Genomic DNA, 917,031 nt, shown 5'->3' on the forward strand with positions numbered 1-917,031 from the left:
TTGGCAACCGGGGCCGGGACTTCGATCGCGGTCTCGCGGAAGGCGCGCTCGAGCTCGTCGAGCGAGACTTCGCCCGGACGCAGCGGACGCTCCAGGCTCTGGTCGGCCAGCACACCGGAGGTCATGTCTTTTGCAGGCGCGGCTTCAACGGCGACGGGTGCTTCCGGCACCAGCGGCGGCGCTTCGGCCACGGGAGCAGCCACGGCACCGGCCGGCATCGGCTGCGCCGAGCCTGACATAGCGGCCATGCCCTGCTCGACCATCGCTTCCAGCTTGTCGATGAGGTCGCGGTCGGTACCCTCGGGCTCGGCCTCGGTCGCCTCCAGCCCGGCCAGAATTTCCTTGATGCGGTCGATCGACGACAGGATCACCGTCACCGCCTGCCCGGTCACCGGCATGCCGTCACGGAATTTGCCCATCAGCGTCTCGCCGGCATGCGCCAGCGCTTCAAGGCGCGGCAATCCGAGGAAGCCGCACGTGCCCTTGATGGTGTGGACCAGGCGGAAGATGTTATCCAGGATCTTGGCGTTGTTCGGCTCCTGCTCGAACTTCACCAGCTGATTGTCCACGGTGTCCAGGCTCTCGCTGGTTTCCGTCAAAAACTCCCGCAACAGATCATCCATGAGCTACGCCTTACTGACCTGGATCTGGACTCGACGCCCGAGCCACGCTTGGCATGAACGGAAGTCCCCGCCTTGGATCGTTAGACATCCCCTTTCACGGTCCCGTTAATTTCATCCTCCGTGCTAATACGGATATTGAAGACAAGTTTGCCGTTCGATCGCATACGACAGCGTTTTTCGGCAAACCGGCACCACGCCGCTACGGCGAGACGCGTGAGGTGAACGTGCCGATAACAGCGGGACCAGGCGCGCGGGAAAGCCCAGCTCGTGAAGGACGATATGCGCGGTCTTCGCGGAATTGTATCGAGCCGCCTGCAATCCGGAGCGGTCCCGCCACGTTCGCTTGGTGCTTTGCCGGGATACGCAAGACTCGCATTTGCGGTAAACGAACCGTTACCCGCGTCCACTGCGGCCGGTGTTGGCGCTAACCCACGCGCGCGGCCGAGGCGAGGTCGCCATGAGGACGGTGCTCCGCCAGGCAATCGGTGATGGCGGCGAGCAGCGCGTGCGGCGTGAACGGCTTGCGCAGACACCGCGCCGCACCGAGCTCCAGCGCCATCCGGAGGAAATCGGGAGCTGGCGAATTCAGATTTGCGAACGCGTAGCCGGACATCGCAATCAGCGGAACGGCCGGCGCCCGCTCGTGAAAGATCCTGACCGATTCGAACCCGCGCATGTGCGGCATGAAGATATCGATGATCATCAGATCGAACTGCTCGTGTTCGAGCGCGCGAAGTCCGGCTTCCCCTCCTTCGGCGATCGTCACCCGAAAATCGTTGCGCTGGAGATAGACCTCGATGGCCATGCAGACCATCGGGTCGTCGTCGACGACGAGAATATGGCGCTGACCTTCTGTCCCCGCTTGAGCTTCCCGATTTGGCGATTCAATAATTGAACCGTGGCGCACGCCATGCTCCTTTGCTCGAGAAATGGACTGTTGAGAACCTGCTTGGCGGAGCGGGGAAGACGATGGACGCGAAATCTGCGGCCACGCGGCGCCAAGATTCGAAGCAATGTTTGAGGACGGTAGCCACTCGTCCGACTAATGAGGGTGCACGGATCGCCCGGCGTCCGATGGCAGTGCGGATGCAATGCTTCCGGCTCATGAAGGCCCCTTGCCGCTTTTACCTGCGCAACCCTTGCAGGCTGGCGCGCAGGCTTATGAGCGAATCAGCGTGCCATTCTCATTTCCGCCGCAAATGCACCGGCCGTCTGCCCCCCAACAGGTATACGCGGAGCAACACAACCATTATAATACACTTTGTTGCCGCGCAACTGAATGACGAATCGGACGCGGCGCAGATCACTTCGAAATGCGTGGGATCGACCATGACCGCGACCATCCTCCAAACCGATGCGCCAGCCGACAATCTGGATCTGCTGGGTTCCCGGATCGGTACCGGGGAATGGTCAGGGAATCTGCCTTGGGGGAGGGCGGCGTCGCGGCGGCGATCACGATCGGACAACTTGTCCCAATTGCCAACATATCCCGACGGGAACATGATGGAACTTGGCCGGGCGGCAAGCAGTTTCGTGTGCTGCGGCCCGCTGGTCCGGAAGACGGGAGGCTACTTTGGAAACGATGGTGCGTTCCTCCAACGGTTTCCTGTCCGCGCTGTCGGCAGACGATTACGAATTGATCCGTCCGCACCTGCGTACGGGCGACCTGCCACATGAGGCGGTGCTGGTCGAGACCGGCGAAACGCTCAAGCGCGCCTACTTTCCCCATCGCGGCGTCATCTCGCTGGTGGTGGAGCTCGCCAGGGGCGAGCACGTGCAAGTCGCCATGATCGGCCGCGACAGCCTGCTCGGAACGCTCTCGACCATGGGCGATGCCTGCGCGCTGAACACGGCCATCGTGCTGGTTCCCGGCTCCGCCTCGATGATGGATCTCGATCGGCTGCGCGTCGCGGCCGACCAGAGCGGCACTCTGCGGACGCTGCTCACGCGTCACGGGCTGGCGGTCTACGCGCAGGTGCAGCAGACCGCGGGGTGCAACGCCGCCCATCCGGTAGAGGCGCGGCTGTCGCGCTGCCTGTTGCACACCCATGACCTCTCCGGCGACTACCGGCTGCTGCTGACGCAGGAGGCGATGGCGCAGATGATCGGCGCTCGGCGGAACAGCGTGTCGCTGGTCGCCAATACCTTGCAGCAGGCGAATTTCATTCACTACAGCCGCGGACACATCCAGATCCTCAACCTGGACGGCCTGCGCCAGACGGCGTGCGAATGCTACGCCACCGTGAAGGCGCAGTATGACCGGCTGCTCGGCCCGCGCTGACTGGTGCTGCGGCGTGGTAAACCGTCCGCTAATTCCGGCCCGCAAACACGGATTGTCCTGCTACCGGAACTGAAATCCGGATGCCGTAGACACGCAACGTGCCGCGCGCGCCTGTCCCGGGCCGGCGGCAAACGAACCGTGATCAAGGCAGGCCAAACCATGTTCGAAGTCACCGCCGCGCCGGCGCAGACAGCGCTTGATGCCGAGCCCGCGCGCGAGCCGGGCGCATATCAGGCGCTGGTGCGCGAGATTGGCGAGGACGGTGCTTGCGAAGTGCGCGACGTGTTCTGGAGCGACACCTGCGCGCGCCTGCAATTGTTCCGCACGCTCGCGCTCGCGCAACATCACGGCAGGATCGCGCGCGAAGCGCATTCGCTGAAGAGCGCGGCCGGGACGTTCGGCTATGTCCGGCTCGCGGCGCTGGCGCTGCGGCTGGAGAAGACCGCGGAGAGCCTCGGCGACGCCGGATTTCGCGACCTCCTGGATCTGATGGACGCGGCCTATGCCGCCGGGCGCGCGCAGGAGCCGGAGAGCTGACGCGCTCGCTCGAAAACGCCGTAACCACTCACGCGTGCATGCCCGCCGTACTTCTACGGCTTGGGATTTTCACAGATGGCTAATCATAGGCAGCGATAGTCGCCGGAAACCAGGAGGGTTTCCATGTTCACCTACGAGACCGCGGACCAGAAAGAAGTTCGTCGCTTCCGCATCGCACAGTTCAACGGCCGGATGGCAACGGTGGCCGCTGGCGAGGAGACGGTGACCGGCTTCGTGCGCTCGGTGCTGGAGCAGGAATCGAGCATGCCGCCCCGCTGGACCATCACGATCATTCCCAACGCGCCGAAGGAAGAGCTCAAGCCGCTGCGGCCCTCGTCGCGCACGCGTCCCTTCGCCGAAGATTATTTCTGAGCACGATCGGAGCCGCGGGTTTTTCTCGAGAAATCTCTCACGCGTGGCCCTCGCCGCTGGCGGGCTGGCCGAGGCAAGAGCCTTCAGTCGATCGAATGCAGCAGCGCCGCACGGACGAGGTCCGCCGTGTTGCGCGCGCCGAGCTTGCGCATCGCCTCGGCGCGATGGCTCTCGAAGGTGCGCGGGCTGATCTGCATCCGAAGCGCACCCTGCTTGTTCGAATATCCCTCGCTGATCAGCCTCAGCACCTCGCGCTCGCGCTTGGTCAGCCGCTTCTGGCCTGACAGGCCGAGCATTTCGGCGCTCGGCAGGCGCTGCGGCTGTGGTGCGCGCGCGAGCTTCGATTCGGCGTCCTCGGCCATGGACGCGATCGGCAGGCCACCCGTGTGAGAACCGGCAAGCTGTTTGACGAGGCCACAAACCCGCTCGGTCTGCACCAGCGCATTCTCCACGACCCGCTGCAAATAGGCACGATCACCCGTCACCGGCGCGAGCTGATCACTGTGATGCTTGATCTCGCCCATGTAGAGCAGGAGCGCCGTGAGGGGACCGTTGAGCTCGCGAGCGATGGCGGCGGCCATTTCGTCGGCGGCCTTGGCGCGGGCGGCGTTCAGGCGGACGACATCGAGCTCTTCAGTTGGAGCGGCGCTGCTTTCGTACCATTCCGACGGCCGCGAATCAGTGGCCGTATCATTCTGTGACCCCATGTCACTCGTTTAGCGGAACCCCACGCGATCTGTAGTTAACTTTTTGCTCCGTAAGACTACGGTGAATTTGGCAGTTTTGTGCCGAAATCCCGGCGCAGGCACACTTTATGCTTGAGTGGCAACGCCCCTCAACAGTCTCAGGTTGCCGAAATTGCCTCAATGATGGGCTGATGACCCGAAGCCTTCTTAACGATCCGATCGGCGCCGAATACCTCCGGCGCCGGATTTTACCGATATATTAACGGCGGCTTGCTTCTCTATGTCGCAATTGAGAGCGCGCAAATGCCTCCATGCATGCAGCCGATAGGCCTGCTGGAATCGTTGCGGAAGATTGCGTGCCATGAACGAGATCGACCAGCTATCGAACTTCTTGCAGAAGCTGACGCCCCTGTCGCGCAGCTGCCTGCTCAGCGAACTCGAACGGCTCGAACTGTGCGGCATCGACATGCCGGGCTCGTCCGACCTCCAATCGCGGCTGCGCGCCGAATTTCGCAAGGACGGATCGAGCCAGGCGCGCGCCACCAGTCCCTCGCGCCATTTCTTTGCGCCGCTCGAGCTGCTTCTGATCGACGGCGCGCCCGAGCATGCCAATATGGGGCGAATCTCGCGCAACACCCTCACCCCGATCTGGGAGTGGATCTGCCGCGACCTGCTGCCGACCATGGCGCGCGACTACATCAAGGCGATCAGCGACCAGGTCGCCGCCAACAACCAGAAGGAAGTGCAAAAGATCGCATCGACCTTCCAGACCAAGGTCGTCAAGGTTCTCGAGAGCACCCTCGCATCGGCGGAGAGCACCGAGTTCGCGCGCGGCAAGCTCGCGCAATATACGGCATCGCGCACCGCCTTCGACGACGTGAAGAAGATGCAACATGTGCTGCGCGCTGGCGCCGCGCTGCCGAAGTTCAGCGAAAAGCTGCCCGAGAAGATCGCGAAATTCGACGACGGCACCGTTGATCAGATCACAGCACGATTGGACGCCTTCAAGAAGGCCCATCCCGAGGCGCTGCCGTTCGCGCTCACGCTGGTGGCCAAGCGGCTGAAGACGTTCTGGCAATTGGTGCGCCTTGCCACCAAGGCCGCCGCGAGCAAGAGCGCCGCCGATGTCGCAGCCACGCCCTATGCCTGCGTCGTTCACATGGTGCTCGACCAGCTCGACGACAGGCGCCTTGCCTTGCGCATCGCGCTCCGGCACAACCGGGTGCTGATTGCGCGCGACCTGCTCGCCGAGATCTACGACACCGAATATGCGCTCAAGGTGCGGATCGACGGCATCGAACATTGCGAATGGGGCATTCGGCTCCAGCAATTGATGGACGCGATCGCGGCGCTGGTGTCCGCCGAGGTGAGCCGCTTTCCCTCCAATGTCGGCCACATTCTCGGCTCGCGCCGGCTACGCAGCCACGACACGCTCGGCGGAAAGCTGTCCTATCTGGCCTGGAAGGGACGCGATGTGATCGAGGACGGCGCGGCCGCGTTGCGCAAGCTGATCGGCCAAACCTGATCCCGCGACTAAAGCGCGCCTGGCGCGCTTTAGCTTGTCAGTTGAGCATGATCTTGTCGGAAAACCGCTGCACACTTTTCCGGATCATGCTCAGTGCGCGCGCGGCAGGCACAGGAAGCGATCGAGAAATCGTCCTGACAGCACGAACCTGAACCACCAATACATTATTCGCCGCGACGTCATTGCTGCGATCCTCGACAGCCCACCACCGGCTGCCCAGAGCAATAGCGCACCTGCAGCAATCCGCTTGTGATGTGCTTCACATTGGCGCCAGCGCGCACCGACGCATTGTCGCAGAACCGTCACGAGCGAACCGGGAAAAATGCGCGCATGACGCGCAATTGAGGCGCTCCATTATTCAATTGGGCGAGGCGCGCGCGGCTTGGTCCAATTGCAGGACAGTGCGCGCGCATGCAGCCTTACTGCACGTCGCGAAATCTCTCGTGATTGTCGCAACCCTGCGCCCGATGCGCGGGCAGACGTAAAAACTTCTCGAACGAGACCCAGACAATTTTAGACATGATGGGTGCTTTAACGTTACCCAGATAATTCGACAATCGACTGAAGCCTTCCATATTTGAAACTGCTCACGTCGCTAACACACCGGCACGGAACGGGAGTGCTTGCGATGAACGACGAAATTGTAGAACTCGCCGAACGAAGGCCGAAGACCTTCGGACGGCGAAAGGTGAAGCCGCGCGCATGCGTCGCCGACGGCAAGCGCCATCTTCGCGCGTTTCTCGCGGAAGTGCTGGAGGATCTCGGCTTCGTCACCACCGAATGCGCCAGCGCCGAGGAGCTGCAGAGCGTGCTGACGAGCGAATTGCCCGACCTGATCCTGCTCGGCATCGCCGCCGACGGCATCGAGCCCGGCACATTTCTGGAGACGCTGGTGCGCGAGGCCTTCGACGGCAGGGTTCTGACTGTGGGTGCCCGCGAGTCGATCATCGTCAGGGCCGTGCAGCAGGTCGGCGAGGAATACGGCCTCAAGATGCTGCCGCCGCTGACCACGCCGTTTGCCGCGGAGACGCTGCGCGACCGCGTCGCGATGCTGTTGCCCGAGGAGCCGGCCCCGAGCCCGGCCGTGCATGTCGGCGAGGCCCTGCACGCCGGCTGGCTCGAGCTCTGGTACCAGCCCAAGATCGACGCGCGCACGCTGATCCGCAATAGCGCCGAGGCGCTGGTGCGGATGCGGCATCCGACCTGGGGCGTGGTGCCGCCCGCCTATTTCATCCCCGAAGAGCACGACCCGAATATGCGCGACCTCTCCGAATTCGTGATCGAGCGCGCCATGCAGGACTGGCACTATCTGCTGGAGCAGCAGAGCCCGGTCGATCTCGCGATCAACCTGCCGGCGTCATATCTGAAGGAGCCGCAGGCCGTGCGCGATCTCTGCCGCCGCATGCCGACCCATCCGGCGTTCGGCGGGCTGACGATCGAGATCGACAGCGAGGAGGCGATCCGCGACCTCGATCTCCTGGTCGAGGTCGCCCGCGAACTGCGTCTGCACAATGTCGGCCTGTCGATCGACAATCTCGGCGCCAACTGGCCATCGCTGATGGATAAGGACAAAATTCCCTTCATCAAGCTGAAGGCCGACCGGCACTTCGTCACCGGCAGCGGCACTGATCGCCTCAAGCGCACGGTGTGCCGCCACATCGTCGAGCTTTCGCATGGCTATGGCGTGCGCGCCGTCGCCGAGGGCGTCGAGAGCCGGGCCGACCTGGTCACCGCGAACGAGCTCGGCTTCGACCTCGTGCAGGGTTTTCTGTTCGGCAAGCCGATGCCGCTGAAGAAGTTTGCGCGGAGCACGCTGACGCGGACGGTGATGGGGGGCGCGTGAGGCCGCCTCAGGCAAACCGCCGCGCGAAGAACACGCAGGCGACCACCAGCGCGGTCGCCGCGATCATGCTCCAGGCGACCGGTTCGTGCAGAAGCCAGCCTGCAAGCGCGAGACCGAAGAACGGCTGGAGCTGCTGCAACTGGCCGACACGGGCAATGCCGCCGATCGCGAGCCCGCGATACCAGAAGATGAAACCGACGAACATGCTGAAGACCGAGACGTAGGCGAGCCCGATCCAGGCGGGCACACTGATGCCGCTCCATGTCGAGGGCCAGGTCCAAATCGCGACCGGCACCATGAGCGGCAGCGACAGCAGCAGCGCCCAGGAGATCACCTGCCAGCCGCCGAGCCGGCGCGACAGCGCGGCGCCTTCGGCATAGCCGAGCCCGCACAGCACGATCGCGGCGACCATCAGCAGATCGCCGGTGAGCGATGCGGTACCGTCGTTGGACAGCGCAAAGCCGGCGACCGTGGCGCTGCCGAGAATAGAGAACAGCCAGAACATCGGCTGCGGCCGCTCGCCGCCGCGCAGCACGCCGAAGATCGCGGTCGACAGAGGCAACAGCCCGATGAAGACGATCGAATGCGCCGAGGTGATGTGCTGGAGCGCGAGCGCCGTCAGCAAGGGAAAACCGACCACGACGCCGATGGCGACGATGGCGAGCGAGACGAGATCCCCACGCGCCGGCCGCGCCTGACGGAGCAGGCCGAGCACGGCCACACCGATCAGCGCCGCGATGACCGCGCGCACCGAGGTCAGGAACAGCGCGGAAAACCCGCCGACCGCCACGCGCGTCGCCGGCAGCGAGCCGCTGAAGATGATGACGCCAAGAAGCCCGTTGCCCCAGCCGCTGCCGGAAGATTGCATGCCCGTCTCGCCCTTGTCGGTGGATCCCAACTGGAGAGACCAGCCGGGGGCGGCGTGACGATTACCTGTAAGCTTTCCAACGCCCAACAACAAAAAGCGCGAAAACAACCCCATGCACAGTAGACCGGGGCTGCAAGATCAATGACTTACGCGGGGCGGAATCGTCTGACTGGGCGACACTTAATTCGCCTTGATGCCCGCTTCACTGATCAGCTTTCCCCATTTCGAGCTTTCGCTTTGGATAAAGCGGCTGAACTGCTCGGGCGAGGTCGGCGCAGGCTCTGCGCCAAGCGTCCGGATCTTCTCGACCACCGAAGGGTCCTTCAGGGCTTTTCCGAAGGCTTCGTTCAACCGGCCGACGATATCGGCTGGCGTGCCGGCCGGAGCAACCAGCCCGAACCAGCCAACGGATTCGAAACCCGCAATCCCGCTCTCGGCGAGTGTCGGCACATCGGGCAAGGACGAAAGACGCTGGGCAGACGACACACCGATGGCGTTAAGCTTGCCTTCGAGGATCAGTTGTCTCGATGCGGGGATATCCAGCACCGCGAAGGGGACATGGCCTGCGAGAACGTCGACCGTCGCCGGCGCGGTCCCGCGATAAGGGACCAGCTCCATGGCGATCCCGGTCTTCTGCGTGAACAGTGCCGCGGTCAAGTGCATGGCCGTCGAATTGCCGCCATGCCCGATCGACAATGCGCCCGGCCTGGCCTTGGCAAGCGCGATCGTTTCCGCGACCGTATGCGCCGGCACGTTCGCTGACGCAACCAGCACGAAGGGAATTTCCGCGAGCAGGGTGATCGGCGCAAGATCCTTCGGATCGAACGGCATCGACGAATTGAGATGCGGATTCACCGTCAGGCTACCTGCCGGCGCGACGCCGAGCGTATAGCCATCAGGCTTGGCCTGCGCGACCGCGGCCATGCCGATGTTGCCTCCAGCACCCGCGCGGTTCTCGATCACGAGACCCTGTTTGAGCTCGGCAGTGACCAGCGGTTCGAGCGCGCGGATGACGGTATCGGCGCTGCCGCCGGGCGGAAAGGTCACGATGATCTTGATCAATTGCTCGGGATAGGCCGCTCGGCCCGCCTCGAGCGGCAGCACGGCGAAACTCGCGGCCGTCAGCACGGCCAAAATGCGGCGGCTTGCAACGTGAAACACGTTTCCCTCCCCGGTGCGTTCTTGTTTGTGAACCACGACTTTGTAAACCACGTCCTGACGGACTTCGCCGCGAGACCGTCCGCTTCAAATCGCCTTACGCCGAAGCGCCGGTAATGCGCGTCAGCAAGCCTTGTGGGTCCGCGGGCGCGGCCTGCCCGCGCCAGGCGATGTGCTGATCGGGCCGCGCCAGCACCAGCTTCTCGGCATACGCGCCGTTCGCTTCGTCCGGCGCGATGTCGACCAGCGCGAGCGGAATGCCGCGCTGCTCTGCGGCAGACTTCAGTGGCGCCACATCGATCGCCGGATCGAACCGCAGCAAAGTGTAGCCGGCGCCGAAGGCATCGTAGAGCGATCGCCCGTCCCGCAGAAACAGGTGCGGCGCGCGAGCGCCCGGCACGGTGGAGGGCGTGAAGCTGCCCATCGCGTAGGCCGGCGGCGTCTCGCCGTCATAGGCAATGATCGGCGAGGCATCGTAATAGTAGCCGAAGTTCAATCCGGCGCAGCAATATTGCTGCACGTTGAGGTCGTAGGCCGCCCTGGCCAACGCTGCGCGCGCCGCGTGGCCGCGCGGCGTGTCGTCCTCGATCTCCGCGGAGACTCCGCCACGCTGCGCCATCATCTTCATCGCATGCTCCATGGCAAAGCGCGACACCTGTTCGGTGATGGGCTGACGCTCCGCCTCGTAGGCATCGAGGATCGAAGCCGGCGCCCACCCGTTCAGATGCGCCGCCACCTGCCAGCACAGGTCGACGGCGTCCGCAATGCCCGCATTCATGCCGTAGCCCGCATATGGCATCCACAGATGCGCGGCGTCGCCGCAGATGAAGACCCTGCGGTCGCGGAAGCGATCGGCGACAAGCCGGCGGCCGACCCAGTCCTCCTTGCTGAGGACGCGGTATTCGAAGCGCTCGTCGACGCCGAGAATGGCGCGGATGGCCCAGTGCCGATCGACCGAATCAAATTCGGGCTCGTCTGGCTTCAGGTGATTGTGGATCAGCCAGCGGTCACGACCGTCGATCGCCACCGTCGTGCCTGAGCGTCGCGGGTTGAGCGAGAGCACCATCCAGGCTGGCTTGTGCGCGCCCATCAGCTCCTTGAGCTGCGGCGCTTCGATAAAGGTCGATTGCACGCGCTGGATCACCGGCGTGCCGGACAGGTTGGCACCGATCGATTTGCGAACCAGGGAACGGCTGCCATCGCAACCGATCACAAAGGAAGCCTCGATGCGGAGCGAGCTTCCGCTGTCGAGGTCGCGCGCCAGTGCGACCACATGGTCGTCATTCTGCTCGATGTCCGTGATTTCCGTGCGCGGCAGAATAGTGATGCGCGACTGGGCGGCGGCATGGCTGAACAGGATCGGCTCGAGATAGACCTGGTTGATCCGGTGCGGCGGCTCGGGCGTCGGCCACCAGGTGTCGGGACCGCCGGTGGCGTTGTAGCGGCGTGCGCGCGAGGGAATGTCGATGCGGCACAGCTCGATGCCGGTCGCCGTGGTCCGGTAGGAGCAGTCGTTCGGGAAATCCGCGGGCAGGCCCGCGTCGCGCAGCTTTGCGGCGACGCCAAGCCGGCGGAAGATCTCCATCGAACGCGCCGAGACGTGATTGCATTTGACGCTGGGCGGATCGCCGGCATGGCGGATCTCCGCGACCACGACGTCGATCCCACGGGAGGCCAGATCCATCGCCGCGGTCAATCCGACGGGCCCGGCGCCCACCACCAGCACCTGTGTTCTCATGTTCGTTTCCGATCCGTTGGAGATCGCGGCTTCACCGTCCACGGCATGCATTTTATTGCATGCTCGCTTATGTGATAAGCCGGAAAGAACTCATCAATTCATGAGCTTTGCCTATGAACGTCACCTTGCGGCAATTGCAGGCCTTCACCGGCGTGTACCGGACGCGCAGCATCACGCGGGCCGCGCGCGAGCTGGGAATCACGCAATCGGCGGCGAGCCTATTGATCCAGCAGCTCGAAGCGCAGCTCGGCGTCAAACTGTTCGATCGCTCCACGCGTTCGGTGCAGCCGACGCTGGCTGCTGACGAGGCAGTTCACGCCGCCGAACGCATGCTGGGTGATGCGCTGGGCCTGTCGCGGCGCATGCGCGACCTGGCGCAGGCGCGCGCCGGCCGGGTCGCGTTTCTCGCCTCAGCCGGTACCGCATCGGCACTGCTGCCCTCGGTGCTCGCTAAATTCCGGGCAGGCTATCCCGACATCGAAATCGACATGCGCGACGTCGCCGCCGACGATCTCGTTCCGCGTCTGAGCGCGACGGATGCGGAGTTCGCGATCGGCAGCGTCGAGGGAGACTTCGCGGAGCTGACGATCGAGACGCTGACCCGCGGCCGCCTGAGCGCCATCGGCCGGCGCACCGCCGACTTCGCGGCACGCCGCGCGCTGACATGGGACGAGTTGGCTCAGATGCCCACGATCGCGATGCGGGGCGAGACGCGGATTCGCATGCAGATCGATCAGGCGCTGGGCACCCAGGGCAAGCACCTCAACCCAACCTATGAAGTGACGCTGATCAATACCGCACTCGCCATGACGGCGCAGGGTCTCGGCCTCGCGATCCTTCCTGCGACGATGCTGCCGGCGGATCAATTTCCGACTCTGATCGCAAAGCCGCTGATACGCCCTGCCATCACCCGCCCGGTGTCGCTGCTGCAGCGCCAGGGGCGGACGTTGTCGCCAGCCGCGCAGGCGTTTGTGGCGACGGCGCGGACGGTGCTGTCGGAGCGAGAGCCGGCAAGATCAGACTGATCTACCGAGCTTTCTGTAAGCCGTTTTGTTGTGGCGGATGATGTTGGCGGAGAGGGAGGGACTCTCCCCCGCCGGTGCGAAAACACCCGGTAAATACAAGTTTATCTGTGTTTTTGGGCGTTCCTTGAGCCGTCGGTTCTACACCGAGGGTCTACACCAATGGGAACGACCAGAATGCCGACCCCCTTCCGGCCTACCAAGGCCAGCGGCAACGAGCAGAACGTCTACTGGATCCGGAAAAAGGTGCCGAAACGGTACCGTGTCCTGGTCGGCAAGACCGAGGTCTGGAAGTCGCTGAAGACCACCGACCGCCGCACGGCCAACGCCCGGATCGTGGCCGTTTCGGAGGATCTGGAGCGCGAATGGGCACGTCTGGCGCTTGAGGCCAAGCGGGGCCCCGACGGCCGGGGCCCGGTGGCGCCCCTCACCCACCAGGACCTTTTCGCGATCCAGCGCGAGACCCACGTCCGGATCCGCGACGCTCACATCGCCGAGCCCGGCACGGGATTCGGCGCCCTGAGGTGGCTCGCCCTCACGGAGGATGTCGATGATCCGGCGGCCGAAGAGGAGGCGCTCGATCAATGGGCGCGCGACGTCCTGTCCCGCGAACTCGGTGAGCCGCCCGCGGAGGCGCAGGTCGAAAAGCTGAAGCCTCTGCTCGCCGAAGCGTGGAAGGGCGCCTACGGCGACGTCTTCCGCGCCTCGACCGGCGACTTCGAGGAGAACAAGAAACTCGGCAAACTGCCCAAGGAGAGGACGAAGCCCAAGGTCGACATCATGGAGGCCTTCGAGCTCTACTGCAGCCAGCCACGGATCAAGGGGGGCCTCGACGGGCCGACGGCCAAGCGCTGGCGGCCCGTCATCGAACACTTCATCGAATGGATCAAGCACCGGGACCTCGCGCGGGTGACGCCGCAGGACGCGGTCCGCTGGCGCGACTACATGATCTCCCAGGGCATCGCTCCCAAGGCCGTCCGCGACGTCTGGCTGGCGGCGCCGCGGTCGGTGGCCACCCACATGCTCAACGCGCTGCGGCTCGAGATCAATCCCTTCGCCGGGATCAAGGTCGAGGGCGTCAAGGCCTGGAAGGAGGACGACGAGCGGGGCTTCGATCCCGAGCAGGCACTGAAGATCCTGTCTGCGACCGTCGCGACGCCGTCGCACCTGATCTCCGCAGAGATGAGGGCGGCCAGGCGCTGGGTACCCTGGATCTGCGCCTACACCGGCGCCCGTGTCAACGAAGTCACTTCGCTGCTGCCGTCGGATGTTCAGCCTATCCTCGGCCATTTGTGCTTCGTGCTGAGACCCGAGGTCACGAAGGGCAAGCGGCTGCGCCGCGTGCCGGTCCACAAGCACCTGCTTGACCAGAAGTTCATGGACTATCTCGAACAGCGCCGAAAGCTCGGCAAGCCGTTGTTCTACGATCCGGTCCGCGCCCGCGGCGGAAAGGGAGCCAACCCCCAATGGCACAAGGTCGCCGACCGTCTGGGAGAGTGGGTGCGCATTGCGCTCAAGATCACCGACGTGCAGCCTAACCATGGCTGGCGCCACCTCTGGCGCGAGATCGTCCGCGGGACGAAGATGAAGCCGGAATTGTGCGACTACATGTGCGGACACGAAAGCAAGAGCGGGACCGGCGCACGGTACGGCAAACGCAAGGTGCCGGTGCTCGCGAAGGAGATGGCCCTCTTCCCGAGATTCAAGGTTCCTGCCTTGAGCCGGTCGCCGACGCCTCTCAAGCGCACGCGGCGCTCGCCGCAGCAGATTGCCTCGGACAAGGCAGAAAGGGCGGCTCGCCGCGCGGCCGCTTGACGGCCAGGGACGAAGCCTTGTTCGGCGAGGCGACCCGGCTCACCGAGAGCCGCCCGGCGGATGAGCGCGCAGGTCGGCAGGACGCCGAAAAGGCCGACAGGTGCCGCTCGTCGGCAAAAACGGCCGTTGCAGCAACGTAAGGCCTTGAGACCGTAGAGTGGATCTTTCGGTCTAACACCGCTGCAAGGCGCCCTTCTGCCGACGACACTGGCAAGCTCGCGCCCACGACATGGACCGCTGCAGCGCCGTAGTGCGTGCCCAGCCGGATCGGCTGTGGCGATGCAGCTCTTTGCTGAATAGACCATCTCCAACCGTCAAACCGCGCGTGACACTCAATGAGCAAACTGTTGAGCGACGTCGATCAGAAGGCCGTCGTCGCCTGGCTGGCCGACGAACATCAAGCCGCTCGGTAGTCCATCGCTGCGCATGACGTTGGGTACGGACAACGCTGGCAGGCCCAAATGAGGCGCGAAGTTCACAAATAAGCCGAGACTGGTCGAAGCGTACGCTGGATCACGCTCGACCATGCTGCGCTTGTGGATGGTCGGTGCCGTCGGTAAAGCCAGCACGTCTACCTTGGACCAAGCGTCCAGCTCGATCTGCCGCACCAGTTCGGTTCTTCTATGGAGAATCCTATAGGCGTCGACCGCCTTGCAGTCGGTCGAGTTCATAAGGGCGGCCTTGACGACGGGAGAGTAAGTTCCCGCCGGATGCGCTTCGATGAATGGCCCGAGCACAGCCGCCCTCTCGGCCATCAGTTCGGGTTTGTACGTCATGTCCGAGATTTCGGCGAACGGATCGTAGTCTATCTGTTCGATCGAATAGCCCAGACCCCTGAGCCTCTCGATGCCGGCGGCGTAAACGCGTTTCGCCTCGGCGTCACCCAGAAAGTATTCGTCCTTGAGCTCGATGACACCGACGGTCGGATCTTTGAGCGACCGCGGACGGCCGCGTACCTCTTTCGCGAAAGGATCGGCTGCGTCGTACACTCCGGCCGATGACATCACCAATCGCAGATCGTCCGGGTTACGACAGAATACCGAGCATGAGTCGAGCATTCGGCCGCTAGGAACGACGCCCGAATTGCTCAATAACCCGCCCGACGGCCTGAAGCCGTAGATCCCAAGGAAGCCAGCCGGGATGCGTCCTGATCCGGCAGTGTCGGTTCCCAGCGAGAAATGCGCCGTCCTGCACGCGATGGCGACGCCGGACCCCGAGCTGGATCCACCTACGATGTGATCAGGGCTGTAGGGGTTCTGCGGGAAGCCGTAGACGGAACGCATGCCGGTCAGCCCGGTCGCGAATTGGTCGAGATTGGCCTTCGCCACAAGCATCGCGCCGGCCTCCAGCAGCCGGTCCACGACGAATGCGTTCCTGGCTGGCCGATAGGCGTATTCCGGGCATCCGGCGGTCGTTGCGTAGCCGACGACGTCGATGTTGTCCTTGACCACGAACGGCACACCGTAAAGCGGCATCTTCGAACGGATCGCGGCAGGCAACGAAGCGAGCTCGTCGGCTCGTTTGCGAAGGTCCTGCTCCGGCACGACGGTGATGAACATGGGATTGGAGGCGTTTTCCGCGCGCGCGGCCAACACGTCGTCAACGACGTCGGTGAGTTCGATCTCACCTTGCCTCAGTCGCAACGCCAGCTCGCGCACCGAGAGATCGCTCAGTTCCTGTTTCATGATCTTTCCCATGCGCATCAGTAGATGACGCCCTCGATACGTCGCTGCAATTGAAGGTAGGCGTCCGAATAACGGTCCTTCAAGGCCGGGTCGCGCGTATCTGCGTCGATCACGACGCCGGTGGGGCGGCCGCCCATAACGATGACGCGATGCCCGACGTACAGCGCTTCTTCGATGCTGTGCGTGACCATGACCATCGTCATGCCGGTCTTCTCCCACAGATCATGGAGTAGCTGCTGCATCCGACGGCGGAGGCTCACGTCCAAGGCGCTGAACGGCTCGTCGAGCAGGAGCACCCGCGGACCGGTGATGAGCGCTCGCGCGATCGCTGTGCGCTGACGCATTCCTCCCGATAATTGGTGCGGATAACGCTGGGCGGCGTCCTGCAAGCCGACCGCTTCCAGCATCTCGTCCAGCGCACCGGGACGCACCTTTTCCTTCGACATGAACTTTAGGCCGAACGCCACGTTGTTGCGCACGTTCAACCAAGGAAACAGGTTGTTCTCCTGGAAGATCATGACGATCTCCGCCGTCGGTCCCTGCTGGAATTGTCCGTCGAAGATAACGCCGCCCGTGCTTTCGCCGATGACGAAGCCGCCAAGAGCTTTGAGCAGGGTTGTCTTCCCGCAGCCCGACGGGCCAAGCAGGCACGTCACCTCTCCCTCGCGGATCTTGATCGAAAAGTCTTCGAGCGGTGCGTAGGCCGTGCCCTGACCGTCGTCGTACTTGATCGTCAGACGGTCGACCTGGAAGGCGGTCTTCGGCTGTGTGATGACCACTGGTCCGTTCATACCCGCCACCACAGCACCCGGTCGCCGATGAACTGGAGAAGGCGATCCACCACGAAGCCTGAGACACCGATCACCACCATTCCGAAGATGATCAGCTCATTGTTGAACAGATTCCGTCCCATCATGATGATGGCTCCGAGACCATCCCGCAGCCCGACCATTTCGGCGACGAGCACCGCCATCCAGGCTGCGATGAAGTTCGTCCGCAGAAGCATGAAGACACCGGGCAAGATCGCCGGCAGCGTGACCCAGATCCATCGTTGGAAGGGGCCGGCGCCGAGATTGCCCGCCACCGTCGCGAACTCCGGGGGAATCCGATGGATCTCGTTCAATGTCGCAAGCGTCAGGACGAAATAGACGCCCATAAAGACGATGAATATCGCCGTCACGTTGCTGATTCCGAAGACGACGATGGCGGTCGGTATCCAGGCTATCGGCGCGATGGGAGCGAACAGTCGGAGAATGGGACTGAGGAGCCAAGTCGCGTGGCGGGACAAGCTCAAAAGCGCGCCTGTGAGAATAGCCGCCACGAAGGCGACCGCCATCCCGAAAAACACCCTAAAGAATGTCGCGAAGAGCGACTCTTGTAGGCTGGCCGCCTGCGAGCCCAGTCCGATCTTGAAGTTGCTTTCGGCGATCGTCCGGAGAAATTTGCTCGGCGGAGGAAGCACGCTGGCGAGGGAACTTCCGCTCGCCCCCACTACCTCCCAAAGGGCCAGCAGCCCGACGATCGACGCAATGCCGAAGGCGTATGGCTGGAGCTTGCTGGCAGATCGCGATACGGTCATCGGGCGGTCCCCTGCGGATCCCAGACTAGGTACTCGAGGGGCGTCGGGTTGTAGGCGTTGGCCGGATTGTTGAGTTGCGGACAATTGGAGATCAGAACGATGACGTCCATCTCAGCCCTGAGCTCGACGTACTTGCCGGGACCGGAGATGCCGTCTTCGTAGTGCAGCGTGGTGTCCCTGACAGGCACGTTCATGAAGAAGTTGATGTTCGACACGATGTCCCGCTTGTCGATGCCCCTTCCCCACTTTCCGACGGCGAGCATGAAGTTGTCGCGGCACGCATGCATGAAGCGCTTCTCGAGTCCGTAGCGCACGGAATTGCCTTCCTGCGAGCAGCATCCTCCACCGACGGTATCGTGCCGGCCGCAGGTGTCGGCGACGATCGTCAGCATCGGGCGTCCCTCGTTCGACATGATGCGCGTTCCCATGGCGAGGTAGGCGTTTCCCTGCGCGGCCATAGTCTCGGTCAGGTCGTACCGTTCCTCCGGCTTGCGCGCGTTCAGGAACAGAGCGTCGACGGCCTGATTGCCCTCGACGTCTATGATGCGGATGATCTGCCCGGCCTTGATTTCGTGCATCCAAGGCTCGCCGGGCGCGTGAACGAAGTTGAACACCGCATCCTCCCGTCGCAGCGGGCTCTCGACAACATTGATCTTCATGACTGCTCCTTCGCCCCGGTCGGATTGCTCAAAGGTAGTATCGGTCGGTGAGGATGAATCCGCGGCCATTTTCGGCCAGTCCTATGCGGCACGGATCGTCCTTGCCGGCGGTGCCCGAACGCCAGCATTCAAGCTCCACGGCGACGGGCGCGTAGTCCGGGTTCGGATCGAAGCGGTGCTGGCACGTCGACAGGACGACGATGGCATTCATCTCGAACCGAAGGTCGACGAAGTCGCCCTTTTTGCTGTGCTCCGGCACGAAGCGGAATTCTCCGTCCCAGTTGACGGCGATCTTGCTGAAGAAGTTGATGTTCGCGACGATGTCCCGTTTCCCCATGCCCCACTTGCCCAGTTGGGTCAGGAAGCCATCGTAAGCGTTGCGATACATGTCGTTCCGATATTCCTGATACCGGTGGACACCGTACTTCTCGGCGACGTGCTCCGCCCTGCTCATCCCTCCCATCGTGTCGTGCCAAGAGCAGGTCGACTTGGCGACCGAGCAGAGCACACGCCCCATGTCGGAGTAGCAGACGAGTCCTTCCCTGACGTGGGACGTTCCCTGCTGCTTGAGCGTATCGGGCATGTTGTACCGCTCGACGCGGTCGTCGAAATTGTAGAACAGCGCCGACACGTTGGCGGTGTCACCGAGCGCGGTCATTCGCAAGGTGTTGCCGCGACGGATCAGGCCGGACCAGTGCAGGCCGCCTGGTACTGTCTCCTTCCACAGCGACAGAGCCGGGTCGTAGACCGTCGAGTGCTCGGGCACCGAAGCCCTGGCTAGAGCGGGAAGATCTTCGAAAGTGAGCATATCGGACATCTCATCGTCTCCAAATTCGGCTCGGATTTCGCTTACTGTCCGATGCCTTCGAGGATATCCAACCGGAAGATGTCCGATGCCTTCGCGTTACCCTTGATGTAGCCGAGCCTGGTAAGGTCATCGACGACACCCTGAATGACCGCCACGTCTGGCTTGAAGGAGACCGGCGCTGGCGCCGACTTAAGCGAGGCGAGCAGGACGGCGGGCGGTACCCGGAAGTAGTTTCCCTTGCTCATCAGTTCGGCGGCCTTCTCCGGCGACTTGTTGATGATGTCGGCCGCGCATTGCAGCCCCTTGAGGTAGGCGACGACGACGTCCTTGCGCTGGGCAATCGTCGTTTCCAGCACGCTCGCGACGCTGTTCGGCGTCGTCGTGGACCAGGTCTGGGCGTTCGACGTCAGGACCGTCGCGCCTTTGGTCTCGACCATGTCGGTCGTGTAAGGCTTGATGTGGCTCAGGATATCGAGTTGACCGCTACGAAAGGCCTCGACCATGCTGAGCAGGTCGTTGAAGTAGACAATATCGACATCCTTGTCCGAGATGCCCTCCTTGTCGAACGCGCGCGTGAGGATCAGTTCCAGGGTATCTCCCTGAAGCGTTCCTACCTTGAGCTTCGGCTTCTTCGACTGAACGTACGCCTTAACATCGCCGATCGAGTGCAGGCCCAGTTTTCCTTGAGCGACGACTTCCATGACGCCCCAGCCGCCTGCCGATGCAACGACGCGGATTGGAACGCCGCTGTTGGCGGCGAAGAACGGCAGGGTGAACGGGTTGATGCTGACGTCGATGACTTTGCCCGCGAGCGCGGCATTGTTGTCGCCCGGACTCGCGAAGAATACCGTCTCCACGTCCAGACCCTGATCCTTGAAGCAGCTGGATTCCTTGGCGACGAAGAGCGGCGCCAAATCGATAGCGACCAGGTGACCGACCTTGATTTTGGTAAGTGCTTGCTCGGCCCCAGCCACCGCCTGGCCGCTTAGGCACAAAAAAAGCGCCAGAAGTACGGTTAGTCGTCGCACCATTTCAAACCCCCTTCGCGTGAGATTTCGATCCTTGGATCGGGCTGCCGGCAAAATGACCGATGCCTCGGGGTCGTAAAATCTCTAATCGTCGAAGGATACTTCGATGGCGCTGAAGTGACCCTCGGCCTCTCAGCCCGTCCGAAGCAGTTGCGGTCTGGCGCCGCGTAGGCAGCCCAGAAACTCATGAAGGGTCGATCGCGAAACTACGGAATTTTCTCGAACGGCGACAGATACTTGCGTGTCGAGGAACAGAGTGTGCGGCATCAACTCGACCAATTCTCCGCGGGAGACCAAAGGGGCGGCATAGTGCTTGGGAAGGTACCCAACACAATCACCGGAGAGAATGAGGAGCGTGGCCGCTTCGATATGTCCGATGGTGCTGACCAAAGTTCTTGCATCGTATAGCGGAAACTCCTGCACGCCCACGAACGCGCGCTTGACCTTGTTAGCCAAAGGAATTGCCTTGGCGAGTTCGTGTGGATCGGAAATGCTTGAGAGCGGATGTCCCGCCTTGCACACCATGACGTCGCGTTGCAGATAGAGCGGTTCGTAGTTTATCCCAGAGATCTGGCTGTAGAAGATCCCTATCGCGAGGTCGATCTTGTTCTCCAGAAGAGCTTGGTTCAGCTCCTGCTGCTGGAATACCTCAAGAGAGATCTGTGAACTGCCCCGTTGCCTGCTCCTGAACACTGAAACGGCGTCGGTTAGCGGGCAGCAGGGGTCCGCCACGATGTTGTCCAGGAATCCGAGCCGCAACTGCCCCGAGGGCTCCCCCTTCAACTCCCCAGCCTGGAGCTCAAAGGACTGCATGGATTGGAAGAAATCGACGACCAGGCGATAGAAAACCTCGCCTTTCTCGGTCAGCTTAAAGCCGGAGCGACCTCGATGACAAACCACATATCCAAGGCGCGCTTCCAATTGAGCCATCTGCATGCTGATCGTAGAAACGCCTACGTTCAAAAACGCTTGAGCGCCTGAGAACCCCCGGGCTTCGACGACTGCCTTGAAGACCCTCAACAGCCGGATCTCGATGTCCATCATGACGCGAGGTCTCCTGCCTTGAGCTTGGTCGGGCTCCGGATGCTCCGTTTGATCTCACAAAGCAAAAGGCGGGCCAATTAGGGGGGCTTGGCTTCCGAATGCCTCCGGCACAAGATATCTTTCCTGCGCGTTGCAAGTCGAAATCACCCTACCGCCCGAACCGCCTCCGACGAGCATCGTAGGCAGGAAAGTGGGCCCTTGAGAACAAGTCGAAAACCACGGGACCAATTTTCTGAGCGTCATCTAGGAGCGGAGACCCCAATCCACGCTGATCGGCTCGATACGCAAAAGTCCGCTTTCGTCCCGCGACGACATGCGCTGATGGAGTTTGCGCGATTCCGCGTCGTCGACCACCAGATGTTCAAAAAATGCCAAACGACCTTCTGGAAGTAGATCTTTGCTTGCGAGAAGATCCTCCAGCGCATGTAGCCACGTAGTATAATAGTCGTCGGTCCCGGCCAAACAGTCCGACTTTTCGAAGCTATGAACGCGATCAACAAGCGCGGCTTGAAATTCACGCAAGGAGAACAATCCGCGCTCCGACAGTATGATCGTCATGGCGAAAGCTCGCGCCTGCCACGGCTCCCGGAATACCCTGTGTGGCTCCGACCAGTCGCCATCGATCAGCGACCTGGTTTCTTCAGCAGCTACCATCGAAAACTCCCGGATGGATCAAAGCCGCGCGACTCCAATCATCGAGTCGCGCGTCACCAACTTTGCAAGCTCATCTTCCGACAAGTCGTCAGCACCTGCGGGCCTCTCAGGCAAGACAAGGTACCGGATTTCCGAAACGCTGTCCCAGACCTGTATCTTTACATCGTCGCCCAGAGGCAGCCCGAGCTCGGAAAGGACTCGCCGCGGTTCACGTACAAGACGGGAACGATAGGCGCTCGATTTGTACCAAGCCGGCGGCAAACCTAGAATCGTCCAAGGATAGCAGGAGCACAGCGTGCAGACGATCACGTTGTGTACCGCGCTCGAGTTTTCGACGACGTGAAGATATTCCGTTTCTGGGCCGCCCAATCCTAATTCCGCACAGGCGTCCAATCCGTTGGCAAGCAGTCGCGCTTTGAAGTCAGGGTCCTTCCAGGCTTTGGCGACGACCCGCGCGCCCGCTTTAGGACCAATTCCTTCTTCATAGTAAGAGACTATCTGGTCGACGCGTGCCGAATCTACAATCCCGAGTTCGGATAGCAGGCTTTCGACCGCCTCCGTCCGGACGGCCTGCCATGGTTTGTCATGGTCATGGTCATGGTCATGATCGTGGGAATGGTGATCGTCGTGGTCATCATGATCGGTCATGGGATCAGTCCGCCTTAAGAAGGTAGTCCTCGCTCAAATCGACTTTGACTTCGACGTTCGGCTCAGCCGCATCTCCCCAAAGTTCGACCGCAGCAAAGGTGACGTTGTAGACCGCCTGCAGATTCTCTCCCACATTGTGGGCGCGAGTATCTGGCAGTACCCAGGCTTGGGCATTAACGATTGTAACGATGCCGGTCTTGTCCCGAACGAAATGAGTTAGCCGCGTATGCCCTGCCGGTTGGTGATTTTTGACCTTGACGCGATCTCCAACCTTGAATTTGGGCGTAACAGCCACGTCTTTTCGCCAAGCTCCCCATCGGATCTTCTCCTCAGGCGGTAAAGGCCAGTTTCGCGGGCTTCCCGTGACTTGGCTTGGCAACCGACCACTTTCCAGTGCGCTAACGCGATCATCGACTTCGTTAGAGAGAAGAACACCTTTTCGCGAAAGAATGCTCTCCATGGCGAAAAGCCAACGGCCATAGTATCCGTCCCTCAAGTATGAGGCGGCGTCCATCAGTTCGATCTCATGACGGTGCTCGTCGAGATTATAGATACCGGTGGTATCAAGCACCTGCGTTATCGCGTAGACCCGCCCCTCCCACCGTCCGTGGAAGACGGGCTCGTTCATCTCGATCTCCACATTGCCAAACCCGTGAAGACCGCCCATGTCGTGGATACCGTTCATCGCGTTCGCACTCCTTGCAAACTTAGAGGACCCACCGAAGCATCCGAATCTCTGGCACACCGTGCAGTCGCCGGAAGGTCCTGATGTCCTCTGCCGGCCTTCACTTTTGTAGAAATTTCATCATGTCGAGACGGAAGATGTCGGAGGCCTTGGTCGTTCCCTTCACGTATCCCAGCTTCGTGAGATCATCCACGACGCTCTGTATTGAGTCGACGTCTGGAATAAAGGAGACCGGCGCAGGTGCCGTCTTGAAAGCCTGCGTTAGGACCGCCGGCTTCACTCGGAAGTAGTTGCCCTTGGTCAGCAGTGCGACTGCCTTGTCGGGATCGGAGTTGATAATCTCCGCTGCGCAAACGAGCCCCTGCAGATAGGCTTTTACCACTTCAGGCCGGTCTTTCAGCGTCTTTTCGAGAACGCTGACGACCGTGTTTGGCGAGAACTTGGTCCATGTCTCGGCGTCCGTTGTGAGAAGCGTGGCACCCTTCTCTACTTCCATGTCGGTCGTATAGGGCTTGATGTGGCTGAGTATGTCGACCTGACCAGAGCGGAACGCCTCGACCATTGCAAGCAGATCGTTGAAATAGACCAAGTCGACAGCGGAGGAGTCGATGCCTGCCTTCGCGAAGCTTCGTGTTAGAACCAACTCAAGAGTATCGCCCTGAAGCGTTGCAATCTTGAGCTTTGGCTTTCCCGACGCCGCATAGGCTTTGATGTCGGAAATGGACTTCAAACCGAGGCCCTTCTGCGCCACAACTTCAATTACTCCCCAACCTCCGGCAGCCGAGATGACCCTTATCGGAACTCCGCTGTTCGCCGCAAAAAAAGGCAACGTGAAGGGATTGGTGCTGAAATCGATAGCCCCACCGGCGAGGGCCGCATTGTTGTCGCCGGGGTTGGCGAAGAAGACGGTCTCGACTTCTAGCCCTGACTTTTCGAAGCAACCGCTTTCTTTGGCAACAAAAAGGGGAGCCATATCGATCGCGACCAAGTGGCCGGCTTTCACTTTGGTCAGCGCTTCCGCGTGTGTTGAAACGCCGAGTCCCACGATCAAAGCAGCGACCGCACCCGCCGTTTTCTGCAATACCGCGCTCCAACGTCCAACGCTGGCCGCCCTAAGATACGACATGCATAGTTCCCCTAATTGAGTTGCCCGGTCTCGATCCGGGAAGCCGTCAACAAGGTTCCGCGTTCTCACCTAGGGTAACAGCTTCAAACCTTGATCGTTACATCGCAAAACGCGAAGTGACCGTTCGCCAAACCCACGACCGACTTTATCGGCACAGGCATGGGGCAAGCTGCCCAACTTATAAGCGCGCACTGACGTTTTTTTCCACAGTATTGGCCTACGGCCTCGCTACGTTATAGCCAGCGTGTCCATCCCCCAACTATTCGACAAGCCGCTCCGGACAGCCTTAAGCGTCCGGGCTCAAAGAACCGAAAGGCGCTCAACTTGAAGACCACGGATGTCGAGGTCCGCCAAATAAGGGTGTTTCTTGCGGTCGCGCAAAGCGGCGGGTTCTCCGCCGCGCAAGACGTTCTAAACTTGGCCCAGTCAACGATCAGCACCGAGATATCGTCGCTAGAAGCGCGCCTCGGCTACACTCTCTGCAAGCGCGGCCGGGCCGGGTTCAAGCTCACTCCGCAAGGCGAGGCATTCGTCAAGGACGCAACTGCTCTGCTCCTAGCTCTTTCAATTTTCGAGCTGAGCGTGTCGAAGCATAAGAAGCAGGGACTGGGGACGATCCGGGTCGCGATTATAGACAACCTGATAACTGATCCTCAATGTCCTTTGGTAGGAGCGCTAGAGAGATTTCATCGGCGCACCGGCGGTCGCGCCCACATAAATCTGGACGTCCTCAGCCCTGCCGACATCGAGCATGGAGTTCTGTCGGGGAAAATCGACTGCGCCATCGGCATCTTCTTTGAGAAACTACCAAACCTGAAGTACACGCCCCTATACAAAGAGCACGACCTTTTGCTTTGCGGCCGCCGAAACCCTCTGTTCGACGACAAGAGTGATGTCCGGCTCTTTTCCAAAATCCGAACGGCACCAAAGGTGGTCCGATCTTTCCTTCGGCTAAAGGACTTCTTTTTCTTAAGCGATCAACACGACAGCATCACGGCACACGTCGACAGCGTGGAGGCGGCTGCCGCCCTGATTTTAGCAGGGAGCCACATTGGCTTTCTTCCTGACCACTACGCCAAGCAATGGCTCGATCGAGAGGAAATGCGGATCTTGCTGGAGAAAAGCTACACTCGACAATCGATGATTACGCTTATCCACCACGAAGAAGCCGCCCGACAAAACCCCACCGCCGGCATTCTGATCCAGGAACTTGGAGGCAACACATCGAATACTCCGATGAAAAAATCCAGAGTCTCGAATTGAATCGAACGACAGACCGATAGAGGGTCAACCCCAGCCGGCCGGACTAATAGAAATCGAGATCACGATGCATCGTAGCGGTAGAAATAATGGTCCACATTGATGCGAGACCCTATCGATGGCCCTATCAGGGCGGCCTGAATTCGACCTCTACAGCGCTCCTGATCATCGACATGCAAAGGGACTTTTGCGAAGTTGGAGGATATGCCTCCTCCATGGGATACGACGTCAGCAACGCGAGCGAGCTTGTACCCAGGATCGTGCAGCTTCGGGCTCAATTTCGCGCCTGGGGTGGACTAGTTATCTACACGCGAGAAGGTCATCGTCCAGACCTGAGCGATCTTCCTCAGCAAAAGCTCCTCAGGTCTCGAGGCGCGGGCGGGGAAATTGGCTCTGTTGGACCACTTGGTCGATTGCTGGTTCGCGGTGAACCAGGCTGGGACATAGTGCCACAACTCGTCCCATCTCCCGGCGAGCCGACGGTCGACAAGCCTGGATACGGGGCATTTTATGCGACCGACCTGGCAAGAATCGTCGCCGCTCGCAATATCCGCCACTTGGTCATTTGCGGGGTCACAACGGACGTCTGCGTGCATTCCACCTTGCGAGAAGCTGTCGACCGAGGTCTGGAGCCGCTGCTTGTGACGGATTGTTGCGCAGCTACCGCCAAGTCCAATCACGACGCAGCAATAGAGACGATTTGCTCTGAAGGAGGCATTTTCGGCGCTGTGGCGACTTCCACTGCCGTGATTACTGCGCTCGAGGGGACGCGCCACTCTTAGCCCCCGTAGGTCCCGAAGTCGATATAAGGGGTAACAAATGCGCCCGACCGTTGAACAAAGTCGTCAGATTGAGCAATACCGCTCGCAGTACGACCAACTCAAGCTTGACGGACAGAAGAGCGCTCCCAATGCGCTTCCGGATTTGACCCCCAGAAGCCTCGCAAGGCCCGGGGACTCGGCTACAATTGTGCGCGAGATCTTACCCGGCGGTTGGTACTGGACGACGAGTCTCGCCAAAGACGAAGCGCTTCGCCTCGTCAACGTGACTGGCCGCTCTTGTGTCAGTGTTCTTGCCTGGAACAGTCGCGACTCCAGTGAACGGCTCAATCATGCAGATACCATCAAGGTTCAATGGGCAGCAAAGCTTCAGAAAGGACGCGTCATTCTGTCTGACATGGGACGCGTCCTGCTAAGCATTACGGAAGACACAAGCGGCCGGCACGATGCCATCGTCGGTGCGTCGACCGCCGGAAGCAACCGAAGTCGGTACGGTGCCTCAGTTAGATTTCGAAACACTCGCGAGAACTTTCTGTCGGCTGCAGCCAAACTCGGTCTAGAGCGGCGCGACGTTCATCCCTGCATATCGTTCTTCGCCCCAGTGGGTGTCGGAAGTAACGGCTACTTAGAATGGGATCAGAATGTTCGTCAAGCCGGCGACTTTGTCGACATTCGCGCTGAAATGGATCTGAAAATCGCGATTTCCAACTGTCCACACCCACTTGATCCATCTTCCTCATACGATCCAGGCGACGTCGAGGTCATTCGATTTCGTTCCTCGGTCGGCGCGGATGACGTCTGCCGCACTATTAGTTCGGAGAACATTCGCGCATTCGAAAATAACTCTTCGAACATATGAATTGGTGATACATGACTATCACTTTCAGCCCCATACCAAAGACTGCAAAGATTATCGTGGACACGGTCGTAGAAGCCAACTCACCGTGGTCGGCAATTATTCGCAGAGGACAGCACCTGCGGTTGATCGACAGCCACGGACAGCAAGCCGTCGATACGCTTTTTTACAACGCTGCAGACTTTTCCGAGCGCTATAGCGGGCAAGACACCGTCCGCACCCAAGGGTCTCTCTACATAGGCAAAGGGACGTCTCTTATCTCCAATAATGGGAACGTTCTCCTCCATGTTATCGAGGACACTTGCGGATCACACGATACGTGCGCTGGCGCCTGCTCTTGCGAGAGTAACACCGTGCGATTCGGTCATCACACTCGCTACTTCCACTCTTGCCGAGAGAATTTTCTGGTTGAAGGCGCCAAATACGGGCTCTCAAAGAGGGATATTGTTCCAAATCTCAATTTTTTCATGAACGTGCCCATCGATTCCGACGGCAAATGCACGGTCGTAGACGGCGTTTCCAAACCAGGCGACTACGTGGAAATGCAGGCAGAAATGGACATTCTATGCCTCGTTTCCAACTGCCCACAGGTTCTTAACCCCTGCAACGGGTTCTTTCCGACACCCATCCGAATCGTCATCTTCGAATAGACGGCTCTTGGCGCTCGCCGAGGGTCGACACGCTATCTCGAGGAGCGGCCCCCTCTCAAGGGCATGCGCCCGCTCGCGCCGATCAGTCGATCGAGAGCCGAGGGGCACGCCCCGGGTCTGACGGCACCAATATTCGAACGTGGCGCCGACTATGGAAGGCTGCAGCAGATAGTCGTGCGCCTCGCGCGCCAGGGTGTCGTCGACGGGAGTCAGCGGTCCGAAGGCACGGGCCCTGATCTGCATCCGGGCGGCCCTCTCGAGGTAGACCGACAGATAGGTCGCTTCCTCGATCGTCTTGCCGGCGGTCAGATAGCTGTGATGCGCGAGGATTGATCGCACGTTTGCTGCCGAGCGCTTTCGAGATAAGCACGCCTTCGTCGGCGGCGATCGGAACACCTGGCCACTCGCCCAGAAACGCGCAATCGTTGTGAAGCGGGGTCATGTCCATCTGCGAGATGACGAGCGGTTCGCGCGCTGCGGCAAGGGCGGAAGCCCACGGAGAATGCGTATGGATGATCGAGTGTACGTCTGGACGAGCCTCATAGACCCACAGATGGAAACGCGTTGGTTGCCGGGTTCGCCATGCCTTGTCCGGTCACGGTCTTCAGGTCAGCGTCGACCTCAATGAAGTCTTCGGGCGTCGCCTCATCGAAGCCCAAACCGAAGCGCAATGTCCAATAGCACTTTGGCCGCTCCGACCGGGCGGTGAGCTGGCCGGCCAGGCCGGCCTCCTGTCCGGTCATCGCTAAAATTCGCGCAGCGTAGGCTAGGCTGCCCTGTACGGTCCGCTCGCTTGTATGGAGATGCTGCGCCATCTCGCGGGAGGCACGCTCGTCGAAATACTTCTTGTCTCGGAGCTCTTGTTGCATGGATCGTCTCCCCTCTTTATTGGGCTGCCAAGCGACCGGATCATAAAACGGTCGAAGCCTACTCAGCCGGTCGTGCGACCGCGGCAGCGGTACCCTCTGCGAGATCGAGAGCCGCGAAGGCCTTTGGCTTTCGCAAGCGCACGTAGATCTGCGCGGCCAGAAGGGTCACGCACAGGAACAGAAAGAACGCGCTGATCGGCCGCTCGACGAAAATCATGGCGTCTCCCCGCGAGACCAGCAGCGATCGGCGGAAGTTCTCCTCCAGGCGCGGCCCCAGGACGAAGCCGAGCAGGATCGAGGCCGGGTGGAAATCGAGCAGCAGCAGCAGATAGCCGACCAGCCCGACGACGACGGTCTCGCCGACCTGGAACATGTCGTTGTTGGTCGAGTAGACGCCGATCGCGACGAAAAACAGCGCGCTCGGATAGAGGTATTTGTAGGGAATCATAAGGAGCTTCACCCACAGCCCGATCAGCGGGACGTTGAGCAGAACCAGCAGGACGTTGCCGATCCAGAAGCTCGCGATCAGGCCCCAGAAGATGTCCGGATGCTCCTTGATCAACTGGGGACCGGGCACGATGCCCTGAATCATCAGCGCGCCCAGGATCAGGGCCATGACGGCGTCACCGGGAATGCCGAGGCTCATGGTCGGAATGAAATCGCCCTGCACCGACGAATGCGTGGACGCTTCAGGACAAGCTACGCCTTCGATCATCCCCGTACCGAACTTCTCTGGCGTTTTCGAAACCTTCTTCTCGGCCGCGTATGAGATGAAGGATGCGATCGTCGGCCCCGTTCCCGGAATGAGCGAGCAGAGGCTTCCGATGATGGTTCCACGCAACATCGCCGGGATCGAGCGGCGGAGTTCATCGCGCGATGGGCGCAGATCGCGCAGACCGACGTTCGAATACCGCGTGTTCACCTCGGAATATTGGTTTACACTCTTCATAAACTCGGCGATGCCAAACAGACCGAGAGCGAGTCCGACGAGCTCGATGCCGTCGAGGAGATTCGGGATGCCGAACGTGAAGCGCTCCGTACCGGTCTCGACATCCGTGCCCACGATTCCCAGGAAGAGGCCGAGCAGCGTCATGGCGATGCCCTTGAGGGGCGAGCCTTTGGCGAGCGTCGAACCGGCAAGCAGGCCGAGAAGCATCAGTGAACAGATTTCTGTCGGACCGAACTCGAGCGCGACCTTCACCAGCACCGGAGCCAGGAAGATCATCTCCATGATGCCCCAGGAGGCGCCGACGAACGACGACAGCACCGTGATGCCGAGTGCCGCACCGCCTCGACCCTGCTTCGTCAGCGGAAACCCATCGAGGCAAGTCACCGCATGCGGTGGATGGCACGGCAGGTTAAGCAGAATCGAACAGATCGCGCCGCCGTATTGCGCTCCATAGAAGACGCCTGACAGCATCAAGATCGCGCCAACCGGCGGAATGCCGAACGTCAGCGGGAGTAGCACGGATATCGTGGCGAGAGGTCCCATTCCCGGCAGGACCCCGACCATGTTGCCGACCAGAACGCCGACGAAGCACCACATGAAATTCTGCGGCTCAAAGGCAACCCCGAAACCGTACCAGAGATCGGAAAGCGCGCTCGCGAACATCTAGAACTCCCAACGGTACAGCGGGAAAGGAACCCTCAGCACATAGGAAAAGAGGAGGCATCCGGCGACGGTGACGACCGCGGCTAGAACGGCCGAACCTCTCACCGTGGCGGTCCTGTCGCCCAGCGCGGAGACGAAGACGCACATGAAGGTGGCCGCGGCCATGCCGAAATAGACGCCGAAGAGGACGAACATCAGCGGTCCCGCGAGGATGCAGGCCCAGCCTCGCCATTCCATCGTCGCCGGCAAAATTCGCTCTCCCACTTCAAGGGGCGTCGCCAATCCGGTGACGAAGATCAACGCTCCGACGATCACCATCATGACGCCGAGCATGAACGGAAACATGCCTGGTCCCATGTGCGCGAAAGTCCCGAGCGAATAGGTCGTCGAGTTGAGACCGATTCCGGCGCCCAACAGCACCATGAGCAGCCCGGCGTAGAAATCCTTCTTTCGCAACGTGATCGGCATTCTCGACACCTCTATGCGGTTTTGGTCGCTATCACGACGAGCGCCGATGCCGGTTCGGAAGACACCTGGATCAGCTTGTGCGGGATCGTGGAATCGAACTGGATGCAATCGCCCGGATTCAAGGTTTCCTTGCGTTTTCCGATGACGAGTTCGATCCGGCCCGTAAGGATGAACAAGATCTCCTCACCTTCGTGGTGGCTCATGATGCGTCCGCGTTTCGCGGTCTTGGTCGGCCTCACGATGAAAGCGCGCATCGTGCGTTCGGGAGAGAGTCCCGCGACGAGCGACAAATGCGTGTCGACGTCGCCCGCCTTCCCGTTCTTCGCGCGGACGATCGTGATTGGATCGTTGTCGTCCGGCTGACCGTAGAAATGGTCCAAGGTCGTTCCGAGGGCTTCGGCGATCTTGATCGCGGAGCCTATGGATGGAGAGGATAGCCCGCGTTCCAGCTTGGAAAGATAGCTGCGGGTCAGACCGGAATCGGCCGCAAGCTGCTCCAGCGTCATGCCGCTCTGCACGCGGAGGAATTTGAGGTTGAGTGTCATTGTGCCCGGATCTTTCCGAAATTATTGCCTGCATCGATCTCGCACCAAACCACCGACAATTCAAACCGTAGAGAGCGTTCTCCGCCCGATCACAGATCCAGCACCAGTCTCTGTCCCGCGCAGTCGCCCACGCAGACAATGAGTTCATTCTGCCGCTCGGCAGGCGACAGCACGCGATCGCGATGGATAGGCGGCCCCTCGCTCCAGCGCGTGCGGCAGGCACCGCAGATGCCGCCGCCGCAGGACACGGGTACGTCGATGCCGAGCGCGTCCAGCGTCCCGAGTAGCCCCACATCCGGTGTGACGGTCGCCAGCTTCTTGCTCGCCGACAGATAGAGTTCGTACGGCGGCACATCGCTTCTGGCGGAGACCTTCGGCGGCGTGAACATCTCGATGTGCGTTCGCTCTTCCGGCCAGGCCGAAACGGCATCTTCGAAGGCCTTGAGCATTGGGTCGGGGCCGCAGCATGCCGCCAGACCGGCGCCCGTGAACTCCCCGACGATCGCGGCGATCATGGGCTTGGCCTGCCTAGTCGTATCGTAAAGGCGGACGCGGCCCGCTTCGATCGCAGGCACGATCATGTCGGGCAGGACGGGCTGCCCGCGGCTGGTCCAATGCAGCACGTAGTTCGAGCGCCCTCGACGCTCGAGATGCCGGATCGCGGAGATGAACGGCGTCACGCCGATGCCTCCGGCGACGAACACGTTCGTTCCCTCCGGATCCAGCGCGATCCCGCCGCGCGGCAGCGAGACGGAAAGCGGCTGTCCGGCCTCCACGCGTTCGTGCAGGAAATTGGAGCCGCCGCGCCCCTCGCGTTCCCGCTTCACCGCGATCACGTAGCGGCGATCGTCATCCGGCTCGTTGCAAAGCGAGTAGGTCCGGACGAGACCCGGCCCAAGATGGACGTCGATATGCGCCCCGGGCCGAAAGGGGGGCAGTTCCCAATCGTCCTGGTCGACCAGCGTGAAGCGCTTGGTATCGTTGCCGAGATCCTCGACCTTCGAGACGACGGTGGAGACCGTCTTGATCGCCTTCGCCATCTAGATCGGCCTCACGGCATCGCCGATGCGCAGAGTGCCCCCGGCGATGATCTTGCAGTTCAGCCCCGACCGGTTGATGAGCGGGTCGAAGACCGACTTGCCGAGTATCTCTTCGATGTGCCGGCACGGCGTCGACAGACGGGTCGCCTCTACGACCGTCTCTCCCAGCCGGAAGCGGCGGCCGACGAGATGATTCAGCGGGACGCCCTCTACGGTCACGTTGCGGCGGTGTTCCTCGGACAGTAACTCGATCTTGTGGTCGCGCCGCAGGGCCTCGATCGTCTCCATCTCGAACAGGGTGACCTGCCGTCCTTCTTCCGGCTTATGCGAGTAGAAGCCGGTTTCGTGGCCGACGAAATAGCGATCGCCCTCGATCCCGCGTCCGGCGACGAACTCGAGCGAAGGAAACGAGCGCATCGGCAAGAAGGCGCGCGGGGTCTTGTGCAGGAAGCGCACGACGCCTTGCCAGGACATCGCGACCTCGGACTTCTCGATAGCGATCGCATCCATCTTGATTCTCCTAGGCTTTAGTTCGAAGTATCTCTGCGTGAGGCGGCGAGCGATTTTTCGAGTGTCTGACGCACGTCCGATCGCACCTCGATGACCACCGGTCCCTCGGCCGTCATGGCCTCTGCGATCGTCGACGGAGCGCTCTCCGTGTCCTCGACGATGAATCCCTTCGCGCCGAAGGCACGCGCCAAGGCGGCGAAGTCGGGATTAGAGAGGTCAGTGCCGTAGGGACGATCTGGAAAGGCACGCTCCTGGTGCGATCGGATCGTCCCGTAAGATCGGTTGTTGGATATGACGATCTTGAGGTTCGCCTGCCTAGCGACGGCCGTCGCCAGTTCGTTGCCCGTCATCAGGAAGCCGCCGTCTCCGCAGAAGGCCACCACCTGCCGCCCCGGAAAGCGAAGGCTCGCGGCAAGCCCGGACGGGACGCCGCTGCCCATCGCACCACAAGCCGAGCCGAGCAGTCGAGCGGTCGGCCCGAGGCTGAAGATGCGATGAACCCATCCGGCGAAGTTGCCGGAGTCCGTCGTGACGATGCCATCGGGCTTGAAATGCGTGGCGATTGCAGCCACGGCGTGACCGAAGACGTCCGCGGACGGTACGCCGAAACGTGGCCAGCCGTGCGTCGCCAGCCGCACCGCGGCTGCTGCTCGGAGCCACTCTGTACGGTCCGGCGAAGCCGCGGAGACGGTGAGCAAGGCAGACACGAACGCATGCGATCCTGAAACGACCGCGACGTCGGCCATCACGCGCTTTCCGATCGCATCTGGATCCGGATAGACGTGGACAAGCGGCTGCCGCGGCTCGGCGTGTCTCGGAAACGCAAAGCCGAGCGAGGAGAGGTCGCCCAGACGAGTTCCGACGGCAACGACTAGGTCGGCTCGCTCGAGCAGTTTTGCATGAGGTTGAGAGGGGAAGAACCCGAACTGACCGGCCCACAGCGGGTGAGCGTTCGGAAATTGGTCCTGCATCTTGTTCATGGTGACGACCGGCACGTTCCACTTCTCGGAGAACGCCACCAGATCTTCGCGGAACGATGCTGTCCGGCATTCTCCGCCGACCAGCAAGATCGGCCGTTCCGCCGCCGTCAACGCCGCGGCCGCCTTTTCGATGGCCGCGCTGCCCGGCTCAGGACACGCTAGTCCGTTGGCCCTGACGGCATGGCCCTCTGCGGCTTCCTCAAGGAGATCCTCAGGCAGTTCGACGGCGACCGGGCCGGGCGTCCCTGCACAGGCGACAGCGAACGCGCGCGCCATCATCTCGGGAACGAGATCCGTCGAGTTAAGACGCACGGACCACTTCAGAACGCCGTCGAACGAGCGGCCACAATCGATCTCTTGCACGGCGTCCCGTGCGAGGTTCGGACGGTCGACCTGGCCGACGAGCATCACCAGCGGGATCGCCTCCTGCGCGGCCACATGCAGTCCAAGCGCGGCGTTGAAGGCGCCGGGGCCACGGCTCGCCATCACGACGCCGGCGCGACCGGTAAGCTTCGCATCGGCGACGGCCGCGAGACTCGCGCTTCCTTCATGCCGGCAGGTCACCAGGTCGAAATCGCTGCGGTCCCGCAGCGCGTCCAGCAGCGCCAGAAAACTCTCACCCGGAACACTAAAGGCGCGGTCGATCCCATGGGCGACGAGACTGTCCGCGACCAGTTCGGCGACGCGATAGGTCATGCGACGCTCCCCTCCTGCCTGATGGTCCGGACCTCACCGGCGACGTGAAGCGGCGCCTCGGTCCGATCGCGCAACCCCTCGATCGTCAGGCCGTCGAGCAGCGCCCGAACCATCAGCCCTTCCCCGGTCACGTCGATGATCGCGAGGCTGGTGAAGATCCGGGTCACAACTCTGCGCGCAGTGAGCGGGTACCCGCATCGCTCAACGATGCGAGAACGACCATCCTTCGTGGCATGGTCCATCATCACCCAGATCGACTTCGCACCCACGGCCAGATCGATTGCTCCGCCGATGCCGGGCGGAAAGCCGTTGTCGCCAGTCGTCCAGTTGGCCAAGTCGCCTTCCTTGGAGACCTGAAACGCGCCGAGCACAGCGACGTCGAGATGCCCGCCCCGCATCATCGCGAAGGAGAGGCTCGAGTCGAAATAGGAGCCGCCGGTCCGGAGCGAGATCGGCATCTTCCCGGCGTTGATGAGATCCCAGTCCTCCTGGCCGGCTGCCGGCTTGGGACCCACGTTGAGAATGCCGTTCTCGCTGTGAAGGATCACGCCGGAGCCCGCCGGCAGATAGTCGGCCACGTGCGTCGGGGCGCCGATACCGAGATTGACGAAGCCCTCTTCCGGCAGATGAAGCGCAACCATGCGCGCCAGCGCGTCGCGTGACAGCGGGATCATCGGGAGCTCCTTGCGAAAACGCGGTCGACGAAGATGCAGGGCGTGACGATGGTTTCCGGGTCCAGATCGCCGGCCTCGACCACGCGGTCGACCTCCACGGCGACCGTCCGGCCTGCCGTCGCCATGACCGCGCAGTGATTGCGCGCCGTTTTGTTGTAGGTGACGTTGCCGAGCGTGTCGGCGAGGTGCCCCTTGACGAAAGCGAAATCCGCGCGAAGCGGGAGCTCGAGAATGAACTCGCGTCCCTCGACGACGATCTTCTCCTTGCCCTCCGCGAACACCGTTCCCAGGCCGACGGGAGACAGGAAGCCACCGAGACCGGCGCCGCCCGCCCGTATGCGTTCGACCAGCGTCCCCTGCGGAACGAGCTCGAGTTCGACGGTGCCGGCACGATATTGTTCGGCGAATTGCTTGGCGCTGCGGGGATAGGAGCAGACGATCTTCCGAACGATCCTGGCCTCAAACCACAGCGACAGATCGTCCTCCGTGGAACCGGCATTGTTCGATATCAGCGTCAAATCGCGAACACCCCTGTCGAGGACCGCCTTGACCACTCCGAGCGGAAGACCCGCTCCGCCAAATCCGCCCATCATGACGGTGTCGCCGTCCTTGATGCCTTCCACGGCCGCCGCCGCGTTCTCAACCACTACATTGCGCATCGGTTCGTCCGCCGTTTGCTACGGGATTGACTTGGGGTATGTCGTCGATAGGCCGCGACCGACCCGGTCGAGCAGCATCTCGTTAGTGCCGTCGGCGTAGGCCGCCATCCGGACCTCGGCGAAATGCATGTTCAGGCGGTGGGCTGCGCTGGCACCGGTCGCGCCCACGATCCGGACACACTGGTCGATTCCCCAGAGCGCGGTGTCGACGGCGAACTTTTTGGCTTGCGCGGCGAGCGCGACCGGATTTCCTCCGGTCTGTATCTGTTCGGCGGCTCGGAAGACGAGGGCGTTGGCGGCCTCGAGCCGCACCGACACCTCGGCGAGTTCCCAGCGCAGGCCCTGATGCCCGGTCAGCGACTTTCCGAAGGCCTGCCGGCTTTCGCAATAGTCGACCGCCTCGCACAGTGCCGCATGCAGGGTCGCGACACACATGGCGGCTACGTGGATGCGGGCCGCGTTGACGGATTTCATCGATGCCTTGAGCGCGGCCCCCGGCGCAGCGACAAGACACCACTCGGGAATGAAGTGAGCATCGAAGGCCACCTCGGCCAGGCGGAATGAACGCGCTCCGGGAACGACGATCTCGCTCCGCTTGACCGTATCGGCCTCGCCGAACGGCACGTAGAAGCTGGCGATGTCCCCCTCCCCCGCCCCATCGCTCACGCGAGCCAGGACGATCAAGCCGCCGACCAGCAAGCCGCTGGTCATCCAGGCCTTGGTGCCTGTCAGCGCCCAACCGCCGTCAACTGGAACTGCTGTGGTCGTGAGGGCGGAGACGTCGCTGCCGCCCACAGGCTCGGTCATGGCTGTCGTGAAAAGAAGCTCCCCGCGCAGCGCGGGCTGCAGCATTCGCCCGATCTGGGTCGGCGTACCCGTCTGGGAAAGGCGCGTCACTCCGCCTTGATGGTGGTTCATACAGAACGCCGCCGCGAACCCTCGACGCGCCATCTCCTGCGCGACACGGATCTTGCAGAGAAACGACGCTTCCAGGCCGCCGTGAGCGCGCTTGGCCTGAAGCCCCAGCATGCCGAGCGCCGCCCACTCGGCGATCCACTTTTCCGGAAACGGCTCTTCCGCCATGTGCGAGGCGAAGACGCTGTCGGAAAAGGCGCCGGCGCAGAACGCCCGCGCCTTCGCCACATGATCCCGCTCGTCGGCGGACAGATGAGCGTCGTACTGGTGAAAGAAGTCCATTGCTGTTCCTTCGGCGAACTACTTCTGCAAGGGCGCCCCGATATCCTTGGCCCACTTGCTCCAGTAAGCCTCTTCCTTTCCGACGTCGGCCGTAAAGCTCTCCACCGTCGAACCGGTGATCAAGGTGGCACCGATCGTGTCCAGTTGCTTCAGGAATTCAGGATCGCTCGAAGCCTTGTCGAGTGCCGCACCGACCTTGGCGACGACGTCGGCGGGAAGGCCCGGCGGCCCGGCAATCCCGAACCACGGGGAGATATCGATAGGCTTGCCGCCCGCCTGTTCGATCGTCGGCAGATCTGGAAAGGCCGGCGACCGTTCAGCCGATGTCACCGCGAGCGCCTTGAGCGTGCCGGCCTTGACCTGCTGACCGATCGTGGCCTCGGTGAAGAAGCCCACCTGCAAAATCCCCGACATGCAATCGACGATCGGTTGATTGCCGCCAGAATAGTTGATGAACGACATTTTCGTGTCGTACGCCATATCGAACAGCGTGCCGCCGATGTGGGACGTCGCCCCGAACGTACCGCCGAAGTTCACTTCCCCCGGATGCGCCTTCAGATAGGCGACGAGCTCCGGGACGCTGGACACGGGAAAACTCGGATTCACGACGAGTAAATTCCGCTGCTTCGCAACCTTCCGAATGTAGGTGAAGCCCTTCTGCTGATCATAGCGCACAGACGCATAGAGCGCCTTGGCGCGAGTATTCGAGGACTCCACCGCGACGAGAAGCGTGTACCCGTCGGGCTTCGCGCGGGAAACGTTTGACGCGGCGATCATTCCGCCGGCGCCGCCGTTGTTCTCGTTGATGACGGTCTGGTTCAACTCCTTCGAGAGAAGTCGACCGATCACGCGACCAATGATGTCCGTCGGGCCTCCGGGCGGGAAACCGACGACCAGCTTGATCGTAGTGGAGGGATAGGCATCGGCCGCATTGGCCGGATCGGCGATATGCCCGACGCAAACAACAGCCGCGCCGGCGACGATGGACGCGGCTTTTCGGAACAAGCGAAACATGCAGCACCTCTCTCGAAGAACGGCCAACCTTCAAGCCAAGGACACTTTGTGTCAAGTGTGAAACTAGCGTGACGCGACGCGGAACCGCAAAATGACTCGGCAGAGGCTGCAGAAAAAGCTCTCAGTTGCAGAATTTTATGGCATTTATGGCGCAATATCGACTTCCCCGGGCGCCACGGCATGTCAGTTCCGGCTTGCTCCAAATCGGCTTTTGTGTTCTAGACGATCGGTCTACTGAGGACACAAATGGCAAAATCTCCGGATAATCGCCGCCAACCGACCGAGGCGGTCCAACATGACATCGGATACGCGCCGACACGCGACGTTCTGATTCGTTGCGGGATGGAAGTGATGACCCAACAGGGATTTGCTGCCACGGGCCTGGACGCGTTGCTGCGCCGCGCCACCGTGCCAAAGGGCTCGTTCTACCATTACTTCGAGAGCAAGGCCGAGTACGGCCGCGAGATCATGAAGGAGTACGATTCCTTCTTCCGGCACAAGCTGGACCGCGCCCTGAACGATGAAAGGCTCGCGCCGTTGGCGCGCATGCGAGCCTTCGTCGAAGATGCCAAGACCGGTATGGCAAAATACGGCTACACGCGCGGCTGCCTCGTCGGGAATCTCAGCCAGGAAGTCGAGTCGCTACCCGACGACTACAGGTCCGCTTTGGACGGAATCATCGAGGGCTGGCAGCAGAAGGTGGCGCATTGTTTGGAACTCGCGCGCGACGCTGGCGAGATCGGAGATGCCGCGGACTGCGATGCCTTGGCCGAGTTTTTTTGGATCGGCTGGGAGGGAGCGGTGATGCGGGCGCGCCTCGTCAAGAACGGCGTCCCGCTCGATACCTTCATTCTCGGCTTCCTCGCCGGTCTTCCGCGGCCTGATGGCACGAAGTCACGGTCCAAAAGAAACGTGAGATAGGAGTTCAAGTTGTTCAAAGCCGTATTGATCGAAAAGGACGAGCGAGGATACCGCGCCGGCGTGGCCGAGTTGACCGAAGCACGCCTTCCAGAAGGAAACGTGACCGTCGACGTCGAATACAGCACGCTGAATTACAAGGATGGCCTTGCGATCACCGGAAAGGGTCCAATCGTGAGATCCTTCCCGCTGGTGCCGGGGATCGACTTCGCGGGCCTGGTCTCGTCGAGTTCCGACCCGAGCTTCTCGCCGGGAGACCGGGTGGTTCTCAACGGCTGGGGCGTTGGCGAACAACATTGGGGCGGCCTGGCCCAGCGGGCCAAGGTCAAGGCCGATTGGCTGATCAAGCTGCCGGCTTTGATGCCTTCCCGACGCGCGATGATCATCGGCACCGCGGGCTACACGGCAATGCTGTCGGTCATGGCACTCGAAAAGTATGGCATCCGTCCCGGCGGGGGCGATGTGCTGGTGACCGGTGCCGGCGGAGGCGTCGGCAGCATCGCGATCATGCTCCTTCATAGACTCGGTTTTCGCGTCGTCGCTTCGACCGGACGACCGGACGAAGAGCCGTATCTCAAGAGCCTAGGCGCGACCGAAATCATCGACCGATCCCAATTGTCCCAGCCGGGCAAGCCGCTGCAAAAGGAACGTTGGATCGCCGCGATCGATTCTGTTGGCAGCCATACCCTCGTCAACGTGTGCGCCGGAATCAAAGCGGACGGAGCCGTCGCAGCGTGTGGCATGGCTCAAGGGTTGGATTTTCCGGCGAGCGTCGCTCCCTTCATTCTGCGAGGAGTTGCACTGTTCGGCATCAACAGCGTAACGCGCCCGAAGGCCGAACGAGTCGAGGCTTGGGATCGTCTTGCCTCCTTGCTCACCGAAGCCGATCTCGAGAGGACCGCGGTCGAAATCGGCCTGAACGACGTCGTCACCACCGCTGACCGTCTCATGAGTGGCCAGGTGCGCGGGCGCACGGTCGTCAACGTCAATAAGTGAATTCGACCCAAAAGAAGAGCGATGCGGCTGCAGCGGGCCGGGGGTCGAAACCAGACGACTACAGCCCACCCAGAACGGGAGATCTCGAAACGATGGCCGCTTCGGAACGAACTGCAAGCGACGAACCTCGCCTCGGGTTCTCGACGCGAGCTATCCACCACGGGTATGACCCTGCCCATCACTCGCGCGCGGTATCGCATCCCATCTACACGACGTCGACCTTCGCCTTCGGCAGCGTCGCTGAATTGGATGCGGCGGCTGCGCTGGGAGGCAAGCTATATGCGCGGGAGTTCAATCCGACGACCGCGTTGTTGGAGTCTCGCTTGGCAAGCCTGGAAGGCGCCGAAGACGCGGTCGTATTCGCATCGGGAATGGCCGCCTTCGGTGCTTTGGTTCTCTCCCTGCTATCCCAGGACGATGAAGTCATCGTTCATCGGACGCTGTATTCCAACACGACCGCCATGACGGAACAGGGCTTGCCCCGCTTCGGAATCAAGACTGTCCCTGTCGATCTCAGCGATCCGTCAAATCTCGAAGCGGCCCTCACGTCGCGCAGCAAGGCAGTCTATTTCGAGACGCCCATCAATCCCACGGGCGACATTCTCGATATCGCGGCCATCGCGGGCCGTGCACACCGGGCCGGCCTTTGGGTCTTCGTCGACAGCACGTTTGCATCGCCAGCACTGCAGCAACCTCTTCGGTGCGGGGCCGACGTCGTACTGCATTCCCTTACGAAGTACGTCAGCGGTCATGGCGACGTGCTCGGCGGCGCGCTCTTGGGGCGGGCGGAATTCATCGAGAAGATTCGCGATCGCGGCCTGCGCTACATCACCGGCGCCGTCCTGTCGCCGATGGCGTCTTCGCTGGTCCTTCGCGGGATCAAGACTCTTCCCCTCCGGATGGAACGTCACGGGTCCAATGCACTTGCGATCGCCCACAAGCTCGACGGCCACGCGGCAGTGAAATGGGTGAACTACCCGTTCCTTCCCTCCCATCCCCGACATGCGATCGCCAAAAGACAGATGTCGGGCGGGTCGGGAATGCTGTCTTTCGGGCTTCGCGGGGGATTTGACGCCGCTCGGCTCTTTCTCGACAATCTCAAGCTGATCACGCTCGCGGTCAGTCTCGGAGACGCTGAAACGCTGATCATGCATCCCGCGAGCCTGGTGCGCGCCAGGCTGGCGGTTCGTCCCGAAGCCCGCCTTCAGAGAGGCGTCGAAGAAGACCTGATCCGTCTTTCGGTCGGCTTGGAAGACGAGGCGGATCTGCTCGATGACCTCGAACAGTCTCTAGATCGGCTCGCGGATCTCGGTCTGTAGCGCCGGGAAGTAAGGATTGAGAATATGATAGCCCCGCCGCCCGGACTCGAGCCGGCCATGGACTTTGGTAAAGCCGTTCTGTCTCCGCAAAAGGAAGTCGTCCGAAAATTCTACAAAGACATGTGGGACCACGCCGATATTGCGCTGATCCCCGAGATCTTCCAGCCGGGCTTCACGTTCAAAGGGTCCCTCGGCCCCGTCCTCGTCGGCTACGACCAATTTGCGGATTACGTCAGATGGGTAACCGACTCTCTTGAGTCCTACACATCGGACATCCTCGCTCTCGTCGAGGAAGGCAACCGGATTTCGGGCAAGCTTCGCTTTCACGGCATCCATCGAAGGCCGATATTCGGTCACGCGCCGACCGGGCGTCACGTCTGGTGGTTCGGAGCACCGATCTTTACGTTTCACGACGGCAGGGTCGCGGATCTGTGGGTTCTTGGCGACATCCATGGACTTATCGCGCAACTCGCACCGGACGCGGCGAGCAAACCCGAGTTCGCAACGAAGGCCTGATTGCAACCCTCACCGTAAACGGACCTCGAAAATGTTTAGTCTTCAGACATTCCTGCTCTTCCTCGCCGCCGCACTAGTTGTGGCGGTCACTCCAGGTCCCGGCATTTTCTACATCGTCGCGCGCACGCTGGCCGGCGGCCGAAACGAGGGATTAGCGTCGAGCGTCGGCTTGGGTCTCGGCGGTTTCGTCCATGTGCTCGCGGGCGCGATAGGCATCTCGGCCCTGGTGATGGCGAGCGCCGAGGCGTTCACCGCACTGAAGATCGCCGGCGCCTTCTATCTCATCTGGCTGGGCATCAAGACCTGGAGGGAAGCCCGCGTAACCGCGCCGACCGACGTCCGGACGACCGGGCCAGGCCGTGCGCTGCGCGAAGGTATCGTCGTCGAAGCGCTAAATCCGAAGACCGCCGCGTTCTTCCTCGCCTTCATTCCGCAGTTCGTTGACACCTCCGCTCACGTGGCTCTGCAGTTCGTCGTATTGAATACCGGCGTCGACCTGATCGTGACCCGTTGGGCGACGAAGGCGAGGGATGGACTAGCCGGGCGGCCAAGGTTCGTTGCGCGGGCGCGACAGACCTCGGGAGCCGTGATGTGCGGATTGGGAGTCGCATTGCTGGCCGCGCGACGCGCGGGGTAGGCGTTCAACTCTTTTCTTGCCTCCGTGCACGAAACAGTTCGTCGAAAATCTGGTCCGCCCCCCAAGCCTGCGCGGACGTAATCCCAAGCACATTCGCGGCTTCGATGACCTGCTCGCGGACGGCCTAAAAATCGTCGTTACTGAAGGCGCCGGCGTCGCCAACACATCCGGTACGGGGACATGGGAGGACGTTGCCGGTCGCGAAGGTCGTCTGGCGGACATCGCGCGCTTCCGCAAGAATATCGTCGGGTTCGGCAAGGGAAGCGGACCGAGCTACAAGATGTTCGTCGAGAAGGACGCCGACGCCAGGATCACGTGGCCGGATTGGCCGATCACCCATGCCGACATGGCGGAAACCGTAGAACTGTCGAAGAATCGCACGATCTGGCGCGATGTGAACGTAGTCCTCCCTCATGACGCCGATCCGCAAGCCAAGCAATTTCTTGAGTTTCTCAGCAGCGATCGTGGCGCTGCGATCATGAAGACCGAGGGTTGGGTACGATAGAGACCGCGCCGCCATGATCTGGAGAGGGGCACTCAATCGTGAGTCGCCCCTCGAAGCGCGTGATGACATTTGTCAGCATGGGCCCTTAAATCGATTGCATATCGCGACCGGAGTTGTGCGACTACATGTGCGGCCACGAAAGCAAGAGCGGGATCGGTGCGCGGTACGGCAAACGAAAGGTGCCTGTACTCGCGAAGGAATTGACCCTGTTCCCGGGGTTCAAGGTCCCAGCCTTGAATCGGCCGCCGGCACCTCTCAAGCGGACGCGGCGCTCGCCGCAGCAGATTACCGCGGACAATGCTGAAAGGGCGGCTCGGCGCGCGGCCGCCTGAAGGCCCAGCAACGAAGCATGCTTGGCGAGACCCGAGACGCAGCCGCTCAGCGTCCGCCTTCGCAGCGCGAGGCGGTTCGTGCTAGTCATCAGCGGACCGAGACAGCGACGGCCCGCCTTGACAGCCACGACCATTGCCGACCCGCAATCCTTCATCCGAGCCAACACCCGGCTGCGGTCGGTGCCCCTGGTGCCGGAGATCGCGGTCTTCCTCGCCGATGAATCATTGCCACTCTGGCAGCAGACCGAGAACGAGCTTAACGAGGCCGGCCTTCCCCCGCCCTTCTGGGCCTTTGCCTGGGCGGGCGGCCAAGCGCTGGCGCGCTACGTCCTCGATCATCCCGAAACCGTGCGAGACCGGCGCGTGCTCGACATCGCTTCAGGCTCCGGACTCGTCGGCATCGCGGCGATGAAGGCCGGCGCGGTCGCGGTGACCGTGTCCGACATCGACGCCTTCGCGATCGCGGCGGCCGAACTCAATGCGGAGGTCAACCAGGTCCACCTCACGTCGTGCGGCAAGGACATGCTGGATACTCAACCAAATGACCGATGGCAGACCATCCTCGCGGGCGACATTTTCTATGAGCGGGACACCGCGGCGCGTACCTTCGCATTTCTGGCCAACCATGCGCGGGACGGCGCGACCATCTTGATCGGCGACCCCGGGCGCTCTTTCCTTCCGAAGGCAAAACTTGTCCGACTCGCCGACTATCGCGTACCGGTGACCCGCGACCTAGAGGATGCCGAGATCAAGCATACGGCGGTTTGGACCATCTCGCCGGATTCTCTGTAAGTTGCGTTGCGCGGCGTCAGTCGTGGTCTCGACGAACTCAGGCGCGCAACAGCGCAAGCACCAGTCAGGTCGAACGCGGCATCGGGTCGCGGTGGCGGCAAAGGAGTCGCCTTTCCTCGCTTTACGTTACGTAATGGCGCCGGACACCATGTAGCCCGGCGATCTGAACAGGTTGCCAGAACATGGTGCCTGCCGGCCGTCGCTATCGGCTACCCGTCAAAGCACGGAGGCCAGCTCGGCGTAGCGACAGAACGCGTTTGCGAGTTGCATCTGGCGGGGCGTCCGACACTCGGCCTCAAATAGACGCGGCGAGGCGACCACGATGCAGACGCACTTCGCCCGCGAAACCGCAACGTTCAGTCTGTTAGCGCTGTACAGGAATTCCATTCCGCGTGGCGCGTCCGCATGACTGGAGGTCGCCATGGAATAGATGACGATTGGCGCCTCCTGGCCCTGAAATTTGTCCACGGTGCCGATGCGAGCGCTTGGAAGTCGCTCCTGAAGCTCGAAGACTTGCGCATTGTACGGAGCGATGACCAGGACATCCTCGAGCGAAATTTGGGACTCACTACCTTTTCGGTCGACCCAGGTCGCGCCGGATCCCAGGATGTCCGCGATGAGGTCGCGGATCGCATCGGCTTCTTCCGGCGACGAACTCTGATTTCCGTCGTGCTGGACTGGAAGGTACCGAAGGCCAGAGCCGTTGAGTCCGGACTTGATCCTGATTTCCTGCCGCTCAAGTCCGGGCCTCGACTTTAGGCGACCTTCGTAGAACAATTCCGAATTGAAGCCGCAGATGAGGGGATGGAGCCGCCACGTCTCGGCGAGGAACAGGCCCCGATCGGCCGGAATGGTGGCATGAGGACCAAGGACGTGGTCCAGGGCCGAAACTCCGACGCCATCAGGATGGCTTCCTTGAATCGGCTGCTCCAATTGCCGCGGATCTCCCAGCAGGACGACGCTCTGCGCAGCTTGAGCGACGGCCAGCACGTTTGCGAGAGCCATCTGCGCGGCTTCATCGATGAATAGCACGTCAACGCTAAGGCGTGCGTCCGGCCGAGCCCAGAAATACGATGTTCCGCCGCCGACGGAACAGTTTGTCTGCAGCGCACCGAGGGCATGCTCGTTCTTCTTAACGAACTTCAAGTTGTCGAAATCGTCTTCTTGATGCTTCTCATCGACCTTCTGAACACAGCGGATCGGAAGACCTTCTTCGGCTGCAGTCTCGACGACCTCGTCGAGAAGATTGCGGATGACCTTGTGGCTATTGGCTGTTATCCCAACTCGCTTTCCTGCTCGCACAAGAGCGCAGATCATGCGGGCCCCGGTGAATGTCTTCCCGGCGCCTGGCGGGCCTTGAACCGGATAGACGCTCTGGTCCAACTCAAGCGCGACCCGCATGGCGGTCTTCAAACTATCTTCGCCCACAATCTGCAGGCTCTCTCCCTTCAGCCGCGGCGCGGCCGATAGGAGAAGATCACGCGCAGCGCGGTGCTCGCCGGCTCCTTCGATTCCATTCTCCGCCACGTACTGCCCCAGCCGGAAGAGAGCCTCGGGACGCTCGTCGCGATCCAGCGATTTGTGGGCGAAGACGGCTTCCGGATGGAATTCCGCTGTGTCGCCTCGCTTCTTGATGTCGATGGTCCGATCTTCATGCGAAATGGCGACGACGCTGCCGAACTTCTGCCCGCCGACGCTCCTGAGCTCGCTGTCCGGCCGAAGATCGGTATCTTGAAGAACGAAGCTGTACCTATGAACTGGCACCTTTGCGGTGCCACCGGCTGCTTCCTTGAACGAAAGCCCGGAGAGACCAGCACGTTCGTGGAGCAGGTCCTCGGCAGAATGATCACGTAGCCGGAAATATTCCCACCAAACGGCCTTCTTCTCCCGGCCGTGAAAGTCCAGCATGAAAGCCAGCAGCCAGCGGGCTTGCTGCTCGACCGTCCGCTCGGCGACGTCGTCTGGAATGCCTTCCGTAAGCCGACCGACGAGTACTGCCACCCTCTTCTGCCAATCGCCGAGTTTTTCGCTGGCCTCCGCAGACTTCGGAACGGGTCGTTCGATAACTTCGCCGCTGGCAATGAGACTGGCGCGCAGCGCTTCGAGCCAATCACGCAACGCCGCCGTCGAGTCGCAGTCGTCCTTGTTGTAGCCTCGGATCGCGTCCTTATCCGCGTCGGGAATACCGGCGGCATCCGCCATTTCAAGGCGCGCCTGAATCCTAGCCATGACCGCCCCGACGTCCTCCAGCGGAACGTTGCGGGTAAACGAGTACAAGGGCTCCAGCTTCTTAATCGAATAGCTCTCCACGCTGGCACGAATCCCGTGGCGGACGACGGCGAACAGATCGACGAAGATCTCGGCCCGCAAAAGGTTGTCGACCTCGTTCTCGCGAGAGGCATAACGGCCCATAAGGCGCTTCATGGTGGCCGGTTCGTACGGCGCAAAATGGTAGATGTGCAGGGCGGGGTAGCATTTGAGGCGCTCTGTTACGAAGTCGACGAAGCGCTCGAATGCGGCCCGTTCTTCCCGCCGGTCCGAAGCCCAGTCGCAGACGTACGTCGGCTTCCCTTCGTGATTGAGGAAGGAGTAGCCGAACAGGAATTCCAGGCCGCCTTCCCCAACGAAAGGATCACCCTCAAAATCGAAGAAGATATCGCCTAGAGACGGCGCGGGAAGCCGTGACAGGCCGAAGCCGGCGATCGGCGGGAGCGCCTCGTATTTCATCGAGCCGCTCGTTCTGCCTTCGACCTGAATTCTTGCCTGCTCGCGTACCTTTTCGTAGCTTTTGGCAGCCCCGCGTTCCGGCCTCCATTCCAGGGGGATGGGCATGGTCGCGAGCGCAGCCGTGCTGCCGACTCCGCGTCTGGTCAATTCTCCGATTTGCGACTTGCTGATACCGGCGACCAGCGACAAGTGGTCGTCCCGCCGCCTTCGATCGTCGCAATCGCGGCGCCACCGGCAAATGTCGCAATGTTCGATCGGTTCGGGATAGGCGGCGCCAGCGGCGCTGGTAAGAGCCGTTTCGAGGCTGGATCTCACATGCCGGTAGTAGGCTGAGTAGTCGGCGATACGGAAGGTTTCCGGCTCAAAATTTGTACCCGGGGTTACGACGTGGGCCACAGTCGGCTCGACCCCCTGCATCGCGGAAAGCATATCCGAATACAGCGATATCTGCAGAACCGTATTCCCCTTCGTTTCGCGCGCGAGCTTCGTATCGGTAACTTCGTACGACCAAGCACCAAACGGGCTCGGCTTTTCCACGCGGCGGAGCACGTCGGCCCGGCCGTTCCAAATCCCCGCTTGCAATGCTCCCTGAACGATGACCGCGTCGCCACGGGTCATGGCCTCTAAAGTCGCCGAAATGGACTTGGGATCGAGCCCTACTCCATCGATCACCGTCACGGCCATGCCGAGCGTCTTCAGGTGGTCGATGAAGGCCTGTTCGTGCGCGGCACCGCGCTCGGCAAGGGTCTGAAGAACCGGATCCCAAACCTTGGGCTTCTGAAGCTCGCCCTTGGCCACTTTGAGATCGAGTTGCGTCAGATACGTACAGTTCAGGTGCCCGACCAGATCGGTCGAACTAAGGTACAAATTCCCACCAACGTTCTGCATTCCCCACCATAATGCCGTTCGCGGCGACCTACTCGGCCGTCTAGCGAACGCCCATTATGCCATTTTCCTAGGCGATCGGGCTCGAAAGAGGCGAATAATCTACTATAGTCGCGCAAAGAGTGTGGCGGGGGTTGAGCTGGTGGGGGCTGGTACGGTCGAGAAGGCGAGATGGCTGCGCGATTTGCTCCGGTTTCTGCCCTTGCGAAGCCAGTTCGTCCTGTCGGGCAATACCAGGGATCTCCAGATTCATGAGGCCGCGCCCGGCCAGATCACATCCGTATCCTTGACCAGAGCGCTGCCGGACGCACTGAGGGACGCCGGCTATGGCCGGATCGCGAGCTTCGATCTCTTGAACGGCTTTAGAGCCCTCGAACCGTCCGACGATAGCTTTTTGACGCATCTTGGGCTGTCGCCCGCAAACGGAACCGCTGCTGGGGGTATCGATCTTTTGGCCTCGACCCTTGAACGGCATGTTCCATCCGACGGCCCACCCTCGGCCCTCATTATCGACTTCGCGTCGCGCTTGATCACTCGCAGCGAGGCCCTCTCTCCCGCCGAACATCAGCTATTTTCGCGCGCATTGATCCTTTCCCATTCTGCGCGCGCGCGCCCGGCCGGCGATCGTCGTCAGCCATTTTTCAACACGGTGATCTGGATCGTGGACAAGGAGGGAGACCTTCCCGATTGGTTCCTGATCGGCAATCCACGCATTCGGCACATACCGATCGGTCGGCCCGACCACCTGGCCAGGCGGACCATGATCACTTCGTTGATGCGGGGACTTCCCGGCGCTCAAAATGCCGCTCCGGCCGACCTGGAGAAATCAACCAATGGATTCGTCGACGAGACCGAAGGACTTCTGCTCCTCGACCTCAGCGCGATCGCACAGCTCTCCCGAAGCGAAAACGTCTCGTTCGATCGCATCTCCGATGCGGTTCGGCGGTTCAAGGTCGGCGTCACCGAAGACCCGTGGCGCAAAATAAGCCACGACAAGATCAGCTCGGCGAACGAGTTCGTAAGGCGCCGCGTGAAGGGGCAGGCGCACGCCGTCACTCACATGCTCGACATCGTGAAACGCGCCGTCACCGGCATCGGGCAATCGCCAAGGGGTGGCCGACCGAGGGGTGTCGCTTTTCTCGCCGGCCCCACGGGGGTCGGGAAGACGGAACTTGCGAAGACCATTACTAGCCTGCTCTTCGGCGACGACAGCGCATACATCCGCTTCGACATGTCGGAGTTCAGCGCCGAGCATTCCGATCAGCGCTTGATCGGTGCCCCACCCGGCTACGTCGGCTACGACGTCGGCGGCGAGCTCACCAACGCGATCCGGGAAAAGCCATTCAGCGTCGTCCTTTTCGACGAGATCGAGAAGGCACACCCGCGAATCCTCGATAAATTCCTTCAGATCCTGGACGACGGCGTTCTCACCTCGGGACGAGGGGATCGCGTCTACTTCTCCGAAGCTTTCATCGTCTTCACGTCCAATCTCGGTATCTACACCCCCGGCCCCACGGGCGAGCGGATCGCGAACGTGACGCCCGAGGAGACGTTCGATGCGGTCAAGCGGAAGGTCCGCGCCGAGATCGAAAAGCATTTCAAGCAAGTGCTCAACCGTCCGGAAATCCTGAATCGCATCGGCGAGAACGTGATCGTCTTCGATTTCATTCGCGGAGATGTCGCCAACGAGATCTTCGATCATATGGTGGACAGTCTGCTGAACGACGTCAAATCGCTAGGCTACCACGTGATACTGTCGGAGCAGGCCCGCGCGACGCTGCGCGGTCTGTGTCTGGCGGATCTTTCGAATGGCGGACGCGGCATACGCAATCAGGTCGAAGCCCATCTCATCAACCCGCTTTCGCGCGGTCTGTTCGATAGCGGCGCAGCAGAAGGAAGCCGATTTCGAGTCTTGGAAGTTCAAACCGGGGCATCGTCGACGCTTCGTCTCGAAAGCGAGCCCTAGAGATGACGATTCGCATCTCCGTCTCGCGCATCCATTTTCCCGTGACGACTTTAGGACCCGGACGACGGCTCGGCATTTGGTTTCAGGGTTGCTCCATCCGTTGTCCGGGCTGCATTTCCATGGACACCTGGGTGGAAGGACGGGGAAGCACGACTGTCGAAGAAGTCGTCAATTCCATCATTCCGTGGATATCGAAGGCCGACGGCATCACCATCTCAGGAGGCGAGCCTTTCGACCAACCCGACGCTCTGTTGGAACTAACGGCACGAATTAGGTCTAAGACCGAGGCCGATATACTCGTCTTCACCGGATATCCGTGGGCGCACATCCGCGACATAGTTGGCACGTCCTCTAGTACGATGGATGCCCTCGTTACGGGGCCTTTCGACTTCGAGGAAAAGCAGACACTTGCTCTGCGAGGAAGCGACAATCAGGAACTTCACTTCATCACGGAAAACGGCCGCGCCCGGTTCGCCAGCTTCGAGCGCTTGGCCGACGAGCGGGATCGGTCCGTCGATGTCATGTTCGACGAAAACGGCGACGTCTGGTTTGCCGGTATACCCGCGCGCAATGATTTTCGCAGACTGCAGGAATTACTCGAAAGCAATGGATCGACACTCGACACGTCCGAGGACAAGCGAATTTCCTCCAAGCTGGCTCGCCCGGCATGATTAGACTTTGCCCGAATTGCGATACCGAGCGGCCCGTCACCGAGTTCTTTTGCGAAGGCACGGTCGACGGTCACAATTGCGGATGGGACTTGTCATCGATCGATCCCACGCCCCCTGGCCAGCCGCAACCTGTCTCTCCGGCACCGACGCCATCCAATCCGACTTGTCGCAACGGGCACGCCAATTCGCCGGGCGACCTCATCTGCAGCACCTGTGGAGAAATTCTCGACGGACCAGCGCTACCCGTACCGCTGCCCGAGCCGGGACCCCAACTGGGTCCGGAGCCATCGCCGACCGAGACCATCATCGACGGCTGGCGTCTTCTCGACAGGATCAAGTCGTCGAGTACCGTTCGCGAACGTTACACCGCCGTGCAGGACACTAGCGGACGTCGCGGAGTACTTACGTTATATGCGACCGCGTCCGAGCCGGACGGAGCGATCTACGATCTGCTGCGAAAACTTCCACGCGATCACGTCGCCGAGATAATCGCGACCGGTCGATGGTGCGAGCGCGCTTATGAGGTCGTCGAGGAATTCCCGGGCGGCACCATCGCGGATCTGACCCTGGACATCGGCGATCGGACGGCGCTGGAGAGGTTCATCAGCGAACTTGCCCGAGCCGTACATTCGCTGACCGAGGCAGGCCTGCGCCATAGGGACCTCCGTCCCTCCACCATTTTCGTCCGCTCCAGGGATCCGCTCGACCTCGCTATCGGCAGCTTCGGCTCCGCACGGCTTTCGGAATTCGATCTCGACATCGCCTCTCCGCTTGAAACGACCCGCTACATGGCGCCTGAAGCGATTGCAGGCGGCGTAGCGGCGGCTTCAGACTGGTGGAGCTTGGGGATGATCCTGCTGGAGCGGATCACCGCAGGAGCCTGCTTCGAAGGCATCAACGAGCAGGCCTTCCTGATCCACGTGCTGACCAACGGCGTGCCGCTGCCGGAGAATCTGGATCCTTCCATGGACCCGCTTCTTCGCGGCCTTCTCGCAAGCGATCGCCGTCAGCGGTGGCGATGGAAGGAAGTTCAGGCCTGGCTGGCGGGCGAAGCAGTGTCGGCGCCTGCAGGGCAGAAGGCCGGCGAAGCGGAGGGGCGGGCGTCCATCACGCTCGGCGGCAAGCAGTACAGGTCGGCCGGCTCATTCGCACTTGCCGCTGCCGAAGCATCCAACTGGGATGAGGCAAGAGGCCTTCTTCTGCGAGGAGCGGTGGCGACCTGGGCTACGGAGGCGGGCTTCGATGCCAAAGTGCCCGCGGCGCTGCGACAGTTCGCAAGGGTCGAGGAACTGAACGAAGACCTGAAGCTATCGATCTCGTTGAAGACGCTGAACCCGTCGATGCCTTTGATCGTCCGGGGAAACATCGTTACCCCCGGCTGGCTGCTCGACCATCCCGACGACGGCTTCAGCCTCATCACGGGCCCAGCTCCAGATCTTCTTCGAAAGGTCGATGCGGACGATCTGCTTTGGCGGCTGAAACTGCGCGCCGAGACCGTGCGGAAGCGCCTGGAGCAACTCGATATCGACGTCGAGGAGGACCTGCTTCGCGTGCACCTCCTTTCGACTTCGATGGCCCGTTTGTCGGCCCTGTGGGAGGAGAAGCGGACGCTGCTTCCCGACACCGACCATGCGGGCATCGTTTCGCTGGTGGAGAGGCGACAGTCGGCCGAAGAGGATCTGATAATTCTTCTCAGCGCATCGCCGAGCCAATTCCGCTCGGTGGAGGAGGTGATCGAGGAGGCGGCTAAGCAGGCTTCATCGGCAGGCTTGGGCGCCCTTTCGAAGGAGGAGGCTGCGGCGAGACTCGCGCGCCCTCGTCGTGAAATCTACCAGGCCGTAGACGAGCGTGTACAGAATTTCGCCAGGTGTGGGATTTTGACTGTCGACGAATGGGCCGACGAATTTCGACTTGACCGACGCATGCCGATCGGGCGAGCCCTCGCACTTCTCTCGGTTCCGAAAGACACTTGGAAGCCGCTTCCCAAGCAAGGCTACGTTTCGACCATTCTTGATTTCTTCGCGAAAAGAATATCAGGCGGCGTACTGCGCGGACCGCTGACGCGGATGCTCATCGGCAAGACCGCGCGGATAGATCTGACCGAGTTGAATACGGCGCGACTGCCGGGATCGGAGATCCTCAGCCTTCTTTTGGCAAGGGCCGGCCGATCAGTGAACATCGATCCTGCCGCGTTTTCCGAGAACGAAGGCCTGGAGCGCAGACTGCGATCTCTCCATTCCCATGCAGTACTCTACAAGCGAGATACCGGGATCGACGGTCTATATATGGGATTTCCGTTCCTCCTCATGCGGGACGGGAAGCCGAACACGAAGCCGAGGATCGCGCCCGTCCTGCTCTGGCCGGTCAGCGTGTCGCCCGAGGTCGGAAACCGCGGTCACGTCACGATCGGGTACGGACGAGAAAAGAACGTCGAGACGGAAGCGGAACACGTCGTCGTCAACCCGGCCCTCGAAGGCATGGTGGGAATTCCCGAAGCAAGACGATGGCAGGAAGCGGCGGACGAGCTGCTCACCCGCGGCAGTCTTACGACTCAGGATGTGATGGACGCGTTCAGCCAGCTCGCCACGCCTACGGGAAGCGAGTTGGCACCGCTACCCGGTAAGGACGTGAAGGTCGGCTCGCACGAACGACAAATCGTGCCGGCAGCCGTGCTGTTCCATCTCGCTTTCATGGGGCAGGCGGTCATGAAGGATCTCCAGCTCTTGAGAGGAATGCCGCCAACGGCGACCGCGCTCGAGGCAGCACTCCGTCTCACGGATCAGAGGTCGGCGCCGCCGACGCCGGCCCCGGTGCGGGAGATCGATCGCTACTTCACGGCCGACAGCGATCCCTCCCAGGAGGCGGCGGTGATCGAAGCTCGACAGGCACCAGGCCTCGTCATTGAGGGGCCACCGGGGACGGGCAAAAGCCAAACCATCGTCAACATGGTGGCGGACGCGATCGGCAGAGGCAAATCGCTGCTTGTGATTTGCCAGAAGCAACCGGCAATCGACGTCGTCAGGAAGCGCCTCGAAAGAGAGCGACTTGCTGACCGGTTCGTTATGATCACGGATGCGACGCGAGACCGCGAGGCCATCGTCGGCTCGATCCGTTCCCAGGTCGAAACCCTGCATAGTCGTCCCGCGGGCGGCTCGCCGGCCTGGAAACGCGATCGCGAACGATTGGCGGCTCGCATCGACGTGCTCGAAGCGGAACTCGATCGTCAACAGGCCGCCTTGCACGAAGTCGAAAATCGGACGGGATTGACCTATCGGTCATTGCTCGGCGAACTCCTGGCCATCGAGGAAAACGAGCCGAAACCGATCGATGCGCCGGCGCTTCGTTCGCTGCTATCGGATTTGCATCCGTCAGACATCGCGACGGTCGAGGAGAATTGCGGACCGCTTGCGAGATATTGGCTTCCGGCCAAGTTCGAGGGCAATCCCCTATCCTCTCTCAGGGTCTTCAACCCGGACCGCGGAGCAGCGGAGGAGTTCGCTACATCCCTTCGTGCGTTCTCGGACTTGGAGGCAGGACGCGGGAACGCGGAAGCGGAGACCGCGGACTCGTTGAGGATTTCAGATTTCGACGCCTTCAGACAATGGCTTCGGACGGCCGAGCAGCTTCGCTCGATCAGCGAGGGCCTTTGCGCCAATCTCGGACGCTGGCTTCCCATGTTCAGAAGTCCCGAGGGCGGCGGGTCCAAGGGCACGAACATGCTCGCCGGCCTCGTTTGGCTTGAGGAACGCCTCGCTTCGCTTGATCCATCGGCCCACCAGCTAGAGCAGGTTCGGAAACTGGTGGGTATCCAGGACGACGAGCTAAGATCCGCTTCGGAACTGGCGGTCGCGGTACTCCAGCCAGCGAAGGGATTGGCAATGATCAATCCCATGCGTTGGCTTCGAAAACGTCGTCTTCGCGCTCTGCTGACGACTATGAGCTTTGCCAACGACGACCGAGCTATCTCGTCGTTCCATCGCGGGGCCGAACTGGAGTTGGTGCTCAGGCCGCTAAGAATGCAGTTGGCGGGATATCTCACCTCGCTTTTCGGCAAGGCTCCCGATCACGACGTCGCTCCCGGCAAACTCGCCGAACTTTCCAGGAACCTGCATTCGATACTTGCGGTCGTCCACAACCTCGTGACCGTCATCGACGATTGCCCCAACCGGGCCGAACTCGACCGAGCAGCCATGACCGGCAAGATCGAAGGGATCGACGGGTTCTTCGGGCGAGCGGATCGAGCCCTGCGAAGGCAGGATGTCCGGCAGCAAAGCCATGCGGCGCTGGATGATCTCGCCCGATATTTTGACGCGGCTTGGATCGAATCGCGACGCGCGACGATCGACGGCGGCCGGTCAAACGAGGCCGCCATCGCCGAAATACTCCAAGCGTTACCCATGCTTGCGCCATACCAGGAATTTCGGCTCCGCTCCGTTCGTCTCGGCGACAAGGAACGCGCTATCTTCCGCACTCTTCGCTCGAAGGAAGCTGAACTCTCGCTCATCGGTACCGGTGATCTTGATTCTTGTATCCGGGCAACCATCGGGCGGGAGGCGCGGCTGGCCTGGAAGAGCGCGATGGAAGCCGCCAATCCGGAGGTACTCCTCGATAGCAGAGCGGTCGAAGCGAAGGTGACGTCGCTTGCCGAAGCCGACGCGCAAATCAGGGATTGCAACAGGGAGCTTCTGATCCACGGCATCGACGTCAGCCGCGTCCACCCGACGCGAGAGTGGGAACCGATCACTCGACTTCGCGGTCCGAGGGCGTTGCGCCTTCGAGAGTTCATCGAGAAAGCCGCTCCGCTAGGCCTTTTCGCGCTACGACCGGTTTGGCTGATGACTCCCGACATCGCGAGCCGGGTGCTGCAGGCGCGTCCCGGCACGTTCGATACCGTCATTTTCGACGAAGCCTCCCAGATGCCGGTGGAATACGCGTTGCCATCGCTGTTCCGGAGCAAGATAGTGATCGTGAGCGGGGACGAGAAGCAGATGCCGCCCACGACATTCTTCGCGAGCAAGGTCGAGAACGACGAAGCGGCGATCTTCGATGGCGAGGAGCCGGAAGAGGAAGCGACCGAAGAGGAGCGCGAAGCCTTCGCGGAAACGTGGAATAGGCGGGAGATCAAGGATTGTCCCGACCTGCTCCAGCTTGCCCGCTCCGCTCTCCAAAGCCGAACCCTGCAGGTCCACTATCGTTCGAAATACCGCGAGCTAATCTCGTTTTCGAATGCTTCGTTCTACGCGAACGGACTTAGCGTGCCGGTTCGGCACCCCGACGAAATAATCCGGAGGATCAAGCCTATCGAGGTTCTCCGTTCGGACGGCATCTACAAGAGCCAGACCAATCCCAAGGAAGCCTCCGATGTGGTGGAGTATCTCAGCGGCCTCTGGGAAGATGCTTCTCCGCCATCAGTCGGTGTCGTGACATTCAATCGCAAGCAGGCGGACGCAATCGAGGACGCACTGGAAGCGCGCGCCGAAAACGACGAGGGCTTTCGTGATGCCTTGATGCGGGAACGCGAGCGCGTCGAAGCCGGTGAGGACATGGGCTTCTTCGTCAAGAACGTGGAGAACGTTCAGGGCGACGAACGCGACGTCATCGTGTTCTCGACCACTTTCGGACGCAACGAGCATGGCGTCTTCCGCAAAAGCTTCGGTGCACTCGGTCATGCCGGCGGCGAGCGGCGCTTGAACGTGGCCGTGACTCGGGCGAGGGAAAAGGTAGTCATCGTCACGTCAATGCCGGTATCCGAGATTTCCGACCTCCTGACCCGGCGCAGCGGACCGCGTGTACCGCGTGACTATCTGCAGGGTTACCTCGAATACGCCCGTACCGTTTCGGATGGATCGGCGGAATCCGGCAGAGCCTTGCTCGAACGCCTTGTGACGGAAGCGCGTGCGGATCACGAATACGAAGGCTACGCAGACGATGGCTTCACGAAATCCGTCGAGAAATTCCTGGAGACCAACGGATGGAAGCCGACCAAGGCGCGCGACGGTGGCGCGTTCAGTCTCGATTTCGCGATCACCGATCCTCGCACGGGCCTGTATGCGCTAGGCGTGGAGTGCGACGCTCCGCGGCACCTGTTGCTCCAAAGAGCCCGAGCGCGCGAGGTCTGGCGCCCGAAGGTTCTGAATGGAGCGGTGCCGTTCATTCACCGGGTTTCGTCCTACGCGTGGACCCATTCCGGGGATGAAGAGCGTCAGCGCCTCAAGCGAGCCGTCGAAAACGCCCTGCATAACGGAGGAGGATACCGATGAGTGGTCCGAAAGCCTTCCGGATAGTCACCCGCGCGGAAATCATCTCGATTTGCCGGCGTAGCTTGGCGCGTCTGGACGCGGCCGTCGAATTTTGGACTTCGACCTGTAAGCGCAACGGGACGATCGATCAGTCGGATATCGACCGGGTTGTCGCTCGACGCGACGAGATTCGCCGGATGCTCGACGCGGATAGGTTCACTGACCTTCAAAAGCAGGTCATAGCCGAAATTTCATATTTGAGCGCCGATGCCGAGCGACGCGCGGAAAAGGCCGCAGAATCTGAAGCGAAGCGAAAGGGCGATCAGAGGCGTGCCAAGTCCGCGGCCCAGGCACTGCTCGCGAAGTTCGAAGCTTCCCACATCGAGATCCCGATCGATCTTCGACGAGAGCTTACGACGGCCGCGGCGTCCGTCGAGAGCCTCAACAAGGCTGTAAGCAAGGGGCTGATGCTGCTTCAGCCAACCGATCGCTCCGAAGGTGTCACCGAGCGTCAGCGGGCGCTCGCCGACCGGCTCGGTGCCGGCGACCGTCGTATCACGCTCGAGGAGTGGACTTCTCAGCAAACCGGCGCAAGCGACGACCAGGCGCTTTTGAAGGTGGACAAGCTCCTTGGCGAACTTGACGGCCTTGGGATCGATCCCAGTCCTTTTTCCGCTCGGATCGCGGCTCTCGAGGCCGAGCCGCGCGCCCGGCAGGCTCTTGTTGCCGACAGCCTGCTCCTCGATCTTAACTCCGCGATCAAGACCGGACGCGGGCGCGCGCGCCTCGAACGGGATCTTGCTGAGCGGCATGCCGAACTGTCGGAGATGAAATCGGCCGAAGCGACCGCGTTGCGCGTCGAAATCGAGCGGGCCATTGCGAAGGCCGGCAGCAATGACCAGGAACTGGTCAAACGCGCCGATTTCCTGATCGAGGCCGAAGTTCGCTCCATAGCTGCGGAGGAGCGGCGACGCGCCGTCTTGGAGGGGCTCTCGAGCCTCGGTTATGAGGTCTCTGAGGGGATGATGACGGCTTGGGTCTCGGGCGGCCGGATCGTTCTCCGAAAACCCGCCAATCCGGGGTATGGGGTCGAACTTTCGGGCGGATCGCAAGCGGACCTCATGCAGGTTAGGGCCGTCGGTATTGGAAATCCCGCCGAGGCGCGGGACGCGGGCCGTGATAGGGACATGGAGACGATCTGGTGCGGAGAGTTTGAACGCCTGCAGTCGCTGGTCGCGAAAGCGGGAGGAAACGTCTCCCTCGAGAGCGCCCGTCCGGTCGGGCAATATCCACTCAAGGTGGTTGAGGACCTAGCGGCCCGTCCGGCGGATGTCGACGTTGCTGCGACACGACATCATAGCCGGCAATAGATCTTGGATTGGTCGAGCGGAGCGTCCGGCTTGCTGTGATGTTGCAAAACCAACGCTTCACGCCGGCGGGCGCGGGATCGTCCTCCTCGGACATGCGACCGGTGGCCGATCCGCCGCAGCCGCCCGCGCCGCCGCCGGTCGTCGCCCAGCCTTCGGCGGTCGGCGAGAACGGCTTCGGGAGACGGCAGATCGAGCATTCGGTCGGAAAGCCAGGCTGTCCTGCATCTCGGCATGTCCTGGAGCCGTTGCCGCCTTAGGTCCTCCATCCCGATCAACATGCCTGAATCCTAGAACCGGCAAAACTCGGCTAACATGGGACTTTCCCTCGTTGGGGGCATTGCATGTTCGACATGGCAACCACCGCGCTTTTGCGCGCGGTTATCGAAGAAGGATGCGAGGGTCTCCCGCAGCGCGAGATCGGAGCGCGTACGCATGTGGCATCGAAGATCCTGGAGGCCGCCACCATCGGCGAACTCTCTCCCGAAGACCTCAGACAGGTCGGCCGCAAGGCCCTCTCGCACGCGCCCACCATGTGGCGCTAACTGAGAGCGGGGGCGCGGACGTGAACTTCCAGGTCACTGTTTTGAAGATCTTGGCGGCATACCCGGACGGGTTTGCCGTGATGGAAGACCTCAAGCGTGACATGGCTATCCTGGCGACGAGTGGCCGCGACTGGGCGGACCGGACCAGGCGGCTTGCGGCCAGGGTGCCCGGCCTGGACATCTGGTCACAAGGACTGGTCGAGCGCCTAAGCGGGGGATGGAAGATCACAGCCAAAGGCCGGGCAGTGCTCGACCTCATGGAGGCCCGCCCAGCGGCGTCGGAGGCCGTCCAGGTGCCCGCCGTCGAAGATTCCATTGCGGCGTCCACGTCGCCCGTTTCTCCGCTGCGGCAGCCCGCAGAACGTGCGAAGCGGCGGCGCGAGCGCCGGGAGCGTCGCCGTGAGGCCCGTGAACGAGCAAGGGCGAACGCCTCCTGAGAGAGGTTAAAGAAAAAAGCCGCCAGCGGAGCTGGGCGGCTTGATAGTCCCGGACCGTCGGTTGCCTCCCCAGCCCCAAGCGTACCGCCGTTACCTTGTTTGCGGCCATGCCGCTCCGAACTATCGAATGCGTTTCGATTCGGCTATTGGGCCGCCGATTTATGCACGGCGCATTTTGCAGAGCCGGCGAGGGGCGGGGATGAGGAAGCCGACTTGGAGGCTATGGCCAGCCGAGACCGTCACCTTCGCCCACACCACGCCCAGCACCCGATTCCAAGGCGAGGGCTCGTTTCCGCCGACGAGAGCGCGTGACGTTAAGGCCGGCTTGCAACCCATCGCGGAGAGCGCCGTCTAAGAACCGATCGCGGGACTAGGCGGGGGCCTTCAGAGAATCGAGACGCTTGCGCAGAAATGCCAAAACCATGATCTCGTCGGAAGTGAGCTTGGCGTACTGGCGCTTGAACTTCTGCGCGATCTTGGCTTCGATCATCTTCACGAGATCACCGGACATGTAGGCGTTCAGGACTTCCGGATGCACGTAGCACTTGCGGCAGATTGCGGGCGTGTTGCCGAGCTGCTTCGAGACGCTCTCGATCGCGGCAACGACGTTGCGCTTCGCCTCGGCCTGGCTGTCGTACTTCTTGAACTCGGTCAGCGCCAACGCCGCCAGAACCGTCCCCGCCCAAGTCCGGAAATCCTTTGCGCTGAAGTCCTCGCCTGTGATGTCCTTGATGTAGGCATTGACGTCGCCGGAATCGACGGTACGCGGCTGCCCGTCGTCGTCCAGGTACTTGAAGAGCTCATGTCCTGGGATCTCCGCGCAGCGCTTCACGATCGCGGCAATCCGCTTGTCCTCGACGCGAAGTTTCCAGTGTTTGCCCGACTTGCCCGTGAAGTCGAACCGAAGGACGCCGCGGCCCACCGCAACGTGCTTTCGTCGCATCGTGGTGAGCCCGTAGGACTTGTTTTTCTCGGCATACTCGGCGTTGCCGACCCGGATCAAAGTCTTCTCCAGAAGACTGACGATCGTGGCCAGAACCTTCACGCGAGGTAGCCCTTCCAGCTTCATGTCGGCCGCGACACGGTCGCGCAGCGCGGGCAGCGCGGCGGCGAGCTGGACGATGTGTTCGTACTTGTTCTGGTCGCGCAGCTCGCGCCATTTCGCGTGGTAGCGGTACTGCTTGCGGCCCCGCGCATCGAGCCCGGTCGCCTGGATGTGACCATTCGCCGAGGGGCAGATCCAGACGGATTCATAGGCCGGGGGGATACCGATGGACTTGATGCGCCGGATAACGGCGGCATCGGTGATGCGCTTCCCGTCCTTGTCGTAGTAGCTGAAGGTAGTCCCCGTCCGCTTGCGGGTGTAACCGGGCGCGGAGTCGCTGACATAGCGGAGGCCTTCTTCCGCAATGGTGGCTGCGACCTCGGCGGTGCGGTCCAGAACCTGTTCTTCGTTGCGAGTCTCTCGGAGCATGGGCCTGTCCTCGGAAGCACCCGGGGATCGAGGCTCCACTCCTTTCTAAAGGAATGAAGACAGCGGTTGGTTCCGTTGGGAGATCTGTGGGTCGTATATGCTGATCAGTGGCCGCGCAGAATACCGAAGCTAGAGCCGGTGGTTCCTCTCGACGGGGCGCTCCGCAGGCTGACGATAGCGGCAAGGCCCAACTTCAGACAATCGCCACAAAGTTTACGGACACGCTTTCCCAATTAGTCTGTGCGAAGGCCGCTATGTCCCAATATTCGCTCGATGTGTTGCGTCAGCGCTATGTCGTCGAGAAACGACCACTCGAGGCCAGCGTCGAGCAGATCCTGCGGGCTGACGGCCGCGCGGGAGCACGTGCCATCCTGGCTTCGATCGACAAACGGCGCTTCGAAAACAGGTCCGAAGGACAGCGCCTCCGCAAGATGCTCAGTTTCGAAACCTCTCTCTGGGAGAGCGGCCTTCATGCCGTGGCGGGCGTGGACGAGGCTGGAATGAGCCCTCTCGCCGGGCCGGTCTCCGCTGGCGCTGTGATCCTGAAACCCGGCACGCGGATAGTTGGGATCGACGACTCGAAGAAACTCGACGCCGCGGCTCGCGAAGAGCTCGCGAAGGAGATCAAGGCAAAGGCAGTGAGTTGGTGTGTTGCGTTCGTAGAGGTCGAGGAGATCGACACGATCAACATCTATTGGGCGGGCATCCAAGCGATGCAGCGTGCAGTCCGAGGGCTAGGGTTGAGGCCGCAGCACTTGCTGATCGACGCAAAGCGGTTGAAGGAGATCGACGTCCCCCAGCAGGCCATCATCAAGGGCGACGCCAAGTCCGCCAGCATCGCTGCTGCGTCGATCCTGGCGAAAGTCGAGCGCGACACGGTCATGCGGACTCTCGACATTCGTCACCCTGGCTACGGCTTCGCGGATCACAAGGGCTACCCGGTGCCGGCTCATTACGAAGCTCTCGCCAGGCTGGGCGCTTGCGCAGCTCACCGCCGGTTGTTCGGACCTGTGCGCAAGGCTCTCGGGTTGCCGCCCCTGCCGCCTTGGCCTTCCGCATCCGAGCGCGAAGCCGGCTGAACTCCAGGTCGTCCGCTTCGGCTTGGCGGCGTTATTTGCGCGACCAACTCTTTTCGCGCACGACGTCATTGGCCTTTTTGTCGGACCGCAGGCCGAGATAGACGGGCTGGCGCAGCTCTCCCTTGCTGGTCCACTCCGCGAACTTCACTTCCGCGACCAACGAAGGACGGACCCAGGTCGTGACCCGCTCATCCTTCACCTTGGCGGGGAACGGCGACTTGCTTGTCTTGATCCTGGCGAGCTTGCCGTGAAGCTCTTCGAGAACCTGGCGGCTGAAGCCCGTGCCGACGTGGCCGATGTACCGCCACGCATCGTCTTCGCGCACTGCCAGCACAAGAGCGCCGAAAAAGGGCCGGGTTCGCCTCGGCGCCGTGAAGCCGGCGATCACGACCTCCTGCCGCTGCGCGGTCTTCACCTTCAGCCAATCGGCGGTACGGCGTCCGGACGCGTACGGGCTGTCGGCACGCTTGGCCATGATGCCTTCCAGATGCCTCCGCTCGGCTTCTGCGAAGAACTTCGTCCCCTTGCCTTTGCGGTGGTTGCTGAACGCGAGCAGCTTGTGTCGCGGCAGGATCGCCTTTAGCCGCTTCTTGCGCTCGAGGAGCGGCAGCGCACGCAGGTCCTCTCCGTCCGCGAACATGAGATCGAACGCGCAGTACAAGAGCTTGGCTTCATGGCGCAGGGCGTTCTGGAGCAATTGGAAATGGGATGCGCCGTCCTTGCCGATCGCGACGAGCTCGCCATCGATCACCGCATCCCCATTCACGCGTTCAAGTGCTTTTGCGACCTCTACGTAGGAGTGGCTGATGATCTTCCCGTTACGGCTGTAGAGCGCGACCCGACCACCCCGGATTTCCGCGACCATGCGGAAACCATCGAACTTGTCCTCGAAAACCCAATTAACATCGTCGAACGGCGCGTCCGTCAGCGTGGCCAGCATGGGCTGAAGGCGATAAGGCAGGGTCGATTTTCGGGCCATGGCAGGCGCTCTCTACAGGGCCGGCAAAGGCCGAAACGAGGAGGACGGAAGCCGGACCCGCGCGCTATCGCCAGCCGCTACCGGTCCCCCGGCCCGGACCACGCCCAGCACTCCGGATTTGAACGCAGGGCCCGTTTCCGCCGACGAGAGCACGTGCCGTTTGAGCCCGGCCTGGTAGCGGTCGATGAGGACGCAGGGCGTCCGGAGACCGGTCAGCTCGACGATGGCCGTGGGCCCGAGCTCAACGAGCGTCCCGAGCGGCATCCGCTCGAGGTCCAGACCGGCCGTGGTGATATTCTCCCCGAGCTCTCCCGCTGCGATCTCGAAGCCGGCTTCCAGAAGGGAAGCGAAGAGCTCGACCGGGATCAGGTGGACCTGCCTGAGATTAGGCAGGCGGGGCTGGCGACGGGCGAGATAGCGGTGCCGGACGAACGCGCCGGCGTGGGCGTCGCCTTCGACGCCGTGGCCTTCCACCAGGATTATGTTGTCCTGAGTTGGTTTGCTGAAGTGGTGCCGGCGATCGGCGGCGACTGCCACCACCCTTCCCCGCAATGAGAAATCGTGTTTCTGCGGCATTAAGCGGCGCGGCCCAGCGAGCGCCGCTTCTGGCGTAGGTAGCGCGTGATTTCTGAGAGCGACAACGCGTTCAGGACCCGCTCGGCGGGGACACCGCCCTTGCGGGCCATCAGGACGCCCCAGTGCATGTGGTCGAGTTCGGGAATCGAGTGCGCGTCCGGATTGATGCTCAGCATGCAGCCAAATTCGAGGGCGGCTCGGTGCCAGCGCCAGTCCAGGTCGAGCCGCCATGGGTGAGCGTTGACCTCTACGGCGACGTCGTGCTTCGCGCAGGCCCGCAGCACCTTCTCGACGTCAATTTCGTAGCCCGGCCGGCGCTGGAGCTGTCGCCCCGTCATGTGGCCGATGATGGTGGTGTGAGGGTCGGAAATGGCCCGAAGCAGGCGCTGCGTCTGCGCCTTGCGATCCAGCTTGAAGCGCCCGTGGATGCTGGCGACCACGAAATCGAAGCGCTCCAGCACCTCATCCGGATAATCGAGCGAGCCGTCGGCCAGAATGTCTGATTCGATGCCTTTGAGAATCCGGAAATCCTTTCCGAAGCGCTTGTTCAGCCGGTCGGCTTCCCGATGCTGCTCTGCGATCTCCTTGACGGAGAGACCGCCCGCGTAGTGGGCTGACTTGGAATGATCGGCGACGCCGAAATACTCGAAGGCTCGCTGACGTGTGGCCTTGGCCATCCTGTCCAGGGTCTCGGTGCCGTCGGAGGCATCGGTGTGGCAGTGAAGGATTCCGCGCAGGTCCTCGTCGGTGACGAGCTTCGGCAACTTGCCCTTCAGAGCGAGCTCGAGCTCGCCGAGCCCCTCCCGGAGTTCGGGATCGATGAAGGGCAGACCGAGGGCACTATAAATCTCGGCCTCGTTGCCGGCGATTAGGGTGCTGCCCTTGTGCAAGCCGTCGGCCTCCAACCGCAGACCCTTCTCGGCCGCCAAGGCTTGAAGCTGCTCGATGTGGCCCGCGGAGCCGGTGGCGAAGAGAAGGGCTGCGCCGAAGTGCTTGCGGTCGGATACTCTAATTTGCAGGCCGTCGGCCGATGGCGCCGATGAGGCGTCCGGCTTGGCAGCCTCCGCAACGATCGCGAGATCGCCGACGAGTTCGCAGCCGCGGCGGAAATCGCCGGCGATCGTCACACGCTTGAGTTTGGGGCGGGACTTGCGGATCGAGTCCTTCGCGTGCGCGAGCAGCGCGGCGGCGCGGTGCAGGTGGAGGCGGCCCTCTCCGCTTTTGGCGATCGCGAGGTTCTGCAGGATCTTGGTCTGCAGCGCGGCGCCGAGTCCTTTCGCCCTCTTGATGCGGTCATCCTTGGCGGCCGCCTCCAACTCCGAGAGCGAGCCGATGCCGAGATCCTTGTACAGGCGCAGCACCTTCTCCGGACGAAGGCCGGGTACAGCGAGCATCTCGAGCACGCCCGCGGGAATCTCCTTCCGCAGCTTTTCGAGGCTGGGATGACTGCCCGTCTTGTGTACCTTGGTGATGATGTCGGCAATTGCATCGCCGACGCCCGGGATCTCAGTAAGTCGATCTTCGGCGACGAGCACGTCCAGAGGAACGGCTAGGGCAGTCAGGCTGTCGGCGGCCCGAGAGTAAGCTTTCGCTCGGTAGGGATTGCCGCCTCGCAAGCCGGTGCGTTGCGCGTACTCTCGCAGGAGACTTGCCACACCGCGCGCGTCGAGCGAAGGCATTCAGCCAGCCTCCCGGTCCGAGCTTTGCGGCGCCGCCGGAGTAAGGCGACCGCCGGAACGGTCACTTGGCCGGCGATCGAGAGAGGCCTCAAGCTTCTGGGCTGCGCGAAAGTCCTCAAGGTGCTGGATATTGGGGCCGTAGGCAGCCTCCTTTTTGAGGAGATTGTAGATCCGGCCGGCCACCAGTTGCAGATGCTTCATCTTGCCCCGCGGCATGGATCTCGCTTTGCAGAGAGCTCGGACGGCGTAGGCGCGGAAGTAATCGAATGCGTCTGACATGATGTCAGTAACGCCGGCTCTCGCCGAGAGTTCGATGAACTCTGAGAAGGACTGGATCGCCCATCAGCGCCCGTCGGGCCCTGGCGAAACCTTGCGTGCGGTCGCTGGAACTCCTCGCCGCCTTCGAAGTTGCGAGACTCGTTGATTGAGGTAGGTAGACTGCCCGCCGTCGGCCCCAACCCGGCGGCGGGATTTTCGTGAGTTGAGTAGCGTGGCAAAGCGTACAAAGGCGCCTCGGGCCGAAAAGACCGAGGTCCCTACAATGCCGGGGTTCATCGAACCCCAGTTGGCGACCCTGAAGCTGAAGGCGCCTTCAGGATCCCAATGGATTCACGAAGTCAAATACGACGGGTACCGCATTCAGCTCCGGATCGACGGCGACGATCGCCGGGCCTACACCCGCAACGGCTACAACTGGATCAGCAAATTTTCGAGGATTGCTGCCGCCTTCGACATCGAAGGACAGGCAATCGTCGACGGCGAGGTTGTCGTCATCCATGATGGGCGCACGAACTTCTCCGAGCTGCAGGCAGACCTCGGCAGAGGCGATCAGGATCGACTGGTCTACTTCGCTTTCGATCTGCTTTGGCTGGACGGCAGAGATCTGCGGAAAGAGCCGCAGATCGAGCGGAAGAGGCTGCTCAACGATCTGATCGAGGAGCACGACCTCAAGGAGCCCGTCCTCTATAGCGAGCACCACGAAGGGGATGGACAGGCACTGTTGGCCGCAGCCAGCAAGCTGAATTACGAAGGCATCGTCTCCAAGCGGGTGGATGCACCATATCGATCGGATCGGGTGGAGGCATGGCAGAAGATCAAGGTCGTTCAGAAGGGCAAGTTTCCCGTGGTCGGCTTCATCAAGGACCCATCCGGCGTCGCCGCGCTCTATCTGGGCAAGAAGGAAGGCAAGGATCTGGTCTACATGGGGAAGGTCGGGACCGGATGGAGCCGAACCACCTCGGCGCAGATCCGCAAGGCGCTCGACACCGTGGTAAGCCCGAAGCAGAAGCTGACCAAGACCATCAGGAAGCCGAAGGCCACGTGGGTCGAACCCAAGTTCTATGCCGACATCGAGTACCGCGACATCACCTCCGAAGGTCTGCTGCGGGCCAGCTCGTTCAAGGGGTTGAGCAAAGGAACGCGCCGGGCATAGCCGCGTTTTCCTGCGGAGTATGTGGAGTACCGGTCATGAATCCGGAACAGCGAGTTGCGAAGGCCTTGGAAGACGCACAAGGCATCTTGGCCCGGCATGTCGAGCCCGGCCCCAGAGATTGCGAGCAAACCATAAACAAGCTGCTGGATGTGCTCGACGACGAAGCCGTCGTGCAGGCGCTCAAGGATTCGAAGATGGAAAAGCCCACAACTGAACAACTCGACGAGCTCAAGCGGCTCAGTGCAATCGCGCGTGTGCCGGACGAATCGGAGATCGTGACTTCGAAGGAAGAAGCCGAAACTCGGATCCGCGATCTGAATGACAAAGCTCGGATGGAATGAGGCGATCCCAGGACGACATCCATAGCGAAGAGCTCGGCCGGCGAAGGGACGTCGATTTCGGACACCCGGCATGAACTCGATGGACACGTTCGATCCCGATATGCCGTGCCGCGTTCACAATGGCCTCAATGACCAGATCATCGAATGGCGCACCCAGTGGGCGGCGTCGATGTACCGCCAACACGCGTCGAAATGGCATGAGGGCGTCGTAGCCTTGGGACGGTCTGTATTCGACGGATGGCTCCATCTTGTGACCACTGAGCCGCGAGCGAGAGCTGACGCGGAACCCGCGAATCCTTGCGGCGTTGCATCGTCATCAAGTTTGCAAGAGGAGGAGCCGATGGCGGCAGCGAAGAAGGTAACCGCGCGTGGACGCAAGCAGGACCGGGCACGCGTCGCCAAGGGACAGGACTACGAAGTCCGCTACGAAGCGAAGAAAACCGGCCGCTCGGCCTCGGCGGTGAAGAAGGCCGTCAAGAAAGTCGGCAATTCCCGCAAGCGCGTTGAGAAGCGTCTCGGCCGGTAGGCTGCCTCAGATCCGGCCGGAGAACCGTGTGAATGCGGTCAGCCTCTGCACGCTGGGCTCGACGTCCTGCATGTAGATCTGGGTCCTCAGGAACGCGATCTCCTGGTCGAGGGCGGTCTCGTCGACGTCAATGAACCAAGACTTGGGTTCGCTGCCGTCATTCCAGCGGTAGCCTCGCCGCTTCAAGGAGTCCTTGAGCTCGAAAACCGTCTGCTCCGCCCAGACCCGCATCGTCGGCTTGCGTGCGGTCTCTAGCAGTAGCGCGAGCGCCGGCGCGCCCGTCGTGGGCAATTCGAAGGCAAGGACCTCCAGCAGGGCGTGGCAGTCGTGGACGGCCCGGTGCGCCTGGTGGAAGAAGCCGGCCCCGTTGAGCAGATAGCCGAGCTGCGCGCCCGCGAAGCCGTGAGCGCGCCAGTCGATCTCGGTCGCGCTGCAGGCCCAGGCCTTGTGCTCGAACACTGGCCAGTAACGCTCGACGAACCTTCGGTCGAAACCACTGTTATGGGCGATTGTGATGACTGACTGACCGACGAAGTCCGTCACGGCCGCAGCGTCGAGCCGATGCCCCGCCACGATCTCATCGGTGATTCCGGTGAGCGCAGTGACCTCCGCGGAAATCGGCACGCTCGGCTCATTGAAGGCCGAGAATGTGTCACGGACGCCGACGATGCGGCCATCGGCCGAGTAGTCGAATTTGACCATCCCGAGCTCGATGATCTCATCCTTGGCGTGGTCGAGGCCGGTCGTCTCGGTGTCGAGCAGGATGCCGATCTTGATTTCCTGTCCGGAGGCCGGCAACGACGTCGGCCGTGGCACCAAGGCGACGCAGCACCCGGTACTCGCTCGATCGGCCTAGTACCTCGGCCATCGCGGCCAGATCCGGCCTCGATGATCCTTGAGGCCGCCAGCAACGGCGAGACCTCGGTAGACGGGCTGAAGCAGATCGGCAGGAGAGCCCTCAGCGAGGCGCCGATCCTGCGGAATTGATTCCGCCCAGCAGCGGCCGAGCGAGCCGTCCCGGCGCAGCGCCTGTGCAGCCGTGGATAGGCCCGGCGTATTCGTCGCTGCCACTGAGGTCAGCGAGAGTTGCTGCCGTGTGCGTTCTAAGAGTGCTGATCCCCGAGCGTTATGTCCGTGGGCATGGCTCCGGCGTCAAGGTTGCTGAGCCGGCGGCTGCGGAGATGGCGTCGTGGCCGGCTGCTGAGGAGCGGCGACGGCGGGCTGATCTCCCCCGCCGTGAGGAACGCACGTGCCAATGTTGCTCAGCAAACGTTTTGCCTGAAGATCACGCACCTTGGAGTATTCGCGTCGTCGCTCGATGTTTGCCGCAGCCCATCTGTCCCATGCCTCGAATGCGTCCGCGTAGTGCTTGCGCATCTGCTCTTCTGCAGCGAGGCATTCAGAAAATTTGTCGAACACCAGATCGGTGTTTACCGGGGTTACGCCGCCCACCAGGACTACAAGCATCCATTTCATAGTTGTTCGCGCCGCACCTCTGCGCCCCGCTAACAGATGGCCGAGCCAAGGGCTGGGCTACCGAGGTCGATCGCACTTGCGGGTTTAGAGGGTTTAATCATGAGTCTAGGATTCGGTTCCCTCCGGACGGCGCGATCTGCTCACGACTTGGATGGAATTGCTGCCGCAGCGGAACGCCCGATCCTGGCCGGCGGTTTTGATCCCATGAGCAACAGCTTCCAGCTGTCATTCGGTACGGCGTGTCCGCCTGCATTATGCTGGTTGGCGCCGTGCTGCAGATGGGTTGCAGGCGCAGAAAAGCGGACTAATGCTCTTCCTGGTGTTGGCCTGTCCTAAGGCCATGAGGTTGGCTCAGAAATTCGGCGCTGCGCGCCAGCGTCAGATAGCTGTCGGCCAGAACGAGAAACTGATGGCGGGAAAATTGGTCTGCGGCTTGCGCCGCTGCCCGCTCGTATTCCGCCGACAGGCGCAGGTATTGAGATGCCGTCTTCATACAGGGGAATGTACAACAGGGGAAAGAGTTCCTAAAAACGAGCCGCGCTCGGTGTCCTTCGGGATCTTGAGCCACTCCGCTGCGGGGCCTGAGCCAGGCTTCTTTGTCGCGGCGGGGTCGCTACGGCCTAATGGCGATGTCTGCTCGGAGTCGGAGCGGGCACGGTCTCGGCGAGCTCGACGACATCATGAGTTCACACCCGAGAGGCGCGTCACGTCCAGATGGACCTGGTCCACGCATCGTTGAACACGCCCAGGGTAGGCTTGATCCTTCCACGGCTGATCTCGACTTCCCGCAGTGGCGACTCGCAGGCAGATCCATCCGCTCTGTCCTGATTTGTTTCGCTGCCGGGCACCATCGAGTGCCAGCGCGAATGCTCGCTCCTCCCCGCCGGCGTGGCGGAGGATACAGGGACAGGCCGTTTGCTGTGTTCCGCCGTAGCTCAATCGAACCGGTCTACGTGCAGTATCGCTTCCCTCAACGTCCGAAAGGCTTGGCTGTGACCTGCCCGAATGATGTGAAATCGGTTCTTGAGATCGCGCCCGTATCGATGTTCCGCGAACTTCGGGTTGAACGTTGCCGCGCGGGTGATCTTGCTCCGCTCCATGAAGGCGATGCTGGTGCGATCGACCAAGGAAAGCTCTTCGCTGGTTTCGATCTGCGAAGCAAACTCGAGGTCGTCTGCCGTGAGGGTTGCAACGCGAACGCCCGTGTCGCGCAGTCGCTTCCAGAATTTGTCGGCTACCTTCGCGGCGAAATGCGCTCTGAGCAATTGCCAGGTCTTCGCCAGCACGTGATCCGTAAGGACCCAGCCCTCGGTGCTTGAGAGAATCTCGTTGTTGCGGTCGCGTTTCGCCGCTGCCGCGAACCAGACCGTGCTGTCGACGAATGTGCTCACGTCTCACTCCTGAATCGGATATTCCGCGATCTTGCCGTTCGGGGAGTTCTGCTCAAGCCATTTCTCAGCGGCCCGCCTGGAGGCGAACAGCGTTATCCAGGCAGGGTCTCCGACCGCTCTGGAGTCCTCGTCCGCCGCCAGAATCCAGACGGACTGTTGCCGCGGACCGCCTTCGAGTTCGTGCTCCCAGGCAACCCCTTCGGGATCGTGCTTCTCGAACCATCTGTCCGCGGCATCCGCGGATGCGAACACTTTCAGCCACTCGGGATCGCCGACGTTCCGCCGCTCGCCCTCATTGAAGTCGTCAAGGTAGATCCAGACGGTCCGCCCAGTGCTGCGTAGCTCGGCCCAATGCGAAACCGCAGCGTTGACCTTTTGTCGGTCGGTGCGGTCCCCTTCCGGCAGGAGCATCACGCTCGCGTGCACGTCGGACGAAAGCCCGGCCCGGTCGCCCGGGCGTTTATGGATCCATCCGATCCACTGGTCGAATGCATCAGCCATGATCGCTTACCTTCTAAATTGCTCGGAACGGGCTCTCCATCGTGAACGCATCCGGCGCGATCCCGCTCTCGATGTGCTTCCAGGTCACGGGCGCTGCAATTGGAAATCCCTCTCGGGCTCGCGGGGAATAGGTACCGATCGCGGTGGTGCCGCGGCCATTGCGCAGATAATCGAGGAAGATGCGATCGCGGCGCTTTGCCTGGGCGGACAGGAGGTAGCGGTCCGGATGGCGCGCTGCGAGGGCGGACACCAGCTGATGCGCCACTCGATGCGCCTTGTCGTGCAGCATCGGCTGATCCAGTGGCGCCATGAGATGAATACCTTTGCCGCCGGTGAGCTTGGGCCAGGTCTCGAAACCCTCTCGTTTCATCAGCGTGCGCAGATCGAGCGCGGTCTCCACCACGGCATTCCAGTCGACGCCCTCGCCGGGATCGAGGTCGATCACGATGCGGTCGGCATGTTCGAAGTCCTCGACGGTCGCATTCCACGGGTGAAGCTCCACGACCCCGATCTGGACGAGCCCAAGGAAACCATCCAGGCTGTCGACCCACAGGCGCGTTCCCTCGCCGCCCTCGCGCTTCTGAATACGGAGCTGGTGCACGGCGGCCAGAATGTCCTTCGGTAGCGGCCCCTTGTGATAGAAGGTGGTGCCGTGCACGTGACGAACGAGCTTCAGCGGACGATGCCCCAGGTGCGGCAGCGCCTTCTGCCAGACCCGGGTCCAATAGTCGGCGAGTTCTTCTTTCGACGGAGCAACGGCATCGGGCAGAAGCTGCAGGATGTTCGCTCGGGGGACGCCCAGCTTCGGCCGGCCGGCGACGGACGGCACCAGCCGTGGCGCCTTGACCTTGCGCACCGTAAGATCATCGCGAAAGCCCTTGAACACGGCTTCGCGCAGCAGCCCATCATCGGTCAGCGCGCCGTATTGCACCTCGATTGCAAGGGTCGGCTCCACCCAAGTCGCCTTCGGCTTTTTGACCGCCGCATCGAGCGGAGAAGTCTTGCGGATCAGCGGATCAAGCCGCTCGCGCAATTCGCGTGCGGTCGTCTCCGTGTAACCGGTACGCACCTTCCCGGCGTAGAGCAGCTTGCCGTTCTGGCGTCGGCCGACGTAGAGCGAGGCGACCTTGCGCGGGCGCGCCCCAAGCTTCTCCACGAAGGCGACGATTGGGAAGGTCTCGCTCTTCTTGCACTTGAGCTTGATCCAGCTCTCCTGTCGACCTGAGCGGTACGGTTGGCCCAGCCGTTTGGCGACCAGACCTTCGAGGCCCAGTTTGCACCCCTTCTCGAAGATCACGTTGCCATCGGCCGCAAGCGCCTCGACATAGATGAAGGTCACTGGCGCGTCCTTCAGAAGGCGCTGCAGCAGGCGCTTGCGATCCTCATACGAGACGCCACGCAAATCGTAACCATCGAGGTACAGGAGATCGAACGCGTGGTAGCGCACACGGGCGCTACGCTTGGAGCCGAGCTCCCGCCTGAGCTGCTGGAAGTCCGGGAGGCCGCCACTGCCGTACACCACGGCCTCGCCGTCAATGATCGCAGTGTTTGCCTTGAGTAGGTCGGCGCTCGCGGCGATCGATGAGAATTGTTCGGTCCAGTCAAGGCCGGTGCGCGAATAGACCTTGGCGTCACCATCTCGCAGATGCAGCTGCGCGCGGTAGCCGTCCGCCTTGATTTCGTACACCCAGTCTTCGCCGCGCGGCGGCCTCTCGCGCAACGTGGGATCACACGGCTCGATGTAACCAGGAATAGGAGCTTTGACGGCGCCATGGACGCGCGATACTCCCGAACGAGACTGACGCAACGCCACCGCACACATGCCGATTCAACGCGGTCGCGCTGATTCGTTCCGTCCGAGCCGCCTACCGCGGGCGCGCAGTCCAATTCCAGCTAGGAGGGCACGCCGAAGCTTCATAAGGCAACTGACGTGACGATGGTTAGGGCCGCTGCGCCCTTTCAATCGCTGCCTTTGCTTCTGCCAACGCGCAGCCGTTCGCGGCGCGGTAAAGTGAAACTGCGCGGACCTTCTCGCCGGCTTTGAGCGCGTCCTCTATTTCCGTCGAACCACCCAGCGGTTCATAGCTCACACCGCCCTGCTTCAGTAATAAATCGAGCTTTGCTTCAACTCTTTCCAGCGTGACAAGTCGCCGCTGCAGGCCTGTCATTTTCAAGCGGAAATAGAACGCGAGCCCCGTGACCATTGCGAGCACAAGGGCGGTAGATCCAGCAATCGTTTCCATGAAGCGCTCTCTTTACTCGGGCGATCCTGCCTCCGCATACGATTCCAGATAGCCGCAGGCCGAGCAGCGATACGTGGCCACCGTAAGCGCCTTCCTGCCGAACATGAACGACTCGCGGTACGTGGCGGGCGGCACTCCCGCAAACCAGAGCAACTGCCCACGCCCCAGGCTGGGAATGAAACCCTGCTCCATGGTCCCCTCGCATTTCGGGCAAGCTTTGTGCTCTGTCATTCCGGGATCGTAGACGGACTGCCGAACGTTACAAGCTCCTGAGCAGCGCCCTCCCCTCGTCTGAGCGCCGCCACCGTTCAGTGAGCCAGGCAACATCGGTCCGTGCTCTTCGCGGCAGCTTTTCCTAGGTCTGGCAGCACGCAGGAACGTCTCGGATTTGGCGCGGTTGCCCAGCGGGGCGGCAGAGAACGGCAACGATGCTTGAAACCGATACCTTGCTGGTTAAGTGCCCGAACTGCGGCGCCTGGCCGATGGCCGCGAACCTGCCGAAAAACCTTTCACCCGGTGTCGAGCTCGAATTCAGATGCTCGCGGTGCGCTCAGCATGAGCTCGGGCGTTTGCGGCGTCCGAGCTTATCAGGCCCAGCCGACCGGGTGACGTGAGACCAGCAATGGATCTACACGAACAATGGCCGCGGAACGGCCATTCACTTCGCGACTTGACCATCGCGAGCGTCGATTTTTCGGAGGAGAGATCATGAAGACCATCTTTGCGGCTGTCTGCCTGCTGTCACTGGCGTTGGCCTCGCCGGTGCAAGCGAAGGGGTGCATCAAGGGCGCGATCGTCGGCGGTGTTGCCGGCCACATGGCGGGCCATGGCAAGCTCGGCGCGGTGGCGGGCTGCGCGGTGGGCCATCATGAGGCTAACAAGCAGAACGGCAACAACCCGAACAACTCGAACGCGCAAGCTCCGTCCGGGCAGAAGTAATCTATCGGGGCTCCTTCGGCCCCCGGCGAGCGCGAGCCTGCCGGCGGCACTATCCAGACGACCAGCTCGAGCGCATCGCCTGGTCGGGAGAAGGTGGGTGGCGCTCCTCAATCTCGCTCGTCCGCCCGGTCTTAGAACGACCTGACCGGATGGCGGGCGGAACGCTGCCAGCGCTCGCTTGCGCCTCAGCATCAGGAGTGCCGGGCAACAGCGGCTGGGCTCATGCGCTCTTTGCGCCGGGCCAAGGGATAACCTGACCTGCCGCCACCAGCCGATCGCGACCGCTTTCCTTGGCCGCATAGAGCGCCCGGTCTGCTGTCGCGACAAGGGCGTCTTCGGTGACACCCTGGATGGGGTTGTTGGTGGCGCCTCCCAGGCTGACCGTGACAAGCTTGGAAGGCGGATTCAGCGCGTGCAACATGCCTAGCTCGCGCAGCGCCTTCCGAACTCGCTCACTCACCTCGGCGCACCCGTCGGCGTCGGTGTTGGGCAGCAACAGCGCGAACTCCTCGCCGCCGTACCGAGCAGCCAGGTCGGCGGGCCTGCGAACCTGCTCAGCCAAAATCCTGCCCAGCGAGCGCAGGCAGGCATCGCCTGCCTGATGGCCGTATTGGTCGTTGAATTTCTTGAAGTGGTCCACGTCGATCAGCAGCAAGGAAAGCGGCGTTTCATCGCGCTTGGCCCGGGCCCATTCCTCGGCAAGACGTTCGTCGAAATGGCGACGGTTTGCAAGTCCGGTCAGACCATCGGAGGTGGCAAGAGTTGCCAGCTTGTCCTGCAGATCCTTTTGCTCAGTCATGTCCCGTGAGATGGCGACCACTCCGTCGATCTCGTTGCTGAGCGGGGACCGGGTGACCCGCAGCGCCGTCTCGACCCAGATCTCGGACTTCGCCCGAGTGCGAGTCCGGTAAATGATCCGCGCCTCTTCGGCTTCGCCCGACTTGAGGGAGTTGATGGCCTGCTCCAACCGGGACCGATCCTCAGGATTGATCCCAGCAAGCGCCGGCGTGCCGAGCAGCTTGGCAGGCTCCCACCCGAGAACGCGCGTACAGGATGGCGAGACGTAAAGGATTCGCTCGTCCAAACCGATGCGCATGACGATGTCGCTCGACTGCTCGGCCAAGAGGCGAAAGTCCGCCTCCTTCGCCACCAACGCCGCCGCCATGCGTTGGCGCTGCGAGAGGTAGCGCACCAGAAAACACCCGATGAGCGCGATCGCCAGTGTGAGGCCGGAGACGATGCTCATGCGCACGGCCGCCTGCCGGCGCCACGGCTCGAGAACGTCTTCCTCTGCTTTGGTGGCCACCGTCAGGATCGGATAACGCGTGCTCAACCGATAGAAACTCAGGCGTTGCCGGCCATCGATCGGAGACTTGAAGTAGTAGACGCTGGCACTGGGTCCGTTTCCCAAATTCGAAAACAGCGGCGACTTGGAGAGGTCCCGCCCCACATAAGCGCCCTGGTCGTCGCCGCTGCGCGCCAACATGATTCCGTCGGCGCTGAGTAGGGACACCGCGCCGTTTGGACCAATGTCGAACTGCTTGTAGAATTCGGCGAAGTACGCGACGTCGATGCTCGTCAGCACAACACCAGCGAAACTGCCGTCCGGATGATTGAAGCGCCGAGACGCGGTGATGATCCACTGGCCGCCCGAACGGCTTTTGACAGGTCGGCCGAGCAGTGTGCCGCGGTCAGCACTCGCGCGGTGCTGCTGGAAGTAGTCGCGGTCACTGTTGTTCAGGCCGGCCAGATCGACGTCCTCGGTGGTCGCCAGCCAGCGGCCGGTTTCGTCGTAGACGAAGATGCCGCGGATCCGCTTCCTGTTGTATTTGCGAGCCTGAAGGAAAGTCTGGATCTTGGTCACTGCGCCGGCGCTCGTTCCGCCGATCTCCATGCGATCGACCATGCCAGCCAGAATGGTGTCCGCAAGTTCGAACATGTCCTCGGCGTGCTGGGTGAGGGAACTGGCCAGATTGGCCATGTCCACTTCCGCGTTTCTCAGGTCGACCTGGCGAGCTTCTCATTCCCGCCATCCGCTCAGGGTGAGGATGGCAACGCAAGCCAACGCGACAAAGCCCGCGACCCATAGCGGGACCCGGGACTTGCCCACTTCTCGGCGGCTGGTTGACATCTAGGAGGCAGCTCCGTTCGCGGCACGTTCCCACCGAGGTCTTAATGTCGGCTTGCCTGCCCGGCAGCGGCAGGGGAGGTGGTAAACGCCTCCTCTCCAAGTCGCTCCTGGTCTTCGTGAGAAGCTGCGGACGAGTGAGTGATTGGAGACCTCACAGAAGCGCTGCCCCTGCCGCGCTGCGCCGGAGGGGTTCTGCCGCCGAGGAATTCGGGCGAAAAAGGAACGGTCCCCGCGCGCTGGGAACGCACAGGGACCGGTTGAGTCGACAGACGGAGGCGAAGCCGTGCGTCTTGCAGAAGTCTGCGGGTGTCGAGTTAACGATGCGTATCGCAGTTCCATTCGGCGACATTGCGCTCTGGAGGATCAAAGGCTCGTCCGCACTGATGTGGCCCGTGCGGGCCAGACGAGAGCGACGATGCCAGCTGAATGACGACCCGCCAGTCCTGCACCGGTCGGGACCGAGATTTAGGCCCGCACGGTTCGTGAGGTGCAGGGGTGCTGCGACTGCCCTGGTCTGGGCCGGCCAGGAGCGCGTTGGAGCCGAAATACGATACCGGGGCCGGCCAAAGCCTGGAATCCTCCTGGGCGGGCCCAAAAGGACCGGCTGAGCTATGTCGCTGCGGGTCCCGGGTGGCGAACATGTGAAGGGTGCCGACTTCCAAAGCGACCCCGCTCGTGGGATGCTCGGTCCATGAATCTGCGAGGGCTCCTCAGAGTTGCGTTCGCGGTCTTGGTGACCGCCGGTTTGACGTTGGCGCCCTTGGAGGCGCCGGCGGCAGCCGCGCAAGCTCGCTCGGACGGCATGAGCGACATGTCCATGTCGGCCGACATGCCGTGTTGCCCCGACGAGCAGAAGAGCAAGGACTGTCAGGACTGCCCGCTGGTAGCGATGTGCGTCCTGAAGACGGCCCAGGCGGGGCCCTCCGAGGCCGCCGCCCCCCCGCTGCGGCACGCGATCCGGACCACGCACTCCGTCGCCGACGACGTCGTAAGCGCCGGTTTGACCCGTCCACCTCCCGACCAACCCCCTCGAACCCTGGTCTGAACGGCGCTTGACGCCGATCGCGTCCGTGCGCGTCGCGCGCGCGGATGACGCGCGCCGCCTCGGCGGCGAATTCAGGACAATCGAGGACCAGAAAATGAAGACCTCTACCATCGTGCGCGCCGTCCAGGCGGCGTTGATCGCTGCCGTAGTCGCAGGCACAAGCACGGCCGCACTGGCCGACGTCAAGGACTACAAGTTCGAACTCGTCGACCAGTCGGTCCAGGCTGGGCCGGACAAGGTCATCACCGTCAGGCTCTTGAACATCAAGACCGGCAAGGCTGTGCCCGATGCGGTGATCTTCGCCAGCCGTCTGGACATGGCTCCGGACGGGATGCAGGAAATGGCGACCAAGGTCACGTCCATGCCGGGGACGGAGCCCGGCACGTACCGCTTCAAGGCGACGTTCGGCATGGCCGGGCGGTGGCAGCTTTCGGTCGGAGCCAAAGTCCAGGGCGAGAGCGGCACCGTCGAGAACAAGCTCGTCATCACGGCGCAGAAGTGACCCGCCCCGTCGCAGCAAGCCTCGCCGCCGCGCTGATCGCGGCGGCCGGGATCGCATTCGTCGTCGCCGGTCCACAGCGGCCGACGGCGCGAACCGCCGCCGTGATCGGCCCCGCTGCGGCCGAGGAGAGCGGCGCCCCGATCTACTACCAGGATCCGGACGGGAAGCCGTCGTACTCGCTTGTGCCGAGAAAGACGCCGGATGGCCGCGACTACCGCGCGGTGCCGGCCGCCGCCGATGTCAGCTTCGACGATGACCAGGCGACAGCCCCGACGACTACAACGGCTGGCGGCTCGGGAAAGCGCAAGATCAAATACTACCGCAATCCCATGGGCCTGCCGGACACCTCGCCGACGCCGAAAAAGGATTCCATGGGGATGGACTACATCCCGGTCTATGAGGGCGAGGACAGCGACGACGGGTCGATCAAAATCTCACCCGGCAAGATCCAGCGGACCGGCGTCAAGTCGGAGCCCGCAGCGATGCGGGTGGTCCGGACCGCCGTCAGGGCGCCGGGCACGATCGCGCTCGACGAGCGGCGGATTTCAGTGGTCGCAATGCGGGCGGAAAGCTTCATCCTGAAGGTGGCCGACGTGACAACCGGATCTCACGTCGTCAAGGGGCAGCCGCTGATGGAGGTCTACAGCCCGTCCGTCTCCTCGGCTGCAGCCGAGTACCTCACCACCATCACATCGAAGACGACCAGCGGCGACGTCCAGTATGGCCGTGGATCGCGCCAGCGCCTGATGAACCTGGACGTGCCCGACGCTGCGATCTCGGCGATCGAGAAGAGCCGGACCGTGCCGACCTCGATCGGATGGACCTCTCCGCGGGACGGCATCGTGCTGGAGCGAAACGCCATCGAGGGCATGCGCGTCGAGCCGGGCGGGGTCATGTTCCGGATCGCGGATCACTCGGTGGTCTGGGCCCTGATCGACGTCGCCGAACGAGACCTCGGCATGATCGCCAAGGGCCAGCCGGTCACGCTCAGGGCGCGGAGCTTCCCCGGACAAGAGTTCACGGGGAAGGTCCAGGTGATCTACCCGGAGATCAACAAGGAGACCCGGACCGCGCGCGTCCGGATCGAACTGCAGAATCCGGACCTGATCCTGCTGCACGACATGTACGTCGACGCCGACATCGACACCGGCAGCGGCGAGGCCGTCCTCGCGGTACCGGAGAGCGCGGTCATGGATACCGGCAGCCGGCAGGCCGTGTTCGTCGACAAGGGGCAGGGTCGGCTTGAGCCGCGCGAGGTCAAGCTCGGCCACCGCGGCGGCGGGTTCGTGGAGATCCGGCGGGGCCTCGCGGAGGGCGACGCCGTGGTGGTCTCGGCGAACTTCCTGATCGATGCCGAAAGCAACCTGAAGGCGGCGCTGACGGGCTTTGGCGAGGGGGCGCAGCAATGATCGCGCGTCTCATCGCCTGGTCCGCGCGCAATCTGCTGCTGGTCCTGTTCGGGACCGGCTTCGCCGCCGCAGCGGGACTCTACGCTCTTCTGCATCTGCCACTCGATGCCATCCCGGATCTCTCGGACACCCAGGTCATCGTATACACGGAGTATTCCGGCCAGGCACCGCAGGTGATCGAGGACCAGGTCACCTATCCGCTGACGACGGCAATGCTGACCGTGCCGAAATCGAAGGTCGTCCGCGGCTTCTCGTTCTTCGGCGTCTCGTTCGTCTACGTCATCTTCGAGGACGGCACCGACATCTACTGGGCGCGCTCTCGCGTGCTGGAATTCCTCAACGGCGCCAGCGCGCGCCTGCCCGCCGGCGTGACACCGACGATCGGTCCCGACGCGACCGGCGTCGGCTGGGTCTACCAGTACGCCGTGATCTCGAAGGAACTGAACCTTGCCGACACGCGGACCATCCAGGACTGGAATCTGAAGTTCGCGCTGGCCAAGGCGGAGGGTGTCGCCGAAGTCGCGAGCGTCGGCGGCTTCGTCAAGCAGTACAACGTGATCCTCGACCCGCAGCGGATGCGCGACCGCGGCATCACCATGCAGAAGATGCGCGACGCCATCCGCGCCAGCAACGCCGACGTCGGCGGGCGGACGGTCGAACTCTCCGAGTTCGAGTACGTCATCCGCGGCAAGGGCTACATCAAATCGATCAACGACCTCGGCGACATCGTGCTGAAGACCTCCGGCGGCACGCCGGTGCTGCTGCGGGACGTCGCGCGGGTCGAACTCGGCCCGGATGAGCGGCGCGGCATCACGGAGCTGAATGGCGAAGGCGAGGTCGCCAGCGGCATCGTGCTGCAGCGCTTCGGCCTCAATGCGCTGGAGGTGATTGAGAACGTCAAGAAGCGCTTCCAGGAGATCGCCTCCAGCCTGCCGAAGTCGGTCGAGATCGTGCCGGTCTACGACCGCTCCAATCTGATCTATGCCGCCATCGACACCCTCAAGCACACGCTGTTCGAGGAAAGCGTCGTCGTGGCGCTGGTCTGCATCGTGTTCCTGCTGCACGTCCGCAGCGCGCTTGTAGCCATCCTGATGCTGCCGGTCGGCGTTTTGATGGCCTTCGGCGCCATGAAGCTGTTAGGCCTCGGCTCCAACATCATGAGCCTCGGAGGCATCGCGATCGCGATCGGCGCCATGGTCGATGCGGCCATCGTCATGATCGAGAACGCCCACAAGCACCTCGAACGTGCGGAGCCCGGAAGGTCCAGGATCGACGTGCTGATCGCAGCCGCGGCCGAGGTCGGGCCGGCGCTGTTCTTCAGCCTGCTGATCATCACGGTCTCGTTCATGCCGATCTTCACGCTGGAATCGCAGGAGGGGCGGCTCTTCAGCCCGCTCGCATTCACCAAGACGTTCTCGATGGCCGCAGCCGCGCTGCTGTCGGTGACGTTGGTGCCGGCCCTCATGGTGATCTTCGTGCGCGGGCGGATCGTTCCGGAGCACCGGAATCAGATCAACCGCTTCCTGATCTGGATCTATCGCCCCGTGATCAAGGGCGTCATGCGCGCCAAGACGCTGGTGATCGTGCTCGCGCTCGCCGTTCTGGCCGTGAGCATCTGGCCGGCGCGGCAACTCGGCACCGAGTTCATGCCGAACCTGAACGAAGGCACGCTGCTCTACATGCCGACGACGCTGCCGGGCATCTCGGTCACAAAGGCCGCCGAACTGATGCAGAGCCAGGACCGGATCATCCGATCATTTCCGGAGGTCGCCTCGGTGTACGGCAAGGCGGGCCGTGCGGCGACCGCGACCGACCCGGCTCCGTCAGAGATGTTCGAGACGATCGTCAATCTCAAGCCGAAGGAAGAGTGGCGCCCCGGCATGACCATCGACGGTCTGATCGCCGCGATGGACAAGGCGCTGCAATTTCCCGGCGTCTCGAACGCCTGGACCATGCCGATCAAGGCGCGCATCGATATGTTGTCGACCGGCATCCGGACGCCGATCGGGGTCAAGGTGATCGGGACCGATCTGGTCGAGATCGACAAGCTCGCGAAACAGATCGAGCAGGTGCTCAAGGCCGTGCCGGGCACCTCCTCGGCGTACGCCGAACGCGGCATCGGCGGCTACTATCTGGAGGTCACGCCGGACCGGACTGCGCTGGCACGCTACGGCATCATGGTCCAGGACGTGCAGGACACGATCGCGACCGCCCTCGGCGGCCAGACCGTGACCACGACCGTGGAAGGGCGGCAGCGCTTCACCGTGAACATGCGCTATCCGCGCGATCTGCGCGACAATCCGCAGGCCATCGCCAACGATGTGTTGGTGCCGATGCCCGCCGGCGGCGCGGTACCGCTGGGCGAGGTCGCCAAGGTCGCGCCGGCGCGCGGGCCGACCTCGATCCGGACCGAGAACGGGCAGCTCGCGACGTACATCTACGTCGACATCCGCGATCGCGATCTCGGCGGCTACGTGGCGGACGCCAAAGCCTCTGTGCAGGCCAGCATCAAGTTTCCGCCCGGCTACTACGTGATGTGGAGTGGTCAATACGAATATCTGGAGCGCGCAACCGCGCGGCTGAAGATCGTCGTGCCCGTGACGCTGCTGATCATCTTCCTGCTGCTGTACCTGAACTTCCGTTCGATCGCGGAGACGATGATCGTGATGCTCTCGCTGCCGTTCGCGCTGGTCGGAGGGCTTTGGCTGATGTGGTGGTTGAGCTTCAACCTTTCGGTGGCGGTCGCCGTTGGCTTCATCGCGCTCGCCGGCGTCGCCGCAGAGACCGGCGTCGTCATGCTGATCTATCTCAACCAGGCGCTGGCGGAAACCGCGGCCAGGCGTGCCGCCAAGGGGCGGGCCCTGACCCGCGGCGACCTCTATGGCGCCATCATGGAGGGCGCGGTGGAGCGCGTACGGCCCAAGATGATGACAGTCGTCGCCATCATGGCGGGCCTGCTGCCGATCATGTGGAGTACCGGAACAGGCTCGGAGATCATGCAGCGCATTGCGGTGCCGATGATCGGCGGGATGATTTCATCCACGCTGCTGACGCTGATCGTGATACCGGCGATCTTCGGGCTGGTGAAGGGCTTCGGACTCCCGAAGCAGGACCCGTCCTCCGACCCGCGAGCGGCGCGGGATGCGACGGCGGCCGGCGGTCGGGGCGCCGAACGCAGTCCGCCGCCGGCAGCGCCCGCTGGCGCGGTCCGGGCCGCGGCGCCAGGGCGCGCCAGCGAATAGGGCGGCTCCTCCATGAAAAATTCGAATCCTTTGAAATCGAGTCCTTGGGAATTCGAATCCTTGAAATCGAATCCTTGGAAAATCGAATCCTTGAACAATCGAATCCTTGAAAAGTTTTCTTCCCGCAAAAAACGAATCCTTTAGGTCCGCATTATTGGAATGTTGTTGCTGCCGCCGATGCCCGTCGGCGCGCCGGGCGGCGGGCGCCTCCGACGGCGTAGCGCTCCCGCGAGCCCACCGGGGACACGATCTGATCGCTGAGGAATGGCCGGCCGTCGGGAGTCGCCGGACACTCCGGACAGGTGTCGCCCATCGATTCGAGGACGTTACGGACTTCTGCGACGGCATTATCGGGTGGGACCCCGGGAGGGGATCGTTCCTGGCGGTATCGAACGCGCGCTCGCGGGCGTGTGGATCGGCGCGGTCCTTCGCCCAGCCGTGCTCTTCGCATTCGTGGATGGCGCCGGCCTCCTGCAGCAAGTGGATAGCCCAGCCGCGCAGCGTCCGGATCGCCTGTGGTTTTTCCTTCGTCATCAGCATCGAAATAGGCTCCTGCCGAGACGAATCCTTGGGACCGTCGGCTCGTTCCCCGGCGGTTAGCATGGAGCAGGGATTCGCAATCGGCAGGGCTGAGGTTTGTCCCCGTGTTCCGCGGCGCTGTGCACAAGCCAACTCCGGCGCCGGGCATGAGGCGCACCCAGTGCTTCTGGACGCATTGCCATCCCGACTGCGAGAGGTGTATTCGCACTCGCGGGTACCTCTGAATTGTCAGGAGGGGTGCATGGGTAACTGGCTCGTTGTTCCTAAAGGGACAAGCTTGGCGAGGCGGACCCGATCGCGGCGTGCTGCGCAGTACGTTCGAATGTCGAGGGAGCTCCAGCGCTACTCGATCCAGAACCAGATGGCGGCCATTGCAGCCTATGCCGAGGCGAACACGCTCACGATTGTGCGCACCTATCGCGACGAGGGCCGCAGCGGCCTCCGGATCAAGGGGCGTCCTGGTCTCATCGAGCTGATCGAAGATGTCCAATCGGGCCGAGCCGACTTCGACCACATCCTCGTCTGCGACGTCAGTCGCTCGGGCCGGTTCCAGGATGTCGACGAGAGTGCCTACTACGAATTCCTGTGCAAGCGGAACGGCGTTCGGGTCGAATACTGCGCGGAGATCTTCAAGAACGACGGCACCTTTGTTTCGGGGATCGCGAAAAGCTTGAAGCGCGGCATGGCCGCCGAGTGGAGCCGGGAGCTCTCCGTTAAGGTGCACGCCGGACACTGCCGCGTCGCGAGCCTTGGATACCGCGTTGGCGCTCCCGTCGGCTACGGCCTCCGACGCTTGATGGTCGACGAAAGCGAGCATCCGAAGGCCCTTCTCCTAAAGGGACAATTCAAGGCTCTGCAATCGGATCGCGTTCGGCTGCAGCACGGCTCGGCCGAAGAGATCGCCGTGATCCGGGAAATCTTCGATCAATTCGTCAACTGCCGGAAATCCTACAGCGACATCAGTCGCCAACTGAACGACGCGGGCATCGCCAATCACAACGGTCGGCCCTGGACCGACGGCATGATACCCACCATTCTCGGGAACGAGAACTACACCGGCAAGACCGTCTACAATCGCAACTCAAGACGCCTGGGGCAGAAGCTGGTCAAGAATCCGGACAACGCTTGGGTCCGGGGCGCTGCGGCGATCGAGCCTATCGTCGACCAAGGCATCTTCGCTCGCGCCCAGAAGCTGCTGGCCGAGCGCCGCGTGGAGATTCCGGAAGAAGAGATGCTGTTGCGCCTTCGTCTCACGCTCCGCCGGCGCGGTAAACTCAACTCCCACATCATCAATACGACGCTGGGTCTCAATCACGTCTCCTCGTACGTGAAGCACTTCGGTTCGCTGCGGAAGGCCTATGCGCTGATCGGATATGTGTCCCCGCGCGACTGCGACTGGATTGATACCCGGGATATTTGGGCCGCCGAACAATCGAGGCATGCGACCGAACTCGCGGAGTCGCTGCGAACGGAACTTGGCCTCCAGGCTGATCTTGTTCCGGACGGCATAGGGGTTGACGTCGGAGGCTCACGCGTAGTTTCGTTTCTCGTCTCCAGACGACTGGCGCATCGTGGAAAAAACCACGCGGCGCAATGGAAAGCCTACCGAAGGCAGATCTCATCGGGCCTACTTGCCGTAATGCGGTTGGACGCGGCGAATCGGGCGATTGAGGATTATGTGCTTGCACCTGCCCCGTTGAGGCCTGGACGTTACCTCTGGCTCTCATCCGATTCCCTTCGTCGACATCAGGGCGTGCTTTACGCGGAAAAGGAGGCATTGTTCGGTGCCATCAAGAGAACGCTGGCAAATACCAACCGTGCCGCCCCAACCAGCTCAGCGCCGCTGAAGAAGCGATCGAAATCAGGCCGGCCCAAAGCCAAGGGCTTCGGCGGGCGGCGCTCACGGTGCGGAGATACAAAATCGCTCCGACGAGCGTGCCGTAGTTCCTTCGGAAGTCACCATTCAGTTTCGCAATCTTGGACAATTCCGAGGACGTCTCCACGTCATTTGCCATCGGGCTGGCTCCTTCGTCTTGGTAGGACCAGCGCCTTATGAACCACTGTTTTGCCCGACGGCGCAAGTGATAATTCGCGTTATCAGAAACGGTAGAGCTGCGCGGGAGTTAAGTCCGTCGGCTCGACATCCCGGGAGCCAGCGTCTTGATGGGGGCGTACGACGGCAGAGCTTCGGATCACCAACTCTCGATTGTTTGATCGCCAGCCGCTGCCAAGAGTGTAGGAACTCGTCCTGGCTTGGTAGGTTTGAGTGCGATGACAAAGCTTGGCATAGGCTCTTCGCATTCGTCCCTCACCCGCCGCGGCGCGCTTCGACTTTCGGCAGCAACGCTATTGGCCGTGAACGTATCGCGGGCCGGATTGGCTCACGCAGCCCCGGTAGATACGGGGACGACGAATGGAGACGAGATAAGCTTTCCGTCGATTGTAAGATCCAGTGAAGCGAGCGAAGAGAATGCGAGGGGGCCGCTCCCGGCAAGCGATCGCGTCGGCTTCGCCGTCGTCGCTTTGGGCCGTCTCTCCGTCGAGCAGATACTGCCCGCCTTCGGGCGAGCGAAGAAGAGCCGACTGGCCGCCCTGGTCTCGGGATCGCCCGACAAGCTGACCGTGCTCGGACGCCAGTACGGCATTCGCCAGGAAGCCCTGCTCGGCTACGAAGACTTCGAGCGATTGCGTGAGATGGAAGACGTCAAGGCCGTCTACATCGTTCTGCCCAACTCGATGCACAAGGAATACGTCCTCCGGTCGGCTGCGATCGGAAAGCACGTGATGTGCGAGAAGCCAATGGCGACGAGTTCGGAGGATGCACGATCGATGATCGAGGCGTGCTCCACGGCAGGCGTCAAGCTCATGATCGCCTATCGCTGCCGCTACCAGCCCCATCACTTGGAGGTCATTCGTCGTGCGCAAAGCGGAGACCTCGGACCGATCAAGCTGATCGAATCGATCAACGGCCAGAATCAAGGTGATCCGGAACAATGGCGGCTCCGCAAGGCGCTGGCCGGCGGCGGATCCCTGCCCGACGTAGGCATCTATTGTCTCAACGCCGCGCGCGCGGTCACCGGCGAAGAACCCGTCGAGGTCGAGGCTCGCATCCACTCGACCGAGGGCGATCCACGCTTTCGGGAAGTGGAAGAGAGCGTGGCCTGGACCATGCGCTTCCCTTCCGGAGCCCTGGCCAATCTCTCGACCAGCTACGGCATCCATAGGGCATCGCGACTGGCGGTCCATTTGGACGGCGGCAATCTCCTCCTGGATAACGCCTATCCCTACAAGGGGCAGCGCCTGACGTTGCGCCGCGCGATCGACAGCCGGGAGACCGAAACATTGATCGAAGTTTCCGCGAAAGACCAATTCGCCTTGGAATTGGACCACATGGCGGAGTGTGTGCTCGACGACAAGCAGCCCAAGACGCCCGGCGAGGAAGGTTTGCGCGACATGAGGCTGATGGAAGCGATCTACAGGTCGGCCGATCAACGCACGTCTGTCCGGATCGACTGACACCGTCGTAAGTAGGCGCCCTTTCTAAACATTTCGCGGCGAAGGCGCCTAGGCAGCTTGGGCGTTGTGTTGCTCCTCGCTTCGTTTTTGATTGATGAGGTTCAACAACTGCGCCGAGGCCCGCGCATCGCATAAGGCTCGATGATGATTGTCGAGCGAGATGCCATATATCTCGCAAAGCTTCCCAAGTCCGTAGGACTTGTGTCCCGGAAAGCGCCGCCGCATTCCGGCGCACGTGCAGAGCTTTGGGAATCTGAAGCGCCGCGCGATCCTTTCGAATTCATAGGCCATGAAACCGTAGTCGAAGCTGACATTATGGGCGACGAAAATGCCGTCCCCCATGAACTCCATGAAACGGTCCGCTACCTCCGCGAACAAAGGTGCATCCCGAACCATTTCGTTCGTGATGCCGGTCAGCTGAACGATCTTTGCGGGAATGGGACGCTGAGGATTGATGAGAGAATGCCACTCGTCGACGACACAGTGATTGCGAACCTTCACCGCGCCGATCTCGGTGATGCGATCGCCATTCGACCAGGAACCGGTCGTCTCGATATCGACCACCACGTAGTCCTGCTCGGGGTCGAAGCGATAATCCACCCGACCGATCTCGGCGATGATCCCGGCGGCGCCGAGCTGGCGGAGGCGGGTCAGCTGGTTGCGGCGGATCACGTCCCCCTCGGCCTTGACCTCCATAAAGGACGCTTTGCCGTCCTGCACCAGCATCAGGTCGGGGAAACCGTCCCGCATGCCGCGGAAATCGTCGCACATGCTGCGGACGACGCTGGCTATGGCCGTTGGATCGCATCCTTCGAGCAGCGCACGGAGCGCCTCCACTTGCACATGATCCCAGCTGAAGATCCCATTCGGGCGGCCCCATTTTGCTGCGACAGTGCGGAGAATCAACGGAAGAGAAGCTCCGGATGCGATGGCGGCCAGCTTCTCGTCGATCGTCACGGCGAAGAGCCGACGGAAGCTGCGGTCCTTTAGGCAATGGGGTAGCCAGTCGAACCCGCTGGGCATCCGGGTGCTCTCGAAGAGCTCGTCCCAGAAGAGAAGGCCGAACAGGGTGTGCCACAGCACGTTCTCGGTGAAGAAAACCTTGGTGCCCTCGCGCCGCAGAACGCCGGCGACGCCTGCTTCTGGATTGCCGCGATGGGTATCGTCGACGGTGATCGTGCGCCCGGACCGCAGCAGTTCGGTGTAGACGCCTGTGCGCCTCCCTCCGAACTTGCGAGCGTAAAAGTCAGTCGCGAAAACGTGCTCCCCGTCGCTGCCGGGATCATCGATCATCCGCTGCAGCAGCGTTTCGGCCTCGGCCTTGTCGCCCGTGTTGTAGAGCAGACGAACCAGGCGCTCGTTGCAGTCGGGGGAAGGCCCGGCACGGTAGAGCTGCCGGGCGAGATCGTTCTCGCCCGCCTTCTCGAAGAAAAGCCCCGTCCGATGCGCAGCTCGGCTGCGGAGATCGGCGGCGAACTGCGTCGTGCAGGCAGGCCCGGCGAGCACGTCGATGGCGGCCCGCCTGTGCGCGGTCTCCGTTCCGTCGTCCAGGCTGTCCAGAACCCGGCTGTAATGGAACGAGGCGAGCGCCTCTTCCGCATCGGTGAAGCGCGCGCTGAACGAAGTCTCGCGGTTGGTGCGGAGTATGCCCAAGTCGCGCAGCGCGAAGTTTTTCAGATTTACCTCGGTCTTGCCGAAATACAGATAGAGCAGGAACTCGACCGGCCGCGTCCCGTCGAGCGCGATGAAATTGCGGGCGCCACAGTGCTGCGCTGCGACCGAAAAGGGGATGGTGTGTAGATAATAGCCGACGAACTTCGGCTTCGACCAGGATTTGCGGACGTCTCCTCGCCCGGCCGCCTGCGCTCCGGTGACGAGGACGTCCTTCGGCAGGGACGAGACGAAGGCCGCATAGTCCGCCTCGCCGAGCGCGCGGGCATGACCGGCCGCGGTCAGATCGGCGGCCGCCCGCTCGACGTCATCGATCTCTGGGTAGTTGAACAGGGATCGGTTAAAGATGGCACCGCGCCTGTTGATCATGCGGACCAGGAGGCATCGCGCATCTCTCGAAAGGCCCTCGAACCGCGCCATGAAGGCGTGATGATCCGGACCAAGTACGGGGGCGTACGTCCGCTGCAGGAACCCCAGCATTTCGGCGAAGTGGTCGAGATAATAGTAGACGGGCAGTTGCGGCAATTTGGCCAAGCGGACCTTCGGGGCAGAATCGTTGTTCTGTTTTTGTTCGAGGGCTGCCCTTAGAGTCAAGCGCCTCGACAGACTACGGATGACCAGAGCCCGTCCCTCGGCGCCGTGTCTTCCTTCACGCCGCGAGCGACGATCCGGAGCGTCCCGTCCGGAAGAGGCCGCTGCAGCTTCAGGGCTTCCTCCGCCGGCGCTGTCATCCAAGTCTCGACCTCTTCGGGCGTCGTCAGGATCACCGGCATCGCCTTGGGATGTATGGCGCCGACTTCGGCGTTCGGCTCCGTCGTGAGGAACGCGTAGAGATCGTTGGTGGTCTCACCTTCCTTGACTTTCCGGACCGACGTCCAGTTCGTCCAGATGCCGGCGAAGCAGGCGAGCGGACGGTTCTCGTCGAGCGCGAACCAGATGTCTCCGCCCTCAGCCTTGTTGAATTCGCTGAAGCTGTTGAACGGTACCACGCAGCGGTTCTCGGGACCCAGCCATCGCGTCCAGTGTTTGCTCTTCACGTTGCGGATGTTGGTCGTGCCACCGTCCGGCTCCATCCGGAGCAATTCCTTGAAATCGACGGCCTTGCCCTTCGCTTGCAGCTTCTCAGCGCGCTTTTTCGTCGCATCCATCTGCGCCTTCGACGACGACGGCATGCCCCACCGCGCGGTCGCGAGCTCGCGGCCCTCGGTGCCCGCCCGGACGATCGGCGCCTTGTAGTCCGGAAAGACGCCGGGCATCGGCGCCAGGTTACCGACGTACCGGTTGACGACGCGGAACAGCGCGCTGATGGCGGCCTGGTTGGTGGTGATAGAATAGAGGTTGCACATCGTCAGGTCTCCGGAGCGGCCTGGCGAGGGCGCTGCGCCAACTGTAGCAGCGTCGCCGGCGGCCGGCGATTGGCCTTGGCGCACTTGCTGCAACGGAGCCGGCTCGCCAGGTCGTGGACGAAGGTGGTTGGCGGATGGCGCAGCGCGGCCAGGTCGACGTCCCGCTTGGTCCTGCAGCGGGGGCACTCGATCTCTAGCCACGCGTACCCGCCGTTGATGGCCTGATCGATCGTCGGCGAGGGGTCGATCGGGCCGCCTGACGCCCACATCAGCTCGTTCCAAGACTCGCTGAGCAGCCTGTCAGCCTGCTTGATGAGTGCCTCGCCCTTGATCCGAGCCTCTGCGGACTGCGCCGCGAGGATCGTCGTCATTGCGCGGGCGCGGACGAGTTCCTTGGCGAGGGCCTTGCGATCGCCGCCGCTGAGGGGCGTCGGGTGACGCTTCGGTGCCATGGTAGCATCCCGTTCCCGCCACGCCGGCGACTACTCGAACGCAGGCCAGCAGCCATCCTCCTCATGACGGCCGGTCCGCTGGGTGCACGTATTATCCAATAGCCGTTGGCCGACGTCCTTCCAAAGCGCGTCCTGGCCATAGAGTCGGGCAGCGTCGACCTTTTGGATCTCGACGACCCTCGCGCAGCGGCGGCAGCCTACTCTGAGCAGGTGCTTAGGAATTTGGTCCAGCCGCAGCGTTGCTTCGGAAGGGGCTGATCGCGCCTCCGCGCGAGTGTCCTCCAGGAGCGCCTGCCAGTATTCCAGCGGCAAATCAGCTTCAGGAGGCAATCCGGGCTTCGCAGGCACGTTTCTGCCGACGGCAGCAGCCATCTTGTCCATTTGGGTCCGGCTCGGCATGCGCCAACTGGCGGGGTGGTCGGTCATGGTCAATTAGAACATAACAAGAACACATGTCGAGTCCAAATGGATCACCAACGTCGATTCCGGCGCAGTGCGGAGCGCCGGAGCGATCACGCCCGTGCTCCCGTGCCGACTGAGGCTTGCGGCGAGTTCTAGCTCCACGCCTGCGAATGAGCCTTTGGCTCACACCTCTGCCGTTCACGATGTCCATGGATAAACCTTTGGTCGAAGTTGACGGAAGGGAATCTCCTACAACACAATCGGTCCATTCAAAGAGTTGCGTCGAGATCGTCTTCCAGGCTCTTCCACCGCCGTCCTCGCTGACCGAAGCGGTTGCTGCCCGTGAGTGCCGGTCTATCGGATCATTTATGCCAATACCTGATTTTAACATCGACGGTTTATTGCCCCCCTTCGTAGGCGATACGCCTGCAGGATCTTCGAGCGACATGTCGCCGTACAGAGGGTCGGCGCTCGATGTGGTTCAGTTTTTCGCCTTCAGCGAGGGCAGGAAGTCGATCCTTCGGGGATGGCTGCTGCACAGGAAGGCGCTCAGGGCCATCGGTTTCGGCACGGGTTTTCAGTGGATCGACGGAAGCTTCGTGGAGAAGGCCAAGGAGCCGAAGGACATCGACACGATGACGTTCCTCCGCCGGCCGCCGCATGCGAGGACGTTGCACGATCTCGGTCTCTTCTGGCTGGCCAACAGGCCGGTGCTGGGCAGGGCCCAGGTCAAGGCCTCGTTCCATGTCGACTTCCTTCCGCTCGATCTCGACGGCGACGACGAGATCCTGGTGGATCTCACGCGCTACTACCTCAGCCTGTTTTCGCACCGACGCGAAGATCTGGTCTGGAAGGGAATGGTGCAGGTGCCGCTGGACACCATCGCCGAAGACGATCAGGCTTTGAACTTGCTGGGGCCCGAGCCAACCTCGTCCGATCCCGACGCGGGAGACGGCACATGACCAGCCTGCGCAAGTTGGAACGCGACTACATCGAGGCGAACATTTCCGAGGTCACCGCGCTACTCGACCGGGTCGGCGATCGGGACGTCATGTCCCGCTTCGGGCTGGAAGACCAGTTGAACGAGTTGAAGGGGGCCTTGGCGAGATTGCAGGCGATGCCGCCGGAGACGAACGCGTCTGCGGCGCTCTTCTTCGGCGGCAAACCGGTCCTTGGTTCCCAAGGAATCGAAAGCGGCTTCGCCGGCTCGGCCGTCGGTCAGTTCCAGGACTTGGTGTCCATGGTGCATGCTCACGACACGGTCGGCCTGGCCGAGCGCGGGACGGTGCCGCGGCGGTCTTCCTCGACGCTTCACATCACGAACATCGTCAGAGGTTCGTTCGGCTTTCTCCTCGAGGAAGTGCAGCCGCAGCTTCAGATGGTGGACTCCTCGCTGAAGACGGCCGTCGACGAAGCGACCCGGCTCTTGATGGCGTTCGGAGAGGACGACGAGGAGGACTTCAGGAGTGCGGTTGAGGAGATCGACCAGCGCGTGCTGGCCGCTTCGGGCGAGTTCTTCGATCTCATGCGCAAGAGCGGGGCGACAGTGCGTTTGGTGTCCGGCGAAACCGACCGCAGCTTCGGCTCGGACGTGGTCGCGAGAGCGGTCGAGCGCGCCAGAACGACGACGGTCGTCGACGGCGACGACGTCGTTCGCGGACAGCTCGCCGGCGTGCTGCCGGAGTCACACCAGTTCGAGTTCAGGGCCGCCGACGAGCGGGGCACGATCCGCGGTAATGTGGATCGTGCCATCACGCCGCATCAATTAGGGCTTTTCAACAAGGAATACGTCAACGCGAATTCACGCGCGAGACTCAAGGTCAAACGCGTGCTGCGCAATCAGGCGATCGTGCGCGAGAGATACACGCTCGTCGGCATCGAGCCAGATGCCGACTGAAGCGCACGCTCAGCCGCACCACTCGACGCGGCCGCGCCGGAGCCAGAAGTGCGACTTGCAGCCGGTCTGAAGCCAGACGGACGGCTTCAGACTCGGAAACTCCGACGAGTCGACCGAGAGATCCCATCGAGGTTTCGCCTCCTCGACGAGGAGAAGCTCGATGCCCTGGCCGCAACCGCAGGGGCATCGCATTCCGACGCACCAGTCTTCTTCGCCTTCACGCGCGAGTACTAGATCGCGCCGAGGCAGGCGCGCCGGCAGGCTGTCGCCTTCGACGATCTCCAGACCGCGCCTTGGCCCGTACCGATCGAAGGCGCGTCGGAGCCACCTCAGTATCATCACGCGGCCTCCTTCCGTCGCCGCCCCAGGAGCGGCAGCCCGAGGAGCGGCTCCTGATCGCCGCGTGCCAATGCAGGATTCGGTGCGACCGCAAACGTCGCTTCCGCGAAGAAGTCCTCGTCGCACGCAGCCAGGCTGAACATGGTGCGGGCGTACTTCTCGTTCGGATCGAGACGGAAGGGGTAGGCCCGCGCCACGAACTCGTTCATGCAAGCGGCCGACGCCCGCATGTTCAAGGTGATCACCGAAGGCGCCTCCTCCGCGAGCCCCTTGATGTAGCCGGCCTCGACCTCCGCGTGGTGCGCGTCTGGATCCGCCTTGGCGAGATATTCGGCGCGCAGCGTCTCGGGTGAATAGACGCCGCGATCCTGCAGCGTCGAGCGCCCGGGCTGCACGTAGTCGATGCGTCCGCAGACATCCGCGATCGCGACGCCGCCATCGCGCGTCCTTCTCGTCGGGATCGTGACGCCAACGTCGAACAGCGGGATCAGGAAGGCGCTGCTGATGAGGTCGGCGAACTGGCGGGCTTCGAGCGTGTCGACGCAGCAGTACAGCACGTCGCTCTGACTGGCGGCGATGGCAGCATCGCGCGTGCCGATCTCGCGCGGAATCGGGAACGCCACGCCGGGGCCGCGATAGGTGGCGACGGCGGCCGCGAACATCTCCGCCTTCAGGCGCCCGGTCTTCGCGTCGTCGAGTGTGGCGTTGAGAATCCTGTTCAGGTTCTTGGCCTCGACCTTGTCGAACTCGATGTACTGGTTGCGGCCGAACCCCAGTCTCGCCCCCTGCTCAGCGGTGATCGATCCCGTTCCCGACACGCCGATGAAGGTGGCGCAGAGCTTGGCGAGCTCGGCGGTCATGCCGGAGGTGAAGGCCATCGGCCGCCTGGCGCGCCTCGGATCGCTGGCCTGAGCCTCCCAGAAATACAGAAGATCATGTCCGACGACATTGACGAGCTGCACCGGCGTGACCGCCAGAGAGCGGTCGTACAGCCTCGCGCGAATGGCGCCGTCCGGGGTCATGACGGCGCTGCCGTGGATGTTCCCGCATGCCTCGAAGAGACAAGGCATGACGACGGCGTCGCTTGCGTCGTCGGCCGCCGAGAAGGCGAACAGGCCGCCGGGGTGTGAATGGATCAGCACGACCGCCGATCCGAACGGCTCGGCGACGTCGATGGCCTTCTCGATATACACGCCGGGCCAGTCGATTTCGTCGGGTCGTCGCGTCCGGCATTCGCCGTGCGGGACCAGGATCAGGTCCTTGACCAGCAGGCGATGTCTCGGGCCCGGCGTGCGGGTGCAGACCAGGATCGCGGCGGCCTCTTTGCCGTCGCCCGGAAACAGATGCTTGCCGAGGCGGTCGTAGTGGACTCCGGAGAGCGTCAGCGCCGGCGAGATCATTGGCCGACCTCCTTGGCGATCGCCGACTCCACCAGCGCCAGATGTGTGATGACGTTGTCGGTCGCGGGATTCCAGGGGGCCGGGGGACCGCGGTGGCGCGACCAACCGTTGAAGGACGTTCCGAAGATCGTCGCAGCGACCTGGGTGCGGTCGATCGGTTGGCCCGAGGTCAGGTTCAGCTTCGGGCTGGTGTAGAACATGTCGATCTGCGCCGTCGGATAGGTCGGCGGGATTAAGAACGCCAGCATCACCATTCGCGGCGTGTAGCCGGGCGGGACCTGGTAGTTGTGGATCAGGAGCCAACGGCTGGTGCCGTCGATGACGGTCTCCCAGAAGACCCCAAGCGAAACGAGGTGCTTCTCGTCGACCTCGAGCAGGTCGAAGTGGCGCCGCGGCTTTGCCGCGGCCTCCCCGTTGTGGACCCCAGTTGGCGTGAGGCGGAGCTTTTCGATCCCCGGCGTTCGCAGGTTGACCGTGTAGTCGAGACCGACGGCGCGCTTCGGCTCGTCCTTCACGATCAGGAAGATCTGCCAGCCCTTCGTCGGGTCGAAGCCGGCGTCGAGCAGCGCTTGCTTCACGACGATGGTCGGCTGGTGCAGCGTGAGGATGACACCCTGGACGTTCAGCTTCCAGCTCGGCTTGCGGCTGACGAACGCTTCGATGCCGCCCTTGCCGAGGTCCAGGAGGTCGCGCGGTTCGATCACGCGGTCGGGCTCGTCTACGCGGGTCAGCAGCACCTCGTCTTCCGAGGGCACCTTGCCCAGCTTGCGGACGACGGCCCCCGAAATCATCCGGCTTGGCCATTCGAAGCGCTCGCCGTTGATCGTCAGGAAGAAGAGGCGATCGGTCTCCACGACGATGAACTGACGGCCGGCGTTCAGGTTGACGTTCTGGTTCGGCCGGATGTCTTCGAGATCGCCGTCCGGGAGAAAGTGAAGCACCACCGCCTGCTGCGCGAGCGCGAACCCAGCGGCATGACTGATCTGCGCACCCGTCGGCGTGGCATCATTGACAACTACTTGGCGGAAAACGAGATTTTTATCCGCGACTTCGATCGCATGCCCCGCAGCGCGGTGCTCCTGAACAATTTCCTGGTTGGTCATTTGCGTACCTTTCTCCGGACGTGCCGGTGTTGATGGTTACGCTAATATGACCGAGCTTGCTAAGTTTGTCAAGCAAACGGTTAGCATGCTTGAAATACTTAGCAGATAGCTTATTATCCCGTGTTAGGTGGGGATTGGCCCCGCCTCTCGGGAACGGAGGAACGATGGCAGATGAAGAACTCGATGACACAAACACGGCGGAGAGCCTTGGTCGCTATCTGAAGAGCGTCCGGCTCGGTCACAAGATGACGCTGCGGGACGTCGAAAGCGCCACCGGCAAAGAGGTGTCGAACGCCTACCTCTCGCAGCTGGAGTCGGGGACCATCAAGAAGCCGTCCGTCCACGTGCTGTACGCCCTCTCGACGTCGCTCGGCGTCCCGTACGAAACGCTCATGGAGCGCGCGGGGTACATCGTCCCTTCCGGTCAGAAGGCGGAAGGTCAGAAGCACGGAAAGGCCGCGACCTACTCGATCGATAATCTGTCCTCGGACGAGGAAAAGGAACTGTTGAACTATCTCAACTTCATCCGATCGAAGAGGAAGTGACCATGCGACGGCCGGACGACTGCACTCTCACGCCCGGCCAATTGGCCATCATCAGAAGGGAAGCCGAGCGCGCGCTGCGGGAAGCAGGCGCGCTCGGCGTGTTTCCGACGTCCGTCGAACGGATCATGTCGGTGGCCAAGGTCGAAGAGGTCAAGGAGGACCTGCTATCGCCTGGGCTGCTGGCGAAAATTCGCGCAGGCGCCGAGATGGCCGGCGGCCTGCTCAAGCGCGCCGTATCCAAGATCATGGGCCTCTTCCATGCGAGCGCCGGCCTGGTCTACCTCGACCAGAGCCTGATCGAGGTGAAGAAGCGCTTCGTTCGCCTCCACGAATCCGCCCATGGTTTTCTGCCGTGGCAGCGTCCGCTGTACGCCGTCGTGGAAGACTGCGACAAGTCGCTGGACCCCGAAGCGGCCGACTTGTTCGACCGTGAAGCGAACGTCTTCGCCTCCGAAGTGCTGTTTCAACTGGATGCGTTTCGAGACGTGGCCGAAAGCCGTACGTTCGAGGTATGGACGCCGGTGCGATTGGCGAAGCAGTTCAACGCCTCGATCTATGCCTCCATCCGGCAGTACGTCTCCAAGAACCACCGCGCGTGCGCCGTCGTGGTGCTCGACATGCCGGGGCTGATCGAGGGCGACGGGTTTCGAGCCAACCTCCGCAGGGTCGTGCAGTCGCCGACCTTCACGGAGACCTTCGGCGACGCCATGTGGACCGCACCGTACTACACGCCGGCCGATGAGATCGGACGGCTGGTTCCGCTCGGCAAACGCAAGTCCTCGGGCAAACGCAACATGGTCCTGGTCGACCGAAACGGCGTCAGGCACGAATGCATCGCGGAGTCCTTCACGCAGGGACACCAGGTGTTCGTCCTGGTGCATTCCGTGAAGACCTTGACCACGACGCTCTTCCTGATGTCGGCCTGAAGGGCGCTTCGGAGGGGAAAACTCGGCATCGACGGAGACGACCGTCGAAGTCTACCGGAAGTGAGTCGATCAGGCCTTCTTCGACTTCTGTGCTTTGATCGCCCGCTCCACGAAGTGCCAGGCGTCCTGGTCCTTCAACGCCTTGATCACCGCCTGTTCGACGAATTGCCAGGCCTTTTGATCGTTAGCGGCCGCGGCGCTTCCCACTGCGGAGATGTATTCGGGCTTCATGTAGTACAGCGCGGCGCGGCGGCCGTCTTTTCTCGGCGCCTTCGCCTTCTTAGCCTTCTTTACCGCCTTCGCCATCTCGATCGCCTGCCCTGTCCGATTCGTCGCAATGCTATCACGCGCCGCCCAGTCGGTCGCGGACGTTTACCTTAATCTTCCGCCTACCTGCGGATTTCGCCTCAACCTTGATTCTATCGGAAATATCTATTAGATATCTGTTCGATATCTTTTTCCGTTGACTTTTCCACCTCTTTATGATCTAACGACCGCAATCCCGCCTACGACCAGCTCGGCCACGACGCCGTCAACCCGCGCCACTCACGCGCGGACTCCCTTCGCCTTCCGCGAAAGGGGGCATTCGCGCGTCCAAACATGCAAGCGAGGACCAATGAAGAAAGCCGCCGCCGCACTCTTCGCCAGCTTTAAGACATCGCGGGCAATCCCCTGCAGCCGGCTGCACCGGCGGGACTTCATGATCCAGTCGACCTTGGACGCCGGCGTCAGGGCCATCGAATATCATCCGATGGTGGTGCTTGACGACCACGTGATCAGGACCGACGCCATCGTGCTCGACAGGGACGACGGTCGCTTCGCGATCGACTTCGTCGATGCGCGCCCGCCCGAGGATCCCCGCGCGGAAGGCCTGCTCCACATCGGCTTTGAGCAGCGCTGCTCCGGCATTATCGCCGTCACCGCGGCCGATGTCGGACGCGAACCGCGTCTATCGGCGGCCCGTGAGGTGTGGTTCCACGCGGGCATGACCGTGACCGCGGACGACCGGGCTCATGTCCTCGACGCCCTCGACCGCGAAGGCCCCGTTCCGATGCGTTCGCTGCAGGCTCTCGCCGGCACCCGACGCGATCCGGCCCAGGTGGTCTACGCGCTGGCCTGCGAGGGCAGCCTCTCCATCGACCTGCGCAGGGGTCTCGAGGGTCGCGCCATCGTTCGCGGCGGGGGCCTCGGGCTGGGCGGCCTGCGCTACGGAACGTAGCTCCGCCGAAACCTCGGAATCCCCTGGCGGCATAGCGGCGATTGGTCCAATCGGCGATCGGAGATCCATCTCCGCAACCCGAGGAATTCACGCGACGGACCACAACACGACGGATCGGCGCGACGCCAAGATGCTTCTCTCTTCGAACGTAGATCGCCGTTCGCCAGGGGCATCGGCACCCTGCCGCTCGGCTGGCGCGAACTGGTCGAGTCCTTGTGCTCGCGACTGGCAGCGCCCGCGCCGGGGGAAGCCGGTCGCGTGCGGCTCCTACGACTGGAGAACGACCGGACGGCGCTAAACTTCGGTCTGGGAGGCCGCATCGCCGCACGGCGGGGTCGTGGCCGTAGCCGCGGAGATCGTGCGCGCGCGACGGCCCGTTCGGCCTGCACCTGCTCGACGCGCGGACGCGCCGGCGCGCGCTACCGCACCGGCTTCGGGGCCCCTGGCGCGGCCTGTCCGCTAAACATGCCGCGCGGCCGCCTGCGAGGTCTACGACAGCGGCCTCGACCGCTTCGTCGCCACCTCGGCCGCCGCCCTCGGCATCGACGGGACGTCCTAGCCAGGGCCGGCCGCGGAAGCATGGAGCCGGGCGCAAGCGCGGATTCGGCCCGGCGCCGGTGCGCGCCGCGGTCGCCGCCGCCGTCGGCCCCGGGCCGAGCCTCCGGCTACCGCCGGCGGGTCCCGACGAAGGAATCCTAGAAAAATCGAATCCTTGAAACCTGCCCGGAAAACGAATCCTAGAAAAAGCAATCCTAGAAAAACGAATCCTTGGAAATCGAATCCTTGGAAATCGAATCCTTTGAATTTTGGATCCTTGGAATTTGAATCCTTGGAGTTCCGATTCGCCGAATTTTGGTCCTGGCGCTGGCCGGCGGCCGGCACGCGCTGATCGCCTCGCTGCGGCCGCGACCCTCGGCGTCGGGGTGCGCGGCGACCCCCGCACGCCCCACAGCGATCAACCGCCGGCGCGCCGATCGCGCGCTCGCATCGTCACCCGTCCACCGCCGGCTTTGGCCGCGGACCAACGTCAGGAGCGCCGATGAGCAAGGCAACGAAATCGAAGAAAGCGAAGGGGACCGGCCGCAAGAGTCTCTTCGCCGCCGAACCCGACCTCGACTTCGACCAGTCGGCTCCGGAGGAGGAAGAGGAGGTGGAGGAGGAGGTGGAGGAGGAAATCCAATCGCGCTTCGAGCGTCCGGCTCCCGGCCGATGCCTGGCCGAGGCGGCGGTGCGCGCGGCCGTCGACGACGACCTAATGGCCCGGCTGAACGGCGGGGAGACGCTCGTCGTCGCTGTCCAGGTCCCGGCGCCGGGCTGGGTGAAACAGATCGAGGGATGCTTCAAGCGCCTCGCCGGCCGGGCCCTCGTCATCGGACGCGACGGCAGCGACCGCACGCGACACAAAGCGGACTTCGGCAACGAGGGCGTCGCCGATGCGCTCGCGGAAGGCAGGCCCGTCGTCGGCATCGCGACGTCGCCGGCGCTGCTCCCCGGTTCGCTCGTCGCCGGCTCCGACGTCTCGATCGACATCACAATCAACGAGGGCGTCGTGAACGACGCGATCGCGCGCTTCGCCGGCGCGCCGGCGCGGCCGCCCGCGGTCGACGGACTGGGCGCGCTCGACTTCGACGACATCGTCGTGAACTTCCGCGCGGACTCGAGCGCGGCCGACATCGTTGACAGGCTGAAGCGCGCGGCGAACCGCCGGAATGCCCCGGGGCAGCGCAGGTTGCCGAAGCTCGTCGACGCGGTGGAGTTCGGAGAGGCTCGCCATTTCGGATTATCGTTAGGCGAGGATGTGCGCGCGTACCGGGCCAACAACCTCAAGTGGAGCGATATCGCGGGTCACACGAACTGCGTGTTTGCGGGCGACCCGGGCCTGGGCAAGACTTTTTATGCGCAGATCCTTGCCGAGCATCTAGGCGTCCCGCTCGTCGTAGGGTCGCTGTCTGAAATCTTTGCAACTACAGCGGGATATTTAGACTCTGTCGTTAAGGGGGTCCGCGACCTGTTCATGCGGGCCCAGGCGGCCAAGGCCGCGCTGTTCCTGGATGAGCTTGATGCTCTACCGTCGCGTGTTAATCTTGAAGCACGGCACCTTACGTGGTGGACCCCCGTTATCGCCGAGTTCCTCCTTTTGTTGGATTCGGCGACGAACGGCAACCGGGAAATGCGATTCGTTTGGGCGGCGACCAACCACGTCGACCGGCTCGACCCGGCGCTTCTCCGGCCCGGCAGGCTGGACCGAATCATCCATTTCAGGCCGCCCGGTCCCGAGGGCATCGCCTCGATCCTGCGGCACCATCTCGACGGCGACCTCGCCGGCACCGACCTCGCCGTCATGGGCACGCTCGGCCTCGGCCGCACGCCGGCGGAACTCGCGGCGGTCGTGAAGGCGGCCCGGCGCGCCGCGCGGGCGGATCGGCGCGCGCTGGCCCGCGACGACCTGATCGAAGCGCTCGCGCCGAAGGCCGACGTCGACGCGGCGACGCTGCGGCGCATCGCGGTCCACGAAGCCGGCCACGCCGTCGTCTGCCTAGCGCTCGGCATCGACGAGCTCGTCGTCGTCGAGGCGATCGGCAGCGCCGGCGCATGGGGCCGTACGCTGATGCGCCGCCGGGAAGGCATCGAGACCCGCGCCGTCATCGAGGGACGCGCCACCGTCAACCTCGGTGGCCGCGCGGCGGAGGTCGTCGTCTACGGCGGAGACTGTTCGGCAAACTCCGGCGGAGACGTCAAAAGCGATCTGGCCATCGCGACGCGGGCCGTCTGCGGGCTCCGGGCCAGCATGGGCCTCGGCGACGGCCTCGCTTATCTGGCCGATCCGGCCAACGCGACGGCGCTGCTGCGCATGGACCCGGCCCTGCGCGCTGCGGTGGAGGCGGACCTGGCCCGGCTGCACGCCAGCGCCGTCGACATCGTCGCCCGTCACCGCGCCGCGCTCGACGCCATCGCGGAGGTGCTGGCCGCGCGGCGTCACCTCTCGGGCGAGGAAGTTCGGACCATCTTCGACGCCAACTCCCCGGGCGCCCGCAGAGGCGACGGCTGACGCCGCTGCTGTCGAGGTCCCCTTCCACACGACATCCCATCGCAAACCTCACGGAGACACCATGACGAATCCTTCGACCCCCACGTCCTCGATCATCCACCGTCCGCTCGGTGGTCTGACCGGCTACCGCGTGGTCTACGACCGCGCCTGCCGCGCGGTGGTCCACGCCTTCCCGCTTTCGGACCTGGCCGCCGTCGCGGGGACCGGCCTCCTCGCCGGCGCGGGCGCGTACGTGCTCACCGACGGCGCGACGGCCTACATCGGCGAATCCAGCCGCCCGTCGCGGCGTCTGGCGGACCACGCCGCCGATCCGACCAAAGCATTCGCGCGCGAGGCGTTCGTCGTGACCGGCGTTGCCGGCGCGTTCGACAAGAGCGTCGCGGTCGACTTCCAGTACCGGCTGACCGCGCTCGCGGTGGCGACGGGCGCGGTCGCGCTGGCCAAGGGCGTCAATCCGGTCGAGCCGACGCTGTCGCCGGCGGACCGATCCACGCACGACAGGATCTTCGAGGACGCGCTGCGTCTCCTCCACGATTCCGGCTGCCCCGTGTTCCGCGTGCCGCCCCCCGCGGCCCCCGAGGCGGGTGAACCTTCGCCGCCGGTTGCGGCCCCGTCGGCCGAGGCGGCCGGCGACGAGCGCGACGGCGGTCCGCTGACCATCGACGTGTCGACCGTGCCGCTCGGCGCGGCGGAGTTCGGGCTCAGATACCTCGGGCTCTGGGCGCGCGGCTATGCCCTCGGCGACCGGTTCGTCGTGGCGGCGGGCAGCGAGGTGAGGAGCGAGCCGAACGAGAGCGTCGACAGGCTGACGAAGCGGCGCCACGACCAGTTGCTGGGCGCCGGCGTCCTGACCGCGATCCCCGGCGTCACCGACCGCCTCCGCCTGGTCGTCGCGGTGGCGTTTCCGACGCCGTCGATCGCCGCGAAAACGGTGTGCGGCGCCCACACGCCGGGACGCTGGTTGCCGCTCGAGCCCGCCAAGGCGGTCTGGCTCGACGCCTGACGTCGGCGCGTGCGCGGATAGCAGACTTTTTGTCAACAAAGACGCGCTCGCGATGCTGTCGGTCTGCACGCCCGTCGAGGACCCGTTTTCAAGGACTTGAATTCTTCGGCAGACGAAAGTCCTTGAAATCAAGTCCTTGAAATTTTGATTGCCGAAATTCTTGGCTCGAAGCTAGGCCGGCGAGGTCCGGCGGCCGGCGAAGCCAGCGCCAGCGTTCTCGCGATGGCCGGTCGGCTCGGGCAAAAGCGCCATCTGGCCGACGAAGAGGTCGAGGCCATCGTGCGGGGCCGGCTGGGCCCGGCGCCGGCGCCAGGCCGGGGAGGCGTAGCGGCCCATGGCAGGCGGTCCGGCGCGGCGCGCCGCCGCGGCTCCGCTCGCTTCGCCGCGCCGAACCGAAGGCAAACAGAGGAGTAGCATCGAACATGGCGAAACGAACCGACCGAGTCGCCGAGCGGCCCGACCCCAAACTCTGGGGAGAGGACGAGCTCATGAACCTGGACGAAGCAGCCCGCCTACACTGGCCGACGGGATTTATCACAACGCGGATGCTGCGCCGGGCGGTCGCCGACGGACGCCTTTCCATTTCCATTCTCTCAGGCCGCCATCTGGTGACCCGTCGCGCCATCGCGGCGCTGTCGACGTGCGAGAGGGTGCGCGCACGGGTCAAGAACGGCGACGCCGAGGCCTGCGGCGAGGGCCACGGCTATCTCGCCGACCTCGCCGCGATCGACCGCATGGGTCGCAAATGACCGGTCATCGTCAGAGACAACCGGCGACCTTCTCCAGGGCTTCGATTGTGACGAGGGAAGTCCGAACGAGACCGGATCCCGAGCTGCGCAGCAGCGCCGCGAACTGCTCCTCGGAGCGCATGGGCTTGTTCCAGCCGGCCGGGGCGAAGCTAAGCATTCCCCTCAGGCGGAAGCCCCACCTCGAGAAGATCAAGCGCGGAAGCGGCGTCTTGACGACTCCGCCCGCGGCCGAGACGAGCCTGAAGGCGATCGGGGGATCGGCGGGCCCGCTGGCGCCGCCGTCGGCGGCGATCGTCGTCAGGAGAGAGGTCAGGTGGTCGAGGAAAGTCACTCCGGAAGACGAGTCTCCGCTGCGGATCGGCCGCAGCGAGCCGAAGGAGTCGAGCGTCGCCAGCGAGTCCTTGACGAGATCGGAGCCGACCGCGGCCAGAAGCAGGCTCGCCGCGTCGTGTGGTCCCATCCGGGCCGCTCCGCGTCCGTAGCCCTTGAAGGAGATCCGTCCGTCCTTCTGCAGATTGCGCAGATGCTGGACGACGGTCGGTCCCGGCACGCCGAGCGCCTTCGCCACCACGTCCGCCAGCCCCAGGGAGGTCACCACGTCGAGCGCTCCACCTTATTTCGCATGTTTGTATCTATGATGTAAAACGTCACTGAAGTCAAAGCACACAATGGGTGGAGGAGAGCGTTAACCTTGCATTAGATACGCGTTGACTCGGCAATTCTGAAACTCGAGAACACGCGCATCACACGGGACTGTATCTTTTTACCGACGTTTTACGTCGGTTAATCGAACGACGCGAGCCGAGACGGAGCCGATGAGGAAGACGATATGACGAGACGCCATCGAAAGGAGCGGAGCAATCACCGCCCCCCCGCCCGCCAGTACAGGAACGACGCCCAATTCCAGCGGCGGCTGAACGCGTTCTTCCTGCGGACGGACGGCGAGCCGGCGCTCGGTCGGCTGGACGAGCTCGGAGAGAAATACGGAATTGGTGGCGCCAGGCCCTATATTTCGATCCGTGCCGCGGCCAAGGACCGCAGCGCGACGATCGTCATCCGCCACACCGAGGACAAGGACGGGGAGTCCACGGGTATCCCCGCAGGCGACATGACGCTGGAACAGGCGCAGAAACATCCGCCCGCGCTGTCGGTGCTGGCGCGCTTCGCGGAAGACAAGCTGTTCGAGCTGCGCATCACGAACGCGCCGGCGACCGTGATGTATTCCACGGTCATCGCGCGCTATCTGGACACCCGCGATCCGAGCACGGGCGACCCGCAGGCGGACCGACGCAGCCGCAAGCTGAACAAGCTGCGCAACATCCGCGATCCGCAGGGTCCGTTCGATACCATGAAGGCCCGCGCCCGCGTGCTGATCGCCGAGTTCTTCAAGGGGCGGATGCTCGAGCGGAAGCCCAAGCGCCTGCCGACCGAGATCAAGCAGTTCCTCGTCAGGAAATGCCTGAAGGCGGGCGCGACCAGGGACAAGCACGGTCAGGTCAAAGGCGCGCTGGACACCAATGTCGCCGCCTACGTCAGCCTGGTGCGGCAGGCCCTCGACTGGGTGCTGGACACGTTCGACCCGCAAATCTCGCTGACGATGGATTCCTTCAAGCCAAAGACCACGCGCTCGGACGCACTGAAATGGACCGACTGCCGCAACGCCATGCTCTGGTCGCAGGGGTACGTCTGGGAGAACGGCGGCTTCGCCCGGCACTGGGTCGAGCACGACGGCGAGCCCCGCCTCGAATACAGGAAGCTGCCCGAGCCTGAACTCTCCGCGCACCGCGCGGAATTCCTGCCGCTGCTGCGCTTCCTGCCTAGCCTGGCCACGACCGGCTCGCGGACGACGGTCGGATCGCTGCTGTGCTGGAACGAGGACTCCTATTTCGGCCACATCGAGCTCGCCGGCAAACGCAGCCGCATCCACCGCACCGGCGTCGACGGCCCGGACTACGCCAACAAGCCGCGCACGACCTCCGCCCTGACGCCGCTGGCACGCGGCTTCTTCGAAGTCTTCTACGCGAAGGATCTTCGCGAGGCGGCGCGGCGGGGATGGTCCGTCGACCGCGTCATCCACAACGGACGGGGCGGCGCTGTCGACGACCTGTCCAAACTCTTCAAGCGGGCGTGCAAGGCGCTGGGGATCAAGAACAGCGTGCGGAAGATGAAGCATCTCGCCGTCACCATGCATTGGTTCGCCGGCTTCGAACTGCGTCGCATCGCCAAGATCGTCGGCACCGACCCCAAGACCACAGAAGACTACTATCTGTATCTGGAATCGGAATACGCAGGCCTGGTGCGCCCGCGTCCGGAGCCGGAGAAGATGACCTTCGCCGACTTCGCCGATCCGTCGCGGGACATGGCGAAGATTCCGCGCGCGCCGGCGCCGCCGCGCCCGCGCACGGAAGTGCGCGCGGCCGAACGGACGCTCGTCGATGCCTAGGAAGGCCAAAACCAAGATGCGCTCCGTCCCGCAGCGCGCGGCGCAGACCCTCGTCACCCCGTTCGTCGGCTTCGGCGACGTGCTGGCCCTCGTCGACTTCGAGACCTGGAAGACCGGGAAAAGGAAGCGCTACCGGGCGCTGCTTTACGCGGTCTTCGCCGCGTTGGCCGCCTGCGCGCGCGTCAAGCCATTTACGGCGGCGACCTTCCTGCTCGCCGACTACGAAGCCAACCGGCTCGAGGCTTTGAACAACGTCCGCGATCGCCGCTACCCGGTCGTGCTGCTGGCGGCCGCGGTCGAGGTCATCGAGGCCTACCTGAAGGAACGCCGCGACCTCGGCATCGGTGGCGAACACCTTCTCGTCGACGAGAACGGCGCTCCGCTCGTCTACAGCAGGATCTACCTGGCGTTCGACCAACTGTCGGAGCGCTGCGGCCATTTCGGCGGCAAGATCGTCGAGCGGCTGATCGAATTCCACGACCTGCAACTGGAGAAGGAGAGGAAGAGGCGCAAGCCCGACCTGGCGGCCTGCGTCGCGCTCCGCCACGGGCGCCGCGGCCCCCTGGACAAGTGGCAGGCCCGGGCCGAGATCTACGCCGCCGCCGGCGACCGGGCACGGATGCTGGACGTGCTCGATCGCAACCACGATCTCGGCGGAGCCTCTGGCAAGTCGGTCGGCGGCCACGGCCGGGCCAAGGCGCTGGAGACCGGCAGGCTGTTCTCGCCGCCCAAGCTCGCCAGGCGGCTGACACCCGGCATCCGGAACGACAAGGTCTGCGCAAGGCTACTCGATTTCGACTGGCCGAAAGGCAAGGAAGCGCAGGTCGACGAACGCAGGAACATCGTGAAGGCGGACATGCCCCACCTGGTCTGGCTCCTGGACGAACACAAGATCAACCGCTCCGACCTGCGCCGCATTTTGAACTGCTCCATGGGCACCGTCCGACGCCATGAGCTCGTCCACCGTCGCTCGCTGGAAAGCGAGGACGAACGCCGCGAGCGGGAACGGGTCGAAGCCGACTGGCGGGACAAGGCGCCGGCGCTCTACTTGGCGCGCCCCCTCGGCGAGCCGTTCCCGGACTTCCACGCGCGGATCGCGGCCGAGGAGAAGTACCCGTTCGGCCGCGCGGTGCTGTCGGCGACGCTCAAATACGCCGGGGTTCTCCCCTACCAGGTCGCTCGCCGGCAGAAGAAAAAGCATGTCGGCATAAAACGAAAAGTCCAAATTCGGGGGGTCACGGTCAAGGAAATGGGGGTGCACGAAGACGGAAAGCAGCGGTCGGAAGGGTACGAAGGCGCACCAGAACGGTCACAGGATACCGAAAACACACAATTTCGCCACAATTCAATCGTCCTCGAAGATTGAGATTTTGACACAAAAGACAAGGCTGTTCAGCGATTTAACCAAATCACGGTCAAGGAAGAAATCTGACGCCATGGGGTATGCGGACGCATGGACAGGACCAGGAATGCACTTGGTGCCGGAAGTGGGTGCCCGGGTCTGGAGACAAGCGCTCGATGCAGAACGAGGCCCCGCCGTGCCGGGCGAGGCCTCGCGTCGCTTGAGCCGTCGGTGTCGGTCGAGACGGTTCAGAAAGGCCCCAGCTCGACCCCGTTCGCCGCGAGCTTGCTGCGCGTCGCAAACACCGCATCGGCGCCGAACCGCGCCGGGTTGACGGCGACCACATATTCACCGGTGTAGTCGCCGAGCCCTTCCTCGACGAGCATCTCGAAGCCGGAGCCTTGGCCGCGCCCGCGCGCCCAGTCGGTCAGCACCGTCATGATGCCAGCCGCTTTGGCCTTCGCCCGCGTGCGGTTTGCCTTCAGCGCCCGGCCGTATCGTTGGAGGAAGACCTCCTCGAGCGCCACCAGCATGCCGCCGAAACCGCCGACCACGGGGTCGGTGTCGGTAGGCGCCTGCAATTGGACGCAGCGGCGAAGGGCGGCGCGACGGACATCTTCGCGTCCCAGGCGCTTGGCGTTGCCCATGAGATTCCGGCACTGCTGCACGGTCGCCAGTTTTGAAACGTCGATCATCTGCGTTCTCCGTCCTAAGGAATGGTTAGTCGATCGAGACGCGCGAGCGGGCCTGGCCGCCGGCTTTCTGCCAGGCGCCGAACCGATGGGTCGCGGCGCCGTACGAAATACCCATGCCGTCGGCGACGGCGTAGCGGGTCAGGCCGGCGTCGTACATGCGATAGCAGACCTCCACGCCACGCTCCGAGAGCTTGCCGTCGGCCGTCTTGTTGCGAGGGTCCTTCGGATCGCCGACTTCGAGCTTTTGGGGCTGCAATAGGCCGCGCAGGCGGTTGAGATCGCGGGCGATCGAATCGATCAAGGTCAGGGCTTCGGCTGAAATCGGGGGCATCGGCAACTCCTCTATAGAATCGCGGCGCGACCATATTATATTGTCTATAATGATCGCCGCTCGCGACCATATAGTAGGGTCTATAATGGTCCGCAAGCCCTTTCGCAAAAGATCGCTTGCAGCTAGTCGCCCGCGTCGGGATGCCGCGGCCGCGTGCATCGTCCGCCCGTCGGCGCCGCCGCGCAAAATCCGCTTGGCGCCGCCGGGCGCCAGCGCGAGAGCGGCCGGACCGCGCCTGGCACGTTTTCGAAGATCGATGCGCCCGCAAATCAGAAACTCAAGGATTCGATTTCACGGATTCATTTTCCTGGAATTTGAATCCTTGAGACCGAATCCTTGAAGTCGAATCCTTGAAATCGAGTCGTTTGGGAATTTTGAATCCTTGGAAATTCGAATCCTTGAAACGTGGCCTTGATTCGATTTTGGCGAACTTCGCAACCCGGCGGCGCGGGGCGGATCGTGCTGGCCGGCGCCGCCGGCAGGGGCACGCTGGCGGCCGGCGGCCGCCCTCCGCCGCTTCGCTGCCGGAGCCGTCATCGTCTCAATCCGCCGCAAGGACGCCCACCGCGGCGACGTGCGCTCGTCCACGGCTGAATTGTCGGCATGGCGCCCGGGAGAGGTCTGGACGCCCGAAGTGCTGCAGCACCGCGCGCTGCTCAACGCGAAAGCATTGGATTTCAAGGACTCGATTTCAAGGATTCGAATTTCGGTAGACGAATCCTTGAAATCGATTCCTTGAAATTCGGATTACCCATTTTTTCGCTCGAAGCGCGGCCGGCGAGGTCCGGCGGCCCACCGCGCTGGCACCCGGCGCCGGTGGGTCGAGGCGGCGCCGGACCAGCATGTCGCCGCGCGCGGCCGCCGGACATTCGCCGGAGATTGTGGGCGGACGACGATCATGACGCCCCGGCTGGCGGCCAGCAGTCTGCGGACCGCCTACGCCAGCGAACTCGAGGTTGTGTTGATCGCGCGCAAAGCTTTTGGTGACGAATCGGGCGCTCGCCGAAATGGCAAAGGCCGCGAGTTGGGGGCGCCTCTCCCAAGCCTCGAAGTGGTGCAGCGCCGTTGTCTAACGATGCCGATGCATCAGGAGTTGACAGCCCATGGCGGGACGCGTCCTTCGTCTGCAAGCGGTCAGACCGGCTCAACCTCACACCAGTTTCGCTTCGACGAGCACCCGTCGATAGAGGTCGATGAACTGGCTCACCAAACCCCATTCCTTGCTCGCCGGGGCATTGCCGACGAGTACGCAGAGCGTCCACAACAGGTCCCGAAAGGTTCTCTCGAACATCGGCATCAGGTCGGACAGCGTTTCGCTCATGGCTTGATGCCCTCCGTCTCCGGCGTACAGCAGCAGATTGCGAAACTCGGCCCGAGCGGTGACGAACCCGCGAACCGTCATGCCGTTGCTCTCTCCGACCTCCCGTTCGAAGTCGCGATAGAGCTCGTCGGCGATTTCGTCATGATCGAGATCGTCGCGGGAGACCGATACGTTCAACGGATTGAGCGGGATCGATGCGCCAGCCGAACCGGGGAGGCTCGAGGCCAGCCGCAGGACGAGCCGACCCTCTTCGATCGAAGGATCGATCTTCATCAGCAGCACTTGTTCGAACCCGGGAAACGTAATGCCGTGCCTGATCATGTCACTCAGGACGGCCCTGAACTGCGACAGCACGGGGTAGAAGGCCAGCTTCACGCGATGGTTCTTGTGCTTGCCGATGAAATCGCTATGCGCCGGCAGTCGATCCGAGTTGAGCTTGAGCCATTCGAAGATCGAAACGACGAGTTCCTCCTCGGCCGCGATGCACCTTATGACTCCCATCTCGTCGTCGATGCCGCCCAGCTTCTGCGCTTTGACGTAGTGGTCCATCGATTTGACGATTCTGGACACCACTTTGCGGGGCGCCTGATCGAAGAGGAATTCGATGAATTCGCGGCCGATCAGCTCGGCGAACGGCCGAAGGACATCTTCGTCTTTCTCGGTGTCGGTCAACGGGAGACTCGCTGCGAATCGGTTGAACAATTGACCGGGCAGATAGCGGTTTGTCCATCCATTCCGTCGGCCACTCGCACATGCGACGCCAGTTCGGCAGCGCCGGCCAGAAGGTCCCGGCATGACGGTCGGACCGAATCGTGTCAGGCTTGCTATGGCCTTCGAAACAACGATTCGAGCGATGACCGGCTTTCCCAATTATCGGCACTTGGCGCGCGGCTCCTTGTCACGCGCCAAGACCGAACTCGCGACCCAGGATCTTCACCGACTTCGATACGCCGCGCTGGAACTGCGCGATGCCATGGAGGCGGTGACCTACGACCGGGCGCTTGCGTTCAAGGACGAGATACCGCCGGATGAATACAGGACGTGGCAGCCACGCAAGCTGATGGCCGTGCTGGTGGACATCGATCCGTCGATCGGAATGACCTCGACGCTCGCGGTCGGAATTGAGTCGAAACACGGAAAGCAGGCCGAGAACATGGAAACTCTCGGGACCGACCAGGTGCTCACCCTCAAGGACATCAAGACGCACTACGACGCTATCGGCTCGCATCTACACATGCCCTCGCTGGAGCAACTCGAAGCCGGCAAGATCGCCGATCCGGCGAAGCTGCGGACCAGATGCGAGGCGGTCGTGGCGGTACTGGAATCGGTGCTGGGCTCGCCGGTCTACAACATTACGCTGGGCAACTTCGCCCAGCTCGCCGAATGCATGAACGAGAACTGCCGACGGCCGGTCCGTAAACGCATTCCGCACGGCAAGACCGAAATCGAGGCCGAATGCTTCGAGTGCAAGGCGATCTACACGCTCATCTCCCACCCCGGAGGCGCGGTCGAGTTCAAACCGAAGATGACCCTGGTCGGATGTCCTTCCGAGGGCTGCTCCGAAAGATTTCCGCTTTGGCCACACGAACTCACACCGGGAACGCATTGGCGGTGCCGCTGCGGCTCTCACAACGGCATCGCACTGGCGGCCCAAAAGATTGAGGAGGGAGCTGGTGAAAGTGGACCCGGTTGAGGACGGCCGGTCGCCGGGATCGGGGGCTTCCTCGATGCGAGGAATGATGGCAAACTGGCCCGATCGCGGTTCTCCACCGCGGTTCTCCACCGACGAATCCGGTGGCTCTCGGCGCCCCTTGTTTTATAGGGTTTTTCGCACGTCGCGGTCAGATGGCGGAGAGGGAGGGATTCGAACCCCCGATAGGCTTGCACCTATGCCGCATTTCGAGTGCGGTGCATTCGACCACTCTGCCACCTCTCCTGAAGGCGCCAAGCAAGGAGCAGGGCCCCTGTGGTTCGGGCGTTAATAGGCGAGGATGGCGGGCCAGACAAGGCTGGGAAGGCGAAAATCGAGCCGGTTTTCCGGCTGGACCCACGATGTCACGGTGATGATCGGGGGCGATCACGGATTTCGGCGGCGGTTTGCGCGGGAATGGGCCTGAGCCGTTCGCCACTGACCCGGCGCGGCCCCGATGCGGCACCGTCGGTGCCCGAATCACTGGTACCCGCAAAGGCGGGGTGGGACCGCCAGACGCGGTAAACACTGGCGGTCCCGTGCCGCTCATTCAAATACTGGCTGGGAAGGGCGGCTTCGCCGGCCAGGTGAGGCGACGGTTCCGACCGTAGCGTGCGGCCCGTGCACCGCAACGCAATCCGGTCCTTAACCTAACCAGTCAAGGTTACTCCTTGTCGGACTTGCCCTTTTTCTTCCCGTTGCCCGTGGAATCCCCGTCTTTGCCGTTGTCCTTGCGGCGGTTGGTGAAGCGGGCATTGCCGAGGCCGGTGCCGATGGTGAGCACGCCCCAGCGATCGACGTCCTGCATGAACGGCACCTCGGAGAGGCCCTGAACCACGCCGTCATTGTGCATCAGGATCGCGGTGTCGTGCTCGCCGACCTGCGGGATGCCCTCGAGCAGGCTCGCCGGCAGGTTGAATTTGCTGCTCTCCCAATTGCCCGGCAGGTTCTGCGCGCCTTTCTCGATGGAGCCGTCCGCGTTGATCACGCCGGGACAGGCAATGCCGATGAACGGCGCCAGCTTGTAGCCTTCCTTTTCGGCCTCGGTGATCAGCCCCTTCAGCATCTTGGTGAGCCGCTTCACCGCGCCTTCGCGCGTCGGCTCGTCGTCGGCATGACGCCACAGCTCGGACTTCACGACCTTGGCTTTCGACAGGTCTTTTGCCTTTTTCCAGCTGGTCTCCACCAGGCCGCAGCGGATGTTGGTGCCGCCGATATCGACGGCGAGGATGCTGTCATGGGCTTCGAAGATCCATGACGGCGCCAGATGCAGCGCGCCGATCAGGCCGGCTTCATCGGGATGATGACGGATCGGCACCATGTCGATCTTGAAATCCTCGGACATGAGGATGATCTCGGTGCGCGCGATCGCGAGCTCGCCGAGCCGGGAATCGCGAAAACCGCCGCCGACCACGATGCGCTCGGTCTTGGCCCAGGCCTTGGACTTGAGGAAGCGGCGGGTGACGTAAGCGAGTTCCTGGGCGAAGTCCTCGATGGCGCTATGCACCACTGCCCAGGCCTCGGTGTCGTCACCGACCAGGATGGCATCCAGCGTCTTCTTGCTGATCTCGTCGGACGGCTCCTTGCCGAACGGGTCCTCGCCTGACTTGCGCAGCGGCTTGCGCCAGCGCTCGAGGATCTCGCGGAATGCGCCCTTGCTGGCGCGGTCGCCGATGAACCCGTCCTCGTCCTTCATCTCGATGTTGAAGCTGTCGATATCCACCGAGGGCAGCCGCTCGGCGCCGTGATGGGCGATGCCCGTCGTCGTCTTGACCAGCTCGTCTGTTGCCATGGTAAGCCCCTTGCCCGTGTCCTGATTTCGCCGGGACAACGGCGGGGGAACCTGTTGGTTGCGGCGCGGTCCGAAATTCGCCTGCGGGGCCGGATCGGGCCTAAATGCTTCAAATCGGGCCGTTTTCGCCGGCTTTTCCTTGACTCCAGGGGATCAGCGGCTATAAATCCCGCAACCGGCGCGGGGCGTTTCTCGCGCCGCTTGTTTTTGCGCGGGTTTTCAAAGGGATAACTCCCGCCCGCACAAAACTCGCATAAACCCATAACGACTGACAAAAAGCCGGCCCCGACAATATGTCGCGAGGCCGGGAATGAACACGAAGGAAAACAACGATGTTCGCAGTCATCAAAACCGGCGGCCGGCAGTACCGCGTCGTTCCGGATGATGTCCTGGAAGTAGGCAAGATCGAAGGCGAAGTCGGCTCGATCGTGCAGCTCAATGAAGTTCTCCTGGTCGGCGGCGACACGCCGATCCTGGGTCTGCCCACGGTCGCAGGCGCCTCCGTCGCGGTCGAGGTGCTCGACCACAAGCGCGGTCCCAAGGTCATCGCTTTCAAGAAGCGCCGCCGCAAGAACTCGCGCCGCAAGCGCGGCTATCGCGACGAGATCACGGTGCTGCGCATCTCGGAGATCCTGACGGACGGCGCCAAGCCCACCAAGGGGCCGCGTCCGAAGCGGGAAAAGGTCGTCAAGCCAGAGACCACCGAAGAGGCCGCCGCATAATTTGATCACGCGCCATCACGAATTGATGCGTGAGAAATTGTGAAATGATTCCGTCAAGGAATTGATCTAGAAATACTCAGGATTTCGGAGACGAGCCATGGCTCACAAAAAAGCAGGCGGTTCATCGCGCAACGGTCGCGATTCCAAGGGCAAGCGCCTCGGTATCAAGGCGTTCGGCGGGGAAGTTGTGATTCCCGGCAACATCATTGCGCGTCAGCGCGGCACCACCTGGCATCCCGGCCTTAATGTCGGCATGGGCACGGACCACACCTTGTTCGCCAAGATCGAGGGCCGCGTAACGTTCCAGGCCAAAGCCAACGGCCGCACCTTCATCTCGGTGCTCCCGCTCGCAGAGGCGGCTGAATAGACGGTGGATCAAATTTGGAGTCCGCCGGGTCCCAGACCGAACCGGCGGAGTCCTTGAGATCAGAATAGATCGAAGGCTCCAGGGGAGGCGGGAAACCGGCCTCCCCTTTCGTTTGCGTGCTCACTTTTCACTTTAGTGACTTCGACGGAGCCGGACATGTTGCAGGATTTTTCGAGCGTGACCTTGCGGGAGGCGAGACCGAGCGTCGTCGCCACCGAGCGGCTGACGTTGCGGCGGCCGACCCTCGCCGACGTCAGGACCATCGCCCTCCTCGCCAACGATCCTCGCGTCGCCGAAAACACAAGGCGCCTCCCGCATCCCTATTCGCAGGACGACGCCGTCGCCTTCATCCGCGCCACCGCCGTGCCCCGCGGCGAGACCGTGTTCCTGATCGAGCATGACAGCGGCCCCATCGGCATGGTCGGTATCGACTGCTCGACGCCCGGCAATGCCGAGCTCGGCTATTGGCTCGGCGTCGAGCATTGGGGCCGCGGCTTTGCCACCGAGGCCGCGCGCGGCGCGATCGACTTCTTTTTCGAGGAGTTCGAGGACGATCATCTCTATGCAGGCGCGCGCGTCACCAACCCGGCCTCGCGCAACGTGCTGGAGAAATGCGGCTTCCAGTGGAGCGGCGTCCAGCTGCACCGTTTCCTGGCGCTGGGCTCGTCCACGCCGGTCGACTGCTTCCGGCTCTCGCGCGGCGTGTGGGCGTCGCTGAAGAGCTGGAGCAGTGCGAGGCGCGTGAGGTAGGCCCAACTCTCACCACATGTCGTCCCGGCGAAGGCCGGGACGACAGCGTGGTTACGCCGGCGGATTCACCTCTCCGCCTCCACCCCCGAGATCGCGCTCACGCAAGTAAATATAGAACCCGGCGCCGATGATGATGGCGGCGCCGATGATGGTGGCGATCTCGGGCACGTCGCCGAACACGACGAAGCCGAAGATCACCGCCCAGACGATCATCGAATATTGATAGGGCACGACGACGCTGGCCGGCGCGAGCTTGAGCGAGCGGTTGACGCAGAACAGCGCCGTGACCGAGACGCATCCCGCCAGCGCGAAGATCACGAGGCTGCCCGGTGTCGGCGGCACCCAGTGGAACGCCGACAGCACCGCACCCAGCAAGAACGTGCCGACGAATTACGACGACGCCATCACGATATCGGGCGTCTTGCGCAGGCTGCGCGTGATCAGCATCAGCGTTGCGAAGGAAAGACTGCCGCCAAGCGCGATCAGCGCCGGCAGGCTCACCGTCTGTGCCGATGGCCGCAGCGCGATCAGGACGCCGCAGAAGCCGATCAGGATCGCCGTCCAGCGCCGCCAGCCGACCTTCTCGCCGAGAAAGATCGCCGACATCGCGGTGACGAAAATGGGACCCGCGAGATAATAGGTGATGACGTCGGCGAGCGGCAGGTAGACCGTAGCCAGGAAGAACGCCGCCACTTCCAGCGTCGACAATACGACGCGAAAGAGCTGGAGGCCCGGCCGCTCCAGCTGCAGGAACTGGTGACGCTGCCGCCAGACCAGCGGCGACAGCAGCAGCAGCGCCGCGCAGGCGCGCAGGAACAGCAGCTGCCCCACCGAATAAGTCCCGACCAGGAACTTGCCCATGGCATCGCCGAACGAGAACATGAAGATCGACAGCACCATGAGTGCAATCCCGGCCAGCCGCGCCGAGCGTTCGTCATAGGCCGAGAGATTTTTGAAAAGGGGCATTGCTGTCGTTCGTGGAAACGCGTCATTGCGAGGAGCTCTTGCGACGAAGCAATCCAGACTGTTGCCGCGGAGACAGTCTGGATTGCTTCGCTTCGCTCGCAATGACGAGCGGAGAGAGCGTCGGAACGGCGACCAGAGTCGCTTGCGGTCGTTTTAATGACGTGAGCGCCCGCGACAAGCCCACGCCAGACGAATTGAACGATTGCCGCAGTCTTCGCGTCGCGGTAGCGATGGGCGACACCGAACGAAAGAGCCAGGAAAGAGCTTAGCCATGACCGACTTCGACCCGGCCCGGCATCGCATGATCCCCGCGCAACGCTGGTTTGAGGATTTCGTGGTCGGCGAGCGTTTCGTGCTGCCGAGCCGCACGCAGACGACGGCCGTGTTCGCGGCCTTCCAGACCGCGAGCGGCGATACCCATCCGGTGCATTACGATGTGGAGTATTGCCGCAGCCGCGGCATGCCGCATCTGCTCGCCCACGGTTTCCAGACGCTGATCCACACCGCGCCCGGCGCGGGCCTGTTTCCGTTCATGGTCGAGGACTCCCTGGTCGGCTTCCTCGAGCAATCCAGCCGGTTCCTCAAACCGGTGTTCGCCGACGACACAATCTATCCCGCGCTCGAGGTCACCGAGCTGGTGCCGGGACGCTCGACCGGCGCCGTGACGCTCAAAAGCACCGTGTTCAACCAGCGCAAGGAGCTGGTGCTGGATGGCACGCAGAAATTCCTGATCCGGCGCCGGCCCCTCTGACGTCGTCCTGTGGTTAAGCAAGGCCACAAATCGCCGGGTTTCGGCTGATTTGCGGGTCTATCCGGGTTGCCGCGCGGGACCGGCTGGCCTACCTATGGCCCATGAAATTCCTAGACGAAGCAAAGGTCTATATCCGCTCCGGCGACGGCGGAAACGGCTGCGTGGCGTTCCGCCGCGAAAAATTCATTGAATTCGGCGGCCCCTCCGGCGGCAATGGCGGCCGCGGCGGCAATGTCATCATCGAGGTCGCCGACGGGCTGAACACGCTGATCGACTATCGCTACCAGCAGCACTTCAAGGCCCAGAAGGGCGAGAACGGCTCGGGCTCGGACCGCCACGGCGCCAATGGCAAGTCGATCGTGCTGAAGGTCCCCTTGGGCACGCAGATCTTCGACGAAGATCGCGAGACCATGATCCACGATTTCACCACGGTGGGCGAAAAATTCGTGCTGGCCGAAGGCGGCAATGGCGGCTTCGGCAACGCCCATTTCAAGACCTCGACCAACCGCGCGCCGCGCAATGCCAATCCCGGCCAGCCCGGCGAGGAGCGCTGGATCTGGCTGCGGTTGAAGCTGATCGCGGATGCCGGTCTCGTCGGTCTGCCCAATGCCGGCAAATCGACCTTCCTCGCCAAGGTCAGCGCGGCCAAGCCGAAGATCGCTGACTACCCCTTCACCACGCTGCATCCGCAGCTCGGCGTCGTGAATGCCGACGGCCGCGAATTCGTGCTGGCTGACATTCCCGGCCTGATCGAAGGCGCGCATGAAGGCGTCGGTCTCGGCGACCGCTTCCTCGCCCATGTCGAGCGTTGCCGCGTGCTGCTGCATCTCATCGATGCGACCTGCGAGCACGCCGGCAAGGCCTACAAGACGGTGCGAACGGAGCTGGACGCCTATGCCGGACAGCTCACCGACAAGATCGAGATCGTCGCGCTGAACAAGATCGACGCGGTCGAGCCGGACGAGTTGAAGAAGCAGAAGGAGCGGCTGAAGCGCGCCGCCAAGAAGACGCCGCTGCTGCTCTCCGCGGTCACCGGCGACGGCGTGCAGGAAGCGCTGCGCGCCCTGGCGGATGTGATCGGCGAGAGCCCGGTCTCTGCCAAGGCAAAGAGCGCGGCCGAAGCGGAGCCTTGGTCGGTTTGATTCGTCGTCCCGGCGAAGGCCGGGACCCATAGCCACCGAACGCGATTTGGCGAAGATTGGTCATTGCCGTCTTGCGCCACGACTTCTGCTGAGGAGTATGGGTCCCGGCCTTCCCCGGGACGACGTTGGGAGAGGTTGTCACCGGCGTTCCGATAGCGCAGCATCCAGCAATCAAGAACCGGCAGGGATGATTCATGGCGCGCGCGAAGAATGTTCTCTGGATCATGTGCGACCAGCTTCGCTACGACTATCTCGGCTGCACCGGCCATCCCACGCTGAAGACCCCGAACATCGACGCCATGGCGAAGCGCGGCGTGCTGTTCAGCAAGGCCTATGTGCAGTCGCCGATCTGCGGTCCCTCGCGGATGTCGTTCTACACCGGGCGCTACATGCGCTCGCACGGCTCGCACTGGAACGGCTGGCCGTTGCGGGTCGGCGAGCCCACGCTCGGCGATCACCTCAAGAAGCTCGGCGTGCGCAACGTGCTGGTCGGCAAGACCCACATGGCGCCCGATCTCGAAGGCATGAAGGCGCTCGGCATCCCGCCGGAATCGATGATCGGCGTGCACGTCGCCGAATGCGGGTTTGAGCCCTATGAGCGCGACGACGGCCTGCATCCCACCGGGAGGCCCCGTCCGAAATACGACGATTATCTGCGCCAGCAGGGTTTTGATGCGCCCAATCCCTGGGAGCATTGGGCCAATTCCGGCGCGGCCGAGGACGGCTCGCTGCAAAACGGCTGGCTGCTCGTGCATGCCGACAAGGCCGCGCGCGTGCCGGATGAGCATTCCGAGACGCCCTACATGACGCGACGCGCCATGGACTTCATCAGCGAAGCGGAGACCGATGGCAGGCCATGGTGCCTGCATCTGTCCTACATCAAGCCGCACTGGCCCTACATCGCGCCCGAACCGTACGCCAGCATGTATTCGACACCAGACATGATTCCGGTGATCCGCTCCGAGCGCGAGCGGCAGAATCCGCATCCGGTGTTCGGCGCCTATATGGACATGCGCTACTCCCGCAACATGGCGCGCGACGATGCCCGCGAGAAGGTGATCCCGACCTATATGGGCCTGATCACCCAGATCGACGACCAGATGGGCGTGCTGATGAAGTTCCTGGAGGAGCGCGATCTGCTGGATACCACCATGATCGTATTCACCTCCGATCACGGCGATTATCTCGGCGATCACTGGATGGGCGAGAAGGATCTGTTCCACGAGCAGTCGGCGAAGATTCCGTTGATTGTCATTGATCCCTCGAAGGAGGCGGATGCGACGCGCGGCACGCGCAACGATGCTCTGGTCGAAGCCATCGATCTCGCGCCGACCTTCGTCGACTATTTCGGCGGCAAGGTGCCGGGCCATATCCTCGAGGGACGCTCGCTGCTGCCGCTGCTGCGCGGCGAGAGTCCGCCAGATTGGCGCAAGGTGGCGTTCTCCGAATACGACTATGTCATGCAGGACGTGCGGCTGAAGCTGAACCAGCCGATCGAACGCTGCCGCCTGTTCATGGTGTTCGACGGCCGCTGGAAATACATCCACGCCTCGGGCTTCCGCCCGATGCTGTACGACCTCGAAACCGATCCGGAAGAGTTTGTGGATCGCGGCGACGACCCCGAGTGCGCCGGCATCATCGCGCGACTGCAGGCGGAATTGTTCAACTGGGCGCTGCATCCCAACGACCACATCACGACCTCGCGCGAGAAGATCGCGGCCTATGCCGACAACCAGCTCCAGGTGAAGGGCGGGATCCTGATCGGGATCTGGGACGAAGCCGAGCTGGCGTCGATCAAGGACGGAATTGAACAGCGCGCGAAGCTGTAGGTGAGCGGAACGACGCTCTCTCGGCTCGTCGTGCCCGGGCTCGACCCGGGCATCCACGTCTCGCGTCAAGTGGCGGTGCACGTGGATGGCCGGGACAAGCCCGGCCATGACGGCGTAGAGCGGAAACAGAAACTAATTCTCGATCTTGTATCCCGTCGCCTTCACGATCGGCTGCCAAAAGGCGGTGTTTGCGGCGAGCTCCTTCGTCAGACCTTCCGCGCTGCTGCCGACCGGGATCAGCCCGATTGCGGTGAGCTTTTCCTTCACCTCGGGCTTGGCGAGCGCGGCGCTTGCGGCAGCGCCGAGCTTGCTTGCGAATTCCGGCGAGCTGCCGGCAGGAAGCCACATGCCGTACCAGGCGTCGGCGACGAGATCGATGCCGCTCTCCTTCAAGGTGGGCACCTCCGAAGCAAAGGGTGAACGTTCGGCGCTCGCGACCGCGATGATCTTCACGCCCTTGGCACGATGCTGCGGTAGCGCATCCGCCAATGTGACGATGCCGAACGAGACATGACCGCCGATGATGTCGTTGAGGATGGGCGCGCTGCCGCGATAGGGCACGCGCGTCATGGCAATGCCGAGGTCCTTCTCGAGCTTGGAGCCCATGAAATGCGGGATGGTGCCGTTGCTCGGCACGCCGAACGACGCCTTGTCCGGATGCGCCTTCAGCCAAGCGACGAATCCCTTGAAATCCGCGGCATCGATCGCCGGGCTGATCACGACGGCGAACTCAAACCGCGCCAGCAGCGAGACCGGGACGAAATCCTTTGCGGTATCGAAGCTCGGGGTCGTCTCCACCATCGGCAGCAGGTACATCGTGGGCCCGGTCGTCACCAGCACCATGTTGCCGTCGGGGCTGCCGCCCTTCACCGCCTTGATGCCGATCAGGCCGTCACCGCCGGTGCGGTTCTCGACCACCATTGTCCGCTGCAGCGCCGGCGCCATCTCCTGCGCGATCAGCCGGCACAGCGTGTCGCCGCCCGCTCCCGCCGCGAACGGGAAGATCATTTTCGTCAGCCCGGCCTGAGCTTGCGACCCGCCCGCTTGCGCCAACAACGGCAACCCGAGGCATCCGGCGATGAATTTGCGGCGGTCCATTGGTTTCCTCTTTGAGCCCATTTTGGTTGGCGACAGTTAGAGCTAGACGGGCGCTCCGGACAAGCGCCGTTTACCGGGCCTGCCGCCTTGCGCCGGCCATCGTCCTGCTGCAAAAGCAGGCCTTACCGGCGCCGCTCTCCAGCACATACACACACCACATACACAGATGGCCAGCCCCGAACTCAGTCAATTCCGCCGCATCGTCGTCAAGGTCGGCTCCGCGCTGCTGGTCGATTCCGACAAGGGCGAGGTGCGGGCGTCCTGGCTTGCCGCGCTCGCCGACGACATGGCCAAGCTGCATCGCGAGGGACGTGACGTGCTCGTCGTGTCCTCCGGCTCGATCGCGCTCGGCCGCAGCCGTCTGAAACTGCCGCGCGGCCCGCTGAAGCTGGAGGAGAGCCAGGCGGCGGCTGCCGTCGGTCAGATCGCGCTGGCGCGGATCTGGTCGGAGGTCCTTGGCGCCCACGGCATCGGCGCCGGCCAGATCCTGGTGACGCTGCAGGACACCGAGGAGCGCCGCCGCTATCTCAACGCGCGCTCCACCATCGGCAAGCTGCTGGAGTGGCGCGCAATCCCCGTGATCAACGAGAACGACACGGTCGCCACCAACGAGATCCGCTACGGCGACAACGACCGCCTCGCCGCGCGCGTCGCCACGATGGCGAGCGCGGACCTGCTGGTGCTGCTGTCCGACATCGACGGGCTTTACGACGCCCCGCCGAAGAACAACCCGAACGCCAAGCTCATTCCGGTCGTCGACAGCATCTCCTCGGAGATCGAGGCTGTCGCAGGCGACGCCGAGTCCGAGCTGTCGCGCGGCGGCATGCGCACCAAGGTCGAAGCCGCAAAAATCGCGACCACCGGCGGCACGCATATGCTGATCGCCTCGGGCAAGATCGAGCATCCGCTTCAGGCGGTCGCCGATGGCGGCCGCTGCACCTGGTTCCTGACGCCGGCCAATCCCATCACGTCGCGAAAGCGCTGGATCGCGGGCTCGCTAGAGCCGAAGGGCACCCTGACGATCGACGCCGGCGCGGTCGCGGCGCTCCGCGCGGGCGCCAGCCTGCTGCCGGCCGGAGTCGTCAAGGTCGAGGGCCAGTTCGCCCGCGGCGACGCCGTGATCGTCCGCGGCCCCGACACCAGCGAGGTCGGCCGAGGCCTGATCGCCTATGACGCCGACGATGCGGAGCGGATCAAGGGCCGCTCCTCCCCGGATGTCATGGCCATCCTCGGCATTAGCGGGAGGTCCGAGATGATCCACCGCGATGATCTGGTGATGGGCGGGTAACGCTCGGCAGGCGCCCAAACCGTCATGCCGGGCTTGTCCCGGGCATCCACGTTCTTTCTTGCTGCCGGCAAGGCGTGGATGGCCGGGACAAGCCCGGCCATGACGTCGGAGCTGGGCCAGTGGCCGAGGTGGCACAACACCGGGAGACCTGCCATACCCGCCCCGCCCTTCGCAAAAGCGGGATTTCCGTGCTAGGACACTGCCTTAGCAGAAGGTTGAAACTCCCATGGCCGCCCCCCTCAAAGCCGTCGACGGCAATGCCGATCTTCAGGCGCTGATGACCGATCTCGGTACCCGTGCCCGCGCTGCCGCGCGCGTGCTGGCGCTGGCGCCGCCGGAGCAGAAGAACCGGGCGCTCGAGGCCATGGCGCGGGCGATCCGCAACAACGCGGCCGCGATCCTTGCCGCCAATGCCGAGGACGTCACCGAGGCCCGCGCCTCAGGCAACGCCACCTCGTCCTTCATCGACCGCCTGACGCTGACGCCGGCGCGGGTCGAGGGCATGGCCGAGGGCATCGGCATCGTGCGCGGCATTGCCGATCCGGTCGGCATCGTCACCGAGAGCTGGCAACGGCCGAACGGCATGACCATCGAGCGCGTGCGCGTGCCGCTCGGCGTCGTCGGCGTGATCTTCGAGAGCCGGCCGAACGTTGCGGCGGACGCCGGCGTTCTGTGCCTGAAGTCCGGCAATGCCGTGATCCTGCGCGGCGGCTCCGACAGTTTCCGCTCCTGCCGCGCGATCCACGACTGCCTGGTGCAGGGCCTGCGCGAAGCGGGCCTCCCCGAGGCCGCAATCACGCTGGTGCCGACGCGCGACCGCGCGGCGGTAGGCCAGATGCTGTCGGGATTGAACGGCGCCGTCGACGTGATCGTGCCGCGCGGAGGCAAGAGCCTCGTCGCACGCGTCGAACAGGAAGCGCGCGTGCCGGTGTTCGCGCATCTCGAAGGCGTCAACCACGTCTATATCGACGGCAGCGCCGACCTCGCCATGGCGAAATCGATCGTGCTCAACGCCAAGATGCGCCGCACCGGCGTCTGCGGCGCCGCCGAGACGCTGCTGGTCGATCGCGCCGCTGCCGGTAAAAACCTCAAGCCGCTGATCGAGATGCTGATCGAGGCCGGCTGCGAAGTGCGCGGCGACGACGCCGTGCAAAAGACGGATCCGCGAGTCAAACCCGCGAGCGCGGACGATTGGGACACCGAATATCTCGATGCGATCATCGCAGCGAAGGTGGTGGACGGCGTCGACGGCGCGATCGCGCATATCCAGAACCACGGCTCGCATCATACCGATGCGATCGTGAGCGCGGATGAGACCGTTGCGAAAAGATTCCTGAGCGAGGTCGATTCCGCGATCGTGCTGCACAACGCCTCGACGCAGTTCGCCGACGGCGGCGAGTTCGGCTTCGGTGCCGAGATCGGCATCGCGACCGGCAGATTCCATGCCCGCGGCCCGGTTGGCGCCGAGCAGCTGACGAGCTTCAAATATCGCGTTCACGGCACCGGGCAGACGCGGCCGTAGACGACGCAGGGCGCGGGGCATTGAGCAACAATTTCGTCGCGCCACGTTTCTTCGCGCAGGCCATACCGACCCATACCTCTGGCATGCGCATCGGCCTGCTCGGCGGCTCGTTCAATCCGCCGCACCAGGCCCATCGCGCGATCAGCCAGTTCGCGCTGAAACGCCTCCAGCTCGATCGCGTGTGGTGGCTGGTGACGCCAGGCAATCCGCTGAAGGAGAACGGCGCGCTGCATGAGCTCGGCGAGCGCATGCAGGCGGCACGCGAAATGGCCGACGATCCCAGGATCGAGGTGAGCTGTCTCGAATCCGTCATTCGCACGCGCTATACCATCGACACGATCAACACCTTGCGCCGCCGCCTCTCGGGCTTGCGCTTTGTCTGGATCATGGGCGCCGACAACCTCGCTCAATTCCATCGTTGGCAGCACTGGCGGCGCATCGCCGGTCAAGTACCGATCGCGGTCATCGACCGCCCGCCGCAGAGTTTTCGCGCCCTCGCCTCTCCCGCCGCCCAGGCGCTCAGGCGCTATCGGATGCCGGAGAACCAGGCGCCATTGCTTGCGGATCGGGCCGCCCCGGCTTGGGTGTTCCTGACCGGAATGAAGCTGAATCTCTCGTCGACGGGCTTACGGAACCCGGACGGAAGCTGGAAAGGTACGAAGTGAGTCAGATTGTGCGAACGCCATGTGGCCTTCGGGCTCTCTGGCATATTGAAACCCTTAACCCCACATGATGTAGTGTAACCAGTGAGCGCCGGATTCGGCGTTCGCGATACAGTGAAAGGAATGGTCCCTGACCACATCTGTATTGTCCAAGACAGCCTCACCCAAGACGGCTTCACCGAAGTCTGTTTTACCCAAGGTTGCCAAGCCGACGCGTAAAACATCGACCAAAGCTGCGGCCTTGAAGGCGCAACCCGACGCCGACAAGACGCTGAGCCTGATCCTCTCCCGCCTCGACGACATGAAGGCGGAAGAGACGGTCACCATCGACCTTCGCGGCAAATCGGCCTACTCCGACTACATGATCGTCACCACCGGCCGGGCCAACCGGCACGTCGGCGCGATCGCGGAGAACGTCGCCAAAGGCCTCAAGGAAAACGGTATCAAGAACATCCACGTCGAGGGCTTGCCCAATTGCGACTGGGTGCTGATCGATTCCGGCGATGTGATCGTGCACGTGTTCAGACCCGAGGTCCGCGAGTTCTACAGTCTCGAGAGATTGTACACGCAGGGCCCAGGGGCGGCGAAGGCGATCTGAGAGGCTGCTGGCCGATTTCGAATCGGCTGACGCGCATGCTAGCGTCGTGCGCGCGCAGATCGCGCGCGGTCCAGAAAACACGACCCTGAACATATCATGCGCATAGCCGTCATTGCGGTGGGTCGGCTGAAGCAGGGCCCCGAACGGGAGCTTGCCGAGCGCTATTTCGAGCGGTTCGACGAGGCCGGCCGCAAGCTCGGATTCCGCGAGCTCGCCATCCACGAATTGCCCGAAAGCCGCGCGCGCGATACGGCGACGCGGATGGCCGAAGAGGCGGCGGCGATCTCCGCGCATGTTCCCGAAAAATCGGTCCTGGTGGCGCTGGACGAGCGCGGCCAGAATCTGGATTCGACCGTATTCGCACGGCATCTCGGGCGCTGGCGCGACGAGGGTGCCGGTCATACTATCTTCATGATCGGAGGGGCGGACGGACTTTCGCCCGAATTGCGCCGTAAGGCCAAGCTCGCGATCGCGTTCGGCTCTGCGACCTGGCCGCATCAAATGGTCCGCGTCATGCTTCTGGAACAGCTTTATCGGGCCGCCACCATTCTGGCCGGCCACCCCTATCACCGCGCGTGATCCGCGCCACAACGAGCACCTTTGCTTAAAGCGATGCGAGCGCCAATTCTCAACCTGCTGCTGATCGCCGGCGTTTTGGGCTCAAGTATTTTGGGCGCAAGCCTCGCGCAAGCTCAGACGCCTGCACCGCAGACTGCGGCCGTCGCGCCCGATGCGATCAAGCAGCGCGAGCAGGAGCTCGAAGCCGCGCGCGCCAGCAAGAAGAGCGCGGAGGAAGCGCAGGCCAAGCTCAAGGCCGAGATCACCTCGCTCGGCCAGGACCGCACCCAGCTCAATCAACAATTGATCGACACCGCCGCCAATGTGCGCACTGTCGAGATCAAGATCGACGAGGCCGAAGTGCGGCTGCGATCGCTGAACGGCCGCGAGCAGGCGATGCGCAGCTCGCTCGATTTACGCCGCGCCGACATCGTCGAGGTGCTGGCGGCCTTGCAGCGCGCCGGAAGGCGGACGCCGCCGGCGCTATTGGTACGGCCCGAGGATGCCCTGCAATCGCTGCGCACGGCGATGCTGCTCGGTGCCGTCGTGCCGGAATTGCGCGGTCGTGCCGAGAAGATCGCAAGCGAGCTCGGCGAGCTCGTGGCCTTGCGCAAGACCATCGCGACCGAGCGCGACCAGCTCGCATCCGACCGCGACAAGGTGCGTAACGACCAGACCCGGCTCGCGGCTCTGGTCGACGAGCGGCAGCGCCAGCAGGCGTCGCGCGAAAAGGACCTCGACGCCGAGAATGCGCGCGCCGTCGCGCTCTCACGACAGGTCGGCGATCTCCAGGGGCTGATCGCCAAGATGGAGCAGGATCTGCAAAGTGCCGCCAAGGCAGCCGAGAAGGCGGCCGAGGCGGCCAGGCAGGCCGAGGCCAAGGCGGCTGCAAACGCGGCCGCCAGCGCCAAGGCCGGCCCCGGCGCTTTCAAGGACCGCTCCCGGACCACCCCGGCGATGGCCTTCGCCGCAGCCAAGGGTCTCCTGCCTCTTCCGGTTAACGGTAACAAGATCAGGGATTTCGGCGGTTCGGACGGGCTCGGCGGGGTCCAGAAGGGCATTTCGCTGGCGACCAGGCCCGGCTCCCAGGTCACGACGCCGTGTGACGGCTGGGTGGTCTATGCCGGCCCGTTCCGCAGCTATGGACAACTCTTGATCCTCAATGCCGGGGGCGGGTATCATGTGCTGATCGCCGGGATGGAGCGCATTTCGGTCAACATCGGTCAGTTTGTGCTCACGGGGGAGCCTGTCGCGACCATGGGGTCGACTTCTCAAGTCGCCTCCATTCTCGCCACGAACGCGAGTCAACCTGTGCTCTATGTCGAGTTCCGCAAAGACGGCACTCCAATCGATCCAGGCCCATGGTGGGCCGCAAATGAAGGCGAGAAGGTTCGCGGATGATGCGCAAGACTTCAGTTATCCTCCTCAGCGCGGCCACCGGTGCGGCGCTGACGCTGTTCGTGACGCAACCGCGCGCAGTCTTCATGGGCTCCAGCGCGCGAGCCGCCACCGCGGACACCTATCGCCAGCTCAATTTGTTCGGCGACGTCTTCGAGCGCGTGCGCTCGGACTATGTCGAGAAGCCCGACGACACCAAGCTGATCGAATCCGCGATCAGTGGCATGCTCACCGGTCTCGATCCGCATTCGAGCTACATGGACGCCAAGAGCTTCCGCGACATGCAGGTGCAAACCCGCGGTGAGTTCGGCGGCCTCGGCATCGAAGTCACGATGGAAGACGGCCTGATCAAGGTGGTCTCGCCGATCGACGACACCCCGGCCTCGCGCGCCGGCGTCATGGCCAACGACATCATCACCAATCTCGACGACGAGGCGGTGCAGGGCCTGACCCTGAACCAGGCGGTCGAGAAGATGCGCGGCCCCGTCAACACCAAGATCAAGCTCAAGATCATCCGCAAGGGCCAGGACAATCCGATCGACGTCACGCTGGTGCGCGACAACATCCGCGTCCGCTCGGTGCGCGCCCGCGTCGAGGCCGACGACATCGCCTATATCCGCATCACCACCTTCAACGAGCAGACCACCGAAGGCCTGAAGCGCGAGGTCGCCAACCTCTCGAATCAGATCGGCGACAAGCTGAAGGGCTATGTCATCGACCTCCGCAACAACCCGGGCGGCCTGCTCGAGGAAGCGGTCACCGTCTCCGACTCCTTCCTGGAGAAGGGCGAGATCGTTTCGACCCGCGGCCGCAATGCCGAGGAGACCCAGCGCCGTACCGCGCATACGGGCGACCTCACCAAGGGCAAGCCCGTCATCGTGCTGGTCAATGGCGGCTCGGCTTCGGCATCGGAAATCGTCGCCGGCGCGCTGCAGGACCACAAGCGCGCGACCATCGTCGGCACGCGCTCGTTCGGCAAGGGCTCGGTGCAGACCATCATTCCGCTCGGAAGCGGCAACGGCGCGCTGCGTCTGACCACGGCGCGCTACTACACGCCGTCGGGCAAGTCGATCCAGGCCAAGGGCATCGTGCCCGACATCGAAGTGCTGCAGGACGTGCCGGACGAGCTGAAGTCGCGCACCGACACCAAGGGCGAAGCTTCGCTGCGCGGCCATCTCAAGAACGACGGCGACGAGAAGACCGGCTCGCAGTCCTACGTTCCGCCGGACGCCAAGGACGACAAGGCGCTCAAGCTCGCCGACGATCTGCTCCACGGCATCAAGAACAGCGCCTCCGCGGCGCCCACCCCGGGCGGCGACAAGGCCACGACCGACAAGCCCAAAGCGGCGAACTAGGTCGGCGCATCGCGATCTGACGAAAAAGGGCGGCTCCGGAGCCGCCCTTTTTGCTTGGAACTCCTGCTATCCCCGGCCTATCCCGGCCTATCCCGGCCTGCCGCCGCTTGACCTCGGCGTGGTATCGTCGTCTCGAGTGATTCGGGATCGCGCATGACTGAAACGGCCGATGATCTGAGCGCCCCGCTCGGACGGGACAAGCCGCGCCGGAAACGCCGGCTGCGGCTGCCGTTCACGGCCATGCAGCTGCTCGCTGTCCTGCTCGGCCTGTTCCTGGTCAGCTTTGCCGGCTTCGCCATCTTCAACAAGGATCCGCTCGGCGGCGAGCCGATGACGCGGCTCGCGATCCGCGAGCCCAATGCCGCAGACAAGGCGGGTGATGACAAGCCGGCCGCTTCCGGCCACGGTCAGGACAGCAAGCAGGAGACGAAGCACGAGACCAAGGAGGCGCCGAAGCAGGCGGGCGAGCAGAAGACCGTCACCATGATCGACGGTTCCACCGGCACGCGCCACGACGTGGTGATCGGCGGCGATCCCGCCGGCAAGAGCGAGGCGGCCTCGGCCTCCGCACCGCCGCCCGTCATGGCCGGGATCGACCCAAAACTTCTCGAGAAATCGCGCTACGGCATGATCCCCGCGATTTCCGGCGACCTCAAGCCGTTCAACGTCTATGCGGCGGATGCCGACCGCGCCAAGGCCGCCAAGATGCCGGTGGTCGCGGTCCTGATCGGCGGCCTCGGCGTCGGCGCCGCCAAGACCACCGATGCCATCATGCGGCTGCCAGCAGCGGTGACGCTGGCCTTCACGCCTTATGGGTCCGATCCAGGAAAACTCGCCGAGCGCGCCCGCGCCCAGCGCCACGAGATCTTCCTCCAGATTCCGATGGAGCCCTATGACTTCCCCGACAACGATCCGGGGCCGCAGACGCTGCTGACGTCGCTCAGTGCCGACCAGAACATGGACCGGCTGTATTGGCATCTGAGCCGGATGCAGGGCTATGCCGGACTCACCAATTTCATGGGCGCCCGCTTCATCGCAACGGAGCCGGCGATGCAGCCGATCATCCGCGAGGCGGCCAAGCGCGGCCTCGGCTTCTTCGACGACGGCTCCTCGCCGCGCAGCATCGCGCCCCAGGCCGCCGGCAGCTTGGCGATGCCGTTCGGCAAGGGCGATATCGCGATCGACGCGGTGCCGACCCCGGCCGAGATCGATCGCGCCCTGACCAAGCTCGAAGCGGCGGCGCGCGAGCGCGGCGTGGCCGTGGGCACCGCCTCCGCCCTCCCGGTCTCGATCGAGCGCATTGGCGCCTGGACCAAGACATTGGGCGACCGAGGTATCCTTTTGGTGCCATTGACAACCGCGATGCTGAAATCAAAATCCAGCTAAATCAACGGATTGGTACGGCACAGACCCGCGGGGCCTGCTTCAGCCTTACCGACAGCATGCGAGAGGTCTGGCGGAATGGCGCGTTACGAGGATCTGCCCTACCGGACCTGCGTCGGCGTGATGTTGCTCAACAAGGACGGACTGGTGTTCATCGGCCGCCGCGCCGGTGGCATCGAGCATGTCGACGACACCCATGTCTGGCAGATGCCGCAGGGCGGCGTCGATCCCGGCGAGGACAATTGGGAAGCCGCCAAGCGCGAGCTCTATGAGGAGACCAGCGTGCGTTCGGTCGAGCGGCTCGGCGAGGTTCCGGACTGGCTCACTTACGACATTCCCCGCACGGTCGCCGGGCGCACCTGGAAGGGCCGCTACCGCGGCCAGCGCCAGAAATGGTTCGCGGTCCGCTTCACCGGCAAGGACAGCGAGATCAACGTCGAAAAGCCCGGCGGCGGCCACAAGGCCGAGTTCGTGAGCTGGCGCTGGGAGCCGATGAGGAACCTGACCGGGCTGATCGTCCCGTTCAAGCGCCCGGTCTACGAGCGCGTGGTGAAGGAATTTTCCCCGCTGGCGCAGGATTAAGTTCAAGTCGCCGTTCCAGCTTGATGCTAATGCATCGCCTGAAATGACGACGAGAGATCCACGCGTGAGTACTGAAAAACCCTACCGTCCCAATGTCGGAATCGCGCTGTTCAACGCCGATGGCCGCGTGCTGATCGGGCACCGCTTCAAGGGCGACGGCCCCGAGATCATCCTGCCGGGCTTGGACTGGCAGATGCCGCAGGGCGGCGTCGACGAGGGCGAGGATTTGCGCGACGCCGCGCTGCGCGAGCTCTGGGAAGAGACCAGCGTCAAGAGCGCAACCTATCTCGGCGAGACCGACTGGCTGACTTACGAATTCCCGCCCTATGACGGGCCGCAGACGCATCGGCTGGCGAAATTCCGCGGCCAGCGCCAGAAGTGGTTCGCGCTGCGCTTCACCGGCAAGGATGACGAGATCGATCCGCTGACGCCGCGCAACGGGCAGCCCGCCGAGTTCGACGCCTGGCGCTGGGAGCGGCTCGACCGCGTCCCCGATGTCGTGGTGCCATTCCGCCGCCACGTCTACAGCGCCGTGGCGCAGCAGTTTGCGCGGTTCGCAAACTGAAAACGCGAAAACAACCCCATGCACAGTAGAACGGGGTTGAAATCATTAGAGAACTTTGCCCGGAAATTGCGTGAGCCTAGTTGATCGGTCCCACCGTGAACGGGCCGATCGCGATGACGTGGCAATCGCCGTCGCGCTTGGCGCAGTCGGCGAGCGCGGAATTGACGGCGGACTGCTCGTCGGCGGCCCTCACACCGAGGCCCGGCCGGCCCGCGGTGCCGACCGCGACGGCGTTCCAGCCCATGCCATCGGCGAGCTTGCGCACCACCTCGTCGCGCGCATCGGCGACAATCGAGGCGTTGGACGCCGCGTGGAAGAAGCCGGTGATCCGGAGCAGGGTCGGGATCGGCACGACGAAATTCTCGTCGACCGCAACGACCAGGCAGGCGACGCCGGCGATCGCGCCGCACGATTCCAGCGAACGCCGCGCGGCATCGTCGGCGGATGACGCGCCCATCACCATGAAATATTGACCGCCCGGGCCGAGCGCGACCGCGCGGGATTTCGCGGCAGGCACGAACATGTTCTCGAGCCGGACCTTGGCGGGATCACGCACCATCGGAAAGTCTTTCGAGGCGAAGGCGCGTTTGGTCATGGCATCATGCCGGACGAACGGTTGCGGCGGCATCGGCGGCTTGCCGTGCGTGTAGACGACGTTGTTGCCGACCGCATAGAGCTCGCAGCGCCGCGGCGACTGCGCGGCATCAGCGCGCTTCTGACACTGATCGAGTGCGGCGTTGCGCGCAGCTTCCTCGTTCGGCTGATTCAACGACGCGCCGGTGAAGCCGCCGACATTGAGCGCGAACGCCTTGTAGTCGCCGGCAGCGGAATAGTCGCCAGCCAGGTAGTTGCGGATGCGCTCGTTGATGAAGGGGACGCTGTCGGCGGGAAACTTGCCGGCCATCGGCGAAGCCGATGGTGCCGGCATGGGCATCGGCGCTTTCGCCGCCATGGTGGCTGATGGGCTTGGCGCTGTTGATGCAACCACGCTGGGCGCAGGGCTCGATACAGGGCTTGGCACGATTGCTGCGATCGCCGGCGCCCTCGTGGTCTCGAGCTTGGTGAAATAGAGGAAGCCGCCGACGCCGATGGCGACGATGGAGACGACACCGACCACCAGCGGCCACATCCAGTTCGGCGCGGGCGCGGCCTTCGTCACCTTCTTGATCTGCGGCGTCGCGTAGCTGCCGTCCCCGCGCCGCATCGCCACCATGTAGGCGTGCACCGGCGTCGGGATGTTCTTGACCTCCTGCGCGCCGATATCGGCGAACTGCACCGACAGCTTGTTGGCGACCTGCTCGTGCACGGCGCGGGAGACGCAGATGCCGCCGACCTCGGCGAGGCCCTCGAGCCGGGCGGCGATATTGACACCGTCACCGAGCAGATCGCCGTCGCGCTCGACCACGTCGCCGATGGTGATGCCGATGCGAAACGACATCTGCCGGCTTGGCGGATAGGCCATGTTGCGGGTTCGCAAGGATTCCTGGATGTCGATCGCGCAGCGCACCGCGTCGACCGCGCTTGGAAATTCCGCGAGCACGGCGTCGCCCGCGGTATTGAAGATGCGTCCGCCCGCCCTGGCAATGAAATCGTCGACGACCTCGCGATAGGAGGCGAGACGCCGCAGCGTCTCCTCTTCGTCTTCCGCGACCAGTCGTGAATAGCCGGCAATATCGGCTGCGAAAATCGCTGCGATCTTGCGTTTCATCTGCGGCCGGCCCCCGGAACAAAGTTCGCGGGCGCAGAATGGCGCTATCGGCGGCGCGGTGCAACAAAGTTTCAGCGCCCGCCACTTCCGTGACGAGCGCTGAACTTATTCAGGAATTTGTAGCTTGAGCCCCGGCGCAGTGCACCGGGGCTTAGTGCATCGCCGTGCTGTTGAGCTGCTGCTGGATGCTCTTGAAGTGGTCGAGCCGCGCGATGGCTTGATCGAGCTCGTTGCCTTCGTGCTCCTTCAATCCCTCTTCCATCTCCGAGACGGTCGCGGCGAACTGGGCGCGGTCGAGCTCGGCCAGCGAGGTCGCGACGTCGGCGAGCACGGTCAGGCCCTTGTCGGAAACTTCGGCGATACCGCCGAGCACGATGATCTTCTCGTGCTTGCCGCCGGTGGTTACGGTGAGAATGCCGGGCCGGATCGCGGCCACGACCGGCGCATGTCCCGCCAGCACGCCGAAGTCACCTTCGACGCCGGGGATATCGACCTGGTCGACCTCGCCCGAGAAGGCGAGCTTTTCCGGCGAGACGAGATCGAAGTGGAAGGTGGCCATTGGAAACCTGCGAATGGTGAGTAGCGAATTGCGAATGGAGGGGGAGCAGCGCGACTATTCGCTACTCCCTGCTCGCCCTTCGCAGCTTAGGCCGCCTCGGCCGCAAGCTTCTTGCCCTTCTCGATCGCCTCTTCGATGGTGCCGACCATGTAGAAGGCGGCTTCCGGCAGGTGGTCATACTTGCCTTCGCAGAGGCCACGGAAGCCCTTGATGGTGTCCGCGAGGTCGACGAACTTGCCGGGCGAGCCGGTGAAGATTTCGGCGACGTGGAACGGCTGCGACAGGAAGCGCTCGATTTTGCGGGCGCGGGCCACCGTCAGCTTGTCCTCTTCCGAAAGCTCGTCCATGCCGAGAATGGCGATGATGTCCTGCAGCGACTTGTAGCGCTGCAGCACCTGCTGGACCTGACGCGCGGTGTCGTAGTGCTCCTGGCCGACGACGAGCGGCGAGAGCATGCGCGAGGTCGAGTCGAGCGGGTCCACCGCCGGATAGATGCCCTTTTCCGAGATCGCGCGGTTCAACACCGTGGTGGCGTCCAAATGCGCGAACGAGGTCGCGGGCGCCGGGTCGGTCAAGTCGTCGGCCGGAACGTAAATGGCCTGCACCGAAGTGATCGAACCCTTCTGCGTGGTGGTGATGCGCTCCTGCAGCGCGCCCATGTCGGTGGCGAGCGTCGGCTGGTAACCCACGGCGCTCGGGATACGACCGAGCAGCGCCGACACTTCAGAACCGGCCTGGGTGAAACGGAAGATGTTGTCGACGAAGAACAGCACGTCCTGGCCCTGGTCACGGAAGTGCTCGGCGACGGTCAGACCGGTGAGGCCGACGCGGGCGCGGGCGCCGGGCGGCTCGTTCATCTGGCCGAACACCAGCGCGCACTTCGACTTGACGCTCGGATCCGGATTGTTCGGATCGGCGTTGACCTTGGACTCGATGAACTCGTGATAGAGGTCGTTGCCCTCGCGGGTACGCTCGCCCACGCCGGCGAACACGGAGTAACCACCGTGCGCCTTCGCAACGTTGTTGATCAGCTCCTGAATCAGCACGGTCTTGCCGACGCCGGCGCCGCCGAACAGGCCGATCTTGCCGCCCTTGGCATAGGGCGCGAGCAAGTCGACGACCTTGATGCCGGTGACGAGAATTTCAGCTTCGGTCGACTGGTCGGTGTAGCTCGGCGCTTCCTGATGGATGGCGCGCGTGCCCTCGGACTGGATCGGGCCGGCTTCGTCGATCGGCTCGCCGATCACGTTCATGATGCGGCCGAGCGTGCCCGCACCGACGGGAACCGAGATCGGCTGACCGGTGTCGGTCACTTCCTGGCCGCGGACCAGACCTTCGGTCACGTCCATCGCGATCGTGCGCACGGTGGACTCACCAAGATGCTGCGCAACTTCCAGCACGAGGCGGATGTTGCCGTTCCTGGTTTCCAACGAATTCAGAATGGCCGGCAGATGGCCTTCGAACTGAACGTCGACGACGGCGCCCATGACCTGGGTGACACGACCGACCTGGGTAGCTGCTGTAGCCATGAAGCTCTCCTTCGAAATTCTTTACTTGAACGACCGTCGTTTGGTTCGTGCGTCAGACCGCCTCGGCGCCGGAGATGATCTCGATCAGCTCCTTGGTGATCTGGGCTTGACGGGTTCGGTTGTAGATCTGGGTTTGCTTGCGGATCATTTCGCCCGCGTTGCGGGTGGCGTTGTCCATCGAGCTCATCTGGGCGCCGTAGAACGAGGCGTTGTTTTCCAGCAGCGCACGGAAAATCTGCACCGCGATATTCCGCGGCAACAGGCCGGAGAGGAGTTCGTCTTCCTCCGGCTCGTAGTCGTAGGACGTCGACGGCGCGTTCGCCGCCTTTTCTTCCACGGTAAGCGGAATGATCTGCTGCGCGGTCGGGACCTGGGCAATTACCGACTTGAACTGCGCGTAGAACAGCGTGCAGACGTCGAATTCGCCGTTGTCGAAGCGGGCCAGAACCTTCTTGGCGATGTCCTCGGCGTTGACGAAGCCGAGCTGACGAACGCCGCGCAGGTCGAGATGCTCGACGATCTGCTTGTCGTACAGGCGGCGGAGCTGCTCGTAGCCCTTGCGGCCGACGCAGAAGAATTTGACTTCCTTGCCCTGCGCCATCAGCGCCTGGGCGCGCTCGCGCGCGAGGCGCACGATCGAGGAGTTGAAGGCGCCGGACAGGCCGCGCTCGCCGGTGCAGACCAGCAGCAGGTGAACCTGGTCCTTGCCGGTGCCGGCCAGCAGAACCGGCGCGCCGGGCGAACCGGCGGCAGCGCTGGCGATGTTGGAGATCACCGCGCTCATCTTGTCGGCATAGGGCCGCGCCGCCTCGGCCGCTTGCTGGGCGCGGCGCAATCGGGACGCCGCGACCATTTGCATGGCCTTGGTGATCTTCTGCGTCGCCTTGGTGGAGGCGATGCGGACGCGCATGTCTTTAAGTGACGCCATTCTTCGTTCACCCCGGCGGTTCGATCGCTTGGATCAAGCCGCTAGCCTATCCCAGTCGTCATGCCCGGGCGTGTCCCGGGCATCCACGTCTTCGTTTCCATGCAGTGAGGCACGGAAGGCCGGGACAAGAAGCCCGGCCTTGCGACCGTTCTCTTATGCGAAGCTCTTGGCGAAACCTTCGACCACCGACTTCAGCTTGGCGGCGGTGTCGTCGGAGAGATCGCGGCTGTCGCGGATCGCGTTGAGGATCTCGACATTCTTGCCGCGCAGCAGCGACAACAGACCGTCCTCGAACGCACGCACCTTGTTGACCGGAAGCGGATCGAGATAGCCGTTGGTGCCGGCCCAGATCACGCAGACCTGCTCTTCCATCTTCAGTGGCGCGAACTGCGGCTGCTTCAGCAGCTCGGTGAGACGCGAGCCGCGGTTGAGCAGGCGCTGGGTCGAGGCGTCGAGATCGGAGCCGAACTGCGCGAACGCCGCCATTTCGCGGTACTGCGCCAGCTCGCCCTTGATCTTGCCGGCGACCTTCTTGGTGGCCTTGGTCTGCGCCGAGGAGCCGACGCGCGACACCGACAGACCGACGTTCACCGCGGGGCGGATGCCTTGGAAGAACAGGTCGGTTTCGAGGAAGATCTGGCCGTCGGTGATCGAGATGACGTTGGTCGGAATGTAGGCCGACACGTCGTTGGCCTGGGTTTCGATGACCGGCAGCGCCGTCAGCGAGCCGGAGCCCTGGTCCTTGTTCAGCTTCGCCGCGCGCTCGAGCAGGCGGGAATGCAGATAGAACACGTCGCCCGGATAGGCTTCGCGGCCCGGCGGGCGGCGCAGCAGGAGCGACATCTGGCGGTAGGCGACGGCCTGCTTGGACAAATCGTCATAGATGATGACGGCGTGCATGCCGTTGTCGCGGAAGTACTCGCCCATGGTGCAGCCGGTGAACGGCGCGATGTACTGCATCGGTGCCGGATCGGACGCCGTGGCGGCGACGATGATCGAATATTCCAGCGCGCCCTGCTCTTCCAGCACCTTCACGAACTGGGCAACGGTCGAGCGCTTCTGGCCGATCGCGACGTAGACGCAATACAGCTTGATGTTCTCGTCCGGCTGCGCGTTGAGCGGCTTCTGGTTGAGGATGGTGTCGAGCGCGATCGCGGTCTTGCCGGTCTGACGGTCGCCGATGATCAGCTCGCGCTGGCCGCGGCCGATCGGGATCAGGGCGTCGATCGCCTTGAGGCCGGTCGCCATCGGCTCGTTCACGGACTTGCGCGGAATGATGCCGGGCGCCTTGACGTCGACGCGCATGCGCTTGTCGGCCTGGATCGGGCCCTTGCCGTCGATGGGGTTGCCGAGCGCGTCGACGACGCGGCCGAGCAGGCCCTTGCCGACCGGCGCGTCCACGATGGCGCGGGTGCGCTTGACGGTCTGACCTTCCTTGATCTCGCGGTCGGCGCCGAAAATAACGATACCGACGTTGTCGGTTTCGAGGTTCAGCGCCATGCCGCGGGTGCCGTTCTCGAACTCGACCATTTCACCGGCCTGGACGTTATCCAGACCGTAAACGCGGGCGATACCGTCACCGACGGACAGCACCTGTCCGACTTCGGAGACTTCAGCTTCCTGGCCGAAATTCTTGATCTGGTCCTTGAGGATCGCGGAAATTTCCGCGGCGCGGATGTCCATCAGCCTGCCTCTTTCATCGCGTGCTTGATCGAATTGAGTTTGGTGCGAAGCGAGCTATCGATCATCCGGCTGCCAAGCTTGACCACGAGGCCACCGATGATCGAGGGATCGACCTTCACGTTGAGCGCGACGTCCTTGCCGGTCACCGACTTCAGGGCAACCTTGAGGGCGTCGAGATTCTTGTCCGAGAGCGCCTCCGCCACGGTGACGTCGGCCGTGGCCTCGCCCTTGAACTTGGCGACCAAGGCGCGATAGGCGCGGATGACGTCAGCCACCGCGAACAGGCGGCGGTTGGCGGTCAGCACTTTCAGGAAATTGGCGGAGATGCCGGCGATGCCTGCCTTGTCCAGCACGGCCGAGAGGGCCCTGGACTGGGCGTCGGCCGCGAAAACCGGGCTGCGAACGAGGCGCTTCAGATCGGCGCTTTCGTTGAGCATGCCCTCGAATTTCTCGAGATCGGCTTTGACCTCGTCGACCACTTTCTGGTCGCGGGCCAGTTCAAACAAGGCCGTTGCATAACGGCCCGACACACCGGAAACGGACGTATCTTCTGCAGCCACAGACGTGCTCTTTTTGCTGTCAAACTCGCAAGGGAAAAACCGTCGCCACAAAGCGGCGCCTAGCGATCCAAGCCCTTGGAATTCAAGCGGGACTTCGATTTTCGACCCCGCACGGAAGTGCCGGGCTCGTTAAAATCGCGGCTTTGCTAACATAGCAGGCGCGCACGTGCAACATGACGCCAAATTAAAGGCATGACGTTCTGTCGCCAGTTCGTCGCAGTCCACGACGACGCGACGACGACCTGCCACGCCGCGGAATTGCCACAGCGCTTAAGCCAGCCCATGAGCCGACGCCGGCGATTTGTTCCTGCCCTCAGCGCATAGCGGCCATGAACACGGATCGCTGAGGCGTGATTCCGGGCGCATCCGCTTCACTCGCCGAATACTTACCCAATTCTAAATGCGGGAAGCGATGACTTCGTTTTACAGTATTTGTAAGTAATATAGAGGTTAATGAATCGTTAAAATCCAAGATTACGGAATATCGGCCGAATATCCCTGCCGGTAACAAGATATTACATGAAGACACAGAACGGATTTACTGCCCAATTCACGCCTCATTAGGAATCGAAACGCGGTCCCGCTCGCAAACTTACGGGGGCTCCACTTGCCACATATGTGGCAATACTAGCTTAGGGACCAATATATGCTTTGTTTGAAGACGCTGGGCTCTGTGACCCGGCCGCGTACGGCGATCGCCTTTGTTGCCGCAACTCTTCTCATCGGTGGAACTGCCACCGAAGCTTCCGCCAAATCCCGCCATCACCATCGGTATTCCCACCATCATCACCGCCACCACGCCCAGAACGATGCCAACACGACCTCCGATTGGCGTAACGCCAATGCGTCGATGACGCCGTCGCAGGGCACCGGACGTTCCTTCTCCGGCATGGCTTCCTTTTACGGCAACGAGTCCGGCAGCAGGACCGCCTCGGGCCAGCGCTTCAACCAGAACGCCATGACCGCGGCGCACCGTTCGCTGCCGTTCGGCACCAAGCTGCGGGTCACCCATGGCGGCTCGAGCGTCATCGTCACCATCAACGACCGTGGCCCGTTCATTCGCGGCCGTGTCCTCGACCTCTCCACGGGCGCTGCCCGTGCCATCGGCCTCACCGGCGCCGGCGTCGGCCGCGTCACCGCGGAAGTCGTCTCCTAAGACGCGCGACGCGTGAAACAAGCCCGCCGTCTTGGGGGACGGCGGGCTTTTTGTTTGTTCCTCCGCCGTCATTGCGAGGAGCGCAGCGACGGGGAGAGAGCGGTGGCCTACAAAAAGCTCTGCGGATCGACGTCGACTTCGAGCTTTTGATTGCCCTTCGGCTTCGGGCATGCGGCAAGCCAGTTGCGCAGATAATCCGACAGGTCGAAGCCGCGCGCGGATTTCACCAGAATGCGGAAGCGGTAGCGGCCCTTGATGACCGCGAGCGGGGCTTCCGCCGGGCCCAGCACCACCACGCGCTCGTCGTGCGGCGCGAGCGCGACGAGGTGGCGGCCAAAGCCTTCGGCGCTCGGCCGGTCGCCGGCGGAAATGATCAGGCTCGCCAGCCGCCCGAACGGCGGATAGAGCGTGCGTTCGCGCAAATCGATCTCGCTGTCGTAGAAGGCTTCGCGGTCGCAGGCGATCAGCGCCTTCATCACGGGATGATCGGGCTGGTGGGTCTGGAGATAGCCGATGCCACGGCCCTGCTCGCGCCCGGCGCGGCCGATCACCTGGTTGAGCAATTGCCAGGTGCGCTCGGAGGCGCGCGGATCGCCATTGGACAGGCCGAGATCGGCATCGACCACGCCGACCAGGTTGAGCCGCGGGAAATTGTGGCCCTTGGCGACGAGCTGGGTGCCGATGATGACGTCGACGCGGCCCTCCGCAATGTCATTGAGTTCCGAGCGCATCGTCTCGATCGAGGTGATGAGATCGCTCGACAGCACCATGGTGCGCGCCTCCGGGAACAGCGCCGCCGCCTCCTCCTGCAAGCGCTCGACACCGGGCCCGACCGCGACCAGCGATTCCTCCGCCGCGCAATGCGGGCAGGTTTGCGGGCGCGGCATCGAGAAACCGCAATGGTGACAGACGAGGCGCTGGCGGAAGCGATGATCGACCAGCCAGGCGTCGCAGATGGTGCAGGCGAAGCGATGGCCACAGGCGCGGCACAGCGTCAACGGCGCATAGCCGCGGCGATTGAGGAACAAGAGCGCCTGCTCGCGCCGCTCGATCGCGGTCCTGATCTCGGACGCCAGCCGCGGCGAGATGAAGCGGCCGCGCGCCGGCGGCTCGCGGCGCATGTCGATGGCCTCGATATGCGGCATGTGCTGGCCGCCGAAGCGCGACGGCAGCGCGATGCGCTGATAGCGGTTCTTGCGCGCATTGACCTCGGATTCGACCGACGGCGTCGCCGACGCCAGCACGATCGGGACCTTTGCGATATGCGCGCGCACCACCGCCATGTCGCGGGCGTGATAATGCACGCCCTCGTCCTGCTTGTAGGCCTGGTCGTGCTCTTCATCGACCACGATGAGGCCGAGATTGGCGTAGGGCAGAAACAGCGCCGAGCGCGCGCCGACCACGACCGGCGCGCTGCCCTCGGAGATCGCCGCCCAATTGCGCGCGCGGGTACGCGGCGTCAGCTCGGAATGCCATTCCAGAGGACGCACGCCAAAACGCTGCGCGAAGCGGTCGAGGAACTGGCCGGTGAGCGCGATCTCCGGCATCAGGATCAGCGATTGCTTTCCGCGGCGGATCGCCTCGGCCACGGCTTCGAAGTAAACCTCGGTCTTGCCCGAGCCGGTGACGCCGTCGAGCAGTGCGACGTGAAAGCTGCCGTTGGCGGCGAGCGCACGCATGGCATCGACCCCGGCGCGCTGGAGCGGCGAAAACTCCGGCCTGCTGAAATCCGGATCGGGTGCGGGCGGCGGCGGAGCCGGCGGCATCGGCTCGACCGTGAGCGTGCCTTCGTCGACGAGGCCGTCGATCACGCCGGCCGAAACGCCGGCCTCCTTGGCCGCTTCCGACTTGCCGTGCAGCAGCCGGTCCGACAGCACCTCGATCAGGCGCTGCCGCGCCGGCGTCAGACGTTTTGGCGGATCGCCGACCAGGCGGACGCCGGCACGCACCCGCTCGGGGCCGAGGTTCTCGCCCATTCGCAGGCACATGCGCAGCACCATGCCGCGCGGGCTCAGCGTGTAATTGGCGATCCAGTCGACGACCGCACGCAACTCGGGCTTCAGCGGCGGGATGTCGAGCTTTTCGCTGACCTCCTTGAGGCGGTTGTGCAGGCGCGGATCCGGATTGGCGTTTTCGGCCCAGACCACGGCGAGCACCTCGCGCGGGCCGAGCGGCACGCCGATAATGTCGCCCGCCTTCAGCTCCATCCCGCGCGGCACCTTGTAGGAATAGGTCTGGTCGAGCGCGACCGGCACCAGCACGTCGACCATGCGGGTCGCGTTGGCGGAAACGGCGTTGCTGCGCGACGTGTGATCCATGGAGGGGGAATCGGAACCAGGGGCCTCAAGGCTAGCGCCCTGAGGCGGCCTTAGCGAACGATAAACGAGTATGATGCGATATACTGAGTGGAATCACCACGTCCAGAGCGCATGAGCAAAGCGGCCGTCCCATACATCGAGCTCGCCAGCGCCGATCCTGATATCGCGCAGGAGATGATGCGCTGGCTGTCGCATCTCGGCTCGGAGCGACGGCTGTCGCCGAAGACGCTGGAAGCCTATGGCCGCGATTTGCGGCAGTGCCTGAATTTCCTCTGCGGCCATTGGGGCGAGCGGGTGACGCTGAAGCGGTTCGCTGCGCTGGAGGCCACCGATATCAGGGCCTTCATGGCGATGCGCCGCGCCGACGATATTGCCGGGCGCTCGCTGATGCGCGCACTCGCGGGCCTGCGCTCGTTCGGCCGCTTCCTCGAACGCGAAGGCAAAGGCAAGGTCGGGGCGCTCTCGGCGATCCGCGCGCCGAAAGTCGCCAAGAGCCTGCCAAAGCCGCTGCCTATGGCGTCGGCCAAACGTCTTGCGGACGCCGACGAGCGCGCCGGCGAGGATCGCGAGACCTGGATTCTGGCGCGTGATGCCGCGGTGATGGCTCTCCTCTACGGCTCGGGCCTGCGCATCTCCGAAGCGCTGGGGCTGACACGCCGCGAGGTGCCGCGTCCCGGCGAAGGCGACGTGCTGATCGTAACAGGTAAAGGCAACAAGACCCGCATGGTGCCGGTGCTCCAGAACGTGCTCGAGCTGGTGCAAGAATATGTCGCGATGTGCCCGTATCCGCTGCCGGCCGAGGGCCCGATCTTCGTCGGCGCGCGCGGCGGGCCCTTGAGCCCGCGTATCATCCAGCTCGCGATGGAGCGGCTGCGCGGCGCGCTCGGCCTGCCCGACAGCGCCACGCCGCACGCGCTCCGGCATTCCTTCGCGACGCATCTGCTGTCACGCGGCGGCGATCTGCGCGCGATCCAGGAATTGCTCGGCCATGCCTCGCTCTCGACCACGCAGATCTATACCGGCATCGATGCCGAGCGGCTGCTGGAAGTCTATGCTAGCGCGCATCCGCGCCGATAGCGGCTCAGTTGGCGAGATACTCGATATCGTAGACGTAGTTCGAGCCGCGCCCGACCTCGACGCGGACCATCGGCCTGAACGTCTCCAGCCGCTCATACAGCGGCGCCGTGACCTTCACCGGTTGGCCCGCGATGCGAACGAAATACTCCGCCTTGCGACGGCTACCTGACCTCCACGCACGATCGACACGGCCTTCGATCACAAGGCGGGACGTCAGGTGATCGAGAAACAGCATTCGTCCGGCATACCACGCAAGACCGCTGCCGAGCAGCACGATCAGGATCATCGAGGCGAACGCCTTCGCCTTGTCGCCCCATGAGCCGTACAGCGGAGGTTGTCGCAGCTGCGAGCCGACGATAATCAAACCCAGAACAACGAGGCCGATATGGACGTCGTTGACTGCGATGATCGAGCTCTTGTCATAAAGCCGCAACAGGCCGATGTAGATCAGGCCCAGCGCGAGGACAATCTTGCCGACGAACGGAAAGGCCGCGGTGTTGCGGGCCTTCAGCAGCGCAAACGCGGAGGCGAGGATGGAAGGCCAGACGCAGGCTGCGATGAATTCCGCTGTGGTCATAGGACAGGACTAGATCAGCCCGGACGCGAAACCCTTAATTGCAACGGGCATCGCGGCTTGCCACTTGCGCCCGTCGCGCGGTTCGGTCAATCGTTGGTAAACAGGCAGGAGGGATTTATGAGCGCACATGAAAGCATGGAGCATGCCGAGCACGCCGAACACGCGTCCGGCTCGAACAAGAAGATCGCGCTCCTGATCGCCGTCCTGGCGCTTTTCCTGGCGATCTCGGAGACGCTCGGCAAGGGCGCCCAGACCGAATCGATCAGCAAGAACGTCGAGGCTTCCAACCTCTGGGCCTTCTTCCAGGCCAAGAGCATCCGCCGCACGGTGGTGCAGACCGCGGCCGAGCAGGGCAAGCTGACGTTCGGCGCCGCGACCGACGAGGCCACCAAGGCCGCGGCTCAGAAGCAGATCGAGGACTGGCAGAAGACCGCGCAGCGCTACCGCTCCGAGCCGGAGACCGGCGAAGGCACCGAGCAGCTGGCCGAAAAGGCCAAGCACGCCGAGCATGAGCGCGACGAGGCGACTGCGAAATATCATCACTTCGAGCTGGCGTCCGCCGCCTTCCAGATCGGCATCGTGCTGGCCTCAGCCACAATCATCACCGGCATGCTGCCGCTCGCCTGGATCGCGGGCCTGCTGTCGCTTGCCGGACTTGGGATGACCGTGCTCGGCGCATGGTCGCCGCATCTGCTGCATCTGCATTGAGACTCTCAGCCCGCATGAGCGCCGCGACATGCAGGGAGCCACAATAACGAATCCCGGATATCGCTTTGCTCATCCGGGCTACGCGACGCTCATTGCGTCGACACTCACCGCGCTTCGTGCACGCTCTTGCGAAAGCGCTGGATCAGGCGGAGCGTGCGGGAGGACCAGCCTTCGCCGTTGCCGGCGATCAGCTCGCGGATGCGCCGCTTGACCGGATCGACCAGCTCGGCGGCCTTGGCACGCAGCTTCAGCACCAGATCATAGAGCCGCTCGAACCAGGCCATCTCCATCAGCTTGTCGCGCGTCACGTCGAACACGAAGGCGGTGACGCCGACCCCGAGCAGCTTTGCGAACACGATGGTGAAGACCGCGCTGGTCCAATATTCGTGCGTGAGCAGCCACAGACCGACCAGCTTGAGCGGAAACAGCGGGATGATGGGCACGGCGAACACGATCAGCGTCATCGCCGGCGACAGCGCATCGACGCGGTCCGACAGCCATTGCTTGAACCGCGCGAGCGGAACAATTGCGACAACGCGCGCAACGATCGGTTCGAGATGGTCCCACAGCCAGGCTTCGATCAGGAAGATGATCGCAAGCAGGACCCAGACCGGTTGAAGCAGGCGGCGTAGCATGTGTTTCCCGCCCGATTCGGCGCTGGGCGCGACCTACATATGGATGGCCCGCTTGCCGACTGCAAGCGCGGCTTCCTTGATGGCCTCCGAGCGGGTCGGGTGCGCGTGGCAGGTGCGCGCGAGATCCTCCGCGCTGCCGCCAAACTCCATGAGAACGGCCGCCTCATGGATCATTTCGCCGGCTTCGCGGCCGATAATGTGCACGCCGAGCACGCGATCGGTCTTCGCATCTGCGAGAATCTTCACAAAGCCGTCGGTGGTCTGGTTGACCTTGGAGCGGCCGTTGGCGGTAAAGGGAAACTTTCCGACGGTATAGGCCACGCCCGCCTGCTTCAGCTCCTCCTCGGTTTTGCCGACGGAGGATACTTCCGGCGTGGTATACACGACGCCTGGGATAACATCGTAGTTCACGTGGCCGGCCTGCCCGGCGATGATCTCGGCAACAGCGACGCCTTCATCTTCGGCCTTGTGCGCGAGCATCGGGCCCGCGACGACGTCGCCGATGGCATAGACGCCCTTCACGCTGGTGGCGAAGTGCGGATCGATCTGCACGCGGCCGCGATTGTCGAGCGCGACGCCGGCTTCCTTCAGGCCCAGCCCCTCCGTGTACGGCACACGGCCGATACAGACGAGAACGACGTCGGCTTCCAGCGTCTCGGCAGCGCCGCCCGCGGCGGGCTCGACCGTCGCCTTCAGCGTCTTGCCGGAGGTGTCCACGCCCGTGACCTTGGCACCCAGCTTGAAGGCAAAGCCCTGCTTCTCCAGGATGCGCTGGAATTGCTTGGCGATCTCGCCGTCCATGCCGGGCAGGATACGGTCGAGGAATTCGACGACGACCACTTCGGCGCCGACACGGTGCCAGACCGAGCCGAGCTCGAGGCCGATCACGCCGGCGCCGACGATCAGCAGCTTGCCGGGGACCTTGTCCAGCGACAGCGCGCCGGTTGACGACACGATGCGCGTCTCGTCGATCTCGATGCCCTTGAGGCGCGCGATGTCCGAGCCGGTCGCGATCACGATGCTCTTGGTTTCGATCACCTGCGACTTGCCGTCGGCGGAGACTTCGACCTTGCCGGTGCCGAGGATCTTGCCGGCGCCCTTGAGCACGTCGATCTTGTTCTTCTTCATCAGGAACTCGACGCCCTTGACGTTGCCGTCGATGCCCTGCTGCTTGAAGTTCATCATCGCAGGCAAATCGAGCTTCGGCGCGGAGACGCTGACGCCCATCTTGGCGAAGGAATGCCCAGCCTCCTCGAACATTTCGGAGGCGTGCAGCAGCGCCTTGGACGGCATGCAGCCGACATTGAGGCAGGTGCCGCCGAGCGTCACGTTCTTTTCGACCACGGCGACTTTCATGCCGAGCTGCGCTGCACGCACCGCGCAGACATAACCGCCCGGTCCGGTGCCGATGACGACGAGATCGTATGCCATGAGAGAAAGTCCCGTAAGTTTAGCGTTGAGGGATGTGTCGGCGTCCGCGCGGCTCGTCAGCGTCCGCCGGACACATCGAGAATGGCTGAGGTGACGTAGGAGGCCTCGTCCGACATCAGCCAGACGATGGCATTGGCGACTTCATCGGCAGTACCGACGCGCTTCATCGGCACCATATGGGCCAGACGATGGGCGCGGTCGGGCTCACCGCCTGCAGCGTGGATTTCGGTGTCGATCAGGCCGGGCCGGATGCCCGCGACGCGAATGCCCTCGCCGGCAACCTCATAGCCGAGGCCGACGGTGAAGGAATCGATCGCGCCCTTGGACGCGGCATAGTCGACATAGGTGTTCGGCGCGCCGAGCTTGGCGGCAACCGACGACAGATTGACGATGACGCCGCCCTGGCCGCCGTGCCTGGTCGACATCCGCCTCACCGCTTCGCGCGCGCAGAGGATGGAGCCGGTGACGTTGACCGCCATCACGCGCTGGATGCGCTCGGCCGACATCTCGTCGACGCGCACGCCGCTGGTTCCGACGATACCGCCATTGTTGACGAGCGCGCCGAGCGTGCCGAACGCGTCCGCAGCCTTGAACAACGCGAGGATGTCGCCTTCCTCGGCGACGTCGCACTTCACCGCGATGGCCTTGCCGTTGCTGGCCGCGATCTCCGCGACCACCTCGTCGGCGGCCGTCTTGTTGCTGGCATAGCCGACGACGATGCGGAAGCCGCGCGCGGCCGCCGCAATCGCGGTCGCGCGGCCAATGCCGCGGCTGCCGCCGGTGATGACAACGACTTTATCGGTCACGCGCGCCTCCATGGTTCGACACGCGCCGTCGCGAAAAGCGACGGCGCTCGCAGAGCATCAGGGATCAGAGATCGAGCACCAGGCGCGCCGGATCTTCCAGGCTCTCCTTGACGCGAACCAGGAAGGTCACGGCTTCCTTGCCGTCGATGACGCGGTGATCGTAGGACAGCGCCAGATACATCATCGGGCGAACCTCGATCTTGCCGCCGACGACCATCGGCCGCTCCTGGATCTTGTGCATGCCGAGGATGCCGGACTGCGGCGCGTTCAGGATCGGGGTCGACATCAGCGAGCCGTAGATGCCGCCATTGGTGATGGTGAAGGTGCCGCCCTGCATCTCGTCGATCTTGAGCTGGCCGTCGCGGGCGCGGCGGCCGAAATCGGCGATGCCCTTCTCGATGTCGGCGATCGACTTGTTGTCGCAGTCGCGCACCACAGGCACGACGAGGCCCTTGTCGGTGCCGACGGCGACGCCGATGTGATAGTAGTTCTTGTAGATCAGATCGGTGCCGTCGATCTCGGCGTTGACGGCCGGGATGTCCTTCAGCCCCTGCACGACGGCCTTGGTGAAGAAGCCCATGAAGCCGAGCTTCGAGCCGTGCTTCTTCTCGAACGCATCCTTGTAGTGGGCGCGCAGCGCCATGACGTTGGTCATGTCGACCTCGTTGAAGGTCGTGAGCATGGCGGCGGTGTTCTGCACGTCCTTGAGGCGGCGCGCGATGGTCTGGCGCAACCGGGTCATCTTGACGCGCTCTTCGCGGGCGGCGTCATCGGCCGGCGAGGGTGCGCGGACCTGAACCGCAGCAGCCGGCTGGTTGACCGGGGTCGGCGCCGAGGCCGCACGCTCGATCGCGGCGAGCATGTCGCCCTTGGTGACGCGGCCGTCCTTGCCGGAGCCGGGAACGGTCGAGGCGTCGACGCCGGTCTCGGCCGAGAGCTTGCGCACGGACGGGGCGAGCGGCGCATCGGCCGGCGGCGCCTTCGCCGCAGCGGGAGCAGCCGCAGCGGCGGCAGCAGGAGCGGCAGCCGCGGGCTTTGCGGGCGCAGCGGCAGCCGGCTTGGCAGCGCCGGCGGCACCTTCGGTAATCTGGCCAAGCAGCGCGCCGACCGCGACGGTGGCACCATCGGCGGCGATGATCTCGCTCAGCGTGCCGGCGGAGGGCGCCGGGACTTCGATGGTCACCTTGTCGGTCTCGAGCTCCACCAAGGGCTCGTCGACGGCGACGGGATCGCCGGCCTTCTTGAACCAGCGGCCGATGGTGGCCTCGGTGACGGATTCGCCGAGGGTCGGCACACGAATTTCAGTCATGGTCTTTTCCTTAAGGAGATCGCCAATGCGGTCGGGAATTTCACAGGTGTCATGCCCCGCGAAGGCGGGGCATCCAGTACTCCGCGGCGTTCGCGGTCATCACGGCCGTCACGGCGTACTGGATCGCCCGCCTTCGCGGGCGATGACAGCGTCCTAAAAAACTTCTCAGCTCAATGCTTCGTCCAGGAACGCCTTCAACTGAGCCTGATGCTTCGACATCAGCCCCGTCGCGGTCGCGGCGGAGGCGGCGCGGCCGACATAACGCGGACGCCGGCTCGCACCGTTCACCTGGTTCAGCACCCATTCCAGATAGGGCTCGATGAAGTGCCAGGCACCCATGTTGCGGGGCTCTTCCTGGCACCACACCACTTCGGCCTTCTTGAAGCGCGACAGCTCGGCCACCAGCGCCTTCAGCGGCACCGGATAGAGCTGCTCGACGCGCATCAGATAGATGTCGTCCATCCCGCGCTTCTCGCGCTCCTCGTAGAGGTCGTAATAGACCTTGCCCGAGCAGAGCACGATGCGGCGGATCTTCTCGTCGGGGACGAGCTTGATCGCTTCGCTCGGCAGCATCTGGGCGTCGTCATAGAGGATGCGGTGGAAGGTCGTTCCCTTCGCGAGCTCCTCGAGACGCGACACCGCCCGCTTGTGACGCAGCAGCGACTTCGGCGTCATCACGATCAGCGGCTTGCGTATCTCGCGGTGGAGCTGCCGGCGCAGCACGTGGAAGTAGTTCGCCGGCGTGGTCGGATAGACCACCTGCATGTTGTCTTCCGCGCACATCTGGAGATAGCGCTCCAGACGCGCCGAGGAGTGCTCCGGCCCCTGGCCTTCATAGCCGTGCGGCAGGAGGCAGACGAGGCCGGACATGCGCAGCCATTTGCGCTCACCCGAGGAGATGAACTGGTCGAACACGACCTGCGCGCCGTTGGCGAAATCGCCGAACTGCGCTTCCCACAGGGTCAACGTGTTCGGCTCGGCGAGCGAATAGCCGTATTCGAAGCCGAGCACGGCTTCTTCAGACAGCAGCGAGTTGATGACCTCGTAATGGCCCTGCTCGTGACCGAGATGGTTGAACGGCGTGTAGCGGCTCTCGTCTTCCTGGTCGATCAGGACCGAGTGGCGCTGCGAGAAGGTGCCGCGCTCCGAATCCTGTCCGGACAGGCGGACATGGTGGTTCTCGTTGAGCAGCGTGCAGAACGCCAGCGCCTCGCCGGTCGCCCAGTCGATGCCCGTGCCGCCGTCGATCGCCTTGGCGCGGTTTTCGAGGAAGCGCTGGATCGTGCGGTGGACGCGGAAACCATCCGGCACCTTGGTGATCTTGCGGCCGATGTCCTTCAGTGCGGTGATGTCGACGCCGGTGACGCCACGCCGCGCGTCTTCTTCCTGATCGGCGATCTTGAAGCCGGCCCATTTGCCGTCGAGCCAGTCGGCCTTGTTGGGCTTGTAGCCGGAGCCGGCTTCGAGCTCGGCATCGAGCCGCGCGCGCCAGTCGGCCTTGGCTTTCTCGACCTCGCCCTCGGTCAGCACGCCTTCACTGATGAGACGGCGGGCGTAGAGCTCGAGCGTCGAGGGATGGGCCGCGATCTTCTTGTACATCACCGGCTGGGTGAAAGCCGGCTCGTCGCCCTCGTTGTGGCCATGCCTGCGGTAGCAGAACATGTCGATGACGACGGGCTTGTGGAATTTCTGCCGGAACTCGGTCGCGACCTTGGCCGCGAACACGACGGCTTCCGGATCGTCGCCGTTGACGTGGAAGATCGGCGCGTCGATCATCTTCGCCACGTCGGACGGGTAAGGCGACGAACGGGAATAACGCGGATAGGTGGTGAAGCCGATCTGGTTGTTGACGATGAAGTGCACGGAGCCGCCGGTGCGGTAGCCCTTCAGGTCCGACAGGCCGAAGCATTCCGCGACCACGCCTTGGCCCGCAAACGCTGCGTCGCCATGCATTAACAGCGGCATCACCGAGATGCGCATATCCGGCGGATCGCCGTGCTGGTCCTGCTTGGCGCGGACTTTGCCGAGCACGACGGGATCGACGATCTCAAGATGCGAGGGGTTGGCGGTCAGCGACAGATGGATGCGGTTGCCGTCGAACTCGCGGTCCGAGGACGCACCGAGGTGATATTTGACGTCGCCCGAGCCTTCGACCGCATCAGGATTGGCCGAACCGCCCTTGAACTCGTGGAACAGCGCGCGATGCGGCTTGCCCATCACCTGGGTCAGCACGTTGAGGCGGCCGCGATGCGGCATGCCCAGCACGACCTCCTTCACGCCGAGATTGCCGCCGCGCTTGATGATCTGCTCGAGCGCGGGGATCAGCGATTCAGCACCGTCCAAGCCGAAGCGCTTGGTGCCGGTGAACTTGGTGTCGCAGAACTTCTCGAAGCCTTCGGCTTCGACCAGCTTCATCAGGATGGCGCGGCGGCCTTCGCGGGTGAAGGAGATTTCCTTGTCCGGCCCCTCGATGCGCTCCTGGATCCACGCCTTCTGCGCCGCGTTCGTAATGTGCATGAACTCGACGCCGAGCGTCTGGCAGTAGGTGCGCTCGCAGATCGCGGTGATTTCGCGCAAGCTGGCGTATTCGAGACCGAGCACATGGTCGAGGAAGATCTTGCGGTCGAAATCGGCTTCGCTGAAGCCGTAGGTCCGCGGGTCGAGCTCTTCGCGATTGCGCTGGGCTTCGATGCCGAGCGGATCGAGCTTGGCGTGGAAGTGACCGCGCATGCGGTAGGAGCGGATCAGCATCAGGGCCCGGACCGAGTCGCGGGTGGCTTGGAGCAGGTCGGCGGAGGAGAGGCCGCCGGCCTTGTCGCCACCCTTGGCCTGCGCCTTGGCCGCGATCTTGGCGCCGACCGTCTTCTCGACTTCCGCCCAATTGCCGTCGAGCGCGGAGGTCAGGTCGTCCTGCGGGGTCAGCGGCCAGTTGGCGCGCTCCCAGGACGGGCCTTGGGCGTTCTTGCTGATGTCACCCGGCTGGTCGTTGAGGCTCTTGAAGAAGTCCTGCCACTCGGCATCCACCGAGGACGGGTCCTTCTCGTAGCGGGCGTAGATTTCGTCGATGTAGGTGGCGTTGGTGCCCTGCAAAAAGGAGGAGAGGGCAAAGGCTGCGTTCGCGTCTTGGCGAGACATGCTTGAGTTCCTGGCGATTTCGGTTCGCGCATAACAAACGGCGCTGGCGCTGGGCTCCCCGGCAGAGGACCAGCGCGACAGGCACCATTTACCCTATTTGCTGCGAAACTTCGCCCGGAAAATTACGAAGATGTGAATCAGCCCTTCAATTTTTCGGCAAGCGTGTGGCCAAGACGAGCGGGAGACGGCGACACTGTAATTCCAGCCGATTTCATCGCGTCGGTCTTGGAACCAGCGTCACCCTTCCCGCCCGAAATGATCGCGCCGGCGTGGCCCATGCGGCGGCCGGGAGGGGCCGTGACACCGGCAATGAAACCGACCATCGGCTTCTTGCGGCCGCGCTTGGCCTCGTCCTTAAGGAACTGGGCGGCGTCCTCCTCGGCGGAACCGCCGATCTCGCCGATCATGATGATCGACTCGGTCTTGGGATCGCCGAGCAGCATTTCCAGCACGTCGATGAACTCGGTTCCCTTGACCGGGTCGCCGCCAATGCCGACCGCCGTGGTTTGGCCGAGGCCTTCCTGGGTGGTCTGGAACACGGCTTCGTAGGTCAGGGTGCCGGAGCGCGAGACGATGCCGACGCTGCCGGTCTTGAAAATGTTGGCCGGCATGATGCCGATCTTGCACTCGCCGGCGGTCATGACACCTGGGCAGTTCGGCCCGATCAGGCGCGACTTGGAGCCGGCCAGCGAACGCTTCACCCTGACCATGTCGATGACCGGGATACCTTCGGTGATGCAGACGATCAGCGGGATCTCGGCGTCGATGGCTTCGCAAATCGCATCGGCCGCGCCCGGCGGCGGCACGTAGATCACCGATGCATCGGCGCCGGTCTTCGCACGCGCCTCGCGCACGGTGTCGAACACCGGCAGGCCCAGATGCGTCGCGCCGCCTTTGCCGGGCGAGGTGCCGCCGACCATCTTGGTGCCATAGGCAATCGCGGCCTCCGAATGGAAGGTGCCGTTCTTGCCGGTAAAGCCCTGGCAGATGACCTTGGTGTTCTTGTCGATCAGGATGGACATGAGGTCTGCTTTCGCGAAACTAACGAGTGAGAGGTCAGTGGATGCGGCGGTAGACGCCGGTGAGCACGTCGGCCCAGCCTTCCGCGTCCGGCGAGAACTGGATCTTCAACGAATAGGAATCGTCGTCGATGATTTCATAGACGTGGCGCGCATTGCCGCGGAGCGAGCCGCGCACCAGCGTCAGGGTCTTGCCGACCCACCCGCCGGAGGCGGGCGAGGGCGGCGTGTAGCCGAGCGAATCGTACCAGAACAATTTGTAGGTCCGGTCTTCGCGGTCGAAAGTGAAGATGCCGTGGGTGGCGAAGCTCTGCTTGCCGTCGCGGGTCTGGACCGAGTCCTGGATCAGGTAGAAGCCATTGAGATCCATGTGGGCCACGACGCGAGAAGTCGCCGTCCCGCCCTCCGTCCACCGCGACGGAAAGACCACCTCTTCGCCATTCCATTCACCGGCGAACGCGGCAAGACGCGCGTGCTCCGGCAGCGGGGATGATGCAGCGAGATGGTCCTGGGTCATGGCCTCAGCCTCCCTTGACGGCCTTCACGATCTTCTGCGCGGCGTCGTCGAGATTGTCGGCCGGCACCACGTTCAGGCCGGATTCACGGATGATCTTCTTGCCCAGCTCGACATTGGTGCCTTCGAGGCGAACCACCAGCGGCACGCTGAGGCCGACTTCACGGACGGCGGCCGTGACGCCCTCGGCGATCACGTCGCACTTCATGATGCCGCCGAAGATGTTGACCAGGATGCCCTTCACGTTGGGATCCGCGGTGATGATCTTGAAGGCGGCCGCGACCTTTTCCTTGCTGGCGCTGCCACCGACGTCGAGGAAGTTCGCCGGCGCCATGCCGTAGAGCTTGATGATGTCCATCGTCGCCATCGCGAGGCCGGCGCCGTTGACCATGCAGCCGATATTGCCGTCGAGGGTGACGTAGTTGAGGTCGTATTTCGACGCTTCGATTTCCTTGGCGTCCTCCTCGGTCTCGTCGCGCAGCGCGAGCACCTCGGGGTGACGGAACAGGGCGTTGTCGTCGAACGACACCTTGGCGTCGAGCACGCGGAGCTGACCCTGCTTGGTCACGACCAGCGGGTTGATCTCCAGCATCGACATGTCCTTGGCGACGAAGGCCGCGTAGAGCTGCGCGGTGAGCTTCTCGGCCTGCTTGGCGAGATCGCCGGAGAGTTTCAGCGCGTTCGCGACGGTGCGGCCGTGATGGCCCATGATGCCGGTCGCGGGATCGATCGAGAAGGTCACGATATTCTCAGGCGTGTTGTGCGCGACGTCCTCGATGTTGACGCCGCCCTCGGTCGACACCACGAAGGAGACGCGGGAGGTCTCGCGGTCGACCAGGATCGAGAGGTAGAATTCCTTGTCGATGTCGGAGCCGTCCTCGATGTAGAGGCGGTTGACCTGCTTGCCGGCGGGTCCGGTCTGGATGGTGACGAGCGTTGCGCCGAGCATCTGCTTGGCGAATTCGGAAACTTCCGCGGCCGACTTGGCGATGCGGACGCCGCCCTTGTCGCCGGCCGAGGCTTCCTTGAACTTGCCCTTGCCGCGGCCGCCGGCGTGGATCTGGCTCTTCACGACCCAGACCGGGCCCGGAAGTGCCTTTGCCGCCGCGTCCGCGTCGGCCGCCTTCAGGACCGGAACGCCCTTGGAGATCGCGACGCCGAACTCGTTCAGCAGCGCTTTGGCCTGATATTCATGGATATTCATATGGTCGCTCCCTGAACCCGCGGGCGGTGACCTCGTAGGCCCACCTCAGTCTTGTGGCTGGCATACCATATACCACAGGAACTGCAACCCGGATTCTCTGACATCGATCTCTGGACTTGCGGACCAGGACCCGCCGCAACCTTAAACAAGGTTTGGCGGAACCCCGGAAATGAAACCGCCGAAGACCGGGCTTCGGTCTTCGGCGGAATATTTGACCTTAGCGGCCCAGAAGATCCGGTGCGATCTTCTTGCAGGCGTCAACCAGACCCTGCACTGCGCCGACCGACTTGTCGAAGGCTTCGCGGTCCTTGCCGACGAGCTCGATCTCGACGACGCGCTCGACACCCTTGGAGCCGATTACGACGGGCACGCCGACATACATGTCCTTCACGCCGTATTCGCCGTTCAGGTAGGCGGCCGAGGCCAGCACGCGCTTCTTGTCACGCAGATAGCTCTCGGCCATCGCGATCGCGGAAGCCGCCGGCGCGTAGAAGGCCGAGCCGGTCTTGAGCAGATTGACGATCTCGGCGCCGCCGTTGCGGGTGCGGTCGACGATCTCGTCGAGGCGCGCCTGCGAGGTCCAGCCCATCTTGACGAGATCGGGCAGCGGGATGCCGGCAACGGTGGAGTATTTTACCAGCGGCACCATGGTGTCGCCATGGCCGCCCAGCACGAAGGCGGTGACGTCTTCGACCGAAACGTTGAACTCGTCGGCCAGGAAGTAGCGGAAGCGCGACGAATCCAGCACGCCGGCCATGCCGACGACCTTCTTGTGCGGCAGGCCGCTAGCCTTCTGCAGCGCCCAGACCATCGCGTCGAGCGGGTTGGTGATGCAGATGACGAAGGCGTCGGGGGCGTACTTCTTGATGCCCGCACCGACCTGTTCCATGACCTTGAGGTTGATCGAGAGGAGGTCGTCGCGGCTCATGCCGGGCTTGCGCGGCACGCCGGCGGTGACGATGCAGACCTTTGCGTTGTCGAGCGCCTCGTAGGAGTTGGCGCCGGTGTAGTGCGCGTCAAAGCCGTCGACCGGCGAGGACTGCGCGATGTCGAGCGCCTTGCCCTGCGGCACGCCCTCGGCGATGTCGAACATCACCACGTCGCCCAGCTCTTTCAGGCCGATGAGATGAGCCAGCGTTCCGCCGATCTGACCGGAGCCAATCAAAGCAATCTTGTCGCGCGCCATGTGAGCCTGTCCTTTAGACACGTAAGGAGGGGAAAACTGAGACGGGTGGTTATCCCTTTCGCCTCCCCCGTTCAAGTCACGGCTTGCCCAATTGTCGGGCTTGCCGCGTATTCGAGCGCAACCTCGTCATTCCGGGGCTTGGGAAGCGTCGAGCCCGGAATGACAGCGCTGGCAAATAGGACTTAAGTCTCGCCCAAGCCCTTTACGTCTCAACCAAACCTTTGGTCGAGCCGCTGGCGGTGGAATCCTTGCGGCCGTGGGGCAGCGCCAGATAGGATTCCGAGCTCATTTCGATCAGGCGCGAGGCGGTGCGCTTGAACTCGTTGGCCTCGTTGCCCTCGTTGGCAAGATAGAGCGAGATCGGGTTGGCATCGGCCGAGGCCATCAGCTTCACGGCATTGTCATAGAGCGTGTCGATCAGCGTGATGAAGCGCTTGGCGGCGTTGCGCTGGGAGAAATCCATCACTGGAATATGGTCGACCAGGATGGTGTGATAATCATGCGCCAGCCTGAGATAGTCCGACGCCCCGAGCGGCTTCTCGCAGAGATCGGCGAACGCGAAGCGCGCCACGCCGTGGGCCGAGCACGGCACGTGCAGGGTGCGGCCCTTGATCGAAATATCCCGCGACTTGCATTTGGCGCCGCCTGACATCTTCGACCAGGCACGGTCGAGCGCGGCGTCCGCCTCAGTGTCTGCCGGCGTCAGCCACATCGGCACGCCCTGAAGCTTTTCCAACCGGAAGTCGGTGCGCGCGTCGAGCCGCAGCACGTCCATGTGATCGGTGATCTGCCTGATGAAGGGAAGGAACAGCGAACGGTTCAGACCACCCTTGTAGAGGTCGTCAGGCGCGACGTTGGAGGTCGCGACCACCACGGTGCCGAGCTCCAGCAGCTTTGCGAACAGGCGGCCGAGGATCATCGCGTCCGCAATGTCGGTGACGTGGAATTCGTCGAAACAAAGCAGCCAGCTCTCCTCGAAGATCGCATGCGCGGTCAGCGCGATGACGTCGCCGTCAGCGATCTCGCCGCGCGCGATGCCCTGGCGAAAATCGTAGATGCGCTCGTGCACCTCGGCCATGAATTCGTGGAAATGCGCGCGCCGCTTGTGCTCGACGGTCGAGTGCTGGAAGAACAGATCCATCAGCATGGTCTTGCCGCGACCGACCTCGCCATGGACGTAGAGTCCGTGGGGCGCCTCGTCCTTGTCGCTGCTGAACAGGCGGCTGAGCAGGCCCTGCTTGCGCGCCGGCTTGTAGTCGGCGAGCCGCTGGTCGAGCGCCGCATAGGCGTCGGCAATTTCGGCCTGCGCAGCATCGGGCTCGATCGCGCCGGACGCGATCTGGGCCTGATAGGCCTCGCGGAATGAGGAACTGGGGGTCGAGAGCATGCTCTTTACCGCCAGAGATGAGCGGAAATTGCAAGCCGTGAATTAGGGCGGGGCGCTATGCGTTCGGTGTCCCGGACGCGCTACAGCGTGCAACGCTGCTGCGCAGAGCCGGGACCCACCATTTGGTACATCGATCGTGGAGCGATGGGCCCCGGCTCTGCAGCGCACCGCTTCGCGCTGCGCAGCGTCCGGGGCACGAGAGCTTCGCTACTCACACAGCTCGTACGCGTCCTCGACCACATACGGGCCGCCGCCGGTTGAGGCGCGGGACGAGAACAAAACAAAACGCTCGGCCGTGAACGCCTTGCTGGGAAAATAGCCGCGCAGCGAGAGATAATCGGCGACGTCACGGTCAGTGGCGTCGTGCAGCCGGGCCAGCGTGACATGCGGGATGAACTTGCGGCCTTCCGGGTCGAGGCCGATCCGTTGCATCAGGCGCTCGAGCTCGGCCTGCAATTCCATCAGCGGCTTGCTCGGCACGATGGTGGCGACCACCGCGCGCGGCTTGCGTCCGCCGAAACTCTGCAAACCCTGCACCTTCACCTCGAACGGCTTGCGATCGACGCGAAACAGCATCGAGGCGATTTCGTTGGCGGACATGCCGTCGATATTGCCGATGAAGCGCAGGGTGACGTGGTAATTCTCGGGATCGATCCAGCGGGCGCCGGGAAGGCCGCCCCGCAAATTGGAAAGCGACTGGCCAATCTCGGCCGGAATTTCCAGACCAGTGAACAAACGCGGCATCGTTTCGCACTCCCGATGCTTGGGCATGATCCCAGGGCAAGATCATATCCAAATTTTAGAGCCGGCGACGAATCACCGGTACCTTAATTCCTATCGCAGTTGTGTGACTCTGCGAAGCATCGCGCGCCTCACCCCGGTAAAACCCTGGGAATTACGGTCGGCGCTGCCTGCTTTTCAACGCCGCTGCTCAGCTATCGTGCCAATGAATGCCTCAACCGTGGGCAAGATATTCTTGACGATGATGTCGACGCCGGCCGCGGTCGGATGAATGCCGTCGGCCTGGTTGAGCTTGGCATCGGCCGCGACACCGTCGAGAAAAAACGGATAGAGCGGCACGCCAAATTTTTTCGCCAGATCCGGATAAATCGAATTGAAGCGCGCGGCATAGTCCGCGCCGTAATTCGGCGGCGCCAGCATGCCGCACAGCATCACCTCGATCTTGCGCGCCTTGAGGCGCAGGACGATCTCGGTCAGCGCGGCGCGCGTCAAATCGGGATCGATGCCACGCAGCGCATCGTTGGCGCCGAGCTCGATGATCACACCGTCGGTTCCGTCGGGGACCGACCAGTCGAGCCGGTCACGGCCCCCCGAGGAGGTGTCGCCGGACACCCCGGCATTGGTCATGTCGACCACTATGCCTTTGTCTTGCAAAGCTTTTTGAAGCTTGGTGGGGAACGCTTGCTGGGCCGGGAGGCCGAGGCCGGCGCTCAGGGAATCGCCGAGAACCACCAGCTTGATCGGCTTCGCCGCCTCGGCCCATGCCGGAGCCCATGCCGGATTTGCGACCGTCATCAAAGCGAACATCAACACGGCTATGTGCATGAACAATCCGTAACGCCTCTCGACCGCGCGTACGGAGTTGCCATATGACCGGACCATGGATACTCGCATCTCTTCCTCTTCGCTCGCCGACAGTTCGGCCGACACCATCGCCATCTCCAACGTCAATCTGTCATTGGGTACGGGCGCGGCACGCGTTCACATTCTCAAGGATATCAGCTTGCGCGTGGGCCGGAGCGAGACGATCGGCCTGATCGGCCCGTCAGGCTCGGGCAAATCCACGCTGCTGATGGTGATGGCGGGGCTGGAGCGTCCTGATAGCGGAGAGGTGGTGGTCAGCGGCACGCCTTTCAATGCCCTCGACGAGGACGCGCTGGCCCGCTTCCGCGGCCGCCAGGTCGGCATCGTCTTCCAGTCCTTCCACCTGATCCCGACGATGACCGCGCTGGAGAACGTCGCCGTGCCGCTCGAGCTTGCGGGCAATCCCGACGCCGCAACGCGCGCGGCGCAGGAGCTGCAATCGGTCGGGCTCGGCGACCGTCTGCATCATTATCCGACGCAGCTCTCCGGCGGCGAGCAGCAGCGCGTCGCGCTGGCCCGCGCGCTGGCACCCGATCCCGCGATCCTCGTTGCCGACGAGCCGACCGGCAATCTCGACGAAGCCACGGGACAACAGATCGTCGACCTCCTGTTCAGCAAGCATGCCGAGCGCGGCATGACGCTGGTGCTGGTCACGCATGATTCGTCGCTCGCGCATCGCTGCGATCGCGTGATCCGCCTGCGCTCCGGGCGCATCGACACGCAGTCGGCGCCGGCATGAGCGCTGCTGCCGAACCGTTCGCGAAGCCCAACGGCGTCGCACTGTCGCTGCGCTACGCGCTGCGCGAATTGCGCGGCGGCCTGCGCGGCTTCTACGTCTTCATCGCCTGCATCGCGCTCGGCGTGATGGCCATCGCCGGTGTCGGCTCGGTCTCGGCGAGCCTGAGCGACGGCCTCGCCCGCGAGGGCCGTACGCTGCTCGGCGGCGACGTGTCGTTCGTCCTGTTTCAGCGCGAGGCGAAGCCGGAGGAAGTCGCCTTCCTGCGTTCGCGCGGCACCGTCTCGAGCGCCGCCACACTGCGCGGCATGGCGCGCTCGGCCGAGGGCAAGCTGGCGCTGGTCGAGATGAAGGCGGTCGACGACACCTATCCGATGCTCGGCCAGTTGACGCTGGCGCCGCCGCTGCCGATGTCCGACCTGCTCGCGGAGCGCGACGGCGCGTTCGGCGCGGCCGCCGATCCGACACTGCTGGCGCGGCTGTCGCTCAAGACCGGCGATCGCGTCACCGTCGGGGCTGCCACGTTCCAGATCCGCAGCGCCGTCGAAGCCGAGCCCGACAAGCTCGCCGGCGGCATCGGCTTCGGCCCGCGCTTCCTGATCAGCGAAGCGGGCCTCCGCGCCACCGGGCTGGTCCAGCCCGGCAGCCTGGTGCGCTGGGTCTATCGTGTGAAACTGCCGGAGATCGCCAATAGCGAGCGCGCCACCGACGCCTTCATCGCGGACGCGCGCAACGCCGCGCCGCAGGCCGGCTGGGAGGTCCGCAGCCGCTCCAATGCCTCGCCACAGCTCGAGCGCAACATCAACCGCTTCACGCAGTTCCTGACGCTAGTCGGCCTCGCCGCGCTGCTGGTCGGTGGCGTCGGCGTCGCCAATGCCGTCAAGGCCCATATCGACCACAAGCTCGAGGTGATCGCGGCCTTCAAGGCCGTCGGCGCCACCGGGCGCGACGTGTTCGGCATCTATCTCGCCCAGGTGCTCCTGCTCGCCGCGATCGGCTCGGCGATCGGCCTCGCGCTCGGCGCCGCCATGCCCTTCGCGATCGTCGGCCTGTTCGGCAAGCTACTGCCGCTGCCGGTGGTGCCGGCGGTGCATGCCGACGAGCTCGCGCTGTCGTTCGTCTACGGGCTGCTCACGGCGCTTGCCTTCGGCCTGTGGCCGCTCGGGCGGGTGCACGACGTGCCGGTGGCCGCCCTGTTCCGCGACACCATCAGCTCGGAATGGCATCGGCCACGCTGGAGTTATCTCGTCTTCATGGCTGTCGTGATCGCGCTGCTCATCGCGGTGGTGATCGGGCTGTCCTTCGACAAGCGCATCGCCGCCGTGTTCGTGGCCTCCTCCGTGGTCGTGTTCGCGTTGCTGCGCGGCATTGCCGCCCTGTTGATGACGATCGCGCGGCGGCTGCCGCGCACGCGCTGGCCGATGCTGCGACTTGCGATCGCCAACATCCACCGGCCGGGCGCGTTGACGCCCTCGGTCGTGCTGTCGCTGGGCCTCGGGCTCGCCGTGCTCGTCACCATCACCCAGATCGACGGCAATCTGCGCCGGCAGTTCCTGGCGGCACTGCCCGAGCACGCGCCATCGTTCTTCTTCATCGATATTCCGAGCACGCAGGCCGAGCAGTTCGACTCATATCTGCGCCAGATCGCCCCTGGCGCGACGGTCGATGACGTCCCGATGCTGCGCGGGCGCATCGTCGGAGCCCGTGGCGTCCGCGCCGAAGAGCTCAAGCCCAGCACCGATTCCGAGTGGGTGCTGCAGAGCGACCGTGGCCTGACCTATACCGCCGAGCTGCCGAAAGGCTCCAAGGTGGTCGAGGGCGAGTGGTGGAGCGCCGATTATTCCGGCCCGCCGCTGGTTTCGATGGAGAAGAAGATCGCGGACGGGCTTGGCCTCAAGCTCGGCGACGAGGTCGTGGTCAATATCCTCGGCCGCGACATCCCCGCGAAGATCAGCAATCTGCGCAGCATCGACTGGCAGGGCCTCGGCATCAATTTCGTCCTGGTGTTCTCGCCGAACGCCTTCAAGGGCGCGCCGCACACCCATATCGCGACTCTGACGGAAGCCGGCGGCGATGCGGCCGGCGACGGCAAGATCATCAAGGAGGTCGCTGACGCCTATCCGATGGTGACGAGCGTGCGCGTGCGCGAGGTGATGGAGACGGTCGGCTCGGTCGTGACCAACCTGGCGCTGGCGATCCGCGGCGCCAGCGCTGTGACCCTGATCTCGGCGATCCTGGTGTTGGGCGGCGCGCTCGCCGCCGGCCACCGCCACCGGGTCTACGATGCGGTGATCCTCAAAACGCTGGGTGCGACCCGGCTGCGGCTGCTCGGCGCCTATGCGCTCGAATACCTCTTGATCGGGCTTGCAACCGCAATGTTCGGCGTTTTCGCCGGCAGCGTCGCGGCCTGGATGATCGTGACCCGACTGATGACCCTCACCTTCGTCTGGCAGGGCGGCAGCGCCGCCGGCGTGGTCGCGGCTGCCTTGGTCGTCACGGTCGGCCTGGGTCTCGCCGGCACGCTGCTGGCGTTGAACAAAAAGCCCGCCACGGTGTTGCGGAATTTGTGACAAATGGTAGCGGGCGGCGGCACGGGAGCGAAATCGCACGATTCCGGGGATTAACCACGTCCGCTCGTCTGGATTGCAGGGAAGGGCGACATTCAGCCGCGCGTGGACGGTTGCAGCGGATGTGTTAGTTTCCCACATATCGAATGGGTTCGGAGCCCGGATTGTTAGCCAAAATTTAGTCGGCAGACATCGGTATCCGAGATAGAATTTGACGAACCGGCGGCGTGGCGACCCTCATGCCGGACCGGACCAACCAACGGGAATTCGACCATGTCGGACCTAGACCGCAATTACGCTTCTCCTTTCGGCAGGGCCGCCGGGCGTGTTGACGCCGCGACGGTCGATGCCGGCCTGCGCGCCTACATGCTGCGCATCTACAACTACATGAGCATCGGCCTGGCCATCACCGGCTTGGCCGCGCTCGGCGTCTACATGGCCGCCGTGACGGATGTTCCGACCCCGGAAGCCGTCCGCGTCGGCAAGCTGTTCCTGACGCCGTTCGGCTACGCGATGTTCGTCAGCCCCCTGAAGTGGCTGTTCATGCTCGCGCCGCTCGCCATGGTGTTCGTGATCTCGGCGGGCATCAACCGTCTCGCTCCCTCGACCGCCCAGATCCTGTTCTGGGTGTTCGCGGCGCTGATGGGCGTCTCGCTGTCCTCGATCTTCCTGGTGTTCACGCACACCTCGATCGTGCGGGTGTTCTTCATCACCGCGGCGACCTTCGGCGCGCTCAGCCTCTACGGCTACACCACCAAGCGTGACATGAGCGGAATGGGTTCGTTCCTGTTCATGGGCCTGATCGGCATCGTCATCGCGAGCCTGGTGAACCTGTTCCTGGCGAGCTCGGTGCTGCAGTTCGTCGTGTCGGTGGTCGGCGTGCTGGTGTTCGCGGGCCTCACCGCCTGGGATACCCAGCGGCTGAAGAACGACTACATCTATGGCTACGCCTCGGCCGGCGGTGACATCGCAGAGCGTGCGGCCATCACCGGCGCGCTGTCGCTGTACCTGAACTTCATCAACCTGTTCACGCTGCTCCTGCAGCTCCTCGGCCAGCGCGACTAAGCGTCAGACCAGAGCGAACGACACCAGCCCCGGCCGAAAGGCCGGGGTTTTTGTTTGGGCGTGATGTTCCCTCAACCACCGCCATTGCGAGGAGCTCTTGCGACGAAGCAATCCAGAGTCCCTCCACGGACGCATTTCTGGATTGATTCGTCCCGCTCGCAATGGCGGCGTGGGGAGGCCGTTGCCTCTTCCAGTCGTCCCGGGAAGGCTCTAATCTTGCGGCATGTCCGCACCCGAAATCAGGCCCACCCTTGAGGCCGACCTGCCCGCCATCACCGCCATCTACCAGCAGGCTGTCCGCGAGGGCACCGCGACGTTCGAGCTGGAGCCGCCCGACCTCACCGAGATGACGCGCCGCTACCGCACGCTGATCGACGGCGGCTATCCCTATTTCGTCGCCATCCTCGACGGGCGCGTCGCCGGCTACGCCTATGCCGGCGCCTACCGGCCGCGGCCGGCCTACCGCTTCACGGTCGAGAACTCGATCTATCTCGATCCAGCATTCCACCGCCGTGGCCTCGGAGCGCTCCTGCTGGAGCGGTTGATCGTCGAATGCGAGGCGCGCGGCTTCCGCCAGATGATCGCCGTGATCGGCGATTCCGCCAATGCCGGCTCGATCGGCGTGCATACCAAGGGCGGCTTCAAGATGATCGGCACGCACCCCAGCGTCGGGCTCAAATTCGGCCGCTGGCTGGACACGGTGATGATGCAGCGAGATCTTGGCGAGGGCGCGAAGAGCGTGCCGACAAAATAGGTCTCGTTGGGTGGGCAAAGCGAAGCGTGCCCACCATCACCAACGCGTTTGACGAAAGATGGTGGGCACGGCGCGATGCGCCTTTGCCCACCCTACAGCACCGAGCGCGCCGCTACACCACCGCCAGCTTGCGATCGATCACCAGGAGCACGCGCTCCAGCTCGTGGCCGCGGCGCAGGATCAGGCCCGTCGCCGAGATCACGCTGTACATGCCCTGCTTGCGCGCGAGGCGCGGATCCTTCTCGATGCGATAGATCGGCACTTCCGAAGCGCGGCGAAAGACCGAGAACACGGCGCGATCCTTGAGGAAGTCGATGGCGTAGTCGCGCCACTCGCCGTCGGCGACCATCCGGCCGTAGAGATTGAGAATACGGTGCAGCTCGAGCCGGTTGAACGTTACGCGGCTCGGTTGCGCATTCGAAGCGGCGGGGCGCGCCGCCGCGCGCTGTTCGCTCGGATCGGCATCCTCCGACAGACTCATAGGCTGCCTCCTGTCGTATCAGCATGACCGCGTCCGCGAAGACCGTCCCCGGAACCGCGGATCATGACAGTTGCATGATCGCGCCAACTGTTCCCCACTGCAAGGGGCCCTGTAAGGACGTTGGACCGGAGCAAACCGCCCACACGCAGCGGTGGAACTCTGTCGCGGCAAACCGTCACGGGATTGTTAGCAGGAATCATAGTGTCGCCGCTTTTCCGCCAAGCGACTGCCGCCCTGCATTGCGAAAAGACCTGTGTGCGTTGACCCGGTCCTTTCGGTTCCGGATTCCTCAGCCCCCAGCCCCCCGGGGCCGTCAGGATCGGGTCTGTTCGCACGACAAGGAGGGCCAACGCGAGTTGGTCCTTTTTTGTTTGGGCCGGTTTTGTTTGTGTCGGGATGTTTCCGCCTCGACGGATCTCTTCCTCATCAGCGAGAACACTCCCTCCCCTCATCCTGAGGAGCCGCGAAGCGGCGTCTCGAAGGATCGAGGCCGAGCTGCCTCAGCAGGGCCTGCGTGGTTCGAGACGCGCGCAAGAGCGCGCTCCTCACCATGAGGATTGAGACTGTGCTTGAATCGGAAAATTCGAAGTGCGCGCGTTAGTGCAGCGACGTGTACGCCGCGCCCAGCATCGGGCCCGGCTTTTCCCGGCTGCCGTCCTGGACGTAGACCACAGCACCGTCGACGCCGTCGCGCGTGAGGTTCTCGATCGGCACCGTCCAGCTTTCCGGACGGCCGGTCCAGTCGCCGACCTTGAGCAGGTTGCGCACCACGTTGTGATAGATGACCTGCTGTCCGCGATTTTCACCGCGGCTGATCGCGATCGGCACCGACTTCGCAATCGAGCAGATCCAGACCTCGCCGTGGGACGCCGTCGGCTCCTTGCTCGCGGCCACCGAGACGTTGATCTGCTTGCCCGCGAGCGACATCGTCACCGGTACGCTCATCACACCAGTGCCCGCGTCAGTTTTGCCGATCGCGCTTTCGATGCCGGTGCGATCGCTGCCCACGACATGCGTGGAGCCGTTGACTACGACCTGCGGCGTGTAGACTTCGCGGTCGCCGCGCATGCGCGAATAGGCACGCTGCCGTGCAGAGAAGCGCGAATCGGCCAATGTGTCCTTCCAGCCGAGATAGTCCCAATAGTCGATCGGCATGCTCAGCGCGATGATCGAGGGATCGCGGGCGAGGTCGCCGATGATCTTGTCGGCCGGCGGGCAGGACGAGCAGCCCTGCGAGGTAAACAATTCGACAACGGCGCGGGGATCAGCCTCGGCAGGACGAATGACGGCGACGATCGCACAGAGACCAAGTGCACCCGACCAGAGGGCGCCGGACCAACGTGAAACCAGATGAGAAGCCGTCATTGTTGTCATGTCGAACGCCGCACACCATTGCTCGCGAGAGGGAAACCTTACCGCCGGATGGTCACCGTAGTCTTACGGGCCTCACGCATTCGTCCGCCACAGCAGCCTTCCAGGGCGTGAGGTTCTCCGCCGGGCGGGCCATCCGAAGCCTGCCGCAAACGCGTGAAGGCGGCCTTGTGATAGGCCGCCTTCGTGTAACCTACTACTCACTTCGCAGTGAGCCACCGTTCACAAATCCGCGCTTACGCCGCGAGCTTGCGCAGCACGTAGTGCAGGATGCCGCCGTTGCGGTAATATTCGAGCTCGTCCAGCGTATCGATGCGGCAGAGCAGCGAAACGCGCTGCAGCGAACCGTCGCCGGAGACGATCTCCGCGGTCAGCTTCTGGCGCGGCTTGAGGTCGCCGATGAGGCCGCGCAGCGTGACCTTCTCGTCGCCCTTCAGACCGAGCGACGACCAGGAGGTGCCGTCCTCGAATGTCAGCGGCAGCACGCCCATGCCGACCAGGTTGGAGCGGTGGATGCGCTCGAAGCTCTGGCAGATCACGGCACGCACGCCGAGCAGACGCGTGCCCTTCGCGGCCCAGTCGCGCGAGGAGCCGTTGCCGTATTCGGCGCCGGCGAACACCACCAGCGGCACCTGCTCCTGCTGGTACTTCATCGCGGCGTCGTAGATCGACATCTGCTCGCCGTCTGGCCAGTGTTTTGTCAGACCGCCCTCGGGGATATTTCCATCCGCGCCCTTGAGCATGAAGTTCTTGATGCGGATATTGGCGAAGGTGCCGCGCATCATGACTTCGTGGTTGCCGCGGCGCGTGCCGTACTGGTTGAAGTCGGCCGGACGCACCTGGTGCTCGCTGAGATATTTGCCGGCGGGCGAGGTGAGCTTGATCGAACCGGCCGGCGAGATGTGGTCGGTGGTGATCTTGTCGCCGAACATGGCAAGGATGCGGGCCTCGACGATGTCGGTGACCGGCTCCGGCTCCTTCTTCATGCCTTCGAAATAGGGCGGGTTCTGCACATAGGTCGAGCTCATGTTCCAGCGATAGGTCTCGCTCTCGACCGTCTTGATCTTGCGCCAGTTGGTGTCGCCCTTGAACACGTCGGCATACTTCTTCTTGAAGATCGACGCGGTCACGAACTTCTTCATGAAGGCGTTGATCTCCTTCGTCGTCGGCCAGATGTCCTTGAGGTACACCGGCTTGCCGTCCTTGCCTTCACCGAGCGGCTCGATGGCGAGGTTCTTGGTGACGGTGCCCGCGAGCGCATGAGCGACCACGAGCGGCGGCGAGGCGAGGTAGTTCGCCTGCACGTCCGGCGAGACACGGCCTTCGAAGTTGCGATTGCCGGAGAGCACCGCAGCCGCGACGATGCCGTTGTCGTTGATCGACTTCGAGATCTCCTCGGGCAGCGGACCGGAATTGCCGATGCAGGTGGTGCAGCCGAAACCGACCAGGTTGAAGCCGACCTTGTCGAGATCGGCCTGGAGACCGGAATCGGCGAGATAGGCCGCCACCACCTGGCTGCCGGGTGCCAGCGAGGTCTTCACCCACGGCTTTGCCTTGAGGCCCTTCGCGGCGGCGTTGCGCGCCAGCAGACCGGCGCCGATCAGCACGCTCGGGTTCGAGGTGTTGGTGCAGGAGGTGATCGCGGCGATCACGACGTCGCCATGGCCGATGTCGAACTTCTTGCCGTCGACGGCGAAGCGCTTCCCCGGCTCCTCGGCCTTCTTGTATTCGCTGGCGAGCGCGAGCGAGAAACCCTCGGGCACGGACGGCAGCGCAATGCGGCCTTCGGGGCGCTTCGGGCCGGCCATCGATGGCACGACGTCACCGAGGTCGAGCGTCAGCGTCTCCGTGAACACCGGATCGGGCGACTTGGCGGTGCGGAACAGTCCTTGCGCCTTCGCATAGGCCTGCACCAGCGCGACGCGCGCCGAGGCGCGGCCGGAGGTCTTGAGATAATCGAGCGCGGCGGCGTCGACCGGGAAGAAGCCGCAGGTCGCGCCATATTCGGGCGCCATGTTGGCGATCGTCGCCTTGTCGGCGACCGAAAGATGATCGAGGCCGGGGCCGAAGAACTCGACGAACTTGCCGACGACGCCAAGTTTGCGCAGCATCTGCGTCACGGTCAGCACGAGATCGGTCGCGGTGACGCCTTCCTTCATCGCGCCCTTCAGCTTGAAGCCGACGACGTTGGGCAACAGCATCGACAGCGGCTGGCCGAGCATGCAGGCTTCGGCCTCGATGCCGCCGACGCCCCAGCCGAGCACGGCGAGACCGTTGACCATGGTGGTGTGGGAATCGGTGCCGACCAGCGAGTCGGGATAGGCGACCTCGAAGGTGCCGGTCTTCTTGCCGACCGTCATCTTCTCCTTCTTGGTCCAGACCGTCTGGGAGAGATATTCGAGATTGACCTGGTGGCAGATGCCGGTGCCGGGCGGCACGACGGAGAAGTTCGAGAACGCCTTCTGGCCCCATTTCAGGAACTCGTAGCGCTCCTGGTTCTGCTTGTATTCCTCGGTTACGTTCTTGCCGAAGGCCTTGTTGTCACCGAAGAAGTTCACGATCACGGAGTGGTCGATGACGAGATCGACCGGCACCAGCGGATTGATCTTCTCGGCATCGCCGCCGAGCTTCTGCATCGCATTGCGCATCGCGGCGAGATCGACCACGGCGGGGACTCCGGTGAAGTCCTGCATCAGCACGCGCGCCGGGCGGAAGGCGATCTCATGCTCCAGCGACTTCTTGCGCAGCCATTTCGACACCGCGACGATGTCTTCCTTCTTGACCGAGCGGCCGTCCTCGTTGCGGAGCAGGTTCTCGAGCAGGACCTTCATCGAATAGGGGAGTTTCGAAATTCCCTTCAGACCATTCTTCTCGGCCGTGGGCAGGCTGTAATAGACATAGGTCTTGGCGCCGACCTTGAGGGTCTTTTTGCATTTGAAGCTGTCGAGCGAGGTCATGTAGGAAATCCCAATTGTTAGTTATACCCGGCAGGGTATTTTAACACCGTCAGCGTAGTCAGGCTGAGTCGCTTGCAGGGGCAGGTTGAGTTGCTGCATCAAGTAGTTCCGGGCTTATAGAAGCTTTCTAACCGCGCCGCCACAGCCACAAACGTGCCGCGGCAATCCGCGAGCCAAAAATTCCCATACGCTACCCCAAGTTTTCCTGAGGCCTGACGTTGAGCGGGTTGGTACGAGGCGAGATGCAGCTTTCCGGACATGGGGTCATTTGCGTGCGGGGCGGCCGCGAGGTGTTTTCCGGGCTCGATTTCGGGGCCGTCTCCGGCGAAGCCGTGGCGGTCGTCGGCCGCAATGGATCGGGCAAGACCTCGCTGCTGCGGCTGATCGCGGGCCTGCTCATTCCGGCGGGCGGCACGATCGCGCTGGACGGAGGCGATTCCGAGCTGACATTGCCGGAGCAATGCCACTATCTCGGCCATCGCGACGCCCTGAAGCCGGCGCTGAGCGTGGCGGAGAATCTGACATTCTGGGCCGATTTTCTCGGCGGGGAGCGTTTCGATGCCGGCGAGAGCCTCGCCACCGTCGGGCTCGACCATGCCGCCGATCTGCCCGCCGCCTTCCTGTCCGCCGGCCAGCGCCGCCGGCTCTCGCTGGCCCGCCTGCTGACCGTCCGCCGGCCGGTCTGGCTATTGGACGAGCCGACCACGGCGCTGGATGTCGCGGGCCAGGACATGTTTTCCGGATTGATGCGCGAGCACCTCGGCCGCGGCGGCCTGATCATCGCCGCCACCCACGCCCCGCTCGGGATCGATTCGCGGGAGCTGCGGATCGGGGGGACGGCATGATTCCCGTGGACCCTCAGCTTTTCGAGCGGCCGGTCGCCGCTCTCGCACCCGGGACGCAGTCGTCGCCGCGGGCTCCCTCGCCTCTCCCGCTTGCGGGAGAGGTCGGCGCGCAGCGCCGGGTGAGGGTTCTCTCCGCTGGGGGAATCTTCGTTGTCGAGACACCCTCTCCCCAACCCTCCCCCGCAAGCGGGGGAGGGATCGCACCGTGCCTCAGGCACGATGGGAGCCCCCCATGACCGCCCTGTCTGCCCTCATTCGCCGGGACATCCGGATCGCGCTCCGCGTCGGCGGCGGGGCGTTGATTGGCGTGCTGTTCTTCCTGACCGTGGTGGTGCTGATGCCGTTTGCGGTGGGGCCGGATCTGGCACTGCTGTCGCGGCTCGGGCCGGCGATCCTGTGGCTGGGGGCGCTGCTGGCGAGCCTGCTGACGCTGGACCGGCTGTTCATGGCTGACCACGAGGACGGCTCGCTCGACCTGATCACGATGAGCCGGACGCCGCTGGAACTCGCCTGCGCGGCGAAGGCGCTGGCGCATTGGCTGGCCGCCGGCCTGCCGCTGATCGTCGCAACCCCCGTGCTCGGCCTGCTGCTCAACCTCGACATGGTCGCAACCGGCGCGGTAGCGCTGACGCTGCTCGCCGGCACCCCGGCGCTGACGTTTACCGGCATGATCGGCGCAGCGCTGGCGGTGACGCTGCATCGTGGCGGCTTGCTGATGGCGGTCCTGGTGCTGCCGCTGTCGATACCGGTGCTGATCTTCGGCGTCGCGGCCTCGCAGGCGGCAATCGTCGGCCCCATGACATTCGGCGCGCCGTTCTCGATCCTGTGCGCGCTGTCGCTGGTCAGCCTCGTAATCGGGCCCTTCGCGGCTGCGGCGAGCCTGAAGCATGGGCTGGATTGAGATGGACTGGACTGACCTTGACCCCGATCAACTTTCGCTGCGGACTTTCGTGCTGATTGCGTGAGCGCTTACCTGTGATTATCAGGATACCATGACGCTGATCGACCTCGCCAACCCCACACGGTTCCTCGCGCTGACGGCGCGGCTGCTGCCATGGCTTGCGGCTGCGACAATCATCCTGCTCGCGATCGGGCTCTATCAGTCCGCCACCGCGCCCGACGACTATCAGCAGGGCGCGACCGTGAAGATCATGTTCATCCACGTGCCCAATGCCTGGCTGTCGATGTTCGTGTGGGGCGTGATGAGCATCGCCTCGCTGGGCACGCTGGTGTGGCGGCATCCGCTCGCCGACGTCGCCGCCAAAGCGGCTGCTCCGATCGGTGCCAGCTTCACCTTCCTTGCGCTGCTGACGGGCTCGCTGTGGGGCCGGCCGATGTGGGGCACCTATTGGGAATGGGACGCGCGGCTGACCTCGGTGCTGATCCTGTTCCTGATGTATCTCGGCCTGATGGCGCTGTGGCGCGCCGTCGACGATCCCTCCCGCGCGGCGCGCGCCGCCGCCGTGCTGACGCTGGTCGGCGCGCTCAACCTGCCGATCATCAAGTTCTCGGTCGACTGGTGGAACACGCTGCACCAGCCGGCCTCGGTGATGCGGATGGGCGGCTCGTCGCTCGACAAATCCTTTTTGATTCCGCTGCTGGTGATGGCGATCGCGTTCACCCTGCTGTTCGTCACGCTGCATCTGGCGGCGATGCGCAACGAGATCTTGCGTCGACGCGTGCGGTCCCTGCAGATGATGCAGGCGAGCCGTGTGGTGTTTTCAGAAGTCGGCACCGGCTCGCGCGAGGGCAGCACGTCAAAAGAAGCTGGGGCTGCATGATCATGTCGCTCGGTCCCTACGCGTCTTTCATCGTGACGTCCTATGCCGCGGCCGGCCTCGTGGTCGTGATCCTGATCGGCTGGATCGTGCTCGATTATCGTAGCCAGACACAGCGCCTGCGCGAGCTCGAGCGCAGCGGCGTGACCCGCCGCTCCGGCCGTAGCGCGACGGATCGGCCATGAGAGATCGAGCATGAGAGATCAATCATGAGCGAGCAATCGACCTCCGCTCCGCCGCAGCGCCGCACCTTCCTGATGGTGCTGCCGCTGATTGCGTTCATCGGCCTGGCGTTGCTGTTCTGGTTCCGGCTCGGCAGCGGCGATCCCTCGCGGATCCCTTCCGCGCTGATCGGACGGCCCGTGCCGCAAACCATGCTGCCGCCGCTCGAGGGATTGCAGGCTGACAACACGCAGATCCCCGGCCTCGATCCCGCTGCGTTCAAGGGCAAGGTCAGCCTCGTCAATGTCTGGGCGTCCTGGTGCGTGCCGTGCCACGACGAGGCGCCGCTGCTGACCGAGTTGGCAAAAGACAAACGCTTCCAGCTTGTCGGCATCAACTACAAGGATGCCGCCGACAATGCGCGGCGCTTCCTGGGGCGCTACGGCAACCCGTTCGGCCACGTCGGCGTCGATGCCAATGGCCGCGCCTCGATCGAATGGGGCGTCTATGGCGTGCCCGAGACTTTCGTCGTCGGTCGCGAAGGCACCATCGTCTACAAGCTGGTCGGGCCGATCACGCCGGAGAACTTGCGGACGGTGCTGTTGCCGCAGATGGAGAAGGCGTTGAAGGCGGCCGGGAGCTAGCTCTGTCGTCAGTGTGAGAAACCCCAAAGACCGCTGTCATGCCCCGGCTTGACCGGGGCATCCAGTACGCCGCAGCTCCTCCGTACCTCACGACTGTCTCTGGAATACTGGATCGCCCGGTCAAGCCGGGCGATGACAGCCGAGTATGTAGCTGCGCTGGGCTCGCAATGACGATTTGAGAGACATTACCCCTTCCTCACATCGCCCGCCTCGGCCTCGCTGGCTTCCAGCGACGCCGGCTCGAGGTGGTAGCGCTTGGTCAGCGGCATCTGGGCGATGGCGAAGATCATGGTGATCGGCGTGACGCCGAACACCTTGAAGTTGACCCAGAAGTCCGTGCTCTGGGTGCGCCAGACGATCTCGTTCAAGACCGCCATGCCGGCGAAGAAAAGCGCCCAGCGCAGCGTGAGGATGCGCCAGCCCTGCGGCGTCAAATTGAACATCTGGTCGAACATCACGGCGATGAAGGAGCGGCCGAACAACAGGCCGCCGCCGAGGATCGCGGCGAACAAAGCGTAGATGATGGTCGGCTTGAGCTTGATGAAGGTCTCGTCATGCAGCACCAGGGTCAGCGTGCCGAACACCAGCACGATGACGCCTGTCACGATTGCCATGATCGGGATGTGGCGCGTCACCACATAGGAGGCGATCATCGCCGCGACGATCGCGACCATGAAGGCGCCGGTCGCGGCGAACAGATTGAACTTCGCATTCACGAAGAAGAACACGAGCAGCGGGCCAAGCTCGGTGGCAAGCTTGAACAACGGATGCGGCTGGGTCTTGTCCATTCTTCAGCTTTCGATTCCGGCTATCGCGCGGGCGAAATCACGCGCGGTGAACGGCGCGAGATCGTCGACGCCTTCGCCGACGCCGATGAAATGCACCGGCAGTTTGAATTTCTCCGCGAGCGCCACCAGAATGCCGCCGCGGGCGGTGCCGTCGAGCTTGGTCATCACGAGGCCGGTGACCCCGGCGGTGCGATGGAAGGCCTCGACCTGCGATAGCGCGTTCTGGCCGACAGTGGCGTCCAGCACAAGCAGCACCGCATGAGGCGCAGTCGCGTCCACCTTGCGGATGACGCGCACGACCTTTTCGAGCTCGTTCATCAGCTCGGCCTTGTTCTGAAGCCGCCCGGCGGTGTCGATCAGGAGCACGTCGATGGCCTGCTCCTTCGCCGCCGTCAGCGCATTGAAGGCGAGGCTCGCCGAATCCGAGCCTTGCGCACCTGATATGACGGGCGTCCTCGTGCGTTCGCCCCAGACCTTGAGCTGTTCGATCGCCGCTGCGCGAAACGTGTCGCCGGCGGCCAGCATCACCTTGCGGCCTTCGGACGCGAATTTTTGCGAGAGTTTTCCGATGGTGGTGGTCTTGCCGGAGCCATTGACGCCGACCACGAGGATGACGAACGGCTTCTTGCCGGCGTCGATCTCGAGCGGCTTGGCCACCGCCGCCAGTACCTTCTCGACCTCGGTCGCGACGACGTCCTTGACCTCGTCCGCCGAGATCGCCTTGTCGTAGCGTCCCGTGCCAACCGCATCCGCGATCCGCACCGCGACCGAGGTGCCGAGGTCGGCGCGCAGCAGCACGTCCTCGATGTCGTCGAGCATGGCGCGGTCGAGCTTGCGCTTGGTGACGAGGTCGGCGACCGCGGTCCCGAGCGAGGACGAGGTGCGCTTCAGCCCGTCGGAGAGGCGGCGCCACCAGCTCAGCTTGGGGGTCTCGGGGGTGGTATCGTTCATGGTGGCGGTGTGTTAGCCGTTCCGGCTCGCAAACGAAAGTCTTGACCGAAAGTCCTGCAATTGCTCGATGTTCCCGAATTGACGGCCGAGGAAATCCTGGCGCGCGTGCTCCATCGCGACGGATTGATGCTGGTCATCGACAAGCCGGCCGGCCTGCCGGTGCATCGCGGACCCAAGGGCGGCGCGAACCTCGAAACCTCCTTCGACGCGCTCCGTTTCGGCCTGCCGCGGCCGCCGGTGCTGGCCCACCGGTTGGACAAGGACACCTCGGGTTGCCTCGTGCTCGGCCGCCATCGCAAGGCGACGGCCTCGCTCGGCCTGCTGTTCAAGCATGGCAAGATCGGCAAGACCTACTGGACCATCGTCGAGGGCGGCCCCACCGAGGACGAAGGCACCATCGACATGCCCCTCGGGCGACTGAACGCCGAACGCGGCTGGTGGCAAAAGCCCGATCCCGAGGGCCAGAAGGCCATCACCAACTGGAAGGTGATGGGCCGGGGCGACGGCCTGACTTGGCTCGCCATGGAACCGGTGACCGGGCGGACCCATCAATTGCGGGTGCATTCGTCGGCGACCGGCTGGCCGATCTTCGGCGATAACATTTACGGCAACGGCCCGCGCTTCGGCGAGCCGAAGCTGCACCTGCATTCCCGCGAGATCGTGGTACCGATCTCCCGCAACAAGGAGCCGGTCCGCGTGGTGGCGCCGGCCCCGCCACACATGCACGAGCGGCTCCGCGCCTGCGGGTGGAACGGGGAGTAGCCCAACTGCTCGCCCCTCATGGTGAGGAGGCCGCGCAGCGCTGCCTATAGTTTACGAAACGTTCAGTGCTCGTCGCTAATGATAGCGGTTGCTTAGAACAAGCTTCCGTCAATCTGCTCAGGACGAGCTGCGCGTCATGTCCACGGCCGAGTTATCGATCATCGACGAGGTCGAGTCCGCGCTTCGGACTGGCTCGGCGGAAAAGGGCCTGGCAACAGCCCGCCGCGTCACCGACCTGTTCCTGTCCTCCGCCGGCAGTTTCGACGACGAGCAGATCGCACTGTTTGACGACGTGCTCGATCGGCTGATCGGCACCATCGAGCTCCGCGCCATCGCCGACATGGGCGCGCGCGTTGCTCTCGCCGAGATCAGCGCGCAGCTCGCGCCGATCGCGCAGGCGCCGCCATCGGTCATTCGCCGGCTCGCCAACAATGACGAAATCCGCATCGCTGGTCCCGTGCTGCAGGAATCCGCGCGCCTCGACGACGGCGCGCTGGTGCAGATCGCCTCGAGCAAGGGCGAGCCGCATCTGCTCGCGGTCGCCGGACGCTGGTGGCTGAAGGAGATCGTCACCGATGCATTGCTGGCGCGGCGCTATCCCAGCGTCAGCCGCCGGCTCGCCGCCAATCCCGGCGCGCGCGTGTCCGGCAACGGATTCGCCGTCATCGTCGGACAGGCCGAGGCCGACCCCGAGCTCGCGGTCAGCGTTGGCGTCCGCGTCGATCTGCCGTCAGACCTGCGCCGTCAATTGCTGCGCTCGGCAACGGACGCCGTGCGGACCCGGCTGTTGTCGCGCGCGCCGCCGCATCTGTTCGAGGAGATCCAGACCGCGATCGCAGCCGTCACCGTCGGTGTCGAGCGCGAGATGTCGGGGGTCCGCGATTTCGAAGGTGCCAAGCGCGCCGTCGCAGGCCTGAAGGCGACCGGCCAGCTCGGCGAAGCGACGCTGCTCGGCTTCGCAACGCAGCGGCGTTATGAAGAAGCGGTGGCCGCATTGGCCGCATTGTCGGGATCGACCGTCGAAGTGATTCGCCCGCTGATGCAAAGCCTGCGCGAGGACGGCCTGCTGGTGCCGTGCAAGGCGGCGCAGCTCAGCTGGGAAACCACCGCCGCCGTGCTCCAAAGCCGCTTTGCGAGCGGCGCGATGAAACCGGCCGACATCGCAAGGGCTCAAAGCCATTACGCGCGCATGACCCCGGAGAATGCGCGGCGGACGCTGCGGTTCTGGCAGGTGCGGGCGTTGTAGGCTGTTTGGGGCGCGCTGCTTCTCCACCCTCGGTGTCGTCCCGGCGAAGGCCGGGACCCATAACCACAGGGAGAAGTTTGGCGACGACGGTCCGTTACTCTGCTTGGTTGGGACAAGCACCGCGGATCACCGATAGATCACGCGGTATGGGTCCCGGCCTTCGCCGGGACGACGCTGGAGGTACAGCGCGTCGTCACTCGCCGCAACGAGGCTAAGCAGTCAGCCGCGCGCCATCACGACCGGCGATCCGCAGCGGCACGATGCGGCCCACACGCTCGCCCGCAATCGCGACTGGCAGATAATGCTCCGTCCGTCCCTGACCGTCGCTCTCGATCAGCACCTCACGCGTGGCCCCGATCTCGGCTTGCAGCCGCTGCAGAAGCGCAGCCTCACCGGCCGAGCGCAGCCGCTTCGACCGCTCCTTGATTGCGCCGCCCGCAACCTGCGGCATCCGCGCGGCCGGCGTGCCGGGACGCGGCGAATAGGGGAAGACGTGGAGGAACGTCAGGCCGCATTCCTCGACCAGGTCGAGCGAGCGCGAGAACATCTCCTCGGTCTCGGTCGGAAAGCCCGCAATGATGTCGGCGCCCAGCGCGATGTCCGGGCGCAGGCGACGGACCTGGTCGCAGAACGCGATGGCGTCGCCGCGCGTATGCCGCCGCTTCATGCGCTTCAAGATCATGTCGTCGCCGGACTGCAGCGACAGGTGCAGATGCGGCATCAGCCGCGAATCCTCAGCGATGGCATCCAACAGATCGCTGTCAGCCTCGATCGAATCGATCGAGGAGATGCGCAGGCGCCTCAGCTCCGGCACGTGCCGCAAAATCTGCTTCGTCAGCAGGCCGAGTTTCGGCGTACCCGGCAGGTCGGCGCCGTAGCTGGTGAGATCGACGCCGGTAAGCACGATCTCGGCATGGCCGCGCGCGACCAACGCCTGGACCTGATCGACCACCGCGCCCATCGGCACCGAGCGCGAATTGCCGCGCCCGAACGGAATGATGCAGAAAGTGCAGCGATGGTCGCAGCCGTTCTGCACCTGCACGAACACGCGCGGCAGGCCGCTCGCGAAGCCGTCGATGAGATGCGGCGCCATCTCCTTCACCGCCATGATGTCGCTGACGGCGATTTTTTCGCTCGCACCGAGATCGAACGCCGCACGCGCCTCGCGCCATGCGGACGACCGCATCTTGTCGTCATTGCCGACGACGCGATCTACCTCGGCCATCTCGGCGAACATGCCGCTTTGCGTCTGCGCCGCGCAACCGGTGACGACGATGCGCGCTGCCGGCCGCTCGCGTTTCAGCTTGCGGATCGACTGGCGCGCCTGCGCCACCGCTTCGTTGGTGACGGCGCAGCTGTTGATGACGATGGTATCTGAAAGGCCTGCGCCCTCGGCCTCGCGGCGGATCACCTCGGCCTCAAAGGCGTTGAGGCGGCAGCCGAAGGTGACGATGTCGACGCTCATCACCCGACCGGCGCGAACAGCGCCGGATCGAAACGGCCTTCATATTCGAAAGTCGCTGTGCCCGTCATCAGCACGTGATCGTCGCGCTCGCGCCATTCGATCCCGAGCTTGCCGCCGGGCAGCGCGATCTCGACATTGCGCTCGGCGCGCTTCAGCCGCGCCGCCGCAACCGCCGTGGCACATGCGGCCGAGCCGCAGGCCCTGGTCAGGCCGGCGCCGCGCTCCCAGGTGCGGATCGTGATCTGCTGGGGATCGACGATATGGGCGAGCGTGATGTTGGCGCGCTCCGGAAAGATCGGATGGTTCTCCAGCAGCGGACCGAAACGCTCGAGATCGTAGGCGTTGACGTCATCGACCCAGAAGATCGCATGCGGATTGCCCATGCTGACGACCGAGGGCGAATGCAGGATCGGATTGTCGATCGGGCCGATCTGCAATTCGATGTAGCGGGTGTCGCGGAATTCCTGGTCGAGCGGAATGTCCTGCCAGCCGAATTTCGGCGCGCCCATGTCCACCGTATAAAGATCCGGCGCGGGACCCTGCCAGGCATTGAGCAGGCCCGCGGCCGTCTCGAACGTCACATTGGTCTGGCCGGTCTTCTCGAAGACGCGCCGCACCACGCAGCGCATGCCGTTGCCGCAGGCGCCGGCCTCGGAGCCGTCACAGTTGTAGATGCTGATGAAAGCTTCGGTGCCGTCGAAGCGCGGCTTCTGCAGCACCATGAGCTGGTCGTAGGGCACACCGCCTCGCGCCGATGCCACCGCACGGGCGTCGTCCGGGGTGACCGTGGTGGCGGAATCGCGCATGTCGACAACGACGATCTCGTTGCCGATGCCGTTCATCTTGGCAAATGCGTGGTTGGCCAGCGCGCTCATGAAAATTCCCGAATTTCGCCTGCCTTATATGGCGATCCTTGGCCCTCTTGGCCAGTGATTTGCCGACAAGAGCCAGGACGCTGCCATGACGCATCTGTCATGGGACGAATTCGGCGCTCGCGTGTTAGAACGGCGAAATTCGCGCAACCGGGACATGCGGCCGGATTAAGGCCTCGGGGACGTAAGGCCTTGGCGGATAAGCTATTGGGGAGAATAAAAATGTTCAGGTTTCGTCGTCTCGCTTTGGCCGCGCTGATTCCGGCAGCGGCCTTGTCGTTTGGTCTGTCGGCCACGCTGGCCCAAACGCCGAGCCCGGCGCCGGCCGCATCGGCGAGCCCCTCGCCGGCCCCGTCGGCTTCGCCCTCCCCGGCCGCGAGCGCTGCACCCGTGGCCACGCCCTCGCCGGCGGCCAGCGCCTCGCCAAGCCCTTCAACGTCGCCTGCAGCGTCCCCTGCAACCTCGCCCTCGCCCGCAGCCAGTGCCTCACCGAGCCCCGCCCCGCCGCCCGCTGCAGCCGCGACGCCGGCTCCCGTGCAGACGGCTGATCCGTTCGGACAGGAGACCACGCTCGAGCCCAGGAAGGTCGTGATGGTCAAGGGCACTGCCAATTGGGACTCGGCCTTCGACACGCTGATCGACGCCTTCAAGGCGCTGAACACGCTGCTGGACAAGCAGGGCATCAAGCACGCCGGCAATTCAATGATCGTCTACACCTCGACCGACGACACCGGCTTCACCTTCCTGGCCGAGATCCCGGTCGAGCAGGACCCGAAGAACCTGCCCAAGGACATGAGCGTCGGCAAATCGCCGGAGGGCAAGGCGCTGAAATTCGTCCATCGCGGCTCCTACGACAACATGGACAACACCTATGAGGCGATCACCAATCACCTCGACGACAAGAAGCTGGAAGCCAAGGACACCTTCATCGAGGAATACCTCACCGATCCCCTGAAGACGGCCGAGGACAAGCTCGTGATCAATGTATTCGTGCCGCTGAAGTGAGACCGATGAAAAAGCCTGCCATCCTTTTGACCTCCCTTGTTACGTCCTTTGCCGCCGCGATGCTGGCAACGCCTGCGCTTGCCGACGATTTTCCGTCCGCGATTTCGGTGAGCGGCGAAGCCACGATCTCCGCCGCGCCTGATCTGGCGCAGATCGACGCCGGCGTCGCCAACGACGCCAAGTCTGCGAAGGAAGCGTCCGACGCCAACAACGCCGCGATGGGCAAGGTGCTGCTGGCGCTGAAGGGCGCAGGCATTGACGAGAAGGATTACCAGACCTCGCGGCTGTCGCTGCAGCCGCAATACGGCCAGAACAAATCCACCGGCGCCTCGCCCGTGGTCGGCTTCCGCGCGTCAAACCGCGTCATCGTGAAGATCCGCGACGTGACCAAAGTCGCCGCCATCATCGACACGCTGGTCGGCGCCGGCGCCAACGATATCGGCAACATCTCCTTCGAGGTGACGCAGGCCTCGAAACTACTCGACGATGCCCGCGAGAAGGCCGTCGCAGACGCCCGCCGCAAAGCGGAGATCTACGCCAAGGCCACCGGCGTCACGCTCGGCGCGCCGCTCAGCGTGTCCGAAGGCGGCGCCCCGATGCCGCTGTTCAAGGGACGCATGGCCGCAGCGCCGATGGCCGCAGGCGGCGCGGCCGTTGCGCCCGGCGAGGAAACGCTGGCGGTGACGGTGAATGTGAGTTGGGCGATCAAGGCGAAAGAGCAGTAGGCGCAGCTGCCGCGACAGACTCCATTGTCGTCCCGGCGAAGCTAAATCTCCACCACCTGCCCCGGCTTCATCGCCACGAACCGCTCCTGCGGCACCTTTGCGGCGTCGAGCGCCTCGCCCAGCGCCTTCGCCGGCGCATCGATTGCTTCATCGGTCAGCTGAAACGTGCCGTGATGATGCCCCAGTGCGGCTTGCGCGCCGCAATCCGCGAGCGCCTTCACCGCGTCTTCCGGGTTCATGTGCTGATCGCGCATGAACCAGCGCGGCTCGTAGGCGCCGATCGGGAGGATCGCCAGGCGCAACGGGCCGTGCTTCTCGGCGACACGGCGGAAATGCCCGCCATCGCCATAGCCGGAATCGCAGACGACGTAGATTTTCCCCGCAGGCGTTTCCAGCACGAAACTCGCCCACAGCGCCTTGTTGCGATCGAACATGCCGCGCGCCGACCAGTGCCGGGTCGGCACCAGCGTCACGGCGATGCCGCCGCCGAGCTCGACGCGATCGTGCCAGTCGAACGCTTCCACCTTGATCGTCGCATCGGTGCTGCGCATCGTGACGTCATTGCCGAGCGGGGTCACCACACGCGGGGCAAAATTCTTGGCGAGCCGCGACAGCGTCGCCATGTCGAGATGATCGTAATGGCCGTGCGAGACCAGCACGACATCGATCATCGGCAGCTTGTCGAACGCAATGCCGGGATCGTTGTGCCGCTTCGGCCCGGCGAAGCTGACGGGCGAGACCCGCGACGACCAGACGGGATCGACGAGAATATTGAGGCCGCCGGTCTGGATCAGCCAGCTGGCGTGGCCGACGAAAGAGAGCCGCACCTTGTCGCCGTCGACGCGGTCCGGCGGGGTGTCGGCATGGGGGCTCGGCGCCCAATCCGGCCAGCTCGCGCGCTGCCGCTTGCCGCCGAATTGCCAGCGCAGGACCTCCCGAAGCGATTTCGGCGGCACGCCGTCCGGATCGAAGAAGTTCAGGCCGTCGAAATGGTCGGAGACCGGGCCGTCATAGGTTTTCATGCGGGACATCCAAAGGGAGGGCACGCCGACCAATGCGCCGGCACCGGCGAGCAGTCCGAAAAGGCGGCGGCGGGTGATCGGCACGGTTCTGGCTTCAGGGACGGTCGGAGGGGCGGGACATCAAGCTGTCATATGGGCCGGCCCCGATGAAAAGGAACCCACGGCCGAAAGAACTTTGTTTTCAGTAGTTTGCTCTGGCAATAGCGCTCCGCGCCCCTAACTTTCCTTGACTTTCGGGCGGCAGCGGCGTTTAACCCGGCCACTTTCTCGGAAAGGCTTTCTTTTCGACCCGCCCACTGGCCCCAGAGGCCAGAGGCCAACGCCCGACAGCGCTGTGCGCCCTCGGGCGTAAAGGTGTTTGGATTTTCTGCTCCCTCCTCCGCGCATGCGGGCAGAGGTGAAAAAGGACAACGGCATTGTTCGACAATCTGTCGGAACGGCTTGGCGGCATTCTCGATCGTCTGACGGGGCGCGGTGCGCTGACCGAAAAGGACGTCGACGCCGCGATGCGCGAGGTGCGCCGCGCGCTGCTGGAAGCCGACGTGGCTCTCGAGGTGGTGCGCAGCTTCACCGAGCGGGTCCGCGAGCAGGCGATCGGCGCCACCGTCGTCAAGTCGGTGACCCCAGGCCAGATGGTGGTCAAGATCGTCCACGACGAGCTGATCAACACGCTCGGCGCCGAAAGCCAGACCATCGACATCAATTCCGTGCCGCCGGTGCCGATCATGATGGTCGGCCTGCAAGGCTCCGGCAAGACCACCACCACCGCAAAGCTCGCCCGTCGCATGGTCCAGCGCGACAAGCGCAAGGTGCTGATGGCATCGCTCGACATCTACCGTCCCGCGGCGATGGAGCAGCTGGCCGTCCTGGGCCGCGACCTCGACATTCCGACGCTGCCGATCATCGCCGGCCAGCAGCCGGCGCAGATCGCAAAGCGCGCGCTCGAGGCCGGCAAGCTCGGCGGCTACGACGTCGTGCTGCTCGACACGGCCGGCCGCACCACGCTCGACGAAGAGATGATGGCGGAAGCAGCCGCGATCAAAGCCGCCGCAAATCCGCATGAAGTGCTGCTGGTGGCGGACAGCCTCACCGGCCAGGACGCCGTCAACCTCGCGCGCGCCTTCGACGAGCGCGTCGGCCTCACCGGCATCGTGCTGACACGAGTCGACGGCGACGGCCGGGGCGGCGCCGCGCTGTCGATGCGCGCGGTGACCGGCAAGCCGATCAAGCTGCTCGGCACCGGTGAAAAGACGGACGCGCTGGAGGATTTCCATCCCGACCGTATCGCCGGCCGCATCCTCGGCATGGGCGACGTCGTGTCGCTGGTCGAACGCGCCGCCGCCAACATCGATGCCGAAAAGGCCGCGCGCACCGCCGAGCGGATGCGCAAGGGTCAGTTCGACCTCAACGACATGCGCGAGCAGCTGTCGCAGATGGCCAATATGGGCGGCATCAGCGGGCTGATGGGCATGATGCCCGGCATCGCCAAGATGAAGAACCAGATCGCGGCCGCCGGCATCGACGACAAGATCTTGAAGCGCCAGGTCGCGGTGATCGATTCCATGACGCGCGACGAGCGCCGTCATCCCGATCTGCTCAAGGCCAGCCGCAAGAAGCGCATCGCCGCAGGTTCCGGCCAGAGCGTCGAGCAGGTCAACAAGCTGCTCAAGATGCACCGGAACATGGCCGACATGATGAAGGCCATGGGCTCCGGCAAGCGCGGTCCGCTCGCCGGCATCGCGCAGGCGATGGGCTTTGGCGGCGGCATGAAGCCGCCTTCGCCGGAAGAGATGAAGGCGCTGCAGGAGAAGATGCAGGGTGGCGGCGGACAAGGTCTGCCCAGCCTGCCGAAGGATTTACCTGCCGGACTGCGCCAGGGTCTGCCGAACGTTCCGGGTCTGACCGGGCTAAGCGGCAAGCCGATGCTGCCGGGCCTCGGCGGTTTCTCCGGCAAGAAGAAATGAGGAATTCGTCGCGGGAGATCGCAACGGTCTCGCGCAACGCGGAATACCAATCAACCGAACAAAACGTACTTTGAAGGAGAACTTAGATGTCCGTCGTTATCCGTCTCGCCCGCGCCGGCACCAAGAAGCGCCCCGTCTATCACGTCGTCGTCGCCGATTCGCGCTTCCCCCGCGATGGCCGCTTCATCGAGCGTCTCGGCTATTTCAACCCGCTGCTGCCGAAGGACAACGAGACCCGGCTGAAGCTCGACATGGACAAGGTGAAGGCGTGGCTCGCCAAGGGCGCGCAGCCGTCGGACCGTGTGTCGCGCTTCCTCGACGCCGCCGGCGTCAAGAAGCGCGAAGTGCGCAACAATCCGGAGAAGGCCGTGCCGCGCAAGGAGCGCAAGGCGCAGGCCGAAGCCGCCGCGAAGGGTTAAGGCGAGATCATGCCGGCGCTGGTCTGCGTCGCGCGGATCGGCGCCGCGCATGGCGTGCGCGGCGCGGTCAAACTGTGGACCTTCACCGAAGATCCCTTTGCCGTGCGGAGCTACGGTCTGCTCTCGTCCAAGGACGGCAAGCGCCAGTTCGAGGTTGCAACGGCGCGCGCGGCCAAGGATCATCTGGTTGCGACGTTCAAGGGCGTCACGACCCGCGATGAGGCCGAGCGCCTCAACGGCATCGAGCTCTACGTCGCGCGCGAAAAACTGCCCGCGACGGACGAGGGCGAATATTACCACACCGATCTGATCGGGCTCGCCGCCGTCACCACGGCCGGCGATGCGCTCGGCCGCGTGCTCGCGATCCACAATTTCGGCGCCGGCGACATCATCGAGATCGCGCCGCCCACAGGCACCACGCTGCTGCTGCCGTTCACGGACGCGGTGGTGCCGGAGGTCGACATCGCAGGCGGCCGCGTCGTGATCGCGCTGCCGCAGGAAATCGAGGCAGAGGACACGGAGGAGGATTCCTCCCCGAGTCGTCCGGGCGAAGGCCGGGACCCATAACCACAGGCCAGAATTTTTGGCTAAGCTGATCGCTCCAGCCGTCGCAAAACGAAGTGCGGTGGTTATGGGTCCCGGATCTGCGCTCTGCTTGTCCGGGACGACAATAATTGAGATCCAATGACCACCTCCTCACCCTGGCGCGCGACGGTGCTGACGCTGTTTCCGGAAATGTTTCCGGGGCCGCTGGGCGTGAGCCTGGCCGGCCGGGCGCTGGCTGGCGGGCTCTGGGGGCTGGAGGCGCGGGACATCCGGGCCTCGGCCACCGACCGCCACCGCAGCGTCGATGACACCCCGGCCGGCGGCGGGCCGGGCATGGTGCTTCGGGCCGATGTTCTGGCGGCGGCCATCGATGCCGCCGGGATTGGCCCGGACCGGCCGAAACTGCTGATGAGCCCGAGGGGTCGGCCATTGACCCAGGCCCGCGTCCTGGAGCTCGCCAAGGGCCCGGGTCCCCTGATCGTCTGCGGGCGGTTCGAGGGGGTGGACCAGCGCGTGATCGACGGGCGGGGTTTGGAGGAGGTCTCGATCGGGGATTACGTGCTCTCCGGCGGTGAAATCGCGGCCCTGGCCCTGATCGACGCCTGTGTTCGGCTGCTGCCCGGCGTGATGGGCAAGGAGGCCTCGGGAACCGAGGAAAGCTTCTCGGACGGTCTCCTCGAATACCCCCAATACACCCGGCCGCAGCTGTTCGAGGGAACCCCGATCCCGGAGATCCTGACCTCCGGCGACCACGCCAAGGTCGCCAGCTGGCGGCGGGCGGAATCCGAGGCGCTGACGGCGGCCCGGCGACCGGATTTGTGGGCCCAGATCCCGAGCAAAGTCCCGAATCGGGCCGGACGCCAAAAAACGCCAAAAAACAAGACAGACGGGTGACAAACGCTCCGGCTTGCCTTATAGCAGCGGCCACATCCGCAATGGCTGGATAAACGAATTTCGCGCAGCCCCCGTTTTCCAAGGCTGGGCGCGCCGATGGAGATTTACCCATGAACCTGATCCAACAGCTCGAAAAAGAGCAATTCGACAAGCTCTCCGCCAACAAGGAGATTCCGGAATTCGGCCCCGGCGACACCGTGATCGTCAACGTGAAGGTCGTCGAAGGCGACCGCACCCGCGTGCAGGCCTATGAAGGCGTTTGCATCGGCCGTTCCGGCGGCGGTCTCAACGAGAGCTTCACGGTGCGCAAGATTTCGTACGGCGAAGGCGTGGAGCGCGTGTTCCCGGTGATGTCGCCGATGATCGACTCGATCAAGGTGGTGCGCCGCGGCAAGGTCCGTCGCGCCAAGCTCTATTATCTCCGCAACCTTCGCGGCAAGTCGGCCCGCATCGTCGAGAAGAAGCAGGACCGCCCGGCTGCTGCCGTCAACGAGTAAGCTCCGCTTACAGGCGAGTTACCGAGAGCGCGGGGCCCAACCCCGCGCTTTTTTGTTGCGTCAGCCGTGCGCGTCAAAGCCCTCGCGATTTCAATTCGGCCTGCTATATATTCTTGGAATGTTTCCAGATTTGACCAGCCTCTCGCCCGTCAAGCGCGTCGTCATCGACGATCGCTCGCGGCTGCCCGGCCGGTTCTTCGGACGCTTCGCGACCTCGGCAACGTCAGAGCTTACGCGCGCAGCCTAAAAGCTGCGCTGACGATTTCGTTGCCCGCGCGCCAGCCGCGCAACCCGCTCTACACAACATTCCTGGAGCTGACGCTCATGTCCAAGCCGACCACATTGTACGACAAGATCTGGAACGACCATCTGGTGCACGAAGCCGAGGACGGCACCTGCCTGCTCTATATCGATCGCCATCTGGTGCACGAGGTCACTTCACCGCAGGCGTTCGAAGGCCTGCGCGCCACCGGCCGCAAGGTCCACGCGCCCGAGAAGACGCTGGCCGTCGTCGATCACAACGTGCCGACCACCGACCGCACCAAGCCGAACCCCGACCCTGAAAGCATCGAGCAGATCAAGGCACTGGCCGACAACGCCAAGGAATTCGGCATCGAATATTACGACGAGTTCGACAAGCGTCAGGGCGTCGTCCACGTCATCGGTCCCGAGCAGGGCTTCACGCTGCCCGGCACCACCATCGTCTGCGGTGACAGCCACACCTCGACGCATGGTGCGTTCGGCGCGCTCGCGCACGGCATCGGCACGTCGGAAGTCGAGCATGTGCTGGCGACGCAGACGCTGATCCAGAAGAAGGCGAAGAACATGCGCGTCACCGTCGACGGCAAATTGCCGGATGGCGTGACGGGCAAGGACATCATCCTCGCGATCATCGGCGAGATCGGCACCGCGGGCGGCACCGGCTACGTGCTCGAATACGCCGGCGACGCGATCCGCGCGCTCAGCATGGAAGGCCGCATGACGGTCTGCAACATGTCGATCGAAGGCGGCGCGCGCGCCGGCCTGGTCGCGCCGGACCAGAAGGCGTTCGACTTCTTGCGCGGCCGCCCGAAGGCACCGAAGGGCGCGGATTGGGACGCCGCGATGCGTTACTGGGAGAAGTTGCGCTCGGACGAGGGCGCGCATTTCGACCACGAGCTGCGGCTCGATGCGGCGAAGCTGCCGCCGATCGTGACCTGGGGCACGAGCCCTGAGGACGTGATCTCGGTCACCGGCAGCGTGCCCGATCCCGACACGATCGCGGACGAGGCCAAGCGTCTCTCCAAGCACCGTGCCTTGAAGTACATGGGCCTGACCGCGGGGACGAAGATCACCGACATCAAGCTCGACCGCATCTTCATCGGCTCCTGCACCAACGGCCGGATCGAGGATCTGCGCGCCGCCGCCAAGATCGCGGAAGGCAAGCAGGTCGCAGGCGGCGTCAACGCCATGGTCGTGCCGGGCTCCGGCCTCGTGAAGGAGCAGGCCGAGGCTGAAGGTCTGGACAAGATCTTCATCAAGGCCGGCTTCGAATGGCGCGAGCCCGGTTGCTCGATGTGCCTCGCGATGAACCCCGACAAGCTGGCTCCGGAAGAGCGCTGCGCCTCGACCTCGAACCGCAATTTCGAGGGCCGCCAGGGCTTCAAGGGCCGCACCCATCTGGTGTCGCCGGCGATGGCCGCAGCCGCGGCGATCGCGGGTCACTTCGTCGACATCAGGGAGTGGCGGTAAGCCGCTCCCTGCAATTTGAGCGATCGCGGCAAACCGCCGTTAATCGGCAGCGCCGACACTGCGTCCTCGCGAGGGTTTTGCGAGGACAGGAGCTCATGGCCGGCAAGCCTGAATATGTCGATCTGATCAGCGCGGCGACGCCCCAGCACCGGCGGCGCGCGGCACCGCTGCGCATGGTCGCCAAGCCCGAGGTCGAGGAGGCCTCAAAGCTCAGCCGCTGGCCGCCGGCGATGTTCAAGCAATGGAAGCTGGAGAACCTCACGCGCTGGACGTCGGCGACCTGGAAACTGAAGGATTGGATTTAGGCCACATCCTCCGTCATGCCCGTGCTTGTCCCGGGCATCCACGAACTTTCTGCACAAGCCCAATAACGTGGATGGCCGGGACAAGCCCGGCCATGACGCGTGCGGAGCTAGCAGCAACTCACATCACCAATAGCGGTACGGATGGTGCCAGCGATGCCAGCGGCAGACGCGGCGCGGGCCGTAATAGGTCCAGATGACCCGGCAGCGGCGCGGATGGCTGTAATAGGGATAGTAGCCGCCATAGTAGCGCCGGTGGAAATGGCGATGGCCGTAATAGGCGGGGCGATAGATGCCGTAGCGATGGAATCCGCCTCCACCATAGTGGCGAACTCCGCCGTAGCGATAGCCGCCGCCATGAAAGGCGGGCGCGGCGCGGAAGCCACCCGCGTGGAAACCACCGCCGCGGAAGCCACCGATATGCCCTCCGCCACCGTGGAAGCCGCCTCCACCGTGGATGCCGCCGCCGTGGAAGCCGCCGCCATGACCGCCACCACCATGTCCACCGCCGCCGCCGCCGTGGCGAACCGGGATCACATCGCCACTTGCGGCCTTCGCCGCAGGCAACGCCGTCGGATTGATCGGGGTCATCGCCTCGGCAGGACGCGTGGTCCCGGCCGACAGCATCAGCGTCGCAGCAGCCGCAATCCCGAGCAAGCGCATCGGGCTTGCCCTGAGACCCAATATTCTCAGCATCGACTTCTCCCTGAATCTGGACAGCGGAGTTGCGACGCTTGCTCCCGGCGCGCGTCATCCCTGTTCATTGGCAGTCGCTCCCAAGATTAAATTAGGGACAGCGACGTGAATGCCTCATGAATGAACGACGGGCCCGGCGTCGCGCCGCGACGTCGTCACCATGGCCCGAAGCCGAGCACGAACGGTGCCGGCACGCCGTAAGGATAAGGACGGTAGTAGACAGGCCGCGCGTAGTAATGCGGATCAGGACGCGGGGCGTATCGCACGACGTCGGACCGCACATGTCGGCGCCCGTCGAACACCGCGCGCCCGGCCGACGCGTCGGGCAGCTTCGTCACCCTGTGCGCAGCGGACGCGTGAGGCAGGCCTGCGGCAAGCCCGACGGCAACCGCCAATGCGAACCATCTCGTCATGAAGACCTCCGCCTCAGGCGCGCGACGGCATCGCGCTCGTATCAGCCCCGGCGCCAGTAGCAGCTCATATGCGGCACGATCACCGTGCCGCTCGGCCGAAATTCCTGCACATAGGTGGCGTTGCACTCGCGGACCGCATCGGGACCGGGATTGTAACGGGGATAGACGCCATCCGGACTGTAATAGGGCGTGACGCGCAGGCGCGCCGGGGCCCGCTTGCGCGGCGGCGGGAGATCGTCTCGCGAGGCCGCCTGGGCGAGCCTGATCCCGGAAGCCGCGGTCTGGGCCTCCGCGCCAACGCAAAACTGCGAAAACAACCCCATGCACAGTAGCGTCAGCGCTGTTTTCGCTCGCATTTTTCCGCCCATTTGAACGTCCACTTCGAGGCCCTACGCTCCCCGTTTTGACGGCGCCCGTCAACCTCGTCGCGCTTATAAAGCCGGATGCATCGCCGCGAAACCCACGCTATGACAAGCCCATGTGGACGGAATTGAAAGCGCCCTCGCTGGCCGAGATGGAAGCGATGGCGCACGAAGTGTTCGAACGCCTGCCGGCGGAGTTTCGAAGGCTGTGCGAGGGCGTGATCATCCGCGTCGACGACTTCCCGACCGAGGAAGTCCTGGACGAGATGGCATGCGAGAGCGAGTTCGACCTGCTCGGCCTGTTCCAGGGCGTCGGCCTGCCGCAGCAGAGTTTTGGCGACGTGGCGCGGCTGCCCAACATGGTCTGGCTCTACCGCCGGCCGATCCTGGACTATTGGGCCGAGCACGATGAAAGCCTCGGCCATATCGTCCGCCACGTCCTGATCCACGAGATCGGCCATCATTTCGGCCTGTCGGACGACGATATGACTGCGATCGAGGCTCAAGAGCCCGGTTAGGCAGACGAGATCTGCCGAATTCGGCCTAGGATTTCCGCGCCGATCGCGATAAATACCGGTTCCCTAGACCATCCCGGGAAATCGCAACCATGGACAAGTTCACCACGCTGGAAGGCGTCGCGGCGCCGCTGAAGATCATCAATGTCGACACCGACATGATCATTCCGAAGCAGTACCTCAAGACCATCAAGCGCACCGGCCTTGGCAAGGGGCTCTTCTCCGAGCAGCGCTACAAGGACGACGGCAGCGAGAATCCGGATTTCGTCCTCAACCAGCCCGCCTATCGCAATGCGAAGGTGCTGGTTGCCGGCGACAATTTCGGCTGCGGCTCGAGCCGCGAGCACGCGCCCTGGGCGCTGCTCGACTTCGGCATCCGCTGCGTGATCTCGACCTCGTTCGGCGACATCTTCTACAACAACTGCTTCAAGAACGGCATTCTGCCGATCCGCGTGGCCCAGGAAGACCTCGACAAGCTGTTCGACGACGCCGAGCGCGGCGCCAACGCGACGCTGACGATCGACCTGCCGAACCAGGAGATCCGCGGTCCCGACGGCGGCAAGGTCAAGTTCGAGATCGACCCGTTCCGCAAGCACTGCCTGATCAACGGCCTCGACGACATCGGCCTGACGATGGAGAAGAAGGCCTCGATCGACACCTATGAGGACAAGCTCAAGCGCGAACGCGCCTGGGCCTGATCTCGAGTTTTTGTTTGAGCCCTGGTGCTGACAGCGCCGGGGCTTTTTCTTTGCCAGCGTTGTCCTCTATAGCTTGCGCCATGCTGCCCGACATCGTCACCTTCTGGCACGGCCCAATGGACGCCCTGCGCCAGACTTGTCTGCGCTCGCAGCTGGCTGCCGGCCACAAGGTCACGGTCTACAGTTTCGACACCATTCCCGGCCTGCCCGCCGGCGTCGGCAACGCGGATGCCGAGGCGATCCTGCCGCATGCGTTCTCCGAACGATTGCGGCCGCCGCAGCCGGACGGCAGCTGGCGCGATTGGACCACGCTCCAGTTCAGCGACTTCTTCCGCATGAAGCTGATGGCAAAAGGCCTCGGCCTCTGGCTCGACGCCGATGTGCTGCTGCTCAAATCCGTCGAGATCAATCCGGCAAAGCCCTACTTTGCGTGGGAGCGGCCACGCCAGCTCGGCAATTCCGTGATCTACCTCCCATCCGAACACGGCATCGTTGCCGCTTTCGAAGAGCTGATGGAGCAGGAGGAGCTGACGCCGAACTGGCTGTCGCTGCGCCATCGCGTCACGTTTGCGATGCGCCGCCTGCGCGGCGGCTCGAACCGCCTCTCCGACATCCGCGTCGCGATCTTCGGGCCGGCGGCACTCACCGCGCTCGCGCGCCGCACCGGCGAGCTGCACTGCGCCTTGCCGAAGCAATCGTTCTACGCCGTGCATGCCGAACCGAAACTGTTCTTCGATCCCTCGAGCTATCTCGGCCTCGTCACCGCCCCCGAGATCATCGGCCTGCACATCTCGCCCAAGGGCCGCGGCGGCGAGAAACCGATCCCGGGCAGCCTGTATGCGTGGGCGGCGGAGCGGTTCGGCTGACTGCCGCGCAAGGGGTGCGCTCCCTCTCCCGCTTGCGGGAGAGGTTTGGGGAGAGGGTGTCTACGCAACGGGACAATCTCCTAGAGGAGAGAGCCCTCACCCGGCGCGCGGAACGATGCTTCGCATCGCCCGGGCGCGCCGACCTCTCCCGCAAGCGGGAGAGGTGCAGCGGAGCTCGGGGCTCCCTCATCGCTATTTGATCCAGCGCAACGCGCACCTGCACCATTGTGCCTAATCTTTCGCTCCAATTCCGCCGTTCGAATGGAGCTTCGCATGAGCACCGCAACCAGGCCTTATCCCATTGTCCAGGACCTCATCGAGTCCTTTGCAAGCTGGCTGAAGCATCGCCGCGAGCTGAACGAGATCCGGCAGCTCGACCGCGCCGATTTCGATCGCATCGCGCAAGACTTGCGGATCGCGCCTGACGATCTCGAAGAGCTGGTTCGCCACGGCAAGCACGCCGCCGACGAATTGCCGAAGATGCTGGAGCAGCTCGGCATCAGCGCCGAAGGGCTCGGCCGCGCGCATCCGCTGCTGCTGCGCGACATGGAGCGGGTCTGCGCGCTTTGCAGCCACAAGGGTCAGTGCGATCGCGAGCTAGCCGACGGCACCGCCGTGCAGAACTACCACGGCTTCTGCGCCAATGCGTCGACGCTGGAGTCGCTCGATCGCGCCGATCACGCGTTGCGCTGAGGCACGCGGATCTCCTGCCTTAGCGCCGCTCTCCTCGGCCGCCAGCCGTTCCGACTGGCGTTCGACTATTGGCCTTGCAAATCCCGTAACAGACCGTCAACGCGGTCCGCGCAGATCAGGCACTGCTGGCCATCGCCGCGGCTTCCGCTGCGGCGCGCTGCATGCTGGTCGACATCTCGTTTGTCACGGTGCTTTGCTCTTCGATGGCCGCGGCCGTCGACGTCACATATTCGCTGACGTTGTTGATGGCCGTCTTGATCGAAGCAAGGGCGGTGACGACGTCGCCGGAGATGCCGTTGAGGCTGCCGATCTCGGCGCCGATCTTGTCAGTGGCCTGCTTGGCCTGGTTAGCGAGGCTCTTGACCTCCGAGGCCACCACCGCAAAGCCCCGACCGGCTTCGCCGGCGCGGGCGGATTCGATGGTGGCGTTAAGGGCCAGGAGGTTGATCTGGCCGGTGATGTTGTTGATGAGCTCGACGATCCCGCTCATCGCCAGCGCTGCTTCGGTGAGGCGCTGGGCCTGGGCGTCGGCGGCGGCGACCTGATCCACCGCGCTCATCGCGGTATCGCGGGATTTGGTCATGGCTTCCGAAATTTCGCGCACTGAGGCGTTCAGCTCCTCGGAGCCTGCGGCAACAGACTCCATCATGCCGCGAACGCGCTCGTTGCCCATGCGGACCAGCACCTGCTTCGTGACGTCGGTCGCATATTTCACGACCTTGAACGGCTTGCCGTTGAGATCCATGATCGGGTTGTAGGAAGCCTGGATGTAGACCTCCTTGCCGCCCTTGCCGATGCGCTTGTATTCAGCCGCCTGGTACTGACCGCGGTTGAGCGCCGCCCAGAACTCGCGATAGCCGTTGCCATCGCGCTCCGAGGGCTCGACGAACATGCTGTGGTGCTTGCCCTTGATCTCCGCCAGCGAATAGCCGAGCGCGCCGAGGAAGTTCTCGTTCGCGGTGACGATCGTGCCGTCCATGTCGAACTCGATCACGGCCTGGGCCTTCTCGATGGCCGCGATCTGGCCCGCAAGGTCGGCATTCTTCAGCTTCTCCGCCGTGACGTCGGTCGCGAACTTGGCGACACCGAACGGCTTGCCGTTCTCGTCGAGTAGCGGATTGTAGGAGGCGAGGATCCAGACCTCGCGGCCGCCCTTGCCGATCCGCTTGAATTCGCCCGCCTGGTATTCGCCGCGGTTGAGCTTGGCCCAGAGCTCGCGATAGGCCGTGCCGTTGCGCTCGGCCTCGGCAATGAACATGCTGTGATGCTTGCCCTCGATTTCGGGCAACGAATAGCCAAGCGCCTTGCAGAAATTCTCGTTGGCAGTGACGATGGTGCCGTCGAGCTTGAACTCTACTACGGCCTGGGCCCGGCCAACGGCGGCGATCTTCGAAGCGTCCGCCATGCTGCGGATCTTCTTCTCGGTGATGTCGGTCGCAATCTTGGCGACCATCACTGTCTTGCCGTTGCCGTCGAGCACGGGATTGTAGGATGCTTCGATCCAGACCTCGCGGCCGCCCTTCGCGATCCGCTTGAACTCGCGCGCCTGATACTCGCCACGGTTCAATGCGGCCCAGAACGCCTTGTACTCGGCGCCGTCGCGCTGGTCGGCCGGCACGAACATGGAATGATGCTTGCCCTGGAGCTCGTCGAGCCGATAGCCGAGCGCATCGAGAAAATTCTTGTTGGCCGTGATGATGGTCCCATCAAGGTTGAATTCGATCATGGCTTGCGAGCGGCCGATTGCCTCAATCTGAGCTTGTGCATCGACGCGGGATTTACGACCGAACATTTCATCGCTCCGAAATTGATGCTTCGCCTGCAGCGCATGCGCTTCCAAACGATTGCAGCATTCATGGTTTCGCTCGGAATCTCGAGAGGACCAACTGTGTGTCCGCTGTGCGACCCGGCACATGAAGGAGGTATACGAATCGAATTATCAGGGCATTTGTCCGACCGAAGACACAATGGCCGGATTCTGCCAAAGCGATAGCCGGACGGAGACATCCCGAGCCTCGCTCAGACGCCGAGGAGGCAATCGCGCCTGAATTGCGGACGTCGGCCCAAGATCGTTATCGGTATTCGGCAACGGGCCGGCATCGATCGCCCTCACCTCGGCTCGGGGTGATCCGTTGGCGCAAGAAAAACGTTTAGGCATTGCGTCGGCTCTTCAGACAATTTGTCGCAGCGGCTCGAACTTCGCGTGCAGGTTCACGCTCCGGCAAGCGTCAACGACGTCCGCGGGTCATGCCACGGAATCCCAATTGGTAGCGCCCGAATGGCGATACAGTAATTTGAGCCTTAGAGGATTCTGATTTGGGCGCCGTCTCCTATCTCGACCGGTATCCGTTGCTTAAGTCCCGCGACAGCGAGTTCTCGCGCGACCGCCTATTCGCCGAATATGGCGCAGACCGTTTCGACAAGCATGGCCGCGAGTTCGGTATCCAGGCCAATTTTGCTCGCTTGCAATCAATCGGCCTCGCCTTCTGCGGCTACGAAGGTGCGGCGTCGCTCTCCTTTCCTGAATCGCAAGTTCTCCGCCAGCTCTTCTCCATCCAAGGGGCTGCGAGCTTCAGCACCAAAGGGAGCAGCGGGCCAATTGGGGCCTTCAGTCCGATCATCTCCGGAGACGCCAGGCTGGAACTCAAGTTTGCGCCGGGCTATCGCCAATTGGTACTGAGGATCGATGCCGGCGCACTCGAGCGGTTGCTAAAGACAATCCTGGGCGATGATAGCGACATGGAGCTGCGTTTCGCCCCGGGCGAATCCGATCTGGCGGTGATGACTTATGTTCGTCAGGACGTCTTCAGATTTGCGGAGGAGTTGGACAGGTTCGGCCAGGACTACTCACCCATAGCCATCGGCGAACTTGAGCGGGCGTTGATGGTTCGAATCCTTCTGGCGCACCGGCACAATTTCACCGATCGGCTTCAGGGCCCGGCGCCGGGCGCCAACCGGTCCGTCATCGACATCGTCGAATCCTACATCGAGGCTCATTGGGACGAACCAATCGATCTGGAGAAGATTGCCGCAATCGCCAACGTCAGCGTGCGGACGATTTATCGGGAATTCTCCGAGGCGGGGCGGGGATCACCGGGCCAGTGCGCGCGACGCTTCCGGCTTCAGCGGGCGACGGAGCTCTTGCGACATCCGGATGAGCAGACCAGCGTCGTTGCCGTCGCGTTCAAATGTGGCTTTCAAAATCTTGGCCGCTTTGCATCGGAATATCGGCGAGCAGTCGGTGAGCTGCCATCCGAAACGCTGAAGAATGCGAGACGGAGACAGTGACGCGACGACGCAGTTCCTGGATTCACAGCAAGGCGCGGCCGCAAGCCGCGAGCATCATGTCGAAGTCAGCAGCGCGCAGGTGACGTCCCTCAGCCCTTGCCCATCGCCGCAATCGCATCCGCGATCTCGATCGTGCGCCGCGCCATGTCGGCGTGCAGGCGCTCCACCATGGCGCCATCGAGACGGATCGCGCCGCGCGAGACGTTCTCCGGCAGCTCGAACGCGGCGATGATCTTTCGCGCGCGCGCGACTTCCTCTTCGGGCGGGGTGAAGATCGCGTTGCAGGCTTCGATCTGCGAGGGGTGAATCAGCGTCTTGCCGTCAAAACCGAGATCGCGGCCCTGCGCGCATTCGGTGGCGAACCCGTCGGAATTGGCGATGTCGCTGTAGGGCCCGTCGAGGATTTCGAGGCCGTGGGCGCGCGTTGCCAGGATGCAATGGGTGATCATCGGCATCATCGCGGCGCGGCCCGGCAGCATCTTGATCCGCGTCTCGCGCGAAATGTCGTTCGGGCCGAACACGAAGCCTGACAGCCGCCGCGCTGGATCGCGCCCGGCCGCGGCCAGTTCCTCCGCATGCAGCACCGCGCGTGCGGTCTCGATCATGGCCCAGACTTTTACGGTCGGCGCCGCGCCGAGCTCGGCGAGACGGCGGCCGATCGTGTCGAGGTCTTCGACGCTTGAAACCTTTGGAACCAGAATGCCGTCCGGGGAGGCCTTCGCCGCCATCGCGACATCGTCGGCCCACCAGGGCGTGTCGAGGCCGTTGGTCCGGATCAGGATCTCGCGCTTGCCGAAACCTTTGGCTGCGATTGCGGCCGCGATGCCGTCGCGCGCCACCGCCTTGGCGTCGGGCGCGACGGAGTCTTCCAGATCGAGGATCAGGCCGTCGGCAGCGAGATTACGCGCCTTTTCCAGCGCGCGGGGGTTGGAGCCGGGCATGAACAGATGGCTGCGGCGCGGACGGGTCATGCAAGCGTTCCTTCCGTTTTCCTCGTCTCACTTCCGACCGAAGCCGATAGCACCTGGCCTGCCTATTCGAAAGGCTTGTTCGTCCCAGCGGTATATGATTAGGCATAGGCCATGAACACTTTCCCAGAGCATTTGCTGGAAGGCTACAAGGCCTTCGCCACCCAGCGGCTGCCGACCGAGCAGACCCGCTACCGCGAGCTGTCGGTGAAGGGGCAGTTCCCGGAAGTGATGGTGATCGGCTGCTGCGACAGCCGCGTCTCGCCCGAAGTGATCTTCGACGTCGGGCCGGGCGAGCTCTTCGTGGTCCGCAACATCGCCAATCTGGTGCCGGTGTATCAGCCCGACGGCAACGCGCATGGCGTCTCGGCGGCGCTGGAGTATGCCGTGACGGTGCTGAAGGTGAAGCACATCGTGGTGCTCGGGCACGCCCAGTGCGGCGGCATCCGTGCTTTCGTCGACAAGATCGAGCCGCTCACGCCCGGCGACTTCATCGGCAAATGGATGCAGATGTTCATCAAGCCTGGCGAAGTGGTGGAGCAGCGCGACCACGAGACCATGGCGCAATTCGTCGAGCGCATCGAGAAGGCCGCGGTGTTCCGCAGCCTGGAAAACCTGATGACCTTCCCGTTCGTGCAGAAGGCGGTCGAGAGCGGTCAGATGCAGACCCACGGCGCCTATTTCGGCGTCGCGGAGGGATCGCTGTTCGTGCTGGACAAGGCGGCGAAGGAATTCAGGAACGCGCGAAGCGTGGCGTAGGTCCGCAGCTCTTGTAGGGTGGGCAAAGCGTAACGTGCCCACCACTTCTATCGCGATCGTGGAGAGATGGTGGGCACGGCGCTTCGCGCCTTTGCCCACCCTACGGCAGCACGGCTTACGCCGCCTTCTTCTTCGCGCTGATCAGCTTGCGGTTGATCAGGACTTCCGCGATCTGGATCGCATTGAGCGCGGCGCCCTTGCGTAGATTATCCGATACGCACCACAGCACGAGACCATTCTCCACCGTCGCGTCCTCGCGGATGCGGCTGATATAGGTGGCGTCCTCGCCGGCGGCTTCATACGGCGTGGCGTAGCCGCCGGGCTCATGCTTGTCGATGACGAGGCAGCCCGGCGCCTTGCGCAGGATGTCACGCGCTTCGTCCACACTGATCGGGTTCTCGAACTCGATGTTGACGGCCTCGGAATGGCCGACGAAGACAGGCACGCGCACGCAGGTCGCGGAGAGCTTGATCTTGGGATCAAGAATCTTCTTGGTCTCCGCCATCATCTTCCACTCTTCCTTGGTGTAGCCGTCCTCCATGAAGACGTCGATCTGAGGAATGACGTTGAAGGCGATGCGCGCGGGAAACTTCTTATTGACCAGCTCCTGGTTGGTGTAGACGGCCTTGGTCTGCGAGAACAATTCGTCCATCGCGTCCTTGCCGGCGCCCGACACCGATTGATAGGTCGAGACCACGACGCGCTTGATCGTCGCCTTGTCGTGCAAGGGCTTGAGCGCGACTACGAGCTGCGCGGTCGAGCAGTTCGGGTTAGCGATGATGTTCTTCTTCTTGAAGCCCGCGGTGGCGTCCGCATTCACTTCCGGCACGATCAACGGCACGTCCGGATCCATCCGCCAGGCCGAGGAATTGTCGATCACGACCGTGCCGGCGGCGCCGATCTTCGGCGACCATTCCTTCGACACCTCGCCGCCGGCCGACATCAGGCAGATGTCGACGTCGGAGAAGTCGTAATGCTCGAGCGCTTTGACCTTCAGCGTGCGGTCGCCGTAGGAGACCTCGACGCCCATGCTGCGGCGTGAGGCCAGGGCCACCACCTCGTCCGCGGGGAATTTGCGCTCATCCAAAATGTTGAGCATTTCCCGTCCGACATTGCCGGTCGCGCCGACGACTGCGACTTTGTAACCCATCGTTCACTCTCCGACGAAAAAGCTCTTTCCTGAAGCTGAGGCTTAAACAGGAAGAGCAGCGCTTCTATGCGAGAACCGGCCTCAAGACAACGTTGGACCATGCCTTAGGGAAGTGGATGCAGTCGCCCGAGGCCAGCACGGCCACAACCCCCACCCAGATCCATCTGGCGCTTGCAGCCTTCGCCGACGAGGTCGTCGGCACGCTTGCGCGCCTGTTCGCCTATGTGGGGGCTTTGGTGCTGTTTGCCATCCTCGGCCTTGCGGCACTCGGCCAGCTGCCAACCTTGCGCGACGACGATGAGCCAGCGCTGAAGCCGGGTTGGGCCGTGGCCGACCGCTCGCCTCCGGCCTTCGCCCTCAGCCGGCTCGATTCGTCAGAAAAAACAGCCTCTTACACTATCTTGAGGCACCCCGAAGGCGGCCGCAGGGACGTGATGCGCTGGGCGGGCGAGGCGGACAAGGCCATGGCCGAGCTCGAAATCTATCGCGAGGGCGGCGAATTCGACGTCACCCGTCCGGCCGCCGCCGATCTGGCCGTCCGGATGGGACTGGGCACCGCGAGCCCGCTGGAGCAAGCCGGCCTGATCGACACGAAATTCGGCCCCGTCGCGCTATTCCAGCCGACCGGCACGGCGGAGGGCGCGCGGGCCTGCCTCGGCTACCTCAAGCGCAGCGAGGAGCCGGCGCTCCAGATCTCCGGATTCTCCTGCCAGGGCGACAGCCCGCCCGCCCGGCGCGCCGCGATCGCCTGCACGCTGAACCGGCTGACGCTGCTGACCTCGGGCAACGAGCCGAGGCTGGCCGAATTGTTCGCACATGCGGAGCTGAAGCGCCGCCCCTGCACGCTCCCGGGCACGTCGGACTGGCTGCTCGGCGCCGCCAATGCGCAATTGCGCGGCGCGCTCTGACCGGCATCAAGCTCAAGTGGCTGTATCCATGCAACTTTTGCCGGCGCGCACGATTATTCAGCGCTGGTGTGACCCAATAGACCTAGTTGCAGCCGCCCCGGCCGGGTTAGTATGAGGGCGAAATTGATTGGCGGCTTGCCGCCTGAAGGGGACGTGATGAGCTCGAATTTCTCTGCCGCGAACAAACTGGCGATGTGGCTTGCGGCCGGCGCCGTGATTGCCATGTCCTCAGCCTTCGCGACACCCGCCTCGGCCGACACCAAGAAGCAGCGCTATGACAGCGGCCGTCACTATTACGGCCCGAGCGGCCCCAACGCGAGCTACCAGCAGGGCCGCACCCGCATCTATGTGAGCAAGCGCTCCTGGCTCGACGGCGGCACCGAGGTCAATCCGGGCGACCGCAAGTTCTCCGACTACGCCTTCCCGCCGGCGGTGGGCTATCCGACCTTCGCGCGCGAAAATCTCAACCGCCCGATCGATCGCCAGCCGCTGAGCACGCCGCAGGATGTTGGCGGCTATCCGCAGAATTTCCCGCTGTACTGAGGCGGAATTATCGACCGAATCAAAATGGCCGGGCTCGCGCCCGGCCATTTTTGTTTTGAAGAGACCTTGTCGGGTGGGCAAAGCTTCGCTTTGCCCACCCTACAAACACTGCGCTCGCCGTCAGGCGTGCAGCTTCTGCAATTCCTTCAGGATCGCTTCGCCCATCTGCGTGGTCGAGGCGGCAATGGTGCCTTCCGACTTGATGTCGGCGGTGCGCAGGCCGCTGGCCAGCACCGCGGCGATCGCGGCGTCGACCTTGTCGGCCAGCGCGCCCATGTCGAAGGAGTAGCGCAGCGCCATGCCGAACGACGAGATCATCGCGATCGGATTGGCGAGGCCCTGGCCTGCGATATCAGGAGCCGAGCCGTGCACGGGCTCGTACAGCGCCTTGCGCTTCTTGCTCTTGACGTCGACCTCGCCGAGCGAGGCCGAGGGCAGCATGCCGAGCGATCCCGTCAACATCGCAGCGATGTCGGACAGCATGTCACCGAACAGATTGTCGGTGACGATGACGTCGAACTGCTTCGGCCATTTCACCAGCATCATGCCGCCGGAATCGGCGAGCTGGTGCTCGAGCGTGACGTCGGGATATTCGCGCTTGTGGACCTGGGTCATGACCTCGTTCCAGAGCACGCCCGACTTCATGACGTTGCGCTTCTCCATCGAGGTCACCTTGTTCTTGCGCTTCTTCGCAAGCTCGAAGGCGACGCGGCCGATGCGCTCGATCTCGTAGGTATCGTAGACCTGGGTATCGATGGCACGCTTCTGGCCGTTGCCGAGATCGGTGATGGTCTTGGGCTCGCCGAAATAGACGCCGCCGGTGAGCTCGCGCACGATCATGATGTCGAGGCCCTCGACCGCCTCGCGCTTGAGGCTGGAGGCCTCCGCGAGCGCCGGGTAGCAGACGGCGGGACGGAGGTTGGCGAACAGACCGAGATCCTTGCGCAGGCGCAGCAGGCCGGCTTCGGGGCGCACCTCGTAGGGCACCGCGTCCCATTTGGGACCGCCGACCGCACCGAAGATGATCGCGTCGGTGTCCCTGGCCTTCGCCATGTCGCCTTCCGAGATCGACACCTTGTGCGCGTCATAGGCCGAACCGCCGACGAGGCCGGTGTCGGTCTCGAACTTGGCGATCCCGGCCGAACTGAGCCAGTCGATCAGCCGCTTCACCTCGCCCATCACCTCGGGGCCGATACCGTCGCCGGGAAGCAGCAGCAGTTTGTGGGTCGCCATGGTCGTTTCCTCTGAGGTCGATTTCGGCCGGAGTGCTAGAGCGGCGATGCGTGCTTGGCAAGACACCATTGCCGCTTCGGTTCTGTGCAAGGCGGGCAGGGCCTGCCACACTGCGCATGCCGGAGCACCCCTTGCACGCACCTGACCGCCCTCCACCCGATGCCCACCCCGCACGGTTGATCCTGACCCTGTCGCTGGCTGCGACAGTTGGGCTGGGCATCGGCCGCTTCGCCTATTCGCTGGTGCTCCCCGACATGCGGGAGGACCTCGGCTGGTCCTACTCGGCGGCCGGTTTCATGAACACCATCAACGCCGTCGGCTACCTCGCGGGCGCCCTTGTGGCGTCCCGCCTGATCCAGCGGGTCGGCTGGTCGGCCGCGATCCGCGGCGGAACCCTGGCCTGCGTCGCCGCGCTCGCGACTTGCGCGCTGACCGGGAATTTCGTCGCGCTGAGCCTGGCGCGTCTCGTGCTCGGCGTTGGCGCCGCGGCCGGTTTCGTCGCCGGCGGCGCGTTGGCCGCATCCATCGCGCAGTCGCGCCCGGAGCGGGCCAATTTCCTGCTTAGCCTGTTCTATGCCGGACCCGGCATCGGCATTCTCGCATCGGGCCTGATCGCCCCGTTCACGCTGCAATATTTCGGGCCGGGCTCGTGGTGGATGGTGTGGTGGGCGATGACACTGCTGTCCCTCGTCATGACCGTGCCGCTGTTCCTGGTCCGCATCGAGAGCGGCGTGCGTTTCTCGCAAGGAAGCCACGGCGCCTTCGCGATTCTTCCGGTGCTGGTCTATCTCGCAGGCTACTTCCTGTTCGGCGCGGGCTACATCGCCTACATGACTTTCATGATCGCCTATGTGCGCGACGGCGGCGGCGGGGCCGCTGCGCAGGCCGCGTTCTGGAGCCTGATCGGCTTGAGCGCCTTCGTCACGCCGTGGGCCTGGCGCCGCGTGCTCGCGCTCGATCGCGGCGGATTGGCCACCGCCATCATCCTCGGCACCAACGCGCTCGGCGCCGCCCTGCCGATGCTCGGCCATTCGCCGGCATGGCTCGCGGTCTCCGCAATCGTGTTCGGCGTCGCCTTCTTCGCCGTGGTCGGCTCGACCACCGCCTTCGTGCGCTTCAACTATCCGCCCGAGGTGTGGCCGACCGCAATCGCGGCGATGACGATCTCGTTCGGCGTCGGCCAGACGCTCGGCCCGATCGTGGTCGGCGCCATCACGGACGCGCTGGGGAGCTTGAGTTACGCGCTGAACGTGTCCGCAGCGCTGCTGGCGCTGGGCGCGGTAGCGGCGCTGTGCCAGCGGAAGGTGGGGCCGGCCTCATAACAAATGTCGTCCCGGCGAGGGCCGGGACCCATAACCACAGGGAGCACTTTGGTGAAGACTGGTCGTTCGGAATTGGCATCTAGCGAAAATCGATAGAGCTCGCGGTATGGGTCCCGGCCCTCGCCGGGACGACAACAGCTAGCTCCCACTAAACGAATTGTAGCCCTGGTCTTCCCAATAGCCGCCCTTGTAGTCGTTGGTGACTTCCATCGACACCACGTATTTTGGATTTTTGAAGCCGAGCTTGGTCGGCACCCGGATCTTCATTGGAAACCCATACGCGCGCGGCAGGATTTCGCCGGCGTATTTGAACGTCATCTGGGTCTGCGGATGCAGCGCGGTGCGCATGTCGAGCGGAGAATTGTAGCCGTCCTTGTCGGCGCACTGGAACCAGACGTACTTTGCACGGGTGTCGGCGCCGATCAGCTTGAGGAAGTCGCGCATCGGCGTGCCGGTCCAGCTGCCGATCGCGCTCCAGCCCTCGACGCAGATGTGACGGGTGATCTGCGTGACCTGCGGGAGCTTGTACAATTCCGGAAGCGTCCACGACTTCTTGTTGTCGACAAGGCCGCGGACTTCGAGCTTCCAGGCTTCGCCGTCGACATCGGGCGCGTCGTCGAGATCGTAATAGGCGTTGAACGGGAACGGCTTTGTGATCGCGCTCTCGGGAAACGTCGGCGCCAGTGCGTCGGGATTGAAGATGAAAGCCTGCACGGCGTCGTTGAATTTCGAGACGGACTTCAGCATCTCCTCGGCGGAGGACGAGTCGATCACGTCGCAGCCGGTGAGCAGCGTCAGTGCGCCGAGGCTGGCGCCGCCCGCGATGAAGCGGCGGCGGCTGACCTCTGGCATCGTCTTGATGGAGTCCCTGATCAGCAGCCGCTTGTCGACGCCGGGAATCAGGAATGAGCGCTTGGCCATGGTTCTTACTCCGCTCTAGCGGCCGATGATCATCGCGCGCAGGCTCTTCGGCACCAGCAGCGCGAGTAAAACGTGAATGACGAGGAACGCGCAGATCGCGGCCATGCAGAAGAAATGGATGTAGCGCGCGGTCGGATAGTCGCCGAACAGGGACACGAGCCAGTGCAATTGCACCGGCTTCCACATTCCCAGCCCCGACAGCACGATGATCACGCCGACCAGGATGATGCCGGCATAGAGCACGCGCTGGACGTAATTGTAGACGGTGAGATCGGCATGGCCGAGCTTGAAGGTCAGCGCAGCCCTGACATCGTGGAGCACGCCGGACGGGGTGATCGGCAGCAGTTTTTTCCGGAAGCGGCCGGTGGCAAAACCGGTGACGAGATAGGCAAGGCCGTTGATCATCAACAGCCACATCGCCGCAAAGTGCCAGAGCAGGCCGCCACCGAGCCAGCCGCCGAGCGTGTAGTCGCGCGGAAAGCTGAAACCGAACAGCGGCGAGGCATTGTAGATCTGCCAGCCCGACAGGATCATCAGGATCATGGCGAGGGCGTTGACCCAGTGCATGACCCGGACCCAGGCCGGCTGGATTACTTTGGCCGGGGTGGCGCTGACCTGCTCGTCGGTGACTGTGAGGCTCGACATGGCGGTTCCGTCCTGAACATCGTCTGACAGCTTTTATACGCCGATGCTTCCGCTTTCGTTACGTCCTGCCCGGCATCGAATCGATACCGGCGGGCTATCATGGTCACAATAAAGCGAGCCGGGGACCCCCGGCTCGCCATTTCGTCGCATCCGGTTCGGGGATGAAGCCGGGCAGCGCGGTGTTAGGTCGCCGGCATCAGCACGGTGTCGACCACATGGATCACGCCGTTCGACTGGTTGACGTTGGAGATCGTGACCATCGAGGTGCCGCCCTTGGCATCGACGATCCAGACCTTGCCGTCCTGCTTCTTCACCGTCAGCTCCTCGCCTTCGGCGGTCTTCATCTTCTTGCCGTCGGTGAGGTCGGACGCCTCGAGCTTGCCGGGCACCACATGATAGGTGAGGATCTTGGTCAGCGTCGCCTTGTTCTCGGGCTTGACCAGGGTGTCGACGGTGCCGGCCGGCAACTTGCCGAAGGCGGCATTGGTCGGCGCGAACACCGTGAACGGGCCCTTGCCTTCCAGCGTCGGCACCAGGCCGGCTGCCTTCACCGCCGCCACCAGCGTGGTGTGGTCCTTCGAGTTGACGGCGTTCTGGACGATGTTCTTGGACGGGAACATCGCGGCGCCGCCGACCATGACGGTCTTTTCCTCGGCGCGGGCGGGCGCGACGACGGTCGCGGTGATGGCCAGCGCGCTGAAAGCTGCAGCGGTGAGATAGGCAATACGCTTCGACATGGAGGGTCTCCCGATTGGATTGTGACCGGCGATTGCCGGCGTTCGAGTTGGGCAACAACGGTGGCTGCGACCTGTGAGCGTGAAGCAGCAGCGACGTCGTTGGCTCGAATTACGGGAGGGTTTGCGAAGCGGTTTCGAACAAAACTTCTTTGTGATGGGTGAAACTAAGTGCGGGGGTGTTCGTGGGGGGCGTCATTGCGAGGAGTGAAGCGACGAAGCAATCCAGGCTGCCACCGCGGATGCATCGCTGGATTGCTTCGCTTCGCTCGCAATGACGAGCCTCGACGATCTACCTGCCGCTCAATCCCTGTTGTGCGGCGTCTGAATGAACCCGCGATTATGCGTCGGGCTGATCAGCAGTTCGTTGATGCACACTCGCGCCGGCATGCTCGCGATGAACGCGATGGTGCGGCCGAGATCTTCGGATTGCAGCATCCTGGCCTGCTCCTCCTCGCTTGGCACCACCGGGCGCAGCTTCAGGATCGGGGTCGCCACCTCGCCCGGCATCAGGCAGCAGGCGCGCAGGCCGTTGACGCATTCGTCCATGTTGAAGGAATGGGTCAGCGCCAGCACCGCATGCTTGGTCGTGGTGTAGGCCGGGCCCGGCATTTTCGAGACGTGGCGGCCGGCCCAGGACGAGACGTTGATGATGGAGCCGTCCTGCTGCTTGCGCATCGTCGGCAGCACCGCGCGCATGCAATAGAGCACGCCGTTGAGATTGACCTGGACCAGCTGGTCCCAGCCCTCCAGCTCCATGTCCTTCCAGCTGCGCTTGGGGACATTGATGCCGGCATTGTTCACCAGCAGGTCGATCCGGCCGTGCTTCGCGACGATTTGATCGGCCGCCTTCTGGGCTTCGGCGGCAACCGACACGTCCAGCGCGATGGCTTCAGCGGCTCCGCCCGACCCAGTGATTTTCGCGACCACTGTATCCAGGGCATCCTTGCGCCGGCCCGAGACCACCACCGTCCAGCCGTCGGCCGCCAGCGCCTCGGCGCCGGCCTCTCCGATCCCGCTACCCCCGCCTGTCACCCAGGCCACGCGTTTCCCGTTTTTGGTCATGCAAACTGTCTCCGTTGCTTCATCGGGGCGGTTTTTGCTAATCCAGCCCTCGGTTTTGACCGGCCTTGTCTGACGAGCCTTGTGGTCAAGCCTTGCGGTCGAGGAAATCTTGCATGAACCAAGCTGCCAACGCCAATTTGTTTTCCCGCCTGTTCGACGGCCTGGACGATCCGAAGCGCCTCGCGATCGAGACGCATGACGGAGGGCGCATTAGCTATGGCGACCTGATCGCCCGGGCCGGGCAAATGGCCAATGTGCTGGTCGCGCGCGGTGTGAAGCCGGGCGACCGCGTTGCGGTTCAGGTCGAGAAATCCGTGGCCAACATCGTGCTGTATCTGGCCACCGTGCGGGCCGGCGCAGTCTACCTGCCGCTCAACACCGCCTATACGCTGAACGAGCTCGACTATTTCATCGGCGATGCCGAACCCTCGCTGGTGGTCTGCGATCCCTCCAAGGCGGACGGGCTTGCCCCGATCGCCGCCAAGGTGAAGGCGAAAATCGAGACGCTCGGGCCTGACGGCAAGGGCTCGCTGACGGACGCCGCCGACAAGGCGAGCAGCGAATTCACCACGGTGTCGCGCGCAAACGACGATCTCGCCGCGATCCTCTACACGTCGGGCACCACCGGCCGCTCCAAGGGCGCGATGCTGACCCACGACAATCTGGCGTCGAACTCGCTCTCGCTCGTCGGCTTCTGGCGCTTCACCGATAAGGATGTACTGATCCACGCGCTGCCGATCTACCACACCCACGGCCTGTTCGTGGCGACCAACGTGACGCTGTTCGCGCGCGCGTCGATGATCTTCCTGCCGAAGCTCGACCCCGATCTGATCATCAAGCTGATGGCGCGCGCTACGGTGCTGATGGGCGTGCCGACGTTCTATACCCGTCTGCTCCAGAACGCCGCGCTGTCGCGCGAAACCACACAACACATGCGGTTGTTCATCTCGGGCTCGGCGCCGCTGCTCGCCGAAACCCATCGCGAATGGTCGGCGCGCACGGGGCATGCCGTGCTCGAGCGCTACGGCATGACCGAGACCAACATGAACACGTCGAATCCCTATGACGGCGAGCGCGTGCCCGGCGCAGTCGGCTTTCCGCTCCCCGGCGTTTCCGTGCGCGTCACCGACCCCGAGACGGCCAAGGAACTGCCGCGTGACGAAATCGGCATGATCGAGGTCAAGGGCCCGAACGTGTTCAAGGGCTATTGGCGCATGCCGGAGAAGACCAAGGCGGAATTCCGCGACGACGGCTTCTTCATCACCGGCGACCTCGGCAAGATCGACGCCAAGGGTTACGTCCACATTCTCGGCCGCGGCAAGGATCTCGTGATCTCCGGTGGCTTCAACGTCTACCCGAAGGAAATCGAGAGCGAGATCGACGCCATGCCCGGCGTGATCGAATCCGCCGTGATCGGCGTGCCCCACGCCGATTTCGGCGAGGGCGTCACGGCCGTGCTGGTCTGCAACAAGGGCGCGGACGTGACAGAGGCCGCGGTGCTGAAAGCGCTCGACGGCCGGCTGGCGAAGTTCAAGATGCCCAAGCGCGTCTTCGTCGTCGACGAACTGCCGCGCAACACCATGGGCAAGGTGCAGAAGAACGTGCTGCGCGATACGTACAAGGATCTTTACGCGAAGAAATAGGGGCTGTGGTTCGCAGCACTCTCGTCGTCATTGCGAGGAGCTCTTGCGACGAAGCAATCCAGAGTGCCGCCGCGGAAAGACCCCTGGATTGCTTCGCTTCGCTCGCAATGACGGAGTTTGGGGCGGTCACTGTCCGCCTAACAAACTCATCACAAACCTGCTGCCGACGATGAACAGATAGCACCCGAACGCGACCTCCAGCGTCCGCTTCGACATTGCATGCGCAGCCTTCACACCGAGCGGTGCTGTCACAAGGCTCATCGGCATCACCAGCGCGGCGCCGATCAGGGAGACGTAGCCAAGCGCGAATGGGACTTGCAGGGCTGCAACGCCGGGATAGTGCGCGGCCGCAGGCCAGCCGGCATAGATGTAGCCGAGCGCACCGGGGATCGAGATCAGCACCGCGAGCGCCGACGATGTCGCCACGGCCTGATGGATCGGGCGGCCGTAGAACGTCATCAGCAGATTCGAAAACAATCCACCGCCGATGCCCATCAGCGTCGACAAAATGCCGACGCAGAAGCCGTAGAATCGCATCAGCGGCCCCTTCGGCAAATCATCGCCGAGCTTCCAGCTCTCGCGCGCGAAGATCAGCCGTACCGCGGCCGACCAAGCGACGGCGACGAACACGATCTTGAACAGCCGCTCCGGTGCGTAGCGCGCGACCACGCTGCCGGCGACGACGCCGACCAGGATCGGCAGCCACCAGACCCGAAGGATCGCAAGATCGACGGCGCCGCGTCTGTAGTGCGCCTGGAACGAACGGATCGAGGTCGGGATGATCACGGCGAGCGAAGTGCCGATGCAGAGCGGCATGCGCACCTCGAGCGGCACACCGGCGATGCGGAAGCACTCGTAGAACACCGGCACCAGAATCGCGCCGCCGCCGATGCCGAACACGCCGGCCAGGAATCCGGAGAGCGCGCCGGTTGCGATCAGCAACAGCGCGAGCTCGACGACCTCCTTGATATCGAGTCCTGCAATCACCCCTGACCTGCCCCGGCGGTGGGTCGCAACTTCTCCGATTCATCGCTCGGACAGCTGCCCGCAATGCTCTAGGCGATCTGATTTGCCGGGTCGACCGCCGCATCGGCGGTCTGGGGTGGGATGCAGGCTGCGCATATCCGCCCGTCTCGCGAAAAATCGGTGCGCTTGACGGAAATTGAAAATTGCTCGCCGATCAGCCCTGCCGGTTCGAACCTCATGGATGACTGGTTCGAACCCTGGTTGGCCTGCGGCGGCTTAGAGCCGTTCCAATAGTAATTTCAATGCGCCGCAGCTCTGCGGCAAGACATGAATTTTAGTTCGTTCTTTAGCCGATGCACCATGGCCCTGGTATACCAAGCCGCCGATTGGCCTTGTTACATCAAGGGCCTAGAGCTGAACCGAAGTTCGATCTATGGCGATTTGGTGATTGCGCAGGTGAAATCGACTCCGTAAATAGAGCCGACCTTTCGCGATCCCCGCGCGCCCATGCTGGGCCGCAATAAAGCAATCGAAGCCCATGACCGCACGGATCGAACGACCGCTTTCGCCGCACATGCAAGTCTACCGCTGGACGCTGACGATGGCGCTTTCCATCGTCCATCGCGCCACCGGAATTGCCCTCTACGCCGGAACGCTGCTGCTGGCCTGGTGGCTGATTGCGGCGGCCTCCGGCCCTGCCGCCTATGGCCACGTCCAGGCCTTCACCGGCAGCATCATCGGCCGGCTGATCGTGTTCGGCTACACCTGGGCGCTGATGCACCACATGCTCAGCGGCATCCGGCATTTCGTCTGGGACCTCGGCTACGGCTTCAAGGCCAATGAGCGCGAAGCGTTGACCTGGGGCGCGTTGATCGGCGGCATCGTGCTCACGGTCCTCGTCTGGATCATCGCCTACGCGATCGGAGGCGGCCGATGAGTTTCGACGAATCCCACGGCGCTCCGAAGGGCTCCTCCATGCGCACCCCGCTCGGCCGCGTGCGCAATCTTGGCGCTGCGCATTCGGGCACGTCCGATTTCTGGCGCCAGCGCATCACCGGCGTCGCCATGACGCTGCTGATGATCCCCGTGATCGTGATCGTGATGATGCTGCTCGGCCGCAACCAGGCCGGCGCCGCGCAGATCCTCGGCTCGCTGCCGATCGCGGTGATCCTGCTGCTCTTCATCTTCGCCAGCGCCTGGCACATGAAGATCGGCATGCAGGTCGTGATCGAGGACTACATCCATAACGAGAAGCTGAAGCTCATCTCGATCATGCTCAACAACTTCTTCTCGTTCGCCGTGGCGCTCGCCTCGACCTACGCGATCCTGAAACTTTCCTCCGGAGTCTAACCCATGGCCACAGAGACCAATGGCAAGGGCAACGGCGCTCCCGCCACCAACGGCAAAGCCTATCCGATCGAAGACCACACCTATGATGTCGTCGTGGTCGGCGCCGGCGGCGCGGGCCTGCGCGCCGTGGTCGGCTGCAGCGAAGCCGGCCTCCGCACCGCCTGCATCACCAAAGTGTTTCCGACCCGCTCGCACACCGTCGCGGCGCAGGGCGGCATCTCGGCGTCGCTCGGCAACATGCACAAGGACGACTGGCGCTGGCACATGTACGACACCGTGAAGGGGTCGGACTGGCTGGGCGACCAGGACGCGATCGAATACATGGTGCGCAACGCGCCCGAGGCGGTCTACGAGCTCGAGCATTGGGGCGTGCCGTTCTCGCGCACCGAAGACGGCAAGATCTACCAGCGCCCGTTCGGCGGCATGACGATGGACTACGGCAAGGGCCAGGCGCAGCGCACCTGCGCCGCCGCCGACCGCACCGGCCACGCCATGCTGCACACGATGTACGGCCAGTCGCTGCGCCACGCGGCCGAGTTTTTCATCGAGTTCTTCGCCATCGACCTGATCATGGACGACCAGGGCACCTGCCGCGGCGTCATCGCGCTCAAGCTCGACGACGGCACGCTGCACCGCTTCCGCGCCCAGTCCGTGATTCTGGCGACCGGCGGCTATGGCCGCGCCTATGCGTCCTGCACCTCGGCGCACACCTGCACCGGCGATGGCGGCGGCATGGTGCTGCGCGCCGGCCTGCCGATGCAGGACATGGAGTTCGTGCAATTCCACCCGACCGGCATCTACGGCTCGGGCTGTCTCGTCACCGAAGGCGCGCGCGGCGAAGGCGGTTATCTCGTCAACTCCGAGGGCGAGCGCTTCATGGAGCGCTATGCGCCCTCCGCCAAGGATCTGGCTTCGCGTGACGTCGTCTCGCGCGCGATGACCATCGAGATTCGGGAGGGGCGCGGCGTCGGCAAGAAGAAGGACCACATCTTCCTTCATCTCGACCATCTCGATCCCGCGGTGCTGGCCGAACGCCTGCCGGGCATCTCGGAATCCGCAAAGATCTTCGCCAATGTCGACGTGACGCGCGAGCCGATCCCGATCGTGCCGACTGTGCACTACAACATGGGCGGTATCCCGACGAACTATCACGGCGAGGTCCTGACTAAGAAGGACGGCGACGACAACGCCATCATCCCGGGCCTGATGGCGATCGGGGAAGCCGCCTGCGTCTCCGTGCACGGCGCCAACCGCCTCGGCTCCAACTCGCTGATCGACCTCGTCGTGTTCGGCCGCGCCGCTGCGCTGCGCCTCGCAGAGAAGCTCACGCCGAACGCCAGCCAGCCGGAATTGCCGGCGAACTCGTCCGACCTGGCGCTCGGCCGGCTCGACCACTACCGCTACGCCTCCGGCGGCACGCCGACCGCGAAGCTGCGTGAAGGCATGCAGCACGTGATGCAGAACAATTGCGCGGTGTTCCGCACCGGCGACATCCTGAGCGAAGGCCAGAATTTGATCGAGAAGGTCCACAGCGGCATCACCGACATCGCCGTGTCCGACCGCTCGCTGGTGTGGAATTCCGACCTGATCGAGACGCTCGAATTCGACAATCTGATCGCGCAGGCGGTGGTGACGATGAACTCGGCCGCCAACCGCACCGAGAGCCGCGGCGCACATGCCCGCGAGGACTTCTCCGAGCGCGACGACAAGAACTGGATGAAGCACACGCTCGCCTGGCTGGAAGATTCCGGCAAGGTCAAGATCGAGTACCGCCCGGTTCACGACTACACCATGACCAACGACGTCCAGTACATCCCGCCGAAAGCTCGCGTTTACTAAACGGCGCGCGTGTACTGAACGAACAGCGAAAGCTTTATCGAAATGGTTGAATTCGCACTTCCGAAGAACTCCAAGATTTCAGGCGGCAAGACCTGGCCGAAGCCCGCGGGCGCGACTGAAACTCGTGAATTCCGCGTCTATCGCTGGAACCCGGACGACGGCAAGAATCCCAGCGTCGACACCTATTACGTCGACACCCATGATTGCGGGCCGATGGTGCTGGACGGCCTGATCTGGATCAAGAACAACATCGACCCGTCTCTGACCTTCCGCCGCTCCTGCCGCGAAGGCGTCTGCGGCTCCTGCGCGATGAACATCGACGGCCAGAACACACTGGCCTGCACCCGCTCGATGCACGACGTGAAGGACGGCGCGGTGAAGATCAATCCGCTGCCGCACCAGCCTGTCGTGAAGGACCTCATCCCCGACCTCACCAATTTCTACGCGCAGTACGCTTCGGTCGAGCCGTGGCTGAAGACGACCTCGCCGACGCCGCAGAAGGAATGGAAGCAGAGCCACGAGGACCGCGAGAAGCTCGACGGGCTCTACGAGTGCATCCTCTGCGCCTGCTGCTCGACCTCGTGCCCGAGCTATTGGTGGAACAGCGAGCGCTATCTCGGTCCCGCCGCGCTGCTCCAGGCCAACCGCTGGGTGTCGGATTCGCGGGATGAAGCCACCGGCGAGCGGCTCGACAATCTCGAGGATCCGTTCCGCCTCTATCGCTGCCACACCATCATGAACTGCGCCAAAGCCTGCCCGAAGGGCCTCAACCCGGCGGAAGCCATCGCCGAGCTCAAGCTCAAGATGGTCGAGCGCCAGATCTAGGCGTCACTTATGCTGCGATCCCCGGCCGGAATGGCCGGGGCATTCTACGGCGGGCGCGTATTCGAGCAGATTTTGCTTCCGCCCTGCGCGGGCAAGCCGACGGGTTGCAACCTCTGGTTCCCGCCACAAGCCGCTTCCTTCCCGGCGCGAAATTCAAGTAAGCTCTCCGGCGTGGGACCGGAGCGACCGTGCAGGGCGCACAACGCAATTCGCTGAGATTGCTGCAGTGGATGATGGCTGCGTCCCTGGCGCTGCCGATTGCGCTGTTCGCGATCGCCGCCTCGATCTCCTACACCTCGACCAAAGACATCGCCGACCGCGAGATCGAGCGCACCCTCGATGTCGCGCATGAGCACGCGCTCAAGGTGTTCGAGACGATCGACCGTAGCCTTGCCGAGATCAACGAGGTGGTGCGCGGCATGCCCGACGACATCATCCGCTCGCGCGAGCCGGCCCTGCACCGCCGCCTGAAGCAGCTGACCGATTCGCTGCCGCAGCTGAAATCGGCTTGGATCTTCGATGCGGACGGAAAGTCGCTGGTCAACAGCCTGGCCTCGCCGCCGCCGGCACAGAGCTTTGCGGACCGTGACTATTTTGCGGCCCATGTCGATCAGAGCATCGGCAGCTACATCGGTGTTCCCCTGACGCCGCGTCAGCCCTATCAGGGCGCGCGCTTCTTCGGGGTCAGCCGCCGCCGCGGCTCCGACGACGGCAGCTTCATCGGCGTGATCCAGGCCTCCGTCCTGCCGGAATATTTCGAGAGCTTTTACGCCAGGATCGGCTCCGATGCCGGCAGCTTCGTCGCCATGGGACGCACCGACGGCGTGGTGCTGGCGCATCTTCCACGGCTGGACCGCGACCTCAGGCTCGATCCTAACGGGCCGGTCGGCCGGAGCATCGCAGCTCATCCCGAGCATGGCCTCATCACCATCGCCTGGCCATCGGACGAGGTCGAGCGGCGCATCGGCTACCGACGCATCGCCGAATATCCGATCTATGTCAGCGCGGGGTTGGAGACCTCGGCAATCCGCGCACGCTGGTTCGCCACCATGGGCCAGCATCTGGTATTCGGCATTCCCGCCACCGCGCTGCTGTTTCTGCTGCTGGCGTTCGCGTTCCGGCGCACCCAGCATCTCCAGGCCGAGGCCGCCGCGCGGCGCGAAGCCGAGGATGCGCTCAAGCACAGCCAGCGCCTGGAGGCGCTCGGCCAGCTCACCGGCGGCGTCGCGCACGACTTCAACAACCTCCTGACCGTGATTCGCGCCTCGGTCGATCTGCTGAACCGGCCGCAACTGAGCGAGGAGCGGCGCCAGCGCTACATCACCGCCATCGCGGACGCGGTCGGGCGCGCGGCCAAGCTAACCTCGCAGCTGCTCGCCTTCGCGCGGCGCCAGACCTTGAAGCCGGAAGTGTTCGACGTCGGCGCGCGGCTGCAGTCACTGCACGACATGCTCGCGACGCTGCTCGGGCCTGCGATCGAAATCGCGATGCGGCTGCCGGCCGAGCCCTGTCTCGTCAATGCCGATGCAAGCCAGTTCGAGACGGCGTTGATCAACATGGCGACCAATGCGCGCGATGCCATGCACGGCAAGGGCAGGATCGTTTTCGAGGTCGAGGCCGCGGCGACAATTGCGGAGACGCGGGCTCCCGTCTCGGGCAACCCCGATCTTTCAGGCCACCATGACCTTCCTGGCAAACATGGCTTCGTCGGTATTGCCGTCAGTGACACCGGCATCGGCATTCCGGCTGCGCGGCTCGAGCGCATCTTCGAGCCGTTCTTCACCACCAAGCAGGTCGGCCACGGCACCGGTCTCGGCCTGTCGCAGGTGTTCGGCTTCGCCCGGCAGTCCGGCGGCGAGGTGACAGTCACCAGCGAGGTAGGCCACAGCAGCACCTTCGCGCTCTATCTGCCGCGCGTGGCGCCGCATTTGCTGCCGCAGCGGCAGGCACCGAACACGGCCCCCGCCGTGGCCGGCAGCGGCATGTCGGTGCTGCTGGTCGAGGACAATATCGAGCTCGCCAATTTCGCGGCCGACGGCCTTACCGAGCTCGGCTACAGCATCACGCTGGTCGACAATGCGACCGATGCACTTGCCGAGCTGGTCATGGATGCCGATCGCTTCGATGTCGTCTTCTCGGACATCGTGATGCCCGGCATGACCGGGCTCGATCTCGCGCAGGCGGTCCGCGACCGCGGCATCGGCGTGCCGGTGGTGCTGACCACCGGCTACAGCGAGGCGCTGTCCCAGGACGGCAAGGTCGATTTCGAGCTCGTGCAAAAGCCCTACGCGATCGATCAGCTATCGCGCGTGCTGCACCGCCTCGCACGGCGCCGCCGGGTCCGCAACGGCGCCGCCGAATGAACCGACACCTGGAACTCGCGGGAACCTTTTGATTTAGCTTGCGTTATCCGGTCATGCAAAAGCCGGCCGGAAAGCGCGAATCGGGCAAGAAGCCGCCCATTGTCGAAATCGTCGGCGAGACCGGCGAGGAAGTGGCTCCGCCGCCGCCTGAGCTGGTCGAGCCCGACCCGGCGCTGTCGCCCGAAGAGGCCGAGCAGGCCCGCAAGGACTATCTCCTCACCCGCTTCTGGATCAGCGCGCGCGGCTTCTGGGGCCGCAAAGGCGACCGGCTGGCATGGCTCTACTCCATCGGCCTCGGCGTGCTGATCGTCCTGACTGTCGGTTTCCAATACGGCATCAACGTCTGGAATCGGGCGATCTTCGACGCGATCGAGAAGCGCGAGGCGTCCACCGTCTTCCATCTCACCGCGGTGTTCTTCCCGCTCGCGATCGGCAGCATCTTGCTCGGCGTGGCACAAGTGTTCGCGCGCATGGGCATCCAGCGGCGCTGGCGAGCCTGGCTGACGGCGAGCGTTCTGACGCGCTGGCTCGGCAACGGCCGCTATTACCAGCTCAATCTCGTCAGCGGCGACCACAAGAATCCGGAATACCGGATCGCGGAGGATCTGCGCGTCGCGACCGATTCGCCGGTGGATTTTCTCGCCGGCGTGACGTCCGCGCTGCTGTCGGCCGTGACCTTCATCGTCGTGCTCTGGACCATCGGCGGTGCGCTCACCGTCACGCTTGCGGGATCGTCGGTGACCATTCCCGGCTTCCTGGTGATCGCCGCGATGCTTTATGCGGGAATAGCCTCGGGCTCGATCCTGGTGATCGGCCGCCAATTCGTGCAGGTCTCCGAGGACAAGAACCAGGCCGAGGCCGATTTTCGCTACACGCTGACGCGCGTGCGCGAGAACGGCGAGAGCATCGCGCTGCTCGGCGGCGAGGAGGAAGAGCGCGACGGCATCGACCGCAATTTCACCAACGTGCTGCGGCAATGGGCGCGGCTCGCGGGTCAGCACATGCGCACCACGCTGGTGTCGCAGGGATCGAGTCTTGTTGCTCCCGTGGTCCCTCTCCTGCTCTGCGCGCCAAAATTCCTCGACGGCAGCATGACGCTGGGTCAGGTGATGCAGGCGGCTTCCGCCTTCACCATCGTGCAGAGCGCGTTCGGTTGGCTGGTCGACAATTATCCGCGGCTCGCCGACTGGAATGCCTGCGCTCGCCGCATCGCATCGCTGATGATGTCGCTCGACGGTCTCGAGCGCGCCGAGCAGGGCGACGGAATCGGCCGCATCAAGCGCGGCGAGACCAGCAACGATGCCATGCTGGAGCTGAACGATCTCTCCGTCACGCTCGACGACGGCACCGCCGTGGTCGGCGAGACCGAGGTGGTGGTCGAGGCTGGCGAGCGGCTGCTGGTGGCCGGCGAATCCGGCACCGGCAAGAGCACGCTGGTGCGCGCCATCGCCGGGCTCTGGCCGTGGGGCGGCGGCAGCGTCAATTTCCATCCCGACCGGCGGCTGTTCATGCTGCCGCAGCGACCCTACGTGCCGTCAGGCTCCTTGCGCCGCGCGGTCGCCTATCCCGGCGCGGAAGACGACTGGACCGTGGAGGAGATCGGCGAGGCCCTGCACAAGGTCGGTCTCGACCATCTCAAGGAGAAGATCGAGGAAGACGCACCGTGGGACCAGACGCTGTCCGGCGGCGAGAAGCAGCGCCTGGCCTTCGCGCGACTGTTGCTGCACAGCCCTGACATCGTCGTGCTCGACGAGGCGACCTCGGCGCTCGACGAGAAGAGCCAGGACAAGATGATGAAGATGATCACCGACGAGCTGCCGAAGGCCACCATCGTCAGCGTCGCGCATCGCGTCGAGCTGGAAGCCTTCCACAGCCGCAAGATCGTGCTGGAGCGCCGCAAGGGCGGCGCAAAGCTCGTCAGCGACATCGAGCTGATCCCGCGCAAGGGCAAGCGCAAGCTGCTCGGCCGCTTCCTGAGGCAGCGCAAGCCGCCGAAAAAGGCGGCGTGAGGTTCGGTCTCTTTTCTTCGTCGTCCCGGCGATTGTCGTCCGGATCGAGCGTTGGAGTCCCCGGCAAAACCGGCTATGCATGCGCCGCTTGCAACGAGGACTTTGACTTGGCGACCGACAATGCCCCTTCGTCCGCGCCGTTCGGCGCGTTTGCGCCGAACGCGGCGCAGGCCGCGATCATTCGCCTCGCGACACAATCGCGGCTGAAGCGCGGCGCGTTCCGGCCCTGGCTGTCGCGATTGGTGAACCTGCTGCGCGGTGGCCCCGTCGACGTGCAGTACCAGGGCGCATCGTTCCGCTTCTATCATCAGGGCAGCGCCACCGAGCGCGGCGCGCTGTTCAATCCCGATTACAATCTCGACGAGCTCGATTTCCTGCGCCAGCACACCGCGGAGGGCGGCGTGTTCGTCGACGTCGGCGCCAATGTCGGCACTTTCGCGCTGGTGATGGCGCGACAGGTCGGGCCATCGGGGAAAGTGGTCGCGATCGAGCCGCATCCGACGACGTTTGGACGGCTCTCGTTCAACCAGGCCGCGTCGCAGGCGACGCAGGTGCGCCTGGTGCAGGCGGCCGCCGGCGACAGCGACGGCGAGCTGATGATCGAGAGCGGGGGCGGCAATCTCGGCGCTACGCATGTCGTCACCGGCACGGCCAGCACGGAGGCGATCAAAGTGCCCTCGCTGCGGTTGACGCGCATTCTCGACGAAGCCGGCGTCACCAAGGTGGACGCGTTGAAGATCGACGTCGAGGGGTTCGAGGATCGCGTGCTGATCGGCTTCTTCCGCGACGCGCCGCAATCGCTATGGCCGCGCGCGGTGGTGATCGAGCATTTGTCACAAAAGGATTGGCGGGAAGATTGTATCGCTGACATGGTCGCGCGCGGCTTTGTGGTTGCGCGCAAGACGCGGAGCAATACGTTCCTGTCGCGTTGACGACGAACGACGGAGGTGACGATGATCGACCATATGGGCTTCCCGGTCTCCGACTATGAGCGCGCCAAGGCGTTCTACGCCAAGGCATTGGCCCCACTCGGCTACAGCCTGATCATGGAGGTCACGCAGGAGCAGACCGGACATGATCCGGCCGCCGGCTTCGGCGCCGATGGCAAGCCGGATTTCTGGATCGGCGGCGAGGGCGCGCTGAACAAGCCGGTGCATGTCGCGATCCTGGCAAAGGACCGCGCCACGGTGGATGCGTTCTACAAGGCGGCGATCGCGGCGGGCGGGCGCGACAACGGGCCGCCCGGCATTCGGGCGCATTATCATCCGACCTATTACGGCGCTTTCGTGCTCGACCCTGATGGACACAACATCGAGGCGGTTTGCCACGCGCCGGAATAGATAAGTTCCATCTTCCGGCCGGAACCTCGTTCCGCGCGCGCCGTTGTCGTCCCTTGCAAGAAGGAGCACGACATGGCCAACGACAATGCCCGCGACGTCGATCGCGTATGGGATCTGATGAAGACGATCGGATTCGCGATGCTGGTGACGCGCGATGGCGACAAGCTCCGCGCGCGGCCGATGAGCGCCTATCTCGATCGCAACGCGGACACGATATATTTCCTCACCGACGCGCGGCGTCACAAGGACGAGGAGATCGCGCGCAATCCGTCCATCAACCTGTCGTTCGCGGATGCGAGCAGCCAGAAATACGTGTCGCTGACCGGCACTGCCGTTGTCTCCAACGACCGTGCGAAGATCAAGGAGCTGTTCTCGACCCCGGCCAAGGCGTGGTGGGACTCTGCGGAAGATCCCAACATCCGCGTGCTCAAGGTCACGCCCGACGATGCCGAGTTCTGGGACTCGCCCGGCACCGTGATCTCCTATGTGAAGATGGCGGCCGCGGCAGTGACCAACACGCGGCCCGATCTCGGCGACAACCGCAAGGTCTCGATGTAATGCCGATTGAGCCGCCCGAGATTCCGCCGTCGACGCCGGGCACACCCACCGAGCCGCCGCCGGGGATTCCGCCGGGCAATCCGCAGCCTGAAATCGCGCCGCCGGTGCGCGAGCCCGGCTCGCCAGCGCCGCCCGACGAATTGCCGGGCCGCATGCCTGAAGAGATTCCATCACGCGGACCGAACGGACCGCTCACGCCGAATCCCGCGACGGATGCAAGTCCGCCGCGGGATCGCGCATGAGGCGACGCATCACATCCGAGGCAATTGCAACCTGCGTCTGAATGCGCAATGAACGTCACCATAGTGAGGTGATTTGCGTGCAGAAATAAATCGGGCCGCGTCCGCTTCGTCCGCCACAATCCGGCCTAACGCGTAGCTGTTCATCCCAACACTTCGTCAAAGAACCTTCCGGGGAAGTTCACCACATGACCAACCTTCGTTTCGTGCTGCTTGCCACCACGGCTCTGACCGCGATGCAATTCGCAAGCTCCGCATCGCATGCACAAGGCGCGCCGCCGCTCGTCGTCGCGCAGGCGCAGCCACAAGAGACCGGCCCTGACGGAAAACCGAAGCAGCCGCCGAAGGGACCGCCGGCGGCCGCGCCGCCTGCGGCGCCCGCCCGCCCGGCCGCACCGCCGCCCGCAGCTGCACCGCCCCATCCGCCCGCGGCACCTCCGCCGGCTGCCGCACCGCCGCGGCCAGCAGCTCCGCCGCCGCCTCCGCCGCCACCTGCGGCCCGTCCGGCACCGCCACCACCGCCGCCTGCGGCCCCGAAGCCGCCTTCGCCGCCCCCGGCTGCGGCTCCGCAACAGCATGCGCCGCCTCCTGCACCGCCCGCGGCACGCCCGGCTCCCACGCCCCCGGCACCGCCGCCCGCCGCGGCTCCGCAGCAGCACGCACCCACACCTCCGCCTCCGACGCCGCCCGCGGCTCGTCCGGCTCCCACACCACCGCCCGCTCCCGCTCCGCAGCAGCACGCACCGACACCTCCGCCGCCTCCTGCGGCCGGTCCTTCGGGACGGCCTGCGCCTGCGCCGACAGCAACGCCCCCGGCATCTGCTGCTCCCGCAGCGCGCCCGGCAACGCCTGCTGCCCCGACCGCCACGCCTGCTCCGACAGCAACGCCTGCACCGACCGCAACGCCAGCTCCGGGCAGCACGCCGCCGACTGGCCGCCCCGGTGCGCCGCCCCCCGGCGGACGTCCTGGCGCGCCTCCGGCTGCAGGATCAGCGACACCGGCTCCGGGCGCCACGCCCGCGCCGACGACTACCCCGACCCCCGGTGGCGCTCCGACGCCCCCGCCGGGACGTCCCGGTGCGGGACCCACGCCCGCTCCTGGCGCGACCCCGGCTCCAGCCGCGACGCCGACCCCAGGCCAGCAGGGAGGAACGCCTCCTGCCGGCGCGCCCGCTGCCGGAGCTCCGCCGACCCAGCCGCAGGCAGGCGCCCCGCCCCGGCCGCCGGCTCCCCCCGCTGGCGCCGCGGCACCTAGCACCGTCCCGGGCTCGGCGGCTGCGACCCCGCCGCCCAACAGGGCACAATACGCGACGCCCACCGTTGCGCCGGCCTTCCGCGCCGCCCCGACGACGACCACGCCCCTGCCGCCACCGCCGCGTCCGCCGCAGCGTGACCTGACGCCGCTCGCGATCGGTGCAGGTGTCGTCGCCGGTGCCGTGATCGGCGCCACCATCGCCGACTACCGCAACCAGCGCCGCGAAAGCATCGAAGGCGGTCGCACCGTCTACACCGAGCCGGACCGCATCATCATCCGCGATCCGGGCGGGCAGACATACGTCCGCGGCAACGATCTCTATCGCTTCCGCTATGGCGCCCGCGACATCCGCACCGAGACTGTCGGTGCCGATACCCGCACCGTGGTGATCCGTCCCGACGGCAGCCAGATCATTACGGTTGTCGGTCAGGATGGGCGGCTGCTGCGTCGAATCCGCAGGGACCCTGCCGGGCGCGAGCTCGTCATCATCGACAACAGCTACCGCGATCCGCGGTCGGTCGGCGGCTTCTATGTCGACGCGCCGCCTCCGGTCGTCAACATGCCCTACGATCGTTATATCGTCGACGCCCAGGAAGCGTCGCCGGACGTGATCTACGAGACGATGGTGGCGCCGCCGGTGCAACGGGTGGATCGTCGCTACACGCTCGACGAGATCCGCTACAGCCCCAATGTTCGCATGCAAATGCCGAGCATCGACCTCAACACGATCAACTTCGAGACGGGATCGTGGATCATCCCACCGGACCAGGCGGCGAAGCTGCAGTCGATCGCCGACGGTCTCAACCGTGCGATCCAGGCCAATCCGCGCGTGGTGTTCCTGATCGAAGGTCACACCGACGCAGTTGGCAACGACGTCGACAATTTGTCATTGTCGGATCGTCGTGCGCAGTCCGCGGCCGAATTGCTGACCCAGCAATTCGGTGTGCCGTCTGAGAACCTGACGTCGCAGGGCTACGGCGAGCAGTACCTGAAGGAGCAGACGCAAGGGCCGAGCGCGATCAACCGCCGCGTCACCGTCCGCAACATCACGCCGCTGCTCAACGGTGGCCAGGCCTCGCTGCCGCCGCCCCCGCCCGGCACCGCGCCGCCGCGCTGAGGCAAGCACAAATGCAAAATGGCCGGGAGCAATCCCGGCCATTTTTATTTCTGTCATTGCGAGGAGCGAAGCGACGAAGCAATCCAGACTGTCGCTGCGGAAAGACTCTTGATTGCTTCGCTTCGCTCGCAATGACGAATGAGGCAGCAATCCCCGGGCGCGTCAGCCCTTGTCATTCTCCAGACGGAAGATCTGCGAGCCTTCACTGCCCGACAACAGGCCCGTGTCGCTGTAGAGCTTCAGCTTGGCGCGGGTGTCGTTGATGTCGAGGTTGCGCATGGTGAGCTGACCGATGCGATCGGCCGGCGTGAACGCCGCGTCCTCGACCTTCTCCATGCTGAGCCGCTCCGGCGCATAGGTCAGGTTCGGGCTTTCCGTGTTGAGGATCGAGTAGTCGTTGCCGCGTCGCAGCTCCAGCGCCACCTCGCCTGTGACGGCGCGGGCGACCCAGCGCTGCGCGGTCTCGCGCAACATCAGGGCCTGCGAATCGAACCAGCGGCCCTGGTAGAGCAGGCGTCCGAGGCGCATGCCGCTGATGCGGTATTGCTCGATGGTGTCCTCGTTGTGGATGCCGGTGACGAGGCGCTCATAGGCGATGTGCAGCAGCGCCATGCCGGGCGCTTCATAGATGCCGCGGCTCTTGGCTTCGATGATGCGGTTCTCGATCTGGTCGCTCATGCCGAGGCCGTGGCGGCCGCCGATCGCGTTGGCTTCGAGGAACAGCGTGACAGGATCAGAGAAGGTCTGACCGTTCAGCGCGACCGGCTGGCCTTCCTCGAAACGCACCACGACCTTCTCGGCCTTGACGTTGCAGTCGTCACGCCAGAACGGCACGCCCATGATCGGGTTGACGATCTTGATGCCGCTGTCGAGGCTCTCGAGATCCTTGGCCTCGTGCGTCGCGCCGAGCAGATTGCTGTCGGTCGAATACGCCTTCTCGGCACTCATCTTGTAGGCAAAGCCCTGGGCGGTCATGAACGCCGACATCTCGGCGCGGCCGCCGAGCTCGTCGATGAACTGCTGGTCGAGCCAGGGCTTGTAGATGCGCAGGCCCGGATTGGTCAGCAGGCCGTAGCGATAGAAGCGCTCGATGTCGTTGCCCTTGAAGGTCGAGCCGTCGCCCCAGATGTTGACGCCGTCCTCCTTCATCGCCGCGACCAGCATAGTGCCGGTCACGGCGCGCCCCAATGGCGTGGTGTTGAAATAGGTGATGCCGCCGGTGGAGATATGGAAGGCGCCGGACTGGATCGCGGCGATGCCTTCATGGACGAGCTGCGTGCGGCAATCGACCAGCAGCGCTTTCTCCGCGCCGAACTCCATCGCCTTGCGTGGGATCTCGTTGTAATCGGCTTCGTCGGGTTGGCCGAGATTGGCGGTATAGGCGTAGCAGCGCGCGCCCTTCTGCTTCATCCAGAGCAGCGCCGCGCTGGTGTCGAGACCGCCCGAAAAAGCGATGCCGACTTTCTCACCCTTGGGCAGGCTTTTCAGGATCGTGGTCATGGGGCTTCCAATCGGTCTCGAAGGGCGGGTGTCGTTTCACGGGGTTGACCGCGCGAATATCAAATTTCGCGGGGCTCGGCACCCCTTTAATGGCTCAAACTGACGGCTCGGCACTCGACTTGCTGCCGAACAGGCGCTGGCGCAGCCGGTAGGCGGGCATGTTCAGCCGGGTCAGGGCGGCATCGACCGCCTCGTCCGAAAACCGGGTCCGCGGCCAGCGGTAGATCAGCGCGTAGGCAAACCAGATCACGACGAAGGTGACGAGGCCGGCGATCGACACGTCGGTGAAGAAGTGGCCGCCAAAGGCCATCCGTAGCCCGCTGGTCACGAGGCCGAACACCACGGCTCCGGCATAAGCGAGCGGCCGCCACGGCGGCGGGGCCAGTGCGGCGGGCGCCAGCGTCCAGAACGCGGTCGCGCCCTCGCCCGAGAAGAACGAGCAATTGCGCGCGCAGTGGCCGCGCGGATCCCACCACGGCACGAATGGCAGGTCGCCGGCAAACTGCGTCACCACCACCGGGCGCGGCCGGCCCCAATAGGATTTGAAGGCGAGATTGGTAAGGATGCCGGCTGATAGGATGATCGTCACCAGAAGGAAGACGATCGCGCGCCCGGATACCATCAGTGGCCGGTCTGGCCTGACCATCTTGACCACGAGCGCGACCAGCGCAGGCAGCACGAACGCCCAGGCAACCCACATCGCGGCATCCCGCGCGAAGCCGGCCCAATCGTTCAGCTTGAGCGGAAACGACTTGGTATCAGGGTCGAAGAAGAGCGCGGCAAGCTTGAGGTCAAGCTCGGGATAGAGCCCGAAGACGACGCCGATCACGAGCCACAGCGCCAGGGCGATGAAGAGTCCAGTCCGGTTCATGGCGCGCGGTTTAGCCGAGTGGGAAGGGGATGAAAACCCCGGGGCAAGTCAGAAACTCACCGCACGTCCGGTCTTGAATTCGACGGCAGAGGCGGAGGCGGCTGGCGCGGCAGCGGCGGATTGCGCCAGGCGCCGGCGTTGCGGCCGGCGACCAGCCAGTAGACGACACCGGCGACGATGCCGGCGCCGGTCATGATCTCGAGATGGCGGCGCACGATGCCTTCGAATTGCAGCGTGTCGGCATGAAACGGGACCAGGCCGAGATAGCAGGCGAGCCCTACGACGCCGCCGCCCACGGCATAGGCGAGCGCGCTGCGGATGTAGAGCGCCTCGGTGATCGCGACGATCACCGCCGCCGGCACCAGCGCAAAGCCGGAGACGAAGATGAAGCCGAACCCGAGCACGATATCGATCGTGCCCTGATCGACGGGACCGGCGCCGAGATCGGCGAATTCCGGAAACAACAGCGCGACGACGACGATCATGCCGCCGATGAAGCAGGCGGCGAGAAAGCCGATGAAGATGACGATGAGGCGGCCGATCAGGGACATGCCGGAAAAGTCACCGTTGTCGTCATTGCGAGCGAAGCGAAGCAATCCAGAGATGCGTCCGCGGAGGCAGTCTGGATTGCTTCGTCGCTGCGCTCCTCGCAATGACGGGGAAGCAACACAGTGCGCCTACCAAGCTAATCCGTCATCGCCATGGCGCGCAGCGTCTGGCGTTCCCTGGCGGAAAGCTTTTCCGTCTCCGACTTGAGCTGGCCGCAGGCGGCGAGGATGTCGCGTCCACGCGGGGTGCGCACCGGCGAGGAATAGCCGGCGTTGAAGACGTATTCGGAGAACTTTTCGATCTGGTCCCAGTCCGAGCATTCATAGGCGGTGCCGGGCCAGGGGTTGAACGGGATCAGATTGATCTTGGCGTGAATGCCCTTGAGCATCTTCACCAGCAGCTTGGCATCGTCGAGCGAATCGTTGACGCCCTTGAGCATCACGTATTCGAAGGTGATGCGGCGCGCGTTCGAGGCGCCGGGATAATCGCGGCAGGCCTGCAGCAATTCCTTGATCGGATATTTGCGGTTGAGCGGCACCAGCTCGTTACGCAGCTCGTCGCGCACCGCATGCAGCGAGATCGCGAGCATCACGCCAATCTCCTCGCCCGCGCGCACGATGTTCGGCACCACACCCGAGGTCGACAGCGTGATGCGGCGGCGGGAGATGCCGATGCCTTCGTTGTCGCCGACGATCAGCAGCGCATCGCGCACCGCGTCGAAATTGTAGAGCGGCTCGCCCATGCCCATCATCACGATGTTGGTGACACGACGCGTACCGTCTTCGCGATCGGCCCAGTCGTTCAGACGATCCCGCGCGACCATCACCTGTCCCACGATCTCGCCGGCAGTGAGGTTGCGCACCAGGCGCTGCGTGCCGGTGTGACAGAAGGAGCAGTTCAAGGTGCAGCCGACCTGCGAGGAGACACATAGCGTGCCGCGATCGGTTTCGGGGATGTAGACGCACTCGACTTCATGCGCCTTTTCGACATTGTCGCCGCTCGGCAAACGCAGCAGCCATTTGCGGGTGCCGTCGTTGGATATCTGCTCGGCCACGACTTCGGGCCGGTCGACGGTGAAATGTTGCGCGAGCTCGGCGCGAATGCCCTTCGAGACCGACGTCATCTCTTCGAAATTCTGGGCGCCACGGAAATACATCCAGTGCCACAGCTGCTGCACACGCATCTTGCGCTGCGCAGGTGCAACGCCGATCTCGCCGAGACGATCGGCAAGCTCGGTGCGCGACAGGCCGATCAGCGAGGGCCTCGCCGGCGGCACATAGGTTTCGAGCGGAGTCTTCTCCACCAGCGTTGCGTTGTGCGGCTCGGTCATCGGTTGCATTGAATGGCCTGGTCAGGTGGTCGTTCCGGATGGTCCGAAGGACCGGCCCGGAACCGCGAGATTCCGGGTTCGATGTTGCGCATCGGCCCGGAATGACGGGAGAAAATCTGGAACGCGCCCTATATAGCAACCGGAACCGCCGATTGCGACCTTATCGACCGCAGGCTTAACGCCTGCAATCCTGGGAGATTCGGTCAAGCGCCTGGGCGAGGCCCTTCAGCGAGAAGGTGTCGGTCGTCTCGGTCCCCTTGGCCGACATGCCCTTGACCACGAGATCGGCGGATTTGCGCATGGCCTCGACCATCCGCTCTTCCTCGGCCGCGTTCTTGATCCAGAGCCCGTCGCCCTGCGAGTACATGGCAAACGCGGCGCCGCCGACCTCGACCGAGGATTCAGAGCCCGGCTTCAGCGCGTAGCCGATCATGACCGAGACTTCGTTGTTGACCTTCTCCGCCGGGCGGGTGGAGACGAAGGCATAGGCAGGATCGCGCGGCCGGTTCGGCGGGTTGGTCTTCGACGACGACGGCTTGGCCAGCGCGAAGCAGACCTTTTTGCCATTGGGCGCGGCCGAATAGGCGCCCCAGGTGCCGAACTGACCGATCAGGGTTGGCTCGGCGCCGCCAGCAACCGCCGCGTGCGGGGCCGCCGGTTTGCTCTCGGGCTTGGCAACCGTCTTACCAGTGGTATTGGCCACCGGCGCGGCCAGTTTCGGCGCGGGCTCTTTCGGTGCAGCCTTGGGCGCAGGTTGCGCCGTCTGCGCCCGCGCGGAATCGATGATCCCACAGGCCGCCACGCCCGTCATCAAAGCTAAAATCAGCACCCGCCACATGCTGGAGTGGTTCCCTCAATATTGTGACTGGAAGATGGCCCGGTCGCGCATTGTCCCCGGGGCAGGGATAGCCGGGAAAGTCCAATTTGGGAAGGCAGTTAGCGAAGCTCGCGGCGACTAGGCCCTGGATCGCGCGGCGCGCTGCTCCGCCCATTGCGCATCGGTCCAGCGCAACAAATCCTCGGCGCCGGAGCTGCGCAAATGCGCGCCACCGTCGATCACCACCATCTCGCCGTTGATGTAGCCGGCACGGGTCGGAGACCAGGAAGCTGGCGAGGTCGGCAAGCTCGCCGTGCTCGCCGGTGCGACCCATCGGGTTGCGCGCGGCCCATCCTTCGTCGCGACCCTCGGGGCGGAGCTGACCCGAGGCGCCGGCGGTCGGGAACGGTCCCGGCGCGATCGCGACGGTGCGGATGCCCTTCGGGCCCCATTCCACGGCGAGACTTTTGGTCATCGCCAGCACGGCCGACTTTGCCATCGCCGACGGGACGGTGAAGGCGCGGCCGGTGATGGTCGAGGTCGAGAGGATAGAGAGCACGACGCCGCCATGCTTGGCGTCGATCCAGCGCTTGCCGACGGCAAGCGTGCAATACATCGCACCTTGCAGCGTCGGGGCGAGGATCGCATCCGCGGCGCGGAATGAGAGATGCTCGCTCTGCGCAATGAAAGTCGCAGCCGCGTTGTTGACGAGGATATCGAGCGGCGCCTCGCGCCAGATGGCCTCCATCATGCTCTCGACGGCGGTGCCGTCGCGGATATCACAGGCGATCGTCGTGACCTTCCCGCCGGTCTCTTCGCGCATCTCGCTCGCCGCCGCCTCGAGCCGATCGACCTTGCGGCCGCAGATCACGAGCTCGGCGCCGAGCGCGAGGAAGCGGCGTCCTATCGCAGCGCCAAGGCCCGAACCGCCACCAGTGATGAGGATGCGCTTGTCCTTGAGCAGGCCTGTTTCAAACATGGTTTGAATCCTCCTTTTTCTTCTTCCGTCATTGCGAGCGAAGCGAAGCAATCCAGGCTATTTCCGCGGCACGGATTCTGGATTGCTTCGCTGCGCTCGCAATGACGAGAGGATAGGCCGGTGCGGTCCAATAGCCAAAGAAACCGGATTGTCGCCCGTCCCTAAATCCGGCAGAACCAGCCCAACTATAATTCTGCCTCGAAACGCCAAGTGCTCTCAAGAAGGTGCCGCCATGAAAGCCATCCTCTGCTCGCAATATTGCCAGCCCGACGATCTCGTTCTGGCCGACGTGCCGGATCCGGTGGCCGGTCCCGGCGAAGCCGTGATCGCGATCAAGGCTGCGGCGCTGAATTTTTTTGACATCCTGATGATCCAGGGCAAGTACCAGATCAAGCCGCCGTTCCCGTTCTCGCCGGCCGCCGAGGTGGCTGGGGTGATCGAGAGCATCGGCCCCGGCGTGACCGATCTGAAGGTCGGCGATCGCGTCGTCGCCTCCTGCGGCCACAATGGCGCACGCGAAAAGATCGCGTTGCCCGCGGCATCGATCGTGAAGATCCCCGACAATCTCGATTATGACCGCGCGGCTGGCATCATCATCATCTACGGCACCGCGCTGCACGCGCTGGAAGATCGCGCGAGCCCGAAGCCGGGCGAGACGCTCGCGGTGCTCGGCGCGGCCGGCGGCACCGGACTTGCCGCTTGCGAGCTCGGCAAGCTGATGGGCCTGAAGGTGATCGCCTGCGCCTCGTCGGACGAGAAGCTCGAATTCGCCAAGGCGCACGGCGCAGAACTCACGCTCAATTACGGCAAGGAAGATTTGAAGGAAGGCTTGCGAAAGCTTACCGGCGGCAAGGGCGTCGACATCATCTTCGATCCGGTTGGTGGTACGTATGCCGAGCAGGCGCTGCGCTCGATTGCCTGGGAAGGCCGCTTCCTCGTGATCGGCTTTGCCGCCGGCGACATTCCGAAGATGCCGCTGAACCTCGCGCTGCTGAAGGGCTGCGATATCCGCGGCGTGTTCTGGGGCGCCTGGACCCGGCTCAACCCGGAAAAGAACCGCGCCAATCTCGAGAAGCTCGTGAAGTGGACAGCGGAAGGAAAGATCTCCTCGCATGTCGACCGCGTCTTCCCGTTGGCGCAGACGGCGGATGCGCTCAAGGTGCTCGCGGGACGTCAGGCCATGGGCAAGGTGATTTTGCGTCCGTGAGGGTGTCGGCGCGTAGAGTGTCGCGACATCGTCACCACACACTCAGCTGTCGTCGCCCGGCTTGACCGGGCGACCCAGTACTCCGTCACGAGTGTTGTTGAATCGATAAGCCGCGGCGTACTGGATTCCCCGCCTTCGCGGGGAATGACAGTGGAGGATGCGGCGGCAGCTACTGCTCGGCTTCCACGTCCACCTCATCCACCCCGCGCTTCAGCGCGGCGCGGGCGGCTTCGCGATGTTCATTCGTGATGTGGCCGGCGACCATGCGGATCGCAGTGGCGAGCACGGCGGCGTCATCGGTGAAACCGAGAATCGGCATCACGTCGGGAACGAAGTCGAACGGCAGGATGAAATAGGCGATCGCCCCGAGCAGCGACGCCTGGATATGGCGCGGCGTCTGCCGGTCGAAGGCGCAGTAATAGGCGGCGAGCAGATCCTCCGCGAACGGCAGTTGCGCGGCGACACGCTTCAGCTTGCGCCAGAAGCGGCGGCGCACGCTCTCACGATCTTCCGCGAGCCGGTCGGCCGGCTCGAAACCAACGCTGTGTTCGGCAGCCATGGTCGACAAACTCCCCGTTCAGCCTGGGGTGGCAGATCGCCGCATCCCGTGCTGAACACAAGATGGGGAGGCGGCAGCGCCTCGCAAGACGTCAGCCTGGTGTCAGCTTGGCGATGGCGTTCATCGCCGTGGCAAGCTCGATGTCGAGCGCGGTGACGCCGCCGGCATCATGGGTCGCCAGCACCACCTCCACCGTCTTGTAGACGTTGCGCCATTCGGGGTGGTGGTCCATCTTTTCGGCGACCAGCGCGACGCGGGCCATAAAGCCGAACGCCTCGTTGAAATCCTTGAAGACAAAGGTCTTCCCGATTGCGTCGCGTCCTTGAACCACGGTCCAGCCCGGTAGTCCGCCCAGCGCCTGCCTGCGCGCCTCCGCCGAGAGCCGTTCTGCCATCGTCGCCTCCGTCCTTCAGGGGAACTTTACCCTAACACCGTGCTGACGCCCCGGGTTCATACGGGATTTCGTCCATCCGCTAACCATGACGGAGATGTAACCCCGCCGGACAAGAAATTTGCTACACTTGAGGGTGTAAATCGCCGGCCGAGATGAAACTGAGCCTCAAGCGACTGTTCGGGAGATCGATGACCGGGGGATTGGACCTGGCCGAAGCGCCCACCCCGCCTTCGCCGCGATCAGCGGCGCGGAAGACGGCGCTCGTGTCTCTGGCACTCGTGCTTGCGATCGTGGGCACGCTTGCCGGCGGCTATTATTTCGCGATGCGGCCGGTGACGCTGAAGATCGCGGTCGGTCCCGCCAACAGCGATGACCTCAAGGTCGTGCAGGCGCTGACGCAGGCTTTCACTCAGAACAAAAGTCTTGTGCGGCTACGGCCGATCCAGACCGACGGCGCCACAGCCAGCGCCGAGGCGCTCGCGGAGGGCAAGGTTGATCTCGCCATCGTGCGCGGCGACGTCGACGTGCCGAAGAACGCGCAGGCGGTCGCGACCCTGCGCAAGAACGTCGTGGCGCTGTGGTCCGTGCCCGGCAAGGGCAAGAAGAAGGGCGCGAAGATCACCAAGATCGCGCAGCTCGCCGGCCATCGGGTCGGAGTGATCGGCCGCACCCAGGCCAACGTCAATCTGCTCAAGGTGATCCTCCAGCAATACGGCGTCGATCCTGCCAAGGTCGAGGTCATACAGTTCCCCGCCAATGAAGCCGCCGAGGCGATCAAGGCCCAGAAGGCCGATGCCTATCTCGCAGCCGGCCCTGTCAACAGCAAGATCACGTCGGACGCGATCGCCGCCACTGCCAAGGAGGGCGGGACGCCGGTCTTCCTCGCGATCGATTCCGCGGATGCGATCGCGCAGAACCATCCGGTTTATGAAGCCTCGGAGATTCCGGCCGGCACCTATGGCGGCTCACCCGTTCGCCCCGACGACGAGGTCAAGACGATCAGCTTTTCACACCACATCGTGGCGCGCAAAGGCGTATCCGAAACCAACATCGCCGCGTTCACGCGCCAGCTTTTTGCCGTGCGCCAGCAACTGGTGACGGAATTCCCGCTGGCGGCGAAGATCGAAACACCCGACACCGACAAGGACGCGGTGATCCCGGTGCATCCCGGCGCGGCCGCCTTCGTCGACGGCGAGGAAAAGACCTTCCTCGACAGATACAGCGATTACATCTGGTGGACGCTGATGGCGCTCTCGGCCATGGGCTCGATCGGCGCCTGGTTTGCGGGCTATTTGAAGAAGGACGAGCGCGACAACAACAACCATCAGCGTGAACGTCTGCTCGACATGATCGCGGCGGCACGCAAGAGCGAGACGACCGAAGACCTCGACCAGATGCAGACCGAGGCCGACGACATCCTGCGCAATACACTGCGCTGCTTCGATCACGGCGCGATCGAGGAAGCCGCGCTCACCGCCTTCAACATCGCGCTCGACCAGTTCCACGCGGCCGTCGCCGATCGCAAGGCGGTGCTATTCAGCCTGCCGCAGAACCTGCAGCGCGCCGGCGCACAGTTCAGGGCCGCCGGCAGCGCGTAAAAGCTTCCGCGCGTAATCGCGGCGTCACATTGTCTCAATATAGCGTCGGACTTCACCGTGGCGGTCGCCTGAGCGATCGTCTCACGCGATATCGAGTCCGTCCCATGAACATCAAATTCTCCCGTCGCCGTTTCCTGACGACCAGTGCCGGCGCGCTTGGCGCGGTCGCAATGCCGCATCTCTCCCGCGCGGCCGACCGGCCGGCCGTGACCCATGGCGTGCAGTCGGGCGACGTCACCGTCGACGGTGGCGTGGTCTGGGCGCGCGCCGACCGTCCCGCGCAGATGCTGGTCGAAGTGGCGACGACGGAGTCGTTCAGGGATGCTCGCGCGCTGCCGCCGATCGCAGCGCTGCCCGAAAGCGATTTCACCGCGAAGATGCTGATCGAAAACCTGCCGGGCGGACAGGACATCTTTTATCGCGTCCGCTTCCGCGACCTTTCGCACACCGCGGTGGTGGGCGAACCGGTGACCGGCCGCTTCCGCACCGCGCCCGCCGACCGCCGCGACGTCAGCTTCGTCTGGGGCGGCGACGTCGCCGGCCAGGGCTGGGGCATCAACCCCGACGACGGCGGCATGTTCACCTTCTCGGCGATGCGCAAGCACCGTCCGGATTTCTTCCTGCACTCCGGCGACACCATCTATGCCGACGGTCCCATCCAGTCCGAGGTGAAGCTCGCCGACGGCAAGATCTGGAAGAACGTCACCATCCCCGAGAAGGCCAAGGTCGCCGAGACGCTGGACGAGTACCGCGCCGCGCACAAATACAATTTCACTGACGACAATCTTCGCGCCTTCAATGCCGAAGTCCCGATCTTCGTGCAGTGGGACGACCATGAGGTGACCAACAACTGGTCGCTTTCGAAGGAGCTGCCGGCGACCTACAAGGAGCGCGACATCGCACTGCTTGCGGCCCGCGCGGGCCGTGCCTTCCACGAGATGTATCCGATGCGCGAGAGCATCGTCGAGCCCGGCCGCGTCTATCGCCAGATCTCCTATGGTCCTCATCTCGACGTGTTCGTGCTCGACGAGCGCAGCTATCGCGGCCCGAACGGCCCCAACCTCGAAACCGCTTACGACCCGGCCAGCTATTTCCTCGGCCCCGACCAGATCGCCTGGCTCAAGCGCGGCCTGTTGAATTCGCGCGCGACCTGGAAAGTGATCGCCTCCGACATGCCGCTCAGCCTCGTCGTGTCAGATACGGCAAAGGGTGGATCGGAAGCCATTGCGCAGGGCGACGGCCCGGTGCGCGGCCGCGAGTTCGAGATCGCCGACATCCTGCGCTTCATCAAGATGGCGCCGGTCAGCAACACCGTATGGCTGACGGCGGACGTGCATTACGCCGCCGCGCACTATTACGATCCGAACAAGGCCCAATTCCAGGATTTCGAGCCGTTCTGGGAGTTCGTGTCGGGCCCGCTTCACGCAGGCACGTTCGGTCCGAACGCGCTCGACAATACATTTGGGCCGGAGGTGCGTTTCGTCAAGGCGCCGGGGAAAGACAACCAGAACCTGCCGCCGTCCGCCGGCATGCAGTTCTTCGGTCACGTCAAGATCGACGGCGCTTCCGGCCAGATGACGGTGACCTTGCGCGACCGCGCCGACGTCGCGCTGTGGTCGACCACGCTCGATCCGAAGCCGGCCTGACGCCGTATCGCTAGTCCGTCGCGCGGACCTGGAGCGCTGCCTCCAGCGCGTCGCTCGAACACGGCTTCTGCAGACGCGGCTGGCCGGCGAATTCCGGCGGGATGCGCGCGTCAGCGCCGTAGCCGGTGACGAAGACGAACGGAATTTTCAGGGCCGCGAGCCGTTCGGCGACCGCAAAACTGTTCTCGCGACTTAATCCCACGTCGAGCAAGGCGAATTCGGGGGCATGCGCCGCGATTGCGGTCAGCGCCTGCGCCACTGAACCTACCGTGCGCACGCTCTTCACGCCAAATCCGAGCAGGCGATCCTCGAAGTCGATCGCGATGATCGGATCGTCCTCGACGATGAGGACATCGGCGGGACAGTTTGAACCATCGGAAACAGCGGGTGCCATCATCGAAACTTGGAGCATGAGGTTTTCTCTGACTGGGATACCGGGTCACGACGCCTGTACCCAGCGCGAAGGGTTCCCGGAACGAAACCACCACATCACAGTTGTCAGGTCTGTCTACTTGTGCACACAGGACCTCGTCGGAACTCGCTAATGTGGAGGCGGATGGGAGTTTAAGATGGACGCGCGGACCAGCAACGCCACCGAGATCGATAGCCGGCCGACCAACAATCTGCTGCGGCGCTTGAGCCACGCCGACTACGCGCTGCTCGCACCGCACATTACCGTCGACACGGCCGGGGCGAGCGAGCTGCTCTACAATCCCGGCGACGACGTCCAGGTCGTCCATTTCCCCTGCGGACCATCGCTCGCGACTTTCCTCGTTCCCAATGAGGACGGCCGTGACGTCGAGACCATCCTGGTGGGCCGCGAAGGCGCAGTGGGCGGTATCGTCAGCGAGGGCTATCTGCCGGCCTATACCCGGATCTGCGTGAAATTCGGCGGACCGTTTGCGCGAATTCACGTCAGCAAGCTGGAGGCCGCCAAGCAGCGCTCGTCCTCGTTGCGCCATGTCTTCGCTCGCTACGCCGACTGCATGCTGGCGCAGATCTTCCAGTCCACCGCCTGCAACGCCATTCACTCGATCGAGCAGCGCACTGCCAAATGGATGCTGGCAGCGATGGAGCGGACCGGCGACGAGAGCAGCGTGCCCCTGACCCATGAACAGCTCGCGACACTGCTCGGTGTCGGCCGCAGCTATGCCAGCCGCGTGCTCCAGTCGTTCAAGGCGGAAGGTGTGCTCGACACCCGGCGCGGATCGATTCTGGTCCGTAACCGCGAGGGCCTGCGCCTGCGCGCCTGCCGGTGCAACGAGGCCGTGAAGATGCACTTCGAGGAAGTGCTGCGCGGCGTCTATCCGACCGAGGAGCGGCAAGCCGGCTAGCCGCCCGCCTCGCTCCTCTTCGGGGATAAGAAGCGGCCGCACTATCCCGCCAGGCGGGAACCTGGGCTAATGTCCCCGCATGAGCGGGGCTTTCCTTCACACTCTCTTCGACGTGGCAGCATGGCTGGCTGCGGCCGTGGCGCTGTACTGGCTGTCGCGACAGGGCTTGCAGTTTCCGACGCAATCCTTCGAAAGGTCCTACCTCGCCGCTTTGGTGTTCGGTGCAGGCCTCGGCGCCTATCTGTTCGGCTCCGCCAATCTGTGGCTGTCGGGCCAGAGCGGCATCGCGCGCTCCGTGGAAGGTGCGCTCGCCGGCGGCATCGTGGCGATCGAGCTCTACAAATGGTCCGCAGGGATCACCGTCCGAACGGGCGCCCGTTTTGCGCTGCCGCTGGCGATCGGCATCGCGATCGGCCGGCTTGGCTGCTATTTCGCGGGCCTCGACGATTTCACCTACGGCACGCCCACGGCATGGCCCTGGGGCCACGATTTCGGCGACGGCATCCTTAGGCATCCCGTGCAGCTCTACGAAAGCGTCGCTATGGGGGTGTTCGCGCTGCTCTACGTGCTGGCGGTCTTGAACCGGAGCGCGTTTGTGATCACCAATGGTTTCTACCTCGTCCTCGTCTACTATGGTGCACAGCGCTTCCTGTGGGAATTCCTCAAGCCCTACGGCACGCTGATCGGCCCCTTCACGCTGTTTCACCTGCTGTCGCTGTCCATCCTGCTCTACGCCGTCGTCATGCTGGCGACGGCGCCCAAAGCGAGACCCATGCATGAACGCGCCGTTGCGTAAGTCGCGCCCCTATATCTTCTGGGGCCAGACCCAATCTCTCTGCGAGACCTGCCTGAAGCTGGTGCCCGCTAAGATCCAGATCCTCGACAACGAGGTCTGGTACGAGAAGCGCTGCAAGGAGCATGGCGTCCAGTCCACGCTGGTGTCGACGGACGCAGCCTATTGGCGCCTGTGCAAGGATTTCATCAAGCCCGGCGACCGGCCGCTGGCCTTTCAACGGCACACCGAATTCGGCTGCCCCTATGATTGCGGCCTGTGCCCCGACCACGAGCAGCATTCCTGCTTGGCGCTGATCGAGATCACCGAGCATTGCAATCTGACCTGCCCGGTGTGCTTTGCCGATTCCTCGCCGGCGCGGACCAGCTTCACGCCGCTGGCCAAGGTCGAACGAATGCTGGACGCGTTGGTCGCGAGCGAAGGCGAGCCTGACCTGGTGCAGATCTCCGGCGGCGAGCCGACGCTGCATCCCGACTTCTTCGCGATCCTCGATGCGGTGCGCGCGCGCCCGATCCGCCATGTCATGATCAACACCAACGGCCTGCGTATCGCCCGCGAAAAGGATTTCGTGGCGCGGCTCGCCGAGAACAAGCGCGGGCTCGAGGTCTATCTCCAGTTCGACTCGCTCGAACGCGACGCTTTGATCAATCTGCGCGGCGCGGATTTGCGCAAGATCCGCCAGCAGGCGCTGGAAAATCTCGAGCATTACGGCGTGTCGACCACGCTGGTCGCGACCATCAAGCGCGGCGTCAACGATGCCGAGATCGGCGACATCGTTCGCCACGCGCTGACCTGGAAATGCGTGCGCGGCGTCACGCTGCAGCCGGTGCAGGATGCCGGCCGCAACGAGAATTTCGACAAGAACACCGACCGCATCATGCTGTCGGAGATTCGCAAGCGCGTGGTCGAAACCGGCGTATTCGGCGACAAGGACATGATCCCGCTGCCCTGCAACCCCGAAAGCATCTCGATCGGTTACGGCCTGCGCAACGGCGAGAAAGTGCTGCCGCTGACCTCGCTGATCCCACAGGAGCAGCTCGTCGCATTGTTGCCCAATACGATAAGCCCGGAGAAGCATCCGGCGCTGAGGGAGAAATTCATCGACCTGTTTTCGCTGTCCTCGGGACCGCTGAACACGAGCGAGCGCGTCTGCGAATTGCTGTGCTGCCTGCCGAGCTTCGAGGTGCCGCAGGGCATCACTTACGAGAACGTATTCCGCGTCACCATCGTGCAATTTCTCGACCGCTTCAATTTCTGCGTCGGCAACGTCAAGCGCAGCTGCATCCATTTCGTCACCGAGAACGGCGCGATCATCCCGTTCGACACCTACAATCTGTTCTACCGGAACGGAAAGATCGACGGCATCCGCGCCGAACTGGCGGCGCAGTCAACCGAAGGAGCCCTGCAGGCATGAGCATCAGCGACACGCCTTCACCAGCCCCGCCGGGACCCCCTCCTGCCCCGCCGAACAAGCGCAGCGGTTGCCTGACCGCGCTCATGGCGATCTTCGGGATCATCCTGCTGCTGCCCGGCGCCTGTGCACTCCTGTTCGGCGGAATATCCATATCCGACAGAGGCCGGATCGATTCCGACGTCGCGCCCCTGGTGTTCCTGGGCCTGGTCGTGGGGCTGGGCGGGGTCGCCCTGATCTGGGCCGCCATCAAGGGCCGGCGCGGCTGAGCCCGGCTTTTTGCCTAACCCCCGGGAATCTCCGGACAAAATTCAATCAACCAACGGCCAAAGAACACATTGTTTTTTGGCCGTTTTTGCCTATATTGCGCCGCAACGCGTAGGGTGCCCGGTCGATATGCCGGGCTTTCCCTTTTGGGCGGAAAGCGCCCCGTTTCCAGTCTTCAAGCGTTGTTTCGAGAAGAGGTCCCGGTCTGACCGGCGAGATCGCGCTTAACCCATTGTCCGACCGCAAAGAAGCTCACTCATGAACCTTCGCAACATCGCCATCATCGCCCACGTCGACCACGGCAAGACAACGCTCGTCGACCGCCTTCTCCAGCAATCCGGCACCTATCGCGAGAACCAGAAGGTGACCGAGCGCGCCATGGACTCCAACGATCTGGAGCGCGAGCGCGGCATCACCATTCTGGCCAAGGCGGCCTCGGTGCAGTGGAAGGACACTCGCATCAACATCGTCGACACCCCCGGCCACGCCGATTTCGGCGGTGAGGTCGAGCGCATCCTCAACATGGTGGACGGCGCGCTGGTGCTGGTCGACGCCGCCGAAGGCCCGCTGCCGCAGACCAAATTCGTGGTCTCCAAGGCGCTCAAGGTCGGTTTGAAGCCGATCGTCGTGATCAACAAGGTTGACCGTCCCGACGCGCGGGCGACCGAAGTCATCAACGAGGTGTTCGATCTGTTCGCGGCGCTCGACGCCAGCGAGGAGCAGCTCGACTTCCCGATCCTCTACGGGTCGGCCAAGCAAGGCTGGATGGCCGAGAGCCCGGACGGGTCGCACGAAGCCGGCATGCAGCCGCTGTTCGACCTGATCGTGCGCCATGTCGCGCCGCCGACGGTCGAGGAAGGCCCGTTCCGCATGATCGGCACCATTCTGGAAGCCAATCCCTATCTCGGCCGCATCATCACCGGCCGCATCTCTTCCGGTTCGATCAAGCCGAACCAGGCCGTGAAGGTGCTGGGCGCCGACGGCAAGACCATCGAGACCGGCCGCATCACCAAGATCCTTGCCTTCCGCGGCATCGAGCGCACCCCGCTCGACGAAGCCGAGGCAGGCGACATCGTTGCGATCGCCGGCCTGACCAAGGGCACCGTCGCCGACACCTTCTGCGATCCGTCGGTCGATACCCCGCTCGTGGCGCAGCCGATCGACCCGCCGACCGTGTCGATGTCCTTCATCGTCAACAACTCGCCGCTCGCCGGCACCGAAGGCGACAAGGTGACCAGCCGCATGATCCGCGACCGCCTGTTGCGCGAGTCCGAGGGCAACGTCGCGCTGCGTGTAGTCGAAGCCTCGGACAAGGACGCGATGGAAGTCTCGGGCCGCGGCGAATTGCAGCTCGCGATCCTGATCGAGACCATGCGCCGCGAAGGCTTCGAGCTTTCGGTGTCGCGTCCGCGCGTCGTGCTGCAGAAGGACGAGGCCACCGGCGCCACCCTGGAGCCGATCGAGGAAGTCGTCATCGACGTCGACGAGGAGCATTCCGGCGTCGTCGTGCAGAAGATGAGCGAGCGCAAGTCCGAGCTGATCGAGATGAAGCCGTCCGGCGGCAACCGTTTGCGCCTGGTGTTCTACGCGCCGACCCGCGGCCTGATCGGCTATCAGGGCGAACTGCTCACCGACACGCGCGGCACCGCGATCATGAACCGCCTGTTCCACGGCTACGCGCCCTACAAGGGTGAGATCCAGGGCCGCCGCAACGGCGTGCTGATCTCCAACGACCAGGGCGAAGCGGTGGCTTACGCGATGTTCAAGCTGGAAGATCGCGGCCCGATGATGATCGAGCCGGGCTGGAAGGTCTACAAGGGCATGATCGTCGGCGAGCATACCCGCGACAACGATCTCGAGATCAACGTGCTCAAGGGCAAGCAGCTCACCAACATCCGCACCACGTCGAAGGATGAAGCGGTGCGCCTGACCCCGCCGATCCGCATGACGCTCGAAAAGGCGCTGGCCTATATCGAGGACGACGAGCTGGTCGAGATCACGCCGAAGTCGATCCGCCTGCGCAAGCGGCATCTCGATCCGAACGAGCGCAAGCGCGCGGAAAAGTCCAAGGAAGCGGTGGCTTAAGCTACCGCTCGCAACTCTGTCATGCCCCGGCTCGACCGGGGCATCCAGTACGCCGCGGCTCATCGGTTCGACCACAAATGTCTCTGGAATACTGGATCACCCGCCTGCGCGGGTGATGACGGCTGTGCTTGGGGCGGCTTCAGCACTCTTCGCGAACGTGCTAGAGCCCGCGCATGAGTTCCCTTCCCTCATCCGTTGACGTCGCGATCATCGGTGCGGGCGCCGCCGGCCTCGGCGCGGCGCATGCACTGGCAGGCTCCGGCCTCTCCGTGATCGTGCTCGAGGCGCGTAACAGGCTCGGCGGCAGGGCCTGGACGGTGCAGGCCTCGCCCGACGTCACCTTCGACGTCGGCTGCGGGTGGCTGCACTCGGCAGACAACAACTCCTTTGTCGCGGTTGCAAAGCAGCTCGATTTCGAGGTCAACAAGGACCTCCCGCCCTGGCGCGACCGCGCCTATGGCAATGCGTTTCCGAAAGCCGAGCGCGATGATTTCATGCGCGCAATGGACGCCTTCTATGAGCGGCTGTGGAAGGCCGCCCTGAAGGGCAAGGACGTCCCCGCGAGCTTGAGCCTGGAGCCCGGCAATCGCTGGAATCCCATGATCGACGCGATCTCGACCTACATCAACGGTTGCGAACTGAAGGACATGTCGACGCTGGACTGGGACGCCTATGAGGACAGTGACCTCAACTGGCGCGTCCGCCGCGGCTATGGCGCTCTGATCGCGGCCTATGGCGCGCCATGCCCGATTGCGCTGAACTGCAACGTCACGCTGATCGATCATTCCGGCCAGCGCATCCGCATCGAGACATCGCAGGGCACGCTGACCGCGGACAAGGTGATCGTCACCGTGCCGACCAATCTTATCGCCAATGAGGCCATCCGCTTCTCGCCACCTCTCCCCGCCAAGGTCGATGCCGCGGCCGGCCTGCCGCTCGGGGTCGACGACAAGGTGACGCTGGCGCTCGAGGACGCCGAAGCCTTCCCGAAGGAAGGTAATTTGCGCGGCGCCACGATGCGCACCGACATGGGCACCTATCATATCCGCCCGTTCGGCCAGCCTTGCATCGAAGGCTTTTTCGGCGGCAGCTTTGCACGCGAACTGGAAGACGCGGGCGACGGCGCCATTGCCGCGCAAAGCATCGAGGAGATCGCAGGCTTGCTCGGCAACGACATCAGGCGAAAGCTGAAGCCGCTCTGCGAGTCGCGCTGGGCGCACGACCCGTTCGCGAGAGGCTCCTACTCGCACGCGCTGCCGGGCCACGCCGGCGACCGCGCCATACTGGCAGCGCCGGTGGACGGACGGCTGTTCTTTGCGGGAGAGGCGACATCGCCGAACTTTTTCTCGACGGCGCACGGGGCAAGGGACAGCGGCGAACGGGCGGCACAGGAAGTGCTGGAAGTTCTGGGCACACCGTAACCACACACGCCGTCATTGCGAGCGCAGCGAAGCAATCCAGAATCTTTCCGCAGCGGCAGCCTGGATTGCTTCGCTGCGCTCGCAATGACGAATTACTCGATCACCCGCGCCCGCAAGTCGGCATCCGGTACGAAGCACGAATCATACTTGCCGAAGATGCGGTAGCGGTTGCGCGCGACGAGGTTGTAGAGCGGGTCCCGTAGCGGCTTGGGCATGGCGAACAACGCGCGCACCCAGCCCCAGCCGCGGAGCTGCGACAGCACCGTCAGCGCAGCGTCCGACTTCATGAACACCTCGCCACCATGAATCACAGCATTGGTGTCGGGATCATCCGGATCGATACCGAACGTGCGCGCGAGCCGGGCGCCATAGTCGGACTGGATCGGAGTGAAGCGAAACCTCTTCCCCGTGTCGCGCGCGGCGACGAAGCGGACCCAGCGCGAGCAAAAAATGCAGACGCCGTCGAACAGGATCACGTCGTCGTCAGGCCATTTGGGCATCAGCGATTGTCCAGCATCAAAAGCGAGACAAGCATCAGCACGACCGCCGGCCCAGTCTTCACCAATGCGCCGAGCGGCTCGATCCAGAGGTCCGGCGTCAGGATCGCGGCACCAAACATATAGCCCAGCGAAGCCAGGATGCCCCCAACGAGTCCGATCGCAGCGGTGCGACGGACGGCAATCAGCACGCCAAGGCTCATATCCATCAGGCTGGTGCCGATGGTGATGGGATCGACCAGCGCCGACGGAAAATTGTGCGCAGTCAGTATCCCGGCGGCGGCGCGATAGGACACGAACAACGCGATGAAGCCGGAGACGATCCAGAACGCGACCAAACTGGCGAAGATCAGCGCCTTGACTAAGAACAGCCGCGCGAACCATTTGTCCTGGATGGTGGCGGGATGGCGCCCCATCGCCTCCGTCAACGTCTTCGGCACGATGCCCGTGGCGGCGATCCATGCCGAGGGATCGCCGCTCACGCCGCGGCGCAGCTCGGCGATGGCCGTGGAGCGCATCGGCGGCATCCAGCCAAGATAGTTGGCGACGTCGCCGCCTTTCGCGCCGAGATCGAGCATGAAGGACGGCATCGCGACGCGCAACCAGCCGGCCGTGCCGAACGCGATACGAAACTGCTCGATGACGCCAGCCATTGTGATCGCTTCGACCTGCATCAGGTCCCAGTTCACGGCCTTCACCGATGCGTCATCGATATCGCGCGCGGCAAGCCAGGCAATGGTGGCGGAAATATCCTCGACAGCAACGGGCTGGAACGGCGTCGCCATCTCCTTCTCCGGCAGGTCGAGCGGAAAGGCCGCAAGCGCGCGGAGCATCGCACTGCCGCCATAGGCCGACGGCGCGACCACGAAACCGGGCCGCAGGATGGCGTGGGGAAGGCCGGAAGCCGCGATCAAACGTTCGGCCTCACGCTTCGTTGTTGCGAACGCGGTTCGATCCTCGCCCGCGGTCCCGGGAATCGAGATGTGCACCAACCGGATCGCACGGCCGCTGCCGCCAATCGCCTGAAGCAATCGTGCGACGAGATCCCGATGCACCGCGTTGGTGTCGCTGCCGGGTCCGTCCTGGAGCACACCGAGGCAGTTCACGACGACATCGACCGCGTACTCGCCGAGGAGGTGCGCCAGCGCGGCTACCTCGAGCGAGAGGATCGGCAGCTCGATGTCCAGCGTGCTCATCTTCTGGGCGGGCGACAGGCTGCGCGCCACCCCGATCACGCGAAGTCCCTGCGCGCGAAGATCGTCGGTGACATAGCGACCGATCAGGCCTGAGGCGCCGAGCACGAGAATGGTTCGCTGGCTCATGACCCTCCTCAAAACGGTTTTGCGATCATCAGCCAGAGGATCAGCATCGTGGCCCCGAAGCCGGGGAAACCGAACGCGAACCAGCGGCGAAACAGGACGAAATAGCGCTCCGGAAGCGCGCCACGCTGCTCGGCGGCCTTCCGCGCGAGGTCGCGCATCTCGATCTGCATGAAGATCACGGGGATCCAGAACAAGCCAGCAATTGCATAGAGCGCAAGGGAGGCGAGCAGCCAGCGCTCGGCGACCGATGTTGCCGAGAGCATCATCAGCAGGCCGCCCGTGACCGGCTGGAGGATCACGGCGGACAACGTGAAGATCGCGTCGGCGATCACGACTACCGAAGCGGTGCGCGCGATGAACGCCACGTCGTTCGTGCGATGTGCCATCAGCATGAAGAAGGCAATACCGGTTCCGGTGCCGAGGATGACCATGGCTCCGAGCACATGCAGATATTTGATGAGGAAATACAGCGTCATGGCTTCTTGGTCACCACGGCTTGGGCAGGTTCAACCCACGCGCAAGCTCGGCACTCGCAGCTTTGACGCCGGCCTCGGTTTCGATCATCCAGTGGCCCTCGCTACCGACGGCCGGCGTCGTGCGGAAGTCGACCTTGCCACCGCCACCGCGAAACGCATCGACCAACGCAAGCGAAAATGCCGGTGCAAAGTAGCTGTCATTGGCGGCAACGAGCCACGTGATGGGGATGCGCGCGGCCTTGCCGAATTCAGCCGCCGCGGCGAGAAGCGTATGCGGCGCGCAGATCCGGTTCGGCTCGTCATTGGCATGGCCGCCGCGGCCCGGCGCAATGGCGATGATGGCGGAGACCGCCTTCGGATCGGCATTCGCGAGCGCCAGCGCGCCCCAACCGCCGGCGGAATGGCCGATCACGATTGCTGCGTCGTTGCGGATAAAATCCTGCTTTCGCACATATTCCAGCGCGAGCGCGATTTCGTAGGCCGTTGCGCGGCCCGAGCGCACATAGTCCGCCTCGTCGCAGCCACCCTGGTCCTCGACATAACGGCCGCCTGTTACGCCATGGCCGAGCCGTTCCGGCACCAGCACGGCGAAGCCGCGCGCGATGAGGAACGCAGCGAGCGCGCGGTATTCCGGCTGAGACATTTGCGCGCGCCGCAACCCATTTTGCGTCGAAGCATGCGCGATCACCGCAAGCCGGAACGGACCGGCACCCGGCGGGCGAAACAGCAAGGCATGAGCGGCGATGTCGGTATCCGGCGACGGCACGTGCCATTGCTGACGGCGAAACGGATCGCCCTCCGCTCCGGACGAACCAAAAATGACCTGAGCGCACACAGGCCGCGCAGTCAGCAAGGCCAACAGAGCCAGGAGCACGAGAATGTTGAGGAGCCGCATGAATGGCCGGAGGCGAGAACAGCGACAGTTAGACTAGTAGGAACGAATCAATATCGGCAGACTTTCTGCGTTGCCATTGCCGTTCATTCGTTGCCGCAAAGCAGTTTTGCACCGACGCAGAGCACCCCGGTGCCGTTCGAATCGGCGTCTTGTCTTTTTTCGGTACAACATGGTTCAAATACTGATGCAGAAAGTCCACAGGTTAACCGATAATTAAGGATAGGTCTTGCCGCCGGCGCGGCGACTTGGTTTGATCACGTCCATGAGCACAACCCTGATCGAGGTCCGGCCGGCCAAAGCCGCAGATGCAACTGCGGTGGCGTCCACCCATGACGAAGCCTGGCGCTCCGCCTATCAGGGCATCATTCCCGGCGCCGAACTGGAAAAGCTAATCAACCGCCGCGGTCCGCAATGGTGGGACAGCGCGATCCGCAAGGGCAGCCGCGTCAGCGTGCTGGTGTTCGGCGACAAGATCGCGGGCTACGCCAATTACGGCCGCAACCGCGCCCGCAGCCTGCATTTCGACGGCGAGGTCTACGAGCTCTATCTGCGTCCCGAATTCCAGGGGCTGGGCTTCGGCCGCCGCCTGTTCACCGCGGCTCGCCGCGACCTGATGCAGAGCGGCCTGAAGAGCATGGTGGTGTGGGCGCTCTCGGACAACGATCCGGCCACCGAGTTCTACCGCGCCTTGGGCGGCCGCATGGTGGCACGCTCCTCGGAGCGTTTCGGGCCGAAGTCGCTCGACAAGGTTGCCTTCGCTTGGACCAATTGAGCTGCTGAAGTCCGGCCGGCAGCATTTCCCTTCCGTCGATACCGCTGCCTTTTGAGCCGGTGATCGCCGGATTCATTATTTCACAAAAACGCGATGGATCAGCGGGCCAAGCCCGCGTATGACAGCGCCAAAATCGCTGCCGGGTGCGATTTAACCTCGGCAACAACGGAGCCTTGAATGCGTATCGATGCGATCTCGATCGGGAAAAACGTCCCCCACGACATCAACGTCATCATCGAAGTCCCCGTGGGCGGCGAACCGATCAAATACGAGATGGACAAGGAAGCCGGCACGCTGGTGGTCGACCGCTTCCTCTACACTCCGATGCGTTACCCCGGAAACTACGGCTTCATTCCGCACACGCTGTCCGATGACGGCGATCCCTGCGACGTCCTCATCATCAACACCCGCGCCATTATCCCAGGCGCGGTCATGAGCGTGCGCCCGGTCGGCGTGCTGTTCATGGAAGACGAAGCCGGTGGCGACGAGAAGATCTTGGCGGTGCCCTCGTCCAAGCTCACCCAGCGCTACGACAAGGTGAAATCGTATTCCGACCTGCCGGACATCACGCTCCAGCAGATCCAGCACTTCTTCGAGCACTACAAGGATCTCGAACCCGGCAAGTGGGTGAAGATCCTGCGCTGGGGCGGCCCCGAGGATGCGCACAAGCTGATCCTCGAAGGCATCGATCGCGAGAAGAAGAAGAACGGGTGAGTTTTCGTGCCACCGGACGCAGCGCACCGTGAAACGATGCGCTGCTGAGCCGGGGCCAGTACTGCGGTGCCATGCGTCCCGGCTCAGCGTCGCGTCATTTCATGCCGCGCCGCGTCTGGGACACGAGAGTGGCGTTACACCGCCGGTTTCGGCAGCCTTGCAATCGCGCAGGCCGCGCGCAACGTGTTCACCAGCAGACAGGCGACTGTCATCTGACCGACGCCGCCCGGCACCGGCGTGATCGCGCCAGCCACTGCGAGCGCTTCCTGATAGGCAACATCGCCGACGAGACGCGTCTTGCCGTCGTCCTTCGGGATCCGGTTGATGCCGACGTCGATCACGGTCGCCCCCGGCTTCAGCCAGTCGCCGCGCACCATCTCGGACTTTCCGACCGCGGCGTAGACGAGGTCTGCGCGCTTGACGAGCCCGGGCAGGTCGCGCGAGCGCGAATGCGCGATGGTCACCGTGGCGTTCTCGTTCAGCAACAGCTGCACCAGCGGGCGGCCGACCAGGTTGGAGCGGCCGATGACGATGGCGTTCATGCCTTCGAGCGAGGCATGCACGCTCTTGGTCAAAATGATGCAGCCGAGCGGCGTGCAGGGCGACAGCGCCTCGAAACCACCGGCGAGACGGCCGGCATTGTTCGGATGCAGCCCGTCGACATCCTTGGCGGGGTCGATGGCATTGACGACGGTCTCGGTGTCGAGGCCCTTGGGCAGCGGCAGTTGCACCAGAATACCGTGCACGGCGGGATCGCGGTTGAGTTTTGCGACCAGCGCCAGGAGATCTGCTTGCGAGACGTCGGCCGGCAGCTTGTGCTCGAACGAGGCCATGCCGGCGGCCTGGGTCTGGGTGTGTTTCGAGCGGACATAGACCTCGCTCGCCGGGTCGCTGCCGACCAGGACCACCGCGAGGCCCGGTACCAGATTGTGCTCGCGTTTGACGCGTGCGACCTCGTCCGCGACGCGGGCGCGAAGTTCCGCGGCGATGACTTTTCCGTCGATGATCTTGGCGGTCATGTCAGTTCCCTCAGTCCGTCGATTTGGCTGATGCGAGCTGGCGCAGGGCTTCGCCGAGCCGCGCCGGATCGCCGTCGACCGCGATCTGCTTCAGCCGCGAGGTCGCTCCCGACAGGAGTTTGACGCTGGCCTTGGGCACGCCCAGCGATTTCGCCAGCAGCACCAGAACGGCCTTGTTGGCCTCGCCGCCATCGGCGATGGCGCGCACCCGTACCTTGAGCACGCTGCGGCCATCGGAGAGCTGCTCGATCCCGTCGATGTCGTCACGGCCGCCGCGCGGCGTTACCCGCAGCGCGATGCTGATTCCTGCGGCCCCGTAACGCCAAGGTTCCTTGATGACAAGGTTCTTTGGCAACCCGGGGCGCTCCAGCCTGCTTAGATCACGTTCGGGTAGATGTAATACAGGATCACCCGCTCGATGAACATGATGAGCAGGATCAGGATGATCGGCGAGATGTCTAGGCCGCCGAGGCTGGGCAGGAAATTGCGAATCGGCGCCAGGACCGGCTCCGTGATTCGGTACAGGAACTCCGCCACCGCCGACACGAACTGGTTGCGGGTATTTACGACGTTGAAGGCGATCAGCCAGGACAGGATCGCGGACGCGATCAGCAGCCAGACGTAGAGGTCGAGCACGATGATGACGATGTCGAGAACGGCACGCATGGCTTTTAAAAACTCTGGCTTCGGTCGGGATTGACGTCTTTTGCTAGATATCGGTTCCCCCCGGCCCAAACAAGGGAAGTCGGTGCCGGGATGGCTAAAACCGGGTTACAGCCGTCCTTGACTTGACCTTGGCGGGGACTTAAATGGCGCCCGGTTGTCGGCCGCATTGACCAGAGCGGCCTACAAAAGGGGCCATAGCTCAGCTGGGAGAGCGCGTCGTTCGCAATGACGAGGTCGGCGGTTCGATCCCGCCTGGCTCCACCAGCCTTCGCTCGCTTCGCGAGTTTCGGCTCGGCAAGCCCGTAAGGTCTCTCGCAGCGAAGTAAGCGAAGGCTGCCGCGGCGTAGCCCGAAGGGCGAAGCCGGGCTCCATCCGCCCCCCTACTTCCCAGTAAATCTCGGCGGCCGCTTCTCCATGAAGCTTGCGACCCCCTCCCGGAAATCGCTGCCGTTCAGCGCCACCATCATGTCCCGGTTGGCCGCGATCGTCGCCTCCGCCAGCGTCTGGAACGGCACCTCGTAGAGCTGCCGCTTGATCACGGCCATCGCGCTCGGCGAGACGAAATCGGCGAGGTCGCGCGCATAGGCATAGGTCTCCTCGCGGAGTTTTTCCGGCGAGCAGAGCCGGTTGACCAGCCCGATCCGCAGCGCCTCGTCACTCGAAACGCGCCGCGCCGAGAGCAACAGATCCATCGCGTTGGCGTGGCCGACGATTCGCGGCAGCATCCAGCTGATGCCGTGCTCTGCGATCAATCCGCGCCGCGCGAAGGCTGTCGTGAACACCGTGTTGTCGACGGCAAAGCGCAGGTCGCAATAGAGCGCGTGGACGAGGCCGATGCCGGCGGTCGCGCCGTTGAGCATGGCGATGACGGGCTTTCCGATCGACGGATAGAAGCCATAGCGCGTCTGCCAGTCGGGCCGCCGGTTCATGTCGAAGGGCGGCAGGTTCGACGCGCGCCTGACATCATCGGGATCGAGCCCCTTCAATGCGTCCATGTCGGCACCGGCGCAAAAGGCACGGCCCGCGCCGGTGATCACGATGACGCGGACATTGTCATCGGCGCTCGATGCTTCCATCGCATGGCGCACGTCGCGCTCCATGATCGGCGTCCACGCATTCATGCGGTCGGGACGGTTGAGCGTGATGGTCGCGACCTTGTCGCTGACCTCATAGAGAATGTGTTCGTAGGCCATGGCGCTCTCCCTTTGCTTGCCGGCACGCGTTCGCGCGCGCTCGTTGACAATGAGCCTAGCATACAAACGGATGAGAAGAGCTTGCGCTAAGGCGCGATCACTCGGCTGCTTGCGCCAGAACCGGTCGGCGCGTCAGCCAGCCGTCCATGAAGTGATCGAGCCAGGCGCGTTCGGCGGCATCGTAGACGGCACGATCCGCGAAATGATGATGCCGCTGCCGCGCGCCGGGCGCGCTGAGGCCGTCATAGCCGCGCGTGGTCCAGCAATGCATCATCGCGTAGGTCACGTCAGGATGGAACTGCACGCCGAAAGCGTTGCCGGTGCGGAACGCCTGCACCGGAAAATCATCGCCTTCCGCAAGCAGTTCAGTGCCGACCGGCAGTTCGAAACCTTCGCGATGCCAGTGATAGACCCGCGCCGGCCAATTCGGGCAGAGCCGGTGTCCCGCTTCTGTCGGGCGGATCGGGTAGTAGCCGATCTGGGTCAGCGCATCGGCATGCGGCGCGACGCGAGCTCCTAATTGCCTTGCGAGCATCTGGGCGCCGAGGCAGATGCCCAGGAACGGCCGCTGTTCGCGGAGCGGAATTTCGATCCAGTCGATCTCGCGGCGGATGTAGTCGTCTGGATCGTTGGCGCTCATGGGACCGCCGAAGACGACCGCGCCGGCATGCTGGTCGAGGGTCTCGGGCAGCGGATCGCCGAAGCGGGGACGGCGGATGTCGAGGCGATGGCCGAGCGCGCGCAGCGCATTGCCGACGCGGCCGGGTGTCGAGGATTCCTGATGCAGGATGATCAGAACCGGCAACCGGGTTTCGGAGGCGGCGACGTTCGGCGTCCTTCTGGGGAAGGGCACCACTTCTGCGCCACCAAACCTGTTCGTCCGGAACGACATGGTCTCTGCGAGTGCTATCGGTTCAGACTGCCAGCATAACTAAGCGATCGTTAATTTCGTGTGAGTTTGCGCACACACACGCCGATAGAAAGCAAGCTCCGGGCCACGACCGACCGAGAGCTCTCTTTAGTGTCTTTGCCTCTGAAACCGGCTGGTAGCCGACAGGATGAAGCCGCGCGGGAAGAAGCGCAGCGCAAATGGCACGATCTTGATGCCCAGACCAGGGAGCACTGCCCGCTTGTTGGCCATCAGGCCGCGATAGGCCTGCCGTGCGACATCGGCGGCAGGAACATTGAGAAGGGCCGTATCATGGCCGGACCCAACGCCGGCGCGCGCCTGGAATTCGGTGGGCACCGGGCCCGGGCAAAGGACGGTGACGCGAACGCCGTGCGGTGCAAGCTCCGCCCGCAAGGCCTCGGTGAAGGAAATGACATAGGCTTTGGACGCGTAGTAGACGGCCATGCCGGGTCCGGGCAGAAAGCCGGCGACCGATCCGACGTTGAGAAGACCGCCCTTGTTCTTGATGAGCTGATCGGCAAAGCGCAGCGACAGATCCGTCAGGGCCCGGACATTGACATCGACGATGCCGAGCTGCTCGACGCGGTCTCGCTCGATTGCGTCACCGAATACGCCGAAGCCGGCATTGTTGACGAGATTGTCGAGCTCGACGCCTTCGGCGACGAGTGCGGCCGCGATCTTCTCGCCGGCATCCGCATCCTCGAGATCGCAGGCGATCACGATCGGCTTCTTGCCGCCCTTGGCGGCGAGCTCGTTCGCGAGCGCCTCGAGCCGGTCCGCGCGTCGCGCCGTCAGCGCAAGACGATGTCCGTTCGCGGCGAACACACGCGCCAACTCCGTGCCGATGCCCGCCGAGGCACCGGTGATCAAGGTTACCCGCTCAGTCACGATCGAGATCTCTTCAATTGAAGTTTTTTGGCCCCGCAATGCTGGAACGAGAGCATAGGCCGAGCGCGACAGGCAAGCGGCGCTGGCAGCATGGCCACTTGAGCCGGTGACAGGGGGCGCAAAACCCCGGGATTTTACCGACGAATCCGGAGTCGAGACGGCGGGGGGCTACATTAAAGTTTCGTCATGTGTCGCCACAACCGTCAATTGGTTGTGCTGACGAGATCACCCACCGAGTGCGCTGTCCTTGACCTGACCACCGGCACGATCTGCGACCGCGTGCTTCAGGTCGATCCGGTCGCGCTGGGCGATCCCGAGCAGATCGGAGGCGCGCCAGACCACATTATCCTCGAACTCGGTGACCTGGCCGTCGGCGTAGACCAGCTCCCACATCATCTGGACGACCCGCTTGCGGCCCTCTTCGTCGAGCGAGCGCATCATGATGCTGGTGAAGTGATAGAGGTCGACCGCCTCGCCCTCGACCTCCGTCGCATCCGCGATCAGGCGATCGGCAGTGCCGCGATCGAGCCCGAAGTGGCTTTCGATCAGGCTATGCAATTTGCGCTGCTCGGCAGCCGTCGGCTGGCCGTCCAGCGAGATCACGTGAACCAGCAGCGCGGTCGCCGCCAGCCGGTAATCACTGTCACCGAATGCGCGCTCCTGGGCATGGGGAGCAACAATGTCGGCGATGAATTGGCGCAGGCCGTCGAGCATAAGGTCCTACCGAAATCGATGAAGCCGCGGAGCGCGGCCGCTACCAGCATTATATGAGCAGGAAACTCAACCGGCGCAACATGCGTCAGTTCCGCGCGACGCATTACGTTTCGGCAATCTGGAGCGTTGCCGGGCTGACGACGAAGGTTTGGCGCGAACCTGCCTCCGCCGTCATTGCGAGCGCAGCGAAGCAATCCAGGATCTTTCCGCGATGACAGTCTGGATTGCTTCGTCGCAAGTGCTCCTCGCAATGACGCAGACCATGGTGATCGCCGCCCCTCACGGTATCTCGTACACCACCATCTTGTCGGCGATGCCGCGCAGTGCGGCCTGCTTCTGGATCGGCCTGATCTCGCGCTGCTTGAGGACTTCGGCGACCGCCGGTGCATCCAGCACCGGGCCGGTGATGTGGATCTCCTGCGCGGTCGAGAGGCTCTGCACGCGGGCGGCGATGTTGACGGTCTGGCCGAAATAATCCTGCCGCTCGTTCAGCATCACCGCGAGACACGGACCCTCGTGGATGCCGATCTTCACGATCAGATCGGCAGTGCCGCGCTTTTTGTTGAGCTCGTCCATCGCCGCGCGCATCCGCAAACCCGCTGCGATCGCATGCTCGGGACGGACGAAGGTCGCCATCACGGCGTCGCCGATGGTCTTCACCACCGCGCCTTTCTCGGAGGAGATGATCTCGAGCAGCGCATGGAAATGCGCGCGCACGAGGTCGAAGGCGACGAGATCGCCGACGCGCTCATAGAGCGCGGTCGAGCCCTTCAGATCGGTGAACAGGAAGGTCAGCGAGGTGATCTGGAGCCGCTGGTCGAGACTGAGATTGTCCGCCTTGAAGACGTCGCGAAACGTCTGGTTCGACAGCATCCGCTTGGCGGTAAGAAACGGTTTGCGCTTGCCGATGAGGTGATGGAGTGCCTCGGCCGCGATGAACACCGACGGCAGCACGCGCACGCCGGCCTGGTTTTCCAGCGACAGCCGCAGCGGGCCCGGCCGCATGGTCGTGGTTCCCGTCGGCGCCTGCACCTTGTTGTACATGATGGCGAGCTGCTGACGGTCCTTGGTCGGCTCGCCCTGCACGTCGATGAAATGGGCGGCGTGCGTCACCGGTTCGAAGATGATGATGAAGTCGTTCGGCAGTTGCAGCGACATGGTCGCCTTCTCGCCCGCCGGCAGCTCCATCGTATCCAGCGTCACCTCGTTGGCGAGCGTCGCAAACGATTCCTTGTTGAAGTCGACGCCGGAGCTCCAGAACACCTGCTTGAAATACTCCCACACCGGCAGCGTATCGGGATCATGCGCCGCAATGCGCCGGACACGTGAATTGACGGTGAAGGAGACTTCGACCTGATCGTCGACCGAGGTCTTGTAGCCGCAGGCGCAGAGCGCGCAGTGATACTCATCTGGCTTGAGCGCCTTGAGGGTCGAATGCGCGCCCAGCACGCCGCCGCAGCCCGGGCACAACACGTTCCAACCGAGATCGAACAGGCCGAGCCGCGCCGAATGCAGGAACGCCGAGATCACGCGCTCTTCGTCGAGATTGTGCTCTCTGGAGAAGTCCAGGACATTGACGCGGTTGAGCTCGTGATCCTCACCGTCTTCGATGAGGCGCGTGATCGCGTCGACCACTTTCGCATCGGCGGTCTGCTTCAGAACGGAAAACTGGGCCTGGATGTCGCTCATGGCGTAACTCTATCTGGTGTGGATCACGCCGTCGGCCAGGCGAATGCCTGTCACCGACGCGTGATGCGGAACAGCGGTGAACGGTCCGGCTGGGTCGTGACGACGCCGAGCGGAATGACAGGGCTGGTATCGGCAAGCTGGACACGGAACGCGCCGATCAGCCGGGCCAGCGCCAGCACGGATTCGGCTTGCGCGAATGGTGCGCCGATGCACACGCGCGGACCCGCGCCAAAGGGCAGATAGGCAAACCGATCGGGCGCTTCCGTCGACATGAAGCGTTTTGGAATGAACGCGTTCGGCTGATCCCACAGTTTCTCGTGCCGGTGCAGCAGCCACGGCGCGATCATGATGATGTCGCCCTTGCCGATCTCGACGCCGGCCGCGTTGTCCTTCTCGCGCGCGGCCCGGGCGATCAGGAAGGCCGGCGGATAAAGCCGCATGGTCTCCTCGATCGCGGCGCGGGTGAACTTCTGGCGATCGATGTCGGCCATGCTGTCGAGGTGTTCGCCACGGGTCTCGGAGGCGATTTCTTCCTGCGTGTCCGGGTCGAGCGCGAGCAGATAGAGCGCCCAGAATAGCGCGGTCGCCGTGGTCTCGTGGCCCGCGAGGATCATGGTCGCGACTTCGTCGACGAGTTGCTCGTCCGAAAAGCCCTTGCCGGTCTCAGGATCGCGCGCCTCGTCCATGAGATCGAACAGATCGCGCGGCGGCGCGCCGTCCTTTTTGCCCATCTCACGCCGCTCGGCGATCAGCATCGCGACGAATTCGGTCCAGCGCTTGCGGAAACGGGCGCGGGCAAAATCCATCGGGCTCGGCCAGGACAGGGGCAGCACCATGTCGAGCAAGTACGGCCGTCCGAGTCGGGCTCCATACTCCATGACGAAGTTGCGCAAGGTCGGACCATGACGGTCCATGCCGAACGAGAACATGGTGCGTCCGGCGATCTCCAGCGTCATCCGCTGCATGATCTCGCGCAGATCGACCGGCTCGCTCGTTTGCGCGTCGAGCTTCGCGATGGTCTCGTCGAGCACCGCCGTCATGTGCGGAACGAGATTTGCGGTCGCACGCGGCGTGAACGCCGGCGCGAGGGTGCGGCGCTGAAACGTCCACGAATGGCCTTCCGCAATCAGAAGACCGTCGCCGAGCACGGGACGAAGCATGCGGATGCCCGCCGGGGTGCGCGAATAATTCTCGTAATTGCTGAGCAGGACATGCCGGATCGCATCCGGCCGGTTCAGGATAAAACTGTTGCGGAAGAAAAAGCGGCCCTCGATGACGTCTTCCTCGTAGGCGCGCTGCCCCCAGGTCGCGATCATGTTCCGCTTGATCACGGCAAGCCGGCCGAGGAACGACATGTCGTCGGGCGCACGCGGCGGGGTCGGAGGGACGATGGGCCGACGCACGCTGGCGATGTTCATGGCTCGCTCCCGCAGAGGTGACGCAGGCAATTAGCTAATAAGTCAGCTCGGCAATCGCAATCCTGTTCTCGGAGGCAGGCCAGGCGCGTGCCACAATTCGTTCTTCGCCAAATTGGGCCACGATGTTACGCCCGACCTCGCCGGCCGAAAGGCGCAGTGTTGCTGTCGAATCCGTGGGCACACCCGATTTGACGTCCGCCGGCTCCTTGCCGTCGAGCAGCACCACGTCCCGTGGCAGGCCGAAATAACCGCGCGGGCGCGACATGATCACGACAGCCCCGGCGTCCTTGTCCGCGGGCCCGAGCGGACGCGCAGCGCGCAGATGCACCAGGTCGGACGAGCGCGGGAAGGGCGAGCGGTAGATGTGCGTGGTCGGCGCATCCGGCGCTACGAGGGCGAATTCGAGCGACCAGGAAGGCTCGACCTGCGCAGGTCCCCAGCGGCCGTCGGCGCCGGTCTTCGCGCTGTACACGGCGCTACCCTTGCGCTCCCCGGTTTCAGGATCGACGCGAAAGACATCGACGGTTGCCCCGGCCACCGGCCGATTGGTCGGCGCGCCTCCCGGTGTGCCCGTCACGAGGCCACTCAGCCTGACGCTCTGCTCCGGCACAATCGCGATCCGCGCGGGCTCGCGAGCGGCGATGAATTTATAGATCTCGCGGAAGGCCCGGGGGTGAAATGCCACCTCGCGATGATCGAGGGCGCCGAGCACCAGGTTGCTGGCCCCCTTCAACTCCGGACCTTCGACGCTGACGCCCGTTGGCGTACCGGGCTTGCCGATGAAACGGCCATCGGCCTGCGCGTATTTGTCCATGCCGTCACTGCGCAAGGTGAGGAAGGCAACACCCGGTGTCACCTCGCTCTCGCCCTCATTGAGGCTGCGCAGAAACGCGCCGCGACCGTTGAACTCGCTGTTGGGCTGGTCGTCGGTCGTGAACACGCCGTGATTGGGCGTGCCGCACAGCACGGCGTGGCTGACATCGCCGCCGCCGCCGTTCTTGATCGCGTTTCGGATCGCGTAGCCGCCGCGCGAGCTGCCGACCAGTGCCACGCGGGCCGCGCCGGTGCGGCGCTTCAGTTCGGCTATGGCGGCGGCGAGCTCGCGGCGCTGGTCCTCGGTCGAGGAGCGGCCCGCCTGTTCGACCTTGTCGTCACTTCGTGCATTTGGATCGGTGAAATTGATCGCCGCCATGCGGTCGCGCGCGATACCGTTGGATTCCATCCGCCACAAGGTCGTCATCCAGAGCGCGTCGTAGTCGCCATTGCCGTGGACGAACAGGATCGGAGGCACCTCGCCCGGCCCGGCAGGTGAAGGCTGAGCCAATGCGCCCGTCCGCAGGCTCGCAACTGCGAAGGGCAAGCTGCCGGCCCCTTGCAAGATCACCCGTCGTGACAGCTTCATCTGTTCCTCCCCGGCAAAACCATCTCTTTGCACCGCTTATACCGGCCTAACCCCTGGACAGCGAAGGACTTTCGCAGGCATCACTGAACTTGCCGGAATCGCCCGAAGACCGCTCCAAGACAACTTTAAGACAACTCCAAGACCACTTCTGCCAGCCCATTTGGAAGGGGACATGACCGAGCAGACGAACCGCCAGAAAATTGCGGCCGACGGCATCATGGCGCCGCTGCGGTACACCGTGTTCCGGCGCATCTGGCTCGCCAGCCTGCTCTCCAATCTCGGCCTGCTGATCCAAGGCGTGGGCGCCGCCTGGGCCATGACGCAGATGGCGGCCTCGGCGGACAAGGTGGCTCTGGTGCAAACCGCTCTGATGCTGCCGATCATGCTGATCTCGATGCCGGCCGGCGCCATCGCCGACATGTATGACCGCCGCATCGTGACACTGATCGCACTCATGATCGCGCTGACTGGCGCGACCGCGCTCACGGTCCTGGCCTGGCTCAACTACATTTCCCCGGAAACGCTGCTCGTCTTCTGCTTCGTCGTCGGCAGCGGCAACGCACTGTTCGGTCCGGCCTGGCAGTCCTCAGTCAGCGAGCAGGTGCCGCCCGATGCCCTGCCATCGGCCGTTGCGCTGAACGGCATCAGCTACAACATTGCGCGCAGCTTCGGTCCGGCGGTCGGTGGTGTCATCGTCGCCGCGCTCGGTGCGGTGGCGGCGTTTGCGTGCAATGCGATCCTCTATTTGCCGTTGCTGGTGGTGCTGCTGCTCTGGCGGCGCAACACCGAACCCTCGCGCCTGCCGCGGGAGAAGCTCAACCGCGCCATGGTGTCGGGCTTCCGCTACATCACCAATTCGCCTCCGATCAAGATCGTGCTGTTGCGCACGTTGGTGATGGGCCTGATTGGCGGCGCCATCATGGCGCTGATGCCGCTGGTCGCGCGCGATCTGCTGCATGGCGGCGCGCAGACCTACGGCATCATGCTCGGTGCCTTCGGGATGGGCGCCGTGGTCGGTGCGCTCAACATCCACGAATTGCGCAAGCGCATGAGCGGCGAAGCTGCGATCCGCGCCTGCACCATCTCGATGGCGTTTGCGATGGCCGCTCTTGCCGTGAGCACTGAGCCGGTGCTGACCGCGGCTGCACTGGTGCTCGCCGGCGCGGTCTGGATGGCCGCCATTGCGCTGTTCAATATCGGCGTGCAGCTTTCGGCGCCGCGCTGGGTTGCGGGCCGCTCGCTCGCAGCGTTCCAGGCCTCGATTTCCGGCGGCATCGCGATCGGCGCCTGGGGTTGGGGCCATCTCACCGACTATGCCGGCGTCGAGGTCGCGCTGCTGACGGCCGCCGGCCTGATGCTGATCTCGCCGGTGCTCGGGATCTGGCTCACGATGCCGCGCGTCGGCGCGCGCAACGAAGACGCCGATGTGCTGGCCGATCCTGAAGTCAAACTGTCGCTCACGGCACGCAGCGGGCCGCTGGTGGTCGAGATCGAATACCGCGTCGCCCAAGAGAACGCGCGCGCCTTTCACAACGTGATGCAGGATGTGCAGCTCTCTCGGCAGCGCAACGGCGCCTATGGCTGGTCGATCGCGCGCGACATCGCCGATCCCGAATTGTGGACCGAGCGCTACCACTGTCCGACCTGGCTCGACTATCTACGCCAGCGCAACCGCTCAACCCAGTCCGAACGCGCGCTGCATCAGGAGGCGATCGATTTCCACGTCGGCCCCGATCCGGTGCGGATCCGCCGCATGCTCGAGCGTCCGTTCGGCTCGGTGCGCTGGAAAGAGGAGACGCCGGACCAGGCAGCAAGTGAGGTGCTGCCCGTGGTCGCCACTGCGGCGGGAAGCAGCACGTAGGGTTTTTGCGAGTCCGCAGCGACGCCTTATTGCCCGTGATCCGTCAGCACCTTGTCGCAGCCTTTGGTGAGCCGCGTACGGTTCTGCTTGAGGCAGGCGAGCACAGCCTGATCGCCATTGTTCATCACCGGGCGGCAGAAGCGCGTGACGTCGCGTGCGCAGGCGTCGTGACCGGGCTGCTGCGCTGACGCAGCCGATGCAAACAGGATCAATGGAATGATGAAAAGAAATCTGGTCATCGCGTAATGCCTCTTACCCGGAAGATGTGCGGGGGAAGCTAGAGCGACGATCCCGAAGCCGCAACGGCTTTATTGACAGGCGGATCTGCGCCGCCGCGTGGCTCCGGCATTCACGCCGGGGCACATCGCGAGGGGAGCGAACCGACGCAACGAGCGATCGTTGCTGTTACTGGCTGTCTGTTACTGACTGTCCTGGGCGTCAGCGACCTTGCGTGACGCGCCGCCCTTGGCGAGTTCCTTGTCCATCACGGTGCGGCAACCGGCGCTCAGATCCGAACGATGCTTCATCATGCACGCCGTGATCTTCGGGATGTTCGGGATTTCCGACGAACACAGGCGGAAGGCGTCGCCAGTGCACTGCTGCTGCGCTTCGGACGAGAAGGCGAAGCTCGAGCCGGTCGAGGCGATCGAGAGGATTGCGGCAAAGCCCAGAGCCAGGCTGGTGTCGCGGATCTTGCTACTTAAGGACTTGGTGTTCAGAGACTTGGTGTTCAGCGAGTTGGTCATTTGAAGCTCCCATTGGCACCGCTGGAAGCGGGCCCGTTGTTGATGGGATCGACCATGCTCCAGCAAAACAGTTTCCACTGTGATGACGGTCACGGGAGGCCCACCCTCTGTGACTTCCGTCACGTTGGCGCACCTCGCTGAAATTCCTTCATATCCGCTGCCGTGTTGGTGTCACGTTAACTGTTCCTTCGCATTAATGGCTCGGCGAGCGGGAAATTCCGCCGGTTTGGTTGCGTAATTGGAAAGAATGGCGATGCGTAATGCGTTGGGCCTGATGCTGGCCAGTGTAGTTGCGGCGGTCGTGATTGCCGCCGGCGGTTGGTTTTATTATTCCTCGCGCGCCGACCAGGCCGCTCCCAAGACAATTGCCGCCCGTGCCGCCGATCCATTGCCGGCACAGGCGAAGCTCGCCGCCAAGGACGACGTCGCGACCACGGCGGCGATTGCGGCCAAGCCGGCGGCAGCCGCCCCGGCGCCCGCACCCGCGCCCATGCCGGTGCAGCAGAAATCGACCTGCGCCAATCCCAACGCGCTCGGCGTCTCCCGGGTGGTCGAGATCGACACCACCGGCGGTCCGGGCTTCGGCTTCGATCATTTCAAGCAGTTCGACTTCCTCACCGACAAAGAGGTCGTGCTGACCTTCGATGACGGCCCCTGGCCGGTCAACACGCCCGCCGTGCTGAAGGCGCTCGCGGATGAATGCACCAAGGGCCTATTCTTCTCGGTCGGCAAGCATGCGACCTACCATCCGGAAATCTTGCGTCAGGTGCTGGCCCAGGGCCACACAGTCGGCGCGCACACCTGGTCGCACGTCAATCTGAACGGCAAGAAGATGACGGAGCAAATGGCCAAGGACGAGGTCGAGAAGGGCTTCAGCGCAGTGAGGTTTGCGCTCGGCACCAATCCCGCACCGTTCTTCCGCTTCCCGCAGCTTCAGCACAATCCGGCGATCGTGAGCTATTTCGGCACTCGCAACGTCGCGATGTTCTCGACCGACATCGACTCCTTCGACTTCAGGAAGGGCGCAACGCCGGAGAAGATCATCGAGACCGTGATGACCAGGCTCGACAAGCTCGGCAAGGGCATCATCCTGATGCACGACTTCCAGAAGCACACCGGCGAAGCCATGCCGGCGCTGCTCGCGCGTCTCAAGGCCGGCGGCTACAAGGTCGTGCAGATGAAGGCCAAGACGACCTTCCAGACGCTGCCGGAATATGACGAGGCGCTGCTGAAGGACCTGAAGGTGCCGACCTCGAGCGCGCGTCCGATCGGGAGCGTGGTGCAGACGGTTTCGCAGTAACGCGTCAGTCCGATCCAAAACTCTTGCGTCATGGCCGGGCTTGTCCCGGCCATATGCTTTTTGAGAGCAGGCATCTTACCAGTAGATGCCGTGACGATGCAGTTCGCTGATGATGCGGCCTTCGGTCCAGCTGCGCTTGTGCTTCCGCTTGTCTGCCTTGGCCGTCGTCGTCGCGGCGGGTTGGGTCGTCGTCGCGGGCGCTGAGGCCGTGGTGGTCGTCGGTGTGGGTGTGGCGGCCGCCACGGGCGCAGCAAGCGAAACCGCCGGCGGGCGATCGAGATATTTCGGAGCTTCGGCGGCTGGCGCTGCTTCGCTCATCTGCGTCGGCGCGGCAGCAAGCGCCGGCGCCGTTTGCTGAACCGAAGCCGGCTCGCTCACCGCGGACAGTGACAGGCTGCGCGGGCCTCCGGCCTGGGCAGAGGCAGAGACCAGCACCATGGTGGCCACCAGAATGATCTTGCGCATATGAAATCTCCCCGTGTTTGGTGTGAGCTGGACACTAGGAGAGCCGCGCTCGGGGTAATGTGATGCGAATCACGCCGGCGGGCATCCCTCGCATCTTCATTGGCTACCGGCGAACGCTCAGCTCCCGGATCGCAAAACCGAGGTCGCGGGGATCGCCCGGAAAATGGGTGACGGCATTGGTGTCCAATTCGATCACGAGCGTCTCGTCGCTTGCGAATCGATCCAACGGAAATGACAACGGGCCTGCGGGCACGACGCCTTTGTAGATCTCACGTCCATTGATCTTGACCAGGAATTCGTTTCCGGAGATCGGCATAGGCCACAATTCGAGCTTCAACGTGCGCGCCGGCATCAAAGGCTTGTTCGGAATCTCGAGGCGCGCGTTCGGCGATGCCCATTGAAGCGCACCGCCAGGAGTCATTTCCTTGCCGAAAAGGCCGCGCGTTGCGATCCCCGGCGGAGCTTCTGCGCCGACCTCAAGCACATTGCGTTGCCCATCCATGAATTCGCGCGAAGACCGGTCTGTGGCCACGGATATCAGCCGCTGCCCCGGATTGGCCGTGAGCCGTCCGGACGCCACCAGACAGTCGAACTTTTCAAAGCCTTCGGGAAAATACGGCCGCCCCGCCCTGTCGGGCCAGGACATGATTCGCGGCGCCGCCCAAGGCACACGAAGCTCCGCTGCGAGCCGGCGCAACAAATTGTGCATCATCGGATTCGCAACATCGATGACAAGTCCGTTGCAGCTCTTGATGTCCGCCGACAGGCGATTGTAGTCCCAGTCGAGAGACGTCGCCTTTTGCGCGTTGACCTGCGCGGCGGCGGTCGGAAGACCCGGAAGACCCGCGCCCACCACTTGCATCACCAGCAGCGGCCGCAATATGCCGAGGCCGAGGTGAACAGCCACGACGACGGCAACGGCGCCTGGATTCCACCGCTTCGCAGCCAAGGGAGCCAAGGGCGCCAAGGGAGCAACGACAAGAGTGAAGAGCATCGGCATCGCCATGGCCAGGCCCTTGCCCGCGGCCCAACCATGACCGGCCGCGAGGAGGGCAATGGGTACGAGGCATCCGGCAAGGCTGCCTGCCAGGAGTCGAGCAGCGCTTCCGTCCGGATCGGCGCGCCAGATCGTCCACGCTGTTCTTGCAATCCCCCTCAACAGCACGAACAGAAAGCCATAGAGCAGCAATTTCCACGCGACCGCCGCGGCGACGGGCCAACCCGCCGACGGCAGCACCGCATAGAGGCCGAGACCCGCAAGCGCGGATTCGACGGGCAATGAGAACCAGGCGTTCGCCAGTTCTCCGATACGACTGTCGGGACTGGTGATGACAGCGAGAAAGTTCGCGTCGCTGCCAAATAGGTAACGCTGATAGTACTTCCACCAGTCTGGCGGGTTGATCGCTGCATGACTCAGCTGGCGGACGACATAGGCAACCGTGCCGGACCAGAGCGGGATGCACGCGAGCAGCGATATTCCCACACCCGCCGCCAAGCCTGACGCAGCCACGGGCAAGGCCTTGCGCGAGGCGCGATGCCAGCAGCCCATCGCGGCCGCAACCGCCGCGGCGGGACCGTAGATCGTCAGCGATTCCGGGTAGAGAAAGAACGCGCCTGTCATCAAGGCCGCAAAGACCGCTCCCAACCGCATGATCGAGCCGGGCATCTGCCCAAAGCGATTGTGGTCGAAGGCGAAAGCCACGAATGCGAGCAGAAGCAGGAAGATCGGCTGCGTCGCAAGCTGCGACCAGGCGTTGATATCGAAGACGTACTGCTCGAAGAATCCAATCGTAAGCGCGGCGGCGCACGCAAACCCCAGCCAGCGCCGCATCGAGAGCGCGTTGACAAAGACGAACAGCGCCGCAAACAGCATGTTGAGCTGCATGCCGACCATATACGGATAGGCGCAATCGACGACATCGCCGCGACTGATGGCGGCGATTGCCGCATGGATCATCGACACGGCGCCGCGATAGTCGACGAACTTCAGCGCCATCACTGAAATTGGATTGGAGTTCGTCTCGTCGGCGCCCTGGACTGCCAGGGTTGCGTGGTCGAGCACCCGATACGAAACCGAGGAGCCCACGTACAGCATGTGATCGTAGACGTTGGCCTGGAAAACGCGGAAGCGCGCGCCTCCGGTCCAGCCGGGAGCAAGACACACCATCGCAATAGCCGCGACCGCGATCGCCATCGCAAGCCGGCGTCCGAACGATGGCTCGGGCCGCCGACGCAGCGCCGGAAAGCGCATTGCGGCGGCAATGACAAGACCGGCGATTGCCATCGCAAGCAGCGTCACCCATGGAGCGACGCCGGAGAGATACAGGACCGCGGTTCCTGCGGCGAGAAGGCCGAAGCCAAGCGGCGGCGCGAGCGCCCAGCGCACAGCAAACTGGTCCGACGGCAGAAGCAGGGAGAACGGAAGACCAATGGCGCCGCTCGTGAGCGCGACGAGCCCAACCACCAGGATATCGTGCATGCTGCCTCGCGCCGCCGCATTGCCTTTAGTTTCGGCCGTCCGGACGCGCTGTCAATCCAAGGCAAATGACCAAAGCGCGCGGCACGCGGGCCGCGAAGCATTGTCAGCTTCATGCATGATTTGGGATATTTCGACCTGGAGCAGAAAACCCTGCAACGTCTCGACTTAGGTCCGTTCCGTCACCAAAATCTTCGGGCCGGACGCTGGGGCGCTGGTGCCGCAAGAGGGATTCGAACCCCCGACCCCGTCATTACGAATGACGTGCTCTACCAACTGAGCTATTGCGGCGAACCTTGCCGGGGCCCGCGCGAGGCCGGTCCCGTTACGCGCGCTCCTGATATCGGGCATGGCCCGAATTGGCAAGGTGGCGCCGGCTCTCAAATGCCGCTCACCCGCCCCAGCGAGACCAGAATCCGCGCCAGCCGCCGGCTTGGGCCTTCGCGTGGTCCCTGGGCGTGCCGATTTGTTCCGTAAATTCATCGCTCAGACCCTCGTCGTCGATCCCTGGATCATCAGGGGCGCGGACGATCGGGATAACGGCGGGAATAGGTGCTGGTGTGGGCTTGCCGAGGTCGGCGCGGGTCCGGAACACCGGCGTTGCCGCCGCCGGCGATGATTCGACGATCTCGGGGGCCTGTTGGACCGGCTCGGCGGGCGTGATGGCCGGCTCTTCCTTGGCTGTTTCCTTGACAGTTTCCCCGGCGATTTCCTTTGAGATTTCCTTGTCCTCAAGGGGCGGCGAATTGTCCTGCGGGGCAGGCACCGGATCCGGCGCCGTGACAACCGGTTCCGCCGGGCCTTCGCTCGGGGCCGCCGTCACCCGCTTCGGCGGCGGAGCCGCCAGCATGGCTTCCTCGAACGCCGAGGATTCGATCATCGCGCCCCTGTCGGAAGGAAGACTAGCGACCGGCGTCTGCCACTGGAACGCGTCAAGCCGGCCGGTGACCGGGGAGACCGGACGCCAGCGGTCGCTGACATAACCGTCCGCGGTCCAGGCCGGATCATGGCGGGCGCGCACCGCGCGCAAGGTCCAGGCGCGGGCCCGGCCGCCGTCACCATGCTCGGTACGCTCGATCTCGGCCATCAGCAGCGCCACGCGCTGGGTCGGATCGTTGACGTAAGGCGCTAGCACCGCGCGCGCACGGGCGAACTCGGACGCATCGATCGCGGCGCGCGCGATCGCCAGCTGGCCTTCGACATAACCGGCCTTGTCGGCAGGAATTTTGGCCGCAAGCGTCTCGACCCGCTGCAGACGCTGCCGCGCGGAATCGCCGAGCTTCACATGCGCATAGGCATCCGCGAGATCAGGATGCGGATTGGCGAGCCAGGCGGTTTCCACCAGCTTCATGGCGCGGCGCACCTGGTGCGCCTCGCTCTCGAATTTTGCGGCGAGCACTGCGGCCGGGACCAGGGTAGGCGCGAGCTTGACCGCCTGCATCACGCTCTCGCGCGCGACGTCGCGGTCCATCGTTTCCAATTCCAGCGCGCGTGCGGCGAGCAGCACGCCGCGCTGGCGGCGATAGGCCTGCTTGTCGATCAGGCCCGCGGACAGATTCGAATCGAGGATCGCGAGCGCGCCGCTCCAGTCGCCGCGCGCGCAGCGGAAGCCGAGCACCGCATGCGAGGCCCAGGTCGAGGACGGCGACAGCTTGATCGCCTCCTCGGCGATCATCACCGCGCCGACCGCGTCGTCGGCGCGCTGCGCCTCGATGAACAGGCCGCGCAGGCCGAGCAGGCGCGTGTCCTCGCGCTCGGCCATGGCGCGGAAGACCCGCTGGGCCTCGTCGCGATTGCCCTCGAGCTGCGCCGATTGCGCATGCAAGAGAAGCGCGAGCGGATCGTTTGCGGCCAGCCGCCGCGCGGTATCGGCGTGGCGACGGGCAAGCGCGGTGTCGCCGTGGCCGATCGCAAGCAGGCCGTGGGTGATGGCGTGGCGGCCGCGCGCATGACGCTTTTCGTGACGGCGGCGGCGCAGACGCCCCGGAGCGCGCCAGGCCATCGTCAGCAGGCTCCAGACCAGCACGACTGCCGCGGCAAAGAGGCCCAGCAAGAACACGAATCTGGGAAGCGTCGTCGTGGCGCGGAAACTGCCTGCGGTCAGGACGAGATCGCCGGGCTGATCGGCAACCCAGGCCGCGCCGGCCGCCGCCAGCGCGATCAGGACGAGGAAGATGACGATGCGAAGCATGACGATCCCTATACGCGCTGATTGTTGCGCGAACCTTTATTGACCAGGCTTGACGAGATCCGCCATGGCGGCGTCGGCGAATTTGCGTGAGGCGGCGAGCGCGGCGTCACGGGCATCGGCCTTGTCGAGCCAGGCTTGCGCCGGTGCACGATCGGCCTCGGGCAGCGTCTTCAACTCGCGCCGTGCCTCGACGAAATCGTTGCGCAGCGCAGCCGCCGTCACCCGCGCGACGATGGCGCCGCGATCATTGCCGACCCCGTCGGTACGCTCGATGCGGACGAGTTTCGACGCCCCCGCCTGAAGACGCTCGACGATTCCAGTGCCACTGGCCGGGGCTTCCGCCGGCGGCGACAATTTCGGCACGATGTTGAGGAGCTCGCGACTGAGCGCGACCGGCGTCGGAATGCCTGACGATGCAAAAGTGTCGAGCGGCTTCAGCATATCCGGCTTTGCGGCCAGCGACCGCGCGGCGGCGAGCTGCGATTCGTAGGCGTCGCCGTGGCGAACGGCGACGTCGAGCAGGGCCGCCGCCACCACGTGGCGCAGCGGCTTGTCGTCCATCGTCTTCGCTTCGGCGATCTTCTCGCTTTGCTGCGCGAGTTCCGCACGTTCGGTCTTGCTGGCACGCTCGAGCTGCGCGAGGCGGTCGTTGAGAGCGGCAAGATCGGGCGCGGCAGCGCGCGGCGCCGATGTCGCGTCGTTCAGGACGCTCGCGGTCTTGTCGGATTGTGCGCGCAGATTGGCGATCTCGCTGCGCAGGCTCGTTGCGGATTTCTCCAGCGCATCGATCCGCGCCACCATGGCCGGATCGGCGCCAGGCTTGCCCGCCTTGGCTTCGACCGCGGCCACACGCCCGCTCAGCGCCTCGACGGTTGCGCCCGTCACTTGCGGAGCAGCCGGGGGCGCCTGCACCGCAGGCCAGCCCAGCATCCAGCCGACCGCGATGACGATGGCGGCTGCCACGGCGCCGGAGAACGGAGCGATAACCCAGGGTGAAATTGACGGCGATACCGACGCGGACGCAACGGAAGATTCTTCCTGGGCAAGCTCGGGCTTCGGCTCGGCATGAGATTCTTCGGACTTTGCCTCTTGAGATTTTTCCTCCTGAGACTTTTCCTCCTGAGACTTGCCCTCTTCAGATTTGGCCTGCTCATGCGCGGCCTGTTCGGTCGCTGCCTCAGGCTCGCCCGCCACCTCCTGCGGCTGGGTCGAGACCTCGGTCGCCTGGAGGTCGATGGTGGGCGGGATGCGCTTGGCGCGGCCGGACTCGGGAGCCAATCCTGCGTCTTCAGGCTTGTCGTCGGCCATCGTGACGGTTCCTCACACTTACATGCCCTGAACGAACGGATCCGATTGCGTCGGATTCGGCCCGACCTCTTACGCCAAACGGGTGCGCAAAGCACGCTCCAAGGTGTCAAATAGGGCATTTTCGTCCGGCGTCGCCGCCACCAGAACCTGCGAGGCACCCGCCTCGCGCAGCACGCCCGCGACCGTCTCGGACAGGCAGCATTGCGGGATCGCCAGAGCCGAGATTTCGACACCTTCGGCGCGCGCGGCTTCCAGGAAAGCCCGCGCGCTGCGCCGGGAGTAATGCAGCACCGCCTCGATCCCATGGGCGGCAAAGCCCTCACAGACATCGCGCGGCAACAGCTTGACCGGCGCCATGCGGTAGGTCGTCTGCGTGACGACGTTGAAGCCTTCGGCGCCCAGCTCACCGCCGAGGTCGCGCGACAGGTCCGCGCCCGCGAGATAGAGCAACGTGCCCTTTTTCTTCAGCCGCTTGTCGCGCGCGCTCTGCATCACCTTGTCGCGCAGGGCAGCACCGTCGCCACCAGCGACAATCACCTCGGCAAAGCCAGCATCGCGCCCGGCGGCGGCCGTGTGCTCGCCGACCGCGAACAGCGGCAGCTCTTGGAGACCAAGGTCCCGCAATTGCGGCGCGACGCCACGGATCGCATTGGCCGACGTGACAATGACGGCGCTGTAGCTTGTCTCACTCTCGTCATGGAAGGCGACCGGCTCGAACTTGAGCACCGGGGCGAGCAGCGCCACATGCCCCCGTGCACGAAGATTTTCCGACGTCGCCTCATTGTCGGGATGCGGCCGTGTGACAAGAATGGACATCGCTTGTGTTCCCGAACCACGTGGCGGTGGCGCTTTCACGAGGGACGGCCGCGCGTGACGATTGCGTTGGCCGACCCCGGAATGCTACCGGACGTACCAGAACTCTGCTTTGCGGATGAGCGCAAGGGGCGTGAGAAGGGCGCAAATTGGATAACAATTCGCCAATGCTGGTACTGGGCATCGAAACCACCTGCGACGAGACCGCCGCGGCGGTAATTGAGCGTGCGCCTGACGGCAGCGGCAAGATCCTGTCCAATATCGTACGGTCGCAGGTCGAGGAACATGCCCGCTTCGGCGGCGTGGTGCCGGAGATCGCGGCCCGCGCCCATGTCGACCTGCTCGACGGCATCATCGACCGCGCCATGACTGAGGCCGGCATCGACTTCGCCCAGCTCGACGGTGTCGCGGCCGCGGCGGGGCCGGGGCTGATCGGGGGCGTCATCGTCGGGCTCACCACCGCGAAGGCGATCGCGATGGTGCACGACACGCCGCTGGTCGCGGTGAACCATCTGGAAGCGCATGCGCTGACGCCGCGCCTGACCGACGCACTCGAATTTCCCTATTGCCTGTTTCTCGCCTCGGGCGGCCATACCCAGATCGTCGCCGTCACCGGCGTCGGCCAGTATGTGCGGCTCGGCACCACCGTGGACGATGCGATCGGCGAGGCCTTCGACAAGGTCGCGAAGATGCTGGGACTGCCCTATCCCGGCGGGCCGCAGGTCGAGCGTGCGGCAGTCAGCGGCGATCCCGCGCGATTTGCGTTTCCGCGGCCGCTGCAGGGACGCCCCGACGCCAACTTCTCGTTATCGGGATTGAAGACGGCGGTGCGCAACGAAGCGAGCCGGTTGGCCGAGATCACACCGCAGGACGTCAGCGATCTCTGCGCGAGCTTCCAGGCCGCCGTGCTCGACTCCACGGCCGACCGGTTGAGCGTCGGTCTGAAACTCTTCCGCGAGCAGTTCGGTGCGCCACGTGCGCTGGTGGCGGCCGGCGGCGTTGCCGCCAATCAGGCGATCCGCGGCGCCTTGCATGAGGTTGCGAGCAAAGCCGGTACACAATTGATCATGCCGCCGCCGGCGCTCTGCACCGACAACGGCGCGATGATCGCCTGGGCCGGCGCCGAACGTCTCGCGCTCGGCATGATCGACACGATGGAAGCACGGCCTCGCGCGCGCTGGCTGCTCGATGCGAACGCGACGGCACCGGCCGGATACGGCAAGACACGCGCGGGATTCTAGCAATGACAGCGTTCCGATCTGTCGCGCTGATCGGCGCGGGCGCCTGGGGCACGGCCCTGGCGATGGTGGCGGCGCGGGCCGGACGGAACGTGACGCTGTGGGCGCGCAATCCCGAGCACGCGACGCGGATCGCATCGAGCCGCGACAATCCGCGGCTGCCCGGCGTGCGGCTTGCTCCGGAGATCATCGTCACGAGCGACCTGGCGCTCGCCGCGCGCGCGGATATGCTGCTGATCGCAGTGCCCGCGCAGCATCTGCGCGGTGCTGTCAACATGCTCGCCTCGCATCTGGCTAGACCGGTGCCGATCATTGCCTGCGCCAAGGGCATCGAGCACGGCACCCATAAATTCATGACCGACGTGATCGTCGAGGCCGCGCCTCACGCGCAGCCGGCGATCCTGTCGGGCCCGAGCTTTGCCGACGATGTCGCGCGTGGCCTGCCGACCGCGGTCACGCTGGCGGCGAGGGAAGAAACGCTGGCCAACCAACTGGTGCAGGCGCTGGGCTCGCCGACGTTCCGGCCCTATCACTCCACCGATGTCCGCGGCGTCGAGATCGGCGGCGCCGCCAAGAACGTGCTCGCGATCGCGGTCGGTATCGCGGTCGGGCGCAAGCTCGGCGCTTCCGCACAGGCCGCACTCACCACCCGCGCCTTTGCCGAGCTGACACGCCTCGGCCGCGCGCTCGGCGCACGCAGCGAAACACTCACGGGCTTGTCTGGCCTCGGCGATCTGATCCTGACCTGCTCGAGCCCACAATCGCGCAATTTCGCGCTCGGCCTGGCGCTTGGCCGCAGCGAGCAGCCGCCCGCCGGCAAGCTTGCCGAAGGCGAATTCACCGCGCCGGTACTGATCGAACTCGCGGCTTCGCAAAACATCGAAATGCCGGTATCGGAAGCCGTCGCATCGATTCTGACCGGCAGAAGCACGATCGACGCCGCGATCTCGGGGCTCATGACGCGACCTTTCAAGGCAGAGGAATGAACATGGCGTACTGGCTGGTGAAATCCGAGCCATCGGTGTGGTCCTGGGACCAGCAGGTGGCGAAAGGCGCCAAGGGCGAAGCCTGGACCGGCGTGCGCAATTACACCGCGCGTCAGAATCTCGTCGCCATGAAGAAGGGCGACAAGGCGTTCTTCTATCATTCCAACGAGGGCAAGGAAGTCGTCGGCATCGCGGAGATCGTCAAGGAAGCCTATCCGGATCCGACCGACAAGACCGAAAAATTCGTCTGCGTCGACATCAAGGCCGACAAACCGTTGAAGAGTCCGGTGACGATGGCCGCGATCAAGGCCGAGAAGAAGCTCGCCGACATGGCGCTGGTGAAATATTCGCGCCTGTCGGTGCAGCCGGTGACAGCGGAGGAATGGAAGCTCGTCTGCAAGATGGGCGGGATGTAGGCTTAGGTGCTGTAGCCCGGATGAGCGAAGCGATATCCGGGACTCCTGCTGCGATCCCGCATGGCGCTACGCTCATGCGGGCTACGATATCCGGGTTTGTTTCTCCGGCAGCGCAAACACCTTGCATGGCGCGGCAATGCCGCGCAGCAAATGCGATCCGAGCGCAACAAGAGGCATCTCCGTCTCCGCGGCGAGCGCGCCCGACACCAGCACGGTTCTGCCGAGCGGCTTGCACAATCCCTCGAGCCGGCTGGCGAGATTGACGGCGGGGCCGATCGCCGTGAAGTCGAGCCGATTGGCCGCGCCGATATTGCCCCATAGCATCTCGCCAAGATGCAGCGCCGCGCCGAACGCAAGCGGCGGCAGATTTTGGGCACGGCGCTCCGCGTTGAGATACGTCATTCCGGCTTCGGCTGCGCTCGCGGCGCGCAGAGCCGCATCGCATGCGTGGCGCGGTGAGGCCCCGACCACTGGAAAGATCGCGAGCACGCCGTCGCCGATGAATTTCAGCACCTCGCCGCCGAAAGCGTGAACCGCGCCGGCGATGCGATCGAACCAGGCATCGAGCGCCGCGATCACGCCGGCAGGCGGCGTGGTTTCCGACAGGAGCGTGAAGTTGCGCAGATCGGCATAGAGCAGCGCGGCCTGAATGGTCTCGCCGAGATCGCGCCGAAGGGGTGCCGCCAGCACCCGCTCCGCGCTGCGCTTGCCAAGATATGCATCCAGCGTCGCGCGCAAGGTTGCACGCGCGGCAAGCACCGCAAGAGGTGTCGCGGCAAAGCGCGCGGCCTGGCGCAATTGCTCAGTCTCGTCCGCGGTGAACGTACGCGGCCCAATCCAACCGAGCAACGGCCCGTCGGGCCGTCCGACCAAATCTTCGTGCACCTCACCGCCCGCGATGTCAGGCAGCCAGCGGCGGCCGGCATCGTTGGGCGGGTCGAGCGCGAGGCCGCCTGGTGCGAAGCCGAGCGCCTCGATCACCCGGCCGTTCTCCGCGCGCCACAACCATGTCCGCTTCGCGATCAGCGGATGTGGCACCTCGAGCGTCAGGCTGCCTGCCGCAAGCGGCACGCCGTCAGCGACCAGTTGTGCACCGAGATCCGCGAGCAGGCGGTCGGCTCCGGTGCTATCGGCAGCGGCATCGACAAGCCAGGCGAGCGTCGGCGAGAGGTGCATGGCCCGATCATGACGATGCCAGGACCTCTTTGTCACGGGCAATCCTTGACGGGCCGCTCGAGCGCCGCCATGTCCCAGTGTCAGCCCAGGGATGATCGCCGATGACCGAACCGTTCATAGTGCGACGCGAGACCCAGATCGCCGCCCCACGCGCCACCGTTTTCGCTTACCTGACCGACCCCGAGAAGATTTTGAGCTGGATGGGTTCCGACGCGACCACGGAGCCACATCCCGACGGGCTGTATCTACTCAAAGGCATCGGCCCCCGCGGCGGCGTTGCCCGCGGCGCGTTCCGCGAAGTCGTGCCGGTGCATCGTCTCGCCTACACGTTTGGATGGGAGGGCGGCCAGGAAGTGCCGCCCGGCTCGAGCCTGATCGAGATCGACCTGATCGAACACGACGGCGGCACATTGCTGCGCATGACCCATAGCGGGCTGCCGACCGAGGAACAGGCTGCCGCACACGCGACGGGATGGGCGCATTATCTGGGACGACTCACGACCGCAGCCGCGGGAAGCAATCCCGGTCCCGACAACGGCGTTCCCACCAAGGCGTAACGACGCCAGGTCAGACCGCCGCGGTCGCCACCACCTGCTGCAAAAGTTGCTCGCGCCTGGCCTGCGAGCGCTGGCCCTTCATGGTCGCGGCGAAGCGTTCGAGGATGCCGTCCTCGAACGCGGTGACGATGGTATCGTGAACATAGCTCTTGCGGCAGATCGCCGGCGTGTTGGAGAGCTGATCGGCAGCGCCGCGGATCGCCTCCAGCACCTGCTTCTTGCGGCCGCGCTGGCTGGTCGCCGGCGTGATCCGCGACAGCGATTCCACGACGACGGCAGAGGCCATCAGCGTGCGGAAATCCTTCAGCGAGATCTTGATGCCGGCGATCTCGCGCAGAAACGCGTTCACCTGCGTGGTGCTGACCGCGCGCACGATGCCGTAGGCATCGCGATACTGGAACATGCGCTTGCCGGGAACGTCCTGCAAAATCCCGATGGCACGCACGAGCTTGGCCGCGTCGCATTCTTTGCGCACAGCCTTGCCGCCCTTCGCCTTGAAGGTCAGCACGAAGCTGTCGTCTTCCAGCGAAACGTTGGACTTCAGCAGCGTGGTGGCTCCGCGGGTGCCGTTGAGACGGGCATAGGATTCGTTGCCGGGGCGGATGGCGGTGCGCGCAATCAGTTCGATGACGGCGGAGAGCGCGAACTCGCGGGTCGGCTCGTCGCCCGACAGGAACGCCGAGACCTTGCGCCGGATCTTGGGCAGCGCGCCGACGAGCTTCTCCAGGCGATGCGCCTTGCGTTGCTCGCGGACCTTCTCCCAATCGGCGTGATAGCGATATTGCAGCCGGCCCGCGGCATCGCGTCCCACCGCCTGGAGATGCGTGCTCGGATCGGCCGAGTAGCGCACCTCGCGATACGCCGGCGGCACTGCCATCGAATGCAGCCGCCGAATGGTACGGGCATCGCGGATGTGGACGCCGTTGGGCCGCACGAAGGAATAGCCCTTGCCGCGCCTGATGCGACGAATGGTCAGCTCGTTCTGGTCGCCGAGCCGCAGGCCCAGTTCCTTGGCGAGGGCCTCGACCGTCGCCGCAGGCGCCGTGTCGAACGCTTTTTTCGGGCTGGGACGGCCGGAACCGGCCGGTTTCGGCCATTGTCCGAGGGCTTTGGCCAGCGCAATGGCTGCAGGATCGGCTGAAGCGGGCCGCAAAGTCCCGAGATTCTGCTGATCCATCATAGTCTTATGCCTTAGCCCTGTCTGTTATCGGTCAATGCCGCTGTTCTGATTTTTGTTCCAAGGGGTCTCGTTGGGCCCGGGTTGGCCATTTAGGGTGTTCCGAACCGCATTGCGAGTCCCGAATCAGTGAGGGTGGTCTCTAAATACCGCTGCCGGGAGCATGGCGCTCTGCGCCGGCCTATTCCGAGGATCTCGGTAAAGACCCGAAAGCCCCCGTCGCCCTGTTTCAAAACTGCGACAGTCGCACGAAGCGGCTTGATCCTCCGCATGGCCGGCTGCTCGCCGAAGGTCCAGCTTGTGCACCTTGTCGGGTCCGGTTAGCCCGACGCATAATCGGTTCAACGATCAAGTCGGCACGCCCGTGGTCTGTGCTCGGCTTGCCGTATGTGGAGGGAAACATGTCCGAGAAGATCTACGACGTCCCCGCGGAATGGGCGAAGCGCGCCTGGATCGACCAGGCCAAGTACAAGGACATGTACGCCCGCTCGATCTCGGACCCAAACGCCTTCTGGGCCGAGCAGGCCAAGCGCATTGACTGGATGCACGCTCCGACCAAAATCGAGAACGTCTCCTTCGCGCCCGGCAACATCTCGATCAAATGGTTCGAGGACGGCATCCTCAACGTCGCCCATAATTGCATCGACCGGCATCTCCACAGCCGCGCCAACCAGACCGCGATCATCTGGGAAGGCGACGATCCCTCACAATCCCGGCACATCACTTACAAGGAGCTGCACGACGAGGTCTGCCGGATGGCCAACATCCTGCGCACCCGGAACGTCAAGAAGGGCGACCGTGTCACCATCTACCTGCCGATGATTCCGGAGGCTGCCTACGCGATGCTGGCCTGCGCGCGGATCGGCGCGATTCACTCCGTGGTGTTTGCCGGCTTCTCGCCCGACAGTCTCGCCCAGCGCATCAACGACTGCCAGTCCAAGGTGATCATCACCGCGGATGAGGGCCTGCGCGGCGGCAAGAAGGTGCCGCTGAAGGCCAATGTCGACGCGGCGCTCGCCAAGGCAGACGGCGTCGACTGGGTCGTCGTGGTCAAGCGCACCGGCGGCGCGGTCGAAATGAATCCCTCGCGCGACCTCTGGTACCACGACGCCGCCAAAATGGTGACGACGGAATGCCCGGTCGAGCACATGCACGCCGAGGATCCGCTGTTCATCCTCTACACCTCGGGCTCGACAGGCCAGCCCAAGGGCGTGCTGCACACCTCCGCCGGCTATCTCGTGTTCGCCGCGATGACGCATCAATACGTCTTCGACTATCACGACGGCGACATCTACTGGTGCACCGCCGACGTCGGCTGGGTCACCGGCCACAGCTACATTCTCTACGGACCGCTAGCCAACGGCGCGACCACACTGATGTTCGAAGGCGTGCCGAATTACCCGGACAATTCGCGATTCTGGAACGTCATCGACAAGCACAAGGTCAACATCTTCTACACCGCGCCGACCGCGATCCGCGCGCTGATGCAGAGCGGCGACGCGCCCGTGAAGAAGACCTCGCGCGCCAGCCTCCGCCTGCTTGGCTCGGTCGGCGAGCCGATCAATCCGGAAGCCTGGGAGTGGTATCACCGCGTCGTGGGCGACGACCGCTGCCCGATCGTCGACACCTGGTGGCAGACCGAGACCGGCGGCATTTTGATCACGCCGCTACCCGGCGCCACCAAGCTCAAGCCGGGCTCGGCGACGCAGCCGTTCTTCGGCGTGGTGCCTGAGATCGTCGACGCCGACGGCAATGTGCTGGACGGCGAGACATCAGGCAATCTGTGCCTGACGCGGTCATGGCCGGGCCAGATGCGCACGGTCTATGGTGACCACGCCCGCTTCGAGCAGACTTATTTCTCGACCTACAAGGGCAAGTACTTCACCGGCGACGGCTGCCGGCGCGATGCGGACGGTTATTACTGGATCACCGGCCGCGTCGACGACGTCATCAACGTCTCCGGCCACCGCATGGGTACCGCCGAAGTCGAAAGCGCGCTGGTGGCGCATGAGAAGGTCTCGGAAGCCGCCGTGGTCGGTTACCCGCACGACATCAAGGGTCAGGGCATCTACGCCTATGTGACCCTGATGGCCGGCATCGAGCCAACCGAGGATCTGCGCAAGGAGCTCGTCACCTGGGTCCGCAAGGAGATCGGCCCAATCGCTGCGCCCGACCAGATCCAATTCTCGCCCGGCCTGCCCAAGACCCGCTCCGGCAAGATCATGCGCCGCATCCTGCGCAAGATCGCCGAGGACGAGCCGGGCAGCTTGGGCGACACCTCGACCTTGGCCGATCCCGGCGTGGTCGACGACCTCGTCAAGAACCGGCAGAACAAGAAGTCGGCGTAAGGCAGTCTCGTGCCCCCGGACGCAGCGCAGCGCTCTTTAGCGGTGCGCTGCTGAGCCGCGGCCCAAGCAACAGCAGACTCTGTGGCGTCCTGGATCCTGGCTCTGCGTCGCACCTCTTCGCGCTGCGCCGCGTCCGGGACACGAGACCGCATCGCCGCGTTAGCGTCTCCGGCATCAACCGCCGTTCACATCCTCACGCACTTGTCAGGCCGCGACCCGGCGCCCGGGCATCTTTCCGGCTGAGTGTTGTTTTCAGGTCATTTACTTTGTTTCGAACATTTCCTTTGTTCCCCCTGCTGGCCGGCCCTTGGCGGCCGTGCGTGGAAACCATCCGGTTAACAGGCGCGGTTAAGAATGTCCCCTGACAAGGACCTGTAACAAGGACTTGCAACAAGGACTTGGCGGGCCGGCGATTGCCGGTTTTGCGTAATTTTGGACGGTCCGTTCGGGGCAAGGGGAAAATCGATGTCGATGAGGATTGCTGTGGCGCTGGCCGCCACCGTCGGGGCTGGGGTCTTGATGTCGACGGCGGCGCAGGCACGGCCGGAAATGGTGGGGACGCACCTGGCTGACTATTCGCCGGGCACCATCGTGGTCAAAACCAACGAGCGTCGGCTCTATCTCGTCCTCGATAACGGCCACGCCGTGCGCTACCCGGTCGGCGTCGGCAAGTCCGGCAAGCAGTGGGCCGGCACCACCCGCATCGACGGCAAGTACCGCAATCCGGCCTGGGCGCCGCCTGCCGAAGTGAAGCGCGACAAGCCGAGCATCCCGGACGTCATCCCGGGCGGCTCGCCGCGCAATCCGATGGGCGTCGCGGCGATGACGCTGTCCGGCGGTGAATATGCCATCCACGGAACCAACGTGCCGGGCTCGATCGGCGGCTTCGTCTCCTATGGCTGCATCCGCATGCTCAACGACGACATCACCGATCTCTACAGCCGCGTCTCGGTCGGCACGACGGTGGTCGTGACGCGCTGATCGCCGGCATCAGGGCGAGACAACAAGAGCCGCGTCTTTCGACGCGGCTTTTTCGTCACCAGAAGCGCCAGCTCCGCGCGCACCAGCCGTCGCGATGGCCGCCATTGTAGCTCCGTGCGTAACCGCCCGCGAGCAACGCCGCCGAAACGTTGTCGGTTCGACTGGTCGCGACGTCGGCGAGAACGCGGCCGTATTTGTCAGGTCCGAGATTGGTGATCGTCACGCCACCCTGGCCGAGCAGGTCGCGCAATGCGCGGGCTGCGGCTTCGGCCTTGTCCAGCTCCTCCTGGCAGGATGCTTTCATCTCAGGTGCATCGATGCCGCGCAGGCGAACGCGCACGACGAGATCGCGGCCGTTATGCTGACGAACGCGTGCGAGAAAGGTGTCGCCGTCAATGGTGCGAACGACATCGACCGGCTCGCGACGATCGGGATGGCCGGCCTGCCGGAGCACGATCTCGGCATCGCCGGTGCGACCGTCGTCTACGTGCGGGACAAGCCAGTTCGTTCCGTCGCGGAAGGTGAGCACAATCGCCGCGACAACACCGACCACGAACATCCACGGCAACAGCCCTGAGAACCGGCGACCAAATGGCGAGCCGCTGTATGAAGGCCGATAGGGACGGCTTGGATCGAAACGCGACATTCGCGCACGCTAGGGCTGAGTCGGGCAATCCGGCAAGCGAGCCTCGAAAGGCAAGCTTCAGAAATCCGAAGCGATGCCCTTGCGCTCCCAATCGCCATAGCGGGTCGGCTCGGGTCCTTTTGGCCCCTGCAACTCCTTTGGCGCCGCCTGGGCGTCGTTTTTGGCTCGGACTGCCGCAGCCTGCCGGCGCGCTTCGGCCTCGGCCAGCGCGCGCTGGGCGGCCGGCGTGAGCTGCTTGCGGTCGGGAACGGAAGGCTGGTCACTCATCGTCGGCTTTCTAGCGCGGGGCGGCCCGCGACGCGACGCCCAATAACGCATTCCTGAAATGGCTCCGAAAGGGCTGAAAAACCCGGAAGCGATTCTTACATTTGGCATATTCGCGTGCCAGAGATCACCTCCTCAAGGCATGCGCCCATTACGGCGAACTGCCGCTCGCTCAGAACCTTGTTTCCGCATGCCTTCTCAACGTTTCGCTCCTCCATCCGAAGTGCCCGGTCTCGCGGCGCGGCGGATTGCCGCCGACATCGTCGACGGCGTGCTGCAAAAGCACCGCACGCTTGACGAGCAGCTCGACGGCAGCGGCGCCCATCCCGGGCTGAAGACGCTCCCCGACCGCGACCGCGCGCTGATGCGCCGCCTGGTCGCCACCGTGCTGCGCCGGCTCGGCACGCTCGGCCATGTGCTGTCCCGCCTGCTCGACAAGGGCATTCCCTCCGACGCGCCGCGCGCGCAGAGCGCGCTGTTGATTGGCGCCGCCCAGATCCTCTGGATGGACGTGCCCGATCACGCAGCCGTCGATCTCTCCGTTCGCCTCGTGCAATCCGACCGGCGCGCCGCGCGCTATGCCGGCCTCGTCAACGCCGTGCTGCGCCGTTGCGCCCGCGAGGGCAAGGCGCTGGTGGACGAGGTTGCCGCGCAGTCGCTGGACCTGCCGCCGTGGATGGTCGCGCGCTGGCGCGCGCATTACGGCGAAACAGTCGCAAGAGACATGGCGCTCGCGCTCAGCCACGATCCTTCGCTGGATCTGACTGTGAAGTCGGACGCCGCGCAATGGGCGAGCCGCCTCCATGGCGAAGTCCTGCCGACCGGATCGGTTCGTACGGTGCTGCACGGCGCAGTGACCATGCTTCCCGGCTTCGCCGAAGGACAATGGTGGGTGCAGGACGCCGCCGCTGCGCTGCCGGCCCGGCTGTTCGGCGACATCAAGGGCAAATCCATCGCCGATCTCTGCGCCGCTCCCGGCGGCAAGACCGCGCAACTGGCGCAAGCCGGCGCCCATGTCACCGCCATCGACCGCTCGCCCGCCCGGGTGGCGCGCCTGCGCGAGAATCTGACGCGGTTGTCGCTCCAGGCCGAGACCGTCGTCGCCGACGCCGCGGAATGGTCCGGCCCTGCCGATGGCTTCGACGGCATCCTCATTGATGCGCCTTGCACATCGACCGGGACGATCCGCCGCCATCCCGACGTATCCTGGCTCCGGCAGGAATCCGACATCGCCGCAATGACCGCGCTCCAGCAGCGGCTGCTGCAAAAATCGGTCTCGCTGCTCAAGCCCGGCGGAACGCTGGTCTACTGTACCTGCTCGCTGGAACCCGAAGAGGGCGAGCATGCGGTCGCCGCGCTGCTGGCCGCAGAGCCTGGGCTTCGCCGGGTTCCGATCGATGCGTCCGAGGTGTCGGGACTCAGCGAGATCGTCACCGCCGAGGGCGATCTGCGCACTCTGCCCAGCCATCTGCCAAACGCTGATCCCAAGCTCGGCGGGCTCGACGGATTTTTCGCGGCCCGGCTCATTAAATCCTGATTTTGCACTGGATTTTGCAACCACGGCGCTGATTCGCGTCGTTCAAGGTGGTGTCGGCCGTCCGATTTTGGGATTAATAAGGATTCGTCGGAATCCTCTCCCCCATCAAGGCAAGGCGTGTCGGTCGCTCAACGCAGACGTATCTCGACGCTGGTGATGAACCGCTTCGCGCGGAACATGCTCGCGCGCGCGAGCGGCGGTTCCGTCGCCCTGTCGCGAGTCTGGCCCGGCCGCGCCGACCGGTTGATCATCGCGCCGCATGATCTGCGCACCGCGGACGCGACCCGCGCCGCCGAGATCTATGCCGGCCGCTTCGTCTTCGCCGGCAAGATCGTCAACTGCCACGGCCGTTCGATCTTCGATCTCGAGCCGCCGTCGGAGGATTGGGAGGTTGCGCTGCTCGGCTTCGGCTGGCTGCGCCATTTGCGCGCCGCCGACACCGCGCTGACGCGCGCCAATGCGCGCTCGCTAATCGAGGACTGGATCGGCAACCCGGCCAGCAAGCGCCGTCCCGTCGCGCGACGCGCCGACGTGCTGGCGCGACGCGTGATCTCCCTGCTGTCGCAGGCGCCGCTGGTGCTCAACGATACCGACAACAAATTCTACCGTCGCTATCTGCGCGCGCTGGCGCGCGAGATCCGCTTGCTGCGCTACACCATGGTCAACATTCCCGACGGAGTGCCGAAGCTCCAGGTGCTGATCGCGCTGTGCTATGCGGCGCTGTGCCTCGCCAACCAGGCAAGTCACATCCGCAGCACCTCGAAAAAGCTCTCGGATGAATTGCAGCGGCAGATCCTGCCCGACGGCGGGCATGTCTCGCGCAACCCGGGCGCGCTGATCGAGCTGTTGATCGACCTGTTGCCGCTGCGGCAGACCTTTGCCGCGCGCAACATCGCGCCGCCGCCCGCGCTGCTCAATGCGATCGATCGCATGATGCCGATGCTCCGCTTCTTCCGCCACGGCGACGGCAATTTCGCGCTGTTCAACGGCATGAGCGCGACGCCCTCGGACCTGCTCGCGACGCTGCTTGCCTATGACGACACCCACGGCGCGCCGATGTCGAACATGCCGCATACCGGTTTCCAGCGCCTTGATGCCGGCCAGACCACTTTGATCATCGACACCGGCCCGCCGCCGGCGGCCGGCGTCAGTCACGACGCCCATGCCGGCTGCCTGTCGTTCGAACTATCCTCCGGCATCAGCCGCATCGTCACCAATTGCGGCATGCCGACCACGGGCCGCGACAATTGGCGGCCGTTCGCACGCGGCACGGCGGCGCATTCGACGCTGACCTATCACGACACCTCGTCATGCCAGTTCGTGGAGATGTCGGCGATGAAGCGGCTGTTGCACGGTGCTCCGGTCACCAGCGGCCCCGTCGAAGTCGAGAGCTATCGCGAAATCGTGCAGAACGGCACGCTGCTGACGACGTCGCATGACGGCTACCTGACAAAATTCGGCGCGATCCACCGCCGCGTGCTGATGATCGCCAATGACGGCGCGCGCATCGACGGCGAGGACACGCTGTCGCCGCCGCAAGGCGGACGCTTCAAGGGTCCGGATGCCGATTTCGCGCTGCGATTCCATCTGCACCCGGCGGTGAAGGCGAGCCGGCTGTCCGACGCTCGCGGCGTCATGCTGGTGCTGCCGAACCGCGACGTCTGGACCTTCGAGGCGCTCGACGACAAGGTCGAGCTGGAGGACAGCGTATCCCTGGCCGGCAATGACGGCCCGCGCCGCACCGCGCAGATCGTGATCCGTCAGGATGCGCGGCAGGCGCCCTCGATCCGCTGGAGTTTTGTCCGCTCCACCGCCTCGCCGGCGATCACGAATGCCCGCAGAAATGCGCGGCGGGAGCCGGAACTTCCGCTGTAGACGCATGTGATTCGGCCCGATCTGAACGTTGTGAAAGCGACCGAAAACTGCTATCGAGCCCTCGCTCGCGCGACTGGCGACCTTGGATGGAGCACCATCGGGAAGCGCGAGACTGAGAAGCCGCGCGCCTGGGCATAGACACTCCTTCAGACAGAGGATCTTGCTCATGACTGACCATCCCCGCCGCGTCACCCGCGCCCTTCTCTCCGTTTCCGACAAGACTGGCCTGATCGAATTCGCGAAGGCGCTTGCCGCGCACGATGTCGAGCTGGTCTCGACCGGCGGCACCGCGAAGGCGATCGCCGCGGCCGGCCTCAAGGTGAAGGACGTCTCCGAACTGACCGGCTTCCCGGAAATGATGGATGGCCGCGTCAAGACGCTGCATCCGAAGGTGCATGGCGGCCTGCTCGCGATCCGCAACAACAAGGACCATGCGGATGCGATGACGGCGCATGGCATCGCGCCGATCGATCTGCTCGTCGTCAATCTCTATCCGTTCGAGGCGACCGTCGACAAAGGCGCGGGCTTCGAGGATTGCATCGAGAACATCGATATCGGCGGCCCCGCGATGATCCGCGCCGCCGCGAAGAATCATGACGACGTCGCCGTCGTGGTCGAGGCGCAGGACTATCAGGCCGTGCTCGACGAGCTCGCCGCGAACAAAGGTGCGACCACGCTGAAGTTGCGGCGGCGCCTTGCCGCCAAGGCTTACGCGCGCACTGCCGCCTATGACGCCGCGATCTCGAACTGGTTCAACCGCCAGCTCGAGATCGACGCGCCCGATTTCCGCGCCTTCGGCGGCCGGCTGATCCAGTCGCTGCGCTATGGCGAGAATCCGCACCAGACCGCGGCGTTCTATGCGACCCCCGACAAGCGGCCGGGCGTCTCGACCGCGCGGCAGCTCCAGGGCAAGGAGCTCTCCTACAACAACATCAACGACACCGATGCAGCCTATGAATGCATCGGCGAGTTCGACGCCAAGCGCACCGCGGCCTGCGTCATCGTCAAGCATGCCAATCCCTGCGGCGTCGCGGAGGGCTCCGACCTCGTCAGTGCCTATCGCAAGGCGCTGGCCTGCGATTCCACCTCGGCGTTCGGCGGCATCATCGCGATGAACCGGGCACTCGATGCCGACACCGCGCGCGAGATCACGAAGATCTTCACCGAGGTGATCATCGCGCCGGACGCAAGCGAGGAAGCGGTCGCCATCATCGGTGCGCGCAAGAACCTGCGCCTGCTGCTCGCCGGCAGCCTGCCCGATCCGCGCGCGCCGGGCCTCACCGCCAAGACGGTGGCGGGCGGTCTCCTCGTGCAGAGCCGCGACAACGCCGTGGTCGACGACATGACCTTCAAGGTCGTGACCAAGCGTGCGCCAACGGATGCCGAGATGCACGACCTGAAATTTGCTTTCCGTGTCGCAAAACATGTCAAGTCCAACACCATCATCTACGCCAAGGATCTCGCCACCGTCGGCATCGGCGCCGGCCAGATGAGCCGGGTCGATTCAGCGCGGATCGCGGCACGCAAGGCTCAGGATGCGGCCGCCGAGCTGAAGCTCGCCGAACCGCTCACCAAGGGCTCGGTGGTGGCGTCGGATGCGTTCTTCCCGTTCGCCGACGGCATGCTCGCCTGCATCGAGGCCGGCGCCACCGCCGTGGTGCAGCCCGGCGGCTCCATGCGCGACGACGAGGTCATCAAGGCCGCCGACGAGCACGGCATCGCCATGGTGTTCACGGGCACGCGGCACTTCAGGCACTGATTGATTGGCATACGGGCCATTCCATCGAATTCGTCATTGCGAGCGCAGCGAAGCAATCCAGAATCTTTCAGCAGAGAAGCCTGGATTGCTTCGTCGCTTCGCTCCTCGCAATGACGGGAATGAATCGCGGTAGCGTGGCTACTCCCGCACCCGCATCAATAGCGCCAACCCCGCGACGAAGAACACCACCAGAACGGCCATGCCGGCCTTCTGGCTCGCCGTCACCGCGGTGATTACGCCGATCAGCAGCGGGCCGATGAAGGACGTCACTTTCCCCGTCAGTGCGAACAGACCGAAATACTGCGCGATGCGGTCCTTCGGCGCGAGACGAATCAGGAGCGTGCGCGAGGCGGCTTGCAGCGGACCACCGGCCGCACCGATCAGGCAGCCCAGCACGAGATAAGCGCGCTCTGACGCAGCGGCGAACAATGCACCGCCGGGCGCGGGCGGCGCGACCTTGATGAAGAAGATCGAATCCTTGTCGACCAGCAGGATCGCCGCCAGCGCCAGCAGCAGGATCAGCATGCTGCCGGCGATCACGCGCTTCGGCCCGAAGCGATCGTCCAGCTTGCCGCCAAACCACGCGCCGAACGCGCCCGCGATCGCGAGCATGATCCCGAACGTGCCGATCTGGATCGTGTGCCAGCCGAACGTGCCAGCCGCATAGATGCCGCCGAAGGCAAACAGCGACACCAGACCGTCGGTGTAGATCATGTTGGCGAGCAGAAACGCCGCGAGCGATTTCTGCTGCGGCAGCCCCTTGATCGATTGCTTCAGCTCCGACAGGCCTTCGTGCAGCGCCTCGCGCACCGGGCGCTTCGCCGGATAGTCGGGTGTGAACAGGAACATCGGCGTCACGAAAATGATGAACCAAAGCCCGGTCAACGGTCCGGCGGCGCGGTCGCCCTGATGGCTGACGGGATCGAGCCCGAACAGAGGCGTGAGACCGAGCAGCGTGCGGCCGGTCTCGGGATTGGCCGCGAGCAAGCCGAGCACGATGATCAGGCTGACGATGCCGCCGACATAACCCGTCGCCCAGCCGGTGCCGGAGAGCCGGCCGATACGCTCCGGTGGCACCAGCGTCGGCATCATCGCATTGTTGAAGAGAGTGGCGAATTCCGCGCCGACGCTGGCGAGCGCGACCGCGGTGAGCAGTGGCGGAATGATCGAGGGATCGCCGGGCTTGCCGATCCACAGCGTGCAGGATGCCAGCACCAGCACTGCACCGAATCCGGCGATCCATGGCTTCCTGCGGCCCGAAGCATCGGCGATAGCCCCCAGCACCGGCGACATCAGCGCGATCGCGAGGCCCGCGGCAGCCATCGCAAAGCCCCACAGCGATTGCCCGGTGGCGGGATTCGGCGCAATGCCGGTGGCGAAATAGGGCGCGAACACGAAGGTCGTGATCAGCGTGAAATAAGGCTGTGCGGCCCAGTCGAAGAAGATCCAGCTGACGACGGCGCTGCGCGGCGGATAGGTCCGCTGCGCGCCGGCGATGCGCGCATCCGGGGCGATCGTCGTCACTCCATAATCCTCATCACGAACAGTTTTGCCTCTGTCGGGGCAAACCGTATAGCATTGCAGTGCTGCATGTGAACTGCCCATGGCCATTGCGGAAGTTTGATGATGTCGTCTTTCTCGACACGGCGGACATTTTTCGCCTTCCTTGCCACTCTGGCGTTCGGACTTCCGGCCGCGACCGCGCAGGATGCGCGGCGGGCCTATGTGCCGCCGGCGCTCGACACGGTGCATGCCGTTCCCGCCGAGCACGGCATGGTGGTGGCGCAGGAGAAAATCTCCGCGCAGGTCGGCGCCGACATCCTGCGGCGCGGCGGCAATGCCGTCGACGCCGCGGTCGCGACCGGCTTTGCGATGGCCGTGACCTATCCGCGCGCCGGCAATATCGGCGGTGGCGGCTTCATGGTGATTCATTCCACGGAGCCCAACGAAGACATCACGATCGACTATCGCGAGACCGCGCCGGCCGCGACCACGCCGCAGATATTCCTCGGCGCCGACGGCAAGCCCGACGCGGCGAAGTCGCGAGATTCCGCGCTCGGCGTCGGCGTGCCCGGCACTGTCGCGGGTCTTGTGCTGGCCCTGGAAAAATATGGCTCGGGCCGGTTCACGCTGGCGCAACTGCTCGAGCCCGCGATCGCGCTCGCCCGCGATGGCTTCCTCGTCGGCGACGACATTGCCGACACGCTGCCGGGCTGGCACAAGCGGCTGGTGCGCTGGCCCTCCTCGGCCAGGATCTTCTCGCGGCCTGATGGCACGCCGCTTGGCGAAGGCGACAGGCTGGTGCAGAGCGATCTCGCCGAAACGCTGTCGGCTGTCGCCGCACAGGGCCCGCGCGGTTTCTATGAGGGGCCGGTCGCGGAAAAACTCGCCAAGGCCGTGACTGACGCGGGCGGCATCATGACGCCGGCCGATTTGAAATCCTATCAGGCGGTCATCCGCGCACCGGTGCGCGGCACTTATCGCGGCTATGACATCGTGTCGATGCCGTTGCCGTCGTCGGGCGGCGTGGTGCTGGTGGAGACGCTCAATATTCTCGAAGGTTTTCACCTCGCTGATCTGAAGCAGGGGTCGCCGGCCTCGCTGCATCTGCTGATCGAGGCCATGAAGCGCGCTTATGCGGACCGGGCGCGCTATCTCGGCGATCCCGCCTTCGTCAACGCGCCGATCGGGACGCTCACCGCCAAAGACTACGCCGCGAAGCTGCGGGCAACCATCTCCGCCGATCGCGCCACGCCGTCGAAACAGCTCGTTTCCACCGCGACCTCACCGCATGAGGGCAGCAACACCACGCATTTTTCCGTCGTCGACGGCAGCGGCAACGCCGTCAGCAACACCTATACGCTGAACTTCAGCTACGGCGTCGGCCTCGTCGCCGACGGCACCGGCGTGCTGCTCAACAACGAGCTTGACGATTTCACAGCGGCGGTCGGCGCTTCCAATGCCTATGGCCTTGTCGGCTTCGAGGCCAATTTGCCCGGGCCGGGCAAGCGGCCGCTGTCCTCAATGTCGCCGACCATCGTCCTGAAGGACGGCAAGCCGGTTCTGGTGACGGGCTCGCCGGGCGGCAGCCGGATCATCTCGACCGTGCTCCAGGTGATCGTCAACGTCCTCGATTACAAAATGGACGTCGCGGCTGCCGTGGCCGCACCGCGGCTGCATCACCAATGGTTGCCCGACGAGGTCCGGGTCGAGGGCGGCTTCCCCGATCATGTGCTGCTCGAGCTGAAGGCGATGGATCATCTCATCGTCGCGCCGATGGGGCAGACATCGGCGAATTCGATCGCGGTGACCGCCAATGGTCCGCTCGGCGCGCCTGATCCGCGTAGCCGAGGTGCGGAAGCAGCGGGGCAGTAACTCTGTCCTTGCATGGCGCGAAGGCCGGTGGCCGGCTTGCGCGCGCCGCCGCGCGTGCTACCACCGCGAGGCCAAAGAAACTACGAAAGAAAACACTGTCGGGAAACGCACATGACCACAGTTGATCCGAACCAGCGCATCGAACGCGCCGAGATCGAGGACACCAGCCTTCTTGCCTTCTACCGCGACATGAACGCGCCGGAGCGGCGGACGTTCTGGGCCTGCGCCGCAGGCTGGGCGCTCGACGGCATGGACTTCATGATCTATCCGCTGGTGATCGGCACCATCATCGCGCTGTGGAAGGTCGATGCGGGATCGGCCGGGCTCGCCGGCACCGTGACGCTGCTGGCCTCCGCCATCGGCGGCTGGCTCGGCGGCTATCTCTCCGACCATATCGGCCGGGTCAGAACGCTCCAGATCACCATCATCTGGTTCTCGTTCTTCTCGCTGGTCTGCGCGGTCGTGCAGAATTTCGAACAGCTCCTGATCGCACGCGCGGTGCTGGGCCTCGGCTTCGGCGGAGAGTGGGCGGCGGGCGCCGTGCTGATGGGTGAAGCGATCCGGCCGCAATATCGCGGGCGTGCGGTCGGCTCGGTGCAGTCGGGCTGGGCCGTCGGCTGGGGCCTTGCAGTGCTGTCGCAGGCGATCCTGTTCTCGGCTTTGCCGGCGGAGACAGCGTGGCGCTGGATGTTCGTGATCGGCGCGCTGCCGGCGCTGCTGGTGTTCTACATCCGCCGCTCCGTGACCGAGCCGGAGATCGCGGCTGAGGCCCGCGCCAAGCAGGCCGCGAGCGGCAACCGTCCGGCGCTCTGGGAAATTTTCTCGGGCCCGATCCTGAAGACCACGATCCTGGCGTCGCTGATGGCGACGGGCTGCCAGGGCGGCTACTACGCCGTCACCTTCTGGGTACCGCAGTTTTTGACCAAGGAGCGGCATCTGTCGATCGTCGGCTCGACCGGCTATCTCTCGACGCTGATCATCGGCTCCTTCATCGGCTATCTCACCGGCGCCTGGCTCGCCGACCGGATCGGACGGCGCAATCTGTTCCTGACCTTCTCGATCGGCGCGATGGCGGTTGTGCTGCTTTACACGCAGCTGCCGCTCACCAACGAGGTCCTGTGGGTGCTCGGCTTCCCGCTCGGCTTTTTCGCCTCGGGCTATTTCTCCGGCGTCGGTGCGTTCCTGACCGAGCTTTATCCAACGCGACTGCGCGGCTCTGGCCAGGGGTTCTGCTACAATTTCGGCCGCGGCATCGGCGCGCTGTTTCCGTTCCTGGTCGGAGCGCTATCGGCGACGACGTCGCTTGCGAATGCGATCGCGATGTTCGCGGTGGTGGCTTACGCGCTGTTCTTCATCGCCGCCTTCGCGCTGCCGGAGACGCGCGGGCGCGTGCTGCACGCGGACTGATGCAGGCAGCTATCGTCCGACCTGATACGGCCCGCCCTTTTCGAGGGCGCGGCTGTACGCTGGCCGCGCGTGAATGCGCTCCAGGAACGCCATCGCCTTGGGATGGCCGAGTTCGAGCCCGCCGCGCGCCTGGGCTGCTTCGAGCGGAAAGCTCATCTGGATGTCGGCGGCAGTGAACTCGTTGCCGGCGAACCACTCGCTCTTCGCAAGCTCGCCTTCCCAATAGTCCATGTGCTGCTTGAGCTGCGGATTGACCAATGCGGTGAGCGCCTGGTTCGAAACCTTGCGCACCAGCGGGCGGAGCAACGCCGGCGCACGCTTCGGCATCAGGGTGAACAGCAGCTTGAGCAGCAGCGGCTGCATCGCAGAGCCCTCCGCATAGTGCAGCCAATAGGTGAAACGCAGCCGCTCCGGCGTGTTCGGCGGCGGGACCAGCCGGCCGTTGCCGTAGGTGGCGATGAGATATTCGATGATCGCGCCTGACTCGGCGATAGTGTTGCCGTTGTCGGTGATGACGGGCGACTTGCCGAGCGGATGGATGGCGCGAAGCTCCTTCGGCGCGCGCATGTCAGGCTGGCGCTCGTAGCGCACGATCTCGTAGGGCACGCCCAACTCCTCGAGCAGCCACAGCACGCGCTGCGAGCGGGAATTGTTGAGGTGGTGAACGGTCAGCATCGCGTGGTCCCCGGGGCTAGGCATGGTCGATCGGCCGCGCGTTCGTGCCAGCCCGGGAACACAATGTCGAGCCATCCGGTCAGATATTTTTATCCGGGTATATTGATCTTTGTAATTCACCCGGGTATTAAAATCGCCACCGTGACCAATATGGCAATGATTCCAATGCAGAAGACTTTCACCGCTTTCCAAGGGCATCGCCGTCTGGTCTCCGGGCCGGCCGGAGAGGTCGCGCTGGTCATCAAGCGGATGGCGGAGCGGCCTGACGACCCCATCGTCATCTTCGAGGACGCCACGGGCCGATCGATCGACTTCGATCTGCGCGGCGGGGACCGCGAGGTATTGGCGCGGCTGGCGAAGCTTGTGCCGCCCCCGGTCGAGGAGACCGCATCGCCGAGCGAGCCACGCGGTCGCGGCCGGCCGAGGCTCGGCGTGGTCGCGCGCGAGGTGACGCTGCTGCCGCGGCACTGGGAGTGGCTCAGCGCGCAGCCAGGCGGCGCTTCGGTCGCGCTGCGGAAACTTGTCGAGGAGGCGCGGCGCGCCAGCGGCGACAAGGACCGCGAGCGGCAGGCGCGCGATGCGGCCTATCACTTCATGTCGACCATGGCCGGCAATCTGCCGCAGTTCGAGGAAGCATCGCGCGCGTTGTTTGCGGATGACCGGCGGCGTTTCACCGGACTGATCGCAGATTGGCCCGCCGACATCCGCGACCACATCGTCAAGCTCGCCTATAACGATCGCGCTTAGGCGCGCGCCTTCTCCCAACCCCATCGACGGCCAGGCCACGCGCACTTCGCGTGGCGACAGTTTCGCACGCCCTGATGAAAGGCCAATCCATGTCCGCCGCCAAGCCGCTCTGGAAAAGTTTTCTGCGCTTCCTCGCACCGTTGATGCTGAGCAACGCGCTGCAATCGCTGTTTGGCACCGTCAGTAACGTCTATCTCGGCCAGATGATCGGGATCGACGCGCTCGCATCGGTCTCGGTGTTCTTTCCGGTGATGTTCTTCCTGTTCGCCTTCGTCATGGGGCTGAGCACCGGCGCCACGGTGCTGATCGGCCAGGCCTATGGTGCTGGCGAGCAGGGCCGGATCAAGCTCATCGTGGGCACGACGCTCGCGATCGGCCTGCTGCTCTCGATTGCAATTGCACTGATCGGCGGGATCTTCAGCCGCCAATTGATGACGATGCTCGCAACGCCTCCGGACATTCTCGACCAGGCCAGCGCCTATGCCCGCGTCATGCTGCTCACCATGCCGCTCGGCTTCGTCTTCTTGCTGACGACGGCGATGATCCGCGGCGTCGGCGACGCGCTGACGCCGGTGCTGGCGCTGGCCTTGTCGACTGCGATCGGCTTGATCCTGACGCCGATTCTGATCCGCGGGTCGTTCGGATTGCCGGCGGCCGGCATCACCAGCCCGGCCTGGGCCGCGGCGATCGCCAACGTTCTGACGCTGATCGCGCTGGCGGCCTATCTGCTGCGAAGAAAACATGCGTTGGCACCGGACGCTGCACTGCTTCGCCATCTGCGGCTCAATCGTGTGGTGCTGGGACAGATCCTCGGCATTGGACTGCCGAGCGCGATCGGTATGGTGGTGATGGCGATCGCCGAGCTGGTGCTGCTCGGCCTCGTCAACGGCTTCGGCTCGAACGCAACCGCAGCCTATGGCGCGGTCAACCAGGTGATGGGCTACACGCAGTTCACGGCGATGTCGATTTCAATCGCGGTCTCGATACTCGGTGCCCAAGCGGTCGGCCGCGGCGACAGAGCGGGGCTCGACGGCATCGTGCGCACCGGACTGGCGTTCAACATCGTCCTGACGGGCGGGCTGGTGGCGCTGATCTATCTCGCGCCGCGCGCCGTGCTCGGCATGTTCATCACTGATGATACCGTGCTCGATCTGGCGAAGGGCTTGCTCAACATCGCACTGTGGAGCTCGGTGCCGTTCGGCCTGGCGACGGTGTTTTCCGGCGCGATGCGCGCTGCCGGCGTGGCACTGACGCCAATGCTGCTCGCGATCTTCGCCATCGGAGCAATCGAACTACCGTCCGCGGTGATCCTGAGCCGCACGATCGGCCTTGAGGGTGTGTGGGCCGCCTATCCGATCGTATTCTGCGCCATGTTCCTGTTGCAGATGGGCTATTACCTTCTGGTGTGGCGCAAGCGGACGATCCGGCGTCTGTTCTGACGAACATCAAGAGATTATGACCGTCATTAAAAGGTGGACCCACGGGCCGCGCTACGCCACAATGCGAAAAAGCGATGTCAGGGAGAATGATTTTGACCCGCACAGCCCCGCAATTCCTGTTCGATTTCGGCAGTCCGAATGCCTATCTCAGTCATCTCGCGATTCCGGCGATCGAGCAGCGCATCGGCGTCAAATTCGAGTACGTGCCGATCCTGCTCGGCGGCATCTTCAAGTCGACCAACAACAAGTCGCCGGCCGAGACGCTCGCCGGCGTCAAGAACAAGCGGGAATTCCAGGCGGTCGAGACCGAACGCTTCGTCAAGCGCTTCAAGGTGCAGCCCTATGTCTGGAATCCGTTCTTCCCGGTCAACACGCTGAACCTGATGCGCGCGGCAATCGCGGCCCAGCTCGAAGGCGTGTTCGAAACATACGTCGAGGCCGCCTTCCATCACATGTGGCGCGAGCCGAAGAAGATGGACGATCCGGAAATCGCGGCGAAGGCGCTGGCGTCCTCCGGCCTCGACGCGCAAAAGCTGTTCACCCGGGCCGGGGAACCCGAGGTGAAGGGCAGACTGATCAAGAACACCGAGGAGGCCGTCGCGCGCGGTGCGTTCGGCTCGCCGACCTTCTTTGTCGGCGACGAGATGTTCTTCGGCAAGGAGCAGTTGCGCGAGGTCGAGGAGATGGTGTCGGGGAAGTGATTTTCTCGAAGTAGGGAAACCGAGCAATCTCCTCGACGTCGTCCCGGCGAAAGCCAGGACCCATAACCATCGAATCGTGTTTGGCGATAGGCTGGGGCTCCAACTTGCCCGACAATACACAGTCGGGGTAATGGGTTCTGGCTTTCGCCAGGACGACGGCAAGGCACAACGACGACGGCAAGAAACAATAAGGACGATCCCATGCGTATCCTCGTGGTCGGCGCTGGCGCCATCGGCGGCTATTTTGGTGGCAGGCTGTTGCAGGCCGGCCGCGAGGTCACCTTCCTGGTCCGGCCGCGGCGCGCCAGCGAGCTCGCAAGCGCCGGCCTCGTCATCAAGAGCCCGAACGGCGACGTGACCTTGAAAAATCCGCCGACCGTTCAGGCCGACGCGCTCAAGGACAAGTTCGACGTCGTGCTGCTCAGCTGCAAGGCCTTTGACCTCGACGACGCAATCAAGTCGTTCGCGGCAGCAGTCGGGCCGAATACCGCGATCATCCCGATGCTCAATGGCATGAAGCATCTCGACATCCTCGACGACAAGTTCGGCAAGGAGCGCGTGCTCGGTGGCCTCTGCGCCATCGCCGCAACGCTCAACGAGAAGCGCGAGGTGGTGCAGCTCCAGCCGATGCAGTCGATCAATTACGGCGAGCGCGATGGCAAGCTGTCGGAGCGGGTCAAGGCGATCGACGAGGCCTTCAAGAGCGGCATCGCTGGTGCCACCGCCAGCCAGAACATCATGCAGGACATGTGGGAGAAGTGGGTGTTTCTCTCCTCGCTGGCGGCGTCCACCAGCCTGATGCGTACCTCTGTCGGCAACATCCTCGCCGCTCCCGGCGGCAGGGATTTCCTGCTCGGCATGCTGGACGAGACCAGCGCGATCGCCGCCGCCTCAGGCTACACGCCGGGCGGGCCGTTCTTCGAGCGCGTGAAGGGCAACCTCACCACCGAGGGCTCGCCGATGACGGCCTCGATGTTCCGTGACGTCAAGGCCGGCCTGCCGGTCGAAGCCGATCACGTCATCGGCGACCTCATCGCGCGCGCCGACGCCGCCAAGGTGCCAGTCCCGAAGCTGCGCATCGCCTACACGCATTTGAAGGCGTATGAGAAGCAGCGGGCGGGGTAGGCGCACCTTCCGCTATTTGAAGTACGCGAGATAGTGCGAGACCGCGGTGATTTCCTCATCGCTCATGTGATAGGCGACATCGGCCATCGCGGCGCCACCGCCGCCGACGCGCTGGCTGCTCTTGTAGTCGTGCAGCGCCTTGACCAGGTATTCCTCGCGCTGGCCCGCGAGCCGCGCAACGGCCTTGGTGCCGGCAAAGCTATCCGTATGACATGAGGCGCAGCGGCGGCCGACAGCGACCTGGGCGCCCTTTTTCGACAGGTCCGGATCCTTGTCTTCCGCCGCAGTCGGCGGCGTCAGCGCGGCGAAATAGGCGCCGAGATTGCGAACGTCCTCGTTGGTAATCTCCTCGGCGATCGGCTGCATCTGGTCGTTCTTGCGCGAGCCGGCACGGAAAAAGACGAGCTGCCATTGCAGGAATTGATCGGGCTGGCCGGCCAGCGAGGGAATGTTCTCGGTCTGCGAGATGCCGTTCTCGCCGTGACAGCCGGCGCAGACGGCGGCCTTCTCCTTGATCGCGGCATTGTCGGCGGCGCTTGCGGGGAGAGAGCCGAGTGCGAGGAGCGCAACCGCGCTGATTGCGTGCGAGATGAACTGCCGGCGCATGATTGGAATTTCCGATCTGTCGAACGCTCATTCCGGGCCGGCGAAGCGCGTGCCCGGAGTTCGATAACCCCCGTTCGTCACTATGGGTTCCGGACTTCTACGTAAGCAGGAACGACAGCGTGCGAAATTGAAATGAGAAAGGCTGCGGCGCCCCTCGGCACCGCAGCCTGGTGTCGTCTTAGGCTACTTCTTGCTGTAGCTGATGCGGTAGATCGCGCCGGCCCAATCGTCGGCGACGAGGATCGAGCCGTCCTTGGCGAGGATGATGTCGTCGGGACGGCCGAGATAGCCCTGGTCGCCCTCGATCCAGCCGGAGGCGAACACCTCCTGCTTGGCGTTCTTGCCGTCGGGACCGACGATCACGCGCATGATGCGGCCGCCCTGGTACTTGTGACGATTCCAGGAGCCGTGCTCGGCGATCAGGATGTTGTTCTTGTACTCGGCCGGGAATTGGTCGCCGGTATAGAACTTCATGCCGAGCGGAGCGACGTGAGCGCCGAGGTTCAGCACGGGCGGCGTGAACTCGGAGCATTTGTGGCCCATCGCGAACTTGGTATCCGGCAGGTCACCCTGGTGGCAGTAGGGATAGCCGAAGTGCTCGCCGATCTTGCTGATCATGTTCAGCTTGTCTGAGGGCAGATCGTCGCTGATCCAATCGCGGGCGTTCTCGGTGAACCAGAACTTGCCGGTGCGCGGATCGACGTCGCCGCCGACGGAGTTGCGAACGCCGAGCGCGTAGATTTCCGCATTGCCGGTCTTGGGATCGACGCGGCGGATCTGCGACACGCTGGTCGGGGGCACGCCGATGTTGAAGGGCGGTCCGAACGGAATGTAGAACCAGCCTTCCTTGTCGACCGCGATGTACTTCCAGCCATGCGCGGCATAGGACGGCATGTCGTCATAGACGACCTTGCCCTCGCCGGGATTGTCGAGCTTGTTTTCGATGTCGTCGTAGCGGATCAGCTTGTCGACCGCGATGACGTAGAGCGCACCGTCCTTGACGGCCAGACCCGTGGGCATGTTCAGCCCCTTGAGGATGGTCTTGACCTCTTTCTTTCCGTTGTTGTCCTTGATGGCGTAGACGTTGCCGAGGCCGAACGAACCGACGAACAACGTGCCCTTGTCACCCCAGGCCATCTGCCGCGCGGCCAGCACACCGGAGGCGTAGACCTCCATCTTGAAGCCCGGTGGCAGCTTGACCTTCTTGACGATGTTGGCGAGCTCGGAATCGGACGCGCCGGTCGGCGGACCGGACGGCGGCGCCAGGCCCTTCTGCGCCTCGGTCTCGTCGCCGAGGAACCAGTCGTCCGGCGGATGGGTCCAGAACTCCTTGGTGCCGGATTCGTATTTCTTCAGCGGCTTGTTCTTGTCCTGCTGCTGCGCGTGACCGACGCTTGTCCCCGCGAGAAGGGCAACCGCTGCAAGCGCCAGGACGGATTGAAAGGCCGATTGAAAGACGGATCGATGGAATTTCATCGCGTCACTCCCCTAAGGCAGCCGTCAGGGCTGCACATTTATTTTATTTTGCTGTCGAGAGGCGAAGTTCGGACTCTGTCGAGAGGACAGACGCAGAAGGTTAGCACATCTGCGAGCGGTGAGAAGCGCGCCGCGTGCGCCGCGATAGCGCTCAGTAAAAATTGAGACGTAAAGTCAATGATGGCGAATGCCGCGACGACACCGCTTTCGCTGCAGCGCGGAATCAAGATCACGGGCGGCTAATTTGCAGGCAGCAGGAGGTCCGGAACAAAAAAACGCGAAAACAACCCCATGCACAGTAGAAATGCTCTGGCCGCCTTGCTGCCGGTGACGCCGGGTAGACATTTGACGCGTCGAGCGAATTCGCGAAGATGGCGGCTAAGGGGCGACGGGGTAGGGACCATCGTCGAAAATCGTCTCATGATAGCCTTTCGAGCCGACATCGCGCGCGAGCGTGCTGCGAAAATCGCGGTGATCGCGAAGACATTTCAGGACATGCGCGAAGTCGAATTCGGGCCGCCAGCCTAGTTCGCGCCGCGCACGCTCATTGACATAGACGCGGTCGATCGCGGGGAATAGCCGCCAGCCGCGCGCAGCAAAGAGCTCCGCACACTCCGGATAGAGCTCGCGCACGACACCGGCCGCGTCACGTGCCAGCGCCGCGAGATGGCGTTGCTCGAACGGGCTCGTGGCCGACAGGATGTAGCGGGCAAACCCGATGTCCGGCGCGCGCTCGGCGGCGAGGAGATGGGCGTTCACCGCGTCCGCGATATCCAGCCGGCGATAGAGCAGCTCGTTGGCCTGCGCGTTCTCCGGCGCGTAAGCCGACCGCATCGCCGGATCGTCATCGTCTTCCGGGAAGAAGCGCGAGGTCTTCAAGACCACGACGGGCAGGCCGCGCTCGCGACAGAACAGCTCGCAGAGAGTTTCGGCCATCAGCTTGGTCGTGCCGTAGACGTTCTTCGGGATCGGCGCCAGGTCCTCGGTGACCCACACCGCGGCTTGGCCCGCGTCGGAGCGGAGTTGCGAGCCGAACGCGCTGGTGGTGCTGGTGAAAACAAAACTGCGCACGCCGGCGGCTGCGGCCGCCTCAAGCAGGTTGAGCGTGCCGGTGACATTGGTGTCGATGAAATCTTGCTTGCTGTGGGTCGCCACATGCGGCTTGTGCAGCGTCGCGGTGTGGATCACCGCGGTGACGCCGTCCATCTGGCCCCGCACGAAATCGGGATCGACGATCGAACCGACGGCGTCGGTGAAGGGCGACGCCTTCAGGTCGATGCCCCGCGCAGGCGAACCGCGCCCGCGGAGCGTGCGGAGAAGGGCCTCGCCAAGATGGCCCGCGCTGCCGGTAACCAGAATCGTCATTCGTGACCCAATACAGCCGCCAGCGGCGTGGGAAACCACGTACCCGTCCGGCTCGGCTGGATGCTTTGGGAAAAATTGGAGCGGGCGAAGGGGCTCGAACCCTCGACCCCGACCTTGGCAAGGTCGTGCTCTACCACTGAGCTACACCCGCATCCTGTGTCGGTCGCATGACTGCGCCGGCAACGGCTGTCGTATGCCAAAAGCGGGAGGGGAATGCAACAGCTACCGGCGGCATAGATTCGCGATCGGAGGCCCGATATCGACCCGAACGCGGCCAAATGACCCAAAAAGGTCCCGGAACCGCCGAATCGGCCTGCATGGATTGAAATTCGGCCGGCCCGGCCCAATTTAGGGCCAACAGCGAAGCATATGAATTGGCGGCGTGCTAAAGAGCCGCCAATTCCAGACATCAGACGAGGGGATCCCGTGACGATCATCGACCAGGGTAACGGAGCAGCGGGCCCGGCTGCCGCCGATCTGATCAAGGACACGACCACCCAGACCTTCGTGAAGGACGTCATCGAGGAATCGAAGCACCAGCCGGTGCTGATCGACTTCTGGGCGGAGTGGTGCGGCCCCTGCAAGCAGCTCACGCCCTTGCTGGAAAAAGCGGTCAAGGCCGCCAAGGGCAAGGTCAAGCTGGTCAAGATGAACATCGACCAGCATCCGGCGATCCCGGGCCAGATGGGCATCCAGTCGATTCCGGCGGTGATCGCCTTCGTCAACGGCCAGCCGGCCGACGGCTTCATGGGCGCGGTCCCGGAGAGCCAGCTCAACGCCTTCATCGAGAAGCTGACCAAGGGCGTGACCGCGCCGGGTGAGCCGAATGTCGCGGAAATCCTCCAGGAGGCCGAGGCCGTGCTCGCCGAGGGCGATGCCGCCGCGGCCGCGCAGATCTACGCGGAAGTGCTGCAGCACGAATCGACCAACATCGCAGCCCTGGCCGGGCTCGCGAAATGCTACGCCGTCTCAGGTGCGATGGAGCAGGCCAAGCAGACGCTCGCCATGGTGCCGGAATCCAAGCGCAACGAGCCGGCTGTGAAAGCCGTGCAGACCGCGATCGATCTCGCCGAGCAAGCGGAGCAGCTTGGGCCCGTCGCCGAGCTGGAACAGAAAGTCGCCGCAAACCCGCTCGATCATCAGGCCCGATTCGACCTCGCGATCGCGCTCAACGCCCAAGGCAACCGGGCCGCGGCCACCGAGCAGCTGCTCGCGATCGTCAAACGCGACCGCAAATGGAACGACGACGGCGCCCGCAAGCAGCTGGTGCAGTTCTTCGAGGCCTGGGGCGGCACGGACGATGCAACCGTCGAGGGACGCAAGCGCTTGTCGATCATCCTGTTTTCCTGAAGATGATTTGATCCATCATAGCCGGCGGAGCGTTAGGCATCATGACTCGATGCGGACAATGGGGACCAGATGCCGATCAACATCGAATATCGCGGGCCCGCTGACCTTCCGGAGATCCTTCCGGTGTTTCCGCTGCCGGGCGCGCTGCTGCTGCCGCGCGGGCAGATGCCGCTCAACATCTTCGAGCCGCGCTACCTCGCGATGATCGACGATGCCTTCCGCGACGGCCATCGCCTGATCGGCATGATCCAGCCCGACATCGCGCATTCGGCCAAGAACTCCGACAAGCCTTCGCTGTTCAGCGTCGGCTGTGTCGGCCGCATCACCCAGCTCGCCGAATCCGGTGACGGCCGCTACATCCTCGAGCTCACGGGTGTCTCGCGCTTCAAGGTGCTCGAGGAGCTCGAAGTGCTCACCGCCTACCGGCAGTGCAAGGTGGATTTCTTTGCCTTCGTCGACGACTTCACGCCGCGCATGGGCGAGGACGAGGTCGATCGCGAGGCACTGCTGACGGTGCTGGCGGATTTTTTGAAGGCCAACAACCTCAAGGTCGACTGGGAGGGCGTCGAGACCGCCCCCAACGAAGCGCTCGTCAACGCGCTGGCGATGATGTCGCCCTATGGCGTGGCCGAGAAGCAAGCGATGCTGGAAGCGCCCGACCTGAAGACCCGCGCCGAAATTTTGATCGCGGTGACCGAGATGGACCTCGCGAAGAAGCGCACCAGCGGCGATCCGCCGCTGCAGTGACAGGTGCCTGCGCGCCTGCTCAGGAATGATGCCGGATGCGCTTGCGTCCGGTGATCATCGCGCTGATCAGGTTCTCCCGCTGAAGACGCCCCATCATCAGCACGCCCAAGACGTGCAGCACGACCAGGACGATAACCGCGTCGGATGAATAGTGGTGGGTGTCCTCGACCCACCAGACGCCGAAAAAGGTCACGGTCACCGACATCGCGCCTGATATCGTCGAGACCGCGAGCGAGACCAGCAGCGCCACCAGCATCAACGTGCCGGCGGGATTGAGCCCGATATAGCGGCCGGTGATGCCGCGGCGCAGATTCCAGAGATAATTCGGCGCGGCCCGAAGCCTGACGCCGACCATGCGGAAGCGCGAATAACGGCTTCCCCAAAGACCCCAGACCAGACGGAAGGCAACAAGCCCGAGCACCGTATAACCGATGATGCGGTGAAGTCCGTCATAGATGGTCGGCGTGAACCACGCCGCCAGAACGCAAGCCGCGAGCGCCCAGTGCCAGAGCCGCAGCGGCAGGTCCCAGACCGCGACTGTCCGCGAAGCGGTTCGATCCGCGGGGGTCCGGTTGGACTCCCCGCGTGCGTGCGGCACCGTTTCTTCGATCAAGCGAGGACCACCCTCAGGCATGACTTTGCGCAGACCATTTGCGCGCAGACCATCTGCCGCGGTCTACTTCGCAATCGTGTGCTTCAGGCTGAGATCTTCGGGGCTGTAGAACAGCTCGTAAAGCTTGCCTTCCTTGACGCCGTAGACCTCGTAGCACGAGCCTTCGATCTTGGAGCGCCGCACTTCGTAGCCGAGCGCCTTGGCCTTGGCTTCCGCTTCGCTCGCCGGCTTCCACGACGCCTTGTCGAGCTTGGTGCAGTCCTTGAAACCGTCGGCCGAGGCGGCCGATCCCATCCCAATCCCGATCGTCAATGCAACGGCAACAACACGAATAACCTTCACGAACGTCTCCTCTTCTGTCGTGGGCGCTACGCCCTGGGGCGAAGCGGGACCGAAGGAAGCAAAGCACATGATGAAGTCAATGCGGTTCGCGGCCGGCTCGCTTTAGAGTTATTCTAACGATCCGAAAAAGATCAGCGCTCTCCGTATGCAGCGCGCATTTGAGACGACACTGCGGCCTTACGTCTCACGGTTTGCGCGCAGCCAATCCGACCAAGAGAGTCGTCCTCTCACGCCGCGGCTGACGACAAAACCCATGCCCCGCGCCTTCGCATCCGAAAGGCCGATCGGCAGGATCCTTCGATGCAGTTTCCTCGCATCCTGATATTGGCGGGCGAAGGTAACGAGATCGAGCGCTTCGGGGCCGCCAATCTCCGTGCGCTCGCCGCGCAGCCCGTCGAACGCGCAAGTCACGACATGAGCGGCCACATCGGACGTGTCGACGGGATCGAACGTCGTGGTCGGCACCGGCCAGAGCGGAAGCCAGACGAGGCCCGAGAGGAACTTGTCGAGCAAATAGTAGAACGGCATTGCGCGGACCACGGACCATGACAGGGCCGACGCACGCACCAGCCGCTCGCCGGCCAGCTTGACCCGGGCGTAGGGCAACGTCGCCTCGTCGAGGCCGACGATCGAGACGTGAAGGAAGTGCTGCACCCCGGCCCGCCCGCAGAGCTGCAACAGCCGCTCGGTGCCCTCGACGTCCACGGCAGAGGGCGACCTGTAGAAGTCTATCGGGCGAACGCCGCCACGCCGCGCGATCGGCGAATAGGTCGCCGCATTGATGACCGTGTCGACCTCCCTCAACGCCTCTCGCAGTCCCGCGCCTGTCGCGAGGTCTCCGTTCGCCCATTCCACATCCGGCCGCGCGCCCGGCGTTCGCGCAAAAACCCGGACGCGTCGCCTGTCCTGAACGAGACGATCGACGATATCGCGACCGAGATGACCCGTGCCTCCGGTGACCAGCGTGACCGGCATATGTCAGCCCCTGCCAATCTTGCGCGGCGGCTCGCCGGTCGGAATGAGGACGGTCTCGCCCGTTGCTACGAGCGACAGTTCGCCATGCTCGTCTGCTGCGAACAGCTCGGCACGGGCGAACGCCTGCCTGCGCCCGGCACGAAGGGTCATTCCCTTGGCGATGAAAAGGCGACCGATGGCCGGTTTGAGGCAGTTCATGGAAAAATGAGACGCGGTGACCGAGCCCGCCAAGGTCGCGGCAGCAAAGCCGCAGGCGGTGTCGAGCAGAGCTGCAATCAGGCCGGCGTGCAGATGCCCGGAATATTGGCTGATGTCGTCACGCCATGTCATGCGGATGGTCGCTTCGCCGTTGCCGGCCGCAACCACTTCAAAGCCAGCGAGGCGGTTGAACGCCGCGGATGCGTTCACAGCGCCGAGCGTTGGCAGATCAAATCCGAAGCTTTCGCTCACGTCATGCTCCATCGTGGAGTCCGGTTGTCGAGATTGCTCGCCACGGCCTCTAAATGGTTGGCAGATCCGAGCAGGGCTGCCTGCTCGGCGGTCTCCGCCGCAAGCCCCGTCGCCACGTCGGAGGCCGCAGAAAGATTGAGCAGCCGCTTGGCCGCGCGGATCGCAGCGGGGCTGCGGCCGGCAATTTCATGCGCCGTTGCCAGCGCGGCCCCGACAGGATCTTCAGCGAGCTGCGTCGCAAAGCCATACGCAAGCGCCTGTTCGGCCGAGAAGACGCGGCCCGTATAGGTCAGCTCGCGAACAACGTCGTCGCGCGCAAGGTGACGCATCAATTGCGTGCCGCACATATCGGGCACGAGGCCCCATTTCGTCTCGATGATTGCGAGTTTCGTTGCGGGTGCGAGATAGCGGAGGTCTGCACCGAGCGCGAGCTGGAAGCCGCCGCCGAAGGCGACGCCATGAACCGCTGCGATCACAGGCACCGGCAACTCACGCCAGAGCCAGACCAGGTGCTGGGCATAATTGGCGATGCCATGCGTTCGCCGCGTCAGGTCGATCGACGGAATCAGCGCTTCGCCGTTCGCGGTGGCGACGAGCCGATCGAGGTCGAGGCCCGCGCAGAATGCACGCCCTTCGCCGGACAGGACGACGGCGCGGATGTCGTCGCGCGCACCAAGCTGCGTACCGGTCTCGATGATCGCCGCGAACATCGCCGGGTCTAGCGCATTCATCTTGTCGGGGCGATTGAGCCGGACATGGGCGACGCCGTTATCGATGGTCAGCCGGACACGATTTTCCATGACACTGCTCCGGTGGGTCCGTGGCTTGTCGGCGCGTCGCTCAGTAGCCGGCGACCGCCATGACGACGACGGCGCTGAGCGCCATCCATCCAAAATGCCGGCCGCGGGTGGCCCATGCGTTGGCGAGAGCGGAGAAGCCGAACACACCGGCCATGGTGACGACGATCCAGTGGCGCGCCGACTCCGATTGCATTCCAGGCGCCGCGATCAGGAGCACACCGCCGCCGATCCAGGCGACGGTAGAGGCCTGCCAGACCAGGCGGATCAGGGTGCGGAGCCGTTCCGGCTCGATGCGAGCGCGGGCAAAGACCTTGGTCTCGCCGAGAATGCCATGAACGAGGGCCACGGCAATGGTCACGACCCCGGCACACTGGAGCAAGAGATCACGCATCGTCAAAGCTCCCTGCAAATCTCGTCCATACAGTTATGTATGGTGAGATAGGCGCTGGCCTGCCGGCTGTCAATACACTAGTGTATGGTTTGCATCCGGAACCCGACATGACCGAACAGCTGACCGCCGACGACTGGATCAAACAGGGCCTGAAGGCGCTCGCGCGAGACGGCTTCACCGCGCTGAAGGCCGATCCGCTGGCGAAAGCCATGGGGGTCTCGCGCGGCAGCTTCTATTGGCATTTCGCCGATCTCGGCGCGTTCCATGCTGCTCTCTTGAAGCGCTGGCGCGAGATCGCGGCCGAGCAGATCATCGCCGAGGTCGAGACGGACAGCGACGAGCCGCTGAAAGCGCTGCTGCGCAGGACCTTTGGCGCGCGGCTCGAGCTCGAGCGCGCGGTGCGGAACTGGGCGGCCTTCGATGCGGCGGCACAGACGGCGGTGCGTGCCATCGACCGGCGCAGGCTCGACTATATCGAGGAGCTGCTGAGGAAGCGCGGGTTCGAGGCGGCGACGGCGCGAGCCCGCGCGCAAATCCTGTACTGGACGTTTCTCGGGTTCGCCCTGTCGGGCCCGCCATTGCCCGCCGCACGGCTCGAGGGCCTGCTCGACGAGATCCTGCGAATGGTTTCCGCTTGAGGCGACGCGATGGGCTGCCACGAATTTTTATGCTAGAGGCAACCGACCGCCGGAGACCCCCATGAACGCGCCCACCGAACGCCCCGAAGCCAGTGTCGATCCCAAATTGCTGGAGATTCTGGTCTGTCCGCTGACCAAGGGTCCGCTGGAGTTCGATTCTGCAAAGCAGGAGCTGATCTCGCGCAGCGCCAGGCTGGCCTATCCGATCCGCGACGGCATCCCGATCATGCTGCCGGAAGAGGCCCGCAAGATCGATTGAGAGACTTGTGGCCCGTTGAGAGACTTGCAGCCCGGATGGAGCGCCGCGAAATCCGGGCTACCGAAAATTCTACAACGCCTCGCCCTTCAACAACCGCGGTATCTCACCGGTCAAACCCGCGGCCTGGCGGATGAACAGGTTCTTCAGCGGCGGGGCGCGATCGACCAGGCCGAGGCCGATGTCGCGCACAGTGCGCAGCAGCGTCGATTGGTTGGAGAACAGAAAGTTCAGCGAGTTGGTGGCAACGCCCATCGCCATGGTGTCGAAGCGGCGCCAGCGCTGGTAACGTTCGAGCACGTCGGCGGCGCCGAGATCCATGCCGAGCCGCGCGGCATCCACGACGACCTCGGCCAGCGCGGCGACGTCCTTCAGCCCCATGTTGAGACCCTGGCCCGCAATGGGATGGATGACGTGGGCGGAATCGCCGACCAGCGCGAGGCGCTGGGCAATGAAGGAGCGTGCGACGAAATAGGACAGCGGAAACGCGCGCGGCTTGTCGAGCGCTTTCACCTCGCCGAGATGCAGGCCGAAGCGCTGCTCGAGCTCGCCGTGAAATTCCTCGTCGTTCAACGCAACGATACGCGCGGCTTCGCTGCGGCGCTCGGTCCATACCAGCGAGGAGCGCTTGCCCGAAAGCGGCAGGATCGCGAACGGCCCCGCCGGCAGAAAATGCTCTTCGGCACGCCCCTCGTGATCGCGCTCATGCCCGACGGTGACGACGATGCCGGATTGATCGTATTCCCAGCCATGGGTGGCGATGCCGGCGCGCTCGCGCAGTTTCGACTTCGCACCGTCGGCCGCGACCAGGAGGCTCGCTGCAATCACGCTGCCGTCGCCGAGCGTCACGTCGATACCTTCGGCCCGCGCGTCGTAAGACGACACGGTGGTCGCGCGGAGATCGATGCCCTCGGCCTCGGCGCGCACCACCAGCGCATCGATCAGGCGCCGGTTCTCGACCATATGCGCGAAGGGCTCGCCCGGCGCGACATCGCCGGCAAAGTTGAGGAACGCCGGGCGGGTGGCGTCTTCTAGCTTGGAATCGGTGACGACCATGTCGAGGATCGGCTGCGCCTCGCCCCTGACGTCGTCCCAGGCGCCGATTGCCTCGAACAGGCGGCGGCAGGCCGCCACGATCGCGGTCGCGCGCGGGTCCCGGCTCGGACGTGTCCCGAGCGCCGGGTCGGCGACGATGACGGGGATCTCGGGGCCGAGCCCCTGGCGCAGCGCCAGGGCTAGCGCCAGGCCCGCAAACGCGCCGCCACCAATGACAATGCTACCCTGTACCGACATACCCAATTCCCGGCTAAGTCTTCGCGTTTTCTTGGTCTTGCTACCAGACTTGAGGTGGGCGAAACAGTGCGGTGAAACAAGGGCGGAACGCCCCCATCGTGTCATTCCGGAGCAGCGAAGCCGGGGCGGCAAGGCGAAAGCTGAATTCCATGTCCAAGAGCCTGATCGACCTCATCTCGATCCTCGACCTCGAACAGCTCGAGGTGAACCTGTTCCGCGGCAACAGTCCGAAGACCAGCTGGCAACGGGTATTCGGCGGCCAGGTGATCGGTCAGGCGATGGTTGCGGCGTGCCGCACCGTCGAGGGCCGGCTGCCGCATTCGCTGCATTGCTATTTCATCCTGCCGGGCGATCCGCAGATCCCGATCATCTACCAGGTCGAGCGCCTGCGCGACGGCAAGAGCTACTCGACGCGCCGCGTCACCGCGATCCAGCACGGCAACGCGATCTTCTCGATCATGGTGTCGTTCCACGCGGAGGAAGAGAGCGCGTTCGATCATCAGGACAAGATGCCCGACGTGCCGCCGCCGGAAAAGCTGACGGCGGAGGAGGTGGCGAAGCAGCCGATGTTCAAGGAGATGCCGGAGTTCATCCGCCGCTACTATGAATCCGACCGTCCGATCGAGCTGCGCCCGGTCGAGCTCGGCCGCTATTTCGGTGAGAGGATCGACGACGGCCGCATCCATGTCTGGATCAAGACCGCGGCGACGCTGCCGGACGATCCGGCGCTGCACATGTGCGCGCTGGCCTACGCGTCCGACTTCTCGCTGCTCGATGCGATCATGGCGCGCTACGGCCGTACCCTTTTCGACAAGCGCATGATGCCGGCGAGCCTCGACCACGCGATGTGGTTTCACCGCCCGTTCCGCGCCGACGAATGGCTGCTCTACGCACAGGATTCGCCGAGCGCCCGAAGCGGCCGCGGCTTGACCCGTGGTTCGATCTTCAAGCCCGACGGCACGCTGGTGGCTTCCGTCGCGCAGGAAGGCTCGGTGCGCGAGCGGAGAGCCTAGGAGGCATAAGCACGATCGATCGCGCTTATGCCTCTCGCGGTCAGGCCCGGAGCGATCCCCGCGGAGCCAGGACGGTCTCCGACGCGAACCAGTTCATGATCCAGCGATACACCCACGGGATCGGGATGATGAAGCCGCACAGGAATGCGGCCACGATGCCGCGCCAGAGAATCCCGAGACCGCTGCCGTTGAAGATGATCTCGCGCCGCGTGCCTTCGATGCTGCGGCAGAACCAGCGGATCTGAGCGGCGGCGACCCAGGCCCAGCCGATGATGGTGATGATGGAGATCGCGAACAGCAGGCTCCAGCCGACATAGGCCCAGACCGTGCCGGTGAAGCTCAGGCCGAGCGGCTGCCCGTTGGAGGCGAGGTTCGCGACCATCCATTTGATCAGGAGCCAGTAGAGAGCGATCTGGGCGATGAACAGCAAATTGCTCAGCAAGGGGACACCGATCAACCCGATCACGATCGCCAGAACGATGAAGCCGAAATACCAGGGCACCAGCGCCATCGCATTCCCGGTGAAGCTGAGATTGGGCCGCCCGGGGACCTTCACGCAGGACACGATCCATTTCGTGTACCAGACGAACACCCACGGCACCGGGATGATGAAGCACATGCCGATCAGCATCACGATGCTGCGCCACGTGAACTCGAGGATGCCGAAATCGACCGCCAGCGATCCTCCGCCGCCACCGCCGCCGTAGCCTCCGGAGCCCATCATCGGCGGGCCGCCAGCGGGCATCATCGGGGGCGCACCGCCGCCGCCGATCAGGCCGGGGATTTCGGCGGCCTTCTGCCAGCCGGCCATGCCTTCCGACCACACCAGCGTATCCGGACGCACGACACCCTGGGCAACGAGATCGCGGAATTGCCCTTCCAGATAGGGGCCCTGCTGCTTACCCTCGGATGCGTAGAACCAACTCGCCATGAAACGTCCCCCTCGAACATAGTTTTGTACCGGCCGCGACGCTTGGGTTCATCGCATCCATTCCAAAAACGCATTGTGGAGGATGAACGGCTGCCCTGTACAGAGGCGGTCGTTCACATCGCCCAACGATTTTCCGCTTCAATCTGCAAGTTTTTTATGCCATTTGCCCGGAAAGATGCCAGATTGACGCTGCGCCGGGGACATACGGCGCGGCGCATCCCGGGGAATAGGCCTGACCATGAAACTCGTCGTCGCGATCATCAAACCCTTCAAGCTCGATGAAGTCCGCCAGGCGCTGACGGCGATCGGCGTCCATGGCATGACCGTGACCGAAGTGAAGGGCTATGGCCGCCAGAAGGGCCACACCGAGATTTATCGCGGCGCCGAATATGTCGTGAATTTCCTGCCTAAGCTGCGGATCGAGATCGCGGTTGCCTCCGATATCGCCGAGAAGGCCGTCGCCGTCATCACCGCGACCGCGCGCACCGGCCAGATCGGCGACGGCAAGATCTTCGTCACGCCAATCGACCACGCGACCCGCATTCGCACCGGCGAGACCGACAGCGACGCGCTCTAGATTTTTGCTTTGACGCGTTTTCCTTTCGCGAACCGGTATCCGCTTCGCTCGAAAACGCTCTTCTTCGATCGCACCGGGCAACGGCGCCACGGCGTGCGACGCAATCAATAGCTGGGGGAAACGACATGGCGGGATTGTTGCGCCGCGCGGCTGCTATCGCCGCGCCGATCGGACTTGTGTCGATCATGGCTTCGCCGGCGCGTGCCGCGGGCTCCGAGATCAACACCGCCGACACTGCCTGGATGATCGTCGCCACCGCGCTGGTGCTGATGATGACGATCCCGGGGCTCGCGCTGTTCTATTCCGGCATGGTGCGCAAGAAGAACGTGCTCGCGACCATGGCGCAGAGCCTCGCCGCGGTGACGATCATCTCCATTCTCTGGGTAGCGTTCGGCTATTCGCTGTGCTTCGTCGGCGACGGCCCGTGGATCGGCACGCTCGACCGCTGGTTTCTCGCCGGCATGACCATGGACAGCGTCAACCCGGCGGCGAAGACGATCCCGGAAGCGCTGTTCATGCTGTACCAGATGACGTTTGCGATCATCACGGTGGCGCTGGTCGCGGGCGCGGTGGCCGACCGGATGCGGTTCTCCGCTTATCTGCTGTTCTCCGTCGCGTGGTTCATCTTCGTCTATATTCCGCTGGCGCATTGGGTCTGGGGCGGCGGCTTCCTCGCCAGCATGGGCGTGCTGGATTTCGCCGGCGGCCTCGTGGTGCATCTGTCGGCCGGCACCGCCGGCCTCGTCGCGGCGAAGGTGATGGGACGCCGTCATGGCTACGGCACTGAAAATCTCTCGCCGTTCGATCTGTCGCTTGCGGTGATGGGCACCGGCCTGTTGTGGGTCGGCTGGTTCGGCTTCAACGGCGGCTCGGCGGGCGCAGCCAATTCGCGCGCGGTGCTGGCGATCATCGCGACCCATCTCGCAGCCTGCTCCGGCGCGCTGACCTGGGGTGCGATCGAATGGTCGACGCGGCGCAAGCCATCCGTACTCGGCATGATCTCCGGCGCGGTCGCCGGCCTCGGCACCATCACGCCGGCCTCGGGTTTCGTGGCGCCCTGGCACGGTATCGTCATCGGCGTGATCGCAGGCCTCGTCTGCTATTGGGCCTGCACCTGGCTGAAGCACCGCTTCGACTATGACGATTCGCTCGACGTGTTCGGCGTCCACGGCATCGGCGGGATGACCGGGACCCTGCTGGCCGGCGTGTTCGCAACCAGCGCGATCGGCGGCACCGCCGGCCTGCTCGAGGGCCATCCGCAGCAGCTTCTGGTCCAGCTGTATGGGGTCGCCGTCACCTTCGCCTGGTCGGCCGGCGTGAGCTTCGTCCTGCTCAAGCTGGTCGGCCTGTTCGTGCCGTTGCGCGTCTCGCGGGAGCACGAGCTCGAAGGGCTGGATATCTCGCAGCACGGCGAGGCGCTGCAGTAATTGGGCTTGCGCGACACATAAGCACATGCTTATGTGTCGCCATGATCGAAGCTGATATCTTCAAGGCGCTGGCCGACCCGACCCGCCGCAAGGTCTTTGAGAAGCTTGCGGGCGGAAGCCTCAACGCCAGCGCCTTGCGCGACGGATTGGAGATCAGCCAACCGGCGATGTCGCAGCATCTCGCCGTGCTGCGCGGGGCAGGCCTGGTGCGCGAGCAGCGGCAGGGCCGCTTTGTGAATTACGAGGTCGATCCCGAAGGAATCTCCGCCATCGGGACCTGGCTTGCGCGCTACCGCGCCTATTGGCCGAAACGCATGGATGCCCTCGCCGATCTCTTGAAGGAGATGGATCAATGAGCGACGCCGTGAAGCCTGATCCCTCCGACGCAGCGCTCGTGCTCGAATATGAATTCGATGCGCCGCCGGCCAAGGTCTGGCGCGCGGTGACCATTCCGGCTTTGCGCGAGCGCTGGCTGCCGGATTGCGATCTTGCGGGCGCCGAGCCGGAGACATCGATCCCGGGTCAAGAGGTGCGCTATCGGCTTCGCGATTCCGAACCGCCGTTTCGCGAAAGCCATGTCATCTTCCGGATCGAGCCGAACGAGGACGGCGGCACCCGCTTTCGCATCATCCAGCAAGCCTGCGATATCGGCATGAAGCTGCCGCAGCCGGCCAACAGCAATGGCTGCCTGATGCGCGCGGCCGCCTAACACCGACACCACTTCATCACCCCGCAGAAACGGAGGTCGCCGATGCGCGACATGCTTCAGCTCGTCCCTATGGTCGTCGAACAATCCGCCCGCGGCGAACGATCCTTTGACATCTATTCGCGCCTGCTGCGCGAGCGCATCATCTTCCTCAACGGCGAGGTCAACGATGCGATGTCCGGACTGGTCTGCGCGCAGCTCTTGTTTCTGGAGGCGGAGAATCCGAACAAGCCGATCAATCTCTACATCAATTCCTATGGCGGCGTGGTCACCGCTGGCCTTGCGATGTACGACACCATGCAGTTCATCAAGGCGCCGGTGCATACGCTGTGCATGGGCACCGCACGCTCGATGGGCTCGTTCCTGCTGATGGCGGGCGAGCCCGGTCACCGCGCCGCCCTGCCCAATGCGAGCCTTCACGTGCATCAGCCGCTCGGCGGTTTTCAGGGCCAGGCGTCCGACATCCTGATCCATGCCACCGAGATGCAGGAAACCAAGCGGCGCATCATCCGGCTCTATGCCCAGCATTGCGGGCGCCCCGAGCCGGACGTGGAACGGACCCTGGACCGCGACCACTTCATGACCGCGCAGCAGGCGGTCGACTGGGGGCTGATCGACCGGGTGTTCGCGGGACGCAGCGCCGCCTGACGGTCTCTGCCGGCGACCGTCCGGCAAGCCTCGCCTGGCCCAAGCTGGTTGGCCGGTTGCGCGTATTCCGTGAGCACAAGTGCGAAGGGGCCGATATTTCGCAGCACGACAAGCCGTGCAATAGGCGCCCGCCTTACGGAAATACCTTTCTGCTGCCCGACGCATGAGCACCAATGTGTCGGCAGCTTGACGTGCCTTTATTTTAATCAGCCATGGTCAGGTATTGAGCGCGGCGTAATAGCGCACTGCACCGCAATACGCGTCGAACGCGAAAACACCCGTTTTCATAGTCCGTTAGGCAACACGCCCGATCTGGCACGGCATTTGATTCTATGGGTCCTGGCTGTGCCCGCGTAGTGAACTTTCTCCCTCGTGGCGAACCAGTCGAGAAACGCCCGGCCACGTCCGGACCGGGCCCAAGCGGGGATAGGACCCATGAAAATTGTTATGGCGATTATTAAGCCATTCAAGCTGGAAGAAGTCCGTGACGCCCTGACCGCCATCGGCGTTCACGGTCTCACGGTGACGGAAGTCAAGGGATATGGCCGCCAGAAGGGCCATACGGAAATCTATCGCGGCGCCGAATATGCCGTGAGCTTCCTGCCCAAGATCAAGATCGAGGTCGCTGTCGCCTCCGACCAGGTCGACAAGACCATCGATGCCATCACGACCGCCGCGAAAACCGGACAGATCGGCGACGGCAAGATCTTCGTCATCAATCTCGACCATGCGGTTCGTATCCGCACCGGCGAGGCCGATGCTGCGGCCCTTTGATTTCGCGCTCAATCAAAATTCAATCAGGAGTAAATGAAATGACGTTTAAGCGTCCCTATGGCGCGGGATTGGCGGCTCTCGCAGTCGGCCTGTTCGCTGCGACCGCAGCCTACGCCGAGCCAACGGTCAACAAGGGAGACAACGCCTGGATGCTGACATCGACAGTGCTCGTGCTGTTGATGACGATCCCCGGCCTCGCGCTGTTCTACGGCGGCCTCGTCCGCTCCAAGAACATGCTCTCGGTCCTGATGCAGGTGTTCTACACCGTCTGCGTCGTCACCGTGATCTGGGCCGTGTACGGCTACAGCCTCACCTTCACCGGCGGTTCCGACTTCATCGGCGGCTTCTCCAAGGCCTTCATGATGGGCGTCACCACCGACTCGAAGGCCGCGACCTTCTCGGTCGACGCCAATATCTCGGAGCTCATCTATATGTGCTTCCAGATGACCTTCGCGGCGATCACGCCCGCCCTCATCGTCGGCGCCTTCGCCGAGCGCATGAAGTTCGCGGCGCTCGCGCTGTTCGTCCCGCTCTGGGTCACCCTGATCTACTTCCCGATCGCGCACATGGTCTGGTACTGGCCCGGCCCGGACATGATCCAGGACGCTGCCAAGGCTCTGGCTGCTGCGGCTGATGGCGCGGCGAAGACCGCGGCGCAGGCCAAGCTCGACGAGATCAACGCCGACGCAGGCTGGATCTTCAAGAAGGGCGCGATCGACTTCGCGGGCGGCACCGTGGTGCACATCAACGCCGGCATCGCAGGCCTCGTCGGCGCCCTGCTGATCGGCAAGCGCGTCGGTTACGGCAAGGAGCTGATGGCTCCGCACTCGCTGACGATGTCGATGATCGGCGCCTCGCTGCTCTGGGTCGGCTGGTTCGGCTTCAACGCCGGCTCCAACCTCGAAGCCAACGGCGGCGCGGCCCTCGCCATGACCAACTCCTTCGTCGCCACCGCAGCCGCCGCGCTGTCGTGGATGTTCGCGGAGTGGATCATCAAGGGTCACCCGTCGGTGCTCGGCGTCATCTCCGGCGCTGTCGCGGGCCTCGTGGCCGTCACGCCTGCCGCCGGCTTCTCCGGCGTGATGGGTGCGATCGTCCTCGGCCTCGTGGTCGGCGTGGTCTGCCTGTTCTTCTGCACCGTCGTGAAGAACGCGCTCGGCTACGACGACTCCCTCGATGTGTTCGGCGTGCACTGCGTCGGCGGCATTGTCGGCGCCCTCGGCACCGGCATTCTCGTCAATCCGGCGCTGGGTGGTGCGGGCATCATCGACTACACCGCGATCCCGCCGAAGGTTGCCGATTACGACTTCGCGGCGCAGATGATCTCCCAGGCCTGGGGCGTCGGCACCACGCTGGTGTGGTCGGGTATCGGTTCGGCGATCCTCTACAAGGTCGTCGATGTGATCGTTGGCCTCCGCGCCAATGTCGAGAGCGAGCGTGAAGGCCTCGACATCACCGAGCACACCGAGCGCGCCTACAACATGTAAGTCTCCTCCCGGGCGCGGCCTCCTCGGGGGTCGCGCCCACAACTACGGTTTGGGGCACATACCCGGCAATGTCCCGACCGTTGAGGGGCTCCAGCGCAAGTTGGAGCCCCTTTCTTTTTGATTGGCGGAGCCGAAGAAAAAGATTGCCATTCCAACTCGCCGGCGCAGAAATATCGACCACAAGAAACAACAATCGGGAGGTCGTCATGCGTTTGGAAGGCGGATGCTATTGCGGCGAAGTGCGCTATGTCGCCGAGGGCGACCCGATGATGCAGGCGCAGTGCCATTGCCGCGAGTGCCAGTACATCTCGGGCGGCGCGCCCAACACCTTCATCGCGATGCCGGCGGCCGGCTTCAGCTACGTCACCGGGCAACCCAAGCAGTTCACACGCAAGGACCTGGAACGCGCCGTCACGCGCGAATTCTGCGGCGAATGCGGCACCCATCTGGTGACCAAGGTTCCCGGATTGCCGGCCGCGATCCTGAAGGTCGGCACGCTGGACGATCCCAAACAGTTCCATCCGCAGATGGCGATCTACACCTGCGACAAGCAGGACTTCCACGCGATCCCCGCGGGCATGGCTACATTCGAGAAGCTGCCGGCGCATTAGGTCTCGATGATGGCGCGCTCCCTCCCCCCATTGCGGGGGAGGGCTGGGGGAGAGGGTGTCTCAACATCGGGACAGTCCTGGATGGAGAGAACTCTCACCCGGCGCTGCGCGCCGACCTCTCCCGCAAGCGGGAGAGGTGCAAGAACCAGCTCCGCCCCGTGGCCATGCATCCCGTCGTTATCCGGCCTCATTATTCCTGCTCTGGACGGAGCCGACGACCGATGGTTAATCGCGTCTTAACCTCGCCCTATCTATGGTGAACTGAACCGCTTCCCGCCGGCGCCTTGGTCGCGACCGGCTGTTCCAAGAGTGCTGGCGTCCAGAATGGCTATGACCGCTTCATCCCGTGCGCCGCAGGACAGCGGAAGCTCCGATAGCGAACGCTCTCCTTTCGTCCGGCTGAACGAACTGCTGGCGCCGCATCAGCCCGGCAAGCCTTTGATTTCGCTTGCCGTCGGCGAACCGCAGCATCCGGTGCCCGACTTCGTCGGCCCGGTGCTGGCCAAGCACATCGCCGATTTCGGCCGTTACCCCGCGAACAAGGGCACCGACCCGTTCCGCAAGGCTGCAGGCGCCTGGCTGTCGTCGCGCTTCAAGCTGCCGCGCACCCTCGATCCCGAGAGCGAGATTCTCGTCCTCAATGGCAGCCGCGAAGGCCTGTTCCTCGCCGCGATCGCGGCCGCGCGCTATGTCGGCCCGCGTCCCGGTAAGCCCGCGATCCTGATGCCGAACCCGTTCTATCCGGTCTATGGCGCCGGCGCCCGCGCCGCCGCTTGCGAGCCGGTCTACCTGCCGACCACGGCCGAGAACGGCTTCCTGCCCGATCTCGACGCCATCGACGAGGCGACGCTCGCGCGCACGGTGGCGTTCTATCTGGCTTCGCCCGCCAACCCGCAGGGCTCGGTCGCCTCGCGCGGTTATTTCACGCGCCTGAAGCAGCTCGCCGACCGCTACGGCTTCGTGATCCTCAGCGACGAGTGCTATTCGGAGATCTACACCCGCGAAGCGCCCGGCAGCGCGCTCGAATGCGCCGGCCCTGATTTCACCCGCGTGGTTGCGTTCCAGTCGCTGTCGAAGCGCTCGAACCTGCCGGGCTTGCGCGTCGGCTTCGCCGCCGGCGACAAAAAACTCATCGGCATGTTCCTCGAGCTGCGCAACATCGCGGCGCCGCAGGTGCCGGTGCCGCTCCAGCATGTCGCGACCGTCGCTTACGGCGACGAGGCGCATGTCGAGGAGAACCGCAGGCTCTACCGGATCAAGTTCGATCTCGCCGACCAGATCATCGGCGGTCGTTACGGCTATCGCCGGCCCGACGCCGGCTTCTGCGTCTGGCTCAACACGTCCGAAATCGGCGACGACGTGTCCGTGTGCCTGAAACTCTTCAAGGAAGCAGGCGTGCGCGTGGTGCCCGGCAGCTATCTGGCGCGGCTCCAGCCCGACGGCTTCAATCCCGGCGCAGGCTACATTCGCCTTGCGCTGGTGCAGGATGGCGAGACCACGGCGCAGGCGCTGCACCGCCTGGTCGAGACTCTGGGTTAGGCGGGGCCCGTGAGCATGTCGACAATCGAACGTGTCATTCCCCTGGTCGGCCATCTGCCGCCCTCGATCCGCGAAGGGCTGGCGCGGCGCGTGCGCGAGCTCAGCGGTCTCGGCCTGATCGCATTGTCGGGCGTCGCCTCGGCGGCGCTGATGACCTGGTCGGTGCAGGATCCCAGCCTCAGCCACGCAACGTCGCGGCCGATCCGCAACATTCTCGGCTATGCCGGCGCGATCGGCGCCGACCTTGCGATGCAGATTCTCGGGCTCGGCGCGATCATGCTGGTCCTGACGGTCGCGGTCTGGGGCTGGCGCATGCTGACCCATCGTCCGTTCGACCGCGAGGCGCTGCGGCTCGGCTCCTGGGTTCTCTGCACGGTGATCGCGGCGGGCTTCGTCAGCTGCTGGCCACATGGCGGCGCCTGGCCGCTGCCAACCGGCCTCGGCGGCGTTGTCGGCGATGCGCTGGTTCGCGCGCCTGCGGTGATCTTCGGACCGCCGGGCATGATCTATCGCATGGTGCTCGGCACGATCCTGTTCGCCGCGATGGCGGCGACCTTCCTGATCGCCTGCGGCCTTGGCGCACGCGAGCATGACGACGAACTCGCGGAGATCGAGGACGACGACAAGCCGCTCGACCAGGACGATGAGAGCGATCGCGGTTCGGTATCGCTGGGCTGGCTGTTCCACGCATTGATGAGCACGAAGGCGCGGCTGATCTGGTTGCTTGGCGCTGCTTACCGCTCGCTGGTCTCGAGCGGACCCAAGACCAAGGCCGTTGCATTCAGCCGCCAGGAGCCGAAGCTCGGTGGCGGCCGCGCCGCGCCGTCGATCTCGCCGCAGGCCCAGGACGAGGACTACGACGACGAGCACGAAGAGGTCGAGGAAGACGAGGAAGAGGAGGAGGAGCCCGCCGCCCGCGCGCCGCGCAAGAAGGCTGCGCCCAAGGCCGCTTCCAAGAAATCCTCCGACAAGTTCGAGCTTCCGTCCGTGTCGGTGCTGGCCGCGCCGAAGGCCGGCGATCGCCAGCCGCTCAGCAAGGCCGAGCTGGAAACCAATTCGCGCGCGCTCGAAGGCGTGCTGCAGGATTTCGGCGTTCGCGGCGAGATCGTGAAGGCCCATCCGGGTCCCGTGGTCACGCTGTACGAGCTGGAGCCGGCGCCGGGTATCAAGTCGTCGCGCGTGATCGGCCTTTCCGACGACATCGCACGTTCGATGAGCGCGCTGTCGGCGCGCGTCGCCGTCGTGCCCGGACGCAATGCCATCGGCATCGAGCTGCCGAACGCGCATCGCGAAAAGGTCTATCTGCGCGAGCTGCTGGTCGCCAAGGAGACCGTCGATTCGGTTGCGAAACTGCCGCTCTGCCTCGGCAAGACCATCGGCGGTGATCCCGTCATCATCGACCTCGCACGCACACCGCACATGCTGATCGCCGGTACCACCGGCTCCGGCAAGTCGGTCGCCATCAACACCATGATTCTCAGCCTGGTCTACCGGCTGCGTCCGGACCAATGCCGCTTGATCATGGTCGATCCGAAGATGCTCGAACTCTCCGTCTATGACGGCATTCCCCATCTGCTGACGCCGGTCGTGACCGACCCCAAGAAGGCGGTGGTCGCGCTGAAATGGGCCGTGCGCGAGATGGAAGAGCGCTACAAGAACATGGCAAAGCTCGGTGTGCGCAACATCGACGGTTACAACACGCGCCTGCTCGAATTGAAGGCCAAGGGCGAAGAGCCGACGCGCACGGTGCACACCGGCTTCGACAAGGAAACCGGCAAGGCGATCTACGAGGAAGAGAAGCTCTCGCTCGACCCGCTGCCCTACATCGTCATCATCGTGGACGAAATGGCCGACCTGATGATGGTCGCCGGCAAGGACATCGAAGGCGCGGTGCAGCGCCTCGCGCAGATGGCGCGCGCCGCCGGCCTGCACGTGATCCTCGCGACGCAGCGTCCATCGGTCGACGTCATCACCGGCACCATCAAGGCGAACTTCCCGACCCGCATCGCCTTCCAGGTGACGTCCAAGATCGACAGCCGTACGATCCTCGGCGAGATGGGTGCCGAGCAACTCCTCGGCCAGGGCGACATGCTCTACATGGCCGGCGGCGGTCGCATCAGCCGCGTGCACGGACCTTTCGCGTCGGACGAGGAAGTCGAGAAGGTGGTGCGCCACCTCAAGACGCAGGGGCAGCCGGAATATCTCGAAGCCGTCACAGCCGAAGAGCCCAGCGAGGACGAGGACGGCGCGGTGTTCGACGCGTCCGCCATGGGCGCGGATGGCGGCGGCGATTTGTTCTCGCAGGCTGTTGCGATCGTCAAACGCGACCGCAAGGCCTCGACCAGCTACATCCAGCGTCGCCTGCAGATCGGCTATAACCGCGCCGCATCGCTGATGGAGCGCATGGAACTGGAGGGTATCGTCGGACCCGCCAACCACGCCGGCAAGCGCGAGATTCTGGTCGAGGAAGAAGACAGCCATATGTGAGGCGAACCGCCTCAAACCATCATTTCACGCAAAAACGTTATCTGCTTTCGGCCGAAATCACGCTAAAAGGGCGCCCAGCCACACAGGACGACGCGTTGATCAGACATCCGGACATTCGATTCGCTGCCATCGTCGCCGCGCGGAGCGCGCGCATGGCAGGCGTGATTCTCGTCACCGCCGCGATGGTGATCACGGCGTCGTTCGCGCAGACTGTTCCCGTGCCGAAGCCTGCACCGAAGGGCCGCGACGGCGGTCCGGCCGGTGGAGGGCCCGCGGTCACCGGCGCGACCCAGACGCCGCCGAATCCGGTGATCCCGGATCCACGCCGTAACGTGCCGAGCAGCATCTTCCAGACCTTCGATGCGAACCAGAAGGCGCAGGCGGCCAAGGTCAGCGCCTATTTGTCGTCATTGTCGACGCTGGTCGGGAATTTCGTCCAGGTCGGCCCCGACGGCAGCAAGACGCAAGGCGACTTCTACATCCAGAAGCCGGGCAAGGTGCGCTTCGAATATGACGCGCCGAGCCCGATCGACATCGTCGCCGACGGTTCGTCGCTGGTGGTGCGCGACCGTAAGCTCGCGACGCAGGACGTCTATCCGCTGTCGCAGACACCGCTGCGTTTCCTGCTGTCCGACCGCATCGACCTGATGAAGGACACCAACGTCGTCAACGTCTCGGCCGACGACGTCTTCGTCAGCGTCACCATCGAGGAGAAGCAGGCCCTGGTCGGCACCAGTCGCCTCCTGCTGATGTTCGGCGCCAAGGACGGCCAGTTGAAGCAGTGGACCGTCACCGACCCGCAGGGCTACGACACCACGATCGCGGTCTACAATCTGGACACGAGCAAGAAGCTCGATCCCGGCATGTTCAAGATCGATTTTACCAATTACGGCCCGTCGCCGGGCTGAGTGCCATAGGGTGGGCAAAGGCGCACTTGCGCCGTGCCCACCATCTCTCATCCTCACGCCAGCTATGGTGGGCACGCTTCCGCCTTCGCTCTTCGAGCTACGGCGGACAAGTCGCTTTGCCCACCTTACGAGACCTGTGGACACGCATTTGCGTACGCCCAATCCATGCTAAGACGCATCTCTCATGCGTTTTTCCCTGACAACCTGGAACATCAATTCGGTGCGGCTGCGCATCGATCTGGTCGCAAAATTTCTCAAGGGCGCGCGGCCGGACGTGCTGTGTCTCCAGGAGACCAAGTGCATCGACGACGCCTTTCCCCTGAAGCGCTTCAAGCGGCTCGGCTACGAGCATGTCGCGCTGAATGGACAGAAGGGTTATCACGGCGTCGCCATCGTCTCGAAGATACCGTTCGAGTCGAAGGATATCCGCACCTTCTGCGACAAGGTGGATTCACGCCACATCTCGGTATCGTTGGGCGAGAAGGCTGGGATCGCAAAGCCCTTGGTTGTACATAATTTCTACGTGCCGGCCGGCGGCGACATTCCCGATCCCGCGCTGAACGAGAAATTCGACCACAAGCTCCGCTTCCTCGACGAGATGAAGGCGTGCGAGCCGTTGCATCCGCGCGGCGAGGATCGCCACATCCTGGTCGGCGATCTCAACGTCGCACCGCATGAGAACGACGTCTGGTCGCACAAGCAGCTTCTGAAAGTGGTGTCGCACACGCCCATCGAAACCGAGAAGCTGCAAGCCGCGCTCGCCGCGGGCGATTGGGTCGACGTCGCGCGCGAGCGCATTCCGATGTCGGAGAAGGTCTACACGTGGTGGAGCTACCGCTCCGCCGATTGGACCGTCGGCGACCGCGGCCGCAGGCTCGACCACGTCTGGGTCTCGCGCGCGCTGAAAGATGCGGTCAGTGATTTCAAGATTCTGCGCGAGGCGCGCAGCTGGGAGCGGCCGTCGGACCATGTGCCGGTTACGGTGACGCTGGATCTATGATCGTCGCCCTGGCGAAGGCCAGGGCCCATTACCACCAGTCTTCGTTGTTGAGCGAGGACGCCGGTAATCGCACCAGGCCGGAAGCATTTGGGATAATGGGTCCTGGCTTTCGCCAGGACGACGTCAACTCGTCAGCTTCGCACCCGCCATCAATATATCGCTGGCGATCTGGCTGGAGCGCACAGCGAATTCATCGCGCAGACGAACGGCGGCGGCGGGGTCGCTTTCGAGCACGCGCTGAAACAGGCTGCGCGCGACGCGGATGACAGAGGCGTGCTCGATCGCGATCGCGCTCGACGGCCGCTTCATCGGCACGATCAGCGCGAGCTCGCCGATCAGCGCACCGGGACTCGCGATCATCTCCGCGCCGGCGCCGTCGTCGACCCGGAAGGCGCCGCGCTGGACCACGAAGCCGGCATCGGCATCGTCGCCGAGATTGAACAAGACGTCGCCGCGGACAAAGTCACGCTGCTCGGAGCCGATCGCCAGCATGCGCAAGGAAGCGTCTCCCAACAGGCGCAGTGTCGGGACACGCTCGAGAAGCGCTACATCGTCGTCGATTGACATTCAGGTCCGGGGCTCAAGGGCATGCAATCTCAAACGATTCGCACGCCCCAGAAGCGTATCACGGCACCAGCTTGTAGCCACCGGCTTCCGTGACCAGGATTTCCGGGTTGGCAGCGTCCTTCTCGATCTTCTGGCGAAGCCGGTAGATGTGGGTTTCCAGCGTGTGGGTGGTGACGCCGGAATTGTAGCCCCAAACCTCCTGGAGGAGGGTCTCGCGCGAGACCGGCATCTGGCCGGCCCGGTAGAGGAAGCGGAGGATCGCAGTTTCCTTCTCCGTCAGCCGCACTTTGCGCGCGTTGGCGGCGGTCAGCATCTTGGAGCCGGGCCGGAAAGAGTAGGGGCCGACCGAGAACACGGCGTCCTCGCTGGCTTCGTGCTGCCGGAGCTGGGCGCGGATGCGCGCCAGCAGCACGGCGAAGCGGAAGGGTTTTGCGACATAATCGTTAGCGCCGGATTCCAGCCCCAAAATCGTGTCGGAATCGGTGTCATGCCCGGTGAGCATGATGATCGGAGCCTTGAACCCGCCCTTGCGCAATGAACGGACCACTTCGCGGCCATCCGTGTCGGGCAGGCCAACATCCATCAGGACGAGATCGGGGGCATTGGCCTTCGCGGCGCTCGCGCCCTTGGCGCCGGTATCGACCGCGGAGGCTTCAAATTCTTCGTGCAGCGACAATTGCTCCACCAACGTATCGCGCAGATCGGTATCGTCATCCACGATCAGGATCTTGCGGGCATTGGCCATAGGGGGTCATCCTTTTGGGGTCCGGCGCGGCGCGCATCCATGCTGCACCCAGCCGAGAGGGAAGTTTAGGGGTCGCCGTTATTATTATTGTTCGTCTTGAAGTAGTGGGCTGTTACCGATTCACAAGCCAGAACCACTCTAACCCAGAATAGCAGGCCGTTTTGATGAATGTCCTGTAATGAATTCGACATCGCACGTTCATATGAAAAATAAAGCTGCTTCAGCTAGTTACACCATGAACCGGAGCGCCGGGCCGCTCTCGGCGATCCGCGTTAAGGCTGCCGCCGGGAATCCGCGCCGGGGGTGGCTGACCGCCGGAGCGCTGACGATTCCGGTGGCGCTCGGACGCGGCGGCATTCTGGCGAACAAGCGCGAGGGCGATGGCGGCACCCCGAGGGGCAGCTTCCGTCCCAGGCGATTGTGGTGGCGGGGCGACCGGCACAGCCGCCCGCAGACCTTCCTGCCGGCCCGGATCATCACCGGCGAGGACGCCTGGTGCGAGGATCCCAATGACCGTCATTACAATCAGGGGATCCGGCTCGGGGCGGGGCAGGGTGGTGACCGGCTCAAGCGGGCCGACCATCTCTATGACTTCATCATCGAAATCGACCACAACACGAGGCCGCGGATCGCCGGCCGGGGCAGCGCGGTGTTCTTGCATCTGGCTCGCGACAATTTCGGTCCGACCGCAGGCTGCGTCTCGATGACCAAAGCGGCGATGCGACAATTGCTGCGGCGGCTGGGACCAAAAACAAAAATCATCATTGGGTGAGGACACATGCTCGACAGGGATCAGATCGCCGCCGCTTCGCAGGTCCTGATCAAACATTGGCGCGACGGCACCAAGCTTGACGCGCTGGAGCCACGGTTGCGGCCACAGAGCCGCGCCGAGGGTTATGCCGTGCAGGCAGCGCTCGGCGGGCCCTTGTTCGGTTGGAAGATCGCGGCGACGAGCGAGTCCGGACAGAAGCACATCAATGTCGCGGGACCGCTGGCCGGCCGGATCATGAGCGACACCGTGATCGCCGATGGCGGCACCGCCTCGATGAAGGGCAACGCGATGCGCGTCGGCGAACCCGAGTTCGCTTTCCGCATGGGACGCGATCTGCCGCCGCGCGCGGCGCCGTATACTGTCGACGAGGTGCTCGCCGCCGTGGACAGCTTGCATCCTGCGATCGAGATTCCGGATTCGCGCTTTGCCGATTTCGCCGGCGCCGGCGAGGCGCAGCTGATCGCCGACAACGCCTGTGCGCATCTGTTCGTGCTGGGCGCAGCAACGCATGCGAACTGGCGCGCCATGGATCTCGTCGAGGAGCGGCCGCAGATCACGTTGCGTGGCCAGCGCTATCTCGGCCACGGCAAGAACGTGCTCGGCGATCCCCGAATTGCCCTGGTCTGGCTGGCCAACGAGCTGCGTGGCCTCGGCATCACCTTGCAGGCAGGGGAGGTGGTGACCACGGGCACGTGCCATCCGCCGCTACCGATCCAGGCGGGTGATCATTTCACGGCGGATTTCGGCGTGCTGGGGACGGTGTCGGTGAGTTTCTCTTGAGCCGCCCCATACACCGCCGTCATTGCGAGCGCAGCGAAGCAATCCAGAGTCCCTTCGCGGAAACATTCTGGATTGCTTCGCTGCGCTCGCAATGACGAATTCGAGAGTTCGTAGGGGGCCCTGCCAACATGACGGCTCTCACCGGTGCCCGAAGATCGCACTTCCCACGCGCACATGGGTGGCGCCGAGCATGATCGCGGTCGCATAATCCGCGCTCATGCCCATCGAGAGCTTCTTCAATCCATTGCGGGCGGCGATCTTGGCGGTCAGCGCGAAATGCGCCGCCGGCGGCTCGTCCACCGGGGGGATGCACATCAACCCCGAGATCGTCAGCCCGTAGGTGTCGCGGCAGCTCGCGATGAAAGCATCGGCCTCGTCGGGGGCGATGCCGGCCTTCTGCGGCTCCTCACCGATATTGATCTGGACGAACAATTCGGGGTGCTTGTCCTGAGATTCGATTTCCTTGGCTAACGCCTGGCAAATGCTCGGACGGTCGACCGAATGGATGGCATCGAACAGCGCGACCGCCTCTTTCGCCTTGTTGGATTGCAGCGGCCCGATCAGATGCAGCGCGATATCGGGGTAAACAGAAGTTAACGCCGGCCATTTGCCTTTGGCCTCCTGCACGCGATTCTCGCCGAATACGCGCTGTCCGGCGTCGATGACCGGGGTAATTGCATCCGCGGCGAAAGTTTTCGACACCGCGATCAGCGTCACGGAGCCACGTTCGCGCCGCGCATCCTTGCAGGCGCGCGCGATTTCGGCTTCGACCGCGGCGAGCGCGTTTGGTGAATGGCCGGTTAGTGGTGCGGCGTTGGCTTCGGTCATGATGTCGCATCGGAGCTGATTGTTGCGGAGCTAGTTCTAATTTTACCGAGTTCAAGAAAGAGTTTTTGAACCCTTTGCTTTACCTTAGCCGCGGGGTGGGCAGCGAAGATGGCAAACGTCAGTTTCAACCGCAAACGAGCGAAACTCAAGCAGGTTCTCGGAATCCGGGCGCGGCTTGCGTTGCTCGCGGTAATTCTGGTGACGCCTTTGATGTTCGAGCGCATCCGCTCGCTCGAAGACACGCGCACGCGGCAGATCGCGCAGGCCACGACCGAATTCACCACCGTTGCAAGGCACAGCGCCGACGCGCAGCGCGAGGTGATCTCGTCGGTCGAGACCATCCTGAAATCGGAAGCTTTCATCCGCGCCTCCGCCGGCGGCATCAGCAAGAGCTGCGACGTCCTGCGCGCGAGCCTGCCGTCGAATCTCCCCTGGATCCGTACGCTTCTGATCGCCGGCCAGGACGGACGCATCCAGTGCGCCACCAACAACATGTATGTCGGCCTCGACCTCAGTGACCGGCCTTACTTCCAGCAGGCGCAGGAAACCGGCCGCTTCGTGCTGAGTGACTTCATCCTGTCGCGCCCCGTGCCGACACCGACCGTCATGGCGGTTTACCCGGTGTCCGCCTTCAGCGGCGTAGCGGATGCCGTCGTGCTCGCCACCGTCAACCTCGACTGGATGTCGAAGGTCATGAGCAATCTGGGTGGTCGCGCCGGCATCACGGCCGTGCTGGTCGACAGCGCGGGTACCGTGCTGGCCGCACCGGCCGACCAGCACAGCGCGATCGGACGTCCGCTCGACAACATGCCGCTGATGTCCGCGATCGCCGACAAGGCGCTGAGGTCTGACCAGGACGAAGGCTCACTCTCTTTCCTCGCAGCCGACGGCTCCCGCCGCGCGGTCAGCTTTATCCGCATCGCCGGGACCAATGCCCGCCTGATCGCCAGCATCGACGAGGACAAGGTGTCCGCCGCCGTGAGCCGCGACATCCGCACCGCCTATCTTCAGCTCGCCTTCGTCGTGCTGTTCGTGCTGCTCGGCGCACTGATCGCAGCCGAGAAACTGGTAATCAAGCCGATCAGGATGCTCGCCGACATGGCCAAGCGCCTGGGCGAGGGCGATCTGTCGGCACGTGCCGCGCGCAATCGCCTGCCGTCCGAATTCGTGCCGCTGGCCCGCGCGTTCAACGCGATGGCCGCGCAGCTCAGCCAGCGCGAACGCGAGCTGATGGCCAGCAATGACCGGCTCACGGTAATGGCTTCGATCGACATGTTGTCGGGGCTTGCCAACCGCCGCGGCTTCCAGAGCCGCCTCGATTTCGAATGGATGCGCGCGCAGCAATATGGCAGCGACCTCGCGCTTCTGATGATCGACGTCGACCATTTCAAGCTGTTCAACGACACCTATGGCCATCTCGAAGGCGATTCCTGCCTGACCAGGCTCGGCGAGTCGCTGTCCGGCATCGCCGCCGACACGATGGGCTTCGCGGCCCGCTACGGCGGCGAGGAATTCTGCCTGTTGCTGCCAAACACCGACGTGGCGCGCGCCGTCGAAATCGGCGAACAGGCGCGCGCGGCCGTGCTGAAGCTGTGCCTGCCGCACATCACCTCCGACCACATGATCGTCACCGTCTCGATTGGCGTTGCCGCGACCAAGCCCAACGAAAGCTTGCGTCCGGGCGATTTGATCGAAGCCGCCGATGCCGCGCTCTACGCCGCCAAGCACCGCGGCCGCAACAACGTCGTCGAACACGGCATCACGGTGATCGACAACGGCGCGGCGGAAATGATGATGGCGGGTTGAGGGCTAACCCGCAGCCCCGGTGCAATCGAGTTCGCTCTCGGTGACCACGCGATTGCGGCCGCTGTTCTTGGCGAGATAGAGCGCGCGATCGCAGCGCTCGATGGAATCGGTGATCGCTTCGCCGGGCCGGTACTGCGCAACACCGATCGATACGCTGATATGGGGCAGGACCTCGCCGGTCGACCGGCGCGTGATCCTGCATTCCGCGATCGCGTGCCTGATGCGCTCGGCGATCTCGGCGCAGGCGGCGAGATCGGCATCCGGCAACACCGCGATCAGCTCCTCGCCGCCATAGCGGGCCGACAGGTCCTGCTCGCGGACCTTTTCGCGCAGCACCTTGGCCATCAGGCGCAGCACCTGGTCGCCGACGCCGTGGCCGAAACTGTCGTTGAAGGTCTTGAAGTGGTCGATGTCGAGCATCAGCATGCTGAGCGGCTCGCCCCAGTCCGCAGTCGCCTGCGCCTTGCGCAGGAATTCATCGAGCGCCCGGCGGTTGGCGAGGCCTGTGAGCGTATCGGTCCGGGCACGCTCCTCGGATTTGGAAAGAGAGGCGCGGATCACGTCGAGCTCGCGGGTCTTTTCCGCAAAGCCTGCCTCGAGCCGCGTCGCGCGGGTCGCCGCGCGTCCCAGCTCGTTCATGAGCTGGGCGACCAGCGCTTTGGGATCGACACCGGCCTTGCCCTGGTCCGCGACCTCGTTGATCGCCTGCATCTGGGAGTGATTGTCGGCAATCGCAGTCGCAAGAAAATCCTTCGCCGCGCCCATAAGGGTGTGGAGCCGCTCGGACGTGTCGACGACGACGGCACTCACCTGGGGCGCGACGTAGGTCTTGAACAGATCCTGATTGGTCCTGACGTCGAAGGGCCGATTGTGATCGATCAGGAGATCGATCGCGTTGCGCAGATCGTCATGGCTTCCCGCGAAATACTGGAACCAGACGGCGAAATTGGCCGGCGTGGCAGGGATCCGCTGTTCGGCCATGGTCCGCATCGCCCGTTCGGCAACGGACGCGGCATAGTCGTAATCGGGATCGTCGAAGCTGGCGTCCATCACAAGTCTTGAGAATTCTGGTTGGCCGCAAACTCGCATCGACCCCTTAATCACGCCCCAACGCGGCCTCAGTAGTTATGCGGTGCAGCGCCGAAGGTTCCCAAATTGCGGCAACCCATTGACCCCTTGAGGACTTCTATGGCCTAGTCCGCCGTCTTTAGACGACCAAATCCACGAAAACCCAACGATTCCATGACCTCCGAACGCTACAACGCCCGCGACGCCGAACCGCGCTGGCAAGCCGCCTGGGACCAACAGGCGATCTTCGTCTCCAAGAACGACGATCCGCGGCCGAAATACTATGTGCTGGAGATGTTCCCCTACCCGTCGGGGCGCATCCATATCGGCCATGTCCGCAATTACACGCTTGGCGACGTACTGGCCCGCTTCATGCGCGCCAAGGGTTTCAACGTGCTGCACCCGATGGGCTGGGACGCTTTCGGCCTGCCGGCCGAGAACGCCGCGATCGAGCGCAAGGTGGCGCCGAAGGCCTGGACCTACGACAACATCGCCGCGATGAAGAAGCAGCTCCGCTCGATCGGGCTGTCGCTGGACTGGAGCCGCGAGATCGCGACCTGCGATCCCAGCTACTACAAGCACCAGCAGAAGCTGTTTCTGGACTTCCTGCGCGAAGGCCTCGCCGAGCGCGAAAAGCGCAAGGTGAACTGGGACCCCGTCGATATGACCGTGCTCGCCAACGAGCAGGTGATCGACGGGAAAGGCTGGCGTTCGGGTGCCGTTGTCGAGCAACGGGAAATGAACCAGTGGGTCTTCAAGATCACGAAGTACTCGCAGGAGCTGCTGTCGGCGCTGGATACGCTGGATCGCTGGCCCGACAAGGTGCGGCTGATGCAGCGCAACTGGATCGGCCGGTCCGAGGGGCTGTTGATCCGCTTCGCGCTCGACGCGGCGACGACGCCGTCCGGCGAGAGCGAGCTGAAGATTTTCACGACGCGCCCCGACACGCTGTTCGGCGCGAAATTCATGGCGATCTCGGCCGATCATCCGCTGGCGCAAGCGGCCGCCGCCAAAAACCCTGCGCTCGCCGCGTTCATCGGCGAGATCAAGCGGATGGGCACGGCGCAGGAGATCATCGACACGGCCGAGAAGCAGGGTTTTGACACTGGCATCCGCGCGGTCCACCCCTTTGATCCCTCCTGGAAGCTGCCGGTCTATGTCGCCAACTTCGTGCTGATGGAATACGGCACCGGTGCCATCTTCGGCTGCCCCGCTCACGACCAGCGCGACCTCGACTTCGTCAACAAGTACGCTCTCGGCAACACGCCGGTGGTGTGCCCCGAAGGCCAGGATCCCAAGAGCTTTGTCATCACCGATACCGCCTATGACGGTGACGGCCGGATGATCAATTCGCGCTTCCTCGACGGCATGATCATCGATCAGGCCAAGGACGAGGTGGCGAAGCGTCTCGAGACCGAGCTGCGCGGCAACGCGCCGGTCGGCGAGCGTCAGGTCAATTTCCGCCTGCGCGACTGGGGCATTTCACGCCAGCGTTATTGGGGCTGTCCGATCCCCGTCATCCACTGTCCGAAGTGCGACGTGGTGCCGGTGCCGGATGCCGACCTCCCCGTGGTGCTGCCGGAGGATGTGAGCTTCGACAAGCCAGGCAACGCGCTCGATCATCACCCGACCTGGAAGCACGTGACCTGTCCGCAATGCGGCGGCAAGGCGCAGCGTGAAACCGACACCATGGACACTTTCGTGGATTCGTCCTGGTACTTTGCGCGCTTCACCGATCCCTGGAACGAGAACGCGCCGACGACGCCAGAGGTCGCCAACCGGATGCTGCCGGTCGACCAGTATATCGGCGGCGTCGAGCACGCGATCCTGCATCTGCTCTACAGCCGCTTCTTCACGCGCGCGATGAAGGCGACCGGGCACATCGCACTGGACGAGCCGTTCGCTGGCATGTTCACGCAGGGCATGGTGGTGCACGAGACCTACCAGAAGGCCGACGGCACTTTCGTCCAGCCGGTCGAGGTGAAGGTCGAGACCGGCGCCAATGGCCGCCGCGCGACGCTGCTGACGTCAGGCGAAGACATCCAGATCGGCCCGATCGAGAAGATGTCGAAGTCGAAGAAGAACACGGTCGACCCCGACGACATCATCGAAACCTACGGCGCCGACGTCGCGCGCTGGTTCATGCTGTCGGATTCCCCGCCCGAGCGGGACGTGATCTGGAGCGATGAGCGCGTCCAGGGCGCCTCGCGCTTCGTGCAGCGGCTGTGGCGGCTGGTGAACGATTCCGTGGAACCCGGCGAGAGTGCGCCGGCGGCCCGGCCGGCCAGCTTCGGCCCGGACGCCATCGCCTTGCGCAAAGCCGCCCATGGCGCGCTGGACAAGGTCACCACCGGAATCGAGCGGCTGCACTTCAACGTCTGCCTCGCCCATATCCGCGAATTCAGCAATGCGTTTGCGGAGTTCTTGCAGCGTCCCGGCCAGCCGGCCCCAGATTTGGCCTGGACGATCCGGGAGGCCGGCCAGATCCTGGTCCAGCTGTTCTCCCCGATGATGCCGCATCTGGCCGAGGAGTGTTGGCAGGTTCTCGGCCACAGCGGGCTGGTTTCCGAGGCCGATTGGCCCCAAATCGAACGCGATTTGCTGGTTGAAGACAGTGTGACCCTGGTGGTTCAGGTCAACGGCAAGAAGCGGGGCGAGGTCACAGTTGCAACAGCGGCCGAGAATCCGGAAATCGAGGCTGCCGTTTTGGCCCTCGATGCGGTAAAACTGGCCCTGGACGGCAAGCCCGTCCGCAAGGTGATTATCGTCCCCAAGAGGATCGTGAATGTTGTCGGCTAGGATCCGCATCGCAGCCCGCTTGCTGGCGGTCGCCGCACTGGCGGCCATGACGGCCGGCTGCTTCCACCCGATGTATGCCGAGCACACCGACGGCACGCCCGGCCTGCGCGAGAAGCTGATGGGGGTCGATCTGCCCCCGATCGCCAAGTCCAATGCCTCGCGCGAAGCCCGCGTCGGCGTCGAGGTCCGCAACGCGCTGGCCTTCAGGCTCTATGGCACCGCCACCGGCATGCCGCCGACCCACCGCCTGGAGATCCGCTTCTCGAGCGGCAAGTCGTCGTTGATCGTCGACCCCAACACCGGCCTGCCGAGCAGTGAAAACTACGGCCTCGACGCCCAGTACAATCTGATCGAGGTCGTCAGCGGCAAATCGGTGATGACCGGCACCACCTTCTCCCGCGTGACCTACGACATGCCCGGCTCCTATCAGCGTTTCAGCCGCAACCGCGCGGTACGTGATGCCGAGGATCGTGCCGCCAACGAGATCGCCGAGAACATCACGACTCGACTCGCCTCGTTCTTCACCGCGGGCACTTAATTCACCCCGTCATCCCGGTTCGCCCGGACTGACGAATCCCAGGCACCATGGTCGCGCTGCGCGGAAAAGAGATCGACGCCTATCTCGCCCGCCCCGATGCGGGCCGTCCGATCATCCTGCTCTACGGTCCTGACGCCGGACTGGTCCGCGAACGCGCGGATGCGCTGATCGCCTCGGCTGTCGACGATCCCAACGATCCGTTCTCGCTGGTCAAGGTCGATGGCGACGAGCTCTCCGCCGAGCCGTCGCGCCTCGTCGACGAGGCCATGACGGTGCCGCTGTTCGGCGGCCGCCGCGCCATCCGCGTGCGCGCCGGCTCGCGCAGCTTTGCCAGTGCTATCGACACGCTGGCGGAGATGGGCGTCAGGGATTGCCGCATCGTGATCGAGGCTGGTGAGCTGCGCCCGGAATCGCCGCTGCGCAAGGCCTGCGAACGCGCCAAGACGGCCGTCGCGATCGCTTGCTATCCCGATACCGAGCGCGACCTCGCCAAGCTGATGGAAGACGAGCTCCGCATCGCCAATTTGCGCATCGCGCAGGACGCCCGCGCGGCGCTGATGTCGTTCCTCGGCGGCGACCGGCAGGCCTCGCGCAACGAACTGCGCAAGCTCACGCTCTATGCCCACGGCAAGGGCGAGATCACGCTGGATGACGTGATGGCCGTGGTCGCCGATGCGTCGGAGCTGAAACTCGATCCGATCGTCGATGGCGCCTTCGCCGGCCGGCCCGAGATCGTCGAGAACGAGTTTGCCAAAGCCATGATCGCCGGCACCTACCCCGGCGTGATCATCTCCGCGGCGCAGCGCCAGGCGGCGTGGCTGCACAAATCGGCGCTCGCGATCGCCGACGGCACCCCCGCTTCCGCCGTGCTCGACAGCGGTTATCCGCGCCTGCATTTTTCGCGAAAGCCCGCGGTCGAAACCGCACTGCGTAATTTCAGCGTGGCGCGGCTCGCCGTCATCATCGAGCAGCTCGCGACCGCCGCGCTCGACACCCGCAAGCAATCCACCCTCGCCGCCGCCATCGCCCAGCGCACGCTGATGGCGATCGCCGCAAACGCGAAGCGGCGGGGCTGAGCTTCCCGCTCTGTCCGCTCGTCATTGCCAGGAGCCCTTGCGACGAAGCAATCCAGAATCTCTCCGCGGAAAGATACTGGATTGCTTCGCTGCGCTCGCAATGACGTGTGGATCGGCATGAGGTCCTGGCTTTCGCCAGGACGACACCAAGCGGCTACAGCGCGCCCTTCGCCAGCCGCCGCATCACCTCGTCGAGCTGATCGAGGTTGCGGTAGTTGATCTGCACGGAGCCACCGGGGTCGCGGTGGCTCACCGTGACCTTGAGCCCGAGCGCGTCGCTGACGCGCTTCTCGAGGTCGACCGTGTCGGGGTCCTTTTCCTTCGCCCCCGTGCGTGCCTTCTGCGGCTTGCGCTCCGGCACGCCCTCTTCATGCGCCAGCGCCTCGGTCTGGCGGACGTTGAGGCCTTCGTCGACGATGCGCTTGGCAGCGGCGACCGGATCAGGCACGCCGATCAGCGCGCGGGCATGACCTGCGGTCAGCTCGCCGCTCGTGATCAACGCTTGCACCTCGGCTGGAAGCTTCGTCAGCCGCATCATGTTGGCAATGTGGCTGCGGCTCTTGCCGACGACTTTGGCAATGTCGTCCTGGCTGCGTTTGAACTCATTGGCGAGCGCGTGATAGCCGAGCGCCTCTTCCATCGGGTTAAGGTCTTCGCGCTGCACGTTCTCGACGATCGCGAACTCCAGCGCATCGCTGTCGCTGATGTCGACGGGAACGATCGGCACTTCGTGCAGGCCGGCCATTTGCGAGGCGCGCCAGCGCCGTTCGCCGGCGATGATCTCGAAGCGGTCCTGCGCACCCTTCACCGGGCGGACCACGATCGGCTGGATCACGCCGTGCTGCTTGATCGAATCGCTGAGCTCCCTGAGCTCGCCTTCCGAAAAGGTGCGGCGCGGGTTGCGCGGATTGGGCTTGATGAACTCGATCGGCACCTTGCGTTGCGCGCGCGGGCGATCGACATGCTGAGCCTCGCCGCCGACGTCACCGATCAGACTCGCAAGACCCCGGCCCAGTCGCGAACGCGCTTCGTCGGCCATCGCCAGCTCCCTTGGATTCACGGTGCAGCACTCCAGAACTAAATTGTCGCAGGGTGGGCAAAGCGAAGCGTGCCCACCAGTTAGTCATGTGCGGAAGATGGTGGGCACGGCGAAGACGCCTTTGCCCACCCTACGCACCTCTAATGCGTCGTCCGCAGCTCGCGCTCGCGCTGGATCACTTCGGTGGCGAGCCGCAAGTAAGCTTCGCTGCCGACGCATTTGAGATCGTAGACCAGGACCGGCTTGCCGTAGGACGGCGCCTCCGAGATGCGCACGTTGCGCGGGATCATGGTCTTGTAGACCTTCTCGCCCATGAACTGCCGGACGTCGGCCACGACCTGGTTCGAGAGATTGTTGCGCGAGTCGAACATGGTCAGCACGATGCCGTGGATCGACAGGTTCGGATTGAGCGTCGAGCGCACCTGCTCCACCGTCTGCAGCAATTGCGACAGACCTTCGAGCGCGAAGAACTCGCACTGGAGCGGCACCAGGATGGCGTCCGAAGCCGCCATCGCGTTCACGGTGATCAGATTGAGCGAGGGCGGACAGTCGATCAGCACGTAGGTGTAATCGGCGTCGGGAGAGACGTTGTTGTTGAGCGCGCTGATCGCGTCACGCAGCTTGTACGCACGACCGGGCGTGGTGCCGAGCTCGAGCTCGAGGCCGGAGAGATCCATGGTCGAGGGCGCGATGTGCAGCCGCGGCACTGCCGTCGACACCACCGCTTCCCGCAGGCTCGCCTCGCCTACCAGAACGTCATAGGTCGAGCAGGAGCGGTTGCGGCGATCAATGCCGAGGCCGGTCGAGGCGTTGCCCTGCGGATCGAGATCGACGATCAGGACACGTTCGCCGATCGCAGCGAGCGCCGTGCCGAGATTGATCGCCGTGGTTGTTTTTCCCACGCCGCCCTTCTGATTCGCCAGCGCCAGGATGCGCGGATGGCCCTGCGGGACGGCGGCGGTCTGTTCTTGCTGCGGTTCGTCAATCACGCTCATCGCAAATTCCCCACTCGGCCCCTGACGCCTCACCCGCGCCGTTCGACGGAAGCCAGCTCGACGATCCAACCGTCGCCTGTACGGCTTTGGTGGAGCTGCGGCTGAATATTCCAATATTTAGTAGCTTCGGTCAATTCAGACTCTACATCTTGACCCTTGAGAAACAACGCTTTTGCGCCTTGGCGCATCAGCGGCTCCGCAAAGCCGATGAGTTGATGTAGCGGAGCCAGTGCACGCGCGGTGACGCAATCGACCGGGCCGGTGATTCTATCCACATTATCCCCGATCTCAGCGAGATGTACGACTCCCGGAGATGTAGTGACGCGGATGGCTTCGCGCAGGAAGGCTGCCTTCTTGGCGATTCGCTCGACCAGATGGACGCTCGTCCCGGCCGTCCCCGCCATGGCGCAGGCCAGGACGACGCCCGGAAAGCCGCCGCCGCTGCCGAGGTCAGCCCAGCGTTTGGCCGAGGGGGCGAGAGCGACGAGCTGAAGCGAATCGGCGATGTGCCGGGTCCAGAGATGCGGCAATGTCGAGGGCGCGACGAGGTTGGTCTTGGCCTGCCACTCCCGCAGCAGCGCGATGTAGCGATCGAGCCGGAGCTCCGTTTCATGTGAAACGGGTGCGAGCTTGAGTGCCGCAACCTTGTCGGCCGCGATGACGGCGTCCAACGATCGATCGTTGGCGCTGGCCTTGTCGATCTTCGGTCTGGTCGGCGCCGGTTCGGAGCGACGACCGGCGCCCTCACCCGCCGAAGGTTTTCCTGATGACGATCTGTCGCCGCCCGGCTCGCGCTGTTTCACGTGAAACCTATGCGATTGCTTTGGAAGTCTTCCGCGCTTCGCGGCGGAGATAGGCCGCAAGGATGCCGAGCGCGGCCGGCGTCATGCCGTCGATTCGACCGGCCTGGCCAACGGTGAACGGCCGCGCCTTTTCTAACTTGGCCCTCACCTCGTTGGAGAGACCAGGGACCTGCTGGAAATCGACCTCCGACAGCACCATCCCCTCGTCCCGCCTGAAGGCTTCAACGTCGGCGCTCTGTCGCTCCAGATAGACATCGTACTTCGCGTCGATCTCGAGATGGGTGGCAATGACGGGATCAATGGCAGCGAGCTCCGGCCAGATCGCACGGACCTGACTCCAGCCGATGTCGGGATAGGCCATCAGCTCGAAGGCCGACCGCCGCTGACCGTCCCGGTTCAGGGTGAGACCCTGCTTGATGGCCTCGTTCGGGGTGATGGTCAGCGACTTCGAGAGCGCTCGAGCCGCATTCAGAGCGTCCATCTTGGCGCGATGATGCGCGGTTCGGGCGTTGCCAACGCATCCCAGAGCGACGCCCTTCTCCGTCAAACGCTGATCGGCATTGTCCGCCCGCAGTGTCAGACGATACTCGGCCCGCGAGGTGAACATCCGATAGGGTTCACTGATGCCGCGGGTGACGAGGTCGTCGATCATGACGCCAAGATAGCCATCGGCGCGGTCGAACACCGTCAGCGCGGCGCCGCTCGCAGCCAATGCTGCGTTCAGCCCTGCAACGATGCCTTGGCCCGCAGCTTCCTCGTATCCGGTCGTGCCATTGATCTGCCCGGCCAGGAACAAGCCGCGCAGACGCTTGGTCTGGAGGGTCGGATCGAGCTCACGGGGATCGATGTGGTCGTATTCGATGGCATAGCCCGGCCGGACCATCTGCACCCGCTCCAGGCCGGGAATGGTTGCGAGGATGGCGAGCTGGACTTCCTCCGGCAGCGAGGTCGAGATGCCGTTGGGATAGACGGTGCTGTCGTCGAGCCCTTCCGGCTCCAGGAAGATCTGGTGACCGTCGCGATCGCCGAAGCGAACGATCTTGTCCTCGATTGAGGGGCAATAGCGCGGTCCGGAGCTCTTGATCTGACCCGAGTACATCGGAGAGCGATGGACATTGGCCCGGATCACGTCGTGGGTGGCGGAATTGGTCCGGGTGATCCCGCACTGGATCTGTGGCGTCGTGATCCGCTCGGTCATCACCGAAAACGGCTCCGGAGGCTCGTCCCCTGGCTGCATCTCGACCGCCGACCAGTCGATCGTCGTGCCATCCAGCCGCGGCGGAGTGCCCGTCTTGAGCCGTCCAAGGGTGAATCCGGCGCGCTCGAACGAGGTCGAAAGGCCCATCGCAGGCGCCTCGCCGACCCTGCCGGCCGGCCAGTTCTTCTCTCCGAGATGGATCAGACCGCGGAGGAAGGTGCCAGTGGTGACGACGACAGCCCCTGCCCGAAGTTCGCGGCCATCGGCCAGACGCAGGCCGATCACCCGTCCCTCGACCACGATCAGCTCGTCCGCCTCGCCTTCGACGACGGAAAGACCCTCGGTCTCCCGGATCGCAGCCTGAATAGCGGCGGCATAGAGCTTCCGGTCCGCCTGCGCGCGCGGACCACGCACCGCCGGGCCCTTGCGGCGATTGAGGACGCGAAACTGGATGCCGCCCGCGTCGCCGACCCGGCCCATCAGACCATCGAGAGCGTCGACCTCGCGAACCAGATGGCCCTTGCCGAGACCGCCAATAGCGGGATTGCAGGACATCGCACCGACGGTGGAGAAACGGTGCGTCACCAGAGCGGTCGCCGCACCCATCCGGGCGGAGGCAGAAGCGGCCTCACAGCCGGCGTGGCCGCCGCCAATCACGATGACGTCGAAGCTCTCTCGCTCTGTTCGCATGGGCGGACTTCTAACTCAGAGGCAGGGAAGCCGGAAGCGGAAACTGGAGGCAGTTGTTTCACGTGAAACGGTGCAAAGCGGACCCAAGGTCTTTTCGCGAAAACAACCCCATGCACAGTAGAGTGGCCCTTGGAAACGTTGTCGTTTTTTGTGAGAGGAAAAGGGGTCACGAGGGGGAAAAGGGTGGTCCGAAGGCCGAGACGGGTCGGCGATCGGACCGCGACGGCAGGCCCGCAGCCCGAGGCCTTGCGAGCGGACAGACGCAATCCAAGCCCTTTCTGCGCACCCGCTCCTAAGGTATTACAGCTAGCAGCGGGTCCCCGCGCGCAAACCAGCGACTTATCGATAGGTGTTTCACGTGAAACATCTCGGAACTGAGCCGGCCCTGTTTCACGTGAAACGCCAAGAAGTGGAACAAAGGCTAGTTCTACAATGAAGAACTAGGGCTACTTTCCAACACAGAATTTCTGGAAAATCGCCCCCAGGACGTCTTCGACATCCACCCGACCCAGCAGCCGGCCCAAGGCATAGGCGGCCGCGCGCAGCTCTTCGGCGGCAAGCTCCTCGCCCTCTTCTACTAGCTCAAGACTCCGGCGCAAGCTGTCCGCTGCCCGGCGCAGCAGATCCCGCTGCCGGGCCCGGGTCACCAACGCGCCCTCGGTCGTTCCGAAAAACCCGGCGGCGAATTTCACCAGGGCATCGACCAGCTCGGGAATGCCGTCACCCCGGCTGGCCGCGATTCCGAACTCACCACCCGGTCCGATACCCTCGACCCCGCCGAGATCGATCTTGTTGCGCACGATCCAGACCGAGCCGCCGGAGCGACTGCCTGCGTTGCCGGACTTCCCCAGCAACGGCATCGCGACCGGATCGACAACGCGCTCCGCCTCCACCAGCCACAACACGAGGTCGGCGTCTTCGGCTCGGGCTCGCGCCCGGCGAACACCCTCCTGCTCCACCGGATCGTCGGTCTCGCGAATGCCGGCGGTGTCGATCACCGTGACCGGATAGCCATCGAGATCGAGCTGCACCTCGATCACATCGCGTGTCGTGCCGGCATGCGGCGAGACGATCGCGACGTCGCGGCGCGCGAGCTGGTTGATCAGCGTCGACTTGCCGACGTTCGGCTCGCCTGCGATCGCAACCACCAGGCCGTCGCGCAAACGTTCAGCTTGTCCCTGTGCCGCAAGGACTTCTGCGATTTCGTCGTGCAGCGCATTGATCGCCTTGACCGCAGGCGCCATCAACTCGGCCGGCACATCGCCCTCGTCGGAGAAATCGATGCCGGCCTCGATCAAGGCCGAAGCCTCGATGATGCGCTCGCGCCAGTCGCGCGCGCGATTGCCGAGGAGACCCTGCAACTGCCGTAACGCCTGGCGGCGCTGGCGGTCGGTGTCGGCATGAATGAGATCGTCGAGGCCCTCCGCCTCAGTCAGGTCGAGCTTGCCGTTCTCGAAGGCGCGCCGGGTGAATTCGCCGGGCTCGGCAGCTCGCATATTCGGGATTACGGAAATTGTGGTAAACAGTGCGGCCAGCACCGCGCGGCCGCCATGGACGTGAAATTCGGCGACATCCTCGCCGGTCGCGCTGGCGGGCCCGGGAAACCACAGCACCACGGAATCGTCGATCGGCTGGCCGACACCGTCATGAATGAGCCGGCGGCTGGCCTGCCTCGGCGCCGGCAGCTTGCCCGCCAGCGTCGTCAGCACCAGGCTGGCGCCTGGCCCGGAGACGCGCACCACCGCGAGCGCGCTCGGCGGACGGCCGGACGACAGCGCAAAGATGGTCTGGTCTCGCGGATCCATGGCCTATTTGTCCGGCTGAAAGCGAAAAGGCAAACATCCGTTTCGGCAGACAAATCGCGCGATTTGCTGCACCGATTCCCGCAGCAAAACCGACGGTGCGATGCAATAAATTCGCGAGCGTCTGCTGCACGAACCACTTGCAACGGAATGAGCGGCGTCCCTCGATCACAATATTCACAAAACATATCAATGTGTTATGCCATGTCCGATCCAAGCGACAGATGCCCCACAATGCTGCATCTTCGCTGCAGCAAAGTCGCACAACGAAAAAGGGCGCCCGAAGGCGCCCTTTGATCATGCTGCACTGCAATCAGGTGTTCATCGAGTCGAAGAACTCGGAATTGCTCTTGGTCGAACGCAGCTTGTCGAGCAGGAAGTCGATACCATCCATCGTCCCCATCGGATTCAGGATGCGGCGGAGCACATACATCTTCTTCAGGACCACCGGATCGGTGATCAGCTCTTCCTTGCGGGTGCCGGAGCGCGAAATGTCGATCGCCGGGAAGGTCCGTTTGTCCGAAACCTTGCGGTCGAGGATCAGCTCGGAGTTACCGGTGCCCTTGAACTCTTCGAAGATGACTTCGTCCATGCGGCTGCCGGTATCGACCAGCGCGGTCGCGATGATCGTCAGCGAGCCGCCTTCTTCGATGTTGCGGGCAGCGCCGAAGAAGCGCTTCGGCCGCTGCAGCGCGTTGGCATCGACACCGCCGGTCAGCACCTTGCCCGATGACGGCACCACGGTGTTGTAGGCGCGGCCGAGACGCGTAATGGAGTCCAGCAGGATCACGACGTCGCGGCCATGCTCGACCAGACGCTTGGCCTTCTCGATCACCATCTCGGCGACCTGGACGTGGCGCACCGCCGGTTCGTCGAAGGTCGAGGAGACGACCTCGCCCTTCACCGAGCGCTGCATGTCCGTGACTTCTTCCGGACGTTCGTCGATCAGGAGCACGATCAGATAGCACTCGGGATGATTATGCGCGATCGAGTGGGCGATGTTCTGCATCAGCACGGTCTTGCCCGTGCGCGGCGGCGCGACGATCAGAGCGCGCTGGCCTTTGCCGATCGGCGCGACGATGTCGATCACCCTTGCAGACAGGTCTTTCCGCGTCGGGTCGTCGATTTCCATGCGGAAGCGCTGATTCGGAAACAGCGGCGTAAGGTTGTCGAAATTGACCTTGTGCTTGGCCTTTTCCGGATCCTCGAAATTGAGCGTGTTGACCTTCAGCAGCGCGAAATAGCGCTCGCCCTCCTTCGGGCTGCGGATGTGGCCTTCGATTGTGTCGCCGGTGCGCAGGCCAAAACGACGGATCTGCGAGGGCGAAACGTAGATGTCATCCGGGCCCGGCAGATAATTCGCATCGGGCGAGCGGAGGAAGCCGAAGCCGTCGGAGAGAACCTCGACGACGCCTTCGCCGACGATGTCGGTCTCGGCGAGCGCAAGCTGCTTGAGGATGGCGAACAGCAGCTCCTGCTTGCGCATGGTGCTGGCATTCTCGACCCCATTCTCTTCCGCGAACGAGACGAGCTCGGCCGGCGTCTTCGACTTGAGGTCCTGGAGTTTGATTTCCCGCATTGGGGTGGTCCTGTGGGGTAACCTGGGAGGGGGGTGCGAGGAGGCTCTGAAATGCGGACGCGAAAAGGTAAGGTCCGCAGGTCTGGCAAGGAGAGCGCCGGTGAGGCTTCAAACCTGATGGGGTGTCCGGCCTCTGGAAAGCTCAGACACGACCACATCCGCCTGCGTTGGGTGGGATATCGCTAATATAGAAAATCGCCTCACACTCCGCAAGCAGAAGCACTGAGCGATTGTTCGCGGCCGCTGCCTAGAACGGCTTCACGATCACCATGATGACGATCAGAATCATCAAGGCAGTCGGTACCTCGTTGATAATCCGATAGAATTTCTGGCTCCGGGGGCGCCGGTCCGCCGCGAAATCCTTCAACCAGCGCGAAAAAAAGCCGTGGACCGCGGACATCGCCAGGACCAGTGCCAGTTTTACGTGCAGCCAGCCGAAAGTGAACCAGTGCCCGGCCCAGGCGAGATAAAGCCCGGCGAGCCAGGTCACGATCATGGCGGGGTTGATGATCGCCTTGAACAGCCGCCGTTCCATGATCTTGAACGTTTCCGACCGCTTCGAGCCGATTTCGGCCTCGCAATGATAAACGAACAGCCGCGGCAAATAGAGCATGCCCGCCATCCAGGAGATGACGGCGATCACATGCAGCGCCTTGATCCAGAGGTAGACGTCTTCAAACATGTCTGGGGTCCGGATTCCTGCCCAGCCGAGGGGAACGCTGGGGATAGTAAGGAGTCGTTAAGGTCTTGCCTGCACACATATCCGTCCGTAGCGCCCTTCTCCAATAAGAATCTTAGATTCTTAAGGTTTGAGTCTATGTGACGGTGAATTGGACTCACACATTTCCGTCCGCCCATTCACACGCGCTTGTTCACATCCATCAACATATCCCTGATCGCTCTGGCCGCTTTCGATAAGTTGGTCAGCTTCAAAGGCTTGCGCGTTTCTGTCGCCAGCTTATCAAGAGGGTTATCGACGCAATCCCGTTTCCCTTTCGGCGGGGCGTCGAAGTTGTTCTCAGGGGCAGTGGTGTGAAGAAAATTGGCACTTGTCCCGCCCCCGGTGTCGCACATCCCTTTCCAAGGGGTTAAGCTCCACAGAAATCCACAAACCACACCGGTTTCATACAAAGGGCTTTTGTGCCGACCTCGAGCAATTATTTCCATCTGCACCTCGTCTCCGACTCCACCGGTGAGACGCTGATCACGGTGGCGCGCGCCGTTGCCGCCCAGTACGCCAACGTGACCCCGGTCGAGCACGTCTATCCGTTGGTGCGCAGTCAGAAACAGCTTGATCGCGTGCTCGACGAGATCGAGGAAGCACCGGGAATCGTGCTGTTCACGCTGCTCGAGAAGGATCTGGTCGCCAGGCTCGAGGACAAGTGCAAGGGGATCAATGTTCCGAGCCTGTCGATCATCGGCCCGGTGATGCAGATGTTCGAGGCGTATCTCGGAGCTGCCACGACCGGCCGGGTCGGCGCCCAGCACGTGCTCAATGCCGAATACTTCAAGCGCATCGACGCGTTGAACTACACGATGATCCACGATGACGGCCAGCATGTCGAAGGGCTCGATGATGCGGACGTGGTGCTCGTGGGCGTTTCCCGCACCTCCAAGACCCCGACCTCGATCTACCTCGCCAACCGCGGCATCCGCACTGCGAACGTGCCGCTGGTTCCAGGCATTCCGGTGCCCTCGCAACTGGAAACGTTGACGCGACCGCTGGTGGTGAGCTTGCATGCGACGCCGGAACGCTTGATTCAGGTGCGCACGAACCGCCTGCTCTCCATGGGCGCCGATTCCAGCAGCGACACTTATACCGACAAGCAGTCGGTCGCCGAAGAGGTCGCTTTTGCCCGCAAGCTGAGCGCCAAGCACGATTGGCCGCTGCTCGACGTCACGCGGCGCTCGATCGAGGAAACCGCCGCGGCGATCATGAAACTCTACAGCGATCGCCAGCGTAACCGGCCTTCTGAATAAACTTAAGCACAGTCTTGGGAATAGTTTCGCGATGGGTCTGTGGCTCGGCAAATCTTCGTTGATCCTGGCCTCGCAGAGCGGCGCACGAAAGATGCTGCTGGCCAATGCCGGGCTCGAGTTCAAGGCGATCACGGCTGATATCGACGAGCGCGGCATCCAGGCCTCCTCCGGGCTTGCTGGTCCGCGCGAGATTGCGTTGCTGCTGGCGCGCGAAAAAGCCAAGGCAGTCTCGGCCCATCACGCTGGAAGCACCGTCATCGGTGCGGATCAAACGCTGGCGCTTGGTGGTCGCCTCTTCAACAAGCCTGCGGGCCGGCCCCAGGCGTTGGCGCAATTGCGCGATCTCTCCGGCAAATGCCATGAGCTGAATTCCGCGGTGGCGATAGCACGTAATGGTGAGATCATCTTCGAGGACGTCTCGGTCGCGCGCCTCGTCATGCGGCAGATGACCGAGGCCGAGCTTTCGGCCTATCTCGACATCGCCGGCGATGCCGTCACCACCAGCGTCGGCGGCTATCAGCTCGAAAGCCTGGGCATCCATTTGTTCGAACGGATCGAGGGCGACCACTTCACCATTCTCGGTCTGCCGCTGCTGCCGCTGCTTGCGTTCCTGCGGCGCGAGCGGCTAGTTGCGGTGTGAATGTCAGAGATGGCTGGGCGCTGATGCGGATCCTGGGACTAACCGGCTCGATCGGGATGGGCAAATCCACCACCGCGAAATTATTCGCGGAGGCCGGCGTCCCTGTCTACGATGCCGATGCGGCCGTCCATCAGCTCTATGAGGGCGAGGCTGCGCCCGCGATCGAGGCCGCCTTCCCCGGCACCACCGCGAACGGCAAGGTCGATCGGCCAAAACTATCGGCGCGTGTGGTGCACGATGCTGCCGCCATCAAGCAGCTCGAGCAGATCGTTCATCCGATGCTCGGCGCTTCCCGGAAAAAATTCTTCGCCGACGCCGAAGCCGCCAACGCGCCGGTCGTGGTGCTGGACATTCCGCTGCTGTTCGAGACGGGTGGCGAGACGCGGGTCGATGCCGTGGTCGTGGTGACGACGTCTCCGGAACTGCAGCGCGAGCGGGTGCTGGCGCGCGGCACGATGGACGAGGCCAAGCTCGACGCCATCATCGCCAAGCAAACACCCGATGCGGAAAAGCGCAGGCGTGCCGATTTCGTGGTGGATACGTCGCATGGACTCGATCCAGTGCGCGCCCAAATCGCGCACATCCTCGCCGAGGTCGTTAAGATGCCGCAGCGGCGCGCCTGATTCGCCGCCTGACACGGCTTATCAGATCATGCGCGAAATCGTTCTCGACACCGAAACCACCGGCCTCGACCCGCTGCGGGGAGATCGCCTGGTCGAAATCGGCTGCGTCGAGATGCTCAATCGCATGCCGACGGGGCAGAGCTTCCACGTCTACATCAATCCCGAGAGGGACATGCCGGCAGAAGCCTTTGCGGTGCACGGGCTGTCGGCCGAGTTTCTGGCGACCAAGCAGCTGTTCCATGAGGTCGTCGACGATTTTCTGGAGTTCATCGGCGACGCGCCGCTGGTGATCCACAATGCCTCGTTCGACATCAGCTTCATCAATGCCGAGCTCGACCGGATCAAGCGCCCGGCGATCCCGCGCGAGCGGCTGGTCGATACGCTGCTGCTGGCACGGCGCAAGCATCCCGGCGTGTCGAACCGGCTCGACGATCTCTGCTCGCGCTATGCGATCGACAATTCACGCCGCACCAAGCACGGCGCGTTGCTCGACGCCGAGTTGCTTGCGGAAGTCTATGTGGATCTGGTCGGGGCGCGGCAATCGCAACTGCTGCTGGCTTCAGAATCCGAGGAGACTCGCGCCAATGGGGCTGCCGATGCGCCTCGGCGGCAACGGCCGGCGCCGCTCACCCCGCGGATTTCAGACGCCGAGCGCGAGGCCCACCGGGCCTTCATCGCAACGCTCGGCGACAAGGCGATCTGGAACGAGTTTCTGCCCGCTCCAGCTGCCCCTTTGGCTGGTTAAGCCTGGCCACTCGGCTGAGCGGCCATTTGCCGCTCCATGTTCTGGCGATAGAGACCGACGAAATCGACCGGATCCAGCATCAAAGGCGGGAACCCGCCGTCGCGCACGGCAGTGGCGATGATCTCACGGGCGAACGGGAACAGCAGGCGCGGGCATTCGATCATGACCAGCGGATGCAAATTGTCCTTCGGCACGTTGGAGATGCGGAACACGCCGGCATAAGCGAGCTCGAACGAGAACATGATCTTGCCGGCGGTCTCGGCCTTGCCCTCGACCGACAACGTCACCTCGAACTCCTGTTCGCTGAGGTTGTTGGCGCTGACATTGATCTGGATGTTGATCTGGGGCGGCTGGCTCTGCTGCTGGAGCGAGCTGGGCGCGTTCGGATTTTCGAACGAGAGGTCCTTGGTATATTGCGCCAGAACGTTGAGCTGGGGAGCCTGGGCCGCCTCGGGAGGGGTGCCGTTACCGTTGGTCATAAGAGTGTCTCCTTACCCGATTGGGCTGAATTTCGCGGCGGTTGGCTAACATAGGGCTACCTCGTTCCACAAGGACGAACGGTCCCGGATGGGGAATTCCGGCCACGCCCACAACTATGGCGTTCACCCCGTCGATCCCGCGTAACCGCGGCTTAAACGATTGAAGATGCGCGATTTCCGGGCAGGATCGGGTTTCCCCTTAAGCATAAAACGCGCTACACTCGGTGCTGTGCCAAAAGGCGCCATTGGCCGGGCAAGATTTCGTGCCTACATCCCACGGACCTGACGCGCGGACCCGAAATGGTGATGTAGACTTGCCGTTCCGGTATGGAACGGTCTACTGGCCGGATCGATTTTCCCGGCACGACCCTTTCGAACGGCCCCTTCTACAGACGACCAGAAAGCGAATACGACGTGGACATCTACACCATCATCTTCCTGGCGCTGGCGGTCTTCATCTTTCTGAGGCTGCGCAGCGTGCTGGGGCAGCGCACGGGCAACGAGCGACCGCCGTTCGACCGCAACGCGCTCCAGGGTGCCCAGGACAAGAACGTCGTCACCATGCCGGGCAAGGTCATCGACCAGGCCCCCTTGGCGCCGACGGCCGAGCCGACCCCGCCCTCCGACCGCTGGAAGGGCCTGACCGAGCCGGGCACCGTGCTCGCCCAGGGTCTCGACTCCATTGTCGAAAAGGATTCCACCTTCGATCCGCGCCATTTCATCTCCGGCGCCCGCGGCGCCTATGAGATGATTGTGCTGGCCTTTGCCAATGGCGACCGCCGCGCGCTGCGCGACCTGTTGTCCTCGGAGGTCTATGAAAGCTTCGATGCCGCGATCAAGGAGCGCGAGAAGAACGAGCAGAAGACCGAGACGCGCTTTGTCTCGATCGACAAGGCCGAGCTCGTCGGCGCCGAGCTGCGCGACCGCACCGCCCAGCTCACGATCCGCTTCGTCTCGCAGATGATCTCGGCCACCCGGGACAAGGCCGGCAACATCGTCGACGGCAGCGCCGACACCGTCGCCGACATCACCGACATCTGGACTTTCGCCCGCGACATCACCTCTCGCGATCCGAACTGGAAGCTGGTTGGCACCGGAAGCGCGAATTAAGGCTTTCCTGAAGACCAGCGCGACGGCGCTTTGCGCAGGTGCCGTCGCGCTGTCGTCGTTTTCCCTCGGCGCCGAGGCGGCGCGGCGCCACTATCGCAGCCATCACCATCATCTCCCGGAATTGCCTGCCGCGCCGCCGCGCGCCTTGCCGTATCCGCAGCTCCCCCTGCCGTTCGAGATTCCCGGCGCGCAATATCTGCCGCTGGCCTGGGCCGACGTGAAGGGCTGGGGCGATGACAATCATCTCGCTGCCTACAAGACGTTTCGCGCAAGCTGCCGTCCGATCAGCGCGCAGACCGGCGCTCCCGAACCCAAGGCTTTGGGCGCCTCGCTGGCCGAACCCTGCCGGGTCGCCAAATCGCTCGAGGCTACCGACGACGCCAGCGCCAAAACCTTCTTCGAGGAGAATTTCGCGCCGCTGCGGATCTCGCGCCTCGGCGAGCCCGACGGTTTCGTCACCGGCTATTACGAGCCGGTGCTGGAGGGATCGCGCACGCAGACCGACGTCTACAACGTCCCGGTCTATCGCCGCCCGTCGAACCTTTTCGTGCGCGGCTACAAGCAGGATTCGGTCAGCCTGCCCAACAAGGGCCCGGTCTATCGCAAGATCGGCCGCCGCAAGCTCGTGCCCTATTACGACCGCGCCGAGATCGAGGACGGCAAGATCGCCGGCCGCGGACTCGAGATTGCCTGGCTGAAGGACCCGACCGATCTGCTGTTCGCCCAGATCCAGGGCTCGGCGCGGATCAAGTTCGACGACGGCGGCACGGTCCGGCTCAATTACGATGCCTATAACGGCTATCCCTATACGGCGGTCGGTCGCATCCTGATCGAGCGCGGCATCATTCCGAAGGAAGAGATGTCGATGCAGAAGATCAGGGAGTGGATGGCCCAGACTCCCGACGGCGCCAGGGAGCTGCGGCGCCAGAACCGCTCCTACATCTTCTTCCGCGAGGTCAATCTGTCCGACAAGGAGGAGGCGGTCGGTGCGCAAGGTATCCCTCTGACGGCCGGCCGCTCGATCGCGGTGGACAAATCGCTCCACGTCTACGGCACGCCGTTCTTCATCGAAGGCGAGCTGCCGATCGATTCCGAACGCGCGAAGACGCCGTTCCATCGGTTGATGATCGCGCAGGACACCGGCTCGGCCATCATCGGGCCCGCGCGCGCGGATCTCTATTTCGGCGCGGGTCAGGAGGCCGGCCGCGTCTCCGGGCGGCTGCGCCATGCCATGCATTTCGTGATGCTGGTGCCGAAGGGCGTAGATCCTACGGCGCGCGCCGCGCGGCTCCCCGTGCCGGACCCGCGGCCTTCGGAGAAGATCGCAAAACTGTTTCCGCAAACGGAGACCGCGAAGGACAAGCCGGCGGCAGCCGTGGCGCAAAGCACGAGCGAGACCGTCGCTGTCGCCGGTCCAGTCCCGCTACCGGTGCCGCGTCCCGTGATCGAGCCAGTTCAGGAGCCGCGGCGGCCGGTGAAAAATCGTTCCCATCGGCAGCAATGAAGCGATCGTCCCGTCCGCCCGTGCTGGAGCCTCGTCCCTCGCCGCGCCGTCGCGCGCTGAGCGAGGAAGAGCGCGCGCTGTGGGACAACGTCGCCAAGCAGGTCAAGCCACTAAGGAAGCACCGTGTCGCCAAGGTGCAGGCCGCACCGCGCACCGAGCCTTCCCCCGCAGCGCCCGCCACGCGGCCTGCGTCATCGCCACGTCCGATTGCCGCTGCTCCGGCACCGCGTGCAGCGAAGCCCGCGGTGCCGCCGCTGGCGCCGCTCGGCAAACGTGAGCGCACAAAGCTGTCGCGCGGGCGTAGCGAGATCGAGGCGCGGCTCGATCTGCACGGCATGACCCAGATGCGCGCCCATCGCGCGCTGACCGGCTTCTTGCACCGCGCCCATCATGACGGCCTGACCTTCGTGCTCGTCATCACCGGCAAGGGCCGAAGCGGCGGCGAAAGCGGCGTGCTGCGCCGTCAGGTGCCGGAATGGCTGAGCCTGCCGGAATTCCGCGCCTTCGTCGTGGGGTTCGAGGAAGCAGGCATCGGCCACGGCGGCGAGGGCGCGCTTTACGTGCGGATCAGGCGAGCGAGATATTAGGGAGCATGATCCGGAAAAGTGGGCCCCGGTTTTCCGACCGGATCATGCTTGGCTAGAAAGGCCGCACGATTCCGACGCGGGGGATCAGGGTGAGGACCAGACCGAAGATATTTGTCTTCCGATCTTCCGCCGGAATCAGCGGCGTCTCGCGAACTGCGGGCAGCATCTTCACCGCGTGCAGGATCAGGAACATGCAGACGGCCCAGTTCGAGATCCAGCGCGAATAGTCGAACACCATCGCGAACATCACGAGACAGGCGAGGCTGACGCCGGCAAGCGCCGCGACCACGAGACGCCGATGCGTGTCGTTTGCGAGCGCAGCGATCAGGTTCAAAAAATAGCGCCACAGCGGTGTGTGCAGCCAGATCAGCAGCGCGAACACGGGCACGCCTGGGATGTTGTGGGGCAGGCGACCCCAGGTGTCGGAAATCTCCCTCGCCAGCGGCTGATACCAGATGTAGGCGAACTGCAGCAGGTCGGCCCGCGACGGATCGGCCATCCGGCTCTTCAGGTAGGCAACGAAATCCGCCTCCGGTATCGGCATCGTTCCCCAAAATTGCGCGGCGAAGAACAGCGCGGAGATGGCAAGCAAGGCGATGATGCCGAACGCGACATTGGTGCGACCGCAGCCGTGCGTCAGATAGTGCCTGATCACGACGATGGTGATGATGGTCGGCACATACATCAGGAGATGGATGTGGTGGATCAGGACGAGAATGATCGAGAACAGCGCAGCCAGCGCCACGAACAGCAGCGAGCCGGCCGGCACCAGCAGCAGGATGATCGCCAGCGCGCAGCCATAGATGTCGAAATGGCCGAGCGTGTGCATGAAGTTCTTGAGGAAGAACGGCGAGCCCGCGATGAAGACGAACAGCGGCAACGTCTTCGCGGTGAAGCCGAATGTCTTCTGGAATAGTCTTACATAAAGACAGAGCGTCACCAGCCATGTCGCGCCGCCGAGCGCGAACACCAGCCATAGCGGCACCTTGTCGGTGAACAGCGCGACGATGGCCCCGATCAGCGCGCGCTTGATGAAGCCGAAATGATAGTCGACGAGGAGGTGGATGTAGGGGACGTAAGGCGGCAGCTGGATCTTGTGAACGAAGACGCCGACGATGGCCGCCGCGTTGATCGCGAGCAGGAGACGCCAAGGGTATTGCAGGATGCGTGCGGTCACGCCGCATCCATAGCGCGGCCGCCCGGATTTACAAAATGAACCGGCTCAAATCCGCGTTCTTGGCGAGGTCGCCAACGTGCTTTTGCACGAAATCGGCGTCGACCCTGACGGTCTCGCCGCTGCGGTCGGGGGCGGTGAAGGAGATCTCGTCCAGCACCCGCTCCATCACGGTCTGCAGCCGCCGCGCGCCGATGTTCTCGACGGTAGAATTCACGGCCACCGCGACGTCCGCAAGCGCGTCGATCGCGTTGTCGGTGATGTCGAGCGTGACGCCCTCTGTCTGCATCAGCGCGACATATTGCTTGATCAACGAGGCCTCGGGCTCGGTCAGGATGCGGCGCATGTCGTCGCGGGTCAGCGCCTGCAGCTCGACGCGGATCGGCAGGCGACCCTGCAATTCCGGCAACAAATCGGACGGCTTGGCGACGTGGAAGGCGCCCGAGGCAATGAACAGGATGTGGTCGGTCTTCACCGCGCCGTGCTTGGTCGAGACCGTGGTGCCCTCGATCAGCGGCAGCAGATCGCGCTGCACGCCCTCTCGCGAGACGTCGCCGCCGGCGCGGCCTTCGCGGGCGCAGATCTTATCGATCTCGTCCAGGAACACGATGCCGTTGTTCTCGACCGCACTGATCGCCTCCAGCGTCAACTGATCGCTGTCGAGCAGCTTGTCGGATTCCTCGTTGATGAGGATCTCGTGCGAGCTCTCCACCGTCAGCCGCCGCGTCTTGCTGCGTCCGCCGAGCTTGCCGAAGATGTCGCCGATCGAAACCGCGCCCATCTGCGCGCCGGGCATGCCGGGGATCTCGAACATCGGAAAGCCGCTGCCGCCGCCTTGCGTCTCGACCTCGATTTCCTTGTCGTTGAGCTCGCCCGCGCGCAGCTTCTTGCGGAAGGAGTCCCTCGTTGCGGCGCTGGAATTGGCACCGACCAGAGCATCGAGCACGCGCTCCTCGGCGGCGAGCTGCGCGCGTGCCTGCACGTCCTTGCGCTTGCGCTCACGGACCTGGGCAATCGCGACCTCGACGAGATCGCGCACGATCTGCTCGACGTCGCGGCCGACATAGCCGACCTCGGTGAATTTCGTCGCCTCGACCTTCAGGAACGGCGCGTTGGCAAGCTTGGCGAGCCGCCGCGCGATCTCGGTCTTGCCGACGCCGGTGGGGCCGATCATCAGGATGTTCTTCGGCAAGACCTCTTCGCGCAAGGAGCCTTCGAGCTGCTGCCGCCGCCAGCGGTTGCGCAGCGCGATCGAGACGGCGCGCTTGGCATCGGCCTGGCCGACGATGAAACGGTCGAGTTCGGAAACGATTTCGCGGGGAGAAAAGTCTGTCATGGGACCTTAGCTAGGGACAGATGCGGGGCGGGACAAGCCGCTTTTTTTGCCGTCAGATGATCGGCGGACCCGATTGCCATTGTTTCACGGCCTCGATCGGATGGATCAGCATCAGGATATTGAGCGTCAGATTGTCGCGAATATGGAGCGCCAGCATGATTTCGAAGGCGAGCCCGAGCAGGACGGTCACCGACACGGGCAGCAGGCGCGCGGCGAGGAAGCCCAGCATCATGGACAAATTGTCAGAAACCGAATTGACGATGCTGTCGCCGAAATAATCCAGCGAGATCGTTCCGGCGCGGTAGCGTTCGATGATGAAAGGCGAGTTCTCGACGATCTCCCAGGCACCCTCGATCAGCATCGCGACGATCAGGCGCGCGGGCCAGGACAGAGACACGAATGGCAGCCGCGCGAACAGCAGCCAGGTCAGTCCATAGAACAGGAAGCCGTGCAGGATGTGCGAGAAGGTGTACCAGTCGGCGATGTGCTGCGAATTTTCGGAGCTGTTCACCACGCCATGCCACAGCTTGACATAGCCGCAGGTGCAGATCGGCACCCGGCCCATCGCAAGCAGGATCGAGGCCTGCATCGCCAGCAGCAGCAGCGCGATGCCGACCCAGGCGAGCGGTGGAAACGCGGCCTTGCTTTCGTATGTGCTTGTCAGCGTCATGCCTCGCGCACCATCAGCAGCGCTGCTCCGTCGGGCGTCTCGACCATGCGGTCGCGGATAAAGCCGGCCTTCTCATAGGCACGCACGGCGCGCGCGTTGAGCGGATCAGGATCAGTGACGATGCGCGGCAGACCGTCTCGTAACTGCGCGTCGGCGAATTGGCGGATGAATGCCGAACCGTGCCCGCGCGCGATCATGTCGCTTTCGCCGATGAACTGATCGATGCCACGGGTGGCCTCCGGTTGCGGCCCAAGACCCGTATTCCAGGCGGTCAGGCGGTAGCATTGAAGATAGCCGAACGGCTTGCCGTCGGCCAACACGATGAACTGGTCCATGTCCGGCTCATCCAGATCGCCGCTCACGAGCGCGAACTGCTCGTCCGGATCGCCCCACCAGTCCCGCACATGCGCTTCGCCGAGCCATCGCCGGATTAGCGGCAGATCGGCCGCGGTCATCGGGCGGAAGGTGTAGGCGGGGGCCATGGCCTACCCGGCCGACAGCGCTTCGACAGTGACATTACGGTTGGTGTAGACGCAGATGTCGGCAGCGATGTCGAGGGAGCGGCGGACGATGGTCTCGGCGTCCTTGTCGGTGTCGAGCAAGGCGCGTGCGGCCGCCAGCGCGTAATTCCCGCCCGAACCGATCGCCATGACGCCGGCTTCGGGCTCCAGCACGTCGCCGGTACCTGTCAGCACCAGGGAAACGTCCTTGTCGGCGACGATCATCATGGCCTCCAGCCGTCGCAAATAACGGTCGGTGCGCCAATCCTTGGCGAGCTCGACGGCGGCCCGGGTCAATTGCCCCGGATATTGCTCGAGTTTGGCTTCCAAACGCTCGAACAGCGTGAAGGCGTCGGCCGTGGCGCCGGCAAAGCCGCCGATGACGTCGCCCTTGCCGAGTTTCCGGACCTTCCTGGCGTTGTGCTTGATCACGGTCTGGCCGATCGAGACCTGGCCGTCGCCGCCGACCACCACCGTGCCGCCCTTGCGGACCGTCAAAATCGTGGTGCCGTGCCAGACCGGCGAGCTGTTTGGGGAGTCCTGCATGAATGATCCTCGTTGTCCGGCCTGATTTAGGCGGTCGGGGCCAAGGGGACAACTGGCCCACAACGGGCCGCTCCGGGCCCAATTTCGCTCACCATAGGCAGAAGTAGAGGCCCGGCCAGCCGTTCCCGCAGTAGCGAAGGCGTCATTTGGCTGTTAAAAGACCGGCGTTTTCGGCCCCGAACGAGGATGAAAGCTAGTTTTGATGCGCACCGCGACGATCAAGCGCAAGACCAAGGAAACCGACATCGAGGTCACCGTGAACCTCGATGGCACCGGCGTGTCCAATATCGCGACCGGCATCGGCTTTTTCGACCATATGCTCGATCTCCTCGCCCGCCATTCCCGCATCGACCTCACGGTCAAGGCGGTCGGCGATCTGCACATTGATCATCACCATACCACCGAAGACACCGGCATCGCGCTCGGCCAGGCCCTCAAGCAAGCGCTCGGCAACATGGCGGGCATCACCCGCTATGCCGGCGTGCACATGCCCATGGACGAGACGCTGTCGCGCGTGGTCATCGACATCTCGGGCCGCCCGGTCCTGGTGTTCAAGGTCGACTTCCCACGCGACAAGATCGGCGAGTTCGACACCGAGCTGGTGCGCGAGTGGTTCCAGGCCTTCGCCATGAACGCGGGCGTGACTCTTCACGTCGAGACCCTATATGGCGATAACAGCCACCATATCGCCGAGTCCTGCTTCAAGGGTCTGGCACGGGCGCTGCGCACCGCCGTCGCGATCGATCCGAAGGCTGTGGGCGAAATCCCGTCCACCAAGGGCTCGCTCGGCGGCTGACATCTTTCGGCCCGCGGCCCGCGCCGTTTGCGGTATCACTGAATTCCTAGGGAACGGGGCATCGCCATGTCCGTCTACACAGTTCATGCTCCCTCACCTGCCGGAGCCGATCTGCGCGCGACCGACAAGTTCGTCTTCGTGCGCGACGGCTTCCATTTCTGGGCGATGATCTTCGGACCGTTCTGGCTGCTGTGGAATCGGCTGTGGCTGGCGCTGATCGGCTGGGTGATCTTCGTTGCGGCCTTCAATGTCGGGCTGTCCAGCCTCGGCGTCGGCCGGTCGTCGATCTTCTTCGCCGACATCATCGTCGCGCTCCTGATGGGATTCGAAGCCTCCAGCCTGCGCCGCTGGACGCTGTCGCGCGGAAAATGGCGGCAGCTCGACGTGGTGATTTCCGACGACGAGGACACCGCCGAGCGCCGCTTCTTCGAGCGCTGGAGCCAGAAGCAGCGCGGCATCGTCAATGATCAATGGGCCGTCGATCGCGGCGGCCCGCCGCCGACCCGCAACGTGCCGGGTCAGCAATTTTCCAACCCGCCGCCAATGCCGGCGGGTGGCATCATTGGTTTGTTTCCAGAACCGGGAGGGTCAAGATGAGCGTCGCCATCATCGATTACGGTTCCGGCAATCTGCATTCGGCCGCCAAGGCGTTCGAGCGCGCCGCGCGCAGCATGGAGAACCCGCAAAAGGTCTTCGTCACCAGCGATCCGGACCAGGCCTACAGCGCCGACCGTCTGGTGCTGCCGGGCGTCGGCGCCTTCGCCGATTGCCGACGTGGGCTCGATGCGGTCAACGGCATGGTCGAGGCGATCACCGAAGCGGTGCGGGTCAAGGCGCGGCCGATGTTCGGCATCTGCGTCGGCATGCAGCTGTTCGCCACCCGCGGCAAGGAGCATGTCATCACGCAAGGCCTGAACTGGATCGGCGGCGACGTCGAGAAGATCACGCCGCGCGACGAGAGCCTGAAGATCCCGCACATGGGTTGGAATACGCTCGATGTGCTGCGCGAGCACCCGGTGCTGGACAAGCTGCCGCTCGGCCCCAAGGGCCAGCACGCTTACTTCGTGCACTCCTACCACCTCAACGCCGCCAACGAGGCGGACGTGCTCGCGCGCGCCGATTACGGCGGGCCCGTCACCGCGATCGTCGGCAAGGATACGGCCATCGGGACGCAGTTTCACCCGGAGAAGAGCCAGCGTTTCGGTTTGGCCCTGATCTCGAACTTTTTGCGATGGAAACCGTGATTCTCTTTCCGGCGATCGACCTCAAGAACGGCCAATGCGTGCGCCTCGAACAGGGCGACATGGCGCGCGCGACCGTGTTCAATCTCAATCCGGCCGCGCAGGCCGAGAGCTTCGTCGCGCAGGGCTTTGAGTATCTCCACGTCGTCGATCTCGACGGCGCGTTTGCCGGCAAGCCTGTGAATGCGCAGGCCGTCGACGCGATGTTGAAGACGATCACGATTCCGGTGCAGCTCGGTGGCGGCATTCGCGATCTCGCAACTGTCGAGGCCTGGCTCGAAAAAGGCATCACCCGTGTCATCATCGGCACCGCCGCGGTACGCGACCCCGAATTGGTGAAGGCTGCCGCCAGGAAATTCCCCGGCCGCGTCGCGGTCGGGCTCGATGCACGTGACGGCAAGGTCGCGGTCGAAGGCTGGGCCGAGACCTCGCAGGTGACGGTGCTGGAGATTGCACGGCGTTTCGAGGATGCCGGGGTCGCCGCCATCATCTTCACCGACATCGCGCGCGACGGCCTGCTCAAGGGCCTGAATCTCGATGCGACCATCGCGCTGGCGGATGCGATCTCAATTCCCGTGATTGCCTCCGGTGGCCTCGCCTCAATCGAGGACGTCAAGGCGATGCTGACGCCGCGCGCGAAAAAGCTCGCCGGCGCGATCGCCGGCCGCGCGCTCTATGACGGCCGGCTCGAGCCGGCCGCCGCCCTCACCTTGATCCGCAACGCGCGCGCCGCCTAGGAGCTGACACATGTTCAAGGTGCGCGTGATCCCCTGCCTCGACGTCAAGGACGGCCGCGTCGTCAAGGGCGTCAACTTCGTTGACCTGCGCGACGCCGGCGATCCCGTCGAAGCGGCGATCGCCTATGACGCTGCCGGCGCCGACGAGCTCACCTTCCTCGACATCACCGCGACCCACGAGAACCGCGGCATCATGCTGGACGTGGTCCGGCGCACCGCTGAAGCCTGTTTCATGCCTGTGACCGTCGGCGGCGGCGTGCGTGAGGTCAACGACATCAAGACCCTTCTGCGCGCGGGCGCCGACAAGGTCTCGATCAACAGCGCCGCGGTGTCGCGACGCGAGTTCGTCAAGGAAGCCGCCGAGAAATTCGGCGGGCAGTGCGTGGTGGTCGCGATCGACGCCAAGCGGGTCAAGCGCGCCGGTGGCGGAGAGCGCTGGGAGATCTTCACCCATGGCGGCCGCAACTCGACCGGCATCGACGCCATCGAATATGCCCAGGAGGTGGTCTCGCTCGGCGCCGGTGAAATCCTGCTCACCTCAATGGACCGCGACGGCACGCGGCAGGGTTTTGACATCCCGCTGACCCGGGCGATCGCCGACAGCATTCCCGTTCCCGTGATCGCTTCGGGCGGCGTCGGCAATCTCGACCACCTCGTCGACGGTATTCGCGATGGCCACGCCACCGCCGTGCTGGCCGCCTCGATCTTCCATTTCGGGGAATTCACCATCCGCGAAGCCAAGGAGCACATGTCCCGGCGCGGGCTGCCCATGCGCCTCGATGCCTGACGACTCCCGTCCCTAAAAATGCTACATCATCGGCGGGAACCGGCTTATCCCGCCAAGTAACCGGCCAATCATCGGCCAAGGCGCGTTTTCCGAGTATTTGCATGCCGCGTTTCACGATCCACGACCTGGCCGAGACCATTGACGCCCGCGCGGCAGCGGGTGGCGAGGCGTCCTATACCCGCAAGCTCCTCGACAAGGGCGCCGAACATTGCGCCAAGAAGTTCGGAGAGGAAGCAGTCGAAACCGTAATCGCAGCAGTCGAAAACGATCGCGCGCATCTGATCGCGGAAGGCGCCGACCTGCTCTATCATTTCCTTGTGCTGCTCAAGGCCCGCGGCGTAAAGCTGGAAGAGGTCGAGGCCGCATTGGACAAGCGGACCAATATGTCAGGGTTGGAAGAAAAGGCGTCGCGCAAGGGCGGCAGCTAGCCGAGGTGGAGAGTCGCGTCATGGATATCCGCGCACCCGAGCAGCAGTATAACCCGTACCGCGTCTATACGCGCGAGGAGTGGTCGCGACTGCGCGACGACACGCCGATGACGCTGGAGCCGGGCGAGTTCGACCGGCTGCGCTCGCTGCACGACCGCCTCGACTTGCAGGAGGTCGAGGACATCTACCTGCCACTGTCGCGCCTGCTGTCGATCTATGTCGATGCGATGCAGCGGCTCTATTACGCGGAGCGCCAGTTTCTCAATATCCGCGACCGCAAGATGCCCTACATCATCGGCGTCGCCGGTTCGGTCGCGGTTGGAAAATCCACCACGGCCCGCGTGCTTCAGGCGCTGCTGGCGCGCTGGTCGCCGCGTCCCAAGGTCGAGCTGATCACCACCGACGGATTTCTGTATCCCAACGCCGTGCTGGAGCGGCAGGGCATCATGCAGAAGAAGGGTTTTCCGGAGAGCTACGACCTGCCGCTGCTGCTCAGCTTCCTCTCCGACATCAAGGCCGGCCGCCGCCATGTGCGCGCGCCGGTCTATTCGCATTTGACCTACGACATCGTGCCGAACCAGTGGGCCGAGATCGACCAGCCCGACATCCTGATCGTCGAGGGCGTCAACGTGCTGCAGACCGGCAAGCTGCCGCGTGACGGCAAGGCCGTGCCCGTCGTGTCCGACTTCTTCGATTTCTCGGTCTATATCGACGCCGATGAGGCCGCGCTGCGGCAGTGGTACATCAGGCGCTTCCTGTCGCTGCGCGACACTGCGTTCACCAATCCGAAATCCTACTTCAACCGCTACGCGCTGTTGTCGGACGAGGAAGCCACCGCCACCGCGATCGCGATCTGGGAACGCACCAACCTCGCCAATCTCGAGGATAACATCCTGCCGACCCGCCCCCGCGCGACCCTGATCCTGAAGAAGGGCGCCGACCACACGGTGGCAAGCGTGGCGCTCAGGCGGCTGTAACCGCTGCGGTCGACAGGTCTAGCGCGCGCAGAGTGTCTTTTGTTGCAGACCGACAAAGGGTATTCGGCTATGACCTCCGTAAACGCGAGGGACCCATGGTTGATCGTCTCAGAAACGCCGCCGAGCATCTCGAAGCACCGACCTGCCCGGACTGCCATATCGAGATGAAGTGGTTCCGTTCCGAGCTGCTGGCGGACGAGCCAACCCCGGTCATCGCGCATCTCTTCGTGTGTCCGCATTGCAAGCGCGCGGCCCAGGCAGATACTAAATTCAAGGGCACCGCGCCGCCGCCGGCCAAGCTGTCCGCGCCGCGGTTTGCTGCTCACGCCTCATAGCATTCGGGGGGAACGGATTCGGCGCTCGGCTGACCGCCGGATAGTAACTCGACATGACGATCATTTCCGGACCTCCTGTCGCGCTTTCGAAGCGATGAAGATGTGCCACGCCGTGAGAAACATCGCGGCGACGAGTGGGCCGATGACGAACCCGTTCGCTCCGAACGCCGCAAGGCCGCCTACGGTAGCGAGCAGCACGACATAGCTCGGCATTTGGATCGACTGGCCGACCAGGATCGGACGGAGAAAATTGTCCGCAAGACCGATCACGAAGATCCCGAAGGCGAGCAGGATGATCCCTTTCGTGACTGAGCCTGCCACAAGCAGGTAGAGCGCGACCGGAACCCAAACTAGCGCAGAGCCGAGCACGGGCAGAAGCGAGAGCAGCGCCATCAGGGCGCCCGCCAGCAGTGGGACAGTCAAGCCGAGCACCCAGAAAATCAGCCCGCCAAGCGCTCCCTGAATTAGCGCAACGAGAACGATCCCCTTGATCGTCCCGCGAACCGCCAGGGTGAACGCATTCAGAATCTCGCTGGTGTGGCTCGGCCGCAGCGGGAGCGCGTCGCGGATCCGTACGTTGAGCTCGTCACCATCACGGAGCAGGAAGAACAGCAGGTACAACATCACGAGCAAGCTTGCGACGAACTCCAGCGTCAACTGACCGATGTTAATGGCGTGTCCCGCCAGCTGTTGGCCGGCAGGGACGACCAGACTCGACAGACGTTCCTTCAGGGCCGAAAAATCGATGCCAGCCAGGCGATCCGACAGGGAAGTAGCCCAGGCGGGCAACGCGGATTTCAGCTGCTGCAGGGGATGAGCGAAACTGATCTCCCCACTCTGAGCGCGCTGATACAGCTCCCCACCCTGGTCGATGAGCGAGGCGATGACGACCGCCACGGGGATGAGGACCATGACGATCACGACGACGACAGTGAACGATGCGGCGAGGTTGCGCCGTCCCGGAAGCGTTTCGAGGGCGCGGCGATAGAGTGGCGCGAAGATGATCGCCAGAAGCGTGGCCCACAACAACGCGCCGGAGAACGGCCAAAGTACCCACCCGAATGCCAGCGAGATCGCGGCAAGCAAGACGAGGAATGAGCGGTCTTCCGACGTTCTCACGTGTTCCCTAGCCCTTCTGTTGCCAGAGCATGATCCGGACCCGATGTCCGGCCGTCACTTGTCTGCTTTCGCGGTCCAGTCGGCGAGCTTGATGCGTCCTGCAAGGGTTGCGGGACCCGAGCTGCCGGCCTTGTAGATGAAAGCTTCGCCCTCCTGCACGTCCCCGGCATCCTTGCCGAAGGCATCGGTGATGTTGGTCTTGTGGGTGACCAGGACGGTGTTGGTGCCGGCCTTGGGCGACGCATCGACGAGCTGCCGCACGGCCTGGCCCGCCTTTGCATTGGCACCGGTCGGATTTGCCATGCCAGACGCGCTCGCGTTGCTGCTGTCCGTCAATGCATCGACCGGCTTGACCTCGCGGCCGGAGATGAGCTTGCCCGCCTCGATCGCGCGGTTCAGCCTGCTGGTGTAGATATCGCCGATTGGGATCGCGAGCTCCTTGATGGCCGTCCCGATCTGACGCGCCATGTCGCGGCCCTTTTCACTGAGCTGACGCTGGGCGCTCATGTCGTCGAAGTTGAAAGGATAGAGATCCTTTTGGCCGTCGTCGGTGGCCGTGTGGCGAAACACCAGCACGTAACCGCCTTGCTTGAGCGAGGCGATCAGTTGCGAGCCATCGGCCGCGGCGGCGTGAGTGGAACCACAGAGAAGGATCACGAAGGCGAGGCGGCACAGCACGTTCATGCGAAGTCCTCTGCTTGAATGCCCCTGAGGATGGTGACGCGCGACGCGGTCGATTTCAATTGCCGATTGCCGTCCGAGACGGGTTCCTATGGAATCCGGATCAAACCGCCAGCTGCCGCGCCGCCGCCAGTCCGGCCAGCGCCTCTTCCAGCTTCTCGCGATCGAGCGGCTTGATCAGGAACCCGTTCATCCCCGCTTCAAAGCAGGCGTAGCGATCCTCCACCAGCGTATTGGCGGTGAGCGCGAGGATCGGCGTGTGGTGGCCGCCTTTGGCTGCTTCATGCGCGCGGATTCGTTTTGTCGTTTCGATGCCGTCGAGCTGCGGCATCTGGATGTCCATCAGCACGAGATCATAGGGCGTGCCGGCCGATGCCGCGCCGAGCCAGGATTCCAGCGCGGCCTCGCCATTGATCGCGATGACGACGCGGTGGCCGAGTTTCGTCAGCAGCGAGCGCATCAACAGCGCGTTGATCTCGTTGTCCTCGGCGACGAGAATTGACAGGCCTTTCGCCGGTACCGCGCCGGTGGATGGGGCCGACGGCTCCGGCGCGAGATCGGGCGAGGCGACCTCCGGGGGCAGCGCGAGGCGTGCGGCGAGTGAGGCCACGCGCAGCGGCTTCACCAGGAAGCCGGTGAAGGCCGGCGAGAGTTTCTCGTGACGCGAGCCCGACGTCAGCAGCACGAGGCGTTGCGTCGCGTGGCCGCGTGCGGCTTCGCCGAGGCGGTCGGCGATGGCAGCGCCGAGCGCGCGATCGATCAGCACCGAATGCCATGAACGTTCCGGCAGCAGCGCTTCCGCCACCGCCGCGTCCGTCACCATGCAGGTCTGGCCGCCCCAGCGCTCCAGCCGCCGCGCGATCAGCGAGGCCTCGATGCCGTCGGCGATCAGCAGGATCGACTTGCCCGTGAGATCGGGACTCGGGAATGCCGTCTGTTCCGCGCCGGCGAGGGATGACGCCAGCGGTACTGCGACCTCGAAGGTCGCGCCCTTGCCCGGCTCGCTCGTAAGTGTGATGCGGCCGCCCATGCGTTTGACGATGCGCTCGCTGATGGCGAGACCGAGGCCGGTGCCGCCATGGGTGCGGGCGACGCGTTCGTCGGCCTGCTCGAATTCGCGGAAGATGCGCTGTTGCGCGTCGGCTGCGATGCCGATGCCGGTGTCGCGCACCAGAAAACTGATCTCGTTCGGCCAGATGCCGGGCTCGACGATCAGCGCGACGCCGCCGCTCGCGGTGAACTTGATGGCGTTGCCGGCGAGGTTGAGCAGCACCTGGCGCAGCCGCGCGGCGTCGCCGACCACTTCGAGCGGCAGCCGCTCGTCGACATAGGCGGCGATCTCGAGCTGCTTTGCCTGCGCGCGCGGCGCGAGCAGCTCGGTGATGTCCTCGATCAGGGCCGAGAGCGCAAACGGACGCTGCTCGAGATCGAGCTTGCCGGCTTCGATCTTGGAATAGTCGAGCAACTCCTCGATCAGCGCCATCAGCGCTTCGCCGGAGGTCTTCACGGCCCTGGCGTAGGTCGACTGCTCCGGCGTCAGCGTGGTGTCGAGCAGCAGCCCGCCCATGCCGATGATGCCGTTGAGCGGCGTGCGGATCTCGTGCGAGGCCATGGCCAGGAAGCGCGATTTCGCCCGGTTGGCGGCGTCGGCCTGGTCGCGGGCGTCGGACAGCGCACGTTCGGTCTCGGTGCGGTCGGTGACATCGCGTCCGACGCTCTGCAATTCGGCGGGCTGGCCGGCGTCGAGGCGGACATAGCCTTCGCGCCAGGCGATCCAGCGCTCGCCGAGCGGGGTTGCGATCTTCTGGTCGTGAATGCGCGTGCCGTTGCTCTCGCGGGCGCTGTCGCCCTGCTCCAGCACGTCGAAATCAAAGCGCGTGCCGACCAGCGCGCCGCGCGCCTGTCCGGCAAGCGCGCAATAGGCGTCGTTGGCGAAGGTGATGCGGCCGCTTGTGTCGCGCAGCACGATCAGGTCGCCCTGCTGTTCGAACAGGCTGCGAGCGCGTTCTTCCGCTTCCTTCAGCTCCCAATTGCGGTCGATCAGCGTTTCGTTGTGGGCAGCCAGCGCACGCATCCGCTTGTTGACGAAGCGCAGGCGCATGCTGAGCGTGGCGAGGCCGAGGCAGGCGAGCGCGAACAGGAAGCTGACGCCGATCGCAAACGCATTGGGATCGTAGCCGGACGTCTCGGACCGGCTGCCGGAGACAAATCCATAGGCGCCGCCGAAGGTCGCCGAGAAGATCATGATGGAGCGGATTGCGAAGGCGATTTTTGGGTACTGTCGCCTGAAGCGGCGCATGCGCACCTTGATCCGGAACGTCCGATCCATCGCCACCGACCCGATTCTTTTCTTAAAACGCTGTGCTCGCTGTCAACGACGATGTGCCGTCGACCTTGCGAACAGTTTGAGGCCTTGCGACCGCCTCCAAACAGGGTTGACGAGGTGTTAACGGCGCAGAGCGAGGCGGTTCAAAGCGAAGCGGCCTGGAGATGGCGGTGGCCGCCGCGGGCGCCGACGATCAGCGCCGCCGCCTCGCGCTTGGAGAAGGTCTTCGAGCGCACATAGACGCGGTAATCCGCCGGCCCCTCGCTGGAGAGATAGATCACCTGACCGCCGTCGACGGGCTGCGCCGCAATCGAGATCAGGCGCGTCGAGGGGTTGGCCTGGCAGGATTCCGATTCCGAACCGGGGCCATCGTCGACGACGGCGAAGTCGGCAGCGTCCGGATCCTCAGTGATCTGAACCCGCACCGTGGCGAGTGCGGGATCATCGGTGAAGGCGACATGCACGCCGGCGGTCCAGAACAGCGGCGTCAGCTCGACCGAGGTGTCGCCGAGGGCGATGCAGGGATGCGAGACCGATCCGATCTCACTGCGGGCAAACACCGCGGCCGCCAACAGGGGAACAACCGAGGCCAGGATCTTGAAACGCAACATGACACGCTACTCGCCAGGCCCTGTACGGGAACTGATAGGCCTTATGGTTTGCAGAGCGTAAATGAAACTCGTTACCGCCGGGTTGATGCCGGTATCGGGGGATGAGAGTCTCGGTCGGTTAGGCGCTTTTGTTGGTTTTTCGCTCGACTTCAGTGAGAACCAAATAGCTGTTCTTGCCAAAGCTGATCGCCCACAGCGCCGCCCAGGTACCCCACCTGTTCCTGACCTCGATCTCGACGGTTTGGCCGGGACTGCTGCGAACGACGAGCGGCTGGCTCCTGCCCCAATCAATGCTCGCATCGATCGTGCAGGTGCCGGCCGGCAGCGTGATCTCCAACACGTCGTTTCGTGCAAGCTTCCCAACACTGGTCCCGTTGACCCACAGCTCGTACGACCTCAGCCAATCGGCATATTGGGACGCACGAACAAATCTGATGGTGCAGGCATTCGCATCGGTCATGATCAATCTCGGGCATGGTGATGGTGTCGAGAAAGCTGCGGCGGCGCATCGCTCACGCCAGCTGCCGCACATCTTCCGCGAGCGCGCGGTAGGACAGCGCCTCGGCGAGGTGCAGACGGCCGATTTTGTCGGCGCCGTCGAGATCGGCGAGCGTGCGCGCCACCCGGAGCACGCGGTGATAGCCGCGCGCCGACAGCCGCATGGTCTCGGCGGCGTCGCGCAGGAGCTTCTGGCCTTGCGCATCCGGCTTGGCGATCTCCTCCAGCACCGAGGCCGGCGCTTCGGCATTGGTGCGAACCTTCGGCAGGCCGGCGTTCGCGTAGCGTGCGAGCTGGATGTCGCGCGCCGCCGCCACGCGCGCGGCGACTTCGGCTGAGCCCTCCGCCGGCGGCGGCAGGATCAGGTCGGCCGCAGTCACCGCGGGAACCTCGATGCGCAGGTCGATGCGGTCCATCAGTGGCCCGGAGATGCGGGCCTGGTAGTCGCCGGTGCAGCGATCGATGCGGCCGCGCTTGCAGGCATAGCCGGGCTCGAACGCATTGCCGCAGCGGCAGGGATTCATCGCGGCGACCAGCATGAAGCGCGCGGGATAGGTGACGCGGTGATTGGCGCGGGACACCGAGACCTCGCCGTTCTCCAGCGGCTGGCGCAACGAATCCAGCACGCGCGGATCGAATTCGGGGAGCTCGTCGAGGAACAGCACGCCCTGATGCGCGAGCGAGATCTCGCCGGGCCGGGCGCGCATGCCGCCGCCGGTGAGCGCGGCCATGCTGGCGGAATGATGCGGCGATCGGAACGGCCGCCGCGCCGTCAGCGCGCCGCCCTCGATCTCGCCGGCAACAGAGGCGATCATCGAGACCTCGAGCAACTCGCCCGGTGACAGCGGTGGCAGGATCGAGGGCAGGCGTGCCGCCAGCATCGATTTGCCGGCGCCCGGCGCGCCGATCATGAGCAGGTGATGACCGCCGGCGGCCGCGATCTCCAGCGCCCGCTTGGCGCTCTCCTGTCCCTTGATGTCGCGCAGGTCGAGCGGCGAGGCAGCGGCTTCATGCACCTTCGGCACAGGCCGCGACAGCACCTGCGTTCCCTTGAAGTGGTTGGCGATCTGGATCAGCGAACTCGCGGCGATGATCTGGATGTCCGGACTCGCCCACGCCGCTTCCGAGCCGCAAGCCGCCGGACAGATCAGCCCCTCCTCGCGCACATTGGCGCCGATCGCGGCGGGAAGAACACCGGCCACCGGCGCGATCGATCCGTCGAGGCCAAGCTCGCCCAGAACAGTGAAGCCGGTCAGCGCATCCGGCGGGATCGCGCCGATCGCCCCCATCAGCCCAAGCGCGATCGGCAGGTCATAATGGCTGCCCTCCTTGGGCAGATCGGCGGGCGCGAGATTGACGGTGATCCGCCGCGCCGGCAGCGCCAGCCCCGAGGCGATCAGCGCCGAGCGGACCCGCTCACGTGCCTCCGACACCGCCTTGTCCGGGAGACCGACGATCGCGAAGGCCGGAAGACCCGGCGCGACCTGCACCTGCACGTCGACCGCACGGGCCTCGATCCCCTCAAAGGCGACGGTAGAAACCCGCTGAACCATGCCCGAACCAGCCTGCCCTTTTGCACAATTAGGGGTAGCAGAGCGGGCCGGTTCTTGCAAGAACAATACAGGAACATGCCTAGGAGCCGGGAGGCCCTAACTGATCGTAAACACGACGAAGACACTACGCCTCGAATGCAAGCTGCTCTGCTCAGCACATCCCAACGAATGTCCGCTACTCCTAGGGGTGCGGGATGGGCCGTGGTCTAACGGGTGAACAATTCAAATGCTTGCAAATCGCCGGAGAAGCGAACGACGGATGTGCACGCGGCTCGCCAAGATTCACTTTGGCGCGGGTTCGCTGCCGCGGGACTGCACGATCACGGATATTTCGGATGGCGGCGTGAAAGTGGTGGCGGAGTTCCTGGAAGTGCCGCCGCAATTCACCATCATCTTCGCGCCCGACTATTCCCGGCAGTGCCGCCTGCGCTGGCGCATCGGCTGCGAGTTCGGCGCTGAATTCACCGACTGAGCCGCGCAAGCGCCCCGCCTTAACGGGACTTTAGCGTTAATCGGTAAGCATCTCTGATCAGTCGCCGAGTGATCAGAGTATGTCCAAGCGTTTGTCCGTCGCCTCTCCTCCGGCGAGATATCTGTTTTCCGCGCTTCTGATCCTGGCTCTTGGCGGCTGTCAGACCACTGGCATCGAGGACATCACCGGCGCGCTCGGCGGAAAGTCGGAAACGGCTGGCAGGGCCGACACCAAGCCGGACGTGAGGCCGGACATGGACGCGCTGCGCGAGCGCTATCGCGCCAAGCCTGGTGATCCCAACGTCGCGTTCGAATACGGCAAGGCGTTGCGCCAGACCGGCCAGCGCGCGCAGGCGCTCGCGGTGCTGGAGCAGGCCGTGCTCGCCCATTCCAGCAACAAGGCGCTGCTCGCAGGCTACGGCCGCGCGCTCGCCGACAGCGGCAGTTTCCAGCAGGCGTTCGACGTTCTCGGCCGCGCGCATTCGCCCGAGGATCCCGACTGGCATATCCTGTCGGCGCAGGGCGCCGCCCTCGATCAACTCGGCCGCAACGAGGAAGCGCAGCAATATTACGCCGCCGCGCTCAAGATCGTGCCGGACGAGCCGTCGGTGCTGTCCAATCTCGGACTGTCCTACATGCTGCAGAACAATCTGCCGCGGGCAGAGGAAACGATGCGCCGGGCGCACGCGCGCAATCCCGCCGATCTCCGCGTGCGCGCCAATCTCGCGCTCGTGCTGGGACTGGAAGGAAAGCAGGCTGAGGCCGAAACCATCGTGAAGGCGGACCTGCCGCCGGATCAGGCGGCGGCAAAGGTCACGGCGCTGCGGCAGTTGCTGGTGAAGAAGCAGCAGCGGGCGGAGAAGTAACCCGCCCTCGCGCGTCAGGAAGCCTTGCTCAGGATGCCTGGCGATGCGGGGCTGACCCGCGCCCCGACCTACCCTTCAGCTTCTTCAGCAGCGGCCCGAGCAGCGAGCGCTTCGGCTTCTTCACCTCGCCGCGCCCGGCAAGGCGGTTCGCCATGTTCTGGAACAGTTCGGTGGTGCGGTGGCTCTTGGAGACCTCCGCGATCATCTGGCCGTTGTTGGCCGCGGTCGAGAACAGCTTCGAATCGAACGGGATCACCGCGATCGGCTGGCTCTCCATGGTCTTGGCGAAGGCCTTGACCTCGATCTCCGCACGCTTGGGCATGCCAACCTGGTTGATGCAGTAGAGCGGTGGCCGGTCGTTCGGCCGCGCCGCCTTCAATACATTCAGCATGTTCTTGGTGTTGCGCAGGTTCGCAAGGTCGGGCTCGGCCACGATCACGATGTCGTCCGCGTTGACCAGCGCACGCCGCGTCCAGCCGGACCATTGATGGGGAACGTCGAGCACGATGCAGGGCGTGGTCATGCGCAGCGTGTCGAACACCGCGTCGAAGGCCTCCGCGCCGAAATCGTAGACGCGGTCAAGGGTGGCAGGCGCGGCAAGGAGGCTGAGACGCTCGGTGCATTTGGAGAGCAGACGCTCCATCAGGGCCGTGTCCGGCCGATCCTGCGACAGCACCGCATTGGCGATGCCCTGCACCGGGTCCTGGTTGTAGTCGAGACCCGCGGTGCCGAAGGCGAGATCGAGATCGATCACGACGGAATCGAGTGCGAGGTCGCGGGCGATGGTCCAGGCCACATTGTGCGCGACGGTGGAGGCGCCGACACCGCCCTTGGCGCCGACCACCGCGATGACGCGGCCGGTGATGATGGTTTCGGACGCCGAGAACAGGCTGCAGATCGAGCGGACGACGTCGAGCGTCTCGACCGGTCCCACCACATAGTCGTTGACGCCGCGGCGGACCAGCTCGCGATAGGGCGCGGTGTCGTTGGGATTGCCGATCACGACCACACGGGTGCCGGGATCGCAGACGCCGGCGAGGTCGTCGAGGCCCTCGAGGATGTCGCGGGTGCCGTCGGATTCGATCACGATGACGTTCGGCGTCGGCATCGTTTCATAGACTTCGATTGCCGCAGCTAAGCCACCGTCCTTGGCGGTGAGATGCGCCTTGGCGAGGCGGCGATCCTGCCCGGCCGCGGTCACCGCGGCGAGCGTCTGCTCGGTCTCGCAAAAGGCCTGCACGGAGATGCGAGGAACCGGCGCAATGTGTTCCTCGGGGTGCTGCGGATCGTCCGCTTCTTCGTCGTGGACGCGTGTCATCTGCCTGTATCGCTGAGTTTGGCCTTGTCGGCGTCTGGATTCATGGTCGCGATCGGCGTGCCCTTGCGATAGCGCTCGAAGGCCACGTCACGCCGTGCGTTATAGGCCGGCGTCTCGGACCGCGGCTGCTCGAGGTCGGCCGGATTGTCGATCATGGCCGCGAGGTTGCGCTGGCTGGCGCAGCCCAGATTGAAATAGGGCCGGTTCTCATTGTAGCCGGGGTCGAGGATGGAGGGGCCGAGATCTTCCGGCCACAGCCCGCAGGGGCCCGCGACCGCGGCGATCCGGGAATAGCTCAGACGGATGGTGGGCAGCAGTCCGGGATCCTCGGGCCGATAGGGATGCTGGACGATGGCACGCGCGGGTACGCCGCCGGAGGCGAGCACGGAACGGATCTCGTGATAGGTCGCTGCCGCCGCGCGCGAATTCGCGGCGTTGACGGGGACGTCGACGATGACCGAGCCGGTGCCTTCGCGCACCCAGTCCCGGGCAATGCCGGCGACGTCCGCGTGCTGCGCGGCCGAGAGGCCGCCGCGAGCCTTGCCGACGAAGATCACGATCGACTTCTTGGCTTCCTCGACCGCGATCGGGTGACGCTGGCGATAGTCGGTCGGCACCGTCTGGGTGACGACCTCGCCGGTGGTGTTGCAGGCGCCCAGCATGACGGAGAGCCCCGTCAGTGCCAGCGCGACGCTCAACTTGCGACGTCGATCGGCCATGGTCTTCGTCATCGCTTCATCCCCTCGTGCCCCGTCTCTCGCCGTCTCTCGCCGTCTCTTGCCCCGTTCCCGAGCCGTCCGTTCGTCATCAGTCGATGATGAAGCCGAAATCACCGGGCGAGCCCGCGATCGGATCGACGCGGCGCGCGATGCCATAGAGGCGGTTCATGCGGCCGAGCAGCGCGGTCTGGGCATCGGACGCCGGCGCGAAGCCGTCGTCGGGTCGAGACAGCTCCTTCTGAGCCACCGCGCGCACCACATAGGGCGTCACGATCACCATCAGCTCGGTCTCGTTGTTGACGAAGTCCTGGCTGCGGAACAGCGCGCCGATGATCGGCACCTGGTCGACGCCGGGCAGGCCGTTGATCGCCTGTTTGGTCTGCTGCTGGATCAGGCCGGCCATCGCCATCGAGCCGCCCGAGGGAATTTCCAGCGTCGTTTCGGCGCGGCGGGTCTGGATCGACGGGATGGTGATTGAGTTGGTCGAGTTCGAGGACAGCGCCTGGGTGACCGTGATGGCGCTCTGGTTCGACAGCTCGGACACCTCGGTCATGACGCGCAGGCTGATCCGGCCCTCGCTCAATACCACCGGGGTAAAGTTCAGGGAGATGCCGAACTTCTTGTAGGTGATCTGGGTGGTGCAAACGTGGGTGACGGGATCGCAGGCATAGCCGGACGGAATGGGGAATTCGCCGCCGGCGATGAAGGTGGCGGATTCGCCGGAGATCGCGGTCAGGCTCGGCTCGGCGAGCGTGCGCATGACACCGGCACTTTCCATCGCGCGCATCGTGGCGCTGACGGTCGCGAAGCCCTTGGTGAGCCCGGCGACACCTAATCCGTTGTTGCTGACGATCGGTCCGCCGCTGACCGAGAACGGGTTCGAATTGTTGAAGTTCACCACCGCGGTGCCGGCATTCAGGCTGGCGCTGAGATCGACGCCCAACTGCTTGACGATATCGCGGCGCACTTCGCCGACGACGACCTTGAGCATCACCTGGTCGCGGCCGCGCACGACGATGTTGTTGACCACCTTCTCGGAGCCGCCGACCAGTTTGGCGGCGACGTCGCCGGCCTGCTGGGCCTCGACCGGGCTCGACACCGAGCCGGTGAGCATCACGCTGTCGCCGACACCCTCGATCTGCACGCCCGGCAGCGACTGACGCAGCGCCGTGCGCATGCCGTTGAGATCGCGCTTCACCGCGATGTCGTAGGCGGCGACCTGCTGGCCGTCGGCGGCGAAGAACACGACGTTGGTCTGGCCGACCTGTCCACCGATGATATAGGCGCGTTGGGCCGAGCGGATCACCGCATTGGCAATCTTGGGATCGGCGACCAGCACGTCCTTGACGTCGCGCGGCAGGTCGATCACAGCGGACTTGCCGACGCCGAGCGACAGGAAGCGCGTCTTCGCCGGTGCAATCGTCCCGACCGGCGACACATCGAGATCCGCTGCTTGCATGGGCGCCTGGTCGCCGACCGGCGCATCCGCGGCGCTGACGACATCGGGAGCTGCGAGCAGCCCCAGGATCAGCATCGTCCCCGTCCAGACCGAGCGCGCGCGATTCCCCCGAATGCGCATGCCCGTCCGATCATCCCCAAAGTTCATCATATCCCCATCACTTCTGTGACGTCAGTTGCCGCGCCTGTACGCCGTAGCGGATCACGTTGACCCCGCCGGTCCGCTTGCTCGCCTGGTCCTCGGGCGCGCTGTCGACCGAGTTGACATCGACGATGCTGCGCAGCGCGAGTGTCAGCGTGCCGCCCTGGCGCGCTGCCGATAGCGTGGCGACCTGGTCGGGCTTGAGCTCGAGCGTGACGGTCCTGCCGACGACGGCGTTCTGGCCGTCCTTTTCCTTCGGCGCCTGGTCGATCGCGAGCACGCGGATATTGGTCAGGATCGCCTCGGACAGGATGAGGTCGTTACCGGCGGTCCCGTCGGGATTCTTCAGGCGGCGGGTCAGCACGATGTCGACGCGGTCATTCGGCAGGATGAAGCCGCCGGCGGCAGTCTCGGCTGAAATCTCGGTGGAGACGGCGCGCATGCCAGACGGCAGGATCGCGGCCATGAAGCCGGAGCCGTCGGCCTTGACCAGCTTCTGCTCGCGGATCGGCTCGCCCTGCATCAACGGCACGCGTGCGATCGAGCCTGCGATCTGGATCTGCGCCTCGGGCCTGTTGTCGCGGCGGATGAAGGCGCTGCTCGCGGTCGCCGCCGGCCAGACCTGCCATTGCAGGTCCTCGGGCTTCACGGCTTGACCGAGCTGGATGTCGTTCTTGGCGACCAGGACCTCGACCGTCGGCAGCTTCTCGGCGACGGGGAGAACGGGCGCGGGCTTGTTGTCATAGCCGCTCGCCAGATACGCAGCGACGCCGCCGGCGCCCAGTGCGATGACGAGAACGACAATGCGTGCGGTGTTCATACGCTTCTACTCTTACGCGGGGCACTCGAACCGCACCTGGCGGGTTCCCAGTGTCGATGAGTAGGCAGTAAAAGTATAAGCGGTGTTGCGAGGCCGAATGCGATCGACGGCCGCGCTGTGGTCTTTCGGCAGATGGTGAACGTCGCGTTAGCCGGTCGGCCACTGGCCCCGTAGTTTCACGCAGTCGCGGCCCGTGTGTTCGAACGATGCGCGCCGCGTCATGGTGAATGCGTGGTTAGTGATGTGGCGACGATGACATCGCGCCATCATTCCAGTGAGACGCAACGCAATGCCGCACATCTCCGGTGTCGTCCCGGCCTGGTGCGCAATTGCGCACGGGGGGCCGGGACGACGCGGGAGAGATCGCCGACTACAAGAACGCGGTCATACAAACGCGGTTACTTCGCCCGCTTCTGCTCGATCACGTCCCAGAGCTTTGCGGCAACGTCCGGTCCGCCGAGGCGCGCGATGGCGCGGATGCCGGTTGGCGAGGTCACGTTGATCTCGGTGAGGTTGCCGTTGATGACGTCGATGCCGACGAACAACAGCCCGCGCTCGCGCAGCGCCGGGCCGACGGTGGCGCAGATCTCGCGCTCGCGCGGCGTGAGCTCGGTCTCCTGCGCTGCTCCGCCGCGCACCATGTTGGAGCGGAGGTCGTCGGCGGCCGGCACGCGATTCACCGCGCCGGCGAACTCGCCGTTGATCAGGATGATGCGCTTGTCGCCGTGCTTGACCTCGGGGATGAACTGCTGGATCACCCAGGCTTCCTTGAATGTCACCGAGAACATGTCGAACAGCGAGCCGAAATTCATGTCCTGCGGCATCACGCGGAACACCGCCGCGCCGCCATGGCCGTGCAAGGGCTTCATGACCACGGCGCCGTGCCTGTCGCGAAATGCGTTGATCTCGTCGAGGTCGCGCGAGATCAGCGTCGGCGGCATCAGCTGCGGGAAGTTCATCACGAACAGCTTTTCCGGCGCGTTGCGCACCGAAGCGGGGTCGTTGACGACGAGCGTCTTCGGATGGATGCGTTCGAGAAGGTGCGTCGAGGTGATGTAGGCGAGGTCGAACGGCGGATCCTGGCGGAGCAGCACCACGTCGAAGCCGTTGAGCGCCTCGCGCCTGGGCTCGCCGAGGGTGAAATGATTGCCGGGCTCGTCGCGCACGGTGAGCAGCTGAACGGGAGCGACGATTTCCTCGCCGACCATCGAGAGCTTGTCGGGCGTGTAATAGGACAGGCCGTGGCCGCGCTTCTGCGCCTCCAGGAGCAGCGCAAAGGTGGAATCGCCCTTGATGTTGATGCGGGCGATGGGGTCCATCTGGACGGCGACGTTCAGTTTCATGGTCTGCCTTTCAGGTCGAGGCGTCGAATGCCGCCAACACATGGCGTGGAAGTGACCGCGGCGCAATCAGCATGGCATCGAATCGCATTTCAAATTCCGCATGCTCGGGATGCGCAACGAGCCAGCCTTGCGCGGCGTCGATGATGCGCTGCTGCTGGCGCGGCGTCACCGCGAAGGCGGCGTCGTCCAGGGTCGCGCGCGCCTTGACCTCGACGAAGGCAATCAAATTGCGGCGGCGCGCCACGATGTCGATCTCGCCATGCGGCGTGCGGAAGCGCTTGGCGAGAATGCGGTAGCCCTTGGCCATGAGATAGGCCGCGGCGCGGCTTTCCGCGGAGATGCCGGTGCGAAACGCGGCGATACGCTCGGGCGATGCGATTTTCGGTTCCGCCGGCGTCTCAGTCTTCGCCATCGCCGCCCCGCAGATCTTTGGCAAGCTCGAGCGCGCGGGCATAGACCTGGCGGCGCGGCCGGCCCGAGAGCGCGACCGCATGCGCCACCGCATCCTTGACGCTGTTCGCGGCGAGCTGCTCGCGCAGGAGGTCGTCGAGCGCGTCCGATGTCAGCATCTCGGCATCGGCCGCAGGCGGAGCGATCACCAGCACGAATTCGCCGCGCGTCTCCAGCGTGTCGGCATCGCGCGCGAGCTCACGCAGCGTCGCGCGCGAAATCTGCTCGTGCAGTTTGGTCAGCTCGCGGCAGATCGCGGCTTCACGGGTCCCCATGATCTCGGCGAGCTCGGCGAGCGTGTCCTGCACGCGATTGCCGGAGTCGAACATCACCAGCGTCGCATCGATGCGCGCAAGCTCGGCCAGGCGCGACTTCCGCGCGGCTGATTTGGAAGGCAGAAAGCCTTCGAAGAAGAAGCGGTCGGTCGGCAGCGCTGCGACCGACAGCGCCGCCAGCACCGAGGACGGGCCGGGCAGCGCGTAGACCGCGTGGCCGGCGGCGCAGACCTCGCGCACCAGCTTGTAGCCGGGGTCCGAGATCAGCGGCGTGCCGGCATCCGACACCAGCGCGATCGAGTCGCCCTGCGAAAGCCGCTCCAGGATCTTCGGACGGGCCGCTTCAGCGTTGTGCTCGTGATACTGCTTCAGCTGCGCGGAGATGTCGTAGCGCTCGGTCAGACGCCGCGTGATCCGGGTGTCCTCGCAGGCGATGACATCGACCCCGGCGAGGGTCTGCAGTGCTCGCAGCGTGATGTCGCCGAGATTGCCGATGGGGGTCGCGACCAGGTGCAGGCCAGGCGCGGCCTTCGGCGCGACAAGCCGATGGGCGTCGATGGAAAAACCGCGCGAGGCGGGCTCCGTAGTCTCAGGTGTATTTATCGGGGACGGCTTTGCGCGCATAATCAGACGAACTTAGGCATGATCCCCGGGGCTGGGAACCGGTCCCCGGAAAAAGATCGTGCCTGGGCAAGGGGCGAGGCAAGGAAGGACTGGAATGTGATCCATTCGGCATCACATTCCCCAGGGAATGAAGCGTCAGCGCCATATTCGCGGCGGAAACGCCGCCTTGATGCTAGGTGACGGACGGCGGACAGCTAGCCAGAACTTGAGAGGAAGCCGCGTTAAGCGGGCATTATCCTTTTGTTTGAGTTAACTATTTGCCGACAATATGCCTGAATTCACGACTGGTGTCGTGGAGAATATCGTGAGCGGCTGGCGACGGTCGGTCAGAAGAGAAACTGTCATGACGGGCCCGCGTGATCCCAGATCTTCCTTTCCGGAGGAGTCTCCCGTTCAGGGGCCCCTGATGTCAGGGGCGACCCGGCGAAGCGCGCTCGGCCTGTTGCTCGGCGCTCCGCTGCTGTCGGCCTGCGCCGGCGTGCAGCAGAGCCTGAGCCAGTTCTCCAATCCGTTCAGCAGCTCCTCCCCGCCTCCGGCCCAGCCGGCCGGCCCGCCGCAGCAGGCGACGACTGCCGGCACCGGCGGGGTGAAGGTTGCCGTGATCCTGCCGCTCTCGGCATCGGGCAATGCCGGCCTCGCCGCGCAGTCGATGCGTAATGCCGCCGAGATGGCGCTGGCCGAGTTCCAGAATCCCAACATCCAGCTCCTGATCAAGGACGACAATGGCAGCCCGCAGGGCGCGCAAGCGAGCGCGCAGCAGGCGGTCGACGAGGGCGCCGAGATCATCCTGGGGCCGCTGTTCGCGCAGTCGGTGCCTGCGGTGGCGCAAATCGCGCGCACGCGCGGCATCCCGGTAATGGCGTTCTCGACCGACTCCAGCATCGCCGGGCGCGGTGTCTATCTGCTGAGCTTCCTGCCGGAGTCCGACGTCAACCGCATCGTCGAATATTCCGCCAGCATCGGGAAGCGCTCCGTCGCCGTGCTCGTGCCCGACAATGCCTATGGCAACGTGGTCGAGGCCGCGGTGAAGGCGGCGGTGCCGCGCCGCGGAGGGCGCATCGTCGCGTTCGAGAAATACGGCGCCGATCGCGCCACGCCGGCCCGGACCGTGGCGCAGCAGCTCGGCAGCGCCGATGCGCTGTTCATCGCCGATGATGGCGACGCCGTCGTCTCGGTCGCCGATGCAATGAGCGCGGCGGGTGCGAATCTGCGCAATATCCAGCTGCTCGGCACCGGCCTGTGGGACAGTCCGCGCGTCTATGCCAGCTCAAGCTTGCAGGGCGGCCTCTACGCCGCGCCCGATCCGGCCGGCTTCCGCGCTTTCTCCGGCCGCTATCGCACCAAATACGGCGCCGAGCCCGTGCGCACCGCAACGCTCGCCTATGATGCCGTCGCCCTGGTCGCCGCGCTCGCGCGCACGCAGGGCACCACGCGCTTCTCGTCCGACGTGCTCACCAATCCTTCCGGATTCGCCGGCATCGACGGCCTGTTCCGCTTCCGCGCCGACGGCACCAACGAGCGGGGCCTTGCGGTGATGAAGGTCACGACCGGCGGCGGCGTTGCGGTGGCGGGCTCGCCGAAGAGTTTCGGAGCGTAGCTGTTTCCTCGACGTCGTCCTGGCTTTCGCCAGAACGACGATGGAGAGACCTTACGCCGCGAGATCGGCGACCACCGCGTCCAGCACCGGAAAACCGCTGCTGGTCACGCGCAGGCGGCCGGTTGCATCCACCGTGATCGCGCCTTCTTCGCGCAGCAGCGTGATGCGCTTGGGATCGAGCGAGCGGCCCGACAGCGCGCGGTAGCGCTCGGGGTCGATGCCCTCGACGAGGCGCAACCCCATCAGCAAAAATTCGTCGGCGCGTTCTTCGCTGTTGAGGAGATCGTCGGTGACGACGCCGTGGCCGTTGGTCTCGACCCGCATCAGCCAGGCTTCGGGACGCTTCTCGGTGGCGGTGGCGTGCCTGATACCGTCGATGTCGAGCCGGCCATGGGCACCGGGGCCGATGCCGGCATATTCCTCGCCGCGCCAGTAGACCAGATTGTGCCGGCACTCGGCGCCGCGCCGCGCGTGATTGGAAATCTCGTAGGCGGGCAGGCCGAGTCTGTCGCAGGTCTCCTGGGTAACGTCGTAGAGCGCGCGTGCGACCGCCTCATCCGGCGTCTTCAGCTTGCCGGCCTGATGCAGGCCGAAGAACGGCGTGCCTTCTTCGATCGTCAATTGATAGAGCGACAGATGTTCGGCCGCCTCGCCGATCGCGAGACGCAATTCATCGGCCCACATCGCGGGCGTCTGGTCGGGACGGGCATAGATCAGGTCGAACGAATAACGATCGAACGAGCGGCGCGCGATGGCGACCGCGTCGAGTGCCTCGCGCGCGCTGTGCATGCGACCCAGCGCCTTCAGCGAGGCATCGTCGAGCGCCTGCACGCCGAGCGAGACGCGATTGACGCCGGCGGCGCGATAGCCCGCGAAGCGCGTAGCCTCGACACTGGTCGGGTTTGCCTCCAGCGTGACTTCGACGTCTTTCGCCACAATCCAGTGCTTGCCGATGGCATCGAGCACAGCGCCGACGGTTGCAGGCTGCATCAGCGAGGGTGTACCGCCGCCGAGAAAGATCGCGGTGACTTCGCGTCCGGGCACGCGCTCGGCGGTCGCAGCGATCTCGCGCGCGAAAGCCGACGCGAAGCGCGGCTCGTCGATCGCGGTGTGGCGGACATGGCTGTTGAAGTCGCAATAGGGGCACTTCGACAGGCAGAACGGCCAGTGCACGTAGACGCCGAAGGCTTCGGATTCTTGTTTTGACGCGTTTTCCTGGCGCGAACCGGTATCCACTTCGCTCGAAAACGCTCTAGCGCGGCTCAAGGCAGATCTCCGCCAGTTTCACGAAGGCGCGGGCGCGATGCGACAGGCCAAGACCGAGCGGCGGCAGGCCGTGCTTCTCGATGCTCTCCATCTCGCCGAAGGTACGGCTATGGCCGTCGGGCAAAAACATCGGGTCGTAGCCGAAGCCGGCGGTGCCGCGCGGCGGCCACACCAGCGTGCCGTCGACGCGCGCCTCGACCTCTTCGAGGTGATCGTCGGGCCATGCAACGCAGAGCGCGGACACGAAGTGCGCCTTGCGCTTGGCGGGCGTGGTCGCGCCGCGCTCCTGCAACAGCCGTTCGATCTGCGCCATCGCCGCGGCAAAATCCTTGTTCGGACCGGCCCAGCGCGCCGAGTAGATGCCGGGCGCGCCATCGAGTGCGTCGACCACGATGCCGGAATCATCGGCGAAAGACGGCAGCTTGGTCGCCTGCGCTGCCGCAATCGCCTTGATCGCGGCATTGCTGCGGAAATCGTTTCCGGTCTCTTCAGGCTCGGGAAGGCCGAGCTCGCCGGCCGACACCGCCTCGATGCCGTAAGGCGCGAGCAGCTCCTTCATCTCGGCGAGCTTGCCGGGATTATGGGTCGCGATGACCAGCTTTCCGGTGATTCGGCGATGCATCGGGCTATTGACTACGCTACCGCCAGTTTCTGCAAGTCCACGAGGCGCGCGACGCCCTTGCGCGCCAGCGCCATCAACGCCAGGAACTCGGCTTCCGTGAACGGCTCGCGTTCCGCGGTGCCCTGAACTTCGATGATGCGGCCATCGCCCGTCATGACGAAGTTGGCGTCGGTGTCGGCTTCGGAGTCCTCGGCATAGTCGAGGTCGAGCACGGGCGTGCCCTTGTAGATGCCGCAGGAGATCGCGGCGACGTTGTCGCGCAACACATTGGCCTTGACCATGTTGCGCGCCTTCATCCAGGTGATGCAATCGGCGAGCGCGACCCAGGCGCCGGTGATCGAGGCCGTGCGGGTGCCGCCGTCGGCCTGGAGCACGTCGCAATCGACCGTGATCTGGCGCTCACCGAGCGCTTCGAGATTGATGATGGTGCGAAGCGAGCGGCCGATCAGGCGCTGAATTTCGACGGTGCGGCCGCTCTGCTTTCCTGCGGAGGCCTCGCGGCGGGTGCGTTCCGAGGTCGCGCGCGGCAGCATGCCGTATTCGGCGGTGACCCAGCCACGGCCCTGGCCCTTCAGCCATGGCGGCAGGCGGTCTTCCAGCGTGGCGGTGACCAGCACGTGGGTGTCGCCGAATTTCACCAGGCACGAGCCTTCCGCATATTTGACCACGCCGCGCTCCAGCGTCACGGGGCGCAATTCGTCGGGCGCACGGCGGCTTGGCCGCATGGGAAATCCTCCAAAACTCTCGGAAAAGGGCTGTTGGCGGTGCTTGTAGGGGGGGTGAGGGTGGGCGGCAAGGGGGAAGATCGAGGCCTTATTCACCCCCGATTTTCAATCCGCGAACGCCACGCTTGTCAGAAGCCCCCGGGATAGACAAATTACCTGTATCTGAGAGGAGTTACGGTCTGTGGCCCATCACGATCCGATCCATCTGATCGCGCCGCGCGCGGGCCTCGCCCAGCTCAACGAGCGTTCCCGCGACATCTTTCGTCAAATCGTCGAAAGCTACCTCGCGACCGGGGAGCCGGTGGGCTCGCGCAATATTTCGCGGCTGATCGCAATGCCGCTGTCGCCCGCCTCGGTCCGCAACGTCATGGCGGATCTGGAACAGCTCGGCCTGATCTACGCCCCGCACACCTCCGCCGGGCGGCTGCCGACGGAACTCGGCCTGCGCTTCTTCGTCGATGCCCTGATGCAGGTCGGCGACCTCAATGACAGTGAACGGCAGGCGATCCAGAGCCAGTTGACCTCCGTGGGCCACGCGCAATCGGTGGAGGCTGCGCTCGAGGAGGCATTGACGCGGCTCTCCGGCCTGACCCGCGCTGCCGCGGTCGTGCTGACGCCGAAATCCAATGCGCGGCTGAAACATATCGAATTCGTCCGCTTGGAACCGGAAAAGGCATTGGTGATCCTGGTCGGCGAGGACGGGCAGGTCGAAAACCGCGTTTTGACGCTGCCGCCGGGAGTTCCATCCTCGGCGTTGACCGAAGCCGGCAACTTCCTCAATGCGCGGATCCGGGGCCGGACCCTGGCCGAGGCGCGGCTGGAGCTCGAGACCGCGCTCGGAGAGGCGCGCACCGAGCTCGATCAGCTGACGCATAAGGTGATCTCGGCCGGGATTGCCAGCTGGTCGGGCGGCGAGAACGAGGATCGGCAGCTCATCGTCCGCGGCCACGCCAATCTGCTCGAGGATTTGCATGCGCTGGAGGATCTCGAGCGCGTTCGCCTGCTGTTCGACGATCTCGAGACCAAGCGCGGGGTCATCGACCTGCTCGGGCGGGCCGAGACTGCGGAAGGCGTGCGGATCTTCATCGGCAGTGAGAACAAGCTGTTCTCGCTGTCGGGCTCGTCCACCATCATCTCGCCCTATCGGGACGCTGCCGGCCATATCGTCGGCGTTTTGGGTGTGATCGGGCCGACGCGGCTGAATTATGCCCGCGTGATCCCGACCGTGGACTACGCTGCCCGCATCGTCAGCCGGCTCCTGGGGGGCTGACCGGCGTCTCCCCCGATCACGGGCGCTTGATTTTCGGCGCCCGAAGCACGATATGCGGGCCAGAAACCCCCTGAGACGAATGCGAAAAGAGAGCCGATGACCGATCGAGACCGGCAACCCGAAGACACGAGTGCTGCGGCCGGCGAGCCCGTGGTGTCAAAACCCTACATCATGCCCGACGATCCCGAGCCGGGCTCGGTCGAGCTTCTGCAGAAGGAAGTCGCCGAGGCGCGCGACCGCATGCTGCGGACGCTGGCCGAGATGGAGAATCTGCGCAAGCGCACTGCCAAGGAGGTCGCGGACTCCAAGCTCTACGGCGTCACGGGCTTTGCCCGCGACGTGCTCGACATCGCCGACAACCTCCAGCGCGCGCTCGATGCCGTTCCGGCCGAGGCCCGTGCGGCGGCCGATGCAGGCCTCGCCTCGCTGATCGAGGGCGTCGAGCTGACCGAGCGCTCGCTGCTCAGCGCGCTGGAAAAACACGGCGTGAAGAAGTTCGACCCCCTTGGCCAGAAGTTCGACCCGAACTTCCAGCAGGCGATGTTCGAGGTGCCCGATGCATCGGTGCCCGCGGGCACCGTCGTGCAGGTCATGCAGGCCGGCTACACCATCGGCGAGCGCGTGCTGCGTCCTGCCTTGGTCGGTGTCGCCAAGGGCGGCGCCAAGGCCGCGCCCGCCAACAGCAACGAGCCGAACGGCGCGGCGAACTGATCGATCCTCATGCTGAGGAGGCGCGCTAAGAAGCGCGCTCCTCAGGATGAGGGTCTTGCAGTTCGGTCGCGCCTCTTACGCGCTCGCCGCGATATCCGCGGACTGAATCCGCTTCACGCCGGCCTTGGCCATATCGGCCCAGGCTTTTGCGAGCGAACCCTGATTGTCGATGCCGCGGCAGGCGTCTTCCACCACATAGACCTCGAAGCCCGCCTTGCGCGCGTCGAGCGCGGTCCAGGCCACGCAGAAATCCGTCGCCAGCCCCGCGACGAAGACGCGCTTGATCTTGCGCCCCTTCAGATAGCCGGCAAGGCCGGTCGAGGTCTTGCCATCGGCTTCGAGGAAGGCCGAATAGCTGTCGACGTCCTTGTGAAAACCCTTGCGGATGATGAGCTCGGCGTGCGGGATCGCAAGGTCTTTCGACAGCGCGGCGCCGTCGGTGCCCTGCACGCAATGGTCGGGCCACAGCACCTGCTTGCCGTAGGGAAGATCGACGGTCTCGAACGGCTTCTTGCCGGCGTGGACTGATGCGAAGGAAACATGGCCTTGCGTGTGCCAGTCTTGCGTCATCACCACGTTCGAAAACGCTTTCGAGATCTTGTTGATGACCGGCACCACCTGCTCGCCTTCCTTCACGGCAAGGCTGCCGCCGGGCAGGAAGCAATTCTGCACGTCGATCACGAGCAGCGCGGATGCATCGTCCGGCTTGATCGATGTGGCCGCCAGAATCGCGGTTGGCGCGAGCGCCACGAGCGCGCTCGTCCCGAGCGCCGCCAAGACTTGTCGCCGATCCAGCATCATTCGCCTCCCACCAGGATGAACTCAACGGAAGGGGAGCCTAGTTCCGTTCGTATGCGAACAGAAGCCCGAAAATGCAGCCGGCTTTGGTGAGTCGTTGGGCTGCTGACCGGATACCTTCGCCGGGACGACGATGAGTGTCGGGCTAGCCCTTCGGCTGGATGCCGTCGCGGACCGCGCGGAAGCGGGTGAAGGCGGCCGGCCATTGCTCGCGCGGGGCGCTGGCGATGATGCGCAGCGAGGCGCCGCCGCTGCTGAAGCGGATCCACTGCACCACAGTCACCGGCGTCTTGTCCTTGCCGCTGACGCCGTCGATCCGGGTCTCGAAACCCTGCTGGCCGCTGATGCGGATCGGCTCGGACATGGTGACGCGCGACTCGCGCACGCCGGGAATCTGGAGCGCCGCCTCCTGGGCGAAGCGGGCGCGGTCGTCGGCGGCTTGCGGGGTGGCGCCAATCACGCCGAGGATGATGAACGGCTTCGATTCATAGCCGGAGCTCTCGTCGCCGTCGGCCAGGATGATGCTCGAGCCCGGCGCCAGCGTGCGAACGTCTTTGAAGTCGGCGAGATCGGTGATCTTGAACGGCATCAGCGCGATCTGCTCTTCGGCCGAGACCTGCTTGCGAGTGACGACGCTCGCAAACATCTGCCGCACCGCCTCGTCGGTGTAGATCTTGATCGCATTCTCCGGGATCTGCACCGCGACATAGCCGGAGAAGCCGGCGCCCGGCACGATCATCGAATAGCGCCGCACCGGGGTCTCGCCGGCCTTGCCGCTCTCGGTCGTGAAATAGGCAAGACCCGCGGGCGTCTCGATCTTGTCCTGCTTGACGCCGTTGGCTCCGGCTGGATTGGAGTTGAAGGCGCTCACGACCTCGCCATAGGCCGCCGGCGGCAGTTCTGTGATCAGCACCTTGACGTTGCCGTCCTCGCTCTCGAAGCCGGGAAAGGTCTTGGCCGTGTTGAGACCGACCAATGGCACCATGCCGAGGCGCAAGCCGGGTGGGAAAACGGCGTCGGCAGCCAGAGCCGGAAGCGCAGAGGCAACGAGGAGGGCGAGCGCAGCAAGGGGGCGGATCAGCTTCATGGGCACTCTGATTGGTTCACATTGAGGCCGTTCGATGGTCGGCCACCGGGCCGCTTTGTCGCGCGACCCAACCCGATGACGAGCCCGCTCGGCCGCCCGCCTTTTAGCGGGTTTGGTCTTGCCGCAACAGGGCAGGGCGGAACGCGGTAGCGGATGCCGGCCGATCGCGGGACCTGTTAATAATTCCTCACCCGCAAGGCGGGTTCAGCCCGGATATGATCTTCCAAAACCCAATGTTTTCACGGCCGAAACTTGCGTTCGGTCCTTGCGGGCCCCTCCCCCCCTCCTATATGAGCGTCAACCATCGCAATATCGCGAATGTTTGATCTTAGGGGGTTTCGGTTCGGGTGCCTTCTGGGCCCAGCCAACCTGCCGCAAAAACAAGGATACAGGACCATGGGAAAGGTCATCGGGATCGACCTCGGCACCACGAATTCGTGCGTCGCCGTAATGGATGGCAAGAACGCCAAAGTCATCGAGAATTCCGAAGGCATGCGCACGACGCCTTCGATCGTCGCCGTGACGGACGACGGTGAGCGCCTCGTCGGCCAGCCTGCCAAGCGCCAGGCCGTCACCAATCCAGAGCGTACGTTCTTCGCAGTGAAGCGCCTGATCGGCCGCCGCTACGACGACCCGATGGTCGAGAAGGACAAGAAGCTCGTTCCGTACAAGATCGTGAAGGCTTCCAACGGCGACGCCTGGGTCGAGGCCGACGGCCAGACCTACTCGCCCTCGCAGGTCTCGGCGTTCATCTTGCAGAAGATGAAGGAGACCGCGGAAGCCCATCTGGGCCAGAAGGTCGACCAGGCCGTCATCACCGTGCCCGCCTACTTCAACGACGCCCAGCGCCAGGCGACCAAGGACGCCGGCAAGATCGCGGGCCTTGAAGTGCTGCGCATCATCAACGAGCCGACCGCGGCCGCGCTCGCCTATGGCCTCGACAAGACCAAGACCGGCACGATCGCCGTGTACGATCTCGGCGGCGGCACGTTCGATATCTCGATTCTCGAAATCGGCGACGGCGTGTTCGAGGTGAAGTCGACCAACGGCGACACCTTCCTCGGCGGCGAAGACTTCGACATGCGCCTGGTCGGCTATCTGGCCGACGAATTCCAGAAGGAGCAGGGCATCAACCTGCGCAACGACAAGCTCGCGTTGCAGCGCCTGAAGGAAGCTGCTGAAAAGGCCAAGATTGAGCTGTCGTCGACGACGCAGACCGAGATCAACCTCCCCTTCATCACCGCGGACCAGACCGGCCCGAAGCATCTGACGATGAAGCTCACCCGCGCCAAGTTCGAGGCGCTGGTCGATGACCTCGTCCAGAAGACCGTCGAGCCCTGCCGCAAGGCGCTGAAGGATGCCGGCCTCACCGCCGCCGAGATTGGCGAAGTGGTGCTGGTCGGCGGCATGTCGCGCATGCCGAAGGTCCAGGAAGTCGTGAAGCAGCTGTTCGGCAAGGAGCCGCACAAGGGCGTCAACCCGGACGAAGTCGTGGCGATCGGCGCCGCGATCCAGGCCGGCGTGCTTCAGGGCGACGTCAAGGACGTGCTGCTGCTCGACGTGACTCCGCTGTCGCTGGGCATCGAGACGCTGGGCGGCGTGTTCACCCGCATCATCGACCGCAACACTACGATCCCGACCAAGAAGAGCCAGGTGTTCTCGACCGCCGAGGACAGCCAGAACGCGGTCACCATCCGCGTCTTCCAGGGCGAGCGTGAAATGGCGGCCGACAACAAGATGCTCGGTCAGTTCGACCTGATGGGCATTCCGCCGGCCCCGCGCGGCATGCCGCAGATCGAGGTGACCTTCGACATCGACGCCAACGGCATCGTCAACGTCTCGGCCAAGGACAAGGCCACGTCCAAGGAGCAGCAGATCCGCATCCAGGCCTCCGGCGGTCTGTCGGAAGCCGACATCGAGAAGATGGTCAAGGACGCCGAGGCCAATGCCGAGGCGGACAAGAAGCGCCGCGAGGCCGTGACTGCCAAGAACGACGCGGATGGACTGGTGCATTCGACTGAGAAGGCGCTGGCCGAGCACGGTTCGAAGGTCGCAGAGACCGAGCGCCGCGCGATTGAGGATGCGGTCAGCGACCTCAAGGAAGCGCTGAAGGGCGACGATGCCGAATCCATTAAGGCCAAGACCCAAACGCTGGCCCAGGCGTCGATGAAGCTCGGCGAGGCCATGTACAAGCAGCAGGCCGAGGCCGACGCCAAGAAGGATGCGGCCAAGGACGACGTCGTCGACGCGGAGTTCACCGAAGTCGACGACGACAAGAACAACAAGAAGTCCGCCTGAACCCCGCGAGGGTGATGATGCGGACGGCTTGGACCCCACACGCGCCAACGGCCTCCTCCCTCGCGGGGGAGGCCATCGTGTCGGGCTCGACGGGGCAAGGCTCTGTGAAAATCGGCCCCGTTACGATCGATCAATTCCCAGCCGTTATTCTGAATGCTGCCGTGCAATCCTCTGCCGCGAGGCGGAAGGCTGCCTATATCGTTGCATGGCGACGTTGCTTCGCTCCGACTTGAATCGCGATCGGATAGACTGAGCTCATCATGTCCACGTCCACCAAGCGCTGCTATTACGAAACCCTCGAAGTCGAACGCGATGCCGACGATTCCGTCCTGAAATCGTCGTTCCGCAAGCTGGCGATGAAGTTTCACCCCGACCGCAATCCCGGGGACGACACCAGCGAAGTCAAATTCAAGGAAATCAACGAAGCCTACGAGGTCCTGAAAGACAGGGACAAGCGCGCCGCCTATGACCGTTTCGGTCATGCCGCCTTCGAGCAGGGCGGCGGCGGTGGCGGCCCCGGTTTCGGCGCGGGCTTCGCCTCCTCCTTTTCCGACATTTTCGAAGATTTGTTCGGCATGGCCGGACAGCGCGGCGGCCGTGGCGGCCGCGAGCGCGGCGCCGACTTGCGCTACAACATGGAAATCACGCTCGAGGAAGCTTTTGGCGGCAAGACCGCGCAGATCGAGATCCCGGTCTCGGTCACCTGCGAAGCCTGCTCGGGCATCGGGGCCAAGGCCGGCACCAAGCCGAAGACCTGCTCGACCTGCGGCGGCGCCGGACGCGTACGGCAGTCGCAGGGCTTCTTCACGCTGGAGCGCACCTGCCCGGGCTGCCAGGGGCGCGGCCAGATGATCGAAGACGCCTGCCCGTCCTGCTCGGGTCAGGGGCGTGTCACCCGCGAGCGGAATCTGTCGGTCAACATTCCCCCTGGAGTCGAGGATGGTACCAGGATCAGGCTCGCCGGAGAGGGCGAGGCCGGGGTCCGCGGCGGCCCGCCCGGCGACCTCTACATCTTCCTGTCGCTGGCCCAGCACCAGTTCTTCCAACGCGACGGCGCCGATCTGCATTGTCGTGTGCCGATCTCGATGGTGACGGCGGCGCTTGGCGGCGAATTCGAGGTGCCGACCATCGAGAAGGGCAAGACCAAGGTGAAGGTCCCCGCGGGGACCCAGTCCAGCCGCCGATTCCGCATCGCATCAAAAGGCATGCCGGTGCTGCGCTCGCGCCAGATGGGCGACATGTATGTTCAGGTCGTGGTCGAGACCCCGCAAAATCTCACCAAGAAGCAGCAGGAATTGCTGGCCGAGTTCGAAAAACTCTCCTCCGGCAACACCCAGCCGGAATCCGAGGGTTTCTTCACCAAGGTCAAGGATTTCTTCGGTAATCACGCGAGTTGACGCGTCTTGACCGTGCCGCCTTCGGCCTATACGTCTTTATGACCATTTTCTGACACGCCGCGGTCACGCGGTCCCGGCCGGTCCCGACATGCCATTGCCATCGTCCGCGCGTGCGTTGAAGAAGCCCCGTCTCGATGACGAGGTGCGTTTTCTCCGGTCATGGATTGAAAAGCCCCTCCACATGGGCGCGGTGATGCCGTCGGGCAAGCTGCTGGCCCGGACCATGGCCCACTACGTCGACGTCAATTCGGACGCACCGGTGGTCGAGCTCGGGCCCGGCACCGGCGCCATCACCTCGGCCCTGGTCGAGCGCGGCGTCGACCAGAAGCGCCTCGTCCTCGTCGAATACAATCCAGGCTTCTGCGCCCTGCTGCGCGACCGCTATCCGCAGGCCAAGGTGGTGCAGGGTGATGCCTATCGCCTGCGCGACACGCTCTGGAACGTGCTGAGCGCGCCGGCCTCCGCGGTCGTCTCTGGCCTGCCGCTGGTCACAAAACCGATGCTGACGCGGCTGCGGCTCATTCGCGACGCCTTCACGGCGCTGGCGCCCGGTGCGCCCTTCGTCCAGTTCACCTATGCGGTGGTGCCGCCGATTCCGAAATCGCTGCCCGGCGTGTCCACAGAGGCCTCGGAACGGATCTGGATGAACCTTCCGCCGGCCCGCGTCTGGGTGTATCGCAAGGACTAATTCCGCCGGCATTCCTGTTTGCGTGGCGGGCTCGTTTCGCCGAACGCATGGAAGCGGATGTCCGCACCGAAAATCCTGATCATTCCCGGCTCACTGCGCACCGGCTCGCATAATGCGAAGCTGGCAGCGGTCGCCGCCTATGCATTCGACCAGGCCGGCGTCGACGTCACCCGCATCTCGCTCGCCGATTTTCCGCTGCCGATCTATGACGGCGATCTGCAGGCCAAGTCGGGTGTGCCCAAGCACGCGATCAATCTCAAGCGCATGATCGGCGCGCATCATGGCGTGCTGATCGTCTCGCCCGAATACAATGCCTCGGTGCCGCCGCTGCTGAAGAACGCGATCGACTGGGTCAGCCGCGTGCATGAGCTGCACGAGCCGCGTGGCGAGGTGTTCCGCAACCGTGTCTTCGCACTCGCCGGCGCCTCGCAGAGCCGGCTTGGCGCGGCTCGCGCGCTGCAGGCGCTGCGGCTGATCCTGACTTCCTGCCACGCCAATGTGATTGCCAGCCAGCTCACGCTCGCCTTTGCCGACCAGGCCTATGACGATATGGACAGGCTGAAGCACGAGGGCGATATCGCCGCGTTGAAAGACCTGGTGCGGCAGTTGATCGACATTTCCCAACGCATGATGTGAGGTGACATGACGCCAGCCGAGATTGCCCCGAAAGACCGCCTGATCGTCGCGCTCGATCTGCCCGGCGTTGATGCCGCGGAAGCGATGGTCAACCGGCTCGGCGACAGCGTCACCTTCTACAAGATCGGCTATCGGCTGGCTTATGCCGGCGGCTTGCCGCTGGTCGGCAAGCTCGCCGACAAGGGCAAGAAAGTCTTTCTCGATCTCAAGCTGCACGACATCGGCAACACCGTGGCGCAGGGCGTCGACAGCATCACCAGGCTCGGCGCGACCTTCCTCACGGTCCACGCTTATCCGCAGACCATGAAGGGTGCCGTCGAAGGTCGCGGCAGCTCGAACCTGAAGATCCTCGCCGTCACTGTTCTGACGTCCTACAACGAGGACGATCTGCACGCGGCAGGCTTCCGGCTCGGCGTCTCCGAGCTCGTCGAAGCGCGCGCGCAGCAGGCGCAGGTGCTCGGCATCGACGGGCTGGTATCGTCGCCCGAGGAAGTCGGAGCCTTGCGCAAGATCGTCGGCCACCAGATGAGCCTCGTCACCCCCGGCATCCGGCCGGCCGGCGCGGCGAGCGGCGACCAGAAACGCATCATGACGCCGGGCCGCGCGATTGCGGCCGGCGCGGACCACCTCGTCGTCGGTCGGCCGGTGGTGGAAGCCACGGACCCCAAGGCGATTGCCGAGGCGATCCAGAGCGAGATCGCCGAGGCACTCGGCTAACCAACAACACAGGGAGAAGAACAATGGCAAAAGGCTACTGGATCGGACGCGTCGACGTGAGCAGTGACGAGGGCTACAAGCCCTATGCCGTCGCCAATGGTCCGATCTTCAAGAAATGGGGTGGCCGCTTCGTCGTTCGCGCCGGCAAGTTCACCACCGTCGAAGGTGCCAGCCGCACCCGCAACGTCGTGATCGAATTCCCGGACTACGAGACCGCGATCGCCTGCTACAACTCGCCGGAATACCAAGCCAACATCAAGGTGCGCCAGCCGCACTCCGTCGCCGACCTCATCATCATCGAGGGCTATGACGGCCCGCAGCCGTCAGACGGCTGAGGCGCGCTCAGCTCCGTCATGGCCGGGCCTGACCCGGCCATCCACGTCTTCGGTCCCATATGCGTGGCCGTTCGTGGATGCCCGGGACAAGCCCGGGCATGACGGTGGCGTTTGCCCCTCGGTTGCCGGAACTGCCTCCCCCCGCTACAACGACCGTGAGAGGATCGCACCATGTCCGACATGCGCTTGATTGTTGCTGGAGCCGGCGGCCGGATGGGCCGGGCGCTGACGCGGGCGATTGCCGAAAGCAAAGGCGCGGTGCTGGCCGGCGCGCTGGAGGCACCGGGCTCGGAGCTGCTCGGCAAGGATGCCGGCGTGCTCGCAGGCCTGCCGGCCAACGGCATCAAACTCTCCGGCGATCTCTGGGCGTTGTCGAAGGACGCCGACGGCATTCTGGATTTCACCGTGCCCGCGGCGACGCTGGCCAATGTCGCGATCGCCGCCGAGCGCGGCCTCGTGCACGTGGTCGGAACGACGGGCCTGTCGGGCTCCGACAACGCCGTGATCAAGAGCGTCACCAACCGCGCCGTCGTGGTGCAGTCCGGCAATATGAGCCTGGGTGTCAATCTGCTCGCCGCCGTGGTCAAGCGCGTCGCCAAGGCGCTCGACGAGAGCTTCGATATCGAAATCATCGAAACCCATCACCGCATGAAGATCGACGCGCCCTCGGGCACGGCACTGATGTTGGGCCAGGCGGCAGCTAGCGGCCGCGGCATCGCGCTCGACGAGCATGCAGATCGCGGCCGCGACGGCATCACCGGCGCGCGCAAGCCCGGCGATATCGGCTTTGCGTCGTTGCGCGGCGGCACCGCGGCCGGCGATCACAGCGTGAGCTTCCTCGGCCCGTTCGAGCGGCTGACGCTGTCGCATCACGCGGAGGATCGCATGCTGTTCGCCCATGGCGCGCTGAAGGCCGCGCTCTGGGCGCATGGCAAGAAGCCGGGGCACTACTCCATGGCCGACGTGCTCGGCCTGTCTGACATCTGAAGCATGATCCGGAAAAGTGTGAAGCGGTTTTCCGACACGATCATGCTTAGCCAACGAACGAAACGGAAAGCAGTCAATGAGCGAACGTCTTCTCGTGCTGGTGCGGCACGGCCAGAGCGAATGGAATCTGAAGAACCTGTTCACGGGCTGGAAGGATCCTGACCTCACCGAACTCGGCGTGAAGGAAGCCTCGGAAGCCGGCCGCAAGCTGAAGGCGCAGGGCCTCGTGTTCGACGTTGCCTACACCTCGGTGTTGACGCGCGCACAGCACACGCTCGATCTCATTCTCGGCGAGCTCGATCAGAAGGGCCTGCCGACGACGAAGAACCTTGCGCTGAACGAGCGCGACTATGGCGATCTTTCAGGCCTCAACAAGGACGACGCCCGCAAGAAATGGGGCGAGGACCAGGTGCTGATCTGGCGCCGCTCTTACGACGTGCCGCCGCCCGGCGGCGAAAGCCTGAAGGACACGCTCGCGCGCGCACTGCCGTATTACGTGCAGGAGATCCTGCCCGGCGTGCTCAACGGCAAGCGCACGCTGGTCGCCGCCCACGGCAACTCCCTGCGCGCGCTGATCATGGTGCTGGAAAAGCTCTCGCCCGAAGGCATTTTGAAGCGCGAGCTCGCCACCGGCGTGCCGATCATCTACCGCCTCAATGCGGATTCGACGGTGGCGTCGAAGCTGGATCTTGCGGGTTAAAGACGTTCGCGCGCGGCGGAGCCGGCCAAACACTGGGCGTCGTCCTGGCCTTCGCCAGGACGACGATGTGGGGCAGTTTACGCGTAGCAACTATTACTGCATCCCGAGCTGCCCGGCCTCCCAGCCCAGCATCGCTTGCTTGCGGGTGATGCCCCAGTGGTAGCCGGTGAGCGTGCCGCTCTTGCCGAGCGCGCGATGACAGGGCACGACGAACGACACCGGGTTCTTGCCGACGGCAGCGCCGACGGCGCGTGAGGCTTTCGGGCTGTTGATGTTGCAGGCGATGTCCGAATAGGACACCGCGCGGCCCATCGGGATCTTCAGCAACGTCTCCCACACCCGGACCTCGAAATCGGTGCCGATCATCACCACGCGCAGCGGCTGGTCCGGCCGCCACAGTTTTGTGTCGAAGATGCGCTGCGCCAAGGGCGCGGTGCCTTCGTGATCCTCGACATAGGTTGCATTGCGCCATCGCCGCGTCATGTCGGCGAGCGCCACCTGTTCCTCACCGGGATCGGCGAAGGCGAGTCCCGACAATCCGCGATCGGTCGCGATCACGATCGCGGTGCCGAACGGCGAGTGATGGAAGCCGTAGCGCAGGATGAGCCCCGCGCCGCCGTTCTTCCATTCGCCCGGCGACATCGCCTCATGGGTGACGAAGAGATCGTGCAGCCGGCCCGGACCCGACAGACCGGAATCAAGCGCGGCGTCGAGGATGCTCGCGGAGTCCCTGAGCAAGCCCTTGGCGTGATCGAGCGTGAGCGCCTGCATAAAAGCCTTCGGCGTGATCGAGGCCCAGCGGCGGAACAGATGGTGCAGCTCGTCCGGCGTGACGCCGGCCGCATCCGCCATCGCCTCGATGGTCGGCTGTGCGCGCCAGTTTTCGGAGATGAAGGCGATCGCCCGGCGCACGGAATCATAGTCGCGCATCGCGGCGTTCTGGGTGCCCGGCCCGGCCAGGCGCTGGTCATGTATCGCGAGTGTCATCATGATTGGAAATGTAGGAGAGGGCGGGGTGCGAAACCACCCGATTTCCGATCCGCAAATCAGGCGATCGGATTGTAGGTCGGACCCCGCCGGGCGGCATTTAACGCCTCAACCAAACCTTTGTAAAAACTTGCCTTTTCGTCCGGTCCCAGGAAGCGGGCGATCTGGATCTGGTGACCTCGCGAGATCAGATAGAGGTGCTCGATGCCAAAATCCTCGTCGATTTCCATGTCGAGACGGACCCAGAGCGGGTTGAAGGTCCACTCGACCACCTGGCCGTGCTGGCTGACGCGCCGCACGCGCAATTCAGATGGTGTGACCACGATCTCCTCGCTGGCCCGCGCCGCGCGGAAATTGGCTTTGAAGGCCCACCAGATCACCAGCACATCGAGGCCGAAGAAGCCGAACACCGGCCAAGCGCCCATCATCAGGAAGACGAGGCCGGTGACGAAGCTGACGGCGCTCAGGAACAGCATCACGGCGAGGAAGCCGGTGCGGTTCAGCGAGCGGTGCGGCGTCAGGCGCGCGGAAAAGATCTGAGGTTCGGCCTCGCTTCCGGATCGTTCGCGCTCAATTTCGTTGCCTGTGGTCATCGTCCCTCAGTATATCCCGATCATGGCGAAAATCACCCGCAAGCCGGTCCCGCGTAAAACGTCCGTGCCGAAGAAAAAGGCAAAGCCGGTCGCGGCCAAACCGAAGGGACCCGCGAAGAAATCGCTTAAGGCCGTGAAGCCCTGGACGCCGCCCGAGGTCCACGAGGCCTTCAGCCGTTTCCGGAAGGCCAACCCGGAGCCGAAAGGCGAGCTCGAGCACGTCAATCCGTTCACGCTGCTGGTCGCCGTGGTGCTGTCGGCGCAGGCGACCGATGCTGGGGTCAACAAGGCGACGCGTGCGTTGTTTGCGATCGCCGACACGCCGCAGAAGATGCTCGACCTCGGCGAGGAACGCCTGCGCGAGTACATCAAGACCATCGGCCTCTACCGCACCAAGGCGAAGAACGTGATCGGGCTGTCGGCGAAGCTGCTCAGCGAGTTCGGCGGCGAGGTGCCGCGCACGCGCGCCGGCATCGAGTCGTTGCCGGGTGCCGGGCGCAAGACCGCCAACGTCGTGCTCAACATGGCCTTCGGCGAGCACACCATGGCGGTCGACACGCATGTCTTCCGCGTCGCCAACCGGACCGGTCTCGCGCTTGGCAAGACTCCACTGGAGGTCGAGCTCGGTCTCGAAAAGGTGATCCCGGCCGAGTTCATGCTGCATGCCCATCATTGGCTGATCCTGCATGGCCGCTATACTTGCCTCGCGCGCAAGCCGCGCTGCGAGGTATGCCTGATCAACGATCTCTGTAGGTGGCCGGAAAAGACGGTCTGAGACTGGCGTTCGGGAAAGTGGTTTGGAGTCTATCGTGAGTCAGCAGGAACAAATCCCGTCGTCGACACCTGCTGCCACACCGGCGCCGACACCGAAGTCAACGCAGCGACCGGCGAGTTCGCTGTGGAGCCGTTTCGCGATTCCGCTGTTCGCGGTGATCGTCGCGCTCGGCTTCGTCGCGCTGGCAACGCAGCGCTTCGACGAATGGGTCGGCAATTCGGTGGTCCAGACCACCAACGACGCCTATGTGCGCGCCGAGCTGACGCGGCTCGCCAGTCGCGTCTCCGGCGAAGTGCTGAGCGTCGGGGTCACCGACTTCCAGCGCGTCAAGGCCGGCGATCTCCTGATCCAGATCGATCCTGCCGACTATCAGGCGCAAGTCGCGCAATCCGAAGCGGCGGTCGCCGCCGCGCAAGCCGTGCTCGACAATCTGACCAACCAGATCGAGCTGCAATATGCGACGATCGCGCAGGCGCAAGCCGCGCGGCTCTCGGCCGAAGCCGTGGAGGTCGAGGCGCGGCAGGAGCAGGAGCGTCAGCAGTCCCTATCGCAGACCGAATCCGGTACGCGGCAGCGGTTCGAACAGGCGGTCGCAGGCTACGCCAAGGCGCAGGCCGACGTGCGCGCGAGCCGCGCGGTGATCGCGGCCCAGCAGCACCAGCTCGAAGTCCTGCAAGGCACCAGGAAACAGCGTGCCGCCGATCTCGAAGCGACCAAGGCGACGCTGGCGAGTGCGAAGCTCAAGCTCGGCTACACCAAGATATCGGCGCCGTTCGACGGCGTCGTCGGCGAGCGCCAAGTCCAACCCGGCGACTACGTCAACATCGGCACCAACCTTATCAACGTCGTGCCGTTGCCGAAGGTCTACGTGATCGCGAACTACAAGGAGACCCAGCTTACCCACGTCGCACCGGGCCAGCCGGTCGAGATCACCGTCGATAGTTTCCCGCGTGAGAAGCTGCGCGGCCGGGTGGAGCGCATTGCGCCCGCAACCGGCGCGCAGGTCGCGCTGCTGCCGCCGGACAACGCAACAGGCAATTTCACCAAAGTCGTGCAGCGCATTCCCGTGCGCATCCAGTTCGACGACAACCAGCCGCTGCTGGCGCGGCTGGTGCCGGGCATGTCGGTCGTCACCAGCATCGACACCAAGGCCGGTAATGGCGGAAAATGACGATTCCAGCCGCGGACCGCTCTCGCGCGGCGGCGTCGCCCCGCAGCCGCTGTTTGCGGTGGCGGCAGTGCTGCTCGGCTCGTTCCTCGCCAATTTCGACAGCCGCCTGACCACGATTGGCTTGCCGGACCTGCGCGGCGCGTTCTCGCTTTCGTTCGACGAAGGCGCATGGCTCTCCACGGCGGGCATCGGCTCGCAGATCTTCATCGCGCCCGCGGTGGCCTGGCTTGCCACCGTATTCGGCCTGCGCCGCGTGCTGGGTATCCCCAGCCTCGTCTATGCCGCGGTCTCGCTGATCATCCCGTTCGTGCACGATTATCCGACATTGCTCGCGCTCAGCGTCGTGCATGGCCTCTTGCTGGGCACCTTCGTGCCTGCGACGCTGATGATCGTGTTCCGCAATTTGCCGATCCGCTGGTGGCTCCCGGCGATCTCGATCTATTCGATCCGCGTCGGCTTCGCGCTGGACACCTCGAGCTCGCTGGTCGGCTTCTATTTCGACCATCTCGGCTGGCAATGGCTGTACTGGCAGAGCGTCGTGATCGCGCCCCTGATGGGCCTGATGGTTTATTGGGGCACGCCGAACGAGCCGGTGAATCGCGCTTTGCTGCGCGAGGCCGATTGGGGCGGCATGCTGCTGCTCGGCGCCGGCGTCTCGATGATCTATGCTGGGCTCGACCAGGGCAACCGGCTGGACTGGTTGGGGTCGGGAACGGTGATGGCGTTGATCATTGCCGGCGCGGTGCTGGTCGCGGGCTTCCTCGTCAACGAGGCCCTGGTGCGACAGCCATGGGCGCATATCAACGTGCTGTTCTCGCGCAATATCGGTCTCGGGCTGGTCCTGATCCTGCTCTATACGCTGACCAGCCTCTCCAACGCGTCGCTGGTGCCGAATTTCCTCGCCACCATCGCCCTGCTCAGGCCGGAGCAGAGCGGCTTGCTGCTGCTTACCTACGGCGCGTTGCCGATGTTCGTGCTGGTGCCGCTTTCGATCTGGCTGCTGCGGCATTTCGATACGCGGACGGTGGTGGTCGTGGGATTTGCCTGCTTCGCCGCCGCCAATCTCTGGGGCACGCAGCTCAGTCATGATTGGGCGCGCGAGGATTTCGCCGGCATCGTGCTGCTCCAGGCCATCGGGCAATCGCTGACCTTGCTGCCGCTGATCATCACGCTGCTGTCCAACTCCGATCCGAGCCGTGCCACCTCGTTTGCCGCCTATATCCAGATCATGCGGCTCGGCGGCGCCGAGATCGGCGTGGCGTTGATGGGGACGTGGCTGCGCGTCCGCGAGCAGATCCATTCCTTCTATCTCGGCCAGAATCTCGGCGTCGGTGACGTCGACGTGGTCCGCATGCTGAAACAGCTCGCCGACCATTTTGCGGCCCATGGTGCGGGTTCGGCCCAGGCCCGCGCGGTCGGCACGCTCGCGGGCTTGGTTCAGCGCGAGGCCAATGTGCTCGCCTATATCGACGGCTTCTGGCTGTGCTTCTGGGTGGCGATGGCCGCGCTCGGCGTCGTCGCCTTGGTCACCCGTGCGCCGCCCGGCCCGTTCACGCCAGCGCCGTTCGGCTTCGCCAGGATGCTGTTGCGCAAATGCGGGCTGTCGCTGACATAGGTTCGGGATCCAGACGTAACCAAGGTCGGTGGTCCTCGATGCTGTCTGATCATGGCGTCGTTAGCCCACAAGCCTGACGGATGGCGATCTGAACCGGCGAGGGTGGCAACGCCGCGTCGAACTCGCCTGTTGGCAGCAGCGGTGGCTGTGCCATGAAACGCGGGCGCTTCCCCCGGTGAGGTTGCGCGGCGTGAACCAGGAATGGATGGCACAGATAAACGGTACCTGCCGCACCAAGTGCCAGTTCAACCTCGCAATCTTCCGTAGAAGCGTAACCGTTGGCAGAGATCTGCCCCAGCGTCGCCCCTGCATCGCCATGGGGCAGCAGCTCCCGGGCGATGGTGGTGTGCGAACCTTTCCGTATCTTCGTTGGCGCATCATCAGGACCTACGTCCGAGAACAGGAAGAGCATCAGCAATGCGCGTCCGCTGCTCCTCACATTAACGCGCCACTGCATGAAGTCCGGATTGCTGAAGCCAAAACTCATGTCTACATGCCAGCCATCATCACCCGGGGATTCCGGTGAGGGAAAGCGGATCGGAAAAGTCCCGAGCGCTTTGGGCACGATCCAGCGACGGTCACCCGCGAGTTGGTCATAGGCTTCGTGCAGGATCGGCGTGTTGGCGGCTTCAATGAATGGTGGCGAAGACTTCGATCCCACCCGAATGACCGGCCGGGTCCAGCTTTCGGGCTCATGTGGCGACAGACCAATATCCGCCCACAATTCCTCCCTGCATTGCTCCGCAAGCTGCGTGCTGAAGGCGTTCTCGATCTTGATGAAACCGTCGTCGATGAAGTCCCGGACCTGACAAGAGGTCACGCCGACGCGCTCGGTTTTGGGCATTGCACATTCTCCGTTCGGCCATCGCGTCAGCGCAGCCGTTGTGATCTGATTGGCGCGGTGCGCCGAAACGACTTGGTCGCTCAGATCAGCGGGAGGAATGTGGACGTGAAAATCATGCCGCGAACCTATACGGAGGCAAAGGGCAAAATCAAGATGCGGCGGACCGGAACGTTCCGACCAGGGCGCGTCGTATGATCGCGCCGCCAGGTTTGCTCGTCCGACCTGTGCCCTAGCGCATCTGCCGCGCCGGCTCGATCAGCTCGGGCCGCGGGCCTGAGAGCCGCTTGTGCATGTGGACCATGAAGGCCATGGCGAAGATCGGCGTCGCCAGGTTCACGATCGGGATTGAGACGAAGGCTGCGATGAACAGGCCCGCGGTGAAGATGGTCGCGGCATTGTCGCGCCGCATCGCCTTGGCTTCTTCCGGCGAGCGAAACCGCATCGCCGCGAGTTCGAAATATTCGCGGCCGAGCAGCCAGGCGGTGGCGAGGAAGAAGACCAGGAAACCGGCGCCCGCGAAAAGCACCAGCGGCAAGGCGATCAGGTAGACCAGGATCGTCAGCAGCGCGGTCTTGACACCCTCGTAGATCGCCTGGCTGAACGGCAGCGCGACGCCCGGCCGCTCGGCCGGATAGTGCTCGCGCTCGACGATGTCGGCGACGTCGTCCACGAACAGGCTCGCCACCACCGAGGTAATCGCGGGCATCAGGAACACAGCCCCGAACACGACGCCGAGGCCCGCGGCGATCGAAATGATCCAGGACAGCACCTCGAGCGATGCGTGCCAGCCCGGACCGAGCAGGCCCTCCAGCCAGGCCTCGCCATAGGTCGCAAACCAGCTCAGGAGCCGCTGCAAGCCGATCGCCAGCACGATGATCAGCACCAGTGCGACGCCGATCGACCGCCACAGGATCGAGCGCATCGGCGGCGAAATCATTTGCGACAGCGCCTTGACGGCGGCATCCAGCATGGGAGTTCCTCTCACGAAATCACCCGCGAGAGGTAGACACCCCGGGCCACTTCGGCAAGGGAGATCGGCGGCGCCGCTTACGGCCGGATTGACCGCTCGCATCAACGAAGCCACGATGAATTCGGCAAGACGGTTGCTTCAGACAGCACGCGGAACCAGCCGGGAAAAGGAACAGGCTCTTATGGCGATGGAAGAATCGGCGGCCGGATTGCCGCTTGCAGGCGTCCGCGTCGTCGAGATGACCCACATGGTCATGGGCCCGACCTGCGGCATGATCCTGGCGCAGCTCGGGGCTGACGTGATCAAGGTCGAGCCGCCCGCGGGCGACAAGACCCGAAGCCTGGGAGGCATGGGCACCGCCTTCTTCCCGTTGTTCAACCGCGGCAAGCGCAGCGTGGTGCTGGATTTCGAGAAGCCTGAGGATCGCGACACCATGCACCGGCTGCTGACGACGGCCGACGTGTTCCTTGAGAATTTTCGCGACGGCCAGCTCGAGAAGCAGGGGCTTGGCGCCGACGAACTGCGCCGCCGGCATCCGGAGCTGATCATCGCCGGCCACAAGGGTTTTCTCTCAGGTCCCTACGAGCACCGCCCCGCGCTCGACGAGGTCGTGCAGATGATGGCGGGCCTTGCCGCCATGACCGGCACCAGCGAAAAGCCGCAGCGCGTCGGCTCGTCCGCCAACGACATCATGGGCGGCATGTTCGGCGTGATCGCGATCCTCGCGGCGCTCTATCAGAAGCGCGGTGGAAAACGCGATGGCGCCGACATTCGCATCGGCCTGTTCGAGAACTGCCTGTTCCTGGTTGCCCAGCACATGGTCGAATACGAGATGACCGGCAACAAGCCGCGCTCGATGCCGGAGCGCGAGCATGCCTGGCCGATCTACGACATCTTCGAGACCGCCGGCGGCGAGCGCATCTTCATCGGCGTCGTCACTGAAGGCCATTGGCAGAGCTTTTGCCGCGAGTTCGGCCTGACTGAATTCCTCGATGATCCCGCCTTGCGCACCACGACCGATCGCATCCTGGCGCGCGGGCGGATCATTCCCCGCGCCGCGGGGATCATCAGGCAATGGGACGTGGCAAGACTGTCGCAGAGGCTCGATGCGCTCAACATCTGCTTCTCGCCGATCAACCGGCCCGAGGATCTCTTCACCGATCCGCATGTGTTACGGCCGGGTGGGCTCGTCAACAATGTCACCGCCGATGGCAAGCCGTTCCGGGTGCCGGCGCTGCCGATCGAATGGAACGGCAGCCATATCGGCGAAGGCCTGAAGGTCGCGCCGCTCGGCGCCGACACGGCCGCCGTTCGCGCCGAGATCGACAAGGGAGACGTCACGTCAAAAACAACAGGGAGGCGCGGATGAGCCGGATTCAGGAGATTTACCCCGCAGAGCGCGTCAGCCTGCGCGAAGTCGGCCTGCGCGACGGGCTCCAGCTCGTGAAGAAAATTCCGTCGACCGACGCCAAGCAGCGATGGGTGCGCGAGGAGTATGCCGCCGGCGTGCGGCATTTCGAGGTCGGCTCGTTCCTGCCGGCAAAGACGTTTCCGCAATTCGTCGATGTTCGTAATGTCGTCGCGACCGTCGCTTCATTGCCCGGCGCGCATGGCATCGCGCTTGCGCTCAACGAGCGCGGCGTCAACGAGGCGCTGGAATCCGGCGTCGGCGAGATCGCCTCGGTGGTCTCGGCAACGGAAGAGCACAGCCAGGCCAATGCGCACCGCTCGCGCGAGTCCGCCATCGCCAATCTGAAACGCCTGTGCGAGCTGCGCGATGCCACCAGCCACAAGCCGCTGGTCAACGCGGCGATCTCGATGGCGCTGGGCTGCTCGATCACCGGGGCGGTTGACCCTGCGGAAGTGCTGCGGCTGGTCGACAAATGCCTGGAGGCTGGTGTCGATTTCGTCGGCATCGCCGACACCGTCGGCTATGCCGGGCCGAAGCAGGTGGCGGAGCTGACGCGCGCCGTGGTGAAGCTTGCAGGGTCGAAGCCGATCTGCATCCATCTCCACGACACCCGCGGCATGGGCATCGCGAACGCGGCCGCCGCGCTCGACGAAGGCGCGCGTATCCTCGACGGCTCGCTCGGCGGCCTCGGCGGCTGCCCCTTCGCGCCCGGCGCGACCGGCAATGTCGTGTTCGAGGATCTCGTCTTCCTGTGCGAGAGCAAGGGTTTTCCGACCGGCATCGATTTGGAGAAACTGATCACGGTGCGCAGGATCCTGCGCGAGGAGATGCCGAACGAAACGCTGTATGGCGGCATCGCGCGGGCCGGGTTGCCGGGTGGGAATGCGAAGGCAGCTTAAATCCGCAAGCGGAATGCTCTTCCCTTCTCTCCTTGTGGAGAAGGTGGCGCGAAGCGCCGGATGAGGGGATCTCTCCGCGAACTCGAAGAGGAGTAGTCGCGGAGACATACCCCTCACCCGTCTCGCCGCTTCGCGGCGAGCCACCCTCTCCCACAAGGGGAGAGGGGAACGCACCGTCTATTCGGCAAATCTACTCATGCCGGTGCGCCTGCTTCCGCGCCTTCGCCTGCTTACCGTCCCCCGTCGGAATCATCACCACACGGCCATAACGCACGCCGCGTTCGGCGATGATGTGGTCGGCGAAATGTCTGACCTCGGAGGCGTCGCCGCGCAGTGCCGTCATCTCCATGCAATTGTTGTCGTCGAGATGGACGTGCAGCGTCGCCAGCGCGAGGTCGTGGTGACCATGGAATTCCTGCACCAAGCGCTTTGAGAGATCGCGGGCGGCGTGGTCGTAGACATAGACGAGACCGGCGACGCAGGGCCCGGCCTGTGCGGTGTCCTCGCTGCTCTGTTGCAAGCCGGCGCGCGCGAGATCGCGGATGATCTCGGAGCGGTTCTGGTAGCCGCGCGCTTCCGCCGCAGCGTCGATCTCTGCCAGCAGATCGTCTTCGATCGTGATCGTAATTCGCTGCATCAAGATGCTCCCTCCCGCGCTCGATGCCATTTTACACGGATTCCGCGACGCTCACAGCCGCGTTGCCCGCAGCCGCAGCGCGTTCCCGACCACGCTGACCGAGGACAGCGCCATCGCGGCCGCGGCGATGATCGGCGACAGCAGCACGCCGAAAGTTGGATAGAGGATGCCGGCCGCGATCGGAATGCCTGCGGCGTTGTAGATGAAGGCGAAGAACAGGTTTTGCCGGATGTTGCTCATCGTCGCCTGCGACAGTTTTCGCGCCCGCACGATGCCGGTGAGATCGCCCTTCAGCAGCGTGACGCCGGCGCTCTCCATCGCCACATCAGTGCCGGTGCCCATGGCGATGCCGACTTCGGCAGCGGCCAGCGCCGGCGCGTCGTTGACGCCGTCACCGGCCATCGCGACGCTGCGGCCGGCCTTCTGCAGCTTCGTCACCACCGCGCTCTTCTGGTCCGGCAGCACCTCGGCCTCGACATCGGCGATGCCGAGCCTGCGCGCCACGGCTTCCGCCGTGGTGCGGTTGTCGCCGGTCAGCATGATGACCTTGATGCCCTCGGCCGCCAGTGCCTTCAGCGCCTCCGGGGTCGAAGCCTTGACCGGATCGGCGATCGCGAACAGGCCGGCAAGCCGGCCGTCGACGGCCATGTTGATCACGGTCGCGCCATCGCCGCGCAGCCGTTCGGCCTCGCCATCGAGGGTTTTGGTGTCGACGCCGATCGACGTCAGATACCGGGCATTGCCGAGCACGATGGTTTTGCCATCGACCTTGCCGGTCGCGCCCTTGCCGGTCGGCGAATCGAATTGCTCGACCTGGCCCAGCGCGAGCTGCTTCTCCTTCGCCGCGCGCATGATCGCGTCGGCCAGAGGATGCTCGCTGGCGCGCTCGACGCTGGCGGCCATGCGGAGGATGTCGTCTTCCGCAAAACCGGCGGCCGGCACGATCGCGACCACCTTCGGCTTGCCCTCGGTCAGCGTGCCGGTCTTGTCGACCACCAGCGTGTCGATCTTCTCCATCCGCTCCAGCGCCTCGGCGTTCTTGATCAGGACGCCTGCTTGCGCGCCGCGGCCGACGCCGACCATGATCGACATCGGGGTCGCCAGGCCAAGCGCGCAGGGGCAGGCGATGATCAGCACGCTGACGGCGGCGACGAGGCCGAAGGCCAGCCGCGGCTCCGGCCCGAACCAGGCCCAGGCCGCGAAGGCAGCGACCGCGACCGCAATCACCGTCGGCACGAACCAGCCCGCGACCTGGTCGGCGAGGCGCTGGATCGGCGCCCGCGAGCGCTGTGCGTCCGCGACCATCTGCACGATCTGCGACAGCAGCGTCTCACGCCCGACCTTGTCCGCGCGCATGATGAAGCTGCCGGACTGGTTGAGCGTGCCCGCGATCACCTTCGCGCCGGTCTCCTTGGTGACCGGCATGGATTCGCCTGTGACGAGCGACTCGTCGAGCGAGGAACGGCCATCCAGAATGACGCCGTCGACCGGCACTTTCTCGCCAGGACGCACGCGCAGGCGGTCACCGGCATGAAGTGCGTCGATCTCGACCTCGTGCTCGCTGCCGTCAGCATCGACGCGGCGCGCGGTCTTCGGGGCGAGCTGCAGCAGCGCCTTGATCGCACCCGAGGTCGCGTCGCGTGCGCGCAGCTCCAGCACCTGCCCGAGCAGCACCAGCACGGTGATGACCGCCGCGGCCTCAAAATAAACCGCGACCGCGCCTTCATGGCCGCGGAAGGTGGCCGGAAAAATCTGCGGCGCGATGGTGCCGATCAGGCTGTAGACATAGGCAACGCCCGTGCCCATCGCGATCAGCGTGAACATGTTGAGGTTGCGCGTCAGCAGCGACTGCCAGCCGCGGACGAAGAACGGCCAACCGGCCCACAGCACCACAGGCGTGGCGAAGACGAGCTGGATCCAGTTCGACAGCGTCGCATCGATCCAGTTGTGCGGGCCCGCGAGATGGCCGCCCATCTCCAGCACCACTGCCGGCAAAGCCAGCGCGCCGCCGATCCAGAACCGCCGCGTCATGTCGGCAAGCTCGGGATTGGGGCCGGTCTCCAGGCTCGCCACTTCCGGCTCCAGCGCCATGCCGCAGATCGGACAGCTTCCGGGCCCGGCCTGGCGGATCTGCGGATGCATCGGGCAGGTGTAGATCGTGCCCGCCGGCATCTCGGGCTCGGGCGTCTTGTCCTTGGCGAGGTACTTTGCGGGATCCTCGGCGAATTTGGTGCGGCAGCCGGCCGAGCAGAAATGGAAGGTCGCGCCGTGATGGTCGAAGCGGTGCTTGGACGTCGCAGGATCGACGGTCATGCCGCAGACGGGATCGCGGACTTTTGCCGCGGCGCCGTGGTCATGCGCGTGATCGCCGTGCGCGCCGCAGCAGGAGGCAGCGGCGGGCTTGTCGACCGGGGCAACTTTACTGGAACAGCCGCATCCGGAATGTGTTTCCGGCTTGTGATGGTGTTCGTGTTCGGCGTCGTTCATTTCCACGCTCCGGCCTTGCAAGTTATACCCTAGGGGGGTATATAGTCCGCATGCGCAAGGACATCAAGGCATCCGTCGGAAAACGTCTCGGCCGGATCGAGGGGCAGGTTCGCGGCCTCTCGAAAATGGTCGAGGAAGACCGCTATTGCATCGACATCGTCACGCAGATCTCGGCGGTGCGCGCCGCGCTGCGCCGGGTAGAGGAAGAGGTTTTGAAAGATCACGTCGCCCATTGCGTCGAGCATGCGATCGCGAGCGGCGACAAGGCCGATCAGCGCGAGAAGATCGCGGAGCTGATGGCGGTGATTGGGCGGGCGGAGCGGTAGGTCGCCGTCATTGCGAGGAGCGTAGCGACGAAGCAATCCAGACTGTTCGGGCAGAGACGGTCTGGATTGCTTTGCTGCGCTCGCAATGACGATGTTGGAGGGACGGCTACGCCGCCATCTCCAACGCGTATCCTTGCGCGCGGTACTTTGCGAGATCGTTCAGCAGCACAAAATGCTCGGAGAAGGCAACGCTCATCTCCGCGGCCGCCTCACGCATCACTTTTTCAGCCGGAACCGGCGCCTCTTCGTCAATCGCTTCAGGAACGAGCGGCGGCGCACTGAACGTTTCTGGAAACACTCCGAAGGTGCCGGCTACCTCCTCGAGCGGCTTCTGCTTGTCGGCCCAGTGCAAGGCGGTGTAGTCGAAGCCGTGCACGATGGTGGGTTTGACGACTTCGAAATAGGGCGAGATGTCGAAGTCGCGGGGCATGTAGAGCGAGGAATCGCGGATGTGCAGGATCTCGCGGCGGGCAGCACGGCTGCCGGCCTTGGTGATCTTGGGCAGGATCGGGTAACGCACGGCGTCGAACGCCTGCGCGATCAGGGCCGAGCAGATGATCTTGGTGGGATCGCCCGAGCCGATCGAGATCATGCGGCGCCGCCAGCGCTGCGGGATCGGCAGCGGAAACAGAAAGCGCATCAGGTCGACGATGTTCTTGGTGTCGTAGCCGAAGCCGATGCGGTTGATCGCATAGCGGCAGACCGTGGTGCGGTCCTCATAGGACAGCCCGACCGGGCGGCAGACGCGGGTGTGATAGGGGAAATATTTCGACAGCGGCGCGGAGGTGACGCCTTCGCCGATATTGGCCTCGATCAGCACGTGCGGCTCGCCGTCGGGCTCTTCCGCGCCCTCGATCGGGCCGACATAGAGTGCGCCGTGGGACCAGGTCGACTGCGTCAGATATTTGATGATGCCCGAGATGCGGTTGTTGCCCTCGACCAGCAGCACGTCGCCCGGCTCGATGACGCCGCGCAGATGCTCGGGGTCGCTCGGCGTGAACGGCTCATAGCCCGGCACCTCCTTCGAGAGGTACGCGGCAATCAGCTTGCCGACTGAATCAAGGACCGTCCCCATTTCAAAACTCCCCCACGGCCTTTTCCGGCCGTCTTTTTCTCTTCTCTACCATGGTCTGAACGTGTTGCAATTCGGTTCATCGCTCTGTGACATCAAGCACGATTGATTCACCATGATGGTTGCCGCGCAACATCAGATACGGCAAGGTTCGCTAGCTGTTCCCGTTTGCTGCAAGTCTCCGGAAACCATGCCATGACAATCACGCGCCGCAGCTTCCTATCGGCATCGGCGGGCCTTGCCGCGACGCCGGTCCTGCGCGCAACCGCCGCAACCCTGCCGCGGGAGGCTGACATCGTCGTGATCGGTGCGGGCGCGGCCGGAATTGCCGCGGCGCGGCGCATCATGGCGGCCAATCGCAAGGTCGTAGTGGTGGAAGCTGCGTCGCAGATCGGCGGCCGCTGCATCACGGATACGACCACCTTCGACACGCCGTTCGATCGCGGCGCGCGCTGGATGCACAATCCCGACACCAATCCGATGATCCGGCTGGCGCGCAGCGCCGGGCACGACGTTCTGCCGGCGCCGTCAGGCCAGAAGATGCGCATCGGCCGCCGCAACGCACGCGCCGGCGAGACCGAGGAATTCCTGGCGGCGCTGGTGCGCGCCAACCGCGCCATCGACGAGGCCGCGCGCGGCAAGCTCGATACCGCCTGCGCCTCGGTGCTGCCGAAGGATCTCGGCGATTGGGCCGGCGCGGCCGAGTTCATGCTGGGCGCGAGCTTCGCCGGCAAGGACCTGAAGGAGTTGTCTGCGATCGACAAGGCGCGGGCACAGGATCGCAACGCCGCGATCGCCTGCCGCCAGGGCCTGGGGACCCTGATCACCAAACTCGGTGAGCAGGCGCCGGTCGCGCTATCGACGCCGGCGAGTCGGATCGTCTGGAGCAATCGCGACGTCAGCGTGGAGACACAGGCCGGCAGGATCACCGCACGCGCCGCCATCATCACGGTCTCGACCAATGTGCTGATTTCGGGCGCGATCAAGTTTGGGCCTGACATTCCCAAGCGTACGCTCGATGCCGCCTCGAAGCTCACGCTCGGAAGTTATGATCACATCGTGCTGCAGCTACCGGGCAATCCGCTCGGCCTGTCGCGCGACGACATCCTGATCGAGCAGAGCAATTCGACGCGCACGGCGCTGATGATCGCCAATATCGGCGGTTCCTCGCTATGTTCGATCGATGTCGGCGGCTCGTTCGGCCGCGACCTCACCCAGCAAGGCGAGAAGGCGATGACGGCCTTCGCCAGAGAATGGATCACGAAGCTGTTCGGCAGCGAGGTCGCCGCCGCCGTGCAGAAAGCCAGCGTGACGCGCTGGAACGCCTCGCCGTTCGTGATGGGTGCGATGTCGGCGGCCTCGCCCGGCGGTCAGCTCTCGCGAAGAATCCTTGCCGAGCCGATCGGCAACATGTTCCTCGCCGGCGAAGCCACGCACGAGACGCTGTGGGGCACCGTCGACGGCGCCTGGGAAAGCGGCGAGCGGGCCGCGGACGCAGCCTTGCGCAAAATCGGTGCGCTGAAGGATGAGCCGACCGATGTCCCGACGCAGTCGACGAAGAAGCGCAGAGCGCCGCGGCCCAATTAATTCAGTCGTCGTCTTGGACAAGCGCAGCGCAGATCCAGGACCCATTACCCCGGGAAGTGGTTTGGCGAAGATTTGGGGTTATAAAAGCTGACCGGAGTAATGGGTCCTGGCTTTCGCCAGGACGACAAGGGATGGTTTACCGCAAAATCCCATCCAGCAGCGGCAGTCCCGCAATCACGGCTATCGCGATCAGCGCGTAGCAAATGGCGCGAAACACTTTCTCGCTGGCACGGCCGAACAGCGACGCGCCAAAGGCGACGCCGATCGCATAGACCGGCCCGACGATGAGCGAGAGCACGAGCGATTCGCGGCTGATCAGGCCGGTGGTCGCGTAACTGATCATCGAGAAGAAGTCCGACGCGCCGAAAAACAGCAGGATGTTGGCGCGCGCGACGATCGGGGCGATGGGACGGCCGAGCCAGTAGCCGACGATCGGCGGGCCTCCGGTCTGGGCGAGGCCGCTGCAGAAGCCGGAGAGGCTGCCGATGCCGACCGAAAGCCAAGCGTGGTCCTTGCCGCGATAGCGCCAGCCCGACAGCAACAGAAGCAGCAGCGCGGCGACGAAGCAGGAGATGATCCATCTCGTCGTGACGGGTTCGAGCACGCTGAGGAAATAGGTGCCGACGGGGACGCCGACCAGCGCGCCCAGCACGATCACGGCGGTGGCCTTGCGGTCGGCCTTGCGCCAGGCGTCGGGCAGCAGCGGCGCGGCCGCGACGAAGTCGATCACGAGGAGCAGTGCGGCAACCAGACGCGGCGCCGCGATGCTGCTCGCCAGCGGCATGAAGATCAGGGCCGAGCCGAAGCCCGAGAAGCCGCGCGCGGTGCCTGAAACGAAAGCGACGGCGCAGAGCGCCATCGCAACGGTGAGGCTGACGTCCTTTGGAAGAAAGTCAGTGAGACTCATGCTCTAGATTTCTCGAGCATGATCATGCTCTCAAAGTGCCGCCGGTCTTCTTCGTCACCTCCGCCACGATCTTCGCGGCGACGGCCTCGATCTCCTGGTCGGTCAGGGTCTTTTCGCGCGGCTGGATCGTTACCGCGATGGCGATCGACTTTTTGCCATCGTCGATGCCCTTGCCTTCGTAGACGTCGAACACGTTCACGGCGGTGATCAGCTTCTTGTCGACGCCCTGAGCCGCGCGCACGATATCGCCGCTCTTCACGGTGCGATCGACGATGAAGGCGAAATCGCGTGAGACCGGCTGGAATGCCGACAGCTCGATCACGGGCTTGGCACGGGTCGGCTTCTTCTTCGCCTCGGGGATGCGGTCGAGGATCACCTCGAATACCATCAGCGGGCCGCCGGCACCGAGCGCCTCGAGTGCGCGCGGATGCATCTCTCCGAAATAACCCAGCACGTTCTGCGGCCCGATCTGGATCGTACCGGATCGCCCGGGATGCAGCCAGGACGGGCCGCCCGCGACGATCTGAAGCGCCTGCATCGGTGCCCCTGCGGCGGCGAGCACCGCGAGCGCATCGGCCTTGGCGTCGAATAAGTCAGCCTGCGCCGAACCCGACCAATGCCGTCCCAGACCTTGCGACGACGCAAAGCCGCGGCGGGCGCCGCTTGCCGCCATGAACTGATCCTGCGGCCGATCGCCCTTAAACACCTGCCCGACCTCGAACAGCGCGACATCGCCAAAGCCGCGATCGGCATTGGCCTGCGCCGCCGCGATCAGGCCCGCCAACAGGGTCGGGCGCATGTCGGACAAATCCGACGCGATCGGGTTGGCGACCTCGAGTTCGCGCTGGCCGCCGCCGAACAGCTTTGCGGCGGACTTGGTGATGAATGACCAGGTCACCGCTTCGATGATACCGCGGCTCGCCAGCGCGCGCCTGGCGCGGCGGGTGCGGAGCTGGAGCGGGGTCAGCACGGGTTTGCGTGCGTCCTCGCCGCGCTCGAACGGCGTCATCGGCACCTTGTCGACGCCGTGGATGCGGACGACTTCCTCGACGATGTCGGCCTTGCCGTGCACGTCGGTGCGCCACGACGGCACCGCGACCTTCACGACCGGGCCCGGGCCCGCCATCATGAAGCCGAGATGGGTCAGGATGCGCTTCATCTCCGGCATCGGCACTTCGATGCCCGAGAGCCGCTTGACCTCGGTGACCGGAAAATCGATCACGCGGTCGTCGCCGAAGGTCTTGCCGACAACGACGTTCTCCGACGGCGTGCCGCCGCACATCTCCATCACCAGTTTCGTCGCGAGCTCCAGCCCCGGCACCATGAAGGCCGGATCGACACCGCGCTCGAATCGGTAACGCGCATCCGAATTGATGCCGAGCTTGCGCCCCGTCTGGGCGATGTTGATCTCGTTCCAGAGCGCCGATTCAATCAGCACGTCCGTGGTGGTCTCGTCGCAGCCCGAGGCCTCGCCGCCCATGATGCCGGCGAGCGATTCGACGCCGTGCTCGTCCGCGATCACGCAAATCGCGGGATCGAGATTGTAGCTGCGGCCGTCGAGCGCGAGCAGCGTCTCGCCGTCACGCGCGCGGCGCACCACGAGATTGCCCTTCACCTTCTTCGCGTCGAACACGTGCAGCGGCCGCGCGCGGTCGTAAGTCATGAAGTTGGTGATGTCGACCAGCGCGTTGATCGGGCGCAGGCCGATCGCGGTCAGCCGCTTCTGCAGCCATTCCGGCGACGGTCCGTTCTTCACGCCACGGACGAGACGAAGCGCAAAACCCGGGCACAGCGTCGCGTCCTCGACCGTGACCTTCACCGGGCACGGGAATTCGCCCTTGATCGGCTTGATGGTGGGGTCCTTGAACTTGCCCATGTCGGCGGCGGCAAGATCGCGCGCGATACCATGCACGCCGGTGCAGTCCTGCCGGTTTGGCGTCAGATTGATCTCGACCACGGGATCGCCGAGGCCCGCCCATGCGGCGTAAGCAGCGCCGATCGGCGCATCCGCGGGCAATTCCATGATGCCGTCATGGTCGTTGGAAATCTGCAGTTCGGCCGCCGAGCACAGCATGCCGCGGCTCTCGACGCCGCGGATGGTGCCGACACCGAGCGTGATGTCCTTGCCGGGAATGTAGGTGCCGGGCGGCGAAAACACGCTGACGAGCCCCGCACGCGCATTCGGCGCGCCGCACACGACCTGCACCGGCGCGCCACCGTCGCCGGTGTCGACCATGCAGACGCGCAGCCGATCGGCATTCGGATGCTGCTCGGCGGATATCACCTTCGCGATGGTGAAAGGCTTCAGCGCCTTCGCCTTGTCCTCGATGTTCTCGACCTCGAGTCCGATCATGGTGAGCTTCTCGGCGAGCTTGTCCAAGGGCTCGTCGGTGTCGAGATGTTCCTTCAGCCAGGAGAGGGTGAATTTCACGAGCTCAGCCCTCCCGCGAGCGTCGGTACTTCCAGCGGCTTGAAGCCGTAATGGGACAGCCAGCGGACGTCGCTGTCGAACAGCTGGCGCAAATCGGCGATGCCGTATTTCAGCATGGCGATGCGGTCGATGCCCATACCCCAGGCGAAGCCCTGGTACTCGTCGGGATCGATACCGCAGGCGCGCAGCACGTTCGGATGCACCATGCCGCAGCCGAGAATCTCGAGCCAGTCCTCGCCCTCGCCGAAGCGGATCTCGCCTTTGTCGCGGCGGCACTGGATGTCGACTTCCAGCGACGGTTCGGTGAACGGGAAAAACGAGGGCCGGAAGCGCATGTTGATGTGATCGACCTCGAAGAACGCCTTGCAGAACTCGTGCAGGATCCATTTGAGGTGGCCGAGATGGGAGTGCTTGTCGATGACGAGGCCTTCGACCTGATGGAATTGCGGCGTGTGGGTCGCATCGGAATCGATGCGATAGGTGCGGCCCGGGCAGATCACGCGGATCGGCGGCTTCTGGCTCAGCATGGTGCGCACCTGCACCGGCGAGGTGTGGGTTCGCAACAGCATGCGGGAGCCGTCCTCCTTCGGATGGAAGAAGAAGGTGTCGTGCATCTCGCGCGCGGGATGGCCTTCCGGAAAATTCAGCTTGGTGAAGTTGTAGTCGTCGGTCTCGATATCGGGGCCTTCGGCGACCGAGAATCCCATGTCGGCAAAGATCGTGGTCAGCTCGTCCCAGACCTGGCTCAGCGGATGGATGCGGCCGGCCTCGGCCGGCGCATCGCGCAGCGGCAGGGTGACGTCGATGGTTTCCGACGCAAGCCGCGCGTCGAGCGCCGCCGATTTCAAGACGTCGCGCCGCGCGGCGAGTGCCTCGGTGACATTGTCCTTGGCCTGGTTGATCGCAGCGCCCTGGGTCTTGCGCTCGTCCGGCGACATTTTTCCGAGCGTGGCAAGCAGCGCGGAGATCGAACCCTTTTTGCCGAGGGCAGCGACGCGCACCGCTTCGAGGGCGGCCTCGTCGCCGGCGGCGGCGATCTGGTCGAGGATGGATGTTTCGAGCATTGCGAGGTCGGACACGGTCAAATCCCTGCTGCCAAATTCGGCTGGGTTGTCGCCGCCCGAAGGCCGTAACGTCAAGCGAAAAGCCGGTCATTCGGGCTGACGAGCGGCTGGGTTGAACCTCGCGCGGGAGGCTGGCACCAAGGGGGATACGAGGAGGCTTTCGCGATGCTCTCAAGATCCGGTCTGGCTGCTCTCGCCGTCGTTCTCTTGGTCGCGAGCACCCCGGCGCGCGCCATGGTCTGCATGGAGAAGTCCATGACGCTGGACGAGGTCGTCGACAGCATCGCTGCCCAGAAGGGCTGCGAAAGCGCGATGAAGGTGTTTCAGGATTGCCAACTGACCGCGAGCGGCGATGTCCAGCTCGGCACCGCCGTCGAGAAGAAATGCGAGGCAGACTTCATGCCCGGCCTCAACATTGCGCGGAAACGGGCTTACCAACGCGAGCTGCGCGTGTGCGACCGGAAGTACCGGAATAAATCCGGCACCATGTATCTGTCGTTCACAGCATTCTGCCGGGCGGCGATCGCCCAGCGCTACTCGCAACGCGCGCTGAAAGCCGGCGGAGCCGGCCGTTAGCGCGGGCGTGCTCAGGCCGCCAGAGCGGCTTTGGCCTTCTCGGCGATTGCCTGGAACGACGCCGGCTCGTTGATCGCGAGATCCGACAGCACCTTGCGATCCACGGTGATCCCGGACTTGGCCATGCCGTCGATAAAGCGGCTGTAGGTCAGGCCGAACGGACGCACGGCAGCGTTGATGCGCTGGATCCAGAGCGCGCGGAACGTCCGCTTCTTGCGCTTGCGATCACGGAAGGCATACACGAGAGCCTTCTCGACCGCCGGCTTGGCGGTGCGGATCGTGTTCTTGCGGCGGCCGCGGAAACCCTTGGCGGCCTTGTAGACTTTCTTGTGCTTGGCGTGGGCGGTCACACCGCGTTTGACGCGAGCCATGACAAATATCCTTCGAAAGATGACTTGATGTTCGGATCGCCGCGAAAGCTGCGGCGCGGGTGGCAATGATCGTCGACGCGATCAGGCGTTCGGCAAGAAGTACTTCTTGACGTTGTCGCCGTCGGTCTTGAACAGCACGGCGGTGCCGCGCAGCTGACGGATCTGCTTCTTCGTCCGCTTGATCATGCCGTGACGCTTGCTGCGATGAGCGAACATCACTTTGCCGGTGGCAGTCACCTTGAAGCGCTTTTTAGCGCCCGATTTGGTCTTCAGCTTGGGCATTTGGCTCTCCTAATGGCCATAGAAATCCGCCCGCGAAGGCGGCTGGCCGTCAAAATGCTCGTTAGAGCGTTGATTGTGCTCAGGTTTTACGAACAAGCGCGAAACCCGCACGGACACCGCCACGGCAGCCCTTAATCAGCCGGGCAATGAAGGCTGGGCTTATGACAGAGGACGGGCGAATTGGCAACGATGAACCGGTGGAACCTAGCCGCCGACTATCCGGAATTGCTAACCTCATGTCCGAGCCGTGTCGCCGGAGCAGGATTAAAATGCCCTATTTTTCCCAATCGCTTCCGTCTTTGACGGATGTCGCTCGTCCGCGCCGCCTGGCGCTGTTGGCTGTGCTCGCCATGGCTGCGTTTCCGTCGACTGCCGATGCTCGCATCCGCGGCTATGACGGCGTCTGGAACGTCACCTTCGCCACCACCCGTGGCAATTGCAGCTCCGGCTACAGCGTTCCCTTCACCGTCGCCGGCAGTCGGGTGTCGTCCGCCGGCGGTGGCCGGGTCTCCGGCAAGGTCAATCGCAGCGGTGGCGTCGCGGTCGAGGTTTCGGTCGGGGCGTCCCATGCCAGCGGCGGCGGCCGGCTCGCCGGCGCGGCCGGGACCGGCTCCTGGCACGGCATCATCTCCGGCGACCGCTGCAGCGGCATCTGGCAGGCGACAAGGACGTAATTCGAGCGAGCCATCTCCGCGATGGAGGTGCGCTCCCTCTCCCGCAAGCCGGAGAGGTCGCAGCGGTGCTCGCGGCTCGAATATCCGACAAAGAACAAAACGGCCCGCCGGAGATCCGGACGGGCCGTTGAATTCTTCAGCCTAAAGAACCGGCGTCAGCGCGGCGCCAGAACCATGACGACCTGACGGCCCTCGAACCGCGCGTCCTGCTCCACCTTCGCGAGCTCGGCGACGTCGGTCTTGATCTTGTCGAGCAGCTTGGTGCCGATCTCCTGGTGCGCCATTTCGCGGCCGCGATAGCGCAGGGTGATCTTGACCTTGTCGCCTTCTTCGAAGAACCGCTGCATGGCGCGCATCTTCACTTCGTAATCGTGGTCGTCGATCATCGGGCGGAGCTTGATCTCCTTGATCTCGACGATCTTCTGCCGCTTGCGGGCTTCAGTGGCTTTTTTCTGCGCGGCGTACTTATACTTCCCGTAGTCCATGATCTTGCAGACGGGAGGGCTGACGTTCGGCGAGATCTCGACCAGATCCATGCCGGCTTCCTGGGCCAAGCGGATAGCCGCGACGGTCTCGATGGTGCCCTTGTTGTCACCGGTCTGATCGATCAGCTGGATCTGCGCATTGCGAATATCGTCATTGATGCGCGGCCCGTCTTTGGCGGCAGTGGGCGGGGCTTTATTTGGACGGCGAATGGGTGGTTCTCCAAAGTTATGAAAAGAGGCGGCTATTTTGCAGGAAGATACGGTTGCCGGCAAGCAACCGCTCGTGCGGCGGTCGAAAAAGCCTCAAATGCGAGGCATTTTGGCCACGGCGGGGCACGCAGAGGGACATAGACACCTTGCTTCTGTTCCGCAAGCGTCCCAAAGGGCCAATGACGACGTCCAGCTGCGCTGCGGAGCACGTCCGGACAGCTCAAACCGCACAGCCAGAGTAAACGTTCCATGAATCACCCAATTCCCGATGCCGTGCTCGACTTCATCGATGTGGGCGAAGGCCCCTCCGCACGCCGGATCGCGGTGCGCCGCCGCGCGGCCCAAAAATCTGGTCAAGAATCTGATCAAGAATCTGGTCCAGAACCTGGTCAAGGACCGGGACTGGTCTGGCTCGGCGGGTTCAAATCGGACATGCGGGGCAGCAAGGCCGTGGCGCTGGACGAATGGGCCCGGGACCACGGCCGCGCCGTGGTCCGTTTCGATTATTCCGGCCACGGCGAATCCGGCGGCGATTTCGCCGACGGAACCATCGGGCGCTGGCTCGAGGAAAGCGTCGCGGTATTCGAGCGATTCTGCGACGGCCCGCGAGTCCTGATCGGCTCGTCGATGGGCGGCTGGATGGCGCTGCTGCTCGCGCGCGAGATCAAAAAGCGGCAAGAGAAACAGCAAGCCAAGGCCTCGCTGGCGGGCCTGGTGCTGATCGCGCCGGCGCCGGACTTCACCGAGGAGCTGATGTGGAAGAATTTTCCGGCCGCGGTGAAGAAAGAAATCGAGACCAAAGGCGTCTGGCTGAGACCATCGGATTATGGCGACGGCTCCCCCTATCCGATCACGCGAAATCTGATCGAGGAGGGGCGCAACCACCTCGTGCTCGGCAGCGCCATCGATCTCGGCTGTCCCGTCCGCATCCTGCAAGGTGCGCAGGATCCTGACGTGCCCTGGCAGCACGCGTTCGCGCTGACCCATCGCCTGCCGGCCGACGACGTCGTGCTGACCATGATCCAGGACGGCGATCACCGCCTCTCGCGCCCGCAGGACATCGCCCGCATTCTTGCCGCCGTGGCCGAGATCGGGTGAAGGTATTTTGCTCAGTGTCATCGTCCGCGAAGGCGGACGATCCAGTATTCCAGAGACTGTAGTGATTGAAGCGAGAAGCCTCGGCGTACTGGATGCCCCGCCTTCGCGGGGCATGACAAGAAGAGGGAGAATCGCCGATGACCACCACCGCCATGCTGCGCGCGTTCTGCGACGCCGTCGAACAACGCAACGGAAAAGCGTTCGCTGATCTCTTCACCGAGGACGGCGTCTATCACGACGTGTTCTACGGCGCCTTCGCCGGCCGCGAGAAGATCGCCGCGATGATCGACGACTGGTTCTATCGCACGGCAACCGACTTCCGCTGGGACATGCACGATCCCGTGTCGAACGGCACCACGCTCTATGCGCGCTACACGTTCAGCTATCGCTCGACCTTGCCGGAGGCCGATGGCGCGCGGGCGATGTTCGAGGGCGTGGCGATCATGACGCTTCGCGACGGCAGGATCGTCAGCTATCACGAGGTCGCCAACACCGCGCCGGCATTTGTCGATCTGAAGTTTGCGCCGGAACGGATCGCGAAGATCGTCGCCAGGCAGGGCGCGGAGCTCAAGGCACGGCCGGAGATGCAGCGGCATTTTGGCTAGCCGTCGTTCTTGCGCACCTACCGCTTCGACGGATTTACCATCGGCTTGCGCTGCGCCAGCGCGGCGACCGTGGCTGTGCCGATCGGGCCCGCTTCGTCGTAGAGCCAGCATTCGCCGATCGCGACACCGTCGGTGGCCTGGTGGTTCACCACCTCGAAGCCGATCCAGCTCGTCACCGGCAGGCGGTGCAGATAGATCGTAACGTCGCTGTTGATGTAGCCGAGCCCCTTGTCGCCGGCGTTCGCGAACGGACTGGCGAAGTCGGCGCCGGTGGCGACATGGACGAACGGCGTCATCGGCACGCCCGCGACCAGCTCGCGCACCTCGCTCATCCAGAGTTTTCTCGGCCCGAGCGAGCCCATCTGGCCGACAATCGGTCGCGTGGTCCATTTGCCGTTCATGCCGAGCCTGGGATCGGTGGGCTTGGGAATGTCGGCCGGCTTTGGCGCGTCCCAGTTCGGCGGCGACCAGACATTGCCGTCCGGATTCTGCGTTCGACGCAACAGCTGGCACGAGGCGCGCGCCATGCCCACGCCGCCGGAAAAGAACTCCGCTTCCACGACGCGGATGCGCATCCCGTCGCGCACCAGCCGTGTCGTCACCTCGATCGGCTTGTCGATGGTCGGCAGCCGAAACATATCCACGGTCAGCCGCGCCGGCACGAATTCGGGGCCGGAATGGCGCTCCTCGATGGCGAAGCCGAGAAGGCCGACGATGACGCGTCCGTGCAGCGATTTCGGATCCCACGGGCCGTTGGCGACTTCCGTCGGGTGGAAAGTGTCGCCGTCGCGGGTGAAGAAAGGCATGTTTGTCATGATGCGCGAGCTTGAAGGAACGTGTGGGGAAATCAAGGGTGGCGAGAGCGTGCCTGCTCGCCACAACAACAGGTGTCATCGCCCGGCTTGACCGGGCGATCCAGTACTCCGAGCTGGCCGTGATTGAATCGATGGGCCGCGGCGTACTGGATGCCCGCTTTCGCGGAGCATGACAGCGGAGGATTAGGGGGCGGTGCGCCACTCCTCACGCACGCTTTCGTCGCTCTCGCCAGCAATCGCATTCGTCCTCATCGCCTCGAACTCGTCTCGCGGCACCAGCTGCCCCAGCGCCCACACCGCAGCCCCGCGCACCAGCGCGCTCTCATCCTCCAGCAACCGCCGCGCCTCGTCCGCCAGTGCCGCATCGCCGGAGTTGCCGATCGCGATCAGCACGTTGCGCAAAAAGCGGTCGCGGCCGATGCGCTTCACCGGAGACTTCGTGAACAGCGCACGGAACGACGCGTCGTCGAGCCGCGCGAGCTCGGCGAGACCTGGCGCGCGCAAAGCGTCACGTGCGGCGAGCTTGGCCTCACGGCCCTCCTGCGCGAACTTGTTCCAGGGACAGGCGGCGAGGCAATCGTCGCAGCCATAGATGCGGTTGCCGATGCGTTTACGAAATTCGCGCGGGATCGGTCCCCTGTTCTCGATGGTGAGATAGGAGATGCAGCGCCGCGCATCGAGCTTGTAGGGCGCAGGGAAGGCCGCGGTCGGGCAGATGTCGAGGCACGCCCGGCACGAGCCGCAATGATCGATCTCGGCGTCGTCGCGCGGCAGTTCCAGCGTGGTGTAGATCGCGCCGAGAAACAGCCATGAGCCGAATTCGCGCGAGACCAGATTGGTATGCTTGCCCTGCCAGCCCAGACGCGCGGCTTGCGCCAAGGGTTTCTCCATCACGGCCGCGGTGTCGACGAACACTTTCACTTCGCAAGGCGTCACCTCACGAGTTGCGGTAGCGACCAGCCATCGCGCCAGTGCCTTCAGGCGCTTCTTGATGAGGTCGTGATAGTCGTCGCCTTGCGCATAGACCGAGATCGCCGCGCGCGTGCGCTGTTGCAGGATCGCGAGCGGATCCTGATCGGGGCCGTAATTGACGCCGAGCATGATGACGCTACGCACGTCCTGCCACAGCCCGCGCGGATCGACCCGGCGCTCCGGCTGCGCGGCGAGCCAGTCCATGTCGCCATGGCCGCCGGATGCGATGAATTCGAGAAAATGTTGTCCGGCGCTCTCGATCGTGCCGGGCTCTGTGATGCCGATGCAGTCGAAGCCGAGCGCGCGGGCCTCGTTTGCCAGCGCCGTCTTCAGTTCGGTCGGATCGGAGTTCAGAAGTCGAGGTCCACGTAGGTCCGCGACGCCGGCACGCCGGCCAGCCATTCGCTCAAGAGCGGACGGAACGACGGGCGGGATTTCACCCGTGCGTACCACGCCTTTGCCGCGTCGTCCTCGCTCCATGGCACGTCGCCCAGATAGTCGATCGCCGAGAGGTGCGCCGCGGCGGCGAGATCCGCGTAGCTGAGCCGGTCGCCGGCGAGGAAATTACGCGTCTGCGCCAGCCAGCCGATATAGGCCAGATGATAGCGCACGTTGGCCTTGGCGGCGCGCATCACGTCGGCCGAGGGCGGGCCGCCACCGTTGTCCTCGCTCATGAAACGCTTGTAGATGCGCTCCGTGACGAGCGGGTGGGAGACTTCCTCGAAGAACTTTTCGTTGAACCAGGCCATCAGCCGGCGGACCTCGACGCGCTCGCCGATCGTGTCCGGCATCAGGCGCTTCAGTCCCATCTCGGAGCCATAGGCCTCGTCGACATATTCGGCGACGATCGCCGCGCCCGGGATCGGCGGCTGCTCGTCGTCCACCAGAACGGGCGTCGTGCCCGCCGCATTGAGCAGCAGAAACGCTTCGCGCCGCTCCCAGCTGCGCTCTTCGATCAGCTTCAGCTCAAGCCCGTATTCTCCCGCGATCAGGCGGATGAACCGCGAATGCGGGCAGAACGGATGATGAAACAGCGTAAACATGAAGCCTTTGACTATGTGATGGTGCTTAAGAATCCATCAATGTTTGTGCGGCGCCACACTAGTCATTCAAAACCGCGAAGCAAGGGCGCGCCGCCGCATTTTGCGATTGCAGCAAGGGAGCGGATGGGCGAGAAGAGCCCCGCTTTTCCAGCCGAAATGGACCGTAAATATGTCAGATGCAATACGGGCAGTGATCCTCGGCATCATCGAGGGTGTGACCGAGTTCCTTCCCGTGTCCTCGACCGGCCATTTGCTGCTCGCGGAGCGCTTCTTCCATCTCGGCGAGGGCGCGTTCTGGGACTCGTTTACGGTCCTGATCCAGCTCGGCGCGATCCTCGCGATCGTCGTGTTGTACTTCAAGAAATTGTGGGACGTCGCGATCGGCATGTTCACGGGCGACGCCTATGCACGGCGCTTCGTGATCGGCGTGCTGGTGGCGTTCCTGCCCGCTGTCGTCGTCGGTCTCGTCGCCGGCAAGTACATCAAGAGCATGCTGTTCAATCCGTGGGTGGTGTGCTTTTCGCTGATCGTCGGCGGCGCCATCCTGCTCTGGGTCGACAAGCTCGATCTCAAGGCGCGCGAGCACGACGCCACAAGGTTTCCGCTGCTGATGTATCTCTATATCGGCATCGCACAGTGCATCGCGATGATCCCGGGCGTGTCGCGCTCCGGTGCCAGCATCGTCGCGGCGATGTTCCTCGGGGCTGACAAGCGCGCGGCGGCGGAGTTCTCGTTCTTCCTCGCCATTCCCACCATGATCGGCGCGTTCGCCTACGATTTCTACAAGAACCGCTCCGAGATGACGATGGACCACATGGGCATCGTCGCCATCGGCTTCGTGGTGTCGTTCGTCACCGCGATCATCGTGGTGAAGACGTTCCTGGAATACGTCACCCGCCACGGCTTCGTGGTGTTCGCGTGGTGGCGCGTGATCGTCGGCACGCTGGGCCTGATCGCGCTGGCGCTGGGGCGGTAGACCCGAACGTCAAACAACTGCAGTCCGGACGCTGAAGTTCGTCATGCCCGGCATGACGGCGGGCTGGTTACGCGCTCTTGCGCTGGAACTGCCCGGCGGCGCGGAAGCGCCAGAGATATTGCGGGGCGATCGCCTCAAGCGAGTCGGGCGTGATGCCCAGGCCTTCCAGCGTTAGCCCGGCGGCCTTCGCCGCGTCCGAAACCACATTGTCGCGCGCGAGCAGCGTGACCTGGTCCGGCGTCAGCTTCAGCGCGCCCGGCGCGAATTGCAGGAAGTTGGCCTTGAAGCGGGCGAGGCCAAACGGCAGCGGCATCAGCATCGGCTTGCGATCGGCAATCTCGAGAATGGCCTCGATGATCTCGCGCATGGTCAGCACTTCCGGGCCGCCGAGCTCGTAGGTTGCGCCCGCCTTGGCCTTGCCGTCGACGGCATCCGCGACCGCGGTGGCGACGTCGCCGACATAGACCGGCTGCATCTTGGTGTCGGCGCCGATCAGCGGCAGCACCGGCGACATCCGCGCCAGGGCGGCGAAGCGATTGGTGAACTGGTCCTCGGGGCCGAACATCACGGAGGGGCGGAAGATCGTCGCCGACGGCACCGCGGCCAGGACCGCGGCTTCGCCGGCCGCCTTGGCTCTGGCATAACGCGAGGGCGATTCCGCGTCGGCGCCGATCGCCGAGACATGGATCAGCTGTGCCCCGGCGGCGGCCGCCGCCTTGGCGATGGTCTCGGCGCCCTTGGCCTGGACGGCGTCAAAACTCTGCGCGCCACCCTCGGCGAGGATGCCGACCAGATTGATCACGACATGCGAATCACGCAGCGCCGCCTCGATCGAGGCCGGATAACGCACGTTCGCCTGCACAGTGTGGACCTGCCCGACCTTGCCGGAGGGCTGGAGGTACCCGGCCAGCTCCGGCCGCCGCACCGCGACCCGGACCCGGTAGTCGCGCCGGCACAGTGCGCGGACCACATTCCGGCCCAAAAACCCCGATCCGCCGAAAACCGTGACGAGCGTGTCCAGATTCGATGCCATGGGATCCATTCCTGGGTCATTCCTGCGGGAAGAGTGCGTCTCGTCAGGTTTGTATCGGGCCGGTTTGCGATGCGCAATCCGCATCCCGAAGCGGGGTTCAAGCATGAATTGACAACCGCGTCACCGAACCGTAGTAACCGCCTCCGTGCCTAACCGGCATGCCCAGGTGGTGGAATTGGTAGACGCGCTGGCTTCAGGTGCCAGTGGCTTAACGGCCGTGAAGGTTCGAGTCCTTTCCTGGGCACCATCTCCTACTCAAGCGATTGAAATCGCTTCTGCAGGGAATTTGAGCTGCTGACCGGTACACAAAACCGAGGCACGGCGCTCATGGCGTACCGAATGGCCTACATCGCTCGTCCGGTCGGCTCGGATCGCAGGCGATCTGGAGGCGGCTGGCTTCAGTCGCTCAGGCAAGCGCTACGCGCCGACAGCCGTTGCCCGGATGCTAGGTGAGCTATGAACGACGTCCACCGCGCTCGCGGCCGAAGCTGTCGTCGCCATGTGGGAAAAGGTCGGCAAAGCTGATGACCCCAAGCGCCTAGGAGATCTCAGTGCTCGTTGACCGCAGCGCCGAGCTTGATCAGGCTCAGTGAGCGGTTCGCGGTCTCGCGCAGGCGGCAGTAGCTCGCGCTGCCCCGGTACATGCCGGGATCGACTTTGTCGAAGACCGCGCAGAAGCCATCACGCGACGCGGCGAAAGTTTTCTGCGACTCATTGACCGCCTTGATCACGTCGGCGAACCCGCCGGCCTGAACCTTCTTTAGCGCCTCATTGGTTTTCTGCGTCCAAATGGCGAGTTCGCGCGCCGCGCAGGCTTTCCATTTGGCGACATCGTCATTCGCGCCCTCTGCCGCTTTGATGCAGGGGTCGGCGACGAGCCCGACGCACGCGCCGCCGAAGCCGCCGGTTTTCTCCGCGGTCTTCAGGCAGCCATCGATCACCGCAAGTTCGGCTGGCGCGATGCCTTGGGCGAAAGCCATCGATGCGAGCGGGAGGCTTGCGGCGAGCATCGCGGCGGCAAGTTTGAGCTTCATTGGAGATCTCCGTTCGGCGCATCGAAAATATGGAACACAATACCACTGCGAGCACATGAAGCTCAGCGAGACGGTAGACCGGCGGCTGTGGCGGAAGGGCCGGACGGCGAGGGCGAAGGGAAAACGAGGGGGTATGCGGCTTCGGCTATGCCCTCTCCAATCAATGCCTTTGAATGCGCCTTGACCTGACTTACGAGATTTTCGACCAATAGGTGATACATGCAACTTTGGTCATCGAAGGCCCAGCGTTGGTTCACCTGAATGTGGAACAGGAGCTACGCTGACGAATAATGACGGCGGGACCGGTTAAGGCACGCACGGGCTCTGCCTCTTGGGCGTTAAAATTTTCAAGTCGGAACAGCCGCTTGGAGGCTTTCGAAGCCGGCCGTCGGGCCGATTTTCATTCCGCAAAACCCCATCGATTGCACCGTCCGAATTTACCCGACTTTAGACAAACTGGCCCTAAGTCAGCGGGCAGGCTCGCATCCGGCCGTCGGCGAGCACGGAGCCATCGGGCTCGCTTTGTCGTGAGGGAAACGGTGGATCAGCACCAGGTCTGGCACGAGCCGGCATTCGACAAGGTTGCGAACGCGATCAGCCCGTTCTTCCTGAGATCGGGAATTTATCTGTTCCTGATCTCGTTCATTTGCCTGTTTTACGTCTTGAACGCGCCGCTTCTGCTCGGTCATTACGATCTGGGCTGGCATCTCGCGGCCGGAGATCTCATCCGGGAACGCAACGCCATCCCGCTCCACGACCCCTGGTCGTTCACCCACGGCGACAAGTCGTGGCTCAATCTGTCCTGGCTCTGGGACGCGCTCGCCAGTGCGACGCTTCAATACGCGGGCTTCGGAGGCCTCGTCCTGTCGACGGTGGCCTGTGGTGCAGCGATTGCCGGCATCCTGACTGCGATCTCTCTCGGCTACGGTGCGTCGGCGATTGCGGTTTGCGTGGCAGTCTTCCTGGCCTGCCTGCTCTATCCCGCCTACGAAGTTGCGCCGAACATGTATCTCGCGGTCGCGCCGAATACATGCACGATGCTGTTCTGCGTCGTCTTCTATCGCGAATGCCTGCGACGTACGCGATGGTTCGTGCTTCCCGTGTTGATGGCGTTTTGGGCCAATCTGCACGGCGGTTTTCTGCTCGGGTTTTTCGTGATTGGCGTCTTCTGCGGCGCCGCCTTCCTCAGAGGCGCCTGGGCCGATCTCAGGGTCCTCGTTCTCGCGGCAATCGGGTGCCTTGCTGCGACATTCGTCAATCCGCTCGGCTGGAATATCTATGCCGGTGCCGCCGCGACGATGGGGCACTTCGTCCAGGGTAACATTACCGAATGGCGGTCCTACTACGACAACATTGAAATACCCGGCAGCATTCCGGGCATCCTGTATATGCTGGCCTTCGTCGCGCTCGAGCTTCGCTACAGAAATTCCAGGCCAGTCCCGCTCGAACCGAGATTGATGTCCTGGCTGTTCCTGATTCTGGGACTGTGTCAGTTCAGGTACATCGCGTTCTTCTTCATCTTCTCGACTGTGCCGATGGCGCTTCACCTCAGCCGCTTGCTGCCTCGGCGTCTCACCGCTGTTGACGTGCGTGGAGCGTTGCTGGCCGCCGGCATCGTCGGTCTCGGCAGCCTGCCGCTGGCCTATTTGCGCGTTGCGCCGGCGCTCGCACTTCCGACGATGCTGTCGAGCGAAGATGCCGGCTATCTGCAAAACAATTTCGCCGATGCGCGGGTCCTGAACCATTGGAATATCGGCGGCTACCTGATTTTCACGACGCACGGCACCGTTCGCCCGTTCGTCGATGGCCGCGCCGCGACCGCCTATCCGGACGATTTGCTGCGCGACTATTTCAAGCTGGTGAGCTGGGACATCGACGAGGCCACATGGGACATGGTGCTCGACAAATACCGGATCGACGCCGTGCTGTGGGTCAAGGCGCACGAACAGCTGCGGCAGTTCCTGGTGGAGCGGCGAGGCTGGCGCGAGCAATACACCGGCGCTTACGTGACCGTTTACGTCAGGCCCCAATCCAGTTTGGCTGGCGAAGCCAAAACACAATGACGACCAGCGCCGCAGCTCTGCCCGCGATCGCGCCCGCCGCCAAAGCCGAAAGCTTCGCGACGCGGTACGGCGCCTTGTGCGCATTGCTGCTACTGGCTGCGGCAGTCCGGCTGCCGCTCGCCTTTTGGCCGAACATCGTTCACGTCGACGAGCTGTATCAATATCTGGAGCCGGCCTGGCGCCTGCTTGGCCACCAGGGTGTCGTCACCTGGGAATGGCGCGACGGCATCCGGAGCTGGTTTCTGCCGACCTTGTTCGCAGGGCCGGTCGCTCTCGGCGACTGGCTTGCGCCGGGCGGATGGGGTGCCTTCGTCGTCCCTCGCCTGGTGGTCGGGCTTGCCTCGCTGTCGATCGTCGTCACGGCCTGGCATTTCGGCGAACGCATCTCCCGGTCGCATGCCGTCGTTGCGGCGTTTGCCGCCGCGGTCTGGTTTGAGCTGGTCTATTACGCGCCCCACACGCTGAGCGAACCGCTGGCGACGGCCGTGATCTTGCCGGCGGCCTATCTGCTGACGGGCGAACTGGCGCGACACCGGCTCTTCACCGCGGGCGCATTGCTTGCTCTCGCCTGTGTCTGGCGCTTTCAATATGTACCGGCTTGCGCGGTGTTTGCGTTGGCGGCGTGCTGGCGCGACCTGCGAAACGCGATCGCCCTGGTCGCGGGCGGATGCGTCGTCCTGGTGCTGTCCAGCGCCCTCGACCTGGCCCACGGCTCAGCGCCGTTTGCGTGGCTCGTCCGGAATATTCAGCAAAACCTCCTGCATGACCGCGCTTCGGAATTCGGTGACGCGCCCGCGGCCGCCTACGTTCTGCAGGCTTCAATTCTGTGGTCGGGCACGACGCTGCTGATGCTGCTGGCGCTCTGGCGCGGTTGGCGACATGCCCCCCTGCTGATCGTCGCGGCCGTCGTCAACGTCGCGTTTCACAGCATGATCGTGCACAAGGAATACCGCTTCATTTTCCTGTCGATCGCCCTGCTGATCATCGCGGCGGCACTTGGCTCCGCCGATTGGGTCCAGATGATGCGCCGGCAAAACCCGTGGCGCTCACTTGCCGTCGTATGTGGCGGCTGGCTGCTGCTCTCGCTCGGTCTGTCGGGCGCAACGCTGATCATGCGTGACAACTGGATGCGCGGCATCGGCGTGGCCCAGCTGATGGCGGAGCTCGAGGCCGATCCTGAATTTTGCGGTCTGGCCCTGTACGCGATCAACTATCCCTTTGTGCCCGGACGCGGGCAGCTCGCGGCCCGCCGGCCGATCTATTCCTTTTATCGGGACGACCCCCTGGCCAAGGGGCGACTTCCGGCTGTGGTGAAGACGCACCAGGCCGGGTTCAACCGCATCATCGGCCCGACGAGCCTGGCCAGCGAATTGCCGGCGGATTTCTCGCCACGAAGTTGCGCGATGATGAGCGATGACAAGCCGGCCTGCGTCTTCGCGCGGCGCGGGGCTTGCGATGCGCCCGCCAGCCCTTTCGGCGTCAACGACGTGCTCGTGCGCCTGAACTACTAGCCGCGCCTGATGCTTGCGCCGGCGGCTGCCAGCGGATACATCGCGGCCGGCCCTCGCCAGCGTCTGTCCCGGGGATTAGCCTGCCTAGGCGCACCGATTCGATTGAGGTTTGAAACGCCATGACCGTACGCCTGCACCGCGGCGACCTGCCCGATCTGTCCCGCTACACCGGAGCGGTGGCGATCGATACCGAAACGATGGGCTTGAACCCGCATCGCGACCGGCTCTGCGTGGTGCAGCTCTCGCCCGGCGACGGCAGCGCGGACGTGGTGCAGATCCCCAAAGGTCATACCGACGCGCCGAACCTGAAGGCGCTGCTGGCCAATCCCGCGAACACGAAAATCTTCCACTTTGCGCGATTCGACGTCGCGGTGCTGTATCAGACGTTTGGTGTCATGACCGGGCCGATCTACTGCACCAAGATCGCCTCCCGCCTGATCCGCACCTATACCGACCGCCATGGTCTCAAGGACCTCGTGCGCGAGGTGCTCAATGTCGATCTCTCCAAGCAGCAGCAATCGAGCGATTGGGGTTCCGACAGCCTGACTGAGCCGCAGCTCGCCTACGCCGCCTCCGACGTGCTGCATCTGCACGGCTTGCGCGAGCGGCTCGATGCCATGCTGGCGCGAGAAGGCCGCACCGCGCTGGCCAAAGCCTGTTTCGACTTCCTGCCGACCCGCGCCTTGCTCGATCTCCAGGGCTGGGCCGAAGAGGACATTTTCGCGCATTCCTAGCGTTTCGCGTAGCGGCCGGGTGGGGCGGTCGCCCCGTTTCAGACACTTTCGTAACGGCCTGTCGCTGGCTGCATATTTTGGCGTTGCCGGCTACAATGGGGCGCCCGCCAGCCGGACAAGGCGGGCGACACCTCAGGAGCCCAGGTGAATTCGGCCCATAATGTCACCTACGATGCCGCGCTTGCGGCGAAGTTCGCCAGCGCGGCGCGCCACAGCCGCCTGGTGCGGATTCTGCGCGTCGCGGTGCCGGCGACGGTGGCTGCGGCAATGGGTCTGCTCGTCCTCATCTCGACCATCTTCAACCCGTTCCAGATCCCCGTGAAGCTCGACTCCGGAAATCTCGTGGTGACAGGCACCAAGATCACGATGGAATCGCCGCATATGTCCGGCTTCACGCCGGACCAGCGGCCCTATGAGCTCTGGGCCAAGACCGCGACCCAAGACATCACCGATCCCGATCATGTCGATCTCCATGATCTGCGCGCGAAGGTGCTGATGGAAGACCAATCGACCCTGTTCCTCGATGCCCGCACCGGACGGTTCGACAACAAGCAGCAACAGCTCGACCTGCACAAGGACATCTTCCTGCGCACCTCGACCGGCTACGAGGCGCGGCTGAACTCGGCCTTCGTCGACATGGGCAAGGGTACGGTTTCGTCGGATGAGCATGTCGACGTCAAGCTGACCAACGGAACGCTGACCGCCGATCGGCTGCGGATCACGGAGGGCGGCGACGTCATCCGCTTCGAAGGCAATGTGGTGATGCACCTCGACAAGCTGGACGATCCCGCCGCCGCTCAGCCTGCGCCGGCCGAACCCGCGCCGGCGGCGAAGACACGTACGCCCCCGAACAAGTCCGCCAATTCAAAGTGATTTTCATGATCAGGTTTTTCCCGCGCAACCACGACAAGCGGCGCGTCATCCCTGGTGCGGCCGCGCTCGCCGTCGGCATCGCACTGGTCGCAACGGGCGTGGCGAGCGCGCAGAGCACGATGCAAGGCGTGCCCAACGCGATGCAGGGCTTCTCGCAGAACCGCGATCAGCCGATCCAGATCGAAGCCGCCTCGCTCGAGATGCGCGACAAGAAAAAGGAAGCGACCTTCTCCGGCAATGTGAAGGTCATCCAGGGCGACACCACCATGACCTCGAAGACGCTGGTGGTGTTTTACGATTCGGGCGGCGACAAGCCGGCCACGCCACAGCCTGCGGCAAAGGCGTCAAAGGGGGCGCCGATGCAGTCGGCGACGCCGGGGCCGGGGGGGAACTCCTCGATCAAGCGGCTGGAGGCGCGCGGCAATGTCGTGGTCACCCAGAAGGACCAGGTGGTGACGGGCGAGACCGCCGTGTTCGACACCCGCACCAACCTCATCACCATGCTTGGCGGCGTCGTCTTGACGCAGTGCAAGAACGTGCTGCGCGGCGACCGGCTGGCGGTCGACATGACCACGGGCGTGTCGCGTGTGGAATCCGACAGCGGCCGGGTGCAGGCGCTGCTGCCGCAGGGCGGCGGCAATGATTGCGGATCCGGAGGCGCGGGCAAGCCCGGCGCGGGACCTCTGCAATTGCCTGGCGCAAATAAGCCCAAATAAGTCCAGTTAAGTCCAAGCCAGGCGAAGTAAATTTGAAGAATGATTTCAGTTGCTTGGCTCGATCACTCCCGATCCGAGGTTGAAGCTTGCCCGTCGAGACTGTATCTAGCGCAAAGGGCTTTCGAAGCGGGGTTCGCCGCTTTTCGGGCGTGTTTCACTGGGCATGAGACATCCCTTCATTCATGCTGCGTCGGCGAATCCTGAGGCCGGCGCGGCAGATCGCGCGAATACCGCGCAGGATCGTCGCGCAGAATCGTCGCGAAAGGCTAGAAGGCGGGGATGGTCGATCTCTTCAGCATGTTCCGTCGGCGCCCCGCCAAACGCGGCCGGCCAGGATTTGCGCGCCAGGACATCACCGCGCTCGGTGACAGCGTCGGCGGTCTCGTGGCCAGCCCGGTCAGGGACGCGCCGCCGATCGCCCGTAACCAACCGATGCATGCGCCCGATCAATTCCAGGGCGACTATCAGGCCGAGCCGCCTCGGGCCCAGGCGGTTCACCCCGTGAGGGCTGCCGGCAGGCCCAACGGGTCCGGCGGGCCGCAGCTCTTGAAGAGGCCGGGCTTCCTGGCTGTGCATAGCGTGGAAAAGAGTTTTGGCAGCCGCCAGGTCGTGCGCGGCGTCAGCATCTATGTGCGCCGCGGCGAAGCGGTCGGCCTGCTCGGCCCCAACGGCGCCGGCAAGACCACCGTGTTCTACATGATCACCGGCCTGATCAAGGCCGATCGCGGTGCGATCGAGCTCGACGGCCACGACGTCACCAAGCTGCCGATGTATCAGCGTGCGCGGCTCGGCATCGGCTATCTGCCGCAGGAGGCCTCGATCTTCCGCGGCCTCACGGTCGAGCAGAACATCCGCGCCGTGCTCGAAGTGGTCGAGCCCTCGCGCAAGAAGCGCGAGCAGCAGCTCGACTCGCTGCTCGACGAATTCAACATCACGCGCTTGAGGAAATCGCCGTCGATCGCGCTGTCCGGCGGTGAGCGGCGCCGCGTCGAGATCGCGCGTGCGCTGGCGACGCGTCCGAACTACATGCTGCTCGACGAGCCCTTTGCCGGCATCGATCCGATCGCGGTCGGCGACATCCAGGACCTCGTTCGCCATCTCACCAACCGCGGCATCGGCGTGCTGATCACCGACCACAATGTGCGTGAGACGCTAGGCCTCACCGATCGCGCCTACATCGTCTATGCCGGTGAAATCCTGACCGAGGGGAGCCCGGATGAGATCGTGGCCGATCCGGACGTGCGCCGCCTTTACCTTGGCGAGGAATTCCGCCTCTAGCCCGTTTTTCCAATTCGTCAAGACGTGTACATCGGGCTTAGACTAGGATAAGCAAAAATCGGACCAACTTTTTGGGATCGGTTCTTGCTTCATGGCGCTTTCGCAGAGATTAGAGTTCCGGCAATCGCAGTCGCTGGTCATGACGCCGCAGTTGATGCAGGCGATCAAGCTGCTGCAATTGTCCAATCTCGATCTCACGACCTTCGTCGAAGAGGAACTCGAGCGTAACCCCCTGCTGGAACGGGCCAATGACGAGCCGCCCGCGGGCGAGGGCCCGGCCGAGACCGGCCAGTTCAACGACAGCGACGGCGGCCACAACGACGAGCCGGGCGGCGGCCCGGGCGAAGCGTTCGAGCCCGGCCAGGAAGAGTGGATGAGCAAGGATCTCGGCACCCGCGCCGAGATCGAGCAGACCATGGACACCGGGCTGGACAACGTCTTCTCCGAGGAACCGGCCGAGGCGGCCGCCCGCACCGCCCAGGATGCGGCGCCGACCACCTATACCGAATGGGGCGGCGGCGCCTCCGGTGACGAGGACTACAATCTCGAAGCCTTCGTCGCCGCGGAGATGACGCTCGGCGACCATCTCGCCGAGCAGCTCTCGGTTGCTTTCACCGGGGCCGCGCAGCGCATGATCGGCCAGTATTTGATCGACCTCGTCGACGAGGCCGGCTATTTGCCCCCGGATCTCGGCCAGGCCGCCGAACGGCTCGGCGCATCGCAACAGGACGTCGAGAACGTTCTTGCCGTCCTGCAAAAATTCGATCCGCCCGGCGTCTGCGCGCGCAGTTTGAGCGAATGCCTGGCGATCCAGCTCCGCGAGCTCGACCGCTACGATCCCGCGATGCAGGCCTTGGTCGAGCATCTCGATCTCCTCGCCAAGCGCGACGTCGCGGCCTTGCGCAAGCTCTGCGGCGTCGACGACGAGGACATCGCCGACATGATCGGCGAGATCCGCCGGCTCAATCCCAAGCCCGGCATGAAGTTCGGTACGGCCCGGCTCCAGACCATGGTGCCCGATGTCTATGTCCGCCCGGGTCCCGACGGCGGCTGGCATGTCGAGCTCAACAGCGACACCTTGCCGCGCGTGCTGGTCAACCAGACCTACTATTCGCAGCTCTCGAAGAAGATCGGCAAGGATGGCGACAAATCGTATTTCACCGACGCGCTTCAGAACGCGACGTGGCTGGTGCGCGCGCTCGACCAGCGCGCCCGCACCATCCTGAAAGTCGCAACCGAGATCGTGCGCCAGCAGGACGGCTTCTTCACCCATGGCGTGGCGCATCTGCGACCACTGAATCTGAAGGCCGTCGCCGACGCCATCCAGATGCATGAATCCACGGTGTCGCGCGTCACCGCCAACAAATACATGGCGACCAATCGCGGCACGTTCGAGCTGAAATATTTCTTCACGGCCTCGATCGCGTCGGCCGATGGCGGCGAGGCGCATTCGGCCGAAGCCGTGCGTCACCACATCAAGCTGCTGATCGATGCGGAGGCGCCGTCTGCGATCCTGTCCGACGACACCATCGTGGAACGCTTGCGCGGCTCGGGCATTGATATCGCCCGCCGCACGGTCGCGAAGTACCGCGAAGCCATGCGCATTCCTTCCTCGGTGCAACGCCGTCGCGACAAGCAGAGCGCTCTTGGTAACGTCCTCTCCACCGCCATGGCCGATCGCTCCCGCAATCCCGAACCGGCCTGATTGCGCCGGCGCCAAATCGCGCTACTCTCGATCTGCTATCGGGCCCGATCCTGGCCAGGCACGAACCAAGCGAGGTTCACATGACTCTCCGCATCTCGGGAAAGAGCGTCAACGTCGGCGAGGCCCTGCGCGGCCGTGTCACCGACCGGACTGAAGAGGTCCTGCGCAAATATTTCGACGGCAATTATTCCGGCCACATCACGCTGAGCAAGGACGGCTTCGGCTTCCGCACCGACTGTGCGCTGCATCTTGATTCGGGAATCACGCTCGAGGCCGATTCGAACGCACCGGATGCCTATGCCAGTGCCGACCAGGCGCTGGTGATGATCGAGAAGCGGCTCAAGCGCTACAAGAGCCGGCTCAAGGATCGCTCCGCACGCAAGGCCCATGTCGCCTCCGCGGCGCTGGCCGCCATGGATGCCACCAGCTACGTGCTGGAAGCCCCGGGCGAGGGTGAGGACGAGGACGAGATCACCGGCTACAGCCCCGTCATCATCGCCGAGGCCACCACCTCGCTGAAGCCGCTGTCCGTCAGCGAAGCGGTCATGGAACTCGACCTCAGCGGGGCGCCCTGCCTGGTGTTTCAGCACGGCTCCTCGGGCCGGGTGAACATCATTTACCGCCGGGCCGACGGCAATGTCGGCTGGATCGATCCCCCGGGGGCCAAGGCGGATGGCAAAGCCTGAGGCCGCGGGCGACGCCCTGGGGCCCCCGCGCCGGGAGCCCCTTTCCGCCTTAACAATGACCGGGGCAAAGCTGCACGCGGGAGTTGGCACCGGGATTGCGTTGGAGTAGAAGCCCCCCACATCAGGGGCGAGCTAAGTCCGCCTCCTGCTTCAACTTCTTGACGTCGGCCCGCCCAGGTTCTTTGTCCAGGCTGGCCAATTCGGAACCTGACGTTTTCATTCACCTCGGAAGACTTCCATGCCGATTACCGATCTGGTCGCGCCCGAGGCGATTCTCCCGGCATTGAAGGTCAACAGCAAGAAGCAGGCGCTTCAGGAACTCGCGGCCAAGGCCGCCGAGCTGACCGGGCAGAACGAGCGTTCCGTGTTCGAGGTGCTCCTGCAGCGCGAGAAGCTCGGCACCACCGCGGTCGGCTACGGGGTCGCCATTCCCCACGGCAAGCTGCCCAAGCTGGAAAAGATCTTCGGCCTGTTCGCGCGCCTCGATCGTCCGATCGATTTCGAATCGATGGACGGCCAGCCGGTCGACCTCGTCTTCCTGCTGCTCGCCCCCGAAGGCGCCGGCGCCGATCACCTCAAGGCACTGGCCCGCATCGCCCGCCTGCTCCGCGACCAGGATATCGCCAAGAAGCTCCGCGCCTCGCGCGATGCCCAGGCGATCTATTCCGTGCTGGCGCTGCCGCCGGCGACGGCGGCGTAACCCTTTCTCTCTCGAACCGACGCAGCGCCGTCTGCGACTTATTGGGCAGCCGGGTGCTGCGATATTTCGTCTCCGGCACGGTTTCGGCGCGGGGATTTTGCAAGATGATTTGCGGTTCGATCGGGCGGGTTTTTGGTCTGCTTTGCTCCATCACCATTGTCGCCACCGCTGTGGCCCGCGCCGACGAGGCGTCCAACGACCGCGTCATCGCGGAGAAGACCGAGATCATCGCAGCCGACGCAACCAATGCGGTCGCTTACGAGCTGCGCGGCGAAGCCTACTACATCAAGCACGACTGGAATCGCGCCTTCGAGGATTGCAGCGCCGCGATCCGGATCGATCCGAATTTCGGGCGGGCCTATCACTGCCGCGGTCGCGCCTATTCTGCCAAAGGCGATCGCGAGCGCGCCATGATCGACTACAACGAGGCCATTCGCCTCGACCCAAATTATGGGGCGTCCTACACCTCGCGCGCCGAGGCGTATTTCAACGGGGGCGATTTCGATCGCGCGATCGCCGGCTTCACCGAGGCCATCGAACGCAGCCCCAAGCAGGCTTACCGTGCGCTCGTCATGCGAGGGGAGGTGTATGCAGCGAAGGGCGACACCGATCACGCCGTCGCCGATTACAGCGAGGCGATGCAGCGCAATCCGGCCGCCGCCTGGCCCTACGAGTTGCGAAGCACCGTTCGCCTCAACAAGGGCGAGATCGATGCAGCTCTGGACGACTGCGACAGCGCCGTCCGCCTGGAGCCCGGAAGTGCCGGCGGCCACTATTGCCGGGCCATGGTGTTCCTGAAGAAGGACGATGCCGACAGCACCATCCGGGAGCTGGATGACGTTACCAGGATTAGGCCGTCTTTCGAAAAGGCCTATCTGGTTCGCGGCGTCGTCCTGCACAGGAAGGGCGACGACAAACGCGCCCTTGCCGATTTCGACGAAGTGATCCGATTACGGCCGGGGAATTCGGAAGCCTACAGCAGTCGCGCCGGTCTGTTTCGGGACATGGGACAGCACGATCGCGCGCTCGCCGACTACAACGAGGCGATCAGGCACGATCCGAAAAGCCAGCTCGCCCTGGTCAACCGCGCTCTCCTCTACATGATGATGTCCGACGCCAGACATGCGCGCGCGGATTTCAACAGCGTGCTCGCGCTGCCACTGAGCGACAAATGGGCCGTGGATACGGCGCGCGAAGGACTTGGTTTCGTGAAGTGACGGCGGAGCCGCGCGCTCTCGACTCCGTCATTGCGAGGAGCTCTTGCGACGAAGCAATCCAGACTGCTTCCACGGAAAGATTCTGGATTGCTTCGCTGCGCTCGCAATGACGACGTGGAAACTTCATCAGCCGAAATAAAAACGGGCACACCTTCCTGCGAAGGCATGCCCGCTTGAAACCCTATTCGTGCGACGTGCGACGTGCGCGTGCTCAGTGCACGCTCACCGCTTGCAGCTCGTTGCTCCAGGCGTTGGCGATCGCGGCTTCGCGGCTGTCGGTCAGCATGATCGGCGTGCCGTCGGCGGCGTGGAGCGCGAAGAGCTTGAGGCCCGGCGCGATCTTCGGCGCTTCGGGAAACAGGCCCGGCACATCCTCGGAGCGGATCTGCTTCACATAGGCGATATGGCCTTCGCCGAGGGTTGCCAGCGTCTCCGGCGAGACGTTCTTGGCTTCGTATTCGAACGCAACGTGACCTTCACTCATGGTCTCGACTCCTTCACAGAAACTAAGCGGTCGAGTCCGCTACTCGTTCCATTATTCGTGCTCATTGATAGCGATTGTCTTAACGATCCTCTCCGGTTCCGGCCGGGCAAGATCGATCGCCAGCAATCCGTTCTTCAGATCCGCACCCAGCACCAGCATCCCCTCCGCCAGCACGAAAGTGCGCTGGAAGTGGCGCGCGGCGATGCCGCGATGGATGTATTGCCGGGTCTTGTCGTCCTGCTGCCGCCCGCGAATGACGAGCTGGTTTTCCTCAATGGTTACATCGAGTTGGTCACGGGTGAATCCGGCGACCGCCAGTGTGATTCGCAACCGCTCGGGCTGGCCCTCCGACCGGTCGCACCTCTCGATATTGTAGGGAGGGTAACCGTCGGCACCTTTGACGACCCGATCGAGCACGCGCTCGATCTCGTCGAAGCCCAGAAGGAACGGACTGGAAAGCGTGGGAACACGAGACATAGTTTACAAAGCCCTCTCGAAGCGACTTTGGTGCATCAGGGCCCGTACAGGCACCCCTTGATCAGCAATATGGGCATATCCGCGTGTGGGTTCAAGGACGTAGCCGGGGGCTGTGGATTGGCAGCTGACCCGCTCTGCCATGCAGAAAGGCTGACTTGCCGTCATGGCGCGAAACGCCTGCGACAAGCCCGGCACGACGAAATTGCGGCGCGATTTTTCTCAACGAAAACAAACCCCCTTCTACTGTGCATGGGGTTGTTTTCGCGTTTTTTTTAATCGACGGCTCCGCCGAACCCGGTCAGGCCTCGATCCGCGTCCGGCCGTCGCCGCTGAACAGATGCAGCTTTTGGCGCATCGCCGCGACGCGGATCTTCGCGCCGATCGGGGGCGCCTCGGAGCCGGGAATGCGGACGATGACCTCGCCGGGCGGCAGCTCGCCGGGGTTGGCGGCGATGCGCTGCTCGTCCTGAGCCCGCGTGCCGTAGACGAAGGTTTCGGCGCCGACGCGCTCGATCGCTTCAACGGTGAGCGGGAGCGCGACGCCGCCGGCCGGGGTCTGGTCGGTGATGACGAAATCTTCCGGGCGAATGCCGAGGATGCCGGCGTCGGTGCTGCCGAGCTGCGACTTGATCTCGTCGGCGCGGATCGACATCAGATTCATCGGCGGTGCCCCGATGAAGGAGGCGACGAAAGTCGTCGCCGGCTTCTCGTAGATCGCCAAGGGATTGCCGACCTGCTCGACCTGGCCGCCATTCATCACCACGAGAATGTCGGCGAGCGTCATCGCCTCGAGCTGGTCGTGGGTGACGTAGATCGACGTGGTGTTGAGCCGGCGCTGCAATTTGCGGATCTCGACCCGCATCGCGATGCGGAGTTTTGCGTCGAGGTTGGACAGCGGCTCGTCGAACAGAAACACTTTCGGCTGGCGCACGATGGCGCGGCCCATGGCGACGCGCTGGCGCTGGCCGCCGGAGAGCTGGCGCGGCTTGCGCTCCAACATCGAGGTGAGCTCGAGCACGCGCGCGGCTTCGTCGACGCGGGTCTTGACCTCGGCCTCCTTCATGCCGCGGTTGCGCAGGCCGTAGGCCATGTTGTTGAAGACGCTCATATGCGGATAGAGCGCATAGTTCTGGAACACCATCGCGATGTCGCGATCGGCAGGCTCGATCTGGTTGACGATGCGGCCGCCGATGTCGATCTCGCCGCCGGTGACGGTTTCGAGCCCTGCGACCATGCGCAGCAATGTCGACTTGCCGCAGCCGGAGGGACCGACCAGCACGCAGAACTGGCCGTCGCCGACGTCGACGTTGACGCCCTTGATGGCCTCGAAGCCGCCGGGATAGGTCTTGCGAACGTTGCGCAGGGTGACGTTAGCCATGGGATCTACTTTTCCGTCTCCACGAGTCCGCGCACGAACAATTTCTGCATCACGACGACGACGAACACCGGCGGCAGCATCGCGAGCACGGCGGTCGCCATCACGATCGGCCATTCGGTCAGCGCGTCGGTGGTGGTAATCATCTTGCGGATGCCGACCTGGATGGTCTGCATGTCGTCGCGGGTGGTGATCAGCAGCGGCCAGAGATATTGATTCCAGCCGAGGATGAAGAGGATCACGAACAGCGCCGCCATGTTGGTGCGCGACAGCGGCAGCAACGTGTCCCAGAAGAAGCGCAAGGGGCCGGCGCCGTCGATGCGGGAGGCCTCCAGCAGCTCGTCCGGCACCGTCATGAAGAACTGGCGGAACAGCAGCGTCGCGGTGGCCGAGGCGATCAGCGGCAGCGACAGGCCCGCATAGCTGTCGAGCATGTGCAGATCTGCGACGATCTTGTAGGTCGGATAGATGCGGACCTCGACCGGCAGCATCAGGGTGATGAAGATGATCCAGAAGATCGGCATCCGGAACGGAAAGCGGAAATAGACGATCGCGTAGGCCGAGATGATCGAGATCGCGATCTTTCCGACCGCGATCAGCAGCGCCATCACCAGCGAGTTCAGCATCATGTTGCCGACGGGCTCGCGGGTCGATCCGCTCGTGCCGACGAAAATGGTCTGGTAGTAGACCTCGAAGAAATGACCGCCCGGCAGCAGCGACATCTGCCCGTTGGCGATCAGCGCGTTGTCCTGGGTCGAGGCGACGAACGCGATGTAGACCGGGAAGGCGACGACCGCGATCCCGATCCAGAGGATGATGTGGGCGACGTAGCGCCGGAAGCCCTCTTCCTCGACCATCAGTAGGTCACCTTGCGTTCGACGAAGCGGAACTGGATTCCGGTCAGCACGATGACCATGACCATCAGGATCACCGACTGCGCGGCCGAGCTGCCGAGATTGCCGCCGAGCAGGCCGTCGGAATAGACCTTGTAGACCAGCGTGACCGTCGACGTTCCGGGACCGCCGCGGGTCATGGTGTCGATGATGCCGAACGTGTCGAAGAAGGCGTAGACGATGTTGACGACCAGCAGGAAGAAGATGGTCGGCGACAGCAGCGGGAAGGTCACGGTCCAGAACCGCCGCATCGGACGAGCGCCGTCGATCGCAGCGGCCTCGAATACGCTCTTCGGGATCGCCTGCAGGCCGGCGAGGAAGAACAGGAAATTATAGGAGATCTGCTTCCACGCGGCGGCGAGGATGATCAGCGCCGCGGCCTGGTCGCCGTCGAGCAGCGGATTCCAGTCGATGCCCATGTTGCGAAGATAGCGCGAGAGCACGCCGAGCGAGGGATGCAGCATGAAGATCCAGAGCACGCCGACCACGGGCGGCGCCACCGCATAGGGCCAGATCAGGAGCGTGCGGTAGAGCATCGAACCTCGCAGCGGCTTGTCCGCCATCACGGCGAGCAGCAGCGCGAAGGACAGCGACGAGACGGCGATGGCGAACGAGAACAAGAAGGTTCGGACGATCGCCTCGAAATAGGCCGCGTCCTTGAACAGCTCGACGTAATTCTCGAACCAGACAAAGGTGGTCGACAGACCGAACGCATCCTGGAGCAGGAAGGACTGGATCACCGCCTGCAGGGCCGGCCAATAGAAGAAGATCAGGACGATCGCGAGCTGCGGCGCAACCAGCGCGTACGGTAACAGCCTTGACTGGAAAATGGCTTGCTTTTGCATGATGCCAGCAGAGCGGCAGACCGGGTCGCGGCCTGCCGCTCATTGCCTCACTTGACGGCGGTCTTTTCGAACTGCCGCAGCATCGTGTTGCCGCGCTCGACGGCGGCATCCAGCGCCTGCTTGGCGGTCTTCTTGCCGGCCAGCGCCTGCTCGATCTCTTCCGACCAGACGTCACGCAGCTGCACCATGTTGCCGAGGCGCAGGCCGCGGGAGTTCTCGGTCGGCTCCTTGTTGGTCAGCTCGAGCAGCGGGGTCTCGAGATAGGGCTGATCCTTGTAGAAGCCCTCTTCCTTCGCCTTGGCATAGGCCGCCTTGGTGATCGGCAGGTAGCCCGAGGCCTTGTGGATATAAACTTGGCGATCGGTGTCCGAGAGGAAGGTCAGGAACTTTGCGACGCCCTTGTATTCCTCGGCCGACTTGCCGCCCATCACCCACAGCGAAGCGCCGCCGATGATCGAGTTCTGCGGCGCGCCCTTGACGTCGGGATAATACGGCATCGGCACGGCGGTGAAGGCGAACTTGGCCTGCGCCTTGACGTTGCCGAAGAACGCCGACGATGTCAGGTAGATCGGGCACTCGCCGGAGGTGAAGCGACCCTCGCCGGTGTTGGTCCGGCCGGCGTAGTCATAGGTCTTGGTCTTCTGCAGCTCGACCAGGGTTTCGAGGTGCTTGACCTGAAGCGGTCCGTTGAACTCGAGCACGGTGTCGAAGCCGTCGAGGCCGTTGGCCTTGCTGGCGAGCGGCACGTTGTGCCACGCCGAGAGCTGCTCGAGATTGACCCAGGTGATCCAGGAGCCCGAGAAGCCGCAGGTGTCGTGACCGGCAGCCTTCAGCTTCTTGGCGGCCTCGAACGTTTCGGGCCAGGTCTTCGGAATCTCGACGTTCGCCTTCTTCAGCTCGTCCAGGTTCACCCACATCACGGTCGAGGACGAGTTGAAGGGGAATGAGAGCATCTCGCCCTTCGACGTCGAATAATAGCCGGTGATGGCGGGCAGGTAGATCTTGGGGTCGAACTTCTCGCCGGCGTCGGCCATCAGCTTGTAGACGGGCTTCACGGCGCCGGTCGCGGCCATCATGGTCGCGGTGCCGACTTCGAACACCTGCATGATGTGCGGGGCGTTGCCGGCGCGGAATGCCGCGATGCCGGCGTTCATCGTATCGGGATAGTTGCCCTTGTAGGTCGGGATCACCTTGTAGTCGCTCTGCGACGCGTTGAAGTCGGTGGCGAGCTTGACGATGACGTCGTTGTTGGCGCCGGTCATCGCGTGCCACCACTGGATTTCGGTCACGGCCAAGGCCGGTGAGGCCGATAGTCCAACCGTGAGTGCAATAGCGGCAGCCGCTCCAAAGTGTCGAAGAGCCATCAAGTAAACCTCCCTTGGGCCGTCAAAAATGATCGCTTGCGCTAGCAGCGCCATATGACGTTCACATGACTGTGTAAGCGGCCGAAACGAAAGCGGCAAGCGCTGGAAAAGGGAAGCTGTCAAATAGGCGAATGCCGCGCGAGCAGCGTCCTCCGTTCGCGATGCACAGAGCGCCCCGCACCGCAGTGCGGCATTGCCGTCGGATGTGGAAGGCGAGGCGCTAGCGCTTGCGCTCGGGTCCGCAGACCGTGCCCTGCTCGACCATCGCGTCGATCTCGGACCTGGAGTAGCCGAATTCGCCCAGCACCTCGGCCGCGTGCTGGCTGAATTTCGGCGGCAGGCGCCGCAGGCTCGGCTTGCTGCGATCGAGCCGGATCGGGGATGCCACGCCCTTGTACCAATCCTTCTCGATGATATCGCCGCGCGCGATCGTGTGCGGGTTGGTCAACGCCTGGTCGATCTTCTGCACGGGGCCTGCGGGCAGGCCCGCGGCGAGCAGGCGATTGCACAGCGGCTCGGCCTCGTGCTGGCTGAACACGGCGGCGAGCTCGGCGCGCAGTGCCTCGCGATTGGCGATGCGGTCCTTGTTGCGCGCAAAGCGCGGATCGGTGCCGAGCTCGGGCTTGCCGATCTCCTTGGCGAGCTTGCGGAAGGTGCCGTCATTGCCGACGCCGATGAAGATGTTGTCGGTCTTGGTCGGGAAGATCGCATAAGGCACGAGGTTGGGATGCTCGTTGCCAGTGAGCGACGGCGGCTTGCCATGCATGAAATAATTCGCGGTGTGCGGATGCATGATGGCGAGACCGGTCTCGTACAGCGTGGTCTCCAGGAACTGGCCCTGGCCCGAGCGCTGCCGCTCCGACAGCGCCATCAGGATGCCGATCGCCGCATAGAGGCCGGTGCCGATGTCGACCAGCGGCACGCCGATGCGCATCGGCCCGCTCTCGGGCGAGCCGGTCGCCGCGATCATGCCGGTCATGGCCTGGATGATGGCGTCATAGCCGGGGTTGCCGCCGCGCGGGCCGTCGGCGCCGAAGCCGCAGATCCGGCAATGCACGAGGCGCGGGAATTTCTTGCTGAGCACCTCGTTCCCGATGCCCCATTTCTCCAGCGTGCCCGGCTTGAAGTTCTCGATCAGGACGTCGGCGCTCTCCAGCATCTTGAGCAGCACGGCCCGGCCGCCCTCGGAGGCGAGGTCGAGGCCGATCGAGCGCTTGTTGCGGTTGATGCCGATGAAATAGGCCGCGTCTTCTTCGTGGAAGGGAGGGCCCCAGTCGCGTACCTCGTCGCCGGCGGGCGGCTCGACCTTGATCACGTCGGCGCCATGGTCGGCTAGGATCTGGGTGCAATAGGGACCGCCGAGCACGCGCGTGAGATCGATGACGCGCAGGCCGCTCATTGCGCCCGTGGCAGCTCCAGAACTGGCGGCTTCAGTCATCCCTTCGCGTCCCCTGTGTCGATATTGATCACAGGCCTAACGAGGTTCGTCCGGGCCGGCAATGGCTTCCCGCGTAGGGCGTCATGCAGGCCGCTCGCCGCAATCCCGCGGGATGGCAAATCATGGGAAGCGGCCGGTCCGAGAGGATCCCGGGCCAGCCGCTTCAGCTACCCGATCAGACGACCGTCAGGCGAACGTCGACATTGCCGCGCGTCGCGTTGGAATACGGGCACACCTGGTGCGCCTTCTCGACCAGCGCCTCGGCTTCCGCGCGGGCGAGGCCCGGCAGCGAGACGGCAAGGTCGATGTCGAGACCGAAGCCGCCGGCCGCGCGCGGGCCGATGCCGACGGTCGAGGTCACGGAGGCGTCGGCCGGAACCTTGGGGCCGCCCTGCGAGGACACGAACTTCATCGCGCCGATGAAGCAGGCGGCATAGCCCGCCGCAAACAGCTGCTCGGGATTGTTGCCGGCACCGCCGCCGCCGCCGAGTTCCTTCGGCGTGGTGAGCTTGACGTCGAGCGCGCCATCGAGGGTCGCGGCATGGCCGTCGCGGCCGCCGGTGGCCTTTGCGCTGGTCTTGTAGAGGACGTTCACTGACATTTTCGTCTCCCTGTGTTTCTCGGGTGGGGTGCAATCCTTATCGCAAGCAATTAGATTGTGCGCAATTTAAATTACAGTGCCTCACATTTAATTGTTCGCAATTGAATATGCCGCCGGCCGGCCCCAGAATGGAGCAAGTCCCGTGAGATTCTCGATGCCCCGGAAACATTCGGCAGCGGACGCGCCGCTTCGCCTCGACAACCAGATCTGCTTCGCGGTCTATTCGGCCGCGCATGCCTTCAACCGCGTCTACAAGCCGCTGCTGGATCGGCTCGGCCTGACCTATCCGCAATATCTCGTGATGCTGGTGCTGTGGGAGCGCGACGACGTGCCGGTGAAGAGCATCGGCGAAAAGCTGCACCTGGATTCGGGCACGCTGACGCCGCTGCTCAAGCGGCTCGAGGCGGCCCACCTCGTCAAGCGCACGCGCTCGAGCGAGGACGAACGTCAGGTGCTGATCGCGTTGACGCCGCAGGGCCAAGCCTTGAAGGACAAGGCGCGCGCCGTGCCGCAATCGATCCTGGCGGCGACGGACTGCTCAGTCTCGGAACTGGTCGCGATGAAGGACGAGATCGTGGCGCTGCGCGATCGGTTGAATGCGGTGATTGGGGAGTAGGGGTTAGGTTTGCGTGCTTAGGACAGCCGCTTCTTTGTGAACGCCCGGCCGGAGTGAGACTTCAGGTACGCTTCAAAAGCGAGCGCTTTGTGCTTGTCAGGGAAGGCGCAGTACCAGATCAGCATCCAAGGCTTGAACTTGGCGGTGTGGGTGGATTTGCTAGCATTGTGCTCTGGAATCCGGCGCTTCAGATCTTCCGTAGCCCAACGTATTCCTGCTCAGGAAATTCGATGCTGCGGAGGATGTAGACGTACCACATTGACGATTATCGCCTGGGCAGCCGCTGTGTCGGAATCTCACCAGTCCGTCTTCGCCCTTCGGGCTTCGCCGGACACCACGCTTCGCCCTTCAGGCTGTGCGCGGCTGCGCCACGCGTAGCCTGAAGGGCGAAGCGTGGTGGAGCCAGGCGGGATCGAACCGCCGACCTCTTGCATGCCATGCAAGCGCTCTCCCAGCTGAGCTATGGCCCCTTAACCGTCCGACGCGCCTTGGGCGACGCGTCGGGAAAGACCCAGAACCACAGTTCTGGAATTATCTCAAGTCTCTTCGTCACCGCCGACATCACCAATGATGTCGGTCACGTCCTCATCGCCTTCTTCGTCGTCGGCGATAAAGGTCGAATCGTCGTCGTCATCGTCCTCGATGGTCTCATCGACTTCGATGTCGTCCTCGGATTCGGGCACGACGGCCTTGACCTTGCCGGTGTTCTCCTCGGCATCGGCCTCCTCGAGCGAGACCTCCTCGACCTCCGCCGGCTCCGGCGTGGCGTCTGCGGCAGCGGCTGCGTGGCGGGCTTCGGCGCCGCGGGGCGCGCGCGCCGGCGCGATGGGCGCGATCGGCACGACTTCCCCGGTATAGGGCGAGATCACCGGATTCTTGTTGAGGTCATAGAACTTTTTGCCCGTGGTCGGGCAAATACGTTTAGTTCCGAGTTCGGACTTGGCCACGGCAGAGGAATCCTGGAAATGTCTGAAAAGCGGTGCTTCACTTGGCTAGTTGGCGGCCCGCTGTCAATAGCGCATTGCGGGAGAACGACATGCCCGTGACGACGGGGAGACCATGTGGTACCTGCCCCGCGAGTCCCGCAGGGACGTTTCGGGCCTATCCAAGGACACAGAGTTGACCGATTCCGACAAGCCGACGCCGCTCCAGTCGCGCGCCAGCGGCCCCCTGACCGGGAAAGTACGGGTGTCCGGAGACAAGTCGATCTCCCACCGTGCCCTCATCCTCGGCGCGCTCGCGGTCGGAGAGACACGAATTTCGGGCCTCCTGGAGGGCGAGGACGTCCTCAACACCGCCAAATCCATGCAGGCGCTGGGCGCCAGGGTCGAGCGCACCGGAGATTTCGCCTGGAAGGTGAACGGTGTGGGTGTCGCGGGCTTCGGGGAGCCCAAAGTACCGCTGGATTTCGGCAACTCCGGCACCGGCTGCCGGCTCGTCATGGGCGCCGTCGCGGGCTGCCCGATCTCTGCGATTTTCGACGGCGATGCCTCGCTGCGCACCCGGCCCATGCGCCGGATTCTGGACCCGCTGGAAAAGATGGGTGCGAAGGTCGTCTCCGGCGGCGAGGGCGGCCGCCTGCCGCTGACCGTCCAGGGTGCGCGCGATCCGCTGCCGATCACCTACAAGACGCCGGTGGCCTCGGCCCAGATCAAATCCGCCGTGCTGCTCGCCGGTCTGGCCGCGCCGGGCACCACGACCGTCATCGAGACCGAGGCCAGTCGCGACCACACCGAACTGATGCTCAAGCATTTCGGCGCCGAGATCACCTCGGTGCAGGAAGGTCAGCACGGCCGCCGTATCACGCTCGTGGGGCAGCCTGAGCTGCATGGCGCCAATGTCGTCGTGCCCGCCGATCCCTCATCGGCGGCGTTCCCCATCGTTGCTGCGCTGATCGTCGAAGGTTCCGACCTCGTCCTGTCCGATGTCATGACCAATCCGCTGCGCACCGGTCTTTTCACCACGCTGCGCGAAATGGGTGCCTCGATTGAGGAAAGTGAAGTTCGCGGCGACGCCGGCGAGCCGATGGCAAAGCTGCGCGTACGCGCCTCGAAATTGCGCGGTGTCGAGGTGCCGCCGGAGCGCGCACCGTCGATGATCGACGAATATCTGGTGCTGGCGGTGGCGGCCGCCTTCGCCGAGGGCACGACCATCATGCGCGGCCTCCAGGAGCTCCGCGTCAAGGAATCCGACCGTCTCGAAGCCACCGCCGCCATGCTCCGCGTCAACGGCGTCAAGGTCGAGGTCTCCGGCGACGATTTGATCGTCGAAGGCCGCGGCCACGTTCCCGGCGGCGGCGTTGTGGCCACCCACATGGACCATCGCATCGCGATGTCCGCGCTGGTGATGGGCTGCGCGTCGGACCAGCCGGTGACCGTCGATGACACCGCCTTCATCGCCACCAGTTTCCCGGATTTCATCCCGATGATGCGTTCGCTTGGGGCCGAGTTTTCATGATCATCGCCATCGACGGGCCCGCGGCGTCGGGCAAGGGCACGCTCGGCAAGCGTCTTGCCCACCATTACGGCTACCGTCATCTTGATACCGGCGTGATCTATCGCGCGGTGGCCTATTCCCTGATGCAGTCCGGTCATGATCTCCGGGACGAGGCAGCCGCGGTCGCTGCGGCGCTGGAACTCGATCCCGAGAAGTTCGGCAATCCCGCCCTGAAGACCCAGAAGGCCGGCGAGGGCGCCTCCATCGTCTCGGCGATCCCAAGGGTGCGCGAGGCCCTGGTCAGCTTTCAGCGGCAATTCGCCGCCGATCCGCCCGGCGCCGTGCTCGACGGTCGGGATATTGGAACGGTGATCTGCCCCGATGCCGACGTGAAGATCTTCGTCGTGGCCGACCCCAAGGTCCGTGCCCGCCGCCGGACCATGGAGGCCAAGGCGCGGGGCGAGGAGGCCGACGAGGCGGCCGTGCTCGCCGACATCATCCAGCGCGACGAACGCGACAAGAACCGGGCGATCGCCCCCCTGAAGCCGGCCGCGGATGCTTACTTGCTAGATAACTCCCAACTGGATATAGAAGGCGGCGTCCGGGCCGCCATCGACATTATCGAGGCCGTCCGAGCGGGCCGGTCGCGGGGTTAAGCCGCTGCCGTCATTGGAGGAAGCGCCCGCTCCCGCTCTTTGAGGTCGATACTCTCGGTCCCTGCTTGGGGCCGACGCGATCCAGGTTCCGGACAAAAGATTTCCACGTATCGAATGCGCGGGCCTCAGCCGGCCCGCTTCCGCTGTTCCGCCCTCCAGGTCGGAGCAGCGAGCGGTCGCTCGAAGGTTCTGCGGACCTTCCGACACTGCGCGTACGGTGCGCCCAAGAACCCAACGGCCGGCATGACATCCGCAACTGGAGAACAAATGGCTTCGACTTCTGCTGATACCTATAGCCCGTCGCGCGACGATTTCGCCGCGATGCTCGACGAGTCCTTCGCAGGCGGCAACCTGCAGGAAAGCTCAGTCATCAAGGGCAAGGTTGTTGCAATCGAAAAGGACATGGCCGTCATCGACGTCGGCCTGAAGACCGAGGGCCGCGTTGCCCTGCGCGAATTTTCCGGCCCCGGCCGTGACAGCGAGCTCAAGGTCGGCGACGAGGTTGAAGTGTTCCTCGACCGGATCGAGAACGCCCTCGGCGAAGCCGTGCTGTCGCGCGACAAGGCGCGCCGCGAAGAGAGCTGGGGCAAGCTCGAGAAGGCCTTCCAGAACAACGAGAAGGTCAACGGCGTTATCTTCAACCAGGTCAAGGGCGGCTTCACCGTCGACCTCGACGGTGCCGTGGCCTTCCTGCCGCGTTCGCAGGTCGACATCCGTCCGATCCGCGACGTTGCGCCGCTGATGAACAACTCGCAGCCGTTCCAGATCCTCAAGATGGACCGTCGCCGCGGCAACATCGTCGTGTCGCGCCGCACGGTTCTCGAAGAGACTCGCGCCGAGCAGCGTCAGGAGCTGGTGCAGAACCTCGAAGAGGGTCAGGTCATCGACGGCGTGGTCAAGAACATCACCGATTACGGTGCGTTCGTTGATCTCGGCGGCATCGACGGTCTGCTGCACGTCACCGATATCGCGTGGCGCCGCGTCAACCATCCGACCGAAGTGCTCTCGATCGGCCAGACCGTGAAGGTCAAGATCATCAAGATCAACCACGAGACGCACCGCATCTCGCTGGGCATGAAGCAGCTGTTGGACGATCCGTGGCAGGGCATCGAAGCCAAGTACCCGCTGGGTGCCCGCTTCACCGGTCGCGTCACCAACATCACCGACTACGGCGCGTTCGTCGAGCTCGAGCCGGGCATCGAAGGCCTGATCCACGTCTCCGAGATGTCGTGGACCAAGAAGAACATGCACCCCGGCAAGATCGTTTCGACCTCGCAGGAAGTCGAAGTGCAGGTGCTGGAAGTGGATTCCGTCAAGCGCCGCATCTCGCTCGGCCTCAAGCAGACCATGCGCAACCCGTGGGAGGTCTTCGTCGAAGGTCACCCGACCGGTTCGACGGTCGAGGGCGAAGTCAAGAACAAGACCGAGTTCGGTCTGTTCCTGGGCCTCGAGGGCGACGTCGACGGCATGGTCCATCTCTCCGACCTCGACTGGAAACAGCCGGGCGAGCAGGTGATCGACAACTACAAGAAGGGCGACATGGTGAAGGCCGTGGTGCTCGATGTGGACGTCGAGAAGGAGCGTATTTCGCTCGGCATCAAGCAGCTCGAAGGCGACCCCTTCGCCGAGCCGGGCGATGTCAAGAAGGGCGCGGTCGTGACCTGCGAAGTGATCGAAGTGAAGGAGAGCGGCATCGAGGTCAAGATCACCGGTACCGACTTCACCACTTTCGTGAAGCGCTCGGAGCTCGCCCGTGACCGCAACGATCAGCGCGCCGAACGCTTCGCCGTCGGCGAGAAGGTCGATGCCCGCGTGATCCAGTTCGACAAGAAGGCCCGCAAGGTCCAGGTGTCGATCAAGGCGCTCGAAGTCGCCGAAGAGAAGGAAGCCATCGCGCAGTACGGCTCCTCCGATTCGGGGGCGACGCTCGGCGACATCCTCGGCACCGCGCTCAAGAACCGCGACACCAAGTAAGCGAAACGCAGGTTTCGCTGCATCAAAGCCCCGGCGCAAGCCGGGGCTTTTTTTGTTGTTGAGGCCGTAGCCTGGATTGAGCGAAGCGAAATCCGGGATTCGTGCGGCCGGCGGGATTCGCCTAGATTGCGATTCGCTCCTCCGGGCTACCGCCTCCAATCGGGCTACGCGGCAGCCGGCCTTGTTTTCTTCTAATTGCGCCGCAATTGATGTATCCAGATAAGCCAATGCTGACGCTGCGACGGCACAACGCGCTTGGCCTTTCATTTGGAGATATTGAGATGTCGCTCGATTCGGACATCATCGTCGATCGCCGCAGGATCCGCCGCAAGCTGACGTTCTGGCGCGTATTGGCCGCGCTGATCGCGGTCGCGGCGATCGCAGGTTTCGCGCTGGTCGCGACGCCGGGTGCGCGCGGCACGTTCGCGTCCGCTGGCTCGATCGCGCGGGTCCAGATCGACGGCCTGATCCGCAGCGATTCCGATCGCACGCAGGCGCTGGAGCGGCTGGAGAATTCGCAGGCTGCCGCCGTCATCGTTCACGTCAATTCGCCGGGCGGCACCACCGCCGGCTCTGAGCAGCTCTATGATTCGCTGGTACGGCTGAAGGCAAAGAAGCCGCTCGTCGTGGTCGTCGAAGGCCTCGCCGCCTCCGGCGGCTACATCACCGCGATCGCGAGCGATCACATCATCGCCCAGCAGAGCTCGCTGGTCGGCTCGATCGGCGTGCTGTTCCAATTCCCGAACGTCTCGGAGCTGTTGAAGACCGTCGGCGTCAAGGTGGAGGAGGTAAAATCCACGCCGCTGAAGGCCGCGCCCAACGGTTTCGAGCCGACCAGCCCCGAGGCACGGGCGGCGCTCGATGCGCTGGTGAAGGATTCCTATGCCTGGTTCAAGGGATTGGTGAAGGAACGGCGTGGCATGGATGACACGCAGCTCGAGAAAGTGGTTGATGGCCGTGTCTTCACCGGACGCCAGGCCATCGATCTCAAGCTGATTGATCAGATCGGCGACGAGAAGACCGCGGTGACCTGGCTGGTCGAGCAGAAGGGCGTCAAGAAGGGGCTCTCCGTGCGCGATTACAAGCTGCAGCCGCGCTTCAGCGATCTGCCGTTCCTCAAGACGGCGACCGCAGTGACGCTGGAAGCACTGGGTTTAGGCTCGATTGCGCATCAAATCGCGCAAACCGGCGTCGTGCAGGCGGTTGATCGGCTCGGAATGGATGGAATGCTCGCCTTGTGGCAGCCGGCGTCGAACTGACTGGAACCGGGCGAGCCCCAGAGGTTTTTCCCGTTCGGCGCGTGCAGGGCCAGCCTGCTTTTTCGGCATTTGTCACGTATTTTCACGACGCTCAACCTTCATTTAGCGTCTTGACAGATCACGGTATTTTCACGGAAATGGTCGTCCGCACGCTCCCGGGTCCTATCTCTCGATGATCAAATCCGAACTTGTTCAGCGTATCGCCGAGCACAACCCGCATCTGTACCAGCGGGATGTCGAGAACATTGTGAATGCGATTCTCGAAGAGATCGTAGCGGCTCTCGCGCGCGGTGACCGCGTCGAGTTGCGCGGCTTCGGTGCCTTCTCGGTCAAGCATCGCCCTGCACGCGCAGGGCGCAATCCGCGCACGGGCGCCCATGTGCCTGTCGATCAGAAGAGCGTTCCGTTCTTCAAGACCGGCAAGGAAATGCGCGAACGGCTGAATCGCGACCATCCGGATCCAGGCGCGCCAGACTGAGGTCCACCTCAGGGTTTCCCGCGGTCGCCAGCGATGCGGCCGCAACCTTGATTCAAGGCGAGCGAGCCGAGATGCGAAAATTCCTGACCGCGCTGGTCGTGATTCCGCTGGGCCTGATCCTGATGGTCTTTGCCGTCGCCAACCGGCATTTCGTCACGGTCTCGTTCGATCCCTTCGTGTCCAACGACCCGTCATTCTCGGTCACGCTGCCGCTGTTCCTGCTCCTGATCGTGGTGGCTGCGCTCGGGGTGGTCGCGGGTGGTTGTGCCGTCTGGTTGGGCCAGCGGCACTGGCGGCGTGCTGCGCGCCGGCATGACGCGGATGCGCGGGCCGCGCGAGGCGAGCTGGCCGATCTGCGGGCCCAGTCTGCCGCAGCAAGGCCTGAGTCCCAGCGCCTCCCCGTTCCCTCCGGGGTGGGGCTTTACGGGTCCGTCGGGCGAGACAAGCAGCGCGCGACGTTGTAGAAGCGGCCGCAACCGAAAAGCCCGTTTTCCGGCCGCGGACCTGCGGCCTCCATTTGCTTTGAGCCCATATCCGTCGAGAACATGTCCTTGCTCGTCAAAATCTGCGGCCTGTCCACGCCCGAGACGCTCGAAACGGCGCTCGAGGCGGGTGCCGACATGGTGGGTTTCGTGTTCTTCCCGCCGTCGCCGCGACATTTGTCGCTGGAAGCCGGCCGGGAGCTCGGCCGGCAGGTGAAGCGGCGCGCGCTCAAGGTCGCGCTCACTGTCGATGCCGACGATGCCACGCTCGACAACATCATGGACGCGCTGTCGCCGGACATGTTCCAGCTTCATGGCACGGAGAGCGTGGCCCGGCTGCGCGACATCAGGCAACGGTTCGGTCGTCCGGTGATGAAGGTCGTGCCGGTCGCAACATCAGCCGATCTCGCCGTGCTGCCCGGTTACGCAGAGGTTGCCGAACGCATCCTGTTCGATGCGCGCGCACCGAAGGACGCAACGCGGCCGGGCGGCCTCGGTGCACCGTTTGATTGGCATCTGCTCGGAAACCTGGAGCTCGCGGTGCCGTATATGGTCTCGGGCGGCCTCAGCGCCGACAACGTCGCCGAAGCCGTTCGCGTCACCCGGGCCGGTGGCGTCGACGTCTCCTCCGGTGTCGAGAGCGCCCCAGGCGTGAAAGACCCCGAGATGATCAAGGCCTTCATTCGCGCCGCGCGCGCAAGCCAAGATGCAAGTCAAGAGTTGAGCGTCCGATGAATGTTGTAAAACCCAATTCCTATCGCAGCGGCCCCGACGAGCGCGGCCATTTCGGCATTTTCGGCGGACGCTTCGTTGCCGAAACCCTGATGCCGCTGATCCTCGATCTGGAGAAAGCCTACACCGAGGCCAAGGCCGACCCGGCCTTCCAGACCGAGATGAACGGCTATCTCAAGAATTATGTCGGCCGGCCCTCGCCGCTCTATTTCGCCGAGCGTCTGACCGAGCATCTCGGCGGCGCGAAAATCTACCTCAAGCGCGAAGAGCTCAACCACACCGGCTCGCACAAGGTGAACAACGTGCTCGGCCAGATCATGCTGGCGCGACGCATGGGCAAGAAGCGCATCATCGCCGAGACCGGTGCCGGCCAGCACGGTGTCGCCACCGCGACGCTGTGCGCGCGCTTCGGCCTCGAATGTATCGTGTACATGGGCGCCGTCGACGCCGAGCGGCAGCAGCCCAACGTCATCCGCATGGAGATGCTGGGCGCAACGGTCATTCCAGTGCAGTCGGGCACGCGCACGCTGAAGGACGCCATGAACGAGGCGTTGCGCGATTGGGTCACCAACGTGCACAACACGTTTTACTGCATCGGGACGGTCGCGGGTCCGCATCCCTATCCGACGCTGGTGCGCGACTTCCAGTCGATCATCGGCAACGAGACCAAGGCGCAGATGCAGGAGATTGAAGGCCGGCTGCCGGATTCGCTGGTCGCCTGTATCGGCGGCGGCTCCAACGCGATGGGCCTGTTTCATCCGTTCCTCGACGATTCCACCGTCGAGATCTTCGGCGTCGAAGCTGCGGGCCACGGATTGACGCAATTGCATGCGGCATCGATCGCCGGCGGCCGTCCGGGCGTGCTGCACGGCAACCGCACCTATCTCCTGATGGATGCGGACGGCCAGATCCAGGACGCGCATTCGATCTCCGCGGGCCTCGACTATCCCGGCATCGGCCCCGAGCATTCCTGGCTGCACGAGATCGGCCGCGTGAACTATCTCTCCGCGACCGACGACGAGGCGCTCGCAGCGTTCCAGTTGCTGTCAAAGCTGGAAGGCATCATCCCCGCGCTCGAGCCGGCACATGCCATCGCCAAGGTGATGGAGCTCGCGCCGAAGCAGACAAAAGATCACCTGATGGTCGTCAACCTCTCCGGCCGCGGCGACAAGGACGTCCCGCAGGTCGGCGACATCCTGCGGGGCAAGAGCAAGTGACCACGCGTATCGACACCCGTTTCGCCGAGCTGAAGAAAGCCGGCCGCGCGGCCTTTGTCACTTTCGTGATGGCCGGCGATCCCGATCCGGCGACCTCGCTCGAGATCATCAAGGCGCTGCCGAAAGCGGGCGCCGATGTGATCGAGCTCGGCATGCCCTTCACCGATCCGATGGCCGACGGCCCGTCGATCCAGGCGGCAGGCCTGCGCGCGCTCAAGGCCGGCATGACGCTGAGGAAGACGCTCGATCTCGTGCGCGGCTTCCGCAAGGACGACAGCACCACGCCGATCGTGCTGATGGGCTACTACAACCCGATCTACATTTATGGCGTCGACAAATTCCTGGTCGATGCGAAGAGCGCCGGCATCGACGGCCTCATCATCGTCGACCTGCCGCCGGAAGAGGACGACGAGCTCTGCCTGCCCGCGATGAAGGCCGGCCTCAATTTCATTCGGCTTGCAACGCCGACGACCGACGACAAGCGTCTGCCGGCGGTGCTCGCCAACACCTCGGGCTTTGTCTACTACGTTTCGATCACCGGCATCACCGGCGCTGCGGCCGCGGACTCCACGGCCGTCGGCGAGGCAGTTGCCCGCATCAAGCGGCACACAAAACTGCCGGTCTGCGTCGGCTTTGGCATCCGTACACCGGAGACCGCCCGCTCCATTGCCTCGCATGCCAATGGCGCCGTGGTCGGCACCGCGCTGGTCGACGCCCTCAAAAACAGCCTCGATGCGGACGGGCACGCCACTGGCAAAACCGTCAACGCCGTCGCCGAGCTGACGGCGGCACTGGCCCAGGGCGTCAAAGGCGCGCAACAGGCGGCGGAATAGGCCATAATTCCGCTGCCAAATCCGACGAGCAAGTCCGACGAGCAAGGCGGACGATACGGCGGCTTGCCGGGCCGGGTCCCGGCCGCCATATATCCCTTCAGGTGGTCCCCAGGCGGGATCGCACATCGGAGCAAACCATGAACTGGCTTACCAATGTGGTCCGGCCGAAGATCCGCAACATGCTGCGGCGGGAGACGCCGGAGAATCTGTGGATCAAGTGCCCGGATTCCGGACAGCTCGTGTTCTACAAGGACGTCGAAGCCAACCAGTTCGTCATTCCCGGCTCGAACTACCATATGCGCATGAACGCGGTGGCGCGTCTGAAGTCGGTTTTCGACAATGAGACCTGGTACGACGTCGCGCTGCCTGACGTCACGCCCGATCCGCTCAAGTTCCGTGACGAGAAGAAGTACGTCGATCGCATCAAGGATGCCCGCGCGCGGACCAATCTGAACGACGCGATCAAGGTCGGCTACGGCAAGCTCGAAGGTGCCGCCGTCGTTGTCGCCGTGCAGGATTTCGACTTCATGGGCGGCTCGCTCGGCATGGCCGCGGGCGAAGCCATCGTGCGCGGGCTCGAGCTCGCGGTCGAGAAGAAGTCACCCTTCATCGTGTTCGCCGCCAGTGGTGGCGCGCGCATGCAGGAAGGCATCCTGTCGCTGATGCAGATGCCGCGCACCACGGTCGCGGTGCAGATGCTGCGTGAAGCAAAACAGCCCTACATCGTCGTGCTGACCAATCCGACCACCGGCGGGGTCACCGCATCCTATGCGATGCTCGGCGACGTGCAGATCGCCGAACCGGGCGCGCTGATCGGTTTTGCCGGCGCGCGCGTGATCGAGCAGACCATTCGCGAAAAGCTCCCCGAGGGTTTTCAGCGCGCCGAATACCTCAAGGAGCACGGCATGATCGACATGGTCGTGCACCGCCACGAATTGCGTCCGACCCTGGCGCGGCTCTGCCGACTGTTGACCAGGGCGCCGGCGCTTGAGACCGCGTCAAAGCCGGTGCAGCCGGTCGTCAGTCCGGCGCAGATCGTATCGGCTCCCGAAACGGCGCCGGCCGCGCCGCACGCGTGAACGCTTCCTCCGACCGCGCAAAGCCGCCGCTCGACGAATTGATCGGGCGGCTGTCGGCCCTGCACCAGAAACGCATCGATCTCGGGCTGGAGCGGATGCACCGCCTGCTCGAGCGGCTCGGTCACCCTGAGCGCAAGCTGCCGCCGGTGATCCACATCGCCGGTACCAACGGCAAGGGCTCGACGCTCGCTTATCTGCGCGCGACGCTGGAGGCCGCCGGCCTGCGCGTCCACGCCTACACGTCGCCCTATCTCGTTCGCATCAACGAATGTTTCCGGCTCGGCCGCGTCGGTGGCGGTGTGCTGGTCAGCGACGACGAATTGCGCGCGGCGCTGGAACAGGTCGAGCGTGTCAACGCCGGTGAGCCGGCCACCGTGTTCGAGCTCAAGACGGCGGCGGCATTTCACCTGTTCGCGCAGAACCCGGCCGATGTGGTTCTGCTGGAGGTCGGCCTTGGCGGCCGGCTCGATTCCACCAACGTGGTTGACGCGCCGGCGGCCTGCGTGATCACGCCTGTCAGCATGGACCACATGGATTTCCTCGGCGACACCTTGACCTCGATCGCCGGCGAAAAGGCGGCGATCATCAAGCGCGGCGTGCCGGTCGTTTGCGCGGAGCAGTCGGCTGAGGCGATGGCCGTGATCGAGGCGCAGGCCAAGCGCATGCGCGCCCCATTGTTTGCCGCGGGCGAGAGCTGGCACGTCAACGTCGAAAACGGGCGGCTGGTTTATTCCGATGAGCGCGGCTTGATGGATCTCACCGCGCCGCGCCTGTTCGGGCGCCACCAGTTCGACAATGCCGGCCTCGCCATCGCGACGTTGCGGGCCACCAACGCCTTCAAGGTCAACCAGGCGGCGTTCGAGGCCGGGATCGTCGGTGCGGAATGGCCGGCGCGGATGCAGCGCATTGCGTCTGGAGAGCTGCTCGCTTGGGGGCCGCAGGGATCGGAGATCTGGCTCGACGGCGGCCACAATGCGGAAGGCGGCCGCGTCGCGGCGGCCGCACTCGGCGATCTCGAAGAGCGGGTGTCGCGGCCGCTGGTCGTGATCGCCGGCATGATGGCCAACAAGGACGCGCAGAGTTTTCTCGCCAATTTCGCCGGTCTGACCCGCCACATCATCGCGGTGCCGATTCCCGACACCGACAACGCCATGCCGGTCGACCGCCTCACGGATGCCGCCCGCAGCCTCGGCATGCGCGTCGAGCCCGCGCCCGGCGTCGAGGCCGCGCTGCGCGCCCTGGCGAAGCTCGCCTACGAAGTGCCGCCGCGCATCCTGATCACCGGCTCGCTCTATCTCGCCGGCCACGTGCTCGCCATCAACGACACACCTCCTGTATAGTCTTCGTTCCATCCGGGCTACAGGAAGACCCATGCGTTTTGCCGCGATTGCCGACGTCCACGGAAACTACCTCGCGCTGGAAGCTGTGCTCGCCGACATCCGCGCGCAGGGCGTCTCCGACATCGTCAATCTCGGCGACATGCTCAGCGGCCCGCTCGATGCGCGCCGCACCATCGAGATCCTGATGAAGCTCGACGCCGTGCACGTGCTCGGCAATCACGACCGCTATCTGCTCGACCGTCCTCCGGAGAAGATGGGCTCGTGGGATCGCCCGGCCCATGCCGCGCTCGATGCTGAGCAACTCGAATGGCTGCGCGCGCAGCCGATGACGCGCGTGTTTCGCGAGCAGGTGTTCCTCTGCCACGCGACGCCCGACAGCGACGAAGTCTATTGGCTCGATACCGTGCATCCCGACGGCGCGGTGGCGCTGTCACCGCTCGATCGCATCGAGCAGTTTGCGCAGGGCATCGCGCAATCGCTGATCCTGTGCGCCCACACCCATCTCGCCCGTGCCGTGCGACTTCGCGACGGAAGGCTGATCGTCAATCCCGGCAGCGTCGGCGGCCCAGGTTTTCGTGACAAGCATCCTTTCCCGCATGTCGTCGAGGCCGGCACACCGCACGCGCGCTATGCGATTCTCGAGCTAACCGATGGCGCCTGGCAGGTCACGTTCCGCCATGTCGTCTACGATCACGAGATGATGGCCGCGCTCGCTCGCCGCAACGGCCAGCCGGAGTTGGCGAACGCGTTGGCGACGGGATGGCTCGGATAGTTGCCGCTCCATCTGGGCCACCGGCTACAGCTGTTTCAACAGCTTTATCGGGTCCACCACCTTCTGCTTCAGCTGCTCGAAGCTGCATTGCCGCGGGGCCTTGTCGGGGCGCCAGCGCAGGATCGAGGTACCGTGGCGAAAGCGGTCGCCGCTGAAATGATCATAGCAGACCTCGATCACGAGCTTCGGCTTGAGCGGACACCACTTCGCAGACCGCTCGGTGGACCAGCGGCTCGGCCCGCCCGGCGCGTTGCCGGTGAAGCCCGGCTCGCCGATCAGCGCCTCCAACCGATCGGTCAGGTCAGGCTTTTCCGTCGCCTTGATTGCCGAGGTGAAACCGACATGGTGCAGGAGACCTCCGTCGTCATAGAGTCCGAGCAGCAGCGACCCGACCACCTTGCGGCCGGCGATCTTGTTGGTGGCATAGCGGAAGCCGCCGACCACGCAATCGGCGCTGCGGAATTTCTTGATCTTCTGCATGCCGTCGCGATTTCCCGCCTGGTAGGGCAGGTCGACGCGCTTGGCGATGACACCGTCCGAGCCGCCACCGGATTGCGCCAGCCACTTTTTCGCAATGGCGTAGCTCGTCGTCGCCGGTGAGAGGCGGAAGATGCTGCCTTTCAGATTGGCTTTGGCAAACGATTCCAGCGCCGGCCGTCGTTCGCTCAGCGGCTGCTCGGCAAGCTGTTTCTCCCTGGTCGTCGCAAGCAGATCGAAGCCGAGATACAGCGCTGGCGTTTCCTCCGAGAGCTTCTTCACACGGCTCGCCGCAGGGTGAATGCGTTGCAGCAGCGCGTCGAAGGAAAACCCCTTGCCATGCGGCACGACGATCTCGCCGTCGAGCGTGAAGCGATCCGCCTTCAGCTTCAGCGCTGCGGCGACGATCTCAGGGAAATAGCGCGCGAGGTCTTCGCCGGATTTCGAGCGCAGGTCAATGCTGCCGCCGTTGCGCGACAGCAGGCAGCGGAAGCCATCCCATTTCGGCTCGTATTGCCACTCCTTGCCGCGCGGGATCGCATCGACCGAGCGCGCCTCCATCGCCACGAGAGATGTCGATTTTCGCGCGCGTCTTGCAGGGGGAGGCACAGGCAGGACTCGTCTTACGCTGGAACTGTCCCATCAACGCAAAACGGCCGGCTTTCGCCGGCCGTTTCCAAAAATAATTTCGTGCAGGCGCGGATCAGACCGCGGAGGTGATCCACTGCTGCAGCTTCGCCTTCGGCGCAGCGCCGACCTGACGAGAGGCCATCTCGCCGCCCTTGAAGATCATCAGGGTCGGAATCGACATCACGCCATATTTCGACGCCGTCTTCGGGCTCTCGTCGACGTTGAGCTTCACGATCTTGACCTTGTCGCCCATCGCGCCGGCGATCTCGTCGAGCGCGGGTGCGATCATGCGGCAGGGGCCGCACCACTCGGCCCAGAAATCGACGACCACGGGGCCGTTTGCCTTGAGCACTTCGGCTTCGAAATCGGTGTCAGAAACCTTACCAACGGCCATGGGAGTACCTCGTACCTGAGAGAAGGGCGCGACGGGAATCGCGCCCGAGATCATGGCGTCAACCTATGAATGGCTCCTTGCCGGGTCAAGGACGCTCACACCGAGATGAAGAGATGCCAGCGCCGCGTCCAGCGCGGGAGCCGAAATCTCCATATATTCAAGGGCCTCGGTCCAGAGTAGGACGGCGCGAACCGGCTTTTGGGGATAAAGCCGCGATAGCACCGCCCGGTACAGCGCAAGCTGCCGGACATAGGCGGCGGGCGCCGCGGCGGCGCTCTTCGGAGCCGCCTGATTGGTCTTGAAATCGACGATCAGGACCTCATCCGGCCGAACGACCAGCCGGTCGATCTGGCCGGACACCAGCGCTGGGGAGCGGCCCTGCCGTTCCAGCCGGCCGACGATCGCGACCTCCGCCCGGCTGCCGGCGGCAAACACCGGCGCAAACCGCGGCTCGGCGATCAAGGCGAGCACCTTGTCGGCCAGCGCGGTCCGGTCGGCCTCCGCCCAGTCTGCGGCATTGCGCGCCAGGAAGCCGAGCGCGGCCTCGCGCCGGCGCTCAGTGGCGATGTCGGGGAGCGATTGCAGCAGCCGATGCACCAGCGTGCCGCGTTGCAGCGCGAGCGCGCGGGACTGCACTGATTCGCCCGACAGCACGGCGCGGCTTTCCCCGGACGGCTGGCCGGAGGGGCGCACCGGATCGTCGTCGATGGTCTCGCGTGGTGCCGGCGTCCGTAGCCAGACCGGCAGCGCGGTCTTCTGGTCCAACGAGGCCGCAGGCGTGCCCAGCGCCACGACATCCTCCGGTCGGGAGAAGCGCGTTACCTTTCCCAGCGGCGTCTCGATCGTCTCTTTCGCCAGGCCCGAGCCGGCGAGCCCGGTGTCGACCAGATCGTACCAGCTCAGCTTGCGGACCGTCTTCATGTTGCCGGGCATGCAGCCGCCGACGATGAGCCGGTCGGCGGCGCGCGTCATCGCGACGTAGAGCAGGCGGCGATATTCGTCCTCGGTCTCCTCGAGCATCGCCTTGCGGGCGTCGGCGACGGGCTTGGGATCGTCCGCCTTGCGTCCGGCCCAGACCACCACCTCGCTGCCATTGCCGCGCGGGACCTGGATCAGCCGCAGCCGCTGCGAATCCGCGGGCGACGATGTGGTGTCGACCATGAACACGACCGAGGCCTCCAGGCCCTTGGCGCCGTGCACGGTCATCACCCGCACCTCGTCGCGCGAGATCTCCATGTCGCGCTTCACCTCGGTATCGGCCGAGCGCAGCCAGGCCATGAAACCCTGCAGCGAGGCCGGCGCCTTGCGCTCGTAGTTCAGCGCCAGCTCAAGGAATTCGTCGAGCGCATCATTGGCCTCATGACCGAGCCGGCGCAGCATGCGCGCGCGTCCGCCGTCGCCCCCGAGCAGCCAGGCGTAAAAGGCGAACGGAGTCTCCTCGCGGGCTCGGGTTTCGCAGGCTTCGAGGCGTCGCGACGCGGCAGCGAATTTCTCGCTTGTCGCGGCATGCTCGCCAAGCGCGCGGCGCAGCGATCCCTTGCGATCCCAGGCCAGCTGGAACAGATCGTCGTCATCGAGCCCGAACAGCGGGCTCTTCAGCGCCACGGCGAGCGCGAGATCGTCCTGCGGCAGCAGCAGCGCATCGGCGAGGTTCATCAGGTCGATGATTCCGATGTGCTCGGTGAGCTTCAGCCGGTCGGCGCCCGCGACCGGAACATTGGCGTGCTTCAGGGCCTGGATCACCGCATCGAACGCATTGCCTCGCCGGCGCACCAGGATCAGCATGTCGCCATAGCGCAGGGGACGCCGCTCGCCCTCGTGTCCCGTCAGCGTTCCGCTCTCGACCAGCCGCTTGATTTCGGTCTGGATGCGGCGCGCAAGCTTGACCTCGGGGCTGGTGGCGGCGACGCCGTCGAACGGCGCGCGCCAGCCTTCGATCTCCTGCCTGTCATCGGGGACTGCTAGATCCCACAGATCAATCACGCTCGGACCTGCATCGGCAAGCGCATTATGTACGGGATAGGCCTTCTCCGCGTGGATGCTGCGATAGATAGTCTCCTCGCGAAAGACATGATCGACCGAATGCAAAATTGCCGCGCCCGACCTGAAAGAGTAGTTGAACGAGACCGGATCGAACTTGAGCTCAGCAGCCTCGAATTTCCTTTTGAGCTCATACCGGCGTCGATCGAACTCTCGGGGTTCAGCGCCCTGGAACGAGAAGATCGACTGCTTCTCGTCGCCGACAGCGAAGACGGTGCGGTTCAGGCCCTCGCGCGCACCTTCGCCGGCAGTGAACTCCGAGATGATGTGCGCGACGATGTCCCATTGCCGCGGACTGGTGTCCTGGGCTTCGTCGATCAGCACGTGATCGACGCCGCGGTCGAGCTTGTAATGCACCCAGCCGGAGGAAACGCGGTCGAGCATCGCGAGCGTCTTGTCGATGAGATCGTCATAGTCAAGCAGACCGCGCTCCTGCTTTTCGCGGCGGTAGTTTGCGGCAGCCGCCGTCGCGATATGCAGCAGGGCGGCGGTGCGGTCCCGCATGGTCACCGCACGGCGCTTCTCGACCAACCCACTGACGCGCTGCGCCTCGTTCTCGAACAGGCGGGCGACGGACGGGTTGTGATCGCAGAACTTCTTGGTCAGCACCGCCTTGCGCGGCAGCTTTTCGTCGGTCAGGAAAACGCTGAGATAGGCATCGACCTGCGCGCCGCCGGAAAACACCTTTGCCTCGCGAAGCCGGCAGGACTGGTCGTTGTCGGACTTGCTGCCGTCCTCCAGTGCAAAAGCGATGTCATCCCAGCGCGATCGCGGCAGGAATGGACCGTCGACAATCTCGGTCTCGACGTCCTCGATCCGATCGCTCGCGTCCACGCCCAGCGCGGCCGCCATCTGCGCAGCAGCCAGCTCCGCGCTGCCGGCTTCATCGGTCCAGGCCATGAAGTGATCGCGGCTAAGGCAAGCCTCGCGCACCACTTCCTTGAAGGTGACATCGGCGGCGCTCGCCATCGCGGTCAGCAGCGCACGGCCGGTGACGCTGTCAGGGTCGCGCGCGGCCTCCAGCAGCACCTTCAGATTGGCGCGTTCCATCATGTCGGTCTGGTCGCGCTCGTCGATCACGGCGAAGCGCGCGGGGACATTGGCCTCGAACGGAAACTGCTGGAGCAGGCGGGTGCACAGCGCGTGGATGGTCTGCACCTTCAGCCCGCCCGGCGTCTCCAACGCACAGGCGAACAGCTTCCGTGCGTCGCGCCGCAATTTTGCAGTGGGGTGCGGGATGCCGACCGCGCGGATCGCCGCATCGAGTGCCGTGTCGTCGAGCGTCACCCAATGCCCGAGCGTGGTGAACACGCGCTCGGCCATGTTGGCGGCAGCCGCCTTGGTGAAGGTGATGCAGAGGATCTTTTCCGGCGGCACGCCCGACAGCAGCAGGCGGATCACGCGCTGCACCAGCACATGCGTCTTGCCCGAGCCGGCATTGGCCGACACGAAGGCCGACGCGGTCGGATCCGATGCGCGCGCTTGTCGCGCGCGCACTTCATCCGGGATAGGGCGCGGTCCCTTCACCATTCCTCGATCCCCAATCCGCCGGCCGCGGACCATTCCTTGATCCGGGCAAGATCGTCATAGGCGCCGTAGCGGTTGGTCCACATCGGCAGGTTCAACGAGGTGTAGGGCTGGTTCTCGTCCTCGAAGGCGCGGATCAGCGCCTCGAGCTTGGCCCTGGCCTCGGCAGCCGCGGTGTCCGGCGGCTGTGGCTCGTCGCCTTGCCTATATTTGAGCTCGAGAATGCGTTCTTCGCCCGGCGGATTGTTGCCGCTCAGGCGAACATAGACGAGCTGGCTCACGGACGCGCCGGCGTCGATGTCGGGAAAACCGCCCTCGCGCAGGATTGCGGCTTCCAGCGTGAGCTGCGGCGACAGGCCCATGCGGACCTGCTTGCCGGTCGGCGGCTGGCCGGTCTTGTAGTCGAGGATGACGTATCCGCCGCCCTGGCGCCGTTCGATGCGGTCGGCGCGGGCGGAGAGACGGAAGCTGCGCCCATGGTCGAGCGGGATCGAAATCTCGCCGCGAGTTTCCGCGGCGATCGCCTCGATCGCGTCGCGCCGCGCCGTTTCCCATTCGCCGAACCAGCGCGCGATGCGCTGGAAGCGCGGCCACCACAGCGCCCGCGCCTCGGGTCGCTCCATCAGCGGCGCGAAGTATTTTTCGCCGATCGCGCGCAGCACCCTCGCGGGATCGTCGGGCAGATTCGTGGCGTAGCGTTCCGTGAACTCCCCGAGCGCATCGTGGATCGCCGAGCCGCGGTCGGCGGCGGACAGCGGCATGTCGACGGGATCGAGCGCGTCGAGCCGCAAAATGTGTTTTGCGTAGATCGTATAGGGATCGCGCAGCCAGTCCTCGATCCCAGTCACAGACATCCTGAGCGGGCGGGTCGCGCGCGGCGGTCGCGGCTCGGGCTGCTTGATCGGCCTCACCTCGTCGGGCTGGTCCAGCGCGGCTGCGAACTGCACGTATTTCTCGCCCGCGCGAATCGCGGCCTTCCAGTGCGCATCGCCCGCGACGGCCTCTAGCCGGTGCAGGAAGCGCGAGGCGACCGCCGGAGCACCGCCAGCCTTGGCGGAGTGGGTGAGGATGACCTCGTCGCCGCCGAGCAGTTGCGCAAAATCATGCGCGGAGAGGCCGATACGGCGTTCCGGCAGATCGAGGCCCAGCTGGTGCCGCATCGGCCGGCTCAGCCACGGATCGATGCGCGGCGCCGGTGGCCAGACCCCCTCGATCAGCCCGCCGACGATGATGCGGTCGGCCTGCATCAGGCGTGATTCCAGCGGGCCGTAGATCTGAAGCCGCGCGCCCGGCCTGTCCCGCCGCCGCACCGCGCGATCGCTGAATGCGGTCTGGAACACGTCCGCGTAGTCGGGCAGCGTGACCATCAATCCGCTGGTCGTGCCGCCGCGCAGGAGATCGTCGAAGGCGCTCGCGAGCGCGAGGCCTTCGCGCTCCTCGAACGCCAGCGGGATGCCCTGCTCGTCGCGCGATAGCTCGATCATGATCTCGCGATGCCGATGCGCGAGTTCGGCGAAGTCGTACGGCTTTGATGACGCAAGACTCTCCATTGGCGCCAAGGCTTGTCGCAAACCATCGATCAGCGCCTGAATACGATCGAGGTCTTCCGCCTTGAGACGTGCACGCGGCTCGGCCTTGTGCAGTGCGGAGACCTCGCTGCGCCACAGCTTTGCCAGCTCCTCGCGGAATCGATTGAACTCGCGCAGCAGGCCGGCGGTGCCCGCAGGCGGCCGCGTTCCGCGCAACAAAGCGAGCTCCAGGCCTTCGATCGCCGCCCTCCATGCACCAGGTGCCCGGCCGAGCCGGCACAGCGGATGCTTCAGCATCGCCAGCAGCGTCGGCGGCTCCAATCCCTTGGTCGCCGCCTCCGCTGTCAATCGCGCAAAGACGCCGGCGGAGGTTTCCATCAGGACGTCGCCGCCGGAATCATCGAATGCGAGATCCCATCGGCTCAGCGCGGCCATCACGCGCCGCGCCAGCGCGCGATCGGGCGTAACCAACGCTGCGGACTTGTCGAGATGCCGCGCCTCGCGCATCGCGATGGCGATGGCGAGCGCTTCCATTTCAGAGTTGGGAGCTTCGACAACCGCGAGGTTCTTCATGCCGCTGGTGATCTTTAAGGCCACATCCGGCTGCTTCAGCCGGTCGTGCCAGATCTCGGTCTTGGCCGACGGCCGCATCGTTTCGGAGGCGAGCAGATCGCGGCCGCCTTCCGCCGGAGGCTTGAGGATGTCGACGTCGCTGCGCTTGATGCCAAAGCGATCCAGCAGCGCGTGCATGGCGTATTGCGGATGGTTCGAGACCGGATGCTCCGCGAACTTGCCGAGCGAGTCGCGTACGCCGCCGATGCTGCGCCAGGCATCGTCGTCGAGATCGGTGTCGAGGCCGGGCAGCACCACGGCACCATGCGGCAGCGAGGCGACTGCGTGGAGAAATCTTGCCGTGGCCGGCATCGAGCCGGTCGAACCGGCCGCGATCACGGGGCCATGGGGATGCGCGGTCAGCCGCTTGGCTTCGGCATCGATCAGAAGGTCGCGGCGGGCAGCGGGCTCGATCCGGTTGATCTCGGCGAGATGACTGGGCCAGGCGATGCGCGCGATGTGCAAAAATTCAAGCGAGTGCTGCCAGTACCGGTCGAGCATATCTGGCACGAGGCCGTCGAGCGCGCTCCAGTCGACGCCGCGCGTGACCATGTCGTCGATCAACCGCGCGAGATCGGACGCCAGTGCCAGCGTCGAGGCGGGGCCGCCGACGACCAGCGGAGACAGCACCGGGCCCTTGGCCCAGGCCGCGACGAGTTGCGCCAGTGTCAGCCGCCGTTCGAACTCGCCGAGCCGCGGCGGAATATCGAGCGGCGTTGCGCCGGAAAACTGTTCGCCCTCATCGGCGAAAGCGAGTTCATCCTCGTCGATGTCGCCGAGCGCGACGATGCGCGGCAGCACGACGGCGTCGGCCTTCATCTCGTCGAGGAAGATCTCGCGGACGACGCGCATGGCGCGTCGTGTCGGCAGGTACAGCGTGGCATCCGCCAGCCGTGCCGGCTCCTTGCGCGCCTCAAAGCCGTCGACCAGCCGACCGTCAAGCAAGCTTGCGACGACGGTGCGCAGAAACGGAACTGAGACTGGAACGCTGAAAACGCGCATGAGCTGCCTGATTCGGGAATCAGGCGCCAATATAGGGAGGCGGAGTCAAATGGATATGGGCGGAAGGGAGATAGTCCCCGCTGTTCGCCGGACCAGAACAGGTGCCGTACGGTGGGCAAAGGCGCAACGCGCCGTGCCCACCATGTTTCCGCGAGTTTCAGCTTAGATGGTGGGCACGCTTCGCTTTGCCCACCCTATGGCACCGCGTCCGGGACACGAGACAGCCCTACGCCACGCTCTCCAGAAACGCCTCTTCCGCCGCGTGCACGGCATCGGGCGTGCCGACATGCATCCAGACGCCGTCGAGGCGAAGGCCGAACAGCCGCTCCTGCTCGTTGGCACGGTCGAACATCTTGGTCAGCGAGAACTCGCCCGTGGGGGCATCGGCGAAGATCGACGGCGACAGGATCGCTGCGCCGGCATAGACGAACGGAACGACTTCTTTTTCCTTGCGCTTGCGCAGGGCGCCGTCGGCCAGCATGCCGTAATCGCCGCGGCCGCTATAGCCGATGCTGGTCGCCGTCGGCGCCATCAGGAGCAAAATGTCCATCCGCGCGGGATCGAAGTTTTCGGCGAGCCGCGTCAGGTTCGAGCGCACGCCGTCGATCCATAGCGTGTCGGAATTGACGTGAAAGAACGGTGCGTCCCCGAGCAGCGGCAGTGCCTTGACCACGCCGCCGCCGGTGCCGAGCACCTGGTCGCGCTCGTCCGAGATGGTCACGCGCGGATGCTGGCGGGATGCGGTGTGATCGATGATCTGGTCCGGCAGGTAGTGCACGTTGACCACCGCCTCGCTCACGCCGGCCTGGCCGAGCTTGTCGAGCACGTGGTCGAGCAGCGGCTGGCCGGCCACCGGAACCATCGGCTTCGGCATCTTGTCCGTCAACGGACGCATGCGCAGGCCGAACCCTGCGGCGAGCACCATGGCTTTGGTCGGTTTGACGGACATCCTTCGCTTTCTCAGACCTACTGATTTCGCGTTCGCAGCAATCCTAACACGCGGTTCGACTGACCGCACCGCGTCTTAACCGCCTTAACCACCTGCCATGACGCTTGTACGACGGGTGTTGCCGTTACGCCCCGATGGATGTGGAACGCGCCTTTTTCTTCTTGTCGCCGAGCTTGAGAAAGTTGACGCCGATCTGGTCGCCATTGACCCAGGCGAGCTCGCAGCGCCGGTACGCGAGCCCGGTGGACGACAGCAGCAGAAAAAATTCCTTCAGATGCAAGCCTTCGACCGAGCCGTCGATGGTCAGCTTGGCGCCGCTGTCGGAGACGTCCTCCATGGTGCAGTCGCGCCGCCAGGTGCCGTCGATACCCATCATCTGGGCCGCGATCCCGCGCTCGAAAACAACCCGGCTGTTGCCGCGCTCGTCCGTCTTCACCGCCATCTGCCCTGCTCCAGCCCCGTAATCATCCGGCTGCTCCGCCGCCAGATTACCGGCGTCTTGGCTAACAGCCGGTAAATCGGGCCCCGAATCAGTCGTTTCAGCCCCTACTGGCCTTTCAGTCTTGGGCCGGACCTTGGGGCGGCGGGACGTTGGCGACATACCAGTCGCGCAGAGGGGCGAGCGCGGGATGCGCCAGGGAGCGCTGGAGATAGGTCCAGATCCGCGGCTGGTGACGCAGATAATGCGGTTTGCCGTCGCGGCGGTTGAGGCGGGCGAAGGTGCCGAGCAGACGCGTGTTCCGCTGCGCCGACATGATGGCGTAGAGCTCGGCGAAGCCGGCCGCGCCGAAGCTCGCGTCGCTCGCGCGGCGTGCCTTGATGTAGCGCGACAGCAGCGTCAGTTCGATCGCCTCGGGCACGTCGATGCGGGCGTCCTGGAGCAGCGACACCACGTCGTAGGATTGCGGCCCCAGCACGGTGTCCTGGAAATCGATCACGCCGACGCGTTCGATGCCGGTGCGATTCCCGAGCCAGATCAGGTTCGGCGAGTGATAGTCGCGGATGATCCAGGTCTTCGGCGAGGCCTGCGGTTTCTTCAGCAGCTCGCGCCACATCGCGAAAAATGCGGCGCGCTTCTCGTCGTCGAGCGGCGCATTGCGATCGGGCAGGTACCATTCCGGCATCAAGCCGATTTCGATCAGCAGCGCTTCGGTATCGAAGACGGGAATGGCGTAGGTCTGCCCGCCGAGCGGCAGCGTTTCCGGCAGCGTTTTGCCGTGCAGCACGGCCAGTAAATCGGCCGCGGCTTCGTAGCGTTCGAAGATCGGGCGCGGCGGATCGCCCTCGATCACGCCTTCGCTGCCGAAGTCCTCGCTGATCAGGAATCCATGGTCGAGGTCGGAATGATGGATCGCGGGCGCGGAGAATCCCTGCGCGCGCAAGCCCTCGTCGATGGCGACGAAGGGTTTGATGTTTTCGGCGAGATGCACCGCGGCGCTGTAGGATTTTCCGTTGTACATGGCAGCCCCATCCGGGCGCTGCGGAGAATTCATGAGGATGACGATTTCGTCGTCGCGGAGCAGCCGCGCATAGGAGCGGGTCGAGGCGTCGCCCGCCATGCGCTTGCGCGTTGCCTCCATGTAGCCGGATGCATCGAGGAATTCGCGCAGCGCCTGCAGCCGCGCGACGGTGGCGGCAGCCTTGCCATGGCCGGTGACGTCGGCGGCGCGTGCATTCGAGCCCAATGCCGGCCGGTGCGTCAGCGCGATGTCGATGCGGTCTTGAGGCATCGCCGACGGTGCGCGCTCCGGCCATTCGATCAGGACGAGGGTTGCTTCCGGCAGCGGCGCCAGCCCTATCTCTTCGAGCTCGCTCTCGTCCTCGACGCGGTAGAGGTCGGCATGCATCACCGGGAATGGCGGCAGCTCGTAGCCCTGCACCAGCGTGAAGGTCGGGCTCGGCACTTCCAGTGCATCGTCGCCGGCGAGGTAGCGGATCATGGCACGCGCCGCCGCGGTCTTGCCGGCCCCGAGATCGCCGGTGAGCGTGATGACATCGCCGGGGCCGACCAGCAGCGCGAGGTCGGCCATCAGTTGCGCGGTGGCCGTCTCGTTGTGGAGCGCGACGGAGAATGTGGTTGGCGCAGTCATTCGGCGGCGTCGCGATGCGCCGCCTGGTCGGTCGGGAAGTCACAGATCACGACCGTGCCCCTGCCCACGATCGAATCGACCCGGATATTGCCGCCATGCAGCTCGACGAAGGAGCGCACCAGCGACAGGCCGAGCCCGGCGCCGCGGTGACGCGAGCCTTGCGAGCGGCTTTCGAACCAGTTGAACACCTTGTCCTTCATGTCGGCAGGTATTCCAGGCCCGGAATCTGTCACAGTGAAGACCACACTGCGTTCGGTGCGGCGGGCGCTGATGCCGACGGTGGAATCCGGTGGAGAAAACCCGACGGCGTTGGCGAGGAGGTTATAGAGCACCTGCACCACGCGCTTCTCGTCGCCGGTGAAGCTGCCGACATCGGGCGCGATCTCGACCTTGAGGCGGATGCGGTCGGTGGCGAGCCGGTCCTGGAGACCTTCGGCGGCGAGCTCGATGGTCTTGCTGACGTCGACCGGGCCGAGTTCCAGCTTCATGGCACCGGCGTCGATGGTGGCGAGATCCAGGATGTTGTTGGTCAGCGCCAGCAGCGCATTGGTCGATTTGGTGACGTAGTCGAGATATTCGGCCTGTTTCGGCGTCAGCGGCCCGGTCGAGGGATCGCTGAGGAAATGCGCGAAGCCGATGATGGTGGTGAGCGGCGAACGCAGCTCGTAGGAGACGTGGTGGACGAAATCCACCTTCATCTGGTCGGCGGCCTCGAGCGCCTCGTTGCGCTCGCGCAGCGCGCGCTCGACATTCTCGGTGTCGGTGATGTCCTGGAACGTCAGCATCGTGGCGCCGTCGTGCAGGGGCCGGATCATGCCGTCGAGCACGCTGCCGTCCTTGCGCTCCAGCTTCAGCGGAATGTCGGCGCGGCTTTCGATCGAGGTGACGGCCTCGCGGATCTGTCGCCAGACGATCGCGTCGTCGAACAGCTGATGGCACCAGCCCTCGACCGTCTGGATGTGCGGCTCGTCGCGCATGGCGTCAACGGACAGCTTCCACATCCGGACGAAAGCCGGGTTGAACAGCTGCGCCTTGCCGTTGCTGCCGAACACCGCGACGCCCTCGGCGAGGCTGTCCAGCGTCTCGCGCTGGACCCGGATCATGCCGTCGAAACGGCGGGCGAGCTCCAGGCTCTCGGTGACGTCGTCGAACAGATAGGTGACGCCGCCTTCGGGGTTCGGCGTGGTGACGACGGAGAGCGCGCGGCCGTCGGGCAGGTACCAGGTGTCCTTGGCAGCCTCGACCGCGCGATAGGCCTCGTGCAGCTTCGCCTTCCAGGCGCGAAAGTCCGGCTGTTCCGGCAATTTGCGCGCGGAGCGGAGCTTGTCGAGCACGCTGGAATCATCGGGGTTGGCGTCGAGAAAGGTACGGTCGAGGTCCCACAGCTGGCGGTAGGAATCATTGTAGAAGGCGAGCCGGCGCTGGCCGTCGAACACGGCAACGCCGGAGGAGAGCTGGTCGAGCGTGCGGCGATGCGCTTCCGCCATCCGCACCAGCGCCGAGCTCAACGCATCCGCCTCGCTGGCATCGATGGCAACGCCGACATTGCCGCCGCCGACATTGACGGCGCGCACGTCATAGATGCGCCGCTCGCCGCCGATCACGATCGGCAGGCGCGAGGTGAAATTGGCCGCTTCCTTCAGCCCCCGCTCCATCGCGCTCCGGTCGGCGCTGTCGAGCAGCTCGAGCTTGCGCTCCTGGGCGTCGGTGATGCTGGCCGCCTCGGTCGCACGGACATAGGCGGGGTTGGCGTAAGCCAGCGCGCCGTTCTCGCCCTTGGCCCAGATCGGCCAGGGTGCGGCGGTCGCGAAGCCGCGCAGCATCTCCGTCTCGTCGGAGAGGGCCTTGTAACGCAGATTGGTCTCGGCCAGATCGCGGCGGAGCCCTGAGAGTTCGCGAATCCTGACGATGGCCTGGCCGCCGATGGCGCGGCCGATGGCCTCCAGCGTGTGGCCATGCGCGGTGGTGAGCGTCAGCTGGAACCCGTCGCCGCGGTCGCGCAGCGCGTCGACGGCGTGGTCCATCCGGAGCGCCGGTTCCGGCGGCAACCAGGTTCCAAACGCCAGCACGCGCTGTGGAGAGGAGTCGCGCGGCAGCACCATGGAGGTGTCACCGGAGATCTGCGCGCGATTGTCGCCGGCCGGCCAGGAGATCAGGATCTGCGGCTCGGCAAACAGCAGTGCGCCGAATCGGTCGGCCTGGAGCTGGAGTTCCCCGATCCGTGCGCGCAGCCGCGCCTCGTTCTTCGCCGTGCGAACGCGCGTGCGCATCAGGAGGATCGCGGCCACCACCGAGAAGCCGAGCAAGGCCAGCGCGGTAGCCAGCACCGCGAGCTCCTGCCGGTTGAAATCCAGCAGCGTTGAGAGTGTGTCGACGAGGTCGGCGGCCTCAGCCGGCGCAGCCGGCAGCAGCGCTGCGAGAGCGCTTCCCAACAAGCCGTTGCGCACGAGCGATGTGCACGACAGCAGCGTCCGACGCATCGACACGATCACGCCTGACATAGTTGCCCCAAGATCGCACGAATTTGCGCGCGGCGACCCCCGTCGCGCGCGAATCAAACGACAATACCCTCACCGTGACTCCACCGGTAAGAGTCCAGATCGTGAACGCAAAGGCGGTCCCAAAAAAATGCGGGGCGCGGTGTTCCAATTCACGTAGTTCCTCGGGGTGATTCGGCCGGATGTGCCGCGCCTAGCGGCCGGTCGAGCCGAATCCGCCGCCGCCGCGGTCGGTCGCCGACAATGTCGCCACGGGAATGAGCGTAGCCTGCACCATTGGCGCGATCACCATCTGCGCGATGCGCTCGCCGCGCTTGACCACGAAGGCGGTCTGGCCCTGATTGATCAGGATCACCTTGATCTCGCCGCGATAGTCCGCGTCGATCGTTCCCGGCGAGTTCAGCACGGTGACGCCGTGCTTGGCGGCAAGGCCCGAACGCGGCCGCACCTGCGCCTCGTACCCGGGCGGCAACGCGATCGCGAGTCCCGTCGGCACCAGCGTGTATTGGCCGGGCGCGAGCGTCAGGGGCTCGTTCTCGGCTACCGCCGCCATCAGGTCGAGACCGGCGGCATCATTGGTCTGATAGGCCGGCAGCGGCAGCCCCTCCGCATGGGGCAGGCGTTGCAGTTCGACGGTGACTTTGGTGCTCAAGATGCGGGCTCCCGGGATTTGCCGGTCACGCTTTTTGCGATATGCGCGACCAGTTCAATGGCGACCTGTTCCTTGGTCATCACCGGCCAGGAATCAACTGCAATCTCGCCATCCTTCTCATCGTTCTTCTCACTGTTCCTGCGACCGATGAGGTGCACGGTGTTGCGGTCCCCGCCCATCACGCCGGTTGCGGGGGAGACGTCGTTGGCGACAATCCAGTCGCAGCCCTTGCGGGCAAGCTTCGACTTGGCGTTGTCGATGAGGTGCTCGGTCTCGGCGGCAAAGCCGATCACCAGCGGCGGCCGCTTGTCGGTCAGTTTCGAGATCGTCGCCAGGATGTCGGGATTCTCGACCAGCTGGAGCGGCGGCATGCCGGCCGAGGTCTTCTTCAGCTTCTGCTCGCCTTCGTTGACGACCCGCCAGTCGGCGACGGCGGCGGCGAAGATCGCAATGTCAGCGGGAAGCGCGGCCTGCACCTGCTCCAGCATCTGCCGTGCCGATTCCACATGCCTGACCGTCACGCCCTGGGGATCGCTAAGCTCGACCGGGCCGCTGACCAGGATCACCTCGGCGCCTGCGGCTTGTGCGGCGGCAGCGATCGCAAAGCCCTGTTTGCCGGAGGACCGGTTGGCGATGTAGCGCACCGGATCGATCGGCTCGTGGGTCGGACCAGCCGTGATCAGCACGCGCTTGCCGGCGAGGGGGCGCGGCACTGGCGGCCGCAGCAGGCGCTCGGCGGCGGCCGCAATTTCGATCGCCTCGGACATGCGGCCAATACCGGCTTCACCTGCTTCCGCCATCTCGCCGGAATTCGGCCCGATCAGCATCACGCCGTCGCGTTGAAGCTGCGCGACGTTGCGCCGCGTCGCCGCGTTGTTCCACATCAGCGGGTTCATCGCAGGCGCGAGCAGGACCTTGCGGTTGGTCGCGAGCAGGATGGCGCTGGCGAGATCGTCGGCATGACCGTTGGCGATCTTGGCCATCAAATCCGCGGTCGCGGGCGCCACCACGATCAGGTCGCACTCGCGCGCGAGGCGGATATGACCAGCGTCGAACTCGCTCTGGGGATCGAACAGGTCGGTGTAGACGCGCTCATGCGAGAGCGCGCTCACGGCCAGCGGCGTGATGAATTGCTGCGCCGCCTTGGTCAGCACGCAACGTACCTCGATCCGCCGCTCCTTGAGCCTTCGGATCAGGTCGAGCGATTTGTAGGCCGCGATCCCGCCGCCGATGATCAGGGTGACGCTGGCTTCTGGAGCGGCGCCGGTGCGTTGGGGCAGCGGCGTGGCCGAGGCCGCGGGCGGCGCCGTGAACGGCGTCAGGGGCTCCTCGCGGCCCTCGATCAGCTCCCCAAGGATGACCCGGACCTCTTCCTCGACCGACCTGCGGTTCTTGGCCGAGCGCAGGCGGAGGAAGGTTTTGACGTTCTCGTCGAGCTTGCGGATGGTCAGACTTGCCATGGCACTCTCCGGCGCGAAATGATAGCGATGCTATCATTCGCATGATTGCACTGCAATCAAAGATTCCGGACGGCGATCAGGATGCCGATGAAGGTCGCGGCGATGATCCAGAGCGCCACGGTGCGCCAACGGTTCTTGCGGCCCTCGATGCGGCCCATCGCCGCGATGCTCTCCGGCGACAGCCGGATGCCCTCCCGTGTCATGGTCTCCAGCTGTTCGAGCACCGCAACCGAGCGCGCGGCGATATCAGGCAGACGCATCAGGATGCGGGCGAGATCGCCGGTGCCGGAGATCGCGCCCTGGACCCGGCCGATCGGACCGAGATTGCGCTCGATCCATTCCCGCACCACGGGGTCGGCGACCTTCCAGATGTCGAGCTTGGGATCGAAGCCGCGTGCCACGCCCTCGACCACCACCATGGTCTTCTGGAGCAGGATCAGCTCGGGCCGCGTGGTCATGTCGAACAGGCCGGTGACCTCAAGCAGCAGCGTCAGCAGCCGCGCCATCGAGATCTCTTCCGCCGTGCGGTTGTGTATGGGCTCGCCGATGGCGCGGATCGCTTGCGCGAAGTTCTCGACCGAGTGATGCGCGGGCACATAGCCTGCCTCGAAATGCACTTCCGCGACACGACGATAGTCGCGGGTGATGAAGCCGAGCAGGATTTCGGCGAGGAAGCGCCGCTCCTTCATGCCGAGCCGGCCCATGATGCCGAAATCAACCGCGACGAGGCGGCCCGCGTCATCCAGGAACAGATTGCCTGGGTGCATGTCGGCGTGGAAGAAGCCGTCGCGCAACGCGTGGCGCAGGAAGCTCTGAATCACCTTGCGGCCGAGATCGGGCAGGTCGACCTGCGACTCGGCCAGGCGCTTGTGATCGTTCAGCGCGATGCCGTCGATCCACTCCATCGTCAGCACGTTGTGCGTGGTACGGTCCCAGTCCACGGCCGGCACCCGGAAATCAGGATCGTCGCGCGTGTTCTCCGCCATCTCCGACAGCGCCGCGGCCTCGAGGCGCAGGTCCATCTCCATCGCGACCGAGCGCGACATGGTGTTGATGACTTCGATCAGGCGCAGGCGCCGCGCCTCGGACGAATAGGATTCGGCCTTGTATGCGACGAAGAAGAAGTCGGAGAGGTCGCGGCGGAAGCGAGCGGCCACGTTGGGGCGCAGCACTTTCACGGCGACCGCCTTGCGGACGCCGTCGCGCAGGACTTCGCCGCGATGCACCTGCGCGATCGAGGCCGCTGCGACCGGCGCACTGAGGCTCACGAACACATCGGTCAGCGGCCGTTCCAGCGAAGTCGCGATCGCAGCCTCCGCTTCGGCTTGCGAGAACGGCGGCAAGCGGTCCTGAAGGCTTTCGAGGTCGCGCGCCATGATGACGCCGACGACGTCGGGACGGGTCGCCAGAAATTGTCCGAGCTTGAGATAGGCCGGGCCCATCCGGGTCAGCGCGCGCGACAGCCGCGGGCCCTGCTTCGGACCGCGCCGCTCGATGATGCGCGCAAGTTTCAGCGCGAGCTGTCCGTGCGGCGGTACCAGACTCGGATCGACGGCGCCGAACACGCCCTCGCGCGCGAATACGAACGCGGCGCGCATCAGGCGCGCACTATGGGTTATGGCAGAGATCACAAACGCCAGCCCGAATGCAGTGCGACGATGCCGCCGGACAACATCTGCCAGTTCACCCGGGCGAAGCCGGCGTTGAGGATCATGTCGGCGAAGGCGTTGGGTCTTGGAAACTTGCGGATCGACTCGACCAGATATTGGTAGGACTCGGCGTCACCCGTGATCATGCGGCCGAGCGGCGGGATCACCTTGAACGAGAACAGGTCATAAAGGCGATCGAGCCCGGGCATCTCGACGGTGGAGAATTCCAGACAGAGGAAGCGGCTGCCTGGCTTGAGCACGCGATAGGCTTCGGCCAGCGCAAGGTCGATCCGCGGCACGTTGCGAATGCCGAAAGCGATCGTATATGCGTCGAAGCTGCGGTCGGCGAAAGCGAGCGCTTCGGCATTGCCCTCGACAAAATCGACCTGGGTCTCGAGATGCCGCTTTGCGGCGCGCTCGCGGCCGACCTCCAGCATCCCGGAATTGATGTCGCAGACGGTGGCATGGAAGCCCGCGCCTGCGGCCTTGGCGGCGCGGAACGAGATGTCGCCGGTGCCGCCGGCAACGTCGAGCAGCGCGAACGGCCGGTCGCCTCTGGGCGGGTCGAGCGCGGTGATCATGATGTCCTTCCAGACCCGGTGCAGGCCACCGGACATCAAATCGTTCATCAAATCATAGCGCGACGCCACGCTGTGAAACACATCGTTCACCAGCGTCTGCTTGTCGCCCAGGGGAACGTCCCTGAAGCCAAAATGCGTGGTTTCGCCCGGCCGATCCATTACTCTACTCCACGAGGCGGACCATAGCGCGCCCGCCGCAATGGCGCTATCACACCGCCCTCATAAGGTGAATGCCTGACCATGCCCGAATTGCCCGAAGTCGAGACCGTCCGCCGCGGCCTTCAGCCTGTCATGGAGGGTGCGAAAATCCTGGTCGCGGAGGCCCGCAGGCCCGATTTGCGCTTTCCCTTCCAGCCCGACTTCGTGGCCCGACTGAAGGGGCAGGTCGTCACGGGGCTCGGCCGCCGTGCAAAATATCTCCTGGCCGATCTCGCCTCCGGCGACGTGCTGTTGATGCATCTGGGCATGTCGGGCTCGTTTCGCGTCATCAAGCCGGACAACGAGGTAGCGCCCGGCAAGTTTCACTATCCGCGAGCGAAGGACTCCACGCACGATCACGTGCTGTTTCGGATGTCCTCCGGGGCCGACATCATCTTCAACGATCCGCGCCGCTTCGGTTACATGAAAGTGATCGCGCGCAGTGCCCTCGACGACGAGCCGCTGTTGCGCGGGCTCGGCCCCGAGCCGCTCGGCAACGAATTCGACGCAGCGATGCTGGCGCGGTCCTGCGCTGGCAAGACCACGAGCCTGAAAGCCGCGCTGCTCGATCAGCGCGTGGTCGCCGGGCTCGGCAATATCTATGTCTGCGAAGCCCTGCATCGCTCGCATCTGTCGCCGCGCCGGATCGCCGCGACGCTGTCGACCAAGAAGGGCGAGACCACCGACCATGCGAAGCGACTGGTCGGCGCGATCCATACCGTGCTGAACGACGCCATCAAGGCCGGCGGCTCCAGCTTGCGCGATCATCGCCAGACCTCGGGCGAGCTCGGCTATTTCCAGCACTCGTTCAAGGTCTATGACCGCGAGGGCGAGAAATGCACGACGCCGCGATGCGGCGGCACCGTGAAGCGTTTTACGCAGAACGGCCGGTCGACCTTCTGGTGTCCGAAATGTCAGAAGTGAAAATCAGGCTCGTAACCGAGAGGCCGTAAGCTTCTGCGAGAGTGACGAGCCCACCACGACCGTCATTGCGAGCGCAGCGAAGCAATCCAGAATCTTGCCGACGAAACAGCCTGGATTGCTTCGTCGCAAGGGCTCCTCGCAATGATGGCGGCGATAGAGTTTCCCAAAACGCGAAGCGAAGCAATCCGGCCGGGCTGGTGGCCGGATTGCTTCGTCGCTAAGGCCCCTTCCGGATGGTGAAGGGCCGGCTGCCGTCTGAGCGATTGCCCCGCTCAGGACGCCAGTATCGTGGTCTCGTCGGCTGCAAGCTCGGCGGCGACGTGCAACATTCCGTCCGCGGCCGCGATGGCCTGGTCGATCAAGACATTGGTGGTGGCGGCGAGCTCGAGCCGGGTCTCGATCCAATGCCAGAGGCCGCGGATCTCCTCGGTCGACTTGCCGTTCGGGGCGAATTCGTTCACCGCGAGGCCGCTTGCGAGCGAGTCCTGGTGGTCGTTGCGCATCACGATCAGGGGACGCGCGAGCACCTCGGCCAGATCGAGCGCGGCTTCCTCGGCGAGGGTGTTGGCGGCATTATCGATACGCTGGCCGCGGATCGGCGTTTGGTTCAGCACGAAACTGTAGGGGCGCTTCCAGGCGCGCGCGACGCTGAGCGTGGAGACGGTGGCTTCGATGTCGGCGACGCTCGGGCGGGCCGGGATCAGGCAGAGGTCGGAATGGCGGATCGCGGCGGTGGTCGCGGCGCTGAGGCCGGCGGCGGTATCGACGATCGCGATCTGGAGGCCGCTGTCGGCCAGCATCCTCAGGCGCGGCTCGATGTCGGCGGCGTGATAGATCGGCTCGACGACGAGATCATCGGTGGTGCGGCGGCGCTGCCAGTTGGACAGTGTGCCCTGCGGGTCGGTTTCGATCAGGCGAACGGTGAAGCCGGCCTGCTTGGCTGCCAGCGCGAGGCCGATGGCGAGCGTGCTCTTGCCGCTGCCACCCTTTTGGGTGGCCAGTGCGATCGTGTGCATTGAAGATCAATCCTTTGGAGTGCTTGGGCCAGGGAAACGCCACGCGAACGTGCATCGATCTCGATGCTGAGCTCTTCTCGCTCAGGACGTGCCGGCCCGATCCAAAGGGGATCGCGGAGGTCCGAATCAGCAGGGACGATGATGGCGGAAGCGGGAATGCCAGCGAATCCGTACCATTACTGGACCCGTACTCGTACGTGTGCTGTGCTTGATACCGTGAGTAAGAAGGACAAGAGGCATGGGCGGAAACTGGCGCGACCGGACGGCGACGAACTTCGAATGCCATAAGATGCCTGCGGTATCGAGCCGCGGCATGGTGGTCAGCAACCATCCACTGGCCTCGAGCGCCGGCGCGGAGATGCTGGCCGCCGGCGGCAACGCCGTCGACGCCGCGATAGCGACCCTGTTCACGCTGACCGTGGTCGAGCCGATGATGGTGGGCATCATCGGCGGTGGCATGGCGCACATCCGGCTCGCCGACGGCAGCCACCGTTTCATCGACGGGCAGAGCACCGTGCCCGCGGCGGTGCTTGACACCAGCTACACCCCGACGCCGGGCTCCGCGCATGACGTGTTCGACACCGTCGGCAATGAGAATCTCAACGGCCCAAAGGCGGTCGCCACACCGGGTTCGCTGAAAGCCTGGTGCGAGACGCTGCGCCGCTTCGGCACCATGAGCCTCGCCGATGTCATGCAGCCCGCGATCAAGCACGCCGCGCGCGGCTATGCGGCGACACCCTATCTGCACGAATGCATCAGCGAGAGCGCCGCCGAAATGCGCAAGGACAAGCCGATCGCGGCGATTTACTTGCCTGATGGAGAGCCGTTGAAGGTCGGCGAGCGCGTGGTACAGGCCGAATATGCCGAGACGTTGCGGCATATCGCCGACCACGGTGAAAAGGCGCTCTATGAGGGGCCGCTTGGCGACATCCTGGTCGATTACATGGAAAAGGCCGGCGGCTTCATCCGGCGCAACGACCTCACCAGCTACAAGACCGTCGAACGGCAGCCGATCCGCGCCGATTACCGAGGCTGGACCATCTTTGGCCCGCCGCCGCCCGCGGCCTCGGGCGTGCATATCGCGCAGATGCTGAACATCCTGGAGGGTTACGACATCGGCAGCCTCGGCTTCGGCACACCGGAAACGATCCACTATCTCGCGGAGGTCCTGAAGATCGCATTCGCCGATCGCGCCGCTGCCAGCGGCGATCCTGATTATGTCGGCGTCCCCGTGGAGCGGCTGACTTCGAAGGCCTATGCCGAGGAGCGCCGCGCTGCGATCGATCCGGCACGGGCGCAGAGCTGGGGCGCCGGCGTGTCGCAGCTTGAAGGCGCTCACACCACGCACATGACGGCGGCTGATGCGTTCGGCAACGTGGTTGCGACCACGCAGACCATCAACAATCTGTTCGGCGCCAAGATCATGATCCCGGGCCTCGGCGCCATCGCCAACAACTACATGAACCTGTTTGATCCGCGTCCAGGCCACGCCCTGTCGCTGGCGCCGGGCAAGCGGGTGACGACCTCGATGTCGCCGATGATGGCGCTCCGTGACGGAAAGCTGCGCTATGCGCTGGGCCTGCCCGGCGGCAAGCGCATCTTCCCGAGCGCAATGCAGGCGCTGGTCAATCTGATCGACCACGGCATGAGCTTGCAGGAAGCGGTCGAGGCGCCGCGGGTCTGGACGGAGGGCAATGCGCTCGAAGTCGAACAGAACGTACCGGAGAGCGTGCGCGCGAAGCTCGAGAGCCTCGGTCACAAGGTGCAGCCTGTCGCGACAGTCGCCGGCGGCATGAACGGTATCGCCTTCCACGACGGCGGCACCATGAGTGGCGCCGCTTGCTGGCGTGCGGACGGCACGCCGGTCGGGATCTCCGGCGGTCTCGCAAAGGCCGGGATCAGGTTCAGGCTGAGCTAATGGCGCGCTGGGTCGCGAGCTCGGTCAGCTCTTCCGCTCGTGGAGAGGTTGCGCGCCTTCGGCGAGCTTACTTCCGCACGCAGATCACGCGCACGACGGCGGCTTTCGCATCCGTCGAGGTGCCGTTCGCGGTGACACCGTTTGTCTTCAGGAAATCGCGCACCGTCTCCGCGGAGACCATCACCGCCTGCGACGCCGGTACCGACGTCGCGGCGCCCGCAACCATCGCCGGCTTCAACAATGCGATGCCGGCGAACTTGCCGTCGCCGTCGATGGCGGCGCTGCCGGAAAATCCGACCGCGGGCGGTGGTGACAGCGCTGAATCACTGCCACCGACGGATGCCAGCGCGGCCTTGAGGCTCGACACACCGACCGCGCCGCCCTGGCTCTGCGGATCCGCGATACCGATGATATCGACGCTCGTCTTCGCCGCGCCACTGCCGAGGCTGAACGGCTTCAGGCCGCGGGCGCCGTAGATGTGGAGCAGCGCGAGGTCGTGTTCCCGGTCTTCGGCGAGACGGTCGGCGCTGCCATAGCCGGCGACCGTGATCGCGAGACAGGAATCGGTGACGAGGCGGTCGGTGACGATCGCGCCATCGTCGCTGACGACGAGCCCGGTGCCATATTCGACCGTCTTGCGTGGCGGCGGCCCGGCCTGTGGCCCCGACGGGAATGCAGTGAACGCGCTCGACATCGCGATCACGACCGGCTCGACGGTGTTCTCGGTCGCCTGGTCGTAGAGGATCGTCATGATGCGAACTTCATCACCCCTGGAGGTGCCGCGCATGTAAAATTTCTTCAGACCCTGCAGACCCGACAGCACGAAGAAGTCGGGCTTCACCACGGTGTAGTCGACCTTGCGACCCGGCTCCTTCTTTTCCGCTTCGGCAAGCTTGGCTGTGGTCGGGTTCGCCTCCTTGCGGCGGCTGAGCAGCACCTGCACCGTTCCGGTGGGAGAGGTCCATTTCGAGCCGTTGGCGTCGGTCGCCTGCTGCGGCACCAGTTTTGAGGGAATACCAAGCCGCGCGCCGCTGGTCATCTCCGTCACAATCCTCCAGCCGACGCTCTCCTGTTTGCGGCGCGCGGTCTCGGCGAGCGCGGCGCGTTCCTGCGGATTGAGCACGCCGGTCGGCTTGCCGCCCTTGGCCTTCTGATACTCCTTGATCGCCTCGACCAGGCGCGCGCTGACGTCGCCGGTGATGGCGCCGTTATATTGGCCGACCCAGGCAAGGTCGGACTGCAGCGATAGCCGCTCCGCCTGCGCCATGGCATCGGCCGTCGCAGCCGGCGTCTGCAAAGCAGGAGGCCGGATCGGAACGGTCTGGACCGGCTTCGGCTTGGTGCCGGGGATCTGCGGTGTCGTCATCTGGGCGTGTGCGCCTGTCGCAGCCGCAAACATCAGTGTTGCCGCAAGCATCGATCTCATGACAAATCCAGCCAGCCCATTGAACGCAATGCCATTGAAGCACATCTCGTTGGTCGCGAACAATCTCGGGGTGGTTCAGCCGGGCGATAGAGGCCACGGACTCAGGCCCTCATCCTGAGGAGCGGCCTCAAGGCCGCGTCTCGAAGGATGGCTCCGGGCGATATGGGGCCTGCATGGTTCGAGACGCGCGTTCCGCGCTCCTCACCATGAGGGTTGAGAGAACAAAGGATAACGATGCTGAGCCCGGACGAACTCGAACGTTATGCCCGCCATATCGTGCTGCGCGATGTCGGTGGTCCCGGCCAGGCAGCGCTGAAGCGAGCCTCCGTGCTGGTGATCGGCGCCGGCGGGCTCGGTGCGCCCGCCTTGATGTACCTTGCGGCCGCCGGCGTCGGTACGCTCGGCGTGGTCGATGACGATGTGGTGTCGCTGTCGAACCTTCAGCGCCAGGTCATTCACACCACGCCCGATATCGGCCGGCACAAGGTCGAGAGCGCGGCCGAACGGATCTCGGCGCTCAATCCGCATGTCCGCTTCGTCGGTCACGCCAACTGGCTCAATGCCGACAATGCGCTGGCGCTGATCGGCGACTATGACCTGGTGCTCGACGGCTCCGACAATTTCTCGACCCGCTATCTGGCCTCGGACGCCTGCTTCTTCGCCAAAAGGCCGCTGATCACGGCGGCGCTCGGCACCTTCGATGGCTCGCTCACCACCATCCGCGCGCATGAGAAGAACGAGCAGGGCGAATTCAACCCGACCTATCGCTGCCTGTTCCCGGAGGCGCCGCCGCCCGGGACCGTGCCGGCCTGCGCGGAAGCCGGCGTCATGGGCGCGCTCGCGGGCGTGATGGGCTCGATGATGGCGCTGGAGGCGATCCGCGAGATAGTCGGCTTCGGCGACGGCCTGGTTGGCCGCCTCCTGATGATCGATGCGCGCGCGATGCGCTTCGAGACGCTGCGTTACGCGCGCGATCCAGCCAATCCGCTCAATGGCGATGGACCTGTGATCACTGATCTCAGCGCCCATCGCACCTGATCGCAGCCGCTACGCCGTGGCCGGCTTCTCGCTGTCGAGATGCGCCATCTGCTCGGCGGCGTAACGCGTACCGGCGGCGACATCGGGCGGGAAGGCCTTTGCCAACAGCGCGAGATGAGCCGGCGTCAGCGTGACCTTGGCCGCACCAAGTGCCTCGCTGAGGCGGTTGCGGGTGCGGGCGCCGACCAGCGGTACGATCTCCTTCCCTTGCGCCGCCACCCAGGCGATCGCGACTTGTGCCGGCGTCGCGCCAATCTCGGCGGAGATGGCGCGCAGCTGCTCCACCAGCGCCAGATTGGCATCGAGATTCGATCCCTGGAAGCGCGGCGTCATCAGCCGGTAGTCCTTGCCTGTCTTGCCGGAGTCCTTCGACCAATGGCCGCTGATCAGGCCGCGCGCCAGCACGCCGTAAGCCGTGATGCCGATGCTGAGCTCGCGACAGGTCTTCAGGATGTCGCGTTCGATGCCGCGCTCGATCAGCGAATATTCGATCTGGAGATCGGCGATCGGGTGCACGGCATGCGCGCGGCGGATGGTGTCGGAGCCGACCTCGGACAGGCCGATATGTTTGATGTAGCCGGCCTTCACGAGATCGGCGATGCCGCCGATGGTTTCCTCGATCGGAATGTTGGGATCGAGCCGCGCCGGACGGTAGATGTCGATGTAGTCGGTGCCGAGCCGCTGCAGTGAATAGGCCAGGAAGTTCCTCGTTGCGGCCGGCCTCGTGTCCATGCCGGTGAATTCGCCGGCAGGACCGCGCAGCGCACCGAATTTGACGCTGATCTGCACCTTGTCGCGCGGCACGTCCTTGAGCGCTTCGCGCACCAGCATTTCATTGTGGCCCATGGCGTAGAAATCGCCGGTGTCGACTAGGGTGATGCCGGCATCCAGCGCGGCGTGGATCGTGGCGATGCTCTCACCGCGATCGGCGGGGCCGTAGACCTCGGACATGCCCATGCAGCCGAGACCGAGAGCGGAGACGGTGGGGCCGGTTGAACCGAGTTTGCGCTGTTCCATGATGGCTCTCCTCGAAAAGGCGCTGACTGCGCCGCGTGACGAGGCCTGATATGCACCTGATCGATTGCGCCGATAAGCTGGACAATCGAGAATGGCTTGTTCACATTAGCGAACAATGGCTGAGCCCGACCTGCGTGATCTCGACGTCTTCGTGGCGGTCGCCCGCACCCGCAATTTCCGACGCGCGGCGGTCGAAATTCGCGTGTCGGTGTCGAGCCTTAGCCAACGATTGCGGGACCTCGAAGAGCGCCTCGGCGTCCGCCTGATGAACCGCACCACCCGCAGCGTCGCCCTGACCGAGGCGGGCGAGCTGCTACTGTCGCGCGTGGCGCCGGCGCTGCGCGATGTCGGCGACGCCCTCGATCAAGTCCGCGGCCTGCGCGAGGTGGCCTCGGGCCGGCTACGCATCAACGCACCGCCGCCCGCGGTCGATCTCGTGCTGGCGCCGATGATCGGGCCGTTCCTCAAGGCCTATCCCCAGGTCGACCTCGACGTCGTCTCCGAGAGCGGGTTCGTCGACATCGTCAGCGCGGGCTTCGATGCCGGCGTGCGCTATGGCGAGCATCTCGCGCAGGACATGGTGGCGATCTCGCTCAGCGGCCCGCAGAGCTATGTCGTGGTCGCTTCGCCCGATTACCTCGCGCGCCGCGGCAAGCCTGAGCATCCGAAGGATCTGCTCGACCACGATTGTATCCGCGCCCGCTACTCCAGCGGTGTCATGCATGATCTGGAGTTCGAGAAGGCCGGACAGCTGGTGAAAGTCGATCCGCCAGCAAAGCTGATCTCGACCAACATGGGCCTTTCCATGCGCGCTGCGCTCGACGGCGCCGGTGTCTGGGCGACGCTCGATGGATATGTCGGCGAAGCCCTGAAGTCGGGCGCGCTGGTCAGGCTGCTTGAAGACTGGTGCGAGCCGTTTCCGGGCCCGTTCCTGTATTATCCAAGCCGGCGCCAGACGCCGCCGGCACTGCGGGCCTTCATCGATTTCGTTGCCGACTGGCGCAAGCGCAACGCCCGGGGATAGCAGACTCTCATGGTGAGGAGCGCGGAACGCGCGTCTCGAACCATGAAGGCCCGGATCTCTCCTGTGGCCATCCTTCGAGACGACCGCTACGCGGTCTCCTCGGGATCAGGCTGGAGAGCTTATAGCGCAGTCAGTTGAAGTCAGAGCATGCTCGGCAGCACGCGATCCGGCGGCTTGTGCGCATCCAGGAAGGTGCGGATGTTGATGATCACCTTCTCGCCCATCTCGACGCGGCCCTCGATCGTGGCCGAGCCCATATGCGGCAGCAACGTCACCTTGCCGGCCTTGGCGAGCCGCACCAGCTTCGGGTTCACCGCGGGCTCGTGCTCATAGACATCGAGGCCGGCGCCGCCGATCTCGCCGCCTTCGATCAGCTTGATCAGCGTGTCCTCGTCGGTGACCCCGCCGCGCGCGGTGTTGACGATGTAGGCGTCCTTGCGGATCAGCTTCAGCCGGCGCGCCGACAGCAGATGGTAGGTCGCCGGCGTGTGCGGACAGTTCACGGAGATGATGTCCATCCGCGCCAGCATCTGGTCGAGGCTTTCCCAATAGGTCGCGCCCAGCTCTTCGGCGATCTTCGGCGCCACCGGCCGGCGGTTGTGGTAGTGGATCTGCAAGCCGAAGGCGCGGGCGCGGCGTGCGACCGCTTGGCCGATGCGGCCCATGCCGATGATGCCGAGGCGCTTTCCGCCGATGCGATGGCCAAGCATCCAGGTCGGCGACCAGCCGGGCCAGGGTTTTCCTTCCGTCAGGATCGAGGCGCCTTCGATCATCCGCCTGGGCACGGCGAGGATCAGTGCCATGGTCATGTCGGCGGTGTCTTCTGTAAGGACTTTCGGCGTGTTGGTGACGGTGATGCCGCGGGCATGCGCGGCCTCGACATCGATGTTGTCGACGCCGTTGCCGAAATTCGCGATCAGTTTCAGCCTGCAGTCGGGCTGGTTGACGATATCGGCGGAGATGTGATCGGTCACGGTCGGAACCAGTACGTCGGCGGTACGGGCGGCTTCCGCGATCTGCTCGGCCGACATCGGCGCGTCGTCGAGGTTGATCCGCGCGTCGAACAGCTCGCGCATCCGGGTCTCGATCGAGTCCGGAAGCTTGCGCGTCACGACGACGAGGGGCTTTTTCTTCACCGACATGTCCTGCCCTCATGAGGCGTTGCGAGCCGCCTCTGTCGCCAAAGGCCGGCCGTTGAGGCCTCATTAACCCGGTTGTTCGACACTGCCTTTGCCGTGTCGTCCCCGGCGTTTCCTTCAAGCTCTCCCGACATTTCCGGCCGGAAAATCGGGACAAACCGGTTGTTCAGACGTCCGTCCTCTCTAGCAGAAGGCCGGGCCAAGACAAGAACCACGGGCAAAGGGCTCGGGAACACCCGCGTGGGGCGGGTCAGGGGCGACAGCGGCCTGGTTTTGGAATTTTGGGGTGAGGGCCCGGCTCGGCCGGACCTTCGACAGGAGACGGGTTGATGGCGTTGGGGCGTTTTTGTTCGGTGATGGCGCTCGTTTGCACCTGGTTGAGCGCTTCGGTCAGTCCCGGGCATTCGGCAAAGGACAGCACACCCCAGACGGCCTCGGGCCTCCCGGTGCCGCGCTACGTCAGCCTGAAATCGGATCACGTCAACGTCCGCGCCGGCCCGACCAAGGACAATGATGTCGCCTGGGTCTACACCCGCTCCGGCCTGCCGGTCGAAATCACCGCCGAGTTCGAGAACTGGCGCCGGGTCCGCGATTCCGAGGGCGCCGAGGGCTGGGTCTATCACTCGCTGCTGTCGGGCCGCCGCACCGCGGTCGTCACGATGAAGCACAAGGACGAGCTCGCGCCGATCTACGATCGCGCCGATCCCGACAGCGCGGTTGCGGCCAGGCTCCAGGCCGGTGTCGTCACCCAGGTGAAGAAGTGCAGCGCAAACTGGTGCCGCGTCAGCGGTAACGGCTTTGACGGCTGGATCCAGCAGGAACGCCTCTGGGGCGTGTATTCGGACGAGCAGGTGAACTGACGTTGGGCGGGGACGGAGCTGTTGCTCCACCGTCATGCCCGGGCTCGTCCCGGGCATCCGCGTATTTTGACGCCTGACCGAGTAACGTGGATGGCCGGGACAGGCCCGGCCATGACGATCAAATCAGCAATTCAGGATAGATCTCAGCGCTTCTTGCGCAACCGTACGACCATGTCGATGCGGGCGATCTCGTAACCCGCGGGCACCTCCGGCATCTTGGACAGCGCCAGATGCGGATCCTCGATGTCGACCAGCTCGTGGCTGTTCTCGAGATAGTAGTGATGGTGGGTCGTGACGTTGGTGTCGAAATAGGTCTTGGTGCCGTCGACGCTGACCTGACGCAGCAGACCGGCGTCGGTGAGCTGGTTCAGCGTGTTGTAGACGGTCGCCAGCGAGACCGGCACCTTGGCCAGCGTCGCTTCTTCGTAGAGCATTTCAGCCGTGAGGTGACGTGCACCCTTGCCGAACAGGAGCCAGCCGAGCGCCATGCGCTGGCGCGTCGGGCGAAGCCCCGCGGACTGGAGCATTTCGTTGACGTCGTGCCACGGGCAACCGGTCAAAGCCGGCTGGCGGCCGGACATAAGAGCCGCCGCATGGGCCTCGTCGTCGCGATGGGGCGCGTTATTTTCGTTCATTTCCAGCTTCGGGCACGCGTGAACACTGTCGTTCTCCAACATATATGGAGAGATAGATGCAGATGCAAGTTTCTCGCAACTAGAGTGGTTCTAATCAGGCAGGGAACCGGCGTGGCGGCCCGTCATTTTACCTTCATGAGAGCGCTTTGCTACCCGAAATGGCCTGTGTTAGAGAGCCCGCGGTTCCGCTTAACCGATTTTGGCGCGACCCGGCATTGAAGCCGCTCGCTATCCATCCGGGGTCCTTCGGTATTCTCGTCTGACAATGGCAACAGATGTTGCTTTTCGAACAGGATGGGGCCCATTTTCGCCGGAAACGCCGCTCAGTCGGGGTTAGAACACAAAGGCTTCCGCATGCTGAACAGGCGCAACGGTTACGAATATGAAGATCTGCTGGCGTGTGCCCGCGGCGAGATGTTCGGCCCTGGCAATGCGCAATTGCCGCTGCCGCCGATGCTCATGTTCGACCGCATTACGGACATCAGCGAGACCGGCGGCGAATTCGGCAAGGGGGTAGTGCGCGCCGAGCTCGATGTGAAGCCCGACCTCTGGTTCTTCGGCTGCCACTTCAAGAACGATCCGGTGATGCCCGGCTGCCTCGGGCTCGATGCGCTGTGGCAAATGGTCGGCTTTTATCTGGGCTGGAGTGGCGGTGAAGGTCGCGGTCGCGCGCTTGGCCTGAACGAGCTGAAGTTCAGCGGCCAGGTGCTGCCGGAGGCCCGCAAGGTTGTGTACAACATCGATATCAAGCGCGTGATGCGTTCAAAGCTGGTGCTCGGTATCGCCGACGGATGGCTTTCGGTCGATGACCAGATTATCTATCGCGCGAAGGATTTGAAGGTCGGCCTGTTCAAGCAGGGCACGAGCCTGGGCTGAGCGCATCACCACGAAGACAACGATTGAGGCGAGGCTGTCATGAGGCGGGTTGTGGTCACCGGGATGGGCATTGTCTCCTCCATCGGAAACAACACCCAGGAAGTGCTTGCGAGCCTTCACGAGGCGAAGTCGGGCATTTCGCGGGCTGAGAAATATGCCGAGCTCGGCTTCCGTTCGCAGGTGCAGGGTGCGCCGACGCTCGATCCTTCGACGGTGGTCGACCGCCGCGCCATGCGTTTCCTCGGTCAGGGTGCGGCGTGGAATCACGTCGCGATGGAACAGGCGATCCAGGATTCCGGTCTGTCGCCCGACGAAATTTCCAACATTCGCACCGGCATCATCATGGGCTCAGGCGGCCCGTCCGCTCGCACCATCGTCGAGGCCGCCGACATCACCCGCACCAAGGGACCGAAGCGCGTCGGGCCGTTTGCAGTGCCGAAGGCGATGTCCTCCACGGCCTCCGCGACGCTTGCGACCTGGTTCAAGATCAAGGGCGTGAACTATTCGATCTCGTCGGCCTGTGCCACGTCGAACCATTGCGTCGGCAACGCCTATGAGACGATCCAGATCGGCAAGCAGGACGTCATCTTCGCCGGCGGCTGCGAGGAGCTGGACTGGTCGCTGTCGGTGCTGTTCGACGCCATGGGCGCGATGTCCTCGAAGTACAACGACACGCCCGCCACGGCCTCGCGTCCCTACGACGTCAACCGCGACGGCTTCGTGATTGCCGGCGGCGCCGGCGTGCTGGTGCTTGAAGAGCTCGAGCATGCCAAGGCACGTGGCGCGCGCATTTACGGCGAGATCGTCGGCTACGGCGCGACGTCCGACGGCTACGACATGGTCGCACCATCAGGCGAGGGCGCCGAGCGCTGCATGCGCATGGCGATGTCGACCGTGAAGACCAAGGTCGACTACATCAATCCGCACGCGACATCGACCCCGGCCGGCGATCCGCCGGAGATCGACGCGCTCCGCAGGGTGTTCGGAAGTGGCGAGAAGTGCCCGCCGATCTCGGCGACCAAGGCGCTGACCGGTCACTCCCTGGGCGCAACCGGCGTGCAGGAAGCGATCTATTCGCTGCTGATGATGAACAATGGTTTCATCTGCGAGAGCGCCCACATCCAGGAGCTCGACCCCGTGTTCGCCGACATGCCGATCGTGCGCAAGCGCATCGACAACGTCAAGATCGGCACCGTGCTGTCGAACTCCTTCGGCTTCGGCGGCACCAACGCCACGCTGGTGTTCAGCCGGCTGGATGCGTGAGGTCCTTGCGGACGCGCTGGTAATTTTCTCGTCATGGCCGGGCTTGTCCCGGCCATCCACGTCTTGGCTCACGTCTTGGCCACCGGCTTCGAAGGGCGTGGATGCCCGGGACAAGCCCGGGCATGACGAAAGCGGAAAGCGATCGAAACGATGCAGGAATTGATGAAAGGCAAGCGCGGTCTGATCATGGGCATCGCCAATGATCATTCGATCGCCTGGGGCATGGCGAAGACGCTGCATGCCCATGGCGCCGAGCTTGCCTTCACCTTCCAGGGCGAGGCCCTGGGCAAGCGCGTCAAGCCGCTGGCGGAGCAGCTTGGCGTCGACATGGTGCTGCCCTGCGACGTCGAGGACATCGCGAGCGTCGACGCTACATTCACGGCCTTGCGCGAAAAGTGGGGCCGGCTGGATTTCGTGATCCACGCGATCGGCTTCGCCGACAAGAACGAGCTCAAGGGCCGTTACGCCGACACCAGCCGCGAGAATTTTTCGCGCACCATGGTGATCTCCTGCTTCTCCTTCACGGAAGTGGCAAAACGCGCCGCCGAGCTGATGACGGAGGGCGGCAGCATGATCACGCTGACCTTCGGCGCCTCGGAACGCGCGATGCCGAACTACAACGTGATGGGCGTGGCCAAGGCGGCACTGGAAGCCTCGGTGCGCTATCTCGCCTCGGACTTCGGACCGCGCGGCATCCGCGTCAACGCGATCTCCGCCGGCCCCATCCGCACGCTCGCCGGCTCCGGCATTGGCGAGGCGCGCGCGATGTTCGCCTTCATGCAAAAACATTCCCCGCTCCGCCGCGGCGTCACGCTCGATGAGCTCGGCGGCTCGGCGCTGTATCTGCTGTCGGATCTCTCCGGCGGCGTGACCGGCGAGATCCACTATGTCGATTCCGGCTACAACACCGTCCTGATGCCGCGGCCGGACGATTTGAAGGCGCAGGATTAGCTCTCGTAGAGTGGGCAAAGGCGCGCAAGCGACGTGCCCACGATTTCTCAATGATTCGAGACCCGTTCCCGCTGCGAAGAATGTGTCGATCAGCGCGCGTCGCTGTTGCGTGTCGCTCGTTGAAACCCGAGCAAGAGCGGCAGCGTCTTGTCGAGGCTTTCCGTCAGCATGGCGCGCACGCCGTCGCGCAGTGCGGGATTGTCGGCGGCATCTTCAGGGCGGGTCGGAAACGATTCTGCGGGTAGTTCGCGATAGGGGCCGCCGATTTGCACGCCCAGAAGCCTCTGCACCGTAAGGGAATGATGCGTGTTGATCAGCGCAGAACTCTGTCTGACAACAGAAAAGTCGCGCCCATCGAAGATGCGGACAAACGCCAGGGCGTAGAGATAGATGCGACGCCCGAGCACCACATCATGGTTGAGGATGCCGAAGCCGCGGACCGTATAGTTGGATGACCCGAAAGGGCTGATTGAATTGAGGATCTGGATGTAGTGCCGGCAATTCGTTCCTTTCACGACCTCGCGCATGTATTGGGCCAGCTCCGCATTGAGATCGCGGAACAACCTGTCCTTCAATGTGTCCTTGGACTCATCGCGGCGAGGAAATTTCGCCGGGTTGTAGGGGATTCTCAGAACGGATACGCCGGCAGGGATCGCGGCGCGAGTCCGCGCGAAGATCAGATCATTGAGTCCCCAGCCCGGGATCGGGACGACCGTCTTCTTGTTCTGAAATACGGTCAGGCCGGTCGTCAGCACGGTGAACTCATCGCCGGTGGTGACGACGACCCCGAAGTCGCACGGGCCGCCGACCACGGAAGAAGGCTTGGCCGTCCGCGTGGTTGTCTTGCCGTTGGCTTGCTTGACGGCTGATCCTGCCGTTTCCGTCCCTGGTGGTCCCGATTTAGTCTGCGCCCAAGCAGATGTCGAAAAGCACCACACGACGGCCGCCACCACGAGCAGCCGAGCCATGACCACAAATGCAGCCCAGCCGCAGGAAGCGGACGAGCGATAGCCTTTGTCGCGTCCCCTCGGCAAAGGCGCTTACTCGCCCTTGATGTATGCGGGTAGATACCTGTCCAGCTGGGTCGTGAGCAGGCCGCGTGTGCTGTCGCGCAGCAATGCGCTGCTGGTCACCTGTTCAGGGGTCTTGGGAAATTCGAGATTGTTGAGGATTTGCATATTGTCGTTCTTGTTGGAAAAACTCGAAGCAATCACATTGCCGAAGCTGCGGGTAGGCGCCCGATGGATGTCGAAAGTCCGTCCGTCAAAAACGTTGATGCGGAAATAGGAAACCACGACGCCGCGCCCGGAAGGGCTCGCCCAATTCTTGTAGACCCCGAGGCCCTCGATCGATTGATTGGTGCCATCAACCGAAACGCGGGCTTTCGTGGCTACGACGTAACGTTCGCAATTTGACGTTCCGGCGATCTGCCGCACTAGGGCCGTCAGGTCGTCGCGGTCATTGCGGAACAGTTTCGCTTCCGGATGATAGTACGGCTTGAAGGCTCCGCTTGCGTAAGCGATCTTTCGGACAGCCGCGCCGGGAGCCGCGGCGCGAACCCTCGCGACGAACAGATCATCGATACCCCACGTCTCGATCGGCGCCTCCATATACTCGTTGCCGAGCATCGTGAGGCCGACATGTTGCACCGAGAACTGGTCTCCGATCGCGGAAATGACGCCGATCTGACAGTGGCCACTCTCCGCCGCGGCTGGCTGTTCTGCAGCCGGTTTGGCCTTCGGCGCCGCCTTCTTGACTGCCTTCGTGGCTGGCGCCGCCGTCTGAGCGGGAGGCGCGCTGGTTGCGGGAGGGGTTTGCGCGGCTGCCGTAGTGAGCAGGGACAGCAACGCGATCAGCGAGACGGCAATTCGAAACATCGATTCCGGGAAAGGGCAAGAGGACGGCGGATACGCCACACTAAATTGGAACCATGACAACCGCAAGCTGCACCAGGCGACCACTGCCTATCCGGCGGGCCGCTGCCACCGCCACCGGTAATACTTCATCATGAACCCGTTCGACGGCTCGACCTCTTGCTTCTCGAACACAAAGCCTTCGCGCTCGTACCAGCGCCAGGCTTTGTCGTTCTCGCGGACGCAGCGCAGATACATCTCGTCCGGCATTTGCGTGCGCGTGAAGGCGAGCAATTGGCGGCCAAGCGATTGGCCCTGATAGGCGGGCGCGACGAACAGCATGTCGAGATAGAGTTTTGGCAAATGCAGCGCCAGCATTGCGGCGATCGTGCCGTTGTCGTCGGCGACGAACAGGCTCCAGCCGTCGTCGCTCTCGCGCCGGATGCGTGCGCGCAGGTTTGCGAGCAGGAATTCGCTCGCCTCGCCGAGCCCGGTCGAGACCCAGCTCTCCATCCAGACACGGCCGATCTCGTCGTATTCGTCCGCGCGGGCCGAGCGGATGAGGAGATGCGACATCGAGGCCTCAGGTCGGCTTGCTGCGCACGGATGGACGCGCGCGAACCTTGCCCGCCGACAGGCACACCACCTCGGAGATCTGCAGCAGTTGCCGCGCCAGCGGGCTGGTCTTGCGCCAGACCATGCCGATGGTGCGCGACGGCTGCGGGTCGCGGAAGCGTGCCAGCGAGACCGAGGCCGATCGTGTTTCCACCGACACGGCCATCTCCGGGATCAACGTGACGCCGATGCCGGCGCTGACCATCTGGACCAGTGTCGACAGCGAATTGGCATCCAGCATCTCGCGCGGCGGTGCCGATTGCATGTTGCAGAATGACAGCGCCTGATCGCGGAAGCAGTGCCCCTCTTCGAGCAGCAGCAGCCGCATCTCGCGCATCATCTCCCGCGATGGTGCCGGCGTTCCCTCATCCGCGCTCGGGCGCACCAGCAGGAATTTTTCCTCGAACAGGGCGACCTCGGTGAGCGAAGGCTCGGACACCGGCAACGCCACGATGGCGGTATCGAGCCGGCCTTCCACCAGTTCCTGGATCAGCCGCGGCGTCATCGTCTCGCGCACGCGGATGTCGAGTTCTGGATGCATGCGCGTCAGATTCTTGGTGATCGTCGGCAGCAGATAGGGCGCGATCGTCGGGATCATGCCGATGCGCAGCCGTCCGGAGAACCGGTCCTGCGAGGCGCGGGCGAAATCACCGAGTTCGTCAACCGAGCGCAAGATGTCGCGGACGCGCTGCGCGAGCTCCTCGCCAAACCGGGTCAACGCCACCTGCCGGGCGCTGCGCTCCAGCAACAGGCCGCCGAGCGCCTCCTCCAGCTCCTTGATTTGCATCGACAGGGCGGGCTGCGAGATCGAGCAAGACTCAGCCGCGCGGCCGAAATGACTGTGACGCGCCAGGGCGTCGAAATACCGGAGCTGGCGCAGCGTGAGGTTTAGCATCAGAAAATCTTATCGCTGCGATCATTAAAGTCAACTTCCCCTGATCGAACGTGAAGCTTAGAGTGCTTCTACCTGGTCAAAGGCGCGAGTTCGACGCCACCAGAGGAGGTATTCATGGACGACACTTCAAAGTGCCCGTTTTCGGGTGGAAAACGTGTGCCGGCGAACCGCGATTGGTGGCCGACCCAGCTCAGCATCGAGATGCTGCACAAGAATTCCCCCAAGTCCGACCCGATGGACAAGGACTTCGACTACGCCAAGGAATTCAAGTCGCTCGACCTGAATGCGGTCATCAAGGACCTGACGGCTTTGATGACAGACTCGCAGGAATGGTGGCCCGCCGACTTCGGTCACTACGGCGGCCTCATGATCCGCATGGCCTGGCATAGCGCGGGCACCTATCGCACCACCGACGGTCGCGGTGGCGCCGGCGCCGGACAGCAGCGTTTCGCGCCGCTCAACAGCTGGCCCGATAACGCCAATCTCGACAAGGCCCGCCGTCTGCTCTGGCCGATCAAGCAGAAATACGGCCGCAAGATCTCCTGGGCCGATCTGATGGTGCTGGCCGGCAACGTCGCGCTGGAGTCGATGGGCTTCAAGACCTTCGGCTTTGCCGGCGGCCGCGTCGACGTCTGGGAGCCGGAAGAACTGTATTGGGGTCCCGAAGGGACGTGGCTGGGCGATGAGCGCTACAGCGGCGAACGCCAGCTCGCCGAGCCGCTGGGCGCGGTGCAGATGGGCCTCATCTACGTCAATCCGGAAGGCCCGAACGGCAAGCCGGATCCGGTCGCCGCGGCCAAGGACATTCGCGAGACCTTCGCCCGCATGGCGATGAACGACGAAGAGACCGTCGCGCTGATCGCCGGCGGCCACAGCTTCGGCAAGACCCATGGTGCCGGCGATCCGTCGCTGGTCGGACCGGAGCCGGAAGCGGGCGCGCTCGAGGATCAGGGCCTCGGCTGGAAGAGCAAGCACGCGTCGGGTCACTCGGGCGATTCCATCACCAGCGGACTCGAGGTGACATGGACGACGACACCGACCAAGTGGAGCAACAACTTTTTCGAGAACCTGTTCAATTTCGAATGGGAGCTGACGAAGAGCCCGGCCGGTGCGCAGCAGTGGACGGCCAAAAACGCCGATGCCATCATTCCCGACGCCTTCGACAAGTCGAAGAAGCACCGGCCGACGATGCTGACGACCGATCTCTCGCTGCGTATGGATCCGGCCTATGAGAAGATCTCGCGCCGCTTCCTGGAGAATCCCGATCAGTTCGCGGACGCCTTCGCCCGTGCCTGGTTCAAGCTCACCCATCGCGACATGGGTCCGGTCGTGCGCTATCTCGGCCCGCTGGTGCCGAAGGAAACGCTGATCTGGCAGGACCCGATCCCCGCCGTGAATCACGAGCTGGCCAGCGAGCAGGATATCGCCTCGCTGAAGACCAAGATCCTGGCCTCGGGTCTGTCGGTCTCGGAGCTGGTCTCGACCGCATGGGCGTCGGCCTCGACGTTCCGCGGCTCGGACAAGCGCGGCGGCGCCAACGGCGCGCGCATTCGCCTCGCTCCGCAGAAGGACTGGGAGGTGAACGAGCCGGCTCAGCTCTCGAAGGTCCTGGGCAAGCTCGAAGCGATCCAGAAGGACTTCAACGCGTCATCCGGTGCGAAGAAGGTCTCGCTGGCGGACCTCATCGTGCTCGGCGGCACCGCCGCGGTCGAGAAGGCGGCGAAGGATGCCGGCGTCGACGTCAAGGTCGGCTTCACGCCGGGCCGCATGGATGCCTCGCAGGAGCAGACCGACGCCGCTTCGTTTGCTCCGCTGGAGCCGCGGGCCGACGGCTTCCGCAACTTCATCGGCAAGCGGCAGCAATTCATGATGCCCGAGGAGGCTCTGGTCGATCGTGCGCAGCTGCTCCGCCTTACCGGCCCGGAGATGACGGCGCTCGTCGGCGGTCTGCGCGTGCTCGGTGCCAATGCGAACGGTTCGAAGAACGGCGTCCTCACCTCGAAGGTGGGAACGCTGAGCAACGACTTCTTCGTCAATCTGCTCGACATGAGCACGCAGTGGACGCCGGCCGGCACCGACGGCACCTATGAGGCCCGCGACCGCAAGACCAATGCGGTGAAGTGGACCGGCACGCGCGTCGACCTGATCTTCGGCGCACACTCGCAGCTTCGCGCCTACGTCGAGGTCTATGCCACGTCGGATTCCAAGGAGCAGTTCGTCAAGGACTTCGCCAAGGCCTGGACCAAGGTGATGAACCTCGACCGGTTCGACATCGCGGCCTGATTCCGAAGCTCGGCAAGCGACAAACAAAAAGGGCGGCCGCGAGGCCGCCCTTGGTGTTTCTGGCAGGTGGCGAGATTTACTCGCCGGCCGCTTCGCGCGCGGGCTGCTGGCTCTCGCCCTTGCCCTCGAGGTCTTCGCCGGTCTCCTGGTCGACCACTTTCATCGACAGGCGGGTCTTGCCGCGGTCGTCGAAGCCGAGCAGCTTGACCTTGACCTTGTCGCCTTCCTTGACGACGTCGGAGGTCTTCTGCACGCGCGCCGAGGCGAGCTGGCTGATGTGGACGAGACCGTCCTTGGAGCCGAAGAAGTTCACGAAAGCGCCGAACTCCATCACCTTGACGACGGTGCCGTCATAGATCTGGCCGACTTCCGGATCGGAGGCGATCGACTTGATCCACTTGATCGCGGCCTTCATGGCCTCGCCGTCGTTGGAAGCGACCTTCACGGTGCCGTCGTCCTCGATGTTGACCTTGGCCCCGGTCTTCTCGACGATCTCACGGATCACCTTGCCGCCGGTGCCGATCACTTCGCGGATCTTGTCGGTGGCGATCTTGAAGGTCTCGATGCGCGGCGCGTATTCGCCGAGCTCGGCACGGGCGTTGGTGAGCGCCTTCGACATCTCGCCGAGGATGTAGATACGTCCATCCTTGGCCTGGCCGAGCGCGACCTTCATGATCTCCTCGGTGATGCCCTCGATCTTGATGTCCATCTGGAGCGAGGTGATGCCCTGCTCGGTACCGGCGACCTTGAAGTCCATGTCGCCGAGATGGTCCTCGTCACCGAGGATGTCCGAGAGAACCGCGAAGCGCTTGTCTTCGAGGATCAGGCCCATCGCGATGCCCGCGGTCGGCCGCTTCAACGGCACGCCGGCGTCCATCAGCGCGAGCGAGGCGCCGCAGACCGATGCCATCGACGAGGAGCCGTTGGATTCGGTGATCTCCGACACCACGCGCGTGGTGTAGGGGAATTCGTGGTGCGGCGGCAGCACCGGGTGGATCGCGCGCCAGGCGAGCTTGCCGTGGCCGATCTCGCGGCGCTTGGTGCCGCCGAGGCGGCCGGTCTCACCGACCGAGTAGGGAGGAAAATTGTAGTGCAGCAGGAACGTCTCTTTGTACGTTCCCGACAGCGCGTCGATGTACTGCTCGTCCTCGCCGGTGCCGAGCGTGGTCACGACCAGCGCCTGGGTCTCGCCGCGGGTGAACAGCGCCGAGCCGTGGGCGCGGGGCAGCACGCCGACTTCGGCGACGATGTTGCGCACGGTCTTGGAATCGCGGCCGTCGATGCGCTTGCCGGTGTCGAGAATGTTCCAGCGAACGATCTTGGCTTCGAGCTCCTTGAACACGCCGCCGATGCGCAGCTTGTCGTATTTCGGCTCCTGGCCTTCCGGGAAGTAGTGAGCGATCACCTTTTCCTTGACCTTGCCGACCGCGGCGTAGCGATCCTGCTTGACCGGGATGGCGTAGGCGGCGCGCAGTTCCTGCTCGACCATGCCGAGCATTTCCTTTTCGAGCGCCGAATTGTCGATCGTGGTGACCTCGCGGGGCTCCTTCGCGGCCTTTTCGGCGAGCTCGATGATCGCGTTGATCACGGGCTGGAAGTGGCGGTGACCGAACATCACGGCGCCGAGCATGATCTCTTCGTTCAGCTCCTTGGCTTCCGATTCCACCATCAGCACCGCGTCTGCGGTGCCGGCGACGACGAGGTCGAGCTGGGTGTCGACCATCTCGTCGAGAGTCGGGTTGAGGATGAACTCGTCATTGGCGAAGCCGACGCGCGCGGCGCCGATCGGGCCCTTGAAGGGAGCGCCCGACAGGGTCAGCGCAGCCGATGAGGCCACCAGCGCGACGATATCGGGATCGTTCTCCATGTCGTGCGAGAGCACGGTGACGATCACCTGGGTCTCGTTGCGCCAGCCGTCGACGAACAGCGGGCGAATCGGACGGTCGATCAGGCGGGAAACCAGCGTTTCCTTCTCGGTCGGACGACCTTCGCGCTTGAAATAGCCGCCGGGAATGCGGCCGGCTGCGTAGGTCTTCTCCTGGTAGTCGACGGTCAGCGGCAGGAAGTCGACGCCTTCGCGCGGCGACTTCGCGGCAACGACGGTGGCGAGCACCACGGTCTCGCCGTAGGTCGCGACGACTGCGCCGTCGGCCTGGCGCGCGATCTTGCCGGTTTCGAGCTTGAGAGGGCGTCCACCCCAGTCGATCTCGACTGAATGCTTATTGAACATAGAGGTCTTCTTTCATGGGTTCTCGAAAGAAGGACGGGTCGAAAAACAAAAACCATGCGCAAGATTGCGGGACGTTGATCGAAGCGGGCGATCAGCGTCTTGCGATCCTGCCATGGTTTTTGGATTTCGGATGGCGTCCATCCCTTCGGGTCATACGGGCGCCTTGCCCGTTGTGCCCAGCCGCCGGATTGCTGCTGGACTGTCAGTCGGCACGAACGCGAACACCGAAGCGCGGTGTTCGCCCATCATGCCCCGGATGCTCGCCGTCAACGGCTCGCATCCGACGCGCGCGCAGCCTCGACGAAAAACCTTTAAACAAACGCTTTCGTTCGAAATCACGCGCGAAAACGCGCGCCGTTTGGCGCGCGCAAGAACTCTTAACGACGAATGTTGTGCTTCTCGAGCAGCGCCTTGTAGCGCGCCTCGTCCTTCTTCTTCACATAGTCGAGGAGCGAGCGGCGGGTCGAGACCAGCTTCAAGAGACCGCGACGCGAATGGTTGTCCTTCACGTGGGTCTTGAAATGGTTCGTGAGGTTGGCGATGCGTTCCGACAGGATCGCGACCTGAACCTCTGGCGAACCGGTATCGCCGGCCTTGTTGGCATTCGTCTTGATGACTTCCGCTTTGCGTTCTGCGGCAATCGACATCGGTCAATTTCTCTCGTTGCGATCGGCGCTGGCAGTCAGGCCGGTCAGGTTGAACACACGCTTGGGGATGATTTCGCCATTGCCGACTTCGGCAAGCGCGAGAAGCCGGCCTGCCACCGTGACATAGACTGTGCCGCTACAAGTGGGCGCATCCCGTCCGCGCAACAAAACGGCTTGGCCCCGATGGAGCCTTGCCGCATCAGCCCGAGTGACGGCCAGTGCCGGGATGTCGTCCAGCGCGGTCTCAACGGGCATAAGCGCGTCGGCGAGGCTACCCTCGCCGGACGCGGCTCTATCGCACAAAGCCTCCAACTGATCCAGCGGAATCATGTCGTTCTCGCCAAATGGGCCGACCAGGGTCCGCCGCAGCGCGCAGATATGGCCGTAAGTGCCGAGAATCCTACCCATATCGCGGGCCAGCGCGCGGACATAGGTGCCCTTGCCGCACTCGGCCTCGAACACGGCCCGGTCGCTATCCGGTTGATCTACAAGGCTTAAACGGTGAATCTCGACCGGGCGGGGGGCCAGTTCCACGATCTCGCCGTCGCGGGCGAGGTCGTAGGCGCGCTCGCCCTGGACCTTGATCGCGGAATAGCGCGGCGGGATCTGCTGGATCACCCCCGTGAAACGGGGCAGCAGGGCCTCGATGTCCTCCCGGGTCGGGCGCTGGTCCGAGGTTGCGGTCGCCCGGCCCTCGATGTCGTCGGTGTCGCGCTCCTCGCCCCAGCATACCGTGAACCGGTAGCGCTTGCGGCCATCCATGACGAAGGGAACGGTCTTGGTGGCCTCGCCGAGCGCGATCGGCAGGCCGCCGGAGGCCAGCGGATCCAGCGTGCCGGCATGGCCGGCGCGCTTGGCGTTGAACAGGCGCTTGAGCACGGCAACGGCCTGCGTCGAGGTCATGCCGATCGGCTTGTCGAGCACGACCCAGCCGTGAACGTCGCGACGGTCGCGGCGCGGCTGGTTGCCCTTCTGCTTGTTGGCGCGCGGATCGTTGTTGACGCGGCGCGGCTCCTGAGGCGGCTGAGAATTGCCACTCATGTCCGCAAAATTATTTTTCTGCACGTCGAGCTGATCGGCCTCTTCGCCGCCGATCGTGCCGTGAGCCGGGTCCATCGTCATCGTTCTTCTTCCCGATCCGAATCCGGATCCTGTTCCAGGTCCTTCTGCACCGCGGGTGTTCGCAAAAGCTTCTCGATCCGTTCCGCTTCGTCGAATCGTTCGTCGACGCGGAAGCGAAGGTCAGGTGCAAATTTCAGGTTAACGCGCCGCGCGACCTCGCCGCGCAGGAATTTCTTGTTGCGCTCGAGCGCAGCGAGGACGACCTCGGTGTCGCGGCCACCGAGCGGCATCACATAGACTGTCGCGAGCTTCAGGTCGGGCGACATCCGCACCTCCGGCACGGTGATGATGTGACCTTCGAGGTCTGCATCATGCACGCTGCCTTGCGCCAGAATCTCGGCTATCGCATGGCGAACCTGCTCGCCGACCCGCAACTGACGTTGCGAGCCGCCGGACGCGGAACTCTTTTTCTGATGATGGCGGGGCATGGTCTGAAAATCACCTCGTCATGCCCGCGTTTGGGGCACTGGCACTGTCATTTGTCTTGTTGAAACGAAGAGGGGTGGATGGCCGGAAAAAAATCCGGCCATCGCACTCCCGCAATTCAGTTCAAAAAAGATCCAGGCGCTTCGGTAAGATTTGGACTTACAGGGAGCGCTGGATCGTCTCCACGCGGTAACACTCGATGACGTCACCGGCGCGCATGTCGTGATAGTTCTCGAAGGCCATGCCGCATTCCTGACCGGACTGGACTTCCTTCACTTCGTCCTTGAAGCGCTTCAGCGTCGACAGCTTGCCTTCGTGCACGACGACGTTGTCGCGGATCAGACGCACGTTGGCGCCGCGTTCCACGGTGCCGTCGGTGACGCGGCAGCCGGCGACCTTGCCGACCTTGGAGATGTTGAAGATTTCCAGGATCGCGGCATTGCCGAGCATGGTTTCCCGCAGGGTCGGCGCGAGCAGGCCGCTCATGGCCTTCTTCACGTCGTCCACGAGGTCGTAGATGATGTTGTAGTAACGGATCTCGATGCCGTTGCGCTTGGCGGCCGCAGCGGCCTCCTTGTTCGCACGAACCGAGAAGCCGATGATCGCGGCGTTGAAGCCTTCCGCGAGCGTCACGTCCGATTCCGAGATGCCGCCGACACCCGCATGCAGGATGCGCGCGGCGACTTCGTCGGTGCCGAGCTTCTCCAGCGAGCCGAGGATCGCTTCCAGCGAGCCCTGCACGTCGGCCTTGATGATCAACGGGAATTCCTTGCGGCCCGCCGTCTTCAACTGCGACATCATCTGCTCGAGCGAGCCGCGCATGCCGGAGATCGAGGCCGCCGCGTTCTCGCGCTTCTGGTGCGCGCGGTAGCTGGTGACCTGGCGGGCGCGGGCTTCGTTCTCGACCACGGCGAGACGATCGCCGGCTTCCGGCGGACCGTTGAAGCCGAGCACCTCGACCGGCACCGACGGACCTGCCTCCTGCACCGTCTCGCCCTGATCCGAGATCAGCGCGCGGACGCGGCCCATTTCGGCGCCGGCGACGATGATGTCACCGACACGGAGCGTGCCGCGCTGGACCAGAACGGTCGCGACCGGACCGCGGCCACGATCGAGCTTGGCTTCGATCACGGTGCCTTCGGCCGGACGATCCGAATTGGTCTTGAGGTCGAGGATGTCGGCCTGAAGCGCGATCATCTCGAGCAGCTTGTCGAGATTGGTCTTGTTCTTCGCCGACACTTCGACATCGACGACTTCGCCGCCGAAGGATTCGACCTGCACCTCGTGCTGGAGCAGCTCGGTGCGCACGCGCTCGGGCTTGGCGTCGGGCTTGTCGATCTTGTTGATGGCAACAATGATCGGCACCCGCGCCGCCTTGGCGTGGTTGATGGCTTCGATCGTCTGCGGCATCACGCCGTCGTCAGCCGCAACCACCAGCACGACGATGTCGGTCACCTTGGCGCCGCGGGCGCGCATCGCGGTGAACGCGGCGTGGCCGGGCGTGTCGATGAAGGTGATCTTCTTGCCGCTTTCGGGCGACAGCACCTGATAGGCGCCGATATGCTGGGTGATGCCGCCGGCTTCGCCGGAGACCACGTTGGCATGACGGAGCGCGTCGAGCAGCGAGGTCTTGCCGTGGTCGACGTGACCCATCACGGTCACCACCGGCGAGCGCGGCTCGGTGTCGGTGGAATCGTCGATGGCGTCGAACAGGCCTTCTTCAACGTCGGACGCGGCAACGCGCTTGACGGTGTGACCAAGCTCCTCGGCGATCAGCTGCGCAGTGTCGGCATCGATCACGTCGGTGATCTTGTGGATCGCGCCCTGCTTCATCAGCATGCGGATGATTTCCACCGCGCGCTCCGACATGCGGTTGGCGAGCTCCTGGATGGTGATCGCCTCCGGGATGACCACCTCGCGAATGAGCTTTTCCTTCGGCTCGTTCGCGGCATGGCCCTTCAGACGCTGGGTGCGGCGGCGGAACGAGGCGATCGAGCGCTCGCGGACGTCGTCGGCATTGAAGGCGGTGACGACCGTCAGGCGGCCGCGCTCCTTCTGCGGGCCGGGCTTGTGGGTGGGCTTGGGAGCGACCACAGGCCGCGCAGCGCCGCCGGGGCCGCGACGGATCTGGCGCGGACCCTCGTCCTCGTCGGGTCCGGCTGCGACAGCGGGGGCGCGGCCCACCGGGCCACCCGGCCGCTGTGTGGTCGTTCCGGGCCGCGCGGTCGTTGTTCCCGGGCGTGCCGTGGTGGTTGTGCCGGGGCGCGCCATGGGCGCACCGGGGCGCGCTGCAGGAGCGGCCGAGGTCGCCGTTGCGGGGCGCGCGGCGGATTGCGGTTGCTCGCCTTCGCCAAAACGCTTCTTGGCCTCGGTTTCGGCCTTCCGCTTGGCTTCCTCTTCGTGACGGTGACGCTCCTCCTCGGCCTTGCGGCGGGCTTCGGCGGCCTCGCGATCGGCACGCTCGGCGCTTTCGCGGACCGCGCGGCGCTGGGCCTCTTCCTCGGCATGGCGGCGCTCTTCGACTTCGCGCACCTTGGCATCGGCCAGCGCGCTGGCGCGGGCGGAACGTTCGTCCTCGGTCAGCGTACGCAGCACCACGCCGGAGCCGGCGTTGCGCGGCGGCGCGGGGCGGGCCGGAGCAGGCTTGGGCGCGGCGGCCGGCGCGGGTTTCGCCACCTCGGCGACCTGCGGCTCGGGGCTGCCGTCGACACGGCGCTTGCCACGCTTCTCGACCACGACCTGCTTGCTACGGCCATGACTGAAGCTCTGGCGCACGGTGCCCGTTTCGACGCGCGGCTTGAGCGATAGCGTCTTGCTCGGAACGCTCAGCTTCTTGTCGCCAGGGGTCTTGGTATCAACCATTAAGCAGTCCTAATCCTGATCTTGTTGTCTTGTGCGTTGCCGCACCGTGCTATCGGGTGGTCGTTGTCTCTCAGAAATCCTGGCCGGGCTTTTCGGCAGTCCTGTCAGCGTCCGCCATCCGGTATCGGACCAGCATCTGGCTACGTGACAGGAATGACTTGCTCGCCGGGCCCGCGAGCAGGGCAGCATGTATCACATTTGACCGGGTAAGTGCCAAATCCAATTCTGATGATTTTAGTGCGGTGACGACGGGAATCTGCGGCTTGGCGCCGCGATTTCCCTCATTTTGACGCGCCAGCATGTCCAATTTGCGGATTCCGTCCGCGGCCCCGTCGCTGGCATGGATCAGGACCTCGACCGTACCTTCCCGAAGCGCGCTTTCGACCTTGCCGAAACCGGCCACGATCTGGCGCGCCTTGGCGGCAATCCCAAGGGCTTCGACCACGCTCCGGACCAGGAGCGCCTCGATGTCGCCGGGAAGCGTCGGAGGGATGCGCAGCTCGCGCTTGAAGGCTTTGGTAAAATGGTGACGCCGGACGGCTTCCGCAACCACCTCGCGCGAGGCGGTGACCCACATGCCGCGTCCGGGCAGCTTGCGCTTGAGATCGGGAACTATGTGCCCTTGCGGCGAGACGACGAAGCGGATCAGCTCGTCGATCGGCCGGACCTCGCGGCTGACCGCACACATCCGCATGGTCGCGGACCTTTCGGTCCGCGGTCCATGGTCGAGTTCGGGGTCAGTATCGGCGAGCATCCGGGTGACATCCTCCTTCGCCTTAAGCCGGCTGATCTTCGGTCGCCTCGGCCTCTTCGGCGGGCTTGGCGAGATCGGCCTCGGTGATCCAGCCGGCCTTGACACGGGCCTGCATGATCATCGCTTCAGCATCGTCACGGGAAATTTCGAGGCCATCGAGCGCGCCCGGATATTTGGTCTGCTCGCCGCCCTCCTTGCGCTCGGTCCAGCCGACCAGATCGTCTGTGGCGCAACCGGCGAGGTCGTCGACCGTCTTGATGTCGTTCTCGCCGAACTTCACCAGCATCTTCGAGGTGACGCCGGGCACGTCCTTCACTGCGTCCTCGACGCCGAGCTCCTTGCGCCTGGCCTCGAGTTCGGCTTCCAGCTGTTCGAGATATTCACGGGCGCGGTTCTGGAGTTCCTGCGCGGTCTCCTCGTCGAAACCTTCGATGCCGGCGAGTTCCTTGACGTCCACCATCGCGAGTTCCTCGACCGAGGTGAAGCCTTCGGACGCCAGCAATTGGCCGACCACTTCGTCGACATTGAGCGATTCCATGAAGACGCGGGTGGAGTTCTCGAAATCGGCCTGGCGGCGCTCCGATTCCTCCTGCTCGGTCAGGATGTCGATGTCCCAGCCGGTGAGCTGCGAGGCCAGACGCACATTCTGGCCGCGGCGGCCGATCGCCAGCGAGAGCTGGTTGTTGGTGTCGGGTACGACGACCTCGATGCGCTCGCGGTCTTCGTCGATGACGACCTTGGAGACTTCGGCCGGCGCCAGCGCGTTGACCACGAAGGTCGCGATGTCGGGCGACCAAGGGATGATGTCGATCTTCTCGCCCTGCAATTCGTTCACCACCGCCTGCACGCGCGAACCGCGCATACCGACGCAGGCGCCGACCGGATCGACCGAGGAATCACGGGAAATCACGCCGATTTTTGCGCGCGAGCCGGGATCGCGGGCGACCGCCTTGATCTCGACGATGCCGTCATAGATCTCGGGCACTTCCTGCGCGAACAGCTTTGCCATGAACTGCGGATGGGTGCGGGAGAGGAAGATCTGCGGGCCGCGGGTCTCGCGGCGGACGTCGAAGATGTAGGCCCGGACGCGGTCGCCGTTGCGGAACACTTCGCGCGGTAGCATCTCGTCGCGACGGATGATGGCCTCGCCGCGGCCGAGATCGACGATCACGCTGCCATATTCGACGCGCTTGACGACGCCGTTGACGATGTCGCCGATACGGTCCTTGAATTCCATATATTGCCGGTCGCGCTCGGCCTCGCGCACCTTCTGCACGATCACCTGCTTGGCGGATTGCGCGGCGATGCGGCCATATTCCAGCGGCGGCAGGGTGTCGGCGATGGTGTCGCCGACCTGGGCGCCGGGATTGGCGCGCTGCGCATCCACCAGCGAGATCTGGTTGGAATGGTTTTCGACCGTCTCGACTACCAGCATGTGGCGCGACAGCCGCAGCTCGCCCTTCTTCGGGTCGATCTCGGCGTGAACGTCGGTCTCGCTGCCGTAACGGGCCCGCGCCGCCTTGGCGATGGCATCCTCCATCGCCGCGATGACGATGCCGCGGTCGATCGATTTCTCGCGCGCAACGGCGTCGGCAATCTGAAGCAATTCAAGTCGATTGGCGCTGACTGCCATGGCTAGTCTCCTTCGTCAGGATCGATCTCGCCCCGTCGCGCGCGTTCGGCGGCCAGGCGATGTTTCTTGGTGTTGGTCGGAGCCGGCTTCTTCGTAGGGGCCGGCGCCGGCTTCTTAGCCGGCTTGGTGTTCTTGGTCGTTTTTTCGCTGATGCTGGCGTGCGGTGCCGCCGGCGGCTCCAGGCCGAGATTGCGGCGCATCTCGCGTGCCTGGGCCTTGCCGCGGCGCATGGATTCCGCGATCAGCTCGTCGGTCAGCACCAGTCGCGCCTCGGCGATATCTTCCATCGTCAGGAGAACGTCGGCAGTGTCGCCCGCCTTGATGTCGTCGCGATGCAGATGCACGCGGTCGCCTTCGACGGGGCCGATCGTGCCGCGGAACCGCTTCCGCCCTTCATGGGCAACCGCCATCTCGATCTTCACCAGATGCCCGGCATAACGCTCGAAATCGGAGCGGCGCACCAGCGGGCGGTCAATCCCCGGTGAGGAGATTTCCAGCCGATAGGCGCGATCGACGGGATCGGCGACGTCGAGCACGGGCGACAGCGCCCGCGAGATCGCCTCGCAATCCTCGATCTGCATCGAGCCGTCCGGCCGCTCGGCCATAACCTGGACGGTGCAGCCGGATTCCCCGGAAATGCGGATCCGCACCAGGCGGTAGCCCATGCCTTCGAGCACTGGCCCCGCGACCGCGGACACCCGTGCCGCGACGCCCGGCTCGACTACGAGCCTCGGCTCGGCCAGCAGTTCGGCATCCGTGGAACCAGGGTTCGGTTCGGTCATGTCAGAGGTCAAGGCGCTCGATATGGTTAAGGCTTGGTTTAAGATCTCAAAGCTCGCTTCGGAACTCTCCCGACAGATCGCCGGGCCGCACATCTTCCACCAAGCCGCGTTCAGGTAATAAAAAAGAGCGGGTCCTTTCGGGCCCACTCTCACTACGCGGATCGTATGAGAAGATGAATTGGCGCTGATATAGCCCTTTCCGTCTTCCCGGACAAGGCCCATGCAGGGCAGGCCGGGCTTTTTGCGCCCGGCCTGCGGCCCCACGCAACGCTTCCTTCACCTCCGAGGCCTAAATTCCCTGCTTGTGGGGCGGCTTGGACCAAGGGCGCACCCGCGGCGTGCCCCGTACGAGTTTGCGTTTTCATGACCGTTGCCACGTCGCTCATTCCCGGACTGGACGATATCGTCAAACGCGGCGACCCGCGGCGTCGCGGCGAGATCGCGCACGCCATCTCCCAATTGTTCTTTCAGGACGCCGAGAACCTCCGTCCCGATGTCATCGATCTCTTCGATAATTTGCTGATCGATCTCGTCCCGCATGCCGAGCTCGCCTCGCGCGTCGATCTCGCCGAACGCTTCTCGCGCCTGAACAACGCGCCCCGGCATCTCGTGAGTCAGCTCGCGCGCGAAAACGAAATCGCGGTGGCGGGCCCCGTGCTGCGCCATTCGCCCGTGCTCGACGACGCCGCTCTCCTCGAGATCGCGCGACTGAAGGGCCAGGGCCATCTGCTGGCGATGAGCGAGCGCCCCACGCTGTCGGCTGTCATCACCGACGTGCTGGTCGAGCGCGGCGATCGCGACGTGGTACGCCGCGCCGCGGGCAATTCCGGCGCGGAGTTCTCGCCTGGCAGCTATTCGGAGCTGATCAAGCGTGCCGCGCAGGATGGCGTGCTGACGCTCAGGATCGGACAGCGCAGCGATCTTTCGGGTGAGAACCTGAAACAGCTTCTCGACGGCACGCTCGACGTCATCCGCCGTCGCCTCTCGAGCGTGGTCAATCCCGTGCGCCAGGTCGAGATCAAGCGCGCCATGGCGGCCATCGAGGAAGCCACACTGCCGCCAGGCCCGCGTCGCGATTTCTCGGGAGCGCAACGTACGGTTCTGGCCTTGCATCGCGGGGGCCATCTTGGCGAGAGCGCGCTGCTTGGCTTTGCGAAGGCCCACAAATACGAGGAGGCGATCGCTTCGCTCTCGGCGATGTCCGGCGTCCGCCTCTCGGTCCTCGATCGCCTGATCACGGGTGACCGCTACGATCCAATTCTGGTCCTGGGACGGGTGCTGAATCTCGGCTGGCCGACAGTGCGTGCACTGATCCTGATGTGGTACGGCCCGAATCGCACGCCAGCCGATGCCGATCTCGAGCAGGCGCGCGCGAACTTCACGCGCTTGATGCCGACGACCGCCGAGCGCGTCGTGAATTTCTGGCGCAATCGGCAGACGATCTAAACCCGCTTGAATCGCAGATACGCCGCCTTGCGGCCTTCGCGCGTGGCCTTTCGGCCGTAGCGCGTCATTGTGTATCCGTCCCACGGCAGGCGAAAATCATCGGCGCGCTCCGCGAGCCAGACAAAGTCCTGCGAGCGCGACAGATGCGACAGCGTCCAGGCGCAGTAATCGTCGATGTCGCAGACGAAGCGAAATTCGCCGCCGGCTTTCAACACGCGCGCCATCGCGGCGATGGTCCGGTCCTGGACGAAGCGCCGCTTCCAGTGCCGCCGTTTCGGCCAGGGATCGGGATGGATCAGGTCGATCCGCGACAGCGAAGCCTTCGGCAGCCAGGCCAGGAGCTCGGCGGCATCACCTGCGAACAGGCGGACGTTGCCGATGTCGGCGGCCTCGATCTGCGCGAGGATCTTCGCCATGCCGTTGACGTAAGGCTCACAGCCGATGAAGCCGGTTGTGGCGAAGTTTTGCGCTTCCGCCGCAAGATGCTCGCCGCCGCCGAAGCCGATCTCGAGCCGCAAATCGTCGACTGCGGGGGCGAAGATCTCGCGGGCATCCGCCGGTGCTTCGCGGTCGGTGGCGAGCGCAAGGCGCGGCAGCAGGTGATCGATCAACTCGGCCTGGTGCTGCCTGAGCTTGTGGCCCTTGCGGCGTCCGAAGAAGGCGCGCTCGCTGTCCTCGCGATCGGGATCTGATTTGCGCTCACTCATCGTAGCGTCTGGTACAGGCGATGGAGCAGCCGCGCGCGCGGTTCGAGCGACGAGACATAGAGCTGCTCATAATGCGTGTGCGCGCCCTTGCCGTCGACGCCGAGCCCGTCGAGCGTCGCGGTGTGGGCGGCGGTGAAATTACCGTCCGAGCCGCCGCCGGTGTGAACGTCGAGCAGCTCGAAGCCGATCTCCGTGGCAACGGTCTTTGCATGTTCGTACAGCGAGGCGCCGGCATTGCTCTTCTCGTAAGGCGGACGATTGAGTCCGCCCGTGACCTTGACGGTGACGCCATCCGTCCTCGATGTCAGGGCGAGGATCTTGCCGACGAATTCATCCGCGTCCTTGAAGCTCAGCACGCGCAGATCGACTTCGGCGTGGGCTTCTTCCGGCGTCACGTTGGGCCGCGTGCCGCCGCGCACCACGCCGACATTGACGGTGACGCCGCGCGCGAGATCGTTCATCGCTTCCAGCGCCAGGATGACATTGGCGAGCTCGCGGATCGCGCTGCGGCCATCCTGGGGCCGCGTGCCGGCATGCGCGGGCACGCCCTTGATGAACACTTCGAATCGCCCGACGCCCTTGCGGCCGGTGACGATCTTGCCGCCATCGCGGGCCGGCTCCGTCACCAGGACGTACTTCGCCTTGCGCCCTTCGGTCTCGATGAGTGCGCGAGAGGTGGGGCTGCCGATCTCCTCGTCGGAGGTGAATAGGTGGGTGATGCCGAGCGGCGAGCGATCGGCCGTGGCACAAAGCGCGCGAAAGGCGTGGTGGGCGATGTAGGCGCCGCCCTTCATGTCGTAGATGCCGGGACCGAACGCGCTGTCGCCTTCGACCTTGAACGGCAGGCGCTCGATAAATCCCATGGGGTGAACGGTATCGAGGTGGCTCAGCACCAGGATGCCCGGCCGGTCCTGGCCCCAGGTCGAGCGCGCCACGAGATGATCGCCGCAACCATCGACGCCGGCGATGCGCTCAAGCGTGACAGGGAGATCGCGGTACTGCTCCGCGACCATCGAGACCAGCTTGTTGACCTGTTCAGGCGCGTCCGTTGGCGTCTCGACCTCCACCCAGCGGCGGATGCCATCGAGAATAGTTTGAGAATCGAACCAATTGGAGCCGGTCATGAGCGCATCTGTGCCTTTGAATCGCATCATCGAGGAAGACGCGCATCAAAGCGCGGCCGCAAATGACGACATAGGCCAGATTTGACGCAGCCTCAAATCGGATTGAGATGGCGCGTCAGCGCTTGTCGGGGCCTTCGCGAGCCGCGATCTGCTCGACGAGATCGACGATCGAGCGGCGCATCTTCGAATCGGTGATTCGGGTGAACGCCTTGGTCAAGGCGAGTCCTTCGGAAGTCGCGAGGAAATCCGAGACGTAAGACGGCGATGCGCCTTCTGCGAAGCCGTCCGGCCCCGCCACGCCGCTCGGACCGCCCTCGAACAGGAACGACACAGGCACCTGGAGAATTTCGGCAATTTGCTGGATGCGGCTCGCGCCGACCCGATTTGTGCCCTTCTCGTATTTCTGAACTTGTTGGAAGGTCAGGCCCAAAGCTTCACCGAGCTTTTCCTGGCTCATGCCCAACATGATGCGGCGCATCCGCACGCGACTGCCGACATATTTGTCAACAGGGTTGGGCGCTTTCGACATTTCCTCAGCCCTCCAAACATCACCTTCGGCGCAATCAGGAATGCCTCAGGTGTAAGCAACGTCAAAATCAGACCCTGTTATTGGAAAACATTGCGGAGAAATTTAGCAATGCCCACTGTCTTTTGCAGCCGGTGCAGAATGAGGAGGCCGCGTGCAGTCTGTCAACCGTGGGACTACGGTTGTCAAAAGTTATCGGCCTCGGCTGCGTGATCAGGGATGCCGTTTGGCAACACGTCGGCGGACCGCCCAAAACACGGCGAGCGCGACAAGCATGGCCGCGGGTACATCGCCCACGCGCGCATAGATGGTCGGCGGGATCGCGGCGGGCAGATTTGCATCCAAAATGCCTTCGATCCCGAGACCGAGGCTGGCGACGATGCGTCCCACCGGATCGATCACCGCGGAAACGCCGGTATTGGCGGAGCGAACCAGCGGCAATCCGAGCTCGATCGCGCGCATCCGCGCCTGTTCGAGGTGTTGGTAGGGGCCGGTCGAGATTCCGAACCAGCCGTCATTGGTGAGATTCACGATCCAGCCCGGACGTTCATTGCGTCCAGCCACCTCGCCGGGAAAGATTGCCTCGTAGCAGATCAGCGGCAGCGCGGAGGGCGCGCCGGGGACCGCCAGCGCATGCCGCACGGTGCCGGGAATGAAGCCACCGCGCACACGCGTGAGTTGCTCGAAACCGAGCTTCTCCATCAGGCCCTGGTAGGGAAGAAATTCGCCGAACGGCACCAAATGCAGCTTGTCGTACACAGAGAGCACGCTGCCGTCGTGGTCGATCACGTAGATCGAATTATAGGCGCGGGTGATCGGCGTGCCCCGCGGCAGGTCGGGCGCGCGGACCGAGCCCGTGATCAGCACCGTGCCCTTGGGCAGAAGCTCCGCGATTTGCGCCATCGCATCGGCTTCGCGCGTCAGGAAGAACGGAAAGGCGGATTCCGGCCAGATCAGGATGGTGGCATCGCGCACGCCGGTCGATTGCGGTCCGGAGGCGCGGTCCGACAAGGCCAGATATTTCTTCATCACCTCCGCCTTGGCGGCGTAGTTGAATTTCGCGTCCTGCTGGAGATTCGGCTGCATCAGGCGCAATTTGGTGCCGGCGACCATCGTGGTCGGATGGAGCGAGAGGCGGATCGCGCCGAAGATACCCATGACCAGCAGGAGCGCCAGGGCTGCGGCCGGTGCGCGCCACGCCAGGCGGCGATCGGGCGTGCGGTCGATCAGCGCCGCGGGGCTCGCGAAGATCGCAACCGTCAGGAACGTCATGCCCCACAGGCCGATCAGCGACGCCGTTTGTGCCAGCGGCAGCGGCTCGGACAACGCATAGCCGAACGCGTTCCAGGGGAAGCCGGTCAGCGCATGGCCGCGCAGCCATTCGGTGATGGTGAGACTTGCCGCGAGCGCAAGCACGCGCGTGGCGTTCTTGGTCCAGAGCAGGCGGGCGAGCGCAAAGCCCATTGCCGTGAAGATGGACAGATAGGCCGGCAGGCCCAGCACGGCGAACGGCGTCAGCCAGGCGAACACATCGGCATCGACGAAGAAGGCGTAGCCTATCCAGTAGAGGCCGGGCACGAAATAGCCGAGCCCAAACCAGTAACCGGTCAGCGCCGCGGCGGGGACGCCGCGATATCGTCCGGCGCCGGCGCCGTCGATCAGCCAGACCAGCACCGGGAAAGTGATGAACAGCACCGGGAAGGCGTTGAACGGCGCCAGCGCCAGCACCGAGAGCGCACCGGCAGCCATCGCGACGAGCGCGCGCTTCCATCCCCAGGTCAGGATGATGGCAAGCGCGATCTGGCGAAATCGCTGGAAAGCGCTCACTGCGGACCGGTCCCGTCGCTGGGCGGCGGGGTGGGCGTGTCGCTGGCCGTCGGCTGGCTGCCATCCGGCGCAGCCTCGCGGCGCCGGCTCTCGCGCTGGGTGCGCGGCGCGGGGCGCTCCTTCCGCGTCGAGATCCGCAGCCGCTTGACCCGGCGTGGATCGGCATCGAGCACCTCGATCTCGTAATGGCCGGGGCCCGAGATCACCTCGCCGCGCACCGGCAGGCGCCCGACGAAGCTGACGAGATAGCCGCCCAGCGTCTCCACTTCCTCGCCGGCCTCCCCGGTGACGAAGTCCTCGCCGATCACGGTGCGGACGTCGTCGAGGCTGGCGCGGGCGTCGGCGATGAAGGCGTTGTCGGGCAGCCGCACGATCGAGGGCGGCTCGTCGCTGTCATGCTCGTCGTCGATCTCGCCGACGATCTGCTCGACGATGTCTTCGAGCGAGACCAGCCCGTCGCTGCCGCCATATTCATCGACCACCAGCGCCAGATGGATGCGAGTGGCCTGCATCTGCGCGAGCAGGTCGATCGCCCGCATCGACGGCGGCACGTAGAGCAGCTTGCGGATGATGCGCGCTTCTTCGAGCGGCAGCGCGAGATCGACCGTACGCAGATCGAGCCCGGCCGGCAGCGGTTTCTTGCGCTTGGTTTTCGTGACCCCCGACACGCGCGCACGCGCGGTCATGAAGGCGAGCAGATCGCGGATATGGACGATGCCGACGGGATCGTCGAGCGTCTCGTTGTAGACCACAAGGCGCGAATGGCCGGCGCTCTCGAAACGGTCCATCAACTCGCCGAGCGGGATGTCGCGCTTCACCGCGACAATGTCGGCGCGATGCACCATGACGTCGGCGATGCGACGCTCGTGCAGGCCGAGGATGTTGCGCAGCATGGTGCGCTCGACCGTCGAGAAGCCGGTGTCGTCGGGCGTCGTGGCGTCGAGCACGACCTGGAGGTCGTCGCGCACCGAACCCGCCTTCCAGCCGAACAACGTCCGGATGGCGCGCAGCAGCCAGCCATCGGCGGTTGGGCGCATCACCTCGCCTGAGGTCACCACGACCGGTAAATTGGCCGTGTTGCGCGGATTGTCCTGAATCGGGTCGGAATCCGGCATCTCAATGCGTCCCTGGGCGGTCGGCATAGGGGTCGGGAATGCCGAGATGAGCCAGGATCTCTCGTTCGAGCGCTTCCATTTCCTCGGCGTCGTCTTCGTTTTCGTGGTCGTAGCCGACCAGATGCAGGAAACCGTGCACGGCGAGATGGCTCAAATGATGATCGAACGGTTTTTGTTCCTCGTCCGCCTCACGCCGCATGGTCTCGTAGGCGATCGCAATGTCGCCCAGCATGCGCGGCGCATCGCCTGGCTTCCAGTCGCCTTCCGGCTGCAGCGCGGGAAACGACAGCACGTTGGTCGGCTTGTCGATGCCGCGCCAGTTGCTGTTCAGCGTGCGGATGCCGGCATCATCGGTCAGCATTACCGCCACTTCCGCCTCCGCAACGTCTTCGTCGACATTCTCGGCGGCGGCCGCCACGGCGCGCTGGATCACGGCTTCGGATTCGGGCTCCCGCTGCCAGCAATCGGCGACGACGAGGACCTCGGTGATGGGAAGGTTGGGGTGTGACATTGTCCTTGTTCCGAACGAAGGGGCGCCGTGTCCGCGCCCATATGGTCCGGTTGCTGCCTCGTCAGGATTTACCGGCGGCCGGCCGCTGCGGCGACCCCTCGTAGGCGGAGACGATCCGCGCCACGAGTTCGTGGCGGATCACGTCTTCGGCCTTGAAATGAACTTGCGCAATGCCTTCGACGCCGCTCAGCAGGCGCGTCGCCTCGGCGAGGCCCGAGGTCTGGCCGTTCGGCAAGTCGATCTGCGAGGGATCGCCGGTGACGATCATGCGGCTGTTTTCGCCAAGGCGGGTCAAAAACATCTTCATCTGCATCGACGTGGTGTTCTGCGCCTCGTCCAGGATGATGGCCGCGTTGGTGAGCGTGCGACCGCGCATGAAGGCGAGTGGCGCGATCTCGATCTCGCCGGTCTGCAGCGCGCGCTCGACAATGCGCGCGTCCATCAGGTCATAGAGCGCGTCGTAGATCGGGCGAAGATAAGGATCGACCTTCTCGCGGAGATCGCCGGGCAAAAAGCCGAGCCGCTCGCCGGCTTCCACCGCCGGACGCGACAGGATGATCTTGTCGACTTCCTTGCGCTCAAACAGCTGCGCGGCATGCGCGACCGCGAGCCAGGTCTTGCCGGTGCCGGCGGGGCCGATGCCGAACACCAGCTCGTGGCGCTTCAGCGCGCGGATGTAGGAATCCTGCGCCGCCGTGCGCGCACGCACCGGGCGCTTGCGCAGATTGATGCTGTCGAAGGTGGATTTGGCCGACTTGGCATCGTACTCGAACAGCGAGCCCTGCGCGATCACGGCACGGATCGCGCCCTCGACCTCGCCCTGGTCGAGATCCTGTCCCTTCACGGCCTGGGCGTAGAGCGTCTCCAGCACCCGGCGCGCGGCATCGCAGCCGTCGCGCGAGCCGCCGATGGTGATGTGGTTGCCCTTGGAATCGACGACGACGCCGAGCCGCCGTTCGATCTGTGCCAGATGCTGGCCATAAGGGCCAACTAGCGCGGACGCGGCGCGGTTGTCGTCGAAATCGATGACGACCTGGGTCTCGGGCGGAACCTGCATGTCGCGGTCAAATTTGCGGCTAGGAGCGATGGAAGAAGACGAATCCGATGCGCTTTTGGGCAAGGGTTCAGGCTCCAGTGGCGATGGGTGATAAAGCGGGCTCGTGCGCCATGGCGAGCTCACCGAGGAAGCTGTAGCGTTCAAGGCTGTCGATCCGGACCGGCAGGATTTGTCCGATGATGTCGGGCGAGGCCATCACATGCGCGGGCTGGAGGAATGCGGTGCGGCCGACGATCTGGCCGTCCTTGCGGGCCGGACGCTCGAACAGCACATCGACCGTTGAGCCAATCGCAGCCTTGTTGAAGGCCGATTGCTGGCTGTCGATCAGTTCCTGGAGCCGCTCCAATCGCTGGTCCATCTCGGAAGGGGACACCGTCTCCTGCATGGCCGCGGCCGGCGTTCCCGGCCGGGCGGAGTATTTGAACGAATATGCCGCAGCGTAGCCGATTTGCGTGACGAGCGCGAGGGTGGCGAGAAAATCTTGCTCGCTCTCGCCCGGGAAGCCGACGATAAAATCTGATGAAAAAGCAATGTCTTGGCGTGCGGACCGGAAACGGTCGACGACACGCCGATAATCATCGGCGGTATGTTTCCGGTTCATGGCGGCCAGAATCCGGTCCGAGCCCGACTGCACCGGCAGGTGCACGAAGGGCATCAGCGCGCCGAGATCGCGATGGGCTGCAATCAAGCTGTCATCGACATCGCGCGGATGGCTGGTCGAATAACGCAGCCGCGCAACGCCCGGGAGCGCCGCGAGGTGCTCCAGGAGCCTGCCGAGCGGCCAGCTTTTTCCGTCCGGTCCCTCGCCGTGATAGGCGTTGACGTTCTGTCCGATCAGCGTGAGCTCGCGCACGCCGTTCTCGGTGAGCCGCTTCACGTCGTCGACGATCTTTGCCACCGGCCGCGAGACTTCCGAGCCACGCGTGTAAGGCACGACGCAGAAGGTGCAGAACTTGTCGCAGCCTTCCTGCACCGTGACGAAAGCGGAAATGCCGCGGGCGCGGATCGCGCCGGGCTTGGGCGGGGCGAGGAAGCCGAACTTGTCCTGAGCCGGGAATTCGGTCTCGATGGCGCGGCCCTCATTGCCGGCGCGCTTTAACAGCTGCGGCAAATGATGATAGCTCTGCGGACCGACGACGACATCGACCGCGGGTGCACGGCGCACGATCTCCCCGCCCTCGGCCTGTGCCACGCAGCCCGCGACCGCGATCTGCATGGTGCGCCCATCGCGCGCGGCGGCGTCCTTGGCGACGCGCAGACGGCCGAGCTCCGAATAGACCTTTTCCGAGGCCTTCTCGCGGATATGACAGGTGTTGAGGATGACGAGATCGGCGTCATCAGCGCTGGTCGTCTCCACGAATCCTTCCGGGGCCAGCGTGTCCACCATGCGCTGGGCATCGTAGACGTTCATCTGGCAGCCATATGATTTTATGTGCAGCTTGCGCGGCGGCGTCATGGAACCCGGAATTGAGGTAGGAGGACCGCCCTCAGATATAGGCTGGGGCCGCGGAAATCCAGCGATTGGGGGTCTTTCGGTCGTCATTCCGGGGCGCGACGTAGTCGCGAACCCGGAATCCAGAGGTTTGGCACGAGATTCCGGGTCGATCCTGGCGCATCGCCCCGGAATGACGCCGAGAGGAGGGATTCAGCCCGCCACAGTGTTCGCCGCGACCCGCCGGACCAGCTCCGGCAATTGCCGCATATCGTCGAACGTCAATCCGGTCCCGGCGGCCCGTAGTCTTTCCGCGTGGCCTGGTGGGCAATGGCTGCCACCGTGAAAGCCCAGCACGGTCATCCCGGCGGCATGCGCGCCAGTCACCCCGGGGACGCTGTCCTCGATCACGAGGCACCGCTCCGGCGCGACCTTCATCTGCGCGGCGGCGAAAAGAAAGAGATCGGGCGCGGGCTTGCCGCGCGCGACCTGGCTCGCGGAAAAGATGTTCGGAGCGAGCAGATCGTAGAGACCGGCGCAGGTCAGGCCGTGGTGGATCTTCTCCGGCGTGCCGCTCGACGCAACGCATTTGGGCAAATCGATTGCGCCAATCGCTGCGGCCACATGGGTGATCGGCTGCAAATCGCTGGCATAGAATTGCAGCGTCGCCGCATTCACTTGGCTTTCGAGATCGTCGGGAAGATTGCGGCCGATCTCCTGTTCGACCATTCGCCGTGCGTCTTTCTCGGATACGCCGAGAAAGCGGACCAGCACCTGCTCCGATGTGATCGGATAGCCGTGCCTCGACAGCACATCCGCATGCGCGCGACAGGAGATCACCTCGCTGTCCACGAGCACGCCATCGCAATCGAAGATGACGAGATCGATGGCCACTAACTTGTGGGTTTGTCGTCGTCGAGCGGGACGCAATAGAGTTCGAGCCGATGATCGACCAGCTTGTAACCGAGCTTGCGGGCGATCTCCGCCTGGAGCTTCTCGATCTCCTCGGAGGTGAACTCTATCACCTTGCCGTCGCGCAGGTTGATGAGGTGGTCGTGATGGCTGTCGCGCATCTGCTCGTAGCGCGCGCGGCCTTCGCGGAAGTCATGGCGCTCGATGATGCCCGCATCCTCGAACAGTTTGACGGTGCGATACACGGTCGAGATCGATATCTTGTCGTCGACGGCGACGCAACGGCGATACAGTTCCTCGACATCGGGATGATCGACCGCCTCCGCGAGCACGCGGGCGATGACACGGCGCTGCTCGGTCATGCGCATGCCGGTGGCGGCACAGCGCGCCTCGATGCCGGATGCCTTGGAAGCGGGGGAAGGTTTAAGACCAGTCATGTGATGTCCGCCTGACGGGGCGCTTTCTGCCATCAATGATACGACAAGTCACGTCGCATCAGAAGTGCGTTCAATTGTTCCCCGTTCGGCTGCTTATAGTAGCGTTCGCGGCGTCCGACCACCATGAATCCGGTTCGGTCGTAGAGCCGCCGCGCCGGCTGGTTATTTTCCTCGACTTCGAGAAATATTGTGCGCACGCCGCGGCCTGCCAGATGGCCGAGATGGGTCATCAGCAACGTGCGAGAGAGGCCGCGTCCGCGATGGGCCTGGTCGACCGCGATCGAGAGGATCTCCGCTTCGTCCGCGCCGATCCGCGACACCGCGAAGCCCACGGTGTTGCGGCCGAGGCGCAACCGATGCACCAGCGTGTTGCGCTCGCTGAGCATGCTCTCGAACTCGCCTTCGCCCCAACCGCGCGCGAACGAGGCGCCGTGGAGTTGCGCGAGCCGTGCGACGTCGCGCGCGACAGCCGGCTCGACGACGGCCGTATCGCCGCGCCACCATTCCGAGAACCATCTCATCATGAGCTTGCGGCTTGTGCTGCAAGCGGCAGTTGTGTGGACGGCTTTGCGTCGGGCGCTCGCAGGTAGAACGGCCGCGCCGGATTTGTCGCGGGATCGGCCGCGGCGCCAAGCCATGCGACCCAGCCGATGTCGGGCGCCGGCTGCGCGTCGACCGCGACCGGCTGCGGCACATCTTTCGGCCAGCGCTCGGCGAGGATCTTCGCGGCATTGCCGACCAGATGCGGCGCGCCGAATTGCGACGCCGCGATCGCTTCGTCGATGGGAGCGACGGCTGGCCGTACCAGCTGGCTGCCGTCACCAGCCACGATCTGGAAGTAGACGTGATCATGCCGCGCGTCGATCGCCGAGATCACCGGCGCCGCTCCGCTTTGGCCGACGACGGCGGCGGCGTAGGCCGATAAGGTGGTCAGGCCGACGGCGGGCCGCTTCGCAGCAAGCGCAAGGCCGCGAGCCGCCGAAATGCCGACACGCAGGCCGGTGAAACTTCCGGGGCCCATGGTGACCGCGACGCGGTCCAGCGCGGTGAAGGCGAGATTGGCTGACTGCATCACGCGCGCGATCATCGGCATCAGCGCTTCGGCGTGGCCGCGCTTCATCAGAAGCTGCTCCTGTGCGAGGAGCTGGCCGGAATCGGTGTCGAGAACGGCGACCGCGCACGCTTCCAGCGCGGTATCGATGGCAAGGATCAGCATCGAATCAGCTTAGTCGGTTGCACCCCGATCGAACCAGAGCAAGTTTCATGTCTCGATCAGCGCACCATCGGCCCGTAATTCTACGTAAGCGCGAATGCAGTCGATCTTTCGTGCCCGATTTTGGAAGCGAATGCATCTATTTGCAACCTCTAGGCTATCTAAGTCATTGAAATATTTTGACTTTAAGGAAGCGTTAGCGATCGGCTGACATTTTCCGAGGACGGAAAAGCGAGTCAACGACGACTCGGACGATGCATTTTTGGCAGATCAAGCCACGCTCGTTCCGGTCATTTGGAAAGGTCTATTAATGTCTTTTTGGCGAAGCGGTTCTTCGGCAAGGGAGGCTTTGGCTCAGGTCATCGCGCTCGGCAAGTCACAGGCGGTGATCGAGTTTAAGCTCGACGGCACAATCCTTACAGCGAACGAAAATTTTCTGGATGCTATGGGCTATCGGCTCGACGAGATCCAGGGCAAGCACCACAGCCTGTTCGTCACGCCGGAAGAGCGAGGCAGCGTTGCCTATCGCGAATTCTGGGCGCGTCTTGGCCGCGGCGAGTACCAATCCGCCGAATACAAACGGCTCGGCAAGGGCGGCCGGGAGATCTGGATTCAGGCATCCTACAATCCGATCGTCGACGAGGCCGGCAAGCCCGTGAAGGTCGTCAAGTTCGCCACCGACATCACCGCGCGCAAGATTCGCAGCCTCGAGGATGCCGGCAAGATTTCCGCGATCGGCCGTGCGCAAGCCGTAATCGAATTCAATCTCGACGGCACGATCATCACCGCCAATGAGAACTTCCTGAGCGTCATGGGCTATCGGCTCGATGAGATCCAGGGCCGCCATCACAGCACGTTCGTGGGCGCCGGCGAGAGCGACAGCCCAGCCTATCGCGAGTTCTGGGCGAAGCTGGCGCGCGGCGAGTATCAATCCGCCGAATACAAGCGGTTCGGCAAGGGAGCTAAGGAAGTCTGGATTCTCGCCTCCTACAATCCGATCCTCGATGAGGCCGGCAAGCCGTTCAAGGTGGTGAAGTTCGCCAGCGACATCAGTGCGCAGAAGCTCACGAACGCGAACTTCGCCGGACAGATCGAGGCGATCGGCAAGTCGCAGGCGGTGATCGAGTTCGACATGGACGGAAAGGTGCTGACCGCCAACGAGAATTTCCTCGGTGCGCTCGGCTATACGCTCCCTGAGATCGTCGGCCGGCACCACAGCCTGTTCATGCCGCAGGATGAGCATGACAGCGAAGCCTATCGCGCCTTCTGGACCAGGTTGAACGCCGGCGAATTCCAGACGGGTGAATACCAGCGTGTCGGCAAGGGCGGGCGGCAGGTCTGGATCCAGGCCTCCTACAATCCGATCCGCGATCTCAATGGCAACCCGTTCAAGGTCGTGAAATACGCCTCCGATACCACCGCGCAGGTGATTGCGCGCAAGCGCAGCGAAAAGGTGCGCAGCATGATGGAATCGGTCGCCGCCGGAGCCGAGGAACTGAATGCATCGGTGCGCGAGATCGCGGAAGCCATGACCCGCTCCCGCGAGACCGCATCGACCGCGGTCGACCGGGTCGAGGCCGCGGACCAGCAGGCGCAACGGCTGACCCGGGCGGCGGAATCGATGAGCACGATCGTACAACTCATCGGCAACATCACCGGCCAGATCAATCTGCTTGCGCTCAACGCCACCATCGAATCCGCGCGCGCCGGCGAAGCCGGTCGCGGCTTTGCAGTGGTTGCATCCGAGGTGAAAAATCTCGCCAATCAGGCCAAGCAGGCGGCGGATCGGATCGAACAGGAGATCGGCAATCTCAACGGCATCTCGGTCGATGTCGTCGCCGCGTTGGACTCGATCAAGAGTGCGATCCAGGGCGTCAGCGAGTATGTGTCGTCAACGGCTGCGGCGGTCGAGGAGCAGAGCACGGTCACCGAAGAAATGTCGGCAAGCATGCACAAGGCGGCGGAAGAGGCCGCGAGCATCGGTCAGGCTGCGTAGAGAAATTTCGTAAGGCGGGCGAAGCGCAGCGTGCTCACCACTTATGCTGCGGTTCGCGGTGGTGGGCACGGCGCAAATGCGCCTTTGCCCACCTTGCGACAGCGTCACATCGGCCGGACTTCGACCACGTCAGGGACGAAGTGCTTGAGCAGGTTCTGGATGCCGTGCTGGAGCGTCGCGGTCGACGACGGGCAGCCGGCGCAGGAGCCCTTCATGTTGAGATAGACGATACCGTCCTTGAAGCCGCGGAAAGTGATGTCGCCGCCGTCATTGGCGACCGCCGGCCGCACGCGGGTCTCGATCAGATCCTTGATCATGTCGACCGTCTCGGCATCGGCCTCGTCGAAGAATTCGTCCTCGTCGTCGAGATCGGAATCGCTCGCGGCGGCACCGTCGGCGAGCAGCGGCGCGCCGGACATGTAGTGCTCCATGATGGCGCCGAGGATCGCGGGCTTGAGCTGCTGCCATTCACCGTCCGCCTTGGTCACGGTGATGAAGTCCGATCCGTAGAACACGCCGGTGACGCCGGGGACCTCGAACAGCTTTTCGGCAAGCGGCGAGCGTGCGGCCGATTCGCGGCTCGCAAATTCCATCGGACCGCCGTCGACCACGACGCGGCCGGGAATGAACTTCAGCGTGGCGGGATTGGGGGTGGCTTCGGTTTGAATGAACATGGTTTTCTCCAGACGTCGCCGGTTCAAGGCCGGCGCGTGCTCTATCCACTAGCAGATGGCGACGGCGAACGCACGGTCAAGGGGTAAGTTCGCCGTTCACCTGTTAAATCAGCGGGTTAGGGCGCCCGCTTATCCCTCTCCCGGCCAACGAGGCGAGGCGAAAGAGCAGCCGTCTAGGACAGCGAATCCACGCTCTGGTCGCTCAGCGCGCCGGAAATGACCGTCACCGGCACCGGGAATGTGCCCAGCGCGTGCGCGAGCAGCGAGACCAATGGCCCCGGGCCTTCCGCGCCCGGATTCGCGGCGAGCACCAGCATGGCGATGTCGGGGTCCTCGTCGATCACCGCCAGCAGCTGTTCCATTGCGGTGCCCTCGCGGATCACCCGTTCCGGCGTGATCGCGGCGATGCCGTTGGCGCGGCCGGCGGCACGGTCGAGCGCGGCTTCTGCCGCCTCCTGCGCCTCGGCGCGCATGATGTCGGCGACCCCCAGCCATTCCTGGCTCTGCTGTTCGGGCTCGATGATGCGGAGCATCACCACGCCGCCGCCGGCCCGGATCGCCCAGCGGCTGGCGTAATAGACCGCGCGATCCCATTCGGCGGTGTCGTCGACGATGACGAGGCATTTGGGCTTGTGACCCGGCTCGAAGCAAAGTCGCTTGCTGGTCATGCATGTCCCGGAATGTGCACGGCTGACATGCTGCCACACTCCGTCTCGCTTGGGGAGAGCAGAAGCGGCCGGCGCCGTGGCGTCGGCCGCGATTTCGCGAACGCGCCTCAGCGCCGGCGAATGAAGCCGACGATGTCCTTCGAGAGCTTCATGGTCTCGTCGGCGATCGCACGCGCGCGGTCGGCGCCGTCGTTCAGGATCGTGTCGATATGGCCGGGGTCGGCGACGAGGCGCTTCATCTCGCCGGCGATCGGCGCGAGTTTGGTGACGCACAAATCCACCAGCGCATTCTTGAAGCTGGAGAACTGGCCGCCGCCGAAATCCCTGAGCACGTCAGCCTTGGAGCGGCCGGAGAGCGCGGCGAAGATGCCGACGAGATTGTCGGCCTCGGGGCGCGCTTCCAGACCCTTCTCTTCGGTCGGCAGCGGCTCCGGGTCGGTCTTGGCCTTGCGCACCTTCTGCGCGATGGTGTCGGCGTCGTCGGTCAGATTGATGCGCGAATTATCCGACGCGTCCGACTTCGACATCTTCTTGGTGCCGTCGCGCAAGCTCATCACGCGCGTCGCCGGGCCCGTGATCAAGGGTTCCGGGAGCGGGAAGAACAGGCCGTCATTGGCGCCGAGGTTGCGGATCGAGTCGCCGAAGTCATTGTTGAACTTCTGCGCAATGTCGCGCGACAGCTCGAGATGCTGCTTCTGGTCCTCGCCGACCGGCACGTGGGTGGCGCGGTAGAGCAGAATGTCGGCCGCCATCAGCACGGGATAGTCGAACAGCCCGACGGACGCGTTCTCGCGGTCCTTGCCGGCCTTTTCCTTGAACTGGGTCATGCGACCAAGCCAGCCCATGCGCGCGACGCAGTTGAAGATCCAGGCGAGCTCGGCGTGGCCCGAAACCTGGCTCTGGTTGAACACGATGTGCTTGCTCGGATCGATGCCGCTGGCGATGAACGCCGCGGTCACCTCGCGGGTGTTGCGCGCGAGCTCGACCGGTCCACCCCAGACGTCCACGCCCTGCGTGATCGCGTGCATGTCGACGACGCAATAGATGCAGTTGTGGGTTTCCTGCATCTTCACGAAGTTGACGATCGCGCCGAGATAATTGCCGAGGTGCAGATTGCCCGTCGGCTGGACGCCCGAAAAAACCCGTTCAACGAATGGCATGGCAGCTTCCCTGCAAGATACGGGGCGTCGTTTCCAACAGCGACGCTGCCCCGTCAAGGGAATTTCGCTGACCTCAGGCGCCGGGATCGGGCTGGGCGGGGCGCTTCAAGGCACCGGCGGCCTCGCGCCAGGACGCGACGCCGAGGATTTGCAGGAGCAAGCCATAGACGATGATTCCGGCGGCGATCTGTGAGCCCAGCGCAATGAAGCGGATGAACCCATGGGCCTGTGCAGGCAAGAGACCCGCGGTCAGCCATAGCAGGCCGCCCATGGCGAGCGCGGCGAGCACGATTCGCGGCAGCCGGTTGCGGGCGCTGGCATCGACCGAGAAGCCGAATTCACGCGTGCCTTTCCGGAGCAGCGAGATCGCACTGCTCCAGGCGCCGGCGGCAATGCTGGCGGCGATCCCGCTCGCGCCGAAGAAGTGACCGAGCAGGATCGCGAGCGCGACCGCGACCACGAACCCTTTCGCGGTCGCCAGCAGCGGCGTCATCGTGTCGCTGCGGGCAAAATAGGCCGGGGACAACGCCTTGATCAGCACATGCGCCGGCAGTCCCAGCGCCAGCCACATCAGTGCATGCGCCGTGGCCGCGGTGTCCTCCGCGCCAAAGGCGCCGTGTTCGAACAGCTGCCGCACGATCGGCTCGGCCAGCACGATCAGGCCGAGCGTCGCCGGCAGCGCCAGCCCGGTGGCGAGTTCCAGCGCACGCGATTCCGCATAGGCAACCGCGTCGCGGTCACCGCTCCTCACCGCGCGCGTCAGCTCCGGCACCAGCACCGTGCCCATGGCGACCCCGACAATACCGAGCGGCAGCTCGATCAGGCGGTTGGAGAAATAGAGCCAGGAGACCGCGGCGGGCGTGGCGGAGGCGATGATCGCGCCGGCAACCATCAGCCATTGCGGGCCGGAGCTCGCGATCATGCCCGGGATCGCCTTGGCGAAGAAGCCGCGCATGTCCTTGTCGAAGCTCACGCGCAGCGGTGTCGCCAGACGCGCACTTCGCTGCGACAGCAGCATCAGGAGCTGCAACAGGCCGGCGATGCCGACGGTGGCCGCCAGCATCCACGCGGCGAAGGTTGCATCGGCGTGCCCCAGCAGGAGTGCCGCGATCGCGGCGATCAGGGCGATGTTGAACAGCAGCGGCGAGAACGCGGTGAGGGCAAAGCGTCCCTGCGCGTTGAGCAGGCCCATCAGCACCGTGACGGGTCCCGCGAAGGCAAGATAAGGCAGCATCAGCCGCGCATTCTGGACGGCGAGATCGAGCGATGCGCTTCCGACGAAGCCCGGCGCGATTATCATGATGATCAGCGGCATCAAAAGTGCAATCACGATCGAGCTCGCGATCAGGCCCGCGCTGACCGTACCCAGCACGCGTCCCGCGAACGCCGCCGCAGCCGCCTCGCCTTCGCGGTCACGAACGCGCAGCCAGGCCGGGATCAACGCCGCATTCAGGGCGCCCTCGCTGAGCAGGCGCCGCACCACATTGACGAGCTGAAATGCCGCCAGAAACGCGTCCGCCACGGCGCCGGTGCCGAGCAGCGCCGCGATCAGGGAATCGCGTGCGAAGCCCAGCAGCCGTGAAGCCAGTGTCCCCGTCGAGACGGTCAGGAAAGAGCGGATCATCGGAACTGCATAATACCGTTGCTTGCCCGCGAAGGGCCGGTCGTGATAGGCCGCGAGCCAGATTTCAGACCGACAGGAAGCGGATTTCCGCGGGTATCGCAATCCGCCAAACAGGATCAAGGTGAATGGCTGACGTGAAATATGACGTTCTCGGCATCGGCAACGCGCTGTTCGACGTGTTGGTCAAGACCGACGAAGCCTTTCTGGGCAAGCACGGCATGACCAAGGGCAGCATGTCCCTGATCGACGAGGCGCGGGCCGCCGCCATCTACAAGGACATGGGCCCGGCGACGGAAGTTTCCGGCGGTTCGGCTGCCAACACCATCGTCGGCATCGGCAGCCTCGGGGCGCGCGCCGCCTATGTCGGCAAGGTCAAGGACGACCAGATCGGGAAGCTCTACGTCCACGACATCCGCGCGGCCGGCGTCGCCTTCAACACGCCCGCAGCGAAGGACGGCCCTGCGACCGGCTGCTCCTACATCCTGGTGACCGATGACGGCGAGCGCACCATGAACACCTATCTCGGTGCCGCGCAGGATTTGTCGCCCGCCGACATCGACCCGGCCGAGATCGCAGCGGCCGGCATCGTCTATCTCGAGGGCTATCTCTGGGACCCCAAGAACGCCAAGGACGCCTTCGTCAAGGCGGCCAAGATCGCCCATGATGCCAAGCGCAAGGTGGCGCTGACATTGTCGGATTCCTTCTGCGTCGATCGTTATCGCGACGAGTTCCTGGGGCTGATGCGCAACGGCACCGTCGATATCGTGTTCGCCAATGAGTCCGAGCTGCATTCGCTCTACCAGACCTCCGATTTCGACACCGCGCTCAAGCAGTTGCGCAACGACGTCAATCTCGGCGTGGTCACCCGCAGCGAAAAGGGCTGCGTGGTGGTGACGCCAACTGATGCAGTCGCAGCGCCGGCGTCTCCGATCGCGAAACTCGTGGACACCACCGGCGCCGGCGACCTCTTCGCTGCCGGCTTCCTGTATGGCCTGGCGCGCAACCTGTCCCACAAGCAGTGCGGCGAGCTCGGCGCGCTCGCAGCCGCCGAAGTGATCCAGCACATCGGCGCGCGTCCGCAAGTGTCGCTGAAGGAACTCGCAGGGCAGCGCGGCCTGACCGTGTAACGCGGTCTCTCTCCCCGTCATTGCGAGCGGCACTCTCCGCTGTCGTCACCCGGCTTGACCGGGTGACCCAGTATTCCAGAGCCGTTAGTGGGCTACGGAGAAGCCGCGGCGTACTGGATTCCTCGCCTTCGCGGGAAAGACTGGCAACCTACGCAGTCTTCGCTGCTTTCAGCCCAAGCCGTTGCTCCACCTCGTCGCGCATCAGGAATTTCTGGATCTTTCCGGTCACGGTCATCGGAAACTCGTCGACGAATTCCACGTAACGCGGAATCTTGTTGTGGGCGATCTGGCCGTCGCAGAAGGTGCGCACCTCTTCGATCGTCAGCATCTCGCCGGACCTGACGCGGATCCAGGCGCAGAGCTCCTCGCCGTAGCGGGTATCCGCAACGCCAAAGATCTGCACATCCTGGATCTTGGGATGGCGGTAGAGAAATTCCTCGATCTCGCGGGGATAGAGGTTCTCGCCGCCGCGGATCACCATGTCCTTGATGCGGCCGACGATGTTGCAATAACCCTGGTCGTCGATGACGGCGATGTCGCCGGTATGCATCCAGCCGTTGGCGTCGAGCACATCCGAGGTCTTCTCCGTTTCCTCCCAATAGCCCAGCATCACGCTGTAGCCGCGGGTGCAGAGCTCGCCCCGTTCGCCGCGTTTGACGATCTTGCCGTCGAGATCGACGACCTTGACCTCGACATGCGGATGGATTCGCCCGACCGTCGAGACGCGGCGATCGAGCGGATCGTCGACGGCGCTCTGGAAGCTGACCGGGCTCGTCTCCGTCATGCCATAGGCGATCGTGACCTCGCCCATGTTCATCTCGCTGTTGACGCGCTTCATCACCTCGATCGGGCAGGGTGCGCCGGCCATGATGCCGGTGCGCAGCGATGTCAGATCGAACTTTGAGAATTCGCCGTGGTCGAGTTCGGCGATGAACATCGTCGGCACACCGTATAGCGCGGTGCATTTTTCCTGCTCGATCGTCCGCAGCGTCGCCAGCGGATCAAACCCCTCGCCGGGATAGACCATCGTCGCGCCGAGCGTGACGGAGGCGAGGTTGCCCATGACCATGCCGAAGCAATGATAGAGCGGCACCGGAATGCAGATGCGGTCCTGTTCGGTGAGGCGCATGGCGCGGCCGACGAAATAGCCGTTGTTGAGAATGTTGTGATGGGTCAGCGTCACGCCCTTGGGCGATCCCGTCGTTCCACTGGTGAACTGGATGTTGACGGCATCGTCGAATTGCAGCGAGGCACCGAGCGCGGCGAGCTGCTCGCGATGCAGGGGTCCGCCGATGCCGGCGACCTCGTCGAACGGGATCGTGCCCGGGCAGGCGGGGCCGCCGATCTGGATCACGATGCGCAAGGCCGGCAGCCGCGTGGCGCGCAATTGCCCGGGCTTGGCGGTCGCAAGCTCGGGCAACAGCGTGTTGAGCATGTCCATGTAGTTGCTGGTCTTGAACGCCGTCGCGGTGACGATGGCGCTGCATCCGACCTTGTGAAGCGCGAATTCCAGCTCGCTCAGCCGGTAGGCCGGATTGATCGTCACCAGGATGAGGCCGGCCTTGGCGGCGGCAAACTGGGTCAGCGTCCATTCCGGCCGGTTCAGCGACCAGATGCCGATCCGTTCGCCGCGTTCGAGGCCGAGCGCGACAAAGCCGGCGGCGAGCGCGTCGACCCGCGCGGCAAGCTCCCTCCATGTCCATCTCACGCCGTGGCTGGGCGAGACCAGCGCCTCGCGATCGCCCCAGCGTCGCGCGGCCTGATCGAGGCTGCGCCCGATGGTGTCGCCGAGCAGCGGCGTGTCGGAGACGCCGCAAACGTAACTGTCGGCTTTGTCTGCCAAGATCGTGTCCTCCAGTCAGGTGCGTGGACGGCCGGAACAACAAGCCCGGCCGTGACGCGTTGTGAGAGTCAGGCGTGCCTCACGCCGCCTTCTGCCCGCTGCCGGCATCGAGCCCGGCATAGACGCCGCGCTCGAAGCCGGCAAAAGCCTCGAGACACTTTGCGTCGGCGAACGGCAGCAGCTGCATCAGGATCACGCCGGTGACGTCGCGCGCCGGGTCGATCCAGTAGTAGGTGTTGGCGAGGCCGGCCCAGGCGAGGCTGCCCGCGCTACGCCCCTCGGCGGTCTTGGCGGTGTTGATCATGAAGCTGAGGCCCCACTTCTTCACCTGCTCGGGATAGAGATCGACGTCATTGGTGTACATCGGCGCCGCCGTGGTCATCTTGCCCATGGCGAGATCGCCGATGTGATTCTGCCCCATCGTCGCGATGGTCTCGGCCTTCAGCACCTGATTGCCGTTGCCGCGGCCCTTGTTGAGGATCATCTGGGTAAACCTGATGTAGTCGGCCGCCGTCGAATAAAGGCCGCCGCCACCCATGTGGAATTCCGGCTCCTGCTCGAGCTCGAACGGGATCGCGGCGAGCTGGCCATCCTCGCCGCGCGCATGCATGCCGACGAGGCGCTTGCGCATGTCGGCGGTGATCTTGAAAGCGGTATCGCTCATGCCGAGCGGTGCGAACAGATTGTCGCGCAGATAGGCATCGAGGCGCTTGCCGCTGGCGGCTTCCACGGCCTTGCCGACGAAATCGATATTGGTGCCGTATTCCCAGCGCGTGCCGGGGTCGGTCATGATAGGCGTCTTCAATGCCGCGTTCTGGCAGGTGGTGATGGCGGGGATGCCGTTCTTGTCCAGATAGACCGCGAGATCGCCGTTCCACATGTTGTAGCAGAAGCCTGCCGTGTGGGTCATGAGCTGGCGCAGCGTGATCGGCCCCTTGGCCGGCCGCAGCTTGGCCTCGCCCTTGGCATCGAAACCTTCGAGCACCTGCGGCTTGGCGAGATCGGGCAACACCTCGCCGATCGGTGCATCCAGCGACAGCTTGCCCTGCTCGACGAGCTGCATCGCGCCCGCTGATGTCACCGCCTTCGTCATCGATGCGATCCAGAACACGCTGTCGGCGGTCATCGCATCCGGCTTGGACAGGTCGCGTTTGCCGAACGCGCCCTGATACAGCACGTCGGTACCGCTGGCGGCGATGGCGACGACGCCGGGAATTTCCCCGGCCTCGCTCTTCTGGCGCAGAATCTGGTCGATCTCAGCTTTGCCTTGCATCCGCGTTTCCTCCGGTTTGATTATTGTTGGAAGCGATCGATTGTCCTCCCGCGTGCGCCGCGCGGCAAGCGCATCCGCGTGCCGCGGTCGCGATGTCGTGACTTGACGGTCGGCTCCCCGCGCACGACGACAAGGCGCTGAACTGCAATACCCCGTCACAATCTGCGGTGGATGGCCGCAACCAGCTGTGACCGTGGATGGCTGCTGGCGCTATGTTTCGACTGTTTTGACGCACTTGAAACATTTTGTGAGCTGCGGCGTTCAGCTCTCGGCCGATCGACGGCCAACGTTAAGACTTGATGCAAATTTAGCGGCCGCCCACCGGCCGCGAGGGGGACCTCAGATGATTTCGACCTGGAGCGAATGGAAGCGCTATCCCCGTCCCGGACGGGGCGAGAATCTCGAGGCGCCGATCTCGCCCGGCATCTATGAGGTTCGCATCGCCGGCACCGGCGCGCTCTATTCATTTGGCGCGGTCGACAATCTGGCGCAGGCGCTGGCGCTACTGCCGGTCGGTTCAAAGTCCTGGTTCGGCCGCCGCAACGCGTCCGACGTCCCTGATCTCGAATATCGGACCTGCGCGACCTCCTCGAAGGCCGACGCCAAGGCCGCCGCCGAGCGCATGATCGGGCGGCGCGAGACCTATCTGAGCGGCGCGGCGTAAGTCCGCCGCTCCGAGCCTGGCTCCCAGCAGATGTGCGTTGCGGGACGGTGCATTGCGCGCCGCTTCTCCCTATATTCCGGCCGAACCGGAACAGCCCGCAAAAGCCCCGCAGGAGCAACGCCATGACCCCGACCGCCGCCGCACGTGCTCAGCACGCCACGTCCAATCTGCGCGACCGGTTGAAGGACCCGTCGCTTCTGAAGGAGGCTTGCTACATCGACGGCGCCTGGGTCGGCTCGCCGGTCTTCGCCGTCAACAATCCCGCGACCGGCGTCGAGCTCGCAAAGGTTCCGCAGCTTTCGGCCGATGACGCCACCAGGGCGGTCGAGGCCGCCGAGCGCGCCTTTCCGGGCTGGGCCAAGCACACCGCCAAGCAGCGCTCCAATATCTTGCGCAAATGGTTCGAGCTGATCATCGCCAACCGCGAGGACCTCGCGCTGATCCTCACCTCCGAGCAGGGCAAGCCGCTTGCCGAAGCCCTCGGCGAAGTCGACATCGGCGGCGCCTATGTCGAATTTTTCGCCGAGGAGGCCCGCCGCGTCTATGGCGAGACGATTCCGACGCAGCGGCCGGATGCGCGCTTGCTCGCGATCAAGCAGCCGATCGGGGTCTGCGGCGCGATCACGCCGTGGAATTTCCCGAACTCGATGATCACGCGAAAGGTTTCGCCGGCGCTCGCGGCCGGGTGCACCGTGGTGCTGAAGCCCGCCAATGAAACGCCGCTGTCGGCGCTGGCGCTGGCCGCGCTCGCGGAGAAGGCCGGCGTGCCCAAGGGCGTGTTCAACATCATCACCGGCGATGCAGCGCCGATCGGCAAGGTGCTGTGCGAGCATCCGGCCGTGCGTTTCGTCGGCTTCACCGGCTCGACCGCGGTCGGCAAGATTCTCTACCGGCAGGCCTCCGTCGGAGTGAAGCGGCTCGGGCTCGAGCTCGGCGGCAACGCGCCGTTCGTGGTGTTCGACGACGCCGATATCGATGCGGCGGTTGAAGGCGCGATCGTCTCGAAATACCGCAACATGGGCCAGACCTGCGTCTGCGCCAACCGCATCTATGCCCAGGACAAGATCTACGACGAGTTCGTGCAGAAGCTGTCGAAGAAGGTCGCGGCGATGAAGATCGGCGACGGCACGGAAACCGGCGTCACGCAGGGCCCGTTGATCAATTTGAAAGCGGTCGACAAGGTCGAGCGCCACATTGCGGACGCCGTCAAGCGGGGCGCCAAGGTCGTCACCGGCGGCAAGCGCAGCGAGCTCGGGCGCTCGTTCTTCGAGCCGACGGTGCTTGCCGACGTCAAGCCGGACTCGCTGCTGGCGCAGGAGGAAACCTTCGGCCCGCTCGCACCGGTGATCCGCTTCAAGGACGAGGCCGACGTCATCGCGATGTGCAACGCTTCGCCGTTCGGTTTGGCGTCGTACTTCTACTCCCGCGATCTCGGCCGCGTCTGGCGTGTCGCCGAGGCGCTGGAGTCGGGCATGGTCGGCGTCAACACCGGCCTGATCACCACCGAAGTCGCACCCTTCGGCGGCGTCAAGGAGAGCGGCCTCGGCCGCGAAGGCTCGCATCACGGCATGGAAGAATATGTCGAGATCAAATACGTGATGATGGCGGGGGTTTAGGTCGCCGTCATTCCTCCACGTCATTGCGAGCGAAGCGAAGCAATCCAGAATCTTTCCACCGGGACAGTCTGGATTGCTTCGTCGCAATAGCTCCTCGCAATGACGAAGCTACGCGCCAATCAACGTCGCAACACCGCGATCGTGCGGTTCGCAAAGGTCAGCCGCTCCGCCATCACAGACACGAAATAGGTCAGCAGCTTGTGGCTGAGTGCGGGATCCTCGGTCTTGATGGCGTCGAATTGGTGCGTGTTCAGCACGTAGAGCACGCTGTCGACCTCGGCCTGGATGGTGGCGCTGCGCGGTGTCTGTGATACCAGCCCCATCTCGCCGATCGTGGTGTAACGGCCGAGGCTGCGCACGCGCGTGCTGCGGTCGTCGTCGGCCGGGATCATGATGCCGACGCGGCCGTCGAGGATGAAATGCATGGAATCGGCGGGGTCGCCGGCTTGCACGATGACCTCGCCGGCTTCGACCTCGATGCGCTGGCAGCGGCGGATCAGCTCGTCGGCGCCGTCCTCGCTGCCGAGCATGCGCGTGAACCAGTCGCGCAGGCTGGCTTCTTCCTGCGCCAGCTCCTGATGCTGCGAGATGAGCTCGTTCTCGCACCATTCCAGCGCGCGATCGAGCTCGGGGATGATGGTGACGCCCTCGCCGACGAAGTCGCTGGAGCGCAGCACCTTCTCGGCTGTGGCCGACAGATGCACCAGGATCAGCTCGACGCCGAGTTCGCCGGCGCTGCGCTTGATCTGGGCAAAGCTATAGGCGGCCGATGAATCGACGCCAGTGACGAGCTTGAAGTCGAACAGCAGATAGCGGCATTCGGGGCGTTCCTGCAGCAGCTGCTTGACGTGCTGATAGAGCCGGTTGGCGGAGCCGAAGAACAGATAGCTCTGGAGATTGAGGCCGCGGATCTTGCCGCCATGGGCCAGCAGCACCTCCTGGTCGTCGCGCGAGCGATCGAGCGAGGAGCGGTACTCCGAGCCGTCGAAACTGTATTTGATCGACTCGACCCGCGCGGCGCTGAACGCAAAGGTCGTGCAGCCGATGATGACGCCGATCAGGATGCCCGGCACGAAACCCCAGGCGACGATGATCGCGATGATGGCGATCAGCGAGAGATATTCCAGCTTCGACAGCCGCTTGCGCGACTCGATGATCCATTTGTGCAACTGGTCGGCGCCGAGATAGAGCAACAGGCCGCCGAGCACGAATTTGGGGATGAAGCCGAGCAGCTCGGGTGCGACGGCGAGCACCAGCAGCGACAGCGCTGCGGCCGTGAGGCCGGACAGGCGCCCGCGGCCGCCGCTGGAGAAATTAAGCATCGAACGGCTGGTCGAGCTGCAGCCGGGGTAGCCGCCCAGCATGCCGGTCAGGATATTGGCGGCGCCGGTGACGTTCAGCTCACACTCCAGGTTGGCTTCGCGATGCGTGGCCACCTCGATGCCGGTGGTGTTGAACAGCGTGCTGGAGGCGGTGACGAAGATGACCGCGACGAGGTTGCCGAGCAGGTCCGGTATGGCAAACCAGGGATAGCGGGCGAGATCGTCGGTGTGCCAGGGCAGCACGAAGACCGCTTGCGGTGGGGACTGAAAGGTCCAGCCCAATGTGTGCGCCTCATCGGAGGAGACGCCGGTGATCCAGAACGCCAGATGCGCGGTGAGCACGCCGCCGACCAGGATGATCGGCAGTCCGAACGGGCTGCGCGAGCGGTGCCAGGTGAGATACAGCACCAGCGCCATCGCGCAGGCGGCACCCAGCTCCAGCAGGATGGTGCGGTTGGCGAAGTGCGACAGTGTCGCCAGTTGCAGCGGGTGGTCGGTGATCACCCGGACCGCACCCATCACGATGAGAAGTCCGGTTGCGCCCAGGAAGCCGCCGACCACCGGATAAGGCACGTAGCGGATGGCGCGGCCAAGCCGCGTCAGGCCCAGCCCACACAGCACCAATCCCGTCAGCATCGTCGACAGGCCGAGCGTGATCAGGATTGGTGACAGCAACGGCGCCGACAGGTGCGCCGTCTCGATGCGTTCGACCACCGAGGCTGCCAGGATACCCGTCACCGCGGCGGTCGAGCTGTCAGGGGCTGCAATCGCGAAGGGCAGGGAGCTGCCGAGCCCGACGACGGCCGCAAGCACCGCAGAGCTGACGAAAGTGGCCGTGATGCCGTAGGACAGATAGGGCGACAACGGCCCCGCGAAGATCAGCAGCGAGTAGGACAGTCCGAATGTGACGGTCAGGACGCTGGCGGCGCTCCCGCCCAATATATCAGTCAGCGCACGCTTGAGGGCCGGAGTGAGCCCTGCCGACGGAGTGAAGCCAATTGCTGGATCTGTCACGCCGTAACACTCGCTCGTGAATATTTCCCTCCGAGAGGTAGACGACTGCGAGGCTAGTGCAACAGGATTCTTGCAAGCCGGATGGAAGAAACCGAAGCGCCCGCCATTCGTCGTCGTCCTGGCGAAAGCCAGGACCCATTACCCCAAGGAGCAGTTTGGCGAAGTCTGCGCATTCGGGATTTGCACCGAACGCACGCGATAAACCTCGCGGTATGGGTCCTGGCTTTCGCCAGGACGACGCAGGGGAGGCATCGAGCCGGCCGGCAATGACGGAGCGAGAGGTGCCGAGTGGGGCTAGATCTTCAAATCCTGCCCCGTCACGCGGCGATATGCTTCCAGATACCGCTCGCTGGTCGCGTCCACCACGCTTGCGGGTAAAGGCGGCGGCGGGGCGTCGCCATTCCAGCGGCCGGCGCGGCGCTCGACGTCGAGATAGTCGCGCAAGGGCTGCTTGTCGAAGCTCGCCTGCGGCTGGCCAGGCTTGTAGGCGTCGACGGCCCAGAAACGCGAGGAGTCCGGCGTCATGACTTCGTCGATCAGGATGATGCGGCCGTTCTTGTCGCGGCCGAATTCGAACTTGGTGTCGGCGATGATGATGCCCTGCTCGCGGGCGAGCTCCTCGCCGAGCGTGTAGATCGCGCGCGTCATGCTCTCGAGCGTGTAAGCCGTCTCGTCGCCGACGACCTCGCGCATCTTCGCGATGGTGATGTTCTCATCATGGCCGGTCTCGGCCTTGGTCGCGGGGCTGAAGATCGAAGGCTCCAGCTTCTCGCTCTCGACCAGACCTGCTTTCAGCTTCTCGCCGGCCAGTGTGCCGCTGGCTGCATATTCCTTCCAGGCCGAGCCCGAGAGGTAGCCGCGGATCACGCATTCGACGGGAAATACCGTGGTGCGGCGGCAGAGCATGGCGCGGCCGAGAATTTCGGCGCGATGCGGCTTCAAGGCCGGCACGGCGGCGATGATCTCGTCGGTGTCGGCGCTGATCATGTGATGCGGCACCACGCCTTCAAGCTCGTTGAACCAGAACGCGCTGATTTGCGTCAGCACCGCGCCCTTCATCGGAATGGTCTCGCCCATCACGACGTCGAAGGCGCTGATGCGGTCGGTGGTGACGAGCAGCAGGCGGTTGTCGTCGACGGCGTAGATATCGCGCACCTTGCCGCGCCCGATCTTGGGCAGCGGCAGGTCGCTGGAGAGCATCGTGGTCATCGGCAGAACTTTCGGAGCAAGGCCTTGCGACAGGACATCCGGCCGCGCCTGATCGCGCGACCGGAAACCGGGATAGCCTATTCCGGCAGCGGAATGAACTCATGTTCCTGCGGAACCGCGGCGAAGCGGCCGGTTTTCCAGTCCTGCTTGGCCTGCTCGATCCGCTCCTTGCTGGAGGAGACGAAATTCCACCAGATGTGGCGCGGGCCTTCCAGGGCGTCGCCGCCCAGAAACATCATCCGCGTGGCTTTGAGCGCCTTCACTGTGATGCGGTCGCCCGGCCGGAAGATCAGCAGCCGCGGCCCTTCGTAGCGCTCGTTCGCGATCTCGACCTCGCCGTCGACGACGTAGATGGCACGCTCTTCGTGATCGGGATCGAGCGGCACGGTCGCGCCCGCGACCGCCGTGACCTCGGTATAGAACCAGGGCGAGACCATCGAAACAGGCGAGGTGACGCCGAAGGCCGAGCCCGCGATCACCTTCGCGGTGAAGTCGCGCTCGGAGACCATCGGCAGGTCACCCGAGCCGTAGTGCTGGAACGACGGCGCGATCTCTTCCGATCCGGCCGGCAGCGCGATCCAGCTTTGCAGGCCCAGCATCTTCTGCCCCGAGGCGCGTTGTACGTCCGGCGTGCGCTCGGAATGCGCGATGCCGCGGCCGGCCGTCATCAAATTCATCGCTCCGGGCTGGATCTCCTGGATGTTGCCCTCGCTGTCGCGATGCATGATCGCGCCGTCGAACAGATAGGTGACGGTAGCAAGCCCGATATGCGGGTGCGGCCGCACGTCCATGCCCTTGCCGGAGACGAATTGCACCGGCCCGAAATGGTCGAAGAAGATGAAGGGTCCGACCATCTGCCGCTTGCCGTGCGGCAGCGCGCGGCGTACCGCGAAGCCGTCGCCGAGATCGCGCGTGCGCGGCACGATGACGAGATCGAGCGCATCGCAGGACATGGGATCGCCGAGCACGGGATCGTTTGAGGGTTGCCAGCTCATGGTGGACTCCTTTTGGTTTTTTCGAGCTAAGTCGTAGCAGGATTTCGTGCGGCCGTCGCGGCTAAGCCCGCTGTCATGCCCCGCGAAGGCGGGGCATCCAGTACGCCGCGGCCTATCCGTTCAATCATGGCCGTCTCGGAGTACTGGATCGTCCGGTCGAGCCGGACGATGACAGTGTGCGCGGCGAGCGATGGTCCTTGAAAAAACAGGCGCAACGAAGGATGTTCGGCTGATGTCAACCGCGACCCATTGCATCACCCGATGACCCTTGCCGCAACCGAACTCGCCTTTCGCGCCGCTTCTGTGGCGCTGCTGCTGGTGTTGGCAGCGTCATTGCTCTCGGATTTCCCCAATGTGCTGGCAGCGCGGCTCGGTGCGGCCTTTGCGCTCGGCTCGGCCGCGCATGCTGTGAGCTATTCTGTCGGAACATCATCGCTGGTCCCGGCCTGGCATACGCCGCTGATCGCGGTGTCGACCGGCAATATCGTGGTGTTCTGGCTGTTCACGCGCGCGCTGTTCGACGACGAGTTTCGCCTGCGCCGGTGGCACGGATTGACCTGGGCGTTGGTGGCAGCCTTCAGCTTCGTCAGCTGTCTCTGGCTCGCACCTGGCGGACATGTCCGGGTCGCCGTCACCGCGGTGAACCTGATTGTGCTCGGCTTCATTGCGCTCGCGATCGTGCAGACAATCGGCTCATGGTCAGCCGATCTGGTCGAGCGCCGCCGCCGTGTTCGCGTCTTCATCGTCTGTGCCGCCGCGCTCTATGGCGGATTGAACGCGCTGCTCCAGATCCTTGTCGGCGGCAGTGACGTCGGCGATGTCGCCAACACCGTCAATACAGGCGTGCTCGCCGGCATCGTCGCGGCCATCGCCTATGCGATGATGCGGGTCGATGGCGCCGACCTGTTTCCAGCCGCCGCGGAGGCTGCGCCCGCGATCGCGGCGAGCCAGCCTGTCGGCGAGGATGCCGCCGACCAAAAGCTGATCGACGCCCTGATGCGGCTGATGGCGGACGAACGGATCTATCGCCAGGAGAACATCAGCATCGGCGTGCTGGCGGGCCGGCTGAAGATTCCCGAATACCGGCTGCGCCGGCTGATCAACCAGGGGCTCGGCTACCGCAATTTCAATGTGTTCCTGAACAACCACCGGATCGAGGAGGCCAAGGCAGCCCTCGCCGATCCCGCCCAGGCCGAGGTCCCCGTCATCACCATCGCGATGGATTCCGGCTTCCAGTCGCTCGGCCCGTTCAACCGCGCCTTCAAGGCCGTGACCGGCGTGACGCCGACGGAGTACCGGCGGCTCAAGGTCAATGCCGTCTAAGCTTTAGTGTACTGAAATATTTAGGTTATTTTGGAATCGGCGAGCGTCTCGCGGTTTCGGCTAGGCCGCTTTCCAAATCCGGCGAGCAGGCATCGCGTGAATGCCGCTTCGTCTCCGGCACACGCCTCAAGCCGGAGCAAGCCCGTGACCCGCTGCCGCAAGATGGTCCTTCTCGCCACCGCCATCGCCTTTGCCGGCCTCGCGCTCGGCGGGGTTCGCGCCCATGACGTGCCCAAGGTCGCCACCGGCTTCATCGCCGACGTGCTCTGCGCGGAGACGTTTGTCTCGGGCCTCGATGTCAGGCGTAATTTGACCGAGACCGCCGATGCGATGCCGGGCGCCGGTCTGCTCACCTGGGCGATGGACTATCAGGTCGATCGCATGCGCAAGGACGTCACGGTGACGCTGTTCGGCATTGGGCGCAGCCACGCCGTCTATCGCGAGGGCCTCGGCTGTACGCTCGAGCACGGCGGAGGGATCACCGACGTCACGTTGCCGCCGGATGACAGGCAGCCGGCGTTGCTGCCCGAGATCGCTGGCTCCGCGGTCGTGTCGCCGCAGAGCCCGGAGCTGTCAGTAGCGCTCGATCGCGCCTTTGCCGAGCCGCCATCGCCGCCATTCCGCCGCACCCGCGCGATCGTCGTCATGAAGTCGGGCCGCATCATCGCCGAGCGCTATGCGGACGGCATCGGACCGGAGACGCCGCTGCTCGGCTTCTCCATGACGAAGTCCGTGATCTCGGCTCTCACCGGGATCCTCGTGCGTCAGGGCAGACTGAAACTCGACGGGCCCGCACCGGTCGCCGCCTGGGCAAATCCGGACGATCGGCGTCACGCGATCACCGTCGATCAATTGCTGCGCCACACCGCCGGCCTGGCGCTCGGCAACTCGCTTCAGGCCTCGCTCGGCTCCGCGTTCGAGCCGGTCAATCGCATGAAATTCACCGAAGACGACATGGCCGCCTATGCCGCGAGCATGCCGCTTGCGACCGCGCCGGGCACCGTGTGGAACTATCACGATGGCAACACCATCATGCTCGCGCATCTGATCCGCAACGCTGCCGGCGGCAATCCGGCGGATGCGCTGGCCTTCGCGCGCCGCGAATTGTTCGCGCCGCTCGGCATGCGCCATGTCACGCTCCAGCTCGACGGCGCGGGGACGATCAAGGGTTCGAGCGAGATGCTCGCATCCGCGCGCGACTGGGCACGCTTCGGCCAGCTCTATCTCAACGACGGCGTCGCCGGCGGCAGGCGCATCCTGCCCGAGGGCTGGGTGAATTACTCGGCGTCGGCGACGTCCAATGCATGGGTCGGCATCGGCGCCGGCTTCTGGACCAACCAGGGTAACAGCTTTGGCGCGACCTTCCGCGTCGATCACGGCTGGCCGCGCGATGCCTTCTTCGCCAAGGGCGCGATCGGGCAATACACGATCGTGATTCCGTCGGAGCGTCTGGTGATCGTGCGGATGGGCCGCTCGCCGAACTGGCCGCCGGAAGCGGATGGCGTGTTCGGTCTGGTGCGGGATGTCGTGGCAGCAGCGCGCGACAAAGGGAAAGTCGCGGGGGTGGATTAGGAGCTTTACCTTCCCAGCTCGGTCGCCTTCGCCACGCGATCGAACCGCTCCAGCGTCATGATCGCGTCCGCGAATTTCTCCGCGCGCGCATTCAGCACCGGGCGGGCCAGCGTCAAGAACTTCTGCTGCATCGCTTGTGCATCCGGGAAAGAGGTCGGCTCGCCGGAAGGGTCGGCATAGAGCCGCTCATGCACGCCGTCGTCCGTTGTGATGCTCACGCGGGCGCCAAAGGGGTGGGTGCGGCCGATTTCGAGGCGGTCATCCTGCACCACGTCGAACTTGTCGGCGAGCGCGTCGATGGCTGTGTCCCCAAGGCGATTGTAGTCGTCCCAGCCAAATGAGCCCTGGTCGAGCGCGAGCGCGCCGGTGAAGAACATCGAAAACTGGCCGCCGACGATCGAGGTCGGGTGCCGCTTGGTCGCGGCGTCGCCGGTGAGGGTGATGCCGTTGCGATGCAGGCCGATCTCGACGCGCTTGATCTGGTCGGGTGTCAGATTGTGCTCGCGCCGCATCGCGATCAGTGCGTCGATCGCGGCGTGGGTATAGCGGCAGCTCGGATACGGTTTGACGCCGATCTTCATAGTCTCGTAGGTCTTGCCGAGCTCGGCGACCGCTTTGTCGGGATGCGCATCGTCGGTGTAGCCGGCGAGCAGGCCGTGCTTGCCCTCGACCGATTCCGTCGCGCCGACGAAATCGTTGCGCGCCAGCGTCGCGGCGATCACCCCGTTCATCGCGGCGGCGCCGACTTGGTAACGCTTGTTCCAGGCGCCATTGACCAGGAATTGCAGCGAGCCCGCGGCCTGGCTGCCGGCGACGCCGAAGGCGGCGATGAGCTGTTGCTCGGAGAGGCCGAACAATTTGCCGGCGGCCGCGGCTGCGCCATAGGTGCCGGCGGTGGCGGTGGGGTGAAAGCCGCGGGCGTAATGCGAGGTCGGGTCGAGTGCGTTGCCAAGCCGGCAGCAGACCTCATAGCCCGCAACGATCGCGGTCAGCACGTCGCGCCCGGAGGCGCCGACCATCTCGCCGATGGCGAAGGCGGCCGGAACCACCGGCGCGCTCGGATGCAGCGAGGAGTCCGCATGGGTGTCATCGAAGTCGAGGGAATGGCCGAGGGCGCCGTTGAGCAGCGCCGCGACCGCCGGCGTCCAGGTCTTGCTATCGCCGAACACGGTGGATTCGCCCTTGGTGTCGAGCGCGAGCGCCTCCAGCATCTTCAGGATCGAGGGGGTCGATTCCGCTTCGCTGCGGGCCCGGATCGCGCTGCCGAGGAAGTCCAGCGTCAGCACTTTCGCCCGATCCAGCACTTCCGCCGGAATATCCTGGAATTTCAGGTTGGCGACATAGGCGGCGAGCGTTGCGGTTTCGTGAGCCATCGTGTTTCCTCGTTTTGGCGCGCAAGTTAGGCGGGCTGATTTGGCCTTTCAAGCGGCCTGGGGGCCGCGGGCATCAGCTATGCTTTTGGCTGGCTTTACGAGAGTTGGACCGGGATACGCGACCATGGCATTCGCAGGAGAGCTGTTCGACCGGGTCTGGTCGCGAAAGACCCAATTGGGATTGGCGATCCGGGTCACGGTGGCGGCCACCGGCGCCTACGCGCTCGCCACCGCGCTGCATCTCTTGTTACCGCTCTGGGCCGTCCTCACCTCCATCATCGTCACCCAGATGAGCGTCGGGCGCTCGCTGAAGGCGACGCGCGACTACATGCTCGGCACCATCGGCGGCGCGATCTATGGCGGCGCCATCGCGATCCTGATCCCCTATTCCGGTGAACTGGGCCTGCTGGGTCTGCTGGTGCTGGCCGTGGCGCCGCTTGCCTTTGTCGCATCGATCTATCCGAATCTGAGCTCTGCAACGGTGACGGCCGTGATCGTGCTCGTGCTTCCCTCGATGCATCATGCCGATCCCATGGCCTCGGCGATCGATCGCGTCAGCGAAGTTACGGTCGGCGCGGTGACGGGGCTGCTCGTCTCGTTCCTGGTGCTGCCCTCGCGCGCGGTGCGGCAAATCCGCGCCAGCGCGGCGAAGCTGCTCGAATTGATCGCGGAGGCCTTCACCGAATTGCTCGCGGGCCTGACGCGCGGCCGGGACAACGACGCGCTGCACCGGATTCAGGACGGTATCGGCACCGCAATGGTCGGCATGAATACCATTGGCGCCGAAGCCGAGCGCGAGCGCTCTGCGCGATTGTCGAGCGGGCCGGACACCGGCCCGTTGTTGCGCACGATCTTGCGGCTGCGCCATGACGTCGTGATGATCGGCCGCTCGACCGTGGTGCCGTTGCCGGCCGAGGTGCAGACACGGCTTGCCGCGCCGCTGACGGAAGTCTCGACGGTGATCGCACGCTTCCTGCGTTCGGCCGCCGCGGCGTTGCGCGAAGGCGCCGGCGCCCCGCCGATCCACCCCGTGCATGTCGCGCTCCAGCATTATGCCGAGGCGGTCGCCGCCGTGCGCCAGGACGGCCTGATCCGGGGCCAGCCCAGCGACACCGCGGAGCGCTTCTTCGCGCTCGGCTTCTCGCTGGAGCAGATGCACCAGAATCTCTGCGATCTCGATCGCGTCGTCGGCGAATGGTCCGAGGCCGCGACCGACAAGCCCGCGCGCGTGGCGGAGTGAGCTAGCGCCGCATCAGGCCCTTGCTCTCCATGCGCCAGACCAGCAAATCGATGCGGTCCTGACCGAAGAACGGCTCGTTGTCGAACACGAAGGTCGGCACGCCCCAATGGCCGGAGGCGGCGTGGTCCTTCTCGTTCTCTGTGATCACCTGCTCGTAGCGATCCGGGTCCGCGGTGATCGCAGCATCCATCGCGACGAGATCGAAGCCGGCCTTGTCGGCTGCCCGCGCGAGATGATCGCTCTCGTTCCAGCCCGCCACCGAGCCGTCCCACAGCACGCGGGCGATCGCATCGGTGAATGCGAGCGAGCGTCCTTCGAGCTGCGCCATGGCACCAAGCCGGGTCAGGCGGTGGATGTAGGGCTGCTCCGCCGCGACGTCGAACGTGACCTTGTCCTGCACGATCGGATCGGGCCTGGGAAAGCGGAACGGAATGCCCTCGTGCTGCGCGACGCGCGTGCTGTCGAGCACCACATAGCGAATGAAGTTCGGGCTGGCCTTCTTGAAAAACCCGGGCACACGGACTGCGAGCGGATAGACCGGCCGCACATTGACCGCCAGATCGTAGGTTTCGACGAGCTTGAGCGTCTTGGGCAGCGCCAGATAGCTGAACGGACTGCGAAAGGAGTAGAAGAGGTCGACGGAGAGCGTCATCGGGCCGGCTCCGCGAGCCGCCCCATCATGCTGCGGGCCACAAGCTTGTGGAAGGGCGTGATGAGCGCGAGGTAGGCGCGGCCCAGCCGATTGTTGGTCCGCACCAGCGTGGTCAAGGTGACGTGGCGCGGCACCGCTTCGCCGACCACATCGACCACGATGCGGAAATCGAGATGATAATCATTGAAGCCGGCGACCAGCTGCTCGGGCGTTTCACTCAGGACCGGAAACAGGCCGATCAAACCGCCCGGCGCCGGCGTACCCTCGCCCGATGTCTTCAGGCCGAACGGCGTCACCAACACGTTGCGCAGGCGTGTCAGTGCACCGACCCAGCGCGGCCCGTGCAACACCATCCTGGTGCAGGCCTCGCGGGCATTCACCGGTGCCGTGCCGATCTCCACGCGAAAGGCGTCGATGAATTGCGCACCGGCCAGCAGCGCGCCGGTGTCGACATCGGGGGTGACTTCGCGGACGGTCCCGTTCATTCCGTCAGTCTGCGCGTCAGCATCCGGAAGCGCAAGATCAGAAGTCCGGCATAGACGAACGATCCGATCGACAATCCGATCCAGACACCGACCGCGCCGAGATCGGCGTGAAAAGCGAGCCACCAGGCGATGGGAAAGCCCACGCACCAATAGCCGATCGCGGCGAATACCAACGTCATCCTGGTGTCATTGATGCCGCGCAGCGCGCCGCCCATGATGGTCTGGATGGCATCGGCGATGAAGAAGGTCGCGCCGACCAGCAGCAGCTTCGCGGTCAGCTCGACGGTCGCCATGCTCGCCACGTCGCTGCCGAAGAACAGTCGGCCGAGCTGATAGCGGCCGAAGATGATCGCGACGGTCAGGGCCGAGACGAACGCGATCCCGATCACGGCTGCGACGAGACCTGCGCGCTTCACCGCAAGCGGCTCGCCGCGGCCGAAGGCGTGACCTACCCGCACGGTGGCCGCCATGCCGATGCCGAGCGGGACCATGAACAGCACGGCGGTGACCTGGAGCGCGATCTGATGCGCCGCGAGCGCCGTGGTCGAGATCAATCCCATCAGCAGCGCGGCCGAAGAGAACAGGCCATATTCCAGCAGCAGCGAGAACGAGATCGGCGCGCCGATCGCGATGAGCTTGCGCATCAGGGGCCAGTCGATCCGCCAGAGATGGGCAAGCGGACGATAGTCCGCGAACGGCTTGCGCAGCCCCGCAATGGCGAGCGTGGCGGCGAACGAGCCGAGATTGACCAGCGTGGTCGCAAGCCCCGCGCCGAACAGGCCGAGCTCCGGCAGGCCGAACAGGCCGTGGATCAGGACATAGACCAGCGCGGCATTGACGGGGATCGCCGCGAGCGTGATCCACAGCGGCGCCTGCGGCCGGTTCACCGCGCTCATCATGCTGCGCAGCGCGATGAAGCCGAGCGCCGGCGCGATGCCCCAGGCCAGCCCATTCAGATAGCGCTGGGCGAGCGCGGCCGAGTGCGGCGCCTGACCGAGTGCAACCAGGATGTGCTCGCCATAGAGCGGCGAGGCCATCATCGGCAGCGAGATCAGCAGCGCGACCCACAGGCCGACGCGTAAGGAGCGGCGGATGCGCCTGACATCGCCGGCGCCGAACGCCTGCGCGACCAGCGGTGATACCGCCGCCATCAATCCGAGCCCGAACGTGAAGCTGACGAAATAGACCGTATGCGCCAGTGCCGCTGCTGCCACCGCGCTCTCGCCGAGCCGGCCGATCAGCGCAAGATCGGTCGTGATCATCGCGATCTGTCCGAGTTGCGTCAGCGTCATCGGCACGGCCAGCCGCAGCGTCTCGACGAATTCGTCGGCGAGAGGATTTAGCGGCGCGCCGGCTTGCGGCTGCGAACGAGGCTGGACGGTGTCGAGCATGGCGGGTCAATAGCACGGCCGGGCGACGAAAACATGGCTTGGTCTTCTCCCTCTCCCCTTGCGGGAGAGGGTGGCTCGCCGCGTAGCGGCGAGACGGGTGAGGGGTATCTCTCCGCGTACGGCCCTCAAGCAGCAGGACTCGCTGAAGCAACCCCTCATCCGGCGCCATAGCCGATGCGAAGCTTCGGCGTTCTTAAAAACGGCGGCCGAAGGCCGCTTATGCCACCTTCTCCCACAAGGGGAGAAGGGAAGAAACTCTCAGCCCTTCCGTTCCGGCACGCGCCTGATCTTCGCGCCGAGCGCATTCAGCCGTTCGTCGATGCGCTCGTAGCCGCGCTCGATCTGGTCGGCGTTGTTGATCGTGGAGGTGCCCTCGGCGCAGACGGCCGCGAGCAGCATGGCCATTCCGGCGCGAATGTCGGGTGAGGTCATCGCCGCGCCGTGCAGCCGGCTTGGACCGGCGATGATGGCGCGATGCGGGTCGCACAGCACGATGCGCGCACCCATCGCGATCAGCTTGTCGACGAAGAACATCCGCGATTCGAACATCTTCTCGAACATTAGGATCACGCCCTCGCATTGCGTGGCCGTGACGATCGCGATCGACATCAGATCGGCGGGAAAGGCCGGCCAGGGCTGGTCCTCCAGCTTCGGCACGTGGCCGCCAAAATCGTCCTGGATCTTCAGCGTCTGGTTCGAGGGCACGATGAGATCGTCGCCCTCGATGCGGCAAACGATGCCGAGCCGCTCGAATCCCATGCGGATCGAGCGCAGATGCTCGACGCCCGCGCGCACGATGCGAAGCGGCGAACGCGTCACGGCGGCAAGCCCGATCAGCGAGCCGACCTCGATATGGTCGGGCTGGATCCGGTAGGTCGCGCCACCCAGCGTCGCCGGACCGTGCACGATCATGGTGTTGGTGCCGATGCCCTCGATCCCAGCGCCGAGCGCGACCAGGAAGTTGGCGAGGTCCTGCACATGCGGCTCGGACGCGGCGTTGCGCAAATACGTGGTGCCTTCGGCGGCGACGGCTGCGACCAGCGCGTTCTCGGTCGCGGTCACGCTGGGCTCGTCCAGGAACACGTCGGCGCCGGTCAGTTTCGAAGCGCGGAATTCGAGCCGGTCGGTCGCGGTGACCTTGGCTCCCAATTGCTCGAGCGCGAGCACATGCGTGTCGAGCCTTCGGCGGCCGATGACGTCGCCGCCGGGCGGCGGCAGCATCACTTCGCCGCAGCGGGCGAGCAGGGGGCCCGCGAGCAGGATCGAGGCGCGGATGCGCACGCATAGCTCAGGATCGAGATCCGCGGCGCGGATGCTCTTGGCGTGAATATGAAGCGTGTTGCGGGCGGTCCATTCCGCCGCCGCGCCGACCGAGCGGATCAGCTCGACCAGCGTCTCGGTGTCGCGGATCCGCGGCACGTTTTCCAAGGTCACCGGATGCTCGGTGAGCAGGGCTGCCGCGATGATCGGCAGGGCCGCATTCTTGTTGCCGGAAGGCTCGATCGAGCCCGAGAGCCGGTGACCGCCCTCGACGATGTACTGGATGGGCGCCACGGGGTCTCTCGCTGTCGTGTTGAGTGGGGGGCGGGTTTTCCAGGCGGAAGCTACCGAGAATTGAGCGCGGGAGCAATTCTGCACTTGTTGCGAGGGCGGGGGGAGGTTCAGCCGAGGTGTCTCTACGTCATGGCCGGGCTTGTCCCGGCCATCCACGCCTTTGCCAAGATGCACGGAGAACATAGATGCCCGGGCCTTCGCCTCGCCGAAGCGGCTTCGGCCGCGCAGGCGGGACAAGCCCGGGCATGACGACCGTCCAAAGCCATCCGATCTCAGATATCGATCGTCGCGCTCAGCGAATGTTCCTGGATGAAGTCGCGGCGCGGCTCGACCACGTCGCCCATCAGCTTGGTGAAGATGTCGTCGGCCTCGTCGACCTCCTTGACCTTCACCTGGAGCAGTGATCGCGCATTGACGTCCAGCGTCGTCTGCCAGAGCTGCTCCGGATTCATCTCGCCCAGCCCTTTGTAGCGCTGCAGCGAGACGCCCTTGCGGCCGGCGTCTGTGACGGCTTCGAACAGATCGACCGGGCCGTAGACCATGTGCTCGGTATCCTTGCGCCGCAGCTTGCCGGGGCGGGCATAAACGTCCTGGAGCTTGACCGTGTACTCGTCGAGCTTGCGGGCTTCGGCCGAGCCCAGGAACGCGTCATCGATGAGGGCAACGTCCTTGACGCCGCGCACGGTGCGCTCGAACTGGAAACCATGGCCTTCGACGTATTGACCGATCCAGCCGCGCTCGACCTCGTCGGCGAGCGTGTCGAGGCGGGCGGCGATGTATTGCGCGGCCGCGGCGGCTTTCTCCGGATCGCCGTAGATCGCCTTGTTGAGCACGCCGGTGATGGCGGCCTGCTCGATCACCTTGCGATTGTAGCGGGTGTGCAGGCTGCGCAGGACGCCGCGAACGGCACGGGCGTCGTCGACCAGCGAGCGCAGGTCGCGGCCGGTGCGATCGCCGCCGGTGCCGGGAATGTAGACGCAGTCGTCGAGTCCGGTATCGATCAGATAATCTTCCAGCGCCCGCTCGTCCTTCAGATATTGCTCGGACTTGCCGCGGTTGACCTTATAGAGCGGCGGCTGGGCGATGTAGAGATAGCCGCCGTCGATGATCTCGCGCATCTGCCGGTAGAAGAAAGTCAGCAGCAGCGTGCGGATGTGGGCGCCGTCGACGTCGGCGTCCGTCATCACGATGATCTTGTGATAGCGCAGCTTCTCGATCGAGAATTCGTCGCTGATGCCGGTGCCGAGTGCGGTGATCAGCGTGCCGATCTGCTCGCTGTGCAGCATCTTGTCGGGACGCACGCGTTCGACATTGAGGATCTTGCCGCGCAGCGGCAGCACGGCCTGGAATTCGCGGTTGCGGCCCTGCTTGGCGCTGCCGCCTGCCGAGTCACCCTCGACGATGAAGAGCTCGGACTTGGCCGGGTCCTTCTCCTGGCAGTCGGCGAGCTTGCCGGGCAGCGAAGAGACCGAGAGCGGGCTCTTGCGCGTCAGCTCGCGCGCTTTTCGCGCGGCTTCGCGGGCCGCGGCCGCCTGGATCACCTTGCCGACGATCATCTTGGCTTCGGAGGGATGCTCCTCGAACCAGGCCTGCAGCGCCTCGTTGAGCACGTTCTCGACCACGGGGCGCACTTCCGAGGACACCAGCTTGTCCTTGGTCTGCGACGAGAATTTTGGATCCGGCACCTTCACCGACAGCACAGCGGTGAGGCCTTCGCGGCAATCGTCGCCGGTGAGCGCGATTTTCTCTTTTTTCGCGTTGGCCTCGGCATAGCCGTTGACCTGGCGCGTCAGCGCGCCGCGGAAACCGGCGAGATGGGTGCCGCCGTCGCGCTGCGGGATGTTGTTGGTGAAGCACAGCACGTTCTCGTGGTAGCTGTCGTTCCACCACAGCGCGGCCTCGACGCCGATGCCGTTGGCTTCCGCGCGCACCATGATCGGCGCCGGCACGATCGCCTTCTTGTTGCGGTCGAGATATTTGACGAATTCCTCGACGCCGCCGGAATAGTGCATCTCCTCGCGCTTCTCGACGGCGTGACGCATGTCGGAGAGAGCGATGTTGACGCCGGAGTTGAGGAAGGCGAGCTCGCGCAGCCGGTGCTCCAGCGTGGCGAAATCATACTCGATGTTCTTGAAGGTTTCCGTCGAGGCCTGGAACGTCACCTCGGTGCCACGCCTGCCGGGCGCATCGCCGACCACCTTGAGCGGCGCGACCGCATCGCCATGGGCGAATTCGATGTAGTGTTCCTTGTTGTCGCGCCAGATGCGCAAGCCGAGCTTGCTCGACAGCGCGTTGACGACGGAGACGCCGACGCCGTGCAGGCCGCCGGAAACCTTGTAGGAATTCTGGTCGAACTTACCGCCGGCATGGAGCTGGGTCATGATGACCTCGGCCGCCGAAATACCTTCGCCCTTATGGATGTCGACGGGAATGCCGCGGCCGTCGTCGCGCACGGTGACGGAATTGTCGGAATTGAGGATCACGTCGACGCGCGTGGCATGGCCCGCGAGCGCTTCGTCGATCGCGTTGTCGACGACCTCGTAGACCATATGATGCAGGCCTGAGCCGTCATCGGTGTCGCCGATATACATGCCCGGGCGCTTGCGTACGGCGTCGAGACCCTTGAGCACGCGGATCGATTCCGCCCCGTAATCGCTCGGATTTGAGGGTTCGTTTTCGGCAGGCGTCTGCCGAGCAGGTTCTGTCATGAGAGGCCTTCGAGATGTCGCCCGAATCAGCGGCGCAAAAGGCGCTGATATGCGGGCTATTTGTGCCACGAAAGACGGATTGCGCCTAGCGCAAAGTATCTCCTGGCAAGTCTTTGATTAGATGGGATTTTTCGGCCGATTTTCAAGGCCTTCGAAGGCCGATTCGGCGGCTTGGAAAAAGCGCGATTCGAGACGCGGTTTCGGGCTCTGGAAGGCGTGGATTTTTCGGGGAGGAGGGGCGTTCCGAGGCGCGTGGAACGCCCCCGGAACGGCCTTGCAGCTCAATACATCTGAAGCGGCAGCACATCTCCGCTTGGCCCCACCAGGAGGCCCCAGGCATCGCCGGCGGCCACGGTGAGGGTCTCGGTGCGAGCAGGGCGTCCCGGCAGACGCACTGCGTACTGGTACTTGCCGGGCGGTAGATCGAGCATCGGACCCTTCGGCGATTGCGGACCGCCGGCGCCGGCCGCGATCTTCACGGTTTGATTGTTGATCGTCAGCGATGCTTCCTTCGATCCCATATTGCCGAGCATCAGCCTCGCCTGTCCCGCCTTCGGCATGATGTCGGCCTTGGCCGCGGCCTGCGGATTCCGCTGCATCAGGCTGACAATCGTCTCGTCCTTGGCGCGGCCAAGCTTCAGCACGGCCGGTCCCTGCGGCGAGGTGAACGCGAGCTCCGCCCGCTCGGCGGTCACGATCGCGCCGTCGGTCTTTTCCTGCCAGCCCCGCTTGGTCAGCTCCGTGCGATAGAACGCAAGGACCTCGCCAAGCTCGGCGGGAATGCTGGCTTCGAGCTCCGTCCGGAACGACTGGTCGCTGCCGGGGAATTTCGTGGAGCTTAATCCGGTCGAGCTGTGCTGCGTCGGCACGGGCAGGGCGGAATCGGGATCGAGCGTGAGCGGCTCCTTCGATTTGGCCTGGGCCGCCTTGGCTTGGGTCGATTTGGTCTCGACGGGCTTCGCCGCTGCGATAACAAGACCGGAGCCGTTGGCGCTGACGTTCACCTTCGGCCCCATCTGCATCACGGTCATCGAGATCGACTTGCCGCTCTTGGAGAATTCCATCACTGCCATGTTGGGCTGGTTGATGACGGAGGGCTGCTCCTTCCAGCCCGCTGGCTTGAGCGATGCGCGATAGAACGCCGTGAGCGCCCTCACGCTCGATGTCGAGGAGAATTCGAGCTGGCCCTCGTCGCCCTCGAATTTCACGCCTTCGGCGTTTTCGGGCAGCGGCACCGGCGTCTTGCTGTCGGCCAGCGCATTCAGCGGCGCGTCGGACAACGCGGCCGCCTGCACCTTGCGCCTTGCTTCGTCGGCAGTGATGAGCTGCTTGGCCGCACCTAACGCATCCCCAAGGAACTTCTCTTCCGCCTCTTTCTTCGCCTTGGCACGGGCGGCAAGCGCGGAGTCCTTCACCTGCGCGGTCAGGCTGACCATGGTGAAATCATATTTGCGGCCGAGCCGCAGCACGCCGGTTTCCTCCGCCGAAGAGATCTTGATCGCGACCTCGTCACCGGGTGCGAGCGGCGCGCTGCCGTCCTCCTGCCAGCCGCGCGCGGCGAGCTCGCGGTGATAGAAGGCGAGCACGGCCGGCAACTCGGCCATCGCGGCGGCCGACATTTCGCGCTTGTTGTCGCTCGCGCCGCCGAGGCCCCTGGCCGTCTTGGTCGGGCTCGGCCGCGGCAGGCCGGCCAGATCGCTATCGGCCCTGAGCTCGCTGGGCAGCGCGAAGGGCGCGACCCGGATATCGACATGGGTGCGGCCGTCGTCGCGGCGCGTCAGCGTCAGCATCACGGGCTTCTGCTGATAGAAGCCGGTCTCCTTGCTATCGGCGTGCGCGTAGAACGCGCGCAGGCCGTTGGGAACGGTTTCATCCAGGCTGGTCGCCCAGCGCGCGGCGGTTTCCGGCGTGAGCTTCTGCCAGCCGATCGCAGCCATCTGGCTGGCATAGAAATCCGACGTCGCATCGAGCGTCGTCGGTGCGATGCAGCCGAGATAGGGCCGGGTCCCGTCGAACACGATGTCGCTTGCGCCTTCCGGAAATGGCACGTTCCCGTAAATCCGGTCGGTGGTGTAATAAACCACGGACTGGTCGGGCCGGCCGGGCGCCTGCGTGAAATGAACCGAAAGGCCCTGTCGTCCCTTCCTGAACTTCAGCAGGCTGCTTTTTTCCTCAAGCGGCATCACATAGGGCACCCAGCCGTTGTCGCTCAGGAGCTTTTGGACGGCGGGCAGTGTCACGGCCTGCCGCGTCGGCACGCGATATTCGACGCGATAGGGATCGGGGCGCGAAATGTCTTCCACCGCACCTTCGAGCTGCGGCAGCGCGTGGACGTCGACGACACCCTCGTCTGCGCCGGCCGCGATCGAGCAGCTCGCCATCAGGAAGAGACCGCATGCAAGCAGCCGCCATCGTGCCGGGACTTGCATCCCGCGCGGGATCATCGCCATCGTTACGTCTCCAGGATGCCGCGCGGCGCTTTGGCGCGCGCGATTGCAACGGCCGCAACGCCGTCGGCGGGCCTCAGACCAGAAGTCGCGGCAGGAACCGGGCAGGTTCAAAGATCCCGAACTGGTCAATACAGCTGGAGCGGCGACCATGCCTCGCCGTCGCGCCCGACGGTGAGCTCCCAGGCGTCGCCGGCTGCGACAGTGAGGATGTGGGTGTAGGCTGGACGGCCGGGTACGCTCAGTTCGTAGGAATATTTGCCGGGCGCCAGATCCAGCGATACGGCGTGGGCGCCGGCGGCGCGCTTGATGATCCGCGCGTCGATCCCGAGCACGGCTTCCGTTTCGCCGATGTTGCTGAACACCAGCTTCGCCTGGCCCGGTTCGGGCATGACGTTCGCCCGGGTTGCAGTATCCGAGTTCTTCTGCACGAGATGAACCAAGGTGCTGCTGTCCTTGCGGCCGAGCTCCAGCATGGCCGGCCCGAGCGGAGAGACGAACGCGAGCCGGACGTGATCGGCGGAAACGACGGCGCCATCATGCTGCTCCTGCCAGCCGAGCTTTCCGAACTCCCTGCGATAGAAAGCGAGAACGTCGCTGAGCTCGGCGGGCACGGTGGCTTCGAGCTTGACGCGAAGCGGCGCTTCGACGCCCCGCATCAGTGTGGTGTGGATTCCCCTAAAGTTGTAGCGGGTCGGTGCGGGTAGCTTGGCATCGGGGTCCGGCGTGAGATCGGCCGAAAACAGCGGCTGCGGCATCCAGGCGCCGGCGCTTGCCGCGAGCATGCACGTCGCGAGCAAGACGAGGCCGCACGCAAACGCCCGCCATCGTGCCGGGGCTCGCGCCCCGGACCTTGCCGCCCGCATCTCACTCTCCAGGGTTCGCGCGTGATGTCATTGCGCGATTGCAAAACGGCTGCGACGCCGTCGGCGCCGCCTCCGGCAACTAGTCGCGGCGGAAATGGGGCCGGTTCAACGGCGGCGCTACCGCCGGGCCGATACCTGTCCGCTTTCGACGTCAAAGATTTCGCCCCCGGTGCCGATCTCGGCGAAGGCGGCGGGGTCTGCGCCGGTCAGCCACACCTGCGCGCCGAGCTTGCGCAGCTCGTCGAACAGCGCAGCGCGCCTGCCAGGATCGAGATGCGCGACGACCTCGTCGAGCAGCAGCAGCGGCACGATGCCGGTCATCTCGGCGACTAGGCTCGCATGTGCCAGCACCAGCCCGATCAGCAACGCCTTCTGCTCGCCGGTCGAGGCATCGCGCGCCGGCATGCTTTTCGGCGCGTAGATCACCTGCAGATCGGTGAGATGCGGACCGTCCGTGGTGCGGCCGGCGATGGCGTCACGCGGACGGTTGTCGCGCAGGATCTGGCGGTAGCGATCCTCGACCGACGTCGCGGTCTCCGTCAGCAGCGCGTTCTCCATCCAGCCGTCGAGCGCGATCTGCGCCGAGGGGAAGGCGGAGGCCTGCGCGCGGGCGTTCAGCATGCCGGTGAGGCGCGCCGCGGTCTGGCCGCGGGTCGCGGCGACGGCGACCGCAAGCTCCGCGGTCTCGCGCTCGATCGCGTCACACCAATGGTCGTCGTAATTGCGGGTCTCGAGCAGGCGGTTGCGCGAGCGCAGGGAACGTTCGAGCGCGGAGATGCGGCTGGAATGGTCGCTGTCGATGGCAAGCACCAGGCGGTCGAAGAAGCGCCGCCGCTCGGACGCCGCTCCCATGAACAGCCCGTCCATCGCTGGCGTCAGCCACACCATGCGGATGTGGTCGCCGAACGACGCCGCAGAATTGACCGGTTCGCGGTCGATGCGGCAGCGCCGGCTGACCGGGCTATCTGCGCGCGGCGGATCGATGCCGGTGCCGAGCGTGGCAAGGCCCAGCGCGCCCTCGACCTGTGCCGACACCGCCCAGGAGCCGTCGCCCTGGTTGTCGGCGACGTCGTCCAGCGTCGCGCGCCGCAAGCCGCGTCCCGGCGACAGGAACGAGATTGCCTCGATGCAATTGGTCTTGCCCGCTCCGTTCGGCCCGACCAGCGCCACCATGTCAGCCTTCGCCTCGAGCCCCGCCGCCCGGTAATTACGAAAATGCGTCAGCGTCAGGCGATGAATGCGGGAGGGGGTCATGTTGTCTTTGTCATTGCCGGGCATCCACGTTTTGTCTCCAAAGACGTGGATGGCCGGGACAAGCCCGGCCATGACGGATGTAGTCGATGCGAAGGGGCGCCGGTAGCCCTCACACCCGCATCGGCATCAGCACGTAGAGCGCGCTCTTGTCGTCGCGGTCTTGCACGAGGGTCGGCGAGCCCGGGTCGGCGAGCCGGAGCGTTGCGACGTCGCCTTCGATCTGGGCGGCGATGTCGAGCAGATAGCGGGAGTTGAAGCCGATATCGAGCGCGTCGGAAGCGTATTCGACTTCGAGCTCTTCGGTCGCGCTGCCGGAATCCGGATTGGTCACCGACAGCACCAGCTTGCCCGGCGACAGCGAGAGTTTCACGGCGCGGCCGCGCTCGCTGGAAATCGTCGAGACGCGGTCGACCGCGTTCTCAAAATCCTTCTTGTCGACGACGAGCTCCTTGTCGTTGCCCTGCGGGATCACGCGGCCGTAATCGGGGAATGTGCCGTCGATCAGCTTCGAGGTCAGCACCACATTGCCGATGGTGAAGCGGATCTTGGCCTGCGACAGCTCGATCGTGACCTCGGCCTCGTTGTCCTCGATCAGGCGCTGCACCTCGCCGACGGTCTTGCGCGGCACGATCACGCCGGGCATGCCCTCGGCGCCCTTGGGCTGGACCAGGTCGAGCTGGGCGAGGCGGTGGCCGTCGGTGGCGACGCCGCGCAGGGTGGCGGCTTTGGCCGAGCCCGCGGCATGCAGATAGATGCCGTTGAGATAATAGCGGGTCTCCTCGGTGGAGATCGCGAACTGGGTGCGGTCGATCAGCCGCTTGACGTCCTTGGCGGCGAGGCTGAACGAATGCGACATGTCGCCGGCCGCGAGATCCGGAAAATCATTCTCCGGCAAGGTCTGCAGCGTGAAGCGGGAGCGGCCGGCGCGGATCGCCAGCACGGCGCGGTCGCCGTCGGCTTCGAGCACGATCTGCGAACCGTCCGGCAGCTTGCGCACGATGTCGTAGAACATGTGGGCCGGCACGGTGGTGGAGCCCGCGGTCGCGGTTTCCGCCGCGAGCGTTTCCGTGACCTCGAGATCGAGGTCGGTTGCCTTCAGCGACAATTTCGCGTTCTCGGCCCTAACAAGCACGTTGCCGAGGATCGGAATCGTGTTGCGGCGCTCGACCACGCGATGGACGTGGCCCAGCGACTTCAGGAGTTGCGCGCGTTCGACCGTAACCTTCATTGCACTACTCGCCCGATCCCCAAGGAAACACAAATCTGGAAAAGCCGGGCGGCGGGACGCGCGCCACGGCACCGAAATCCCCGGAAGGCCGGGTCATCCAGCCGATATGACCAAAGCCGTCAGGGTCGCGCAAGGTGGCGCGTAAAGTCATCCGTTTCAAGGGATTGCGCGACAGTTCCCCACGATTTACCGGCAAAGACCGGGCCGGCGCCCAGCTGGACCAAGACCGCCGCCCCAGGCATGGCCGGGGCGGCGCGAGGGAAGGGGAAAGACCTAGGCGTTTATTCCTGAAGCTGGCGCTTGAGCGATTCGACCTCGTCCGACAGCGCCGTGTCCTTGGAAACCAGGGCCTCGATCTTGCGAACGGCGTGCAGCACCGTGGTGTGATCGCGCCCGCCGAAGCGGCGGCCGATCTCCGGCAGCGATCGCAGGGTCAGCGTCTTGGCGAGATACATCGCCACCTGGCGCGGACGGACCACGTTGGCGGTCCGGCGCGAGGACAGGAGGTCGGAGCGGCTGACATTATACTGCCGCGCCACCACGCGCTGGATGTCCTCGATCTTGATCCGCTTCGGTTCCTGCGGCCGGATCAGGTCGCGCACCTCGTGCTCCGCCATCTCCAGCGTCACCGGCCGGTTGTTGAGCTTCGAATGCGCGAGCAGGCGGTTGATCGCGCCTTCGAGATCCCGGCCGTTATGGGTGATGGCGCGGGCCAGATAGGTCAGCACCTCCTCCGGCACCTCGAAGGTCGCATGATGGGCGCGGGCCGCGGCGACGCGCGACTTGAGAATGCCGTGTCGCAGCTCCTCGCCGAGCGAGGCCATCTCGACCACGAGGCCGCCGGCCAGCCGCGAGCGCACGCGGTCGTCGAGGCTTTCGAGATCGGACGGCGGACGGTCGGCCGCGATCACGACCTGGCGGCCGGCATCGATCAGCGCGTTCAGCGTGTGACAGAACTCGGCCTGGGTCGACTTGCCCTGCAGGAACTGGAGATCGTCGATCACGAGCACGTCGATGCCGCGCAACGCTTCCTTGAAGGCGAGCGCCGTCTGCGTCTTCAGCGCGGCGACGAAGCCGTACATGAATTTCTCGGCGGTGAGATAAAGCACCTTGCGCTCGTTGCCGGAATTGCCGGCCCAGGTCACCGCCTGCAAGAGATGGGTCTTGCCGAGGCCGACCCCCGCATGGATGTAGAGCGGATTGAACATGACGGGATCGCCGCGACGACCCTCGGCGACCTGACGCGCAGCCGCATGCGCCAGCGTGTTGGAACGGCCGACGACGAAGCTTGCGAAGGTCAGGCGCGGATCGAGCGGCGAACCGCCGAGCGCATCGTGATTGGCCGAGACCGGCGCGGTCGCGGTCGAGCGCAGCTCCGGCGCAGGCGAGCGGCGCGTTTCGACCGGCGCGGGCGCTTCTTTCTGCTGCACAACGGGGCGCACGGCCGAGCGCACGGTGAGATCGATGCGATGCACTTCCGGCATCTCGGCCTGCCAGCACGACAGCACGCGCTCGGCATAATGGGCCTGGATCCAGCTCTTCAGGAAGCGGGTCGGCACCGACAGACGCACGCTCTCGTCCTGGACGCCTTCCAGATCCATGCGCGCAAACCAGCTCGTATAGACGTCTTCGCCAACGTTCGAGCGCAGCCGACTCTTCACGCGTGACCAGCGATCCTGTTCCGGGGTTGTCATCATTTGAGAACTTTTCTTGAGAGATAAGGTTGCGTGGTGAGCGCCATGCAGAGTTCCTGCCAGCAATACCTGCCCAGGATTATTTGCAATGGCGGGACCTCAAGCGATTTCACCTGCAGGCATGGCTCGACCGCTCGGCGGAAACGCCGCGTCCGATCAGCAATGTCTAGAGATGGAGGGGTCGCGAGGTCAGCGCGTACTCGGCGCTCCGTGACACGCGGGAGGCTTGGTGTCCGACGAATCTAAAACGGCATCGCTGGAAGTCGAAATGCTGGAAGTCGAAATGTGTTTCAATACCGCGTTGAGTTCGTAAGACATGATACCTCCCCGTCCTGCCGTGATTGCTCGCGACAAGGTCCTGCGTGTCCAAACGACACCCGCGTCGTCATCGGATGCCTGCCCGTGTACTAGTCCGCTCGGCCTCGCCATCATGCCTGTCGGGGCAGCTTTCAAGATGCCTCTTAAGCGCGAGAGAAAGATCCCGCTTGGAGACATTCAGACAAAGAGCTACCGTTCCCACATTGCTGTGGGTTTTGATCCGACAATCGCTTGTTGAAGCGCCGCCTACGTGCACATCGCCGCCGATTTGCACGCTCGCCCCGTTTCCGATACCGCGCTGGTCTCAAGATCGTGGGCGCCGCTGACGTCTTAAGGAATACACTATGCGGAAAGACTCGCAACGGAATTGATTCACACTTGAGGCATCAAAAATCTTGATCTGCGTTAACGCCACGCGGACTTGTGCACAGGCTTCAGAGCAAGTTTTTGGATTCGTGCACAGAATCGAAGACGCCACGTTTCATGTGACAATTCTCCGCCACCGCCAAAAATTTTTTACAAAAGCGTCACGCGCGCGACGCGCGGACGAGTTTTCCAAATGCTTGGCCTCACTATGTCGATAAGTGGTTAGCTAGCCATCGTTTTTTGAGTCTCGTTTCACAGGGTAACTCCATCGCGTGACGCGATCCGGGGAAACTACGGTGTGCAGAACTCGCAGGCGCGCGAATTCAACTTGCGCCCGCCTCGCAAGGGTCTTTTGCACCGCGGTGGAAGTTTCCGCTGTTGCAAAATCATTCGCAGGTAGAACTACGGGACATCATGGTGCAAACGCCGCAATCCTCCGATCGAAGGTCGCTCGGCGCGTGACTGCTTGCGTGGATATGGCAGGCAACAAAAAAGCCCGGCGTGATGCCGGGCTGTTTGACGTATGCGATGTGCGACCGGATCGTCCGATCGAACGAATGCTGCTAGATCACTCGCGAGGTTACTGAGCGAGCTTACTTGGCGAGCTTGGCGATCTGCGCGGTGAGCCGCGAGACTTTGCGGCTGGCATTGTTCTTATGAATGATGTTTCGCTGCGCGGCGCGCATCAAGGCGGGCTCGGCGTTCGCCAGCGCCGTCACGGCTGCGGCGCGGTCGCCGGTCTTGATCGCTTCTTCGACATTACGCACGGCACCGCGCATCTGGGTGCGGCGCGACTTGTTGACTGCGGTGCGGCGGGCGATCTTGCGCGTCGCTTTCTTGGCGGAAGTGGTATTGGCCATGGTCTCAATGTCCTTTGCGGGTACCGGTCGCGTCTTGGTCGGGTAGCGCCGGCTTGCTTGACCGCGTAATCGACGCTCGGAATTAGGGTGTTCGGTTGCTAGGCTGTTCCTGGAACAAGAGCGACGGCCTTGCGGCTGTCTCTGAGGCCCAAAGAGCCTCTCAGCTCAAGGAGCCTCTAAGCCCCAAAGAGCCTGTAAGCCCAAAAGAGCCTGCAACTGCTCAAAGAACAGCGGCGGCAGGATTGCGCCCGCCGCCAGTTGGCGCCCTTATAGAGAGGGTCTTTGGCACCGTCAACGCTTTCCCGGGCTGGACAACCAGCCTCTTGGGGTGGGGATGAATGCCGTAACGCCCTGAAGAGGTTGAATTTCTGCCGTCTCCCTTGTATTGGCTGGCGGCGTTCCGAGGGTCGTCCGATCGGACGACTATAAAGGGTGAGGCATGATCCGCGGCTTTTTCCGACTGATTGGGCTGCTGCTGCTCGCCGGCGGGTTCATCTTCATGGTCTACGACGGCGCCCGCTGGGTCGCCGACCAGACCCTGCGGTTCACCCGCTTCGGCCAGTTCTGGAACGACATCAATCAGGCCAGCCAGACGGCATTCCGGACCTGGGTCGAGGCCAAGGCGCCCTGGCTCTGGACCTCGGTGATCCGCCTGGTGCTGGATCAGCCGGTTTTCGCCGTCCTCGGCATTCTCGGCATCCTCCTGATGATCCTGTTCCGCCCGCGCAAGCCGCTGATCGGCTATTCCCGGGATTGAGCTTTCAATTCGCGCGACTCGAACCGGCGCGCGGACGACGTAACAGGGCTGCCCCTTTGCGCGTAAAGACCTATATTCCCAACTGATCGCGAGCACGCCGCCTGAGCGCTTGGCTCATCGCCTTGGCTCAGGCGAGGCACAGCTCGTTCCCGGAGATCCGTCCATGCTGTTCATGCGCAAGACCACCGCATTGCCGAGCGCCACGGAAGCGCTGCCCGGCCGTGCGCAAGCCATTCCGACCGCGACCACCCATTTCGTCAACGGCACGAAGTTGCAGCCGCCCTATCCCGCCGGCCTCGAGCAGGCGGTGTTCGGGCTCGGCTGCTTCTGGGGCGCCGAGCGCAAGTTCTGGGAGCTCGGCGAGGGCGTTTACACAACTGCTGTCGGCTATGCCGGCGGCCACACGCCGAACCCGACTTATGAAGAGACCTGCTCGGGCCGCACCGGTCACACCGAAGTGGTGCTGGTCGTGTTCGATCCGAACAAGGTGTCGTACGAGAAGCTGTTGAAGACGTTCTGGGAGAGCCACAACCCGACGCAGGGCATGCGTCAGGGCAACGACGTCGGCACGCAATATCGAAGCGCGATCTACACCTGTTCAGACGCGCAGAAGAAAGCGGCCGATCAATCGAAGGCGCTCTATCAGAAGGCGCTTGCTGCAAAAGGTCTCGGCACCATCACCACCGAGATCGCATCCGCCGGCGAATTCTACTTTGCCGAGGACTATCATCAGCAATATCTGGCCAAGAATCCCGCCGGTTATTGCGGACTGGGCGGCACCGGCGTGTCCTGCCCGATCGGTGTCGGTGTGAGCGCGTAAGCCAGCCGCGAAGGTGGTGCACCTCTCCCGCTTGCGGGAGAGGTCGGCGCGTCCCCGGGCGATGCGAAGCATCGTCCCGCGCGCCGGGTGAGGGTTCTATCCTCTGGGGGACAGTCCCATCGTGGAGACACCCTCTCCCGAACCCTCTCCCGCAAGCGGGAGAGGGAGCGCACATGCCCCGTTGCTCACGCTGCTGTCGCGCCACGCGGCTCTCAACGCTTTATTAACCATAACCGGTGCATCACTGGATCTGTCTCGTTTCGAGGGATAAGTCCGGTGCCGGTTGCACGCGCGTTTCGATTGTCGATCTCGGCAGCGTCCCTGGCAGCGTCCGCCGCGCTGACCCTTGGCGGCTGCATGCAAACCGCTGGTCCCGTCGCCTATGTGCAGCCGCGCGCCGATCTCGATTCGATGGCCTATGGCCAGCCGTACAACGCGCCGCAGCCGGTCGTCGTCGGCAGTGGCGGCGGAGCCATCGCAGCACTCAGCAATTCCTTTGCCTCGCCTGCGCCCATGCCGGTCGGTTATGCCGCACCGATGGCGGCGCCGGTCCGGTACGATTCCTCCTACCATCTCGACGCTGGCGACAGGCTGCGCGTCGTGGTCTATGGCCAGGAAGGTCTCACCAACAGCTACGCGATCGACGCCGGCGGCTCCATCACGATGCCGCTGATCGGCGGCGTGCCGGCACGCGGCCGTACCCCGGCGGGCCTTGCCGGCGAGATCGCCGCGCGGTTGCGCAACGGCTACATCCGCGAACCTTCGGTCGCCGTCGAGATCGAGGCCTATCGCCCGTTCTTCATTCTCGGCGAAGTCTCCGCGCCCGGCCAGTATCCGTATGTGCCGAACATGACGGTCGAAAGCGCCGTCGCGATTGCCGGCGGCTTCTCGCCCCGCGCCAAGCGCGACGTGGTCACCGTCACACACACTGAAGCCGGCGGCGCCATGCGCGCCGTGGTGCCGCTTGGCACCCCCTTGAGCCCCGGCGACACCGTGTTCGTCGGCGAGCGCTGGTTCTAGAGCGCTTTCGAGCGAAGCTCTAGCTCACCGCCTGAAATCCAGCCGCCCGTTCGGAAAACATCCGTCGATCCTGGTGGCGTCGACCACCAGCCCAACCCATGGCCGTGTAATCACCGGATTGGTTAGGTTGATATATTTCCCGACCAGGCGATCCCCGCCGTCGCGCGCCGCATCGATCAGCCCGTGCCGGCGGCCATGGTCCCAGTCGAAGCGCAGGAAGATGCGCTCGCCTGTGACCCGCACCTCAGCGCGTCCTTCTTTCCAGGCTTGCGGCGTATCGCCGGCAATGGTCGGATCTGCGCCGCCATTCCAGCGGCTGGCCCAGATGCCGTCGAGCGGGTCTGACTGTGCCGCGATTTTTGCCCACGCCGCCGCGTTGACGTCGGCGGCATCGCCGGCAAGCCCTGCGATTGCGGCATAATCCATGACGTCGCGATCATCAAGCGCGGGCACGTCCATGGTGCCGAACGGATTGCGGATGACGATGTTCGTATTGGCTTGCTGCATCACGATCTCCAGGCGTGGGTTGGCTTGATCAGGCAGCTCTATCGCCGTGCGGCAGGATGCAGCCACCCGATTCCTGCTCTCTTCATCATTCCGGGCGTGCGCCCGTCGGCGCATCCCGGAATGACAGCGAGCCGCGCGCGCTACGATTTCAAGTGCTTGGCGAAAAATTCTATGCTGCGCGGCCAGGCGATGTCGGCGCTGGCCTTGTCGTAGCTCGCCCGCTCGTCGCAGTGAAAGCCGTGCTGCGCGCCCGGATAGACGAAGACCTCGACGTCCGGCCGCTTCGTCTTGATGGTTTCGACGTCGGTCAGGGGAATGCCGGCATCCTTCTCGCCAAAATGCAGCTGCGTCGGCACTTTGGGTGTCTCATCGGCAAAGCGCACGACGGCGCCGCCGTAGTAGCCGATCGCGGCCTTCAGGCCCGACAGCCGTGTCGCCGCGACGAAGGCGACGCTGCCGCCCAGGCAAAAGCCGATGATGCCGACCGGGCCGACGCTCTTCACCGCATCGATCGCCGCCTGGGTGTCGCGCAGCATCGCGTCCCAATCCGGACTGGCGACGAACTTGCGCGCCTCCGCGATCTCGTCGGGCGTGTAGCCGGACTGGAAGCCCGGCGAGGTCCGGTCGAAGATCGACGGGGCGATCGCGACATAGCCTTCCCCGGCGAGGCGATCGCAGACCGAGCGGATGTGATGGTTGACCCCGAAAATTTCCTGGATCACCACCACCGCGCCCTTCGCCGTGCCCGCGGGGTCAGCGCGATAGGCACTGAGCTGGAAATTGTCGGAGGCCGTCAGCTTGATGTCTTGTCCCACGGGGGTTGTCCTTGTTGGTTGTCACGAATTCACTCTTTCTCCTCATCCTGAGGAGCGCGCTCTTGCGCGCGTCTCGAAGGATGAAAGGCCGAGCTGCGAGAGGCGGGCCTGCATGGATCGAGACGGCGCTTCGCGCCTCCTGACCATGAGGAGAACCACCTACTCCCACATCCAGTTCTCGCCATAGTCCTCCTTCCATCCCGCCAACCGGCCATGACGGAACTGCAGGAACAGGCGGTGACGGTAGGGGATCAGTCCGCTGCCGCCGATGTTGCGAAGCGCGAGATAGATCTCGTTGCCGGGACGCCCGCGCACATATTGCAGCGGTTGCCCCAGCGCCCGCGCGGTCTGCCCGGCATCCATGCCGAAGGCGAGCGGCGTGTTGTTCGACAAGGTCGCGACGAAGGGCAGGCGGGGTGGTGTCCCGCCGAACTGCTCGGCTTGCGCGGATACTGAAAGCAACACCGCGCCTGCAGCCAACATCGCTCGCTTCATTGCCTGTGTTCCCGTCCGATCGTCCTATTCCGGCAAGTTCTTCAGGAAAGGCAGCACCGCGTCAACAAAAGCCTGCGGCTGGTCGATGTTGACGGCATGTCCGGCGGCGGGGATCACGACCTTTTGCGCGCCGGGAATTTTCGCGGCCATGTAGTCCGACGCGGCGAGGAACGGCGTGTCGTCGGCACCGACCACGATCAGGCTGGGCACCTTGATCTCCGGCAGCAGCTCGATCACCTTCGCATCGCGCTGGGTCAGCATGCCGCGTGCGGCGAGCGCCAATCCCGTGGCATTGCGATGGCGCGCGGTGGCGCGCTCGCGCGTCGCCGCCTTCAGCACGTCGAGCCCTTCGCGGTCGAACTTGTCGGCAGTGGCGAGCGCCCGCGCATTCCAGGCCTCGCGTGCGTCGTCCTTCTTGAAGCCCGGGCCGGTGTCGATGATCAGCAGCGCGCGGACGCGCTTTGGATGCGCGCGAGCAAAGGCAAGCGACATGTAGCCGCCGAGCGAGAGCCCGCCGATGATGGCGCGCTCAGTGCCGACCGCATCGAGGATCGCCGCGATGTCGCCGACCGTGAGCGCTTCGCTGTAGGCGGCGGGATCGTCGGGATAATCCGACTGGCCGTGACCGCGCATGTCCCACAGGATCAGCTTGTGATCCCTGGCAAGCGCCTCGACCTGCCCATGCCACATCGCCGAGGTTGATGAGTAGCCGTGGGTCAGCAGCAGCGGCGACCCGTCGCCATGGACCTCGTAGTAGATTTTGACGCCGTCCCGATCGATCCCAGCCATTGCATGCCTCTTGTTATCTCGTTTCTTCACCCATCCTAACGCGCCGGGTTACTCGGAGGAAACCGCCGTGCCGCGATGGCCTGCATGTTTGGCGTGCACTCTGTTGCGTTCAGTCGCTGCATCATCGCTGTTCTTGCAACGCACAAGATGCGCGCGCCGCGTTTGTTTTGATCGATTCCAAATTGCATTTGCCTCCGCGCTCGAACGCGATCATTCTTGCGGCCAAAGCTGGCGCCGGCCCGGTGGGCGTCCGCCAATACAAGTTGCCGCCGTAAGCGGCTTCATGCACCGGCAGGGGAAGACGCCTATGCCAACTCTCACCATCAACGGGCGGAGTCTGTCCGTGGATGCGGCGAACGACACGCCGCTCCTCTGGGCGATCCGCGAGCAATTGCAGATGACCGGCACCAAGTTCGGCTGCGGTGCCGGCCTGTGCGGGGCCTGCACCGTGCACGTCAACGGCGAAGCCGTGCGGTCGTGCCAGACCATGGTCGGCGATGTCGCCGGCAAGAAGATCACCACCATCGAAGGCCTCGCCGCCAAGGGCGACCATCCCTTGCAGAAGGCATGGATCGCCGAGCAGGTGCCGCAATGCGGCTACTGCCAGTCTGGGCAGATCATGCAGGCGGCCTCGCTGCTGGCGAAAAATCCCAACCCGACCAAGGAAGAGGTCGTGGCACATATGGACGGCAATCTCTGCCGTTGCATGACCTATTCGCGGATCCAGAAGGCAATCATGCGCGCCGCAACCGAGATGCGCACCGCATCCGCCTCCGGCAACGAGCGGAGGCCCACATGAATAAGCACATCAAGAGCGTCACAGCCGAAACGACAGATCTCAGCCGCCGCTCATTCCTGGTCGGCACCGCGGCAACCGGCCTCGTGCTCGGTTATGCCGGCGTGCCCGGCATCGGTGAGGCGCTCGCGGCGCCCCAGAACTTCGAGCCCAGTGTCTGGTACGCGATCGCGCCCGATGGTCTCGTCACCGTCACCTGCGGCAAGGCCGACATGGGCCAGCACATCGCCTCCACCATGGCGCAGATCGTGGCCGAAGAGCTGGGCGCCAAATGGAGCGACATGCGGGTTCAGCTCGCCTCCAATGATCCGAAGTTCAACGATCCCGTGCTCGGCGCGCAGATCACCGGCGGCAGCTGGTCGACCATGATGAACTTCGAGGCCATGAGCCGCGCCGGAGGCGCCGGACGGATGGCGTTGACGGAAGGCGCGGCCGCCGCGATGGGCGTGCCTGCGTCGGAACTGGTGGTGCGCGATTCCATGATCTCGCATCCGAAGTCGAAGAAGGCGATGTCGTTCGCCGATGTCGTCAAGAGCGGCAAGGCGACAAAAACCTTCACACCGGACGAGCTCAAGGCAATCAAGCTGAAGACGCCGGAACAATACACCATGATCGGCGTGTCGGTGCCGCAACTCGACATCCCCGCCAAGACCAATGGCACGGCCAAATACGGCATCGACGTGATGATTCCGGGCATGGCCTATGGCGCGGTGGTGACGCCGCCGGTGCGCTTCGGCGCCACGGTCAAGTCGGTCGACGATAGCGCCGCCAAGAAAGTGCCGGGCTTCATCAAGGCCGTCACCCTCGACGACAAGACCGGAACGACCTCGGGCTGGGTCGTCGCGGTCGCCAGCACCTATGCCAACGCCAAGAAGGCGGCGCAGGCGCTCAAGATCGCCTATGACGGCGGTCCGAACGCGAAAGTGTCGAGCCAGTCGCTGCTCGACGAGGCCATGCGGCTTCAGAAGCAGGAGGATTCCGGCCAGTTCTTCGTCAAGGACGGCGATCCCGCGGCGGCGTTCGGCACGGCGGCCAAGGTGCTGGAGGCGGAGTACACCACCAGCATCAATATCCATGCGCCGATGGAGCCAATGAACGCCACGGCGGAGTTCAAGGGTGAGATCCTGCACATCTATTCCGGCAACCAGTTCGCGACGCGCTCCGGTGCGATCGCGGCGGGTGCGGCCGGAATCGATCCAAAATTCGTCGTCATGCACCAGATGTGGCTCGGCGGCGGCTTTGGCCGCAGGCTCGATGCCGACATGATGATTCCGGCGGTGCAGGCAGCGAAGGCCATCGGCAAGCCGGTGAAGGTGATCTACACGCGCGAGAACGACATGACGATGGATTTCTCGCGTCCGCTCACCTATCAAAAAGTAAAGGCGGGCGTGGACGGCGACGGCAAGCTCGTCGCGCTCAGCCACGACGTGGTTTCGGCCTGGCCGACCGCGCGCTGGGGAATCCCTGATTTCCTGACGCCGTCGGTGGACAAGAAGGGTCCGCTCGACTCCTTCACGGTGAACGGGGCCGACTTCTTCTACACCGTGCCCAACCATCATGTGCGCGCGATCAAGAACGAGATGGCGCACAACGCGACGCCGTCCGGCCAGCTCCGCTCGGTCGCGCCGGGTTGGACCTTCTGGGCGGTCGAGAGCATGATCGACGAGATCGCGGCGGCGGCGGGCAAGGACCCCGCACAGTTCCGCATCTCGCTGCTCGACGGCGCCGGCAAGAACGACGGCGGCGCGCAGCGGCTGCGCAACACGTTGCTCGCCGCGATGGGCCTTGCCGGCTACGGCAGCAGGAAGCTGCCGAAAGGTGAGGGCATGGGCGTAGCCTGCGTCTCGTCGCAGGAACGCGCGACCGCAAGCTGGACGGCCTGCGTTGCCCATGTCGCCGTCGCGCCGTCGGGCGAGGTGACCGTGAAGAAGCTCACGGTCGCCACCGACGTCGGCACGCAGGTGCATCCCGACAACATCCGTGCCCAGGTCGAGGGCGCGGCGCTGTGGGGCTTGTCGCTGGCGATGTATGAGAAGGCGACGCTCAAGGATGGTGGCATCGAACAGACCAATTTCGACAGCTACACGCCCTTGCGCATGAGCCAGGTGCCGGAGGTCGCGATCGCCGTGATCGCCAATGGCGAAAAGGCCACCGGTGTCGGCGAACCCGCGGTGACGGTGATTGCCCCCGCAATTGGCAACGCCATCTTCAACGCCTCGGGCGCCCGCGTCCGGGCCCTGCCGATCACCGCCGAAGCCGTGAAGAGCGCGATGAAGGCGTAAGGCTGGTTGCGATTGTGACCTGACATGATCCGCCGGGGGCAGCCCCCGGCGGATTTGTCGTTAAAAAAGCTCTGTGTTTGCAAGCACATCTCTACTGTGCATGGGGTTGTTTTCGACGTTTTTGATTGGAACCGCTCGGAGAGGCGAACTCCGTAAAATTGTCCCTGATTCCGCAGGGTTCCATTGAGCACGCCTCTTAAGGGCCGGAGAACCTGATCCGGCTTAGGCTTTGGCCCGAAACACGCCCGTGCTCTTGGGGAAGCCATGAACGCCTCAGCCAAACCCGCCGCCAAACGCCGGCTTCTGCTCGCCTCCGACCGGAGCGACGAGAGCACCGAACTCGCCAGCATCCTCAAGGCGGTTGGCGACGTCGCGACAGTGACGACGCAGGAGATCCCCGAGCAGCCCTCGCGCGATCTCTCCGGCCTCGTGGTCGACATCAATCTGCGCTCGCCCGAAAGCGTGCAGCGGGTGCGCAACAAGCTGCGCGGCGATGCCTATCGCGCGATGCCTCGTCTGTTCGTGCTTGCCGACGCCCTGCATCACGGCACCATGCAGGCGTGGGCCTTGGGCGCCACCGACACCATCTCGCGGCCGCTTCAGCCCGAGGACATCCTGCAGCGCATCCGTGCGGCGTTCCCCGACACCGCCGTCTACGACGCGACCGATCGCGGCAAGACGCTCAATCGCGGCGTCGAGGCCGCGCACGCGGTGCTGAAGAAGATGTTCGAGAAGCTGCCGCTTGGCGTGCCCCTGACCTTCGACGACGTCATCGCCGCCGAGAGCAAGATCCTGAAGGCGATCAAGCACTCCTCGCTGCGCGAGTGGCTCACCACGGTGGGCTGCCACCATGTCGGCAGCTACCGCCACTGCCTGTTCGTGACCGGATTTGCGGTCTCCTTCGCCCAGCACCTCGGCATGCGCGAGGACGACCAGCGCCGGCTGACCCGTGCCGCGCTGCTGCACGACGTCGGCAAGGCGTTCGTTCCCTCCGCGCTGCTCGACAAGCCCGGCAAGCTCACCGACGAGGAAATGGCCGAAGTCCGCCAGCATCCGCGCCGCGGCTATGACGCGCTCGCAGCCCAAGGCGGCTTCCCGCCGGAGATGCTGGACGTCGTGCTGCATCATCACGAATTCCTCGATGGCTCCGGCTATCCCAACAATCTCTCGTCGAACCAGATCAGCGATATCGTGCGGGTCACGACGATCGTCGACATCTACGCGGCACTCGTGGAGAAGCGCGCCTATCGCATGCCCTTCACCCACTCGCGCGCGTTTACGATGATGGAAGGCATGGGCGGCAAGCTGGACCAGCAGCTCTTGCAGGCCTTCCGCCCGGTGGCGCTGGGGTCGTTCTGAAGTCGGTGTCGCGAATCTTGCGGCGCTAGCACAACACGCTCGGTGTCGTCCCGGCGAAGGCCGGGACCCATAACCACAGGGAGTGGTTTGGCGACGACTCCTCGTTTGGTACAGGCACTGCGCGTCATTGTTAGATCACGCGGTATGGGTCCCGGCCTTCGCCGGGACGACGATGTGCCCTCACCCCACCATTTTCCTCAGCTCCGCCTTCGCGACCTTCTCCAGCGTCGAGCGCGGCATGTCGTCGACGAAGCGGATCTCGCGCGGCACCTTGAAGTCGGCGAGGCCGGCGCGGCAGGCGGCCATCACGGCCTCGTGCAGATCAGGCCGCGCACCCGCGACGCCACCCTGCGGGATGATGAAGACGACCGGCACCTCGTCCAGCATTGGATGCGTCTTCGCCACCACGGCGGCCTCGCGCACGCCGGGGACCAGTGCGACCACCTGCTCGATCTCGGACGCGGCGACGTTCTCGCCGCCGACCTTGAGCATGTCCTTGCTGCGGTCTGCGAAGCGGATGTAGCCGTTCTCCAGCCGCACCACGCGGTCACCGGTGAGAAAGAAGTCGTGCTCGTCGAAGCTCTCGCGGGTCGCCTTCTCGTTGTGCAGATATTCGGCGAACAGCGACAGGCCGACAATGCCCTTGATCGAGAGATTTCCGGTGCCGCCGATTTCGGTCGGCCGCCCGTCGTCGTCGGTGATGCGGATTTCATATTCCGGCGCGGCGCGGCCGATCGACATCGGGATGTTGGGCTGGTCGATCTCGCCGACGATGCCGTGAGTGATGGTCTCGGTCATGCCCCACCAGCCGATGATCTTGACGCCGAAGGCGGCGAAGGCCGGCGGCTCGTTGATCGCGGTGCCCCACAGACGGAATTTGTGATCGCGCGGGATGTCCTGCTCGAGCAGCGCCTTCATGCAGAACGGGATCGTCGAGGTCCAGGTCGAGCCGTGCTCGCGCGCGGCGCGCCAGAACCGGCTGGCGGAAAAGCGCGGCTGGATCACGCAGGTGGCACCGACCCATAGCGTCGCCAGCATCGAATAGGCCAGCGCGTTGGTGTGGAACAGCGGCAGATAGGCCTGATGCACGTCGCTTGCGTGCAGGTCTTCGTGCGCGGCGTTGATCTTGGCGCCCCACAGCGCGTTGGCGTGGGTCCACAGCACCGCCTTGGGGCGCGATGTCGTGCCCGAGGTGTATTGCACGCTGCACGGCGCGCGCGGATCGATCGCGCGACTGGGACGGTCGGCGCTGTCGGCGAACAGCTCCTCAAAGCTGTCGCCGCGTGAGACCGGGTTCGCGGGCGCCGCGCCCGAATCGTGCGAGGTCACCGCCATCCATCGGATGTTGCGGCAATTCTGCGCGACGATCTCGGCATAGGCCGGCTGCGTGATCGCGGCAACCGCGCCGCAATGATCGGCAAAATAGTCGAGCTCGGCCGGTGCCGAGCGCGTGTTGGTGGTCACCGCGATGGCGCCGAGTTCGACACAGGCAAACCAGGCCAGCAGCGCCTCGATGCAATTGTCGAGATGAATGAGCACATATTCGCCCGGCTTCACGCCGCGCTTGGCCAGTCCCGACGCGAGCGCGCCGACCCGCTCGTGAAACTCGCCATAGCTCCAGCGCCGCGCGGGCGCGTCGAACGGCGCCCAGATCAGGAACGGATGTGAGCTGCGCACCTCAGCCCGCATCTTCAGCAGCCAGGGCACGTCGAGCCCGTCGAACGGGCCCACGATTCCGGCGGCGGCTTGCGAATTCGGCATATGTCCTCCCGTGCAGCCTGCATCTTGCTGGCGGCTGCGTTTTGATTATTGCGTCTTCCTGCTCTCTCCGCCGTCATTGCGAGCGGAGCGAAGCAATCCAGAATCCCCCCGCGGGGGCAGTCTGGATTGCTTCGTCGCAAGGGCTCCTCGCAATGACGATGCGTGGGGCAGGCGGCTTGGCCTTACCGGCCACCGTCCTCATACGACGAAATCTCGATCAGGCTGCCATCCGGATCCCTGCAATAGACCGAGCGCAGGGTGCCGCGGGCGCCCTGCTTGGGAACCGGGCCCTCTTCGATCGCGACGCCATGTGCCTTCAAATGCGCCACCACCTCGTCGGGACTCGCGGAGGTGAGGAAGCACAGATCCTCGCTGCCGGCGGTCTGGTGGTCCGCGGTGAACCACTCCACGTTGTCGGCATCGCGCGGCCGGACGTTGATCTTCTGGTTACCGAATTGCAACGAAGTCCGCGGCGCTTTGCCGCCGCCGGGGTCGAACACCTTGACTTCCATGCCGAGAATCTTGCCGTACCACGCGGCGGTCACTGCGACGTCCGCGACGTTGATCACGAGATGATCGAGGGATTCGACCTTGACCGCCATGCCTTATCCTTTCGTCGTGATGCGCCCCGTGCACTTTCCGCCTGCGGCAAGCTTTGTTACAACCGCGCCGACGCCATTTTCAAGCTATCTGGCTTCAAGAACAACACGTTGGGAGAACCCTTGAGATGATCACTCGCCGTACCGCGCTGAGCCTGCTCGCCGCCAGTCCGCTTGCAGCCAGCCCGCTGTCGAAGGCCCTTGCCGCCGATTACCCGACCCACCCGGTGAAATGGGTGGTAGGTTATCCGCCGGGCGGAGCCACCGACATCCTGGCGCGGCTGATCGGTCAGCGGCTGTCGGAGAAGTTCGGCCAGCAATTCGTGATCGAGAACAAGCCGGGCGCCGGCAACAATATCGCCACCGAATCGGTCGTCAACGCCGAACCCGACGGCTACACGCTGCAACTGGTCAATCCGGCCAACTACATCAACGCCTCGCTCTACACCAACCTGAAGTTCAACTTCGTGCGCGACATCGCGCCGGTCGCCTCGTTCCAGCGTGTACCGAACGTGATGACCGTCAACAAGGACGTGCCGGCCAAGACCGTCGCCGAGTTCATCGAATACGTGAAGGCCAATCCCGGCAAGGTCAACATGGCCTCCTCGGGCAACGGCACCTCGGTGCATCTGTCCGGCGAGATGTTCATGGCGCTGACGGGCTGCAAGATGCAGCACGTGCCCTATCGCGGCGCCGCGCCCGCGATCACCGACATGCTCGGCGGCCAGGTGCAGGTGATCTTCGACAACATGCCCTCGATCATCCAGCACATCCGGTCCGGCTCGCTCCGCGCCATCGGCGTCACCACGGCGGAGCGCTCGCCGCAGCTGCCCGACGTGCCGGCGATCGGCGAGACCGTGAAGGGCTACGAGGCGAGCGCGCTGTTCGGCATGGGTGCGCCGAAGAACACCCCCAAGGAGATCATCGCCAAGCTCAACAGCGAGATCAACACGCTGATAAAGGAGCCGGACATGGCCAAGCGCCTGGTCGAGCTCGGCGGCGAGCCGCGGGCGCAGACGCCCGAGGCGTTCGGCGAGGAGATCAAGGCCGAGACCGAGAAATGGAAGAAGGTCGTCGAGTTCGCCGGCCTGAAGGTCGAGTAGCGATCTCGTGATGTCCGTGATGGAGCCCTGCCTGTTCGGCAGGGCTTTTTTCTTGCGCATCAAGGTTTCTTGCGTGTCAGCGCCCATCGATCTGGAATAAAACGGCGTGGCGAAACCTGATGTTATATGGCGCGTATCTCGCGCTGTGAGGATAGGAGTTGGGATCATGCGCAAGACGCAATTGGCTCTGCTGGGCCTCGGCGCGACACTCCTTGCCGGCTTCTCCGCCGTCACCCCCGCCGCGGCGCACGACTATCCCTGGTGTGCCCAGGGTGGCGGGTACGAGTATCCCGGCGATTGCACCTACAGCACCTATGGACAATGTCAGGCCAGTGTGTCCGGCCGGCTCATGGCCTGCGGGCCCAATCCGCTCGTTGCCTACGATCAATCGTCCCTGCCGCAACCGCGGCAGCCTCGGCGCGCGCGTCCCGTCGCGCCGTATTGAGGAACTCGCGGTTTGACTGGCAGCCCGGATCGCGTTCGCGCCATCCGCGGCCGCGCAGACGCCGTTCGCGTTGCCGCTACCGCTTCGCCTCAGCCTGCTCCGTGCCGTTGCACGAGATCAGCATCGTATAGGGCCGCGCATTGCCGGCGATGTCGGTGGTCTTGATCTCGCCCTTCGGTTCGGCAGTCTGGTAGGGCACCACGGAGTTGTCGAGGAAGTCGCGCAGCGCGCCGGTCTTGATCGCGAAGTTGATGTTCTCGGGGATGTTGCCGGTCGCAGCGGCGACCCGTAATCCGTCCAGCTTTCCCGTAACGACGCCGACGATCTGCCCGGTGGTGTCGAACAGCGGGCCGCCGCTATTGCCGGGCTGCACCGGCGCACTGATTTGCAGGAAACGCGAATCGTTGCGCATGCCGCTGAGCGAGCTGACGATGCCAGTCGTCACGGTGAAATCCGAAGTCAGCAATCCATGGAAAGGAAAGCCGATCGCGACGACGGAATCGCCGGAGCGAATCGAGCGGTCGCGGATCCGGGCGAACTCCTTGAACGTGGTCGTCGACGGCGCCTGCAGCAACGCGAGATCGTTGTTGGCGTCGCTCGACACCACGCGCAAAACCATCCCGGCTTCACCCGTGAGATTGCCCCTGATGTCGCCGACGCAGCCATTGATCGCATGATTATTGGTGACGACATGTCCGCTGGCACTCACGACAAAGCCCGTACCGCTTTTGGCTTTGGCGGACTTGCTGGCCGGCGGTGATGCCTGCTTGTCCGGCGCGGCCTGCGGCTTTGCCGCGACCTTCGTAAAGTCTCCGGCCTTGTTCAGGCCGTCGGCCTTCACCTTGGTGACGCAATTGGCCAATGCCGCAATCACGGGCCCGGCCGAGGTCAGGTCGAAATTCAGCACGGTGCGGCCGCTCGTCGCGACCATCAGGCTTGCCTTCTGAAACGCTCGTACCACGTTGGTAGGCATGACGGAGCTGAGCATGTTCGTCTGGTTGGCCGTGGCGAACAGTCTGGCCTGCTCCTGTCCGTCAAAGATGACGTCGATCGCGGCGTTCTCGCCCTGCTTGAAGTGGTAGCTGGGACTCGCAAAGCTCAATATCCACGAGCCCCCAGTATTCTGGCCGACGACGAGAATGACGCCGTTGGCATAAGGCGCCGTCGCGGCACAATGCGAAAAGGCTCCCGTTTCGTCATTGCTGAACGCGCCGCCAACCCAGTTGCCGATTTTGACGCTGCCGAATGGCCCGGCCGCGTGCGCAACGCTGCCAACGCTCAGCTGCAATAATGACGCAACGATGAATGACTTAAGCCACATACTTTCCCCCGGAGCGCATTCGCGCGCATCTTATCTGTGGGAGCAGGTGTCGCGCAACCGGCAGTTGTCCGGCGAGGTCCGGTGTCAAGAGGCGACGTTCGGGACTTGCCTTTACTTTGCAATCCGATATACTTTGCGATACAAAGTAGCGGAATCGATAGTCCCGGCAAGCATGGGCGGAACGAGGTTTTGGCGTTGCCAATGCGCGATCTCGACAAGGCGCTGGCTGACATCGTGGCGATCCGCAGCCAGATTGCGGCCGGCACGGCATTCCGCGGCTACGGCCCGGCGACGATGGCGGCAACCGGTGCGGTCGCGCTTCTCACCGCAATCCTGCAATTCTGGTTGCTCGATGATCCCACCGGCGAGCCGCTCGGTTTCTTCTTCGGCTGGTTCATTGCCGCCGCGCTCTCCGGCCTGACGATCGGTATCGAGATGCGCGCACGTTCGCGCCGCCATCATTCGGGCCTCGCCGATGCGATGATCCACCAGGCCGTCGAGCAGTTCCTGCCCGCAGGCGTTGCCGGTGTTCTGCTTGCGGTAGTGATGTGGAAGTTCGCGGGCGAAACGCTGTGGTTGCTGCCCGGTCTGTGGCAGATCCTGGTGTCGCTCGGCATTTTCGCCTCCGTCCGCTCGCTGCCGCGCACCGTGGCGCTCGCCGGCGCCTGGTATTTCATGTCCGGCTTTGCGGTGGTGGTGCTCGCGAGCCAAACCCACACGCTGTCGCCCTGGACCATGGGCCTGCCCTTCGTGATCGGGCAGTCGGTGATGGCGGGCATTCTGTATTTCGCATCCGGAGACCATGATGTCGAAGATTGACAGCGCACCCTTTTCTTATGAAGGACTGGACCGCGTGATCCACGAGAAGGCGAGGCTCGGACTTCTGACCTCGCTGATGGCGCATCCGAAGGGTCTGGCGTTCGCCGATCTCAAGCAGCTCTGCGGCCTCACCGACGGCAATCTCAGCCGGCATCTCGCCGTGCTCCAGGAAGCCGGCCTCGTCGAGGTGACCAAGGGCTACGAGGGCAATCGCCCGCACACGACCTGCCGCCTGACCAAGGCCGGCCGCCGCCGCTTCCTCGACTATCTCGCCGTGCTCGAACGCCTGGTGCGCGACGCCGCCAAGGCCGCCGGCCGCGAGGCGGCGCCGCTCGGCCGTCTCGGTATCGTCTCGACCTGATTTCCCCTTTTTTGACCGGAGACTTTGCAATGCAAAGTGAACTTGTGTCCCGCAACGAGAAGCTTCACGTCGGCATCATCATGGACGGCAACGGCAGATGGGCAACGCGGCGCGGCCTGTCGCGCATGCGCGGCCATGAAGCCGGCGTCGAGACGATCCGCCGCATCGTCGAAGCCGCGCCCAAGCAGGGCATCGGCACGCTGACGCTCTACGCCTTCTCGGCCGACAATTGGCGGAGGCCGAAGGCCGAGGTGGCCGCACTGATGACGCTTCTGCGGTTTTACCTCGCCAACGAGGTGCAGAGCCTGGTCAAGAACGGCGTGCGCCTCACCGTGATCGGCCGCCGCGACCGTCTGCCCGACGGCATTGCCAATGCGATTGCGCGTGCGGAAGACGCCACCGCGCACGGCAGCACGCTTCATCTGCGCATTGCCGTCGACTATTCCGCGCGCGACGCCATTCTCAACGCGGCGGCAAAGGCAGCGGCGCTGACGAGTCTCACCCGCGAGGCGTTCTCGCAGCTCGTCACCGGAGAAGCTGGTTTGCGCGACGTCGATCTCATCATCCGCACCTCGGGTGAGAAGCGGCTGTCGGACTTCCTGCTCTGGGAAGGCGCCTATGCCGAGCTGCACTTCACCGAGCGGATGTGGCCCGAATTCGACGCGGGCGATCTCGCCGCGGCTCTGGTCTCCTTCCACGGCCGCGAGCGCCGCTTTGGCGGCCTCCAGGCGATCGTGCCCGAGGAGGTGCCTTCACTCTCTCGCGTGTGACGCACGGCACCGAGCAACGAAACTGTTCGTTTTCGGCCGCAAGATTGGCAGCACCGTCCAAGCGTTAAGCGCGCGGTCTCGGCTAGGTCTGCATTCGATGCAACCTGCCGAAAGCCTCGCGGATGTCACAGTCATTGCTGGATGCCGTTGTCGAGTCAGCCGAAGCCCACGCCACGGTCCGTATCAGGCCCGCCAGCGCGTCCGATGTCGAGAGCCTCTCGATCTATTTCACGAGCCTCTCCGCGACATCGCGCAACAAGCGCTTCATGGGCGCGCGGGCGGACATTGCCGTGGTCGCGGCCGAGTGCGTCGCCAGGACCAGCCATCCCGGTCATTTCACCCTGCTCGCCGAGATCAGGCAGGAGGGGCAAGGCACGATCATCGGCGAAACCAGATACGCCTACGATGCGGCTGCGCGGCATGGTGATTTCGCCATCTCTGTTGCCGATGGCTTTCAGCGCCAGGGCGTCGGCCTCCAGATGATGACGGCGATGGAGAGGCGCGCGAGCGATCTCGGTCACGAGATGATTGCAGCCGAGACCGCGCGCGTGAACGCCGAGATGCGCGGCCTTGCTAAGAAAGCGGGGTTCGAGGACACCGGTCTCGGAGACTGGCAGTCGGTCCATCTCGCCAAGCGTCTATCGCGGGTGCGCGGCTTGCCACAAATTTGAGCAAGCGCGCGACGCCGATCGTGCCCTAGTATCTCCCTGCGACGGAGCTTTGGTCGGATGCGCGCAGTTCTGGATTATTGCACCGGTGGGACGGAGCGGCAGGTTGCGGCCGGCACGCTGATCGTCGCCGAAGGCGGCACCACCGGTCATCTCTATGTGCTGATGCAGGGCAAGCTCGAAGTGCTCAAGGGCGAGATGGTGGTCGCCACGGTAACCGAGCCCGGTGCGGTGCTGGGTGAAATGTCTGTGCTGCTGGGGCAGCCGCACACTGCGACCGTACGGGCCTGCTCCGATTCCGTCGTCTACGAATTCGAGGACGCCGCCTCGTTCCTCAGGCAGGAGGCGGGCGTGGCACTTCTGATCGCCAAGATGCTGGCGCAGCGGCTCAATGTTGCCAACACCTATCTCGCCGATCTCAAGCAGCAATATGCCGGCCATGGCACGCATCTGGCCATGGTCGGCGAGGTGCTCCAGAGCATGATCAACCTGCCGCCGCTCGAGGTCTCGCCAGGTTCGGATCGGCAATCCGATCCAAGAATGTGAGCCAGTCGGGCGGCGCCTCGATCGGAGCGGCGGGCCGCTGCAGCGGCGCGCCAAGATCGATCCATTGCGCCTCGCCGGCCGCAAGCCAGAACGCCCTGTCGGCATCGAGGTCCAGCACGATGTATGTCGGCGGGCGGCCGGGTTGCAAACCGGTGTTGAAGACCCAGGTCTGGCCGAGCCGGTCGAACCACGAGCCATCGGTAATGAACGGCGATTGATGCACATGGCCCGAGATCACCATCGAGGGCTGGTACTGCATGATCCATTGCACCAGCTCGACGTCGCCGAAGAAACGCTTGCCGCCCCAGCTCGTCGGTGAATTCGCCGGCGGCGCGTGATGGATCCAGATCCAGTGCTGCGGCCGGCCGGCCGCGGCGGCGGCGAGCTGCGCGACGAGGCGTTGCTTGACCAGCGGCCCATCCCACCATGGGCACACCGTGAACAGCGTCTCGCCGACGGTGAGGCTGTCACCGTCGCAGGCAATCCCCAACTCGCGCACCTCCGAGATCCAGCGCGAGATCTTTTCGCCTTCCGCATTGCGCTCGTCGAGGTCGTGATTGCCGGAGCAGAGGATCACGCGGGTCTTCGCGGCGAGCAGGGCGAGGTACTTCTTCACCACCACGATCTGCGCGCGAAAATCCACCATCGAGCCGATGTCGAGCGCATCGCCGGCGAAGATCACGAGGTCGAATTGCGGAGCGGCGCTGACGAGCCAGTCGAGCTGAGGCAGCGAATAGTGCAGGTCGGCCACGACCAGGCAGCGCATCGGAAATCCAGGGGTGAGACGTCAAAATGCTCAGGGATTGCAAAATATCTGAACGCAAGAAGCAGACCAGCCGCATCTCTCGCCAATTCAATGCGGGCAGTATGCTGCGGCGCATCCGCGGGTGCAAGCATCGAAGCGTCGCCGGGCTGGACCGGATCATCGAATTCTGATGTCGTGGCGTATCCTCAACAACTCCTGTCCCCAACAACTCGTCTTCCCATGACCTCCTTCAAGACCATTCGTGCGCGCGCCGAAAAACGCAAAGGGGGGCCCAAGGCGCTCGAAAAGCTGATGCCCGGAAAGCCCGACCTGAAGGGCCTCGCCAAACGCGGCGACGACTGTATCCTCGCGGAGATGACGAAGCGTGTGTTTTGTGCCGGCTTTGCCTGGAGCGTGATCGAGACGAAATGGGAGGGGTTCGAAGACGCCTTCCTGCGTTTCCAGCCGGCCAAGCTCACCTTCCAGCCCGAGGATTATTGGGAGGGCCTGCTGCGCGACGCGCGCATCGTGCGCAACGGTGCCAAGATCATGTCGGTGCGCGACAACGCGGCCTTCGTCCAGGAGATCGCAAAAGAGCACGGCAGCTTCGGCCGGTTTCTGGCGAAGTGGCCGCCGTCGGACCAGATCGGCCTGCTCGATCTCCTGAGCAAGCGCGGCAGCCGGTTGGGTGGCAATACCGGCCAGATGCTGCTGCGGTTCGTCGGCTGGGACGGCTTTGTGACGTCCAGGGACGTCGTGGCGTGCCTACGCGATGCCGGTCTCGACATCGCCGAAGAGGTCAAATCGAAGGGCGATCTGGCAAAAGTGCAGGCGCAGTTCAACGCCTGGGCCGAGGAGACCGGACTGTCCTACACATATCTGTCACGCATCTGCGCGCTGTCGGTTGGCGAGAACAGGAGCGAGTAGCGAATTCAGCTCTTGGAATTCAGCTTGGAATTCGGCTCTTGGGATGTCGAATCATGTGCATCCTGTGGCGATCTGGTGCCACAAGCGCGGCAGACGCGACACGCGATCACGAAATGCATTTCTCCGGAACATTTGTGCGCAGCACCTGTTCGGGAGATTGGGCCAGGCGAACATAGGCGCAGGGAACGCTCGCTTTGGCTCAGCTCAATGAAACCGACGACAAAAAACGGAGCAGCTCATGAAGCTCACATCCGAACAGGTGAAGCAGACCGTCAACCAGCTCGGCGCTCAGGTGCTGCCCGACGAGCATCCCGCCATGCCGCAGCTCAACAGCATGTTCGGCGAGCACACTTTCTTCGTCGATGAGACCGGGCTGAAGGTCGTCGAGCCCACGGCGCCGCCCGGCACCGAGCGCCAGAGCGGCGAAGTCGTCAGCCTCGCCGATTGGGGCGATTCCGAGCTGACGCGCCTGATGGCGCATGAGCCCGAGCCAACGGGCGTGATCGTGGTGTTCGAGCACGTGAGGCATTGATCGGCCCCGGCGGATCGACCTTCGGTGGCGAGTCTGAAAACCCGCCATCGTAGATTCGCGCCGCGAGCGCGCTCTGCGCGGCTGTCTGCGTCCGCCGAAAGCCCGTCAGTTTGGTTCAGATGCCGAGAGTCAGCTGCGGCGGCTCCGCATCGTTCCCGGCCTGGAGGGACGACAGCGAGACCCCCAGCAGCCTGACGCTCTTGGGCAGCGGCATCTCGACTTCGAGCAGGCCGCAAGCCAGCCGCTCAAGATCGTCCCGGCCTGCAACCGGCGAAAGAGCGGACCTGCTGCGCGTGATGATCTCGAAGTCGGCAAACTTGATCTTCAAGGTGACGGTGCGGCCACGGCTGCCCGTCGCCTCGCAATGGCGCCACACCTTGTCGACGAGCGGCTTGAGCTCGAGGACCAGTGCATCGAATTCGGTGAGATCGCTTGAGAACGTGGTCTCCGCGCCGATGGACTTGCGGACGCGGTTGGCCCGGACCGGCCGTTCGTCGACGCCGCGCGAGATCCAGTAGTAATAGGCGCCCGACTTGCCGAAATTGGCATTCATGAACTTGAGCGTCTGACGACGAATATCGAGACCGGTGAACATGCCGAGCGCGTTCATCTTCGCGCCCGTGGCCGGGCCTATCCCATGGAATTTTCCGACGGGCAGGGTCTCGACGAAGGCGGGTCCCATCTCCGGTGAGATCACGAACTGACCGTTGGGCTTGCGATGATCGGAGGCGAGCTTGGCCAGAAATTTATTGTAGGAGATGCCGGCCGAAGCGTTGAGGCCCGTCTCGGCCTTGATCCTCTCGCGGATCTTGAGTGCGATGTCGCGCGCCAGCGGGATGCCTTGCAGGTTTTCGGTCACGTCGAGATAGGCCTCATCGAGCGACAAGGGCTCGATGATCGGGGTATGCTCCGCGAAGATGTCGCGGATCTGCCTAGAGATTGCCTTGTAGACCTCGAAGCGCGGTTTGACGAAGACCAGATCGGGACATTGCCGCTTCGCCGTCACCGATGGCATGGCGGAGCGAACGCCGAACTGGCGGGCCTCATAGCTGGCGGCCGCGACGACGCCACGTTCCGCGGAGCCTCCGACCGCGACGGGCTTGCCGCGCAGGTCCGGATTGTCGCGCTGTTCCACGGACGCGTAGAAGGCATCCATGTCGATATGGATGATCTTGCGGACGGGCGAGGCCTCGCCGGCCACCGTGTCGGATTCGCTCATGGCAAGATGATACAATTGAGGGATTAGAAGCGCGAGGTGATGTGTGATTCACCGAGCAATCTCAGGCTTGTGAGTGGCAAGCCTGGGCATGCGATCTAATATGAGGTCGCGGAGGACAGCCCATGCAATACAGCTCCGAACTCATTCGAACGATGCGTCAGGCGCTGGAGGCCGTGATGGCCAGCGTGCCGCCCGATCAGTCGGTCTTCGGCCTGAAGGCGGCTGTAGCCGAATGCATCCTGAAGGCGGCCGCACACGGCCAGACGTCGTACGATGGCCTGGTCACGTCGGCTTCCGACCAGGTCCAGGCGATCATCTCGATGCTGAATTGAGCGTGGGCGCGCGCTGAGCAGGCGATGATTCCGGCCTGCATCGGAAGAGACTGGCGCACCCGACACGATTCGAACGTGTGACCTTTGCCTTCGGAGGGCAACGCTCTATCCAGCTGAGCTACGGGTGCTAGTCGAGGTTCATTTAGCCGATTGGCGAGGGGCGGGCAACCGCTTCCGCCGTCTCCTGCCAGGCTGATTTGGGCTAGGCTGATTTACGGCCCGCGCTGCCAGGAACCGGGACGCCGTCCCGCCCGAGCTTGGCGAACTCGGCGAGCAGCCGTTCGGAGCACAAGACGCGGTTGCGGCCGAGCCGTTTGGCCGCATAGAGCGCCTGGTCGGCCGCGCCCAGCAGCCGGTCGGGGCTGTCGTCGGTTTCGCCGGGAATGTGGCTGGCGACGCCGACACTGAGGGTGACGCGGTCACCGGCCCCGACGGCGCCATGGGTGATCCGCAAAGCCATCACGGCGCAGCGGATCTCGTCGGCGATGACGCAGGCGGCATCGCAATCCATGTCCGGCAGGATCAGCGCGAATTCCTCGCCGCCATAGCGGCTGGCGAGATCGAGCGGGCGCACGGCATGCCGGCTGACGACGGACGCGACCGCGCGCAGGCATTCGTCGCCGCTCTGATGGCCGTGGCGGTCGTTGAACAGCTTGAAATGATCGACGTCGACGAACAGCAGCGCCATCGGCTTCTGCGTCCGCTGGGCGCGGGCCCATTCGTTCATCAGCATCTGGTCGAACGCGCGACGGTTCGACAGGCCGGTCAGCCCGTCCTTGGTGGCAAGCTCCTTCAGGGCCATCTCGGCGCGCTTCTGGTCGGTGAGGTCGCGCAGCGTCTCCACCACCGCAATCAGATGGCCGGCTTCGTCGTGGATCGGGCCGGCGTCGATGGCGAGATAGAGCTGGCTGCCGAGCTTCGGCATCACGCACCAGTTCTCGGCACTGAAGCCGAGCCCGTTATGGCCGCGCGCGCCATACTCCGAATAGAACTCCGGAAGCTGTTCAGGGCGGTCGAGCGCGACAAGGTCGGCGAGGCAAGGGCGCCTGGTCTCGTAGAAAGCCTGCCAGTGCTTATTGGTGCCGATCACCTCGGAGGCGGCAACGCCGGTCAGCCGCTCGCAGGCTCTGTTCCAGATCACCACGCGGCGCTTGGGGTCGATCACGAAGGTCGGCACCACCAGATGCTGCATCAGCCGCACGGCATAGGAATCCGCAACGTCGACTGTCTTGGCTGACGTTTTCCCCGGCTTCGCCATGTCAGGCCACCGCCGCCACCGGCAAAGCATGGCTCGGACCGAACAGCTGTCGCACTTCGCTGGCCGGCTTCGGTCTGCTGAAAAGATAGCCCTGCATCTCCGTGCAGCCGAGCGCGCGCAGCATCTCGCGCTGCGCCTCGGTCTCGACGCCCTCCGCGACCGTGGTCATGTTGCTGGCGGCGGCGATGTTCACCACCGCCTGCACGATCACGGGCGCGCCGCTCGTCTCGGCGATATCGGCGACGAAGCAGCGGTCGATCTTGATCTTGTCGAACGGAAAGCGCTTCAGATAGCTGAGCGAGGAGTAGCCGGTGCCGAAATCGTCGAGCGCGATGCGCACGCCGATGGCGCGGAGCTGGTGCAAGATCGAGAGCGCCGCCTCGTCGTCGCGCATCAGCACGGCCTCGGTGATCTCGAGCTCGAGCCGGCACGGGGCAAGTCCGGAATCCGCGAGCGCGCCGGCGATCCGCAGTGCCAGCGTGTCGCATTTGAGCTGTACCGGCGAGACATTGACCGCGACGCGCACATGCGCCGGCCAGGTCGCGGCCTCGTTGCAGGCCATGCGCAGCACCCAGTCGCCGAGCTCGTTGATCAGGCCGGTGTCCTCGGCAATCGGGATGAACTCCGCCGGCGACACCATGCCGCGCTCGGGATGCCGCCAGCGCAGCAGCGCCTCGCAACCCGTGACATCGTTAGTGCGCAGGTCGACCAGCGGCTGATAGTGGATATCGAAGCCGCCGTTCACCAGGGCCTGGCGCAGATCCTGCTCCAGGCTCAGGCGCGCCTTGGCGCTCGCATCCATCTCCGGCTCGAAGAAGCGGTGGGTGCGGCGTCCCTCGGCCTTGGCGCCGTACATCGCGAGGTCGGCATTCTTGATGAGCTGGTCGAGATCGGTGCCGTCCTGCGGCGCCATCGCGATGCCGATGCTGGCGTCGGTCGAGAGCTGATGACCGAAGCAATGATAGGGCCGGCGGATCGCCTCGAAGATCCGCGTCACGAATGATACCACGTCGGCGGACGACTCGATCCCGGTCTGGATCACCGCGAATTCGTCGCCGCCGAGCCGGGCGATCAGGTCGCCCTGTCCGAGGCAGCCGCGGATGCGGGCCGCGATTCCCTTCAAAAGCTCGTCGCCGACGTGATGACCGAGCGAATCGTTGATGCCCTTGAACTCGTCGACGTCGATATAGAGTAGCGCGAACTGGCTGCCGCCGCCGACCTTCTCAAGTTCGCGCTCGATCTGCTCGCGGAATAGCGTCCGGTTCGGCAGGTCGGTGAGCGCATCGTAATGCGCCATATGCGCGATCTTCTCGTCGGCGCGCCGCCGTTCGGTGACATCCTCGACGACGTTGATGAGGTAACGCGGCTCGCCGGATTCGTCGCGGATTCGGATCCGGGTCGAGGTGATGTAGCGTAGCCCCTTGGCCTGGCTCTGCCAGGCATGTTCGTCCTTGAACAATCCCTCGGCCGCCTTCAGCGCCTTGCTGTCGTCGTCGGTGACGACCCTGGCGGTAGCTTCCGGGTACATGTCGAACGGAGTCTTGCCGACGATGTGATCACCTGATTGGCCGAATTGCTCTTCGGCGGTCCGGTTGACCAGCAGATATCGCCGCGTTTGAGCATCCTTCACCGTGATCTGCGACGGGATGTGATCGATGATCTCGCGCAGGAACATGTAGTTGCGGTCGCGTTCCTGCTCCAGCTTGCGGCGCTCGGTGATGTCTTCGATCGTGGCCACCCATCCGCCCTGCGCGAGCGGAGTGTTGATGACCTGAAAGGCGCGGCCACTCGGCAAGTGATGGCTTCTGGTGGAGACCGTGCCTTCCGCGACGATCCTCATGACTTCGGCGCAAAATGCCTCGACATCGCCGTCGAACGCGCCGCGCTCCTTGCGATGATACATCGCCTCGCGGATGTGACAGCCGGGCTTGATGACATCGTGAGAGAGGCCGAACATGTCGGCGTAGCGGCGGTTGCAGGTGACGATGTAGCCGGCGGCGTCGTACAGGATCAGCCCCTGCGACATGTTGTTCAGGGCGGTGTCGAGCCGGCCCCGCTCCGCTTCCAGCCGCTGCTGCGCCTCGCGGTTCTGCCGGTTGATCTGGCGAACGATCAGGAACAGGATCAGCGCAATCACTGAGGCCGAAAGCGCGGCGGTGGTGACCATGAAACCGGTCTGCTGCCGCCAGTCGGCCAGCGCGGAGCTCGTGGTGTTGGTCGCGACGATGACCAGCGGGAAATGCGAAAGCGAGGCCCCGGAGCCGAGGCGATCCTCGCCGTCGATCGGGCCCTTGACGCGCAGGGTGTGCCGGCCGCCTTCGGCCAGCATCTTGCGCATCAGCGGCGCGTCCTTGAAGTCCCTGCCGATCAGCTCTTCGACATGCGGATAGCGCGACAGCATCTTGCCATTGCGGTCGAACAGCGAAATCGCCGTGCCCTCCGCAAGCGCAACGGATGCGAAATAGTTCTGATAGCTGTCCGGATCGATCCGGCGGACCATCGTGCCGAAGAAGCTGCCGTCCACGCCGTTCAGCCGGCGCGCGACGACCGTGGTCCATTTGCCGATGATGAAGCTGCGGACCGATTCCAGCGCCACCGGTTCGGCCATCGGATTCGATTTGAAGGTCTGAAAGTAGGCGCGCGAGGAGATGTTGATCTTGGGCAGCGGTTGGGCCCGCGACCAGTTGATCAGTTCGCCGTCGGCATCGTAGATCGCGATGTCGCCGAGATAGGACACGGAGCTGATCTTGCTCCGCAACATCTGGTTCGTCGCGGGTCCGGACATGCGCTCGCGGAACATCGCGGCCGAACTGATCTCCGGCAAATTCATCTGCCCGATCACGTCGGCGGCGACGACGTCGGAATCTTCGAATTGCTGATCGAAGTGCCGCGCGATCAGCTGTACCGTATTTTCCAGCTCGCGTTCGCGGTTGGTCAGGGTACGTTCGCGAAATTCGCCGACGGCCATGGCGGTCACCGCGAAGATCCCCGCGACCAGCAACACGCCGCACAAAGTGAGCCACAGCACCGGTCCGCGCCGAATCGCTGCCTCCCAGCCGTGCTTCGCGGCTAGGAACATTCCGGCTGCAATCCTTGCAAAGACCTGGCGCATTCCCCCTCCCTGAAGGGACAGGGATACACCACACAAATGGCGTAAAGCTTAGGAAAGCCAGTTACCTGAGCGTTAATCTCGTTGCGTGATCGCAGTCGCATCCAGCGAGCTGCCGCGCTGCATCATGAATCGTGCGTTAATGCGAGCTGCCCGCGCTCTTATCGCCGCCGAGATTGCGCAGCCGTCCGACCACGCCGGTCGGAAAGAAGTAGACGCTGGCGATGAAGAGCAGCCCGAGCCACAGTAGCCAGCGGTCCGGATGCAACAGCCCCGGCAGCAGCGGCAGACCGGCTTCCGACGCCGCCTTGGAGGCGACGCCCATCAGCGCCTGCAGATAGTTCTGGGCGAGAATGAAGATGGTGGCGCCGATGATCGCGCCGTAGATCGTGCCCATGCCGCCGATCACAACCATCAGGAGAATGTCCAGCATGATCGAGAAGCTGAGCGAGGTATCGGGGCCGGCATAACGCAGCCACAATGCATTGAGAATGCCGGCGCCGGCGGCGACCAGTGCGGCGATGCAGTTGGCGTAGCTCAGGTGGAAGACGGTGCGGAAGCCGAGCGCCTCGGCGCGGAAGCGGTTCTCGCGGATAGCCTGCAGCACGCGCCCGAACGGCGAATTCACCACCCGCAGCAAAGCGAGGATCATCAGGGCCGAGATGGCGAACACCAGATAGTAGGTCAGGATGCGGCCGTTGACTTCGAATGCCAGCACGTTCCTGGAGATCAGCACCGTGCCGGGCCTGAGCAGCTCGGGCAGCTGAAAGCTGCGGCCATCTTCGCCGCCGGTCAGCCAGGACAGTTGCGAGGCCAGCACCTGGAAGGCGGATGCAACCGCGAGCGTGATCATGGCGAAAAAGATCGCGGCGACCCGCAGCGAGAACAGTCCGATCGCAAGTGCAAGCAGTGCGGCAAGCGGCAGGCCGATCACGATGCCGGTTGCAACCGCACCCCAATTCGGGCCCATCCCGTACAGCGCGATCGCGATCGCGTAGCTGCCGATCCCGTAGAACATGGTGTGTGCGAACGACACCGAGCCGGTATAGCCGAGCAGCAAATCGTAGGAGGCGACCAGCGCGGCGAAGACGCAGATCTTGGCCGCGACGTTCAGCGCCTTCGCCCCGGGGAACAGGAACGGCGTCGCCACCAGCGCCAGGATGATGAGGACGAGAACGAGCGTGAGCACGCGGCTGCGCGGCGGATCTCCTGACAGGATCATCATCGGCTGGTCACCGCATAAAGGCCGCGCGGCCGCCACATCAGAATGGCGACCATCAGCAGGATATTGGAGACGAGGGCGAGCTTCGGCACCAGGAAGCCACCGTAATTGGCAATCATCGCCACCAGGATCGCGCCGATGAAGCAGCCGCCGATCGAGCCGAGGCCGCCGATGATGACGACGATGAAGATCAGGACGGTGAGGTCGTCGCTCATGGAGGCGTGGACCTGCTCGCGATATAGCGCCCACATCACGCCGCCGAGGCCGGCCAGCGCCGACCCCGTCATGAACACGCCGAGGAACAGACGGCGGATGCGATAGCCGAGCGCCTCGACCATCTCGCGGTTCTCGACGCCGGCGCGGATCAGAAGCCCGAGCTTGGTGCGGTTGAGCACGAGCTGGATCGCGATGAAGACGGCAAGGCCGATCAGCGTCGCCAGCACGCGGTATTTCGCGATCGCGACGTCGCCGAGGATGAAGGAGCCGCGCAACGACGTCGGCAGTGGCGTCGGGATGATCTGCGGCCCCCACACCGCATACAGCGTCTGTTCGGCGACGATCAGGCCGCCCGTCGTCATCAGGATCTGCTTTAGATGCTGGCCGTAGACGGGCAGGATCAGCACCCGCTCGACAATCAGGCCGAGCGCGCCGGAGACCGCCATCGACAGCAATGCCGCCGGCGCCAGCACCGCGAGGTTGATCCACAGCGAATCCGCCTGGAGGGAAGCGGCGAACGGCGCCAGCACTAGGGTCGCGACATAGGCCCCGACCGCGATGAAGGCGCCATGGCCGAAATTGAGCACGTCCATCAAGCCGAACACGAGCGTGAGCCCGGAGGCCATGATGAAGATCATCATGCCCATCGCGAGGCTCGCGGCCGTCAGCGTCAGCCAGGTGCTGGGGGAGCCGATCAGCGGGATCATCACGAGGGCGACGGCGATCGGCAGCAGGATCGGCGCGATGTCGCGCTTCGGCTTCGGCAGCGGATCGGTTGCGGCGAGCTCGGTCATTGATGCGCCTCCAGGCTCAGGCCGAGCAGCCGCTCCTGCAGCGGCACGTCGGAGGCCAAGGCCGCCATCTCGCCGCGATGAACGATGGTGCCGTTGTCCATCACCAGCACGTTGTCGCCGAGCTCGCGGGCGGCAAAGAAATTCTGCTCGACCATCAGGATCGTGGCGCCCTTGCGCTTGATCTCCTTCAGGCACTCGATCAGCGCCATCACGATCGCTGGAGCCAGTCCCTTGGTCGGCTCGTCAATCAGCAGGAGCTTGCGCGGTTCGACGATGGCGCGGGCAATCGACAACATCTGCTTCTGTCCGCCCGAGAGACTTCCCGCGCGCGATAGCCAGAACCGGCGCAGCGCCGGGAAGAAGCCAAAAATCCAGTCGAGCTGGGCGTCATCGAGCGGCCCGGCGCGCGCCGCCAACACCAGGTTCTCCTTCACCGTGAGGTCGGAAAACACTGCCATGCTCTCCGGCACGTAGCCGACGCCGAGCCGCGCGATGTTGGGCGTCGCACGGCTCTCGATGCGCTCGCCGGCGAGGCTGATCTCGCCGGAGGAAGCCTGCCAGAGGCCCATGATGGTGCGCAACGTCGTGGTCTTGCCGGCGCCATTGCGGCCGAGCAGCATCGTGGTCTGCCCCTGCGCGACAGCGAGGTCGATGCCCTGGAGGATGTGATAGCGGCCGATATGGGTGTGCACGCCGGAGAGCCTCAACAGATCGGTCATGCTGCACCCCCTGCAACTTTATTCCCTTCAGATGTCTTGGGCGCGACGCCGAGATAGGCTTCCTGCACGATCGGTGACGCGATCACTTCGGCCGGCGGACCGTCGGCCACGAGCTGCCCGTTATGCAGCACGATGATGCGGTCGGCGAGCGATCGGACGACGTCCATCTTGTGCTCGACCAGGAGAATGATCCTGCTCTTGTCCTGCTTGAGCTGCGCGATCAGGTTCAGCACGACCGGGACCTCGTCGATGCTCATGCCTGCGGTCGGCTCGTCGAACATGAAAACCTTCGGTTCGAGCGCCATCATCAGCGCGACCTCGAGCTTGCGCTGATCGCCATGCGACAGTGCGGTAGCGGCGACGCCACGGCGGCCGCCGAGCGCGACCTGATCCAGGATAGCATCGGCGCGGGCGATCAGATCGCGGCGGACCATCCAGGGCCGCAGCATGTCGTAGTGAGTGCCGTTGGCGGCCTGCACGGCAAGGCGCACGTTCTCCTCCACCGAGAGGTTCGGAAAGAGGTTTGTGAGCTGGAACGCGCGCCCGAGGCCCGCGCGCGTCCGCATCGGCGCGGAATGCTGGGTGATGTCGGTGCCATCGAACAGAATGCTGCCGCTCGATGCGCGGAGCTGGCCGGAGATCAGGTTGAAATAAGTGGTCTTGCCGGCGCCGTTCGGGCCGACGATCGCGGTGAGCTCGCCCGGGCGGAAGCTGCAGGTGACGCTGTTGACCGCGACATGGCCGCCGAAGCGGATGGTGAGGTCGCGGGTTTCGAGGGTCAGCGTCATGGGTCTGGCAATGATGAGAGGAGAACTTGTCCGCGATCACGCTGCGCTGCCTCCCCCGCTTGCGGGAGAGGCACAGGCGGCCTACGGCCGCCGTTCTTGAAAGAACGCCGATGCGGAGCATCGGCTACTGAGAGGGTGTCTCCGCAATCGAGAACCCCCAGGAGGACAGAGCCGTCTCCCGGCCTCTCCCGCAAGCGGGAGAGCTGGAGAAGCACCTAGCGCTTGTTCTTGATCGGAACGTCCATGTCCTCGATCTTCAGCTCGCGCACCGGCTCGAGCACGGCCCAGGCGACGTTCGGATCGACCTTGACCTTGAAGTGATACATGCTCTGGAGCGCCTGATGGTCTTCCTTGCGGAACATCATCTTGCCCTTCGGCGTGTCGAACTCCAGGCCTTCCATGGCCGTGATCAGCTTCTCGGTGTCGGTCGACTTCGCCTTGGTGACGGCGGCGACGACGGACATCGCTGCGGCGAACCCGCCCGCGGTGAAGAAGTCCGGCGGCGCGTTGAAGCGCTTCTGGTGCTCGGCGACGAACCAATCATTCACAGGGTTCTTCGGGATCGCGTAGAAATAATAGGTCGCGCCTTCCATGCCGGGCAGGCCCTTGTAGGCGGCGAGCGCCGGCAGGATGTTGCCGCCGGTGGACAGTTCGATGCCGTAGCGCTTCGGATCCATGTCCTGGAGTTTTGCCAACGGATTGCCGGCGCCGGCCCAGATCACCCAGATCACCTTGCGGCCCGGCTTGTCCTTCAGCGCGTCGAACAGGCGCTGGCCGACCGCGGTGAAGTCGGTGGTGGAGGTCGGGGCATATTCTTCGGCGGCGAGCGTCGCGCCGGTCTTGCCGAGCGCCTCCTTGAAGGCGGCGACGCCGTCACGGCCGAAGGCGTAGTCCTGCGCCAGCGTCGCGACGGTGACGCCCTGCTTGCCGATCGCGACCGCGTTCGAGATCGCGTCCTGCGACGAGTTGCGCGCGGTGCGGAAGATGTAGCGATTCCACTTCTCGCCGGTAATCTGGTCCGCGACCGCGGGCTCGACGATCAGGATCTTCTTGTTTTCCTCGGCGACGGGCAGGATCGCGAGTGCCGCGGCCGACGAGGTCGTGCCGATCGCGATGTCGGCCTTGTCGTCCTGATAGGCTTCCGCGAGCGCGGCCTTGGAGAGATCCGGCTTGCCTTGGTCGTCCTTGGTGATGACAACGATCTTGCGCCCGTCGAGCGTCATGGTGCCCTTGGTGGCGTATTCAAAACCCATCTGCAGGCCGGTCTCGGTCTGCTTGGCATAGGCCTCGAGCGGGCCGGTCTTGCCGTAGATCAGCGCGACCTTGAGATCGTCGGCCTGTGCGGAGGTGCTCGCGGTGAGGGCGAGGATGGTTGTTGCTAAGATGAGCGATCGACGCACGGTGGTCCCTCCTGATGAATTCTTTGGCCATAGCGATTTGCACAACCGTGCGGACATTGCAATTCCACCTTCCGGCAGACCACGCGACGGGCATGTGTGACATTGTCCCGGCCCGGCCGCGCCGGATCGCTTCTGCCGAGGAAATCGGCAGATGCAATTATGACCTCACCCGTGGAACGGGTTGCTCAGGCTTTGCAAAGTAACGATCAGGCCCGGGGTTACCGCCGATATCCGTTCGCGCGGGAATAGCCCTGCCGGTTCTGTTGCGTCGAGCGGTTTGTGACGCTGGCGCGTGCTTCGCTGGAGATGGGCGTTGCGAGCTTCAGCTCCTCCAGGAAGATCGGCCGGGAAAAATAATAGCCCTGCGCGTAACGGATCTTGGTCGCAGCCTGGAGGTAGGCGAGCTCCTCGTAGGATTCGATGCCTTCGGCAATCACGGTCATGCCGAGCGCTTCGCTCAGGGATTCGATCGCGCGCAGGATGCCCTGGTTGCGCGGGCGCTTATGGATATCGGTGATGAAGGAGCGGTCGATCTTGATCTCGTCCGCGGTGATGTCGGCCAGCGCCGAGAGAGAGGAATAGCCGGTGCCGAAATCGTCGATCGAGATGGCGACGCCGAGCTTGCGGAACATCGGCAGGATCTCGGCCTGGAAATGATTCTTGGCGACGAAGGCGTCTTCCGTCACCTCGATCATGAAGCGCTGCGGAAAGCCGGTGTCGTCGAGCGCCTGGGCAAAGCTGCGCATGAATTCGGGGTTGCCGGCCTGCTTGGCCGCGACGTTGATGCTGATGGTCGCTTCCGCACCGAACGTCTCGTTGATCAGGTCGATCGACTTGACGATCTCGGCGAGCACGAGATGGGTCAGCTCGTCGATCAGCCCGAGTTCGGTGGCAAGATTGATGAACGAGCCCGGCGCCTGGATCACGCCCTCGTCATCACGCAGCCGCACCAGGGCCTCGATGCCCTTCACGTCCTGCGTGCGGATGTCGACCTTGGACTGGAAGGCGCAGCAGAAGCGTTTCTCGAGGATGGCCTGCCGCAGCGACTGCTCGATCTTCATGCGCGCCAGCGCCTCGCGCTCCATGCTGGAGTCGAAGAAGGCCGCCGAACCCTTGCCGTCATTCTTGATGCGGTACATCGCGATGTCGGCGTTCTGACGCAGTGTCTCGAAGCTGCTTCCGTGATCGGGGTAGAGGCTGATGCCGACGGAGGTTGAGGCGAACACTTCCGAATTGTCGATGAAGAACGGCGCGGTCAGCCGCTCCAGCGTCGACTGCATGAACTCGGCGACTTCCTCCGGGCTCTGGATCGGTGACAGCAGCAGCAGGAATTCGTCGCCGGAGATGCGCGACAGCATGTCCGAGTCGCGCAAGCCGCGTCCAAGCCGCTTCGACAGCTCGACCAGCAGGGCATCGCCCACCGCGTGGCCGTAATAGTCGTTGATGTGCTTGAAATTGTCGACGTCGAGAAAGGCGAGCGCAAAGCGCTCGCCGGCGCGACCCTGCGCGAGCAGGCTGGTGGCGCGATGTTCGATCACGCGCCGCGAGGGCAGGCCGGTCAGCTCGTCGAAATAGGCCGAGCGGAACAGCTGGTCCTCGAAATTCTTCTGCTCGGTGATGTCGGAGGAGGCCGAGATCAGCAGCTCACGTCCGTCGAAGCGGACCGGACGGTGGGTGGTCAGCAGCACCTGGCGTGCGGCTCCGTCGTGGAGCGCTTCCTCGGCGACGACCGCACGGCCGGAGCTCAGAGCCTGCCGGCAGGCTTCCTGGCGGGACGCGAGATCGCGCGAGGGGCGGCTGCCGTCCATGCCGAGCTGGGCGGCCGCGACATCGTTGACCAGGAGAAGTTCGCCTTGCGCGTCCTGCACGGTCAGGCCGGCAGGCAGCATTCTAACGATTTCCTTGAGGAATCCGAGTTCGGCTTCGCTCGCGCCGGAATATTTGTTGTCGTTCATAGAAGTCATGAATCTTGTTGTTTCAGCGCGCTTTTGCAATGGCCGCGATCTTGCGCGGTTCCCTCTTAAGTTTGGTTAAGGGGTCCGGAGAATTACGGTGGTGTTTTGCGGCGATGCGACGCGCGCAGCCCATCGTCATTAACAGGGCGTCAACGCGTCCGGCGAAACCGCGAACGACGCGCGCGAACGGCTTTCGGTTGCGCCGTGTCTAACCGTCCTTGGGGATGCGGCATTGCATGGTGCAATGAAGTCCGGTCCTGAGATAGGAGACCTCCGTCTTGCCGTCGAAGGCCGACAGCGCGGACTTCAACAGCTTGGTGCCGAAACCCGGCTCGGAGACCTTGTCGACGCTCGGGCCCTCGGTTTCATCCCAGGTCACGGTCAGACGGTCGTCGCTGACGGTCCATGACACCTGCAACAACCCGCGTGGCGCGGAGAACGCGCCATATTTGCCCGCGTTGGTGGCGAGTTCGTGAAACATCAGGGACAGTGTGACCGCAAGCTTCGGCGGCAGGAACAGCCGGTCGCCGTTGAGCGTGAAGCGGACATGGCCATAAGGGCCGAGCTCGGAGATCAGGAGGTCGCGAATGTCGCAGCCGGCCTTGTCGATCCGCGAGATCAAATCGTCGGTCGCGGCAAGCGACCGCAGTCGCGGATCGATCCGTGCCCAGATTTGCGGCTGATCGTGCAACACTTGATGCAGCACCGCATGCACCGTTGACAGCTTGTTCTTCAGCCGGTGCTGGAGCTCGTCGACCAGCAGCTTGCGATAGTCTTCCTCCTCGATCAGGCGTCTGGAAATCCGGCGCTGCTCGACAAGGAGCGAGCGATAATGCTCGACGCCCCAGATGGTGAGGGCGCTGACCGCCCAATAGAGCGCCAGCAGGGCGAATCGCGCGTTATCGGCAAGGGCCTCGCCAAAATTCACGACGACGCCGAGCACGCCGCCGACCAGCGCCGTGATGATGCCGATGCGGAAGCCGCCGAACGCGGCCGCAAAAAATACGGCCGGGAAATACGGCGTGAAATAGACGTCGGGCCGCACATGGGCGAGAGCCCAGCGCGCCAGCGTCGCAACCAGCAGGCAGGCGACCGCAAACGCGAGGCTCAGGCCGAGCGATGGCGGTGCCACGCCCTGCCAGCCCTTGCGGAATTCGTCGATCAGCTTCCCCATGCGCGATCCGGTGGCGATATGCGTTCGACAATCGAGCGGTCGCCAGGAATGTTACGCATGTCGCCGGCCCCAAGCAAAGCTTGCCTTGTCGGAAGCCGGCAGGAATAGTGCCTGCTGCGGCGCCAACTGTCGCGGCGCCGTCGTAGATCGGTGTCCGCCATTTGGCGTCAAGGGGTTCGAAAACAGGGACATTCCATGGGCAGGTTGGATGGCAAGGTCGCGGTGATCACGGGCGCGACGAGCGGGATCGGGTTGCGCACTGCTGAAGTCTTCGTTGCCGAAGGTGCCAAAATTGTGATCGCGGGCCGGCGCATACCGGAAGGCGAGGCGCTGGCGAAGCAGCTCGGGCCGAATTGCGTCTTCCGCCAGACGGATGTGACGGTCGAAGCGCAGATGCAGGCGCTGATCGCGCTCGCCGTGGACAAATTCGGCCGCATCGACTGCCTGTTCAACAATGCCGGCGGCCCGGCGCAGACCGGCGGCATCGAAGGCCTCGAGGTCGAGCGCTTCGACGCGGCGAGGGCGACCCTGCTGCGCAGCGTCATGCTCGGCATGAAGCACGCCGCGCCCCACATGAAGAAGCAGGGCTTTGGCAGCATCATCAACAATGGCAGCATCGCCGGCCGTCTGGCCGGCTTCTCGTCGTCGATGGTCTATGGTGCAGCCAAGGCGGCGGTGATCCACCTCACCAAATGTGTGGCGATGGAGCTCGGCGAATCCAACGTCCGCGTCAACTCGATCTCGCCCGGCGCCATCGCGACCGGCATTTTCGGCAAGGCGCTCGGGCTTTCGACCGACGCGGCGGAGAAGACGCCGGCGGTGATGCGCGAGGTCTACAAGACCGCGCAACCGATCCCGCGCGCCGGCCTTCCCGATGACATCGCCCACGCAGCGGTGTTCCTGGCCAGCGACGAATCCAGCTTCATCAACGGCCATGACCTCGTCATCGACGGCGCGATGACCGGCGGCCGCAACTGGAGCCAGCAGCAGCAGGGCTACGTGGCCCTGCGCAAGGCGTTCGATCAGGGGGCGGATAATTTCGTCATTGCGAGGAGCGAAGCGACGAAGCAATCCAGGCTGCTTCCGCGGACGCAGTCTGGATTGCTTCGCTTCGCTCGCAATGACGACTGCGATGCTCACACCGCCTTCACCCGCACCCGCAATCCGTCGCGCGGTTTCGGGATCGGCCACATCTGCCAGTCCGGCTTGTAGCCGGGCTCGAGCGATACCTCGATGTTCTGCAAGAAGTGCCGCGCGAAGCATTTGGCCTGCATGTAGGCGAAGTGCAGGCCGAGGCACATATGCGCGCCGCCGCCGAACGGGACCCAGGCGAAGCGGTGGCGGTTGCGCTGGGCCTCCTCGGTGAAGCGCAGCGGATCGAAGCGATCCGGCTCCGGCCAGATGTCCTTCATGTGGTGGGTGTAGAGCGGATTGACGCCGATCGCGGTGCCGGCCGGAATCGAAAAACCCTTGAAAGTGAAATCGCGCATGGCGCGGCGCGGCATTGAGGGCACCGGCGGCTTGATCCGCAGCGCTTCCTTGAACGCCATCTCCGACAGCGGCATCTTTTCGAGATCGTCGAAGCTGCTCGGCGCATCGGGGGCGAGCCCCAGCGCCATGACCTCCGCGCGAAGCTTGTCCTGCCAGTCGGGATTTGCCGCGAGCTCGCCGATGAACGAGGTCAGTGACGAGGTCAGCGTGTCGTGCGCCGCCATCATCAGAAAGCTCATGTGGTCGATGATGTCCTGTTCCGAGAGCAGCGCGCCGTCCTCGTGGGTTGCGCGGCAGAGCTGCGAGAACAGGTCATCACCGCCGTGATTGCCGCGTCGCAGCGGAATCTGCTCGCGGAAATAAGCGACGATGCGCTTGCGTCCCCTGACGCCGGCCGCCATCTGCGTGCCGGGCAGCGGTCGGCGGATCGGGGCGACGGCGGCGGCGACCATGTCGACGAAGGCGCGGTTGATCTCGTCGACCTCCGGCCCGATATCGGCGCCGAGAAAGGACGCGGCGGCGAGATCGAGCGTGAGCTGCTTCATCGCCGGATAGAGCTGCATCTCGCCGGGCTTGGCCTTCCACTGCGCGACGCGGGCGGCGATGCCGCAGTCGAGATCGCTCAGATACGATTTCATCGGTCCGGACTTGAACGCGACCGACAGCGCCTTGCGGTGCAGCCGGTGCTCCTCGAAATCCAGCAGCATCAATCCGCGCGGAAACAACAGGCCGAGCACCTTGTTCCAGCCATGGGTCGAGGAGAACAGCTTTTGCTGGTCGAACAGCACGAGTTCGTTGGCCTCGGGGCCAAGCAGCACGACATTGGTCTCGCCGAAGAAATGCGTGCGATAGACCAGGCCGTATTTGGCGCCGTTCGCCTCGATATGCCCTTTAGGGTCCGCGAGCACCTGGAAGGTCTTGCCGATGATCGGCCAGCCTTCGTCGCCGGGGATGTGGGTCAGCTCGTTGCGCTTGGGCGGAGTGAAGCCGAGCGCAGGCGCGGCCACATTCTGCATCGACATGACGATTGCTCCGGTTGGCGAGACCCGGCCAACATAGCACAATCCGTGACGAGGACTCTGCGCTACCGCTTCGCCGCTTCCTTCTGCAAATCCGGCGCATTGACGGCTGGAATCGCCACGCGGCCGGCGCCGGTCACCTTCAACGCCTCGGCGGCCTTCTCGTTTTCCATGATCTTGGCCATCACGGCTTGGCCCGCGCGTTCGAAGATCGCGCGGTTCTCGATCACGAATTTTTGCGACTTGCGCAAGCCGTCGATGTAGCCGTTGATCTCGGGCACGACGTAGCGCGCGACAAGGTCCCAGCTCCGGCGCGTGTTCTCCGGGTTGGCCCAGTCGTGCACGAAGCCGATGACGGCGCCGACACCGCCGGAGACCTGCATCACGTTCTTGATCATCTTGACGAGGTCGTCGGGCGTGCCGATGACGGAGGCCGCGCCGTCGACGAAAGCGGTCTTGTCCACGGCCTCGTCGGGTGAGGCGAACGCGGTCAGGCCCGGCCGCTGTAGCGTGCCGACATTATATTCGTTGTGCCAGCGCATCAGCCCGGCGCCGGCCTCGCGGCGGGCCTGCTCGCGGGTCTCGGCGATGTGCCAGGTCAGCAGCACGCGCCAGTTCGCGCGATCGACTTTGGTGCCGTGCTTTTTCGCCGCGTCCTCGGCGAACTGCCATTGCTGCTGCAGCGACATCAGCCCCTGCGTCGTCATCGAACCCAGCGAGATGATACCGATGCCGTATTTGCCGGCGAGCGTCATGCCGGAGGGCGAGATCTGCGAGGCCACCACGAACGGCATTTCCTCCTGCAACGGCAGCAGCTGCAGCGCGGCGTCATTCATGGTGAACCAGTCACTTTTCGCGGTGACGCGCTCGCCATTGAAGAGGCGGCGGATCACCCCGATCGCCTCGTCCTGGCGGTCGCGCTGCGTCATCGGATCGATGCCGAGCGTATGCGCGTCGGAGGCGAGCGCGCCGGGGCCGGAGCCGAAGATGGCGCGGCCGCCGGTCATGTGGTCGAGCTGCACCATGCGCTGCGCGACGTTGTAGGGATGGTGATAGGGCAGCGACACCACGCCGGTGCCGAGCTTGATCCGCTTGGTGCGCTCGCCGGCCGCCGCCAGGAACATCTCCGGCGAGGCGATCATTTCCCAGCCGGAGGAATGATGCTCGCCGCACCAGAACTCGTCATAGCCGAGGCTATCCAACTGCTCGACCAGGTCGAGATCGCGCCGGAACTGGAGCATCGGATGCTCCCCGATCGGATGATGCGGGGCGAGGAAGGCTCCGAACTTCAGGCGCGCCATGGCGTTCTCTCCGGCTTGATTTTTTGCTTGTTTGTGGCGCGAAGCTACGTGCTGGAGACAGCGAACGCAATCGCGCGATGTCCCGCGCGGCGGAATGCAGCCATGCGTGTGTCGTCTCCCTCTCCGTGGCACGCAGAGAGTGGCGGAACGCGCGGGCATCCTACCTTCGAGGTAATCGCGGCACCGCATTAGGCCTGCGATGATCGGCAACGACATCCGAAAGGTCGCGCGCCGATGCATCAAACCGTCACAAAGCCCCTCGATACGTCGCGTCGCTGGTGGGTGCTGGCGATTGTCGTGGCCGCCCAGTTCATGTTCGGCGTCGATGCCTTCGTGGTCAACGTCGCCATTCCGACCATCGCGGTCGAGTTGAAGGCATCGCCTGCGCAGATCGAATCCGTCATCGCGATCTACCTGATCGCCTATGCTACGCTGGTCGTCACCGGCGGCCGGCTTGGCGACATTCACGGCACCAGGAACGTGTTCCTGGCTGGCCTGCTCGGTTTCACCCTGACGTCGCTGTGGTGCGGACTGGCGCAATCCGGTGCGGAATTGATCGTCGCGCGGCTGACACAGGGTGCTTCCGCCGCGCTGATGGTGCCGCAGGTACTGGCGACGCTACATCTCCTGTTCACCGACGAACAGCGCAACCGTGCCTTCGCCATCTACGGCATCGCGCTGGGGCTCGCGGGTGCCGCGGGCTTTCTGCTCGGCGGTCTTCTGGTCACGATCAATCTCGCCGGCACCGGCTGGCGCTCGGTGTTCTTCGTCAATGTGCCGTGCGGTCTCGTCATCGCGGCTGCGGCCTGGCGCATCATGCCCTCGGTGCCGCGTCGCGCCGGCACGCGGCTCGATATCGCGGGCGGCATCGTCCTGTTCGCCGGATTGCTGTGCATGATCGGTCCACTGCTGCTCGGTCACGATGTCGGCTGGGCGCCGTGGCTCTGGCTGGTGATGGCGATCGGCGCCGTGATTCTCCTGGCATTCCCGAAACTGGAGCATGCGGTCGCACGCGCCGGCGGCATGCCGCTGATCGATCTCTCGCTGCTGGCGGACGCCGCTTTCCTGCGCGGCCTTGGCGCGGCGTTCTTTTTCTTCTGTGCCAATCTCTCGTTCTATCTGGTCATGACGCTGTTCATGCAGCGAGGGCTCAAAATCCCGCCGCTCGCGGCCGGCATGGCCTTCATTCCGCTCGCGCTCGCTTTCGTCGTGGCCTCGCGCCATAGCGGCGCACGGGCGCGTCATCGCGGCACCAGGGTCTTGATCGAAGGTTGCGCGCTTCAGATCGCGGGCCTCGCGGCGCTCGCGCTTGTCGCGTTCTCTGTCGATGCGCCGTCCGCGCTCCTGCTCGCGCTCACCATGATCGTCTTCGGCTACGGTCAGGGGCTGGTGATGGCGCCGCTGTCCGCCGCGGTGCTCTCGACGGTGAAGCCTGTGGCCGCAGGTTCTGCCTCCGGCATTTACGGCACCACGGCGCAGATCGGAAATGCGGCCGGAGTGGCCGCAATCGGCGCCGTGTTTTTTGCCGCCGAAGCCGTGCAATCAGCGCGCGCAGGATTTCTCGTCTCGCTCGCGCTGTTCGTGACATTAATCATGATCTGCGCCGCATTCCTGGCGTGGATGCGCCGCGCATCTGCACGAAGTTGAGGCATCGCGGTTAATACGTGCGGATTTCTGCAGGTTTTCCTGCGATTTAGCGCGTCATCGACAGCACACGGTCTTTTTATTTTGCGCCGCAGCAACTATTTGGTTTGGGTGGACGTTGAACGTCGCCTGCCAGGAGTTGCCGTGTCGTTAACCAGAAATGTCGATCTCTTGAGACGTCTGCCAAAGCTGGACGGATTGCGCTTCGCCGAGTTTGGCAGGAGCGCCGATGCGTCCAGTCCGTTGCAAGAGGTTACGGGCTTCGGCGACAATCCCGGCAATCTGCGCCTGTTCGCGTTCGTGCCGCCGCAACTGCAGAAGCCGCGCGCGCTCGTCGTCGTGCTGCACGGCTGCGGCCAGACGGCAGCAAGCTACGACCTCGGTGCCGGATGGTCGACGCTCGCCGAGCACTACGGCTTCGCGCTGTTGATGCCCGAGCAGCAGCGCGTCAACAACAGCAACACCTGCTTCAACTGGTTCAATCCGGAAGACACGGCGCGGGACAGCGGCGAGGCGTGCTCGATTCGCGAGATGATCGCGCATATGACCGAGACGCATCGCATCGATCCCCGCCGCATCTTCATCACGGGCCTGTCGGCCGGCGGCGGCATGACGTCGGTGATGCTCGCGACCTATCCCGAAGTCTTCGCGGCCGGTGCGGTCATCGCGGGACTTCCCTACGGCATCGCGACCAATCTGCGCGAGGCGCTCGACGGCATGTTTCATTCCCCGGAGCGGCCGGCGCGCGAACTTGGCGATCTGGTGCGGCGGGCCTCGGATCATCGCGGGCCCTGGCCCAGGATCTCGGTGTGGCACGGCAGCGCCGATCGCACCGTCAACCCCGGCAATGCCAACGAGATAGTCAAGCAATGGCTCGACCTGCACGATCTGCCTGAGGCGCCGATGGCGGAAACTGACATCGACGGCTATCCGCGCCAGGCCTGGTGGAACAAGGACGGCGAGACTCTCGTCGAGTCCTACGCCATCACCGATATGGCCCACGGCACGCCGCTCGGCCTTGCCGACAACGACCAGCGCTATGGCGTGGAAGGCGCGTTCCTGATCGAGGCCGGCATCTCCTCGTCCTATCACATCGCCAAATTCTTCGGCCTCACCGGCTGGATCCCCGACGCAGCGAAGAAGGCCGAGCCGACGCCGGCCCGCTCGTCCGCGCCGCATCTGGCCCGCTCGATCCGCGCCGCTGTCGCCGAAGAGCCGGCCGAGCCGAAGCGCGAGGACGCCCGCGGCTTCGATCTCGGCCAGATCATCACGCGCGCGCTCACCGCCGCGGGATTGATGAAATAAGTCAGGCCGTCGCGCCGATCCATTCGATCGGCGTCGCCGTCACCTCGCCGCCGGCGACCTTGCGCGTCATCTCCTGATAGGCCTTGAAGAAGTCGCGCGATTGCAGCGCCTTTTGCGCGGCTTCGTCGCTGACGCTGGCGAGATGGAAATAGCTGCCATTGTCGCGGTTCTTCAGGACGCGATAGCCGATCCGTCCTTTCAGCTCCGGATCGCCGTCGATCGCCTTGATGAAGCGGCCGACCTCCTGGTGCCAGGCTTCCGTCGTGCCGTTCTTGAATTCGTATCGGATCATGAAGTGCTTCATGTGACGCTCCCTGTTGGCGTTGTGCGTCATCATCTGCGTGCTGGATGCGATCCTGCAAGTATGGACAAAATTGATAGTATGGACTTTTTCGGCGTCGCTCCTATGCTCGGCCAAAGCGTTTTCGAGCGAAGTGAATACCGGTTCGCGTGAAGAAAACGCGTCAAAACAAAAAAGCTCGCACATGGAGGAAACGACATGGCCAGGGAAAGGACAAAGACTGTCCCCGCGCGCAACTGTCCGGTCGCGGCCTTTCAGAAGATGATCAGCGGCAAGTACAAGCTGCGCATCGTCTGGGACCTCAAGGACGGCCCGCGCCGCTATGGTGAAATCCGCAGCGGCCTGCTGCGCGGCACGGAAGGCAGCGCCGAGATCACCCCGCGCGTGCTGAGCCGCGAGTTGAAGGCGCTGACGGCGAGCGGCCTGATCGATCGCAAGGATTTTGGCGAGGTGCCGCCGAAAGTCGAGTATCGCCTCACCCGCAAAGGCAAGAGCTTTGTGCCCGTCGTCGCCGCGATCCGTGACTGGGGCGACCGTAACCTGAGCCAGCCCGCAGCGTTCGCAGACGCCGCGGAATAGGCGCTCACATCTCGCCGGTGATGAACGGATTGGTCATCCGCTCCTGGCCGATGCTCGAGCCGGCGCCGTGGCCGCAGATGAAGCCGACATCGTCGCCGAGCGGCAGCAGCTTAGTCTTGATCGACTCGATCAGGGTCGCATGACTGCCGCCGGGCAGATCGGTGCGGCCGACCGAGCCCGCGAACAGGACGTCGCCGACATGGGCGAAGCGCAAGTCCTTGTTGAAGAACACCACGCTGCCGGGCGAGTGGCCGGGGCAATGATAGATCTCGAACTGGAGATCGCCGATCGCCACGCTGTCGCCTTCGTCGAGCCAGCGGTCCGGCTCGAAATTGCGCACCCCGCTCATGCCGAAGCGCGCGCCGCTCTCGACCACGTTGTCGAGCAGGAATTTGTCCGCGACGTGCGGGCCCTCGATCGGCACCTTCAGCGCGTCGCGCAGTTCGGCCGCGCCGCCGACATGGTCGATATGGCCGTGAGTGAGCCAGATCTTCTCCACGGTGACGCCGGTCTGCTTGATGGCGTCCAGGATCTTCGGCACGTCGCCGCCGGGATCGATCACTACGGCCTTCTTGGAAGGCTCGTCCCAGATGATGGTGCAATTCTGCTCGAACAGCGTCACGGGGACGATGATCGCGCCCGCCTTCGCGCCTGCTTGGGCTTGTGTCTCGTTTGGCTCGGTCATGGCGCCACAATGCCGATTTTTGCCATGCCGCCAAGCAAAAGATTTGTCCCGGGGCTCGGGAACAGCGGCGGACATCGTCACACGGCCGTCCCAATTCGCCTGCTGTTTTGAACCGGGGCGCTCCTTCCGCGTTCTCCCGCGCGACAAGCAGTTTTTGGATGGATTTCCCGCATGGCTCAGGGCGGCAGCAATTGGTGGCGCGACGGCATCTTCTATCAGGTCTACCCGCGCTCCTTTCAGGATTCAAACGGCGACGGGGTCGGCGATCTCGCCGGCATTTTGCAGCGGCTACCTTATGTGAAATCGCTCGGCGTCGACGCGATCTGGCTGTCGCCGATCTTCCCCTCGCCAATGGCCGATTTCGGCTACGACATCTCCGACTACACCGGCATCGAGCCGCTGTTCGGCACGATGGCGGATTTCGATGCGCTTCTTGCCGCCGCGCATGACAACGGCCTTAAGCTGATCCTCGACCTCGTGCCGAACCACACCTCGGACCAGCATCCCTGGTTCGTCGAGAGCCGCTCCTCGCGCGACAATCCGAAACGCCATTGGTACATCTGGCGCGATCCGGGCGATGGTGGCGGCGTGCCGAACAATTGGCTGTCCGAGTTCGGCGGCAGCGCGTGGCAGTTCGACGAGACGACCGATCAATACTACTATCACGCCTTCCTCGCCCAGCAGCCGGACCTCAACTGGCGCAATCCCGATGTCCGCGCGGCGATCTATGACGTGATGCGGTTCTGGCTGGAGAAGGGCGTCGATGGCTTTCGCGTCGACGTGATCTGGCATCTGATCAAGGACGCCGAGTTCCGCGACAACCCGCAAAATCCGCATTATGTCGAGGGCCGGCCGCCCAACGAAACGATCCTCACGCAATATTCCACCGACCAGCCGGAGGTGCACGACGTTATCGCCGAGATGCGCCGCGTCACGGATGCTTATGATGCCCGCGTCCTGATCGGCGAGATCTATCTGCCGCTGCATCGCCTGATGGCCTATTACGGCAACGATCTCACCGGCGCGCAGATGCCGTTCAATTTCGCGCTGCTCCAGACCTTCTGGAGCGCGCGCTCGATCGAGAAGATCGTCGAGGATTACGAGAAGGCGCTGCCGAAGGGCGCCTGGCCGAATTGGGTGCTCGGCAATCACGATCGCCCGCGCGTCGCAAGCCGCGTCGGGCCGGAGCAGGCCCGCGTCGCCGCCATGCTGCTGCTGACGCTGCGCGGCACGCCGACGCTCTATTACGGCGACGAGATCGGCATGCATCAGCTCGCGATCGCGCCTGAGGATGTGTGCGACCCCTTCGAGAAGAACGTGCCCGGCATCGGTGTCGGCCGCGACGGCTGTCGCACGCCGATGCAGTGGGATTCGTCCAACTTCGCCGGTTTCTCGGACGTCAGGCCATGGCTGCCGCTGCCGGAGGATCACATCCTCAACAACGTCGTCGATGTCGAAGCCGATTCACGTTCGATCCTGACGCTCTACAAGCGCCTGATCGCGTTGCGCAAGGGCTGTCCGCCGCTGGTCGCGGGCGACTATCATCCGATCGCGGCGCAAGGCGATCTCCTGGTCTATCGCCGCGAGGCCGAGGGCAGGGCGGTGATCGTGGTGCTCAATCTCGGCCCTGAGCCGATCGTGGTCACCACCAGCGCGATCAGATTTGGCAGCGAGATTCTGCTGTCGACATTTCTGGATCGCGAGGGGGAGCGGATCGAAGGCGTGCTGGATTTGCGTGGCAACGAGGGGGTGGTCGTTACTCCGCCATCTTAGCCTTCGCCGGGACGACCGTGTGGCACCTACCCCGGATGCTTGTTGCCCCGCACCGTCTTGTCGATGTCACTCCGCTTCAACAGATAATCCAATCCGCCGACGCGGTACCAGCGATAACCGTAGGGCTCCAGCACGACGCGGTGCTGGCCGCGCTTGTCGGCGTGGCTGTGGTCCTCCGCGAGCAGATTGATCAGGTGCTCGCCGGCCTCGCCCGGCAGCCCCGCCGAGAACGCGATCTCGCGCGGCTTCTCGTCGAGATTGTGCACGAACAGCACGGAATTGTTGCGCCAGTCGTAGCGCATGATGAACACGGCGGGATCGCGCGTCGCGATGATCGAAAAATCGCCCCAGCCGATCTCCGGCACCTCTTTGCGCATGCGGACGATGCGCTCGGTCCAGTTCAGCATCGAGTTGGGATCGCGGCGCTGCTTGGCGACGTTGACGTGCGGATAGCCGTACGGTCCTTCGTCGATGACGGGCAAGGCCGGCTTGTCGCTGGTGGTGAAGCCGCCATGCGGCTCCGTCGACCATTGCATCGGCGTGCGCGCGCAATTGCGTTCCGGCAGCGAAAGATCATCGCCCATCGCGATCTCGTCGCCATAGCGGATGACCGGCGTTCCCGGCAGTGTGCACATCAGGCTGTAGGCGAGCTCGAGCCGCCGGCGGTCGCCGCCCAGCATCGGTGCCAGCCGACGGCGAATGCCGCGGTCGTAGAGCTGCATGTCCTTGTCAGGACCGAAGCTTTTGAACACGGTGTCGCGCTGCGCCTTGGTCAATCGGCCGAGATCGAGCTCGTCGTGATTGCGCAGGAACAGGCCCCATTGCGCCGAGGCCGGCCGCGGCTTGGTCGCCTTCAGCGCTTTCCCCAGCGGCCGGGAATCGGACGAGGCCAGCGCATAGAACAGATGCTGGTTGACCTGGAAATTGAACATCATATGCATGCGGTCGGCATCGCGGCCGAAATATTCCATGTCCGTCTTTGGCAGCACGTTGGCCTCGGCGAGGATGATGGCATCGCCCTGCCGCCATTGCAGGAATTCACGAAACGTCCGCAGCATGTCGTACTGCTCGGCCGGCTTTTTCACCTTGGCGCCTTTGGTCGAGATGACGAAAGGCACGGCATCCATGCGGAAGCCTGAGACGCCGAGTTGGATCCAGAAGCCCATGATCTTCAAAATCTCGGCCTGCACGTGCGGGTTCGAGGTGTTGAGATCGGGCTGGAAATCGTAGAAGCGGTGGAAGTACCAGGCGCCGGCTTCCTTGTCGCGTGTCCAGGTCGATTTCTGAACGCCGGGAAACACCATGCCCTGATTGGCGTTCGCCGGCTTCTTGTCGGACCAGACATACCAGTCGCGGTAGGGCGAATTCCTGTCGCTCCGCGCCGCCTTGAACCAGGGATGCTGGTCGGAGGTGTGGTTCACGACGAGATCGATGATGACGCGAATGCCGCGCTGCTTGCAGCCATGGGTGAACTCGACGAAATCGCCGAGCGTGCCGTAGCGGGCATCGACGCTGTAATAATCCGCGACATCGTAGCCGTCGTCGCGGCCGGGCGAGGTCTGGAACGGCATCAGCCAGATCGTGGTGATGCCGAGGCCGTGCAGATAATCGAGCCGGCGCAACAGGCCCTTGAAATCGCCGATGCCGTCGCCGTTGGCGTCCATATAGGTGCCGACGGACAGGCAATAGATGATGGCGTTCTTGTACCAGAGATCGTCGATCATGCGCGCGCAGCCTCGGTGGTTCCGCCGAGGTGCGGCGGCTGCGTGATAAGTGCGTAGGGGAGGGGAGGTTCCGCGCCACTGTCGTCCTGGACAAGCGAAGCGCAGATCCAGGACCCATTACCACAGGGCACAGTTTGACGAGGACTGGTGGTGATCCCCTCGTGCACCAACGATCCCTTGAGGTAATGGGTCTTGGCTTTCGCCAGGACGACGACGGAGGAATCGGCTATCCTCCCCCCATGGACAACACCGCCCGCATTGCCATCGTGCCGCCACCGGACCGCCGTCAATCAGAGACGGCGCTGGCGATCGCGCGCGGCACGGCGCGGTTGTTGCGCTCGCTCGGCTTCACCTGCATCAGCGAATTGCCGCTGCCCTCGGGGCGGCGCGCCGATCTCGTCGCGCTGAACGAGCGTGGCGAGATCTGGATCGTCGAGATCAAATCCTCGGTGGAGGATTTGCGTGCCGATCAGAAATGGCACGAATATCGGGCGCATTGCGACCGGCTGTTCTTCGCCTTCACGCAGGACCTGCCTTGCGAGATCTTTCCGCAAGATACCGGCCTGATCATCGCGGACGCCTATGGCGCGCACCTGCAGTGTGAGGCGCCCGAGCACAAGCTCGCTGCACCCACGCGCAAGCAGATGACGGTGCGGTTCGCGATGGCGGCGGCATTGCGGATCAACCGGCTGGTCGATCCGCAGGGGCATGCGGAGTTTTGGGAGTAGGCTCCGTCCGGATGTCTTTCCAGGCCACCATGCCTGGAAGAGGTACCCGGTAAAATTTGAGAAACTTCGGGACGATTTCGCTCAGACTGGCAACATCAGCGGTGGCTAACGCCGAACTCTTGCTCGGCAACATGAAGATCAAGCAGCGACGTGGACGCTTCGTTCTTTCATGAGCGGCAGCGGACGTGACGGGCCGCACATACTTCAGACGTACGGCACGGTATCGCTTGTTCCGCAATTAACCAGCCACAAGGAAACGTGCCATGAAAACCTTCCGCACCGCTCTCTTAACCTTTGCCGCACTAGCCGGACTGACGTCGTTCGTGACCTCGACGCAGTCTTCCTATGCTGGCGGACTCGGCCTCGATTGGCTTTCCAACAAGCCCTACGTAGAGTGTCTTAAGAACGTCCGAATGCTCGCCGACGTTGGTAGCATTCTGAAAGGGCCCGCGGACCGAGAGGCGAGTTACGAGCGGGGCCGCCACCAATGCAACCAGCGCTACTATGGTCATGAATAGACCGCCCGCGCTTCCGCCGAACTGCGATGCTGCCAGATTCAGCTCGTAGTCTCGGTCCAGTCACAACGTGCAAAAGCGACGTTGCGGGCTGCTCCGGCAAATGGCTGTCCCGGGTCACCGTCTTAGCCTCGGGGCCGACATCTGCGCGCCATGAGTAAAACGCCAAGGATTACCGCGGCGCGCGTTTGGCCAGAATCCGCTGCAACGTACGCCGGTGCATGTTGAGCCTGCGCGCCGTCTCCGAGACGTTGCGGTTGCACATCTCGTAGATGCGCTGGATGTGTTCCCAGCGCACGCGGTCGGCCGACATCGGGTTCGCCGGCAATTCGGACTTGTCCGAGCCGGTCGACAGCAGCGCCGCGACGACGTCGTCGGCGTCCGCGGGCTTCGAGAGATAATCGACCGCGCCCATCTTCACCGCGGTGACGGCGGTGGCGATGTTGCCATAGCCGGTCAGCACGATCGCGCGCGCGTCGGGGCGCTTCTTCTTCAGCGCCGAGACCACGTCGAGACCGTTGCCGTCACCGAGCCGGAGATCGACCACGGCGAATGCCGGCGCCGCCTTGCCGATCTGCGCCAGACCGTCGGAGACGGTGTCGCATGACGTCACCGCAAAGCCGCGCGTTTCCATGGCGCGCGACAGCCGCTCCAGAAACGGCTTGTCGTCCTCCACGATCAGGAGCGAGCGGTCGGTCTGTTCGTTCAGTTCGGCGATGGCGTTCAAGGTTTCGTCCTCTCTCCAGCGCTTCTACATATGGCGGCGCAATCGGGCGGTGCCAAGGGCGCCAATAGTCGATCGGCCCCGTTGTGCGACGCAAGGTCGCGGCCTATCCTATTGTTTCTTCGAAGGTCTCGATAGCCTCAAAACGCTCTCTCGGCCACGTGATCTGGACCACTGCGCCATGGTCCGGAAAGGTGCGGTTGGTGAACGAGACCTTGGCGCCGGTGCGCTCCAGCAAGGTGCGCGCGATGAACACGCCGAGCCCGAGGCCGCCGCCTTCGTCCTGGCTGCGCCGCCGCGACAAATAGGGCTCGCCGATCCGGTTCAGGATGTCAGGCGGAATACCGGGACCATCGTCGGAAATCACGAGCTCGATCGTGTCCTTGTTCCACCACGCATTCACCTCGACGGTGGTGCGGGCGAAATCGACCGCGTTCTCGACGATGTTGCCGACCCCGTAGAGGATCGCCGGATTGCGCGAGCCGACCGGCTCGGCCACGATGGCGACGGCGATGCGCACCTTGATATCCACGCCGAAATCGCGGTGCGGCGCCACCACCTCCTCGATCAGCTCCGAGAGCTTCATGCGGTCGAACGGCGCCCCGGTGGAGGAGAGCTGGGTGATCTTGCTCAATATGTCGCGGCAACGCTGCGTCTGCTCGCGCAGGGTCTTCAGGTCAGCGGCAAAGTTCGGCTCCTTCACCGTCTTCTCCAGCTCGCGCGAGATCAGGAAGATCGTCGCGAGCGGCGTGCCGAGCTCGTGCGCTGCGGCCGCAGCCAGGCCGTCGAGCTGGGTCAGATGCTGCTCGCGCGTCAGCACCAGCTCGGTCGCGGCCAGCGCGTCGGCGAGCTTGCGCGCCTCTTCGGTGACCTGGAACGAGTAGAGGCTGGTGACGCCGATCGCGAGCGCGATCGAAAGCCAGACGCCGACGAGATAGATCGGCGGCAGCACCAGCGGATCGTCGGAATCCCAAGGCAGCGGCAGATGGAAAAAGAACAGCACCGAGGCGCAGGCGACAGCCAACACGCCGAGGCCGAAGGTGAAGCGGGCCGGCAGCGCAGTCGCCGAGATCAGCACGGGCGCGAGGAACAGGAACGAGAACGGGTTCTGGAGTCCACCGGTGAAGAACAGGAGACCCGCCAACTCCACGATGTTGAGCGCGAGCAGTCCGGCCGCCTGCATCGGCTCCAGCCGCTGCAGCGGATTGGACACGGTCTGGAGCCCCAGATTGAGCGCTGCCGACAGCGCGATGATGCTGACGCAGGGGACGATCTCGACGTTGAATTCCAGCCCCTGCGCCACGATGAAGATCGCGGCGAGCTGGCCCAGCACCGCGAGCCAGCGCAGCCGCAGGATGGTATCCAGGCGGATATGCCGCTGCGCAGGGCGAAAGTCGGAAGCGGCAAGTTCGGTCATTTCGGCCAATGGGGCGGTGCCTTCTCGATCACAAGCGCGCGGCTCACGGAACCACCGGATTACAAGCCTTGCGCTCTCCGCTGCAATAGCAGAAGAACGCCCACCATGACTGAGAATGACAAGGCTTCAAGCTGGCCGACTGTCGCGGATCGCAGCCTCTCCGCGGCAATCGCGGTCGATCACCTCGTCAAGGTGTACAAGCAGACCCGCGCTGTCGACGACATCTCCTTTTCGCTTCCGCGTGGCAGCATCACCGGGCTGCTCGGCGGCAACGGCGCCGGCAAGACCACGACAATCGCGACGATCATGGGCCTGGTGCTGCCGACCTCCGGCCGCGTGCAGGTGCTCGGGCATCGAATGCCGGAGGACAGCGCCTCTGTGCTGGGGCGGATGAATTTCGAGAGCCCCTATGTCGACATGCCCATGCGACTCACGGTGCGTCAGAACCTCACCGTGTTCGGCAAGCTCTATGCGGTGAAGAACCTCTCCGACCGCATTGCTGAGCTGGCCTGCGACCTCGATCTCACCGAGTTCATCGACCGCGCCAACGGCAAGCTCTCCGCAGGACAAAAGACGCGCGTTGCGCTTGCCAAGGCGCTGATCAACCAGCCCGAGCTTCTGTTGCTGGACGAACCGACCGCCTCGCTCGATCCCGACACCGCCGACTGGGTCCGGGGTCATCTGGAGCGTTATCGCAAGGCGAACAACGCCACCATCTTGCTGGCCTCGCACAACATGCTCGAGGTCGAGCGGCTCTGCGACCGCGTCATCATCATGAAGCGCGGCCGGATCGAGGACGACGATACGCCCGAAGCCATCATGGCGCGCTACAACCGCACCACGCTGGAAGAGGTGTTTCTGGACGTCGCGCGCGGCCGGGTGAACGGTGCGCAGGAGGCGGTGCGATGAGTGAGGTCTCCCTCCATCGCGGCATCTCGCTCCATCGCATCGGCGCGATGATCCTGCGCTATTGGTACCTCTTGCTGTCGTCCTGGCCGCGGCTGCTCGAGCTGCTCTACTGGCCGGCGCTGCAGGTCATCACCTGGGGCTTTCTTCAGCTCTATATCGCGCAGAATGCAAATTTCTTCGCGCGCGCCGGCGGCACCCTGATCGGCGCCGTCATCCTCTGGGACATCCTGTTTCGCGGGCAGCTCGGCTTTTCGATCTCGTTTCTGGAAGAGATGTGGGCGCGCAACCTCGGCAATCTCATGATGAGCCCGTTGAAGCCGATCGAATTCCTGCTGTCGCTGATGATCATGAGCCTGATCAGGCTCGCGATCGGCGTCATTCCGATGACGCTGCTCGCGCTGTTCCTGTTTCACTTCAACGTCTATGCGCTCGGCGTCCCGCTGATCGCGTTCTTCTGCAACCTGATCTTCACGAGCTGGTCGGTCGGCATCTTCGTCTCCGGCCTGGTGCTGCGAAACGGCCTCGGCGCCGAGAGCATCGTCTGGACCTTGATGTTCGGCATCATGCCGCTCGCCTGCGTCTACTATCCCGTCAGCGTGCTGCCAGTCTGGTTGCAATATATCGCCTGGACGCTGCCGCCGACCTATGTGTTCGAAGGGATGCGGGCGCTGTTGATCGAAAACACCTTCAGGACCGATCTGATGCTGAGCGCGTTGGCCATCAACGCGGTGCTGTTGGTTGCATCTTTTGGGGCATTCCTTGCCCTTTTGCGCAGCGCCCGGATGCAGGGCTCGCTGCTGTCAGGCGGCGAATAACGTCACATTCTCGTGGATTCAGCCCGGTTTGGGCACCTGGGCCACGTAGATGTACGGAACCATGCATTGACGCAATATTACGCATTCGGCAGTATGCTGCGATGCGAAGAGGAATATAGCGATGCCGATTGGTGAGTTTGGCGGCGCGCCGCCCCTGGTGGCCGAAGGCAGTCCGGTCCTGACGACGCCGATGTACTGGATGTACGAGATGGGGCAAGCCTCTCTCAATCCGGCGCGTGCGATCACGGACGCAACCAAGCTGCTGTTTCAAAATCCCCTCAATCCATGGGCACGCACCGAGGTCGGCAAGTCGGTTGCCGCGGCCTGCGAGTTATTCGAACGCACCACGCGGCGTTACGGCAAACCGGAATGGGGCCTCAACGACACCGAAGTCAACGGCATCCGCGTCCCCGTCGAGGTCCGCTCGGTCTGGGAAAAGCCGTTCTGCCGCCTGCTCTACTTCGATCGCAAATTCACCCGTCCGCTGCGCAGCCCGCAGCCGCGCGTGCTGATCGTCGCGCCGATGTCGGGCCATTACGCGACGCTGCTCCGCGGTACGGTCGAGGCTTTCCTGCCTGCGCATGAGGTCTACATCACCGATTGGGCCGATGCCCGCATGGTGCCGCTCAGCGACGGCCGCTTCGATCTCGACGACTACATCGACTACGTCATCGAGATGCTGCATGTCCTCGGCGGCAACACGCATGTGCTGGCGGTGTGCCAGCCCTCGGTTCCCGTCGTCGCTGCCGTTTCGATTATGGAAGCGCTGCGTGATCCCTTCGTGCCGACCTCGATGACGCTGATGGGTGGCCCGATCGACACCCGGCGTAATCCGACCGCGGTGAACAACCTCGCCCAGGAGCGCGGCATCGACTGGTTCCGCAACCACGTCATCACCAAGGTGCCGTTCCCGCATCCGGGCATGATGCGCGACGTCTATCCGGGCTTCCTGCAGCTCAACGGCTTCATCAGCATGAATCTCGATCGGCATATGGATGCCCACAAGCAGCTGTTCGCCAATCTGGTGAAGGGCGACGGCGACCTCGTCGACAAGCATCGCGACTTCTACGACGAATATCTCGCGGTGATGGATCTCTCGGCCGAGTATTACCTGCAGACGGTCGACACCGTGTTCGTGAAGCATTCGCTGCCGAAGGGCGAGATGACCCATCGCGGAACACGCGTCGATCCCTCCAAGGTCACGCGCGTCGCGTTGATGACGGTCGAAGGCGAGAACGACGACATCTCCGGCATCGGTCAGACCGAAGCAACTCACACGTTGTGCAGCTCGATTCCCGATCACCGCCGCGTTCATTACGTCCAGAAGGGCGTCGGACATTACGGCGTGTTCAATGGCTCGCGCTTCAAATCGGAAATCGTGCCACGCATCCACGACTTCATGGTCTCGGCGGCGAATCCGAGCTCATTGCAGGCGCTCGCAGCCGAATAATCGCGTTTTTCGGCTTTCCCGCTGAAAATCGATGCCCTGTCGGAGGCTCCGACAGGGGCAAGTTCCCGCCAGATTCGCGGTATCTAGGTAGCTTTGTAGGAGTGAGTCCAACCTCACCACTTGGGGGTGCCGCATGCGCTTGGCGGGGGCGAAAAAAGCCGGTTCCAACCCCAGTCTGTAGGGTCTCCCGGACGCCAGACCCCTGTATATTGGGCAAATGATTTGTTTTTGCGCCGAGCGCTTTCCCTGGCGGCGGTTATGGCAGAATCCGGGCGCTCTCCTGCCCCCCGGACTGACAGACATGGCCACTCGCGCACTCCTCTATCGCCGGCCCCACGAGCCGAAGACCCTCCTGATCACCCATGGCTCGCAATATTTTGCGATTCGACTGCGCCGGCATCGCCGCGCGCGTCGTTACACGCTCAGAATTCATCCGAGCGATCGCGAAGCCATCCTCACCATGCCGCCGCGCGGCACGCTCGCCGAAGCAAAAGACTTTGCGCAGCGCCACGGCGCGTGGATCGCGGCACGTCTCGGCCGTTTGCCGAAGGCCGCGCCGTTCCAGCCTGGCACAGTAATACCGCTTCGCGGTGTTTCTCATCGCATCGTTCATCGCGCCGGCACCCGCGGTACGGTGTGGACGGAAGTGCGCGATAGTGGGGAACGCATTCTCTGCGTCGCCGGCGGCGTCGAACATGCGGACCGTCGCGTCAGCGACTTCCTCAAGCGCGAGGCGCGCCGCGATCTTCAGCGTGCCGCGGAAGCCTATGCCGCCGAGCTCGGCGTCAAGGTGAAGCGGCTCTCGATCCGCGATCAATCGAGCCGCTGGGGCTCCTGCACCTCGGCCGGCTCGTTGTCGTTCTCCTGGCGCCTGATCCTCGCGCCGCCCTATGTGCTCGACTATCTCGCCGCGCACGAGGTCGCCCATCTCGTCGAGATGAACCACTCGGCGCGATTCTGGCGCGTCTGCGGCAAGGTCTGCCCGTCGATGGAGCGCGCCAAGAAGTGGCTCGATACATACGGCAACGATTTGCACCGGTACGGGGTCGAGGATTAAGGCTCGTTGATGCCTCATGTGACGCTGTCATCGCCCGCGAAAGCGGGCGATCCCGTATTCCAGAGGCGGCTGTTGTTGAATCGAGAAGCCGCGCCGTATTGGCTTCTCCGCGCCCGCGGCGAATGACAGCCGCGCGCGCGATTCAAGCGTCTGTGCTGCCCGCGCAAGCCGTTGATTTCGTTATCCTCGGCTACTGTGCATGGGGTTGTTTTCGCGCTTTTTTGTTTTGAGGTCACCAAGACCTCAGGTCGGCGCTAGCGATTTCCGCCGAACAGCCGGTCCATCAACCAGCCATCGAGTCCTGCGGCTGCCTCCGGCCGCGCATTGGCGCGCGTGGGGGGCGGGCGATAGCCGCCGTTGCTGGCCGGTGCGGGTCCGGGCGCGGTCGCTGTTGGCGGCGACACTTGCGACGTCGCCTGCGCCAGGTTCGACAGGCCCCAGCCACCTTGCGAGCTCGGCAGCGCTGCCACCGGCACGCCCTCGTGCGCCGTCTTCATGAAGCGCGACCAGACTTCGACCGGCAGGCCGCCGCCGGTTGCCTTCTTGGTCGGCGAGTTGTCGTCATTGCCGAGCCACACGCCGGTGACGAGGTTGGCGGTGTAGCCGATGAACCAGGCGTCACGGTAGTCCTGGCTGGTGCCGGTCTTGCCGGCCGCCGGCCAGCCCGGGATCTCCGCCTTCTTGGCGGTGCCGCTGATCAGCGTTTCCCGCATCATCGCGTTCATCATGCCGACATAGCGCGGGTCGACCACCTGATTGTGCTCGTCCGCCTGGCGCATGTAGAGCAGCTTGCCACCGAGCGTCCTGATCCGCGTGACGACATGCGGCGTCGCCGTGAAGCCGCCATTGGCAAAGGGTGCATAGGCGCCGACCAGCTCGACCATCGAGACTTCGGAGGTGCCGAGCGCGATCGAGGCGTTGGGCTCGAGTTTCGACGAGATGCCGAGCCGGTGCGCGGTGCGCACCACGTTCTTCGGGCCGACCTCGAGGCCGAGGCGGATGGCGACCGTGTTGAGCGACATCGCGAGCGCCTGGGTCAGCGACACCGCGCCGAAATATTCGTGCGTGTAGTTCTCGGGTCTCCAGCCCTTGACCTCGATCGGCGCGTCCTGGCGGATCGTGTCGGGCGTCAGTCCCTGCTCGAGCGCGGTGAGGTACACGAACGGCTTGAACGAGGAGCCGGGCTGGCGCCTGGCGGTGACCGCGCGGTTGTACTGGCTCTCGGAATAGTTCCGCCCGCCCACCATGGCGCGCACCGCGCCGTCAGGCGTCATCGCCACCAGCGCGCCCTGGCTGACGTTGAACTTCACGCTCTTGGCTGCCAGCTCGTCGATGATGGCGGCTTCCGCCACGCTCTGGAGCTTCGGATCGATCGTGGTCTCGACCTTGATGCTCTCGTCGATCTGGCCGACCAGATCGTCCAGCACCTCGCCGATCCAGTCGGCGACGTAGTTGATCGTGCCGGCGCCGACCGGCTTCACATTGTAGGAGGGTTGGCCGATCGAGGCCTGCGCCTGCGCCTCAGTGATGAATTTGGCATCGGCCATCGCCGTGAGCACGATTTTCGCGCGCGCTTCCGCGCCCTCGGGGTTGCGGTTCGGCGCCAGCCGCGAAGGCGACTTGACGAGGCCGGCCAGCATCGCTGCTTCCGCGACGGTGACGTTCTTGGCCGACTTGCCGAAATAGCGTTGCGCGGCGGCCTCGACGCCATAGGCGCCGGAGCCGAAATAGACGCGGTTGAGATAGAGCTCCAAGATCTCGTTCTTGGAATGTTTGCGCTCCAGCCAGATCGCGAGCTCCGCTTCCTGCAGCTTGCGCGCCATGGTGCGCTCCTGGGTCAGGAACAGGTTTTTCGCCAATTGCTGCGTCAGCGTCGAGCCGCCCTGCGACACGCCGCGATGGAGCACGTTGGTGACGAGCGCGCGCAGGATGCCGACGGGATCAATGCCGAAATGCGAATAGAAGCGGCGGTCTTCGATGGCGATGAACGCCTTGGGCAGATATTGCGGCAGATCCTTCAGCGAGACGTTGGCGCCGGCCATCTCGCCGCGCTGTGCCAGCATGCTGCCGTCGATGCCGACGATCTGGATGGTCGGTGGCCGCTTGGGGATTTCCAGCGACTGGATCGGCGGCAGATGAGCGCCGACATAGATCACGACGCCGATCACGGCGATCGCGCCCCACAGGCCCAGCACCGCGCCCCAATAGACCATGCGGCCAAGGCTTGCGCCGATGCGTGACTTGGATCGGCGCTTGGCACTGCCGCGGCCAGCCGGCGCCTTCCGCTCGCGCGGCGTCTCGTCGCCAGCATCCTCGCCCTTGCGCTTGGCGGATGATTTCGTTGATTTCTTCGGCTTGTCATCGCCGCCAGGAATCCGGTCGGCGGCGGTCAGGCGCAGATCGGCGAGTGCTGCAGGCAAGCCGAACAGCGGCTCCTTGCGCCCACCCTTTTTCTTTCCCAACCCCATACGCAAACGCCCGGTCAGCCCGCCCCGCCGCACGCTAGCGGTCGCTGTTTAAGGCCCGGTTACCCAGAGCTTAACGCGTGATTAGGAGGTGCGGCATTCGATGGCCGCAGTTCCGCTGGGAGGTCGGCAGAGCTAGGATCGCCGGCATAAAACAAGAGGAAACTCAGATGGGCCACATCGATCCGACCAAGGAGATTTTCGCGCAGTTCCGGGACAACGACCGTCCCGGCCCGATCCACATGCTCAACCTGGTGCGCTTGCGCAAGGAAGCGGCCTATCCGGATGGCCGCAAGGCGAGCGGCGCGGAAGCCTATGCGGCCTATGGCCGCGAGAGCGGCCCGGTGTTCGAACGCCTCGGCGGCCGCATCGTCTGGCAAGGCAAATTCGAGTTGATGCTGATCGGCCCGGAGACCGAGCGCTGGGACCATTGCTTCATCGCCGAATACCCAAGCGTCGCCGCCTTCGTCGAGATGATCCGCGATCCCGTCTACCGCGAAGCGGTGAAGCACAGGCAGGCCGCGGTGGAGGATTCACGGCTCATTCGGCACGCGGTGCTGCCGGTCGGAAAGAACTTTGGCGAGGTGCCGGATTGATTTGCCGTCATGGCCGGGCTTGACCCGGCCATGCACGCCTTCCTTTGCTGCCGCAAGAACGTGGATGCCCGGGACAAGCCCGGGCATGACGACGTTGAGGCAGTTGCTTACGAGAACTAACCCGCCGGACTCGCATCCTCAATGATCGGGCCGAACAGCTCCCAGCGTTCGCCGTTGAACTTCATCATCTGAAGCTGCTTGTTGACCCGGTAGTCGGTCGGTGAGGTGTTGGCCTTGATGCCGGGCAACGCGGTGTCGCTGGTCACGTCCTTCAGCGACGCGGCCTGCTTCATCACGTTCTCGCGCGTGAGGTCGTCGCCGCACTGCTTCAGCACATGGACCAGCAGCTGCGCCGTGCTGTAGCCGTAGGTGTTGAAGTTCGAATCCTTGTCGCCATCCGGATAATACTTGGCCATGAAGTCGAAATACCTCTTAAGGCCGGCATCGTCCTTCCAGGTCGGATCGAGCGGTTCCTTGCCGTAATTGACGCTAATCAGGCCCTTGGCGGCGTCGAGGCCGGCCGGCTTCAGCACCGCGCCGACCGAGGTGGCGTTGATGTCGACGATCTGCACCGGATGCCAACCCATCTCGGCGATCTTCTTGATCGCCTGCGCCGCCTGCTTCGGCGTGGTGGCGCTGAAGAACAAATCGGCGCCGGCGTCCTTGATCTTGAGGATCTGCGAATCGACAGTCGGATCGGAGACTTCGTAGGAAGCTTCAGTCACGATCATCTTGGCAGCCTTGTCGCCGAGGCCGGCCTTGATGCCGTTCAGATAGTCCTTGCCGAGGTCGTCGTTCTGATAGAGCACGCCGATCTTGGCGTTCGGATGTTCCTTCAGTATGTACTGTCCGTAGATGCGGCCTTCGACGAAGTAGTTGGGGTTGAAGCCCATCGTCCACGGAAAGTTCTTCGGATCCGTGAACCTCGAGGCTCCGGTCGCCGCGAACAGTTGCGGCACCTTCTTCGAATTGAGATATTTCTGCACGGCTGCGTTCACCGGCGTGCCAATGATCTGGAAGGTCAGCAGAACCTCGTCGCTTTCGACCAGCTTGCGAATCTGCTCCACGGCTTTCGGCGGCGAGTAGGCGTCGTCATACTGGATCAGATTGATCTTGCGGCCGTTGACGCCGCCCTGGTCGTTGATCATCTTGAAATAGGCGGCCTGGGTCTTGCCGATCGACGAATAGGCCGACGCCGGTCCAGAAAACGGCATCGTCTGGCCGACTTTGATCTCGGTATCGCTGGCACCCGGATCATATTTCTTCTGGGCATTGGCCGCCGAGACCGACAGCGCCAGGGTCAGCGCCGTTGCCGTGGCCAGATGCAGAATTCCATTCCTCATTCGCATTTCCTCATTGTTTATTGCCGGTGATCAATCGGGTGCGCTCATGCGCGCGGGGCGTCACCGCGGAGGGCGAGTGTGAATGAGGCATTGTTGCAACGCAAGGTGGGCGTGCACCCGCAGTTCGTAGGATACGCAACGTCTCAGCAAGTTCGTTAAGGTGGGCCCAGCCCCGGCGGATGCGCGAAGTGCAGTCCGCCGGGCGTAGCCCACCCTATGAAATCTCCGAGAGACTAACCCGCTGGACCCGCATCCTCCATGATCGGGCCGAACAGCTCCCAGCGTTCGCCGTTGAACTTCATCATCTGCATCTGCTTGTTGACGCGGTAGTCGTTCGGCCCGGTGTTGATCTTGATGCCGGGCAGCGCGAAGCTCGGGGTGAAGTCCTTGATATTGGCGACCTGCTTCATCACGTTCTCACGCGACAGGTCGTCGCCGCACTGTTTCAGAACTTGCGTCAGCAATTCGGCGACGGAATAAGCATAGGTGTTGACGGTGTTGAGCTTGTCGCCTTCGGGGAAATACTTGTCCATGAAGGCGAAGAACGCTTTCACGCCCGGATCGTCCTTCCACTGCGGATCGCCGGGCTCCTTGCCGTATTGGGTCGATATGATGCCCTTGGAGATCTCGAGGCCGGCCGGCTTCAGCGTCGCCGAGATCGGGCTCGCGTTGATGTCGAGAATGTGCACCGGCGTCCAGCCGAGCTCGGCAACCTTCTTGATCGCCTGCGCCGCGAACTTGGGTGTCGAGGCATCATAGAAAAGATCGGCGCCCAACGACTTCAGCTTGACCACCTGCGAGTCCACCGTGGGATCGGTGACCTCGTAGGAGACTTCGCCGACAATCATGCCGGCGGCCTTGTCACCGAGACCGCTCTTGAGGCCGGCGAGATAGTCTCGGCCCATGTCGTCGTTCTGATAGAGCACGCCGATCTTGGCGCTCGGATGCTCTTTGAGGATGTACTTGGCGTAGATGCGCCCCTCGGACACGTAGTTGGGATTGTAGGCGATGGTCCATGGATAGTTCTGCGGATCGTTGAAGCGCGCGGCGCCGGTCGAGGCCAGCAGTTGCGGGATCTTCTTGCCGTTGAGATACTTTTGCACGGCGGCGTTCGCGGCCGTGCCGATGATCTGGAAGGTGAAGAGCACCTCGTCGCCTTCGACGAGCTTGCGCACCTGCTCGACAGTCTTCGGCGGCGAATAGGCATCGTCATACTGGATCAGATTGATCTTGCGGCCGTTGATGCCGCCCTGATCGTTGATCATCTTGAAGTAGGCGGCCTGGGTCTTGCCGATATTGGCATAGACGGAATAGGCGCCGGAGAACGGCACGGTCTGGCCGATCTTGATCTCGGTGTCGCTCGCGCCGGTGTCGTATTTCTTCTGGGCGAGAGCTTGGTTGGCGGAGAACGCGAAGGCGAGCGCCGCCGTGGCAGTGATGAAGGCTCTGCGATTGCTCATGTGGGGTTGTTCCTCCTGACGGAATTTCCGGCCGACGGTCTTGTCCCGTTGATTGCCAACGGTCGCCATCGCTGTCGGAGATTGTGGAGGAACGGCAGGCGACGCGCAAGGATCGCGGCGCCGCGCTATGGCGTCTCAGGCCAGGAACAACGCTAACAGCGCGAGCGCCGCCGGTAGCGCCTGCACCATCAGGATGCGCGTGCTGACGGTCGCTGCGCCATAACCGCCGGCCACGATCACGCAGAGCAGGAAGAATGCCTTGATCTGGAACGCGAAGGCCGGATTGCCGTGCACCAGCCCCCAGACCAGGCCGGCGGACAGGAAGCCGTTATAAAGCCCCTGGTTGGCGGCCAGCACCTTTGTGGTCGCTGCCTTCTCCGGCGTGTTGCGGAAAACCTTCAAGCCCTGCGGCTTGTCCCAGAGAAACATCTCCAGGATCAGAAAGTAAGCGTGCAGTGCGGCGACCAGCGCCACCAGGATATTCGCGATCCAGACCAAGTTGAGCTCCCCCAGCGTCAGCTTTCGGGTGGACGCTAGCCGGCCGGCGTGGCAATTGCGATGGCGTGTTTCGATGCCATGGTGCCGCAATGCCCGCGCGACCGACCAAATCACCTGCAAGCTTCGGCCTCGATCGGCTGGCGACCCCGATCGGGATTGCGCTGCTGGTCACCGACGCTGCGGGCACCTTGCGCGCGCTCGACTGGGCGGATTACGAGCACCGCATGCGCGAGCTCTTGCGCCTGCATTACGGTGTGGTGGAGTTGCGTGACCAGCCCGCGCCCGCAGCCATGCGGACTGCGCTGTCGGATTATTTCGACGGCGATCTCGGCCAGCTCTCAGGCATCGCCTGGCGCATCGCCGGCACGCCGTTCCAGCAGAAGGTCTGGAATGCGTTGGCGCAAATTCCTGCCGGCACCACGATGAGTTACGGCGCGCTCGCCGCCAGGATCGACATGCCCAAGGCCATTCGCGCCGTCGGCCATGCCAACGGCTCCAATCCGATCAGCGTGGTGCTGCCGTGCCACCGTCTGATCGGCGCCGATGGTTCTCTGGTGAAGTACGGCGGCGGCCTCGAGCGCAAGCGCTGGCTGCTGCGGCATGAAGGCGTGGCGGTCGCCCGCCTAAGAATGTGTTGAGCAATCGGTGGCGCTGTGCCTGAAGCTTCGGATGTGGACCCGGGCGAGCCCTGGCCGACTTTCGACGTCCGGCGCGATGATGATGATTCAGCCCGAAATGACCAGAAAGTCACGCCGCCGGCTGAACCGCCTTGTCGCCGGCCATCACGTGGGTCAGCGCGCTCTTGATCGCGGCCTGGCGTGTCGGCGCGCTGATCTGTGCGCCCAGGAGATCGGTGACGTAGAACACGTCGCGGGCGCGCTCGCCGAAGGTCGCGACATGGGCTGAGGCGATGTTGAGGTTGAGCTTCGAGATCGCGGTGGTCAGCTCGTAGAGCAGGCCGGGCCGGTCGAGGCCGGACATTTCGATCACTGTGTAGCGGTCGGACCATTGGTTGTTGATGGTCACTTCCGGCTCGATCACGAACGGCCGCGCCTTGCCGCGCACGGTGCGCCGCGCCACCACCTCGGGCAGACGCAGCTTGCCTTCCAGCACGTCCTCGATCATCTCGCCGATGCGCGTCGCGCGCCGTCCCTCGTCCTCGTCACGGTCGTATTCCCTGGAGATCGAGATCGTGTCGAGCGCGCGGCCATCGGTCGTGGTGTAGATCTGGGCGTCGACGATGTTGGCGCCGGCCGAGGCGCAGGCACCCGCGATGATCGACAGCAGCCAGGGATGGTCGGCGGCGAAGATGGTCAGCTCGGTGACGCCGCGCACCTCGTCGAAGCCGACATTGATCGCGAGCTTGTGGCCGGCCTGCTCGCTGGCACGGACGAAGCGCGCGTGCCGGATCTTGCGCGGCAGCTCGACCTTGAGCCAATAGGCCGGATAGTGCCGGCCGATATAGGCGTCGAGCTCCTCCGCCGGCCATTCCGCGAAGGCGTTACGGAATTCGGCGTATGCGGCCGTGAGGCGCTTGCCGCGGTCAACCTCCGAGAAGCCGCCCGTCAGAACCGGCTCCGTCTCGTAGTACAGCGAGCGCAAAAGCTGCGCCTTCCAGCCATTCCAGACGCCTGGACCGACGCCGCGGATGTCGGCGGTGGTCAGGATCGTCAAGAGCTTCATCTGCTCGACCGACTGCACCACGGCGGCGAAATTCTCGATGGTCTTGCGGTCGGAGAGATCGCGCGACTGCGCGACCGTGGACATCGTCAGATGCTCCTCGATCAGCCAGGCCACGAGTTCGGTGTCGGCCGGACTGAAGCCGAGCCGTGGGCAAAGCCGTCGCGCCACCTTGGCGCCGGCGATCGAGTGGTCCTCGGGCCGACCCTTGGCGACGTCGTGCAGCAGCGTCGCGATGTAGATCACGGAGCGATGCTCCGGCCGGATCTTGCGCATCAGGTCGCTTGCCACCGCGAATTCCTCGATGCCGCCGCGTTCGATGTCCTGGAGGAAGCCGACGCAGCGGATCAAATGCTCGTCGACGGTGTAGTGATGATACATGTTGAACTGCATCATCGAGACGATCTTGCCGAAGGCGCGGATGAAATGGCCGAGCACGCCGGTCTCGTTCATCCGCCGCAGCACGATTTCCGCGTTGTCGGATGTCAGGATCTCCATGAACAGCCGGTTGGCTTCGGGATTCTCGCGCATCTGCGCGTTGATCAGGCCGAGCGAGCGCGTCACGTCGCGCATCGCGTCCGGGTGGAAGGCGAGATTGTTCTTCTGCGCCAGGCGGAAGATGCGGATCAAATTGACCGGATCGTGCTTGAACACGTCGGGCGCGGCGACGTTGATGCGGTTGTTGTCGACGATGAAGTCGTCGCTGTCGGGCACCCGCCGCTTCACCGCGGTGGGGCGAAGCCGCGCCATCATCCGGCTCAGCACCGGCGCGGGCTTGGCCTGCTGGTCCTCGAGCTTGGCGCAGAGGATGGCGGTGAGATTGCCGACTTCCTTGGCGACCAGGAAGTAGTGCTTCATGAAGCGTTCGACGTCCTGCATGCCGGGATGCGAGGTGTAGCCGAGCCGGACCGCGATCTCGCGCTGGAGGTCGAAGGAGAGGCGCTCTTCAGGGCGACCGGAGTAAAAGTGAAGATTGCAGCGCACCGACCAGAGGAAGTCGGCGCAGCGGCGGAAGGTGCGGTATTCCTGCGCGTCGAACACGCCGCGGTCGACCAACTCGTCGGTGTCGCTCACGCGGTAGACGTATTTCGCGATCCAGAACAGCGTGTGCAGGTCGCGCAGGGCACCCTTGCCGTCCTTGACGTTGGGTTCGACCAGATATCGCGATTGGCCGCCGCGGCGATGCCGCTCCTCACGCTCGGCGAGCTTTGCGGTGACGAACTCGGACGCGGTGCCTTGCACGACTTCCTTGTCGAAGCGGGCGACCAGCTCGTCATAAAGCGGCCGGTCGCCAGTAAGGAAGCGCGTCTCCAGGATCGCGGTGCGGATGGTCATGTCGCCGCGCGCCTGCCGGATCGACTCGTCGACCGAGCGCGTGGCGTGACCGACCTTCAGCCCCATGTCCCAGAGGCAATAGAGAATGGCCTCGGCGACCTGCTCACCCCAGGCGGTCTGCTTGTAGGGCAGGATGAAGAGCAGATCGATGTCGGACTCGGGAGCCATCAGGCCGCGGCCATAGCCGCCGGTCGCCACCACTGCCATGCGCTCGGCACCGCTCGGGATCGGCGAGCGGTAGAGATGACGAGTTGCCGCCGAATACAGGATGCGGATGATCTCGTCCTGCACGTGGCACAGCCGCTCGGCGCAGCGCCGGCCGTGACGGTCCTTCAGCAGGATCGTCTGTGCCGCAGCGCGCGACGCAATCAGCTCGGCCTTGAGCAGTTGCGCCATGGCCGTGCGGAACGCGTCCTCGCGTCCCTGGTGCTTCTCGGCAAGCGCATCGACCGCGGCGGTGATCCGCGCGGTGTCGAAGCGATCGTCCACCTCGGCCTTCTGCTCAGTCGCAACGCTGTCCATGTCTCACCGGATATAAGAGGCGGCCGGCCCTGTCACCCGCCATTCTCTCGCAATAGTCGTTCCATGCTGGAAAGGTGCGGCTTTGGGCAAAGCTGTTCTCAGCCGGCGCGCTTTCGAGGGATGGATTTTCTCGTTGACCTCTAGACATAACTCATTGAAAAACAATGAAGTTTTGAGGAGGCCGGGCATGATCAGGATTACACGACGCATACTGTTGGCGGGAGCGGTCGCTCTCGCAATGTCCCCCGTGGCGCGGGCGGCGGATCCGCTCAAGGAAATCCGTATCGACTGGGCGACCTATAATCCGGTGTCGATGGTCCTGAAGCAGAAGGCGCTCCTGGAAAAAGAGTTCGCCAAGGACGGCATCACCGTCACCTGGGTGCAGTCGGCCGGCTCCAACAAGGCGCTCGAATTCCTCAACGCCGGTTCGATCGACTTCGGCTCGACCGCGGGCTCGGCGGCGCTGGTCGCCCGTATCAACGGCAACCCGATCAAGTCGATCTACGTCTATTCGCGGCCCGAATGGACGGCGTTGGTGACATCAAAGGATTCCAAGATCGCTAATGTTGTCGACCTCAAGGGCAAGCGCGTCGCGGTAACGCGCGGCACCGATCCGCACATCTTCCTGGTGCGCGCGCTGCTTGGCGCAGGTCTCACCGAAAAGGACATCACGCCGGTGCTGCTCCAGCACGCCGACGGCAAGACCGCGCTGATCCGCGGCGACGTCGATGCGTGGGCCGGGCTCGATCCGATGATGGCGCAGGCCGAGGTCGAGGAGGGCGCGAAACTGTTCTACCGCAAGGCCGACGCCAACACTTGGGGCATCCTCAATGTGCGCGAGCAGTTTTTGAAAGACTATCCGGACGCCGCCCGCCGCGTGCTCGCGGTGTACGAAGAGGCGCGCAAATACTCGCTGGCGAATTACGACGAGCTCAAGAAGACCTTCATCGCCGTGACCAAGCTGCCGGAACCTGTCGTCGACAAGCAGCTCAAGGAGCGCACCGAGCTGACCCACAGCCGCATCGGCGCGCCCCAGCGCGAGTCGATCCTCGCCGCAGGCCTCGCCCTGCAACAGGCCGGCGTGGTCGATGCCAAGGTCGATGTGAAGGCGACGCTCGATGCTCTGATCGATGACCAGGTCCCGCTGCCGACGAATTAAGGTGCTCTTTCCCTCCCCCCTTGTGGGGGAGGGTGCCTCGCGAAGCGAGGCGGGTGAGGGGTATCTTTCCTCACGATCGGTATTGCGAGCCGAGAGAATCCCTCATCCGGCGCCATAGCCGACGCGAAGCGTCGGCGTTCTTTTAAGGACGGCGGCTGAAGGTCGCCTATGCCACGTTCTCCCACAAGGGGAGAAGGGAAAAGCAGCGGAGGGCGCGGCAAGAGTAGTGTTGCATTCCCTGACGAGACGCGCTTCCTACCGGCCATGATCTCTGAGGCGCCAGTCCTGCAACAGACCACGGAACCGGCCGAAAGCGCCGCCGCGCCTTCGTGGTTGTCGCGTTATGCGTGTCCATTGCTGGGTGTGTTGCTGCCGCTGACCCTCGCGCTCGGTTGGGAGTTCCTGGTCTGGCGCGGCTGGTCCAATGGCCGGCTGGTGCCGCCGCCCTCGCGCGTGTTCGCCACCATCGTTGATCTTGCCCGCTCCGGCGAGTTGGTCCGTCACATCGCCGCGACACTGTGGCGCGTTGGTCTTGGCTTTGCGTTCGGCGTGGTCGCGGGCACCTTGCTCGGCGCCATATCCGGCTATTGGTCGCTGGCGCGGCGGCTGCTCGATCCGACCGTGCAGGCGCTGCGCGCTATCCCCTCGCTGGCCTGGGTGCCGCTGTTCATTCTCTGGCTCGGCATCTTCGAGACCTCGAAGATCGCGCTGATCGCGGTCGGCGTGTTCTTCCCGGTCTATCTCGGCGTGATGGGCGCGATCCTCATCGTCGATCGCAAGATCGTCGAGGTCGGTCGCACCTTCCGTCTCTCTGGACCTGCCATGATCCGGCGGATCCTGCTGCCTGCGGTGCTGCCGGCCTATGTCGTGTCCTTGCGCGTCGGTCTTGGTCTGGGCTGGATGTTCGTGGTGGCGGCCGAGCTGATCGGCGCGTCCGAAGGCCTCGGCTATCTCCTGCTCGACGGCCAGCAGCTCGGCAAGCCCGCGCAGATCCTCGCCGCCATCGTGATCTTCGCGATCCTCGGCAAGCTCACGGACTGGTTGATCGAGATCGCGGCTGCGCCCTTCCTGCGCTGGCAGGACGCCTTCGGGCGTACGGTGGGAGCATAAGGCGATGCTGGCGCTCGACCGGGTCAGCAAGACCTATCCCAACGGCGTGCAGGCGCTGGCGCGCTTCTCCGCCGAGATCAGGCAAGGCGAGATCGTCGCCATCATCGGCGGCTCGGGCTGCGGCAAGTCCACGCTGCTGCGCGCCATCGCCGGCCTCGACCGCGCAAGCTCGGGCGCGGTGACGCTCGACAACGAGGCGATCGCCGCGCCGCATGCCAAGATCGGCATCATCTTCCAGGAGCCGCGGCTGCTGCCCTGGCTCAGCGTCGCCGATAATATCGGCTTCGGTCTTGCCGATGGGCCCGCGACCGAGCGGCGTGAAAAGGTGGCGCGTGCGCTCGAGCGTGTCGGGCTGGCCGAAAAGGCGCAGGCGTGGCCGCGCGAGCTCTCGGGCGGGCAGGCACAGCGCGTCGCGATCGCCCGCGCGCTGGTGCCGCAGCCCGAGGTGCTCTTGCTCGACGAGCCGTTCTCGGCGCTCGACGCTTTCACCCGCCGCGACCTCCAGGATCATCTGCTCGATGTCTGGGCCGACACGCGGCCGACGCTCATCCTCGTCACGCATGACGTCGACGAGGCCGTGGTGCTGGCCGACCGCGTGCTGGTGATGCGGCCGCGGCCGGGCCGGCTGTTCGACCAGATCGAGATCAATCTCGGCCGGCCGCGCGACCGCAATTCGCCGCTGTTCGAGAATTTCAAGCGGAGTGTGCTGACGTCACTCGACCGTTCGCTCGACCGCAGCGTGCCCGACCGTGACGCAACCCAGGGTCCCGGTCAGGCCATGTGGTGGTGACAATTTCGCTCCGAGCCGGTACATCGCAAGCCGGTACTTCGTAGAGACGATTTTCCCGGGAGAGACAAAATGGACGCCGCAGCACTGCGCCAGATGCAGGCCCCGATCAAGGAGCGCTACAAGACCGACCCCAAGACCGCGATGATCACGTTGAAGGCCAAGGGCTCGACCGACAGCGAGGGCATCGCCTGCAAGGTCGAGACCGGCCGCGCCATCGCAATGGCCGGCCTGCATCCCGCGACCGGCGGCTCCGGCCTGGAGCTTTGCTCCGGCGACATGCTGCTGGAGGCGCTGGTCGCCTGCGCCGGCGTCACGCTGAAATCCGTCGCGACCGCCATCGAGGTGCCCTTGAAGACCGGCAACGTCTACGCCGAGGGCGATCTCGATTTCCGCGGCACGCTCGGCGTCGACAAGGAGACGCCGGTCGGCTTCGCCGAGATACGCCTGCGCTTCGACGTCGACACTGATGCGCCGCAAGACAAGCTCGACCTGCTGCTCAAGCTCACCGAGCGCTATTGCGTGGTCTATCAGACCATCAAGAACGGCCCGAAGGTCTCGGTGTCGATGCAGCGGATGTAGCGAGCGAAGGCCGCTCGCTCGCCCAACAATTCGTGTCGTCTCGGCGAAGCCCGGGACGACAAAAGAAAAAAATGTCCCCCGAGCTCCACTTCATCCTCATCCTCGTTCTGCGCATGATGGTCGCGGCGGCGTTCGTCGTGACGGCTTCGATCATCACCGAGCGCTCAGGGCCGGTGATCGGCGCGCTGGTCGCGACCTTGCCGGTTTCGGCCGGGCCATCCTACGTCTTCCTCGCGCTCGACCACGATGCCGCCTTCATCGCGCAGGGCGCACTGTCGAGCTTGCCGGTCAATGCAGCGACGATCTTCATGTGCGTTACCTATGTGGTGCTGGCACAGCGGCGCAGCCTTCTGGTGAGTTGCGGAAGCGCGGTCGCGGTCTGGATCGTGTTCGCATCGATCATCAAGCAGTTCGACTGGTCGCTCACCGCCGGGCTCGCCGCCAATCTGATCGCGTTCGGCATCTGCATTCCGCTGCTCGCGGGCTATCGCCACGTGAAGATGCCGCTGGTGACGCGGCGTTGGTATGACGTGCCGATGCGGGCATTGCTGGTGGCGACGCTCGTCGCCATCGTCGTCTCGACATCGAGTTCGGTCGGCCCCCGCATCAGCGGCATCATCGCGCTCTACCCGGTCGTGTTCACCAGCATCATGGTGATCCTGCATCCGCGCATCGGCGGCCCTCCGACTGCTGCGGTGCTGGCCAACTCCGCCTGGGGTCTGCTCGGATTCGGCATGGCAATCGCGGTGTTGCACGTCGGCGCCGCCAATTTCGGCTCCGCGATCGGGCTCTGCATGGGGCTTGCGACCTGCGTCGTTTGGAATCTGACGCTGTGGTGGAACGGGCGAAGGAAGCGATTGGCGCATTAGGCTCGTCATAGCGAGGAGCGAAGCGACGAAGCAATCCAGACTGCCGCCGCGAAGAGATTCTGGATTGCTCCGCTCCGCTCGCAATCACGATTGCGGAAGGACCGCTCACTGCTTCGGCAGCTTGGCCTTCAAAGCATACAGCGCATCGAGCGCTTCGCGTGGCGACATCTCGTCCGGATGTAGCGCCTTCAGCGCGTCCATCAGCAGTTCGGCCTCGCTCAGTGGGGCGGCTTCTGCGGCGGCGCGCGAGGGCACTGCGAACAGCGGCAGATCGTCGGCGAGCGCGCGTGCGGTCTGGCCGCGGTCCTGAGCTTCCAGCTTCGCCAGTACCGATTTGGCGCGCGTGATCACGGCCGGCGGCAGGCCTGCGAGCTTGGCGACCTGGATGCCGTAGGAGCGATCGGCCGAGCCTGGCAACACCTCGTGCAGGAACACGACGTTGCCCTGCCATTCCTTCACCCGCACGGTCGCGTTGAACATCCGCGGCAGTTTTGCGGAGAGGGCGGTCAGTTCGTGGTAATGCGTCGCGAACAGCGTGCGGCAACGATTGCTCTCGTGCAGATGCTCGATCGCGGCCCAGGCGATCGAGAGGCCGTCGAAGGTCGCGGTGCCGCGGCCGATTTCATCGAGGATCACGAGCGCGCGCTCGCCGGCCTGGTTCAGGATCGCGGCCGTCTCGACCATCTCGACCATGAAGGTGGAACGGCCGCGGGCGAGATCGTCGGCGGCGCCGACACGCGAGAACAGGCGGTCGATGATGCCGATCCGCGCCCGTGTCGCCGGCACGAAGCTGCCGATCTGGGCAAGCAACGCAATCAGCGCGTTCTGGCGCAGGAAGGTCGACTTACCGGCCATGTTCGGACCGGTCAGCAGCCAGAGCTGGCCGGATTTTTGCGCAGGGCCCGGCGAGAGGTCGCAGGCATTGGCGATGAACGGCTCGCCATTGCGCTTCAAGGCCTGCTCGACCACCGGATGACGGCCGGCCTCGATGGCAAAGCCGAGAGACAAGTCCACCTCGGGCCGCACATAGGTCTCGTCGATCGCCAGCTTGGCAAGCGACGTCGCGACGTCGAGCAGCGCAAAGGCGTGGGCGGCGGCGCGCAGCTCCTCGCTGATTGCCAACGCCTTGGTGCAGAGCCGCTCGAAAATTTCGAGCTCGAGCCCGAGTGCGCGGTCGCCGGCATTGGCGATCTTGGCTTCGATCTGCCCCAGTTCCGAGGTGGTGAAGCGGACCTGGCCGGCCAGCGTCTGGCGGTGGATGAAAGTCGCGTTCAGCGGCGCCGACATCAGCTTGTCGCCGTGCTGCGCGGTAACTTCGACGAAATAGCCGAGCACGTTGTTGTGCCGGATCTTGAGACCCTTCACACCGGTGTTGTCGGCGTAGCGCGCCTGCATCGAGGCCACCACCAGGCGCGAGGCGTCGCGCAGGTTTCGCGTTTCGTCCAGCGCAGGCTCATAGCCCTGGCGAACGAACCCGCCGTCGCGCTTGATCAGCGGCAGTTGATCGTCGAGCGCCCGGGCGAATTCCGCCGCGAGCTCGCGCGACGGTCTTTGCAGCGCCGCCATCACCGCGGCGATCTCCTGCGGCGGCTGGTCGAGTTCGCCAAGCCGCGTCAGCACCTGGTCGGCGGCGATGATGCCGTCGCGCAGGCCGGCGAGGTCGCGCGGCCCGCCGCGGCCGACGGATATACGGGCCAGCGCCCGCGACATGTCCGGAGCGCCGCGCAGGATGCTGCGGATGTCCTCGCGCGCGGCCGAGTCGGCAACGAAGCTGCCGACGGCATCGAGCCGCCGCGCAATCGCCGCCGCATCGGTCAGCGGCGCGGCAAGCCGCTGCGCCAGCAGGCGCGAACCGGCCGAGGTCACCGTGCAGTCGATCGCATCGAGCAGTGAGCCGCGGCGTTCTCCGGCCAGCGTCCGCGTCAGTTCGAGATTGGCGCGAGTGGCGGGATCGATCGCCATGGTCGCACCCGAGGCTTCACGCGCTGGCGGCGAAAGCGGCGGATGCTTGCCGACCTGGGTGCGGTCAACATAGGTGACGGCAGCGGCGGCAGCAGTGGCTTCCAGCCGCGTGAGCTGCGACAGTCCGTCCATGGTCGCGACGGCAAAATAGTCGCACAGCCGCTTCTCGGCGGTGGCGCCGTCGAAGACGTCGCGGGTCAGCGGCGTCACCGCCGGCAGCTCGCGCAGGGTCTGTCCGAGCTCGCTATCGTTATAGAGTGCGTCGGTGACGATCACCTCGTTCGGATTGATGCGCGCGAGCGTGGCGGCGAGTTCGCCGCCCGAACATTCCGTCACCATGAATTCGGCGGTCGAGATGTCGATCCAGGCGAGGCCAAAGCGGTCACCGCCCGCCGATGAGCGCGCGCGCGCGAGCGCCAGCAGGTAATTGTTGGCGCGCGCGTCGAGCAGCGTGTCCTCGGTCAGCGTGCCCGGCGTGACCAGGCGCACCACGCCGCGGCGCACGACGCTCTTGTTGCCGCGCGCCCTGGCGGCGGCGGGATCCTCGGTCTGCTCGCACACTGCGACCCGGTGGCCGCCGGCGATCAGCCGGTGCAGATAATCCTCGGAGCGCTCGACCGGCACGCCGCACATCGGGATATCGGCGCCTTGATGTTTGCCGCGCTTGGTCAGCACGATGCCGAGTGTCCTGGAGGCGATCTCTGCGTCCTCGAAGAACAGCTCGTAAAAGTCGCCCATCCGGTAGAACAGCAAGAGGCCCTGATGCGCCGCCTTGATTTCAAGGTACTGTTCCATCATCGGCGTGACGCGCGCGGCGGCTTCCGCCTGCGGGGCGGCCGCTTCGTCGGGGGGCGGCACTGGGATCGGCTGTTGCATCGTCATGGGCGGCGCAACCTACAAAATTTCACCCCGCGCTCCTATCGCTTTGGCCGGGGAGGGGAGGTTTTCCACGTTGTCCGCACCGCGGCATGCGCAACTCGCGTGCGCACCCCTCGGAACACGGGCGTATCGGTCAATTGACCTGCCGCGGGCGCCCTCCTAAAACTCCGTCGACATTGAAGAATTTAGGCCGGATCGCGGCATTCAGGGAGAACAACGATGCGTGACGTCTTTATCTGCGATGCCGTGCGGACCCCCATCGGTCGTTTTGGCGGCTCGCTCGCCAAGGTGCGTGCCGACGACCTTGCGGCGGCCCCGATCAAGGCTCTGATGGCCAAGCACCCCAATCTCGATTGGGCACAGGTTGACGAGGTCTTCTTCGGCTGCGCCAACCAGGCCGGCGAGGACAACCGCAACGTGGCACGCATGGCGCTGCTGCTTGCGGGTCTGCCGGATTCGGTTCCGGGCCAGACCCTGAACCGGCTCTGTGCCTCCGGCCTCGATGCGGTCGGTGCCGCCGGCCGCGCCATCCGTTCCGGCGAGATCGAGCTTGCGATTGCCGGCGGCGTCGAATCCATGACGCGCGCGCCCTTCGTGATGGGCAAGGCGCAGGAAGCGTTCTCGCGCTCGGCTGAGATCTTCGACACCACGATCGGCTGGCGCTTTATCAATCCGCTGCTGAAGGCGCAGTATGGCGTCGACGCGATGCCCGAGACCGGCGAGAACGTCGCCGAGGAATTCCAGGTCTCGCGCGCCGATCAGGACGCCTTCGCGATCCGCTCGCAGCAGCGCGCGGGTGCCGCGATCGCGGCCGGCTATTTTGCGGAGGAAATCACCCCGATCACCATTCCCGGCGGCAAGGCCGGCCCTGTGACCGTCGACAAGGACGAGCACCCCCGCCCCGAGACCACGCTCGAAGCCCTGACGAAGCTCAGGCCGATCGTGCGCAATCCCGGCACGGTGACCGCCGGCAACGCCTCCGGCGTCAATGACGGCGCTGCCGCGATGATCCTGGCGTCCGAGGCTGCCGTGAAGAAGCACGGCCTGACGCCGCGCGCGCGCATCCTCGGCCTCGCCTCGGCCGGCGTGCCGCCGCGCATCATGGGCATCGGCCCGGTGCCGGCCACCCGCAAGCTGATGGAGCGTCTCGGCAAGAAGATCAGCGATTTCGACCTGATCGAGCTCAACGAAGCCTTCGCCTCGCAGGGTATCGCCTGCATGCGCCAGCTCGGCGTTGCCGACGATGCCGACTTCGTAAATCCGCATGGCGGCGCGATCGCACTCGGTCATCCCCTCGGCATGAGCGGCGCGCGCCTTGCGCTCACCGCCGTGCACGGCATGGAGAAGCGCGGCGGCAAGCTGGCGCTCGCCACCATGTGCGTCGGCGTCGGCCAGGGCGTTGCCGTCGCGATCGAGAAGCTGAACTGACGGGACGGGTAGCGTTCCGTCATCCCGGAGCCGGGTGCCCCAGACTCGTCATGGCCGGGACAAGCCCGGCCATGACGCAAGGTGAGGGGAGCATCCCATGATCATCGCGCGCGAGCAGGACGTCACGGCCGCGGCATTGGCGGTGATGGAGCACACGTCCGATCCCCGGCTGCGCCAGATCATGGTCTCCCTGGTCAAGCATCTGCACGGTTTTGTTCGCGACGTTCGCCTGACCGAGAAGGAATTCCGCGACGCCACGGCTGTGATCGCCGAACTCGGCAAGCTCTCGACCGACACGCATAATGAGGTCGTGCTGATGGCAGGCTCGCTCGGCGTCTCGCCGCTGGTGTGCCTGCTGAACAATGGCGATGAAGGCAACACGGAAACCGACCAGTCGCTGCTCGGACCGTTCTGGCGGTTGAACTCGCCGCGGGTGGAAAATGGCGGTTCGATCGTCCGCTCCGAGACACCGGGCGCGCCGCTGTTCGTCAACGGCCGCGTCGTGGACAAGGACGGTCGCCCCGTCGCCGGCGCCGAGGTCGACGTCTGGCACGCGTCGCCGGTTGGTCTCTATGAAAATCAGGACCCCGAGCAGGCCGACATGAACCTGCGCGGCAAGTTTACGACCGACCAGGACGGAGCCTTCTCTTTCCGCTCCGTGATGATGGTCGGCTATCCCATTCCGACCGAGGGCGTGGTCGGCCGCCTCCTGGAGGCGCAGAGCAGGCATCCCTATCGTCCAGCGCACCTGCACGCGTTGGTCTTCAAGCCCGGATTCAAGGTGCTGATCTCGCAGGTCTACGACCCCGCCGATCCGCATATCGATAGCGACGTGCAGTTCGGCGTGACGAAGGCACTGGTCGGCAAGTTCCTGCGGCGTGACACGCCACATCCGACCGAGCGCGACGTCGCGACGCCCTGGTATTCGCTCGACCATGTCTACCGGCTCGAAGCCGGCGAGGCCGTCCTGCCGCGTCCGCCGATCAAATAGGGCGCAAAGCCGCTTCCCCCAATTAGTTATATCCTATAATGATTGGCGGAAGCGTAGACCGGTCGGAAAAGGGCCGGGGGAGGAGTTCGCCAATGACATTCATCTATCCCGTCGACAGCAACACGGCGCATCCGTTGCCGCTGTCGCCCGAGTACAAGAGCTCGATCAAGCGCGCGCCGAACAAGCCATTGATCCCGATGCGCCATACGCTGTCGGAGCTGACCGGCCCGGTCTACGGCCACGAGACCGTGCGCAAGGGCGACAACGACCTCACCACCCAACACACCGGCGAGCCGCTCGGCGAACGCATCATTGTGCACGGCCATGTGCGCGACGAGGACGGCCGGGGCGTGCCGAACTCGCTGGTCGAGATCTGGCAGGCGAATTCCTGCGGCCGTTACGTTCACGTCCGCGACCAGCATCCGGCGCCGCTCGATCCGAACTTTACGGGCGCCGGCCGCACCGTGAGCGACGCCGCCGGTTACTATCGCTTTGTCACGATCAAGCCTGGCGCCTATCCCTGGGGCAACCATCACAACGCCTGGCGTCCCGCACACATCCATCTCTCGGTGTTCGGCCATTCCTTCGTCACGCGTCTCGTGACGCAGATGTACTTCCCAGCCGATCCGCTGTTCCCGTTCGATCCGATCTTCAATTCGGTGCCGGACGAAAAGGCGCGGGCGCGGATGGTGTCGTCGTTCGATCTCGAGAACACCCAGCCCGAATGGGCGCTGTGCTACCGCTTTGACATTGTGCTGCGCGGCAAGAACGCCACCCCTATGGAGAACCATTAAGTGCAGGACAATGGGATCACGCCGTCGCAGACCGTCGGCCCGTTCTTCAAATACGGCCTGACGCCGACCGGCGAGTATGCCTGGAACGATGCGTTCACCAACTCGACCCTGACGCCCGACGTCACCGGCGATCGCGTCCGGATCGAGGGCCGCGTGTTCGACGGCGATGGCGTCGTTGTGCCTGATGTCATGCTGGAGATCTGGCAGGCCGACGCGCAGGGGCGCTTTGCCGATCCGCAGGACAAACGCGCGCTGCCGAATGCGAGCTTCCGCGGCTTTGCCCGCTGCGGCACCGACAAGGACGGCAATTATTCCTTTGAAACCATCAAGCCGGGTGCGGTGCCCGATCCCGACGGCAAGCCGCAGGCACCGCATATCCTGCTTGCGGTGTTTGGCCGCGGCATGTTGCGACATCTCTACACCCGCATCTATTTCAGCGACGAGGCCGGCAATGCCGCCGATCCCGTGCTGGCGGTGGTGCCGGCCGACCGCCGCGCCACGCTGACCGCCGTGCGCGAGGCCGGCAAGCCGGTTTACCGGCTCGATCTGCGGCTTCAGGGCGACAACGAGACGGTGTTTTTCGACGTCTGATCCCAGCCTCGTCCCGGACAGGCGGAGCGCCGATCCGGGACGACAGCGGAGGACGGGCCTGATTTCGCTGCCCGAAACCGTTCACCTGACGCCGTTTCCCGTATTTTTCCGGAGTTCGTGCGATGCAATTTCCGCGGGATGCAATCCCGTGTTTACCGTAATCCTTTAGGGTCCGTGGGATTCAGCGCGGCCCATTGGATTGTTCCATGAAAATTCGCCTTTCGCTTTCTTCCGCAATCATTGCTTTCGGCATCGTTCTGGCGATCGGTTTCACCGCCGTGGTCTCCACCAGCCTTTACGCCTTGAAAGAGCTCAAGGTCGGCGGCCCGCTCTATTCCGACATCAAGCTCGGCAATGATCTCATCGCCGACATCCTGCCGCCGCCGGAATATGTGATCGAGGCCTATCTCGAGGCCACGCTCGCCATGCGCGAGCCCGACCAGCTGGCGGCCCATGGCGAACGCCTGGTCCAGCTCCGCAAGGACTACGACGAGCGCAAGGCATTCTGGGTCACCTCCAGCCTCTCGGCCGACCTGAAAACGGCTCTGGTGTCGAAATCCGACGCCGAGGTGCAGAAGTTCTGGAAGCTGTTGTCCGACCAGCTCCTCCCCGCACTCAAGGCCAAGGACACGGCCGCTTCCGAGCGCGCCTACGCGCAGCTCAAGGACGCCTACAGCGCGCACCGCGCCGTCATCGACAGCATCGTCGAGAGCGCCAACAAGCAGAATGCCGACATGGAGAAGCTGGCCGCGGACCGCGACAGCTCCATGCTTTATATCCTCCTCGGCGTCTCCACCGCCGTCCTCGCCTTCATTGCGGCGGGCCTGCTCGGCGTCGCCCTCGGCGTGATGCGCCCGATCGTGCGCATGACCAGCACGATGCAAAAGCTCGCAACCGGCGATCTCGCCGCCGACATCCCTTTCGCGCACCGGCAGGACGAAGTCGGCTCGATGGCGGGCGCACTCCTGGTGTTCAAGCAGGCGGCGATCGAGAATTCCCGCCTGCGCGAGGAGCAGTTGCAGAAGGCGCAGGAGGCGGCGCTCGCCAAGCGCGGCGCCCTGCACCGGATGGCCGAAACCGTCGAGCGCGAGACCGGCCGCTCGGTCGACACCGCGAGCGCCGCGACGCAAGGTGTGGAGCGTGCCGCCTCCAGTCTGTCCGAGATCGCAAGGTCGCTCTCGACACAATCGCAGGCGGTCGCAGCCGCCTCCAACCAGGCTCTCGGCAGCTCGCAGACCGTCTCGGCAGCAGCTGAAGAACTCAGTGCTTCGATCCGCGAGATCGCAACCCAGGTCGCGCGGACCAGCACGGTGACGAAATCGGCGGTCGCCGGTCGGGAACAGGCGCGCTCGACCATCCAGACGCTGGCCGGATCGGTGAAGAAGATCGCAGAGGTCTCCGACCTCATCGGCGGCATCGCCGGCCAGACCAATCTGCTGGCACTCAACGCCACCATCGAGGCGGCGCGCGCCGGGGAGGCCGGCCGTGGCTTCGCGGTGGTCGCCGCCGAAGTGAAATCCCTCTCCGACCAGACCGCCAAATCCACCGAGGAGATCGCGCGGCTGATTGCCGAGATCCAGGCCTCGACGCAGGCCGCAGTCGATGCCGTCGAAACCATGGGAGGCCACATCGTCGAGATCGACGGCGTTGCCACCTCGGTTGCCGCCGCGATGGAAGAGCAGGACGCGGCGACGCGAGAGATCACGCGGTCGATCTCCGAATCGGCTTCCGCGGCCAAGGAGGTCTCGGCCAAGATCGGTGATGTCAGCCGCGACGCCGCCTCCGTGAACGAGCGCGCCGCGGAGGTCAGACAGGCGATCGCCGGCATGGCGGCCAATCTCGAACAGCTCCGGTCGGTCGTGGTCCGGACGGTGCGCGACTCGACAGCGGCGGCTTGAGTCGGGGCGCGGGGTCGTTCGCTGGCGCCTGCGGCCGTGATCGTGCAGTGTGACGCGGGACAGGGGCATCGTGGTTATGACACCTCCACAATTGCCAGCGGTCGTTGAGCCCGCCCAGCTGACGGCAGCGCTGCGCAGGAGTGGCGTACTGGACGCGGGCGCAGTGCGCGAAGTGAAGGTGCTGCATCAGCACCCGGCCATGGTGTCGCAGGTCATCCGCCTTGGGCTGCGCTATGTCGGGGAATCCGCCGGGGCACCGCCCTCCGTCATCCTCAAGATGCCGCATCCGACCTACGCCAAGGCGTTGGCCAATTCCGGTCGGCAGGAAGTGGCCTTCTACACTCATCTTGCGCCGAATATGCCGTCGCAGATCGTGCCGCGCTGCTACGATGGTCATTTCGACGAGGAGAGCCAGGACTGGCATCTGCTGCTCGAAGATCTCACCGACAGCCATGACGTTGCAGCTGACTGGCCATTGCCGCCCTCACGCGATCAGGCGATGGCGATCGTAACGGCGCTCGCCCGCTGGCATGCGTCTTGGTGGGACCATCCGGGTCTCGGCGACACCATCGGCACCTGGATGAGCCTTGATGATACGGCGAGTCTGATAGAGACATTCGCCGGCCATTACGACCGCTTCGCCGATTTGCTTGGTGATCGCCTCAGTGAGGAGCGGCGAACCCTGTATCGGCGCTTCATCGACAAGGCCGAGCAACTGTTGCAACGCTACCATTCACATCGCCATGTGACCATCGCTCACGGCGATGCCCATACCTGGAATTTCCTGCTGCCACGCGCGGGCATCGCTGACGCTGTGCGCATTTTCGATTTCGATCATTGGCGCATCAACGTTCCTACCCACGACCTTGCCTATATGATAGCGACGCAATGGTATCCAGAGCGCCGGCAGGCGCTCGAACGCCCGCTGCTCAATCGCTATCACGAGATGCTGATGGCGCACGGTGTCAGCGGCTACACGCGCGGCGCGCTCGACCAGGACTATCGGCGGTCGGTGCTGTGGCACATCGCCAAGCCAGTCTGGCAGTGGAGCATCAACATCCCGCCGGTGATCTGGTGGAATAATCTGGAGCGGGTGATGATGGCGGTCGAGGATCTGGGCTGCGAGGAGCTTTTGGGGTAGGGACGACGGCATCACTCCATCACCGCATGTTCCGGCCCCGCTGCCTGCTTGCGCAGGGTGGCCTTGGTCGAGCCGATCAGCAGGGCGAGCGGGATGGTGCAGAGGATGAAGAACATCACCAGCTCGTAGTCGTGCGCGAAGGCGATGATCTGCGCCTGCACGCTGACCATGCGATCGGCCATGGCGCGGCCGGCGTCGGTGGAGAGATTGATCATGCCGCTGACGCTCGGCATCTGGAGCGCGTGGTTGAACGGGTTGATGTGTTCGGACAGGATCGCGTAGGTCCGCCGCGTGCCCTGCGTCAGCTGGGCGATGACGACGGAAATGCCCACTGAGCTCGCGACGTTGCGCATCAGGGTCAGCATCGCGGTGCCGTCGGTGCGCAGCTCATTCGACAAGGTCAGGAACGCCACCGTCGATAGCGGCACGAAGACGAGGCCGAAGCCGAAGCCCTGGATGACGCTGACGGTCACGATCTCCGGCACCTGGGTCAAATCGGTCCAGCCGGTCATCTGGAACAGCGAGCCCGCGGTCAGCGTCAGGCCGGTGATGATCAGCGTGCGGGCCTCGACATAACGCATCATGCGGCCGACCAGCATCATGGCGAAGAAGGTGCCGAAGCCGCGGCTCGCCAGCAGCAGGCCCGCGGTGATGATGGGATAGCCGATCACGTTCTGCATGTAGGGCGAGGCCAGCGCCATGGTCGAGAACAGCACGAGACCCATCACGACCATGAACATGCAGCCGGTGACGAAGTTGCGATCCCTGAAGAGCGCGAAGCGGATGAACGGCGTCGAGGTCGTGAAGGAGTGCGCGATGAAGAAGTAGAAAGCGACGGCTGAGACGATGAACTCGGCAAGGATCTCACCCGATTCGAGCCAGCCCAATTGCTCGCCGCGGTCGAGCGCGAGCTGAAGCGAGCCGATCGCGACCGCCAGCGCCGCGAAGCCGAACCAGTCGAACCTGAGACTGAGATCCTTCCGGGTCTCGTCCATGAAGATGATCAGCCCGATCACGGTGATGGCGCCGAACGGCAAATTGACGAAGAACACCCAGTGCCAGGAATAAGTCTCGGTCAGCCAGGCGCCGAGCGAGGGACCCATGATCGGCCCCATCATCACGCCCATGCCCCAGATCGACATCGCCTTGGCGCGTTCCTGGAGCGTGTAATAGTCGAGCATCACCGATTGCGACAACGGCACCAGGGCCGCGCCGAACACGCCCTGCAACAGGCGGAACAGCACCATCTGGTTGATGTCCTGCGCAAGCCCGCACAGCACCGATGCCATGGTGAAGCCGGCCGAGCAGATGATGAAGATGCGCTTGCGGCCGAAGCGGTTGGCGATCCAGCCCACCGGTGCCGTCATGATCGCGGCGGCGACGATGTAGGAGGTCAGCACCCAGTTGATCTGGTCCTGCGAGGCCGACAGCGTGCCCTGCATGTAGGGCAGGGCGACGTTGGCGATGGTGGTGTCCAGCGCCTGCATGATCGTTGCCGTCATGGCGCAGATCGTCACCATGTTCCGGCGCAGGCCGGGAACCATAAGGGCGGGATTGGACTCCGCCATAGGATTAGTCCTTGTCCTGATCTTTGTCTTGGCTCGCGGTCGCCGACAGGCCGAGCAGGCCGGCGAGCGTGCGCTGGTGGCCGGTGTCGATGGTGGCGTAGACGCTCATGCCGGCCTTCAGCTTGCGCACGGATTTGTCGGTCTCGTCGAAATAGATGCGGATCGGCACGCGCTGCACCACCTTGACGAAATTGCCGCTGGCGTTCTGCGGCGGCAGGATCGCGAATTGCGCGCCGGTACCGGGCGAGAGCGAGCCGATCTTGCCCTTGAAGATATGGTTCGGAAACGCGTCGACCTCGAGCGTGACCGGCTGTCCTTCGGTGACGTAGGTGAGGTCGCTCTCCTTCGGATTGGCGTCGACCCAGGGATGGGCAACGTCGATGATGGAGAACACCGGCGTGCCGGCGGCGACGTAGCGGCCGAGCTGGATCTGCTCGACCTGTGTTGCCACGCCATCCATCGGCGCGCGCAGCACGGTGTGGTCGAGGTTGCGCTGGGCATCGTCCAGCTTGGCTTTCGCTTGCGCGTAGGCGGGGAATTGCTCCAGCGGCAACTCGGGATTGCCGAGCAATTGCGTCTTGGCATTGGAGAGTTGCTGCTTGATGTATTGCGCCTGCGCGCCGGCGGTCACCAATGCATTCGACGCGTTGTCGAGATCGAGCTGCGAGCCGTAATTGTTCTTCACCAGCGACTGCTTGCGTTCCACGTCGCGCTGCTTCAATTCCATGCCCTGCTGGGCGAGATTGAGCATGTCGCCGTAGATCTTGATGTTGGCAACGAGATTGTCATAGGTGATGCGGGCTTGGGCGAGTTGCGCTTTGGCTTCTTCCAATGCGTGACGGAACGGAGCGGGGTCGATCTCGAACAGCTCGTCGCCGTGCTTGACGATCTGGCCCTCCTTGACGACGACCTTCTGGATTTTGCCGGAGATATCGGGGGTCACCAGCACTTTCTGCGCGCCGACATAGGCATCGTCGGTGCCGACATAGCGGCCGCCATTGAGATAGAAGGTGAAGCCGGCCACCGCGACGACGATCGGCAGCACGACCAGAAGCAGCACGCGGCGGTAGCGGCGCAGGCCCGCCAGCAGGCGGCGGCGCGGATTGGTGCCGGCTTTCTTGGTGGGCTTGCCGCCGTCGATTTTCTGCTCGGGCTGGAACTTGAGAACCTGATCAGCCATAGCGCTGCTCCTTACGCGCTTGTTCCGCTCCGCTGGTCTGGATCGCGGACCGCACGTTTTCCTTGATTGTTTCGAGTTGGGTGAGGAGGCGGTGGGCGTCCGCCGGAGTGATGCCGTCGAGCGCGTTGGCCGTGAGCTCGGATTTCAGCCCGCTCATCCGCCCGAGCAATTGCCGCCCGGCCTTCTTCAGGTACAGCCGCTTTACGCGGCGGTCCGACGGATCGTTGCGTCGCTCAATCCAGTCGCTGTCACAGAGCTTGTCGATCAGGCGTGTCAGCGTGATCGGCTGCACCTCGAGAAGCTCGGCGAGCTCCGACTGCTTCATGCCTTCGCTGCGCTCGACCTTGGCCAGCACCGCCCATTGCGCGCGGGTGATGCCGAAGCGCGAGGCTTCCTTGTCGGCATAGACCCGGAGCAGGCGATAGAGCTCGGCGAGCGTAAACAGGAAGTTCTGGTCCACGGGCCCTGGGCTCATGAGCTTGGTCTCCAATAAGCTTGGAATATAATAAGCAAGCTTATGATTATTTCATGGCGGGTTTGCGGGACACTGTCCCGCAGGCCGAGCATGGCTGATGGCCGCATCGCCGGTGCCGCTTTGGGTTCCCCCTTCGAAATGCTAGAACGCCGGTCGCATGACCCTCGCAAAACCGGCATTTCCCGCGCCCGACCACGATCACGGCCGCTGCACCGCGGATGCGCTGGCGCATGCCGAGGCCGTCTGCGGAGAGCGCGCGCAGAAATTCACGCCGATACGCCGCCATGTGCTGGGGGCGCTGCTCTCGAGCCACCGGCCGCTCGGCGCCTATGAGGTGATCGACGAACTGGCAAAGTCGATGCCGCGGCCGGCGCCGATCACGGTCTATCGTGCTCTCGATTTCTTGATGGCCAACGGCCTCGTGCACCGCATCGAAAGCCGCAACGCCTATCTCGCCTGCGCCGCTCACGACCACGACGCGACCTCGGCGGTGACGTTCCTGATCTGCGAGCGCTGTGGCCTGGTCGGTGAGATTCCGTCGGCTTCCTTCGCTAGGGACCTCAACGCCGCCGCGCGCAACTCAGGCTTCGCTCCCAAATTGTCCGTGGTGGAAATCACGGGCGTCTGTGCGCATTGTCAGAAAGCTGCATAGAGCAACAACGGCGCAAAGCCGGTTTTTCAGGAAGAAATGTCCTCACCTCAAATCATACCGTCCGCCGGTCGTCCCCTCAGTGCCGGCGCCATCGCCCTGATGCTCATGCTGTGCCTGACCTGGGGATTCAACCAGATCGCGGTGAAACTGGTGCTGCCGGACATCCCGCCGATGCTTCAGGCCACGTTCCGCTCCATGGGCGCGCTGCCGGTGCTGTTCATCATCGGCACCTTGCGCGGCGTTAAATTCTTCGAACGCGACGGCACCTGGAAGCCGGGCGTCATCGCCGGACTGATGTTCGGCATCGAGTTCGTGCTGATCTTTCAGGGCCTGCGTTTCACACCGGCATCGCGGGCGGTCGTGTTCCTCTACACAGCGCCGTTCTTCGTCGCGCTCGGCTCCTACCAGGTGCTCGGCGAGCGACTGGGCGGTACGCAATGGCTGGGGCTGGCCATCAGCTTTGCCGGTGTCGCACTCGCGATCGGTGTGCCGCAGCCCAACGTCGATTCGCATGTTCTGCTCGGCGACCTCATGATCGTCGGCGGCGCCGCGCTGTGGGCGGCGACCACGCTGGTTGCCAAGGGCACCCGGCTGCGCTTCGCGGCGCCTGAAAAGGCACTCGGCTATCAGGTCGCGACCTCGATCCCGATCCTCGGCACGGCCGCCTGGCTGTTCGGGGAGACCATCCCCCACACCCCGTCGCCACTGTCGCTGGGCCTGATGGCCTTCCAGGCGATCTGGGTGGTGGGAACCACGTTCACGCTTTGGTTCGCGCTGGTGAAGACCTATTCGGCCAGCAAATTGTCGGCTTTTACCTTCATCACCCCTTTGTTTGGCGTGGTGGGTAGCTATTTCATCATGCACGACACGCTGAACCTGACATTCGGGGCTGCCGCCGTCCTTGTCATTGCTGGGCTTTTTCTGGTTAACCGTCCCAGCCAATCCGCTGCGGCACCGCGCGATGCATTGCTGAACGTCACCAAAACCTGATATTTGGACGCCATGAACAAGCTCGAAAACACCATCGATTCCGACATCGCGGGGCCTGCGCCGCGTCATCACACCACCAAGGTCAAGGTCGGCGACGTTACCGTCGGCGGCGGTGCGCCGATCGTCGTGCAGTCGATGACCAACACCGACACAGCCGATATCGACGGCACCATTGCCCAGGTCGCAGCGCTCGCCCGCGCCGGTTCCGAGCTGGTCCGCATCACCGTCGACCGCGAGGAGGCGGCAGCTGCCGTTCCGCATATCCGCGACGGCCTGCTCAAGCTCGGTCTCACCACGCCCCTGATCGGCGACTTCCACTATATCGGCCACAAGCTGCTCGCGGCCTATCCGGCCTGCGCCGAGGCGCTCGCCAAATATCGCATCAATCCCGGCAATGTCGGCTTCAAGGACAAGCGCGACACCCAGTTCGCCGACATCATCGAGATCGCCAACAAGAACAGCAAGCCGGTCCGCATCGGCGCCAATTGGGGCTCGCTCGACCAGGAGCTGCTGACTAGGCTGATGGATGAGAACACCGCCTCGGCCAATCCGCGCGATGCGCGCGCGGTGATGCGCGAAGCCATGGTGCAGTCGGCGCTGCTCTCGGCGGCACGCGCCGAAGAGCTCGGCATGCCCAAGGACCGCATCATCCTGTCGGCCAAGGTCTCGGCGGTGCAGGATCTGATCGCGGTCTACGAGGTTCTCGCCAGCCGTTCCGATTACGCCATCCATCTCGGCCTCACCGAAGCCGGCATGGGCACCAAGGGCATCGTGGCGTCCTCGGCCGCGCTCGGCATCCTGTTGCAGCAGGGCATCGGCGACACCATCCGCATCTCGCTGACGCCGGAGCCCGGCGGCGACCGCACCCGTGAGGTGCAGGTCGGCCAGGAGCTCTTGCAGACCATGGGCTTCCGCACCTTCGTGCCCCTGGTTGCGGCGTGCCCCGGCTGCGGCCGCACGACCTCGACCACGTTCCAGGAGCTGGCCCAATCGATCCAGGGTTTCATCCGCGACGAGATGCCGACCTGGAAAACGAAATATCCCGGCGTGGAAGAGCTCAACGTCGCGGTGATGGGCTGCATCGTCAACGGCCCCGGCGAATCCAAGCACGCCAATATCGGCATCTCGCTGCCGGGCACGGGCGAGGCGCCGGCTGCCCCGGTGTTCGTCGACGGCAAGAAGTTCCGCACCCTGCGCGGGCCGACCATCTCCGCCGACTTCAAGGCGCTCGTGATCGACTACATCGAGCAGCGCTACGGCCAGGGCGCCAAGGTGCCGGTAACCGCGGCGGAGTAGTATTGCTCCGCTCGCGCCTCATACTGAGCTGTCGTCCCGGCGGAGGCCGGGACCCATAACCACAGGATTGGTGGTTAGAACGAGCTGTCGCTCCGAGTTTTCGCCAAACCAAATCCTGTGGTTATGGGTCCCGGATCTGCGCTTCGCTTGTCCGGGACGACGGGCGGTGTTTGCAATGCAGATTGCACATCCTTAACTGCGCGCTACCATGCTCCCAATCAAACGATCGGGAGACACGCCATGAGCTCACTCGCCGGCAAGCAGGGTCCGCGCTATCGCCACGCGACGGACGACGGCGTGCCGTACGAGACCATCGCGGTCGAAAAGCTCACCCCGATCATCGGCGCGGAAATCTCCGGCGTCGACATCGGTAAGCTCGTTTCCGACGATGCCCGCTCCAACCGCCAGATGGACGAGGTCCATCGCGCGCTCGCCGAAAACCTCGTCATCTTCTTCCGCGACCAGACCATCACGCCACAACAGCATCTCGCCTTCGGCCGCAAGTTCGGTGAGCTGCATTTCCATCCTGCCGCGCCGCATGAGGATGAAGACCCGGCGCTGATGAAGATCTATGCGGATGCGAACTCGCCGCGCGCCAACGGTGAGGGTTGGCATTCCGACGTGTCCTGCGATCTCGAGCCGCCGATGGGCTCGATCCTCTACATCAAGCGGTGCCCGCCGCGCGGCGGCGACACGTTGTTTGCCAACATGTACGCAGCCTACGAGGCGCTGTCGGACCGGATGAAGGCCTATGTCGACGGGCTGACCGCGCTGCATGACGGCGAGCCGATCTATCGCGGGCTCTACGCCAATTACGGCGTCGCCGACCGCCCGTCCTATCCGAGTGCCGAGCATCCCGTGGTGCGCACGCATCCGGTCACGGGCAGGAAGGCGCTCTACGTCAACCGCGGCTTCACCCGCCACATCAACGGAATCCCGCGCGACGAGAGCGATGCGATGCTTGCCTATCTTTACCAGCACGCCGAGAATCCGCTGTTCCAGTGCCGCTTTCGCTGGACCGAGAATGCCATCGCCTTCTGGGACAACCGCTGCACCCAGCACCGCGCCATGTGGGACTACTGGCCGCACACACGCTCGGGGACGCGCGTGACGGTGAAGGGAGAGAGGCCGGTGTGAGAGGCATTTTTGTGGTCGCACTCGTCTTTGTCACGAGCTGCGCGATTGCCGGGGACAAGGTGGCGACCGGCGCTGAAGGCACGGTGGCGACTGCTGATGCGGCCGTCGAGATCGCACGTGCGGCGGCCGTTAACCGCTACGGTGAGGTCGTTATTCGAAGCGAGGAGCCTCTAACCGCTGAGCTCAACCAACGTAACAATTGGATTGTGACAGGCATGTTGCCGCACGGCGCAGTTGGCGGAGTAGTTGAAGTTGAAGTCGCCCGCCGTGACGGCAAAGTTCTTCGGATGGTTCACGGTCAATAGCTCAACGTTGACGTCCTCCCGCGCCCGCGCCAATCTCTGCGAAAATAGTCGGGAGAGCCTGCCATGCTCCGCGCCGAGGACAACAAATTCCTGACCGAGGCTGATGCAGGCACCGGCATGGGCGAGCTGCTGCGCCGCTTCTGGATTCCGGTGCTCCTGTCCGAAGAACTCCCTGAGCCCGACGGCGAGCCGAAGAAGATCACTGTGCTCGGCGAGGAGCTGCTCGCCTTCCGCGACACGCGCGGCGTTGTCGGAGTCATCGACCAATACTGCCCGCATCGCGGCGCCAATCTCTGGCTTGGGCGCGTTGAGGAATGCAGTATCCGCTGTGTCTATCACGGTTGGAAGTTCAATACCGACGGCCGGTGCGTCGACATGCCGACGTCCTATCCCGACCTCAACGCCAAAGACCTCATCCGCATCAAATCCTATCCGGTGCGCGAATGGGGCGAGATGATCTGGGCTTATATGGGCCCGGCTGACGCGATGCCCGAGCTGCCGGACCTCGAAATGGCGCTGCTGCCGGCTTCGCACCGCTACGTCAGCAAGAAATGGCAGGACTGCAACTGGGTGCAGGCGCTGGAAGGCTCGATCGACACAGCGCATTTCACCTTCGCCCATCTCTCCTTCGACAAGGAGGAGAACGAGATTTTGGACATCAAGAAGCATTTTGTGAATCCGATCGCGCGGATGTCGAGCGATCACATGCGCTGGATCGCGGAGGATCCGCGCCCGGTGATCAAGATCGCCCCGCACGAAGCAGGCCTCACCATCGCCGGCGGGCGGCTCACCGGCGGCGACAACATCTACTGGCGCATCGCGCAGTTCCTGATGCCGTTCCACGCCTATGCCCCGAGCGCGATGCCGGGCGAGAACATCTTTGGCCAGACCTTCGTGCCCGTCACCGACACCAATTGCTGGATCTACACCTATGCCTGGAATCCGGAGCGGCCGCTGACGCAAGCCGAGCGTGACGCCTTTGACCGCGGCAATGGCGTGATCGCGGAGGTCGGCGACAATTACGTGCCGCTGCGCCACAAGGGCAACGACTATCTGATCGACCGCAAGCTGCAGAAGACCAGGAGCTACACTGGCATCAAGGGCGTCTCCGAACAGGACGCGGCCGTGCAGGACAGCCAGGGCCCGATCGCCGACCGCAGCCGCGAGCATCTCGGTCCGACCGATCTCGGTATCATGCATTTCCGGAAAGTCGTGATGGAGCTGGCGCGGGCGCTTCAGCAGGGCGAGCCGCCGCCGCACGCCGTGCATCAGGATCGCTACGCCGTGCGCTCGGGCGCCTGCGTCACCAGCAAGGCCAAGGACCTTTCCGCGGTGATGCTGGAGCGTTTCGGTGACGTCACGGGTTTTGTCGGCCGGCCGCGGACGGCGGCAGCGGAGTAGCGCTTGGGGCAGCCGCGCAGCATCATCGCAAGTCTCGTCTCGACGCTGGTCGCGTCGATCTTGCTATGGTCGCTGGCGCCTGCAGGCACCGGTCATGCTGCTATCGCGCGAAAAATCGTGAAGCCCAAGCCGCCGCATGCGCCGGTCAAATGTGAGATGTCGAAATTCCGGATCGTCGTGGATGTCGGGCACACCCCGGACTCCTACGGCGCGTTGAGCGCACGCAACGACACGGAGTTCGGCTTCAACTTCCGGCTTGCAAGTCTGATCACGGCGAAGCTCAAAGCCGAAGGCTTTGCCGCGGCCCGCCTGCTCGTCACGGCCGGCAAGGCGCGGCCGAGCCTACTCAAACGCGTCAGCACCGCGAATGACGCCCGGGCCGATCTCTTCCTGTCGATCCATCACGATTCGGTGCCGGACAAGCTGATCGAGACCTGGGAGTTCGACGGCGCGAACAGCTATTTCAGCGACCGCTTTTCGGGCCACTCTCTGTTCGTGTCGCAGCGGAATCCGCACTACGCTGCGAGCCTGATGCTAGCCCGGATGATCGGCCGGCAGCTAAAGGATCAGGACCTGCATTATGCCGGCCAATATGCCCTGCCGGTGATGGGCCGCTACCGGCGCCAATTGCTCGACAAGGATGTCGGCGTCTACCGCTATGACGGGCTCGTCGTGCTCTCGCAAACCCGCAGCGCCGCAGTGCTGCTCGAGGCGGGCTCGATCATCAACCGCGATGAGGAGATGACGATGAACTCGCCGGAGCGGCAGGAGATCATTGCGGGCGCCGTGGCGGCGGCGATGAGGGAATTCTGCGAGAGGCGGTAGTTTGCTCCGCCGCTTCAACAGCCGTCATTGCGAGCGTAGCGAAGCAATCCAGGCTGCCGCCGCGGAAAGATTCTGGATTGCTTCGCTACGCTCGCAATGACGAGGAGCTACAGTGGCCCGCCCCGATACTCCCGGTTCGCCAAACTCGCCTCCTCCAGGTCCAGATCCCGCTCGATCCTCCGGCGCGTCTCGTCGGTGATCTGGCCGTCGCGCAGCAGCTCGTGGATGAATTTGCGCTCGGCGGCGATCAGGTCCCGGGTCAAGGCGGTGCCGGCGGCGGAGACGTCGTGGTGGGTGGGATCGAGCGAATCGGGCAGCTGGTTGACCCGGATCTCGTGCCGCGCGCGCAGGAGCCGCATTACCTCGTCCGACACGTCCTTCTCCTCGGTCAGCGCGTCGAGTGACTTCAGGGCGGCATCGAGGGCCTGGCGCCGTGCTGCGATCTCGGACTCGTGCTCGGCGGCATGCTCGTTGCGACCGGCTTCCGCGACACCGAGCCAACGCACCACCGGAGGCAGCGTGAGGCCGACGCCGATCAACGTGATGAAGATGACACCGAAGGCGACGAACAGGACCAGGTCGCGAAACGGAAAGGCCTCGCCGCCCGGCAGCGTGAACGGCAGCGCCAGCGCCGCCGCCAGCGACACCGCGCCGCGCACGCCGGTGAACGCAAGCACGAACGGCCATTGCCATGGCGGGGAGGGGTCGCGCGCGCGCAGCGACTTGCTGAGCATCCGTGGCAGATAGGTCGCGGGATAGAGCCAGGCGAAGCGCGCGATCACAACGACCGCCAGCACCACGACGGTCGCGATCACGATGTCGTCGAGCGGGAATGCCTTCGATTTCTCGTACAGCGCGCGCATCTGGAACCCGGTGAGCAGGAACAACAAGCCCTCGATCAGATAGATCACGAGGTCCCAGAAGAAGATGCCCTGCAGCCTCGTCGATGCCGAGATCAGCAGCGGGCCGTTCCAGCTCACATAGAGGCCACAGGCGACGGTGGCGATCACGCCGGAGCCGCCGAGATGCTCGGGCAGCCAGTAGGAGACGTAGGGCGTGATCAGCGAGAGTGTCAGCTCGACCTGCGGGTCCCCCGACCATTTGCGGAACCGTAGGGAGAGCCAGCCGACACCGATGCCGAAGGCGATCTCGCCGGCGACGATGAGCAAGAACTCGCCGCCTGCCAGAGGCAGCGAGAAATGCCCGACCATGATTGCGGCGAGCGCGAAGCGGTAGAGAATCAGCGCGGTGGCGTCATTCGCGAGCCCTTCGCCTTCGAGGATGACCATGAGCCTGCGCGGCAAATGCAGCCGGCGCGCGATCGCGAGCGGCGCCACCACGTCGGGCGGCGCCACGATGGCGCCGAGCAGGAAGCCGATCGTCCAGGGCAGGCCGATGAAATAATGCGTGGCGGTTGCGACCAGCGCTGTGGTGAAGATCACCGCGCCGACCGCGAGCAGCACGATGGGGCGAAGATTCTTTTTGAACTCGCGCCAGCTCATCGCGACGCTTGCCGAGTAGATCAGCGGCGGCAGCACCATCAGCAGCACCAGCTCCGGCGGCAGCTCGACCGGCGGCATGCCCGGCACGAAGGCGAGGCCGACGCCGGAGAGCATCAGCAGAATGGCAGGCGCGATGTTGAAGCGGCGGGCGACAAGCGCGGTGCCCGCCAGCACGGCGAGCAGGATGAGAAAGGTCTGAAATTTCGCTTCCATGATGATCTGTCTTCACCCGGAAGCGGTCGCAACGTCAATGCGTGCGGCTTACACCAGCCGCTCGGCCACCATGCGGCCGATGCGTGCGAACACGGTTTCGATCTGCGCCGCGGTCGGCGTGCCGCCCTGAGTATAGGCCGCGATCAGGATCGGTGCATCGGGCTTCGTGTCGATTTTGGGCCAGGCCACTGCGACGTCGCCGGAGGCGTCCTTGCCGTTGTTGCCGGTCTTGTCGCCGATCTTCCAGCTTGCGGGGAGCCCGCCACGCAGCCGGTTCGCGCCGGTCTTGCAACCCACCAGCCACTCCGTGAGCTGTGCGCGCGAGGTGGCCGACAGCGCCTCGCCCGTGAGCAGCCGGCGCAGATTGCCTGCCATCGCCGCCGGCGTCGTGGTGTCGTGGGGATCACCGGGCGGTGAGCGGTTGAGCTCGGGCTCATTGTGGTCGAGCCGCGAGGTGGTGTCGCCGAGTGAGCGCCAGAATGCCGTGAGCGCGGCGGGGCCGCCGATCCGTGCCAACAGCAAATTGGCGCAGGTGTTGTCGCTGAGCTCGACGATCGCCTTGCACATCTCGGTGACCGACATTGCGCCGGCGGCAATGTTCTGCCTGGCGACCGGTGCGTACTCCAGCAGGTCGGCCTTGCCGTACGGGATCATGGCCGCAAGCTGATCCTCGCCACGATCGACCCGCGCCAGGACGCAAGCCCCCAGCGAAGCCTTGAATGTTGAGCACATGACGAACCGTTCGTCAGCGCGCCAGGCGAGCTTTGCGCCGGTCGCGAGGTTTTCGGCATAGACCCCGATCCGGCCGCCACTCTCGCGCTCATAGGTTTCGAGCTCAGGCTGCGCGTCCGCGGCGAGCGCAGGGGAGGCGGCCATCCAGCACAGCGAGGCGAGCAGCGAACGGCGGTCGAGAAGCATGGGGAACCTTTGAGTGAGACGGGCGGCGCGGTGGAGATGCGGCATGCACTCCATCCGCATCGTCATTGCGAGCGCAGCGAAGCAATCCAGTCTGCCTCCGCGGAAAGACTCTGGATTGCTTCGCTGTGCTCGCAATGACGGAGGATGTGCGACGAGTGCGCCCGATTTCGGGCAGCGGATGGTCGCGCCCCTCACTCCCGCAGGTCATACCGATAGGATTTCGACACGATCTGCCAGCCGTCGGCGAGCTTCATCGCCACCAGATAGTCGGTGAAAAAACGCGGCGGCAATTGGCACCGGACCTTGATGAAGGCGGTCTTGTCGTCCGAACGGTCGATGGTGACGATGAAATCCTCGCGCGCCTTGCCTTCGGCCTTGCCGGAGGGACGCTTGCGCACGCGGTCGAGCCAGTCCGGCACGGTCAGCACCTGCAGCTCGCCCTTCTCGACCCAGCGCAAATCGGCGGAGGGGTGGAAGATGGCGCCGAGTTTTTCGGCATCGCCCTCGTAAAGTCCGTCGAAGTAAGATTGCACGACGGCTTCGACGCTCGAACGGTTCTGGCTCATGGTCATCCCTTTGAATGATGGCTCAGGGCGAACTTAGTCGTACACATCAAAATGCGCTATGGTGTCCGTACCATTGGCGCAAGGACGCTGTGATGACCGGATCAGAGAATTCGAACGCTTCCTTCCTGATCGGCGAATGCTACTGCCGCACCGTGCGCTACGAGGTGGCGGACGCGTTCTCCTATGCGATGAACTGCCACTGCTCGGATTGCCGCCGCACCACGGGCGCCGCCTTCAAGCCGTTCGCCGGCATCGAGCAGAGCAAGCTCCGCATCATCAGAGGGGAGGACCAGCGCACCATCTACGGTGACGACACCACCCACGACGCCCACTGCGCCCGCTGCGGCTCGCTGCTTTATTCCCGGGTGCGCGAGGGAAAATGGGTCCATGTCGCCATGGGAACCCTGGTCGATGTCCCCTCCATCCGACCGAGCGCCCACATTTTCGTGGGCTCGAAGGCGCCCTGGCACGAGATTACGGACAATCTGCCTCAATATCGGGGCCACATCGGGGATGCCTGAGGGAACCTGCTGCGCACCTGTTTCGCGGCGAACCGCGGCCGGACTGGCGCGACAAACAAAAGGGGTCTTTCGGCCCGCCGCCGGCGCCACCTTCGTGACCTCCGTCACAAGCGTCCGCGACGGACCCTGCTAAAGCCGTCCCAAAGGGGCTCGAACTGCCCTGAACTCGGAAGTCGTGTCATGCGCCAATTGCTCAGACTTTGCCCACTTCTCCTCGTCGTCGCGCTGCTATTCGGCACCGGGCCCGCTTTCGCCGGGAAGCGCGTCGCGCTGGTGATCGCCAACTCCGCCTATCAGCATGCGCCGTCGCTTACGAACCCCGTCAATGACGGTTCGGTGATGGCCAGGACGCTGAAGGAGGCCGGGTTCGACATCGTCGATTCCCGGCGCGATCTGACGGCGCAGGAAACCCGGCGTGTGCTGCGCGAATTCGCCGACGGGACCCGCGATGCCGATATCGCCGTAGTCTATTATGCCGGCCACGGCATCGAGGTCGAAGGCTCGAATTATCTGATCCCTGTCGACGCCAAGCTGGAGCGTGACACCGACGTCTTTGACGAGGCGCTCTCCCTCGACCGCGTCCTGGTCGCGGTCGAACCGGCCAAGCAGCTTCGCCTGGTGATCCTGGATGCCTGCCGTGACAATCCGTTCGGCAAGACCATGAAGCGCACGGTCGCCTCGCGCGGCATCGGCCGCGGCCTCGCCCAGGTTGAGCCGACCAGCTCCAACACGCTGATCGCCTATTCGGCCAAGGCCGGCTTCACGGCGCAGGACGGCGACGGTGCGAACAGCCCCTTCACCGTGGCGCTGTCGAAGCATCTGACGACGCCCGGCCTCGACGTCCGCCGCGCCTTCGGCTTCGTGCGCGACGACGTGCTCAAGTCGACAGGTAACAAGCAGGAGCCGTTCGTCTATGGCTCGCTCGGCGGCGAAGACGTTCCGCTGGTGCCGGTCAAGGTGACCGCTGCGGCTGCCGCTGCGCCCGCGCCGAATCCTCAGGCTGACATCCGCCGCGATTACGAACTCGCGCTCCAGGTCGGCAACAGGCCGGCGTGGGATGCCTTCCTTGCCCAGCATCCCGACGGCTTCTATGCGAGCCTCGCCAAGCTTCAGGTCGAAAAAATCGGCGCCGAACAGGCTCATGCGGCGGCCACCGAGAAGGCCAAGCAGGCCGAGGCCGAGCGCGATCGTCTCGCCGCGGTTGGCGCGCAGAAGGATACGCAGGCAAAGGCAGCCGCCGATGCGAAGGCCGCAGAGCAGGTACAGCTTGCCGCGCAAAAGGCCAAGGAGCAGGCGCAGCAGCAGGCGGCCGCCGCCGAGCAGCAGCGCGTCAATCTCGCCGCCGCGGCGCCGAGTGCAGCGCCCGCCAGCACGGCGAGCCCAGCCGGCACCAACGTCGCGTCGCTGACGCCGGCCACCGCGCCGGCCGATCTCAGCCGCTCGGTGCAGACCGAGCTCGGCCGCGTCGGCTGCTTCTCCGGCGCCGCCGACGGCAACTGGACCACGTCCGCACAGCGCTCGTTGTCGCAGTTCAACCGCTATGCCGGCACCAAGCTCGACGTGAAGGTGGCAAGCACCGATGCGCTCGACACGGTCAAGTCGAAACAGTCACGCGTCTGTCCGCTGGTTTGCGAGCACGGCTTCAAGACCGACGGCGACAAGTGCACCAAGATCGTCTGCCGTGATGGCTATGCGCTCAACGACGACAACGAGTGCGAGAAGCAGCGTGCCGCCAAGCCCGCGACCGCCAAGCCTGCGACCGCAAAGCTTCACGACGGCGACGAGCGTCCCGCACGGCAGCGTCGTCAAGCCGGCGGTTCGGCTGCAGAAGCGGCGGGCGGCTTTGGTGGCGCTGCGGGCATAGCTGCCGCCGCTGGCGCCAGCCGCCGCTCGAGTGGCGGGCAGATGTTCTGCAATAACGGCGGCTGCCGTCCGGTCAACCGCGGCTGCCATCTCGAATATCGCGGCGGCGGCGGCCCCGGCAACGATGCCAATGCCGAGGTCTGTAACTAGGATTGCGGGAGTGAGTTCAGGCCGAGATCGCGCTTGCCGCGATGTTGACAGTCAGCGCCAGTAAGGCCGTGTTGTAGATGAATGAGATGATGCCGTGCGCGGTGGCGGTGCGGCGGATGGTCTTGTCGGTGATGCCGACGTCGGAGACCTGCGCGGTCATGCCGATCACGAACGAGAAATAGACGAAGTCCCAATAATCCGCGTGGTCTTCCTTGTCGCCGCTTGGAAACTGAAGGCCGCCCGGCGTTGGGTGACGATAATAATCATGCGCGTAATGCAGCGCGAAGGTCGTATGCACGGCTGCCCAGGACAGCGCGATGGTCGTGATCGCGATGGTCAGCTCCGCGGCTCCGCGGTGGACGCCGAGCTCGGCGACAATGGCTGCGATGCTCGCAAACGCGCCGATCGCCGTCACCAGCAGGATCACAAAGCGGCCATCGTCCTGCATCGCGGCGCTTCTACGGATATGCTGGTGATCGTTGCAAAGCATCATTGCATAGACCAGCACGAGATAGACCGCGATCAGCGCATCCCAGCCGAGCACAAGCCGCGTCGTGAGCCGGGATGAGCCTGGCACAAGCAGACAGACGAGGATACCGACGGCAAGCGAGATGAACGTCCGCGGCCGGGCGTAAATCAGCCGCATCGGCCGCGACATCTGGCGGAAGCGGACGAGGGCGGGATCCTCTTTGGTGCCGCCCGTCATCGTGCGGCTAGTTCTTGCGTTCGGCGACGAACCGCGCAGCCGCTTGCAGCACTGCGGCCCGATCGCCGAAGATCGACACGGCGCTGTCAGCCCGCGCGAGCAGGTCGCGGACGCGCTGCTTGGCGCCTTCGATGCCGAGCTGGGTGACAAAGGTGGTCTTGCCGAGAGCTGCATCGGCGCCGGCAGGCTTGCCGAGCGCGGCGGCATCGCCTTCGACGTCGAGCAGATCGTCGGCGATCTGGAAGGCTTCACCGAGCGCGCGGCCGTAATCGTCGAGCGCCTGATACTCCCTTTGCGAGGCCTGGCCGAGGATCGCGCCGGCGATGCAGCCGTAGCGCAGCAGCGCGCCGGTCTTCATCTGCTGAATGCGGGCGACGTCGATCGGCTCATTGCCGCCAAAGCGGCCTTCGCCGGCAAGGTCGAGAATCTGGCCGCCGACCATGCCGCCGATGCCGGCGCAGCGCGCCAGTGCGCGGGTCAGCAAAAGCCTCACATTGGCGTCGCGATGGATCTCGTCGCGGGTGATGATGTCGAAGGCGAGCGTCAGGAGGCCGTCACCGGCGAGGATCGCGGTCGCGTCGTCGGTCTTCTTGTGCAAGGTCGGACGGCCGCGGCGCAGGTCCGAATTGTCCATCGCCGGCAGATCGTCGTGGATCAGCGAGTAGCAGTGGATGCATTCGAGCGCCGCACCGACGAGCAGCGCGGCTTCGCGCGGCACGCCGAACACGGCCGCGCTCTCGACCACCAGGAAGGGCCGCAGGCGCTTGCCGCCGTTGAGGCTCGAATAGCGCATTGCGTCCATCAGTCGCTTGGGCCGGGCGATCTCATCGGGCAGGATGTCGTCCGACAGCAGGCGCCCGAGCAGCGCCTCGGTGTCATCAGCGGTCTTGTCCAGACGTTTGGCGAAATCGGACGGGGACGTGCCGGTCATCAAGAAGGGCTCCAGAACTAAAATTCGGCGGGACAATCCTTTATGCGCCCGCCTCAGTCAATCGTTTGGAAGGCCTAAAAAGTGCTGGAAAAGGCCCGAATTATCACAGACTTAATGCCGGGCCCGTGGCCGCGTTTCGTTCTGCGCCGGAAAGGTTGATTTGCGCGTCGTCAAAATCCTTCTCCTGGTGCTCGCGGTCGCGGTTCTCGCGCCCTATGTCGTCGCGCCGTTCTACCGCGCCGGCCATCCCGTTTCGACGCTGATGATCTGGCGCTCGCTTCGGGGTGCGCCGATGCAGCGGGAATGGATCGATCTGGCGGCGATGTCGCCCTCGCTGCCACGCTCGGTGGTGGCGGCCGAGGACGCCCATTTCTGCAAGCATCACGGTATCGACTGGGGGGCGCTGCGTGAGGCGGTCGACGATGCCCGGGAGGACGGCACCCCGTTCCGGGGCGCTTCCACCATCACCCAGCAGGTGGCGAAAAACCTGTTCCTCTGGCAGGGGCGGGACTTCGTCCGCAAGGCGCTGGAATTCCCGCTGGCGCTGTGGATCGATCTCGTGCTGCCCAAGGCACGGATCCTGGAGATTTACCTCAACATCGCTGAGCTGGGACCACAGGGCCAGTTTGGGGCCGAGGCGGGCAGCGCCTATGCCTTCGGCAAATCGGCGGCGAATCTCTCCCCCCGGGAGGCGGCGCTTCTGGCCTCGATCCTGCCGAATCCGGTCAAACGCAGCGCCAGGACGCCGGGACCGGGTGTCCGGCGGCTGGCCGGGACCTATGTGGCGAGGGCGCAGGCGAGCTCGCTTTCGACCTGCTGGCGGGAGAATCGCTGATTTCCGGTCCTTTTCGGGCGCATTTTCCGGCCCAGAGCCCTAGATTTAAGGCAGGCCTTCCTCTATAAGCCCGGCCTTGACCGGCATTCAGCTCGCCTCGGTTTGCGGGTGCTGAGCCGTCCCCTCGCGGACGATGCCCTGATGACACCAATCCCTAGAGGATACTGAAATGGCCGTTCCGAGAAGAAAAACCTCGCCGTCGCGCCGCGGCATGCGCCGCTCGGCTGACGCCATCAAGAAGCCGACCTATGTGGAAGACAAGGACTCCGGCGAGCTCCGTCGTCCGCATCATCTCGACCTCAAGACCGGCATGTACAAGGGCCGTCAGGTCCTGAAGAAGAAAGAGTCCTGAATTCAGGACCTTTCCCAGGCAGGATGATTTCGCCTGCCTGATTTCGGCCAATCCATGAGATATGACAGTGACGGCGGCGGAGCGAATGCTTCGCCGCCGCATTGTCCTGTCTGGATTTCTTGATCGAGAAGGCATTTCGCCGATGGTCGGTTTCCCGCTGCTCCTGATCCCGCTTGCGGTCTACAACATCATCGCCTTCCTGATGCCCAGCGTGTCCTTTACGGACGTGCTGTTCAGGGTGCCGATGATCACGGGCGAGGCCTGGCCGGTCACGCTTGCCGACGTGATGCTCGCGCTAGGTGTCGTGCTGCTGCTGCTCGAGGTAGTCAAGGGCGCGCGGCCCGGGTCGAAATTCCTGATGGATCATTTGCTGTCGCTGATTGTGTTCGGCGCGGCTGCGGCCGAATTCGTGATGTGGCCCAAATTCGGCAACTCCACCTATTTCCTTCTGGTGCTGCTGGCGATGGCCGATTTCCTCGGCGGCATCGCCCAGCGCACCCGCCGCCGCGTCGCCTATGTCGCCGAAACGACTGTGCCGGCGCCTCGCAAGGCCAGGCGCCAGGCCGAGACGCCGGCGGATGACGGGACGTTCGAGCCCAAGTTCGAGCCGGTCGTTGCGCCGCCCGCATCCGCGCCTTCCGCGCAATCGGTCGCCGAATCCGTACTGATGGATCATCCCGCGCCAAAGCCTGTGAGTACGCCCTCGCCGGAAATTCCCTCGCCGCATTTGCAGCCGGGCAACGGCACCCAGCCGTCTCCCGACGCGCCGCGCTGATTCAAGCCACCTGGCGCGTGCGCGCGGTCACGCTCGGAAGCGGGCGCTTGCTGCCATAGGCGACCTGCGCATCCTCGGAAGACACGCGGCGAAGTCGGCTCGCCTGGGGCAGGTGCTCGGCATTGGCGATGAGCTGGGCGACGAAGCTCGGATCGGGGCGCGGCAGCGGTGCCTTGTGGACCCACTGCAAAACCGGCATCAGCGGCACCACAGCCGAGCCTGTGCCGTTGTCCGCCACGTCCACTTGATCAGTACTCAACATCGCGATCACCGTTGACCCGGCTTGGATTGTCGCGTTTCGAGACGCTGGCGCCGGTGCGTGTGATGTACTCGCAAGGCCTATGCCGGACGGGCCGGTTTGGTTCCTGCACGAGAACAAACGTGGTTTCCAAATTGTTTATCAACTTTGCCTAGGGTCAATGGCGAATCTGGCTTTATCCTGTGCCGACTCAGGACTCCCCGCTGTCCCGAAACGAGGCGATTTTGACCCCCGCATTGCCGCAAGCCTCCGACATCCTGGCTGCCCTTGGCCAGGCCGTGTTCGCCTGGGACATCGCCAGCGATGCCATCGTCTGGGGTGAGCAGGTCGGCGCCATCTTCCCCGGGATTCCCACCGAACGGCTGGCCACCGGCGCCGAATTCGCAAAGCTGATCGAGCCCGCGCAATCGCTGCGGACCGCCGCGCTGGCGCAGACCTCAGCCGTGCATGGCGCCGACGGCACGCCCTACCGGGTCGAGTACGGCGTGCGCATGAGCGCCGCCGATCCCATGGTCTGGATCGAGGAGACCGGCCGCTGGTTCGCCGGCCCCGACGGCCGCCCGGTGCGTGCGATCGGCTCCGTCCGCATCAACAATGAACGCCATGCCCGCGACGAGGAACTGACGAAGCTCGCCCGGCTCGATCCACTGACCGGCGAGCTCAATCGCTCGCATCTGATCGCCGCGCTGGCCGAGGCTGTTGAGGAGACGACCCGTTTCCGCTCGACCGCGGCCTTCATGCTGGTCGGCATCGATCATCTCGCGCGTGTCAACGACGCCTTCGGCTTCGACGTTGCCGACGCCGTGATCCTCGACGTCGCCACGCGCATTCGCGCGCGCTTGCGCGGCGGCGACGTGCTCGGCCGCTTCTCCGGCAACAAGTTCGGCCTGATCCTGAAGAACTGCACCGTCGACGACATGAACGTCGCCGCCGAGCGCTTCCTCGCCGGCATCCGCGACGAGGTGGTGCCGACCAAATCCGGCCCGGTGTCGGTCACCGCCTCGATCGGCGCGGTCAGCGTGCCGCGCTATGCCCGCAACACCGATGAAGCCGTCAATCGCGCCCACGAGACCCTGGACACCGCGAAACAACGCCGAGTCGGCTCGTTCGCAGCCTGGCGCCCGGATGCCGCGCGCGACGCCCAGCGCCGCGTCAACATCCGCGTCACCGACGAGATCGTCACCGCATTGAATGAGCGCCGCATCAAGCTCGCCTATGAGCCGGTGGTTGCCGCCCTCTCGCGCGAGTGCGCTTTTCACGAATGCCTGGTGCGGATGGACCAGGGCGACGGCCAGGTGCTGCTCGCGCCCGACATCGTGCCGGTCGCGGAACGGCTCGGCCTGATCCGCCTGGTCGATCACCGCGTGCTCGAGCTCGTGGTCGCCGAACTCGCCGCCGCGCCCGACATCTGCCTCAGCCTCAACATCTCGCCGGACACCACCATGGATCCGGATTGGTGGGCCGGAATCGAATCGCTCATGCGCGCCCATCCCGGCGTCGCCGAGCGGCTGATCGTCGAGATCACCGAAACCGTCGCGATCCAGGACATCGACGACGTGCGCGGCTTCGTCACCCGGCTGAAGAATTTCGGCAGTCGCATCGCCATCGACGATTTCGGTGCCGGCTACACCTCGTTCCGTAATCTGCGCAAGCTCGGCGTGGACATCGTGAAGATCGACGGCGCGTTCGTGCAGAACATCACTCGCTCCGCCGACGACCGCGCCTTCGTGCAGACCTTGATCGACCTCGCTCGCCGCCTCGACATCAAGACGGTGGCCGAATGGGTGCAGGACGAAGAAGCTGCGAACATGCTGCGCGACTGGGGCTGCGACTACATCCAGGGCCGCCTGATCGGGCTCGCCTCAGCCGACCGCCCCTGGGGCGCGCCGCCGGACAGCGCGCTGCCCGCGGCAAGCTGAGACACCCTGCCAAACCCTCATGCCCCCTCATCCAGCGCCACGAGCTCGCGCTTCTTGCGCAAGGCGGGCAATAACGGCGCTATCAGCAGCACCAGCGCGAGCGCCAGACACGCTGCCGAGATCGGGCGCTGCACGAAGGTCCAGAGGTCGCCCTGCGACAGGATCAGCGACTTGCGCAGATTGTTCTCCATCATCGGTCCCAGCACGAACGCCAGCACCAGCGGCGCGGGCTCGAAGCCGAGCTTGCGCATGAAATAACCGATGATGCCGAACGCGATCATCACATAGACGTCGAACACGTTGTTGCTCGAGCAATAGACGCCCAGGATCGTGAACAGGATGATCAGCGGGAACAGGATGTTGTAGGGCAGCTTGAGCAGCTGCACCCACATGCCGATCAGCGGCAAATTGAGGATCAGCAGCATGACGTTGCCGATATACATGCTGGCGACGATGCCCCAGAACAGGCCGGGGTTCTGCGTGATCAGCAGCGGCCCCGGTTGCAGGCCATGGATGACGAAGGCGCCGAGCAGTAGCGCCATTACCACGTTCGGGGGGATGCCCAAGGTCATCAGCGGAATGAAAGCGCCTCCGGCCGCCGCGTTGTTGGCGGATTCGGGACCCGCTACGCCCTCGATCGCGCCATGGCCGAAACGCTCCGGCGTTTTCGACAGCCGCTTCTCCAGGGCATAGGACGCGAACGAGGCGACCACGGCGCCGCCGCCCGGGAGAATGCCGAGCAGGAAGCCGAGGAACGTGCCGCGAGCCACCGGGCCGGCGCTCGCCTGCCAATCGGCCTTGCTGGGCAGCAACTGCGTGATCCTGGCGTTGACGATATCGCGTTTGATCGCCTGCTCGGTATTGAGCAGCACCTCGGCGACGCCGAACAGGCCCATCACGACGGGCACGAGTCCGATGCCGTCGATCAGCTCCATGCGGCCGAACGTCAGCCGCGGCTGCGCCGTGATGCTGTCGAGGCCGATCAGTCCGAGCACGACGCCGATACATGCCATCAGGAGCGCCTTCGGCATTGATCCCTGAGTGAGGAACGTGAGCACGATGAGGCCGAGCACCATCAGGCTAAAATATTCGGCAGGGCCAAACGCGATGGCGATGTTGGCGAGCCGAGGTGCCACCAGCATCAGCGCAACGAGCGAAAATGTGCCGGCGATGAAGGAGCCGAAGGCGGAGATGCCCAGCGCAGGGCCGGCACGGCCCTGCTTCGCCATCTGGTGGCCGTCAATACAGGTCACGACGGAAGCCGCCTCGCCCGGGATATTGACCAGGATCGAAGTGGTCGAGCCACCATACATCGAGCCGTAATAGATCCCCGCCATCATGATGATGCCGGATTCCGGCGTTCCTGACAGTGTCACCGGAAGCAACAGAGACATCGCCGAGATCGGCCCGATGCCTGGCAGCACGCCGACCAGCGTACCGATGAAGACGCCGATGAAACAGTAGAGCAGGTTGATCGGCAGGAGCGCGACGCCAAACCCGTGCGCGACGTTGACGAGCGTATCCATGCGATCAACCGATCCCGAACAGGCCCGAGGGTAGCTGGATCAGCAGCAGCCGCTTGAGTACCCACCACATCCCGAGCGGCACCAGCGCGGCGATCGGGATCGCCAGCGTCCAACGCACGGGATCGATCAAGCGCAGCAAAAGCAACATGAGCGGAATCGATGACAGCAGGAATCCCAGCGGCTCGAGGGCAAAGGAGAACGCAGTGAGGCAGGCGATGACGAGAAGCGGCTTGCTCCAGCTCACATTGTCCCAGCGCGAAGCCAGCGTCGGCCCGCCCTCGGTGATGGCCGAGATGATAATGCTGGCCGCGAACACGCACATCAGGATGCCCGTGTAGAACAGTACGTAGCCGGAGCCGGGATCGTTGATGGTGCCGAGCTTGAGCTTCACACCCTGCCAGATCACGAAGCCGCCCAGCGCGAGCCCGATCAAGCCGCCCCAGAGTTCGGAGTTGTTGAAACGGAGTTTGACGGTGGTTTGGTCGTTCATCGATACCCTCTCGGTCGTGCCCCGGACGCTACGCAGCGCGACGCGGTGTGCTGCAGATCCGGGACACGAAAGTGGCCCAATCCTACTTCTTCGCAAGCCCGAGCGTGTCGATCACCTTGCGCTCTGACTCCGTGACCTCGACGACGAACTTTTTGTAGTCCTCGGTATTCTTGTAGCTCGGCACCATGTCGTATTTGGCGAGCGTGGCGATCACCGCGGGGTCCTCGACCGCCTTCTTGAAGGCGTCGTGCAGCTTGGCGACGATCTTGGGATCCATGCCCTTGGGGCCGGCGATGCCGAACGGGGAATCATAGACCATGGGATAGCCGAGTTCCTTCAGCGTTGGCACGTCAGGATAATTCGGCGATCGCGCGCCGGTCCACACCATGAGAAGCTTCAGCTTGCCGGCGTCAACCAAGGGCCGCCAACCGGTGGAGTCGGCCTGCAGCATGGTGTGTTGGCCGAGTACTGCGGCGTTGGTCTCTGCCCCGCCCTTGAACGGCACCTGCGTGAGCTTGATGCCGGACATCGCGGCGATTTGCTCCATGCCGATGTGAAGCGAGGTGCCTGTGCCCGGCGTCGCGTAGGTCACCTTGCCCGGATTTGCCTTCGCGAACTCGACCACGTCTTTCCAGGACTTGAATTGCGACTCGGCGCTGGTGGTTACGCCGAAGGTGTAGCCGGTGAGGTGAACGATATAGGTGAAGTCCTTCGCCGGATCCCAGGACACCTCCTGCATCAGGGGCAGGCGGAAGACGGTGATCGGAAGCTGTGAGATGGTGTAGCCGTCCGGCTTCGCAGCCGCGGCCATGGTGGCAGGTCCAACAGTGCCGCCGCCGCCGGCCTTGTTGTCGATCACGATCGGCTGCCCCAGGACCTTGGACGCACTGTCGGCGATCGCGCGCATCGAGATGTCGGTCGATCCGCCGGCGGGCCATGGCACGATCAGCGTCACCGGTTTGGTGGGATAATCCTGCGCACCGGCGGCGGTTGCGAGCAGCGCGCTCACAACGGCATGCATGGCGGCAAAGGCGATTGTCTTCAGCCCGTATCGCGACATCGAAACTCCTCCCTCGCGGTGACCTGGTTCAGGCCGCCGTTTCTCATTGTTATGACGGGATTGTCCCCGAATTCATGGGAGAAGAAAAGCGCATTGCGCGGGCGCGATACGGTGATCCCGCCGAAAAGCGCACGTGCGACAATTGGTCGTTTGAAGGCGTGCCGAGATACGGAATTTGCCTTCGGTGGGGCCCTTACGCCACGCGGCGTACTGCGCTCAGCGTCTCGATCACGCGTCCGACCTCCGCGGCCGGGGAGGGCTTGCCGAAATAATATCCCTGCACGGCGGTGCAGCCGCATTCGCGGACGAAGTCGAGTTGTTCAATCGTCTCCACACCCTCCGCCGTGGTCTCGACGCCGAGCACCGAGCCGAGGCTAGCGATGGTGCGGACGATCGCCACACTCTCCGGGCTTTCACTGATCGTGCCGACGAAGGAGCGGTCGATCTTGATGCGGTCGAACGGAAATCTGCGCAAATAGCTCAGCGAAGAATAGCCGACGCCGAAATCGTCGAGGCTGACGCGCACCCCCAACGCGCGGAGCTGGTGCAGGATCTCGATCGTCGATTCACTGTCGTCGAGCAGCGCCGTCTCGGTGAGCTCGAGTTCGAGCCGATGCGGTGGCAGGCCGGCCTCCGCAAGCGCGCTCGTCACGATCGTCACCAACCCGCGCGAGCGGAATTGCACCGGCGACAGGTTCACGGCGACGGTGAGATCGGGCCATGTCGCGGCGGTCGCGCAGGCCGTGCGCAGCACCCACTCGCCGATCGGAACGATCAGGCCGTTCTCTTCCGCAATCGGAATGAATTCCGCCGGTGAGACGAGGCCGCGCGACGGGTGTTTCCAGCGCAGCAGCGCCTCGAAGCCGGTAAGTTCGGTGGTGTCGAGCCGCACCTGCGGCTGGAATGCCAGGTGGAATTCACGGGCCTCCAGCGCGCCGCGCAGGTCGTGCTCGAGCGCGTGCCGGCTGCGAGCCTCTTTCTCCATTTCGGGCTCGAACAGCTGATAGGCGCCGCGCCCCTTGGCCTTGGCCTGGTACAGCGCGAGGTCGGCGCATTTCATCAGCTCGTCGGCGTCCAGCCCATGATCGGGTGCGATTGCGATGCCGACGGAGACGCCAACATGCATCGACTGGTGCTCCAGCGGCGGCGGGTGACCGATGATCTCGACCAGGCGGCGCGCGAGCCTTTCCGCCGATTGCGGCTGCGGCCCGCGCTGGAGAACCGCGAACTCGTCGCCACCGAGCCGAGCGACGGTGTCGTGCTCGCCGACATTCTCCTTCAGCTGCGCCGCGACCCAGCGCAACAGCCGGTCGCCGGCCGCGTGGCCGAGGCGATCGTTGACGGTCTTGAAATTGTCGAGGTCGAAGCACAGCACGGCCATCGCGCCGCCGGCGATCGCGACCTGGTTCAGTCCCTCGCCCATCTTCTCGCGGAACAGAGTGCGATTGGGCAGGTCGGTGAGTGAATCGTGCCGCGCCATGTGCGCCACGCGGGCCTGGGCCTTGTGGCGTTCGGTGACATCCTCATAGGTGACGACCCAGCCGCCATGCTCCATTCGCTTGTGATTGAGCTTGATGATGCGGCCGTCGCCCAAATAGCGGTGCAGTGTGTGCTCGCCCTCGCGCAGCCTCTCGACATAGTCGGCATAGAGCCGCGCGGCGGTGGTGTTTGGATGGATGCCGAGCTCGCAGCTGTGCTCCATGATCTCGCGCATCGACACACCCGGCTTCACCAATTCGGGTGACAATCCGTACATCTCGATGTAGCGCCGATTGCAGACAATGACGCGCAAGCTCGAATCGAGCATACATAGGCCCTGGCTCATGTTGTTCAGGGCGGCGTCGAAGCGCCGATACTGCTCGCTCAGCTCCTCGACTGCGTGCTCGCGTTCGGTGATGTCCTCATAGGTGGCCACAAAACCACCCTCGGCCAGAGCGCAATAGCGCACCGAGATCGTGGTATCGTTCGACATCCGCCGGCGTATCGGCGAGGAGTTGCGGTCGGCAATCCTTGCGCTGGCGGCTTCCAGGAGTTGTTGCGGACTATACTCGGAGGAGAACGCGCCGTTTGCCATCGAGCGTTCGATCAGTTCGCCGAGATGCGTGCCCGGCTTGGCTTCCTCCGGCGAGAGCCGATAGATCTTCCGGTAGGTGGTGTTGCAGACGCGCAGGCGCATCTCGCTGTCGTAGAAGGCGAGTCCGTGCGCCATGTTCTCCAGCGCCGCGTCGAGCATGAAGTTCTGCTGCCTTAGCATCTCCTCGTATTGCAGCCGCTCGGTGACGTCTTCGTGCACGGTCACCCAGCCGCCGCGGGCAGAAAACGGGAAGCCACCTGCACCATCCGTCCGTCATAACGCATCACCAGCAGGTTTTTCGCCTTCCTGGTGCGCACGTCCTCCAGCCTGGTGTCGTGGAATTCGTCGGCCGACATCCCCGGCAGGTTGCCGCGCGACATCCAATGCTCGATGACCGTACAATGCGAGACGCCCGGCTTCACGATTTCCGGGTCGAGATTGTAGAGCTTCAGGAAACGTTCGTTGCAGACGACGACGCGGCTGTCGGCGTCGTACATGATCAATCCGTGCGCCATGTTGGCGATCGCGTGCTGGCTGCGCTCGGTCTGCACGCGCAGCTCCGCCTCGACCCGGGCGAGGCGGCTGACGTCGTCGCAGATCGTCATCCAGCCGCCGCCGGGAAGCGGTTTTAGCTCGAGCGCCATGACCAGGCCGCTCGCGAGCGTCTGCTGAGTCCGGAACGGCTGGCCGGCTGCGATCCGCGCCATGCGGGCGGCATAGAGTGCGTCGACTTCCCCCGCAGGGATGTTGCCGAGGGCCACGCTGTGGGCGAGCACGTCACGGTAGCTCGTGCCGACCCGCACGATTTCGGCCGACATGTTGAACAGGCTGAGGTAGCGCTGATTGACCAGCACGATCCGGTTGCCGGCATCGTAGACGCAGACGCCTTGCTCCATGTGGTCGAGCGCGAGCTGGCTCAGCCCGACCAGGGCCTTCGGGCCCTGCTCGCGGCGTGCATCAAGCTCGTTGTCGCGGATCGACGTCATGGGGCGGCGGGGTCTCGGCGGGCAATAGACTTAACGCGATGTAATTCAGCCGCCGAGGCTAGCGAAGAGGCGGGAAAATTCCCTTAAGCGCCGTAGTTTACGGAGGGTGACCGACGATGCAGGATGCTGCCAATGTGAAGGGGGCAAGGTACCGTCGCGCCGGTCGACCTGCGCAATTGCGCGTTAGGCCCGGATGACATCGAATGCCCGGCCCAAACGGGGCCTACGGCCCGTACAGCACGAGTTCCGTATCCGTGAGATCGGCGAGCTGCGGCCGGTGTGGGCCCTTGAAATATTTGCGGCCGCGACGCTCGGTGTAGATGCCGACGAGGCCGGAAACCGGGCCGTTGGAATCGACGGCGACCGCGATCTTGCCGAGCCGCAGCAGCAGCCGGCCGATGCGGCCTGCGCATTCGGTGTATTCGGCCGCGTTGCGGCAGTAGATCAGCTTCATCGCGGGCGGCGCAATGATGCCACGGCGGATGCGCACCGGTTGCAGGATGAAGGGGAACGTTCCCTTCGGCGTGCGGCAGACGAGGCTGAGGCAACTGTAGCGCGCATGCCGCGTCAAGAGATCGGTCTCGGCATCGGAAAGCCCGTCGATCGTCTTGGCGTGCTGCGAGATGACCTCGATCTTGCTCCAGCGTGGGACGCGCGCCAGCGCTGGCACCGAGAAGAAGATGCCACGGCAATAGGCGCGAAAGCCCTGCGTCTCGATGATCGGCCAGGTCCACGGCGCCGGGCTGATGTTGAGATAGGTGACGTCCTTGTGGCGCTGCGCGATCTTGGTCAGGAGCGGGGCGTAGTTGCGGTAGGCCGGGTCGACATACCAGCTCGACAAATTGCACTGGATGGCGGTCTCATCGCCGTCCCTCCGCGCCGTGTAGATCAGCAGCAGCACGCCGACCGGCGTGCCGTCGTTGTCGAGCATGTAGCCGAAGCGCGGGTAGCCTTCCGGTACGGGCCTGAAGGCCTGCCGGCGCAGGCCTTGGATCCAGTAGCCGCGCGAGCGGCCGACGAAGCCGCGCGTCAGCAAGTCCGCGACCGCATCGACGTCGGACTCGGTGATCTCGCGGCATCGGACCTTGGTATGGATCACGCTCGTCTTTCCCGTGGAAATGGCCGGCCTCTTCCCGTTAGCGCCAGCCTTCGCCGTGGGCATCGGCCGCGATCTGCGGCTGCAGGCCCATGATCTCCCGCACCTTGGCGGGCCAGGCGGAAGGATCGGTGCCGTGGGTGTGGAACATGGCGACAGCCAGGCGGTCCATGCCGAAGGCGACGCAGCCGGTGTGGGCCGGCTCGCCATTGGCGTCCTTGATGTCCCAGGTCGTGCCGAAATGCTCGCGGTGATAATTGAAGCTCATGCAGGCCGTCGGCTGCTCTTCCGAGCGCAGCGGGATCAGCAGTTCGAACTTGAGCTGCTGCTGCTTTTGGCTCACCGCCTTCATCTGACCGACGCGGCCGAAGAACGGATCGCTGGCATAATCGACGCGGAAGGTGAGACCGAGATCGGTCGCAATCGCCTGCGCGCGCACCATCCAGCGCTCGCGGAAATCGGCGACGTCGTCGGGGCTGCCGATGCAGACATATTCCCGCATCCGGAACGATTGCAGCCGGTCGAGATGTTTTGACGGCTCGCGGCGGAAGCAGTCGGCGGCGACGTCGAAGCGCAGGCCGCCCTTCGGCAACTGGCCGCGGCTCGCCGCGATCGGATAGACGGGATAGCAGGCCGCCGGCGACAGCACGAGGTCTGCCGGCGAGAGCGAGCTGGTCCAGTCACCGCCGGCATCGAAGCGGCTGACCGCGGCGTTGATCTCGCGCTCGGTGCCGTGCAGGCCGCAGACGCAACCGAGCAGGTTCGGAAAGCTCTTGAGGTAGCCGGACTTCTCGAGCTGTGAACGGCTCATCACCGGCGGGAAGCGCATCACTTCGGTGCCCGCCTCGCGATGGCTCGTAATGAGTGCGGCGAGCCGCTCGACGATGCCCTCATAAAGCGCGGTGCGGGCGTAGACGCCGTCCGAGCCCATCGGATGAAAGAGCTTGTCGGCGAGATGATCGAGCGGATCCGCGATTTGCGGGGCGGTCTCGGGCGAATTGGGGAGGACGGCAATGTTCATGATTCGATGTCCTGCTATCTCAAAATTGTTCTTGTTGGTTTGGTCGCCAAGGCGCGTCAGTTAGGAAAAAGACGTCAGTCGTGAAGGCTCAATGGCACGCCGCTCATCAGGGTCGATGTTGCGGCATTGGCCAGAATGCGGTCGTTGTTGATCATGATCGGCGACGACAGCACGTCGCGCAGGTGGCGGCCCATGGTGAACTCACCGTCATTGCGGTAGCCGGAAAGGCCTGCGGTGCGCATGGCATGCATCACGGTCTCGACCGCGAGCTCCGAGGCCTGCACCTTCAGAAGCGTGATCGAAGACTGGAAGTCGAGCGAGCCGAGCGCGCGTTCGTCGTGCTCGGCGCGAGCAAAGGCGTCGATATTGGCTGATATCAGCGCCCGCAGCTTGGCCAGCGACATCTTGGCGGCGGTGAAATGCGCGGCCGCCGGCGGCATCTGGCCGCCTGAGGTGCGGGCCGCCTTGCGAACGAAGGCCTGCGCACGGGTGACGGCGGCTGCAGCGATACCAGCCCAGGCCGAGGACCAGCACAGATGCGCGAACGCCGTCATGGTCTGGGCGTGGATCTTGTCGTAGGATTCCGGGAAGACGCGGTCGGTCGGGCAGTCGACCTTCAACTCGAAACCGGTCGAGCAGGTGCCGCGCATGCCGAGCGTTTCCCAGCCCAGCGTCCGCTTCAGCGAATAATCGTCCCTGGCGAGCGCCAGAAGAACCTGGTCGGACGCAGAAGCGTCGGTGGCGCGGCGGGCGATAGTCACGAGGCCATCGGCCTCGGCGCCGTAGGAGATCACGGTGGCGTCGCGCAGCAGCGAGACGGTGTCGCCGGCGACGTCGACGGCGGCGGCGCTAGCGCGGATGTTGCCGCCGTTCTGGCCTTCGGTGGTGGAGGAGGCGAGCAGCCACTGGTCGCGCGCGACCCGGCGCATCATGGTTTCCATCCAGGGGATGCCGTGGCCGTGCCTGACGACGCAGGCGACCTTTGTCGTGTGCATGGCGTAGATCATCGCCGTGGAGGCGCAGGCGCGTCCGAGCGTGTAGCAGACGTCGGTGACGTCGTGGATCGAGGCACCGAAGCCGCCGAACTCGGCCGGGATCATGACGCCGAGCAGCTTCTGCTCACGCGCAACCTCGAAAGCCTTGTGAGGGAAGCGGGCATCGCGATCGACCCCGTCGGCGTCGGCTGCCGCCACGGTGGCGGTCCGGGCGGCGCGTTCGACGAGGGAGGGACCATGCTCGAGAAAGCTCGTCTGCGTCTCGTCGACAGTGAGGACTGCTTCACGCACGTTCATACTCGTCCGCCTCCGGTTTGCCGTTCAGGATCGCCGGCATCATTCGCGATGCCGCTTGAGCGATCCTTCGACCATCTTTGCTTATGAGATGAGGCTACGGATTTAATTCAAATTCGTCGATGAAATAGAGGGTAAACAAAGCCCAATTCCGAACGAACAGTTAAGTTCGGGTTGTTTGCATCGTCCGGATTCCCGCGATCGCGTTAGGGATCTGTAAGAAGCCGGAAATCCAGACAATCTGAGTCATCGTTTACTAAGAAACGCGAAGTAATGGTGGTGTCCATTGCGGGATCGGCCCGCCGTGCCCATCGTAGCCGGCAACCGGTCCGACCTTTGTCGACAGATGGGAATTTACCGATGCAGGCTTTCGATACCGAGTTGCGCAATCGCATCATCAAGCTGGTGAAGGGCATCCTCGCCCAGAACTCGCTCTCCGCCGAAGTCACGCCGCAGGCCAAGCTCGTCGACGTCGGCCTGACCTCGATGGACATGGTCAATCTGATGCTCGGCGTCGAAGCCGAGTTCGACTTCACGATTCCCCAGTCCGAGATCACACCGGAGAACTTTCAGTCGGTCGAGACGCTGGAGCGTATGGTCGCGACCCAGCTGCAGTCGGCGGCCGCGGCATAATCAGGCGAGCTGGCGCGCATCCTCCTGACGGCACTTCCTGACCCCATCACCCGTTCCAAAACCGACGTAAAACTGGCATAGCTTCCCCACGGGATTGCGAAGGCGCGAACGGGGTGGAGCAGGTATGACGCAGGCGGTATTGGGCATCATCGGCGGCTCCGGCATTTACGACCTGCCGGGGCTGGAGGACGCTCGCGAAGAGGTGATCAAAAGCCCCTGGGGTGAGCCGTCGGCGCCCCTGCGGCGCGGCTCAATTGCCGGCTTGCCGATCGTGTTCCTGCCGCGCCACGACAAGGGCCACCGGCTGTCGCCCTCCGACATCAATTATCGCGCCAATATCGACGTCCTCAAGCGCGCCGGGGTCACCGACCTGATCTCGCTGTCGGCCTGTGGCTCGTTCAGGGAGGAACTGCCGCCGGGAACCTTCGTTCTCGTCGACCAGTTCGTCGATCGTACCCACAAACGCGAGAGCTCGTTCTTCGGGAGGGGATGTGTCGCGCATGTGTCGATGGCGCACCCGGTCTCGCCGCGGCTGCGCATCCATCTTGCCACGGCGGCCGAAGCCGAGGGCATCGCGTTTGCGCGCGGCGGCACCTATGTCTGCATGGAGGGACCGCAATTCTCGACCAATGCGGAAAGCACGACCTACAAGACGCTTGGTTATTCCGTGATCGGCATGACCAACATGCCCGAGGCGAAACTCGCGCGTGAGGCGGAGCTTTGCTACGCCACCGTCGCGATGGTGACGGATTTCGATTGCTGGCATCCCGATCACGACGCCGTCACCGTGCAGGACATCATCCGCGTTCTGAGCTCGAACGCCGACAAGGCAAAAGCGCTGGTGGCGCGGCTGGCGAAAGACTTCCCGCGCGAGCATGAGCCGTGCCCGATCGGCTCGGACCGCGCGCTCGATACCGCGCTGATCACCGCGCCCGAGGCGCGCGATCCCGAGCTCTTGAAGAAGCTCGATGCGGTGGCCAGGCGCATCCTGCGAACGTGATACGAAAGGCAGAATGCTATGAAGGTCGACGGCAAGCATTTCCGCAGCATCTGGCGTGAGCGCGACGGCTGGTCGGTCGGCGCGATCGACCAGCGCCGGCTGCCGCACGAGTTCATCGTTGCGAAGCTGACCTCATGCGAGGACGCGGCCCTCGCCATCCGCGAGATGCTGGTGCGCGGTGCGCCGCTGATCGGCGCGACCGCAGCCTACGGCATGGCGCTGGCGATGCGCGAGGACGCCTCCGACGCCGGCCTGAAGCGTGCCTACGACACGCTCGTGGTGGCGCGGCCGACCGCGATCAATCTGAAATGGGCCCTGGACGAGATGCGCGCGAGCCTCGCGCCGATCGATCCGCTGGAGCGGGCCGAAGCTGCCTATGCGCGCGCCGACGAGATCGTCGAGCAGGACGTCGAGATCAACCGCGGCATCGCCGGCAACGGCCTGAAACTCATCGAGGCGATCGTCGCAAGGAAGAAGCCGGGCGAGACGGTCAATTTGCTGACCCATTGCAATGCCGGCTGGCTTGCGACCGTCGATTGGGGCACGGCGACGGCGCCGATCTATCTCGCGCACGAGCGCGGCATCAAGGTCCATGTCTGGGTCGACGAGACGCGTCCGCGCAACCAGGGCGCCTCGCTCACGGCCTGGGAGCTCGGCCATCACGGCGTGGCGCATACCGTGATTCCGGACAACACCGGCGGGCATCTGATGCAGCACGGCATGGTCGATCTCGCCATCGTCGGCACCGATCGCGTTGCCGCCAATGGCGACGTCTGCAACAAGATCGGCACATATTTGAAGGCGCTCGCCGCTCACGACAACAACGTGCCGTTCTATGTCGCGCTGCCGTCGCCGACGATCGATTTTGCCGTTGATGACGGCGTCCGCGACATCCCGATCGAGCAGCGCAGCGGCACGGAGGTCACCGACATGACCGGCCGCACCGCAGACGGAAGGCTTGAGACGGTACGCATCGTGCCGGAGGGCTCGCCGGTCGCGAATTATGCCTTCGACGTCACCCCGGCGCGGCTCGTCACCGGCCTCATCACCGAGCGAGGCGTGTTGAAAGCCGATCGTGCGTCACTTGCCGCGGCGTTTCCGGAGCGGATCGCAGCCGCGGCGGAGTAGGTCTGGTTCGGCGATAGCTCGCAATGACGGAGAATGACGCTCTAGCTCAGCTTCAATCCCGTCGCGGCCTCGAGCTCGGCGATCGCCTGGGCGCCGCTGGTCACCTTGACCGTCGTCATGCCCATCTCGCGCGCGGGCTTCAGATTGACGCCGAGATCGTCGAGATAGATGCAATTCTTCGGATCGACCTTCAGCGTCTCGGCCATCATCTGGTAGATGCGCGGGTCGGGCTTGCGCAGGCCGATCTTGGCGGACTCGATGACATGGTCGAACAGCACCATCACCTCGGCGACATAGAGTGAGCGGCCGGTCATGCTGCCGATCGCATTGGCCGGCAGATTGTTGGTAATGCAGCCGGTCTTGAATTGCGCCTTGATGCGCTTCAGCGCTTCCACCATCTCGGGGCGCAGATCGCCCTGAAGCAGCGGGAGCACATCGCGGCCGCGCACCTCCGCGCCGAGCGCCAGCGACTCCGTTGCGAACAAATGATCGAACGTGTCGATATCGACCTCGGCGCGCTCGAACTTGGCCCAGGCATTTTCGAGATGATTGGCGGCGTTGGTGCGCCGGATGATGTCGATGGGCAGGCCACGCTCTGTCTCGAACCGCGTGAACGCCTCAAACGGCGAACTCGTCAGCACGCCGCCAAAATCAAAGATCACAGCCTCGATCGTCAAGATCCCGCCCTCGTCAATTCCTTTCCAAGAGCGCTAGCATGCGCTATCGGCAAGGGCCAGTCCGAAGCCATCCCGCCGCCGTCACCGATGCCGAAGCGTGTTCCCATGAAAAAGCTTGCAACGATCATTACAGCCGCGCTGCTGCTGCTGGCCACGCCCGCTTATGCCATCGTTGGCGGCGGCACGCCGCAGGCCGATGGCGTCGCGCGCGCCGTCGTCACCATCGTCGGCTCGCGCGGCAATTTCTGCACCGGCACCCTGGTTGCGCCAAGGCTGGTGCTCACCGTCGCCCACTGCGTGCAGCCCGGCGCGGACTACAAGATCGTCGACCGCGGCACTGACGGGCAGCCGCAACTGCTGAATGTCCGCACCGTCGCGATCCATCCGAGTTTCAACATGCAGGCGATGCAAGGGCATCGCGCTACCGCCGACCTGGCGCTGCTGCAGCTGGAAATTCCATTGAAGGGAAAATCGACGGTACCGGTCGGTGCGCCGAATATTCCGATCCAGGTCGGCAGCCGCTTCGTCATCGCCGGTATCGGCGTCACCGTGCGTGGCGACGGCAAGAGTGGGGGCGCGACGCGTGTTGCCGGCCTCGTTGCGACGGGGCAGCCCGGCACGCTCCAGATCCGGTTGGTCGACCCCGTAACCAACGGTGTTCGCGACGGAATTGGCGCCTGCACCGGTGATTCAGGCGGTCCCGTGTTCGAGGACAAACCGGCCGGAGCCGTGCTCGTCGGCGTGATCAGCTGGTCCACGGGGCCGAACGGAGCGGCCGGCTGCGGCGGGCTGACCGGAGTCACGCCGCTCACGCTCTATCGCGAATGGATCTTGCAGACCGCGCGGAGCTGGGGTGCGACGCTGTGATTTGACCGCGTCCTGATCTATGTCATCTTGAAGCGGAAGCGCGCTGGGCGACCACGTCCGTTGCAGAGGAAACGCGTCGCCCAATCAAGGGCGGCCACAAAAGCAAGCAAGGCATAGAAGCAACAATGAATGTCGCTGTTCGCAGTCACGCCACGGCCAAACAGGCTTCTGAACACTTCGACGTGCTGATCGTCGGCGCCGGTATCTCGGGCATCGGCAGCGCCTATCACATGACCAAGCAGCTTCCCGGTGCGAGCTTCGTCATCCTGGAAACGCAGGCGACGTTCGGCGGCACGTGGACCACGCATCGCTATCCCGGCATCCGCTCCGACAGCGATCTCCACACCTTCGGTTATAGCTTCAAGCCCTGGGTCGGGCCGCCGATCGCCACCGCCGACGAAATCCTCGCCTACATGAACGAGGTGATCGACGAAAACGATATCGCGCGGCATATCCGCTACAAGCACAGGATCAATTCGGCGAGCTGGTCGAGCGAGCAGAACCTCTGGACCATCGAGGCGGTGACGACCGACACCGGCGAGCCAAAAACTTTCACGGCGAACTTCCTCTGGATGTGCCAGGGCTATTACCGCCATTCGGAAGGCTATACGCCGGAATGGAAAGGTACCGATCGCTTCAAGGGCCGCATCGTTCATCCGCAGACCTGGCCTGATGCTATCGACCTCGCGAACAAGAAGGTCGTCGTGATCGGCTCCGGCGCGACGGCGGCGACGCTGGTGCCGAACATTGCCGACAAATGCGCGCATGTCACGATGCTGCAGCGTTCGCCGACCTATTTCCGTCTCGGCCGCAACGCCATCGAGATCGCGGAGGAGCTGCGCCGGCTGCAGGTCGACGAGGCCTGGATCCACGAGATTGTCCGGCGAAAGATCCTGTTCGAGCAGGATGCGTTCACCAAGCTTTGCTTGTCAAAACCCGAGCAGGTGAAAAAGGAGCTGATCGGCCAGATCAGCGCGGTGCTCGGTCCGGAGTACGATGTCGACACCCATTTCACGCCGAGCTACCGGCCATGGCGGCAGCGCATCGCCTTCGTGCCGGATGCCGATCTGTTCAAGGGGATCGCCAGCGGCAAGGCGTCCGTCGTCACCGACGAGATCGAGTGCTTCGTCGAGAACGGCATCCAGCTCAAATCCGGCAAGCTGCTCGAAGCCGACATCATCGTCACCGCAACCGGCTTCAATCTCGCGGCGCTCGGCGACATCGCCTTCGAGGTCGACGGCAAGCCGCTCGCCTTCGGCGACACCGTCACCTATCGCGGCATGATGTTCACGGGCGTGCCGAACATGGTCTGGGTGTTCGGCTATTTCCGCGCCAGCTGGACGCTGCGCGTCGACCTCGTTGCCGACTTCGTCTGCCGTCTGCTCGGTCACATGAAGGCCAAAGGCAAGAAGAAGGTCGAGGTGAGCTTGCGCGCCGAAGACCACAACATGCCGATCCTGCCCTGGATCGATCCGGAGAACTTCAACCCCGGCTACATGATGCGCAACATGGACCTGCTGCCCAAGCGCGGCGACAAGCCGGAATGGCAGCACAGCCAGGATTACTGGACCGAAAAGGACGAGATCCCGAAGACGGATCTGGATGGCGGGGAGTTTGTGTACGGGTGAGGCGCTCGCGCTGACCACACACTCTGCAGTCGTCCCGGCCTAGTGCGCAATTGCGCACTAGGCCGGGACGACATCTTTTGTTGGGCAAGGAGTGTTTCAACTCACTCGCAGCAAGACTACGAATTCCTTCTTGTCGCATTCGTCGCAATCGCCGCAGCCGCAGTCCGGTTCTCGACGCCGAGCTTGGAGTAGATCTGCTCGAGATGCTTGTCGACCGTGCGCGGGCTCAAGCCCAGAATCTGCGCGATGTCGCGGTTGGTCTTGCCCTTGCTGAGCCAGGCCAGCACCTCGCCTTCGCGGGTGGTGAGGCCAAGCTCGCTGGTGAATTCGGGTGGCGGCGCGGTGCCGGACTCCCGGGAGAGTCGCAGCAGGAACTCGTTCGGCGCGGTCTCGCCCATGTAGTACAGGCGGAGCTGAGGATTGTCGGGCAAGGAAGCCGCCTGAGACTTCGAGCTGCCCTTGCCCTTCGCCTGCTCCAGCCATTGCAGCAATGGTACCGGCAGGACGAAGTCGTCCTCGGCCTGCGCGCCGTGGTGGTCTGCCAGCAGCTTCTGCGCCTGCGGGGTCGCCCACAACAATTTGCCCTGGCGGTTGACCGCGAACAAGAATCGGCCGGAGACGTCGAGCGCGGCGCGCGCGCTCTGCGTCATCCGCGCGTTGCCGAGATGAACGCGGATGCGCGCCAGCATCTCCTCGATCACGATCGGCTTGGTCACGTAGTCGACGCCGCCGGCCTCCAGCCCGCGCACGATGTGCTCGGTCTCGGCGAGCCCCGTCATGAAGATCACCGGGACATTGGCAAGGCCCGCATCACGCTTGAGGCGGCGGCAGGTCTCGAACCCGTCCATGCCCGGCATCACCGCGTCGAGCAGCACGATGTCAGGCGTGATCTGGTCGACGATGCGCATCGCGGCTGCGCCGTCGAGCGCCACCATCACCGTCATCCCTGCGCTGTCGAGCGCGTCGGTAAGCAGCCGCAGCGTCTCCGGGGAGTCGTCGACTACGAGCGCGACGTCGCGCTTTTTCGACTCAGTGCTCATACGCATGCAACGTCTTCAATGTGGCCATATACTGGTCGAGATCGAAGCGGTCGACCAGCGACCGCATTTCCGCGACGAAGTCGGCATGTTCAGGATGCTCACTGCCGATCTCGTCCAGCTTCAACTGGATAGCCTTGACGTAGCCGATCTGACCGAGCCCGATCAGCGCCTCGATGTGTTGTACCGGCGGTCGCGAGCCGCTCTCCGGCCGCCACAGCGGCACGGCGATCTCCTCCGAGCCGTATTGCCATTCGACCTTGAGAAGCTGGCGGATGCTTTCCAAAAGCCTGGGAATGTCGATCGGCTTCATCAGATAGCCATCGTGGAAAGGCTGTGCCAGCGGTGTGCCGTGGGCCTCGAGCGCGCTGGCAGACACCATCAGGATGCGCGCCTGATGGTGGCCGTTGGCGCGTAGCGTCTCCGCGACCGTCCAGCCATCCATGCCAGGCATGGAGATGTCGAGCAGGAACAGATCGGGCCGGCAGTGCTGGGCCAGCGCCAGGCAGCCGGGGCCGTCGGGCGCGCTGAGCAGGATGAAGCCGAGTGGTGTCAACACCTCACGCAGGAGGTCACGATGCACGGGATCGTCGTCGGTGATGAGGATGGTCTTGCGTGCGCCGTGATAGCCTGAGATCGGGGCCTCCACCGGCGCAATACGCTGCGGATTGGTGACTTCCGAGAGCAGCATCTTGACCTTGAACGTGCTGCCGCTGCCGACCGTGCTCAAGACCTTGATGTCGCCGCCCATGACGCCGGCGAGCAGCCGGCTGATGGTCAGGCCCAGCCCGGTGCCGGTCTGCGGCTGCGAGACACCGAGCGCACCGCGTTCAAAGGGTGCGAAGATGCGTTCGAGATCGTCGCCCTGGATGCCGGGGCCGGTGTCGATCACCTCGAACTCCGCGACCGGGCTGCGATAGTGCACCACGAAATGGACGCTGCCGGTCTGGGTGAATTTGATCGCGTTGGACAGCAGATTGATCAGCACCTGGCGCAGCCGCTTCTCGTCGGCATAGACCACGACCGGCAAATGCGCCGGCCGCCTGAACACGAAGTCGATGCTCTTGGCAGCGGCTTGAAGGCGGAACATGCCGACGAGCTGGTCGAGGAACTCGGTCAGGCGCACCTCGTCGCGCGACAGGTACAGCCGCCCCGCCTCGATCTTGGAGATGTCCAGAATGCCGTCGATCAGGCCGGAGAGGTGATCGGCGCTGCGGCGGACGACGCGGACCTGGTCGCGCGGCTTGGTGTTGAGCGTGGTGTCCTGCTCCAGGAGTTGGGCATAGCCGCTGATAGCATTCAGCGGCGAGCGCAGCTCGTGGCTCAGGCCCACCACGTAGCGGCTCTTGGCGAGGTTGGCGGATTCGGCGATTTCCTTGGCGCGCTGGAGCTCGGCGTCGGTGCGCTTGTGCGCGTCGATCTCCTGGATCAGCAGCGTGGTCTGGCGCCGGGTCTCGGCCTCGGCGGCCCGTCGGCTCTGCTGCGCCAGCACGAACAGCCAGGCGACCACGCCGATGATGATGCTGAGCGAGAAGAACACCTTCCAGAGCACGTTGGAGACGAGCATGTTCTCGCCGGGCACGCTGACCGAGGTCTGGAGGTAGATCAGCCCTAGTACCAGCGCGACGAGGCCCGCGGAGACCACGAACACACCGATGTAATGGCCGAACTGCGAGTTGATCCGCTGATAGATCGCCTGCGGCAAGATCCTGGCGAGCGCGTCGGCGAACTGCACCTGCGCGCGCGCATGCGGTTTGCACAAATCGTGGCAGCGCGCGTCGAGCGAGCAGCATAGCGAGCAGATCGGGCCGGCATAGGCAGGACAGGAGGTCATGTCCTCCGGCTCGAAATGGTGCTCGCAGATACAGCACTGGATCGATTCGATATTGGCCCAGCTCCTCTTCGGCTTGCGCGCGATGTAGTATTTTCCGTCGGTGAGCCAGGCAATGACGGGCGCGGTGACGAAGGCGACCGTCAGTGCGACGAAGGCCGCGAGCGCTTTCATGGTCGAGCCGAACAGGCCGTAGAATGCCGCGATCGAGACGATGGTCGCGATCGTCATCGCGCCGACGCCGACCGGGTTGATATCGTAGAGATGGGCGCGCTTGAACTCCATCTGCGGTGGGCGCAGGCCGAGCGGCTTGTTGACCACGAGATCGGACACCAGCGCGCCGACCCAGGCGATCGCGACATTGGAGTAGAGCGCGAGCGTCTGCTCCAGCGCCTTGTAGACGCCGATCTCCATCAGCAGCAACGCCACCATCACGTTGAACACCAGCCAGACGACCCGGCCCGGATGGCTATGCGTCAGACGCGAGAAGAAGTTCGACCAGGCGATCGAGCCTGCATAGGCGTTGGTGACGTTGATCTTGAGCTGCGACAGGATCACGAACGCGCCGGTGAGTGCCAAGGCCATGTCAGGCTGCGACAGCACGTAGCGAAACGCTTCGAGATACATGTGCGCAGGCTCGGCCGCCAGCTCGCTGGAGAGACCGTGGCTCAGCGCAAAGAAGGCGAGAAACGAGCCCAGCAGCAGTTTCAGCGCGCCGAAGATGATCCAGCCGGGGCCGGCGATCAGCAGGGCGGCCCACCACGACGTTCGCGACGTGCGGCGGTCGCGCGGCAGGAACCTGAGGAAGTCGACCTGCTCGCCGATCTGGGCCACCAGCGAAAACACCACGGAGGATGCGACACCGAACAGCAGAAGATCGAAATGTCCGCTGGCGTCGCCGTGCTCGCCGGCGAATTTGCGCCACTCCGTGAATGAGTAAGGGTTGGCCCAGGCGATCGCCGCGAAGGGCAGGATGTGCAGGATGATCCAGATCGGCTGCGTCCAGAGCTGGAAGCGGCTGATCAGCGTGATGCCGTAGGTGACAAGCGGGATGATCGCGACCGCGCTGATGAGGTACCCGATCGGGCGCGGAATGCCGAAGCACATCTCGAGCGCGATCGCCAGGATTACCGCTTCGATGGCGAAGAAGATGAAGGTGAAGGAGGCGTAGATCAGCGAGGTGACGGTCGAGCCGATATAGCCAAAGCCGGCGCCGCGGGTAAGCAGGTCAATGTCGATGCCGCATTTGGCGGCATAATAGGCAATCGGGACGCCGCAGCAGAAGATGATGGTGGAGACGACGAGGATCGCGGCGGTGGCGTTGGTAACGCCGTAGTTCAGGGTGATGGTGCCGCCGATCGCCTCCAGCGCGAGAAAGGAGATGGCGCCCAGTGCAGTGTTGGCGACGCGGGCGGCGGACCACCGGCGCGCGCTCTTGGCGGTGAAGCGCAGCGCGTAGTCTTCCAGCGTCTGGTTGGCGACCCATTGGTTGTACTGGCGCCTGACGCGATCTATTCGCTGCCGCCCTGCCACTTCAGCCCCACTCCTACTCCCGAACGCGCCGGACCCCTCGCAAAACCCGTACCAAAAGCCTACGTCGTCATTTTGCGGTGCAGTATACGCGATCTTGCGTATGCTTGCAGTGCACAAATTCGAGCCATCCTCACGGCACCAATCGCGTGTCCTCGAACAACAGTGGGGTGCTCATGTCAGACGAAGCGAACAAGGGCCTGTTATCGCCGCTCCGGCGCAAATTATTGATGGGAATGGCGGCCGTGCCGGCCATCACCATGCTGCCGCGAGCATCTTTTGCGCAGGCCCCGGCGACCTCGGCGGTCAATACCACGGGCCTCGCGGTTACCGACACCGAGGTGACGGTCGGCATCCTGCATTCGGCGACCGGCACCATGGCGATCTCCGAGACCGGCTCGATCGAGGCCGAAAAGCTCGCCATCGAGCAGATCAATGCCATGGGCGGCGTGCTGGGGCGCAAGATCAAGTTCATCCAGGAAGACGGCGCCAGCGACTGGCCGACCTTTGCCGAAAAGGCCAAGAAGCTGCTCGTCAACGACAAGGTCGCGGCGATCATGGGCTGCTGGACCTCGGCATCCCGAAAGGCCGTGCTGCCCGTCATGGAGCAGTACAACGGCATGCTCTACTACCCGACCTTCTACGAAGGTCTCGAGCAGTCCAAGAACGTGATCTATACCGGCCAGGAAGCCACTCAGCAGATCCTCGCCGGCCTGAACTGGATCGCCAAGGAGAAGGGTGCGAAGTCGTTCTTCTTCATCGGCTCCGACTACATCTGGCCGCGCACCTCGAACAAGATCGCGCGCAAGCATGTCGAGAACGTGCTGAAGGGCAAGGTCGTCGGCGAAGAGTATTATCCGCTCGGCAACACCCAGTTCAATTCGGTCATCAACAAGATCAAGCTGACCAAGCCAGACGTGATCTTCACCGACGTGGTCGGCGGTTCGAACGTCGCGTTCTACAAGCAGCTCAAGGCGGCCGGTATTGATCTCTCCAAGCAGGCGCTGCTGACGATCTCGGTGACGGAAGACGAGATCGACGGCATCGGCGGCGAGAACATCGCGGGTGCCTATGCCTGCATGAAGTACTTCCAGTCGCTCGACAATCCGAACAACAAGACCTTCGTCCCGGCGTTCAAGAAGATGTGGGGCGAGAAGACCGTGATCGGAGACGTCACCCAGGCTGCCTATCTCGGCCCGTGGCTTTGGAAGTTGACGGTGGAGAAGGCGGGCTCCTTCGACATCGACAAGATCGCGGCGGCATCGCCAGGCATCGAGTTCAAGGGCGCTCCGGAAGGCTATGTGCGCATCCACGAAAATCATCACCTCTGGTCGAAGACCCGGGTGGGACGCGCCAAGCTCGATGGCCAGTTCGAACTGATCTACGAGACCGCTGATCTGGTCGAGCCGGATCCGTTCCCCAAGGGCTACCAGTAAGACGAGAGCCTATCAGTCAGTCACGGCGTTCGTCGCCGTTTCCCTTTCAGACAAAACCTCTCCCTGGCGTGGACCGCAAATCCACGCCCAAGACCCCCGCGTCGCGAACCTGCTCGCGACGCGGGACCCTTTCCCGACGGAGGACATCGATGTTCGGCGACTACTCGCTTGGTGACCTTGGCTCCATCTTCGTCATGCAGGGCTTTGCAGGACTGATCCTGTTCTCCGTCTACGTCCTGATGGCGCTGGGACTTGCGATCATCTTCGGCCAGATGGGCGTCATCAACATGGCCCATGGCGAGTTCATGATCCTCGGGGCCTACGTCACCTGGATGACCTCGAGCTTCTTCCAATCCTATTTGCCGAGCCTGTTCAGCGGCTACTTCTTCCTCGCGATGATCCTGGCCTTTGTCGCATCCGGTGCGTTGGGGATGTTGGTGGAATGGGTGCTGATACGGCATCTCTACAAGCGTCCGCTCGACACGCTGCTTGCGACTTGGGGCCTCAGCCTGATCCTGCAACAGGCCTATCGCTCCGTGTTCGGCGCGCGTGAGGTCGGCGTCGAGCTGCCGCAATGGATGCTTGGCTCGCTGCACGTGACCGACAGCATCGAAGTGCCGATCAACGGCGTCTTCGTGATGTGCCTCACCGTCCTGATTACCGTGGGCGTCGCCTACGTGATGTACAAATCGCGCTGGGGCCGGCAGGTGCGCGCCGTCGTGCAGAACCGCATAATGGCCGGAGCCGTCGGCATCAACACCGAAAAGGTGGATCGCTACACTTTCGGCCTCGGCTGCGGCATTGCCGGTGTCGCCGGGAGCGCCTTCACGATGATCGGCTCGACCGGGCCGACCTCCGGACAGCTCTACATCGTCGACACGTTCCTCGTGGTCGTGTTCGGCGGCGCGGCAAGCCTGCTCGGCACCATCGCATCGGCCTTCTCGATCTCGCAGACCCAATCCACCCTCGAGTTCTTCCTGTCGGGCTCGATGGCCAAGGTGCTGACGCTGCTTGCCGTTGTCGGAATCCTGATGCTGCGGCCGCAGGGTCTCTTCGCCCTCAAGGTCCGCAAATAACAAGAAGCAGGCAAGTCATGGTCATCAACTCACGCTTCTTCAATCGATCCGAGCTCATGGGCTTCCTCGTGCTGGCCGCTGTGCTGTTCGTGATCCTGCCGCTCTCGCTGGATGTGTTCCGTCTCAACCTTGTGGCGAAATATCTGACCTACGCCTTCGTCGCGCTCGGTCTGGTGCTGTGCTGGGGCTACGGCGGCATTCTCAGTCTGGGGCAGGGCGTGTTCTTCGGCCTCGGCGGCTATTGCATGGCGATGTTCCTCAAGCTGGAGGCCTCCAGCGTCGAGAATACCAAGATCCAGTCGACGCCAGGCATCCCGGACTTCATGGACTGGAATCAGATCACGTCACTGCCGTTGTTCTGGCAGCCGTTTCACAGTCTCGCCTTCACCATCCTCGCCATCATCCTGGTCCCCGGCATCTTCGCGCTGATCATCGGCACTGCGATGTTCAAGCGCCGCGTCGGCGGCACCTACTTTGCCATCATCACCCAGGCGGTGGCGGCCATCCTCACCATCCTGATCGTGGGCCAGCAGGGTTATACCGGCGGGATCAACGGCATGACCGACCTGCGCACCCTGAAGGGCTGGGACATCCGGCCCGACCACGCCAAGGTCATCCTGTACTTCATCGAAGTGGTGCTGCTGTTCGCCTGCATCGGCATCGCGCAGTTCATCCGCCTGACCAAGCTCGGCCGCATCCTGGTGGCTATGCGCGAACAGGAAGACCGCGTCCGCTTCTCCGGCTACAGCGTCGCCAACTTTAAGATCTTTGCGTTCTGTATGGCCGCGGTTTTCGCCGCAATCGGCGGGGCCATGTTCGCGCTCAATGTCGGTTTCATGTCGCCGTCCTTTGTCGGCATCGTGCCGTCGATCGAGATGGTGATCTACACCGCGGTCGGCGGACGGATGTCGATCTTTGGCGCGATATGGGGGGCCATTCTGGTGAACTTCGCCAAGACCAGCCTGTCGGAATCCTTTCCGCAACTCTGGCTGTTTGGTCTCGGCGCGCTGTTCATCGCGGTCGTGCTCGCTTTCCCGAACGGCCTGTCGGGGCTCTGGGCCGACTATGTGCAGCCGCGCATCGACCGCCTGTTCGCCTCGCGCAAGAAGCCGGGCTGGACCGACAATTCGGTTGCCGACGGCGCACCCGCAGAGTGAGGAGACCATCATGCTCGTCGGTCATCACGATGCCGATGCCAAGCTGGCAGTGAGGAGATAGATCATGCTCGTCGGTCATCAGCCGAAGGAATTCCTGCTCGCGGTCTCCGGACTGACGGTTTCCTTCGACGGCTTCAAAGCCGTCAACGATCTCTCGTTTTACATCGAGGAGAACGAGATTCGCGTCATCATCGGCCCCAATGGGGCCGGCAAGACCACGGTGCTCGACCTGATCTGCGGCAAGACCAAGGCGACCGAAGGCTCGATCCAGTTTCGCGGTACCGAGCTGACCAAGCTGAAGGAAAACGAGATCGTCAAGGCCGGCGTCGGCCGCAAGTTCCAGACGCCGTCGGTGTTCGAAGACCTCACCGTGTTCGAAAATCTCGAGATCTCGTTTCCGCGCGGCCGCACCGTATTCGGCTCACTCACTTTCCAGCGTGACCAGCCGGTGAGGTCACGCGTCGGAGAGGTCGCCGAGATGATTTTCCTCAAGGACAAGCTCAACACCTATGCATCCGAGCTCAGCCACGGCCAGAAGCAATGGCTCGAGATCGGCATGCTGCTGATCCAGGATCCGGACCTCTTGATGCTCGACGAGCCCGTCGCCGGCATGAGCGTGTCCGAGCGCGCCAAGACCGCCGAGTTGCTTAACCGCATCATCAAGAACCGCTCGGTGCTCGTCATCGAGCACGACATGAAGTTCGTCGAGGACATCGCGCACAAGGTCACCGTGCTTCACCAGGGCCAGATCCTCTCGGAAGGGACCATGGAGAAGGTGAAGAACGACCCCAAGGTCGTCGAAGTTTATCTCGGTCACTAAGGAGCGCGACGATGCTAGCTATCTCTGATCTTCACGTCGCCTACGGCCAGAGCGAGGTGCTGCACGGTCTCAACGTCAAGGTCGCGCCCAACGAGATCGTGGCGATCATGGGCCGCAACGGCATGGGCAAGACCACGCTGATGAAATCGCTGATGGGCATTTTGCCTACGAAGAGCGGCTCGGTGACCATGGAGGGCGCCGAGCTCGGTGCCTTGCCGAGCTACGCGCGCGTCGCCAAGGGCCTCGCCTATGTACCGCAGGGCCGCATGATCTTCTCCACCATGACGGTGAAGGAGAACATCGAGACCGGCCTCGTGGTCTCCGGCGGAACCGAGGTGCCCGGCGACATCTACGAACTGTTTCCGGTGCTGCTGGAGATGAAGGACCGCCGTGGCGGCAATCTCTCCGGCGGACAGCAGCAACAGCTCGCGATCGCTCGCGCGCTGGCGACCAAGCCAAAAGTGCTGCTGCTGGACGAGCCGACCGAAGGCATCCAGCCGTCGATCATCAAGGAGATGGCGCGCACGCTCAAGCGCATCCGCGACGAGAAGGGGCTTTCGATCGTCGTGTCCGAGCAGGTCCTGAGCTTCGCGCTCGATATCGCCGACCGCGTGCTGGTGATCGAGAACGGCGAGATCGTCCGTGACGATCCGCGCGACGCCGTCGATGCCGCGCAGGTCTCGAAATATCTGTCCGTCTAACCAACCGTGTAAAAGGGGAGCATCTCGATGCCAGAGACACTGATCAAGGTCGATCTCACCAAGTCGGCCTATGAAAATGACATGGTGCATAACCGCTGGCACCCCGACATTCCGATCGTAGCCTGGGTCAATCCCGGCGACGACTTCATCATCGAGACCTATGACTGGACCGGCGGTTTCATCAAGAACAACGATTCCGCCGACGACGTGCGCGACATCGATCTGTCGATCGTGCACTTCCTCTCCGGCCCGATCGGCGTCAAGGGCGCCGAGCCCGGCGACCTGCTCGTCGTCGACCTGCTCGACGTCGGTCCGATGAAGGAGAGCATGTGGGGCTTCAACGGCTTCTTCTCCAAGCAGAATGGCGGCGGCTTCCTCACCGACCATTTCCCGCTGGCGCAGAAGTCGATCTGGGACATCAAGGGCCTCTACACCTCGTCGCGGCATATTCCGGGCGTCAACTTCGCCGGCCTGATCCATCCCGGCCTGATCGGCTGTCTGCCCGATCCGAAGATGCTGGACACCTGGAACAAGCGCGAGGCCGAGCTGATCGCGACCAACCCGACCCGTGTGCCGGGCCTTGCCAATCCGCCGTTCGCGCCGACGGCCCATGGCGGCCGCGCCAAGGGCGAGGTCAAGGACAAGATCGGCGCGGAAGGCGCGCGCACCGTGCCGCCGCGCGAGCATGGCGGCAATTGCGACATCAAGGATCTTTCGCGCGGCTCCAAGATCTACTTCCCCGTCTATGTGCCGGGTGCCGGTCTCTCGATGGGCGATCTGCACTTCAGCCAGGGGGACGGCGAGATCACCTTCTGCGGCGCGATCGAGATGGCTGGTTGGCTGCATCTGAAGGTCGAGGTGATCAAGGACGGCATGGCGAAGTACGGCGTCAAGAATCCGATTTTCAAGCCGTCGCCGATCACCCCGAACTACAAGGACTATCTGATCTTCGAAGGCATCTCGGTCGACGAGGCCGGCAAGCAGCATTATCTCGACGTCACCATCGCCTATCGCCAGGCCTGCCTGAATGCGATCGAATATCTGAAGAAGTTCGGCTACTCCGGCGCCCAGGCCTATTCGATCCTCGGCACCGCACCGGTTCAGGGCCACATCTCCGGCGTGGTCGACGTGCCCAACGCTTGCGCCACATTATGGCTGCCGACGGAAATCTTCGACTTCGACGTGATGCCGTCCTCGGCGGGTCCGATCAAGCACATTAAGGGCGATATCCAGATGCCGATATCGCCGGACAAGTAATCCCTGCGCGACGGCATGCGGGACGGCGTAGCTGCCGCCCCGCATCCGCCGCGGCAGTTCTCTCACAGGCAACAGCGTAGGGATGATGCGATGCCGGTCTATGAATATCTCTGTGACGATTGCGGTTCGTTCAAGGATATGCGGCCGATGGCCGAATGCGACGATCCGCAGGTCTGTCCGCAATGTGAAATCATGGCGCCGCGCGTCATTCTGACCGCCCCGAACTTCTTCTGCATGCCGTCGGAGACGCGCACGGCTCACGCAGTCAACGAGCGCAGCACGCACGCGCCGCAGACGCTCGCGCAATACAAGGCGTCGCATGGCCCAGGCTGCGGCTGCTGCTCCAAGGGAAAAAACTCGTCGGACAAGAAAAAGCCGGCGCGGCTGGTGACCAAGACCAGGAGCGGTGCGAAGGGCTTTCCGACCGCGCGGCCCTGGATGATCAGTCACTGATTCACGCAACAATCTCAAACACAGTAGAGGAGCAATTCAATGCTTCACGGTGACATCTCCAGCAGCAACGACACCGTCGGCGTCGCGGTGGTCAACTACAAGATGCCCCGCCTGCACACCAAGGCCGAGGTGCTCGATAACGCCCGCAAGATCGCCGACATGGTGGTGGGCATGAAGACCGGCCTTCCCGGCATGGATCTGGTGATTTTCCCGGAATACTCCACCCAGGGCATCATGTACGACTCCAAGGAGATGTACGAGACCGCTTGCGCGGTGCCCGGTGAAGAGACCGCGATTTTTGCGGAGGCCTGCCGCAAGGCCAAGGTGTGGGGCGTGTTCTCGCTGACCGGCGAGCGCCACGAGGAGCATCCGAACAAGGCGCCCTACAACACCCTGATCCTGATGAACGACAAGGGTGAGATCGTACAGAAGTACCGCAAGATCATGCCGTGGGTGCCGATCGAGGGCTGGTATCCCGGCAATTGCACCTATGTCTCCGACGGCCCGAAGGGGATGAAGGTCAGCCTGATCATCTGCGACGACGGCAATTTCCCGGAGATCTGGCGCGACTGCGCCATGAAAGGGGCCGAGTTGATCGTACGCTGCCAGGGCTACATGTATCCGGCCAAGGAGCAGCAGATCCTGATTTCAAAGGCGATGGCGTGGGCCAACAACGTCTACGTCGCGGTCGCCAACGCCGCCGGCTTCGACGGGGTCTATTCCTATTTCGGTCACTCCGCGATCATCGGCTTCGATGGCCGCACCCTTGGGGAGTGCGGCGAGGAGGACTACGGCATCCAATATGCCCAGCTGTCGAAGCATCTGATCCGCGATGCGCGCCGCAACGGCCAGTCGCAGAACCATCTCTACAAGCTGGTCCATCGAGGTTACACCGGCATGATCAATTCCGGCGAAAGCCCGCGCGGCGTCGCCGCCTGCCCCTATGATTTCTACAAGAACTGGATCGCCGATCCCGAAGGCACAAGGGACATGGTCGAGGCGATGACGCGCGCGACGCCCGGGACCGCCGAATGCCCGATCGACGGCATCCCGAATGAAGCGGCGCCGTCGAATTACTGAGCCACGATGGCTCTGACATCGGCGTCGATGTGAACCACCATACATGTGCGTGGACACTCTGACGCAGGCCCATGTGCGTAGAATGCGAATTGTGTCTCGCAAAAGCGTGGCGCGGTTGCAACATCACCCGCTGAATCAACCCCGGTTGTGTCCCCGACGGCCGATTCCATGGATTCCGTAGTTTCACGGAGGGAACTGGTCGCCTAATTTGGCGGCGGCGCGGCTGGGAGCGCCGGTGACAAGGGGCGTTGGGGTGGAATTTCGATCGCCATCGAACGGGCAGAGCCGACTGCGCATGGGTGCGGCCGCGTCGTCCGTCGTTGCGATGCTGTTCGGCCTCTGCCTGTCGACGGGCGCCGTCCAGGCGCAGCAAGTATTCAACGGATCGCAGACCACGCCGAACGGCGTCGTCAACGGCGGCGGCGGTGTATGGGACAACACCACGACCAACTGGACGGATTTCTTCGGTTCGGTCAGTACGGCCTATGATCCCTTGTCAGCCGGCACGCTGTTCGGCAGTAGCGTTCCCTCGACGCCCGCAACGGGCGGCACGGTGACGGTTACGCCGAGCGGAGTGCAACTCACGAGCCTCGTGGGCTTTGACCTCACCGGCGACGGTTCGGTCTACACCATCCAGGGCGGCGACCTCCGGCTGGCCTCGGGCGGCACTACATTTGATACCAACGATGTCACCGGCACGGCGGACCCATCGGCCGTGATCAGCTCACGCATCGTCGGCAGCGGCGGGATCAACGTTCAGGGACCCGGTATCCTAGCGTTGCTCGGCGCCAACACCTATACCGGCGGCACCTTCATCTGTTCGTGTGCGGCGTTGCAGCTCGGCGACGCGACGCATACCGCGAGCATCGTCGGTGCGGTCGACAATGACGGGCTCTTCAGTGTCGTCAATGCCGATACGTCGGGCATCACGTCGCTCTCGAACAGTTTCTCCGGCACGACGCAGTTCCTCAACGCGACCTCCGCCAGCTCGATGGTGATCACAAACAACGGCCTGATCTATTTCGGAGATCCATTGGGGGGCGGGACCGACACCGCCACGGCCGGCCGGGCGACCATCGTCAACGATAGCGGCTTGATCGGCTTCTTTGGCCGAACCAATGCGGGCACCGCCACCATCACCAACCAGAATGGCGGCGGCACCGTATTTACCGAGCAGTCCTCGGCCGGCTCGGCGACCATCGTGAACAATGACCTTAGCGGGACCGTGTTTGGCACGTTCTTCGGGTCCGATACTGCGACCGCCGGCAATGCAACGATCATCAACGAGTCCGGCGGCCTGACCAATTTCGGCGCGTTCACCACGGCCGGTGATGCAACGATCATTACCAAGGACGGCGGCAAGACCGAGTTCTTCGACAATTCCACCGGCGGCAACGCGCGCTTCATCACCACCGGGACGGGCATCGTCAATTTCGGCATCAGCATCGGTCCAAACAGCGACCACGTCATCACCGCGGGTTCGATCGAAGGCAGCGGCACCTACTATATCGGCGGCGGCAACACCCTCATCGTCGGCAGCAACAACCGCTCGACCGAAGTCAGCGGTGTCATCGGCGACTACGATCCAGATCCGTGCGGTTGCAGTCCCGTGGGGATTGGTTCGCTGGAGAAGGTCGGCAGCGGGACTCTGATCCTCTCGGGCACCAATACCTACACCGGCACCACGACGGTGAGTGGTGGCATCCTGCGGGTCGATGGAGATATCTCCCAATCGAGCCTGACCATCGTGAAGGCCGGCGGTGCGCTCTTCGGTGCCGGAATTGTCGGCAACACGGTCATCGCCACCGGCGGCATCTTTGCGCCCGGCGACGGCGGGCCGGGTTCGAGCATGCTGGTTCTCGGCGACCTCGCGTTCCAGTCTGGCGCGCTTTACCTCGTGCAGGTCGGCAGCGGAACCACCGCGAGCTTTGCCAATGTTTTCGGCAACGTCACCCTGAGCGGCACCGTCGGCGTCTCGCTATATGCTGGCAGCACCGTGTTACCGCAATACAAGATCATGCAGTTTTCCGGCTCGGCCACCGATAACTTTGCCGGTGTCGCCGCTCCCGGGGGCCTTATCGGCACGACGACCGTCGATCCCGCCGGCGCTGTCTATCTCAATTTCACACTGGACTATGGTGCGAAATACGCTCTCAACGTCAATCAGAAGAATGTCGCCACGACTCTTCAGAACTTCTTCAACGCCAATGGCGGCCTGAGAGCCGAATTTGCGGGCCTCGGTCCTAACGGGCTGACACAGGCCTCCGGCGAGTCGGCGACGGGCACGCAGCAGACGACCTTCAACGCGATGAACCTGTTCCTCGGCCTGCTCACCGACGTGTTTGGCGCGGGGCGCAACGGGACGCCGGGTGCGACGCCCTTCGCCGACGAGACGAGCGCGAATGCGTATGCTGCGACCGGCAAGGGCACACGCGACAGGAACGCACGCGACGCTCTTGCCTCGATCCATAGCAAGACGCCGCCGACGAGTTTCGAACAACGCTGGGACGTGTGGGCGGCCGGCTATGGTGGCTCGCAGACCACCGACGGCAATGCCGGCCTCGGCTCAAACAACACCAGCAGCAGCGTCTACGGCACCGCCGTCGGCCTCGACTACCGCTTCTCGCCGTCCACGATCGCCGGCTTCGCGCTTGCGGGCGGGGCGACCGGCTTCAACGTCAACGGACTCGGCTGGGGTCGCTCCGACCTGTTCCAGGCCGGCGCCTTCGTGCGTCACAACGCAGGACCGGCCTACATAACGGCCGCGCTGGCCTATGGCTGGCAGGACGTCACGACCAACCGCATCGTCACCGCCGCCGGCGTCGACCAGTTGCGTGCGCAGTTCAGCGCCAACGCGCTCTCGGGCCGTATCGAGGGCGGCTATCGCTATGTCTCGCAGTGGATCGGCCTCACGCCCTATGCGGCGCTCCAGGCCACCGTGTTCAGTCTTCCGAGCTATTCGGAGTTCGCTGTGGTCGGCAGCAACGTCTTCGCGCTGAATTATGCCGCCAAGGACGCGACCAGCACCCGCACTGAGCTCGGCCTGCGCGCGGACAGGTCGTTCGCCGCAGCCGGCGGCCTGATGACCCTACGCGGCCGCGTCGCCTGGGCACATGACTACAATCCGGATCGCACCGTCGGTGCGGTCTTCCAGACGTTGCCGGGATCCGCGTTCGTGGTGAACGGCGCCGCCCAGGCGCACGATTCCGCGCTGACCACAGCGGCAGTGCAGATGAGCTGGATGAACGGCTGGTCTGCGTCGGCGACTTTCGAGGGGGAGTTCTCGAATGTCACCCGCTCTTACGCCGGCAAGGGCGTCGTCCGCTACGCCTGGTAGGCGCTACCGTTTCTGCTGCGCCGGCTTGCGCGGCGGGCGCGGAGCGGCGGCCGGTGTGGGTGTCCCGCTCATCTTGTTGGCGGCCTCGCTGACGTCGAGCAGCGAGCGACGGATGTCTTCGAGGAAGTTCGCCGATTTCTTCCTCATGGTATCGGCGAGCTCGTGCAATCCCTGGATCTTTTCGAACAGTTCATCCGCCTTGCCGTCGGCAAAGCCGGGCACTACGCCTTCGATCTTTGTGACCGCCTTGTCGAAGCCCGCGAAGGCGCTGTCGACCTTGGCCATGACGGAATCGATTTCGCCGCCCTTGCTCCGGAGATCAGCGGTGTAGTTCTCGAACGTGCGCAGGCCCTCCTTGATCGCCGGGGCGTTGCTGACGATGGTGCGGTCGACACTATGTAGGGTGTCGACGATCGATTCGGCGTCGCTGAGATCGGCGGTCAGCACGGGGACGCCGTCCGAGTCCAGCGGCACCGGCGGCGCCGAGGGCGCGCCGCCGATCAGCGAGACCGCGGCGACGCCGGTGAGACCCTGAAACTCGATGCCGGCGACGGTGTCCTTGCGGATCGGCGCGGAGTTGTCGAGCATCACCAGGGCCACGACCTTGCGCGGATTGTCCAGCTTGATCGACAGGATCTGGCCTGCGGGGACGCCGTCGAAATTGACCGGCCCGCCGCGACGCAATCCGCTGGCGGAGCCGCCCTCGAATACCACGCGCAACTGGCTGCGGCTCTGGAGGGTGCGCCATTTCTGCACGCCGAGCACGCCGCCGAACGCCACGGCGATCACCGCCAGCGTCGCCGTTCCGATCACCAGATTGCTCGCGCGTGCCATGCCGGGTGATTTTACGGCCAAAACGGGGAAGTTGGAAGCAGCCCGGAAGAGGCTGTCGGCGGCAATGTTAGGCTTGGCGGGTTAACGACTTATCCGGTGTTGCTCGAAGAGCGAAGGCGGAAGCGCAACGACCATCCGCTCTCAGCGACATCAATGCCCAGCGGCGCGCTTGGCCGCAGCATTGTTCAGCACGATCAGGGCATCGACGGCGACGCCTGTTTTGGCATTGATCAGGAACGGATTGACGTCGATCGAGGCGATCCGGTCGCCGGCATCCGCGATCAGGTTGGAGAGGCCGACCAGGGCCTTCACCGCGGAGGCCTCGTGCAAGGCCGGCTTGCCGCGATAGCCGCGCATCTTGATGCCGGCCTTGGTGCGGCCGATCAGAAGCCGCGCCTCGTCCTCGTCCAGCGGCGCACCGGCGAGCGCGACGTCCTTCATCAGCTCGATGTCGATGCCGCCGGTGCCGAACAGCACGACCGGGCCCATCTCGGCATCGAGGGAGGCGCCGACCACGAGTTCCAGATCGGCCTTGACCTGTTGCGCGATCAGGATGCCGTCGAGCTTCGGCTTGCCCTTCAACTTGTTCACCCGCGCGGTGATGTCGGCGAACGCCTTTTTCACTTCGGCCGCGCTGGTGAGATTCAGCACCACGCCGCCGATATCTGATTTGTGCAGGATCTCGGCGCTGACGACTTTGGCCACGACTGGGAAGCCGATCTGCTTGGCTATCTTCACGGCCTCGGCTGCCGTCTCTGCGATCGCCTCCTTCGAGATCGGGATGCCATAGGCCTTCAAGAGCTTCTTCGAGCCGACCTCGTCGAGCGCGGCGCCGGTTGCCGATTTCAGTGCCTTCTCCAGCACGGCACGCGCGGCGGGCTTCGAGCTGGAGACGATGTCGGGCACTTCCTTGCGCAGCTTGGCGTAGTCGAGCAGCGACTTGATCGCAGTCACCGCGCGATCCATGCCCTGCATGACCGCAAGATGCGGCAGCGATTTGCGCAAGCTCTTGGTGAACTCGGTAAAGCCGATCGACATCGCGCTGATATAGATCACCGGCTTGCCGGCCCGGCTCGCCATCTCGTCGACGATGCGCAGATTGCGCTCGCGCAGCTCGTGCGGCGCTTTCGGCAGCTCGGCATCGATGATGACGATGTCTATATCGGGGTCGTCGATCATCAGCCCGATCGTTTTCATGTAGACGGAGGGATCGACCACCGCGGCAAAGCCAGCGTCGAGCGGGTTGCCGACGATCGAGCCCGGCCCGAGCATCTTTGCCAGCTCCGAACCGACGTGCGAGCTGAGCGGTGCAAAATTCAGGCCTTCTGCATCGAAGGCGTCGATCAGCATGCCGCGCTTGCCGCCGGATAGCGTCACTGCAGCGAGTCGGTCGCCCCTGGGTACAGCGGCGTGGACGAAGCATTCGGTGGTCTCGATCAGTTCGTCGAGCCCGCCGACCCTGATGACCCCTTCGCGCGTTGCAATGGCATCGAATGTCTCGATCGAGCCCGCGAGCGCGCCGGTGTGTGCCATCGCCGCCGCGCGGCCACCCTCGGACGCCCCAAGCTTGAGCGCGATCACCGGTTTGCTCGCGGCGCGGGCCGCCTTGCAGGCGTCCCGGAATGCCTTGGTGTTGCGCACGCCTTCGAGGTACACCACGATCACCTTGATGCTCGGATCCTCGGCGAAATAGCGCATCAGGTCCGGCGTCTCGAGCCCGGCCTCGTTGCCGGTCGTCACCATGTAGCCGACCCCGACGCCGCGATCTTCCAAAGCCTGGCGGATCGCCATGACGATGGCGCCGGATTGCCCTGCAATCGCCACCGCGCCCTGTTCCATGGTGACGATACGGTCGTCGATATTGGTGAAGAGCTTTTCGCCGGCGCTCAAATTGCCGAGGCAGTTCGGGCCGGTGACCGCCAATCCCGTCTCGCGCACGGCCGCTTGCAGTTCGGCGGCGAGCTTCTGGCTTTCCTCGTCCTGCAGCTCGCTGAAGCCCGAGGTGACGATGGTGGCCGAGCGCGCGCCGGCCACGGCGGCATCGCGGATCACCTGCACGGCAAAGCGCGCCGGGACCAGCACCAGCACGTGGTCGGGCTTTTCCGGGAGGCTTGCAAAGTCCTTGTAGCAGGGGACACCCCAGACGGTGTCGCGTTTGGCGTTGACCGGATAGAGCCCGCCTTCGTAGCCGTATTTGACCAGATTGTTCCAAATGCGCTCGGCATAGTTGCCGGGTTTGTCTGTCGCGCCCACCAGCACGATGTTGCGCGGATGCAGCATGGCGTGGATGCCCTTGACGATGTCGCTGGCATCGGGCGGCGGAGACCATGGGCGCGATGAAGCGGAGGCGGCAGATACGCGAGCTTCCATGGTGTGACCTCACCAGTTGTTCTTGTTGGCGGTGCGTCGCTCTGTTCTATGGCGAGTTCTTCGGACTGGCAACCACGTGGGCGGGCATGCCGTGCGGTGGAATGAGCGCGCGTCAAGCCCTGGTGATCGACATCCACGGATCACTGCTCGCGCGGTCGTTCAATATCTCAGCATGCCGAGCTTGTAGGCGTAGTGATAGGCCAGCTGCTTCGCGAGATAAGGAGCGATGGCGCGCCGGATCTGCATCTGAGTCGGCTCAAAGCCGAGAATGCGTCGCCGCAGGACGCCCATCTCCCTGACGCCGACCGCATAGGTGGACGCCGTCTTTTGTGCGTCATGGATTCGGAAGCAGGCGAGAAATCGCGGCAAGCGTGCGAATTTGAATCCCGCGGCTTGCGCTCGCAGGATGAAGTCCCAGTCCATCGCGTAGTGCAAGCTCTCGTCGATCGGTCCGATGCTGTCCCACACGCGCTTGCGCCAGAACATCGTCTCTTGGGGAATGTAGTCGGCATATCGCAACGCCTTCCCGTCATGGGGCGGCAGCACGGCGCGGCCGACCTCGAGTCCCTCGCGATCGATGAAAATGCGATGGCCGTAGACGACGTCGACATGCGGATGTGCGATGAAGTAATTTGCGACATATGCAAGTGTTCCGGGCAGCAGGATGTCGTCGCTGTTGAGATAGGCCATGATCTCGCTCTCGACGCCGGCGAAGCCGAGATTGATGGCGCTGGATTGCCCCTTGTCCGGTACGCTGCTCCAGCTCAGGCTATCGCCGCGGCTCTTCAGGAGATCGAGCGTGCCGTCGATCGAGGCGCCGTCCTGCACGTGATAATACAGGTCCGGATAGTTCTGGCTGACGATGCTGTCGATCGTGGCGCCGAGATATTGCACATGGTTGTAGCTCGGCGTGACCATCGCGATTCGGGGCGCACCCGAATGGATTGCAGGTGCTGGCGGGAAAGCCGTCAGGTTGAGCAGGCGCGGCGGATATTGCTCGAAGGTCCACATCGGCGGGCGGCGCCAGAGGCTCCGAAGCGAGGAGCGTCTTTGCCCGGCGGCAATAAGATCCTGGTTCCTCTCCAGGAGCGCGACGCGGTTCTCGAGCTGTTCGAGACGCTGCCTGAACTCCTCATCCATCACCGTTCTTCTCGCAAATTGCAGCGAAAATGCCCAATGGGCCGTTCTGATAGGTCTCCGGTCGACGGCGCCGGTTCAGCGGTTCCATCAAGCGGGATTGTCCCTACAGGTCGGGCGGATTCAAGAGGGGGGTGCGGATCGATTGCGAACCGCTATTCATCGGCTCCGATCAGGGTGGCATGCAGGATATAGCGCTCGGGGCCGGACGCGACGGCATCGAACGGCCAGCAGGTCGCGAGCACGAGTTCGGCAGTCCGTGCCGCAGGATCGATGCCGGAGGCATCGAAGCGAACCACAGCGGAGGAATCCGCGCGAAAACGAAAGTGCTTGCCATCACTGCTTGTAACATCGATCAGGTCACCAATGGCGACATTCCGCAGGAAGCGGAAATGAGTGTCGCGGTGCGCTGCATATACGGCAACACCCCGTTCGCCCGCGTCAGCCGTTTGGCGGATATGGCCGGGCCCGAAAGCGAGCGCCTGGCCGCTCGCGCCTTCCAGCACGATCGCGCTGGCGCCGATCCGCTTCACCTCGATTCGCGCGACCGGCCAGGTATCGGCCCATGACCATGGCCTGACCACTTCGCCGGTTGCAACGCTCCGGTCGAACGCGCGCTCCAGCAGCACCTGCGCGAGCCACGCTTTGGCATGGATGTAGGCGCCGTCGCCGAAAAGGATGATGCCGATCAGGGCGAGAGCCAGGGGAGAGATGAAGCGGGGCATTGTTTCCACACTCGTCATGCGAGCGAAGCGAAGCAATCCAGAATCTTTCCGCGGAGGCAGCCTGGATTGCTTCGCTGCGCTCGCAATGACAACAAAAAGGCGCGCGCGGCCGTTGGTGTGGGACGGGCAGCCGCGCGCGCTAACAGAGGAGTTCGGGGGGCTCCTCTCTCAAGCGGCGTCAGTGAGCAAGGTCTGACGCCGGTTGAACACGAACAGGATCAGGGCGAGCACGATCAGGATCAGGCCTGCGGTCATTTTCAGCTCTGCTGAGGTCGCGGTCTTGGGCAGGCGGATCGTATCCGGTGCAGCGGGCGTCGGCCGCCTCGTGGCCGGCTGGTTGCGTGCATCGGCGTGACGCTCGCGGAGCTGCGCCGGGACTTGCTGTCGTTCGCCAAAGACCTTCGCGAAATCCCAACCGGCCGGCAGGTTGATCGGCAACTCGCTGGGCTTGAGCGGCTCGCCTTCGGGACGGCTCGGCGTCTTGTCGACCGCGACGAGGCTGGTGAGCCGGGTGACGATCTGATGGTCGAGTGCCAGTGCCAGGATCGCCTTGTCGGAGTCTTCGGGCGTCATCTCGCGCAGGGTGCGCGCCACTTCGGCATCATCGATCTTGCGCTTGGCCCAAAGCTTCGACAGGCCTTTGCCTTCGGCCGCATTTTGCAGCGGCAGCGTCACGGACCATGGGCGGTCGCCGACGCGGCCCTTGATCTCGACCGAGCCCGCCAGCGTGTCGAGCTTTGCCGCCAGCACCAGCGGCTCGTCGCGATAGACGTCGGGAATGATCGTCGGTGTGACGTCGGCCTTGGCTTCGGAGAACTTGGCGCTCAGCCCGGTCACGGCCGGGTTCTCGAGCTTGGCAAACAGGCCGCGCATGCGCTCCTCGACTTGCTCGACGGAGCCGATATGGGTGAAGGCACCCCGGCCGAGCTCAGCGGCGCGCGTCATCAGATAGGTGTTGGGCGCCGAGCCGATGCCGACCATGAACACGCGCGAGCGGCCGCGCATCGCCGTGATCGTTTCGAACAATTGCTGCTCGTTGCCGATCGCACCATCGGTCAGGAATACGACCTGGCGAACCATGCTGGCGTCGCCGAGCTTGTCGGTCAGCGCGGCCCGCATCGCCGGCACCATCTCGGTGCCGCCACGCGCCTGCAACGCGCTGACGAACGAGGTGGCTTCACCGACACGCTCGGCATCCGCCGCCACGGAAGCCGGAAACAGCACGTCCATGGTGTCGTCGAAACGGATGACGTTGAAACGGTCGGACGGCTGGAGACGGGAGAGCGCGTAGGTGAGGCTCGCCTTGGCCTGAACGATCGACGTGCCGCCCATCGAGCCGGAATTGTCGATCACGAACACCACCTCGCGCGGCCGTGGCTTCTGCGTCGCCTGCTCGGCGGGGGGCGGGGTGACGAAGGCGAGCAGATAATCGGCGTCGCCGACGCGCTCGCGGAACAAGCCGACCGACGGCGCCTTCACGGCAGCCGGCTTCCAGGTCAGTTCAAAATCGCGGTCGGCAGGCACGGCACCGTCGGCAAGCGTGACAATTCGCGTCGTATTGTCCGGGCTCTCGACCTTGAAATTATGGTGGAGGCTCTTGACCTCGCCGAGCGCAAAGCCGGCGTTCAGGCGCACCGTGATGCTGGTCGGATTGACCGGCGCATTCCGGGCGGGATCCAGCACGGGCGACGAGATGCGGTCGCGGTCCGGCACCGGGTCCGAATTCGCCGCGCCCCAGCCGGAACCGTCGTTGCGGAAATCGACGTTCTGGACGATCGGCGCCGGATTGTAGCGCGGCCCCACTACCAGCGGCAGGCGCAGCGAATATTCGTTGCCGGATTGGTGCACCGGTTCCTGATATTCGATCTGCACCAACACGGTTTCTCCGGGACCGATATTGGCGACCGAGTTGGTGAAGATGTTCGGCCGTTCCTGTTCGGTGAGCGCGGCCTTCTGGCCGGCCCGGCGCGCCTCTTCGTAGATCACGCGCGCCTGCTGCCGCTCCTTGATGTCGCCCACGATGACGCGGTTGCCGACCACCATCTTCAGCGAATCGACGGCACCGCCGGCGGGGAGCGGATAGACATAGGTCGCCTCGACCCAATCCTTGGTCGGATTGCGGAAGATCTGGGTGACGCGGGCGCGCAGCGTCGGGCCTGATACCGTGATGTCGACGTCGATGCCGAGGCGGATTGCTTCCGTGTAGGCGCCGTCCTCCTTGAGGAGAAGAGACCCGGATTTGGCATCGCCGGGCTGGAGCAGGCTGGCCTGCTCCGTCGTAGCCGACCAGCCCGGCTCCAAGCTCACCAGCAGCGCCACGAAGGCGACCAGCATCACCGCGATGCCCTGCGCTAGAAGGAAAAGTCCGACCACGATCAGTCTGCCCAGCCAAGGGTGTTCGTTGCTGTCCATCGTGTCGTAGGTATCCATTTTGCCTGCTCCGAGGATGTTTGCTGGCTATGAGCATCCGCCGGGACGGCCCGATTGCGCGAGCAGAATGATCGGCAATGATCCGTCGCGGCCGGCCCGCACGGGCCGCCGCCGGGGGGCGAAGTGCGGTTTTGTGCTGGTTTGTCCGCCCTGCTAGGATGTCATCCTGGAGCAGGGCCACGATGCAGACGCAGGACAAATTCACCGACAAGCAGCTTTCGGACGAGCAGAGTCGCGAGATTGCGGAGACCATTCGCGAGGAGCTCGCCAGACGCCGGATCTCCCGGCAGGCGCTGGCCGAGCAGGCCAAGCTCAGCCTGTCGACTCTCGAGAAGGTGCTCGGCGGCCGACGGCCGTTCACCCTGGCGACCACGGTGCGGCTGGAGCAGGCGCTGGGCGTTTCCCTGCGCAGAAGCGCCGCCGTGGTGACGCCTCCGGCCGCAAGCGATGTCGCGCCCGACAGCCTCGGCTCCTATGCACATCGCGCGGTGACCTGGCTCGAGGACGTCTACATCACGTTGCGACCGTCGTTCGGCGACAGGGACGCGATCTTCGCCTACCGCACCGAGATCGTCTGGGAGCCGAAAGTCTCTGCACTGGTGTTCCGCGAGGGGGAACGGACCGATGCCGCCTATGAACACACCGGCGAGGTCGCCGTGCCGCATCAGTCCGGCTTCATCTATCTCGTCATCATCAAGCACGGCCAGCATCGCGTGATCACGGTGTCGCGGCCGACGGTCGCCGGCGAAATGTACGGGATCATCTCGACGCTCCGCGCCGGCCCTGGCTCGCAGCTGACGCCGATCGCAGCGCCGATCGCCTATGTGCCGCTTCGAAACTTCGCGAAGCCCTCACTGGGGCGGGTCGCGCCCGGCGATGCCAACCACGAACTGTACCAAAAGCATCTGCGCCGAACGGTGGAAGAATCGTTCGCGCTGTTTCTGTCGGTATAGTCCGCAAGAAATTGTCCGGAATGACGCAGCATGCGTCTATGAGGAGACATGCAGGACGCGCCCGCACTCGACGACGGCGAATCTCCGCTGTTCTCAATCATTATCCCGCTCGAATCTCACCGCGGGCAGTGGGAGCTGTCCTGGCTCGGCTGGACGTCGCAGACTGCCGACAAATCACTCTACGAGATCATCTTGGTCGTGCCGCCGGATTTCACGGCACGCGAACAGTTGAAGGCGTTGGCCGGCAACAGGGCTCGCCTCGAATTGGCCCATTCCGAACACGACATCGAGCTCTGCGCATTCGGCGCGACGAAGGCGCGCGGCAGCTATCTGTTCTTCACGGAATCGCACTGCCGGCCCGAACCCGACGTGATCGAACTCTGCATTCGCGCGATCGATGCTCATCCCGACTGGGCCGGCTTTTCCTGCCGTTCGATCCCGATCTGCCATAACCGGCTATCCGTGGCAGAGGCAGCCATGTACCAGGCCGACATCGAGTTCGGTATGAAGCAGCATCCCTGGCGCAAGATCCTGGATCAGTGTTTCGTGACGCGGCGCGACGTCTACCGGGAATGCGGCGGCCTGCGCGAGGAGTTCGGTCATTTCGCCGAATGGGTGCTTGCCGCCGCCTATCACGCGAGAGGCTATTCCCTCGGCTATCTCGAGGAGGCGCGCTTCCATCACTACTATGTCGGCGAGCTCGACGAGCTGAAGCAATTCACGCTCGACTTCGTGCAAGGCGAAATTCGCTATCTGAGCGAGGCCCGCAACGATCCCGGCAGCGAGCTGCTCGACATTCCGATCGAGTGGAGCTCGCGGAGCGAGGCCGGCACGTCGCTCGCCCGCAATGCATTGAACGCGCTCCTGCGCTACAGCCTCGCTGGCTGCGGCTGGAGACGGCCTGGCGAGAAATTGCTGGCGTTGTGGCGTTGGTCCGTGCCGGCGCTGCTCGGCGATCTCGGCGCGCGCGGCTTCGCGCGGCTGGGGGCATGGCACGCGCGGGCCGTGCTGGTCGTTCTGACGGTCGCCGGATCGAGCGAGGCGATCGCGCGATGGATGCGGCGATACATCGCCGCGCTGATCCGGCATCAGAGACTCGATTGCATTCATCGTCTCGGGCGAGATGCGCGGTCTGCCGGCGGGCTTCTTGGGGAGCAGATTATCGCGCAGACCGGATTCCATGCCGAGGAGTTCTCTGCCGGTTACACGTTCCGCTGGAGCGAACCGGAGGCTGCCGTGCGGATCAAGGGGATGCCCGGCCGCACCATCGTCCGCGTTCGAAGCCCGGCGCTTCGCGTGCCGCTGCATACGATCGACACGCGATTCTATCTCGACGGCAAACCCGTCGCGCCCGAGGCGGTCGTGACCGGTTATGATGGCTACACGCTGAGCCTCGATCTGCCGCCGTCAGGCATCGTCACCCTCGCCTGGGCATGCCCCGCGTTCAGGGGCGTCGGCGATTCGCGTCGTCTCGGCCTGTCCATCGCGGGCATCGACGTCGGCCATGACATGATCGAGGTCGAAAGCGCGGGAATAGCGTCGTCGCTCGCTTGAAAAGAATAGCGGCCCTTCGGCCGCTATTCGGTAGTTTTTCAGTCGAACTAGCCGCCGGTTTCGGCGCTGATGATGTCGCCGAACAGCTCCCACTGGCCCTTCTTGAATCGCCACATCTTGAGCTGCTCGATCGGCGCGAAGTCCGTGGCCGAGGTGTTGACCTTGATCCCCGGGATCAGGGTGTCGGGGACGAAGTCTTTGAGGCTCGCTGCCTGCTTCATCACATTCTCGCGGGTCAGATTGTCGCCCGCCTGCTTCAGCACCTGCACCATCGTTTGGGCTGCGGCATAGGCGTAAACCAGATTGGCGTCCGAAATATTTGCACCGGGTATGTATTTGTCGACGAAGACCATGAACTTCTTCATGCCCTCATCATCCTTCCACTGCGGATCCGACGCGTCCTTCAGATAACCGGCCGATAGCACGCCTTCGGATGCCTCGAGGCCGGCCGGCTTCATCACCGCGCCGATTGAGACCGAGACATCGGTCATGAGATGCATCGGCTTCCACTCCAGCTCGGCAATCTTCTTGATCGCCTGCGCCGCAAACTTCGGGGTCGCGATGTTGACGAAGACGTCGGCGCCGGTCCCCTTGAGCTTAACGATATGAGCATCGATCGACGGCTCGGACGTCTCGTAGCTCTCTTCCGCCACGATCATTTTCGATGCCCTGTCGCCGAACACGTCCTTGATGCCGGCGAGGTAGTCCTTGCCGAAATCATCGTTGGCATAGAAGATCGCAACCTTCCCGTCCGGCTTCTCCTTCAAAATATACTTGGCGAAGATCTGCGCCTCGACGCGGTAGCTGGGCTGGAAGCCCATGGTCCAGGGAAAATTCTTCGGGTCGTTCCACTTGCTGGCGCCTGTGGCGAGGAACAGCTGCGGCACCTTCTTGGAATTGTGATACTTCTGCACGGCGGTCTGGGTCGGCGTGCCCAGCGCGTTGAACACCAGGAAGACCTCGTCGCTCTCGATCAGCTTGCGGATCTGCTCAACCGTCTTCGGCGGCGAGTAGCCGTCATCGTAGGAGATCCAGTTGATCTTGCGGCCGTTGATGCCGCCCTGGTCGTTGATCATCTTGAAATAGGCTTCCTCGGTCTTGCCGATGACGCCGTAGGCGGAAGCCGGCCCGGAATAGGCCTCGACATTGCCGATCTTGATCTCGGTGTCGGTGACGCCGGTGTCGTACGCTTTTTGGGCATACGCGCAGTGGGTCGCAAACAGCGTCATCGCTGTTGCCGCGGCAAGCAGGGCGAGTTTCTTGTTCATGAAAATTCCTTGGGGCTTCTTTGGGGTTTCTTCTGACTTTGGCACTTCAAAAAAGAAAAGCGCCCGCGAGAGCGGCGCTTTGATCAGGCGTTGGCGGCTTTCTTGTCGACTTCGGAAGTGATCGAGAATTCTTTGCGCAAGGTCGGCTTGTGGATCTTGCCGGTGGCGTTGCGTGGTAACGCATCGACGAAGCGGACCTGGCGCGGACATTTGAAGCGCGCGAGATTCGCCGCGCAGTGCGCGAAGACATCGGCCTCGGTCAACCGCTGGCCCGGCTTCGCCGCGACGATGGCGAGGCCAACCTCGCCCCATTGCGGATCGGGAATGCCGATCACGGCGGCTTCCGCGATGGCGTCGAGTTGGTGTAGGACGTTCTCGACCTCAGCCGGATAGACGTTCTCGCCGCCGGAGATGTACATGTCCTTCCAGCGGTCTACGATGTAGTAAAAGCCTTCCTCGTCGACGCGTGTCGCGTCGCCCGTGTGCAGCCATCCGTCGGTGAACGACGTCTTGTTCGCCTCCGGCCTGTTCCAGTAGCCGGGCGTGATGTTCGGTCCCTTGACCCAGAGCTCACCCAGCTCGCCGATATCGGCGTCGCTGCCATCGGGCCGCACGATCCGCACTTCGGTGTGCAACACCGGCTTGCCGGCGGAGCCGGCTTTCCGTGCAGCATCCTCGCGGTCGAGCACCAGCACGGCTGGCGAGGTCTCGGTCATGCCGTAGCCCTGCTGAAGCGCGACGCCACGCGCCTCCCACACCTTGAGCAGCGGCACTGGCATTGGTGCGCCGCCGACACCGCCGACGATCAGCCGGCCGAGGTCGGTGGTCGCGAAGGCCGGATGCTGGGCCATGAACTGATAGATCGCGGGCACGCCGAAGAACACGTTGATGCCCTGCGCGGGGGCGTTGATCAGGCCGAGCGCCGTGCCGGGATCGAAGGCGCGCATGATCATCACGGTGCCGCCGGCATGCAGCACCGGATTGGTGTAGCAATTCAAACCGCCGGTGTGGAACAGCGGCAGCACGGTGAGCAGCACCGAGGACGGCCCGATGCAGGCGGGGCCGCCGAGATTGACGCAATTCCAGAAGGTCATGCCATGGGTGATGGTGGCGCCCTTGGGATGACCGGTCGTGCCGGAGGTGTACATGATGGTCGAGGCGTCATCGAGGGTGACCTCCTCGATTTTCTCGAGTGGCTTTGCGGCCGCGATGCCGGCCTCGTAAGTCCCGCCGGGACCAAGCAGAAGGCTCGTCTCAATGCCGCAGAGCTTCGCCACGGCAAGTGCCGTTTCGGCGAGATCGGTGTCGTGGATCATCACCTTCGGGGCGCAATCGCCGGTGATGAACTGGAGTTCGGGAACGGTGAGCCGGGTGTTCAGCGGCACGAAGATCGCACCCAACCGGCCGCAGGCAAATTGCACCTCCAGCGTATCGGTCGTGTTCAGCGCCAGCACCGCGACCCGCTCGCCGCGCGAGACCTCCAGCGTATGACGCAGAAACGAGGCGAGACGAGAGATGCGCGCATCGAGCTGCGCATAGCTGAAGCGGCGCTCGCTCGCGAGGTCGATCACCGCGACCTTGCTCGGCGTGCGGCGGCCATGGTGGGCGATCCAGTCGTAGTAACGAACGGCCAAAAATTCCTCCCTCGGCGGTCTGGTGCCGCCCGCGTCCCTATTGCCATGCACCATGCCCGGCATGGCCCTGGGGCCAGCCGGAGTTTGTGCACCACGCCTTTTTTTGATCCGGAGTTGGCGCGCGAGCGATGAAAATCGTCTTGCGTTGAGTTGCTAGAGCGAGCCTGCTTGGAGGGGAGCCTTGGCCAGCCACTCCGCGCAAGTGAGCCGTCAAAGTTCCGGCCATGGTGCACGAGACGAATCCGCCAGCAGGGCGAGAGTGCGATGATGAGCCCGTTCTATACCGCCGAACATGACGCCTTTCGTGACGTGATGCGCCGCTTTGTCGACAAGGAGATTGCGCCCTTCGCCCACGAGTGGGACGAGGCCGGCGAATTCCCGCGCGCGCTCTATCGCAAGGCGGCCGAGATCGGGCTCTTGGGGCTCGGTTTCCCCGAGGAATATGGCGGGATCGCCGCCGACCAGTTCATGAAGATCGTCGCCAGCCAGGAGCTGGCGCGGGCCGGCGCCGGCGGCGTCAGCGCCAGCTTGATGAGCCATACGATCGGTTCGCCGCCGGTCGCGCGGGCCGCGCGCCCCGAGGTTAAGGCGCGCGTGCTGCCTCAGGTGCTCGCGGGTGAGAAAATCTCCGCGCTCGCGATCACCGAGCCGGGCGGCGGTTCTGATGTTGCGAGCCTCCGGACCAAGGCGCGGCGCGATGGCGATCACTACGTCGTGAGCGGCGAGAAGACCTTCATCACCTCGGGTATGCGCGCCGACTATCTGACCGTTGCGGTGCGCACCGGGGGTGAGGGCGCCGGCGGCGTCAGCCTGCTCCTGATCGAGGGCGATACGCCGGGCCTGTCCCGGACAAAGCTGAAGAAGATGGGCTGGTGGGCCTCTGACACCGCGACCCTGCATTTCGACGAGTGCCGCGTACCGGCGGAAAACCTGATCGGCGAGGAAGGCCAAGGCTTCAAGATCATCATGCGGAATTTTAACAGCGAGCGCATGGGCATGGCGGCGGGCTGCACCGCGTTCGCGCGCGTCTCCCTCGACGAAGCCATTGCCTACGCCAAGGAGCGCAAGACCTTCGGCAAGCCGCTGGCGCAGCACCAGGTGATCCGCCACAAGATCGTCGACATGGCGCAGAAGGTCGCCGCGTCGCAAGCGATGCTGGAGATGCTGGCCTGGCGGCTGGAGCAGGGTGAAAGCCCGGTCGCCGAAATCTGCATGATGAAGAACCAGGCGACCCAGACCATGGCATTCTGCGCCTCTGAAGCCGTGCAGATTTTTGGCGGCGCCGGCTTCATGCGCGGCATCAAGGCCGAGCGCATCTACCGCGAGGTCAAGGTCAACGCCATCGGCGGCGGCACCGAGGAGATCATGAAGGATCTGGCGTCGCGGCAGATGGGATTGTGACGACGAGAGGAAGCAATGCTGTTTACCGCCGACCACGACGAGATCCGTCGTTCCTTACAGAAATTCATTGCCAACGAGATCAATCCGCACATCGATGAATGGGAGCAGGCCGACATCTTCCCGGCGCACGAGCTGTTCAGGAAGATGGGCAGCCTCGGCTTTCTCGGACTGAACAAGCCGGTCGAATTCGGCGGATCCGGCCTCGACTATTCCTATGCGCTGATGATGGCGGAGGAGCTCGGCGCCATCAATTGCGGCGGGGTGCCGATGGCGATCGGGGTGCAGACCGACATGGCGACGCCGGCGCTGGCGCGGTTCGGCTCCGACGAGGTGCGACGCGAATTCCTGGCGCCCTCGATCTCTGGCGACTATGTGGCCTGCATCGGCGTCTCCGAGCCCGGCGCAGGCTCCGACGTCGCCTCGATCAAGACCAATGCGCGCTCCGACGGCGACGATTACGTCATCGATGGCGGCAAGATGTGGATCACCAACGGCACTCAGGCCGACTGGATCTGCCTGCTCGCCAATACCGGCGACGGGCCCGTTCACCGCAACAAGTCGCTGATCTGCGTGCCCATGAAGATCAAGGGCGTCACTGTCGCGCGCAAGCTCGACAAGATGGGCATGCGCTCGTCGGATACCGCACAAATCTTCTTCGACAATGTCCGCGTGCCCAAGCGCAACCGGATCGGCGAGGAGGGCAAGGGCTTTACCTATCAGATGATCCAGTTCCAGGAGGAGCGCCTCTGGGGCGCGGCCGCCTGCCTGAAGGCGCATGAATACATCATCAACGAGACCATCGAATACACCCGCAACCGTAAGGCCTTCGGGAAGTCGATCCTCGACAACCAGGTCGTCCATTTCAAGCTTGCCGAAATGCAGACCGAGGTCGAGCTGTTGCGCGCGCTGATCTACCGTGCCGGCGAGGCGCTGGTGGCGGGCGAGGATGTCACAAAATTGGCGACCATGGCCAAGCTGAAGGCCGGCCGGCTCGGCCGCGAGCTTACCGACGCCTGCTTGCAATATTGGGGCGGAATGGGCTTTACCAACGAGACGCCGGTCAGCCGAGCCTATCGCGACAGCCGCCTGACATCGATTGGCGGCGGCGCCGACGAGGTCATGCTGATGGTCCTGTGCAAGATGATGGGCACGCTGCCCGGCAGCAAAGGAAGTTCCTGATGATCACGCTCTATCACTGCGACGGCGCGCGCTCGTTCCGTCCGCTCTGGATGCTGGAGGAAATGGGGCTTTCCTACGAGCTCAAGATGCTGCCGTTCCCGCCCCGGGTCTTCGCCAAGGAATACCTCGCGCTCAATCCGTTGGGCACGATTCCCTTCATGGTTGATGGCGAGACCAGAATGACGGAATCGTCCGGCATCTGCCACTATCTCGGCGTCAGACATGGACCGACGCCACTGATGGTCGGGCCGGAGGATCCCGCCTATGGCGCGTTCTTGAACTGGATGTATTTCAGCGACGCCACGTTAACCTTCCCGCAGACGCTGGTGCTCCGATACACCCAGCTCGAGCCGGAAGAGCGCCGCAATCCGCAGGTCGCCGGCGACTATGCCAAATGGTTCTTGGGCCGGCTGCGCGCCGTCGAGGCAGCCACCGCAAATACCGAGGCCTTGTGCGCCGGCCGCTTCACCGCCGCCGACATCGTGATCGGATACGCGCTCCGCCTCGCCGATACTATCGGGCTTGCGAAGGATTTTGGGCCAAATGTCGCAGCTTATTGGACGCGCTTGCAGCAGCGCGATGGTTTCAAGCGCGCGGTTGCTGCGGAGCAACAGGCCGGCGTCGAGCAGAACGTGGCGCCAAGAGTAAGGGCTTAACTGTCGTCCTGGCGAAAGCCGGGACGACGATATTGCCAGGAGTTCCGTCTCGTCCACCACCCTCGCGGGCTGCCGACCTCTTGCGCTTCATGATAGCGCTATCCCGCCGTGACAGCGCCCAGATTTCCGCTAAGGTGACCTCCGTCCGCAGCGGCCAAAGAGCCGCGCGAGGAGGATCCCAATGGAAGATAACGGTCGCGAATCCGACCATTTGATGCTGATCACGCCGGAGCGGGTATTCTATGCCGGCCTGCTCGGCCGCCCCCGCAAGCGGACCCCCGGCTGCTGTCACGTCTATGTCGCGGTCAAGGGCAGCCTGCATCTGACGATCGATGATGCCCTCGCCACTGGCGAGCTGTTCGTCACCCTGCCGAACCAGCGGCATTCCATTGCCAGCGACTACCGCACCGCGATCAGCGTCACGCTGGAGCCGGAGAGCATGCCTGATGGCGTGATCGAGGTCCTGGCCGAGCGGCTCACCGGACCCGACAAGGCCGTCTATGCCCGCAAGATCCTCGCCGCCTACACGCTGATGCGCCAGCGCCGCTACGGCGACATCACCACCGCCGAATTCGACGAGATGTGTTTTGGCGAAGCGCTGCCGCGCCGGGTGCTCGACCCCCGCGTGACGCGTGCAGTCGCCCGTATCGGCCGCTTCACGGGTGAGCCCGTGACGGCGGACACATGCGCGGCGGACGCCGGACTTTCCGCTTCGCGTTTCCTGCATCTGTTCAAGGAAGAGACCGGCATCTCGTTCCGCTCCTTCCGCGCCTGGAAGCGCGCGCGGCATCTGCTGCACTTCGCCAACCAGGACCTCAATCTGGCCCATCTCGCGCAGGACATCGGCTATCCCGATTCCACCCATTTCAGCCACTCGATCCGCCGCTTCTACGGCCTGAAGCCGCGCGCGATCTTCGTCGGCTCGCGGGATCTTGCGATCTATCGCAGCACCGAGACGGTGAGGCTTGCGGAGGCATCGTAGGATGCTCTCGTAGGATGGGCAAAGCGCAGCGTGCCCACCATCTTCGATCCACGGTGAGACATGGTGGGCACGGCGCAAGAGCGCCTTTGCCCACCGTACGACTTCCGTTTTCCAGCTTCTCCGCGCAAGAAGCCGCATGCCGCCCATCACATGATCGCAAGCGTTGAATTATCAACGTGCGAGACATTCAAGGCATGAGCGACAAGGCCGTCATCACCTGCGCGCTGAACGGCGTGCTCACCGACCCGAAGCAGCATAACGTGCCTGTCACGCCTGAGCAGATGGCGCGCGAGGCCAAGGCTGCGTTCGATGCCGGCGCGTCCATCATGCACATCCATCTGCGTCAGCAGGCGCCGGACAAGGGGCATCTGCCGTCCTGGGAGGTCAGCGTCAGCAAGGAGATCCAGCAGGCGATCCGCGAAGCCTGCCCCGGCGTGATCATCAACCACACCTCCGGCGTCTCCGGGCCGAACTACAGCGGTGCGCTGGATTGCATCCGTGAGACCAGGCCGGAGATCGCCGCCTGCAATGCCGGCTCGCTGAACTATCTGAAGGTGAAGGCCGACAACAGCTGGGCCTGGCCGCCGATGATGTTCGACAATGCGGTCGAGAAGGTGAAGGACTATCTCGACGTCATGAACGCGGTCGGTACCATCCCCGAATTCGAATGTTTTGACGTCGGCATCGTCCGCTGCGTCGGCATGTACCGACAGGTCGGCATGTACAAGGGCCCGCTCGAGTATAACTTTGTGATGGGCGTCGCCTCCGGCATGCCGTCGGATCCCGATCTGCTGCCGATCCTGATCAAGCTGAAGCGTCCCGAGGCGCAATTTCAGGTCACCGCGATAGGCCGCGAAGAAATCTGGCCGCTGCACCAGCGCTGTGCGGAGCTCGGCGGTCATCTGCGCACCGGTCTCGAAGATGCCTTCTATCTCGCCGACGGCAAGAAGGTGACGTCGAACGGCCAGCTGATCGAGGCCATCGCCGCCTGCGCCCGCCGTGCGGGCCGCGAGATCGCGAGCCCGGCGGAAGCGCGAAAGATTTTCGGGACGCATAGGTAAATTATCGCCTCAACCGTCATTGCGAGCGAAGCGAAGCAATCCAGAATCTCTCGATGGATGCAGCCTGGATTGCTTCGTCGCTTCGCTCCTCGCAATGACGAGCAGGATTGAGTTATGTCCATTCTCGAAAACGCCATCTCCCCCGGCAGCGCCGCCTACCGCGCCAATCGCGACGGCATGCTTGGCCTGATTGACCGCATGCGCGCGCTGGAAGAGCGCACGCGTGCGGCATCAGCCGCGGCGAAAGACCGCTTCCACAAGCGCGGCCAGCTGTTGCCGCGTGAACGCGTCGCGCTGGTGCTCGATCCCGGCGCGCCCTTCATCGAGCTGTCCACGCTCGCCGGCTTCATGTTCGACGTATCGGATCCGGACAAAAGCGTGCCCGGCGGCGGCGTCATCGCCGGCATCGGCTTCGTCTCGGGCATTCGTTGCATGGTCAGCGCCAACGATTCCGGCATCGATGCCGGCGCGCTCCAGCCCTACGGCCTCGACAAGACGCTGCGGGTGCAGGAGCTCGCGCTGGAGAACAAGCTGCCCTATGTCCAGCTGGTCGAAAGCGCCGGTGCCAATCTGTTGCGCTATCGCGTCGAGGATTTTGTTCGCGGCGGCAACATCTTCCGCAACCTCGCGCGGCTCTCGGCGGCGGGGCTGCCCGTCGTCACCGTGACGCATGGCTCCTCGACCGCCGGCGGCGCCTATCAGACCGGCCTGTCCGACTACATCGTCATGGTCCGTGGCCGCACCCGCGCCTTCCTCGCCGGCCCGCCGCTGCTGAAGGCCGCCACCGGTGAGATCGCAACCGAGGAGGAGCTTGGCGGGGCCGAGATGCACACGCAGGTGTCGGGACTTGGCGACTACCTCGCCGAGGATGACCGCGACGCCCTGCGCATCGCGCGCGAGATCATGGCGGCGCTGGAATGGGAGCGGCCGGGCAGGGCGAGCGCGGAATATAAGCCGCCGCGCTACGACCAGGACGAGCTGCTCGGCATCATGCCGATGGACCACAAGCGCGCCGTCGACATGAAGCAGGTGATCGCACGTATCGTCGATGATTCCGACTTCACCGAGATGGCGCCGAACTACGGCCCGGCCACCGTCTGCGGCCATGCCCGCATCGAGGGCCAGGCCATCGGCATCATCACCAACAACGGTCCGCTCGATCCGGCCGGTGCCAACAAGGCGACGCATTTCATCCAGGCGTGCTGCCAGACCCGCACGCCGCTGCTCTATCTGAACAACACCACAGGCTACATGGTCGGCAAAGCTTACGAAGAAGCCGGCATGATCAAGCACGGCTCCAAGATGATCCAGGCGGTGACGTCGGCGACGGTACCGCAGATCACCATCTATTGCGGCGCCTCGTTCGGCGCCGGCAATTACGGCATGTGCGGGCGCGGCTTCCATCCGCGCTTCTGCTTCTCCTGGCCCAACGCCAAGACCGCCGTGATGGGCGGTGAGCAGGCCGCCGAGACCATGGCGATCGTCACCGAAGCCGCCGCCGCGCGCCGCGGCAAGCCGGTCGAAAAGAAAAAGCTCGATGCCATGAAGGCGCAGATCGTCGGCGTGTTCGACGGCCAGATGGACGTGTTCTCGACCAGCGCGCGCGTGCTCGACGACGGCGTGATCGATCCGCGCGACACCCGCGCGGTGCTGTCGGAAGTGCTCGCGATTTGCCGCGAGGGCGACGCGCGGACACCGCAGCGGATGCAATTCTCGGTGGCCCGCCCATGAGGAACGGTTCAACGCAGCACCGACCGTTCTTCAGGGTCTTGATTGCCAATCGCGGCGAGATCGCGTTACGGGTGATGCGCAGTGCGCGGAAGCTCGGGCTCGGTGTCGTCGCGGTCTATTCGGATGCGGATCGCGACGCGCTCCATGTGCAACAGGCCGACCAGGCCGTGCGCATCGGCGAGCCGCTGCCGGCGCAGTCCTACCTCAACATTCCCGCGATCGTTGCGGCTGCAAAGGCCAGTGGCGCGGATGCCGTTCATCCCGGCTATGGCTTCCTCGCCGAAAACGAGGAGTTTGCGCAGGCCTGCAAGGATGCCGGCCTCGTCTTCATCGGCCCGTCGCCGCAGGCGATCGAAACAATGGGCAACAAGGCCGGTGCCAAGGAGATCATGAAAAAGGCCGGCGTTCCCGTCGTGCCCGGCTATCAGGGCGCCGATCAGGGCGATGAGGTCATGCTCGCGGAGGCGAGAGAGATCGGCTTTCCCGTGATGATCAAGGCGGTCGCCGGCGGCGGTGGACGCGGCATGCGGCTCGTGACGGACGCGTCGTCGTTTCCTGATGCGCTGCGTAGCGCGCGGTCCGAGGCCAAGGCGGCGTTTGGCGATCCGACCGTGATCCTCGAACGCGCCATCCAGAATCCCCGTCACATCGAAATTCAGGTGTTCGGCGACAGCCATGGCAACGCCATCCATCTCGGCGAACGCGATTGCTCGGTGCAGCGGCGCCACCAAAAGCTGATCGAGGAGGCACCGTCGCCCGCTGTGACGCCGGAACTGCGCGCGAAGATGGGCGACGTCGCGGTCGCCGCGGTGAAGGCGCTGCGCTACGAGGGCGCCGGCACGCTCGAATTTCTGCTCGATGCGAGCGGCGAATTCTACTTCATGGAGATGAATACGCGGCTCCAGGTCGAGCATCCCGTCACCGAGGCGATCACCGGGCTCGATCTCGTCGAATTGCAGCTGCGCGTCGCGCGCGGCGAGCCGTTGCCTGTGAAGCAGCAGGACATTCGCTTCACCGGCCACGCCATCGAGGTGCGGCTGTGCTCGGAGGACGCCGCGCATGATTTCATGCCGCAGTCCGGACGCATGGCGTGCTGGCAGGTGCCGGATGGCATCCGCGTCGAACATGCGCTGCAATCCGGCTCCGAGATTCCGCCGTTCTACGATTCCATGATCGCCAAGGTGATCGGCCATGGCGCGACACGCGAGGAGGCGAGGGGGCGCCTGATCGTCGGCCTCGAACAGCTCACCGCTTTCGGCGTGACCACCAATCAGGCGTTCCTGATGTCGTGCCTGCGTCATCCCGGCTTCGCCAAGGGCGAGGCGACCACGGCGTTCATTGGTGCGCATCGCGACGAGTTGCTGGCGCCGGGCACGGACGCCGCATTCGATGTCGCTTTGGCCGGCCTGCTGCTCTATGTCACGAACCCGCAGTCACCGTCGTGGCGCCGCGGACGGAGCCTCGCGGCAACGTTCCCGCTACCGGCGAAGATCGAGATCGCAGGCCGGGCGTATGAGCTTGAAGTCTGGCGCGAACGCGATGGCAGCTACATTGTCGCCAGCGACGGCCGGCAAGACAAGTTCGAGATCGACCGGCTCGATCTCGACGTGATCCGCTTCCGTCATGACGGCGTGATGGACAGGGCCAAATTCCTACGCGATGGCGACCGGCTCCACCTCCAGCGCCGCGGCATCCCGCTCGCGGCGTCCGATCTCACGCTCGCCGCGCCAAAGGCCGCCGCAAGCAATGGCGGCGACGGCAAGGTTCGTGCCGCCATGAACGGCCGCGTCGTTGCCGTCCTGGTCCAGCCGGGCGACCGCGTCAGTGCCGGTCAGCCGGTGATGACGCTGGAAGCGATGAAGATGGAGCACGTCCACAAGGCCGGCATCGACGGCGTGGTCGCCGCGATCGACGTCGCCGAGGGCGAGCAGGTGACGACGGGCCGGATCGTGGCCGAGATCGGGCCGAAGTAGAGCGGCAATCGTAGCTATCGTAGGATGGGCAAAGGCGCGCAAGCGCCGTGCCCACCATCGTGCGGTAATTGCGATTGAATGGTGGGCACGCTTTGCTTTGCCCACCCTACGGCATCTCATTTGGTCGCCCCGTCCCGTCATTGAGCAAACACGCCACCTGGTGCCCGTCGCCCGCATCCACCAGCGCCGGCCGCTCCGTCCTGCATCGCTCCATCGCAAACCGGCAGCGGGTGTGAAACGCGCATCCCGGCGGCGGATTGACCGGGCTTGGCACGTCGCCGTCGACCAGCGGTACGAGCTTTTTGGCAAGCGGGCTGGCGACCGGCACCGAGGCGAGCAGGGCCTGCGTGTAGGGATGGCGCGGATTTGCAAACAGCTCGTCCTTGCCGGCGATCTCGACGATGCGGCCGAGATACATCACGGCGACGCGGTGACTGATATGGGCCACCACGGCGAGATCATGTGCGATGAAAAGATAGGAGAAACCGTGCTCGCGTTGCAGATCGATCAGGAGATTGATCACCTGCGCCTGGATCGAGACGTCGAGCGCGGAGACCGGCTCGTCGCAGACGATCAGCCGCGGCCCCAGCGCCAGCGCGCGGGCGATGCAGATGCGTTGGCGCTGCCCGCCGGAGAATTGATGCGGGAAATTGCGCATCTGGTCGGGCCGCAGGCCGACCTGCTCGAACAGGTTTGCGGTACGCGCCTCCAGCGCCTTGCTGGTCGCGAGCCCGTGCACGAACAGCGGCTCGCCCACGATGTCTCCGGCAGTCATCCGCGGATTTAGAGAGGCGAACGGATCCTGGAACACGATCTGCATCGAACGACGATGTGGCCGCAACGCGGACTTGGACAGATGCGTGATGTCTTCGCCTTCGAGGCGGATCTGGCCCGAGGTCGGCTCGACCAGCCGCAGCACGCTGCGCGCCACCGTGGACTTGCCGCAGCCGGATTCGCCGACGAGGCCCAGCGTCTCGCCCACCCCAACCGAAAATGAGACGCCGTCGACTGCATGCACTGTGCCGATTTGTCGGCGCAACACGCCGGCGCGCACCGGATAGTGCTTCTTGAGATCGGTGACTTCGAGCAGCTCCTCGGTCATGCCACCTCCGCCACTTCGGCCGCCCGCCAGCATGCCGCGAGATGGCCACCGCCCCAATCGATGAGCGGCGGATATTCGGCCTCGCAGCGCTTGATCGCGAGCTTGCAGCGCGGCGCAAACGCACAGCCCTTGGGCAGCCGCACCAGCGACGGGACCGTGCCGGGAATTTCGTTCAGCCGTGCTGGCGCGGCGACGCCCGGCGCCGGCACCGCCGGGATCGAGGCCATCAATCCGCGCGTGTAGGGATGCTTTGGAGCGGCGAACAGTGCCTCGACGCTCGCTTCCTCGACCTTCCGTCCCGCATACATGACGATGACGCGCTGCGCGGTCTGCGCGACGACGCCGAGATCATGGGTGATCAGCACGAGGCCGGTACCGAGTTCCTTCTGAAGGTCCAGGATCAGCGCCAGGATCTGCGCCTGGATGGTGACGTCGAGCGCGGTCGTCGGCTCGTCCGCGATCAGCAGCGCCGGCCGGCACGCCAGCGCCATCGCGATCATGGCCCGCTGGCGCATGCCGCCGGACAGCTGATGCGGATATTCCCGCGCGCGCCGAGCCGGTTCGGGGATGCGCACCAGGCGCAGCATCTCGATCGCGATGTCCCGGGCCTCTTTACTCGACATGTTCCGGTGCAGCCGCACGGCCTCGACGATCTGGTCGCCGATCCGCATCACCGGATTGAGCGAGGTCATCGGCTCCTGGAAGATCATCGAGATGCGGTTGCCCCTGACGGCGCGCATCTCTGCTTCGTCCAGCGTCAGAAGATCGGTGCCTTCAAGCGTGACGGAGCCGCCGACGATGCGGCCGGGCGGATCCGGCACCAGCCGCATCAGGGATAGTGCAGTGACGCTCTTGCCACAGCCGGATTCGCCGACGATCGCCAGCGTCTCGCCGCGCTCCACCGTGAAGGACACATCATCGACGGCCTTGAACAGACCGGAGTTGGTGAAGAACACCGTCTTCAGGTTTTTCACCTCGAGCACGAGATCGGATTTGTCAGTCATCAGCCGCGCTGCCGGGGATCGAGGATGTCGCGCAAGGCGTCGCCGAACAGATTGGCGCCGAACACCGCGAGGCTGATGGCGATGCCCGGGAAGATCACCAGCCAGGGCGCGGTGCGGACATATTCGGCGGCGGATTCAGAGAGCATGCGGCCCCACGACGGGTACGGCTCGGGAATGCCGAGGCCGAGGAAGGAGAGCGAGGCTTCGGTGAGGATGGTCGAGCCGAGCTGGGCGGTCGCAAGCACGATCAGCGGCGCCAGCGTGTTCGGCAGCACGTGACGGAGCGCGATGCGTACCTCGCTCATGCCGATCGACTTGGCGGCCTCGATGAATGGCAGCTCGCGCAGCGCCAGCGTGTTGGCGCGGATGACGCGCGAGACGGTCGGGATCAGCGGAATGGCGATCGCAATGATGACGTTCGGCAAGGACGGTCCAAGCGCCGCGGTCATGATCAGGGCCAGCACCAGCAGCGGCAGCGCCTGCAGGACATCGGAGACACGCTGGAACACGAGATCGACCCAGCCCGAGAGATAGCCGGAGGTGAGGCCGACGATGACGCCGATCGAGCCACCGAGTGCGGTCGAGCCGATGCCCACCGCGAGCGAGATCCGCGCGCCATGAATGATGCGGCTGAAGACATCGCGGCCGAAGGAATCCGTCCCCATCCAGTGTGCCAGGCTTGGACGCGCCAGTGCCCGGGCGGCATCGATCGTCAGTGGATCGTAACGCGCGATGAAGTCGGCGAAGATCGCGGTGAACACGAACAGGGTCATGATGACGAGCCCGGCCGCACCCAACACATGCCGCTGCGCCAAAAACAGCACGCGCCGCCAGCCGACGGTCGCGTGCGCCCCGGCGCGCCTCAGTTCAACGTCATAGTCGATTGCGGCCAACAGGTTCTCCTAATCCGTGTACCTGATGCGCGGGTCGAACACGGCGTACAGCATGTCGACGATGAAGTTCGCGCTTACCACGACGATGGCAATCAGCATCACCAGGTTCTGCACGATCGGATAATCGCGCCAGCGAATCGCCTCGACCAGGAAGCGCGCGACGCCGGGGATGTTGAACACCGTCTCTGTCACGATGAGGCCGCCGATCAGGAACGCCGCCTCGATGCCGATCACGGTGATGACGGGCAGAATCGCATTCTTCAGCGCATGCTGATAGTTCACGGCGGCATCCGATGCGCCCTTGGCACGCGCGGTGCGGATATAGTCCTGCCGCAGGACCTCCAGCATCGAGGACCGCGTGATGCGCATGGTCAGCGCCGCGCTGCGGAAGCCGACGGCGGCGGCGGGCACGGCATAGGTCGCGAAGGCTTCCAGCCAGGTCGCCGGATTCGGGTTGAAGATCGGCATCTGGTTGAACATCGCGACCGAGGCGGTGAGGATAAGCAGGCCCAGCCAGAACGATGGCAGCGACAATCCGCTGAGGCTCACCACACGTAACGCGTAGTCGAGCCTCGTTCCCTGCTTCACTGCGCTGATCACGCCCAGGGGAATGCCGATGGACGCCGAGAACAACAGCGCCAGCCCGGCGAGCCGTGCGGTGATCGGAATCCGTGGCAGGATCTCCTGGAGCGCCGGCTTCTCGGAGACGTAGGAGTAGCCGAAATCGCCGCGCAGGAAGCCGCTGATCCAGTGCCAATATTGCACCACCAGCGGCTGGTCGATGCCGAGCTCTTTTTCCAAATTGGCCTTGTCGGCGGGATCGACATAGCCGGCCGCGGCAAACAGGATGTCGACGATGTTGCCGGGGACGATGCGCAGCAGGAAGAAGATGACGATCGAGATCCCGAACAGGGTCACGAGCATCAGCAACAGGCGCCGCACCAGATAGGCAAACATGCATCGCCTCCCGTCGAACCCGTCAGTCGCCCGCGCTACTTGTCCATCCAGACATCCTCGTAACGATAGCCATTGTAGGAGCTGTTGGACATCACCGTCACGCCCTTGACGTAAGGTTGCCAGCAACTGCCGGTCCGTGCGTGGAAGATGATCGGGCGGGCGACGTCCTCCTGCAACTTCTTGTCGATGTCCCACACCAGCTTCTTGCGCTTGTTGATGTCGGTCTCCTGGGACTGCACATCGAACAGCTTTTCGATCTCCTTGTTGCAGTAATTAGTGTAGTTGCGCTCGGAGCCGCAGGAATAATTCTCGTAGAAGGACTGGTCGGGATCATCGACGGCATTGCCGGTCAAATTGAGCCCGAGCATGTAGTCCTTGCGCGCGATCGTCGGGAACCAGTTTGCGGTCTCGACCACGTCGAGCTCCCCGTCGATATAGATACTCTTGAGCTGATCGATCAGGATCACCGCGGGATCGCGATAGACCGGGATGTTGCGGGTCGAGACCTTGACCGCGAGATGCTTGTCCGGTCCGTAACCTGCCTTTTGCATCAGCTTTTTTGCGTCCTCGCGGTTGGTGTTGATGTCGGGGCCGTAGCCCGGAATGGTCTCGAGCATCTCCTTCGGCATGCCCCACAGCCCATTCGGCGGCGGCAGCATGGTCCCGCCGACGTCGCCCTGGCCCTCGAACATGATCGAGATGAAGGCCTTGCGGTCGAGCGACAGCGCCATGGCGCGGCGGATGTCGATATTGTCGAACGGCGGCGCAGACGAATTGACGATGATGTTGGTCGCGACATTGTTGGGTTCGACCACGCAGACCGCGTTCGGCGCCTGCGATTTGACGTCCTTGAGAAGCGGGATGCTCACTTCGGTCGGGAAGGCCATGTCGAACTTGCCGGCGACGAAGGCGAGAATGGCGGTCGAGCGGTTCGGGATGATGGTGAACTCGATGCCGTCGAGATAGGGCCGCCCCTTGCGCCAATAATCGGGATTGCGAGTCAGCTTGATCGATTCATTGGCCTTGAACTCGACGAACTTGAACGGGCCAGTGCCGATCGGGTGCGTGCGCATGTCGCCGGGTGAGACGTGGCAGGGATAGACCGGCGTGTAGCCCGAGGCGAGCAGTGCAATTAGCGAAGGCTGCGGCCGCTTCAGGTTGAAGGAGACCTCGAGATCGCCGTTGGTGGAGACATCGTTGACCTGTTCGTACCAGCTCTTGCGCGGGTTCTGCCGGAACTTCTGCTGCGACTTGCCCATCAGCATGTCGAAGGTGCATTTGACGTCCGCCGAGGTGAACGGCTTGCCGTCGTGCCACTTCACGCCCTGGCGCAATTTGAAGGTCAGTGTCTTGTTGTCGTTGACCCAGGCCCAGCTCTCGGCGAGCTCGGGCACGATGGTGTCCATGCTGTTCTGCGCCACGTCCTGCTTGTAGATGACGAGGTTGTTGAACACCGGCATGAAGGGAACGTTGAGCGAGTAGGTCGCGCCTTCGTGGATCGAGGCGTTGCCGGGACTGTCGCGGTGGTACATCCGCAAAATGCCGCCCTGCTTGGGCTCGCCGGCGAGTGCAATGGTCGAAAACGCAAGCAAAGATAGCGCCGCCGTCGCGGCGAGCGCTCGTACGCTCCGCATCCTCGTCCTCCCTGGACATCTTGTCTTTTGGCCTTTTGCGGCCTGTTTGAGGGGACGATAGCGACGTGAGCGCGGTGAGGCAACCGGCAAGGTCTGCTACTCTCTCGGCAATTCGGATGACGGACAGCCGCAGGGGTTTTCTCTCACAAAGTGAGGGAGCCCAATCTCTGGCCACTAACTCCACCGTCGTCCCGGCCTAGTGCGCAATTGCGCACTAGGCCGGGACGACACCAAGTGTGTGGCGCGCGTCGGCCAAGCCCCTCACACGATCCTCGACGCCTTGTTCCCCCAATAGCGGTCCCGCAGCAGCCGCTTGTACAGCTTCCCCGTCGGCAGCCGCGGCAACTCCTTTTCGAAATCGACCGAGCGCGGCACCTTCTGCCGCGACAGCGACGCTCCGCAGAACGCGATCAGCTCTTCGGCCAGTGCCTCGCCCGGCACGATGCCGGGCATCGGCTGCACCACCGCCTTCACCTCTTCGCCGAGGTCGGGATTGGGCACGCCGAACACCGCGGCGTCCGCAACCTTCGGATGGGTGATCAACAGATTCTCGCACTCCTGCGGATAGATGTTCACGCCGCCGGAGATGATCATGAAAGTCGCGCGGTCTGTTAGATGAAGGAAGCGATCCTCGTCGACATAGCCGACGTCGCCGACCGTGCTCATGCTGCCGTCCGCCGATCGCGCCTCCTTGGTCTTCTCCGGATCGTTGAAATATTCAAAAGGCGAGGCCGTCTTGAACCAGACCTGTCCTGGCGTGCCGGTGGGGCATGGTTTCATGGTCTCGTCGAGAATATGGAGCTCGCCGAGCAGCACCTTGCCGACGGTGCCGCGATGGGCGAGCCATTCCGCGCTGTCGCAGGCGGTGAAGCCAAGGCCTTCGGTCGCGCCGTAATATTCGTGGATGATCGGTCCCCACCATTTGATCATGTCGTCCTTCACCAGGGCCGGGCAGGGGGCGGCGGCATGGATCGCGATCTCGAGCGACGACAGGTCATAGCGCGTGCGCACCTCCTCCGGCAGCTTGAGCATGCGCGAGAACATCGTCGGCACCAACTGGGTATGAGTAATGCCCCATTGCTGCACGAGCTGGAGGTAACGCTCGGGATCGAACGTTTCCATGATGAGGACGGTGCCGCCCATCCGGATCGTGAGGTTCACGGCGGCCTGCGGCGCCGAATGATAGAGCGGCGCCGGCGAGAGGTAGATCATCCCCTCGCGGTATTGCCAAAGCTTGGTCAGGAAATCGAACAACGGCAGATTGTGCTTTGGCGGCTCCTCCGGAAGGGGTCGCAGAATCCCTTTTGGCCGTCCCGTCGTGCCCGATGAATACAGCATGGCGGTGCCGAGCCATTCGTCCGGGACCGGCGTCTTCGGCAGATTGGCGGTCACCTCGGTGAGGCCGACGATGCGCTCGCTCTCGCCCGGGCCGTCGGCGACGATGCACAGTTTGATGTCGGGGCAGACCTTGATCGCCTCACGCGCGATCTCAAGCTTCGCAACCGACGTGATCAGGATTTTCGACTGGCTGTTGACCAGGAGATAAGCGAGCTCGCCCGGCGTCAGGAACGAGTTGATGCAGGTGTAGTAGAGGCCGGAGCGCTCGCCCGCGCCGCAGGCTTCGAGGTAGCGCGAATTGTTCTCCATGAAGATCGAATAATGGTCGAGCCGCTTCAAGCCGTGCTTGCGGAACAAATGCGCCAGCCGATTGCTGCGCGCATCGAGCTCGCGATAGGTGACGGCCTCGCCAGTCGCCGCCATGATGAAGGCGGGCTGGAGCGGGCGCAGGCGGGCATGCTGACCTGGGTACATCGGTCCTCCGGCTTTAGATCATGCGGCAAGAAGCAGGATTTCGCGCACCTGCGCGGGGCCGTCGATCTTGCGCGGGTTGCGCGGGATCCAGTTCGTGCGCATCGCAGCGTCCGCGATGGCGTCGAAATGCTCCGGCGAGACGCGTACATCGGCGAGGCTGCGCGGCATGCCGAGCGAGCGGATGAAGGCGTCCAGCACATCGGCCGCCTTGTGGCCGGGAAAACCCATTGCGGCCGCGACGATCATCTGGCGCTCGGCATTGTCGGGCGCATTCCAGCGCATCACGGCCGGCAGCATGATGCAGGAGGTGTAGCCATGCGGCACGTCGAAGGCTGCACCCAGCACGTAGCCGATGCCGTGGCTTGCCCCCATCGGCACGCCGGCGGCGAGGGCGCCCATCGACAGCCAAGTGCCGATCTGCGCATCCATGCGCGCGTCGAGGTCAGCAGGGTCAGCCTTCACCCGCGGCAGCGCGTCGGCGAGCATGGCGAGGCCCTTCACCGACTGCGCGTCGGCATAGGGATGCGTCTCGCGCGAGCAGATCGCCTCGACGCAATGATCGATGGCGCGGATGCCGGTCGAGAGGAACAGCCATTCCGGCGTGTGCACGGTGATGGCCGGATCGAGGATGGTCGCGCGCGGAACGCTGAGCGGATGCCGCAGCATCTGTTTCACATGGGCGGTGCGGTCGGTGACACCAGCAACCGAGCTGAACTCACCGCCGGCGATTGTGGTCGGGACGCTGATCTGACGCACGGTCGGCGCATTCATCTCGGGCGCGACGCCCTTGTGCACGCGGATACGCTCGATGCCGTCGACATCGTCGATGCCGTTGGCGAGGCAGAGCTGCACCGCCTTGGCCCCGTCGGTGATCGAGCCGCCGCCCACGGTAACGATCAGGTCGGCGCCCGCGCCGCGCGCCGCATTGGTGGCGGCGATCACCGCCTCCCGCGGGGTGTGCGCCGGCATGGCATCGAAGACGCCCGCGCAATTTGTGCCCAGGGCCTGTTTGATCTTCGTGATTTCGTCGGTCTGGCGGTTGAGCGTCCCCGAGACCATCAGGAAGGCGCGGCGCGTCCCCAGCCGGTCCATCTGCGCGACCACGGCTTCGGCCGCGGGATGGCCGAACACGACTTCCTCGATCGCGCCGTAAACGACACGTCCCTGGTGCACGCCTGTCCTCCCCGGACAATTCGACTTATTTTTGTGGGGGGTAGTCTAACCGCGCTGGCGGCATTCGTCATGCGCGAAGACGCTGGCCGAGAGGTCGTCATGCCCGGCTTGTACCGCCTGCGCGGCCGAAGCCGCTTCGGCGAGGCGAAGGCCCGGGCGTCCACGTTCTTTGCGCCACGGGGCAAGACGTGGATGGCCGGGTCAAGCCCGGCCATGACGCTGTGGAAGCGCCAATGCCCCAAGTTTTTCTGTCAGATGCAATAGCTCTCGCCGCAGGCGGGGAGAGGCGAAGAAGAACCTGTCAACCCATCATCCGGCTAGGGCATCTCGCCGAGCCTTGCGCGCGCTTTGGTCTTGAAGAGTTCACCATTGCGACCCATCTTGTGGCGCCCGCGGGTACAGGCGTACCCTGCTATTTCCGCGGTTTTTATGCGAGGACCTGGGATGACTGGACCGGACGGAAGCGAGCAGTTTGTCAAAAGGCACGATTTCGTTTCGCCTCGACCTCGCGTGATCGCGGGGCTTCTCGCCGCGGCATTCGGTCTTGCGGGCTGTGGACAGCCGACCCCGCAAGCGGCCGCCCCGCCGCCCGCGCCGGTGACCGTCGCCCAGCCGGTCAAGCGCACCGTCACCGATTGGGACGAGTTCACCGGCCGCTTCGAGGCGATGGAGGAGGTGCAGGTCCGCCCGCGCGTCGGTGGGTTTGTCAACTCTGTCGAATTCCAGGATGGCGCCATCGTTCGTCAGGGCGATCTGCTCTATGTCATCGACCCACGTCCGTTCGAGGCGGTGGCCACGCAGGCGGAGGGGCAGCTTTCCGATGCGCGTGCCAAGGTGGAGCTTGCAAAGCGGGAGCTCGATCGCGGTTTGAGCCTGGTGCAGACCAGCGCCGTCTCCGAGCAGGTTGTCGATCAGCGCCGGCAGGCCTTGCAGGCCGCGCATGCTGCCGAAACACAGGCCGAGGGTGCGCTCAAAGTCGCCAAGCTCAATATCGAATTCACGCATGTGACGGCGCCGCTGACCGGCCGCGTCAGCCGCCATCTCGTCAGCCCTGGCAATCTCGTGCAGGGCAGCGATACCGGAACGTCGACGCTGCTCACCTCGATCGTGACGCTCGACCCGATCTATATCTATTTCGACATGGATGAGGCGACCTTCATCAAATACAGCAAGCTGTGGTTCGAAGGCCGCCGCCCGAGCTCGCGCGATACGGCGAACCCGGTGCAGGTGACGCTCGCCGGCGAGACGAAACCATCCCGTGAAGGCAGCATCAATTTCCTCGACAACCGTCTCGATGTCTCCACCGGCACGCTGCGCAGCCGCGCCGTGATCAAGAACACCGATCTGTCGATCCTGCCGGGTCAGTTCGGTCGCGTCCGCCTGATCGGCAGCGCGCCATATGAGGCGCTGCTGATTCCCGACGTCGCGGTTGCGACCGACCAGTCGCGCAAGATCGTGTTCGTGGTGAAGCCGGACGACACTGTCGAGGCGCGTCCCGTGACGCTAGGGCCGCTCGATGACGGCTTGCGCGTGATCCGCGAAGGGCTGAAGGCTGACGATCGCGTCATCGTCAACGGCATCCAGCGCGCCCGTGTCGGCGCCAAGGTCGCCCCGCAGACGGCGCCAGCGCCGGCCGGTGGCAAGCCCGGTGACAAGTCATGAATCTTGGCCGTCTCTCCATCAACCAGCCCATTCTCGCGATGGTGCTGTCGATCGTGCTGCTGATCGTCGGCGCGCTCGCGTACACCACGCTGCCGGTCTCCGAATATCCGCAAGTGGTGCCGCCGACCGTCGTCGTCACCACGCAATATCCTGGCGCCTCCGCGCAGACCGTGTCCGACACGGTTGCAGCTCCCATCGAGCAGGAGATCAACGGCGTCGAGGACATGCTGTATCTCTACAGCCAGGCGACCTCGAACGGCCAGCTCACCATCACCGTCACTTTCAAGCTTGGCACCGATCTCGACAAGGCCCAGGTGCTGGTGCAGAACCGCGTCGCGATCGCGCAGCCGCGTTTGCCTGAAGAGGTTCAGCGCAACGGCGTCACCACACGCAAGAACTCGCCCGACATTTTGATGGTCGTGTTCATGCTGTCGCCGGACGACACTTTCGACCAGCTCTACATCTCCAACTACGCGCTGCTCCAGGTCCGCGACCAGCTGCTCCGGATCGACGGCGTCGGCGACATCCAGATCTTCGGCGCACGCGATTATTCGATGCGGCTATGGCTCGATCCGGATAGAATCGCCAATCTCGGCTTGACCTCGGCCGAAGTGCTCGCCGCGATCCGTGCGCAGAACGTGCAGATCGCGGGCGGCCAGATCGCCGAGCCGCCGATCGCGGATCGCGCTTTCCAGCCGAACCTCACCTTTACCGGGCGATTGAAAGACCAGAAGCAGTTCGAGGACATCCTGATCAAGGCCGGCTCCGACGGCCGCACGGTGCGCCTGCGCGACGTCGCCCGCATCGAGCTCGGTGCTCTCGCCTACTCCACCAACAGCTTCCTGCTGCGCAAGTCGGCGGTCGCCATGCTGGTGACGCAGCGGCCGGGATCGAACGCGCTCGCGACCGCGAAGAACATTTCGGACACGATGACGAAGCTGAAGGAGACCTTTCCGAAGGGCCTCGACTTCAATATCGGCTACAACCCGACCGAGTTCATCGCGCAGTCCGTCCATGAGCTGATCAAGACCATCTACGAGGCCATGTTGCTCGTGGTCATCGTGGTTCTGGTATTCCTGCAAGGGTGGCGACCCGCGATCATTCCGATTATCGCGATCCCGGTTTCGCTGGTCGGCACCTTCGCGGTGATGGCGGCGCTCGGCTTCTCCATCAACAACCTCACGCTGTTCGGGCTCGTTCTCGCCGTCGGCATCGTGGTCGACGACGCCATCGTGGTGGTCGAGAATGTGGAGCGGCATCTCGAGCATGGCATGAGCCGGCGCGACGCCGCGCTGAAGACTATGGAGGAGGTCGGCGGCGCACTGGTGTCGATCGCGCTGGTGCTCTGCGCGGTGTTCGTTCCGACTGCGTTTCTGGGCGGCATATCCGGGCAATTCTTCCAGCAATTCGCCGTCACCATTGCGGTCGCGACCGCAATCTCCTGCTTCTGCTCGTTGACGCTATCGCCGGCGCTGGCCTCGCTTCTCCTCGTCCCGCACGAGGAGAAGCGGCCGCCGGCGCGCTGGAATATCCTCGCCCGCGGCTGGAGCGCTTTCACGGGCGTCTTCAATCGCGTGTTCGACCGTCTCGCGCATGGCTATGCCGGCCTCGCCAATTTCGTGATCCGGCATTCGGCGGTGATGATCCTGATCTACGTCGTGCTGATCGGCAGCGCCGGCTGGCTGATCGCCACCACGTCGCAAGGCTTCATTCCGGCGCAGGACCGCGGCTACGTCATCATCTCCGTGCAATTGCCGGGCGCCGCTTCGCTGGCACGCACCACCGAGGTCGTGCGCGAGATCGAGCGGATCGCGCTGGATACGCCGGGTATCATCCGCGTCGCCGCTTTCGCCGGCTTCTCCGGCGCGACGCGGACGCAGGCCGGCAACGCGGCGGCGCTCTTCCCGGTGTTCGACGAGCCCGAGGCGCGGATCAAGAAGGGATTGTCTGCGAACGCCATCACGGTCGAGCTGCGCAAACGCCTGGCCGCGATTCAGGGTGCCTTCATCATCGTGATTCCGCCGCCGGCCGTGCCCGGCATCGGCACCGGTGGCGGCTTCACCATCCGCATCCAGGACCGCCAGGGCCGTGGGCCGGAGATGCTCGCCGCAGCTACTGACGAGCTTGTCGCCGCAGCGCGCAAATCGCCCTCGCTGCTCGCTCCCTCCGTGTTCTCTCCGTTCTCGGCCAATACGCCGCAGCTCTTCGTCGACATCGACCGCACCAAGGCGCAGAAGCTCGGCGTTCCCATCGCCGGCATCAACGACACGATCCAGACCTATTTCGGATCGACCTATGTCAACGACTTCAACCTGTTCGGTCGCACCTATCACGTCACCGCGCAGGCGGACTTCCCGTTCCGCAAAGAACCGAGCGACCTGTCGCGCCTGCGCACGCGGAACGCCTCCGGCGACATGGTGATGCTGGGCAGCGTGGTCGAGTTCAAGGACGTCTCGGGCCCCGACCGCGTTGCGCGCTACAATCTCTATGCGGCGTCCGAATTGCAGGGCGAGCCGGCGCCGGGCACCAGCTCGACCACCGCGCTCAACACCATCAAGAAGCTCGCCGACGATACCCTGCCGAGCGGCTTCACCTTCGAATGGACCGACCTGTCGTACCAGCAGATCACGGGCGGCAATGCGGGTCTCTACGTGTTCCCGATCTGCGTGCTGTTCGTCTATCTCGTGCTCGCTGCGCAATATGGCAGCTGGACCTTGCCGTTCGCGGTGATCCTGATCGTGCCGATGTGCCTGTTGGCCGCCACCATCGGCGTGCGCATCATGGGGCAGGACGTCAACATCCTCACCCAGATCGGTTTCGTCGTGCTGGTAGGGCTGGCGGCAAAGAACGCGATCCTGATCGTCGAGTTCGCCCGCGACATCGAGAAGGAAGGCAAGCCGCGGCTGGAGGCCGTGATCGACGCCTGCCGCCTGCGCCTGCGGCCGATCCTGATGACGTCCTTCGCCTTCATCCTCGGCGTGCTGCCGCTGGTGATCTCGTCCGGCTCGGGCTCGGAGATGCGGCAAGCGGTCGGCGTCGCCGTGTTCTTCGGCATGATCGGCGTCACCCTGTTCGGGCTGTTGTTCACGCCGATCTTCTACGTGGTGGTGAGGAACCTGGCCGAGGGGAAGAACGAGGGGAAGCCGAAGGCGGTGGGCTGATTCCTCTCAAATGTCGTCCTGGCGAAAGCCAGGACCCATTACCCGATGGAGAGGTTCGAAGCGAAGCTGGTAACCACGAGTCGTCGCAAAACGACGCCCTGTGGTTATGGATCCCGGATCTGCGCTCCGCTTCGCTGCGCTTGTCGGGGACGACGCCGTTTGCTTGGCACGCCCTTCATACTAACGACCAACATGCAATGGATGGGCAGGCGCGGGGTTCTTCACTAGTATCCGCCCGATTTCAAAACAGAAAACTGCTGGGAGCAACCGATGAAATCAGCACTTTTGGCCGCTGTCGCAATTTCGGCCTTGCTGGCGGCCGCGCCGGCCTCTGCGCAAGGCGTCAAGATCGGCATCCTCAACGACCAGTCCGGCGTCTACGCCGATTACGGCGGCAAATGGTCGGTCGAGGCCGCCAGGATGGCGATCGAGGATTTCGGCGGCGAGGTGCTGGGCCAGAAGGTGGAACTTGTCACCGCCGACCACCAGAACAAGCCGGATCTCGCGACCTCGATCGCGCGCCGCTGGTACGATGTCGAGAACGTCGACATGATCACGGAGCTGACGACCTCATCGGTCGCGCTCGCGATCCACGAGCTCTCCAAGGAAAAGAAGAAGATCGACATCGTCGTCGGCGCTGCGACCTCGCGCCTCACCGGCGATGCCTGCCAGCCCTATGGATTCCACTGGGCCTATGACACCCGCGCGCTCGGCGTCGGCACCGGCGGCTCGCTGACCAAGGCCGGCGGCGACAGCTGGTTCTTCCTCACTGCGGACTACGCCTTCGGTTACGCATTGGAGAAGGACACCAGCGAGATCGTCACCGCCAATGGCGGCAAGGTGCTCGGTTCGGTGCGCGTGCCGCTCAACTCCTCGGACTTCTCCTCCTTCCTGCTCCAGGCGCAGAGCTCGAAGGCGAAGATCGTCGGCCTTGCCAATGCCGGCCTCGACACCACCAACTCGATCAAGCAGGCGTCCGAGTTCGGCATCGTCTCCGGTGGCCAGAAGCTCGCGGGCCTCTTGATGACGCTCGCCGAAGTGAACGGTCTCGGCTTGCAGGCCGCGCAAGGCCTGGTGCTGACCGAGGGCTATTACTGGGACATCAACGACCGCACCCGCAATCTCGGCGAACGCTTTCTCAAGCGCACCGGCCGGATGCCGAACATGATCCAGGCCGGCACCTATTCGGCGACGCTGAGCTATCTCAAGGCGGTCAAGGCCGCTGGCACCAAGGATCCGGATGCGGTCGCCAAGAAGCTGAAGGAGTTGCCGGTCGACGACGACTTCGCGCAAGGCGGCAAGGTGCTCGAGAACGGCCGCATGGTCCACGACATGTATCTGTTCGAGGTCAAGAAGCCCTCCGAATCGAAGAAGCCCTGGGACTATTACAAGCAGCTCGCGGTCGTTCCCGGCGAGAGGGCGTTCTTCACGGCCAAGGAGAGCGGCTGTCCGCTGACGAAGTAGGGCCAGGACCGCGCCAATAACTCCTATGTCGTCCCGGCGAAAGCCGGGACCCATAACCCCAGGGAGAAGTTGTGGGCGCGCACTGGTAACTCCGAGTCATCGTCAAACCACATCCCGTGGTTATGGGTCCCGGCCTTCGCCGGGACGACTCTGAGTGCGTGGCGGTTGCCCGCCCCTCACACCAGCCGCAGCACCACCGCGCCCAACGCCCCCGCCCACAGCGCAATCGCCGCGACGCCCTGGATCATGAAGCCCGGGCCGCGTTTAGCGGCAGCCTTCGAATAACCGATGAAATAGACAATGCGGCCGATGATCCACACCGCGCCGATGCCGGCCGCGATGGCGTCGCCGATATAGATCGCAAACAGCCACAGCGCCGGCAGGACGATCGGCATCCATTCCAGCGTGTTCATCTGAATGCGAAACGCGCGCTCGAAATCCGGATGGCCTGACGTGGCCGGCACCTTAACACCGGTCTTGGCCCGCGCCCGCGAGACATTGATGCAGGTGAAGAAATAAAATGCGATCGCCAGCAGCGTGGCGAGGGCGGTGAGACGATACATCGTTGGTTTCCTTAAAGCGTTTTCGAGCGAAGTCGACACCCGGCCCGCGTAAAGAAAAACGCGTCAAAACGAGGATCTAGACAGGTCGCGCTTCTTCAATACCCGGTCAGCTCGAGATAGCCAACGCCGTCATGCGTGCCGGCAAAGCTGATCGGCCCCTCCCAATAAGAAAAGCCGGTCCCCATCCACGCGTTTGGATTGAGCGCCTTGCACTGGATCGAGAACGACCGCGAGGGGATCGCGATCTGCCATTCCACCGGCAGCTTGTGTCCCGCGACCTCGGCGGTCGCCTTCGGAGTCATCTGGATGTCGTCGCCCGCAATCATGTGCGTATCGCCGGCGGCGGAGATCCAGTTGCCGAACGGATGATTCCGGCCGTCCTTCTGGCGCAGCCGGTACAGCATCAGCTTGTCGCCGGACGCCAGATGCAGCGACAGCCAGTCCCAGCCGGTCTGGTCGGTGTCGAGCGGCTGGCTGCTCCATTCGCGGTCCATCCAGGCCTGGCCGGAAACATCGACCGTCCTGTCGTCGATGGTGAGCGTGCCGCGGGCGCGATAGAACGGCTGGCTGTAATAGTAGGAGGCCTGTCCGCGCTCCGACTTGCGGCTGTAGCCGCGATCGCCTTGCAGCACCACCGGACGATCGGCCTCCAACGTTAACGCATAACTGAAGTCGGCGCCCGCGGCCGTCAGCGTCAGCGGCGCCAAAGTGCGATCTTCGGTGCGCTCGGATCCGTTCATCGCCCAATCGTCGATCCAGGCCGAGAACGGTTTCGCGGTGACGCCGGCCTGCCCCACACCGCCGCGGGAAAACAGCTCGCTGAAGCGGTGGGTGTCGGCGCGTGTCACCGCGGCATGCGCCATCCACACCTGTTGATTGGCCCAGCCTTCTCCCTGCGGCCCCGGTTGCGTCGCCTGCCGGAACAGCGTCCATTGCAGGCCGCAAGCAGCGCCGCTGGCATCGACGAGATTCGCCGTGAGATACCACCACTCGATGCGAAACTCCGGATGCGGCCCGTGATCGTCCGGAAAGGCGAACGTCTTCCCCGGCGTGACCTTGGCAAAGCCGTCGGCTGTCTCGCCGAGCCCGGCATAGCCTTGCGCCCGCGCGCGGCGGACTGCCGCGAGCGCGGCGATGCCGCCGGCGAAGGTGCGCCGCGATATCCTGTCAGCGCTCATTGGCAAACACCTTGACGAGGCTCGCCGGCTGCATCCGGGCCAGTCGGATCATCGGCAGCAGGGCGGCAAGCAACGAGGCGAACAGCGCAACCGCGACCAGCTCGACCAGTTGCAGCGGAAACACGTGGAACGGCAGCCGCCAGCCGAACGCCTTCACGTTGACGATCGCGATCAGGCACCACGCCACCAGCAGGCCGAGCGGCACGGCCAGGAGCGACGTGAACAGCGCGACCGACAGCGTCTTGGTCAGCTCGATCGCGGCAAGGCGTGGCCGCGTGATGCCGATCGCCCAGAGCGGTGCGAGTTGCGGCAGGCGCGAGTTCGCCAGTGTGAGAAGGCTGGTCAGAAGCGCGATCCCGGCGACGCCGAGCGTGAACGCGTTCAGCGCCGACGTCACCGCAAAGGTGCGGTTGAAGATCCGGATCGATTCCGCCTTGACCGTCGCCTGGTCGGCGACGCTGCGGTCATCGAGCGCAAACTGCTTCTGCAGCGCCGCGATCAGGCCGGAGATATTCTCCTTCGCGACGATGAGACCGATGCGCGTCTGCGGCGTCTGCGGAAATTGCCGGATCAGCGCTGCGACGTTCAGGGCAAGCTGGCCCTTGGGGTTGCCGTAGTCGGCATAGATGCCGACGATGTCGAGCTCCCAGGTGCCGCCCGGCGCCGGAACGTCAACGACATCGCCGACGCGGACGTTGAGGCGGCGGCTCAGCTGTTCGCTGATGAACGCGGCATTACCGGGCACGAGCCGGGTCCAGGCACGGGGCGCGGCTTCCAGCAGCGGCCAGCGCTCGCGATAGAGTGCGTGATCGGGCAGGCCGAGCAGCTCCACCGGCTGGCCCTGCACCTGTGCCTCGGCGCGTCCGCCCGACAGGATCGCCTGGACATCGCTGCGCTCCTTCAGCCAGTTGCGGATCGCGACGCCTTTCGCATTGTCGGAGGCGCTGATGTAGACGTCGGCTGCGAGCCGCCCGTTGAGCCAGCTGATGAAGGTGCGGCTGAACGTTTCCACCATGGTGGACACCCCGACATTGACGGCGAGCGCGAGCAGCAGCGCCATCAGCGCCAGCGACAAACCCGAGAGCTGCTGCCGGCTGTCCGCCCAGAACCACAGCGCGAGCGGTTTTCGCGCGAAACGCTGCCCGGTTTGCAGGATGATGTCGAGGAAGGCCGGCAGGATCAACGCGGCGCCGAGCATCAGCGCTGCCAGCACGCCAAAGCCCGCGATCAGCGATTGCCCGTACTGGAGCAGCAACAGCGCGACCGCGAACACGGCGCAGGCAGCTCCGCTTTGCAGGATCAGCCAACGGCGCTGCCGCTGTTGCCAGGCGCGCGGCTGCGCGGTCGCCAGCACCGGCATCCTGACAGCCTTGATCAGGCTGGTCGCCGCGGCAACAAGCGCGCCCACAATGCTGATGCAGATCCCGGCGAGCCACCATTCGGGACGCAAGCTGAGCTGCCCCGGGATCTGCGCGCCATAGAGTCCACGCAGGGATGCTGCGACGTCGGGCAAGAGCGCGGCCGCAATGAAATAGCCGCAGGCAAGCCCGATCAGGCCTGCGATCAGCGACAGCGCCACGAGCTCGACAACCAGCACGGTGTTGATCAGTCGCGCCGAGGCACCGCAGGCCCGCAGCGTACGCAGCATCGGCAGCCGCTGCTCGAAGGCGAGGCCGACGGCTGAATTGACGATGAAAAGACCGACGAAGAACGACAGCAGGCCGAACGCTGTGAGGTTAAGGTGAAAGCTGTCGGTGAGGCGCTCCAGCTCAGTCTCCGCATCCGGCTCAACCCGCTGCAAGCGGTCGCCGACGACGCTCGCCAATGGCGCAGGCTTGCCCTTCGGTTTGCCGATCAGAAGCCGCGAGATCTGGTCCGGTTTGTTCAGCAGCCGCTGCGCCACGCCGATATCGACCACGAGCACGTCGGGCACGAGCTGCGGCAGCACGCGCAGCGGCGGCAGTTTTGCGCCGTTGCTGATCGCTGGTGCCGCGCCCTCCTGCTCCTGCAAATCGGTCAGCGTTTCCTTCGCCACCAGCGTCTGGCCCGGCGGCGCGACGAAGCTGTTGAGATCGGCGGCGCCGAGCCGAGGTGCATTGCCGACATCGACCGGCAGCGTCACCGGCTCGATGCCGAGCAGCCGGACCGAACGCCCGTTGACCTGGACCCGGCCCTCCAGCATCGGCGAGACCGGCCAGCCGGCGCGACGGAGCTTGACGAACAATTCCTGCGGAAAGGTCGCGGCATCAGGCGCGACCAGCATCGGCGTGCGCGCGCCGCCGAAGGTTGCCGCGGCGCGGTCATAGGCGTTGCGGGCCTGCTGGTTGATCGCCTGCACGCCGCTCCACAGCGCAGTCGCCGCGATCAGCCCGATCAGGAGCGTCGCGAACTGCATCTTGTGGCGTCGCCAATGACTGAGCAGAACGGCGAGGACCCAGAGCGCGCGCCTCATGCGATCCGCCCGGCATGCAGATTGACGTGGCGATCGAGTGTCGCGGCCAGATGCAGGCTGTGCGTCACCATCAGAAAGCCGCAGCCGGTGCGCGTGACGAGGTCGCGCGTCAGGGCAAGCACGTCCTCGGCGGTGGCCTCGTCGAGATTGCCGGTCGGCTCGTCCGCCAGCAGTAACGACGGCTTTGTCGCCAGGGCCCGGCCAATCGCGACCCGTTGCTGCTGCCCGCCCGATAGTTGTTCTGGATAACGCTTGAGCAGTCCGCCAAGCCCGAGCCGCTCGATCAGCTCTTTATACCAAGCTGCGTCGTACCGGCCGGCGATCCGCGCCTGAAACACCAGATTATCACCGACCGACAGACTCGGAATCAAATTGTACTGTTGAAACACCAAGCCGATCCGGTCGCGCCGCAGGCCGGCGCGTCCCGCATCGGACAATTTGGTGATCTCGGCATCTTCCAGCCGGATCGTGCCGCTATCGGCGGCATCGAGCCCTGCAATCAGGTGCAACAACGTGCTCTTGCCGCTGCCGGACTCGCCGGTCAGCGCGACGCGTTCGCCCGCCTTGAGGTCGAGATCGACGCCACGCAGCACATGGACCGGCTCACCGGCCGAAGAGAACGTCTTGGAGAGGTTTCGGATGCTCAGCACGATGAATGGCGCCGGACGGAATTAGGGTATTGCTGCGTAGCACACTTGCTGCGGAAATGCCGGGTTGCGTTGGTCTTGAAGCCGTTGTTAGCTCCTAAGAGGACCAAATCAAAAAAGTGCCAAAAAGGGACGACGGGGAGAACGATGAGCGCTCAGGCAACGCAGCCCGCGGCGGGCAAGATGACGGGGATGTCCAAGGAAACGTCGAAGGAAACGCCAAAGGGTGCCTGGACAGTTACATTTCTCCTGTTTCTTTTCATGCTGGTGAACTTCGCAGACAAGATCGTCGTCGGTCTCGCGGGCGTTCCGATCATGACCGAGCTGAAGCTCGAGCCCGAGCAGTTCGGTCTGCTCGGCTCGTCGTTCTTCTTCCTGTTCTCGATCTCGGCGATCGTGGTCGGCTTCATCGTCAACAAGGTACCGACCCGCTGGGTGCTGTTGACGCTCGCGGTGATCTGGGCGCTGACGCAGTTTCCGATGGTCGGCACCGTCTCTTTCACCACGCTCGTGATCTGCCGCATCGTGCTCGGCGCCGGCGAAGGCCCGGCGGCCTCGGTGGCGATGCACGCAGTCTACAAATGGTTCCCCGACGAGAAGCGCACGATGCCGACCGCAATCCTATCGCAGGGTTCGGCCTTTGGCGTGATCCTGGCGGTCCCGGCGCTGAACTGGATCATCGTCAATCATTCCTGGCACTATGCGTTCGGTGCGCTTGGAATCGTCGGTCTGATCTGGGTCGCCGCCTGGCTCGCACTCGGCAAGGAAGGCCCGCTGGACACCCACGCATCGGCCGTGATCGAACCGAAAATACCCTATCTCCAGCTCCTGACATCGCGCACCTTCATCGGCTGCGTGACCGCGACCTTCGGCGCCTATTGGGCGCTGTCGCTCGGGCTCACCTGGTTCACGCCCTTCATCGTCAAGGGCCTCGGCTTCTCGCAGTCTCAGGCCGGCTTCGTCTCGATTCTTCCCTGGGTGTTCGGGGCGACCATCGTCATTCTCACGGGCTGGATCTCGCAGGTGATGCTGGCACGCGGCTACACGTCGCGGATCTCCCGCGGCGTGCTCGGCTCGGTGCCGCTGATCGTCGGCGGCCTGATCCTCGCGATGATGCCGCACGTCCAAGGCGCCGGCCTTCAGATCGCCCTGCTCGTGGTCGGCTCGGGCCTGTGCGGCGCGATCTACGTCGTTTGCCCGCCCATGCTTGGCGAGTTCACGCCGACGTCGCAGCGCGGCGCGGTTCTCGCGATCTACGGTGCGCTCTATACGCTTTCGGGCATCATCGCGCCGCTGGTGATGGGCAGCGTGATCCAGCGTGCCGGCAGCATGCTCGACGGCTACATGACCGGCTTCACCATCAACGCCGCGATCATGGTCGGCTCCGGCCTCCTCGGGCTGCTCCTGCTCTGGCCCAACACGGAAAAGGCCAGGCTGACCGGTGGAGCTACGCCGCAGGCCGCGCCGCTGAAGAGCGCGGTGTCGCCGACGTAAGGGGCGGGCTCCGCCAAACCCAATTACAATCGTCGTTCTGGCCTGGCGCGCAATTGCGCTCCAGGCCGGGACACGATTAGGTTTGCGGCCGCCGCTTCCGCTCCGTGAACGGCGACAGCACCACCGTCGCGAGCATGAAGATCACGGACGCCCCGAACACCCAATGCGGCGCGCTCTGGTCCATGATCCAGCCGAACAGCAGCGGGCTGACGATGCCGCCGAGATTGAAGCCGGTGGAGACGATGCCGAAGGCGCGGCCGGCCGCGCCGGGAGGTGCTGCATTGCGCACCAGCATGTCGCGCGAGGGCGCGATCACGCCGGAGAGGAATCCCGCGGTCGCCATCGTGGCGATCAGCGCCCAGCCCGGCAGCGTGACCAGCGCGATCAGCAGCACGATCGCCGCGTTCGCAGCAAAGCAGGCGGCGGCGACATAGCCGTGGCGCTCGGTGTGGTCGGCAAGGAAGCCGCCCGCGAGCACGCCGGCGGCGCTTGCACCAAGGAAGGCGGTGAGCGCGACATTGGCCGCGGAATAGGTGACGCCATAGCCACTCATCAGCGCTACCACGCCGAAATTGTTGATGCCGGCGACCGACAGGCTGAGCAGCATGAACAGCGCCGTCAGCGTGATCAGCGCCGGCGTGATCACGGCTTGTTTAGGTGCGTTCTCGGTGCCCGGCTTGGTCTTGTGCGCGCCGGCATCGGGAATGTTCATCGTCACCAGCAACAGCGCGACCAGAACGCCGATCGCGCCCGATGCGATCAGCGCACCGGCGCCGCCGGACACGATGACCATCGCGGCGACGATCGCGGGCGCCACCGCGCCGCCGAAATAGCCGGCAAAAGTATGGATCGAGAAGGCGCGGCCCATCCGCGCTTCATCCATGTGCTCTGCAAGGATGGCGTAATCGGCGGGATGGTAGACGCTGTTGGCGAGCCCGAGCAGCACGGCGCAGGCGATCAGCGAGGTGTAGCTGAGATGCAGGCCGAGCAGGATCAGCGCGAAGCCGCCGAGGGTGAGACCGCCCAGCAGGATCCGTCGCGCGCCAAAGTGGTCGACGAGATAGCCGGTCGGCGCCTGCGTCAGCCCCGACACCACGGCCGACACGGTGAGCGCAAAGCCGAGCTCGACATAGCCGACGCCGAGTTGATTCTTGAGGAACGGAAACAGCATCGGCAGGACCAGCAGATGGAAATGGCTGACCCAATGCGCGATCGAGATTCCCGTCAGCGTGCGTAGCGCGCTGTCCGCCTTGCCTTGCTGCGGTGCGGCGAGAACGTCGACCATTGCAGTTCCGTTTTATGTCCTTTGGAGACGCGCAAACTATCGGGCAGAGCGGTTATTTGTCCATGAACGCAGGCGCATGGCTGGTAGTGGGGGCGGGGCGAGAGGGGGTCATGAGAATGGCGAGGACGGTGGCTCCACATTGTCGTCTTGGCGAAAGCCAGGACCCATTACCCCAGGGGGCAGTTTGGCGGAGGATCATCGTCCGGGACTGCGATCCGTCATAATCGAGAGATCACGCGGTATGGGTCCTGGCTTTCGCCAGGACGACAGTTGAGAGCGTGGCAAGAGCCGAGCCCCTCAAAACGGCTCGTCATCCGGCCCGTAGCGGTCGCGCTTCGGGGTCGCCATGTCGCCGTCCTCGTAATCATCGTCGTCGGTGTCGAGCGGAGGCGGAGGCTTCTTCGCCTTGTCTTTTGCTGGCGTGTCGTCCGCAATTTTCGGCGGCGCGCTCGGCTTGCCGATCTTGGCCATGGCTGGTCCCGGATGGTGATGCTGCATCCGTCTAGCCTGAATATATGGGCAGCTGCTGATTTATCTCAAGAACGGCGGCAAGACGGTCAGTGCACCACCGGCCCGCCGGCCTTCTTCCAGGCATCGATGCCGCCGGCGATGTGGGCGGTGTTGGTGAGCCCGGCCTCCTTGGCGGCGGCGACCGCCATCGCAGAGCGTTCGCCGAAGGCGCAGAAGAACACGACGCGGCGGCCGGTGGCGGCCGCGACCTCGCGCAGCATGCCGCCGGGCTTGAGGCTGTCCTCAACGGACGGATAGGGCGTATGCAGCGCGCCTTCAAGCATGCCGTGCTTCATCCGCTCGTTGGTCTCGCGCAAATCGACCAGCAGGATATCGGGACGGCCGAGGCTGCGGATCGCCTCGACGGCGCGGAGCGCGCGGCCCTCTTTCTCCAGCTCCTCCTGGTGCAGGCCGACATGCATGTTGGCGGGCACCGCGACGTCCATCATCTTCGGATTGGGCAGCTTCAGATTGGCCATCAGCTCGATATAGTCGTCGACCGAGCGCACCTGGAGCCGCGGATTGTAGCGCTTCTCCTCGCCGATGGTGGAGACGGTGTCGCCCTTGTAGTCATGCGCCGGGAACACCATGGTCTCGTCCGGCAGCTTGAGCAGGCGGTTGAAGATCGAGTCGTATTGCGCGCGCGACGAGCCGTTCTGGAAATCGGTGCGGCCGGTGCCGCGGATCAGCAGCGTGTCGCCGGTGAAGACGCGGTCGCCCATCAGATAGGAATAGGAATCGTCGGTGTGGCCGGGCGTGTACATCACGTCGAGCGACAGGCCCTCGATCGTCACCTTGTCGCCGTCGGCAACCCGCATCGCCACCACGTCGGCCTTGGTCTGGTCGCCCATCACGGTCATGCAATGGGTGCGGTCGCGCAGCTCGCCGAGGCCGGTGACGTGGTCGGCGTGCAGATGGGTGTCGACGGCCTTGACCAGCTTGAGATCGAGCTCGCGCAGCAGCTGGCAGTAGCGGTCGACCTTCTCCAGCACGGGATCGAGGATCAGCGCCTCGCCGCCGGGGCGGCTCGCCAGGAGATAGCTGTAGGTACCCGAAACACTGTCGAAGAGCTGGCGGAAGATCATGGCGAGGCCCGGCGTGAATTATCCGGAGATTCTACTACATTTCGGGCTCACAAGAGAAGCAATTCACTGTGTAAGCAACAAAATTTGGAAGATTTTTATTCCTGTGACGAGCGAGTGGGCGTCACCTGGCCACCGCTGTCATTCCCCGCGAAGGCGGGGAATCCAGTACGCCGCGCCCTTTCCGTACCCCTCGCCGTCTCGGAGTACTGGATCGCCCGCCTTTGCGGGCGATGACACCGGCTGTGCCGCGACGCCTTGCCCCGACAAAAGGCTCAGGGCCTCACCAATGTGTACCCATTCTCGCTGAGAAACAGGATCTGCCCGACCCCGACCTGCACCGGCGTGGCGGCGGGGATGAACTCCGGCCGCTTGCCGGTCTCCCGCTCGATCGTGTCGACGGTGTTGAGGCAGATGTCGAAGCGTACGCCTTGCGCGATCAGGCCCTCGACCTGCTTGCGGCGCTCGTTGCCCGTGAACAGGAGATCGATGCCGGGACCGAACGCCACCACCTCGATTGCGACCTTGTCGGGGTCGTAGGCCTTCAGCAAATTGTTGGCGACGCTGAGCACCAGAGCCTGCTTCCTGGAATCGCCATCGGAGAGCTGCAGCACGATCTTGTGCTCGGCGAAGGGCTTGTCCTGGAGCGGCACCTGCTGCGCGAAAGCCGGCATCGCCGCCCAGGCGAACAGCGCCAGCAGCATCGCGGATAGGGTTTGCGACCGCATCATCCCTGTCCTGCAATGCCTGGATTACCCTCGACGCCCTTTAGCGTGACGCCGGAGCCGAGCCGCTCCTGAAACATCCGGCCCGAGCGCAGATATTTTGCCACCAAGTCCCACACCGGCGCGCCTTGCTGGCTGTTGACCGAGGCCCAGCCCGCGACCTTGTAGCGGTGGCTGGCACTGAGCGCCTTGCCGCCATTGAGCTTCAGCTCCGAGATGCGGCTGCCGATCGCCGCCGTCGGCGTGCAGGTGTAGCTGAGCCCGCCGGCGCGCACCATGTCGCCGCCCTGCTGGTAATAGGGATCGGTGTTGAAGAGATTGTCGCAGACGTCTTCCAGCACGTCCTTGATCTGGGCTCCCGTCATCTCCTGCACATAGGTCTCGGGATAGCTGATCGCGGTTTCCGCGAGCAAATCCTCCATCGTCAGCGCCTGGCCGGACAGCCCGGTGACGCCCCAGCGGAAGCCCGGCGATAGCGCGATCTCGGCGTTGAGCTCGGTGCGCAGCGCGCTGCAGATCAGCTCGTCGACCGGGCCGGCGAAATTGTCGCGGCGATACAGCAGGCGATCGGGCGTCGCGATCTTTTCCAACCAGTCGGTGACGAAGGGCGCCCGCAACCGGCCGATCAGTTCCGCCATTGCGGGATCGGGCTTCAACAGCTCGGAATAGACCGGCAGCAGATGATATTTGACGTCGCCGACCTTGCCCTTGTCGAGCGCGAGATCGAGCACGGCAAGGAATTTCCCGTTGGAGCCAGCATTGGTGACCAGCGTCGTGCCGCTCGCATTCTTCACTGCGATGGGCTGCGGGATCGCATCATGGGTATGGCCGCCGAGGATGACGTCGATGCCGGTGACGCGGCTTGCGAGCTTGAGATCGACATCCATGCCGTTGTGCGACAGCAGGATGACCGCATCAACCTTGTCGGTGCCGCGCAAGGCATCGACATGCTTCTGGAGTTCTTCCTCGCGGATGCCGAAGGTCCAGTCCGGTGTGAACCGCTTAGGATGCGCGATCGGCACGTAAGGGAAGGCCTGGCCGACGATCGCGACGCGGTGGCCGCCGAGCTCCTTGATCACGGAGGGCTTGAACACGCGCCCCGTCGCCTTGTCGAAGGCGGCGGCGTCGTTGAATGCCGCTTCCTCGGTCAGGAAAACGTTCTGCGCCAGAAACTCACCCTTGAAGCGCGCGAGATTGTCGCGCAGCGCCTGCTCGCCGTAGGTGAATTCCCAATGCCCGGTCATCGCCTCGATACCGAGCAGGTTTGCGGCCTCGACCATGTCGCGGCCCTGCATGATGTTGGCCAGTCCCGAGCCCTGCCAGAGGTCGCCGCCGTCGACGAGCGCGGAGTGCTTTTCGCCGACATCGCCGCGCAAGCGGTCGATCAGCGTCTTCAGATGGGCGAAGCCGCCGAGCTTGCCGAAGCGGCCTGCGGACTTCTCGAACTCGAAGCAGCTGAAGGCATAGGCGTCCGCACTGTCGGGCCTGATGGCGAAACGGTCGAGGAAGGCGCGGCCGACCAGGTGCGGCGGCCGTCCCGCCATCTCGCCGATCCCGATATTGACGCTGGGCTCGCGAAAATAGACCGGATTGAGTTGCGCATGCGTGTCGGTGAGGTGAAGGATGCGCGCATTGCCGAACCGTTCGAGGTCGTAAATGCTCGCGGCCTCAGCACCGCGCGCAAGCCGTGGCAGGCTGAGCGATGCGGCAGCAAGGCCTGCATTCTTCAGGAAATCGCGGCGGCGGATCGCCATCCAGAAATTCTCCGCGCCCTCTCATGGCCGCAAGGCTGTTGCACAAGCGAACAGTCTAGCGGATTTCCATCGCCTTCCAGGCTTCTTTTTCGGAAATCGCCTGGAAGATCGACGCCTTCGCCAGCGCCTCGGCCTCCCTGGCTGCGGCAACGGCGCGGTCGAAATCGCCGCCATCGGCCGCCTTCTTCGCGGCGGCCAGCGTCGAGACGGTCACGGTCCACTGGTTGCGCATGCCGGCCGCCTCCTTGGAGGAGGCCTCGGCGGCGGCATAGGCCGCCTTGTAGTCTGCCTCATTTGCCGCGTGGGCCGCCGGCGCGAAGCTCAGGGCAAGCAGCATGGCGGGGACAAGTGACCGCTTCATGGCCGCGCTCCCGGTCCCGATATCGGCAGGCCGTTGGCGACGTAGGACAGGAAATATTCGACGTCGCGGTATTCATCCGCCTGTGGCTCCAGCGGAACCGCGCGGGTCTGGCTGTTGCAGGTGACGAAGCGGCGGCTGGTCGTTCCCATGCCGCTCCATTCGGAGCGGTAGATCGGCATTGCGTTCAGAATGCCGAGCGCCGGCGCCAGGATCTCGGCGCGGATGCGCTCGCCCGGGCTCTGCACATGGCAGCTCGCGCAGGAGAAATTCAATTGGCCGCGGCGGGTGTAGAAATAGCGCTTGCCGTTCTCGAATGCCGCGAGCGCGCGAGGATCGTCGGGGATCGTGATGTCCATCGGCTTGCCGCGCGAGGTGAAGGCCATGTAGGCGGTGAGCGAGGCCATCTCGTCCTTGACGTAGGAATAGGGCGCCTCGCCATTGGCCTCGCGGCAGTGGTTGAGCGCCAGCTCCAGCGTGACGACCTTGCCTTCCTTCTCGTCGAAATAAGGATAGTTCTGGCGGATGCCGATGCCGCCGTTCGGGAAACAGTCGGCATAGGTCTTGCCGTTCTTGAACGGGGTGGCGAACATCTCCTTGCCGGCGTCGAGCGCGAACTCGTAGGGCGGGAATTCCTCCTTCTCCTGCCACTGCCGCTTCATGTCCTCGTTCATGGAATAAGGACCGTTGACGAAGTCCTCGTGCTTCACGGTCGGGAACTTCTGGAAGAAGAAGTTCTGGAACGCCTTGGCATCGGCGACGGGATCGACCTTGTCGGCCGCCACCACGCGCGGAGAGGTGAGGGCCAACGCGACGAGCGCGGCGCTCAACGAACCAAGCAGGATGGAGGTGCGGGCCTTCATCACGAGATCTTCGCGGTGGTCGTGTCCGACGCACCCTTGTTATCGGTCCAGGAGACCTTGAGATCGTCGCCCTTCTTGGCCCCCTTGAAGCTGAACTTGACGTAGGGGTCCTTCGAGACCGCGGTGCCCCAATCGGCAACGAAGACGTCCTTGCCGTTACATTCGAATTTCAGCTGCTGGATGTAATGCGCCGGGATCAGCTCGCCCTTGGCGTCCTTGACGAAGCCGGTATCCATCGGGTGCTGGATCAGCGCCTGCACCTCGGTGATGTCGCCGTTGGCGGTGGCGCGAACGCGAATGCTGGATGCCATATCGATCTTCCTCGCTTAGCCGCCGCAACCGCCGACGGTGACCTTGACCTCTTTGGTCGCGCTGTAGAGCTTGCCGTCGGCCTCCACGATCGCGACCACGTTGGTGGTCTTGGCCATCTTCAGCCGGTTGGCGACAGCAGGGATCGTGCCTTCGGGAATCCTGTAGGACGCGGCCAGCGCGCTGGGATTTTCGGCCACGAAGAACGAGATCGAGCTGACCTTGTCGAGCGTCGTCGTCACCGAGATCGGCACCACGCCGCCGTTCTCGGCGATCTCGGGGGCGTCCAGCTTGACCTTGTCGGACGGCTCGGCGGTTTTGCCGTAGAGCGCCTTGATGGCGTCCGCCTCGCTCTTCTGCCTGAAGGCCTCTTCCGGATATTTGTCGTTGGCCGCGGCGCGCGCGGGAGCGGCGCCGAACGGCAGATTGCCGAGGCCGAGCAGCGCGACCGAGGCTGCGCCTTGAAGAATCAGCCGGCGCGTCGCGCTTGGGCCGGTGAGTGTGGTCATCTCGGGTCTCCCAACCAATCTCTTGGCGTGCCTGAAGTCACAGGGTCTGCAGGAAATCAACGATCGCGCTGATCTCCTGTTCGGTCAAAATCCGGTTCCGGCCGAACGGCGGCATCATGGTCTGCGGATTGCGCTTGGTCTCGTCGAAGATGATCGCGGCCAGCTCGTTGCGATCGGGGTACTTGGCCTTGAGGTCCTTCAGTTCCGGCCCGATCGTTCCCGGCAGGTCGCCACCCCTGATGACATGGCAGGTCAGGCAATTGCCCTTGCCGCGGTCGAAAGCGAGTTTCTGGCCGTCGGCCACAACGGACTGCGCCCACGCCGGGCTGGCGAGGCCGGCGGCAATGACCAGCAAGATGAACAGAACGGGCGTCCGGGAAAAGGCGGTCAAGGCGTCATTCCGAAGCGTTATATCGATGGTCTCGATCGCGAAATAGAAGCGTTCCAAAGCACAAAGGGCACCGCCTGACAATCAAGACTATGCACGCGACAAAATGAAGTTAATATCTTCCCCATTGCAACTAATGAGATTATTTGTTCAGCCGATTTGGCCCGAGAGTTAAGAGCCGTGGCGCGGGCCGGCTGTTTCCTGAGCGTTTGGGCGCTCATCCTGTTTTCAACGCGTTCTCGTTTTTCAAGGGGACCTCACTTGGCTGAATATGTCGTCGAATTCGGCAGGGATGGCGGTCGGGTCGAGTCCGACGGGCGGCTCGACGCGCCGGCATTTCATCGCAATCACGAGCCGCTCTGGGCGGCACTGGAAAAACATCTCGCCGGCTGCACCGGCAACGTGGTCGAGCTCGGCAGCGGAACCGGCCAGCACGTGGTCCACTTCGCCCGTCACACGCCCGGCCTGATCTGGTGGCCCAGCGATCTCAACCAGCGCCACCTCAAGAGCATCGAGGCGTGGCGCGTTCATTCAGGCCTGAAGAACATCCGCTCGCCGCTGCGGATCGATCTCACCGATCCGGACTGGTGCCCGGAGATGAAAAACGGGCAGGCGCCGTCAAGTCTTGCCGCATTGTTCTGCGCCAATGTCATCCACATCGCGCCATGGAGCGTCGCCGAGGGCCTGTTCGCCGGCGCCGGCCGCCATTTGCGCGCCGACGGCAAGCTGTTCCTCTACGGCCCGTTCAAGCGCGGCGGCAAGCACATCGCGCTCAGCAATGCCGTGTTCGACACCTCCCTGCGTGAAGGCAACCCCGACTGGGGCGTGCGTGATATCGCCGACGTCGAGGCGCTCGCCCGCGGCGTTGGTCTTCGCCTCGTCGATACGATCGACATGCCCGCGAACAATCTGACCTTGGTATTCGCGCGATAGAAGGTCGTCATGCCGGGCTTGTCCCGGGCATCCACGTTCTTCGTGCACCAGCCAAGGCGTGGATGGCCGGGTCAAGCTCGGCCATGACGATCCGAAGACGTCAGCGCCGCAACGCTAGCCCTCGCCATCCCTCCAGCCGATTTTGTCCTTCAAGAACCGAAAGCCAATCACCTCGAACCCGGCGCGCTCCTTGTTGTCCTTGCCGTAGCCGTGGCCACCCGCTTCAGGCTCGTAGAACCAGGCCTCGTAGCCCATGGCCTGGAGCTTTGCGGCCATCTTGCGCGCATGCCCGGGATGGACACGGTCGTCGCGCCGCGTGGTGGCGATCAGGATCGGCGGATAGGGTTGGCCGGCCTTGACGTTGTGATAGGCGGAGTAGGTCTTCAGCCAGTCCCACTCCTCCGGCTTGTCGGGATCGCCATATTCCGCGATCCAGCTCGCGCCGGCGAGCAGCTTCGTGTAGCGGCGCATGTCGATCAGCGGGATGGTGCAGAACAGCGCGCCGAAACGTTCGGGGTAGCGCACCAGCATGTTGGTGATGAGGATGCCGCCGTTCGATCCACCCTGCGCGGCGATGCGCTTTGCTTTGGTCACGCCGCGGCGGACGAGATCGGCGGCAACGGCTGCGAAATCGTCGTGCGACAGTTTCTTGCCGGCGAGCCGGCCGGCATCGTGCCAGCGCGTGCCGAATTCGCCGCCGCCGCGCAAATTCGCCTGCACCGTCGTGCCGCCGCGCTCCAGCCACAGCTTGCCGAGCGATGCGTTGTAATACGGCTTCACCGAATGGGCGAAGCCGCCATAGGCGCTCATATAGACCGGTGCATCGCCGGTCTCGCCGCTGGGGCCGGTCTGCACATAAGGGATACGCTCGCCGTCGATCGAGATCGCCTCGTGCTGGGTCACCACGAGGCCGTCGGCGTTGAATGTTTTCGGCGCCTGCTTCAGCACGGTCGGGCTCGCGACGCCGCGCTCCATCAGCAGCAGCGACGGCGGCGTGAGCGGATCCTGCACATTGGCAAGCAGGTCGCCATTGCTCTCGGAGGGATGGCGATCCAGCGGCCAGATGTCGACCACGCCGATCTGCGGCAGGCCGCCGAGTGACGCGTGGCTCCAGCTCGTGGCGGACGGCGTGCAGATCTCGAATTGCGGCTGGAGCTCGTCGAGGATCGACAGCACCAGCCTGCCGCCGGCCCAGAACAGACCTTGCAGGGCGCGGCGAGATTCCGGCTCGAACAGCACCGCGAAATCGCGGCTGCCGGCGAGGAACGCCGAGAGCGACATGCCGAGCACGGTGTCGGCGGCATAGGTTTTCCCCTCGATCGACCAGGCTTCGCGCAGCTTCATCGCGAACCAGTCGCCATGCGCCTGCAACCAGATGCCGGTCGGCAGATCGAGCTTTGTCGTCGTGCCGTCCGCGCCGCGCAGCCAGAGCGCATGATTGAAGAAATCGATCTGGTCGACGATCCAGCTGCGCGGGGCCGCCGCGGTGTCGTCGACGATGCCGGAGATCGCCATATGATCGGCCGTGGTCTCGATGATTATTTGCGCCTGATCGACAGGCTGGCCGCGCCGCCACAGCCGAACCGTCCGCGAATATCCCGCGCTCGTCGCCATGCCTTCGCCATGGGCGCTCGATAGCAGTAGCGTGTCTGCGTCGAGCCAATCGGCGCCGCCCTTGGCTTCCGACAGCGCAAATTCGTCCGCAACGAAGCTCTTGGTGTCGAGGTCGAATTCCCGCAAGGTGACGGCGTCGCTGCCGCCGCGCGACAGCCCCAAAATGGCGCGCGCGCTTCCCTTCTGTGTGGTGATGCCGCTCAGCAGCCAGTCCTCGCCTTCGCGCGCGGCGAGCTGGTCGACGTCCAGCATGATTTCCCACGTCGGATGCGATTTGCGAAACTCGGCGAGCGAAGTCTTTCGCCACAAGCCGCGCGGGTTGGTGGCATCCTTCCAGAGGTTGTGCAGCTCGTCACCGCGTCGGCTGACATAGGGAATGTTGTCGGGACGATCGTAGATCGCCGCGAGGATGTCACGGTCGCGCGCGAAGGCCGCTCCGCCGAACGCCTCGAGCGTCAGGCTGTTCTGCCGCGTGACGAAATCGAGCGCCTGCTTGCCTTCGATCTCCTCCAGCCAGAGCCAGGGATCGTCGTCGGGAGCGCTGAGCGTAGGCCTGTCGTCGACGGACATGAACGAAACTCCGGAAGGTCGCGGCGGATAGGATTTGATCGAGCGCAAGCCGTCAAGTGCGCGGCCCATTATCATCGGCCCGATTGCGTCAGAGACATGGCCTGCGCCCGTTTGCGCCGGTTGCCCGGCCTCCCGCGCCCCGCCATAGTGCCGGGAATCAAGCGAGCCCTTGAAAGCCTTTAAAAGCGCCTCGAAAGCCCGTTGGGGCGGAAATGCCGATGCTGGATGTGACTGCAGCCAATGAGATCGCCGCCGACGCCCGCGTGCGCGCCAATGTGGTGCGCCTTGCCGCCGCGCAGGCGCTGACCGGCGCCAACTCGGCGGTGATCTTCGCCACCGGCGCGATCGTCGGCGCGACGCTCGCGCCCGACGTCTCGTTCGCGACCGTGCCGATCTCGATGTATGTGCTCGGCCTCGCCGCCGGCACGCTGCCGACCGGCGCGATCTCGCGTCGCTTCGGCCGCCGAGTGGCTTTCATCGTCGGCACAGGTCTGGGTGCGCTGACCGGTCTGCTCGGCTCGTTCGCGATCCTGCACGCTTCGTTTCCGTTGTTCTGTCTGGCGACTTTTCTCGGCGGCCTCTACGGCGCGGTGGCGCAGTCCTATCGCTTCGCTGCCGCCGACGGCGCCAGTGTTGCCTATCGACCCAAGGCGGTGTCCTGGGTGATGGCGGGCGGCGTGTTCGCCGGCGTGCTCGGTCCGCAGCTCGTGCAATGGACCATGGATGTCTGGCAGCCTTATCTGTTTGCCTTCAGCTTCCTGGTCCAGGCTGCCGTCGCGCTGATCGCGATGGGCATCGTCGCCGGGGTCGACATGCCGAAGCCCGCACCGGCCGATCTTCACGGCGGGCGGCCGCTGCTCGAGATCGTGACCCAGCCGCGCTTCATCGCGGCGGCGCTATGCGGTGTCATCTCCTACCCCATGATGAATCTGGTGATGACCTCGGCGCCGCTCGCCATGAAGCTGTGCGGCTTGAGCGTTTCCGATTCCAATTTCGGCATTCAATGGCACATCGTCGCCATGTACGGGCCGAGCTTCTTCACGGGCGCGCTGATTGCCCGCTTCGGCGCGCGCCAGGTCGTTGCCGCCGGCCTGCTGCTGGAGGCTGGCGCAGCCTGCATCGGCCTGTCCGGCATCACCGCGATGCATTTCTGGGCCACGCTGGTCGTGCTCGGTGTGGGGTGGAATTTTTCCTTCATCGGCGCATCCGCGCTGGTGCTGGAGACGCATCGGCCGCAGGAGCGCAACAAGGTGCAGGCCTTCAACGATTTCCTGGTGTTCGGGATGATGGCGATCGGCTCGTTCTCGTCCGGCCAATTGCTCGCCAGTTACGGCTGGTCCGCGGTGAACATGGTGGTGTTCCCGCCGGTGCTGCTCGGCCTCGCCGTGCTCTCGCTGGCGTCCTTTGCCCGCCGTCGCAAAGCGCGGCTGGACGCGGCGATGGGCGAGTTCCCGGATGCGATCTGAATTGGCAGGAGGCTGTCAGCAGCGTCGATAGTTCGATCCAGGTCGAAGTGATTTCCGGGGCTTGGGTTGTTACATGATGCTCGTCATGAACAGGCGAGCGTGAAGCACGGCGCTCGCGGGGAAACGAAGGACAAGCGCAAATGCTCGACAATCCCCGGCACGACGCATCCATCGACGAATCCTCCCTCCGCTACGAAGGCTGGCGCATCGTTGCGGTCTGCTTCCTGCTCGCGACCTTCGGCTGGGGGCTCGGCTTCTACGGCCAGAGCGTCTATGTCGCCGAGCTCCAGCGTGCGCACGGCTGGTCGGCCTCGCTGATCTCGTCCGGCACGACGTTCTTCTATCTGTTCGGCGCGCTGCTCGTCGTCTTCGTCGGCGAAGCCGTCAACAAATACGGCCCGCGCCTTGGCCTGATCGCGGGCACGCTGGCGATGTCGGCTGCCGCGGTCGCGATCGGCGCGGTGCGCGAGCCGTGGCAGCTTTATCTCGCGAATGCCGTGCTCGCCTTCGGCTGGGCCGGCACCAGCCTCGCCATGATCACCAACACGATCAGCTTGTGGTTCGACCAGAAGCGCGGCATGGCGATCAGCCTCGCGCTGAACGGCGCAAGCTTCGGCGGCATCGTCGGGGTGCCGCTGCTGGTGACCCTGATCGGCCACATCGGCTTCGCCAGCGCGATGTTTACCGTCGCCGGTGCCATGCTGGCGCTGCTCCTGCCGGTGATCCTGATTGTCGTCGGCCGCCCGCCCGATCTCCATGGCCGGCGCGCAGCGACGAGAGCGAAGCCGCAATCGTCGGCGCAGATCCGCAGCCAGGCCTTGCGCGATGTCGGCTTCCTCACCGTAACCATTGCCTTTGCCTTGGTGCTGTTCGCGCAGGTCGGCTTCATCGTCCACCTGATCTCGTTCCTCGATCCCGTGATCGGGCGCGAGCGCGCGGCCGTCGCGGTTGCGGTGCTGACCGCGATGGCGGTGATCGGCCGGGTGCTGTTCTCGCTGGTGATCGACCGCCTCAACCAGCGGCTTGCCTCGGCCCTGTCGTTCCTGAGCCAGGCCGTGGCGCTTCTCGTCGTCATCAATTTGCACAATGATTACGTGCTGATCGCGGCCTGCGCATTGTTCGGCTTCTCGGTCGGCAATCTCATCACGCTGCCGTCGCTGATCGTGCAGCAGGAATTCGATTCCGCCTCGTTCGGCGTGCTGATCAGCCTCAACACCGCGATCAACCAGGTGACGTATGCGTTCGGCCCCGGCGTGGTCGGCGTTCTGCGCGATTTTTCCGGTGGCTATGAGCTGCCGTTCTATCTGTGTATTGCGCTGGAGCTGGCGGCGGCGGCGTTGATCATGGTGCGGGGGCGAAAATCCCAGTCGTGAGCGACGGCGCTTCAACAAACTCCGTCATTGCGAGGAGCTCTTGCGACGAAGCAATCAGGCTGCCTCCGCAGAGACAGTCTGGATTGCTTCGCTGCGCTCGCAATGACGAGGGGCGGCAGCGGAGCTCACGCCTCGCGCTGCTTCAGCAGCTCCTCCACATCCAGCCGCTTCGTAAACATCGCGAGCTTCCCGTCCGGCCCGAACGGCCATTGCTCCCGCGGCTTGTCCCAATACAGCTCCACGCCGTTCTGGTCCGGATCGCGCAAATACAGCGCTTCGGACACGCCATGGTCGCTGGCCCCGTCGAGCGCAATGCCGGCCGAGAGCACGCGGTGCAGCGCATCCGCCAGCGCCGGTCGCGTCGGATAGAGGATCGCGGTGTGATAGAGCCCGGTCGTGCCCGCCGGTGGCGGCGAGCCGCCCTTGCTCTCCCAGGTGTTGAGCCCGATGTGGTGGTGATAGCCGCCGGCCGAGATGAAGGCCGCGCCGGAGCCCATGCGCTGCATCAGCTCGAAACCGAGCACGCCGCAATAGAAGCCGAGCGCGCGATCGAGATCGGCGACCTTGAGGTGAACGTGGCCGATCCTGGTGCCGGCGGCGACGGCTTGGTTCTGCGACATGCGGCTGCTCCGTTGATGAACTCCACATAAGTGCGGGCTTGGGACAGTGCTACCGGCCTATCCAGAAACCCAGCGTTTCCGGATAGGCAACTTACGACAGCTCCCGCACCTCGCCCTCCGGCAGCTCGAACTCAAACGTGTTCAGCGTCATCGACACCAGCGTGTAATAGCCGCAGAGACCAATCACCTCGACCACGCCGCGCTCGCCGAGCAGCTTCACCGCCTCGTCATAGAGGCCCTTCTCGACGCCGTGGCCCTCATGCAGCGACTTTGCGACGTCGTAGATCATCTTGCCCTTGGGATCGTCGAAGACGGGCGTGCGGCGGTCGCGGATGGCATCGATGATGTCAGGGGCCATGCCGCCGGCAAGCGCGAGGCGCTTGTGCGCGTACCATTCGTAATGCGCGGTCCAGTGCCGCGCCGTCACCAGGATCGCGATCTCCGAAAGTTTTGCGGGAAATATCGTGTCGTAGCGCAGGACCTCGCCGAGCCGCGTGGCGTGACGGGCCATGTCGGGGCTGTTCAGCCAGGCCATCATCGGCGCGGGCGGCTTGCCGCGCTTGCCGGCAATCGACTCATCATAGGTCTGCCGCTGGCTCTCGTTCATTTCGCCAGGCGAAAGAAGTTTCAGGCGCATTGTTGTTTCCTCTTTGTTTTCAAGCTTCGCCGTCGTGGCGACTATAGCGGATGCGTGACACGGAAGTGGTTGAATTCCGCGGGAGCTTGGCCCAGAGTCGCGGCCAACAAGCCGATTTAGATTGATGGAAACGACCAATGACTGACTCCAGGGCCAGCGAGACTGAGACCGCCGATCTCGAAACATTCCGCAGCGAAACGCGCGCCTGGCTCGAGGCCAATTGTCCGCCGGAGATGCGCAAGCCTGCAACGTCCGATGCCGACGTGTTCTGGGGCGGACGTAATGCAAAATTCTCGTCGGAGCCGCAGCGCATCTGGTTCGAGCGCATGCGCGACAAGGGCTGGACCGTACCCGATTGGCCGAAGGAGTACGGCGGCGGCGGCTTGAGCGCGGCCGAGCACAAGGTGCTGCGCGCGGAGATGGGACGAATCGGCGCGCGTCCGCCGCTGTCGAGCTTCGGGATCTGGATGCTCGGGCCGGCGCTGCTGAAATACGGCAACGATGCCCAGAAGAAGGAGCATCTGCCGAAGATCGCGGCTGGCCTGATCCGCTGGTGCCAGGGCTATTCCGAGCCGAACGCCGGCTCCGATCTCGCCTCGCTGCAGACCCGTGCCGAGAGCGACGGCGATGATTTCGCCATCACGGGGTCGAAGATCTGGACGTCCTACGCCAACTACGCCGACTGGATCTTTTGCCTCGTCCGCACCGATCCCGCCGCGAAGAAGCACGACGGCATCAGCTTCATCCTGTTCGACATGACGTCGAAGGGGGTGACGACCAAGCCGATCCTGCTGATCTCCGGCTACTCGCCGTTCTGCGAGACCTTCTTCGACAATGTCCGCGTGCCGAAATCGCACGTGGTCGGCACCGTCAATCGCGGCTGGGACGTCGCAAAATATCTGCTCCAGCATGAGCGCGCGATGATATCAGGCATGGGCGAGCGCGGCGTCGGCCGTCCGCTCGGCCAGATCGCGGCCGATTCCGTCGGCACCGATGCGCTGGGACGGCTCGACGATTCCATGCTGCGCGGCCGGATCGCCAGCTTCGACGTCGATGAAGCCGCCCTTGCAGCCTGCGCCGAGCGCGCGGTCGATCTCGCCAAGGCGGGGCAGGCGCATCCGGCGTTCTCCTCGGCGATGAAATATTACGGCACCGAGCTCAACAAGCGCCGTTACGAGATCCTGATGTCGGCCGGCGGCGTCGATGCACTGGAATGGGAGAGCGAGCGTTCGAAGCAAGGCGCCCGTCCACGCGCCTGGCTGCGGACCAAGGCCAACTCGATCGAGGGCGGCACGACCGAGGTCATGCTCGGCATCGTCGCCAAGCGCATCCTCGATCTGCCGGGGGCGTAGACTTCCCGTCATTCCGGGGCGCGCGAAGCGCGAGCCCGGAATCCATTTCACCGCGTATATGCCCACTGATGGATTCCGGGCCTGGCCCTTCGGGCCATCCCGGAATGACCAAGACAAAACAGATTTCGAATCGGAACGCACCCATGGCCCTCGTCCTCACCGAAGAACAATCGATGCTCCGCGACAGCGCGCGCGGGTTGATCAGCGACAAGGCGCCGGTGTCGCATTTGCGGCATCTGCGCGACAGCAAAGACCCCGCCGGCTTTTCCAAGGAGTTTTGGCATTCCTTCGCCGAGATGGGCTTTGCCGGCTTGCTGGTGCCGGAAGAGTTCGGCGGCAGCGGTCTCGGCTATGTCGAGGCCGGCGTGGTGATGGAGGAGATCGGCCGCACGCTGATGCCGTCGCCCTTCCTCGCCACCAGCGTGGTCGCGGCCTCGGCGCTGAACCGTGGCGGCAATGCCGCGCAGAAGTCGGAATATCTGCCGAAGATCTCCAACGGCTCCCTGCTGGCGACGCTCGCGATCGACGAGGGCGCAAAACATCGGCCGCTTCAGACCAGCCTCCAGGCCGTACGCGCCGGCAACGGCTTCAGGCTCTCCGGCGCCAAGGCGCTGGTGGTCGACGGTCACGTCGCCGATCTTCTCATTGTCGCGGCACGCACCGCCGGCTCGGCCGGCGAACGCGAGGGGCTGACGCTGTTCCTGGTCAATCCCAAGGCCAAGGGCGTTGCGATCGAGCGCACCATCATGGTCGACGCGCACAATGCGGCGCGGATCGAGCTTGCCAATGTCGAGGTGGATGCCGACAGCGTGCTCGGCGAAGTCGACCAGGGCGCCACGCTGCTCGATGGCTTGCTCGATATCGGGCGCGGCGCGGTGGCCTCCGAAATGGTGGGCCTGAGCGAAGAGGTGTTCAACCGCACCGTCGAGTACCTGAAGAGCCGCAAGCAGTTCGGCAAGCTGATCGGCGAATTTCAGGCGCTGCAGCACCGCGCCGCCGAGCTCTACGTCGACATCGAGATCACCCGTGCCGCCGTGATGAAGGCGCTGCAGGCGCTCGATACGGACGTCGCCAAGGCCGCATCAAGCGTCGCAGTGGCAAAGGCCCGCGCCGGCACCACCGCCACGCGCGCGGTGCAGGAAGGCGTGCAGATGCATGGCGGCATGGGCATGACCGACCAGTTCGACATCGGCTTCTTCATGAAGCGCGCGCGCGTCTGCGAGGAGTTGTTCGGCGACGCCAATTACCACACCGAGCAGCTGGCCAGGGCGCGGGGGTATTGAGGCGCACCGTCGCGTCGCATTCGGTGTCATCGCCCGCGAAGGCGGGCGATCCAGTATTCCAGAGACGGCAGAGATCTACCGAGAGGCTGCGGCGTACTGGATCGCCCGGTCAAGCCGGGCTGATGACAGTTGAGAGTGTGGACAGCGCTTGCCCCAAGCTCGTCATTGCGAGGAGCACTTGCGACGAAACAATCCAGACAGCCTCTGCGGAAAGATCCTGGATTGCTTCGCTTCGCTCGCAATGACGGCGGAAAGACCTCCTACCGCACCGGCGGTGCATACTGCACGCCGCCTGCATTCCACAGCTGGTTCATGCCGCGCGGGATCTTCAGCTTCGACTTCTCGCCGATGTTGCGCTCGTACATCTCGCCGTAATTGCCGACGTGGCGGATGATGCGGACCACCCAATCCTTGGTGAGGCCGAGTTGCTCGCCGTAATTGCCCTCGGTGCCGACCAGCCGCATCACTTCCGGCTTCTTCGACTTCAGGGCCTCGTCGATGTTCTCCGAGGAGACGCCGAGCTCCTCGGCGTTGATCATCGCGTACAGCGTCCACTTCACGATCATCATCCAGTCGTCGTCGCGCTGACGCACGACGGGGGCGAGCGGCTCCTTGGAGATCATGTCCGGCAGGATCATTTGGTCGCCGGGCTTCGACAGGTTGATCCGCAGTGCGTAGAGTTGGGAGACGTCGGCGGAGAGCGTATCGCATTTGCCGGTGTCGTAGGCTTTCACGACGTCGTCCAGCTTGTCGAACTTCACCTCTTCATACTTCATGTTGTTGGCACGGAAGTAATCCGCGACGTTGAGCGCCGTGGTGGTCCCCGTCTGGACGCAGACCTTGCTGCCGGTCAGGTCCAGCGCAGTTTCCTTGTTGCGCGCGCGCGGCAGCATGAAGCCTGCGCCGTCGTAATAGGCGACCGCGGGGAAATAGAGGTCGTAGTCGAGCTCGCGCGCCATGCTCCAGGTCGAGTTGCGCGAGAGGATGTCCACCTTTCGGCTCTGCAATTCCTTGAAGCGCTCGTTGGCATCCAGCGCGACGAACTTCGCCTTGCTCGGGTCGTTGAAGATCGCGGAGGCCACCGCACGGCAGAAATCGACGTCGAAGCCGGTCCAGTTGCCCTTGTCGTCGGGGATCGAGAAGCCCGGCAGGCCCTTGTTGACGCCGCACAGCACTTCGCCGCGGCGGACGGTGCGCTTCAGCGTGCGGGTGTCGTAGAATTCATAGATGATGGCCAGGACGGCGACCAGCACGGCGACTGCGAGCCCGATCAGCAGGCCGCCACGAAAAGTGCGCATCATGTTGCTCTCTCGAAATAATCGGGAAAAGGAATATTCGCTAAGGCGAAGAGATCAGAGCTCGGGCTTCTGCCGGATGACAACCTTGGTGCCGACCGGGACGCGATCGTAGAGATCGGCGACGTCGCGGTTGACCAGCCGGAAGCAGCCCGAGGAGACCTTGGTGCCGATCGTGTCGGGCCGATTGGTGCCGTGGATGCGGTAGACCGTGGTGCCCAGATACATGGCGCGCGCGCCGAGCGGATTGCCGGGGCCGCCGGCCATGAAGCGCGGCAGATAGGGCTGGCGCTGGATCATCTCCGCCGGCGGCGTCCAGTCCGGCCACTCCTTCTTGTTGGTGATGTTCACCAGCCCCTGCCACTGAAAACCGTCGCGGCCGACGCCGATGCCGTAGCGGATCGCGCGACCGCCAGGCTGCACCAGATAGAGATGCCGTTCGGCGGTCGAAATGATGAGGGTGCCGGGCGCTTCGGTGGTACGGAAGTAGACGACCTGCTTCTGCCACTCCGGATCGAGTTCGAAGGCATCGTCGGCGACCAGGCCCGGCTCGTCGCCGCGGTCGGGCTGCTGGGCGTAGGCATGGGGCGCGGACAGGATCAGGCCGATCGCAGCCACAAACATCCCGGTCAGACGACGAAAATCCGTCATTTCAAGCTCTCCCCCACGGCCAAGGCCAAAACCATCTGGAACCATCAAATCTGAGGGCCCTCTTCATGGCAAGTTCAAGGCACACTTAGCCGATATGTCACGAGAATGCTTTGGTTTTTTGACGAGGCCGGGCAATGCCACAAACAGGGGATGGCGCGAAAAGCAGTAGCCACGGCCTCGCTTGGGGTGGGGCGACCAAATTTGCATTCACAAACGCCGTCATGCCCGGGCTTGTCCCGGGCCTCCACGTTCTTGGCACTATGGGTAAAGACGTGGATGGCCGGGACAAGCCCGGCCATGACGATGTGGAAGCGACGCGATATCAGATCTGGTCATTCTCAGCCGCGATCCCGAGCCGCCGGACGATTTCGGCACCTACGGCCCGGGCCTCAGGCCTCGACCCGATGCGAGGGCTGCGAAACCGCCGTCCCGACTGCAATCGGATCACCACGATACAGTGCTCGTCCTCGGACCGGCCGCGGCGCTCGACCGTGATCGTCTTGACGTCGCGCCCTTCGATGTGGTCGGCGCGCAACGTGCCGTCGCCCCACAGGCGTTCGACGCGGAGATCGCCTTGCCGGATGATCCAGAAGGCGCCGGTCACAAGATTGGCATAACGGGACACGCCGAAAGCGGCGATCGCGCCGACCGGCAGCAGCATGATGTCGACCGGCCCGGGCGACAGGCCACGCCAGAGCCTGTAGGCGTAGGGAACGGCGCACAATGCGACGACGATCAGTGCGACGATCCTGATGTCTCTCTTCGAGAACGGCTCGAGCGGGTCGCCGAGACGCATCTCGGGATTGCTGGCATCGAGCGGATTGACGGGAGACTCGACGTCGGGAACGTCGAATTGCGCGGCGATCCGCGCCACCGTGGCGTGCACGTGGGTGACATCGGCGATCGGCGGCGATGTCAGGCGCTCACCGGAGGCCAACGTGAAGGCGAGCTGGAAGCGGGCTTTCGCCCTCTTGCTGCCGGGAACCTGCAATCCCCTGATGTCGTCCTTGGCAACGACCCGCGTCCGAAGTTTTCCGAACGGACGCTGCTCCCCGATCAGGATCTCATCCGGCGTGATGATCCACACCACCGCCGGCGCCAGCATGATGATAGCGACGAACGCCGCTCCCACCAGCAGCGCGACCACGGAGATGATGACCTCCAGAGTGTCGTGCGTGAACAGGCCCGGCGTGAAGCATAGCGCAACGGCGGCCGCAAAGCCGGACATGACCAGCCGCTGCGCGATCGAGGCGCCTTCACGAAGGCGAATGTCGGTGCTGCTGGTGACGTCGTCCATCGCGGGCGGCTGATTACGTGGCCCGCGAAACTCCACGGACCGGTCCGTGGAGTCAAGCAACAAGGGCGTGGCGCGCCAATCCGGCGTCAGCTATTGGCGTTCAGCAGCTTTGCCACGGTGCGGTCGATCTCGTCATAGCGGCCTTCGCCCTCGTGCTGGAACACGATCTTGCCGTTCTGGTCGATGATGTATTGCGCCGGCCAATATCGGTTGCGGTACGCGTTCCAGGTCCTGGAATCGTTGTCCTGTGCCACCGGATAGGTGATGCCGTGGCGCTTGAGCGCCGCCTGGACGTTGGACGCCGAGCGCTCGAACGGGAATTCCGGTGTGTGCACGCCGACCACGACGAGGCCCTTGTCCTTGTACTTGGCATAGAGGTCGGTGACGTGCGGCAGCGTGTTGACGCAGTTGACGCAGCCATAGGTCCAGAAATCAACCAGCACGACCTTGCCGCGGAGATCGGCAATGTTCAGCGGTTTCGAGTTGAACCAGTTGTTGATGCCGGCGAAGTCGGGCGCGGTGTCCTGGCTGGCGGCCGCTGTGACGACAGGGACGGCGCGCGCGGCCTCGTCGCAGATGCCGGGGATGACGGCGCCGGTTACGGCGATGCCGATCAGTGCGGCGGAGACGGCGAGCAGTTTGAAAGTCATGGACAAGTCCTCTGGTGAAGATGAGGGATGATCACAGGCCGATCTGGCCGGTGGGATAGAAGCCGGTGAGCCACGCCACGATCAGCGTGTCGTATTGGAAATAAGCGGCGAGCGCGAAACCGATCACGACGACGCCAAAGCCCTGCTGCAGCCGCGGCGAGATGCGCGCGAGACTGCGCACCCGCGTGGTGGCGGCCTGCCCGCCATAGGCGATCGCCAGCATGGGAATGGCCGCACCGATGGCGTAGGCGATCAGCAGCGTGCCGGCCCAGGTCGCGTTCTCAGTGGTCGCGACCAGCGTCAGGATCGAGCCGAGCACCGGGCCGGCGCAGGGCGTCCAGACCAGGCCAAGCGTGGTGCCGAGCACGAGCCCGCCGAGCGCGCCCTCGCGCTGCGTGGCGCCGGAGTTGGCGAGATCGAGCCAGCCGTTGAGCCGGATCGACAGCCATTCGAACGGCGCCGGCCACAGCATCAACAGGCCGAAGCCGAGCAGCAGGATCGATGCCACTTCGCGCAGCACGTTCGGATCGAAATTAAACAGCCGCGTGATGGCGCCGAGCAACAGCGCGGTCGCGGAGAAAGACATGACGAAGCCGAGCGCGATCATCGCGGGGCGCAGATGCGAGCTGCGGCCGATCGAGGCCCCGAGCAGGATCGGCAGCATCGGCAGCGTGCACGGCGCGGCGATGGTGAGGATGCCGGCGAGGACGGCGAAGGTGAGTTCGAGCATCAGGGCACTCGTGAAGGGGGTCACGAGGGCAGTTCGGGATGAGAGAGGCAGTCGTTACGCCGCGTCACGCCTTCGTGACGGTGGCCGCAGCGGGCGTCTCGAAACCATAAGGCCCGCACCTGAACCAAGCCCAAATACAAAACGACCCGGAGGGGGGCATCCCGTCCGGGTCGTTGGAGGTCTTGGGAGGTTTAACGAAACCGTATGTGAGTTTTATAGGAGGGAAGTTTTTCCGCCTGATGTTGTGCTTTGTTTCAATTGTTTCGTCGGCGGTAACACTTCCGTGTCCGGGGTAAGGCCAAAACGAACGCCCTATCCCCTTGAAATATCTGAACTTCAGGCGGCAAAGCGCTCGACGCCGCAGCCCTTAAGCAATTCGGCGAGTTGCTTGCGGGCGTAGAACATCCGGGTCTTCACCGTGCTCTGCGGGATGCCGATGATCTGTCCGACCTCCTCCACCGACTTCTCATGGTAGTAGACGAGCGTAATGATTTCGCGGTGCGCGGGTGACAGCTTCTGAACGCAGGCGCGCAGGATCGCGCTGGTGTCGCTGCGGTCGAGCGATGTCTCCGGCGTGTCGCAACCGTCGGCGATCTGACGCACGTCTTCCTGGTCGATATCCTCGAAGCGACGCTGGCGCATCGCGGTCAGCGCCTTAAAGCGGGCGATCGAGAGCAGCCAGGTCGAAACCTGCGAGCGGCCCTGGAATTGGCCGGCGGTCCGCCACACGTCCAAAAACACCTGGCTGACGAGGTCTTCCGCCGTGGTGGCGTCACGCACGATCCGCAGGATGAAGCGGTAGACGCGCACATTGTGCCGGCAATAAAGGATGTGCATGGACGTCCGGTTGCCGTCGGCAATGCTTTCGAGAAGCATGTCGTCCGAGGTCGCCTGAGCGGCAATGATGCTCTGGCTGGCTTGGGCGTTGATGGCGATGACGTTCGGCATTGACTTGGCTCCCCGTAGCGCCGCAACCGAGCGGCGTTTCCTTCGACCAAAGTGTTAATGAGCCAACGTTTCGGGACGTCTGCACGAAAAGGGGAAAATGGTTTCGTGCGCCATCAAATTGTTTCGTCGGATTAGCCGCGACGAAACATTCGGGGCAAAAAAGCGTGGAATTTCAATGTACGGAAAATACGGGGGTGGGGAATGGAGGCGGACGGAGGCGCCGGGAACGTATTTCGGGCCTTTGCGTTCGATGTCGCCTCAATCCCAGCTGTCGTCCTGGCGAAGGCCAGGACCCATAACCACGGAGTGGGTTGGGCGAAGACACGAGGGACCAGCCTCGCGCCACAACTTCTCCCTGGCGCAATGGGTCCCGGCCTTCGCCGGGACGACACCGTGGGTGGTGCGTGATCTACGCCTTCTCGCCCGCCGGCGAGAACAGATAGCCGCCGCCGCGGATGGTGCGGATCACGGCGGGTTTTGCCGGATCGGGCTCGATCTTGCGGCGGATGCGCATGATGCGCAGGTCGACGGCGCGATCGAAGGCTTCGGCGTCGCGCGCGTTGGCCAATTCCAGCAGGCGCTCGCGCGACAGCACGCGCTTTGGATTGGCCGCGAACACCTTCAAGAGCCCGAACTCGGATGCGGTCAGCGGGTGCTCGTTGCCCTCGTCGTCGCGCAAGGCCTGCGCTTCGAGATCGAGCCACTTCGTCCCGAACCGTACCAATTGCTCCTTGTCCGATTTCGCAGCCGCCGTTTCCGCCACGGCTTTCGCCGGCGCGCTCCGGCGCAGCACCGAGCGGATGCGCGCCATCAGCTCACGCAGTTCGCACGGCTTGGCCACGTAATCGTCGGCGCCGAGCTCGAGGCCGACGACGCGGTCGATCGGGCTCGCCGTCGCCGTCAGCATGATCACCGGCACGTTGATGCGGCTCTTGAGGTCGCGGATGATCGAGAGCCCGTCTTCCTCCGGCATGTTGAGGTCGAGCACGACGAGGTCGGGCATGCTGCCGTCGATCGCCGTGCGCAACGACTTGCCGCCGTCGCACAGCGTCACGGTGAAGCCGTGCATCTTGAGGTAATCGCCGACCATCTCCCGGGCCGGGGCCTCGTCGTCGACGATCATGATGTGCTGGCTTTGGGTCATGGTCCTGAGATCACGGAATTTCGGTCGCGGGGAGGGTGATGGTGAAGGTCGAGCCCTTGCCGGGGCCCTCGCTCTCGGCGGTCACCTCGCCGCCGTGCATGTCGATAATACGCTTGACGATGGACAACCCAAGCCCGGTCGAGCTCTCGCCCGCGGTCGGCTTTGCCGACAGCCGCTGGAACCGGCCGAACAGGCGGCCGAGATCCTCCGGCGACAGACCGGCGCCCTCGTCGCTGACGCGGATGATTGTGTCGCCGCCTTCATGGCTCACGATGACGCCGATCTTGCCGCCGACCGGCGAGTATTTGATGGCGTTGCTGATGAGGTTGTCGATCGCCTCGCGGATCCGGTCGGTGTCGCACATGGTGACGATGTTGACGGGTGCGGTGACGCTGATCGCCTGCTGCTTGTTGATGGCGAGCGGCTGGTTGGCCTCGGCGACTTCCTTGACCAGGGCCGCGACGTCAACCGGCTCGCGGCGGATGGTGATGTCGAAGGCATCGGCCATCGCGTCCGAGATCAGATGATCGACCATCGAGGTCAGGCGCTTGGTCGCATCGCGGATGTGATCGACCTGGGCGACCACGCCGCCTGACGACGCGCCGGTCGAGATCAGCTCCTTCAGCATCTCGGTGCGGCCGAGGATGACGCCGAGCGGGTTCTTGAGATCGTGGGCAACGGTGCCGAGGATCTCGTTCTTGAAGCCGTTGGCGCGCTGCAGCCGCAGCCATTGCGCTGAGAGGCGGCGGTTGGCCTGCATCAGCGCGCGGGTGCGCTGGGCGACGCGGTCTTCCAGCTGGGTGTTGGCAGCCTGGAGCTGCTGGTAGAGGATGACGTTGTCGAAGGCGATCGAGAGCCGGCTGGAGAAGATCTCGACCAGCGAGCGGTCGGTCTCGGACAGCTCGCGCTCGGCCTGCAGCAGCACCACGACCTCGCGCCCGCTTCCGGTGCGCAAATAGATGACGCTGCGGTGGTCCGCGAATTCGTTCTTGCGGCCCTGGAACGCGGCTTCCACCATCGCGCGCAGATCGGGGTCGAGCGCCTTCGACGAGGTCGTGCCGATGAAGCGGCTGTAGCAGCCGCTGCCGGCGAGCACCGAGAGCTCGGGGTCGAGGCCGCCATTGTCGCGCAAGACCAGTATGCCGGCGCAATCGACGTTGAGCAGCGAGGCGAGCTGGGTCAGCACGCCCTCGGCGAGCCGCTGCATCGACTTGAAGTCGTACAGCGTCGAGGCGGCGTCGATGATGATCTCGAGCCCGCGCCTTGTCTGCAGCATGCGCTCGAGCTGCTGGTAAGAGCGCAGCGCCGCGGTCAGCGAGGTGAACAGCTTGTCGGCGGTGAGCTCGGTCTTGGCCTTGTAGTCGTTGATATCGTACTGGACGATTACGCGCCGCTCGGGCGCCTGGCCGGGCTGTCCGGTGCGCAGGATGATGCGCACGGTCTCGTTCTTGAGCTCGTTGCGGATGTACTCGACCAGCTCAAGGCCGGCGACGTCCGTCTCCATGATGACGTCGAGCAACACGGCGGCGATGTCGTTGTGCGCCGCCATCAGCTTGCGACCTTCGGCCGCGGAATGGGCGGAGAGGATCTCCAGGCCCTGGCCGTTGAGGGAATAGTCCGAGAGCGCAAAACGCGTGCCGTCATGCACGGCCGGATCGTCGTCGATGACGGCGATCTTCCATTTCCGGGCGTCAACATCCTCCGATGCGGTACCGGTGTCGTCGATCAGGTGGAGGACATCGTCCTGTTCGGCCATTGAGAAGTCCCGTCAGTCTCTGTGCTTTGCCCGCCGCCCCTGGCGACCCGGGGCATGATAATGCGAAATGTAGTGCCTTGTCCCAGCTTGGATTCCAGCATCATGCGACCGCCGAGCTGCTGGGTGACGAGGTTATAGACGATATGGAGGCCGAGTCCCGTGCCACCTTCATTGCGCCTGGTGGTAAAGAATGGGTCAAAGGCTTGGCGCTGCACGTCGGAGGTCATGCCGGCCCCGTCATCGGTGAAGATGATCTCGACGTCGTCGGCCCCGCGGGGCCGCGCCGAGATCGTGATCGTGCCGGCGCGGCCGTCGGCAAAGGCGTGGTTGGCGGCGTTGAGGAACAAATTGGTCAGGATCTGGCCGTAGGAGCCGGGATAGCCGTCGAGCAGCAGCCTCTCGGGCATGTCGACATGGAGCGTGATCGGCGACCGCTTCAGCACCGGGCGCAGGCTCGCGATGATCTGGTCGGTGGCTTCGCTCAGTGAGAACTGCCGCCGCTCGGCATGGGAGCGGTCGACCGCGACCTGCTTGAAAGACTGGATCAGTTCGCCGGCGCGCTGGAGATTGGCGACGAGCTGCTGCGAGGCGTCGCGCGAGGACTGCACGAATTCTTCCAGCTGCGAGCGGCGCAGGCCGCCGTCGCCCTTGAGCTGGGCCTCGAAGATCTCGGTGCGCCGGGCAAAGCTCGACGCAACGGTGAGGCTGATCCCGATCGGGTTGTTGACCTCGTGCGCGACGCCGGCGACGAGGCCGCCGAGGGCTGCGAGCCTTTCGGCATCGATCAGGTTCTGCTGCGCGGCGTTGAGCTCGAGCAGCGCGCTCTCGGCCTTCTCCTTGGACGCGCGCAGCTCGTCCTCGGTCTGGCGCTTCGCGATTGCGTTTTCGCGGAACACTTCCACCGCGCGCGCCATGGCGCCGACCTCGTCACGTGCACGCGTGCCCTGCACCTCGCGGCCGAGGTCGCCAAGCGTGATCGCGCGCATCGCCGCCATGATCTGCTGCAGCGGCAGCCGGATCGACAGCGCGATCAGCACGCCGGCGGTGAGGATGATGCCGAGGAAGATCACGGCGATGGAAAGAACACGGCGGGAGATGTCCGCCAGCGTGCGGTCGAACGTCTCCTGCGCCTTCTGCTCGCGCTGGCGCATCTTGGTGGAGAGATCGTCGATGGCGCCGATGGCCTCGGCCTGGTTGGCGTCGATGGTGTTGCGCAGCAGTTCGGTACGGTTCGTGAGCTGCTCGGAGAGCTTTGCAAAGCCCTCGCGCAGCGCGGCGGTCCGGGCCGCCAGCCGCCGCAGCGCCATGCGCTGGAGGTCGTTGTCGGCGAGATCGATCATCACGGGGATGGTCTTCTCGATGGTTTCGGTATTGCGGCGGGCGTCGTCGGCCGCACCCGATGACAGCGAGAGATAGTAGGAATTGGCCGCGACCAGCATCGCGGTGAAGGCTTCGCGCGACTTGCCCAGCGAAGGCCAGATCAGCGCGTCGCGGTGGCCGGTGGCGCCTTCGATGATGGAGTAAAGCCCGGCCATGTCCCTGGCCGGTCCCTGCACCTGATCCTCATAGGTCTTCGCGATGGTGGCCTGCACGCCGCGCAGCTCGCCGAAGCCGTTGAGGAAGCGGTCGGTGGTGCGCTCCAGCTCCTCGACCGAGCCCGACAGCATCGGGTCCTTGGCGGCGCGGTTGGTCAGCGTCCCCAGCACCGCCTCGCGCAGCAGCAGGATCTCGGCGAACAAATCGGGGCTCGGCTGGTTGATGTAGCGGTGGATCAGATTGTGCAGCCGCCCGGTCTCGCTTTCGAGCAGCGCCAGAATCCGGTCGGATTCGCGCACCTGGCGCACGTCCTCCCAGGCCGAGCCGAGCACCTGCGAGCCGTTCCAGATCAGCCCGACCAGCACGATGACCACGGCAGAGTTCAGCGCCGCGATCGACAGGATGCGCCAGCGGATCGGCACCGCCCGGAGCACGCCGACCAGCCGCGCACGCAGCCGCCCCATCGGGCCGGGCGACCTGTCTGCATGCTCGCTGTGTCCAAGCCCGGGCAAGAGGCCTCACTCCACCTTGCGAATGCGTTCGATCAGCGCGGCCGCGGCCGGATCTTGCCCGGCCTTGGCGTAGATCGCGACCATCGCGTCCTCGAACGGCTTGCGGTCGATATCCCTGACGATGGTGACGCCCGCTTCTTCCGCCTTGCGCTGCGACTGCTCCTCGAGGTCGCGCCATTTCTCGCGCATGAATCGGCTGGAGCGCTGCGCGGCTTCCCGGAAGATGGTCTGGTCGTCGGCCGACAGGCTTTTCCAGGCCTTCAGCGAGATCACCAGCACTTCGGGGCTCATCGTGTGCTCGGTGAGGGCGAGATAGCCGGCATGCTTGTAGTGGTCCGTCGTCACGTAGGAGGGCCAGTTGTTCTCGGCGCCGTCGATCAGATGGTTGGCAAGCCCGGCAAGCACCTGTCCATAGGGCATCTCGACCGGCTCCGCGCCGAGCGCGCGGATCATCTGGCTCATCAACTCCGACTGCTGCACCCGGATCCGCAATCCCTTGAGGTCCGCGACGTTTCTGACCGGGCGGGCGCCGTTGTAGATTGACCGCGCGCCGGAATCGTAGAAGGCGAGGCCAACGAAGCCATAGGGCTCGAAGCTGCCGAGGATCTCGCCGCCGATCGGCCCGTCCAGCACCTTCTGCATGTGCTCGATGGACCGGAACAGGAACGGCATCGCCAGCACGTTCATCGCCGGGACGAAGTTGCCGATCAGCGCCACATTGGTCCGGTTGAGATCGATCGCGCCGACCCGGGTCTGCTCGATGGTCTCCTTCTCCTCGCCGAGCTGGCGGGAGTGGAACACCTTGACCTCGTGCCGGCCGCCGCTGCGCTCGGCGATCAGGGCGCCCATGTAGCGCAGCGCCTGCACGGTCGGATAATCCTCGGTCTGGGTGTCGGCGGCGCGGAATTCCCGCGCAGCGGCCCCCGTCGCGCAGATGGCGATCAGAAGCGCGACGAAAACCACCCCGGTCCGCGAGCGTTCGGCACGGTTCAACACTGGCACACTCAACCCCTCAGTGGTGGAGTCTATGGCGGGAGCAAAAGGTTCAATGCAATCTAGCAGATGGTCGGGGGAAGGCCATCCCGCCCGGGGCTTCGGCGTGATTGTGCGGCGCGGCCGGCGCTCATTCCCGGTTGAAACCGCAAATGCCGCGCCTTAAGCAGGGACGGTCGCCGTCGTCGCGCGATACGGAAAGAGCCATCGTGATTTCAGCATTGCGCTTCTTGCAGGTCATCGCCGCCCTTGCGGCCCTCTCCTTGGCCGCGCCGGTGCGGGCCGCGACCGACATCGCGTGGTGGCACGCCATGTCCGGCGAACTCGGCCGCCAGCTCGAGAAGCTCGCCTCCGACTTCAACGCCTCGCAGCCGGACTATCGCGTCGTGCCGACTTACAAGGGCAGTTACACCGAGACGGTGACGGCCGCGATCTTCGCCTTCCGCTCGCGCAGCCAGCCCGCGATCGTCCAGGTCAACGAGGTCGCCACCGCCACCATGACCGCGGCCAAGGGCGCGATCTATCCCGTGTTCAGCCTGATGCGGGACATGAACGAGCCGTTCTCGCTCAATGACTATCTTCCCGCGGTCTCCGGCTACTACACCGATGCGGCCGGCAATCTCTTGTCCTTCCCGTTCAATTCGTCGACGCCGATTCTCTATTACAACAAGACCATGTTCCGCGACGCAGGGCTCGATCCGGAGGCGCCGCCGAAGACCTGGCCGGAGCTCGGTGCTGCCGCTAAACGCCTGCGCGATCGCGGCGCGGCGTGCGGCTTCACCACGTCCTGGCCGTCCTGGATCCATGTCGAGAATTTTTCAGCGTTTCACAATCTGCCGCTGGCGACGCGGACCAACGGCTTTGCCGCGCTCGATGCCGAGTTGACCATCAACAATCCGTCTCTCGTGCGTCACGTCGCCGAGCTCAGCGAGTGGCAGAAGACGAAGGTGTTCGACTATAGCGGCCGCGGCCAGTCGGCCGAGCCGCGCTTCCAGAACGGCGAATGCGGCATCTTCATCGGCTCCTCGGCGACGCGCGCCGACATCAAGGCGAACTCGAAGTTCGAGATCGGCTACGGCATGATGCCGTATTGGCCCGACGTGAAGGGCGCGCCGCAGAATTCGATCATCGGCGGCGCCACGCTGTGGGTGCTGCGCGACCGCCCGCGCGAGGAATACAAGGGCGTGGCGCGATTCTTCGCCTATCTGTCGCAGCCCGGCGTGCAGGCCGCCTGGCACCAGAACACCGGCTATCTGCCTGTCACCCGCGCCGCCTTCGAGCTGACGCGCGCGCAAGGGTTTTACGAGCGCAATCCGGGCTCGGCGATGTCGTTCGAGGAGATCACGCTGCATCCGCCGACGGAGAATTCGAAGGGCATCCGGCTCGGCTCCTTCGTGCTGATCCGCGGCGCGATCGAGGACGAGCTGGAGCAGGCCTTTGCCGGCCGCAAGAGCGCGCAAGCCGCGCTCGATGCCGCCGTCGAGCGCGGCAACAAGATCCTGCGCCAGTTCGAGCGCGCCAGCCCGGATCGGTAGAGTTCTCAGATTGGACCTCTCTTTAACCGCGAAGGAAGTGCGCTCCCTCTCCCAATTGCGGGAGAGGGTTGGGGAGAGGGTCTTTCCGCAAAGGGACAATCCCCTAGAGGAGAGAACCCCCACCCGGCGCTTCGCGCCGACCTCCCCCGCAAGCGGGAAAGGTGCACCGTCTGCTTGGCGCGCATCAAATCAACCAAAACCTGCTTGCCTGATCGGGCGCGCATGACCAGCGTTCCATCGCAAATCTTGCCGACTTTCACCGACGCTGCTGCCTTTCGCGCCTTTCGCGCCGACCCTCCGCGATGGCTGCCGATCGCCATCGACATCGCCCGCAGCCACGGTCTCGATGTCAGCGCGCCGCACGTGTTTGCCACCGGCACCAATCTCGTCGTCGGCTTCGGCGATCACCTGATCCTGAAAATCTTCCCGCCGCTGCTCCGCGCGCAATTCGTCTCCGAGCACGGCTCGCTGACCCAGCTTGCCGGCCGCCTCCATTTGCCGATCCCCGAGATCGTCGCGGAAGGCGAGCGCGACGGCTGGCCTTATCTCGCAATCACACGCCTTGCCGGCACGCTCGGTTCGGAGGTCTGGCCGCACTTGGCGGAATCGCAGAAGGACCGCGTGCTGCGCCAGATCGGCGAGACCATCGCGTCCGTGCAGCGCGCGCCGCTCGGCCCGCTCGCGCAGATCGAGCCGCGCTGGGCCGACTTCATGCGGGCCCAGATGCAGGGCTGCAAGGCGCGGCACACGCGTCTCGGCCTCGCGCCAAAATTTCTCGCCGGCCTCGACGACCTCCTGCGTGACGCGGCCGCGCTCATTCCCATCGATGCGCCGCCGGTGATCTTGATCGGCGAATACATTCCGGAGAACTTCCTGCTCGCCTGCCATAATGATCAATGGTCGCTCGCCGGCCTGTTCGACTTCGGCGACGTGCTGGCGGGATGGCGCGACTACGATCTGCTCGGCCCCAGCGCCTTCATGGCAGCGGGCCGGCCGGGGAGGGTGCGCAGCCTGCTCGAGGGTTTTGGCTATGCGAAGCTCGATTATTCACTCAAGCGGCGCCTGATGGCGCTGATGCTGCTGCATCGCGCCAGCGACCTCAACAACCACATCTGCATCGAGGGTTGGCAGGACGAGGCCGACGATCTGGTCGAGCTCCAGGAGCTGATCTGGCCGGGGTGATTGCCGCGGATCAGTAGCCGAGTGACTGGGACGAGATGCGCCCACGCAATGAGCGAGCGTTCCAGAAAGCCCATTTTATATGCAAATCTGCTTCTTTGTATGCAACGTGCTGGAGATCGGCTTCTGATCGACAGTCGAAGCAATGGCCATTTTTCGCGGCTATATCAGTGACTTATGTTGTTTTAAACTCTCATTAAGCCTTGGCACGAACCTTGCGAATCCAGTTCCAACCAGAAAACTTTGTGTTGGAGCCATTTCATGAAGCGCCGCGATTTCCTCAAGTCCGTTTCCGGATTGGCCGCAGGCGCGGCGCTTCCGGCCATGCCGTCCGTGATCTCGTCGGCCCAGGCCGATGCGCGCTCGGAGACGCTGCTGATCGTCTCGGAAGGTGGCCCCAACAATCTCGACATCCACGGCGTCGGCACCAACGTGCCCGGCTACGAGGTGTCCTGGAATTGCTACGATCGCCTGATCAGCCACGAGATGAAGAGCGGCCCCGGCGGCGTGCCCTATTACGACCGCGACAAGTTCAAGGGCGAGCTCGCCGAGGACTTCAAGATCGACGACATGTCGGTCACCTTCAAGCTGAAGAAGAACGCCAAATTCCACGACGGCGCGCCTGTCACCGCCAAGGACGTGAAGTGGTCGCTCGACCGCGCCGTCAGCGTCGGCGGCTTCCCCACCTTCCAGATGAGCGCCGGCTCGCTCACGAAACCCGAGCAGTTCGTCGTGATCGACGACTACACCGTGCGTGTCGACTTCCTGAAGAAGGACAAGCTGACGATCCCCGATCTCGCGGTGATCGTGCCCTGCATCATCAATTCCGAACTGGTGAAGAAGAACGCCAGCGAGAAGGATCCCTGGGGTCTCGAATTCACCAAGCAGCAGACCGCGGGCTCCGGCGCCTACAAGGTGACGAAGTGGACCGCCGGCACCGAAGTGGTGATGGAGCGCAACGACGATTGGGTCGGCGGCCCGCTGCCGAAGATCAAGCGCGTGATCTGGCGCATGGTGCCGCAGGCCGGCAATCGCCGCGCGCTGCTGGAGCGTGGCGACGCCGATATCTCCTACGAGCTGCCGTTCAAGGATTTCCAGGAGATGAAGGCGAGCGGCAAGCTCAACGTGGTGTCGCTGCCGTTCTCCAACGGCATCCAGTATATCGGCATGAACGTGACCAAGCCGCCGTTCGACAATCCCAAAGTGCGTCAGGCGGTCGCCTACGCGATTCCCTATCAGAAGATCATGGACGCGGTGATGTTCGGGCTGGCCAATCCCATGTTCGGGGCCGCCAAGGACAAGCCGACCGAAGTCGCCTGGCCGCAGCCGCACAAATTCAACACCGACATGGACAAGGCGAAGGCGCTGCTGGCTGAAGCCGGTTATCCCAACGGCTTCGAGACCACGATCTCGTTCGACCTCAACTTCGCCGGCGTCAACGAGCCGCTCTGCGTGCTGGTGCAGGAGAGCCTGGCCCAGATCGGCATCAAGACCACCATCAACAAGGTGCCCGGCGCCAACTGGCGCACCGAGTTGAACAAGAAGGAGATGCCGCTCTTCACCAACGTGTTCTCGGGCTGGCTCGATTACCCCGAATACTTCTTCTACTGGTGCTATCACGGCAATAATTCCGTCTTCAATACCATGAGCTACAAGTCGGCGGAGATGGACAAGCTGATCGACGGGGCGCGGAATGCTGCCGCGACCGGTGACACCGCGACCTACGACGCCGACGTGAAGGGCTTCGTCGACCTCGCCTACAGCGACATCCCGCGCATCCCGCTGTACCAGCCCTTCGTCAACGTCGCGATGCAGAAGAACATCAGCGGCTACCAATACTGGTTCCACCGCCGCCTGGATTATCGCGCGATGGCGAAGGGGTGAGGGGGGTAGTGGGCGAGATGGTCGCGTCATCGACTCTCTTTCTGAGTGAGGCGGCCACCGCTCTCTCATTCCCTCTCCCCTTGTGGGAGGGGGGCAGGGTGAGGGGTAGCCACGAACTCCGACCTCGCTTGGGGCTACCCCTCACCCCAACCCTCTCCCATCGCAAGTCGGGCCTGCCCGACTTGCGCCAATCACCAATGCGCAACCGGGGTAGACCCCGGTTGCGTGGGAGAGGGGGCGCAGCGGAGCAGGTGGCGCGAACCCGCCCACAAATGCAGAGCAGCAGGAGCGCAACCCCATGCTGACCATGATCGGCAAGCGCCTGATGTTCGCAATTCCCTCGCTGATCGGGGTCGTCATCGTCACTTTCCTGCTGACCCGCGCGCTGCCGGGCGATCCCGCCGCGTATTTCGCTGGGCCCGCCGCAACGAAGGAAGCCGTGGAGCAGATCCGGAAAAAACTCGGCCTCGACAAGCCGCTGATCGAGCAGTTCTTCCGCTACACCAACGATCTCGCCCATGGCGATTTCGGCAATTCGCTCACGACGGGCCAGCCGGTCGCAGCCGAGATCCGCAACCGCCTGCCGGCCTCCGCCGAGTTGACGCTGCTCGGCCTCATCGTCTCGGTCGTCATCGCGATTCCACTCGGCGTGCTGGCGGCGACGCGGCCGGGATCGTGGGTCGATCATCTCTGTCGCGTGACGACGACGGCCGGCGTCTCGCTGCCAGTGTTCTTCACCGGCCTCGTGCTGGTCTATGTCTTCTATTTCCGGCTCGGCTGGTCGCCCGCGCCGCTCGGCCGGCTCGATGTGTTCTACAGCGCGCCGCCGACGGTCACAGGCTTCTATCTGATCGACACCCTGATCGCGCGAGACTTCGAGGCGTTCCGCTCGGCATGCAGCCAGCTGATCCTGCCGGCGACGACGCTTGCGATCTTCTCGCTGGCGCCAATCGCGCGCATGACGCGCGCCTCGATGCTGGCGGTGCTGTCGTCGGAATTCGTTCGCACCGCGCGCGCCAGCGGCCTGTCCCCGGCAACCGTCATCGTCACCTATGCCTTCCGCAACGCGATGCTTCCGGTCATCACCACGCTGAGCATGGTGTTCTCGTTCCTGCTCGGCGCCAACGTGCTGGTGGAGAAAGTGTTCGCCTGGCCAGGCATTGGCTCCTATGCGGTCGAGGCGCTGATCTCGTCGGACTTCGCGCCGGTGCAGGGTTTCGTGCTGACCATGGCGGTGATGTACGTGCTGCTCAATCTGGTGATCGACATTCTCTATGGCGTGATCGATCCCCGCGTGCGGCTGGAGGGCTAATCATGAGCACCGTTGCGCCTGCTGTTGAACCCGTCGGTCCCGCGCGGACCTCAGGGTTCGTCGCGCTGCTCGACCAGACCCGCTACGTGCTCGGCGAGAACAAGGTCACCGGTTTTGCCTTCGCGCTGCTGATCGTGATCCTTCTTGCCGCGATCTTCGGCCCCTATGTGGTGCCATATGACCCGCTGGCGTCCGACACCGCGGCGTCGCTGAAGCCGCCGTCGGCCGCGCACTGGTTCGGCACCGACCAATTGGGCCGCGACATCTTCAGCCGCGTCGTGGTGGCGACGCGGCTCGATACGTTCATCGCGGTCGCCTCCGTCGCGCTGGTGTTCCTGATGGGCGGGCTCGCCGGCATCGCGGCCGGCTATTTCGGCGGCTGGACCGATCGCATCGTCGGCCGCATCGCCGACACCATCATGGCATTCCCGCTGTTCGTGCTCGCCATGGGCATCGTCGCCGCGCTCGGCAATACCGTGCAGAACATCATCCTGGCCACCGCCATCGTGAACTTTCCGCTCTATGCCCGCGTCGCGCGCGCCGAAGCGAACGTGCGCCGGAACGCCGGCTTCGTGCAGGCCGCGCGTCTGTCCGGCAACGGCGAATTCCGCATTCTCCTCGTGCATATCCTGCCGAACATCATGCCGATCATGATCGTGCAGATGTCGCTGACCATGGGCTACGCCATCCTCAATGCCGCCGGCCTCTCGTTTATCGGCCTCGGCGTCCGTCCGCCGACGGCGGAATGGGGCATCATGGTCGCCGAAGGCGCCGGCTTCATGGTGTCAGGCGAATGGTGGATCGCGCTATTCCCGGGCCTCGCTCTGATGATCGCCGTGTTCTGCTTCAACCTCCTCGGGGACGGCCTGCGCGACATCGTCGACCCCCAGCGGAGGACGTGATGGCGGGATTAGGCGTGAATTTCCGCTCAAACTTCTCCAATGATTTCAATCCCGTTCTACTGTGCATGGGGTTGTTTTCGACGTTTTTGTTTGGGAGGTGCCCATGACCGCCCAGCCGCTGCTCGACGTCCAGGACCTCACCGTCGAATTCACCACCCGCCGCGGCATCGTCAAGGCGGTGCAGCACGTCAACATCTCCGTTGCCAAGGGCGAGACGCTGGCGATCGTCGGCGAGTCCGGCTCCGGCAAGTCGGTGACGTCGTATGCGGTGATGCGCATCCTCGACCGCGCGGGGCGGATCGCCGAAGGCTCGGTGATGTTCTCGGGTATCGACGTCAAGGCCGCGACCGAAGACCAGATGCGCGATTTGCGCGGTCGCGAAGTCTCGATGATCTTCCAGAATCCGCGCGCCGCGCTCAACCCGATCCGGAAAGTCGGCGACCAGATCGAGGACGTGCTGCGCACCCATGTCCAGCAGGCCATGGTTTCGGACCGCGGCGAAAAGGCGATCGAGGCGCTGGAGCAGGTCAAGATCGCCCGCCCGCGCGAGCGCTATCATGCCTATCCGTTCGAATTGTCCGGCGGCATGTGCCAGCGCGTCGTCATCGCGCTCGCGCTCGCCTGCAATCCGCAACTGCTGATCGCGGACGAGCCGACGACCGGATTGGACGTCACCACGCAGAAGGCGGTGATGGATCTGATCGTCGAGCTGACCAAGCGCAAGGCAATGTCCACCATCCTGATCACGCATGACCTCGGCCTTGCCGCCGCCTATTGCGACCGCGTGGTGGTGATGGAGAAGGGCCGGGTGGTCGAGACCGCAAAGGCGGCCGACATCTTCGCCAACCCGCAGCACCCCTACACGAAGAAGCTGATGCGCGCGACGCCGCGCCTCGGCGTGAGCCTGCGGGATCTGTTGCCGGAGGAGGAAGGCGCAGCACTCGCCGCCACGAGCGCAGCATCCGCGGAATTGGCTCCGATCGTCCCGGCGGGCAAGACGCCCCTTCTCCTCATCGACAAGCTCGTCAAGGAATATCCCCGTCAGGGCGCCACTGCCACGCTCGGCAAACTGTTCGGCCGCAAGCCGCCGGTGGAGCCGGATGTGTTCCGCGCCGTCGACGGCATCAGCTTCTCGGTCGGTCACGGCGAGAGCGTCGGCCTGGTCGGCGAGTCCGGCTGCGGCAAATCGACCACATCGATGATGGTGATGCGGCTGCTGGACCAGACCTCGGGTCTGATCCAGTTCGACGGCGAGGACATCGGCGCCATCGCGCCCGCCGGCTTCGCGCGTCTGCCGCAGCGCAGCCGCATCCAGATGGTGTTCCAGGATCCGACCGACAGCCTCAACCCGCGCTTCACCGCCGTGCGCGCCATCGCCGATCCCATCATGCAGCTCGGCGAGATCAGGGGGCGCGACGCGCTCCGCGCTCGCTGCGAGGAACTCGCCACCATGGTGGGCCTGCCGCACAATCTGCTGGATCGCTTTCCGCACCAATTGTCGGGCGGCCAGAAGGCCCGCGTCGGCATCGCCCGCGCCATCGCCCTGCACCCGAAACTCGTCATCCTGGACGAGCCGACCGCCGCGCTCGACGTTTCGGTCCAGGCCGTGGTCCTCAATCTGCTCCAGGACCTCAAGGCGCGGCTAGGTATGAGTTATCTGTTCGTCTCGCATGATTTGAACGTAGTGCGCTTGTTGTGCGATCGTGTCATTGTCATGCGGTCGGGTCGAATCGTCGAGGAAGGGTCTTCCGAGAGAGTCTTGAGCGATCCGCAGGACGATTACACCAAGGAGCTGCTGACGGCGATCCCGCATCCGCCGCTGCAGACACAGGGCGCACACTGAGAGCTTGTTTGGGAGCGTGATGGCCGAACCGCTGGACGATTATATCGACGCTGTCACCAAAGCGTTGGCGTTGCCCGTCGAGGAAGCATGGAGGTCGTCCATACGCGCCAATCTTGAGGTCTCGCTGCGGCTCGGCCGCCTCGTCGACGAATTCGCGCTGCCGGACGAGACCGAGCCGGCGCCCGTGTTCACGGTCTGACGCCGCCATGACGACCAAGCCAGAGATGACGGCCTCCGAGATCGCGAGCGCGGTTGCCGGCCGCAAGATGTCCGCGCTCGATGCGACCGAAGCCGCACTTGCGCGCATCAAGCAGCACGACACCATCCTCAATGCGTTCACCGACGTCACCGCCGATCGCGCCCGCGCCAAAGCGCGCGCGATCGATGCCGATATCGCCGCCGCCAAGACCGTCGGCCCATTGGCCGGCGTGCCCTTCGCGGTCAAGAATTTGTTCGACGTCGCGGGCCTCGCCACGCGCGCAGGCTCGAAGATCAACCGAAACCGCGTGCCCGCCACGCGCGATGCCACGCTGATCGAGCGGATGGAAGCGGCCGGCGCCGTGCTGGTGGGTGCGCTCAACATGGGCGAATACGCCTATGACTTCACCGGGGAGAACGTCCATGACGGTCCCTCGCGCAATCCGCATGACACGACGCGGATGAGCGGCGGCTCCTCCGGCGGCTCGGGCAGTGCCGTGGGCGGCGCGCTGGTGCCGATCGCGCTCGGCTCCGACACCAACGGTTCGATCCGCGTGCCGTCCTCGTTCTGCGGCATCTTCGGCCTGAAGCCGACCTATGGCCGGCTCTCGCGTGCGCGCTCTTTCCCGTTCGTCGCGAGTCTCGATCATCTCGGCCCGTTCGCGCGCTGCGCCACCGATCTCGCGCTGGCCTATGACGCCATGCAGGGGCCGGATGCGGACGACGCCGCCTGTACCACCACACGTGGTCTGGAGCCGACGCTGCCGCTGCTCGCCAATCCGGTGTCGGACCTGCGCATCGCGATCGCCGGCGGGTACTTCCAAAGCAATTTGTTTCCGGAAGCCGTCGAAGCCGTCAGCCGCGTCGCCAAGGCGCTGGGCGCCACGCGCGTGGTGGACGTGCCGGAAGCCGCGCGTGCCCGCGCGGCGGCCTATGTCATCACCACCACAGAAGGCGCCTCGCTGCATCTCGATCGGCTGCGCAAGCGACCGAACGATTTCGATCCCGCCGTGCGCGACCGGCTGATCGCGGGCGCCATGGTGCCGGCGCCGCTGGTCGACCGCGCGCAAAAATTCCGCCGCTGGTATCGCGCGCAGCTCGCGGAGATTTTCAAATCCGTCGACGTGCTGATCGCGCCCGCGACGCCCTGCACCGCGCCGAAACTCGGCCAGGTCAATTTCAATCTCGGTGGCGTCGAGCTGCCGGTGCGCGCCAATATCGGCCTCCACACCCAGCCGATCTCCTTCATCGGCCTCCCCGTAGTCGCCGTGCCAGTGCCGCTCGAGCCGCTGCCGATCGGCGTGCAGATCATCGCCGCGCCCTGGCGCGAGGACATCGCGCTGCGCGTCGCGTACGCGTTGGAGAAGATGGGCGTCGCCGCCGCGCCCAGCCCAAGAGGATTTTGAGATGGAGATCGATCTCCCTGACGTGATCGCGGACGTCAAAGCCGCGTTCGAGCGTTATGAGCAGGCCCTGATCACCAACGACGTCGCGGTGCTCGGCGAGCTCTTCCGCAACGATCCCCGCACGCTGCGCTATGGCATCGGCGAGAACCTCTACGGCTATGAAGCGATCTCCGGCTTTCGCGCCGGGCGCTCGCCGGTCGGCCTCAATCGCCGCACCGCGAAAACCGTGATCACCAGCTATGGCCGCGACACCGCGGTCGCCTCCACCCTGTTCTATCGCGACACGATGCCGAGCAAGGTCGGCCGGCAGATGCAGACCTGGGTAAAGTTCCCGGAGGGCTGGCGCGTCGTCGCCGCCCATGTCAGCATCATCGACGAGTCGAAAGAGACCTGACCGTATGACGCTTGACGATCTTCCGCCCGGAGCGCTGCCGGCCGAACCGGCGGTGCCGCGTGTCGACCGGGCGTCGCCATCAGCGCACAAGGTCACGCGCGCCGAGGAGCTGCGCCTGCAGCTCGCCGACGAGATCGTGCGCGGAGCTCTGCCACCCGGTGCGCCGCTTGACGAGACCGACATTGCGCGCCGCTTCAGCGTTTCGCGCACGCCGGTGCGGGAAGCACTGCGCCAGCTCGTGGCAAGCGGCCTGGTCGAAGCGCGTGCTCATCGCGGCGCGGTGGTGGCGCAGCCCTCGTTCGAGCGGCTGACGGGCATGTTCGAGGCGATGGCGGAGCTGGAAGCGCTGTGCGCGGGCCTTGCCGCCGAACGCATGTCAGCCGCCGAGCGTCACGGTCTGGAAGCCATCCACGAAGAGCTGCGGGTGTTGAGCTACGCCGGCAACCCCGATCGCTTCCACGAGGTCAACGAGCGCTTCCACAATGCGATCTATGCGGGATCGCAGAACGGCTACATCGCCGAGATCACGCTGGCGACGCGCGTGCGCGTGCAGCCGTTCCGCCGCGCCCAGTTCCGCAATCTCGGACGTCTCGCCAAGTCGCAAGCGGAACACGATCGCGTCGTCGTCGCCATCATGCGCGGCGACAAGCAGGGCGCCGCCGCCGCGATGCGTGCGCATATCGAGCTGGTGCGGGGGGAGTACGAGATCTACGCGGTGTCGGTTTAGGGCCGCGCGCACGGTGCCGTAGGGTGGGCAAAGGCGCAAAGCGCCGTGCCCACCATCTACCCAAGCTGACGGTGATGGTGGGCACGCTTCGCTTTGCCCGCCCTACGAGACCTACGCTGTCGCAGCTTCCGCCATATACTTCCGCCAGCCGCCATACGCGGTGATGTCGCGAGCCTCGCCCAGCACCTCGGGCTCGACGAGAAATCCCTTCACACTGCGGCCATCCGCCAGCCGCACGGTGCCGATCGCCATCGGCGCGGGAATCGCGTTGACGAACTTGCCGAAGGCGGACGACGACAGCGACCAGATCTCCAGCTCGATCGACGCGCCCTTGCCGGCCTCGACGCGCAGCATGCCCGGCTTCGGCGGCGTGGTCTTCAATGCGTAGAGCTTGTAGTCCGCCGCGGTCCTGGTCGCCTCGATCAGCTGGCCGTTCAGCGCTTTCAACTCGCTGTTCAGCACCATGCCGGACAGATGCGCGCCGACTACGGCGATGGGAATCTCGTCGCTGCTATCAGCGGCAAGCGGCGCCAGCGCGGGTTGCGCCACGCCCTTTGCGCCAAGCGTCAGTTTGGTATCGGCATGGAACACGCGCCCGATGCTGGCGAGCAGCGCATCGTGTCCGGTGGGAGCAAGGAGCGTGATGCCGAACGGGATGCCGTCGGCACGCATCGCCGCCGGCAGCGCGAGACCGCAGAGGTCGAGCAGATTGACAAAGTTGGTGTAGGTGCCGAGCCGGCTGTTGAGCTCGACCGGATTGGCCAGCACTTGCGCGGTCGTATAGGCCGTCGGCGCCGTCGGCAGCACCAGCGCGTCGATATTGGTGAAGGTGCGTTCGGCGATCTTGCGCAGGCCCTGCAGACGATAGAGCGCGGAGAAGGTGTCCGCCGCCGTCAACCGCGCACCGGCCGCGGTGATCTCGCGCGTCACAGGATGGATGGCATCCGGCGCGGATGCCAGCAGGTCGCGGATCACGAGATAGCGCTCCGTGACCCACGGTCCCTCGTAGAGCAGTCGGGCCGTCTCATAGAACGGCTCGAGGTCGAACTCGACGAGCGTTGCGCCAAGCGCGGTCCAGCGCTTCAGCGCCTCGGCGTAAGCCGCTTCCGCCTTCTTGTCGCCGAAGAAGATCAGCTGTCCGCTGCGCGGCACGCCCAGGCGCAGGTTTGCCGGGAGCGGGGTGATCGCGCCAAGCGGCCGGTCGCGCGAGAACGGATCGGCCTGATCGGGACCTGCCATCACGGAGAGCGCCAGCGCGGCGTCGTCCACGGTCAGCGCGAACACCGAGATACAGTCCAGCGTCCGGCACGCCGGCACCAGGCCAGCGGTCGAAATCATGCCGAGGCTCGGCTTGAGACCGACGATGTTGTTGAGCATCGCCGGCACGCGGCCGCTGCCGGCGGTGTCGGTACCTAACGACAGTGGCACCAGCCCGGCGCCGACGGCGGCGGCCGATCCCGAGCTTGATCCGCCGGGAATGAGGTCATCGCGGATCGCGTTCCTGGGGATGCCGTAGGGCGAGCGCACGCCGACAAGGCCGGTTGCGAACTGGTCGAGATTGGTCTTGCCGATGATGATCGCGCCGGCGGCGCGCAGCCGCGCAACCGCGGTCGAATCGTGCGTCGGGATGTACGAGAAGGCCGGGCACGCCGCGGTGGTCGGAAATCCCAGCGCGTCGATATTGTCCTTCACCACCACCGGCACGCCATAGAGCCGCAGGCTGGCGGCCTCCTTGGTGGCGAGCTTCTCGGCCTCGGCGATCGCGTCCTTTTCGTCGCGCAGGCTGATGAAGACGGCGGGATCATTGTGGTCGCGGATGCGCTGATAGGTGCGTGCGACCGTCTGCGCCGGTGTGAGCGTGCCCGCGCGATGCGCGGCCACGATCGCGGCGATCGTTTCAGGCTGCTCAGCCCCCATTTCAGCCTTCATGGCGACAAATCTCCGGCAACGTCTCTTCACCCCGATCGAAGCAAGCGATGTGCCATTGTGTACAGAATCCGGGCAGGACAAGTGCTGCGGATATTACCGAGAGATCAGAGGCTTGTGGGATATTTCGAGCGCTGGCGGAGCTTCGTGTCAGCGCCCTGTTACGAGCATTTGCGCAAATAATGGGCAGCTCAACGGGCCTGAGCTTGCGCCCCAACAATTGTCATGGCCAACATGCAGGCCAACGTGGTCCGCGACGAGGCTGCGGCCGATCCCGGCTTCCGGGCGAGGAGGAAACCATGACAACCGCCCCTCGCGGTGATGCTGCGAGCCTGTTCGCGACACCCAGAACCGTTGCCGAGCATCGCGCCGACGGTGGCATCGTGCTGCGCTCGCCCGAGCCGCTGCGCGAAGGCGCGCGCTGTATCGGCGACTGGCTGGAGCAATGGGCGCGGCAGAGGCCCGATACGATTTTCCTCGCGGAGCGCAGCAGTGCCGAATTGCCATGGACCACCGTCACCTATGCGCAGGCGCTGCGCCAGGTGCGCGCGGCAGCGTCGTGGATTCTAGCGCAAGGTCTCAGTCCGGAGCGCCCGCTCGCGATCCTCTCCGACAACAGCATCGATCATGCGCTGCTGGCACTGGCGGTCCAGCATGTCGGCGTGCCCTCGGCGGCGATCTCGCCGGCCTATTCCCTGATGTCGAAGGATTTCGACAAGCTCAAGAGCATGATCACGCTGCTTGAGCCCGCCGCAATCTATGTCTCTGCGACCAAGCCGTTTGCGGCGGCGCTGGCCGCGATCAAGCCTCTGCATAGCGCGCAGATCATCAGCGGCAATGCAGACGATGCCGATGCGCTGGCCTTCCGCACCATCGCGGCAACGCCCGAGAGCGCCGACGTCGCAAAGGCCTTCGCCGCGGTGACGCCCGCGACGATCGCAAAGCTCCTGTTCACTTCGGGCTCGACCGGCACGCCGAAGGCGGTCATCAACACCCAGCGCATGCTGACGTCCAGCCAGCAGGCCAAGGCCCAGACGTGGACCTTTCTCGAACAGGCGCGCGAGGATCTCGTCATTCTCGACTGGCTGCCCTGGAGCCACACGTTCGGCGCCAACCACAATTTCAATCTCGTGCTGCGCAATGGCGGCTCGCTCTATATCGACGGCGGCAAGCCGGCGCCCGGCCTGTTTGCGACGTCCCTTGCCAATCTCAAAAGCGTGATGCCGACGGTCTATTTCAACGTGCCGCGCGGCTTCGACATGTTGATCACGGCGCTGTGCGCAGACGAGGAGCTGTGTCGCCGCTTCTTCAGCGAGGTGAAATTCGCGTTCTACGCAGGGGCTGCGCTGCCGCAGAATCTCTGGGACGCGCTGGAAGAACTCTCCGTCAAGACCGTTGGCCGCGCGATGCCGATGGTCTCGGCGTGGGGCTCGACCGAGACGTCGCCGCTGGCGACCGACTGCCATTTCCTCGCGGAGCGCTCGGGCAATATCGGCGTGCCCATCCCCGGCACCGAATTGAAGCTCGTCACCTCCGGCGACAAGCTGGAGGTGCGCGTGCGCGGCCCCAACGTCACGCCGGGCTATTGGAAGGCGCCGGAGCTGACCAGGCAGGCGTTTGACGACGAGGGCTTTTATCTCATTGGTGATGCCGTGAAGTTCGCCGATGCGAACCGGCCTGAGCGCGGCCTGTTCTTCGATGGCCGTGTCGCGGAGGACTTCAAGCTCAATTCCGGCACTTGGGTCAGCGTCGGCACGCTGCGCCTCGCTGGCATCGCCGCGCTGGCGCCGCTCGCGCAGGACATCGTCGTCACCGGCCATGGCGGCGACGAGGTGCGCTTCCTGGTGTTCCCGAACATCGCCGCGTGCCGCGCGCATGCCGGCTTGCGCGAGACCGCGGACGTGAACGAATTGCTCGCGCATGACAAGGTCAGAGCCGCGATCGCGCAGGGTCTGGCGAAACTCAAGCAACACGGCGCCAACTCCTCCGGCCACGCCACGCGCGCCCTGCTGCTCGTCGAGCCGCCATCGGTGGACGGCGGCGAGATCACCGACAAGGGCTACATCAACCAGCGCGCGGTGCTGACGCGCCGCGCCGATGCGCTGGCGCGGTTGGATGACGATGTCTCGGGTGAGTGGATCGGTCTGTAGCAGTTGAAACGGCAGCTCTTCGCATTAGGTGGGCGGCCGTAGGCCTCCTCTCGCAATAACGGGCTGAAAACAGCTCGCCGTTAGGCCAGCTGCCCTGCCGCATTATCCTGCATGATTCTTTTGTTGCCTAAGCAACTAATTTGTGCGAACCAGTTCCAGGCTGGGATGACGGCGGGAGGAACCGCCGCGTCGGATTCTGGAGGACGCAATGCTCGGCAGAGAGAGTGCCGCCGGCGAATGCCGGCGCATGCCTGGACATGAGAGAGGCCCGCGTACCGCGCGTGCTCCGTCAGGTCTCAGTGCTGCCGGTCACCGCGCCGAGATTTTCGTGCAGGCGGCGCAACAGCTCGATCAGCACCTCGCGCTCGTCCTTGTCCAGGCAAGACAACAGGCGCCGTTCGCGCTCGAATGCCGCGACGATCACCTTGTCATGGGTGGTGCGGCCCTTCGCCGTCAGCGAGATCGAATGGGTGCGCCCGTCCTTGGGATCGGTGCGGATCGACACCAGCCCGCGCTTTTCCAGGCCGGCCAGCGTCCGGCTCACCGGGCCCTTGTCGAAACCGATGACATGGCAGATGCGCGAGGCCGGAATGCCGGGCTCGATCGCCAGCAGCGACATGATCCGCCATTCCGTGACGTTGACGCCGAACTCTCGCTGATAGAACGCGGTGGCGCTGTTCGAGAGCTTGTTGGCGATGAAGGTGATGAACGCGGGGACGTAGCGGTCGAGATCGAGCGTCGGTCCGGTCTCGGCGGGCGCAGGTTTTTGGCGGGCTCTGGTCGAAGACGGCGGCATGTCGGGATTCTGTCTCGCGGCGTGTCTGGAGACCTAAAGGTAAGCGCGGCCCTTTCACAAGATCAAAATGAGGGACGACTTCAATGAGCACTTCCAGCTCCCCGGAAATCAACGGTTCGTCGGCCGTCCGGCATCTCGACGTCGATCCCTTCGCGATGGACTTTTTTGCCGACCCCTATCCGACGCATGAGCTGCTGCGAGAGGCGGGACCGGTCGTCTATCTCGACAAGTGGAACGTCTATGGCGTGGCGCGCTATGCCGAAGTTCATGCCGTGCTGAACGATCCCGCGACCTTCTGCTCGAGCCGCGGCGTCGGCCTGTCCGACTTCAAGAAGGAGACGCCGTGGCGGCCGCCAAGCCTGATCCTCGAAGCCGATCCACCCGCGCACGCCCGCACCCGCGCCGTGCTCTCGAAGGTGCTGTCGCCGACGGTGATGAAGGGGCTCCGCGACCGCTTTGCCGCGGCAGCGGAAGAGCGTGTGGACGCTTTGCTGGAGAAGCGCAGCTTCGATGCCATCACGGACCTCGCCGAAGCCTATCCGCTGTCGATCTTCCCGGATGCGCTCGGGCTGAAGCCTGAGGGACGCGAGAATCTCATTCCCTATGCGAGCGTGGTGTTCAACGCCTTCGGCCCGCCGAACCAGTTGCGCAACGAGGCGATCGCGCGCTCGGCGCCGCACCAGGCCTATGTTACCGAGCAGTGCCAGCGGGACAACCTCACGCCCGGCGGCATCGGCGCCTGCATCCACGCTCATGTCGACGAGGGTGCCATCACCGCGACCGAAGCGCCGCTGCTGGTGCGTTCGCTGCTGTCGGCGGGCCTCGACACCACCGTCAACGGCATCGGTGCAGCGGTCTACTGTCTCGCGCGCTTCCCGGAGCAGTGGCAGCGCTTGCGCGGCGATTTCACGCTGGCGCGCAACGCTTTCGAGGAGGCCGTCCGTTTTGAAAGTCCGGTGCAGACCTTCTTCCGCACGACAACGCGCGAGGTCGATCTGTCAGGCGCGACCATCGGTGAGGGCGAGAAGGTGTTGATGTTCCTGGCGGCTGCCAATCGCGATCCGCGGCGCTGGGACAAGCCGGACAGCTACGACGTCACCCGCCGCACGTCGGGCCATGTCGGCTATGGCTCAGGTATTCACATGTGCGTCGGTCAGCTGGTCGCGCGGCTCGAGGGCGAGACAATGCTCGCTGCTCTGGCCCGCCGGATCGCGAAGATCGAGATCACGGGCGAGCCACAGCGCCGTTTCAACAACACGCTGCGCGGGCTCGACAGCCTGCCTGTAACCATCACGCTGGGCTGACGCTGCCGGCATCGGAAATAATCAATACGACAGGGGAGGGACCAATGAAGAACTTGAAGTGGACGCTTGCGCTGGCCGCGAGCCTGATTGGCGGCGCGGCAAATGCCGAGATCTCCGACAATGTCGTGCGCGTCGGCGTGCTCAACGACATCTCCGGCATCTTCCAGGATACCAACGGCATGGGCTCGGTCGAGGCCGCGCGGATGGCCGCTGAGGACTTCAACGGCGGCGGCAAAGGCATCAAGGTCGACATCGTCTACGCCGATCACCAGAACAAGGCCGATGTCGGCAACGCCATCGCGCGCAAATGGCTCGATGTCGAGGGCGTCGACGCCATTGTCGACGTGCCGAATTCGGCGGTCGGCCTCTCCATCAACACGCTGCTGCGCGGCAGCCGCATGACGTTTCTCGCATCATCTACCGCGAGCTCCGATCTCACCGGCAAGGCCTGCTCGCCCAACACCATCCAGTGGGTCAACGACGCCTGGGCGACCGGCAACACCACGGCGGCCGCGATGATGTCGCGCGGCGGCAAGGACTGGTATTTCCTCACGGTCGATTACGCGCTCGGCAAGGGCATCGAGGCGGAAGCCCAGAAATACATCGAGGCGCATGGCGGCAAGGTGTTGGGCTCCAGCAAGCATCCGCTCGGCACGTCCGACTTCGCGTCGTTCCTGTTGCAGGCGCAGAGCTCCAAGGCCCAGGTGATCGGGCTCGCCAATGCCGGCGGCGACACCATCAACGCGGTGAAGCAGGCGGCCGAGTTCGGGATCCAGCAGGGCGGACAAAAGCTCGTCGCCTTCCTGCTCTTCATCAACGACGTCCACGGCATGGGCATCAAGGTCGCGCAAGGGCTTCAGCTCATGGAGGCCTTCTACTGGGACATGAACGACGATACCCGCGCCTTCGCCAAGCGGTTCGCGGCGCGGCCCGGCATGAACGGCAAGATGCCGAGCGGAAACCAGGCCGGGGTCTATGCCTCCACGCTCGCTTATCTCAACGCGGTCGCCGCCACCGGCAGCGACAATGCCAAGGATGCCGTGCCCGAGATGAAGAAGTTCAAGGGCAAGGACAAGCTGTTCGGCGACACCACGATTCGCCAGGACGGTCGCGTCGTGCATCCGATGTATTTGTTCGAGGTGAAGAAACCGGAGGAGTCGAAATATCCGTACGATTATTACAAGCTGGTTTCGACGATTGCCGCGGAGCAGGCGTTTCGACCGTTGGCGGATGGTGGGTGCGAGTTGGTGAAGTAGGGGCGGCGAGCGCGCGTCACTTAACCTCTCCCCGTAAGAACGGGGAGAGGGAGAAGAAGCCCTACACCACCTTACTACTCCCCTGCGTGATCAGCCGCGCTGCCCGCTGGTCGCGGGCGTAGATCCAGAGCCAGCTCAGGGCGACGCTGAGGCGGTGGCGCAAGCCGATCAGGAAGTAGATGTGGGCAATGCCCCAGATCCACCACGCGATGGTGCCGCGCAGCTTGATGCGGCCGAAGTCGATCACCGCGAGCCGCTTGCCGATCTGCGCGAGGCTGCCGGAGTGCTTGTAGCGGAACGGGCCGGTCGGCTCTTTGCGCAGCCGGGCCTTGATGGTCTCGGCCACGTGACGGCCCTGCTGCTTGGCGGCGGGCGCGATGCCGGGCACGGGCTTGCCGTCCCAGGCGTTGATCAAAACGGTATCGCCGATCGCAAAGATTTCGGGATGATCGGGGATCGTAAGATCGTCTTCGACCTGCACGCGCCCGGCACGATCGGCCGGTGCGCCCAGCCACTCGGCCACGGGCGAGGCGCGCACGCCGGCGGCCCAGATTCGTGTCTTGGCTTCGAGCAGCTTGCCGCCGAACACCACGCCCTCGCGATTGATCTCGGTGACGGCCTGTCCGAGCACGACCTCGACACCGATTTTCTCCAGCGAGGCCTGCGCGTAGGCCGAAAGGTCATCGGGGAAGCCTGCGAGCACGCGCGGACCCGCCTCGATCAGCACCACGCGGGCCTTATGCGTGTCGATGTTGCGGAAGTCGGCGGGCAGTGTGTGATGCGCCATCTCCGCGATGGTACCGGCGAGCTCGACGCCGGTGGGGCCGGCGCCGACGATGACGAAAGTCAGCCGCGCCGCGCGCTTTTCCGGATCGGTCTCGCGCTCGGCGCGCTCGAACGCCACCAGGATGTGACGGCGCAGCGTCGTCGCGTCCTCCAGCGTCTTCAGGCCCGGCGCGAACTGCTCCCATTCGTCGTGGCCGAAATAGGCGTGCCGCGCACCGGTGGCGAGCACCAGCGTGTCGTAAGGCACCTCGCTGCCGTCGTCGATCAGCACGCAGCGCCTGTCGGCATCGACGCCGCTGACGGTCGCAAACAGCGTCGTCACATCGCGCCGGTCGCGCATCAGGTGCCGGACCGGCCATGCGATCTCGCTGGTGGCGAGCGAGGCGGTCGCGACCTGGTAGAGCAGCGGTTGGAACAAATGATGGTTGCGGCGATCGATCAGCGTGATCTCGACCGGGCTGCCGGCGAGCCGGTAGGTCGTCTCCAGCCCGCCGAAGCCGGCTCCGACGATGACGACGCGGTGCGGTGTCGTGGTCATGATGCGCCCCTCCGAATCTCGCGGCTCTGTCCTCATCTAAACGCTGATCGGGCGCCGCGGTCCAATAGCCCTCATCAATCGCTGAATAGGCATGGCGTATCGATATCCCGCGAAAAAGCGCCGCAGCCCTCGCCGAAGTGAGTAGAACTATATTTCTTGCCATTAACGATCCGGGCGAAATATGGTGCAGGGCGGGCGCTGAGCCATTGGCGGCGCGACAGATTTTGCGTTCAATAGAGATGACCCGGGGCGGCAATCACCCCGCTTCCGGGCATAATAATATGGAGGGGAGTGGTTATGAGGACGGCATTCTGGCTGGCGGGCGCAGCGGCGCTGGTGCTGGCAGGCCCGGCATCCGCCGGCGACACCATCAAGATCGGATTCGTTTCGACCTTCAGCGGCCCGACCGCCGTGATCGGCAACGACATGCGCAACTCGTTCGAGCTCGCGCTGGATCACATCGGCCGCAAGATGGACGGCAAGCCGGTCGAGGTGATTTACGAGGACGACGGACAGAAGCCCGACGTCGGCAAGCAGAAGACCGAGAAGCTGGTGCAGTCCGACAAGGTCGACTTCATCGTCGGCTACATCTGGTCGAACGTGCTGCTGGCCTCGCTCAAGACCGCCGTGGATTCGCAGACCATCCTGATCTCGGCCAATGCCGGTCCGTCGCAGCTCGCCGGCGAGCTCTGCTCGCCTTATGTGTTCTCGACCTCCTGGCAGAACGACCAGACGCCGGCCGCCATGGGCCTCTACATGAACCAGAAGGGCGTCAAGAGCGTCTTCTTGATCGGCCCGAACTACGCCGCCGGCAAGGACATGCTCGCGGGCGTGAAGAGCACGTTCAAGGGCGAGGTCAAGGGCGAGGAATACACGGTCTGGCCGAGCCAGCTCGACTTCTCCGCCGAGCTCTCCAAGGCGCGCGCCTCGGGCGCCGAGTCGATCTTCGTGTTCTATCCGGGTGCAGCCGGCGTGCAGTTCCTCAACCAATATGCGCAGGCCGGGCTGAAGAGCACGATGCCGCTCTACACGGCGTTCACCGTCGACGAGCTGTCGCTGCCGCTGCAAAAGGAGAACGCGCTCGGCGTTCCCGGCGCGCAGGAATGGGTGAATGATCTGCCCAACGAGCAGAACAAGCGCTTCGTCGCCGACTATCGCAAGAAGTACCCCGGCCTGCGCCCGACCTATTATGGCGCGCAAGCCTATGACGCGGCCCAGCTCATCAACAGCGCGGTGGTCGCGGTGAAGGGCGACACCAGCAAGAAGGACGCGATGAAAGCCGAGATGGAGAAGGCCAACTTCAAGTCGCTACGCGGCCCCTTCAAGTACGGCAAGAACCACATCCCGGTGCAGAACTTCTATCTCCAGGACGTGGTCAAGGACGGCGAAGGCCAGCTCTCGCTGAAGACGGTCGCGACCATCGTTGAAAACGACCAGGATCGCTTCCACGACAAATGCGCGATGAAGTGAGTCCGGGCGAGCTCTCTCTCCTCCCTCGCCCCGTTCTTACGGGGAGAGGGTTGGGGTGAGGGCTGCCTCTGCGGGCAGCCCTGTCGCCGCACTCTCATGCTCCCTCCACGTCATTGCGAGCGCAGCGAAGCAATCCAGAATCTTTCCGTGGAAAGACTCTGGATTGCTTCGTCGCTTCGCTCCTCGCAATGACGGCCTCGGTAGAGACTACACCCGCGGCATACTCACAGGCCGCACCTCGCGCGCTTGCGCCGCGAGCCTGATCCCGGCATTGGCCGCGCCGAAGCCGTGGTAGTCCCGTCGCTCCACGATCTCGAAGAAGAAACGCTCGTCGAAGATGTGGGTGTAGACCTGAAAGAACTCCCCGTCGCCTTCGCGGTCGTAGAGAATGTGGTTGGCGCGCAGCTGCGCCATCAGCTCGGGCGCGAGGTCGTATTTGGCTTCGATGTCGTCGTAGTAATTATCCGGGATATCCAAAAAATCCGCGCCGCGCTTGCGCATCTCCGCGACCGCCGCGAAAATGTCCCGGCACGTGAACGCGACGTGCTGCACGCCCGAGCCGAAAAACTCCGAGATGAAGCGGGCCGGCAGCGTGCGGTTGGCGGATGAGCCGTTGAGCACGAAGCGCAGGCTCTGGTCGCCGTTGACGACGGCCTGGCTTTGCACGAGGCCCCTGGGATCGGCGATCTCCATCTGCGGCAGCCGCTTGAGGTCGAGGATGCCGGTGTAGAACAGCAGCCATGACAGCATCTCGTCATAGGGCATCGACTGCGCGATGTGATCGACGGCCAGCAGGGCGTCCGCGCGAGCGTCGCTCGGGACTTGTTCGAAATCCGTGTCCCAGTTCTTGCCGGCTTGGTCGAGGAAATACAGCAGGCTGCCGCCGACGCCGTGGATTGCGGGAATCTCGAGCTCGCCCGGTCCGACAGGCTGGTAGAAGGTGCGCGCTTTCAGTGTTTCGGCGCGCTGCATGACGAGGCCGGCATTGTCGACGTCGAGCGCGATGGCGCAGACGCCGGGGCCATGCGTCACGTAGTGCGAATGCGCAAAGCCGTCGGTCTCGGAGTTGACGACGAGCTCGACCTTGCCTTGCGACCAGCGCTCCACCGCCTTGCTGCGATGCTTGCCGGTCTTGCGGAAACCGAGTTGCGCGAGCAGGCGGGCGAGTTCGCCGGCCTTGGTTTCGTTGACGGCAAACTCGATGAAGCCCGTGCCGCGACTTCTGGGCTTCGGCGCCAAGGGCTCGCTGATGAGCTTTGGCCAATCCGGTGCAAGCTGGTCTTCCAGCAGGATCAGCGAACGCAGGCCGTCGACCGCGGTCTGCACGGCCGAGCCGGCGCGGAATTGGTCGTTGAAGATCTCCAGCGACAGCGGTCCGGCATAGCCGGTTGCCGCGATCGCCGCCATGAACTCGCCGACCGGCAAGTCGCCCTGGCCGGGAAAGGAGCGGAAGTGCCGGCTCCACGACAAGATGTCGAGCTCGAGCTTCGGCGCGTCCGCAAGCTGGACCAGGAAGATCTTGTCGCCGGGGATCGAGGCCATCGCGCGGACCGGAAAGCCGGGGGCCAGTGCGTGAAAGCTGTCGAGGATGACACCGATCGCGGGGTGATCGGCGCGCCGTACGATTTCCCATGCATCGCGGTAATCGTTGACGTGGCGTCCCCAAGCCAATGCCTCGTAGCCGACCCGCAAAGACCGTTTGGCCGCGCGCTCGCCAAGCTCGCGAAAATCATCCGCGGCGCGGTCGATGCCGCCGAGCGAGGCCGGCGACACGTTGGAGCAGATCAGCAGCAGGTCAGTGCCGAGCTCCTGCATCAGGTCGAACTTGCGCTCGGCGCGGGCAAAGTTGCGCGAACGCTGCGGCTCCGGCATGCCCTCGAAATCGCGGAACGGCTGAAACGCGCAGATCTCGAGATTGAGGTCCTTGCAGAGTTTTGCGATGTCGCGCGGGCCGGCGCCGAACGACAGCAGATCGTTCTCGAAAATCTCGACCGCGTCGAAGCCTGCAGACGCGATGGCGCGGAGCTTCTCGTCAAGGGCGCCGGAGAGAGAGACCGTTGCGATCGAGCGTTTACTCATGCTGCGTTGTCCTCCATCGCGCCGCCCAGGAACAATTGTCCGATGCGGGGATCATTCAATATGCGCTTCGCGCCGTCGATCATCCGGGTCTGGCCGAGCTCGAGCACGATGCCGATGTCGGAAATCTCCAGTGCCGAGCGTGCGTTCTGCTCGATCATCAGAATGGTGACACCGCGGTCGCGCAGGGATTGCAGGATGTCGAAAGTCTGCTGCACCATCAGCGGCGACAGGCCGATCGAGGGCTCGTCGATCAGAACGAGCTTCGGTTCGAGCAGCAGCGAGCGGGCGATTTCGAGCTGTTTCTGCTCGCCGCCGGACAGCGTGGAGGCCTGCTGCGTCGATTTCCGCCGCAGCGCCGGGAACAGGTCGAGCGCGGCCTCGATCCGGCTCCGCAGGTCGATGCCCTTGCCGGCGGAAACTCCGCCGAGCTCGATATTGTGGCGCACCGACAGTTCGGGAAAGATGTTGCGGCCCTGCGGCACGTAGCAGATGCCGGCATTGAGCAGCGCGCGCTGGCCCAAATGGGTGACGTCGCGGCCGGCGAAGTTGATCTTGCCCTCGCGCAGCTTGAGCAGGCCGAAGATCGCCTTGAACACGGTGGACTTGCCGGCGCCGTTCGGGCCGATGATGGTGGTGATGGTGGCCTGCGGCACGGCGAAGGTGGTGCCGTTCAGGATCGTCATCTTGCCGTAGCCGCCGACGAGATTGTGAACCGAGAGGATCGGATCGCTCATGGCTGGTTCCTCAATGTCCTAGATAGGCTTCGATCACGGCGGGGTTCTTTCGGACCTCGTCGGGCCGTCCCATCGCCAGCACCTTGCCTTCCGCCATCACCATCACGCGCGAGCACAGCGACATCACGAATTCCATGTTGTGCTCGATCACGACGAAGGTGGCGTTCTTCTCGCGGTTGATCGCGACCAGGCGGTCCTTCAGGTCAGCGAGCATCGACGGGTTGACGCCGCCGGCTGGCTCGTCGAGCAGCACCAGCCGCGGTCCGCCCATGAAGGCCATGGCGGCGTCGAGCAGTTTTTGCTGGCCATAGGAGAGCCCGCCGGCCGGCTCGTCGGCGAGATGATCGAGCTTGAAAAAGCCGATCATCTGGTTGGCGGCCTCCGTCAGTCCGGCATCGGAGCGGCCGACCAGGCGCGAGGCCATGCTGCCCTGGTGCTCCTGTCCCGCGAGGATCAGGTTCTCGCGCACCGAGAGTTTTGGGAACACCTGCAGGAGCTGGAAGGTGCGGCTGACCCCGAGCTTGTTGAGCTCGGCGGGGCGCAAGCCCGTGACGACCTTGCCGTCGAGCTTGACCTCGCCGCCGCTCGGCGTGAGCTGGCCGAGGATGCAGTTGAACAGGGTCGACTTGCCGCAGCCGTTCGGTCCGATCAGCCCGAGGATCTCGCCTTCGCGGACGTCGAAAGAGACGCCGCCGACGGCGCTGATGCCGCCAAAGTTCTTCTTGATGTCGGTGACTTCGAGGACCGCGCTCATTGCACCGTCTCCAGCCGGGACTTTGCGACGGCGCGCTGGGCGGAGGCCACCTTGGTACGGCGTTCGGCGAGGTAGCGGTCGAGGATTCCCAAGATTCCGGTCGGCGACCAGATCAGCAGCCCCATCACCGCGATCGCGTAGAGCATCAGATAATAGCCCTCGGTGAAACGCAGCCATTCCGGCAACAGCACGGCGATCATCGCGCCGAGGAACGGACCGAGGAAGAAGCCGGCACCGCCGACGATCACCATCATCAGGAGGTCGAGCGAGAGCGACAGGTTGAACGGCACGGGATCGATATATTGCGTCAGCGGCGCATAGAGCGCGCCGGCGACCCCGCCGAGCGCCGAGCCGATCGCGAACGCCATCAGCGTATAGCGGCGCGTGTCGACGCCCAGCGACTGCGCCCGCAGCGGGTTTTCGCGCAGCGCCATGAAGGCGCGGCCCCAGGGCGAGCGGATCAGCCACCACACCGCGAGCGACACGATCGCGAGCGAGCCGAGACAGACATAGTAGAACGGCAGCGGCTTGTTGGCCGCGATGCCGAAGATGTGCGGACGCGGAATGTTGGAGATGCCGTAGATGCCGCCGGTGAGCCAGCTCTCGTTGCGAAACACCAGGAAGGCCAGCGTGGAGAAGGCGAGCGTGACGAAGGCCAGGTAATGGTGCTGCACCCGCAGCGCGGGATAGCCGAGCATCCAGCCGACCGCGAAGCTCAAGGCGATCGCAACGACGATCGCCGCCGGCAGCGGCCAGCCATGGGTGGTCATGATTGCCGCGGCGTAGGCGCCGATGCCGACGAAGGCGCCCTGTGCCAGCGAGACCTGGCCGGCATAACCGAGCGTGAGGTTGAGGCCCATTGCGGCGATGGCCATCACCGCCCATTGGCTCAGGATGAACAGGCCATAGCGGTTGAAGTTCATGGGGACGACGATCAGCGCAGCGATGACGATGAGGCCGAACGCGATCTTGAGAGGTTTGGCGAAGCCACTCATACGGTGCGCTCCTCGGCGCGACCGAGCAGGCCCTGCGGCCGGAACAGGATGACGGCGATCAGGAAGATCATCGGCACGGCGGCGCGGTACTGCGTCGAGACATAGGCGGCCGCGAGATTGTCGAGCACGCCGATCAGGAGACCGCCTGCGATCGCGCCGCGCACCTGATTGAACCCGCCGACGATCGCGGCGATGAAGGCAGCCTGGCCCAGCACCTCGCCGGACGTGAATTTCGCGAGATAAATCGGCGTGATCAACAGCGAGGCGAGAGCGACCAGGAACGCGTTGATCAGGAAGGTCAGGAGAATCATCCGCTCGACCGGAACGCCGATGATGCGCGCCACGGTCGGATTCTGCGCCGCCGCCTGCATCTGGTGGCCGAGCGAGGTGCGGTTGAGAAGCGCGGTCAAGCCGAAGACGGCAACGATAGCGAGGACGAGGACGCCGATGCTTTGCAGCGAGACGGCATGGCCGAGGATGGAGACGTCCCCGGTCGGCACGATTGAGGGGAAGGGTGAGGCTTCGGCGCTGAAGAACTGTTTTGCGGCCTCCTTGAGGCCGATCGCGAGCGCCATGGTCGCGATCGCGAGCGGCAGCACGCCGTGACGCATCATCGGATCCACCAGCAGCATCTTGAAGGCGAGGCCGAGCAGGAGCATCGAGAGCAGGATACCGAGGATGATCGCGAGCCAGAACGGCGCGCCGGCATGCATCGCCGCCAGCATCAGGAACGCCGGCAGCATCACGAACTCGCCTTGCGCGAAATTGATGGTCTGCGAGGTCTGCCACAGCAGCGTGAAGCCGACCGCGACCAGCGCATAGATCGCGCCGGTGGCAAGTCCCGCGACCAGAAGATCGAACAGATTGGACATTTTCCCCTCTCGGCGCGCTGTCTTCTCCCTCTCCCCACTCTCTTTCTTCTCCCTCCCCCCATTCTTACGGGAGAGGGAGACGAAAGATCTCGCTCCGCAAGAAGCGAGCGAAGGGCAAAGACCTCACTTCACCTTCGGCAGCACCTGTTTCACGACCTGCTTGCCTTCGACCACTTCGACCAGAAAGCTCTGGCGATCGATGTCACCGGTGTCGCTGAAGGAGACGTCCATCAGGATGCCCGGCTCGTCCGCGGCCTTGATGGTCAGGCCGTGCAGCGTGTCGGCGAACGCCTTGGAATCGACCTTGCCCATCTTGTCGGTGGCGGCCTTCACCATGTAGACCGCGAGATAGCCTTTCAGCCCGTTATGGTCGGGCACGTAATTGTACTTCTTCGCGAACTTGTCGCGAAAGGCCTTGATCAGGTCGACCGGCGCATCGGTGGTGAGGCCGACATGGCCGCGCGCGCCGTTGGCGGCATCGCCCGCAAGCTCGATCACCTTCTGACCGATCAGCGTGGTCTCGCCCATCAGCGGCGCGGTGACGCCCTGGCGCTTCAGCTCCTTGAGGATGCGCGCGCTCTCTTCCTCGTTCAAATAGACGAACACGGCGTCGGGATTGGCGGCCTTGATCTTGCCGACGTCGGCGGCGAAATCGGCCTGGCCCGCCTCGGTGGAGAGATCGGCGACGACCTTGGAGCCGAGCCGGTCGAGCTCCTTGACGACGACATCGCGACCGCCGCGGCCAAAGTCATTGTTGACCCAGACGACGGCGACCGACTTCGCCTTCATGTCGTCGTGAATGTATTTGGCGACCTTCGGCATCGACGATTGCTGGCCGAACGAGGTGCGGAACAGGAATTTGTTTCCGCCTTGCGTCAGCTCGGCGGCTTCGCCGCCCATGATCTGCGCGATGCCGGCCTCGGCCGCCAGCGGCGCCGTCACCTTCACGGACCCGGAATAGCCGGGTCCGAGCAGCACATAGGGCTCGGCGTCGAGCGCCTTTTGCACCTGCGCGCGCGCGACGCCCGGGTTGGATTGCGAGTCCGCATGAGTGACTTCGAGCTTGCGGCCGAGCACGCCGCCCTTGGCGTTGATCTCCTCGATCGCGAGGTCGATGCCGTTCTTCCAGTTGGTGCCGACGGTGGCGCCGCCGCCGGACAGCTCGGCGACGTCGGCGAGCTTGATCGCCTGGGCGTGGACACCGGTTGCGGTCGCGAATGCAAGCAGGGCGCCTGCCAGAATGGTCGATTTCATGGTCTCTCCTCCGATTTCTTTGATGTTACGCGCGGCCTTGTGTCCGGCCGCTTCGGTTACGCTGCGTGATAGGCCGGGCTTCGTGCCGCCATCACCTCGTCGAATGCCTCTCCCATGATCTCGGTGGATGGGGCAAGGCCAGTGAACAGTTCGAAAGCGTCGGCGGCCTGGTAGATCGCAAGCTCCCGGCCGGTCATGATCCGTGCGCCCTTGGCTTGGGCAGCCGCCAGCAGCGGCGTGATCAGCGGTGAGTAGACGGCGTCGGCGACCCACAGGTTTTGACGCAACAGCGTCGGCGCGACCGGCGTTTCCCGGTTCGGCAGCATGCCGACCGGCGTGCCGTTGACGAGGCCCGTTGCGCCGTCGAGCGCGTCCTCGACGCTCGCGGCGACCCTGGCGCCACCCTGCTTGACGAGCAGTGCGGCGAGTTTTTCGGCGCGTGCCGGCTCGCTGTCGAAGATGCGGATGTCGGCCACGTCAAGGCTCGCCAGCGCAAACGCGATCGCCTTGCCGACGCCGCCGGTGCCGATCACGGCGACCGCGTTTCCAGAGGCCGCCAGCAGCGGCGCGACTGCGCGCGCAAAGCCAGTCGTGTCGGTGTTGTGGCCGATCAGCCGGCCGTTGCTGACGACGACGGTGTTGACCGCCCCCATCGCGGCCGCACCCGGTGCCAGTTCATCGAGCAGCGGGACCACTGCCTCCTTGTAGGGAAAAGTGACGTTGACGCCGGCAAAGCCGAGGCGCCGCACGCCTTCCAGCATCAGCCGGAGCCCGGCCGCATCGGCGCCGGCCACTTCGATGAGCTGGTAATGTCCGCGCAGGCCAAGCCCCTCCGCGGCGCGCTCATGCATGGCAGGGGAGGCGGAATGCGCGATGGGTGCGCCGATCAGGCCGGTCAGGAGCTTTTTGGATGCGGCAGGTCCGCGCTTTGACATGGTTCGCTATCGTCTCGTTGGGAGCGTTTGGTCCCGGCCATTAGCGGGGAAATCCGCCCAATTCCAAGGGGCTTCCACCACGGACGATAGCCTTTCCTCGGCCTAACACAATTACCCTTTTGTCCTGCAAACCTAACGTAATGTTATCTCTTCCGCCGTGGCGGCGCGGCCTTGCTTTTGCTCCGCGACGGCTCGACCGCGCGCATCTCCGCGCGCAGGGCCTCGATGAAATACTCGACATGAAGCGACAGCGGCGCGCCGCGCTTCACCGCGATATAGGTGTCGAATCGCGTCGGCTCGGTGATCTTGATAAGCTCGATGCCGGGATAGCCGCCATGGGCCACCGTGAACTGGTCTATGATGGCGATGCCGAGCCCCGCCTTCACCAGCGCGCAGACCGTGGTGCCGAAGCGGGCGCGGATGGTGATGTTGTACTCGAGGCGGTGGCGCGCGAAGATCTCGGCCATGATCCGCCCGTAGGGATCGTTGGGATCGATGCCGATCAGCGGATAGCGGGTGATCTCGGCGGCGGAGACCTGCTTGCGGCCGGCGAGCTCGTGGCCCGGCGGCACGATGCAATAGAGCTCGCCGGAGGCGAGCGGCATGAAGTCGAGTCCGGAATGCTCCAGGCGGTAGCTCATCGCCACGCACTCGCCGCGGCCGAGCATGAGATAGTCGATGGCTTCCTCGAGCTTGAGGATGTTGATGTCGATGCCCAAATCCGGATAGCGCCGCCGGACCCGCTCGATTGCGCGCGGCACCATGACTTGCGAAATGCTCGGCACCGAGCCGATTCGCAACTCCGACAATCCGCCGCGTCCGATCTTGGAGATGATCTCGGAGAGGTCGTCGACCTTCTTGTAGACGCCGTTGATCTGCTCGAAGATGTTCTCGGCTTCCGGCGTCGGGAAATAGCGGCCGTTCTGGCGCTGAAAGAAGCGGATGCCGAGCGAGCGCTCGGTGTATTTGACGAGGCGGCTGATGCCCGGTGCCGAAACGTTCAGCAGCTTCGCCGCGCCGCCGATCGTGCCCGTCACCATCACGGCACGGATCACTTCAACCTGGCGCAGCGTCATCATGTCTTGGGCATCCAAAAGATAATCGTCGTCGGCGCTGCCTTTCCCTCTCCCCTTGTGGAGGCGGGTGGACCGCCGCGATAGGGCGAGACGGGTGAAGGGTTCTCTCCCCGCGCGAGCCTCGCGCATTTGAACGCGTGGAAACAACCCCTCATCCGGCGCCATAGCCGATCCGAAGCATCGGCGTTTTGTTTTAAGAACGGCGGCCGAAGGCCACCTACGCCACTTCTCCCACAAGGGGAGAAGGAAGGAAACATTCGCGTTCGGTTGTTCGGTTCAGATCAGAGCAAGCCATGGCACCGAACGGACCGTTCGTGCGCTCACAGCAATTGCGTGCTAGCTCGCCGGTCCGTCCGGCGAGGCGCTCTCGGCCGGCTTGCTGCGCTCGCTTTGCAGCACCCCGCGCGCGAACTCGATGATCTTCTGCTTGTTTGCCGTTTCGCGGACGGCGAAAAATACGCGGTTGAGTTCCAGGCCGAGCACGCTGTTGAGGGCGATGTCCTCGTCTTCCATCGTGGTTTCCCCGCTTCAGACATTATAGGTGTAACTTGACGTCACTTCTTCCACAAGTAGATTAAGCCTTCGGGGTCAAAGGGATACCGGGAAACTACGGAAGCGCTGAATTGAGGCAGTCGCCAGGACGTGCTATAGCGATAACGAGGGTCAGGAAACGCACCGATGTCCGCCGTGGATTATGGCCGGGAAGCGCTCGACTTCATTGAGGGGCTTGGAGCCTATACCAAGGTTCCGGACGCCATGGATGCGCTTGCGACCGCGTTCGGGCGCTACGGCTTCGAGCACATCATCGTAACCGGCTTGCCGAATCCCGATCAGCGTTTTTCCCAGATGGTGCTCGCCAAGAAGTGGCCGGCGGAGTGGTTCAGCCTCTATACCCAAAAAGGCTACGACCGCGTCGATCCCGTGATCCGCAAATGCCGGCAGACGGTGAACCCTTTCGAGTGGTCCGAGGCGCCGTACGATCCGGAGCTGGAGCCGGGCGCGGTGGAGGTGATGCGGCGCGCTGCCGATTTCCGTATGTCGCGCGGCTTCGTCGTGCCGATCCACGGATTGACCGGCTACGAGGCCGGCGTCTCGCTCAGTGGCGTTCACCTCGATCTCAATGCGCGCAGCAAGCCGGCGCTGCACCTGATCGGCATGTACGGCTTCGATCACATTCGCCGCTTGCTCGATCCGGCGCCGCATCGATCGATGCGCCTTACCCCGCGCGAGCGCGAGGTGCTCGCCTGGGCCTCGCAGGGCAAGTCGGCTTGGGAAATCGGCGAGATCCTGCACATCACGCAGCGCACCGCCGAAGAGCATCTCGCAACTGCCGCGCGCAAACTTGGTGCCGTCAACCGGACGCATGCGGTTGCGATCGCAATCCGCCACAGAATCATCACCCCCTGAAATCCGCGCCTACTGGGAAATTTCCCAATAGTCTCTTTGGCCGTTTTCCGTGAGTGTTCCCCTTATTTCGAACAATGGGGGAATAAATGATTCATGTGATTTCTGCCGCCAACCGGCACCTCTACGAGGACGTTCTCGAGCAACATTTCAGGGTGCGTCACGAGATTTTTGTCGAGGAGCGGAAATGGGAGGCGCTGCGCAAGCCCGATGGCCGCGAGGTCGATACCTACGACAATGAGGACGCGGTCTACCTGCTGGCGCTCGAAACTCGCCGGGTGCTCGGCGGCTCCCGCCTCTATCCTACCACCAAGCCGACGATGATGAGCGAGGTCTTCCCGCATCTCGCCGCGGTGCGCGGTTGCCCCTCGAACCCGCTGGTATGGGAGTGGTCACGTTTCTTCGTTTCGCGCGAGCGCCGCGACGGCGCGTTCAATTGGCAATTGATGGCAGCGGCGCAGGAGTTCTGTCTCGATCAGGGCATCGAGCGTCTCTCTCTTGTGATGGAGACCTGGTGGCTGCCGCGCTTCCACGAGATCGGATTCATCGTCACGCCGCTGGGATTGCCGGCGCTGGTCGAAGATTCCTGGACGATGGCGGCCACGATCGAGATCCGTCAGGAGTCGCTGGATGCCGTGTGTGACCGTATCGGGACGACAAACGTCGTCCAACAGGACGGTCCGCGTATCGATTGCATCGCCCTTGCCAACCTCTGCGGCCTCGCTGCCGCGCAACGAAAGAGCGCCTGAGATGTCGAACATGATGCGGGACAGCCAGATCATGGCGCAGATCAAAGACGAAAATCTCGGCTACATGTCCGACATGGCGCTCGAACTCGCGCAGATGGCGGAAGACACCGGATTGGCGACGCTCGCCTATCTGTTCCGGATGGCGGCGCTGGAGGCCTCGACGGCCAACAGCGTGCTTGCCGAGCCGGATGAGCTTCCCCGGCAGATGACGTCGCACTAGGCGTCTCCATCACACGTTGCGACGAATTCACACCCTCTCTCCGGCAACGGAGGGAGGGTGATCCGTTTGGGTGCGGCAGGTTGACCCATCCTGCGCGGCAGTCTTCTTGCAAGGCTGATTGCGGGGCCGGGATCGATCGCATGCATCGGCATGCAACAAAGTGCATGTTGGGTGTCGAATCGCTCTTGCCTCGGAACGATACTGCCATTACCCATTTTTCCGCCTTGTACAGGCAGGGGGAGCTCTTTCACTGATGGCGACCGTGTTCGAACATCGGCGCGAACCTGCGTGCGCCTGAAAGAGTTTTGATGCTGCTCGTCGTCGAACAGTTCTTGAACGGTTTGCAGTTCGGCCTGCTGCTGTTCCTGCTCGCCGCCGGCCTGACGCTGGTGTTCGGGATCATGGATCTCGTCAACCTCGCGCACGGCTCGCTCTACATGATGGGCGCCTATTTCGCCGCGACCTTCGCAGCCTGGACCGGCAGCTTTCTGCTCGGTGCGCTGCTGGCGCTCGGTGCAACCCTCGTGCTCGGTATCGTGCTCGAGATGACCGCGCTGCGGCACCTCTACGGACGCGACCATCTCGACCACGTGCTCGCGACCTTCGGCCTGATCCTGTTCTTCAATGAAGCCGTGCGGCTGATCTGGGGGCCGGCCGGGCTTGCGCTGCCGCTGCCGGCCTGGCTCACCGTGCCGGTGCCGATCCTGCCCGGCATTCACTATCCCGCTTATCGCCTCGCCATCATCGTCGTGGCGCTGCTGGTTGCGCTGTTGCTCTATCTCGGCGTGATGCGTACCCGCATCGGCATGCTGATCCGGGCCGGCGCGTCCAATCGCGAGATGATCGGCGCGCTCGGCATCAACATCAAGCTGCTCTACACCCTGGTGTTCGGCCTCGGTGCCGCGCTCGCTGGTCTTGCCGGGTTGATGCAGGCGCCGATCCTCACCGTGCAGATCGGCATGGGCGAGAACATCCTGATCCTCGCCTTCGTCATCATCGTGATCGGTGGCATCGGTTCGATCCGGGGTGCGTTCCTGGCCGCGATCTTCGTCGGCATGATCGACACGCTCGGCCGCGCCTTCCTGCCCAATTTGTTGCGGCAGGTGCTGAGCGGCGCTGCTGCTTCCACTGCCGCGCCCGCGCTGTCGTCCATGCTGATCTATCTGCTGATGGCGGTCGTGCTGGTGGTGCGTCCGGAGGGGCTGTTTCCGGCCAACCGTCGATGAAGACTTTCACTGTAGCTAAGGCCGTCACGGCCCTGATGCTGGCGGGCCTCGTGCTGCTTCCGCTCTATTCGCAAGTCTCCGGCAACATCTTCATCCTGACGCTGTTCACCCGCATCGTCATCCTGGCGCTAGCGGCCGCGAGCCTCAACCTCATCATGGGTTTTGGCGGCATGATGAGCTTTGGTCACGCCGCCTATCTCGGCATCGGCGGTTACGCGGTCGGCATGCTGGCGCAGGAAGGCGTCGGAAGCGGCTTCATCCAGTTTCCGGTCGCGCTCGCGGCCTCCGCGACTTACGCCGTCGTGATCGGCGCGCTCTCGCTTCGCACGCGTGGCGTTTACTTCATCATGATCACGCTCGCTTTCGCGCAGATGGCCTATTACGTCGCCTCGGGGCTGGCGCGTTACGGCGGCGATGACGGCCTCACCGTCTATAAGCGCAGCGACTTCTCCGGGCTGATCAACCTGTCGAACCGCACGCAGTTCTACTATCTCTGCCTAACCTGCCTGTTCGGCGTGGTCTTCCTGATCTGGCGCATTGTCAATTCGCGCTTTGGCCTCGTCCTGCAGGGCCTGCGCTCCAACGAGCAGCGCATGCAGGCGATCGGCTTTCCCTCGAAACGCTACCAGTTGGTCTGCTTCGTCATCTCGGGCATGATGTGCGGCCTCGCCGGCGCGCTGCTCGCCAACAACACCGATTTCGTCAGCCCGGCCGCGATGTACTGGACCCGTTCCGGCGACCTCATGGTGATGGTGATCCTCGGGGGCATGGGCACGCTGTTCGGTCCGGTCATCGGCGCGGTGGTGTATTTGCTGCTGGAAGAGTTCTTGTCGCAGCTCACCGAATATTGGGCGCTGATCATGGGCCCGCTGCTGCTGCTGATCGTGCTGTTCGGCCGCGGCGGCATCATGGGCCTGCTCGGGAGGCTCAATCGTGGCTGAGCCGCTGCTCCGTGTCGACAGGCTGGTGCGCCGCTTCGGCGGCATCATTGCGACGGACAACGTCTCGCTCGACGTCGCGGCAGGCGAGCTGCACGCCATCATCGGCCCGAACGGCGCCGGCAAGACCACGCTGATCAGCCAGCTCACCGGGCATCTGGAGCCGCATTCCGGCAGCGTCTCGCTGGCGGGGCGCGACATCACCTATCTGCCAGCCTATCGCCGCTGCGCGCTGGGCCTGGCACGTTCGTTCCAGATCACCTCGCTGCTGCTTGATTTCACCGCCGCCGATAATGTCGCGCTCGCGGCGCAGGCGCATGCTGGCACCTCATTCCGATTCTTCGCCGATGCACGCAAGGAGAAGGACCTGCGCGATGCCGCGCATGCCGCGCTCGACCGCGTCGGTCTCGCCCATCGTGCCGACGTCCTGGTGTCCAGGCTCAGCCATGGCGAGCGTCGCCAGATCGAGCTGGCGGTTGCGCTGGCAAGCAAGCCAAAGCTTTTGCTGCTCGACGAGCCGATGGCGGGCCTCGGCGTCACCGAGTCCCAGCGCATGGTGCAGCTGCTCCAGGAGCTGCGCAAGGAGGTCTCGATCGTGCTGGTCGAGCACGACATGCCGGCGGTGTTTGCGCTCGCCGACCGCATCTCCGTGCTGGTCTATGGCCGCGTCATCGCCTCCGGCGATCCGGCCGCGATCCGGGCGAACGAGGACGTCAAGCGCGCCTATCTCGGCGAGGCGCATGTGGTGACGCACCATGTCTGAAAAAGGGATGGGTGACACGCTGCTCGAGGTCGACGGCATCGAGACCTGCTACGGCCTGTCCCAGGTGCTGTTCGGCCTGTCGCTGTCGGTCAAATCAGGCGAGATGGTCTCGCTGATGGGCCGCAACGGCATGGGCAAGACCACGACCATCCGCTCGATCATGGGCCTGACGCCGGCGCGCGCAGGCAGCATCCGCTTCGCAGGCTCGGAAGTGCGGACGCAGCCGTCCTATCGGATAGCGCAACTCGGTGTCGGCCTCGTCCCCGAGGGGCGGCAGATCTTCCCGAACCTCACCGTGCGCGAAAACCTGGTCGCGGCCGCCGCCGATCGTTTCGACAGCCGCAACCCCTGGACGCTGGCGGCGATCTACGTGATGTTTCCGCGCCTGGCCGAGCGCGCTTCCAACATGGGCAACCAGCTCTCCGGCGGCGAGCAGCAGATGCTCGCGATCGGCCGCGCGTTGATGACCAACCCGAAGCTCCTCATCCTGGATGAAGCGACCGAAGGTTTGGCGCCCCTGATACGCGAAGAGATCTGGAGCTGCCTGTCGCTGCTCAAGAGCCGGGGACAATCGATCCTGGTCGTCGACAAGAACGTCGACCACCTTGCCCGCATCTGCGACCGCCATACCATCATCGAGCGCGGCAAGACGGTGTGGAGCGGCACCTCGGACGAGCTACTGGCTGAGCCGGATCTGCAGCACAAATATCTGGGGATTTGAGGCTCCGCTCTCTCCCGTCATTGCGAGCGTAGCGAAGCAATCCAGACTGTTTCTGATGTGACAGTCTGGATTGCTTCGTCGCAAGAGCTCCTCGCGCTGACGGGAGAGAGCCGAGGTCAAAACACCTCGAAATATTCCTTGTGCTCCCAGTCGGTCACTTCGGACAGGAAGCGGTCGATCTCGGCATTCTTGATGTGGGTGTAGTAATCGACGAACTCAGCCCCGAGCTTTTCCCGGAAGAACGGATCGTCCTTCAGTGCGCTGACCGCATCGCGCAGCGACTTCGGCAAGAGCGGCGCCTTGGTTTCGTAGGGCGTGTCGGCCGACGGGCCGGGATCAAGCTTGCGGTCGACGCCGTCGAGGCCGGAGAGAATCTGCGAGGCCATGTAGAGATAGGGATTGGCGGCGGGCTCGCCGATGCGGTTTTCCAGGCGCGTGGCGGCGTCGCCGGCAGCGCCGAGCACGCGGATCATCACGCCGCGATTGTCGCGGCCCCAGATCGCGCGGTCCGGCGCCAACGAATAGGAGCGGTAGCGCTTGTAGCCATTGATGGTCGGGGTGGTGAACACGGTCGACGCGCGGGCGTGGTCGAGCAGGCCGGCAAGCCAGGCGCGGCCGAACGCGCTGAGCGGCTCGCCGCCGTCTTTGGCCATGAACTGGTTCTCGCCGCTCGCGCGTGAGACCACCGATTGGTGCAGATGCCAGCCGCTCGCGAACAGGTTCGGCAGCTTCGGCCGGCACATGAAGGTGGCGTGATAACCGTGGCGGTGCGCGATCTGCTTCACGGCGGAGCGAAACAGCACCATGTTGTCGGCGGGCTCCAGCCCCTTCGTCGGCGCGAAGGTGAATTCGCACTGGCTCGGCCCGAACTCGACCTCGATCGAGCGCAAAGGCAATCCGAGCGCAACGATGTCACGGCGCAGGATCTCCAGCACCGGCTCCATCTGGTCGAAGCGCTGCTCGGTGAGATATTGATAGCCGTGGCTGAGCAGGCTCACCGAAGGCGGCGTGCCGGGCTGGCCGGCATCTTCCGGGCGCATATGCGGATCGTCGAGCTTGAAAATGTGGAATTCGACCTCGAGCCCCGCCACGAAATCATGGCCGCGGCTTGCGAGCTCGCCGAGCACCTTGCGATAGAGCCCGCGTGTCGCGAACGGGACGGGACGGCCGTCGTTGAAATAGAGGTCGCAGAGAACCCAGCCGGTGGTCGGCGCCCAGGGCAAAACGCGAAACGTCGTGGGATCCGCGACCATCAGCACGTCGGCCGCGCCCTCCATTTCCTTCATGCCGAAGCCGCCGCCCGACGTGAACACCGGAAACACCGTGCGGTGCGAGGTGTCCTTGGCGAGCATGGTGGTGGTGATGGAGCAGCCGCTTTCGAGCGACGCAAGCGCCTCCGATGCAATGATGGTCTTGCCGCGCAGAATGCCGTGCTGGTCCGGGAAGGCGAGGCGGATGACATCGAGGTTCTTCTCCTCGACGATGCGGCGCATGCGCAATGCAGCGTCCTTCTGCTCATCCGACCACAGCGCATGACGCGCGACGAAAGTCACTTTTTCACTCCTCTATCCGTGAGAGGCGAAGCATGCGCTACATTCTCCGTCATTGCGAGCGTAGCGAAGCAATCCAGGATCCCTCCGCAGAGACAGTCTGGATTGCTTCGCTTCGCTCGCAATGACGAAGGAGGGACCTGCATTCTGCGCTACTCCGCCGCCGTCAGCCGATGCACGTTGTCCGCGATCTCCTTCGGCACCGGCGCCGTCCACGGCGCGTTGCGGCGGCGCTTGACGTCGACTCCCATCCAGTAAATCTCCCAGCCTCGTGTCGGCCCGATGCCGTCCATGGTCGCCGGGCCCTGGATCGAACGTGCGGTGGTCTCGTCGAGATGCAGCATCGGCTTCTCGCCGCCTGCGACCTTCTCGATCTCCTGCCGCAGCAGGCGGCGGTATTGCACGATGGCCTTGTCGCTCGTGCCGAGGTGCTCCCTGGTTCGGTCCTGGATCGCGCCCATCGATTCCACCGCCCACTGGTCGTGGACGTTGATGTCGGTGCCCATGCCGGTATAGGTCGCCGTCTGCTGCTCGTGCGGATCGAAACCGTAATCGTTGGTCCTGTTCTTGCGCGATTTGTAGTCCGGCAGCTCATAGAGCTCGAGCCGCTGGTCGCGCATCTTCTTCTTGTCCACGGCATTCGTGTAGCTGGTGAAGATCGCGTACCAGTAGCAGTTCTCGTCGTCGACCGGCACGTGCCACTGCGTGATCGTCATCTCCGTGCTCATGGGGATGACGAAGCCATGCGGGAAGAGCTGGTTGGTGACGCGCACATGGGTGCGCTCCTCGTCGATCTCGCGCAGCGCGATCAACCGGAGGCCGTATTCGGTGTGCTCGACATTGATGATCGGACGATCGTATTCGCGCAAAATTTTCGTCATCGGCAGGTCGCTTCCCGCAGATGCGCCACGGAACTGTTTGCCGTAGGCGGTGGAGGTGTCCTCGTCCTCGAAGAAGCGATGCAGGTAGGAGGCGTGCGCGGGATCGATGCCGACTTCGAGCGCCTGCAACCAGTTGCAGGCCATGTGCCCCTTGAATGCGAAGGTGTGCGTGCCGGGCGCGACGAAACAATCGAGCTCGGGAAATGCCGGCGGCTCGCCCTCGCCGAGATAAGCCCAGAGGATGCCGCTCTTCTCCACCACGGGATAAGAGCGCTGGCGGATGTTCTGGCAGAGCTTTGAGTCTTTCGGCTCCGCCGGCGTCTCGATGCATTGCCCAGTGGCGTCGAACAGCCAGCCATGGAAGGCGCAGCGCAGGCCGCCATGCTCGAGCCGTCCGAAGGCGAGATCGGCGCCGCGATGCGCGCAGTGCCGATCGATCAGGCCGTAACGCCCGGTCTCGTCGCGGAACAGCACCAAATTTTCGCCGAGCAATCTGACGGGACGGATCGGTCTATCGCCGTCGAGCTCATCCACCAGCGCCGCCGGCTGCCAGTAGCTCCGCATCAGCTTTCCGCAGGGGTCCTTTGGACCAGTGCGGGTGATCAGGTCGTTCTGCTCCTGGCTCATCATGGCGAGTGCATCCTTTGTGGAGTGGCGTTTGTTCGCCTATTGAACGAATGGGCGAATTATGACATGCCTTGATCCGGCAGCAAGCAATATTTTGCAGGACTGACCCGACACCCATGCCCAAGCTGAAGCGAAGCGAGAGTGACGAGCGCGCGACGGATTTCGTCGAGAGCCTCGATCGCGGGCTGCGCCTGCTGCAATGCTTCGGCACCACGGCCGGCCCGATGACGCTCAGCGATCTCGCCCGTGCCGCGGCGCTTCCACGCGCCACCGCGCGGCGCATGCTGTTCACGCTTCAGCGCGGCGGCTTTGTCAGCGGCGACGGCAAGCTGTTCTCGCTGACGCCACATGTGCTGACACTGGCCGCGTCCTATCTGCGGTCGAGCCAGCTCGTCACCGTCCTGCAACCGGTGCTCGACCGCGTCGCGACAGCGGCCAACGAAATCGCCTCGCTCGCGGTGCTCGACGGCGATGAGGTCGTATTCATCGCGCGTAGCAGTCCGGCGCGGATGTTTTCAGGTGGGCTGGACATCGGTTACCGCCTGCCGGCCTTCTGCACCTCGGTGGGCCGCGTCATGCTCGGTCAGCTCGACGATGCCGAGCTTGCCGCGCGCCTGACGGCGACGAAGCGCGAAGCGCTGACGCCGCAGACGGTAACCGATCCCAAGGCATTGCTCGCGCGCATCGTTGCCGACCGCGCGCAAGGTTACGCGCTGGTCGATCGCGAGGCCGAGCCGCATTTCCGCTCGATCTCGGTCCCCGTCCGCCGCTACGACGACGTGATCGTCGCTGCGATCAACATGGGCGCCCATGTCGACCGCGTGCCGGCGCAGGAATTGATCGGTCGCTTCCTGCCATTGTTGCGTGAGGGCGCGGAGGCGGTGCGGTCGCAACTGTTGTAGCCTGGCTACCGGTTGCGCATCCAGTCGGCGAGGCCGGACAACGCCTTGTCGAGGTCCTGCCGCGCCGCGGCGTCCACAACGGTCTCCTCGAGCGCGCCGCGCATGCAGAGCATCCACGCGTCGCGCTCGGCATCGCCGATGGCAAAGCCGATGTGGCGCTGGCGCAGCCGTGGATGGCCCTTCTCGACCGAGTAGAGTTTCGGGCCGCCGGTCCACTCAGTGAGATAGCGCTTCAGCACATCCCTGATGAGGCCGAGGTCGTCCGCATGCATTGCGCGGATGATCTTCGCCTCCGGCAGCGTATCCATCCGCTCATAGAAGCGATCGACCAGTCGGTTGATCGTGGCGCTGCCGCCGATCCGCTCGAACATGGAGATTACGACGTCGCTGTCGGTCATGGGAGTTCGGACCTACAGCGCCACGCTGCGTAGCCCAAAGCTGCGCGCCTCGTTTTGCAGCACCGGCCGCACCGCATCGATCAGCCTTGCCGCGGCGGCATCGACGGAGAGTCCCGCCGTGTCTACCACCGCCGTCGCGCGCGCATACAGCGGCTCGCGGCTCAAGAGGATGTTGCGCAGCTCTGCCATAGCTGAGCGGTCGTCGGCCATCGGGCGCAAATCGCCTTGGCGGCGGACGCGGGCCATGTGCTCCTCGGGTTCGGCCTTCAGCCAGATCGTGTAGAACGACGACAGGATCTGGTCGAAGGTCAAGGGCTCCGAGACGATGCCGCCGCCGGTCGCGAGCACCATCAGCTCGTTGCGCGCGAGCAGCTGTTGCAGCGCCGCCTGCTCCATGCGGCGAAAGCCTTCCTGGCCGTAGAGCGCGATGATCTCGGCGACCGAGAGGCCGTTCTGCTGCTCGACCTCCTTGTTGAGCTCGACAAAACTCCAGCCGACCTTCTTCGCCAGCATCCGCCCAAGCGTCGATTTGCCGGCGCCGCGCAGGCCGATCAGTGCGATGCCGCAGAACGGCGCGCGCCGCGGCGCGGAGGCACTGCCGCCCGCGAGCAGATCCTTGGCTTGCGCGATCTGCGCCGGTGTCGCCTTGCGCAGGAGATCGCGAAACATCTGCCAGTCCGGGGTCGGATCGGCCGAGGGAAGCAGGTCTTCGAGATGCGCGCCCATCGCGTCAGAGACGCGGCGCAGCAGCACGATGGACACATTGCCCTTGCCGCTTTCGAGCTGCGCGATGTAGCGCTCCGATATTCCTGATACCTTGGCGAGCACCTTGCGCGACATGCCGCGTAGCGCGCGCATGTTGCGCACGCGCTGGCCGAGCTGTTCGAGAAATCGGGATTCGGCGTCGGGACTGTTAGTCATGGACTACGGATCATGGGCCTGCTTGAACGGATGTCTTCTTTTAAAGAGGTCCTGCGGCGCGTATTAATGAAACATAGTGCCTGCTGGCATTGACAGCAAGCCGATGCGGTGTCTTTCTATGAATTATAATTCTAAATTCAGGGGAGAAGTCCGTGAGCGAGGGATCCTATAACGCGGTGACCTGGCTGCTCGATCGGAACGTCGAGGAGGGACGCGGCAACAAGCTCGCCTTCGACGACACCGTCTCACGGCTCACCTATGGCGAGCTCCAGCGGGAAACGCGGCGCGCCGCCAACATGCTGCGCCGGCTCGGTGTCCGCCGCGAAGAGCGCGTGGCGATGATCATGCTGGATACGGTCGACTTCCCGATCGTGTTTCTGGGCGCGATCCGCGCCGGCATCGTGCCGGTACCGCTCAACACGCTGCTGACGTCAGATCAATACGCCTACATCCTCGCCGATTGCCGCGCACGCGTGCTGTTCGTCTCGGAAGCGCTCTATCCCGTCATCAAGGACGTCGTCGGCCGCATGCCGGATCTCGAGCATGTCGTGGTCTCCGGCGCCAAGCAGAACGGTCACAAGCAGCTCGCCGAGGAGATTGCGGACGAGAGCGACCGGTTCACCACCGCTGCGACGCATCCGGATGAGCCGGCGTTCTGGCTCTACTCGTCAGGCTCGACCGGCATGCCCAAGGGCGTGCGTCACATCCATTCGAACATGCAGGCGACCGCGGAAACTTATGCGAAGCAGGTGCTCGGCATCCGCGAGAACGACGTTTGTCTTTCCGCGGCAAAGCTGTTCTTCGCCTATGGTCTCGGCAATGCGTTGACCTTTCCGATGTCGGTCGGCGCCACCGTGGTACTCAACGGCGAACGGCCGACGCCGGCGCGCATGTTCGATCTGATGAACCGCTACAATCCCTCGATCTTCTACGGCGTGCCGACCCTGTTCGCGGCGATGCTCAATGACGAGGCGATGAAGAGCGAGCGCGGCGGCGGCGCCTTGCGCATCTGCACCTCTGCCGGCGAGGCGCTGCCGGAATCCGTCGGCAACAACTGGAAATCGCGCTTCGGCGTCGACATCCTCGATGGCGTCGGCTCGACCGAGCTGTTGCACATCTTCCTGTCGAACGCGCCCGGCGACATCAAGTACGGCTCCTCCGGCAAGCCAGTGCCGGGCTACGCGGTGCGGCTCGTCAACGAGGCGGGACAGGATGTCGCCGACGGCGAGGTCGGCGAACTGCTGGTCGATGCGCCTTCCGCCGGCGAGGGCTACTGGAACCAGCGCCACAAGAGCCGCCGCACGTTCGAGGGACCATGGACCCGCACCGGCGACAAATATGTCAGGGATGCCGAGGGCCGCTACACCTTCTGCGGCCGCGCCGACGACATGTTCAAGGTCTCCGGCATCTGGGTCTCGCCCTTCGAGGTCGAGAGCGCGCTGATTACGCATCCAGCCGTGCTGGAAGCCGCGGTCGTGCCCGAAGCCGATCCGGAAGGTCTGCTGAAGCCGAAGGCCTTCGTCGTGCTGCGCCCGGGCGCGACGACGACGGGCCTGCAGGAGATGCTCAAGGACCACGTCAAGCAGAAGATCGGCCCATGGAAATATCCGCGCTGGATCGACGTGGTGGACTCGCTGCCGAAGACGGCGACGGGCAAGATCCAGCGGTTCAAGCTGCGGGACGGGACGAATTGACAACAGGTCGTCATGGCCGGGCAAAAGTGCGAAGCGCGTCTTGAGCAAAGCGTCTCGGCCATCCACGCGCGACCGCGATTGAGGAGCGACGTGGATGCCCGGGTCAAGCCCGGGCATGACGACGGAGAAGGACGGACGAAGAAATGACTCTCACTCCCACCGGCTTCCTCAGCATCGGCAACGCCAGCCTCGAATACAAATGGCTGGCGCCGCAATCCGCCGATGCACCCACCATCGTCATGCTGCACGAAGGCCTCGGCTCCGTCGGCTTCTGGGGTGACTTCCCGGAAAAACTGCAGCAGGCAACCTCTGCCGGCATCTTTGCCTATTCGCGTGCAGGCTATGGCCAATCGAGCCCGGTCACGTTGCCGCGGCCGCTCGACTACATGCAGCGCGAGGCCCTGGACGTGCTGCCGAAGATCCTCGACGCGATCGGCTTCAGGCGCGGCCTGCTGCTCGGCCATTCCGACGGCGCGTCGATCGCGACGATCTATGCCGGCGCGCATCAGGATCATCGCCTGAACGGCCTCGTGCTGATCGCGCCGCATTTCATCGTCGAGGACATCTCGGTGAAGTCGATTGCGGACATCAAGACCACCTTCGAGACCACCGACCTGAAGGCAAAGCTCGCGCGCTGGCACAGCGACGTCGACAACGCCTTCTACGGCTGGAACGCCGCCTGGCTCGATCCGAAATTCCGCGACTGGGATATCTCGGAATGTCTCGCCTATATCCGCGTTCCTGTCCTGATCCTTCAAGGCGTGGACGACCAATACGGCACGCTGCGTCAGGTCGAGATCGCGCAGCAAGAATGCTATTGCCCGGTCGATTTGAAAGTCATTTCAGGCGCGGCGCATTCTCCCCACCGCGAAGCTCCGGGACAGACGCTTGACGCGATTGAGCAATTTGCAGCAGCTTCGCTGCGCAAAGACATGAAACAAAATGCATGTTCGGTCGCTTAACGGGTAGACGCGCGCGAAAATGTGCATTATTGTGCATTTAACACGACAGCCAAAACGCGTAATCAAGCTCAAGGGTGGCCCATGGCCGGGGAAGATCGGCGCCTCGCAGGCGGCGCGACATTCATCGATTTCCAGACCGAGCCGTCCCGCTACCGGCACTGGAAGCTCGCGGTCGACGGTGGCGTCGCCACCCTGACCATGGACGTCGACGAGAATGGCGGCCTGTTCGAGGGCTATCTGCTCAAGCTCAATTCCTACGATCTCGGCGTCGACATCGAGCTTGCCGACGCGGTCCAGCGCCTGCGCTTCGAGCACCCCGAGGTGAAGGTCGTGGTGATGCGCTCGGCCAAGAACCGCGTGTTCTGCGCCGGCGCCAACATCCGCATGCTCGCGGGCTCGACGCATGCCCACAAGGTCAATTTCTGCAAGTTCACCAACGAGACCCGCAACGGCATGGAAGACTCGTCGGAGAATTCCGGCCAGCGCTTCATCACCGTCGTGAACGGCTCGGCCGCCGGCGGCGGCTATGAGCTCGCGCTCGCCACCGACTACATCATGCTCGCTGATGACGGCGCGTCCGCCGTCGCCTTGCCCGAAGTGCCGCTGCTCGCCGTGCTGCCGGGCACCGGCGGCCTCACGCGTGTGGTCGACAAGCGCAAGGTGCGCCGCGATCACGCCGATTTCTTCTGCACCATCGAAGAAGGCGTGAAGGGCAAGCGCGCCGTGCAATGGCGCCTGGTCGACGAGATCGCGCCGAACAGCAAGCTCGAAGGCAAGGTTGCCGAGCGCGCCAGGGAATTCGCCGACAGCTCGAAGCGCAAGGGCAGCGGCAAGGGCATCGCGCTGACGCCGCTCAAGCGCATCATCGATGAGACCAGCATCCGCTATGGCTTTGTCAGCGTCGACATCGACCGCGCGGCACGCATCGCCACGATCTCGATCAAGGCGCCTGAAGCCGCGCCGCCCGCTGACATCGACGGCATGATGGCGCAGGGTGTCGCGTTCTGGCCGCTCCAGGTCGCGCGCGAACTCGATGACGCCATCCTGCATCTGCGCATCAACGAGCTCGAGATCGCCATGCTGGTGTTCAAGAGCCATGGCGACCGCGCCCATGTGCTCGCCTGCGACGCCTTCCTCGAAGCCAACAAGGCGCACTGGCTGGTCAACGAAATCAGGCATTACTGGAAGCGCGTCTTGAAGCGCATCGACGTCACCTCGCGCACGCTGGTGACGCTGGTCGAGCCCGGCTCCTGCTTCGCCGGCACGCTCGCCGAACTCGTCTTCGCCGCCGACCGCTCCTACATGCTGATCGGCACGCGCCACGGCGACAACCGCCCGCCGCCGTCGATCGAACTGTCAGCGCTGAATTTTGGCCCTTATCCGATGAGCCATGGCCTGACGCGGCTTCAGTCGCGCTTCCAGGCCGATCCAGCCGATGTGGAACGCGCGGAAGCCACGATGGGCACCGCGTTGGACGCCGAGCAGGCCGAAGAGCTCGGTCTCGTCACCTTCGCGCTCGACGACATCGACTGGGACGACGAGGTCCGCGTATTCCAGGAGGAGCGCGCCAGCTTCTCGCCCGACAGCCTCACCGGCATGGAAGCGAACCTGCGCTTCGTCGGCCCCGAGACGATGGAATCGAAAATCTTCTCGCGCCTCACCGCGTGGCAGAACTGGATCTTCCAGCGCCCCAATGCGGTCGGCGAGGAAGGCGCGCTGCGCCGCTACGGCAGCGGCCAGAAGCCGAAATTCGATATGACGCGAGTCTAGCGAGTGGGGAGTGGCGAAGGGCGAATAGGGATTTCCATTCGCTACTCGCTACTCGCCACTCGCCATTCGCACCCTTTAAACGAGTAAGTCCCCCACGGGAGGTCCTCCATGAACATCATGAACGTCGACTACTCGACCAAGATTCCGAACAACGTCAATCTGGCCGAAGACCGCCAGGTGCTCAAGGCGCTGGAAGGCTGGCATCCCGGCTACATGGACTGGTGGAAAGACATGGGGCCAGAAGGCTTCCAGGAATCGCTGGTGTACTTGCGCACCGCTTATTCGGTCGATCCGCGCGGCTGGGCCAAGTTCGACTACGTGCGGATGCCCGAGTATCGCTGGGGCATTCTCCTTGCTCCCCAGGAAGAGAACCGCGTCGTGCCGTTCGGCGAGCATTTCGGCGAGCCGGCCTGGCAGGAAGTCCCGGGTGAATATCGCGCCATGCTGCGCCGTCTGATCGTGATCCAGGGCGACACCGAGCCTGCCTCCGTGGAGCAGCAGCGCCACCTCGGCAAGACCGCGCCCTCGCTATACGACATGCGCAACCTGTTTCAGGTCAATGTCGAGGAAGGCCGTCACCTCTGGGCGATGGTGTACCTGCTGCAAAAGTACTTTGGCCGCGACGGACGTGAAGAGGCTGACGATTTGTTGCGCCGCCGCTCGGGTGACGCTGATTCGCCACGCATGCTGGGCGCCTTCAACGAGGCGACGCCGGACTGGCTGTCCTTCTTCATGTTCACCTATTTCACCGACCGCGACGGCAAGATGCAGTTGCACTCGCTGGCGCAGTCCGGCTTCGATCCGTTGTCGCGCACCTGCCGCTTCATGCTGACGGAAGAAGCGCACCACATGTTCGTCGGCGAGACCGGCATCACGCGTGTCGTGCAGCGCACCTGCGATGCGATGCGGGAAGCCGGCATCACCGATCCCACCGATATCGCGAAAGTCCGCGCGCTCGGCGTGATCGATCTGCCGACCATCCAGAAGAAGCTGAATCTGCACTATACGCTGTCGCTCGATCTGTTTGGCTCGGAAGTCTCGACAAACGCGGCGAACGCCTTCAACACCGGCATCAAGGGCCGCTATCACGAGACCCAGATCGACGACGATCATCAGCTCAAGAACGCGACCTATCCGGTGCTGAAGTTCATCGATGGCGAGATCAAGCTGGTGGACGAGCCGGCGCTGACCGCGCTCAACATGCGCCTGCGCGACGATTACAGCCAGGATTGCGTCAAGGGCATGCTGCGCTGGAACAAGGTGATCTCGACCGCGGGCTACCAATTCCAGCTCAAGCTGCCCAACGTCGCCTTCCATCGCCATATCGGCGAGTTCAAGAGCATCCACGCGACGCCCGACGGCATTTTGATCGACGATGCCACCTGGGCGAAGCGCAAGGACGAATGGCTGCCATCGACCGCCGACGGCGACTTCATCACCTCGCTGATGCAGCCCGTCACCGAGACCGGCCAGTTCGCCTCCTGGATCTCGCCGCCGAAAGTCGGCATCGACAACAAGCCCGGCGATTTCGAGTATGTGAGGATCGAGTCGTAGGCCGGGACGACCCCTGGAGCGTGAGGTGAGGGCGTCGTGCTGACGCGCCCCCGCCTACCCCGCGATCTCCAGCCCCGCGTTCGCGTACACCACTCCGCCATCCACCGCGATGGTGTTGCCGACCACGTAGTCACCCGCGCGCGAGGCGAGATAGATCGCCACGCCGGCCATGTCCTCGTCGGTTCCGATCCGCCGCGCCGGAATGCGCTTGGCGACCTCGTCCGAATGGTCGCGCGCAGCCCGGTTCATGTCGGACTTGAACGCGCCGGGCGCGATCGCGGTGACGTTGATGTTGTCCTTGATCAGTTTCGTCGCCATGCGCCGCGTCAAATGGATCACCGCGGCCTTGCTCGCGGCATAGGAGTAGGTCTCGCCGGGATTGACGAAGATGCCGTCGACCGAGGCGATGTTGATGACCTTGGCGGGCCGCTCATGCGAAGCCGCCGCGCGCAGCGGCTTGGCCAGCGCCTTGGTCAGGAAGAACAGCGACTTGACGTTGAGGTCCATTACCTTGTCCCAGCCGCTTTCGGGGAATTCATCGAACTCCGCGCCCCAGGCAGCCCCGGCATTGTTGACGAGGATGTCGAGCTTCGGCTCCAGCTTGATGATTTCGCCAGCGAGCCTGTCGCAGCCGTCGACGGTCGAGATGTCGATCGGCAGTGCGATGCATTCTCCGTCATACTGTGCGGAGAGCTCGTTCGCGGTCGCCTCGCAAGGCCCGGCCTTGCGCGCGGTGATGTAGACCTTCGCGGCCCCTGCGCTGAGAATTCCCGCCGCGATCATCTTGCCGATGCCGCGCGAACCGCCGGTCACCAGCGCGACGCGGCCTTTGAGCGAGAACAGATCGTTGAACATGGTGCCTCCCTTGGTTTGCGCCGGTTGTGAGCGGGGTGGGGAGGGGAGTCAAGGAAGGCGAGCGTGTGGTTGGTGCAGCCATTCGACCGACTCAGTGTCGTCCCGGCGAAGGCCGGGACCCATAACCACAGAGAGACGTTTGGCGGAAGCCGGTCGGTCGGGATTGATACCGATCGCAATCGAAAAATCACGCGGTATGGGTCCCGGCCTTCGCCGGGACGACAGGGGAGAGCGCGGCTACGCCGCCGCGATCCTGCGGAAGCCGTTCCACATCGCGGTGGCGGCGCCCGAGGTCAGCACCGGCAGAATCCGCGTGTCCTGGTAATTGCCGTTGAGCGAGACCCGTGGCAGCGCGGTCATGTGGCCGGCGTTTTCGGCGAACAGCATGCCGGGTCGCGTCGTCACCGCGGTCCTGAAACCGGCGGATGCAGCGAGCACGAATTCACGCTCGCCCGCCGCCTCGCGATCGCCATAGGGATAGGCAAGATGCTGGACATTGCGGCCGAGCGCCTGCTCGATCCGGGCGCGGCTCACGGCCATCTCCTGCGTGGCGATCGCTTCGCTTTGCTTGGCGAGATTGCAATGGCTGACAGAATGCGCGCCGATCGTGACCAGGGGATCGGCGGCAAATGTCTTCACCTCGTCCCAGGACAGGCAGAGGCTGCGGCACAGCGCGGCCATGTCGACGCCGTACTTCGTGCAGAGCGCCTCGATCTCGCGCTTGAGATCGTGCTCGCCGGGCAATGCGCGCAACCAGTCGTGCAGGCGGTCGAACGCCGCCTGCTTGGCGGCTGGCGTCGTCGCATCGAGCCGCAGCGCGGCATTGCCGATTGTCACCTCGATCTGCTCGGCCTTGGCGATCACAGCCTCCAGCGCCTCCCACCACAGCCGACCCGTGCCCTCCGCGAAGTCGCTGGCGACATAGACCGCCAGAGGCGCGTCAAATTCGCGCAGAACCGGCAGCGCAAAATCGAGATTGTCGCGATAGCCATCGTCGAGCGTGAAGGCGGCGAAGCGGCGGTCGAACCGGCGCCGCACCAGCCGCTCATGCAGCTCGTCCATGCTGACGATGTCGATCTCCCGCGAGCGCAGATGGCACAGTGTCGCGCGCAGGAATTCGGGGGTGACTTCGAGATGCCGGTTCGGCTGAAACGCGGCGGCGCGGGCCGGCCGCACGTGATGCAGCATGAAAATGGCGCCGACGCCCGACAAAAGCGGGCGCAACAGGTGGTGGGCGCCGCTGAAATAGAGTGCTTCCAGCCCGGCGCGGATGACGTTGTTACGAAGTTGTTTCATGACCCGCTGGCGGACTTTGGCATTCCGCCTTCAACTTACGGAAGAACCCTTGAAGAAAAAGTTATTCCAATTGTCCACGCCCGGCCTTCGGAAGGGCGTCATTTCCGGTTTGACAGCCCGCCAAGGGTTTGTTTTGTCTCCGGTTCCAGAGTTCGGGTCGTCGAATGCAGAAGCTTTTCAGGTGGGCCAGCAAATGGTGGCCGGGGCTCATCCCCCTGGCCGTCATGTGGGGATTTGCGGCCTGGAATAACACTTTGCCGGTCGAGGCGGACCTTTCCGCCCGCAGCTCGGCGGCGCTAAAGGATACCGTTCTTGACAAGACCCGGATCGCGGTGGACGGCCGCGACGTCAGCCTGGCTGCGGAGGCCTTTTCCGAGGAGGGGCGCCGCGACGCTGTTGTGGCGGTCGAGACCGTGCCCGGCGTGCGCCTGGTCGACGACCGGACCCGCCTCGTTCCCGAGGCAAAGCCCTTCGTCTGGAACGCCGAACGCGACGTGGTGCGGGTGACGCTGTCAGGCTCCGCGCCCCTGCCGTCGATGAAGGGCCGCCTGACCGAGGCGGCCCGCAAGGAGGTCGCCGGTACCGAGGTGGCCGATCAGATGGGTTTGGCCCGCGGCGCACCGCCGCGGTTCGAGGCGGCTGCGATGCTGCTGCTCGACCAGATCGGCAAGCTCAAGGACGGCAAGATCACGATCACAGACACCAAAGTCACGCTGTCGGGCATGGCGCGCGATCTCGGCGGCCGCGAAGCCGTCGCAGCGGCGCTGAAAAACCTGCCCGAGGGCTTTTCGATCGCCGCCAACGACGTCAAGGCGCCGCCTTACGTCTTCCAGGCCTACAAGGATCCGGTGGCCGCGACGGTGACGCTGACCGGCTATGTTCCCGACAACAATGTCCACGCCGCCATCGCCACCAGCGCGTCGCGGAAATTCTTCAACGAAAAGGTCGTCGACAATCTCAAGGCCAGCGTCGGCGCGCCCGGCTCGTTCAGCCCCGCCGTGGTCGCAGCGTTCGGCGCGCTGTCGCGACTGTCGACCGGCACGCTCGTCGTGTCCGACCGCGAGGTGAAGCTGTCGGGCGATGCGCTCTATGAAGGTGCCGCCAACGACATCCGCGCAGGCCTCGGCAAGGACTTTCCGAAAAACTGGCAATACAAGCCGGAAATCACGGTGAAACCCGCAGCCGGTCCGGTCGACGGCACCGTGTGCCAGCAATTGTTCTCGGAGCTTTTGGCCAAGGCCAAGATTCGCTTCGGGGCGAAGCGCGCCGACATCGATCCGGATTCCGCCGGCATTCTCGATCATCTGATCGAGACGGCATTGCGATGCCCCACCACCAATATCGAGGTCGCCGGGCATACCGATGCCGACGGCGAGGATTCGTTCAACCAGGCACTCTCGGAGAAGCGCGCGCAGGCGGTGATCGACTATCTGGTCAAGGCCGGCCTGCCTGCCAGCCGCTTCACCGCGGTCGGCTACGGCAGCACGCAGCCGGTCGCCGGCAACGACAGCGAAGACGCCAAGGCGCAGAACCGCCGCATCGAATTTCTGGTGAGGTGACGATGCCCTATCTCGTCTCGTTCCATCTGGGCTGGCTGATCGGCTCGCTGCTGCTGGGCTTTTGCATGGGCTGGATCTCGGTGGTCCAACGCGGCAACGGCACCTCGAAGGTGACCGCGCGCTGGCTCGCCGTGCTTGTTGCCGGCCTGGTCGCGGCCTCGCTCGCGCATGTGGTCCCCGGCCGCTTCGGCTACTGGCTCGACCTCGGCCTGATCATGTTCGCCTGCTACCTCGTCGGCGCCGCCATCGGCGCATGGCTGCGCGACCGGGTGGTCGCGCGCAGCATGCCGCCGGCCTGAGTTCGGATCCGCTGGCCTCAAGCTCCGATAACTCATCGCTCGGCAGGTGAAACGCGAAGAGGCGTCGTGGGCGCTTGACATGCCGATCGCAGGCGAGCCCGCTGACGTTTATCAGGCGCTCCAGTCCGCGCATGCAGTGCTGGCCGCGTCGTCCTATCCAAAGCTCCTGTTCACCGGCGAGCCCGGAGCTCTGGTCGCACCGGAATTTGCCGAACGGTTTGCCGCCTCCCTGAAGCACTGCGCGCTGGTTCGTCTCGGCGCCGGCCTGCATTTCCTCCAGGAGGATCACCCCGAGGCGATCGGGCGCTCCGTCGCCGGCTGGATCGCGGGCATCGAGGCGGTGCGCCCGCAGCTTGCGGCCTGAGCAGAACGCTACCTCCGAACGACGCTCTCATCGCGGCCGCTGGCGGGCGGCCGCAATGACGTCTGTGATGTCGCAGTGCAACCGGATGATCGAGTGCGAGCCGTCGGCCACGTAATCGTGCGCGCCGCGGCGGCCGCGCGCGGCGCGACCCTCTTTCAACAGCGGAATCCCGCCCATAGATTGATTTCGACTTAAGCCGTGACGGAACATTGTACGGCCGAAATCATCAAAACTTCATGGCGTCTGCGCAGGATTGCCATGGAGATTCGCGTCAGGCTTGCCGCCGAAAGCGCCAAACCGTGCATCAGGAGCCCGCAACCTGCCTAAAACCTTGAAGCCACGACTTTTTGTTCGAATTGTCGAATTCCACTCCGCCCCAAAACGCGCTAGTGGAGGGGCAGGGGGCATGCGCGATGCCGGAGCCGCCGGCGAGGATTCGTCGGGTGCCTGCGTGTCGTCCGCCTGTTCGCCGGCCACCCTGGCCGCTGAAGCGTTGTTCGAGGTTTAGATGCTGGAAGCCATACGCAGGGCGATGTCGTTTCTGCGCCAGAAGCAAATCCTGCATAAGCTTGGAGTTGTGATCAGCGTCGCGGTCATCGGCATCGCTTGCTATGTGCTCTACCACATGCTGCGCGGCATCGATGTCAACGAAGTCCTCGAAGCGATCAAGAGCACCGAGCCGAGCCAGATTGCGATGGCGGCGCTGTTCGTCGCCGCGGGCTATTTCACGCTGACCTTCTACGACCTGTTCGCGGTACGTGCGATCGGCCACGCCCACGTGCCCTATCGGATCAACGCGCTCGCCGCCTTCACCAGCTATTCGATCGGCCATAATGTCGGCGCCAGCGTCTTCACCGGCGGCGCGGTGCGCTACCGTATCTATTCCGCCTACGGCCTGAACGCGATCGACGTCGCAAAAATCTGTTTCCTCGCCGGCCTGACCTTCTGGCTCGGTAATGCCGCGGTTCTGGGCCTCGGCATCTCCTATCATCCGGAGGCCGCGGCCTCGATCGACATGCTTCCGCCCTGGCTGAACCGGATGCTGGCGATGATGATCATCGTCGGACTGGTCGCTTACGTGGTCTGGGTCTGGACCCAGCCGCGGATGGTCGGCCGCGGGCCCTGGACCGTGATGCTGCCGGGCGGCCCGCTGACCCTGCTCCAGATCGCGATCGGCATCATCGATCTCGGCTTCTGCGCGCTCGCGATGTACGTGCTGGTCCCGGACGAGCCCAATCTCGGCTTCGTGGTGGTCGCGGTGATCTTCGTCTCGGCCACGCTGCTCGGCTTTGCCAGCCATTCGCCCGGAGGCCTTGGTGTGTTCGACGCGGCGATGCTGGTCGGGCTCTGGCAGATGGACCGGGAGGAGCTGCTGGGTGGGATGCTGCTGTTCCGCGTCCTCTATTATCTGTCCCCTTTCGTCATTTCTGTAATCTTGCTGACGTTTCGCGAAGTTATCATCGGCGCGCGATCGAAACGCCTGCAGCAGGCGGCGCTCAAGCTCGACCCCGGCCCCGCACCTGAAGCCGCTTACGTGAGAAAGCGCAGCGACAGCGGCGCCTGACCGGCGCAAAGTCCTTTGGAGAAGCCCGCCCCGATGGCGATCGACGCCCCATCTTCTCCCTCCTCCCAGCCCTGGTCCGACCGGCTGCGGCACTCGACCGTCATCCTGATCGCCGCGGCGCTGGCACTGTCGGTGGTGGTCTCGCTGGGCGAATTGTCGGCACTGCATGCGATTGCGGTGTTCGTCTGCATCGCGGCCGCAGCGCTGATCCCGTGGCGCCTGCACGATACCGCCGCCTCGCGCGAAGAGACCCGCCGCGTCAACCCGGTCGAGAGCGCGGCAGTCGCCGCGGTGGTCGCCGGCATGCCAGATCCCGCGGTGCTGCTCGATCGCGCCGGCCGCGTCATCCATCTCAACGCTGCGGCCGCCCAGCTCGCGCCGGCGCTGCGCCGGAATGAGCTCGCCCAGTTCGCGCTGCGCTCGCCCGAGATCATCACGGCCCTGCGCGAGTCGATCGCGACCACCGAGCCGCGGCGCGCGACCTATCTCGACCATGTCCCGGTCGATCGCTGGATGGAGCTGACCATCACGCCGGTGCCGGTGCCGACCACATTCGGCGGCGCCGACAAATGCATGCTGATGACCTTCCACGACCAGACGCCGCTGCGCCGGGTCGAGGAGATGCGGGCCGATTTCGTCGCCAATGCCAGTCACGAGCTGCGCACCCCGCTGGCCGCGCTGTCCGGCTTCATCGACACGCTCCAGGGCCAGGCCAAGGACGATCCCAAGGCGCGCGAGCGCTTCCTCGGCATCATGCACAACCAGGCCACCCGGATGGCGCGTCTGATCGACGATCTGCTGTCGCTGTCGCGGGTGGAGCTGTCGGCCCATGTGCGGCCCGACACCCTGGTCGACCTGCTGCCGATCATCTTGCAGGTCGCCGACGGGCTCGAGCCGCTGGCCCGGGAACGCCAGGTCGAGGTCGAGACCCAGCTGCAAGAGACCCCGGTGCTGATCGCGGGCGACCGTGAGGAGCTGCTCCGCCTGTTCGAGAATTTGATCGAGAACGCGCTCAAATACGGCGCCTCGGGCGGTCGTGTCATCGTGTCGCTGACGTCCAGTTCCGCCCCTGATGGAACTCAGGAAATCCGGGTCTTGGTCCGGGATTTCGGCCCCGGCATCGCGCCGGAACATTTGCCGCGGCTGACGGAGCGGTTCTACCGGGTCGATGTCGGCGACAGCCGCTCGCAGGGCGGCACCGGCCTCGGATTATCGCTGGTGAAACATATTCTTAACCGCCATCGCGGCCGGCTTTTGATCGAAAGCGTGCCCAAGCAGGGCGCCACTTTCGCTGCCTGTTTCCCCCAGGGCAAGCCTGCGGCTCTGAGCTAAATTCCAGCGATTTCAGCTCCTTAACACTGTCATCCGACTGTCACCAAACCTTCGTAAAAGCTCAGCTGTCCGCTCCTAAAGGGGCGGCACGGGGAGCGCGATCGGGCGCGGATGGCGCTTCGCTCCCCTGTATGGAGACCAGCATGAATTTCCTCAAAACACTCGTCGCTGCTGGCATGGTCGCCGCATCGACGACGGCGGCCTTTGCTGCCGACATCACCGGTGCCGGTGCGACGTTCCCGTTCCCGATCTATTCCAAATGGGCCGACGCCTACAAGAAAGAGACCGGCAACGGCCTGAACTACCAGTCGATCGGCTCCGGCGGCGGCATCAAGCAGATCCAGGCCAAGACCGTGACCTTCGGCGCCAGCGACGCGCCGCTCAAGGCCGAGCAGCTCGAGAAGGACGGCCTCGTCCAGTGGCCGATGGTGATGGGTGCCATCGTTCCCGTGGTCAACATCGAGGGCGTGAAGCCCGGTGAGATGGTGTTCGACGGCGAGACGCTGGCCAGCATCTATCTCGGCAAGATCACCAAATGGGACGACGCCGCGATCAAGAAGCTCAACCCGAACGTGAAGCTGCCCTCGGAAGCCATCACCGTGGTCCGCCGTTCGGATGGTTCGGGCACCACCTTCAACTTCACCAACTACCTCGCCAAGGCCAGCGCGGACTGGAAGAGCAAGGTCGGTGAAGGTACCGCCGTCGAGTGGCCGGTCGGCGTCGGCGCCAAGGGCAACGAAGGCGTGTCGGGCAACATCAGCCAGACCAAGAACTCGATCGGTTACGTCGAGTACGCCTATGCCAAGCAGAACAAGCTGACCTACACCGGTCTCGTCAACAAGACCGGCAAGCCGGTGCAGCCCACCGTCGAAGCGTTCCAGGCGGCCGCCGCCAACGCCGACTGGGCCAAGGCTCCCGGCTACTACGTCATCCTGACCGACCAGCCCGGCGAGAAGTCCTGGCCGATCACGGCGGCGACCTTCATCCTCATGCACAAGGACGCCACCGACAAGGCGGCCTCGCAGGAAGCCATCAAGTTCTTCCGCTGGGCCTTCAAGAGCGGCGGCAAGGCGGCTGAAGAGCTCGACTACATCCCGATGCCGGACCCGGTCGTTCAGCTGATCGAGAAGACCTGGGCTGCCGACATCAAGAGCTAGGCTCGCGACGCTCGTGCCCCGGATGCGCTGCGCCGCATCCGGGGCACGGACCAACAAAAAACGTATACTATTTGGTACAGGGGATCGGCGTGGCAGAGATGGCCGTTCAGAGCGATGTAATCGACGACGCCGGACCGTATGATCGCGCCAAGGCCTTGAGCGCGTTCAAGCTCGGGGACGTCACCTTCTACTGGATCACGCGGCTCTCCGCGATCTCGGTGCTTCTGATCCTCGGCGGCATTATCCTTTCGCTGATCGTCGGCGCCTTCCCGGCGATGAAGGAATTCGGGGTCTCGTTCCTGTGGACGCAGCGCTGGGCGCCGTCCGCCGATCCGCCCGTGCTCGGCGCGCTCGGGCCGATGTACGGCACGCTCGTCACCTCCTTCATCGCGATGCTGATCGCCATTCCCGTGGGTCTTGGCATTGCGATCTTCCTCACCGAGCTCTGCCCGCAATGGCTGCGCCGCCCGATCGGCATGGCGATCGAGCTGCTCGCCGGCATCCCCTCGATCATCTACGGCATGTGGGGCTTCTTCGTGTTGGGGCCGTTCCTCGCCAACACGTTCCAGCCCTTCATGATCAAGATCTTCGACGGCGTGCCCGTGCTGGGCGCGATCTTCGCAGGTCCCCCGTCCTATCTCAGCCTGTTCAATGCCGCGCTGATCCTCGCCATCATGGTGCTGCCCTTCATCACCTCGATTTCGGTCGACGTGTTCAAGACAGTGCCTCCGGTGCTGAAGGAAGCCGCCTACGGCGTCGGCTGCACCACCTGGGAAGTCGTCCGCAGCGTGGTGATCCCCTACACCCGCGTCGGCGTCATCGGCGGCGTCATGCTGGCGCTGGGCCGCGCGCTCGGCGAGACCATGGCGGTGACCTTCATCATCGGTAACTCGTTCCGGATCTCGTCGTCGATCTTCGCCCCCGGCACCACGATCTCGGCGGCGATCGCATCCGAGTTCGCCGAGAGCGACGGCCTGCACCAGTCCGGCCTGATCCTGCTCGGCCTCCTGCTGTTCGTGCTGACCTTCTTCGTGCTCGCGGCGGCGCGGCTGATGCTGATGCGGCTGGAAAAGAAGGCGGGGAACTGACGCCATGAATCCGATCTATTCACGCCGCCGCCGCAAGGACATCGTCGTCCGCGGGCTCTGCATCGCCGCAACCGCCTTCGGTGTCACCTGGCTCGCGCTGATCCTGATTACGCTGCTCTACAACGGACTGGCCGGACTCAATGTCCAGCTGTTCACCGAGAACACGCCGCCACCGGGATCGAACGAGGGCGGACTGCTCAACGCCATCGTCGGCTCGCTGATCATGACCGTGATCGGCGTCGGCATCGGCGCGCCGCTCGGCATGTTCGCCGGCACCTATCTCGCCGAGTACGGCCGCAATGACCGGCTGACCTCGGTGATCCGCTTCATCAACGACATCCTGCTCTCGGCACCCTCGATCATCATCGGCCTGTTCATCTACGGCGCGGTGGTGGTGCCGATGCGCGGCTTCTCGGCGATCGCGGGCTCGCTCGCGCTCGCGGTCATCGTGATCCCGGTGGTGCTGCGCACGACCGAGGACATGCTGCTGCTGGTGCCGAACGCGTTGCGCGAGGCGGCCTCGGCGCTCGGCCTGCCGCGTTCGCTGGTGATCAAGCGGATCGCTTATCGCGCTGCCCGTTCGGGCCTCATCACCGGCGTGCTGCTCGCGACCGCCCGCGTCGCCGGTGAAACCGCGCCGCTGCTGTTCACCGCGCTGTCGAACCAGTTCTTCAGCCTCGGCCTGAACAAGACGATGGCAAACCTGCCGGTGACCATCAACAACTTCGTGCAGAGCCCCTATGCCTATTGGAAGCAGCTGGCCTGGAGCGGCGCGCTGCTCATCACCCTGACCGTTCTTGCCCTTAATATTTTCGCGCGCATCCTTGGCGCCGAGAGGACCGCAAAATGAGTGATCTTTCCGTATCGATGAGCGCGTCAGGTGGACTGCCGCACGCGGCAGTGCTGCCGGAGGCGCCCCCCAAGGTGACCGTGCGCAACCTGAACTTCTATTACGGCGAGCACCACGCGCTGAAAAACATCAACCTGACGCTCGGCGCCAACCGCGTCACGGCGTTCATCGGTCCGTCAGGCTGCGGCAAGTCGACCCTGCTGCGCATCTTCAACCGGATGTACGACCTCTATCCCGGTCAGCGCGCCACCGGTCAGCTCATGCTCGACCAGACCAACATCCTCGACGGCAAGCTGGACCTCAATCTGCTGCGCGCCCGCGTCGGCATGGTGTTCCAGAAACCGACGCCGTTCCCGATGACGATCTACGAGAACATCGCGTTCGGCATCCGTCTTTATGAGAAGATATCGAAGTCCGAAATGGACGGCCGCGTCGAGAAGGCGCTGCGCGGCGGCGCGCTGTGGAACGAGGTCAAGGACAAGCTCAACGCCTCCGGCCTGTCGCTCTCCGGCGGCCAGCAGCAGCGCCTCTGCATCGCCCGCACCGTCGCGGTGCGGCCCGAGGTGATCCTGTTCGACGAACCCTGTTCGGCGCTCGACCCGATCTCGACCGCCAAGGTCGAGGAGCTGATCCAGGAGCTGTCCGAGGATTACACGATCGCGATCGTCACCCACAACATGCAGCAGGCGGCGCGCGTCTCCGACAAGACCGCCTTCATGTATCTCGGCGAGTTGATCGAGTTCGACGACACCAGCAAGATCTTCACGTCGCCGTCCGACCGGCGCACGCAGGATTACATCACCGGCCGGTTCGGCTAGGAGACGCGACATGGGTTCTGAACATACCGCAAAGGCCTTCGACACCGACCTCCAGGAACTCACGCGCCTGGTCGCCGAGATGGGTGGCATCGCCGAGCGCATGATCGTCGAGTCCGTCGACGCATTGATCCGCCGCGACGTCCCGCTCGGCCAGCGCGTCGTCGCCATCGACACTGAACTCGACGCGCTGCAGAAGCGCATCGAGGAACGCGCGGTGCTCACCATCGCCCGGCGCCAGCCAATGGCGGTCGATCTGCGCGAGATCGTCGGCGCCATGCGCGTCGCGACCGATCTCGAGCGCATCGGCGACCTCGCCAAGAACATGGGCAAGCGCGTTGCGGCGCTGGAGACGGACTTCCATCCGCTCAAGCTGTTCCGCGGCCTCGAGCACATGACCGACCTCGTGCAGCAGCAGGTCAAGTCGGTGCTGGACGCCTATGCCGCGCATGATTTGCCGGCGGCGATGGCGGTGTGGAAGGGTGACGAGGAAGTCGACGCCATCTGCACCTCGCTGTTCCGCGAGCTCCTTACCTACATGATGGAGGATCCGCGCAACATCTCGTTCTGTATTCACCTGATGTTCTGCGCCAAGAACATCGAGCGGATCGGCGACCACGCCACCAACATCGCCGAGACCGTGTTCTACATGATCGAGGGCCAGGCGATCACCGACAAGCGGCCGAAGGGCGACATGACGACCTTCGCCAGCACGGTACCGAACACCTGAAGACTTAAGGGAGCGACGACCCGATGGGCGCACGCATTATGGTGGTTGAGGACGAGGAAGCCCTGACCGAGCTTCTCCGCTACAACCTCGAAGGCGACGGCTATGACGTCGAGACGGTGATGCGCGGCGACGACGCCGACACCCGCCTCAAGGAGCACATCCCCGATCTGGTCGTGCTCGACTGGATGCTGCCGGGCCTGTCAGGCATCGAACTGTGCCGGCGGCTTCGCACCCGTCCCGAGACCAAGCAGCTCCCGATTATCATGCTCACCGCGCGCGGCGAGGAGAGCGAGCGGGTGCGGGGTCTTGCGACCGGCGCCGACGATTACATCGTCAAGCCATTCTCGGTGCCGGAGCTGCTGGCGCGCGTGAAAGGCCTGCTGCGGCGCGCAAGCCCCGAGCGGCTCGCCACCGTCCTTGCTTTTGGCGACATCGAGCTCGACCGCGACAAGCGCCGCGTGGCGCGCTCGGGCCGGCCGATCGATCTCGGTCCGACCGAATATCGCCTGCTGGAGTTCTTCCTGGAGCACCCGGGACGGGTGTTCTCGCGCGAGCAACTGCTCGACAGCGTCTGGGGCCGCGACATCTATATCGACGAGCGCACCGTCGACGTGCATATCGGCCGCCTGCGCAAGCTGCTCAATCTCGGCCGCGAGCAGGACCCGATCCGCACCGTCCGCGGCGCTGGTTACGCGCTGGATGATCGGTTTGCCAAGGCGGAGCAGGTGTAGGGTTGCAGCCTTGTTTGTTGGCAAGCTGTCCCCGAATTCTTCGACGTCGTCCCGGACAAGCGAGCGAAGCGAGCGCTGATCCGGGACCCATAACCACCGAACGTGGTTTGGCGAAGACTCGGAATGACCCCTTTCGCGCAACAACTGCGCGCTCGGAGTATGGGTCCCGGCCCCCGTGCGCAATTGGCCGGGACGACACTGAAATCGTTGAGCCGTCTTCGCGCGACGACTTGCGGTAATTAGCGCGGCCCCGGCTTCACCGGTGCACGCCGCCGATCCGACGCCGGCTGGTACGCGACGCGCGAGTGCTGGGCGCAATAGGGCAGGCCGGACAGCGCCCGTCCACCGCAGAAGAAGAAGTCCGGGCTCGAGGGATCGCCGACCGGCCAGTGGCAGGTCGCCTCGTTCAATTCCAGCAGCGACAGCCGCTGGCTCATCGGCACCACGTTGTCATAGGTGACCGGATCCGGCTCAGCCTCGACCTCGAAGGCCTGCGCCAGCGCGGTGTTGCCGCGCGAGATCGGGCGGCTCACCCGCATCATGTGCTGCGCGGGGCGCGCCTTGCGCGGTCGGGGCGCTGCCGACGAAGGGCTCTTGGCGCGGCCCGAGAGGCCGAGCCTGTGCACTTTGCCGATTACGGCATTGCGGGTCACATTGCCGAGCTCCGCCGCGATCTGGCTGGCCGAAAGTCCGGCCTCCCAGAGCTTTTTCAGCTGCTCGACGCGATCATCGGACCAGGTCAAAACCGTCATTGCACCCTTTCCCTCGCTGCGCGCCAGCCATCCTGGGGCCTCGTAGCGAATGCCTAAGCCTTCAAAAACCCGTGCCGCCAGAATCCCTTAAGGCTCGCCGGGCGCGTCTTGAACGCCCGAACGTTTACGCCGGTACATAAGGACTTAAAGATCAGAACCACTGCACGAGATGTCGTATCTGACAATCCAAACGCTACAATATGGCGTGACTCCCGCGCAAGAGTCCGCCGACTCGCTTCCACATGTTCCGTGACTAAATCCCGCAAAATCGGCACCGCAAGACTACGGATTCAGCGTTTCGCGAGGCTTTCCGGGCGGCATTGACACCCGTTTCACCAAGCCTAAGATAGTCGCACGTGCCGCCCGCAAGAGGCGGCACGTTTCGTTTTCCGGGCCGGTCGATGGTGCGTTGCGCAATGCACGCTCACACCGTCCGCAACATTCAAGTGACCGTCATGACTAACAGCGCAGCGCCGCATTTGCTCCCCGTTTTCGCCAGGTCCGACCTCGGTTTCGAGCGTGGCGAAGGCTGCTGGCTGATCGCGACCAATGGCGAGCGCTATCTCGATTTCACCTCCGGGGTGGCGGTGAATGCGCTCGGCCATGCCCATCCGGCGCTGGTCGCGGCGTTGCAGGAGCAGGCCACGAAGCTCTGGCACATGTCGAACCTGTTCCAGAGCCCGGACGGCGAAAAGCTCGCCGCGCGCCTGTGCAATGAAAGTTTTGCGGATTTCGTGTTCTTCTGCAATTCCGGCGCCGAAGCGCTGGAATGCGTGATCAAGGTGGTGCGCCGTTATCACGCCGCGAAGGGCCATCCCGACCGCTATCGCATGATCACCTTCGAAGGCGCGTTCCATGGCCGCACGCTGGCGACGCTGGCCGCGACGGGTTCGGCAAAATATCTCGAAGGTTTCGGCCCCCCGATGGAGGGCTTCGACCAGGTTGCGCATGGCGATCTCGAGGCGGTGAAAAAGGCGATCGGTCCGCAGACCGCCGGAATCCTGATCGAGCCGATCCAGGGCGAGGGCGGTGTCCGTTCGGCAACGCCTGCCTTCCTGAGGGCGTTGCGCCAGCTCTGCGACGAGAAGGGTCTGTTGCTCGCCTTCGACGAGGTGCAAACCGGCATGGGTCGCACCGGCGATCTGTTCGCGTACCGCCGCCTTGGCGTCGAGCCCGACGTGATGTCGCTGGCCAAGGCGCTCGGCGGCGGCTTCCCGATCGGCGCGTGCCTTGCGACCGCGGAAGCGGCGTCCGGCATGACACCGGGCTCGCACGGCTCGACCTTCGGCGGCAATCCGCTCGCGATCGCGGCTGCGAACGCCGTGCTCGACGTCATGCTCAAGCCCGGCTTCTTCGACCACGTGCAGAGGATGTCGCTGTTGCTGAAGCAGAAGCTCGCTTCCGTGATCGACCGCCACTCTGATGTCGTCAGCGAAGTGCGCGGCGAGGGCCTCCTGATCGGCATCAAGGCCGTGGTGCCTTCGGGCGATCTCGTTGCCGCCTTGCGCGCCGAAAAGCTGCTCACCGTCGGTGCCGGCGACAATGTCGTGCGTTTCCTGCCTCCTTTGATCGTCACCGAAGCCGAGATCGAGGACAGCGTCGGGCGGCTCGAGCGCGCCTGCACCGCGTTATCCGGCAACAAGCGGGCGGCAAGCTGATGAGCAAGTCGCCCGATAATACACCCAAGAAAACACCGAAGCACTTCCTCGATATCAACGAGCTGCCGCTGTCGGAGCTCAAGCGCATGCTCGCCGCGTCCACCGCGATGAAGGCGAAGCAGAAGGCGCATCAGCCGGTCAGGCCGCTCGAAGGCAAGACGCTGGCGATGATCTTCGAGCGCCCCTCGACGCGGACGCGGGTGTCTTTCGATGTTGCCATGCGCCAGCTCGGCGGCGAGCCCATCATGCTCACCGGTGCCGAGATGCAGCTCGGCCGCGGCGAGACCATCGCCGACACCGCGCGGGTGCTGTCGCGCTATGTCGACGCCATCATGATCCGCATCCTCAATCACGATGCCCTGCTGGAGCTTGCGGCGAACGCCACCGTACCCGTCATCAACGGCCTGACGCGGCGCTCGCATCCCTGCCAGGTGATGGCCGACCTCATGACCTACGAGGAACATCGCGGCCCGATCGAGGGCAAGACGGTGGCCTGGACCGGAGACGACAACAACGTGCTGGCGTCCTGGGCGCACGCCGCCGAGCGTTTCAAGTTCCAGCTCAATGTCGCGACGCCTCCGGAGCTCGCCCCGAAAAAAGCCATGCGCGACTTCATCAAGGCGACCGGCGCGCCGATCATGCTCGGCACCGATGCCGAAGCCGCCGTGCGTGGGGCCGATTGTGTCGTGACCGACACCTGGGTGTCGATGGGGGACAAGGAAGGCGAGCACCGCCATAACGTGCTCAAGCCCTATCAGGTCAATGCCCAGCTGATGTCGCTGGCCCAGCCCGATGCATTGTTCATGCACTGCCTGCCCGCCCATCGCGGCGAGGAGGTCACCGACGAGGTGATCGACGGTCCGCAATCCGTCGTGTTCGACGAGGCCGAAAACCGCCTGCACGCGCAGAAGGGCATTCTGGCCTGGTGCTTCGACGCGGTGAAGTAGATCGACGCGGGCGAGCTAACTTTCCGTCGTCCCGGCGAAGGCCGGGACCCAGACCGCGGAATCTCTCTTGTGGCAGATCGGCGGAGGCAACGAGTTTTCGCCAAACCAATATTCGTGGTTATGGGTCCCGGCCTTCGCCGGGACGACACCGAATTTGCCGTATCATGATCAAACCAGTGTCCAGATGAGCTGCTCCGAACCCCTTCCAATTCCGCCTTCCGACCCCAGATAAAGCGCCATGGTTTCCCAATCCCCTGACATGAAAACCGGGCCCGAAGGTCCGGTTCGCGCGCCATCCGCGGTTCCGATCGATGACGCTGTGCTGCCCTACGAGGTCGACGCGCTCGATGTGCGCGGTCGGCTGGTGCGGCTTGGTCCGGCGCTCGACGAGATCCTGACCAAGCACGATTACCCGGCGCCGGTCGGCAAGCTGCTCGGCGAGGCCATCGTGCTGACCACGCTGCTCGGCTCGGCGCTGAAGTTCGAGGGCCGCTTCATCCTCCAGGCCCAGACCGACGGTCCGGTGTCGTTCCTGGTCGTGGACTATCAGGCGCCGGATCGTCTGCGCGCCTATGCGCGCTACGACGCCGCGCGCCTCGGCGATGCAAAGGATTCCGGCGCGCTGCTGGGGCACGGTCATCTCGCCATGACCATCGACCAGGGCCCCGACATGAGCCGCTACCAGGGCCTGGTCGCGCTCGACGGCGGCAGCCTGGAAGACGCCGCTCACGAATATTTCCTGCGCTCCGAGCAGATCCCGACCCGCGTGCGTCTCGCCGTCGGCGAGGAGTGGCGCTCGAACGACGGCGGCAAGCATCGCTGGCGCGCCGGCGGCATGCTGATGCAGTTCCTGCCGAAGGCGCCCGAGCGCGCGCGGCAGGCCGATCTGCATCCCGGCGATGCGCCCGAAGGCGTCGAGGTGCATGCCGTCGCTGAAGACGATGCTTGGGTCGAGGCGCGCTCGCTGATCGAGACCGTCGAAGATGTCGAGCTGATCGATCCGGAGCTGTCCGGCGAGCGGCTGCTCTACCGTCTGTTCCACGAACGCGGCGTGCGCGTGTTCAATCCGCTGCCCTTGAAGGCGCAATGCTCCTGCTCGCGCGACGCGGTGGCATCGATGCTGAAGAGCTTTTCGTCCGACGATCGTGCCGCGATGGTCAAGGACGACAAGGTCGTCGTGACCTGCGAGTTCTGCAGCTCGGTGTACGAGTTCACACCGGACGAGGCGGGCGTCGAGGACGCGTAGCGCGGTGCTGTAGTGCCGGAGGGCGGGTAAAGCGAACCGTGCCCACCATCTCAGACCCTAATTCAACACCCGCTTGTTGTCCGGGCTGTCCAGCGAGAACGTCGGCACGTCGATCTCGAAGCGCTCGCCGGTTGCGCTGACCATCTGGTAGCGGCCGGTCATGAAGCCCGAGGCGGTCGTGAGCGGCACGCCGGAGGTGTATTCGAAGCGTTCGCCGGGGGCGAGCGTCGGCTGCTCGCCGACGACGCCCTCGCCCTTCACCTCCTGCTGCCGGCCGGTGGCGTCGGTGATGATCCAGTGCCGCGTCTTGAGCTGCACGGTCTCGTCGCCGGAATTGGTGATGACGATGGTGTAGGACCAGAAATAGCGGGAGCGGTCGGCCGACGACTGCTCCGGAACAAAGTTCGGCTCGACGGTCACTTCGATCTGGCGGGTCACGGCGCGGTACATGATTGCCATCATACCGAAATCTGCTCGGGAACCAAACGCCGGAGGCGGTCCTGGCGACATCGTCCCGCCAGAATTCGCAGGGAAGTACACGTCCAAGTGTCTTTGCATGTGATCCGGGCGCTTTGCGAGATGACGGCCGGACCGGTACACTCCTTGCCACGTCGCGATTTGCGGAAGGGTTTTTAGCCCCCGATGACCATTGCCGACCAAGTGACGGGATCGACGATCGCGGGAACCGCCAAACCTGTGGAGGTCAAATCCGCGGGTGCGAAGCCGCGCGCGGCATCGCCGGCCATTTCGCTGCCCGCCATCGGCGAGCGCGAACTCCGGCTCGACCTGTTCCGCGGCCTGGCACTGTGGCTGATCTTCATCGACCATTTGCCGCCGAGCCTTCTGACCTGGTTCACGATCCGCAATTACGGCTTCAGCGACGCCACCGAGATCTTCATCTTCATCTCCGGCTATACCGCCGCCTTCGTCTACGGTCGGGCGATGCTGGAGTCCGGCATCGTCGTCGCCACCGCGCGCATCCTGCGGCGCGTCTGGCAGATCTATGTCGCCCACGTCTTCCTGTTCACGATCTTCCTTGCCGAAATCTCCTACGTCGCGACCAGGTTCGAGAACCCGCTCTACACCGAAGAGATGGGCATCATGGATTTCCTCAAGCAGCCCGACGTCACGATCGTGCAGGCGCTGCTGCTGCGCTTCCGCCCCGTCAACATGGACGTGCTGCCGCTCTACATCGTGCTGATGCTGGCGCTGCCCTTGATCCTGTGGCTTATGAAATGGCGCCCCGACGTAACGCTCGGTCTCTCGGTCGCGCTCTACGCGGTGACCTGGGAATACGATCTCTACCTGTCGGCCTATCCGAACGGCTTCTGGGCCTTCAATCCCTTCGCCTGGCAATTGCTGTTCGTGTTCGGGGCATGGTGCGCGCTCGGGGGTGCGCGACGGATGTCGCACATTCTCGCTTCGCGGGTGACGATGTGGATCGCGATCGCCTATCTGGTCGCGGCATTCTACGTGACGCTGACCTGGTATGTGCCGCAGCTCTCCCACTTCATGCCGAAGCGGCTCGAGCAGTGGATGTATCCGATCGACAAGGCCGACCTCGACGTGCTGCGCTTCACGCATTTCCTGGCGCTGGCCGCGCTCACCGTGCGCGTCCTGCCCCGGGACTGGCCGGGCCTGAAATCGCCCTGGCTGCGGCCGCTGATCCTGTGCGGCTCGCATTCCCTGGAGATATTCTGTCTCGGCGTCTTCCTAGCCTTTGCCGGCCATTTCATCCTGGCCGAAGTCTCGGGCGGCCCGGTGATGCATGCGCTAATTAGTCTCTCCGGAATCCTGATCATGTGGGCCATGGCCTGGCTGATTTCGTGGTACAAGCGGGTGGCTGACAAGAGCGGTTCGAAAACCAAGAGCGCCGTCGGCAGCGCCGATATGGCGGGAGGGGGCTGATGAAGGCGAAGGTTTTCCTGAGCCTGATCCTGCTGTGCGGTGGTCTCGCCGCGCCTCCGGCGCGCGCGGACGATGCTGCGCCTGCTGCTTCGGCGGCACCTGCTGCTTCAGCCGCGCCCGCAGCCTGCGAATTGCCGTCCTATCTGCTCACCAGCGAAAGCCAGCTTCCCAAGGTCGCCGATGCCATCAAGGCCGGCAAGCCGCTCGAAATCCTGGTCATCGGCAGCCGCTCGACCACGATTCCGGCCTCCGAGGACGCTTCTTATCCGGCGCGGATGCAGGCCATCCTGAAGGAGAAGCTGCCGCCGACCGAGACTGTGCACGTCTCCGTAGAAATACAGAGCAAGAAAACGGCTGAGGAGGCGGCCGCCAGCTTCGTTAAGCTGATGGAAGCAAAAGCGCCTACTTTGGTCATCTGGCAGACCGGGACCGTGGATGCTATCCGAGCCATTGATCCCGACGATTTTCGTGGCGCGGTGACCGAAGGGGTTGTTGCGTTGCAAAAGGCAGGGGCTGACGTCGTCTTGATGAATCTGCAGTATAGTCCGCGTACCGAAACCATGATCTCGGTGCCGCCATACCTCGACAATATGCGGGTGGTGGCGCAGGAGCACGATATTCCGCTGTTCGATCGTTTCGCGATCATGCGGCAGTGGAATGATCAGGGGCAGTTCGACCTGTTCAGCCCGTCGCGCGGGCCTGAGCTGGCGAAACAGGTCCATGATTGCCTTGGCCGGGCGTTGGCACAGTTCGTGATCGACGCTGCCCATCTGGAGCCGGCCCAGCAGCAAAATTGAGGTCTAGCGTTAATGAGTTCTCTCCGCCCTTTTTGCCTGACGGCATGGCTGGCTGTGCCCGCAGCAGCGGTGCTGCTGTTGCTGAGTCCGGCCTCGCAGTCGCGCGCGCAGACGCAGGCCGCGCAGGCAACACCGGCCCCGCAGCAATCGGCTGATCCGGCTCCCGCTTCACCGTCCCAGACCACCGTCGCAGCGACGTCCCCCGACCAGCGCGGCATCACGGCGCGCGCCATCGACAAGGTGAAGCAGGTCGCGAAATCCGCCGGCGACATCTTTAGCCGCGTCCCCTGCCTGTCGCCGAAGGGCGGCGCGAAGGCAATGGGCTCGCTGCCGCATGTCGCGGGCAAGCTCGTCGCCGGCCAGCCCGTCGTCATCGTCGCATTCGGCTCGTCGTCGACCGCGGGATTCGGCGCGAGCTCGCCGGAGTTCAACTATCCCAATCGCCTTGCCGCGCAGCTGCACCGGCACTATCCGACTGCCGACATCACCGTCGTCAATGCCGGCGTCGGCGGCGAGGACGCACCCGAGATGATGAAGCGCCTCCAGAAAGAGGTGATCGACGTGCATCCGGATCTGGTGATCTGGCAGGTCGGCACCAATGCCGTGCTGCGCAATCTCGATCCCGGCGATACCGCCAAACTGGTCGAGGACGGCATCAGCCGCATCCAGGCTGCCGGCGGCACCGACGTCGTGCTGGTCGATCCGCAATATTCGCCCGCCGTCAACCAGCGCGCGGACAGCGCCGGCAAGATGGTGAAGTTGCTCGGCAAGGTCGCCGAGCTTCGTCATGTCGGCATCTTCCCGCGCTTCGAGGTGATGCGCGACTGGCACGAGAAGCAGTCGATTCCGGTCGAGAGCTTCGTGATCGCCGACGGCCTGCACATGAACGATTGGGGCTACGCCTGCTTCGCCCAGCTCCTCGGCGACGACATCATCCGCTCTGTCGGCCAGATCAAGCTCGGCGTCAACGTGCCCGCGGACGTGCGGACCTATCGGCCGATGTAAGCATCGGTGCGTAGGGTGGGCGAAGGCGCGCTCTTCGCGCGCCGTGCCCACCATCCATCGGCGCTGCCATCGTGAATGGTGGGCACGCTTCGCTTTGACCACCCCACGATGTCGAATGCGTGGCTACGCCTTCTCCAGCGCCGCGGTCAGATCCTCGATCAGATCGTCCGCGTGCTCAAGCCCCGCCGAGAAGCGGATGAAGCCCTCGCTGATGCCGAGCGCGGCGCGGTCCTCCGGCTTGAGGCGCTGATGCGTCGTCGTTGCCGGATGCGTGACGAGGCTCTTGGCGTCGCCGAGATTGTTCGAGATCTTGGCAAGCTTGAGCTCGTTGAGCACGCGGAACGCCGCCTGCTTGCCGCCCTTGACCTCGAGGCCGACCAGCGTCGAGCCGCCGCGCATCTGCTTCTTCACCAATGCGGCCTGCGGATGATCGGCGCGGCCGGGAAACACCAGCCGCGAAATCTTCGGATGGCTCGCCAGCACGTCCGCGATGCGCGCCGCCGTCTCGGTCTGCGCGCGCACGCGCACGGCGAGCGTCTCTAGGCCCTTGAGCAGGACCCATGCGTTGAACGGCGAGATCGACGGGCCGGTCTGGCGCATGAAATTGTGGATGTGCTCGGCGATGAACGCTTCCGAGGACAGGATGATGCCGCCGAGACAGCGGCCCTGGCCATCGATGTGCTTGGTCGCGGAATAGACCACGACGTCGGCGCCGAGCGCGAGCGGGCTCTGCCAGATCGGGGTGGCGAACACGTTGTCGACGACGAGCCGCGCGCCGCCGCTGTGCGCGATTTCGGCGATGCCGGGAATGTCGAGTACATCCAGCGTCGGGTTGGTCGGGCTCTCCAGGAAAAACGTCTTGGTGTTCGGCTTCATGGCGCGCTGCCACTGGTCGAGATCGAGGCCGTCGACCAGCGTGGTCTCGATGCCGTAGCGCGGCAGCAAATCCTGCACGACGTAGAGACACGAGCCGAACAGCGCGCGCGAGGCCACGACGTGATCGCCGGCCTTGAGCGGCGCCAGGATCGCGGTCGTCACCGCGGCCATGCCGGTCGCCGCCGAACGTGCCGCTTCGGCGCCTTCGAGCTCGATCATGCGCCGCTCGAACATCGCGATGGTCGGATTGGAGTAGCGTGAATAGATGAAGCCGGGGTCCTCGCCCTTGAACCGCGCCTCGCACTCCTCGGCGCTGTTGTAGACGTAGCCCTGGGTCAGGAACAGCGACTCTGACGTCTCGCCATATTGCGAGCGCAGGGTACCGGAATGAACCAGGCGAGTTTCGGGACGGTAGGACGCGGTTGGCGCCGGGGACTTCGACATAGGACCTCCTGGAGTGACCATCGAAAATGGTCACAAAAAAACCGGCCTGGAATATCTCCACGGGCCGGGATCACAGAGGTCCCCGGCCTGTTTAGCGACTTATTTAACGTGGCTGCAAGCCGGCCGGCTCAAATCACCACGGGATAAGTCATGCTCATATTCCGCAATGCCCTTTCCGTCAAGACGTCCATCGGATAGCCGTAAAACGCTCATATTTCCCGCATGTCGGGATGTGTTTGATCCCTGATGAGGACCCCGGGTTGACGTTCACGGTCGCCGCCGACGCCAATGGTATCCTGCCCGACCGCATGATCGCGGCGATGGCGGAGGGTGGTCTCATCCTGCCCGCTTACGACTTCGTCGAAAGCCAGATCCAGCCGGCGAGCCTCGATTTGCGCCTCGGCGACATTGCCTATCGCGTTCGCGCCAGCTTCCTGCCCGGTCCCGGCGCCACCGTCGCCGAGCGGATCGACGAGTTGAAGCTGCACGAGTTCAGCCTCGCCGACGGCGCGGTGCTGGAGACCAACTGCGTCTACATCGTGCCGCTGCTCGAAAGCCTCGCGCTGCCGCCGGAGATCGTCGCGGCCGCCAACCCGAAAAGCTCGACCGGCCGGCTCGACGTCTTCACCCGCGTGATCGCCGACGGCACCCGCCGCTTCGACATGATCGGTGCCGGCTATCACGGTCCGCTCTATGCCGAGATCAGTCCGAAGACGTTCCCAGTGCTGGTCAGCGAGGGCTCGCGCCTGAGCCAGGTGCGCTTCCGCACCGGCGACGCCATCCTCAACATCGACGATCTCGAGGCGCTGCACGCGACCGAGCGTCTCGTCGATATCGATGACGCCGATCTCACCGGCGGCGTCGCCGTCTCGGTTGATCTTTCCGGCGAAAAGAGCGGCGGCTTCGTCGGCTACCGCGCCAAGCGCCACACCGGCGTCATCGACGTCGATCGCCGCGCCGGCTATTCCGTCGAGGAGTTCTGGGAGCCGATCTCGGCCCGCCCCGACGGCAGCCTGATCCTCGATCCCGGCGAGTTCTATATCCTCGCGTCGAAAGAGGCCGTGCAGGTGCCGCCCGATTACGCCGCGGAGATGGTGCCGTTCGATCCGTTGGTCGGTGAGTTCCGCGTGCATTATGCCGGATTCTTCGATCCCGGCTTCGGTTATGCCGGCGCCGGCGGGTTGGGGTCGCGCGCCGTGCTCGAAGTGCGCTCGCGCGAGGTGCCGTTCATCCTCGAGCACGGCCAGATCGTCGGCCGCCTCGTCTACGAGAGGATGCTGGCTCGTCCCGACGCGATGTACGGCCAGCGCATCGGCTCCAACTACCAGGCGCAGGGCCTGAAGCTGAGCAAGCATTTCCGGGTGTAGCGATCACCCGTCGCCCGGATGGAGCGCAAGCGTCATCCGGGAAAGTCTCACTTGTGGCACGATCCCGGCTTACGCTGTGCTCCATCCGGGCCACCAGGTGCTGACATGACCAATCCATCCCAACTCGACGCATACATCCTCGACGACGTCGCCGATGCGCTGATCTATTCGGATCGCTCCGGCACCATCATGCGCTGGAATCGCGCATCGTCCGCACTGTTCGGCTTCTCCGCGGACGAAGCGCTGGGCCAGAATCTCGACCTGATCATTCCCGAACATCTGCGCGCCGCGCACTGGAAGGGTTTTGAGGCCGCGCTTGCCAGCGGCGCGATGAAGCTTGCGGGCAAGCCGACACTGACCCGTGCGCTGCACAAGGATGGACGAAAGCTCTACATCGAGATGACCTTCGCGCTGGTGCGGGACGCCGCTGGAGTGGTGCAGGGATCGGTGGCGATGGCGCGCGACGTGACCGAGCGCTTCGAGCGCGAGCGTGCCGCCAAGGCTGCGCGAATTTAAACCTGCGCAAAATTCGTGATGCGGAATTGGCGAGCCCGCGTGCAGGGCGCCCTGCATGCGGCTCAGCTTGTCCGTCGCCGGCTGCGGTGACACACTCGATCAAAACAACGATCGGGAGCGAACATGGCCACTGCATCTGACCCCGCGCAGGAAGCTCAATGGAAACGCTGGCGCGCGGTTGCCGATCTCTATCACGCCTATTTCACCGGCTTGATCCTCACCGTGGTCACACGTCGCGGCACGGCAGATGCCGCGGAGTTCGTCTTTCGCGTGTTCCGCCGCCAGCAGCAGGAGCGCTTCCTGCCGGGGCTGGAGAAGCTCGGGCTGAGCCATCTGCCGCCAGCAGTCGCCGCCGCGCAATATCACTACCTCTCGAACTGGATCGGCGGCGTGCACGTCGAATACATGCATGAGAGCGACCGCAAAGCCTGGATCCGCTATCCGCCACCGCGCTGGATCTGGAAAGGCACTGCCATCTGCGGCGTGCCGGGCGAAGTCTCGCGCGCGATGCTGCGCGGCTGGCACGCCAACAACGGCGTGGCGCTCGGCGATACCAGATTGGGGTTCGTCTGCACCAAGCAGAGCGTCGACGGCCAGGACGGGCTCGAAGGGTACTATCACCAATACGACCAACCGCTCGAGCTCGACCAGCGCCTCGTGTTCGCGCGGCATCTCGAAGCGCCGCTGTTCGATGCCGCCGCGGCTCCGGCCTTGCCGGTCGCAAGCTGGCCAAGACCGCGACTGGAAAAAGCCTACCGCAACTACGCGATGGAATATGTGCGCACCGCCGCGCCCGTGATGGTGCAGCTGTTCGGTCCGGAGGATGCCGGCTATCTCCTGCACCTCACGGGCAAGCTGATCGGGATGCAATATTTTGACGAGATCGCTGCGGCGCTGTCGATGGGCCGCGGCGGTGCGGGCGAGTTCGCGACGTTCCTCAACGCGCTGTTTGTCGCGCAGGACGATGTGGCTGAGACAACGCAATCCGAAGGCACGTTCGAAATCCGTCAGCAGAGCTGGAAGTTGATGGACGGCGTCGCCGATCACCACCCCGCTTGCGCCAAGGTGCTGGCGGGGCTGTTCGAAGGGCTCGCGGCCGGATGCGGGCGGCACATCGGCGTGCACATGCGCCCGGCCGCGGGGGGCCGGCCGCCGCTGATCTGGACGGTCGGCTGATGTCACCGACCGAAATGCGCTGCCGCAGGGCACGCCTGCATCAGGCGCAGAAGGAATCGGCAATTGCCGTGCTAACAAGCTGAACCCCGCGCCTTTTGCGCGAACAAATTCATTGGCACACCCAGTCATTGCCGCGCCGCAACTGGCGCTCGCGCCCGGGAGAGGACATGTCCGACATCGCCGAGATTCCGGTCGATGAACAAGAGCGACCGCTACCTCCGCCGCCACCCCCGGTGAAGAATGCACTGACCGACGGGCCGATCCTGCGCACGCTGCTCGGGCTGGCCTGGCCCAACGTCGTCGCGCTTTCAGCCGGCACCTGCACAGTGATTGCGGAGACCTCCTATATCGGACGCCTTGGCGTGGAAGCGCTGGCCGCGATGGCGCTGGTGTTTCCGACAGTGATCCTGACCATGACCATGTCGGGCGGTGCGATGGGCGGCGCGGTGGCCTCCGCCATCGCGCGCGCGCTCGGTGCCGGCGATCGCGAGCGTGCCGGGACGCTCGCCGCGCACGCGCTCTTGATCGGCATCAGCTTCGGCCTCGTCTTCATGCTGGGCATGCTGATCTTCGGGCCGCGCGTTCTGGAAATGCTCGGCGGCCGCGGCGAGGTGCTGACGCATGCGATCGCCTACACCCAGGTGTTTTTTGGCGGCGCCGTGCTGCCCTGGCTGCTCAACACCATGGCCGGCGTCCTGCGCGGCACCGGCAACATGAAGCTGCCGTCGCTGTTGATCCTCAATTCCGCGGCCTGGCAGATCGTGCTCGGCGGCACACTTGGCCTCGGCCTCGGTCCGGTGCCGCAATTCGGCATGCGCGGCGTCGCCGCCGGCGCGCTGATTGCCTATTGCATGAACATCGGTGTGATGGGCTGGTACCTGTTCTCCGGCCGCGCCCGCGTGACGCCGAAGCTGCGCGGGCTGCGCATCCAATGGGCGATGTTTTTCGACATCCTGAAGGTCGGCGCCATCGCCTGCTTCTCGCCGCTGCAATCGGTGCTGACGATCTCGATCTTCACTCACATGCTTGCGAAATTCGGCACCGCGATCCTCGCCGGCTACGGCATCGGTGCGCGGCTGGAATTCCTGCTGACCTCGATCGCGTTCTCGTTCGGCATCGCCTCGGTGCCGATGATCGGCATGGCGGTTGGCGCCGGCCGCATCGCCCGCGCCCGGCGCATCGCCTGGATCGCGGCCGCGAGCGCCTTCGTCGCCGTCGGTGCACCGGCGTGCCTGGTCGCGGCCTTCCCCGATCTCTGGGTCAACATTTACACCGACAGCGCGACCGTGCGCGCCACCAGCCATCAATATTTGTCGACGGTGGCGCCGTTCTACGCCTTCATCGGCCTCGCCTCGACGATGTATTTCTCGTCGCAGGGCGCAGCCAAGGTGATCGGACCGGTGCTGGCGCAGACCGCGCGGCTGATCTACATCTCGGCGGTCGGCTGGTGGCTGTCGACGCATGATGCCACCGCGCAAAGCTTCTTCTGGCTGGCGGCGAGCTCGATGGTCGTGCTCGGCCTGCTCTCGTGCTCCAGCGTGGTGCTGACGCGCTGGGGACCGCGCCAAACCAAACCGGCGATCAGGCCGGCTCTGTCGGCCGCTGCGGACTAGCGATGCCTGTGGCGGCGATGGCCGCCACTGCCGCCGACATTAGCGAGCCGCATCAGTTGCGGAATCATCGCCATCATGTCGCCGCCGCCGGCGCCGCCGAGCATGCCCATGATATCGCCGCCGCCCAAGCCGCCCATGCCCGTCGGCATGGTGCCGCCTCCGGCCATCGGCGCGTAGCCGCCGTAATTGGGCGCACCGAAACCGCCGCCGAGATTGCCGCCGCCGAGGCCGCCAATTCCGCCGCCGCCCATCATGCCACCAAGACCACCACCGCCATTCTCCATCATGCGGCTCATCATCGGGCCCATGGTCTGCATCATCATGCCGAAGCGGCGCTTGCCCATCTTGGCCTTCATCATCTCCAGCATCGGCGCCATCTGGGTCATCATGTCCTCGCCGCCGGCACCTCCGCCGCCGAGGAACTGGGCCTTTGCCGGTCCGCTCGAAATCGAAAACGTCAGCAGCACGGCGGCCGCCTGGCAGATCACCTTGTCCGCACCTCTCATGGCCTGCTCCTCGCGTGCGGGGCGCCGCCGGGAGAGCGGAGCCAACCGGACGCACGCCGCCATGGTTATTGCGGACGAGGGCTGGGCTCTGTGAGAAAGATCACGCAGCTGCGGCTGGAAACGCTCGGTGTATGGCGGCGACGGCATCCTTGGTCTGTCCCTGCACATAGGGCGCGAGCTCGTTCGGCAGCATGTCGATGATCCAGACCAGGCGGCATCTTCCCTTGCCCTCGGCGATCACCTGCACCGAGGCGCTGTAATGCTTCAGACGCTCGTTGTTGATCGCGTAGACCAGCCGCCGCCCGGCATCGTGGCAATCGACCAGCACCTCGCGCGCCACCGATCCGTTGGCGAAGGTGACGATGCGCGCGTCGCCGTCGAGCGTGCAGGCCGTGACGAAGCCCGGCGCCAGCCGCCGATGCAGCGCGCCGAAATCGCGAACCGCATCCCAGACGTCGTGAGCCGGGGCGGGGAGGGGAATGTCGTTGTGGATGGAGGCCATGAAGGTGTCCTTGGTTGCGTTAGATTTTTGTCGAGGACTCCTTCATTGCGAGCGCAGCGAAGCAATCCAGAGATGTTTCCGCGGTTGGAGTCTGGATTGCTTCGTCGCAAGTGCTCCTCGCAATGACGGAGCGAGCTCACGTGCAGACCGCCTCGACATTGTTACCATCGGGATCGATCAAGAACGCCGCGTAGTAAGTCGGGCTGTAATCCTTGCGCGGGCCGGCACCGCCATTGTCGCGACCGCCGCTCTTCAGGCCCTCGCTATGGAATGCCTTGACCGAATCATGATCCCCAGCGCGAAACGCGATATGCGCGCCATCCGCCTTGCGCCCCTTGTTCAGGTGCAGCCACAGCGCCGGCTCGCCCTTCGGCCCGAAGCCGGCATAACCATCGCCGCTCGAGCACAGGACATAGCCGAGCGGCGCCAGCACCGCGGTGTAGAAGCGCGTGGCGGCGTCGAGGTCGGCAACGCGCAATCCGATATGATCGTACATGGTCGTCTCCATTTCCAAAGGGCGCCGCAATCGGCGCGCGCCGGAGACGAACCTAGTCAGTTGAGCGCAAGCTGCTCTTGGAGAATCTTGCGCTCCCCCTTCGAGGCCTGACGGAACTTGGTTGGCGAGACGCCGGCCGCCCGGTGGAAGGTGCGGACGAAGTTGGAGAGATCGCCGAAGCCGACGTCATAGGCGATGTCGGTGACTGCGATGTCGTCGTCAGCCAGCAGCCGCGCCGCATGCCGCAGCCGCGAGCGCACCAGATATTGATGCGGGGTGACGCCGAGCACGGCGGAGAACAGCCGCAGGAAGTGGAAGGGGCTGAGGCCTGCCTGCCGCGCCGCCTGTTCGAGGTCGACCTCGGCATGCGAGTTGGCGTCGATCCACAGCGCGGCTTCCACGGCGCGGCGGCGATCACGCGCCGTCGGTGTCGTCGGCTTGCGCGTCTTGCCCGACACGACATCGACGAAACGACCGGCGAGGATCTGCCCGAGCTCGTCGAGACCGAGGTCGCTGTTGCCATCTGCCGCCGTCTGGGCGAGTTCGCCCAGCACCATCAGCTCGGGCAGCGGCGGCGTCGCGCCGACCTGCCAGACGTCGCGCCGGCCGCCGAGCGCGTCGACCAGATCGTCGCTGAGGAAAAAGGACAGGCAGACGTCGCCGGCAACATGCTCATGCATGCAGGTGTATTCCTCGCCCGGCGCGCCGACCAGCATCGAGCCGGCCACCAGCTCGAAGAAGCCGGCGCGGCAATGACAGCCAAAGCTGCCCGCGCGGACATAGGCGATGGAATGGCCGGTGCGGCACTCCGCAAACGGGCTGTCGTCCGGTCCCGCGTCGCAGCGAAACTCGGAGACCGTCATCGAGGGGGTGGTCAGCAGCGTCGTTGCATCCATGCCACCTATCTAGGTGGAGGGTCTCGGCGGGGCAACGGGCAGCAGGACGTCGAACAGCGTCTTGCTGGCGATCGGATGGGCGCCCTCGAGCGACAGCAGCCGCCGCTTGGAGATCACGCCGCCATAGGGCGAGAGCCGGTCGGTGTAATTGCCGGCCTCCAGCACCCGGTGGCAGGGCACGATCAGCATGTAGGGATTTCTCGCGATCGCCTGTGCCACCGAATGCGCGGCGCCGGAGGCGCCCAGCGTCTTGGCGATCTCGTGATAAGTGCGCGTCTCCCCGCGCGGGATGGCGCAGGCGGCTTCGTAGACCCGCCGGTTGAAGCCGGGCACCCCGCTCGCGTCCAGGCTAACCTCGGAAAAATCAGCATCGCTGCCTTGCAGCAAGCCCACGATGCCCTCGATCGCGAACTCGGCGTTCGCGGAAGGCCGCTGCTCGCGCGCCTCGGGATGGACCTGGAAAATCCGGCGGCGGGTGTCGATCTCCCGCGCCTCCGGCAATTGCACGGCGACGACACCGGTGCTGCTCCAGATGATGCCGCAGCGCCCTATGGTCGTGTCGAATATCGCGTAGCCACGCCCCACCATGCACACGCCCCACTCAGTGCACGTCTCCCCAGACAGGCGATCATAACACCGCCACAATCCGGCGCACCCAAAATCTTGACGGAAACTTAAGAAGGGTCAGGCGGGCTGCGCCAAAGCGCTTGGCGAGATGCGCCGTCTCGGCTAATCAGAGCGGGCGCAGGCTGCGCATCCGCGGGCGTAGTTCAATGGTAGAACGGCAGCTTCCCAAGCTGCATACGAGGGTTCGATTCCCTTCGCCCGCTCCATCCTGCTTCGCGTCAAGGCGCTTCGCAGGACTTTGATATCTCGGCAACGCGAAGCAGGATGCCCTTCGAAGCCTCGGCGAAGAAGGGCCGATGTTCTCTCGCGTGCGCCAGACCAAGTTTCCAATATATTAGCTCGTCGTGACCGGCACCCGGCGCGCTCTCGGTTAAGCTCTCTCGCCTGGTGGCTTGCGGTCACCGCGCCGGGCCATGTTCGGATGAAAGTCAGGACCTACAAGCAATGGACCAGCAAAAGCTCGATCGCGCGATCGGTCGTCGCTTGAAGACGCTTCGGACGCAGGCCGGCATGACGCTGAATGAGCTCGCAGGCCGCTCCGGCGTCAGCCGTGCGATGATCGGACGGGTAGAGCGGGCGCAGAGCAGTGCGACGGCTGCGCTGCTGGGTAAACTTTGCGCCGCGCTCGACGTGTCGCTCAGCGACGTCGTCGCGTTGGCCGAAAAGCCGCCGGAGCGGATGGTGCGGCTCGCCGACCAGCCGCACTGGCGCGATCCCGACAGCGGCTATCGCCGCCGCCACGCTTCGCCGACGGACGCGGCGAGCGGCATCGAGATCATCGTCGTCGATTTGCCGGCCGGCGCGCGGGTGCCGTACAGCCCCTGGGGGCGCAATGCCTTCACCCAGCAACTGCTGATGCTGGAGGGTGCGATCGCGGTGCACATCGACGCCAAGGCGGTTCGCCTGCGCGAAGGCGACTGTCTCGATTTCGACGTGATGCGCGCGGTGATCTTCGAGAACGAGACCAGACAGGATGCGCGCTACGTCATCATCACGCGCCGCGGCGCGTCCTACGGCAAGATGTGAGCCCTGACGATGCAGATCCGCACCGGCGACACCTTTGATCCACGCGTCATCGCGTTGCTCGACCATCACGTTGCGGCGGCGCGAGCACAGACCGCGCCGGGCAGTGCGCATGCGCTTGATCTCGCCGGGCTTCGTGCCCCGGAAGTCGCGTTCTGGACCGGCTGGGACGGCGACACGCTGGTCGCCACCGGTGCGCTGAAGTCGCTGTCGGGAGCGCATGGCGAGGTGAAGTCGATGCACACGCTCCAGACCACGCGCCGGCGCGGCTTTGGCGGTGAGATGCTCCGCCACATCATCACGGAAGCCCGCGCGCGCGGCATGGCGCGGCTCAGCCTCGAGACCGGCTCGTGGGATTATTTCAAGCCGGCGCACGCGCTCTACCGGGCGCATGGCTTTGTCCTCTGCGGCCCGTTCCAAGGCTATGTCGACGATCCCAACAGCCTGTTCCTGACCTTGGATCTGTCGGCGAGCCGATAGCTCAGGAACGCGTCTGCTCGATCCTATCGAGCACGCGCTCGGGGGCGATGTCGCGGCTTGCCTCCTCCAGATCCCGCTTCGAGTCGGGCTGGACGTCCAGCCGCTCGGCGATTTGCGTGAGGAGGCGGGCAACCTTGGTCAATTCGTGCTCGGCGAGCAGGCTGATCTGGAGATCGAGATCGGCGCGCTTGTCCGCTGCTGCGCTCATGCGGTTCTGCGAGATCAGCACGAATGTCGACAGGAAGATCGCCTCGACCGAAGCAATCATCGCCAGCACCACGAAGCTCTCGTCCCAGGCCGGAATTCCCGGCAGCCAGTGCAGATTGGCGATGATCCAGAAGCCGAACACCGCGACATGGAGGTAGACGAACGCCATGCTGCCGGTGAACGCCGTGATCGCATCGGCGACCTTTTCCTGACCCTTGGCTGCGCGCTGCTCGCGGCGGCGGCGCTCGACCAACGCCTGGATGTTGCGCTCGAGGGTCGGGCTCAATCCCTCGCCGGGATCATGGGTGATATCGTTACGCACGGGGCAGCAACGGCGGACAGGAAAGGCTGTTCCTAGGCCCAGCTGCCGGAAAATGCCTGTCGCCCCTCAAAATGAGTTGCGTACCTCAAAACACCTCTGCTAGCCTTCAGCCATGGCCGAGACGCTCACCACGACCGCGCTGACGCTGAAGGACATCGCCCGCCAGGCCGGCGTCAGCCTCGCGACGGTGGACCGCGTCCTGCACAATCGTCCGGGCGTGCGGCCGGATACGGTCCGGCGCGTCAAGGAGGCGATCGAGCGCAATTCGTTCCAGCCTCACGTGGCCGCCGCCGAGCTCGCCCGCGGCCGCGCCCGCCGTTTCGCCTTCGTGATGCCGTCGGGACCGAACCCGTTCATGCAGCAGATCCAGGATTATCTCGGCGAGATGTCGGGCTGGTTGTCGTCCCGCCGCCTCGGCGTCGAGACCGTCGCAACCGACGTGTTCGATCCGTCCGTGCTCGCGGCTTCCCTGGAAGGGCTCTCCGACGATTACGACGGCATCGCCGTGGTGGCGCTGGACCATCCCGGCGTCCGCGCCGCCATCGACGATCTCGTCGATGCCGGCACCAGTGTCGTGACGCTGGTCTCCGACGTGCCGTCGTCGCGCCGGCACCATTATGTCGGCATCGACAACATTGCCGCGGGGCGCACCGCCGGCGCGCTGGTCGGGCGGCTGGTCGGACAAAAGTCCGGCAAGGTCGCGATCGTCGCGGGCTCGCAGGGCCTGCGCGACCATGCCGAGCGCATTTTTGGCTTCAACCAGGTGATGGCGTCGGAATTCCCCGGCCTCAGCGTGCTGCCGGTGCTCGAAGGACGCGACGAGGACGCGCGTTCGGAGCAGGTGTTGTCGCGGTTGCTGGGCAGGCATGCCGACATCGTGGGTCTTTATAATGTCGGCGCCGGCACGCAAGGCGTCGCCAAAGCGTTGAACGAGAAGGCGCTCAGCGATCCGGGGCGAGACAAGCAGGTGGTGTTCGTCGGACACGACGTCACTGCGCTGACGCGCCGGCTGCTGCTGCAGGGCGTGATGCATGCCGCGATCTCGCAGAACCCCGGACATGAAGCGCGCGCCGCCGTGCGTGTGCTGCTCGCGCTCGCCCGTGGCGAGCCGATCTTGCGCGAACAGGAGAAGATCAGGATCGACATCGTGATGCGGGACAATCTGCCTTAGCGGCAGGTGGAATTCAAAATGACCCGTTGCGGATAAGGCGACTTTGAGTTCGCGCACCGCAACAGGGGAAAGGGAGGACGGCGTGTATCTCGGAATCGACATCGGCACATCGGGTGTGAAAGCGGTGCTCGTGAGCGAAGCCGGCGCGGTTCTCGCGACGGCGGCGCGCGAGCTTGCGCTGTCGCATCCCGCGCCGCTGTGGTCCGAGCAGGATCCCGATGGCTGGGTCGATGCGGCGGTCGGCGCGGTCGACGATCTTGCCGCCCGCCATCCGCGCGAGGTCGCGCGGGTGCGCGGCATCGGGCTGTCGGGCCAGATGCACGGCGCGACGCTGCTGGACGAGGACGGAGCGCCGCTGCGTCCCGCGATCCTCTGGAACGACGGCCGCTCGCACGCCGAATGCGTCGCGCTGGAGCGGCGCTGCCCGTCGCTGCACACGATCGCCGGCAATCTGGCCATGCCCGGCTTCACCGCGCCGAAGCTGCTCTGGGTCGCCAGGCACGAGCCAAAAATCTTCGCGCGTGTCGCAAAGGTGCTGCTGCCGAAGGCCTATGTCCGCTATCGCCTGACCGGCGAGATGGTCGAGGACATGTCGGACGCGGCCGGCACCCTGTGGCTCGACGTCGGTCTGCGCCGCTGGTCGCCCCTGCTGCTGCATGCCACCGGGCTCGATCTCCATCACATGCCACGCCTCGTCGAGGGCAGCGAGGTCAGCGCGACGCTCGCGCCGGACTACGCGCAACGCTGGGGCATGGCTAGGAATGTCGTAGTCGCCGGCGGCGCCGGCGATAATGCCGCGAGCGCGATCGGGCTCGGCGCCATCGCGCCGGGCGATGCTTTCCTGTCGCTTGGCACATCCGGTGTCGTGTTCCGCGTCACTGATCGGTTTGCACCGGCTCCGGCCTCGGCGGTCCACGCGTTCTGTCACGCACTGCCCGGCCGCTGGCATCAGATGGGCGTGATGCTGTCAGCTGCGGCTTCGCTGGCTTGGCTCGCGGGCGTGATGGAGGTTCCGGCCGCAGCGCTGCTGGCGCCGCTCGGCGAGCGCGTCGATGGACCGAGTCCGGTCAAATTCCTGCCTTATCTCGACGGCGAGCGCACGCCGCACAACGATGCCGCCGCCAGCGGCGCCTTCGTCGGCCTGCGCGGTGCGACCGGGCGCTCCCAGATCGTTCAGGCCGTGCTCGAAGGCGTCGCCTTCGCCGCGCGCGACAATCTGGCGGCGCTGAGCGCGGCGGGTGGGCCGCTTGCCGAGGTCGATCTCGTCGGCGGCGGCTCGCGCTCGCCGCTGTGGGCGCAGATCTGCGCCGATGTGCTCGGCATTCCCGTCCACCGCGTCGAGGAGGGCGAGGTCGGTGCCGCGCTCGGTGCCTCCAGGCTCGGACGGCTCGCCGCCACCGGCGAAGACGCGGCTGCGGTTTGCACCCGTCCGCGCCGGCTCGCGAGTTTTACGCCCCGCGCATCCGTCGCTGCGGCCTATGACGAGGCCTATCGCCGCTGGCGCGAGCTTTATCCTGCGTTGAAGGAGTGTGCCTGAGTGAACGCGTCTGTGAAATTCTTCGATACAACCGCACCTGTCGCCTTCGCCGGCAAGGATGCGGGAAACTCGCCCGCCTTCCGCTGGTACGACAAGGACCGCCTCGTCCATGGCCGCAGGATGGAGGACCATCTGCGTTTTGCGGTCTGCTATTGGCACTCGTTGTGCTGGCCCGGCGGCGATCCCTTTGGCGGCGAGACGTTCCTGCGGCCCTGGCACCACGGCACCGATGCGATGGCGCAGGCGCGCGCCAAGGCCGACGTTGCCTTCGAGCTGTTTCGCTTGCTCGACGTGCCCTTTTTCACCTTCCACGACGTCGATGCGGCGCCGGAAGGGAACTCACTCGCGGAATCCGTCGCCAACCTCAATGCCATCGCCGATCTGTTCGAAGCGAAGATGGCCTCGAGCAAGGTACGCCTGCTCTGGGGCACCGCCAATCTGTTCACGCATCGGCGCTACATGGCGGGCGCGGCCACCAATCCGGATCCCGAGATATTCACCTATGCCGCCGGCCAAGTCCGCGCCGCGCTGGAAGTGACGCACCGTCTCGGCGGCCAGAATTATGTGCTGTGGGGCGGGCGCGAGGGCTATGAGACGCTGCTCAACACCGATCTCAAGCGCGAGCTCGACCAGCTCGGCCGCTTCGTCTCGCTCGTCGTCGAGCACAAGCACAAGATCGGCTTCAAGGGGCCGATCCTGATCGAGCCGAAGCCGAAGGAGCCGACCAAGCACCAATATGATTTCGACGTCGCTACCTGCTATGGCTTCCTCGCGCGTTACGACCTGCTGAAGGACGTCAAGCTCAACATCGAGCAGAACCACGCCATCCTCGCCGGCCACTCCTTCCATCACGAGGTCGCACTCGCGCAGGCGCTGGGTGTGTTCGGCTCGCTCGACATCAACCGCGGCGACGATCTGCTCGGCTGGGACACCGACCAATTCGCGATGAACGTGCCCGAGCTTGCCCTGGTGTTCCATGAGCTCCTGAGCCGCGGCGGCTTTAGCTCCGGCGGGCTGAATTTCGACGCCAAGATCCGCCGCCAGTCGATCGATCCCGACGATCTGATCCATGCCCATGTCGGCTCGATGGATGCCTGCGCGCGGGCGTTGCTCGCCGCCGCGGACATGCTCGACGCCGGCGTGCTCACTGCGCCGCTCGCGAAACGCTACGAGGGATGGGCCGGTCCCGAGGGCCGCGCCATTCTCGGCGGCCAGCGCTCGCTTGCCGAACTTGCCGACCGCGCGCACGGCCCGGGCTTTGACCCGCAGCCGCGCTCGGGCCGGCAGGAATATCTGGAATCCCTCGTCAACCGCTACGTCTGAGGAAGGCCGCTGATGACAAATGCACAAGCGACACCGGTCCTCGAGCTGACCGGCATAGGCAAGGAGTTCGGCGCGATCCGCGCGCTGCATGATGTCGACATGCAGGTCCTTCCCGGCGAGGTCGTCGGCCTGATGGGCGACAACGGCGCGGGCAAGTCGACGCTGGTCAAGATCATCGCCGGCAATTTCCGCCCCAGCCAGGGCGAAATCCGCTTCGCCGGCAGCGCGGTTCATTTCAACCGGCCCGTCGATGCCCGCGGCGTCGGCATCGAGGTGGTCTATCAGGACCTCGCGCTCGCCGACAATCTCACCGCAGCGGCCAACGTCTTTCTCGGCCGCGAGCTGAAGCGCAGGATCGGGCCGTTCGCGTTGCTCGACCACAAGGCGATGGCGGCGCGTGCGTTGGAGCTGTTCGGTGAGCTGCGCTCGGAGACGCGCCCCGACGATCTCGTCAAGCAGATGTCGGGCGGGCAGCGCCAGGCGGTTGCGATCGCGCGGACGCGGCTCTCCAACGCGAAGCTGGTCATGATGGACGAGCCCACGGCCGCGATCTCGGTCCGCCAGGTCGAGCAGGTGCTCGGCCTGATCCACCGGCTGAAAGAGCAGGGCGTTGCCGTGATGCTGATCTCGCATCGCATGCCCGACGTGTTCGCGGTGTGCGATCGCGTCATCGTCATGCGCCGCGGCGAAAAGCGGGCCGACAAGCCCATCCACCAGACCTCTCCCGAGGAAGTCACCGCCCTGATCACCGGCGCGAAGGAGGCGGCGTGATGGCCATGCCCATGGAATCCCCGATCACCTTCTCGAATGTCGGCAAAATCAGATGGTGGCAGCGCGGCATCTTCGCGTCCCAGACCGGCTATGTCCTGCTCGCGCTGGCAGTGCTGCTGGTGGTCATGCATTTCGCCAGCCCGTACTTCTTCACCGAAGGCAACATGCAGAACGTGGCGAAGAATTTCTCCTTCATCGCCATTGCGACGCTCGGCGTCACCTTCGTGATCATCACCGGCGGCATCGATCTGTCGGTCGGCTCGATGATGTGCTTCTCCGCCATGGTCACCTCGATGGTGATGACCGAGCTGTCGGCGCCCGGCTCGCCGGCGGGCTCCCTGTTCGTGCACATGGCGGCCGACGGCAAGACCGTGCTCGCCAATGTCCCCGGCCTGATCCTGGTGGTCTCGCTTCTCGCCGGCCTCGGCGTCGCGCTGCTCGCCGGCCTCGTCAACGGCTTCTGTATCGCGGTGCTCGGCCTGTCGCCGTTCGTCACCACGCTCGGCATGCTCTCGATCGTGCGCGGGCTCGGCTATGTCGTCTCGAACGGACGCGGCAGCTTCCCAGGTGGGCCGGATGCCGATTATTTCTACGCGCTCACCTCGGGCGACGTGCTCGGCGTGCCCGTGCCATTCATTTATCTGATCGTCCTCGCGCTGGCGATGGCCGTGGTGCTGCACCACAGCTCGTTCGGCCGTCACGTGTTCGCGCTCGGCGGCAACGAGAAGGCGGCCGAACTCACCGGCATCCCGGTCGTGCGGGTGAAGATCGAGGTCTATGTGATCTGCGCGCTCGCCGCAGGCCTCCAGGGCATCATCATCTCGGGCTGGCTTGGGTCGGCGCCGGCCAACATGGCGACGTCCTACGAGCTCAACGTGATCGCCGCGGCCGTCATCGGCGGTGCCAATCTCGCCGGCGGCATCGGTGGACCGCTTGGCGCCATCGTCGGCTGCGTGCTGCTCGAGGTGATCCGCAACGGCCTCGTGCTCGCCCAGGTTAGCTCCTACTGGCAGCAGACGCTGGTGGGCGTGATCATCATCCTGGCCGTATTGGTCGACCGCATCCGCTCGCGGATGATCTGAAACGACGTCGTTCCGGGACGGCAACGAAAATGCCGCCTGTCCACTTCCCGGACGATCTTGAGAGGACAGGCGCCAAAGAAGGGTGGAGGAGACGATGAGGAAATATCTACTTGCCGGCATCGCGGTCGCGATGATGGCTACGCCGGCGTTTGCCGCAAACTACCGGTTCGTGATCGTGCCCAAGGCGATGAACAATCCGTTCTTCGACTTCGCGCGCGACGGCTGCCTGAAGCGTGCCAAGGAGCTCGGCAACATCGAGTGCATCTACAAGGGGCCGGTCGAGCACGAGCCGGCGACGCAGGCCCAGATCATCCAGGACTTCGTCACTCAGAAGGTCGACGGCCTCGTCATTTCGGTTGCCGACGTCGCGGCGATGACCAAGTCGATCGACGCGGCGACCGCGGCCGGCATCCCCGTCATCACCTTCGACGCCGATGCGCCCGGCGCCAAGCGCATCGCTTATATCGGCACCAACAACAAGGAGTTCGGCGTCGCCCTCGGCAAGCAGCTCCTGAAGCTGCGGCCCGACGGCGGCAAATATGCCATGGTCTCGGGTGGTCCCGGCGCCAAGAACCTCGCCGAGCGCGTCGACGGCGTCCGCGAGGCGCTGAAGGGCTCGAAATGGACCGAGGTCGCGGGCTCTCCGACGTTCTGCAACGACGATCCCGCGCTGGCGGTTCAGCAGATGACTGACATGCGTACCGCGACGCCCGACCTCGCCGCGATCGTTCCCATCGGCGGCTGGCCGATGTTCGCCCCCGAAGGCTTCAAGGCCTTCGCCTCCAGGTACAAGAAGGATATCGATTCCGGCAAGTTCACGCTTGTCGTGGCCGATACGCTGAAGATGCAGCTCGAGCTGTTGCGCGATGGCTATGCCAATGCGCTGGTCGGCCAGCGTCCGTTCGAGATGGGCGAGAAGGCGATGGACACGCTGCTCGCCATCAAGAAAGGCGAGAAGGTGCCGGAGATCGTTTATACCGGCCTCGATCTCGTGACCAAGGACAACGTTGCGCAGATGTTGAAGTAGGAGCGTCGCCAGCCCCGCGCTCCTGCGTGCCTCTCCCGCTTGCGCTTGTCGCAAGCGGGAGAGATGATCTTGGTTGTTGGGGAAGACGGTTGAGGCAATGGGAATGAAAAGGTCGCGGCTCGGCTCTCTCGATGTCACCTCACTCGGCCTCGGTTCCGCCCCGCTCGGCGGATTGTTCACCCCCGTCAGCGATGCCGATGCGGAAGCGACGATCGCCCGCGCCTGGTCGCTCGGAATTCGCTTCTTCGACACCGCGCCGCTCTACGGCTTTGGCCTTGCGGAGCGACGCCTGGGCGCATTCCTGCGGCAACAGCCCCGTGATTCCTACGCCATCTCGACCAAGGTTGGCCGCCTGCTGCGCGTGCCCGATGGCGCGGCCGCCGAGGACGAGCACTACAAGGGCACGCCGCGCGAGCGGCCGGTGTTCGATTTCAGTTATGACGGCGTGATGCGATCGGTGGAGGAAAGCCTGGCGCGGCTTGGGCTCGACCGCGTTGACGTCCTGCTCGTGCATGATCCCGACGATCACTACGACGACGCCGTCGCCGGCGCCTTCCGCGCGCTCCAGCGCCTGCGCGCTGAGGGTACCGTCAAGGCGATCGGTGCCGGCATGAACCAGTCAGACATGCTGGTCCGGTTCGCAGAGGCCGTTCCGGTCGACTGCTTCCTGCTCGCCGGCCGCTACACGCTGCTCGACCAGGGCGCGCTGGATGCGCTGTTCCCGCTCTGCGCGTCGAAGCACATCGGCATCCTGCTCGGCGGCATCTACAACAGCGGCATCCTGGCCAATCCGCACACCGGCGCGAAGTTCAATTATCAGGATGCCGATGCGGCACTCGTCGCCCGTGCGCTGGCGCTCGACGAGCTCTGCCGCAAGCACGGCACCGAGCTGAAAGCCGCCGCGCTGCAGTTCTGCATGGCCCATCCGGCAGTCACGGTCGCCGTGATGGGCGCGCGCAACGCCGCGGAAGTTGCCGACAACATCGCGATGTCGGAGCTGGGGGTACCGGCGGCGTTCTGGCAGGAGCTGCGTAGGCGAGAACTCGTCGACGCCCGCGCGCCATTGCCGGACGGAGCTTAAGGCATGATCATCGACGCTCACCAGCATTTCTGGGATCCCGCGCGCGCCGACTATCCCTGGATGGATGCGCCCGAGCTCAAGCCGATCCGGCGTGCCTTCGGTCCGGCCGATCTCGCGCCCCTTTTGAGCGCGAACGGCATCGACGCGAGCATCCTGGTGCAGTGCCGCTCCGCGCTGGCGGAGACCGAGGAATTCCTGCGGATCGCGCATGCGACGCCCTCGGTGATCGGCGTCGTCGGCTGGGCCGATCTGACCGACGCTGCACTTGGTGAGACGCTGGACCGGCTGCGCGCTTCGCCCGGCGGTGACAAGCTGGTCGGCATCCGCCACCAGGTCCATGACGAGGCCGATCCGGATTGGTTGTTGCGCGAGGACGTCCAGCGCGGCCTCACGGCCGTGTTCGCGCACGATCTCGCCTACGATTTCCTGGTCCGCACCCGCGAGCTGCCGGCCGCGATCGCAACCGCACAAGCGTTCCCGCAGGCGCGCTTCGTGCTCGACCACGCGGCCAAGCCGCTGATTGCCGACGGTGGAAGCACTGAATGGTCCAATGGCATCGCGGCACTCGCGGCCTGCGGCAATGTCTGGTGCAAGGTCTCGGGGCTGGCGACAGAAGCGGTTTGGAGCGACTGGAATGCGGAGCTGCTGTTTCCGTTCGTCGCGCACGCCGCGACATGCTTTGGCGAAGATCGCCTGATCTTCGGCTCGGACTGGCCGGTATGCTTGCTCGCGGGGAGCTATGGTGAGATCAAGGGCGCGCTGGAGGCCTGCCTGATGAAGCTCGGTCCGCAGGCGCGTGAGAAGGCGTTTGGCGTGAACGCGAAGGCTGCGTATCGGTTGGCGGTTGGTTGAAGCCGACAGCGCGCGTGTTGCTCAGCGTTCCCCAAACACCCGATCCAGCGCTGCATCGTACGTCGTCCGCACCAGCGCCGGATGCAGCTTCGCCAGCGTCTCCATCATCACGCCGGAATTGATCTCGAGCACGCGCCAGACGCCGTCGACGCGGACGAGGTCGATCGAGGCGAAGGTGATGCCGATGGCCTTGGCGGCGTCGATAGCGAGCTTTGCGCAGGCTGCGCGAAGATCGCAATCCTGCATCAGCACGGGCTTTGCACCCGCATCGAGATTGTGCCGCCAATCCGAGCCGCGCTGCTTGCTGTAGACGACGAGTGGCACATCATCGAGCAGGACCACGCGAACTTCGTCCTCGATCACGAGATAGGGCGAGATCACGAGTCCGGCGCTCATCGAAAAGGCTTCGCCAACCGCATGATCGAGTTCTGTTTCCGTCGTGACCCTGAAGACGGATCGTCCCGACGTCCCCTCGTTCGGCTTCACCACCACGCCTTGCGGATTGTCGTGAAGCAGCGCCAGCATTGCCTCTCGCGAGGCGACGCCGACAACCTTCTCGCCCAACTTCGGATTGAGGAACAGGCGATGGGGAATGCAAGGCACGCCCTCGAGCGCCAGCACCTCGGCGGTGGCCGATTTGTCGTTGGCCAGGCGGTGCGCGATGGCGCTGTTGAGGCCGATATCGTAGCCGAACGCGAAGCGGCGCTGCTCGCCCCGGCGCATCGCGAGCAGCCAGCCATCGGCGCGGACTTCGAGCGCGATGCCATGGGTCGCGCAATAGCGCCTGATCGCCTGGACGAAGATCCGCTCGCCGTTCACCATGTGTCTTGTCGCCACTCGCAGCCGTCAGTTCCAGTCGAGCTTGGCGCCAAAAGCCGCAAAAAAGCGGGAAACGGCGCCAAACGAGAGTGAAATCAGAGCTATTCTTAATGAAATTCTCGCGAGCGCCACGGAAATTAAGTGCTGTATTCGGGCCCCGGAGGGAAAAGAAATTGCCCTCCGCGCGCGCCGGACAGCAGATCCATTAATGATGCGACCATTTCCGCCGCAAATGCCGGTTTGACCGGCATCAATTGCATCCGGAACGAGGTTGATTATTGGTCTCAATGGCGTAGATCACACACGCGAAATCCTCCGCCATGGCAATGGTGTCCGCTCCGCTTTCAGGGGCCGGGCAACGCTTTTGCCCTAAAACCGCAATTATTCGGAATATCGAAAATCATGAGCGCGTTTTACCGAGAGAAGGTTCTTTCCGTCCAGCACTGGACCGACACCCTGTTCAGCTTTCGCGCAACCCGCGATTCCGGCTTCCGCTTCCAGAACGGCCAGTTCGCGATGATCGGCCTCGAGGTTGAGGGCCGCCCGCTGCTCCGCGCCTACAGCATGGCCAGCGCCAACCACGAGGAAGAGCTCGAGTTCTTCTCGATCAAGGTTCAGGACGGCCCGCTGACGTCGCGTCTCCAGAAGATCAAGGAAGGCGACACCATCCTGGTCGGCCGCAAGGCGACCGGCACGTTGATCACCGACAATCTCATTCCCGGCAAGCGGCTGATGCTGCTCTCGACCGGCACGGGCCTGGCGCCCTTCGCCAGCCTGATCAAGGACCCCGAGGTCTACGACCAATTCGACAGCATCGTGCTGGTGCATGGCTGCCGTCAGGTCTCCGAGCTCGCCTATGGCGAGAAGCTCGTCGCCGGTCTTCGCGAGGACGAACTGTTCGGCGAGTTGCTCGCGGACAAGCTCATCTACTATCCGACCGTGACCCGCGAGCCGTTCAAGAACCGCGGCCGCATCACCGATCTCATCAGCTCCGAGCAGATCTTCAACGACATCGGCCAGGGCCCGCTCGACATCGCGACCGACCGCATCATGATGTGCGGCAGCCCGGCGATGCTCGAAGAGCTGAAACTGATGTTCGAGGGCCGCGACTTCGTCGAGGGCTCCGGCAACAAGCCCGGCCATTTCGTGATCGAAAAGGCGTTCGTCGAGCGGTAGGCCCTCTCGTGTCGTCCTGGCAAAAGCCAGGACGCTTGCCTGGGTAAAGCGCTCTGACGGGTTAATGCCCGTCCCTTCCGAGCCCTGCTGCACCGCAGCAGCCCGCCCATCGGGCTGATTGATTTGTCCCCGCCGAATTCGCTAGCGTGAAACAACCGCCGCGTCATATCCGTATGACAGGCGCGGGCGTATCGTACCGCCTCATGCTGGCGAGAGGATGGGAATCGTGGCCGACGAGAACAAAACGCAGGAATCGCCCAGCTTATCGCCCAACCCATCGGCCAAACGGCTGCCGCTGGCGGAAGAGGGGATCATGGAAACCCTGCTGCTGCCATTCTCTCCGCGCTTCATCGTCCTGACGATCTGCGCGGTGGTCACGGCGCTGCTGACCGGCATCGGCTTCGCCGATGGCAAGATCTTCGACATCCTGCTGATCCCGATCCTGATCTTCGGCGCGCTGACGGCGCTTGGCGTCCGCGACCTCATGCAGAAGGGCCACGCCGTTCTGCGCAACTACCCGATCTCGGCCCATATCCGTTTTTTGCTCGAAGAGATACGCCCGGAGATGCGGCAGTACTTCTTCGAGAGCGAGAAGGACGGCATGCCGTTCTCGCGCGACATCCGTGCGGTGGTCTATCAGCGCGCCAAGATGCAGCTCGACAAGCGTCCGTTCGGCACCCAGGAGGACGTCTACCGCCAGGGTTATGAGTGGATGCATCACTCGGTCTCGCCGAAGACGCATGCCGAGGAGAAATTCCGCGTCACCATCGGCGGGCCGGATTGCGTCAAGCCGTATTCGGCTTCCGTGTTCAACATTTCCGCGATGAGTTTTGGCGCGCTCAGCCCGAACGCCGTGCGCGCGCTGAATGCCGGTGCCAAGAAGGGCGGCTTCGCGCACGACACCGGCGAGGGCGGCTTCAGCCCCTATCACGCGGAGATGGGCGGCGACATCATCTGGGAGATCGGTTCGGGCTATTTCGGCTGCCGTCATCTCGACGGCACCTTCGATCCCGAAGCCTTCGCGCGCGTCGCGCGCCAGGACCAGATCAAGATGGTCGAGCTCAAGATCAGCCAGGGTGCCAAGCCCGGTCATGGCGGCGTGCTGCCGGCGGCGAAAGTCTCGGAGGAGATTTCCAAGATCCGCGGAGTCGCCATGGGCGAGGATTGCATCTCGCCGGCCTCGCATCGCGCCTTCTCGACGCCTGTTGGCATGATGCAGTTCATCGGCGAGATGCGAAAGCTCTCCGGCGGCAAGCCGACCGGCTTCAAGCTGTGCATCGGCCATCCCTGGGAATTTTTGGCGATCTGCAAGGCGATGATCGAGACCGGCATCTATCCCGACTTCATCGTGGTCGACGGCAACGAGGGCGGCACCGGCGCCGCGCCGCTGGAGTTCATGGATCATCTGGGCATGCCGATGCGGGAGGGCGTCAGTTTCGTCCACAACGCCCTGATCGGCATCAACGCGCGCGATCGCATCAAGATCGGCGCCTCCGGCAAGATCGCCACCGCCTTCGACATGGCACGCGCCATGTCGATCGGCGCGGACTACTGTAATTCGGCGCGCGGCTTCATGTTCTCGCTCGGCTGCATCCAGTCGCTGAGCTGCCACACCGACCGCTGCCCGACCGGCGTCGCGACCCAGGATCCGACGCGGGCGCGCGCACTCTACGTGCCGCTCAAGATTGACCGCGTGCACAATTATCACCTTGCGACGCTTCACTCGCTGACCGAGCTGGTCGCCGCGGCCGGTCTCGAACATCCGCAGCAGCTGCGCCCGATCCACTTCTCCCAGCGTACCTCGACGACGGACGTGAAATCCTTCGCGCAGCTCTATCCCTCGCTGCGTCCGGGCGAGCTGCTCGAAGGTACCGAAGACGCACGCTTCCGTGATGCTTGGCGGATGGCGCGGACGGAGACGTTCCAGCCGGCGCCGTAGGGCAAGGCCGCAGGTCCTGCGCAAAGGCATCACGACATGGGCTGCGTTTAACGTTTTGTTCAACTTTGGGTATAGATTGTCCCCATGGACGAGCGGCGCGACAAGGCAAGGCATCGCGTGCTGAAGGCCGGAACGATCGAGTTCGGCGGCGGCGGCGCGATCGACTGCACTATCCGCAACCTGTCCGATACCGGCGCCGCGCTCGACGTCAGCAGTCCCGTCGGCATCCCTGACCATTTCAGCCTGTTCGTCCAGGCCGGCGGAACACATCTCGCCTGCACCGTGATCTGGCGCAAGGAGAAGCGGATCGGGGTGAGGTTCGGGTGAGGGTCTAGCGCAACAAATTCCGCTGTCGTGTTGAGAGTATCGCGAGCGCTCGCTCACCCCGTCTCTACTTCGCTCCGCCGGCTCGCGAGAATCTTGTCGATCCTCCGTCCGTCGAGATCGACCACCTCGATGTGCCAGTCGCCGAAGTCGAAGGCGTCGCCGACATCAGGCAGCACGTTGAACTGTTGCAGCACGAGGCCGGCGACCGTGTTGTAGCGGTGCGGCGGCAGCTCGACGCCGATCAGCTCGCCGAATTCGTCGACTGGCATCCAGCCTGAGACCAGCAGCGAATCATCCGCGCGCTTGACGTAGGCCGGTTCCGGCGGGCCTTCCTCGGAATGGAAGGCGCCGACGATCGATTCCAGAATGTCAGCCGTCGTCACGATGCCTTCGAACGCGCCGTATTCGTCGTAGACGAGGCCGACATGCACCGGCGCAGCCTTCAGGATCGCCAGCACGTCGCGGGCATCGGCTGAGGCGGGAATGCCGGGCGCCTCGCGGACCAGCACGCGCAAATCCGGCGTGCGCTCGTTCATGAAGGCGACCAGCAGGTCCTTGGCCTGGAGCACGCCGATCGGCTTGTCGCGGTCGCCGTCGGACACGGGAAAGCGTGAATGCGGACTCTTGGCGATGGTCGCTTGAATGCTCTCCGGCGTATCGTTGAGGTCGATCTCGTTGACCTCCGTGCGCGGCGTCATGATCGCGCCGACCGGCCGATCGCCGAGCCGCATCACGCCCGCGATCATCTCCTTTTCACCTGACTCGAGCACGCCCGCGCTTTCGGCCTCGCTGACGAGATGATGGATCTCGTCTTCCGACACCTTCTCTTCGGACTTGCCGCCGTGGCCGAGCAGCGTGAGGATCAGCTTGCCGGAGAGATCGAGCAGGAAGACCAGCGGCAGCGAGACCTTCGCAAGCACGTGCATCGCGGGTGCAACCCTGACCGCGATGCTCTCGGGGTCGCGCAGCGCCACCTGCTTCGGCACCAGCTCGCCGACGATCAGGGTGGCGTAGGTGATGAGCGTGACGACCAGGCCCACTCCGACGATGTCGGCAATTCCTGCGGACAGGCCGAGCTCGAGCAGCCATTGCGTCAGCCGCTGTCCGAGCGTCGCGCCCGAGAACGCGCCGGAGAGCACGCCGACCAGCGTGATCCCGATCTGCACCGTCGAGAGGAATTTGCCGGGGTCGGCCGCGAGCGTCAGCGCCCGCTCGGCGCCACGGACGCCCTTGGCGGCGAGCATCGACAGCCGGGCCGGGCGTGACGAGACCACGGCGAGCTCGGACATGGACAGCAAGCCGTTGATGACGATCAGGACGACGACGATGGCGAGTTCGGCGGAGAGCATTGACGTTCCGAGGTAAGGGAGTGTGGCCGGATGGCGGCCCAAGCATTGATATAGGTATTCGGGGAAGAAATGCCGATGATTCTGTCGCATCCGGCATCGCGAAGGAACTTCGGCGACACCGTCCCGGAAGGCACTCGAAGCCCAATACCCCGCGGAACTACGGGCATGCCGTTGCTTAACGGGCTCTTAGCGGCCACCGGCTAGGTTCTCGACATTTGCAGGAATGTATTCGGGGATCAGAATGCGGATCGGGAAACTCTTTGCGCTGTCGATGCTGACGGTGACGGTGTTTGCAGTCATCCTTGGCGCCGAGGTGCTCGTACCCCAGGCGCGCATCTTCACGAACCGCTCCGACGCGATCAAGACGGTCGACGCCTTTGGTGCGACCTTGATGGTCAGTCAGCACGTTGCCGGCCTTCGTGCCCCCTACATTTCGCCGATTTTCCAGGAGAACCCTGCGACGCAGGCCCAGATCGAAGGCGCCGCGAAGGCCGCGAAAGCAGCCGATGCCGCATTTGAGGGGGCAAGGCGCGCCATCCTTGTGCTGGATGATTCCGGACCGATGATCGAAAACCTGGACCGTACCGCCCGGCGGCTCAAGGATATCTACACCGCTGCAAACCGCGCGATGAGCGTTCCCTTGGCGGCGCGCGACAGCGCTGTAGTCAAGGGCTTCCTACCGGGCGTTGCAGAGGTCATCGGCAATATCGAGCCGATCATGAACCGGCTCGAAGCCAAGGTCATCAATGCCGATTCTTCGCTTGCGGCGCTGTTGAGCCTGGCGCGAACGGCGCAGGACCTGCGCGTCTCGGCCGGCAGCCGCGCCGCCACGCTGTCGCCGGCGCTGAGCGCGCGCCGCCCGCTCACGGCTCCCGAATTCTCGCTGATGGATCGGATGCAGGGGCGCGTCGAGGCCGACCGCGAGCGCATCGAGGCCGGCATCGACCAGCTCGGAAGTCCGCCCCGCATCGCCACCGCACTGAAAGCGGCAACGGATTCCTATTTCGGAAAAGCAGCCGCTGCCGTGGACAAAGAGATGCCCGCGGCTCGTGGCGACGGCAAATACGGCATCAACGCCGAAGAGCTGGCCACCGTCATTGTCCCCGCCATCCAGATGTTCTACGGCGTGCGCGATGCCGCGCTGACGGAAGCTGCCGAGCGCGCCTCGGCCGCGCGTGATGGCGCGCTTGCGATGCTCGCGCTCGCGGGCGTGGCGGTGCTGGCGCTGCTGGGGACACTCGGTGGTGTGACCATGATGCTGCGCCGGCGCGTGGTGACGCCGCTGAGCCGGCTCGCGGACGTGATCGCAACGCTTGCCGCCGGACAGCACGAGGTCGAGATTCCCGTGACGGGCCGTAACGACGAGATCAGCCAGGTGGCGGGCTCGCTCCAGCACTTCAAGGATTCGCTCTCCGCCAAGAAGGCTGCCGACGAGGCCGCCGCGGTGGAAGCCCAGGCGAAACTCCGGCGCAGCCAGCGCATGGACCAGATCGCGCGCGATTTCGAAGCGTTGATCGGCGACGTCATCAACACCGTGTCGTCGGCATCGTCGGAGCTGGAAGTGTCGGCGGGAACGCTGACGAGCACCGCCGATCAATCGGAAAAGGTCACCGCGACGGTGGCGGCCGCCTCCGAGCAGGCCTCCAGCAACGTGCAGACCGTTGCCGCGGCCGCGGAGGAAATGGCGTCTTCGGTCGACGAGATCGGTCGACAGGTTCAGGACTCCGCGCGGGTCGCCAGCGAAGCGGTGCAGCAGGCGGCGCGGACCAACGACTATGTCGGCGAGCTCGCCAAGGCTGCCGGCCGGATCGGCGACGTGGTCGAGCTCATCAGCCAGATCGCGGGCCAGACCAATCTTCTGGCGCTCAATGCAACGATCGAGGCGGCGCGCGCCGGCGAGGCCGGACGCGGCTTCGCCGTGGTCGCCTCCGAGGTCAAGGCGCTGGCCGAGCAGACCGCCAAGGCCACCGGCGAGATCAGCCAGCAGATCACGGGAATCCAGAGCGCGACGGAGGATTCGGTCGGCGCCATCAAGTCGATCGGCGACACCATCACCCGCATGTCCGAGATCGCATCGGCGATCGCTTCCGCGGTCGAGGAGCAGGGCGCCGCGACGCGGGAGATTTCCCGTAACGTGCAGCAGGCGGCGCGCGGCACCCAACAGGTCTCCGCCAGCATCGTCGACGTGCAGCGCGGCGCGAGCCAGACCGGATCGGCCTCCTCCACCGTGCTTGCGTCAGCGAAGTCACTGTCCGGCGAGAGCAGCCGCCTCAAGGTCGAGGTCGGGAAGTTCCTGGACGCGATCCGGGCCGCCTAAGAAGGTCATTGTCGAGGGAAGCGGCTTCACCTAGGCTCGCACCACCGGGGATGTCGCAGCCTCCCCGTGAAGTGGTGATCCCACGCAAGCGCTGCTCGCTGACGTTTGGAGCGAGCAATGGACGGGATCACAATCGAGCTTACCCTTTTCCTGACGGCCACCTTTGCCGGCGCGTTCGTCGCCGGCCTCTCCGGCTTTGCCTTCGGCCTGGTGGCGGCATCGCTGTGGCTTTACGTGCTGACGCCGCTTCAGAGCGCCAGCCTGATCGTCGGCTTCGGCCTTCTGGTGCAGGGTTACTCGGTCTGGAAGCTGCGCGCAGCAATCGACTGGCGGCGGCTATGGCCGTTCATGGTCGGCGCCGTCGTGGGCGTGCCGGTCGGCGTGTCACTCCTGACCTCCGCCAATCCGAACAGCGTCCGCATCGCAGTTGGAGCGATCCTGGTCGTCTACAGCCTCTATGCGTTCTTCAGGCCAAAACTCAAGGTCGCGACCATCGTGCCGCCGTCCGCCGACATGACCATCGGTTTCGTCAACGGCCTGCTGGGTGGATTGACCGGCCTTGCCGGCATCATCATCACCATCTGGTGCAATCTGCGCGGTCTGCCCAAGGACGTCCAGCGCGCCACGTTCCAGCCCGTCGCAGTCGTGGTGTTCGCCACGGCGGCGCTCTTCCTGGGTGCCAAGGGAGCGCTGACGTTCGAGACCGCAAAGCTGTTCGCGCTCGGCCTGCCGTTTCTCTTTGCGGGAACGTGGCTCGGGCTGAAACTGTTCGGCCGCATCGACGAGGCCACGTTCCGCAAGATCGTGCTTGCGCTGCTGTTCGTCTCGGGCGTCGCGCTGTTATTCTGAGCCGCGATCAGAACTCGCCGTGCAGCCGGCCGGAGAACACCGACACCGGGCCGCGATCAGCGTTGTAGGCGGGGTTGACGATGAGCTGGTAGTCCGCGGTGAAGGTCAGCGCCTTGTTGAGCGCGTAGGCGTAATAGGTCTCCAGCACGCGTTCCCTGCGGTAGTTGAGCTGGCCGTCACCGATCAGCGGACCGAGACCGCCGGCGGCGATGAAGTCGCGATGGTCCTGCGACAGGCCGTTGATCGCGCCGGCAATGGCGACGACGTCGTCGGGTCGGCCCCATTTCGCTCCCTTGACCGAGACACCGCCGGACAGGCTACGGTCGATGTCGGTGAAGGCCATGATCTCGTTGCGGCCATCGTTCCAGCTCCAGCGGCCGAACACGCCGATATCGTCGGTGATCGCCTGTTCGACATTCAAAGCGTAGCCGTATTTGAGCCGGCCGCGGCGGGTCTGGCTGATGTCGAGGTTGAGCAGCGGATTATCCAGCGTCTCGCGATAGCTGCCGGAATAGGCGCTGTTGACGAAGCCGAGAGTACGCAGCTTGCCGGGCTGGCCGAACAGCGAGTAGCGCATCTCGAGCTCCGCGACATATTCGCCGCGGCGGCCGATATTCATGTCGAAATTGTTCGAGTTGGACTGGGCGTCCATCAGGAAGTAGCCGGCGCGCAGCGCCCATTGCTTCTGATTCAATTCGGCCGTTGCACCATAGCCGAGGCCGAGCTTGTCAGCGGCGTAGTCGAAGGCGCCGGATGCCCAGATCGACCAGTTCATGAAATCCTTGCGCGGATCGTGCGCGTAGGAATTGCCGTCAAAGACGTCGACCACGGAGAGCTTTCCGACCTGCAAAGTCAAACGCGACACGTCGGCCTTGCCAGCAAGCTGAAACTGGCCGCTGGCAAGCTCCTCCTGCTCGCCGCCGAAGCCGAAGGTGTGGCGCACGAACAGCCGCGAGGCGTTGAAGTGCGGATAGGGAAAGCCGGACTTCTGCGCTTCGCCGTTGGGGAAGCCCCCCGCGCCGGTCGTGTTGTTGAAGCCAAAGCCCTGCAGCAGCTCGGGATTGAAATAGACCTCGCCGCCGTCCCACAGCCGCGCATTCAGATAGAGCGAATTGCTCCAGGTCTGCTGCAGATCCGGCGAGGGGGTGAAGCTGTTCGGCCCGGTATAGGGCGCTCTGAACGAGGGATGTCCCTGGGCCAGCGCTGTCGACTGGCCGTGGATCTCCCAGCGGCTGGACTCGGTATCGGTGACGTCAGACTTCGGATTGTAGGTCGGCAGGCCCGGCCAGTCGATCTTGCGATTGAGGCCGATCCGCAGGCTCTGGAAATCCATCGAGGACGAATATTGCGCGCCCGAGGGGAAGGTGACGCGGGCGTTCTCGAACTTGCTGTAGAGATATTCGAGCCGCGCGCTCCAGTGCGGCGCGAAGGCATATTCGACGCCGCCGCCGGCGGTCCAGCCGAACCGCGTGTTCAACACCTTCTCCTCATTGCCGCCTGCCGGTGTCGAGAGAAAGCGCTCGCCGGCAAAAGCGGCGCCGCCAGTCGCGTAGAACAGGAATGCGCCCGTGGTGTAGCCGAGCCGCGCGCGCAGGCTCGCGACGTAATCCCAGCGCTCCTCCGCGCTCGATAGCGCGGTGGTCGTCGACGACACCACGTGGTTGGAGGGCAGATAGTTCGGAAAGGAGATGTCGCCTTCGACGCCGAGCAGAAGCCCTGAGTTGAGGCGCCAATTGTAGCCGGCCTGCACGCCGCCGGTCGCGCCGGTGAAGACATGATTATCGGTCGCGACCGCGGGATCGGTCAGCATGGCCGAGGACGTGCCGCGGGTGAAACCGGCGTGTGCACCGATATAGAGGCCCGTCCAGTCGTAGACGGCCCTGAGCGCAGGTGCCTTCAGCGGCAGATCAGCCGCGCGGCTGCTGGCGGGCAAAGCCAAGACGCCCGAGGCAATCGCCGCGGCCGTCCGCAAATACCTGTAACGGTGACCCCTCAACGTCAAAACGCACGCCCCCAAAAGCGAGTGTGTCCACTCGCCGCACTATCCCTGCCGATTCGCGGCGACCCTGTCATCAGGCTTAGGTGCTCCGCGATCGGACCTGATGATCTCAGTCCGGCGCGACTTCTTCCCAAGCCCCTGAGCCTGTTGCAAACCTTATTGCGATTAATTCGCAATAGCAACTAGTGCAGATTGGCGCAGGGGATGGTTCGCACCGCTGTGTGACGGGGCTGCAACAAAATCCCGAGGCCCCAAAACAGTTGACCCCGCCCGGGGGGACATCCGGGCGGGGTCGGGGGCACGACACGGGGTGGATGAGGCGCCCGTGTCGGACGCAGGATCCACGTGAGATCGGCCTCAGGGACTCAAATCAGAAGCAGGTACGAACGCGGCCAACGTACTGGCCAAAGGCGTTGTACTGGGCGGCCCAGCCGCAGCGGTGATAGCCGTTGTAATAGGGGTCGTTGCTGGCGGCGATCGCGGAGCCGACGACGGCGGCGGTGGCGATGCCCAGGCCGACGCCGACGCCCCAGCCGAGCGGCTTGGCTTGCGCCTGCGAGGTGGTGGCGACGACGCTGCCGGTCAGGGTGAGCGCGGTGAGAGCAACTGCGAAAAGCTTGGTCTTGATCGACATGTGAAACTCCATCCGGGTTGAGGCGGTCCGTTGTGGCCCGCGTACCGAGTTGGACGGAGGCTCCGCGCGTCCGGTTCGAAACCGGCAAAAGCGGAGCTCGAGTCTGGCTCTTTTCAGAATGATTCCAGGAGGATAAGCGCTAACCGAGCGGGCCTTTGGCGAGCCTGTTCACGTCGAAGTTATCAACCTCGGCAAGCAGCTCGCAAAAAGCGCGGGCGCCCTGGTCGATCAGCCGCTCGCCTTTCGCGGCGACGGCTAGCGTCGCATTGCCGACGGCGCCGCTGGGGTTGAGATCCTGCGCCTGCCAGGCGAACGGTGCGGGTCGCTGCGTCGACAGCCAGCGATATTGCTGCTCCATCGCGATGCTGCTCGCGGGAAAATCCGCGATCGCATCACCGCGCACCCGATCGGGATAGCGCGCCAGCATGATTGAGGTCTCGACTGCACCGCCGTGGATGCCGTGGCGTACTTCGTCGGCCGGGAACAGCTGGTCCGCGCCCGACAGCCGCGACCACGCCGTGGTCACCACGAACAGTTTCTGATACGCGCGAAGATCCTGCGCGATCAGCATCATTGCCGCGCTGTTGCCGCCATGGCTGGTGATGATGACGAGCTTTTTCAATCCGCGCCGCGCGACGTCCTCGCCGATCGCGCTCCATTTTTTCAACGCGACTTCAGTCGCTAGCGTCTGCGTGTCCGGATAGTCGATATGCTCGGTGGAAATCCCGATCGGTTCAACGGGCAGGAAAGTGGCCGGAACGCTTTCGGGCAGGAGCTCGCGCACCCGCGCGAGATAGGCGTCCGCGATCAGCACGTCGGTCTCGAGCGGCAGATGCGGGCCGTGCTGCTCGGTCGCCGCCAGCGGCAGCACTGCGATCCAGCGCGACACCTCGGCTGGGCCGGCATCGGCCCAGCGGATCTCGGTCCAGTCGCGGGAAGGCGTCATCAAGGTTTCTTTGCCCGAATTTGTCGAGTAATTTGGGGTATCAGGGGACGCGGGCCAGGCCGGCTCGCGTCCCTGAATGTCTTGCGGTTTTATCGCGTTGCTTGGACATCGGCTAGAAGCGATCGACGGAGTCCCATCATGAGCCCCTCTCATCTGCGGCGAGCCTTAACGGCGGGCCTGATGGCCGCTTTGGTCTCGGTCGTTCCGGCGCGCGCCGAAACCCTGGACAAGGTCATGTTCGGCACCAATTGGGTCGCCGAGGCCGAGCATGGTGGCTTCTTCCAGGCGGTCGCCGACGGCACCTACAAGAAATATGGGCTGGACGTCACCATCGTCCCCGGCGGGCCCAACGAGAACAACCGGATGCTGCTGATCGCCGGCAAGATCGATTTCTTCATGGCCGCAAATACGCTGATGTCGTTCGACGCGGTCGCCAACAACGTCCCGGTCGTCACGATCGCCGCGGTGTTCCAGAAGGATCCGCAGGTGATGCTGACGCAGCCCGATGCCAAGGTCGCCAAGATCGAGGACCTCAAGCCGCTGACGCTGTTCGTCTCCAAGGAGGGCATGACCAGCTATTTCCAGTGGCTGAAATCCGAATACGGTTTCAGCGAGAAGAACGTTCGCCCCTATAATTTCAATCCGCAGCCCTTCATCGCCAATCCCAAGAGCGCGATGCAGGGTTACGTCACCTCCGAGCCCTTCGCGGTCGAGAAGGCCGCCGGCTTCAAGCCCAACGTGTTGCTGCTCGCCGATTACGGCTTCAACACCTATTCGACCCTGATCGAGAGCCGCCGCGACGTGGTCGAGAAGAAGCCCGACCTGGTGCAGCGCTTCGTCGATGCCTCCATGGTCGGCTGGTACAATTACATCTACCGCGACAATTCCGCGGGCAACGCCATGATCAAGAAGCTCAATCCGGAGATGACCGACGAGCTGCTCGCCTATTCCGTCGCCAAGATGAAGGAATACGGCATCGTCGATTCCGGCGATTCGCTGAAGAACGGCATCGGCGCGATGAGCGACGAGCGCTACACCTCCTTCTTCAACAAGATGGTGAAGGCAGGCGTGGTGAAGGCAGACCTCGATTTCCGCAAATCCTATACGCTGCGCTTCGTCAACAAGGGCGTCGGCGCCGAGCTGCGTCCGAGCAAGCCGTAGCGCAAGGCCGATGTCATCAGTCCAAACGTCGGCGGGGGTCGAGACCGGCCTGACGGCCCTGGCTGTCAGCCTGCGCGGCGTGACGAAGACCTATGACAACGGCGTGCTGGCGCTCGGCCCGCTCGACCTTGCGGTGCGCAAGGGCGAGTTCATTTCGTTGCTGGGACCGTCCGGTTGCGGCAAATCCACCGCGCTGCGGCTGATTGCCGAGCTCAGCGCGCCGTCGTCCGGCATCGTGAGGCTGGCGCGTCAGGAGGACAAGGCGCAGCCAGGTCACGGCATCGGCTTCGTGTTTCAGGAACCAACCCTGATGCCCTGGACCAGCGTGCGCGAGAACGTGCGATTGCCGCTGAAGTTAGCAGGCGTTCCGAAGGCGGAATCGCGCGGGCGTGCCGACGAGGCGTTGGCCAGCGTCGGGCTTGCCGATTTTGCCGACGCCTTTCCGCGCGAGCTCTCCGGCGGCATGAAGATGCGGGTGTCGCTGGCGCGCGCGCTCGTCACCGATCCTGATGTCCTCCTGATGGATGAGCCGTTCGCGGCGCTCGACGAAATCACGCGCTTCCGCCTCAACGACGATTTGCTCGCGCTGTGGCGCAGGCTCGGCAAGACCGTCATCTTCGTCACGCATTCGGTGTTCGAATCCGTCTATCTGTCGCAGCGCGTGGTGGTGATGACGGCGCGGCCGGGCCGCATCCAGGCCGACTTCCGCATCGAGACGGTCGAGCCGCGTGGCGAGGAGTTTCGCACTTCAGTCGCCTATTCCGATTATTGCCGGAAAGTGTCGGCGGCGCTGGCGCCGTCCTATGCAGGGCAGTCGACGCTATGAACGCGCAAGCTTCCGTCACTGCGAAGCCGTCCGGCGCACAACGCGCGGTGCGCTTCGCGCTGCCCGTCATCGTGTTCGCGGCGGGCCTGCTCGCCTGGGAGCTCGTGGTTCGGATCAAGGACATCCCGCCTTACGTGCTGCCGGCGCCCTCCGTCATATTCGTGACACTGATCAAGGATTGGTCGGTGCTGTCACAGTCGCTCGCCGCGACGCTGCTGACCACGCTCGAAGGTTTTGTGGCGGCCAGCATCGGCGGCATCGCGCTGGCGCTGCTGTTCAACCAGTCCAAATGGGTGGAAGCATCGCTGTTCCCCTATGCGGTGGTGCTTCAGGTCACGCCTGTCATCGCGATCGCGCCGCTGCTGCTGATCTATCTGGAGCAGCAGACCGCGGTCGTGGTCTGCGCCTTCATCGTCGCCTTTTTCCCGGTGCTGTCGAACACCACGCTCGGGCTCAATTCGGTCGATCGCAACCTCGCCGGCCTGTTCCAGCTCTATGGCGCCTCGCCGCAGCAAACCCTGCGCTTTCTCAAGCTGCCGGCGGCGCTGCCTTACATTCTCGGCGGCCTGCGCATTGCCGGCGGCCTGTCGCTGATCGGCGCGGTCGTGGCCGAGATCGCGGCGGGAACGGCCGGGGCCGGCTCCGGGCTCGCCTACAGGATCGCAGAATCCGGCTACCGCTTGAACATACCCCGCATGTTCGCAGCGCTGCTGCTGTTGTCGCTGGCCGGGATTGTCATCTATGGGGTGCTGGCGCTAGTTTCCCACCTCGTTTTACGGCGCTGGCACGAAAGCGCGCTTGGAAAGGACAACTGATGACCACCGGTTCGATTTCGTCCGAAAAGATCGACCTTCTGATTTATGGGCCGGTCCGGCCGATCCTCGAGAACGGGTTTTCCGATCATTTCGTCGTGCACAAGGCGGAGACGCGGGGCGATCTCGAGCGGCTGACGCCGGCAATCCGCGAAAAGATCCGCGGCGTGGCGGTGACCTATCACACCGTGCGCGCCGACCGGGATTCGCTGTCGCAATTGCCCAAGATCGAGATGGTGGCGAGCTTCGGCGTCGGCTACGACCACGTCGACGCCAAATACGCCGCCGAGCACAACATCATCGTCACCAACACGCCCGACGTGCTGACCGAGGAGGTCGCCGACGTCGCGATGGGCCTTCTGATCTCCACGGTGCGTGAATTCATCAAGGCCGATCGTTATGTGCGCTCCGGTCTCTGGCAGACCCAGAACTATCCGCTCAGCGTCGGCTCGCTGCGCGATCGCAAGGTCGGCATCGTCGGCATGGGCCGGATAGGACAGGCGATCGCGCGTCGGCTCGATGCCTCGCTGGTGCCGGTGGTCTATCACACCCGCAATCCGTCCAAGGACGTCTCCTACAAGCACTACCCCGACCTGATCGAGATGGCGAAGGCGGTGGACACGCTGATGGTGATCGTGCCCGGTGGCGCCAGCACGAACAAGATGATCAACGCCGAGGTGCTGAAGGCGCTCGGCCCGCGCGGTGTGCTGGTCAACGTCGCGCGCGGCTCGGTGATCGACGAACCGGCGCTGGTCCAGGCGCTCAAGTCCGGCACCATCCTTGCGGCCGGTCTAGACGTGTTCGCGGCCGAACCGAACGTGCCGGACGAGCTCAAGACCATGCAGAACGTCGTGCTGCTGCCGCATATCGGCTCGGCCTCGGTGGTGACGCGCAACGCGATGGACCAGCTCGTGGTCGACAATCTCAAGTCCTGGTTCTCAGGCAAGGCGCCGTTGACGCCGGTTGCGGAAACGCCTTTCAAGGGGCGCTGATGAGAGTTCTTCGGGTCGTTGCATTCACCGTCGCGGCCTACTGGGCCGCGATCGGCGCTGCGCATGCGCAGGATACGACGACCCTGAAGAAGGAGATGCCCGGGCAGTGGGAGCTCTCGACCACCGAGCGCAGCAAGACCTGCGTCGTCACGCTCAAGGCCGACGCTGCGGCTCAAGGCTTCAAGCTCGAGCTGGAGCCGGCCTGCAAGGCCGCGCTGCCCTTCACCAAGGATATCGTCGCGTGGAGCGTCAGGGGTCTCGACATCGTCCGCCTGCAGGATTCGAGCGGTGAAGCCGTGATCGACTTCACCGAGGTCGAGGCCGGGATCTTCGAGGGCCTGCGGCAGGGCGAGGGCGTCTACATCCTGCAAGATCTCGCCGCCGCCCGCTCGATGGCGAAGTCGATGGACCAGATGATCGGCGACTGGTCGATCGTGCGGGGCAACGGCCAGCCGGTCTGCGGGCTGACGTTGACCAACACCGAAGCCGGGCCGGACAATTTCCAGGTCTTCCTCAAGCCGAAATGCGATGCGGCCATTGCGCAGTTCAACCCGACGCAATGGCGGCTCGAGCGCGGCCAGATCATCCTGCTGTCGAAGGCCGGTGAGGCCTGGCAGTTCGAGGCCGACGACAACGCGCAATGGCGGCGCGTCCCCGATACCGCCGATCCCCTGATCATGCTGCGCCAGTAGGCGCCGCGAAACGCGAGCTTATCCTGAGCGCCCGCCATAGGCGGGCGTCTCGAAGGGACGGCCGCAGGCTACGTCGTCGGCTTGGGCGGCGGCGCGGTGCCCTGGGCCCACTTCTCCATCTTGCCGAGCACGCCCCAGGCCGTGAGCGCCAGCGAGATCGGCATCGCGAATTGGCCGAGGCCCGGCACCGCCGACACCAGCGTCCCGAGCAACCCGGCAAGACCGCCAGCGTTGGGGCTCGCCGTCACCGAAGAGAGCAGCGCTGTGATCAGCGAGCCGCCGATGCCGAGCGCAGTCTTCTTGCCGTCGAGCATCTTGCCGATGGTATCGCCGAGCGCGCCATTGACCTGGCCGAGGACAGGCTTGCCATCCCGGTTGAGCAAGGTGCCGAGCAGGTCGACGACCTGCTTCAACTGATCGACGGGGGCGGGGCTGGTCGGGGTGAGGGGTCCTGGCATGGGGGCCGTCTTGTTGACGAGGGAAAATAGCCGTTCGAACAGGCTGATCGGATCATTGGTGGCGGGCAGCGTGTTGCCCGATGCCGTCGTTGCCGGGATCACGGCGCCGACCGGCGGCCGCAGCAATTGCGCGAGGTCCTCCAGCCGCTTCATGATCCTGGACACATCGCCGCTCGATCCGGTGGGGCCCGACTGCACAGCGCGGGTGAGGGCGGCGACCGTGGCGCCGTCGAGAAGTCCGGTATCCCTCAAGCCGTTCTGCTGCTGAAACTGCGAGACCGCGGCCCTGGTCTTCGGTCCGCTGACGCCGTCCTCGGCGAGCGGCGGATTGGCGCCGAGCTTGTTGAGCGCCTGCTGCATGAGAACTATCGTCGACGCCGCGTCGTCCTCCGGTTCGGCCCGGCTCGCGAATTGCGGGCTGCCGTCGAGGGTGATCGAGGAATCCAGCGACATCATTGCATGCAGGATCACCGCGGTGCCGAGCTGGGAATCGACGTGACCCGAATCGAACACATGATCGCGGACGAATTTGCCGGCTCTTGCCTCGGGCGGGCCATACAGCGTCGAACCGCCATAGAGATAGGGCGAATTGCAGCCCTTGGCGTGATAGCCGAAGCCGTTGAACCCTTCGAGCCGGAACAGAATCCGCGCGATCGCCCAATCGTGAGCGCCGACGAAATTCTCGATTCTGAAGGCGTCCACGGCGCCGTCCACGAACGTGGCAAACGGACCGCGCCCCTTCGGAACGAGCGTCGTCACGCGATGAAGCGTTTCGCCGTTGCCGAGATAAGTGTCGAAATCGAAATTGGACTCGCGGTAGTGGCAGAGGGCAGCGAAATACCAGGGGACGCCGGTCAACCGCTCGATCTGCTGATAGGTCGCCTTGCCGTTGATGGCCTTGCGTGCGACCGCGTTCGCGTCGGAGAGGCGTGCAGGCCGGATCTCGAGATTGGCCCAATTCTGCTCGTATTCGCTTTTCAAACTCTCGAATGAAATCATTTTCCGCTCCCGCAATGAATGGATTTTGCAACCGCGCGTCAGTCGAAATGAACCAGGTGCCGTGATCAGGCGTGAGACCAGCGTGATCTCCCGCAAGTCTGGCAGGCCGCCGGGGCGCCGCGTGTGAAGTGGGTTACAACCTCGCCGAGAAAATGAGCGGCAGGACCGGGATCAGGGCGGCAGCCCGCGAGGGAACCGAAAGGGCCGCTGCTCGGTTAGCGACGCGAGACAGTCCGGCAACGGAGCCCTGCATGACCACGCGCGTCCTCGCGATCGGCATCGAACCCGGCAACGCGGACTACAGTGCATTCCCGCAGCTCACGCCGGCGCTCGTGCGCGACTATATCGATGCGCAGCTGCTGCGCTTGCGCGATCTCGGTTACGAGGTCACGAGCTGCCTGATCGATCTCGATGCCGCGGCGGAAGCCGCCGTCACGGCGACGCTGCGCGAGGAGAATTTCGACTGCATCGTGATCGGCGCGGGCCTGCGCGAGCCGAAGGAGCGCCTGCTGCTGTTCGAGAAGGTGCTCAACCTCGTCCACCGCCTGGCGCCCGACGCCGCGATCTGCTTCAACACCACGCCGGCCGACACCGCCGAGGCCGTGCAGCGCTGGGTCGATGCTTAAGATGAATGGGGAAGGCCCGCGCTGCACACGGGGCGTGGCCTGAGCCGCCTTCGAGCCGAGCCTCCGACGCCATCGCGAGAGTGCGGGGTCCCGGCATGGTGATTTGTCTGGTCCGAATCCGGCTGCGGCGCTATGACTCCTCTGACCACAGGGGAGGGCGAGCATGCTTCGAGGTCTTCGCATTGGAAGTTTCGCTATCGTGGCCTGTCTGGCGGTCGTGATCGCGATGCCGGCTCATGAGGCGGCGGCGCAGGACGCCATTGGCGGTGCCATCCTCGGCGGCGTCGGTGGAGCGATCGTGGGGGGCGCCATCGGCGGAGGCCGTGGCGCGGCCATCGGCGCTGTCGTCGGTGCCGGCACGGGCGCTGCGATCGCCTCAGAGGGCGAACGCCGCCGCTCCGGCTATTACGCCTATCAGCGCGGCTGCTACATGCAGCGCCGGGACGGCTCCTACGTCCCGGTCGATCCGAGATATTGCTACTAGATCAGCCGCATCCCGCGCAGACTCGCATGCCCGCTCTTGCCGACGATGATGTGGTCGTGCACCGCGATCCCGAGCGGCTTTGCGATGTCGATGATCGCCTTGGTCATCTGGATGTCGGCCTGTGAAGGGGAGGGATCGCCTGAGGGGTGGTTGTGCACCAGGATCAGCGCCGTCGCGGACAATTCCAGCGCGCGCTTGATCACCTCGCGCGGATAGACCGGGGTGTGATCGACGGTGCCGGTCTGCTGCACTGCCGGTCTGCTGCACCTCGTCGGCGATCAGCTGGTTGCGCTTGTCGAGGAACAGCAGGCGAAACTGCTCCTTCTCGGCGAACGCCATGCTGGTGCGGCAATAGTCGATCACCTCGTTCCAGGACGACAGCGCGTTGCGGATGTTGACCCCGCCCTTGGCGACGCGATGCGCCGCCGCCGCGAGCAGCTTGAGCTGATGGATCGCGGATTCGCCGATGCCGTCCACCTCGCGCAGGCGCGCCACCGGCGCATGCACGACCTCGGCAAACGAGCCAAAAATCTTGATCAGCGACTTCGCCAGCGGCTTGGTGTCACGCCGCGGCAGCGCCGGAAACAGCGCCATCTCCAGCAGCTCGTAGTCGCTGAGCGCGTCCGCACCGGCGCTGTAGAAGCGCTCGCGCAGCCGTTCGCGATGGCCGAGATAGTGCGGCGCTTCTTCGGGCTTGCTCTTGTCGTGGTCGGGCTTGGCAGGCATCGGCCGCCAGCATTGCCGCGGGTAATCCTTTTTGCAACCGTCAATTGCGGCGGCAAATCCGGTTCACGCCAGCCGACGATCCCGAAGGTCAGCCGCCAGCCGCCCTCACCCAATCTGCTTCTCGCCGTGCCGCTCCGACAGCGTGAAGATCTCGACGCCTGTCGCGGTGACGCCGACGGAGTGCTCGAACTGCGCCGATAGCGAGCGGTCGCGGGTCACGGCGGTCCAGCCGTCGGAGAGGATCTTCACATGCGGCTTGCCGAGATTGATCATCGGCTCGATTGTGAAGAACATGCCGGGCTTGAGCTGCACGCCCTCGCCGGGCCGGCCGATATGGATGATGTTCGGCTCGTCGTGGAACATGCGCCCGAGGCCATGGCCACAGAAATCGCGCACCACGCTCATGGCCTGCGGCTCGACGAAACTCTGGATGGCATGGCCGATGTCGCCGGTGGTGGCGCCGGGCTTCACCGCGGCGATGCCGCGCATCATCGCCTCATAGGTCACCTCGATCAGCCGCTCGGCCTTGCGGGCGATCGGGCCGACTGCATACATCCGGCTGGAATCGCCGTACCAGCCGTCGACGATAAAGGTGACGTCGATGTTGACGATGTCGCCCTCTTTCAGCGGACGGTCGCCGGGCATGCCGTGGCAGACCACGTGGTTGAGCGAGGTGCAGGTCGAATAGCGGTAGCCGCGATACATCAGCGTCGCCGGATAGGCATTGTTGCTGAAGGCGAAGTCGCGGACGAACTGGTCGATGCGGTCGGTCGGAACGCCGGGCCCGACGATGTCGGTGAGCTCGTCGAGGCACTTCGCCACCAGCGCTCCCGCCTTGCGCATGCCGGCAAAGGCGCTTGGTCCATGCAGCTTGATCTGCCCGGTCTTGCGGAGCGAGGTATCGGTAGCTTCGACGTAGCTCATGCGGATGCGGTCTTCTCGGCACGGGGCCGGTATCGAGGTGGGCGCAAGGGTCTGATTTAAGGCCCTAATTTAATGATCGCGAGCCTGCATGCAAGCCAAGCTTGGCGGGCATGCGCCCGAAAACCGGTTCAATTCGGGACTTCTACGGTGGTTTCCACCGGCAGCGCACCGCCGCGGATGCGGATTTCGCGGACGGGGTAGGGAACCCGGATGCCCTCGCGCTTGAAGGCGTCCCACAGCGCCAGCATCACGTCGCTCTTGACGTTGTCCATGCCGTCGGGGTCGGCGATCCAGAAGGTCAGCGAGAACTTCATCCCGGCTTCGGCGAACTCGGTCAGGATGGAATTCGGCGGCTTGCCCTTCTGCGCGCGCGGATGCGCGGCCGCGGTCTCGGCGGCGAGCTTGCAGACCAGTCGCGGGTCCGCGTCGTAATTGGTGCCGAAGGCGATCTTCACCAGCGTGTTCTTGTCGGTGTAGGTCCAGTTGACGACCTTTTGCGTCACCAGATCCTCGTTCGGCACCAGGAATTCGCGGCCATCGCCGGCGGCGACGGAAATATAGCGCGTCTTCATCGCGCTGATCCGCCCGGTGTTGTCGCCGATGGTGACGAGATCGCCCGGCTTCACCGATTTGTCGGCGAGCAGGATGATCCCCGAGATGAAATTGGCGACGATCTTCTGCAGGCCGATACCGATGCCGACACCGACCGCGCCTGAGAACACCGCGAGCGCCGAGAGATCGATGCCGACCGTGCCGAGCGCGATCACGATCGCGACTGCAAGCAGGCCGATGCGGATGATCTTGACCAGCAGCACCTGCACCGATGGCGTCAGATCGGTGGTCGAGTTGATCCGGCTCTCGGCGAAATTGCTGGCGATGTTGGTGAGCCAGAGCGCGATGAGCAGCAGCGCACCGGCCTTGATCACCAGCAGCGGCGTCAGCCGCAGGCCGCCGAACACGATGGCGAAGGAGTCGAGCAGGTCGACCGTCGCATCGAGTTGGCCGAGGATCGAGAGCGCCGCGACGAACCAGGCCGTGATCGACACCAGCTTGACGATGAAGGCGTTGCGCAGCACCGAGGTCAAGAGCCGGATCGCGAGCCAGGCCAGGCCCAGCTTGGCGGCGACCATCAGGAGATAGCTGCGGCTCGGCCAGGTCGCGTGGTACATCACCACGCGGGAGACGATCACGAGCAGGGTGAACACGGCCGTCGAGGCGCTGGAGACCATCACCCGGACGAAGTGCCGGAGCGGCAGCGGCCAGCGCATCGCCAGCGAGGTCATGTCGACCCGGCTGCGAACGGCGGCTTCCGCGGCATAGGCGATGCCGGCCGCGGCCAGAATGAGCCCGAATTGCAGGTAGAACCAGGGCGAGGAGATTTCCGCCCCGACGCTGCGCGCGGTGGTCCGCACGAACTCCATGAAGTCTTTGAGGTCCATGTCTATCGGTCTCGTCGGGGAGCGGGCGGGAGGCATTGATTCGAGCGCGCCGGAGAATCCCACAAAGGGCGCGGCCGGACCACCGATACACCGCCAAGTGAAGTGCGTTAAGGCCGCAAAATGCGGGCAGATTGCCGCGAGCGGGAGAAAATGGGTTGGCGTGGGAGTCTGCCGACGATAAGGATGCAATTCCAGCGATTTCGTACCCGGAAGGTGGATGGCTTCCCTCGACAGTGTCAGCCTCGCCATATTGCTCGGCGCCGTCCTGGTGTTGGCCGGGATCCTGTCAAGCCTGCTTGCGCTGCGCTTCGGCGCGCCCCTTCTGCTCGTCTTCCTCGCGATCGGCATGCTCGCGGGCGATTCCGGTCCCGGACAGCTGCAGTTCGACGACGTCCGAACCACCTATCTGGTCGGCTCGGTCGCGCTCGCCCTGATCCTGTTCGACGGCGGCTTGCGGACCCGCTTTGCCAGCATCCGCACCGTGCTCGCGCCTTCCATGGTGCTCGCGACCGTCGGCGTGCTGCTGACCGCGCTGATCACGGCGCCGTTCGCGAAATATGCGCTCGACCTCAACTGGACGGAGTCGTTGCTGGTCGGCGCCGTGGTGGCCTCGACTGACGCGGCCGCAGTGTTCCTGCTGGTGCATACACAGGGCCTGCGCCTGCGCCCGCGCGTCGGCGCGACGCTGGAGGTGGAATCCGGCACCAACGATCCCTTCGCGATCTTCCTGACCCTGATGCTGGTCGAGTACATCTCGCTGGGAACAGGCACGGCCGCGCATGTGCTGATGGAGTTCGCCCAGGAGGCCGTGCTGGGCGCCGTCGTCGGGGTGATCGGCGGGCGTCTGGTCGTCATCGCGCTCAACAAGGTCGCGCTGCCGCAGGGCCTCCACGCGCCGTTTGTCACCACCGCCGCGCTCGTCATCTTCGGCGGCTCGCAGATCATGCACGCCTCAGGCTTCCTCGCGGTCTATCTCGCCGGCATCATCATCGGCAACCGCCCGACGCGCGCGCATAATTCGGTGGTGGCCTTCCTGGACGCCGCGACCTGGCTGGCCCAGATCGTGATGTTCGTGCTGCTCGGCCTGCTGGTCTCGCCGAGCCGGCTTGGCGGCAGCGTGCTGCCGGCGGTGGGGGTCGCATTCGTCCTGATGCTGGTGGCGCGGCCGATCGCGGTGTTCGTGTGCCTGACGCCGTTCCGCTTCAACTGGCGCGAAAAGATCTTTATCGCCTGGACCGGCCTGCGCGGCGCGGTCGCGATCTTCCTGGCCTCGATCCCGATGCTGGTCGGGCTGTCGAAGGCCTATCTCTATTTCGACGTCGCCTTCGTCGTCGTCATCATCTCGCTCCTGCTGCAGGGCTGGACCCTGGGGCCGGCCGCGCGCAAGCTCCATGTTGCGCTCCCGCGCGCCGAACGCGGCCCGCGCCGTGTCGAACTGGATCTGCCTGGGCAGCTCGAGCAGCAGCTCGTCGGCTATCCGGTGCGGTCCAAGAGCCTGTATTTCCGCCGCGGCCTGATCCCGTCCTGGTCGAAGCCGACGCTCGTGATCCGCAAGGAGAACATCTTGACGCCGGCGGAAGCCGAGCCGATCGCGCCCGGCGATTACATCTATCTGCTGGCGCCGCCGGAAAAGGCCGAATCGCTCGACCGCTTCTTCGTCGACATGCAGCCGAGCTCGGCGCCGGACCCGCATCTGCTGGGCGACTTCATGGTCTCCGGCGAGCACACGCTCGCCGAGCTCGCGGAGATCTACGGCGTGGAGGTCGGCGAGGACGAGCGCGGGCACACGCTCGCTGATTATTTCGACGTCCATCTCGAACGCGCGCCGAAAGAGGGGGCGGAGCTCGTGCTGGATCCGATCGTACTTGTGGCGCGCTCGATCTCCGGCGGCCGCGTCAATGTCGTCGGCCTGCGCCTTCCGGAAGACGAAGAAACGCCCGCGCCGTTGACCCGCAGGCAGGCCCTGCGGCACAAGCTCGCGGATTTGTGGAGCTCGGTGGCCGGGGTTTAATTGCAGTGTCGTCCCGGCGAAGGCCGGGACCCATAACCACAGGAAGTTATTTGGCGAAGACCGCCTGCTATTCTTCGCCGGTACTCCCACTGCCGCCTACCGATAAAGCACGCGGTATGGGTCCCGGCCTTCGCCGGGACGACGGCGGTGGGTGCGACGGCCAGTATGGCTACGTCAGCACCTTCACCCCGCCGAACGACGTCACCCGGCCCTGCTTCAGCATCACGATCTGCGTCGCGAGCTGGCGCAGCTCGGCCACGTCGTGGCTGACATAGACCATGGGGACATTAGCCTCGTCGCGCAGCCGCACCAGATAGGGCAGGATCTCCAGCTTGCGGCCCTCGTCGAGCGCGCCGAGCGGCTCGTCGAGCAGCAGCAGGCGCGGCCTTGACAGCAGCGCGCGGCCGAGCGCGACGCGCTGGCGCTCGCCGCCGGAGAGTTTTCCGGGGCGGCGACCCTGCAGCGCGCCGATGTCGAGCAGCTCGATGACGCGCTTGTGCTGCGCCGGATCGGGCGCGAGGCCGTTCATCCGCCTGCCATAGTCGAGATTTTGCGCGACGTTGAGATGCGGAAACAGCCGCGCATCCTGGAACACATAGCCGATGCGGCGGCGCCAGGTCGGCACATGAATGCCGGACGCGCTGTCGTCGACCGTCTCGCCGTCGATCACGATGGTGCCGCGGTCGGGCCGCAGCAGCCCCGCGATCATGTTGACCAGCGAGGTCTTGCCGGCGCCCGACGCTCCGAACAGGCCGATGACGCGGCCTTCGCTTTCGAAGGATGCGGACAGCGAGAATTCGCCGAGCTGCTTTTCGATGTCGACGCGCAGCATGGTCAGTTCCCGTGCAATCGCGCGGTGGCGCGGCGGGCGAACCATTCGGCCGCGATCAGCGCGCCGAGCGCCAGCACGATCGAGACGATCACGAGCCGTCCCGCAGCGGCGTCGCCGTCCGGGGTCTGGATCAGCGAATAGATCGCGGACGAAATCGTCTGGGTCTCTCCGGGAATGTTGGAGACGAAGGTGATGGTGGCGCCGAATTCGCCGATCGCTTTCGCAAAGCCAAGCACCATGCCGGCAAGCACGCCGGGCAGCGCCAAGGGCAGCGTCACCGTGAAGAACACTTTGAAAGGAGTGGCGCCGAGCGTCTCGGCGGCCTGCTCGAGCCGCCGGTCGATCGCCTCGATCGACAACCGCATCGGACGCACCAGCAGCGGAAACGCCATCAGGCCGCAGGCAAGCGCAGCACCGGTCCAGCGGAAGGCGAAGACGATGCCGAGAGTATCCGCCAGAAAACCGCCGACGAGGCCGCGGCGGCCAAAGGTCAGCAGCAGCAGATAGCCGGTGACGACAGGCGGCAGCACCAGCGGCAGATGCACCAGCGCATCGAGCACCGACTTGCCCCAGAAATCACGCCGCGCGAGCAGCCATGCCAGCGCAATGCCGAACGGCGTTGCCACCAGCGTCGCGATGACGGCAACCCTGAGCGAGAGCAGGATCGCCGTCCATTCGGCGGGAGAGATGTCGAGCATCAAATCGCAAATCAAGTGGAGGGGCTGATCAGGAACTTGAAACCGTATTTTTCCAGAATGGTCTTGGCGGCGGTCGAGCGCAGGAAGGCGAGATAGTCGCTGGTCTCGCCCTTTGCTGTCGTGGTCGCAGCGACGGGATAGATGATCGCGGGATGCGAATCCGCCGGGAAGGTGCCGACGATCTTCACGCCGGGCTCGACCTTGGCATCGGTGGAATAGACGATGCCGAGGTTGGCCTCGCCACGCGCGACCAACGTCAGCGCGGCGCGCACGCTCTCGGCCATGGCGAATTTCGGCTCCGCCGCCTGCCAGGCTCCGAGGCTCGTCAGCGCCGCCTTGGCATACTTCCCAACCGGCACGGACTTGACGTCGCCGGTCGCGATCCTGCCGTCGCCGGCGAGCTTTGCGAGGTCAAAACCCTGCGCGATGGGCACGTTCTCGAGCCTGGAATCTTTCGGCGCGATCAGCACGATGCTGTTGCCGAGCAGATTGACCCGGGTCGGCTCGTTGATGGTCTTCTTGGAGATCGCGTAGTCCATCCAGTCGGTGTCGGCGGAGACGAACACATCGGCCGGCGCGCCCTGCTCGATCTGCCTGGCGAGCACCGAGCTTGCGGCATAGCTGACGCTGAACTTGACGCCGGTCCTGGCGGTGTAGGCCGCGTCGACCTCGTCGAGCGCGTTCTTCATCGAGGCTGCCGCGAACACGGTGATGGTCTTGTCTTCGGCTCCAGCAGGCGAAAGGCTCGCGGCCAGAAGGAACATAGCCGAAAGCAGCACGGAAAGGCGGGACATCGGAAGCGCTCCATGCGCGCGTTCAGGGCACGCAAGGCGGCGCGCGCAAGACGGCGTTGGTTGAATTAGGCTTGCGACCGGCGGAAGCGCTGTTCCGGCAAGCCCGACGGACTTACGGTCCGGCAAGCGATCGCTGGGTCATCATAACAGGGTGGCCGAACAGGTCAAAGGCGACGGTTCGCATGGCGCCAACCAGGAATTTGTCATCGCGGCCTAGTGCGCAATTGCGCACTAGGCCGGGATGACCGCGGAGGCTTTACCGTTTCGCGTCGCCCGCGTGCAGCACGGCCTTGCACGCCGCCGGCATCTGCGCCAGCGTCATCGGCGGCTTCGGCTTCGGCGGCTCCGGTGGGGGGTTGGGGTGCAGCACGCCGTCGCTGAACCAATAGGCGAGATCGGAGGGCTTGCAGCCTTCGTCCTCGGATTGCGACGGCTGGCCCTCGCAGTCGCTCGCGCCCGCCGGGCAGTGCATGCGGATGTGGAAGTGATAGTCGTGGCCCCACCACGGCCGGATCTTCGACAGCCAGGAACGGTCGCCCTTGGCCTCCCGGCACAGCGCCTTCTTGATCGCTGCATTGACGAAGATGCGCTGCACCGCCGGCTCCTGCGCCGCGTCGCGCAGCACCAGCACATGGCCCGGCGTGAACACCTTCGGATCGATGTCGAGCCGGTCCGGGCGCACCATCATCACCGCCGACATGTCCTCGCGCTCCTCGCGCGAGAGCCGATGGTCCGGCATCGGCGTCAGCCAGATGTCGGCATCGAGGCCGATCTGGTGGCTGGCATGGCCGGACAGGGCCGGCCCGCCGCGCGGCTGGGCGATGTCGCCGACCAGGATGCCCGGCCATCCCGCGTCCTTGTGCGCCCTGGCGGCAAGCCGCTTGATCAGCGCGATCATCGCGGGGTGACCATAGCTGCGGTTGCGCGACAACCGCATCACCTGCCAATTGTCGCCGTTGAGCGGCATCTGCTCGGCGCCGCCGATGCAGCCTTTCACATAGGAGCCGATGACGTGCGCCGGTCCCTTCGACGGCAGCAGCTTTCGCGCGAACAGTTCCTTGGCGCCAATACTGGGATCGTTCGGATTGGCGAGCGGCGGCAGCGGCTTTGGGTTGACGCTGCCCTTGTCCTGGGCCAGCGCGTCGCCGGCGGCCAGGAGCGTCATGACGAGCAGGAGAGGGGCGAGGCGGCGGGGACTCATGTTGACATTCTTATAGCCCAACACCGCGTCAGGGTTAAGAAACAGTCCCTCCGCTGAAATATCGTCTCGAAGTCGTAGTTCCCGGTGCGTCGGCCGGCCGATTTTTAACAATGCGATAACCCTCTCATGCATTGACCAAAATTCGTGCGCGGGACGCGTACTCACCCCCTTCTGCATGCAAGCGCGCGCGATCCCGGAAATAATTCAAGGCAGCGCGCAATTTTGCGCCATCTCGTTCTCCGATGACGACAATGCGATGCGCCTGGAGCGCCCATCGGCGCTGTCGCGCCTTGCAAACGGGCAATGAGGGCTGTTTTTTCGAGACTGCCAGACCTGCCTCCCATCGCCATACTACCCAAGATTACCTTTCTTTCAGACACTTGCCCCAAGAGTTGCGGTCGCTGGGCGCGACTGGGACGAGTGAAGTTGAGTTTGGGGTTTCGAAAGCCAAAAAAGCGAAAGGGAAGCGTGCTTGGCAGGTCCGGCCTGCACCCGCGCAAGCCGCGCTTTGCGCGCGCCCCTCATCCTCCGTCCGAACGCGACGAAGGTCTGCGCGGCCGCGCCGAGGCCGCGATCGCGGAAGCGCGCAAATCCCATGAGCGCCTGCGCCAGGCCATCGAGATCCTGCCGCAGGGCATCGTGTTTCTCGATGCCGAGGGCCGCTACGTCCTCTGGAACAAGCAATACGCGGAGATCTACAGCAAGACCGCCGATCTGTTCGAGGAAGGCGCGCGCCTCGAGGATACGCTGCGCATCGGCGTCGCCCGCGGCGACTATCCCGAAGCTGCCGGCCACGAGGAAGAATGGATCGCCGAGCGGCTGCAAAGGCTTTATCAGCCCGGCGCGCGCCACGAGCAGAAGCTGGCGGACGGCCGCGTCATCCTGATCGACGAGCGGCTGACCGACGACGGCGGCGTCGTCGGCCTGCGCGTGGACATCACCGAGTTGAAGCAGCGCGAGGCCTCGTTCCGCCTGCTGTTCGACGGCAATCCTGTCCCCATGATCGTTTGCGCACTCGACGACGAGCGCATCCTCGGCGTCAACGATGCCGCGGTCGCCCATTACGGCTGCAGCCGCGCCGAGTTCGAGCTGCTGACGATCCGTTCCCTTCAGGCCTTCGACAGCGAGCCGCCCTGGACCACCGATTCGGCCGGCGAGGAGCAGGCCGGGCGCACCTGGAAGCACGTCAAGGCCGATGGCGCCCTGATCGACCTTGCGATCTATTCGCGCGAACTGACCTATGCCGAGCGGCCCGCGGTGCTGCTCGCGCTGATGGACATCACCGAGCGCAAGCGCGCCGAGGCACGGCTCGCCTTCATGGCCCAGCATGACGGGCTGACCGGTCTGCCAAACCGCAATTTGTTGCGCCAGCAGATCGACGAGATGCTGCTGCATACGAGGCGCAGCACCGACAAGGTCGCGCTGCTGATGCTGGGGCTCGACAATTTCAAGGCGGTCAACGACACGCTGGGACACGCGATCGGCGACAAGCTGCTGCGCGGTGTCGGCAAGCGGCTGCGTTCGACCTTGCGCGAGGAGGACGCGCTGGCGCGGCTGAACTCGGACGAGTTCGCAATCGTGCAGAGCGGCCTGACGCGTCCCGAGGATGCGGTGCTGCTGGCCAAGCGCCTGCTGGAAGCCATCGCCGATCCCTATCTGCTCGACGGCCATTCCGTGGTGATCGGCGCCTCCATCGGCATCGCGATGGCGCCGGGCGACGGCGACGATTCCGAAAAGCTGCTCAAGAGCGCTGACATGGCGCTGTCGCGCGCCAAGCTGGATGCGCGCGGCTCGTTCGCGTTCTTCGAGGCGGCGCTCGATGCGAAAGCGCAGACCCGCCGCAAGATCGAGGTCGAGCTGCGCGATGCCATCCAGAACGACGTGCTGCGGCCGTACTACCAGCCGCTGATCGACCTCCAGAGCGGCCGCATCACCGGCTTCGAGGCGCTGGTGCGCTGGCCGCATGCCGAGCGCGGCATGGTCTCGCCGGCCGAGTTCATTCCGGTCGCGGAAGAAACCGGGCTGATCAATCCGCTCGGCGGCCTGATGCTGCGCCGGGCCTGTCACGATGCCGCGACCTGGCCGGACGACGTCCGCGTCGCCGTCAACCTGTCGCCGCTCCAGTTCCGCAGCGGCAATCTGCTTTCGGTGGTGACGGATGCGCTGAAGCATTCCGGCCTGCCGCCGCGGCGGCTCGAGCTCGAGATCACGGAGACGCTGCTGCTGGAGAAAAGCGCCCAGGTGCTGGCGACGTTGCACGCGTTGCGCGCGCTCGGCGTGCGCATCTCGATGGACGATTTCGGCACCGGCTACTCCAGCCTGAGCTATCTGCGCAGCTTCCCGTTCGACAAGATCAAGATCGACCAGTCCTTCGTGCGCGATCTCGGCGCCAATCGCGAGGCCCAGGCGATCATTCGCTCCATCGTCAGCCTCGGCAAAGGCCTCGGCGTCACCATCACCGCCGAGGGCGTCGAGACCGAAGCCGAGCTGAGCTGTCTGCGCACTGAGGGCTGCGACGAAGGCCAGGGTTTTCTGTTCAGCAAGGCCCGGCCGAATATCGAGATTATCAGTCTGCTCGCCGCGCAACGGGGCATCGATGGTGCCGAGGAGGACGCCGCAATGGTGGCCTAGGCCGGGGGATGCCAGCTTGCATCTTGAGTTGGGCGCAGTTGAAATTCAGTGGCCGACAAGTGTTACGGCCTCGGCCGGAGCGGTTTCATGGGACCGCACGAATACGAAGCGGGATGCCGCGGGGATCTGAGCATCGGCGCTGCCATCCTGGCCGATGAGGATGAGTCCCGCGCCGCCATTGGCTACATTCAAGATGACGGGGGCGCCCTGCCAGGTCCTGATTGGCTCCATTCCGATGATCAGAAATTCGCCGATGGGCTGGTCGAAATATTGAAGCCTCAGTTGTAGTCCGACTTCTGCAGCCGCGAGGCCGAAGCCCAGCTGTTTGGCGCGCGCATAGATGTCCGCCAGCAACGCAGTGTCGGTTCGAAAGCCCAGTTCGGCCGCCGACACCGCGAAAAGATCCACGCTTGTTGTCGTGGCGCTGACGGTAAACGTCGGTCGCGCGAGAATTTCGCCGGCCGAGTTTCCGATGCCGCAGCCTGCCGCATCCAACGCGTTACTGAGGGCGAAGAAGTTTGCAAACGTCCCGATCCTGATCGTCTTCCACGCCGGGACATCGACGGCGGATCTGATCGGGATTTGCGGCCCGTCAGAGCGCGCTTGCTTGAGCTTCAGGTGATTCCGCAGGACGTCTCGTGCCGAGCATTGCGCCAGGGCTTCGCTCGCGAACAGGACAGTGCATGCGATGCAGAGGATGGCAACAATGAAAATGCTACGTTGGTGCCATCCCGGCGAATGATGCCGTATGGAATGGCAACTGACTTTCCTGCCAGCTGTTCGGCCCATAACGGACCTCTCTTGCGCAAAGGCAGCGCGCTAGAAACAATTCAGAATTATCACTTCCATATGCTCGGCGCGGTTACAGCGGAAAAGCTGTTGTTTTTTTGTAGCTATAGAAATTGGTCCGGCAAAACCCCCAAAGGTTCAGCGACAAAGACGCCGGTTGGCGAACTCAATATAGGTCAGCGTGCGTGCACTGTCGCAACGGGTCCACGTCAGCGGTCTCCGGAAAGGATCATCTTACCGACGTCTTCGTAATGAGTGTCGCGCGCCTGGATCTGCTGCGCGATGGCGTGCATGTCGCGAAACCGTCGCTCGAACGGATTGCTGCGGAATACGGCCGTGGCGCCGGCCATATGATAGGCGCTGTCGACCACCTTGGCCGACTGGTGAATGGTCCAGGTCGCGGCGAGGCGAACCGAGCTCCGATGCGCCGCGCTGAACGCGCCGGTCGCGCAGAGATCGCGCCACATCGCACTTGCCGTCGCATAGAGATAGGCGCGCGCGGCCCGCAGGTCGCCCTCGGTGCGGCCGATCAGGCCCTGGACCGCCCCGTTGTCGCGCATGGCGCTGGCCGCCAGCGACTGATGCTTGCCGCGCGCCAGCGCGATCGCGGCATCGAGCGTGGCGCGCGCCACGCCGAGCGACACCGCGGCAAAGCCGAGGCTGAAGGTCGAGCCGGTGCCGATCCTGTAGAGCGGCCCCTTCTCGCGTAGCGCGGACGGGACGTCACGAAACGCGGTGAAGCGCTCGGGGATGAAGAGGTCGGCGACCTCGTAGGAATCGGTGCCGGTGCCGGCGAGCCCGATCGCCTGCCAGACGTCGTGCAGCACGGCGCTCGCGACCGGAAACAGGATGGTGCGCACCTCCGCCGAGCCGTCGGCATTCTTGCGCGGCGTGCCGTCGGCGCCGACGATGCGGACATGTGCCCCGAGCCAGCTCGCCTGCCGCGAGCCCGAGGCAAAATCCCAGCCCGCCGTGACGCGATAACCGCCCTCGACGATGCGCGCCTCGTGCGCGATCGCGCCCCAGGCGAGGATGCCCGGCGCCGTGTTGAAGATCTCCTGCGCGGTGTCGTGGTCGAGCGAGGCCGCGATCATCGCGCAGACGCTGCATTGGCCGAGGCACCACGCGGTCGAGGCATCCGCCTTCGCGATCTCCTCCAGCATCTGCATGAAAATCTCGGGCGGCGCTTCCGATCCGCCGAGGCTCTGCGGCAGCAGCGCCCGATAGAGCCCATTCTCGATCAGCGCGTTCACCACTGCCGGCGTCAGCCGCCGTGCCCGCTCGATCTCATCAGCCTCACCCGCAATCAGCGGTGCGATGGCCCGTGCCCGCTCGACCAGGCCAACCCCGGGAGTTGCGTTCATGTCAGCGTTTCCTCGCCCATTCTTGGTGTGAGCGGTAAGTGGCGCGATGGTGGTCTATTTGGTGGGGACGATCAAGATCGTATCCCGGCGCTTGGCTCCGACCCGTCACCCAGAGGTGCGAGCTTAGCGGCGCGAATGCGCCGCTGGGCGAGCCTCGAAGGACGTCGGCCCGGCTGCATCGGGGCCGTTCATCCTTCGAGGCTTGGCCTGCGCTGCATTCGCATCGCATGCCGCGCGCCTCAGGATGACGGAGAGCAAGCGCGTGGTTCAGTGATCGGCTTGTCGCGCAACCAGACTTAATGTTACCATCTGTAGCATATTCGAGGTCGCCCATGAGGCACGCGATGAAGAGGCCAATCCGCCGCGCTGCGGCCGCCGCCGAAGCGCCGAAGCTGACGCTCGCGCACGCACCCAAGCTCGCGCATGCGCCCATGAGCGACATCATCGATGCTCTGGCTGACGGGCAGATCACCGCCACGGCGCTGACCCAATTCTATCTCGCGCGCATCGAGGCTTATGATCGCGATGGTCCGATGCTCAACGCCGTGCGCGCGCTCAATCCCGATGCGCTCACGATCGCGGGCAAGCTGGACGACACTAGGCCGTCGGCTAAACGACCATTGGCCGGCGTCCCGATATTGCTGAAGGACAATATCGCAACCGGCGACAAGCAGCCGACGACGGCGGGCTCGCTGGCGCTGGAGGGCGCACGCGCCAGGCGGGACGCCACCATCGTCAAGCTGCTGCGCAAGGCCGGCGCGGTGATCCTGGGCAAGGCGAACTTGACGGAATTCGCCAACATCCTCGCGATCGACATGCCCTCGGGCTATTCATCGCTGGGCGGCCAGGTGAAAAACCCGTACGTGCCGACGCTGATGGACGATCGTGGCATCCCGGTCGTAGACCCGGGTGGCTCAAGCTCGGGCTCGGCGGTCGCCGTGGCGGCGGGCCTGTGTGCGGTCTCGATCGGCACCGAGACCTCGGGCTCGCTGCTGCATCCTGCCAGCCGCAATGGCCTCGTCACGGTCAAGCCGACCGTCGGGCTGATCAGCCGCACCGGCATCGTGCCGATCGCGCATAGCCAGGACACTGCGGGGCCGATGACGCGCACGGTGCGCGACGCGGCAATGCTGCTGAACGTTCTGGCCGTCAGCGACCCGCGCGATCCCGTGACGGAGCGGCAGCGCAGGCCGGCCGATTACACGGTCGACCTCGTACGCGATGCGATGAAGGGTGCGCGCATCGGCGTGCCGAGCGACCCCGCCGATCCGCTGAACGATTGCTTCTACGGCAAGCTGCCACCCGACGGGGCCAAGCTGATGGCCGAGGTCATCAAGGTGATGGAGGATCTGGGCGCCGTCATCGTGCGCGCCAACATGCCGACACGCGGTTGGATTGCCGGGCCGGGCACCGGCATGGCCGTGCTCAACCGTAATCCGCTCAGCCGCAACAAGGGCAATCCGACCGGCTCGCCGATCGTGTTTCTCTACGAGCTGAAATACGGGCTCAATCTCTATCTCAGGGATTGGGCAACCAATACCGATATCAAGACTATGGCCGATATCATTGCCTTCAACGCGGCGAATGCGGACAAGGCGCTGCGCTTCGGCCAGGACCTGTTTCTCGCCGCCGATCTCACCAAAGGCGATCTGAGCGAGCGCGAATACAAATCGGCCCGTGCCATGGACTTGCTCGCCGCCAAGACGTGCGGCATGGACGCCTATATGAATCAGCACAAGCTGGACGCTGTCCTGTTCCCGGGCGCGACCGGCGCAGCGATTGCGGCTAAAGCGGGCTATCCCAGCGTCATGGTGCCGGCCGGCTTCCTCTCGGAAGCGGGCGACAAGGATACGCCCGACTATCCGCTCGGCGTCAGCTTCGCCGGCCGTGCCTGGAGCGAGCACAAGCTTTTGCGTCTGGCTTATGCCTACGAGCAGGCATCGCAGATGCGCAAGCCGCCGCCCGGTTTGATCGCGCTTTAGAATCTGGTGCTGGTTCGATCAGCAGCCCCGGCAAATGCCGGAGATCTTGCGGTCGACGTTGGCATCCTCCCTATCAAGGAAAATCCTCCGGTCCTATGGTTGTCGTGGGAGCGTCGGCAGCGTGCGGCTGACGGTGGCCGACCGGCGCCGTCCAGGGCCTGTGGTCGTTTCCTTTCCGGGCAGCGATGGATGGGAAGATTGCGCCGAGACTGTGCCTATCGTTGATACGATCGCGACCACAACCAGCATCCTTGAGGTGATCATAGGTGTCTCCAAATGGTTCCCGCATGCATGCGCGGTTCTGACGTCTGGATTTGGATCGGAGACCCGTTATTTCCCGTCGTAGCGCAGGCGTGATGACGCCCTAGCCCAGCGTGGGAATGAAATGCGGCAATTGACGTCGGAGGGCCGCCAAAGCTCGCGCTGGCGCCAGGAAACAAGTCCCGCTGCCCGGGCGTTATCTTCCTTCGGAAGAACGTGGTATTCCCACAAAGCAGGCAGCGATTTTTGACCTCCAACCGGCAGCGCCAAATGTCCTCGTCTGAGCCCCCGATGATACGCAGTGACGCAGCCCGCCGAGGGCGGAGACAGACGAAGACCCTGCTGCTGATTTTGGCCGTCGGATTTCTCGTTTTCGGAGCCGCTGCGGGTACATTGTATTACGCGCTGCGGCCGATAACTCTCCGAATTGCCGTCGGACCGCCGGGAAGCAACGATCACAAGGTGATCGAGGCGATGACCGAGGCCTTTGCCAACGAAAGCAGGACTGTAAAGCTGTCTCCGATCGTGACCGCCGGGGCGGCCGAAGCTCTCGCTCTGCTCGGTGCCGGCAAGGCCGACCTTGCGGTCGGCCGCGGCGATCTGGAAATGCCGGCAGACGCGCAAACAGTCGTCATCTTGCGCAAGAATTTCGTCGTGCTGTGGTCTTCTTCGGGAGTTGCGGGCAAGACCTCCAAGCGGAAGCCGGCGCCGAAAATCAAGGAGGTCGCCGATCTCGCAGGGCGCAGGGTGGGAGTGATCGGCGCGACCCCGGCGAACGCCGCGTTGCTGAGGGTCATCCTGAGCGCCGCCGGGGTGGCAGCGGACAAGGTCACGATTAGCCAGTTCGGCACGGGCCAGATTGAGGAGCTGGCGCGCGACCCGAGCCTTGACGCCTACATGGCGGTCGGTCCGCTCGACAGCAAGATAACCGCCGACGCGGTCGCCGCGACGGCGCGGACACGTGGCGAGCCCAAATTTCTCGCGATCGACGCATCGGAAGCCATCGCCTTGAAGCATCCGCGTTATGAATCGGAGGAAATTCCACCAAGCATTTTCAATGCGAGTCCGGCCTGGCCCGATGACAAGGTGGAGACTGTCAGTGTCAGTCATTTGATCGTCGCACGGAATGCCTTGTCCGAAACGACAGTGGCGGCGTTTTACCGCCAGCAATTCGCCCTCCGGCAGGCGATTGCCAGGCAAGTGCCTGGCGCTGCGCAAATCACCAAGCCGGACACCGAGAAAGAAGCCGAGCTGCCGGTACACCGGGGAGCGGCGGCCGTGATCGACGGCACTGAGCGCACCTTCCTCGACAGATACGGCGACTACTTCTGGTTTGCGCTCCTGCTTCTCTCCGGCATTGGTTCGGCCGGCGCCTGGCTGCGTCAATATCTCAATCGGGATGAAAGGGACGAGAACACCGGCCATCGCAACAGAATTCTGGCCCTGGTTTCCAGGGTGCGCACCGCGGAGTTCGACCACGAACTGCTGGCTATGCAGCAGGAGGTCGACGCCATCATCGAGGAAACGCTTGGCTGCTACGATGACGGCGCCATCGAGGAGGAGGAGCTGGCAGCCTTTGGCCTGGTGCTCGAACTGTTCGATCATGCCCTCAGCGAGAGGCGCGCAGCGTTGCAAACGGCTCCTTCGAACGTGCTCGCCGCGCGGCGGTAGCGATACGATAAGCCCGCTGGCCGCTGAATCCTGGAGAACAGCCAAACCTAGATCGGGTCCTTTAGCAGGCGCTCCATGATGATCGTGCGTTCGTCACCATGATAGCTGTCGTGCACTGCCTTGAACCCGAGCCGCGCGTAGAAAGTCTCGGCGGTGACGGAAGAAGGGACGGTCAGCGAAGCGACGTTTCGTGCGCGCGCCGTGCGCTCGATCTCGGCCATCAGCAACTTGCCGATGCCCCCGCACTGAACATCGGGAGCCACGAAGACCGTGCGGACCACGTTTCCGTCGAGGCTTGCTGTTCCAACTATGCGGCTGCGGATCGTGGCGACAAACACGGTGCGTTGTCCGATCAGCCGCCGCACGGCATCGGGACTGAAACTATGCGCGATCCTTTCGATGATCTCGTCCGCATAGTCCTTCGCGTTCGTTTCCCGCAGCGCCCGCAAGATGATAGCACTGATCCCATCGGCATCATTCGCGAGTGCGGGCCGGATTGTGCATTCCATGGGGCGCTCCAACCGTCGCTGTAGGTCCGCGGCCGTAAACAGCCAATGCCGTTCGGCCGTCCCGCCATGCCTCGCAACTGCAAGCTATTGCAGTCCCAGACCGCTGCAGTACCACGCCATATCTTCGTGTCTCCAGCCGCGCTTGACGCCTGACTCCTTGCATTCGTTGTAGGTCTTGAAGTTTGCTCCGTTTCGGCAGCCTGACGGGTAGCTCCCAAAGCCGCCACCCGAGGTGGAACATGCGACCGAGCTGGCCGCCGTGGTCGGGGCGGCCATCGCTTTGGGAGCTGCGTTCGCTGATGTGATCGACAGAATCATCAAGCCCCCCAGCGCAAAAACCGAAGCTTTCATTGCCTTCTCCTGATTGGCAGATGCCTGATACGATCTAAGGGTGTGTTATAGCAGTAAATGCAACCTGAATGAAAGGGCCCGCGCGGCAGGCGCTTTCTGGTTTTTTCCGTTCGACAGCAAACCGCCACTGCGTTGTTCCTCGAAAGGAACGGTCGGGAGCTCAAGGCGTTTGAGGTAGCGAAAGGACACTTCCATGACCGAAAAATTCGATCCGGCACCGCCGGACAAGAACGCGGAAGATCTCAAGCGTGGCATCCGACGCGACAAGGCCAAGGACGACGAGTTGGACAAGGGCTTGAAGGACAGTTTCCCGGCGTCGGACCCGGTGAGCAGCACCCAGGCGTCCAAGGCAACACCGGACGCATGAAGGAGGGATAGACTATGGGCCTCGCAGCCTATGATATTGTTGGCAGGGACGGTGCCTGGCACGTCGACCACGATGGCGAAGTCCGGAACACTTACCAGACCAAGGAAGCCGCTTTCGAGGCGGCCGTTGCGGCGGCATCGCTCGCCATGCGGCAGGGGCACTCCGTCCGGCTGACGGTGCCGGAGAGCGAGAACGCCGTCGGCGCAGAAAATTCGGGCGGATGACCTTCGAGGGCATTCTGATTCTACACGGCCGCCAGCAAATGGGCGGGCGCGAACGGCTTGTGCAAAAAGGTCGTGTTGGGCGGGAGGGGCGCCATCACCGTCCCGGACATCAGCACGATGTTGAGCCCGGGATGCGCACTGCGAGCGTACTCCGCGAGCTCGAGCCCGGTCATTCTCCCAGCGAGGTTGTGATCAGTGATGAGCGCCCGTAGCTCATTGCCAGTAGACGCCACGATTAGCTCCGCCGCTTCTGCGGTGGCACATTCGACGACTTCGAACCCTTCGTCCTTAAGAAGGTCGGATAGAACTTCGCGCTGGAGCGAGTCGTCCTCGACCAGCAGCATGACGAAATTCGACATGCGGTCATTCCCAACTTATCGGATGTTAATGCGCTTCTTCGAGGATTGTTCGGTTGTGATGTCTTCGTTCGGCGCTCCCGTTCGCCACGGCATGATCAGTCGAACATGTTGCATTCTCCTTGAGGTTTCGAGGCAGGCGCCGAAGCGGGGATCGAACAGGAGTGGCCATGGCAATCGTCTTCATCACGGGCAGCACGGACGGTTTGGGCCGCGCAGCTGCCCAGTCTCTCCTCGAACAGGGCCACCAAGTCGTCCTGCACGCGCGATCGGCGGAACGTGCGGCGGCAATCGCCGGGCTTGAATCGCATTCCGCACGGGTCGTGATCGGCGATCTCAAGAGCGTCGCCCAGACGAGGCACGTGGCAGACCAGGTCAACGCAATCGGACGAATGGACGCGGTCATCCACAACGCCGGGGTCTATACCGAGCGCAGCCGCGGCCCGACGCCCGAAGGCCACGCCACCACCCTGGCGGTCAACACGCTCGCGCCCTATTTGCTCACCGCCCTGATGAAACGCCCCGATCGGCTGGTGTATCTCAGCAGCGGACTCCATCGCGGCGGAGAGGGATCGTTGGGCGATCTCGACTGGACGAGGCGAACCTGGGATCCAGCCAAGGCGTATGCGGAGAGCAAGCTGCACATGGTCGCATTGGCCTTTGCCCTGGCGCGGCGTTGGCCGCAGGTGCTGAGCAACGCCGTCGATCCCGGCTGGGTCCGCACCAAAATGGGCGGTGCCGGAGCGCCGGTCGGCGTGGCCACCGGACAACGGACGCAGACCTGGCTGGCGGTGAGCGATGATCCCGCCGCCCTGGTCAGCGGTCGTTACTGGCATGACCTCCGGCAACAAGAGCCGGCGCACGAAGTGACCGATCCCGATTTTCAGGAGAGACTTCTCGACAGGCTGGGCGAGTTGACGGGGGTGACGCTGCCTCCAGCGTAGAAGCAATTCGTCTGAAGCTCGTAGGATGGGTAGAGCGGAAGCGAAACCCATCAAACTTCTAGACTGCGTTCGTCGGCGATGGGTTTCGCAAGAGCTCAACCCATCCTACGAGCTTCACTGGCTTGAGATGCCGACAGCGCACGCAAGCACGCCTTCTCTCTGGGTCGTATCCGTCTCTGGGTCGTATCCGTTTCAGCCCTGCGGCTGGTCCTTCATGGCATCTGCGAATTTGCGCATGAGCCTCACAAGGTCATCGATCTCGGCCGGCTTCCAGCTTGCGAAGATCGCGGTGCCGATGCGTTCGCGCGCCGCATCGATATGCACGGTCATTTCCTTGCCTTGCCTGGTCACCACCGCCTCGCGCACGCGCCGGTCGGTTTCATTCGCCCGGCGATCCACCAAACCAAGGCTCTCGAGCTTTGCGACCTGCCTGCTGACCGTCGTGTGATCGCGGCCGGTTCTCGCGGCCAGCTCCACGATGCTGATTGGCCCCAGCCGTTCGATGCTCACAAGCAGTGGGAAGAGTGCCCGATCGAGCCGAATACCCGCTTCCTTGATCAGGACCTCATCGCGATCCGGCCGGTTTATGACGCTCACGATGTCGAGCAGTGCGCCATGGATCACCCGGATCTGTTCCGAGATGCGTGTATTTTGCACGTTTTTTGTTGACATGATTCTGCTTCTCCGATTACGTGCAAAATACACGGAAAGGAAAGATCATGACAACCAGATATGAAACCGAGGTGCTTATCTGCGGCGCCGGCGCGGCTGGATTGACGCTGGCAATCGAACTCGCCCGGCGCGGCGTGCCGTTCCGCCTAATCGAGAAGATGGACGATGCATTCCGCGGCTCCCGCGGGAAAGGCATTCAGCCGCGGACGCAGGAGATATTCGAGGACCTCGGCATTCTCGATCGTCTGGTCGCAGCCGGGGGCCTGTACCCGATGCCTCGCGAGTATCGTCCCGATGGCAGCTTTTCCGAGAAGGCTCCGTTCGAGCCGTCAGAGCCAAGCGCAGCCGAGCCCTTCCACATTCCGCTCATGGTGCCGCAGTTCTTGACCGAGCGGGTGATGCGAGAACGCCTGCTCGAGCTTGGGTATGAGCCGGAGTTCGGCTGCGAACTGGTCTCCTTCGAGCAGGACGAGGATGGCGTGACCGCGCGTCTCGCCCGCAAGTCCGCAGAGGAGGTCATCCGTGTTGGCTACCTTGTCGGCACGGACGGCGGGCGCAGCTTCGTTCGCAAGATGCTCGGCATCGATTTCCCGGGCAAGACACTGGGCGTCCGCGCCGTCGTTGCCGATATTAATTTGACCGGCTTCGGGCGCGACGCCTGGCACCGCTTCAACGAAGGCGACATGGAGCGGCAGATCTCGGTCTGCCCGCTGGCAGGCACCGAACTCTTTCAGTTGCAGGCCCCCGTTCCGCTCGAGGGAGATGTCGATCTGTCCGAGGACGGCCTCACCGCGATGTTGACCGGACGCACCGGCCGGAAAGATGTTTGCGTTCACTCCGTATCCTGGGCCTCGGCCTTCACCATGAACGCGCGCCTCGCCGACCATTACCGCGTCGGCCGCGTCTTCCTGGCGGGCGACGCCGCGCACACACATCCGCCAACCGGCGGCTTGGGGCTCAATACCAGCGTTCAGGACGCCTATAACCTCGGATGGAAGCTTGCGGCCGTGCTCGCCTCTCGGGCTCCGGCTGCGCTTCTCGAGACCTATGAGGAAGAACGGCGGCCGATCGCGGCGGCGACGCTGGGACTGGCGACCAAGTTGCTGGATGCGACCAAGCGAGGAGACAGCCGGCGCGGCAGAGAGGTTCAGCAACTAGACATCGGTTATGCGGGCTCCCCGTTGGCGCTGGACGCGCCCGAGCGTCGCGGCCTCGTCGTCGCAGGAAACCGTGCACCCGATGCACCGCTTCAAGGTTCGGCAGGCAAGACGCGGCGGCTGTTTGAGCTGTTCGCCGGGGCCCATTGGACGCTTCTCGCGTTCAACGCGGAGCGGAACCTCATAGCGCCACGCGCCGGTCTGCACATTCATCACATTGGTGCCGGCGGGGACCTTGCCGACAGCGACGGTTATTTCGAGGGCGCCTATGCGCCTGAGCCAGGTCAATGGTGGCTGGTGCGGCCGGACGGATATGTCGGTGCGGTGGTCTCGTCAGTCGATGTGGAGCGGCTGGATCGCTACTTCGCGACAGTCGGGCTCGTCGGGGAGACCGAGGTCAGTTGCTAAGCGATAACCGCATGGTCCTGGGGCACGCCGTGCCTTCGGGGTCGAATGAAGAACGAGAAACCCCACTAGGGGCTTCCAGCTGTTTCATGCGGCAGCCGGCGGAGTGCGACGATGGCATCATGCTCCTGTTTTGCCCGACGAGTCAAATAGATTTCGTAAAATCGGAAGCTCGAAAAAACCCAATGCCGGCAAAGGGCCGGCTACTGTGCATGGGGTTGTTTTCGTGTTTTTTGTTGTCCGGCCCTAAAGGTCCCGAACCGGGCCTGTGTCGTCTCGCTCGAGCCGGGCGGGGCGCTCGCCTCAGCTATCCACCTTCAGCGCGGCAATAAAAGCTTCCTGCGGGATGTCGACCTTGCCGAACTGCCGCATCTTCTTCTTGCCTTCCTTCTGCTTCTCCAGAAGTTTGCGCTTACGCGTGATGTCGCCGCCGTAGCACTTTGCGGTGACGTCCTTGCGCAGCGCGCGGACGGTTTCGCGCGCGATCACCTTGCCGCCGATCGCTGCCTGGATCGGGATCTGGAACATGTGCGGCGGGATCAAATCCTTCATCTTCTCGACCATGGCGCGGCCGCGGCCTTCGGCGCGGGTGCGATGCACCAGCATCGAGAGCGCGTCGACCGGCTCGTTGTTGACCAGGATCTGCATCTTGACCAGATCGGCCGGCTTGTAGTCGGTGAGATGATAGTCGAACGAGGCATAGCCCTTGGAGACCGACTTCAAGCGGTCGTAGAAGTCGAACACGACCTCGTTGAGCGGCAGATCGTATTTCACCATGGCGCGGGAGCCGACATAGGTCAGCTCCTTCTGCGAGCCGCGGCGGTCCTGGCACAGCTTCAGCACGCTGCCGAGATATTCGTCGGGGGTGAGGATCGTGGCCTCGATCCAGGGCTCCTGGATCTCCGCAATTTTGACCACGTCCGGCATGTCGACAGGATTGTGAATCGAGATTTCCTGCCCGTCAGTGAGGCTCATCTTGTAGATCACGCTCGGCGCGGTCGCGATCAGGTTGAGATCGAATTCCCGCGACAGACGCTCCTGGATGATCTCCAGATGCAACAGCCCGAGGAAGCCGCAGCGGAAGCCGAAGCCGAGTGCGGCCGAGGTCTCCATCTCGTAGGAGAAGCTCGCATCGTTGAGGCGCAGCTTGCCCATCGCCGCGCGCAAGGTCTCGAAGTCATCGGCGTCGGCGGGGAACAGGCCGCAGAACACCACGGGTATGGCCGGCTTGAAGCCCGCCAACATCTCGGTGACAGGCTTCTTGTCGTCGGTGATGGTGTCGCCGACGCGGGTGTCGGCCACTTCCTTGATCGCGGCGGTGATGAAGCCGATCTCGCCCGGGCCGAGCTCGTCGACCTGCGTCATCTTCGGGGTGAAGAAGCCGACGCGCTCGATGTCATAGGCCGCGCCCGTGCCCATCATGCGGACCCGGCTGCCCTTCTTCATGACGCCGTCGACGACGCGGATCAGCACCACCACGCCGAGATAGACGTCGTACCAGCTGTCGACCAGCAACGCCTTCAGCGTCGCCTCGCGGTCGCCCTTCGGCGGCGGCAGGCGGGTGACGATCGCCTCCAGCACATCGGGCACGCCGAGGCCGGTCTTGGCCGAGATCATCACGGACTCGGAGGCGTCGATGCCGATGACGTCCTCGATCTGCTGCTTGACCTTCTCCGGCTCTGCGGCGGGAAGGTCGACCTTGTTCAGGACCGGAACGATCTCATGCCCCGCATCGAGCGCGTGGTAGACGTTGGCGAGCGTCTGTGCCTCCACGCCCTGACTGGCGTCGACCACCAGCAGGGAACCCTCGCAGGCCGCCAGCGACCGCGAGACTTCGTAGGCGAAGTCGACATGGCCGGGCGTGTCCATCAGGTTGAAGATGTAATCCTTGCCGTCCTTGGCGCGGTAGGCGAGGCGCACCGTCTGCGCCTTGATGGTGATGCCGCGCTCGCGCTCGATGTCCATGGAATCGAGCACCTGCTCCTTGCCCGCCATTTCCCGGTCGGTGAGGCCGCCGGTCATCTGGATCAGGCGGTCGGCCAGCGTCGATTTGCCATGGTCGATATGGGCGACGATGGAGAAATTGCGGATGTTGGAAATGGGGACGGTCGTCATGGGCGCGGGATACCACTCACACCCCCGTGCGGCAACCATATTGCTGTATTTTCAGGGCCTTTGTTCACGCCAAGCTGATTCCACGAAGGCCCGAAACGCGCTACGCAACGCCTGATGTCCAGGCCCATGTCCACGACCTCGATCCCGTCTGCCCGAGCCCGCGCGAAGACCCGGGTGAGCTATGCCCGCTTTCGGGCCTGGCTGGTTGCCAGCGCGACCCGCCCGGAGGCACGCCTGTGGCTGGTGATCCAGCTTGCGATCCTGCATGCGGTGCTCTGGACCTTCATCCTGATCAATCTCAAGGCAGCGCAGGACGTTCACATGGACGTCGCGGAAGCCTGGGGCTGGGGCCAGAAATTCCTCTGGGGCTATGGCAAGCACCCGCCGCTGTCGGGCTGGGTCGCCGGCCTCTGGTTCACAGTGTTCCCGCCGACGGATTGGGCGACCTATGCGCTGGCGATGGCGACCGTCAGCACCGGTATGGTGATCTGCTGGCTCATCGCGCTGCGCGTCGTGGATGCGCGGCGCGCGTTCCTGGTCGTGGTGATGGTCGCGCTCTACCCGATCTTCAATTTCAAGGGCTTCAAGTACAATCCCGACCTGCTCCAGCTCGTCACTTTGCCGCTCCTCGTGCTCGCTTATCTCAATGCGTTCGAGAAGCGGAGCTGGCAATCCGGAGTCCTGCTCGGCCTTGCCGGCGCGCTGGCGCTGATGACCAAATATTGGGTGCTGACCATGATCGGCGCCATCGGGCTTGCCGCGCTGATCCATCCGGAGCGAATGAGGTTCTTGTCGTCACCGGCGCCATGGGCTGCGATCGCGACGATGGTGGTGGCGATGATTCCGCACATCGTCTGGCTGGCGGACGCGCATTTCGTGCCGCTGACCTATGCCGGCGATACCTACAGCCTCGAGGACAGCGACCAGGTGCATCCGCTCGTGGCCGGCTATGCCCTGCATAATGTCGCGCTGCTGGCATTGCCGGTGGCGCTGGCCGCGCTGGCGATGGCGCTGGTGCCGCCTTGGTTCAGGCTGCTCCTGCGTGCGCCCTGGCGCATCGTCACGCGGGCCTGGGCCCGCGGCGCGAATGCGAACGTGAACCTTTCGCAGGCGCGCAACGTCTGGCTCATTCAGATCATCGTCGCGGTCGGACCCGCGCTCGGCGCGCTGGCCTTCAGCATCTACATGAAGACCGATTGGGGCATCTCGCTGTTCTTCCTGGTGCCGCTCGCGCTGGTCGCGATCCCGGCGCTGCGGGTGCAGAGTGCTGCGCTGTTCAACATTGTCGCGATCTGGCTCGTGCTCAGCGTCGCCACGCTCGCTGCCTCGCCCTGGATCGCCGCGCGCGAGATGGCGGCCAATGCCGGCAACACGGCGACCTATGGCGCGCGCTCGGATCTCGCGCGCGAGCTGACGCAGGCCTGGCACGCGCGCTTCGCCTCGCGCTGGGCGGTCGTCGCCGGCACCATGGAGTCGATCCAGCCGATGGTGTTCTACAGCCCGGATCATCCGGCCGCGTTCACGCCGCTCGAAGCCTGGGGCTCCGGGTTGATTTCGCCCGATGACGTCAAGAGATACGGTTTCATCGGCGTGTTCGATCCGGCCGACGGTCGCCTGCCGGCGTTCGAGAAATGGGTGTCCGAGGTTGCGCCGAACGCCGAGCGCATCGTGATGACGACGCGCCGTTTCACCCATGGCAAGGCCGGTCCGTCGATGAGCTGGAACATCTACATCGCGCCGCCGGGGAAGTGATCGAGGCGACGCTGCCTAAATCCCTTCCTCGTTGAATTTGCTTTCAACGAGTTCGGTGATCGCCGCCAGCGCGGCTTCGGCATCATCGCCGGAAGCGGCGACCGTGATGGTGGTGCCGGGACCCGCGGCGAGCATCATCAGGCCCATGATCGAGGTGCCGCCGACGGTTTCGCCGCCGCGCGTCACCCAGACCTGCGCGCTGAAGCGCTCCACCGCCTGGACGAACTTGGCGGAGGCCCGCGCGTGCAGGCCGCGCTTGTTGATGATCAGGAGGTCCTTGGAGATCGCGCCCGCGGGCACGCCCGTCCCGGCTTGCGGCGCCTCGTCGCTCATTTGCCGGCGAGGACGCGGCTGGCGATGGTGACGTATTTGCGGCCGGCTTCCTGGGCCATCGCGATCGCGTCCGGGAGCGGACGCTCCTCGCGCACCTTGGCAAGCTTCACCAGCATGGGAAGGTTGATGCCCGCGAGCACTTCGACCTTCGGCCGGCTCATGCAGGATATTGCCAGGTTGGACGGCGTGCCGCCGAACATGTCGGTGAGGATCGCGACGCCGTCGCCGGAATCGACGCGGTTAACCGCCTCGATGATGTCGCTTCGACAGAGATCGGAATCATCTTCGGCGCCGATCGTGATCGCTTCGATTTGCTTTTGTGGGCCCATGACATGTTCAAGCGCTGCCTTGAATTCGTCGGCAAGGCGCCCGTGGGTCACAAGTACTAGACCAATCATCGGAAAACTCCTCGCGGGCGCTTTTGGTGCACCGCACGAACGCGCCACTTTGACCATCCAGAGCCCCCGCGCAAGAGGGGATGTTGCGTATCTCCCTGAATCTAGACGGATGGATAAGGGGAGCTGCGCCGGTCTATTCGGTCGCGAGTGTGGGGTTCATATGGTTACCATTTCCCTTCAAACAATCGCCTGAAGGGTTAACGGAAGATGAACTCTTGGTAGTGGTCAAGGCCGAGACAACCAGAGGAAGGGGCGAATAGTCGCGGCCGATCGGGATTCGCGGTATTTCGACACCTAAAATGACTGTTTTCAGGGATTCGGCCAGCGGCAGCCGCTCCGCATCCGCGGCGTCCAGATCGACCACGAGGCCGACGGTCGCATGCTCCACAAAGTCGCAGCGCCGGATTCCGAGCCCCCGGATCTCGATCAGGCCGGCCAGGACCGGAGCGGGGCGGACCTCAATTTCGCGGCCGAGTGTCGCCAGATGGACACGGTCATCACCGACCAGAACGGCCCTTTCCAGCACGCCGCTACGTCCCGCCATGATTAAATCGAAGGCAAGGCGCGACTTGCCGGAGCCCGAGGGCCCGCGGATCAGCACCGCCAGATCTCCAACCTTGACCGCCGAGGCGTGAATGCTGGGGCCGCCGTCGCTCATAGCGCCGGCAGCCTCACCACGAAGCGCGCGCCGACAACACTAGGCGCTCCGTCCTCATCCGCCGGGCCGGGACGGTTCTCCGCCCAGATGCGTCCGCCATGCGCGTCGACGATCTGCTTGGAGATCGACAGGCCGAGGCCGGAGTTCTGGCCAAAGCCCTGATGAGGGCGGTCGGTGTAGAAGCGCTCGAAGATGCGCTCCAGCGCGTCGTCGCGGATTCCGGGGCCGTCGTCGTCGACCACGATCTCGATCTCGCCGCGCACGCGGCGGCAGGTGAGGCGCACCTTGTTGCCGGGCTCGGAGAAGGACTGTGCGTTCGAGAGCAGGTTGGAGACGATCTGTCCGAGCCGCGAATCGTGGCCCGTCACGGCGAAATTGTCGGTCGGGCCGCGGCCCTCGAAACGCATTTCGACCGCGACGTCATGGCCGAGCTTGGTTTCATTGGCGACGGACACGAGCGTGGTCAGCAGGCGGCGCAGATCGACCGGGATCGCATCCTGGCGCTGCAGTTCGGCATCGAGACGGCTGGCGTCGGAGATGTCCGAGATCAGCCGGTCGAGCCGCTTGACGTCATGCTCGATCACCTCGAGCAGGCGCGCGCGGCTGTTCTCGTTGCGCGCCAGCGGCAAGGTTTCGACCGCGGAGCGCAACGAGGTCAACGGGTTCTTCAATTCATGCGCGACGTCGGCGGCGAACATTTCGATCGCTTCGATGCGGCTGTACAGTGCACTGGTCATGTCGCGCAGCGCACCGGAGAGATGGCCGATCTCGTCGCGACGACGGGTGAAGTCGGGAATCTCGACCCGGGTCCTGATCCGGCGGCGGATCAGTTCGGCGCTGTCGGCGAGCCGGCGGACCGGACCTGCGATCGTGCTGGCGAGCAGCAGCGACAGCATGATCATGACCGCGGCGGCAACGCCGCCCACCTTGAGGATCGCGAGGCGCTCGGCGGTGACCATCTGGTCGATGTCGTCGCCCTGCGTCGACAGCATCAGCGCGCCGTGGATGGCGCGCGAGCGCAACACGGGGACCGCGACCGAGACGATCACCTCGCCGCGCGCATTGACCCGCACCATCGAGCGCTTCTGGCCCTGGAGCGCGTCGCCGACCTCCGCATAGCCATTGCCGTTCTCGGGGCCGAGCTCGCGATAGAGCGGCAGGTCGCCGCGATTGAGCCAGGTGCGGACCGCGACCATGCCGCGTTCGACCATGCCCGGCTTCTCGGCGGCGACCGACGGCAGGGGAAAGCGCACCACGGTATCGAGGCTGCGGCTGTCGACCAGCAGGCTGCCGTTCGGGTCGTAGATGCGGGCGCGCGTCTTGGTCGGCGAGATCAGTGTGCGCAGCACCGGCGCCACGCGCTCCGGATTGATCGGAAAATCCAGCGGGGAATACTCGTCCGAGCCGCCATAGGTCTCGCCCGGCTTGAGGTCGAGCAACCGGTCGGGGTCGATGGTGATGGCGTTGGTCTGCACCGTCGCGGAGGCCGCGATGGCGCCGGCGATGATCTCCGCCTGTACCAGCAGGCTCTGCGCGCGCGCGTCGATCAAACCGGCGCGGAATTGCGAGAGATAGAGGATGCTCGCCACCAGCGCGACGAGGCCGGCGAGGTTGAGCGAGACGATACGGCGGGTCAGGCTCGAGAAGGACAGCGCAAAGAAGAACTGCCCGGCGCGCTTCAGCCAGTTCAGCGGACGCCAGCCCTGCACGGCCGGCTTGTCCTCGGCCAATTGATCCGGAGCGCCGTGGGCGGTGACGTCCTCGGCGTTCTGGTTCTCGTCAGGCTGCGTTCGGTCAAGCAATGCTCACGCCCGCGTTAGGACAGCTCGTGCGAAGGTCCCCGCATCCTAGAGCCATCCCGGTCCCGATGGAATCAGAACCGGCGATGCTCTCGGTCTTTCGTGGAGGCGCGCGCGCCTCAGGCTTCCTTGAAGCGGTAGCCGACGCCGTAGAGCGTCTCGATCATCTCGAACTCGTTGTCGACCACCTTGAACTTCTTGCGCAGCCGCTTGATGTGGCTGTCGATGGTGCGGTCGTCGACATAGACCTGGTCGTCATAGGCGGCGTCCATCAGCGCGTTGCGGCTCTTCACCACGCCGGGCCGGGTCGCGAGCGCCTGCAGGATCAGGAATTCGGTGACGGTCAGCGTCACCGGCTCGTTCTTCCAGGTGCAGGTGTGCCGTTCAGGATCCATGCGCAGCAGGCCGCGGTCGAGCGCCTTGGCGTCGTTCTCCTTCGGCGTGACAGTCGGGTCCTTCGGCGCCGAACGGCGCAGCACCGCCTTGACGCGCTCGACCAGCAGGCGCTGCGAGAACGGTTTGCGGATGAAGTCGTCGGCGCCCATCTTGAGGCCGAACAGCTCGTCGATCTCTTCATCCTTGGAGGTCAGGAAGATCACGGGCAGGTCGGATTTCTGCCGCAGCCGGCGCAAGGTTTCCATGCCGTCCATGCGCGGCATCTTGATGTCGAGGATGGCAAGATCGGGTTGGGTGGTGCGGAAACCGTCGAGCGCGGAGGCGCCGTCGGTGTAGGTCATGATGCGATAGCCTTCGGCCTCCAGCGCGATCGAGACGGATGTGAGAATGTTGCGGTCGTCGTCGACCAAAGCGATTGTGGGCATGAGCCTCTGCTTTCTGCTTTCCGTTTGGGTCGTGGCTTGAAACGGCGAGCAATCCACTGATGCGCCGCATACATGGGTGCCGATGTTGGCATTCGAACCTTGTCACCGAGCAATGCAAGCTAGGCTGAAGTGTGACCAAGTTCCACGAAACACGGCAGATTCGCCGCATCTCGACCCATAACCGGGCCCCGGTTTACCCGAAAAAAGGCCCTCCATGCAACCACCTGACCCGAGAAAGCCGATGCAACCGACCCCCGATTTCGACCCCGGAAGGCTCGCCAAATCGCTGCTGCGGCGGTCACGGCAGGGGGCCCTGGCGACGTTGATGGCCGGCAGCGGCGATCCCTATTGCTCCCTGGTCAATCTGGCCAGCCATCCGGATGGCTCTCCGATCCTGCTGATCTCAGGATTGGCGGTGCACACCAGGAACATCCTGGCCGACAGCCGGGTGTCCCTGATGCTGGACGAGCGGGCGGCGGGCGATCCGCTGGAAGGCGCCCGGATCATGCTGTCCGGCCATGCCGAGTCGGCCGATACGGACAAGGATCTGCTCCGGCGACGGTATCTCAATGCTCATCCCTTAGCGGAAACCTTTGTTTCCTTTAAGGATTTCTCCTTCTTTCGGATTCGGCCCACGGGAACTCATCTGGTCGCCGGCTTCGGTCGGATCGTCGACCTCAAGCCGGAGCAATTCCTGACCGACCTCACGGGGGCCGAGGACTTGCTGGCGGCGGAGGAGGGCGCGGTGGAGCACATGAATGCCGACCACCGCGACGCCATGGGGCTCTATGCAACAAAACTGCTGGGCGCTGCTGCCGGCGACTGGCGCTGCACAGGCTGCGATCCGGAGGGCCTCGACATGCAGGACGGCCAGACCGTCTTGCGGCTGGACTTCCCGGAGCGCGTCGCTGATGGCACGGCGCTGCGCAAGATGCTGGTTCGCCTCGCCGGCGAAGCGCGCACCAGGATGAACCAGAGCGCAACACATTGAACGCTGCTGCCCATCGCCGCGACCCAAGTTCGTTACCGGTCAGAAGGCGGCGGCGAGAGCGTCATGGCAGAATGGAATAAACTGACGCTGGTTGCGGGTTTGACGCTCGCGATCACTGCATCGCTTATCACGCCAAGCCTTGCCCAGAAAGGTCTCGCCGCGGAGAGCGCGCGGATCAACGCACTGATGAGCGCCGGCAGATATTCGGAAGCACTGCCTGTGGCGCAAGGTATGGTCGCGAACCTGGAGAAGAGCGACACAGGTCGCGAACTCGCCGCCGCGCTGAACAACCTCGGCCAGGTTCATGCCGGTCAGGGCCACGACGATCTGGCTGAGCCGCTCTACAAGCGCGCCATCATGCTGATGGAAAAGTCGCTCGGTCTCGAAACCCCGTTGATCGGAGCCGAACTGAGCAACCTCGCCGCGCTCTACCAGCGGCAGAGCCGCTTTGCCGAGGCCGAACCTCTATTCAAGCGCGCGCTCGCCGTTCGCGAGAAGGGATTGTCGCGCGAGCATCCCGATGTCGGCCAGTCGCTCAATAATCTCGCCACGCTCTATGTGAAGCAGCAGCACTATGCCGAAGCCGAGCCGCTGTTTCAGCGCGCGCTCGCGATCTACCAGAAGGCCGGCGGACCCGAGCATCCGGCGGTGGCCACCGTCCTGAACAATCTCGGCCAGGTCTATCGCGATCTCAACCGCGATACGGACGCGGAAGCGCCGATCAAGCGCTCGCTCGCGATCCGGGAGAAGGTGCTCGGACCGGATCATCCCGACGTTGCCCGCTCGCTGAACAATCTCGCCGGCCTCTACGAGCACCAGCAACGCTACGGCGCCGCCGAGCCGCTCTTTCGCCGCGCGCTGCTCATCCGCGAAAATGCGCTTGGGCCCGATCATCCTGACGTCATGACCTCGACCAGCAATCTCGCTTATTTCCTCTACGTGGCCGGGCGCACCGCGGACGCATTGCCGTTCGCGGAAAACACGCTTCGGGGCGATCGCGCCCAGCTGCGCGTCGTGTTGCCGGTCCTGTTTGCCGCGCGCCAACAGGATCTGCTGCCCGGCGACAAGGCGCTGGACGAGGCCCTCGCCGCGATCCAGCGCGGCACACAATCGTCCGCGGCGTCCGCCGTGAACAAGCTCGCGGTGCGGCTTGCCGCCGGCAGCGACCGCCTCGCCGAGCTGGTGCGCCGGGACCAGGATCTCGCGGCTGAGTCCGAGGCACTCGACAAGGCGATCGTCACGGCGGTGTCGAAGCAATCCGCGCAGCGCGATCTCGCAACCGAGCAGCGCAGCCGCGCGCGGATTGCAACGATTGCCAACGAGCGTACGGGCTTGCTGAAGACGCTCGCGGTCGAGTTTCCCGACTACGCGTCGCTCTCCAATCCTCTGCCGTTGACGGCAAAGGACATCCAGCTGCTGCTGTCGGCCGACGAGGCGATGGTGCTCTACTCCGTCGTCGACACGCAGAGCTATGTCATCGCGATCACGCGCGAGGGCGTCGACTGGAAGGCTATTCCACTCGGCGCGGATGCGCTGACGCAGAAGGTGACGGCATTCCGCAAGGGACTCGATGTCGGCAAAGCGCGCGATGCCTCCGGCAAATCCGGATTGTTCGATCTCGCGCTCGCCAACGAACTCCATGTCGCGCTGCTCGGTCCGGTCGAGGCGTTGACAAAGGACAAGCGCAGCCTGCTGGTGGTGCCGTCGGCTGCGCTGACCGCATTGCCGTTTCATCTGCTCGTCACCGAGAAGCCGCAGGCTGCTATCCCGGACACCCTCGAAGGCTATCGCGGCGCCGCCTGGCTGCTGCGGCGTCAGGCCGTCTCGGTGCTGCCGTCGGTGGTCAGCCTGAAATCGCTGCGCGCCTTCGCGCGTCGGGATCAAAGCGTGAAGCCGATGACAGGCTTTGGCGATCCCGTGTTCAGTCCTGCACTGGAAGCGCCCGCCGAGCGGCGCGCCGCGAACGGCAAGGTCGCCGCGCGCAGCATCGCGACCATTGCCTATAGCGATTTCTGGCGCGGTGCCGGCGTCGATCGCGCGCGGCTTGCGCAGGCGCTGCCGCAACTGCCCGACACCGCCGATGAGTTGAACGCGGTGGCTAGGGATGTCGGGGCTGCCGAGGCCGATATTCATCTCGGCCGCGACGCCAGCGAGACGACGCTCAAGCGTGCAGCGCTTGCTCAATACGGCATCATCTACTTTGCCACCCACGGCCTGGTTGCCGGCGACATCAAGGGACTGGGTGAGCCCTCGCTCGCGCTCTCCATTCCCGATCAACCCACGGAGTTCGACGATGGTCTGCTCACCGCGAGTGAAGTCGCCCAGCTCAAGCTCAATGCGGATTGGGTTGTGCTGTCGGCCTGCAACACCATCGCGGGCGACAAGCCGGGCGCCGAGGCCCTGTCCGGACTGGCGCGCTCGTTCTTCTACGCCGGTGCGCGCGCACTCCTGGTCTCGCATTGGGCCGTGGATTCGGAAGCTGCCACACGTCTGACCACGATGACTTTCGAGCTGCTCAAAAACGAACCAAAAATCGGCCGTGCCGAAGCCTTGCGCCGCGCAATGTTAACCTATGTTGACGACACCTCGTCACCGCGCAACGCCTATCCTGCGATGTGGGGGCCCTTCGCGCTCATCGGCGAAGGCGCGGTACGATAGGGTGGACTGCGGTTGTCCTTCAGTTGTCTTCGACATTGTGCGTCGCAATAACCTCAGGAAACGCCGAAACGCCGATTTGGTTGCGCGATCATTGTCGATTTTTTGATGCGCCTGCTCAGAGCTGACATGCGCGACGTTTGGCGCGGTCCTTGAATAAACCAAATCCTAAGGGATCAGCTTGGCAACGCGAGCGTTCATCAGTATTAGGTCGTTCCAACCGAGGCCGGACGGCCTGTAATCACGGTGACCGCGGCGGCGCCAAGCATGATCGCGCTGAGTGGGTTCTAGGAGGATTTTTCGTGCAAGAGACGGGCGTGCGCAACGGTGCCTTCGGCGCCGACAAATTCGGCTTAAAGAATCTCAAGCAGGTTCACTGGAACCTCGGTGCGCCGCAACTCTATCAATACTCGCTCTCCGCGGGCGAGGCGGTGCTGTCGGCCGATGGCGCGCTCTGCGCCGACACCGGCGAGTTCACCGGCCGCAGCCCCAAGGACAAGTTCACGGTGCGTGACGCCACCACCGACAAGAAGATGTGGTGGGCCGGCAACCAGTCGATCACCGCAGAGCAGTTCGAGACGCTCTACCAGGACTTCCTCAAGCACGCCGAAGGCAAGTCGCTGTTCGCGCAGGACCTCTATGGCGGCGCCGATCCGGCCTACCGCATCAAGACCCGCGTCTTCACCGAGCTCGCCTGGCACTCGCTGTTCATCCGCACGCTGCTGATCCGCCCCGAGGCGGTCGAGCTCTCGGCGTTCGTGCCCGAGCTCACCATCATCGACATGCCGAGCTTCCGCGCCGATCCGAAGCGCCATGGCTGCAAGTCGGAGAACGTCGTCGCGATCGATTTCGCCCGCAAGATCGTGCTGATCGCCGGCTCCTATTATGCCGGCGAGATGAAGAAGTCGGTCTTCACCACGCTGAACTACTATCTGCCCGAGCGCGGCGTGATGCCGATGCATTGCTCGGCCAATGTCGGCGCCAAGGGTGATGCCGCGATCTTCTTCGGCCTGTCCGGCACCGGCAAGACCACGCTGTCAGCCGATCCGAACCGCACGCTGATCGGCGACGACGAGCACGGCTGGGGCCCGAACGGCATCTTCAATTTCGAAGGCGGCTGCTATGCCAAGTGCATCAAGCTGTCGCAGGAAGCCGAGCCCGAGATCTACGCCGCCTCGACCCGCTTCGGCGCGGTGCTCGAGAATTGCGTGCTCGACGAAGACACCCGCGTGGTGGATTTCGACGACGGCTCCAAGACCGAGAATACGCGCTCGGCCTATCCGCTCGAATTCATCCCGAACGCCTCGCGCACCGGCCGCGCGCCGCAGCCCAAGAACGTGGTGATGCTCGCCGCCGACGCCTTCGGCGTGCTGCCGCCGATCGCCAAGCTCTCGCCGGCGCAGGCGATGTATCACTTCCTGTCGGGCTACACCGCCAAGGTCGCGGGCACCGAGCGCGGTCTCGGCAACGAACCGCAGCCGGAATTCTCGACCTGCTTCGGTTCGCCCTTCCTGCCGCTCGACCCCTCGGTCTACGGCAACATGCTGCGCGACCTGATCGCCCAGCACAATGTCGACTGCTGGCTGGTCAACACCGGCTGGACCGGCGGCAAGTACGGCACCGGCTCGCGCATGCCGATCAAGGTGACGCGCGCGCTGCTGACCGCGGCGCTCGACGGCTCGCTTCGCAACGTCGAATTCCGCACCGACAAATATTTCGGCTTCGCGGTCCCGACCGCGCTGCCGGGCGTGCCGAGCGAGATCCTCAACCCGGTCAACACCTGGAAGGACAAGGACGAGTTCGACAAGACCGCCCGCGCGCTCGTCGGCATGTTCCAGAAGAACTTTGCCAAGTTCGAAGCCCAGGTCGACGCCGAGGTCCGCGCCGCTGCACCGGACGTGAAGCTCGCGGCGGAGTAGTTTCTCTCTGTCTGGATGCAAAAGGGCGGCCGTGAGGCCGCCCTTTTTTGTTTTTTGCGCGAGTGTAACCACACCCTCAGTCTCGTCCCGGCGAAGGCCGGGACCCATACCGCGTGATCCATCGAGGGAGTGCGGTGCAAGTATCGGCGAAGAAAACGTCACTACGAGTCTTCGCCACACTTCTCCCTGTGGTTATGGGTCCCGGCCTTCGCCGGGACGATACTTCACGCCTTGAAATAGGCGATCTGCGTGCTCGTCGCGAGCAGTCTTCCGTTCGGCGACCACAGCTCGGCGTTCTGGTCGGCGTAGCTCTTGTGCATGATCTTCGAATCGGCGGTCGCCAGCACGCGGGTGATGCCCTCGGCCGCGAGCTCTTCGCTGTCGGTGTGGAAATACGTCGTCAGCGACACCGTGCCGAACGGCACCAGCTCGCGCCGTGCGTGGAAGATGCGGCCGAAGAAAGCGTCCGACATCGACATCAGCGACGGCATGTCGAGCTTGCGCGGCTCGCGATCGCTGATCCAGAGCTTTGAGTAAGTGCTGGCGAGCTCGGGCTTGGGCGGGCCGATCCGCATCTCGCCCTCGACGAAGCGGAATTCGTACTGGTTGGCCCAGGACGCCGCGATCTTCGGGAACGGCATCGTCTCTTCGAACGGCTTTGCATCGGGACATTGCGCCACCCTGTGCTCCCAGGACGGCCGGCGTTCGGCGAATACGGCGGTGGCGAGCGTTGCGACCTCGCCGCCGCCTTGCGACAGTTCGACGCTCCAGTGCTGGCTGGAGCGATTGGCCTTCACCAGCCGCACGTCCAGATCGAACGGTCCCTTCGCGATCGGCGCGCAATAATTGACGGTGAGTGCCAGCGGATCGCCGGCACGTTCCGGATGCTCGATCAGCGCACGCAGGATAGTCGCGGCCGTGACGCCGCCGAACGGGCCGACAAAGGCCCAATAGTCGTCGCTGGTGTGCCCCTGCCAGCTGGAGTCACCGGCGGTGACGCAGGTGGCGTCGTCGAAAGGGTGCGGGAGCTTGGCGTGCATTATTCGATCCGGCGTTCAATGACGGACGTCATATCACGTTCGCCGCCGGCTTGTGCAATTACCTCGTGAGTAACCGATTTCACGTCGCGGAAATTCAGCCCGCGACGTCGCGCAAGGTCGGCAGGAGCGGCGTGGTCGGATTGACCGGCACGTTCCAGATCTCCTCGGCATATTCGCGAATGGTGCGGTCGGAGGAGAACCACGCCATGCGCGCGACGTTGAGGATCGAGGCGCGGGTCCAGGCCGGCGCCACCTGCCAGCGCGCATCGACGCTGCGCTGCGCCTCGTAATAGGAATCGAAATCGGCGCTGACCATGTAGTGGTCGAGATAGCGCAGCGCGTGCGCGATCGATTCGAAGCGGCCGGGATCGCCGGGCGAGAATTCGCCGGCGCCGATCGCATTGATGGCGCGCTGGAGCTTGGGCGAATTGCGGATCACGTCGGAGGCGTCCAACCCCTGCTTGCGCCGGATCATCACATCGCCGGCTTCCATGCCGAAGATCGCGATGTTCTCCGCGCCGACATGGTCGCGGATCTCGATGTTGGCGCCGTCGAGCGTGCCGATCGTGAGGGCGCCGTTCAGCGACAGCTTCATGTTGCCGGTGCCGGAGGCTTCCATGCCCGCCGTCGAGATCTGCTCGGACAGGTCGGCGGCGGGAATGATCACCTCGGCGAGGCTGACATTGTAGTCGGGCAGGAAGACAACCTTGAGCTTGCCGCCGATCGCGGGATCGTTGTTGACGACTTCCGCGACGTCGTTGATCAGCTTGATGATCAGCTTGGCGTAGCGGTAGCTTGCCGCCGCCTTGCCCGCGAAGATCTTCACCCGCGGCACCCAATTGCCGTTGGGATCGTCCTTGATCGCCTGGTACAGCGCGACCGTCTCGATGACGTTGAGAAGCTGGCGCTTGTATTCGTGGATGCGCTTGATCTGCACGTCGAACAGCGCGGTCGGATCGACCTTGATGCCGAGCCGCTCGCCGATCAGGCGCGCCAGCGCCGTCTTGTTGTGAAGCTTGACTGCGCGGAACCTCTTCTGGAATTCGACGTCGCTGGCGCGGGCCTCGATCAGGCTGAGTTGCGTCGGATCATCGAGCACGGCGTCGCCGCAGGTCTCGCGCAACAGATCGGTCAGCTTCGGGTTCGCCAGCATCAGCCAACGGCGGAAGGTGATGCCGTTGGTCTTGTTGGTGATGCGGCCGGGGTAGAGATGGTTGAGGTCGTGGAACACGGTCTCGCGCATCAGGTCCGAATGCATCGCCGACACGCCGTTGATGCGGTGGGAGCCGACGAAGGCGAGCTGGCCCATGCGCACGCGCCGCCCGCTCCGCTCGTCGATCAGCGAGACCGAGGCGCGGAAGTCGATGTCGCCGGGGGCGCGCGCCTCTGCGAGCGCGAGGTGCTGCACGTTGATCCGGTAGATAATCTCGAGATGTCGCGGCAACAACCGTTCGAACAGCTCGACCGGCCAGGTCTCCAACGCCTCGGGCAGCAGCGTGTGGTTGGTGTAGGACAGCGTGGCGACCGTGATCTTCCAGGCCTCGTCCCAGCGGAAATTGTGATCGTCGATCAGGATCCGCATCAGCTCGGTGACGGCCAGGCTCGGATGGGTGTCATTGAGCTGCACCGCGACCTTGCTCGACAGGCTGCGGAGCTGGCCGTCGGATGCAAGGTGTCGCTTGATCAGGTCCTGCAGCGAAGCCGAGACGAAGAAATATTCCTGGCGCAAGCGCAGCTCGCGGCCCGCCGGGCTCTCGTCGTTCGGATAGAGGAATTTGCAGATCGCTTCGGCGCGCGACTGCTCGGCGCTGGCGCTGACATAATCGCCGGTGTTGAAGGCGTCGAGCTTCAACGGATCGGGCGAGCGTGCCGACCACAGCCGCAGCGCGTTGACGTGCTGGCCGCGCCAGCCGACGATCGGCGTGTCATAGGCCATCGCCTGCACGGTCTCGGACGGATGCCAGATCGCGCGATCGCGGCCCTTGTCTTCGACATGCTCGACACCGCCGCCGAAGCGAATGTCATAGATCACTTCGGGCCGTTGCAATTCCCAAGGGTTGCCGAAGCCGAGCCATTCGTCCGGATATTCCTGCTGCCAGCCCTGATTGATGATCTGGCGGAACAGGCCGTAATCATAACGGATGCCGTAGCCGATCGCGGGGATCGACAGCGTCGCCATGCTTTCCATGAAGCAGGCGGCGAGCCGTCCGAGGCCACCATTGCCGAGCGCCGCGTCCGGCTCGCATTTGCGCAGCTCCGGCAAGGAGACGCCGAGATCGCCGAGCGCGACTTCGAAGATCTTCAATAGCCCCATATTGTTCAGCGCGTCGCTGAAGAGGCGGCCGATCAGGAATTCGAGGGAGAGATAGTAGACGCGCTTCCGCCCCGCATCGTAGCTGTGTTTCTCGGCCGTGAGCCAGCGATGCACGATGCGGTCGCGCAGCGCCAGCGCCGCGGCCTGGTACCAGTCGTGCTTGGTCGCCATGCCCGCATCCTTGCCGATGGCAAGGCGCAGCTTCGCCAGGATCGCGCCCTTGATCTCAGCCAGCGCGAGTTCGTCGATGGGCTGGTTGGGGGCGGGGAAATTGGGCTGGAACGATGAATCTTGCAAAGTCGTCACTTCCTGGTCGCGAGAACACTACTGACCCTACGCATCTTGCCTCTGTACCGGAACCATTGCTGGTGCGACCGTGCACTGCGTTGGCGTAAAATTATGCAAGGAACGGGCCGATTTGGGAACCCGGACGCATACGGGGAAACGTGGATTTGGTGCTAGAATGGCGGCCAATTCAGCCATCAGTGTGGAGGAGGCGCCCCATGAACTCTCCGATGAAAGCTCTGATGAGACGGCTGATCGAAATCGCCGCCGCCACCTTCCTCGTCGTCTGCATCACCGCGTCCAGCGCCGCCTTCGCCGCCGGCAAGACGGGCCGCAGCGCCGACGGCCTGAGCTGCGCGGTCTCGCTCCCGCAAAACGCCACGCCCGCCGCCCGCTGCGCCGCCATCAAGCGCCAATGCGGCGGCAAGTTTTATGCAAGCGCGTGCGGGGATAGGTTGATGTCGGCGATGTGAGGCTGGTCGCGCGCTACAAAAACGGTGTCGTCCCGGCGAAGGCCGGGACCCATAACCACCGCTGTCAGAGAAGATGAGACGGTCGCGCCAATCCGGATTTTCCTGTTCGATCAGGCGAATCTTCCAGTCGCGGTGCCATTCCTTCAGCGCTTTCTCACGTGCGATTGCTTCGGATGGAATTGCGTATGTCTCGACATAGACGAGCCGCGTCACGCCGTACTTGCTGACGAACTTCGAACCGCGTCCCGAACGATGAAGTGACAATCGATTGCCCAGGTGTCGTTGCAGATGCCGATATATAGCGTGCCGTAACGTCGGCTCGCGAGAATGTAGACGTAGTACACGGCTGGTGCATTCATCGCTGGGCACCGATTCTGAAAACGTCTGGCAACGGTGGTTATGGGTCCCGGCCTTCGCCGGGACGACAACGGCAAGCCTCGGAACAAATTAAGAACACTTTAGCAAGTCTTTGATATATCATTGTGATTCGGCGTTGCCGACACAATATCTAGCGTCAGCCAGACTTCGCGAGGACTACATGTCCACCATTGCCTTCGATCAATTTGCCCTCACCAGGATCGCCGATTTCGCGCGCTCGCTGTCGCGGCTGCATCAGGCGGCGCGGCGCTATGCGGTCGACGACGACCAGTTCGACCGCGAGTTCAACGCGGTGTGCCAGTCGATCTGGGGCTACACCATCGACGACGTCAGCGACGATCTGTTCTCGGCCGAGGACCATCTGTTCTTGGACACGCTGGACGAAGCGCATGCGCGCATCTTCGCGGCCGAGCAGGGATATGACCTCGTCGATGAAGCCGGCATGCTCACGGACTGGTGGGGGTTTTGCTGGATGATCCTGGCCGAGAAGCGCGGCTTGCTCACGGCGGACAACCGCGCCGCCGCGCGCGCGGCGATCGAGGAGAAATATCTGGCGGCGCCGAACGTGATCGGCGTCATCATCGGACGGTGATCCACCATCCTCCGTCATTGCGAGGAGCTCTTGCGACGAAGCAATCCAGAGTACCTCCTCGGAGGCAGACTGGATTGCTTCGCTTCCGCCTTCGCGCTTCGAGCTTCGGCGGACAAGTCGCTCGCAATGACGGCTTGGCTATAGACGACCGCGCTAATCCAGCCCCGCGCGCTTCGCCGGCTTCTGCGTCTTCGGCACCGTCACGTCGGGCAGCGTCTCGCGCACGATCTCCGCGGCGGGGCCATCCGCCGCCACCGTCTCGGCGCGCACCGGCGCCACCTTCATCTCGCCGAGCCGTGCGCGGACCTGCGCGGTGAGACCGGGATAAGAGGCGACCGGGGTGAAGTCCGCGGCCTGGTCGTTGCCGACGCGGATGCCAGTATAGGCGACGAGGCCGTCGCTAGTGGCGATCACGTCGCCGGGCTTGAGCGACGAGTCCAGCGCCAGATCGACCGGAGCGAGGCCGACCGGCTCGCGGCCGTTGCAGGTGCAGTCGGCGCGCAGCGCCTTGCGATAGGCGAACGCGTTCTCGCTATCGGCGTAGCGCTCGCCGGTCTGCGACGCCGCGCCGTCGATCGAGGAGCCGAAATAGATCTTGGTCGCGCTTGCAGGACAGAAGGCCTGACACATCTGCGCGGGCGAGGTGAGGCCGCGCATCAGCGGAAAATATTTGCCGTCGCAGCTGCGCACGCAGAACGCCGGTCCCGAGCCGCCGGCCGCGGCCGCACGTGTCGGCGGCACGTATGGCGGGCTTGCGGCATTCTGCTGGCCGGTGAAGGGATCGGCGTAGGAGGTCGCCTGTTGCGGCACCTCACGCTGCGGCCGCTGCTGCTGCATTCCGCCGAAGAAGAAGTCGAACAGGCCTTCGGCCGAAACCGGGGCCGGAGCCGCAAGCAGCGGTGCTGCCAATGTGGCGGCTGCGAGTATCGCGCGACGCCACCGGCGTGCATGGGACATGACTGTACGCAAACGCTTACTCCACCCGACGCTACCCAACCGGCCGGGACCATCAGGTCTCAGCACATGATTCACCATAAGGCGGGATGGTAAATGAGCGGTTGAGGGGGAGCGGTGTCGCCGGACGAGGTGGACCTCGTCATGGCCGGGCTTGTCCCGGCCATCCACGATCTCTGGTGCGGCAAAGACGTGGATGCCCGGGTCAAGCCCGGGCGCGACGGCGGAGAAAGTCTAGCCGCTCAAGCCTTCAAGAACTCCGACGCCTTGTACAGCGAGCGGAATGGCAGGCCGGCCGTGCCAAAGGTGTCGTCGGCGCCTTCCTCGCGGTCGACCATGGTCAGCACCAGCACCACTTCGGCGCCGGTCTCGCGTACCGCTTCCACCGCCTTCATCGCCGAGCCGCCGGTGGTGGTGACATCCTCGACGATCACGACGCGCTTGCCCTCCAGCGTCTCGCCCCTGGGCAGCCCCTCGATCGCGAGCTTCGCGCCATGCTCCTTCGGCTTCTTGCGCACGAAGAAGGCCGCGATGGGATGGCCCTTGATCCAGGATATCTGCGCCAGCGCGCCGGCCAGCGGCACCGCGCCCATCTCGAGCCCGCCGATGAAGTCGAGCTGGTCGTCCTTCAGCGCCTCATAGGTCAGCTCGGCGAGCAGCGTCGCACCTTCCGGGTCAAGCATGGTCGGCTTGAGGTTGAAGTAGAAGTCGCTCTTGCGGCCCGACGCGAGCGTCACCTCGCCGCGGCCGAAAGAGCGCCGGCGGATGATCTCGAACAGGCGGGCGCGGGAGGCTGATTTAGACACGGCGGGCCCTCGGGAGCGTTTTTGGAGGTGGCGGAATTTATCCGCGACGGCCCCGACATTCCAGAGGGGGCTTCCCCCGTCAACAGGGATCGGCCATCCCGGCCCGTCGGTTGTGGGGGTGCAACGTTCTGGAGTAGGTGGATGCCGGATATCCCCGGGGAAGGACACGCGACAAATGACCATCGAGCTGCACACCTGGAACACGCCGAACGGCCGCAAGATCTCGGTTGCGCTGGAGGAAATGGGGCTGCCCTACAAGGTGATCCCGGTGAATATCAGCAAGGGCGAACAGATGGCGCCGGAGTTCCTGAAGCTCTCGCCCAACAACAAGATTCCCGCGATCCTCGACCCCGAGGGGCCGGACGGCAAGCCCGTCAGCATCTTCGAGTCGGGTGCGATCCTGCTGTATCTCGGCGAAAAGACCGGCAAATTCCTGCCGAAATCGCTTTCGGGCCGCATCCCCGTCTACGAATGGCTGATGTGGCAGATGGGCGGCTTCGGGCCGATGCCGGGCCAGGTGCACCATTTCATCGCGCTCGAGAACGAGCAGGAGCGCGCCTACGGCCTCAAGCGCTACATGGCGGAGACGCGACGGCTCTACGGCGTCCTCGACCGCCGGCTGGAGGCCCGCGATTTCGTCGCCGGCGAGCTATCAGTTGCCGATTTTGCCATCCTGGGCTGGGCCTGGCGTCACCCTCGCCACAAGGTTGACCTGGCCGACTTCCCCCACGTCAAGCGCTGGTACGAGGCCCTGATGGCCCGTCCGGCGGTGAAGCGGGGCATGGAGGCGAAGCTGGATTGAGGGTGGCTCTTCTCCCTCTCCCCGTTCTTACGGGGAGAGGTGAAAATCACACCTTCCGCGCCTCGACCGCCATCCGCACCGCAAGCCCGGCCAGCACCGTGCCCATCAGCCAGCGCTGGACCAGCATCCAGCTTGGCCGGCTTGCGAGAAACAGCGCGATCGATCCTGCCGCGAGCGCGATCATGGCATTCACGCTGACACTGATCGCGATCTGGATCGCGCCGAGCACCACCGACTGCGCCAGCACGCTGCCGGCGGCGGGGTCGATGAACTGCGGCAGCAGCGCGAGGTAAAGCATCGCGATCTTCGGGTTGAGCAGATTGGTGACGAACCCCATTGCGAACAGTTTGCGCGGGCTGTCGATCGCAAGCTGCTTGACCTGGAATGGCGAGCGACCGCCCGGCTTTACCGCCTGCCAGGCCAGCCACAGCAAATAACCGGCGCCGGCGAAGCGCAACGCGTCATAGGCAAAGGGAACGGCGAGCAGCAGCGCCGTGATGCCGAACGCCGCGCACAGCATGTAGAACACGAAGCCGAGCGCCACGCCGCCGAGCGAGACGATGCCCGCCGCCGGCCCTTGCGTGATCGAACGCGAGATCAGGTAGATCATGTTCGGCCCGGGCGTGAGCACGAGGCCGAGGCAGACGAGAGCGAAGCCGAGCAGGGCGGAGGCGTGGGGCATGGCTGAACCGGTGCGGGAGACGGCACGATTTTAATGTGCGGGCGATCGCGCCGCCATCGCGCAATTGCTCGGAGGACAATTCAGCTTGTGCGTGTCCCTCCAGCGTCGTCCCGGCCTAGTGCGCAATTGCGCACGGGGGGCCGGGACGACACTGTAAGTTTGGAAGGAGCGAAGCGAAGACGTAACTTCAATGCGCCTCGTCCCAATTGTTGGCTGCGCGTGCATCGACATGTAGCGGCACCGAGAGCAGCACGGCCGGGAACGGCGCGTCCTGCATCACGTGCTGCACGACGGGAAGCGTGGCCTCGACCTCCGCGTCCGGCACCTCGAAGATCAGTTCGTCGTGCACCTGGAGCAGCATCTGCGCCGAAAGCTTCTTCTCGGCGAGTGCAGCCTCCATCCGCGTCATGGCGCGGCGGATGATGTCGGCGGCGGTGCCCTGGAGCCGGGCGTTGATCGCGGCGCGCTCGTTGAAGGCGCGCACCGAGGCGTTCGAAGCCTTGATGTCGGGATAGTACATCTTCCGTCCGAACAGCGTGGTGACGTAGCCGTGGTTCCGGCAGAAGTCGCGCGTCTCGTCCATGTAGGCGCGGATGCCGGGGAAGCGCTCGAAGTATTTCTTGATGTAGGCGGAGGCCTCTTCGCGCGCGATGCCGAGCTGGTTGGCGAGACCGAATGCCGAAATGCCGTAGATGATGCCGAAATTGATCGCCTTGGCGCGGCGCCTGATTTCGCTCGGCATGCCCTTGATCGGCACGCCGAACATTTCCGATGCCGTCATGGCGTGAATGTCGAGACCGTCGCGGAACGCCTGCTGCAGCACGGGAATGTCGGCGATCTCGGCGAGCAGCCGCAGCTCGATCTGCGAATAGTCGGCGGAGACCAGTTTGTGCCCCGGCGTTGCGATGAAGGCGCGGCGGATTTTTCGGCCGTCCTCGGTGCGCACCGGAATGTTCTGCAGATTTGGCTCGTTCGACGACAGCCGGCCGGTCGTGGTCGCGGCCAACGCGTAGGTCGTGTGGACGCGGTGGGTCTGGGCATTCACGTAGGTCGGCAGCGCGTCGGTGTAGGTCGATTTCAGTTTGGAGACCTGGCGCCACTCCAGGATCTTCTTCGGGAGGTGGTGGCCCTGCTCGGCGAGCTCGTCGAGCACCTGAGCGGTGGTCGACCACGCGCCGGTCTTGGTCTTGGTGCCGCCGGACAGTCCCATCTTGCCGAACAGGATGTCGCCGATCTGCTTCGGGCTGCCGACATTGACCGGCTCGCCCGCGATCTGCTGGATCTCGGCTTCGACGCGGGCCGCGGTCTGAGCGAAGTCGCCGGAGAGACGCGACAGCACCTGGCGGTCGATCGAGATGCCGCGGCGCTCCATGCGCGCGAGCACCGATACCAGGGGCCGTTCCAGCGTCTCGTAGACCGTGGTCATGTGCTCGGCGACGAGGCGCGGCTTCAGCACGCGCCAGACGCGCAAGGTGATGTCGGCCCCTTCCGCCGACAGCCCCGCGGCCTTGTCGATCGGCACCTGGTCGAACGTGATCTTGCCCTTGCCGCTGCCGAGCAGCTCGTTCTCCTTGAGCATGGCGTGGCCGAACCAGCGCTCGGACAGCTGCTCCAGCGCGTGCGAGCCGCGGCCGGCGTCGAGCACGTAGGAGATCAGCTGCGCATCGTCGGTGTTGCGCAATGTGATGCCGTGCTGCGCCAGCATCACCGCGGTGAATTTGACGTCGAAGCCGATCTTGAGAATGCCTGGTGATTCCAGTACCGGCCGCAGCGCTTCGATCGCCTCGGCATGCTTGACCTGGTCGGGCGCGAGGCCCGCGTCGAACAGGCCGGCGCCGCCGCCGGACTGCTTGTGCGCCAGCGGCACGTAGCAGGCCTCGTTCGGCGCCAGCGCCAGCGCGATACCGCAGAGATCGGCCTGCATCGGGTCGATCGAGTTTGCCCGGATCTCGACCGCGACATGGCCGGCATCATGGATGCGCGCGATGAACGCGTTCAGTTCCGGGGGCGTCTTGACGGCCTGGTACTTGCTGCGGTCGACCGGGAGCTTCCGCAAAGCCTCTTCGCGCGCGGCGGCGAGAGAGATCGGCGCGCCCTTCGGGCTCGCGGCCTTGTCCTCCTTGGTCGCCGATGCATTGCGCTGGCCCACTGGCACTTGCGCCGGCGCGCCGGTTCCCGGGGCCGGCACGACGTCCGAAGGCGGCAGCGGCGAGAAGACGCTGGCGCCGCTGGAATAGCCTGGATCGGCATCGACGTTGGCCGGATCGATCTGCGAGAACTCGGCGACGCGGCGCGTCAGCGTGGAAAATTCCATCGCCTTCAGGAACGCGATCAGCTTGCGCGCATCGGGCTCGTGGACGGCGAGATCGTCCAACGGGACGTCGAGGTCGACCTTGTCGTCGAGCAATACGAGCTGCCGCGAGATGCGCGCCTTCTCGGCGTTCTCGATCAGCGCCTCGCGCCGCTTCGGCTGTTTGATTTCGGTGGCGCGGAACAGCAGTTGCTCGAGATCGCCATATTCGACGATCAGCTGCGCCGCGGTCTTGATGCCGATGCCGGGCACGCCAGGAACGTTGTCGGTGGAATCGCCGGCCAGGGCCTGCACTTCCACCACCTTCTCCGGCGGCACGCCAAACTTCTCGATCACCTCGGGGATGCCGATGCGGCGGTCCTTCATGGTGTCGTACATGGTGACGCAATCGGTGACGAGCTGCATCAGGTCCTTGTCGGAGGACACGATCGTCGCGCTCGCGCCGCGCTCGCAGGCTTGCCGCACATAGGTCGCAATCAGATCGTCGGCCTCGAAGCCGACTTGTTCCAGGCAAGGCAGGTCGAAGGCGCGTACCGCTTCGCGGATCAGCGCGAATTGCGGAATCAAATCGTCGGGGGCCGGCTGCCGGTGTGCCTTGTACTCAGGATAGATCTTGTTGCGGAAGGTGATTTCCGACTTGTCGAAGATGATCGCCAGATGCGTCGGCCGGTTGTCCTCCGGCATCTCGCGCAAAAGCTTCCACAGCATGTTGCAGAAGCCGAGCACGGCATTGACCTGCAAGCCGTCGGACTTGCGGTTCATCGGCGGCAGCGCATGGTAGGCGCGGAAGATGTAGCCGGAACCGTCGACCAGGAAGACATGGTCGCCCTTGCCGGCCGCCTTCGCGGCGACGGGCTTGGCAGCAGCTGTCGCGGCAGCGGGCTTGGTTTCGGCGGCCTTGGGCGCGGCAGCCTTGGTGTCAACTTGGGCGGTGGTCTTCGGGGAGCTCTTGGGCATGGCCGCAATGTATGAATTTTTGCGGGATTTGACAGCCTCGGGAGGTGGATTTTTGGCTTGCTGGAGCCGCTATCCCCACTGTCATTTCCCGCATCCCCCGCTGTCATTCCCCGCGACGGCGGGGAATCCAGTACGCTACGGCTTATCCGTATACGACTGCTGCCTCTGGAATCCTGGATCCCCGCCTTCGCGGGGATGACAGCAGAGTATCACTCCGCCGCCTGCAACCGCGGCCCTGTTTTCTTCGGCGCGATCCAGAACGCATCAGGCCGCTCGAACAGGAAATTGCCACCTAGGCGCAGTGCGATCTGCCATATCGCGAGCGAGCCGATCACGCCGGCGATGGTCACGATCAACGACACCGCACCGATGTCGGGAATGATGCCCGTGCGCAAGAGCAGCGTTCGTGTCGCCGCCATCGGCAGGAAGAAGGCGAGATAGATCACGATCGAATGCTCGCCGCAGAAGCGGAAGACGTTCAGCCATTGCACGCGCGCGAGCAGAGTGCCCATCGTGATGATGGCGCAGGCGCCGGCGAAGCCCAGCACGAGCGATACGAATTTCCACTCGCTGGCGCCGAGCATAACCAGACCGCCATTGACCAGCGTCCACGTCGCGAGCGCTGCCAGCGCCCATGCGGGATGATTGCGCGCGCGGTCCGACAGCGCGAACACGTAGGGCGCGAACAGATAGCCCGAATAGAAATAGACGAAACGCGCGCAGAACTCGTCGATCGCAGTCCAGCCGGTTGCGACACGAGCCGTCTCCAGTGCGGCCGCGATCAGCCAGATCGCGAGCGGCGGGATGCGCCGTGTCAATTTTGTGATGACGAAGAAGATCGGCAGGAGGTAGATGAACCACAGCGTGCCGAACGGCTCGATGAAGGATTCCAGATACAGCAAGCCCGCGTCGCGCCAGCTCGTTTCCGCCGCGAATGCGGGGGCCTTGAAGCCGAACTGGATTGTCACCCAGACGACATAGAAATAGGCGAAATGCACCACCTTGCGGTCGAGATAGGTTCGCCAATCCCGGTCGATCACCAGTGGCAGGAACAGGCCCGAAATCAGGAAGAAATCCGGCATCCGGAACGGTTTTGCGAAGGCCACCAAAACATGCATGAAGCCGGTCTCACCGGCTGCGAGCTCGACCCCCAGCACCGAATGCATCATCACGACCATGACGATGCAGATGCCCTTGGCGTAATCGATCCAATCGACACGCGCAGCAGCCGGGGCCTTGAGTCCCCCGCTCGCGGCGATTGTGCCTGATGGTGCCATGGTGTCTCTTTTCGAGGCGTGTTCCGCCAGGATCTGTGTGAACGCGGAGCAGTTTGGCGCCTTGCGGCTTACGATTTCTTAACCGGTACAATTGCCGTGCCGTTTTTTGCACGCGGGCTGTTCCCTCACCACGGGAAAATGCTAAACCGCCTTGGAATTGCGGTTTCGTTAACCAAGCCAAACAGGGTTTTTCATGCGCATTGCTATGATCGGTACGGGCTATGTGGGACTGGTGTCCGGGGCCTGCTTTGCGGATTTCGGTCACGACGTCATCTGCGTCGACAAGGATGAGAAGAAGATCGCGGCGCTTCATCGCGGCGAGATCCCGATCTACGAGCCCGGGCTTGAGGAACTGGTCGCGACGAATGTGAAGGCCAAGCGGCTGGAGTTCACCACCGATTTGTCCAAGCCGGTCGCGGATGCCGATGCTGTCTTCATCGCGGTCGGCACGCCGTCGCGCCGCGGTGACGGCCACGCCGATCTGTCCTACGTCTATGCGGCCGCGAAAGAGATCGCGCAGTCGCTGTCCGGCTTCACCGTCGTCGTGACCAAGTCGACCGTTCCGGTCGGCACCGGCGACGAGGTCGAGCGCATCATCCACGAGACCAATCCCAAGGCGGACGTCGTCGTCGCCTCGAACCCCGAATTCCTGCGCGAAGGCGCGGCGATCCGCGACTTCAAATTTCCCGACCGCATCGTCGTCGGCACCGCCGACGAGCGCGGCCGCAAGGTGATGAGCGACATCTATCGGCCGCTGTCGCTGAACCAGGCGCCGTTGATGTTCACGGAACGCCGCACCGCCGAGATGATCAAATACGCGGCGAATGCGTTCCTCGCAACCAAGATCACCTTCATCAACGAGATCGCGGACCTCTCCGAAAAGGCCGGCGCCAACGTGCAGGAGGTCGCCCGCGGCATTGGCCTGGACAACCGCATCGGTACCAAGTTCCTGCATGCCGGTCCCGGCTTCGGCGGCTCGTGCTTCCCGAAGGACACCAAGGCGCTGATCAAGATCGCGCAGGACTACGATGTGTCCTTGCGCATCGTCGAATCCGTGCTGGCGGTCAACGAGAACCGCAAGCGGGCGATGGCGCGAAAAGTGAGCCAGGCGCTCGGCGGCTCGCTGCGCGGCAAGACCATCGCGGTGCTCGGCCTCACCTTCAAGCCGGATACCGACGACATGCGCGACGCGCCGTCGATCCCGTTGATCACCGGCCTGATCGACATGGGTGCGAAGGTGAAGGCCTTCGATCCCGTCGGCATGGAGCAGGCGAAGAGTGAGCTGCCCAGCATCACTTATTGCGAGGATGCCTATTCCTGCGCGGCAGGCGCCGATGCGATCGTGATCGTCACCGAGTGGGTGCAGTTCCGGGCGCTCGATCTCGATCGGCTGAAGGCGACCATGGCGCAGCCCGTCATCGTCGACCTCCGCAACATCTACCGCCCCGAAGAAATGGCTGCCGCCGGCTTCGTCTATGAGAGCATTGGACGACCGCCGGTGCAGGGCTAGCGATCCAACGTCGCAACGATTCCGTCATGGCCGGGCTTGCCGTCTTCGCCTAAGCTTCGCCGGCCCGACAGCTGTAAGCCCGGCGAAGCGTTCGCGGAGCCGGGTCCCGGCCATCCACGTCTGTTTTCTAGTGTGACGACGTGGATGCCCGGCGGCTTCCGTGGGAAGACACGCTTCGCGCTTTTGCCCGGGCATGACGAATGGACAGGCTTTGCCCCGCAGTTTCGACACGCCCCTCCCGATCGATGCCGTGCTCGACGAGCTCTCGCGCACGCTGGAGGCGCATCATGCCGCCGTGCTGGTGGCGCCGCCGGGCGCCGGCAAGACCACGCGCGTGCCACTGGCGCTGCTCGATGCCCCTTGGGTCAAAGGCAAGAAGATCATCGTGCTGGAGCCGCGGCGCATCGCGGCGCGCGCCAGCGCCGACCGCATGGCCAAATCACTGGGCGAACGCGCTGGCGAGACTGTCGGCTATCGCGTCCGCTTCGGCTCGAAGATCTCGCGCGCGACCCGCATCGAGGTGGTGACGGAGGGCATCTTCACCCGCCGGATCCTCGACGATCCCGAGCTGTCGGGCATCGCCGCCGTCCTGTTCGACGAATTCCACGAGCGTTCGCTCGATGCCGACATGGGCCTCGCGCTCGCGCGCGATGCGCAAACCGGCCTGCGCGAAGATTTGCGCATCCTCGTGATGTCGGCCACGCTCGATGGCGCCCGCGTCGCAAAATTGCTCGGCGAAGCGCCCGTCGTCGAAAGCGAGGGCCGCGCCTTTCCGGTCGAGACGCGCTATCTCGGCCGCAAGGCGGACGCGCCGGTGGAGCGGCAGATGGCGGATGCGATCGCCTCGGCCCTGCGTGCCGATGCCGGCTCGGTGCTGGCGTTCCTGCCGGGCGCCGCTGAAATCCGCCGCACCCAGAATCTCCTCGGCGAGCGCGTGCAGGATTCCAGCATCGAAATCGTGCCGCTGTTCGGGGCGCTCGACGCCGCCGTGCAGGACCGTGCCATCTCGCCGGCGCCCAAAGGCACGCGCAAGGTGGTGCTGGCGACCTCGATCGCGGAGACCTCGCTGACCATCGAGGGCGTGCGCATCGTGGTCGATTCCGGTCTTGCCCGCGTGCCGCGCTACGAGCCCGACATCGGCCTGACCCGGCTCGAGACCGTGCGCGTCTCGCGCGCGGCGGCGGACCAACGCCGCGGCCGCGCCGGCCGCACCGAGCCCGGTGTCTGCTACCGGCTCTGGGACGAACCTCAGACAGCCTCGCTCGCGCCCTACACCCAGCCCGAGATCCTCAGCGCCGATCTGTCCTCGCTGGTGCTCGATCTCGCGCAATGGGGCGTCGCCGACCCTGCCGCGCTGTCGTTTCTCGACCCGCCGCCGCAGCCGGCCTGGAAGGAAGCAAAAAGCCTGCTCTCCGAGCTCAATGCGCTTGATGGCGATGGCCGCATCACTGCGGAGGGCAAGAGCCTGCGCGCGCTGGCGCTGCCGCCGCGGCTCGCGCGCATGATCGTGGATTCGCATCGTGCCGGCGAAGGCGAAGCCGCCGCCGAGATCGCCGCCATCATCACCGAGCGCGGGCTGGGCGGCGACAGCGTCGATCTCGAGCACCGGCGGGATCAGTTCCGCCGCGACCGTTCCCCGCGGGCCGCAAGCGCGCGCGACCTCGCGCGGCGCTGGGCCTCGCAGGTGGCGGCGTCAGAGAAGGCGGCGACCGGAGAAGGTGACCTCTCGACCGGCCTGATGCTCGCCTACGCCTTCCCGGATCGCGTCGCGCGCAACCGCGGCAATGGCAGTTTTGTGCTCGCCAATGGTCGAGGCGCTGCGGTGGATCAGACCTCGTCGCTCGCCCGCGCGCCCTATATCGTGATCGGTGAGATGACCGGCACGGCGGCGAGCGGGCGCATTCTGCTCGCAGCGCAAATCTCGCAGGACGAGATCGAGCAGCATTTCGCCGAGCATATCGAATCCGTCGAGGAGATCTCGTTCGATCGCGGCGCGATGGCGCTCCGGGCGCGGCGTAAGCGCGCGCTGCACGCGATCACGCTCTCGGAGGCGACACTTGCCGTGTCGCCCTCGGAGGACACTGCGCGCATCTTCGCAGACGGGCTGATCGCCGCCGGCCTCGACCGGCTGCCCTGGTCGAAGTTAGCCAAACAATGGCGCGATCGCGTGATGTTTTTGCGCAAGGCCGAAGGCGACAGCTGGCCAGATCTGTCGGACGACGGGTTGATCGCGCGGCGCGACGATTGGCTGGTGCCGGCGCTCTATGACAAGATCGCGCTGAAGGATATCTCCGCCGGCGATCTCTCCGACGCGTTGATGGCGTTGTTGCCGTGGGAGATGCGCGCGCGGCTCGACCGCGAGGCGCCGACGCATTTCGAGGCGCCGACAGGCAGCGTGCTCGCGATCGACTATGAAGCCGAGCAGGGGCCGACCATCGCGGTGCGGCTCCAGGAATTGTTCGGTCTCAACACCCATCCCTCGATCGCCGCCGGCAAGGTGCCGCTGGTGCTGGAGCTGCTGTCACCGGCGCAGCGCCCGGTGCAGGTGACGCGCGATCTCCCCGGTTTCTGGCGCGGCAGCTACAGTGCAGTGCGCTCCGATTTGCGCGGCCGCTACCCGCGCCATCCCTGGCCGGAAGATCCGGCGAATGCGCTGCCGACCCGCCGGGTCAAGCCGCGCGGGACGTGAGCGTTACGAACACGCATTAACCGTCTGCTCATCCTTTTCGTCAAAATAGCACAGCTCTGGCCGCAGCGTCGCTCGCGGAGTGGCCTGCCGCGTGGTGAAATCGAGCTTCGGCTTCGAGTGGTGTGATGCGTAACATAATGATCTTCGCGGCGATCATGATCGGCCTCGGCACCTTCATGGCGCAGATGGCGGACAGGATGAGCTCCGCTTCGGCGACGTCGGTGCCGCGTACGGTAGCAGTCGCGTCCACCGCGCCGGCCGGCGGCCGCAGCCTCAACATCCCCCGCGACGGCCGCGGCCACTTCCAGACCGAGGGCCGGATCGAAGGCCAGCGCATCGGCTTCATGGTCGACACCGGCGCCTCCGTGGTTGCGCTGAACGAGACCTCGGCCGCCCGTTTCGGCCTGCGTCCCTCGCGCAGCGATTACAACGCCACCGTCTCCACCGCCAACGGCACCATCAAGGCCGCGCGCACCCGCATCGCCCTGCTCGATGTCGGCGGCCTAATCGTGCGCGACGTCGATGCCATGGTGCTGCCCGACGAGGCGCTGTCCGAGAACCTGCTCGGCCTCTCCTTCCTCTCCCGCCTCAAGCGCTTCGAATACGCCAACGGTCAGATGGTGCTGGAGCAGTAAGGGTCTCCCAATGGCTCCAGCGATCACATGTTTCAAGTAAATCTCTATTTCGGCCGCTCTCTCGGCCAGATTTCCCCGTTACCAAACTGCCGCAATTATCATCCATAAGCTGCCATTCCCGCCTTCCGCTGCGGCCCGGCATTCGCTAAGGCTGCATTAAATCTGGCTCTTTTTCACGAGACCGTCTCAATGTTCCCCAAGCCGAAATCCGTGTTACTGCCCAACACCTATGCCTTCGAATCCGAGCCGATGGTGAAGGCCACGGGCTTTCGCGAATACGACGCGCGCTGGCTGTTCCAGAAGGAAATCAACCTGATGGGAATCCAGGCGCTCGGCATGGGGCTGGGCGCGCTGATCGCGGAGCTCGGCGTCAGACAAGAGATCGTCACCGGTCATGATTTCCGCGGCTATTCGGCATCAATCAAATATGCGCTGATTTCCGGCCTGATGGCAGCAGGCTGCAAGGTGCACGACATCGGGCTGGCGGTGACGCCGATGGCCTATTTCGCCCAGTTCGACCTCGACGTGCCCTGCTGCGCCATGGTTACGGCCTCGCACAACGACAATGGCTGGACCGGCGTGAAGATGGGCGCCAACCGCCCGCTGACCTTCGGCCCCGACGAGATGACGCGGTTGAAGGAGATCGTGCTGGGCGCCGAGTTCAAGAACAAGGCCGGCGGCTCATATCAATTCCACGAGAATTATCCGGCGCGCTACATCGCCGATCTCACCAGCCGTCCGAAGCTTAAGCGCAAGCTCAAGGTCGTCGCGGCCTGCGGCAACGGCACCGCCGGCGCATTCGCGCCGCAGGTGCTGGAAGCGATCGGCTGCGAGGTGATCCCGCTCGACACCGAGCTCGACCATACCTTCCCGAAATACAATCCGAACCCTGAAGACATGGAGATGCTGCACGCGATCCGCGACGCGGTGCTGCAGCACAAGGCCGATGTGGGTCTCGGCTTCGACGGTGACGGCGATCGCTGCGGCGTGGTCGACAACACCGGCGAGGAGATCTTTGCCGACAAGGTCGGCGTGATGCTGGCGCGCGACATGTCCGCGATCCACAAGGATGCGCAGTTCATCGTCGACGTGAAGTCGACCGGCCTGTTCATCACCGATCCGGTACTGCAGAAGCAGGGCGCGAAAACCACCTATTGGAAGACCGGCCATTCCTACATGAAGCGCCGCACCCATGAGACGGGTGCGCTCGCCGGCTTCGAGAAGTCGGGCCACTTCTTCTTCAACAAGCCGTATGGACGCGGCTATGACGACGGTCTGGTCTCGGCGCTCGCGATCTGCGACATGCTCGATCGCGCTGCCGGCAAGTCGATGGCCGATCTCAAGAACGCGCTGCCGAAGACCTGGTCGTCGCCGACCATGTCGCCGCATTGCGCCGACGAGGTCAAATACGGCGTCATCGACAAGGTGGTGAAGCACTTCGAGGGCTTGCAGGCCAAGGGCGCCAAGATCGGCGGCCAGTCGATCCGCGATCTCGTCACCGTCAACGGGGTGCGCGTCACGGTCGAGGACGGCAGCTGGGGCCTGGTGCGTGCCTCCTCCAACAAGCCCGAACTCGTCGTCGTGGTCGAGAGCCCGGTCTCCGAGCAGCGCATGCACGACATGTTCGAGATGGTGAACAGCGTCCTGCGCACCCATCCCGAAGTTGGCGAGTACAATCAGAAGATCTGAGGCGCGAGGCTAGCCTCACTTGCTGTCATGCCCCGGCTTGACCGGGGCATCCAGTACGCCGTGGCTTATCCGTATCCATCGTCGTCTCTGGAATACTGGATCGCCCGGTCAAGCCGGGCGATGACAGTTTGCGTGTGGTGAGCCCTACGCCGCCACCACCGCCGGGATCGGCAGCGCGGTGACCGACTTGATCTTCTCCATCGCGAAGCGCGAGGTGACGTTCTTCAGCGGCACGGCGCTGATCAGCTTTTTGTAGAACACGTCATAGGCCTGCATGTCCGCGACGACGACGCGCAGCATGTAGTCGACGTCGCCGGCCATGCGATAGAACTCCATCACCTCCGGCATGGCGCTGACGGCTTCGGCGAACTTCTTGAGCCAGGCGTCGGAATGGTCGGAGCTCTCGACCGACACGAACACGGAGATGCCGAGGCCGATCTTGTTCTGGTCGACCAGCGCCACCCGCTTGGTGATCACGCCGTCGGCCTCCAGGCGCTGGATGCGCTTCCAGCAGGGGGTCGAGGACAGGCCGACGCGGTCGCCGATCTCGGCGACGGAGAGGGAGGCATCATCCTGCAGCACCATCAGAATCTTGCGGTCGATGGCGTCGAGGCGGCGGCTGGTCTCGGGGAGCGGGACGGCGAGATCGGTCATTTGAAGAACTTTGTTCCATATCGAGGGTCGATTTCCCTGATATAGAGAAAATCCTTCTATAGCAAGTCTATAATCTCGGCATCCGTCCGAGCGTCGTCCCGCGCGGCATGTTCAAAAGCTCTTCAACTTCAACGCGTTGCGGAGCGGCGAGGCCGCCGCCGTGACGGGTGCATTTCAGCGCCGCGGCGGCTGCGGCGAATTGCAGCGCCTGCCGCACGCCGCCGCCTTCGGCGAGGCGAAGGGTGAAGGCGCCATGGAAGACGTCGCCGGCGCCGAGCGTATCGACCGCCTGAACCGGGACCGCCGGCGTCTGCTCCAGTTCGCCGCTCTCGTTCAGCCAGATCGTACCGCGCGGGCCGCGGGTGGCGGCGAGGAAGGCGGGCGTGAGCGCGGCCAGGCGCTTCAACGCCTCGCCGTCATCGGCGCTGCCGGCGGTCTCCTGCACCTGTTCGCTGGCGAACAGCAGGTGCGAGGCGGCCGTGAGCAGGCCGTCCTGCAACGACATCGCGCGATCGACGCCGACGATGACGGCAATGCCGCGCCGGCGTGCCTCAGTGCAGAGATCCGTGCAGAACGATGCGCAGCGGCTCTCGACGAGGACCGCCTGACAATCGGCGAGCAGCTTGTCGGCGTCGGGCAGCTCGACTGTCCAAAGGGCCGGATCGCGATAGATCGTGAGCGTTCGCTCGCCCGTCGCGTCAATGATGATGGCAGAGACGGGCGTGGTCGCGTCAGGTATGCGCACGATATGGCTTGTGTCGATATTTTCGGATCTCATGCGCTCGAGAATGAAGCCGCTCGACGCCTCCTGCGCATCGCCCATCGGACCTGCGAACGAGACGCGGCCGCCGAGCCGCGCGATAGCGATCGCGGCATTGAGCGCGTTGCCGCCGCAGATCTCCGCGAGATGGCTGGCATTCGCCTTGCTGCCGCGCGCGGGCACGGCCTCGACACGAAAGGTCAGGTCGCGCACGGGAATGCCGATGCAGAGGATGCGCGGCGCGATCACAGAGTGCGCCATCGGCGGTCAGCTCTTGTCGTGCACCCAGCGGCCGAGCAGGTGATGCGCAATCGCAAACGGGTGCGGGCCGGCGAGCCCGTCGGGATGCGTTCGCGTCAGCATCAGAGCGGCCTCCTCACGCGTGAACCAGCGCGCATCCTCCAGCTCGGAGTGATCGACGACGATGTCCTCGCTCACGGCCCGCGCGCTGCAGCCGATCATCAGCGACGACGGATAGGGCCAGGGCTGGGTCATATAATACTGTACGTCGGTGCAGCGAATCCCGGATTCTTCGAAGATCTCGCGGCGCACCGCGTCCTCGATGGTTTCGGCCGCCTCGACGAAGCCGGCGAGGCACGAATACATCCCCGGCGGAAACTGCTTCTGGCGGCCGAGCAGGCATTTGTCCCCGGCGGCGACGTGCATGATCACGACGGGGTCGGTGCGCGGGAAATGCTCGGCCTTGCAACTCGGGCACTCCCGCTTCCAGCCGCCTTCCTTCATCCCGGTACGCGTGCCGCAATTGGCGCAATAGCCGTGGCGCTGATGCCAGCTCACCATCGACTTCGCCATCGCGATCGCCGACAGCTCCTGCGGCGGCACCGCGCCCTGCATAGCCATGCCGCGCAGCTCACTGAGGGCGTAGTCTTCACGCCCGATCAGCTTCTCGGACGCGGCCTGCGACAGGCCCATCCCGAACATCGCGGCGCCGTCGCGCAAGCCTAAGAAGATCGTGCCGGGATTGGCGCCGCATTTCAGCGCCTCGTCGATTCCGAGCAGCGCGCGCACTTTTTCGCCGTCGCGCTTCACCAGCAGCGAGTCGCGGTAGACCACATAGGCGCGCGAGGCCGGCTTCTGCTCCAGCGCGAACAGCTTTTCGTCATCGCGGCGCAGATGCGCGGCACGGTCGAGAATGTTGGTGACGAAGGCCGGCTGCCCCAGCGGAAACGAGTCGAATGCTGACATGTCTTGTTCTTTCAACCCAACCAGATTTTGCGGCGAAGCGCGCTGATGAAAGTCTGCACCTCTGTGGCGTCGTGCGCCAAGGGCTGCATCACGCCCCAGACCGGCCGCGGCCAGGCGGCGTCACTGGTGCGGCGCGCGATGATGTGCACGTGAAGCTGCGGCACGAGGTTGCCGAGTGCCGCGATGTTGAGCTTGTCGCATTGGGTGATCTCCTTCAGCGCCCGCGAGACGCGGGAGATCTCCGTCATCAATTGCGCCTGCTGCACTTCGTCGAGATCAATGATCTCGACCGCATCCGCGCGTCGCGGCACCAGCAGCAGCCACGGATAATGCGCGTCCTTGATGACCAATACCTTGGACAGCGGCAAATCGCCGATGTCGATGGTGTCCTCTTTCAGACGGGAGTGCAGCGACCAGGCGGGTTCGGACATATGCGTATCCAGATTGCCCGATGGGGTCGGGCGCGTTTGGCCGGACCATACGATACGGAGTTTGATTGGGGAAGGATGAGCCTCCGCAGGGGCCGCATGCACCGTTGTCGTCCCGGCGAAGGCCGGGACCCATACCGCGAGGTCTATCGTTTGCGGTTGGTGCTAATCCCGAACGACCAATCTTCGCAAAACATCCCCCTGTGGTTATGGGTCCCGGCCTTCGCCGGGACGACAGCGAATGTGTGGCGACGTCTTACCCCTCCGCAAGCACGCGCGCATTGGCGCGGACCGAGGCTTCGCTGACGCGGATGCCGAGGCCCGGGCCGTCCGGCACCACGACGTGGCCGCCGCGATTGGCGACGCGCTCTTCCAGCACGTCCTCGGTCAGCACGTGGTGCGGCATGTAGAATTCGCAGCCGAGCGAGATTCCCGGCGTCGCCGCGATCAGCTGCGTCCCGGCGGCGAGCCCGATGCCGCCCTCCCACAGCGTGCCGCCATAGCCCGGCAGGCCGGCGATGTCGGCGATCGCCATGATCGCCTGCGCCTCGAACAGGCCGCCGGCCTTCATCAGCTTGATCGAGACGGCATCTGCCGCCTCGCGGCGCACCACCTCCATCATGTCGCGGCGGTCGAAGCAGCTTTCGTCCGCGAGCACCGGCGTTTCCAGCGCCGCGGTGAGCTGCGCCATCACGTCGAGAAATTTGCGCGGCACCGGCTGCTCGATGAAAGTCGGCGCGAACTGCTCGACGTCGCGCAGGATCTTGATGGCGCCGAACGGCGCCAGCGCCTGGTTGTAGTCGACGCGAAGGTCGACCTTGTCGCCGAACTCCTTGCGGATCGCCGCGAGATGATCGAGGTCCTCGCGATGCGGCTTCACGCCGGTCTTGACCTTGTAGATGACATTGCCGTCCGGAACCATCTTCCGCATGCGTTCGAGATCGGCGGCGAAATCGGGATCGGCGATGGAGAACGACAGCGGGATCGTGTCGCGCACGCGGCCGCCGAGCAGGTCGGCGACCGACAATCCCGACGACTTGCCGACGATGTCGAGCAGCGCCATTTCGATCGCGACCTTGGCTTCGGCATGTCCGACCAGCGCGCGATCGAGCTCGGCCATCAGCGCGCGGATGCGACGCACCGGTTTGCCGAGCACGATTGGCCGCAAATAGATATCGAGCGCGGAGAAGGCCGCTTCCGGCGTTCCCGTGAACACTTCCCACGGTGCCGCCTCGCCCCAGCCGATCACGCCGTCGCTCGACGTCAGTTCGAGCAGCACGCGCTTCACCGTGCCCTTGACATTGCCGACGCCTTGCAGGCGCGCCATCTTGATCGGGCTTTCGATCAGGAACAGCCTGATGCGTTCGACGGTTGCTTCGGTCATGTCAGGCCTCCATTGACGTGCCAGACTTGGCCGGTGACGTAGGATGCTTTCGGGGAGGCCAGGAAAGCGATGATCTCGGCGACCTCTTCCGGCCGCCCGCGGCGACCCATCGGGATCAGCGCCTCGGTCGCGGCGATCTGCTCAGGTGACAGCCGGCTTTCGCTGGGCCTGTCCTTGACGATGAGGCCCGGCGCGACGGCGTTGACGGTGATGCCCTCCTTGGCGAGTTCGACTGCGGTGAGGCGCACCAGCGCTTCGAGCGCGGCGCGGCTCGCAGCCGTCGCTGCGAAGGGCGCGAACTCCGGCCGGATCGCGTGCGCAACGAACGACGACACTGCCACGATCCGCGAATCCTGCCCCGCACGGAGCAGCGGGAGCGCCGCGTCCACCAACCGTGTGAACGCCAGCGCCGATTCGTCCATCGCCTTGCGGAACTGATCCGTCGGCGTACCGATCGCGCTGCCGCGGCGGGCATGGCCGCCGACCAGGATCAATCCATCGAGTCGGCCGAAGGCGCTTTGTGTAGCGGCGACGGCGTCGGTGACCGCGGCCTCCTCGGCGAGGTCGCCGAGGCATTTCGCGACGATCGCGCCTTGCGCTTCGGCTTCCGCCGCGGTGGCGTCGAGGCCGGCTGCGTTGGAGCGCGTGTGCAGCAGCAGCGCGGTGCCGGGCCCCGCGAGCAGTTTTGCAGTGGCGCGGCCGATGCCGCTGGCGGCGCCGGTGATGAGATAGACGCGATTGATTTCGGACATCACGATGCTGCGTTGGCCGGCGGCAATGCGCCGGTTCGGTGGAAATGGCTGAGGAAGGCGCGCGTCGCGGCTTCCTGCGGATGATCGATGACCTGCCGCGCCGGTCCTTCCTCGACCACGACGCCGTCGCGCATGAAGATCAGACGGTCGGCGACTTCGCGGGCAAAGGCGATCTCGTGGGTCACGATCACCATGGTCATGCCCTCCGACGCCAGCTGCTGAATCACGGCGAGCACCTCGCCGACAAGCTCGGGATCGAGCGCGGAGGTGGCCTCGTCGAACAGCATCACGTCCGGCTCCATCGCGAGCGCCCGCGCAATCGCGACGCGCTGCTTCTGTCCGCCGGAGAGCGTTGCCGGATATTGGTCGGCCTTCTCCGCAAGGCCCACTTTCGCGAGTTGGGCCCGCGCCAGCTTCTCCGCGTCAGCCCTCACCATGCGCCGCACCGTGACCGGTCCCTCCATCACGTTCTGGAGCGTCGTCATGTGCGGGAACAGATTGAAATGCTGAAACACCATGCCGGTGGTGGCGCGGAATTTTGCCAGCGTCTTCACATCGGGGAGCTTTGTGCCTTCTCCGAAAGCAAAGCGCGTGTCGCCGACGCGAACGCTGCCGCCGTCGGGCGTCACCAGGAGGTTGATGCAGCGGAGCAGCGTCGACTTGCCGGAGCCGGACGGGCCGATCAGCGCCACGACACCGCCCTTGGCGACGTCCAGGCTGATGCTCTTCAAAACCTCGTTGCTGCCAAAGCTTTTGCGCAAGCCACGGATCTCGATTTTCGACATCTCGCTCATTCGCCGACTGCCAGTCGTTTCTCGCCGCGCCGGACCATGATGGTCAGGGGAATCAGGATGGCCGCATAGGCGACCGCGACGGCGGTGTAGGTTTCCAGCGGACGGTAGCTGTCATGGGCGGCGACCTGGCTCTGATAGACCAGATCAGGCACCGCCAGCACCGAGACCAGCGAGGTGTTCTTGAACTGGATGATCGACTGGTTCATCAGAGCCGGGATCATGCGCTTGATCGCCTGCGGCAGCACGATGCGCCGCATGCTCTGTCCCGGCGTCATGCCGAGCGCGGCGCCGGCTTCGGACTGGCCGCGGTCGATGGAAATGATGCCGCCGCGGATGATCTCCGAATAGAACGATCCGCCATAGAGCGACAGCGCCAGCGCGGACGCCGTGATCGGCGTCATCTCGACACCGGCCAGGATCGGCAGCGCGTAATAGAACCAGATCAGCTGCACCAGGATCGGCGTGCAGCGGAACGCCTCGATGAAGGTGAGCGCGATCAGGCGCACCGCGCGAAAGCGCGACAGGGTGCCGAACGCGCCGAACAGGCCGAAGACGAGCCCGAGCACCACGATGACCACGGTGAAACCGACGGTGACGCCGAGCCCGTTGAGAAAGAGCCAGCGATAGCTCCAGAGGATGCCGAAGTCCCACTGATACATGCGTGTGTCACTCGTCGTACGGCTTGACCGCCGGCATTGTCGTTCCGGGCGATGCAGAAGCATCGAACCCGGAACCTCGAGATTCCGGGTTCGCCCTTCGGGCGCCCGGAATGACAGTGGAAGACTACAACGACACGCCCGGCGGGATGTCCGCCTCGGTCACGCCCACCAGCTCCATGTTGGTGATGATCGCGTTGCGGATGAAGCCGAGGCCCTTGTTGAAGTCGATCCAGGTGTTGACGTAGTCGCGCCAGGTCTTGTCGGTCTCGCGGCGGAAGCCGGCGTTCGAGGTGGTGGCGAAGATTGGCGTCGGCAGCACGAACTGGCCGAGCGAGGGATTCTTCTTCAGCACGGTCAGCGACAGCATGGTGATCAGGCACTGCGCGTCGACGCGGCCGGTCTGCAGCGCGGCGGTGGCGTCGTCGGCGGTCTTCAGCCGCGAGATCTGCGCCTTCGGCGTCAGGCGGCTGACGACCTGGTCGTGCGAGGAGCCCTGGTCGACCGCAATCTTGACGTCGGGCGAGTTCAACTCGGCCCAGCTCTTCGGCTTGAAGTCCTTCTTGCAGAGGATGCCGAAGGCGTTGTTGAAGACCGGCACCGAGAAGTCGACCACCAGCGCGCGCTTCGGGGTCGGGTTGAGGCCGAAGAAGATGTCGATCTTGTTGGACTGCAGGTCGAGCACCGAATTGCCCCAAGTGGTCTCGGTGATGTCGAGCTCGGCCTCCATGTCCTCGGCAAGCGCCTTGGCGATGTCGACGTAAAATCCCTTCCACTGGCCGGTCGAAAGATCCTTCATGTAATAGGGTGCGCCGCCGCCGACCGCGCCGATCCGCATCTTCTTGGTGCGGCGGATGCGGGCGAAGGTCGATTCGTTGGTATCGGCGGTCTGCGCCACGGCCGGGGAGGCCAGCGTCGCCGCGCCAATCGCGCCAAGTCCGACAATCGAAGCAACATCACGACGTGTAACCATTGGGATCAATCGCTTTTCTGTTGGAAGAAGTTCCGGCAGCGTTCTTACCAAGGCGCCTCCGGCAGTGAAAGCACAGCCTATCGGCTGTGCAGAGCGGGAATTGCCCGGATGGTGGGCAAGCCACTACGAAGCCCAGCCCGTTCAAGCCGATACCCGCTTGCTTTCCGGTCCTTTTGGCCCCAAATAGGGACCGGGAGATTGGCGGTGGACGAGCCACTCGCCAACCGGGTCAGGTCCGGAAGGAAGCAGCCCTAACGAGGTCCGGATCGGGTCGCTCGTCAGTCTCCTACCTGTTTTTCCGAGCGAATTGCGCCGGCGGCTCGGGCCGCCAGCGCGCTCCTTTCCGCAAAAGCCGGCCGAAAGACACTTCATTGCGGATCGACCGATGACCGACGCTGGCGCCCCTCCCAACCCTGACAGCGCCGGCCAGGCCAGCACGCCCTACCGGGTGCTGGCGCGGAAATACCGTCCCTCCAGTTTCGACGATCTGATCGGCCAGGAGGCCGTGGTCCGCACCGTCTCCAATGCGTTCGAGACCGGCCGCATTCCGCAGGCCTGGATTCTCACCGGCGTCCGCGGGGTCGGCAAGACCACCACGGCGCGCATCCTAGCCCGTGCGCTCAACTACGAGATGCCGGATGGCTCGGTGAAGGGCCCGACGGTCCAGATGCCGACGCTCGGCGTGCATTGCCAAGCGATCATGGAAAGCCGGCACATGGACGTGCTGGAGATGGACGCGGCCTCGCATACCGGCGTCGACGACGTCCGTCAGATCAATGACAGCGTCCGCTACGCGCCGGCCAGCGCCCGCTACAAGGTCTACATCATCGACGAAGTCCACATGCTGTCGACGGCGGCGTTCAACGCCTTCCTGAAGACGCTGGAGGAACCGCCGGAGCACGCCAAGTTCGTGTTCGCCACGACGGAGATCCGCAAGGTTCCGGTGACCGTGCTGTCGCGCTGCCAGCGTTTTGACCTGCGCCGCGTCGAGGCCGACGTACTGATGAAGCATCTCGCCAACATCGCGACCAAGGAAAACGTCGAGATCGAGCCTGAAGCACTCGGCATCATCGCGCGCGCCGCCGAAGGCTCGGTGCGGGATTCGCTCTCGCTGCTCGATCAGGCCATCGCGCATGCCGCGGGCACCGTGAAGGCCGATGCCGTCAGGCAGATGCTGGGGCTCGCCGACCGCACCCGTGTCATCGATCTTTTCGATTCTCTGGCGCGTGGCGACATCGCGTCCGCGTTCAGGGAGTTCCGCGACCAGTACGACGTCGGCGCCGATCCGATCGTGGTGCTCTCGGATCTTGCCGAGTTCGTCAATTTCGTCACCCGCGTGAAGATCGTGCCGGCGACCGCCGACAACGTCGCCTATGGCGAGACCGAGCGCGTACGCGCGCGGGATTTCGCCTCGAAGATCTCGATGCGCGTGCTGTCGCGGATGTGGCAGATGCTGCTCAAGGGCATCACCGAGGTGCAGGCCGCGACGCGGCCCGCGGCAGCCGCCGAGATGGTGCTGGTGCGCATTGCCTATGTCGCCGACCTGCCGACGCCGGACGAAGCGATCAAGATGCTGGAGCAGAACGGCGGCGGTTCGCCGGTCGTGAGCGGCGGCAGTGCCGCGCGCAACGCGCCGGCGGGGCCGGTGGCGTCCGCAGCGCCAGTTCGCATGCCGACATCGTCACCGTCCTCCTTCGGCGGCGGTGGTGCCCGTCCGCAGATGGCAACGCCCGCGCCGGATCCGCAA

At 64.3% G+C, this 917,031-nt stretch carries 836 protein-coding genes, 8 tRNA genes, 1 other RNA gene, 10 pseudogenes and 2 riboswitches (1 of these 857 only partly in view); of the genes and pseudogenes, 414 read left to right on the plus strand and 441 right to left on the minus strand.

What is annotated here, in order from left to right; translation table 11 throughout:
- Together IVA75_RS09640 and IVA75_RS09645 are read right to left on the minus strand one after the other, a co-directional pair.
- Positions 1-623: Hpt domain-containing protein (locus IVA75_RS09640; RefSeq protein WP_247284810.1), on the minus strand; the 623-nt coding region annotated here is incomplete at its 3' end.
- A gap of 424 nt (positions 624-1,047) precedes the next feature.
- Positions 1,048-1,530 (minus strand): response regulator, encoded by a 483-nt coding sequence (locus tag IVA75_RS09645; RefSeq protein WP_247284811.1) that lies wholly within the window; start codon positions 1,528-1,530, stop codon positions 1,048-1,050.
- A gap of 675 nt (positions 1,531-2,205) precedes the next feature.
- Between IVA75_RS09645 and IVA75_RS09650 the strand changes: the two genes are divergently transcribed.
- From IVA75_RS09650 to IVA75_RS09660, 3 genes are all read left to right on the plus strand, one after another.
- Positions 2,206-2,904: a Crp/Fnr family transcriptional regulator gene (locus tag IVA75_RS09650; protein ID WP_197031102.1), complete on the plus strand. Its 699-nt coding sequence runs from the start codon at positions 2,206-2,208 to the stop codon at positions 2,902-2,904.
- Positions 2,905-3,063: 159 nt separating this feature from the next.
- A complete protein-coding gene (locus IVA75_RS09655) occupies positions 3,064-3,441 on the plus strand; it encodes an Hpt domain-containing protein (RefSeq protein WP_247284812.1) in 378 nt (125 codons plus the stop codon).
- 123 nt (positions 3,442-3,564) lie between these two features.
- A complete protein-coding gene (locus IVA75_RS09660; protein ID WP_027566442.1) occupies positions 3,565-3,813 on the plus strand; it encodes a hypothetical protein in 249 nt (82 codons plus the stop codon).
- An 83-nt stretch (positions 3,814-3,896) separates the two neighbouring features.
- Here the strand turns inward: IVA75_RS09660 and IVA75_RS09665 are convergent, their stop codons facing one another.
- Positions 3,897-4,520 (minus strand): helix-turn-helix transcriptional regulator, encoded by a 624-nt coding sequence (locus IVA75_RS09665; RefSeq protein ID WP_247284813.1) that lies wholly within the window; start codon positions 4,518-4,520, stop codon positions 3,897-3,899.
- A 340-nt stretch (positions 4,521-4,860) separates the two neighbouring features.
- On the opposite strand from IVA75_RS09665, the gene IVA75_RS09670 reads away from it, so the two are divergent.
- On the plus strand, positions 4,861-6,024 hold the full coding sequence (locus tag IVA75_RS09670; protein WP_247284814.1) for a hypothetical protein: 1,164 nt from the start codon (positions 4,861-4,863) through the stop codon (positions 6,022-6,024).
- Positions 6,025-6,652: 628 nt separating this feature from the next.
- Positions 6,653-7,867, plus strand: coding sequence for an EAL domain-containing response regulator (locus tag IVA75_RS09675; protein ID WP_247284815.1), 1,215 nt, complete (start codon positions 6,653-6,655; stop codon positions 7,865-7,867).
- A 7-nt stretch (positions 7,868-7,874) separates the two neighbouring features.
- Here IVA75_RS09675 and IVA75_RS09680 read toward each other — a convergent pair whose 3' ends face one another.
- The 3 genes from IVA75_RS09680 to IVA75_RS09690 form a co-directional block, all read right to left on the minus strand.
- The gene (locus tag IVA75_RS09680; protein WP_247284816.1) at positions 7,875-8,735 is read right to left on the minus strand and encodes a DMT family transporter; all 861 of its coding nucleotides are present in this window, start codon (positions 8,733-8,735) and stop codon (positions 7,875-7,877) included.
- A 180-nt stretch (positions 8,736-8,915) separates the two neighbouring features.
- The gene (locus IVA75_RS09685; protein WP_247284817.1) at positions 8,916-9,896 is read right to left on the minus strand and encodes a tripartite tricarboxylate transporter substrate binding protein; all 981 of its coding nucleotides are present in this window, start codon (positions 9,894-9,896) and stop codon (positions 8,916-8,918) included.
- Positions 9,897-9,990: 94 nt separating this feature from the next.
- The gene (locus IVA75_RS09690; RefSeq protein WP_247284818.1) at positions 9,991-11,631 is read right to left on the minus strand and encodes an FAD-dependent oxidoreductase; all 1,641 of its coding nucleotides are present in this window, start codon (positions 11,629-11,631) and stop codon (positions 9,991-9,993) included.
- A 113-nt stretch (positions 11,632-11,744) separates the two neighbouring features.
- On the opposite strand from IVA75_RS09690, the gene IVA75_RS09695 reads away from it, so the two are divergent.
- Positions 11,745-12,656 carry a LysR family transcriptional regulator gene (locus tag IVA75_RS09695; RefSeq protein WP_247284819.1) on the plus strand — a complete coding sequence of 304 codons (912 nt, stop codon included), beginning with the start codon at positions 11,745-11,747 and terminating at the stop codon, positions 12,654-12,656.
- Between the two features lie 174 nt (positions 12,657-12,830).
- Positions 12,831-14,468, plus strand: a complete 1,638-nt coding sequence (locus tag IVA75_RS09700) for a DUF6538 domain-containing protein (protein ID WP_247284820.1) — start codon at positions 12,831-12,833, stop codon at positions 14,466-14,468.
- Positions 14,469-14,800: 332 nt separating this feature from the next.
- Here the strand turns inward: IVA75_RS09700 and IVA75_RS09705 are convergent, their stop codons facing one another.
- The 11 genes from IVA75_RS09705 to IVA75_RS09755 form a co-directional block, all read right to left on the minus strand.
- Positions 14,801-16,153 (minus strand): amidase family protein, encoded by a 1,353-nt coding sequence (locus IVA75_RS09705; protein WP_247284821.1) that lies wholly within the window; start codon positions 16,151-16,153, stop codon positions 14,801-14,803.
- A 17-nt stretch (positions 16,154-16,170) separates the two neighbouring features.
- On the minus strand, positions 16,171-16,944 hold the full coding sequence (locus IVA75_RS09710; protein ID WP_247284822.1) for an ABC transporter ATP-binding protein: 774 nt from the start codon (positions 16,942-16,944) through the stop codon (positions 16,171-16,173).
- The gene (locus IVA75_RS09715; RefSeq protein WP_247284823.1) at positions 16,941-17,732 is read right to left on the minus strand and encodes an ABC transporter permease subunit; all 792 of its coding nucleotides are present in this window, start codon (positions 17,730-17,732) and stop codon (positions 16,941-16,943) included. The genes IVA75_RS09710 and IVA75_RS09715 overlap by 4 nt, the downstream gene beginning before the upstream one ends.
- Positions 17,729-18,391, minus strand: coding sequence for an urea amidolyase associated protein UAAP2 (locus IVA75_RS09720; protein WP_247284824.1), 663 nt, complete (start codon positions 18,389-18,391; stop codon positions 17,729-17,731). The genes IVA75_RS09715 and IVA75_RS09720 overlap by 4 nt, the downstream gene beginning before the upstream one ends.
- A 28-nt stretch (positions 18,392-18,419) precedes the next feature.
- Positions 18,420-19,208 carry an urea amidolyase associated protein UAAP1 gene (locus IVA75_RS09725; protein WP_247284825.1) on the minus strand — a complete coding sequence of 263 codons (789 nt, stop codon included), beginning with the start codon at positions 19,206-19,208 and terminating at the stop codon, positions 18,420-18,422.
- A 32-nt stretch (positions 19,209-19,240) separates the two neighbouring features.
- On the minus strand, positions 19,241-20,230 hold the full coding sequence (locus tag IVA75_RS09730; protein ID WP_247285441.1) for an ABC transporter substrate-binding protein: 990 nt from the start codon (positions 20,228-20,230) through the stop codon (positions 19,241-19,243).
- Positions 20,231-20,359: 129 nt separating this feature from the next.
- Entirely contained in the window at positions 20,360-21,271 is a 912-nt protein-coding gene (locus IVA75_RS09735; RefSeq protein WP_247284826.1) for a LysR family transcriptional regulator, read from the minus strand.
- A gap of 243 nt (positions 21,272-21,514) precedes the next feature.
- On the minus strand, positions 21,515-21,925 hold the full coding sequence (locus IVA75_RS09740; protein ID WP_247284827.1) for a nitrile hydratase accessory protein: 411 nt from the start codon (positions 21,923-21,925) through the stop codon (positions 21,515-21,517).
- 18 nt (positions 21,926-21,943) lie between these two features.
- On the minus strand, positions 21,944-22,573 hold the full coding sequence (nthA, locus tag IVA75_RS09745; RefSeq protein WP_247284828.1) for a nitrile hydratase subunit alpha: 630 nt from the start codon (positions 22,571-22,573) through the stop codon (positions 21,944-21,946).
- A 4-nt stretch (positions 22,574-22,577) separates the two neighbouring features.
- The gene (gene nthB, locus IVA75_RS09750; RefSeq protein ID WP_247284829.1) at positions 22,578-23,258 is read right to left on the minus strand and encodes a nitrile hydratase subunit beta; all 681 of its coding nucleotides are present in this window, start codon (positions 23,256-23,258) and stop codon (positions 22,578-22,580) included.
- A gap of 100 nt (positions 23,259-23,358) precedes the next feature.
- Positions 23,359-24,384 carry an ABC transporter substrate-binding protein gene (locus tag IVA75_RS09755; RefSeq protein ID WP_247284830.1) on the minus strand — a complete coding sequence of 342 codons (1,026 nt, stop codon included), beginning with the start codon at positions 24,382-24,384 and terminating at the stop codon, positions 23,359-23,361.
- A gap of 324 nt (positions 24,385-24,708) precedes the next feature.
- Between IVA75_RS09755 and IVA75_RS09760 the strand changes: the two genes are divergently transcribed.
- From IVA75_RS09760 to IVA75_RS09775, 4 genes are all read left to right on the plus strand, one after another.
- Positions 24,709-25,647 (plus strand): LysR family transcriptional regulator, encoded by a 939-nt coding sequence (locus IVA75_RS09760; protein WP_247284831.1) that lies wholly within the window; start codon positions 24,709-24,711, stop codon positions 25,645-25,647.
- An 86-nt stretch (positions 25,648-25,733) separates the two neighbouring features.
- Positions 25,734-26,426, plus strand: a complete 693-nt coding sequence (locus IVA75_RS09765; protein ID WP_247284832.1) for an isochorismatase family cysteine hydrolase — start codon at positions 25,734-25,736, stop codon at positions 26,424-26,426.
- 37 nt (positions 26,427-26,463) lie between these two features.
- Positions 26,464-27,282, plus strand: a complete 819-nt coding sequence (locus IVA75_RS09770; RefSeq protein WP_247284833.1) for an urea amidolyase associated protein UAAP1 — start codon at positions 26,464-26,466, stop codon at positions 27,280-27,282.
- Between the two features lie 11 nt (positions 27,283-27,293).
- A complete protein-coding gene (locus IVA75_RS09775) occupies positions 27,294-27,929 on the plus strand; it encodes an urea amidolyase associated protein UAAP2 (protein ID WP_247284834.1) in 636 nt (211 codons plus the stop codon).
- Between the two features lie 82 nt (positions 27,930-28,011).
- Here IVA75_RS09775 and IVA75_RS40350 read toward each other — a convergent pair whose 3' ends face one another.
- From IVA75_RS40350 to IVA75_RS09830, 12 genes are all read right to left on the minus strand, one after another.
- Positions 28,012-28,482: a class II aldolase/adducin family protein gene (locus IVA75_RS40350; protein ID WP_346658422.1), complete on the minus strand. Its 471-nt coding sequence runs from the start codon at positions 28,480-28,482 to the stop codon at positions 28,012-28,014.
- Positions 28,469-28,798: a class II aldolase/adducin family protein gene (locus IVA75_RS40065; RefSeq protein ID WP_253075315.1), complete on the minus strand. Its 330-nt coding sequence runs from the start codon at positions 28,796-28,798 to the stop codon at positions 28,469-28,471. The genes IVA75_RS40350 and IVA75_RS40065 overlap by 14 nt, the downstream gene beginning before the upstream one ends.
- A gap of 58 nt (positions 28,799-28,856) precedes the next feature.
- Positions 28,857-30,410 carry a tripartite tricarboxylate transporter permease gene (locus IVA75_RS09785; RefSeq protein ID WP_247284835.1) on the minus strand — a complete coding sequence of 518 codons (1,554 nt, stop codon included), beginning with the start codon at positions 30,408-30,410 and terminating at the stop codon, positions 28,857-28,859.
- Entirely contained in the window at positions 30,411-30,878 is a 468-nt protein-coding gene (locus IVA75_RS09790) for a tripartite tricarboxylate transporter TctB family protein (protein WP_247284836.1), read from the minus strand. It abuts the gene before it with no gap.
- A gap of 11 nt (positions 30,879-30,889) precedes the next feature.
- Positions 30,890-31,423, minus strand: coding sequence for an XRE family transcriptional regulator (locus IVA75_RS09795; RefSeq protein WP_247284837.1), 534 nt, complete (start codon positions 31,421-31,423; stop codon positions 30,890-30,892).
- 89 nt (positions 31,424-31,512) lie between these two features.
- Positions 31,513-32,463: a PDR/VanB family oxidoreductase gene (locus IVA75_RS09800; protein WP_247284838.1), complete on the minus strand. Its 951-nt coding sequence runs from the start codon at positions 32,461-32,463 to the stop codon at positions 31,513-31,515.
- Entirely contained in the window at positions 32,464-32,973 is a 510-nt protein-coding gene (locus IVA75_RS09805; protein WP_247284839.1) for an MOSC domain-containing protein, read from the minus strand. It lies immediately after the preceding gene.
- Positions 32,974-32,990: 17 nt separating this feature from the next.
- Positions 32,991-34,649, minus strand: a complete 1,659-nt coding sequence (locus IVA75_RS09810) for a thiamine pyrophosphate-dependent enzyme (protein WP_247284840.1) — start codon at positions 34,647-34,649, stop codon at positions 32,991-32,993.
- Positions 34,646-35,323 carry a 3-oxoacid CoA-transferase subunit B gene (locus tag IVA75_RS09815; RefSeq protein WP_247284841.1) on the minus strand — a complete coding sequence of 226 codons (678 nt, stop codon included), beginning with the start codon at positions 35,321-35,323 and terminating at the stop codon, positions 34,646-34,648. The genes IVA75_RS09810 and IVA75_RS09815 overlap by 4 nt, the downstream gene beginning before the upstream one ends.
- On the minus strand, positions 35,320-35,982 hold the full coding sequence (locus IVA75_RS09820; protein WP_247284843.1) for a 3-oxoacid CoA-transferase subunit A: 663 nt from the start codon (positions 35,980-35,982) through the stop codon (positions 35,320-35,322). Before IVA75_RS09820 ends, IVA75_RS09815 begins: the two co-directional genes overlap by 4 nt.
- An 18-nt stretch (positions 35,983-36,000) precedes the next feature.
- Positions 36,001-37,179 carry an acyl-CoA dehydrogenase family protein gene (locus IVA75_RS09825; protein ID WP_247284844.1) on the minus strand — a complete coding sequence of 393 codons (1,179 nt, stop codon included), beginning with the start codon at positions 37,177-37,179 and terminating at the stop codon, positions 36,001-36,003.
- Between the two features lie 18 nt (positions 37,180-37,197).
- Positions 37,198-38,193 (minus strand): tripartite tricarboxylate transporter substrate binding protein, encoded by a 996-nt coding sequence (locus IVA75_RS09830; protein ID WP_247284845.1) that lies wholly within the window; start codon positions 38,191-38,193, stop codon positions 37,198-37,200.
- 246 nt (positions 38,194-38,439) lie between these two features.
- Here IVA75_RS09830 and IVA75_RS09835 point away from each other — a divergent pair, with 246 nt between their 5' ends.
- From IVA75_RS09835 to IVA75_RS09865, 7 genes are all read left to right on the plus strand, one after another.
- On the plus strand, positions 38,440-39,114 hold the full coding sequence (locus tag IVA75_RS09835; RefSeq protein WP_247284846.1) for a TetR/AcrR family transcriptional regulator: 675 nt from the start codon (positions 38,440-38,442) through the stop codon (positions 39,112-39,114).
- 9 nt (positions 39,115-39,123) lie between these two features.
- Entirely contained in the window at positions 39,124-40,107 is a 984-nt protein-coding gene (locus tag IVA75_RS09840) for an MDR family oxidoreductase (protein ID WP_247284847.1), read from the plus strand.
- 92 nt (positions 40,108-40,199) lie between these two features.
- Positions 40,200-41,426, plus strand: coding sequence for a PLP-dependent aspartate aminotransferase family protein (locus IVA75_RS09845; RefSeq protein WP_247284848.1), 1,227 nt, complete (start codon positions 40,200-40,202; stop codon positions 41,424-41,426).
- A gap of 24 nt (positions 41,427-41,450) precedes the next feature.
- Positions 41,451-41,942, plus strand: coding sequence for an ester cyclase (locus IVA75_RS09850; RefSeq protein ID WP_247284849.1), 492 nt, complete (start codon positions 41,451-41,453; stop codon positions 41,940-41,942).
- A 31-nt stretch (positions 41,943-41,973) separates the two neighbouring features.
- Positions 41,974-42,579, plus strand: a complete 606-nt coding sequence (locus IVA75_RS09855) for a LysE family translocator (protein WP_247284850.1) — start codon at positions 41,974-41,976, stop codon at positions 42,577-42,579.
- A 16-nt stretch (positions 42,580-42,595) separates the two neighbouring features.
- Positions 42,596-43,084, plus strand: a complete 489-nt coding sequence (locus IVA75_RS09860; RefSeq protein WP_247284851.1) for a substrate-binding domain-containing protein — start codon at positions 42,596-42,598, stop codon at positions 43,082-43,084.
- Between the two features lie 449 nt (positions 43,085-43,533).
- Positions 43,534-44,208 carry a 50S ribosomal protein L11 methyltransferase gene (locus tag IVA75_RS09865; protein WP_247284852.1) on the plus strand — a complete coding sequence of 225 codons (675 nt, stop codon included), beginning with the start codon at positions 43,534-43,536 and terminating at the stop codon, positions 44,206-44,208.
- Between the two features lie 216 nt (positions 44,209-44,424).
- On the opposite strand, the gene IVA75_RS09870 is transcribed toward IVA75_RS09865, so the two are convergent.
- Positions 44,425-47,823, minus strand: a complete 3,399-nt coding sequence (locus tag IVA75_RS09870) for a TM0106 family RecB-like putative nuclease (protein WP_247284853.1) — start codon at positions 47,821-47,823, stop codon at positions 44,425-44,427.
- Positions 47,824-47,944: 121 nt separating this feature from the next.
- On the opposite strand from IVA75_RS09870, the gene IVA75_RS09875 reads away from it, so the two are divergent.
- From IVA75_RS09875 to IVA75_RS09900, 6 genes are all read left to right on the plus strand, one after another.
- Entirely contained in the window at positions 47,945-49,786 is a 1,842-nt protein-coding gene (locus IVA75_RS09875) for an AAA family ATPase (protein WP_247284854.1), read from the plus strand.
- A gap of 2 nt (positions 49,787-49,788) precedes the next feature.
- On the plus strand, positions 49,789-50,457 hold the full coding sequence (locus IVA75_RS09880; protein ID WP_247284855.1) for a 4Fe-4S single cluster domain-containing protein: 669 nt from the start codon (positions 49,789-49,791) through the stop codon (positions 50,455-50,457).
- Between the two features lie 89 nt (positions 50,458-50,546).
- Positions 50,547-56,717, plus strand: coding sequence for an AAA domain-containing protein (locus tag IVA75_RS09885; RefSeq protein ID WP_247284856.1), 6,171 nt, complete (start codon positions 50,547-50,549; stop codon positions 56,715-56,717).
- Positions 56,714-58,066, plus strand: coding sequence for a hypothetical protein (locus IVA75_RS09890; RefSeq protein ID WP_247284857.1), 1,353 nt, complete (start codon positions 56,714-56,716; stop codon positions 58,064-58,066). The genes IVA75_RS09885 and IVA75_RS09890 overlap by 4 nt, the downstream gene beginning before the upstream one ends.
- A 341-nt stretch (positions 58,067-58,407) precedes the next feature.
- Complete coding sequence (locus tag IVA75_RS09895) at positions 58,408-58,608, plus strand: hypothetical protein (RefSeq protein ID WP_247284858.1); 201 nt, start codon at positions 58,408-58,410, stop codon at positions 58,606-58,608.
- A gap of 20 nt (positions 58,609-58,628) precedes the next feature.
- Positions 58,629-59,045 (plus strand): hypothetical protein, encoded by a 417-nt coding sequence (locus IVA75_RS09900; RefSeq protein WP_247284859.1) that lies wholly within the window; start codon positions 58,629-58,631, stop codon positions 59,043-59,045.
- A gap of 370 nt (positions 59,046-59,415) precedes the next feature.
- On the opposite strand, the gene IVA75_RS09905 is transcribed toward IVA75_RS09900, so the two are convergent.
- The gene (locus IVA75_RS09905) at positions 59,416-60,519 is read right to left on the minus strand and encodes a DNA topoisomerase IB (protein ID WP_247284860.1); all 1,104 of its coding nucleotides are present in this window, start codon (positions 60,517-60,519) and stop codon (positions 59,416-59,418) included.
- A gap of 254 nt (positions 60,520-60,773) precedes the next feature.
- Here IVA75_RS09905 and IVA75_RS09910 point away from each other — a divergent pair, with 254 nt between their 5' ends.
- Positions 60,774-61,598, plus strand: coding sequence for a ribonuclease HII (locus tag IVA75_RS09910; protein ID WP_247285443.1), 825 nt, complete (start codon positions 60,774-60,776; stop codon positions 61,596-61,598).
- Between the two features lie 31 nt (positions 61,599-61,629).
- Here IVA75_RS09910 and ligD (IVA75_RS09915) read toward each other — a convergent pair whose 3' ends face one another.
- Genes ligD (IVA75_RS09915) through IVA75_RS09930 form a run of 4 tightly spaced genes read right to left on the minus strand, consistent with a single transcriptional unit; the run spans position 61,630 to position 65,048 of the window.
- A complete protein-coding gene (gene ligD / locus IVA75_RS09915) occupies positions 61,630-62,577 on the minus strand; it encodes a non-homologous end-joining DNA ligase (protein WP_247284861.1) in 948 nt (315 codons plus the stop codon).
- 12 nt (positions 62,578-62,589) lie between these two features.
- Positions 62,590-63,153, minus strand: coding sequence for an MOSC domain-containing protein (locus IVA75_RS09920; protein WP_247284862.1), 564 nt, complete (start codon positions 63,151-63,153; stop codon positions 62,590-62,592).
- Complete coding sequence (locus IVA75_RS09925; RefSeq protein WP_247284863.1) at positions 63,153-64,832, minus strand: DNA polymerase/3'-5' exonuclease PolX; 1,680 nt, start codon at positions 64,830-64,832, stop codon at positions 63,153-63,155. The genes IVA75_RS09920 and IVA75_RS09925 overlap by 1 nt, the downstream gene beginning before the upstream one ends.
- Positions 64,833-65,048: a hypothetical protein gene (locus tag IVA75_RS09930; protein ID WP_247284864.1), complete on the minus strand. Its 216-nt coding sequence runs from the start codon at positions 65,046-65,048 to the stop codon at positions 64,833-64,835. It lies immediately after the preceding gene.
- A 274-nt stretch (positions 65,049-65,322) separates the two neighbouring features.
- Here IVA75_RS09930 and ligD (IVA75_RS09935) point away from each other — a divergent pair, with 274 nt between their 5' ends.
- The 3 genes from ligD (IVA75_RS09935) to IVA75_RS09945 all read left to right on the plus strand — a co-directional run bounded on the left by ligD (IVA75_RS09935) (position 65,323) and on the right by IVA75_RS09945 (position 67,131).
- Positions 65,323-66,264 (plus strand): non-homologous end-joining DNA ligase, encoded by a 942-nt coding sequence (gene ligD / locus IVA75_RS09935; RefSeq protein WP_247284865.1) that lies wholly within the window; start codon positions 65,323-65,325, stop codon positions 66,262-66,264.
- Positions 66,265-66,299: 35 nt separating this feature from the next.
- Positions 66,300-66,605 (plus strand): hypothetical protein, encoded by a 306-nt coding sequence (locus IVA75_RS09940; protein ID WP_247284866.1) that lies wholly within the window; start codon positions 66,300-66,302, stop codon positions 66,603-66,605.
- Positions 66,606-66,945: 340 nt separating this feature from the next.
- Entirely contained in the window at positions 66,946-67,131 is a 186-nt protein-coding gene (locus IVA75_RS09945) for a DUF3606 domain-containing protein (RefSeq protein ID WP_247285445.1), read from the plus strand.
- A gap of 6 nt (positions 67,132-67,137) precedes the next feature.
- Here the strand turns inward: IVA75_RS09945 and IVA75_RS09950 are convergent.
- The 8 genes and pseudogenes from IVA75_RS09950 to IVA75_RS09985 form a co-directional block, all read right to left on the minus strand.
- Positions 67,138-67,999: pseudogene (locus IVA75_RS09950) on the minus strand (3'-5' exonuclease).
- A gap of 284 nt (positions 68,000-68,283) precedes the next feature.
- Entirely contained in the window at positions 68,284-68,607 is a 324-nt protein-coding gene (locus IVA75_RS09955; protein ID WP_247284867.1) for a hypothetical protein, read from the minus strand.
- Positions 68,608-68,911: 304 nt separating this feature from the next.
- Positions 68,912-69,100 (minus strand): hypothetical protein, encoded by a 189-nt coding sequence (locus tag IVA75_RS09960; RefSeq protein WP_247284868.1) that lies wholly within the window; start codon positions 69,098-69,100, stop codon positions 68,912-68,914.
- A 442-nt stretch (positions 69,101-69,542) separates the two neighbouring features.
- Positions 69,543-69,998 (minus strand): PIN domain-containing protein, encoded by a 456-nt coding sequence (locus IVA75_RS09965; RefSeq protein ID WP_247284869.1) that lies wholly within the window; start codon positions 69,996-69,998, stop codon positions 69,543-69,545.
- A gap of 3 nt (positions 69,999-70,001) precedes the next feature.
- Positions 70,002-70,499, minus strand: coding sequence for a hypothetical protein (locus tag IVA75_RS09970; RefSeq protein WP_247284870.1), 498 nt, complete (start codon positions 70,497-70,499; stop codon positions 70,002-70,004).
- Positions 70,500-70,512: 13 nt separating this feature from the next.
- A complete protein-coding gene (gene ligD, locus IVA75_RS09975) occupies positions 70,513-72,321 on the minus strand; it encodes a DNA ligase D (protein ID WP_247284871.1) in 1,809 nt (602 codons plus the stop codon).
- A gap of 118 nt (positions 72,322-72,439) precedes the next feature.
- Positions 72,440-72,742 carry a hypothetical protein gene (locus IVA75_RS09980; protein ID WP_247284872.1) on the minus strand — a complete coding sequence of 101 codons (303 nt, stop codon included), beginning with the start codon at positions 72,740-72,742 and terminating at the stop codon, positions 72,440-72,442.
- A 12-nt stretch (positions 72,743-72,754) separates the two neighbouring features.
- The gene (locus IVA75_RS09985; protein ID WP_155809815.1) at positions 72,755-72,934 is read right to left on the minus strand and encodes a hypothetical protein; all 180 of its coding nucleotides are present in this window, start codon (positions 72,932-72,934) and stop codon (positions 72,755-72,757) included.
- A 516-nt stretch (positions 72,935-73,450) separates the two neighbouring features.
- Between IVA75_RS09985 and IVA75_RS09990 the strand changes: the two genes are divergently transcribed.
- Positions 73,451-73,681, plus strand: a complete 231-nt coding sequence (locus IVA75_RS09990) for a hypothetical protein (protein WP_018455636.1) — start codon at positions 73,451-73,453, stop codon at positions 73,679-73,681.
- A 220-nt stretch (positions 73,682-73,901) separates the two neighbouring features.
- Here IVA75_RS09990 and IVA75_RS09995 read toward each other — a convergent pair.
- Positions 73,902-75,812: pseudogene (locus tag IVA75_RS09995) on the minus strand (diguanylate cyclase).
- Between the two features lie 1,139 nt (positions 75,813-76,951).
- Between IVA75_RS09995 and IVA75_RS10005 the strand changes: the two are divergent.
- The 3 genes from IVA75_RS10005 to IVA75_RS10015 are packed head-to-tail and all read left to right on the plus strand — an operon-like array spanning position 76,952 to position 82,010.
- On the plus strand, positions 76,952-77,359 hold the full coding sequence (locus tag IVA75_RS10005) for a FixH family protein (RefSeq protein ID WP_247285447.1): 408 nt from the start codon (positions 76,952-76,954) through the stop codon (positions 77,357-77,359).
- Entirely contained in the window at positions 77,356-78,768 is a 1,413-nt protein-coding gene (locus IVA75_RS10010) for an efflux RND transporter periplasmic adaptor subunit (protein ID WP_247284874.1), read from the plus strand. The genes IVA75_RS10005 and IVA75_RS10010 overlap by 4 nt, the downstream gene beginning before the upstream one ends.
- Complete coding sequence (locus tag IVA75_RS10015) at positions 78,765-82,010, plus strand: CusA/CzcA family heavy metal efflux RND transporter (RefSeq protein ID WP_247284875.1); 3,246 nt, start codon at positions 78,765-78,767, stop codon at positions 82,008-82,010. Before IVA75_RS10010 ends, IVA75_RS10015 begins: the two co-directional genes overlap by 4 nt.
- Before the next feature lie 274 nt (positions 82,011-82,284).
- On the opposite strand, the pseudogene IVA75_RS10020 reads toward IVA75_RS10015, so the two are convergent.
- Positions 82,285-82,550 (minus strand): annotated as a pseudogene (locus tag IVA75_RS10020) (hypothetical protein); the annotation flags it as partial.
- Between the two features lie 241 nt (positions 82,551-82,791).
- On the opposite strand from IVA75_RS10020, the gene IVA75_RS10025 reads away from it, so the two are divergent.
- Both IVA75_RS10025 and IVA75_RS10030 read left to right on the plus strand, forming a co-directional pair.
- On the plus strand, positions 82,792-84,606 hold the full coding sequence (locus tag IVA75_RS10025; RefSeq protein ID WP_247284876.1) for a recombinase family protein: 1,815 nt from the start codon (positions 82,792-82,794) through the stop codon (positions 84,604-84,606).
- Positions 84,607-84,821: 215 nt separating this feature from the next.
- Positions 84,822-86,066, plus strand: a complete 1,245-nt coding sequence (locus IVA75_RS10030; RefSeq protein ID WP_247284877.1) for a Gfo/Idh/MocA family oxidoreductase — start codon at positions 84,822-84,824, stop codon at positions 86,064-86,066.
- A 48-nt stretch (positions 86,067-86,114) separates the two neighbouring features.
- Here IVA75_RS10030 and IVA75_RS10035 read toward each other — a convergent pair whose 3' ends face one another.
- Genes IVA75_RS10035 through IVA75_RS10050 form a run of 4 tightly spaced genes read right to left on the minus strand, consistent with a single transcriptional unit; the run spans position 86,115 to position 89,961 of the window.
- Positions 86,115-88,271: a 3'-5' exonuclease gene (locus IVA75_RS10035; RefSeq protein WP_247284878.1), complete on the minus strand. Its 2,157-nt coding sequence runs from the start codon at positions 88,269-88,271 to the stop codon at positions 86,115-86,117.
- 56 nt (positions 88,272-88,327) lie between these two features.
- Positions 88,328-89,083, minus strand: a complete 756-nt coding sequence (locus tag IVA75_RS10040) for an SOS response-associated peptidase family protein (protein WP_247284879.1) — start codon at positions 89,081-89,083, stop codon at positions 88,328-88,330.
- Between the two features lie 2 nt (positions 89,084-89,085).
- Positions 89,086-89,535: a zinc-ribbon domain-containing protein gene (locus IVA75_RS10045; RefSeq protein ID WP_247284880.1), complete on the minus strand. Its 450-nt coding sequence runs from the start codon at positions 89,533-89,535 to the stop codon at positions 89,086-89,088.
- A gap of 30 nt (positions 89,536-89,565) precedes the next feature.
- On the minus strand, positions 89,566-89,961 hold the full coding sequence (locus IVA75_RS10050; protein ID WP_247285448.1) for a hypothetical protein: 396 nt from the start codon (positions 89,959-89,961) through the stop codon (positions 89,566-89,568).
- 185 nt (positions 89,962-90,146) lie between these two features.
- Between IVA75_RS10050 and IVA75_RS10055 the strand changes: the two genes are divergently transcribed.
- Positions 90,147-90,899: a hypothetical protein gene (locus IVA75_RS10055; protein ID WP_247284881.1), complete on the plus strand. Its 753-nt coding sequence runs from the start codon at positions 90,147-90,149 to the stop codon at positions 90,897-90,899.
- Positions 90,896-91,834 carry a hypothetical protein gene (locus IVA75_RS10060; RefSeq protein ID WP_247284882.1) on the plus strand — a complete coding sequence of 313 codons (939 nt, stop codon included), beginning with the start codon at positions 90,896-90,898 and terminating at the stop codon, positions 91,832-91,834. Before IVA75_RS10055 ends, IVA75_RS10060 begins: the two co-directional genes overlap by 4 nt.
- A gap of 9 nt (positions 91,835-91,843) precedes the next feature.
- Here IVA75_RS10060 and IVA75_RS10065 read toward each other — a convergent pair whose 3' ends face one another.
- From IVA75_RS10065 to IVA75_RS10075, 3 genes are read right to left on the minus strand one after another with little or no spacing between them, the layout of a single operon-like run.
- The gene (locus IVA75_RS10065; RefSeq protein WP_247284883.1) at positions 91,844-92,173 is read right to left on the minus strand and encodes a DUF6527 family protein; all 330 of its coding nucleotides are present in this window, start codon (positions 92,171-92,173) and stop codon (positions 91,844-91,846) included.
- On the minus strand, positions 92,173-93,573 hold the full coding sequence (locus IVA75_RS10070; RefSeq protein WP_247284884.1) for a ThiF family adenylyltransferase: 1,401 nt from the start codon (positions 93,571-93,573) through the stop codon (positions 92,173-92,175). The genes IVA75_RS10065 and IVA75_RS10070 overlap by 1 nt, the downstream gene beginning before the upstream one ends.
- The gene (locus tag IVA75_RS10075; protein ID WP_247284885.1) at positions 93,570-94,676 is read right to left on the minus strand and encodes a multiubiquitin domain-containing protein; all 1,107 of its coding nucleotides are present in this window, start codon (positions 94,674-94,676) and stop codon (positions 93,570-93,572) included. Before IVA75_RS10075 ends, IVA75_RS10070 begins: the two co-directional genes overlap by 4 nt.
- 164 nt (positions 94,677-94,840) lie before the next feature.
- Between IVA75_RS10075 and IVA75_RS10080 the strand changes: the two genes are divergently transcribed.
- Positions 94,841-95,221, plus strand: coding sequence for a helix-turn-helix domain-containing protein (locus IVA75_RS10080; protein WP_247284886.1), 381 nt, complete (start codon positions 94,841-94,843; stop codon positions 95,219-95,221).
- Between the two features lie 2 nt (positions 95,222-95,223).
- Entirely contained in the window at positions 95,224-96,147 is a 924-nt protein-coding gene (locus IVA75_RS10085; RefSeq protein ID WP_247284887.1) for an ImmA/IrrE family metallo-endopeptidase, read from the plus strand.
- 69 nt (positions 96,148-96,216) lie between these two features.
- Here IVA75_RS10085 and IVA75_RS10090 read toward each other — a convergent pair whose 3' ends face one another.
- Positions 96,217-96,453, minus strand: a complete 237-nt coding sequence (locus IVA75_RS10090; protein ID WP_247284888.1) for a hypothetical protein — start codon at positions 96,451-96,453, stop codon at positions 96,217-96,219.
- A gap of 310 nt (positions 96,454-96,763) precedes the next feature.
- On the opposite strand from IVA75_RS10090, the gene IVA75_RS10095 reads away from it, so the two are divergent.
- The 3 genes from IVA75_RS10095 to IVA75_RS10105 all read left to right on the plus strand — a co-directional run bounded on the left by IVA75_RS10095 (position 96,764) and on the right by IVA75_RS10105 (position 101,418).
- Positions 96,764-97,366, plus strand: coding sequence for a hypothetical protein (locus tag IVA75_RS10095; RefSeq protein WP_247284889.1), 603 nt, complete (start codon positions 96,764-96,766; stop codon positions 97,364-97,366).
- A gap of 1,039 nt (positions 97,367-98,405) precedes the next feature.
- Complete coding sequence (locus tag IVA75_RS10100) at positions 98,406-100,415, plus strand: AAA family ATPase (RefSeq protein WP_247284890.1); 2,010 nt, start codon at positions 98,406-98,408, stop codon at positions 100,413-100,415.
- A 61-nt stretch (positions 100,416-100,476) separates the two neighbouring features.
- The gene (locus tag IVA75_RS10105) at positions 100,477-101,418 is read left to right on the plus strand and encodes a hypothetical protein (RefSeq protein ID WP_247284891.1); all 942 of its coding nucleotides are present in this window, start codon (positions 100,477-100,479) and stop codon (positions 101,416-101,418) included.
- A 171-nt stretch (positions 101,419-101,589) separates the two neighbouring features.
- On the opposite strand, the gene IVA75_RS10110 is transcribed toward IVA75_RS10105, so the two are convergent.
- The gene (locus IVA75_RS10110) at positions 101,590-101,835 is read right to left on the minus strand and encodes a hypothetical protein (protein WP_247284892.1); all 246 of its coding nucleotides are present in this window, start codon (positions 101,833-101,835) and stop codon (positions 101,590-101,592) included.
- Between the two features lie 5 nt (positions 101,836-101,840).
- Here IVA75_RS10110 and IVA75_RS10115 point away from each other — a divergent pair, with 5 nt between their 5' ends.
- Positions 101,841-102,167: a hypothetical protein gene (locus tag IVA75_RS10115; RefSeq protein WP_247284893.1), complete on the plus strand. Its 327-nt coding sequence runs from the start codon at positions 101,841-101,843 to the stop codon at positions 102,165-102,167.
- Between the two features lie 10 nt (positions 102,168-102,177).
- Here the strand turns inward: IVA75_RS10115 and IVA75_RS10120 are convergent, their stop codons facing one another.
- On the minus strand, positions 102,178-102,765 hold the full coding sequence (locus tag IVA75_RS10120; protein ID WP_247284894.1) for a hypothetical protein: 588 nt from the start codon (positions 102,763-102,765) through the stop codon (positions 102,178-102,180).
- A 231-nt stretch (positions 102,766-102,996) separates the two neighbouring features.
- Between IVA75_RS10120 and IVA75_RS10125 the strand changes: the two genes are divergently transcribed.
- Complete coding sequence (locus IVA75_RS10125; protein ID WP_247284895.1) at positions 102,997-104,610, plus strand: hypothetical protein; 1,614 nt, start codon at positions 102,997-102,999, stop codon at positions 104,608-104,610.
- Positions 104,603-105,976 carry a hypothetical protein gene (locus IVA75_RS10130; protein ID WP_247284896.1) on the plus strand — a complete coding sequence of 458 codons (1,374 nt, stop codon included), beginning with the start codon at positions 104,603-104,605 and terminating at the stop codon, positions 105,974-105,976. The genes IVA75_RS10125 and IVA75_RS10130 overlap by 8 nt, the downstream gene beginning before the upstream one ends.
- 224 nt (positions 105,977-106,200) lie before the next feature.
- Here IVA75_RS10130 and IVA75_RS10135 read toward each other — a convergent pair whose 3' ends face one another.
- From IVA75_RS10135 to IVA75_RS10145, 3 genes are all read right to left on the minus strand, one after another.
- Positions 106,201-106,647, minus strand: a complete 447-nt coding sequence (locus IVA75_RS10135) for a hypothetical protein (protein WP_247284897.1) — start codon at positions 106,645-106,647, stop codon at positions 106,201-106,203.
- A gap of 25 nt (positions 106,648-106,672) precedes the next feature.
- Positions 106,673-106,978 carry a hypothetical protein gene (locus IVA75_RS10140; protein ID WP_247284898.1) on the minus strand — a complete coding sequence of 102 codons (306 nt, stop codon included), beginning with the start codon at positions 106,976-106,978 and terminating at the stop codon, positions 106,673-106,675.
- A gap of 1,150 nt (positions 106,979-108,128) precedes the next feature.
- A complete protein-coding gene (locus IVA75_RS10145; protein WP_247359086.1) occupies positions 108,129-109,169 on the minus strand; it encodes a hypothetical protein in 1,041 nt (346 codons plus the stop codon).
- On the opposite strand from IVA75_RS10145, the gene IVA75_RS10150 reads away from it, so the two are divergent.
- Complete coding sequence (locus IVA75_RS10150; protein ID WP_247359089.1) at positions 109,153-109,992, plus strand: hypothetical protein; 840 nt, start codon at positions 109,153-109,155, stop codon at positions 109,990-109,992. The genes IVA75_RS10145 and IVA75_RS10150 overlap by 17 nt on opposite strands.
- A 153-nt stretch (positions 109,993-110,145) precedes the next feature.
- On the opposite strand, the gene IVA75_RS10155 is transcribed toward IVA75_RS10150, so the two are convergent.
- Both IVA75_RS10155 and IVA75_RS10160 read right to left on the minus strand, forming a co-directional pair.
- Positions 110,146-110,235 (minus strand) — tRNA-Ser (locus IVA75_RS10155).
- A 418-nt stretch (positions 110,236-110,653) separates the two neighbouring features.
- Positions 110,654-111,781, minus strand: a complete 1,128-nt coding sequence (locus IVA75_RS10160; protein ID WP_247284901.1) for an ROK family protein — start codon at positions 111,779-111,781, stop codon at positions 110,654-110,656.
- A 332-nt stretch (positions 111,782-112,113) separates the two neighbouring features.
- Here IVA75_RS10160 and rplU point away from each other — a divergent pair, with 332 nt between their 5' ends.
- The 3 genes from rplU to IVA75_RS10175 all read left to right on the plus strand — a co-directional run bounded on the left by rplU (position 112,114) and on the right by IVA75_RS10175 (position 113,620).
- Positions 112,114-112,503: a 50S ribosomal protein L21 gene (rplU, locus tag IVA75_RS10165; protein WP_247284902.1), complete on the plus strand. Its 390-nt coding sequence runs from the start codon at positions 112,114-112,116 to the stop codon at positions 112,501-112,503.
- Between the two features lie 97 nt (positions 112,504-112,600).
- Complete coding sequence (rpmA, locus tag IVA75_RS10170) at positions 112,601-112,870, plus strand: 50S ribosomal protein L27 (protein WP_018459863.1); 270 nt, start codon at positions 112,601-112,603, stop codon at positions 112,868-112,870.
- Positions 112,871-113,026: 156 nt separating this feature from the next.
- Positions 113,027-113,620 (plus strand): GNAT family N-acetyltransferase, encoded by a 594-nt coding sequence (locus tag IVA75_RS10175; RefSeq protein WP_247284903.1) that lies wholly within the window; start codon positions 113,027-113,029, stop codon positions 113,618-113,620.
- A gap of 51 nt (positions 113,621-113,671) precedes the next feature.
- On the opposite strand, the pseudogene IVA75_RS10180 reads toward IVA75_RS10175, so the two are convergent.
- Positions 113,672-114,586: pseudogene (locus IVA75_RS10180) on the minus strand (DMT family transporter).
- Positions 114,587-114,857: 271 nt separating this feature from the next.
- On the opposite strand from IVA75_RS10180, the gene IVA75_RS10185 reads away from it, so the two are divergent.
- From IVA75_RS10185 to IVA75_RS10195, 3 genes are all read left to right on the plus strand, one after another.
- Positions 114,858-115,337 carry a MaoC family dehydratase gene (locus tag IVA75_RS10185; RefSeq protein WP_027566429.1) on the plus strand — a complete coding sequence of 160 codons (480 nt, stop codon included), beginning with the start codon at positions 114,858-114,860 and terminating at the stop codon, positions 115,335-115,337.
- Between the two features lie 101 nt (positions 115,338-115,438).
- Positions 115,439-116,479: a GTPase ObgE gene (gene obgE, locus IVA75_RS10190; RefSeq protein ID WP_027566428.1), complete on the plus strand. Its 1,041-nt coding sequence runs from the start codon at positions 115,439-115,441 to the stop codon at positions 116,477-116,479.
- A 194-nt stretch (positions 116,480-116,673) separates the two neighbouring features.
- Positions 116,674-118,308 carry an alkaline phosphatase family protein gene (locus IVA75_RS10195; RefSeq protein ID WP_247284904.1) on the plus strand — a complete coding sequence of 545 codons (1,635 nt, stop codon included), beginning with the start codon at positions 116,674-116,676 and terminating at the stop codon, positions 118,306-118,308.
- 132 nt (positions 118,309-118,440) lie between these two features.
- On the opposite strand, the gene IVA75_RS10200 is transcribed toward IVA75_RS10195, so the two are convergent.
- Positions 118,441-119,406: a Bug family tripartite tricarboxylate transporter substrate binding protein gene (locus IVA75_RS10200; RefSeq protein WP_247284905.1), complete on the minus strand. Its 966-nt coding sequence runs from the start codon at positions 119,404-119,406 to the stop codon at positions 118,441-118,443.
- A 166-nt stretch (positions 119,407-119,572) separates the two neighbouring features.
- On the opposite strand from IVA75_RS10200, the gene proB reads away from it, so the two are divergent.
- From proB to IVA75_RS10250, 10 genes are all read left to right on the plus strand, one after another.
- Positions 119,573-120,694 carry a glutamate 5-kinase gene (gene proB, locus IVA75_RS10205; protein WP_247284906.1) on the plus strand — a complete coding sequence of 374 codons (1,122 nt, stop codon included), beginning with the start codon at positions 119,573-119,575 and terminating at the stop codon, positions 120,692-120,694.
- Between the two features lie 226 nt (positions 120,695-120,920).
- A complete protein-coding gene (locus IVA75_RS10210) occupies positions 120,921-122,216 on the plus strand; it encodes a glutamate-5-semialdehyde dehydrogenase (RefSeq protein WP_247284907.1) in 1,296 nt (431 codons plus the stop codon).
- Positions 122,217-122,236: 20 nt separating this feature from the next.
- The gene (locus tag IVA75_RS10215) at positions 122,237-122,881 is read left to right on the plus strand and encodes a nicotinate-nucleotide adenylyltransferase (protein WP_247284908.1); all 645 of its coding nucleotides are present in this window, start codon (positions 122,237-122,239) and stop codon (positions 122,879-122,881) included.
- A 238-nt stretch (positions 122,882-123,119) separates the two neighbouring features.
- The gene (rsfS, locus tag IVA75_RS10220) at positions 123,120-123,476 is read left to right on the plus strand and encodes a ribosome silencing factor (RefSeq protein WP_007604366.1); all 357 of its coding nucleotides are present in this window, start codon (positions 123,120-123,122) and stop codon (positions 123,474-123,476) included.
- A gap of 96 nt (positions 123,477-123,572) precedes the next feature.
- The gene (gene rlmH / locus IVA75_RS10225; protein ID WP_027566421.1) at positions 123,573-124,055 is read left to right on the plus strand and encodes a 23S rRNA (pseudouridine(1915)-N(3))-methyltransferase RlmH; all 483 of its coding nucleotides are present in this window, start codon (positions 123,573-123,575) and stop codon (positions 124,053-124,055) included.
- 33 nt (positions 124,056-124,088) lie between these two features.
- Complete coding sequence (locus IVA75_RS10230) at positions 124,089-125,435, plus strand: peptidoglycan DD-metalloendopeptidase family protein (RefSeq protein ID WP_247284909.1); 1,347 nt, start codon at positions 124,089-124,091, stop codon at positions 125,433-125,435.
- A complete protein-coding gene (locus tag IVA75_RS10235; protein WP_018459850.1) occupies positions 125,432-126,787 on the plus strand; it encodes a S41 family peptidase in 1,356 nt (451 codons plus the stop codon). The genes IVA75_RS10230 and IVA75_RS10235 overlap by 4 nt, the downstream gene beginning before the upstream one ends.
- A gap of 153 nt (positions 126,788-126,940) precedes the next feature.
- Entirely contained in the window at positions 126,941-128,173 is a 1,233-nt protein-coding gene (locus IVA75_RS10240; protein WP_247284910.1) for a divergent polysaccharide deacetylase family protein, read from the plus strand.
- Between the two features lie 75 nt (positions 128,174-128,248).
- The gene (locus IVA75_RS10245; RefSeq protein WP_027566418.1) at positions 128,249-128,752 is read left to right on the plus strand and encodes an RNA pyrophosphohydrolase; all 504 of its coding nucleotides are present in this window, start codon (positions 128,249-128,251) and stop codon (positions 128,750-128,752) included.
- Positions 128,753-128,816: 64 nt separating this feature from the next.
- Entirely contained in the window at positions 128,817-129,317 is a 501-nt protein-coding gene (locus IVA75_RS10250; protein WP_247284911.1) for an RNA pyrophosphohydrolase, read from the plus strand.
- Between the two features lie 76 nt (positions 129,318-129,393).
- Here IVA75_RS10250 and IVA75_RS10255 read toward each other — a convergent pair whose 3' ends face one another.
- From IVA75_RS10255 to IVA75_RS10280, 6 genes are all read right to left on the minus strand, one after another.
- Positions 129,394-131,025 carry an adenylate/guanylate cyclase domain-containing protein gene (locus IVA75_RS10255; RefSeq protein WP_247284912.1) on the minus strand — a complete coding sequence of 544 codons (1,632 nt, stop codon included), beginning with the start codon at positions 131,023-131,025 and terminating at the stop codon, positions 129,394-129,396.
- A 151-nt stretch (positions 131,026-131,176) separates the two neighbouring features.
- On the minus strand, positions 131,177-131,584 hold the full coding sequence (locus tag IVA75_RS10260) for a F0F1 ATP synthase subunit epsilon (protein WP_027566415.1): 408 nt from the start codon (positions 131,582-131,584) through the stop codon (positions 131,177-131,179).
- A gap of 86 nt (positions 131,585-131,670) precedes the next feature.
- On the minus strand, positions 131,671-133,113 hold the full coding sequence (gene atpD, locus IVA75_RS10265; protein ID WP_027566414.1) for a F0F1 ATP synthase subunit beta: 1,443 nt from the start codon (positions 133,111-133,113) through the stop codon (positions 131,671-131,673).
- A gap of 52 nt (positions 133,114-133,165) precedes the next feature.
- The gene (locus IVA75_RS10270; protein ID WP_027566413.1) at positions 133,166-134,041 is read right to left on the minus strand and encodes a F0F1 ATP synthase subunit gamma; all 876 of its coding nucleotides are present in this window, start codon (positions 134,039-134,041) and stop codon (positions 133,166-133,168) included.
- 153 nt (positions 134,042-134,194) lie between these two features.
- On the minus strand, positions 134,195-135,724 hold the full coding sequence (gene atpA / locus IVA75_RS10275) for a F0F1 ATP synthase subunit alpha (RefSeq protein ID WP_007604342.1): 1,530 nt from the start codon (positions 135,722-135,724) through the stop codon (positions 134,195-134,197).
- The gene (locus tag IVA75_RS10280) at positions 135,724-136,284 is read right to left on the minus strand and encodes a F0F1 ATP synthase subunit delta (RefSeq protein WP_027566412.1); all 561 of its coding nucleotides are present in this window, start codon (positions 136,282-136,284) and stop codon (positions 135,724-135,726) included. The genes atpA and IVA75_RS10280 overlap by 1 nt, the downstream gene beginning before the upstream one ends.
- A gap of 646 nt (positions 136,285-136,930) precedes the next feature.
- Here IVA75_RS10280 and IVA75_RS10285 point away from each other — a divergent pair.
- Positions 136,931-137,440, plus strand: coding sequence for a septal ring lytic transglycosylase RlpA family protein (locus tag IVA75_RS10285; protein ID WP_027566411.1), 510 nt, complete (start codon positions 136,931-136,933; stop codon positions 137,438-137,440).
- Positions 137,441-137,547: 107 nt separating this feature from the next.
- On the opposite strand, the gene IVA75_RS10290 is transcribed toward IVA75_RS10285, so the two are convergent.
- Entirely contained in the window at positions 137,548-139,758 is a 2,211-nt protein-coding gene (locus tag IVA75_RS10290) for a primosomal protein N' (protein ID WP_247284913.1), read from the minus strand.
- 111 nt (positions 139,759-139,869) lie between these two features.
- Here IVA75_RS10290 and IVA75_RS10295 point away from each other — a divergent pair, with 111 nt between their 5' ends.
- On the plus strand, positions 139,870-140,835 hold the full coding sequence (locus tag IVA75_RS10295) for a tyrosine recombinase XerC (protein ID WP_247284914.1): 966 nt from the start codon (positions 139,870-139,872) through the stop codon (positions 140,833-140,835).
- A 4-nt stretch (positions 140,836-140,839) separates the two neighbouring features.
- On the opposite strand, the gene IVA75_RS10300 is transcribed toward IVA75_RS10295, so the two are convergent.
- Positions 140,840-141,412, minus strand: a complete 573-nt coding sequence (locus IVA75_RS10300) for a hypothetical protein (protein ID WP_247284915.1) — start codon at positions 141,410-141,412, stop codon at positions 140,840-140,842.
- Between the two features lie 117 nt (positions 141,413-141,529).
- On the opposite strand from IVA75_RS10300, the gene IVA75_RS10305 reads away from it, so the two are divergent.
- Complete coding sequence (locus tag IVA75_RS10305) at positions 141,530-142,120, plus strand: DUF4337 domain-containing protein (protein ID WP_247284916.1); 591 nt, start codon at positions 141,530-141,532, stop codon at positions 142,118-142,120.
- A 104-nt stretch (positions 142,121-142,224) separates the two neighbouring features.
- On the opposite strand, the gene IVA75_RS10310 is transcribed toward IVA75_RS10305, so the two are convergent.
- The 12 genes from IVA75_RS10310 to IVA75_RS10365 all read right to left on the minus strand — a co-directional run bounded on the left by IVA75_RS10310 (position 142,225) and on the right by IVA75_RS10365 (position 156,312).
- Positions 142,225-142,755 (minus strand): hypothetical protein, encoded by a 531-nt coding sequence (locus tag IVA75_RS10310; RefSeq protein ID WP_027566406.1) that lies wholly within the window; start codon positions 142,753-142,755, stop codon positions 142,225-142,227.
- Between the two features lie 33 nt (positions 142,756-142,788).
- Positions 142,789-144,186 carry a dihydrolipoyl dehydrogenase gene (gene lpdA, locus IVA75_RS10315; RefSeq protein WP_247284917.1) on the minus strand — a complete coding sequence of 466 codons (1,398 nt, stop codon included), beginning with the start codon at positions 144,184-144,186 and terminating at the stop codon, positions 142,789-142,791.
- A 56-nt stretch (positions 144,187-144,242) separates the two neighbouring features.
- Positions 144,243-144,992 carry an SDR family oxidoreductase gene (locus IVA75_RS10320; RefSeq protein WP_247284918.1) on the minus strand — a complete coding sequence of 250 codons (750 nt, stop codon included), beginning with the start codon at positions 144,990-144,992 and terminating at the stop codon, positions 144,243-144,245.
- Positions 144,993-145,056: 64 nt separating this feature from the next.
- Complete coding sequence (gene odhB / locus IVA75_RS10325; RefSeq protein WP_247284919.1) at positions 145,057-146,301, minus strand: 2-oxoglutarate dehydrogenase complex dihydrolipoyllysine-residue succinyltransferase; 1,245 nt, start codon at positions 146,299-146,301, stop codon at positions 145,057-145,059.
- 165 nt (positions 146,302-146,466) lie between these two features.
- On the minus strand, positions 146,467-149,436 hold the full coding sequence (locus IVA75_RS10330; RefSeq protein ID WP_027566402.1) for a 2-oxoglutarate dehydrogenase E1 component: 2,970 nt from the start codon (positions 149,434-149,436) through the stop codon (positions 146,467-146,469).
- A 137-nt stretch (positions 149,437-149,573) separates the two neighbouring features.
- Entirely contained in the window at positions 149,574-150,458 is an 885-nt protein-coding gene (gene sucD, locus IVA75_RS10335) for a succinate--CoA ligase subunit alpha (protein WP_247284920.1), read from the minus strand.
- Between the two features lie 34 nt (positions 150,459-150,492).
- Positions 150,493-150,972: a DUF1579 family protein gene (locus IVA75_RS10340; protein ID WP_007604324.1), complete on the minus strand. Its 480-nt coding sequence runs from the start codon at positions 150,970-150,972 to the stop codon at positions 150,493-150,495.
- 4 nt (positions 150,973-150,976) lie between these two features.
- A complete protein-coding gene (gene sucC / locus IVA75_RS10345; protein ID WP_247284921.1) occupies positions 150,977-152,173 on the minus strand; it encodes an ADP-forming succinate--CoA ligase subunit beta in 1,197 nt (398 codons plus the stop codon).
- Positions 152,174-152,390: 217 nt separating this feature from the next.
- Positions 152,391-153,359 (minus strand): malate dehydrogenase, encoded by a 969-nt coding sequence (mdh, locus tag IVA75_RS10350; protein ID WP_007598869.1) that lies wholly within the window; start codon positions 153,357-153,359, stop codon positions 152,391-152,393.
- 202 nt (positions 153,360-153,561) lie between these two features.
- Positions 153,562-154,746: a cell division protein ZapE gene (gene zapE, locus IVA75_RS10355; RefSeq protein WP_027566398.1), complete on the minus strand. Its 1,185-nt coding sequence runs from the start codon at positions 154,744-154,746 to the stop codon at positions 153,562-153,564.
- Between the two features lie 207 nt (positions 154,747-154,953).
- Positions 154,954-155,490 (minus strand): RNA 2',3'-cyclic phosphodiesterase, encoded by a 537-nt coding sequence (gene thpR, locus IVA75_RS10360; protein ID WP_007598862.1) that lies wholly within the window; start codon positions 155,488-155,490, stop codon positions 154,954-154,956.
- Positions 155,491-155,664: 174 nt separating this feature from the next.
- Complete coding sequence (locus IVA75_RS10365) at positions 155,665-156,312, minus strand: arylesterase (RefSeq protein WP_247285451.1); 648 nt, start codon at positions 156,310-156,312, stop codon at positions 155,665-155,667.
- A 55-nt stretch (positions 156,313-156,367) separates the two neighbouring features.
- Here IVA75_RS10365 and IVA75_RS10370 point away from each other — a divergent pair, with 55 nt between their 5' ends.
- The 4 genes from IVA75_RS10370 (at position 156,368) to IVA75_RS10385 (ending at position 161,473) form a co-directional block, all read left to right on the plus strand.
- A complete protein-coding gene (locus IVA75_RS10370; RefSeq protein ID WP_027566396.1) occupies positions 156,368-157,090 on the plus strand; it encodes an ABC transporter ATP-binding protein in 723 nt (240 codons plus the stop codon).
- A complete protein-coding gene (locus tag IVA75_RS10375; protein WP_247284922.1) occupies positions 157,087-159,657 on the plus strand; it encodes an FtsX-like permease family protein in 2,571 nt (856 codons plus the stop codon). Before IVA75_RS10370 ends, IVA75_RS10375 begins: the two co-directional genes overlap by 4 nt.
- A gap of 270 nt (positions 159,658-159,927) precedes the next feature.
- A complete protein-coding gene (locus IVA75_RS10380; protein WP_007598855.1) occupies positions 159,928-160,719 on the plus strand; it encodes a Bax inhibitor-1/YccA family protein in 792 nt (263 codons plus the stop codon).
- 223 nt (positions 160,720-160,942) lie between these two features.
- Positions 160,943-161,473, plus strand: coding sequence for a GNAT family N-acetyltransferase (locus IVA75_RS10385; RefSeq protein WP_247284923.1), 531 nt, complete (start codon positions 160,943-160,945; stop codon positions 161,471-161,473).
- A gap of 112 nt (positions 161,474-161,585) precedes the next feature.
- On the opposite strand, the gene IVA75_RS10390 is transcribed toward IVA75_RS10385, so the two are convergent.
- The 3 genes from IVA75_RS10390 to acnA form a co-directional block, all read right to left on the minus strand.
- Positions 161,586-161,954 (minus strand): DUF2794 domain-containing protein, encoded by a 369-nt coding sequence (locus IVA75_RS10390; RefSeq protein ID WP_027566393.1) that lies wholly within the window; start codon positions 161,952-161,954, stop codon positions 161,586-161,588.
- 597 nt (positions 161,955-162,551) lie between these two features.
- Entirely contained in the window at positions 162,552-163,328 is a 777-nt protein-coding gene (locus tag IVA75_RS10395) for a DUF1223 domain-containing protein (protein ID WP_247284924.1), read from the minus strand.
- Positions 163,329-163,561: 233 nt separating this feature from the next.
- Entirely contained in the window at positions 163,562-166,282 is a 2,721-nt protein-coding gene (gene acnA / locus IVA75_RS10400) for an aconitate hydratase AcnA (RefSeq protein WP_027566391.1), read from the minus strand.
- A gap of 242 nt (positions 166,283-166,524) precedes the next feature.
- On the opposite strand from acnA, the gene ccmA reads away from it, so the two are divergent.
- The 5 genes from ccmA (at position 166,525) to IVA75_RS10425 (ending at position 169,711) form a co-directional block, all read left to right on the plus strand.
- The gene (gene ccmA, locus IVA75_RS10405; protein WP_247284925.1) at positions 166,525-167,127 is read left to right on the plus strand and encodes a heme ABC exporter ATP-binding protein CcmA; all 603 of its coding nucleotides are present in this window, start codon (positions 166,525-166,527) and stop codon (positions 167,125-167,127) included.
- A 232-nt stretch (positions 167,128-167,359) separates the two neighbouring features.
- Positions 167,360-168,028, plus strand: a complete 669-nt coding sequence (gene ccmB / locus IVA75_RS10410; protein WP_106945554.1) for a heme exporter protein CcmB — start codon at positions 167,360-167,362, stop codon at positions 168,026-168,028.
- A 91-nt stretch (positions 168,029-168,119) separates the two neighbouring features.
- Positions 168,120-168,908: a heme ABC transporter permease gene (locus IVA75_RS10415; RefSeq protein WP_247284926.1), complete on the plus strand. Its 789-nt coding sequence runs from the start codon at positions 168,120-168,122 to the stop codon at positions 168,906-168,908.
- Positions 168,905-169,090, plus strand: a complete 186-nt coding sequence (ccmD, locus tag IVA75_RS10420; protein ID WP_247284927.1) for a heme exporter protein CcmD — start codon at positions 168,905-168,907, stop codon at positions 169,088-169,090. The genes IVA75_RS10415 and ccmD overlap by 4 nt, the downstream gene beginning before the upstream one ends.
- Before the next feature lie 24 nt (positions 169,091-169,114).
- Positions 169,115-169,711 (plus strand): DsbE family thiol:disulfide interchange protein, encoded by a 597-nt coding sequence (locus IVA75_RS10425; RefSeq protein ID WP_247284928.1) that lies wholly within the window; start codon positions 169,115-169,117, stop codon positions 169,709-169,711.
- A 185-nt stretch (positions 169,712-169,896) separates the two neighbouring features.
- Here IVA75_RS10425 and IVA75_RS10430 read toward each other — a convergent pair whose 3' ends face one another.
- Both IVA75_RS10430 and ftsY read right to left on the minus strand, forming a co-directional pair.
- On the minus strand, positions 169,897-170,499 hold the full coding sequence (locus tag IVA75_RS10430) for a septation protein A (protein WP_007598838.1): 603 nt from the start codon (positions 170,497-170,499) through the stop codon (positions 169,897-169,899).
- 3 nt (positions 170,500-170,502) lie between these two features.
- Positions 170,503-171,450: a signal recognition particle-docking protein FtsY gene (ftsY, locus tag IVA75_RS10435; protein WP_247284929.1), complete on the minus strand. Its 948-nt coding sequence runs from the start codon at positions 171,448-171,450 to the stop codon at positions 170,503-170,505.
- A 60-nt stretch (positions 171,451-171,510) separates the two neighbouring features.
- Between ftsY and IVA75_RS10440 the strand changes: the two genes are divergently transcribed.
- Both IVA75_RS10440 and IVA75_RS10445 read left to right on the plus strand, forming a co-directional pair.
- Complete coding sequence (locus IVA75_RS10440) at positions 171,511-172,212, plus strand: RNA pseudouridine synthase (RefSeq protein ID WP_247284930.1); 702 nt, start codon at positions 171,511-171,513, stop codon at positions 172,210-172,212.
- Between the two features lie 136 nt (positions 172,213-172,348).
- Positions 172,349-173,458 (plus strand): DUF2336 domain-containing protein, encoded by a 1,110-nt coding sequence (locus IVA75_RS10445; protein ID WP_027566384.1) that lies wholly within the window; start codon positions 172,349-172,351, stop codon positions 173,456-173,458.
- 211 nt (positions 173,459-173,669) lie between these two features.
- Here the strand turns inward: IVA75_RS10445 and mtaB are convergent, their stop codons facing one another.
- Together mtaB and dapF are read right to left on the minus strand one after the other, a co-directional pair.
- Positions 173,670-174,923, minus strand: coding sequence for a tRNA (N(6)-L-threonylcarbamoyladenosine(37)-C(2))-methylthiotransferase MtaB (gene mtaB, locus IVA75_RS10450; RefSeq protein WP_247284931.1), 1,254 nt, complete (start codon positions 174,921-174,923; stop codon positions 173,670-173,672).
- The gene (gene dapF, locus IVA75_RS10455; RefSeq protein WP_247284932.1) at positions 174,923-175,798 is read right to left on the minus strand and encodes a diaminopimelate epimerase; all 876 of its coding nucleotides are present in this window, start codon (positions 175,796-175,798) and stop codon (positions 174,923-174,925) included. Before dapF ends, mtaB begins: the two co-directional genes overlap by 1 nt.
- A 219-nt stretch (positions 175,799-176,017) precedes the next feature.
- Between dapF and IVA75_RS10460 the strand changes: the two genes are divergently transcribed.
- Positions 176,018-176,800, plus strand: coding sequence for a GyrI-like domain-containing protein (locus IVA75_RS10460; RefSeq protein ID WP_247284933.1), 783 nt, complete (start codon positions 176,018-176,020; stop codon positions 176,798-176,800).
- Between the two features lie 5 nt (positions 176,801-176,805).
- Positions 176,806-177,525, plus strand: coding sequence for an SIMPL domain-containing protein (locus IVA75_RS10465; protein ID WP_247284934.1), 720 nt, complete (start codon positions 176,806-176,808; stop codon positions 177,523-177,525).
- Positions 177,526-177,566: 41 nt separating this feature from the next.
- On the opposite strand, the gene IVA75_RS10470 is transcribed toward IVA75_RS10465, so the two are convergent.
- The gene (locus tag IVA75_RS10470) at positions 177,567-178,631 is read right to left on the minus strand and encodes an MBL fold metallo-hydrolase (protein WP_247284935.1); all 1,065 of its coding nucleotides are present in this window, start codon (positions 178,629-178,631) and stop codon (positions 177,567-177,569) included.
- 332 nt (positions 178,632-178,963) lie between these two features.
- Here IVA75_RS10470 and ffh point away from each other — a divergent pair, with 332 nt between their 5' ends.
- The 7 genes from ffh (at position 178,964) to IVA75_RS10505 (ending at position 184,903) form a co-directional block, all read left to right on the plus strand.
- Positions 178,964-180,511 carry a signal recognition particle protein gene (gene ffh / locus IVA75_RS10475; protein ID WP_247284936.1) on the plus strand — a complete coding sequence of 516 codons (1,548 nt, stop codon included), beginning with the start codon at positions 178,964-178,966 and terminating at the stop codon, positions 180,509-180,511.
- Positions 180,512-180,597: 86 nt separating this feature from the next.
- Complete coding sequence (rpsP, locus tag IVA75_RS10480) at positions 180,598-180,930, plus strand: 30S ribosomal protein S16 (RefSeq protein ID WP_007598827.1); 333 nt, start codon at positions 180,598-180,600, stop codon at positions 180,928-180,930.
- A gap of 9 nt (positions 180,931-180,939) precedes the next feature.
- A complete protein-coding gene (rimM, locus tag IVA75_RS10485; RefSeq protein ID WP_027566377.1) occupies positions 180,940-181,497 on the plus strand; it encodes a ribosome maturation factor RimM in 558 nt (185 codons plus the stop codon).
- A gap of 117 nt (positions 181,498-181,614) precedes the next feature.
- Complete coding sequence (gene trmD / locus IVA75_RS10490; RefSeq protein WP_247284937.1) at positions 181,615-182,370, plus strand: tRNA (guanosine(37)-N1)-methyltransferase TrmD; 756 nt, start codon at positions 181,615-181,617, stop codon at positions 182,368-182,370.
- Between the two features lie 110 nt (positions 182,371-182,480).
- Positions 182,481-182,867 carry a 50S ribosomal protein L19 gene (rplS, locus tag IVA75_RS10495; RefSeq protein ID WP_007598824.1) on the plus strand — a complete coding sequence of 129 codons (387 nt, stop codon included), beginning with the start codon at positions 182,481-182,483 and terminating at the stop codon, positions 182,865-182,867.
- Between the two features lie 324 nt (positions 182,868-183,191).
- Positions 183,192-184,598 (plus strand): 3-isopropylmalate dehydratase large subunit, encoded by a 1,407-nt coding sequence (leuC, locus tag IVA75_RS10500; protein ID WP_247284938.1) that lies wholly within the window; start codon positions 183,192-183,194, stop codon positions 184,596-184,598.
- Between the two features lie 95 nt (positions 184,599-184,693).
- On the plus strand, positions 184,694-184,903 hold the full coding sequence (locus tag IVA75_RS10505) for a hypothetical protein (RefSeq protein WP_247284939.1): 210 nt from the start codon (positions 184,694-184,696) through the stop codon (positions 184,901-184,903).
- A 123-nt stretch (positions 184,904-185,026) separates the two neighbouring features.
- Here IVA75_RS10505 and IVA75_RS10510 read toward each other — a convergent pair whose 3' ends face one another.
- From IVA75_RS10510 to IVA75_RS10520, 3 genes are all read right to left on the minus strand, one after another.
- Entirely contained in the window at positions 185,027-185,596 is a 570-nt protein-coding gene (locus tag IVA75_RS10510) for a hypothetical protein (RefSeq protein WP_247284940.1), read from the minus strand.
- A 155-nt stretch (positions 185,597-185,751) separates the two neighbouring features.
- On the minus strand, positions 185,752-186,009 hold the full coding sequence (locus IVA75_RS10515) for a hypothetical protein (RefSeq protein ID WP_027514972.1): 258 nt from the start codon (positions 186,007-186,009) through the stop codon (positions 185,752-185,754).
- Between the two features lie 41 nt (positions 186,010-186,050).
- The gene (locus IVA75_RS10520; RefSeq protein WP_247285454.1) at positions 186,051-186,332 is read right to left on the minus strand and encodes a hypothetical protein; all 282 of its coding nucleotides are present in this window, start codon (positions 186,330-186,332) and stop codon (positions 186,051-186,053) included.
- 155 nt (positions 186,333-186,487) lie between these two features.
- Here IVA75_RS10520 and IVA75_RS10525 point away from each other — a divergent pair, with 155 nt between their 5' ends.
- The 4 genes from IVA75_RS10525 to IVA75_RS10540 all read left to right on the plus strand — a co-directional run bounded on the left by IVA75_RS10525 (position 186,488) and on the right by IVA75_RS10540 (position 189,143).
- Entirely contained in the window at positions 186,488-186,889 is a 402-nt protein-coding gene (locus IVA75_RS10525; protein ID WP_247284941.1) for a metallopeptidase family protein, read from the plus strand.
- An 89-nt stretch (positions 186,890-186,978) separates the two neighbouring features.
- Positions 186,979-187,584 (plus strand): 3-isopropylmalate dehydratase small subunit, encoded by a 606-nt coding sequence (gene leuD, locus IVA75_RS10530; protein WP_018459795.1) that lies wholly within the window; start codon positions 186,979-186,981, stop codon positions 187,582-187,584.
- 80 nt (positions 187,585-187,664) lie between these two features.
- Complete coding sequence (locus IVA75_RS10535) at positions 187,665-188,450, plus strand: hypothetical protein (protein WP_247284942.1); 786 nt, start codon at positions 187,665-187,667, stop codon at positions 188,448-188,450.
- Between the two features lie 273 nt (positions 188,451-188,723).
- Entirely contained in the window at positions 188,724-189,143 is a 420-nt protein-coding gene (locus IVA75_RS10540) for a hypothetical protein (protein ID WP_247284943.1), read from the plus strand.
- Positions 189,144-189,258: 115 nt separating this feature from the next.
- On the opposite strand, the gene IVA75_RS10545 is transcribed toward IVA75_RS10540, so the two are convergent.
- Positions 189,259-190,935 (minus strand): PAS domain-containing methyl-accepting chemotaxis protein, encoded by a 1,677-nt coding sequence (locus IVA75_RS10545; protein WP_247284944.1) that lies wholly within the window; start codon positions 190,933-190,935, stop codon positions 189,259-189,261.
- A 524-nt stretch (positions 190,936-191,459) separates the two neighbouring features.
- Here IVA75_RS10545 and IVA75_RS10550 point away from each other — a divergent pair.
- Complete coding sequence (locus tag IVA75_RS10550; protein WP_247284945.1) at positions 191,460-192,431, plus strand: AraC family transcriptional regulator; 972 nt, start codon at positions 191,460-191,462, stop codon at positions 192,429-192,431.
- Between the two features lie 89 nt (positions 192,432-192,520).
- Here IVA75_RS10550 and IVA75_RS10555 read toward each other — a convergent pair whose 3' ends face one another.
- The gene (locus IVA75_RS10555; RefSeq protein WP_247284946.1) at positions 192,521-193,402 is read right to left on the minus strand and encodes a CoA ester lyase; all 882 of its coding nucleotides are present in this window, start codon (positions 193,400-193,402) and stop codon (positions 192,521-192,523) included.
- Between the two features lie 111 nt (positions 193,403-193,513).
- Here IVA75_RS10555 and IVA75_RS10560 point away from each other — a divergent pair, with 111 nt between their 5' ends.
- A complete protein-coding gene (locus tag IVA75_RS10560) occupies positions 193,514-194,158 on the plus strand; it encodes a carbonic anhydrase (RefSeq protein ID WP_247284947.1) in 645 nt (214 codons plus the stop codon).
- Positions 194,159-194,273: 115 nt separating this feature from the next.
- Here IVA75_RS10560 and IVA75_RS10565 read toward each other — a convergent pair whose 3' ends face one another.
- Positions 194,274-195,308 carry an aspartate-semialdehyde dehydrogenase gene (locus IVA75_RS10565; protein ID WP_247284948.1) on the minus strand — a complete coding sequence of 345 codons (1,035 nt, stop codon included), beginning with the start codon at positions 195,306-195,308 and terminating at the stop codon, positions 194,274-194,276.
- A gap of 116 nt (positions 195,309-195,424) precedes the next feature.
- On the opposite strand from IVA75_RS10565, the gene IVA75_RS10570 reads away from it, so the two are divergent.
- Both IVA75_RS10570 and IVA75_RS10575 read left to right on the plus strand, forming a co-directional pair.
- Entirely contained in the window at positions 195,425-196,216 is a 792-nt protein-coding gene (locus IVA75_RS10570) for a hypothetical protein (protein WP_247284949.1), read from the plus strand.
- A 156-nt stretch (positions 196,217-196,372) separates the two neighbouring features.
- The gene (locus IVA75_RS10575; protein ID WP_027566362.1) at positions 196,373-196,759 is read left to right on the plus strand and encodes a hypothetical protein; all 387 of its coding nucleotides are present in this window, start codon (positions 196,373-196,375) and stop codon (positions 196,757-196,759) included.
- A gap of 120 nt (positions 196,760-196,879) precedes the next feature.
- Here IVA75_RS10575 and leuB read toward each other — a convergent pair whose 3' ends face one another.
- Positions 196,880-197,992, minus strand: a complete 1,113-nt coding sequence (leuB, locus tag IVA75_RS10580) for a 3-isopropylmalate dehydrogenase (RefSeq protein ID WP_247284950.1) — start codon at positions 197,990-197,992, stop codon at positions 196,880-196,882.
- A gap of 131 nt (positions 197,993-198,123) precedes the next feature.
- Here leuB and IVA75_RS10585 point away from each other — a divergent pair, with 131 nt between their 5' ends.
- Positions 198,124-199,314 (plus strand): YbfB/YjiJ family MFS transporter, encoded by a 1,191-nt coding sequence (locus tag IVA75_RS10585; RefSeq protein WP_247284951.1) that lies wholly within the window; start codon positions 198,124-198,126, stop codon positions 199,312-199,314.
- A 138-nt stretch (positions 199,315-199,452) separates the two neighbouring features.
- Here IVA75_RS10585 and IVA75_RS10590 read toward each other — a convergent pair whose 3' ends face one another.
- From IVA75_RS10590 to IVA75_RS10605, 4 genes are all read right to left on the minus strand, one after another.
- Complete coding sequence (locus IVA75_RS10590) at positions 199,453-200,235, minus strand: molybdopterin-dependent oxidoreductase (protein ID WP_247284952.1); 783 nt, start codon at positions 200,233-200,235, stop codon at positions 199,453-199,455.
- A gap of 15 nt (positions 200,236-200,250) precedes the next feature.
- Positions 200,251-200,880, minus strand: coding sequence for a cytochrome b/b6 domain-containing protein (locus IVA75_RS10595; protein ID WP_027566358.1), 630 nt, complete (start codon positions 200,878-200,880; stop codon positions 200,251-200,253).
- 182 nt (positions 200,881-201,062) lie between these two features.
- Positions 201,063-201,617, minus strand: a complete 555-nt coding sequence (locus tag IVA75_RS10600) for a fasciclin domain-containing protein (RefSeq protein ID WP_027566357.1) — start codon at positions 201,615-201,617, stop codon at positions 201,063-201,065.
- A gap of 300 nt (positions 201,618-201,917) precedes the next feature.
- On the minus strand, positions 201,918-202,679 hold the full coding sequence (locus IVA75_RS10605; RefSeq protein WP_247284953.1) for an SDR family oxidoreductase: 762 nt from the start codon (positions 202,677-202,679) through the stop codon (positions 201,918-201,920).
- A gap of 113 nt (positions 202,680-202,792) precedes the next feature.
- Here IVA75_RS10605 and IVA75_RS10610 point away from each other — a divergent pair, with 113 nt between their 5' ends.
- Positions 202,793-204,322 (plus strand): malonyl-CoA synthase, encoded by a 1,530-nt coding sequence (locus IVA75_RS10610; protein WP_247284954.1) that lies wholly within the window; start codon positions 202,793-202,795, stop codon positions 204,320-204,322.
- Positions 204,323-204,448: 126 nt separating this feature from the next.
- On the opposite strand, the gene IVA75_RS10615 is transcribed toward IVA75_RS10610, so the two are convergent.
- The gene (locus tag IVA75_RS10615) at positions 204,449-205,309 is read right to left on the minus strand and encodes a sulfite exporter TauE/SafE family protein (protein ID WP_247284955.1); all 861 of its coding nucleotides are present in this window, start codon (positions 205,307-205,309) and stop codon (positions 204,449-204,451) included.
- 517 nt (positions 205,310-205,826) lie between these two features.
- Here IVA75_RS10615 and sdhC point away from each other — a divergent pair.
- From sdhC to IVA75_RS10670, 11 genes are all read left to right on the plus strand, one after another.
- A complete protein-coding gene (gene sdhC / locus IVA75_RS10620) occupies positions 205,827-206,225 on the plus strand; it encodes a succinate dehydrogenase, cytochrome b556 subunit (protein WP_027566353.1) in 399 nt (132 codons plus the stop codon).
- The gene (gene sdhD, locus IVA75_RS10625) at positions 206,222-206,638 is read left to right on the plus strand and encodes a succinate dehydrogenase, hydrophobic membrane anchor protein (protein WP_007598776.1); all 417 of its coding nucleotides are present in this window, start codon (positions 206,222-206,224) and stop codon (positions 206,636-206,638) included. The genes sdhC and sdhD overlap by 4 nt, the downstream gene beginning before the upstream one ends.
- 3 nt (positions 206,639-206,641) lie before the next feature.
- Entirely contained in the window at positions 206,642-208,477 is a 1,836-nt protein-coding gene (sdhA, locus tag IVA75_RS10630; protein ID WP_027566352.1) for a succinate dehydrogenase flavoprotein subunit, read from the plus strand.
- A gap of 42 nt (positions 208,478-208,519) precedes the next feature.
- The gene (locus IVA75_RS10635; RefSeq protein ID WP_027566351.1) at positions 208,520-209,302 is read left to right on the plus strand and encodes a succinate dehydrogenase iron-sulfur subunit; all 783 of its coding nucleotides are present in this window, start codon (positions 208,520-208,522) and stop codon (positions 209,300-209,302) included.
- A gap of 188 nt (positions 209,303-209,490) precedes the next feature.
- On the plus strand, positions 209,491-211,665 hold the full coding sequence (locus tag IVA75_RS10640) for a hybrid sensor histidine kinase/response regulator (RefSeq protein ID WP_247284956.1): 2,175 nt from the start codon (positions 209,491-209,493) through the stop codon (positions 211,663-211,665).
- Between the two features lie 53 nt (positions 211,666-211,718).
- Positions 211,719-213,674, plus strand: a complete 1,956-nt coding sequence (locus IVA75_RS10645; protein WP_247284957.1) for an ABC transporter ATP-binding protein/permease — start codon at positions 211,719-211,721, stop codon at positions 213,672-213,674.
- A gap of 107 nt (positions 213,675-213,781) precedes the next feature.
- Entirely contained in the window at positions 213,782-214,606 is an 825-nt protein-coding gene (locus IVA75_RS10650) for an FkbM family methyltransferase (protein WP_247284958.1), read from the plus strand.
- Positions 214,607-214,627: 21 nt separating this feature from the next.
- A complete protein-coding gene (locus IVA75_RS10655; RefSeq protein WP_007598770.1) occupies positions 214,628-215,014 on the plus strand; it encodes a VOC family protein in 387 nt (128 codons plus the stop codon).
- 72 nt (positions 215,015-215,086) lie between these two features.
- Positions 215,087-215,572 carry a pyridoxamine 5'-phosphate oxidase family protein gene (locus IVA75_RS10660; protein WP_247284959.1) on the plus strand — a complete coding sequence of 162 codons (486 nt, stop codon included), beginning with the start codon at positions 215,087-215,089 and terminating at the stop codon, positions 215,570-215,572.
- The gene (locus IVA75_RS10665) at positions 215,572-215,814 is read left to right on the plus strand and encodes a hypothetical protein (protein WP_007604217.1); all 243 of its coding nucleotides are present in this window, start codon (positions 215,572-215,574) and stop codon (positions 215,812-215,814) included. The genes IVA75_RS10660 and IVA75_RS10665 overlap by 1 nt, the downstream gene beginning before the upstream one ends.
- A 185-nt stretch (positions 215,815-215,999) precedes the next feature.
- Positions 216,000-218,183 carry an OmpA family protein gene (locus IVA75_RS10670; protein ID WP_247284960.1) on the plus strand — a complete coding sequence of 728 codons (2,184 nt, stop codon included), beginning with the start codon at positions 216,000-216,002 and terminating at the stop codon, positions 218,181-218,183.
- Positions 218,184-218,345: 162 nt separating this feature from the next.
- On the opposite strand, the gene argG is transcribed toward IVA75_RS10670, so the two are convergent.
- From argG to IVA75_RS10700, 6 genes and pseudogenes are all read right to left on the minus strand, one after another.
- Positions 218,346-219,683 (minus strand): argininosuccinate synthase, encoded by a 1,338-nt coding sequence (argG, locus tag IVA75_RS10675; RefSeq protein ID WP_247284961.1) that lies wholly within the window; start codon positions 219,681-219,683, stop codon positions 218,346-218,348.
- Between the two features lie 94 nt (positions 219,684-219,777).
- Positions 219,778-220,554: a phosphatase PAP2 family protein gene (locus IVA75_RS10680; protein ID WP_247284962.1), complete on the minus strand. Its 777-nt coding sequence runs from the start codon at positions 220,552-220,554 to the stop codon at positions 219,778-219,780.
- 56 nt (positions 220,555-220,610) lie between these two features.
- Positions 220,611-221,105, minus strand: coding sequence for a hypothetical protein (locus IVA75_RS10685; protein WP_247284963.1), 495 nt, complete (start codon positions 221,103-221,105; stop codon positions 220,611-220,613).
- Positions 221,106-221,239: 134 nt separating this feature from the next.
- Positions 221,240-222,442 carry a 23S rRNA (adenine(2503)-C(2))-methyltransferase RlmN gene (gene rlmN, locus IVA75_RS10690; RefSeq protein ID WP_035961124.1) on the minus strand — a complete coding sequence of 401 codons (1,203 nt, stop codon included), beginning with the start codon at positions 222,440-222,442 and terminating at the stop codon, positions 221,240-221,242.
- Positions 222,443-222,608: 166 nt separating this feature from the next.
- The gene (locus tag IVA75_RS10695) at positions 222,609-223,271 is read right to left on the minus strand and encodes an invasion associated locus B family protein (protein ID WP_346658421.1); all 663 of its coding nucleotides are present in this window, start codon (positions 223,269-223,271) and stop codon (positions 222,609-222,611) included.
- A gap of 117 nt (positions 223,272-223,388) precedes the next feature.
- Positions 223,389-224,229: pseudogene (locus IVA75_RS10700) on the minus strand (SDR family oxidoreductase).
- Between the two features lie 232 nt (positions 224,230-224,461).
- Between IVA75_RS10700 and IVA75_RS10705 the strand changes: the two are divergent.
- Positions 224,462-225,436, plus strand: coding sequence for an NADPH:quinone oxidoreductase family protein (locus IVA75_RS10705; protein WP_027566338.1), 975 nt, complete (start codon positions 224,462-224,464; stop codon positions 225,434-225,436).
- A 169-nt stretch (positions 225,437-225,605) separates the two neighbouring features.
- Here IVA75_RS10705 and IVA75_RS10710 read toward each other — a convergent pair whose 3' ends face one another.
- Together IVA75_RS10710 and IVA75_RS10715 are read right to left on the minus strand one after the other, a co-directional pair.
- Positions 225,606-225,995: a YkvA family protein gene (locus IVA75_RS10710; RefSeq protein WP_247284966.1), complete on the minus strand. Its 390-nt coding sequence runs from the start codon at positions 225,993-225,995 to the stop codon at positions 225,606-225,608.
- Positions 225,996-226,086: 91 nt separating this feature from the next.
- Complete coding sequence (locus IVA75_RS10715) at positions 226,087-226,389, minus strand: 4a-hydroxytetrahydrobiopterin dehydratase (RefSeq protein WP_247284967.1); 303 nt, start codon at positions 226,387-226,389, stop codon at positions 226,087-226,089.
- Between the two features lie 152 nt (positions 226,390-226,541).
- Here IVA75_RS10715 and IVA75_RS10720 point away from each other — a divergent pair, with 152 nt between their 5' ends.
- Both IVA75_RS10720 and IVA75_RS10725 read left to right on the plus strand, forming a co-directional pair.
- Entirely contained in the window at positions 226,542-227,987 is a 1,446-nt protein-coding gene (locus IVA75_RS10720; protein WP_027566335.1) for a TAXI family TRAP transporter solute-binding subunit, read from the plus strand.
- 104 nt (positions 227,988-228,091) lie between these two features.
- Positions 228,092-229,633 (plus strand): alkaline phosphatase D family protein, encoded by a 1,542-nt coding sequence (locus tag IVA75_RS10725; protein WP_247284968.1) that lies wholly within the window; start codon positions 228,092-228,094, stop codon positions 229,631-229,633.
- A 10-nt stretch (positions 229,634-229,643) separates the two neighbouring features.
- Here the strand turns inward: IVA75_RS10725 and IVA75_RS10730 are convergent, their stop codons facing one another.
- Positions 229,644-230,045 carry a response regulator gene (locus IVA75_RS10730; RefSeq protein WP_247284969.1) on the minus strand — a complete coding sequence of 134 codons (402 nt, stop codon included), beginning with the start codon at positions 230,043-230,045 and terminating at the stop codon, positions 229,644-229,646.
- Positions 230,046-230,202: 157 nt separating this feature from the next.
- Between IVA75_RS10730 and IVA75_RS10735 the strand changes: the two genes are divergently transcribed.
- The 6 genes from IVA75_RS10735 to IVA75_RS10760 all read left to right on the plus strand — a co-directional run bounded on the left by IVA75_RS10735 (position 230,203) and on the right by IVA75_RS10760 (position 236,944).
- Positions 230,203-230,967 carry a Crp/Fnr family transcriptional regulator gene (locus tag IVA75_RS10735; RefSeq protein WP_027566332.1) on the plus strand — a complete coding sequence of 255 codons (765 nt, stop codon included), beginning with the start codon at positions 230,203-230,205 and terminating at the stop codon, positions 230,965-230,967.
- A 79-nt stretch (positions 230,968-231,046) separates the two neighbouring features.
- Positions 231,047-231,763, plus strand: coding sequence for a prolipoprotein diacylglyceryl transferase family protein (locus tag IVA75_RS10740; protein ID WP_247284970.1), 717 nt, complete (start codon positions 231,047-231,049; stop codon positions 231,761-231,763).
- Complete coding sequence (locus IVA75_RS10745) at positions 231,744-233,174, plus strand: radical SAM protein (protein WP_027566330.1); 1,431 nt, start codon at positions 231,744-231,746, stop codon at positions 233,172-233,174. The genes IVA75_RS10740 and IVA75_RS10745 overlap by 20 nt, the downstream gene beginning before the upstream one ends.
- Positions 233,171-233,440: a hypothetical protein gene (locus tag IVA75_RS10750; RefSeq protein ID WP_027514926.1), complete on the plus strand. Its 270-nt coding sequence runs from the start codon at positions 233,171-233,173 to the stop codon at positions 233,438-233,440. Before IVA75_RS10745 ends, IVA75_RS10750 begins: the two co-directional genes overlap by 4 nt.
- Positions 233,441-233,696: 256 nt before the next feature.
- Entirely contained in the window at positions 233,697-235,523 is a 1,827-nt protein-coding gene (gene typA / locus IVA75_RS10755) for a translational GTPase TypA (RefSeq protein WP_007598731.1), read from the plus strand.
- 173 nt (positions 235,524-235,696) lie between these two features.
- Positions 235,697-236,944, plus strand: coding sequence for an NAD(P)/FAD-dependent oxidoreductase (locus IVA75_RS10760; protein WP_247284971.1), 1,248 nt, complete (start codon positions 235,697-235,699; stop codon positions 236,942-236,944).
- Positions 236,945-237,036: 92 nt separating this feature from the next.
- Here the strand turns inward: IVA75_RS10760 and IVA75_RS10765 are convergent, their stop codons facing one another.
- From IVA75_RS10765 to IVA75_RS10780, 4 genes are read right to left on the minus strand one after another with little or no spacing between them, the layout of a single operon-like run.
- A complete protein-coding gene (locus IVA75_RS10765) occupies positions 237,037-237,444 on the minus strand; it encodes a DCC1-like thiol-disulfide oxidoreductase family protein (protein WP_247284972.1) in 408 nt (135 codons plus the stop codon).
- Positions 237,444-238,763 (minus strand): SDR family oxidoreductase, encoded by a 1,320-nt coding sequence (locus tag IVA75_RS10770; RefSeq protein WP_247284973.1) that lies wholly within the window; start codon positions 238,761-238,763, stop codon positions 237,444-237,446. The genes IVA75_RS10765 and IVA75_RS10770 overlap by 1 nt, the downstream gene beginning before the upstream one ends.
- A gap of 8 nt (positions 238,764-238,771) precedes the next feature.
- Entirely contained in the window at positions 238,772-239,239 is a 468-nt protein-coding gene (locus IVA75_RS10775) for a DUF2269 domain-containing protein (RefSeq protein ID WP_247284974.1), read from the minus strand.
- A gap of 10 nt (positions 239,240-239,249) precedes the next feature.
- Entirely contained in the window at positions 239,250-240,134 is an 885-nt protein-coding gene (locus tag IVA75_RS10780) for an alpha/beta fold hydrolase (RefSeq protein WP_247284975.1), read from the minus strand.
- A gap of 262 nt (positions 240,135-240,396) precedes the next feature.
- Between IVA75_RS10780 and IVA75_RS10785 the strand changes: the two genes are divergently transcribed.
- Both IVA75_RS10785 and ppa read left to right on the plus strand, forming a co-directional pair.
- On the plus strand, positions 240,397-240,906 hold the full coding sequence (locus IVA75_RS10785; protein WP_007598725.1) for a GNAT family N-acetyltransferase: 510 nt from the start codon (positions 240,397-240,399) through the stop codon (positions 240,904-240,906).
- A 177-nt stretch (positions 240,907-241,083) separates the two neighbouring features.
- Positions 241,084-241,620, plus strand: a complete 537-nt coding sequence (gene ppa, locus IVA75_RS10790; RefSeq protein ID WP_027566324.1) for an inorganic diphosphatase — start codon at positions 241,084-241,086, stop codon at positions 241,618-241,620.
- A gap of 134 nt (positions 241,621-241,754) precedes the next feature.
- On the opposite strand, the gene folD is transcribed toward ppa, so the two are convergent.
- The 3 genes from folD to IVA75_RS10805 are packed head-to-tail and all read right to left on the minus strand — an operon-like array spanning position 241,755 to position 243,305.
- On the minus strand, positions 241,755-242,639 hold the full coding sequence (gene folD / locus IVA75_RS10795) for a bifunctional methylenetetrahydrofolate dehydrogenase/methenyltetrahydrofolate cyclohydrolase FolD (RefSeq protein WP_247284976.1): 885 nt from the start codon (positions 242,637-242,639) through the stop codon (positions 241,755-241,757).
- Positions 242,640-242,649: 10 nt separating this feature from the next.
- Positions 242,650-242,994 (minus strand): DUF167 domain-containing protein, encoded by a 345-nt coding sequence (locus IVA75_RS10800; protein ID WP_027566322.1) that lies wholly within the window; start codon positions 242,992-242,994, stop codon positions 242,650-242,652.
- Between the two features lie 20 nt (positions 242,995-243,014).
- On the minus strand, positions 243,015-243,305 hold the full coding sequence (locus IVA75_RS10805) for a YggT family protein (protein ID WP_007598721.1): 291 nt from the start codon (positions 243,303-243,305) through the stop codon (positions 243,015-243,017).
- A gap of 188 nt (positions 243,306-243,493) precedes the next feature.
- Here IVA75_RS10805 and IVA75_RS10810 point away from each other — a divergent pair.
- Positions 243,494-243,569, plus strand: a tRNA-Ala gene (locus IVA75_RS10810).
- Positions 243,570-243,685: 116 nt separating this feature from the next.
- Here the strand turns inward: IVA75_RS10810 and IVA75_RS10815 are convergent.
- From IVA75_RS10815 to IVA75_RS10845, 7 genes are all read right to left on the minus strand, one after another.
- Complete coding sequence (locus tag IVA75_RS10815) at positions 243,686-244,498, minus strand: enoyl-CoA hydratase (protein WP_027566321.1); 813 nt, start codon at positions 244,496-244,498, stop codon at positions 243,686-243,688.
- Between the two features lie 97 nt (positions 244,499-244,595).
- Positions 244,596-245,390 (minus strand): glutamine amidotransferase, encoded by a 795-nt coding sequence (locus IVA75_RS10820; RefSeq protein ID WP_247284977.1) that lies wholly within the window; start codon positions 245,388-245,390, stop codon positions 244,596-244,598.
- A gap of 126 nt (positions 245,391-245,516) precedes the next feature.
- On the minus strand, positions 245,517-246,296 hold the full coding sequence (locus IVA75_RS10825) for an SDR family oxidoreductase (RefSeq protein WP_247284978.1): 780 nt from the start codon (positions 246,294-246,296) through the stop codon (positions 245,517-245,519).
- 225 nt (positions 246,297-246,521) lie between these two features.
- On the minus strand, positions 246,522-247,010 hold the full coding sequence (locus IVA75_RS10830) for a TerB family tellurite resistance protein (protein ID WP_247284979.1): 489 nt from the start codon (positions 247,008-247,010) through the stop codon (positions 246,522-246,524).
- Positions 247,011-247,289: 279 nt separating this feature from the next.
- Entirely contained in the window at positions 247,290-248,699 is a 1,410-nt protein-coding gene (locus IVA75_RS10835; RefSeq protein WP_027566317.1) for an adenylate/guanylate cyclase domain-containing protein, read from the minus strand.
- A gap of 50 nt (positions 248,700-248,749) precedes the next feature.
- Positions 248,750-250,117 (minus strand): cytochrome P450, encoded by a 1,368-nt coding sequence (locus IVA75_RS10840; protein WP_247284980.1) that lies wholly within the window; start codon positions 250,115-250,117, stop codon positions 248,750-248,752.
- 34 nt (positions 250,118-250,151) lie between these two features.
- On the minus strand, positions 250,152-251,519 hold the full coding sequence (locus IVA75_RS10845) for a hydrolase (protein WP_247284981.1): 1,368 nt from the start codon (positions 251,517-251,519) through the stop codon (positions 250,152-250,154).
- A gap of 172 nt (positions 251,520-251,691) precedes the next feature.
- Here IVA75_RS10845 and IVA75_RS10850 point away from each other — a divergent pair, with 172 nt between their 5' ends.
- Positions 251,692-253,380: an MFS transporter gene (locus IVA75_RS10850; RefSeq protein ID WP_027566314.1), complete on the plus strand. Its 1,689-nt coding sequence runs from the start codon at positions 251,692-251,694 to the stop codon at positions 253,378-253,380.
- Between the two features lie 26 nt (positions 253,381-253,406).
- Here the strand turns inward: IVA75_RS10850 and IVA75_RS10855 are convergent, their stop codons facing one another.
- The gene (locus IVA75_RS10855; RefSeq protein WP_007604145.1) at positions 253,407-253,619 is read right to left on the minus strand and encodes a hypothetical protein; all 213 of its coding nucleotides are present in this window, start codon (positions 253,617-253,619) and stop codon (positions 253,407-253,409) included.
- Between the two features lie 180 nt (positions 253,620-253,799).
- Positions 253,800-254,126, minus strand: coding sequence for a hypothetical protein (locus IVA75_RS10860; RefSeq protein WP_247285455.1), 327 nt, complete (start codon positions 254,124-254,126; stop codon positions 253,800-253,802).
- Between the two features lie 253 nt (positions 254,127-254,379).
- Between IVA75_RS10860 and IVA75_RS10865 the strand changes: the two genes are divergently transcribed.
- Positions 254,380-255,426, plus strand: a complete 1,047-nt coding sequence (locus tag IVA75_RS10865) for a polysaccharide deacetylase family protein (RefSeq protein WP_247284982.1) — start codon at positions 254,380-254,382, stop codon at positions 255,424-255,426.
- Positions 255,427-255,501: 75 nt separating this feature from the next.
- Here the strand turns inward: IVA75_RS10865 and IVA75_RS10870 are convergent, their stop codons facing one another.
- The 6 genes from IVA75_RS10870 to IVA75_RS10895 form a co-directional block, all read right to left on the minus strand.
- Positions 255,502-255,891, minus strand: coding sequence for a hypothetical protein (locus IVA75_RS10870; RefSeq protein ID WP_247284983.1), 390 nt, complete (start codon positions 255,889-255,891; stop codon positions 255,502-255,504).
- A gap of 103 nt (positions 255,892-255,994) precedes the next feature.
- Complete coding sequence (locus IVA75_RS10875; RefSeq protein ID WP_247284984.1) at positions 255,995-258,370, minus strand: hypothetical protein; 2,376 nt, start codon at positions 258,368-258,370, stop codon at positions 255,995-255,997.
- Positions 258,371-258,582: 212 nt separating this feature from the next.
- Positions 258,583-258,658: transfer RNA gene (locus IVA75_RS10880), tRNA-Thr, on the minus strand.
- Positions 258,659-258,758: 100 nt separating this feature from the next.
- Complete coding sequence (locus IVA75_RS10885) at positions 258,759-260,558, minus strand: heme biosynthesis HemY N-terminal domain-containing protein (protein WP_247284985.1); 1,800 nt, start codon at positions 260,556-260,558, stop codon at positions 258,759-258,761.
- A 36-nt stretch (positions 260,559-260,594) separates the two neighbouring features.
- The gene (locus IVA75_RS10890) at positions 260,595-261,866 is read right to left on the minus strand and encodes a hypothetical protein (RefSeq protein ID WP_247284986.1); all 1,272 of its coding nucleotides are present in this window, start codon (positions 261,864-261,866) and stop codon (positions 260,595-260,597) included.
- Positions 261,867-261,935: 69 nt separating this feature from the next.
- Complete coding sequence (locus IVA75_RS10895; RefSeq protein WP_247285457.1) at positions 261,936-262,682, minus strand: uroporphyrinogen-III synthase; 747 nt, start codon at positions 262,680-262,682, stop codon at positions 261,936-261,938.
- 164 nt (positions 262,683-262,846) lie between these two features.
- Here IVA75_RS10895 and tsaD point away from each other — a divergent pair, with 164 nt between their 5' ends.
- Genes tsaD through IVA75_RS10910 form a run of 3 tightly spaced genes read left to right on the plus strand, consistent with a single transcriptional unit; the run spans position 262,847 to position 265,319 of the window.
- Positions 262,847-263,920 carry a tRNA (adenosine(37)-N6)-threonylcarbamoyltransferase complex transferase subunit TsaD gene (gene tsaD / locus IVA75_RS10900; protein WP_247284987.1) on the plus strand — a complete coding sequence of 358 codons (1,074 nt, stop codon included), beginning with the start codon at positions 262,847-262,849 and terminating at the stop codon, positions 263,918-263,920.
- Between the two features lie 2 nt (positions 263,921-263,922).
- Entirely contained in the window at positions 263,923-264,903 is a 981-nt protein-coding gene (locus tag IVA75_RS10905) for an NAD(P)H-dependent glycerol-3-phosphate dehydrogenase (protein WP_247284988.1), read from the plus strand.
- A 2-nt stretch (positions 264,904-264,905) separates the two neighbouring features.
- Entirely contained in the window at positions 264,906-265,319 is a 414-nt protein-coding gene (locus IVA75_RS10910; protein ID WP_247284989.1) for an EVE domain-containing protein, read from the plus strand.
- Positions 265,320-265,400: 81 nt separating this feature from the next.
- Here IVA75_RS10910 and IVA75_RS10915 read toward each other — a convergent pair whose 3' ends face one another.
- Positions 265,401-266,495: an adenylate/guanylate cyclase domain-containing protein gene (locus IVA75_RS10915; RefSeq protein ID WP_247285458.1), complete on the minus strand. Its 1,095-nt coding sequence runs from the start codon at positions 266,493-266,495 to the stop codon at positions 265,401-265,403.
- A 101-nt stretch (positions 266,496-266,596) separates the two neighbouring features.
- Between IVA75_RS10915 and IVA75_RS10920 the strand changes: the two genes are divergently transcribed.
- Entirely contained in the window at positions 266,597-267,052 is a 456-nt protein-coding gene (locus tag IVA75_RS10920) for an SRPBCC family protein (protein WP_247284990.1), read from the plus strand.
- 10 nt (positions 267,053-267,062) lie between these two features.
- Here IVA75_RS10920 and IVA75_RS10925 read toward each other — a convergent pair whose 3' ends face one another.
- Entirely contained in the window at positions 267,063-268,232 is a 1,170-nt protein-coding gene (locus IVA75_RS10925; protein ID WP_247284991.1) for a DNA topoisomerase IB, read from the minus strand.
- Positions 268,233-268,630: 398 nt separating this feature from the next.
- Between IVA75_RS10925 and acs the strand changes: the two genes are divergently transcribed.
- Both acs and IVA75_RS10935 read left to right on the plus strand, forming a co-directional pair.
- Positions 268,631-270,577, plus strand: a complete 1,947-nt coding sequence (gene acs, locus IVA75_RS10930) for an acetate--CoA ligase (protein WP_247284992.1) — start codon at positions 268,631-268,633, stop codon at positions 270,575-270,577.
- A 465-nt stretch (positions 270,578-271,042) separates the two neighbouring features.
- Positions 271,043-271,558 (plus strand): L,D-transpeptidase, encoded by a 516-nt coding sequence (locus tag IVA75_RS10935; protein ID WP_027566299.1) that lies wholly within the window; start codon positions 271,043-271,045, stop codon positions 271,556-271,558.
- Positions 271,559-271,613: 55 nt separating this feature from the next.
- Here the strand turns inward: IVA75_RS10935 and IVA75_RS10940 are convergent, their stop codons facing one another.
- Both IVA75_RS10940 and IVA75_RS10945 read right to left on the minus strand, forming a co-directional pair.
- Positions 271,614-272,204, minus strand: a complete 591-nt coding sequence (locus tag IVA75_RS10940; RefSeq protein WP_247284993.1) for a thermonuclease family protein — start codon at positions 272,202-272,204, stop codon at positions 271,614-271,616.
- Positions 272,205-272,261: 57 nt separating this feature from the next.
- Positions 272,262-272,471, minus strand: a complete 210-nt coding sequence (locus tag IVA75_RS10945) for a DUF1674 domain-containing protein (protein WP_027566297.1) — start codon at positions 272,469-272,471, stop codon at positions 272,262-272,264.
- Positions 272,472-272,658: 187 nt separating this feature from the next.
- On the opposite strand from IVA75_RS10945, the gene IVA75_RS10950 reads away from it, so the two are divergent.
- From IVA75_RS10950 to purH, 3 genes are all read left to right on the plus strand, one after another.
- Positions 272,659-274,005: an RsmB/NOP family class I SAM-dependent RNA methyltransferase gene (locus IVA75_RS10950; RefSeq protein WP_247284994.1), complete on the plus strand. Its 1,347-nt coding sequence runs from the start codon at positions 272,659-272,661 to the stop codon at positions 274,003-274,005.
- 156 nt (positions 274,006-274,161) lie between these two features.
- On the plus strand, positions 274,162-275,880 hold the full coding sequence (locus IVA75_RS10955; RefSeq protein WP_247285459.1) for a heparinase II/III family protein: 1,719 nt from the start codon (positions 274,162-274,164) through the stop codon (positions 275,878-275,880).
- A 59-nt stretch (positions 275,881-275,939) separates the two neighbouring features.
- Positions 275,940-276,021: riboswitch (ZMP/ZTP riboswitch) on the plus strand.
- 25 nt (positions 276,022-276,046) lie between these two features.
- Complete coding sequence (purH, locus tag IVA75_RS10960) at positions 276,047-277,639, plus strand: bifunctional phosphoribosylaminoimidazolecarboxamide formyltransferase/IMP cyclohydrolase (protein WP_247284995.1); 1,593 nt, start codon at positions 276,047-276,049, stop codon at positions 277,637-277,639.
- A gap of 138 nt (positions 277,640-277,777) precedes the next feature.
- Here purH and IVA75_RS10965 read toward each other — a convergent pair whose 3' ends face one another.
- The gene (locus IVA75_RS10965) at positions 277,778-279,163 is read right to left on the minus strand and encodes an MFS transporter (protein WP_247284996.1); all 1,386 of its coding nucleotides are present in this window, start codon (positions 279,161-279,163) and stop codon (positions 277,778-277,780) included.
- 99 nt (positions 279,164-279,262) lie between these two features.
- On the opposite strand from IVA75_RS10965, the gene ggt (IVA75_RS10970) reads away from it, so the two are divergent.
- Entirely contained in the window at positions 279,263-281,014 is a 1,752-nt protein-coding gene (gene ggt / locus IVA75_RS10970; protein WP_247284997.1) for a gamma-glutamyltransferase, read from the plus strand.
- A 111-nt stretch (positions 281,015-281,125) separates the two neighbouring features.
- Positions 281,126-282,421 carry an MFS transporter gene (locus IVA75_RS10975; protein WP_247284998.1) on the plus strand — a complete coding sequence of 432 codons (1,296 nt, stop codon included), beginning with the start codon at positions 281,126-281,128 and terminating at the stop codon, positions 282,419-282,421.
- Between the two features lie 9 nt (positions 282,422-282,430).
- On the opposite strand, the gene IVA75_RS10980 is transcribed toward IVA75_RS10975, so the two are convergent.
- Positions 282,431-283,096 carry a glutathione S-transferase gene (locus tag IVA75_RS10980; RefSeq protein WP_247284999.1) on the minus strand — a complete coding sequence of 222 codons (666 nt, stop codon included), beginning with the start codon at positions 283,094-283,096 and terminating at the stop codon, positions 282,431-282,433.
- A 150-nt stretch (positions 283,097-283,246) separates the two neighbouring features.
- Between IVA75_RS10980 and IVA75_RS10985 the strand changes: the two genes are divergently transcribed.
- From IVA75_RS10985 to panE, 4 genes are all read left to right on the plus strand, one after another.
- Entirely contained in the window at positions 283,247-283,843 is a 597-nt protein-coding gene (locus IVA75_RS10985; RefSeq protein ID WP_247285000.1) for a DUF2239 family protein, read from the plus strand.
- 89 nt (positions 283,844-283,932) lie between these two features.
- Entirely contained in the window at positions 283,933-285,282 is a 1,350-nt protein-coding gene (locus IVA75_RS10990; protein ID WP_247359137.1) for an MATE family efflux transporter, read from the plus strand.
- 86 nt (positions 285,283-285,368) lie between these two features.
- On the plus strand, positions 285,369-285,983 hold the full coding sequence (locus IVA75_RS10995) for a 2-hydroxychromene-2-carboxylate isomerase (RefSeq protein WP_247285460.1): 615 nt from the start codon (positions 285,369-285,371) through the stop codon (positions 285,981-285,983).
- Positions 285,984-286,184: 201 nt separating this feature from the next.
- Positions 286,185-287,108, plus strand: a complete 924-nt coding sequence (gene panE, locus IVA75_RS11000; RefSeq protein WP_247285002.1) for a 2-dehydropantoate 2-reductase — start codon at positions 286,185-286,187, stop codon at positions 287,106-287,108.
- Positions 287,109-287,120: 12 nt separating this feature from the next.
- On the opposite strand, the gene IVA75_RS11005 is transcribed toward panE, so the two are convergent.
- From IVA75_RS11005 to IVA75_RS11020, 4 genes are all read right to left on the minus strand, one after another.
- Entirely contained in the window at positions 287,121-287,714 is a 594-nt protein-coding gene (locus tag IVA75_RS11005) for a c-type cytochrome (RefSeq protein WP_247285003.1), read from the minus strand.
- Positions 287,715-287,897: 183 nt separating this feature from the next.
- A complete protein-coding gene (locus IVA75_RS11010; RefSeq protein WP_247285004.1) occupies positions 287,898-289,190 on the minus strand; it encodes a PQQ-dependent sugar dehydrogenase in 1,293 nt (430 codons plus the stop codon).
- A gap of 378 nt (positions 289,191-289,568) precedes the next feature.
- Complete coding sequence (locus IVA75_RS11015) at positions 289,569-290,555, minus strand: NAD(P)-dependent oxidoreductase (RefSeq protein WP_247285005.1); 987 nt, start codon at positions 290,553-290,555, stop codon at positions 289,569-289,571.
- 76 nt (positions 290,556-290,631) lie between these two features.
- Positions 290,632-290,706 (minus strand) — tRNA-Gly (locus tag IVA75_RS11020).
- Between the two features lie 275 nt (positions 290,707-290,981).
- Between IVA75_RS11020 and trxA (IVA75_RS11025) the strand changes: the two genes are divergently transcribed.
- Together trxA (IVA75_RS11025) and IVA75_RS11030 are read left to right on the plus strand one after the other, a co-directional pair.
- The gene (gene trxA, locus IVA75_RS11025) at positions 290,982-291,905 is read left to right on the plus strand and encodes a thioredoxin (RefSeq protein ID WP_247285006.1); all 924 of its coding nucleotides are present in this window, start codon (positions 290,982-290,984) and stop codon (positions 291,903-291,905) included.
- A 69-nt stretch (positions 291,906-291,974) separates the two neighbouring features.
- The gene (locus tag IVA75_RS11030) at positions 291,975-292,652 is read left to right on the plus strand and encodes an LON peptidase substrate-binding domain-containing protein (RefSeq protein WP_027514858.1); all 678 of its coding nucleotides are present in this window, start codon (positions 291,975-291,977) and stop codon (positions 292,650-292,652) included.
- A gap of 19 nt (positions 292,653-292,671) precedes the next feature.
- On the opposite strand, the gene IVA75_RS11035 is transcribed toward IVA75_RS11030, so the two are convergent.
- The 6 genes from IVA75_RS11035 to IVA75_RS11060 all read right to left on the minus strand — a co-directional run bounded on the left by IVA75_RS11035 (position 292,672) and on the right by IVA75_RS11060 (position 296,223).
- The gene (locus IVA75_RS11035) at positions 292,672-293,265 is read right to left on the minus strand and encodes a cytochrome b/b6 domain-containing protein (RefSeq protein ID WP_247285007.1); all 594 of its coding nucleotides are present in this window, start codon (positions 293,263-293,265) and stop codon (positions 292,672-292,674) included.
- A gap of 63 nt (positions 293,266-293,328) precedes the next feature.
- Positions 293,329-293,607: a PepSY domain-containing protein gene (locus tag IVA75_RS11040; RefSeq protein ID WP_027566280.1), complete on the minus strand. Its 279-nt coding sequence runs from the start codon at positions 293,605-293,607 to the stop codon at positions 293,329-293,331.
- A 177-nt stretch (positions 293,608-293,784) separates the two neighbouring features.
- On the minus strand, positions 293,785-294,582 hold the full coding sequence (locus IVA75_RS11045; RefSeq protein WP_247285008.1) for an NAD(P)H-binding protein: 798 nt from the start codon (positions 294,580-294,582) through the stop codon (positions 293,785-293,787).
- A gap of 3 nt (positions 294,583-294,585) precedes the next feature.
- On the minus strand, positions 294,586-295,032 hold the full coding sequence (locus IVA75_RS11050) for a PaaI family thioesterase (RefSeq protein WP_247285009.1): 447 nt from the start codon (positions 295,030-295,032) through the stop codon (positions 294,586-294,588).
- Positions 295,029-295,832: a crotonase/enoyl-CoA hydratase family protein gene (locus tag IVA75_RS11055; protein ID WP_247285010.1), complete on the minus strand. Its 804-nt coding sequence runs from the start codon at positions 295,830-295,832 to the stop codon at positions 295,029-295,031. Before IVA75_RS11055 ends, IVA75_RS11050 begins: the two co-directional genes overlap by 4 nt.
- Positions 295,833-295,872: 40 nt before the next feature.
- Complete coding sequence (locus IVA75_RS11060; RefSeq protein WP_247285011.1) at positions 295,873-296,223, minus strand: hypothetical protein; 351 nt, start codon at positions 296,221-296,223, stop codon at positions 295,873-295,875.
- A gap of 107 nt (positions 296,224-296,330) precedes the next feature.
- Here IVA75_RS11060 and IVA75_RS11065 point away from each other — a divergent pair, with 107 nt between their 5' ends.
- Both IVA75_RS11065 and IVA75_RS11070 read left to right on the plus strand, forming a co-directional pair.
- Positions 296,331-296,861 (plus strand): TetR/AcrR family transcriptional regulator, encoded by a 531-nt coding sequence (locus IVA75_RS11065; protein WP_247285012.1) that lies wholly within the window; start codon positions 296,331-296,333, stop codon positions 296,859-296,861.
- Between the two features lie 61 nt (positions 296,862-296,922).
- Positions 296,923-297,120 (plus strand): Trm112 family protein, encoded by a 198-nt coding sequence (locus IVA75_RS11070; RefSeq protein ID WP_027514851.1) that lies wholly within the window; start codon positions 296,923-296,925, stop codon positions 297,118-297,120.
- A 69-nt stretch (positions 297,121-297,189) separates the two neighbouring features.
- Here the strand turns inward: IVA75_RS11070 and IVA75_RS11075 are convergent, their stop codons facing one another.
- Positions 297,190-298,410 carry a ubiquinone biosynthesis hydroxylase gene (locus IVA75_RS11075; RefSeq protein WP_247285013.1) on the minus strand — a complete coding sequence of 407 codons (1,221 nt, stop codon included), beginning with the start codon at positions 298,408-298,410 and terminating at the stop codon, positions 297,190-297,192.
- Between the two features lie 149 nt (positions 298,411-298,559).
- On the opposite strand from IVA75_RS11075, the gene tesB reads away from it, so the two are divergent.
- A complete protein-coding gene (tesB, locus tag IVA75_RS11080; RefSeq protein ID WP_247285014.1) occupies positions 298,560-299,423 on the plus strand; it encodes an acyl-CoA thioesterase II in 864 nt (287 codons plus the stop codon).
- 40 nt (positions 299,424-299,463) lie between these two features.
- On the opposite strand, the gene IVA75_RS11085 is transcribed toward tesB, so the two are convergent.
- Complete coding sequence (locus tag IVA75_RS11085; RefSeq protein ID WP_247285015.1) at positions 299,464-300,354, minus strand: DUF4339 domain-containing protein; 891 nt, start codon at positions 300,352-300,354, stop codon at positions 299,464-299,466.
- A 238-nt stretch (positions 300,355-300,592) separates the two neighbouring features.
- On the opposite strand from IVA75_RS11085, the gene IVA75_RS11090 reads away from it, so the two are divergent.
- The 12 genes from IVA75_RS11090 to IVA75_RS11145 all read left to right on the plus strand — a co-directional run bounded on the left by IVA75_RS11090 (position 300,593) and on the right by IVA75_RS11145 (position 312,518).
- Complete coding sequence (locus IVA75_RS11090; protein ID WP_007598647.1) at positions 300,593-300,931, plus strand: P-II family nitrogen regulator; 339 nt, start codon at positions 300,593-300,595, stop codon at positions 300,929-300,931.
- 125 nt (positions 300,932-301,056) lie between these two features.
- Positions 301,057-302,358: an ammonium transporter gene (locus IVA75_RS11095; protein WP_247285016.1), complete on the plus strand. Its 1,302-nt coding sequence runs from the start codon at positions 301,057-301,059 to the stop codon at positions 302,356-302,358.
- Positions 302,359-302,399: 41 nt separating this feature from the next.
- Positions 302,400-302,714 carry a metalloregulator ArsR/SmtB family transcription factor gene (locus IVA75_RS11100; protein ID WP_247285017.1) on the plus strand — a complete coding sequence of 105 codons (315 nt, stop codon included), beginning with the start codon at positions 302,400-302,402 and terminating at the stop codon, positions 302,712-302,714.
- Positions 302,711-303,067 (plus strand): hypothetical protein, encoded by a 357-nt coding sequence (locus IVA75_RS11105; RefSeq protein ID WP_247285018.1) that lies wholly within the window; start codon positions 302,711-302,713, stop codon positions 303,065-303,067. Before IVA75_RS11100 ends, IVA75_RS11105 begins: the two co-directional genes overlap by 4 nt.
- Positions 303,068-303,109: 42 nt before the next feature.
- Positions 303,110-303,712: an ATP-dependent Clp protease proteolytic subunit gene (locus tag IVA75_RS11110; RefSeq protein ID WP_247285019.1), complete on the plus strand. Its 603-nt coding sequence runs from the start codon at positions 303,110-303,112 to the stop codon at positions 303,710-303,712.
- A gap of 435 nt (positions 303,713-304,147) precedes the next feature.
- Positions 304,148-304,486, plus strand: a complete 339-nt coding sequence (locus IVA75_RS11115) for a P-II family nitrogen regulator (protein WP_007598642.1) — start codon at positions 304,148-304,150, stop codon at positions 304,484-304,486.
- 38 nt (positions 304,487-304,524) lie between these two features.
- The gene (locus IVA75_RS11120) at positions 304,525-305,973 is read left to right on the plus strand and encodes an ammonium transporter (RefSeq protein WP_247285020.1); all 1,449 of its coding nucleotides are present in this window, start codon (positions 304,525-304,527) and stop codon (positions 305,971-305,973) included.
- Between the two features lie 206 nt (positions 305,974-306,179).
- Positions 306,180-306,584, plus strand: coding sequence for a GFA family protein (locus IVA75_RS11125; protein ID WP_247285021.1), 405 nt, complete (start codon positions 306,180-306,182; stop codon positions 306,582-306,584).
- A 324-nt stretch (positions 306,585-306,908) separates the two neighbouring features.
- Positions 306,909-308,123, plus strand: a complete 1,215-nt coding sequence (locus IVA75_RS11130) for an aminotransferase class I/II-fold pyridoxal phosphate-dependent enzyme (protein ID WP_027566266.1) — start codon at positions 306,909-306,911, stop codon at positions 308,121-308,123.
- A 9-nt stretch (positions 308,124-308,132) separates the two neighbouring features.
- Positions 308,133-310,610: a DNA translocase FtsK gene (locus IVA75_RS11135; RefSeq protein WP_247285022.1), complete on the plus strand. Its 2,478-nt coding sequence runs from the start codon at positions 308,133-308,135 to the stop codon at positions 310,608-310,610.
- 152 nt (positions 310,611-310,762) lie between these two features.
- A complete protein-coding gene (locus IVA75_RS11140; RefSeq protein ID WP_027566264.1) occupies positions 310,763-311,518 on the plus strand; it encodes an outer membrane lipoprotein carrier protein LolA in 756 nt (251 codons plus the stop codon).
- 184 nt (positions 311,519-311,702) lie between these two features.
- Positions 311,703-312,518 (plus strand): exodeoxyribonuclease III, encoded by an 816-nt coding sequence (locus IVA75_RS11145; protein ID WP_247285023.1) that lies wholly within the window; start codon positions 311,703-311,705, stop codon positions 312,516-312,518.
- Positions 312,519-312,641: 123 nt separating this feature from the next.
- On the opposite strand, the gene IVA75_RS11150 is transcribed toward IVA75_RS11145, so the two are convergent.
- Positions 312,642-313,085 carry a cyclic nucleotide-binding domain-containing protein gene (locus IVA75_RS11150; protein ID WP_007598631.1) on the minus strand — a complete coding sequence of 148 codons (444 nt, stop codon included), beginning with the start codon at positions 313,083-313,085 and terminating at the stop codon, positions 312,642-312,644.
- A 58-nt stretch (positions 313,086-313,143) separates the two neighbouring features.
- Positions 313,144-313,830, minus strand: coding sequence for a response regulator transcription factor (locus IVA75_RS11155; protein WP_007598630.1), 687 nt, complete (start codon positions 313,828-313,830; stop codon positions 313,144-313,146).
- Positions 313,831-314,065: 235 nt separating this feature from the next.
- Here IVA75_RS11155 and IVA75_RS11160 point away from each other — a divergent pair, with 235 nt between their 5' ends.
- Together IVA75_RS11160 and IVA75_RS11165 are read left to right on the plus strand one after the other, a co-directional pair.
- Positions 314,066-314,602, plus strand: a complete 537-nt coding sequence (locus IVA75_RS11160) for a L,D-transpeptidase family protein (protein ID WP_247285024.1) — start codon at positions 314,066-314,068, stop codon at positions 314,600-314,602.
- Between the two features lie 6 nt (positions 314,603-314,608).
- Positions 314,609-315,382, plus strand: coding sequence for a fumarylacetoacetate hydrolase family protein (locus IVA75_RS11165; RefSeq protein ID WP_247285025.1), 774 nt, complete (start codon positions 314,609-314,611; stop codon positions 315,380-315,382).
- Between the two features lie 138 nt (positions 315,383-315,520).
- Here IVA75_RS11165 and IVA75_RS11170 read toward each other — a convergent pair whose 3' ends face one another.
- Positions 315,521-316,210 (minus strand): YggS family pyridoxal phosphate-dependent enzyme, encoded by a 690-nt coding sequence (locus IVA75_RS11170; protein WP_247285026.1) that lies wholly within the window; start codon positions 316,208-316,210, stop codon positions 315,521-315,523.
- Between the two features lie 108 nt (positions 316,211-316,318).
- On the opposite strand from IVA75_RS11170, the gene IVA75_RS11175 reads away from it, so the two are divergent.
- On the plus strand, positions 316,319-318,016 hold the full coding sequence (locus IVA75_RS11175) for a diguanylate cyclase (protein WP_027566259.1): 1,698 nt from the start codon (positions 316,319-316,321) through the stop codon (positions 318,014-318,016).
- A gap of 3 nt (positions 318,017-318,019) precedes the next feature.
- Here the strand turns inward: IVA75_RS11175 and IVA75_RS11180 are convergent, their stop codons facing one another.
- Complete coding sequence (locus IVA75_RS11180; protein WP_247285027.1) at positions 318,020-319,066, minus strand: GGDEF domain-containing protein; 1,047 nt, start codon at positions 319,064-319,066, stop codon at positions 318,020-318,022.
- Positions 319,067-319,258: 192 nt separating this feature from the next.
- Here IVA75_RS11180 and leuS point away from each other — a divergent pair, with 192 nt between their 5' ends.
- From leuS to holA, 3 genes are read left to right on the plus strand one after another with little or no spacing between them, the layout of a single operon-like run.
- Positions 319,259-321,883: a leucine--tRNA ligase gene (leuS, locus tag IVA75_RS11185; RefSeq protein WP_247285028.1), complete on the plus strand. Its 2,625-nt coding sequence runs from the start codon at positions 319,259-319,261 to the stop codon at positions 321,881-321,883.
- The gene (gene lptE / locus IVA75_RS11190) at positions 321,870-322,421 is read left to right on the plus strand and encodes an LPS assembly lipoprotein LptE (protein WP_247285029.1); all 552 of its coding nucleotides are present in this window, start codon (positions 321,870-321,872) and stop codon (positions 322,419-322,421) included. The genes leuS and lptE overlap by 14 nt, the downstream gene beginning before the upstream one ends.
- Positions 322,422-322,468: 47 nt before the next feature.
- The gene (gene holA / locus IVA75_RS11195; protein ID WP_027566255.1) at positions 322,469-323,497 is read left to right on the plus strand and encodes a DNA polymerase III subunit delta; all 1,029 of its coding nucleotides are present in this window, start codon (positions 322,469-322,471) and stop codon (positions 323,495-323,497) included.
- A 154-nt stretch (positions 323,498-323,651) separates the two neighbouring features.
- Here holA and IVA75_RS11200 read toward each other — a convergent pair whose 3' ends face one another.
- The 8 genes from IVA75_RS11200 to IVA75_RS11235 form a co-directional block, all read right to left on the minus strand.
- Positions 323,652-324,536: a ParB/RepB/Spo0J family partition protein gene (locus IVA75_RS11200; RefSeq protein WP_247285030.1), complete on the minus strand. Its 885-nt coding sequence runs from the start codon at positions 324,534-324,536 to the stop codon at positions 323,652-323,654.
- Positions 324,537-324,676: 140 nt separating this feature from the next.
- A complete protein-coding gene (locus tag IVA75_RS11205) occupies positions 324,677-325,531 on the minus strand; it encodes a ParA family protein (protein WP_007598621.1) in 855 nt (284 codons plus the stop codon).
- A 29-nt stretch (positions 325,532-325,560) separates the two neighbouring features.
- Complete coding sequence (gene rsmG, locus IVA75_RS11210; RefSeq protein ID WP_247285031.1) at positions 325,561-326,202, minus strand: 16S rRNA (guanine(527)-N(7))-methyltransferase RsmG; 642 nt, start codon at positions 326,200-326,202, stop codon at positions 325,561-325,563.
- 139 nt (positions 326,203-326,341) lie between these two features.
- The gene (mnmG, locus tag IVA75_RS11215) at positions 326,342-328,222 is read right to left on the minus strand and encodes a tRNA uridine-5-carboxymethylaminomethyl(34) synthesis enzyme MnmG (protein ID WP_247285032.1); all 1,881 of its coding nucleotides are present in this window, start codon (positions 328,220-328,222) and stop codon (positions 326,342-326,344) included.
- A gap of 446 nt (positions 328,223-328,668) precedes the next feature.
- Complete coding sequence (gene mnmE, locus IVA75_RS11220) at positions 328,669-330,027, minus strand: tRNA uridine-5-carboxymethylaminomethyl(34) synthesis GTPase MnmE (RefSeq protein ID WP_247285033.1); 1,359 nt, start codon at positions 330,025-330,027, stop codon at positions 328,669-328,671.
- A gap of 310 nt (positions 330,028-330,337) precedes the next feature.
- On the minus strand, positions 330,338-331,603 hold the full coding sequence (rho, locus tag IVA75_RS11225; protein WP_007598612.1) for a transcription termination factor Rho: 1,266 nt from the start codon (positions 331,601-331,603) through the stop codon (positions 330,338-330,340).
- A gap of 247 nt (positions 331,604-331,850) precedes the next feature.
- Complete coding sequence (hemJ, locus tag IVA75_RS11230; RefSeq protein WP_247285034.1) at positions 331,851-332,285, minus strand: protoporphyrinogen oxidase HemJ; 435 nt, start codon at positions 332,283-332,285, stop codon at positions 331,851-331,853.
- Positions 332,286-332,461: 176 nt separating this feature from the next.
- Entirely contained in the window at positions 332,462-332,770 is a 309-nt protein-coding gene (locus tag IVA75_RS11235) for a hypothetical protein (protein ID WP_247359157.1), read from the minus strand.
- Between IVA75_RS11235 and IVA75_RS11240 the strand changes: the two genes are divergently transcribed.
- From IVA75_RS11240 to dnaQ, 4 genes are read left to right on the plus strand one after another with little or no spacing between them, the layout of a single operon-like run.
- Positions 332,744-333,583, plus strand: coding sequence for a pyruvate, water dikinase regulatory protein (locus tag IVA75_RS11240; protein ID WP_247285036.1), 840 nt, complete (start codon positions 332,744-332,746; stop codon positions 333,581-333,583). The two genes, IVA75_RS11235 and IVA75_RS11240, sit on opposite strands and share 27 nt — an antisense overlap.
- Before the next feature lie 31 nt (positions 333,584-333,614).
- Positions 333,615-334,223 carry a Maf family nucleotide pyrophosphatase gene (locus tag IVA75_RS11245; protein WP_247285037.1) on the plus strand — a complete coding sequence of 203 codons (609 nt, stop codon included), beginning with the start codon at positions 333,615-333,617 and terminating at the stop codon, positions 334,221-334,223.
- A 23-nt stretch (positions 334,224-334,246) separates the two neighbouring features.
- Positions 334,247-334,846, plus strand: coding sequence for a dephospho-CoA kinase (gene coaE, locus IVA75_RS11250; protein ID WP_247285461.1), 600 nt, complete (start codon positions 334,247-334,249; stop codon positions 334,844-334,846).
- 28 nt (positions 334,847-334,874) lie between these two features.
- A complete protein-coding gene (dnaQ, locus tag IVA75_RS11255; RefSeq protein WP_018459637.1) occupies positions 334,875-335,591 on the plus strand; it encodes a DNA polymerase III subunit epsilon in 717 nt (238 codons plus the stop codon).
- Here the strand turns inward: dnaQ and secB are convergent.
- A complete protein-coding gene (gene secB / locus IVA75_RS11260; RefSeq protein WP_007598595.1) occupies positions 335,588-336,070 on the minus strand; it encodes a protein-export chaperone SecB in 483 nt (160 codons plus the stop codon). The genes dnaQ and secB overlap by 4 nt on opposite strands.
- A gap of 414 nt (positions 336,071-336,484) precedes the next feature.
- On the opposite strand from secB, the gene IVA75_RS11265 reads away from it, so the two are divergent.
- The 3 genes from IVA75_RS11265 to IVA75_RS11275 are packed head-to-tail and all read left to right on the plus strand — an operon-like array spanning position 336,485 to position 339,271.
- Complete coding sequence (locus IVA75_RS11265; RefSeq protein ID WP_027566245.1) at positions 336,485-337,180, plus strand: Tim44/TimA family putative adaptor protein; 696 nt, start codon at positions 336,485-336,487, stop codon at positions 337,178-337,180.
- A complete protein-coding gene (locus tag IVA75_RS11270) occupies positions 337,158-338,684 on the plus strand; it encodes an MltA domain-containing protein (protein WP_247285038.1) in 1,527 nt (508 codons plus the stop codon). The genes IVA75_RS11265 and IVA75_RS11270 overlap by 23 nt, the downstream gene beginning before the upstream one ends.
- Positions 338,681-339,271 carry a Smr/MutS family protein gene (locus IVA75_RS11275; protein WP_247285039.1) on the plus strand — a complete coding sequence of 197 codons (591 nt, stop codon included), beginning with the start codon at positions 338,681-338,683 and terminating at the stop codon, positions 339,269-339,271. Before IVA75_RS11270 ends, IVA75_RS11275 begins: the two co-directional genes overlap by 4 nt.
- A 52-nt stretch (positions 339,272-339,323) precedes the next feature.
- Here the strand turns inward: IVA75_RS11275 and IVA75_RS11280 are convergent, their stop codons facing one another.
- From IVA75_RS11280 to hslV, 5 genes are read right to left on the minus strand one after another with little or no spacing between them, the layout of a single operon-like run.
- Entirely contained in the window at positions 339,324-340,448 is a 1,125-nt protein-coding gene (locus IVA75_RS11280) for a hypothetical protein (protein ID WP_247285040.1), read from the minus strand.
- A gap of 28 nt (positions 340,449-340,476) precedes the next feature.
- Positions 340,477-341,781: an ATP-dependent protease ATPase subunit HslU gene (hslU, locus tag IVA75_RS11285; RefSeq protein ID WP_247285041.1), complete on the minus strand. Its 1,305-nt coding sequence runs from the start codon at positions 341,779-341,781 to the stop codon at positions 340,477-340,479.
- Between the two features lie 52 nt (positions 341,782-341,833).
- Positions 341,834-342,451, minus strand: a complete 618-nt coding sequence (locus IVA75_RS11290; RefSeq protein WP_247285042.1) for a DUF2585 domain-containing protein — start codon at positions 342,449-342,451, stop codon at positions 341,834-341,836.
- Positions 342,448-342,933: a GNAT family N-acetyltransferase gene (locus IVA75_RS11295; RefSeq protein ID WP_027566239.1), complete on the minus strand. Its 486-nt coding sequence runs from the start codon at positions 342,931-342,933 to the stop codon at positions 342,448-342,450. The genes IVA75_RS11290 and IVA75_RS11295 overlap by 4 nt, the downstream gene beginning before the upstream one ends.
- A gap of 3 nt (positions 342,934-342,936) precedes the next feature.
- Positions 342,937-343,497, minus strand: coding sequence for an ATP-dependent protease subunit HslV (hslV, locus tag IVA75_RS11300; protein WP_027566238.1), 561 nt, complete (start codon positions 343,495-343,497; stop codon positions 342,937-342,939).
- Positions 343,498-343,699: 202 nt separating this feature from the next.
- On the opposite strand from hslV, the gene hisB reads away from it, so the two are divergent.
- The 8 genes from hisB (at position 343,700) to IVA75_RS11340 (ending at position 348,798) form a co-directional block, all read left to right on the plus strand.
- A complete protein-coding gene (gene hisB, locus IVA75_RS11305) occupies positions 343,700-344,293 on the plus strand; it encodes an imidazoleglycerol-phosphate dehydratase HisB (RefSeq protein ID WP_106943953.1) in 594 nt (197 codons plus the stop codon).
- Between the two features lie 66 nt (positions 344,294-344,359).
- The gene (locus tag IVA75_RS11310) at positions 344,360-344,890 is read left to right on the plus strand and encodes a DUF2628 domain-containing protein (protein ID WP_247285043.1); all 531 of its coding nucleotides are present in this window, start codon (positions 344,360-344,362) and stop codon (positions 344,888-344,890) included.
- Positions 344,887-345,537 (plus strand): imidazole glycerol phosphate synthase subunit HisH, encoded by a 651-nt coding sequence (gene hisH / locus IVA75_RS11315; protein ID WP_027566236.1) that lies wholly within the window; start codon positions 344,887-344,889, stop codon positions 345,535-345,537. The genes IVA75_RS11310 and hisH overlap by 4 nt, the downstream gene beginning before the upstream one ends.
- Positions 345,525-346,271, plus strand: coding sequence for a 1-(5-phosphoribosyl)-5-[(5-phosphoribosylamino)methylideneamino]imidazole-4-carboxamide isomerase (gene hisA, locus IVA75_RS11320; RefSeq protein ID WP_027566235.1), 747 nt, complete (start codon positions 345,525-345,527; stop codon positions 346,269-346,271). Before hisH ends, hisA begins: the two co-directional genes overlap by 13 nt.
- A 10-nt stretch (positions 346,272-346,281) precedes the next feature.
- On the plus strand, positions 346,282-347,058 hold the full coding sequence (gene hisF / locus IVA75_RS11325) for an imidazole glycerol phosphate synthase subunit HisF (RefSeq protein ID WP_007604055.1): 777 nt from the start codon (positions 346,282-346,284) through the stop codon (positions 347,056-347,058).
- A gap of 101 nt (positions 347,059-347,159) precedes the next feature.
- The gene (locus IVA75_RS11330; protein WP_007598445.1) at positions 347,160-347,486 is read left to right on the plus strand and encodes a phosphoribosyl-ATP diphosphatase; all 327 of its coding nucleotides are present in this window, start codon (positions 347,160-347,162) and stop codon (positions 347,484-347,486) included.
- 20 nt (positions 347,487-347,506) lie between these two features.
- Positions 347,507-348,463, plus strand: a complete 957-nt coding sequence (coaA, locus tag IVA75_RS11335) for a type I pantothenate kinase (protein WP_007598451.1) — start codon at positions 347,507-347,509, stop codon at positions 348,461-348,463.
- A 95-nt stretch (positions 348,464-348,558) separates the two neighbouring features.
- Complete coding sequence (locus tag IVA75_RS11340; RefSeq protein WP_247285044.1) at positions 348,559-348,798, plus strand: hypothetical protein; 240 nt, start codon at positions 348,559-348,561, stop codon at positions 348,796-348,798.
- Between the two features lie 60 nt (positions 348,799-348,858).
- Here the strand turns inward: IVA75_RS11340 and IVA75_RS11345 are convergent, their stop codons facing one another.
- The 6 genes from IVA75_RS11345 to IVA75_RS11370 all read right to left on the minus strand — a co-directional run bounded on the left by IVA75_RS11345 (position 348,859) and on the right by IVA75_RS11370 (position 355,586).
- Complete coding sequence (locus IVA75_RS11345; protein WP_247285045.1) at positions 348,859-349,917, minus strand: AI-2E family transporter; 1,059 nt, start codon at positions 349,915-349,917, stop codon at positions 348,859-348,861.
- Positions 349,918-349,971: 54 nt separating this feature from the next.
- A complete protein-coding gene (locus tag IVA75_RS11350; RefSeq protein WP_247285046.1) occupies positions 349,972-350,601 on the minus strand; it encodes a histidine phosphatase family protein in 630 nt (209 codons plus the stop codon).
- Between the two features lie 100 nt (positions 350,602-350,701).
- Positions 350,702-352,927, minus strand: a complete 2,226-nt coding sequence (locus IVA75_RS11355; RefSeq protein WP_247285047.1) for an ATP-binding protein — start codon at positions 352,925-352,927, stop codon at positions 350,702-350,704.
- 140 nt (positions 352,928-353,067) lie between these two features.
- Complete coding sequence (locus IVA75_RS11360; protein WP_247285048.1) at positions 353,068-353,535, minus strand: hypothetical protein; 468 nt, start codon at positions 353,533-353,535, stop codon at positions 353,068-353,070.
- Between the two features lie 118 nt (positions 353,536-353,653).
- Entirely contained in the window at positions 353,654-353,995 is a 342-nt protein-coding gene (locus IVA75_RS11365; protein WP_247285049.1) for a hypothetical protein, read from the minus strand.
- Positions 353,996-354,047: 52 nt separating this feature from the next.
- Positions 354,048-355,586, minus strand: a complete 1,539-nt coding sequence (locus IVA75_RS11370) for a YifB family Mg chelatase-like AAA ATPase (RefSeq protein ID WP_027566227.1) — start codon at positions 355,584-355,586, stop codon at positions 354,048-354,050.
- Positions 355,587-355,812: 226 nt separating this feature from the next.
- On the opposite strand from IVA75_RS11370, the gene IVA75_RS11375 reads away from it, so the two are divergent.
- Entirely contained in the window at positions 355,813-356,058 is a 246-nt protein-coding gene (locus IVA75_RS11375; RefSeq protein ID WP_007598461.1) for a PilZ domain-containing protein, read from the plus strand.
- A gap of 79 nt (positions 356,059-356,137) precedes the next feature.
- Entirely contained in the window at positions 356,138-356,923 is a 786-nt protein-coding gene (locus IVA75_RS11380; protein ID WP_247285050.1) for a tetratricopeptide repeat protein, read from the plus strand.
- Between the two features lie 28 nt (positions 356,924-356,951).
- Here IVA75_RS11380 and IVA75_RS11385 read toward each other — a convergent pair whose 3' ends face one another.
- From IVA75_RS11385 to rsmI, 7 genes are all read right to left on the minus strand, one after another.
- Positions 356,952-358,241, minus strand: a complete 1,290-nt coding sequence (locus tag IVA75_RS11385) for an AAA family ATPase (protein WP_247285051.1) — start codon at positions 358,239-358,241, stop codon at positions 356,952-356,954.
- Complete coding sequence (locus IVA75_RS11390; protein ID WP_247285052.1) at positions 358,238-358,972, minus strand: CpaD family pilus assembly protein; 735 nt, start codon at positions 358,970-358,972, stop codon at positions 358,238-358,240. The genes IVA75_RS11385 and IVA75_RS11390 overlap by 4 nt, the downstream gene beginning before the upstream one ends.
- A gap of 76 nt (positions 358,973-359,048) precedes the next feature.
- Positions 359,049-360,566, minus strand: coding sequence for a type II and III secretion system protein family protein (locus IVA75_RS11395; protein WP_247285462.1), 1,518 nt, complete (start codon positions 360,564-360,566; stop codon positions 359,049-359,051).
- A gap of 10 nt (positions 360,567-360,576) precedes the next feature.
- Positions 360,577-361,380 carry a Flp pilus assembly protein CpaB gene (gene cpaB / locus IVA75_RS11400; RefSeq protein WP_247285053.1) on the minus strand — a complete coding sequence of 268 codons (804 nt, stop codon included), beginning with the start codon at positions 361,378-361,380 and terminating at the stop codon, positions 360,577-360,579.
- Positions 361,381-361,778: 398 nt separating this feature from the next.
- Positions 361,779-362,723: a glutathione synthase gene (gene gshB, locus IVA75_RS11405; protein WP_027566221.1), complete on the minus strand. Its 945-nt coding sequence runs from the start codon at positions 362,721-362,723 to the stop codon at positions 361,779-361,781.
- A 10-nt stretch (positions 362,724-362,733) separates the two neighbouring features.
- Positions 362,734-363,135, minus strand: coding sequence for a YraN family protein (locus IVA75_RS11410; protein WP_027514794.1), 402 nt, complete (start codon positions 363,133-363,135; stop codon positions 362,734-362,736).
- Positions 363,122-364,072 carry a 16S rRNA (cytidine(1402)-2'-O)-methyltransferase gene (gene rsmI, locus IVA75_RS11415; RefSeq protein WP_247285054.1) on the minus strand — a complete coding sequence of 317 codons (951 nt, stop codon included), beginning with the start codon at positions 364,070-364,072 and terminating at the stop codon, positions 363,122-363,124. The genes IVA75_RS11410 and rsmI overlap by 14 nt, the downstream gene beginning before the upstream one ends.
- Positions 364,073-364,478: 406 nt before the next feature.
- Between rsmI and IVA75_RS11420 the strand changes: the two genes are divergently transcribed.
- Positions 364,479-365,669 (plus strand): penicillin-binding protein activator, encoded by a 1,191-nt coding sequence (locus IVA75_RS11420; RefSeq protein ID WP_247285055.1) that lies wholly within the window; start codon positions 364,479-364,481, stop codon positions 365,667-365,669.
- Positions 365,670-365,720: 51 nt separating this feature from the next.
- Here the strand turns inward: IVA75_RS11420 and hemW are convergent, their stop codons facing one another.
- The 3 genes from hemW to rph are packed head-to-tail and all read right to left on the minus strand — an operon-like array spanning position 365,721 to position 368,282.
- On the minus strand, positions 365,721-366,905 hold the full coding sequence (hemW, locus tag IVA75_RS11425) for a radical SAM family heme chaperone HemW (RefSeq protein ID WP_247285463.1): 1,185 nt from the start codon (positions 366,903-366,905) through the stop codon (positions 365,721-365,723).
- A 16-nt stretch (positions 366,906-366,921) separates the two neighbouring features.
- Complete coding sequence (gene rdgB / locus IVA75_RS11430; protein ID WP_027514790.1) at positions 366,922-367,557, minus strand: RdgB/HAM1 family non-canonical purine NTP pyrophosphatase; 636 nt, start codon at positions 367,555-367,557, stop codon at positions 366,922-366,924.
- 11 nt (positions 367,558-367,568) lie between these two features.
- Positions 367,569-368,282: a ribonuclease PH gene (rph, locus tag IVA75_RS11435; protein WP_027514789.1), complete on the minus strand. Its 714-nt coding sequence runs from the start codon at positions 368,280-368,282 to the stop codon at positions 367,569-367,571.
- A 181-nt stretch (positions 368,283-368,463) separates the two neighbouring features.
- Between rph and hrcA the strand changes: the two genes are divergently transcribed.
- Together hrcA and grpE are read left to right on the plus strand one after the other, a co-directional pair.
- Positions 368,464-369,552 (plus strand): heat-inducible transcriptional repressor HrcA, encoded by a 1,089-nt coding sequence (hrcA, locus tag IVA75_RS11440; RefSeq protein WP_007598483.1) that lies wholly within the window; start codon positions 368,464-368,466, stop codon positions 369,550-369,552.
- A 96-nt stretch (positions 369,553-369,648) separates the two neighbouring features.
- Positions 369,649-370,263 carry a nucleotide exchange factor GrpE gene (grpE, locus tag IVA75_RS11445; protein ID WP_007598484.1) on the plus strand — a complete coding sequence of 205 codons (615 nt, stop codon included), beginning with the start codon at positions 369,649-369,651 and terminating at the stop codon, positions 370,261-370,263.
- A gap of 75 nt (positions 370,264-370,338) precedes the next feature.
- Here the strand turns inward: grpE and pncA are convergent, their stop codons facing one another.
- Positions 370,339-371,061, minus strand: coding sequence for a bifunctional nicotinamidase/pyrazinamidase (gene pncA / locus IVA75_RS11450; RefSeq protein ID WP_027566217.1), 723 nt, complete (start codon positions 371,059-371,061; stop codon positions 370,339-370,341).
- 145 nt (positions 371,062-371,206) lie between these two features.
- Complete coding sequence (locus IVA75_RS11455; RefSeq protein ID WP_027566216.1) at positions 371,207-372,148, minus strand: hypothetical protein; 942 nt, start codon at positions 372,146-372,148, stop codon at positions 371,207-371,209.
- A gap of 396 nt (positions 372,149-372,544) precedes the next feature.
- On the opposite strand from IVA75_RS11455, the gene dnaK reads away from it, so the two are divergent.
- The 8 genes from dnaK to IVA75_RS11495 all read left to right on the plus strand — a co-directional run bounded on the left by dnaK (position 372,545) and on the right by IVA75_RS11495 (position 379,906).
- Positions 372,545-374,446 (plus strand): molecular chaperone DnaK, encoded by a 1,902-nt coding sequence (gene dnaK / locus IVA75_RS11460; RefSeq protein WP_247285056.1) that lies wholly within the window; start codon positions 372,545-372,547, stop codon positions 374,444-374,446.
- A gap of 260 nt (positions 374,447-374,706) precedes the next feature.
- Positions 374,707-375,843, plus strand: coding sequence for a molecular chaperone DnaJ (gene dnaJ / locus IVA75_RS11465; protein ID WP_247285057.1), 1,137 nt, complete (start codon positions 374,707-374,709; stop codon positions 375,841-375,843).
- An 88-nt stretch (positions 375,844-375,931) separates the two neighbouring features.
- Positions 375,932-376,531: an rRNA adenine N-6-methyltransferase family protein gene (locus IVA75_RS11470; protein ID WP_007598495.1), complete on the plus strand. Its 600-nt coding sequence runs from the start codon at positions 375,932-375,934 to the stop codon at positions 376,529-376,531.
- A gap of 57 nt (positions 376,532-376,588) precedes the next feature.
- A complete protein-coding gene (locus IVA75_RS11475) occupies positions 376,589-377,167 on the plus strand; it encodes an NAD(P)H-dependent oxidoreductase (RefSeq protein ID WP_247285058.1) in 579 nt (192 codons plus the stop codon).
- Between the two features lie 6 nt (positions 377,168-377,173).
- Positions 377,174-377,884, plus strand: a complete 711-nt coding sequence (gene pyrF, locus IVA75_RS11480; protein ID WP_247285059.1) for an orotidine-5'-phosphate decarboxylase — start codon at positions 377,174-377,176, stop codon at positions 377,882-377,884.
- Between the two features lie 23 nt (positions 377,885-377,907).
- The gene (locus IVA75_RS11485) at positions 377,908-378,219 is read left to right on the plus strand and encodes a DUF1330 domain-containing protein (protein ID WP_027566211.1); all 312 of its coding nucleotides are present in this window, start codon (positions 377,908-377,910) and stop codon (positions 378,217-378,219) included.
- 171 nt (positions 378,220-378,390) lie between these two features.
- Positions 378,391-379,206: a 4-hydroxy-tetrahydrodipicolinate reductase gene (gene dapB, locus IVA75_RS11490; protein WP_247285060.1), complete on the plus strand. Its 816-nt coding sequence runs from the start codon at positions 378,391-378,393 to the stop codon at positions 379,204-379,206.
- Between the two features lie 76 nt (positions 379,207-379,282).
- Entirely contained in the window at positions 379,283-379,906 is a 624-nt protein-coding gene (locus tag IVA75_RS11495) for a 2,3-bisphosphoglycerate-dependent phosphoglycerate mutase (protein WP_007598504.1), read from the plus strand.
- Between the two features lie 93 nt (positions 379,907-379,999).
- Here IVA75_RS11495 and IVA75_RS11500 read toward each other — a convergent pair whose 3' ends face one another.
- Together IVA75_RS11500 and IVA75_RS11505 are read right to left on the minus strand one after the other, a co-directional pair.
- A complete protein-coding gene (locus IVA75_RS11500; protein ID WP_027566209.1) occupies positions 380,000-380,896 on the minus strand; it encodes a bifunctional helix-turn-helix domain-containing protein/methylated-DNA--[protein]-cysteine S-methyltransferase in 897 nt (298 codons plus the stop codon).
- A gap of 56 nt (positions 380,897-380,952) precedes the next feature.
- Positions 380,953-381,486, minus strand: a complete 534-nt coding sequence (locus tag IVA75_RS11505) for a DUF2244 domain-containing protein (protein ID WP_247285061.1) — start codon at positions 381,484-381,486, stop codon at positions 380,953-380,955.
- 22 nt (positions 381,487-381,508) lie between these two features.
- On the opposite strand from IVA75_RS11505, the gene nth reads away from it, so the two are divergent.
- Genes nth through IVA75_RS11520 form a run of 3 tightly spaced genes read left to right on the plus strand, consistent with a single transcriptional unit; the run spans position 381,509 to position 385,047 of the window.
- Entirely contained in the window at positions 381,509-382,261 is a 753-nt protein-coding gene (gene nth, locus IVA75_RS11510) for an endonuclease III (RefSeq protein WP_247285062.1), read from the plus strand.
- A 34-nt stretch (positions 382,262-382,295) separates the two neighbouring features.
- Positions 382,296-383,432 (plus strand): HlyD family secretion protein, encoded by a 1,137-nt coding sequence (locus tag IVA75_RS11515; RefSeq protein ID WP_247285063.1) that lies wholly within the window; start codon positions 382,296-382,298, stop codon positions 383,430-383,432.
- A complete protein-coding gene (locus IVA75_RS11520; RefSeq protein ID WP_247285064.1) occupies positions 383,419-385,047 on the plus strand; it encodes an MFS transporter in 1,629 nt (542 codons plus the stop codon). The genes IVA75_RS11515 and IVA75_RS11520 overlap by 14 nt, the downstream gene beginning before the upstream one ends.
- 49 nt (positions 385,048-385,096) lie before the next feature.
- On the opposite strand, the gene IVA75_RS11525 is transcribed toward IVA75_RS11520, so the two are convergent.
- A complete protein-coding gene (locus IVA75_RS11525; protein WP_247285065.1) occupies positions 385,097-385,891 on the minus strand; it encodes a phytanoyl-CoA dioxygenase family protein in 795 nt (264 codons plus the stop codon).
- Positions 385,892-386,120: 229 nt separating this feature from the next.
- Positions 386,121-386,861 carry a sulfate transporter family protein gene (locus IVA75_RS11530; RefSeq protein WP_247285066.1) on the minus strand — a complete coding sequence of 247 codons (741 nt, stop codon included), beginning with the start codon at positions 386,859-386,861 and terminating at the stop codon, positions 386,121-386,123.
- A gap of 181 nt (positions 386,862-387,042) precedes the next feature.
- Between IVA75_RS11530 and IVA75_RS11535 the strand changes: the two genes are divergently transcribed.
- Complete coding sequence (locus tag IVA75_RS11535; protein WP_247285067.1) at positions 387,043-388,230, plus strand: CoA transferase; 1,188 nt, start codon at positions 387,043-387,045, stop codon at positions 388,228-388,230.
- Positions 388,227-389,171: a hydroxymethylglutaryl-CoA lyase gene (locus tag IVA75_RS11540; protein WP_247285068.1), complete on the plus strand. Its 945-nt coding sequence runs from the start codon at positions 388,227-388,229 to the stop codon at positions 389,169-389,171. Before IVA75_RS11535 ends, IVA75_RS11540 begins: the two co-directional genes overlap by 4 nt.
- A gap of 190 nt (positions 389,172-389,361) precedes the next feature.
- On the opposite strand, the gene nikR is transcribed toward IVA75_RS11540, so the two are convergent.
- Positions 389,362-389,808: a nickel-responsive transcriptional regulator NikR gene (gene nikR, locus IVA75_RS11545; protein WP_247285069.1), complete on the minus strand. Its 447-nt coding sequence runs from the start codon at positions 389,806-389,808 to the stop codon at positions 389,362-389,364.
- Positions 389,809-389,859: 51 nt separating this feature from the next.
- On the minus strand, positions 389,860-392,295 hold the full coding sequence (locus tag IVA75_RS11550; protein WP_247285070.1) for a heavy metal translocating P-type ATPase: 2,436 nt from the start codon (positions 392,293-392,295) through the stop codon (positions 389,860-389,862).
- A gap of 50 nt (positions 392,296-392,345) precedes the next feature.
- Here IVA75_RS11550 and IVA75_RS11555 point away from each other — a divergent pair, with 50 nt between their 5' ends.
- Entirely contained in the window at positions 392,346-392,621 is a 276-nt protein-coding gene (locus tag IVA75_RS11555; protein WP_007598521.1) for a metal-sensitive transcriptional regulator, read from the plus strand.
- Positions 392,622-392,727: 106 nt separating this feature from the next.
- Here IVA75_RS11555 and IVA75_RS11560 read toward each other — a convergent pair whose 3' ends face one another.
- The gene (locus IVA75_RS11560) at positions 392,728-393,696 is read right to left on the minus strand and encodes a YiiX/YebB-like N1pC/P60 family cysteine hydrolase (RefSeq protein WP_247285071.1); all 969 of its coding nucleotides are present in this window, start codon (positions 393,694-393,696) and stop codon (positions 392,728-392,730) included.
- A gap of 192 nt (positions 393,697-393,888) precedes the next feature.
- Here IVA75_RS11560 and IVA75_RS11565 point away from each other — a divergent pair, with 192 nt between their 5' ends.
- Complete coding sequence (locus IVA75_RS11565; RefSeq protein WP_247285072.1) at positions 393,889-395,280, plus strand: FAD-dependent oxidoreductase; 1,392 nt, start codon at positions 393,889-393,891, stop codon at positions 395,278-395,280.
- 136 nt (positions 395,281-395,416) lie between these two features.
- On the opposite strand, the gene IVA75_RS11570 is transcribed toward IVA75_RS11565, so the two are convergent.
- Genes IVA75_RS11570 through pheS form a run of 3 tightly spaced genes read right to left on the minus strand, consistent with a single transcriptional unit; the run spans position 395,417 to position 399,697 of the window.
- Complete coding sequence (locus tag IVA75_RS11570; RefSeq protein WP_247285073.1) at positions 395,417-396,187, minus strand: sulfite exporter TauE/SafE family protein; 771 nt, start codon at positions 396,185-396,187, stop codon at positions 395,417-395,419.
- 22 nt (positions 396,188-396,209) lie between these two features.
- On the minus strand, positions 396,210-398,618 hold the full coding sequence (pheT, locus tag IVA75_RS11575) for a phenylalanine--tRNA ligase subunit beta (protein WP_247285074.1): 2,409 nt from the start codon (positions 398,616-398,618) through the stop codon (positions 396,210-396,212).
- Positions 398,615-399,697 carry a phenylalanine--tRNA ligase subunit alpha gene (gene pheS, locus IVA75_RS11580; RefSeq protein WP_027566195.1) on the minus strand — a complete coding sequence of 361 codons (1,083 nt, stop codon included), beginning with the start codon at positions 399,695-399,697 and terminating at the stop codon, positions 398,615-398,617. Before pheS ends, pheT begins: the two co-directional genes overlap by 4 nt.
- Before the next feature lie 150 nt (positions 399,698-399,847).
- Here pheS and IVA75_RS11585 point away from each other — a divergent pair, with 150 nt between their 5' ends.
- Entirely contained in the window at positions 399,848-400,258 is a 411-nt protein-coding gene (locus IVA75_RS11585) for a hypothetical protein (RefSeq protein ID WP_247285075.1), read from the plus strand.
- Between the two features lie 11 nt (positions 400,259-400,269).
- Here the strand turns inward: IVA75_RS11585 and rplT are convergent, their stop codons facing one another.
- A complete protein-coding gene (gene rplT / locus IVA75_RS11590; RefSeq protein WP_007598538.1) occupies positions 400,270-400,629 on the minus strand; it encodes a 50S ribosomal protein L20 in 360 nt (119 codons plus the stop codon).
- An 81-nt stretch (positions 400,630-400,710) separates the two neighbouring features.
- Positions 400,711-400,911, minus strand: coding sequence for a 50S ribosomal protein L35 (gene rpmI, locus IVA75_RS11595; protein ID WP_007598540.1), 201 nt, complete (start codon positions 400,909-400,911; stop codon positions 400,711-400,713).
- Between the two features lie 269 nt (positions 400,912-401,180).
- Here rpmI and IVA75_RS11600 point away from each other — a divergent pair, with 269 nt between their 5' ends.
- The gene (locus IVA75_RS11600; protein WP_027566193.1) at positions 401,181-401,585 is read left to right on the plus strand and encodes a hypothetical protein; all 405 of its coding nucleotides are present in this window, start codon (positions 401,181-401,183) and stop codon (positions 401,583-401,585) included.
- 155 nt (positions 401,586-401,740) lie between these two features.
- Here the strand turns inward: IVA75_RS11600 and infC are convergent, their stop codons facing one another.
- Positions 401,741-402,280, minus strand: a complete 540-nt coding sequence (infC, locus tag IVA75_RS11605; protein WP_155809540.1) for a translation initiation factor IF-3 — start codon at positions 402,278-402,280, stop codon at positions 401,741-401,743.
- Between the two features lie 249 nt (positions 402,281-402,529).
- Between infC and IVA75_RS11610 the strand changes: the two genes are divergently transcribed.
- Positions 402,530-403,378, plus strand: a complete 849-nt coding sequence (locus IVA75_RS11610; RefSeq protein WP_247285076.1) for an alpha/beta hydrolase — start codon at positions 402,530-402,532, stop codon at positions 403,376-403,378.
- A gap of 137 nt (positions 403,379-403,515) precedes the next feature.
- Positions 403,516-403,983 carry a nuclear transport factor 2 family protein gene (locus IVA75_RS11615; protein ID WP_247285077.1) on the plus strand — a complete coding sequence of 156 codons (468 nt, stop codon included), beginning with the start codon at positions 403,516-403,518 and terminating at the stop codon, positions 403,981-403,983.
- Between the two features lie 17 nt (positions 403,984-404,000).
- On the opposite strand, the gene IVA75_RS11620 is transcribed toward IVA75_RS11615, so the two are convergent.
- The 3 genes from IVA75_RS11620 to IVA75_RS11630 form a co-directional block, all read right to left on the minus strand.
- Entirely contained in the window at positions 404,001-404,798 is a 798-nt protein-coding gene (locus IVA75_RS11620; RefSeq protein ID WP_247285078.1) for an acyl-CoA thioesterase domain-containing protein, read from the minus strand.
- Positions 404,799-404,981: 183 nt separating this feature from the next.
- A complete protein-coding gene (gene queG, locus IVA75_RS11625) occupies positions 404,982-406,172 on the minus strand; it encodes a tRNA epoxyqueuosine(34) reductase QueG (RefSeq protein WP_247285079.1) in 1,191 nt (396 codons plus the stop codon).
- Positions 406,121-406,813 (minus strand): glutathione S-transferase family protein, encoded by a 693-nt coding sequence (locus IVA75_RS11630; protein ID WP_007598553.1) that lies wholly within the window; start codon positions 406,811-406,813, stop codon positions 406,121-406,123. The genes queG and IVA75_RS11630 overlap by 52 nt, the downstream gene beginning before the upstream one ends.
- 169 nt (positions 406,814-406,982) lie before the next feature.
- Here IVA75_RS11630 and IVA75_RS11635 point away from each other — a divergent pair, with 169 nt between their 5' ends.
- The gene (locus tag IVA75_RS11635) at positions 406,983-407,789 is read left to right on the plus strand and encodes an undecaprenyl-diphosphate phosphatase (protein WP_027566187.1); all 807 of its coding nucleotides are present in this window, start codon (positions 406,983-406,985) and stop codon (positions 407,787-407,789) included.
- Positions 407,790-407,856: 67 nt separating this feature from the next.
- Here IVA75_RS11635 and IVA75_RS11640 read toward each other — a convergent pair whose 3' ends face one another.
- Positions 407,857-408,822 carry a complex I NDUFA9 subunit family protein gene (locus IVA75_RS11640; RefSeq protein ID WP_247285080.1) on the minus strand — a complete coding sequence of 322 codons (966 nt, stop codon included), beginning with the start codon at positions 408,820-408,822 and terminating at the stop codon, positions 407,857-407,859.
- A gap of 160 nt (positions 408,823-408,982) precedes the next feature.
- On the opposite strand from IVA75_RS11640, the gene IVA75_RS11645 reads away from it, so the two are divergent.
- A tRNA-Leu gene (locus tag IVA75_RS11645) sits at positions 408,983-409,069 on the plus strand.
- A 301-nt stretch (positions 409,070-409,370) separates the two neighbouring features.
- Here IVA75_RS11645 and IVA75_RS11650 read toward each other — a convergent pair.
- Positions 409,371-409,832 (minus strand): lysozyme inhibitor LprI family protein, encoded by a 462-nt coding sequence (locus IVA75_RS11650; RefSeq protein ID WP_247285081.1) that lies wholly within the window; start codon positions 409,830-409,832, stop codon positions 409,371-409,373.
- A gap of 563 nt (positions 409,833-410,395) precedes the next feature.
- On the opposite strand from IVA75_RS11650, the gene IVA75_RS11655 reads away from it, so the two are divergent.
- From IVA75_RS11655 to IVA75_RS11700, 10 genes are all read left to right on the plus strand, one after another.
- Positions 410,396-411,919, plus strand: a complete 1,524-nt coding sequence (locus tag IVA75_RS11655) for a hypothetical protein (protein ID WP_247285082.1) — start codon at positions 410,396-410,398, stop codon at positions 411,917-411,919.
- Entirely contained in the window at positions 411,916-413,430 is a 1,515-nt protein-coding gene (locus IVA75_RS11660) for a 4-amino-4-deoxy-L-arabinose transferase (RefSeq protein ID WP_247285083.1), read from the plus strand. Before IVA75_RS11655 ends, IVA75_RS11660 begins: the two co-directional genes overlap by 4 nt.
- A 119-nt stretch (positions 413,431-413,549) precedes the next feature.
- Positions 413,550-414,164, plus strand: coding sequence for a ribonuclease D (locus IVA75_RS11665; protein WP_007598566.1), 615 nt, complete (start codon positions 413,550-413,552; stop codon positions 414,162-414,164).
- Between the two features lie 144 nt (positions 414,165-414,308).
- Positions 414,309-415,037 carry an LPS export ABC transporter periplasmic protein LptC gene (lptC, locus tag IVA75_RS11670; RefSeq protein ID WP_247285084.1) on the plus strand — a complete coding sequence of 243 codons (729 nt, stop codon included), beginning with the start codon at positions 414,309-414,311 and terminating at the stop codon, positions 415,035-415,037.
- A 5-nt stretch (positions 415,038-415,042) separates the two neighbouring features.
- The gene (locus tag IVA75_RS11675) at positions 415,043-415,753 is read left to right on the plus strand and encodes an LptA/OstA family protein (protein WP_247285085.1); all 711 of its coding nucleotides are present in this window, start codon (positions 415,043-415,045) and stop codon (positions 415,751-415,753) included.
- Positions 415,754-416,032: 279 nt separating this feature from the next.
- Positions 416,033-417,031, plus strand: coding sequence for an LPS export ABC transporter ATP-binding protein (gene lptB / locus IVA75_RS11680; RefSeq protein ID WP_027514739.1), 999 nt, complete (start codon positions 416,033-416,035; stop codon positions 417,029-417,031).
- Positions 417,032-417,122: 91 nt separating this feature from the next.
- Positions 417,123-418,736: an RNA polymerase factor sigma-54 gene (rpoN, locus tag IVA75_RS11685; protein WP_247285086.1), complete on the plus strand. Its 1,614-nt coding sequence runs from the start codon at positions 417,123-417,125 to the stop codon at positions 418,734-418,736.
- Between the two features lie 80 nt (positions 418,737-418,816).
- Positions 418,817-419,422 (plus strand): ribosome-associated translation inhibitor RaiA, encoded by a 606-nt coding sequence (raiA, locus tag IVA75_RS11690; protein WP_027566178.1) that lies wholly within the window; start codon positions 418,817-418,819, stop codon positions 419,420-419,422.
- A gap of 238 nt (positions 419,423-419,660) precedes the next feature.
- The gene (ptsN, locus tag IVA75_RS11695) at positions 419,661-420,122 is read left to right on the plus strand and encodes a PTS IIA-like nitrogen regulatory protein PtsN (RefSeq protein WP_027514736.1); all 462 of its coding nucleotides are present in this window, start codon (positions 419,661-419,663) and stop codon (positions 420,120-420,122) included.
- Positions 420,123-420,226: 104 nt separating this feature from the next.
- Positions 420,227-421,339 (plus strand): tetratricopeptide repeat protein, encoded by a 1,113-nt coding sequence (locus IVA75_RS11700; RefSeq protein WP_247285087.1) that lies wholly within the window; start codon positions 420,227-420,229, stop codon positions 421,337-421,339.
- A gap of 211 nt (positions 421,340-421,550) precedes the next feature.
- On the opposite strand, the gene IVA75_RS11705 is transcribed toward IVA75_RS11700, so the two are convergent.
- The 8 genes from IVA75_RS11705 to IVA75_RS11740 all read right to left on the minus strand — a co-directional run bounded on the left by IVA75_RS11705 (position 421,551) and on the right by IVA75_RS11740 (position 428,816).
- Positions 421,551-421,823, minus strand: a complete 273-nt coding sequence (locus IVA75_RS11705; RefSeq protein WP_007598581.1) for a DUF1150 domain-containing protein — start codon at positions 421,821-421,823, stop codon at positions 421,551-421,553.
- A 51-nt stretch (positions 421,824-421,874) separates the two neighbouring features.
- Positions 421,875-422,300, minus strand: coding sequence for an Hsp20 family protein (locus IVA75_RS11710; RefSeq protein ID WP_007598583.1), 426 nt, complete (start codon positions 422,298-422,300; stop codon positions 421,875-421,877).
- Positions 422,301-422,598: 298 nt separating this feature from the next.
- Positions 422,599-423,678, minus strand: a complete 1,080-nt coding sequence (locus IVA75_RS11715) for a sn-glycerol-3-phosphate import ATP-binding protein UgpC (RefSeq protein WP_027566175.1) — start codon at positions 423,676-423,678, stop codon at positions 422,599-422,601.
- 5 nt (positions 423,679-423,683) lie between these two features.
- Positions 423,684-424,532, minus strand: a complete 849-nt coding sequence (gene ugpE, locus IVA75_RS11720) for a sn-glycerol-3-phosphate ABC transporter permease UgpE (RefSeq protein WP_007603954.1) — start codon at positions 424,530-424,532, stop codon at positions 423,684-423,686.
- Positions 424,532-425,413, minus strand: coding sequence for a sn-glycerol-3-phosphate ABC transporter permease UgpA (gene ugpA / locus IVA75_RS11725; RefSeq protein WP_027566174.1), 882 nt, complete (start codon positions 425,411-425,413; stop codon positions 424,532-424,534). Before ugpA ends, ugpE begins: the two co-directional genes overlap by 1 nt.
- A 47-nt stretch (positions 425,414-425,460) precedes the next feature.
- Complete coding sequence (gene ugpB / locus IVA75_RS11730; protein ID WP_027566173.1) at positions 425,461-426,777, minus strand: sn-glycerol-3-phosphate ABC transporter substrate-binding protein UgpB; 1,317 nt, start codon at positions 426,775-426,777, stop codon at positions 425,461-425,463.
- 220 nt (positions 426,778-426,997) lie between these two features.
- Complete coding sequence (locus tag IVA75_RS11735; protein ID WP_247285088.1) at positions 426,998-428,215, minus strand: CaiB/BaiF CoA-transferase family protein; 1,218 nt, start codon at positions 428,213-428,215, stop codon at positions 426,998-427,000.
- 175 nt (positions 428,216-428,390) lie between these two features.
- Positions 428,391-428,816 (minus strand): organic hydroperoxide resistance protein, encoded by a 426-nt coding sequence (locus tag IVA75_RS11740; protein WP_007598424.1) that lies wholly within the window; start codon positions 428,814-428,816, stop codon positions 428,391-428,393.
- Positions 428,817-428,970: 154 nt separating this feature from the next.
- On the opposite strand from IVA75_RS11740, the gene IVA75_RS11745 reads away from it, so the two are divergent.
- A complete protein-coding gene (locus IVA75_RS11745; RefSeq protein WP_247285089.1) occupies positions 428,971-429,432 on the plus strand; it encodes a MarR family transcriptional regulator in 462 nt (153 codons plus the stop codon).
- 17 nt (positions 429,433-429,449) lie between these two features.
- On the opposite strand, the pseudogene IVA75_RS11750 reads toward IVA75_RS11745, so the two are convergent.
- The 3 genes and pseudogenes from IVA75_RS11750 to IVA75_RS11760 all read right to left on the minus strand — a co-directional run bounded on the left by IVA75_RS11750 (position 429,450) and on the right by IVA75_RS11760 (position 430,379).
- Positions 429,450-429,691 (minus strand): annotated as a pseudogene (locus IVA75_RS11750) (GIY-YIG nuclease family protein).
- Positions 429,692-429,826: 135 nt separating this feature from the next.
- Positions 429,827-429,902 (minus strand) — tRNA-Ala (locus IVA75_RS11755).
- A gap of 66 nt (positions 429,903-429,968) precedes the next feature.
- Positions 429,969-430,379 carry a TIGR02300 family protein gene (locus IVA75_RS11760; protein WP_007598417.1) on the minus strand — a complete coding sequence of 137 codons (411 nt, stop codon included), beginning with the start codon at positions 430,377-430,379 and terminating at the stop codon, positions 429,969-429,971.
- Positions 430,380-430,551: 172 nt separating this feature from the next.
- Here IVA75_RS11760 and aroA point away from each other — a divergent pair, with 172 nt between their 5' ends.
- The 12 genes from aroA (at position 430,552) to IVA75_RS11820 (ending at position 442,690) form a co-directional block, all read left to right on the plus strand.
- Positions 430,552-431,889, plus strand: a complete 1,338-nt coding sequence (aroA, locus tag IVA75_RS11765; RefSeq protein WP_247285090.1) for a 3-phosphoshikimate 1-carboxyvinyltransferase — start codon at positions 430,552-430,554, stop codon at positions 431,887-431,889.
- Positions 431,886-432,524 carry a (d)CMP kinase gene (gene cmk, locus IVA75_RS11770; protein ID WP_247285091.1) on the plus strand — a complete coding sequence of 213 codons (639 nt, stop codon included), beginning with the start codon at positions 431,886-431,888 and terminating at the stop codon, positions 432,522-432,524. The genes aroA and cmk overlap by 4 nt, the downstream gene beginning before the upstream one ends.
- 267 nt (positions 432,525-432,791) lie before the next feature.
- Positions 432,792-434,498 (plus strand): 30S ribosomal protein S1, encoded by a 1,707-nt coding sequence (gene rpsA, locus IVA75_RS11775; RefSeq protein WP_027566167.1) that lies wholly within the window; start codon positions 432,792-432,794, stop codon positions 434,496-434,498.
- 281 nt (positions 434,499-434,779) lie between these two features.
- Positions 434,780-435,757 (plus strand): signal peptide peptidase SppA, encoded by a 978-nt coding sequence (gene sppA, locus IVA75_RS11780; protein WP_247285092.1) that lies wholly within the window; start codon positions 434,780-434,782, stop codon positions 435,755-435,757.
- A gap of 172 nt (positions 435,758-435,929) precedes the next feature.
- Positions 435,930-436,235 carry an integration host factor subunit beta gene (locus tag IVA75_RS11785; RefSeq protein ID WP_007598410.1) on the plus strand — a complete coding sequence of 102 codons (306 nt, stop codon included), beginning with the start codon at positions 435,930-435,932 and terminating at the stop codon, positions 436,233-436,235.
- Between the two features lie 71 nt (positions 436,236-436,306).
- On the plus strand, positions 436,307-436,699 hold the full coding sequence (locus IVA75_RS11790; protein WP_247285093.1) for a lipopolysaccharide assembly protein LapA domain-containing protein: 393 nt from the start codon (positions 436,307-436,309) through the stop codon (positions 436,697-436,699).
- 81 nt (positions 436,700-436,780) lie between these two features.
- The gene (locus IVA75_RS11795; RefSeq protein WP_027566164.1) at positions 436,781-437,452 is read left to right on the plus strand and encodes a phosphoribosylanthranilate isomerase; all 672 of its coding nucleotides are present in this window, start codon (positions 436,781-436,783) and stop codon (positions 437,450-437,452) included.
- Positions 437,449-438,666 carry a tryptophan synthase subunit beta gene (gene trpB / locus IVA75_RS11800; protein WP_247285094.1) on the plus strand — a complete coding sequence of 406 codons (1,218 nt, stop codon included), beginning with the start codon at positions 437,449-437,451 and terminating at the stop codon, positions 438,664-438,666. Before IVA75_RS11795 ends, trpB begins: the two co-directional genes overlap by 4 nt.
- Positions 438,663-439,499, plus strand: coding sequence for a tryptophan synthase subunit alpha (gene trpA / locus IVA75_RS11805; protein ID WP_247285095.1), 837 nt, complete (start codon positions 438,663-438,665; stop codon positions 439,497-439,499). The genes trpB and trpA overlap by 4 nt, the downstream gene beginning before the upstream one ends.
- A gap of 137 nt (positions 439,500-439,636) precedes the next feature.
- Positions 439,637-440,578 carry an acetyl-CoA carboxylase, carboxyltransferase subunit beta gene (accD, locus tag IVA75_RS11810; RefSeq protein WP_247285096.1) on the plus strand — a complete coding sequence of 314 codons (942 nt, stop codon included), beginning with the start codon at positions 439,637-439,639 and terminating at the stop codon, positions 440,576-440,578.
- Complete coding sequence (locus IVA75_RS11815; protein WP_247285097.1) at positions 440,575-441,918, plus strand: folylpolyglutamate synthase/dihydrofolate synthase family protein; 1,344 nt, start codon at positions 440,575-440,577, stop codon at positions 441,916-441,918. Before accD ends, IVA75_RS11815 begins: the two co-directional genes overlap by 4 nt.
- 31 nt (positions 441,919-441,949) lie before the next feature.
- Positions 441,950-442,690, plus strand: coding sequence for a metallophosphoesterase family protein (locus tag IVA75_RS11820; RefSeq protein WP_247285098.1), 741 nt, complete (start codon positions 441,950-441,952; stop codon positions 442,688-442,690).
- Positions 442,691-442,714: 24 nt separating this feature from the next.
- On the opposite strand, the gene IVA75_RS11825 is transcribed toward IVA75_RS11820, so the two are convergent.
- The 12 genes from IVA75_RS11825 to ubiE all read right to left on the minus strand — a co-directional run bounded on the left by IVA75_RS11825 (position 442,715) and on the right by ubiE (position 460,939).
- The gene (locus IVA75_RS11825) at positions 442,715-443,728 is read right to left on the minus strand and encodes an ATP-dependent DNA ligase (RefSeq protein WP_247285464.1); all 1,014 of its coding nucleotides are present in this window, start codon (positions 443,726-443,728) and stop codon (positions 442,715-442,717) included.
- 142 nt (positions 443,729-443,870) lie between these two features.
- On the minus strand, positions 443,871-444,191 hold the full coding sequence (gene trxA, locus IVA75_RS11830; protein ID WP_007598398.1) for a thioredoxin: 321 nt from the start codon (positions 444,189-444,191) through the stop codon (positions 443,871-443,873).
- 63 nt (positions 444,192-444,254) lie between these two features.
- Positions 444,255-447,761 carry a double-strand break repair helicase AddA gene (gene addA / locus IVA75_RS11835; RefSeq protein WP_247285099.1) on the minus strand — a complete coding sequence of 1,169 codons (3,507 nt, stop codon included), beginning with the start codon at positions 447,759-447,761 and terminating at the stop codon, positions 444,255-444,257.
- Positions 447,755-450,901, minus strand: a complete 3,147-nt coding sequence (addB, locus tag IVA75_RS11840; protein ID WP_247285100.1) for a double-strand break repair protein AddB — start codon at positions 450,899-450,901, stop codon at positions 447,755-447,757. The genes addA and addB overlap by 7 nt, the downstream gene beginning before the upstream one ends.
- A gap of 226 nt (positions 450,902-451,127) precedes the next feature.
- Positions 451,128-451,850: a nucleotidyltransferase family protein gene (locus tag IVA75_RS11845; protein ID WP_027566154.1), complete on the minus strand. Its 723-nt coding sequence runs from the start codon at positions 451,848-451,850 to the stop codon at positions 451,128-451,130.
- A gap of 124 nt (positions 451,851-451,974) precedes the next feature.
- A complete protein-coding gene (locus tag IVA75_RS11850; RefSeq protein WP_247285101.1) occupies positions 451,975-452,292 on the minus strand; it encodes a PilZ domain-containing protein in 318 nt (105 codons plus the stop codon).
- 115 nt (positions 452,293-452,407) lie between these two features.
- Positions 452,408-453,940 carry a tRNA (adenosine(37)-N6)-threonylcarbamoyltransferase complex ATPase subunit type 1 TsaE gene (tsaE, locus tag IVA75_RS11855; protein WP_247285102.1) on the minus strand — a complete coding sequence of 511 codons (1,533 nt, stop codon included), beginning with the start codon at positions 453,938-453,940 and terminating at the stop codon, positions 452,408-452,410.
- Positions 453,937-456,441, minus strand: a complete 2,505-nt coding sequence (locus tag IVA75_RS11860) for a PAS domain-containing sensor histidine kinase (RefSeq protein ID WP_247285103.1) — start codon at positions 456,439-456,441, stop codon at positions 453,937-453,939. Before IVA75_RS11860 ends, tsaE begins: the two co-directional genes overlap by 4 nt.
- A 190-nt stretch (positions 456,442-456,631) precedes the next feature.
- Positions 456,632-457,090, minus strand: coding sequence for a dUTP diphosphatase (gene dut, locus IVA75_RS11865; protein ID WP_247285104.1), 459 nt, complete (start codon positions 457,088-457,090; stop codon positions 456,632-456,634).
- Entirely contained in the window at positions 457,087-458,550 is a 1,464-nt protein-coding gene (gene coaBC, locus IVA75_RS11870) for a bifunctional phosphopantothenoylcysteine decarboxylase/phosphopantothenate--cysteine ligase CoaBC (RefSeq protein WP_247285105.1), read from the minus strand. Before coaBC ends, dut begins: the two co-directional genes overlap by 4 nt.
- 56 nt (positions 458,551-458,606) lie before the next feature.
- Positions 458,607-460,181 carry a 2-polyprenylphenol 6-hydroxylase gene (ubiB, locus tag IVA75_RS11875; protein WP_247285106.1) on the minus strand — a complete coding sequence of 525 codons (1,575 nt, stop codon included), beginning with the start codon at positions 460,179-460,181 and terminating at the stop codon, positions 458,607-458,609.
- Positions 460,178-460,939: a bifunctional demethylmenaquinone methyltransferase/2-methoxy-6-polyprenyl-1,4-benzoquinol methylase UbiE gene (gene ubiE, locus IVA75_RS11880; protein ID WP_247285107.1), complete on the minus strand. Its 762-nt coding sequence runs from the start codon at positions 460,937-460,939 to the stop codon at positions 460,178-460,180. Before ubiE ends, ubiB begins: the two co-directional genes overlap by 4 nt.
- Positions 460,940-461,020: 81 nt before the next feature.
- Here ubiE and mutM point away from each other — a divergent pair, with 81 nt between their 5' ends.
- Entirely contained in the window at positions 461,021-461,902 is an 882-nt protein-coding gene (gene mutM / locus IVA75_RS11885; RefSeq protein ID WP_247285108.1) for a bifunctional DNA-formamidopyrimidine glycosylase/DNA-(apurinic or apyrimidinic site) lyase, read from the plus strand.
- Between the two features lie 272 nt (positions 461,903-462,174).
- On the opposite strand, the gene IVA75_RS11890 is transcribed toward mutM, so the two are convergent.
- Positions 462,175-462,918 (minus strand): ParA family protein, encoded by a 744-nt coding sequence (locus IVA75_RS11890; RefSeq protein ID WP_247285109.1) that lies wholly within the window; start codon positions 462,916-462,918, stop codon positions 462,175-462,177.
- 238 nt (positions 462,919-463,156) lie between these two features.
- Here IVA75_RS11890 and ggt (IVA75_RS11895) point away from each other — a divergent pair, with 238 nt between their 5' ends.
- On the plus strand, positions 463,157-464,836 hold the full coding sequence (gene ggt / locus IVA75_RS11895) for a gamma-glutamyltransferase (protein ID WP_247285110.1): 1,680 nt from the start codon (positions 463,157-463,159) through the stop codon (positions 464,834-464,836).
- A gap of 67 nt (positions 464,837-464,903) precedes the next feature.
- Here ggt (IVA75_RS11895) and IVA75_RS11900 read toward each other — a convergent pair whose 3' ends face one another.
- A complete protein-coding gene (locus IVA75_RS11900) occupies positions 464,904-466,262 on the minus strand; it encodes a serine protease (RefSeq protein ID WP_247285111.1) in 1,359 nt (452 codons plus the stop codon).
- 234 nt (positions 466,263-466,496) lie between these two features.
- Between IVA75_RS11900 and moeB the strand changes: the two genes are divergently transcribed.
- Positions 466,497-467,300, plus strand: a complete 804-nt coding sequence (gene moeB / locus IVA75_RS11905) for a molybdopterin-synthase adenylyltransferase MoeB (RefSeq protein WP_247285112.1) — start codon at positions 466,497-466,499, stop codon at positions 467,298-467,300.
- 9 nt (positions 467,301-467,309) lie between these two features.
- On the opposite strand, the gene IVA75_RS11910 is transcribed toward moeB, so the two are convergent.
- Positions 467,310-468,317, minus strand: a complete 1,008-nt coding sequence (locus tag IVA75_RS11910; protein ID WP_247285113.1) for an aldo/keto reductase — start codon at positions 468,315-468,317, stop codon at positions 467,310-467,312.
- Positions 468,318-468,432: 115 nt separating this feature from the next.
- On the opposite strand from IVA75_RS11910, the gene IVA75_RS11915 reads away from it, so the two are divergent.
- Positions 468,433-469,341 carry a LysR family transcriptional regulator gene (locus IVA75_RS11915; RefSeq protein WP_027566141.1) on the plus strand — a complete coding sequence of 303 codons (909 nt, stop codon included), beginning with the start codon at positions 468,433-468,435 and terminating at the stop codon, positions 469,339-469,341.
- Between the two features lie 140 nt (positions 469,342-469,481).
- On the opposite strand, the gene IVA75_RS11920 is transcribed toward IVA75_RS11915, so the two are convergent.
- On the minus strand, positions 469,482-470,483 hold the full coding sequence (locus tag IVA75_RS11920; protein WP_027514698.1) for a D-glycerate dehydrogenase: 1,002 nt from the start codon (positions 470,481-470,483) through the stop codon (positions 469,482-469,484).
- 326 nt (positions 470,484-470,809) lie between these two features.
- Between IVA75_RS11920 and IVA75_RS11925 the strand changes: the two genes are divergently transcribed.
- On the plus strand, positions 470,810-471,340 hold the full coding sequence (locus tag IVA75_RS11925) for an SH3 domain-containing protein (RefSeq protein WP_007603917.1): 531 nt from the start codon (positions 470,810-470,812) through the stop codon (positions 471,338-471,340).
- Between the two features lie 143 nt (positions 471,341-471,483).
- Here the strand turns inward: IVA75_RS11925 and irrA are convergent, their stop codons facing one another.
- Entirely contained in the window at positions 471,484-471,975 is a 492-nt protein-coding gene (gene irrA / locus IVA75_RS11930; protein ID WP_007598357.1) for an iron response transcriptional regulator IrrA, read from the minus strand.
- A gap of 354 nt (positions 471,976-472,329) precedes the next feature.
- Here irrA and fabA point away from each other — a divergent pair, with 354 nt between their 5' ends.
- The 3 genes from fabA to fabI all read left to right on the plus strand — a co-directional run bounded on the left by fabA (position 472,330) and on the right by fabI (position 475,065).
- Positions 472,330-472,851, plus strand: a complete 522-nt coding sequence (gene fabA, locus IVA75_RS11935) for a bifunctional 3-hydroxydecanoyl-ACP dehydratase/trans-2-decenoyl-ACP isomerase (RefSeq protein ID WP_007603915.1) — start codon at positions 472,330-472,332, stop codon at positions 472,849-472,851.
- Positions 472,852-472,890: 39 nt separating this feature from the next.
- A complete protein-coding gene (fabB, locus tag IVA75_RS11940) occupies positions 472,891-474,114 on the plus strand; it encodes a beta-ketoacyl-ACP synthase I (RefSeq protein ID WP_026233025.1) in 1,224 nt (407 codons plus the stop codon).
- Between the two features lie 150 nt (positions 474,115-474,264).
- Complete coding sequence (fabI, locus tag IVA75_RS11945; protein ID WP_247285114.1) at positions 474,265-475,065, plus strand: enoyl-ACP reductase FabI; 801 nt, start codon at positions 474,265-474,267, stop codon at positions 475,063-475,065.
- Positions 475,066-475,154: 89 nt separating this feature from the next.
- Here fabI and IVA75_RS11950 read toward each other — a convergent pair whose 3' ends face one another.
- The 4 genes from IVA75_RS11950 to IVA75_RS11965 all read right to left on the minus strand — a co-directional run bounded on the left by IVA75_RS11950 (position 475,155) and on the right by IVA75_RS11965 (position 478,428).
- On the minus strand, positions 475,155-476,033 hold the full coding sequence (locus tag IVA75_RS11950) for a hypothetical protein (RefSeq protein WP_247285115.1): 879 nt from the start codon (positions 476,031-476,033) through the stop codon (positions 475,155-475,157).
- A gap of 72 nt (positions 476,034-476,105) precedes the next feature.
- The gene (locus tag IVA75_RS11955) at positions 476,106-477,026 is read right to left on the minus strand and encodes a hypothetical protein (protein ID WP_247285116.1); all 921 of its coding nucleotides are present in this window, start codon (positions 477,024-477,026) and stop codon (positions 476,106-476,108) included.
- Between the two features lie 3 nt (positions 477,027-477,029).
- Positions 477,030-477,494, minus strand: coding sequence for a GNAT family N-acetyltransferase (locus IVA75_RS11960; RefSeq protein WP_247285117.1), 465 nt, complete (start codon positions 477,492-477,494; stop codon positions 477,030-477,032).
- 7 nt (positions 477,495-477,501) lie between these two features.
- The gene (locus IVA75_RS11965; protein WP_018455793.1) at positions 477,502-478,428 is read right to left on the minus strand and encodes a hydrogen peroxide-inducible genes activator; all 927 of its coding nucleotides are present in this window, start codon (positions 478,426-478,428) and stop codon (positions 477,502-477,504) included.
- A 114-nt stretch (positions 478,429-478,542) separates the two neighbouring features.
- Here IVA75_RS11965 and katG point away from each other — a divergent pair, with 114 nt between their 5' ends.
- Entirely contained in the window at positions 478,543-480,711 is a 2,169-nt protein-coding gene (katG, locus tag IVA75_RS11970; protein ID WP_247285118.1) for a catalase/peroxidase HPI, read from the plus strand.
- 76 nt (positions 480,712-480,787) lie between these two features.
- Here the strand turns inward: katG and pnp are convergent, their stop codons facing one another.
- The 8 genes from pnp to rimP all read right to left on the minus strand — a co-directional run bounded on the left by pnp (position 480,788) and on the right by rimP (position 491,167).
- Positions 480,788-482,941 carry a polyribonucleotide nucleotidyltransferase gene (gene pnp, locus IVA75_RS11975; RefSeq protein ID WP_007598347.1) on the minus strand — a complete coding sequence of 718 codons (2,154 nt, stop codon included), beginning with the start codon at positions 482,939-482,941 and terminating at the stop codon, positions 480,788-480,790.
- 377 nt (positions 482,942-483,318) lie between these two features.
- Positions 483,319-483,588 carry a 30S ribosomal protein S15 gene (rpsO, locus tag IVA75_RS11980; protein WP_007598346.1) on the minus strand — a complete coding sequence of 90 codons (270 nt, stop codon included), beginning with the start codon at positions 483,586-483,588 and terminating at the stop codon, positions 483,319-483,321.
- A 3-nt stretch (positions 483,589-483,591) separates the two neighbouring features.
- The gene (truB, locus tag IVA75_RS11985) at positions 483,592-484,710 is read right to left on the minus strand and encodes a tRNA pseudouridine(55) synthase TruB (RefSeq protein WP_247285119.1); all 1,119 of its coding nucleotides are present in this window, start codon (positions 484,708-484,710) and stop codon (positions 483,592-483,594) included.
- Positions 484,707-485,138 (minus strand): 30S ribosome-binding factor RbfA, encoded by a 432-nt coding sequence (gene rbfA / locus IVA75_RS11990; RefSeq protein WP_247285120.1) that lies wholly within the window; start codon positions 485,136-485,138, stop codon positions 484,707-484,709. The genes truB and rbfA overlap by 4 nt, the downstream gene beginning before the upstream one ends.
- Positions 485,139-485,295: 157 nt before the next feature.
- Positions 485,296-487,998: a translation initiation factor IF-2 gene (gene infB, locus IVA75_RS11995; protein WP_247285121.1), complete on the minus strand. Its 2,703-nt coding sequence runs from the start codon at positions 487,996-487,998 to the stop codon at positions 485,296-485,298.
- A gap of 70 nt (positions 487,999-488,068) precedes the next feature.
- Positions 488,069-488,752, minus strand: a complete 684-nt coding sequence (locus IVA75_RS12000) for an RNA-binding protein (RefSeq protein ID WP_247285122.1) — start codon at positions 488,750-488,752, stop codon at positions 488,069-488,071.
- 22 nt (positions 488,753-488,774) lie between these two features.
- The gene (gene nusA, locus IVA75_RS12005; RefSeq protein WP_007603900.1) at positions 488,775-490,385 is read right to left on the minus strand and encodes a transcription termination factor NusA; all 1,611 of its coding nucleotides are present in this window, start codon (positions 490,383-490,385) and stop codon (positions 488,775-488,777) included.
- A gap of 2 nt (positions 490,386-490,387) precedes the next feature.
- Entirely contained in the window at positions 490,388-491,167 is a 780-nt protein-coding gene (gene rimP, locus IVA75_RS12010) for a ribosome maturation factor RimP (RefSeq protein ID WP_247285466.1), read from the minus strand.
- Positions 491,168-491,530: 363 nt separating this feature from the next.
- Between rimP and IVA75_RS12015 the strand changes: the two genes are divergently transcribed.
- The gene (locus IVA75_RS12015; RefSeq protein ID WP_247285123.1) at positions 491,531-492,613 is read left to right on the plus strand and encodes a DUF2336 domain-containing protein; all 1,083 of its coding nucleotides are present in this window, start codon (positions 491,531-491,533) and stop codon (positions 492,611-492,613) included.
- Here IVA75_RS12015 and trmB read toward each other — a convergent pair.
- From trmB to tsaB, 12 genes are all read right to left on the minus strand, one after another.
- On the minus strand, positions 492,610-493,320 hold the full coding sequence (trmB, locus tag IVA75_RS12020; protein ID WP_247285124.1) for a tRNA (guanosine(46)-N7)-methyltransferase TrmB: 711 nt from the start codon (positions 493,318-493,320) through the stop codon (positions 492,610-492,612). The genes IVA75_RS12015 and trmB overlap by 4 nt on opposite strands.
- Positions 493,317-494,474: a M20 family metallopeptidase gene (locus tag IVA75_RS12025; protein ID WP_247285125.1), complete on the minus strand. Its 1,158-nt coding sequence runs from the start codon at positions 494,472-494,474 to the stop codon at positions 493,317-493,319. Before IVA75_RS12025 ends, trmB begins: the two co-directional genes overlap by 4 nt.
- Positions 494,475-494,559: 85 nt before the next feature.
- On the minus strand, positions 494,560-494,973 hold the full coding sequence (locus IVA75_RS12030; protein WP_007598327.1) for a helix-turn-helix transcriptional regulator: 414 nt from the start codon (positions 494,971-494,973) through the stop codon (positions 494,560-494,562).
- A gap of 210 nt (positions 494,974-495,183) precedes the next feature.
- Positions 495,184-496,797 carry an apolipoprotein N-acyltransferase gene (lnt, locus tag IVA75_RS12035; RefSeq protein WP_247285126.1) on the minus strand — a complete coding sequence of 538 codons (1,614 nt, stop codon included), beginning with the start codon at positions 496,795-496,797 and terminating at the stop codon, positions 495,184-495,186.
- Entirely contained in the window at positions 496,794-497,912 is a 1,119-nt protein-coding gene (locus IVA75_RS12040; protein ID WP_027514682.1) for a hemolysin family protein, read from the minus strand. Before IVA75_RS12040 ends, lnt begins: the two co-directional genes overlap by 4 nt.
- Before the next feature lies 1 nt (position 497,913).
- On the minus strand, positions 497,914-498,423 hold the full coding sequence (gene ybeY / locus IVA75_RS12045; RefSeq protein WP_018455806.1) for an rRNA maturation RNase YbeY: 510 nt from the start codon (positions 498,421-498,423) through the stop codon (positions 497,914-497,916).
- 61 nt (positions 498,424-498,484) lie between these two features.
- The gene (locus IVA75_RS12050; protein WP_247285127.1) at positions 498,485-499,543 is read right to left on the minus strand and encodes a PhoH family protein; all 1,059 of its coding nucleotides are present in this window, start codon (positions 499,541-499,543) and stop codon (positions 498,485-498,487) included.
- Positions 499,544-499,547: 4 nt separating this feature from the next.
- Positions 499,548-500,936 (minus strand): tRNA (N6-isopentenyl adenosine(37)-C2)-methylthiotransferase MiaB, encoded by a 1,389-nt coding sequence (gene miaB, locus IVA75_RS12055; RefSeq protein WP_247285128.1) that lies wholly within the window; start codon positions 500,934-500,936, stop codon positions 499,548-499,550.
- Between the two features lie 189 nt (positions 500,937-501,125).
- Positions 501,126-501,806, minus strand: a complete 681-nt coding sequence (locus IVA75_RS12060) for an HAD family hydrolase (RefSeq protein ID WP_247285129.1) — start codon at positions 501,804-501,806, stop codon at positions 501,126-501,128.
- Positions 501,806-502,261 carry a Fur family transcriptional regulator gene (locus IVA75_RS12065; protein ID WP_007598312.1) on the minus strand — a complete coding sequence of 152 codons (456 nt, stop codon included), beginning with the start codon at positions 502,259-502,261 and terminating at the stop codon, positions 501,806-501,808. The genes IVA75_RS12060 and IVA75_RS12065 overlap by 1 nt, the downstream gene beginning before the upstream one ends.
- Before the next feature lie 32 nt (positions 502,262-502,293).
- Positions 502,294-502,785 carry a ribosomal protein S18-alanine N-acetyltransferase gene (gene rimI, locus IVA75_RS12070; protein ID WP_247285130.1) on the minus strand — a complete coding sequence of 164 codons (492 nt, stop codon included), beginning with the start codon at positions 502,783-502,785 and terminating at the stop codon, positions 502,294-502,296.
- Positions 502,782-503,477 (minus strand): tRNA (adenosine(37)-N6)-threonylcarbamoyltransferase complex dimerization subunit type 1 TsaB, encoded by a 696-nt coding sequence (gene tsaB, locus IVA75_RS12075; RefSeq protein ID WP_247285131.1) that lies wholly within the window; start codon positions 503,475-503,477, stop codon positions 502,782-502,784. The genes rimI and tsaB overlap by 4 nt, the downstream gene beginning before the upstream one ends.
- A gap of 307 nt (positions 503,478-503,784) precedes the next feature.
- On the opposite strand from tsaB, the gene IVA75_RS12080 reads away from it, so the two are divergent.
- On the plus strand, positions 503,785-505,470 hold the full coding sequence (locus IVA75_RS12080) for a PAS domain-containing protein (protein WP_247285132.1): 1,686 nt from the start codon (positions 503,785-503,787) through the stop codon (positions 505,468-505,470).
- A gap of 104 nt (positions 505,471-505,574) precedes the next feature.
- Here IVA75_RS12080 and IVA75_RS12085 read toward each other — a convergent pair whose 3' ends face one another.
- The 4 genes from IVA75_RS12085 to murJ all read right to left on the minus strand — a co-directional run bounded on the left by IVA75_RS12085 (position 505,575) and on the right by murJ (position 509,596).
- Entirely contained in the window at positions 505,575-506,144 is a 570-nt protein-coding gene (locus tag IVA75_RS12085; protein ID WP_247285133.1) for a NifU family protein, read from the minus strand.
- Positions 506,145-506,317: 173 nt separating this feature from the next.
- A complete protein-coding gene (locus IVA75_RS12090; RefSeq protein ID WP_247285134.1) occupies positions 506,318-506,812 on the minus strand; it encodes a universal stress protein in 495 nt (164 codons plus the stop codon).
- Positions 506,813-506,919: 107 nt separating this feature from the next.
- Entirely contained in the window at positions 506,920-507,972 is a 1,053-nt protein-coding gene (gene trpS / locus IVA75_RS12095) for a tryptophan--tRNA ligase (protein ID WP_247285135.1), read from the minus strand.
- A gap of 73 nt (positions 507,973-508,045) precedes the next feature.
- On the minus strand, positions 508,046-509,596 hold the full coding sequence (gene murJ, locus IVA75_RS12100; protein ID WP_247285136.1) for a murein biosynthesis integral membrane protein MurJ: 1,551 nt from the start codon (positions 509,594-509,596) through the stop codon (positions 508,046-508,048).
- A gap of 125 nt (positions 509,597-509,721) precedes the next feature.
- On the opposite strand from murJ, the gene IVA75_RS12105 reads away from it, so the two are divergent.
- Positions 509,722-510,723, plus strand: a complete 1,002-nt coding sequence (locus IVA75_RS12105) for an adenosine kinase (RefSeq protein WP_027566117.1) — start codon at positions 509,722-509,724, stop codon at positions 510,721-510,723.
- 148 nt (positions 510,724-510,871) lie between these two features.
- On the opposite strand, the gene IVA75_RS12110 is transcribed toward IVA75_RS12105, so the two are convergent.
- Together IVA75_RS12110 and IVA75_RS12115 are read right to left on the minus strand one after the other, a co-directional pair.
- Positions 510,872-512,566: an AMP-binding protein gene (locus IVA75_RS12110; RefSeq protein ID WP_247285137.1), complete on the minus strand. Its 1,695-nt coding sequence runs from the start codon at positions 512,564-512,566 to the stop codon at positions 510,872-510,874.
- Between the two features lie 79 nt (positions 512,567-512,645).
- Positions 512,646-513,839 carry a serine hydrolase domain-containing protein gene (locus IVA75_RS12115; protein ID WP_247285138.1) on the minus strand — a complete coding sequence of 398 codons (1,194 nt, stop codon included), beginning with the start codon at positions 513,837-513,839 and terminating at the stop codon, positions 512,646-512,648.
- A gap of 343 nt (positions 513,840-514,182) precedes the next feature.
- Here IVA75_RS12115 and IVA75_RS12120 point away from each other — a divergent pair, with 343 nt between their 5' ends.
- On the plus strand, positions 514,183-514,503 hold the full coding sequence (locus IVA75_RS12120; RefSeq protein WP_027566114.1) for a hypothetical protein: 321 nt from the start codon (positions 514,183-514,185) through the stop codon (positions 514,501-514,503).
- A 122-nt stretch (positions 514,504-514,625) separates the two neighbouring features.
- Complete coding sequence (locus IVA75_RS12125) at positions 514,626-516,119, plus strand: NAD-dependent succinate-semialdehyde dehydrogenase (protein WP_247285139.1); 1,494 nt, start codon at positions 514,626-514,628, stop codon at positions 516,117-516,119.
- A gap of 119 nt (positions 516,120-516,238) precedes the next feature.
- Here the strand turns inward: IVA75_RS12125 and IVA75_RS12130 are convergent, their stop codons facing one another.
- The 3 genes from IVA75_RS12130 to IVA75_RS12140 all read right to left on the minus strand — a co-directional run bounded on the left by IVA75_RS12130 (position 516,239) and on the right by IVA75_RS12140 (position 520,659).
- A complete protein-coding gene (locus tag IVA75_RS12130; protein WP_247285140.1) occupies positions 516,239-518,455 on the minus strand; it encodes a SulP family inorganic anion transporter in 2,217 nt (738 codons plus the stop codon).
- A 294-nt stretch (positions 518,456-518,749) separates the two neighbouring features.
- Positions 518,750-519,664: a phosphoribosylaminoimidazolesuccinocarboxamide synthase gene (locus tag IVA75_RS12135; RefSeq protein WP_247285141.1), complete on the minus strand. Its 915-nt coding sequence runs from the start codon at positions 519,662-519,664 to the stop codon at positions 518,750-518,752.
- Positions 519,665-519,741: 77 nt separating this feature from the next.
- Complete coding sequence (locus IVA75_RS12140) at positions 519,742-520,659, minus strand: pirin family protein (protein ID WP_247285142.1); 918 nt, start codon at positions 520,657-520,659, stop codon at positions 519,742-519,744.
- 261 nt (positions 520,660-520,920) lie between these two features.
- Here IVA75_RS12140 and IVA75_RS12145 point away from each other — a divergent pair, with 261 nt between their 5' ends.
- Together IVA75_RS12145 and IVA75_RS12150 are read left to right on the plus strand one after the other, a co-directional pair.
- The gene (locus IVA75_RS12145; protein ID WP_247285143.1) at positions 520,921-521,982 is read left to right on the plus strand and encodes a helix-turn-helix domain-containing protein; all 1,062 of its coding nucleotides are present in this window, start codon (positions 520,921-520,923) and stop codon (positions 521,980-521,982) included.
- 144 nt (positions 521,983-522,126) lie between these two features.
- The gene (locus IVA75_RS12150; protein WP_247285144.1) at positions 522,127-523,554 is read left to right on the plus strand and encodes a serine hydrolase; all 1,428 of its coding nucleotides are present in this window, start codon (positions 522,127-522,129) and stop codon (positions 523,552-523,554) included.
- Between the two features lie 5 nt (positions 523,555-523,559).
- Here IVA75_RS12150 and IVA75_RS12155 read toward each other — a convergent pair whose 3' ends face one another.
- On the minus strand, positions 523,560-524,927 hold the full coding sequence (locus IVA75_RS12155; RefSeq protein ID WP_247285145.1) for an MmgE/PrpD family protein: 1,368 nt from the start codon (positions 524,925-524,927) through the stop codon (positions 523,560-523,562).
- A gap of 124 nt (positions 524,928-525,051) precedes the next feature.
- Between IVA75_RS12155 and IVA75_RS12160 the strand changes: the two genes are divergently transcribed.
- Complete coding sequence (locus IVA75_RS12160; protein WP_027566106.1) at positions 525,052-526,167, plus strand: FUSC family protein; 1,116 nt, start codon at positions 525,052-525,054, stop codon at positions 526,165-526,167.
- A 1-nt stretch (position 526,168) separates the two neighbouring features.
- Here IVA75_RS12160 and IVA75_RS12165 read toward each other — a convergent pair whose 3' ends face one another.
- The 11 genes from IVA75_RS12165 to rpsT all read right to left on the minus strand — a co-directional run bounded on the left by IVA75_RS12165 (position 526,169) and on the right by rpsT (position 541,990).
- Complete coding sequence (locus IVA75_RS12165) at positions 526,169-526,819, minus strand: 2-hydroxychromene-2-carboxylate isomerase (RefSeq protein WP_247285146.1); 651 nt, start codon at positions 526,817-526,819, stop codon at positions 526,169-526,171.
- Positions 526,816-527,304 carry a DUF2867 domain-containing protein gene (locus tag IVA75_RS12170; protein WP_247285147.1) on the minus strand — a complete coding sequence of 163 codons (489 nt, stop codon included), beginning with the start codon at positions 527,302-527,304 and terminating at the stop codon, positions 526,816-526,818. Before IVA75_RS12170 ends, IVA75_RS12165 begins: the two co-directional genes overlap by 4 nt.
- Positions 527,301-528,695 (minus strand): MATE family efflux transporter, encoded by a 1,395-nt coding sequence (locus tag IVA75_RS12175; protein ID WP_247285148.1) that lies wholly within the window; start codon positions 528,693-528,695, stop codon positions 527,301-527,303. The genes IVA75_RS12170 and IVA75_RS12175 overlap by 4 nt, the downstream gene beginning before the upstream one ends.
- 258 nt (positions 528,696-528,953) lie before the next feature.
- Positions 528,954-530,249, minus strand: a complete 1,296-nt coding sequence (murA, locus tag IVA75_RS12180; RefSeq protein ID WP_247285149.1) for a UDP-N-acetylglucosamine 1-carboxyvinyltransferase — start codon at positions 530,247-530,249, stop codon at positions 528,954-528,956.
- 272 nt (positions 530,250-530,521) lie between these two features.
- The gene (gyrB, locus tag IVA75_RS12185; protein WP_247285150.1) at positions 530,522-532,957 is read right to left on the minus strand and encodes a DNA topoisomerase (ATP-hydrolyzing) subunit B; all 2,436 of its coding nucleotides are present in this window, start codon (positions 532,955-532,957) and stop codon (positions 530,522-530,524) included.
- A 281-nt stretch (positions 532,958-533,238) separates the two neighbouring features.
- A complete protein-coding gene (locus IVA75_RS12190; RefSeq protein WP_247285151.1) occupies positions 533,239-535,407 on the minus strand; it encodes a hypothetical protein in 2,169 nt (722 codons plus the stop codon).
- A gap of 125 nt (positions 535,408-535,532) precedes the next feature.
- Entirely contained in the window at positions 535,533-536,270 is a 738-nt protein-coding gene (locus IVA75_RS12195; protein ID WP_247285152.1) for a hypothetical protein, read from the minus strand.
- A 117-nt stretch (positions 536,271-536,387) separates the two neighbouring features.
- A complete protein-coding gene (recF, locus tag IVA75_RS12200) occupies positions 536,388-537,524 on the minus strand; it encodes a DNA replication/repair protein RecF (RefSeq protein ID WP_247285153.1) in 1,137 nt (378 codons plus the stop codon).
- Positions 537,525-537,633: 109 nt separating this feature from the next.
- Positions 537,634-538,752: a DNA polymerase III subunit beta gene (gene dnaN, locus IVA75_RS12205; protein ID WP_007598262.1), complete on the minus strand. Its 1,119-nt coding sequence runs from the start codon at positions 538,750-538,752 to the stop codon at positions 537,634-537,636.
- A gap of 281 nt (positions 538,753-539,033) precedes the next feature.
- Complete coding sequence (gene dnaA, locus IVA75_RS12210) at positions 539,034-540,446, minus strand: chromosomal replication initiator protein DnaA (protein WP_026233035.1); 1,413 nt, start codon at positions 540,444-540,446, stop codon at positions 539,034-539,036.
- 1,277 nt (positions 540,447-541,723) lie between these two features.
- Complete coding sequence (gene rpsT, locus IVA75_RS12215; protein WP_007598259.1) at positions 541,724-541,990, minus strand: 30S ribosomal protein S20; 267 nt, start codon at positions 541,988-541,990, stop codon at positions 541,724-541,726.
- Positions 541,991-542,429: 439 nt separating this feature from the next.
- Between rpsT and IVA75_RS12220 the strand changes: the two genes are divergently transcribed.
- From IVA75_RS12220 to IVA75_RS12230, 3 genes are all read left to right on the plus strand, one after another.
- Positions 542,430-542,747 carry a hypothetical protein gene (locus tag IVA75_RS12220; RefSeq protein WP_007616084.1) on the plus strand — a complete coding sequence of 106 codons (318 nt, stop codon included), beginning with the start codon at positions 542,430-542,432 and terminating at the stop codon, positions 542,745-542,747.
- A 163-nt stretch (positions 542,748-542,910) separates the two neighbouring features.
- A complete protein-coding gene (msrA, locus tag IVA75_RS12225; protein ID WP_247285154.1) occupies positions 542,911-543,567 on the plus strand; it encodes a peptide-methionine (S)-S-oxide reductase MsrA in 657 nt (218 codons plus the stop codon).
- A gap of 276 nt (positions 543,568-543,843) precedes the next feature.
- On the plus strand, positions 543,844-544,587 hold the full coding sequence (locus IVA75_RS12230; protein ID WP_027566096.1) for a polysaccharide biosynthesis/export family protein: 744 nt from the start codon (positions 543,844-543,846) through the stop codon (positions 544,585-544,587).
- 24 nt (positions 544,588-544,611) lie between these two features.
- Here the strand turns inward: IVA75_RS12230 and IVA75_RS12235 are convergent, their stop codons facing one another.
- From IVA75_RS12235 to IVA75_RS12250, 4 genes are all read right to left on the minus strand, one after another.
- Entirely contained in the window at positions 544,612-545,094 is a 483-nt protein-coding gene (locus IVA75_RS12235) for a hypothetical protein (RefSeq protein WP_247285155.1), read from the minus strand.
- Positions 545,095-545,234: 140 nt separating this feature from the next.
- Positions 545,235-545,909 carry a dienelactone hydrolase family protein gene (locus tag IVA75_RS12240; RefSeq protein ID WP_247285156.1) on the minus strand — a complete coding sequence of 225 codons (675 nt, stop codon included), beginning with the start codon at positions 545,907-545,909 and terminating at the stop codon, positions 545,235-545,237.
- 159 nt (positions 545,910-546,068) lie between these two features.
- Positions 546,069-546,404 carry a hypothetical protein gene (locus IVA75_RS12245; RefSeq protein WP_247285157.1) on the minus strand — a complete coding sequence of 112 codons (336 nt, stop codon included), beginning with the start codon at positions 546,402-546,404 and terminating at the stop codon, positions 546,069-546,071.
- Between the two features lie 24 nt (positions 546,405-546,428).
- Complete coding sequence (locus IVA75_RS12250) at positions 546,429-547,193, minus strand: alpha/beta fold hydrolase (protein WP_247359214.1); 765 nt, start codon at positions 547,191-547,193, stop codon at positions 546,429-546,431.
- A 307-nt stretch (positions 547,194-547,500) separates the two neighbouring features.
- On the opposite strand from IVA75_RS12250, the gene IVA75_RS12255 reads away from it, so the two are divergent.
- The 3 genes from IVA75_RS12255 to IVA75_RS12265 all read left to right on the plus strand — a co-directional run bounded on the left by IVA75_RS12255 (position 547,501) and on the right by IVA75_RS12265 (position 551,630).
- On the plus strand, positions 547,501-547,992 hold the full coding sequence (locus IVA75_RS12255) for a (2Fe-2S)-binding protein (RefSeq protein WP_007616069.1): 492 nt from the start codon (positions 547,501-547,503) through the stop codon (positions 547,990-547,992).
- Entirely contained in the window at positions 547,989-550,271 is a 2,283-nt protein-coding gene (locus IVA75_RS12260; protein ID WP_247285159.1) for a molybdopterin cofactor-binding domain-containing protein, read from the plus strand. The genes IVA75_RS12255 and IVA75_RS12260 overlap by 4 nt, the downstream gene beginning before the upstream one ends.
- 264 nt (positions 550,272-550,535) lie before the next feature.
- On the plus strand, positions 550,536-551,630 hold the full coding sequence (locus IVA75_RS12265) for an HD domain-containing phosphohydrolase (protein WP_027566090.1): 1,095 nt from the start codon (positions 550,536-550,538) through the stop codon (positions 551,628-551,630).
- A 180-nt stretch (positions 551,631-551,810) separates the two neighbouring features.
- Here IVA75_RS12265 and IVA75_RS12270 read toward each other — a convergent pair whose 3' ends face one another.
- Both IVA75_RS12270 and IVA75_RS12275 read right to left on the minus strand, forming a co-directional pair.
- Positions 551,811-553,391, minus strand: coding sequence for an AMP-binding protein (locus IVA75_RS12270; RefSeq protein WP_247285160.1), 1,581 nt, complete (start codon positions 553,389-553,391; stop codon positions 551,811-551,813).
- Between the two features lie 182 nt (positions 553,392-553,573).
- A complete protein-coding gene (locus tag IVA75_RS12275) occupies positions 553,574-553,993 on the minus strand; it encodes a VOC family protein (RefSeq protein ID WP_247285161.1) in 420 nt (139 codons plus the stop codon).
- A gap of 125 nt (positions 553,994-554,118) precedes the next feature.
- Here IVA75_RS12275 and IVA75_RS12280 point away from each other — a divergent pair, with 125 nt between their 5' ends.
- Together IVA75_RS12280 and IVA75_RS12285 are read left to right on the plus strand one after the other, a co-directional pair.
- The gene (locus tag IVA75_RS12280) at positions 554,119-555,093 is read left to right on the plus strand and encodes a tripartite tricarboxylate transporter substrate binding protein (RefSeq protein WP_027566087.1); all 975 of its coding nucleotides are present in this window, start codon (positions 554,119-554,121) and stop codon (positions 555,091-555,093) included.
- 166 nt (positions 555,094-555,259) lie between these two features.
- A complete protein-coding gene (locus IVA75_RS12285) occupies positions 555,260-555,538 on the plus strand; it encodes a DUF3551 domain-containing protein (RefSeq protein WP_247285162.1) in 279 nt (92 codons plus the stop codon).
- 76 nt (positions 555,539-555,614) lie between these two features.
- Here IVA75_RS12285 and IVA75_RS12290 read toward each other — a convergent pair whose 3' ends face one another.
- The gene (locus IVA75_RS12290) at positions 555,615-556,859 is read right to left on the minus strand and encodes a serine protease (RefSeq protein WP_247285163.1); all 1,245 of its coding nucleotides are present in this window, start codon (positions 556,857-556,859) and stop codon (positions 555,615-555,617) included.
- Positions 556,860-557,060: 201 nt separating this feature from the next.
- Between IVA75_RS12290 and IVA75_RS12295 the strand changes: the two genes are divergently transcribed.
- The 5 genes from IVA75_RS12295 (at position 557,061) to IVA75_RS12315 (ending at position 560,023) form a co-directional block, all read left to right on the plus strand.
- Positions 557,061-557,678, plus strand: a complete 618-nt coding sequence (locus tag IVA75_RS12295; protein WP_027566084.1) for a hypothetical protein — start codon at positions 557,061-557,063, stop codon at positions 557,676-557,678.
- On the plus strand, positions 557,665-558,039 hold the full coding sequence (locus tag IVA75_RS12300; protein ID WP_007616058.1) for a transcriptional regulator: 375 nt from the start codon (positions 557,665-557,667) through the stop codon (positions 558,037-558,039). The genes IVA75_RS12295 and IVA75_RS12300 overlap by 14 nt, the downstream gene beginning before the upstream one ends.
- 29 nt (positions 558,040-558,068) lie before the next feature.
- Positions 558,069-558,809 carry a di-trans,poly-cis-decaprenylcistransferase gene (locus IVA75_RS12305; RefSeq protein WP_247285164.1) on the plus strand — a complete coding sequence of 247 codons (741 nt, stop codon included), beginning with the start codon at positions 558,069-558,071 and terminating at the stop codon, positions 558,807-558,809.
- A 122-nt stretch (positions 558,810-558,931) separates the two neighbouring features.
- The gene (locus tag IVA75_RS12310) at positions 558,932-559,480 is read left to right on the plus strand and encodes a GNAT family N-acetyltransferase (protein ID WP_247285165.1); all 549 of its coding nucleotides are present in this window, start codon (positions 558,932-558,934) and stop codon (positions 559,478-559,480) included.
- Positions 559,481-559,537: 57 nt separating this feature from the next.
- Complete coding sequence (locus IVA75_RS12315; RefSeq protein WP_027566081.1) at positions 559,538-560,023, plus strand: cyclic nucleotide-binding domain-containing protein; 486 nt, start codon at positions 559,538-559,540, stop codon at positions 560,021-560,023.
- Here the strand turns inward: IVA75_RS12315 and IVA75_RS12320 are convergent.
- Positions 559,962-560,789 carry a metallophosphoesterase family protein gene (locus IVA75_RS12320; protein ID WP_247285166.1) on the minus strand — a complete coding sequence of 276 codons (828 nt, stop codon included), beginning with the start codon at positions 560,787-560,789 and terminating at the stop codon, positions 559,962-559,964. The genes IVA75_RS12315 and IVA75_RS12320 overlap by 62 nt on opposite strands.
- A gap of 219 nt (positions 560,790-561,008) precedes the next feature.
- Between IVA75_RS12320 and IVA75_RS12325 the strand changes: the two genes are divergently transcribed.
- Together IVA75_RS12325 and IVA75_RS12330 are read left to right on the plus strand one after the other, a co-directional pair.
- On the plus strand, positions 561,009-561,695 hold the full coding sequence (locus tag IVA75_RS12325; RefSeq protein WP_247285167.1) for a DNA-3-methyladenine glycosylase I: 687 nt from the start codon (positions 561,009-561,011) through the stop codon (positions 561,693-561,695).
- A gap of 238 nt (positions 561,696-561,933) precedes the next feature.
- Complete coding sequence (locus IVA75_RS12330) at positions 561,934-562,227, plus strand: hypothetical protein (RefSeq protein WP_007598221.1); 294 nt, start codon at positions 561,934-561,936, stop codon at positions 562,225-562,227.
- Between the two features lie 115 nt (positions 562,228-562,342).
- Here IVA75_RS12330 and dinB read toward each other — a convergent pair whose 3' ends face one another.
- Complete coding sequence (gene dinB, locus IVA75_RS12335; protein WP_247285168.1) at positions 562,343-563,446, minus strand: DNA polymerase IV; 1,104 nt, start codon at positions 563,444-563,446, stop codon at positions 562,343-562,345.
- 122 nt (positions 563,447-563,568) lie between these two features.
- Between dinB and IVA75_RS12340 the strand changes: the two genes are divergently transcribed.
- A complete protein-coding gene (locus IVA75_RS12340; RefSeq protein WP_007598219.1) occupies positions 563,569-563,778 on the plus strand; it encodes a hypothetical protein in 210 nt (69 codons plus the stop codon).
- Positions 563,779-563,829: 51 nt separating this feature from the next.
- On the opposite strand, the gene IVA75_RS12345 is transcribed toward IVA75_RS12340, so the two are convergent.
- From IVA75_RS12345 to IVA75_RS12390, 10 genes are all read right to left on the minus strand, one after another.
- A tRNA-Arg gene (locus IVA75_RS12345) sits at positions 563,830-563,906 on the minus strand.
- A 74-nt stretch (positions 563,907-563,980) separates the two neighbouring features.
- The gene (locus tag IVA75_RS12350) at positions 563,981-565,036 is read right to left on the minus strand and encodes a diguanylate cyclase (RefSeq protein WP_247285169.1); all 1,056 of its coding nucleotides are present in this window, start codon (positions 565,034-565,036) and stop codon (positions 563,981-563,983) included.
- 1 nt (position 565,037) lies between these two features.
- A complete protein-coding gene (locus IVA75_RS12355; RefSeq protein ID WP_247285170.1) occupies positions 565,038-568,148 on the minus strand; it encodes an EAL domain-containing protein in 3,111 nt (1,036 codons plus the stop codon).
- A gap of 136 nt (positions 568,149-568,284) precedes the next feature.
- A complete protein-coding gene (locus IVA75_RS12360) occupies positions 568,285-569,370 on the minus strand; it encodes a branched-chain amino acid ABC transporter permease (RefSeq protein ID WP_247285171.1) in 1,086 nt (361 codons plus the stop codon).
- Positions 569,367-570,377 (minus strand): branched-chain amino acid ABC transporter permease, encoded by a 1,011-nt coding sequence (locus IVA75_RS12365; protein WP_027566072.1) that lies wholly within the window; start codon positions 570,375-570,377, stop codon positions 569,367-569,369. The genes IVA75_RS12360 and IVA75_RS12365 overlap by 4 nt, the downstream gene beginning before the upstream one ends.
- A complete protein-coding gene (locus tag IVA75_RS12370) occupies positions 570,374-571,096 on the minus strand; it encodes an ABC transporter ATP-binding protein (protein WP_247285172.1) in 723 nt (240 codons plus the stop codon). The genes IVA75_RS12365 and IVA75_RS12370 overlap by 4 nt, the downstream gene beginning before the upstream one ends.
- Complete coding sequence (locus tag IVA75_RS12375; protein WP_247285173.1) at positions 571,093-571,884, minus strand: ABC transporter ATP-binding protein; 792 nt, start codon at positions 571,882-571,884, stop codon at positions 571,093-571,095. Before IVA75_RS12375 ends, IVA75_RS12370 begins: the two co-directional genes overlap by 4 nt.
- 215 nt (positions 571,885-572,099) lie before the next feature.
- A complete protein-coding gene (locus IVA75_RS12380; protein WP_247285174.1) occupies positions 572,100-573,284 on the minus strand; it encodes a substrate-binding domain-containing protein in 1,185 nt (394 codons plus the stop codon).
- A gap of 218 nt (positions 573,285-573,502) precedes the next feature.
- Complete coding sequence (locus IVA75_RS12385) at positions 573,503-575,239, minus strand: EAL domain-containing protein (protein WP_247285175.1); 1,737 nt, start codon at positions 575,237-575,239, stop codon at positions 573,503-573,505.
- A gap of 208 nt (positions 575,240-575,447) precedes the next feature.
- The gene (locus tag IVA75_RS12390; protein ID WP_247285176.1) at positions 575,448-576,413 is read right to left on the minus strand and encodes a sensor histidine kinase; all 966 of its coding nucleotides are present in this window, start codon (positions 576,411-576,413) and stop codon (positions 575,448-575,450) included.
- A gap of 195 nt (positions 576,414-576,608) precedes the next feature.
- On the opposite strand from IVA75_RS12390, the pseudogene IVA75_RS12395 reads away from it, so the two are divergent.
- A pseudogene (locus IVA75_RS12395) lies at positions 576,609-577,445 on the plus strand (glucose 1-dehydrogenase); the annotation flags it as partial.
- 104 nt (positions 577,446-577,549) lie between these two features.
- Here IVA75_RS12395 and IVA75_RS12400 read toward each other — a convergent pair.
- Both IVA75_RS12400 and IVA75_RS12405 read right to left on the minus strand, forming a co-directional pair.
- On the minus strand, positions 577,550-578,926 hold the full coding sequence (locus tag IVA75_RS12400) for a cytochrome P450 (protein WP_247285177.1): 1,377 nt from the start codon (positions 578,924-578,926) through the stop codon (positions 577,550-577,552).
- Between the two features lie 62 nt (positions 578,927-578,988).
- Complete coding sequence (locus tag IVA75_RS12405; protein WP_027566064.1) at positions 578,989-580,224, minus strand: LLM class flavin-dependent oxidoreductase; 1,236 nt, start codon at positions 580,222-580,224, stop codon at positions 578,989-578,991.
- Between the two features lie 234 nt (positions 580,225-580,458).
- On the opposite strand from IVA75_RS12405, the gene IVA75_RS12410 reads away from it, so the two are divergent.
- Positions 580,459-581,871, plus strand: a complete 1,413-nt coding sequence (locus tag IVA75_RS12410) for an MFS transporter (RefSeq protein WP_247285178.1) — start codon at positions 580,459-580,461, stop codon at positions 581,869-581,871.
- 141 nt (positions 581,872-582,012) lie between these two features.
- On the plus strand, positions 582,013-583,173 hold the full coding sequence (locus IVA75_RS12415) for a PHB depolymerase family esterase (protein ID WP_247285179.1): 1,161 nt from the start codon (positions 582,013-582,015) through the stop codon (positions 583,171-583,173).
- Between the two features lies 1 nt (position 583,174).
- Here the strand turns inward: IVA75_RS12415 and IVA75_RS12420 are convergent, their stop codons facing one another.
- Positions 583,175-583,477 carry a hypothetical protein gene (locus IVA75_RS12420; protein WP_245286135.1) on the minus strand — a complete coding sequence of 101 codons (303 nt, stop codon included), beginning with the start codon at positions 583,475-583,477 and terminating at the stop codon, positions 583,175-583,177.
- A gap of 195 nt (positions 583,478-583,672) precedes the next feature.
- On the opposite strand from IVA75_RS12420, the gene IVA75_RS12425 reads away from it, so the two are divergent.
- Positions 583,673-584,053, plus strand: coding sequence for a helix-turn-helix domain-containing protein (locus IVA75_RS12425; protein ID WP_247285180.1), 381 nt, complete (start codon positions 583,673-583,675; stop codon positions 584,051-584,053).
- 4 nt (positions 584,054-584,057) lie between these two features.
- Here the strand turns inward: IVA75_RS12425 and IVA75_RS12430 are convergent, their stop codons facing one another.
- Positions 584,058-584,738 carry an MBL fold metallo-hydrolase gene (locus IVA75_RS12430; protein ID WP_247285181.1) on the minus strand — a complete coding sequence of 227 codons (681 nt, stop codon included), beginning with the start codon at positions 584,736-584,738 and terminating at the stop codon, positions 584,058-584,060.
- A gap of 171 nt (positions 584,739-584,909) precedes the next feature.
- Between IVA75_RS12430 and IVA75_RS12435 the strand changes: the two genes are divergently transcribed.
- Positions 584,910-586,511: an alpha-amylase family glycosyl hydrolase gene (locus tag IVA75_RS12435; RefSeq protein ID WP_247285182.1), complete on the plus strand. Its 1,602-nt coding sequence runs from the start codon at positions 584,910-584,912 to the stop codon at positions 586,509-586,511.
- A gap of 26 nt (positions 586,512-586,537) precedes the next feature.
- Here IVA75_RS12435 and IVA75_RS12440 read toward each other — a convergent pair whose 3' ends face one another.
- Entirely contained in the window at positions 586,538-588,235 is a 1,698-nt protein-coding gene (locus tag IVA75_RS12440; protein ID WP_027566057.1) for an alpha-amylase family protein, read from the minus strand.
- A 239-nt stretch (positions 588,236-588,474) separates the two neighbouring features.
- Here IVA75_RS12440 and IVA75_RS12445 point away from each other — a divergent pair, with 239 nt between their 5' ends.
- Together IVA75_RS12445 and IVA75_RS12450 are read left to right on the plus strand one after the other, a co-directional pair.
- Positions 588,475-588,963 carry an MmcB family DNA repair protein gene (locus tag IVA75_RS12445; RefSeq protein ID WP_027566056.1) on the plus strand — a complete coding sequence of 163 codons (489 nt, stop codon included), beginning with the start codon at positions 588,475-588,477 and terminating at the stop codon, positions 588,961-588,963.
- Between the two features lie 263 nt (positions 588,964-589,226).
- A complete protein-coding gene (locus IVA75_RS12450; protein ID WP_027566055.1) occupies positions 589,227-589,481 on the plus strand; it encodes a hypothetical protein in 255 nt (84 codons plus the stop codon).
- Between the two features lie 169 nt (positions 589,482-589,650).
- Here IVA75_RS12450 and IVA75_RS12455 read toward each other — a convergent pair whose 3' ends face one another.
- Both IVA75_RS12455 and IVA75_RS12460 read right to left on the minus strand, forming a co-directional pair.
- Positions 589,651-590,205, minus strand: coding sequence for an ActR/PrrA/RegA family redox response regulator transcription factor (locus tag IVA75_RS12455; RefSeq protein ID WP_007598178.1), 555 nt, complete (start codon positions 590,203-590,205; stop codon positions 589,651-589,653).
- 103 nt (positions 590,206-590,308) lie between these two features.
- Positions 590,309-591,619, minus strand: coding sequence for an ActS/PrrB/RegB family redox-sensitive histidine kinase (locus tag IVA75_RS12460; protein ID WP_247285183.1), 1,311 nt, complete (start codon positions 591,617-591,619; stop codon positions 590,309-590,311).
- Between the two features lie 105 nt (positions 591,620-591,724).
- Between IVA75_RS12460 and IVA75_RS12465 the strand changes: the two genes are divergently transcribed.
- The 4 genes from IVA75_RS12465 (at position 591,725) to IVA75_RS12480 (ending at position 595,850) form a co-directional block, all read left to right on the plus strand.
- On the plus strand, positions 591,725-592,528 hold the full coding sequence (locus IVA75_RS12465; RefSeq protein ID WP_007616003.1) for an ABC transporter ATP-binding protein: 804 nt from the start codon (positions 591,725-591,727) through the stop codon (positions 592,526-592,528).
- On the plus strand, positions 592,525-593,343 hold the full coding sequence (locus IVA75_RS12470) for an ABC transporter permease (RefSeq protein WP_247285184.1): 819 nt from the start codon (positions 592,525-592,527) through the stop codon (positions 593,341-593,343). The genes IVA75_RS12465 and IVA75_RS12470 overlap by 4 nt, the downstream gene beginning before the upstream one ends.
- Positions 593,344-593,464: 121 nt before the next feature.
- Positions 593,465-594,793, plus strand: a complete 1,329-nt coding sequence (gene phaZ / locus IVA75_RS12475; protein WP_027566053.1) for a polyhydroxyalkanoate depolymerase — start codon at positions 593,465-593,467, stop codon at positions 594,791-594,793.
- 217 nt (positions 594,794-595,010) lie between these two features.
- Positions 595,011-595,850 (plus strand): SprT family zinc-dependent metalloprotease, encoded by an 840-nt coding sequence (locus tag IVA75_RS12480; RefSeq protein ID WP_247285185.1) that lies wholly within the window; start codon positions 595,011-595,013, stop codon positions 595,848-595,850.
- Positions 595,851-596,104: 254 nt separating this feature from the next.
- On the opposite strand, the gene IVA75_RS12485 is transcribed toward IVA75_RS12480, so the two are convergent.
- Positions 596,105-598,318 carry a penicillin-binding protein 1A gene (locus tag IVA75_RS12485; RefSeq protein WP_247285186.1) on the minus strand — a complete coding sequence of 738 codons (2,214 nt, stop codon included), beginning with the start codon at positions 598,316-598,318 and terminating at the stop codon, positions 596,105-596,107.
- 167 nt (positions 598,319-598,485) lie between these two features.
- Between IVA75_RS12485 and IVA75_RS12490 the strand changes: the two genes are divergently transcribed.
- Positions 598,486-598,911, plus strand: coding sequence for a DUF1330 domain-containing protein (locus IVA75_RS12490; protein ID WP_219679800.1), 426 nt, complete (start codon positions 598,486-598,488; stop codon positions 598,909-598,911).
- Between the two features lie 116 nt (positions 598,912-599,027).
- Here the strand turns inward: IVA75_RS12490 and IVA75_RS12495 are convergent, their stop codons facing one another.
- The 3 genes from IVA75_RS12495 to IVA75_RS12505 form a co-directional block, all read right to left on the minus strand.
- Positions 599,028-600,254 (minus strand): ABC transporter substrate-binding protein, encoded by a 1,227-nt coding sequence (locus tag IVA75_RS12495; RefSeq protein WP_007615994.1) that lies wholly within the window; start codon positions 600,252-600,254, stop codon positions 599,028-599,030.
- A gap of 233 nt (positions 600,255-600,487) precedes the next feature.
- The gene (locus IVA75_RS12500; RefSeq protein WP_247285187.1) at positions 600,488-601,714 is read right to left on the minus strand and encodes an ABC transporter substrate-binding protein; all 1,227 of its coding nucleotides are present in this window, start codon (positions 601,712-601,714) and stop codon (positions 600,488-600,490) included.
- A 135-nt stretch (positions 601,715-601,849) separates the two neighbouring features.
- Positions 601,850-602,212 carry a DUF1304 domain-containing protein gene (locus IVA75_RS12505; RefSeq protein ID WP_247285188.1) on the minus strand — a complete coding sequence of 121 codons (363 nt, stop codon included), beginning with the start codon at positions 602,210-602,212 and terminating at the stop codon, positions 601,850-601,852.
- Positions 602,213-602,301: 89 nt separating this feature from the next.
- Here IVA75_RS12505 and IVA75_RS12510 point away from each other — a divergent pair, with 89 nt between their 5' ends.
- On the plus strand, positions 602,302-602,850 hold the full coding sequence (locus IVA75_RS12510) for a methylated-DNA--[protein]-cysteine S-methyltransferase (RefSeq protein ID WP_247285189.1): 549 nt from the start codon (positions 602,302-602,304) through the stop codon (positions 602,848-602,850).
- 109 nt (positions 602,851-602,959) lie between these two features.
- Here IVA75_RS12510 and IVA75_RS12515 read toward each other — a convergent pair whose 3' ends face one another.
- Positions 602,960-605,749, minus strand: coding sequence for a [protein-PII] uridylyltransferase (locus tag IVA75_RS12515; protein WP_247285190.1), 2,790 nt, complete (start codon positions 605,747-605,749; stop codon positions 602,960-602,962).
- A 187-nt stretch (positions 605,750-605,936) separates the two neighbouring features.
- Between IVA75_RS12515 and IVA75_RS12520 the strand changes: the two genes are divergently transcribed.
- The 5 genes from IVA75_RS12520 to IVA75_RS12540 all read left to right on the plus strand — a co-directional run bounded on the left by IVA75_RS12520 (position 605,937) and on the right by IVA75_RS12540 (position 610,256).
- A complete protein-coding gene (locus IVA75_RS12520) occupies positions 605,937-606,908 on the plus strand; it encodes an aliphatic sulfonate ABC transporter substrate-binding protein (RefSeq protein ID WP_247285191.1) in 972 nt (323 codons plus the stop codon).
- Positions 606,909-607,172: 264 nt separating this feature from the next.
- Complete coding sequence (locus IVA75_RS12525) at positions 607,173-608,018, plus strand: ABC transporter permease (protein WP_247285192.1); 846 nt, start codon at positions 607,173-607,175, stop codon at positions 608,016-608,018.
- Positions 608,019-608,022: 4 nt separating this feature from the next.
- The gene (locus tag IVA75_RS12530; protein ID WP_247285193.1) at positions 608,023-608,808 is read left to right on the plus strand and encodes an ABC transporter ATP-binding protein; all 786 of its coding nucleotides are present in this window, start codon (positions 608,023-608,025) and stop codon (positions 608,806-608,808) included.
- A gap of 69 nt (positions 608,809-608,877) precedes the next feature.
- The gene (locus IVA75_RS12535; protein ID WP_027566043.1) at positions 608,878-609,387 is read left to right on the plus strand and encodes an OsmC family protein; all 510 of its coding nucleotides are present in this window, start codon (positions 608,878-608,880) and stop codon (positions 609,385-609,387) included.
- Between the two features lie 71 nt (positions 609,388-609,458).
- Complete coding sequence (locus IVA75_RS12540) at positions 609,459-610,256, plus strand: hypothetical protein (RefSeq protein ID WP_247285194.1); 798 nt, start codon at positions 609,459-609,461, stop codon at positions 610,254-610,256.
- 105 nt (positions 610,257-610,361) lie between these two features.
- On the opposite strand, the gene mutS is transcribed toward IVA75_RS12540, so the two are convergent.
- Positions 610,362-613,100 (minus strand): DNA mismatch repair protein MutS, encoded by a 2,739-nt coding sequence (mutS, locus tag IVA75_RS12545; RefSeq protein WP_247285195.1) that lies wholly within the window; start codon positions 613,098-613,100, stop codon positions 610,362-610,364.
- A gap of 216 nt (positions 613,101-613,316) precedes the next feature.
- On the opposite strand from mutS, the gene pcaF reads away from it, so the two are divergent.
- The 6 genes from pcaF to IVA75_RS12575 all read left to right on the plus strand — a co-directional run bounded on the left by pcaF (position 613,317) and on the right by IVA75_RS12575 (position 619,940).
- Positions 613,317-614,525 (plus strand): 3-oxoadipyl-CoA thiolase, encoded by a 1,209-nt coding sequence (pcaF, locus tag IVA75_RS12550; RefSeq protein WP_027566040.1) that lies wholly within the window; start codon positions 613,317-613,319, stop codon positions 614,523-614,525.
- Between the two features lie 97 nt (positions 614,526-614,622).
- Positions 614,623-615,516 (plus strand): dioxygenase, encoded by an 894-nt coding sequence (locus IVA75_RS12555; protein ID WP_247285196.1) that lies wholly within the window; start codon positions 614,623-614,625, stop codon positions 615,514-615,516.
- A 92-nt stretch (positions 615,517-615,608) separates the two neighbouring features.
- Positions 615,609-616,310: a protocatechuate 3,4-dioxygenase subunit beta gene (pcaH, locus tag IVA75_RS12560; RefSeq protein WP_247285197.1), complete on the plus strand. Its 702-nt coding sequence runs from the start codon at positions 615,609-615,611 to the stop codon at positions 616,308-616,310.
- Entirely contained in the window at positions 616,311-616,901 is a 591-nt protein-coding gene (gene pcaG, locus IVA75_RS12565; RefSeq protein WP_027566037.1) for a protocatechuate 3,4-dioxygenase subunit alpha, read from the plus strand.
- 206 nt (positions 616,902-617,107) lie between these two features.
- Positions 617,108-618,799 carry a methyl-accepting chemotaxis protein gene (locus IVA75_RS12570; protein WP_247285198.1) on the plus strand — a complete coding sequence of 564 codons (1,692 nt, stop codon included), beginning with the start codon at positions 617,108-617,110 and terminating at the stop codon, positions 618,797-618,799.
- Positions 618,800-618,848: 49 nt separating this feature from the next.
- Entirely contained in the window at positions 618,849-619,940 is a 1,092-nt protein-coding gene (locus tag IVA75_RS12575) for an ecdysteroid 22-kinase family protein (RefSeq protein WP_247285199.1), read from the plus strand.
- A gap of 11 nt (positions 619,941-619,951) precedes the next feature.
- Here the strand turns inward: IVA75_RS12575 and IVA75_RS12580 are convergent, their stop codons facing one another.
- From IVA75_RS12580 to IVA75_RS12590, 3 genes are read right to left on the minus strand one after another with little or no spacing between them, the layout of a single operon-like run.
- Positions 619,952-621,508 carry an MDR family MFS transporter gene (locus tag IVA75_RS12580; protein WP_247285200.1) on the minus strand — a complete coding sequence of 519 codons (1,557 nt, stop codon included), beginning with the start codon at positions 621,506-621,508 and terminating at the stop codon, positions 619,952-619,954.
- Between the two features lie 4 nt (positions 621,509-621,512).
- Positions 621,513-622,688 carry an HlyD family secretion protein gene (locus IVA75_RS12585; RefSeq protein ID WP_247285201.1) on the minus strand — a complete coding sequence of 392 codons (1,176 nt, stop codon included), beginning with the start codon at positions 622,686-622,688 and terminating at the stop codon, positions 621,513-621,515.
- Complete coding sequence (locus IVA75_RS12590; RefSeq protein ID WP_007598134.1) at positions 622,681-623,163, minus strand: MarR family transcriptional regulator; 483 nt, start codon at positions 623,161-623,163, stop codon at positions 622,681-622,683. Before IVA75_RS12590 ends, IVA75_RS12585 begins: the two co-directional genes overlap by 8 nt.
- Before the next feature lie 157 nt (positions 623,164-623,320).
- Here IVA75_RS12590 and IVA75_RS12595 point away from each other — a divergent pair, with 157 nt between their 5' ends.
- From IVA75_RS12595 to IVA75_RS12625, 7 genes are all read left to right on the plus strand, one after another.
- A complete protein-coding gene (locus tag IVA75_RS12595; protein WP_027566032.1) occupies positions 623,321-623,815 on the plus strand; it encodes a transcriptional repressor in 495 nt (164 codons plus the stop codon).
- Between the two features lie 36 nt (positions 623,816-623,851).
- Complete coding sequence (locus IVA75_RS12600) at positions 623,852-624,805, plus strand: DMT family transporter (protein WP_247285202.1); 954 nt, start codon at positions 623,852-623,854, stop codon at positions 624,803-624,805.
- Between the two features lie 12 nt (positions 624,806-624,817).
- Positions 624,818-626,101 (plus strand): flavodoxin-dependent (E)-4-hydroxy-3-methylbut-2-enyl-diphosphate synthase, encoded by a 1,284-nt coding sequence (ispG, locus tag IVA75_RS12605; RefSeq protein WP_027566030.1) that lies wholly within the window; start codon positions 624,818-624,820, stop codon positions 626,099-626,101.
- Positions 626,102-626,341: 240 nt separating this feature from the next.
- Positions 626,342-627,238, plus strand: a complete 897-nt coding sequence (locus IVA75_RS12610) for a TauD/TfdA family dioxygenase (RefSeq protein WP_247285203.1) — start codon at positions 626,342-626,344, stop codon at positions 627,236-627,238.
- An 11-nt stretch (positions 627,239-627,249) separates the two neighbouring features.
- The gene (locus IVA75_RS12615; RefSeq protein WP_247285204.1) at positions 627,250-627,543 is read left to right on the plus strand and encodes an NTF2 fold immunity protein; all 294 of its coding nucleotides are present in this window, start codon (positions 627,250-627,252) and stop codon (positions 627,541-627,543) included.
- Between the two features lie 63 nt (positions 627,544-627,606).
- A complete protein-coding gene (locus tag IVA75_RS12620) occupies positions 627,607-628,944 on the plus strand; it encodes a Rieske 2Fe-2S domain-containing protein (protein ID WP_247285205.1) in 1,338 nt (445 codons plus the stop codon).
- Between the two features lie 3 nt (positions 628,945-628,947).
- Positions 628,948-629,769, plus strand: a complete 822-nt coding sequence (locus tag IVA75_RS12625) for an N-acetylmuramoyl-L-alanine amidase (RefSeq protein WP_247285206.1) — start codon at positions 628,948-628,950, stop codon at positions 629,767-629,769.
- Positions 629,770-629,876: 107 nt separating this feature from the next.
- Here IVA75_RS12625 and IVA75_RS12630 read toward each other — a convergent pair whose 3' ends face one another.
- From IVA75_RS12630 to IVA75_RS12640, 3 genes are all read right to left on the minus strand, one after another.
- Positions 629,877-631,484 carry a Na+/H+ antiporter gene (locus IVA75_RS12630; protein WP_247285207.1) on the minus strand — a complete coding sequence of 536 codons (1,608 nt, stop codon included), beginning with the start codon at positions 631,482-631,484 and terminating at the stop codon, positions 629,877-629,879.
- Positions 631,485-631,532: 48 nt separating this feature from the next.
- Positions 631,533-632,402: a class A beta-lactamase gene (bla, locus tag IVA75_RS12635; RefSeq protein WP_247285208.1), complete on the minus strand. Its 870-nt coding sequence runs from the start codon at positions 632,400-632,402 to the stop codon at positions 631,533-631,535.
- Between the two features lie 191 nt (positions 632,403-632,593).
- Complete coding sequence (locus IVA75_RS12640; RefSeq protein WP_106941496.1) at positions 632,594-632,968, minus strand: nuclear transport factor 2 family protein; 375 nt, start codon at positions 632,966-632,968, stop codon at positions 632,594-632,596.
- Between the two features lie 92 nt (positions 632,969-633,060).
- Between IVA75_RS12640 and IVA75_RS12645 the strand changes: the two genes are divergently transcribed.
- Together IVA75_RS12645 and IVA75_RS12650 are read left to right on the plus strand one after the other, a co-directional pair.
- The gene (locus IVA75_RS12645; RefSeq protein WP_247285209.1) at positions 633,061-633,489 is read left to right on the plus strand and encodes a GFA family protein; all 429 of its coding nucleotides are present in this window, start codon (positions 633,061-633,063) and stop codon (positions 633,487-633,489) included.
- Between the two features lie 180 nt (positions 633,490-633,669).
- On the plus strand, positions 633,670-635,502 hold the full coding sequence (locus IVA75_RS12650) for a caspase family protein (RefSeq protein WP_247285210.1): 1,833 nt from the start codon (positions 633,670-633,672) through the stop codon (positions 635,500-635,502).
- A 16-nt stretch (positions 635,503-635,518) separates the two neighbouring features.
- Here IVA75_RS12650 and IVA75_RS12655 read toward each other — a convergent pair whose 3' ends face one another.
- Together IVA75_RS12655 and IVA75_RS12660 are read right to left on the minus strand one after the other, a co-directional pair.
- Positions 635,519-636,208 carry a DUF1345 domain-containing protein gene (locus IVA75_RS12655; protein ID WP_247285211.1) on the minus strand — a complete coding sequence of 230 codons (690 nt, stop codon included), beginning with the start codon at positions 636,206-636,208 and terminating at the stop codon, positions 635,519-635,521.
- Between the two features lie 7 nt (positions 636,209-636,215).
- On the minus strand, positions 636,216-637,139 hold the full coding sequence (locus IVA75_RS12660) for a polyprenyl synthetase family protein (RefSeq protein ID WP_247285212.1): 924 nt from the start codon (positions 637,137-637,139) through the stop codon (positions 636,216-636,218).
- Positions 637,140-637,299: 160 nt separating this feature from the next.
- Between IVA75_RS12660 and mtgA the strand changes: the two genes are divergently transcribed.
- From mtgA to IVA75_RS12675, 3 genes are all read left to right on the plus strand, one after another.
- Positions 637,300-637,974 carry a monofunctional biosynthetic peptidoglycan transglycosylase gene (gene mtgA, locus IVA75_RS12665; RefSeq protein ID WP_027566018.1) on the plus strand — a complete coding sequence of 225 codons (675 nt, stop codon included), beginning with the start codon at positions 637,300-637,302 and terminating at the stop codon, positions 637,972-637,974.
- Between the two features lie 169 nt (positions 637,975-638,143).
- Positions 638,144-638,326 (plus strand): 50S ribosomal protein L32, encoded by a 183-nt coding sequence (gene rpmF, locus IVA75_RS12670; RefSeq protein WP_007598106.1) that lies wholly within the window; start codon positions 638,144-638,146, stop codon positions 638,324-638,326.
- Between the two features lie 142 nt (positions 638,327-638,468).
- Entirely contained in the window at positions 638,469-639,101 is a 633-nt protein-coding gene (locus IVA75_RS12675) for a hypothetical protein (protein ID WP_247285213.1), read from the plus strand.
- Between the two features lies 1 nt (position 639,102).
- Here the strand turns inward: IVA75_RS12675 and IVA75_RS12680 are convergent, their stop codons facing one another.
- On the minus strand, positions 639,103-639,363 hold the full coding sequence (locus IVA75_RS12680) for a hypothetical protein (protein ID WP_247285467.1): 261 nt from the start codon (positions 639,361-639,363) through the stop codon (positions 639,103-639,105).
- 221 nt (positions 639,364-639,584) lie between these two features.
- Here IVA75_RS12680 and IVA75_RS12685 point away from each other — a divergent pair, with 221 nt between their 5' ends.
- A complete protein-coding gene (locus IVA75_RS12685; RefSeq protein WP_247285214.1) occupies positions 639,585-641,279 on the plus strand; it encodes a bifunctional diguanylate cyclase/phosphodiesterase in 1,695 nt (564 codons plus the stop codon).
- A 17-nt stretch (positions 641,280-641,296) separates the two neighbouring features.
- Here IVA75_RS12685 and IVA75_RS12690 read toward each other — a convergent pair whose 3' ends face one another.
- The 8 genes from IVA75_RS12690 to IVA75_RS12725 all read right to left on the minus strand — a co-directional run bounded on the left by IVA75_RS12690 (position 641,297) and on the right by IVA75_RS12725 (position 650,824).
- A complete protein-coding gene (locus tag IVA75_RS12690; protein WP_247285215.1) occupies positions 641,297-642,805 on the minus strand; it encodes a tripartite tricarboxylate transporter permease in 1,509 nt (502 codons plus the stop codon).
- Positions 642,806-642,809: 4 nt separating this feature from the next.
- Positions 642,810-643,295 carry a tripartite tricarboxylate transporter TctB family protein gene (locus tag IVA75_RS12695; protein WP_247285216.1) on the minus strand — a complete coding sequence of 162 codons (486 nt, stop codon included), beginning with the start codon at positions 643,293-643,295 and terminating at the stop codon, positions 642,810-642,812.
- 82 nt (positions 643,296-643,377) lie between these two features.
- On the minus strand, positions 643,378-644,355 hold the full coding sequence (locus IVA75_RS12700) for a tripartite tricarboxylate transporter substrate binding protein (protein WP_247285217.1): 978 nt from the start codon (positions 644,353-644,355) through the stop codon (positions 643,378-643,380).
- Between the two features lie 193 nt (positions 644,356-644,548).
- The gene (locus IVA75_RS12705) at positions 644,549-646,654 is read right to left on the minus strand and encodes an EAL domain-containing protein (RefSeq protein WP_247285218.1); all 2,106 of its coding nucleotides are present in this window, start codon (positions 646,652-646,654) and stop codon (positions 644,549-644,551) included.
- Positions 646,651-647,415 (minus strand): PAS-domain containing protein, encoded by a 765-nt coding sequence (locus IVA75_RS12710; protein ID WP_247285219.1) that lies wholly within the window; start codon positions 647,413-647,415, stop codon positions 646,651-646,653. The genes IVA75_RS12705 and IVA75_RS12710 overlap by 4 nt, the downstream gene beginning before the upstream one ends.
- A 223-nt stretch (positions 647,416-647,638) precedes the next feature.
- On the minus strand, positions 647,639-648,514 hold the full coding sequence (locus tag IVA75_RS12715; protein ID WP_247285220.1) for an acyl-CoA acyltransferase: 876 nt from the start codon (positions 648,512-648,514) through the stop codon (positions 647,639-647,641).
- 37 nt (positions 648,515-648,551) lie between these two features.
- A complete protein-coding gene (locus IVA75_RS12720) occupies positions 648,552-649,532 on the minus strand; it encodes an amino acid--[acyl-carrier-protein] ligase (protein WP_247285221.1) in 981 nt (326 codons plus the stop codon).
- A 74-nt stretch (positions 649,533-649,606) separates the two neighbouring features.
- Positions 649,607-650,824, minus strand: coding sequence for an acyl-CoA dehydrogenase family protein (locus IVA75_RS12725; RefSeq protein WP_247285222.1), 1,218 nt, complete (start codon positions 650,822-650,824; stop codon positions 649,607-649,609).
- 357 nt (positions 650,825-651,181) lie between these two features.
- On the opposite strand from IVA75_RS12725, the gene IVA75_RS12730 reads away from it, so the two are divergent.
- The 3 genes from IVA75_RS12730 (at position 651,182) to mtnA (ending at position 653,582) form a co-directional block, all read left to right on the plus strand.
- Positions 651,182-651,454: a phosphopantetheine-binding protein gene (locus IVA75_RS12730; protein ID WP_027566007.1), complete on the plus strand. Its 273-nt coding sequence runs from the start codon at positions 651,182-651,184 to the stop codon at positions 651,452-651,454.
- Positions 651,455-651,578: 124 nt separating this feature from the next.
- The gene (locus IVA75_RS12735) at positions 651,579-652,454 is read left to right on the plus strand and encodes an S-methyl-5'-thioadenosine phosphorylase (protein WP_247285223.1); all 876 of its coding nucleotides are present in this window, start codon (positions 651,579-651,581) and stop codon (positions 652,452-652,454) included.
- 18 nt (positions 652,455-652,472) lie between these two features.
- Positions 652,473-653,582 carry an S-methyl-5-thioribose-1-phosphate isomerase gene (gene mtnA, locus IVA75_RS12740; RefSeq protein ID WP_247285224.1) on the plus strand — a complete coding sequence of 370 codons (1,110 nt, stop codon included), beginning with the start codon at positions 652,473-652,475 and terminating at the stop codon, positions 653,580-653,582.
- 41 nt (positions 653,583-653,623) lie between these two features.
- Here mtnA and IVA75_RS12745 read toward each other — a convergent pair whose 3' ends face one another.
- A complete protein-coding gene (locus IVA75_RS12745) occupies positions 653,624-654,259 on the minus strand; it encodes an HAD-IA family hydrolase (protein WP_247285225.1) in 636 nt (211 codons plus the stop codon).
- 105 nt (positions 654,260-654,364) lie between these two features.
- On the opposite strand from IVA75_RS12745, the gene IVA75_RS12750 reads away from it, so the two are divergent.
- Positions 654,365-655,126: a trypsin-like serine protease gene (locus IVA75_RS12750; protein ID WP_247285226.1), complete on the plus strand. Its 762-nt coding sequence runs from the start codon at positions 654,365-654,367 to the stop codon at positions 655,124-655,126.
- 125 nt (positions 655,127-655,251) lie between these two features.
- The gene (locus IVA75_RS12755) at positions 655,252-656,754 is read left to right on the plus strand and encodes an NAD(P)/FAD-dependent oxidoreductase (protein WP_247285227.1); all 1,503 of its coding nucleotides are present in this window, start codon (positions 655,252-655,254) and stop codon (positions 656,752-656,754) included.
- Positions 656,755-656,870: 116 nt separating this feature from the next.
- Here IVA75_RS12755 and IVA75_RS12760 read toward each other — a convergent pair whose 3' ends face one another.
- A complete protein-coding gene (locus tag IVA75_RS12760) occupies positions 656,871-657,800 on the minus strand; it encodes a response regulator transcription factor (RefSeq protein ID WP_247285228.1) in 930 nt (309 codons plus the stop codon).
- Positions 657,784-661,155 carry an ATP-binding protein gene (locus tag IVA75_RS12765; protein ID WP_247285229.1) on the minus strand — a complete coding sequence of 1,124 codons (3,372 nt, stop codon included), beginning with the start codon at positions 661,153-661,155 and terminating at the stop codon, positions 657,784-657,786. The genes IVA75_RS12760 and IVA75_RS12765 overlap by 17 nt, the downstream gene beginning before the upstream one ends.
- A gap of 173 nt (positions 661,156-661,328) precedes the next feature.
- Between IVA75_RS12765 and urtA the strand changes: the two genes are divergently transcribed.
- From urtA to IVA75_RS12810, 9 genes are all read left to right on the plus strand, one after another.
- Positions 661,329-662,588, plus strand: coding sequence for an urea ABC transporter substrate-binding protein (urtA, locus tag IVA75_RS12770; RefSeq protein WP_018455941.1), 1,260 nt, complete (start codon positions 661,329-661,331; stop codon positions 662,586-662,588).
- A 149-nt stretch (positions 662,589-662,737) separates the two neighbouring features.
- Positions 662,738-663,664 carry an urea ABC transporter permease subunit UrtB gene (urtB, locus tag IVA75_RS12775; protein WP_018455942.1) on the plus strand — a complete coding sequence of 309 codons (927 nt, stop codon included), beginning with the start codon at positions 662,738-662,740 and terminating at the stop codon, positions 663,662-663,664.
- Between the two features lie 17 nt (positions 663,665-663,681).
- Positions 663,682-664,821: an urea ABC transporter permease subunit UrtC gene (gene urtC, locus IVA75_RS12780; RefSeq protein ID WP_247285230.1), complete on the plus strand. Its 1,140-nt coding sequence runs from the start codon at positions 663,682-663,684 to the stop codon at positions 664,819-664,821.
- A 64-nt stretch (positions 664,822-664,885) separates the two neighbouring features.
- Positions 664,886-665,641 carry an urea ABC transporter ATP-binding protein UrtD gene (gene urtD / locus IVA75_RS12785; RefSeq protein ID WP_027565998.1) on the plus strand — a complete coding sequence of 252 codons (756 nt, stop codon included), beginning with the start codon at positions 664,886-664,888 and terminating at the stop codon, positions 665,639-665,641.
- A gap of 11 nt (positions 665,642-665,652) precedes the next feature.
- Entirely contained in the window at positions 665,653-666,342 is a 690-nt protein-coding gene (gene urtE / locus IVA75_RS12790) for an urea ABC transporter ATP-binding subunit UrtE (RefSeq protein WP_027565997.1), read from the plus strand.
- Positions 666,343-666,369: 27 nt separating this feature from the next.
- Positions 666,370-667,599 carry a formamidase gene (gene fmdA / locus IVA75_RS12795; protein WP_007598072.1) on the plus strand — a complete coding sequence of 410 codons (1,230 nt, stop codon included), beginning with the start codon at positions 666,370-666,372 and terminating at the stop codon, positions 667,597-667,599.
- Positions 667,600-667,689: 90 nt separating this feature from the next.
- Positions 667,690-668,052, plus strand: coding sequence for a zinc ribbon domain-containing protein (locus tag IVA75_RS12800; RefSeq protein WP_247285231.1), 363 nt, complete (start codon positions 667,690-667,692; stop codon positions 668,050-668,052).
- 39 nt (positions 668,053-668,091) lie between these two features.
- Complete coding sequence (locus IVA75_RS12805; protein WP_247285232.1) at positions 668,092-669,132, plus strand: aliphatic amidase; 1,041 nt, start codon at positions 668,092-668,094, stop codon at positions 669,130-669,132.
- 295 nt (positions 669,133-669,427) lie between these two features.
- Complete coding sequence (locus IVA75_RS12810; RefSeq protein ID WP_247285233.1) at positions 669,428-672,469, plus strand: autotransporter domain-containing protein; 3,042 nt, start codon at positions 669,428-669,430, stop codon at positions 672,467-672,469.
- 3 nt (positions 672,470-672,472) lie between these two features.
- Here IVA75_RS12810 and IVA75_RS12815 read toward each other — a convergent pair whose 3' ends face one another.
- From IVA75_RS12815 to IVA75_RS12835, 5 genes are all read right to left on the minus strand, one after another.
- Entirely contained in the window at positions 672,473-673,303 is an 831-nt protein-coding gene (locus IVA75_RS12815) for an MlaD family protein (RefSeq protein ID WP_247285234.1), read from the minus strand.
- A gap of 150 nt (positions 673,304-673,453) precedes the next feature.
- Entirely contained in the window at positions 673,454-675,673 is a 2,220-nt protein-coding gene (locus IVA75_RS12820; protein WP_247285235.1) for an acetate--CoA ligase family protein, read from the minus strand.
- Between the two features lie 159 nt (positions 675,674-675,832).
- Positions 675,833-676,813 (minus strand): glycosyltransferase family 2 protein, encoded by a 981-nt coding sequence (locus IVA75_RS12825; protein ID WP_247285236.1) that lies wholly within the window; start codon positions 676,811-676,813, stop codon positions 675,833-675,835.
- A gap of 152 nt (positions 676,814-676,965) precedes the next feature.
- Positions 676,966-677,535, minus strand: coding sequence for a class GN sortase (locus IVA75_RS12830; protein ID WP_247285237.1), 570 nt, complete (start codon positions 677,533-677,535; stop codon positions 676,966-676,968).
- A 168-nt stretch (positions 677,536-677,703) separates the two neighbouring features.
- Positions 677,704-679,965 carry a marine proteobacterial sortase target protein gene (locus IVA75_RS12835; protein ID WP_247285238.1) on the minus strand — a complete coding sequence of 754 codons (2,262 nt, stop codon included), beginning with the start codon at positions 679,963-679,965 and terminating at the stop codon, positions 677,704-677,706.
- 182 nt (positions 679,966-680,147) lie between these two features.
- On the opposite strand from IVA75_RS12835, the gene IVA75_RS12840 reads away from it, so the two are divergent.
- Together IVA75_RS12840 and IVA75_RS12845 are read left to right on the plus strand one after the other, a co-directional pair.
- Positions 680,148-680,918 carry a helix-turn-helix transcriptional regulator gene (locus IVA75_RS12840; protein WP_247285239.1) on the plus strand — a complete coding sequence of 257 codons (771 nt, stop codon included), beginning with the start codon at positions 680,148-680,150 and terminating at the stop codon, positions 680,916-680,918.
- Positions 680,919-680,966: 48 nt separating this feature from the next.
- On the plus strand, positions 680,967-682,472 hold the full coding sequence (locus tag IVA75_RS12845; RefSeq protein WP_247285240.1) for a hypothetical protein: 1,506 nt from the start codon (positions 680,967-680,969) through the stop codon (positions 682,470-682,472).
- 47 nt (positions 682,473-682,519) lie between these two features.
- On the opposite strand, the gene IVA75_RS12850 is transcribed toward IVA75_RS12845, so the two are convergent.
- Together IVA75_RS12850 and IVA75_RS12855 are read right to left on the minus strand one after the other, a co-directional pair.
- Positions 682,520-683,740 carry an ABC transporter substrate-binding protein gene (locus IVA75_RS12850; RefSeq protein WP_247285241.1) on the minus strand — a complete coding sequence of 407 codons (1,221 nt, stop codon included), beginning with the start codon at positions 683,738-683,740 and terminating at the stop codon, positions 682,520-682,522.
- A gap of 83 nt (positions 683,741-683,823) precedes the next feature.
- A complete protein-coding gene (locus tag IVA75_RS12855; RefSeq protein ID WP_247285242.1) occupies positions 683,824-685,374 on the minus strand; it encodes a long-chain fatty acid--CoA ligase in 1,551 nt (516 codons plus the stop codon).
- Positions 685,375-685,638: 264 nt separating this feature from the next.
- On the opposite strand from IVA75_RS12855, the gene IVA75_RS12860 reads away from it, so the two are divergent.
- The 7 genes from IVA75_RS12860 to IVA75_RS12890 all read left to right on the plus strand — a co-directional run bounded on the left by IVA75_RS12860 (position 685,639) and on the right by IVA75_RS12890 (position 694,357).
- Complete coding sequence (locus tag IVA75_RS12860; protein ID WP_247285243.1) at positions 685,639-686,775, plus strand: acyl-CoA dehydrogenase family protein; 1,137 nt, start codon at positions 685,639-685,641, stop codon at positions 686,773-686,775.
- Between the two features lie 15 nt (positions 686,776-686,790).
- Positions 686,791-687,954 carry an acyl-CoA dehydrogenase family protein gene (locus IVA75_RS12865; protein WP_247285244.1) on the plus strand — a complete coding sequence of 388 codons (1,164 nt, stop codon included), beginning with the start codon at positions 686,791-686,793 and terminating at the stop codon, positions 687,952-687,954.
- On the plus strand, positions 687,954-688,610 hold the full coding sequence (locus IVA75_RS12870) for a glutathione S-transferase family protein (RefSeq protein ID WP_247285245.1): 657 nt from the start codon (positions 687,954-687,956) through the stop codon (positions 688,608-688,610). Before IVA75_RS12865 ends, IVA75_RS12870 begins: the two co-directional genes overlap by 1 nt.
- A 181-nt stretch (positions 688,611-688,791) precedes the next feature.
- The gene (locus IVA75_RS12875) at positions 688,792-689,592 is read left to right on the plus strand and encodes an AraC family transcriptional regulator (protein ID WP_027565981.1); all 801 of its coding nucleotides are present in this window, start codon (positions 688,792-688,794) and stop codon (positions 689,590-689,592) included.
- 194 nt (positions 689,593-689,786) lie between these two features.
- Entirely contained in the window at positions 689,787-690,653 is an 867-nt protein-coding gene (locus tag IVA75_RS12880) for a 3-keto-5-aminohexanoate cleavage protein (protein ID WP_247285246.1), read from the plus strand.
- A 114-nt stretch (positions 690,654-690,767) separates the two neighbouring features.
- Positions 690,768-692,384, plus strand: a complete 1,617-nt coding sequence (locus IVA75_RS12885) for an acyl-CoA carboxylase subunit beta (RefSeq protein ID WP_247285247.1) — start codon at positions 690,768-690,770, stop codon at positions 692,382-692,384.
- On the plus strand, positions 692,381-694,357 hold the full coding sequence (locus tag IVA75_RS12890) for an acetyl-CoA carboxylase biotin carboxylase subunit (RefSeq protein WP_247285248.1): 1,977 nt from the start codon (positions 692,381-692,383) through the stop codon (positions 694,355-694,357). Before IVA75_RS12885 ends, IVA75_RS12890 begins: the two co-directional genes overlap by 4 nt.
- Before the next feature lie 106 nt (positions 694,358-694,463).
- On the opposite strand, the gene IVA75_RS12895 is transcribed toward IVA75_RS12890, so the two are convergent.
- The 7 genes from IVA75_RS12895 to IVA75_RS12925 form a co-directional block, all read right to left on the minus strand.
- Positions 694,464-695,459, minus strand: a complete 996-nt coding sequence (locus IVA75_RS12895; RefSeq protein ID WP_247285249.1) for a dipeptide ABC transporter ATP-binding protein — start codon at positions 695,457-695,459, stop codon at positions 694,464-694,466.
- The gene (locus IVA75_RS12900; protein ID WP_247285250.1) at positions 695,456-696,463 is read right to left on the minus strand and encodes an ABC transporter ATP-binding protein; all 1,008 of its coding nucleotides are present in this window, start codon (positions 696,461-696,463) and stop codon (positions 695,456-695,458) included. The genes IVA75_RS12895 and IVA75_RS12900 overlap by 4 nt, the downstream gene beginning before the upstream one ends.
- Complete coding sequence (locus IVA75_RS12905) at positions 696,463-697,356, minus strand: ABC transporter permease (protein WP_018455966.1); 894 nt, start codon at positions 697,354-697,356, stop codon at positions 696,463-696,465. Before IVA75_RS12905 ends, IVA75_RS12900 begins: the two co-directional genes overlap by 1 nt.
- A 9-nt stretch (positions 697,357-697,365) precedes the next feature.
- Entirely contained in the window at positions 697,366-698,313 is a 948-nt protein-coding gene (locus tag IVA75_RS12910) for an ABC transporter permease (RefSeq protein ID WP_027565975.1), read from the minus strand.
- Positions 698,314-698,348: 35 nt separating this feature from the next.
- Positions 698,349-699,947: an ABC transporter substrate-binding protein gene (locus IVA75_RS12915; RefSeq protein ID WP_247285251.1), complete on the minus strand. Its 1,599-nt coding sequence runs from the start codon at positions 699,945-699,947 to the stop codon at positions 698,349-698,351.
- Positions 699,948-700,208: 261 nt separating this feature from the next.
- Positions 700,209-701,759: an AMP-binding protein gene (locus tag IVA75_RS12920; protein ID WP_247285252.1), complete on the minus strand. Its 1,551-nt coding sequence runs from the start codon at positions 701,757-701,759 to the stop codon at positions 700,209-700,211.
- 18 nt (positions 701,760-701,777) lie between these two features.
- Positions 701,778-702,932, minus strand: coding sequence for an iron-containing alcohol dehydrogenase (locus IVA75_RS12925; protein ID WP_247285253.1), 1,155 nt, complete (start codon positions 702,930-702,932; stop codon positions 701,778-701,780).
- Between the two features lie 444 nt (positions 702,933-703,376).
- On the opposite strand from IVA75_RS12925, the gene IVA75_RS12930 reads away from it, so the two are divergent.
- From IVA75_RS12930 to IVA75_RS12940, 3 genes are all read left to right on the plus strand, one after another.
- Positions 703,377-704,594 carry an efflux RND transporter periplasmic adaptor subunit gene (locus tag IVA75_RS12930; protein ID WP_027565971.1) on the plus strand — a complete coding sequence of 406 codons (1,218 nt, stop codon included), beginning with the start codon at positions 703,377-703,379 and terminating at the stop codon, positions 704,592-704,594.
- Positions 704,591-707,755 (plus strand): multidrug efflux RND transporter permease subunit, encoded by a 3,165-nt coding sequence (locus tag IVA75_RS12935; protein WP_247285254.1) that lies wholly within the window; start codon positions 704,591-704,593, stop codon positions 707,753-707,755. Before IVA75_RS12930 ends, IVA75_RS12935 begins: the two co-directional genes overlap by 4 nt.
- Positions 707,756-708,025: 270 nt before the next feature.
- Positions 708,026-709,219: an ABC transporter substrate-binding protein gene (locus tag IVA75_RS12940; protein ID WP_247285255.1), complete on the plus strand. Its 1,194-nt coding sequence runs from the start codon at positions 708,026-708,028 to the stop codon at positions 709,217-709,219.
- Between the two features lie 176 nt (positions 709,220-709,395).
- Here the strand turns inward: IVA75_RS12940 and IVA75_RS12945 are convergent, their stop codons facing one another.
- The 4 genes from IVA75_RS12945 to IVA75_RS12960 form a co-directional block, all read right to left on the minus strand.
- A complete protein-coding gene (locus IVA75_RS12945; RefSeq protein WP_247285256.1) occupies positions 709,396-709,782 on the minus strand; it encodes an MAPEG family protein in 387 nt (128 codons plus the stop codon).
- Between the two features lie 95 nt (positions 709,783-709,877).
- Positions 709,878-710,960, minus strand: coding sequence for a lipocalin-like domain-containing protein (locus tag IVA75_RS12950; RefSeq protein ID WP_247285257.1), 1,083 nt, complete (start codon positions 710,958-710,960; stop codon positions 709,878-709,880).
- Entirely contained in the window at positions 710,950-713,412 is a 2,463-nt protein-coding gene (locus IVA75_RS12955; protein WP_247285258.1) for an FtsX-like permease family protein, read from the minus strand. Before IVA75_RS12955 ends, IVA75_RS12950 begins: the two co-directional genes overlap by 11 nt.
- The gene (locus IVA75_RS12960) at positions 713,409-714,062 is read right to left on the minus strand and encodes an ABC transporter ATP-binding protein (RefSeq protein WP_247285259.1); all 654 of its coding nucleotides are present in this window, start codon (positions 714,060-714,062) and stop codon (positions 713,409-713,411) included. Before IVA75_RS12960 ends, IVA75_RS12955 begins: the two co-directional genes overlap by 4 nt.
- Positions 714,063-714,206: 144 nt before the next feature.
- Between IVA75_RS12960 and IVA75_RS12965 the strand changes: the two genes are divergently transcribed.
- A complete protein-coding gene (locus IVA75_RS12965) occupies positions 714,207-715,553 on the plus strand; it encodes an MFS transporter (protein WP_247285260.1) in 1,347 nt (448 codons plus the stop codon).
- Positions 715,554-715,629: 76 nt separating this feature from the next.
- Here the strand turns inward: IVA75_RS12965 and IVA75_RS12970 are convergent, their stop codons facing one another.
- The 10 genes from IVA75_RS12970 to soxX all read right to left on the minus strand — a co-directional run bounded on the left by IVA75_RS12970 (position 715,630) and on the right by soxX (position 723,339).
- Entirely contained in the window at positions 715,630-716,838 is a 1,209-nt protein-coding gene (locus IVA75_RS12970; protein WP_247285261.1) for an MFS transporter, read from the minus strand.
- 297 nt (positions 716,839-717,135) lie between these two features.
- Positions 717,136-717,309, minus strand: a complete 174-nt coding sequence (locus IVA75_RS12975; protein ID WP_197031101.1) for a hypothetical protein — start codon at positions 717,307-717,309, stop codon at positions 717,136-717,138.
- 86 nt (positions 717,310-717,395) lie between these two features.
- Positions 717,396-718,433, minus strand: coding sequence for an MBL fold metallo-hydrolase (locus IVA75_RS12980; protein WP_247285262.1), 1,038 nt, complete (start codon positions 718,431-718,433; stop codon positions 717,396-717,398).
- 272 nt (positions 718,434-718,705) lie between these two features.
- Positions 718,706-719,161, minus strand: coding sequence for a hypothetical protein (locus IVA75_RS12985; protein ID WP_247285263.1), 456 nt, complete (start codon positions 719,159-719,161; stop codon positions 718,706-718,708).
- Complete coding sequence (soxB, locus tag IVA75_RS12990; RefSeq protein ID WP_247285264.1) at positions 719,158-720,909, minus strand: thiosulfohydrolase SoxB; 1,752 nt, start codon at positions 720,907-720,909, stop codon at positions 719,158-719,160. The genes IVA75_RS12985 and soxB overlap by 4 nt, the downstream gene beginning before the upstream one ends.
- 55 nt (positions 720,910-720,964) lie before the next feature.
- The gene (locus IVA75_RS12995; protein ID WP_247285265.1) at positions 720,965-721,270 is read right to left on the minus strand and encodes a hypothetical protein; all 306 of its coding nucleotides are present in this window, start codon (positions 721,268-721,270) and stop codon (positions 720,965-720,967) included.
- Positions 721,267-722,130, minus strand: a complete 864-nt coding sequence (gene soxA / locus IVA75_RS13000; protein ID WP_247285266.1) for a sulfur oxidation c-type cytochrome SoxA — start codon at positions 722,128-722,130, stop codon at positions 721,267-721,269. The genes IVA75_RS12995 and soxA overlap by 4 nt, the downstream gene beginning before the upstream one ends.
- Positions 722,130-722,441, minus strand: coding sequence for a thiosulfate oxidation carrier complex protein SoxZ (gene soxZ / locus IVA75_RS13005; protein ID WP_204513134.1), 312 nt, complete (start codon positions 722,439-722,441; stop codon positions 722,130-722,132). The genes soxA and soxZ overlap by 1 nt, the downstream gene beginning before the upstream one ends.
- Before the next feature lie 15 nt (positions 722,442-722,456).
- Entirely contained in the window at positions 722,457-722,948 is a 492-nt protein-coding gene (gene soxY, locus IVA75_RS13010) for a thiosulfate oxidation carrier protein SoxY (RefSeq protein WP_247285267.1), read from the minus strand.
- A 37-nt stretch (positions 722,949-722,985) separates the two neighbouring features.
- Positions 722,986-723,339, minus strand: a complete 354-nt coding sequence (soxX, locus tag IVA75_RS13015; RefSeq protein ID WP_247285268.1) for a sulfur oxidation c-type cytochrome SoxX — start codon at positions 723,337-723,339, stop codon at positions 722,986-722,988.
- A gap of 258 nt (positions 723,340-723,597) precedes the next feature.
- Here soxX and IVA75_RS13020 point away from each other — a divergent pair, with 258 nt between their 5' ends.
- Entirely contained in the window at positions 723,598-724,269 is a 672-nt protein-coding gene (locus IVA75_RS13020) for a DUF938 domain-containing protein (RefSeq protein WP_247285269.1), read from the plus strand.
- A 114-nt stretch (positions 724,270-724,383) separates the two neighbouring features.
- Here IVA75_RS13020 and IVA75_RS13025 read toward each other — a convergent pair whose 3' ends face one another.
- Positions 724,384-726,453: a prolyl oligopeptidase family serine peptidase gene (locus tag IVA75_RS13025; RefSeq protein WP_247285270.1), complete on the minus strand. Its 2,070-nt coding sequence runs from the start codon at positions 726,451-726,453 to the stop codon at positions 724,384-724,386.
- A gap of 218 nt (positions 726,454-726,671) precedes the next feature.
- On the opposite strand from IVA75_RS13025, the gene IVA75_RS13030 reads away from it, so the two are divergent.
- Both IVA75_RS13030 and IVA75_RS13035 read left to right on the plus strand, forming a co-directional pair.
- On the plus strand, positions 726,672-727,919 hold the full coding sequence (locus IVA75_RS13030; RefSeq protein WP_247285271.1) for an MFS transporter: 1,248 nt from the start codon (positions 726,672-726,674) through the stop codon (positions 727,917-727,919).
- Positions 727,920-728,059: 140 nt separating this feature from the next.
- Positions 728,060-729,292: an MFS transporter gene (locus tag IVA75_RS13035; RefSeq protein WP_247285272.1), complete on the plus strand. Its 1,233-nt coding sequence runs from the start codon at positions 728,060-728,062 to the stop codon at positions 729,290-729,292.
- A gap of 125 nt (positions 729,293-729,417) precedes the next feature.
- Here the strand turns inward: IVA75_RS13035 and IVA75_RS13040 are convergent, their stop codons facing one another.
- Both IVA75_RS13040 and IVA75_RS13045 read right to left on the minus strand, forming a co-directional pair.
- Positions 729,418-729,912 carry a VOC family protein gene (locus IVA75_RS13040; RefSeq protein WP_027565950.1) on the minus strand — a complete coding sequence of 165 codons (495 nt, stop codon included), beginning with the start codon at positions 729,910-729,912 and terminating at the stop codon, positions 729,418-729,420.
- Positions 729,913-730,003: 91 nt separating this feature from the next.
- Entirely contained in the window at positions 730,004-730,549 is a 546-nt protein-coding gene (locus IVA75_RS13045) for a carboxymuconolactone decarboxylase family protein (protein ID WP_027565949.1), read from the minus strand.
- Positions 730,550-730,686: 137 nt separating this feature from the next.
- Between IVA75_RS13045 and IVA75_RS13050 the strand changes: the two genes are divergently transcribed.
- Positions 730,687-731,901, plus strand: coding sequence for an acyl-CoA dehydrogenase family protein (locus IVA75_RS13050; protein ID WP_247285273.1), 1,215 nt, complete (start codon positions 730,687-730,689; stop codon positions 731,899-731,901).
- Between the two features lie 143 nt (positions 731,902-732,044).
- Entirely contained in the window at positions 732,045-733,184 is a 1,140-nt protein-coding gene (locus tag IVA75_RS13055; protein ID WP_247285274.1) for an acyl-CoA dehydrogenase, read from the plus strand.
- A gap of 260 nt (positions 733,185-733,444) precedes the next feature.
- On the opposite strand, the gene IVA75_RS13060 is transcribed toward IVA75_RS13055, so the two are convergent.
- The 10 genes from IVA75_RS13060 to IVA75_RS13105 all read right to left on the minus strand — a co-directional run bounded on the left by IVA75_RS13060 (position 733,445) and on the right by IVA75_RS13105 (position 744,705).
- Positions 733,445-734,482 carry an amino acid ABC transporter substrate-binding protein gene (locus tag IVA75_RS13060; RefSeq protein ID WP_247285469.1) on the minus strand — a complete coding sequence of 346 codons (1,038 nt, stop codon included), beginning with the start codon at positions 734,480-734,482 and terminating at the stop codon, positions 733,445-733,447.
- A 54-nt stretch (positions 734,483-734,536) separates the two neighbouring features.
- Positions 734,537-735,130: a L,D-transpeptidase gene (locus IVA75_RS13065; RefSeq protein WP_027565945.1), complete on the minus strand. Its 594-nt coding sequence runs from the start codon at positions 735,128-735,130 to the stop codon at positions 734,537-734,539.
- Between the two features lie 322 nt (positions 735,131-735,452).
- Complete coding sequence (locus IVA75_RS13070) at positions 735,453-736,427, minus strand: hypothetical protein (RefSeq protein WP_247285275.1); 975 nt, start codon at positions 736,425-736,427, stop codon at positions 735,453-735,455.
- Positions 736,428-736,513: 86 nt separating this feature from the next.
- Positions 736,514-737,077, minus strand: coding sequence for a thioredoxin family protein (locus IVA75_RS13075; protein WP_018456003.1), 564 nt, complete (start codon positions 737,075-737,077; stop codon positions 736,514-736,516).
- Positions 737,078-737,108: 31 nt separating this feature from the next.
- The gene (locus IVA75_RS13080; RefSeq protein WP_247285276.1) at positions 737,109-737,807 is read right to left on the minus strand and encodes a cytochrome c biogenesis CcdA family protein; all 699 of its coding nucleotides are present in this window, start codon (positions 737,805-737,807) and stop codon (positions 737,109-737,111) included.
- Between the two features lie 336 nt (positions 737,808-738,143).
- Entirely contained in the window at positions 738,144-738,755 is a 612-nt protein-coding gene (locus tag IVA75_RS13085) for a sigma-70 family RNA polymerase sigma factor (RefSeq protein ID WP_018456005.1), read from the minus strand.
- A 409-nt stretch (positions 738,756-739,164) separates the two neighbouring features.
- The gene (locus IVA75_RS13090; RefSeq protein ID WP_007597984.1) at positions 739,165-739,899 is read right to left on the minus strand and encodes a response regulator; all 735 of its coding nucleotides are present in this window, start codon (positions 739,897-739,899) and stop codon (positions 739,165-739,167) included.
- A 10-nt stretch (positions 739,900-739,909) separates the two neighbouring features.
- Entirely contained in the window at positions 739,910-741,655 is a 1,746-nt protein-coding gene (locus tag IVA75_RS13095; protein WP_247285277.1) for a DUF3369 domain-containing protein, read from the minus strand.
- A complete protein-coding gene (locus tag IVA75_RS13100) occupies positions 741,625-743,655 on the minus strand; it encodes an ATP-binding protein (protein WP_247285471.1) in 2,031 nt (676 codons plus the stop codon). The genes IVA75_RS13095 and IVA75_RS13100 overlap by 31 nt, the downstream gene beginning before the upstream one ends.
- Before the next feature lie 54 nt (positions 743,656-743,709).
- A complete protein-coding gene (locus IVA75_RS13105) occupies positions 743,710-744,705 on the minus strand; it encodes a TRAP transporter substrate-binding protein (RefSeq protein ID WP_247285278.1) in 996 nt (331 codons plus the stop codon).
- A 143-nt stretch (positions 744,706-744,848) separates the two neighbouring features.
- Here IVA75_RS13105 and ugpB (IVA75_RS13110) point away from each other — a divergent pair, with 143 nt between their 5' ends.
- The 10 genes from ugpB (IVA75_RS13110) (at position 744,849) to IVA75_RS13155 (ending at position 756,076) form a co-directional block, all read left to right on the plus strand.
- Positions 744,849-746,231 (plus strand): sn-glycerol-3-phosphate ABC transporter substrate-binding protein UgpB, encoded by a 1,383-nt coding sequence (gene ugpB, locus IVA75_RS13110; protein ID WP_051462636.1) that lies wholly within the window; start codon positions 744,849-744,851, stop codon positions 746,229-746,231.
- 222 nt (positions 746,232-746,453) lie between these two features.
- Positions 746,454-747,413 carry an aminoglycoside 3'-phosphotransferase/choline kinase family protein gene (locus IVA75_RS13115; RefSeq protein ID WP_247285279.1) on the plus strand — a complete coding sequence of 320 codons (960 nt, stop codon included), beginning with the start codon at positions 746,454-746,456 and terminating at the stop codon, positions 747,411-747,413.
- Between the two features lie 258 nt (positions 747,414-747,671).
- Entirely contained in the window at positions 747,672-749,294 is a 1,623-nt protein-coding gene (locus tag IVA75_RS13120; protein WP_247285280.1) for an ABC transporter substrate-binding protein, read from the plus strand.
- Between the two features lie 298 nt (positions 749,295-749,592).
- Positions 749,593-750,606, plus strand: coding sequence for an ABC transporter permease (locus IVA75_RS13125; RefSeq protein ID WP_018456013.1), 1,014 nt, complete (start codon positions 749,593-749,595; stop codon positions 750,604-750,606).
- Between the two features lie 2 nt (positions 750,607-750,608).
- Positions 750,609-751,508 (plus strand): ABC transporter permease, encoded by a 900-nt coding sequence (locus IVA75_RS13130; RefSeq protein ID WP_027565936.1) that lies wholly within the window; start codon positions 750,609-750,611, stop codon positions 751,506-751,508.
- A gap of 103 nt (positions 751,509-751,611) precedes the next feature.
- Positions 751,612-753,351, plus strand: a complete 1,740-nt coding sequence (locus IVA75_RS13135) for an ABC transporter ATP-binding protein (protein ID WP_247285281.1) — start codon at positions 751,612-751,614, stop codon at positions 753,349-753,351.
- Positions 753,352-753,370: 19 nt separating this feature from the next.
- The gene (locus tag IVA75_RS13140; protein WP_007615797.1) at positions 753,371-753,550 is read left to right on the plus strand and encodes a DUF4089 domain-containing protein; all 180 of its coding nucleotides are present in this window, start codon (positions 753,371-753,373) and stop codon (positions 753,548-753,550) included.
- Between the two features lie 7 nt (positions 753,551-753,557).
- Positions 753,558-754,955, plus strand: a complete 1,398-nt coding sequence (locus tag IVA75_RS13145) for an AtzE family amidohydrolase (protein ID WP_247285282.1) — start codon at positions 753,558-753,560, stop codon at positions 754,953-754,955.
- Position 754,956: 1 nt separating this feature from the next.
- Positions 754,957-755,349, plus strand: a complete 393-nt coding sequence (hpxZ, locus tag IVA75_RS13150; protein WP_247285283.1) for an oxalurate catabolism protein HpxZ — start codon at positions 754,957-754,959, stop codon at positions 755,347-755,349.
- 4 nt (positions 755,350-755,353) lie between these two features.
- Positions 755,354-756,076 carry a GntR family transcriptional regulator gene (locus IVA75_RS13155; RefSeq protein WP_027565933.1) on the plus strand — a complete coding sequence of 241 codons (723 nt, stop codon included), beginning with the start codon at positions 755,354-755,356 and terminating at the stop codon, positions 756,074-756,076.
- Positions 756,077-756,187: 111 nt separating this feature from the next.
- Here IVA75_RS13155 and atzF read toward each other — a convergent pair whose 3' ends face one another.
- Positions 756,188-758,005, minus strand: a complete 1,818-nt coding sequence (gene atzF, locus IVA75_RS13160) for an allophanate hydrolase (protein WP_247285284.1) — start codon at positions 758,003-758,005, stop codon at positions 756,188-756,190.
- Positions 758,006-758,301: 296 nt separating this feature from the next.
- Between atzF and IVA75_RS13165 the strand changes: the two genes are divergently transcribed.
- Positions 758,302-760,152 (plus strand): feruloyl-CoA synthase, encoded by a 1,851-nt coding sequence (locus tag IVA75_RS13165; protein ID WP_247285285.1) that lies wholly within the window; start codon positions 758,302-758,304, stop codon positions 760,150-760,152.
- A 289-nt stretch (positions 760,153-760,441) separates the two neighbouring features.
- On the opposite strand, the gene IVA75_RS13170 is transcribed toward IVA75_RS13165, so the two are convergent.
- Positions 760,442-760,948, minus strand: coding sequence for a MarR family winged helix-turn-helix transcriptional regulator (locus IVA75_RS13170; protein ID WP_247285286.1), 507 nt, complete (start codon positions 760,946-760,948; stop codon positions 760,442-760,444).
- 83 nt (positions 760,949-761,031) lie between these two features.
- On the opposite strand from IVA75_RS13170, the gene IVA75_RS13175 reads away from it, so the two are divergent.
- Both IVA75_RS13175 and IVA75_RS13180 read left to right on the plus strand, forming a co-directional pair.
- On the plus strand, positions 761,032-762,252 hold the full coding sequence (locus tag IVA75_RS13175) for a cytochrome P450 (protein ID WP_247285287.1): 1,221 nt from the start codon (positions 761,032-761,034) through the stop codon (positions 762,250-762,252).
- Positions 762,253-762,296: 44 nt separating this feature from the next.
- Positions 762,297-763,508 carry an ABC transporter substrate-binding protein gene (locus IVA75_RS13180; RefSeq protein ID WP_247285288.1) on the plus strand — a complete coding sequence of 404 codons (1,212 nt, stop codon included), beginning with the start codon at positions 762,297-762,299 and terminating at the stop codon, positions 763,506-763,508.
- A 61-nt stretch (positions 763,509-763,569) separates the two neighbouring features.
- Here IVA75_RS13180 and IVA75_RS13185 read toward each other — a convergent pair whose 3' ends face one another.
- Complete coding sequence (locus IVA75_RS13185; protein WP_247285289.1) at positions 763,570-764,832, minus strand: NAD(P)/FAD-dependent oxidoreductase; 1,263 nt, start codon at positions 764,830-764,832, stop codon at positions 763,570-763,572.
- A 297-nt stretch (positions 764,833-765,129) separates the two neighbouring features.
- Between IVA75_RS13185 and IVA75_RS13190 the strand changes: the two genes are divergently transcribed.
- Positions 765,130-766,302, plus strand: a complete 1,173-nt coding sequence (locus IVA75_RS13190) for an ABC transporter substrate-binding protein (protein ID WP_027514457.1) — start codon at positions 765,130-765,132, stop codon at positions 766,300-766,302.
- 207 nt (positions 766,303-766,509) lie between these two features.
- Here IVA75_RS13190 and IVA75_RS13195 read toward each other — a convergent pair whose 3' ends face one another.
- From IVA75_RS13195 to IVA75_RS13235, 9 genes are all read right to left on the minus strand, one after another.
- Positions 766,510-768,381, minus strand: coding sequence for a sugar phosphate isomerase/epimerase and 4-hydroxyphenylpyruvate domain-containing protein (locus IVA75_RS13195; protein ID WP_247285290.1), 1,872 nt, complete (start codon positions 768,379-768,381; stop codon positions 766,510-766,512).
- Complete coding sequence (locus IVA75_RS13200; protein WP_247285291.1) at positions 768,378-769,115, minus strand: ABC transporter ATP-binding protein; 738 nt, start codon at positions 769,113-769,115, stop codon at positions 768,378-768,380. The genes IVA75_RS13195 and IVA75_RS13200 overlap by 4 nt, the downstream gene beginning before the upstream one ends.
- A 10-nt stretch (positions 769,116-769,125) precedes the next feature.
- The gene (locus IVA75_RS13205; RefSeq protein ID WP_027565923.1) at positions 769,126-769,869 is read right to left on the minus strand and encodes an ABC transporter ATP-binding protein; all 744 of its coding nucleotides are present in this window, start codon (positions 769,867-769,869) and stop codon (positions 769,126-769,128) included.
- Positions 769,866-770,864 (minus strand): branched-chain amino acid ABC transporter permease, encoded by a 999-nt coding sequence (locus tag IVA75_RS13210; protein ID WP_247285292.1) that lies wholly within the window; start codon positions 770,862-770,864, stop codon positions 769,866-769,868. Before IVA75_RS13210 ends, IVA75_RS13205 begins: the two co-directional genes overlap by 4 nt.
- Positions 770,861-771,736: a branched-chain amino acid ABC transporter permease gene (locus IVA75_RS13215; RefSeq protein WP_247285293.1), complete on the minus strand. Its 876-nt coding sequence runs from the start codon at positions 771,734-771,736 to the stop codon at positions 770,861-770,863. The genes IVA75_RS13210 and IVA75_RS13215 overlap by 4 nt, the downstream gene beginning before the upstream one ends.
- 123 nt (positions 771,737-771,859) lie before the next feature.
- A complete protein-coding gene (locus tag IVA75_RS13220; protein ID WP_247285294.1) occupies positions 771,860-772,990 on the minus strand; it encodes an ABC transporter substrate-binding protein in 1,131 nt (376 codons plus the stop codon).
- A 56-nt stretch (positions 772,991-773,046) separates the two neighbouring features.
- Complete coding sequence (locus IVA75_RS13225; RefSeq protein ID WP_247285295.1) at positions 773,047-773,925, minus strand: shikimate dehydrogenase; 879 nt, start codon at positions 773,923-773,925, stop codon at positions 773,047-773,049.
- Positions 773,926-774,068: 143 nt separating this feature from the next.
- Complete coding sequence (locus tag IVA75_RS13230; protein ID WP_247285296.1) at positions 774,069-775,004, minus strand: LysR family transcriptional regulator; 936 nt, start codon at positions 775,002-775,004, stop codon at positions 774,069-774,071.
- A gap of 333 nt (positions 775,005-775,337) precedes the next feature.
- Entirely contained in the window at positions 775,338-775,514 is a 177-nt protein-coding gene (locus IVA75_RS13235) for a hypothetical protein (protein ID WP_007597932.1), read from the minus strand.
- Between the two features lie 165 nt (positions 775,515-775,679).
- Here IVA75_RS13235 and IVA75_RS13240 point away from each other — a divergent pair, with 165 nt between their 5' ends.
- From IVA75_RS13240 to IVA75_RS13270, 7 genes are all read left to right on the plus strand, one after another.
- A complete protein-coding gene (locus IVA75_RS13240) occupies positions 775,680-776,408 on the plus strand; it encodes a LuxR family transcriptional regulator (protein WP_247285297.1) in 729 nt (242 codons plus the stop codon).
- Positions 776,409-776,494: 86 nt separating this feature from the next.
- Complete coding sequence (locus IVA75_RS13245) at positions 776,495-777,154, plus strand: acyl-homoserine-lactone synthase (RefSeq protein ID WP_247285298.1); 660 nt, start codon at positions 776,495-776,497, stop codon at positions 777,152-777,154.
- Position 777,155: 1 nt separating this feature from the next.
- Positions 777,156-777,374, plus strand: a complete 219-nt coding sequence (locus tag IVA75_RS13250; RefSeq protein ID WP_247285299.1) for a hypothetical protein — start codon at positions 777,156-777,158, stop codon at positions 777,372-777,374.
- A gap of 308 nt (positions 777,375-777,682) precedes the next feature.
- Positions 777,683-778,600: a branched-chain amino acid ABC transporter permease gene (locus IVA75_RS13255; RefSeq protein ID WP_247285300.1), complete on the plus strand. Its 918-nt coding sequence runs from the start codon at positions 777,683-777,685 to the stop codon at positions 778,598-778,600.
- Positions 778,597-779,541 carry a branched-chain amino acid ABC transporter permease gene (locus tag IVA75_RS13260; protein WP_247285301.1) on the plus strand — a complete coding sequence of 315 codons (945 nt, stop codon included), beginning with the start codon at positions 778,597-778,599 and terminating at the stop codon, positions 779,539-779,541. Before IVA75_RS13255 ends, IVA75_RS13260 begins: the two co-directional genes overlap by 4 nt.
- Positions 779,534-780,301: an ABC transporter ATP-binding protein gene (locus IVA75_RS13265; RefSeq protein WP_247285302.1), complete on the plus strand. Its 768-nt coding sequence runs from the start codon at positions 779,534-779,536 to the stop codon at positions 780,299-780,301. The genes IVA75_RS13260 and IVA75_RS13265 overlap by 8 nt, the downstream gene beginning before the upstream one ends.
- The gene (locus IVA75_RS13270; protein WP_035968321.1) at positions 780,294-781,022 is read left to right on the plus strand and encodes an ABC transporter ATP-binding protein; all 729 of its coding nucleotides are present in this window, start codon (positions 780,294-780,296) and stop codon (positions 781,020-781,022) included. Before IVA75_RS13265 ends, IVA75_RS13270 begins: the two co-directional genes overlap by 8 nt.
- 116 nt (positions 781,023-781,138) lie before the next feature.
- Here the strand turns inward: IVA75_RS13270 and IVA75_RS13275 are convergent, their stop codons facing one another.
- Positions 781,139-782,575, minus strand: a complete 1,437-nt coding sequence (locus tag IVA75_RS13275; RefSeq protein WP_247285303.1) for a glutamine synthetase family protein — start codon at positions 782,573-782,575, stop codon at positions 781,139-781,141.
- Between the two features lie 149 nt (positions 782,576-782,724).
- Positions 782,725-784,083 (minus strand): aromatic ring-hydroxylating dioxygenase subunit alpha, encoded by a 1,359-nt coding sequence (locus tag IVA75_RS13280; protein ID WP_247285304.1) that lies wholly within the window; start codon positions 784,081-784,083, stop codon positions 782,725-782,727.
- A 113-nt stretch (positions 784,084-784,196) separates the two neighbouring features.
- Between IVA75_RS13280 and IVA75_RS13285 the strand changes: the two genes are divergently transcribed.
- Positions 784,197-784,982 carry an IclR family transcriptional regulator C-terminal domain-containing protein gene (locus tag IVA75_RS13285; RefSeq protein ID WP_247285305.1) on the plus strand — a complete coding sequence of 262 codons (786 nt, stop codon included), beginning with the start codon at positions 784,197-784,199 and terminating at the stop codon, positions 784,980-784,982.
- Between the two features lie 5 nt (positions 784,983-784,987).
- Here IVA75_RS13285 and IVA75_RS13290 read toward each other — a convergent pair whose 3' ends face one another.
- Both IVA75_RS13290 and IVA75_RS13295 read right to left on the minus strand, forming a co-directional pair.
- Complete coding sequence (locus IVA75_RS13290; RefSeq protein ID WP_027565910.1) at positions 784,988-785,380, minus strand: group II truncated hemoglobin; 393 nt, start codon at positions 785,378-785,380, stop codon at positions 784,988-784,990.
- Between the two features lie 12 nt (positions 785,381-785,392).
- On the minus strand, positions 785,393-786,301 hold the full coding sequence (locus IVA75_RS13295; RefSeq protein ID WP_247285306.1) for a helix-turn-helix transcriptional regulator: 909 nt from the start codon (positions 786,299-786,301) through the stop codon (positions 785,393-785,395).
- Positions 786,302-786,453: 152 nt separating this feature from the next.
- On the opposite strand from IVA75_RS13295, the gene IVA75_RS13300 reads away from it, so the two are divergent.
- From IVA75_RS13300 to boxB, 4 genes are all read left to right on the plus strand, one after another.
- Positions 786,454-787,995 (plus strand): benzoate-CoA ligase family protein, encoded by a 1,542-nt coding sequence (locus tag IVA75_RS13300; RefSeq protein ID WP_247285307.1) that lies wholly within the window; start codon positions 786,454-786,456, stop codon positions 787,993-787,995.
- A gap of 143 nt (positions 787,996-788,138) precedes the next feature.
- Positions 788,139-788,957: an alpha/beta hydrolase gene (locus IVA75_RS13305; RefSeq protein ID WP_247285308.1), complete on the plus strand. Its 819-nt coding sequence runs from the start codon at positions 788,139-788,141 to the stop codon at positions 788,955-788,957.
- 81 nt (positions 788,958-789,038) lie between these two features.
- Positions 789,039-790,727, plus strand: coding sequence for a 2,3-epoxybenzoyl-CoA dihydrolase (gene boxC / locus IVA75_RS13310; protein ID WP_247285309.1), 1,689 nt, complete (start codon positions 789,039-789,041; stop codon positions 790,725-790,727).
- A 117-nt stretch (positions 790,728-790,844) separates the two neighbouring features.
- On the plus strand, positions 790,845-792,281 hold the full coding sequence (boxB, locus tag IVA75_RS13315) for a benzoyl-CoA 2,3-epoxidase subunit BoxB (RefSeq protein ID WP_247285472.1): 1,437 nt from the start codon (positions 790,845-790,847) through the stop codon (positions 792,279-792,281).
- A 54-nt stretch (positions 792,282-792,335) separates the two neighbouring features.
- On the opposite strand, the gene IVA75_RS13320 is transcribed toward boxB, so the two are convergent.
- Together IVA75_RS13320 and IVA75_RS13325 are read right to left on the minus strand one after the other, a co-directional pair.
- Complete coding sequence (locus IVA75_RS13320) at positions 792,336-793,136, minus strand: SDR family oxidoreductase (RefSeq protein WP_247285310.1); 801 nt, start codon at positions 793,134-793,136, stop codon at positions 792,336-792,338.
- A gap of 237 nt (positions 793,137-793,373) precedes the next feature.
- A complete protein-coding gene (locus IVA75_RS13325; protein WP_247285313.1) occupies positions 793,374-794,432 on the minus strand; it encodes a polysaccharide deacetylase family protein in 1,059 nt (352 codons plus the stop codon).
- A gap of 164 nt (positions 794,433-794,596) precedes the next feature.
- Between IVA75_RS13325 and IVA75_RS13330 the strand changes: the two genes are divergently transcribed.
- The 3 genes and pseudogenes from IVA75_RS13330 to IVA75_RS13340 form a co-directional block, all read left to right on the plus strand.
- On the plus strand, positions 794,597-795,991 hold the full coding sequence (locus tag IVA75_RS13330; RefSeq protein ID WP_247285314.1) for an OmpA family protein: 1,395 nt from the start codon (positions 794,597-794,599) through the stop codon (positions 795,989-795,991).
- Between the two features lie 2 nt (positions 795,992-795,993).
- Positions 795,994-796,290 carry a hypothetical protein gene (locus IVA75_RS13335; protein ID WP_247285315.1) on the plus strand — a complete coding sequence of 99 codons (297 nt, stop codon included), beginning with the start codon at positions 795,994-795,996 and terminating at the stop codon, positions 796,288-796,290.
- A 76-nt stretch (positions 796,291-796,366) separates the two neighbouring features.
- A pseudogene (locus IVA75_RS13340) lies at positions 796,367-796,654 on the plus strand (haloalkane dehalogenase); the annotation flags it as partial.
- Positions 796,655-796,681: 27 nt separating this feature from the next.
- On the opposite strand, the gene IVA75_RS40135 reads toward IVA75_RS13340, so the two are convergent.
- The gene (locus IVA75_RS40135) at positions 796,682-796,813 is read right to left on the minus strand and encodes a hypothetical protein (RefSeq protein ID WP_256465125.1); all 132 of its coding nucleotides are present in this window, start codon (positions 796,811-796,813) and stop codon (positions 796,682-796,684) included.
- A gap of 349 nt (positions 796,814-797,162) precedes the next feature.
- On the opposite strand from IVA75_RS40135, the gene IVA75_RS13345 reads away from it, so the two are divergent.
- The 8 genes from IVA75_RS13345 to phoB all read left to right on the plus strand — a co-directional run bounded on the left by IVA75_RS13345 (position 797,163) and on the right by phoB (position 804,921).
- The gene (locus IVA75_RS13345) at positions 797,163-798,218 is read left to right on the plus strand and encodes a lysylphosphatidylglycerol synthase domain-containing protein (protein ID WP_247285316.1); all 1,056 of its coding nucleotides are present in this window, start codon (positions 797,163-797,165) and stop codon (positions 798,216-798,218) included.
- Positions 798,219-798,251: 33 nt separating this feature from the next.
- Positions 798,252-799,550: an ATP-binding protein gene (locus tag IVA75_RS13350; RefSeq protein ID WP_247285317.1), complete on the plus strand. Its 1,299-nt coding sequence runs from the start codon at positions 798,252-798,254 to the stop codon at positions 799,548-799,550.
- Between the two features lie 143 nt (positions 799,551-799,693).
- On the plus strand, positions 799,694-800,707 hold the full coding sequence (gene pstS / locus IVA75_RS13355; RefSeq protein ID WP_247285319.1) for a phosphate ABC transporter substrate-binding protein PstS: 1,014 nt from the start codon (positions 799,694-799,696) through the stop codon (positions 800,705-800,707).
- Between the two features lie 98 nt (positions 800,708-800,805).
- Entirely contained in the window at positions 800,806-801,795 is a 990-nt protein-coding gene (gene pstC, locus IVA75_RS13360; protein WP_247285473.1) for a phosphate ABC transporter permease subunit PstC, read from the plus strand.
- Between the two features lie 4 nt (positions 801,796-801,799).
- A complete protein-coding gene (gene pstA / locus IVA75_RS13365; protein WP_018456065.1) occupies positions 801,800-802,645 on the plus strand; it encodes a phosphate ABC transporter permease PstA in 846 nt (281 codons plus the stop codon).
- The gene (gene pstB / locus IVA75_RS13370; protein ID WP_027565896.1) at positions 802,642-803,463 is read left to right on the plus strand and encodes a phosphate ABC transporter ATP-binding protein PstB; all 822 of its coding nucleotides are present in this window, start codon (positions 802,642-802,644) and stop codon (positions 803,461-803,463) included. The genes pstA and pstB overlap by 4 nt, the downstream gene beginning before the upstream one ends.
- 10 nt (positions 803,464-803,473) lie before the next feature.
- Positions 803,474-804,190, plus strand: a complete 717-nt coding sequence (gene phoU, locus IVA75_RS13375; protein WP_247285324.1) for a phosphate signaling complex protein PhoU — start codon at positions 803,474-803,476, stop codon at positions 804,188-804,190.
- Positions 804,191-804,213: 23 nt separating this feature from the next.
- Positions 804,214-804,921, plus strand: a complete 708-nt coding sequence (gene phoB, locus IVA75_RS13380; RefSeq protein ID WP_247285325.1) for a phosphate regulon transcriptional regulator PhoB — start codon at positions 804,214-804,216, stop codon at positions 804,919-804,921.
- 239 nt (positions 804,922-805,160) lie between these two features.
- Here phoB and IVA75_RS13385 read toward each other — a convergent pair whose 3' ends face one another.
- The gene (locus IVA75_RS13385) at positions 805,161-805,673 is read right to left on the minus strand and encodes a GcrA family cell cycle regulator (RefSeq protein WP_007597869.1); all 513 of its coding nucleotides are present in this window, start codon (positions 805,671-805,673) and stop codon (positions 805,161-805,163) included.
- A 455-nt stretch (positions 805,674-806,128) separates the two neighbouring features.
- On the opposite strand from IVA75_RS13385, the gene IVA75_RS13390 reads away from it, so the two are divergent.
- The 3 genes from IVA75_RS13390 to IVA75_RS13400 all read left to right on the plus strand — a co-directional run bounded on the left by IVA75_RS13390 (position 806,129) and on the right by IVA75_RS13400 (position 809,524).
- Positions 806,129-807,331: an aspartate aminotransferase family protein gene (locus tag IVA75_RS13390; protein WP_027565895.1), complete on the plus strand. Its 1,203-nt coding sequence runs from the start codon at positions 806,129-806,131 to the stop codon at positions 807,329-807,331.
- Positions 807,331-808,278, plus strand: a complete 948-nt coding sequence (gene argF / locus IVA75_RS13395) for an ornithine carbamoyltransferase (RefSeq protein ID WP_027565894.1) — start codon at positions 807,331-807,333, stop codon at positions 808,276-808,278. The genes IVA75_RS13390 and argF overlap by 1 nt, the downstream gene beginning before the upstream one ends.
- A 238-nt stretch (positions 808,279-808,516) precedes the next feature.
- A complete protein-coding gene (locus tag IVA75_RS13400; protein WP_027514423.1) occupies positions 808,517-809,524 on the plus strand; it encodes an Hsp33 family molecular chaperone in 1,008 nt (335 codons plus the stop codon).
- Between the two features lie 57 nt (positions 809,525-809,581).
- On the opposite strand, the gene apaG is transcribed toward IVA75_RS13400, so the two are convergent.
- Positions 809,582-809,986, minus strand: a complete 405-nt coding sequence (gene apaG, locus IVA75_RS13405) for a Co2+/Mg2+ efflux protein ApaG (RefSeq protein WP_106941285.1) — start codon at positions 809,984-809,986, stop codon at positions 809,582-809,584.
- Between the two features lie 180 nt (positions 809,987-810,166).
- Between apaG and IVA75_RS13410 the strand changes: the two genes are divergently transcribed.
- From IVA75_RS13410 to IVA75_RS13420, 3 genes are read left to right on the plus strand one after another with little or no spacing between them, the layout of a single operon-like run.
- The gene (locus IVA75_RS13410) at positions 810,167-811,432 is read left to right on the plus strand and encodes an OpgC domain-containing protein (RefSeq protein WP_247285326.1); all 1,266 of its coding nucleotides are present in this window, start codon (positions 810,167-810,169) and stop codon (positions 811,430-811,432) included.
- Positions 811,432-812,229, plus strand: a complete 798-nt coding sequence (locus tag IVA75_RS13415; RefSeq protein ID WP_247285328.1) for an SGNH/GDSL hydrolase family protein — start codon at positions 811,432-811,434, stop codon at positions 812,227-812,229. The genes IVA75_RS13410 and IVA75_RS13415 overlap by 1 nt, the downstream gene beginning before the upstream one ends.
- A gap of 12 nt (positions 812,230-812,241) precedes the next feature.
- The gene (locus IVA75_RS13420) at positions 812,242-813,234 is read left to right on the plus strand and encodes an SGNH/GDSL hydrolase family protein (protein ID WP_027565890.1); all 993 of its coding nucleotides are present in this window, start codon (positions 812,242-812,244) and stop codon (positions 813,232-813,234) included.
- Positions 813,235-813,357: 123 nt separating this feature from the next.
- Here IVA75_RS13420 and IVA75_RS13425 read toward each other — a convergent pair whose 3' ends face one another.
- Entirely contained in the window at positions 813,358-814,554 is a 1,197-nt protein-coding gene (locus tag IVA75_RS13425; RefSeq protein WP_247285330.1) for an O-succinylhomoserine sulfhydrylase, read from the minus strand.
- A 70-nt stretch (positions 814,555-814,624) separates the two neighbouring features.
- A riboswitch (SAM riboswitch) is annotated at positions 814,625-814,704 on the minus strand.
- Between the two features lie 110 nt (positions 814,705-814,814).
- Here IVA75_RS13425 and IVA75_RS13430 point away from each other — a divergent pair.
- From IVA75_RS13430 to IVA75_RS13445, 4 genes are all read left to right on the plus strand, one after another.
- Positions 814,815-815,921 carry a 2'-deoxycytidine 5'-triphosphate deaminase gene (locus tag IVA75_RS13430; protein WP_247285331.1) on the plus strand — a complete coding sequence of 369 codons (1,107 nt, stop codon included), beginning with the start codon at positions 814,815-814,817 and terminating at the stop codon, positions 815,919-815,921.
- A gap of 105 nt (positions 815,922-816,026) precedes the next feature.
- Positions 816,027-816,437, plus strand: coding sequence for a PAS domain S-box protein (locus IVA75_RS13435; RefSeq protein ID WP_247285332.1), 411 nt, complete (start codon positions 816,027-816,029; stop codon positions 816,435-816,437).
- Positions 816,438-816,560: 123 nt separating this feature from the next.
- Positions 816,561-817,613, plus strand: coding sequence for a hypothetical protein (locus IVA75_RS13440; RefSeq protein WP_247285333.1), 1,053 nt, complete (start codon positions 816,561-816,563; stop codon positions 817,611-817,613).
- Between the two features lie 167 nt (positions 817,614-817,780).
- Positions 817,781-819,226 (plus strand): MATE family efflux transporter, encoded by a 1,446-nt coding sequence (locus tag IVA75_RS13445; protein ID WP_247285334.1) that lies wholly within the window; start codon positions 817,781-817,783, stop codon positions 819,224-819,226.
- Here IVA75_RS13445 and IVA75_RS13450 read toward each other — a convergent pair.
- The 5 genes from IVA75_RS13450 to IVA75_RS13470 all read right to left on the minus strand — a co-directional run bounded on the left by IVA75_RS13450 (position 819,223) and on the right by IVA75_RS13470 (position 822,214).
- Complete coding sequence (locus tag IVA75_RS13450; protein WP_247285335.1) at positions 819,223-819,732, minus strand: hypothetical protein; 510 nt, start codon at positions 819,730-819,732, stop codon at positions 819,223-819,225. The two genes, IVA75_RS13445 and IVA75_RS13450, sit on opposite strands and share 4 nt — an antisense overlap.
- A gap of 100 nt (positions 819,733-819,832) precedes the next feature.
- Positions 819,833-820,234, minus strand: a complete 402-nt coding sequence (locus IVA75_RS13455) for an SRPBCC family protein (RefSeq protein ID WP_247285337.1) — start codon at positions 820,232-820,234, stop codon at positions 819,833-819,835.
- A 136-nt stretch (positions 820,235-820,370) separates the two neighbouring features.
- Positions 820,371-820,730: a VOC family protein gene (locus IVA75_RS13460; RefSeq protein WP_027565882.1), complete on the minus strand. Its 360-nt coding sequence runs from the start codon at positions 820,728-820,730 to the stop codon at positions 820,371-820,373.
- 56 nt (positions 820,731-820,786) lie between these two features.
- Positions 820,787-821,626: an AraC family transcriptional regulator gene (locus IVA75_RS13465; protein ID WP_247285349.1), complete on the minus strand. Its 840-nt coding sequence runs from the start codon at positions 821,624-821,626 to the stop codon at positions 820,787-820,789.
- A 9-nt stretch (positions 821,627-821,635) separates the two neighbouring features.
- On the minus strand, positions 821,636-822,214 hold the full coding sequence (locus tag IVA75_RS13470; protein ID WP_247285350.1) for a methylated-DNA--[protein]-cysteine S-methyltransferase: 579 nt from the start codon (positions 822,212-822,214) through the stop codon (positions 821,636-821,638).
- Between the two features lie 171 nt (positions 822,215-822,385).
- Between IVA75_RS13470 and IVA75_RS13475 the strand changes: the two genes are divergently transcribed.
- The 3 genes from IVA75_RS13475 (at position 822,386) to IVA75_RS13485 (ending at position 823,756) form a co-directional block, all read left to right on the plus strand.
- A tRNA-Gly gene (locus tag IVA75_RS13475) sits at positions 822,386-822,459 on the plus strand.
- A gap of 238 nt (positions 822,460-822,697) precedes the next feature.
- On the plus strand, positions 822,698-823,279 hold the full coding sequence (locus tag IVA75_RS13480) for an XRE family transcriptional regulator (protein WP_247285351.1): 582 nt from the start codon (positions 822,698-822,700) through the stop codon (positions 823,277-823,279).
- A gap of 9 nt (positions 823,280-823,288) precedes the next feature.
- Positions 823,289-823,756 (plus strand): GNAT family N-acetyltransferase, encoded by a 468-nt coding sequence (locus IVA75_RS13485; RefSeq protein WP_247285352.1) that lies wholly within the window; start codon positions 823,289-823,291, stop codon positions 823,754-823,756.
- A 1-nt stretch (position 823,757) separates the two neighbouring features.
- Here IVA75_RS13485 and IVA75_RS13490 read toward each other — a convergent pair whose 3' ends face one another.
- Positions 823,758-824,285, minus strand: a complete 528-nt coding sequence (locus tag IVA75_RS13490) for a DUF1003 domain-containing protein (protein ID WP_027565878.1) — start codon at positions 824,283-824,285, stop codon at positions 823,758-823,760.
- Between the two features lie 112 nt (positions 824,286-824,397).
- On the opposite strand from IVA75_RS13490, the gene IVA75_RS13495 reads away from it, so the two are divergent.
- The 8 genes from IVA75_RS13495 (at position 824,398) to IVA75_RS13530 (ending at position 833,129) form a co-directional block, all read left to right on the plus strand.
- A complete protein-coding gene (locus IVA75_RS13495; RefSeq protein ID WP_247285354.1) occupies positions 824,398-825,456 on the plus strand; it encodes a LacI family DNA-binding transcriptional regulator in 1,059 nt (352 codons plus the stop codon).
- Between the two features lie 82 nt (positions 825,457-825,538).
- Positions 825,539-826,993, plus strand: coding sequence for a xylulokinase (gene xylB, locus IVA75_RS13500; protein WP_247285356.1), 1,455 nt, complete (start codon positions 825,539-825,541; stop codon positions 826,991-826,993).
- Complete coding sequence (xylA, locus tag IVA75_RS13505) at positions 826,994-828,316, plus strand: xylose isomerase (RefSeq protein WP_247285358.1); 1,323 nt, start codon at positions 826,994-826,996, stop codon at positions 828,314-828,316.
- Positions 828,317-828,328: 12 nt separating this feature from the next.
- The gene (locus tag IVA75_RS13510) at positions 828,329-829,087 is read left to right on the plus strand and encodes an ATP-binding cassette domain-containing protein (RefSeq protein ID WP_247285361.1); all 759 of its coding nucleotides are present in this window, start codon (positions 828,329-828,331) and stop codon (positions 829,085-829,087) included.
- Positions 829,087-830,169: an ABC transporter permease gene (locus IVA75_RS13515; RefSeq protein WP_027565874.1), complete on the plus strand. Its 1,083-nt coding sequence runs from the start codon at positions 829,087-829,089 to the stop codon at positions 830,167-830,169. The genes IVA75_RS13510 and IVA75_RS13515 overlap by 1 nt, the downstream gene beginning before the upstream one ends.
- A 94-nt stretch (positions 830,170-830,263) precedes the next feature.
- Positions 830,264-831,196, plus strand: coding sequence for a sugar-binding protein (locus IVA75_RS13520; protein ID WP_247285363.1), 933 nt, complete (start codon positions 830,264-830,266; stop codon positions 831,194-831,196).
- A gap of 103 nt (positions 831,197-831,299) precedes the next feature.
- Complete coding sequence (locus tag IVA75_RS13525) at positions 831,300-832,277, plus strand: aldo/keto reductase (protein ID WP_247285365.1); 978 nt, start codon at positions 831,300-831,302, stop codon at positions 832,275-832,277.
- A 3-nt stretch (positions 832,278-832,280) separates the two neighbouring features.
- Positions 832,281-833,129, plus strand: a complete 849-nt coding sequence (locus tag IVA75_RS13530) for an amidohydrolase family protein (RefSeq protein ID WP_247285366.1) — start codon at positions 832,281-832,283, stop codon at positions 833,127-833,129.
- Between the two features lie 21 nt (positions 833,130-833,150).
- On the opposite strand, the gene IVA75_RS13535 is transcribed toward IVA75_RS13530, so the two are convergent.
- Positions 833,151-833,951 carry a RimK-like protein gene (locus tag IVA75_RS13535; RefSeq protein WP_247285367.1) on the minus strand — a complete coding sequence of 267 codons (801 nt, stop codon included), beginning with the start codon at positions 833,949-833,951 and terminating at the stop codon, positions 833,151-833,153.
- 399 nt (positions 833,952-834,350) lie between these two features.
- Here IVA75_RS13535 and IVA75_RS13540 point away from each other — a divergent pair, with 399 nt between their 5' ends.
- The 3 genes from IVA75_RS13540 to IVA75_RS13550 all read left to right on the plus strand — a co-directional run bounded on the left by IVA75_RS13540 (position 834,351) and on the right by IVA75_RS13550 (position 837,390).
- Positions 834,351-835,124, plus strand: a complete 774-nt coding sequence (locus IVA75_RS13540; protein WP_007597827.1) for a ferredoxin--NADP reductase — start codon at positions 834,351-834,353, stop codon at positions 835,122-835,124.
- A gap of 217 nt (positions 835,125-835,341) precedes the next feature.
- On the plus strand, positions 835,342-837,063 hold the full coding sequence (locus IVA75_RS13545) for an FMN-binding glutamate synthase family protein (RefSeq protein ID WP_247285368.1): 1,722 nt from the start codon (positions 835,342-835,344) through the stop codon (positions 837,061-837,063).
- Positions 837,064-837,147: 84 nt separating this feature from the next.
- Complete coding sequence (locus IVA75_RS13550; RefSeq protein ID WP_247285369.1) at positions 837,148-837,390, plus strand: PilZ domain-containing protein; 243 nt, start codon at positions 837,148-837,150, stop codon at positions 837,388-837,390.
- Positions 837,391-837,443: 53 nt separating this feature from the next.
- Here IVA75_RS13550 and IVA75_RS13555 read toward each other — a convergent pair whose 3' ends face one another.
- Entirely contained in the window at positions 837,444-838,739 is a 1,296-nt protein-coding gene (locus IVA75_RS13555) for a hemolysin family protein (RefSeq protein WP_027565867.1), read from the minus strand.
- Between the two features lie 241 nt (positions 838,740-838,980).
- Here IVA75_RS13555 and IVA75_RS13560 point away from each other — a divergent pair, with 241 nt between their 5' ends.
- Positions 838,981-841,056, plus strand: coding sequence for a HAMP domain-containing methyl-accepting chemotaxis protein (locus tag IVA75_RS13560; protein ID WP_247285370.1), 2,076 nt, complete (start codon positions 838,981-838,983; stop codon positions 841,054-841,056).
- 117 nt (positions 841,057-841,173) lie between these two features.
- Entirely contained in the window at positions 841,174-841,905 is a 732-nt protein-coding gene (locus tag IVA75_RS13565) for a sulfite exporter TauE/SafE family protein (RefSeq protein WP_247285371.1), read from the plus strand.
- Positions 841,906-841,912: 7 nt separating this feature from the next.
- Here IVA75_RS13565 and IVA75_RS13570 read toward each other — a convergent pair whose 3' ends face one another.
- From IVA75_RS13570 to IVA75_RS13580, 3 genes are all read right to left on the minus strand, one after another.
- The gene (locus IVA75_RS13570) at positions 841,913-843,877 is read right to left on the minus strand and encodes a carbohydrate porin (RefSeq protein WP_247285372.1); all 1,965 of its coding nucleotides are present in this window, start codon (positions 843,875-843,877) and stop codon (positions 841,913-841,915) included.
- A gap of 397 nt (positions 843,878-844,274) precedes the next feature.
- Positions 844,275-844,538, minus strand: a complete 264-nt coding sequence (locus IVA75_RS13575) for a hypothetical protein (protein WP_247285373.1) — start codon at positions 844,536-844,538, stop codon at positions 844,275-844,277.
- 139 nt (positions 844,539-844,677) lie between these two features.
- Positions 844,678-845,484 (minus strand): creatininase family protein, encoded by an 807-nt coding sequence (locus tag IVA75_RS13580; RefSeq protein WP_247285374.1) that lies wholly within the window; start codon positions 845,482-845,484, stop codon positions 844,678-844,680.
- Between the two features lie 138 nt (positions 845,485-845,622).
- Here IVA75_RS13580 and IVA75_RS13585 point away from each other — a divergent pair, with 138 nt between their 5' ends.
- Genes IVA75_RS13585 through IVA75_RS13605 form a run of 5 tightly spaced genes read left to right on the plus strand, consistent with a single transcriptional unit; the run spans position 845,623 to position 849,967 of the window.
- Entirely contained in the window at positions 845,623-846,645 is a 1,023-nt protein-coding gene (locus IVA75_RS13585; RefSeq protein ID WP_027565862.1) for an ABC transporter substrate-binding protein, read from the plus strand.
- A 10-nt stretch (positions 846,646-846,655) separates the two neighbouring features.
- On the plus strand, positions 846,656-847,471 hold the full coding sequence (locus IVA75_RS13590; RefSeq protein WP_247285376.1) for an ABC transporter ATP-binding protein: 816 nt from the start codon (positions 846,656-846,658) through the stop codon (positions 847,469-847,471).
- Positions 847,468-848,286 (plus strand): ABC transporter permease, encoded by an 819-nt coding sequence (locus IVA75_RS13595; RefSeq protein ID WP_247285378.1) that lies wholly within the window; start codon positions 847,468-847,470, stop codon positions 848,284-848,286. Before IVA75_RS13590 ends, IVA75_RS13595 begins: the two co-directional genes overlap by 4 nt.
- On the plus strand, positions 848,286-849,275 hold the full coding sequence (locus IVA75_RS13600; RefSeq protein ID WP_007604945.1) for a 2-hydroxyacid dehydrogenase: 990 nt from the start codon (positions 848,286-848,288) through the stop codon (positions 849,273-849,275). Before IVA75_RS13595 ends, IVA75_RS13600 begins: the two co-directional genes overlap by 1 nt.
- The gene (locus tag IVA75_RS13605) at positions 849,275-849,967 is read left to right on the plus strand and encodes an AprI/Inh family metalloprotease inhibitor (RefSeq protein WP_247285380.1); all 693 of its coding nucleotides are present in this window, start codon (positions 849,275-849,277) and stop codon (positions 849,965-849,967) included. Before IVA75_RS13600 ends, IVA75_RS13605 begins: the two co-directional genes overlap by 1 nt.
- 68 nt (positions 849,968-850,035) lie before the next feature.
- Here the strand turns inward: IVA75_RS13605 and IVA75_RS13610 are convergent, their stop codons facing one another.
- Entirely contained in the window at positions 850,036-851,424 is a 1,389-nt protein-coding gene (locus tag IVA75_RS13610; protein WP_247285381.1) for a peptidoglycan-binding protein, read from the minus strand.
- Positions 851,425-851,675: 251 nt separating this feature from the next.
- Between IVA75_RS13610 and IVA75_RS13615 the strand changes: the two genes are divergently transcribed.
- Positions 851,676-852,050: a hypothetical protein gene (locus tag IVA75_RS13615; protein WP_247285382.1), complete on the plus strand. Its 375-nt coding sequence runs from the start codon at positions 851,676-851,678 to the stop codon at positions 852,048-852,050.
- A 163-nt stretch (positions 852,051-852,213) separates the two neighbouring features.
- A complete protein-coding gene (locus IVA75_RS13620; RefSeq protein WP_247285383.1) occupies positions 852,214-852,534 on the plus strand; it encodes a glycine zipper domain-containing protein in 321 nt (106 codons plus the stop codon).
- Here IVA75_RS13620 and radC read toward each other — a convergent pair.
- The 3 genes and pseudogenes from radC to IVA75_RS13635 form a co-directional block, all read right to left on the minus strand.
- Positions 852,531-853,260, minus strand: a pseudogene (gene radC, locus IVA75_RS13625) (DNA repair protein RadC). The gene IVA75_RS13620 and the pseudogene radC sit on opposite strands and share 4 nt — an antisense overlap.
- Before the next feature lie 105 nt (positions 853,261-853,365).
- Positions 853,366-854,184, minus strand: coding sequence for a type I methionyl aminopeptidase (map, locus tag IVA75_RS13630; protein ID WP_018460078.1), 819 nt, complete (start codon positions 854,182-854,184; stop codon positions 853,366-853,368).
- Positions 854,185-854,312: 128 nt separating this feature from the next.
- A complete protein-coding gene (locus IVA75_RS13635; protein ID WP_247285474.1) occupies positions 854,313-855,629 on the minus strand; it encodes a mechanosensitive ion channel domain-containing protein in 1,317 nt (438 codons plus the stop codon).
- Between the two features lie 211 nt (positions 855,630-855,840).
- Between IVA75_RS13635 and IVA75_RS13640 the strand changes: the two genes are divergently transcribed.
- On the plus strand, positions 855,841-857,634 hold the full coding sequence (locus tag IVA75_RS13640; RefSeq protein ID WP_247285384.1) for a potassium/proton antiporter: 1,794 nt from the start codon (positions 855,841-855,843) through the stop codon (positions 857,632-857,634).
- Between the two features lie 169 nt (positions 857,635-857,803).
- Here the strand turns inward: IVA75_RS13640 and modC are convergent, their stop codons facing one another.
- The 4 genes from modC to mepA form a co-directional block, all read right to left on the minus strand.
- Positions 857,804-858,466, minus strand: coding sequence for a molybdenum ABC transporter ATP-binding protein (gene modC, locus IVA75_RS13645; RefSeq protein ID WP_247285385.1), 663 nt, complete (start codon positions 858,464-858,466; stop codon positions 857,804-857,806).
- A 2-nt stretch (positions 858,467-858,468) separates the two neighbouring features.
- Positions 858,469-859,164: a molybdate ABC transporter permease subunit gene (modB, locus tag IVA75_RS13650; RefSeq protein WP_027565844.1), complete on the minus strand. Its 696-nt coding sequence runs from the start codon at positions 859,162-859,164 to the stop codon at positions 858,469-858,471.
- 11 nt (positions 859,165-859,175) lie between these two features.
- Positions 859,176-859,958, minus strand: a complete 783-nt coding sequence (gene modA / locus IVA75_RS13655) for a molybdate ABC transporter substrate-binding protein (protein WP_247285386.1) — start codon at positions 859,956-859,958, stop codon at positions 859,176-859,178.
- 256 nt (positions 859,959-860,214) lie between these two features.
- A complete protein-coding gene (gene mepA, locus IVA75_RS13660) occupies positions 860,215-861,159 on the minus strand; it encodes a penicillin-insensitive murein endopeptidase (protein ID WP_027565842.1) in 945 nt (314 codons plus the stop codon).
- A gap of 468 nt (positions 861,160-861,627) precedes the next feature.
- On the opposite strand from mepA, the gene IVA75_RS13665 reads away from it, so the two are divergent.
- Positions 861,628-863,790, plus strand: a complete 2,163-nt coding sequence (locus tag IVA75_RS13665; RefSeq protein WP_247285387.1) for an EAL domain-containing protein — start codon at positions 861,628-861,630, stop codon at positions 863,788-863,790.
- A 45-nt stretch (positions 863,791-863,835) separates the two neighbouring features.
- Here IVA75_RS13665 and IVA75_RS13670 read toward each other — a convergent pair whose 3' ends face one another.
- Both IVA75_RS13670 and IVA75_RS13675 read right to left on the minus strand, forming a co-directional pair.
- Positions 863,836-864,579 (minus strand): hypothetical protein, encoded by a 744-nt coding sequence (locus IVA75_RS13670; RefSeq protein WP_247285389.1) that lies wholly within the window; start codon positions 864,577-864,579, stop codon positions 863,836-863,838.
- A gap of 209 nt (positions 864,580-864,788) precedes the next feature.
- The gene (locus tag IVA75_RS13675) at positions 864,789-865,943 is read right to left on the minus strand and encodes an acyl-CoA dehydrogenase family protein (protein WP_247285391.1); all 1,155 of its coding nucleotides are present in this window, start codon (positions 865,941-865,943) and stop codon (positions 864,789-864,791) included.
- Positions 865,944-866,287: 344 nt separating this feature from the next.
- On the opposite strand from IVA75_RS13675, the gene IVA75_RS13680 reads away from it, so the two are divergent.
- Positions 866,288-867,925, plus strand: coding sequence for an amidase family protein (locus IVA75_RS13680; protein WP_247285393.1), 1,638 nt, complete (start codon positions 866,288-866,290; stop codon positions 867,923-867,925).
- A gap of 531 nt (positions 867,926-868,456) precedes the next feature.
- Positions 868,457-869,857 carry a TAXI family TRAP transporter solute-binding subunit gene (locus IVA75_RS13685; RefSeq protein ID WP_247285394.1) on the plus strand — a complete coding sequence of 467 codons (1,401 nt, stop codon included), beginning with the start codon at positions 868,457-868,459 and terminating at the stop codon, positions 869,855-869,857.
- A gap of 47 nt (positions 869,858-869,904) precedes the next feature.
- Here IVA75_RS13685 and IVA75_RS13690 read toward each other — a convergent pair whose 3' ends face one another.
- The gene (locus IVA75_RS13690; RefSeq protein ID WP_247285395.1) at positions 869,905-870,366 is read right to left on the minus strand and encodes a GNAT family N-acetyltransferase; all 462 of its coding nucleotides are present in this window, start codon (positions 870,364-870,366) and stop codon (positions 869,905-869,907) included.
- A gap of 84 nt (positions 870,367-870,450) precedes the next feature.
- Positions 870,451-870,717: a hypothetical protein gene (locus IVA75_RS13695; protein ID WP_247285396.1), complete on the minus strand. Its 267-nt coding sequence runs from the start codon at positions 870,715-870,717 to the stop codon at positions 870,451-870,453.
- A 193-nt stretch (positions 870,718-870,910) separates the two neighbouring features.
- Here IVA75_RS13695 and IVA75_RS13700 point away from each other — a divergent pair, with 193 nt between their 5' ends.
- Both IVA75_RS13700 and IVA75_RS13705 read left to right on the plus strand, forming a co-directional pair.
- A complete protein-coding gene (locus tag IVA75_RS13700) occupies positions 870,911-871,084 on the plus strand; it encodes a hypothetical protein (protein WP_167552273.1) in 174 nt (57 codons plus the stop codon).
- 14 nt (positions 871,085-871,098) lie between these two features.
- On the plus strand, positions 871,099-871,308 hold the full coding sequence (locus tag IVA75_RS13705) for a hypothetical protein (RefSeq protein ID WP_027565835.1): 210 nt from the start codon (positions 871,099-871,101) through the stop codon (positions 871,306-871,308).
- Positions 871,309-871,328: 20 nt separating this feature from the next.
- Here the strand turns inward: IVA75_RS13705 and IVA75_RS13710 are convergent, their stop codons facing one another.
- Complete coding sequence (locus IVA75_RS13710; RefSeq protein ID WP_027565834.1) at positions 871,329-871,667, minus strand: response regulator; 339 nt, start codon at positions 871,665-871,667, stop codon at positions 871,329-871,331.
- A gap of 167 nt (positions 871,668-871,834) precedes the next feature.
- On the opposite strand from IVA75_RS13710, the gene IVA75_RS13715 reads away from it, so the two are divergent.
- Positions 871,835-872,608 carry an SDR family NAD(P)-dependent oxidoreductase gene (locus IVA75_RS13715; RefSeq protein WP_247285397.1) on the plus strand — a complete coding sequence of 258 codons (774 nt, stop codon included), beginning with the start codon at positions 871,835-871,837 and terminating at the stop codon, positions 872,606-872,608.
- A gap of 192 nt (positions 872,609-872,800) precedes the next feature.
- Here IVA75_RS13715 and IVA75_RS13720 read toward each other — a convergent pair whose 3' ends face one another.
- Complete coding sequence (locus IVA75_RS13720; protein WP_247285475.1) at positions 872,801-873,283, minus strand: MarR family transcriptional regulator; 483 nt, start codon at positions 873,281-873,283, stop codon at positions 872,801-872,803.
- A 44-nt stretch (positions 873,284-873,327) separates the two neighbouring features.
- On the opposite strand from IVA75_RS13720, the gene IVA75_RS13725 reads away from it, so the two are divergent.
- Positions 873,328-874,845, plus strand: coding sequence for an FAD-dependent oxidoreductase (locus IVA75_RS13725; RefSeq protein WP_247285398.1), 1,518 nt, complete (start codon positions 873,328-873,330; stop codon positions 874,843-874,845).
- A 300-nt stretch (positions 874,846-875,145) separates the two neighbouring features.
- On the opposite strand, the gene lepA is transcribed toward IVA75_RS13725, so the two are convergent.
- Positions 875,146-876,957 (minus strand): translation elongation factor 4, encoded by a 1,812-nt coding sequence (gene lepA / locus IVA75_RS13730; protein ID WP_018460061.1) that lies wholly within the window; start codon positions 876,955-876,957, stop codon positions 875,146-875,148.
- A gap of 126 nt (positions 876,958-877,083) precedes the next feature.
- Between lepA and IVA75_RS13735 the strand changes: the two genes are divergently transcribed.
- Entirely contained in the window at positions 877,084-878,709 is a 1,626-nt protein-coding gene (locus IVA75_RS13735; RefSeq protein WP_247285476.1) for a glycosyltransferase family 39 protein, read from the plus strand.
- 15 nt (positions 878,710-878,724) lie between these two features.
- On the opposite strand, the gene IVA75_RS13740 is transcribed toward IVA75_RS13735, so the two are convergent.
- The 5 genes from IVA75_RS13740 to IVA75_RS13760 form a co-directional block, all read right to left on the minus strand.
- Positions 878,725-879,042 (minus strand): HPr family phosphocarrier protein, encoded by a 318-nt coding sequence (locus IVA75_RS13740; RefSeq protein ID WP_018460059.1) that lies wholly within the window; start codon positions 879,040-879,042, stop codon positions 878,725-878,727.
- On the minus strand, positions 879,039-879,440 hold the full coding sequence (locus IVA75_RS13745; protein ID WP_007597752.1) for a PTS sugar transporter subunit IIA: 402 nt from the start codon (positions 879,438-879,440) through the stop codon (positions 879,039-879,041). Before IVA75_RS13745 ends, IVA75_RS13740 begins: the two co-directional genes overlap by 4 nt.
- 133 nt (positions 879,441-879,573) lie before the next feature.
- Positions 879,574-880,098 carry an HPr kinase/phosphatase C-terminal domain-containing protein gene (locus tag IVA75_RS13750; protein ID WP_247285399.1) on the minus strand — a complete coding sequence of 175 codons (525 nt, stop codon included), beginning with the start codon at positions 880,096-880,098 and terminating at the stop codon, positions 879,574-879,576.
- Positions 880,095-881,900, minus strand: a complete 1,806-nt coding sequence (locus tag IVA75_RS13755; RefSeq protein WP_247285400.1) for a sensor histidine kinase — start codon at positions 881,898-881,900, stop codon at positions 880,095-880,097. The genes IVA75_RS13750 and IVA75_RS13755 overlap by 4 nt, the downstream gene beginning before the upstream one ends.
- Before the next feature lie 116 nt (positions 881,901-882,016).
- The gene (locus IVA75_RS13760; protein ID WP_007597749.1) at positions 882,017-882,718 is read right to left on the minus strand and encodes a response regulator transcription factor; all 702 of its coding nucleotides are present in this window, start codon (positions 882,716-882,718) and stop codon (positions 882,017-882,019) included.
- A gap of 241 nt (positions 882,719-882,959) precedes the next feature.
- Between IVA75_RS13760 and IVA75_RS13765 the strand changes: the two genes are divergently transcribed.
- From IVA75_RS13765 to IVA75_RS13775, 3 genes are all read left to right on the plus strand, one after another.
- A complete protein-coding gene (locus tag IVA75_RS13765; RefSeq protein ID WP_247285401.1) occupies positions 882,960-883,709 on the plus strand; it encodes a DUF2470 domain-containing protein in 750 nt (249 codons plus the stop codon).
- A gap of 63 nt (positions 883,710-883,772) precedes the next feature.
- Positions 883,773-886,367, plus strand: a complete 2,595-nt coding sequence (locus IVA75_RS13770) for a CHAT domain-containing tetratricopeptide repeat protein (protein WP_247285403.1) — start codon at positions 883,773-883,775, stop codon at positions 886,365-886,367.
- 299 nt (positions 886,368-886,666) lie between these two features.
- Positions 886,667-888,283, plus strand: coding sequence for a phosphoenolpyruvate carboxykinase (locus IVA75_RS13775; RefSeq protein ID WP_027565826.1), 1,617 nt, complete (start codon positions 886,667-886,669; stop codon positions 888,281-888,283).
- Positions 888,284-888,507: 224 nt separating this feature from the next.
- Here IVA75_RS13775 and IVA75_RS13780 read toward each other — a convergent pair whose 3' ends face one another.
- Together IVA75_RS13780 and IVA75_RS13785 are read right to left on the minus strand one after the other, a co-directional pair.
- Complete coding sequence (locus tag IVA75_RS13780) at positions 888,508-889,323, minus strand: thioesterase family protein (RefSeq protein WP_247285405.1); 816 nt, start codon at positions 889,321-889,323, stop codon at positions 888,508-888,510.
- 94 nt (positions 889,324-889,417) lie between these two features.
- Positions 889,418-891,934 carry a glycogen/starch/alpha-glucan phosphorylase gene (locus IVA75_RS13785; protein WP_247285407.1) on the minus strand — a complete coding sequence of 839 codons (2,517 nt, stop codon included), beginning with the start codon at positions 891,932-891,934 and terminating at the stop codon, positions 889,418-889,420.
- Between the two features lie 230 nt (positions 891,935-892,164).
- On the opposite strand from IVA75_RS13785, the gene IVA75_RS13790 reads away from it, so the two are divergent.
- A complete protein-coding gene (locus IVA75_RS13790) occupies positions 892,165-892,395 on the plus strand; it encodes a hypothetical protein (RefSeq protein ID WP_245287726.1) in 231 nt (76 codons plus the stop codon).
- Positions 892,396-892,476: 81 nt separating this feature from the next.
- On the opposite strand, the pseudogene IVA75_RS13795 reads toward IVA75_RS13790, so the two are convergent.
- Positions 892,477-892,754: pseudogene (locus IVA75_RS13795) on the minus strand (GIY-YIG nuclease family protein); the annotation flags it as partial.
- 179 nt (positions 892,755-892,933) lie between these two features.
- Here IVA75_RS13795 and IVA75_RS13800 point away from each other — a divergent pair.
- Positions 892,934-893,365, plus strand: coding sequence for a hypothetical protein (locus tag IVA75_RS13800; protein ID WP_247285409.1), 432 nt, complete (start codon positions 892,934-892,936; stop codon positions 893,363-893,365).
- A gap of 153 nt (positions 893,366-893,518) precedes the next feature.
- Here IVA75_RS13800 and IVA75_RS13805 read toward each other — a convergent pair whose 3' ends face one another.
- Positions 893,519-894,322 carry a DUF2865 domain-containing protein gene (locus IVA75_RS13805; protein WP_247285411.1) on the minus strand — a complete coding sequence of 268 codons (804 nt, stop codon included), beginning with the start codon at positions 894,320-894,322 and terminating at the stop codon, positions 893,519-893,521.
- A 239-nt stretch (positions 894,323-894,561) separates the two neighbouring features.
- Positions 894,562-895,125 carry an orotate phosphoribosyltransferase gene (gene pyrE, locus IVA75_RS13810; protein ID WP_027565819.1) on the minus strand — a complete coding sequence of 188 codons (564 nt, stop codon included), beginning with the start codon at positions 895,123-895,125 and terminating at the stop codon, positions 894,562-894,564.
- Positions 895,126-895,300: 175 nt separating this feature from the next.
- On the opposite strand from pyrE, the gene IVA75_RS13815 reads away from it, so the two are divergent.
- On the plus strand, positions 895,301-895,927 hold the full coding sequence (locus IVA75_RS13815; protein WP_027565818.1) for a glutathione S-transferase family protein: 627 nt from the start codon (positions 895,301-895,303) through the stop codon (positions 895,925-895,927).
- 46 nt (positions 895,928-895,973) lie between these two features.
- Here IVA75_RS13815 and IVA75_RS13820 read toward each other — a convergent pair whose 3' ends face one another.
- The 3 genes from IVA75_RS13820 to IVA75_RS13830 all read right to left on the minus strand — a co-directional run bounded on the left by IVA75_RS13820 (position 895,974) and on the right by IVA75_RS13830 (position 901,154).
- Positions 895,974-896,609, minus strand: coding sequence for a LysE family translocator (locus IVA75_RS13820; protein ID WP_247285412.1), 636 nt, complete (start codon positions 896,607-896,609; stop codon positions 895,974-895,976).
- Positions 896,610-896,796: 187 nt separating this feature from the next.
- Complete coding sequence (polA, locus tag IVA75_RS13825; protein WP_247285413.1) at positions 896,797-899,877, minus strand: DNA polymerase I; 3,081 nt, start codon at positions 899,875-899,877, stop codon at positions 896,797-896,799.
- 209 nt (positions 899,878-900,086) lie between these two features.
- Entirely contained in the window at positions 900,087-901,154 is a 1,068-nt protein-coding gene (locus IVA75_RS13830) for an acyltransferase family protein (RefSeq protein ID WP_247285414.1), read from the minus strand.
- 193 nt (positions 901,155-901,347) lie between these two features.
- Between IVA75_RS13830 and IVA75_RS13835 the strand changes: the two genes are divergently transcribed.
- The 4 genes from IVA75_RS13835 (at position 901,348) to IVA75_RS13850 (ending at position 907,677) form a co-directional block, all read left to right on the plus strand.
- Positions 901,348-902,664: a UDP-glucose/GDP-mannose dehydrogenase family protein gene (locus IVA75_RS13835; protein WP_247285415.1), complete on the plus strand. Its 1,317-nt coding sequence runs from the start codon at positions 901,348-901,350 to the stop codon at positions 902,662-902,664.
- A gap of 211 nt (positions 902,665-902,875) precedes the next feature.
- A complete protein-coding gene (gene hrpB, locus IVA75_RS13840) occupies positions 902,876-905,353 on the plus strand; it encodes an ATP-dependent helicase HrpB (RefSeq protein ID WP_247285416.1) in 2,478 nt (825 codons plus the stop codon).
- A 125-nt stretch (positions 905,354-905,478) separates the two neighbouring features.
- Positions 905,479-905,988, plus strand: a complete 510-nt coding sequence (locus IVA75_RS13845) for a TIGR02281 family clan AA aspartic protease (RefSeq protein WP_247285417.1) — start codon at positions 905,479-905,481, stop codon at positions 905,986-905,988.
- Between the two features lie 189 nt (positions 905,989-906,177).
- Complete coding sequence (locus tag IVA75_RS13850) at positions 906,178-907,677, plus strand: phosphomannomutase/phosphoglucomutase (protein ID WP_247285418.1); 1,500 nt, start codon at positions 906,178-906,180, stop codon at positions 907,675-907,677.
- A 144-nt stretch (positions 907,678-907,821) separates the two neighbouring features.
- On the opposite strand, the gene IVA75_RS13855 is transcribed toward IVA75_RS13850, so the two are convergent.
- The 9 genes from IVA75_RS13855 to IVA75_RS13895 all read right to left on the minus strand — a co-directional run bounded on the left by IVA75_RS13855 (position 907,822) and on the right by IVA75_RS13895 (position 915,284).
- Positions 907,822-908,331, minus strand: a complete 510-nt coding sequence (locus tag IVA75_RS13855; protein WP_007604670.1) for an Lrp/AsnC family transcriptional regulator — start codon at positions 908,329-908,331, stop codon at positions 907,822-907,824.
- A 67-nt stretch (positions 908,332-908,398) separates the two neighbouring features.
- On the minus strand, positions 908,399-909,352 hold the full coding sequence (locus IVA75_RS13860) for a sugar kinase (RefSeq protein ID WP_247285419.1): 954 nt from the start codon (positions 909,350-909,352) through the stop codon (positions 908,399-908,401).
- 6 nt (positions 909,353-909,358) lie between these two features.
- Positions 909,359-910,297, minus strand: a complete 939-nt coding sequence (nudC, locus tag IVA75_RS13865; protein ID WP_247285421.1) for an NAD(+) diphosphatase — start codon at positions 910,295-910,297, stop codon at positions 909,359-909,361.
- Between the two features lie 11 nt (positions 910,298-910,308).
- Positions 910,309-910,728 carry an HIT family protein gene (locus IVA75_RS13870; protein ID WP_247285423.1) on the minus strand — a complete coding sequence of 140 codons (420 nt, stop codon included), beginning with the start codon at positions 910,726-910,728 and terminating at the stop codon, positions 910,309-910,311.
- A 253-nt stretch (positions 910,729-910,981) separates the two neighbouring features.
- On the minus strand, positions 910,982-912,109 hold the full coding sequence (locus IVA75_RS13875; RefSeq protein WP_247285425.1) for a muconate cycloisomerase family protein: 1,128 nt from the start codon (positions 912,107-912,109) through the stop codon (positions 910,982-910,984).
- The gene (locus IVA75_RS13880) at positions 912,106-912,861 is read right to left on the minus strand and encodes an SDR family oxidoreductase (protein ID WP_027565805.1); all 756 of its coding nucleotides are present in this window, start codon (positions 912,859-912,861) and stop codon (positions 912,106-912,108) included. The genes IVA75_RS13875 and IVA75_RS13880 overlap by 4 nt, the downstream gene beginning before the upstream one ends.
- Positions 912,861-913,655: an amino acid ABC transporter ATP-binding protein gene (locus IVA75_RS13885; RefSeq protein ID WP_276577087.1), complete on the minus strand. Its 795-nt coding sequence runs from the start codon at positions 913,653-913,655 to the stop codon at positions 912,861-912,863. Before IVA75_RS13885 ends, IVA75_RS13880 begins: the two co-directional genes overlap by 1 nt.
- Positions 913,652-914,314, minus strand: coding sequence for an amino acid ABC transporter permease (locus IVA75_RS13890; RefSeq protein WP_247285426.1), 663 nt, complete (start codon positions 914,312-914,314; stop codon positions 913,652-913,654). Before IVA75_RS13890 ends, IVA75_RS13885 begins: the two co-directional genes overlap by 4 nt.
- A 124-nt stretch (positions 914,315-914,438) precedes the next feature.
- The gene (locus IVA75_RS13895) at positions 914,439-915,284 is read right to left on the minus strand and encodes a transporter substrate-binding domain-containing protein (RefSeq protein ID WP_027565802.1); all 846 of its coding nucleotides are present in this window, start codon (positions 915,282-915,284) and stop codon (positions 914,439-914,441) included.
- Positions 915,285-915,477: 193 nt separating this feature from the next.
- On the opposite strand from IVA75_RS13895, the gene ffs reads away from it, so the two are divergent.
- Positions 915,478-915,574: signal recognition particle sRNA small type (gene ffs / locus IVA75_RS13900), an RNA gene on the plus strand.
- Positions 915,575-915,669: 95 nt separating this feature from the next.
- Positions 915,670-917,031, plus strand: the 5' portion of a protein-coding gene (locus tag IVA75_RS13905) for a DNA polymerase III subunit gamma/tau (RefSeq protein ID WP_247285427.1). Its footprint extends 456 nt past the window's final position; the window shows 1,362 of its 1,818 coding nt (coding positions 1-1,362); the start codon lies at positions 915,670-915,672; the stop codon falls past the right edge of the window.

This window comes from Bradyrhizobium sp. 134, from assembly GCF_023074155.1.
GTDB lineage: Bacteria > Pseudomonadota > Alphaproteobacteria > Rhizobiales > Xanthobacteraceae > Bradyrhizobium.

Coding starts and splice junctions, on each gene's coding strand:
- IVA75_RS12600 (WP_247285202.1), top strand. CDS start 623,852: ATGTCCTCACCTCAAATCATACCGTCCGCCGGTCGTCCCCTCAGTGCC.
- sdhA (WP_027566352.1), top strand. CDS start 206,642: ATGGCCACAGAGACCAATGGCAAGGGCAACGGCGCTCCCGCCACCAAC.
- IVA75_RS13710 (WP_027565834.1), bottom strand. CDS start 871,667: ATGTCGAATTTCGTCATGCTGCTGGTCGAGGACGACTCGCTCCAGCGC.
- IVA75_RS11140 (WP_027566264.1), top strand. CDS start 310,763: ATGGCAGGCGTGATTCTCGTCACCGCCGCGATGGTGATCACGGCGTCG.
- IVA75_RS12090 (WP_247285134.1), bottom strand. CDS start 506,812: ATGACCAGCAAGCGACTTTGCTTCGAGCCGGGTCACAAGCCCAAATGC.
- rdgB (WP_027514790.1), bottom strand. CDS start 367,557: ATGCATCGCCGAATCACCGGAAAGCTGGTCATCGCGACCCATAATCCC.
- IVA75_RS11660 (WP_247285083.1), top strand. CDS start 411,916: ATGACGACCAGCGCCGCAGCTCTGCCCGCGATCGCGCCCGCCGCCAAA.
- IVA75_RS09660 (WP_027566442.1), top strand. CDS start 3,565: ATGTTCACCTACGAGACCGCGGACCAGAAAGAAGTTCGTCGCTTCCGC.
- IVA75_RS12975 (WP_197031101.1), bottom strand. CDS start 717,309: ATGGCCAAGATCGGCAAGCCGAGCGCGCCGCCGAAAATTGCGGACGAC.
- IVA75_RS13190 (WP_027514457.1), top strand. CDS start 765,130: ATGAGGACGGCATTCTGGCTGGCGGGCGCAGCGGCGCTGGTGCTGGCA.
- IVA75_RS10775 (WP_247284974.1), bottom strand. CDS start 239,239: ATGACGCTGTATTTCCTCATCAAATATCTGCATGTGCTCGGAGCCATG.
- nudC (WP_247285421.1), bottom strand. CDS start 910,297: ATGTCAGCATTCGACTCGTTTCCGCTGGGGCAGCCGGCCTTCGTCACC.
- IVA75_RS13760 (WP_007597749.1), bottom strand. CDS start 882,718: ATGCCCACAATCGCTTTGGTCGACGACGACCGCAACATTCTCACATCC.
- IVA75_RS13305 (WP_247285308.1), top strand. CDS start 788,139: ATGACTCTCACTCCCACCGGCTTCCTCAGCATCGGCAACGCCAGCCTC.
- IVA75_RS13290 (WP_027565910.1), bottom strand. CDS start 785,380: ATGACCGACAGCGACGTCGTAATCTCCATGTTCGAGCGGATCGGCGGC.
- IVA75_RS10075 (WP_247284885.1), bottom strand. CDS start 94,676: ATGACCAACCAGGAAATTGTTCAGGAGCACCGCGCTGCGGGGCATGCG.
- IVA75_RS09755 (WP_247284830.1), bottom strand. CDS start 24,384: ATGTCGTATCTTAGGGCGGCCAGCGTTGGACGTTGGAGCGCGGTATTG.
- IVA75_RS10270 (WP_027566413.1), bottom strand. CDS start 134,041: ATGGCGTCACTTAAAGACATGCGCGTCCGCATCGCCTCCACCAAGGCG.
- IVA75_RS13600 (WP_007604945.1), top strand. CDS start 848,286: ATGACCACCGGTTCGATTTCGTCCGAAAAGATCGACCTTCTGATTTAT.
- IVA75_RS13085 (WP_018456005.1), bottom strand. CDS start 738,755: ATGCCGAACGTCATCGCCATCAACGCCCAAGCCAGCCAGAGCATCATT.
- IVA75_RS13800 (WP_247285409.1), top strand. CDS start 892,934: ATGTCCACCATTGCCTTCGATCAATTTGCCCTCACCAGGATCGCCGAT.
- IVA75_RS11675 (WP_247285085.1), top strand. CDS start 415,043: ATGATCAGGTTTTTCCCGCGCAACCACGACAAGCGGCGCGTCATCCCT.
- IVA75_RS11950 (WP_247285115.1), bottom strand. CDS start 476,033: ATGGCTCGGCTGCTCGTGGTGGCGGCCGTCGTGTGGTGCTTTTCGACA.
- IVA75_RS12410 (WP_247285178.1), top strand. CDS start 580,459: ATGCATCAAACCGTCACAAAGCCCCTCGATACGTCGCGTCGCTGGTGG.
- IVA75_RS11960 (WP_247285117.1), bottom strand. CDS start 477,494: ATGTCGCATCTCCTCATCCGCTCGGCCCGCGCGGACGAATACGACGAG.
- IVA75_RS13705 (WP_027565835.1), top strand. CDS start 871,099: ATGGGCCTCGCAGCCTATGATATTGTTGGCAGGGACGGTGCCTGGCAC.
- IVA75_RS11570 (WP_247285073.1), bottom strand. CDS start 396,187: ATGAGTCTCACTGACTTTCTTCCAAAGGACGTCAGCCTCACCGTTGCG.
- IVA75_RS12510 (WP_247285189.1), top strand. CDS start 602,302: ATGCCCGCGCGACCGACCAAATCACCTGCAAGCTTCGGCCTCGATCGG.
- IVA75_RS13035 (WP_247285272.1), top strand. CDS start 728,060: ATGCTCGACAATCCCCGGCACGACGCATCCATCGACGAATCCTCCCTC.
- IVA75_RS10235 (WP_018459850.1), top strand. CDS start 125,432: ATGATGCGCAAGACTTCAGTTATCCTCCTCAGCGCGGCCACCGGTGCG.
- IVA75_RS13510 (WP_247285361.1), top strand. CDS start 828,329: ATGACAAATGCACAAGCGACACCGGTCCTCGAGCTGACCGGCATAGGC.
- leuB (WP_247284950.1), bottom strand. CDS start 197,992: ATGGCGACCCACAAACTGCTGCTGCTTCCCGGCGACGGTATCGGCCCC.
- IVA75_RS10890 (WP_247284986.1), bottom strand. CDS start 261,866: ATGGCCGACGACAAGCCTGAAGACGCAGGATTGGCTCCCGAGTCCGGC.
- IVA75_RS10660 (WP_247284959.1), top strand. CDS start 215,087: ATGGCCAACGACAATGCCCGCGACGTCGATCGCGTATGGGATCTGATG.
- IVA75_RS10885 (WP_247284985.1), bottom strand. CDS start 260,558: ATGCTTCGCATCGTCATCTTCCTCGTCCTGATCGCGCTGGCGGCGGCC.
- dnaK (WP_247285056.1), top strand. CDS start 372,545: ATGGGAAAGGTCATCGGGATCGACCTCGGCACCACGAATTCGTGCGTC.
- nikR (WP_247285069.1), bottom strand. CDS start 389,808: ATGCAGCGAATTACGATCACGATCGAAGACGATCTGCTGGCAGAGATC.
- IVA75_RS11860 (WP_247285103.1), bottom strand. CDS start 456,441: ATGTCAGGCGTGATCGTGTCGATGCGTCGGACGCTGCTGTCGTGCACA.
- IVA75_RS12620 (WP_247285205.1), top strand. CDS start 627,607: ATGCTCCGCGCCGAGGACAACAAATTCCTGACCGAGGCTGATGCAGGC.
- IVA75_RS13230 (WP_247285296.1), bottom strand. CDS start 775,004: ATGATGACGCTGCGCCAGGTTGAAGTGATCCGTGCCGTGATGGTGACG.
- IVA75_RS12350 (WP_247285169.1), bottom strand. CDS start 565,036: ATGGCGAAGCCGGGGAAAACGTCAGCCAAGACAGTCGACGTTGCGGAT.
- IVA75_RS10510 (WP_247284940.1), bottom strand. CDS start 185,596: ATGCTGAGAATATTGGGTCTCAGGGCAAGCCCGATGCGCTTGCTCGGG.
- IVA75_RS09870 (WP_247284853.1), bottom strand. CDS start 47,823: ATGCAGAACGTTGGTGGGAATTTGTACCTTAGTTCGACCGATCTGGTC.
- soxZ (WP_204513134.1), bottom strand. CDS start 722,441: ATGGCATCCAGCATTCGCGTTCGCGCCACCGCCAACGGCGACATCACC.
- IVA75_RS12760 (WP_247285228.1), bottom strand. CDS start 657,800: ATGCGTATGAGCACTGAGTCGAAAAAGCGCGACGTCGCGCTCGTAGTC.
- IVA75_RS11205 (WP_007598621.1), bottom strand. CDS start 325,531: ATGAGCGTGATTGACGAACCGCAGCAAGAACAGACCGCCGCCGTCCCG.
- moeB (WP_247285112.1), top strand. CDS start 466,497: ATGCTGAGCCCGGACGAACTCGAACGTTATGCCCGCCATATCGTGCTG.
- IVA75_RS13675 (WP_247285391.1), bottom strand. CDS start 865,943: ATGAACGCAACTCCCGGGGTTGGCCTGGTCGAGCGGGCACGGGCCATC.
- IVA75_RS09880 (WP_247284855.1), top strand. CDS start 49,789: ATGACGATTCGCATCTCCGTCTCGCGCATCCATTTTCCCGTGACGACT.
- IVA75_RS10185 (WP_027566429.1), top strand. CDS start 114,858: ATGACCGACTTCGACCCGGCCCGGCATCGCATGATCCCCGCGCAACGC.
- IVA75_RS13155 (WP_027565933.1), top strand. CDS start 755,354: ATGACGCTTGACGATCTTCCGCCCGGAGCGCTGCCGGCCGAACCGGCG.
- tesB (WP_247285014.1), top strand. CDS start 298,560: ATGTCCAAGAGCCTGATCGACCTCATCTCGATCCTCGACCTCGAACAG.
- IVA75_RS12320 (WP_247285166.1), bottom strand. CDS start 560,789: ATGCGCTGCCTGGTCGTGGCCGACCTGCACTATTCGCTGCCTCAGCTC.
- IVA75_RS13260 (WP_247285301.1), top strand. CDS start 778,597: ATGAAGACTTTCACTGTAGCTAAGGCCGTCACGGCCCTGATGCTGGCG.
- IVA75_RS11160 (WP_247285024.1), top strand. CDS start 314,066: ATGAACCGGAGCGCCGGGCCGCTCTCGGCGATCCGCGTTAAGGCTGCC.
- IVA75_RS13120 (WP_247285280.1), top strand. CDS start 747,672: ATGAAGCGCCGCGATTTCCTCAAGTCCGTTTCCGGATTGGCCGCAGGC.
- trpS (WP_247285135.1), bottom strand. CDS start 507,972: ATGCCATTCGTTGAACGGGTTTTTTCGGGCGTCCAGCCGACGGGCAAT.
- IVA75_RS09890 (WP_247284857.1), top strand. CDS start 56,714: ATGAGTGGTCCGAAAGCCTTCCGGATAGTCACCCGCGCGGAAATCATC.
- raiA (WP_027566178.1), top strand. CDS start 418,817: ATGACTCTCCGCATCTCGGGAAAGAGCGTCAACGTCGGCGAGGCCCTG.
- hisB (WP_106943953.1), top strand. CDS start 343,700: ATGCGCACCGCGACGATCAAGCGCAAGACCAAGGAAACCGACATCGAG.
- IVA75_RS13135 (WP_247285281.1), top strand. CDS start 751,612: ATGACCGCCCAGCCGCTGCTCGACGTCCAGGACCTCACCGTCGAATTC.
- IVA75_RS13690 (WP_247285395.1), bottom strand. CDS start 870,366: ATGGAATGCACAATCCGGCCCGCACTCGCGAATGATGCCGATGGGATC.
- IVA75_RS11790 (WP_247285093.1), top strand. CDS start 436,307: ATGCGAAAATTCCTGACCGCGCTGGTCGTGATTCCGCTGGGCCTGATC.
- IVA75_RS13585 (WP_027565862.1), top strand. CDS start 845,623: ATGAGCCCCTCTCATCTGCGGCGAGCCTTAACGGCGGGCCTGATGGCC.
- trxA (WP_007598398.1), bottom strand. CDS start 444,191: ATGGCCGTTGGTAAGGTTTCTGACACCGATTTCGAAGCCGAAGTGCTC.
- IVA75_RS12730 (WP_027566007.1), top strand. CDS start 651,182: ATGCAGGCTTTCGATACCGAGTTGCGCAATCGCATCATCAAGCTGGTG.
- rbfA (WP_247285120.1), bottom strand. CDS start 485,138: ATGCCCCGCCATCATCAGAAAAAGAGTTCCGCGTCCGGCGGCTCGCAA.
- IVA75_RS12590 (WP_007598134.1), bottom strand. CDS start 623,163: ATGAGCCCAGGGCCCGTGGACCAGAACTTCCTGTTTACGCTCGCCGAG.
- IVA75_RS13140 (WP_007615797.1), top strand. CDS start 753,371: ATGGCCGAACCGCTGGACGATTATATCGACGCTGTCACCAAAGCGTTG.
- IVA75_RS10285 (WP_027566411.1), top strand. CDS start 136,931: ATGCTTTGTTTGAAGACGCTGGGCTCTGTGACCCGGCCGCGTACGGCG.
- IVA75_RS11350 (WP_247285046.1), bottom strand. CDS start 350,601: ATGAACGTGCTGTGCCGCCTCGCCTTCGTGATCCTTCTCTGTGGTTCC.
- IVA75_RS09940 (WP_247284866.1), top strand. CDS start 66,300: ATGAATCCGGAACAGCGAGTTGCGAAGGCCTTGGAAGACGCACAAGGC.
- IVA75_RS10645 (WP_247284957.1), top strand. CDS start 211,719: ATGCAAAAGCCGGCCGGAAAGCGCGAATCGGGCAAGAAGCCGCCCATT.
- IVA75_RS10100 (WP_247284890.1), top strand. CDS start 98,406: ATGAGCAAGGCAACGAAATCGAAGAAAGCGAAGGGGACCGGCCGCAAG.
- IVA75_RS09735 (WP_247284826.1), bottom strand. CDS start 21,271: ATGATGGACATCGAGATCCGGCTGTTGAGGGTCTTCAAGGCAGTCGTC.
- IVA75_RS13245 (WP_247285298.1), top strand. CDS start 776,495: ATGATTCATGTGATTTCTGCCGCCAACCGGCACCTCTACGAGGACGTT.
- IVA75_RS13830 (WP_247285414.1), bottom strand. CDS start 901,154: ATGGCACCATCAGGCACAATCGCCGCGAGCGGGGGACTCAAGGCCCCG.
- IVA75_RS12645 (WP_247285209.1), top strand. CDS start 633,061: ATGACCGGATCAGAGAATTCGAACGCTTCCTTCCTGATCGGCGAATGC.
- IVA75_RS12700 (WP_247285217.1), bottom strand. CDS start 644,355: ATGTCGCGATACGGGCTGAAGACAATCGCCTTTGCCGCCATGCATGCC.
- IVA75_RS13545 (WP_247285368.1), top strand. CDS start 835,342: ATGGGAATCGTGGCCGACGAGAACAAAACGCAGGAATCGCCCAGCTTA.
- IVA75_RS11630 (WP_007598553.1), bottom strand. CDS start 406,813: ATGTTTACGCTGTTTCATCATCCGTTCTGCCCGCATTCGCGGTTCATC.
- IVA75_RS10575 (WP_027566362.1), top strand. CDS start 196,373: ATGAGCTCGAATTTCTCTGCCGCGAACAAACTGGCGATGTGGCTTGCG.
- IVA75_RS11715 (WP_027566175.1), bottom strand. CDS start 423,678: ATGGCTAACGTCACCCTGCGCAACGTTCGCAAGACCTATCCCGGCGGC.
- addA (WP_247285099.1), bottom strand. CDS start 447,761: ATGGTGAAGGGACCGCGCCCTATCCCGGATGAAGTGCGCGCGCGACAA.
- IVA75_RS13425 (WP_247285330.1), bottom strand. CDS start 814,554: ATGTCGAAGTCCCCGGCGCCAACCGCGTCCTACCGTCCCGAAACTCGC.
- IVA75_RS11090 (WP_007598647.1), top strand. CDS start 300,593: ATGAAACTCGTCGTCGCGATCATCAAACCCTTCAAGCTCGATGAAGTC.
- IVA75_RS10340 (WP_007604324.1), bottom strand. CDS start 150,972: ATGACCCAGGACCATCTCGCTGCATCATCCCCGCTGCCGGAGCACGCG.
- IVA75_RS13565 (WP_247285371.1), top strand. CDS start 841,174: ATGGACGGGATCACAATCGAGCTTACCCTTTTCCTGACGGCCACCTTT.
- IVA75_RS10835 (WP_027566317.1), bottom strand. CDS start 248,699: ATGAGCGACATCCAGGCCCAGTTTTCCGTTCTGAAGCAGACCGCCGAT.
- IVA75_RS10130 (WP_247284896.1), top strand. CDS start 104,603: ATGCCTAGGAAGGCCAAAACCAAGATGCGCTCCGTCCCGCAGCGCGCG.
- IVA75_RS11385 (WP_247285051.1), bottom strand. CDS start 358,241: ATGACACGCGTCCACGACGAAGAAGCGGACGATCCGCAGCACCCCGAG.
- IVA75_RS12880 (WP_247285246.1), top strand. CDS start 689,787: ATGAGCGACAAGGCCGTCATCACCTGCGCGCTGAACGGCGTGCTCACC.
- IVA75_RS12535 (WP_027566043.1), top strand. CDS start 608,878: ATGGACGCCGCAGCACTGCGCCAGATGCAGGCCCCGATCAAGGAGCGC.
- apaG (WP_106941285.1), bottom strand. CDS start 809,986: ATGATGGCAATCATGTACCGCGCCGTGACCCGCCAGATCGAAGTGACC.
- IVA75_RS10710 (WP_247284966.1), bottom strand. CDS start 225,995: ATGGCTGCCGAACACAGCGTTGGTTTCGAGCCGGCCGACCGGCTCGCG.
- IVA75_RS10760 (WP_247284971.1), top strand. CDS start 235,697: ATGAGTTCCCTTCCCTCATCCGTTGACGTCGCGATCATCGGTGCGGGC.
- IVA75_RS10540 (WP_247284943.1), top strand. CDS start 188,724: ATGAGCACCGCAACCAGGCCTTATCCCATTGTCCAGGACCTCATCGAG.
- IVA75_RS09925 (WP_247284863.1), bottom strand. CDS start 64,832: ATGCCTTCGCTCGACGCGCGCGGTGTGGCAAGTCTCCTGCGAGAGTAC.
- IVA75_RS13860 (WP_247285419.1), bottom strand. CDS start 909,352: ATGGCGCACTCTGTGATCGCGCCGCGCATCCTCTGCATCGGCATTCCC.
- IVA75_RS13640 (WP_247285384.1), top strand. CDS start 855,841: ATGGCTTCCCTCGACAGTGTCAGCCTCGCCATATTGCTCGGCGCCGTC.
- argF (WP_027565894.1), top strand. CDS start 807,331: ATGAGCAAGTCGCCCGATAATACACCCAAGAAAACACCGAAGCACTTC.
- mtnA (WP_247285224.1), top strand. CDS start 652,473: ATGAAGGTCGACGGCAAGCATTTCCGCAGCATCTGGCGTGAGCGCGAC.
- IVA75_RS10385 (WP_247284923.1), top strand. CDS start 160,943: ATGTCCGCACCCGAAATCAGGCCCACCCTTGAGGCCGACCTGCCCGCC.
- IVA75_RS13250 (WP_247285299.1), top strand. CDS start 777,156: ATGTCGAACATGATGCGGGACAGCCAGATCATGGCGCAGATCAAAGAC.
- IVA75_RS11470 (WP_007598495.1), top strand. CDS start 375,932: ATGCCATTGCCATCGTCCGCGCGTGCGTTGAAGAAGCCCCGTCTCGAT.
- IVA75_RS12340 (WP_007598219.1), top strand. CDS start 563,569: ATGCAATACAGCTCCGAACTCATTCGAACGATGCGTCAGGCGCTGGAG.
- IVA75_RS12555 (WP_247285196.1), top strand. CDS start 614,623: ATGATCATCGCGCGCGAGCAGGACGTCACGGCCGCGGCATTGGCGGTG.
- hemJ (WP_247285034.1), bottom strand. CDS start 332,285: ATGTTTGAAGACGTCTACCTCTGGATCAAGGCGCTGCATGTGATCGCC.
- ybeY (WP_018455806.1), bottom strand. CDS start 498,423: ATGTCACACCCCAACCTTCCCATCACCGAGGTCCTCGTCGTCGCCGAT.
- IVA75_RS13410 (WP_247285326.1), top strand. CDS start 810,167: ATGACCATTGCCGACCAAGTGACGGGATCGACGATCGCGGGAACCGCC.
- IVA75_RS13835 (WP_247285415.1), top strand. CDS start 901,348: ATGCGCATTGCTATGATCGGTACGGGCTATGTGGGACTGGTGTCCGGG.
- gyrB (WP_247285150.1), bottom strand. CDS start 532,957: ATGACAGAACCTGCTCGGCAGACGCCTGCCGAAAACGAACCCTCAAAT.
- IVA75_RS13590 (WP_247285376.1), top strand. CDS start 846,656: ATGTCATCAGTCCAAACGTCGGCGGGGGTCGAGACCGGCCTGACGGCC.
- IVA75_RS09785 (WP_247284835.1), bottom strand. CDS start 30,410: ATGTTCGCGAGCGCGCTTTCCGATCTCTGGTACGGTTTCGGGGTTGCC.
- IVA75_RS13390 (WP_027565895.1), top strand. CDS start 806,129: ATGACTAACAGCGCAGCGCCGCATTTGCTCCCCGTTTTCGCCAGGTCC.
- IVA75_RS13030 (WP_247285271.1), top strand. CDS start 726,672: ATGCTGGATGTGACTGCAGCCAATGAGATCGCCGCCGACGCCCGCGTG.
- rpmI (WP_007598540.1), bottom strand. CDS start 400,911: ATGCCCAAGCTGAAGACCAAATCGGGCGCTAAAAAGCGCTTCAAGGTG.
- ugpB (WP_051462636.1), top strand. CDS start 744,849: ATGCCGCGCCTTAAGCAGGGACGGTCGCCGTCGTCGCGCGATACGGAA.
- IVA75_RS10995 (WP_247285460.1), top strand. CDS start 285,369: ATGATTTTGACCCGCACAGCCCCGCAATTCCTGTTCGATTTCGGCAGT.
- IVA75_RS10950 (WP_247284994.1), top strand. CDS start 272,659: ATGCCTTCTCAACGTTTCGCTCCTCCATCCGAAGTGCCCGGTCTCGCG.
- rpsO (WP_007598346.1), bottom strand. CDS start 483,588: ATGTCGATTGCCGCAGAACGCAAAGCGGAAGTCATCAAGACGAATGCC.
- holA (WP_027566255.1), top strand. CDS start 322,469: ATGGTCGCGCTGCGCGGAAAAGAGATCGACGCCTATCTCGCCCGCCCC.
- IVA75_RS10080 (WP_247284886.1), top strand. CDS start 94,841: ATGGCAGATGAAGAACTCGATGACACAAACACGGCGGAGAGCCTTGGT.
- urtC (WP_247285230.1), top strand. CDS start 663,682: ATGGTCATCAACTCACGCTTCTTCAATCGATCCGAGCTCATGGGCTTC.
- IVA75_RS09970 (WP_247284870.1), bottom strand. CDS start 70,499: ATGGCTGATGCATTCGACCAGTGGATCGGATGGATCCATAAACGCCCG.
- IVA75_RS12900 (WP_247285250.1), bottom strand. CDS start 696,463: ATGACTGACAAATCCGATCTCGTGCTCGAGGTGAAAAACCTGAAGACG.
- IVA75_RS12515 (WP_247285190.1), bottom strand. CDS start 605,749: ATGGACAGCGTTGCGACTGAGCAGAAGGCCGAGGTGGACGATCGCTTC.
- IVA75_RS12310 (WP_247285165.1), top strand. CDS start 558,932: ATGTCACAGTCATTGCTGGATGCCGTTGTCGAGTCAGCCGAAGCCCAC.
- IVA75_RS40065 (WP_253075315.1), bottom strand. CDS start 28,798: ATGCAACAAGAGCTCCGAGACAAGAAGTATTTCGACGAGCGTGCCTCC.
- IVA75_RS12275 (WP_247285161.1), bottom strand. CDS start 553,993: ATGGCGGTCAAGGTCGAATCCCTCGATCATCTCGTGATCAACGTCGCG.
- IVA75_RS13215 (WP_247285293.1), bottom strand. CDS start 771,736: ATGTCCAATCTGTTCGATCTTCTGGTCGCGGGACTTGCCACCGGCGCG.
- pcaF (WP_027566040.1), top strand. CDS start 613,317: ATGCGTGACGTCTTTATCTGCGATGCCGTGCGGACCCCCATCGGTCGT.
- IVA75_RS10050 (WP_247285448.1), bottom strand. CDS start 89,961: ATGACCGACCACCCCGCCAGTTGGCGCATGCCGAGCCGGACCCAAATG.
- IVA75_RS11900 (WP_247285111.1), bottom strand. CDS start 466,262: ATGAGATCGATGCTTGCGGCAACACTGATGTTTGCGGCTGCGACAGGC.
- IVA75_RS13845 (WP_247285417.1), top strand. CDS start 905,479: ATGCGTAACATAATGATCTTCGCGGCGATCATGATCGGCCTCGGCACC.
- tsaB (WP_247285131.1), bottom strand. CDS start 503,477: ATGCTGATCCTTGCCATCGATACCGCGCTGGAAGCGTGCGCGGTCGCC.
- mtaB (WP_247284931.1), bottom strand. CDS start 174,923: ATGAGCGTCGACATCGTCACCTTCGGCTGCCGCCTCAACGCCTTTGAG.
- accD (WP_247285096.1), top strand. CDS start 439,637: ATGAACTGGCTTACCAATGTGGTCCGGCCGAAGATCCGCAACATGCTG.
- IVA75_RS10305 (WP_247284916.1), top strand. CDS start 141,530: ATGAGCGCACATGAAAGCATGGAGCATGCCGAGCACGCCGAACACGCG.
- IVA75_RS13520 (WP_247285363.1), top strand. CDS start 830,264: ATGAGGAAATATCTACTTGCCGGCATCGCGGTCGCGATGATGGCTACG.
- IVA75_RS12315 (WP_027566081.1), top strand. CDS start 559,538: ATGCGCGCAGTTCTGGATTATTGCACCGGTGGGACGGAGCGGCAGGTT.
- IVA75_RS10430 (WP_007598838.1), bottom strand. CDS start 170,499: ATGGACAAGACCCAGCCGCATCCGTTGTTCAAGCTTGCCACCGAGCTT.
- sucC (WP_247284921.1), bottom strand. CDS start 152,173: ATGAATATCCATGAATATCAGGCCAAAGCGCTGCTGAACGAGTTCGGC.
- IVA75_RS11360 (WP_247285048.1), bottom strand. CDS start 353,535: ATGTTGCGTTTCAAGATCCTGGCCTCGGTTGTTCCCCTGTTGGCGGCC.
- IVA75_RS13175 (WP_247285287.1), top strand. CDS start 761,032: ATGAGCACTTCCAGCTCCCCGGAAATCAACGGTTCGTCGGCCGTCCGG.
- IVA75_RS10865 (WP_247284982.1), top strand. CDS start 254,380: ATGCGTAATGCGTTGGGCCTGATGCTGGCCAGTGTAGTTGCGGCGGTC.
- IVA75_RS10610 (WP_247284954.1), top strand. CDS start 202,793: ATGAACCAAGCTGCCAACGCCAATTTGTTTTCCCGCCTGTTCGACGGC.
- IVA75_RS12835 (WP_247285238.1), bottom strand. CDS start 679,965: ATGGATACCTACGACACGATGGACAGCAACGAACACCCTTGGCTGGGC.
- IVA75_RS09740 (WP_247284827.1), bottom strand. CDS start 21,925: ATGGTAGCTGCTGAAGAAACCAGGTCGCTGATCGATGGCGACTGGTCG.
- fabA (WP_007603915.1), top strand. CDS start 472,330: ATGCTGAACAGGCGCAACGGTTACGAATATGAAGATCTGCTGGCGTGT.
- IVA75_RS12480 (WP_247285185.1), top strand. CDS start 595,011: ATGATTTGTTTTTGCGCCGAGCGCTTTCCCTGGCGGCGGTTATGGCAG.
- IVA75_RS12190 (WP_247285151.1), bottom strand. CDS start 535,407: ATGGCGATGATCCCGCGCGGGATGCAAGTCCCGGCACGATGGCGGCTG.
- rpsP (WP_007598827.1), top strand. CDS start 180,598: ATGTCCGTCGTTATCCGTCTCGCCCGCGCCGGCACCAAGAAGCGCCCC.
- IVA75_RS11920 (WP_027514698.1), bottom strand. CDS start 470,483: ATGTCGGTGAAGAAAAAGCCCCTCGTCGTCGTGACGCGCAAGCTTCCG.
- IVA75_RS10395 (WP_247284924.1), bottom strand. CDS start 163,328: ATGACAACAATGACGGCTTCTCATCTGGTTTCACGTTGGTCCGGCGCC.
- IVA75_RS12450 (WP_027566055.1), top strand. CDS start 589,227: ATGAAAACCTTCCGCACCGCTCTCTTAACCTTTGCCGCACTAGCCGGA.
- tsaE (WP_247285102.1), bottom strand. CDS start 453,940: ATGACTGCGCCAACCACATTCTCCGTCGCGCTCCACAACGAGACGGCC.
- sppA (WP_247285092.1), top strand. CDS start 434,780: ATGTCGCTCGATTCGGACATCATCGTCGATCGCCGCAGGATCCGCCGC.
- rpmA (WP_018459863.1), top strand. CDS start 112,601: ATGGCTCACAAAAAAGCAGGCGGTTCATCGCGCAACGGTCGCGATTCC.
- queG (WP_247285079.1), bottom strand. CDS start 406,172: ATGGCTGGCCGGCGTGCCGGCGTCGCGGACCTACGTGGACCTCGACTT.
- IVA75_RS12365 (WP_027566072.1), bottom strand. CDS start 570,377: ATGACCGAGCTCGCCGCAACCGATCCGCTGCCGAAGCCGAAGCGCGAC.
- IVA75_RS12265 (WP_027566090.1), top strand. CDS start 550,536: ATGAACGCCTCAGCCAAACCCGCCGCCAAACGCCGGCTTCTGCTCGCC.
- pstC (WP_247285473.1), top strand. CDS start 800,806: ATGGCCGTTCAGAGCGATGTAATCGACGACGCCGGACCGTATGATCGC.
- rplT (WP_007598538.1), bottom strand. CDS start 400,629: ATGGCTCGCGTCAAACGCGGTGTGACCGCCCACGCCAAGCACAAGAAA.
- IVA75_RS13790 (WP_245287726.1), top strand. CDS start 892,165: ATGAGACGGCTGATCGAAATCGCCGCCGCCACCTTCCTCGTCGTCTGC.
- IVA75_RS13560 (WP_247285370.1), top strand. CDS start 838,981: ATGCGGATCGGGAAACTCTTTGCGCTGTCGATGCTGACGGTGACGGTG.
- IVA75_RS12115 (WP_247285138.1), bottom strand. CDS start 513,839: ATGCAAGGCAAAGCTGAGATCGACCAGATTCTGCGCCAGAAGAGCGAG.
- IVA75_RS12865 (WP_247285244.1), top strand. CDS start 686,791: ATGCTGTTTACCGCCGACCACGACGAGATCCGTCGTTCCTTACAGAAA.
- IVA75_RS13745 (WP_007597752.1), bottom strand. CDS start 879,440: ATGATTGGTCTAGTACTTGTGACCCACGGGCGCCTTGCCGACGAATTC.
- IVA75_RS13465 (WP_247285349.1), bottom strand. CDS start 821,626: ATGGATGCAACGACGCTGCTGACCACCCCCTCGATGACGGTCTCCGAG.
- IVA75_RS10375 (WP_247284922.1), top strand. CDS start 157,087: ATGAGCGCTGCTGCCGAACCGTTCGCGAAGCCCAACGGCGTCGCACTG.
- IVA75_RS13700 (WP_167552273.1), top strand. CDS start 870,911: ATGACCGAAAAATTCGATCCGGCACCGCCGGACAAGAACGCGGAAGAT.
- IVA75_RS12935 (WP_247285254.1), top strand. CDS start 704,591: ATGAATCTTGGCCGTCTCTCCATCAACCAGCCCATTCTCGCGATGGTG.
- IVA75_RS12145 (WP_247285143.1), top strand. CDS start 520,921: ATGACCCTTGCCGCAACCGAACTCGCCTTTCGCGCCGCTTCTGTGGCG.
- IVA75_RS09960 (WP_247284868.1), bottom strand. CDS start 69,100: ATGAAGACGGCATCTCAATACCTGCGCCTGTCGGCGGAATACGAGCGG.
- modA (WP_247285386.1), bottom strand. CDS start 859,958: ATGTCCCGCCTTTCCGTGCTGCTTTCGGCTATGTTCCTTCTGGCCGCG.
- IVA75_RS12655 (WP_247285211.1), bottom strand. CDS start 636,208: ATGACGGGCGGCACCAAAGAGGATCCCGCCCTCGTCCGCTTCCGCCAG.
- recF (WP_247285153.1), bottom strand. CDS start 537,524: ATGACCCCCTCCCGCATTCATCGCCTGACGCTGACGCATTTTCGTAAT.
- dinB (WP_247285168.1), bottom strand. CDS start 563,446: ATGAGCGAATCCGACACGGTGGCCGGCGAGGCCTCGCCCGTCCGCAAG.
- IVA75_RS13880 (WP_027565805.1), bottom strand. CDS start 912,861: ATGTCCGAAATCAATCGCGTCTATCTCATCACCGGCGCCGCCAGCGGC.
- IVA75_RS11910 (WP_247285113.1), bottom strand. CDS start 468,317: ATGGAACAGCGCAAACTCGGTTCAACCGGCCCCACCGTCTCCGCTCTC.
- atzF (WP_247285284.1), bottom strand. CDS start 758,005: ATGAAGGCTGAAATGGGGGCTGAGCAGCCTGAAACGATCGCCGCGATC.
- IVA75_RS13025 (WP_247285270.1), bottom strand. CDS start 726,453: ATGTCCGTCGACGACAGGCCTACGCTCAGCGCTCCCGACGACGATCCC.
- IVA75_RS13735 (WP_247285476.1), top strand. CDS start 877,084: ATGTCCACGACCTCGATCCCGTCTGCCCGAGCCCGCGCGAAGACCCGG.
- mutS (WP_247285195.1), bottom strand. CDS start 613,100: ATGACGATGCAACAGCCGATCCCAGTGCCGCCCCCCGACGAAGCGGCC.
- IVA75_RS12860 (WP_247285243.1), top strand. CDS start 685,639: ATGATGAGCCCGTTCTATACCGCCGAACATGACGCCTTTCGTGACGTG.
- IVA75_RS10740 (WP_247284970.1), top strand. CDS start 231,047: ATGAGCGGGGCTTTCCTTCACACTCTCTTCGACGTGGCAGCATGGCTG.
- IVA75_RS12710 (WP_247285219.1), bottom strand. CDS start 647,415: ATGACGTCGATCCGCGACAACGAGCTTGATGCACGCCGCGAGCAGGGC.
- IVA75_RS12805 (WP_247285232.1), top strand. CDS start 668,092: ATGCTTCACGGTGACATCTCCAGCAGCAACGACACCGTCGGCGTCGCG.
- IVA75_RS13555 (WP_027565867.1), bottom strand. CDS start 838,739: ATGCTCTCCGCCGAACTCGCCATCGTCGTCGTCCTGATCGTCATCAAC.
- IVA75_RS13515 (WP_027565874.1), top strand. CDS start 829,087: ATGGCCATGCCCATGGAATCCCCGATCACCTTCTCGAATGTCGGCAAA.
- IVA75_RS12175 (WP_247285148.1), bottom strand. CDS start 528,695: ATGCTCGACACCGTCCAGCCTCGTTCGCAGCCGCAAGCCGGCGCGCCG.
- IVA75_RS11150 (WP_007598631.1), bottom strand. CDS start 313,085: ATGTCAATCGACGACGATGTAGCGCTTCTCGAGCGTGTCCCGACACTG.
- IVA75_RS10955 (WP_247285459.1), top strand. CDS start 274,162: ATGAACCGCTTCGCGCGGAACATGCTCGCGCGCGCGAGCGGCGGTTCC.
- IVA75_RS13445 (WP_247285334.1), top strand. CDS start 817,781: ATGTCCGACATCGCCGAGATTCCGGTCGATGAACAAGAGCGACCGCTA.
- typA (WP_007598731.1), top strand. CDS start 233,697: ATGAACCTTCGCAACATCGCCATCATCGCCCACGTCGACCACGGCAAG.
- IVA75_RS10770 (WP_247284973.1), bottom strand. CDS start 238,763: ATGAGCCAGCGAACCATTCTCGTGCTCGGCGCCTCAGGCCTGATCGGT.
- IVA75_RS10780 (WP_247284975.1), bottom strand. CDS start 240,134: ATGCGGCTCCTCAACATTCTCGTGCTCCTGGCTCTGTTGGCCTTGCTG.
- IVA75_RS10815 (WP_027566321.1), bottom strand. CDS start 244,498: ATGGCCTACGAACACATTCTCTATGAGGTCAGCGACAAGGTCGCGACC.
- IVA75_RS12945 (WP_247285256.1), bottom strand. CDS start 709,782: ATGTATCGTCTCACCGCCCTCGCCACGCTGCTGGCGATCGCATTTTAT.
- IVA75_RS13525 (WP_247285365.1), top strand. CDS start 831,300: ATGAAAAGGTCGCGGCTCGGCTCTCTCGATGTCACCTCACTCGGCCTC.
- IVA75_RS13115 (WP_247285279.1), top strand. CDS start 746,454: ATGACCAGCGTTCCATCGCAAATCTTGCCGACTTTCACCGACGCTGCT.
- IVA75_RS09790 (WP_247284836.1), bottom strand. CDS start 30,878: ATGCCGATCACGTTGCGAAAGAAGGATTTCTACGCCGGGCTGCTCATG.
- IVA75_RS12675 (WP_247285213.1), top strand. CDS start 638,469: ATGGTCGGTTTCCCGCTGCTCCTGATCCCGCTTGCGGTCTACAACATC.
- IVA75_RS13240 (WP_247285297.1), top strand. CDS start 775,680: ATGTCCGCCGTGGATTATGGCCGGGAAGCGCTCGACTTCATTGAGGGG.
- IVA75_RS11380 (WP_247285050.1), top strand. CDS start 356,138: ATGTCCAAGCGTTTGTCCGTCGCCTCTCCTCCGGCGAGATATCTGTTT.
- IVA75_RS12810 (WP_247285233.1), top strand. CDS start 669,428: ATGGGTGCGGCCGCGTCGTCCGTCGTTGCGATGCTGTTCGGCCTCTGC.
- IVA75_RS10600 (WP_027566357.1), bottom strand. CDS start 201,617: ATGTCGAAGCGTATTGCCTATCTCACCGCTGCAGCTTTCAGCGCGCTG.
- rpoN (WP_247285086.1), top strand. CDS start 417,123: ATGGCGCTTTCGCAGAGATTAGAGTTCCGGCAATCGCAGTCGCTGGTC.
- nth (WP_247285062.1), top strand. CDS start 381,509: ATGGCGAAAATCACCCGCAAGCCGGTCCCGCGTAAAACGTCCGTGCCG.
- IVA75_RS12735 (WP_247285223.1), top strand. CDS start 651,579: ATGACGCAGGCGGTATTGGGCATCATCGGCGGCTCCGGCATTTACGAC.
- IVA75_RS11705 (WP_007598581.1), bottom strand. CDS start 421,823: ATGAGTGAAGGTCACGTTGCGTTCGAATACGAAGCCAAGAACGTCTCG.
- IVA75_RS12370 (WP_247285172.1), bottom strand. CDS start 571,096: ATGACCGATCTGTTGAGGCTCTCCGGCGTGCACACCCATATCGGCCGC.
- atpA (WP_007604342.1), bottom strand. CDS start 135,724: ATGGACATCCGCGCCGCGGAAATTTCCGCGATCCTCAAGGACCAGATC.
- IVA75_RS13535 (WP_247285367.1), bottom strand. CDS start 833,951: ATGGTGAACGGCGAGCGGATCTTCGTCCAGGCGATCAGGCGCTATTGC.
- IVA75_RS13605 (WP_247285380.1), top strand. CDS start 849,275: ATGAGAGTTCTTCGGGTCGTTGCATTCACCGTCGCGGCCTACTGGGCC.
- polA (WP_247285413.1), bottom strand. CDS start 899,877: ATGCCCAAGAGCTCCCCGAAGACCACCGCCCAAGTTGACACCAAGGCT.
- IVA75_RS13285 (WP_247285305.1), top strand. CDS start 784,197: ATGCCCAAGCTGAAGCGAAGCGAGAGTGACGAGCGCGCGACGGATTTC.
- leuC (WP_247284938.1), top strand. CDS start 183,192: ATGTCCAAGCCGACCACATTGTACGACAAGATCTGGAACGACCATCTG.
- IVA75_RS10750 (WP_027514926.1), top strand. CDS start 233,171: ATGAGCATCAGCGACACGCCTTCACCAGCCCCGCCGGGACCCCCTCCT.
- IVA75_RS12135 (WP_247285141.1), bottom strand. CDS start 519,664: ATGACCACGATGCTCTCCAGCGACCTGCCGCTGCCCAAGATCGGGCGC.
- IVA75_RS12400 (WP_247285177.1), bottom strand. CDS start 578,926: ATGTCGATGCAGAATGTGGCCGCGCCTGCGCTCGGCTTCACTCCGCCC.
- IVA75_RS12000 (WP_247285122.1), bottom strand. CDS start 488,752: ATGCTCGCCGATACTGACCCCGAACTCGACCATGGACCGCGGACCGAA.
- IVA75_RS12435 (WP_247285182.1), top strand. CDS start 584,910: ATGGCTCAGGGCGGCAGCAATTGGTGGCGCGACGGCATCTTCTATCAG.
- IVA75_RS10785 (WP_007598725.1), top strand. CDS start 240,397: ATGAGCACAACCCTGATCGAGGTCCGGCCGGCCAAAGCCGCAGATGCA.
- sdhC (WP_027566353.1), top strand. CDS start 205,827: ATGACCGCACGGATCGAACGACCGCTTTCGCCGCACATGCAAGTCTAC.
- sdhD (WP_007598776.1), top strand. CDS start 206,222: ATGAGTTTCGACGAATCCCACGGCGCTCCGAAGGGCTCCTCCATGCGC.
- IVA75_RS13460 (WP_027565882.1), bottom strand. CDS start 820,730: ATGTACGATCATATCGGATTGCGCGTTGCCGACCTCGACGCCGCCACG.
- argG (WP_247284961.1), bottom strand. CDS start 219,683: ATGACCACGATCCTGAAAAGCCTGCCCAAGGGTGAGAAAGTCGGCATC.
- IVA75_RS12980 (WP_247285262.1), bottom strand. CDS start 718,433: ATGATCTTCCGCCAGCTCTTCGACAGTGTTTCGGGTACCTACAGCTAT.
- IVA75_RS12155 (WP_247285145.1), bottom strand. CDS start 524,927: ATGGCTCACGAAACCGCAACGCTCGCCGCCTATGTCGCCAACCTGAAA.
- IVA75_RS12630 (WP_247285207.1), bottom strand. CDS start 631,484: ATGGAAGCGAAATTTCAGACCTTTCTCATCCTGCTCGCCGTGCTGGCG.
- IVA75_RS10380 (WP_007598855.1), top strand. CDS start 159,928: ATGTCGGACCTAGACCGCAATTACGCTTCTCCTTTCGGCAGGGCCGCC.
- IVA75_RS13090 (WP_007597984.1), bottom strand. CDS start 739,899: ATGACCCAAAGCCAGCACATCATGATCGTCGACGACGAGGCCCCGGCC.
- IVA75_RS12485 (WP_247285186.1), bottom strand. CDS start 598,318: ATGGGGTTGGGAAAGAAAAAGGGTGGGCGCAAGGAGCCGCTGTTCGGC.
- IVA75_RS11555 (WP_007598521.1), top strand. CDS start 392,346: ATGCGCAAGGACATCAAGGCATCCGTCGGAAAACGTCTCGGCCGGATC.
- IVA75_RS10990 (WP_247359137.1), top strand. CDS start 283,933: ATGTCCGCCGCCAAGCCGCTCTGGAAAAGTTTTCTGCGCTTCCTCGCA.
- IVA75_RS11245 (WP_247285037.1), top strand. CDS start 333,615: ATGGGTCTGTGGCTCGGCAAATCTTCGTTGATCCTGGCCTCGCAGAGC.
- IVA75_RS11015 (WP_247285005.1), bottom strand. CDS start 290,555: ATGACGATTCTGGTTACCGGCAGCGCGGGCCATCTTGGCGAGGCCCTT.
- IVA75_RS11115 (WP_007598642.1), top strand. CDS start 304,148: ATGAAAATTGTTATGGCGATTATTAAGCCATTCAAGCTGGAAGAAGTC.
- fabB (WP_026233025.1), top strand. CDS start 472,891: ATGAGGCGGGTTGTGGTCACCGGGATGGGCATTGTCTCCTCCATCGGA.
- IVA75_RS12985 (WP_247285263.1), bottom strand. CDS start 719,161: ATGATGCGGTCGCAAACCCTATCCGCGATGCTGCTGGCGCTGTTCGCC.
- IVA75_RS12040 (WP_027514682.1), bottom strand. CDS start 497,912: ATGCCGGATTCCGACCCGATTCAGGACAATCCGCGCAACACGGCCAAT.
- IVA75_RS11370 (WP_027566227.1), bottom strand. CDS start 355,586: ATGGTTCAGCGGGTTTCTACCGTCGCCTTTGAGGGGATCGAGGCCCGT.
- IVA75_RS10240 (WP_247284910.1), top strand. CDS start 126,941: ATGACTGAAACGGCCGATGATCTGAGCGCCCCGCTCGGACGGGACAAG.
- IVA75_RS10910 (WP_247284989.1), top strand. CDS start 264,906: ATGGCGTACTGGCTGGTGAAATCCGAGCCATCGGTGTGGTCCTGGGAC.
- coaA (WP_007598451.1), top strand. CDS start 347,507: ATGGATATCCGCGCACCCGAGCAGCAGTATAACCCGTACCGCGTCTAT.
- atpD (WP_027566414.1), bottom strand. CDS start 133,113: ATGGCTACAGCAGCTACCCAGGTCGGTCGTGTCACCCAGGTCATGGGC.
- rimM (WP_027566377.1), top strand. CDS start 180,940: ATGCCGGCGCTGGTCTGCGTCGCGCGGATCGGCGCCGCGCATGGCGTG.
- IVA75_RS10065 (WP_247284883.1), bottom strand. CDS start 92,173: ATGATACTGAGGTGGCTCCGACGCGCCTTCGATCGGTACGGGCCAAGG.
- IVA75_RS12170 (WP_247285147.1), bottom strand. CDS start 527,304: ATGAACGGGACCGTCCGCGAAGTCACCCCCGATGTCGACACCGGCGCG.
- IVA75_RS11890 (WP_247285109.1), bottom strand. CDS start 462,918: ATGCACACGATCGCACTGGCCACCCAAAAGGGTGGCAGCGGCAAGAGC.
- IVA75_RS11565 (WP_247285072.1), top strand. CDS start 393,889: ATGACAATCACGCGCCGCAGCTTCCTATCGGCATCGGCGGGCCTTGCC.
- IVA75_RS12490 (WP_219679800.1), top strand. CDS start 598,486: ATGGGCCACATCGATCCGACCAAGGAGATTTTCGCGCAGTTCCGGGAC.
- IVA75_RS12820 (WP_247285235.1), bottom strand. CDS start 675,673: ATGGAAGCTCGCGTATCTGCCGCCTCCGCTTCATCGCGCCCATGGTCT.
- IVA75_RS12930 (WP_027565971.1), top strand. CDS start 703,377: ATGACTGGACCGGACGGAAGCGAGCAGTTTGTCAAAAGGCACGATTTC.
- IVA75_RS11165 (WP_247285025.1), top strand. CDS start 314,609: ATGCTCGACAGGGATCAGATCGCCGCCGCTTCGCAGGTCCTGATCAAA.
- IVA75_RS10125 (WP_247284895.1), top strand. CDS start 102,997: ATGACGAGACGCCATCGAAAGGAGCGGAGCAATCACCGCCCCCCCGCC.
- IVA75_RS11365 (WP_247285049.1), bottom strand. CDS start 353,995: ATGACCGATGCGAATGCCTGCACCATCAGATTTGTTCGTGCGTCCCAA.
- IVA75_RS09675 (WP_247284815.1), top strand. CDS start 6,653: ATGAACGACGAAATTGTAGAACTCGCCGAACGAAGGCCGAAGACCTTC.
- IVA75_RS12285 (WP_247285162.1), top strand. CDS start 555,260: ATGCGCAAGACGCAATTGGCTCTGCTGGGCCTCGGCGCGACACTCCTT.
- IVA75_RS11615 (WP_247285077.1), top strand. CDS start 403,516: ATGACCACCACCGCCATGCTGCGCGCGTTCTGCGACGCCGTCGAACAA.
- IVA75_RS11145 (WP_247285023.1), top strand. CDS start 311,703: ATGCGTTTTTCCCTGACAACCTGGAACATCAATTCGGTGCGGCTGCGC.
- IVA75_RS10175 (WP_247284903.1), top strand. CDS start 113,027: ATGTTGCAGGATTTTTCGAGCGTGACCTTGCGGGAGGCGAGACCGAGC.
- rpmF (WP_007598106.1), top strand. CDS start 638,144: ATGGCCGTTCCGAGAAGAAAAACCTCGCCGTCGCGCCGCGGCATGCGC.
- IVA75_RS13130 (WP_027565936.1), top strand. CDS start 750,609: ATGAGCACCGTTGCGCCTGCTGTTGAACCCGTCGGTCCCGCGCGGACC.
- IVA75_RS09815 (WP_247284841.1), bottom strand. CDS start 35,323: ATGATCCCGCTGTCACGCGACGCGCTGGCGCGCATGGTTGCGCTTCAT.
- IVA75_RS13575 (WP_247285373.1), bottom strand. CDS start 844,538: ATGTCGATCAAGACCAAGCTTTTCGCAGTTGCTCTCACCGCGCTCACC.
- IVA75_RS10925 (WP_247284991.1), bottom strand. CDS start 268,232: ATGATGGATCAGCAGAATCTCGGGACTTTGCGGCCCGCTTCAGCCGAT.
- IVA75_RS13345 (WP_247285316.1), top strand. CDS start 797,163: ATGCTGGAAGCCATACGCAGGGCGATGTCGTTTCTGCGCCAGAAGCAA.
- IVA75_RS10860 (WP_247285455.1), bottom strand. CDS start 254,126: ATGACCAACTCGCTGAACACCAAGTCTCTGAACACCAAGTCCTTAAGT.
- IVA75_RS12295 (WP_027566084.1), top strand. CDS start 557,061: ATGCGCGATCTCGACAAGGCGCTGGCTGACATCGTGGCGATCCGCAGC.
- IVA75_RS12165 (WP_247285146.1), bottom strand. CDS start 526,819: ATGACGCTCTCCGTCGACCTCTTCTACTCCTTTCGCAGTCCGTTCAGC.
- IVA75_RS09800 (WP_247284838.1), bottom strand. CDS start 32,463: ATGGCGAAGGCGATCAAGACGGTCTCCACCGTCGTCTCGAAGGTCGAG.
- IVA75_RS12355 (WP_247285170.1), bottom strand. CDS start 568,148: ATGCGCCAGGTCTTTGCAAGGATTGCAGCCGGAATGTTCCTAGCCGCG.
- IVA75_RS12405 (WP_027566064.1), bottom strand. CDS start 580,224: ATGGCGCGCCTGAAGTTCGGAGCCTTCCTCGCCCCGCATCATCCGATC.
- dapF (WP_247284932.1), bottom strand. CDS start 175,798: ATGAGCGCGCTGGCCAACCACGCATTTGCCAAGATGAACGGCATCGGC.
- IVA75_RS10905 (WP_247284988.1), top strand. CDS start 263,923: ATGACAGCGTTCCGATCTGTCGCGCTGATCGGCGCGGGCGCCTGGGGC.
- IVA75_RS11610 (WP_247285076.1), top strand. CDS start 402,530: ATGAATCACCCAATTCCCGATGCCGTGCTCGACTTCATCGATGTGGGC.
- IVA75_RS09775 (WP_247284834.1), top strand. CDS start 27,294: ATGACTATCACTTTCAGCCCCATACCAAAGACTGCAAAGATTATCGTG.
- boxC (WP_247285309.1), top strand. CDS start 789,039: ATGGCCGGGGAAGATCGGCGCCTCGCAGGCGGCGCGACATTCATCGAT.
- IVA75_RS12825 (WP_247285236.1), bottom strand. CDS start 676,813: ATGGATGAGGAGTTCAGGCAGCGTCTCGAACAGCTCGAGAACCGCGTC.
- IVA75_RS12140 (WP_247285142.1), bottom strand. CDS start 520,659: ATGAGCTGGCAACCCTCAAACGATCCCGTGCTCGGCGATCCCATGTCC.
- tsaD (WP_247284987.1), top strand. CDS start 262,847: ATGCTGGTACTGGGCATCGAAACCACCTGCGACGAGACCGCCGCGGCG.
- IVA75_RS09830 (WP_247284845.1), bottom strand. CDS start 38,193: ATGTTTCGCTTGTTCCGAAAAGCCGCGTCCATCGTCGCCGGCGCGGCT.
- acnA (WP_027566391.1), bottom strand. CDS start 166,282: ATGACCTCGCTCGACAGCTTCAAATGCAAAAAGACCCTCAAGGTCGGC.
- IVA75_RS11665 (WP_007598566.1), top strand. CDS start 413,550: ATGACCGTACGCCTGCACCGCGGCGACCTGCCCGATCTGTCCCGCTAC.
- IVA75_RS09695 (WP_247284819.1), top strand. CDS start 11,745: ATGAACGTCACCTTGCGGCAATTGCAGGCCTTCACCGGCGTGTACCGG.
- IVA75_RS10845 (WP_247284981.1), bottom strand. CDS start 251,519: ATGAAGCTGTCACGACGGGTGATCTTGCAAGGGGCCGGCAGCTTGCCC.
- IVA75_RS12885 (WP_247285247.1), top strand. CDS start 690,768: ATGTCCATTCTCGAAAACGCCATCTCCCCCGGCAGCGCCGCCTACCGC.
- IVA75_RS13715 (WP_247285397.1), top strand. CDS start 871,835: ATGGCAATCGTCTTCATCACGGGCAGCACGGACGGTTTGGGCCGCGCA.
- IVA75_RS10850 (WP_027566314.1), top strand. CDS start 251,692: ATGACCGAGCAGACGAACCGCCAGAAAATTGCGGCCGACGGCATCATG.
- IVA75_RS12840 (WP_247285239.1), top strand. CDS start 680,148: ATGCAGACGCAGGACAAATTCACCGACAAGCAGCTTTCGGACGAGCAG.
- lptB (WP_027514739.1), top strand. CDS start 416,033: ATGGTCGATCTCTTCAGCATGTTCCGTCGGCGCCCCGCCAAACGCGGC.
- ispG (WP_027566030.1), top strand. CDS start 624,818: ATGAACAAGCTCGAAAACACCATCGATTCCGACATCGCGGGGCCTGCG.
- mutM (WP_247285108.1), top strand. CDS start 461,021: ATGCCCGAATTGCCCGAAGTCGAGACCGTCCGCCGCGGCCTTCAGCCT.
- IVA75_RS11915 (WP_027566141.1), top strand. CDS start 468,433: ATGGCTGAGCCCGACCTGCGTGATCTCGACGTCTTCGTGGCGGTCGCC.
- IVA75_RS10300 (WP_247284915.1), bottom strand. CDS start 141,412: ATGACCACAGCGGAATTCATCGCAGCCTGCGTCTGGCCTTCCATCCTC.
- IVA75_RS10545 (WP_247284944.1), bottom strand. CDS start 190,935: ATGTTCGGTCGTAAATCCCGCGTCGATGCACAAGCTCAGATTGAGGCA.
- IVA75_RS12330 (WP_007598221.1), top strand. CDS start 561,934: ATGAAGCTCACATCCGAACAGGTGAAGCAGACCGTCAACCAGCTCGGC.
- IVA75_RS10330 (WP_027566402.1), bottom strand. CDS start 149,436: ATGTCTCGCCAAGACGCGAACGCAGCCTTTGCCCTCTCCTCCTTTTTG.
- IVA75_RS10745 (WP_027566330.1), top strand. CDS start 231,744: ATGAACGCGCCGTTGCGTAAGTCGCGCCCCTATATCTTCTGGGGCCAG.
- IVA75_RS09820 (WP_247284843.1), bottom strand. CDS start 35,982: ATGCGCAATGTAGTGGTTGAGAACGCGGCGGCGGCCGTGGAAGGCATC.
- IVA75_RS11390 (WP_247285052.1), bottom strand. CDS start 358,972: ATGACGAAGACCATGGCCGATCGACGTCGCAAGTTGAGCGTCGCGCTG.
- IVA75_RS11030 (WP_027514858.1), top strand. CDS start 291,975: ATGCCGATCAACATCGAATATCGCGGGCCCGCTGACCTTCCGGAGATC.
- IVA75_RS11525 (WP_247285065.1), bottom strand. CDS start 385,891: ATGCCCAAAACCGAGCGCGTCGGCGTGACCTCTTGTCAGGTCCGGGAC.
- rpsT (WP_007598259.1), bottom strand. CDS start 541,990: ATGGCCAATACCACTTCCGCCAAGAAAGCGACGCGCAAGATCGCCCGC.
- IVA75_RS09920 (WP_247284862.1), bottom strand. CDS start 63,153: ATGCCGCAGAAACACGATTTCTCATTGCGGGGAAGGGTGGTGGCAGTC.
- odhB (WP_247284919.1), bottom strand. CDS start 146,301: ATGACTGAAATTCGTGTGCCGACCCTCGGCGAATCCGTCACCGAGGCC.
- IVA75_RS12940 (WP_247285255.1), top strand. CDS start 708,026: ATGAAATCAGCACTTTTGGCCGCTGTCGCAATTTCGGCCTTGCTGGCG.
- rpsA (WP_027566167.1), top strand. CDS start 432,792: ATGGCTTCGACTTCTGCTGATACCTATAGCCCGTCGCGCGACGATTTC.
- gshB (WP_027566221.1), bottom strand. CDS start 362,723: ATGAAACTGAACGTCGCCGTCCAGATGGACCCCATCGCCCGCATCAAC.
- IVA75_RS12910 (WP_027565975.1), bottom strand. CDS start 698,313: ATGTTTGCCTATCTGGTGCGGCGCCTGTTGCTGATGCTCGTGACCCTG.
- IVA75_RS11100 (WP_247285017.1), top strand. CDS start 302,400: ATGATCGAAGCTGATATCTTCAAGGCGCTGGCCGACCCGACCCGCCGC.
- IVA75_RS13220 (WP_247285294.1), bottom strand. CDS start 772,990: ATGAAATCGACCATTCTGGCAGGCGCCCTGCTTGCATTCGCGACCGCA.
- IVA75_RS11535 (WP_247285067.1), top strand. CDS start 387,043: ATGGCGATGGAAGAATCGGCGGCCGGATTGCCGCTTGCAGGCGTCCGC.
- IVA75_RS11055 (WP_247285010.1), bottom strand. CDS start 295,832: ATGGAAAATCGTGTCCGGCTGACCATCGATAACGGCGTCGCCCATGTC.
- IVA75_RS12495 (WP_007615994.1), bottom strand. CDS start 600,254: ATGAGGAATGGAATTCTGCATCTGGCCACGGCAACGGCGCTGACCCTG.
- IVA75_RS10555 (WP_247284946.1), bottom strand. CDS start 193,402: ATGACCCGTCCGCGCCGCAGCCATCTGTTCATGCCCGGCTCCAACCCC.
- folD (WP_247284976.1), bottom strand. CDS start 242,639: ATGACCGCCAAGATCATCGACGGAAAAGTCATCGCCGCGGAACTTCGC.
- IVA75_RS12995 (WP_247285265.1), bottom strand. CDS start 721,270: ATGAAGCGGTCACTTGTCCCCGCCATGCTGCTTGCCCTGAGCTTCGCG.
- IVA75_RS10135 (WP_247284897.1), bottom strand. CDS start 106,647: ATGATCGACGTTTCAAAACTGGCGACCGTGCAGCAGTGCCGGAATCTC.
- IVA75_RS12725 (WP_247285222.1), bottom strand. CDS start 650,824: ATGAACGTGCGTGAAGCAGTCCTCACTGTCGACGAGACGCAGACGAGC.
- IVA75_RS11475 (WP_247285058.1), top strand. CDS start 376,589: ATGTCCGCACCGAAAATCCTGATCATTCCCGGCTCACTGCGCACCGGC.
- IVA75_RS13295 (WP_247285306.1), bottom strand. CDS start 786,301: ATGACTAACAGTCCCGACGCCGAATCCCGATTTCTCGAACAGCTCGGC.
- IVA75_RS11650 (WP_247285081.1), bottom strand. CDS start 409,832: ATGCTCGCCGCAAGCCTCCCGCTCGCATCGATGGCTTTCGCCCAAGGC.
- IVA75_RS10290 (WP_247284913.1), bottom strand. CDS start 139,758: ATGGATCACACGTCGCGCAGCAACGCCGTTTCCGCCAACGCGACCCGC.
- IVA75_RS11170 (WP_247285026.1), bottom strand. CDS start 316,210: ATGACCGAAGCCAACGCCGCACCACTAACCGGCCATTCACCAAACGCG.
- IVA75_RS13040 (WP_027565950.1), bottom strand. CDS start 729,912: ATGTCGCAGAACCAAGCCGTCGCCGCCGGCACCAGGATCGGCCACGTT.
- IVA75_RS12195 (WP_247285152.1), bottom strand. CDS start 536,270: ATGCGGGCGGCAAGGTCCGGGGCGCGAGCCCCGGCACGATGGCGGGCG.
- IVA75_RS10090 (WP_247284888.1), bottom strand. CDS start 96,453: ATGGCGAAGGCGGTAAAGAAGGCTAAGAAGGCGAAGGCGCCGAGAAAA.
- IVA75_RS13885 (WP_276577087.1), bottom strand. CDS start 913,655: ATGAGCGAGATGTCGAAAATCGAGATCCGTGGCTTGCGCAAAAGCTTT.
- IVA75_RS12530 (WP_247285193.1), top strand. CDS start 608,023: ATGCTGGCGCTCGACCGGGTCAGCAAGACCTATCCCAACGGCGTGCAG.
- modC (WP_247285385.1), bottom strand. CDS start 858,466: ATGCTGCGCGTCGACATCGAAAAGCAGCTCGGCGAATTCTCGCTGTCC.
- IVA75_RS09655 (WP_247284812.1), top strand. CDS start 3,064: ATGTTCGAAGTCACCGCCGCGCCGGCGCAGACAGCGCTTGATGCCGAG.
- soxA (WP_247285266.1), bottom strand. CDS start 722,130: ATGAAGGCCCGCACCTCCATCCTGCTTGGTTCGTTGAGCGCCGCGCTC.
- mdh (WP_007598869.1), bottom strand. CDS start 153,359: ATGGCGCGCGACAAGATTGCTTTGATTGGCTCCGGTCAGATCGGCGGA.
- IVA75_RS11110 (WP_247285019.1), top strand. CDS start 303,110: ATGCGCGACATGCTTCAGCTCGTCCCTATGGTCGTCGAACAATCCGCC.
- IVA75_RS12750 (WP_247285226.1), top strand. CDS start 654,365: ATGAAAAAGCTTGCAACGATCATTACAGCCGCGCTGCTGCTGCTGGCC.
- IVA75_RS13045 (WP_027565949.1), bottom strand. CDS start 730,549: ATGCGCCTGAAACTTCTTTCGCCTGGCGAAATGAACGAGAGCCAGCGG.
- IVA75_RS13495 (WP_247285354.1), top strand. CDS start 824,398: ATGGCCGAGACGCTCACCACGACCGCGCTGACGCTGAAGGACATCGCC.
- IVA75_RS13610 (WP_247285381.1), bottom strand. CDS start 851,424: ATGATTTCATTCGAGAGTTTGAAAAGCGAATACGAGCAGAATTGGGCC.
- IVA75_RS09895 (WP_247284858.1), top strand. CDS start 58,408: ATGTTCGACATGGCAACCACCGCGCTTTTGCGCGCGGTTATCGAAGAA.
- IVA75_RS10975 (WP_247284998.1), top strand. CDS start 281,126: ATGACCACAGTTGATCCGAACCAGCGCATCGAACGCGCCGAGATCGAG.
- IVA75_RS10425 (WP_247284928.1), top strand. CDS start 169,115: ATGAGCGAGCAATCGACCTCCGCTCCGCCGCAGCGCCGCACCTTCCTG.
- IVA75_RS13815 (WP_027565818.1), top strand. CDS start 895,301: ATGACCATCGAGCTGCACACCTGGAACACGCCGAACGGCCGCAAGATC.
- IVA75_RS10805 (WP_007598721.1), bottom strand. CDS start 243,305: ATGCGTGCCGTTCTCGACATCGTCATCATCGTGCTCGACCTCTACGTC.
- IVA75_RS10515 (WP_027514972.1), bottom strand. CDS start 186,009: ATGACGAGATGGTTCGCATTGGCGGTTGCCGTCGGGCTTGCCGCAGGC.
- IVA75_RS09765 (WP_247284832.1), top strand. CDS start 25,734: ATGGTCCACATTGATGCGAGACCCTATCGATGGCCCTATCAGGGCGGC.
- IVA75_RS11330 (WP_007598445.1), top strand. CDS start 347,160: ATGCCGCGTTTCACGATCCACGACCTGGCCGAGACCATTGACGCCCGC.
- ugpA (WP_027566174.1), bottom strand. CDS start 425,413: ATGCAAAAGCAAGCCATTTTCCAGTCAAGGCTGTTACCGTACGCGCTG.
- IVA75_RS12235 (WP_247285155.1), bottom strand. CDS start 545,094: ATGCAGCAAGCCAATACGAACATCGTCATCCGCAATCCGTTCGGCACC.
- IVA75_RS10720 (WP_027566335.1), top strand. CDS start 226,542: ATGAAACTGAGCCTCAAGCGACTGTTCGGGAGATCGATGACCGGGGGA.
- pnp (WP_007598347.1), bottom strand. CDS start 482,941: ATGTTCAATAAGCATTCAGTCGAGATCGACTGGGGTGGACGCCCTCTC.
- pncA (WP_027566217.1), bottom strand. CDS start 371,061: ATGCTGGATCGGCGACAAGTCTTGGCGGCGCTCGGGACGAGCGCGCTC.
- IVA75_RS13145 (WP_247285282.1), top strand. CDS start 753,558: ATGACGACCAAGCCAGAGATGACGGCCTCCGAGATCGCGAGCGCGGTT.
- IVA75_RS12970 (WP_247285261.1), bottom strand. CDS start 716,838: ATGGTCGACGTTCTCGCCGCACCGCAGCAAGGCAAGGCGGACAGCGCG.
- rho (WP_007598612.1), bottom strand. CDS start 331,603: ATGCGGGAAATCAAACTCCAGGACCTCAAGTCGAAGACGCCGGCCGAG.
- IVA75_RS10365 (WP_247285451.1), bottom strand. CDS start 156,312: ATGCACATAGCCGTGTTGATGTTCGCTTTGATGACGGTCGCAAATCCG.
- IVA75_RS13620 (WP_247285383.1), top strand. CDS start 852,214: ATGCTTCGAGGTCTTCGCATTGGAAGTTTCGCTATCGTGGCCTGTCTG.
- IVA75_RS11290 (WP_247285042.1), bottom strand. CDS start 342,451: ATGACGCTGACAAGCACATACGAAAGCAAGGCCGCGTTTCCACCGCTC.
- rsmI (WP_247285054.1), bottom strand. CDS start 364,072: ATGCGCGCAAAGCCGTCCCCGATAAATACACCTGAGACTACGGAGCCC.
- pstB (WP_027565896.1), top strand. CDS start 802,642: ATGAGTGATCTTTCCGTATCGATGAGCGCGTCAGGTGGACTGCCGCAC.
- IVA75_RS12220 (WP_007616084.1), top strand. CDS start 542,430: ATGATCCGCGGCTTTTTCCGACTGATTGGGCTGCTGCTGCTCGCCGGC.
- IVA75_RS12250 (WP_247359214.1), bottom strand. CDS start 547,193: ATGGCTGGGATCGATCGGGACGGCGTCAAAATCTACTACGAGGTCCAT.
- IVA75_RS11010 (WP_247285004.1), bottom strand. CDS start 289,190: ATGAAATTCCATCGATCCGTCTTTCAATCGGCCTTTCAATCCGTCCTG.
- sucD (WP_247284920.1), bottom strand. CDS start 150,458: ATGTCCATCCTGATCGACAAGAACACCAAGGTCATCTGCCAGGGCTTT.
- IVA75_RS11200 (WP_247285030.1), bottom strand. CDS start 324,536: ATGGCCGACGAAGCGCGTTCGCGACTGGGCCGGGGTCTTGCGAGTCTG.
- nusA (WP_007603900.1), bottom strand. CDS start 490,385: ATGGCAGTCAGCGCCAATCGACTTGAATTGCTTCAGATTGCCGACGCC.
- urtA (WP_018455941.1), top strand. CDS start 661,329: ATGTCAGACGAAGCGAACAAGGGCCTGTTATCGCCGCTCCGGCGCAAA.
- IVA75_RS11850 (WP_247285101.1), bottom strand. CDS start 452,292: ATGGCGGTGAAGACGGACGAGCGCGGCAACAGCCGGGTTGTTTTCGAG.
- IVA75_RS13255 (WP_247285300.1), top strand. CDS start 777,683: ATGCTGCTCGTCGTCGAACAGTTCTTGAACGGTTTGCAGTTCGGCCTG.
- IVA75_RS11540 (WP_247285068.1), top strand. CDS start 388,227: ATGAGCCGGATTCAGGAGATTTACCCCGCAGAGCGCGTCAGCCTGCGC.
- hslU (WP_247285041.1), bottom strand. CDS start 341,781: ATGACAGACTTTTCTCCCCGCGAAATCGTTTCCGAACTCGACCGTTTC.
- urtB (WP_018455942.1), top strand. CDS start 662,738: ATGTTCGGCGACTACTCGCTTGGTGACCTTGGCTCCATCTTCGTCATG.
- IVA75_RS13695 (WP_247285396.1), bottom strand. CDS start 870,717: ATGAAAGCTTCGGTTTTTGCGCTGGGGGGCTTGATGATTCTGTCGATC.
- IVA75_RS10030 (WP_247284877.1), top strand. CDS start 84,822: ATGACAAAGCTTGGCATAGGCTCTTCGCATTCGTCCCTCACCCGCCGC.
- IVA75_RS12830 (WP_247285237.1), bottom strand. CDS start 677,535: ATGCCCCGCTTCATCTCTCCCCTGGCTCTCGCCCTGATCGGCATCATC.
- IVA75_RS13725 (WP_247285398.1), top strand. CDS start 873,328: ATGACAACCAGATATGAAACCGAGGTGCTTATCTGCGGCGCCGGCGCG.
- IVA75_RS11965 (WP_018455793.1), bottom strand. CDS start 478,428: ATGCTAAACCTCACGCTGCGCCAGCTCCGGTATTTCGACGCCCTGGCG.
- nthB (WP_247284829.1), bottom strand. CDS start 23,258: ATGAACGGTATCCACGACATGGGCGGTCTTCACGGGTTTGGCAATGTG.
- IVA75_RS13850 (WP_247285418.1), top strand. CDS start 906,178: ATGTTCCCCAAGCCGAAATCCGTGTTACTGCCCAACACCTATGCCTTC.
- hisA (WP_027566235.1), top strand. CDS start 345,525: ATGGAAACCGTGATTCTCTTTCCGGCGATCGACCTCAAGAACGGCCAA.
- IVA75_RS10565 (WP_247284948.1), bottom strand. CDS start 195,308: ATGGGTTACAAAGTCGCAGTCGTCGGCGCGACCGGCAATGTCGGACGG.
- IVA75_RS11495 (WP_007598504.1), top strand. CDS start 379,283: ATGAGCGAACGTCTTCTCGTGCTGGTGCGGCACGGCCAGAGCGAATGG.
- IVA75_RS11120 (WP_247285020.1), top strand. CDS start 304,525: ATGACGTTTAAGCGTCCCTATGGCGCGGGATTGGCGGCTCTCGCAGTC.
- IVA75_RS12525 (WP_247285192.1), top strand. CDS start 607,173: ATGATCTCTGAGGCGCCAGTCCTGCAACAGACCACGGAACCGGCCGAA.
- IVA75_RS10525 (WP_247284941.1), top strand. CDS start 186,488: ATGTGGACGGAATTGAAAGCGCCCTCGCTGGCCGAGATGGAAGCGATG.
- hisH (WP_027566236.1), top strand. CDS start 344,887: ATGAGCGTCGCCATCATCGATTACGGTTCCGGCAATCTGCATTCGGCC.
- IVA75_RS13595 (WP_247285378.1), top strand. CDS start 847,468: ATGAACGCGCAAGCTTCCGTCACTGCGAAGCCGTCCGGCGCACAACGC.
- IVA75_RS12065 (WP_007598312.1), bottom strand. CDS start 502,261: ATGACTGGTCTTAAACCTTCCCCCGCTTCCAAGGCATCCGGCATCGAG.
- IVA75_RS10695 (WP_346658421.1), bottom strand. CDS start 223,271: ATGTGGCGGGTGCTGATTTTAGCTTTGATGACGGGCGTGGCGGCCTGT.
- IVA75_RS13065 (WP_027565945.1), bottom strand. CDS start 735,130: ATGACGGATTTTCGTCGTCTGACCGGGATGTTTGTGGCTGCGATCGGC.
- IVA75_RS10200 (WP_247284905.1), bottom strand. CDS start 119,406: ATGGACCGCCGCAAATTCATCGCCGGATGCCTCGGGTTGCCGTTGTTG.
- IVA75_RS10535 (WP_247284942.1), top strand. CDS start 187,665: ATGCTGCCCGACATCGTCACCTTCTGGCACGGCCCAATGGACGCCCTG.
- proB (WP_247284906.1), top strand. CDS start 119,573: ATGGCCAGCCCCGAACTCAGTCAATTCCGCCGCATCGTCGTCAAGGTC.
- ligD (WP_247284861.1), bottom strand. CDS start 62,577: ATGGCCCGAAAATCGACCCTGCCTTATCGCCTTCAGCCCATGCTGGCC.
- IVA75_RS10070 (WP_247284884.1), bottom strand. CDS start 93,573: ATGATCTCGCCGGCGCTGACGCTCTCCGGAGTCCACTACGACCGCCTC.
- IVA75_RS09845 (WP_247284848.1), top strand. CDS start 40,200: ATGGCCGCTTCGGAACGAACTGCAAGCGACGAACCTCGCCTCGGGTTC.
- IVA75_RS13225 (WP_247285295.1), bottom strand. CDS start 773,925: ATGTCAAAGCGCGGACCTGCCGCATCCAAAAAGCTCCTGACCGGCCTG.
- IVA75_RS12260 (WP_247285159.1), top strand. CDS start 547,989: ATGAATAAGCACATCAAGAGCGTCACAGCCGAAACGACAGATCTCAGC.
- purH (WP_247284995.1), top strand. CDS start 276,047: ATGACTGACCATCCCCGCCGCGTCACCCGCGCCCTTCTCTCCGTTTCC.
- IVA75_RS10680 (WP_247284962.1), bottom strand. CDS start 220,554: ATGAACCGGACTGGACTCTTCATCGCCCTGGCGCTGTGGCTCGTGATC.
- pcaH (WP_247285197.1), top strand. CDS start 615,609: ATGACATTCATCTATCCCGTCGACAGCAACACGGCGCATCCGTTGCCG.
- IVA75_RS09770 (WP_247284833.1), top strand. CDS start 26,464: ATGCGCCCGACCGTTGAACAAAGTCGTCAGATTGAGCAATACCGCTCG.
- IVA75_RS13210 (WP_247285292.1), bottom strand. CDS start 770,864: ATGAGTGGCTTCGCCAAACCTCTCAAGATCGCGTTCGGCCTCATCGTC.
- IVA75_RS10655 (WP_007598770.1), top strand. CDS start 214,628: ATGATCGACCATATGGGCTTCCCGGTCTCCGACTATGAGCGCGCCAAG.
- IVA75_RS12085 (WP_247285133.1), bottom strand. CDS start 506,144: ATGTTCATTCAAACCGAAGCCACCCCCAATCCCGCCACGCTGAAGTTC.
- secB (WP_007598595.1), bottom strand. CDS start 336,070: ATGACCAACGGTAACGGCACCCCTCCCGAGGCGGCCCAGGCTCCCCAG.
- mnmG (WP_247285032.1), bottom strand. CDS start 328,222: ATGCGAACAGAGCGAGAGAGCTTCGACGTCATCGTGATTGGCGGCGGC.
- irrA (WP_007598357.1), bottom strand. CDS start 471,975: ATGAACGAAAATAACGCGCCCCATCGCGACGACGAGGCCCATGCGGCG.
- IVA75_RS10115 (WP_247284893.1), top strand. CDS start 101,841: ATGGCGAAACGAACCGACCGAGTCGCCGAGCGGCCCGACCCCAAACTC.
- IVA75_RS10520 (WP_247285454.1), bottom strand. CDS start 186,332: ATGGGGTTGTTTTCGCAGTTTTGCGTTGGCGCGGAGGCCCAGACCGCG.
- IVA75_RS12965 (WP_247285260.1), top strand. CDS start 714,207: ATGAGCGCTCAGGCAACGCAGCCCGCGGCGGGCAAGATGACGGGGATG.
- IVA75_RS13870 (WP_247285423.1), bottom strand. CDS start 910,728: ATGTCCGAACCCGCCTGGTCGCTGCACTCCCGTCTGAAAGAGGACACC.
- IVA75_RS10085 (WP_247284887.1), top strand. CDS start 95,224: ATGCGACGGCCGGACGACTGCACTCTCACGCCCGGCCAATTGGCCATC.
- IVA75_RS10665 (WP_007604217.1), top strand. CDS start 215,572: ATGCCGATTGAGCCGCCCGAGATTCCGCCGTCGACGCCGGGCACACCC.
- IVA75_RS09715 (WP_247284823.1), bottom strand. CDS start 17,732: ATGACCGTATCGCGATCTGCCAGCAAGCTCCAGCCATACGCCTTCGGC.
- IVA75_RS13770 (WP_247285403.1), top strand. CDS start 883,773: ATGGCAGAATGGAATAAACTGACGCTGGTTGCGGGTTTGACGCTCGCG.
- fabI (WP_247285114.1), top strand. CDS start 474,265: ATGCAGGAATTGATGAAAGGCAAGCGCGGTCTGATCATGGGCATCGCC.
- IVA75_RS11785 (WP_007598410.1), top strand. CDS start 435,930: ATGATCAAATCCGAACTTGTTCAGCGTATCGCCGAGCACAACCCGCAT.
- IVA75_RS13200 (WP_247285291.1), bottom strand. CDS start 769,115: ATGAGCGATCCGATCCTCTCGGTTCACAATCTCGTCGGCGGCTACGGC.
- IVA75_RS13615 (WP_247285382.1), top strand. CDS start 851,676: ATGACCACGCGCGTCCTCGCGATCGGCATCGAACCCGGCAACGCGGAC.
- IVA75_RS09670 (WP_247284814.1), top strand. CDS start 4,861: ATGAACGAGATCGACCAGCTATCGAACTTCTTGCAGAAGCTGACGCCC.
- IVA75_RS09680 (WP_247284816.1), bottom strand. CDS start 8,735: ATGCAATCTTCCGGCAGCGGCTGGGGCAACGGGCTTCTTGGCGTCATC.
- IVA75_RS09930 (WP_247284864.1), bottom strand. CDS start 65,048: ATGCCGCGGGGCAAGATGAAGCATCTGCAACTGGTGGCCGGCCGGATC.
- IVA75_RS13075 (WP_018456003.1), bottom strand. CDS start 737,077: ATGACTTTCAAACTGCTCGCCGTCTCCGCCGCACTGATCGGCATCGCC.
- IVA75_RS10915 (WP_247285458.1), bottom strand. CDS start 266,495: ATGCACCTCTCGCCGACGCTCGCCTGGCTTGTCGATGCCGCTGCCGAT.
- IVA75_RS13450 (WP_247285335.1), bottom strand. CDS start 819,732: ATGAGAGGTGCGGACAAGGTGATCTGCCAGGCGGCCGCCGTGCTGCTG.
- leuS (WP_247285028.1), top strand. CDS start 319,259: ATGACCTCCGAACGCTACAACGCCCGCGACGCCGAACCGCGCTGGCAA.
- phoU (WP_247285324.1), top strand. CDS start 803,474: ATGGGTTCTGAACATACCGCAAAGGCCTTCGACACCGACCTCCAGGAA.
- ppa (WP_027566324.1), top strand. CDS start 241,084: ATGCGTATCGATGCGATCTCGATCGGGAAAAACGTCCCCCACGACATC.
- IVA75_RS11600 (WP_027566193.1), top strand. CDS start 401,181: ATGCCCTATTTTTCCCAATCGCTTCCGTCTTTGACGGATGTCGCTCGT.
- IVA75_RS11125 (WP_247285021.1), top strand. CDS start 306,180: ATGCGTTTGGAAGGCGGATGCTATTGCGGCGAAGTGCGCTATGTCGCC.
- rlmN (WP_035961124.1), bottom strand. CDS start 222,442: ATGCAACCGATGACCGAGCCGCACAACGCAACGCTGGTGGAGAAGACT.
- IVA75_RS13480 (WP_247285351.1), top strand. CDS start 822,698: ATGGACCAGCAAAAGCTCGATCGCGCGATCGGTCGTCGCTTGAAGACG.
- hpxZ (WP_247285283.1), top strand. CDS start 754,957: ATGGAGATCGATCTCCCTGACGTGATCGCGGACGTCAAAGCCGCGTTC.
- lepA (WP_018460061.1), bottom strand. CDS start 876,957: ATGACGACCGTCCCCATTTCCAACATCCGCAATTTCTCCATCGTCGCC.
- IVA75_RS09650 (WP_197031102.1), top strand. CDS start 2,206: ATGGTGCGTTCCTCCAACGGTTTCCTGTCCGCGCTGTCGGCAGACGAT.
- IVA75_RS13540 (WP_007597827.1), top strand. CDS start 834,351: ATGAGCGCGTTTTACCGAGAGAAGGTTCTTTCCGTCCAGCACTGGACC.
- map (WP_018460078.1), bottom strand. CDS start 854,184: ATGAGCTACGTCGAAGCTACCGATACCTCGCTCCGCAAGACCGGGCAG.
- IVA75_RS12890 (WP_247285248.1), top strand. CDS start 692,381: ATGAGGAACGGTTCAACGCAGCACCGACCGTTCTTCAGGGTCTTGATT.
- IVA75_RS11155 (WP_007598630.1), bottom strand. CDS start 313,830: ATGGCCAATGCCCGCAAGATCCTGATCGTGGATGACGATACCGATCTG.
- IVA75_RS10765 (WP_247284972.1), bottom strand. CDS start 237,444: ATGCCCAAATGGCCTGACGACGACGTGATCCTGTTCGACGGCGTCTGC.
- IVA75_RS12800 (WP_247285231.1), top strand. CDS start 667,690: ATGCCGGTCTATGAATATCTCTGTGACGATTGCGGTTCGTTCAAGGAT.
- ubiE (WP_247285107.1), bottom strand. CDS start 460,939: ATGGATCGGCCGGGCGAAACCACGCATTTTGGCTTCAGGGACGTTCCC.
- IVA75_RS13890 (WP_247285426.1), bottom strand. CDS start 914,314: ATGTATCAGTGGGACTTCGGCATCCTCTGGAGCTATCGCTGGCTCTTT.
- IVA75_RS11340 (WP_247285044.1), top strand. CDS start 348,559: ATGGTTGATCGTCTCAGAAACGCCGCCGAGCATCTCGAAGCACCGACC.
- dnaN (WP_007598262.1), bottom strand. CDS start 538,752: ATGAAGGTTACGGTCGAACGCGCGCAACTCCTGAAGTCGCTGGGCCAC.
- ggt (WP_247285110.1), top strand. CDS start 463,157: ATGGGCGGAAACTGGCGCGACCGGACGGCGACGAACTTCGAATGCCAT.
- pyrF (WP_247285059.1), top strand. CDS start 377,174: ATGACGCCAGCCGAGATTGCCCCGAAAGACCGCCTGATCGTCGCGCTC.
- IVA75_RS11455 (WP_027566216.1), bottom strand. CDS start 372,148: ATGAAGCTGATCCGCCCCCTTGCTGCGCTCGCCCTCCTCGTTGCCTCT.
- IVA75_RS11825 (WP_247285464.1), bottom strand. CDS start 443,728: ATGGAGGCGCGCTCGGTCGATGCGATCCCGCGCGGCAAGGAGTGGCAA.
- IVA75_RS12660 (WP_247285212.1), bottom strand. CDS start 637,139: ATGACCGGCACGTCCCCGTCCGATTTCGCCAAACGTCTGGACAAGACC.
- IVA75_RS11420 (WP_247285055.1), top strand. CDS start 364,479: ATGTCAGGGGCGACCCGGCGAAGCGCGCTCGGCCTGTTGCTCGGCGCT.
- IVA75_RS11410 (WP_027514794.1), bottom strand. CDS start 363,135: ATGGCGAAGACTGAGACGCCGGCGGAACCGAAAATCGCATCGCCCGAG.
- acs (WP_247284992.1), top strand. CDS start 268,631: ATGTCCGAGAAGATCTACGACGTCCCCGCGGAATGGGCGAAGCGCGCC.
- ccmD (WP_247284927.1), top strand. CDS start 168,905: ATGATCATGTCGCTCGGTCCCTACGCGTCTTTCATCGTGACGTCCTAT.
- IVA75_RS13125 (WP_018456013.1), top strand. CDS start 749,593: ATGCTGACCATGATCGGCAAGCGCCTGATGTTCGCAATTCCCTCGCTG.
- IVA75_RS10560 (WP_247284947.1), top strand. CDS start 193,514: ATGAACACTTTCCCAGAGCATTTGCTGGAAGGCTACAAGGCCTTCGCC.
- IVA75_RS13165 (WP_247285285.1), top strand. CDS start 758,302: ATGACAACCGCCCCTCGCGGTGATGCTGCGAGCCTGTTCGCGACACCC.
- IVA75_RS13335 (WP_247285315.1), top strand. CDS start 795,994: ATGCCCTATCTCGTCTCGTTCCATCTGGGCTGGCTGATCGGCTCGCTG.
- IVA75_RS12015 (WP_247285123.1), top strand. CDS start 491,531: ATGACCGTTGCCACGTCGCTCATTCCCGGACTGGACGATATCGTCAAA.
- IVA75_RS13680 (WP_247285393.1), top strand. CDS start 866,288: ATGAAGAGGCCAATCCGCCGCGCTGCGGCCGCCGCCGAAGCGCCGAAG.
- IVA75_RS10445 (WP_027566384.1), top strand. CDS start 172,349: ATGTCCACGGCCGAGTTATCGATCATCGACGAGGTCGAGTCCGCGCTT.
- IVA75_RS11045 (WP_247285008.1), bottom strand. CDS start 294,582: ATGCCGGTCACGCTGGTCACCGGAGGCACGGGTCATCTCGGTCGCGAT.
- rimP (WP_247285466.1), bottom strand. CDS start 491,167: ATGACCGAACCGAACCCTGGTTCCACGGATGCCGAACTGCTGGCCGAG.
- IVA75_RS11355 (WP_247285047.1), bottom strand. CDS start 352,927: ATGGATCGGACGTTCCGGATCAAGGTGCGCATGCGCCGCTTCAGGCGA.
- IVA75_RS13400 (WP_027514423.1), top strand. CDS start 808,517: ATGGTTTCCCAATCCCCTGACATGAAAACCGGGCCCGAAGGTCCGGTT.
- dnaJ (WP_247285057.1), top strand. CDS start 374,707: ATGTCCACGTCCACCAAGCGCTGCTATTACGAAACCCTCGAAGTCGAA.
- IVA75_RS09905 (WP_247284860.1), bottom strand. CDS start 60,519: ATGCTCCGAGAGACTCGCAACGAAGAACAGGTTCTGGACCGCACCGCC.
- lptE (WP_247285029.1), top strand. CDS start 321,870: ATGTTGTCGGCTAGGATCCGCATCGCAGCCCGCTTGCTGGCGGTCGCC.
- IVA75_RS12445 (WP_027566056.1), top strand. CDS start 588,475: ATGGACAACACCGCCCGCATTGCCATCGTGCCGCCACCGGACCGCCGT.
- IVA75_RS10060 (WP_247284882.1), top strand. CDS start 90,896: ATGACCAGCCTGCGCAAGTTGGAACGCGACTACATCGAGGCGAACATT.
- IVA75_RS10230 (WP_247284909.1), top strand. CDS start 124,089: ATGCGAGCGCCAATTCTCAACCTGCTGCTGATCGCCGGCGTTTTGGGC.
- IVA75_RS13195 (WP_247285290.1), bottom strand. CDS start 768,381: ATGAGTAAACGCTCGATCGCAACGGTCTCTCTCTCCGGCGCCCTTGAC.
- mepA (WP_027565842.1), bottom strand. CDS start 861,159: ATGAGTCCCCGCCGCCTCGCCCCTCTCCTGCTCGTCATGACGCTCCTG.
- pstA (WP_018456065.1), top strand. CDS start 801,800: ATGAATCCGATCTATTCACGCCGCCGCCGCAAGGACATCGTCGTCCGC.
- IVA75_RS12580 (WP_247285200.1), bottom strand. CDS start 621,508: ATGGCGGAGTCCAATCCCGCCCTTATGGTTCCCGGCCTGCGCCGGAAC.
- trmB (WP_247285124.1), bottom strand. CDS start 493,320: ATGAGTGAGCGCAAATCAGATCCCGATCGCGAGGACAGCGAGCGCGCC.
- IVA75_RS11235 (WP_247359157.1), bottom strand. CDS start 332,770: ATGGAAATAATTGCTCGAGGTCGGCACAAAAGCCCTTTGTATGAAACC.
- IVA75_RS10635 (WP_027566351.1), top strand. CDS start 208,520: ATGGTTGAATTCGCACTTCCGAAGAACTCCAAGATTTCAGGCGGCAAG.
- IVA75_RS10505 (WP_247284939.1), top strand. CDS start 184,694: ATGGCCGGCAAGCCTGAATATGTCGATCTGATCAGCGCGGCGACGCCC.
- IVA75_RS09730 (WP_247285441.1), bottom strand. CDS start 20,230: ATGGTGCGACGACTAACCGTACTTCTGGCGCTTTTTTTGTGCCTAAGC.
- IVA75_RS10670 (WP_247284960.1), top strand. CDS start 216,000: ATGACCAACCTTCGTTTCGTGCTGCTTGCCACCACGGCTCTGACCGCG.
- IVA75_RS12540 (WP_247285194.1), top strand. CDS start 609,459: ATGTCCCCCGAGCTCCACTTCATCCTCATCCTCGTTCTGCGCATGATG.
- IVA75_RS10570 (WP_247284949.1), top strand. CDS start 195,425: ATGCAGTCGCCCGAGGCCAGCACGGCCACAACCCCCACCCAGATCCAT.
- IVA75_RS12270 (WP_247285160.1), bottom strand. CDS start 553,391: ATGCCGAATTCGCAAGCCGCCGCCGGAATCGTGGGCCCGTTCGACGGG.
- IVA75_RS10735 (WP_027566332.1), top strand. CDS start 230,203: ATGGACGCGCGGACCAGCAACGCCACCGAGATCGATAGCCGGCCGACC.
- miaB (WP_247285128.1), bottom strand. CDS start 500,936: ATGACGCCGCCGCGCAAGCTGCACATAAAATCATATGGCTGCCAGATG.
- IVA75_RS10685 (WP_247284963.1), bottom strand. CDS start 221,105: ATGTCCCTGATCGGCCGCCTCATCGTCATCTTCATCGGCTTTCTCGCC.
- IVA75_RS11065 (WP_247285012.1), top strand. CDS start 296,331: ATGACCGAACAGCTGACCGCCGACGACTGGATCAAACAGGGCCTGAAG.
- IVA75_RS12815 (WP_247285234.1), bottom strand. CDS start 673,303: ATGGCACGCGCGAGCAATCTGGTGATCGGAACGGCGACGCTGGCGGTG.
- IVA75_RS11060 (WP_247285011.1), bottom strand. CDS start 296,223: ATGCGTGATCTCTTGCTCCAGTGTGCCGGGGTCGTGACCATTGCCGTG.
- IVA75_RS10255 (WP_247284912.1), bottom strand. CDS start 131,025: ATGAAACGCAAGATCGCAGCGATTTTCGCAGCCGATATTGCCGGCTAT.
- IVA75_RS10460 (WP_247284933.1), top strand. CDS start 176,018: ATGTTCAGGTTTCGTCGTCTCGCTTTGGCCGCGCTGATTCCGGCAGCG.
- zapE (WP_027566398.1), bottom strand. CDS start 154,746: ATGCTCTCGACCCCCAGTTCCTCATTCCGCGAGGCCTATCAGGCCCAG.
- IVA75_RS12025 (WP_247285125.1), bottom strand. CDS start 494,474: ATGATGCGATTCAAAGGCACAGATGCGCTCATGACCGGCTCCAATTGG.
- IVA75_RS11620 (WP_247285078.1), bottom strand. CDS start 404,798: ATGACAAACATGCCTTTCTTCACCCGCGACGGCGACACTTTCCACCCG.
- IVA75_RS09805 (WP_247284839.1), bottom strand. CDS start 32,973: ATGGATGCGATCGCTATCGAGAAGTCCGAGGTCGCGATGTCCTGGCAA.
- IVA75_RS13780 (WP_247285405.1), bottom strand. CDS start 889,323: ATGCACGCCAAGCTCCCGCACCCTTTCGACGACGCCACCTGCGTCACC.
- dapB (WP_247285060.1), top strand. CDS start 378,391: ATGTCCGACATGCGCTTGATTGTTGCTGGAGCCGGCGGCCGGATGGGC.
- IVA75_RS11745 (WP_247285089.1), top strand. CDS start 428,971: ATGCCCCGGAAACATTCGGCAGCGGACGCGCCGCTTCGCCTCGACAAC.
- IVA75_RS10025 (WP_247284876.1), top strand. CDS start 82,792: ATGGGTAACTGGCTCGTTGTTCCTAAAGGGACAAGCTTGGCGAGGCGG.
- IVA75_RS11070 (WP_027514851.1), top strand. CDS start 296,923: ATGAACGCGCCCACCGAACGCCCCGAAGCCAGTGTCGATCCCAAATTG.
- IVA75_RS12245 (WP_247285157.1), bottom strand. CDS start 546,404: ATGAAGCGAGCGATGTTGGCTGCAGGCGCGGTGTTGCTTTCAGTATCC.
- IVA75_RS11700 (WP_247285087.1), top strand. CDS start 420,227: ATGATTTGCGGTTCGATCGGGCGGGTTTTTGGTCTGCTTTGCTCCATC.
- thpR (WP_007598862.1), bottom strand. CDS start 155,490: ATGCCGCGTTTGTTCACTGGTCTGGAAATTCCGGCCGAGATTGGCCAG.
- IVA75_RS09710 (WP_247284822.1), bottom strand. CDS start 16,944: ATGAACGGACCAGTGGTCATCACACAGCCGAAGACCGCCTTCCAGGTC.
- IVA75_RS13455 (WP_247285337.1), bottom strand. CDS start 820,234: ATGGCCTCCATCCACAACGACATTCCCCTCCCCGCCCCGGCTCACGAC.
- IVA75_RS13070 (WP_247285275.1), bottom strand. CDS start 736,427: ATGGACGACGTCACCAGCAGCACCGACATTCGCCTTCGTGAAGGCGCC.
- IVA75_RS10260 (WP_027566415.1), bottom strand. CDS start 131,584: ATGGCCACCTTCCACTTCGATCTCGTCTCGCCGGAAAAGCTCGCCTTC.
- IVA75_RS09850 (WP_247284849.1), top strand. CDS start 41,451: ATGATAGCCCCGCCGCCCGGACTCGAGCCGGCCATGGACTTTGGTAAA.
- IVA75_RS11130 (WP_027566266.1), top strand. CDS start 306,909: ATGGCTATGACCGCTTCATCCCGTGCGCCGCAGGACAGCGGAAGCTCC.
- IVA75_RS12955 (WP_247285258.1), bottom strand. CDS start 713,412: ATGAGGCGCGCGCTCTGGGTCCTCGCCGTTCTGCTCAGTCATTGGCGA.
- ptsN (WP_027514736.1), top strand. CDS start 419,661: ATGCCGATTACCGATCTGGTCGCGCCCGAGGCGATTCTCCCGGCATTG.
- IVA75_RS11520 (WP_247285064.1), top strand. CDS start 383,419: ATGGCGGAAAATGACGATTCCAGCCGCGGACCGCTCTCGCGCGGCGGC.
- IVA75_RS11500 (WP_027566209.1), bottom strand. CDS start 380,896: ATGATGACACTCGCGATACATGACCAGCGCCTGGCCGGGCCGGGCACC.
- IVA75_RS12695 (WP_247285216.1), bottom strand. CDS start 643,295: ATGAACGACCAAACCACCGTCAAACTCCGTTTCAACAACTCCGAACTC.
- hslV (WP_027566238.1), bottom strand. CDS start 343,497: ATGCAGGACTCCCCAAACAGCTCGCCGGTCTGGCACGGCACCACGATT.
- ftsY (WP_247284929.1), bottom strand. CDS start 171,450: ATGAACGATACCACCCCCGAGACCCCCAAGCTGAGCTGGTGGCGCCGC.
- IVA75_RS10590 (WP_247284952.1), bottom strand. CDS start 200,235: ATGGCCAAGCGCTCATTCCTGATTCCCGGCGTCGACAAGCGGCTGCTG.
- IVA75_RS10245 (WP_027566418.1), top strand. CDS start 128,249: ATGGCGCGTTACGAGGATCTGCCCTACCGGACCTGCGTCGGCGTGATG.
- IVA75_RS09725 (WP_247284825.1), bottom strand. CDS start 19,208: ATGTCCGATATGCTCACTTTCGAAGATCTTCCCGCTCTAGCCAGGGCT.
- IVA75_RS11275 (WP_247285039.1), top strand. CDS start 338,681: ATGAAGCGATCGTCCCGTCCGCCCGTGCTGGAGCCTCGTCCCTCGCCG.
- IVA75_RS12585 (WP_247285201.1), bottom strand. CDS start 622,688: ATGGCTGATCAGGTTCTCAAGTTCCAGCCCGAGCAGAAAATCGACGGC.
- IVA75_RS11180 (WP_247285027.1), bottom strand. CDS start 319,066: ATGGACGCCAGCTTCGACGATCCCGATTACGACTATGCCGCGTCCGTT.
- IVA75_RS09855 (WP_247284850.1), top strand. CDS start 41,974: ATGTTTAGTCTTCAGACATTCCTGCTCTTCCTCGCCGCCGCACTAGTT.
- IVA75_RS12650 (WP_247285210.1), top strand. CDS start 633,670: ATGCGCCAATTGCTCAGACTTTGCCCACTTCTCCTCGTCGTCGCGCTG.
- IVA75_RS11085 (WP_247285015.1), bottom strand. CDS start 300,354: ATGGCGAGTTGGTTCTACGCATCCGAGGGTAAGCAGCAGGGCCCCTAT.
- IVA75_RS12500 (WP_247285187.1), bottom strand. CDS start 601,714: ATGAGCAATCGCAGAGCCTTCATCACTGCCACGGCGGCGCTCGCCTTC.
- nthA (WP_247284828.1), bottom strand. CDS start 22,573: ATGACCGATCATGATGACCACGACGATCACCATTCCCACGATCATGAC.
- cmk (WP_247285091.1), top strand. CDS start 431,886: ATGATCATCGCCATCGACGGGCCCGCGGCGTCGGGCAAGGGCACGCTC.
- soxB (WP_247285264.1), bottom strand. CDS start 720,909: ATGGCGATCCGCCGCCGCGATTTCCTGAAGAATGCAGGCCTTGCTGCC.
- IVA75_RS11820 (WP_247285098.1), top strand. CDS start 441,950: ATGCGTTTTGCCGCGATTGCCGACGTCCACGGAAACTACCTCGCGCTG.
- IVA75_RS12280 (WP_027566087.1), top strand. CDS start 554,119: ATGATCACTCGCCGTACCGCGCTGAGCCTGCTCGCCGCCAGTCCGCTT.
- IVA75_RS12125 (WP_247285139.1), top strand. CDS start 514,626: ATGACCCCGACCGCCGCCGCACGTGCTCAGCACGCCACGTCCAATCTG.
- IVA75_RS13180 (WP_247285288.1), top strand. CDS start 762,297: ATGAAGAACTTGAAGTGGACGCTTGCGCTGGCCGCGAGCCTGATTGGC.
- IVA75_RS13440 (WP_247285333.1), top strand. CDS start 816,561: ATGGCCACTGCATCTGACCCCGCGCAGGAAGCTCAATGGAAACGCTGG.
- IVA75_RS13100 (WP_247285471.1), bottom strand. CDS start 743,655: ATGGGGCGGCTGCGTGCGCGGCTGGTCGGCGTGCTCCGGGCGGTGCCG.
- IVA75_RS12690 (WP_247285215.1), bottom strand. CDS start 642,805: ATGGATACGCTCGTCAACGTCGCGCACGGGTTTGGCGTCGCGCTCCTG.
- ugpE (WP_007603954.1), bottom strand. CDS start 424,532: ATGGTCGAGGAAGAGGGCTTCCGGCGCTACGTCGCCCACATCATCCTC.
- IVA75_RS12680 (WP_247285467.1), bottom strand. CDS start 639,363: ATGTTGAGTACTGATCAAGTGGACGTGGCGGACAACGGCACAGGCTCG.
- IVA75_RS10940 (WP_247284993.1), bottom strand. CDS start 272,204: ATGTCGCGTTTCGATCCAAGCCGTCCCTATCGGCCTTCATACAGCGGC.
- IVA75_RS12610 (WP_247285203.1), top strand. CDS start 626,342: ATGAGCTCACTCGCCGGCAAGCAGGGTCCGCGCTATCGCCACGCGACG.
- IVA75_RS13485 (WP_247285352.1), top strand. CDS start 823,289: ATGCAGATCCGCACCGGCGACACCTTTGATCCACGCGTCATCGCGTTG.
- IVA75_RS13420 (WP_027565890.1), top strand. CDS start 812,242: ATGAGTTCTCTCCGCCCTTTTTGCCTGACGGCATGGCTGGCTGTGCCC.
- trmD (WP_247284937.1), top strand. CDS start 181,615: ATGACCACCTCCTCACCCTGGCGCGCGACGGTGCTGACGCTGTTTCCG.
- addB (WP_247285100.1), bottom strand. CDS start 450,901: ATGCGCGTTTTCAGCGTTCCAGTCTCAGTTCCGTTTCTGCGCACCGTC.
- dnaA (WP_026233035.1), bottom strand. CDS start 540,446: ATGACAACCCCGGAACAGGATCGCTGGTCACGCGTGAAGAGTCGGCTG.
- IVA75_RS10150 (WP_247359089.1), top strand. CDS start 109,153: ATGACCGGCTTTCCCAATTATCGGCACTTGGCGCGCGGCTCCTTGTCA.
- IVA75_RS12570 (WP_247285198.1), top strand. CDS start 617,108: ATGAAAATTCGCCTTTCGCTTTCTTCCGCAATCATTGCTTTCGGCATC.
- IVA75_RS09665 (WP_247284813.1), bottom strand. CDS start 4,520: ATGGGGTCACAGAATGATACGGCCACTGATTCGCGGCCGTCGGAATGG.
- ccmA (WP_247284925.1), top strand. CDS start 166,525: ATGCAGCTTTCCGGACATGGGGTCATTTGCGTGCGGGGCGGCCGCGAG.
- IVA75_RS10830 (WP_247284979.1), bottom strand. CDS start 247,010: ATGCTCGACGGCCTGCGCCAATTCATCGCCGACATTGTTGCTCCCCAT.
- IVA75_RS12120 (WP_027566114.1), top strand. CDS start 514,183: ATGATTTCGACCTGGAGCGAATGGAAGCGCTATCCCCGTCCCGGACGG.
- IVA75_RS12325 (WP_247285167.1), top strand. CDS start 561,009: ATGACCTCCTTCAAGACCATTCGTGCGCGCGCCGAAAAACGCAAAGGG.
- trpB (WP_247285094.1), top strand. CDS start 437,449: ATGAATGTTGTAAAACCCAATTCCTATCGCAGCGGCCCCGACGAGCGC.
- IVA75_RS13050 (WP_247285273.1), top strand. CDS start 730,687: ATGACTGACTCCAGGGCCAGCGAGACTGAGACCGCCGATCTCGAAACA.
- IVA75_RS13280 (WP_247285304.1), bottom strand. CDS start 784,083: ATGATGAGCCAGGAGCAGAACGACCTGATCACCCGCACTGGTCCAAAG.
- IVA75_RS13170 (WP_247285286.1), bottom strand. CDS start 760,948: ATGCCGCCGTCTTCGACCAGAGCCCGCCAAAAACCTGCGCCCGCCGAG.
- IVA75_RS12950 (WP_247285257.1), bottom strand. CDS start 710,960: ATGAGCGCTGACAGGATATCGCGGCGCACCTTCGCCGGCGGCATCGCC.
- IVA75_RS12305 (WP_247285164.1), top strand. CDS start 558,069: ATGCAAAGTGAACTTGTGTCCCGCAACGAGAAGCTTCACGTCGGCATC.
- rplU (WP_247284902.1), top strand. CDS start 112,114: ATGTTCGCAGTCATCAAAACCGGCGGCCGGCAGTACCGCGTCGTTCCG.
- IVA75_RS13435 (WP_247285332.1), top strand. CDS start 816,027: ATGACCAATCCATCCCAACTCGACGCATACATCCTCGACGACGTCGCC.
- ggt (WP_247284997.1), top strand. CDS start 279,263: ATGATGTCGTCTTTCTCGACACGGCGGACATTTTTCGCCTTCCTTGCC.
- IVA75_RS10895 (WP_247285457.1), bottom strand. CDS start 262,682: ATGTCCATTCTTGTCACACGGCCGCATCCCGACAATGAGGCGACGTCG.
- truB (WP_247285119.1), bottom strand. CDS start 484,710: ATGACGATGGACCCGGCTCACGGCACGATCGGCGGCGAAGAGGCCGAT.
- IVA75_RS10945 (WP_027566297.1), bottom strand. CDS start 272,471: ATGAGTGACCAGCCTTCCGTTCCCGACCGCAAGCAGCTCACGCCGGCC.
- IVA75_RS09720 (WP_247284824.1), bottom strand. CDS start 18,391: ATGAAGATCAATGTTGTCGAGAGCCCGCTGCGACGGGAGGATGCGGTG.
- IVA75_RS13470 (WP_247285350.1), bottom strand. CDS start 822,214: ATGGTGGGGCGTGGCTACGCGATATTCGACACGACCATAGGGCGCTGC.
- IVA75_RS11845 (WP_027566154.1), bottom strand. CDS start 451,850: ATGTCCGTCAAACCGACCAAAGCCATGGTGCTCGCCGCAGGGTTCGGC.
- IVA75_RS12385 (WP_247285175.1), bottom strand. CDS start 575,239: ATGAACGACAACAAATATTCCGGCGCGAGCGAAGCCGAACTCGGATTC.
- IVA75_RS11550 (WP_247285070.1), bottom strand. CDS start 392,295: ATGAACGACGCCGAACACGAACACCATCACAAGCCGGAAACACATTCC.
- IVA75_RS12845 (WP_247285240.1), top strand. CDS start 680,967: ATGCAGGACGCGCCCGCACTCGACGACGGCGAATCTCCGCTGTTCTCA.
- panE (WP_247285002.1), top strand. CDS start 286,185: ATGCGTATCCTCGTGGTCGGCGCTGGCGCCATCGGCGGCTATTTTGGT.
- IVA75_RS11105 (WP_247285018.1), top strand. CDS start 302,711: ATGAGCGACGCCGTGAAGCCTGATCCCTCCGACGCAGCGCTCGTGCTC.
- IVA75_RS12595 (WP_027566032.1), top strand. CDS start 623,321: ATGACCCTCGCAAAACCGGCATTTCCCGCGCCCGACCACGATCACGGC.
- IVA75_RS13270 (WP_035968321.1), top strand. CDS start 780,294: ATGTCTGAAAAAGGGATGGGTGACACGCTGCTCGAGGTCGACGGCATC.
- IVA75_RS11740 (WP_007598424.1), bottom strand. CDS start 428,816: ATGTCAGTGAACGTCCTCTACAAGACCAGCGCAAAGGCCACCGGCGGC.
- murJ (WP_247285136.1), bottom strand. CDS start 509,596: ATGATCCGCTCTTTCCTGACCGTCTCGACGGGGACACTGGCTTCACGG.
- IVA75_RS10040 (WP_247284879.1), bottom strand. CDS start 89,083: ATGTGCAACCTCTATTCTATCACCACCAACCAGGCCGCCATCAGCGCG.
- IVA75_RS11095 (WP_247285016.1), top strand. CDS start 301,057: ATGGCGGGATTGTTGCGCCGCGCGGCTGCTATCGCCGCGCCGATCGGA.
- IVA75_RS10820 (WP_247284977.1), bottom strand. CDS start 245,390: ATGTCGTTCCGGACGAACAGGTTTGGTGGCGCAGAAGTGGTGCCCTTC.
- IVA75_RS11375 (WP_007598461.1), top strand. CDS start 355,813: ATGCTTGCAAATCGCCGGAGAAGCGAACGACGGATGTGCACGCGGCTC.
- IVA75_RS12440 (WP_027566057.1), bottom strand. CDS start 588,235: ATGATCGACGATCTCTGGTACAAGAACGCCATCATCTATTGCCTGTCC.
- IVA75_RS10855 (WP_007604145.1), bottom strand. CDS start 253,619: ATGACCAGATTTCTTTTCATCATTCCATTGATCCTGTTTGCATCGGCT.
- IVA75_RS09690 (WP_247284818.1), bottom strand. CDS start 11,631: ATGAGAACACAGGTGCTGGTGGTGGGCGCCGGGCCCGTCGGATTGACC.
- IVA75_RS13330 (WP_247285314.1), top strand. CDS start 794,597: ATGCAGAAGCTTTTCAGGTGGGCCAGCAAATGGTGGCCGGGGCTCATC.
- IVA75_RS09945 (WP_247285445.1), top strand. CDS start 66,946: ATGGCGGCAGCGAAGAAGGTAACCGCGCGTGGACGCAAGCAGGACCGG.
- IVA75_RS13670 (WP_247285389.1), bottom strand. CDS start 864,579: ATGGGCCGAACAGCTGGCAGGAAAGTCAGTTGCCATTCCATACGGCAT.
- IVA75_RS12375 (WP_247285173.1), bottom strand. CDS start 571,884: ATGACGCTGACCCTCGAAACCCGCGACCTCACCATCCGCTTCGGCGGC.
- IVA75_RS12755 (WP_247285227.1), top strand. CDS start 655,252: ATGAATGTCGCTGTTCGCAGTCACGCCACGGCCAAACAGGCTTCTGAA.
- IVA75_RS13415 (WP_247285328.1), top strand. CDS start 811,432: ATGAAGGCGAAGGTTTTCCTGAGCCTGATCCTGCTGTGCGGTGGTCTC.
- IVA75_RS10140 (WP_247284898.1), bottom strand. CDS start 106,978: ATGCCCCCGATTTCAGCCGAAGCCCTGACCTTGATCGATTCGATCGCC.
- IVA75_RS12850 (WP_247285241.1), bottom strand. CDS start 683,740: ATGAACAAGAAACTCGCCCTGCTTGCCGCGGCAACAGCGATGACGCTG.
- IVA75_RS13325 (WP_247285313.1), bottom strand. CDS start 794,432: ATGAAACAACTTCGTAACAACGTCATCCGCGCCGGGCTGGAAGCACTC.
- IVA75_RS10045 (WP_247284880.1), bottom strand. CDS start 89,535: ATGGCACCGAAGCGTCACCCGACGCCCCTCAGCGGCGGCGATCGCAAG.
- IVA75_RS10195 (WP_247284904.1), top strand. CDS start 116,674: ATGGCGCGCGCGAAGAATGTTCTCTGGATCATGTGCGACCAGCTTCGC.
- IVA75_RS11585 (WP_247285075.1), top strand. CDS start 399,848: ATGCTCTCAAGATCCGGTCTGGCTGCTCTCGCCGTCGTTCTCTTGGTC.
- IVA75_RS10160 (WP_247284901.1), bottom strand. CDS start 111,781: ATGGCAACAGACGAGCTGGTCAAGACGACGACGGGCATCGCCCATCAC.
- ccmB (WP_106945554.1), top strand. CDS start 167,360: ATGACCGCCCTGTCTGCCCTCATTCGCCGGGACATCCGGATCGCGCTC.
- IVA75_RS10210 (WP_247284907.1), top strand. CDS start 120,921: ATGGCCGCCCCCCTCAAAGCCGTCGACGGCAATGCCGATCTTCAGGCG.
- bla (WP_247285208.1), bottom strand. CDS start 632,402: ATGCTTCTCGACCGCCGTTCGCTGCTCGCCTCGCTGTGCTGGATGGCC.
- IVA75_RS13055 (WP_247285274.1), top strand. CDS start 732,045: ATGGCCCTCGTCCTCACCGAAGAACAATCGATGCTCCGCGACAGCGCG.
- IVA75_RS13185 (WP_247285289.1), bottom strand. CDS start 764,832: ATGACCACGACACCGCACCGCGTCGTCATCGTCGGAGCCGGCTTCGGC.
- IVA75_RS11310 (WP_247285043.1), top strand. CDS start 344,360: ATGTCCGTCTACACAGTTCATGCTCCCTCACCTGCCGGAGCCGATCTG.
- ligD (WP_247284871.1), bottom strand. CDS start 72,321: ATGTGTGCGGTGGCGTTGCGTCAGTCTCGTTCGGGAGTATCGCGCGTC.
- IVA75_RS13895 (WP_027565802.1), bottom strand. CDS start 915,284: ATGGTTACACGTCGTGATGTTGCTTCGATTGTCGGACTTGGCGCGATT.
- IVA75_RS12640 (WP_106941496.1), bottom strand. CDS start 632,968: ATGAGCCAGAACCGTTCGAGCGTCGAAGCCGTCGTGCAATCTTACTTC.
- obgE (WP_027566428.1), top strand. CDS start 115,439: ATGAAATTCCTAGACGAAGCAAAGGTCTATATCCGCTCCGGCGACGGC.
- IVA75_RS10005 (WP_247285447.1), top strand. CDS start 76,952: ATGAAGACCTCTACCATCGTGCGCGCCGTCCAGGCGGCGTTGATCGCT.
- IVA75_RS10840 (WP_247284980.1), bottom strand. CDS start 250,117: ATGAACATCGCCAGCGTGCGTCGGCCCATCGTCCCTCCGACCCCGCCG.
- cpaB (WP_247285053.1), bottom strand. CDS start 361,380: ATGAACACCGCACGCATTGTCGTTCTCGTCATCGCACTGGGCGCCGGC.
- IVA75_RS11640 (WP_247285080.1), bottom strand. CDS start 408,822: ATGGCATCGAATCTGGACACGCTCGTCACGGTTTTCGGCGGATCGGGG.
- IVA75_RS10980 (WP_247284999.1), bottom strand. CDS start 283,096: ATGCTGACCGTTCACCACCTCAACAATTCCCGCTCGCAGCGCGTGCTG.
- IVA75_RS12425 (WP_247285180.1), top strand. CDS start 583,673: ATGGCCAGGGAAAGGACAAAGACTGTCCCCGCGCGCAACTGTCCGGTC.
- IVA75_RS10705 (WP_027566338.1), top strand. CDS start 224,462: ATGAAAGCCATCCTCTGCTCGCAATATTGCCAGCCCGACGATCTCGTT.
- IVA75_RS10725 (WP_247284968.1), top strand. CDS start 228,092: ATGAACATCAAATTCTCCCGTCGCCGTTTCCTGACGACCAGTGCCGGC.
- IVA75_RS09835 (WP_247284846.1), top strand. CDS start 38,440: ATGGCAAAATCTCCGGATAATCGCCGCCAACCGACCGAGGCGGTCCAA.
- IVA75_RS13205 (WP_027565923.1), bottom strand. CDS start 769,869: ATGAGCGCGGTCCTCGAAGTCACCGACATCAAGAAGAACTTTGGCGGC.
- infB (WP_247285121.1), bottom strand. CDS start 487,998: ATGGTTGATACCAAGACCCCTGGCGACAAGAAGCTGAGCGTTCCGAGC.
- IVA75_RS13855 (WP_007604670.1), bottom strand. CDS start 908,331: ATGACCGATCTCGCCGTCCCGCTCCCCGAGACCAGCCGCCGCCTCGAC.
- IVA75_RS12080 (WP_247285132.1), top strand. CDS start 503,785: ATGTCTTTTTGGCGAAGCGGTTCTTCGGCAAGGGAGGCTTTGGCTCAG.
- IVA75_RS12460 (WP_247285183.1), bottom strand. CDS start 591,619: ATGACCGAACTTGCCGCTTCCGACTTTCGCCCTGCGCAGCGGCATATC.
- IVA75_RS12920 (WP_247285252.1), bottom strand. CDS start 701,759: ATGTACCCAGGTCAGCATGCCCGCCTGCGCCCGCTCCAGCCCGCCTTC.
- IVA75_RS10715 (WP_247284967.1), bottom strand. CDS start 226,389: ATGGCAGAACGGCTCTCGGCGGAGGCGCGCAGGCAGGCGCTGGGCGGA.
- IVA75_RS12105 (WP_027566117.1), top strand. CDS start 509,722: ATGGCTGACGTGAAATATGACGTTCTCGGCATCGGCAACGCGCTGTTC.
- coaBC (WP_247285105.1), bottom strand. CDS start 458,550: ATGGCAAGTCTGACCATCCGCAAGCTCGACGAGAACGTCAAAACCTTC.
- IVA75_RS13350 (WP_247285317.1), top strand. CDS start 798,252: ATGGCGATCGACGCCCCATCTTCTCCCTCCTCCCAGCCCTGGTCCGAC.
- IVA75_RS13080 (WP_247285276.1), bottom strand. CDS start 737,807: ATGCTCGAACTCACCTTCGCCGTCCTCGCCGGCATCCTCACCATCGCC.
- IVA75_RS09825 (WP_247284844.1), bottom strand. CDS start 37,179: ATGGACTTCTTTCACCAGTACGACGCTCATCTGTCCGCCGACGAGCGG.
- grpE (WP_007598484.1), top strand. CDS start 369,649: ATGACCGATCGAGACCGGCAACCCGAAGACACGAGTGCTGCGGCCGGC.
- dnaQ (WP_018459637.1), top strand. CDS start 334,875: ATGCGCGAAATCGTTCTCGACACCGAAACCACCGGCCTCGACCCGCTG.
- IVA75_RS11175 (WP_027566259.1), top strand. CDS start 316,319: ATGGCAAACGTCAGTTTCAACCGCAAACGAGCGAAACTCAAGCAGGTT.
- IVA75_RS11295 (WP_027566239.1), bottom strand. CDS start 342,933: ATGGCCCCCGCCTACACCTTCCGCCCGATGACCGCGGCCGATCTGCCG.
- IVA75_RS13685 (WP_247285394.1), top strand. CDS start 868,457: ATGTCCTCGTCTGAGCCCCCGATGATACGCAGTGACGCAGCCCGCCGA.
- IVA75_RS12720 (WP_247285221.1), bottom strand. CDS start 649,532: ATGAACATTGCCGTCCTCCCCAATTCGCCCGAGACCGCCCCGCAAATC.
- IVA75_RS10870 (WP_247284983.1), bottom strand. CDS start 255,891: ATGCGCAAGATCATTCTGGTGGCCACCATGGTGCTGGTCTCTGCCTCT.
- IVA75_RS10595 (WP_027566358.1), bottom strand. CDS start 200,880: ATGTCGAGCCTCACAGTCACCGACGAGCAGGTCAGCGCCACCCCGGCC.
- IVA75_RS09795 (WP_247284837.1), bottom strand. CDS start 31,423: ATGACACTCAACCTCAAATTCCTCCGCGTGCAGAGCGGCATGACGCTG.
- IVA75_RS13235 (WP_007597932.1), bottom strand. CDS start 775,514: ATGGAAGACGAGGACATCGCCCTCAACAGCGTGCTCGGCCTGGAACTC.
- IVA75_RS12360 (WP_247285171.1), bottom strand. CDS start 569,370: ATGATGATCCTGTCAGGAGATCCGCCGCGCAGCCGCGTGCTCACGCTC.
- IVA75_RS12875 (WP_027565981.1), top strand. CDS start 688,792: ATGGAAGATAACGGTCGCGAATCCGACCATTTGATGCTGATCACGCCG.
- IVA75_RS10105 (WP_247284891.1), top strand. CDS start 100,477: ATGACGAATCCTTCGACCCCCACGTCCTCGATCATCCACCGTCCGCTC.
- IVA75_RS13095 (WP_247285277.1), bottom strand. CDS start 741,655: ATGGCCGAACAGGACGATGTCCTCCACCTGATCGACGACACCGGTACC.
- phaZ (WP_027566053.1), top strand. CDS start 593,465: ATGCCGATTGGTGAGTTTGGCGGCGCGCCGCCCCTGGTGGCCGAAGGC.
- IVA75_RS11735 (WP_247285088.1), bottom strand. CDS start 428,215: ATGACTGAAGCCGCCAGTTCTGGAGCTGCCACGGGCGCAATGAGCGGC.
- IVA75_RS12470 (WP_247285184.1), top strand. CDS start 592,525: ATGAGTGAGGTCTCCCTCCATCGCGGCATCTCGCTCCATCGCATCGGC.
- IVA75_RS13740 (WP_018460059.1), bottom strand. CDS start 879,042: ATGAGCGACGAGGCGCCGCAAGCCGGGACGGGCGTGCCCGCGGGCGCG.
- IVA75_RS13530 (WP_247285366.1), top strand. CDS start 832,281: ATGATCATCGACGCTCACCAGCATTTCTGGGATCCCGCGCGCGCCGAC.
- IVA75_RS10110 (WP_247284892.1), bottom strand. CDS start 101,835: ATGCTACTCCTCTGTTTGCCTTCGGTTCGGCGCGGCGAAGCGAGCGGA.
- IVA75_RS12420 (WP_245286135.1), bottom strand. CDS start 583,477: ATGAAGCACTTCATGATCCGATACGAATTCAAGAACGGCACGACGGAA.
- IVA75_RS12430 (WP_247285181.1), bottom strand. CDS start 584,738: ATGACCGAGCCAAACGAGACACAAGCCCAAGCAGGCGCGAAGGCGGGC.
- IVA75_RS12390 (WP_247285176.1), bottom strand. CDS start 576,413: ATGGGGAAGCTGATCGACGAATTCCGCAAGGGCTGGCAGGGCGTGGCA.
- modB (WP_027565844.1), bottom strand. CDS start 859,164: ATGCTCGACATCTCTCCCGCCGAATGGACGGCGATCCTGCTCTCGCTC.
- IVA75_RS10015 (WP_247284875.1), top strand. CDS start 78,765: ATGATCGCGCGTCTCATCGCCTGGTCCGCGCGCAATCTGCTGCTGGTC.
- IVA75_RS13550 (WP_247285369.1), top strand. CDS start 837,148: ATGGACGAGCGGCGCGACAAGGCAAGGCATCGCGTGCTGAAGGCCGGA.
- IVA75_RS11075 (WP_247285013.1), bottom strand. CDS start 298,410: ATGTCGGTACAGGGTAGCATTGTCATTGGTGGCGGCGCGTTTGCGGGC.
- fmdA (WP_007598072.1), top strand. CDS start 666,370: ATGCCAGAGACACTGATCAAGGTCGATCTCACCAAGTCGGCCTATGAA.
- urtD (WP_027565998.1), top strand. CDS start 664,886: ATGCTCGTCGGTCATCAGCCGAAGGAATTCCTGCTCGCGGTCTCCGGA.
- IVA75_RS11710 (WP_007598583.1), bottom strand. CDS start 422,300: ATGTCTCGTGTTCCCACGCTTTCCAGTCCGTTCCTTCTGGGCTTCGAC.
- IVA75_RS12915 (WP_247285251.1), bottom strand. CDS start 699,947: ATGCGGAGCGTACGAGCGCTCGCCGCGACGGCGGCGCTATCTTTGCTT.
- IVA75_RS13750 (WP_247285399.1), bottom strand. CDS start 880,098: ATGAGCGACGGCGGCCCCAGCATTCACGCCTCGGCGGTCAAGGTTGGA.
- msrA (WP_247285154.1), top strand. CDS start 542,911: ATGCTGTTCATGCGCAAGACCACCGCATTGCCGAGCGCCACGGAAGCG.
- leuD (WP_018459795.1), top strand. CDS start 186,979: ATGGACAAGTTCACCACGCTGGAAGGCGTCGCGGCGCCGCTGAAGATC.
- IVA75_RS12255 (WP_007616069.1), top strand. CDS start 547,501: ATGCCAACTCTCACCATCAACGGGCGGAGTCTGTCCGTGGATGCGGCG.
- boxB (WP_247285472.1), top strand. CDS start 790,845: ATGAACGTCGACTACTCGACCAAGATTCCGAACAACGTCAATCTGGCC.
- IVA75_RS10415 (WP_247284926.1), top strand. CDS start 168,120: ATGACGCTGATCGACCTCGCCAACCCCACACGGTTCCTCGCGCTGACG.
- IVA75_RS09980 (WP_247284872.1), bottom strand. CDS start 72,742: ATGGAAACGATTGCTGGATCTACCGCCCTTGTGCTCGCAATGGTCACG.
- IVA75_RS12300 (WP_007616058.1), top strand. CDS start 557,665: ATGTCGAAGATTGACAGCGCACCCTTTTCTTATGAAGGACTGGACCGC.
- rimI (WP_247285130.1), bottom strand. CDS start 502,785: ATGATGAGATGGTTCTCGGAATGGTGGCGCGGCGATACGGCCGTCGTC.
- IVA75_RS12030 (WP_007598327.1), bottom strand. CDS start 494,973: ATGTCGAAAGCGCCCAACCCTGTTGACAAATATGTCGGCAGTCGCGTG.
- lpdA (WP_247284917.1), bottom strand. CDS start 144,186: ATGGCATACGATCTCGTCGTCATCGGCACCGGACCGGGCGGTTATGTC.
- IVA75_RS09990 (WP_018455636.1), top strand. CDS start 73,451: ATGAAGACCATCTTTGCGGCTGTCTGCCTGCTGTCACTGGCGTTGGCC.
- IVA75_RS13765 (WP_247285401.1), top strand. CDS start 882,960: ATGCAACCGACCCCCGATTTCGACCCCGGAAGGCTCGCCAAATCGCTG.
- IVA75_RS11560 (WP_247285071.1), bottom strand. CDS start 393,696: ATGGGGACGGTCCTTGATTCAGTCGGCAAGCTGATTGCCGCGTACCTC.
- IVA75_RS09955 (WP_247284867.1), bottom strand. CDS start 68,607: ATGAAATGGATGCTTGTAGTCCTGGTGGGCGGCGTAACCCCGGTAAAC.
- IVA75_RS10370 (WP_027566396.1), top strand. CDS start 156,368: ATGGATACTCGCATCTCTTCCTCTTCGCTCGCCGACAGTTCGGCCGAC.
- IVA75_RS10605 (WP_247284953.1), bottom strand. CDS start 202,679: ATGACCAAAAACGGGAAACGCGTGGCCTGGGTGACAGGCGGGGGTAGC.
- IVA75_RS10730 (WP_247284969.1), bottom strand. CDS start 230,045: ATGCTCCAAGTTTCGATGATGGCACCCGCTGTTTCCGATGGTTCAAAC.
- IVA75_RS10935 (WP_027566299.1), top strand. CDS start 271,043: ATGTCGATGAGGATTGCTGTGGCGCTGGCCGCCACCGTCGGGGCTGGG.
- IVA75_RS12465 (WP_007616003.1), top strand. CDS start 591,725: ATGACTGAGAATGACAAGGCTTCAAGCTGGCCGACTGTCGCGGATCGC.
- IVA75_RS12895 (WP_247285249.1), bottom strand. CDS start 695,459: ATGACCGAGGAGCTGCTCGAAGTCACCGATCTCAAGAAGCACTATCCG.
- IVA75_RS11635 (WP_027566187.1), top strand. CDS start 406,983: ATGTCAGATGCAATACGGGCAGTGATCCTCGGCATCATCGAGGGTGTG.
- IVA75_RS09910 (WP_247285443.1), top strand. CDS start 60,774: ATGTCCCAATATTCGCTCGATGTGTTGCGTCAGCGCTATGTCGTCGAG.
- rplS (WP_007598824.1), top strand. CDS start 182,481: ATGAACCTGATCCAACAGCTCGAAAAAGAGCAATTCGACAAGCTCTCC.
- IVA75_RS13805 (WP_247285411.1), bottom strand. CDS start 894,322: ATGTCCCATGCACGCCGGTGGCGTCGCGCGATACTCGCAGCCGCCACA.
- katG (WP_247285118.1), top strand. CDS start 478,543: ATGGACGACACTTCAAAGTGCCCGTTTTCGGGTGGAAAACGTGTGCCG.
- IVA75_RS11485 (WP_027566211.1), top strand. CDS start 377,908: ATGGCAAAAGGCTACTGGATCGGACGCGTCGACGTGAGCAGTGACGAG.
- IVA75_RS13875 (WP_247285425.1), bottom strand. CDS start 912,109: ATGACCGAAGCAACCGTCGAACGCATCAGGCTGTTCCTGATCGAAAGC.
- rlmH (WP_027566421.1), top strand. CDS start 123,573: ATGCGCATAGCCGTCATTGCGGTGGGTCGGCTGAAGCAGGGCCCCGAA.
- IVA75_RS13060 (WP_247285469.1), bottom strand. CDS start 734,482: ATGCGCACTTTTCGTGGCGGCCTGCTGATCGGGCTCGCAGTCGCCGTG.
- mnmE (WP_247285033.1), bottom strand. CDS start 330,027: ATGGATCCGCGAGACCAGACCATCTTTGCGCTGTCGTCCGGCCGTCCG.
- IVA75_RS10920 (WP_247284990.1), top strand. CDS start 266,597: ATGACCGAACCGTTCATAGTGCGACGCGAGACCCAGATCGCCGCCCCA.
- IVA75_RS13820 (WP_247285412.1), bottom strand. CDS start 896,609: ATGCCCCACGCCTCCGCCCTGCTCGGCTTCGCTCTCGTCTGCCTCGGC.
- pstS (WP_247285319.1), top strand. CDS start 799,694: ATGAATTTCCTCAAAACACTCGTCGCTGCTGGCATGGTCGCCGCATCG.
- ugpB (WP_027566173.1), bottom strand. CDS start 426,777: ATGGCTCTTCGACACTTTGGAGCGGCTGCCGCTATTGCACTCACGGTT.
- IVA75_RS11530 (WP_247285066.1), bottom strand. CDS start 386,861: ATGCTGGATGCCGCCGTCAAGGCGCTGTCGCAAATGATTTCGCCGCCG.
- IVA75_RS09705 (WP_247284821.1), bottom strand. CDS start 16,153: ATGAAACAGGAACTGAGCGATCTCTCGGTGCGCGAGCTGGCGTTGCGA.
- IVA75_RS10055 (WP_247284881.1), top strand. CDS start 90,147: ATGGATAAACCTTTGGTCGAAGTTGACGGAAGGGAATCTCCTACAACA.
- rph (WP_027514789.1), bottom strand. CDS start 368,282: ATGCGGCCAAGCCGCCGTGCGCCCGACGAATTGCGCCCCGTGACGCTG.
- IVA75_RS10985 (WP_247285000.1), top strand. CDS start 283,247: ATGGCAATGATTCCAATGCAGAAGACTTTCACCGCTTTCCAAGGGCAT.
- IVA75_RS13320 (WP_247285310.1), bottom strand. CDS start 793,136: ATGTTCAACGATCTGTTCTCGCTCAAAGGCCGCGTCGCGCTGGTGACC.
- IVA75_RS12520 (WP_247285191.1), top strand. CDS start 605,937: ATGATCAGGATTACACGACGCATACTGTTGGCGGGAGCGGTCGCTCTC.
- hisF (WP_007604055.1), top strand. CDS start 346,282: ATGTTCAAGGTGCGCGTGATCCCCTGCCTCGACGTCAAGGACGGCCGC.
- IVA75_RS12290 (WP_247285163.1), bottom strand. CDS start 556,859: ATGTGGCTTAAGTCATTCATCGTTGCGTCATTATTGCAGCTGAGCGTT.
- IVA75_RS10295 (WP_247284914.1), top strand. CDS start 139,870: ATGAGCAAAGCGGCCGTCCCATACATCGAGCTCGCCAGCGCCGATCCT.
- IVA75_RS10390 (WP_027566393.1), bottom strand. CDS start 161,954: ATGAGTCTGTCGGAGGATGCCGATCCGAGCGAACAGCGCGCGGCGGCG.
- IVA75_RS10875 (WP_247284984.1), bottom strand. CDS start 258,370: ATGCACGATATCCTGGTGGTTGGGCTCGTCGCGCTCACGAGCGGCGCC.
- IVA75_RS13580 (WP_247285374.1), bottom strand. CDS start 845,484: ATGACGCCTTCCCGCGACTGGACCGAGATCCGCTGGGCCGATGCCGGC.
- IVA75_RS09700 (WP_247284820.1), top strand. CDS start 12,831: ATGCCGACCCCCTTCCGGCCTACCAAGGCCAGCGGCAACGAGCAGAAC.
- IVA75_RS10465 (WP_247284934.1), top strand. CDS start 176,806: ATGAAAAAGCCTGCCATCCTTTTGACCTCCCTTGTTACGTCCTTTGCC.
- IVA75_RS11925 (WP_007603917.1), top strand. CDS start 470,810: ATGGCGTTGGGGCGTTTTTGTTCGGTGATGGCGCTCGTTTGCACCTGG.
- IVA75_RS10095 (WP_247284889.1), top strand. CDS start 96,764: ATGAAGAAAGCCGCCGCCGCACTCTTCGCCAGCTTTAAGACATCGCGG.
- IVA75_RS12870 (WP_247285245.1), top strand. CDS start 687,954: ATGATCACGCTCTATCACTGCGACGGCGCGCGCTCGTTCCGTCCGCTC.
- IVA75_RS11795 (WP_027566164.1), top strand. CDS start 436,781: ATGTCCTTGCTCGTCAAAATCTGCGGCCTGTCCACGCCCGAGACGCTC.
- urtE (WP_027565997.1), top strand. CDS start 665,653: ATGCTAGCTATCTCTGATCTTCACGTCGCCTACGGCCAGAGCGAGGTG.
- IVA75_RS11505 (WP_247285061.1), bottom strand. CDS start 381,486: ATGACCACAGGCAACGAAATTGAGCGCGAACGATCCGGAAGCGAGGCC.
- IVA75_RS09985 (WP_155809815.1), bottom strand. CDS start 72,934: ATGGAGCAGGGTTTCATTCCCAGCCTGGGGCGTGGGCAGTTGCTCTGG.
- IVA75_RS12160 (WP_027566106.1), top strand. CDS start 525,052: ATGGCATTCGCAGGAGAGCTGTTCGACCGGGTCTGGTCGCGAAAGACC.
- phoB (WP_247285325.1), top strand. CDS start 804,214: ATGGGCGCACGCATTATGGTGGTTGAGGACGAGGAAGCCCTGACCGAG.
- coaE (WP_247285461.1), top strand. CDS start 334,247: ATGCGGATCCTGGGACTAACCGGCTCGATCGGGATGGGCAAATCCACC.
- IVA75_RS13385 (WP_007597869.1), bottom strand. CDS start 805,673: ATGACGGTTTTGACCTGGTCCGATGATCGCGTCGAGCAGCTGAAAAAG.
- IVA75_RS11395 (WP_247285462.1), bottom strand. CDS start 360,566: ATGAACTTTGGGGATGATCGGACGGGCATGCGCATTCGGGGGAATCGC.
- soxY (WP_247285267.1), bottom strand. CDS start 722,948: ATGACCACACTCACCGGCCCAAGCGCGACGCGCCGGCTGATTCTTCAA.
- IVA75_RS10310 (WP_027566406.1), bottom strand. CDS start 142,755: ATGCTACGCCGCCTGCTTCAACCGGTCTGGGTCCTGCTTGCGATCATC.
- IVA75_RS09810 (WP_247284840.1), bottom strand. CDS start 34,649: ATGACCTATCGCGTCGCCGAACTGGTCGCGGACAGTCTCGTCGCCCAT.
- IVA75_RS11005 (WP_247285003.1), bottom strand. CDS start 287,714: ATGCGCCGGCAGTTCATCTCGCACGCAATCAGCGCGGTTGCGCTCCTC.